Origin of the sequence: Paraglaciecola aquimarina (assembly GCF_032464635.1) — a bacterium.
Classification (GTDB): Bacteria; Pseudomonadota; Gammaproteobacteria; order Enterobacterales; family Alteromonadaceae; genus Paraglaciecola; species Paraglaciecola aquimarina.
Map to the genome: position 1 here is coordinate 57,672 of NZ_JAWDIO010000002.1, position 922,746 is coordinate 980,417.

The window sequence follows — 922,746 nt, forward strand, 5'->3', positions numbered from 1 at the left end:
GCGAGGGCAAAGCACAAAACAGACTCAATTTTTGTCATCCCTTCAGGCGGTGGGTTGTTTTTTTTGCCTCCCACAAAGAGCCCTACGAACATTATGATTAGGCAGCAGTATTTGAGAAATTTATGAATAGTAAGCAACTACAATATTTTTTAGCAACAGCAGAACAAGGCAGTATTACTGGAGCAGCAAGAGCAGTAGAAGTAGCACAACCCGCGATTAGTTTGCAGTTAGCTAATTTAGAGCATGAGCTAAAGTTAAAACTATTTGAAAGAGACTTTCGCGGTGTGCAATTGACTGAAGAAGGTAAGGTTTTTGAGCGACACGCTAGAATAATTTTAGCCCAAATCGAGCAAGCTAAGTCAGAATTGATGGGCAGGCAAAACAATTTCGGCGGTAAAGTTGTGGTGGGACTCAGCCAATCCATTTGCAATGTACTATCGGTTGACCTGCTAACCGAAATAGAACATCGATTTGCCAATATAGAAGTCGTTTTTCGAATTGGCCCATCACACATAGTGAATAATTGGCTGGCTGAAAATAACGTAGATATCGCCTTATGTTATGAAGATGAGAAACAGCAACTCACCACAGAGGCGATAGCTCTGTTGCGCGAAGATCTGTATTTATACATATCACAAAAGCCGCAAAATCCAGCTTATTGTGAATTAGCATTGTACGGCTCCATTCCTTTTGCCGATCTACAGCATTACGAAATATTTACCCCTATAAAAGAAGATGCGCTAACCAAGTTATTGCACAAACAGGCAGAAAAACTAAAGGTCAAACTGAAAACTAAAACGGGCTTTGGTCAACTCATGACGACTTTACATTATGTGTCGCAAGGCATGGGGCTTATGATATCCCCCTCATCTTCAACGTTCCATCTTGAGCAAAGTAAACAAATACGACCCATTAAAATTATTCAACCAAACCTACAGAGAAAAGTATATTTGCATTTGTCAGAGCCCGCGAAAACCAGCGCTGCGGCTAAAGTTGTGTATGAACTAATTCGAGAGGTAACCGCTAGCAATCACGCTAAAGAGCATTGGCGAGGCACACTTTTAGATAAAAAGTATGCACTGCCAGTAGTGGATAATATTCAATCCTTAGTTGCAGGCTAACGAAGAATAGCCAGTGCTTGCTGACCGGTCATTCCCATTTTCACGCCTAAATTAGTCGCAGCTTTAGACAAGGCGACTATGGGCTTGGCCAACATTTCATCATGACTGTTCACCCCAGTTACGATGACACAAGCTTCGTTTGTTTTATTACAGGTTTCAACGTTTACATAACCACACGCTAGCAAGCCCTTTTCACCTTGAATGGTTAACAAAGGCAGTTTCAAGTCGATTCGCTCTTTTTTCAACTTCCCCCAATCGAATGTCTCTGCATGTAAGTTAGAAGTGAACATCAGACCTAATATGATCATTACAACATTTTTCATTTTTTACCTTTTTATTATTAGCAACATAACCACTATGGTCTGCCTCGAAACAAAGCCTGTGCAGAATTAATGCCATGGCCTTCAACACCTAGCACTGATACCAACCTGCATTGATAAACAGCCACACAACAAGCATTTACATGCCCATTTGGGGCATTATGATTGAACAAATAAAAAGAGTTAACGAAAGGTATTGGCATAGCACAACTGCACAACACTGGCTCAGCAATGTTCAATTTGAAAGCAATGAATCGAGGGAGACTAACGAATAAAAACCTGCTCAGTCATAACCGAGCAGGTTAGTAAAACACTGCGAAATCGTATTACAGTTCTTTTTCGGTAAACTCAGAAAGCAACAACCGCCACTTCCGACTAACTCGGATGAGGCGCGATAGAGAAATAACATAGGTTCCACTTCTATAAGTCAAATATCGCTTCCATTTATGGATAGTACAACCGCGTACCACTATGCTTTTGCCCGCAAGCATTCGCCACCCACTAAAGCATCATCACTACCACAAGCGGTGTACATGAAATGCCTAATTCCTATTTTTGAATGCTAATATGCTGGGCCGACAACAGTAGTAAACCCCGACGTTATAGATAAAATGCCAAGGGCCACTACCATTTCTATCAAAATAGACTTAGATAGCGCCTCTCTGCCTTGACTATTTTTAAGTTGTGGCACGAGTCTTAGTTTATGTTTGGCAGCAATAGCCAAAATAGACACTACAAGGGCCAATTTAAACAACAGTGTGTGTCCGTAACTTGAGCTTATTAGTGCATCAACACTTCCGACCAATTGAATCACGAGCCAGAGGCCTGCTACCAATAATAGGCTCACTGCAAAACTTGCTTGGTTACCAAAGCTTACCATCAGCAATTGAAGCTCTGCATAATTTAGCTGTTGGCAAGCCAGTTTTAGCGGCAATAACGCCCCAAACCACCATGCCATAACCAGTACATGAAGCGTTAGCAAGCCTTTTTCGAGGATGCCTAACTCAGAAACATGGCCCAGTAACGTGAACGAGTAAGCTAAGGTTAATAAGCTAGACACTAAAACACTTTGTTTTAAGTACTTGTTCAGTACCACTGATTTGAAATTGAAAGGTAAGGCCAAACTGACTATTGCTAAAACTAGTCCAAAGCCTCGCAGTAAAGCGCCATCCCCAATAGACGAGTTCCACATTATGTCTAGCATATCTAGGGCAAAGGCACCTTGAATACCTTCTTCAGCCATCGCGCCAGTACTAGCTATAAACCAGATAGTATTAGCAAGTAAAGCAGCGACAATTAAAACCTTTATCCACTTTAGATCGACAATTATCAAATTATTATGGGATTCACTTGACTCAAAACGTTGGCTAAAAAATGTATACCCCGAAGTACAAGCAAAACCGATATAAAATACAATTTTTGACAGTATGATGACCGTATTCCAGATATACACTTCCATAACAATTACCTATTTTGGTTAGTGGACCATAAAGCCGAAGCTATCTTTCATTTTATGCCCATCTTTACCTAAGAAAGTCACATCCACTATATAGTTTGCGGGACTTAACCTAGGAGTCTCCACAAAAATTCACTACTGCTTGCTTTGGAAGGCTCGAATCCAAATTTAAACTCTTTGCCTTGTTTGTTCTTCAGCGAAACTTTTATAACACGCACCTCTTTGCTGAATTTCAAAGCCAATGTATCCGGAGTCTTCATTAGCATTGCATTATTAGCTGGCACACTTTTTTCAAGATGCACATGCGCAAATACCGCACTACTAAAAACGACACTGATTACGGTCAAAAATTTAATTAATGTTTTCATATTTACCTCTATTTTAGTTTATTGAAATGGCTATTTATGGTTTTCTTAACTTCGCTAAGCATTACTTTTTAGCTCCGCCATAGAAAGATTCTGGTTAAAGGCTTTTACTTCAGTTTTTTTAACGATTGAATAAATTGCTGGGAGCACAATAAGAGTGAGCAGCACAGCGCTTGTCATTCCGCCTACCATTGGTGCAGCAATACGACTCATTACCTCTGAGCCAGTTCCTGTGCCATATAAAATAGGCATTAAGCCGATTATGATTGTGGCTACAGTCATCATTACTGGACGGACACGTAAGCCAGCACCGTGCAATAATGCATTTTGATATGCATCATCTGAGATAGATTCTGCTCGATCTTTAGCTTTTTCCTTAAGCTCAGCAAGCGCCTGATTGAGATAGACCAGCATTATCACACCAATCTCAACCGCTACACCAGCTAGAGCAATAAAGCCAACGCCAACAGCCACAGAGAAGTTAAACCCCTCTAGATACATCAACCATAGGCCGCCGATCATTGCCATCGGTAATGTCAATATGATGATCGCAACCTCGCTAAATGCTCTGAAATTCAAGTAAAGCAAAATAACAATAATGGCGAGTGTTAATGGCAGTACATAGGTGAGCTTTTCTTTCGCTCTTTCCATATATTCGTATTGTCCAGCCCAGGTAATTGAATAACCTGCTGGTAGTGCCAGATTATTAGCCAAGTGTATTTTTGCACTTTCAACATAAGTACCAACGTCAACACCGTCTATATCAATAAACGTCCAGCCATTTAATCGAGCATTTTCGCTCTTAATCCCCGATGGACCGTTCTCAACTCGGATATCTGCAACATCACCTAACGCAATGCGCTGGCCATTGGGTGTTACAACAGGTAATCGTGATAATTGCTCAGGAGAGTCTCGATAGTCTTGCGGATAACGTAAGTTAACAGGGTAACGCTCTTGGCCTTCTACCGTTTGAGTCACGTTCATCCCACCAATAGCTGTAGAAACCACTTGTTGAACATCTTCGATATTTAACCCAAAGCGGCTGGCCTTATCACGTGAAATATCAACTTTGATGTACCGTCCACCTGCAACTCGCTCAGAGTAAACTGAAGCTGTGCCTGACACTTCGGGTAAAATTCGCTCTATTTGTTGGCCGATTTCCTGAATCACATCAAGCTCTGGTCCGGCGACTTTAATACCTACTGGTGTTTTTATGCCTGTCGCTAACATGTCGATTCGAGTTTTGATTGGCATTACCCAAGCATTGGTTAAGCCCGGAAACTTAACCAATTTATCAAACTCAGCTTTTAACGATTCAGTAGTCACCCCTTCTCGCCACTCCTCCTGTGGCTTTAATTGAATAAAGGTTTCAATCATGGTTAGAGGCGCAGGGTCAGTTGCAGTTTCAGCTCTTCCTACTTTACCAAACACAGTTTCAACTTCTGGCACAGTGCGAATAAGCTTGTCTGTTTGCTGCAATAACTCCCTTGCTTTACCAATTGAAATACCGGGATAGGTAGTCGGCATATACATGAGATCACCTTCATCCAAAGGCGGAATGAATTCACTACCAATTTTATCTACAGGCCAAAAACCAACGATAGTCACTAATACTGCTGCTACTATTGTCGATTTTGGGAACTTCAAAACTTGCTTTAAAACAGGCATGTAGATAGCAATCAATAATCGGTTTAACGGATTTTTCTTTTCAGAAACAACTTTGCCTCGAATAAAGTAGCCCATCAAAACAGGCACCAATGTGATCGCCAAGCCTGCTGATGCCGCCATTGCATAGGTTTTTGTATAGGCAAGTGGAGAGAACATTCTGCCTTCTTGCGCCTCCAAAATAAAAACTGGTAAAAACGAAACAGTAATGATTAGCAAGCTGAAAAATAAAGCCGGACCTACTTCACTCGCCGCCTTAGCGACTATTTGCCAACGGTTTTCATCTGTTAGTGGTATTCCCTTCTTATTAAGAGCTTCCATATGCTTATGCATATTTTCAATCATCACTATTGCGCCATCAGTCATCGCACCGATCGCAATAGCGATACCACCTAAAGACATAATATTGGCATTGATGCCTTGCATATACATGATGATGAACGACACCAAGATACCTAATGGCAGAGTGACAACAGCTACAATTGATGAGCGAAGATGAAATAGGAAAGCAACACAGACAATAGCAACGACTGCAAGCTCCTCTAGCAACTTGCTCCAAAGGTTATCAACAGCACGATCTATTAACTTCGATCTGTCATAGACAGGGACAATCTCCACCCCTCTGGTAGAGAAGAGTTGAGCGACTCAAGTTTTTCTTTTACAGCGTTTATGGTTTGTTGGGCATTTTCACCAAAGCGCATAACGACAACACCACCAACAACTTCGCCTTCCCCATTAAGCTCTGCTATACCGCGGCGCATTTGAGGCCCTAAATTAACGGTGGCAACATCACCAATACGCAATGGCGTGCCTTGTTCGTTAATACCAAGTGGAATTTTCTCTATGTCTCCAACTGATTGAATATATCCCGTAGCAGTAACCATATATTCAGCTTCCGCCATTTCCACAACGGATGCGCCAGTTTCTTTATTGCCTCGTTTAAGTGCCACTTGGATATGACTTAACGGCACGTTGTAAGCTCTTAATTTATCTGGATCGACCTGTATTTGATATTGCTTAACCATACCGCCAACGGCTGCAACCTCTGACACGCCTTGAACAGTTTGTAGTTCATACTTTAAAAACCAGTCTTGAATACTTCTTAATTGGCTTAGATCATGGTTTCCAGATTTATCCGTTAACGCGTAGATGTATACCCAACCTACACCTGTCGCATCGGGTCCTAATTGAGGTTTTGCCGAGTCCGGTAAACCGGATGCCACTTGGCTCAAATACTCTAGCACTCTGCTTCTCGCCCAATACAAATCAGTATCGTCATCAAAAATGATATAAACATAAGAGTCACCGAAGAACGAATATCCTCTAACCGTTCTCGCCCCTAGCACAGAAAGCATCGCAGTCGTTAGTGGAAATGTCACTTGGTCCTGCACAACTTGTGGTGCCTGTCCCGGATAGCTCGTCTTAATTATCACCTGCACATCAGAAAGATCGGGGAGCGCATCTACTGGCGTTTTTTGTAATGAATACAAACCACCAAACGCGATAAGTAAGGTAACCAACAAAACAAAGAAACGATTGCCGATAGACCACCTAATAATTGATTCAATCATCATTTATCTCCCACTTAATGATTGGAATGATCAACGACAGCTTTCTTTTCATGGCCGTGTTGTTCATCTGATTCAAGGGAAACTTCTTTGATAACTAAGTCATCTCTCGCTTCAAGAGTAAAATTAATTCTATCGCCAACATTGAAACCACCTATTTCTACATTGTCCACGACGATAAAATCCATTGTCGCAACAGGTCTATCCCATTTTGCTATTGGGCCTCGGCTAATATTTAGAATACGAGTATCAATATCAATCGCATTGATTAGACCTGATACTGTTGCAGAAGATACTTCTTCACCCATATCAGCAGGCTCACTCATGATATGAATACCAGTAATTTCATATCCATCGTCGTCAGTTTTACTCACTTCAAAGTGCAGAGATTGACCAGATTTTAATGAGTCAATATCTACCTTTTCACCTACATCAAAGTCCATTGTCATCTCAGGCCAATCCCAAGCCTCTGCAGGACCATGAGTAATGTTAACCATACGATGTCCCGCCATGACATTATTAACATCACCTTGCATCCAGACAGAACTAGGCACTTCATCATGAGTCATGCGTTTAAAGTCAGAGCTTTTACTTGATTCAGAATCAATCAAGAATTGAGCTGATGTCACCACAACATCACCTTCATTAAGACCGTCTAATATTTCAATACTATCGATACCAACCCTGCCAATCGTCACTTCAATAGATTTAAATTGCCCATCCCCCAACGCAAGTACTACCCTGTCTTGTTTACCTGTTCGAATAACAGCTTCTTTAGATACGAGTAAGGTGCTATCAGCTTGATTGGCGTGAATAGATACTTGTGCAAACATGTTGGGTTTGAGTTGGTAATCTGGGTTATTAAATTTCAATCGCACTCTAAGAGTACGGGTTTTACTGTTCAACGTTGGATAGACATAATCAACTACACCTGCCCAGTCCTCACCCGGTAAATAACCCAGTGTCATTGATACTGGCAGACCTTCTTTTATCAATGCCGTGTCACGTTCAAACACTTCTGCTTCAACCCACACTTGATCAAGCTTACCAATACTCAACAAGGTATTTTCGGGTTTAACGTAAAAGCCTTCTCTTACATTCAAACCGTCAACCACCCCTGCTTGTGGCGAGTAAAAAGTGATGTTTTGCTGAACCCTTCGCGTATTCTCTAGCTTTTGAATAAAGTCCGCAGAAAGCTGAAACGCTTTCAGGCGATTTTTCGCCGCAGAAATTAAGGAATTATTATTGCGCTTTAACGCAATCAACAGTTCTTCCTGCGCATTAACTAACTGGGGAGAATACAGGGTATAAAGAGGCTGCCCTTTCTCTACAGGATTGCCTGCTGCTTTGACATAGAGTTGTTCAATCCAACCATCCACTCGTGGGTGAATGTGAATTAGCTTATCTTCATCGTATTGAACGTAACCTACCGTTGATATTTCAGTATGCATACTTTTCAGCTCAACAGGTGCGGTGCGAACACCTAGATTATTCACTACGTGAGGAGCGATTTTTACGGCTCCGGGTCCAAAGTCATCACCAGATGATTCTTCCTCATACACGGGGATTAAATCCATCCCCATAGGCGACTTACCGGGCTTGTCCCGGCGGTAATTAGCATCCATCGGCGCAACCCAATACAGCGGTTCTTTCTCTGCTAATGTAGCTTCACTGCCATTACCGCTTGAACCTGTACCTTGATATAAACTTAATGCTCCAGCACCTAGTGCTGCCCCAATGATGATGGCGGCTACTAGTTTCAAATTTGGTGTTTTAGTATTCGTTGACATTATTTTTCTCCAAATTGCTGATTGGATAAGTGCTGATTAGGTTTGTGCGAAGTGTGCATTGGCTTATGCTCAGCATGTGAGTTAGATTGAGGATGCGAAAAGAAATAGTTGATGCGAGCAACTGTTTTAAGTGCATCAACATCAATTTCTAAGGCCGCTATTTTAGCGTTTAGCACGGCAATTCTTGCGCGCACCACTTCTGCAAAATCACCATCATCGTTGGTGTAAGCCGTCAAAGACGCTTCCGCTTGGTCATGAATTTGTTTAAGGAGTTGTTCTTGATAGATAGATTGTCTATCTGATAGGCGTTTAAGCTGTCTAAGCTCTTTTTCTACCGCACTGATCATTTGCTTTGTCAGCAAGAGTTTCTCGGTTTTAATAGCCTCTGACTCAGCAATAGAAGCGGCAACTTGCTTATCTTGTCTATTCTGAGTGAACAAGGGTAAATCAAACGTTACCCCAACAGAAAATAAGTCAGCTCGGCTATCCCCAGAAGGCATATTGTCACGATAGGCATAGCTCGCATTAACACCCCATTGCGGCTCATATTGCTGCTTGGCTAACTCAACTCCTTTTTCTGAAGCTTTGCGTTTGACATCAATGGCAAGTATGGCTGGATGATTCGCAAGTTCCTGAGCCAATAGATTTCTTGAGTAATTAGATGCTTTTAGGACTATTAGATTGTTCAAAGTAATTGCAGGCAACTTTTTAGAAACCCTAAACTCTAATGGTTGCGTATCAAAGTTGAATGACTCATTCAATCTAGTAGCATCGTAAATATGAAGCCATTCATTAAGGCGAGCGATTGTTGTTTCTAGTTTCTGCTTTTGCGAAGTTAATCTGTCTTCTAACTGTACGATTTCCAACTGAGCACGAATAACATCTTGTTGTCTGGTTTTACCAACAACACTTGAGTAGCTAGCTTTAGCCACTTCCGCCACCTGCTCAAAAAGCGTCCAATCCGCTTCAATCAATTTAATGGTTTGTTGGGCTAAGTAAGCATCTAACCACAGCTGTGATACTTGACTTATTAGTTTAGCCTTTCGGTCCTCACGTAACAGTGGAAAGGTCGTTGACTCAATTATCAATTGTTCTTGTTTAATCTCTAAACTATCACCTCTGGGAAACGTTTGAGATACACCAACCTTTAACTGAGTCATTCCTTCCTGATCTAAGTCCCAAGTATCAGTTGGTAGGTTCATTATCCCTAGTGATACTTTGGGGTCAGGCAAAGTACCTAAAGCGATACTTCTGTTTTCAACCGCACTTTGTTTCAACCTACTCCCATGAAGCCAAGGATCATTTTGCTGAGCCAAGGTGATAGCTTGTTCTAGTGACACTACTTTCTCAGCTTGAGCAGAGAATACAGACAAGCCGAGCAGTAGCGAAGTTGAAAGTGAAGTAAGGCTTAAAACATTCAATCTCATTAGAATTGCTCCTCATAAGCCTTAACTTCTGAATATACTTTGCTCTTTCCATCTTTAAATAGAATTAACACGTTATATGGCATAAAGCGCTCTCCAACTTCCATACCCGGAGAGCCTACAGGCATTGCTGGAACAGATAGTCCAATCGCATTAGGATGCTCTTCTGATAAGAACTGCTGAATAAATTTAGCAGGCACATGACCTTCAAAGGCAAAACCATTTCTACTTACTGCCGTGTGACATGAACGGTAATTAGCTTTGATGCCATACTTAGTTTTGATGTTGCCGATGTTTCGGAAATCTTTGGAATGCGCGATGAACCCTTCGTCTTCAATATGAGTTATCCACGTTTTACAACACCCACAAGTAGGGGTTTTATAAACGATTAACTCCAAAGGTGTTGCATCGTGGTTGTGTGCATGGATATGTTCATTAGCGTTTGTAAACGCAGGTGAAAGCAGCATTGCAACCGCTATTTTAAAATACTTATTGATCATTTTTGCCCCCAGACATCGCTGGAAAATATCTATAGCGCTACGACGCTATATTGACTAACAGAAAAATTAATTACGTGTGCGCAAAATTTGGACGCACTAATCCTGTATTAGGCAAAAATCGGTGGACGATAAAGGGAAGTTGAAATTGAATAAGGTTGCTTAGATTGCAGTTCTGCTACAGGTTCACTCAACAATTGAATATCTGTCAAGTCAACGCTGGAATTTAGGACTATCGTAGATGAGCAAGCATTTGCAGGACAAACACAATCAACATCACAGCAATCTTCAGTTTGACCATTGTTGATTTTGTTCATTTCACCATGATCCATTCCTTCATGATGATGCGTCTTAGCTTGACCCATGTTCATATGCGACTCGTGAGAACTTGACGACATTTCACAAGACATAGCAGAATACGCCAATACTTGCCCAACAAAGGCAATCAGAATAGCGCCAACAACTAAGACTCTTGAAATCGGTGTTATCATACAATTCACTGAATCTGAACAAGTTTCAAAAGAGGGATAGTAAAGTAAACTCCCCAATATGTAAACCACATGTCAGATAGGAATTTTCAATAAACATCGTGCCAGTTATAGCAGCATTCCCACGTAAATCTAGCCACTCTCATGTAAAGTCGGTGCTTATGAAACCTCCAATAATGTGTTTTAAGCATTAGACCATTGCCATTATTGAGTGGAGTTCCAAGGCCTACCTTCAACCTTACTTATTTTTCTAATTTAAACCATCCTTTTTCATAGGCTAAACTTCCCCACAATACATGGGCTAATGCAATTTCTGACAACTCAGGCGTTTCATCGCTACTAGTTAAAACCCTTTCGACATTATTATAGGTGAAACTCAAAGGAGGTTTACTTGGCTGTAAAATGGTAACTTTGTTATTGGACATGTATGCGAAATTTTCAGCATATTGCATCATTGCCCGATTTAAGGTCGCGGGATTCGTGAGATCATGTCCTAACATTGGCGATTGATTTTCTACGCCTATCAATGAAAGCAATGTTGGAGCTAAGTCTATCTGGCTAACGACGCGATAATCTGCCTTAGGCCCATAGCCGGAATTTAAAATGATTACAGGAATATGAAAATTGTTGATTGGGACTAAGTCTCTTCCCATCGCTCTAGCATCATGATCCGCTACAATGAGAAAAACAGTGTCCTCCCAATAAGGCTGGGTCTTTGCTTTTGCGATAAACTGTCCTAAAGCATAATCTGCATATTGAATTGCTTTATGGCGCAACAACTCTTTACCATCATATTCTTGCAACTGACTATTGGAATAGGTTATGGGTTTGATTTTCCCATCTGGGATTTCAAATGGGTCGTGATTACTTGAAGTAAATATAAAGCTAAAAAAGGTTTGCCTTGGTCATGAAGCGCAGTTAACTCAATATCTGCTTGGTTAAACAAGTCACCGTCACTCGCTCCCCAAGATCCAACAAATTGAGGATTTTGAATATCTTTAAAATCAATAATGTCAGTAAAGCCATTTCCTAAAAAGAAACTTTTCATATTGTCAAAGTGACTTTCCCCACCGTAAATAAATTGGGATGTATATCCATTTTGAGTAAGCAATGAAGCAATGGTAAAGAAATCCTTTTGCGACTTGTCTAGCTTTTACAACAGCTCTAGATGGTGTTGGCGTGAATCCAGTTATAACAGCTTCAATACCTCTTACTGAACGTGTTCCTGTTGCATATAGTCTTTTTAAAGCCCAGCCTTCAGCATTTAGTTTGTCTATCTCTGGAGTGAGGGGCAGCCCACCTAGAGAAGATACATATTGAGCGCCTAAGCTTTCTTCAAGAATGATGACTAAGTTCTTATGCTTTCCTTTATACGTTGGCACACGTGTTACTAATGATGGCAATTTGCTATTTTTGAAGCTATCAAAAGGCAGACCTGTTCCTTGACGTACCAGTTCGACGACTCGCTTCTCATCTATTTTACCGTATAACTTAGCCGCATTTTTTTCATCACCAAATTGATTGAGCGCATAAGCAACACTGTAAGCTGAATTTAGGGTAAGTGAGTTAATTAGTGGATCACTTGAAAAGTACACTAAGGCAGGGTTAATTGGTCTATGGCCAAACGTTCCTCTCGCAGATATGAGAATCACTAAGACGAGAATACAAGTAGCCGCAATTCTGTTTCTTACATTAGCAGTTGGCCTGTTTTCGTTGCTTGTTACAATACGCTGAGATAGCTGCCACAATTTTTTTACCAGTAATAATAAGGTCAACACGACAACTAATGTCACCAAGTGACCATTTAATAGCATTTTTGTGACTTCATCAGGGTAAGCTAAATACTCAATAAATAGTCTGTTAGGTCTAAAGCCATATTCATTGATAAATGCAGGGGTCGCTAACTCAAAAAACAGTATGGTCACTAAGCAAATGAAAAACCAAACTTTCAATGCAAATGACCAGTAGTCATGAAACCGTGTTTTTGACATCCAAGGGTGTAACATAGCTGGTATCGCGCACAAGTAGCCAACGCTACTTAAATCAATGCGGAGCCCGCTTGTCAATAAAACCCAAAAGCGACTGGTTTCGTCAAACCTATCAAACTGCCATATCGCGAATCCAGTTCTGGTCAAAGTTAGGAACGCTAGGATTAAAACAGAAAATAGAAAAAAAGGTCTTATAATGCTGTAAATAGCAGTAAACATCGCAATTCACTTGAGAAATAAAAATGATATTTACTGTATAAAGTGAAACTTAAGAATGACTTAAGTCAAACTGATAATTAGATCTTAATTATGCCCCGATGCAGGTAATCTTATTAGAAGCACATGCAAAATTATGATGACAAATGACAGGATCACAGTAGCCAAATATCAACTTAGTTCTAAGCTGCGTTGTGCAGTAAGCTTCTCCAAAAGTGACTCACAACGGCTCCTAAGGCTTGAAAAACGTAATGATGAATCTGTAAAAAGATTAAGCTTGGGCCGTTAACTGAAAAGATTCGCTTCCGCCTCGCCATCTATATCGCCCAATGTTGTAGTGACAATTTTCATATTCCAAAAACCAATTGTGACTCTACTGCTAGCGTTCAATTACAAAAGAACAGCTAGCCATAGACATACCGCGATAACGACACTAATTAAGACAGCGGCAGATCCCAAATCTTTAGCTAACCCAGATAATGGATGAATCTCGAAGCTCACTCTATCCACTATAGCTTCAATAGCGGTGTTCAATATTTCAGTAAGCAAAATAAATAATATCGCCAGAATTAGTATCAGCTGTTCACTTACTGTTATATCAAATAAAAAAGTAGCTGGGCTCGCTATTGATAAAAGTAAGAGCTCCTGCCTAAAGGCCGCTTCGTTTTTTATAAGCCACTTAAATGCTCTAATTGAATTCAACGTTGCCAGATAAACTCTTTTAAGACCTTTAGGTTTGTTTTTATTGTCAAACACGAATTAATTTACTCCTTGGGCGATTGTTTATGATGTTGTTTTTGCTAAAGAAATATCAAAAGCACACTGATTAAATGGATTATTCATAGGTTGGTACATTTTAGAGTTTACGTCCATTTCCCCTAACAAAATATCGAATATATTATCATGAGATATCGGTTGTTCTTTGATGCTATTCAAACAGACTAATTTTGCTTGGTGATGTAATTTATCCCCCCAATAAATAAGAGGTACTTTTATCTGTTCTTGTGGCGCAAAGGCATAAGGTAGCCCATGCAAGTAAACCCCACTTTCGCCCAATGATTCTCCGTAATCAGAAACATAAATCATTGACGTTTTGATACTCCTGTCATCACTCAGTGTTTCAAGCTCATTAATGATTTCTGATAACACTAAATCAGTATAAGCAATGGTGTTGTTGTACGTATTCACTAGTTCCTCATGAGTGCAGTTTTGAATATCACTACGTCTGCAGTCATGGAGAAAGGTTCGCCTATTTTCCGGATACCTACGATAGTAAGTTGGTCCATGAGAACCAATCATGTGCAATACAATTAACGTATGATCAGTCGTTACGGAATAGAGTCTCTTTCTTAATTCTTCAACCAATACCTCATCAAAACAATACTCTCCATCACACAATGGATTGTTACTATTAGGAGAAACTTGCTTCGTTTTAACACGCGAGCACACGCCTTTGCAGCTACCATTATTATTGCTTATCCAAAATACATCAGCTCCAGCCAAATAAATCAAATCAATGACATTTTGCTGTGCTATAGCCACTCTTTTATCGTAGTTCTCTTTTTTTAGTCGAGAAAACATGCAAGGTACTGATATCGCAGTTGCTGTACCACAGGAGCTAACATCTTGGAATGACACGACACCTAACTCTTCGGTGCGAGCATTGGTAGGTTTTTCATAACCATTTAAAGAAAAACTTTGTGATCGCGCTGTTTCACCTAGCACTAAGACAGTAACGCTTTTAGTACTATCAGAATGCGAAATAGTTGGTGACGTATCTAACAAGGTGAATTTTAACGGTGGGTAGAGGTAATTTTGTCGAACATACTTAACCGTCGAATCAATCACGGCATAAGGCGTCAAGTAACCAACTAAATCGCGATTATTTCGGCCAACAGACGCATAGCTTGAATAAAATACCGTTAGAATGAGCAATATTACGCTGGCGCAACCACTCAGTAATTTTATTCGTGCGAATAACTCCCCGACAAATGAACGATAGGTTAATTGAATTTTGGCAATAAATACCGAAGGTATTACGCCAAAAGATACAAAAAACATTATCGCAGAAAAGTTAAAATACGATAGCGCTTCTGCCTTATCTGTTTCAACTGTGTTTTGGATCATGCCATAGTCAAAAATAATGCCGTATGTCACTGTGCTATAAAGAATAATAGACGACAACAGAACCATTAAAATGAGCAGCGGTTTTGTTAGCCACCGAAACGATAAAAGGCACTGAATGAAAATAGACAATGCCAGTAAAAATATGGGCACGGAAATTAAGAAAAATAGACTGTAAGACTCGAGAACGAAGACCTCAGCCATTGTTTTACTTAAAAACGGTAAATTTAAAACGAACGTGATATACACGCAGCTATAAACGACTAATTGATTAGTTGTCAGCTTTAAGTGGTTTAGAAAATTGATAGCTTTGAACACTTGATGAGCCTCAAAAGAGTATTAAATGATAATAGGAATATCAACGTCACTATCGTGACTATTAGAAGTTAAAAACTTGATATTATTGAAAAAAATGAAACGTATCTGGTTGTTCTGGAGAAAATTAAACAGAGCCCATTACTCAAGGAGTTGAACCACAAACATAGATCAATAACATTACCCTACCGTTCCAAACCACAGTCTGCACCAATGCAATATTTAGGCTAAAATCCAAAAAAGTTTTCATAAAGTCACCTCATAAAAGTATGACTTTATAGTATTTTTATAACCTTAAGATTTGCTTATCTCAAACTGATAAATGTCAATCTAAGCCGGTTTTTTAGCCTAGTTAGCTTATATTCAACAAGTAAAAATCGCACAGCCAGCCGCTCATGCACCACTTACAGTCAGCGCCAACTTGCACGATTGATTAGTTTGTTGCGCACGTCTAAAACTGGTTCGAATTTAATACGCAATTCTTGATTTTTAGCGGTTAATCATTGGGACTAGGTACTAAGCTTAGTTAAATAAAAAATGAGTGTTATTTGCCCCCTGTCAAGCCAACTGTGGTTGTAGTGAGACGACTCTATTAAATTAGACTAAAAGTAGAGAAAATGAATTTGAGATATTTATTACAGCGACACAGTAAACGTTATCTTCTGGCCAACTAACGAGACTGAAATGGTTGCTCCTAATTTTATACAGTAGGATTTTACTATTGCTAACCCCAATCCAAATCGCTCCGTTGATGTTCTAGATTCGTCTTTTTGCCATAAAGGAGCAAAGAATAACTGTAAATCAGCTTCTTGGCATTCCTGCCTGCTGATATTCGATATTTTTATTATTGCTTTGTTGTCTGCGGCTCTCGATATCAATACATCAATAGCGGTGCCACTAGGACTATAGAAAAATGCATTATTGACTAGATTTGAAAGCACAGTATCTAATGCAAACTTATTAATTTCAATGGCAAGTGGCGTTGCATCGTGGAGTAGATTTACCGGTCGATTATCGACATTTTCTCTATCGATAATATTGCTGAGCAGTTCAATCACATTCACATTGCTTTTAGTTAACTCATGCGTGCTGCTACTTTTTTGCAATAACATGATGCTATTAACAATATGTTTTAAGCGAGAAGAAATTTCATACACATCAGTAGCCAGACGATCAGTAATTTGTTTTTCATGAGGGAACTTTAAGGCCACTTCGCTCAGGTTTAAGAGCTCAGCTATTGGGGTTTTAATTTCATGAGCAATGTCAGAGGTTATACGTTGCTCCCGCATATATAGACTATGGTTTTCTATTATAAATTGATTGACACCTTTCGCTATCGGGACAAGTTCTTGCGGTAAGGTTTCTACTGAAACTTCTAAGTTGTCAGAATTTAAACTTATTCTGCTCAGTTGATTATTGAATTCATTTATTGGTTGCAAACTCCTAGTAACAACAACTTTGACAATTTTTCTAACGGCAAATACAGCTAACATTGAAGTAACAATAAAAATGACGTCTACAAACCACAGTACGTAGTCCAGCTCTTCAGTACTTAGTGCATAGGCAAACTCCATTGGCCGTTGATGTTTTGCAATTTCTTCACTGGTAAAGCCTAACCGTCCCCTAAGTTCAGAATCAATTTGAGGCAGAAATTTTGTATAGAGCATTCTGCCAGCCCTTCCATCGGGAAGTGTGATATTTTGAAAAACAGAGCCACCAATTATAACATTTAGTCTTGGTAAATCTTTAATTTCAAATAACTCTAAAGTATCAGAGCGTTCAAACACTTCATTTTTATACCAAAGTTGGAAATACTCAGGGTTTTCTTTACCTTCAAATTCCAGCATAAATTCACCTGCAAAATGGAACTCTAGTTCATCTTCGTTTTCTTTGACTAACGTTTCTAGTAGTCCAGCCTTGTTAACCATTGCGCGGTCGAATTGGTCGCTAATCCAAGTGTCGACACTAATATCAGTCGCGAGTAAGATCGATATTAACAAGATTGAAATTGAAATAGATAAATAGCGACTCAGCTTTTTATGAATGGAATTCACTCGATGCTCTTTACGTAATAACCAAAACCTCGTTTGGTTTTGATGGGGAGCTCGTAACCAATAGCTTTTACTTTCTTTCGAGCAGATGAAAGATGGGCTTCCAGAGAGTTTTTTGCAATAGCATCATATTGTCCGGCAAGGTACTCACTGAGTTTTTCTGGAGAAATCACTTTTCCTTGATTGCTAAACAAACACTCGACAACTTTGTACTCATTGGGGGTCAAATTTGCGTCTGTATCACCGCATTTCAGCATTTTCAGATGTAAGTCCAAGGTAATTGGACCAATGCTGATGTTGCTATCGTTTACATTCAAACTACCTCTGCGCATTAAACAAAGCAACCTGACGTGCAGCTCTTCAAAGGAAAAAGGCTTGGTGAGATAATCATCAGCACCGTTAAGCAAGCCCTCAACTTTATCCCCCGTAAGATCTTTCGCGGATAAAATTAATACGCGAATGTCTTTTTCTGTTTTTCGAATAGCCTTTAAAATCGAAGTACCGTCTACTGAAGGTAACATTAAGTCTAATATCAATAAGGAGTAATCCCCAGCTAAAACCATACTTAAACCTTCAGAGCCATCGCCCGTGTCATCGACAGTAAAACCTAAATTGGATAACCCAACCCTTAAGCTTCGCCTTAGTGATGTGGAGTCTTCGATAATAAGAACTTTCAATGAACTATGCCTTTAAATAAATATTTTTCAAAGTATCTTAACAAACTTAAGATTAACTGAATTTACACTTAATTTAAGGTGATTTCCTCCTCGATACACATGAAAAAAACGACACTAAGAAAAAATCTATCTAAAGGTGCTGATATGTCTACTCCAAAGATCCTATTGAAAGCAATGAATCGAGGGAGACTAACGAGTAAAAACCTGCTCAGTCATGACCGAGCAGGTTAATAAAACACTGCGAAATCGCATTACAGTTCTTTTTCGGCAAACTCGGCTAAACGACTACGTACTACCCCATCTAAATTAAGCGTGGCACTGCCAGAAAAGTTTTTGAACCTTTCCACTATGTAAGTTAAACCTGATGTTAGCGCACTTAAATAATTGCTATCTATCTGCGCTAAGTTACCGCTGCAAATTAACTTCGTCCCTTCTCCACAACGAGTGATAATCGTTTTAAGTTGTGCCGCCGTTAAGTTTTGTGATTCGTCTAAAAGCACAATAGCATTTTGAATACTGCGACCACGCATGAAGTTAACCGACTTAAACTGAATATTGGCTTTTTCCATGATGTAACTCATCGAGCCTTTCACGTTTTCATCGTTTTTATGTAGTACTTCTAAACTGTCAGTAATAGCTGCTAACCAAGGTGCCATTTTTTCTTCTTCGGTACCCGGTAAAAAACCAATCGACTCAGCAATTTCTGGCGTACTTCGGGTGACAATGATTTTGTCGTACATGTTACGTTCGACAACCATTTCTAACGCTGCAGCGAGAGCCAATAAGGTTTTACCACTGCCCGCTGGGCCGGTAAGAATAACTAAATCAATATGGGGATCGAGTAAAGCATGTAAGCCCATTGCTTGGCCGATGTTTTTCGGTGTAATGCCCCAGGCTTTGCGCCCCATTAAGCGTTCGTAGCCTAAGTCTAAAACGTCTAAACTATCTTTAGTTACCGACTCGACTATGCCTGCAAAATGTTGACTATCATCTAACAAAAACTCATTAACGTAAGCCTCAGGTAATACTTTTCTATCAATGGTGTGAATAGTATCTCGGCCTTCGGTACGACTATCCACCGCTTTGATTGTATCCCAAAAATCACCAGAAAATTGATGGTAGCCTTTAGACAAATATTTAATATCAGAGATCAACTGATCGGTACGATAGTCTTCAACATGTCCTAGCCCAGCCCCTTTAGCTTTGAGTCGCATGTTGATATCTTTAGTGACCAAAATGACTTGCCTAGGGCTCATTTTGGCTTGTAAATGCAGGGCACTGTTAATGATACGATTATCATTTTCGTTGCTGGTGAAAACCTGCTGTGACACAGGCATACCATGATCCACGAATATCGATAAGGCTCCCACAGGCGCATTGTCACCGGCAGCTAAACCTTTCATCGATACGCCACGCATTAACTCTTCTGGCGTCGCGTCATGGAGCAGATCTTCCATCGCTCGAATCGATACACGGGCATCCCGAGCAACGTCTTTCTTACTGTCTTTAATGTGATCGAGCTCTTCAAGAACTGTCATAGGAACAACGACGTCGTTTTCTTTAAACGATAAAAAAGCGAGAGGTTCGTGGAGGAGAATATTGGTGTCTAACACATAGATTTTTGTTTCAAGTACATCTTTTCTTGGCATCCGGCGCTCCTAAAGATTTGGCGAACAAACCTGTAATTTCACTTTCATTAAGTCTCAGGGTGCGAATGGTAAACAACTGAGCTTGAAACAAAACGAACTACAGGTCTACTATCAATCAAATACAATTGATATCTCAACAGTAAACCACTTTCTTATGACAATCATCTACTTTTGCATCTACTTTTAGAAGTACAGGCAAATATTTTTGTTACAATGCGCGCCGCAAATTTTTAGACTGAGGATAACACTATGGCTAAGCAAAACTTTTTTGCACTCGGACAACGCTGGTTAAGCGACACTGAAACCGATTTAGGGTTGGGCACTATAGTGTTAATTGAATCTCGTACAATTACCCTGTTGTTTCCGGCTACCGGTGAAAGCCGCGTGTATGCGGCACAAACGGCACCACTCACTCGCATCGAATTTGTGGTGGGCGATACCGTTAAAAGCCATGAAGGCTGGGAAATGGAAGTTGAGCATGTAGAAGAAATAGACGGCCAACTTATTTACATAGGCGAGCGCACCGATAACCAAGATCCTGTTATCCTCAAAGAAACATTTATTGATCATCACTTTCAACTCAATCAACCAGAGCAACGTTTGTTAAACGGTCAGTTCGACGATCCCAAATGGTTTGATTTAAGAGAGCAATGTCTAACACATCAATTCGAGCACAATACATCGCCACTATTAGGCTTTGTCGGTGCGCGGGTTGACTTAATTTCCCACCAACTCCATATCGCCTCTGAAGTAGGGCGTCGTCACGCACCTAGAGTGTTGTTGGCCGATGAAGTTGGTTTAGGTAAAACCATAGAAGCGGCACTTATTATTCACCAGCAAATACTTACTGCGCGAGCACAACGAGTATTAATAGTCGTGCCATCAAGTCTGGTCCACCAATGGCTAGTTGAAATGCTACGCAGGGTGAACTTAGCATTTTCTGTATACGACGAAGAACGCTGTGAAGCCATGGCTGAAGATGCCAGTAATCCATTTGATGCAGAGCAATTGATAATTTGCAGCCTCGATTTCCTGACTCACAATAGTCGTTATTATCAACAAGCTATGGAAGCGGATTGGGACTTGATGGTAGTAGACGAAGCTCACCATTTAATTTGGTCCGAAGGCCAGCCTTCACAAGAATATCAAGTGATCGAAGGCCTAGCTAACATCACCAAAGGCGTGCTGCTACTTACCGCCACACCCGATCAATTAGGTCACGAAAGTCACTTTGCTAGATTAAAACTTCTCGATCCTGCTCGCTTTCATAACTACCAAGATTTTGTTAACGAAGAGAAAAAATACAGCCAATTAGCAACAGCAATTGAACCACTGTTGACAGGTGACACGCTTTCACCAGACGATATTCAAGCCATTAGCGAATTTGCTGAGCCTGGATTATTAGAAAATATTAACCATGCCAATGCCGAGACTAGAACTAAGTTATTGCATACCTTGCTTGACCGCCATGGCACCGGCCGTATGTTGTTTAGAAATAGTCGAGCCGGAGTCAGCGGCTTTCCTAGCAGAAAGTTGTTTAGCTACGCGTTAGTGCAACCATTGGAGTACGAGCTACTGTTGGCCGAACAGCCGGATAATTTGCAATTACAGCTGACACCAGAACGTCATCCTGACGTGGTTAACACTTGGGTAGACTTTGACCCAAGAGTAGAATGGTTCATAAACCAATTGAAAAGCCTAAAGGGTGAGAAAGTCCTGACTATCTGCGCCAATGCCAGCACAGCAATGCAACTTTCAGAAGCACTTAGGGTAAAAGCCGGCACCCGCTCAACCGTCTTTCACGAAGGCATGAGCGCTGTAGATAGAGACCGAGCGGCGCATTATTTCGCGCAATCAGATGATGGTGCGCAAGTACTAATATGTAGTGAAATTGGCAGTGAAGGGCGCAACTTTCAATTTGCCCATCATCTAATATTATTTGATTTACCCTTGGTCCCGGATTTACTCGAACAACGAATAGGCCGCTTAGATCGTATTGGCCAGAAACATGATGTGTGTATTCACGTACCTTACTTTGATATGAGTGCTCAGCAAGTTTTACTTGATTGGTACCACTTAGGCTTAGGCGCATTTGAGCACACCTGCCCAACAGGCATGATAGTTCACCAAGAGACCGAAGAACTGTTAGACGCATGTATTCAAGATCCCAGCAACATCGCCGCATCTGAGCAACTGATCAATCAAACAGCCAGTTTGCACAAAGCCCTAAAGCAAAAATTAGAGCAAGGTCGCGACAAGCTACTTGAGTTAAATTCATCGGGACAAGGTCGTGTGGATGGCTTTTTACAACAAATACTGGATGCCGAACAATCCCCTAAACTTGAATTGTTTATGAGTCGTTTATTCGACGGACTGGGCTTTTTACAAGAAGATCACGGTGAGAGTTGTTATTTACTACGCCCTACCGAGACCATGATTAGCCCACTACCGGGTTTAGACGAAGAAGGCATGACGGTAACTTATGAACGTACCACCGCCACTTTACTAGAGCATGTGCATTTTTTAAGTTGGGATCACCCGATGATCCAACATGCCATGGATATGTTGACAACCGATGTGATTGGTAAGAGTTCGGTCGCTTTTTGCCATGATAAAAGCCAACCCTCTAGCGCTTATTGGATTGAGTGTCTATTTGTTTTGTCAGCCAAAGCCGACAAACAATTGCAGTTAGCAAGGTTTTTACCGCCTACTCCAGTTAAGGTCTGCGTTGACGCTAAGTTCAATCTTTCAGATAAACACTTTATCCAGCTAGAGCCAGTCAAAGCGAAAATGGGCAACCAACTTATCAATGCATTAAAAGCGCAATTGATAACATGTTTAGAGCAGGGGCAAATTACCGCCAACGCCAAAGCTGAACAAGTCAAAGCAAGCAGGATCGCTATTATGCAAGAATTATTAGGAGATGAGCTCACTCGACTGCAAAGCTTACAACAAGTGAACCCCGCTATTCGCGATGAAGAAATTGAGCACGTAGCTTCGCAAATCAGTAGCTTAGAAACCACCATGAATAGCGCCAGTTTACACTTAGAAGCGGTACGTTTAATTGTGAATAACCCACAATAATATGGCTATTCTAAACTACTCCCCTCCTACCAATCCATACTTAGATATCGTCTATCAAGATGACGATATCTTGCTGTTAAACAAACCAAGTGGGTTATTGAGCGTACCTATGGCAAAGCAGCAGAGCATAAAGACAGCTTACAAAGCCGTGTGCAAACCGTGTTTCCTACAGCAACGGTTGTGCATAGGCTTGACATGGCGACATCAGGCTTAATGGTAATGGCATTAAATAAAGCGGCTCATAGACATATCTCTAAACAGTTTGAATTGCGCGAAACCAGCAAAACATATGTGGCTGTGGTCTACGGCCGATTAGCGCAAGAGAGTGGCCAAGTGGATTTACCATTAATTTGTGATTGGCCGAATAGGCCGAAACAAATGGTCGATCATGAAAGAGGTAAGAAAGCACTGACTCACTGGACAGTATTACAAAGAAATCAACAAACCACTCGAGTAGAGTTAAAGCCTGTAACAGGCCGCTCACATCAACTTCGGGTACATATGTTAAGTCTGGGACACCCTATAATTGGTGACCGTTTATACGCTCATCCACAAGCACTTCAAATGGCAAACAGATTACACCTGCATGCCTTAACCTTGGGATTTCGTCATCCACAAACTGAAATGAAATTACATTTTGAGACTGATGCACCTTTTTAAGCCGCTGATATTTTGAAATTAAAGAACTTGGTCAACCTTTCCGATATAAAGTCAAACAAACCACAAAAGTGTATTTATCATCAAATATTGTTTCATTATTGTCGCCCTTTTATGTTGCAATTTAAGCTTTGCAGCAATAGATAGCCGAGTGCTTAGGCAGTTGGATATTCAGCGCGACTTATTTCCCGATGAATATAAAAGTGTAGAGATTGAAGGTCGACAATATTTTTACGTTATAAATGAAAAGACAACCCCACTCACACGCGGAATCGCAGTACTCATAGCAGATTCTGGTGTATCCATGCTGAGCCAACAAGGTTTGGCACCACTAAGCCACAGATTGAACACATTTGGTTGGACAACAATACTATTGTCGGCGCCTGACACAGCATTTACTGCTGCTAATATGGCTGCTCCAGCGCAAGAGGGCGCTGCAGAAATACCTCAAACAGAACCAACAAATCCAGCCCCAGATGACGCAGATACAGACGCTGTAACTAACACAGAAGCCGACTTAGCTTCCGACGACAAACTGACTGACAAGCGCACAATACCCCCGCCCCACAGCAAGACAGCAGAAAGTGATATTGACGCCATCATTTTTGAGCAACACCAACAAGACCTCATTTCGCTGCTAAAAGTAGCCGAAGGACAAGTCGATGCGTATCCCGGATTTTACCTAGTCATAGGGCAAGGTACATCGGCGGCTTGGCTTGCAAAGATATTTGCTGAAGCAAAATCGAAAACGCCTGATGCCTTAATCGCTATCAGTGCCTTTTGGCCAGACAGGACGTATAATCAATTATTGCCGACATTAATGTCGGCCACCTCATTGCCAGTGCTAGACATTTATTCAGCGAGTGACAACGAATGGGTCTTAAGCACAGCTAACACTAGGCAAACTACCGCCACTACCGCGCTTAAATTGCATTATCGGCAAAGACAACTCTTAGGCTCTCCCCGTTCACAACAAAAGGCCGATTATTTGGCCAAAGAGGTACACGGTTGGTTGAGCAATATGGGATGGTAATAGACAGTATTCGTCGCCTTATTAATTTCGAGCTGAATATTTTGCCAAATATTGAAATAACACTATACTTTAGTCTAATGCCAACTCTTAAAGTGAAACTCATTAACTCGTGCCCACCGTCGATATATTCATAAAGAACAAAGCAAAGCAGCTTTCCTTCTATGTCAGGGAATTCTTACAAGGCAATATCCCCTATGCAGAATTAAATCTGTTCTTTTGGGACACCATGGAAGAATGGACACAAATAAAGAGTGGCAAGCAAACCCCTTATGAAAAAACAGAGCAGGTATTCTGGCACATAATGCATCAAGTACATTATTGGCCACAAAAACCTTACGTGAAGATGACTTTCTTAGAAGTGAACTAGAGATTTGCCTGACATTTCTTGATGGTGAAAACACCTATCCTCTACCATTAGACTGTATTGGTATTCGTCCTTAGCTTTTCTGACAGGTACCCCCCCAAAACTTCATTCTAGGGCGGGCTTGCTTTATCACTTAACACTACATGGCCATCGGGTTAAAAGGTAAATCCCGGTAACGTTTACCCGATGCCGCAAATACGGCGTTACTTAACGCGGGTGCAAAGGGGCCGACTCCTTACTCACCTAATCCTGTTGCATCAGCATCGCTTTGAATAAAATGCACATTCACTTTTGGCATTTCGTTGATACGCAATACCGGATATTGATGGAAGTTTGAATTCACTACTGCACCGTCTCTAAACACAATTTCAGTGCGCAAGGCCAAACCCATTCCCATCACTACTGCGCCTTCCATTTGCGCTGCTGCGCTGTCAGTATTTAATACTTGGCCGCAGTCTACGATGGCATCTACTTCTAGTACTTTAATGTCGTCACCATTCACTTCAACCCTTACAGCCATTGCCACATAAGATTGAAAGCTATAATGAACTGCAATGCCCAAACCTTGATTCTTAGGCAAACTATCTCGTTCGGCCCAATTTGACCGCTTGGCGGCTAAAGCTAACGCACGCTTTGAACGCATCACTTGTTCGGCTTTCTTTTTATTTTTATTGTTATCGTAAATATTATTCAGCATAGTGACGGTGTCTTTTTTGGCCTGAAAAGCCAATTCATCCGCAAAAGTACCAAAAGCAAAACCATAGAAAATCGCATAAACAGCCCGGTACCAACCAATGCGAGTATGGGCGATAGCTTGCCCAGTTTCGCTGCGGGCATTGGCAATGCCAAATGGGTGATTTAACACCTCGGCAATATCCCCTTTCCTCGCTCTATCTGTAGATGGGTCAAACAGTGAAGCAATTGGTGGAAAAGCTACTCTGTGTAACCAGCCACTAACATTGCCATCTTGGTCAAATGAAGCTTGGATATGCTGAGCATTAATCGAATGGAAAAACCAGTACGCATATCTTCTTCACGTGACCAGGTTAGTTGTACTGGGGCCTTTACCGTTTGGGATAGCACGGCTGCTTCATGCACATAGTCACACTTAAATTTACGACCAAATGCGCCCCCCGCCATAGTCACATGCACTAATATGTCTTTGGCGTCGCGTTTTAAGTATTGCGCCAGTACTTTTTGAATATCAGCTGGACTTTGCGTAGCCGCCCACACCTCACAACTGTCATCCTGTACCCATACCACACTGGCGTTCGGCTCCATAGGCGAATGGGCAAGATGACCACCAGTGTAGGTTGCTTTGACGATGTTTTTTGCTTCAACAAAAGCTTGCTCAACATTACCTCGTTCTTTCCCTAACTCCGCCGGTGATTCTACATTTTTGACCAACTGCGCTTTATAAGCCTGAGTATCATAACTGCCGTTTTTTCCCGTATCCCAGTCTATTTTCAATAGTGCTAGTGCTTGTTGCGCTGTCCACGTGTTGTCTGCAACCACTGCCACCCCACCAATAGAGCCAAATGGCACGTCGAATCTGGGAATTTCAACGACATCAATGACCCCTTGCATAGCGAGGGCAGATGCCTTATTGCCAACACTTTTTAACCTACCTCCCAAAACAGGGCAGTGAGTAATTGCAGCATATTTAAGGCCGGGCATTTTGGTATCTACACCATAGGTCAATTTGCCTTGTATGATGTCTTTCAGATTATGTCTAGCGAGATCTTTGCCTATATATTTGTATGCTGATTTTTCTTTTAATTTTGGCTTTTGTGGTACTGCCATCGTGGCGGCAATGCTAGCTAACTCGCCGTAAGACAACCTCTGTTGATTCCCTTGGTTTATCACAAAGTGCTTTTCTGCTACACATTCGTTCGCTGGCACTTGCCAAACCTTTGCAGCCGCAGCGATCAGCATCAATTTTGCAGCCGCACCTGCCTCTCGCATGGGAATATACATTTTGCGAATACTGGCCGATCCGCCTGTCGCCTGTGAACCATATAATTGTTCATTACCGTCGGCTTGACGCACTTCTACCCGCGTCCAATCGGCTTCTAACTCGTCGGCTACAGCGGCGGGTAAAGCGGTGCTGATCCCTTGTCCCATTTCGCACCGACCACAATAAATTAGAGTGTCGCCGTTTTCCGCAATATGGACAAATGCATTGGGGTTAAAATTACCATCTGCACCATCTATAAATTCGGCCATAACGTGTTTGGGTACAGTTACCCCTAACACCAAACCACCAGCTGCTAAACCTGAACCTTTAAGGAAACTACGCCTACTTTCATTGCTGATAGACATTATTTTGCCTCCTTAAACAAAGCATCATTCTGCATGACTTCAGCAGCATCAATGACGGCTTGTTTAATCCGTTGATATGTACCACAACGACAAATATTACCTTGCATGGCATTGTCAATTTCATCACTGCTGGGCTCCTTGTTCGATGCTAAGAAGCTGGCGGCATTCATGATTTGCCCTGCTTGACAGTAGCCACATTGGGGCACCTTATTGTCGAGCCAAGCCTTTTGCAAGGGATGATCACCATTTTCAGATAAGCCTTCGATTGTAGTAATAGACTTGCCCGCTATCGCAGAAACGGGCAAAACACATGAGCGCGTAGCTTGGCCGTCTACATGAACAGTACACGCACCACACAAGCCCATTCCACATCCAAACTTAGTGCCGGTTAGTTCGAGTTTGTCACGTAGAAACCACAATAAAGGCATGTTGTCGGGCACATCTATCGAGTAACTTTTTTGATTGATTACAACAGATTGCGTCATAAGAGTAGATCCTCTGAGTTTGGACCCAAAGAGCCCTGACATTTAACAAATATAACTTATTTAAACATATGATGTTTTAAGTTGAAAAGCATTAATCGCTGTGTAGCGCATCTATCGGGTTGAGTTGCGAAGCCTTAATGGCTGGATACACACCAAAACCTATCCCCACCGCCATACAAATCGTCAACGACAAGACGATAGCGGTCATCGACCAACTCACCGCCCACCCCGAATAAAAGCCAATGACCTCAGATAAAATTAAACCGAATGCGATACCCAATAAGCCACCCAGAACAGAAATAGTGAAACTTTCGGCAATAAATTGCATTTTAATATTTCGCTGTGTGGCCCCAACAGCCCGCAATAGGCCGATTTCTTTGGTGCGTTCGAGTACATTGGCCAACATGATATTCATAATGCCGATCCCTCCAACAAGTAACGAAATACCCGCTACGCAGGCCATCACTATATTAAAGATTTGCTGAGTTTGTTTTTGCTGAGCAAGCAAGGCTGCTGGCACAATTATCTGATAGTCATCGGCTTCGCCATGGCGCAATTTAAACAATTGGCTCACCGCTTTAGCGGCCACCATAGGATCAGTGTCTTCGCTGATTTTTAGTTTCATTATGTCCAGTTCACTCGCCAGTGCTGGCCCATTTAGTTTTTTCAAACTTGTGCTCAGTGGAACAAAAACCTTCTCACCATCACCACCTATTTTCACACCTTGAAATTCGTCTTTGGCTAAGAAAGGGTTATTTAGCACGCCCACCACTTCGACCCACAAGTGATTCACTTTTATATACTGACCAATTGCTTCCCCTGTGGGAAACAAACGTTGCGCAGCCCCCGCCCCTAATACGGCCACCTGTGCCACAGTAGTGTTGTCTTGTTCATTCAATTCGCGGCCGACTTCGATTTTCATATTTGATAATTCGAAGTGGCTGGCACTCACTCCTAATACAGCGACGTCGGCAGATTGGTTGTCACTATAAACCGATTGGGTTTTAACATGCCTTTCGGCACTGTAACCTTCAACAAAAGGCAAGGTCGCTCTGGCCGCATCTACATCTGCTAGGGTTAAACCCAAAGACTCTTGGCGTATGTCTTTAAGTTCATCGTCAGCAAAGGTTTTACTCTCAACAATTAAGTTTCTTAGACCCATAGAGTCAATCATTTTTAGGGCTTGTTGTTCGGCGCCTTCGCCAATGTTCAGCATCGCAATCACCGCGCCCACGCCAAATATCATGCCCAGCAACGTTAACAATGTGCGTAATTTATGAGCGGCCATCTCAGCCAAAGCATCGAATACCAAAGGAATAAAATTACTCATGACACATTCTCCGGAATACTCAATGCAATCACGTCGCCATCAGCTAAGCCCTCAGACACTTCGACAAAATGCAGATTCTTCTTTTCGGTTTTAACTGTTTTACGAACAAAACTAGTGCCTTGTTGTAAGTAAACGTAGTTTTCACCACGCTCACTAAAAATAGCTTGCAACGGTATGAGGATGCTATTTTCTTCACCTTGCGCAAGTATTGTCGCCTGCACTTTACTGCCGGGTTTCAATTCGGTGTTATCGTCATTCAACGCCACAATCAACTCAAAATATTTTGTAGGATTCGCACGCTCTATCGTTCTAGAAAAGCCTGATACCGACTTAATCTTACCGGTTAACTGTTGTGCAGGATGAGCTTCTAAGCGCACATCTACTGGCTGCCCTACTTCTAGGCTAATAGCATTTTTATCTAAAACAAAAACCTTCGCCTGCATATGTTCTAAATTAGGTATTTTGGCAATCACACTGCTCAGGATAGACGGTTTGACCGACGCTGGGTTTTTCGCCACGCCAATTTTTTTGATACACCAACATACCATCAAACGGGGCGATAACTTCTAATTTGGCCAAAGCAGACTTATGTTGCTCATACTTGGCAGAATGCCCCTTTTTGCGAATATCGAGCACATCTACCGAACTCTGAATGCGCTCTCCTATGCTGTCTTTTTTCCAATCTATAAACTCATCTTTCGCCCCTAAATAATCTCGATTAGACAAGGTTTCAATGATTTCGAGTTTCGAATATAGACGTAAATCGTCAATGGCAAAGGCATCAACAAACTCATATTCTTTGCTAATAAATACTTTGTCTGACTGCAGCGCATTTTGCTGCTCATATTTTTCAGCTGTTTTAGAGTGGATATCTTCATCCAATAGCAGCATTTCTAATTCTTCTTTACGACTATCAAGAGTGAGCTTTTCACCGTCAAAACGCGCCACTACCTGCCCTTCTTTGACTAACGAATTCTCTTCTGCCATCCAATCAATGGTCATCGGACGTCGACCGGGAGCATTGATAAATTGAGCTTTCGAAGCCTCTAGTTCACCAAAAGCAGGGATCTCAATATTAAAGGCTTGATGCCTTACTTGGTAAGTTGGTGTGGTTGACCGCAGCTCCTCTGAACAGGCAACCAAGAGCAGCACACATGTCAGTAAACAATACTTCATGATGATTGCACCACTTCAATTTTGGCTTTCATTCCCGGACGCATGACATCTGGACGAGAGCCACCTAACTTTATTTCAACCTTAAACACCACTTCAGGGTTTTGCACCGATTTAGGATAAAAAGCCTTAGCCTAACTGTACAATACTGCCTGCATAGGACATTTCTGGAAACGCATCAAATACCACTTTCACTGGCTGACCTACACTGAGCTTGGCACTGTCTGGCTCTGAAAATTCAGCCTGCAAAGCCACGTTATCCAGTGACGGCAATTGAATTAAACTCCGCCCCATATAAACTGTTTCACCCACTGCCGCTTTTTCGCCGTTCCAGTCTTCTAAGTACATGACTAAGCCATCTTTTGGTGCTTTAACGGTGAGCTTTTCCATTTCATCGCTCATGCTTTTTACTCGTTGTGCGAGGTTTTTCACTCTGCCTGCCGAGACACGATTATTCACCAACGTTGCTTCTTGATGATAAGCCAATTTTTGTTTGGCCTGAGCTAATTTCTCTTGTTGGTATAAGAAGTCAGCGTATTGCAATTTTTTGTCTATTTCAGATCGAGAAATATCAGTTATTTCTACTTTGCGTCTAGCGATATCAAAATTCATTTCAGCCTCGGCTAAGGCAAGTACGAGATCCTGCTTAGTCGATTCATCATCTAGTGTATTGGTTTGGCCTCTTTTGATTTCTGCATTTAACTGACTTTTACGGCCAATCAAGTCATTCTTAAGTTGCTGCCCATCAAACTGCAAAATGACATCACCTTTTTTGACATATGTATTTTCGGGGGTCATAGACTGAATTTTGAATTGCCACATCCTTCGCACAACGGGTGGACCTAAGGTGGCATTGTCTAACGCGATAAGTTCAGCGGGGGCGCTCAGTACAGGAGTTTTGCTCTTTGTGTGGTGTTCTGTTTGGCTATTGCATGCAGATAAATACACACAGGCTAACAAACAAATTAAATAGTTTTTAGTCATTGTTTGCCGCTCCCAATAAAGTCGGTTGCTTACTGGTTAGCTCAACACGAACACTCATACCCGGATAAATTTTGTTTTGCACCTGTTCATTAAATCCTAGGGCTAAACCATAATAGGCGCTATTACTCCATTCGTTTTTTTGCTCCGCTTGTGAAGACATACCCAATATTTTGCCTGTGTATTTCATACCGGGAAACGCATCTAACGACAGCAAAATATCAGTGTTAGCAAAATCAATTCGGGCGGCGTCAATTTCATGCACCCAGGTTTTGACTTGATAAGAGGATTGAGCTTGCACCATCAACACCTTCCAGCTGACTTGAACATTAGTACCGGCCGCCACTTTTTCATGGGTATGAGGATGCATCATGTAAGACACAGGGCCTGTCACTTTAGCAGTCACACTCATGTTCGACAATTGACCGGTTTTATAGGCGATACTTTCTTCTAGTTTAATAATTTCAATCTTTTGCTTCTGAATACCGACTTTTTGTTCTTCTAAGCGCAACTTGTAGCTCTCTTGCGCTTTAATTTTTTCGACCAACGCCTTTTCGTAAGCGATGACATGCTTACCTTTCTCATAAGCACTAATTTCACCATCAGGAATAGACGCTTGTATTTGGGTTTTGTCGACCATAATTTTGGCTAACTTTAATCGCCCTTCAGCTTCGGTAACGGCCTGTTGTAATTTCATTTTGATTTGTAGCAATTCGAGCTTTTCCATCTCCAACTGTTCTTCGCTTTGTTCAACTTCAGCTTGAATTCCGCCAGAGTCAAAAACAACAACCAAGTCACCTTTATTAACTATGGTGCCCTCGTCAGCCATCCACTGTATTTGCACTTGCCAGTTATCTGACTTAGGCGCTGTGACTAGTTGACTTTCGGCAGACTCCACAATGCCAGTCAACAAGTTCACTTGCTTAGCATAAGTAACATGTGAACCCACAACGCAATATAACAACAGTATTTTTGCCACGATATTATTCATCACTAACATTCCGTATCTATAAAGTTATACCCTAAGCGCTCTTGCTGGATTGGCTCTGTCGGTTAGTACTTCACCATCACGCATAGTGATCACCCGTTGCGCGTAAGTAGCAATATCATCTTCGTGAGTGACCATCACTATGGTTTGCCCTTGACTATGTAGGTCAGTTAACAGCGCCATTATTTCCAGTGAGGTTTTGCTATCTAGATTTCCTGTTGGCTCATCAGCTAGCACCACCGTTGGCTTATTGATGAGCGCGCGAGCAATCGCCACGCGCTGCCGTTGTCCACCAGACATTTCGAAAGGTTTATGGGATTTTCTATGGGCTAATCCCACTTTATCTAATAATTCGTTGCCCCGTTTATCTGCTTCTTGGTCTGACACGTCAGCGTAGCGCAAAGGTAGCTTAACGTTTTCTAGCGCGGTTAATTTTGGTAATAAATGAAAAGTCTGAAAGATAAACCCAATGTGTTGATTGCGGATCGCGGAAAGTGTGTCGTCGTGCATAGCTGCGACGTCTTGATTATTTAAAAAATACTGACCTGAATTGGGCGTATCTAAACAGCCCAATATATTCATTAATGTAGATTTACCCGATCCTGAACTACCCATAAAGGCGACGAACTCATTCTCTTGGATAGACAAAGAGATGTCTTTCAGGGCATGGACAATTTCTGATCCATTAGCGAACGACTTGGCTATATGACGAAGCTCTAACATGTTGAAAATATGTTTGTTAATTGTAAATTATCGTAACCATAACCCCATGCTACTAAAGTAGCAATCACAGTTGAGGCTAGTTAACCTGAACATGAGGTCAGTTACATTGCGATGCTTTAGCCAAGTCTATTCGCTGACGCAATCCACAGAGGTTTAGCTTAGCCTAACGGACAAACAGGCATAGTGTTTCAAAATATGTCGTTGTCATTACGCTCAGCAAAATCTGCTAGGTATAGACTTAAGAGCAACCTTTACCAGCTTGCTTGGCATCAAATGCTGCCAATTGCTCAGCCGTTGCTGGTAATTGATATTTCTCTTTCCATTCTTTAAAAGGCATACCGTAAATCGCCTCTCTGGCTTGATCGTAATCCATCTCCAAACCTTGCTCTTTCACTCCAGCCATGTACCACTTGGCTAAACAGTTTCGACAAAAGTCAGCCAAAATCATAATATCGATATTCTGCACATCTTTGTTGTCATCAAGATGTTTAACTAAGGTCCTAAAAGCCGCCGCTTCTGCTTGTATTTTTTGTTGTTCGTTCATCTGTACCTCTGTTTAAAAATGGAAGCTAAATTTGCATTAATTGCCTGTACTGGATAAGAGGATATTTGGCTATATTTTTAAAAATCATCCCCCTCCCTGATAAATAATACCAACGCCCTTAACTAACTATCCTGACCCCTGGATAAGCAGAACCTCTCGATAACACTCTTTTTGTGCCTAGTGGCGCTGGATTGCTTAGCTTAAACGATACATCTTATCCAGAACTAAGATTAATTATGCATTCAGAACAAGGCAAGGATGTGCAGGAATGGTTGTTCCTTGTTAAATACCGTTAACCTAGCGCAGGCAGCACAGAAAAGTAAAACACAAAATACTCTACTATAAACGCAAAAAAGAGAAGCAAAGCTTCTCTTTTCTTTAAGAAAAATTTAGATTACAGGGCTTTATTTTCGAATGACGCTTCTTCGTACCAGTCGTCCATGTTGTCGTACATTTCACCTTTTAAAATAAAGTAGGGCGATTTGTGATAAATCTTAATATCGTGGAAAGGGTCAGTAATAATTTTGCTGCACCACACCAAACCTGATTGTACACCCATTAGTTTGAACAAATGAATCGTTCTAAATGCAATAGCCCCTAAGCCTACAAATAACCATATGATTGCCATGTTATTGATAAACCCCATAAAGTCTGTGGCGGGTTGAAAAGCACCAAAGAAGCTTGGCTCTAAAAACAAGACGACAGGTACCAATGCCCAAATTGATAGCAACACCACTTTACGCCTTAAGTTGTAACCTACCTTTACATTTTCTTTGTACTCGTGGGTCGCTTTGTTCACTTCATCGTAAGTGAGTGGCTCAAAGAAAAAGTGCCCGGTTTGTCTTAATACCATGGCCAATAACCAACCCACTAAAGCCGCTGCTGCTGGATAATAAAACACCAACACGTAACTCGCCAAGAAACACATAGCGCTTAGCAAATGCAAAAACTGGTTAATACGATTGTGGTGATAATATCTGTGGTCATCCCACCGTTGTTTTTGTAGTTCTTCTAGAAAAGTCATAATGGTACCTATTGGTTAAAGTTATTTTGAATCTGAGTGACCAGACAACAGAGGTTGTCCCATCTTGATAGCAGTACCGGTTTCAATTCCTTGGCAAAACTGGTAGTTGCTAGTGGCAAACAAAATGATGGTAGAACCGTGCTGGAAATAACCCATTTCATCGCCTTTTTTGAACTGCGCATCGCAAGCAATATCGTTAGGCCCTCGATACTTCAAATCTAATGTTTCTGCTAGAAACTTAAATTTCATACTAGCCACCAAAATGGCGGCTACTGGCACTAGAGTGATACTGTTAGTGGGATGATTATTTTTTAATTCGATCACCGCCCTTTCATTTTTGCAAAACAGTTTTTCTACTCGTTTTAACGCCACTGGATTTACGTTCCATGTATCACCCGATATGTAACTGACTTTATTGACCTTACAATCCACTGGCGCATGAAACCTGTGATACATGCTCGATTTCAGGCGCAAGGTTATAAATACACCATTTCGATATTTATGATTGATATGCAAATTTGGAATGAGTTCGCTGAGCTCATAAGGAAATCCTTTGGCCTGAAAAACCTCTGTGCCTTGGACTTTTCCACACGCTCCTACTATCGCATCGCAAGGACTAGTAACTATGTCTGGATCGGTTGTTATAGGTCTCAAACCATCTTTTAGTTCACGGGTAAAACATTCCCCTAAACTTTTAAAATCACGCTTTTTGGCATCGATTAAACGCAAATCTTCTGCGAATAAAGACCATGGTCCAAATTAAGAACTTAGCTAACCATGGATTTTCTATTTGACTTAGCCAGCCGACAAAAAATGTCAGGTAACGTCTGGGAATACGATTGGTTAGTAAGAAATTGAGCTGTTCGCGTTTGTTTAACTTTTGCACTTGACTGGTCATGTTTAAGCAACCGTTTTTTGGTCGTTATACAGACTTGGCACGGTTAATCCCATATCCGTTAAAAACTGTTGCATGATAGGTTCTGCTTGGTATTCTGCCGCGCGAACACTGGCTTTCTGACTCATAGTGCTGCGTAACGAAGGGGTCTCAAAAAAGGTGACAATTTGCTCGCTCATTTGCTGAATATTCTCAACTAAGAAGCCATTTTGTTGATGCTGAATAATATCTTTAGGACCTTTGCAGTTATAAGCAATGGTAGGCATACCGTGCACAAAAGCCTCTAAAATTACGTTGCCAAAGGTATCGAAGCGAGACGGAAATACAAACAAATCTAAGCTTAAATACAACTCGGCCAGTTGTTTTTTAGTTTGCCAGCCCAAAAAGATTGCCTCGGGCAGCGCAGCCTTTAGCTCATCGGTCGCGGGGCCAGACCCAGCAACTACAATTTTCAAATCAGGAATGTGTTGTTTAGCCGCTGCTACAATTTCAGGCAAATCAAAAATGCCCTTTTCTTTACTAATGCGGCACGCAATAAACAGTACTGGGGTGTTATCGGTAGCGCCTGAAATAATACTCGCCTTGGGTATTTTGTGCACTCCAAGATCTCTTGGCTGTGTATGGTGAGCGGTCAAAAATACCGACTCTTCTTTCAGATCCATTTCGTGACCTGTTAGCCATTCTTTATGCTCAGAATTCAGTACAAACACGCCGTCATAGCGATTGTACAAAGCCCGCATCCAGCGCCTTACGCGATCTCTTTCGTGTTGATTTAAGTCGGTTGTGTGCTTGATAAAATCAATCCAATCAGTATGCATAAAGAAGTAACTTGGTACATTAAACATCTGTTGAATAAACAATGACACAACAGCCATCGGGCCTTCGGTAGAACAAACGACTCTATCGTATCCACCTTCGTAAAAGATCCGAGCAATCTCCATTAAGTCGGGAATACGTATAGTTTGTTCACCGTAACGCTGTACATCAAATTCAGATATTGGCCGCACTACATGTAGGTGTGGAGCCGATTCGGCTGAAGCGTCACAAATTAAGAAGTCCACTGGTAAATCTGCTCGCTGGATTTCTTTTAACTTGCCAGACAAAGAGGTGGAAACACCATTTTTGTCCAACAAGGTATCGGTTAAATACAGGGCTCGATTCGAGTGTTGATTTTTACCTAAATGCCCAGCAAATTGATTTAGCAATTCTCTATTTTGATATAACACTCGGGTAGAGGCTAAAGTGGAGCCGGCTAACACTAGACTGATCAAGAGTGGAAACGAGAGGTTATCCAGTAGTTTTTCAACGCGCACGTTGCTCATATTGTCTTGGCGTTTTCCATCACCAAAAAATAGTGCTGTCAATTGACTAGGGATCTCAAATTTACGAGTGATTTCCTCAGTGGAAAAACTATCAAGCTGAAAACCGTTATTTTCTTTTAAAGCGTTTTCAATACGGGTAGCAATTAACTTATTTAAATGTGAGAACAAGTCATTGATAGCGTGATTAACCGTATTGCTAAACTCTTCAGGCGAGGATTTTTTGCTGTCCGCGATCATTTCCAATTGATTAATACAAAATTTATAATCTTTTGACACCTGCCACTTGATCAATTTATTCGGTTTTTTGCCTTGCAATGCATCATGCACAAAAGAGAAAACTTCATGGTCTTCTTATGCTTTTGCATTTCAAGTAACAAGTTGCTCACGACAAAACAGCCAACCTTGTCCCAAGTGCTGCCCCTGTGCAGTAAAATACGGAACATACCCGGATCTTTTATTTTAGTGGCCACTTGAGCAAAGTAATCGAGCAATGCAATGTTGAGTTTTTGGTTTTCACCAATTTGACCGTAAGGAGCGATATTGCCAGCCTTAATGGCTTCTAAAGCGAGTTCAGAAGGCTTGGCTGTCTTTAATCGTTCTTGTAAATTTTCAATATATAAATATGAACCACATTGCCCTGCAAAAATACCAGTGTGGTCGTCAGAGCCACCGGTAAGTACTTTGGGTTGATTAGGGTCAACGGCAAAATCGCTCGGATTGAGATTATGCTTTTTAGCATAACGTTGAATTTTTTCTGGGGTTAGACTTTGCGCCCAATTAAGCGTTAACACACTTTGCCACAAGTCACGTTGTCCGTTTAATACTTCAAAACGTTGAAACAAACAAGCTAACTTTTCGAACAAACCAAGATCAATTTTTTCATTACGCGTATAAAAATACAAAGGATGCGGCATAATAACCGGTAGGTCTTCCGAGGCGGTATATCGTAAAAATTCGTATATGTTTTGACGCTTTTTGTTGAGCACTATTTCTTGCTCTTTACTAAAACCATAAGTTAAAACGTGAATAAACAAATCGTACTCTGGGAAGAAACAGGTGAACTCTGCAGCCACGAGTACGTCAATGCCTTGATCAATTAAATCCCAACAAGAACGCGCATTATTGTGATTTGTCACGGTGTAAACATCACTGCCGTTTTCTTTTAACAACTTTACTAGTTTTTTAGTTTTCAACCATGTCTCTGGTAGGCGTAGAATCCGTCCCCACAACTCATCAGGTACATCACTATTATGATCATGGCAATGAAAATCTATTCTAAGACAATCTCTGCGATCAAAGCGCTGACTTTGCTGCTGGATGAAACCGCCAAACTCTGCCTGCAAGGATTGACGAAACTCATTATTTACTGGGTGATTAGTTTTCAGTAACATTTTATCCAGCCTTTTGAATTGGGTTTTCAGGTGCAGCGTTTAGTTGCTCTGATGAACTAATCGGTGCTGACGTAGCAGTGACATGTGCTGAGTGTTTACTTAGAGGTTTAGACAAAAACGGCGCTAGTAGAGGAAACTTAGCTGACAACATGTCACTTAAAAATTGCTGTTTAATAGCTTTATTGGTTAAGGTGGGAGATGACCACCACCAACCGTCTTTTTCCATCTGTTGGGCAGCGGTAACGATTCTGTCGATTACCTCAGCAAACTCTTCATCGGTATAACTCAGATTCATGATAAATCTGCCGGTCCCCGTCCAACTCAACTCTAATCCAGCGTTGCGCAAATAGAATTGAAACATCCAGTTATAACGGCTAGGACGAGTGTAAATAACGGATAATATAGAGTGCATATTGACTATTTTTAGCGGCAGCTTTGCTGCATCCAAACGCTGGTTAAGCAAACTCACTCTGTTGTTCCAAACATCTTCAGATGATTGATAAATAGCTTGAATTTCAGGTTTATTCACTCGCGTCAAAAACGCGTTCATTGCCCCCATGACATAAGGATGTGAATTAAACGTGCCACGAGCAAAGGATACATCGACAGGTTTATTATCTTTGTATCGCTTCATCAGTTTGTGCGTCCCTGCCACCACACCCACAGGGTAACCACCACCCAATGTCTTGCCATAAGTGACAAGATCCGCTTGAATGCCAAAGAATCCTTGGGCTCCACGGTAACTCAGTCTAAAGCCGGTAAACACCTCATCGAAAATCAATACAATATTACGCTTAGTACACACCGCTCGAATTTTCTCTAACCATAGAATGTAGGCCTGTTTATCGAAGTTTGCTGCCCTATCGCTGGCAATGAGTGACACGTCTGAAGCTGAGTCTGAATTGGGATGAAAAGCCTGCAACGGGTTAATCAGCACACAAGCTATATCGTCACGACTGTCCAAAATGCCTAAGGTGTTATCACTTAGATCGCTTAACGTATACACATCGTTGGTTTTACGGTTATTACCGATACCGGGTTGTACACCGTCCCACCAGCCATGATAAGCACCACATAGTCTGACTAAGTGAGTTTTACCGGTGTGGTAGCGCGCCAATCGTACAGCTTGCATCACAGCTTCGGTGCCAGACATATGGAAAGACACCTCGTCCAGCCCTGACACTTGCTTGATCATCTCAACATTTTCAGCAATTACCGGATGATAGGCTCCTAATACGGGCCCTAGATTGCCGGCTATTTTCATCCCTTCGGCCATACAATCTTTGTAAAAATCGTAACCAAATACATTTACGCCGTAGGAGCCAGACAAGTCATAACGCCAATTACCGTCTAGGTCTTTAATCTTTGAACCTTGTGTTTGATCAGCAATAGAGCCCAGCTTGAATTCTTTGCTTAGTTGATTTCGATAAGGAAATGGGATGCGATAATTGCTGGTGAACCTGACATCTGAAATACTGTTTTCTAGTGGTTCACTGTGGGCCAGTGTTTTTGGACTGCTGTCTTGGATCTGCTTTTTTAGTGTATCAAACGCAACGCTTCTGGATTCAACAATATGTTCGGGAGCACCATCGGTACTAAAATACTCAGACTCTTGGTACGCAAAAAATGGAATTTGACCAGCGATACGACGAGACCATTTGCTATGACCTCGCAGAGACGGATGTTTAGCTTTCGACAAACGAAGACGAACCACCACTCTTTTTACTAAGTAAAGAGCGATACAAACTAAAATAAAGTAGACCAAGTAACTTTGCGACATATTAAGGCTGTGTCAATTTGTTTGCCACAAGCTACCACGGGATTTTGAACGATTTATTTCAGTTTTGAGACCGTTTAATGACAGTGATAAATTTTTACCGAAAGCAACTATTTTTGCCCCCATTTGCTAAACAGTCGAACACCTACGAAAAACAACGATGGTAGCGCAGGCCACACTACTAGCGTTTATAGAGCCTCAATACTGGTAGTACAAAGCAAACCTGAAATTTACATACAAAATAATTCAATCATATTTAACCAAAAACTATCCACTTTACTTTTCTTTACAATATTCAGTGTTTTTATTAAACAGCAGTTAACGTATAGTAAACTTAATAACATACCTGCGTTAACTGTACTAAACAGGCAAACACAAATTTATATACAAACAATTAATACCATATGAGAAATACACAATGAAATTAATCAAGCTTGCACTAACTTCATCTCTGCTTACCACATCACTAGCTTATGCCAAGCCACCCGAGCCAGAACTAGGCAAACGCTGGGTGATCAACAATGCTTATTCTGATGAATTTAACGGCAATAGTTTAGATAAACGAAAATGGCTTGATCACCACCGTACATGGAAAGGCCGTCCTCCGGCAATGTTCGATCCATCCACTGTGTCAGTACAAAATGGCAATATGCAAATCACCAACAAAATGCTTGAGAAGCCCAATAAGAAATTCACAATTTCAGGTGGTGCGGTGCAGTCTATCGGACAAACGGCTTATCACGGATTTTACGAATCTCGCTTTAAAGCTTCGCGTATTAATATGTCGACGACCTTTTGGTTGTCGAATCGAAATGTGCCTTTTGAAGGCAAAAACCACCTTGGCCAAGACTGTGAAAGAGACGGCTGGTCAATGGAGCTAGACATAGTAGAGGCAGTAGGCGGCGTGATAGACAAAGCCTTTGGCGCCAACTTTAGGCAAGGCATGCAATACAACACCCATGTTTGGTATAGCGGCTGCGAAAAAGGCTCACGTTCACGTTTTTCGAAAGGCGCAAATGTAGCCGAGGGCGATGGTACGCAAGCCTTTAACAATAAACTGCCTAAAGGTGAAGAAGTGTGGCAAAACTTCAATACATACGCCGCTTGGTGGAAAGATGAAAATGAAGTGGATTTTTACTTAAACGACGGCTTTGCTGGTCGCATTCAAGTAGACACCAGCTTATTAGAAAAACCTTATAGTCGTCCTATGAGCATGCAACTACTAACTGAAACCTACGATTGGGGTCGCCCTTTACCTACCCCAGAGCAATTGGCCGACAATTCAATTAACACTTCATATTACGACTGGGTACGTTCTTACTATTATGTGGATGTAGATAAAGACGCAGTGCAACAACTCGAAAGAGTGGGTAAAGCCGACGACATTTTTGTTGAATCAGCCACCGTAAAAACCACTAAATTAGTACGCGATACATTACAGTTCACCTACTTATATGAAACTGACGAAGACGTAACGGCACTGATTGAATTAACCAAAGACAGTCAATCCATCTATAGTCAAACCGTTAAATTGAAAGCCGGTTATGGCCATTTAGCCGATCAAATTAAACTAACTAAAGCTATGGATTTTGATAACAGCCAATTGACTATTCACTTACTAAGCAATAGCCAACAAAAGATTGCTTCATCTAAACCCGTTAAAGTGAGTGTTAACGTTAAGTAGCAATCAGCAGAAAGGCTTAGGTTATGAGAACTATATTAAAATTAGCTACGCTATACTTCACCGCCATCGTTGGATTGCTGGTACAACCGGTTTTAGCTGCCAGCAAACCAAATGTCATAGTGATTTATTCTGACGACCAAGGTTGGGGCGATGCGGGGTTTAACGGCGCACAGGATGTTCTCACCCCTAACCTTGATAAACTGGCTGCAGATGGCACAGTATTCGAGCAAGGCTATGTTTCCCATCCATACTGTAGCCCCAGTCGTGCGGGTTTATTGACGGGCCGCTATCAGCAACGATTCGGCCACGAAAATAACCCAGAATTCTCCCATGACGAAAATATTGGCTTGCCAATAGACGAAAAAACCATGGCTGATGAATTTAAACATGCAGGTTACACTACCGCTGCGATTGGCAAATGGCACTTAGGTGACCATCAAAAATTCTGGCCAACCAACCGAGGGTTTGATTATTGGTTCGGGTTTTCTGCTGGAGGGATGAGTTTTTGGGGCACACCTAAAAAAGCTAAAATTGCTACCTCTGGAGTGCTAGAAAATGGAGTGCCAGTGCCTGCTAGTAAGCTTAGTTATTTAACCGACGATTTTACCAACGCCGGTGTAAAGTTCATTCAAAACAATAAAGACAAACCTTTCTTTATATATTTGGCTTACAACGCGCCGCACATGCCAGCTCATGCACCGCAAAAGTACTTAAAATACAGTGAACATATTGAAGACGGTAAGCGCGCAGTGTATGCCGCCATTGTCAGTGGTATGGATTACGGTATCGGTCAAATAATTGCAACTCTCAAGCAACAAGGCCTATACGACAACACGTTAATAGTATTTGCCAGCGACAATGGAGGCCATTTACACGGAGCTAGCAGTGCGCCATATCGAGGCCACAAAGGTATGTTATTCGAAGGCGGTATTCGCGTTCCTTTCACTATTAGCTGGCTATGGAAAAATTGCTGCTGGCCAACGTTACAATAAGCCTGTTTCAACTCTAGACATATTGCCTACTGCCCTAGCTGCTGCGGGCGTCAACTTAACCTCAGGTAAACCTTTAGATGGGGTGAATTTAATGCCTTATTTAACTGGCAAGAACAACAGTGCCCCTCACGATACTTTATTTTGGCGTTATTCAGACGGGGCGGGCTATGCCGTGCGTCATGGCGACTACAAATTGGTAATGTCCGCTTATAAAGACCAAACCTTTTTATTCGACATGGTAAATGACCCACTTGAGCGCATTAATCTAGCGATTGAAAAACCTCAAAAAACAGCCGAGTTAAAGAGCTTATTTAACGGTTGGAATAAGCAAATGATCAACGCCTTATGGCCAGATGCCCATTTACCCAACGTTGCAAAAGAAGAAGCAGAACGAGAAAAACACATCAAAGCCGCTTACCGAGGTGCCCCCAAAGGTAGACATTAAGTACGATTCACGCTTATGAAAACCCACCATGCCGCTCTCTCTAGACGAGCGGCATATTTATTTTTATCTATTAGATTTCTATTTTTTAAACACCCGCGACCTTTTTATCTAGAACCTTTTATCAAGACGCCCTTTATCAGCGCCCTTTACAAGGACACCCATGTTAATTCTAGCCTTTTATCAGGAAGCCCTTTATCAGGACACCCATGTTAATTCTAAACCCTTTATCAGGACACCCATGTTAATTCTAAACCGAAAAGGTAACTCAGTTTTGAACTAACCTATCCCGGTAGTTCTGCAATGTCTGTCAAAGCCCGTCATCCCTGCATGCTGTTAACAGGGATCCAGCATTTATCCACTAAAGACCCGTACAAGCATTCATCTTATAGGACATAACCGCTAGGCTACACAGCGCAAGCCATAGAATTGAAATGAAATAAATTAGGCGATTTTCTTAGCTTCCAGACATCTATCGGAGCGAGGCTGATTTCATGGGTGTCTTAATTGGAACTCTTTACCCCTCATCGATATATCTACTATATAAGCAGAAAACTTCAACACCGGGCTTGTCCAACAATAGGATTAAGTCGCGGCTTCGCGCGACCTATCCTTATTTATTATACGCAATTTGGATTAATGAGAGAAGTTAAGATGTGATCTTCCCAAGCACCCGCTATTTTTAAGTACTCTAACGCAAGACCCTCCTTTCTGAAGCCTAAGCGCTTTAGCAGCCTACCAGAACGATGGTTTGATGGCATGTAATTAGCCATTATGCGATGTAGCTTTAGCCTAGAAAAGGCATACTCTATGGCATACGAACAAAGCTCGTATCCGACACCTTTACCTTCAAACTCTTTTGACACGCCATAGCCCATGTAACAAGCCTGAAACGGGCCATATACAATTTGGCTCAATTCACAATGGCCTAAAATTTTGCGGTCTGATACAAAAACAAATAACGTTGATGATGTCGTATTTAAAATATTATAGATGTGCTCAGAACAACACTTTTCTGAATAAAAAGTCGATTCTCTTATTGGTTCCCACGGCTCAAAATGTGTTTTATTGGCTGTGAGGTATTGGGAGAGGCCACGAGCATCTGTTAATTCTATAGTTCTTATCATGTTCATTCATTTGCGTATAACGCATTAAATTTGGAGCGGCTTCTAGCGTTTTGCCGAATGCAGCGAGTAGCCGTTCCACCAAGCTTTTTTTGTTATACCGCGGTAATGAGTAAATGCTCATAAGGCTTAGTTTCTATTAACCGAATAAGACCCGGCCAGTTGAATGAAGGTGGTAACTCTTGCTTAAAAAGAAGCGGACTTACCGCCCCCTATACTTTTATAATATTCAGCCAACTCCAATCTACGTCTTCTGAGCCTAAAACGGTAAGGCTTTAGCCACATATTGTTATGAAGCTTACGAGATCTACTCTCAGCGGAAACCGTTCTCCTTAACAAATTACGCACTTGAGGCTTTGGCAAATTTATATAGTCCAAACGTAAAACATTTTCTGGAAAAACGAGTTCTCTTTTTCGCCTAAAACCTTTGCGTTTTTTTTCAAATTTATACATCAATTCCTATAGGGGTATAACTACTTAGTGATTATACGGCACGTAGTATGTGACGAATAATCACCTTGTTGGACAAAGCCGAGACCTTGACCTTAAATTTATTGGTATTGTTTATGCTAATGGAATTTGTATTTGAAAGGAATAGTGGATCTTGTATCAAGGGCAAGTTTATTCGCATACACATCTGCCACTATGGGCGATATTTTCATGTTAAACACGGCACCGGTCATCATATTCTCGACTCTTCATCTTGTTTTTCAATCAGCAGGCCAGCCTCTACCCTGACAGTGATTTGACTGCCATTTTATAGCCCATTATTTCCCTTACCTTAAGCGGTTATACGATAATCTTAGCTGAGCTTATCAGGACACCCATGTTAATTCCGCTTATCAGGACACCCATGTTAATTCTAAACCGAAAAGGTCACTCAGTTTTGAACTAACCTATCCCGCTAGTTCTGCAGTGGCCGTCAACGCCCGTCATCCCTGCATGCTGTTAGCAGGGATCCAGCATTTATCCCCCTAAACAATCCGAACAAACATTCACCTCATAGGGCAAAACTACTGAGCGACACAACTCAAACCATAAAATTGAAATGAAATAAATTAGGCGATTTTCTTAGCTTCCAGACACCGGCCCTTTATCAAGACCTCCATAAAAGTGAACCTTATAAAGGTTGTCATCAAGAGTCGTGGCGGAGCCGCGTGCAGGGTATTGTCGGGGCTGGAGACTAGATACGTCCGGTTACCCGATTAGTTTTCAATTCGCTCAATCCAGTAGTTGGGTTTTTGGTGATTGCATGCAACTGCTACTATTAAGATCAAGTTACTTCTGATTTGATAAATAATTGAATATGGGAAACGGTTTAGCAAACAACGGTGCGTAAATTTACCTGATTCTTGCCAAGCAATTGGATTTTGCTTAATTCTATTAATCGTTGATTCAACTTCTAGAATAAACCTTTTCCCAAGGCCTTGATAGATATCTTCGTAATATGCAAAAGCATCATCCAATTCTGTTTCTGCAATTTCTAAAAATTCTATACTCATTTATACTTTTGAAGAACTTCAGAAACTGGCTTTGACCCAATTTGGTTGTTTTCATACGCTTGAACACGTTGATCCCCTTCTTTGGACCATATCGCATTGACCTCATTATTCGGGGCGTCCAAACTTTCTAAGAGCCTTTCAACCAATGCGATTCGTTCGTTCGTAGGAAGAGCTAATGCGTCATCTACTATACCTTTCTGCAAGTGAGCCATATTCAAATCTCCTGTTGAGCCTAAATCATAACATTGAAAAGAGCGAAATTGTATCCAGCAAAACTCACGCCCGCCTAACATGCAATGTGTTGGTATGGCTTTTTGTACGCTTATCAGGATGTACGCTTATCAGGACACCCACGTTATCTCTGTAGTTTTATGGGTGTCTCAATTGTGGAAGCTGTTTTATGGGTGTCTCAATTGTGGAAGCTCTATTACACTTGGATGCTCAACTTTACACGGAATCAGCCCCTCTGATTGTAAAATTACGGTCAAAGCCCGTCATTCCTGCATGTCGTTAGCAGGAATCCAGCCTTTTGATCTAACTGCCGAACTGACATCCGCCATAGAAAATATGTTTCCCTGACCACAGTAATTTTCCAAGCCCCTCTAGTTTTATGGGTAGGTTTATGACCGTAGGGTAATACACTAAAGGCATGGATTCCGGCTAAAAAGCATACCGGAATGACCAGAGTGATATTAGAGTGTTTTTTAATGAACTATTTCAATTATTGCTTATCAGGACGCCCATGTTAATTCTAAACCGAAAAGGTAACTCAGTTTTGAACTAACCTATCCCGCTAGTTCTGCAGTGTCTGTCGAAGCCCGTCATCCCTGCATGCTTATCAGGACGCCCATGTTAATTCTAAACCGAAAAGGTCACTCAGTTTTGAACTAACCTATCCCGGTAGTTCTGCAGTGTCTGTCAAAGCCCGTCATCCCTGCATGCTGTTAACAGGGATCCAGCATTTATCCACTAAAGACCCGTACAAGCATTCATCTTATAGGACATAACCGCTAGGCTACACAGCGCAAGCCATAGAATTGAAATGAAATAAATTAGGCGATTTTCTTAGCTTCCAGACATCTATCGGAGCGAGGCTGATTTCATGGGTGTCTTAATTGGAACTCAAACTTTCTAAGAGCCTTTCAACCAATGCGATTCGTTCGTTCGTAGGAAGAGCTAATGCGTCATCTACTATACCTTTCTGCAAGTGAGCCATATTCAAATCTCCTGTTGAGCCTAAATCATAACATTGAAAAGAGCGAAATTGTATCCAGCAAAACTCACGCCCGCCTAACATGCAATGTGTTGGTATGGCTTTTTGTACGCTTATCAGGATGTACGCTTATCAGGACACCCACGTTATCTCTGTAGTTTTATGGGTGTCTCAATTGTGGAAGCTGTTTTATGGGTGTCTCAATTGTGGAAGCTCTATTACACTTGGATGCTCAACTTTACACGGAATCAGCCCCTCTGATTGTAAAATTACGGTCAAAGCCCGTCATTCCTGCATGTCGTTAGCAGGAATCCAGCCTTTTGATCTAACTGCCGAACTGACATCCGCCATAGAAAATATGTTTCCCTGACCACAGTAATTTTCCAAGCCCCTCTAGTTTTATGGGTAGGTTTATGACCGTAGGGTAATACACTAAAGGCATGGATTCCGGCTAAAAAGCATACCGGAATGACCAGAGTGATATTAGAGTGTTTTTTAATGAACTATTTCAATTATTGCTTATCAGGACGCCCATGTTAATTCTAAACCGAAAAGGTAACTCAGTTTTGAACTAACCTATCCCGCTAGTTCTGCAGTGTCTGTCGAAGCCCGTCATCCCTGCATGCTTATCAGGACACCCATGTTAATTCTAAACCGAAAAGGTCACTCAGTTTTGAACTAACCTATCCCGCTAGTTCTGCAGTGTCCATCGAAGCCCGTCATCCCTGCATGCTGTTAGCAGGGATCCAGCATTTATCCCCTAAAAAACCGAACAAACATTCACCTCATAGGGCAAAACTACTGAGCGACACAACTCAAACCATAAAATTGAAATGAAATAAATTAGGCGATTTTCTTAGCTTCCAGACATCTATCGGAGCGAGGCTGATTTCATGGGTGTCTTAATTGGAACTAACAAACATTCACCTCATAGGGCAAAACTACTGAGCGACACAACTCAAACCATAAAATTGAAATGAAATAAATTAGGCGATTTTCTTAGCTTCCAGACATCTATCGGAGCGAGGCTGATTTCATGGGTGTCTTAATTGGAACTCATGTAACGATGCTTTAAGAGCGCAAATATAGAAACATTAATTGTAAATTGTATACAATCAATAATAGTATTTCGCACTTAACTTGATGCGGCGTTAAACACTCACACTTAACCATTACATTGGGATTTCTTTATGAAAATGTTCTACTTCTTTACTGTGCTTGCATTACTGCCTATCACTAATTACTCATGGGCAAACCATTCTGATTTTAAAATATTTAGAGCGCTAGACAGCGAAACCCCACCGGCGAATATAGCAGTTAGTAAAAATGGACGAGTTTTTATGAGTACCCACCAGGCCTATGGTTCTCCTCATAAAATGATTGAGCTTCTTGCTGACGGTAGTTTTACCCCATATCCCGAAAAAGCATTTTTTCCACCTCTGAATGGTGTGTTAGGTGCTATCGTCGATGAAAAAGATATTTTATGGTTCTTAGACACAATTTGGGGCGAAGATGCGCTTGGCCGAGTCATTGGCTGGGACACAAAAAACGAGAAGTTATACAAAATATTTTATATTACCCGTCCTATAGTCAACCAGGTCGTATATTTTGAATGACATGGCTGTTGACCGTAAGCATAACGCTATTTATATAACTGACACTGCGGCAGATACAACCTCAGCTTTACTTGTGCTCGATATCAACACAGGCTTAGTTCGCCGTGTTCTGGAAGGTTCTTTCGCAACTATTCCTGAAGACAAACCTTTAGTTATTGATGGTAAAACGGTCAATATGCAAGGTAAGGAAGCAAGAGTGGGCGTCAACCCCATCACCATAGATGTAGAAAACAAATGGGTCTATTTTGCGCCAATGTCGAGCAGATCTATTTATCGAGTGCGTACCGCAGATTTACTCAATACCGACTTATCAGCCAAAGCGCTAGAAAAACAGGTGGAACGATATGCAGCAAAGAACATGGGCGATGGAATAACCATTGATAAAGAAGGGAATTTATACGTTTCAGACTTAGAAAACAATGCAATTGGCGTCATCACAACAGATAGAAAATATTCGGTACTGCATCAAGATAACAACATACTTAGTTGGGTAGAAGGTTTTGCCAATGCCGGTCCAGAAGGAATATATGCAACCAGCAATAAGCTACACCGTTCACCTGCTTTCAATAATGAGTCCCCTACTCCCAACAAGTTTTACATTCTACAGTTCACACCCAAAGCATTTGCGTCATTTGGACGTTAAATACTAGTATCGAAGTAGGCTTTTACAAACATAAAAAAGCCCAATGGCTTGGGCTTTTTTTGTACTTGTTACAGCAAGTTAATTAGCACTACATTTGCACGGGCGCTGTGCGTTGGCCTGAATCGCGTATTTGCCAGTACTTTTTGTACATGGCTTGAGCGCGGTCTTGGTGCTTCGCTTGGTTGATCAAGTTAGTTTTTTCAGAAGGATCGTCTTTAAGATTATACAAAGCAACCAATTCACGTTTAGTCACTTTATGGTTAGATTGAATAATAATTTTCCAATCTCCCTCACGTAACATTAACTGATTTTGGCTACCCGCTTGTTGCATAATCAACTTACGCTCTTGGTAGGGTTTACCTATCAAGGTAGGCAAGATATTCCATGAATCTTTGGCTTGGTTTTCATTTAGTTTTACATCAACCACTGCCGCGACTGTTGCCACAATATCAGTACCATTGACCATAGTGTTGTTGCTAGTGCCTGCTTTAATCTTGCCTTAGCCATACGGCAATAAATGGCACACGGTGCCCACCTTCAAGTGGCGAGTTTTTGTGGCCATTGTAAATAGCAGATGAATTGTGACCCGCTTGTATTTCTCTTTTTTCTGGCAAACCGCCATTGTCAGAGGTAAAAATGATCAAGGTGTTTTCGTATTCGCCAGATTCTTTCAATGCATTAACGATGCGTGAGACTTCAATCTCTAACACTTTAGTCATGTCTAAGTGCTCAGTTGGCGTAGATCCTAAGATTTTTTCTCCGTTAATTTCAGCCGGTGGCGTATGCGGAATATGAGTTGCTGGGCTCCAATAGTTAAGTAAAAACGGTTTGTCACCTTTAGCACTGCGCTTGATGAAGTCTGCGGCTTTGTCGGCTAGCATCATATTTAATTTAGTGCTGTCCCAATGACTGTCACCCATGCCAAGGGCCTTTGTCACTAACAAAGCTTTTGTCTAGGGCTGAATGCTGATCTACATAAATAAGTTTGGAGTCTTTATCAAACTTATACCACTGGCCATTTTCATGTAATGAATAAGTTGGTCCTTGCACGCCTGTTGGTGCGGTAAAGTCGTAGTCGAAACCAAGCTCTTTGGGGTTGCCTGCTACCCACTTAGTAAGATCAACATTTTTCGATTTTGGTCCGCCTTTGGCGCCTTTATACATATTGCCGTTTTTATCTAAAAAGGTGCCGCCCAAATGCCATTTACCCACAAAACCTGTAGTGTATCCGGCTTGCTTAGCTACTCGTCCAATAGTCGCGTCTTCTTGAGTGACAGCAGTTTTAGCAAAAGTACTCCACACGCCCCATTTGGCATAACCACGATAGGTGGAGTTGCCACTCATCACAGAGTAACGGGTAGGTGCACAAAGGGCTGTAGGTGAATGCGCATCGGTAAAAGACATGCCTTGTGCGGCCAATGAATCAATAGTGGGTGTTTCCACCACTACGGGTTTATCTGTATATTGCCTGTGCAAAGCACTGATATCACCAATGCCTACATCGTCAGCCATAATAAAAACGATATTTGGTTTATTGGCAGTTGCGGCCAAAGCTGGCATGGCACAACCAATAGCTAAAAGTGACAAAGTTAGATGTTTAATTAGTTTCATTTAATAACTCTCAATTATTCAGTTAACAGTAAAAATGTGTGAATCACTCACACCCGTAGTTAAAAATTCAGGGGCTTGGTTGTTGGCAAGAGGTTTAGCATCGGCCCACGAGTACACTTGAATATTCGCTTTACCCACTTTATGAGCAACGACTTCACCAAACTTATTGACCGATACCACGCTTGGGTCACTAGATACCCAAACCACACCATTGCGCGTGGTATTAGCAGGTGTCAGTTTGGCATGCAATTGGCTCATTTGGCCCACTTTTAGTTTGCTAGGAGCTGACATAATCGCTATGTCTTCTATCTCTACTATTCGGTTCTGTTTAAGCACTTCACCTAACATATCGTAGGCGGCTTTTTGCTCAGCATCTAAAGACTCAACTGGCAAACCACTATAGCGCAACACTTTAAATTTGAATTCCTTAAAGGTGTCGCCTGCACGTTCTAATAAGTCAGTACGTAAATCAAAAAAACGACCTTTAGGAAAATGCTGGGTAGGCGCATAACGTTTAAAGTGTTGATTAAAGGCGTAATCTACTATCATATGGTTGTCGGTATATTTGTTATTGCCATTGCCCCAATGATGAATGGTGGTACGGGCTTCTCCCTTTGCTCCTTTGGCTTGCTGCCAAAAACTAATGCCATCAATGTCTTGTTGATTAGGAATAGTGACATTGGCCGCTTCGGCTATCGTTGGATAAATGTCGACTATGTCGACCATACCTTGGTAATTATTTTCTTTTTTACCTAACCCTGCAGGGATCGTTTTAGGCTGATTAAGAATTAACGGCACGTGTAAACCGTTGTCGGCATGCCCCCCTTTGCGTCCTGGGTAACGAGTACCATCAGCAAATACGTGCTCAAAGGTTTCTTTGGTGCCGTTGTCACCTACCACTACAATTAAGGTTTTCTCTCGCAAGCCTGTTTCATCTAACTTTTTCACCACATTGCCAATCATTTTATCCATATAAGCAATCATATCGGGCAGGTATTTATGGTCATCACCACTTTTTTCCATTGCTACATTGCGTACTCTATTTTCTTGAAAGTTATCAAACACAGAATGGGGTAAGGTATCGGGCGTAGGCTGGTGCTTATCGTGAATTAACATCATCGGGTAGTACAAAAAGAAAGGGTTGTCTTTGTTTCTTTCAATAAAATTTAACGCATCACGATTAACAATATCTGGCCCGTACCAACGACGACCCGTGATAGGGTCAACGTCTTTGCGGTTGTTGTAATTGGTTACTTTTCCGTTGACCACTAAATCTGGATTGATAAAACGATTTTTGGCACCCACTACATCAAACGCGGTAAATTCATCCCAACCAAACTCAAAAATGTAGTCTTTAGCATGGATACTCTTGGTGCCTCGGGTTTGTTTCCACTTACCAAACAACCCTGTTTTATAGCCAGCTTTTTGAAATGTATCGCCAAAAGTAATATCAGAGTGATGTTGGGATTTTGGTTGTAAATAGTTACGCTTATTCTCTTTGCCGCTCATAATCGCTATACGCGTGTTCTCACACAATTGATAAGCAAAGGCGTTATCTACCATGACACCTTGCTCAGCCAATTTATCAATATTAGGCGTAGAAATTTTAACGTCTTTAAATCGTTTACGGTAAGAATTTATTCTGTCTGCACCATAGGCAGTCACCCCATAGTGGCTGATGTCATCAATCAGAATAAGCACCACATTTGTACTATCTTGTTTACTTTGAGCAATCGCGTTAAAGCAGTTGGCAGTGCCTAGCACCGCTATTGTAACAATAGAAAAAACACGTTTAATGAGAGACATAAAAATCCTATAAATAACGGCAATGCGCCACCCACCATACAGGTATCCAGTGAATGAACGTCGTGAACCTACAACATCCAAGGTAACATAAATCATATTTAAAATAACAGTTTCAAATATGTAAATATAACGTAAAGTCACTAGCAATATTTGCCGAAGAATAAAGGGAATAATACTCATTCGATTGAACAACTATGTATTCAAAACCAACCAGTGTTTTTTAACAAGGCAATGGTATGCAGGAATGCTTATTCCTTGTCAAATACCGTTAAACTAGTGCAAGATCCACTAGGACGCTCCGGCTGAGTGCACATTTGTTAGAAAGGGTAATAAAGCTTCGAAGAGCTTAAAACAGGCCGAGTTGCTTACTGGTTATGTTCTCAAAGGATAAGTTGATAAACGGCAAAATACCTTCGGCAATAGGTTTTATTTGCTTATCGATATAATGTTCATAATCGATTTGACTGGTTAAATACTCAAGCGGTTCAGGGCCATTAATCGTCATTATGTATTCAATCCAACTTTTGTCTTGATATTGCAATTGCCTGCCTAAGCTCGCATTCTTTTGGTCAGCCAAACGAGCCGCTCGCACATGAGGAGGAATATTTTTAACATACAAACTTAATTTGCGACGAATACGTTTTCGATAAACCAATAAGTCATCAAGCTTGCCAGAACGTGTATCACTAATTAACTCGCGTAAGTAATGTTCAACACTTTGCTTGGCAAATACCATTTGATATAAGTGCAACTGGAAATTTTTTGCCAAAGGCGTCCAGTCGGAACGCACTGTCTCTAATCCTTTGAATATTAGTTCTTCACCTTCGTTAGAGACTTTTACCCCAGCATAGCGCTTTTTACTACCCAACTCTGAGCCGCGAATAGTTGGCATTAAAAATTGGCGAAAGTGGGTCTCAAATTCAATTTCAAGATCGCTATGAAGTTGATATTCATCGGTGATTTTATTGGCCCATTTTTGATTGATTTGTAGCGCCAACTCTCGACCAATTTCCTGCACCTGCTGATTGCTGAATTCACCATTTAACCAAACAAATGTAGAATCTGTGTCGCCATAAATCACCGCATATCCCGCCTCTTCTATCCAGCGTGCGGTTTGCTGCATAATATCGTGGCCACGCATGGTAATAGAGCTCGCAAGACGAGTGTCATAAAAAGGGCATCCACCTGAGCCTAAAACCCCGTAAAAAGAATTCATGAGTATTTTGATCGCTTGACTACGGGCAGTATCATTTTTCAGTTTTGCTTGATCTCTTTGTTGCCAAAGAGAAGTGATAATATCAGGCAAAAAGTGTTTATCGCGGCTAAATTTAGCACCTTTAAAACCTTGTATCGCCTGCTCTGGATGACTTAAACCTTCAACTAACCCAAGAGGGTCTATTTTAAAAGTTCGAATAATTGACGGGTATAGACTTTTAAAATCTAGCACTAGCACATGCTCATAAAGACCTGGCTTGGAGTTCATAACATAACCACCTGGACTAGCTAATCCCCCCTTCAGGCCGATTAGGAGCAACATACCCGGCTCGATGTAATTTCGGCAGGTATAAATTGACAAAAGCAGCCACTGAGCCGCCAACTCTATCCAGCTCAAGTCCCGTCAACTGACTGCGAAGAGTTAAAAATTCTAACACTTTTGTATGTTCAAATATCTGCAATACCAGCTCACAATCTTGTAGATTGTATTTCGCTAATTTAACCTTGTTGTGTAAAAAGTCATGCTGAATCTGTTCTAATCTGCCATGCACATTTTCAGTGTCTTTCCCCTTGTTAAGCAGAGTTCGCGCAACATTCTCTAAACTGAAACTGTCAAATTGATAGGTGGCAGTTTTAAGCGCATCAATGCCATCCACTACGATCCTGCCCGGCATAAACACAAAACCTAAATTACTGTCATTACGGGCGTCACGCCAAGTGATTGGTTGTTCACCTCGACCTAGATCAAGCGAGATTTTGTGCATTGCTGCTCGTTTAATGAGAAGTCGAAAATCAAAATTAACCACATTCCAACCCAAAATTAGATCAGGATCTTGTTGGCTAAATTGTTGAATAAAAGTATCTAGTAGTGCTTTTTCATCCGCTACCCAGAGAATCCAATCAGGCCCTGGCTGAACGTCGCCAATCATGATCACACACCTATAGTCGGCATTAACCAGACCTATCGAGAATAATTCGCCTTTGGCACTACATTCTAAATCCACCGACAATAACGTAAAGCTAGGAATGTACTGGCTTGGCTTACATTGAATATTGTTCAGGTAGGTTGTTGAATGCCCGCTAGAAGGAGGCTCAATTAGCTGTCCAGTGAGTTTTGCACTGCCATAAATGAAACGCTCCATCATGTATCTTTCGGGAAGGCGAATGTCAGTTTCGTAACTCACAATTCCAGCGTCTAGCAATCTTCGCTTGGCCTTAAAAAAAAGTGACTGGCTGGGAAAATATAGACCTGCGACTTTAGTATGCTCAAATGTCGACAGTTGTAACGCTTGATAGTCAAATTTGATATTTGCTTGGGTCAGTATTGCAAAGGCACTTTGCTGGTCTTGTTGCTGAATAAAAAACACCAACTTTTGCTGCGGACTTATTCCTTTAACGGGACCTTGCTCGGTCAAAAACCAAAACTCTATATACGAGGCCTGCTTGCGCTCAACTGTTTGAGCCGTCAAAATAAACCCTTCAGTCGGCAGATCCATAGTAATGCTCAATCATCCCCACTTATCTATCGCAGGCTACAGATTGATCCCTACCATTTTGTTTGGCACGGTATAAAGCAGAGTTGGCCAGTTGTAGAATACTTTCAACATTGTCGTTAGGCACACAATGACAGATGCCAATTGATGTACTGACTACTAAGTTTGGTAGATCTATTTCTTCTGCGATTTCAGGCATTTTGAGTCTAAGGTTTTCCATCACTTGAAAGGCTTCATTGTTGCTGGTATTGGGCATAAGAACTAAAAATTGTTCATCACTAATTCGTCCAATAAAATCGGTATGTCGTAAGATATCCTTGGATGTGCTAGCGAAAAGCCGTAACACTTTATTACCAGTGAAAAGCCCATATTTTTCGTTTATCTGTTTAAACCAATCTACATCGATCAAGGCCACAGAAAACGCCAAACCATTAGCTTTACTTCGTAGTAATTCAGCATCAAACTCCTCAAGTATTCTGCGTCTATTGGTTAAACCCGTTAACGCGTCAGTAGTGGCTGACAATGCTAACTGTCGTTTATATTTTACACTCCTAAAAAACAGTAACATCAACAATAAACACACACTACCAGCGGTTAAAGTAACAACCAAAATATGCGAGTTAGCACCGTGCTTATCTTCAGTAGCTAGGCTAGTCATAGCAACAGGAGACGGTGTTTTATCAGCCAAAAGATGGGGTGTTGATTGTGCCGAAGTTGATTGTGCCGAATTGGCACTACTTTTAAACACTGAGGTAGCATGTAAACAGGCACTGTAAGTATTTAGAAGCAACAAGACGAGTACGAAAAAACATGAAAATTTGCACTTAACAAGACGGGGGTTAATAAATGTTTACGCAACAACAAAATTCCTAATAAATGATAAATGGACTTCAGGTTAGTAACACACTTTATCATAAACCGATTCTAATGTTAGAAACTCTATACAAGGTTGGGCTTCGCGTAATTTTGAGACTTTCCAATCCCTGTAGCCAAAACGAGTTTCGGCTAGTCATCTACCTCTAACTTCCTATGGCTTTTTTAAGTCAATTAGATTTGCCAGCTTCGCTGAACAAACAAAAAAGAGCTAAAAGATTAATCTGTTAGCTCTTTTCATCAACAGCCCTTAAACATTAAAGAAGATGTAAATTCCTAATGAATAATCATCGTTAATATATTACTCCGCCAATGTTATCGAAATATCATCAACATAAAAGTCAACTGTGGTTTCACTTGCTTCTACATAAAGGTTAGCAGAGTTTGCTACCGTTGATATTGTATGGTTGTATGTACCTGTTAGTGCTACCCAATCACCTGCAGTTACTGTGACAGGGGCCGTCATCTCAAGGTATTCAGTGGTGCCATCGCCTGCTCCGTGATTTATTTCTAGTGTTAGCTTCATGCTGGGTGTCACTGTGCTAGCATCATCAGATAGCTTAACCCATGCCGATACATTATAACTTTCATCTGCAGTGAATAAGCCTACAACACTTTTTGATATACCTTGCCAATTAGCCGTACGTCCTGCCACTAGAGCGCTATTATTTCCAGCGTGTGCTTCGGTGGTTTCTAACGTTACTGATGCATCTCCTCGTGGTCCCCATGAATCAAGATCCGTTTCAAAGTCTGTATTAAAGAACGCAGCAGGGGTTTCTGTTTCATCAGGAGACACTAGGTTTGCAGCTTCTAATGCGTCAGCGAAACCTTGTAGAGAAGGTTTGGGCGTAAAATCATCATTAAACAATAATGGCCATTCTACTGTAGGTACAGGAAAGTATTGTAACCAACTACCTCCATCATTCGTTCCCCAAACAGTAATACCGCCCCGTTGATCTTCAGGAACGATGTCTAAGTATGCTTCGACAATATCAAAATAATATTGCTTTTGCACTTCAGCTCTAGCAGCTGTAAATGTAGTTAAAGCTGCATCACCTTCATTGTTCATGCGTACATCAAGTTCGGTGATTTTCAGTTTGATTTTTGGGCGAATATCTACCACTTTCTGCATTTGAGCTTTGATGGTCGAAATGTCAGGGCTATTAACGGTAATATGAGATTGAAAGCCTATTCCATCAATAGGTACGCCATCAGCTTGCATATCATTGACCATCTGAATAACGCCATCTAATTTATCACTATTCCAAATCAGGTTATAATCGTTGTAATATAAATCTACATCAGGATCAGCTGCTCGAGCGGCAGTAAAGGCTTTCGGTATAAATGATTCACCTATATTGGTATACCATACAGAATCATCGCCAGCAGCCGAACCTCTATATGAACCATCCTCATTGAATGCTTCATTAACCACATCCCAAGTTTCAAGTCGACCAGCATATTTTGTTGCGATTGTTGTGACATGATTTTCCATCATGGCCACCCAAGCATTTGTGTCTCCCGAAAAATTTCTCATCCAATCAGGTATTTGATTATGCCAAACCAATACATGGCCATGCACAGTTAAGTTATTCGCTTCTGCAAAGCTAAGTAATGCATCGGCTTTAGCAAAGTTAAAAGTAGTTTCTGATGGGTGCATAGCATCCATTTTCATATCGTTTTCAGACGTTAGTTGGCTAAAGTGTTGTATAACAACGTCTTGATGTGCTGTATCAGTCAATAAACTCTCTGGAACAGCCACGCCGATTGGGAAGTTTGCTAGTGCTTTTAGGCTAGTAACTGTCACTTCAGAAAATTCTTCTGGCACTTCAGGCTCTGGCTCTGGAGTGACAGATACGTTATCTGGAAACTCTACATTTTTTGGATGTTCCTCTATACCACATGCTGTCAATAGTGACATGATTGTCCCTATACATGCCGAACGAATTAATAATTTTTTCATTTTACTTTTCCTCTTCAGTTCGCAACAAAATCAGTCGTTGATTACTAAATTTCATTTAGTTGACTTCATTTTTGCTAGTAGAAAATACGTGAGCTCATGATCTAACTAAGACAAAAAAGGAAGAGGTTAACCTCTCCCTTTTTAAATGCTCAAAAGTTAAAATTTATAGCTTAGGCCAAATTGAAGACGACGATCATTCAAGAAGCTCGAACGTTGATAACGCGTACCCGCTGCGTCAATCTGTGTTTCTGACTTGTTCTTCTCATCGGTGATGTTGGCTATTAAGAAGTTAGCCGTTAGATTGTCCGTCACGTTGTATCTAATTGATGCGTCGAAGAATCCAGTATCTTTTTGGAAAACGGGGTTACCCGTTACAAAATCACGATATGAATTCAAATATTCTGAACGATAGTTATAAATTAAACGTACTTCTAATTTGTCATCTTGATAAATACCAATTAGGTTACCTGTGTGCTCTGATTGCCCAAGCAGGTTATCTAAACCAAAACGGAAGGTCGTCTCAGCCGAATCAGGTATTCCGTCATCGTTAGCGTCTAAAAACTGTGGAGGTGGTGTCGCAGAGGCATCCACATAAGTGTAGTTAGCTTGAATACCAAAATGTTGCCATATGCCTGTAGTAACTCAGTAAAGAAATCTTGATAAGCGATTTCAAAACCTGAAATTTCAGCTTCGGCTAAATTAAGTTGGCCATTAAAGTTAACGTTAACCTGTGTGCCGTCTAGAGTAATAGTGTCAACAGGTTTAACACCATATTGAACAATGTTGTCAATTTTCTTATTAAACACACCAAAGGTAACAAAACCGTTTTCAAAGTACCATTCATATGAAATGTCAATACTATTGGCAGTGGTAGCTACAAGGTCTGGATTACCGCCATTGATACGAATATTGGCTAAGTTGCCATCTATTAAACCACGAGGAGTAAAATTATTCGGGTCAGTGGGATCATAATCTGGATCTGTAGGATCAAGGTTATCGTGACGAGTGACACTGGTTTTGGCACTGATTGATTGAGTTGCATTTAAGTCTGACATATTTGGACGCGTCACACCTTTACTCGCGCCAAAACGGATAAGCATATCGTCATTAAGATTCAATTTAACATTTAATGAAGGTAACCAATGCTCATCTTCTACATCCACTCTTCTCACTGAGTCTTCTGTTTGTAAATAAGCTTCTGTTTCAGGCAAGAAGTCATTAATGGTATCCATTGCTTCTACTGATGCAGGGTAAGGTAAAGTAAGTTCCTCTCCTTCAATCTCGAAAGTATAGTCAACTTCCTGTTCATCTATACCAAATTCACTATAAGTAAGCTTACCGTTTGAACCCAATGTATTTTTCACATAACGTAAGCCAACGTTACCTTCTAGCCACATGCCATTGTCAAATTCTTGAGCAAATTTTACCATGGCATACAGATTGATAGTCTCTTCAACCACATCTGAAATACCGCCTGGCTGATAAATTTTAGTATAGTTACCATCGTTTGTACGACGCAGTTGATCCGCAGTAGCTGGATCATCAGGGTTAAGCACAGTTGTCGCAAATGGCGAATATTCTGAATGTTCGAAATCAGGTTCTGCCTGCAAGTAATCGTAGAATAACTCTGGGTTGCGTAACATGTCTGCGCTAGCATAAAGTAGTGTAGCGTTTTCACCACCCACTACACCACCACGGAAAAAATCACTGAAATCAACTTCGTCGTAAATATTTTTCTCTAATGAATTTAAAGGCGCTACACCGTTCCATAATGGAGTGACGCCTTTCCAGTTGCCACCTGCTTCTTTGTTGATTTGTTCACGTTCTGAGTAACGTGCGCCCATTTTTACTGACTGGAACCAGCCGTCTGAATCTTCAAATTCATACTCAGCGTCAAGCTTAAACGCATGTAAATCGCCTTCACCTTCTCGGAATGAATCATTTGCAAAACCAAGATAAGAACCAGATGGATCTGCTGGAGTCGTAGCAGGTACATATGGGACTTGAACTGTGCCTTCATCTGCAACGCGGTTACCATCAGCGAAACTAGTACGGGGATCAACAGAAAACTCTAGATAGGGATTGTCTAAATCAGGACGAGAAAACACGTTTAAGAAAGTATTTACACCAATCCATTGTTCTTCGAAAGAGGCTTCAGCTGTTGTTCTATGAGCATCAAATTCTACGAATAGTTGGTCGGTAGCGCGCCATTTCAAGTTAACGCTAACATCATCCGTTTTAGAATATTCTTGCTTACCGATACCTAAGTTAGACACACGCAACCCGTACGCACCAGCCCAACTGCGGAAATCGTCTGTTATCAGCCCTTCTTCCATTAAACCACCGGAAACAGGGATTAACTCATCACACTCGCCTACAGGTGTTTCATTACTCCCGTTACATTTAGGAATACCGTCTGAGGTAAAAGGTGACACAACTAAGTCACTCACCTCTACTCCTCCTGATCTTACGGTTTCTGCGTCTGCATACCACTCAGAGGTGCGTTCAAGACCATTGGTTTCATTTTCTACTGTGACGTATTTAACCAATACTTCTAGATTATCGTCAGCACTGCGCCATTGGCCAGCAACATAGAAACTTTCTCTTTCGCGGTCAACTTCGTTGGTACGTAGATTAAAACCTAGCGTTAGCGCTACCGTACCTACAGGGTCACTTACCTCTTGTCCTGCTGCAAAACTGTCGGCCGACACATTATCGCGAGGTACAACCATACCTGCTTGGTAACCGTTAATGTCTGATTGCAATTCGGACGAAGAAAACGACCCTACAAAGCCAAATTTTCCGTTGTCATTAGTAAAGTTCTTACCAAACACGCCACTATATGTAGGGCTCCACTCTTCACGAATATCCGTATAAACAGTATCAACAGAAACTAACGCAATTCCGTCTTCGTTATCAAATGGTGCAAGTGTTTGTAAGTTAATTGTTCCACCAATACCCCCTTCAATAAGGTCAGCTTGTTGGTTTTTGAAAACATCTACACGGCCAATAAGTTGAGGAGGTACAGCAGACCAATCTAACGCTCGACCGCCGTTAGCTGAAAACGCATCCCGTCCGTTAAATTCTGAACGAATAAAACCAAGGCCGCGAATTAAGTTCCCTGAACCTTCAGGAGAAGGGAAATCGCCAGCGGTTCCACCAGCGGTAAAACGAGAAACGGTTATGCCAAGGTACGCGCGAAAGGGCTTCGGCAACTGACAAATCAGGAATGGCGGCTGCATCAGATGCAGTAATTGAGTCGACGAATGTTGATGCTTCACGTTTAATTTCCGCTGCACTAGCAAGTGCGCCACGAATACCGGTCACATTGATGACTTCAACGTCATCCTCAGCAACATCCACTTTATCAACACTTTGTGCAACGGCATATTGACTGGTAGCAGCAGAAAGCATGGCTGTCGTGCCAAACATGGCAGCTCTTATAGAGGCGCTTAGAAAAGTTTTTCTTTGCATACTCATTATGTGTACTCCTAGTTAGGTGTTTACTACGCACAACTTGGCGTATTCTTAGCTAAATTTATTGGTTTGCGGTTCAAAACACACTGACCATTAACCAATATAAAAACGCTTTATTTTTCGCTTGTGTTTTTTTCAATTACATATAAAGTCGCACTTAATGTTAGCGCTAACCCTTATTTTTTTAACATACTGTCACAGAGATTAATAATAATATTTAACATTTACGGTATTTATGAAGATGAATATGAAATTTAGTAACTAAGTCCGAGCAATATTATGCACTTATGTATCGTAGGAGGAGGTTCTGCTGGATGGATGACAGCAGCAGCACTTGCAAAGAAATTTTCGAGGAAAAAACTGCAAATTACCCTAATTGAATCTGATGAAATTGGTACCGTAGGAGTGGGTGAAGCCACCTTGCCACATATAAGGTTTTTCAATCAAACTTTGGGGATTGACGAACGTGATTTCATGCGCAAAACCCAAGCAACCTTTAAACTAGGAATTGAGTTTATCGACTGGGGAGCCAAGGGAAATAGGTACATTCACCCTTTTGGCGACTTTGGCGATAAAATAAATTCAATCGACTTTTATCAGTATTGGTTGTTGGCTAATAAAGACAAAAACATAGGGAGATTAGATCAGTATGCCTTTGGAATTAGCGCTGCGATGGCTAACAAGTTTTCAATACCACAGGTCGAATTGCATGATTTAAAAAACGCCTTTGGTTATGCCTATCAATTTGACTCCAACCTATATGCGCAGTACTTACGAGAATTTTCCTGCAACCTTGGAGTGAATAGAATTGAAGGAAAAGTTGTTAACACAAAGTTAAACAAAAATACTGGGGATATCTCCGAGCTAAGCCTCAATAATGGAACCAGGGTTAACGCTAACCTTTTTATTGATTGCTCCGGATTTAGGGGCCTGCTGATAGAACAAGCCCTACAATCTGGCTACCAAGATTGGTCTACTTGGTTACCCTGTGACCGAGCCATTGCTGTGCCTTGTGAGGGTACCGCGCCGCTCACTCCTTATACGCGCTCAACAGCGAAAGAAGCAGGCTGGATATGGCGCATTCCGTTACAACACCGCACCGGAAATGGTCACGTGTATTGCAGCCAATTTCTTAGTGACGACCAAGCCCAACATTCACTAATGGAGCAATTAGACGGTAAAGCGCTGGCAGAGCCTCGCCAGCTTAGGTTTACAACTGGTCGTAGAAATCATTTTTGGAAAAACAATGTGGTGGCAATCGGATTGTCAGCAGGTTTTTTAGAACCTCTCGAATCCACATCCATTCACTTAATTCAAGAAGGCATTACTAAGTTAATCGAGCTATTTCCAGCATTTGAAGACCAACAAACCCAGTCAAGTACCTTCACAATAAATGAGCTAGATATTAAAGAATACAATGCGCAGATGAGCTTAGAATACGAGCGTATTCGGGACTTCCTATTACTACACTATGTTGCAAATGACCGTGATGATAGCCCTATGTGGGCGTATTTTAAAAACATGGCGCTACCAGATAGCCTACAAGAAAAGTTAGATTTATGGATGCATCGAGGCTACATTCAACGCTATCAAATAGGGGCTTTTTTACCACCAAGCTGGGTGGCGGTCATGCTCGGACAAAACTTAGTTCCCCATGATGTTGATCCTAGGGTGTTAGCCTTTGGTACCGATAATATACGTACCAGAGCATATGCGATGCGCGAAGATATCAAGCTAGGTTTAGATCAGGCTGAAGAACACCAAGCCTTTTTGGATCACTATTTAGCATGACTTTACTGAAGTAGCGTAAGGAATATTGTAAATGAATAAAAATCAAGCGCAGACGCGCAAGCCCGCCAGTACAACGGCTTCGCAAAACCTCGATATCGTAATATATGGCCATAGCATTGCAGCTTTTGTATCGGCCCTGACCATTCATAACGCACTTGCTGGTCGAGTAACGCTTTCTTTAATTTTGCCCGCTGATCAAACTCATAGCGATATATTGTATGGGGGAACGGCTACACCAGATGCTTATAATTTACATTTAGCCATGGGGATCACTGAGGCACAGTTACTACAACACACTAACTCAAGCTTTTCCTTTGGAACCCATTATCAAAATTGGACTGATAAAAAATTTGACTGGATACAAGCCTTTAATCTGCCATTTACCTCAAAGTTGGGCATCGATTTCCATCAGGTTTTGTTAAAACACAACCAAGACATACAACCGTACTTAGCGGGCGCCCAGTCTGCTTTACAGCACAAGTTTGCTCATCCACCGCAAAATCAACCGGCATTACCATTGTCTAGAGCTGAGTATGGGTATAATTTTGATTATCAAAATTACGCATTATTTCTGCTAAATGAGATCATCCAGAGAAAGATAAATCTAATTCAATCAGATCTTTTAGAAGTCGAAGTGGAGGATGAGCATATTGCTCGCTTGCGACTAAATGATGATTCGAGCATTGAGGCCGATTTGTTTATTGACTGTTCGGGTCCAGACGCTAAATTAATTAGTGCCTTGGACGTAAAAAAGCAAGGGGATTCGCGTATAAACGTGTCCCTGTTAACTCACGAAAATGACAGGAAAATGAAACCATGTAACCAAATATCAGGACATGGGGACTCTTGGCAATCGACGCTTTACTTACAAGATTCTAGCCAAGTATTGCAAGCTGTTAGTGATAAAGATGCTTCTGAAAAAGTCGAGCACTCTGTCAATTCAGTTACCTCAATAAGCGTTAATATCGGTTATCAAGAGCAAGCTTGGGTAGGTAATTGCGTGGCAATGAGCCTAAGTGCCGCGGTACTAGAGCCATTTTCAAATGCGCCCTTTAGATTGCTCAAGCTTGATATTGAGCGTCTCTTAGAGTTAATTCCAATCTCGAATAACATGCAACTGGAGCAAAAAGAGTACAATCGTCGCTATAAGTTAGATGTTCAGCATGCTGCACTATTTAACTTGGCATTGACCGATACTAGGCATGTTTTGCAAGACTCACATGCCAAGAAGAATCAGCTAATTGATAGTGAAACACAAGCACTCCTTGATAGAAAACTAGTGCAATACTTACATCGTGGACTAATCGTTTCCTACGACCTTGAACCCTTCTACGCTGAAGATTGGGTTATTCTACATTTCGGTATGCAGCGTTTTCCAAGGCGCCTAAATAGTCTGTGCGACAACATCGACAACACAGGTGTTAAACAACACTTATTACAAACCCAAAACGCAATTGCAGCCATGGTAGCCAAAATGCCACCCTGTTCACTTTATACAGAAAAGTTTTTGAATTATTTAAAGAGACAAGCATGAATCAATCATCGACCAATCGCATCCGAAAAATCGTTATCGCTGGCGGTGGCACCGCAGGATGGATGACTGCCGCGGCTCTATCGAGTATGTTAAGGCCTGATGACGTTCAAATTGTATTAGTAGAATCTACAGAAATTGGTACCGTAGGAGTAGGTGAAGCTACCATTCCTGACATTGTAAACTTCAATCGCATGCTAGGCATTGGTGAGGCGGAATTTTTAAAGGCAACCAATGGAACGTTTAAGCTGGGCATAGAGTTTAGTGATTGGGGCAACCTAGGGGATAAATACTTTCATCCATTTGGCAACCATGGCGTGGATATGAATGGTATTGATTTCCATCAATTTTGGCTACATACAAGGCAGGCGGGTAACACCAATGCTTTAGAAGAATACAGCATATGCGCGGTAGCCGCTAAAAGCATGAAATTTACCCTCCCTGACGAAAATCCTAAGTCGCTTTTATCGCAAATGGGTTATGCCTATCACTTTGATGCAACTGCATACGCTTTGTTTCTAAGAGACTACGCAGAAAAGCGTGGTGTGAAAAGAATAGAAGGCCGCATCGAGCAGATCCTACAAAATGAACAGACAGAGAATATTTCGGCACTTGTCATGCAAAACAAGGAGCGCGTTGAGGGCGATTTCTTTTTTGACTGCACGGGATTTCAGTCAAAATTGTTAGGCCAAACACTGGGAGTTTCTTTTCATGATTGGTCGAAGTGGCTGCCATGTAACAGTGCACAAGCCATAGCCACTGAACGTCAAGGCGAGTTACTGCCTTTCACTAAATCGATGGCCAAACCAGCGGGTTGGCAATGGCGTATTCCCACTCAGCATAGGACAGGAAACGGCCACATTTATAGCACTGATTTTATGGATGATCAGCAAGCTACCGATATACTTATACAAGGACTTGACGCCCCAGCTCTTGCAGACCCACGCACCATAAGATTTACTACTGGATGCCGCGATAAGTTCTGGGATAAAAACTGTGTCGCTATTGGTTTAGCGAGTGGTTTTTTGGAGCCTTTAGAGTCAACGTCTATTTTCTTGATACAACAGGGCATAAGCCGCTTTCTTGCGTTATACCCATCTTTAACGCCGGCCGCTAAGGTAATAGAAGAATACAACCGCTTAATGACCCGTGAATTTAGTCAAGTCAGAGATTTCATTATCTTGCATTACAAAGCCACACAGCGCACCGACAGTGAGTTTTGGCGCTATTGTAAAAACATGGCAATACCAGACTCTTTGCAACACAAAATGGATTTATTTCAGTGCGCTGGACGAGTATTCAGAGATGACCACGAGTTATTTTCAACCTCTAGCTGGGTGGCGGTAATGATAGGTCAAAATGTCTATCCTGAAACAGCTGAACCAATGTTGCTTGGTGTGCCTATACAAAACATTGCACAGAGCTTACAAAGTATGCAACGGGCGATGCAACAAGCGAGTTTAAACATGCCCCCCATGCCGAATTTATCAAAAAATATGCAGATTCTTCGATTTGATTTTCCATTTTTAATTTTAAGCAGGTAATTTTATGCAAGCTATGGACGTTAAAGATATCGTCATTGTGGGGGGCGGAACGGCAGGATGGATGTCAGCTGCCGGCATGTCGAGACTTCTCGGTAACAAAAAAATCAATATCCGAATTATTGAATCTGAAGCCATAGGCACGATAGGTGTGGGTGAAGCCACCGTCCCGCATATTCAATACTTTAATCGGCTGTTAGGTATTGATGAAAACAACTTTATTAAACAAACCAATGCGACCTTCAAATACGGTATTGAGTTTGTTGATTGGCACAAAATTGGTCAGTCTTATTTTCATTCATTTGGCCCCTATGGCATGGATATGGAAGGCATTCATTTTCATCACATGTGGTTACGCCAACAGAAAACCGGTACTGCCAAACCAATCGATGAATTTAACCTACAAATCCAAGCTGCCAAGGTAGGCAAATACGCCCCTGCACGTCCTGACTTGAAAGGCAGCCCACTAAGTGCCTTGTCCTACGCTTATCAATTTGACGCGGCATTGTATGCAGCCTTTCTACGGAATTTTTCTGAAAAAAATGGCGTCACCAGAACCGAAGGTAAAATAGTTAAGGTCACTCAAGCAGCCAACACAGGTCACATTGAATCGGTCACATTAGAAGATGGCGAATGTATTAAAGGTGACTTGTTTATTGATTGTTCAGGTTTTAAAGGCTTATTAATCGAAGAAACGTTAAAGACGGGATATGAAGATTGGTCGCATTATTTACCCTGTGACAGCGCGGTAACACGCCTTAGCGAGCGTATGACCGAGCTGCCTCCCTATACCCGAGCGACGGCTAAGCCCGCAGGCTGGCAGTGGCGTATTCCGCTGCAATCACGAACCGGCAATGGTTACGTATACTCAAGCCAATTTTTAACTGACCAAGATGCTCTCGACAGTTTAAGCCAAGACCTTGATACCGCTCCCATCTCAGATGCTCGTCAGTTGAGGTTTACAACAGGCATCAGAAAGCAGCCCTGGAACAAGAATGTGGTTGCCATTGGCTTGGCTTCGGGTTTTTTAGAACCTCTTGAGTCCACATCAATACACTTAATACAAACCGCCATTGCCAGGCTAATGACTAACTTCCCAGATATGTCGTTTAATCAACCGGACATTGATTTCTATAACGAGCGTACCAAGACTGAGTATGTGCAAATCAGAGATTTCTTAATTCTGCATTATAAAGCCACAACACGAAACGATAGCCCTTTTTGGAACTACGTACGGGAAATGTCCATTCCAGAATCGCTACAGAAACGCATAGCTATTTATAAAGAAAATGCGCGCTTATATAGCGAAGACAAAGGCTTATTTAATCACAGCAGTTGGTTTGCCGTATTTAATGGCCAAGGTATTCACCCTCAACGTTATCACCCTATCGCCAATTTTTTAGACGAACAAGAAATGAAAAGGCGAATGGAGGAAATTCATACCGTGACACAAAAGTGTTTAAGTATCATGCCATCACATGAAGCGTTTCTGGCTAAATTACCCTAGTTTGACTTAGCCAAATAAACTATAGAGCCGAAGTCAACAGATGAGTTATATGCCGACAAAGTATTTACTTATTACTAACCGGTTGCCTAACTGCAAAACTAACTGTTATCAATAAATAGTCACTATTCTCCTAAGCTAAACGTAGCTTTCGCCGTTACTATTTTGTGGTTTTATGACGGTCTAATATGTACTCACAAATATCTAGCGCTTCAATATTTGCTAAAATTGATAGCTTTTATTTGTAGAACCTTAAATATCCAAGAGCAAAGATATAAGAGTAGGCGTGGGAAAATCCTTTAGGTAAAATACCGACAGAACGAGTCTTTATTGAGCAGCGCTGTCAGTCCCAAATTAACTGACAATTAGTTGATTTTTTTGGAATTTTATCAATAGAGTGTTAACTTAATATTTTACATTATCAAGAGATTTAAAGCCGATTTATGTCCAAAGTAAAGTTAAAAGATATCGCTGATAAAGCCGGCGTATCTTTGATGACAGTCTCCCGTGTCATGAACAACGAACCTAAAGTTGGAGCTAAGACTAGGCAAAGAATAGAGGCGCTAGCGAAAGAGTTAAATTACAGTCCAAATGTGGCTGCACGCCAATTGTCCAGTTCCAAATCTTATTTTATTGGCATTGTATGTGAACACGTTAATGCCAATTATGTCAGTAAGTTTTTGGTGGGCGCTTTAAAACAATGTCGTACCAATGGCTATCATATTGTCATTGATGAAACTGCGGGAGAAATTGGCAAAGCGCTGTCTATTGTAAAAGAATTGATTCATGAGACAAAAGTGGACGGAATGATTTTGTTACCTCCGCTAACAGATATACCAGAAGTATTAGCGCTATTAAAAGAGGTGAATATTCCATTTGTGCGTATTGCACCTGACATCGATTTACTCGCAAGCGCCTACGTTTGTATGGATGATTATCAAGCCGCTTACGACATTACCGAACATCTTGTTAAATCTGGACATAAACGCATTGCGCACATTATTGGCAATGAAAATCAAGGGGTCAGTAGACTGCGATACCAAGGGTACTTGGATGCACTGCGTTCACACCGTTTACTGTCGCCACCAGAATATATTGAGCAAGGTGATTTTACTTATAAGTCTGGGCTTGTTGCCGCAGAAAAATTATTGTCACTTACAGAACTACCTGATGCGATTTTTGCCAGCAATGACGAAATGGCAGCCGCCGCGATGTCTGTTGCCCACAAAAATCGATTAGATATTCCCGAGCAAATTTCAGTGGTAGGCTTCGATGATACTGAACTCGCCTCGACAGTTTGGCCACGTATTTCCACAATCCGCCAGCCACTAAAAGATATGGCTATTCTGGCGATTAAACTACTTACTGAACCTGAAAATAGCCTAACGAATAATCCTTCAGTGGTAAAACGTCATATATTGCCCTACCAAGTTTGCTTACGTGAGTCGAGCAAATAAGCTATCCATTCATTGCAGATTGGCGGTGGATAGACCGCCGCAAACAGTACACAAAAAACCGAATGGGCAGGGCGACTTTGCTTAACGTTTCAACACCTAAAAGGGCTTACTTTAATAAGCTAATCACAGCCAGCCAATCTAGTTCGGGATCCTCAGACGGTAACCCAAAGTTATTTTGACTAGTGGTTATTTGAGCAGTTGTGCCATTCGCTAAAGCTCCCCCTTGTCTAGGGTTGAACCACTGCACTGTATATGCCCCTAAACTTAGCTGCAATTCGTTTACCCCCGTAGCGCTGGGTAAATAAACGAGATAGGTTTTACCTTCTTCAGCTAATACATAATCATCTTTTCTAACAGTAAGCTGGTCTTGAGGCTGAAAATTATTTAGCTGAAATTGGCTTAACAATTGTTCAGCAATTGAGGTTTGCTGCCACATATTGTGACGGCTTCGCCAATCTTCTGCACTTAGATCATTGTGAGGAAAGTTATAGCCAAAATACCACTCTGTACCCGAAGCGCCAGCCATTAAACTGCCCCACAGTACTTGTTGACGTAAAATATTATGTTCAGGATCATCAGCGTCGGGTTTTAATCCTTCTTGCCAAATACCTATTTCATCCATGCTTATTTGTATGTTGTTGCCTTTTTCTTGCGCTTTTTTACGCCAACTTAAAATAGCCTGATGCACGTTTACCGGTTGATCCACTTGGAATGACAAACCTGTAATGGCGGTTTCTGATATCACCTCTGGCAAGGTTTCTTGTCTATGATGCTCGCTGGCATGAGTGTGTAGATAAACAGGGTGCGCATAAGGGTCGTTTTTGACGAAATAGCGAGCCATAGCTCTACGTTGTTCAGGAGTTTGGCCAATAGGTGAAAAGTCCACTGGACCATTTTCCTCCCCTAAATCCCAAATAAGCGCTAAATGATGGCCAAATCTAGCGATTAGTTCTTGATAATAAAGCTGGCGATGAAAGCCCAGATCGCCACCATCTAACATCGTTTCATTTTCTGTTTCTTGGGTCACAATATGCAGTGCTAAGCCTTGTTGCTGCATATGCTCGAACAACAGATTCCACTGCTCTAACTTACTGACATCAAAACGCTCACGCTCTTCATAACCGGTATATGGCCACACATCTTTGCCATCGCCACCAATATTCATGGTTAAAAAATAAACCGAGTTCATGCCCATACTGGCTAAATAATTGGTTGCACCAATTATATTCTTGCCCTTAGCATTGCCCCATGTGATATCTCCTTGTTGCCAATCTTTTGCGTGCGGGGCATATGCATGAAGGGTATCGGCTTGTGGCGCATCCTCATGTTGATGCTCTAACTCACCTCGATAGGTATCATCAAAATCAACATAAGCTAGAAAATTTTCTGGGCTATTGGTGCCGACTTTTAACCAAGGCTTATCATCTTTGGAAAAACCTAAATAACGCCCTTTGGCAATCAACTTTCCTTTGGCTCTAAAGTCCCGTCCTTTTTTATCAGACTCTACAACCTTAAAACGTCCAGAATTTTCTTTCAATTTCACAAGAGTGCCTTCATCTAAAGACCGGCTAATGGCAATTTTTTTACCTTGATGCAAGTAAGCCTGATATTGCCATTCGCCTACTTCATCTGGGTTGAACCTCACTTGCCACACAGAACCACTATCTGCACTAGTATTAGCCGCATCACCATCTGCAGCATAAAAACCTCTGACCACATAGCTTTTATCTTGGTGTGTAAAGCGCACCAGTAATCGAGTGTCGGTGAATGGATTGACCTGCGCTTGTTCATTCGTGGCGTTGCCAATAAATGATAAAGAAACGGTATGCCATTGTTGATATATGGGTATGACTTGCTGTTCTTTTTTATCCGCACTACATGCGCTTAACACAGCCCATAAGGTTGCACACCAAACTATACCAAGTACTTTAGTCTTCATTACATATCCTTGATTCATTTTAATTTTCAATCAATTAAACAGTCTCTGTTAGTTATTTAATTGTTAGCGATTGTGGCCAAACGCCCCCCAATTTATCCCGCCATTTCAGATTGCTATTAACCATGCACAAAAGACGCGATAGTGAAACGGCCAGTGTATGGGTTCATATCAAATTGGTAATCACTAGGAATATCTCCAGAGTGCAAACTAGAGCAGCGATAAATCACAGCACGATTAAACTTTGCTGGAACCGAAAAAATACGCTCAAAAATTTCATCATCACCATGTAAATATTTGGCTTGATGTGAGGCACCTCTGTGCGAAACCTCTTGCTCTAACTGAGTGAGGTAAGCTTGATGTCGTGATTGATTAATATATTCGTAGCCACTAGAACGATGGCGATAAAAAGACGTGCCACCATGACTTTCATTACATAGATAATGAATAACCGCCAACTCGTGTTCTTTAGGCTGATCAAAGTGGGCTAACTGCTGAATAACTGACAACTCCCTGACTGGAGTGGCTACCACCGAAAAATAACTATCTGCCTGTTTTAGCTGGTCACTGTCAAGGCTAAACGTGCTGTGCAACAATTCCGTGATGCTAGAAACCAGACATGTTTGGTACAACTGAGGAGCTTGAGAACGCAATCCTGGGTAATGTCCTGTTGCCGGCGCCACATCTTGCCGCGTCATGGCGTAGTCAATTAGGCTTTTGGCGTCTCTTACAAAGTCATCAATAATCAATATAGGCTGTTGCTCAAGGCCGATATGTCGTACCTCGTGGCTCAATTTAGTGCTCAACATGACAGGCAACTAAATTGAAAATTGGCACTTAAGCTTGCAAGCAACACCTATTCAGCCTTACAGTTTTTATCGATAAAAGCTTGATGAGATGGCATATAGTCTACCGAATTAACCATGACTTTTTTAATCCCTTGTAATCGTCTTTCCAGTTCATCCTCTGGGAAGTTATCCACTAGGGCATGATATGAGTCAGGAATAATGCCTTGGCCGTACATCACCTCAAACCAGCTCAAATCATTGAACATTTCGTTGTCATTCCGTGCCACTCTACCGTTACGTTTGAATTGCTCGATTTTGTGGGTGAGCTCAGGGGGAATAGGCATGTTTCGACAATGTAACCAAAAGTCAGAGTCATCTCGCTCGGTAGCGTGATAATGCAAAATCAAAAAATCACGGATCCTCTGCCACTCAAATTCCGACTGACGGTTATATTCATCAATGTCCACTTGATCGAATGACAAAGTAGGAAAAAATGTAAATAGCTTAGACAATGCCGCTTGTACTAAATGAATGCTAGTAGACTCCAAAGGCTCCATAAAGCCAGCGGCTAAGCCAAGAGCCAGCACATTTTTGTTCCAAAATTGTTTGCGCTTACCGGTTTTAAAACGAATCACTCTCGGCTCAGCCAAAAGTTTCCCATCTAAACCATCGAGCAGCGTCTGTTTGGCTTCTTGGTCAGAAGTATATTTACTACAATATACATAGCCATTTCCAATACGATGTTGCAAAGGAATGCGCCATTGCCACCCCGCCTTTTTCGCCGTAGAGCGAGTATAAGGGATAGGCGAGCCTGCATTTTCACTTGGCGCTGTGACAGCACTATCGCAAGGTAACCATTCGCTCCAATCGTCATAGCCTGTATGTAACGCTTCTTCAATCAATAATCCTCTAAACCCAGAACAATCAATAAAAAAGTCAGCCTCATGAGTGTCACCATTTTCCAATGTGACAGACTCTACATGACCATTTTCTTGAAGCTGGGTAGTTACCACCTTACCTTCAACTCGCACTAGCCCAGCCTTTTCAGACAATTCTCGCAGATACAAAGCATACAAACCTGCATCAAAATGAAAGGCATAGGCAATATTAGATAAGGGCGAATTACCCGCATCGATAGAACGCATAAATTTCTGCTGCTCACAGGCCGTTGAAGATAAGGTGTAATCATCAATACCCGATGCTTTACCTAACTGGCGCATTTTCAGCCAGTAATGGTAAAACTGCACCCCTTCCATATCTTTACCCACATCACCGAAGGCATGGTAATAACTACTACCAATTTTGTTCCAGTCACAAAATTGAATGGCCAGTTTAAAGGTGGCTTTGGTTTTCCTGACAAAATCATTTTCATCCAAGCCAATCAATTTATTATAAAGTTGAATTTGCGGGATAGTCGCCTCGCCCACGCCAACAGTGCCGATTTGCTCAGACTCAATTAATTTTACTTGGCAGTTGTCTTTAGATAACACTTTAGTTAATGCAGCCGCAGCCATGTACCCAGCAGTTCCACCACCAACAATAATAATTTTTCTGATTCGTTTGTCTTTCATAATTCAGCTCTCGTAGCTAGACAGAAAATAGGGGATAAAAGCGATGCAAGTATTGCTCATGAGATGGCATTCCAGCCACCAAACCACTCATTGAATGCTGCACTTTATGTATGCCGGCTTCAAGCTCTGCACCACTCACTTTAGATAAAACTGCAGAATGAAGTTGTGGCCTCAGCCCAATGCCATACAACATGTGATACCACTGACCTTCGGTTGCTGCATCACTTAATATTGGGCTCAAACGTCCTAAGCGCTCGAACACTTGGATCCGCTCAGTTAAGGATTGTGGCAATGCCGAATAGTCACCGTTATGTAGGGCAAAATGCAGCGAAGAGTAATCCTGCGCCTCCTGAATAAATTTTTGCCATTCTTGATTATAAGCAGCTCTGTTATGCTGACCAATGGGTAGACTAGGCAACACATCCAAAAACTGCACTAGTGCACTTTGCAGTAGTTGCAACTCAGAAAACATAAAGTCTCCCAAGCACACAGATTGATGACCTAAAGTGAGTACATTTTTCTGCCAAGGTGTTTGCTCAACATGACTCATTACTTTAGCCAGTGGCAAATCATCAGGTAGGCTAATCCCTAACAGTCTTAATTCATCAGAAACTTGGGCTAAGTCTAACGATTCATTGGTTATCAATATCTTGTATATCGTGCGCTCTCTCAAATAAATAATACGTAGCCAAGCGTTCTTTAGGCGTTTAAATTGGGTATAGGGCTTAGTTAAATCAAACTGCGGGCTGCTCCATTCGCCAGTATGAGTAATTGGTAATAACTCATTTACGGGCTTTGAGCTAGATTTGCTATCTGGCGTCAGGTTTGCTGGCAACGGCTTACTCTGTCTGACATCTATCCAGAAATCAGCCTTAACCCTTTGTTCCGCACATCGAACTTCAGATAAATGTTGTTCACCAATCCATCTAATATCAGCACTATGCAATCCAACCTTTTCAACATTCAAATGTTGAACTGCCGCTGTTAAACAAGCTAGGTATTTTTGCTTGTCCAATTGCACCCCATATTCTAAAGCGGCGCGTAAATCTGCGCGGTCATGACCTGCGATAGCAAACTTACCGGCAGCCGCAGCACTCGCCGCGGTGCAGTATGGAGCTATATTGGTTCGTTGCTGACTAGCCAAATACTGAAACAAGCCCTGTTCGAAATCATCTTGTTTAGCGCTTAAGCCCATATGCGCAAAAGGCACAAACCATTGCTGCTCATTAACTGAATAACTATCACCCAAGCGAAAGGTAGCGGCGCATTTTCGAAGTATTTCTACTTCATTTAAACCCAATATTGCACATAGTGGTGAAAACTCAGGGCCACACACCTCTACCGAACTATCACTGTTTTCTTCGGGGACCTCAACGGCGGCGACTTTGACATTAAAAGGCTTTAATGAATGAGCTAATATGGCCACGCTCATGGCGAGTTGCATACCTGAGCCTAGCACCGCTATTTTTTCGATCATCTGGCTCATGCGTTAATTCCATACAAACTTTTTGCCGCGGTTGCATAACGTCTCTGTGCAGAATTTGCCGTGTCAGCAATACTTTTTGCATGCGTTGGCATAGCGCTAACGGCCTGTTTTATCACTTGGCTATAATCGTCAAAGTGCTTATCCAAAACGTCGACTGCAACACTATCTACTCGTGCATCATAATTTTTTGGGATAAAGCCTTGGCCGAAACAGACTGCTAGCCAACTGGCTGGTAAAAACAGGCCCTGCCGGTAAACCTTTATTCTTGCGCTTTCAGCAAATAAGTCTAATTGGCTAGCAACAGAATCTGGCACCGACATAGCTTGGCAATCTTGCCAAAAATCAGAGTCGGTTCTTTGGTTAACCTTATAATGTAAAATAATAAAATCTCGGGCACGTAGATACTCATTGTCGATCTGGCGATTGAAGCTGTCTCGTTCAATATTATTGATTTGCTGGTTGGGGAAATGTTCGAGTAACTTTTGTATAGCTATTTGCACTAAATACAAACTAGTGGATTCTAATGGTTCTAAAAAACCTGCTGCTAGACCAATAGCCACACAATTTCGATGCCATGATTTTTTTCGCTTACCCGTTACAAAACGCAGTTTGTTTAAGTCGGCGGTTGGCTGCTCTTCAACATCTCGCAGTAAACTCTGTTCAGCCTCACTTTCTGATAAATATGCGCTACTGTATACAATGCCATTGCCAGTACGATGTTGCAGGGGGATCCGCCATTGCCAGCCAGCAGATTTAGCGCTGGCTCTTGTGTATGGAGGGGGTGTTAGTTCGCTCTGTAGGTACGGCTATAGCGCGATCACAAGGTAGCCAATGAGTCCAGTCTTCATAGCCTGTTTTCAAGGCTTTCTCTATTATCAAACCAATAAAGCCAGAACAATCTATGAATAAGTCACCATCAATTTTTTGCCCTGACGCCAATAGCAAACTGGCCACATCACCAATATTGGCATACTGATGCTTTTCTGTATGTAGTAGGACTTGCTGTACTTTACCTTCAAACCGCGTCACCCCATTGGTTTCAGCAAATTTTCGTAAGTACTTAGCATATAAACTGGCATCTAAATGAAAGGCGTAGCCATAGTTGGATTGAATGTCATTTGGATTATCACTAGGGTAACTGAACTTATTTTGCTGGGCAGCTTCAACCGCAATGGAATATTGATCAAACGCTTTGGCTTTCCCTAGCTTATTGAGTCGAAGCCAATAATGATGAAAGTCGACCCCTTGGATATCATGACCACTTAAACCAAAAGGATGAAAATAACTACTCTCTTGTTTGCCCCAACCGGGAAATTGAATGGCGAGTTTATAGGTTGCGCCCGTCTCACGCATAAACTCATTTTCATCAATCCCTAATAATTGATTAAAGCTTCTAAGATGAGGCAAAGTGGCTTCACCCACGCCAACCGTGCCTATTTTCTCGGATTCCACTAAAACAATTTCGTACTGCTTTGAGCATAGAAAACGAGACAAACTGGCAGCCGTCATCCAACCTGCACTACCGCCACCCAATATGACTACTTTTTGTCGTTTCATAAAGCCTCTAGGAGGTTACTGAGCAGTAACTCTATTCAGATCATTGATAAAAACACTCACCTAGTACCCATTCCATTAAGTAACCTGAGTTCTGGATTAGACGTATCGTTTAAGCTATACACTAGGTTACGCTAAGCAATATCAATATAATTCAATAACTTAATGTGGTTTTGTCTAAATAGCCTCAGCTAAGTGTTACTCGGTAACGAAACTTTTAGTGTATAGCAAGGCGGATTGTTGTACGTCATAACGTGTTATTGCTAAACAATCCAACGCAGCTAGATACAAAAAAGAACGTTACCCAGAGATTCTGGCTTATCCAGGATCTCGGTTAAATATTTCAATCAATAAAAAATGCGCCTAATCATCACTAGACGCATTTTGATCTGGATTTACATCAATTTATTAAAAATTACCACGTGCAACTAAGGCAAACCGTCTATCTGCCACAAACCAAGAACGACCCGTATCTAAATAATCATTATTTAACAACATAGTGGTTCTAGTTTGAGTATTTGTGAGGTTTGTTCCTTGATCCCAACCGTAATGTTGTCATTGATCTTATAGAAAACTGACGCATCCATCTGCCCTCTGTCTTCATTCCATAATGGTGCTTTACTGATAACATCACGGGTTGTTAACAGGTAACGAGAACGCCAGTTATATGCTATCCGTGCACTCCATTTATCTTTTTCATACATGGTTACTAAATTAGCGGTTTCCCGAGACTGCCCCTGAAGAGGAATTACATCTAAATCAACACGAATACCCGTGTCTGTTGCTGGATCGCCAATGAAATCTTCATCTTCGATATTAATTTCATTGTTTGGTACACCTGACGCATCTATGTAAGTGTACGTTGCCTGCAGGCCTAAACCATCGAAAGGTGCAGGTAACATATCAAAGAATTGTTGATATGCCACTTCAATACCATTCATCTTCGCTTTACCACCGTTTCGGGTAGTGGAAACATCAACGGTTTGGGTCACACCTGTCGTTGGATTAGTAATATTCTGATAAACAGAGCCTTGGATGAAAAACTTATCCAAATTCTTACGGAACAAAGTCGCACTTAATTGACCTACATCGGCAAAATACCACTCTAATGCAAGGTCCATTTGAATAGATTCCATAGGTTCAAGGAATGGATTGCCACCACTACTTGTCCAACCAGAAACAGTTACACCTTGGATGAGACTTTCTTCAGCTGTTGGTTCACTTGGCTCTTCACCTTCTTCTGGCTCGGGAGTAACAGGGCGCACAACATTTAAGTCGCGCACACCTATGTCATTCCTGTTTCTCACATCACTCATATCAGGATAAGCGATGGCCTTGGCAATCCCTAAACGAGCAATAATGTCATCGGTTACCTCAAATTTAACATTAAAACTCGGCAACCAAGCTGAATAGGTTGTATCTGCTGCTACCAATTGCTCAGAGTTGTCACCATAAGCTAGGACTTCATCAGTCAAATAGTTATTCTGATCCAAAATCCACTGATTATTCGGCGTGCCGTTTTCTCCTTCAGATTGCAATGCCGTTAGCACATCTGGAAACAACCCATCGGCCACTTGATTTTCAAGATAAGTCAGTACACTAGTAGGGGTTAAGGGCGTATCTACGCCAGTTGGCGCTGCAAAAGTAGGCACTAAATCAGCAAATTTGACTGAGCCAAGTGAAGTACGATCTAGCTCGATATAGCGTAAACCGATATTACCTGAGAATCTTACATTGTCATCATGCTCAAAATCCAACCTAACATAATAAGCCTTGTTGGTTTCTTCTGTGTAATTAATTTCACCGGGGCTAAAAATGCCGTATTTATCATCGAGTTGACTATTGAAATTTGGATCTTCTTCTCGTCCTGGATAGGGGAACCAGCTTCCGCTGCCTGATTTCAGATCAGCAAAGTTTGTTTCGGCATTTGCCCCCATTAATGAACGAATATAACTTTCACTTGCGTGTAAAGATTGGTTACCAGAAATATTAACCGTGCCGCCGCCATGAAAGTCAGACCAATCCACTACTTCATAGGTAGAACCATCAGGGTCAACCTGATCTAACCAACCTGTATCTGCCCCCCACTCAGGCGCCAACGATCCCCAATTCCAGCCAGTGCGACGTACCGTTTGCTCACGTTTAGAATAACGAACCCCGGCTTTCACAGTAGTGAACATTCCAGCATCATCTAAGAAATAGGTGCCATCTAATCTGAATGCTTTTGAGTCTCCATCTGAGCGTTCATAGTGATCCATAGCTGAACGACTCCAATAACTGGCTGGATCAGCAAAGTAATTGCTATCCCCTGCTGGGTCACCACTAAAGCCTGGGTAGTCAACATGCCCAGTTGGATTTGAATCTGAAACGCCGTCTGTACTAGCTCCATCAGGGTAGGTTTTATAAGCATCTGGATTAGCATCTCGAGCGCCATTCCACGGTTCAATAAGGTTCAATATTGGCGTATCACCCGTAATATCATACTGTTGAATAGCCCATGCATTGTTGTGCACAGCAAGATCATCATTACTCGCATCAGCCTTGATGTACTGCACATCTGCAATCAATTCTAAATTTTCTGTCGCTTGCCACTTAACGTTTAAAGAATAGTCCTCAACCAACGAGCTTGTTTCGTTAACTCGGCTATCCATTTGCGTATTTAAGCCCCATTGTGACGTCGAATTATCACCCCAAGCTCGAGGGATACGATTAGCATTCGCATCGCCTGAACGCCAACCATCGGTACCCTGTACCATAGTTCCTGACTCAAACACGCCACGATCGTCAAAGGTAAACTCTGTACCTTCTAAGCCTCGCATAGTTCTACTATCAATATCTTGATAACCCCCTTGGTACTTAATGGCCCTTTCATTCCAAGCAAGGTTTGAATCAGAACGTAAATACTGGAACGTCGCTAAGAATGTTTCGTCATTGTTCTCAAATTGTAAGGCCAATGCCATGCCTTCTCGTTCTCTTTCATCAGTCTTTTTCAGTGCATTTGAAGCTTGAGGCACCCACACGCGTCCGTCATTATCACTGCCTGCGAATTCTTCTGCACCAGTTAGGTCACGGGCATAATATTCAACTACTGCATCACTTTGGATACCATGCGTCTCACCAACTAACTCAGACCTAGCGTAATTGCCTAAAAAACCGAATTCACCTGCATCCGTTTGCCAACGATTACTATAAAGAACAGAGAATGTTGGCGTACCTTCTTTGGCTAAGCTGCCGTATGAATAATCAAGGTTAAAAGCAAACACTTGGCCTTGTTCATCAAATGGCTTACGAGTACGTAAACTAATAGTGCCGCCAATACCGCCTTCAATCATGTCAGCGGTTTGATTTTTAAATACGTCAACACCGCCCATTAATTCAGGTGACACATCTTGGAACGATAAACCCCGGCTAGAATTAGCTGAAAAAGAATCGCGACCATTAAACTCAGAGCGAGTTTGGGTTAAACCTCGAATTACAGCACCTGAGCCCTCTACACTGAAATGATCTGGATCATCTGGACCTGCGAAGAGTTCTATTGAAACACCGGGTAGTCGCTGGATGGCTTCTAATACGCTTCGATCTGGCAACGAGCCAATGTCGGCAGCGGTAATTGAATCGACTACAGTAGCCGAGTTACGTTTAATATTCTGGGCATTCAGCAGGTTGGCTCGAGTACCCGATACTTCGATAATTTCAAGTTCATCCTCTTCGGTCGGCCCAGCTTCCTGTCCAGTTGCTGAAACACAGATTCCCATCATAGCTAATGCCATCAGGGATTTTCTAAAAACGGGTTGGTGTGTATTTTTATTATGTGTAGACATTAATGTTTACCTCTCATATGTGTAAAAGAGCGACATCTAGTAAATAATATATAAACCCATTCCCAGACATAGCAAAGATAGATTTACCTTCAATTACCACTAAACGTTTTTGTCAAAGTTTTACCATGCTTAACGGTGACAGAATTGAGCTACACCGCTAACTTTAGCTATTATAATTATTCGTTATATTTGCAAGTTTCCACCCACCAATTGAAAACGATTTCAGTTTAATTTGCAACATTTTGTTAACGTGAAGTAGTATTTTACCTGCAAGTTAAATTAAGTCACTAATACTTTTTGCTACACTTAATTCGCTCACTGGGTAACAATATCTCTCCCTATTAAGCATTACATAAGAAGAACGTTGGCATGTAAGATGAATCAAATAGCAACGCCAATCAATTCTTAGAGCATTCTACAACTACGCCTTCAAATGTTAACGCAATGTAACAAGAATAACAGAAGGATATCGATTACGTATTCTCTTAGGGGAATTACCAAAAGTCGTTTATTTTAGGAGGGTCGTTTTGCCATAGATTGGTGCATTAGCCGTCGAAAGTCCAAGTTGAGTATGTTCAATATCCGCTTCAAACAATTGAGCTGCGCCGAATATCTAGATGCCTTATCTATTTGCAACGCAGCGTGATTTGGAGCATAGTTTTGTCTCGCCTAATAGTGACAAAACTTAGCTAAGAGGTGAGAACCCGGCTGTGCTTTATAATTGCTCTTCTCGAGTGAATACCAGTGTATTGCCCGTACTTTTCTCGGCACTAAACTGATAGCCTGCACTATCGAATTCTTTCAGTTGATGAATATCAGACACTTGGTTTTGTATGATGTATCTGGCCATGAGCCCTCGTGCTTTCTTAGCGAAAAAACTAATCACTTTGTACTGACCATTTTTACGATCTTGAAAAACCGGCGTATAAATTTCTGCATTCAACAATTTAGGTTTAACCGACTTAAAATACTCAGTTGAAGCCAAGTTAATCAATACATTGTCGCCCTGCTCATCAATTGCCTCATTTAGTTTATCGGTTATTCTGTTATCCCAAAATTGATACAAGTTTTTATGCTGCTCAATGTCCAGACGTGTGCCCATTTCTAATCGATACGCTTGCATTAAATCCAATGGACGTAATAAACCGTACAATCCGGACAAGATACGTAAGTTTTGCTGGGCATAGTCAAAGTCCTTAGCCGTAAAAGAACTCGCATCTAACCCTGAATACACATCTCCGTTAAAAGCTAACACTGCCTGTTTGGCGTTATCGGGGGTGAAGGGCAATTGCCAACTAGCGTAACGGTCAGCATTTAAACCGGCCAATTTGTCGCTAATCTTCATCAACGAAGCAATGTTAGCCGGGGATAGCTTTCTGCATCGCTCTATCAAAATGGATGAATCATCTAACATTTGTGGCTGAGTGTGTTTTTGAGTTGTGGGCGGGGTTTGGTAATCAAGGTTTTTTGCTGGAGAAATAACCACTAACATTAAACAAATCCTATCTAGGTAAATTTATGCTAAGTAATATGAGGGAGCAACCAGTGATTGCAAGCTGATGTTCAATATTTTAAGAAAATTAAACAAAATCCATTACGAGTTATCATTTTGCTGTTACTTTTGTCGTCGAATTTGCGGGTTTTACTGGTATGCAAATTTTAACAGTTATACCCTATATAAACGTCATTATTTAATTTTCAATTAGCTAAGTTTGTTAAGACATAAGATAGTTACCTTATTTCTTTGAGTTTGCAAACAAGTTTGCCAAGCTATAGCTTACAAAATGCCACTAACATAGAGGATTATATGTCAAACCAATTACAAGCCTTACGGGAAATTACCACAGTAGTAGCAGATACAGGCGATATCGAAGCCATCAAAAAATATCAACCTGTTGATGCAACGACCAACCCATCTTTGTTATTAAAAGCTGCCGAAATGCCACAATATAAGTCGCATTTAGAAGCGGCTGTTGCTTGGGCAAAAGAACAATCATCTGATCCAGCTCAGCAAATCGTTGACGCTGGCGATAAACTATCTGTCACTATCGGTACCGACATTGTCAATATCGTACCGGGCCGTATCTCAACTGAAGTAGATGCTCGTTTATCTTTCGACACGGCAGCAAGTATCGAGAAAGCTCATAAACTAGTCGCGTTATATAAAGAAGCCGGCATCGACAAGAGCCGAATTTTAATCAAACTAGCCTCTACTTGGGAAGGTATTAAAGCTGCTGAAGTACTTGAAAAAGAAGGCATAAACTGTAATTTAACCTTGTTATTTGGTTTTGCTCAAGCACAAGCTTGTGCCGAAGTAGGCGCATACTTAATTTCGCCATTTGTTGGTCGTATTTTGGATTGGTACAAAGCTAAAACAGGTAAGGACAGCTATGCTCCTTCTGAAGACCCAGGTGTGGTATCGGTAACTAAGATTTATAACTACTACAAAGACCACGGCTACAAAACAGTAGTAATGGGCGCTAGCTTCCGTAACACTGACGAAATAACTGAGCTTGCAGGTTGTGATCGTTTAACTATCGGCCCTGGATTACTTGAAGATTTATCTCAAGCCCAAGGTGAGTTACCAGTTAAGTTGAAAGACAATGGCGCGACGAAAACTCCTGGAGCTCCTTTAACGGAAGCGCAATTCCGCTGGGAAATGAACCAAGATGCGATGGCTACCGAAAAATTATCTGAAGGTATCCGTAACTTCGCAATTGACCAAGTTAAATTAGAAACTTTATTAAAAAGCTATTTATAAGCTAAAGTCCACCTAGGTTTAAAGTAGTTTAAAAGCGCCGTAGTTCGGCGCTTTTTTGTCATTACAATTATGACCAATTGGCGAATATTTTTAATTACCCTACAACTTCCTACATATGAGGTTACCTATGACAGCACTAACTGAATCTCCAGCTTGGCAAAATTTAGCAAGCTTAGCAGAACAAATTAAAACCCAACATATGCGAGATTGGTTTGCTGCCGATCCTAAAAGAGCAGAAAAATATACCCGTGCAGCCTGCGGTATTGAATTAGATTTTTCGAAAAACTTGATCACAGATGAAGTTATTTCAGCCCTGCAAACCCTAGCATCTGATTGCCAAATAGCCGAGAAGCGTGATGCAATGTTTGCTGGTGAAATCATCAATCACACCGAAAAGCGTGCCGTATTACATACCGCTTTACGTAACTTTTCTGGTAACCCCGTATTAGTGGATGGCGAAGACGTCATGCCCGAAGTACTCGCTTGCCAACAAAAAATCGAAAAATTTGTCGCCAGTGTTCACAATGGCGAACTCAAAGGTTACACCGGAAAACCTCTTAAAGAGATAGTTGCGATAGGAATTGGCGGATCTTTCTTAGGCCCTAAAATCATGTCTGAAGCCCTAAAACCATATTGGTTTGATGGCGTCAAAGTACATTATGTAGCCAATGTGGACGGTTGTCATATTCAAGATGTTTTAGCCTCAGTTGATCACGAAGAAACTTTAGTCGTGATGTCATCTAAATCATTCGGCACCCAAGAAACACTGCAAAATACCTTAACAGCTAAAGCCTGGTTCTTGAATGCTGGCGGTACACAACAAGATATTGCTAAGCACTTTATTGCCGTCTCATCTAATATCAAAGCTGCTACCGAGTTTGGCATGGCCGAAGACAATATTTTCCCAATGTGGGATTGGGTGGGTGGCCGTTATTCTCTTTGGTCTGCCATTGGCTTACCTGTCGCTCTGACTATTGGTTACGATAACTACCGCGCATTACTACAAGGTGCATTTGAAATGGATGAACATTTTCAAACTGCCCCGGCTGAACAAAACCTGCCAATGATATTGGCAACCTTAGGTGTGTGGTATATCAACTTCTTTGGTGCACAAAGTCATGTGTTATTACCTTACTATCATTACTTGCGTGGTTTTCCAGCCTACGTACAGCAGCTAGATATGGAAAGTAATGGTAAACGTGTATCTGGCGATAAAACCGTAACAGACTACGAAACTGGCCCTGTGATTTGGGGTAGCGAAGGCACTAACGGCCAACATTCGTTCCACCAGTTGATCCACCAAGGCACAGTGTTAATTCCTGCTGATTTTATGCTGCCTTTGAATGTGCCCAATCAAGATGACACTCATCATGCCATGTTAGCCTCAAACTGTTTTGGTCAAACTCAAGCATTAATGCAGGGTAAAACCTTTGAAGAGTGTAAAGCTGACTTAGAAGAAAAAGGCCTAAGCAAAGATGAGCTAGACTCATTAGCGACGCACAAAACTATGCCAGGTAACAAACCTAGCAATACTTTCTTGTTTGATAAATTGGATCCTAAAACACTGGGTTCATTGATTGCTTTATACGAACATAAAGTGTTTGTACAAGGTGCTATATGGGGTGTGAACTCATTTGACCAGTGGGGCGTTGAATTAGGTAAAGAATTAGGCAACCAAGTGTTAGATAAACTGGTAAACACAGAGGCAGCGCTTAATTTTGATGCGTCGACTAACCAGCTTATCGCCAAGTTTAGACAGGCAAACGGCTGAACAAACTACATAAGTAGGTTAGGTTAGCCAATCACATAACCACTTCAGAACGGCGTCATGTGTAAAATGACGCCGTTTTTTTAATACCCACTCGCACATGTCACATTAAGTTCACACTTCATTAATAAAAACTTCAAATATATGTACTAATTTTAAGCTCCCTATGATATTTATTAGGCCACTCATTAGACTAAAGTCTATAGAGCTCAGTAACGTTTTATTAATATAGCGCTAAAAATGATAATGGAGTTCATCATGAATAAGTTCGAATTATTGTCTACTGCCGATTCAGAAAACCGTACCCCTAAATCAAAAAACAACAAACGTAAATGGCGAGAAATAGAAGCCATTCATGATAGACAAAGACTAAGGCAAGAATTGAGTGAACTTGGAATGTCACCGGAAGACCAGCTAGAAATGTTATAAAAAAAAGCCCTGATTTCAGGGCTTTTTATTTTTTAGACTTAAGAGAATTAACTTTCGGTCACTTCTTCTAAGCCACTGTAACACTGCACAACAAAGTTTGTTGGCATGAAGCATTGTGATGATGACTCTTTCATTTCGTGAGCAAAACGATCTGGATATTCGTCAGTCAACAAACACCCTTCTACTAGCCCTATGTATATTTGATCGAGTCGTTTAATTTCCGTCTCACTTACCCGACGAAAAATATGTGAGCGAGTAATCTGATTAGGGTCACGTAACCCAGCCGAAGCAACTAAGTCCATGGTAGCCCGGACCGTTTCTTTCTGATATTTAGCAATTCGGCTGGCTTTATCATTAACAACTATTCCCGCAGCTAAGACTGGGTTTTGCGTGGCAATACCTGTTGGGCACTCATTGTTATTGCATACCAAGGATTGCACGCAACCTAAGGCCATCATCATGCCCCTAGCGCTATTACACAAGTCAGCGCCCAAAGATAGGTTTCTGACAATATCAAAACCTGTAAATGCTTTGCCACTGGCAATAATTTTAATATCTTTGCGTAAATTAAATCCAGTCAATACGTCACTAATAAAAACAATGGCTTCTCTAAGAGGCATACCTACCGAATTGGAATACTCTAAAGGAGCTGCGCCTGTGCCTCCTTCACCACCATCTACCGTTATGAAATCAGGTCTAACATTGGTTTCGACCATCGCTTTGCACAGTGCAATAAATTCGCTCTTACGGCCCACGGCCAGCTTAAAACCAATGGGTTTACCACCAGACAATTGCCGTAACTGCTGAATAAAATCCATCATTTCTAGTGGCGTTTTAAACACGCTATGAGCAGGTGGAGAATCAACTGTAGTACCCGGCACCACATGACGAATTTGGGCAATTTCTAAACTGTTTTTGTCTGCGGGCAAAATGCCACCATGGCCAGGCTTTGCACCTTGACTCAGTTTTATTTCAATCATTTTGATATTGTCTTTAGTGGCAATTTCGGCAAAGCGCTCAGCACTGAACTTTCCTCTAACATCTCTACAACCAAAATATCCAGTGCCAATTTGCCAAACCAGATCGCCGCCATGCTGCAGGTGATAAGGGCTAACACTGCCTTCACCGGTATTATGGTAAAAGCCTCCCATTTTTGCGCCTTTGTTCAAGGCCAAAATAGCATTAGCACTTAGAGAGCCAAAGCTCATTGCGGAAATGTTAAAAATACTCGCTTCATAAGGCCGAGTACAATCTTTACCTCCAATTTTAACGCGGGGTTCGATAGCATTATGATCTAAGTGTATGGCAGCCATAGAGTGGCCAATCCATTCATAGCCGACTCTTTGTGTATCTACCTTAGTGCCATATGGAATTGTGTCTTGTTGACCTTTGGCTCTTTGATAAATAACCGATCGGTTCATTCGATTAATTGGTACGCCGTCAGTTTCAGATTCAAAAAAGTACTGACGCAAAAATGGCCGCAAAAACTCCATCACCCATCGGCCTCTGCCAACTAATGGAAAAGTACGCCATAGAGCATGCCTAGTTTGATACATATCATAGAAGCCAATAGCAGTAATGGGCAGCACCACTAAAAGTGCCCACAGGATCCCTGGCCAAGTAAAACTCAAGACAAAGATTAGCAACCATGTGGCAGCTATGGTTCTTACAAAAGCAACTCTCATTACATTTACCTACTTATAATAATGCTCAGAATAAAGAAACAAAAACATACCTAAGTAATTGTTTCAACGCAATTTAGATATGCTTGGATTTAGCCGATAATAGAAATGTCAAATTAGACTTGCCAGTTTATCGGAGCCTTGTTAAGGCTTTGTAGAATGTCATTGGTTTTTGAGAAGTGTTTACAACCAAAAAACCCACGATAAGCAGACAATGGAGAAGGGTGAGGACCAGCTAAAACATAATGCCTATCGGTATCGATATTCTTGCCTTTTCGTTGTGCGTGACTCCCCCATAGCAGAAAAACAAGTCCGTCACTATGTTGGTTTAACTGCTCAATTATTCTATCGGTAAACCTTTCCCAACCAATTTTGGCATGAGAGTGGGCTTTGCCTTGTTCGACCGTAAAAACCGTATTGAGTAATAATACTCCCTGCTTTGCCCAGCCCTGTAAGTAACCATGTTCAGGTATAACAAAGCCCTCAATATCACTGGCGAGTTCTTTGTAGATATTAACTAAGGAAGGAGGTGGCTTAATACCAGGTAATACTGAAAAACTTAACCCATGTGCTTGGTTGGCGCCATGGTAAGGATCTTGGCCTAAAATCACGACTTTAACTTGATCAAAAGCAGTCAACTCAAAGGCCTTGAACACATCTTGCGCTGGAGGATATACCACTGTGCCAGCATTTCTTTTATCTTCGACGAATTCAGTTATTTCGCGAAAATAGACTTGCTGTTTTTCTTCAGCGAGTATATCCACCCAATTAATCACAAGTTATTTTGTCCTTTAGTGTTAGCCTAAAAGATCAAACATGTGGGCTTTTAGTGCTTGATAGTCATTGGCTAACTCTACATCTAGGCCTTCGTTACCAGCACAATCAACCAAAGGTTGAGGCAAACTAATTGGCTGACCTAACACATTCTCTACTGTTTCTCTGAATTTTGCTGGATGCGCTGTTCCCAAGAAAATACCCGTTTGTCCTTCTTCTAGCTTACGCACTAACGCTTTGTAAGCTATCGCAGCGTGAGGTTCACTGATATATCCAAGTTGGGCCAGTTGGCGCATAGATACTTGCGTATATTCTTCATCAACGGTATCACCAGAAATAACCGACTTGTCCACATATCCTTGTTCGATAATGGCTTCAATACGTGGCCAATTATTTGGGTTACTCACGTCCATTGCATTTGATAATGTGGCCACGGTATCTTTTGGATCCCATTCACCGGTTTTTAAATAACGGGGCACGGTATCATTTAAGTTTGTTGCGGCGACAAAGTGTTTGATAGGCAAGCCCATCACTTTAGCAATCAACCCTGCGGTCAAATTACCAAAATTGCCACTTGGCACAGAAATAACTATTTCTTCACGCTCTTCAGCACTAAGTTGAGAAACCGCTTCAAAGTAATAACAAACCTGCGCCGCTAAACGACTGATATTAATTGAGTTAGCAGAGTTAAGATGCAACCCTTCACGCACATCTACATCATCAAACGCTGTTTTCACTAACTGCTGACAGGCATCAAAATCACCGTCAATGGCCACAGTATGAATATTTCCACCTAGGGTAGTAAATAGCTTTTCCTGTAACTGGCTAATCTTACCTTTAGGAAACAAAATCACTACATTAATATTTTCAATGCCATGGAATGCATGGGCTACTGCTGCACCAGTGTCACCAGAGGTTGCAGTTAGAATGGTAATAGGTTCACCTTTAGAAACCTCGGTTAAACACTGAGCCATGAAACGGCCACCGAAATCTTTAAACGCTAACGTAGGGCCATGAAACAGCTCTAAGCTATAAATATTATCGGTTACTTTCGCTAGTGGCGCTGAAAAAGCGAACGCTCGTTCCACTATACCCGCGATTGTGTCTCTAGGTAATTCATCGCCGATCAACGAACTCAAAATTTCGACACTACGCTCAACAAATGGCATGGCCAATAGCGCATCCATATCATCAAATTTAGGTATGCTTGTTGGGAAAAATAACCCTTGGTTTCTACCTAAACCTTGTTTAACCGCCTGAGCAAAGGTTACTTTTTCTGAGGCGTCTTTTAAATTTACAAGTTCCAATTTTATTACCTTCTAATATTTATTCTTAGCGCTATCAAGCGGCGCTGAATTCTTGTACTTAAATCAAGAATAATAATTTCAGTACACCCTAACACTAGCGCGTAACTGCACCGTTTACGTCTAACTGACACACATGGCTAAAGCCAGTGTCATTTTGAATATAATTGTCAGTTAACCATTGATTAATTTTTTCTGCATTAGCTAGATTATCACATACTGCAAATACAGTGGGGCCAGAACCTGAAATACCAAATGCTAACGCCCCATTTTGTTTAGAAAATGTTCGTGATTCATCAAATTTAGGCAACAGAGATTTACGATAAGGCTCGGCGATAACATCTTGCATCATAGCGGCTGCCAATTGCTCGTCTTGACGATATAAGGCATCAGTGAACACCGCTAACTGACGGCCAAACTGAATAGTGTCTGCCATAGAGACTTGTTTAGGCAGAATTTCGCGCGCCGCGGCAGTAGAAACACTAATACCTGAATAACAAGACACCCAATACCAGTTTTCAAAAACAGGTAACGACAATGCCACCTGTTCTTTGAATTCAGCCATTAAAGTCATGCCACCCAAAAAACACGGTGCCACATTGTCGTAATGCACACTGCCACTAATTTGCCCTTCAAGCTCCCCCATTACCAACAACAGCTCATTGTCAGTAAATGGCACCTTACCAAAGTAATCGGCATAAAATTGATTTAAACCGTGCAACGCAGCCACAATTGACGCAGCGCTTGAGCCCAAACCACTACCTATGGGTAAGTGTTTATGTAAGGTCATGTGTAACGCTGGAATATCCGCCTTAGCGTAGCCCTGTTGTTCTAGAGCTTTAATAAAGTGTTGATAGCAACGTGTCACAATATTACTAACGGGATCGGGAGGTAACTTATCTGCGAAGCGTCCTTTCACTTCAAGGCTGAAATGTTCAGCAATCGTTAAGTCAACTTCATCCCCCAATTTACTTCCATCAATTGGCTTTAACGCAGCGCCAAGTAAATCAAAACCTAAACTGACATTACCAATAGAGGCTGGGGCATAGGCTGTTATTGTTTTGTTTTGCATATTTGATTCTGACATTTGTATTAACCTAACTAGGACTGTTTCCAAGGCATAGTTCGCATCACATCAGCAAACACACCCGCAGCGGTTACCGCAGCGCCGGCACCATAACCACGAATAACATAAGGAATAGGCTGATAATAGTGACTGTGAATCGCTAAGGCGTTTTCTCCATCTTTAACCATAAATAATGGATGAGATTCATTTACCGCCTGAATATTCACCACACATTTACCTTTGTTGATCGAGCCAACAAACCTAAGGACCTTGCCTTCTTGCTTAGCCGCACTAATTTTCTCCGCATAGTAGGCATCAAGTTTGGGCAAGTTCGTCATAAAGTCTTCAATAGACCCACTGGCATCGAAAGACTCAGGCAACACAGGTTCGATTTGAATATCTTCAAGCTCTAGCGTTAAACCAGCTTCGCGAGCCATAATCAATAACTTGCGCGCTACATCCATACCACTCAAATCGTCTCGAGGATCAGGCTCTGTAAAGCCATTTTGCTTAGCGATATTTGTCGCTTCAGACAAACTCAGGCCTTCGTCTAATTTACCGAATACGAAGGATAGCGACCCTGACAGAATGCCTTCAAATTTAATTAACTCATCACCGGCATAAAACAACTTTTGCAAATTTTCGATTACCGGAAGTCCGGCGCCTACTGTTGTTTCATACAAAAACTGGCGATTAGTGTTCTGTACTGTGTCACGTAATAACTGATAAAACTCAGTACTCGCGGTATTAGCCTTTTTATTTGGCGTAACAACATGGAAACCACTATCCATCATGTTTGGATATTGCTCAGCAATTACCGAGCTGCTGGTACAGTCAATCAACACAGGGTTAACTAAACTATTGGCATGGACAAAATCTTGCAATGTATCTATCGCCAAAGTTTTATCACTATTTTGCAACGCCGTTTTCCAATCGCTGCAAAGGTCAATACCATTGGTCTCTAGCAGTAATTTTTTACTGTTAGCAATACCATACACATTGAGTTTAATATTACGTTCTAATAACGATGCTTGCTGACGAGCAACTTGCGCCAAAAACTCTTGACCGACCGTGCCACATCCCACCAAAAATGCATCAATTGAATGTAAACTTGAGAAGAAATTTTGATGCACAACACGCACCGCTTTTTTAGCTTTACTCGCTTCAATTACTGTAGAAATAGAACGTTCCGAAGAGCCTTGTGCGATAGCCACATTATTTACCCTCGCTTGAGACAAAGAACTGAAGAATTTTGCCGCTAGCCCTTTTGAATGGCGCATACCATCACCCACTAAAGTAACTATGGCTAAATCGTAACGCACTTCGATGGGGTCTAGTAATTGGTTAGATAATTCAAGAGCAAAGGACTCTTCCAATAGGTCTAGCGCCCTACCTGCATCTTTACTGTGGATACAAAAGCTGATGCTGTACTCAGATGAAGACTGAGTAATCAAGCTAATCGAAATGTTGGCGTTAGACATCACTTCGAACACACGACTAGCCATGCCAACCATGCCTTTCATTCCAGGCCCTGCGACATTGAACATTGTCATATCATCTAAATGAGAAATACCTTTCACGCTTGTCCACTTAGTACTCGCCTCATTACTAATTAACGTCCCCGGAGCCGCAGGATTTAGGGTATTGCGAATTAAACAAGGAATATGGTGTTGGGCGATAGGGCCAATTGTTTTAGGGTGTAAAACCTTAGCACCAAAATACGAAAGCTCCATGGCTTCTTGGTAAGTCAATTTATCTAATAAAACAGCACCTTCAACTTGATTAGGATCAGCGTTGTACACGCCATCTACATCAGTCCAAATCTCGCAACACTCAGCGTCAATACAAGCCGCTAAGATAGCCGCGGAATAGTCTGAACCATTTCGCCCTAAGGTGACCTTTTCGCCGGCTGTATTCACCGCGACAAAACACAAGCATAATAAGCACTTTTTCACCTGAACTGTCGACATCTTCAAATCTGGCTTTACTGGCAGAAACATCACAAATACTATCTAGGTATTCGCCTTCGGCAATAATGTGATTGACGGGATCAATGATGTAATTGTCTTGCCCAACAGAGGTCAATATTTGACTAAAGATATTAACGCTAACATATTCGCCAATACTCAGAATTTTAGCGACCACTTCCTCTGGAGCACAACGCAATAGGGCAAAACCTTCTAAATGTTGGTTTAATTCATTTAGGGTTTGTTGAATGAATGTGGCTAATTCAGCTGAAGAAAAGTTAGGTAAATTGGTTTGCAAGTCATCTAGTATGCCAAACAACACCATATTCAATTTTGCGAATAGCTCGCCGTAGTCTTTTCCTTCAGCTGCTTCTTCACACAATAAAGATAAGGCATTAGTCACGCCTTTTGGAGCAGACAATACAATAGCAGCACCTGTTTCGGTGTGACATGCCATAGTAATATCCTTCACTCTCAAATAACGCTCCGCATCGGCGAGAGATGAACCGCCAAATTTCAACACCTTCATTTTACTGCTCCTCGAACTGTACTTATGTCTAGTTATTTTCAATTCATTTTCATACAAGCAAATAACAAAAAAGCCCGCTTTGGCTGCGGGCTTTTAGTGTGTATTACTTGTGCACTAGCCAGCGACCACCTTATCTGGGGTGGTAATAATCATGCCGGTGATGCGAATTGAGTTCATTTTCATGGGCTCAATTTGCCGTATAGACGTCTATATGTCAACAACCAAGTGCAGATGTTTTGTTATTTGATATGCCTTACCTATCTTTAGCTAAGAATGAAGCCAATTTTCTGCCGTTTTTGTCGATTTCGTAACTTTATTTACGAAAAAAATAACCTTTTTTCGTATTAAACTTAACCCACTCCCAAATTAATGTTGAATGCAAAAATGACATATCCTTGGATTAACAGTGCTAACAAAATTTTTCGTCTTGTCATTGTCGTGCAATGGTTTATTTCCTTATTGATTGCATGCTTTACTTCAAGTTGGCTAGAACCCTTACTGATTGGCATTCCTATACTAGCTTTACCACTACTTTTATCCTTCACTCAGCCAAGTCGTCCTGTCACTCGTTATGCTTTTGCCATTGCGGTTCAACTTTTTGCTGCATTACATATACAGCAAACCTATGCTCTGACGGAATTGCATTTCGAAATATTTGTTATGCTGGCGTTTCTATCTTATTTCAAAGACTGGAAAGTAATCGCCGTTGGCACGGCGACTGTTGCTATTCATCACATCATTTTTTATTGGGTACAAAGTACGGGTGGTAACTTACTCGTTTTTGAAGAAGGCAAAGTAAGTTTTTTCATTTTATTGATCCATGCAGTGTTTGCTGTAGCAGAAGGTTTAGTACTGGGTGTGATGGCCAAAAGAAACTATACAGAAGCTAAGGGGGCCTTAGTTCTCAACGAATTGGTCACCCAAATTATGGTTCAAAAAGATGTTTTGGACCTTAAAGTAACTATTCCCGATAGCGTTAAAAGTCTAGAAGAATTTAAGACCTTAATTAACGCCTTTAAAAAACTAATCACCGAAGCCAACAGCCTCAGCATTACAGTATCAGCAGTTTCAAATGAGATGAACAAGTCCTCTTCAACCCTCAATCACTCAATTGCTTTAAGCGCCGAGCAGGTAAATTGTATTTTGCAAGAAATAGAGCAGCTTAATCATAAGATTGAAGATGTATCTTCTCGCAGCAAAGAAACTCAAACCCACGCAGAGAAAGCCAAAAATAGCACCTTAGACACTAAATCCTCACTGGTAGACTCGAGTAAGAATGTGGGGCAATTACGTGAAACACTTACTGTAGCCTCATCGGTAATTGAAAATCTAAGTGCAAAATGCAACAACATATCTGAAGTAATGCAATCAATAAAATCAGTTGCAGAGCAGACTAATTTACTCGCGTTAAACGCAGCAATTGAGTCCGCTAGAGCAGGAGAGCACGGCAGAGGGTTTGCTGTAGTGGCAGACGAGGTACGAAACCTAGCAATAAAGTCCAAAGAAAGTGCAGAAGAAATTGAAGCGATAACTATTGAACTGATTACGAGTGCTGACAATTCAGTGGCGCAAATGAATGACTGCGTAAAAATGGTGGATGAAGCAGCAGTATCATCGGGCGAAGCCATCAAACATATGGATAGAGTGGTAGATAATTTTCAGCTTGTTTCGTCAAATATTACAAAAGTGGCCTCATCAGCAGAGCAACAAGCTCATAACGCAAACACCATTTCCGAATCAACCAATTTACTGGCACAGTTGTCAAGCGATGAGCAAAGCAACGTCAACATTGTAAATAATCAAGCCGTTGAATTAGCTAACTTGTGTCAAAAGCTTGAACGGCAACTACAACAATTTTCTGTATGACACATCCAAAAACTAAGTGTCTATTAATTGTTTGGGGGCTTGTTTGCATACTTGCTATGACTGCACTGAGTGTAAACAAGTTAGCAGAATTTGATCCCCAATTAAAATTGTCGGCGGCTATCAGCGACCTTCATTTTGAAGCAAAACTGAAAGCCCTTTTGCAAGCTCAGTACAAAGTAACCGCTAAGCGCACGTTTCATTTTTCAGAAAATAATTGTTTTTGCCAATATGTGGCCGCTAAACACATTGCCAACTTGGAGCGAAATTTAGCTAACCTAGACTTCAACAATATTCACATAAATTTATCTGAACACCCAGCGCTTTCCGATTACATACCATCCACGCCAGCCTTAGTCATTTTCGGGCAGGACAACGAACTAATTTTCTTAGGGCCTTATGCTGAAGGACTAGGCTGTATTTCAGGAACAGGGTTAGTTGATAAAGTGGTAGAAAACCTGAATAGCCCTGAACAAGAAAATAGCCTATTCATAACCGAAACCAAAGGCTGTTATTGCGCGACCTAACTCCAAAAACTACCAAAGGGACAAAATAGAAACGGCCACATTAGACAAAAGTCTAAAAGCAAATAGCAAGCAGTCCCTTTATTACTGGTACTGAATAATGCTAATGTTACCTGAACGCAAATAACAACAAAAAACGCTCGTTCAAGCTATATTGTCAAATCGATTGGCATTACTAGCGTTGAATGTTGATGCACCCGAAGTCAATCCACAATTTAGCAACAGTATTGATACCAGCTCACGACATGCGCTGATTCATTTTTTGGAAATGTTTAATAATGCGACGCTTACAAAGCTTGTACCAAATCACCTCCGATAATTCGCTATCATTCAAACAAAAAATGAATCAGCTTCTCATGCTAGGCACAAAAGTATTTAATCTTGAGCTAGCCATTATTAGCCGAATCGTTGATAAAGACTACATAGTACAGCACGTCATTTCACCAGAAGACTCTTTACTAGAAGGCGCGTTATTTCCACTGCACAACACTTATTGTATTCATACCTTACATGCCAATGAGGCCACTTCATTCCATCATGCAGGTAAAAGTGGCATAGCCGAACATCCTTGTTATATCAATTTTGGCTTAGAAAGTTATATAGGCGCTAAATTGGTCGTGAATGGCGAGCCCTACGGTACAATTAATTTTTCTTCATCAGAACCTAGAGCTAACAAATTCACCCAAGACGATCTCGAATTTATTGAGCTATTGGCCCATTGGGTGGCCAATGAAATTGCTCGAAACCAACAGCTAAAGTTACTTGAGCAGCAACAAGTACATTCCGCTCACCAGCAAGAGTTACTCAATGAAATGGGTAAGCTTGCCGGTGTAGGCGCTTGGGAAGTAGATCTTGCCACCGATACTTTATATTGGTCAGAAACCACTCGGTTAATTCACGAAGTCGAAGATGACTATATACCGGTACTTGAAACTGCCATTGATTTTTATCTAGCTGGCGAAAACAGAGAGCGTGTTAGCCGCCACATCGAAACAATCATGCAACAAGGCGGGAGTTTTTCTGACGAATTTGAAATAGTCACCCATACAGGCAAAATAAAATGGGTCGCGTCGCAAGGTAAAGCTGAGTTTGAGAACGGACAGTGCATTCGTTTATTTGGCGCATTCCAAGACATAACCGAGCAAGTCTACTATCGACAGCAATTAGAAGAACGACATCGAGAGCTCGCCGCTGCAGTTGAGGCCAGAGGTCGTTTTTTAGCCAATATGAGTCACGAAATCCGTACTCCGATAAATGGCGTTATAGGCTCTTTACAGGTGATGGACAAAAAAGGCCTCAATGAGAATCAACAACACTTTTTAGGTCTAGCACAAAATAGTGCCGACTCATTACTGGCACAAATTAACGATGTTTTAGATTTTGTCAAAATTGACGCCAATCAACTCGAACTAGAAAACACCCAGTTTGTGATTAATCAATTACTCCAGGATTGTGTGGCTGCATTCTCGGTTAGTATAAAAAGTAAACCGATTAAATTAGTCACCGATTTTCGCTTAACAGACAAGGTAAATATCATTGCTGACCCAACCAGGATCAGGCAGATCTACGCAAACCTTATTAGTAATGCGGTTAAATTTACTATGCAAGGTAAAATCACTATTTCTAGCTCAATCACGCCACTCTCAGCGCACAAAGCTAGACTCACTCTAGTGGTCACAGATGACGGTATTGGCATGTCTGACAAACAACTGAGTAATCTTTTTCAACCCTTTAAACAAGCCGACTCATCGACGACGCGTAAATTTGGCGGCACAGGTTTGGGCCTTTCTATCAGTGAAAGCTTGGTAAAATTAATGGACGGGGACATTAGAGTTCAAAGCGCCCAAAACGAAGGCAGTACATTTACGGTTGAAATTGAAGTCACGACAACAGGTACAGATAAATCCATTGAAAACATCACTCCTTCCCCGACAAAGCACATTGATTTAAGCTTGCTACACGTATTGGTAGTAGAAGATAACGAGATAAATCAACTGGTAATTAGTGAAATGCTTAAGCAAAAGAATATTACCCATGATATTGCTGCAGACGGCCTAGAAGCATTGGCAAAACTTGACAGCCAACAATCAGAAAATCAACACTACTCGTTAATTTTGATGGATTGCCAAATGCCCAATATGGATGGTTATCAAGCAACAGGCGCAATTAGAAAACTACCTTCAGAGTCATCGCAAATACCCATTATTGCTTTAACAGCCAATGCAATGAAAGGCGACCGAGAGCTTTGCATTAAAAGTGGCATGACAGATTACCTGTCAAAACCCATCAAGCAAGAAGATTTATATGCAAAGTTAGAGGAATTTGCTTAGCAAAATAACGGCTATCAAACCTTGCGCTTGAAACGGTATGTGTTTGTGTCACATTTGCTCGCCACCAGCTTCTAATTTTAATGGTTTGGAGCGGAATGAGGTGAGGATTATTGGCTCATATACATGTCTTTATAATAATCTGCGGGATAGCACTTTTGTTTTCCTGCAACCACTTTTTTGCAAACCGATAGTTTAGGTTTAAGCGGATTTGGCAAAGGATCCTCGGTCGCAACGTTGGGCTCTTCAGTTTTCATCTCTGCTAGTAATGCTTTAACTATTTTGGCATCTTGTTTGGCCCCTTCAACAGTGAATATTAACACTTCTTGACCACGAACATTGCAAGAGGCATAGTCACTATTTTCGCAGCGTCCTTTATCCATCGCTTTAAACAATGCTAGATCTGTTGCCAAACCTAAAACCGTGCAGCCACTAAAAGCAACGAAACACATAACCAAAACAATCGTTAATTTCATTTCACCTCCTGACAAACTGAAATTATACTATCGGCTAGGATCAACATAATAAATACAAACTTTGTTTATAATTTGTAAGTTTAATAGCTAAACAACGGTAAGGTACGAATTGCTTAATTTCATGGCAGAACACGGTGTCACAAACAACAGGTTAACGTCACTGTTAAACATTACTATACCGTCACCGGTGCAGTCTATTCGACTAAACGATACTGTGCTTACCGTGAAACGAGATGATTTAATTCACCCTATTATTTCTGGCAATAAATGGCGAAAAATCAAATACCAATTGCTCGATGCTGTGCAAAATAACAATCAACATGTCATTAGTTTTGGTGGTGGATTTTCTAACCACTTGCATGCACTGGCTTATTGCTGCCAACAACTAGGGATAAAATTCACGGCTATTGTGCGAGGTGATTACAGCCAGAACCTAACGCCAATGCTACAAGACCTAATAGCTTGGCGCAGTGATATTCGCTATGTAAATAAAATAACCTATCAAGCAAGAAACGGCAGCTACTTACAGACCTTAAAACAAGAATTCCCCCAATCGATAATTGTGCCAGAAGGCGGTTCCAGCCAGTACGCGCTGCAAGGAGTGGGCGAAATTATCAATGAGCTGCATGATGAATACGACTATATTATTGCGCCGGTAGCGAGTGGCGGTACTTTAGCTGGCTTGATAAATCGTGTTAGCGAGCAATCACTTTCAACTAAAATTTTAGGTATAGGTGTACTTCAAGGAAAAGGGTACTTAGAAGAGTTGGTGAATGAACTACTACCTACAAACAACCATGCCAACTACCTTGTTAATCACGACTATCATTTTGGTGGCTACGCCAAAAAGACTGTAGAACTAGTTGATTATTGTGAAAAATTTTTCCAACAAAATAAAATTGCAATAGAGCCTGTATATAGTGGAAAATTGTTTTTTGCTATTCAACAACTAATTGCGCAAAACTACTTTCCTACTGAAAGTAGAATATTAGCTTTGCATACAGGGGGCATACAAGGCACACGGAAATAACCTCAGCAATGAACATTACCGACAATTATTAATCTCATATTCCCAAGGACGAAAAATGCGCTTATTGCAATCAAAAAAACACTCTTTTTTGACATTACTCGTATCAATATTCATTTCAGCATGTGCAACGCAGCTAGGCACCGAGACTGCAACCACGCTTTCCTTACCGAATGGTCTGTATGGTCATGCCGTCATTAACAATGGAGACAAAATATATGTTTTGGCTGGCTCTCAAAAGGGCGGATTTTCAAGAGATATTCAGATCATTGACCCCCATACCCAAAAAGTGACTCGATTAGAAAACAAGCTGCTACCACGGCGTTATCATTCGGCGGTTTGGGATGGCAAAGACTCAATATACATTTTAGGTGGGGTAAGTAATTGGCATAGAACAACCAGGTTGCAACCTTTGATTGAGGTATTTGATATTCCCTCTGGTACAGTTTCCATCATTGGAGAAACACCCATTCCAAGACGTTTTGCCAGTGCGGTTTACATAGACGGTAAAATTATAGTTGCGGGGGGCAGTGTGTTTTCTCGTAATGCAAGTACCCATGCAACCAATACCGTAGCAATTTATGACATAAAGAAAAACCTATGGCGCAAAGCGGCCAACCTACCTTTTGCCGAAGACACCAGAATAGTGGCGCTTGGTCAGCACATTTACGCCATTGGTGGCTTCAATCATTTACATGCTTCTGACCATTTTTCTCGCTATGACATCGAAGCAGATGAGTGGGTTAGCTTACCTGCTTTGCCTACAGCATTAAGTGCGCACTCTGCGGTTTCTCATGATAACAAAATATATACCTTCGGTGATTATAAAGACTTAAGTGCCAGTTTTGTCTATGACCTCAACACACAACGTTGGAAGAAGAGCTCATTTGATTTTCAAGCCTCAAGACATAACGCAGCAACAATCCTCAATGACACTATCTATGTGATTGGTGGAACGACGTCAGCAAGTGGCCCTTTTTTACACACGGTCCAAACTTTTTCGGTTAATCAACATTGAATTGGCTCGAGTGGTTACAAGGTTTTGCCGGAGCGTCTGTGCCCGAATGGATAGCCACTCTTTCGGGTTTTCTGTGTGTGTATTTAATCATACGGCGTAGCATTTGGTGTTTTGCATTTGGTTTGGTGCAAGTGAGTATTTACAGTTGGATTTTTTATGACGTGAAACTTTACTCCGACATGGTACTGCATCTCTTTTATATCGGCTTTCAAATCTACGGCTGGTATATCTGGCGACAATCACAGAACGCTAGTGGCCATATCCAAGTTAAAAAGGGGTCTGCTAGAGAATACAGTCTATGCTTTTGTTTGATTGCTATTGTTACTTTGACACTAGGTACCTTCATGCATCAATACACTCAAGCAGACTATGCCTATGGTGATGCGTTTACTACTAGTGCTAGCTTAGTTGCCCAGTGGTTACTCACCCACAAAAAACTATTCAACTGGCTATTTTGGATAGTAGTAGATGTAGTCGCTATCACAATATATTGGCAAAAAGGCCTATATCCAACTTCTGTTTTGTATTTCTGTTTTTTAATTATGGCTATTGTAGGCCAGTGGCAGTGGTATGGAAATTGGCAACAGGTAAATGTCACGGCCAAACAAACTAATGACTAGAGGCTTAACCCTAGGTAAGTTTGCGCCACTGCACATAGGCCATCAGTTTTTAATAGACTTTGCATTACAGCATGTTGATGAATTAGTCATTGTTATCTATGCCTGTGATGAATTGCCAGTTTGCCCATTAGAAACGCGAATCGATTGGATTAACCAGTTGTACCCCAATGTAAAGGTGATTGCAGCTAAAGATGGCCCTAAAGAAGTAGGCTACAGCCAAGCCATCACTAACAAACACGATGCTTATCTAAAGCATCTATTACAAGATTACACATTTGATTGCTTTTTTAGTAGCGAGCCCTATGGCGAGCATGTGAGTTTAGCTTTAAACTGCCGTGATACCAATGCATTCACTACTTGGCACTTTGCCCTACATTATCATCAAAAAGCGCTCCCCGAACTAGAGCGTTTGGCCAAGCAATGCTGGCAACGTTATGACTTGGTGGTGCTATGCGAAGATGATATCCCCTACGACAATACTTGGGAAAGATCCGGTGACGCTAATCGCCAAGTGTTCCAGCAGTTTAATCGAGATTATCTGGCTGAACATAACATTCCTCATATATCGGTTACTGGCAGCCTCAGCAAACGGGCTGCGCAAGTGACTCAATCAATGTTAAGCCACCAATAAAAAAGGGCAGTAGTAACCTGCCCTGTCAGTCATATCTTTAGTGATGCTTTATTAGGTACCTTGTCGCTATCCTTGTTGGCATCTTGAATTACACAATAGCCTAATCTACGGTTGACAACTTGTTTTGAGTGGACTAAATCAGAACCACTAAATAAAGTAAACTATTTGCGCCAATTCCCTACATACCTCTTGCACCAACTAAATTTACTGATAGCATTCCTTCGATTGGTAACTGCCTATTTCAAAGGATAACTTTATGTCTCGTGTTTTAATTATTGGTGCCGGTGGTGTGGCCGCCGTCACCATTAAAAAATGTGCTCGTTTACCTGAGCTTTTTGATGAAATATACCTTGCTAGCCGCACGGTATCTAAATGCGAAGCCTTACAAAAAGAAGTGGGCTTAGATCGTGTAAAAGGTACCTTTGCAGTTGATGCAGATCACGCTAGTGAAGTGGTAAAAGTAATTAGTCAAGTGAATCCTGATTTGGTGATCAACCTAGCGCTACCTTATCAAGATTTGGCCATTATGGATGCGTGTTTAGAAACAGGTGTGGACTACTTAGATACTGCCAACTACGAGCCTAAAGATGTCGCCAAATTTGAATATTCATGGCAATGGGCGTATCAAGACAAGTTCGAAAAAGCAGGGTTGATGGCTTTATTAGGTAGTGGTTTTGACCCAGGTGTAACCAATGTTTATACCGCTTATGCAGCCAAACATTATTTCGATGAAATTCATTATTTAGACATAGTGGATTGCAATGGTGGCGATCATGGCCAAGCCTTTGCCACTAATTTTAATCCAGAAATTAACATTCGAGAAATCACCCAGCGAGGGCGCTTCTTTGAGAATGGCCAATGGAAAGAAACCGATCCATTAAGTGTGCGCGAAGATCTTGATTATCAAAACATCGGTGTGCGTGCGTCGTATTTAATGTATCACGAAGAGTTAGAGTCAATCGTGAAACATTTTCCAACCATCAAACGAGCGCGTTTTTGGATGACCTTTGGTGACGCATATCTTACCCATCTAAAAGTGTTAGAAGGTATAGGTATGACAAGCATCGAACCAATTAACTTCCAAGGGCAACAAATTGTGCCTTTAGAGTTTTTAAAAGCAGTGTTACCTGATCCCGGCTCGCTAGCCGACGGCTACACAGGCCAAACCTGTATCGGTACCTACATCACTGGCTTAAAAGATGGCAAGGAGAAAACCATCTTTATTTACAACAACTGTGAGCATGCAAAATGCCACGAAGAACTGGGGGCACAGGCAGTGTCTTACACAACTGGTGTACCTGCCATGATAGGCGCTAGCTTAATGTTAGATGGTACTTGGAAAAAGCCGGGAGTTTGGAATATGGAACAATTTGATCCAGACCCTTTTATGGACATGTTAAACAAGCATGGCCTACCTTGGCATGTCATTGAATGTGACGAGAGCCCGTTTAAGAAATAACAACCAGCCGAGTTAACGGCAAAGAACATAAATTACAGAAGACACAGTGAGCATAGAGCCAAAGACGTTTTAGCTTTTCTGAGTAGTCTAGCGCTACGCCCTGTGTACTCTGTAATAGTAAGTTCTTAGCTAACATTACTAATTTTATTTGTGAGTAAGCAGCCCAGTTATGCAAGATCCCATGTTGAATCCCGCCATCCCCTCACCTTGTTATGTATGTGAAGAAGCCAAGCTTGAAGCTAATTTACAACTAATGCAGCGCGTGCAACAAGAAAGCGGAGTTGAAATAATTTTAGCTTTGAAGGGGTTTTCCATGTGGTCTACCTTTGACTTAGTTGGTAAGTACTTACAAGGCTCTACAGCAAGTGCAGTATGGGAGGCTCGTTTAGGAAAAGAAACGATAGGTAAACAAGTACATGCGTTTTCCCCTGCATTTAAACCCACTGACATTGAACAATTAGTAGATTTAGTAGATCACATTTCATTTAACAGCCTAGGCCAATGGCAGCGCTATAAACAACAAATAATCAATTCACCAGTATCCCCAGGTATTCGTTTAAATGTAGAACACCGTGAAGCAGACACTGAGTTATACGATCCAAGCGCCCCTGGCTCACGTTTTGGTATATTAGCCAAAGATTTGCTGAATGCTGATTTATCCGGCATAGAAGGATTTCATATTCACAATCTATGTGAATGCGACTCCTATGCCACAGAGCGCACTATTCTTGCCGCCGAAAAAAAGTTTGGCCATTTATTTGCAAATATTAAATGGATTAATTTTGGTGGTGGCCATCTTATGACTAAAAAGGGCTACGATGTGGAACACCTTATTGCCACCTTAAAAGCCTTTAAAACACGTCATCCACATCTCAATGTTGTACTAGAGCCGGGCTCTGCGGTGGCTTGGCAAACGGGGCCGTTAGTATGTGAGGTGATAGATATTGTTGAAAACCGCGACAAAATCGCTATTGTCGATATGTCTGCAACAGCCCACATGCCTGACGTACTAGAAATGCCCTACCGGCCTGACGTGCGTGGCGCCGGAAAAGCCGGTGAAAAAGCCTTTACCTACCGTTTTGGTGGTAACTCATGCCTAACCGGTGACGCAATCGATTTGTATAGTTTTGACCACGAATTGCAAATTGGCGAGCGCATCATTTTTGAAGATATGATCCACTACACTATGGTCAAAACCACTTTCTTTAACGGCGTCGAACACCCTTCGATTGGTATTTTGCGCAAAGATGGAAGCTTTGAACTCGTGCGAAAATTTGACTACGAAGACTTTAAGAATAAACTGTCTTAATACTATGCACACAAGAAAACTATCTTTATAGGTAAAAGTCTATTTATACTCAATAAATGACTTTAGTAACGCGGTGTTGAAACTTGAATAGCCATATCCATAAAAACCAATCCGAAGGTTTTCCCCACCAACGCCTCGTCATTCTGCAACCTGCCGTCATTCAAACTTGTAAGCAACTAGCTGTGGTAAATACATTGTTTGTTACTCATATAGGCTCGTTTCCATCCGCCCCCGCTCATAGGGTTGAACGACCACAAGGGTGTATTCAGTCAATTCTAATCTACTGTATTAAAGGCACTGGCTGGCTCAAAATCAATAACATAAAGTGGCAAATTGAGCCCGGCCAAATTATCTTAATTCCTGCCGGTATTGAGCATGCCTATGGCAGCAACGATGCTCAACCTTGGTCTATTTTTTGGGTGCATTTTGCAGGTGTCGAGAGCCTACCAATATTGCGCAGCATAGTGAGAGAGAATAATCGTTATTTAGTAAACGTTAGCGGTACTACTCAAATCAAACAAGCATTTGAGCAACTTTATGCCTGCATAGATCATCATTATTCTGACGCAGGTTTGATTTTAATGTCAGCCAAATTGTTACATCTACTTGGCTTAATCAAACTCAATCAACGGATGTTACCTTTTGGCGGGAACACAGAAAAATGCACATCATCCATGATAAGAGACAGCATCTCTTATATGGAGCAACATCTGCATACAACGCTCACCATAAATGAACTAGCAAAAAGAGCAGAAGTCTCTGTTCCCCACTATTGTAAATCTTTTAAGCAGGTGACTAATCGTTCTCCCGTTGCCTATTTTACTCGCTTAAAAGTTCGTAAGGCATGCGATTACTTATATCAAAGCACCTTGACCGTAAAAGCAATTGGAGAGCTATTGGCATACACAGATCCTTACTATTTCAGCCGCGTATTTAAAAAATTCCAAGGATGTTCGCCCGAAAATTACCGTAAGAACTTAGTAAAAGAAGGCTTAAAGAACACTCACTAGCCTCTTTCAAAAACTTCTATATCGAATAATATTGTCCATCACATTAAATAACATTAACCATTCTTTACCTCCTGAACATCTGGTTTAATAACATTGTTCACAAAAAACTTACAAATAGACAGGTGCTCATGGAACAGTCATACAATTATAGATATATCTGGATGATTAGTTTAGTTGCAGCCATGGGCGGATTACTTTTTGGTTATGATTGGGTCGTTATTGGCGGAGCGAAACCATTTTACGAAGCATATTTCTCAATTGGCGGTGACGAACACGCATGGGAATCAGGCTGGGCTATGAGCTCGGCTTTGGTTGGATGTTTACTAGGATCACTACTGTCAGGAGCGCTGACCGACAGAATAGGCCGTAAGAAAGCGCTCATTTTCGCCGCATTACTCTTTACAATTTCTGCTATAGGCACCGCATTAGCAAACAATTTTGACCTGTTCATTTTCGCTAGAATATTGGGCGGCATTGGTATTGGTTTAGCTTCTAACGTATCTCCTATATATATTTCAGAGATGTCGCCAGCCCACATGCGGGGGCGCTTTGTGTCTATCAACCAATTGACCATAGTGATTGGCGTGCTTGCTGCGCAAGTTATCAATTTATTTATCTACAACACTCATCCCATTGCACCAGAAGCCACACAAGCCCTAATTAGAAATTCATGGAATGGCCAATTAGGATGGCGCTGGATGTTTGCAATAGAAACCATTCCAGCCCTGCTCTTTTTAGGGTTAGCCTTTATTATTCCTGAATCTCCACGATGGCTAGTCAAAAATTATAGCGCTGACTCAGCCAGAAAGACTAAAGCTCGACAAATATTGTCTAAGATTGGCGGTAACGACTATGCGGAAAAACAACTATTAAGTATTCAAAAAAATTTAGCTACACACGCTCAAACTTTTACCTACCATCAATTACTCAAACCTAGAGTTTTGAAAATATTGGGCCTAGGAATAGGACTAGCCGTCTTTCAACAGTGGTGTGGCATCAACGTTATTTTTAACTATGCCCAAGAGATATTTTATGCTGCAGGCTATGACGTTAGCGGTACTATGTTCAATATTGTAATTACTGGAATGGTGAATTTACTCTTTACCTTAATAGCAATAAAAACTGTCGATCGCTGGGGAAGACGACCTTTAATGCTTTTCGGCTCAGCTGGTTTAATGGTGACTTACACCATTTTAGGTAGTTGTTACTATTTGGGTATAACCGGCAGCGCAGTACTGATAGTGCTTCTTGCTGCGATAGCTTTTTACGCCATGACCCTAGCCCCTATTACTTGGGTATTACTATCTGAAATTTTCCCGAACCATATTCGCGGCTTTGCCATGGGCATATGTGTGTCTGCGCTCTGGATCGCCAGTCTATTGCTCACACTAACCTTCAAGCCAATCAACACCGCACTTGGTGCAGCTGGGAGTTTTTGGCTTTACGGAGCAATATGCCTAATTGGATTTATATTTATCAAAAAGCACGTCCCTGAAACGAAAGACAAATCACTTGAAGAAATTGAGCAATCATTGGGGAGTAACTCATGAGCACTATCACAATCAATAGACACACTTTATCAATTCCAACTTATGGGCTTGGTGAACCTGAAAAAAATCCAATGTTCTTTGAAAAACGTGTATATCAAGGCTCAAGTGGTAAAGTTTACCCCTTACCTTTTATCGATAAAGTACTCGATGAAAAGAAAGAAAAAGAGTACGACGCCGTTCAAATAGAAAATGATTTTATCCGTTTGGTTATGTTACCAGAAATAGGAGGGCGAATATTTTCGGGACAAGATAAGCGTAACAATGACTTTAACTTTTTTACCAGCAAGAAGAAATTAAGCCAGCCTTAGTTGGCCTTGCGGGGCCATGGATTTCTGGTGGCGTTGAATTTAACTGGCCACAACATCACCGCCCCAGTACTTTTATGCCAACAGATGTACAGATTAAACAGACTAACGAACAAACCACAGTCTACTTCTCTGAACATGATCCTTTTCAACGTATGAAAGGCATGCACGCCATATCAATCACCCCAAATAGCGCGTTAATAAAACTAGAAGCCAGCTTGTATAACCGTACTTCGCTCACTCAAACATTCTTGTGGTGGGCGAATATTGCTTTTGAAGCGCACGATAATATGCAGAGTTTTTTCCCCCAGATGTGCACTACGTGGCAGATCATGCGGTTAGAGCCCAAAGCTCTTTTCCAACTGCCAGTAACGAATACTATGGTGTTGACTACACTGCTCGCCCTCAACAAAATGACTTGCGGCATTATAGTCACATACCTGTACCTACCAGCTACATGGTTTGCAACACTGATTTTGATTTTTTTGGGGCTTATGACTTTGATGCAGAAGGCGGGTTTATTCATGTGGCTAACAAACACATTGCACCAGGTAAAAAACAATGGACATGGGGCAATGAAAAATTTGGCTGGGCCTGGGATCGTGAATTAACAGATAGGGTAAGCGCAACTCATAGGTCCGCTCCCTATATTGAATTAATGGCAGGTGCATACACCGACAACCAGCCTGATTTTAGTTACTTGACGCCTTTTGAGACCAAAACATTCTGCCAGTATTGGTGGCCATATAAAAAAATAGGGCCTGTACAAAATGCCAACAAAGATGCCGCCATTCGATTAGTAAAAAACAAGGATGGTACCATAGCGCTAGGCGCAGCCAGCTCTAGCTTGTTCGAAAATGTACATATTACCTTATGCAATAAGGAACAAGTATTACTGGATACACATGTTGATCTATCCCCAGATACACCATGGCATGTTCCAAAGTTTCACTGTCAATTTGACGAGTTTCACCACCTAACCCTACATATTGGTCAACTGATTTCTTATCAACCAGTGCCTGAAGATAAGCAACAACAAACAAGAGATGTGGCAACCGAACCTTCCATGCCAGAAGATATTGAGTCAATTGAAGAACTTAACCTCGTAGCGGAGCATCTAGAGCTATATCGCCACCCTACTCGCTACCCTGAAATATACTGGGATGAAGTGCTTAACAGAGATGAAAATGATTTTCGAACCAATATAGCATATGGCAAACGTAAGCTATCGACGGGCCAATTCAGTGCCGCGATAAAACACTTATCCGTTGCAGTCAAAAGAATAACAGGCCTACATCCAAATCCTTCCACAGGCGAAGCTCACTATTTTCTAGGGCTAGCATATCGCTTCCAACACCAGTTTGATTTAGCCTATAACGCATTCTACAAAGCCACATGGAATAGCGCTTGGCGCAGCGCTGCTTTTTACGAATTAGCCTGCATTGACAGTCGAAATAAAAACTTTGCTGAAGCTCTTAACCATTGTGAGCAATCACTCACAACCAATACACGAAATAACAAAGCCGTCGTTCTTAAGGCTATTATGCTAGAAAAACTAGGACGCAATACGCTAGCAAGCGAACAGTTAACTGCTTTATTAGAAATTGATCCTCTAGATCATTGGGCACGCTTTGTATTAGGCGATACCAAGGGCTTTTTAGCGCATTGCAGAAATGATGCACAGACTATTATAGACCTAGCGTACGATTGCACCGATGCGGGATTAACTGATTTAGCTGTATCATTAATTTCACTTCATCATTCGCAAAATGTGCCTAAAAGCGCCGTTCCCAACCCCTTATCTCAATCCTCTCAAACACGATATATTCTGGCATGGCTGACACAAGATATTAACGCACTAAATATTGCTAGGAGCAGTACTAGCGATTACTTTTTCCCATCGCGGCTGCATGACCAAATTGTACTCAAATGGGCATGTGAACAGCCCGGTGAAAACAGCCATGAAGCCTTCGCACTAGGCAACTACTATTTCAATCACAAGCGTCATCAAGATGCAATTTATGCATGGCAGCAAGTCGCAGAAAATACCCAGCCATACGCTACAACCTGCCGTAATTTAGGTATAGCCTATTGGAATATCAAAAAAGACAGCAAGAGTGCGCGCGCTTACTACCTAAAATCTCTAACCGCAAATCCTAACGACGCTCGTATATTTTCCGAATATGACCAGCTCTGTGAGAAACTTGGGGATAGCAATGATGTACGTTTACAGCAGTTACAAAACAACATTGAGCTCGTCATGATGCGAGACGATTGTACAGTAAGCTATATCACATTATTAAACAGTACGGGCAATCACTTTAAAGCACTCGAGATATTGCAAACCCATCGATTTCACCCTTGGGAAGGTGGAGAAGGCAAAGTGTTAGCTCAATATACAAAGGCTATGTTACTAACCGGACAAGATGCATTAAAACGCGGCACTCCTGAACTAGCATTAGCTTATTTTACTGATGCCATGACGCCACCAACTAATCTGGGTGAGGCTTATCATTTATTACAAGCAACAACAGAAATCAGTTACTGGCAAGGTAAAGCCCTGCATGAATTAAACCGTCATAATGAAGCCCTAGAAAAGTTTACCACCTGTGTAAATGATACAGCGGACTTTAAAGATATGGCAGTGACTGAATATTCAGAGTCAACATATTTTAGAGGCCTAGCACTCATCGAGCTGAATAGAAAAAAAGAAGCAACGGCACTATTTGATGCAATAAAAAAGCATCAGGAATTTGAATTGAATGCAGCTAAATCTATTGATTACTTTGCAACATCGTTACCCATGATGTTGGTTTTTGAATCTCACGATACTGAATTACTTTTGAAGTAAGGAACCATAAATGAAAGCGCCGTCCACTTATATTCTAAAACATACCTTGCGCAGCATACTAATTATGTTTTTGCTAAGCAGTTCGCAAGCTACCAGCATCGAATCTCTAGATTTGAGGCAACAAAAAAGAACGATCTCACTCGCAGGCGAGTGGCGATTCAAATTGGATCCTACAAATGTAGGGAAGGCAAACAGCTGGTACACCCAATCTTTGCCAGAGAGAATTTCACTCATAAGGCACTACCGACGAGGGCGGATTTGGCATACCTGAGGTTTCCAACGTCAGATTTAATGCTTTAACTCGACCACACTTTTATGTAGGAAAAGCATGGTATCAACGTGATATTTATATCCCCCAAGAATGGACCAATAAACGTATACATTTATTCCTAGAACGCGCGCATTGGATAACTGAGGTATGGATTAACCAGCATAAAATTGGCAGTCAAGACAGTTTATCGACCCCTCACGAATATGACTTAAGTCAATTTTTGACACCAGAGTACTCATCGTTTAACTATATCTGTCAATAATGAATACCCTTTTAGCTTAGGTCAGTTTGCCTCATCGGTGTCTGAACATACGCAATCAAACTGGAATGGATTAATAGGTAAAATCGAACTTAGGGCAAGAGACAAAGTATGGATCGACGACATGCGAATTTACCCTAATGTAGATAAAAAACAAGCAGTTGTACGCTTAAAACTACAGAATCATACTGCTCAACAAGTAGTCGGAAAAGTGACGTTTACTGTACAACTTGAGAGCAATAGCGCAGAATTTACATCTAAGAAACAAGTTATCCCATTTGAATTTTCTAGTGAACAAACCACAGTAGAAACGACCATTTCTATGGGGGACAACGTTTTACTATGGAATGAATTTTCTCCTAATCTTTATGTTATACATGCTGATTTACATGCAACAACTAGCTCAAAACCTAATCGCTCCAACGGCAAGCCTCCTACATACACTGATAATTTAGAAGAACTATTTGGCATGCGCGAAGTGGGCATTGAAGGCCAACAGTTTACTATAAATGGTCAGAAAGTATACTTACGAGGTAACTTGGAAAGCTGCATATTCCCATTGACCGGTTATCCGACAATGGAAGAAAGTGGTTGGATAAAAATAATGCAAACGATGAAAGATTATGGTTTGAATCATGTCCGCTTTCATTCTTGGACACCACCTGAAGCCGCATTTACTGCCGCAAGTCGAGTAGGCATGTATTTACAACCAGAGGGACCACGCGCCAATATTGATAACTCAGTTCCTGCACGGGACGTATTCATTCAAAACGAATTACTAAGTATTAATAAACATTATGGAAACCACCCTTCGTTCGTGCTGATGACCTCTGGTAACGAACTGACATCTCCAGAAAAAATGAACGCTGACATGATTGCACGGGCTAAACAGGATGACGATCGCCATTTATATTCCACGACATCCGGTGGCCACGGTATGGAACATACACAAAGTACGGCCTTTATTGATCAATATAAAGTCGGAAGCGTAAGAGGATTTTCAGCGCCTTCGACACTGATGGATCACTCTACCCAAATGGAGAAAACCACTTTTCCATTCATTTCCCACGAAGTAGGTCAATGGGCTACTTACCCTAATATTGATGATATTCCCAAATACACAGGCGTACTAAAGCCTCAAAATTTAATTGAAGTTCGCGAAGATATCCAAGGCGCTAGGACTAATCGAACAAGCTACTGATTTTTTTCGTGTCACCGCAAAACACGCAGCGTTGTTGTACAAAGAAGAGGTTGAAATCCTCTTAAGAACGAATAACCACGCGGGGTTTCAATTGTTATCTTTACATGATTATGTAGGGCAAGGAACTGCTCATGTCGGCTTGCTTAACGCATTTTGGGAGACCAAAGGGGGGATATCAGCAGAAGAATTCAAAAGGTTTAGTGGTCCAACAGTCCCCTTACTACGCATGGAAAAGCGCACTTACCTAAACTCAGAAAAATTTATTGGTGACGTTGAATTACATCACTATGGGCAATATGACCTTGATGCTAGCCAACCATTCTGGTCGATAACGAATAGCAGCGGTAACGTTATAGCCAAAGGATACTTTCCAAATAAACGCTTTTTGCGTGGTACCCTTTCAAAAGTAGGACAAATTAGTGCTAGCCTATCTACAGTTAGCGATCCAGAAAAGCTCACAGTCACTATCGCTCTTGAAGGACATGATATCAGCAACGAATGGGATATTTGGGTGTATCCAGATAAAACGCTTCCAGTTCCCAAGCATATTAAAATAGCCACTCAATATAACAAAGACGTAGCAACCACCTTAACCGCTGGCGGCACAGTTCTTATGTTGGCAAACAAAGATAGCCTATCAAATAGCATCGCTGGGCAGTTCAAAACGGTGTTTTGGAGCCCCAGTTGGTGGTGGACTCAAACTCGAGGTGGTAATGTAAACATGAGTATTCTAACGCAGCCTCAGCACCCAATATTTAGTGAATTTCCAACCGAAGAGTATAGCAATTGGCAATGGTGGGACCTGCTAGAAAACTCTCATGGGATTGTCCTTGATGAACTCCCTGTAGATGTAAAACCGATAGTTCAGTTAGTTGATAATTTCTATCGCAACCATAAATTAGCAAATATTGTTGAACTGAAAGTGGGCAAAGGTAAGTTACTCATTACAAGCCTTGATTTAACTACAAACTTAGACAAACGTCATGCAGCCAAACAAATGCTAAGAAGTTTGTTCGCGTATATGTCAAGCGATACATTTGCGCCCAAAGTTGAGTTAACTCATAGCCAGTTAGGCTTAATTCTAAGAAACTACAACGAATAGACATGACGTTGTAAGCGAGAGCTGGACTACTAACCTGTGACATTTTTGGCTCGCTTGTCATTTAGCAAATCTATACAGGCATATATCGTAGTCTAAGGCGCACAACTTATAGATTGCACAACCCAAGATTTTACTTTTTGCGCAAAGATGGAAGCTTTGAACTCGTGCGAAAATTTGACTACGAAGACTTTAAGAATAAACTGTCTTAATTAATCTGAACTTAAAACTAGTCATGTTTTACTATAGATATAAATACAGATAGACTACTATTTTGACCCCGTTATAAAATTTAAAGAAGTACTTCCATGGATTTGCCGTACAATAATCAGGTATAGGGATACGTAGTAAATGAATAGTTTTCGCCTGTTTATGTGGCTTTTAATTGGCTTGGTCAGTTTAAGTCTGAGCGTTTCTCCTGTTTCGGCAGCAGATTGCCCACCGAATGAGCCTGCTCGAGGTGTGATAGATCCGAATTGTCAGAAAACTAGCTTACGAGGTTTGTGGTGGGCTGTACCGGGCAAATTAATTCCTCCCAATCAAATTAGTCAATACAAAGCCGACGCTGTTACTGTCTCTATTCCCAGCTATTGGCCAGAATCGATCGTTAATGTGAATTCAGACTATCCAAGGGGGTTAATCACGTTATGGACCGAAATCAAACTAACCGATGAATTAGCCGATGGCGAAAACCTAGCACTGTGGCCTGGGCGCCAAAGTGCCGCAATACGTATTTATGTTACCGATGGGCGCGGCAAATGGGTGAAAGCCTACGACAACTTATCTGTCTTTATTGACGAGTCTGCTCAACCCATCCATACACTCCCGGCTGAAGATGCATCTGGATTAATCTATGCGGGAGCTTCTTATCAGCTACCAAAACTTTATTCTGGAAGTCAGGTGATTCTGCAGTTGTACGTTGATGACTACCGTACCGGCGGCATTGCTCAACCACCCCAGATTGGCTTGAAAGACGAATTACATCAAAATTTAATGCGCCGCAGCGCATGGCATATATTATTTCTGGGGGCCAGTTTACTGGTTACTTTTTTCGCGGCGTCACAAACTTTATTTGCATCAACGTCTAGCAACCGCACGCTATATTTACTGTTGATGGTGATGTCATTAGGTACTAGTTTACGGTTATTAGTCACTGGAAACCTTTTAGCCTATATCATTCCAAGCCTGTCTACCACCCATCACTTTTATCTGGCTTGGATGAGTTTCTTGGTTATGTTGGGAATTTTTGTGGGCGCGCAAGTATATGTATTTCCTAGTTTTTTCAAATCACGTTACAAGTTAAAGAAATTACTACAATTTCTCAGTGTGTTACCTATTTCATTATTGTGCTTAATTCCGTTTCTCGACTTTCATGAATTTGTCTTAATCGGCCATGCATTTCGCACTTTCTACATTTTAGTAGCTTTTACCTATGCACTGTTCCTACTATGGCAAGTTTACTTGCACCCCAAAGGTCACTGGGTACAACTTTCAGGAATCATGGCCGTTTTAGTGAGCGGCTCTTTCGATGCTTATTTATATGCCCAAAACGTTGACCCCTATATAGAATTATTTTCGGTGGCAATCTTTGCATTTACCGCATCACAAGCTATTTATTTCGGCTGGGAACATGTTCGGTTGCTTGGAAGGGAACGAGGTTTAACGCTAAATCTTAAAGAACTAAATGAGTCACTAGAAAAACAAGTCCTGAAGCGCACACAGGAGCTTGAGACGGCGAATGTACGTTTGTCTCATGCTGCAACAACAGACGCTTTAACTAAACTGCCTAACCGACGAGCCTTTGACGCAGAAATAGAAAGTGAAGTTCAAATAGCTAAAAATAAGAAACAGAACCTATGTTTAGCCATTGCTGATCTCGATTGGTTCAAATCGGTCAATGATCAATATGGCCACGATTTTGGTGACAAAGCACTACAGGTGCTCGCTGCTTATCTGAATAAACAATTACGAACAACCGATTTTGTGGCGCGGATTGGCGGGGAAGAGTTTGCAATTATTTTGCCGGCAGCAGACATCGAGTCTACCAACATTTTGCTGAACCAGCTTTGTACTAACGTTAGTAAGTTGCGGATCAACGAACAGCACAATTACCATTTAAGCATCAGTATAGGATGCGCTCAGTGGACGCCAGGGCTATCTATAGATCAGCTTTACCGCCTCGCAGATCAAGCCTTGTATCAAGCGAAAAACAACGGCAGAGGCCGAGTTGAAGTCGCATCGACTGAACAAAAGAGTTGATCACACCAACTCTTCCAGGAGTATGGGCTCAGCCAGAGCTGAATGGAATTAATAAACGTTACTCCTTGAGCAATTTTGCCAGATCCTCACCTAGTGATTGAGTTGGAGACTCAATCACTCTGCCAAGCTCAATATCCCCATCTAGCAAAATAAATGTGGGGGTATATTTCAAATCAAACTTACTATGTGTTCCAGCTGGATCTTGTTTACTGCGATCCACCGCAACCAAAGATAAAGACGCTAAATTAACGGCTGCAACTTCTAACAACTTAAGTAACCTCGGCACCTCTCGTTCACTGTCGTGGCACCAAGTACCAAATAACACCACCAGCGATTTTCCCTGAATAGATTTAACCGCGTTTTTTTCTACCGTACTAGGTTGGTAGGCATGATAATTCTGCTTAAACTCTGGATATTGATTCAACAACTGCTTCGCAGATATATCGCCAACATAAGGCCCGTTGTCTGCAGGACTAACGTTGCCCAACGCCTGACTCATCGAGATTAAAAGCACAAAGCTAACGACATATTTATACATACTCACCTCTATTTAGATAAAAAACAATTACTTACAATGCTCCACTTTAGTTAGATACAAATATAGTATGTAAGTACTAACCAACATTAGTAACCAAAATAAACTATAATATCCCATTAGAAAAACTTAGGGTTGAATTCAAGCTGCGCGATACTCCCTTATTCAACGCTCTATTCATCATACTCCGTGACTTGTTGAAGCTGTTCCATGCACAACCGCAAATCTCGTAAATACTTCTCTACTTCGAGGTAATTTTCTAACTCTATATGCTCTTCAACCAATTTGGCCAAGTCACTGAGCACTTGAAACCCATAGCTTCCTGCAGAACCTTTTAAATTATGCATTAAGGCTTTAATTTCAGGCCAGTTTTCGTTCTTCAAAGCAACGTCAATAATGGCTAATTTGTTGGCAAAACTAGCCCGATAGTTTTCAATTAATTGTTCAAATTCTGAGCTAACAGGTTCGGTGCCTAATATGTCGTTCTCACTCAGACTTGACGTCTCTCCTAAATACTTGTCTAACATCTGATAAAAGCTTTCAGTGTGAATTGGTTTAGAGAAATGTTCCTTTGCCCCAGCTTGCATAATTTGCTTTTTGCTTGTTGAATCTACATTAGCCGTAAGCATTATTATTGGACCATTGAAGCCATTTTTTACGATAGCTTCAGTGGCATGAATACCATCCATTTCAGGCATTTGCATATCCATTAAAATTAAGTCGAAGTGCGTAACCTGGGTTGCCGTCACCGCCTCAACCCCATCATTGACTAGGGTTAACTTGGCCCCAGTTTTATGAATCAAATAAGCTACTAGTTGTCGATTATCGTCATTGTCATCGGCGCACAGAATATGAGCCCTTAACTGCGGCACATTTAGTTCCGATTGAGACTTCTGTTGAATGTGCTTCTGCTTGATATATTGTTGAGTTTCTTGCTTGCTCGTAAGCATCTTTTTGTTACTCGCTTCTACCCACGGCATATAAACGGCAAACTGACTGCCCTCGCCCTCTTGGCTAGTGACTTTTATGTGGCCGCCTAACATTTCAGTCAGTTGTTTGCTGATATAAAGCCCTAAACCGGTGCCGCCATATTTACGGCTGCTCGATTGATTGCCCTGGGTAAAAGCAGTAAACAGGCGTAGTTGCTGTTCGTCACTCATACCTGATCCGGTATCCGAAATCACAAAAATGAACCGCCTTCTCAGCGTGTCTAAATGCACATGTAAATCTACCGACCCCTGCTCAGTAAACTTTATGCCGTTATTGCATAAATTGAGCAGTATTTGCTTCAAACGAGTGGCGTCGGTATTAAATTCATAAGGCAATGGGTAATGTAATGTTAAATTAAACTTTAGATGCTTCTCCAAAGCAAAACCTTGCATGTAAGCACTTACTTCATGCAATAAGTCTAATAAACCTATATCTATTTTGGTTAGTTGAATTTTACCCGCTTCAATTTTGGCTAAATCAAGTACGTCATTCACTATGTTGAGCAAGTATTGTCCACCATTATTTATGGCAGATGTGGCTTTAAGTTTGTCCTCTTGACTAACCGTAGCATCACTGAGTATTTCGGAATAACCGATAATTGAATTCAAGGGGGTACGAATTTCGTGGCTAACGTTGGCTAAAAAACGACTCTTGGCTTCGGTAGCGCTGGCAGCTAGTTGCTGCTCTTTTTGGGCCAGTTCTACTTGATATTTGATTTTATTGGTTTGCCTGATCTCTTCTGCTTGATCCTTAATTTTCTGCTCTCGCTCCATTACCGCTGTTTGCATATTGGTAAACTCTCGGGCCAACTCCCCTAGTTCACTTTTTTCAGATACCTTAATATGTTCGGCATAACTACCACTGGCCACTAATTTAGCCGCCTTTAACAAACGTCCAACCGGGCGGGTAATGCTTCTAGCAATAAAAAACGACCCAAGCAGAGCTAACAAAATCCCCACGATAAAAAAGGGTAAGAGCTCAAGCATAAATAAGTTTCGCGTTTGTAACCAAGCACTGATTGAGTCTTGCAGCACTACCACAAATTGCAGATGGTTTTGGGTGATCAGCTCAAAAGGCATAACCACTAAGTCATCGGTTTGGGTAATATGCATGTTTGCTAAACGAGGTTCTAGCAAAAAAGTCGACGCAATGTTCTGCAATTCCAAATCAACGACAGGGTTATTGTCAAATGTCGATAACACCCTTTTTGTGGCGCCCGAACCACTCACCAACAGATTGATGTCCAGTGAAATCAACCGCTTAATTCGCGCAAAAATGCTAGGTTTATCTTTTTACCCATCAATAGCCAACCGATGGTAGCCGGCGCTTTTATTGGCTCAGCAGAAACAATATATGCTTCATTGTCAACCACTGCTATCCATGCCATTTCTTGTTGCTTAGCATCCAAACTTGGCTCTAAAAACTGTGCGATGGCAGCATCAGTGCTGCCATACTGAACCATTAATTTAAACTCTTTATTTAACACTATGGCAATATCTGCATTGATTCGTTTGCCATGATTGAATAATACACTCTTAATCGACTCTGCATCTTGTCCTTGGCCAATTGCACTACGCAGAGCCCAATCTTTGGCTATGGTTTCTACACTAGAATCAAGGTGTTGCTTAGCAATGAGTACTTCGTTCATAAAGACGTTCTTGCCCACATTTAAACGGGCGACAAACTCGCGCTCAGCCTGATTATAAGCGGCTTGGTATATACTCAGTAACGTTAACAAGAACACCAAACTAAATAGGCTTACAACCAAGAGAAAGATTTTCTTGAACAAAGGTGTCCAGATAACTGATGGATTATTTTGCATGACTAATTCTTAAGTTTTCGCTTAACAAAGTAGGTTGAGCCCTGCTACAAAGCCTAACACGTATAGAGTTCTTAAAGAAACTAAGCGAGTACTAACAATTTTGTCATTTTTTTGACACGAGGCAATTGCGCCGCCCTTCACAATCGACTAATCTTTACTCACATAGGATAAAACACAATCAATTATAAGGTTGGCATGCTTATCAAGGAACTAGACACTTACTCTTCAAAAGCAACAAGCATAGTTGCACGCATTAGCTCCGGCGACAAACATGCAGAGCAAGAATTGGTAGAAACCTACTATCGCGGTTTGTTTTTTATCTTAAACAAGCAAACCCAAAACTCCGCATTATCAGAAGATTTGGCCCAAGACACATTCATAATAGTGATTCAAAAAGCCCGCGAAAATGGCATACACAACCCAGCAGCACTATCTGCATTTATTAGACAAACAGGCATCAATTTATTAATTGGTCATAAACGTAAAGAAAGCAGACGGGATACTCAATCTACCGACAACATTGAGTTCCACGCCCCAAGCCAAGACATAGAAATTTGCAAAGCCCTGCACTCAAAAAAACTTTTGCAACTCACCCAACAGTTACTTAACGAATTAAATGTAGACAGAGACAAGCAATTACTGCGGAGTTATTTCATCTACGATAAAAACAAACAACAAATTTGCCAAGATCTAGAGCTAAGTCCAGAGTATTTTGACAAAGTTTTATTCAGAGCGAGGCAACGAATCAAGCAACTTATTCAGCATAAAATAGGGGCGAACGCAGAAGCCAGCACCATACTAAGTACTAGCCTGCTGTTCTGCTTAGTAGTTCAACAAACAACAATTCCCCCAGATAAGAATTTATTTATCCATTTAGTGAGAGAAACTGCAAACCACCAGCACTTACCTTTTGAAACGCCACTAATCAATAGCCGATATATACCCGTTTTGAGCAAAACGAGTATGCCGTTAACGTCTAAAAAGAGCAGCGTATGACCGAATCAAACAAACTAGTAATGGATGATAAATACATTACCGAAAACGATATCGTAAAACGATATCTACACAACAAACTCACTCCAGAAGAAACCGTGGAGTTTGAAGAATACATAATGGATAAACCAGAATTATTGGAGCAACTAGAATTGGACAGCGTGTTTGTACAAACATTGCCAGAGGCATTTGAAAATGAACAAACAGCTAATCAAATACAAGCCGAAAGCAGTAAATATGTGAAACCATCATTTTGGCAAATACTGTGGGGAACGCCTATGAGGGCAAGTTTAGTGACTTTGGGGATAAGCGCTGGCGTTTTTTTGGGTATGTTCGAATACAAATTGCTCAACAGTAACCCTTCTCAAATTTACTCTGAAAGCTATGAAATTGCCTACCTTTCTAATTTACGTAGTAGTCAAACAAACCAAAGCCAAGATATATATGCACCTAGTGGTAAAAGTACCGTGATTCTCGTATTGCAAACTCAACTTGTTGCATATGAAGAGGTTGATGTTTTAGTGAAAAATAAAGTGAATCAATTAGTGATTGCTAGTATACCAAAAACAGCTAATTCTGAAGGAGATGTTTTACTACCAGTAGCAATAAATGACCACAATCCATATATGCTCGAAATAACACTCACACCTAAGAAAAACCCAAATTTATTTTCAATTTATAATGTGACTATACGGAACTAGCATGGGGACTCTACATTCTACTCAGTTAATCGATGCTCTCACAGGAAGTTCGTCAGCATCAAATATTCCAGCCGGATTGACATATTTAGGTCAACTCATTGCACACGATATCGTTAGACCAACTAACCCATCAATTCTAGACAGTGAATTACAAAGTAAATTTCCAACTACACCATTTTTAAATCTAGACAGTCTTTATGGTAACTTAAATAAATCTAAACCTTATTTTAATTTAACAGAAATCAAATTTACGAATAACGACGAATATAAGAATGGAATTATTGGCTATGATTTTCATCGCAAGCTAGTAACAAGTGGCAACAATAACCTCCATAGAGCAATGATCCCAGATCGCCGTAACGATGATAATAGCCTAGTGGCTCAATTAGCTGGGCTTTGGCAAAAATTTCACAATAGCATTTTAGAAAATGGTTTTGCAGCAAATTTTGAGGAAGCCAAGAGTATTACTGTGTGCACTTTTCAATTGATTGTCATGGAAGAGTTTCTACGAAATATAATTGAACCCAAGGTATATATAGCTTATACAAAAAAAAATGTACGTTTTTACCCTTCGCAAGCGTTAGACACTATACCAACCTACTTTAGTCACGCTGTGTTTCGTTTCGGACATAGTATGGTTAGAAAAAGATATTCTATCAGAAACGATACAACTTCAGAGAACAAAAACATTTCAACCTTCTTTCGAGCAGATACAAAGCTGACTCCAGAATTTGTTATTGACTGGACAGTTTTATTTAACGTAAGCCCCAGCCAAGGCGTTAAAGCATCATCAATAGATACTCAAATTTTTAATGAAATGCGAAAAGTACAACGAATAAATACTAAAAAAGATATCGATGTAATCAAAAAAATTTGGAGGCTGCCAATACGGAAAATTTAGAAAGTGGTGTAGAAATGTGCAGAAAGATTATAAAGCTCAATAACACTTCACTATTTAACGCTTTAAATTTAAAAGAAATAGATGAAGACGATATTAAACCTAATAACCACCCAATCAAATCAGTATGTGGATTCGATATCAAAACATTACCTTTATGGCCATACATTTTGTTAGAGGCAGAATTACAAAACAATAATGCCACTCCACTAAGTTCACACAGAGGTCTAGGGAGTTTAGGTAGCATATTAGTTGCAGAAGTAATTGTGAACGCAATAAAACAATCAAAATATTCTGTCTTCAACGGTGACACTTATAGCTATGATGCAGCCCTTAATAAAATGGGGAAATTTGGTCAATTGCTAACATCTTTACCTAACCAGAGCTCCACAGAAAGTAAATTAACCATGCACAATTTACTTTCGCTGGAACTTTTTAAAGCAACAAACAAGAAATAAGAGGTTATTTACAATGCAAAATTTCACTGGCTTTTTTAATGATACTGGGGTGGCATCATCTAGAACAATAACAATTCCAATCGGACAACAAGGGATTGAAGATGTAATTGAATGGCTACCATCAAACAACCTAGCGACTGTTGAAGTATTAAAACACACTAAATCACCTCTAATTTTTACTCAAGTACCGAGTGAAAACAATTGGGATCCAACAATGCGCGAAGTAGTAATTAAAACTCGTTTTGCGCCAAACATTGACGGTTCCAACTCTTTAGTTAACGTTGCCGATATCAGTGACTTTACATTTGGACAAGGCAATGACTCATGGGCAATAACAGATTGGATTCTAAAAGTTGAAGACAATCTAGGTAATCCTAAAGAGTTTGTAACTGCCGACACAGACACTATTGTTGACATTATAACCTGGACTAATATAACGACTAACAAAATTGTCATTTCTAAAGGTAGATGGGGGTATATCCATAAACGATAATTCACCACAAATTATAATATATGTCTCAAGGTATATTTACCCTAATTTTCATTGTCTGCACACTGATCAGCAGCAGAATTTGTGCGCAGACAATGGAAAAAATCGTCCAATTAGAGAATGAAAAAAACTACGTATTGAAACTTAAAAATATATCTGAAGCTAATCTTTACTTAGGTCATTCAGAAACTGCAATAAAGACATTTGTTACAGACATTCCATTTCAAACTAGCTACATACTCATACCCAAATCAAGCTTATCTATAGACAAGGATATATACATAACTAGTACTGTAAGCAACGAAACTGGTAAAATTGAAAAAATAGAATTAACCAAAAACCAATACACTCAATTACACTTACTACTCAAAAATTTAAAACAGTTCAAACAACAAACGACTATTCAATCATTCACTGAATTACATTCAAATATTTATGAAAGTAGCCTAAGCCCAAATATAAAAACTCATTTATTACTAAATTTATATACGATAAATGTTACAAACGCATCCCCAACTGTCGAACATCCTAATATTTTTAATTCATTAGACAATCATATTGAAAAAATTATCACCGATTGTCACATTCTTAATTTATTGGCTGTTAGAGGGATAGACCTAACTGAAGAGAAATACCTAGTTCGTATTACTAAACTTGCTGCAGATATGTATGAGTACGCACGCAACACCAAGAATTTGTCAAGCGAAGACCAATTAAATTTTAACAATAAATGTGGAGTTTTAACGGCTCACACTAGTACACTCTTCCCTGCTGTAATCAATCAAAAATTGAATGTCGGAGGGCCTGTTTATACGCTTGCATCAAACCTGTTTATGTTTTCACATCACTTTTTTATCAATAATAGCCTGCATAATGTACAAATTTTGAGAAGTTTATGGCTGTACTTTAATCATAATGAATTACATATACATGCTGAGTTAGCTGCAGAAAAAGGGCTCGCACAAATGCAGCATTCAATAGAGATAATGGAGTCTATTTTTGATTTTACCAATTTGATATTTACTTCATTGATTCGGCAAGGAAAATACGCAAGAGCCCACCACTTTATGACTGCCGCACTACAGTATGAACAAGAGGCAACTAACGATCAAATCTTCCCTATATTATTGAATCTCGGGTTTCTTAATTATCTTGTAGGTGAACATGATATAGCCATTAGATATTTTGAAAGAGCGTTAAATAGAAGTGGTAACAATCTTAATACCTATATAAATGATGGTTTAAACTGCCAATATGAAGGAAATACACTGAGTTACTTTATTCGAACGATAGTATTTTTAGGGGCCGTTTATAGAAATAAGGAACGATACTCATCAGCCAGAAATTATTTAGAATGCGCAATCTCGTTAGTCCGAAATACTAACGACTATTACGAGCTCGTAGCTTATAACGAGCTCGCCAAATTAGAATTGAAACAAGGTAAATTTAGCAAAGCAAATGATTATTCTGAAAAAGTATTACAGGACTTCAGAACCTTACCTACCACCAAAGCTGACGCAATAATCATCAAGTTAACTTCTGCCTTAGAACTAAAAATTACTGAAGATACTGAGGGGGTTGATACGTGGAAAACTTCGATGGCAGAATTAAGCTCAATTTTAGGTTATGAAAACTTTTACTCAGATCGTATTTTTATTGAAGAAAACAATCAGTATCCTTTGAAAAAAATTGAAGTATTTAAGTTACTTATGCTACTCCACCAAAATGATGACCACGGCAGATGGTTTGAGCTTTTTTCACATAAAGCTATAAATTTAATTAATAAACATAGGTTTAATGTTATTAACCCTCAAGCTTGGAATCAAGCACGTTTTGATTTTACCAGTTCATACTTAGGCGCCTTAATAAATACTCAAAATTTAAACTCAAATGTTAATAAAATTCTAGATTTATTGGAGAACCATTACTCTTTAGAGCCTGATAAGGAGAAAAGTATATATAGAAGGCATACAGGAAAGTCCTCAATAACGAAGGAAGCTCAAAGCCTAGCCTTAAAAAGCTATTTAAAACAAGAACAGGATTTTTTATTTTCTACCGATAAAAATACCGAATACATATACTTGGATAAAACAAGAGAGGTATATAACGCTAGCTTATATGACCAAGGTAATAAAACACTCAAAATTGAACAGAAGCTAACAAGCAATATCGATTTTGACTCGAACGAAGTTTTCATTCGATACTTTATCGTAAATGAAAAAGTATATTCATTAGTGGTAACTTCTACATCAAAAGATATTAAGTTCATAATGACCTATGCGCAGTACAAAAAAATCGTAGGTGACTCGCCGACTAATACAATATCAATTCCACAATCATATTTAAAAGATAACTGGTTGGCGGAGCAATTATTACCTTTAGACCTTTTACGACATCGCACCTCCAATAAACTAGTAATTGTACCGGATGGCGAACTTTTTCGGTTTCCCTTTTCAATGCTCAATATTTCCAATATAGATGGCGTTTATCAGCCATTAATCGATATAACTCCCGTTGTTTTCACGACGGCAATTAACTCTTACATTCAAGATATACAATTAGTTAAAAATTTAACGCCTATATCAATATTTGCCGCACAGTTTGACTCCAGTAAAAATAACAGAACCGACTCTTCAACTCGTAGTAAAAAAAGTCTCTCTCGAATATGGGTTTCATACCTTGGTACTAGAATGGAAGTAATGTATATCCAACATGCTCTGCCCAATATTATTCCTAATATTGGAATGAAAGAAGAGGCAACAGCACAATTTTTAATGTCTTCAGAAACTAGAGCATCACAAGTATTACATATAGCGACTCATGGCTACTATGAACCAAATAGGCCTGAGTTAATTGGCTTAATGACATCATCAAAGCATAGTCAAAATGCAAATTTTCTGAGCTTAAATCAATTACTTATTGAACCTTTTAGAAATAGGCTAGTTGTCTTAAGTGGCTGCCAAACCATGCTTGGCAAATATTACAAAGGGTCGGGCATGCGAAGTATGGCTCGAGGCTTTCTAACCCAAGGTGCAGGCTCAGTGATTAGTACCTTATGGCCCGTTCAAGATCGTTCAACCGCGGAGTTTATGAAATATTTTTATCAAAATTTGGCAGTTTCGAAAAACTCATCCATTGCCTTACAACAAACCCAAAAAAATTCGCTTCTTCGGGCCGTTATCGCAATCCGAAACATTGGGCGGGTTTTGTCTTAACCGTCGCAAACAAACAATATGAAACCATAGACCTAAACTAATTTTATAATTTTTTGAGAGAATTACATTTCTCACATCACCTTCCTTTTGATCCACAACTAAGAGGAAACATTATGAAAACACTATTGAAAACTGCCATTATGGTGGTTGCGTTTATTAGTAGTAAAAATATCGCTGCGCAAGAAAAAAGCATTACATTTTCATGTGCTAGTGAAGCTAGCAAATCATGTTTAACCTCCAGTTTAAAAGCGGGTAATGTTAAGTGCGACGCGAAAAACAAAGGAACGATTGATTTTCTCAAACTAGCTAATAACTTTACCAACGAAACCAAGCCGGATTATACAAAAGAGGTGGCTATAGAGCAGGAGTGGATCAAGGCAAAACTGAGCAGTATTAAGTCATGCATCACTGAAAAATCGCTTAGCCAAAAACTATCCAACGATGATAATAATTTGATTTCCCAATTGGATACCATACAGCAATCTAGCTTTGTGGCGAGCTGTAATCCTCAAAATATAGCTCAAAATTTGAATGCAAATATACAAAGCAAAACAGATTTAAAAACTAGCATAAATAAAACATCCGAAATAGTAGCAGCATGTGCCAGCAAATTAACAACGGCTATAAATACCAACCAAAAAGCTGAAATTAGAGAAATAAAAGACTCTCTCACTTCCATTAAGACTTCTTTAGAAAATCAAACTAACGAAATAATTTGGTTGAGCAATCAGAAGATAGGCAAGCTCGACGTGTCTGAAGCACTTAAAGCAAATTCGACGTCTAAAGGGCTAATTCAGAAAATCAATACATTGCTGGGTACGTCTGGAGATGAATTTTTAATCCCTTCATGGCGAGATGTTTCGCTTTCTTATCAGTTTTATACGGGTATTGAGTACAATAACGTAAATTCACTATTTAGCGAGTCTACAGTGAGGTTGGGACTATTAACCTACCTTCGTTTAGGTAAAGAAGTAGAACGACTGCGTCAAAACAATCAAGGTGAATGTGACCTAGAATTTCGTTGTGGAAGTTTGTGGTATCACGTACCTCATGTATACGGGAACTTTGTTGTGACAGGTGCATCTGAAAGTGCTGCGGGGGTAACTGATAACAATAGTGACGACAGTAACAACGGTAATAATGAAACTTCGTCAAACTCTGACGATTTTGACGCAATTGAATATGAACTCGGTATTTTTTATCCAATCTATCTTGGTAGTCGAGGCAGTAAAAGTGCCAAGACTTACCAAGAACACGCTTTTGGTTTAATTGCTACTGCAGGTGGCCGCATCACAGATACTAATGACAATTTCCAAGATCGTTATTACGGCGGCTTTCGCTTTAGTAGCAACGAAGAGACTTATTTTGACTTTATGTATGGAAAATCAGAACCGCTAAAAGGCCGCAGAATAGAGCTACGTGGACAATTACCTGTATACAAAATGGGCACAGGTAGACTGTTTATAGGTGGCAGTGCAAACATCGAAGTGTCAAAAAAAGCGAAAAATGATGAGGGCCAATACATTAGCGAAGCTGACGCTTTTAAAGTTTACGTAACTTGGCAAACGACATTTGATGATATTTGGAAAGGAATTGGTGGCGATGAAAACTAGTGATATAAAGAAGTCATCATACTGTATAATTTTCCACCAACTCTGATAATCATTTAACTAATCAAATGCCTTCTAAAACATGTTTGTTATTCTCAAGCATGTTTTAGGTTTTGGGCATCATGTTCTTGCTCGCTATTTAACCAAGTCAATATTCAATCGACTAATTTCCAGTTTACCTGAGAGAGTTTCTCTACTCGCATCACTACCCGAATGACGCTCAATAAACTAATGGAGATAAATTTATGCGTTATTTACCTTTAATTACCATGGCCGGATTCACTTTTTTGACCGCTTGTGGCAGTAGTAGTGATGATCCAAAAACAATTGAGCCTGCTAATAAAGCACCAACGATTGTGCTTGAAAATAGTATTACAGCGGATGAGAAATCGGTTATCAGTATTTCAGCTTCCGCTAATGACCCTGATGGCACAATTGCCAGTTATGCATGGGCAATAAGTAGTGGCCAAAGTAACCTAATATTAGACGGTGTGACAACCGATACAGTAACGGTGACGCTACCGGAGGTGATGGAAGATACGCTGCACACATTAACATTAACCGTGGTCGACGATGACGGCGATGACAAGTCAGCGTCTATTGACCTTTCAATTAAACAGTTAACGATTCCTCTTACCCTTACCGGTACGATTACCGACTCCCCCATTGCCAATGCCAATATTCAAGTACAAATCAATGGCATGAATGAACCTATTACCGCCTCTGCTGACGCAAATGGCACCTACTCAATTGATTTAAATATTGATGACTCGCTAGCAGACGCTTTTGTGACAATTCAAGCAAATGGCACCGGAGAACAAAGTAACGCCGGCTTGGTATCTATGTTGGGCACCGTAAATAAGTTGTTAGATTTGACGGGGGACGACAGTGAATTGTCAGCACAAGAATACTTTGCTTTACAAGTGACCAATATCACGACTGCACAGTATGCTTTATTAACCCAAGGCAACAGTGAAAATATCACCACCGACCAACAACTAATAGCCGAGTTAGTAAAGCTAGATTACAATCAAGTCTTGAACCTAGCTGCCGCCATCAAAGTCGCTATCGACAAGTCAGCAAATGATACCAGTCTGGCATTACCAACAGGAGCGGCCAATACGTTTGATCTAGTCAAAGACAGTACTTTAACCAAAACGTATCTAGCACAAGTTGAAGACTCAGCCGCTTATACGCAAGCCAAACAAGACATATTCTCAGATCCATTATTAGCCGACGTAACAAGTACCTGGAATGTTCCCGAAGCTTATTATTATGTACCAGAAAATGGCTTAGCTAGAAACTCAGTGGTTTATTTCAACAGCGACCACACGGGTCAGTATGCAAATGCTGACTTTACATGGCAACAAACAGAGGGTGAGCTAGTGATAACTATGGATCCCAGTTCACTCACATCTAAATATGAAACCAGAACGGTTAATGGCCAAGAAGCTAGCGTAGAAAAACAATATGGCACCAAAAGCTACGTATTAAAACGCTTAAGCAGCTCTGCTAATTTGGACACTTTACTGGTGACTGAAACACAAGTCACCCTTTATCCACAAGGTGAATTTGCAGATGTTGAACAACACTATCAACATGTGCAACTGGCCTTTAAAGGCAGTCCATTTATAGACATAGAAATATCCACAGCTGTTATCGCTTTTATGGGCTTGGACTCTGCTGTCAATGACGACAACGGTTTGATTATTGCCGAACGCTATCAACTTAATACAGATGGTTCTGCGACAGGTTTATTAAACGACAACACCTTAAATTGGAAAGTAACCGACGGCGCATTGGAGCTCTCTAATTTTTCCAATGAAGCTTCGGATTTTAGTGTTCGCTACAGAAAACTGCCCCTATCTAGCACATATGATTTTTTCCTATTTGAAGAACTCAAAAGTGGTGTTGTACATAACGCAAGCATCAGTAAAGGAACGATCACCCAAGATAATACACAATGGCAAGCCGACTCTTTAGCGGGAATTTATTGGATGATTAATGGCACCTCAACTGAACCTGAATTCAAAATATGGGCCGAATTACACGCCGATGGCGGTGCTGAGTATTACACTCGAGACAACAAAAACGGCGGAGAATACTTCAATACCACTAACTATGGCATGTGGTCGGTTTTAGCCGACGGCTCATTGCAAATAATCACAGGAAAAGATGACGTAGCAGGTACTTCAACTATTGCTTGTCGCAACTATCAAAATACAGGTTGTAGTCGATATATCACCTACACGTTAATACCCGTCTATCAAACAGATAAAGGCATGGCTGCAATTTTACGACAAGATTTTGATTATGATTTTTTCTATACCGTATTCACAGTCATGACCTCAGCCGCCGAGTTATTAGAGCCAAAAACAGACCCAATAATAACGCCCCTAGTGTAATGTTCGACACCAGCGAATTACATAACCAATTGCTTAGTGTTTTTTCAGCAAATGAAAGTTTGGTTAGTGCCATGAACTTTGCAGAAAACGGCACTTTTAGCGATCAACGAGGCGAAACAGGCACTTGGCTTGTGAATGCGACCGGCGAAATTGAAGCACAATGGGCAAACAACACTAGCCTAGTCATCACACCAACCGCTTATACCGAAGATATTAAAAGGTATGAGATTGAATGGAAAGTAGACAACAGCCAAGCTATCACGTCCGTAGCCTATATGCGAAATGCCGCTAGCCTTAGCTTTACTAGCCAAGAGCTTTGGGGCAATACCTTTTATTATGCTTGGTATGCCACCGCAGCAGATTGCAATGTACCTGGGTATGTCATTGAACCGATAAGCTTTGCATCAAATGGCGCGTATACACTCGACAATTGTGATAGCGACATACTAGAAAATGGGACCTACAACATACTGGAGAATGGTAACTTACGGATAAACTTTGGTGAGGGTGAGTTTGTCAAAAAAATAGCCTACAACGCTGATATCGGTGGCTGGTTACATTGTTATGAACAGGTGGATTCTGCGCTGTGTGCCACAAATGAAACGGGTTATTTCGTGACAAGCCAAGCTGATGCTCAGGCCTATATTGATAGTAAAAGTAACTAACCGACAGGTTAAACTGGCATGTCCAATTCTGGACATGCCAACTTCGCAATTAGTTGGAGTTGGCCATAAGCCGGGTTCTGTCGTGGGTAATCATTCATCTAGGCCAGCAATCGCTCACTGGCTCAAGCAACACACCCGATCTCAACGTGGGCCACGCCATAAGAGATCCTATTTGGTCTTGCTCCGGGTGGAGTTTACCTTGCCGTATACTGTTGCCAGCAACGCGGTGCGCTCTTACCGCACCCTTTCACCCTTACCGATTTGTTACGAATAACAAACAGGCGGTCTCCTCTCTGCTGCACTTGTCGTCGGCTTACACCGCCCAGGCGTTACCTTGGCACCCTGCCCTGTGGAGCCCGGACTTTCCTCCCTTTAGAAATTCACGAATGAAAACTAAACGGCGATTACCAGGCCAACTCCGGTGGCGGATTCTACGCAGGTTGCGATAAGGATACAAATCTAAATCAACAAGCCCGACTAAATACTGACTCTTTTATAAGGTCGATACTGTGCATTCCAAAAGTTTGCGTCTATTTTCTGCTCCAGTTCTTCATCAGGCACCTCTAAGGCTAAACCTTGTGCCATGGCAATTTTACCTACGTCAAACGCAATTTTCTTACTCAACATAGCAATTTCCCCTAGCGGAGGTAGCAACTCACCTTGACCATTAATAGCCAAAGGCGAAGCATTCGCCAGTGCGTTGCTGGTCGCCATTAACATTTCATCCGTGATAAATTCTGCTTTTGAAGCAATCACACCCAATCCAATCCCCGGGAAAATATAACTGTTATTACACTGTGCAATGGGGTAAATCTTACCTTTATATGCGACTGGTTTGAATGGGCTACCTGTGGCGACAATGACGTTTCCATCGGTCCACTCAATCACTTGTGATGGTGTTGCTTCCACTTGGCGTGAAGGGTTACTCAAAGGAAATATAATAGGCAATTCACAATGTCGTTTCATAGTGCGAATAACTTGCTCGGTAAACAACCCTGCTTGACCAGACACACCGATCAAAATATCGGGTTTAGCCTGGTCCATCACCTCTAGCAAACTGGCATATTCACCTTCAACCGACCATTCTTTTATTGCCGCAAGTGGCTGGACCAAACGCTGTTGGAAGTCTCGCAATCCTTGCAAACCTTCGGTCAACAAACCATAACGGTCAACCATAAACACTTGACTACGGGCTTGTGCATCTGAGATCCCTTCATTACACATCTGTTTAATAATTTGCTCAGCAATACCACAACCGGCCGACCCTGCACCAACAAAGGCTACAGTTTGCTCAGACAACTTAACCTGTTTGCTTTTACATGCGGCTAAAATAGTGCCCACAGCTACGGCTGCCGTACCTTGTATATCATCATTAAAGCAACAAATTTGTCTGCGATAGCGCTCGAGTAAAGGCATGGCATTAGGCTGGGCAAAATCTTCAAACTGCAACATCACTTCTGGCCAACGGCGACGGATGGCGTGAATAAACATATCCACAAATTCGTCGTACTCAGCTTGGCCGATACGTTTATGCCTAGCCCCCATGTACATTGGATCGGCTAGTAACTTTTCATTGTTGGTGCCCACGTCTAACATAACAGGTAAGGTATAAGCAGGACTAATGCCGCCACATGCGGTATATAGTGATAACTTGCCAATTGGGATCCCCATGCCACCAATACCTTGATCACCTAGTCCCAAAATTCGTTCACCATCAGTAGCAACGATAATTTTTACCTTTCGTTTTGTGGCGTTACGTAGAATGTCATCCATATGATGACGTTCAGAATAGCTAATAAACAAACCACGAGAACTACGGTAAATATCCGAAAATTGTTCACAGGCATCTCCCACAGTAGGGGTATAAATGATCGGCATCATCTCGTTAATATGCGCCTGGATCAGCCTATAAAACAACGTTTCATTATTGTCTTGAATAGCACGTAAATAAATATGTTTATTCATAGGTTCATCAAAACTAGAATACTGCATATATGCACGTTCGACTTGCTCTTCAATGGTTTCATAACGTGGCGGTAAAAGACCCGTCAGGTTAAAGGCAACACGCTCTTGTGCGCTAAATGCACTCCCCTTATTTAACAAGGGGGTTTCTAATAGCGATGGCCCTGAGTGGGGAATGTATAACGCATTTTTAAGGGCGGGTTTGACCATGTTAACTTTATCCTTTGGATATTAAATTTACGATTTGTGACTATGGAAGCTAGAAAATATCTTCTAGCTGTTGACCATTCAATTCACCATCTTCATTGGAATAAATTATCTCATCTTCGGCTACGTACATTGTCGGCTGCGTACCTTGACTAAAGTATTCAAACATAGAAGTCTTGTCAGTTCTATTGGTTAATTTTCCAGTATTTTTGTCGATGCGTAAGGTAATGATATTGGCCGGCATAGGCAAATTATGGGTGGGTTTATCTGCTAAGGCATATTGCATAAACCTTATCCACGCAGGCTGTGCAGCTAGCGCGCCCGCTTCACTGCCAATCATTGCATTACCAATATAATTAAATTTTTGTGGGTTTTTGTTAACTAAATTCTGATTAGCCGTAGTGCGTCCTAACCTGCGGTTGCTGTCATCAAAGCCTACCCAGGCAGTCGCTACTAGGTCAGGGGTAAAACCACTAAACCAGGTATCACGCACATCATTGGTTGTACCTGTTTTACCTGCCACATCAGAACGTTTAAGCAACAATGCGGTTCGCCAACCTGTACCTCGATTGTTCCAGTGACCATTAATTTGTACTGCCGAACGCATCATTTCTGCGACCAAAAAAGCGTTTTCTGCACTAATCACTCTAGGCGCGGACAACACCGGCTCTGCGGGCTCAGTCGTCTGAGATTGGGTATTAAACTCAGCGGCTAGTAACGCTTCGATATCATTCGGATCAATGGGGTCAGCTTCCGCCTGCGCCTGTTCACAAGGGTCGCAAGCTTGTGCTGGATTCGCCTTCCATAAAGTTTGTCCATATTCATCTTCGATTCTTTTAATAAAATAGGGCTCAATCAAAAAGCCACCATTGGCAATGACCGACATCGCAGTCGCCACTTCGAGCGGTGTATGCGATCCAGAACCCAGCGATACGGTTTCATCTTTAGGAATATCCTCTTTGTCAAAACCAAAGCGTGACAAATACTCGGTAACATTGTCTAGACCAACCGCTCGCAACAACCTAACCGACACAACGTTTTTCGATTTACTTAAGGCAACACGCATTCTAATTGGCCCATCGTACTCGGGAGGGGAGTTCTCTGGTCGCCAAGCCGTGCCTGAACCCGCTTGCCATTGAGTAATGGGCGCATCATTGATAATGCTAGCGATATTGAAACCATTCGCCAAAGCCGATGAGTAGATAAAGGGTTTAATATTTGAACCCACTTGCCGTTTTGCTTGAGTCGCTCGGTTAAATTGACTTTGATAGAAACTATACCCCCTATCACTGCCTGTACTGCGCCATCTTTAGGATCTAGAGCCACAAAAGCACTACTGGCTTGCGGAAACTGCGTAAGCTGCCAGTGAGCATCTTCAGGCCGTTGACGCACTAGAATGAGTGCGCCTTCTTGCACAATATCAGCTGCACTTTTCGGAGCTGCACCTTGTTTAGAATCATTAATAAAAGGTCGAGCCCAGTCTAACCCTTCCCAATCAATAATGCTGTACTTGCCTTGTTGAGTAAAAATAACGATATCTTTTTCATTCACTTTTACCACTATCGCGGGTTTTAAAGGTTCGAACGTAGGGTGATTCTGCAACACCTCTAACATTTCGGCTTCGCTTAAAGGTTCGGAACGGTCGGAAGATAACGGCGCATTAGTCTGGTTGGTGTTCGCTTCGGGCGATACCCATAATTGCCTCTCAGGGCCGTGATACCCATGTCGCTCGTCGTAATCATGTAGATTTCTTCTCACTGCAGCTTGCGCTGCTCGCTGCATATCCGAGTCGACCGTAGCATAAATTTGATACCCCCCAGTTTCAGCTTCATCTTTTCCATATAACTCAATCATTTGATTGTAAATTATATCGGCGAGATAAGGCGCATCTAGATCAATTTCGGCACCATGTTTCACAGCAGTTACCTCTGCGCTTGCCGCTTCTTCAAATTGTTGTTGATTGATGTAGCCTTCATCCAACATTCTTAGCAAGACAATTCTTCTTCGCGCTATTGAGCGCTCGGGACGACTAATAGGATTTAACACTGAAGGAGCCTGAGGTAGACCTGCGATGGTTGCGATTTGAGCTAAAGTCAATTCATTGAGATCTTTACCATAATACACTCGAGCCGCGGCACCAAAACCAAAAGCTCTATGCCCCAGCTCAACTTTATTTAAGTACAGCTCTAAAATCTCTTGCTTAGTTAAAACCTGTTCCATATGCCAAGCAATAATAATTTCCCGTATTTTCCGAATAAAAGTTTTATCACGGGTCAGGAAAAAATTTCTTGCCATTTGCATAGTTAGGGTACTACCACCTTGGCCTTTCTCACCTGTAATAACCAAGTTAACGAAAGCTCGCATCATACCGATTGGGTCAATTCCGTAGTGCTCATAAAAACGACTATCTTCGGTAGCTATCACCGCTTTTTCTAACATATCTGGTATTTGTTCTAGCTTAAGCGGAATCCGCCTTTTAACCCCATACTGAGAAATAAGTTTGCCATCTTTAGAGTAAATACGCATGGGCGTTTGCAGACGTACATCTTTCAAAACCTCCACACTAGGCAGGTCAGATTTTATATGAAAATAAGTACCGAAAATAACAGCTATACTTAATAAAAACAGTGCAAAAAAGACAATTAAGGCGGGTTTAAGATACTTCACAGATAAATAATACCAAGGCAACTTTTAATAAATGATCTACATTTTATACCTATGTACGCTGATTAGAACCATAAAATACAAAAAATATCACGAATAATGTTAATGGAAGTTATTTTCAATAGGATGAAGCCAACTAATGCACTTATTCAGCCCCAAACCCCAACAGATAATAGGCCTTGATATTGGCACTCGTTTTATAAAAGCCGTCTCCTTAGAGAAAGCCAAAGAGCACATTACCCTATCTGGTTTTGCTTGCGAGCCCATATCTAGTCATGCTTTCAACGAACGAGAAATCAAAGATTTTGAAGCCGTCAGTCACGCCCTGAAAAAAGTGAAGTCATCTCTTGGCAGCAACAACAATTTAGTGGTGATAGCCGTTTCAGGCTCAACAGTGCTAAATAAGACGGTATGTATCGATGCTCCACAAACTGACTACGAGCTTGAAAATCAAATTGAGCTCGAAGCCGACAGCTTAATTCCCTATCCATTCGACCAAGTTTATATCGACTTTGAAAAATTGGAAATCAACAAAGCGAACGACGATAAAGTGGCGGTGCTATTAAGTGCTGTTCACAAAGATATTGTTGACCGTCGAACCACGCTTTTGGCAGAGGTCGGCTACGAGACAAAAATTGTCGACTTAGAAAGTTATGCCTTAGGTACAGCAGTCGCCGCATTATATCCAAGCCAGAACACAGACAACATAAGCTGTATTAATATAGGCGCAACGCAATTACAGTTCTGCACGCTGTGCAATGGGCAAGTAATTTTCACTCAAGAGCATCATTTTGGTGTAGACCCATTAATTGAGAATTTAATCGAACAATACAACCAAACTCGCGTTCAAATTGAATCACAATTAAAAGACAACTCACTCCCCACCCAATGGAAACAACAAGCTTACTCACTGTTTTTAGATACGTTACAACAGCACATTGATAAAATTATCCAAGTCTACGTAAGCTCGACTGGTGCGAATCGCCCTGACTCACTGCTAATTAGCGGCGGTGCAGGACATCTAGATAATCTAGCCAAAGACCTTTCAGCCGAATTTGGCATTGAATTCATCGCCTTTAACCCTTTTCATTCAATGACAATTGACCACTCTATATCGGTCACAGAACTAGCCAAAGTCACCCCACAAATGGCGATAGCGGCGGGGTTAGCATACAGAGGATTTCAACCATGGCACATATAAACTTATTGCACTGGCGAGAAAACCGCAGAACCGAACAAAAAAACGATACTTAACATTGTTAGCTGGCATCGCGTTACTGTGTCTTTCTCTGATGTTCAGCGTCGGCCATATTATTGAACGTTTGAGCACAAACCAAAACGTTCGCAATCGGTTTATTGAACAACAAACCTCCCTGTTAACCCAACAGATTGGCAAATAGTACAGATTAAAAAAGACAAGCAAGCTCTCCAGCAAAAAATGTTGTTAATCGAACAACTAGAATCCAGCCGCAATGTAGTGCCAATAGTACTAGACGAACTGGTTAAGCTGGTACCAACTGGATTGTCTTTTAAACGAATTTCTCGGCTAGGCAATCAAATTGAAATTCTAGGCGTGAGTGAATCCAACAATCGTCTGGCGGATTTTATGCGCAAAATTGAGACCTCTACTGTTTTTAGCCGCCCCACGCTATCTTCAATAGTTGCCGATACCTCTACTCTTAAAGCAATAAGCGAATTTACATTAACTTTTAGTATTGAGCCGAGAGTTGCTCCGGAACTATCTATCCAGTCCGAGGAGCCAAGCAAATGAAATTTAACGTTAGCAAGCTTAAAGAGATGAACAACCTCGATTTTGAGCAAATTGCCACTTGGCCCTTTGAGGTGAAAACAGTGCTGGCATTGCTCACGGTAATATTAAGCCTAAGCACTGGTTATTACTTATTTGTAAAATCAACCTTACCTACCTTAAATGAAACTCAGGGTAAAGAGCCTGAGTTAAAACGAATCTACCAAGCTAAATACCGAATTGCCGTCAACCTCGCTGCCTATGAAAAGCAATTAGCCAGATTACAAAGTGATTTTTCCTCGATGCTAAAATCTCTTCCCACTAATAACGAAACCACAGGATTACTAGACGATATCACCCTAGTAGGCACCTCTGCTGGTTTAACCTTCAAATTGCTTAACTGGCAAAGTGAAGTACCTAAAGATTTCTATACCGAGCTCCCTATCAAAATGGAAGTGACGGGTAACTATCATGATTTTGGTAAATTCGCTTCAAAAATAGCAGGGCTGCCGCGCATAGTAACCGTACATGACTTTGAGGTAAGCCCAAATACCGACACCCTAACCTTACAAATACAGGCAAAAACCTATCGAACATCGCTAAATAAACAACTGGCAACGGATCACAACAGGACTAAGGGACAACAAAAATGAAACATGCACTTACCGTAGTTTCTGTCATTTTATTAATGTCTTGCGAATCGCAAACTGACGACTTGCAGCTTTTCATCAAAGACGTCCAACAAACCACGGCACTTAATATTGAGCCCTATCCTGAGTTCGAAAGTAAGCCAGCTTTTGTTTACGGTGCGACAAAATTACGTAGCCCTTTTAAACACCTAAAAACCCCACCAGCAACAAAAGCAAATACTGTGTCTCAATCAAATTGTACACAGCCCGACTTTGCTCGAACCAAACAGGTACTCGAAAGATTTGGTATCGACAGGTTATCTGTAACCGGTGTATTTTTTGCTAACGGCAAGCAATGGGCGTTAATTAAAGTGGCTTCTGGTGAATTATATAAAGCTACGGTCGGAGATCACTTAGGCCTATTCTTTGGCAAAATTGATTCAATCAAAAATGGTGTCGTTGCTTTTACAGAAATGCAGCCTGATGGTGCCGGCTGCTGGCAAAAGAAACAAGCCTCGCTGACTATGACTGTTAAAGCAGGAGACATAAATGTTTAAATATTCTCTGCTTAGCACAAAACAAACCTATTCCTACACGCTACTGATTTGGGCATTTTCTGTGACTTTTAGCTGCACAACCTTTGAGGCGGCTAGCCAAAATCCGCCGACTATACTGATTGACCCACAGACCAGCGCTTACTTGACTGAGTTACAAGATATTCAATTCAATCGCTTACCTAGTGGAGGCGGACAAACCATATTAAGTTTTAACAATAACAACTTTCAAATGCAGCTAAATGCCAAAGCTAACACCCTTGCACTCACTTTACCCAAAGTAAGGCTAGGTAAAGATCAATTATTTACTCTAGACCTCTTAAATTTTGCTACACCAGTACACTCAATTGAGACCTTCCAAGATAAAGCTCAATCTAGAGTTGAGTTCACACTTTTAGACAAGGTTAATTTTCGTCATCAAAAGAAAGCGAATCGACTAACCATTGAAATAGAGAAAAAACCTGTCGATGCGCCAGTTCATTCTTTACAACAGCACTTCAAAGGCGATCCCATCTCTTTAGATTTTCAAGACGTACCTGTACGCCAAGTTTTACAGATAATCGCCCAAGTGAATAACTTTAATTTAGTCACCACAGACACGGTAACCGGCAATGTCACCATCAGTTTATCTGGCGTACCATGGGATCAGGCGTTGGCGATGATATTAAAAATAAAAGGCCTGGATAAGCGCTTAGAAGGAAATATATTGCTGATTGCTCCTACTGAAGAATTAACTGCGCGGGAGACTTTGCAATTACAAGCAAAACAGAAAGTCGCAGAATTAGCGGGGTTAATATCGACCAATGTGCAAATTAACTACGCCAAAGCGTCAGCGCTTGCCGCCATTCTTAAAACTACCGAAAACAGCGTTCTCACTTCAAGAGGTAGCGTCATGGTGGACGAACGCACCAATACTCTGTTGCTAAGAGATACTCAAGCTTCAATCGACGAGGCAATACTCTTGGTTAACGCCTTAGACATTCCAATAAAACAAGTGTTAATTGAGTCAAGAATGGTTACCGTAAGAGATAACGTTAGTGAAGAGATTGGCGTGCAGTGGGGGCTAAATAAACGCATTAGTAATGGAGGGATTTCTGGCTCACTTAGCGGCTCGAACGCTGTCGCTTCTGGCACCGTCCCGCCTCTAGCGGATAGACTAAATGTTGCGCTGCCTATTACCCATCCTGCTGGCCGCATTGGGCTACAAATAGCCCGATTAGCAAACGGCAGCATCATAGATTTAGAATTGTCGGCACTCGAATCTGAAAACAAGGGAGAAATTATAGCTAGCCCTCGTATTACCGTAGCCAATCAACATCAAGCTTACATCGAGCAAGGGACAGAAATTCCCTACGTGCAATCTACCTCTAGTGGTGCGACCTCAGTAGAATTCAAAAAAGCAGTACTTAGCATGAAAGTGACCCCACATATCACGCCAGACAATCGAATAATTCTTGATTTAGTCGTAACACAAGATACCAGAGGCGATACAGTACCCACATCTACTGGCGATGCTGTGGCAATTGATACCCAAGAAATTAGCACTCAAGTACTAGTGGATAATGGTGAAACTATCGTTTTAGGTGGAATATTCCAACAAGCCTCAAGCGATGAAGTAGCAAAAGTGCCCTTTCTGGGGGACATTCCACTAATTGGCAACCTATTCAAGAAAACCACCGAACGAATAGAAAAAAGAGAATTACTTATTTTTGTGACACCAAAAATCTTGGCAAATCCGCTAACAACGGCAAACTAATTGTTCGATAATCAGTTTAGCGAAACAAAAACACCCGTTTTTATCACCTTTTTAAAGTTTTTTTCGATAATCATGGATGTTTAAATCTACAAAGCTTGCAAATTTCGGGTTAAAGCTGAGATAATCCCCGCCTCGAAATTTTGACGAGGTCTGGTTAATCCATAAAAGGGTAGCCGAACAATCTTTCTACCCCTTAAATAAACATAGTTGTGAAATAAGCAAAAATGGCTGAAAAACGTAATATATTCCTAATAGGCCCCATGGGTGCTGGTAAAAGCACAATTGGTAGGCACCTTGCAGATGAACTTCATTTAGAATTCTTTGACTCAGATCATGAAATTGAAAAACGCTCTGGCGCTGATATAGCCTGGATCTTTGATCTTGAAGGAGAAGAAGGTTTTCGTGTTCGTGAAGAAAATGTCATCAACGACCTAACCGACAAACAAGGCATTGTTTTAGCGACAGGCGGTGGTTCAGTAGTAAGTAAAAATGTGCGCAACAGATTATCTGCACGTGGCATTGTGGTTTATTTACAAACTACCATCGATAAACAAGTAGCCAGAACACAACGTGATAAGCGTCGTCCGTTACTACAAAAAGATGATCCAGAAGTAGTATTACGTAATCTTGCAGAAGAACGTAATCCATTGTATGAAGATGCAGCCGATTATATCGTTGATACTGACGACCAAAGTGCTCGTGCAGTGGCTAACCAAATCATCGAAAAAATAGGTCTGTAATTTTAATCTAACTGTTCCAATAGGGCTACGCTTCTTATGACGACACTTAAAGTAGAGTTGGGTGAGCGTAGCTACCCTATCTCAATTCAAGCCAATCAGTTTGCTCAAGCTGATGTTATTACTCAGTATTTAACGACTAAAAAAGTCGTGGTAGTGACCAATGATGTCATTGATGCATTATTCTATCCCGTTGTGGCTAATGCATTAGCTGGATATGAAGTCACTAAACTTGTTGTGCCTGATGGCGAGCAACATAAAAATCTACAAAGCTTTGAATCTGTTATCTCGCAACTTTTGGCTATGTCTGCTGGTCGAGATACAACCCTAATTGCATTAGGCGGTGGTGTTATTGGCGATTTAACCGGGTTTGTAGCAGCATGTTTTCAAAGAGGCGTACCTTTTATCCAGATACCAACGACCTTGTTATCTCAGGTTGATTCTTCTGTTGGTGGTAAAACAGCAGTAAACCATCCTCTGGGTAAGAATATGATTGGCGCGTTTTATCAACCACAAGCAGTGATTATTGATACCAATAGCTTATCTTCATTGCCACCTCGTGAGTTTGCCGCAGGGATGGCCGAGGTGATCAAGTACGGGATCATCTACGATTACGACTTCTTTGTTTGGTTAGAAAACAATCAACAAGCCATTAAACAGCAAGATCAGGCCGCGCTGCAATACATGATTGCCCGTTGTTGTGAGATAAAAGCTGAAGTAGTCGCTATTGACGAAAGAGAGTCAGGGTTACGTGCCATTCTCAATCTTGGTCATACATTTGGCCACGCAATTGAAGCAGAACAAGGCTACGGTAACTGGTTACATGGTGAAGCTGTAGCAACAGGCATTGTTCTTGCTTCAGCAGTAGCAACTAAGATGAATTGGCTCGAAGCGTCAGAATATAGTCGCATAGAATCATTGTTACAAGCATTTGAGTTACCGACTAACGCACCTTCAGACATGCATTTTGACGAATTTATCAAACATATGCGTCATGATAAAAAGGTACTGGCAGGCAATCTAGTATTTATTATTCCGCAAGGCATTGGTAAGTCGGTCATAACAAAAGATGTGAGCGAAGAGGTGCTGCGAACTATTCTTTCTTAGGGAGCCAAATTCGGCTCATTATATTTTCATAGTGAGCCCAACTTAAGGAAAACGGTAAGAATGCCATTGTCAGAACTGAGTGATAGATTAGACTGTTTAACTAGTTTTTCATCACAACTTGTCTTTGTATGCACCGACAAAATTAAGCAACAATCTAAATTTGTTGAGACCTATATTAGCCAACAAGATGACCAGACTGATCTTGCCTTACTGACCGCCGATGAGCTCACACCGTTAGCCATATACCGCGAAAAACTATTCCATCAATTAATTGGTCAACATCAAGGCTGCAATTTTACCTTGCCCCTTAATCAAGTGTTGGCGGCGCTTAATCAACACGAAGGCCCCGTGTTAATCAGTATTTTTCAAGCAGAAAAACTACCTACTAAATTAGTCAAAGAATTATGGGAACTGGTTTTACAAAGCCGCTTTGCTAATAACAAACAGCACCTGAATATTCTACTAATGGGTCAATCAGACTGGGCCGAAAAAACCAAGAATATTATCGCCGCCAACTCAAAAGAAAAACCCATACTGATCAATAGTGTAAACAATCACATCGATAATCATGCCGGTCAACAATTCAATATCGAACAAGCAATACAACACAGCCAACAAATGGACAATATAGATGTAGATGCTCAAAAAGATCATCACAAAGGCAAGGCTGTGTATAAAAAATTGTGGGTTATTGCAGTCATTTGTTTAGTATTTTTGGCTACTTTTGTGGGCATGCTTTATTGGCTATACCCAAATAAGATACGAGATATTTTAGCCACCTCAGCGCCCGAGCCACAAAGCAGCGGGCTAGTCATATCACAACAAGTCGAATCGAAAGTTGATGATATGTCTGAGTTACTTAGCCCAGAGCAAGTCGCCATTGAAACGGTTACCAGCACAACAAAGAAAACCCTTCTAGCCGACTCCAAGGCGAGCGCTATAGAACAACCAGCTGCTAATACGAGCACCAACAGTTTACAGATAGACTCAGTTAAAGTGGGGGCTGAAGATTTAGTCACAGCATGGAATGCCGAAAAGCCTAAGCTAGACACTCAACCACTCAATACGTCAACAATAACGACGCCTATATCAGCGGGTTTACCCGACGTACAGGCTATTGATTTAGCGACATTAACATCTAAAAATCCACCTTTAGCAGATGAAGTTCCTATCCAAATCACCCAATTAGCACCAGAAATAGTACAAGTTGAAGCACTCACAATAAGTAATCAAGCCACAGACTACCCAGTAGCAGATATTATCAGTGCTGCACCTATCTCAGCGCCACTATCCACTACAGCAACCACAGTACGCCAAACGAAAACACAAAACACCCCAGCTAGTGAGATTAAAGACCGCTCAGCCACACTCAGTACTTTACCTAGTAATCTTTTCGTTATTCAACTCACAGCCATGAGCAACTTTAGCTTGCTCAAAGAATATATCGAAGATGAAAATTTATCCGACTCTGTTTGGCTTTATACTACTCAACGTTATGGGGGTAATTGGTATGTACTCATTTACAATCAGCATTTCGATACAATCAACCAAGCTAGACAACAAATAAGCCAATTGCCCAGTCAGATGTTGAAAAATGAACCATTTGCTAAAACTATGCGCCAAGTTCAACAAGAAATTGCAAATTCACAACCATAAGCCAATTGTTGTTTGCCCCATAGCTAGATACAATTCCATGTATATGCTGTAAATTGTAGACTGCTGATCTAAACAAACTGTCTCTTCCAGTATTTTCGGTAATTTCATAGACTAGGCAGTTTTAAACAAATAATGAAAAACAAAAAATCGAGAGCCTTTTTAAAATGGGCCGGTGGCAAATATAATCTAGTAGAAGCCATTACTGAACAACTACCCCAAGGCAGAAAACTGATAGAGCCTTTTGTCGGCGCAGGCTCAGTGTTTTTAAATACTGACTACCCTAAATATTTACTGAACGACATTAACCCTGATCTGATTAACCTCTATAATATTGTGAAAACCCAATCCGAAAGTTATATTGCGGATAGCGCCACTTTATTTAATGCCCAGCACAATCAAGAAAAACGATACTACGAGTTAAGAGACAAGTTTAATCGTAGTACTGATATTTATGAACGAGCGGTACTATTTCTTTACTTAAACAGACACGGATACAACGGGTTATGTAGGTATAACAATAGCGGTGGATTTAACGTACCTTTTGGTCGTTACAAAGCTCCCTACTTTCCTGAGAAAGAGTTGATATTTTTTGCCGAGAAAGCCAAAAAAGCCACTTTCACTTGCGAGTCTTTCGAAAAAACATTTTCTAAGGCGAGAAAACACTCAGTGATATACTGCGATCCTCCCTATGCGCCAATTAGTAAAACTGCGATGTTTAATGCTTACGCGAAAGGTGGGTTTACTTTAGATTGCCAAGTAAGATTAGCCGCCATTGCCACTCGTACTTTTAATCATCGTAACATTCCTGTACTGATCAGTAATCACGATACGGAATTTACTCGCAGCATATATCAAGACGCAGAAATCAGCACCTTACAGGTCAGTCGTTTTATTAGTCAAAATGGGGGGAATAGAAAGAAAGCGGCCGAACTGTTTGCGCTCTATAGTCATACTTCGCACATCAGTAAATAATACCAATTCCATTAAATAGCGATGCATTCACAACGAACCAGCAGTTTGTGAATAAGCTGACGACGTGCAGGTATGATTGCTCCCATTCCAATACTGCCAACCCAATGCAAAATCAGCTGGGACGTTCCCGCTGAGTGCACAATGACTTATTGGAGTTGGTCTAAGGATCAATAAAAAGGGAAGATTATTTTCGGTCGGTATAATCTTCGGTAGTGTAGTCTTTAGTTCTAGAGAGCAATTCTAATAAATCAATAAAATGAAACTGATACGAACTAGAGCTGCCTTTAATCCAAGAAGACCAACTCACCGCATCAGATTGTGTCGCTGCACACTTATTAATAGGATGGCTTAAGGGTAAGGTATGGTTAAATGCTATATTAGGCTCGCATTTACAAAACAACTGGCCTTCATCTAAAGAGGACGAGACATTACCCAAGGTTAAAATCGCAATGAGGCCGAGTCCGCTCAAAGAACATATCGATGCTATTTTCCTATTCATAATAATACTCTCCTCAATAAAGATGAAACATTATACTCACGTACAAAATTTCGACAACTCCCACTTAACTCAGTAGTTAGTTAATTCGTCGTTTTATGGATGATAATCACCGTAGGAAAGTAAACGGCTTAAACAAAAATGCCAGCTATAAGCTGGCATTCACAAGATGTTTTTTTAGTAAAAACAGCTTAGAAACTTGTGCCCCAACTCGCCACAAATTTAATATCGCCGTCGCCCGAATCTGTTTGCGCTTTAGATACGCTAAAAGTGAAATCGCCTTTACTAATATCTGCTTGGATATGAGCAAAATCAACATCGCCCTGAGTATCAGTATCAAAGTCGTAGTAACCTGCAGTTAAACCTAAGCTGTATTCGTTTGGCAGATCAAAACCGTAACTTACGCTGTAATAAAGGTCGCCAGCATCAAAAGTTGAACCATCGTCATACTCACTATTTGCCGTGTAAGCTACGCCAAACCCGAACGCACCTAATGAACCATTAAAATAGAGTTCTCCAAAGTTACTGTCAGTTAAATCTGTATAAGCATAATATACATAGCCAACATCATAACTAAAGTCACCCGACTGTCCGCCGTAACCAAGATAAAAGTCAGTTTCTGCACCAGAACCTTCCCCTAAAGAACCAACCCAAGTTCCTGCATAAAATCCAGAATCTGCGGCATAATCAAGACCACCAGAAACTGATGCAGAATCACTACTCTGGGTCATGCCACGCCATAAGTAATTGCTTGTAACGCCTATATTTGCACTCACTTCAGCAGAAGCAACTTGGCTAAAACTTGAAGCGGCTAAAACAGCTGCGGCTAGTGTGGTTAATTTTAGAAATTTCATGTGTGTTCTCCAATTTATTTAAAGTAAATTCGGTTTAAAAACTACTTATGTGTTTTATTTTCCTGATACTGGTAACGCAAATCCGATGCCGAAAAACCAAAACCCTTGGAGGTCGTTTTATTTACTTGTAAACAATTGAATAATATGACTTTTAATTATTTTAACTAAGACAATGATATTTAAACCACTGTTTTCAAATATAGTAAATAGCACCACAAGTGAACATTTGTTCAGTTTTGGTGCAAAAAACATACAGCTATTGTCAATACGTAAAATTAACTAGATACTTATTTTTCATATCGCTCTTATTGTACTTTTGTCTATTTCCATTTTTCTGTAAAGTACTAGCTTTTGAGCATTGGGCCTTCTATGACTAAATACTTGATAGCACCTTCGATTTTGTCTGCAAATTTTGCCAAGTTAGGTGAAGATGTTGATGCAGTATTAGCCGCCGGTGCAGATGTTGTGCACTTTGACGTTATGGACAATCACTATGTTCCTAACTTAACTATTGGTCCTATGGTGTGTGAAGCACTGCGTAAGCATGGCGTAACCGCTGATATTGATGTGCACTTAATGGTGCAGCCGGTGGATGACTTAATTAGTCAGTTTGCTAAAGCTGGTGCAACCTATATCAGCTTTCACCCGGAAGCGACCCAGCATTTAGATAGAAGCCTGCAGCTTATTATCGACTCGGGCTGCAAACCTGGTTTGGTATTTAACCCAGCCACTCCCTTACATTATTTAGATGATGTAATGCACAAGTTACATCACATTTTATTGATGTCGGTCAATCCAGGTTTTGGTGGCCAGAGTTTTATTCCCCATAGTTTAGATAAATTAAAGAAAATCCGAGCATTAATTGATAGTTCTGGCTTCGATATTAGATTAGAAATTGACGGTGGAGTAAAAGTCGATAATATTCGCGCCATCGCAGAAGCGGGAGCCGACATGTTTGTTGCTGGCTCTGCTATTTTTAATCAATCAGATTACAGCCAAGTTATCGATCAAATGCGCGCTGAACTAGCAAACGTAAATCGTTAACCTTTGAAACTACTATATAGATTAATAAAATTATGAGTAAACCTATTGTATTAAGCGGCTGCCAACCTTCTGGCCAACTAACCATCGGCAACTATATTGGCGCACTTCGTCAATGGGTGAATATGCAAGATTCACACGATTGTCTCTATATGCTAGTCGATATGCATGCCATTACTGTGCGCCAAGATCCCAAAGCTCTGTATAACGCCTGCTTAGACGGTCTAGCATTGTACATAGCGTGTGGTATCGATCCTGAAAAAAGCACGGTATTTGTTCAGTCACATGTACCGCAACATGCCCAATTAGGTTGGATTATGAATTGCTACACCCAGATGGGTGAGTTAAATCGTATGACTCAATTCAAGGATAAGTCAGCTAAAAATGTGTCTAACATTAACTCTGGTTTGTACACCTATCCAGCACTTATGGCCGCTGATATTTTACTTTATCAGGCCAATCAAGTACCTGTTGGGGATGATCAAAAGCAACATTTAGAACTTACCCGAGATATTGCTGCTCGTTTTAATAACCTATATCAGCCAACCTTTACCGTTCCAGAACCTTTTATTCCAAAGGTAGGTGCACGAGTCATGAGTTTACAAGATCCTACAAAGAAAATGTCTAAGTCAGACGACAACATTAATAATTTTGTAGGCTTATTAGAAGACCCTAAAAAGATTACGAAAAAGATCAAACGAGCAGTGACGGATTCAGACGAACAAGCGCGCATTTATTTTGATACGGCAGAAAAACCTGGCGTGTCTAACTTATTGAGTTTGTTGTCATGTGCAACAGGTACGCCTATTAATGAACTTGTACCAAGCTACGAAGACAAAATGTATGGGCATCTTAAAGGAGACGTTGCCGATGCGGTTGTCTCTTTATTAGAGCCAATACAAGCGAAGTTCGCTACTTTACGCAATGACCAGACCGAACTCGATCGCATTATGCGTAATGGCGCAGAACAAGCACAAGAGAGGGCACAGCAAACTATTGACAAAGTATATAAAGCAGTTGGCTTCATCCCTAAACCTTTGTAACTTACAGCAAACAATATGTTGCTACTGATCGATAACTACGATTCGTTCACACACAATTTGGCCCGATATTTTATCGAATTGGGCCAAGATGTGCTTATCAAGCGGAATGACGAAGTTTCTTGTCAAGAAATTCAAGCTTTACACCCCGACTATCTGGTTTTTCTCCCGGACCTTGTACCCCTGATCAAGCAGGCATCACATTGCAAGCTATTGCAACCTTTGCTGGAAAAATTCCTATGTTAGGGGTGTGCTTAGGCCATCAAGCAATAGGCCAGGTTTGGAGCCAAGGTAATACGAGCCAAGCAAGCTATTCATGGTAAAACATCAAGGGTATACCACTGTGACAGCCAGCTATTTCAGCAGGTTGAAAACCCATTCAATGCCACTCGATACCATTCACTTTTATTAGATATAGATTCTGTACCCGCACAATTCACTGTCACAGCTTGGTGCCAAGATGACCGAATCCTCGAGTCTAAAGAAGTCATGGCAATTGAATATAAATCGCAAAAAATCTATGGTGTACAATTCCATCCGGAGTCTTTATTAACCGAATATGGGCATAAAATACTAGAAAACTTCCTAACTAGCGCTTAAATGGGCAGAAATTGTGAAGAACAATAGTGATAGTGGTATAATATGAACTTTGCAGCACACAATAAAAATAGCATTTACCGAGTTTATTATTAGTATGGAAAAAATCCTTAAAACCCGCTTGAACAACTTGTTTTTAGATAACAAAGCAGCGCAATTTGCAGTGCAAAATGAAGGTCTACCCGAAGCACAAGACGTCGCCCAACAACAAAATGAAAACAACCAACGGCAACTACTTGATGTAGAAAAACAAGCACTTCGCGAAAAACGATTAAATGACAAAGCGGAACAAAGCCTAGTGCGAACAATTGACCAGCAGCTTAATGTCGAAATCGAAAAACGTATCGAAGAAAGGTTAGAGGATATAGAGCACATCTATAGCAAGATAATAGGCATCGATAAAGCATTGCCAAATTTACTGGATACAATTGGCGTAAGAGCTGCCACCATTTCTAAAATTGAACCGGTAGCCACTGAAATCCCTTGGTTTTATAACGATTTAATGAAGTTAATAAACCAACCAAAATACAAGCGCTTAGACAACAAAGGTAACGTGATTTTAGTTGACAACTTACGTGTTGGGTTGAGCTTTTTTGGCATTGAAAACTTAATCCAGATTGTCACATCACTATCGTTTAGACGCTGGTTACCGCAAATTACCGACCCTTATCCCAAAATAAAAACTCGCATTTGGGAAGAAGCGTTAGCCACCGCGTTATGCTGTAAACAATTAGCCAGTTTCAGTAAAGTTGAGCCTAATCATGCTTTTTGTCTTGGCATGTTCCAACTCATCGGTAAAGTGGTTATTGTCCGGAACTTTTTTCGTATTTTTGACGAAGTACAACGAGAAGCAATAATCGAAGCTGAAAAGTACGCTAAACATGATGCACACCGAGCTTTAAGTAGTATCTCGCCTAACGGAGACTTTTTAAATACTCTGATCGAGAAGCATGCGTTTAATATTAGCACTCAGCTTATCAATAAAATGGATTTGAAAAGAGTGTTCATCGGTAATGCAATGCAAGAGATAAATCAAGACTTAGCTTATGAGCAGCTATCACCTATGGCCAAAGTACTTAAGCAAGGCAGCGCTTATGCCAAGTACCGAATTTTGAAACAACATAAATTAATTGACCTAGCACAAGCGAAAGACTTTGTAAGAACAATGAATCTACCTAAGGGATCTTTAGAAATTCTACAAAAAACAGACATACGTTCATTACAGCTCTCTACATCTGAAACTTAAATTTTTTGAGCATATTCATGCACTTCAATGATGAATGTGCAGTCTATCAAAAAGTCCTGAAACATCGCGTTCAATATGTATTAAACGCGTTAACCTGAAACTTATCCAACCCTCTTTATTGGCTATCCTGCGGGCAAATTGGCTACTCTCATCGGCCCTATTCACTTAGTATGGCTAAGCTGATGGCGTTTCCTTCACCGATCGTAGTCTTGTCATTGCAATGATTTGGCTTTCAAATAATTATTCACTTTTTCTGCAATAAAAGCTTAATCCCTTTAAAAATGCTGGCTTCAGAGATATTTATTACAGACAGCATACATAACATCTGCCATAATAACCTTTCTTTTTCGAACACATTGAGTCATTTTTCACTCTAGTATGTAAGGCCACAATATGAATGTTACCCGCGATTTATTTAATGAAGTAATGGTACCCAATTACAATCCTGCAGCAATTATTCCAGTAAAAGGATTAGGCTCTCGATTATGGGATCAAGCTGGTACCGAATATATTGATTTTGCCGGCGGAATTGCTGTGAACGTGTTAGGCCATTGCCACCCAGAATTGGTCAATACGCTAAAGAAACAAGGTGAAACTTTGTGGCACTTAAGCAATGTGTTAACCAATGAGCCCGCTCTACGCTTAGCCAAAGAACTAGTGAATGTCACCTTCGCAGAAAAAGTCTACTTTGCCAATTCTGGCGCAGAAGCAAACGAAGCGGCGTTAAAACTAGCCAGACGTTACGCTTTAGAGAAATTCAGCGAAGAAAAAAATCAAATCATTGCCTTTAAGCAAGGCTTTCATGGGCGTACTTTTTTCACTGTAACTGTAGGTGGGCAAGCGGCTTACTCTGATGGTTTTGGTCCAAAACCAGGCAATATAGAGCACGTTGAATACAACGATTTAGCGGCACTAGAAGCGCTCATTTCTGACAAAACCTGTGCTGTAATGATGGAACCACTACAAGGCGAAGGCGGCATTATTAGTCCAACCAATGAATTTGCCAAAGGCGTTCGTGCACTATGTGATAAGCACAATGCACTACTTATTTTTGATGAAGTGCAAACTGGTGTTGGCAGAACAGGAGACCTATTCGCTTATATGGGTTTGGATGTAGTGCCAGATATTTTAACTAGTGCCAAAGCGCTGGGTGGCGGTTTCCCGATTGGAGCCATGCTGACCACCACTGCTATTGCCGAACACTTAAAAGTAGGAACACATGGCAGCACCTATGGTGGTAACCCTTTAGCTTGTGCCGTGGCTGAAACCGTACTTAAAATAGTCAACACACCAGAAGTGCTCAATGGCGTAAAACGAAAAGAGCAATTGTACCGCAGCGGCTTACAAGCCATTAACCAAAAATATGCCTGCTTCTCAGAAATACGTGGTAAAGGACTATTAATAGGTGCTGTGTTAAATGAACAATATGCCGGCCGCGCTCGTGACTTTTTAGTGGCTAGCGCAGACGAACAGCTAATGTGCTTAGTTGCTGGAGCCAATGTAATTCGTTTCGCCCCATCTTTAGTCATTCCTGATGAAGATATTCAGCAAGGTCTTGTTCGTTTTGAACGTGCCGTAGCTAAAGTTGTTAATGCGTAATTTGAAGCTAAAGGTAAGTCAGTTAACATGAATATTATTCGCCCAATCCGAGAAAGCGACAATGCGTCGCTTTTTAGCATAGCTCAAGCTTCTGGCGTTGGGTTTACGTCTTTGCCTGTCAACGAAGCCTTATTAACCAATAAAATCAATAAGTCGATTCAATCATTTAACTCTCATGTTACCCAGCCGGGTGATGAGAGCTATTTGTTTGTAATGGAAGATTCTCATACTAAGCACATCGTAGGTACTAGCGGAATTGCGTCAAGTGTTGGTTTAGATGACGCTTTTTATCATTATCATTTAAGTAAAGTAGTGCATGCTTCAAGCGAATTGAACATTTACAACATGGTGGATATTCTTACCCTATGTAACGACTACACTGGCGTATCTGAAATATGCACGTTATTTTTATTACCCGAGGCCCGCAATGGCTTAAATGGTAGATTATTATCTAAATTTCGCTTTTTGTTCATGATGGAACACCAGCATCGATTTTCAGAGACTATCATCGCAGAGATGCGCGGTATTAATAATGAGCATGGCCAATCTCCCTTTTGGCAATGGCTAGAAGAACACTTTTTCTCTATGGACTTTCCAACTGTTGATTATCTGACCGGCATTGGACAAAAACAGTTCATCGCAGAATTAATGCCTAAATACCCAATTTACGTCAGTTTACTGAGTAAAGAAGCGCAAGCTGTAATTGGTCAAGTACATGAAAAAACCAAGCCAGCATTGCAAATGCTAGAACAAGAAGGTTTTAGCTGCCGAGGGTATGTAGATATTTTCGACGCTGGCCCAACAGTAGAGGCAAACCTCAAGCATATACGCAGTGCGCAAGCAAGCCGCCGTTTGCCAGTCAAAATACATACTAGCATTGATCAAGCTGCAGACAGTTATTTTGTCATCAATACCGCAGTAGAGAATTTTAGGGGCATCACCACAAAGCTGCAGGTACATGCTAGTGCCGATTATGTGAATATAGATCAAGAATCTGCCACAGCATTAAATATTTCAGACGGAGACTCTATCCGTTTCGCGCCTACTCACTTCAGGACTTAACCATGAATAATACCACTCATTTTATCGCCGGTAATTGGTTTGCTGGCGAAGGTCATGACATCCGCTCGACCGATCCAGCCAAGAAAAAGGTTATCTGGCAAGCCAAATCTGCTTCACAAAAACAAGTCAACCAAGCGGTAGAAGCTGCACGCTCTGCTTTTGTTTCTTGGCGTAACCTGAGTTTTGAAACACGACTAAGTTTTGTGAAAAAATTTGCTGAACTGCTAGCCGACAATAGACAAGCTCTTGCGTTAACTATTTCGCAAGAAACCGGCAAACCCCTTTGGGAAACCGCCACCGAAGTAGCGGCAATGATTGGTAAAATTGGCTTGTCTGAAAAAGCCTATCATCAACGTACAGGAACAACAGAAAACGCCATGCCCTTAGGCAAAGCCTTTATTCGTCACAAACCACATGGTGTAGTTGCCGTATTTGGTCCTTATAATTTCCCTAGGCATCTACCCAATGGCCATATAGTTCCCGCTTTATTAGCTGGCAACACTATCGTATTTAAGCCGAGTGACCTGACCCCGCTTGTGGCTGAAAAAACCATACAGCTATGGCAATCAGCAGGACTGCCAGCGGGCGTATTAAATATGGTGCAAGGCGAAGTTGAAACCGGCAAGGCATTAGCTGCTCACTCCAACTTAGATGGCTTGTTTTTTACCGGTAGCTCGCGTACCGGAAAAATTCTACATGAACAATACTCTGGTCATCCCGGAAAAATACTAGCGCTTGAGATGGGCGGTAATAACCCGTTAATTGTAAAAGACGTAAAAAATGTCGAAGCAGCGGTACACGACATCATTCAATCAGCATTTGTGACATCAGGTCAACGCTGTACCTGCGCTAGACGTTTGTTTATTGCAAATGATGAAAAAGGTGATGAGATTTTAGCCAGATTAGTCAACGCCACTTCTAAAATAAAAATTGGCGATTACGATGCCGAGGATCAGCCTTTCATGGGCGCAATGATTTCAAAGCAAGCCGCGGCTTCAATGGTACAAGCCCAGCAGCAATTAGTTGATCTAGGTGCAACCTCCCTGCTTGCGCTACAACACTTAGACAGCGAGTCAGGGTTTGTTAGCCCAGAGCATTATCGATGTGGGCAATATTTTGCAACAGTTACCTGACGAAGAACATTTTGGCCCATTATTGAAAGTGATCCGTTATAGTGATTTTGACGAAGCAATTGACGAAGCTAATAACACCAGCTTTGGTTTATCGGCCGGACTATTAAGCGATAGTCAAGCCGACTATCAACACTTTTATAGTCGCATTCGAGCAGGAATAGTTAACTGGAACCGCCCCATTACAGGTGCCAGTGGTGCAGCGCCATTTGGTGGAATAGGCGACAGTGGAAATCACAGAGCAAGTGCTTACTACGCTGCTGACTACTGTTCTTACCCAGTATCATCTGTGGAATTGGATGAAGTTGCTCTTCCAGCAACGTTAAATCCCGGCCTTAGCCTTTAACATCTGCCTAGAGGAAATTTTCATGCAAAATCAAATCGACAACTTGTTTTCTCAGCTCTGGCAAAACTATCTAGCCATTACCCCTTCAGCCGAAAAGATTCACGCGTTGTTGGGCGAATTAGAGGTGTCAGAGAGTAGTCAATCCCCTAAGTTAGTGAATGACCACATTGCTTTGCGTACCTTTAATATTGACAAAATTAACTTATCTAAGTTGGCCGAGCATTTTTTAGCCTTAGGTTATGCCGAAAAAGGGCAATATAATTTTGAACAAAAAAAGTTGGTCGCTAAACACTTTGAATACCCAGACAACTCAAAACCGAAGGTATTCATTAGTGAATTATTGGTTGAAGAAATGCCATTAACGATACAAGCCATTATTCATAAAATGGTCAGTACGGTAGATGATAACGCAGCACAGCAGAGTGATTTTTTATACTCTGGCACCCATTGGCAAGTCAGTATTGAAGAGTATGAAACACTCGCTGCTCATTCAGAATATGCCGCTTGGATGTCTGCTTAGGGATTTAGAGCCAATCACTTCACCATTAGTGTGAATCACCTTAGCAGTATTGAGTCTGTAGAGGCGATTAACCAAGTACTTAAAGAGTCAGGATTTACGCTAAATACCGCGGGCGGTGAAATTAAAGGCGGCCCAAATGTACTGCTAGGTCAGTCGTCTACTATGGCCGATCAGTTCGATGTTCAATTTAGTGACGGTATCAAACAAGTGCCTAGCTGTTTTTACGAATTTGCTCAGCGCTACCCTATGAAGAATGGTGAGCTTTACCAAGGATTTGTTGCCGCTTCAGCAGATAAAATTTTTGAAAGTACGAATAAAAATTGATAATAAATTCACCACGAGGTTGATCAGAACCTTGTGGTGAATTACTTGCTGTATTGTGATTAAACAGTAAAAGAAGAACCGCAACCGCAAGTAGTTGTGGCATTAGGGTTGTTGACTAAAAAGCGAGAGCCTTCTAATCCTTCGGTGTAATCTACTTCTCCGCCTACCAAATATTGTAGACTCATAGGATCAACCACTAAGGTCACTTCATTTTTGTCAATGGTAGTGTCGCCTTCATTGACTTTTTCATCAAAAGTGAAGCCATATTGAAACCCTGAACATCCACCACCGGTTACATATACCCTCAATTTTAGATTTGGATTCTCTTCCTCTTCCACTAAACCTTTTACTTTTTTAGCTGCAGCATCAGAAAACTCAATGGGTAACGCGGTTTGCACCGTCATAACAATAACCTCAACTCAAAATTAAATCTGGAATTAACAGTATGCAATTATCCAGTACTTGACTAATATGGTCAAGTATTCTCTTAACTATCAGACACCAACCAATCAAAGGTGGACGCCAATTCTGCTTTCTTACGTTTATTAACATAAATATCAGCACTTATTGACACTTGCTCTGGCTCAAATCCCTCAGGCAATAACAATTCCCCATCTATTACTTGAAAATATTTGAATCCAAACTTAAATTTATCTTTGCCCGGGTTAACTAACAAAGCGTCAAGTGAGTATTTTTTAGCTTGACCTTTTTCACTGCCCCTTAACTCAATCGACAAATTCCCTCTAAGCATGTTTTTCATTTTATTCTGTTGTATCAACACCAATTCAAAGCGATAAGTATCTAAGCTTAAAGTAGGCTGAACGTAAAAGCCGTCCACTTGTAAACCTTCAGGTGCCGACTCTGGACTCATAACCTGTTGATAAAAAGCTATTTGTGTTTTAAGTGCTTTTTCTCGTTCAATACCCTGCTCAAGCTCAGAAAATGCTTTTTGTTGCGCTAGTTTAGCCACCTCTAACTCAACACCTAAAATATTTAAGTTCTTGATCAGCCTGTTATTTTCCATTTTTAAATTGGCAACACTCTGTTGATGAACAGCAATACTGTCTTCTTGGGCCAAATAATACATATTGCCGGTATGAAAACCCGCGTATAAACACAGGCCCATTACGATAACCAATAGCCAATAGACTTGAAATGCGCCGAATTTCTGTTTTAACTCAGATACTTTCAATCTTCACTCTCTTAAATAAAAAATATATTGGCTTTGCAAACAGCTTCATTCCAATTACTAAGGCTGCTAATATTTGGATTGTATACCCAATATCATTGAAATTGCACGGCGTTGCTAATTAGCCTCTGCAACAGTTTAGCTTTATTAGTTGATTCAGGTGAATGAATGTGGCCAACAAAGATGCAGTTTCAAAGAGCAAGGTCACAATTCAAAGCTATCATCTCTTTAAATGACAATGACCTATGGTAAGCTAAAATAGTTCCCCATTTTTTAATTGGCAGCCTGTGAAACTAGACGCATTCAGACAAGAACTCGCAACACCACGCACTTCAATACAATTGTGTCTAGTGGGGATCATCAGTGGGATTTGTGCCGCTTTGTTGATTATTTTGTTTCGTTTGACGATTGAATGGATACAGTCTTTTTACTTACCAGCAAGTAATCAGTTTGCTCAGCTTGATCCCACCCATCGTTTTGTTATGCCGATCATAGGCGCTTTAGCTATTTTGATTATTGCGTACTTAACTGGTTTTAAATATTACAGAATGGGGATCCCATTTGTCATTCACCGAGTTAAGCACTTTTTTGGCTACATTCCAATTCCTACATCTATTAATCAATTTTTTGGTGGAGCAATTGCCCTCGCCACTGGCTTTTCTGTTGGCCGAGAAGGTCCCTCTGTACACTTGGGAGCATCTGGTAGTACATTTTTTGGTAAATGGTTCAAATTTCCTGAAAACAGCATCAGGATCCTTTCTGGTTGTGGCGTTGCAGCAGCCATATCAGCATCCTTTAATACCCCTTTTGCAGCAGTAATATTTGTTATGGAAGTGATATTTAGAGAATACAAACTCTATATTTTTATTCCTGTTATGTTGGCCGCTGCCTGCGGTACTGTGCTTACCAGAGTCGTATTTGGAGAAGTACAAGAACTAGCTTTTATTCAATTAACTGAATTTAGCCGGTGGATATATTTATATCTGGTATTACTAGGTGTTAGCTTGGGATTCATCGCCTCATTGTTCAATAATAGCTTAATGTATATCGTTGAAAAATTTAGTCGAATAAACATGGTAACCAGATTGCTATTAGCCGGCCTTATTACTGGCGCTATTGGTTTTATAGTACCCGAAGCTCTCGGCGCTCATTTTGATTCGGTTAACCAATTATTTAGTCACGATTCTAGTATATCCTTACTCACTGGCATTTTAGCCGCCAAATTTATTCTAACCATATTTGCAATTGGTCTAGGCATTCCTGGCGGGTTAATGGGACCAGTGTTTGTAATTGGCATGTTAAGTGGCGTAATACTTTGCACACCTTTAGGTTTGTTTGTGGACGATACGAGTGGACTATTTGGCAGTTTTTCATTGCTAGGCATGGCTGGATTAATGACCGCGGTTGTTCATGCTCCGCTCGCTGCCTTATCGGCGGTAATGGAACTGTCTTATAGTCCAGAATTAATATTACCCGCAATTTTAGTCGTGGTACCTGCCTACCTCACTTCCACACAGTTTTTAGGTAACCGTTCTATTTTTATTCGCCAGTTAGACTTTCAAAAGTTACCTTACAGCACTTCTACGGTGACGGAATCGCTACAAAAAACCGGGGTGTTGGCGGTAATGACTCGTAATTTCAAACTATTAACCGAACAAAGCAACGAACTTATTGCTGAACTTAAAACAGACGAAACCTTGAAGCTATTACATATAAATGTACAAGATCCAAGTCATCCAATTTCATTACTAGAATACGACCATGGCATAGATAAAGAAGCTGCTCGCCTAATATCTAACCCTATTCAAGGCTTGAAATTTCAAGCAACCCTTGCCGAAGTATATGCCTTATTACAAAATAAAAGAGCTGGTGCTGTATACATCTACGCAAATACACCTGATAATATTGTGGGTATTGTGACATGGGATATGTTAAGAAATTATCTACATAAAGCCAGTTACTAAGAAAGGATATTAATGACTCTACTTTGGATTAAAGCTCTACACCTGTTTTTCATGGTTGCATGGATGGCTGGTATTTTTTATCTTCCCCGCCTATTTGTTTACCATGCCACTGCAAAAGAACAAGTAGTGCGAGACCAGTTCAAGGTTATGGAAAGGCGATTGTGGTTTTTTGTTACTCCCTTCGCTCTACTGACATTAGTATTTGGTATTTGGTTAATTACCCTATATGGCAAAGATTGGTTTGTTGCAGCTAAATGGTTACATATAAAAATACTGTTAGTTTTTGCAATTTATATCTATCATTGCTATTTGTATGTATTGGTAAAACAATTCGCTAGAGATGAAAACAAGCACTCTGCGCGATTTTACCGATTTTTGAATGAGGCACCTGTTTTAGTTTTGCTGGCAGTGATTAGTTTAGCTGTGGTGAAATCTTGGTAGCTTAATTTCCCATATATTACGTTCGGAATAATAAAAATGGATATGGATCAAAAGAAATTAAGACAATTGCTACAAAATTCTGACAAAACTTTTGAGCAGTATCAGCAGCATCCTAGCTCTGATAGTTTCGCAGAGGAATACGAACAAGCAAAAAACGAGTTAAATCAATACATGGCGCAAGTCCGCAAATCTATCTCACATAAAAGCCCTTAAACTAAGGGCTGTTCACCTTTCTATTATTTAAATATGACAGAAACATGACATTCATCCCATCCTAGTCTTTAACCCCTCCTTCAGAAAATGTTACACTCTAAAGAGCACGTTACGAGTCAGTCTAGCTCAAGACTTGATTGCTATTATTCTTCAAATCCACCAAAGAGCTCAAATTCATGTCAGATAAATTAGCCGGACACTTTTCCGAAATCCTTTCAATCTTAGGAGAGGACGTCACGCGAGGCGGTCTAGTTGACACTCCTACCAGAGCAGCAAAAGCCATACAGTTTCTAACAGATGGATATCATAAATCAATCGAAGAAGTAGTAAATGGCGCCATATTCGAAGCTGATACCGATGAAATGGTTGTCGTACAAGATATTGAGTATTACTCGTTATGTGAGCATCACATGTTACCTTTTATCGGCCGTTGTCATATTGCATATTTGCCCCAAGGAAAGGTACTAGGTCTATCTAAGTTTGCCCGAATAGTCGACATGTACGCGCGCAGACTACAAATTCAGGAAGGGCTAACCAAGCAAATAGCGAATGCCGTACAAAAGGTCACAGGAGCAGCCGGAGTGGGGGTTATTATGGAAGGTAAACACATGTGTATGATGATGCGCGGTGTGCAAAAACAAAGCTCATCGATGACTACCTCAGTCATGCTAGGCTCATTTCGCGAATCAAATGCTACTCGCAATGAGTTTTTACGTTTAATAGGGAAATAGTTTCCCACTTTCAAAGGTAAAACAAAGGATTAAGCGCTACGCGCACAGGGCATCCGCTTCGCTTACTTTTATGCTTCGCAAATGGGATCATGATTGACTATATTGAACTTGGCTGCCCCTATCAATACGCATACATCAAAACGATTTAATCGCACTTATCGAAGTGAAGTGTTGAACTTATATCTGTTCAACAATTTACACGAAGTGAAAGAAACCACATCGAAATGGATAAATATTTACGCCAAAGAAAGACCGCATGACTCGCTCAATGACATGACGCCAAACGAGTACAAGAATGCGGCATATCAATTCTACGAAGAAGCTGTTTTAAGAATAGGATATTTACATAGCCAAGCCAACACCATACCAGTTGTGTTGAACAAACTAAAAAAGAGAACTGCATGAGTAAACAGAAGAACAGCTTACTTCTGCCCACAATACTTACCCAGCATAGGTTTTGGCATAATTCTTCTATAATCTCTTAGAATAGGATTAATCGAATAAGCGATGATAATTTGTTACTTTTCGCACTAAACCTAGCATATTAGTGCCCTAATAAAGGGCAAGTTATAACCAAAAATGAGTATTATCAATGTTAAGAAAAATCTGTTTAACTGCTTTTGTATTTTGCACCCTGTTATTTCAGCAAAGTCAATTAATCGCCGCTGATTATAGCCAATATGGACCTAAGCAATTTGATGTAGAAAATAAATGGACAGCCATTGTAGCGGCATATGCGCCAGAAATTAAAGCCATAGACAGCGCCTTTGAAAAATTAAACGACGCCAAAATTGAAAAAACGCTGAAAATACGTGGAGTAGAATATCAATTAGGCACCTACAAAGGTGAACCCGTGGTTATTTTTACCACGGGGATTAGCGTGCCAAATGCCGCTATGACCATGCAAATGGCCCTAGATTACTTCCCTATTGATCGGGTAGTAATGATGGGGATCGCCGGGGGTATTAACCCAGAATTTACCCCCGGTGACATTGCCGTTCCAGCTCGTTGGTACTTTCACGACGAGTCAGTGTACCCAAACCCCGATCCTAAAAGTCCAGGGAATATATACTGCCTGATTATTACGAGCACGCCTTAAAGGAGTACAAATCCAGAGAACTCAAGGATCCCCATGCACCAGCTTACGAGAACTTTGGATTTGTGCACCCAGAAGAAATGGCGGTCATCAAACAAGGTTGGGACAGCCCTCAACAAATGCCATATTTTACCGCGACTCCGCAGTTGATAGAGCTAACCAAAAAAGCGGTAAAAGCCGTCAGCCCAATTAAAATGCCTTCTGGACATCCAATAAAGATTCAAGTGGGCGGTAATGGCGTAACCGGCTCATTGTTTTTGGATAATGCCGATTACCGTAAATGGTTGCAACGAGTTTACAAAGCCCAAGTCAGTGAAATGGAATCTGCCGCGGTTGGCCAAGTATGTTTTGTTAACGACGTAGACTGGATCATCATTCGTTCTGTCAGCGACTTGGCTGGGGGCCAGCAAGGTAAAAATGTAGAAAACGTTTTCGACGGCATTGCCTCTGGAACTGGCACAAAATTAATGATTGGCCTACTCGATCAAATTGTTCAACTGCAAGAATAAAGATCAGCACATGGCTACTAGCTAAAAATAAAGGCTGGCTGGAAAACTATACCACCAGCCTTGTTAATTGCCTCACTCACCCTGTGTCAACACAAAAACTCTTGCGGAATACACAGAAGCTCCCTATTAAAAAAGGGAGAAGGAACCTTCGGAACCAAAATTTAAAGCAAATTATTTGTCTAGCCAGTCAGTTTTAATTCTGACATTGAATAAAAATATTAACTCAAGGCTGAGAATGACTTTTACTTTGTTAGGCGAGTCCCCTTCAAATGTCTTACTCAGAGCATGTATCATGCTTATCTCAATCCCCCTTCTAGGTGTTAGACATAAGAGATTATACGGCGAAATTAAACAGTAAATTTGAAGTGCTGTCATTAAATATACATCGATTAAAATTTATTCTGTTTTGTTTTGGTTTTAACTTTACTATACTCGTGAAACAAAAATGTCTACTAAGATAAAGATGTCAGCCAAATCTCCCACCAATACTTCCGCTAAGAAACAAAGCTCTATCCATTCAAGTAAACTTGAAGCCGTTCTTAACACGGTCATTGATGGCATTGTTACGATTAACAATAAAGGAGTGATCTTAAGCTTTAATCCTTCAGCAGAACGCATATTCGGTTACAGTGTGAATGAAGTTTTGGGTAAAAATGTCAAGATTTTGATGCCAAACCCTTATCATGATGAACATGACGGGTATCTACAAAACTATCTATCAACAGGCAATAAAAAAGTTATCGGTAAAGGACGGCAAGTAGAAGCCCAACGTAAAGATGGCAGTATATTTTCCATGGAGTTGGGGCTAAATGAGATGGTAATAGACAACGAGACTATGTTTGTAGGTACTATCAGAGACATTTCTGACCGAAAATTTGCTGAACAAGCGTTGAAAGAAAATCAAGCCAAACTACAAGCAATCGTTGATCATACTGTCGATGGATTAATCACCATCAATGAGAAAGGGATGATTGAGACATTTAACAGAGCTTGTGAAGATATTTTCGGGTACAGTGCAAGTGAAGTTATTGATAAAAACGTCAAAATGCTCATGCCAGAACCCTATCATGGAGAGCATGATAACTATTTAAATAACTACCACAAGTCAGGCAACAAAAAAATTATAGGCCTTGGGCGTGAAGTAAAAGGCCGACGTAAGAACGGAAGTACCTTCCCACTGGACTTATCGGTAAGTGAGGTAAATGTAAACGGCCTTAGATTGTATAGCGGTATTGTGCGTGATATTACAGAACAGAAAAAATCAGAAGAAGCTATAAGGCAAGCAAATGCTGAATTAGAGGAGTTTTCATATCGCACTTCACATGATTTACGTTCGCCTTTGGTTTCATCTATTAAATTACTAGATATGGTTCAATTCGCGATACAAAATGATGAAAAAGATCAGGCCTTAATGAGTATTGGCTATGTACAAAAGTCTCTATATCAATTAGAAAGCCTTGTTAAAGATATATTGACTTTAGCACAAGTCACAAAAGAACCTGAAAACGTCGAGTTAGTGAATATAGAGACATTAGTTAGTCAGGCACTAGATAAGCTTCAACATATGGATAACTTTGATCGTTTAGTCATAGAAAGGGACATGCGTTTTAATGACCAATTTTTGACAAAGAAAAATCGTTTAGTATTAATTATCGAAAACTTGCTTTCCAATGCAGTGAAGTATCAAGACCTTAAAAAAGACGCATCTTTTTTACAGATATCCTCATATCAAGAAGATAATCACTTAGTACTTAAGGTTAGTGATAATGGACTTGGAATACCTGAAAACCAGCAAAACCAACTATTCCAAATGTTTAAACGTTTTCATCCCAAAATAGCGTTCGGTTCAGGCTTAGGTTTATATATGATGAAAAAAAGCGTAGACATACTTGAAGGAAAAATAAGATTCGAGAACCAAAACGATGGTTGTGCATTCATAGTTACATTACCCATGTCCCTCAGCCAAAAAAGCTTGTAGCTTAAAGAGATATTTATGAAAAAACATTCAGTGTTAGTAGTGGAAGACAGTGAAATTGATCAATATATTGTGAAGTACATGATTCAAAAATTTGATCCGGAATTAGAAATATTGCAAGCACTAGACGGACAAGAGGCCCTTGAAATTCTAACCACTTTGAATGAACAACCCATCGTCATATTTTTGGATATTAATATGCCACGCATGAACGGTCACGAATTTTTGAAGGAATACGAACAAAGCCAAATAAACAAAACACCGGTTGTTATGCTCAGCTCATCATTCCAAAAATCAGATAGAGAGCAATGTCTCATGCATAAGTGTGTAAAGAACTATATAGCAAAACCAATAGATGTATCTCATTTAGACTCAGTATTTGCACTAGCCAATAATTATGGTTAAACAAATGCCATCCTATAAAGCTAAACCAATTGAGACACCCATAGTAGTAATGGGTGTTAAACCATTTCAGTTAGCGCTTTTCTAATCCATTCGGTTTAAATTATGCGCCAGACAACCCAATTGACGATGTTAACGGGTATGATGACGTGATTTTGTGGGGTGAACCAATTGAGACACCCATGACAAAATCGAGCTTTAAACCATCTAAGCTCCCGCTTTTCTAATCCATTCGGTTTAAATTATGCTCAAGACAACTAAATTGACGATGTTAGCGGGTATGATGGCGTGATTTTGTGGGATGTGGTGAATATCAGGCGTCGCCTGGCTTCAACAGTGATGTTGATGAGGTTTGTTACTTTGGAAAAAAGGCTAAGCGTGTTTAAGTAGGGCTTTGGCTTTACCTATGCCTCGTATTTTTTGATGTTGGGTGTGTAGGCTGAAGTTTCGCATTAAATGTTCACTGCCTACAGCATAACAAAAGTGCTTTTCGAATTCTGTGGTTAAGGTCAGCCATTGTTCGTCGTTTAGGCCTAGCCTTTGTAGAATGGGCTGTTGCTGTGTATCGATTAATCCTGACTTATCATCTCTGATAACACGACCTGTGGTGTCGATGAGGTCGCAGTAATCTTTTAGTGAAAAAGCGATGCCTCTCGGCATGTTTTGCCTATGAGGTTGCCAACAAATGGCATTAAACCTTTGGGTTGCTGGTGGTGTCTCAAAGCTTGTATCCGAGTTTGAATACTGGTGTGGTCAGAGTCCTCAGGTGTGTTGGCCATATTGGCGCGAATGGGGTTTAAGTCCACGTAAGCCATGCAGGCCAGTAGGGCTGATTTATCGAGTAGTGCTTGAGACTTAAACCGTCCTTCCCAGAATCTGCCTGTGCAGGCATCTTCTTTGTTGGCTTCTCGGGCTATGTACTCATTAAGATTACGCATCAACCAACTGATGTCATACAAACGCATCCGGTAAATTTCAACGGTTTCTAGAAGGGTATGCCGCTCACTCTTGCTCAACGTGTCATCTCGCATAAACCGCTGCGACAACAAGGTGCCTTTATGCAGTTGATGCCAGCGAACGAGCACTTGTTTCACCGTCCAGCGCTCAGCCAAGGGTTTGTTCACGCACAGCACCACATGAGTGTGATTGCTCATCACCGCATAGGCGCAAATGTCGATAGCAAAGATGCGGCTTAAATGAAGCAAGCGTGTTTCAACCCAAGTCCGCCTATGTTCATAGCTCTGGCCTGTCAACGTATCTTCACCACACAAAAATGAACGGCGAACACAGCGCGAAACACAATGATAATAAGGGGTGTCGACTAAACTGATTTGGCTTTTACGAGACTGAGGCATCATGGCCATCCTTGGTTGAATCACTACCATTAGTCTAGTTCAAATTGCGGATTCGTCGAATTTAATCATGGGTGTCTTGATTAGGGGGTGTCTTGATTGGTTGCCATCTTGATTGATTGCCGCGTTCTGTAACACTCCCCAAACAAAGCTAAGTAACTTGCAATTTGAATGGTTATATTTGTATTGAAATTTACTGTCGGTGTCTGGTTAGGTGTCTAGATAACCCCTGATATCTGCATTGGAATTTATGATGGGTGTCTAGTTAAAATGGTTTCTACCTTACCATCTCAGAATCCAACTTGAATTTGACCGAACAATTTAACTAAATGGCGATGTATAAAAATCTAACATTAGAATGTGCAAACAATATGTACTGATCTTAAAAAGCCTACACAGGTGGTAGAACATCTATTGATTGGCGAATTTACTTTTCTGCATAAACTTCAACTCTATTGCGGCCTTGCCCTTTAGCCATGTATAACGCAATATCTGCTTTTTTATAAAGTTCATCATAATTGGCGAACTGCATATTACCCATCACCACACCAATACTCGCAGTAACATTTAATTTGTGTAGATGAGACATGTTTTCAATACAAATTCTCATACGTTCAGCAAACGAACGAGCAGAATCAATATCCTTGCACATATTCAAAATGACAAATTCTTCTCCGCCAATTCGAGCAAACGAGTCATTTTCACGGCAAACCTTGCCGATGGCTTCAGCTATGGCAACCAGCACTTGATCGCCCACGTCGTGCCCAAAAGTATCGTTAATTCTTTTGAAGTGATCGAGGTCAAGCAGTAAGAACGCCAAAGGTACACTTTTCCCCTTTATTTGACCAATTTTGTGCTCTAAAAAACGACGGTTTCCTGCGCCTGTTAAGGGATCTGTTTCTGAGGCAAGCTTTAAATTTTGGTTTGAGGCTTCTAATCGAGAGATAGCCTGCTTTCTGAGCATTAAAACTAAGAACAGCACTAAACTAAGCAACGAAAAGACAATTCCAGCGAGTAAATACCAAGCGTTAAGCCTTGATTCTCGTTCACTGACCAGTAATTCCTCTTGAAGTTTTATATAATCACGCTCTTGCTTTAACTGGCTTTCTAGCTTTTCTACCATGCCTTTTTGGATAAGAGGTTGAACCACGTTTCTTCTTTTAATATATTTCGCTTGCGTGTTTGCAGCGGCCCGAAAGTATTCTTGGCTCAGCTCTAACTCGGCTAACTTTTCGTACAGCGCCATTTCACTTTCAACAGAAATTTTGTCTTTAACTTCGACTATTCCTGTACGATACAAAGCAATTGCTTGATCGATTCTATCAGTTTTTATTAAAACCTCGGCTAACCCCAAATAAGCGGCGGCAACCGCTGGCGGGTAGGCGCCGCCCTTTTTGTCATCGATTACAAATCTATATAAGTCTTGTGCGGCAGATAATTCATTTAATGCTTTGTATACATGAGCTAAGGTGACAGAAGCCTCACTGAAACTAAAATCACTAATATGCGCCTTACTATCTATTACTTTCAAAAGCAGCTTTTTGGCTGTCATTGGTTTGCCTGATTTAAGTAATGACACACTTAAACCAACGGTGGCATTCATTTGCATTTCAATGTCATTAATTTCGGTATTAATTTTTATCGATTTTTCGAAATATACTGCTGCGTTAGAATAATCATTTTGCGTGTTTAGCATATTACCTAAGTTATTATAAATCATCGCTAAGTCTCGAAGGTCACCACTTTTCTTCGCAAATTTAAGCGCTTCAAGGTAAAGCTTCATGGCATTTTCATGATCAACTAAAAGCTCATACAAAACCCCTAACACCCTATTAGCCGTTGAAATTAAATGGGGATTTTCCGTTAGAATTGCGCTATCAATGGCTTGATTCAAATGTGTAAAAGCCAGTTGGTTCAACCCCTGGTACATTTCAGCATGGCCTAGCAAGCGTAACGCTTTTGCTTTATTAAATTGCCCTAGCGTGGCATCAGGAAACGTTAAAACTTGGCTCGCGTAATGCGCTGCTTTTTTCGGATCGACAAAAAGATAGAAGTGACTTAGTTCAAGTAATGGTGCAATACGTTCTTCTGCACCTAAAGGGAGTTCGACTAGCTCTGTTCTTAACAGCTCAACTTTAGCTTCATCGGCAAAAACAGACTGACATACGTACAAAGAAAAAAGCAATACTACTATGTACTTAATCATCTGCGACCTTTATCACTAAGAGTAACTTCAATATACATCATCGTGTTAATTTACAGTATTTTTGCGATCGTAGCAGAAAAGAATGATCTATTATATTCAAGTCCCCTCCAAATACCCTTGGTAGTCGACCTGTTTGACTGCAACCTTTAATGCAGTTAAATATTCTTTACTGTATAATCTCGCGCAATAAACCATCGCCATGCTTAGCTAAACATTTAAGCCAAGGTATATTACATTAGCGTTAGTGACTAAATTGTCATATAGCGCTGCTCTGAATAATAGATGCCTATCTAGGTATAAGTTAAAAGCTTTAACCAAACGATTTAGAGTCCTTTGAAAAGAGTCAGATGAGACCCCTATGACAGTACAACAATTCGATCCAAATGCCAGCCCCAAAAGTAGTAACTCGGCAGCTAGCCAAACCACTACTTTAGACATACCAGCCAAAATGATCGAGCAACAAGCCGAACAAAACACTCCTCATGCCAATGGCTCTAAAATTGGTTTTATCAGCTTAGGCTGCCCCAAAAACCTTGTGGATTCTGAGCGCATTTTAACCCAGTTACGCACCGAAGGTTACGAAGTAGTACCCAATTACGATAACGCCGATATGGTCATTGTAAATACCTGTGGTTTTATTGATTCTGCAGTCCAAGAGTCTTTGGACACGATTGGTGAAGCTCTTAGTGAAAACGGCAAAGTGTTAGTAACCGGGTGTTTGGGTGCGAAAAAAGACGAAATTATTGAGTTACATCCAAATGTATTAGGGGTCACCGGACCTCATGCTTACGACGAAGTACTGACCCAGGTGCATCAACACGTAGCGAAGCCCGTGCATAACCCTTTTATTGATTTAGTGCCACCACAAGGAGTGAAGTTAACCCCTAAACACTACGCCTATTTAAAAATATCTGAAGGCTGCAATCACCGATGCACGTTTTGCATTATTCCCTCAATGCGCGGCGATTTAGACTCACGTCCAGTTGGAGACGTTTTAGGTGAAGCTCAGCGTTTGGTTAAAGCGGGGGTCAAAGAGCTATTGGTAATTTCTCAAGATACGTCAGCTTATGGTGTAGATGTAAAACACAAAACTGACTTTTGGGATGGCATGCCTGTCAAAACCCATATGCAGCAATTATGCGAAGAATTAGGCAAGCAAGGTGTATGGGTACGTTTGCATTATGTTTACCCCTACCCACATGTAGACAAAATCATACCATTAATGGCTGAAGGAAAAATATTACCTTACTTAGATATTCCTTTTCAGCATGCCAATAAACGTATTCTTAAATTAATGAAACGCCCCGGCAGCTCAGAGCGTGTATTAGAGCGTATTGCCAAGTGGCGTGAGATATGCCCTGAATTAGTCATTCGCTCCACTTTTATTGTCGGCTTTCCATGCGAAACAGAGCAAGAATTTGAAGAGTTATTAAACTTTTTAAAAGAAGCTCAACTTGATCGCGTAGGCTGTTTTAAATATTCGCCGGTAGAAGGTGCCACCGCCAACGATTTGCCAGACCATGTACCTGATGAGGTTATGGAACAAAGACTACAACGCTTTATGGCCGTGCAAGCCGAAATCAGCGCTGCTAAATTACAAACACGAATTGGTCAAGAATATTTGGTATTAATTGATGAAGTTGACACTGAAGGCGCCATAGGTCGCTCTTATATGGATGCACCTGAAGTTGACGGTAAAGTCTATTTAACTGACGAATTTGATGTACAACCAGGTGATCTAGTCTGGGTACAAATCATTCATGCTGACGAACACGATGTGTGGGGCGTTAGGGTCGAAGAATAAGTATTCAGATACGTTTCACTGTGCTTAAAAATGAAAAAGATGATTGCGCCAATCATCTTTTTTTGCCTAGCAAAAGGCACTCGGCTAGCCATACCAATCCATACTAATAAGTGATCTCTCAAAGTGCACAGTGATTTAATGGAATTGGCATTGTATATAATCGGAGTTATTACAAACTTGCATCAGCCGTTTGCCAAAAGGGAAAAAAATGACGGAGCAAATCTTAGATCTAGTCAGGTACTGGACGACTTCTGATTTTTGGTATGCTAGATGGTGAAGGTACAGAGTCTAAGGATCTAGATAATTGTTGTGGCCACAGCGCTAAATGGCACGGCTACCTCTTCATGCAGTAAGTGTTGCAGACAACATGTTTATCCATTGTTTTCATGGCACGACCACCAGATAATAAGACTCACAAGGAACACAAAAATGTTCGTTATTAAAAAAGCGTTTAATCTTGTTCTTAATAGATCAGGGTATTGTTCATTGGTATATTTTTTAAGCCTAATCACCTTCACAAGTCAAGCTCACGACGGACACGCCTATGCTACGCATTGGTTTGCTTGCGAATATAAAAAGCTAAATGACAGCTGTAATTACTTAAGTAAAAACACCCTATATAAAGGCTCTTGTCGTTCAATTAAATCTGCAATGATGTGCGTCAAAAACCAGCCATTGGTGATGATTAAACGAGTAAATGAACAGGAGAAAACGGACTTAAATAACTCCCCTCATATCCTTCAACACAAAAATGAGACAGAGTTAGCTGCTGTGAAAATAAACCAATAAAAGATTATTTGTATGCAGCAATTGTAATTCTATCTTCCTGAGGAATATGTCAATTGAATAGTCAATTATTAATTCAGGATGCATAGTTATTTAACGGATGGGTATAAGTTACAATCACACGCATATTGCTTCGCTCTAATAGACTACAGCACTATCATTAGTATCAAAATGAATACCTCTCGACCAATAGGAGTTTGTACATTGTGGGAGCATCAGTAAACGATTTAGCGCAAGTAATCCAAATAGTGGTTGCCCCCATTTTTATGCTAACAGGCATCGCTGGTTTTCTAAATGTAATGTCTGGACGCTTGGGGCGCATTGTAGATCGCGCTCGAATTATGGAACGCCGCGTTCATACAATAAAGAATCCAGATTTTCTCGACCAATCTGAAAAAGAGCTTAAAAATTTATGGCGTAGAATTATTTTGATTAACCGCTCAATAGGCTTGTGCACCGCCTGTGCGTTATTCGTGTGTTCTGTGGTGGTATTGTTATTTTTAAGTGATTTTTTAGCTTTTGATTTCAGTCAAACAATTGTTGCGCTATTTGTTATCGCTCTATTCTTACTGATCTTTGCGCTATTAACTTTTTTGAAAGAAGTACAACTGGCCACCAAAACCTTACAAATGGGCAAAGAAATAATCGAAGACTAACACCTATCTCTACTATAAATTAGCAGCCAATTTACCAATTAATACCAATTAAGACACCCATTAATACCAATTAAGACACCCATCACTAATACCAATCGCCAATCATGGGTGTCTTGATTAGCTTTTGATTAGCTCGCTGCTTCTCGATCAGATATCGGTACTTATATCGCCTGTCATTCCGGTAGTCTTTTAAGCCGGAATCGGTTTGCGCTTCACGCTCAATTCAAAGCCACACAAGCCAGCTACTCCTCATCAATATTCAATTATGGGTGTCTTGATTGGGGGATTGTTAAGAGTACTGTATGGCAAGTGTTAACAATCGATGTTATTGCAACAAGCGAAAATAAAGCTATTATAGCTACAAATAAAGATTCATTGAAAGAGATTTAAAAGGTAAAAAATGATAAATAAATGTAAACCACTCCATTTATTTGGTGCTTGTTGCTCTCATGTATTATTGCTCTTTAGTGTGCTTTGCTCTCAACCACTATTTGCAACGCAGCCTCCACCTAACGTAATTGTTATATTAACTGACGACCAAGGTTACGGTGACATTGGAGCACACGGTAATCCATGGCTAAAAACGCCAACAATGGATGAGCTATATAATACCAGCACGCGTTTTACTGACTTTCATGTAGACCCTACTTGTTCGCCTACTCGTGCGGCATTAATGACGGGGAAATATTCAACGAAAGTCGGAGTATGGTTAACCTATGCTAGTCGACATCACTTATTAAAAAATGAGCTGAGCATGGCAGACGTGTTTTCAAGCAATGGCTACAAAACCGCTATTTTTGGTAAGTGGCATTTAGGCGACAATTATCCTTTTAGGCCTCAAGACCGGGGTTTTGAAGAGGTGTTTATTCATGGTGGCGGGTCAATTGGTGAAACGCCTGACTATTGGGGCAACGATTATTATAATGATGTTTATTTTCATAATGGCAAACCGGAAAAAGTAAATGGTTATGCTACCGATGTGTGGTTTGAAAAAACCATTAACTTCATTCAACAAAATAAACACCAGCCTTTTTTGTTTATTTACCACTGAATGCAGCTCATAGCCCCTTAAATATTCCTGAGAAGTACACTAAGCCTTATTTAGATAATCCTAAAATATCATCTAAGCAAGCCAACTTTTATGGCACGTTAGCCAACGTCGACCAAAATCTTAATAAACTTCGCCAGCAATTAGTTGCACTAAATTTAGACAAAAACACCCTCTTACTATTTCTTAACGACAATGGCACCGGACATGGAGCAACACTCAAAAACCCACAAGACAAACGAAGCAATAATGGTTGGGCGATCCAAGGATATAACGCTGGTTTACGAGGTAAAAAAGCATCCGTTTATGAAGGAGGGCATAGGGCGATGTTATTTATGCACTGGCCAAGAGGTGGTTTAAATAAAGGCCAGAACTTTAGCGGCTTAACTAGCCATTTTGATTTATTACCAACGCTAATTGAGTTGTGTAATTTAACTATGCCTAAACCAACAAAATTTGACGGTATTTCTTTAGCTCCGTACTTAGTTGCAAACTCATCCCCCGATAACATAGCGCCAGAACGTACACTTTTTGTTCATCACCAAGGTCGTTCAATAAAAGGTGTTGGAGAAGGGAAGCTCATTAAAAATAAAGATTACTCAGTAATGACCAATAAATGGCGCATGGTGGGTAATGAATTGTATGATATTCATAATGATCCAGGCCAACGGCATGATATAAGTCAACAGCACCCAAATGTGGTTAAAGAGCTTAACATCGCTTACCAGTTATGGTGGCAAGATATTGAAGCAGCGGACGATAATTATGCTCCATTTATTATCAACCCTAAAAAACAACCACGCGTAAAAATTACCACACAAAATTTATTAGGTGGTGATGTGTATTATAGCCAGCATGATAACCGCGCTGGAAAGCTTGCTACTAAAAGCTTCGCTGTTATTGATGTTGAGCAAGCAGGCAAATATCAAATTAGATTACGCCGCTATCCTGATGAAGTAAATTTAGCCATGAACGCGCTTGCACCGAACTTTGCTATAGATCCTAAGATTCATGATCAAGCCTTTAAATTCTATCAGTACCCAAGTAAACAATTATCTATTAGCCACGCCCAATTAACACTCGGTGAGATAACATTTAGACAAGTCGTCCCCCCAATGCAAAGGAAGTGGTTTTCACGGTTGATTTAGCGCTTGGTGAGCAAAAAATAAGTACTAACTTGCAATTAGCCAATGGGGACAATACAGGTGCCTACTACACCTATATTGAGCCAGTACTCACCGAGCACTAGATAGATTTCTCATCAATCCATAATAAACTGTGTTCTCTCAGAATGCATCCCGCGTCTTTTGTACAAGGTGTCGGAGCAGTAATGCTTGCCCCTTTTAAGTACCGACGACCCTGAAAGAAGCCGCTACCGCAGAGCCTGTATTTCAACCCAGGATTTTGTGTATCATTACTCTCTATATACAATTGGATTTAGTGAACTAATTAGGTTATGAGAACGGAATTAAGAGCAAAAATCATCGAGGTTTGTGACAAAAAAATTGCAACTAAAGGTGACAATGTAGGTTTATCTTTCTACGCATTTTTTAAGAATAAAAATGATAATCCCGAATTGCTGATGGAGGCAGCGACATGGTGGATCCAAACTCATAAGCTTGATCATTTCGTTAAGGCTCATACAATTAAAGAAATGGTTAAGCGTGATTTATGAGGCACATTTATAGCAACCGAAAAGCCCACTTTACACCAAGCATGATGCACCCCATACAAAAATGCCAGTCAACTTCACTGACTGGCATTTTTTACAGGAAGACACTAAATAACCCGAATACTGGATAAGCCGAAACTATCGATAACGCTCTTTTTGTGTCTAGCGGCGTTGGATTGTCTAGCAATAACACGTTATTACGTACGATAATCCGCCTTTTGTTATACACAAAAAATTTCGTCTTTGAGTAAGCCATTAAGTAAACTGATGTAAACAAATGACTTTAAGCTATTGAATTATAATGTTAAATTAAATTCGTTCGAACGATACTTTTTATCCAGAACTCAGGTTAAATATTCTGTTAAGCCCCGACATTAATCGCGATTAACAACCGCATTATGGTAAACATGCTGCACATCATCACAGTCTTCTAACATGTCCATAAATTTATCAAACGTTGCCACGTCATCACCACTTACTTCAGATTCGGTTTGTGGAATAAAGGTAATTTCTTCGGCGTCAAATTGTATATCTGGCATCGCATCAGTTAAGGCTGTTCGGGTACTGTTAAATTCAGTGTGAGGGGCGTAAACAGTAATTACACCTTCTTCACTTTCAACTTCTGTCACGTCGACGTCAGCTTCCATTAAAATTTCTAAAATGGCATCTTCATCATCACCGGCAAACGCAAACACGGCTTGGTGATCAAACATATGGCCAACCGTGCCTTCTACGCCTAATTTAGACGACGTTTTGGTAAAGCAGTTACGCACATCGGTAATCGTTCGATTATTGTTATCAGTTAAACAATCCACTATTACCATGCAGCCACCAGGTCCAAAACCTTCATACCTTGCGGGTACATAATCTTCGCCAGCACCACCGGCAGCCTTATCAATAGCTTTTTCGATAACATGACTAGGTACTTGGTCTTTCTTCGCTTTTTCAATTAAACGACGTAAAGACAGGTTGGCTTGGGGATCGGTACCGCCATTCTTAGCCACCACATAAATTTCTTTTCCGTATTTAGAATATACTTTCGTTTTTGCTCCAGCTGTTTTAGCCATAGAGACTTTACGAACTTCAAATTTTCTTCCCATCTATCAATTCTCTTCTAATTCTTGATTAGGCCCACTTGGCTTAGTGTGTTGGATTTTACCGATATTCACGGCAGAGTACAAAAGCAAATATTGTCTATGATATTTATGCTACGTGCTGTGAAGCTAAGTAATCATGAGATTGCATTTCTTTTAAGCGACTCAAGCAACGCCTGAACTCAAAATTTAACTGGCCTTGGGTATACAAATCCTCCATCGCCACTTCTGCTGACATAATCACTTTTACATTTCGCTCGTAAAATTCATCTATCATAGCAATAAACCTGCGAGCTACATCATCAGTAGCCTGTCCCATTTGCTCAACGTTGGCGATAAGCACAGAATGATAAAAGCGACTAATTTCCATATAATCAGTTTGACTTCTTGGGCCATCACACAGCGCTCTAAACTCAAACATCACGACACCATCAGCATTTTGTAACGAGGGTATCAGACGCCCTTCTATTTCAATATTTTGCTTACTTGAGCCCGCATCAGGAGCCAGTTGGCTAAAATACAGCTGTAAGTTGTCATTCGCTTGTTCATCTAATGGATAGTGAAAAATTTCTGCTTGCTCTAAAGTACGTAATCGATAATCCACACCACTGTCTACATTTACTATTCGCGTATTTTGATTGATTAAATCGATTGCAGGCAAAAAACGCGCTCGTTGCAAACCGTTTTTGTATAAGTCATCGGGCACAATATTTGAGGTAGCCACTAATACTATGCCATTAGCGAAAAGCTCTTGCATCAACGTACCTAAAATCATCGCATCGGTAATGTCCGATACAAAAAATTCGTCAAAGCAAATGACCCTAGCTTCTTTAGCAAAAATTTTCGCGATGGTTTTTAAGGGGTCTGACTGACCACCTAGCTTTTTAAGCTCATGATGAACTCTATGCATAAAGCGATGAAAGTGAATGCGCATTTTGTTCTCAAATGGCAAACATTCGTAAAAAGTATCAACTAAATAGGTTTTCCCCCTGCCAACTCCCCCAAAAATAAATCCCTTGAATAGAGGGTTTAGTCATACCTTTACCAAAAGTAGATTGAAGTTTAATTCGCCAAGTTAACTTTTTTTCGGGTTGTGTTAATTCTTCATATAATCGTTGCAGCTCATTAACCGCGTTCTCTTGAGCGGCGTCATACTGAAAATCAGCATCCAGCAAATCGGCTTGGTACTTCTGCCAAGGAGTATGTTTTATCATAGGTTGAATCATTCCTACCATTTATTGTGCAATCCAAACCTAGTGAACTGGCATAAAATTTACACTTGAATACAAATAAAATGACCGCATTGAAAATGCAGGGCGTATAATAACAATAATCGGTAAATATTGCGCTTGTACACTTAAAACAAGTTAGCGAAGTAGTTAAAATTAGGAGATTTTATGGAATGGTTAGTAGGTTTATTATTACTTGTAGTTGGCGTAGTGATTGGCTTCTTTGTTGCAAAATATTTCAATGACGAGGAAAAGCAACGTCAAGACAGTGAGAAAAACGAACAAACAGTGAAAGAACTAATGGCACAGCAAGCTATCCATCACTTGCAAGAAAGTAAGAAAATAGCGCAACAGCTTAGCCAACAATCTGAAGCATTGAATCAACAAATTTTACACTACGAACAAACCGTCATCGCCCAAAAATCGGGGGATGAGAACATGAAGCTAAACTATTTTGGTGAGCATGCTACGACCTATTTACGCAATAAAAGCGAAGATCCTAGCCGAGAAAAAGACAATGCGAACGTCCAACCTTTGGACTTCTCGTCAGAGGCTTCTGGTCTATTTTCAGGTTCAGCAGGTTTTACCGAGAAAGAAAATAAATAAGGAACTTTTTATCGCCCTATATACTCTTTGTGTTGTTTATTAATTTAGTTATTGGAGATAGTAATCGATGAATAAAGTCATCAATCGTTTAGTGGTAGCATGTTGTGTTGTTGCGATTAGCTTGTCATCTCAGGCAGCCATACCATTCTTTTCAACCGACAAAGATGAAATTCCAAGCTTAGCACCAATGCTCGACAAAACGACACCGGGTATTGTTAGCATTTCAGTAGAAGGCACTCAGGTTTCAACCCAGCGCGTGCCCGAAATGTTTAGACATTTTTTTGGTGGTAATAATGAACAAGTACAAGAACGTCCGTTTAAGGGCTTAGGGTCTGGAGTCATTATTGATGCTAAAAAGGGCTACGTGGTGACCAATAATCACGTGGTGGATAATGCGGATGATATTACGGTCAAGTTAACCGATGGTCGAGAATTCAAAGCCAAAAAATTAGGTGCTGATGCGCAAAGTGACATCGCATTGTTGAAAATCGAACCCGACGAATTAACCGCCGTACCATTGGCTGATTCAGATAATTTACGAGTGGGTGACTTTGTTGTGGCAGTAGGCAACCCTTTTGGGATTGGCCAGACAGTTACCTCTGGTATTGTTAGCGCTTTAGGTCGTTCTGGTCTAAACATTGGCGGTTACGAAGACTTTATCCAAACCGATGCAGCTATAAACCGAGGAAACTCAGGTGGCGCACTAGTCAGCTTACGCGGCGAGCTCGTTGGGATAAATACTGCGATATTTGGACCCAACGGTGGTAATGTCGGCATTGGTTTTGCCATTCCTTCCAATATGATGAAAAGTTTAGTCGATCAAATCATAGAATTCGGTGAAGTGCGACGCGGCTTATTAGGCATTACAGGTCAAGATATCGACTCTGGTCTAGCTGAAGCGATGAATTTAGATGTGACTAAAGGCGCATTTGTCAGTGAAGTACAACCAGACTCTGCTGCGGAAAAAGGTGGCATTCAAGCCGGTGACATTATTATTGAAATCAATGGTAAAACTATCATCAGTTTCCAAGAATTAAGAGCGAAGATTGCCAGTAAAGGCGCTGGTAGCGAACTTGAGTTAACTATTTTACGTAAAGGAAAGCGTAAACAGATAGATGTCACCCTAGGTGATGCCACTCAAGCAGTCGTCGCGGCGAAAGAAATCCATCCCGCTTTAGAAGGCGCAGTATTAACCAATGGTAAGACCAAGCAAGGTGATAGCGGCGTGGTAATTTCTGAATTGCAAAGTCGTTCACCTGCCGCTCGAATAGGTTTACAGGACGGTGACGTGATCATAGGTGTTAATCGTAAACCTGTAGATACTGTGATTAAACTGCGAAATGAACTTGAAGATAGCAAAGGTGTTATCGCCCTCAACATTAAGCGAGGCACTGCTTCAATTTATTTAGTTATTCGCTAAACTCCGCTAGCCAAACCGCCTCAAAATGACAGATTTAAAATGCCCATTTTGAGGTGGCATGGGTAAATAATTAGCGACTTGCATGCAGTCCCTTCAAGTCGCTACCAACTATTTGATTTCAGTGTTATTATTCCAGCCATCTGACCTGTAATGACTCAATTGCTTGTGCCAAGACTGTTAATATCTCTACTAAAATCTATAATGATTGGCGTGATCATTTCTTCGATCATTCTACTGCTGGTTCCCGATCTACGTGAAGGTAGTGGACTCCCCTTAGATATTTTTTCTCAAAAAGAAAAGAAAAACAAAAAGTTAAGTTTTAGCAATGCGGTTAATTCAGCAGGTCCAGCTGTGGTTAATGTTTACAGCGAGAGCTTAGATTCCTCAAGTTATTACCGTCGACAACCAGTGCAACGTACCAATCTAGGTTCAGGGGTAATCATGAACATAGAGGGATATATTCTGACTTGTTTACATGTAATCGAAAACGCAGTGACTAGCACAGACAATATCATCACGATTGGTTTGCAAGATGGCCGTTTAGCAGAAGCACAGATTGTTGGATTTGACCCGATAACTGATTTAGCTGTATTAAGCATTTCAGAAGAAAACTTAACTGTGGTGCCGCAACAAAGTGAAAACGTTAATGCTGTTGGCGACGTAGTACTGGCAATTGGCAACCCTTACAATTTAGGACAAACAGTTACTCAAGGCATAGTCAGCCGTATTAGTAATAACGGCTTGAACAACTATTTTGATTACATTCAAACCGATGCGGTACTCAGTGAAGGTAATTCTGGTGGCGCTTTAGTTGATAGCGAAGGCAACTTACTGGGCATTACCAATGCGAATTTTAAAACGCGGGTTAGCAGAAATAGAGTTGAAGCTGCCGAAGGAGTGTCATTTGCTATTCCTTACTCGTTAGCTAAAAAAGTAATGGAACAAATTATTTCAAACGGTAAAGTAACCCGAGGAGCCCTTGGCTTTACTGCCTTAGAGCAACAACCCACAGGTAGTGGCGGCATTTTAGTAACCGCAGTTAGCCAAGGTGGGCCGGCTGAGTTAGGAGGCTTGCAAGTTAAAGATATAGTCGTCAGTGTTGACGGGCATCCTACAACAAGTATTCGTGACACGCTAAATTATATCACCAATATCGCCCCAGGCTCGACCATCACCTTTGACATTATCCGTGGTGGTAAAAAGCGAACTCTTCAAATGATAGTAGGCGAACTAGAGATTTAGTCCACTACCGCTGCTAGGGTAAATTACTCATTTACCCTTTTAATATTCGCACCTAAGCCATTTAGTTTGCGCTCAATATGTTCGTAACCACGATCTAAATGATAAATCCGATCAACTTTAGTTTGCCCTTCTGCCACCAAACCAGCGATAACTAAACTAGCGGATGCACGTAAATCCGTGGCCATAACCTGCGCCCCTTTTAACGTGGACTTGCCATCACATACCGCACTATGACCTTGCAGTGAGATTTCGGCCCCCATTCTCTGCAATTCAGGAACATGCATAAAACGGTTTTCAAAAATGTTTTCGGTAACCACGCCTGTCCCTTGGGCTAGACAATTTAGCGCCACAAATTGCGCTTGCATATCAGTAGGAAAACCGGGGTGAGGAGCTGTTTTAATATTAACACTTTTTAATTCTTGACCGGTCATATCTAGCTCGATCCAGTCATCACCAACCGTTAGTTTGGCCCCCGCTTTAGTAAGTTTATCTAGCACTGCATCTAAGGTGTGAGGGGCCGCATTTTCACAACGAATTTTGCCACCAGTCACCGCTCCAGCGATGAGAAAAGTCCCGGTTTCAATTCTATCAGGCAGCACCTTATAGCGGCATCCAGATAAGGTTTCCACTCCTTGAATAGTGACTTTATCACTACCAGCATTCTGTACCTTTGCGCCCATAGCATTCAAACAGTTCGCCAAGTCAACGATTTCTGGCTCTCGGGCGGCATTTTCTAAAATCGTTTCACCCTCAGCCAAACAAGCAGCCATCATTAGGTTTTCAGTCGCGCCAACACTCACCACGTCCATAAAAATATGCGCGCCTTGTAATCTGCCGTTAACTTTAGCTTGAATGTAACCGCTATCTACGTCGATAATCGCGCCCATTTGCTCCAACCCCTGCAAATGCAAATTCACAGGTCTTGCACCGATTGCGCAGCCTCCTAAGCAAAGAAACCGTAGCTTGACCAAACTTAGCCAATAGCGGGCCTAGTACCAAAATCGAAGCGCGCATGGTTTTTACTAGTTCGTATGAGGCATTAAAGTTATTAATCGAACTAGGATCAATAACAACTGATTGTCCGTCTATGCGCTCTGTTTTAGCCCCTAGCTCACTAAGCAACGCTAAGCTAGTGTGGATATCTCTTAACTCGGGTACATTATCAAAATAGCAAGTTGAGTCAGCCAGAATGCTTGACATTAAAATGGGTAAAGCCGCGTTCTTTGCACCAGAGATAGTCACAGTGCCATGCAGAGGCGCGCAGGCCTCTATAATTAATTTGTCCATTAAAATACTCTATTTAGATAAGAACTGGAGGGAAGCAAATACAGAGAATAACTACTGAGGAAGATTAAATAACTTTTCTCTTTTCCACTGGGTTTCAGTAAAAGTTTTGATAGACACAGCATGCATCACGCCTTCAGCAATTTTTTCGGCTAAAGGTGCATAAACAAACTGCTGCTTTTTCACTCGGCTCATATCTTCAAATTTGTCACTTACCGCTATCACTTGAAAATGCGAACCTTCGCCGCTCACGTGAACCTCGGCTAAGCCTAAGGTTTCTAATAATAACGATTCAATTTGTTGCGTATCCATAGTCAATCCAATGTAGTAAATAACTGCTTATTGTAGCGATAAAAGCGCATCAACGTCGCTAATTTTTGCCAAATTCACCAAAGTTTCAGGAGTACCGACTATTTCTAGCTCTATATTTCGCTGCTGACAGTCTTTTAGTAAGTTAAGCAACCAAGCTAAACCTGTGGTATCTGCATGAACAATACCCGACATATCTAACGTCGCTGATTTACTTGGTGTACTTTGATGAAACTTTATTAGCTCCTGCAGCGGTTGACGACTATTAGGAACCGTATCTCGATTTAAATCGCCTTGCAGTAAAAAATGACCTTCACTTTGCGCAACCACCATTAACTCTTTCACCACTATTTCCTTTTTACTTCGATTCTAAGACAAGCGGTTTGTCAATGGCGCTTTTCATCGAATCAATCACAGCTTGTATACCGTCTTTACGTAAAATAGACTCAAACTCACTTTGCTTACTGGACAGCATACTAATGCCCTCGGCTACCATGTCATAAGTTTTCCATTCATTGGTTCGTTTGTTTTTTCGTAATTTAAACGAGAGGTTAATGTCTGGTCGATTCTGATCTTTAATAATGGCACGTACCGTTATTGCTGTTTCATCATCTAGCTCTTTAGTAGGTTGAAATTCTACTTGCTGATTTTTGTAATAGGACAAAGCACTGGCATAAGTCGTGATTAAATAAGAGCGAAATACCGCGATATATTCTGGAATTCTATCTCTAGGTACTTTTTTGAAGTTATTGCCAAGCACTTTTAATGCAGAGAAATTATAATCAATATGAGGCAATAATTCGTCTTCCATGATGGTGCGTAATAATTCAGGGTTCTTTTCTATTTCAGACCTTTCACTTTTAATTCGTGCAAAAGTCTTATTCGCTACCTGTTGAATCATTTCATATGGATTCGTTTCTTCGGCCTGCACAAAACCAGACGAGAGTAACAAACAGCCACCGGCTAATAATTGAGTGAATCGTTTTAACACTTTACATTCTCCTTACTATCTTAATCGTTTTTGCCAAACAAGAATTGGCCGATTAGATCTTCTAATACCAATGCTGATTTAGTGTCTTCTATGTAGTCACCATCAGCTAAATTTTCAATACCGTCCATAGCAAACCCTGGATTAAAACCAATGTATTGCTCACCTAACAGACCCGAAGTTAAAATGGCGACAGAGCTGGTTTCTGGAAATGTTTTAAACTCTGAAGAGATACTCATAGCCACAACTGGAGTAAAATCTTCGTGATCAAGCGTGATACTATCAACTCGCCCAACGGTGACTCCGCCAACTTTTACTGCTGAGCGCTCTTTTAACCCGCCGATATTGTCAAACTTAGCGAACAATACATAACTTTCACCGGTGTTAGACATACCTTGATTCGCGACTTTTAACGCCAATAGCAAGCCAGCAGCAATAGTTAACACCACAAAAAAACCTACCATCAATTCTGCTTTTCTGGATTTCATTCCCATTTCCTTTACTCAATTCCGAACATTAATGCAGTTAGAATAAAATCTAACCCTAAAACAGCTAACGACGAGAACACCACTGTCTCAGTTGTTGCCTTGCTAATACCTTCTGATGTGGGCACAGAGTCATACCCTTTGAATGTCGCTATCCAGGTGATAACAAACGCAAATACAAAACTCTTAATTACACCATTCATCACGTCTTTATTCCAATCAACAGTTGATTGCATAATCGACCAATAACTTCCCTCATCAACGCCTAACCAATCAACGCCAACTAAGTGTCCACCTAGAATACCAACCGCACTAAAAATCAAGGCCAGCATAGGCATAGAAATAATACCAGCCCATAAGCGAGGTGCGATCACTCTGCGTAACGGGTCTACCGCCATCATTTCTAAACTACTCAGTTGTTCTGTTGCTTTCATCAAACCAATTTCAGCAGTCAGTGCTGAGCCAGCTCTCCCAGCAAACAATAAAGCAGTCACCACGGGCCCTAACTCTCGTAACAAAGAAAGCGCAACCATCGGCCCTAAACTGCCCTCAGCACCATAGCCGACTAAAATAGTGTAGCCTTGCAGCGCCATGACCATGCCAATAAACAAACCTGACACAATGATGATTAACAAAGACTGCACACCAACCACGTGTAGCTGCTTGATAGTCAAGGGAACGAGCTTACTGGGTTGAGGCTTAGCAATAATTGCGCCCCACAACATATAAAAAGCTCGGCCGAAAATAGTAATACGATCTATCGTAGACGCCCCGATTTGGGCTAACCAATTCATAATTCACCGCCTAGAAATGCATTTTTAATATCAGACGCAGGATAATGAAAAGGTACAGGACCATCTGCTTGACCCAATAAAAACTGTTGCACTAATGGTGAATCACTATTACGAATTTCATCAGGCGTGCCACTGCCAATCACTTTACGCTCGGCCAAAATATAAATGTAATCGGCAATAGTCAGAACTTCAGTCACATCGTGCGTCACTACTACACTTGTAAGCTGCAATGCATCATTTAATGCTTTAATCAATTTGACTAACACCCCCATCGAAATAGGGTCTTGGCCGGCAAAAGGTTCGTCATACATAATCAGTTCAGGATCTAGAGCAATAGCTCTGGCCAAGGCTGCGCGTCTTGCCATACCACCAGAGAGTTCAGCTGGCATCAATTGTGCCGCTCCTCTTAGACCTACAGCTTGCAATTTTAACATCACAACTGTATTGATCAGTGTTTCAGATAATTTAGTATGTTCACGTAAAGGAAAGGCCACATTGTCAAATACAGACATGTCAGTAAAAAGTGCGCCACTTTGAAACAACATACTCATTTGCCGACGTACTTCAAACAACCTATGTCGACTCATATTAGGTATGGACTCATCTTTATAACGAATATCACCTTTATCCGGTGTGAGTTGCCCGCCCATAAGTCGGAGCATGGTGGTTTTACCGATCCCACTAGGCCCCATTATGGCCGTGGTTTTACCTTTTTGAATCCGCATTGAAATATCATCGTAGATAATTCGCCCACTGCGGCTAAACGTAAGATTGTCAATTTCAATCAAATTTTCCATTAATAGAGGGGGTTCCGTATCAAAACTATAGTAAAGGTTAAAAATCAACCCGATTTTATGCTGCACATTGTATGCGCTTTCCTTTCAAAAGAACAAAACAAAAAGTAACAAAGTATATTCAATAACTCTTAAGCTGAATGATGGCTTAACGACTGTCTAAAATCTGTAAGAAAATTGTAATTTTTTGAAAAAAACGAAGGAGTACTCAACACCTTCAGCATGCCCCTCTTGTTTTCAACCATAATTGTACTTATATCTGCCAACAAATACGTGTCATCAATAGACCGGTTAAAGAGTAAAAAGTTACAAACATATTTTACAGTTGTTTTTTTTATTCTTTCTTTCGTATGCAACCCGTGAACTTTTTGCGACAATTAGCGATAAGCTCATATGATTATTAGAAGTGGACATTTGTGATATTAGAAGCAGGGTATTTTGTTATCTGGTTAGTTGTTTTAAGTTGGGCGGCTGATAGATTTGTTTTTGGCGCTTCTGTGCTAGCAAGAAACATTGGGGTTTCGCCTATGATAATAGGCTTAACAATTGTCGCAATGGGCTCTTCTGCCCCAGAAATAATGGTCTCCGCGACCGCATCTTTTAATGGCGTTACAGATACAGCCGTTGGTAATGCTTTAGGCTCAAACATAACCAATATTGCACTTGTTTTAGGGATTACCGCTCTACTCAAACCTTTATCCATTGCATCTAGTACTTTGAAAAAAGAAATGCCATTGCTGCTGGCCGTGTCTTTACTGGCCGTTTACTTTCTTTCTGATTTTGAATTGGTTAGATTTGAGGGCATTACGTTGATGGTTTTATTTTTCAGTGTGATTGGTGGTTTAACCTGGATGTCTTTGAACATGGAAAAAGGCGATCCACTACAACCTGAGACAGAAAGCGAAATTCCTGCTGGCGTGGCAACATCCAAAGCCGTGTTTTGGTTAATCGTTGGTATGATCTTATTACCCTTAAGTGCTTATTTCATGGTGGGCTCTGCTGAAACCATTGCTCGTTACTTTGGCTTAAGTGAACTTGTCATAGGGCTTACCATAATTGCAATAGGCACCAGTTTGCCAGAATTAGCAGCAAGTATTGCAGGTGTACTCAAGGGCGAGGATGACCTTGCTTTAGGGAATATTATTGGTTCGAACATTTTTAACATACTCGCCGTGTTGGCTATGCCTTGGCATCATTGCACCTATGGCGCAATTGACGTAAATGCTGCGACCCGCGATAGTTATGTGATGTTAGGCCTCACGGCATTGTTACTGGTCTTTAGCTTTAATTTTAGAGGCAGTCGACGTATCAATCGAGTCGAAGGCTTTTGCCTTATAGCCTGTTTCGTGGGCTACCAATATTTACTGTTTAGATAATGTAAGTCATTTATTATGTTTATTGATTCAGCCTTAAGAGTGTTAGCCATAGAACAACAAGCCATTGAAAACTTAACCCAATATGTGGATGAGTCTTTTGAACAAGCTTGCAAGCTCATGTTGTCCTGCAAAGGTAAAGTCATTGTGTGCGGCATGGGGAAGTCTGGGCACATAGGCAATAAAATTTCAGCGACGCTTGCGAGCACCGGCACGCCAGCTTTTTTCATGCACCCAGCAGAAGCCAACCACGGTGACTTAGGCATGTTGACCGAGCAAGACATTCTACTCGCCATTTCCAATTCCGGAGATACAGCTGAGTTATTAGCCTTAATTCCGGTAGTAAAACGCTTAGGTGTGCCAATCATAGCAATGACCTCAAACGCTAAATCTACTTTAGGTCAATACGCAGACATTAACCTGTGTATCAAAGTGGAAAAAGAAGCCTGTTCTCTAGGTTTAGCTCCCACCTCTAGCACCACAGCCACCTTGGTAATGGGAGATGCGCTTGCGGTGGCGTTATTAGATGAACGAGGGTTTACCTCTGAAGACTTTGCTCTATCTCATCCAGGAGGCTCATTAGGTAAGAAACTACTCTTGTCATTACACGACATTATGGTTAAAGGGGATTGCTTGCCACTAGTTGCACCTGAACAGACGCTGCGCCAAGCTCTGGTTGAAATATCGAAAAAAGCACTCGGCATGACGGGAATAGTTAATACTAATGGCCAGTTATTAGGTATATTTACCGATGGCGACTTACGCAGAGTGCTCGACAACAAAATTGATGTACACCAAACCACGATACAAGCAATTATGACTAGCAACAGCATTACAGCGTCACCAGACATGCTAGCTGCCGAAGTGTTACAACTTATGCAAAAGCACAAGATCAACTCTTTGTTTGTCACCGATGCTAACAACAAGCCTATAGGGGCAATCAACATGCAAATATTACTGCAAGCAGGCATCATCTAATGCCTTCTATCGAGACGCCTTATGGCCCAATCAGTCATGTATTAATGCAGCAACTAAAAGCCGTTAAATTGTTGGCTTGCGACGTAGATGGGGTTTTTTCCGATGGCCGAATTTACATGGGCCAAGACGGCGAAGAACTTAAAGCATTTCATACTAAAGATGGATATGGCATAAAGGCGCTACAGAACATAGGCGTACAAGTCGCCATCATCACTGGACGTAGTTCGAATATGGTCGAAAATCGCATGACAGCTTTAGGGGTGAAGCACATTTTACAAGGCTGTGAAGACAAACAACCGGCTCTCCAAAAGTTACAAGCTAAGCTTGCTATACCTGTAAGTGCAACCGCGGCCATTGGTGATGATATGCCAGATGTAGGCATGTTTAACGCTGCAAATTTAAGTGTTTGTGTACAAGATGGTCATCCATATGTTGCTCAGCATGCTGATTACGTTACCCAAACAAAAGGCGGATTTGGTGCAGTACGAGAATTATGCGATTTAATTTTACTAGCCAACAACCAATTAAAACTCATCCACGGCTCTAGCGTATGAACCGAACAACCATATGTATCGCGCTATTATTTATACTTGCCTTAAGCCTTAGCTTACCGGGTTGGTTGAAAAAAGAACAAGACTTGCCAGTAACACAAACCGAAGAAGCATGGATCCCTAACTACCAAGCTAAGAAAATGCGTAGCACTCTTTACGATAAAACCGGTAATATTAATCATCAAGTATTTGCTGAGTATATGGAAAACTACGATTTACTGGGCTTCACCCTTTTTAAGCGACCAGAGTATTTATTGTATTCTCAAACTCGTCATCCATGGCAAGTAAATGCCCAAGAAGGTACATTGTATGAAGACCAACGCTTACAATTTGAAACCGATGTAGAAATAAAAAGTCTGAATGACGATGGTTATATGCAAATTATACGCACACAATTTGTCGAAATAAACTTGATAGACAAAACCATGACCTCAGATCAGGCTGTAGAAATTGTCGGTCCGAATTATGTCATTAACAGCAACGGTTTTACCGTTAGCCTTGAAACCCAAAGATACGAGTTATTAGATCATGTTAAAACCGTTTACCAGCCATCTCCTCAAAACTAGTTTAGTCCTAGTTTTCTTGAGCTCAGCCTCTAGTTTTGCTGGCAAAGAAGACTTTACTAAAACAATAAAAGTTGCCTCCAATTATCAAGAAGGTGACGGTATCAATAAACAGGCAATATATCGAGGCAATGTACAAATTAGCCAAGGCACCTTAATGGTAAAAGCCGACGAAGTTCAGGTTGACGCCAGTTTAGGTGAAGGCAAAGAAGTCTTCATTGCTAGCGGAAATCCAGCGGAATATTCACAACAACAAGAAGATGGCAGCACAGTTAAAGCAAAAGCCAATCAAATTATGTATAAACGCGCCACGCGTTCATTGTCACTTGATGGTGATGCACTAATCGAGCAAAACTCGAGCAGCGTAAAAGGAAATTCAATATTGTTTAATATGGAGCTTGAACAAATTATCGCTCAAGGTAACAATCAAGAAAGTGGCCGTGTTATCACGATATTCCAACCTGAATCTACTTCTGAAAGTAACGCCGCCAAACAACAGGAATCACAACCTTAATGGCCCAATTAAAAGCCACACATTTAGCTAAATCTTATAAATCTCGGCAAGTTGTACGGGATGTCAGCCTAGAAGTTTCAACTGGACAAATAGTAGGTTTATTGGGTCCAAATGGCGCAGGCAAAACGACCACTTTTTATATGATCGTGGGTCTAGTTCCTCTAGACAAAGGTGAAATTTATATCGATCAACAGGCACTGACGTTAGAGCCGATGCATGTTCGTGCGCGCCAAGGCATTGGTTATTTACCTCAAGAAGCTTCTATATTCCGAAAACTCACGGTTTATCAAAACTTGATGGCGATATTGCAAACGCGCAAGGAACTATCTAAAGAACAAAGAGAGCAACAAGCCGATTCATTACTCGACGAGTTTAATATCAACCATATTCGCAACAGCTTAGGTATGAGTTTGTCTGGTGGTGAACGCCGACGAGTAGAAATTGCTCGCGCTTTAGCAGCTGATCCTGAGTTTATTTTACTAGATGAACCTTTCGCCGGTGTTGACCCTATTTCAGTAAACGACATAAAAAAAATCATTCAACATTTGCGTGATCGAGGAATTGGTGTATTAATTACTGATCATAATGTACGGGAAACGCTAGACGTATGTGAAAAAGCTTACATTGTTAGCCATGGTGAACTGATAGCATCGGGTACTGCCGAAGAAGTTTTAAGTGATCAACGTGTAAGAGATGTATACCTGGGTGAGCAATTCAGGCTATAGTTAGGCCTTCGATTAGCTCGGCTGATATCAACAGAAATAAGTATAAGAAGTAAATGAAACCCTCTTTACAATTAAAATTTAGCCAACAACTCACAATGACACCACAGTTGCAGCAAGCAATTAAGCTTCTGCAATTGTCTACACTTGACCTGCAAACAGAGATACAAGAAGCACTTGATTCTAACCCTCTGCTTGAAGTTGATGAACAAGTAGATAATACAGGTGGTGACAAGGCATTAGAAACCAATCATGACGCAAATGGTGCGAATGACACGGCGGAAGTTAATGTCGATAATATAGAGTCTGGTGATGCCTTACAAAACAATGATATTCCTGAAGATTTGCCTTTAGACAGTACCTGGGATGAATATTTAAGCGCATCATCGGCACCGGCCCCGTCTACCTCTAGTAGCTCAGGCCCAGCAATGGACGACGACCAAGTATTCCAAGGTGAAACCACCGACAATATTCAAGATCATCTGCTTTGGCAAGTACGCCTAACCCATTTCAGTGACACAGACCAAGCCATTGCCGTAGCCATAATAGATTCGATCGATGAAGGCGGCTATCTAACCATTAGTACTGAAGAAGTACTGGCGAGTATGGATGACGAAGAAATTGAACTGGATGAAGTAGAAGTTGTTCTAAAACGTATTCAAATGCTCGATCCTATTGGCTCTGGCGCCAGAAGCGCGCAAGAGTGTTTATTGATTCAGCTTAAGCAATTTGCTGCCGACACCCCTTGGCTTGAAGAAGCCAAAATGCTGATCACCGACTATTGTGATCTAATTGGTAGTAAAGACTATCGTACGCTCATGCGTAAAACTCGATTGAAAGAAGATGAACTACGTGAAGCCATGCGCTTGTTGCAAACCTTAAATCCACGCCCGGGCACAGCGGTTGTAACCGGTGAGCCAGAATATGTCATTCCAGACGTATCGGTGAGTAAAAAGAATGGTCGCTGGGCCGTAGAGTTAAACCCAGACAGCCTGCCCAAACTAAATGTTAATCAACAATACGCAGCCATGAGCAAGAACGTTAAAAACAGTTCTGATGGCCAATTTATTCGATCTCATCTACAAGAAGCTAAGTGGTTTATAAAAAGTGTGGAAAGCCGCAACGAAACGCTACTTAAAGTGTCTAATTGTATAGTGCAGCAACAAATGGGCTTTTTTGAGCACGGCCCGGAAATGATGAAACCAATGGTGTTAAACGATGTAGCGGAAATGGTAGATATGCATGAGTCAACTATTTCAAGGGTTACCACCCAGAAGTACATGCATACACCTCGAGGCATTTTTGAACTTAAGTATTTTTTCTCTAGCCATGTAGCCACAGACGCAGGCGGAGAATGCTCATCAACTGCCATAAGGGCATTGATCAAAAAACTAGTCGCTGCTGAAAAGCCTAGCAAACCACTAAGCGACAGTAAAATTGCTCAATTGTTGGCCGACCAAGGTATTAAAGTGGCACGGCGGACAATAGCAAAGTACCGGGAATCATTGTTGATCCCCCCATCTAACCAACGTAAAAGCCTGTTGTAGGCGAAATTTAGAAGGAATAGGCAATATGCAAATTAACCTTACTGGTCATCACGTAGATATTACAGATTCTTTAAGAAACTATGTAGACACTAAATTCACTAAGTTAGAGCGACATTTTGAACACATTAATAATGTGCACGTTATATTAAATGTAGAGAAGCTGAATCAAAAAGCCGAAGCTACCGTTCACCTCAGCGGATCAGAGGTGTTTGCAACATCTGAGCACTCAGATATGTATGCAGCAATAGATGGTTTAATCGATAAACTTGATCGTCAAGTGATTAAACATAAGGAAAAAGTCAAACGCCATTAACACCAAGCATTAGAGGCTGTAATGGAATTAAAAAGCATTATCCATCCTGACTGCACACTTTGTGCAGTTCAGGGCAGTAGTAAAAAAGAATACTTGAACTCATCAGTCAAACCGCCATTCAAGTTGTGACTAACATCGATCAAGGCACAATACTCGCGAGTTTAATGTCCAGAGAAAAAATGGGCAGCACTGGTATTGGTAACGGTATTGCGTTACCTCATGGCCGCTTAAAAGGCCTTGAAAACGTTTTAGCAATAGTCGTCACCAGCGAATCGCCTATTCCCTATGATGCAATAGACAACCTTCCTGTTGATATTTTCATCGCTATTTTAGTACCAGAAGAACAGGCAAGTGAGCACTTAGGTACGTTATCTGCTATCGCACAGAAATTAACCAACAAAGACACCTTGCAACAAATACGAGACGCCAAAACTAATCAGGAATTATTTGAGGTAATGAGCTAAATGAAACTCATAATTATCAGCGGACGATCAGGCTCAGGTAAATCTGTGGTGCTACGCTCCCTAGAAGATCTTGGCTACTACTGTGTAGACAATATTCCAGTAAATTTGTTACCCACACTCACCCATACAGTGGTCGACGAATATGATCAGGTGGCTGTTAGCATTGATGTGCGAAACTTACCTAAAGACACCAATGAGTTAGTTGAGATCCTTGACTACCTCCCGGCTACTTGGAATTTAACCATACTCTATTTAGATGCCAGCGACGACATTCTGATTAAACGCTTTAGTGAAACCAGACGCTTACATCCTCTATCGAAACAGAACAAGTCGTTATCTGCTGCGATCCAAGCAGAAGGACAGCTTCTGGCTCCTATTGCCGAGCGTGCCGATCTATACTTAGACACCGACCAACTGTCGGTACACCAGTTGGCCGAGATTGTTCGCGAGCGAATCTTAGGTAAAAAAGTTCTAGACTGGTACTTGTATTCGAATCATTTGGTTTTAAGCATGGCATCCCCAAAGATGCTGATTATGTATTTGATGGGCGCTTTTTGCCCAATCCTCATTGGGAGCCCGATTTAAAGCACCTGACCGGACTAGACAGCCCAGTGCAAATATTTTTAGGTTCACAACCCATAGTGACTAAATTTATTTGGCAAATTCAGAATCTCATTTCTACTTGGTTACCCCACTTAGAGCGCAACAATCGCAGTTATGTCACCGTTGCCATTGGTTGCACTGGCGGCCAACATCGTTCAGTTTATGTCACTGAAACCTTAGCGAAGAATTTCAGCGATGCTCACCCAGATGTGCAAATACGCCATCGTGAATTAAATAAGTAGCTTATGCCAAGGATAGAAAAGACACTGCTTATCGTAAATAAGCTAGGACTGCACGCTCGCGCTGCCACACAATTAGTACAACTATCGACTAAATTCGATGCTGAAATAACCTTACATCAAGGCGACAAACAGGCCTCGGCTAACAGCGTTTTGGGTTTAATGATGCTAGAAAGCCACCAAGGTGAAGAAGTTAAAGTAGTCAGTGAAGGAACCGATGCTCAAGAAGCCCTAGATGCAGTTGAAAACTTAGTTGCTAAGTATTTTAACGAAGAAGAGTAGCCCATTTAAGCACTATGCATAAAACGCCTCCACTTAGTGCCCGGAAGTTACACACTACCAAGGGCAATCTGCGATAATCATTGCAGTCTAAATAATGCCTCCCGCTTGAACGACTAACTTTTGTAGCAGCCAATTTTATTTACCGCCCCAATGGACTCTGTGGACGCACAAAAAGAAAAGTCACGGCAGGCATATCTATAAGCTATCCTTTTATTGATCGAACCATTTGGAAAAGCTGATATGTATAGAATGTTACTCCCAAAAAATGGTAGGTGTACGGTAACTGTGATATTGCTATTGGCGTCAATACTCTTTTCACAATTTAGTAGAGCTCAACCTGAAAAAACGACATTAACCGTAGCTATATTAATTTTTAGCACCGATCAAAGAAATGCTTTTGAAAACATTGCTAGTTTATTTAATAAGAAATATCCGCACATTGAAATTCGGTATATCTCTAGTGACGATGCTAATTTTAAAGAAAATTATAGCCTTTGGGATAAAAATTCAAAGTACATCGATGTTTTAAATTGGCCTTGGGCCGCTCGCTTAACTGACTACGCAAATTTAGGCTGGTTGGAGCCAGTCACTGACCTTTGGCAACACACAAATGTTGGTAGCCATTACTCCAAAGATATGAAATCACTAGTGTCTGTCGATCAAGATCAATATGCGATTCCCTATGCCACAGGTTTCTGGGGATTTTACTATAAAGAGTCTGTATTTAAAAAGTTCGCTATCGATATTCCCACCACATGGCACACATTTTTAGCAAGTTGTAGAACCTTAAGAGCTCAGAAAGTTATTCCCATAGCCATAGGCACTAAACAACCTTGGCCAGCAGCTGGGTGGTTTGATTACTTAAACATTAGAATTAATGGCCTAAAATTTCATATGCAGTTGTTACAAGGGCACCTCTCTTTCAATCGTGCTGAAATCCGCGAAGTATTTGCCTATTGGAAGGAACTATTAGACAACCAATGTTTTATTCGAAATTCTAATTCCTTCACTTTTAAACATATAATTCCTCTGCTCTATCGAGATTTAGCAGGGATGATTTTAGCTGGCAATTTCATCACCACACAAATATCACCGGCAATGCGAGATGACATTAAATTTTTCCGGTTTCCCACAATAAAGCCACATGTTGCAGTTGCAGAAGAAGCCCCTACAGATATGTTTGTCATTCCTGCATCAAGCAACAACAAAGCTGAAGCTAAGCAGTTTCTTTATTTTTTGTCACAACCTCAGGCACAAGAAATTCTAAGCGAAATGGCTCATTTTATACCCACCAATCAAGCCACTAAAACTAAGCCTCACTACTTTCTATACAAAGGGCAACACATTTTGAAACAGGCTGTAGGCTTTAGCCAATACTTAGACAGAGATACAACGAAAGCGTTTTCTGATAAGGCAATGCGTATTTTGGCTAAATTTATTGAAAGTGGTAACATCTCGGAAACCATTGACGCGCTTGAAAAAAGCAGACTACAAACCTTTAGCCAAACTGAGCCACCTCCCGCTAACTAACCCAGGATCGGTTTAAGCAACAGTCATAGAATTGAAGCAACCAACCTACTAGAAAGCGAGTTACGGACATATAATGCTGTTCCAGATGCATTGTCCTCAAACGCTATCTATGGAAGAAAATTCAAACTATCACTCTGTGCTAGTTTTTAATATGAATACCCAAACTCAAACCAATAGTCCCTCGCCACGACATTAGACGGGGGATGCTAAGGATTAGTTTAGAGTAACTTTGTAATCTCAATTAGCACTTTAACGAGTAGTCTTGGCGTTGCTTTTGCTTTATCCATAACGCTGTTTTTTCTGTTTCCCCCTCCCCCCATAAGGGCATCGTAATGTGCCAAGATAGTGCTGTCATTAACTATCAAAGTCACAGAGGGTCACATGAGTAAAATGACAATTGGATTAGATACTGCGACGTCTGTTTTTCGTTTAGTGTTCATGAATGATAGAGAGCGAGTGTCAAAAAAGAAATACAGCGCACTCTTTAGTTCCCAAGCAACATACCACTAGTGATAATCCAAGATTATTGGGTATCAGTAAGCGAGGGAATACGTATTTAGGCACACAATTTATTAATGTCGCACGAGCAGCACAGAGGCATATCGGCGATAAAGATGACAGCGTGAGTCGTTGGTGGCGGGAATGGTTAACCTGTATGAGTTTCAGTAAAGCCTGTGGGGCATTAGCCAACAAAATGGCCAGAATGGCATGGGCCATGTTGCATTATCAGCTAGACTACTTGCCAGTTAATGTAAATAAAGCAGCCCATTAAGAAAGCGCTCAAATAAGTGAAAACCTATCGACAAATTGCAAAAGACAACAAGGTGTTGATTAACAGTTCATAACCGTCTTACTTCAATCAGATAGTATCAAGGGTCTTCGAGGCCGCCGGATTAATAAGATAGTAAGATGCGAACAACCATTAAAGCTATAACGGATAGATACGCTTATAAAAAGCCGAATATATGGCAGCAATGGATTTTGTTAATTGATCAAAATGATGTCTTGCAATGGGAGAGGGGCCATATAAGGTATTAAACCGATAAATTACTCAACTTTACTTTTTTAACAAAAACTTCAGAAAATTTGTACTGATATAGCAGTAGGTTTCGATTAAACTAGTTGCCTAAAATCAATACCCTATATCTATTTCATTCTCTGTTAATTCAATTGGATAATAATTAGTAAGCCATGCCTGAGACCTTCGAAGCTAAAAGTACAAAAAGCCAACTTCATGCTATCGATGATGCATTAGAAGATGACAATACAGGACTAGTTAAAGAAATGCTGCAACAGTTGCAGCCTTGCGATATTGCCTTACTTTTAGAATCGAGCCGCAGTCGTAATCGTTTAGTGCTGTGGCCATTAATTGAACCCGAGCTTTATAGTGATGTTCTAGAAGAGTTATCTGAAGACGTTCGTAATGGCATCATCAATACCATGCTGCCAGAAAAAATCACAGATGCACTCGAAGAGATGGATACTGATGATTTGGTTGAAACCCTCAGCACTCTACCTGAATCGGTTTCCCAAGACCTATTGGCGACCATGGACGAGCAAGATCGGCAAAGGGCTGAACTAGGCCTGTCTTACGGTGAAGAAACTGCCGGTTTCATCATGAATACCGACACTATTACGCTAAGACCCAAAATTAATGTAGACGTCATCTTAAGATATTTACGACTAAAGGGTGAAATGCCAGAACATACCGATACCTTGTATGTGGTAGACAGTGAAGACAAATTAATGGGAGGGGTGGCCATTACTAAATTAATTACCGCTGCCCCCGACACCCCAGTTGAATCATTGATTAAAGACTCAATTTCTATCCCTGTGGATATGGAAGATGGTGAAGTCGCCAATTTATTTGAACGTTACAATTGGCTATCTGCCCCTGTAGTGGATAGTAACAACCATTTAGTAGGCCGAATTACCATAGATGATGTGGTAGATATCATTCGTGAAGATGCCGAACATTCTATGATGAGCATGGCCGGTTTAGACGATGAAGAGGATACCTTTGCGCCTGTCGTTAAAAGTACTCAACGTCGGACCTTGTGGCTTGGTGTTAACTTATTTACCGCGTTAATGGCGGCTGCGGTAAGTGATATGTTTGAAGCAACACTGAGTGAGCTGGCTGTGTTGGCCATACTTAACACCATAGTACCTAGTATGGGTGGGGTTGCGGGTAATCAAACCCTAACACTCGTCATTCGAGGGATGGCATTAGGTCATGTTACCGCCCGTAATGCGCGCTGGTTATTGAGCAAAGAATTAGCGATAGGCTTTTTAAATGGCATTATTTGGTCGGTACTAATTGCATCTGTTATAGCCTTATGGAAACAAGACTTTATGTTAGGTGCGGTAATTGCCTTTGCCATGATGATTAATATGATTGCCGCAGGTCTAGCTGGCGCAAGTTTACCTATGATCATGCGTAGGTTGAATATCGATCCCGCTTTAGCTGGGAGTGTAATATTGACGACCATCACTGATGTAGTGGGTATTTTTGCCTTTCTAGGCACCGCCACTTGGTTACTACTATAAACAGTGAATCGGAGCAATTTTGAACCACTTACAAATCTTTAGTTATAGCCTTATTGCTCTTTTTGCTTTTGCAGCAAACTCGGTACTTTGTCGATTAGCATTAGCTGTTGAACAAGTAGACGCGGTCAGTTTTACCGCAATCCGTTTACTCTCTGCAGCAGCAGTATTGATAATATTGATCGCCATCAAAAAACCCACGACATTTAACGGGATGCGCCGTTATATTCACTATGGCAGTCGTGCGGGTGCAATTTATTTACTGGTCTATGCTGCAGGGTTTTCTTTCGCCTATTTAACAGTAAGCACAGCGACTGGCGCATTGGCCCTATTTGCTAGTGTGCAGTTTACCATGCTATTTAAGGGCTGGTTGGCTGGACATAGACTCAATCCTTACGAGTTAACTGGCATACTGCTGTCTTTGATAGGCTTTGTTTATTTTGTGTTTCCTGAACTTGAAAAACCCAGTCTAGAAGGTTGCATATTGATGATTGCGGCAGGTATAGCTTGGGGGTTTTACAGCTTAATTGGAGCCAAATCTACCCAACCTTTAGAAGATACCCTAGGCAATTTTCTACGCTTGGTGCCGATTAGCTTACTAGGATTAGTAGTAATTTATCTGTTTAGTGACTGGCAAATAAGTTTAGCTGGCCTAGCTTACACTTTGGGCTCAGGCATACTCGCTTCTGGCTTGGGTTATAGCCTGTGGTATCACGTATTACCAAAACTTAAGCCTAGTATTGCCGCGGTCAGTCAATTGTCAGTTCCTATCTGGGCCGCTTTTGGTGGCGTATTATTTGTCAACGAGGGGATAGGCTTGCATTTGGCTATATCAAGTGGTCTGATTTTAGGGGATTTGCCTTGTCTTAGTCAGTCGTTCTCCTGCCCCAGCAGAAAAATAGTCACGACATTCGCGCAACAATATCAATCCGTACTAACAGGTTATTTTTGCTGCTGAATTTTGAGCATAGTTTCGGCATAACCTGCGCCCAGTTTTAACATACTGTCGTTATCAAAATGCCACCTATCCATTGCGGTCAATTCCGCAGAGCTAACATAGCCGGTGCACGCTAAATGGCTGGGCAATGCTGCAATTTGATGATTAATTAAAGGTGTGTCGTGAATTTGCCCTGCCACAAAAGGCAGTGTTGGATGCTGTAAGTCAGCTCTTAAATTGTTCACCAAAGCCACTAACTTAGGAAGATAATCAGCGTCTTCAAAGTCCGATTCACCTTGATGCCATAGTATACCTTTTAAGGTGCCCGTTTGCTGTGCTTGTTTAGCTCGCCTTAGCACTTCTTGATAAAAGAATTCACTCGGTTGCCATTCCACAATACTCGAGCCACCTTTGGCATTCACCACTAAACCTATTTTTGCAGATGGCTGCTGTGTTGCCAATTGAGCTTGCATTGTTTTAGCAAAAGCATAACCAATGCCCAATTTTTGCATCGACATTTTTTTGCGGATACTAGAATACCGATTCAGTGGATTATTGGCTAACTGCCATTGCCCTTCTGCATCTAGTAATAGCGTATCGTCAATAACGTTAAACTGTTGTGCCACTACAGGCGCGCGTCCTGCCATATTTGATTGGCCAATAAGTATATATACATGAATATCTTGCTTATTAGCCTCAATATTATTCACACTACATGCACTGACTAACAGACTCAGCAGCACGATTAAAATGTAAGTTTTCATAGATGGTTGCTCTATCCATAAATGTTGTGCCTAGTAGCCACCTGTAGACAACTCAGAGGCTCAATAGGATGAGTGATCGTCATAATTAACCACGTAACAGTCATACTTACTTGACCGCCTTATTGCTACTCATCCTAAAGTGTTTCAACTGTTTAACAAAGTGATATTTCGTCATACAACCTGATAATAACTCCGCTTCTGTGCGGGCATATCAATCTGCTGTTATTCTGAAAAAGTAACAGCCTGATTAAATAAAAAATTAGAACTTTGAACTATCTCCTTAGACACTGGTCACAAATAGCGTGTTTAGTTTTATGTGTGTCTCCTAGTATGTGTTTTAGCCCAGAACTTTATCTGGGCTTTTTTTATCCTTAAATTGGGTAAAGGCCCCTAATGATATTTTTAGGTTTTATTTTTGAAATGCGTGAACTAAATAAAAAACCGTTAGTCATATGTAGCGTGTTTAGTTTTATGTGTGTTTCCTAGTATGTGTTTTAGCCCAGATTTTTATCTGGGCTTTTTTTCCCTTAAAACAAGTAAGAAAGCAACCGATTGTTTTCAGGTTTTATTTTTTTGAAATAGGTGAACTTAATAGAAAACCGTTAGTCATAAATAATGTGTTTAGTTTTTGTGTGTTTCTCAGTATGTGTTTTAGCCCAGATTTTTATCTGGGCTTTTTTTTGCTCTAAAGATGAAAAGAAAAATTAACGCTATTTTTTCACTAGTATTTTTTAAAACTGCTGAACTAAATAGAAAACCGTTAGTCATAAGTAGTGTGTTTAGTTATTGTGTGTTTCTAAGTATGTGTTTTAGCTCAGGTTTTTATCTGGGCTTTTTTTTGCTGTTAGAATGGAAAAGAAGAATCATTGCCGTTTTCCGCTAATATTTTTTAAAACTTCTGAACTAAATAGAAAACCGCCAGTCATAAGTAGTGTGTTTAGTTTTTTGTGTGTTTCTAAGTATGTTTTTTAGCTCGGATTTTTATCCGGGCTTTTTTTTGCTCTAAAATTGAGAAAGAAAATTATCGCTATTTTTAAAAACTTTTGAACTAAATAAAAAACCGTCGGTCATAAATAGTGTGTTTAGTTTTTGTGTGTTTCTAGTATGTGTTTTAGCCCAGATTTTTATCTGGGCTTTTTTTGCTGTCAAACTGGGTAAAGGCACCTAATGATATTTTTTGGTTTTATTTTTGAAATGCCTGAACTAAATAGAAAACCACTAGTCATAAGAAGTGTGTTTAGATTTATGTGTGTTTCCTAGTATGTGTTTTAGCCCAGATATTTATCTGGGCTTTTTTTTACTTAGGATTTAATTAAAAACTTCACCCGCACCATCGCTAGCACTACAAATATAGATGGTCTCTTTATAACCTGTTTCTGTTTGGTAAGTTTGCTCAATTAATTGCTTAGCACCTTCCACCATATCGTGAGGCATTAAAGCAACCATACAACCACCAAAACCACCACCGGTCATGCGTGCACCACCTTTTGTGCCTAGATAATCATGCAGTGTTTTTACCACAAAATCGATTGGTGCAACGGTAATTTCAAAATCATCACGCATTGACGCATGCGATTCAGCCATCAGTGTTGACAATAATGCAGCGTCACCAGCGCGCAATGCATCAGCAGCTTTTAGAGTTCGCTCGTTTTCAGAAACCACATGATGCGCACGTCTATAAACTACATCAGACAGTTTATCCTTATTAGCTTGCAACTCTTCAAGACTAATATCGCGCAAAGCCTTAAGACCCAAAATACTGGCGGCTTCTTCACACTGCTCACGGCGAGTATTGTATTCACTATCCACCAAACCGCGTTTAACATTGGAGTTGATGATCATCACAGATAGATCTTTTGGCATTGAAATTAACTGAGTGTCCAATGAACGACAATCAAGCAATAGCGCATTCAATTCACTACCACAAGAGCTCACCATCTGATCCATGATCCCGCAGTTACAACCTACAAATTGATTTTCTGCTTCTTGACCATTAACCGCCACATCCGCTTTACTCAGAGATAAATTATAAAGTAAGCGGAATGTTTCCCCTATCGCCACCTCTAAAGAGGCAGATGAACTTAACCCAGCTCCTTGAGGCACGTTTCCCGTAATGGCAATGTCGGCGCCTTTAAACTGGTGACCACGTAGTTGAAGGTGTTTAATCACACCTCGAACATAGTTGCTCCACAACTGAGTAGGATGGTTGGTAATCTCGCTATCTAGCGAAAATTCATCTTGCTCGTTATTGTAATCTGCCGCCACCACTCGTACGGTGTAATCTTCTCTTGGCGTCACGGCCACAAGTGTTTGATAGTCAATGGCACAAGGTAAGACAAAACCGTCATTATAATCTGTGTGCTCACCAATTAAATTCACTCGTCCTGGGGCTTGAAAATGACGAGCTGGGGCTGCGCCAAAAGTATCGCTATAAACTGAGTTCAACTTCTCTAACATTGTTTGTGAAATATTAGCCATATTTAATTATTCTCCTGCTGACTCGTTGTAATGCACATCGCTTAACTCTTGCAAGCGTGCTGCTGCTTGTTCCGCCGTCAAATCTCTTTGTGGTTCGGCCATCATTTCATAGCCGACCATAAATTTACGTACCGTAGCAGAGCGTAATAACGGCGGATAGAAATGCGCGTGAACTTGCCAATGATCAGTGTTGTCTACATTATTCGGCGCACCATGCCATCCCATCGAATACGGAAATGAACACTGAAATAAATTGTCATAACGGCTAGTCAATTTTTTTAATGCAACCGCTAAGTCGGCACGTTGTTCTGGATTAACGTCGGTCAATCTTGGGCAGGTAAACTTAGGCATTAAAATGGTTTCGAACGGCCAAGCGGCCCAATAAGGTACAACGGCAATCCAATGCTCTGTTTCTACTACAGTACGAGAACCATCTACAGACTCTTTATTGGCGTAGTCTAACAGCATAGAGCTACCATGTTTTTCATAGTAAGCTTTTTGATTCTTTTCAGCTTTTGCTACTTCATTGGGTACAAAATCATTTGCCCATACTTGCCCATGAGGATGAGGATTTGAGCATCCCATAGCCGCACCTTTGTTTTCAAATACCTGAACCCAAACATATTCTTTCGATAGATCAGCCACTTGCTCTTGCCAAGTTTGCACGACACCTTCTAAGGCAGACAAAGACAACTCAGGTAAGGTTTTGTTGTGCTCTGGCGAGAAACAAATAACCCGGCTAGTACCTCTGGCCGCTTCTAAAGTAAATAAATCATCATTAGATTGACCTGAGGCAGGCGTGTCTTTCATAAGCGCGGCAAAATCATTGGTAAATACAAAAGTGCCTGTATATTCCGGATTCACTTCGCCATTGATACGAGTATTGCCTGAACATAGATAACAACTCGGATCATGAGCAACACTCTCTGTAGCTTGTGGTTTTTCTACCTGCCCTTGCCAAGGTCTTTTGGCTCTATGTGGCGAAACTAAAACCCAATCCCCTGTAAGAGGATTACGGCGGCGATGTGAATGATCAATCGGGTCAAATGTAGACATTATATTAATAACCTAAATAAATTATGAATTAACGAAATAGTACAGCCATTTTAACTGTTAAAAGTAAAAATGGCATTTAAAAAACGAAGTTAGTCATCGACATCCTGCTGCCCTAGCCAATCAACTAACTTTTGTATATCTTTTTCTGCTGCTTGCTGCAGTTGTTCCACCCAGTCGTGCACATTTTCCCACCAGGCTGGGTGATCACCTTGCTGAATTTCATTTGCTAGTTTTTGCACGCGTGCTAAACCAACTGAACCGGCCGCACCCTTAATTTTGTGAGCTTGAGAACACACCTCTTCTTTTTCATCTGCGCTTAAGCTTAATTGTAGTATCTCCATATACTCTGGCATATTGTCTTGGAATACTTTCACACTGTTTCGCACCATCTCATGACCTATGGTATCCACAAACATTTGCAACAAATCTAAGTCTAAAATATCCTCAAACTGACCATTAGACGGTTCATCAACAGGCTTATGGGGTTCGTGAGGCTCATCGCAGAATAAGTTATTAAACACTTCAATAATGCGGCTTTTCTTCACCGGTTTTGCGATAACGTCATCCATGCCATTATTCAAATATTCTTCACGGGTTTTGATCACATTAGCCGTCAGTGCAACAATACTGGTCTGCTCTACCAAACTTTCTTCGTGCATGATATTCGCAACATCAAACCCAGTCATATCCGGTAATTGTATATCAAGCAAAATAAGGTCATATTGCTTGTCGCGCGCCTTAGCAACAGCCTCTTTACCAGTCATAGCCACATCCACGTGTTGACCAAGTTTTTCTAATAGGGCTTTTGCTACCATGACATTAAGCTCGATATCTTCGACCAATAAAATCTGTAAACCTGTCACTTTTAATTCAGAGACTTGAACAGGTTTTTGACTAATCGCCAAAGGTAACTTAACGGTAAAACAGGTGCCTTTACCTTTAACGCTGCTGACCGATATATCACCATGCATCAACGACACCATCTGTTGGCAAATTGCCAAGCCAATGCCCGTGCCCGTCGCACTTTGATGCTCAGGTAAATTGACTTGATAATACATAGCAAATATTTTCTTTAAGTCATCTTCTGGAATACCGACACCGGTATCACATACCTTAAAAATAACCATACTATTTTGTTTATCAATAGACTCAGCCGACACATCAAGAGAAACCTTTCCTTTATGGGTAAACTTCACAGCATTAAACAATAAATTCCACAGTATTTGACGTAAGCGTGTGCCATCCACTTCAACTAACGCTGGCAGAGGATCAACAACCGTAACGTCAAATGCTAACCCTTTATCTTTAGCTATCAAATCGATAATGCTGCCCAATTCACTGCTAAAGTCTCGCAACGAGACAGTTTTCAAAGACAGTTCAAGTCTATCTCTATCAAGGCGATCTAAATCGATAATGTCGTTAAATATGTTGCCTAAGGTAATCCCACTCGCATAAATGGTACTGACCCAAGAAAACTGTTCGTTTGTCAACTTGGTGTCCCGAAGCATGCGACTCAAGCCAACAATGCCATTTAACGGCGTTCTTAATTCATGACTAATAGTGGCAATAAACTTAGTCTTATCTTTACTGGCTTTAGCAATCGCTTCTTCGGCCTGTTTACGCTCGGTAATATCTCGGCCAAATGCTAATAACCCCAATAAGGTATTATCAGCATTATAAAAGGGCACTCTACACATTTCGAAATAACGACGTTTACCATCGGCAAAACGTAACCAGACTTCTTCTTTGACCGTTTCATTTTTTTCTAGGACGTACTGGTCACTTGTCACAACTTGATTAGCCAGCTCTTCTTCAAATACTTGGTGCGGCGTTAAACCAATTAATTCTTGCTCGGTCTTGCCTGTCATTTGTTCAGCAATTTTGTTACAACCAGCAAATTGCCCTTCGGGATTTCGATAATAGATAAGATCAGGAGACGCATCGATAATCGAGCGTAATAAGGTAGATAGACGGATAGCTTGTTTCTCTTTTTCTGACTTATCTTCAATTTCTCGCTCTAAGTCAGTAAACATATCTTCCCGCTCTAACTGAGCATTTTTGCGCTGCTCAATTTCGTGATTGAGCTGCTTGATATTATTCTGTAGGGTACGGTTCAATAATTCATCAGAATCACGTAACCGCTCTAATTGTGTAACCGCTTCTTTTAAACTAACTCTAGATTGTTCTAATTGTTTAACTAATTCACTAAAAAACCACAACACCCAAGGGGCACTTAGTAACGACAACAGGGTCGCGCCAATAAAGTCATCAGCCTTGACACTTCCATCGAGCAAAACCCGCAAAAAGTAGGTGCCAATGAACGTGAAAATAAGTGTCAGAATTACAAAAAAAATGCTTGCTTTAACAGCACCAAAGCGAATGATGAATTTGGCAAAACGCACTACCCAAGGATCTATTGTTGAACTTTTTGACATATTGTAAGGTCTCAAATTTGGACGAACTAGTTAGTAATTCTGGCCATTTATGCAAAATAGTAAGATGGCCGATGATACTTAATCGGCGACATGCTACCAAGATTGTCCGTAGGATCAAATTAATGCGTCCAATTAAACAATTATAAGACCTACAAAAAAGACTATTTATGCTTTAAAAGTGAATACTTATTCTATTACAAATTCCAAAAGCAACAAAAATACCCATCAATATTAACATTTGATAAACAAAAAAGCATGAATTTCGTTATTTATTTATAGCTTATAACCAAGCCCTTTAAATCTCATAAAGACATGATTTATATAAGTTTTATTCCCCACCGATAATTATGTAAGAAATTATTTTCAATTCACTGGAAGATGGTATTTGATTTATAAATTGATACTCGGTATTTTACACGACCTGCTTAGTATAAATATTCGATAATCGACTGGCATCCTCAATAATAATGACGAACAAAAAATATCAGGTCAGGCTCAGCGCCAAATCAGGTATTAATACAAGTCTTTAGTATATTATTAGCAGTACGAAATTAGAATTAACACTCTCCCAGTCGATGGTTGAAGGAGTTTACATTAATGAGTTTATATCATCCTAACGATTCAAAGGATAACTGTGGATTTGGATTAATCGCCAACATAAAAGGCGAGCCAAGTCACAAATTAGTCAGCACTGCTATCGAAGGTCTAGACCGAATGCAGCATCGTGGCGGTATTGCGTCTGATGGCATTACCGGAGACGGTTGTGGGCTTTTATTACAAAAGCCAGATGCGTTTTTCCAAAAAGTAGCGACAGAAAATGGCTGGAAGTTAAGTAAAAAATATGGCGTGGGAATGGTATTCCTTAATCCAGATGAAGCTTTAGCTCAAACTGCTCGTGATATTTTGACCGAAGAATTAGAAAAAGAAACCTTATCTGTTGTAGGCTGGCGCGTCGTGCCCACTGACGATGGAATTTTAGGTGACTTAGCCATAAGCTGTGTGCCACAAATCGAACAAATTTTTGTGAATGCTCCCTCAGGTTGGCGTACCGAAGACTTAGGTCGTCGTTTGTTTATGGCCCGTCGCCGTACCGAAAAACGACTAGAGCAAGATCCTGAATTTTATATCGCCAGTTTATCTAATACGGTAACGGTTTATAAAGGTTTGGTCATGGCCGGTGATTTACCTAAGTTTTACTTAGATTTAGCCGATCCTGAAATGAAATCGACTATCTGCGTATTTCACCAACGCTTTTCTACTAACACCCTGCCTCGCTGGCCTCTAGCTCAGCCATTCCGCTTTTTGGCACACAATGGTGAAATTAACACCATTCGTGGTAACCGAGATTGGGCGCAAGCCCGTACTGGCAAATTTAAAACACCACTTTTGCCGGATTTGGCCGATGCAGCACCATTTGTAAATGAAGTGGGATCTGACTCTTCATCATTAGATAATATGTTAGAGCTTTTCCTAGCCGGTGGTATGGATTTATTCCGCGCCATGCGTCTATTAGTGCCGCCCGCATACCAAAACAACAAAACCATGGATGAAGACTTAAAAGCCTTCTACGAATTTAACTCCATGCATATGGAACCATGGGACGGCCCTGCAGGTATTGTATTGACCAATGGTCGTCATGCTGCCTGTAACCTTGATCGCAATGGTTTACGCCCTGCCCGTTACGTCATCACTAAAGATGGCCTGATTACACTAGCCTCTGAAATTGGTATTTGGGATTACGACGAACTAGACGTGGTCGAAAAAGGCCGTGTTGCGCCGGGCGAGATGTTAGCCATTGATACCGAAAGCGGTAAAATTTGGCGTTCAAACGAAATCGACTCTGAGTTGAAAAACCGTCATCCATATAAAGAATGGTTAGATAAGAGTATTCGTCATTTAGATCCTATCGAAAAATGCGACACACCAGAAATTGGCAAACGCATGTTCGATGACGACATGATGAACACTTACTTCAAGCAATTTAATATTAGTTATGAAGAAATGGATCAGGTTATCAAAGTTCTTGCTAAAGATGGCCAAGAAGCCACTGGCTCTATGGGTGATGACACTCCTATGGCGGTACTTTCTGGCAAAAACCGAACTATTTATGACTATTTCCGTCAGCAATTTGCACAGGTAACTAACCCGCCTATCGATCCATTACGTGAAAATCACGTCATGTCGTTAGCGACTTGTATAGGTCGTGAAAAATCTGTTTTCACTGAAACCTCAGGTTATGCTGATCGTGTATTGTTTGATTCACCCATCATGGTGTATACCGACTTAAAACAATTACGTGAATATGATCCAGAACACTACTATGCAGAATTTGTTGAGCTAAACTATCAGCCTTCTGAGGGATTGAAAAAAGCAATTAGCCGCGTATGTGACGAAGTAGAACACCTAGTCAGTCATAAACGAGCTGCCTTTGTTATTCTGTCTGATAGAAAAATCAAGCAATCACTGATCCCTATTCCAGCAGCAATGGCGGTAGGTGCAGTACAAAAACGTTTAGTTGAAAAAGGCTTACGTTGCGACGCCAATATCGTTGTTGAAACGGCATCGGTACGTGACCCTCATCATTTTGCTGTGCTTTTAGGATTAGGAGCAACAGCCATCTATCCGTTCCTTGCTTATGAAATTATTGAGCAAATGTGTGCAGATAAAGAACTTGAACAAACACCATTAGAAGCCATTGTTAATTACCGTAAAGGGATTAATAAAGGACTTTACAAAATCATGTCGAAGATGGGAATTTCTACCATCGCCAGTTACCGCTGTTCAAAATTATTTGAAGCAGTAGGTATCAATAATTCTGTTATGGCAACCTGTTTTAAAGGTGTACCTAGCAGAGTACAAGGTGCAGATTTTGATGATTTTGAACAAGATCAAATTAACCTTAACCGTGTAGCTTGGCTTAAACGTAAGTCACAAGACCACGGCGGGCTATTAAAATACGTCCACGGTGGCGAATACCATAGTTATAACCCTGATGTTGTTACGACGCTACAAAAAGCAGTCGTCAGCGGTAACTATGCTGATTATCAAAAATATAGCGCGTTGGTGAATGAACGACCCATTGCATGTTTCCGTGATTTACTTGCGTTTTCTTCGGACGCTGAAGCGATTTCTATTGACGATGTAGAACCGGCAGAAAACTTATTCAAACGTTTTGATACAGCCGCTATGTCAATTGGTGCGTTAAGCCCAGAAGCCCATGAAGCGTTAGCAATTGCTATGAACCGCTTAGGTGGTAACTCAAACTCTGGTGAAGGCGGTGAAGACGTTAAACGTTTTGGTAATGAGAAAAACTCTAACATCAAACAAATTGCTTCTGGTCGTTTTGGTGTTACACCTCATTATTTAGTCAACGCCAAAATACTGCAAATTAAAGTAGCACAGGGCGCCAAGCCAGGTGAAGGTGGTCAACTTCCGGGTGATAAAGTAAATGCATATATTGCTGAGCTACGTCATTCTGTGCCAGGTGTCACTTTGATTTCACCACCACCTCATCATGATATTTACTCTATCGAAGATTTAGCTCAGCTAATTTTTGATTTGAAACAAGTGAACCCTGAAGCGTTAATTTCGGTGAAACTAGTATCAGAACCAGGCGTGGGAACCATTGCTTGTGGTGTAGCTAAAGCCTACGCTGATTTAATTACTATCTCAGGTTATGACGGTGGTACAGGTGCTAGCCCATTAACATCTGTTAAATACGCAGGTAGTCCTTGGGAATTAGGTTTAGCCGAGACGCAACAAGCGCTAGTCAGCAATGGCTTACGCCATAAAGTACGCGTTCAAACTGATGGTGGTTTAAAAACAGGCCTTGACGTAGTAAAAGGTGCCATTTTAGGTGCTGAAAGCTTCGGATTTGGAACCGGCCCCATGGTAGCACTAGGGTGTAAATACCTACGTATTTGTCATTTGAACAACTGTGCAACAGGCATTGCAACACAAGACGAAAACTTACGGGACAACCATTTCATTGGTTTACCGGAAATGGTTATGAACTACTTTAAGTTTGTAGCCCAAGAAGTGCGTGAGATCATGGCTTCTTTAGGTGTTAGCAAATTAGACGAGCTAATTGGCCGCACAGACTTGTTGAAAGTATTGGATGGCGTGACCGCTAAACAAAACAAGTTAGATCTACAACCTATTTTGGCTAAGCCAGAAGCTGGCGATCATACCAAGTTATTCTGTAGTGAAGGCGCCAATGCACCAGCAGATAAAGGTGACTTGAACAAGCAGTTACTGAATGACTTACAAGCCAATGTAGAAAGTAAATTAGGTGGCGTATTTAAATACAACATCCGTAATACTGATCGTTCGGTAGGTGCCATTATTTCTGGCTTAATCGCCAAGAATCACGGTAACAAAGGCATGGACGAGCATCCAATTAAATTACACTTTACCGGTACAGCTGGACAGAGTTTTGGTGTTTGGAATGCCGGTGGTCTAGAAATGACCATTGTTGGAGATGCCAACGATTATGTTGGTAAAGGTATGGCTGGCGGTAAACTCGTTATTCATCCACCTCGAGGCGTTAGTTTTAAAACCAACGAAAGTGTCATTGCCGGGAACACCTGTTTATACGGTGCCACAGGCGGTAAATTGTTTGCAGCTGGTTTAGCGGGTGAACGCTTTGCTGTACGTAACTCAGGCGCAATTGCAGTAGTAGAAGGCATCGGTGACAATGGTTGTGAATACATGACTGGCGGAATCGTAGCCGTGCTAGGCCGTACTGGGGTTAACTTCGGTGCCGGTATGACAGGCGGATTCGCTTACATTTTAGACGAGTCTGACGATATTGAGCAACGCGTCAATGGTGAATTAGTAGAACTATTATCGATTCAAGATAAAGCCATACTAACCGAACACCTACGCGGCTTGATTAACCAACATTATGAAGAAACTGGCAGTGAGCATGCGCACAATATATTGAGCAACTTTGCCGAGTTTTTACCGAAATTTAGACTGGTTAAACCTAAAACCAGTGATGTTAAAAACTTACTTGGTCACATCAGTCGGTCTACCGCCGAACTACGTGTTCAAGTGCAATAAGGGGGTATCATGTCTAAGAATGTATACCAGTTCGTTGATGTAGAGCGTATCGATCCACCAAAGAAACCTTCTATCGTCAGACGTGAAGAATTTGCTGAAATCTATCAGCCAATGAGTGATACCCAAGTAGCCGGTCAAGCTGATCGCTGCTTAGATTGTGGTAACCCTTATTGTGAATGGAAATGTCCGGTACATAACTACATTCCTCAATGGCTTAAATTAGCCAATGAAGGACGTATTTTTGAGGCGGCTGAATTATCTAGCAAAACCAACACTCTGCCAGAAGTCTGTGGACGTGTTTGTCCTCAAGATCGTCTATGTGAAGGGGCATGTACCCTAAACGATGAGTTTGGTGCAGTAACTATTGGTAGTATTGAAAAATACATTACCGACACAGCCTTTAAACAAGGCTGGCGTCCAGACATGTCTAAAGTGGTGAAGACCGATAAAAAAGTCGCCATCATTGGAGCAGGTCCTGCAGGGCTAGGTTGTGCCGATATTTTGGTTCGAAATGGCGTAACACCTGTTGTATTTGATAAGTATGAAAAAATTGGTGGCTTGCTTACTTTCGGTATTCCATCTTTCAAGCTAGAAAAAGAAGTGATTGAATTACGTCACGAGATTTTTACTGAAATGGGCATTGAGTTTGTGCTCAACACCGAAATTGGTAAAGACGTACCTTTCCAAGATTTGTTAGACGGTTACGATGCTGTATTCCTAGGCATGGGGACCTATAAACCTATGCAAGGTGGCTTTGAAAATGAAAAAGCACCAGGTGTATACGAAGCATTGCCATACTTAATTGCCAACGTAAACCGTCAATTAGGACTAGAAAAATCTGCTTCTGACTTTGTCGATATGAAAGGCAAAAAGGTGGTGGTACTAGGGGTGGTGATACCACTATGGATTGTGTACGTACTGCCATTCGCCAAGGTGCAACTGACGTTACTTGTGCCTATCGCCGTGACGAGCAAAGCATGCCTGGTTCACGTCGTGAAGTAGTCAATGCTCGTGAAGAAGGGGTTAACTTCAGCTTTAACCTGATGCCACTCGACATAGCAACAGACGAAAGTGGTAAGGCCATCGGCGTGAAAATGGTGAAAACCGAAATGGGCCAACCAGATGCAGAAGGTCGTCGTCGACCAGTCGTGATTGAAGGTTCAGAACACGTGCTTGAAGCTGACGCAGTCATTATTGCTTTTGGTTTCCAGCCAAGTCCTGCTCCATGGTTTGCAGATTATGGTGTCATCTTAGATGAAAAAGGCCGTGTTCGCGCCCCTAAGAATGGCAAATATAAGTTCCAAACAAGTAATCCACAAATATTCGCCGGTGGCGATATGGTGCGTGGCTCTGACTTGGTTGTAACAGCCATAGATGAAGGCCGTAACGCTGCAGAAGGAATTTTGGATTATTTAAGAGTGTAAGCTCTATCATCCACTGACTTTAGAAGGCCTACTGAAAAGTAGGCCTTTTTTATGCGCGATCCATTCCCCTTAGCGACAGCATAAGCATTACCTCACTTCCAATTAACATTTTTCCGGTATTAAACCTCATAATAGCAATCTGCATTGGCATTAATTTTCAACCCTGATTGTTAAAAAACCAATAAACATTGGCATCTTCGCTTCAAATTTGAAAGTATAGTGTCAACAATAAACAAACATTCATCACTTCTATGAAAACAAACCAAGCGTTAAACATAAGTGCCATTGCCTTAACCTTTATTTTAAGCAATTGTTCTGCATCAAAAGACTCCCCTAACAACACAGAGATAAACCTGAGTAATCAGCGCCAAGCTTCACAGTATGCTCAACCAATTGATGTTATTCAGAAAAAATCTACGCAAAAAGTTAAACCCAATATATTGTGGATTTTGACTGACGACCAAAGAGCGGACTCGATTGCAGCGGTCAATCTAGCGCTAAGAGGAACCAAAGAAAGTGAGCTAGGTTACGTAGAATCTCCTAACCTTGATGCCCTAGCCGAAGAAGGCGTATTGTTTCCACTAGCCTATAACCAGTCACCTTGATTGTTCACCATCTCGATATTCGATGGCAACGGGGCAATATCCCCATCACAGTGGTCGATATGGCTTTGAGTATTCCCATCGCCAAAATAAGCATGCTAAACCAACTATTCCAGAGGTGCTTCGGCAGCATGGTTATCAAACTATGCTAGCAGGCAAGCTTGGATTAAGGCTAAAGAGAGGCTTAAACGTTGGCGGATTCCCGCTAACCTATGACTACCAAGTTGAGCGATACGCATTAGAGCGCGCAGGGATTGGCGATTGGACCAAAACCACAGTTCACGATCCTAAGACTAACAAACCAACAGTAACCGAGTTCTTTCATCACCCAGACGGTAGCAAAGACTCTTTTGTTTATTCAAAAAATGGAAAATTTGTCGACCAAGCTAATCCCGCAGACAAAAAATTAGGCATTATTCGTTCTTATACTCGCAGCTTACCCGTGTTGATTTTAGGTGGCGAAAGCCCCATGCCAGAAGACAAAACAACAGACGGTAGAATTTTACAGGCATTTCAAACCTACCTGCGCAACGCCAACAAAACTTACACCTCTATGCTAGGGGATAAGATTAAAGGGCCAACCGACGATAAACCTGTAATGTTGAGCCTGAGCTTTCACTTTCCGCATACGCCAGTATTACCACCAAAATCTTATAGAGAGCGGTTTAAAAAAATCCCTTATAAATTACCAGAATTCAGCCAAGACGAGTTGACAAAGCTGCCTCCTCAACTGGTCAAATTATACAAACAGTTAAAAGCCGATGGTTTAACCGAACAAGAAAAACTACGCACTATTCAAGATTATTATGCCTTTACCGCATACGGAGATTCGCTAATTGGCAAGGCGATTAAAGATTTTAAGGCCTATAGCGAAAAAACTAACCGTCCATATTTGATCGTGGCTACTGTCGGCGACCATGGCTGGCATTTAGGCGAGCAAGGGATCCAATCAAAATTTGCCCCTTGGAATAAATCAGGTCACGGTGCCATGATAGTTGTGGACTCATCTGGTGAGTATTTTCCTAAAAATACCGTACATAAAGATTATGTAGAATATGTTGATATTGCCCCAACTTTGTACGCTGCAGCCGGTGTAGACATAGATAGCGCCAATCAGCATTTAGATGGTTTTGATTTAGCCGACGTGATCCGCGAACCAAAGTTGAAACGTGACTACGTGTTGGGGGAAATGAATCAAATGGTTGGCGATAGAGTGTACCTACGTTCTAAGCAATTTGGGTTTTCAATGAAAATTCGCCCTAAACATGGCAAACCAGGCGAAACTCACGAAGCTGGTGAAGACATTATGTGGGCAGTGAATGCACCAGCCAAGAGTGTTGAGATGGCTTTATACGATATGACCTGCGATCCAAATGAGCGCAACAATGTCGCTTATGACCCTGCATACCAAGACATCGCTCAAGCGCTTCGGCTGAAAACCCAGAACATCTTTTTGGGCGATAATCGACTTGAGGTCAATTGGAAAAAACCAAACGATTCTCATATTAGTGATTTTGCAATGGGTGCCCATGACCGACAATTAACAGTAGTAGACAAGCTACCTAAACCGAGTTGTGGCTAGAAGAGTAAGAGCTAACAGGTGCTGTTTTGAGCCCAAGCAGCACAGAGTAAGTACATGTAAACTCGCCTGAAAGGAGCGCCCCAGCGGATTTTGTACTAGGTTAACGGTACTTGAAAGGGAACAACCATAGCTGCACACCGTCACCTTGTTCAAAAAACGCTGGGGCGCCCTGAATGCGCAGTTATTTACTGGAATTGATATTACAACTTTCTCCAAAGCTCTAGCCCTAAGCCTACTGCTTAGGAGAATTAGTCCTAACTTAATCTGGCATTTTTTAGAGAAGCTGACATTCAGCTGTTTATTAAATAATTTTACCATCGATGTATTTAAGCTAATTGAAGGGCTGTCAATAAATACAGGTATAATGGAAATAGTAAAATATTGTCCTTATTGCTTCCTATTATGTAAATTTTCTAAGTCTCACTTTGCTTTTCATAAAATCGATAAGTTATTAATCTAACTATGGAAAATATTCTTCACATAGTTTTTAATAGGAAGCAGAAAAGTCGCGTTAAAGTCAGGTCTCCTTTTGTTTTTGGAACTCTTATTATTTTGAGGGAGAAAAGGCAGAAAATACCTAATTAAATCAAAAGATAAAAACTAAAAGTGACAAAATTAATAATCAAGTCGAGAAGTTACATATACGACATGCTCGATAATAAGCGTTAAATGGCATCAATCATGGAACGAGAAATAATTAAGGGCGTTCACTTAAATGACACTAAAGAATTACTGCTTATGTTAGAGAGTGGCGGTAAATCAATGTATCAACATGTTTATCGGGCGGCAGCAGGAGTTTATTGGGACAATGAAAGTGGTGGATTTAAATCTACTCCAATTGCAGGTTGGTCATGTTCTCGATGGTTCTCTCATATCATCACTGCCGTAAGTTATGAATTGGGTGTTAAGCTTGTTTTAGGTGAAAATGTCAATTGGCAAAATGTACCCGAAGCAGATATAACAGAGATTGTTCAGCATCATGCCATTTAACAAGCCAAGTCAGCGGGAATTTTACTCGCTGAAAAACGTTCATAAAATCCCCTGCTTGGGGCGTTATGTGCTCTATAAGACAGTTAACAAGGAAGTAATATTATGTTTAGAAAACTATTTAGAGACAAAGAAAGAGGATCTCAAAAAGTCGAGCTTCAAGATTTTGTTCATCAAAGTTTGGTTCAAATCGCGAAAGGTATTGCTTACGCCAATAAGGACTTAAGCTCAAAATTTGAAGATATTGAGTCACATTACCTAATGGAAAATGGAAAAAACGATCAAAATACACGAGTCAAAAAGCCTCATACAGTTTCATTTGATATTGCTGTAACATCAGCCTCAAAGATCGATGTTAAGAGTGGCGTTTCATCAAAAATATATGTAGCCGATGCAAATATGGAAGGTTCTCTAGGTAGGGAAACTAAAAGCGTTTCGCGCGTTCAATTTGAAGTTACAGTCAATAAAACAGTCGGTTATAAGCAGTCTATTGAGGATCGCACATAACAACCCAATCAACCCACTCACTTCGTTCGCTGGGAGGCATACACGCGGGGCGGCTTCGCCATTATGCCCCACGTGTCTGCGCCCGTTATTGAAAGTTATATTGCAAAGGACATATTATGAACTTTTGGTTGGCGTTAATTTCAATATTAGTAGGCTGTGCAATTTGTAGCCCACTGTTTAAATATATGTTTAAGGCTATATCAAGTAATGCCCCCGAATTTGATGCTGGTTATAAGAAGGTTGTTAAAAGGGACGCAACCGAAGATTTCGTATCAGGATATGGTTCGAGAGATACGACAGTGAATCAATTTGCGGCTGCGAATTTTGTTGTATTGCTTATACCGTTTATACCAGCATGTTTTATTGCAGTACCTATTTATTGTTTACTTAATTGGTTGTATCAGCATGCAATATAATCGGGTAGCCGGAGGTGTCTAACCTCCAGCCCCCACAACACCCTGCATGTGGCTCCGCACACGACTACAGGATGTAGGAGGTAGGAGGTAGAGCGAAGCAGGATGCCAGAGCCGAGGGCGTTTCAAGTAAATATCGGAAATATCGGGGTCACCCATAAGTCAGCCGTTGTCAACAGTGCGATAAAAGTCGGATTGCTTTTTAGCAAACATTTAAGTTTGTGTTTCCTTACAGCGTGTTCCGGTTTTTATTCGCTAATATGTTTTTCTATTGGTTGTGCTGGATAATTTATCCGCAACAGTCACCCATCTGGCTCTAGTCCTTGGCCTGTAAAGGCCAATTTCCCACGCACCTCGGTGCGCCACAAAAACTTCAGTTCCCCATGTTATCCAATGCGGTAAACGCACAGAGGTGGTGGTTAGGCTTTCGCCTTCCAGACCCAACTTGGCTTAACATGCGGGCGAACAAAATAAAGTCCGGTATCACCCTCCATTCAGAATAACACTGGTTTAATATCCAACCCCGATTGCTGGCTGAATGACACCGGGAAACTAACTAAAGACACGTTCGATATCGAAGGCCTGTTTATTCTTTAACATGTGAAATACCGCTCTGGCGATTTTATGGGCGACAGCTCTAATGGCAACAATACCATTGCGCTTTTGTTTTTTACGCTCGTAAAAACGTTTGGCTTTGGCATCAAACCGTACTAGAAAATGGGCAGCCTCGGAAAAGGCCCATGACAGGTATTTATTGCCTGCTTTACGGTTACCTGTGCCTTTCTTCTTGCCGTTACTTTCACGCACACTGTTGACACAACGACAATAAGACGCGTAATTACCAGCGGCTTCAAATCGGTTGATGTCACCTGTTTCTAACATGATAGTTAAACCTAAAATCGGACCAATACCGGTTACGCTGGTCAGCAGTTTGAATTCATCTTTAAGCTCCACCGCTTCCAGTGTTTGTTGTTCTATGATGGCAATCTGTTTATCTAATGCCTTAAGGATGGTGAGATTGGTATGAGCTGAATGATATAAAAAACTGCCTGATTCGAAAGGCAGTGTGAAGGTCTTTTTACGAATGTCGACACAGTTGACCCGATACCCTAACGAGCGCCAGATTTGATTTTGAATGCTTATCATATGGCTGGATGCATGTTTCACCAATTGTCGCCTACGTCGCAATAAGTCCCGTACTTGTCGGTATTCAGGCGGGTAAATATGACCGGTAGGCAATATCCCTAATCGCATCAAATGCGCAAGGTGAAAGGCATCCTGATGGTCGCCACTGTATTTTAAACCGTCGTATTGTTTAACCGCTGCAGTGTTCACCAGCTCCACTTGATAACCATGCTCCATCAGGCCATCCACTAACCAATACCAGTTAAAGGTAGATTCAATGGCCACCGCTTTTATCTGCTCTTTGTAAGGTGCGGGCAGTTCAAGTGTGATGTTTAAATTGTTGTCGATACGCTTATCCACAACCTTGTTATCCTCTTCGTCGATGACAACCACGACGTGATTGTTTGAATGTAAGTCAATGCCCGAGTAAAATGACATAACAGCCTCCCGTTTGTGATGGTTTGAGCACCTTTCAGCATAGCTGAACATGGACTCGGAGGCTGACTTGAGGATTTTCAGAACAAAGTTAAATTATTCGTGATGAAACCTGCGGGGTTTAGGTTCGCTGAAACATATCATTTGTCACCAAGTTTACCATTCGACCTGAGAAGTTATTTCGTCCGCTTTGGCGTGAACGCTCCAATTAAGACACCCATAACTAAATTTGATGACAATCTTTATAAGATTCACTTTTATGGGGCTCTCGATAAGAATGTCTTCGGGGTTTTAGCGGATAAATGCTGGATCCCTGCTAACAACATGCAGGGATGACGGGCTTTGACGGCAAGCGCAGAACCAGCGGACTAGGTTAGTTCGAGATTGAATTGCATTGTCGGTTTAGAATTAACATGGGTGTCCTGATAAGTGTGTCCTGATAAGTGCTGCATAATGGATCAAGTAGCCACTCCAAATACCGCCCCTCAAGTTTGGTAATAGCGTTACTTTGGTTGGACAAAAGCGAATATCTATAAAATCGAAGTGTAGAGTAAAAAATTTTGCAAAATCAAATCATCCAAGGCAAAGTTCATTAATTATAAAAATTAAAGAAAGATGAGGAAATGGTCTGTCACAATCGACTTTTTCTACAGCCTCGTTATAGCGAATAAGTACTGGGGAATTAATGAGAGGTAGTGTTTTTTCAAGAGTGTTTAGACGTGGAGAATATAGTTCCTCAATAGGACTATGCCTTTGGCTGAAGCTAATCCTTCTTGAGGCATATCTTGGTGAGCAGCTTGTCGAAATGTTATCAGTAACAGCTTCATTTAAAGAAGGAGATGAAGGAATGAATTTCGCTGGTGACAGCTCGAATGGTGCGAAAGAGCCTATGATGTTCTTTATACCAGCGACGAAATTTAATCGTATTTTAAAGTCCCATATCTTGCAGTTATTGAATATTAAGTATTTCAATCATTATGGTGTATTGCGTGAAAGTGAAGGATATTCTACGGATACAGAGCCACGATATGAAGCTGCTCCAAATAAATTATTCATGTTGGTTGAGCTAAAGTTAGCCTATAACACAATATGGGTCACGTTAAACATAGCTATTGATGTAATAGTATATATCGTAACGAATGACCTAGCTGCAACATTAGCATCTGGTGCGTTAGTTGAGTTTATAAGACGTTTTAAATGGTAATTATATCAACATAGGTGAGTGAAAATTCGCAATAATCGGGTAGCCGGAGGTCTCTAACCTCCAGCCCCCACAACACCCTGCATGCGGCGTAGCACACGACTACAGGATGTAGAAGGTAGAGCGAAGCAGGATGCCAGAGCCGAGGGCGCTTCATTTAGGATAGTGAAGTGCAACCCAACCATCTCGCAGTGAATAAAGCCTTTCGGATTTTAAATAATCAAGTGATAAAGCTTGATTAACCCCCGGGGTTTTCGCACTACGCCATGATCCCTTGCTGGTGATGCCACAAATATCAGCAATGTCGAATGAAGTAGCCGTAAAATAGTTTAAGTCTAACGTCCGCTTTGGACGTTAAGTTGAAGTTATAATTAAAGGTGCTCAATAACCGCTCTTGGCACCTATGAGACTGTCAGGCTAGGTCGAAAGCGTTTAATGCTAAAAGCGAGCTCAAGTCTAAGCTTACTGCTTAGACGTTAGAAGCATGCTAGATTATCAGCTTAGTATGCACCTTCACTATAAATAAGCTCATAGCTGTGACTATAGATTTCTAATATGTTGCCAAATGGGTCTTCCATATAAATCATACGATAAGGCTTTTCACCTGGATAATAGTAACGTGGCTTAGGCATGCGTTTTTTACCACCCGCTTGCACAATGCGATCTGCTAGTTCTTCAACATTAGGATCTTGCACACAAAAGTGGAATACCCCTGTTTTCCAATATTCAAAATTATCTTCGGGATCGGTTTGATCTCTAAATTGAAACAACTCCACACCAATCCTGTCACCTGTAGATAAATGAGCAATACGAAAACTGCCCCAACCAGCACCAAATACATCTGTGCACATTTCACCTATAGCACTATCGTCTTCTTCTATTTGCGTGGGCTGCATAATTAAGTACCAGCCTAAAACTTCTGTATAAAACTTAACTGCTTTTTCTAGATCTGGTACTGAAATACCGATATGTGAGAAATTTCTTGGGTAAACCTTGCTCATAATTTGTCCTCTGCGTTGAAATTAATAACAGATTACAAAACCATTTTAATCACGTAAAATTATCATTTATTATAAAAATGAGTACGAATTGTAATGATAAATACCAACTGGTTACACACTTTTTGTACCCTAATTGAAGTAGGGCAATTTACCCGCACAGCTGAAAAGCTGCATATGACGCAATCCGGGGTAAGCCAACACATCCATAAGTTAGAAGAACAACTGGGGGTGACTCTTCTCGATAGACAAGGCAAAACATTCACCTTATCTACTGCCGGGCAAAAGCTTTATAAAGAAGCAGGGAAGATTTTGACAGATCTCACTAATTTGCAGCAAAGTGTTGTCAATGATCCTGCCTTTGAGGGCCATGTGCGGGTAATGTCACCGGGTAGTCTTGGGCTAAAGCTATATCCACAACTATTAACCTTACAACAACGTTATCCAAAACTGATAATAGATTTTCGATTTGCACCCAATTCAGACATTGAACAGGCCATCGTCAACGCTAAAATCGATTTTGGCTTTATGACTATTAAGTCCAAACTTGTGGATGTCTGCTGTCAGCCCATTGCCAAAGAGCCGTTGCTTTTAGTTACCCCTAGTACTATTGAACAACCTAATTGGTCAACTTTAGAGGCACTAGGCTTTATCGGTCACCCGGATGGCAGTCATCATGCTAATTTATTGCTCAGTCAAAACTTTCCTCAGTTTCAGCACAGTAACCTATTCACAAAAACAGGTTTTTCTAACCAGATTGGTTTGATCTTAGAACCAGTTAGCTTAGGATTGGGCTTTACCGTATTACCCAAACATGCTGTGGATGCTTTTTCGCCATCCAGTAAAATCAAAATACACCCTCTGCCAATTCCCGTTAGCGAAACATTATTTCTGTGTACTCGGCGAGGGATTAAATTACCAAAACGCATCGATACTGTGATAGCCGAAGCTAAAAAATCCTTACAAGCAGAACAAGTACTCGGCGAATAGCCCCAGCCGTTACTAGAGCATATGAAAGAGCGTGGCTACAAGGGCATGGACCAAATAGCCTTGTGATCTAACGTTCCACTGTCGACTATATTTGAATCTAAATCGGTTCGATCAAAACTAGAAGCTGAAAATATCAACTCGAAACCCGTTTTTAACGACTCTCCTTGGGGGTAGTATGTAACAAACTCAGCTGAATTGAGCTTATCTACGTTAGTTAAATACTTTGCCATTTGAATAATAGACGCATCAGAGAATCCAGCGAATAAGTACACTTGATTACCACTTGGCCCCTTAAACTTAGCGAAAGAGCCATAATCGGTGTACTCCTGATGCAACTGACCAGTAATGCGATAGACTTTATCGGTGGTTTTGTGAAACAACGCGGGGGTGTTCTTTTTTAACCTAAAGTTTGAGCCCTGAAAATAGGCATCGAGTAAGCCCAATGACTTATACAAACCGATATAAATTAAATTGAAATCTCTTAAATCAGCAGGGCTAAGCTCTGAGGCAAGTTTGATAGTGGCGGGCTTATCTTGTTCGAATAAAGGTAAGATATGTTGTAGTGCAAAAACACTATTCTTAAGAATAAAAGCACTGCCAGCTTTGTTGATAACATCCTGTTTTTGAGGGTATTTTGTTAGATAATTCTGCAAATCATTATCATTGTTGACAGAGTATTCTCTTATTGCTCTCACGAGTTTAGTATCGGAATCAAGTTCGGATAAAAAATACAAGTCGCCAATGACAATAAGCGTCGGCTTGTGGTTAGTAAACAATGGTTGCCAAAGAGAATGCTGGCGCAATACGTTATATTGACTAGGCCCCACCTTGTCAGATGTGAGCTGCCCCCATATATTGACTATCACCGACAAAGCTAATAAAGCAGACAATATCCAAATCAGACTGGTTTTAGCAGGAAACGAATTCGATTCAGCCTCCGACTTGCCATCAGGTACTACATTATGCTCTGGCTTACTCAAACTATCTACGAACTCAAGTCCATATCCACACTGGCGGAATAGTGATTTGAAACGCCTCATCTTGCCCTTCATTTTGATAATAAAGCTCTAGCTTTTTTCGAAGATTAGAAATGTAAACACGAATAGAGGCATCTTCCGCAGGGTTGAAATCATGCCCTTTACCTAACGCATTTGTGGCTATTTCGATCTCCTTAGGCGCGCTAGCAATTTGTCCATTTTCAATAGAGCTCAAATAATAATCGACTAAATAACTGACAAGCTTTCGATTAACTTTAGAGCGACCTAAAGCCACACTGTTGTTAATTCGTTCTAATTGAGCGGTGACCTCTGACGGTTGAGGCTGAATGCAGGTATGAATAGGGTTTGTCATGGTTTTATAACAGTTAAATTAACTCTCCGACTTACTGTTAAATTATTATTTTTTACTTATTTTTTACAATCTTATCAAATAAGCTGTATCTGGATAGTTTATTCAATTTCTGTTTGCGCAGATAGTTAATTATAGGTGAAAGATGAATTTTATTTTTAGACAAACCTTGAAAAGCACTTTATTTTTGTGGTGTTTCGCAGGGAGTTGGGGCAATGTTGCTTATGCCAATCAGCAGGGCGAAAAAGCATTTAAAGCAAATTGCCAAGCCTGTCACGCACTGGATAGATTTAGCACTGGCCCTTCTTTAGTTTATATTCGAGATGCTTACCCTAAATCAGCACTTAGTGCATTTCTGGCTTGGGCCAAGAATCCTTGGCAAAGTGAACCCCGATACCATCCAAATGCCACCCATGGCACATGTGGGCGACGCCACTTTAGCAGACATTCACGAGTACATTTTACTAATCAGTAATCGTGTAATGGAAAAACAAGCTAAACCTAAGTTTAAGGGTTTTCGACGTCCTAAGCGGGATTTTCCATATATAACGCGCACCTACAGACCCTTTACCAGCCCTGCTTCGATAAGCGTCAGCTTAAGTCCTGCACTATCTGTAGTATGGGATAGCAGCATCGCTTCACTTCGTTACGCCTACCCCACCAGCATGCAAATGAGCGGTGAAAAGAACCGTGAAGAAAATCGTAAGCAGATTTTGTACATGGAATCAGCTAACGTGCCTTTTTCATTTATTCGAGGCCAGAAAATAGATTTTAAAGGGTATGACCTAATCGACGGTAATCCTGAATTTATCTACCAAGTGGGCAAAATTAAGGTTAGAGAAAAAATCTCGCTAGGCAAAACCGCAAAGAGTTTTGTGCGCCATTTCATCATAAGTGGACTGGCTCTGAATGGTGATAATGAGAGGATTAGCCTTGATTTAAACCATCAAAAACATGCCAATATCAAGGTGAGTAAAGGCACATTAACAAACAATATATTACAATTAACCGCCACTGAAGCGGCTGAGTTTAGCGTCGAGGTGTCACTATGAAAAATCAGATACGAAAATGTGCAATACAAAAATATGCGGTTATAGTATTAACCCTTTTAATAAGCCAAGCAGCTAACGCAAGCGCCAATTGGCAAGATTACTATAAAATTGAACGGGTAAATTACCCTGACACTGTAGACCCCCAAATTGGTGGACTAACCATCATGAAAGATGGCCGTGTGGCCCTCGCTGTATACAGTGGCGATATCGTAATATTTGACCCAGAAAAAGATTCGTGGTCAACCTTTGCTAGCGGTCTGCACACGCCTCTTGGTTTAGTGCAAGACAGTGACAACAGTTTTGTGGTGATGCAAAAACCAGAACTAACTCGAATTGTCGACAAAGATCGTAATGGCCTAGCTGACTCATACCAAACTATCTATGACGACTTTGGCATGAGCGGAAACTACCACGAATTTGCCTTTGGCCCAGCGGTAGACAGTAAAGGTAATTATTATATTAGCTTAAATGTGGCCTCCAACTTCGCCGGTATCTATGAATATATTCGCGGCGACTATAGCCCATTCTGCAACCCAGAAGACAAAATGCGCCAGTGGCACGACCGCGACAAATGGATTAAGGGTTACCGCAAACAAGTTACCCGAATGTTTTCTTGCGTACCTTATAGAGGTTGGGTTATGAAAATATCTGCAGATGGCCAAGCCGAACCATTTGCCTCTGGGTTTCGCTCGCCAGCCGGACTGCATGTAGATCCACAAGACAAACTTTGGGTAACAGACAATCAAGGGGATTGGATTGGTACCAGCCCGCTTCACCAAGTAAATAAAGGCGATTTTGCCGGACACCCTGCCTCATTGCATTGGCTAAAAGGCTGGCAGAAGAAACATTGGGACATCAAGCCAGAAGACTTAGTGGATATTCGCAAACCTGCCGCGGCCTTATTTCCTCAAGGAGAATTAGCCAACTCCCCAACCCAACCCTTAGCGACTATTAGCCGCGAATTATTTGGTTTACCAGAAGGCGAGTTATTAATAGGTGACATGAACACCGCGCACCTTATCCGATACTTACCCGACCCTTCCAGCCAAACCGCACAAGGTACCTTAATTCCCTTCATTGCGGGGGACGACTTGGGCATAGGTAACTTTAAGTTGGATTTTGCCCCCGACGGGAGTTTATGGATAGGTAAGATTCATTTAGGCTGGGCTGGTGATGAAGGTCTATTAAAGATCACTAAAACAGACAAACAGATGTTCTTTGTTGAACAAGTAAAACAATTACCAAGCGGATTTGAAATTACCTTCAATTCGGCACTCGGTGGCCAGCCTAGTAAAGTTGATATTACCAGTCACAGTTATCACTACCACCCAGCATACGGCTCAGAAAAAGTTGATCTAACTGCTATTCCTGTCACTCAGCTCAGCGTATCCAACAACGGTAAGGCACTTAGAATTAGCATACCAGAGCTTAAAAAAGGTCAGTTGTACACCATAGATTTAACAGGCTTAACGGATAAGCAGGGAAGACCCTTAATGGGCGACGTACTTAGATACAACCTAAACGAATTAGTCAAACAAAGTGAATCAAATTAAGTCTTGGATTAAATAATGCAGACTTTAAAAAGCGCCAATAATCATCACTTATACAACAATAGAATCAACTACGAGGCAAGAAAAACAATATGGTAAACAATATTTTAAAAGGGCTAGCGCTGACCTTAATCAGCAGTGCTTCACTCATAACACAGGCTGCTGAAAATGATGTATTTGGGTATACCAATACCCCTATCATCCCAGGTACCAACTGGCATGTGCACGATCCAAGACGTCCACAACCTGAAGTCGTCAAACCTAAATCGGCTGTCATCCAGCAAGCGCCTTCTGATGCAATTGTGTTATTTGACGGTTCTAATATGGATGCCTTTGAGAGAACTAAAGACGGCAAAGCAGTGGATTGGTTAATTAAGGATGGTGTAGTAACCATTCAAAGTGATAAAGAAACCGGTAAAAACCAAAGCATTCGCACTAAAGAAAAATTAGCGGACATGCAATTACACATTGAATGGCGTTCGCCTGTTAATACGGATAAAAAGCGTCAACAAAAAGGTAACAGTGGTTTATACATTATGGGCCGTTACGAAGTGCAAATTCTCGACTCGTACCAAAACCCAGTATACCCAGATGGCCAAGCAGCTGCACTGTATGGACAAACCCCACCTTTAGTTAACGCCTCTTTGCCAACGGGCGAATGGCAATCATACGATATAGTATTTGAAGCACCACGCTTTGATGACCAAGGCAAACTCATTAAAAAGGCTCACGCCACTGTGTTCCATAATGGAATTTTAGTACAACACAGAACTCCACTAAACGGCCCGACAGGTCACAAGTCTGTCAAAAAATATCAAGCTCATGGCCCCTCGCCATTGGTGATCCAAGATCACAGTTCAGCTGTGTCATTTCGCAACATTTGGGTAAGGAAGTTGGATTAATTAGTTTATTTGTAGACCTGCAAAGCAATAACTTTGTAGGTTTACGCTTAGTTCAGTCACTATGTTCTTAAAGCAAAGCCAATTGAGACACCCATGATAACTAACTTATGAATATCCCTTAGAAATCATGACAATACGTATGAGACCAAAAGGTTATCCCCACCGTCATTCTTGTAGGTAGTTACTGTGAGCTACCTACGGGTATGATGAATTGAGCTGGGACCTCTCTTGAGCTAAAGATATGGATCCCTGCTAACAACATGCAGGGATGACGAATACTGCCTGTTCATCTGGCAATATTATTTAATAATCGTCGACTGGAGTTAATGCTAGTAACAGACAGAGAAAAAGTTCTTATGGGATTTAAAGGCAAGATGACTCTATTATTGCTTTAGTAACCCAGTTTAAGGTTTTACACTGTCTGAATATCTACTTTTCTGCCCACTACTTTTAAATTATCAGCAATGATATCTGTTGTATGCATTTCAGAAACACAGCATGACAAGTTAGGGTTTTGTAGAGCCCATAAATACGCTTTAGAGAATTTAGACATGTCTTGATCGGGAATTGCAGTGTTTAATTTTTCGAGGCGCCATTTTGGCTGATCCTTTAACCATAATAATTTAGCTACTTTCATGGCTACCATACCTATTCCCGCTTCTTTGGCTTTGAATACGAGATTTTCTAGGGCAGCATGATTGGCAATATTATAAGCAAACATAGTAATATCGTAATAATCTACTTCGATAGCTTTTGCCAAATGCCCAGCCACATCGTTATGAAAGGACACGCCTGAGGCGCTGATCAACCCTTTCTGTTTAAATTCTGTCAATACTTCTTGAAGCACTTCATCGTCCATCATTTCGGGCATAGCAATACCATGAGGGCAATGCAATACGTCTAGATGATCCGTTTGTAGACGCCTAAGTGAGTCTTCGAGTAATTTGTAGGCGTGCTGCTTAATTTTAGCTCGCCACTCAGATTTAAAACCATACTCTTGAAGCATCAAATGTCGATAATAAGTCTTCAGGAATTGCGCTTCTTGGCCAGAAAAATAATTCATATGATAACCCGGTTTCATTACCGAACGCTGTTCAATCATTGCATTGGCTTTTTTAAGCAAAGCGTCTTTTTTACCTTGTGGTAAGCCTTTTTCGATTTCTCGAATGACTCTGTCTATATACCCATAATAAAAACTTAACTTAGTTGATAGAAAAACTTTGTCTCTATTACCTGACTTTTTTAAATAATTACCTATGGTGGACTCCACTTGTCCATTGCTATATGCCGGCGCCGTATCTATGTAATTAATGCCTTTATCAATCCCATAGTCCATTACTTGATTGTAAGAATCGTCAGTAAAAGGGAAAGTTCCAAGTACCAACTCTGAAGCCATCATCCCCGTTCTACCCATCATCCGATAAGTCATTCCATTTTGTTTGTTTCGCCAAATAGGTTTTATCTGCTCTAAAGGTTTGGCTACTTTTTGATTACTTGTTGCAGCTAAAAGGTTTGGTGCGAGCGCCAGCCCTATAGAAGAGGCAGCTGTTTTTTTAAAGAAATCCCTTCGAGAATTTGTTGGCTTTGTCATGGGGCAATCTCATCAACTCGGTTATTATGTACATTACTTGCTCAATAATACTTTAAACATATCACAATTAATCTTTATACTTTTAATAAAATATTGTTAACATATTTTGCTTATGCGTTTTGTGAGAATTAACCTAACATGCTTACAGGATTATATTTCGGCTCTTTTAATCCCATTCATATAGGCCATGTGGCCATAGCAAATTATATGCTTGAGTTTACAGATCTAGATGAAATATGGTTTGTGGTGAGTCCACAAACTCCCCTTAAAAGAAGCATGTACTGTTAAATGATCAATGTCGTTTAAAGATGGTGAAATTGGCAATTAACCAAGACCCAAGGTTTAGTGTATCTGACGTAGAGTTTGAAATGCCTAAACCGTCTTACACATCCGATACGTTAACTTATTTGAGCAAACGCCATCCTGATAAAAAATTTGTATTAGTAATGGGCGCAGATGGTTTGTCAACTTTTCCCGGTTGGAAAAACTTCGAGTTCATTCAGGACAAATATACACGCTATGTATATCCAAGGTTCGAAGAGGATATTAAGACGTACAAAGGGCAGAAAAATATTAAGTTTGTACAAGCACCCAGAATGAAAGTCTCTTCCAGTTTTATAAGGGATGGGATTAAAAGTGGTAAAGACATCCGGCACCTCTTACCTTCCAAGGTGTACAGTTTTATTCAAACTGAAGGTTTTTATCTCTAACTTTCGCCAGCGGTCCATAAACGTATACGTAGGCGTACGAAAGAAGAGAGCAACACATTATTCATAACGCCGTAAGTTAAACTATGCAAATACTATTAACTCGATAATATGGAAAAGTTACAATGAAAAAACATAACCCTCGCGCCTGTTCCCCACAGCTGTATATACCTTTTTTTATTCCTGACGTTATTGCTATTTACAATGGGAGTAAGGGCAAAAGACACAGATGATTACAACCTATCGGCAGCTATGCAGGGCGTTAATCAAAGTAACATTTTTTACGACAAAGAGTTTTTTAATTGGGGCTCTAGCATGGTTAAAGGTGACGATGGTAAGTATCACCTTTTTTATGCGCAAATGCCTAGAAAACACGGTTTTTATTCTTGGTTAACTGATGGGCGAGTATCTCGTGCCGTTGCTGACAGTCCAACAGGTCCTTGGACACATGTTGGCGTTGTTTTGGAAGGCAGAGGTGATGGCCATTGGGATCAATATACGGTTCATTGCCATAAAATTTATAAGTTCGATGGTAAATACTACTTATATTACATGTCGACTAATTCGGGGGATATGGATTTAACACAAGCCCAACTTGAAGAAGTACGCCGCAGTAAATGGAAACCCGATAACTTAAGAGGCATGATGCGTTTGAATCAACGTATTGGCGTTGCGGTCGCCGATAGTATTGATGGCCCTTGGAAACGCTTTGATAAACCTTTAATCGAGCCTGAACTCCCAGTGGCCAATCAGGTTAATAATGTCAGCGTTACTCAACGTCCCGATGGTGGATATCTGATGATTGTTCGTGGTGATCAGCCAGATCAACCTAAAGACGAAATTATTCGTATGCAAGCGGTTCTATTAGCCAACCACCCGCTTGGACCTTGGCATATGCAGGAGAAACCAGTGGTAAAAGACTATAATTCTGAAGATCCAGAGGTATGGTACGACGAAGAACGTAAACGCTATTACTCCCTTTATCACGCTTTTGGCTACATGGGTATGATCACATCCGTTGACGGTCTAAATTGGCAGCGGGCTAAAAATTATAAAGTATCTGATAAATCATACCTCACCACAGAAGGTAAAAAAGTTGCCGTGCGCCGATTTGAAAGGCCAACAATATACCTTGAAAATGGCAAACCGCTAGTAATGACTGCTGGCATATTGATGCCAGATGGCGATACCCATTCGTTGTTTATACCGCTCAAGCAATAAAGACGTTTTAACAATGCCTATGAGCGATTAGATAAGCAGCCAAAAAACCTAATAAAAACCTAATAAAGACACCCATGATAACTAACTTACAAATATCCCTTAGAAATCATGACAATACGTATAAGACCAAAAGGTTACCCCCACCGTCATTCTTGTACGTAGTTACTGTGAGCGACCTACAGGTATGATGAACTGAACTGGGACCTCTCTTGAGCTAAAGATATGGTTCCCTGCTAACAGCATGCAGGGATGACGAATACCGCCTGTTTATCTGGCAAAGCCAATTGAGACACCCATGATAACTAGCTTACAAATATCCCTTAGAAATCATGGCAATACGTATAAGACCAAAAGGTTATCCCCACCATCATTCTTGAGGTAGTTACTGTAAGCTACTTACAGGTATGATGAATTGAGCCGGAAGCTCTCCTAGGCTAAAAATATGGAGCCCTGCTAACAGCATGCAGGGATGACGAATACCGCCTGTTCATCTGGCAAAGCCAATTGAGACACCCATGATAACTAGCTTACAAATATCCCTTAGAAATCATGGCAATACGTAAAAACCAAAAGGTTATCCCCACCGTCATTATTGTAGGTAGTTTCTGTTAACTACCTACAAATATGATAATTGAGCCGGAAGCTCTCCTAGGCTAAAGATATGGATCCCTGCTAACAGCATGCAGGGATGACGAATACAGCCTGTTCATCTGGCAAAGCCAATTGAGACACCCACGTTAACTAGCAGTAAATCTTGAGTATTTGGTGGGATATTGTTTTGGGTTGTTCCAGAGTAGTCAATTACTCAGCCTTTTTTAATATTTAACATTATGCTCATTTAAAGAAAAAGCTTTGTCGTATAGACTAGTTTTAGGCCAGTAAAGTGGATGTTACTGACTTTTGGTAGTCGGCCTGCCTTTTTTACTTATTAAGATATGTAAACTTGCAAAGGAATATGGATATGACATTTAAGAAAACTCTACTCGCCCTATCAATCGCTTTATTAGCTAGTTGCGGCGATTCGGACGATAACCCCTCCACAAATAATCCCACCACACAAACCGGTTTCTTCATTGACTCAGCCGTACAAGGTTTAGCTTATCGTTCTGATTCTACTTCTGGTATCACTGGTGCAGACGGAAGCTTTGAATTTGTTGAAGGAGAAACTATTACTTTTAGCGTAGGAAGCTTAGAATTAGGCAGTGCTGTGGGAGATACCTACATTACGCCAATCAGTTTGGTATCAGGTGCTACCGCTTCAAACGAAGCAGTCATCAATATAGTACGTTTATTACTAATGCTAGATACCGACAATGATAGTAGTAATGGCATAACTGTTTCGACAGAAGTTCAAGGTGTTGCCGCATCATGGACCCAAGTCAATTTCACCGACGTGGCAATTAATTCACTATTACAGGCCTTGATGGCTGAAGTAGAGATGGCTGATAGCCGTACCGCCACTTTGTCTTCTGCCGCAACCGCACAAGCCCACCTTGAATTAAGTTATGCGTGCATCGCATCGGGTGTATTCTCAGGTACATTTTCAGGTGATGATTCTGGTACCTTCGGTTTGTTACTTGAAGCTCAGCGAATTGATTTGGGTGATTTTGGCGACAACTTGCCAAGAACAGGGGTAACCAGTGCAGTCGTTTACAGTTCTGTTGAAGAAGAGCTATACGTGACGGGGTTTGGGGCAGGTCTAAGTTTTGACTCATCACTTGCTGTTATTGCAGGATCTGTAAATTCTGGGGCTGAGTTTAGTGGAAACCTAACTGACAACAACATGTTAGCGGGAAATTGGCGAAATGACATCTACGCTGAGTCCGGTACATTTAGTGGCGAACGAATTGCCGGTGACCCCAGTGCCATTCATCGACTTTCCGGCATTGTTTTAACCAATTCAGTCTTACCCGACGCAGATAATATAGGCTATATAGCAGTAGACGTTTTTGCTAATAACAGTTCATCTGGCTACATTGTCTTAATTGATGGAACACAAATAGCTATTTCAGGCACTTACAATCCAGAAACATCAGCTATCAGTCTATCTGGTGAAGACAAGCAAGTAGACATTAACTTTGACCCAAGTGGAGATGCAATTGTTGTAGGCGGTATTCCGTCTTTTACAGGAACATGGACAGGCCAAGGTACAAGCGGCAATGTCGGCGGCTCTAGCTGTCAGCTAAATAACCTGGATCCTGGATAAGCCGAGCAAGTCCTTACATTCCCGAAAGATCTAAAATGCAAGAGTGATAGGGCTGTAAAGGATACATAAAATCAAATTCAAGCCACCCTTTGGTGGCTTGATGCTATCAGGTTACGACAAAACCTACCCTTCTATTCCGACTCTTTAGCAATTTCCCTTAAGGCAGCTTCAAATACTTCTACTGGCTGGCCACCACTGATTAGGTGTTTATTATTGACGATAACGGCTGGCACTGAGCTCACACCGGCTGATTGGTAGTGCTGTTGAATTTTTCTCACATCAACTGCGTACTTATCCGTCGCTAAAATATGTTTCGCTTGATCGACGTTTAGACCTACTTTTTCAACCACTGCGAGTAGCTGCTGATGATCACTTGGGTTGCCCTCTTGCTGAAAATACAAATCAAACAAGGCCAGTTTTAATGCTGTCTGGTTACCACCTGTTCCTTTGCTATGGGCTTCTTGATCAAGTTCATGCGCCCAATGTAATAACCGATGAGCATCAAAGGTATTATAAATTCTACCGCCACCTCTTTCGCCAAACTCATAACCTACAGACAAGCCTCGTTGCTTTATAGTTTCACGATTTTGAGCCGCTTGCTCTTCGCTTATGCCGTACTTTTCAGTGATATGCTCCACAATCTCCTGACCCTGCATCGGCATTTGTGGATTTAATTCAAAAGGCTGCCAAGTAATAGTGGCTTGGATATCGGGTGCAACATTTTGCAACGCCTGCTCAAGGGCCTTGTAACCAACAATGCACCATGGGCAAGATACATCTGAAACTATGTCTAACGTTAATTGAGTGTGCATAAACTACCTTAATTTTTATCTATAAATGTTAAAGACCTGCCTTTATCGACTAATATCTCATTTATTTTTGCAACAACCACATAAGCCCATTTCTAATCACATCTGGATTAGCCGAGAGGTGATTTTGATTATCGATAGTAACAAACTTGTACTGCCACTGTACTGGCTGTTCTTGCCAAAATGTCACCCATTCAGTGGCGGGTATTTTATATTTGTCATCATCAAGTTCAGCGATTGAGACAAAGGCTCGAGGTCTGTTTTTGTTTGGCGGCAATGGACGCCTAAAATAATCTACGTTTCGATATAGAGCGGGGTTACTGGCAATGACGCCTGCAAAAGGCGCTTGACCATACATGCTGGAATACAAGGCAAACTGACCACCTAAAGAATGGCCAAATAAAAACTGCTGGTTCTTATCCACAGGATATTTTTGTTGAATTCTTGGCATCAATGTAGAGCCAATAAATTGTTCAAAAACCGCTGCACCGCCCCAATGCTCACGCTCTTTTGACGGAGCAGTAAAATCATGACTACGGTCATTGCCCTTACGCCAATCGTGAGTACCGTAACTTATACCCACTATAATCATAGGCGGCAGATCCTTCATCCATCTTAAGTGGGTATAGTGAGCTGCAAATAGCGGGAAATTAGTGCCACCATCGAGTAAATACAAAACAGCGAATTGTTGACTTTTTGACTTGTCGTATTCTTCTGGAACACGCACAAAAATATGATACGGCAAGGTACTTTTAGTTTTTCTAGGATTGGTTATCGAAAAGTACTCTACTTTGCCCAACCCTTGGAGTTTATCCCAAGGAATTGATTCAGTATGGGCTAAAGACAACTTAAGAACCATACAAAACAGAACCATCAAGCCAAGCAAGTACTTACAAACTTTACTGAACATTACGTGTTTCACCTTTGTTAGTTGTTATCAATTCACGATGCTCCACCTCAGGAAACGGCTGGCAAAAGTAAAGTAGCAAAACCTTTCACTCTTGGTATTAAAGCGGTGGCCTAAACCCAAAAATAGAAGACACTGCTGTCTCAAGAGTCATTTTCCACCCTTGGACGACGAATTATCCGCAGCGCACAAAAACCCATGCCGGCAATCAACCCGTCTAATAAAGCGGCCAAACTTACGGCGCTTACCACTCCCCAAATCAAAGCAAAAGGATCAAGTAAAATCATATAGCTATATTGTTGCATGGTTTCAGAAAGCAACTTAGGGTTGGCAAAAAATAACACATGGCTGGCTCGTAACACTAGGTTACGTTGTAACGCTGCCATTTCAGCTTGCAATGCAGACACACGCTCAGACATAAAACGAATATTAACAGCGTCGTCTCGAAAAATAGCATCGTCACTTTTCTCATAATGATTGATCAAAGCTTGCATATTACCGTCAAAATATCGGTCTGCGGTTTGCTGAAAACCCGCCAGTAAATCTGTGGCTTCGGTTAAATGTGCATCGACTCGTTTTTGATATTGATCAACGACTGCGGGAATTTGGATCCCCATCAATAAGCCACTACAAAATACTATGAGCCGTAAATAATCAGTAATGAATTTCATGGGCATTCCCCTATTTAATACTCAGAAACATCGTATGTATTCATTCCATTGCGAATAATGAGACTAGGACTCCTTAGGTATAACCATACCTCAATGCCATCATTAATAATAATTGTTAACAAAGTGAGATTGTCAAAAAGGACGGGGCTTGACCCACCGGCTAACAATCCGCGAACACCTTAAATTTGGCATTTTTATTGCTTTAGTTCTCTTAAATTATTCACACGTCGAACTTTTGACATTCGCTTTGGAGAGACCATGGAACTAGCAATAATATTAATGATGTTACTAATCATAGTGGCTGTTGGCGCAATGAAACTACATGAACCGGCGTTGGGCTTCCCGTTTCAAAAGAAGACTCACCTTTTTACAGCGGTAGAGCGTTCCTTCATCGATTTAATTGAGAACGCGGTAGGTAGAGATTTTCGTATTCTGTGTCGGGTTAAAATGAGTGATGTGTTAGCGGTGCGCAAAACAGCCGACAAAAAAACAGTTAAAAACGCACTTTCTAAAGCCGGCAGTAAACAATTCGACTTTGTATTGTGTTCCAAAGATACCATGACACCTCTTTTAGCCATTGATTTGGTCCATTCAAATGGCAAAGATGGATACAAAAATCAGCGAGACTACTTTGTTAATGGCGCTTTAGATGCTGCGCGTATTCCACATATTCGCATTAAGGTTAAAGCAGGCTACACAGTTAAAGATATTCAAGAATGCATTTATGCCAAATTACCTAAGCAAAAACAGGCTGCGTTACCGCTGCTCCCAAGAACCGCTAACCTAGCCAGCGAATTTGCTACTCAGGCTCGCCCAACACGACCCATTAAGACCAATAAAACGGTACCACGACCAGTGGCTGCAGCTTAACTCAATCCCCTAAGCCAACTTTTTCGTTATAATCAACATCTAATCCGCTGTTCCCTGAACAGCGGATTTTTTTAGTCAATTGAATAGCATAGACACGCTATACCCCTCCCACAAAAGTCATATATAAAAAAGCAATTTACTATATAACTTATTCAGGTAAACTGTATGTAACATAAGTTAACATGTTATTAACGCTCACCTGTTAGCCCAAAGGCTATTCAGAATAGACTCGGAGAATGACTTTGAATGGCATCAAACATCATCGCCTTAACGCCAACGGCTTTACACGGGGTATATCAACACTTTTGCTAAGATTTGGCATTGCGTTACCAGCTGTATTAATAGTTATGCCTAGTACTGCCGAAATTAAGTTTAATAATGATATTCGCCCATTATTGTCAGACAAATGTTTTCACTGTCACGGTCCAGATAAAGCCGACCGCAAAGCTAACTTGCGTTTAGACACGGCGGAAGGTTTACTCACCGACTTAGGCGGATACGCTGCCATTGTGCTTATAGCAACCCAGAAGACAGTGCCGTCTACCAACGTATCACCCACAGCGATCCAGAAGAGCGTATGCCACCCGCACATATGCACAAAGACCTAACTGAGCAAGAAATTGCTACTATTTACCAATGGATTAAAGAAGGGGCAAGTTATCAAAACCACTGGTCTTTTGAGCCTATAGCTGCAGAAAAAGTGCCGCAGGTCAAACAAGTAGAATGGGCCAACAATGCCATAGACAACTTTATCCTAGCCAAATTAGAACAAGCACAACTATCGCCTTCACCTAAAGCAGATAAACATACTTTAATTAGGCGCTTAGCTTTGGACCTAACAGGTTTACCCCCTACTCCACAGCTGATTGCCGAGTTTGTTGCAGATGACTCCGCGCAAGCATACGAAAAAGCAGTAGACACCCTCATGGCCTCCACCGCCTATGGTGAACACCAAGCCCACTACTGGTTAGATGCGGCGCGTTATGCTGACACTCACGGCTTGCATTTAGATAATTTACGCAGTATATGGCCCTATCGTGACTGGGTCGTGGATGCGTTTAATCAAAATAAACCTTTTGACCAATTCACTATCGAACAATTAGCTGGCGATTTGTTACCTAACCCCACTCAGGATCAGTTAGTTGCTACTGGCTTTGTGCGCTCAAATCCAAGCACCAGTGAAGGCGGTGCCATCGATGCTGAATATGCCGCTATTTATGCTAAAGACAGAACAGAAACCTTATCGACTGTTTGGATGGGTTTAACCACTGGTTGTGCAGGTTGTCATGATCACAAATTTGATCCTATCTCACAAAAGGAGTTTTATCAGTTAACTGCCTTTTTCAGAAATACAACAGAAAAACCAATGGATGGGAATGCCGCAGATTACCCACCTTCTATGCATGTTTTTAATGAGCAAGATTCCATATTGATCAAACAACTGAAAAACAATAATGAGTCACTTAAAAACAAAATTGAACAACTAAGCAAAAGTAGTTCGGCAGAGCTTAAACAGTGGATTAACAGTCACAAGAACAAGTCCTTACCGATAGTGAATAATGAACTAGCTTTCCACCTACCAGCAAATGAAGGTCAAGGAAATAAAGTAACAACCCAGTTAAATCAAAAAACCTCTACAGCCAAAATCACAGGAAAATACCAATGGGTAGAGGGCAAACAAGGCAAGGCCCTTGCCATTAACAAATCAACATTGATAGAACTAGGTGACGCGGCTGAATATGATTATGAAGATAGCTTCAGCGTCAGTTTTTGGATAAAACCACCAAAAGAAGAAATTAAGGCGCAGCCCATAATAAGTCGAATTAGTGTAGATCCTGAAAAAGGGTGGTGGGACCGACAGAGTAAAACTGCAGGTTGGTTTGTTGAAGCATTAAACAACAAATCATTAAGGTTGAGTTTAAATTTTGGCGATACCGCTTTTATTCACGGCAGTATTTGGAATGTAATGGAGCCTGACGCGTGGCACCACATTACTATTCAATATGACGGTAGCGCTAACCAAAATGCATTTCGATATTACGTAAATGGTGAAGAGCGTGGCAAAGCGCAAGCAAAAAGTTTATCGCCAGAAGAATTAGCAAGCGTGCAACAAGCAAAAATTAATAGTCCTTTGGCTATCGGTTTTGTGCAGAACCCTTACGCTCAGAAAGAAGATCCTAAAGCCCCAGATATTGTAGAGAAAAATAACAAAACTCCTTATGTCGCTATACAAGATATAAGGGTGTACAAGAATGTACTAACGCCTGAAGAAAACCACCTGATCGCCAAACTTCCTGACATACAACAAGCACTTTTGGCAACAAAACCTACAGAAGAACAACAGACATTGTTAAGTGCTTACTATACCAGTCAGTATTCTCAACAAGGTCAACAATATTATGCAGAACGTCGTGCACAACTGCCACAAATAACGGCCATTCAGCAACGTACACCTATCACCCTTATTCTGGAAGAGAAAACAGACAGCAAACCTTATGCCCATGTATTAAATCGAGGCCAATACGATGACGAAGGCGAAAAAGGTATTTTCGGGTACTTTGGCCATGCTGCCCAAGATTGAAAAAACGGAAGGGCTCAATCGATTAGATTTAGCCAAGTGGTTAGTCAGGGATGATCATCCTTTGACAGCTCGTGTAACTATTAACCGTTTTTGGCAATATGTGTTTGGTCGAGGATTAGTTGAAACCGCTGGTGATTTTGGTAGCCAAGGCACACCTCCGACTCACCCTGAATTATTAGACTGGTTAGCGAACGATTTCAAACAAAACGGTTGGGATGTGAAACGTGCCATCAAACAAATGGTCATGTCTGCCACTTATCAGCAATCATCAGCCTATACAGAAGAACTACTTAGCAAAGATTCTCTTAACACCTTATATGCCCGTTCTTCTCGCCCTCGCTTAGATGCCGAAGTCATTCGAGATCAAGCATTAGTCGTAAGTGGATTGTTAAATGACCAAGTGGGAGGCCCACCAGTAAAACCATATCAACCTGCAGGTTTATGGAAAGCAGTAGCCTATGTAGACAGTAATACTGCTCACTTTAAACAAGATCATGGCGACAAGTTATACCGTAAAAGTTTATACACCTTTAGGAAACGTACTGCAGCTCCTCCAGGCATGTCGCTATTTGATGCACCTGACAGAGAGAGTTGTGTAGTCCAGCGAGAACAAACCAATACACCACTGCAAGCATTATTACTAATGAACGACCCCCAGTTTGTTGAAGCTGCGAAAAAAATGGCGGAAAGAGTCTTAATAGAGAACCATTCCAACAAGTTTAGTTTCTTAATCCAACAAGCTTTAGGCAGGTCACCAGATGAACCTATGTTAGCGAGCTTACGCCAGTCCTACGACAACCTGCACAAGCTTTATTTAAGCAATGAAGGGGCAGCCCAAGAGCTACTCAGTGTCGGAGAATCTAAAGTTGATCCTGCGCTGGACCCAATCGAACTGGCCACATGGACCATGTTAGCCAACCAAGTATTTAACTTAGACGAATTTATTACCAGAAACTAACTCAACCAACAATCACTCACGAAACAATAGGTTTAGTTAGGGGCGCAAAAATGGGCCGATTGGAGAAAAGAATATGAAGAACAATAACGACACTGACTTTAATAAACAATTTAGCACTCTGAGCCGTCGTGGCTTTTTAAAACATGCGGCAGCCGGAATAGGAGGAACAGCTTTAGCAGGTCTATTGGGGCAAAGTGCTTATGCTGCGCAAAATGCGCAGGTTCAATTAGGTCAGGGGAGTTTAGGTTCGCCACACTTTAGACCCAAAGCTAAGCGGGTGATCAATCTGTTTATGGCAGGTGGCCCTTCGCAACACGACATGTTTGACTATAAACCCAAAATGAAAGCGATGTTTGGCAAGGACTTACCAGAAGAAATACGCAATGGCCAACGCCTAACCGGTATGACTTCTGGACAAGATAGCTTTCCTATTGCTCCTACTAAATATGATTTCAAGCAGTATGGCGATAGTGGGGCTTGGGTCAGTGAGTTAATGCCCTACACAGCTAAAATGGTAGATGAACTCACTTTTATTAAATCTATGCATACCGAGGCCATTAACCATGATCCTGCTATTACTTATATTCAAACTGGCTCGCAACAACCGGGTCATCCAAGTATGGGCTCTTGGTTAAGTTATGGTTTAGGCAGTGAGAACGCCAATTTACCTAATTTTGTGGTGTTACATTCTAGTTGGACCGGTAGAAAAACCGCTCAAGCTTTGTATAACCGCTTATGGGGCAGCGGTTTCTTGCCAGCTAGTCATCAAGGTGTATCGTTTCAGTCGACAGGTGATCCTATCTTGTATTTAACCAATGCTAAAGGCGTCAATGCTGATGTCCGTCGTACTATGTTAGATGGTTTGAGAAACTTAAATCAACAACACTTTGCTAAGATGGCTGATCCAAGTATTACCTCACGCATAGCCCAATATGAATTAGCCAATCGCATGCAAAGTTCGGTACCTGAACTAACTGACCTTAAGAAAGAAAGCAAAGCGACATTAGATTTATACGGCCCAGATGTGCACAAACCGGGCACGTTTGCATACAACTGTTTAATGGCTAGACGTTTAGCTGAACGCGGGGTGCGTTTCACCCAAATATTCCACCGTGGATGGGATCAGCATCAAGATATAGCCAAAGATTTACCTAATCAGTGCCGTGATGTAGATCAAGCCTGCTATGCCTTAGTGACCGATTTAAAATCTCGAGGTTTGTTGGAAGATACGATTGTGACTTGGGGCGGGGAATTTGGTCGCACCATATATTGCCAAGGTAAACTCACTAAAGAAAATTATGGCCGAGACCATCATCCACGTAGCTTTACCACTTGGGTTGCAGGTGGCGGATTTAAACCAGGTATAACTTATGGTGAATCTGACGAGTTTGGCTACAACATAGTTAAAGATCCTGTGCATATTCGAGATTTAAATAGGACTGTGTTGCACCAGCTGGGAATAGACCACAAGCGATTGTCGGTAAAACACCAAGGCCTAGACCAAACTTTAACGGGTGTAGAGGAGTCACATCTAATTAAAGGTATTATTAGTTAAATTATAAACAACCGAACGAAAGTAAGCACTTGCAAACTACAGCTAAACCACAAAAAGAATACAGATTTAGAGAATTATATGCAGTCATCGTTACTAAAAAAATACCACAACCACTAAAATACGCTTGGGTTATTGGTCTTGGATTCATTACCTTTTTACTTTTGTTACCTTTTTTAATTAATCTAGATGGGGAAACAGGTAACGACTGGGCCATATTTTTTGGTCGCTTTCATATAGTTGTGTTACACCTACCTATTGGTTGGCTGATGATTATTCCATTTATCGAATTAATCGCCAGAAAATGCGCCCTACCCGAGCTTAAAAAAGCTATTCGTTTCATTTTAGCTTTAGCGGCTTTTTCAGCCATTTTAGCCGTCAGCATAGGATTAACCTTAGCCAGTTCAGATGGTTATTCTGGTGACATTGTCACTACACATATGTGGTTGGGGATCTCTACAGCAATCTTTACCATTTTAGCTTGTTTGTTTAACGAAAGTTTTCAAGCTAGCGCTAAGAACCTATTCCAACAAGCCTATTACTTTAGCCTAGCAACCGCTCTCGTTGCCGTAACCTGGGGTGGGCATTTGGGTGGGGCTCTGGTACAAGGTGAAGGTTATCTAACTGAAAAATTACCGACTGAGTTAAAAGTGACTTTAGGCTTTGAAGAACAAGAACAGTTGCTAAGTTACGATACACCGATTTATCAAGGTTTTATCGAACCTATGTTGGCCGCTCAATGTATGAGTTGTCACAATGCGGGCAAGGTAAAGGGTCAATTTACCTTAGATACATTAGAAGGCTTGTTCAAAGGGGGAAAAGCCAAAAAGCAGGCATAGTAGCGGGTAACTTAAAAACCAGTGAAGTGTTCCATCGAATTACCTTACCTCGTAGCCATGATAAGGCTATGCCTCCTGAGGGTAGAACCCCGCTAAGTGACGAACAAATTGCACTGATGCGTTGGTGGATAAAAGCTGGCGCACCTAGCTCAACCAGCATAAATCAATTGGAACCAGAGGTATTAAGCCCTGAAATAGTGGCTTTAATTGACGCCAAAATTAGCGAGTCGATAGAGCGTAGGTATCCCACTAAGGTGTATACCAGCATTGAACCTAAAGAGTTAAAACAACATATTCAAAATTTAAAAACAGGCTTTGGCATAGATATCACGCCTGTTTCACAAGATCCGAAAGATGGTCTACAAATTACCGCGTTTAACTTTCACACTTCTGTAGATGATAATGCTTGGCATGCATTGGCACCTTTAGCAGAATTTATTTCTTATGCTGATTTTGGTGGCATGACAATCACCCAACAAAGCTGGGGGCAATTAGCCAAGCTCCCTCAGTTACGCTCATTATTGCTTGATAACGCCATTCTTGAATCAAGTGACGTAACACCCTTAAATCAGTTAAAAAAATTGCAAGTTTTAAACTTATTTAATACGGGTATCGATGATAGTGTCAGTAAGTCTTTAGCTAACATAACTAGCTTGAAAAAGCTGTACTTGGGCCAAACCCAAATCTCAACAGATGGCTTAGCTAAGATTCAAGATAGCCTAAAACAAACAAAAATATATCATTCGTTAGTCGAACAAGCGGCCCTTACCTTGCCAGCAACAAACACTGACGAAAAACCATCAACCAAATCAGAATATGCTGAATAACCTTCAGAATTTAAGGCTTAGATACTCATGTTAAAAATAAAAAATCCTGTCACAGTTATACTGTTGTCTGCACTATGCAGCTTGAGTTTTACGCAAGTTAGTTTTGCCCACGAACACAAGGTGCATAAACTGGCTCAACCGGCAGCGGTTATTGAAGGCCGAAAAATCATTTCAGGGGGTTACGAATACCAGCCAAACTTATTGCAATTACCCAAAGAAGTGAAGATCAAACATGCTCATGGCTTAACTCGAGATAACCAAGATAATATTTATCTTGCCTATGAGTCTCATGACATTGACGACCAGACTCACGCCATTGCCATGTTTAATAAACACGGGCAATTTATAAAATATATAGGTGATTCTAAACTAGCTTGGGGCTCGCCTCATGGTTTAGATTTAGTCTATGAAAATGGTAGAAAGTACTTATACCTAAGCAATAATTGGTTGACGGTACGTAAAATTGATATGCAAGGCAATCTAGTTTGGCAGTCAGATAAAGCGCCGGATCACGCACCTTACCAAACCGAAAAACCTAAGTATCGTCCCACAGATACCGCCACTAACCCTAACTCACAACAAGTGTATATCGCTGATGGTTACGGCAGTTCGACTATTTCAGAGCGTGATAAAAACAATGGCCAATTCAGTCAAAAAATTTGGACAGGTGAACAATCTGGCAAACATTTTAAGACTCCTCACGGCGTAAGTTACGACTCCAGAAATGACCAAATATTAGTGGCAGACCGTGAAAACAGCCGTATTGTGGCTTACAATCCGCAAGGTAAATTTATCCAAACCATTGAAGGTGATGGCATTAGTCGAGTATGCAATACCGACACTTGGCAAGACCAACTATTAGTACCGAATCTAAATGGTACAGTGTCTTATTTAGATAAAAACAATCAACTTATAGACACCATAGAAATCAATCAGGTGTTGGGCGAAAAAGGCCATAAACACCCACACGATGCGATATTTATGTCGAATGGCGATATTGTAATAGGTACTTGGAATCCAGGTAGACTGTCTTACTGGAAGAAGTTAAGAAACTAGTGTTTAAAAACAAAAAACCAGCCTCTCGGCTGGTTTTTATTATCTGACGTTCTCCTTTTCAGGAGCTAGTAAAATTACGCGTTAACGAAATCTTGACCTAATTTTATGTCACCACGTAAACCTTCAATCATAGAAGCTTTCGCGCTTTCTTCAAATGCACTCAATTCACCGTATGGTAGAATTTCTTCTACACCGTTTTTACCTAAACGGACTGGGTGAGAGAAGAACTCAGCGTCGTCGCTATTCACTTCAACGTAAGTATATTCAACTACGTTTTCACCGCGCATTGCAGCAACAAGTGATAAACAGAATCTAGCAGCTGCTTGACCCATAGATAGCGTAGCTGATCCGCCGCCCGCTTTAGCTTCTACTACTTCGGTACCGGCATTTTGGATACGCGTAGTAAGGCTAGCCACTTCTTCATCAGTAAACTCAACACCTTCAACTTGAGATAGTAAAGGTAGAATAGTGGTACCAGAGTGACCGCCAATAACTGGCACATGTGTATTTGCAGGATTAAGGCCTTTTAGCTCACCAACAAACGTTTCTGCACGAATAATATCTAGCGTCGTGACACCAAATAATTTGTTTTTGTTGTAAACACCTTTCGCTTTCAGAGCTTCAGCTGCAATGGCAACGGTAGTATTCACAGGGTTAGTGATAATACAGGTACATGCTTCTGGACAGTTGTCAGCAATAGCATCGACTAGGTTTCTTACGATACCAGCGTTGATATTGAACAAATCAGAACGATCCATGCCCGGCTTACGAGGTACGCCTGCAGGGATCAATACAATGTCACAACCTGTTAGTGCTTCGGCTAAGTCGTCTTTTCCAAAACCTTGTACTTTAACATCGGTAGGGATATGGCTTAAATCAACAGCAACACTACAGGCACAACTGGGGCTACGTCATATAAAGACAGTTCGGTACCTGCTGGAAGTTGAGTTTTTAACAATAGTGATAACGCTTGGCCGATACCACCGGCTGCACCTAATACAGCTACTTTCATAATTATCTCCTGTGAATTCTATGTGTGTAGGGTGTGTTGTTCTTTTCTAAATGACAGAATAACACGGTAATTCTAACGATAACTTTATGTATTCTATGCCTAAAAGAGCATGTTAGCTTTTAAACATTCGGTCATTATACTAAATAACCCAAACAATATGTGGGCAAATTGCTTAAACCCAAGCAATGGGGCAAAATAGCCAGAATAATTAAGAGGAAACTATGGCTACTATTAAGCAAGAAACGCTAATCAAAGCATTCAAAGATATTTTAAAAACGGAGAGTTTTGGCTCACAGGGCGATATTGTCAGTGCGCTAAAGGTGCAAAGCTTTGACAATATTAGTCAATCCAAAGTATCACGTATGCTCAGTAAGTTTGGCGCAGTCAGAACCCGTAATGCTCGTGGTGACATGGTTTATTGCTTACCTCCAGAGCTAGGTATGCCAACAGCCAAAAGCCCACTCAAACAATTGGTGCTAGATGTGGTACACAATAACGTGATGGTGATCATTCGTACTAGTCCAGGGGCCGCTCAACTTATCGCTCGCTTGCTCGACTCTTTAGGAGAAAAAGATGGGGTGTTAGGCACGATTGCCGGCGACGACACTATCTTTATCGCACCTGCTGATATTAACAATATTGAAAACACCCGAGACCGAGTAGAAGCGTTATTCGAGAATGTATAACTTGAACTTCACTCTGAATATAAAGCTAGCCATCTCTGGCTAGCCAACTATTTGCTATTTTCTAAAACAAGATCAAGCCACACTAACCTATGATCCGACGAACTACTGCGATCTTTTATCAGTCGATACAAGGCGTCATCTTTAGTAGGCCAAAACACTTCTGCATGTTGCACAGTTAACCCAGCCTTTGCAGGCAAAGCGTAGTCGGCGCGCATTCTCCAGCCTGCCGTATGAGTCGCCGCGAGATGATTATTTGGGGTGTGCGCTTTGCCACCTTTACTTTTAGGGATAATATCCGCGTTGACCTTAGTGTGAGTTAACAAATCAACAATGGCTTGTTTGTGAGAATCTCCCTCACTCATTGATGAATTCAAGTCGCCCATCACCACAAAACGCTGCCCACTGAAGCCACCGGTATGGCCTTTATCATCATAAATATACCCAGCTTGCTGACCGCCGCTTATGTAGTCCACCCAAAAGCGCACTTCATCATGGTTACGTTTACCATTGCGGTTTTCTGGGCCGTCAAACACCGGAGGCGTGGGATGACTGGCTAAAACATGTAGGGTCTGACCATTTACATTGATTGGCACATCCCAGTGAGACTTAGACGACAAACGTAAATCTTGCTGCGCCTGTGCCGAATACCAAGGCTGACCATTTTCATCGGCTATAGTAGTCAGCGTGTTGTTAGGCATATCTTGCCATTTAAATAATTGAAAAGTACGCACCTGCGCTTTATCAATAGGAAAACGACTTAATAACACCATACCATACTGACCCGGGTAAAAACCAAAGCCAAAAGCATCATCTTTTGTACCAGACGCCACACCGTCTTTATTCAAGTCATGACCACTACCCACACCAGTATTTACAGGTGCAGTGTAATAATAAGGGTAGTCAATTGGCTGCTTGCCATGTTGTGATTTTGCCAAATAATTTTTAGTAAAAGCCAATACACCTTTTGTATCATCATCGGTGTAATCAAACTCATTGAGCAAGATAATATCGGGGCGTACATGTTGAATAATTTCAGCAATATTCTTAATTTGCTGATGCTCACCTGTGGCTAAGCGTTCGAAAAGCTCATCACCGGTAATGCTATTTACGTCTTCAACATAATTAGTGGCATCCATACTGACGTTAAATGTCGCCACCCGTATTTGTTCTGCTTGCGCCAGTTGCGACATAGCCACCACCATTAAAAATACAATTCTTAACATTATTTTAGACAACCATAGTTGTGAATTTATAAGGACTGGATTATTCATCTAAGTTTATATTTCACCAACATTAAAACAACAGAAATAAAAAAGCCGATCATGAAGACCGGCTTTTGGATTTAGTTACTAAACTACTTATGGGTTTAGAATCTATATCGAACACCAACCCTAACTTGCCATAAAGACTGAGTTTGGAAAGGTGATTGGCTAGCCGCGCTAGTATCTACTTCGTTGTAAGTGTATGTGCCATCGTCTTCAATATCAGCATCAATGACAGCAGCAGAATTAAACGGACCTTGGTTAGTAACACCCCAATCATCGTTTAACAAATTACCGAGGTTTTTGATAACTAAAAACACATTACCACTATGACCTTCAACAAAACCAGGGACTTCCTGATCAATTCTAAAGTCAACTCGAGTACTCCAGTCAGACTCTATAGAATTACGAGCAAGGATAGAACCACGGCTTCCTTCTAAACCAAAATCTGACACAAATTGGTCAAAATCAGCTTGAGCTTCAGCAGACGCGAACTTCACAGCTGTACCATACTCTTCCATAGTTGGGATATAAACTAACTGTCTATATGCATTTGTATCTTGGTTAATTCGCAAGTTTTCATAAGTCACTGAATATGGACGACCTTTCTTACGACTTCCAAATAACGAGAAAGTAGTATCATGACCATTGATCAACTCAGCAGAGTAACGCAAGTTAAATGTAAAGTTATGAGGAACTTCATAGTTTGAAGTCTCAATACCTGGGTTTAACGGGTCTGATACAGATATATTGCTGTAATTAGAAAACGAAACAGCACTTGTCATTGGATTGTATTCGGTAGATTTGTTGTAGGCATAACCTACAAAAACATCTAAACCATAGTCATACTCTTTGTTCATAGCAAAAGAAACGGTAGTTGAATCACCGTCTTCAGGAGCATTTGTTAAGATAAAGTCATTCTTTAAGAAATGACGACGAGTTGAATTACCATCGGTATCCGTAACAGTTAATTTTTCATATACCGGACGACCATCAACTAATGTCCCATCTTGCTCTATTGATGCATCAATTACAGTCGCTGAATCTTGTTTTTTAGTGTATAGAAAATCAGCTTGGAAGATGTAATCATCTTCTGTTGCGTAAGTCACACCCAAATTGTATTTCCATTCAGTTGGTAATTTAAAATCATCAGCAATTGCATTTGTACTTGGCTCCGCGCCAAATGAAGGATCATTGTCTGCTACTTCTTGCACTTGCTCAACCAGCGGATTAAAAATTGCGCGTCCATCACCAGATATCAATCCAGGTATTGGGGTTCCATCAGCGGCTAAAATTTGCGTGTCTGTACGTAATGTATCGATGTTTGTTATACCATCGTTTGAATATGAATTAGACAACCAAACATTCGGATTACCACCTTGATACAATCCTAAACCACCACGAAGTTCAAATGAATCATTGACTGCGTAGTTAAAACCAACACGAGGCTGTAAAACGCCTTCACCATCAAAGGTATTCTGATTGCTATAACCATATCTATCTTGGAAGTCTTGGTTAAAGTTTGGCTTGTCGCTGCTAGAAATCCAGTCATAGCGCAATCCAAATTGAAGCGTTAAGTCATCTATGCTCCATTCGTCTTGCACGTACAAAGCATGCGTTGCATATGAAAATGAAGCCGCCGCATCATCTGGGTTGTTTGTAACTGCAGAGTTATTGTAATAAATATCATCTACAATACCTGACTCAAAGTCATCAAGACCAGAAGTACCATCACTACTGTTTCTAGTTCTATCACCACCAAAACGATATTCACCAATTGTATGCTGCATAAATAAATTAAATACACTTAGGCTTTCATACTCGTAACCTCCAGTAATCGTATGGTCATCTAAGTAGTATGTACCTGCAACTTTTAAAGTAGTGCTATCCCAATCTAACTCATTTGACTGTCGAGAATCATCTGGACCAAGAAAAATAGCGCCAAAGCCTTCAAGTGAGCTAATTTGAACTTCACCGAAACCGCTGTCTTGGTCTACAGACTGTTGCAAGTTATCTAGTTTCGTATGTCCAATTCTGATTTCAGTTGAGAAATCATCAGACCAATCTGAATAAAGTGATGCAACCACGGCGTCTAATGTAGCGCCTTTTTTATAAAAATGGTTTGATAGTGTGACTCTAGAACTTGACTCATCAGATTGATCAATTAAGAAACCGTCATTGTAGTTATATACTAACGCAGCACGATGTGAATCGTTAATGTTCCAATCTAACTTCAACAAGAGCTTTTCATCTTCAACCGGTGCCGAAGTTGGTAATCCTCCCGCATCATAGCCATAAACGTCTTTTGCAATTTGAATCGCACGATTGACCTCTTCCATGCTTACGGCGCCATTATTTAAAGCTTCATAAGTGAATATTTGTGCTCCTTCTAATTTCTCATATGCAGCAAAGAGAAATAACTTATCCTTAATAAGCGGAGCTCCGACATTAAAACCATAACGTTTAACATCGAAGTCACCTAAATCTACTTTTTCACCAGCAATTTCATCGCCCTGCAAAGCATCGCTAGTATAATCGAAGAAAACACCACCGTGCACTTCATTAGTACCAGACTTAGTTACAGCATTTATGTTACAACCAGTAAAACCACCATATTGAACATCGAAAGGCGCTATTTCAACAGCAACTTGATCAATTGCGTCAAATGAGAAAGGCATTCTGATAGTTGGGTAACCATTAAAGTTAAGCCCAAAACTATCGTTCATGCGAACACCATCAACAGTTAACGAACTAAAACGGGGATTATTACCGCCACAAATGATTGCTTCGTCACCATTCGCTTCAGCAATACTAATGCGAGGGTCAATTCTTACTAAATCTTTAATGTCTCTATCTGCTGTCGCGGCTTGCTGCAGATCAGTAATGTCAAAAGTTGAACCAGGACTTGTTGTGCCAAACTCAACGGCTCCCATAGCAGAGCCAACAACAGATATTCTTTCGACATCGTCGTTTGTAAGGGTTAAGTTCAATGAAGGAACTTCCCCCAACTGCAAAAATATGTCATCAACCGTTTTATCTGCAAACTGATCTGAATCAAAAGTAATAGAGTATGGACCGCCAACACGAAGGCCTTTCGCTGAAAATTGACCTATTCCGTTGACTGTTGTCGTTTTAGTTGAACCAGATGGAACATGGGTAATAATGACTTTAGTTCCAACGGCTGGGTTTCCTTGCGGACCTGAAATTGTTCCCGTTAGACTTGAAGAGGTTTCTTGCGCCATCGCAGCAGACGATAGTCCTACTGACATTGCAACAGCTATCGCGATGCGATTGAGCTTATTATTTTTTAACATGTGTTCATTCCTATTTTAGTATGTTCTGTAATAAAACAATCAATTTGCCAAAAACACCTGACCAATTCAGGTAGGCTTTTTATGGTCGATGTTAATACGACTTCTAATTAAAACGGCCTGAGTGTAACAGATACATTATGACACTTTTATTACAGCTACAAGTACGTTATGTAAATTTCATCAAACTGTCGCATTTCTTGCACGAAATCAACCGAATTGGTTACAGTAGTTAACAATAAGCTAACAAAATAGACCAGATGGTCTAGTAAAAAAATGTTATTCTTCGCTGACTTTCATTCTGTTCGCTGGTATCTTCAATAAATCTTTTTACACTTCATTTGGACGGGTATGTCTTCACCATTAATAATTGCAATATCAGGTGCATCTGGGTCGGGAAAATCTTTGTTCACCGAAAATTTGTTAAAGGAATTTTCAGAAGAAGGAAAGTCTGTACAGGTTTTACGAGAAGATCACTATTACCGTAATCAAGATCATTTGCTCATGCATGAGCGTGAAAAAACCAATTATGATCACCCTAAAGCATTTGAACACGAACTCTTGGTCGAACATTTAGAAACCTTGCGCAAATGGCAGTCGGTTGAATATCCCCATTATTGTTATAAAACTCACACTCGGCTAAATAAAACTGACACATTGAATTCTGCGCCAGTCATTATCATTGAAGGCATTATGCTATTAGCCAACGAAGCGCTTCAGCATATGTTCGACATTAAAATCTTTGTCGATACACCTTTAGATATTTGTTTGTTACGCAGAATGAAGAGAGACATTATAGAAAGAGGTCGCACTATTGAGTCGGTAGCCAATCAATACGAAGCGACAGTTAAACCGATGTACCATCAATTTATCGCTCCTAGTCGTTTTACCGCCGATGTTATTGTCACGCAAGGTGGCGAAAACAAAATCGCGCTGGATGTTATTAAGTCTCACATACAACAAACCTTGTTGTAGTTCGTAACATTAAATTAAAAATAATAAAAACAAGAATGAAGGAATAAGTATGGTTAGTTTAATCGGTGTTGTCTTAATGTTAGCGATTGCATACGCTGCCTCAGTCCACAGGAAATCTATTAATTGGAGAACGGTTGGAGGCGCTTTTGCTATTCAAGCTGCAATCGGTGCTTTGGTACTGTATTTCCCACCAGGAATTAGTTTTTTACTGGCGTTAACCGGCTATGTTGAAAACATCATTAGTTATAGCCAAGATGGCATAAACTTTATCTTTGGGGATTTAGGCAATAAATCTATAGGGTTTATTTTTGCATTCAATGTGTTGCCCGTCATCGTCTTTTTCTCGTCATTAATTACCGTTTTGTACCACCTAAAAATAATGAACATCATTATTAAAGGAATAGGTGGCGCCCTACAAAAACTATTGAAAACCAGTCGCCCAGAATCAATGTCAGCCGCTGCTAACATTTTTGTGGGTCAAACTGAAGCGCCTTTGGTGATCAAACCTTTTATTCCAAACCTAACACGTTCTGAATTATTTGCCGTGATGGTGGGTGGTTTAGCGTCTATTGCTGGCTCTGTCATGGCAGGTTATGCAGGCATGGGAGTTGAAATAAAATACCTTTTGGCTGCCAGTTTCATGGCTGCTCCGGGTGGTTTATTGATGGCAAAAATCATCATTCCAGAAACCGAAGAGTTCAAGAATGAGCTAACTGAACAAGCCTCGAAAGACAACGAATATGCTAACGTATTTGATGCAGCCGCCAGTGGCGCGGCGTCAGGCTTAAAATTAGCGGTCAATGTGGGTGCAATGCTACTTGCTTTTATCGGTTTAATTGCCTTATTAAATGGTCTTATTGGTTGGGCTGGCGGACTATTCGGCGCCGAAAACTTGAGCTTTGAAGTTATTTTGGGTTATGTATTTCAACCTATTGCTTGGACCTTAGGTGTGCCTTGGGAAGAAGCGAACTTAGCGGGTAGCTTTATTGGTCAAAAGATGGTGGTAAATGAATTTGTTGCCTATTTAGATTTTCTTAAATATCAAGCAGACCTTTCGCCCCACAGCCAAGCCATCATCATTTTTTCTTTGTGCGGTTTTGCTAATTTTTCATCTATCGCTATTTTGATGGGTGGGATCGGAGCCCTCGCCCCCAACAGACGCCAAGAAATTGCACAACTAGGATTGAGAACGGTTTTAGCTGCAACACTCGCCAATTTGATGAGCGCAGCCTTAGCTGGTTTTTACCTTAGTTTGTAACAACACATTAAAAATATTTAAAGGTTTACATTATGGAACTCGTCGCTGTCGACTATCAAGCACCCAACGCAGACAAATTATTTGTTGAGTCATTACGCAACACTGGCTTTGGTGTATTAAAAAATCATCCTATTAGCCAACAACGGGTGGCGAATATCTATCAACATTGGCAAGGTTTTTTTAACAGTGATATCAAAAACGATTTTGCTTATGACAAAGAAAAACACGACGGCTTTTTCTCTACAGCAGTATCAGAGACTGCCAAAGGATTTAAAAAGAAAGATATCAAAGAGTACTTTCATTATTATCCATGGGGCCGCTGTCCTGACTCGCTAAAGCAAGAATTAGCAGATTACTATCGAGACACCAATGCCCTTGCCTCTGAGTTGCTTGAATGGGTTGAAAAACACTCGCCAGCCGAAGTATCTGCTAAGTACACCCAAGTATTATCGAGCATGGTAACCAACAGCGAACAAACGCTGTTGCGCATTTTGCATTACCCCCCACTAGATGGTTCGGAAGAGCCTGATGCGATCCGCGCTGCGGCTCACGAAGATATTAACCTTTTAACTATATTACCTGCCGCGAATGAGCTAAGGACTACAAGTAAAAGGCACAGGCGATAGCTGGATTGACGTACCTTGTGATTTTGGTAACTTGATTGTGAATATTGGAGACATGCTGCAAGAAGCTTCTGGCGGTTATTTTCCATCCACCACCCATAGGGTCATTAACCCTAAAGGCAGCGATCAAACTAAATCGAGAATTTCTCTGCCGCTGTTTTTACACCCCAATCCAGAAGTGGTGTTATCAGATAGATATACCGCCAAGAGTTATCTAAGAGAACGCCTAGATGAGCTAGGTGTGTAACGATTAAATTTAGAGATACAAAAAAGCCCCTTTACCGGTTAGACGGTTAAGGGGCTTTTTTCCAACGTATACAAGACAATTCAATAACTTAAAGTCATTCATTCACATCACTTTACTTACTGGCTTACTCGGTGACAAAATTTTTCGTGTATAGCAAGGCCGATTGTCGTACGTAATAACGTGTTATTGCTAGACAACCCAACGCCGCTAGACACAAAAAGAGCGTTATCCAGGATTCAGGTTATCTATTACAACGCTCTCAAATTATCTAACTTTGTTTGATATAGCTGTTCGGTTTGCTTGTTATTGGTATTATTTCTCGCTAATTTCAAATAGCGTTCACTTTGTTGCATTTCACCAATTTGAAAATAAACCTGCGCCAAACCATAGTAAATTTCGTGCCTGTTACGATCCAAGGAAAGCGCTTTTCTAAAGTGCACCAAAGCTTCATTCCAATTTTTTCTTTCTATTTGTTCTTCACCTAAGTTCACATAATAGTAGGGATTTTTTCTTCGTTTACGTTCAACCCGGGCGAATATCTTATTAGCTTGATCTTCTCTATCGGTAAACTTATATAGATAAGCTAAGTTTTCCCATGTAGTTAGACTATTCGGATCTAACTCCAATGCAAATTTATAGGCGTCTTCCGCTTGTTCAAAAAAGTCCAAATGACGATACAGTATGCCTAAATTTATCCATGCCGCTTGAAATGTGGGTTTCATTGAAAGCGCTGCGCGAAAGTATGCATAGGCTTGGTTAAAGTCATTCTTTAATAGTGCATCAGCCCCCTTGTTATTGTAAAACATGGCTATCACATTCTGTTTACTAACGATCCTTTTAGAAAGCATCTCTCTTGAAGATTGCGGATCAAAATCAACCTGATAACTCTGATTACGCAAGTAGAAAGTATTTTCCTCTTTGCTCGGGCTGGCACTTAAACGTAAATTAATATGCCCATTTAGCAGGCTATACCCCGAACGTCGAGTCCAGGTTTCTGGCACGGCTATCTCTTGAAAGTCGACGTTAAACCCGGCTTCTTTAGCCAACGAATACATCATAATTGACAGAGACAAACAATTAGCAGCTTGATTGTGAAAGGTTTCACTGGCTAGAGTATTTGCATCACCTCTGTAAAGTAAATTCATTTGCGAGCGATCAAACACTGCGTGTACTAACGCGCTCATTTGTTCTTTAGGTTCATTGATCCCTTCAATAGTGTTGTGTACATAGGCCTTAGCTATATCATCTAGTTTAAAAATCTCTTCTTCGGATTCAACGACATATTGATGTTCATGACTAAAACCCTGATCATAAAATTGCGGTACCTCTATAGATGCTTTTTCCACAGTAGACTGACATGCAGCCAACATAAAAAAGCAACTAGCGACAAATAACACCTGTACTAGATTCGTTTTCATAATAAATATCCTACTTAAGTTATCCATCTTTAACTCTTGATTGAATGACAAAGATACTCAACTTGGTTAACAAAATATTAACATACAGATAATAGCACACCAATTAGTATTTATTCTCGCAGAGTGATATTGCGGTTTTATAAAAACAGTAGTCGTAATAGAATTACGTCAAAGTTTACTTACCAAAAGACATAAATATGAAAGTTGCCATTTTAGGTGCCATGGATGAAGAAATAACGCTAATACGACAATCCCTTGAGGGTTGCCAAGAAATTAAATATAACCACTTAACGGCTTATGTTGGTCGTTTAGGCGATGTAGAGGTAGCACTGGTTAAATGTGGCATAGGAAAAGTAGCTGCGGCTGTATCTACCGTAGCCGTGATCAACCATTTTTCTCCAGACTATGTGATTAACACAGGCTCGGCCGGTGGATTTGCCAGCCATTTAAATATTGGTGATATTGTTATCGCCACGGCATTACGCCATCATGACGCGGATCTTACCCATTTTGGTTACGAATTAGGTCAAAATGCAGGCATGCCGGCCCAGTTTGATTGCGATCAAAAGTTTAGTCAGGCGGCACTATCAGCAGTGAAATCCTTGCCAGATATTCAGGTAGAGCATGGCCTTATCTGCACAGGAGATTCGTTTATAGGCAGTGATGAAGCTGCGGCTGTTATCCGTCAAAAACTTCCCGTCAGTGTGTGCGGTAGAAATGGAAGGCGTTGCCATAGCTCAAGCGTGTTATTTACTAGATACACCATTTTTGGTGGTACGTTCGCTATCAGATATTGCAGGCAAAACATCAACGGTTTCTTTTCAAACCTACTTAGAACAAGCGGCAAAGAATTCAGCCCAATTAGTCATGCAAGCCATACTAGAGCTTTCTAAATCGACTACATAAGTTTGATTCGAACACGCTCATGCAAGGGTTTATTGATATTTTAGTTGATCCATTCTGGTTGCCTTTTTGGACCCTGCTATCGGCCGTGGTAATTGAAAAACTTCTACCATGGCCAGATAAATATCACCCCCTCAGTTTGTATAAACTGTTTGCTATACGAATGGCAAGCAAGGTCATGCCTGGCGAAAACGACGCTGCCCAACAAAAATTAATATCAGGCAGCCTAGCCGCTGTAGTCTTGTTATTCCCAGTTTGCGTAGTGATTGCCGTGTTTATATATCTGTCTGAATATCCAATGTTTTTTCAAGGGCTGTTTTTACTGATTGCACTGCGATTTCAAGACATACAACGCACGAGTAGCAAAGTAGCCCATTACTTAGCTAGAGATAAAAAGATCTTAGCTCGGCACACACTTCAACCCTTATTATTAAGAGCAACAGACAAACTGTCTCCAATGGGCCTTGTAAAAGCAAATTGCGAATGTTTAATACTTAGATTTGGCTACCAATTTTGTGCGGTAGTTTTTTGGTTTTTATTAACTGGCGGTGTAGGGGCGCTGATTTATCGGTTGTTATATGAAAGCTCACAATGCTGGAACATAAAAAACCACCGCTTTGCATACTTTGGCTTAACCGTTAGTAAGGTTATGCAGCTAATGCAGTGGATACCCAATGTTTTGGCCGGACTTAGTTTAGTATTGGTTACGGTTAGTTTTACTAGTTTAAAGCACCTTCTCGTCAAAAAAGGTAACACTGAGCCACGCTTTTATTTATTAAATATTAGCGGCTCGGTATTAGGCTTTGAATTAGGTGGCCCAGCTTATTACGGCACAAAAAAATCCGTAGTGCTAAATGTGGAGGGGAGCGAGAGGTGGTACTAGCCGACATTAAACGCACTCAAAATATGATTAACTTAAGCACATACCTTTGGCTAACTATTTACTTTCTAGGCTATACCTTCAGCTATATACCAAATTAATGAAAGGCCCATATTGTGGACCAACCTGCCTAACAGATTAAATATTGATGAATACCCGTTCCATTATATTCTCGCTAAGTGGCTACTTATCATTACGGATTAGCGTTATTTATTGGAGTTGATATATGATAGGCAGAACTTCATCAAAACTGGTCGCGCCCTATGTCTAGAATAACCTCAAAAACACTAAACCAATTGATTTTTGGATTACTTGCTTGCATTGGTTTATCAAGTCACGCTGCTAGCATTAACGAAATCAGTCAAGCGGCCCTATTAGACGTAGACAAAACACAACATATTATTGTTGATGTACGCACAGCAAGAGAATATTCAGAAGGTCACGTACCCGGAGCGATCAATATTCCTTTAAGCAAGATACAAAAAGACGCCACAAGACTTAATCTCGACAAAAATAAAACAGTGGTACTTTATTGTCGTTCCGGTTATCGAGCGGCAAAAGCGGCGGATATTTTGCTCGATAATGGCTTTGAGCATTTGTTGCACTTAGAAGGAGACATGCTAGGTTGGAGCAAAGCTGGATTAACCACCGAAAACTAACCCTAATCCGTATAACACACAAAAAAGCCAGTAAATAAATCTACTGGCTTTTTATGTTTAAAGGGTGTTTAGCACTAATGGTACCGTTATGATGTAAAGCTCACTCTAGCAAATTTTCTTTTGCCTACTTGTAGCACCACTGTTTGGACTGTGTCGAATAAGTACTTAGTTTCTTCGACTTTTTCACCATCTAATTTTACCGCCCCTTGCTTGATCATACGCATTGCATCAGAGGTTGAATTAGTTAAAGCCGAGTCTTTCAGCACATTTGCTATCATCATGCCTTCAGCAGGCAGTGCATATTCAAACTCCGGCATTTCATCTGGGATCACATTCTTTTGAAAACGTTGAATAAAATCGTCGTGCGCCTTTTGTGCAGCCACTTCTGAATGAAAACGAGCGATAATCTCTTTAGCCAAATCAATTTTAGTGTCACGAGGATTTAAGCCATCTGCCACCTGTTGTTTAATGGCCTCAATATCAGCCGTAGGCTTAAAGCTTAGCAATTCATAATAACGCCACATTAAATCATCAGATATTGACATGATTTTCCCAAACATATCGTTTGGCGCATCTGTAATACCAATATAATTACCTAAAGATTTCGACATTTTTTGTACGCCGTCTAAACCTTCAAGTAAAGGCATCATTAAAACAGTTTGCTGCCTTAGACCTTCTGATTTTTGTAACTCGCGACCCATTAACAAGTTAAAACGTTGATCCGTGCCGCCTAATTCAACATCAGCTTCTAAAGCAACAGAATCCCAACCTTGCACTAAAGGATAAATAAACTCATGAATTGCAATGGGTTGTCCACCAGCATAACGCTTTTTAAAGTCATCACGCTCAAGCATACGCGCTACGGTTTGCTTAGCTGCAAGTTTAATCATGTCTGCCGCTCCCATTTTATCCATCCATTCGGAATTGAAACGAATAGTCGTTTTAGCGGGATCTAGAATTTTGAAAACTTGTTCTTTATAGGTTTCAGCATTAGCTAATACATCATCTTGAGTCAGCGGCTTTCTAGTCACATTTTTTCCGGTAGGGTCGCCAATCATCCCTGTAAAATCACCGATCAAAAATATAACTTCGTGACCCAACAATTGAAATGCCCGTAATTTATTCAGTAAAACGGTATGTCCTAGATGTAAATCTGGTGCCGTTGGATCAAATCCAGCTTTGATTTTTAGGGGTTTGCCTTCTTTTAACTTAGCAACCAGCTCTTCTTCAATTAATATTTCTTCCGCACCGCGTTTTATTTCAGCCAGCGCACTTTGCCAATTAGACATTTAGTAAACCTACGATAAATTTTAATATATGGTTAATAACCCGTATTTTACTAGTCTACCTTAAGCAATGAAAGGAAAAGGCCTTTTTTTCTGTCATCAAAAATAAATTCAGTAAAGTGCTCAAAAAACGTCCTTAGACTGGAAAATACACTCTAATACATATATTCTGCTAATAGGTTCCATATTCAGTGTTGTTGTTGTGCTAAGAAAATCTATTAAAAACCTGCCCAAGTTACATAAATTGCTAATCTCAGTTTTGGCAGGTGTATTGTTTGTTTTATTTTTGCTCCCCTCTGAGCCAGTCAACGCGTATAAAAATACGCCTCCCCCGTTAGAGATTGGCAAACGTTACAGTTTAGATATTAATACCAAAAACATCGAGCCTCCGGCAGTAGAAGAAACCGAAGAGGTGAGCAACAGACGCAGTTTTGAAGTGAAAAGTGGTGATAACTTAGCCATTATTTTTAAACGAGCCGGTCTTTCTCCTCAAGAAACATATCGAGTCAGCAAAGCGGGTGAGCACGCCAAAAAATTATTGAAAATGTTACCTGTGTGACATCCTTGAGTTAGACATTAGCAGCGAAGGTAAATTGGTGAATCTATTTTATACATATTCGCCCACCGAAACCTTAGTGATTAAGCATACCAACCAGTCTGAGTTTGTTAGCTCAATAGAAACAAAACCGGTAGACACTCGGGTAAATTATGCCCAAGGCAACATAGTTAATAGTTTGTGGAATGCAGCCCGCAAAGCAGACTTAACCGACAATCAAATTATGAGCTTGGCGGGAATTTTTGGTTGGGATATTGATTTTGCACTAGAGCTAAGAGCCGGCGATACCTTCTATGTTATGTTTGAAGAACGCTTTATAGATGGCGAATTTATTGGCAATGGCGATATTGTTGCCGCACAGTTTGTCAACCAAGGTGAAACATACACTGCTATTCGATACTCAGACGGCAATTACTACACTCCCGAAGGTAGAAGCATGCGTAAGAGTTTTCTGCGGGCACCGGTTAATTTCAAATATATTAGTTCAAGCTTCAAATTAAAACGCTTTCACCCGGTACAAAAACGCTGGAAGGCGCACAGGGGCGTAGATTACGCTGCCAACCGAGGTACGCCAGTCATGGCTGCTGGCGATGGCCGAGTGATTAAGTCTGCCTATGACAAGTACAATGGTCACCATGTGTTCATTCAGCACGGTGAGAAATATGTGACCAAATATTTACATTTTACCAAGCGCAAAGTTAAGAACGGTCAAACCGTTAAGCAAGGGCAAATTATTGGTACGGTTGGCTCGACCGGCTTGGCTTCTGGTCCGCATTTACATTATGAGTTCTTGGTCGATGGCGTACATCGTAACCCGCGTACGGTTAGCTTACCTAAAGCAGAGCCTATTGATAAAAAAGAGCAAGCAGAGTTTTCCTTGCTCGCAGAGCAAAGATTGTCACAGCTGAACAATAACAAACGAATTATGCTCGCACTGAATTAAACGGAGTAATCATGACCGACCTATATTTAGGGTTGATGTCTGGCACCAGCATGGACGGAGTTGACGTTGCACTAGTTGATTTATCCGGTCCCCACCCCAGATTATTAGAGTGTCAAACATATCCTTATCCGCCGCAGTTGCTGAATGATTTGCATGTACTTTGTACGCCAAGTGACAATGAAATTGAATTGATGGGCGCAGCCGACAGAGCCGTTGCCAGAGTGTTTGCCGAGGCATCATTAAAGCTACTCAAAGACAATTATATTCGGCCCGACCAAGTGACCGCCATAGGCTCGCACGGACAAACCATACGTCATCAACCCACTGGTAAGAATAATTTTAGTCTGCAAATTGGCGATCCGAATACCATCGCGACCCTCACCGGAATTGACGTCATTGCTGACTTTAGACGTAAAGATATTGCCCTAGGCGGACAAGGTGCCCCGTTAGTTCCTGCCTTTCATAAGGCGGTATTTGCCAGCGACAAAAAGGCTCGAGTAGTAGTTAATATTGGTGGTATATCCAATATGACCTATTTGCCTAAGAATTTTCGACATGACATTGTCGGCTTTGACACAGGACCAGGCAATACCTTGCTAGATGCCTGAGTGTAAGTTGCACACAGGCAAAGAGTACGATCATAAAGGCGAATGGGCCGCGCAAAGTCGAGCCGATAGTGGCCTACTTAGAAAACTATGTGAGCATCCATACTTCTCAGCCCCTTTTCCAAAGAGCACCGGACGAGAACTGTTTAACCTCTCTTGGCTACAGCAAAATATTTCTGCTTTACCCTATGACATTGAACCGCAAAGCGTTCAAACCACGCTCGTCATGTTTACTTCAGCGACAATAGTGCAACACGTACAGCAATTTAAAGACGTAGAAGAAGTTTATATCTGTGGTGGCGGGGCGTTAAATGAGTTTTTGCTTGAAGTGCTTGAATCTGAATTACATGAGTGCGAGCTTTTTACTACTGAAGAGTTAGGGGTTGAACCCAACTCAGTAGAAGCGATGGCTTTTGCCTGATTAGCTTATGCTTATACCAATAAAATCCAGGGTAATATCACCAGTGTCACAGGCGCAAGCAAAAGTGCAATTTTAGGCACTTTTTGCCCAGCATATTAGTACCTTAATTACAACTCAAAATAACGAGTGAAACACTTATATAGTTGTGTACCACTAAGCACTGATGCCGAAGGAAAATGCAATATCGCCACTAGATCACAAGGCGCTAAAATTTGGCTTACCGCATCCTTTTCTTCTAGTTTATCGACATTTAGCACTTGCGCTAGCACTTGCCCTTTGCGAAGCATTTCACCTTGGCTTAGCCATGTATTCCACTATTCCCCCTTGCTGGGTATACAAAATCTTGTAGTCTTTTAACAAAACCGCAATTCGGCGGATAGGTTCAGGCTTAAAATCATCACTGGTAATACAGCCTTTCGCCGTTAAGAAAGACAAAATACTTTTTGCATCGTACTCACCTTCTTGAAAATTGATCACCTCTTGACTGCCCATTTCTAAAGTAAAAGCTTCAACATTAAAATCAATTGGCTGTTGTCGCATTGCCGTCACTTTGTCAGTCAGCAACCACCAAGGGCAAAAAGTGGCTTCATCTAGAGCACCAGAAAACACTTGAGGAATTAAAATCGTATGCGGAATATTGAATAAGCGTGCGGAATCTTTAGCATATTCTGGTACATAAATATGTCGAGTAGCAACAGGACCATTGTGTAAATCAAGTACGTAATCTGCGTCAAACGCTTGCTGTTGTAATTTTAGGTTTAACCTTTGCGCCAAGCCAAGCCCCCAGCATTCATCTAACTTTTGTTTCAGTTGCGCTTTCATGGCATGTCGGAAACGTTTTTTAATCGCTAAGACCGATTCATCAGCAGCGATACTCTTGGCAAAGCTATCTACAAAAGCAGCGTCAAAATGGTAACCTCGATTCCAATTAGTACCATTTACTGGATCAAACCTACCTAAAGTATATTCTCCTGCCTTAATATTCGTACCTACAGGATTACAGTTGGGCACCAGTACCACTTCACCACAAATAGGCAATTGCTTAAGCCATTGAATCAGATGATAAATCACCACATTGCCTTGCACTTCAGCGCCGTGAATTGAACTCTGAATATATACTTTGGGACCAGGTTGAGAGCCCACAAAACGATAGAGCGGAACATTCATATTCCGCCCAGAGGCATTCTGTGCCACAACTAAGTGTTCTTTGTGCATCTTATTCATAGTAGAGCGACCCAATTAATAGGTCGATATTAGACTTTTGATTCTGGAAAATGCCTAGAGATTGACCTTTTGACGCCATTTCCCCATAAAATAGCTTCATTAAATAAACTGTGCAGTAACTTTTGCTCTAAGTCTAAAATCTTAGCACTGCGAATAACCTTTAACCAATTACCACTTTCAAATGCCTGCACCAACATCAAATACATTGAAAGTTCATTTTGACCACCACACAACGCTACTTTTACATCTTCGATTAAAGGTAATTTCTCCATCAAGATTTGCATATCTTGGTCAAGTAACGCATCAAGCATCGAAAATAGTCCGACTAAAAATGCGGTTGGCGGATTATTGCCTAGATTTTTTTCAACCCCAATCAAGTCACAGAACTTTGCACGCACTAAAGACAAATGTAACAACTCTAGTGGTTTGTCATCCGACAAATTAGTCAGCGCTAACAGAGCAATAAATTTCTTAATTTCTACTTCGCCCATGTAATTTAATGCATGGCGCAATGATGTAATCTTGTAGCGTTTGTTGATAGTTGGATTATTGATAAACCTCAACAACATGTACGACAAACCCACATCATGCTCTATCACACGGTTAATGTTCTCTACGTCAAAAGTTGCGCTAGAGCTTGCCCCCATTAATTCAATTAAAGTCAATTTTGATGTGGGTAAATTCTGATGAGGTATCGACTCGGGCTTGGAGAAAAAGTATCCCTGAAAGTAATCAAAGCCCACATCTCGACAGATATTAAAGTCATCATGAGTATTAACTTTATCCGCAATCAGTCTAACGTTGGCATCAACAAACTGCTTCAAATTTTCAGAAATATGCGTCACATTACTTTTACTGGTATCAACTTTCACCATATCAATAAAAGGTAATATTTTACTCCATTGACTTTCCACACGACAATTATCAATCGCGATGGTAAACCCCATTTCCTTCACTTGTTTGCAACTGTCTAATAGGCTAGTAACAGGATCTCCGTCAGTACTGAGTTCAACCACTACATTTTCGGGATTTAACGAAGAGTGCAATTTTTGTAATAGAGTTTCAGGCTGGAAATTGATAAAGGATTTCTTACTACAAGAAATCTCATCAAGCGCCAAAGTCCTGCAGTTTTGAGTGAGTAGCTTATTGGTAGCTTCAGATTTTTCTATAGAAGGATAACTATTATTCACTCCATCTCTGAACAGTAATTCATACGCAAAAACGTCTTTATCGATATCTAAAATAGGCTGGCGAGCAATAAAAGCAAACATATTCTTCCTGTCAAATGTCACATAAAATTAAAATTATTGTTTTTGTATTACTTCTGTTTGTTCATTAATCATACCACTAATAAAAAGCATAGTTATACAGGTGTCTTGCATAGAAATAAAATTACCCGTACTTTTTTAAGAATAAAATACAAAGCTAGCAGCTTATTACGCAAACCTTAAGCCAAAATTCATGACTTCAAGTAAGCAATAAACTTAAGAACTAGGCCTGTTACATTATTTTACAATGCAAAAAACAGTAATAGTCAAAGTTAGTTAGGCAACAGTTCCCTATTCAGTCAATAAAAATATATTCAAGTAGTTGAAAATTAGCAATAAATCACTAGATTGCAAAATAATTGAAACTTTTGCATAGCGAAGCGGTCTTTTATAGCGAGAATTAACAGTATTTAAGAGTCGCGGTTCAATTTATATTTTGTTAGTATCGAGGCATATAGCGTAATAGGAGATATCAATGAGTAAAGACTTACGCACGTTAACATTAACAGTACCTCAAACAGGTAGCATAGAAACATACATTCAAGCAGTTAGTGGCATCAATATGCTTACGGCTGAAGAAGAACGTGGTTTAGCTGAACGTTTACAACAAGATGATGATTTAGAAGCGGCAAGAAAATTAATCATGTCACATCTACGCTTTGTGGTGCATATCGCCAAGTCATATTCTGGCTATGGTTTGCCTCAAGCGGACTTGGTTCAAGAAGGCAACATTGGCTTAATGAAAGCGGTAAAACGTTTTGATCCTAGCGTAGGTGTTAGATTGGTTTCATTTGCCGTGCATTGGATTAAAGCCGAAATACATGAATTTGTATTACGTAACTGGCGTATCGTAAAAGTGGCAACCACTAAGGCACAACGAAAGTTGTTCTTTAATTTGCGTAAAAATAAAAAGCGCCTAGGTTGGTTTACCCACGAAGAAGTGCAAAATGTTGCAGATACCTTAGGTGTAAGCACCAAAGAAGTATTGCAAATGGAAGCGCGAATGAGCAGCCAAGACCAAGCATTCGATTTGTCAGCCGATGACGATGAAAGTGGTAGTTTTGCTCCGGTTCAATACCTAGAAGATAAAACAGCTGATGTTGAATCTGATGTAGTTAATGCAGATTGGGATTCTAACGCTTCGGGTAGACTTTACGCTGCAATTAAAACTCTTGATGAGCGTAGTCAGCATATTATCCAAACTCGTTGGTTGTCTGATGATAAAACGACATTACAAGATTTGGCTGATAAATATGATGTATCTGCTGAACGTGTTCGTCAAATTGAGAAAAATGCGATGAAAAAACTACAAGGTGCCATGGCAGCTTAAGCATCTCACATTTTTATACGTCACAAAAAAAGCGCATTTAACCTGCGCTTTTTTTATGTCTAACTATTTATAGCTTTATAGCAATTCCAATAACTGGGCTCAGTTTTGCCAGGCCCTCACTATGTAAAAGCAATGGGTAAGTAACCTGAATGCTGGATAAGCACTATTACGTGATCAGCTTTCATCAATCAAAGGTAAGACCCAAAAAACACCTGAAAACTCAGCTACAGCCGCATCGCCAGCCAAAATAGACACAGTTAATTTAAAGCTACACTTTTTATTTTTATTTAAGGGCTCAAACTTGCCGCTAATAGACTCAATGTTACAAACAGCTTTGGGTTGCATGGTAACAGGTTTGTGATAATGAATATTACCGTCGCCTAATACAATTTCTCCCTCTAGGCCTTTCTCTTTAAGCTGCAAAAAAATCATGCCCCAACCGGTTAACGTCGCTAAAGAAAAAATACTGCCGGCAAACATAGTCCCATGCAAATTAATGTTTTTGTTAAATGACGCTCTAACTTCTAAAGTGCGACCTGTATATTGGATGTAACTTAATTCCCATTTGCTCACTAATGGGGATAGTTTCGCGCCATGTATTCTGCAATAACTCACACCACTTTGGATGCAATGTAATGGTACCAGGATCGATTAATTTCTTGACCATTTTGTTGGCGTTTTTGTTCACCCATGCCGTGAGTTATATCGTCATCTAATTCGAAGCCTGCGCTCTTAAAAACTCAATTGCCAATTGTGTACTGTTAGTAACAATTCGCAATGCACCTTCTGCTCTAGCCACAGACTCCAGCGAGGCGATGATCATTTTAGCTAAGCCCTTACCTCGATAATCCGGATCAACCGCAATATGTCTCACCTGAGCTTCTTCAGCGGTATTCATGTGCACTCGGCCGACAGCAATAATATTGCCAACTTGGTCTCGAATTAGTCGATGCTGGCTAACTTGCTCATATTCATCTTTCTCAGAACCACAGGGGAAATTCCAAGGCTCTCTTAGCAACTTCCAACGAAACATAAAGTAATCGTCAAAGTCTTGTTCTGTAGTAGGTATATCGATTTTAAACATCTAAAAATTTAATCCTGCTATGCCACTAATTAAGTAGCAATATGAAAAATTGCGAACGACATTAGACCCTATAAACTATTTATCAGCAAATTATACTTTTAACTGAAGGTCACGGGGCCGTCATTAATTAAGGAAACTTGCATGACCGCGCCAAATTGCCCAGTCTCACAATGAATATCTGTTTGGCGACAAGCATCAACAAAATATTGATATAACTCCTCCCTAGTGCAGGCGAAGCCCCACTAGAAAAGCTGGCCGATTGCCACTTTTGGTATCGGCAACCAAGGTGAACTGAGAAACCACCAGCAACTCTCCCGCTACTTGCTGTAAATTAAGATTCATCTTGTCGGCATCGTCAGAGAAAATACGATAATTCACCTTTCTCATGAGCTTGTCCGCTTTCTCTTGGGTGTCATCTTTCTCAACTCCCAAAAGTAACAAAATACCTTGTTTTATTTCCCCTACTACTTGGTTATTCACTTCTACCTTTGCTTGTTTAACTCTTTGAATTAAGCCTATCACGTACGCTCCTTTGAAATGTCAGCATTGCTTGAGTGGCAAGGCATAATGCCTGAGTAATTCCCGGCTCGGCTACTATGCCCCGCCTCTGGTATAATATGCAATTGGCTATTATCCCAAGCCTTTGACAAAGAAAACGCCGCTTCGATTTTGCACACGCAATCGTAACGACCATGGATAATGGTACTGGGTAAATGCTTAATTTTATCAATTTTCTGTAAAATATCATTTTCAGGGATAAAACACTTGTGCTTAATATAATGGCACTCTAGCAACGCTAAGCTAATAGCAGAATGTACATTCGCCAGTTGCTTGCTCTCATCGGGACGATAATGTAAACGACTGATCCGCGTTTCCCACAAGCTCCACGCTTTAATCGCCGCCATTTTCTGCACCTCATTACCTCGGGCAAAAATATGCGAATAAGCGTCAACGATAGAAAACTCATTCAACATAGAACGAACCGGCGCTAGAAAGTCTTGATAATACTCTGGGAACAATTGTGCAGCTCCACCATCTGCCTGCAGATACCAGTCATAGTCTTGTTCTCTTGCTAAGAATATCCCTCGTAAAATTAACCCCATAACAGATTCTGGCTGCCTAATCGCGGTTAACAAGGCTAAGGTCGATCCCCAGGAGCCACCAAACAATAGCCACTTTTCAATTTGTAAATGTTGCTGAATGGCTAAAACATCATCTACCAATTTTTCACTACTGTTATTTTCCAGCTGGCCAAAAGGTGTCGATTTTCCACAACCTCTTTGATCAAACCCTATTACCCAATATTTTTCTGGGTCGAAGAAACGACGATAATCTTCACCCATTCCGGCACCTGGCCCACCATGTAAGTATAAAATCGGAACGCCTTTAGCAGTTCCTGATTGCTCAACATACAAAGTGTGACCGTCACTAACCTGCAACATTTCAGTATGAAAAGGTTTAATCGCTGGAAATAAATGATTCATAAGGGTTCATATTTGTTATTTGTGAATTGTCTTATTATGGTTTAATTTATGCTGCGTATTCTACCTTTTAGTGGTATTTATCATGACTTTAGATTAGAAAAGGCGACAATAGATCACACTAGCAACCTGCCGAGCGCTTTTGATTGTCGACTTACTAGTCAAGAAAGCTGATAATATTCGACAGTACCTTTAACATTACAGAGAGAGATTAATATGAGATTACTACTTGCCCTTCTTCTTCCATGGGTGCAATTTTTTACAATTGGCCGTCCTTTCGCCGGTATTTTCTGCCTTATTTTACAAATAACACTTATTGGATGGATCCCTGCAGCGATATGGTCCGTATATGCTTTGAGCCAATACAAAACTGATCAAAAAATAAAGTCTGCTTTAGATAAATAGGAAGCAGACATTTAAAAGGATTAATATGAAGAAAATTATAGCAGTAACCCTATTAACCTTATTGGTTTCTTGTCAAAGTGCCTATTACGCTGCGTGGGAAAAAGTGGGCGTTGAGAAACGTGACATCTTGGTCGATCGTGTCGAAGACGCTAAAGAATCTCAAGAAGACGCACAACAAGAGTTTAATTCCGCACTTGAAGAGTTCAGTCAGCTTATAAAGTTTGAAGGCGGCGAATTGCAAGATGTGTACGAACAACTCAGAGATCAATTCGAAGCCAGCGAAGAATCAGCGGCTGCGGTAACTCAGCGAATCAACAAGGTTGAAAGTGTTGCTGAAGCTCTATTTGACGAATGGCAAGAGGAATTAGAAAAATACACTAACCAAACGTTAAAACGAGACAGCCAGCGCAAGCTTAAAGATACGCAAAGACGCTATAAATCACTGCTACTTGCAATGCGTAAAGCTGAAACCAAAATGGAACCTGTTTTATCAAATTTACGTGATAACGTTTTGTACCTAAAACACAACCTCAACGCTAGTGCAATTGGCGCTCTGCAGGGTGAGTTTAGTGGCGTTAAACAAGACATTAATCAACTAGTGGCCGAAATGAATAAAGCCATCATTGAATCGAACAAGTTCATCAATAGCATGAAAGGCGAAGAATAGAAAAATTAGGCGGTGAAGCTATTCACCGTCAGTCTCGACAAAAATATCTTCCGATTCTTCCCGCATAAATATTTCCAACACTCGTGTAAATTCAGCTCCAACTAACACCACGATCCAAGACAGGTAAACCCATAAGAATAAAATAGGAACAACTGCTAGCGCGCCATAAATGACCTGATAGGACGGGAAGTTAGTCACATAAAAAGCAAAGCCTTTCTTACTCAACTCAAACAATGTTGCAGCCACAAACGCCCCAGATAAAGCATGTTTGGCTTCAATTTTTTTAGTGGGTACCAACGTATAAATAATAAAGAACGCACTAATTGAGGTAATAAAAGGCACAAATTTAAGTAAAAAGGTGGTTAAACCTGGCGTGTATTCTTCTGCATAGGTCGCCAACCCCATTAGATAAGAACTCACAATAACGCTCGCTCCCATTAATAAAGGCCCAAGCGTTAACACCATCCAATAAATGGCAAAGGTAAAAGTGACAGGCCTGACACTTTGCGAGCTCCAAATTCGATTAAGCGTTTTGTCTATATTTGAAATTAACAGTAGCGCCACCACCACCAAGGACAAAATCCCAATGCCGCCCATACCTGACGCATTATCAACAAACTCAGCTATATAAGTCTGAACATGGCCACTAGTAGAAGGAAGGAAACTCTCAAAGACTAAGGCTTCCAACTCTCCTCTTACCTCAGCGAAAGCTGGGAAAGCTGACAGAATAGTAAAAAACACCATAATAAATGGAACGAGCGACAATAGAGAAACATAAGCTAAATGCCCAGCCGACACTGTAATCCGATCGTTTTTACAGTGTTCAACAAATAAAATTGAGAAGCTTTTTATTTCGCTAGCCACGCGTCGGCTTCTAACTAACCAATCTTGATAACCTTGCATAAAGCTAAAGCCCTAATATATTGAATTTATTGCATAGTTTGCTCTAACACCTAACATATGGCAAATAACAAAACACCATTGCTTCAACAAAAGGTGAATGCCCCCATCGCTCGGGACTCGGCCATTTCAGCCAGTTTACAACCTAAGGGTTATAAATAAACGTAAAGCCGTCGAGATGTTTAGCAGTCTATTATTGATATTTTCTGTGTAATGTTTAGAATTTCCCCGTATAAAAAATATAAAGAACCCCAAATTATGGCAAATTCAACAAAATGGAACGGTGAATATATTCACCCATACGCAGAGCATGGTAAAAAAAGCGAATTAGTCAAAAAGGTTACTGTCTCTATTCCACTAAAAGTACTTAAAGTTCTGACAGACGAAAGAACCAGACGTCAAGTCAATAACTTACGTCATGCAACAAATTCTGAATTATTATGTGAAGCGTTCTTACATGCATTTACTGGACAACCTTTGCCTGACGACGAAGATCTAGAAAAAGACAATACGCAACGTATTCCTAGAGAAGCGAGAAAACTAATGTTGGAGATGGGTTTGGAAGTAGATGAGGAATAAAGCCCATTAAACCACGGGCTTTGACTACGCTTACACAGCGCGCACAATGGGCTCTAGCAAGCAGTGTTAATAATAAAGGAGCAAGCTTACTCTCTGGCTAGCCCAACCTTATTACCTACTGCAATCACTTGTTCTGAGATCCAATCCCAAAGCTTAGGGTGAGACTGCCTAATAACGCTGTTTTTCTTCAGGATCTGTGCCACAGAGACATTGTGTTCCAGCCAACTTTGTCCGCCATTATTTAAGTTTTGCAAAACCGGCATCATCCTATCAATACTTTTTGCATAAAGCGCTTCTGGCGAGGTGGACTGTTCAAACTCGACCCAAAGTGCAAGAAATTTTTGTTCCTGCTGCGCGGGTAAAATGGCAAACAACCTTTGCGCTGACTGCAATTCGTTTTCATAATCATCGTGAGCGGCGTCATAGGCAAATTTATCGCCTGTATCAATTTCGACAATGTCATGAACCAACAACATAGTCACCACTTTTAATATATCAACTTTTTGTTCTGCGTAGGGCGCTAACGATATTGCCATCAAAGCGACCTGCCAACTATGCTCAGCGCTATTTTCGTAGCGACTTAGGCCAAGAGGCTTGATGCGTCTTTCAACGTTCTTCAGTTTTTCAAGTTCCATAATGAAACTCACAACGGCTTGATAATGTTCGATCATGGATAACTCAATAAAGACTAGATAAAAATGACGCAGTAACAGAAAGTTACTGCGATAAAATAAAAAATTTTATTTTCCTGTAGGGTCTAATTTTGCGTAATACGCCGCTAGGTTTGCAATATCTTCGTCACTAAGACTTGCTGCCATAGGTGCCATTATCATGTTTTTGCGCGAACCATCACGAAAGGCCTTTAGCTGCGCAGCCAAATATTGCTCTTTCTGCCCCGCCAAATTAGGGTACATTGGGATCATTGATACCCCTTTCATACCGTGACAAGCAACACAAGTGCTTGATTTAGCTTTACCAGCTTCGACATCTGCAGCCAAAGCAGAAGTAGACGCAAAACTGGCAGCTGTTAGAATTAATGCAACAGCAGAAATTTTGATTTTTTTCATAACATATCCTTGGTCAATCACCCATACGGGTATAAGTAAAAATAAATAAAACAGGTTCAAATATGATCTTAGAGCACTCATTTGCTACAGAATTAACTGGACTGGGTAGTTATGTCAAGCCTGTTAAGTTAAATAACCCTCGATTGCAGGCGATTAACACCTCTCTTCTTGAAAGCCTAAACTTACCTCCAGAATGGAAAAATGAACAATCACTATTTGCAGCACTATTTTCTGCACAGGGCAAACTTAACCAACTAACTGTAGCCCAAAAATATGGCGGCCATCAATTTGGGCATTGGAATCCCCAATTAGGTGATGGACGCGGACTATTACTGGCTGAGGCGATTGATAAGCATCAAAATCGATGGGACATACACTTAAAAGGAGCTGGTCGTACGCCTTACTCAAGAGCCGCCGATGGTAGAGCCGTTTTACGCTCTACCATTAGGGAAGTACCTAGCAAGTGAAGCGTTGCACTATCTTGGTATACCAAGCTCGCGAGCATTGGCACTAATATCAAGTGATGAACCTCTGTACCGAGAAAAACAAGAACAAGGTGCAATGCTCCTGCGGGTTTGTCAGAGCCACATTCGTTTTGGCCACTTTGAGTATCTGACCCATAGCAAGCAGCCAGAAACACTCCAACAGTTATTCGATTATTGCTTTAAATATCATTTCACAAGCTGCCTGGAGACAGCAGATCCATATCTAGCATTACTAGAAAAAATCACCTTAGACACCGCTAAACTTATTGCCAAATGGCAAGCATTTGGATTCAATCATGGTGTCATGAATACCGATAACATGTCTATCCATGGCATTACTTTCGATTATGGCCCATACGCATTCTTAGATGATTTTGACCCTAACTTTATTTGCAATCATTCCGATCATCAAGGTCGATACTCTTTCGATAGCCAGCCTAGCATTGGCTTATGGAATTTAAACGCACTGGCGCACGCATTCACTTCACATCTAACAGTGGAGCAAATCAAACAAGCCTTAGGTCAATATGAGTCAACCTTTATCAACGAATACTCTCGGTTGATGCTTAGAAAATGTGGACTTAGTTCGGACCAGTCAAACAACTCGGCTAATACTGAAATAGTGAACGGTTGGTTAGCGTTATTATCTACAGAAAAGAAAGATTTCACGCAAAGTTTTAGGCAATTATGCGACTTTGACTGCTTGGGGCGTAATCAAATATTGCGCGAGCAATTTAATGATACAGACAAATTCGACCAATGGGCTACTCTGTATTCGAACACCTTGCTAGCACAAGGAATCCCCCAAGACCAAAGACATCAACAAATGAAACAAGCCAACCCTAAAATAATTTTACGTAACTATTTGGCTCAGCAAGCAATTGAGCAAGCAGAACAGGATGACTTCGAAATGTTCCAGCAATTATTAGCTGCACTGCAACACCCCTACGACGACAATGAGGCTTTTGAGCAATTTTCTAAGCCCCCTTCAGATTCGGGCAAACAATTAGAAATATCCTGCAGCAGTTAAACTGTGTATTCTAGGCATATTGAAACTTTGGTCACTTATACTTTTACCAATTTGCCCAGTTTGAAGGAGGATACAATGAAATATTTAATTATCACTTGTTTAAAACTGAGCCTAATCATCAACTTAAGTATCTGTGCGTTCAGCACAATGGCGCAAAGTCTCGATATCACCAGTCTAACCACAGAAATAGATCTATCAAAACACATTAAATGGACGGTCGCGCAAGACGACATTCAATTATCGGGCGTACAAAATATAAAAGACTGGCAGCAAAATCTGAATCCAGCCTCTCTTCAAGAAAATCAAAACCTATGGGGAGAGTGACTTTATTTTTTGCCCCTGATGTCAAAGAGTCCTTTCTATTGAGTATTGGTAACCCTTCTCTAGACATAGTAGATGTGTATTTATTAGACAATAAAAACCGCATTCTCAACTCTTACTTAATGGGTTCAAATAGAAAACTAGCCGACAGGCCATTTAATCATAGGCATTTCATCACCCCTATTGATAGCCAACAACAAAGTGTCACTATCTACATTAAGGTTCATAGCAAAGGGCGATTGCTCATTCCTGTCAATATCAGCAAACAGTCTTCCTTGGCGGTGACCGAACAAATACTCATGGCCGTCATTGGGTTTATAAGTGGTGGGCTCGCATTGTTATCTGCCTATTTTCTCATTACTTATATATCCATGCGCAGCCCCATAAGGTTTTGGTTCGCCTTATCAACAGCTTGTTTTGCCTTATTATTTTTAAACATTAACGGCATCCTTGGGCAAATTACCAGTATTACCGCCTACATCACCCAAATCACAGTCGTACTATCCGGCATGCTAATACTGACCACCGCCAAAGTGACTTTTGCTATTCTGGAAAAAGTACCCCCGCTGTGGCGCTATGTATTCTATTTGATTGGCAGCACTATGTTGGTAGTGGCTTTTATTTTGCCATATGAGGAACAGGTTTTACTTTCTCTGGCTCTTTCCGCATTTGCCATTTCACTGATAGCGGTACTCGCCATTTTTTACTACAGCCCTGATAAAAAAACAGCAAATATTTTTGCGGTAATTGGTTTGATGCTCATCGCTTTAAGCGCTTCTACGCAAATATATCTATTTCTAAACGATATAGCCGTCCCACAAAGTCAATTATTCATCATCGCTGTCTGCATCATGTTAGGTATTTTGTTGATTGCGCTTGCTATTGACGCCCATGAAAAAACCTTAACTCACAGGCATAGTCAGAAACAGCAATTGGCCATTAGCGACTTGCAACGCTTTTATAACCTTTTCAGAAATTCAGCCGAAGGTTTATACACATCGACCCTAGAAGGCAAACTCATTTCTGTCAATCCAGCAATGTGTAGTCTTTTTGGCTACCAAAACGAACAACAAATGTTAGACAGCATCACCAATGCCAATGAATTTTATGCCAATCCAGCAGACCGAGAACTGTTACTCGGTCAAATACTACAAAACGGCAAAGTCATCGCTAAAGAAATCAAAGGCGTTAAACAAGATGGCAGTGAATTTTGGTTTTCCATCTCAGGACAAATCAAGGAAGAGCTAGGACAGAGCTATTTATTCGGCAGCATTTTTGATATTACCGAACGAAAACAATCTGATATCAGTATAGAGTTTATGGCGTCTCATGATCCATTAACCGGCGTTTATAACCGTAGAGAGTTTGAAAAAAGACTCAACTCGGCATTAGCAAACATTCAGCAAGGTAACAATGAACTCACCCTGCTTTACATGGATTTAGATCAGTTTAAAGTCGTCAACGATACATGCGGCCATAAAGCAGGTGATTTGTTGATCAGTCAATTGTCGCAAAAAATAAACCAGGTAGTCACCGACAAAGGCATAATGGCGAGACTAGGCGGTGACGAATTTGCAGTTTTACTAGAGAACGACAATTCGCAAGTCGCTTACTTATTAGCCAATCAAATCCTTAATGTTGTCGGGGAATTCCGCTTTTTCTGGGAAAACAGTATTTTTACTTTAGGTATTAGTATTGGACAGGTTTCTTGGCAACCCAATATTACCAGCGCGGAACAAATACTCAGTATGGCTGACGCAGCTTGTTACTTAGCCAAAGAGCGGGGCAGAAACCAAATTCATACCTACTCCCAAGAAGACAAGCATGAGCAAAAACACGAGTCGGAACTAGCTTGGCTAAATAAGATAAATCAAGCAATTGATAACAACCAGCTACAGCTTTTCTATCAGCACTACCAAACATTGAATAAATCAAATTCTGGTCATCACTACGAAGTATTACTACGTATGCAAGATGAAGAAGGAAGACTAGTGGCTCCAGCTCTATTTTTACCTTCGGCAGAACGATACAATTTAACGGCGCAAATTGATCGATGGGTAACCGAAAACTATTTCAGGTGGCTGTCCAACAACCCCGCTCACTTAGCTGAATTAGCAATGGTTAATCTCAATTTGAATGGTTACTCTTTGTCAGACAAAGGCCTAAAGTTATATATTTTAAACGCCTTCGAGAAATACAAAATTCCCCATAGTAAAGTTTGCTTTCAAATTACCGAAAGTATGGCTATTTTAAAAATGGATGAAACATTGGAATTTTTTAAGACCTTCCACAAATTGGGCTGTAAATTTTCATTAGACAAATTTGGCAGTGGGTTTTCCTCCTATGTCTACTTGAAAAAGCTGCCTGTTGACCAAGTGAAAATTGACGGCAACTATGTTAAAAACATCTTAATTGACCCAGTGGACATGGCGATGGTGAGTTCGATCAAAGATGTCACCAAAACCATGGGTATCGAAACCGTTGCTGAATATGTTGAGTCAGTTGACGTAATGGTAGCGCTGGGCAAAATAGGAGTGGATTACGCACAAGGTTTTGGCGTAGCTAAACCTAAGCCTATGCAAGATTTCGAAGCTCTTTTATAAAAAGATATCCCGCGACTTTAGGATAATTATTGTATATCCCCTACCATTTAACGGATAATGCCCCATATCGGGAGTATATTATTTTTACTTGCGACAAATGTTCCCAGCAATTTATGTCCGTTTACTTGAGTGTAGTTAAATTTTCATGACCAATCCTTCAGAAAAATATCAATACGTTAGTTCAGCCAAATTACCCACTAAGTTAGGTAAATTCGCTATTCATGGTTTTGTCGAAACAGAATCCGATCAAGAACACGTAGCCCTATCCTATGGAGAATGGCAATCTGATGAAGTGGTACCCATTCGGATTCACTCAGAATGTTTAACTGGTGATGCATTATTTAGTACCCGTTGCGATTGTGGCGCGCAACTAGAAAGAGCGCTACAAAACATAGTAGAACAAGGCAAAGGGGTGTTATTGTACCTACGCCAAGAAGGCCGCGGCATAGGTCTACTCAATAAAATACAAGCTTACAAATTACAAGATGAAGGTATGGACACTGTGGAAGCAAATGAGCACTTAGGCTTTGACGCTGACCTGCGAGACTATACTATTTGTAAACTGATGTTAGACAAGTTAAATGTTAAGCATGTTAACCTTATGACCAACAACCCCAAAAAACATAAAGCGCTAATAGAAATGGGGATTAATGTCGTCGAACGTACACCTATCGATCATGGCATTACCGATGACAACCGGCATTACATACGCACCAAAACAGAAAAATTAGGTCACCAATTTTCTGAGCAACAGCTTAAAAAATAATAATACCATTCAGCTTTTGTTAAGACTTACCTGCGTATAACTTATGTTAAAGATGGTGCTCCCACCATCAATAAACAAAAGGAACGGGTTATGTTAAATCAAGCCAAATACCTAATTATTTTTCTTTGCGTGTTATGTTTTTTAATCGGTAGCGTTATCAATCTAGCCCAGGCTCAAGAGCCGACTAGACTGACAACTGCGCAACAAACCAATGAAGAGGCACAACTTAACCAAGGGCAACTCGAGCAAATATTAGCGCCTATTGCCCTTTACCCAGATACCTTGTTATCACATATTTTAGTCGCATCTACTTATCCTTTAGAAATCGTCCAAGCCGAACGTTGGCGTCAAGTAAACAAAGACCTAACTGAACAACAAACACTCGATGCGGCCGAAAGTAAAGATTGGGCGCCCAGTGTTAAAGCATTAACTCCTTTTACTGATTTATTGACCACATTAAGCACTGATTTAGATTGGCTGCAATCCTTAGGCAGTGCCTTTTTGTTTGACGAGGAGCGAGTATTAGCTAGTGTTCAAGCACTCAGACAAAAAGCTTACGCGCAAGGTAACTTAACTAATAATGAATATATTGATGTAAAACAAGATGCCGAAGAAATTGTTATTCAAAGCGTCAAAAGAGAAGTGGTATATATTCCCTTTTACGACACACGAACAGTCTATGGCAATTGGTGGTGGAACGATCACCCGCCCTACTATTGGCATAGCCCTAGCCATTATATTTGGAGTGCTGGGGTTTACTGGAGCGCAAAATTTTTAATTCGCCCCAGTTTCTATTTTAGCGGGTTTCTATGGCATGACCGTCACATCTTCGCTAACTACGGTTATCGCACCCATAAAAACAATAGACACTGGTCTAACTCACATTATTCTAAACAAAGAGTAAGAGTAACCGAACGTCCTCGTTGGACTCATAGTCAACACCACAGACGAGGTGTTCAATACAAACAAAATGGTAAGCGTATCATCCGGAATAGCGAAAATCCCAATCGATATATTTCGAATAACAGTGCCCATAGTGCAAAGAAGAAACAACAAATAGATAAGCAAAGAATACTGAATGTGGATAACTACCGACACAAAAACAATGGCTCACATTATAAAGAAGTAAAGCGTAAATTAGTGACCCACAATAATCCGGCAAACTATTCAAAACGTCGTGTCGATAAAAATACTTCTGCCAAACGAAATATAGTGAGTCAGGTGCCAAAGCATAAAGAAAGTCGACAAACCAAGAGCAATAGTTGGCGACAGCACACAGTTAATAAAACACACCAGATTAGGTCGTCTAACCATAACGCACCGGCTTTTCAACAAAGAAAGTCAACAAACAGAAAGCCGTCAAACTATCAGGCCAAGCCTCGTAGTTCTTCAGCTCAAAGAACAAATAAAGCACGCCCCGTCAAATCAATACAAAGTAGTCGGAGCAAAGAGCATCGTTAAGGACATCTATATGCAAATTAAACTAGACGATTTAACTCACCCTAAAATTGCCCTGCTGCTAGAAGAGCATCTAGCAGACATGCGGGCCACCTCGCCCGCAGAAAGTGTGCACGCTTTAGACTTGACTCAACTTAAAGCTGCCAACATCACTTTTTGGAGCGTATGGCATGAGGATGAGCTATTAGGTTGTGCTGCTTTAAAAAAAATAGGGCCTCACCACAGTGAGATAAAATCCATGCGGACTGCCCGCAAACATGTACGCAAGGGAGTTGCCGCAACATTGTTAACACATATCATTCGCTACGCCAAAGACAGGGGTATACAACACCTTAGCCTGAAACAGGCAGTCAACCGTTTTTTGCACCAGCCCATCAGCTGTATCAAAAGTTTGGATTTACATTCTGCGGTCCTTTTGCAGACTACAGCCTAGACCCGAACAGCAAGTTTATGACCTTAGATGTGAAAATAAATCTTGCTTCAATAGAACACTAATAGTGAAAACTTGATAAAATAAATCAAATTAAGCACTAGTCAAAGACAATACCAATATGAATTTTAAAGGCAGTCACATCCTTTCCGTCAACCAATTTGATCGTGAAGCCATTGAGCATGTATTTAATGTTGCCCATCAAATGCTACCCTATGCAAAAAGACAGAAACGTACCAACGTTCTCGATGGGGCAATATTAGGTAATTTGTTTTTTGAACCCAGCACCCGAACCCGAGTTAGCTTTGGTACCGCTTTTAACTTGTTAGGCGGCGAAGTAAGAGAAACCACTGGCTTAAGCAATTCAGCATTGGCCAAGGGTGAATCCCTGTACGATACTGCACGTGTGCTTAGCGGTTATTCAGACATCATAGCGATGCGTCACCCAGATGCAGGGTCGGTTGCAGAATTTGCAGAAGGTAGTCGCATTCCAGTCATCAATGGTGGAGACGGCGCTAACGAGCACCCGACACAAGCCTTGCTTGATTTATATACCATCCAAAAAGAGCTGCAAGCCCATGGTAATAATATTGATGGTATGCACATTGCCATGATCGGTGACTTGAAACATGGCAGAACAGTGCACTCTTTATCTAAACTTTTGTGCTTATTTAAGAATGTCCGATTTACCTTAATTTCTCCAAACGAACTTGCGATGCCTTCTTCTATCATAGACACCATCCAAAATTCCGGACATAAGTTCACTATTACCGAACAGTTAGAAGGTAGTCTGGATGCCGATATTTGTTATCAAACACGCATACAAGAAGAACGTTTTCCGTCACAAGAAGAAGCCAATCAGTACCGTGGAAAGTTTCGTTTAAATCAACAAATTTATACTAAGCATTTCCAATCTAAAACCGTGATCATGCACCCCTTACCTCGAGACTCTCGAGCCGAAGCAAATGAACTAGATAACGACTTAAATCTCAATCCAAATTTAGCTATTTTTCGTCAAACAGACAATGGTGTATTAGTAAGAATGGCATTATTTGCTCTCACCCTTGGTGTCGATACAATCGTTAGTCAATTTGATCAAAAAGTGCATTGGCACGTAAACAGCTAATCCATCCAAAATTACCAACAGAAAGAATTTAATATGCAAACATCTCAAAGCCTTTTCAGCCGCGCAAAAATACACATTCCTGGCGGTGTGAACTCTCCCGTTAGAGCATTTAAAGCCGTAGGCGGTACACCACCTTTTATTACTAAAGCTGATGGCCCTTATATTTTTGACGCCGACAACAAGCGTTACATCGACTACGTACAATCATGGGGTCCGATGGTATTAGGTCATAATCACCCTAGTATTCGCCAAGCCGTCATTGACTCTGCTGAAAACGGTTTAAGTTTTGGAGCCCCAACCGAGCTCGAAGTACAAATGGCAGAAAAAGTGAGTGAGCTAGTGCCATCAATGGAAATGTTACGCATGGTAAATTCCGGTACCGAAGCCACTATGAGCGCGATTCGCTTAGCAAGAGGTTTTACCAATCGAGATAAAATCCTTAAGTTCGAAGGTTGTTACCACGGCCATGCCGATGCGTTGTTAGTAAAAGCAGGCTCTGGGGCATTGACCTTTGGCGTGCCCAGCTCTCCAGGTATACCCGCAGATTTCGCAAAGCATACCTTAACGATGGAATACAATAATCTAGAATCTGTGGACCAAGCATTTGCCGAATACCCAGAAGATATTGCCTGCATCATAGTTGAACCTGTCGCCGGTAACATGAATTGCATTCCTCCTGTTGACGGATTTTTACAAGGTTTGAGAGATTTGTGTGATCAGTATGGCGCAGTGCTTATTTTTGATGAAGTGATGACAGGCTTTCGTGTTGCTCTTGGCGGCGCACAACAAAAATATGCAATTAAGCCTGACTTAACCTGTTTAGGGAAAGTCATAGGCGGCGGTATGCCAGTTGGCGCTTTTGGAGGCAGAACCGAGATAATGGAGATGTTAGCACCACTAGGCCCAGTGTATCAGGCTGGCACCTTATCAGGTAACCCCGTTGCCATGGCAGCAGGTTTAGCTTCATTGGAGCAAATTCAACAACAGGGTTTGTACCAGAAGTTGACAAAAAATACGGCAACTCTAGCCGAAGGTTTTAAGGCACTTGCGCAAAAGCATGGCATTCCCATGTCAGTGAATTATGCTGGCAGCATGTTTGGTTTATTTTTTACTGACATTGAAAAAGTGACAAACTATCAACAAGCAATTAATTGCAACACCGAGCAGTTCAACTTGTTTTATCACGGCATGTTGGAGCATGGTGTGTATATGGCGCCCGCTTCATATGAAGCAGGTTTTATGTCAGCAGCCCATACTGATGAGGTGATCCAACAAACCTTAGATATAGCCGACAAAGTATTGGCTAACGTCGCACAAGCGACAAATTAGCGCCCAGTTAAAACGACATAGCTGTTGCTACATCCGTTTGCCACAGCTATGAGTTTTCACCGACTTTCGGTAGAAGTCCAGACCATCAAAAACGAATAAATTGAGTTCAGCCCTACGAGTGCCCAATCGATTAGTGATCGGTAGCATGCTGTTTGATAAATTTGACCGATGGCGCAAAATAAGCCCCACCTGTTTCTGCAACAGTAAAATCGAGCAATTTATCGTAGTTTCCATGTTCGTCACCAAAGATCATGCTGCGCAACATATCGGTAAAAGGCTGTGGGCTACACGCGCAAGAAATAAAAAACAAGCCCTGTACCGTCATATTGCCGTAAGGCATACTTTGCCTTAGTATTTCCACACTTTTCCCTGCGGGATCTTTTAAATTTGTACGTTTGGTGTGAGCGAAGGCTGCTTTTTTATCACTAGCGAATTCAATATTATCGGCTTTACTGCGGCCGTATATTTGTTCTTGTTTTTGCTCTGCTAACAATTGCCACTTGGTCATAAGATGACGATATCGCTGCACATGAATATAACTACCACCGGCAAATTCAGGATCTTGATCACCTACAATAGCCACCTCCAGTTTATGCATACCTTTTGGGTTTTCAGTGCCGTCGACAAACCCGGTTAAGTCTCGACCGTCTAAATATCTAAAACTAGAAATTTCTTCATATAAATCCACGTGTGGCTTTAATAATTGAATGACCTCAGCCCCAATAGCGTGGCAGATATCAGCACGATCCGCTTTGATTTGAATAAACAAATCTCCTGGAGTGATAGGCGCACCACGGTCTTCGCAATGCATATCAGGAAAAGGAGCTAACTCTTGTGGTATTGATCTGGGATACAATTCGTACCAATAGTCAGTACCAATTGCAATGACCCCTGACACCATAGCTTCGTAATACTCTTCGTCATAATGATTAAACAAATCCAACACATGGGCCAACTTACCCCGCATTGCCTGCACCTCGTCATCAACCACAGTGAAGGTTAAATAAAGTGCATGTAAATTTGGCTCTGCACAAATGCCTTTTTGAGCTTGGCTCATTCTAAAACAGCCCCCGTTTATCGACACTAAAGGCGTAATATACCCCAGTTTTCACTTCACGTATAACGACTTAGAATAGTTAGCTTTTTACCAAAAAAAAGGCCCTGCATCTATAGCAGGGCCTTTCCTAAATAATGTATTGGTGGAGGTGATCCACCAACTAAATCACATTAAGACTTTTTAGTTGTGAAATCAGGGTAAGCTTCTAAGCCACACTCACTGATATCAACACCTTCAAACTCTTCTTCTTCGCTAACGCGAATACCCATAACAGCTTTAAGGATTGACCAAACAATGAAGCTAGTAACGAATACCCAAACAAAGATAGTCGCCGCACCTAATAACTGACCAGAGAAAGTTGAACCGTCGTTAGTGAAAGGAACAAGCAATAGACCTAAAAGACCAACCACACCGTGAACAGAGATAGCACCTACTGGATCATCAATCTTCAATTTATCAAGAGTAATAATACTAAGCACGACTAAAATTCCACCTAAAGCACCAAATAATGTTGCTTGTAATGCAGTCGGGGTTGAAGGCTCAGCAGTAATAGCCACTAAACCAGCTAGAGCTCCGTTTAAGGCCATTGTTAAATCAGCTTTCTTAAATAAGATATGAGCTAACAATAAAGCAGCAACCAAACCACCTGCCGCAGCAGCATTTGTGTTCAAGAATACAATAGCAACCGAATTAGCGCTTTCTACAGTAGCCGTTGCTAGTACAGAACCACCGTTAAAACCAAACCAACCCATCCATAAAATAAATGTACCTAGAGTAGCTAGCGGTAAGTTAGCGCCAAGGATAGCGTTGACACGACCGTCAGCACCAAATTTACCTTTACGAGCACCTAATAGTAGTACGCCTGCTAAAGCAGCAGCAGCACCTGCCATGTGTACAATACCAGAACCAGCGAAATCAGAGAAACCGTTGTCGCCTAGGTTATACATACCAAATACGTCATCGCCATTCCAAGTCCAAGCACCTTCCATTGGATAGATGAAACCTGTCAATACAACAGCAAAAGCTAAGAAAGCCCAAAGCTTCATACGCTCAGCAACCGCACCAGAAACGATAGACATTGCTGTCGCTACGAATACAACCTGGAAGAAGAAATCTGCAGAAGGAGCATAAGTTGCAGGATCTTCAGCCACACCTGTAGCACCATCAGCCATAAGACCATCAAGGAATATTCCGCCACCATACATAATGTCATAACCGCAAATCATATACATGATGCAGGCAATCGCATACAACGAAACGTTTTTGGTCAAGATTTCGGTGGTGTTTTTTGCACGAACTAAACCGGCTTCGAGCATAGTAAAACCTGCGGCCATCCACATAACCAATGCGCCACAGATCAAAAAGTAAAAGGTATCTAGGGCATAGCCCAATTCAAAAGTAATTTCCATGTCTATCTCCTCAATATCTAGATGGCTTCGCCATCGGTTTCGCCAGTACGGATTCGAACGGCATGCTCTAAGTCATAAACGAACACCTTGCCGTCACCAATTTTTCCAGTTTTAGCGGCACCTACAATGGCTTCTACTAAACGTTCGACATGTTCATCTTTTACGCCTACTTCAAGTTTAACTTTTGGTAAGAAGTCCACCTGATACTCAGCGCCACGATACAATTCAGTATGACCTTTTTGACGACCAAAGCCTTTAACTTCAGTTACGGTAAGACCATCGATTCCTATTTCGGAAATTGCTTCGCGCACATCGTCAAGCTTGAATGGCTTAATGATCGCAGTTACTAATTTCATGTTGTCGCTCCCAGTGTTTTTATTTATATAAATGGTTCAAAACTACAAACCATAAAACAAATCCTATGCCACAAATTATTAAGCTTAAATATCAACAACTTAATAGTAAACGCCACTATAATTCACTGGCTTTTAGCACTTTACAGGTGCACAATTAATCACTTGCACCAATAAAGGGCACACTGGTTAATTAATTGTTAACGGACAGGAATGATTTTTCAGGAAAAAAATGCAATAGTGAATTGAGTTTAATCTCCAATCTCAGCATAAGGCCAAATATGAAATTTGAAATCACATCACAAGACGACATTTCTTGCATTACGTTGCGAGGAACCCTCAATGCTTTAGATATGATTTTCATGATCCAAAGTCCTGAATACCAAGAAGCCATATCAGCCAATAGAAAACTATTGTTTGATTACACTGAAGTAGATGACTTTAAACTAACGCCTGAAGACGTGATGGGTATAACCCTGCTAGGTAAAAAAGTCTAGACAGATTCAGCGCTTCACATTTAGCGGTGATAGTAAACGATGATCAAAAAGTAACAATACAGAAAATTAGTCAGGCTATATTCGAAAATACCGACACCAAAATCGATGTAACTGATGATAAACGAGAGGCAATGAAGATATTACAATTGGGCATTTAACGAGAAGTTAATATCCAGAACTCAAGTTAGATAATAAAAATCGGGTCTAGAAGCAAGATGGCGCAGGACTGAATATTGAACTAATTCCCTCCGCGAGACTCTACTACAACTCAATTGTGGTTAATTTCTAGTCTGTTTGAGTGCTTAAAAAAAATAAAACGTTACTTATTACCATTTTTCTATCAGTGATTGTCCATATCATCGTTTTGTTGATTCTGCGCAATTCAGTCAGCAATGCCAACAAGAGCCCCCCAAACAACGAACCAATAACCTGATACAAGCTAAATTATTATTTGAATTACCAAAACCACCAGTAGTGAAAACTCAAGCACCACCTACTCAGCCTGAAGAGCAACCACCTTTACCCAAGCCTGCGCCGTCCCTAAAACCCAACAGAATCTCTACTGAACTAGAGCCAATTGAAGTAGTAGCGAGCCATCCCAACCCCACACCTATCCCTACTCAGCAAGAGATTAAGCCACAGACTAAAGACAAACCTGTAACAGCACCACCACAAGTCCCCAGAGTCGAAGAACAAATTGCCACTCCTGTCGAACCAACAAGCTCAACCGTAATAAATAGCCAATTTACAGGAACAGCAGGCAAACATGTGCAAGCATTAAATCAACAAAAAGATGCCCAAATGGCCCGAGAAGCTAGAGAATATTATCAGCAACAGAAAAACTCCCCAACGCTTGATACGACTAACAGAAATAGGTTTGCCAGTGAAGATGAAAAGTTGTTAGACAAAACAAAAGTGCGGGCAAATTGTGATGGTATAACGAGAAAAACCGCTTCAGTTTTGCTGGGCATTATGGGCGCAAGAATTGATTGTACAAGCAAGCCCGATATCAACACCTACATTAACAAACACGTCAATAAAGAAGAATTGCTCGACGCTAAATATAAACAATCACAACATAAACACCCCCGGTCCATCGTAATCCAAGATCCCCCCAATCAAGACACCCATCAAGATCCCCCCAATCAAGACACCCATGATTAAATTCGACGAATCCGCAATTTGAACTAGACTAATGGTAGTGATTCAACCAAGGATGGCCATGATGCCTCAGTCTCGTAAAAGCCAAATCAGTTTAGTCGACACCCCTTATTATCATTGTGTTTCACGCTGTGTTCGCCGTTCATTTTTGTGTGGTGAAGATACGTTGACAGGCCAGAGCTATGAACATAGGCGGGCTTGGGTTGAAACACGCTTGCTTCATTTAAGCCGCATCTTTGCTATTGATATTTGCGCCTATGCGGTGATGAGCAATCACACTCATGTGGTGCTGTGTGTGAACAAACCCTTGGCTGAGCGCTGGACGGTGAAACAAGTGCTCGTTCGCTGGCATCAACTGCATAAAGGCACCTTGTTGTCGCAGCGGTTTATGCGAGATGACACGTTGAGCAAGAGTGAGCGGCATACCCTTCTAGAAACCGTTGAAATTTACCGGCTGCGTTTGTATGACATCAGTTGGTTGATGCGTAATCTCAATGAGTACATAGCCCGAGAAGCCAACAAAGAAGATGCCTGCACTGGCAGATTCTGGGAAGGACGGTTTAAGTCTCAAGCACTACTCGATAAATCAGCCCTACTGGCTTGCATGGCTTACGTGGACTTAAACCCCATTCGCGCCAATATGGCCAACACACCTGAGGACTCTGACCACACCAGTATTCAAACTCGGATACAAGCTTTGAGACACCACCAGCAACCCAGAGGTTTAATGCCATTTGTTGGCAACCCCAGGCAAAACATGCCGAGAGGCATCGCTTTTTCACTAAAAGATTACTGCGACCTCATCGACACCACAGGTCGTGTTATCAGAGATGATAAGTCAGGATTAATCGATACACAGCAACAGCCCATTCTACAAAGGCTAGGCCTAAACAACGAACAATGGCTGACCTTAACCACCGAATTCGAAAAACACTTTTGTTATGCCGTAGGCAGTGAACATTTAATGCGAAACTTCAGCCTACATACCCAACATCAAAAAATACGAGGCATAGGTAAAGCCAAAGCCCTACTTAAACACGCTTAGCCTTTTTCTAACTTCGCAGACCTTTATCAACATCACTGTTGAAGCCAGACACGCCTGATATTCACCACCCCCCACAAAATCACGTCATCATACCCGCTAACATCGTCAATTTAGTTGTCTTGAGCATAATTTAAACCGAATGGATTAGAAAAGCGGGAGCTAAGATGGTTTAAGAGCCATTGCTATTTATGGGTGTCTTAATTGGAACACATTCTACAAAGGCTAGGCCTAAACAACGAACAATGGTTGACCTTAACCACAGAATTCGAAAAGCACTTTTGTTACGCTGTAGGCAGTGAACATTTAATGCGAAACTTCAGCCTACACACCCAACATCAAAAAATACGAGGCATAGGTAAAGCCAAAGCCCTACTTAAACACGCTTAGCCTTTTTTCCAAAGTAACAAACCTCATCAACATCGCTGTTGAGAATTAGCACGCCTGATATTCACCACACCCCACAAAATCACGTCATCATACCCGTTAACATCTTCAATTTAGTTGTCTTGAGCATAATTTAAACCGAATGGATTAGAAAAGCGGGAGCTAAGATGGTTTAAGAGCCATTGCTATTTATGGGTGTCTTAATTGGAACATCTTAGTGAGCAATTCATAACGTAATTATGATCACAAATCTATGCTAATTGGTATTGCTGCTTTCGTCTGCACAACTCGGTGGTGTTCTGCTGTTAATCGAAAATTTTCTGCCACCATTTTTTCGGTTTTTCTGGTATCCGCGACTCGCCAAAACATTTTTTGGGTACCGCTGGCAATGCGTCGGTAATGGCCGGTACGCTGTAAGTATCTTTACAGCCAGCTTTACTTAATTGACCTGTTCTATTGTCAAAGTGGCTGATAGCAAGACCAGAGGGGAAACGCCTAACTAAAGACTTGGGCTCTTGTTGTTGCTGGTAGCCAATGAACAACTGCATAGCTCCACTGGCACCACTTAAGTTGACGGGTTGGTTGTTATCTTTTCCTATCCAACTGGTGATCAACATATTTTTGTCAAAGCCACTAAACCAACTGTCGCGGTAATCATCTGTGGTGCCAGTTTTTCCTGCCATATTTACATTTGGAAATTTAGCTTTAATACTTTTCGCAGTGCCTTCTAATGTGACTTTATGCAGGGCATAGTTTAATAAGTAAGTGGCTTTTTCATCCACCCGTTGCTCTGGGATAAATTCGAAACTCCACAATAAGGTGTTATCAGGTGAGACAATATCGGTTATCGAGTGCAGTGGGATGTAACGACCATTATTAGCAATGGTTTGATACATTTGGTTGACCTGCAAAGGTGAAAAGTTTACCGCTCCCAATGTCATGGCTGGATACAGTTGAATTTCTTCTTCTACGCCTAAACGCCATATAGTGTCTGCTATCGTGCCCAAGCCTAAATTCATACCTAATGTAACAGTGGGAACGTTGAGTGATTTGCTCAAAGCAGTAAGCAAAGGTACTTGCCCTCTAAACTTTTTATCTGAATTTTGTGGTTGCCATAACTTACCTTGGGTGCTTTTTAGCTTAATAGGTTCGTCCATTAACAAGGTAGCCAAATTATAATCGGCAGCTTGCTCAAGAGCAGTTAAATAGATGGCCGGTTTAATTAACGAACCAATCGCCCGCTTGGCATCGAGCGCTCGGTTAAAACCAGCGTAATTAGCTTCACGACCGCCAACTATTGAGCGCACTTCTCCAGAATCAATATCAGTGACTATCATGGCGGCTTCAAAGCCGGTTTTACCAATGCGGTTCTCTTGTTTAACGACACCTTCGCTGACTGCCCGTTCAGCCTTAAATTGAGCGTTAGAATCTAAGGTGGTAAACACTTTTACCCCTGACGCTAAAATATCTGGATTATCTACAACTTGTTTTAATTCGCGCCTGACCATGTCCATAAATGCCGGATGCTTGTCTTTTTGCAAGCTTTTGCCGATAGCCAGCTTAATTGGCTTTTTCACTAACACTTCGTATTCGTTTGCAGTTAATTGATGAGCTTCAAACATCATACGCAACACTAAATTACGCCTGGTGGTTACCCGTTCAGGATGACGTTTAGGGTTGTAATAAGATGGACCTTTGATAATCCCAACCAACATAGCCATTTCATCAATGCTTAATTCGTTTAACGGACGAGCAAAATAAAAGTAGCTAGCTAGGCCAAAACCATATACGCCAGTATTGCCGTTCTGTCCCAAAAACACTTCGTTCAAATACGCTTGTAAAATGGTTTCTTTGCTGTATCTAAGCTCAATGATTAAGGCCATTAAGGCTTCTTTGGCTTTACGAGTAATAGATTGCTCGCGGGTTAGAAATAGGTTTTTCACCAACTGCTGAGTCAAGGTGCTGCCACCTTGTACTGTGCGCCCAGCAGAAATATTGGCGATCAATGCACGCATAATAGACAAAGGTGCAATACCATAATGTTGATAAAAGTCGTTATCTTCAACCGCGACTAACGCTTGGGTCAATAATGGCGGCACATCGGCCATATTTACCAACATGCGATCTTCTCGCTCACTGCTTTGCAGGCGAGTAACCAGCCAAGGTTCAAGATAGATATCGTTAATACTCTGCCGTGTATCTAACTCTAAGATCTCGCTTATTCTTTGACTATTAATGCTAATTTCAATGTTACGCAATGGTTCACTGCCGTGCGCAAAGTCAAACTTCCTCCTCTGTATTCGGATCCGCTTACCTAATACTTGGTATTCACCAGAACTATCAGCCCGGATCACACGCCTGTATCCCAAGAGCTTTAACTCTTCTTCGATTTCTTGAATGGTGATTTCTTGTTTTACAGCAAGATGCATTGGCCTAGCAAAAATTTGTGCGGGAACTTGCCATTTGTTACCGGCAAATTTTTGACTAATTTGTGCATCTAAATAGACACAGTAACTGCCAAGCACTAGGGCAAAAATGAAAGACAGTTTAAGCCAATGACGACACAACCAGCGAAACGGATTTAGCCTACGCCACATTGATTCTTTTACTGCTTTGTTTTTGCCTGACTTAGCGCTAGATACTCGGGACTTATTTGCTGCTGGTTTACTCATTATTTAATATTCATTCTTTTTTTAGTAGTGGTTGTGGCTGGCGATGTAGCTGGGCTGTCTGGCCAGAAGTGACGCGGGTAACGGCCTTTCATTTCCTTTTGCACTTGTTGATAACTGCCTTGCCAAAAACCCGGTAAATCTTGCGTAGTTTGAATCGGCCTTTGCGCCGGCGACAGTAACTCAATTGTAAGGGCTATTTGTCCCAAACCAATAACAGGGTGCTCACGCATACCGTACATCTCTTGCATTCTAACGGATAAGGTTACCTTATTCGACTCAGTATAAATCAGTCGCCCGTGTCTACCGCTAGGCAGCAGTAATTTTTCTGGTAATAGTTTATCCAATTCTTGTTGCTGTTGATAATCTAATTGGCTTTTAAGTTGTTGCAAAAATTGACATTGAGACAATTGCTGCCAAGTAGTTTTGTCAGACAAATATGGCAATAACCATAAGTCAGCACTATGCAAAAGTCCTTGCTCTGAAAAGTCAGGCCAAACATTGTCTTTGTTTAAATCGCTCGCCAATCTAACCCGGAATATGTATTGCCAACTGTCATCATCAAAAGGTAACGCCGCGATGCCTTTTTTTACAATTACCTGCTGCCACATATTTACAATTTGCTCTGCGGAAGGTCGAGCCATTGGCTGTTTTTGGATAACAATTTCACCTAGTAATTTGCGCTTCTGAGCGCTAATTTTTTGTTGGCTCTCGTCCCATTGCAACACTTCGCTTTCGTTGAGCAAATAAGCGAAGTGTTGTTCAATTTGGGCTAAGGAAATGGGTTCAGCGTAACGTATTCTTGCATTATTTTGTTGCCTGTCGTTGCCTTGCTTGTCAGTCGACAACATAGCTGCGACTGCTAGCCATTTTTGTTCTAGCAGCTCATCATCTTTAAAGAGCATAGCGCCAGCACCATTTGCTAATTGATAACTTTCGTTACTCCGCTGCTTAGCCAACCAAACAGGAAACGCAAAACCTACTAACACCGCTACATCAATAAAAGGCCAGTCGACAAGCGCACAAGATAATTTTTTATGCCATAAACGAATAATTTGCCAAATAGCGTGATTTTTTTGTTTTAACAAAAAATGCAGACGAGCGGAAATTTCTGCTCCCGTAGATTGGCCGTTATAACGAGGCATAGGGTCTTTACTTTCAAACAAAGCTGCCAAAGCGCAGGCTAAACTTAAATGTGCTGGGCTGATTTTCTGACTTTTTAATAACATAACAGCGATCGATGCATTACAACCCAGAGCATGCACTTGTCTGCCGAGAGACGTTAATCCTTGTTTGCTATCAAATACATTTAGCCGATTTAAAAGGTCTCGCCCTTGAGCTAATTGAGCATCACTTGGATAGTCTATCAACTGCAATTCTTTTACGTCAGCCCCCCAGACAGCACTTTCTAGAATAAAACTACTCATGTCACTTTGTAATATTTCAGGGGGATTGTGGGGCTAACCTATCTTGCTGTTCCTTGCTCCATAATCGGTAGCAAGTGCCTGCTGCTAAACGCCCTGCTCGGCCAGCCCTTTGCACCGCAGATGCTTGAGAAATTCTGCGCGTTTGCAAATGGGTTATGCCACGGTTTAAATCAAATATGGCATTTTTTTCAATGCCACTGTCTACCACCCATTCAATGCCTTCAATTGTTAAACTGGTTTCTGCAATATTGGTCGCTAGCACAATTTTACGTCTACCTTGAGGAGCAGGTCGTAGTGCCTTATCTTGTAAATGTTTAGCTAAGTCAGAATACAAGCGGTGAATAACGACTTGCTCGGCCCCGTTATTCACAAAGTACTGTTCAAGCCATTCTGCTGTGTGATTGATTTCTGCGGCACCGGGCAGAAATACCAAGCCATCTTTTTGCTGCAGAGCAAATGCATCCACGGTTAAACGGCAGGCATTTTCTACTAAGTTATGGTTGGCATTAGGCGCCCGATAGACCAAATCAACTGGATAGCTTCTGCCCAACGACTCAAGTATTTTGGCATCGGGTAATAATCGACTAATAGCCGCTACGTCCAGAGTCGCAGACATAACCAACAATCGTAAGTCGTCACGCAGCGCCTGCTGCACTTCAATACACAGAGCCAACGAAAAATCAGCATGTAGATTACGCTCGTGGAATTCATCAAAAATCACCAAAGCCACTTCGGGCAATTCTGGTTGATTTTGTAACATACGCGTTAAAATACCTTCTGTGACGATCTCTAATCGAGTGTTAGCACTGACTTTATTTTCACCACGAATGCGATAACCTACTGTTTGTCCAACCGCTTCATTAAGCTGCTCAGCCAAATATATCGCTATGTTACGAGCGGCAATACGCCTAGGTTGTAGCAGGATAATTTTTTTATGTGTAAACATATCTAAATTAAGTAACGACAAGGGCAGACACGTTGACTTGCCGGCACTCAGGCGGAGCCACTACAATTCCGTCACCTTTTGCTAATTGGGCGTGTAAATCGGATAAAATTTCTTGTACTGGCAGCAACTGAATTCTCTTAGAATGAGTTCGGTATAATGACGCTGATCATATCAAACTTATTGAATAACCTAAGTATTGGATTAAAAAACAGGAAAAATAATATGCGAGCATTTTTAGGTTTATCACCCGACGCCTCAACAAAATTAGCGATTGAAGCTTGGCGCAATAAGGCGTTGCCTTGTTTTAGCTCACCGGTCCCAGCGGCAAATTTTCACGTAACCTTAGCATTTCTAGGCCAAGTGAATACTAAACAGTTAGACAAATTAACCAGCCAAATTGACGCAACGATTAACTCAAGAGCACAACCTAAGGCATTCCCTGTTAACTTAGATTTTATGGGCTACTGGGCCAAACCTAAAGCTTGCTGGTTGGGCAGTGAGCATACTCACAGTAGCCACCAGCAGTTAGTTAGCCAATTGCAAAGAATAGCAAAAAGTAGTGGTTTAATTATCTCTAAACAAGAGTATATCGCCCATCTGACCCTAGCGAGAAAGTGTGCCATTGAACCGCCAGCGCCACTAATCCCCCCACAATTTGGTTGGCAAGCTAAGGCGTTTCATTTATTTGAATCTGTTTCGAGCGCCCATGGTGTGTCTTACCACATTCGACAATCGTGGCCGCTAGATATGACTTTTAGCTTCCAACAATAAAATCCCTCATTTTAGGCTGCGCAATACATGCCATACCCCATCATTCTAGTGTTGCCAAAATTTTTGCAACATTTTCATTGATAGGATAATGACTACTCCATCCTAAACGCACGACCACAGTATTGTGTGATGGTATCATCATCACTCTTTGGTTTTTACTGCCCGACATGGCAAAGCTGCCTACTGGTAAACTCGGCCAACGTAACTCATTACTGCCGCTGTTCAGCCAAAACTGATAACCGTATCGAGGCTCATTATCACTATTGTTGGGGGTTTGTGCCGCGACCACCCACTCTTGACTTAATATTCGTTGGTTATTGATTTTCCCCTGTTCCAACATTAGTAATCCCATTCTGGCCCAATCTCGAGCCGATGCAAAAATATAAGAACTACCAACGAACATACCTTCGGCATCTACTTCGAAAATGGTGTGACTGAGGCCGAGCGGCTTGGCAACTTGTAGGTAAAAATAGTCAATAAGTGCTTGCTGCCCACCTAAGGTTTCTGATGCTAAGCGCATAAGAATATTGGTGGTACCAGATGAGTACATAAAATGACGGTCTACCTCATGCTCTGCTGATTTTGCCAAAGCATAACCAGAGGCGCTGGGCTGTAAAAATAACATACGCGTCGCATCTGTGCCTTGAATATAAGTTTCATCAAAAGCCAAACCTGAGGTCATTTGCAACAAACTTTGCAGGGTAATATTTCGACGCTCATCTTCTAGCCAAGCGTCGAATAAATGACTTTGTTCTACCTGTATTTTCTGTTTGAAGGCCAAATTTCCGAGTAGAATGGAGGTCAGGCTTTTGCCCATAGACCACCCAATAATTGGTGTACCGGCGCGAAAACCATCGGCATAAGACTCTGCAACTATTTTCCCGTCTTTTACTACCAATAACGCCCGTGAGTCTAAGCCCGCTTGATTATCTTGCCGTAACAATTCATCTAGGACGACCTGTATTGTTGGCTCAATTGAATTTACGGTTTCTCCTGCGGGTCAGGATAAAGATGATTCCCTTAACGGTGGGGCCCTAAGCGTATCTAAATCAACGAGCGGTTGGGCGTAATCGATAGTACACCCAAGGCCAACCCGATAAGTGGCACTTGAGGTAGATAAACCGATAAAGTCTGCTGTCACTGAATGCTCGGTATAAACAATCGACAGTAATTTCGTAGCCACCGAATAGGCCGCTAAATCCTGCATGACTTGCTGTTCTGACAAACCAGAAATAAACCTACCAGAACAGGCAATTTTCGCCCCCATGCTAGTAGACACATCTAAAGCATCACCAAGGGCAAAAGGAGAAATACTCATTGAGCGCAAGCCAACCATCAACAATAAAATAATGACACTCAGACTTATTAAGGTTTTTTTCAACATGGTTTACACGTAGTAATATGATCCGCAGTCCATCATAAAAAAAATTTGTCTTAACCGCGACCACTGTTTATTACCACCAAAATACATAACTGGCCTGCAGGGCAACCACCAACACAGCCAATTCTGAATTATCTATTTTTATTATTTGCCTTTCTACGCAAGGAAGTCACAATAGGAAAATTAGTCACACTCAAAGTATTTTTTATTATGCAGCAAACATTTAGATTAGTTATTGATTGCCCAGATCAAGTTGGATTGGTAGCGGCCGTAAGTCAGTTTTTGGTACAGCAAAATGCCACAATTGTCGAAGCGAACCATCATACAGATTTACAAACTGGTCGATTCTTCATGCGCCACGAAATTCGCGCAGATTCTATCAATATGGGGCTCGAAAAAGTTAAGCAGGCGTTTACACCAATTGCCGATAAATTTAACATGAATTGGAAAATGATTGATTCGTCGAAAAAACAAAAATTGGTGTTGTTGGCCAGTCACGAATCTCATTGTTTAATGGACCTATTGCATAGATGGCACACCGGTGAACTACCTTGCGAGATTCCGTGTATTATCGCCAATCATCCACAAATGAAACAATATGCCGACTGGCATAACATCCCTTTTCATTGGGTCGATTTTAAAGACCAACCAAAAGAGAAAGCCTTTTCAGAAATCGAAAAACTGATCGAAGCCTATCAAGGTGATTTGACGGTTTTAGCTAGATTTATGCAAATAGTGCCAGACCATTTGTGTAAAAAGTTAGCCGGCAAGGCTATTAATATTCACCACAGCTTTTTACCTTCTTTTGCTGGTGCAAAGCCTTATCAACAAGCATACGAAAGAGGTGTAAAACTAATTGGTGCAACTTGTCATTACGTGACTAGCGATTTAGATGAAGGGCCAATTATTGAACAGGAAGTGATGCGTATTAGCCACAGTGATAGCGCTGCAGACATGGTGCGTAAAGGTAAAAATTGTGAAAAAACAGCTCTAGCCAACGGGGTGCGTTACCACTTAGAAGACAGGGTTATTATTCATCAGCATAAAACAGTGGTATTTGCTTAAGGCTTTCCTTAAGCATATACAATTTTATACAAATCAATAGTTTCATAAGGTTAAGCATGATACGTAAGCATCTAGGGTTCGCTTTGAATATTGTGGCATTAGGATTGTTTTTTCATGGCATTTTACTGACCATGTTTAGTTTTGATATGGAGATGCAAGCGTTATTGAGTGGCTCTTCACTGACCTCTCCACTCATTGATAAAGAGCTTTCGATTATTGCTACGGTCGAAGAATTGTGGAATGACCAGCGCTTTATGGTCGCGGGGTTAATTTTTGCGTTTTCGGTGTGCATTCCGTTGCTAAAAACAATATTGATGTGTGTTGCTTATTTTGTAAAAAATCTCAACCTTGCCAAAAAAATACTCAGCTTCGTTAGCTTAATTGGTAAATGGTCAATGGCTGATGTGTTTGTGGTTGCAATATTTTTAGCTATATTGTCGACCAATCACGCCGATACTGCGACCACCCAAACATTTAATGTATTTGGCTTTCAAATTTCGCTAGAAATTAGCACGCAAACCTTGTCTGCGGTAGGGGAAGGATTTTATTATTTTACTGCCTATTGCATCGTGTCTTTACTGGGTAGCCAATTAGCGCTATCGGCCGCTAAAAAAGCTTACTCCAACAATAAAACTCAGATTTAAAGCAAAAGCATTACCCAGACCGGACGTCTGGGTAATTTTTAACATCTACGCCAAACTATTCAACATAGTTTCTGCGTCACTTACGGCAAATTCACCGGCCGCTTCAACATTAAGCGTTGTCACCACGCCATCATCAACCAACATAGAGTAACGCTGGGAGCGCACCCCGCCAAAGGTCGCAGTTTGCATGTCTAAACCAATAGCTTGAGTAAATTCTGCACCACCATCCGCTAACATCGTAATAGCTTCTGCATTTTGTGTCGCGCCCCATGCACTCATTACAAATGCGTCGTTAACCGATAGACAAATAATTTCGTCTACCCCTTTGGCTTGTAACTTGTCGGCTAGCGTGATGTAACCGGGCAAGTGCGCTTCTGAACAGGTAGGCGTAAATGCGCCCGGTACCGCGAACAACACCACTTTTTTGCCAGCAAAAATATCAGCTGTTGTAGGGTTACTCGCATCTCCGCCTTTACGCAAACTAAAGGTTACTTCTGGTAATTTATCACCAACTTTTATCATTTTGTCATCCATATTAAGTTAATTAACTGAAACTAATTGATCTTACATAATTTAATTTCTAACTAAATAGTCAGTAAAACTATCTTTAAACCAATCTTCGACCAACTGTTTCTCAAAACCAAAGGCTTGGTTTTTATGTCGCAAAGACACACCGTTCATAAAGGATGTATCACGAATGTTCTCTTGCTTCTCTAACAACACATTATCGCCGCCATCCAACAACTGATATGTAAATTTGATTCTGGGTGGAAACATATGTCGCACTACGCGTATATTTCTTGAGTGGGTCTCACCTGCTAAGTCTAAATCTGTCACCTCTAATTTTAGCAAATAGCCGTCAGGCAGCTTTTTAGCCAAACGATTCAGCTCTTTCTCAATATTGTAAAACGCATCATCTTTAGTCGTTTGATAACCGCTGAAAGAATCTTTAATGTCGGAATATTTGTCTGGTTCAGTCCAAGTCACTTCAACTTTTGCCAAAGCAGCAGTTTGAAAACTAAAGAACAGACATACAAACAAAGCTAAAACTCGATTAATAACGTTCATCATCTATCTCCTCAAAATAACCACCTTTGATTAGAGCACAGATTGTTAAAAAAATGTGTAACATTTCTAAACTATATCTAACTCTAAAAGCTCATGTCTTTTAATTAGAAGCAATTACAGTGTGATAGTTCAAATACGGTTCAAGCTGATTAGCTCCACTTTGTGTTTCGAAGCTCCGTTTTCAAAAAAGAGACCGCAACATAACCTGTGCTTAAGTGCTCCTTCAAGCAAACTATAAAACAACTTACTTAGGGTGCATGATATTGAAAATAGCAGTAAATACTAAAAATAGCTTCTCAATCAATTACCTTGAGTAAGCTCTTGTATATTACTGCTCAGTCACTACATCTTGAGCTGACGCAGCTTGGCCGCTACTATGGCTGATAAGGCAATGAAGATTGGTGTAAAATAATGCGAACCTTGCCATCTTCACATATTTTGAATACAAAGCTCTTGTTCACAAAAATATGACTGTCATCTTCACCAATAAAGTGCACGTTACATTGAACAATTGCTAAATCACCGTGCAGAATAAAATCTTCTTTACTGTACCAAACCTTGACCCAAGGCTTGAGTTTAAAACCGTTATCATTAGGGTAATCACTGTTACCGCCAACAAAGTAGGAAAGCGCACCTTCTTTAGTAGGACGAAAAGTTTGCTGGCCAAATGTTAACGTAGGCTTAAATAACACATGGCCATTGTCGTAATCGTAACTTTCAGATAGCACCTGAAGAGAGAATGCTTGAACATCGCCACCTTCGGCATGAACTTTTCCAACTTTTACTACATTGTCGCACCAAGTTTGTAGTGCGGTATGTACCATTTCTTTAGTAAACATAATCTATATCTCTCCTTTAACAGTGTCGTTTGGTTAGACTTCTAATGCTTATACCACTGTAGGTATTCCAACCAAGTGCTAACACGACTTTAATTAACAACCCAAAAACGAGTAACACCATAGTGCGGCATCATTCCATACACTTTAGCGGTGTTACTGTCTCAAAAAGTACTTTTACAGTGTGATATTATCACGCTATCAGCTTAAACATTTAGCCGTAGTTAACAATAGCAATTAGAGATAGCTTTTATCTATCAATAAAAATAACTCAACTTATGATGGAGTACGCGAAAAGCAGTTTAGAGCACATTTGTTTCACTTGGGAAATATCACGCCACAGCTAATGATGACAGGTGGTTGCAGAACCCAGGACGCAATTACTCTGGTTTCACTAGCAACGCAACCTCTTCATTACTCCCGTAGGCGAGAGTTAAAAGCACATAAACTGCATGGCTAAAACCCTAAAGAGCCTCATTATTTACGATTAAATACACATCAAATCGATTGGCTTTACCTCGCATTTCTATTTGCGGTTTTTTATCAGCTAAGTAGGGGGCCCCTGACGGGCGTTTAACCACTACTCGTTTTGTAGCCAAGGCTAACGCGGGGGCTAATAGTAAATTTGCGTCTTCATCTGGACCGAGTAATTGCTGAAATAAGCGCATTTCTTTTTTTACTGCCGCACTTTTTTTACGGTGAGGGAACATGGGGTCTAGGTAGACCACATCGGGGATGTTGTCAGGTTGTTGTTCACGCCAATTAGCTAACAATTCAAAAGCGACCCCATGAAATAGTGTCATTCTGCAATGTAACCAATCGGCTAAATGGGGGTCTTTGGTGGCCCGGCGCAAACCGTCACTTAATAAGGCCGCCACCACGGGTGAACGTTCTATCATATCCACATCACAGCCTAAACTGGCTAATACAAAGGCATCTCGTCCTAAACCTGCTGTAGCATCTAACACCTTAAGCTTATCGATCCCTTTCAAACCAACAGCTTTAGCTATGGCTTCCTTTTTCCCCCACCATGTAAGCGCCTAAAAGTTAAAGCATCAGAAGCAAAGTCCACCAACACAGCGCCCACTTTAGGTTCATCTAATTGACGCAACTCTAGTTGATTAGCCTGTTGAATTAACGCTAACCCGGCGTCTATATTTGCTTGATACGCTAAGCCCCACTGCTGTGCAGTGTGTTGAGCCAGTTCAATAACCTCAGCAGTAGCATCAGTTGCAGTTGTAATATTGATTATATTTTGCAAAGTATCAGGCATGTCCGTACTGCTCTTTGTGACCTAACCAACGATTGATAATAGCTTGAGCGTTAGCTGGATATTGGTTCCATAAATGATTGGCAATGTTTTGTACTTGTGGGATTAACTCTGCATCACGAATTAAGTCGGCAATTTTTAAATCGGCTAAACCTGTTTGTTTGGTGCCAAGTAATTCACCTGGGCCGCGAATTTCTAAATCTTGTTGAGCAATATAAAAACCATCATTCGACTCTCGTAATACCGCTAAACGTTTACTGGCGGTTTTTGATAGCGGGCTTTGATACATCAATACACAGTGACTTTCGACCGAGCCCCGACCTACTCGCCCCCGTAATTGGTGAAGCTGAGCTAGCCCTAAGCGTTCGGGGTTCTCGATGATCATTAAACTGGCATTAGGTACGTCCACGCCAACCTCTATGACAGTAGTAGCCACTAACAAGTCCAGTTCGCCGCCTTTAAAGTCGGCCATAATCTGCTGTTTTTCATCAGACTTTAACCTGCCATGCACTAAGCCTACTTTAAGCTCTGGTAATGCGGTACGTAACAAAATGGCGGTATCTTCGGCTGCTTGGCTTTGCAAAAACTCCGATTCGTCGATCAAGGTGCATACCCAATAAGTTTGCCTGCCTTGCTCCACACTGGCATTACGCACACGGTCAATCACTTCATCACGTCTAGTGTCGGGCAATACTACGGTTTTGACTGGAGTTCGCCCTAGTGGCAGCTCATCAATAATCGAGGTATTTAAATCGGCGTAGGCAGTCATGGCCAATGTGCGCGGAATAGGCGTAGCTGTCATAATAAGTTGATGAGGAAATGCCCCTTGAGATTCTCCTTTTTCACGCAGTGCCAACCGCTGATGCACACCAAATCTGTGCTGCTCATCGACTATCACCAACGCCAAATTATCAAACTCAACGGTATCTTGAAATATAGCATGTGTGCCCACCAGCATCTTAATCTCACCAGACTTCAAATCAGTAAGCACTTGCTCTCTTGCTTTTCCTTTTAATTTACCAGCTAACCAACCTATTTCGATACCAAGTGGCTCAAACCATTGGCGAAAGTTATTAGCATGTTGCTCGGCTAGTAGCTCAGTAGGCGCCATTAACCCGACTTGGTAGCCACTGGCAATGGCCGACAAAGCCGCCATAGCGGCCACTAGGGTTTTCCCCGAGCCCACATCACCTTGCACTAAACGCATCATGGGATAATTTTGCTGCATGTCTTGCTGAATATCAGCTGTCACTCGATGCTGAGCGCCAGTGGGCTTAAAGGGCAAATTAGCCAAAAACTGCTGTAAGATGGGCGCTCCCGCTGGAATCGGATACGAGGCTTGTTTTTGACTTTGCTGGCGCACTTTTAGCACACTCAAATGATGAGCCAGTAATTCTTCCATCACTAACCTTTGTTGTGCAGGGTGTTTACCTTCTTCAAATAGCGCCAAAGTCACATCGGGTGGCGGCCTATGCACTAGTAACAAAGCCTCAACCAAACCCAATTGATATTGATATAAGCCCTCTGGTAGCAGTTCGGCTAAGCCACCTTGCTTCAGTAACGTTAACGCTTGCTCGGTAAGATTGCGTAAGGTGAGTTGCTTAATCCCTTCAGTGGCCGGATACACAGGAGTCAATGACTCTTGCATAGTTTGCGGTTTATCAAGATCAATGGTTTTATATTCGGGGTGCATGATCTCAAGACCATACTTACCCGCTTTCACTTCGCCAAAACAACGAATAGTGTTGCCCACTGCTAGATTACTTTTTTGCGCGGCCGAAAAGTGAAAAAATCTAAGGGTTAAAGTGCCTGTGCCGTCACTCATACGCACAACCAGCATACGTTTGCGGCCAAACTGCACATCACAAGAGGTGACTTCACCTTGAATACTGGTATGCAAGTGAGGCTGTAAATCAGCGATAGGATAAATGCGAGTACGATCCTCGTATCGCATAGGCAAATGAAAAAGCAAATCTTGCACTGAAGCGATAGACAGCTTCAAAAAATTTTCAGCCATCTTGCTACCTACACCTTTTAATTCGGTGATAGGGGTTTGAGCCAAGCCTTTCATTGAGATTCTCTCATTAAAGGCGACTCATTGCAGAGCAATCATTAAACTGGATAAATAAAAAGACATAAACTTAATAAACCAAGATAGCGATGCAGGCGAATCACTTATTAAGCAGCGAATGCCTGTTTAAATATACATTAGATACATCATCGAAGAATTAACTAAATGAATCAAGTATTTATCCATTTGCAGCATACAAAAAGCTAGATTCTAAGATCTACAGAGACAACTTCGCCGCTTGATACAGTAACTCTGGAGAGATCCTCGTTCTTGTATCTGGGTTAACATAGTTAAATTTCACTATCCCTTTTTGATCAAGAATAAACACCGCAGGTGCAGGTAACACCGCAGTGCCGGTCGCTTTATCATTGTTTAGCACTATGTTTTTCTTGGCTTTATAAGCATCACGCTGCTGGTCAGCAACATAATAACCAATGCCAAAGCCGCTTATCGCTTGTAATTCAGCATCTGAATATAGTTTCACCGTAAACTTAGTTTGTAATTTTTGCTCTTGCAATTGAGCTGGGGTCTCAGGTGAGACAGCCAAAATTTGATAGCCCAAATCATCTAACTTGCCTTCAATATCTTTTAGCCCTGCCAATTGACGACTACAGTATGGACACCAACCACCACGATAAAAAATAACTATTGTTGGCTTGTCCATCGTCAAAGCCTTAAGACTTACTGCATTTCCCTCAACACTTTGCAAGGTAGCTTTGGGGGCCACTTGGCCATTTAACAGTGGCGTCACGTCTTGCACCGAATCAGCAATTTTAGTGCGATCTAGTGCTAAGCTAGAAAACGAGATAAACGCTGTAACAACAATAAATAGTGATAATTTCTGCATGAGAGTTCCCATAATTAATTAAAGTGAATATGCCACGCCTAATAGACCCCAATCAAACAATTTTAATTTCACCTAGCTGAATACGTATGCAACATACTGTTTACATATCGGCCTAGGGGTATGATAAAACATGGTTTAATTTACGTTAATTTCACGGGCAAACACATAATGTTTTCTAGTTTATCAAACAGGTTTTGTATACTTCTGCTAATTGTTACAGGTCAAGCTTGTAATCAATCTCAACCACCGCTAGCCGCTACCGATATCACGCAAACGATTGAGCCCAGCTTAAAAGCTATGCGCTCTACCTTAGATGGTGAGACGCGCATTATCAACGTAAAACTAGGTAACGATATTACAGTGGCCTACGACACCAAAAGTTCGGCTTTATTTAAATTATGGCAAGGTGACCTTAGCCTATCGGGTGCGGTGTTTGATCAAAAGCATGGTCCTCAGCCCACAGTGCGTGGCCAAACCTTTATTGAAAATGGCACAGGCACGATGGTCTGTTAAATCTGGCAAAGTCAGTTATCACGGCCATCAACTTAATCAGCAAAATGTAAGTTTGTTATATCAAGCCAAAGGTCAACTCAATGGTCAAGCTTGGCAAGCAGAGATAACAGAAATCCCTAGCGCGACTATTGACACCAAAGCTAACGGCACTGCGATTTCTTATACTCGCACATTCACTGTTTCTGGACTTCCCGATAGCCTAACACTCAACATAGAAGATATTAAAGCTGGCGCCAATACCCAAACAACAGGCCAAGCTGAATACTATGCCAATAGCCAATCACTAACGTTACAAAATGGCAAATCCAGTTTTACCAGCAGATTTTCGGCCATCGAAAAATCAGCGCTAGCAGCCGCTACACCGATACAAGAAATACACCCTGGTTTAGCCTTGATTCAAAATAGTGATTGCGCCGCTTGTCATAATCCAGAGGTAAAAACAGTTGGCCCTTCATATGCAGCCATAGCGCAAAGATACTTCACGATCAGCGGAGCCAAAGAGCAACTAAGTCAAAAGATCATTACTGGTGGTGCTGGCAATTGGGGAGACGTCCCTATGACCCCTCACGCGCAGTTAAGTCAGGGCGACGCAAAACTGATGCTCGACTATATTTTCTCACTACATACGAAAGATGCCACACAAGGTGACAATAACAATGTATTGCTTGGCAAGCCGAGCGTAGCCATCACTTTTCAAGCGAGTACGCCTGAACTCACTACAGACACCACTGGTGCTTTTATTTATCAAACAGGTTTATTAAACGGCGATCCTGATGAAGAGCATGCTCGCACCAGCACGCCAAGTTTAGGCGCCCATGTATCGCAGATACACTTTCCGAACACTGAAAATTTAGGGCCTACATCTAACGATTTCATGTATCAGGTAAAAACCAACTTAACATTAGAACAAGACCTAAACACAACCATACGACTTGTCTCTGATGATGGCGCTTACCTGTATTTAAATAACGAGCGAATTATTAACAACTGGGGATTCCACGCCGCAGAGCCCAAAGATGCAGAAGTAAAACTAGCAGCAGGTATACACCCAATTGAAATTATCTATTTTCAAGCCGGTGGTGGTGGAGCGTTGTCACTGCAATGGCTAAATCCCGAGTCTAAACAATTCGAAGTGATACCGGCAAACATGCTACAAGTCACAAAAAACGACATTAAACAGGTGAAGGCTATAGTCACTGATCCAGACATTATTAAATCCGTGCCTGGTGACCAACAAGAAGTTGCCGGAGTGCATCCTTCCTTTGATTTAAGCCAAGCCCGCCCCGATGAGTTTAAACCTATGGTGGGCGGTATCGACTTTATGCCAGACGGCCGCATGGTGGTAACGACTTGGGATCCCGAAGGTTCGGTTTACTTAGTCGACAATTACCAAAGCAGCCCAGAGCAAATTAATGTAACCCGCATTGCCAAAGGCTTAGCCGAACCTCTTGGGGTAAAAGTGGTAGACGGCGATATTTATGTATTGCAAAAACAAGAGCTAACTCGCTTAGTCGACAGCAATAATGACGGCTTTATGGACAAATACGAATTAGTCTCTAACGACTGGGCAGCGACAGACAACTTCCACGAATTTGCTTTTGGATTAGAATATGAAGACGGATACTTTTATGGCGCATTAGCCACTGCCATTTTACCCGGCGGGGCCAGTGCTGACCCACAGGCGCCTAGTCGCGGCAAAGTGATTAAAATAGCCAAAGACACTGGCGAAGTTGAATTCATTGCTCATGGCTTGCGTACCCCTAACAGCATTGGTCGTGGTATAGACAACAAACTATTTATCGCCGACAACCAAGGAGACTGGCTTCCCGCTTGTAAAATTGTCGAACTGACACCTGGCGCTTGGTATGGCTCGCGCTCGGTAGATTTTGAGGGTACAGCTAATTTAACCGAAACCTTACCGGTAGTGTGGCTACCTCAAGGAGATATAGGCAACTCAGCCAGTCAACCCGCACCTTTGAACATTGGCCCTTATCAGAATCAAATGATCCACGGCGATGTAACTCATGGTGGCATTAAACGCGTATTCGCAGAGCGTGTAGATGGTCGATTACAAGGTGCGGTATTCCGCTTTAGTCAAGGCTTAGAGGCTGGCGTAAATAGACTGATGTGGGCACCAAACGGTAGCCTAATTGTCGGAGGTGTGGGTAACCCCGGTAACTGGGCTCATGGTCAAAAGTTATGGTATGGCTTACAAAGCCTGACTTACAATCAACACTCTACCTTTGAAATGTTAAGTGTCAGTGCCCGCAGTGACGGATTCGAAATCACCCTGACAGAGCCCATTAAACAAAACCGAGTGGTGCAAGCCGATGATTTTGAAATACAACAATGGTACTTCGAACCTACCGCAGAATACGGAGGTCCGAAAAAAGATCAACGTCAGCTGGCAATTCAAGCCCTGACTCTGTCTGATGATCGTACTAAGATCCAAATCAAATTGGATGGATTAAAAGAGAACCATGTGGTGTATTTTAGAATTAAACGGGCTTTTGAAAGCGAAAACAACCATCAGCTATGGAGCACAGAAGCCTGGTATACCCTAAACAAAATCCCACAAGATAAGCCTGTTGAGTTAAACCCTGCTTATGCAATTCAGCACAATGTCTTGAGTGAAAGCGAAATAGCCCAAGGTTGGCAATTACTCTTTGACGGACAGTCTCTAGGGCATTTCAGAAACTATAACCAACAAACTATAGGCAAACGCTGGGGCCTAGATGATGGCAGTCTATTTTTTGCTGGTCGCACGCCACAAGAAACTGGCTGGCAAACAATAGACGGCGGTGACCTAGTCATCACTCCACAGCCAGTTGAAAACTACGAGCTAAATTTGGAGTGGAAGGTTCAACCAGAGTGGTAACAGCGGGATCATTTACAACGTAAAAGAAAGCCCCGAGTTGGAGTTTCCATTTTTGTCAGGCCCCGAGATGCAAATATTGGATAATCCTAACCACGGTGATGGGCAAATTGAGAAACACCGCTCTGGCGACAACTACGATTTAATTAAGAGCAAATTTGTGAGTGTATTGCCCGCAGGCGAATGGAACCAAGGTACGCCTAGTCGTCAATAATGGCCATGTAGAACATTGGTTAAACGGCTACAAACTTGTCGACGTGCAAATGTTCGACGGCAACTGGAAGAGCTTAATTGCCGCAAGTAAATTTAAGGACTGGCCACACTTTGCGAAAACCCCGGGCGGTCACATCGTCCTGCAAGATCACGGCGACCAAGTCTGGTTTAGGAATATAAAAATCAAAAAATTGTAACCCGCACTCAGATAAATAAAAACGGAGCATAGGCTCCGTTTTTATTAAAAATCATATTGCTTTATTAGTTGATACCTTCTCCAATAAATGTTCTAAACTTTTCAGGACTTCCATCTTCATCTCCTGTCAGTAAAAAGTACACCATTCCCGCATCTGATATATCTGCAACGTCATCAGGGTGTCTTTTCATTCGCTTATAAATCCATTGTACACTTTTATCTTGATGCGCTTGCATCCACTGCCACACTGACCAATCATGCTTTGAATTCCATAACAGTGCGGGATCCCATTTGCCATTTTGATCTTTAATTCTTTTGTATTGCATTCGGCCGCCACTTAAGGCTATGACTTGCTCTAAAGTGTGATGTTTTTTGTCGTCGGCTACTGGCTTTTTATCAAATTTAGGATCGCCCCGACGTAAGTGGTTATCGTTGTAGCCACTGTGTGAAATAATATTCACATGTGCGAGGCTGGCAGCATGACCATTTTCCACCACATTTTTGACCGCCCTGTACAAGAATTCAGAGGGTCCCATATGAATGAAATATAATGGATTGTCATGCGTCGATTCTTCAAGTACCTGCGTTAAGTGATGTAACGCGTTTTTGTAATCGGCACTCACATCAAAGAACTTACTTGGATCATAATTCCAATTTTTGATGGCTCCCTCTACCCCTATTGCCATTTCGTTAATATCAGTTGTGTGGGGGGCCGAATCGATGAAATTATTATATGAAAAGTGTACCAGTTGATTGTGCCGTTTTAACTTAGCGATGATGGCCAAGGTAGCAGGTGTTGCCCCCAGTCATCAGGATCGGCTCTTGGCCAAAAGTGAAGGTTGTCAGCTTGATTGTTGCCGTCGGCACTAATGGCAATACGATTATGCTTATATCCCCAACCCGACGCCTGTATGTGAGTAGACACAATGACGCTTAATACAAAAATCAACATGATGCTTTTCATTAATTTAGTCCGCAATAATTCTTTAAAGACAATAAAGGCTACAGCAGCCCTTAGTGCCAGGTCTACAATTAATTGATGACAAAATAACTTTTTGAGAAATACAGTCTTCAATGGTGACTTCAAACAACACAGAGAAAGCACATTTAACACTTGCCTGAAAGGAATGCCCCAGCGCCTTTTGCTCTGCGTTCTTGGTATGTGAAAGGCAGCAACCATTCCCTCATACCGACGCCTTGTTCAAAAACCGCTGGATCCATTCTGAAAATTCTCTTATCAAGAAGGATTGGTATGAGGGACGTGGCTGCTTATTTCGCAAAACGCCTAGTATATATATTTTTATTTAGCTCTTTAGCCGCATCAACTAAGGGTTGATAAGGTATGTCAGCGACACTAACAAAACCGACATTGTAGTTTTCGCCATCGTAGGCTCTGCCAGTTAACGGTGAGTCAATATACTGGAACCAATGCGCACCGACTAAATAAGGATTATCAATTACACTATACATATACTCTTGATATTTCTTACCTCTATCAGCTTGATTTTCAGCATGGATTAATCCTGGGTTTAATAAACCCGAATCCATCGCTCCATTATGAAATTCACCAATAATACTAGGCATATCCAGCTCTGCTAGAATATCCCAGTATGGCTGATCAATCCCCTCTCGGTAATAATTGTAACTCATCACATCAACCCATTTGGCGGCAGCATTTCTCACTTCTGGGGTCATCGCCCAATGTGCAAACCTAGGCCCCATGTACATATGATTCGGCATATGCTGTTTTAATAGTGTACCGACTATGCTGAAGTATTTATCAGCGTAGTCATACAACAATACTGCAAAATCACCTTGCATTGGTTGAGTGATATTTTCGACAACAAATCCGCTCTCTAAGCTCTGCCATGAATCGAGTTGGCTGCCCCAAGCCTGATTAAGGGCATCTATATTTTGGTAGCGCTGCTGTAGTTTATTCACAAAAGCACGTTTAAGAGGACTTACAGCACTGGGTTGTTTAAGGGCATTGATCACTATGCCATATTGCGCTTGAGGACTTCCTTCAGAGCCCCAACTTTTTTCATTGTCGATAAACACCCCTACACACCAAGGGTTATCTTGCACTTCATTGGCAATTTGCTGCACTGCTACTGCCGCTCGCTGAGCAAAAACAGGATCAAAAGGGTCTGGCATTGCGCCCCAGTAATCATTGCCTGAACTTACAGTTTTAAAATCCCCTATAATCCAACCATTGGCAAAATACGGCAAACGATTCTCTTGGTAGTATGCAGGGTCCACCCAATTGCCAAAAGAGGTAAAGCCCCAAGTATGCATACGTTTAATGGTAGTGTCTCGCCACTTGGCCATTAACTCATTTTCGTCATTAGTCGCGTATTTGCGAGCTAAATTGGCGCGATAAAAGCTATAGGTTTCACCATGCTCAAGTACCCCACTGTGCACAGTTCGACGATAACCAAAACTCGCCGCCTCATCATCCTCATAACTAGGTAGCCAAGTGAACATATTTGAACGCAGCTCTGAGCTAACGTAGCGGCTAGCTAAGGCTTTCTCTGGCGCGGGATTTAAACCAATAGAATCTTCAGGCGTATAATCATCTGCAGCTCTTTGTTTTATCATTGACTTATCAAAGTCATAACCGGTAATCGTTGAGGTATTGGCCATACGGATGTTGGCAATACCATTAGAAAAGAACAAGTAACCTTGGGGGTCAACCAACGTCCACTTACCTTGATATTTCTCGGTTCGATAATAACCTGTTGCTTGTAAACGCGGGCCATCAGCCCAACCATTAAATTTAGAACGAGACGTAAAAAGCTTATCCTGTAGGCTCTTTTGCTCTTTGGCAGACTCTGCCAATAGCGCTTTAGTACTGTTTACTTTACCCACAAAATCTAGCTTGGCATTTTGACCGAATTTGTCCACTAAACCCGCTGCAAAATTTGGATCAAAGTCTTGAGGCTCAACCACACGTAGGTTATCAATTTCTAACTGCTTATCTTCAAGCACACCCGAAACCATAAAGCGGATACTAGCAATAGCTGAAATATCAGGTTGCTTTGCCCCACCACGCCAAATAGTTTGCACATAATCATGTTGCCAACTGATAGGATTATTGCGCATGCCAGTGTTTAGTCCAAGAGATGGCGTATTAAGCTCAATCAAATAACTTCTTTGGCTATTAGCTGGAATAACCACACTACGCAATTGTGAAGCTCCTTTGTCGTCTTTTGTATAAATGTAGGTATGCACCGAAGATTGATTAGGATTCCCTACATCCATCACCAAGCCTGCATGGCGAAACTCAGAGAAATCCCAAGGCATGTCAGGCTTAATGGTAAAGGAAGTATTATGGTGATTGGCTGATGCCAAGTTAATTTTCAAACGCGAGCCAGATTCATCTTTGGTCAAAGTTGAAGTGGCGTTTTCTAGCTTAATTAATTGCAAGTCTTGCGCTTGCTCAAAATCTACCAATAGCTTTTCTTTACTACTCAACTTTTTTGGGCCAGTTTGCTCTGAGCAGCCAACGCTCATAGCCACCAAAAAATCAAACCCCAATGTTTAACGGCATATTTTTTCATAAACCCTTCCTAATGCTATTGCATACTTTACTAATTGCCTACCAATAATGTTTCATTTATAGCATCAAAATATACAATTTGAAAGATTGTTAACAATATTCATTTAACTTTTAGGTGTTTTTTACATTCGTTAAATTACAGAGCGAAAATTAACATCAACTCCAATAAGTGAATATTCCAGCCCATATTGATAAGTGACATCTCAGAATCCATCCCGCGACTTTGAACAAGGCGCTTGTATGAAGGAATGGTGGCTTTTTGGATGGAAGCTAGGGTGTAAGGGGTTCAGATCAGCAGCACTTAATTTTAAAGTGCCTACTTTGGCGCAAGACCCATACTCTCCAGCTTTAATAGGATCTCAGCTTTTTGGTGGTTAGCGATGTCTAGCCGATGTTTGCCTTCTTTCGCGGCAATTAAGGTGTATAGAGAATTGAGTCCCGTACCTTCTACCTTCTGCTTTAAGCGTTTATACAATTCAAACGAATCAATGGCCATAAACTCTTCAACAGAATGAATATCAACCTTGGCTAACATTTCTTCACTTTTAAGACCAAAGCCCTTTAAGTCTCGAATATTCATGCCGCGAAAAGGGTTTACATTCGGTTGTTGTATTCTTTGCCATCAAGGCATCGTCTGCTTGAATATGACCATGCTCATCGACATAGGGATATTCAATGCCCTTGCGGTCACATATTTCGCGGTACCTTGGGAAACCACCTTGAAACAACACTTTTTGACATTCTTCAGCTGATAATTGTGGTTGATTATACATCCCTGCAATTTGCCTTTGTCTTTGCGCCTCGTACAAGATCAAAGCTGCGGCCACTGATACATTTAATGACTGCACCATGCCCACCATAGGGATCACAATTTCTTGATCAGCAAGAGCAATAGCTTCATCAGTAGCACCGTGTTTTTCTTGGCCAAGAATAATCGCAGTGGGTAGGCTGTAATCTACTTCGCGAAAATCTACCGCTTTGTCGGACAGGTTTGTTACCAACACTTGCATCTTCTGTTGTTTTAAATACCTCACTGCATTTTCGATCGAGCTGTGTTCTCGGGTATATACCCAATTCTCACTGCCCATGGCTGTACCTTTACGAATTTGCGCTTTTTTCTTCCAAATAGCCTGTACTTCGTGCACACCTACGGCATCGCAACTTCGCACAATAGCAGAAACATTGTGGGGTTTATCTAGCTGTTCTAAACACAGAGTTAAACTAGGTTGACGCAAAGCGAGTAACTGCCTGATGCGCATATTACGCTCAGGCGACATGTTAATTTCTGGACGCATAAATAATACTAAATCGAGCCTATTCCGGTAATTCCATTACTCCATCAATTTCGATTTGAACGCCCTTTGGTAAGGCACTAATTTGCACCGCAGCCCTGGCAGGATAAGGTTGCTCAAAATACTGGCTCATAATCTCATTCACCGTAGCAAAATTAGATAAGTCAGTTAAGAAGATATTAACTTTAGCCAAGTGATCAGTCGAACCACCGGCAGCTTCGCAAACCGCACTGACGTTTTTAAAAACTTGATGAGCTTGCTCAGCGAAATCATCTGAAATCACTTGCATGGTTTCTGGCACCAATGGAATTTGACCAGATAAATAAACCGTTGTACCAGACTTAATTGCTTGGCTATAAGTACCAATGGCGGCTGGCGCCTTGTCAGTATGAATAACAGACTTAGACATAAGAATATCCTTTTATTATTAATTTAATGATTAGCAGGGTTTAGTTGTTTTTTCTTGCTTGGCTGTGTCGAGAGACACGTTGCACTTCGGGCATGATTCTAATTTTTCGCATCACATTCGCTAACTGTAAGCGATTGCGAATACTCAACTCAATATCAATGTAATAGACATTGCTTTCTTTTTCTTCTGTTTGTAAACCAATAATATTGGAGCCCACAGAAGCAACAGTACTGGTCAACGTGGCCAATGTACCTTGGTGATTGATCAATTCAATTCGAATCGAGGCGCGGAAATCTCCACTTATGTCTTCGCCCCATTGCATCGTCAATACTCTATGAGGCTCTTCTTTCTTTAATTTACGTATATTGCTACAGCCAGTTTGGTGGATCACTAGACCTCGGCCTGGACTAAGTACAGCAACAATCTCATCATCTGAGAATCGGGTGGCAACAACGAGAATAAGACACAAGCAACCCTTCAGTACCTCGAATGGCTACTTTAGTTTCTTTTTGATCTAGTTCTGTCGACTCGCCTAATAGACGTCTGGCAACTATAGCGCTTAATTCATTACCTAAACCTATGTCGGCAAGGAGTGCATTGAAATCATTATGTTTGGTTTCAGTTACCACTCTGTCGATATCTTGTTGTGGAAGATCGTCTAACTTCACTTTACCCAAAGCATGTCTGAGTAAACGGTTGCCCATGATGACGGCTTCTTCTGAGCGTTGTGTTTTCAGGTAATGCCGAATATGAGAACGAGCCTTGGCGCTAACCACAAAGTTTAACCAATTAGCATTAGGCTTAGCTCGCGGCGAGGTAATGATTTCAACTGTTTGGCCATTTACTAAAGGTTTGCTGAGCGAGTAAGGACGCCTTTCAACCTTAACCCCAACACAAGCGTTACCAATACCGGTATGCACCGCATAAGCAAAATCTACAGCGGTTGCGCCTAAAGGCAATTCAATAATTCGCCCGTTAGGCGTAAACACGTATATTTCATCTGGAAATAAATCCGTTTTAACACTTTCAATAAATTCAGATGAAGAACTGGCACTTTGCTGCAATTCTATTAAAGACTGTATCCACTTCTGTGCCCGTACTTGAGCCGTGGTATCATTGTTATCGTTAGAGTCTTTATACACCCAATGTGCCGCTACGCCCTTGTCTGCCATTTGATCCATGTCATGGGTACGAATTTGAATTTCTACCGGAATACCATGTGGTCCAATTAACGCGGTATGCAATGACTGATAGCCATTGGTACGCGGTATGGCAATGTAATCTTTAAATCGACCTTCAATCGGTTTATACAGACCATGCATGGCCCCAAGCGCTCGATAACAGCTGTCGACGGAGTCAACTATGATTCTGAATGCATAGATATCCATCACTTCGTTAAACATCAATTCTTTATTTTTCATCTTTCGATAAATAGAATAAAGATGCTTTTCTCTTCCTGTCGTTTGCGCGTTAATGCTCAACTCGGCTAATCGGCTGGTTACTTCTTTCTGGGTATTTTCTATGATTTCTTTACGATTACCGCGAGCCTGTTTAACAGCTCCTTTTAACGCTCGAAAGCGTAGCGGATACATAGCTTGAAAGCCTAATTCTTCTAATTCATTCTTAATATCATGAATACCTAGGCGATGGGCAATGGGGGCATAGATGTCTAGAGTTTCGCGAGCAATGCGCCGTCTTTTATCTGGTCGTAACGAACCTAAAGTGCGCATGTTATGAGTACGGTCGGCCAACTTAATCAAAATGACACGGATGTCTTGCACCATTGCCATCATCATTTTACGAAAGTTCTCGGCTTGAGCTTCTTGTTTGTTACTGAAGTGAATTTTGTCTAATTTACTCACCCCTTCAACGAGCTCTGCTACGGTTTGCCCGAATTCGCCACTTAGGTCTTCTTTGCTGTACTCGGTATCTTCAATTACATCATGTAACAGCGCCGCCATAATGGTTTCATGGTCGAGTCGCATGTCGGCTAAGATTGCCGCAACCGCTACAGGGTGGGTTATATAAGGGTCGCCACTAGAACGCATCTGTCCACTGTGGGCATCTTGAGCTAGCACAAACGCTCGCTGAGCATCCGCTACCCATTCTGGCGGCAAATAGTTTTCTAACTTTTGTTTTAAACCCTCAAAAAGATACACAAATACTGCTTTTAGTAATTAATCAGGTTATTAGAATACGAGGAAAAAGGACACAAGCCAACGGCTAACACTAATAAATGTAGCCGTAAGCTAAAAAAAACGTTATTCTGCAGAAAGAATATTCGCTACAGAGGCAAATTCTGCTTGATCTTGCTCTTGTTGATCACGGAGGGTTTCTGCGTCTAATGTATCAGCAGTGACCAGTCCTTCTTCAATTTCACGCAATGCAAGAACAGTAGGCTTATCTGTGCCTCTTGGAACTAAAGGGTCTTTACCTTCAATTGCAATTTGACGAGCACGACGAGCGGCCACTAGAACCAAATCAAAACGATTGCCAATTTTATCTACAGCATCTTCAACTGTTACGCGAGCCATGATGATCTCCATCGGGTGTTAATATGAAAAAAAGGTCGCATAGTGTACTTATTAATTAAGCACTTTAAAAGCTATTTGATCGGCAAATGATCAATCTAACCGAAATAAATTAAAATACCTTGAATCTTTTTTCTTCTTGCCCGTATACTAAGCGCTCTTGTCGGAGTGCCTTTTTAGGCTGAGACCGTTAATTCGGGATCCGTTGAACCTGATCGAGTTAGTACTCGCGAAGGAAACAAGCGAGAGCATGAATCTATGATTTTTAATAATTAAGATCAAATATTTAGCTCCGTTAACCAATAATTTCATGGTCAAACTATCAACCTGAATTACTGGTGCTTTTCAACAAAATACCTCTCCAGACAAGCAACTTCCTTTTCAACTGTATTTGTGAGATTGCTAATGTCAAATCGTCGTCAAACTCGTGCGCAAGCACAACAATTTATTGATAATTTAAAACCCTTACTCCACCCCAATTCAAGCAAAGTGTACTTACCAGGGATCCAACATGATATCCAAGTTGGTATGCGAGCAATTCAACAGACCGATACTATTCTAGGAGGAACCGAGTCTGAACCTGTGACAGAAGCTAATCCTGACATAATGGTTTACGACTGCGCTGGGCCCTACTCTGATCCTGATGCCAACATTAACGTACGTCATGGCCTACCTAAGCTTAGAAGGGACTGGATTATTCAGCGTAAAGACGTTGAACAATTGCCAGATGCCAGCTCACGCTATACCCAACAGCGTATGGCTGATGATGGCTTAGATCACCTACGTTTCGACTCACTAGATAAACCACTTAAAGCCAAAGCAGGCAAATGTGTCACGCAAATGCACTACGCTAAAGCAGGTATTATTACTCCAGAAATGGAATACATCGCGATTCGTGAAAATATGGCTAGAGAACACGTTAGCCAAGATGTCTTGACTCAAAAAGCGGCTGGACATGCTTTCGGTGCCACAATCGGACAACCCATCACCGCTGAGTTTGTACGGGATGAGGTGGCTCGCGGACGAGCAATTATTCCGGTTAATATTAATCACCCCGAAGCCGAACCTATGATCATTGGTCGTAACTTTTTAGTTAAAGTCAACGCCAACATAGGTAACTCAGCTGTAACCTCATCTATCGAAGAAGAGGTAGAAAAATTGGTTTGGTCGACTCGCTGGGGCGCCGATACTGTAATGGATTTGTCTACTGGACGATATATTCACGAAACTCGAGAATGGATAGTACGTAACTCACCAGTACCTATTGGCACAGTGCCTATTTACCAAGCCCTCGAAAAGGTCAATGGCGTCGCCGAAGATCTAACTTGGGAAGTGTTCCGCGACACCTTAATTGAACAGGCCGAGCAAGGCGTGGATTATTTTACTATTCATGCCGGCGTGTTACTGCGTTACGTTCCCATGACCGCTAAGCGACTAACCGGTATTGTATCTCGCGGCGGTTCGATTATGGCGAAGTGGTGTTTGTACCATCACAAAGAGAGCTTTTTGTATGAACACTTCAGAGAGATTTGCCAACTGTGTGCAGCCTACGATGTGTCATTGTCATTAGGTGACGGCATGCGCCCAGGCTGTATTGCTGACGCCAACGATGAAGCCCAATTTGCCGAATTACAAACCTTGGGAGAGCTGGTGAAAGTCGCTTGGGAATACGATGTACAGACTATCGTCGAAGGCCCTGGACATATTCCTATGCAACTCATAAAAGAGAATGTTGAGATGCAACTTGAAATCTGTCATGAAGCACCGTTTTATACCCTTGGTCCGCAAACAACAGATATCGCACCAGGCTATGACCACTTTACTTCGGGGATTGGTGCCGCTCAAATTGGTTGGTATGGCGTCGCGATGTTATGTTACGTCACGCCCAAAGAACACTTAGGCTTACCTAATAAAGAAGATGTCAAACAAGGGCTTATTGCTTACAAAATTGCCGCCCATGCAGCAGATGTAGCTAAAGGCCATCCTGCGGCACAAATTCGTGATAATGCTTTGTCTAAAGCGCGCTTTGAGTTTCGCTGGGAAGACCAATATAACTTAGGGCTCGACCCCGATACCGCTCGCGCGTATCACGATGAATCTCTACCGCAAGAATCAGCCAAAGTCGCACACTTTTGCTCCATGTGCGGACCTAAATTTTGCTCCATGAAAATTACCCAAGAGGTGCGTGATTATGCAGCAACCCAACCAATCGATGTAGAGCAAGATGCCACCCGCTTAGTAGAAAGCCGCATGTTGAGCGAGACAGAAATAATGCAAGCTATGGATATCAAATCGAAAGAGTTTAAAGCCCAAGGAGCCAATATTTATACACCCGTTAACGAGCAAGTGGGTCAAGGTTCGAAATAAACATGCATAGTACACAGCATCAACACTTATCTGCTGCGAGCACCGATGAGCCTAAACCTATTGTCTGGAGCATTGCTGCTTCAGACAGTGGTGGTGGCGCGGGTATTCAAGCTGACACGCTAACCATTCATGACTTAGGCGGACACCCATGTAACGTGGTAACCGCTATTACTGCGCAAAATTCAATTCACATTAGTCAATTAACGACCAGCGATGCAGCGGTATTGACTGCACAGTTAAATTGCCTAGCCGCAGATATGCCGCCCAAAGGAATAAAAATCGGCGTGTTAACGAGCGCTCAACAAGTACGATTACTCAGTCATTGGTTGCAGACGAACCTAGACGCTTTGGCTGCAAAGCTGGGGCAGTCTATTCCGGTCATTTGGGATCCAGTGATGTTAGCGAGCAACGGACACATGCTCACAGAGTCAACTGCAGCACCTTCCACTAGCGACTATTTGGCATTGGCTAAACAGGTCTCTCTGATTACCCCCAACTATTCAGAGTTTTGTCGTTTGACCGAAACCAATCACAGCGAAAACATGCACGATGACTGGCAACAACAGCTACAGAAATTTGTGCAGAAGACAGGTACTAATGTGTTGCTAACTGGCGGAGATCAAGCCAGTCAACAAGCGGTAGATTGGTTATACACAGAACAAATTGAACATACCTCAGCCAAACATCTACAACAGCTAATTGGCTTTAGCAGCCACCGAATTGCCACCCAGCATAATCATGGCACGGGCTGTACTTATTCGTCTGGTATCGCCAGTGCTATGGCGCTTGGCTACCCGCTGTTAGATGCCATTTGCATTGCCAAAGCGTACGTCAATCAAGGGCTAACTGCAGGTTATGCCGTTGGACAAGGACCCGGTGTTTTAAGTCGAAACGGTTGGCCGCAGCGGCTTAGTGATTTCCCTACTATTATACTACCCGCACAACAAAGCCTGCTTTTAAATGAAAAATTACGCTTTACCAAAGTGCAAACACCTCTACAAGTGTATCCAGTAACTCAATCCGTTGGCGTACTAGAACAAGTACTAGCGGCAGGCGCCTTAACCGTGCAGCTAAGAATTAAGGGTTCTATAGAGCCCGTAGAGTTAGAGCAAAATATCAAACAAGCCATTGATTTAGGCAGACAATACCAAGCTCAGGTGTTTATCAATGACCATTGGCAGTTGGCGATTAAGCATCACGCGTTTGGTGTACATTTAGGCCAGGAAGATATGTTAGAGGCAGATTTAAAACAAATAGCTGATGCAGGCTTAGCATTAGGTTTATCGTCCCACGGCTATTTCGAAATATTACTGGCTGCACAACGTAACCCTAGCTACTTAGCTATTGGTCATGTATTCCCAACTCCGACTAAAAGCATGCCCTCTCAACCTCAAGGTTTATCCAAGCTCAGTCGCTATGGACAATTACTACAAGGTAAGCTGCCCTTAGTCGCCATTGGTGGCATTAACGCTGAAAACATGGCGACAATTAAACAAAGCAAAATAGATGATATTGCTGTTGTCAGAGCCATTGAAGAGGCGGTAAATCCAGGACTAAGTTGGCAAAACCTGCAACATCATTGGCAGCAAAACCAATGACTCAGTTAACCAATAAACAATTGGAGCAATATTATCGCCAAGTGCTACTGCCCCAAGTAGAAGAAGCGGGCCAATTAACATTACTCAAACAGCGGATACTGATTGTTGGTATGGGCGGGTTAGGAACCCACTGCGCTCAGCAACTGTCTGCAGCGGGTATTGGCCATTTACATCTTATGGATGACGATGAAGTCGAGCTTTCAAACCTGCCCCGACAAATACTCTATAGCCCTGCTGATATTGGTCATAAAAAAGTAACGCAGGCTCAGCTCAAACTAACAAAATTAAGCGATAAAAAGAATGTAAGCACCCACTCTTTGTTATTTTCTCCAGCCAACATACAGCAACTATTGGCGAATAATATCGAGCTTAAGAAAGCATTTGATCAGCAACAGCTCACAATCTTAGATTGCTCAGACAATATGCCTACCCGACAAGCAGTCAATACTTGGTGCGTAACCAATCAAGTGCCGCTAGTGAGTGCTGCCGTATCCGGGTTTGATGGCCAACTCATGTTGATTGACACGCGCCGCTACCCTGAACAAGGATGTTACCACTGTATTTTTAAACAACAACACACCACCACTACATGCGCGGAAATGGGCGTGCTTGGCCCTACTGTGGGTGTGGTAGCGAGTATGCAGTCATTGATGACCTTACAACAGATTTTAGAGATAAATGAGCCCATCCCGGCGCTGCATATTTTTACAAGCAGACATTTAAGCTGGCGAAAGATCACTAGACAAAGGGACCCCCTTTGTTCAGTTTGCCAAAATGTGTCCACAACCGCCTGTGCAGACATCAAAACGCGAAACGATAACACTAAGAAAGGAAACCACTGATGTTGATGTTAGACATTTATATTAATCAACAGAAATTAGCCGTTAAGAACGGCAGCAATTTACAACATGCAGTAGAGCAATACCTGAGCGAGTACGAATCAATCGAGCTGGCAAATGTGGCGCTAGTAGTTAATCAAAATATTATTCCACGAAGCTATTGGCAAAGCCGATTGTGTCGAAATCAAGAACGTTTTGAAATATTTAGCGCCGTAGCAGGGGGATAATGTGTTAACCATAGCAAACCACACTTTTGGCTCCAGACTATTTTCTGGCACGGGTAAATTTAGCAGCACTCAAACAATGTTAGATGCCTTAATTGCATCAGGTTCAGAACTTGTGACTCTTGCCATAAAGCGTATTGATAAAGAACAAGGCACAGATAACCTAATGGCACCTTTAACAAAGTTGGGGATTAAATTACTGCCAAACACCTCGGGGGCACGTAATGCAGAAGAAGCCATTTTCGCCGCCCAATTAGCCCAGCAAATGTTTAACACTAATTGGCTAAAACTGGAAATACATCCCGACCCCAAATACTTAATGCCCGACCCCATAGAAACGTTAAAAGCCGCAGAGCAACTAGTCAAACTGGGCTTTGTTGTATTGCCTTATGTACATGCTGACCCAGTGTTATGCCACAGATTAGAAGAAGTAGGTTGTAGCGCTGTAATGCCCTTAGGTAGCCCAATTGGCAGCAATCAGGGTTTATTAACACGGGAGTTTATTGAGATAATTATCGAACAAGCCAATGTTCCCGTGATTGTCGACGCTGGCATTGGTCGTCCTTCCGATGCGACTGCGGCAATGGAAATGGGAGCTGACGCAGTACTCGTCAATACCGCTATAGCATCAAGTAAGCACCCAGTAACTATGGCACAGTGTTTTAAGCAAGCAGTACACTGCGGCCATCAGGCCCACCTTGCGGGACTTGGCCAAGTCAGTAATCAAGCTCACAATACTAGTCCGTTAACAGGCTTTCTTCAGGCGGATTGTTCAGCACAATCAAATATGGGCACTAACTAATGGCATTTGCTGACATATTTGCAGACCTAGACCAAGCCCATTTACGTATGGCGATGTACAGCAGCACATCGTTAGATGTAGAAGGAGCCTTACAGCAACCCGCCGGTAAGTTGTCAGCCTTAATGGCCTTGTTGTCTCCCGCAGCCGAGCCTTATATTGAACAAATGGCTCAGCAAGCTATGGCCTTAACTCAGCAGCGCTTTGGCCATAACATTGGTTTATTCATCCCCTTATATTTATCTAACCTCTGTGCCAATGAGTGCGACTACTGCGGCTTTACCATGAGCAATAAAATAAAACGTAAAGTGCTCAACGTTGAGGAGATTGCCACAGAAATTCAAATTATTAAGCAACGGCAATTCGACTCGGTATTGTTGGTTTCCGGTGAGCATGAAACTAAGGTAGGTATCCAGTACTTTAAACAGGTAGTGCCTCAGGTCAAACAACATTTCAGTCACCTAGCCATGGAAGTTCAACCTCTAGAAATAAGTGAGTACGCTCAGCTTAAGGGTTTAGGCTTAGACTCGGTGATGCTTTATCAAGAGACGTACCAAGCCCGCACCTACGCCCAACACCACACCCGCGGTAAAAAACGTGATTTTACCTACCGCCTGAATAGTCCTGACAGATTAGGCCAGGCCGGTATAGATAAAATAGGTTTAGGCGTGTTGTTGGGGCTCGATGATTGGCGACTGGACGCCTTGATGATGGGTCATCATTTACATTATTTAGAAAACACCTACTGGCGCAGCAAATACAGCGTATCTTTACCTAGGCTACGTCCTTGTGTCGGGGGCATTCAACCTAAAAGTCCAATGACTGATTTGGGCTTGGTACAAGTGATCTGTGCGTTCAGACTATTTAGTGAACAGCTGGAGATTAGCTTATCGACCAGAGAATCAGCACAATTACGAGACAACCTATTGCCACTAGGCATTACTCACATGAGTGCCGGCAGCTCAACACAACCAGGAGGATACGCCGCGGCTACAGCTGAGTTAGATCAATTTGAAATCAGTGACCAACGGTCGGTAGAGTTAATCGCTAATATGATCGCCAATAAAGGTTATCAAGCTATTTTTAAAGACTGGGAAAGTGGCTGGCGTTAATATTACGCCAGCTTAAAATGACATAAACTAGACACCACCTAGCAAGTTTTCAAATAACTGTTGGTGACGAATAATTTGTTTTTCTTTACGTAAACGACGAGTGATCACTATGGCGTCTAATTCGGCTAAGGCCGCAGCAAAATTGTCGTTCACCACAATATAATCGAACTCGTGATAATGAGAAATTTCGGATACCGCTTTTTCCATTCTTTGGGCAATTACCTCAGCAGAATCTTGGCCTCTCTTGGTTAATCGGCTTTGCAACTCTTGTTTAGAAGGAGGAGCAACAAACACTGTAGCGGTATCAGGGATTTGTGCCTTAACCTGACGCGCTCCTTGCCAATCAATATCTAAAAACACATCAATGCCTTGACGTAGGGTTTGCTCAATCACAATCTTAGATGTGCCGTAATAGTTACCAAATACTTCGGCCCATTCAAAAAATGCATCTTGTTTGATTAAAGCTTCAAACTCAGCTCTATCAACAAAATGATAGTGAATGCCGTCAACTTCACCCGGTCTTGGTGCTCGGGTGGTATGAGAGACCGAGACCTGCATCTCATTATTGTGAGCATTGTTTGATTGATGTTTTTCTAATAAGGCTTTAATTAAGCTAGATTTTCCAGCCCCTGAGGGTGCAGTAAGAATAAATAAGTTTCCGAGAGTATGTGACATAAGCGATTAATCATTAATTATTAGTGGCGCGAATAGCTAGCAATGTTAGCATATTGCTAGCAAAACGGCAGATTACAAACGAGTAAAATAATGAACGATAGCCAATACCACCAAATGACCGATGACTTATTACTAAGCATTGAAGAAATGTTAGACGAATGTGAAGTAGACATTGATTACGAATCTGCGGGCAGCATTTTAACAATGACCTTCGAAAACGGCACAAAAATCATCATCAATAAACAGCCTCCATTACATCAGTTATGGGTGGCGACTAAATTCAATGGCCATCATTTTAACTTCCAAGATGAGCTTTGGATAGATGAGCGCACCGGCGTAGAGTTTTGGTCTTTCTTAGATGAAGCCGCGACCAAGCAAGCGGGACAAAACGTATCTTTGCGCAAATAAAAAGTAAACGAGAGTATTTGAATGAGCCAACAAGATTTACCCTATGTAGAAGTAAACCCAACAACCCCCGCCAAAGCCGCAGTCATTTGGCTGCATGGTTTAGGGGATTCAGGCAATGGCTTTGCCCCCATAGTGCCTGAGCTACACATACCTGAAGCATTAGCTGTACGTTTTATTTTCCCCCATGCACCTATTCGTCCTGTCACTGTCAATAATGGTATGGAAATGCGCGCTTGGTATGACATCAAAAGTATGGACTTTAATAGCCGAGCTGATAGAGCGGGTGTCGATGAATCCTCAGCCTTAGTACAAGCCTTAATCGAACAAGAGATCGCCCAAGGTATTCCGGCCAATAGAATTGTTTTGGCTGGATTTTCTCAAGGCGGGGTGATTGCCTTGCATTTAGGTACTCGCATTGAACAAAAACTGGCAGGCATTATGTCGCTATCAAGCTATATGTGCGAGCCAGAAAGCTTGAGTGCTGAAGCCCATACCGCCAACAAGCACACTCCAATATTTGTAGCCCATGGCCAACAAGACGACGTCGTCCCTATGGCTATGGGGAATGCCGCATTCAACACTCTCCAAAGTAACGGCTACCCTGCATCTTGGAGTGAATATGCGATGCAACATAATGTCTGTATGCAGGAGATAAACGATATTTCCAACTGGTTACAAAAAGTATTGGCTTAAGCGTTAAGTAGAGGCTCTGGCACAAAACGAACCTTGAATTCAGTGCCAGGTATTACAAAATATTCTGGCCTTTTTCTGGGTCAGTTGCTTCTTTAGCTTGTTGACGAATATCCTCTACGTCACTGGCAAGGTCTTCTTGCTGTTCATTATTTTGCCAATCCACCGCAGCACGCCTTAGTCGAGGCTGGTCGTTAGGATTGGTATTGTTGGCGTTAGACGCATTTCGTTGTTTAGCTTCAAGGCCATCTGCTTGATGCACAGCAATGCCTTGAGGAAAAATAACCTCTCGCGCATCATCTGGCATGTTGATCCCTTGTTTTTCAAACTCACGCATAATGGCACGCATTAAATATGACCCTACCTTAAGTAAACTATGCTCATGCACATTCACCCAAAAATAGACTTTTAAATTCACAGTAGAAGACGCAAGCACATCGACTAACACTTGCGGCTCTGGCTCGGTTAACACAGCGTCTGTGGATTGTAGAATATTCAGCGCCAACTTTTGTGATTCGATAATACTCGAATCGTAACCAATGCCAATCACAAAACTACCTCGTGATTTCGGATTGGCCGTTAAATTACGAATAATGTTTTTATAAACAATAGCATTTGGAATTTGCACATGATCACCGTCAAAGTCGACTAAAGTCGTAGCACGAGCGGTCACCTGTTTGACGACACCTAGTCTCCCTTCAACTTCAATGATGTCATCTATCTTGAATGGCTTTTGAATACTCAGTAACAAACTAGAAATGAAATTTTCAGCGATATCTTTGAAAGCAAAACCAATGATCAAACCAATTACGCCAGTACCGGATAGTACCGCCACAGCGAACTCGCTTAAGCCAGCAAAACGTAAGAATAGATACAAACCAAATAGGATAAACAACACGCTGATTAAGCGCCTAGTCACGAGTCGAATGAGTTGGCTGCTGCTAACAAAAGTAATAGGCCTTACGAATAACTCTGAAAGAGGCCTAGCTAGCAATACTATCACTACAAGCAGCAAGAACCCTAAGCCAATAGTGGGTAGCTTTTGCAGGAACAACTGCCAGTTATTTTGTAGATCTTGCCAAATTAAGCTAGTTTCAGCACTGATAAACCCTTCGTCACTGCTTAAGACGCTTGGCGCTTCGGTATTTACATTAGCTAGTTCCAACGGCGAAGATACCGGCCAAGAGTGAGGTTGCGACAGGAGAAATGAGAAATCGGCGTGGGCAAAGGAACACGGCACGACAAAAAGCATCAATAAAACAAATAAACTGCGTAGTTGCATAATTAGTTCCTTCCCCATAATTAAGCTAATAGCTAGCCTGATCTTAAATAACGGTGTGTTCGCCTAATTCTTTACCGGTAACCTTAGCCCCTGTGGCCAGTTTTAACATGCCAGTAAAGCTAGGATCATTAGTCCAAATCTCACCGTCGATTAAATCAAAACGCATCAACAATAAACCGGGATCATCTTTGCCTTTGGCATACCAGGCTTCTATCCCTGTAGACCAAAATTGGTCCACTTTACTATCGTCTACTTCAGCCACCAATGTGCCCATCACACAAGCAAATAAGTCATGCCCTTTACTGACAAATTGCACCATTGCTTTGCCACCCGCTGCGATCCGGTTGTCTTTTTTAGTGAAAATCCAAAAACAGTTTTCTCTGTCTTTGTCTACATGGGCATGCATAGGTTCACTATGTGCACAGTGGTGCGACAGTCCTACCATCACAGATCCTTGGTCAGCTAAATCATCCCATAACTGTTTTTTAAGTTCGTTCGACACGTTCTACTCCCTAACTGGTTTGATTAATGAAAAATATCGAGCCCAACTTTGGTTCGATGAGTAAGCTAATGCATCTTACATTCCAATCAAACGTTAAATTAAAAATATTTTATTTCAATGGGTTACAGATAGATAACGGAATTTGCAGACTTCAGAAAAAAGACACTATGAAATAATTACACACTAGTGGAGTAATCTTGTTACGGAGAAATGGCTGACTGTGATAAAAATGTGAAGAAATTTAAATACTCAAGACTCGGTTTATATAGGCATTACATTCATTCACAAAATATGCTTACTTAAGGAAATAACGATGTCTCATTTTAAAAAATTAATGACCCTTTTAATAATTGGTTTTTTCAGCGAAACTGTTTTAGCCGCAGACGATGCCATCAATACTGGATTTTTTAACAATACTGCGATTGATGGTTACGATACCGTGGCCTATTTTACGCAATCTAAAGCCATAAAGGGCAATGAACAGTACATCCTGACTTGGCGTGGTGCCGACTGGCAGTTTTCAAGCCAACAAAACCTAGATTTGTTTAAAGCTGCTCCAGAAAAATATGCGCCACAGTACGGAGGTTGGTGTGCCTATGCCATGGCAGATGAGGGTAATACTGTTCGAATAGATGGCGAAGCTTGGGACATACATGAAGGAAAACTGTATTTAAATTACAGCAAAAGCGTGCAAGCTAAGTGGCATAAAAAGCAATTGGACTATATTCAGCAAGCTGATAAGTTCTATCCAATCGCAACCGATGTAAGCAACTACTAACCTGAGTTCTATGCATAATATACAGCGTTTCCAATTACAAGCCGCGTCGATAGAAGATGCGGCAGCTCTGTCAGAACTGGCCATTCGTTCAAAAGGTTATTGGGATTATACTGCTGAGTTTTTAAAAGATTGCCAGCAAGAGCTAACTTATACAGCTGCCCAAATTGCCGCGGATAATTGGTGTTTTGTTGTGGCCAAAGATAACACAACTGCTTCGCTAGCTGGGTTTTACGCCTTACACTTTACGCAGCAGCATCAAGTAGAGCTTAGCGCGCTATTTGTATCTCCTTGTTGTATTGGCGAAAAGCTCGGCAAGCAATTATTTGAACATGCCATAAGCAATAGTAAAAAGCACCATTGTAGTAAGATGCAGATCCAAAGCGACCCTTTTGCTGAAGGTTTTTATCTGTCTCAAGGAGCGATAAAAGTAGGTGAGGCAGAATCACAAAGTATTCCCGGCCGGTTCTTACCTTTGCTAAACATGCCGCTGTGATCCCCCTCTTTATTAGCAGCTACCAATTTAAAATAATTTTACCGGATTGACCCGATCCCATGACATTGAAACCTTTCTGGAATTCTTGGATCGGGAATTGATGGGTAATGATGGGCATTAAATCTAAACCGCTTTGGATCAAGCTAGCCATTTTATACCATGTCTCAAACATTTCACGGCCATAAATCCCTTTAATCGTCAGCCCTTTAAAAATAACTTGATTCCAATCAATCGCCACGTCATTTGGCGGGATACCAAGCATGGCAATTTTACCGCCATTGTTCATATTATCTAGCATACCTCGTAGTGCTGTCGGCACCCCAGACATTTCAAGCCCCACATCAAAACCTTCGGTCATGCCTAAGTCGGCCATCACATCTTTAAGGCCCGTGCTGGCCGCATTAACGGCACAAGTGGCCCCCATTTTTCGGGCTAGGTCGAGACGATATTCATTCACATCTGTAATCACTACATTGCGCGCACCTACATGCCTTGCCACGCCAGCGGCCATGATGCCGATTGGTCCTGCGCCTGTAATCAACACATCTTCGCCAACTAAGTCAAAAGACAAAGCAGTGTGAACTGCATTGCCAAATGGATCAAATATTGCCGCCAAGTCACTGCAAATATTGTCTGGTATCTTAAATGCGTTAAATGCGGGGATGGCTAAATACTCAGCAAAAGCACCTTGTCGATTTACCCCTACCCCCGTGGTATTACGACATAAGTGCCGGCGTCCGGCTCGGCAATTGCGGCAATGTCCACAGGTGATGTGCCCTTCACCTGAAACGCGATCGCCTACCGCAAACCCTCTCACCTCCTGCCCTAGTGCCACTACTTCGCCTACATATTCATGACCTATCACCATGGGGACAGGAATGGTTTTTTGTGACCAATCATCCCAGTTATAAATGTGCATATCGGTTCCACAAATGGCGGTTTTGTGAATTTTAATCAATAAGTCATTGTGCCCGACTTCTGGGATTTCGCACTCAGTAGCCCAAATACCAGGCTGGCTATACAGTTTCGCTAGCGCTTTCATGCTATGACACCTAACTCTTGGCCCACTTGAATAAATGCGTCAACCGCTTGGTCTACCTGCTCTAGGCTATGTGCGGCAGACATTTGCGTACGAATACGGGCTTGGTTTTTAGGTACCACCGGAAAAGAAAAACCTACTACATAGATGCCTTTTTGCAACATGCGTTCAGCCATTTCACTGGCCAGCTTGGCATCGCCTAACATCACTGGAATAATCCCATGATCTTTGCCCGACAAAGTAAAACCTGCTTCAGTCATACGAGCTCTAAAATGCTGGCTATTGCGGTTTAACTGTTTTCTTAAGGCATCACCTTCATGCATCATATCAAAGACCTGCAATGAAGCTGAAACAATAGGCGGCGCAACCGAATTTGAAAACAGATAGGGGCGAGAGCGTTGACGTAACCAGTTCACTATTTCTTTGCTACCGGATGTATAACCACCAGACGCCCCACCAAGTGCTTTACCTAGGGTACCGGTTAAAATATCAATTCGCCCCATCACACCACAATATTCATGACTGCCGCGACCACTTTCACCAACAAACCCCGTGGCATGGCAATCATCTACCATCACCAGAGCTTGATATTTGTCGGCTAAGTCACAAATCGACTTTAAATCGGCAATTACCCCATCCATAGAAAAAACACCATCTGTGGCGATCAGCTTAGTTCGAGCTCCGTCGGCGTCTGCCTGGATTAATTGCGCTTCTAGGGCTTGCATATTGTTATTGGCATAGCGATAGCGCTTGGCCTTGCACAAACGCACACCATCGATAATACTGGCATGATTTAAGCTGTCGGAAATTATCGCATCTTCAGCCGATAAGATGGTTTCAAATAACCCACCATTTGCATCAAAACACGATGGATATAAAATCGTATCTTCTGTTCCTAAGAATTCGCTAATTTTTCCTTCTAATTGCTTATGGATATCTTGAGTACCACAAATAAATCTCACCGAAGCCATGCCAAAACCATGAGAGTCTAAGCCTTGTTTCGCTGCAGCAATTAATGCCGGATGATTAGCTAAGCCTAAATAGTTATTTGCACAAAAATTAAGTACAGGTTGATTTTGATGAACCACAACCTCAGCTTGTTGACTTGAATGAAGTATTCGTTCAGTTTTAAACAACCCTTGTTCTTTTGTGTCAGCAAGCTGTTGATTTAGTCGCTCGAAGAATTCTCGTTTCATCATTGTTGCCTCAAAAATGGGGGGAGTAGTTAAGCAAACAGCAGAATAACCAAGATACCCCAGTCACAAAACTATTCATTAAAATTACAGCTAGGCTCTCTGTAAATATTAATTGCCAGTCACTACCATGCATCGCTCACCCAGGCTAACGTATTGTTAATTGCATCGAAGGCTGACGCCCTTGTCCTTTAATCACTATTTGACTAGGTGAAAAAGTTACGAAACTAAAAGCGGTGTCGGGCGTGTCTAACATGGCGTGAAAGGTGACAAAGTGAATGCCCTCGGTTGTTCCGTAATGACCATCATGGTTATGCCCGCTAAACCAAGCTTTCACAACTTTGTAGGGTTTAATCAACTCTAGCACTGCTGCGGCATTCCATAAATTATGCATGTTCACCGGAAAAATAGGGAAGTGACTGAGCAAAACAACTTTCTTGTTTTCTCTTGTAGCCTTGTCTAAGGCTTGCTTGAGCCAAACCAATTGCTCATCCCCCAACGCCCCATTCCAACGCTTTTGCTGTGAATATTTAGCGTGATACAAAGCCATATTTTCGGCATGCTTTGCAGTATTTTCTGGCCAACCATAAGTACTCACGTCATTGCCATCTAATGCAATAAAGCGCCAGTCAAAATGGTCAAAAGCATAATAACGAGCTGGGACACTTAATTTTCTAACAACTTGGGTCTTAAATTCATCAGCCACCGAGAAATCATGATTACCTAACACATGATACATTGGAGGCTCAAGCTTATCTGTGATGGCCAATAATCTATCGAAACTTTTGAAATCCTTATCGATAAAATCCCCCAAATGGATAACTGCGTCGGGCATTTTTGCATTTAAGACAGCAACCGCCTGCTGCAATTTATCAGGGCATAAGGTATATAACCTTTTGCCATTGTCAGGCTGTTCAGCATATTGACAGTCTGCTATTACAGCAAGAGTAAAATTAGACTTTGCTGAAGAATTGTCAGCCACATTTTGCGCTGTTGCACTCAGATGCGCCGCCGCTAGAACAACTAACGTGCCCCGACATATCAACCCTGAGCTAATCTTTAACAGATCACCAAATAAAGAATTCATATCCTTCTCACCTATCGACCAATGCACCATGCATTGCGTGACTTGAACAATGACTGCCTAGATATATTAAATAAAATACACAACAAAAGTGATGAACAATTCATGAATACTTGTCCATAAGTTCACTCATTAATCACCCCTTCCATGCGAAGAACACACTTGATAAGCAAAGCACATACTGGATGATGAACGCTGCGTATACCCTAGAAACCACACGCTTAACTAAGGAGCCCCTTTAAACAGCAGGAACGGCTGGCTTTATGGGTGTCTCAATGGGAGTGTTATGGGTGTCTCAATTGGAGTGCTATGGGTGTCTTAATTGGAATGGTGAATAGGCCTAAAAGCCCGTCATTCCTGCATGCTTTTAGCAGGAATCCAATTTCTATGAACTAAACGCAATTCGCCAAAGCAAGCAAAAACCGCAACTAAAAAGTCCAGCTCTATAGCCGATAGGATAACGAAACCAAACTTTGGTAGCAGCTTAAAAATCAACCAACTTTACCCCCTAACATCCCCACTGGTTTTATGGGTGTCTCAATTGGAGCATTGTAGGTCACAAAACTCTGTCACTTATCTCACTTATCCACTGATTAAATTTCGATAGCGTTGTTTCGTGACGTCGCTTTAACCTCAACTCATCACACATTACGTCAATAGGAGAATCTGAGCTCTTCGTAATTGCAAATTTCGCTAGGCCAAGCGCTTCTTCATATGCAAGTTCACTCCATTTCCTCTCAAATCCAAAAGTATCAACGCCTCGCCACTCAATAAGATCAACTCGGTCTTCAGGTGACTGCCAGAGTGTAGGAGAATAGCCATCATTGCAATTAATACCTGCAAATTGCTCTACAACTTTACATAAATACTCAATCTGCTTCTTACTAGTCCTTGTGAGACCGTGTAGGTTAGCAATTTCCAAAGCTAATGAGTGGAGTGTGATTCCTGGGCGCTCCGATAATACTTCCTTTACCAGGGAGGTGAGTAGCTCTTTATGCTGAGGCTCGAAATAATCGTCGGCATTAAGGGCTTTACTCTTTAAAGCTTCACTTTCAGCTACTTCGGAAAGGTCCTCAACAGCAACCCCGTCATTTACATTTTCACCAAGCACAATTGCTTCTGAAGGTGTGCTTAGCTCTCTTTCCTTTACAAGAATTTCTCGCAGTTTCATGTCAACTTTATCAATCGCAGACTCAGGATCGACAAAGTAGTCGGTAGACCACAGTCTTACAATATTCCAACCAAGACTTTCCAATATAATTTGTCTTACTCTATCTCGATCTCTTGCTGTGGGTGAACCGTGATAAGTAGCACCGTCACACTCTACACCAGCGATATATTTTCCAGGCCTGTCAGGGTGCAAGACCCCTAAATCAACCCTGAACCTACTCACTCCTACTTGGGTCTGAATTTTCCAGCCTTTAACACGCAATGCCTGAGCAACAGCTTCTTCGAGATCACTGTCAAATTGATCTACTCCATGATCTGCAGAGGCTATTTCAGCAAGCGCAATTGGGCCTTTTTCAGCAAATTCTAAGAAGTGCTTTAAGTGTTCTACGGCCACCGAGTTGGTTCGACTTAAGTCAATCATTGAGGAGTCGAAACTAGAAAATACGACTACTTCGGTTGTCGCTCGGGTAATAGCAACATTCAATCGACGCTCACCACCGCCCTTATTAAGTGGCCCGAAGTTCATACTCATTGTTTTTGCTTCAGGCTCAGTTGGCCCATAGGCTAGACTAAGCATAATGACGTCTCTTTCATCTCCCTGAACTGACTCAAGATTTTTTACAAATACAGAATCTCTACTTTGACTGTCTTGGAAATACTTTTCGATTGAAGGGTGCTGTCTCCTCGCATCGTCTAGTAAGTCCTCTATGGTGCGTTGCTGGTCAGTATTCAAAGTTACTACACCTATAGATTTGTTGTGCTCCTGCTTGCCTAAGAGTCTGCGTACAATTTCATCTACGACTGCTTGAGCTTCGACAGTGTTATTTCTCCCCTTACCTTTTGCATATATACCGTTAACTCGGTGCAGAGACACCGCAGACTCTTTGGTTTCTGACGAAGGATACGTGACAAGTGAGTTTTCGTAATATTTGCTATTTGAAAAGGCTATCAATGTTTCATGTTTACTTCGGTAATGTCCCATCAAACGCTTCAGCGGCAATCTTGCTGCCAGAGCCTGATCAAGAATTGATTCCAAATCCTCTTCGTCAGGATCTTCCGAATTTCCTCCCGCAGAAAAGAAGTTTGTTGGTGGCATTTGTTTAGGGTCGCCAACAATAATTACGTTCTTACCTCTAGCAATAGCACCGACAGAATCCCAAGTGGTCATCTGTGAAGCTTCATCAAAGACGACTAGGTCGAATCCTTTAAAATCAGAAGGCAGAAACTGTGCGACAGACAGTGGTGACATCATCAAACAAGGACACAAATCTAGTAACGAGTCGCCAATCTGATTGATTAAGGCTCTGATGGGAATATGACGTGTTTTTTTCTGAAGCTCTTTCGCAAGAACACCAAACTCATTTGGATTATCCTTTGCGCCTTTGACAGGCTTACTCTCAGATGCCAACGCTACAATATAATCGCTAGTAATTTCAGCCACACGTTCGTCAAGCTCCCTAAATGATTCTATAGTTTGTTCGTGCGTTGAAGCTTTGAATTGACGAAGCTCATGCTCTTCGTCAATTAGTAGCGGCGCAAGCCAATAGCAGAATGCGCTTCTAAATTGCTGACTCAGCTCTTCATGATTAACTAAGCCGTTCTCAAGCCCTGAGCATAGAATCTCAAGGTTTACCGATAACGTCTGTTCTTTAGCTGATTGCCATTCACACCAATTTTTCAGCTTGTTCGCATTGGCGTTTATATTCCCCAAGCTGTTTGAAACAGTCTGCAGAGATTCTTTTTTGTCTACAGGTATTCCTAATTGTTCAAGGTCATCATTCACACTTAGAAATGTTTCTATAGTCTTTGAATAGGTTTTAGCGATAGCAAAAATTTTAGACCCCTCCAAAAACTCTCTACCATCAATAAACCATTTTTTAACAGGAATCAGTACCTCTGCAGGATCGTCAGTTAGGGACACGAGTTCGGAAATACCCCGTCTAATTTCGCTTCCTGTTTCAGCCTTGTTTTGCAGAGTTTCAGCATCAGTTCCCCACCCTTCCCAAATGGAATATTTTTCAACGTGCGGAAGCTTACTTTCAATATCTAACTTCTGCTCCTGGCGAGAGGCCAATCTTGTCGATGATAGAAAAATCAGTTATCTTAGCTATGCTCAGAGAGGCTGCTTCTTTATTGATCTTCCGCTTATTGAAAAAAGCCTTCAACCAACCAGATTCAGCTTCTTGTGATAATTTTTTCCACTGTTGAACAGGCACTTTAGATACGTTCTCGCTCGTAACACCGTGAGATATTTCACCGAGGGTTCTATCAAACTGCGCTTTTAAACTCGCTAACTCGTGAATCACTCCGATACGCTCTTTTGCGCCCATATCGATAGCAAATGCGATATCCTGATCAAGAGCCTTCTCTGCTAGAGCATAGGCATTCTTTAGAGCAATAAGGTTTACAATAGTTAGATCGATACTCTCCAAAGCAAATAGAGGAAGCAATTCGACTAGGCTATCTTCTATAGCCTTTGACTTCTTCAGCCACTCATCAATTGATATAAGAAGTTTAGACTGCCAAACATTAGACCATTCTGTTGCAGTAACGAATCTGAATGCATCTATATTAAGGTCGCGTACATCAGAATAAGCCAGAGACAACTGCTCAATCAACTCTTGTGTTGACTTCAGTTCTCTTTCTGACCTTATCGGTGCACCGGCCAAATCTTGCGGCCATTCAAGTTTTACTTTCAATGTATCAACGTTAAGCGCAATTGAAGATATTGCCTCCCGTGCTGATATACCGAAATCACTCTTTCGATGCAATGCCCTAACATAGTTGTTTAGTTTTTCTTTCTTCTGCTTAAGATCAGCGACTGACGCTTCCCAAGTACGTGGATTTAGCCCTTCACGTTTTTGCCAAGCATCGTTTAGCTGCTCCAATACTGTTCGCTTGTTCGCCTTATTACTATGCAATTCAAGGCATAAGTGATCTAACCCGACCTTTTGAAGTCGGCGATAAACCACATTTAGTGCGGCCATTTTCTCAGCAACGAAAAGTACCTTTCGCCCCATACCTATATTGTGTGCAATGATATTGGCAATAGTTTCAGATTTTCCCGTGCTAGGAGGCCCCTCAAGAACAAAGTCTTGCGCTTTAGCAGAAGCATCGACTGCTATTAGCTGTGAGCTGTCGCAGTTGAGCGGTGTATATATTTCAGCTGGATCAAGCTTCTCGTCTATGTCTTCCCTGCTAACAAAATTGCTTTCCTGCGGATATGGCTCTCTTGGACTATCTATCAAATGTTGAACAAAAGGGTTTTCTTTCAGGTCATCAAGTCGATCACGCAGATCTCGCCACATCAGATATTTCGCAAATGAAAAAGAACTTAGTACCAGCTCTTCTACAAGCTCAAATCCGGCTTGTTCTTTAACCGCGTCTCGCACTCGCTGCCAAATAAAAGGTACGTCTACACCACTGTCATCCTCAGGTAATTCATCTTTAAATTCATTAAGCCTTATGTCGTGCTCAGATTGAAGGAACTCAATCAGCGTAAGGTTGAAAATTGGCTCTTCTTCTCGTAACTGTTCTACGTATACAGGAGCACGAGCGCTTCGCCGAGTGAGTTTAACGGGGATCAAAAGCAATGGGGCTTTATAGCTTTTCGAATCTTCGGAATTTTCTTTCCACTTCAGGAATCCTAGCGCTAAAAAGAGGGTATTTGAGCCTCCTTCTTCAAGGTCATTCTTCGCTCGTCTAAATAACTCAACAGAATTTTTTTCAAGCTTTTTCGCTGGCTGATTAGCAATCAAAACCTTATTCTGGATTTGGCTTAGCGCGTAATCGCGATGTACATCTGACCCGGTCTGCAGGCGAAATATCTCGCTGTCTCGGCCGGGAGTAAAGTGTGGACTTTCTTGCGCAGAAAGAAACTTGAACTTCGTACCGTCAGCCAGCATATCTTCCATCGCAGCAATGTCAGGGCAATAGAGCTTAATAGCTACTGCTCTGTCGCTGAAATTCAAGAGGGTATTTCTCTTTGTAAGGTCTAATAATTTTCTCGACCAAATATCTATTCTGGTTTCAGGCGTATCCTCGACTACTTGCTCATCTTTTCTTACAGGTGGAAGTGGTGGAATTATTGGCAGATCAAGCTCATCCGCACTACCTTCCGACGTTCTTTCTTCCTTAACTTCTTCTACCGTTGATAACGGCTTAATTGATTGAGTCCTAGCCTGTGCGATGTCAACTACCATGACAAACTCTGATTCGTTTTCTTCAGCAAGTAGAGCTCGCGCATGGTCTTTCGCTTGTTCAAAAGTAACGGCTGAGTCATTTGTAACCAGCGTAGTTTCGAATAAAATCAAATCCCGATTGTCAACGCGCTTTCTAATATCTTGTGGATCATCATTCGTTAAAACTGGTAGTTTTTCATCTATTAACCATGCACCCGCAAATGCATGTCCTTTTGTTACCGCTATAACGGGGTTCAACCCCATCGCCTCTATACAGCTGGCAAATAACAATGAAGTATCTAGGCACGCAACCATTCGCGAATTGCTTATGTCGGAAGCCAACCTAATTCTTTGGCCTTTACTGGCAAAGCCTTGTTGTGGGCTAACATACGCCAGCTTCTCTTTAAAGATAACATTCCAAAGAGCGGCGAGCATTAAGTAGGGTTTTTCTCGCGTGTTTGATTGATAACCGTCAATCGCTCGCCCATAGCCACCTTTTTCTAATGCAAGAACACATTGCCTTACGAGAGACTCAACATAAACGCCATTCGGCTTAACAAACGCGGCTAAAAGCGCTGGTTGCCTTTCTTCGCCCCCAGAAATTGGCTGGTAGTATATCTAGTTTAACGTGTTGTTCTGCGAGCAAGTCTTGTTTATCGCTGAAGAGGGAAAATGAAAGCTCATGTGTAATCTGTTCAGTTATACCGAATAGCTTTTCGAAAGGGAAACGAAGTTCTTTTAAATTGATGCCAATAGATTGACCTGGCTCCAACTGATCAATCTGCCAAATCTCTTCGCTAAGCCATCCATCAATTCCATCCAATTTTATTGTCAACGAGCTATAAGACGGCAACTCTTTTTCATCGTGTTTTGGATAGCTAACTCGAATAGACTTTAATACTGGGTAAGAGTTTTGCTGGGCGGCCAATGAAAAAGTAGAAATAATATCAACCGATAAATCTACACACCCGACACAAGGTTCTTCGACAACGGTACTCTCTATAGTTACATTTTTCATCTTTCGAATCCCTCCACATTGTATTTTCCCTTCTGCAACAGGGGTTAATGGTCCTTTCTGCCGACTTATCATACTTTAGTTCAATAGGGATTTAAATTAACTCATGACACATTATTGGAGGCACCATAACCAAGACCAACAAGGTGATCATAAGTAATAAGTTTACATATGACTTTAAACTGTAATCTGCGAAGTTAGTCGCCATCCAAGGTTATGCCAAAAGCTTCAGCATTCTTCACAATGAAAATGACCAACGGAAGCCGGTCACGTTAAAGTTGAGTCGCTGTACGTTTTACAGTAAACCAAAGATGAAGCCTATCAAGCCTCAACAAATGCGTTTAGTAGCTGCCATGAAGAAATATACACAACAAAAGAGATGAACGCTGCGTATGCCCTAGAAACCACACGCTTAACTAAGGAGACCCTTTAAACAGCAGGAACGGCTGGCTTTATGGGTGTCTCAATGGGAGTGCTATGGGTGTCTTAATTGGAATGGTGAATAGGCCTAAAAGCCCGTCATTCCTGCATGCTTTTAGCAGGAATCCAATTTCTATGAACTAAACGCAATTCGCCAAAGCAAGCAAAAACCGCAACTAAAAAGTCCAGCTCTATAGTCGATAGAATAGCGAAGCCAGACTTTGGTTGCCGCTTAAAAATCAACCAACTTTACCCCCTAACATCCCCACTGGTGTTATGGGTGTCTCAATTGGAGCAACTAAAAAGTCCAGCTCTATAGCCGATAGGATAACGAAACCAAACTTTGGTAGCAGCTTAAAAATCAACCAACTTTACCCCTAACATCCCCACTGGTGTTATGGGTGTCTCAATTGGAGCAGTTTAAATATTGTCTTTGACCTTTGTCGGCGAAGCCGATGTTGTTATTTTACCCGCGACTACAAATTCCCCATCAAATGATTGGCTTGTCAGATGAACAGATATGGACATCTGTACAAGGCAATCTTTTATAGCTGGGAGCGGCTTATTGCCGGTCTGACATAGAAGACGATTATTTGGTGGATTAGGAATTTGTTTGGAGGCCGGCTTCTCTTGCTTACTTTTCTTAGCTGTTGAAGAAAAGTCAGTCGGGTCGCAGGGATGCGGCTTGAAAAAAGGCATGGATGCCGTACGCGAAGCACATAGGGTGAACGAAGTGAATAATCTTTGTGAGCAAAGCGAATGCTTTAAATGCTTTTGGAAAAACGAAAAATGGTGTCGACTACCGGAGTCGAACTGCTATGAGGTCTAGCTGCTGATTACAAGTCAATTTGCGGTGATTAAAGCAAAAAATGCTGCCGACTACCGGAGTCGAACTGCTATGAGGTCTAGCTGCTGATTACAAGTCAATTTGCGGTGATTAAAGAGAAAAATGGTGCCGACTACCGGAGTCGAACTGCTATGAGGTCTAGCTGCTGATTACAAGTCAATTTGCGGTGATTAAAGAGAAAAATGGTGCCGACTACCGGAGTCGAACTGCTATGAGGTCTAGCTGCTGATTACAAGTCAATTTGCGGTGATTAAAGAGAAAAATGGTGCCGACTACCGGAGTCGAACTGCTATGAGGTTTAGCTGCTGATTACAAGTTAATTTGCGGTGATTAAAGCGAAAAGTGGTGCCGACTACCGGAGTCGAACTGCTATGAGGTCTAGCTGCTGATTACAAGTCAATTTGCGGTGATTAAAGAGAAAAATGGTGCCGACTACCGGAGTCGAACTACTATGAGGTCTAGCTGCTGATTACAAGTCAATTTGCGGTGATTAAAGAGAAAAATGGTGCCGACTACCGGAGTCGAACTGCTATGAGGTCTAGCTGCTGATTACAAGTCAATTTGCGGTGATTAAAGAGAAAAATGGTGCCGACTACCGGAGTCGAACTGGTGACCTACTGATTACAAGTCAGTTGCTCTACCAACTGAGCTAAGTCGGCACTGTTTTTACTTCTAAGTGACGCCATCTTCGGGTTGTTGGTAAACTACTTAAGTCAGCAGCTATCCCGAAAACGAGCGCTATTCTATGCACAAATCAAACTTTGTCAAACAAATAACGTAATTAGTTTTCTACTGTTTAAAATTCAGCCAACCGAATAGCTTCATCTTTGAGCATAGGGAAATATTCGGCTGGCAAATATTCACTTAACGCCCCTATCACTTTTGCTAACTCTTTATAATTGTCAGCACAAAGATTGAAATGTCCCATCTTACGCTTTGCTCTAGCGGTTTTACCGTACCAATGAAGATGGCACCCAGGAATGCTTAACATATCTCGATCGAAGTCTTTACAGCCGATAATGTTGATCATGGCAGTAGGGGATTTCACCTTAGTAGAACCTAAAGGTAAGCCTCGTACTGCCCGCAGGTGATTTTCAAACTGACATGTTTCTGCACCTTGCATTGTCCAATGTCCTGAGTTGTGTACTCTTGGAGCGATTTCATTGACCAAGAGCTGTTGCCCAATTTGGAAGAACTCAACCGCTAGTACCCCTACATAATCAAGAGACTCTGCAAGTTTAGTGAAGATATCCTGAGCTTGTTGGTTTAGCGCCTCATCCACTTCGGTAGCGGGAGCAATTGAGACATGTAATTGGCCTTCGTAATGGAGGTTTTCTGCAAGCGGGTAAAAGGCAAACTCGCCCTCCACATTACGCACTGCAACCAAAGATACTTCGCGCTCGAAAGACAACATTTTTTCAACAATAAGAGGTACTTTTTGCAAGTCTAGTTTAGACAGCGCTTCTTTTAACTTAGGCAACTGAGACTTATCTTGTAAGCGCCATTGACCATAGCCGTCATAACCATCTCGACTGGCTTTAATAATCAGTTTTTCACCCAATTTTTCCATAGCAGCATCAAGCTGTTCTACGTCAGTGACAATCGAAAATGGGCAATTCGCAATATTCAACTTTTCTAATAAAGTCTTTTCTCGCACCCTATCAGCACCCGTCAGAATTGACTCTACATTGGGTTTAAGTTTGCCACTAGCATGCACAGTTTCAAGCAGAGCTTCTGGAATATGTTCGAATTCTACTGTGACAACATTGGCCTCATTGATGGCCGTATCTAGCGTGCAATTGATAACGTCTTTACTAATTGGATCAACGATTTTGTTGTCCGCAACATCTACAGCTTGCACATGCAACCCCAAAGGATGGCCAGCTAGCGCCATCATTCGTGCCAATTGTCCAGAACCTAATACTAAGATACTCATGGTAATTCTAAAGTGGCTTGCGCTAATACTGTCGCGGTCTGTTCAGCACGAAAAGTTTTAATCGCATCTTCCACATTTTTGTCTTGTAGGGCAACCACTTGCGCAGCTAATAAGCCCGCATTTGCAGCACCAGCTTCACCAATAGCTAAGGTACCAACAGCCACACCTTTCGGCATTTGCACAATAGATAATAAGGAGTCAATACCGTTTAATTGACTAGAGCGAACCGGCACGCCAAATACAGGTAAATGAGTATGCGCGGCGATCATGCCTGAGTAAATGAGCAGCACCACCTGCGCCACCAATGATGACTTGAAAACCTAAATCAGCGGCTTGTTCTGCAAATTCAGTTAACAATTGCGGTGTTCGATGAGCAGACACCACTTTAGCTTCATAATCCACACCAAGCTTTTCTAACATCAAAGCCGCTTGTTGCATAGTGGGCCAATCCGATTTTGACCCCATGACTATCGCCACTTTAGGCATAACTTTTCTCGCTTAATTACTGAGTTAAGAGGATAGACCGTGTTATAGAACTGCCGTATCCCTAAAATTTCAAGCTGGATATTGTAGCCGATTGCTATTCGCTAAGAAACCTTAGCCCAACTTGGTGAAAATCAAATATTCTTAAAAACAAAAAATCCGCCTTAAGTTACCCAAAGGCGGATTACAAAATGCTAAATTAATTTAACTTTTTTGTCTGCGCATGGCAGTAAAAAATTCATCATTGGTTTTGGTCATAGACAATTTACCAATTAAAAACTCCATCGCGTCAATTTCAGACATCTCATGCACGATTTTACGCAAAATCCACATTTTCTGTAACTCATCTTGCGTAGTCAGTAACTCTTCACGACGGGTACCAGAGCGATTGTAGTCAATGGCAGGGAAAACACGTTTCTCTGCAATTTTACGATTCAGGTGTAATTCCATATTACCTGTACCTTTAAACTCTTCGTAGATTACTTCGTCCATCTTAGAGCCCGTATCGATCAACGCGGTGGCAATAATGGTCAAACTGCCGCCTTCTTCAATATTACGTGCCGCACCAAAGAAACGCTTAGGCTTATGCAGTGCATTGGCGTCAACCCCACCGGTTAAGACTTTGCCGGATGAAGGGATCACGGTGTTATAAGCACGGGCTAAACGAGTAATAGAATCTAATAAAATGACCACGTCTTTTTTATGTTCAACTAAGCGCTTAGCTTTTTCGATAACCATTTCAGCCACTTGCACGTGTCTGCTAGCTGGCTCATCAAAGGTAGAGGCGACCACTTCACCGCGCACAAGGCGTTGCATTTCGGTTACTTCTTCTGGTCGTTCGTCAATTAACAATACCATTAACAAACATTCAGGATGGTTAGCCGCAATAGATTGCGCGATATTTTGTAGTAGCAAGGTTTTACCCGCTTTAGGTGGAGCAACGATTAATCCACGCTGGCCACGGCCAATTGGCGATGCTAAATCTAACACCCTAGCAGTAATATCTTCACTGCTGCCATTACCACGTTCCATTGTTAAACGTTCGTTGGCATGAAGGGGAGTTAAGTTTTCGAATAAGATTTTGTTGCGAGAATTTTCCGGACGGTCGTAGTTTACTTCAGCTATTTTCAGTAGTGCGAAATAACGTTCACTGTCCTTTGGTGGACGAATTTTTCCGGAAATTGTGTCGCCGGTACGCAAATTAAAACGTCGAATTTGACTCGGAGAAACATAGATATCATCCGGCCCAGCTAAATAAGATGAATCATTGGAGCGCAAGAATCCAAAGCCGTCTTGAAGTATTTCCAATACACCGTTGCCAAATATGTCTTCACCGCTTTTCGCGTGAGATTTTAAGATGGAAAAGATGATGTCTTGTTTACGTGCACGAGCCATGTTTTCTAGCTTCATTTCTTCGGCTAGTTTAACCAGTTCGCTGATCGGTTTATTCTTGAGTTCCGTTAGGTTCATAATTGGTGGGTCTTTTTTGCTAAAAGCTTGGCTTTACAGTCAAGTTTGATTGAATGATTCAATAGTATTTACTTATTTATTATCTTTGAGTTGAGCAAAATAAAATAAAGGATCTGTTCAGGTGAGAACAATACAAAATCTACCATCAAAAATCCATTGAGTCTATAAAATTGTTCGCTCTATAGTCAGTTTGGTTCATTTGTTAAAAAAATCAACACCGAATAATAACGCATAGGCGTCACTATTCAGAGTATCAATACACAAAAAAACTCAGATAATACTGAGTTTTTTGTGTTTAAAGCATAACCTTAATCGTTATACATTTTCGTTTAAGAACTCGATTAATTGAGCCTTAGACAATGCTCCAACTTTAGTCGCAGCAACATTTCCATCTTTAAATAACAATAAAGTTGGGATACCTCTGATGCCATACTTTGGAGGAGTTTCGTTATTTTCGTCGACATTCAGCTTGCCAACTGTTAACTTGCCTTCAAATTCGTCAGCTATTTCAAGTAAAATTGGCGCGATCATTTTACAGGGGCCACACCATTCAGCCCAAAAGTCAACTAACACAGGACCAGCAGCATTGATAACATCGGCCTCGAAACTATCGTCAGACAAGGTGATAATTTTGTCGCTCATTTTTTTCTCCGTAATTTTTACTGTCGCTTTAGTTAATAAAGCGCGGTTATGATTGTTATATAGAAACTGGTTTTTAATGCAAGCAACGATAAGCTATAAGCTATGCAAACTACACACTTAACCGATACACATTTTTCAGATCTTGCCATAAATAAGCAGGTTGTCGAGGCATTATCTGCCGCTAACTTTAATCACTGCACACCTATTCAGGCTTTGAGCTTGCCACCTCTTTTAGAAGGTAACGATATTGCAGGCCAAGCACAAACTGGAACGGGCAAAACCATAGCATTTTTGGTTGCCACTTTTCATTATTTGTTGTCTAACCCTCAAGACTCAAAGCGTCAACCTAGGGCTATCATTATGGCTCCCACTCGTGAACTAGCCGTGCAAATTTTTAATGATGCAGAGTTGCTTAGTAAACACACAGGGCTGTCCCTTGGATTGATTTATGGGGGCGAAGGTTACCAAAGTCAACGTGAAAAGTTACAAGAAGGTGTAGATATTATTATCGGCACCACCGGTAGGATCATTGATTACTACAAGCAGGATATTTTTTCGCTAGAAGGTATTCAAGTCGCAGTACTAGATGAAGCCGATAGAATGTTTGATTTAGGCTTTATCAAAGACATTCGTTATTTATTCCGAAAAATGCCCAAGCCGACTGAACGTTTGAGCATGCTATTTTCAGCGACGTTGTCGTATCGCGTACAAGAATTGGCTTATGAACACATGAACAACCCAACGCATGTGCAAATTGAACCAGAGCGTAAAACCGCAGAACGCGTAAAAGAAGAATTATTTTATCCTTCTGACGAAGATAAGCCCTACTTATTATTAACTCTAATGGAAGAAGAATGGCCAGAAAAAGCCATTGTATTTGCCAATACTAAGCACAGTTGCGAAAGAGTCACCGACTGGTTAAAGGCCGACAACCATAGAGTAGGTTTGCTAGGTGGTGATGTGCCACAAAATAAGCGTTTAAAAATTCTTGAAGATTTCACTTCTGGAAATATCGATATTTTAGTGGCAACAGATGTGGCGGCGCGTGGTTTACACATTGCTTCAGTGAGCCATGTATTTAACTATGATTTGCCTGATGATGCGGAAGATTATGTGCACCGTATAGGCAGAACAGGTCGAGCAGGCCAAAGTGGTAGCTCTATCAGTTTCGCATGTGAAAAATACTCGTTAAATTTACCTGCAATTGAAGAGTATGTTCAACATGCTATTCCAGTATCAGAGTATAATCCAGCCGATTTAATTAAAGATGTTGAACCGCCTAAACCCCGATACAAGAAACGTATGCAAAACGGTAAACGTCCACAAAGACGTCCTACGGGGTCTCGTCCAAATAGAAAATGAATACTACTCAAACCGTCACTTCTTTTGCTCAACCTGAGCAGTTATATGCAGCTGTCGATTTAGGCTCTAATAGTTTCCACATGGTGGTGGTTAGGGTCTCTGCCGGCAGCGTACATACAATTGGAAAAGTAAAACAAAAAGTTCGATTAGCTGCTGGTTTAGATGAAAATATGTATCTTGATCAAGCAAGTCTGGAGCGCGGCTGGAAATGCTTAGAAATATTTGCCGAACGCCTACAAGATATTCCTCTAGCAAATATTAAGATCGTCGGCACGGCCACATTACGCCTAGCCGCTAATGCCGATGTTTTTATCAAGCGTGCAGAACAAATTTTACAGCATAAGTTAAATATTATTGATGGCGAAGAAGAAGCGCGACAAATATATTTAGGGGTTGCTTACACATCTGCTAACCAAGGTAATTCCTTAGTTATTGATATAGGAGGCGCCAGTACTGAAATCATTGTTGGCAATGATATGTCACCTATTCATTTAGTCAGTTTGAATATGGGCTGTGTAACATTTAAAGAACGTTTTTTTGCCGACGGTGTTATTTCCTCTCAGGCTTTTGAGCACGCCATTGAGCACGCAAAAGCATTATTAAACCCCGTCACCAATGAGTTTTTGAATTTTAGTTGGCAGCAATGTTTGGGCGCTTCGGGCACCCCTCAAGCAATTGTTGAGATTTTGGTCACACAAGGTATTAGCGACGCAATTCGTTTAGATTATTTACATAATTTAAGACAACAGTGTATTGACTGCACGTCGATAGATTTACTTGAAATAGACGGCCTAACAGAAGCACGAAGAGCCATATTTCCGAGTGGTTTAGCTATTTTAATCGCCCTGTTTGAGCAATTAAGCATAGAAGAAATGCAAATTTCAGGCGGTGCCCTAAGAGAAGGGTTAATCTATGGCATGTTGGATAATATGCAGCAAAACGATCGACGAGCTCAAACATTAGAACAAACCATTGAGCGTTTCCATATCGACTCAACTCATGCTCACCGAGTGAAAAATCTGTCTTTGAACCTATTTAAGCAGGTACAAAATCAAATCGATTTACGAAAAATCGATTGTGAACCAATATTAATTGCCGCTTCTATGCTCAGTGAGTTGGGCATGCACATAGAATATAAACAATTTCATTTGCACGGTGCCTATATTCTTAGTTACTTACCTTTAGTGGGATACACACAACAACAACAGACGGGCATCAAAGCCTTAGTACAAAGCCATAGACAAGAAATTAAACTGGAAATATTTGAAACCTTTCATGCAGACGTGAGGGATATTCTAATGGTATTGAGTCGCATATTGCGCCTTTCTAGCATTTTATCCATTCGTCGAAAAGATCATATGCTGGCCGAGTTTAGCCTAACAATTAAAGAGGGGAATTGGACGATTCAATTCCCAGAAAAGTGGTTGAAATCCCACCCATTGATTGACGCGGAGCTGGCAAATGAAAAATGGCAGCAGCATAAAGTGGGTTGGAAATTAGAATGTTTCTAGTGACAAGACATTGTTTTTAGGGGTATATTTCAAATAACCAGTATGGATAAACTAAATAACCTGAGCGCGGATTAGCGACGCTAGATTAAAGGCCGCAATGATTCGCGGGCTGTACTTTGATAATCAGTAATTTTAGTTTCAATATGGATATCATGACCTAAATGAGTTTACTGTTTGGCTCGGTTGAGTACTCAACTGACATAGCTTCTGACAACCTAACAAACCTACTTGAAAGCGTGCTACTTCAAGCTCCTTCAGGTATTTTGATTTTATGTTGCGAGCAAACTCTAGATAAATTCTCCGCGTTTGACGCATTTCTTAAGTCTATCCCCATCCCTATATTTGGTGGCATATTTCCGTCTTTAGTATTGGATAACGAAACAAAGGAACAAGGAATTATTTTTGTTCCGATAAGAGTGCCCCTTGATATCAACATTTTTCAAGACTTAGAGCGCGCCCAGGAATTTGAGTTTTGCTTTAATCTAACGAGTCATCAATCATTGATGGTTTTGGTAGATGGTCTTGCTCGCAATATAGATCATGCGCTTAATCAAATATTTTTGCAATTTGGCCAAACCCAACAGGTGTTTGGCGGGGGCGCGGGCTCATTAAGTTTTGAGCATAAACCCTGTCTAATCACTAACCAAGGGCTGCTCCAAGACGCTATGGTGGTTATTGCTTTGCAATTAGAAACGCAATTAGCCATTGGTCATGGCTGGACTAAATTAGCAGGCCCTTACTTAGCCAATCAAGTAGATGATAACCGCATATTGCAACTTAACTTCCAACCTGCGCTAGCAATTTATAAACAGGTCGTAGAACAACACGATGGTCGATTATTTAGTGAACATGATTTTTTTGAAATAGCAAAAACCTATCCATTTGGTATGGAACGTTTAGACGATGACGTATTAGTGAGAGACCCAGTAACCGTTGAGCAAGAAAGTTTAGTCTGCGTAGGAAAAGTGCCAGAAAACACTATGCTGTATGTTTTAGATGGTCAACATACCAAGTTAATTGATGCCGCAGTACAGGCCGTGCAAAAAATAAGTAACAATATGCAGCATCCAGCGGCAATGATTTTTGATTGCATTAGTCGTAAGTTATTTTTAGAAGATGACTTTAATGCTGAACTAAGCCAGATTTCGGCAGAATTGAGTCACAATGAAGTTTTATTTGGTGCCCTTGTATTGGGTGAGATTGCCTCTGGCCAATCGGGCGCGATCCATTTTCATAATAAGACAGCCGTTGTAGCCATGTTCGAAGGCAAATAAGGAATGCCGCTATGAATCGCACCCTGCAACTTGTTTCGATACAACATGAGCTATCGATGAATATAGGTTTAGGCCTAGAATTAGAACAAATGCTACATGCCTTTATTCAAAGAGCACAACATCGCCTTAGTCTTAGTGCCGTCACTATAACCTATAATCTTAGCAATGCTGCTCATCAATTAGACGGTACCAGCGACACCTGCTTGTCTTTTCCACAACAAAGCCAAACATCTCGAGATTGGCTGCAAGACAAAGCCTGTGCGCTGTTTAGCCAACAAAACGGAACTTATGTTGAACATGAGTTGAACGATTATTTTTATTATTTCTTTGTGATCCCCCATTTTGGTGTGTTGATCTTAGAGCGAAAACACAAAGCGATTGATACGATGATCTTGCATGCTTTGCTCCCTCTATTAGAGAAGTTAGCTAACAGCTGCCAAGCATGTATTGAGCATCAAAATTTAAAGGCTGAAATAGAAGCCAGAAAACAAGCAGAACAATTACTGATTCAACAATCTTTATTAGACCCACTTACCAGCTTACCTAATCGTAAAATGCTAAACCTCAAGCTGCGTGAAGCTTTACACGAAGCTGCGCAAGGCAGATGCTTTAGTGCAGTCTTTTTTATTGACTTAGACAGGTTCAAAGTTATCAATGACAGCTATGGACATAACGTCGGCGACCAAGTACTAAAGTTCGTAGCTCAACGTCTACTCAACTCGACTAGCGAGGAAGACACCTTGGCACGAATGGGTGGTGACGAGTTTATTTTGCTGGCCAAAAACTTGTCCACCGATAGGCAATCAGCCATAGAAAAAGCGAAACGCATTGCCGAGAAATTATCGCTACAAGTAGCGAAACCCATTTATATCGAAGATAACAGTCTTAGCATTTCCATTAGTACAGGTATTAGCTTAGTACCGGCTGAAAATGCTGCATCAAAAAGCATTGAGCAACAAGCAAACACTGTCATTCGCCGCGCAGACATCGCCATGTACAGCATCAAACATGGCAACCGAAACGGCTTTAATTTTTTCACAAAGGACTTACAGTCTTTAGCTGAAAAACACACCCAAGTAGAAAATCACTTAAAGTATGCAATAGAACGTCATGAGCTAGAGGTACATTATCAACCATTGGTTAACGCTCATAATCAAATAATGGGGGCTGAAGCTCTGTTGCGCTGGAATAACGGCCAGTTGGGTCAAGTGAGTCCAGCAGATTTCATCCCAGTGGCAGAAGAATCAGGATTAATAATAGAGCTAGGGAAATGGGTATTGGCAGAAGCATGTAAACTGCTCAATAGATTAAAAGACTTAGGTAAGCCAGATAGCTTGAATTACATCAGCGTCAATGTTAGCCCGCGACAGTTTAATCAACCCAGCTTTGTACAAGACGTGGTGAGGCTCTTAGAAACTTACAATATTAACGGTAATCAAATTAGAATAGAGATTACTGAAGGAGTAGCCATTGATAATATCGACTTGGCTATTCGTAAAATGTTGCAATTGCGAGAGTTTCATATTGAGTGCATGTTGGATGATTTTGGCAGCGGTTACTCATCACTTTCTTATCTAAATAAATTGCCCTTAAAAACCATCAAAATTGACCGCAGCTTTGTCAGTCAAATAGATGCATCCGAATATCATCAAGTGATTGTCAACGCTGTCAAAGATATATGCAACTACTCACAGCTGGAATGCATCGCTGAAGGGGTTGAAACAGATACCGAGTTACAATACTTACAGTCTCGAGGAATTAGCGCTTATCAGGGATTCTACTTTCACAGGCCGATGCCTGTGAAAGCGCTTTTAACGTTATTGTAACCCTAATTATCGGTGTTAACCTTTAGTATCAAGCAACTGCGCGGCTTGTTTCGCAAAGTAAGTTAAGATTCCATCAGCACCTGCTCGTTTAAATGCTAGCAATGATTCTAAAATAACTTGCTCTTCATTTAGCCAACCGTTGGCAAATGCGGCTTTATGCATGGCATACTCGCCACTGACTTGATAGGCAAAGGTCGGAACTTTACATTCCTCTTTACAACGGCGCACAATATCTAGATACGGCATTCCTGGCTTTACCATCACCATGTCTGCACCTTCTTGTAAATCTAGAGCAATTTCTCGTATTGCTTCGTCTGAATTAGCAGGATCCATTTGATAGCTTTTTTTGTCGCCGCCTTTAATATTCCCTGAAGAGCCGACCGCATCACGGAATGGCCCGTAATAAGCAGACGCATATTTAGCAGAGTACGCCAAGATGCACGTATTAATATAGCCATTGTGTTCTAGCGCTTGGCGAATCGCCCCAATGCGCCCATCCATCATGTCAGACGGCGCAACAATATCAGCACCCGCTTCAGCATGAGACAATGCTTGTTTGATCAACACCTCTATGGTTTCATCATTCAAGACATAGCCAGACTCATCAATCAATCCATCCTGACCGTGTGAAGTGAAAGGGTCAAGGGCAACATCTGTAATCACACCCAACTCTGGCACAGCCTTTTTAAGCGCGCGCACAGCCCTTTGCGCTAACCCTTGTGGATTATAAGCTTCTTCCGCATGCAAAGACTTAGCAGTGGCTGGGGTAACAGGAAACAACGCTATAGCCGGGATCCCAAGCTCAACCAATAAATGAGCTTCTTTCACCAACAAGTCTATTGATAACCTTTCTACACCGGGCATAGAAGGCACCATTTCTTTTTGGTTTTCTCCTTCTAATACAAACATTGGATAAATTAGATCGTTTACAGACAAGCGATTTTCTGCCACTAAGTTACGAGTGAAGTCATGTTTACGCAGCCTTCTTAAGCGGCTATTAGGAAATTGTTCGTGCATCATTACTCCTATGTATCTTGTTCAATCGTGCTACTAGCTAACACTTGATTGCGGCCTGCATTTTTGGCCTTGTATAATTGCTGATCGGCTAACGCTAATATTGCGTCTTCAGGCATCGACAAATCGGCAACAGCGCAACCGATACCAGCACTAATCGTTATATTTATGCTTACCTCACCTACTTGTATAGGCGTATTTTCAATATTTATCCTTATATTTTCCACTACCGCTATCGCACCTTGAAGCTCTGTATTGGGTAATATTAACGCGAACTCCTCTCCTCCAAAGCGACACGCTTCGTCACTCGGGCGTTTTAACGCGGCTTGAATTTGTTGCGCGACGGCTTTTATACATTCATCACCTATCAAGTGCCCATAGTTGTCATTGACCTTTTTGAAATAATCAATATCTAACATCACTACTGATAGTTGCGTCTGCTCTCGGCGACTTCGGCGAACTTCAGCGACAAGCTTTTTATCAAAATAGCTGCGGTTACGCATACCGGTTAACCCATCTAAGGTGTTTTTTTCTTCTAGCTCACGATTCCTATCAGATAGCTCTCGCAACGCAACTTCTAACTCTAGCGTTCGCTCTTGCATTTTATATTCTAATGCTTCGGTGGCTTCATCGGTGGAACTCAAGGCTTGGATCTCCTCCAAAAAAGAGATTTTATCATTCTCCAAGTAATCGATTTTCTTCGTTAGCAATTCTTGTTTTTGTCGATGATAACTAACAACTAAGGTAAGGGTTATCCAGCCAATTTTAAGCACAGCGCCAAGCAATAGAGTAGATTGAGGGGCACTCCACAACCCTAGCTGTTGCATCCCAAATAAAAAACTACAAACTATAAATAAGCACCAAGCGAGTGTGTAACTTTGCGCCATAACAACGTCTTTAAGCCACAACCCTATCCCTGTAAATACAATTAAGGTACTCGTCAAAACGAAAGGAAGCACGACACTGAGCATTTGGTGAGCCGGGGGCAGGAAAAGGCCTATTACTAAATTTAGTAGCAATAATGCCGCAGTGCTGATGAGTACCCGACCAACCCATTTACTGTACAGCCAAATTTGCAATAAAAAATAAGTAAAAACTAAAGATAAACATAGGCTTAAGTTGACAAAAATTTGCAGCGAATATTGTTGCAGCCACACGTTATCAGGCCAAATAAATCTATCGTTTACCCCATAAAATGAGGCAAGTGCTCCCCCCAAAAAATGACTAAAATACAGTAAATCAAAAAGCGACAAGATGAAGTATAAATATATGCCAAAAAATTTATCAGCCCCACCACAGTGATGGCACCCAAAAATAGGCCAACAACAAAGTTATCTTGATGGGCTGAAACAATATTGAAAAACACCACTAAAAAAACGTACTAAACCCCAGGGCAATAAATGTCTCGGCATTAACGCCTAGATTAAGTATCTTTTTACGCATTTTTTGCCTCATTGCTGGGTAGAGCAAAAAGCATTTGACTGTTATTCATACTGGCATTTCGCACTGTAAGTAAATCTAGCTGCATGATATTGGCAACGTGTTCGGCAATGTAAGGAAGATAGGCTGGCTCATTATTGCCTTTATCGACCTTTCTATTGTTGGCTAAGCCTTTAGGTCTCAAATATGGAGCATCTGTTTCGAGTAGCAAACGTTCAATAGGTAGGGCTTTTACCGCTGCTCTTAATGCTTCTCCTCTTTTAGGATCACAAACCCATCCAGTAATCCCAATAAACAAGCCTAAATCTAAGTAGGCTTGCATCTGTTCAATCGTGCCTGTGAAGCAATGAGCCACGCCGCCCATTAACTGATTTTGATACTTTTTGAGTAAATTAAGTTGCTCATCGAAGGCATCACGCTCGTGCAAAAACACAGGCAACTTCAGTTCGCATGCAAGTTCAAGTTGTTGTTCAAAAGCGTAGATTTGTTCCGCTGGTGTAGAAAAGTTTCGATTGTAGTCAAGGCCGCATTCGCCAATGGCGACAACTTGAGACGATACCGCAAGCTTGCGTAAAGTATTCTGAGTTTGTGCATTAAACTCACTTGCATGATGGGGGTGCACGCCTACCGTCGAAAATAGGTGCTTAGGGGAAGATTGCGCTAAATCAATTGCCGCTTTACTGACATTAACAGATGTACCGGTAATGATAATCTGGTTAACCTCGGCTTCTAGAGAACGAGCAATTACCGGTTCAACTTCCAGCCTGCTATCGATAAAGTTAACACCTATATCACACCAAGACATAACTCAATTTCTCTTTATGAAGATGTTGATAAACATTCTACTCTAACCAACAAAACTTAACGCCACAATAACGGATTGCTACGCTTTTTCATTTTTGTTTTCTGTTTCGTGATCAGCTTCAGTATCTGTTTGTCCATCGACTTCGGCTGTTTTTTTACGGGAGTAAATAGCCCCAACAATGATACCGAATTCAAATAAAATCCACATGGGTATCGCCAGCAAAGTCTGCGAGATAATATCGGGTGGCGTCAACAACATCCCCACCACAAATACGCCAACGATAACATAAGGTCGTTTGGCTCGAAGTGCGTCTGGCGTGGTCATTCCGGTCCAGCACATTAACACTATGGCTACCGGAATTTCAAAGGACAAACCAAAAGCAAAAAATATTTTCAGCACAAAATTTAGGTAACTACTGATGTCGGTGTTAATTACCACCCCTTCAGGCGCGACACTTGTGAAAAAAGCAAATGCTAGTGGAAATACCACGTAGTACGCAAACGCCATACCTAAATAAAAAAGCAACGTGCTAGAGAACAACAATGGAGCAACTAAGCGTTTTTCGTTTTGATACAAGCCCGGCGCGATAAATCCCCACATTTGATAAAACACCATAGGTATGGCAATAAAAAACGACAGCACCATAGTCAATTTAAAGGGCGCAAAGAAAGGCGAGGCAACGTCAGTTGCAATCATTTCGGCTTGTTCAGGAAGGGTATCCAACAGGGGCGTTGCTAACCAATGGTACAAATCCTGGGCAAAATAAACCAAGCATAAAAAAACAACAAGGACACTTAAAAACGCTTTAATTACACGACTTCTAAGCTCAATTAAGTGTGCAACTAAGCTGTTAGCTTCAGCCATTCATGATTACTCTTTAGAATAGGGTTTTTGTACAGATTTCGCCGCTTCACGAAGTTCGTCAACAGACTCTTGTAACTCAGGAGACAAGTTTTCTAGGTTTTGTTGCTCGGCTTTTTTTAAGTTTTCGTGCAATTCATGAATTTTAAATTGTTGTTCGACTTCTTGTTTAAATCCATTCGCCACACTTTTAACACTACGAATAGTTTTCATAGTAGAACGTATAGCACCATAGGCAACCTTTCTGGCCCTAAGACCACCAAAGCTAACCCAGCAATAATTAACAGTTCAAAAAAGCCAATATCAAACATTAACTAGACTCTTTCTGTTCGCTCTTGGTTTCTTTTACTTTATTTTCAGCCGCAGCAGCAGTTTTATCTTCTACTTTTTCGTCAGGCTTCTCATCTGTTTTCTTAAAGTCAGCGTCTTTATCTTCGTCACTCATGGCTTTTTTAAAGCCTTTTAAAGCGCCACCTAAATCACCGCCGATACCGCGCAATTTTTTTGTGCCAAACAACAAAATCACAATTGCTAATATAATCAAAAGCTGCATAGGGCTAATGCCAAACATAAAATACTCCAAAATACATAATAAGTGTCATTATACGGTTCTTAACCGAAAGGTCACTGAGTTTGATGTGTTAACTTGTAAAAATCAAATAGAAAAGTTGCAAATTTTCTGTTCTGCGATGCAGTCATTAATCCATCTAAAATCAACGACTGCAGTTTTACAAAAAGCTTGTTTTAAACTAAGGGAAGTTTAATTTACACTGTAGTTCAAATGTGTAGATGATCGCTCAATATTCAACCGTCCGTATGCGAATTGATATACAACAATAGGAAAAAATTTGATAAGAATTATTTTTTTGAGCCTTGCCCTTATATTTACCAGTTCGGCGCAGGCACAAGAAAAGGAGCAGCCACTCCCATGGTTAGATTCTGTCCACGAAGGCGTGGTCGATTCTGTCAGTTCAACCGCGGTGTGGTTTGATGACTTTTTCGTGTTAAAAGACTTCAATGCGACGCAAACCGCTGCAGGAGAGTCTCGAATTAGATTGGGCTGGGAACCTAGAAGCAGGGACTTCAGTAAATTCGAAACTCGCTTTAAAGTGAGATTTAAACTGCCCAATTTGAAAAACAGAGCGGACATCGTTTTCTCCGACGATAGCGATCAAGAGTCCGATACCCCATTGAGCGTGCTGCGTAATCAAGACACTCCAGAACAGAATCGCTTCAGTTTGGCCCTGCGTTGGAAGAGCAAGCCAGACAGTGGATTTTCACACCGCATTGGAGCTGGCCGAAGATTCCAACTATTTGCCAAAAGCCGCTACCGACAAGCTCATTTTTTATCCAAGCAAACAACATTAAGTTGGGAAACATCTGCTTACTATTATTCTAGAGATCGATTGGGAGCAGACTTTTCATGGCGTTTAAGTTATCAAAAAAATGAAAAATCAATCATTCGACAAAACAATCATTTTTACTTTCGTGATCGAGAAAATGATTGGTTATGGCAGCACAACCTACAACAACTCAAGCAAATTGATGAGAATAATGCATTGGTTTCTGGGCTTTACATTGAAGGAAGTAGTAGGCCAAACTATCAAATTGACGAATACTTAATAAGCTTTCGCTGGCGCAGAAATACACTACGCAAATGGCTATTTTTTGAAGTAGAACCTTTTGTCATGTGTCGAAGAGACGAAGATTTCTCTCCATCCCTCGGTATGGCTCTCAGGTTTGAAGGCCACTTTTTGTAAGTTCTAGCAAACAGACGGTTAAAGCTTTTTACTATTCCAAGCTAGGATCCAGCTCAGCACACCCACCCCCGCACACGTTACGCTAGGCCACACTAAATGTTGATAAATAGGTAAAATGCTAGCCACAATAATCAAACTACAACCTACCATGACTAATTGGCTACTTCGGTGTTGTTGCTTGAGCTGTAGTTGCTGTTTTTCAAATTGCTGTCTTTGCTGCTCTGGCAAAGTTTTGACTTGTTTAAGGCTGTCGTATACCAAATCAGGTATCTCTGGCAATTTTTCCGACCAGTAAGGTAAATTTGCAGAAATTTTATTGTACATCGCCTTGAAGCCGATCTGCTCTTTCAACCAATTTTCTAGAAAAGGTTTAGCGGTTTGCCATAAATCTAACTGGGGATCTAATTGGCGTCCCAAACCTTCAATATACAACAAGGTTTTTTGTAATAAGACCAACTGTGGTTGGATCACCATATTAAACCGGCGCGCGGTGTTAAAAAGCTGCAACAATACATTGCTAAATTCGATTTCAGCTAAAGGCTTCTTAAAAATGGGCTCACACACTTTACGAATTGAAGCTTCAAAATCATCGATGTCGGTATCTGATGGCACCCAGCCTGAATCAACATGTAACTCTGCCACCTTGCGATAATTACTGTTAAAAAACGCAATAAAGTTCTCAGCCAAATAGCGTTTATCTTCTCGGGTTAAGGTGCCTACAATGCCAAAGTCGATGGTGATGTATTGTGGATCTTGTGGGTTATCGTATGCCACAAAAATATTCCCTGAGTGCATATCTGCATGAAAAAAGCTGTCACGAAAAACCTGCGTAAAAAATACTTCAACCCCTCGCTCAGCCAGTCTTTTCAAATTGGTATTACGAGCCTGTAATTGCTCGATATCAGAAATAGGCGTACCATAAATCCGCTCCATCACCATCACATTTCGATGACAATATTCACTGTAAATTTTAGGCACATATAGCGCAGCTGAATTTTCAAAGTTCTGCTTGAATTGAATACCATTCGCCGCTTCGTGCGTCAAATCAAGTTCATCGATGATAGTTCTCTCGTATTCACCCACTACTTCGACTGGGCGTAAGCGTTTACCGTCTGGCAATAGGTTTTGTAACACGCTAGCTAAGGTGCGCATTAGCTCAATATCAGATTGAATTGTCTGCTTGATGTTTGGACGTATAACTTTCACAACCACATTTTCGTTGTTGCTTTTCAATTTAGCAGAATGCACTTGAGCAATAGATGCAGACGCTAACGGTTTGGTTGTAAACTCACTAAAAAGCTGATCGATAGAAGTAAGGCCAAAAGCATGACGAATAATTTGCTGAGCTTGTTCGCTATCAAAAGGTTCGACTTGGTCTTGTAAGATACTGAGCTCTTTGGCGATATCCGCTGGCAACAAATCTTTGCGAGTTGATAGCATTTGGCCAAATTTAATAAATACTGGACCAAGAGATTGCAAAGCTAAGCGAATACGAACACCTTCAGACTTATCTTTATGTTTATTTGCTAACCAAAAAAACAACCCTCGCCCTAATTTTGCGTACCAAGGTAACCACTTATTTGGGATCATTTCGTCTAAGCCATGCTCTAACATAACTTTATTAATATGATATAGGCGAAAAATTCTCACTGCTTTGGGGGTTCCTTAGTTAATTTAGATATCTTAGGGCTGATGGCTGATGGCTCAGCGTTAGCTTGCTGTGCAACTGCTCGTTCTAGCAGAGCGACTCTGGCGGCTAACCGTTCGCTATTACCTCTTAGCTCAGATACGTGTTCACTAAATAGAATGACTTCATTCTGACTCACTGCTATTGAATCTGTTTGGGTCAGGTTGTTGCTTAGTTTTTCTGCCCCTTCACTTAATCCCTGCTTAGCTTTTTCAAAAAGACTCTTTAGGCTAGAAAATGTTTGATGGGCCACCACATCCCCCGTGTATTTAGAGAGTTGTTCTTCCCAGTCAATGTCTAGCTCTTTAAGCAAGGAGCTAAACGTTTGGGCAACGTAAATATCACCGATCAAATTCAACTTTTTCTGTTGGATCAGTTGAGTCAATTGACTGCTATCTTGCAGCTTTGGCAGCGTTTCTAAATTCAGCTCAATCAAACAATCTGCGGCTTGGGCTTTCGGTTCTTCTGCAGACTCAGGCATGACTGCCCTTACATCAATCTGTTCTGAAAAACTAAATAGTAATGGCCAAGGAAGCTCTACTATCTCGACTTGTAAAGAGCGCCCTGACAGCTTTTGCAAACGATCTTGACTGTCAGCATCAAGCTGCAGCAACCGATTCATTGCTAGCTCAATACCTGAAGTGATGAGTTGCAATAAAGGCATATTAAAATTTAAAACCTCGATGTAACGCGACAATTCCACCCGTTAGGTTTTGATAGGTGGTTTGCTCAAAACCCACGGCATCCATCATACTTTTAAGCACCTCTTGTTCTGGATGCATACGAATAGACTCAGCCAAATATTGGTAACTGTCAGCATCATTCGCCACTAACTTGCCAATTTTTGGCAACAGATGAAATGAATACATATCGTAGGCTTTGTTCAACACTTCGTGTGTTGGCTTAGAAAACTCTAATACTAACAATCGTCCGCCTGGTTTTAATACACGAAACATAGACGCTAACGCTTTATCTTTGTCTGTTACATTTCGCAACCCAAAGGCGATGGTAATAATATCAAAGGTATTATCTGGGAAAGGTAGCTCTTCAGCATTGGCTTGAACATACTCGACGTTGCCTACAATGCCTTTGTCTCTAAGTTTGTCACGACCAACTTTTAGCATAGCATCATTGATATCAGCTAACACTACCTGCCCTGATTCGCCCACTATACGAGAAAATTTTGCGGTTAAATCACCCGTTCCACCGGCTAAATCGAGCACTTTATGCCCCGCTCTAACACCGCTACAGTCGATTGTGTAACGTTTCCATAACCGATGGATACCCATAGACATTAGATCATTCATAATGTCGTATTTGGCTGCTACTGATTGAAACACGTCTTTGACCATGTTCACTTTTTGGTTTTTATCGACTTGTTTAAAACCAAAATGGGTGGTTTGTTCTTGTTGCGTTTGATTATCTGGAGTTTCAGGCGCGCTCATGACAGCTCCTTGAGTAGAATATAGCGATAGTTTACCCAAATATGTCCCTTGCCAACAGAGAATGTTTGTAGCTTTTTAAACTGAAGATGTAACGAAAGGTCTTCAGCCGAGATTCGACTCATCGGCTGAAGAAATTAACGCATGAAATTAAAGCTCACTAATGATTTTGTCTAACCCGGCTTTCGACTTTGCTACCGCTTGCATAGACGATAACCCGTCTGGATATTCCTCTTGTTCTACTACTAACCAGCGCGTACCGCCAACTTTAGCTTGGGTGGTTATTAATGTTCCCCAGTCATAATTATCATCCCCTAAGATAGGGCTTGCACCTTGTGGGGTTCTGTTAGGCCCATGGTAATGACGAATTTTAAGGTGTGTGGTTAGCGTGCGTCCTGGATAACGTTTAACATACTCAACAGGGTCTTTACCGGCAAAGTTCACCCACCCCACATCCAATTGTAACAACACACTTTGCGGTGTGTTTTTGGCGATGTAGTCCCAATACGTTGCATCGAGATACGTGTTGAATTCATGGTCGTGGTTATGATAACCAATGACCATATTTTTCTTGGCCAGTTTTGCCGATAGACTAACTAAATCAACGGTCAAACTGTGTACGCCACTTGCTTCAAATGCTCGGGCGTCGTAAGGAATGATGACCATATCGATTCCTACCGCTTTTAAGAAATCTAGGGTTTTATCAAGCTTGTCATCTCCTAAGTCTTTAAAACCGACATGAGCACCACTGGCCTGTAAACCAATTGAAGTTAAGTAGTTTTTAAGCCCAACTGGGTCACTTGCATAAGGACCAAAATCCCCCGCAAACTCCACCCCTTGAAAACCCATGCCAGCAAGCTCTTCCAAAGTACCTTTAAAATCTGCTTTCAATGCGCCCTTCACCGACCACAGTTGTACGCTGATTGGTGGTACATTAACTTTTGTATTAGGTTGTTGTTGGGAACCACAAGCTGATAACCCGATCAAGGTCAGCACCAAGTAGCAAGACAGTAAAATTTTCTTCATTTTTAACACCTTTAGTCACGTATATTAGTTGCCTGATAAACTCTCATTTAATATTAATGAGAGATTTTTGCTTTTTTACCTTTACCTTTGAGCGAGCTTAAAAACGCCACAACATCTCGGATTTCTGCTTTACTCAACATGTAATTCATTGGCGGCATGCCGGATGCCGGACGTTGAATGTCTTTTATGTCTGATTTGTTATATCGATGCAACTTACCTTCTTGCTCTAACTCAATAGTATTATCAGTTTCTGCTGTAAACACACCACTGACTTTACTGCCGTTGTGCATGGTTAAATTGAAAGTACCGTACCCTGGGGCAATAGCACCACTTGGATCAACTAAAGCCTGTAACAAGTATTCCGCAGAACGCTGGCTACCGATAGCAGATAAATCTGGACCTACGTTTGAGCCCTTCTTATTAATAATATGACAACGAATACACTGGGCAGCACCATTGGTATAAAAAATATCACGGCCAACTTGTTTGTCGCCCCCGGCCAACGCCCCAGAAAACTGTGTTAATAAATCACTGCTTTGCATTTTTTGCTGATACTCGCTGTACAAGGCTGTAACCTTTGATGAGGAGTTCTTTTCAACAGCACTCAATAACTCTAGGGTAATTGCGTTTTCCCCTGTTCCAACCATAAGCGCCTCTAGCTTAGACGCCAACCAAGCATCAATCTTAGCTGTGGTTTTTGTAGATATTGTTGATAATGCAATTTTTTGCAGAGCAACCGAACCTGATGTTAACAACTGCTCAACTTTTTCTGTCCCTGCAGCATGATCTTTATCCAGCACTAATACTAAAGCCCCGGCTTTCACCTCAAGTGCTTTACTGTCCAGTAACTTCTTAGCCGTTGCTATACCTTGAGCAGGGAATCGTTCCGCTAATAAATCAAGAGCTTGAATACGGATGTTACTTTTTGCGTTAGGGTCTTGCGCTATTTTTGCTAAAACGTCTTCAGATAACTGATAGTTAAATTGCTGAGCAATACTCATGGCCTGCACCAACGCTTTGCCTTCAGTATTTTCTAGAATTTTGGGTAAGTACTGTAAAACTAACTGACTGATATCCGCTCTAGACTTGTTGGCCAGGCTAGGTAAACCAGTAATGGTATCGATTGGATTAAGATCGTTCCACCCTTCAATAGCGGCAAGCGCTTCCGACGCCAAACGCTCTTTTAAGCCTTTCACAGCAGCATAAGCCAACAAACGCTTAGCATCTTCAGCACGCCCCTCATTGAAATTGGCATTAATAATGCGATGGTGTACAAACTCCTGCACATCTGTATTAGCAATACGCTTGCTATCTAGTAGCTCTGCCACTTTAGAACGAACAGAAGTCAACGCCTTGTCGCCAATCGCTAAAATCGCTTCATCAACTATCGCGATAGAATCATCATGTAAAAAATCGGCAACTTGATCATCTTTCAATTCACGTAAGGCCAATAACACCGCCATACGCACATCTTTCGACTTGGCACTTTTGTGCTGGATCCAGTATTTTTTATCCACGCCTTTAAGCGCCATCACTAACCCATGGCGTAACCATAAGTCTTTGTCGGATACCTCGACCAACTTGTTAATTACCGTACTTACAGCACCACTAGAACCCATTCTGCCTAAACCAATAGCTGCATACATGGCTACTTGGCCATCATTATCAGCCAGAGCTTTGATTAATGCGCTTTCGGCGAACTTGGCTTTATGATCACCCAACACTCGAGCGGATTGAATTCTTACCTGCTCATTTTTGTCATTTAACAATGGGATAAGGGAAGCTAATTTTTCTTTTTGAATACTATGGTTTAGTACTAGTTGGCTTAATCCCCAAATACTATGAATACGAGAAAATACATCTTTACTTGGGTCGTGAGCTAAGGCATCAAACTGAACGAAAGCTTGCTGTCCACGCTTAGCCAATTCAAATTGTGCTTGTTGGCGAATTCGTTGATGATCTGTTGCCAATAAGTCAGCGAGCTCACTCACTGACTTAGTCGAATAGTCAGCCAATAAAACATCGTGAAACTCGTTATGTTGTTTCACTAAGTTTGCTGGAGCTTCTAATAAATCTAACGCATAAATAGCACCTTCGTTAACGTTGCTCCAACCACCAAAGTTAAACTCAGAAATATAAAACCGGCCATCAGGACCAAAGTCTATGTCGCTAACATTGACACCTTTCAAAAAGGTTGTTTTTTCGATTGGTAAAAAAGACGCACCATGCTCTTTAGTTTTAAAAGTAGAAATATATGAGCCGGACTGAGAACCGCCATAATGCGCGATGAAAAATGTATTACGCCACTTTTCGCCCAGATAATTGGTTGGGTTGTAAGTAAAACCTGATGGCCCTCTTAATAGTTTTAATATACCTGGCAACATATAAGCGGGTTGATTGTCATTTCTAGGTATCGACATGTCGTTAGTTAACCAAGCTACCGGAATATCTTTATCCCCAGTATACTTAGCCGAACGTAACTCTAATTTATCAGTAAAACTCATGATAGTCTGATGGCCAGCATGCCACCCCGAATCACCTCCTTCAATTAGGTGATTCACTCTCTCGGTATCACTACGATCACCGTCATTATCAGCTGTGAAGAGGTTACCAAACTCATCAAATACTAGCTCTTGAGGGTTGCGTAAACCGTGGTAGAACACCTCTAGGTTTGAACCATCTGGATCAGAACGGAACACCGCTCCATGATTTGGTTGATGTAGAGTATCCCCTTCTTTCGTCGTGATATCATAACCTCGATCTCCTAAAGACCAATACAACTTGCCGGCAGGTCCCCAAACCAATCCATGTAAATCATGACCCAAAAAGCTAACTCTAGTACCGAAACCGGTTAACAATTCCTCGCGTTTATCAGACACACCATCTTTGTCTTCATCTTCTAACACCCAAAGACTAGGTATATTGGTGTAGTAAACTTTGCCATCTCGTTCAATCACCCCCACTCCAAGACCTTCGAGTGGTTTATTAAACCCGTCAGCAAACACCTTACTGCTATCAGCAATGCCATCGTTGTTGGCATCTTCAATCAAGACAATTTTATCGGGCACGCCTGGCTTTTGATTATCAGGAAATTCTGCAGAAAAATTCTTATATAAGTCTAAACGGTCATCTAAGGTTTCGATCTCGATATCGGCGATTGTTGCTTCTTTAGAAAAGCGCCTAACATCCTCCACACCTTTGCCAATTCGATATAGCTCAGTCATAAACATGCGCCCTTTCGAATCAAAATAAAAGTAACTAGGGTTTTTGGTTAGAGAATTATCAGCCCATACATCTATTTTAAACTCATCTGGCTTGGTAAAGGTCTTGGCTCTGAGGTTAACATCGACCTTGCTATTGTCAGCGATCGAAGATAATGGCGTTACTAATAAAACGGAAAAAAGGAACCTTTTCAAATTATTCATTGTTAACGATCTGTAAATACTATTTTAATAAGATGGTATCTAATATGCTTAATATTTCCTAGTGAATAATCCGTTAGCAATGCAATAAAATCGGCGCATTGCCAAATTTCCATAGAGCAACCTAGCCGCCAGAAAACTCAAAAAACATTGTTCTGGAAATTCAACGCCGACAAATTATTAAAACGCTTATTACTAATAAAAATATCCAAGAAATTAAAATATATAATAACTGTCATATTACTGTAACAAAACTATGATTTTGTTTTGTGGCTATTACCAGCATTAAATGTTACTATTTTGTTGAAGTAAAATAAGAGGTAATTTCAAATGCGTAATAAAATTTTAGCAGTAGCCATTCTTTTCCTATGCTCGGGATTCTATTTTTGCCAAAGATACCCAAAAGAGCTTGTTTAATTGCTTGGACCTAGGTAAATATTCTGTTGATGAAAACTGCACATCATCACTCATTTCCACAAACAGTCAGTTCATAACATTGCAAAAAGAGCTTTCTATAAAAATGGAACAACAAAATCCAAATGAAATGGCAACAGTGCAATTTCATCCACAACAAATGCTGATAAAAGTGATAGCTCAAAGGCAGAAAGAACGTAAGTCGAAACTTATTGCAGCAGTGCAAAGCAATAAAGCTGATGCATCTATCGCGCTTTAGTTTCGGTTATTAACTAGGCAAACACAATTGATTGTCTATACCCATCACTAGAAGACCACCTTTTATAAGGTGGTTTTTTTTGTTCAAGTTTTCACGATGACTCATTCCTAACACAACTTAAAAATGCCGCTAGGTAGCCAGAAATCTGGATTATCAGTGTAATTTCAAATTGAGTTTTACAAACAATTCAAACACTAAAGAGTATGCCCAGTTAAGCTTGGGTTACGATCTATTTGGCAACGAAATTTTTCGTGTATAGCAAGGCGGTTTTTCGTAGGTAATAGCAGGCTATGACTAGAAAAACGAACGTAGCAAGATGCCAAAAGAACGTTAACGAGAGACTCGGCTCATCCCGAGCCCAGATGAGCTATTGAGCAATCAATACACTCACTCAATGAAATTGTCGCCAACGCTTTTCGATAGAATCATGCTAATTTCTTGTAATGAACGACCACTTTCTTGTTGTAATTGGTTAAAACTATTTTGGATAGCAGTTAAACTGCGTTTTGACTGAGCAGAGCCTGAGATAATTTCTCGCTGTGTAAAGTACCCGACTACATCATTGCTGAGTAAAAAGGTATCTTTACCTATCGCTCGAAGGCCATAAGAACCTGTATTTCCTCCTAATCTAGCGCCATTCTTCTTTAAATAAGCCCACAAACCTATAATGTCGTTAGTTGGCCAACTCGCAACAAAATCAGCAAAACTACCATACTCTTGACTGACAGCTTCAATCATTAAAGCATTTTCACGAATGGTTTTTACTTTATTATAATTGCGAATAATTGCGGGATCGGTGGCCTTTTTTTCGAGCATTTCGTCAGGCATTAGCAATATTTTCTGAATATTAAATTCAAAAAATACTCTTTCGAAGTCTGGCCACTTATTACGCACCACTCGCCACACAAAGCCAGATTGAAAAACTTTCTGCGTAAACTCAGCTAAGAACCTATCGTCACCTATTTGTTTAATCGCTTCTGGCGACAAAGGCTTGTCTAATAAAGACTCTAAGATCTCTTGGCCGCCCTTACGTTCACTAGCACGTTGATAAATTGCACTAAATTTTTCTAGATTTTGCATATTGAGCTCTAATTAAAAGAAAGAATGGCAGAGCTTTCCAAAATAGAAAGCCATGCCCTCTTGGCTGGAATATCTGCTAGGCAGCAATACCTGAATGGCGAAGCAACGCATCGACCTCAGGCTCTCGACCTCTAAACGCCACAAATAATTCCATAGGTTCTTTGCTGCCACCCATTTCTAGGATATTAGTCAAGAAATCATGACCCGTCTGTTGATTGAAAATACCTTCTTCTTCAAATCGACTAAATGCATCTGATGACAAAACTTCTGCCCACTTGTAGCTGTAATAACCCGCAGCATAACCACCTGCAAATATATGCCCAAAGCTATTTTGAAAACGGTTAAAACTAGGAGGAATAATCACTGCCACTTCATCACGAACAGCATTCAAGCAAGCTTGCACATTAGTAGATTCGGCATCGACAAATTGCTCATGCAAGGTAAAGTCAAATAAACTGAATTCTAACTGCCTTAACATTTGCATAGCCGACTGGAAATTGCGTGCAGCCAACATATTATCGAGTAACATCTTAGGCAAGGCTTCGCCGCTTTCATGATGGCCAGAAATAAAACTCAGGGCTTCAGGCTGCCAACACCAGTTTTCTAAAAACTGACTTGGCAATTCTACTGCATCCCATGCCACTCCGTGAATGCCAGACACACCACCAACATTAATTTTAGTTAACATATGGTGTATACCGTGACCAAACTCGTGGAACAATGTCACCACTTCGTCATGAGTGAATAAAGCAGGAGTATCGCCCACTGGTCCATTAAAATTACAGGTTAAATAGGCAACAGGATGTTGCAGCGTACCATCCAGTTTTTGACGTCTGGATTGACATACATCCATCCAAGCTCCACCACGTTTTTTCTCGCGAGCATACAAATCAAAATAAAAGCTACCACGTAACTCACCAGTTTCATCATGAATATCATAAAACGTCACGTCTTTATGCCATGTATCTACGTCAAAACGCTGAGTAATAGTCAATTTATATAAACGTTTGACGACCTCAAATAGTCCGGCAACAACCGTGTTTTCTGGGAAATATGGGCGTAGCTGTTCGTCTGAAATTTTATAGGTTTGTTCTTTTAACTTTTCGCTGTAATAAGCAAAATCCCACGCTTGCAACTCATCTGCTTGATAGTACTCTTTGGCATAAGCACTAAGTTCGGCCAAATCTTGCTGTGCTTGTGGTTTTGAACGCTTAGCTAGATCTTGTAAAAAACCATTGACTTGCTCACTTGAGTTGGCCATTTTAGTAGATAAAGAATATTCAGCGTAATGTTGAAAATCAAGTAAATGCGCCAGCTCTTGGCGTAGACTTAGTGTTTCGTTGATCACCTCAGTATTATCCCACTTCCCAGCATTTGGACCTTGCTCCGAAGCTCGAGAGGTATAAGCACGATACATTTCTTCACGCAATTGACGATTGTCTGCGTGAGTCATAATGGGCAAGTAGCTAGGAATATCTAAGGTAAACACCCAACCATCTAATTCTTTATTCTCGGCAGCCTGTTTAGCTGCCGCCAATGCAGAGTCGGGCAAACCAACTAACTCTGCTTGATCGGTAATATGTTTATACCACCCCAAAGTTGCATCCATGACATTATTGCTAAAAGTCGATGCTAGATCAGACAAACGGCTTTGGATCTCGGCATAACGTGTTTTTTTAGTATTTTCTAGTGCCACACCCGACAGCTTAAAATCGCGGATAGACTGACTAATCACCTTTTGCTGAGCTTCCGACAAAGATGTAAATTCAACACTCTCTGCTATTTGGCAATAAGCCGCAAATAAATCAGCATTTTGTCCCACCCACGTGCCATATTCTGACAAAGCAGGCAAGCACGCATCGTGTGCTTCTCTTAGCTCGTCATTGCTCACGACAGAGTTCATGTTAGAAATGGGCGACCACTTACGACTAAGCTCGTCATCAATCTCTTCAATCGGCGCAATTAAACTATCCCAAGTATAAGAATCTTGCGCTAGTAACTCGGTGATTTTACTTTTACACGCTTCAATCGCCTCGGTAATAGCTGGCTGAATATGCTCAGGTTTAATAGCGGAAAACTGCGGTAAGCCGGATAAATCACGAATTGGGTTAGTCATATGTTTCTCTTTTGAAATAAGATAACCATAGTAATAAGGGTGCATAAGGGAAATCTCAATGAAGCTTCATTTTTATTTGCAATAAAAGCGCCCTAATCTTGAAACTAAACTTAGCTTTAGGAGTTCTACTCTAATTAATATTATTGATTAGAGCAATTTGAAAAATGCGGTGTCATTTTTATTCAGAACCTATTATCTTTAATTCATATTCTTTAACTAGGCGGAAACATGGCAGATTTTGATTATATTTGTATTGGCGGTGGAAGTGGTGGTATTGCTTCAGCGAACCGAGCAGCAAAGCACGGCAAAAAAGTAGCAGTAATAGAAGCAACCGCAATTGGTGGCACTTGTGTAAACGTGGGTTGTGTTCCTAAAAAGGTAATGTGGTTTGGTGCCCATGTAGCCGAAGCCATTAATTTGTACGCACCAGATTATGGTTTTGATGTCACCGTCAATAATTTCAACTGGCAGACACTTGTAGACAGTCGCGAAGCCTATATCAAACGTATTCACGGTAGTTACGGCAATATGTTTAACAATAATGGGGTAACACTTATCGAAGGTTTCGCTACTTTTGTTGATAAGAATACGGTTGAAGTAAATGGTAAACACTATACGGCTGACCACATTTTGATCGCCACAGGCGGAAGTCCTGTTCAACCTAACATCCCAGGCGCTGACCTAGGTATTGACTCGAATGGTTTCTTTGAATTAACAGAGCAACCTAAACGCGCAGTAGTTGTGGGAGCGGGATACATAGCCGTTGAATTGGCTGGCGTTTTACATGCCCTTGGCACTGAAACTCACTTAGTTGTTCGTAAACATGCTCCGCTTAGAAATTTCGACACTATGTTGTCTGAAACTTTGGTGGAACTTATGGCCCAAGACGGCCCAACTTTACATACCCATGCAACGCCTACACAAGTCATTAAAAATACTGATGGCTCACTAACAATAGAATTTGAAAGTGGCGAATCAATTGAAACCGACAGTGTTATTTGGGCCATAGGTCGTAAACCATCTAACGATAAAATAGGCTTAGACAAAGTAGGCGTAGCATTAGACGAACGCGGCTATATCAAAGTTGATAAATATCAAAACACCAATGTAGAAGGTATTTATGCCGTTGGCGACAATATTGGCTATGTTGAACTAACCCCAGTGGCGGTTAAGTCAGGACGATTACTATCAGAACGTTTATTCAATGGGCAAACCGATGCACATATGGATTATACATTGATCCCTACTGTGGTATTTAGCCACCCAGCTATTGGTACTATTGGCTTAAGTGAAGAAGAAGCAAATAAAGAATACGGTGAAGACAATATCACAGTATACAAATCTGGCTTCGCGGCTATGTACACCGCCGTAACTAAACACAGACAAATGACTCGGATGAAAATTGTATGCGCAGGCCCAGAGCAAAAAGTAGTGGGCCTGCATGGTATTGGCGCTGGTATGGATGAGATTTTACAAGGGTTTGGCGTAGCCATGAAAATGGGCGCGACTAAAGCTGATTTTGATGCATGTGTTGCTATTCACCCCACCAGCGGTGAAGAATACGTCACTATGTAGTGCTTAAAGAGGGTTGTTTGAGCAGCCTTTTTTGAATCCTTCGCTCTTAGTATCAAAGCGAGCATAGATTTTTTCTATCTCGCTTTTTTGTTTTAGGCACCACATAAAAAAGCCAACGCTAGGTTGGCTTTTACCAGTTTTACTCTTTAAGTATGATTTCTCTTAACGGATACTCGCCGGTTAACGTTCTGATTTCTGGGTATTGAGCAGATATTTCAATCACTTTATCCTTATTTTTACTGCCCCACTCCTTCATAAAAGCCATGTACTTTTTCTTGCTAGGCTCCATATCGGCTAAACTAGCGAAGGTCACGAGCAACACCATGTTGAAATCACCATTTAATGGCGTGTCACTCGCCAATATTTTCCAGTCTTTGATATAACCTAACTCTTTTTGAACCTGAACTGATTTCACCCAGCTTTGACTTAAGCCAGCTAAATATACACCCTCCATATTCGGGTCTATTCTAACTGTTGTCATATAAGTTATTTCTGTACTTAATTAATAATCCTCATAAACTTCCAGCCTTTCTTTAGCCACAACTGAGACTGAAAGAAAACATATGAGGTACAATAATTTTGATAAGTGTATTTTCATTGCTAACTTTCCTTTTAGACATTAAACACCACAATTTTGTAATACTGGATTGAGGCAAGCCAAGTATAGCTGCAAAAGTCACGTAAATTTCATAGACCCAAACTAGACAGAACAAAATTACATAAGGTACTGACTTTACTCAAATATTAGTAATTTGTGTGACTAAGTAAAACCGACTAATCTGTTAGCTAAAATGAGGCAATGACTTAAGGTACTTTTTCCCAATGGGTAAGATTTGCTGGTTATGTAGTTTAGCGTCCAGTGTAGAGCGACAAATACTGTGGATTGCAGAGAGCTTAACCAAATGGGAACGATGAATACGTACAAATTTATCGGCGGCCAGTTCTTGTTCAATCTCTTTCATGGTTTTACGCATTAAATAATTATCATCAATCGTTTGTATTTGCAGGTAATTGCCACTTACTTGAATACAGATAATATCAAGTTCGCTAATGATGACTTTAGCCTGTCCTTTGTATACCACAAAAGTTTGTGCGGCATTCGTTGAGACATTCTGTAACTGACTCAGCTCACTTTCGAATTGTTTAAGCTGCGCTTCGGTACGCAACCTATACATATAAAAAGAACAGGTAATCAATGTCAGTGCAGAAGCGACCACATACCGAGGAAAATAGATATAGATAGTACTAATGGCGTCATAACCTTGCACTAAGTACTCGATTAATACACGGTAACTACTCACCATAAGACAACAAAAAGCGAGCGTTGTCAGCGACACCCAACGCCCTTTACGAGTTGAGAGGTTTTGGTTGCACGCAGCATGTAACAACCATGGTGACACGGCCAACCACACCAACCAATCTTTTATCACACATTGCAAGGCTTGCTGCCAAGAATAGTAAGGACTGTCATTTATCACTAGCATATAGCTGTAACAGTAAGCGGTCATAAAAGTAAAAAACGTTGCCCACAGCAGTAATAACTTACCCATGTACTTTACCTGTATTCTCGCTTACTAGCGGCAAACTGGCTAACAGGCGACTGATAACATCAAGAAAATTTCTATTGGCAACAATCATAATGGGCTTAACTCCAACAGTTGATTGGGCTAAATACTACCTGAGCCTTAGGTGGATGAAAACTTGATTTCATATACCAATTAACTGTGTTTCACATAATCTAAGGTGCTGTAACGGTATTTTTGTCCCACACACAGGCGTTTTATCACAAACAGGTTTTACAAGTGCAGGAAAACTTATCATCTGTGCCAATGTAAACTTCCTTCAAACAGCGTTATGCGATATAGGTTTAACAGCAAATGAAAATACCCAACAAACTATTCTCTGTATTACTATTATCAGCCTTGCCTATCAGTGCAATCGCTGAACCACCGCGCCCACCTTTAGGTAAAAAATGGGTACTTAACCATACATTTTCAGATGAATTTAATGGTACCGAGCTCGACAAATCAAAATGGTATGACTATCACCCTACATGGGCTGGCCGTGAACCTTAGATATTTTTACCCTCACAAATAACCGTACACGATGGCTTAATGCGAATAAAAGGAGAAAAGCTCAAGCATGATAAAGTGATCACTTCGGCAGATATTGTCACCGCTGAAGGAACCGAACGAACTTACAGCATTGCCGGTGGCGCGGTGATTTCTAAAACTGAAAATGCTTATTTTGGCTATTACGAAAGTCGATTCAAGGCGGCGAAAACCACTATGTCCACCACCTTTTGGTTAGCCACCCGCAATTGGGACTTCCTTACCCGAAAGACTGTAATGACAGGTATGGTTTAGAACTGGACATTCAAGAGTCGATTGGCCGAGAAGGCGACTTTGACGGCAAAATATTTGCTAAAGGTATGCATTCTAACGGCCATTTTTGGTACGCCGACTGTGATGGCAAAATGCAAGATTTACGTTCACCCAAAGTAACATTTAAAAAGAACAACTTCGCATCTGATAGTTTTAATACCTATGGCGGTTGGTGGCACAACGAAAGTTCGGCCAGCTTTTATTTCAACGATGGCGCGCCTAAATTTATGAGGTTTTATTCACAAGTGAAAGACAAACCTTTTGATCAACCCATGGGGGTCAATTTAGTGTCTGAAACCTATCCGTTCCCTTGGGTGGAGCTCCCTAATTCACAAGAATTAGCCGACCCAACCAAGAACGTCGCATATTATGATTGGGTGCGAGCCTATTTACTCATTGATGCAAATTCTGCAAGCACTCATCAAGACAATAGCTTGCCCACTCCCCCCATTTATGCTGAATCAATTCAGCTTCACTTAGATTCTGCGACGTTAATCGACAGCAATAAAGTAGAAATTTTAACGGAATACAAAACCAACCAGCGCCGAATTCTCAATATCGAGTTAAAAGATCAACAAGGAGCAGTCGTCGCCTCGCATAAAACCTTGGTTAATCCAGGCTTTGCTTTTGTCTCGGTTAAACTGATCGCTGCAGAGCCTTTGCCAATTAACCAAACTTATAGTGTAACTAGTACTATTTGGGCGGAAAAAGATACCAACAAACAACAAGTATTGTTTCAGCAAACTGCGGGACTATTCAATGTAAATACATTGCACAAACAGAACGAAGTAAGTCAAGGATTAGCCCAGTTGGCGATCACAGAGTTAGAGACAGTCAAGTTGACTCAAGCACAAGGCGTATATCATTTCGACGTTTTAGACAACAAAAATCAAAGCGTTCTACAGGGTATCACATACGATAATACAATTGACGTAAGCAGCTTATCTAAAGGGGCTTACGCCATTAAGCTAGACGGTATTCAGTTGGCTAAGTTCACAATCCCTTAATACTTATTTGTCCTTTCATCCATAAAGTTTGGGCTAAATTCAGCTTAGCCCTAAGCTTTCTTCGTCTCTTCCACTAGTACGCCACTGCTTAATCTCACCATTTACTGTGAAACTAATTCTCACTCTGTGTGTAATTCTTGCAATCATCTGACAGTACACTGAATACACCACATGCCAACAAAACAAAAAAGCAAATAAAATCAATCAGTTATAACAATATGTTTTCTTGGCACGGTTCACGCATTACCTATTGTGAATATACAATTTCGATTAACTAACCAAGAGGAAATAACTATGTTGGGCTGGGCATTAACATTTTTGGTCGTAGCAATCATCGCGGCAATTTTTGGATTTGGTGGTATCGCAGGAGCTGCTGCAGGCATCGCTAAAATCATATTTTTTATTTTTATCGCTTTACTTGTTTTATCTCTCATTGTGAACGCTTTAAGAGGCAAAGCACCAAAAGTTTAGACGTAAACACTACATTTATTGGCTTTATTATTTAATTTATTTAACAAGGAAACACCCATGAAAATTTTTAAAACTATGACAACGGCTGCAATTACTTTAACCGCTCTATTTGCATTATCAGCCTGTGACGGCGAAGCGGAAAACGCTGGTGAGGAAGTTGATGATGCAATGAGCAAAGTAGAAGAAAAAGCGAAAGACGCGGGCAATGCCATTGAAGACCTATGTGAAGACGCAAAAGAAGGCGTAAACGCAAAAGACACTGACTGTTAATTTACAACGTCATTAGCGAAAATAGGGGCGTACAGCCCCTTTTTATTGCCAAATTTTTATTTTTTAACCAATAAAACCAAACAGTACTTTTCTTTACAACTAGCAGTTAATAACCTAATGAGATAACGAATGAAAACCATTGCTCCCTCAATTTTTGCTTTAACATGCTTTAGCGCTTTTTTCTGTCACTCAATCTACGCAGAAGAAAATGCCAGCATTCTAGAGCTTGATAAAGCAAAAGTTGAAAATGCTGATTCTATTTTGGATGAACAGGATGACTCAACAAAAAAGGCTTTGAAGAATCCATTTTCACTATCCCAGCATAAACAAAATTACTTTTTACCTTTGAGTTATGCATCTAACCCCAATAGTAAAAATGTGCCGGGACTGACCAGCGAAAATGTCGATAACCTCGAAGCTAAATACCAAATTAGCGTGAAGTTACCGTTATACGTTCCAAGCAACGACACCACAGGTTTGTATTTTGCCTTTACCGCCAAGTCCTTTTGGCAAGTGTACAACAGTGACGTTTCGAAACCTTTTCGTGAAACTAATTACGAACCAGAAGCCTTCTATGCTTGGCAAAATGAATTATCTATTTTGGGATTTAAATTCAATCAAATTCAACTCGGTATAAACCATCAGTCGAATGGACGATCTGACCAACTGTCCAGAAGTTGGAATCGCATTTTTGGCTCAGTGGTATTTAGCGATGCCGACTCATTTTACTACCTTAAGGCTTGGTATCGTATACCAGAAGATCCTAAAACAGGCCCTGATGATGCCAGCGGAGATGATAATCCCGATATCACAACTTACATGGGCCTAGCCGAACTGGGGTACGGTACTAGCTTTGGTGACATCAACCTACTAGGCACTTTAAGAAACAACTTAAGAACCAGTGACAACAAGGGCAGTATTGAATTAAATCTTACCTATCCATTAACCGACAATTACGATTTACTACTGCAATACTTTAACGGTTACGGCGACTCACTCATCGACTACAACCGCCACCAACAGCGCGTAAGCCTGGGTATTCAGTTGAAGTATTTCTAAGGTCTTATTCGGTTACAAACATATGGCAGGAAAATCTATGCATATTGCTTATCTTTATTGTTTAGTCGCAGTGTTAGCTTTGTTATGTGGTTATACCGCGTCTATCAGCTACTTCTCAATCATATTTTACTGGATCAGTAGCTCGTTTTTTCTAGTGTTTATCGCCTACATGTTAGAGGCACCTTCTATATTTAGGAAAAAGCGTGACGGCACTATCCCTTTTTATATTCGCTGGTTGTTTGTGCCTTTTTTGTTTGCAGTACAACTTTATAATTCCTGGGCCCGTAAAAATGACAAGGTACCCGCGATCCAGAAAATTGACCATAACCTATATCTAGCCTGTCGATTGTTTCCCTCTGACATGGATACCCTACAGAACCGAAAAGTTGGCGCTATCTTGGATGTAACAGCCGAGTTTGATGGCTTAGACTGGTCTGCCAATAATGAAGAGTTAAGCTATTTAAATGTTCCCGTTTTGGATCACCAAAGCCCATCGCCATCACAATTATTGGAGTGCGTGAATTGGATCGAGAATCACTTAGCTAACAACACTGGAGTAGTGGTTCATTGTGCCTTAGGCAGAGGCCGCAGTGTCTTAGTGATGGCCGCATTTTTGCTTAGTAAAAACCAACATTGGACGGTATCGGACGCTCTACAAGCAATTCAAGGAATACGCAGCTCTGCTGGCCTCAATACAAGTCAGTTGCGAATGTTGGCTAAAACTCATGAACAGGGTTTGTTAGCGCAAAAATCAAGCATAGCTCTGATTGCTAATCCAGTTTCTGGAGGAGGTAAATGGCCTGCAAACAAAAAGCAAATCCTACAACATTTATCCCCACACTTTTCAATTTCAGTCTATGAAACCAGTAAAACAATCTCTGCCCGAGAACTTACCCAAAAAGCTATCGCCCAAGGCCATAAAACGATAGTAGGTTGTGGTGGAGATGGTACGATTAACGAAGTCGCTTCGGCACTTATCAACAGCCGCCTCTCGTTGGGTATTATTCCCCTGGGCACTACCAATGCCCTAAGCCATGTATTGCACGGCACAATGAGCAAGGTGTTCCCAATAGACATCTGCTGCGAGGCAATAGTACAGGGACAAACTAGAACAATTGATACCGCCAAGTGCAATGATGAGTCAATGCTATTGATGGTTAGCCTAGGTTTTGGACAAAAAATGATTGAATCAGCCAGTAGAGAGCAAAAAAACGATAATGGTCAATTAGCTTATGTAAAAGGGCTGTGGCAGGCAGTACAGAGCGACGAGGCCTTTAGTATTGAATTGTCAATCGATGACAAGGCTCCCGTAATGCTAGACACCACTAGCTTAGTCGTGGCCAATTCAGCACCGTTTTCTAGTATATTAGCCCAAGGTAACGGCGCACCAGACAATACAGACGGACAACTAGATATGACTTGTTTACCCAAAAGTGACGTCTTAGGTGGGCAATTTACTCAACTCACTAAATTAGCCGCATCGGGGTTAACAGAAGATAAAATGAATGAGACAGCGTTTGTCTGTCAGGCCAAAAAATACGGATAACCTCAACTAAGCCACTCAAATATATGCTGGATGGCGAAAATCGTCGGGCTGACAACATATACATTGAAATTCAATCACAGTCTTTGAAAGTGTTAGCGTAGGCAGAACAAATCACACATTATTAATTTGAGGTTACCATGCAACTTAACATTACAAAACTTGCTCCACTGATGGAAAGTGCCCGCGCTAGTTTTTGGTTTGTGCCGAGTCAAATGATATTGCTGACGGTACTTCTCACCTTGGGCACTGTCTATTTTGATGCGGTTTACATACCCAAGCATCAACTTTCTTGGCCCTTGCTGTTTGGTGCAGATGTAGACGCCATGCGTTCGTTACTTGGTACGATCGCCGCTTCAATGATAACCGTTACTAGTATTGCCTTTTCTATCACTATTGTCGCCTTGACCTTAGCTTCTTCTCAGTTTGGCCCGAGGTTATTGCGAAACTTCATGATGGATAGGGGCACTCAAATAGTGCTTGGCGCATTTATCTCAAACTTCTTATTTTGTATTCTAGTTTTTTGTGCCATTAGCTTTCAAAAGCCGTACGATTTCACCCCTAGTTTAAGTGTAGCTACGGCCATATTCATGACTTTCGTCAGTGTCGCAATATTGATTTACTTTATTCACCATGTGGCTAAATCGATTCAAGCTGATGTTGTAATTGACCAAGTTTATCGAGAACTACAAACCAATATTAACAACCTATTTCCATCTCATCAGCAACCATCCAACCCCGACGTGCAAGCGTTCTGTGAAACCGCCGAGCAGGCTCATGAGTTTCAACATAAAGTGTTATCGAACAGCGATGGCTACGTACAGACGCTAGATATCGAGCAATTGGTTTGCCTAGCTACACAGCATGGCTGGCTAATTAAGTGCTTCTACTCCCCTGGAGATTTTATTGTAAAAGGCACTGTTGTGGCCCATATTAATGCAAATGCGAGCATTCCAGCAGAGCTTGCAGACAAGGTATTGCAGCAAATGAGCTTGGGCGCATACCGTACTCCAGTACAAGATCCCGAATTTGCCATCCACCAATTAGTAGAAATAGCGTTACGAGCGTTGTCACCGGGGATTAACGACCCGTACACGGCCATTACCTGTGTGGATAAGTTAAGTGCAGTGCTGTGTGAGTTAACCAACAAAACCTTCCCAGCAAAAGTGCATTTTGATGACCAAGGAATTTTCAGATTAGAGTCTAAGCAATTGAGTTTTACCAGTATAGCTGAAGCTGCATTTGATCAAATAAGACAACAAGCCAAACTTAATCTAGCCGTGTCTATCCGCCTACTGGAATCTTTACATCGACTATCTGGCTGTGCACAAACCGAGTCCCAGTGCGAATTTGTGTTACAACAGACTCAGATGATAGAACAACAACAAAATACTCATGACCTAGCAAAAGGCGACCTTCAGGAAATAAATAGCCGTGTCAGCAAGATTAAGAAGGTACTTAAGGCATAATGCTGCGCGGCTGACGCTAGGCATTTTTATTTAGCCAACACCTAAACCCAGTGTTTTAATATAACATTATCGACACCCAGTGGAATAACAGCACTTATAGGAAAGACTGTGTTAAAAAAATTATCATTACTGATTGCTCAAGGTTTTTTAGCTTTGTTACCCATATCGCTAACCTTGTACTTCGTTGTGTGGCTAATTTCGACCATTGAATCGAGCTTAACACCACTGATTCCCGAACAATTTTACTTCCCATAGTTAGGATTAACCTTAGGCTTAGTAGTATTGTTATTTACGGGTTTAGCTGTAAATGCTTACGTTGTTAGCTCGGTGATAAAATGGAGTGGGCAGATACTTGAACGTATCCCTATCATCAAAACCATTTATGGAGCCATTCAAGATGCGGTGAATTTAGTCAATATAGGCAAGCGGCAAAAAATGCAAAGTGTCGTTTCCGTTAAAATAACCGATAGCATTCATTTAATAGGGTTTGTCACTAGCCATGAAGGGGCAAAGACCTTGTTTAAGAATAATGAAAAGTTAGGTGTATATGTTCCCCTGAGTTACCAAATTGGCGGTTACACCTTATACATCGACAGAGATCAATTGACACCACTGGATATTGACGTAGAAACAGCAATGCGAATAGCACTAACTGGCGGTAGCATGCCAGAAACAAAAACGCCTGCAACTGAGTGAATTGGCTAAGCGTCACTTGCCTCCATACATTTGTAATATTTGCCACCAGCAGTAATAGTTAATCTCATGCATAGGTGTGATAAACACTTTCAGCACTGCCAAGTTAAGAGGCACGCCATACGGTCACCGAGCAATAATCAACACTAGCTGGCAACACTAGTTAACCTGATGAAAGGCCAATTCACTCATTAAAGGAAAGTGGTCTGAGTCAATAGACGGTAGTCGCTGTAGCTGAACTAAATGGAAGTGTTCACTATGAAAAATATGATCAAGCGGCCAGCGTAAAAAGGCATATTTAGCGTGAAAGGTATTATACATACCCCTACCAATTCTTGGATCTTGCAAACCACTGATCTGCCTAAAGGCTCTAGTTGTGGGTGACCATGCTACATCGTTCAAATCACCGGTCACTATGGTAGGTCCCAAACGACCTTGCACTTGCTTGGCAATTAACAGCAACTCCCGATCTCTTGGTGTAGCTAGCTTGTTTTCTGTGGGACTAGGAGGCGCGGGATGCAAGAAGTGACACTTAATTTTAAGCTTGTCTTGCAATAATAAATAGCAATGAATCGATGGCACTCCTTCTTCAACCAAATCAACTAACTGCACATCTTCTAAGGCATACTTGCTATACAAGTGCATACCATACAAGTTATCTAACGGACGATTAACACGATAAGGATAAGATGAGTGAATTTTTTCTAACGCCTGCTGCCACCAAATATCTGACTCCAAGGTAACTACAACGTCGGGTTGGTGCTCTTCAATTAATCGAATCAATTTTTCAGCCGAGTGATTTGGCATCAGCACATTGCTATTCATGATTTTAATCGAAGGGGTAGCATTTGCAGAACGACTGCTAGGCACCTGTTTAGGGTATAGCCAAGTGTAAGGCAATATCCAAAAACTGATAGAGCGCGACCAACAAATTGACTAAAAGTAAGCTAATAGACACCGCCTGCACTGATATGTAAAAACTACTACATGCCATAGGCACCAAGCAATACAGGCTATTTGAACTCGAGGAAACTCCCACACCCGGCATATCCAATGATCAGAAGGAACAAATGGTAATAACGTAATTATCAGCATAATTACCGTAAGGACGAATATCGATATTTCAAACATATTTATCCTTCAAACTTCAGGTCAAGTAACAACTTCAGCGCCTTATGGAACTGGAACTATGAGTATTTAGTGTACCCACCCAAACAGTAGCTGTCATGTATTAACAGCCTTTCTTTGATTATGTAATTTTTGCAGACCAACAAGTATGATTTACATAGAAATGTCTCGGCTCAGTTACCATGCATTGATAAAAAATAGTTAACACATTGATAAATATATAATTTTTATCAAAAAACGAGTGGCATAGAGGTTGCTTCTAGAATATTACTAGCGCGGAATTAACCGCCTTAGTTATAGGAGAAAATCATGCCAACCGCAGCTAAAACAGCAACTAAAGCAAAAGTGACCGACTCTCATTCACAGACACCTATCGCTGACAGAGTAACAGAAACCTTACATGAGTCAGTAAATACATTAGGTGAACATGCCACTGTAGCCGAAGGAAAGCTTCGTGAAACGGCGACAACGTCAGCGCAAAATTTCGAACAAAAGCAACAGCAAGCCAAACAGTACTGGGATCAATCCAGTGTGGGTAAATTCACCAAAGAAAACCCTGTAGCCACAGCGGGCATTGCTTTTGCTGCTGGGATGTTAATCACTTCGTTCTTCAAACGTAAGTAGAACAACTGACGTGAAATCATCTACGCAATCCCCTGTAATGAGCAGGCGTCGGCTGAAGCCGATGCCTCTGCCGCAGATGTAATATCAGCATGGGAAAAGGTGCTTCAAAGCATAAAGGTTAAAATGCGCCTGAATGCCGAATTAATAGCCGCGGACTTTCGTCTGTCTCTACGTGCCATTGTTATTACACTAATATGCATATTACTGCTGGTGGGATTAAGTCTAACTACCTGGATCACGGCACTCGTCGCTTTGTGCGTGGGGTTGATGCAGTGGGGTATGCATTGGGGATTATGTGTAGTAATTGTCTTGGTGTTACATGGCTTGGCGATATGGTTAGTGAAACAAATCATGGGATCATCTGTACAAGCGATTGAAATGAAAACCAGCTGTGACGCCATACTTCCTAAAAGAACAAATAATAGGAGCAAGCAGGATGTTTGATTTTATGCAAAAGCAAAAACAACAATTGGCACAAGCCAAGAAGGATCTTGAGGTTGCACAGAAATATTCACAACGCCGTCGCTTAGATGCCCAACAAAAAACTAAGATATTTCTATCTTCAACAACAGGCATTGCCAGCGCATTTGGCGCGGGTGCTATACATGGTGCTACCAGTAAGCAAACTCAGTCCCCTGTATCTAGCCTACTCCCCATGTTAATGCGTATGCTTTAACACCTATTAAGCATTACTACGCTAGACTTTGCAGGCGATAACACGGCTAATGGTTCCTTTTGTACACGTCAACTATGTCTGCCATGCTGGCCGCTGAACCTAGTGAGAATCACCAGCATCGCTTAATGCAGTTCCTTCATATTTCTAGTACCAATCTGCTTTAACGGCTTTGGAACTTACCGCCCGGACCTACGCTTAACTTAATCAACCTGAGTTCTGGATAAGAACTATCGTTTAAGCTACACACTAGTTTACGCTAAGCAATATCAATATAATTCAATGGCTTAATAAATTTTTGTCTACATAACCTCAGCTAAATGTTACTCGGTAACGAAACTTTTCGTGTATAGCAAGGCGGATTGTTGTACCTAATAACGTGTCATTGCTAAACAATCCAACGCCGCTAGATAAAAAGAGCATTATCCAGAGGTTCGGCTTATTCAGGGTTCAGGTTAATCAGTTGCCAGTAATGCTTTGTTCGATTTGAGTAAACTCGGTTAGTTCTTGATACTCAATAGGTAGCTTGTTATTCATCATTCTAAATACATGAATACCGTTTTGACTTATGTGCTGAGCTATTTTGCCAAAATGTTGATTAAACAAAGTCGTCAGTTTGCCATTGGCCAAAATCTGTTGCATCCCAAGGTTTAGCCGAGTGACCACTGAACTATGTTTTTGTGACAAGTGAAACAACACGGGATGGGGATAATAAAACATGTGATTAGGCGCGATGCTTAAGCCCTCGGCACCTTGTTTCTGCTTGAGTAATTGCTCGTCAATTTCAATAAACCCCAAAGGTAACAAGTCAAAACGCTGGGCCGACGCCATTTTGAAAAGCTTACTAAGACTAGCTTCAACGACGGTAAATCCAGCATCTTTATACACTTCAACATCACTCCATCCAGGCCCCTGACCAATGGTATAATGTTTTAAACTATCCAGAGTTTTTAGTTCATGGATTTTAGCGATGAGCTCTTTACGCATAATAATTTTTCTAAGGCCAAAGACACCGTTAAAAATAGGTTGTTTGATCACCGCAATCTTATTATTGAGCGGATGGTAGGGGCTAGCCCATAAGATGACATCTTGATGTTCATGAGCAATTTTATTCAGGCGGGTAATGCTGTAGCCAGATTCCCGTAAAGATATTGTGTAATCGCCATAAGCCTCTTTGGTTTCTTCCAAAACTAAAATCAATACATTGAGTTCGTAGTCAGATCTGGCTGGTAATTGACTATTGGTAAGAAATTGAAAATGCTCAGCTGCCACAGACCTAGGTAAGATTAAGAAAAAAGAATCAGCGCAGTCGATTTTACCGACAATGAACTGAGCAAGTATCTGCAGAATATAGAATAATTTAAAATTGGCGCTCTCCCAGTGTGAATGAACCACCAAGCTGCCACTCATAAGTGGCCATTTAAAAATAACGACTTAACAGAACAGATAGAATAAACCAAGCCAAACCAGAGTATAGGGGGAAAAACCAAAGGTTTGACTAGTGTATCTAAATGAAGTCACTAGCAACCTACCACAGGACATGCCACTTCAGAGTATGCATTCACGTCTGCCAGCAACTACGTCCCTCACCATAACTGACTGTAGAAAGGATTATAGATACTCAGAAATTACGGACAAAATTTATTGGCATATAAGCTGGGAATTTTTTACACACGTCTAGGTAACAGTTACAGCCATTCTTCCTTTTAAAATCACATAAAAACAAAATACCTATATATATCAATCAGATAAAACATGGCATTGAATTGGCATTAGTCTAAGTGAACTTTAAACAGGAGAAACAATATGAAACGTACAACCCTTTCACTATTAATCGCCACTGTTATTAGTACTACATCTCTAAGTGTTAGCGCAGAAAACACTTGGAAAGAAGGTGCCAAGGATGCTTGGATTGATGGCAAAGCCGAATCAACATTGTTATTTAACGGCAACTTGAATTCTTTCGACATTAATACCGATGTAAAAAATGGCACTGTCATTTTAACCGGTAAAGTCGACACTTCAGTAGACAAAGCGTTAGCTGAAGAGTTAGTTGCTTCTTTAGATGGGGTAACCGATGTTGAAAACAACTTAACAATAGTGTCTGCAGATAGAGACAATGAAGACAGTGAGGTCATGCAAGATCTTAAAGACTCAAAAGTCGAAACAGTAGTAAAAACAAGACTTCTGTTTGAATCTGAAGTGAGTGGCATGGATATTGAAGTAGAAGTAAACAAAGGAGTAGTAACCTTGATGGGTAAAGTAGACTCGGATTCAGAACGAGAACTAGCTTTAGCCATCGCTGAAAATACCGACGATGTCACGCAAGTAGTAGATAAACTTCAACTAGAAAGCTAAATATTAATTCTAGAAAAATGTGCCGCGCTCTTAGGGCGCGGCTTTATAGTTTGAGTCAGGATCTAAGTAACATGCATAAAATCAGTACAACCTTTATCAATTTATTTCGAACCAGAAGCAGCAAAATAATCGCTCCACCTGTGACCCATTTTAATTGGTTTGCACGTTACGACGTAGACCAAAAATCAACCAAAGTAGACTGAACTCATTACACTCACTCTTGTCATTTATATGTAAGTAAACGGCCCAAACAACAGGAAATTTATACATGACTGCTAGCAGTAAAAAGTTACTACAACCCGCTGAATCTGCATATTTAGGGCGTGTTTTTACCGATATTGAGCAAACGTTAGCCGTTGTGGGTACCTGCACTACGACAGAAAGTCTATCTATGTCTTTTTCTCAATCTTTCAATGTACTTAAAAGTACAGATGCTTCAGTCCTATTCAAAGCCGCAGCAACTAACGATATAGACTTGATCATTTTTTGCGCACAAGGCGAGAAGGCGATGTGGGTAGAGTCTTTGCGCAAAATCCGTTCACACTCAATTTTAAATGCGATCCCTGTTATCGTACTGACCGAACACAACTCAGTTAATGAGCAACTAATAGCGTTAGAACTTGGTGCACTGGATTGTATGGCGAAGCCTGCGAATCCATTTGTCTTACACGCCAAAGTTGCCAACTACATGAAATTAATGAAAAACGTGAAGGAATTAGAACTCGTTTCTAGTACCGATGGGTTAACGGGCTTGTCAAACAAAATGCAATTAGAGACCATGGTTACCAGCGAATGGTACCGAATGAAAAGAAGTCAAAGCCCCTTATCTTCATTAATGATAGACATTGATTACTTTAAACCCTATAACGACAAATATGGACATTTAGCCGGCGATGAAGCACTTAAGGCAGTTGCGGCTGTTATCAAAAACGTAGCGAGCCGAAACTCAGACTTTGCAGCCCGCTTTGGCGGTGAGGAATTTGTCGTACTGCTGCCTAGTACCGACGCAGACGGCGCTGAAAAAGTAGCAAAAGATATTTTAGATGAAGTGTCAGCCTTAGACATCCCCAGTGCTAATCAGGAACTTCCTCAGCTAACTGTTAGTATTGGTATCAGTAGCTTCGAACCCCACTGTCTGTCTCAACAAGACAAAAGCCCGGGGCATTTACTAGATCAGGCCGACAAACAACTATATCGTGCCAAACAGCGTGGGAGAAATAGATACTGTCGCTAGTAACCTAGATGACTTATTAAGTGTACTAGCGTAATTATCAAAAAAACGCCAACCTACTCACCACAAGAAGCGATGCATTGCACTGACAATGACGTTAACACACATCACTTTAGTCACTATTCAGACATATATGGACGCTCCGCTATGGTCAAGGCAATATTTGCCTCCATCTTCAATTTGAAGATGTTTACTTCTTTATTTTTATTAGCACATCAACTCTGACGATAAATAATTAAGGGTCGTACTGACATATATCCGGCCTATTATGAGAGTGAGGTTATTGGTGTACTCTCTGGCCCTAATGAGATCCGCACTTAACTGTCTCAAACACCCACTCGGTTTTAAAAACCTAGTCTCGTACAGACTGTTGCTAAGTGCGGGAAACCCGCTTTTACATCATTTTTCGTCGACTTTGATTGTGTATTTTATCTATATCGTTTTATCATATTAGGCTTGATATTTAGCTAGCTACCGGCTGATAGTTTTCATTTCGCTGTAATAATATCCAAGCTAATCGGGCTAGACGATTGGCCAGTGCTACCGCCGCTTTGTTCTTGCCACGTCGTTCAACTAGTTGTTTTACCCATACGGACAATTTGTCATCTCGGTTTTTTGTGCGATACATCACACTGCGCGCACCATGTATGAGTTGTTTGCGTAAATATTGATTACCGCGTTTGGTAATACCGCCATAAAAAGACTTTTCCCCACTGGCATATTGCTTAGGAGTGACACCTAACCATACCGACAATGCTCGAGGGTTTGCAAACTGACTCCCATTGCCAATTGCTGCATATAATGCGGTGGCATTAAGCACGCCTACACCTGAGTAGCGTCATTAATCTTTGGCATAGGGGGTTTTGTTGAACATATTGCTTTAACTCGTTTTCAATAGACTGGCAGCGCTTGCTGAGTTGGTCGTATTCTTCCTTGGTGTCTCTTAGCTGGTGTTTCATTCGTAGGCTAATACGTTCATCTTTTGGGTCAATAAGGGCGGTAATATGCAGTGTAAAGCTTTTTAAGCCTTGAGGGATAATCACGCCATACTCGCTAAGTAGCCCTCGTATTTGATTAATAATACTGGTTCGTCTGGCAATCAACTTATCACGAATACGATGCAGTGCTTGAATGTCTTGTTGCTCCACAGATTTAAGCGGCACAAATTTAATGTTAGGGCGCCAAGAGGCTTCCGCAATCGCGATGCTATCATTACGGTCATTCTTATTCCCTCGCACAAAAGGTTTAACGTGTTGGGCAGGAATTAAACGCACGATATGCCCCATCCCATCAAACAGCCGCGCCCAATGGTGGCTTGAATAGCAGGCTTCCATAACCACAATGGCTTTTTCTTGCTTAGCCATAAAAGGTGCCAGTTTCTGACGAGAGAGCTGTTGATTACTTTGCATTTTATGCTGGGGTGAAAACACACCTACTTGAAAGACATTTTTTGCCAAATCGATGGAAATAGTATTAAGATTATTCACAGGACACTCCTAAGTAATTAACTGTTGTTTACACATTCAGTTTGGCGCCATTTTGACGCCGTTGCTACTTTGGAGCGTCCATCTCATCACCCATGAAACCTTCGGGGCTTGGAAAAAATATCTGATAGTGATGGGTAAAGAATCGGCCCAATTGAAATGACTCAGCTTTTATTTCCTTTCTCTGTGTGGCGTAGCGCTTTGGCACCACTATTGAGACACCCATGAAACCTTCGGGGCTTGGAAAAATATCTGATAGTGATGGGTAAAGAATCGGTTCAATTGAAATGACTCAGCTTTTATTTCCTTTCTCTGTGTGGCGTAGCGCTTTGGCGCCTTAGTAGAAGTTTTACGCAGGTTTTATCTCTTTGCTGAAAAGTCTAGGAGCCTTGTTGACAGCATAGGGGAACGACTGGCTTTGAGGTCGGTTTACAATATTGACAGTCCAGTTCCAATTCAGCTCCCCATCGCACCAATTGAGGTAGCTCTAATTTAGACACCTATAATCATCTTTCACAATTGCCCATAGTTACAGGCAAAACTAACGTTACTATCGTTATACCAAAAAGCACAAAGCATAGAGAAGTGCTTTGTGCTTCGTTAAATGATTGCGCTGTATGTGACCAGAATCCTGGATAAGCCGAACCTCTCGATAACGCTATTTTGTATCTAGCAACGTAGGATTGTTTAGCTTAGACGACACTTCTTATCCAAAACTCTGGTTATGTAGTATTATTGCTTGAGGTACTAACTTAATCGTCTTTAGAATGCTGTTTTTTGGCTAAAATAATTCCGCCAATAAACAGGACAAAAATTACCAGTCCCGCCATTATCAAAATATTAATAATTGTATCCATATCACCTCCTAATTCAAAACGTCTAACTAGATACTAGAAGCATCTGCTGCTTGGTCTTTGTTCGCTTTGTTTATCGGTTTTAGCATTGTATTCAGTTTTTCGCCACCTTTAGCGCCAAAGTCTAAAGTACGTATTGGGAATGGTATCAATATATCTGCCTTAGCTAGCGCCTGCTTAACAAGAATCACCGCTTTATGTCTCGCCTGCATGAAACCCGGTTCGCCGGGATAGTCGATCCAAAACCAAACCAATAAGTTCACACTGCTATCAGCAAAACTCTCGGCAAATACTGCTGTTTCCTCTTTACGGATTACAAAGTCACATTGATTTAACGCATCAACAATAACATCCGCCGCTTCTTGCGGATCATCTGCATAGGAAATACCCACAGGGATTTCAATGCGTCTCACCTGAGTGGTGGTGAAGTTTGTCAGTATATTCCTAAATAAAATTTTATTCGGCACTACTTCTAACTGCCCAAAAAATGTCTCGACTAAGGTGTTGCGAAGGTTGATGGTTTTAACTGTGCCAAACACTTTATCTGCTTTAATCACATCGCCGATTTGAAAGGGTTTTCGTACCCCCATGGCAATACCGGCGATAAAGTTCTCGGTCATATCTTGAAAGGCAAAACCAATAGCCAAGCCAACAATCCCAGCCCCAGCTAGCAACGAAGTAACGGCTCCTGATAGGCCAAGAAAATCCAAAGCAATAAAAATACCCGTTGCTAAAATGCACACCTTAAAAATAGATGCGAGCAGTGAGGCTATCTGCCTAGAATCTAACGTTTTACGTAGCAATTGCCCCATGGCTTTGCCGGCATATCTAGCGATAATTGAGAACAAAATTACGATAATAATAGCGACCACAAAATTGGGTAAATGCTTTACACTGGTTTCCAACCAAGTTTGTAATTTTTCGGTAACTAAGTTCACGTACTTGTCTAAATTAACTATTTCCATGGTAGCTCCTTAGGGTATTAGATTGTCTATTAATAGCAGTCCACCTTGATAAGTGTTTTTCAGAATGCTGCTTGGCAAGCTTTCTAGCTCCCTTTTAAATAGCGAGAAGGCAGGGCAAAAAGTTACCGAATGACTCGCACTTAGCTTGTTGACCTGCTTGAGAAGGACTGGCAATGATTGTCAGTAAACAATATTTAGCGCAACTAGTTACTATTCATTTCAGCTACATATTCGGTGGCTAGTTCAGTTTTTTGACTATGGTCTAATACCTTGCCTGCTTGTTGGAAAAACTCTCGTTCTTCTTCATCTAAATGGTGAGTAACTTTATGCTGCAAAGCTTTCATGGTTTTTAGCCACTCGGGAGTATCCATAGCGGTTTGTTCGAGTTGTTCAACTAACTCATCAATTTCATGATGCTCGGCAATTGCGTGCCGAGTCACTTGGACCGTGTTGTCAGATTCAAGTAGAGGTACGTAAAAGTGGCGCTCTTCGGCAGTGGCATGGTCGGCAAGTTGTGTTTTTAATTCAGCAAAAAATCTCGACGGCTTGCCGAATCACCTGACGTTTCTACTAAAATTTTCATTAAGAATCTCTGTTTTTCATGATCGCTACGTAGAGCAGTAAAAATATCCATAATTAACCTCATTAGTAAATAAGTTCTATCTACCAATGCCAATTGTGTACCAAGTACTGGTATTAAACTAACCTACTGTTTTATATAATTAAAACCATATGAGGAAGCACTTTTTACAACTGGGGGGACTATGGTTCCATGAAATTATTACACAGAGGATTGTATTCTTTGCACATTGATATAAGGCGCTCAGTTGAGGGGGCTTCCTTCTTCATCGGGGCACATCGCATTTTCGAAGAAGGAGCAAATCATAAAATTTGAAAAATGCGGCGCAGCAGGCTAGTAGCTAGTTGGCCGTATCATCAACCAAAGCTTGATAAGTGAGATTACGCAAGTCATCCGCGTACCTATGGGTACCACTTGGAATAAACTGCGCCATACCAATGATGATAAGTTTTTCCACCGGATCCACTCTAAAGTAAGTTGAAGCCATTCCTCCCCAGCCAAAGTTTCCCTTCGAGCCCATGAATTTTAGTTGTTCGGTATCCGTTACTACTGACATTGCTAGTCCAAATCCCTCACCATCAGCCCAACGACTAAAAGGAACTAGATTCGCCGGAAGGTGGTTTGAGCGCATATACTCAACGGTTTTCCTACCTAAAATTCGCACTCCGTTCACCTCGCCGTGATTAAGTAACATACGGGCAAAAATAAGGTAATCGTCGATAGTCGACACCATTCCTCCCCCTCCATTATGAATCCTAGGATCATGCAAAAAGTCTCCAAGAGGTTCATTTTTCCATAAGAACCGTCTTACCGTCAGCATTGTTGTGATACACCGCCGCGAAGCGACTCACTTTATCAGCTGGCACATAAAAACCAGTATCAAGCATATTTAGGGGTTGTAGAATTTGCTGACTGATATACTCACCGAGCTTCATCCCACTAATTTTTTCTACCAGATACCCAATAATGTCAGTATTGATACCATAATTCCATTGACTGCCAGGCTGATGATTAAGTGGTAATTTGGCAAGCTCAGTCAAGACGTTTTCAGGTGCCGTTTTACCTTGCATTACCTCTGAGGCACGGTAGAGTTTATCCACTTCGCTGCCAGTAAACCCGTAACTGAAACCAGCGGTGTGCGCGAATAAATCAATAATTCGAATCGGAGACTTTTGCTCTTCTAGCACCATAGTGTCATCACTGCCACTAACGTAAACCTTCAAGTTTTTGAGCTCGGGCAAATATAACGAAATAGGATCGTTCATATGAAACTTTCCCTGCTCCCAAAGGGTCATTGCCGCAACCGCTGTAATGGGTTTAGTCATGGAATAAATACGAAAAATTGCGTCACGTTGCATAGGTTTTCCAGCAGCAATATCTTGCATCCCTTGAGCAGAAAAGTGCACTGTTTGATTGTTACGAGACACCAGAGTCATAACGCCCGCCAATTTGCCTTGATCAATGTACTCTTGCATTTTCCGATCAATACGCTGTAAACGTTTTGCTGAAAAACCTTGATTGTCATCAACACCCGACCGCGTTGTTACTGACTTTGACACCTTGCTAGTATTTTCGTTAACCGAAACAACACAAGCTGGTAGCGATAAGCAAATTAACAATAGGAGAACTTTTTTCATTTTGACAACTTCTAGTTAGGAATAGAGGCCAGTGTAACCATTGAAATTTCAGTTGTCAGTTTTCTATGCTTGCAATTAACAATAAGCCTATCGAACACAACACCTGATAAGATTGACTACGCAGACTTAAAAAATAAAGCCTCCACCTGAGTCTGCATGGATACCAATAATGGTAACCAGAGATGAAAACCAAATTTAAGGTTTTATCCACATTTGAATCGCTTTAACAACCTGAGGTTGTAAGTCGATAAAAGACAGGTTCAGTTAGGTTACTAGCGTCTACATTGTAATATACGTTGCAATTTTCAAAAGTAGCGTAACCTTTGGGGACAATATAGATAGCATCGCCACCGGGTAGATCAAAAACGCCCCAGTCGGCAGTAATGGTATCTGCAGCCCCAACCATGATTTCATAGGAACCCTGTAGAGCCTTTACCACATTAGCTGCGTCTGCTGTAAGGTATCCTACTGTTGTACTAACGGTAGCGTTGCCTATTGAAATAGACCCCGAGCTCAAGGACTGTTGGTTCGACAACGTCGCTTTTGCGTAAGTAAACGTATTAGCAGATTTTAAGGTGCCTTGGATACTACTCATTTGAGCGGCAATTGCGTCCCCCTGCAGGTCAATAAATTTAGGAGCTGCCACCACGGCTAAAATGCCCAAAATGACAATGACAATAATTAATTCTATGAGGGTAAAGCCTCGTGGTAATTTAGCTTTGTTCAAAGTCATATTCGTACAATTCAGAAAGTATTAATCAGCAACAAGTGAGCATCATAGAGTAATTAACATCCTTTAAAAACCTTCAACACCACAGCGCATTGTTTTTTCTAGTTCTTTAGTATACAAAATCTGCATTCAATCACTTGTAGGCGACCTAACGATATCAGTTCCATTAAAAAACTATGCATAGAATGATCTTGCATTTTTTGCACAGATGCAAACTGCGTAACACACGCCAGAATCAAGTGTACGGCTTGAATTCTGGCATGTAATTGACTAATGACTTGCAGCGCTTTGGTATTTGGCATTGGCTTGTAGTGAACCAAAGTTCATCACTTCGCCATTGCGCCAGACAATTTTTGCAGACTTAATTTTGTTGCGCTTCGCTAGGCCAAAGTGAACCGTGTTAATTACACTTTGTGAATGGACCTCACCGGTTGAACCGACAGTCTGAAAAAAGCGCTTGCCATCTTCAGTTTCAATCGTGACTTCCGCTGATAGCGGATCAACCCCTTTTTTAGGGCTATAACCCACTTGGAATTGAATATAATTACCTGCATTTTTTGCTTGGTTTACATATAAATACCACTTACCTGTATCCTCACTGCCATTTAACATGTCAAGCAAACCATCGTTATTAAAGTCAAACGCCTGTCCCATATCACCATGGCCCGTATCGTTAACATCATAAGCACCATGCGCGGTCAGCAACTCAAACCCTTCACCCGTGTTCAATAACAATAAGTCAGCAACACGCTCTTTTAAATAGCCATAACGATGGACAAACAAGTCTTGCTTACCATCATTATTAAAGTCAGCGCGACTTACTCCCCAATGATTACCGCCTTGGGGAATATTCCATGCTTGGCTGGCATTTTCGAAGTGCGTACCTTTGTTGATTAACAGCACATCTTGTACATTTCGATTGTTTGCTGGCCAATCGTAAGTCACATTATTTAAGCCGGTCAGTGAAAACTCCACCCCCAATAAATGGTTTTAGTACGCACCCATTCTGCCTTCCACTTTTTATTACCAAGGTAACCAATATATAAGCCCGTTTCAGACCTATCTTCGGGCCAACCTTTAGCTTGGCTTGGCTTAAAGTCTAGTGTTAGTGGCGCTGTTTCTTGTGCTAGCGGGTAACGGTTATCATTTTTATTAAAATCATGGGGTTGAATATACGTTTGCTGCTTATTTTGCCCTAAGAAAATAGGAAAACCATCTCGATACTGGCGAAAGACCAGTTTTACATCAGCTAAATGAATATCGCCATCAGCGGTAAACTCAATTTGTGTTGTTCCTTTCTCGCCATTGTCATTCACATCCAACTTTTTTGAATTAGGTGAAAAATCAAGAGACTTGTTAGAAATGCTGTAGTGAGAACGACCATTAGCTAGATACAAATCTACTAGCCCATCGTTGTTTACATCGACATCGGTCGCACCGTTAATATTCGTTAATTGCGCGACATCCTTTGGCAACCAGTCATGAGTAACATTGGTATAAGAAAAATTACCATTGTTTTTCCACAACGAAAGTTTGTCTGGGTAGTATAGTAATAAATCGTCTTTGCCATCACGATCAAAATCGACCACTAACGGTTTTTCTACATTAAGCTTTTCAATATCAGCGATACGGATCTCTTCGAATGAACCATCACCTTTGTTATCTAAGAATAGAGTTTGCGGTCCATCATAGTTAGGCGTTTTGGCATTAAACAAGGCTAAATCTAAATCACCATCTAAATCTAAATCAATCCAACGTGGAGCTCGCCCCCTAGCAGGGGTATTTAGCCCAGCCTTACCAGAAACGTTCTCAAACTTCATGTTGGTATTTTGCAATAACGTATAAGAACTTGGGCTGGTACCATTCGCTCCACCATGGGCAAGAATAATATCTAGATCACCATCTAGATCATAATCACCCAACGCAGAGCCATGTAAATCGGGCGCGCCCTTCAGTAATCGCTCAATTGATACTTTACCATTACCTAAATTAGTCACTAATTGAGTAGGGACTTTATTGTGATTGTTTAATATAAAGTCGAAATCACCGTCATTATCAACATCTCCAATTGAAGGGCCACCATACTTATAAGTAATTTCAGTGTCTAAATTAGCCGCCGCGGAGTTATCTATAAAATATGGCAGTTGCAAGCCCTCTACATCTTCCATGGTAATGTCGAGCAAAGTAATATCAGCGCTTCTCCCTTTGAACACTAATTCTTGGGTGCCACCGCCTACTAAATTGACCAAAGCATTAATAGTTTGTTTACCCGTTCTAGATAAATCCAAATTATCCGCTACTACCTTTCCATTGGCATAAACCGATAAGTTGGCATAGCTCTTTTTGATATCAGCCGTTATTGATAAACGCTTGATTGCCGACCCTCTAACCTGATAATTAACGTAATAGTCATTATCAGTGGTCAAAACAAAAGGAAGCACCAATAAATCGCTAGATTTACTTTTAAACTGCTCCTGGGCATTAATGTCACTACTAGAGCAACCAGTCAAAGTCATACCACCAACAGTACTAATACCAATAAAGAAATAGCTGAGAAATTTAATTTTGAACATAATAGACTCGATTGTTATTTTCTCTATAAGATACCCTTTTTGTTAACAAAAAACATCAAACAATAATGATCGCCCCTCAAAATAAAATATGCTAACGAAAAACGGGGAGTATCCAAGCCCTAGGAGCATTATGGTGTCTTAATTGGAATTTTTATAGACCAACCTCAACGTCGGTCATTCCTGCATGCTGTTAGCAGGGATCCAGCCTTTACTAGCAAAAGATAAAACCTAAGAAAAATCCCCGACAAGTTCAGAATGCCCCCCGGTTATCTAGAGGTTATCTAGACACCCATTAGAGGTTATCTAGACACCCATCGTTAATATCTTATCTAGACACCCATTGTAAATTCCAATACAGATATAACCATTCAAACTGCAAGTTATTTAGCTTTGCTTTGGGGAGTGTTACAGAACTCGATGTTTTTAATAGAAGTCGTAAATATTCGCGGTTTTATTGGTTTTGTAAATACATGGTTACCTCACCTTGTGATGACTGTGTTTGCCCTTGGTGATGGTGTTTACCTTAGGCGCGTTTGAGTAATGTTTTTGACTTGCTCATGCCGCGCATTCGCTGGTGGCCGGTGTGAGCTTTGAATTGATGCATCATTTGCTCAGCGCCAGCGGCGTAGCAAAAATGTTGTTCAAACTCTGTGGTGAGGGTAAGCCACTGTGCGTCTGATAACCCTAACCTTTCAAGTATCGGGTTATGTTTATGGTCTATCTGTCCTGCTTTATCTTCACGAATGCAGCGACCTGTGCAATCTACCAATTCACAATAGTCCTTTAGGCTGTAGGCAATGCCTTTACTCATGCCTTGTTGATAATTGCCAATAAAGGGCAGGAGTAGAAACGGTTATCTAGACACCCATCATAAATTTCAATACAAATATAACCATTCCAATGGGTTATCTAGACACCCATCGTAAATTTCAATACAAGTATAACTATTCAAACTGCAAGTTATTTAGCTTTGCTTTGGGGAGTGTTACAGAACTCGATGTTTTTGATAGAAGTCGCAAATATTTGCGGTTTTATTGGTTTTGTAAATACATGGTTACCTCACCTTGCGATGACTGTGTTTGTCCTTGGTGATGGTGTTTACCTTAAGCGCGTTTGAGTAAGGTTTTTGACTTGCTCATGCCGCGCATTCGCTGGTGGCCGGTGTGAGCTTTGAATTGATGCATCATTTGCTCAGCGCCAGCGGCGTAGCAAAAATGTTGTTCGAACTCTGTGGTGAGGGTAAGCCATTGTGCGTCTGATAACCCTAATCTTTCAAGTATCGGGTTATGTTTATGGTCTATCTGTCCTGCTTTATCTTCACGAATACAGCGACCTGTGCAATCTACCAATTCACAATAGTCCTTTAGGCTGTAGGCAATGCCTTTACCCATGCTTTGTTGATAATTGCCAATAAAGGGCAGGAGTTGATGAGGCTGGGCTGTCCTCTTTTGCATGGCTTTCACGCGCTTTTGAATACTGGTGTGTTTGGACGTTTCTGGCGTACTTGCTATTTTCGCTCGCACAGGGTTTAAGTCGACATAAGCCATGCAGGCGAGTACCGCTGATTCATCAAGTAACGCTTGAGATGTAAACCGTCCTTCCCAGAAACGACCGGTACAACCGTCTTCTTTGTTGGCTTCACGGGCGACGTATTCATTGAGATTCCCCATAAACCAACTGATGTCGTATAAGCGTTGGCGATAGATTTCTGCGGTCTCGATTAGGGTCAACATCTCACTATGTGTGAGCGCCTCTTCTCGTAAGTACTTTTGACTGAGTAATGTACCTCTGTGTAATTGATGCCAGTGTTCAAGGACTTGTTTTAGGCTCCAATTATCCGCTGTCGCTTTATCAACAAATAGCACCACATGCACATGGTTACTCATGACCGCATATGCACTGATATCTATCGCGAATACAGACGCCAAAAGCAATAACCGCTCTTCTACCCACCCCCGCCTATGTTCGTAACTTTGACCTGAATAATCATCTACACCGCACAAAAACAGCGACGAACACAACGTGAAACACAATGATAATAAGGTGTATCGATTAAAGAAACTTGAGATGAACGAGACCTAGGCATGATTGACTCCCTTCAAACAACGTAAATTAAGCTTAGTCCGACAATCTAAAAACTCAATGTTTCATTTGTTTATCGTGGGTGTCTAGATAAGTACAGGTTCTGAAAATCCTCAAGTCAGCCTCCGAGTCCATGTTCAGCTATGCTGAAAGGTGCTCAAACCATCACAAACGGGAGGCTGTTATGTCATTTTACTCGGGCATTGACTTACATTCAAACAATCACGTCGTGGTTGTCATCGACGAAGAGGATAACAAGGTTGTGGATAAGCGTATCGACAACAATTTAAACATCACACTTGAACTGCTCGCACCTTACAAAGAGCAGATAAAAGCGGTGGCCATTGAATCTACCTTTAACTGGTATTGGTTAGTGGATGGCCTGATGGAGCATGGTTATCAAGTGGAGCTGGTGAACACTGCAGCGGTTAAACAATACGACGGTTTAAAATACAGTGGCGACCATCAGGATGCCTTTCACCTTGCGCATTTGATGCGATTAGGGATATTGCCTACCGGTCATATTTACCCGCCTGAATACCGACAAGTACGGGACTTATTGCGACGTAGGCGACAATTGGTGAAACATGCATCCAGCCATATGATAAGCATTCAAAATCAAATCTGGCGCTCGTTAGGGTATCGGGTCAACTGTGTCGACATTCGTAAAAAGACCTTCACACTGCCTTTCGAATCAGGCAGTTTTTTATATCATTCAGCTCATACCAATCTCACCATCCTTAAGGCATTAGATAAACAGATTGCCATCATAGAACAACAAACACTGGAAGCGGTGGAGCTTAAAGATGAATTCAAACTGCTGACCAGCGTAACCGGTATTGGTCCGATTTTAGGTTTAACTATCATGTTAGAAACAGGTGACATCAACCGATTTGAAGCCGCTGGTAATTACGCGTCTTATTGTCGTTGTGTCAACAGTGTGCGTGAAAGTAACGGCAAGAAGAAAGGCACAGGTAACCGTAAAGCAGGCAATAAATACCTGTCATGGGCCTTTTCCGAGGCTGCCCATTTTCTAGTACGGTTTGATGCCAAAGCCAAACGTTTTTACGAGCGTAAAAAACAAAAGCGCAATGGTATTGTTGCCATTAGAGCTGTCGCCCATAAAATCGCCAGAGCGGTATTTCACATGTTAAAGAATAAACAGGCCTTCGATATCGAACGTGTCTTTAGTTAGTTTCCCGGTGTCATTCAGCCAGCAATCGGGGTTGGATATTAAACCAGTGTTATTCTGAATGGAGGGTGATACCGGACTTTATTTTGTTCGCCCGCATGTTAAGCCAAGTTGGGTCTGGAAGGCGAAAGCCTAACCACCACCTCTGTGCGTTTACCGCATTGGATAACATGGGGAACTGAAGTTTTGTGGCGCACCGAGGTGCGTGGGAAATTGGCCTTTACAGGCCAAGGACTAGAGCCAGATGGGTGACTGTTGCGGATAAATTATCCAGCACAACCAATAGAAAAACATATTAGCGAATAAAAACCGGAACACGCTGTAAGGAAACACAAACTTAAATGTTTGCTAAAAAGCAATCCGACTTTTATCGCACTGTTGACAACGGCTGACTTATGGGTGACCCCGATATTTTCCAAACTCAGGTAATCCTTTATATTAAGATAATAACTAATCATTAACTGGAGTCATTTTTTGTTCTAAAAGCTATGTAAGTTTCCTTATGAGCGCATCCCATCTTTAATCTTTAATAAAATTAGCAGGGTAATAACAATTCTATTATTTCGATTTTTAATCAATTTGTGATTTTCTTTGTATTTCAATTGTTCCAAAGTCAGCATATTCACTAATATCTGTTGGTAGCTTAGGTAGAGGCAACCTTTTAGCCTCTATACCTTCCTTACAAGTAACAACTAGATATGATTTTTGATAATTAAATCCAGAAACAACATCATTGTAATTAAGTTCACCAGAACCTGAGTAAGAAAACAATAATTTGTCATTTTCAAATAAATCATAGCTACACAACTTATAAATAACCTGATTCTGATCTGTAACCGTAGCCTTTACATTAACTACCGTATCAGTAGGAACTAAACAGCCTGACAGAAATAAAAGACAAATACTCACTGCTATATTTTTTAACATTTTTAATTCCCTGTTATCTTATTTTGGTTTTTTCGAGCAAAATTTTTCGCCTCATTCTCCCATTTATCTGGGGATAACAAATATGAACCTATTCCCATCCTGCCTGTATTCCATTGTTTTATTACATGAAAATATTCGTGTAATAATAAATTATGATTATTCATAAAACTTTTTGGAGAAACATGGGATGGTAAATATATTGCGTTTGTCAAAGTTGTAGCGTCAACTCTCCACCCTCTTAAGCCATTTAGCCAATTTAAAAAGTTCGCCCATTTAGAATTTGCATAAAGTTCAACACCATTAATATCACTTACACTAACATTCATTACCTCACTGACAGATGTTGCTAGGTTTGAAGGTAGTGAAAACTCATATACTCCAGAATCTGGATCGTGCTCAGAGGCTGATTTTGAACTTGATCTCTGAATAACATTATAACAATTAGGATCATCTTCACAATTTTGATAATTTTTGTCATCACGTTCTTCAAGTTTTGACATTCCAGTAGGGTCAGTATATCGGTATGGATTGTTCGCCACATAGGAATAACGATTGAATGAATCCACTGTACCAATGTACCCAACTGGATCATTGGAGTAGAAACGACCTATAACTGGATCATAGTATCGTGCCTGCATATAGCTTAACCCTAAATCGGTATCAAATTTATGCCCTGTGTAACCAACATCATCTTTAGGTGTTTCTATACTTTCACCAAAAGGCTGATAGTGCATACGGTCGGTGACCGTTCCTGCTGAATTGGATTCAGCAGCTGTGCTGCCTAGGTAATCACTGTGTAAATAGGTGACAGTACTGGCTTTTTTATTGGCGACTAACTTACCACCCAGATAGTAATAATCAATATGTTGATTATTGGCTTTACGATACATGAGTTTGCCATTACTGGCATAAAAGGAGTAACTGAGTCCGTTAGAGCCGTGCTCTTTAACCCGCTTATTATTACCATCGTAAGTGTATAGGTAGCCATCAGAGTCCACCATTTGGTTGGCAGTGTTGTAACCAAAACTACGGGTGCCATTGTCGGTCACATTGCCTTTGTCGTCGTAACTAAAGTTGTAACTTTTACTGCCACTGGTGTAATCCAATTGCTTGTTGCTGTTGTAGTAATAATGGATGGTTTGGTTACCCAGCTTGTAATAGGTAATATTGCCTAGGGTGTCGTAATTCACATCTCCAGTGCCTAAGTAGCTATCCGTAATGTTGTTGAGTCTATCGAGACCATCAAAGGTCAGTCTCAAATCATAAGCATTATTCACTTTGTCATCTAAAAAGGTGACATTGTTATTCGCATCATAAGTAAAGCCATGATTAAGGGCATACGTACTGCTGCGCTTATCGTAGAAGGTATTCGGTAGGCCTGATGTTTTTTGCGTAGACGTATGGGCAAAACCATTGCCGTAACTGTGAGATTTAACCATGCCGTTGGCATGATACAAGGCATTAGTGGCGTAACTACCTACTTGTTTAGCTTGGCCAAGTGCATTGGGTGCATAACCAATGTTTGTACCACTGGGGTAGATTGTATTGGTTAGATTACCTGTGCTGTTGTATATGTAATCTAATACAAAACTTTCGCCGTCTAGAGAAAGGGTCTCTTTTTCTATCATGTTTTCAGAATTGTATTCATAAGCAGTGACCACATTGCCAGCGGTCAGCATGGCTAGGCGACTGTTCTTATCATACACATTACTTTAACTAGACACCCATCGTAAATTTCAGTGCAAATGTAACCATTCAAACTGCACGTTATTAAGCTTTGTTTTTGATGAATTTGAATTGTTATGGGTGTCTTAATTGGAGTTTTTGTTTGGCTACTACCTCGGTAGAGTGGTGGGATCCATACATCGAGTTCTGGTTTAAATAATAGAGGCAAGCATGTGCTTATTGATTGGTTTTAACAGAGAGCGACTAATGCCATTGGCGTCTAGTGTGCTTTGCTCTATAGACTCGCCGCTGACTAAGATAATTTCACCAACAGTGGCTGTTTTGTGAATTAGCGTGGCCAGTTTTAACCCACTGGTGTCAGGTAAGTTTTGATCAAGCAATGCAATATCCCAAGCGCTATTCAGAGCTATGACCTGCCCACATGCTTGGCCTGAGTGGGCTACTTCAACCTCGCAGCCTAAAGATTCAAGTAATAGTTTGGTTAATTCAGCTGCGTCTATATCATCTTCTACCAATAAAACACGGCGCACTGATCCTGGGCCGCTGGTCTGTGATGGCGGACTTAATAGCGATTTTTCGGGGTCAGCTTTAGCTAACAGCTTAGACAGCTCTCTGTGCAGCAGTGCCTTATTGACTGGCTTAGGTACCACAGCATTAAAACCTAAGCTTTGTAGCTTTTCTTTTTCACCTTTCATGGTAGCGGCAGTCAAGGCGATAATTGGCATTAAAAAACCTCTCTTGCGCATATTCACCACGGCTTCGCGACCATCCATTAAGGGCATATGAATATCAATTAACACGGCTGCAAAAGGTTGACTATTGTTATTTTCGGCAGCAATAGCATCTATCGCCTGTAGGCCGTTTTCAGCATAAACTACTGACAAACCAAATGAACTTACAATATGACCAATGAGTTCACGAATATCTGCTATGTCATCTACTACCAAAATTTTACCTGCTAATGATGGCAGCGCTTCGCCACTTTTTGCCAACGCAGAAGCGGTAAATGTGAGCATAGAATAATGCTCACTATTGGCATTGTTTTCCGCTATTTGTAAGGTAAAACAACTACCTTTTCCCGGCTCAGACGTGACCGATATCCCCCCGCCCATTGCTTTGGCCAATTCAGAGGAAATGGCTAAACCTAGTCCTGCTCCAGTTTCTTTGCGGGAGACCATGTCTTCAACCTGTTCAAACGGTTGAAATATATTCTGTAGTTTTTGCGCTGGGATCCCCGTACCAGTATCAACAACTTCAAACATTAGCTGGCATTGATTATATTCAATTTTGGCCGCCACATTTAGCCTGACAAATCCCTCTGAGGTGAACTTAATTGCGTTATGCACTAAGTTTATTAACACTTGCCTTAGACGAGTGGGATCTTGATAAACTTCTTGCGGCACTGGACTACTGCAGGTTAACTCTAAGGTAATACCTTTATCGGCGGCCGCTACTTTTAATAATGTATGAATGTCGATTAAAAAATCTTCAAATTTAATCGCAATAGGGTTTAGCTCTAATTTTTTGGCCGCTATCTTAGACAGGTCAAGTACGTCATTCAACAGACTCAAAAGATGCTTGCCGTTATTTAAAATAATATTTAGTTCAGGATTGGCTGCTTTGGCTTTGTTGCTTTCCAGCAGTAATTCGGTGTAGCCCAGTATAGACGTGAGGGGAGTACGTAACTCATGACTAAGGTGAGCCAAAAAACGGTCTTTTGAGCGGCTTTTCGTTTCGAGATTAATGCGTTCTAATCGTTCTTTTTCAATTTCTTGACGAGACAACGCATACCGAATGGAACGAGCAAACCGCGGGCTGTCGAATTCAGTTTTCACTACAAAATCAACGGCACCTGCATCAAGAGCGGCTTTATCTAACAAGTCATCCGATTGACCGGTCAACATAATAATGGGAATACGGCATTGTATGTTAGTGGCTTTTTCCAACACAGTAAGTCCAGTCAAAGCCCCCAACTGGTAATCAAGCAAGCAAATGTCATGACGATTTTCTTTAAGCAAGGCTAGCGCTTCGTCTGGCGTGCTTACCCAGTCAATGCTAAAGGCGTAATCTGCTAAGTCATCTAAACAATCGCTGGCAATAATGAAATCGTCTTCATCATCTTCAACTATCAATACACGAGCTTGCTTTTGGATCATGCTAAAACCTAATGTTATCTATTGCTGGGAAGCTCGACAAACTCTATCCAATACTTGCCTAGGGCTTTCATTAGATTGACTAAACCTTCAAAATTGACAGGTTTAGTGATAAAAGACGCGGCACCTAAATCATAACCTTTCACCATGTCTTCTTCTTGCTTGGATGTGGTCAAAATAACCACAGGAATCGAACGCAGATTGGGGTCTGCTTTTATTTCTTGTAAGGCTTCTCTGCCATCTTTTCGTGGCATATTTAAATCAAGTAAAATTAAACTAGGTCGGGGGTATGCCTCTTCGTCTGCGTATTTACCTTCTCTTTTTAAATAACTTAGTAGCTCTACCCCATCTACTACACAATGTAAGTCATTCAAGACACGGCTTTCTTCGAGAGCATCTCGAGTGAGCAGTCGGTCATCTTCATCGTCATCAGCCATCAATATGGTGATCGGTTTTTTACTAAGTTCTGACATTCGATATTCCATCGTTATTAAATAAAATTGCGTCTACAGGGATTTTGATAACAAACTGCGCTCCGTGATTTAGTTCACTTTTGGCTTCTATCGTCCCACCGTGCCGTTCAACAATTCGTCTGCACACGGCAAGACCTATTCCGGTCCCTTTAAATTCCTTGCGCCCATGTAGGCGTTGAAAGGGAACAAAAATTTTGTCGGCAAACTCTTGTTCAAAACCAATACCGTTGTCGGTTAAGGTCAATACATGCCAGGAGATATCCAGACCAGTTAATGGATCTGCGGCTTGTTCATTTTGGTATGTGAGTTGGATTTGTGGTGGCACATCTGGCTTTCTAAATTTAATCGCATTAGAGAATAGATTGAGAAAAAGTTGATACATTTGCCCTTTGTCACCTTGAAATTGAGGCAAAGTAGCTATGCTTATTTGCCCCTGACTTTCTTCAATAGCAATTTCTAGATCGCCTAATATTTCAGTCATTAATTGATTAAGGTCAACCTCGACAAAATCTTTACCTTTAGTACTCACCCGCGAAAATTCGAGCAAATCATTTATAAGATTCGACATCCTCTCCGCAGCCACTTGCATCCTATTGATATAGTCTGCGCCTTTGCCTTCTAACTGTTCAGCGTAATTCGACTTCAACCTATCGCCAAAAGCACGGATTTTTCTGAGTGGTTCTTGTAGGTCGTGTGACGCTACAAATGCAAAATCTTCTAGCTCTCTATTGCTTCTAGATAGCTCATCCGAATATACCGTTAATTCTTGTGTTCTAATCTTGACTTGCGTAGCGAGGTTCTCATTTTGTTGTTCAAGTGACTTTTTTAGCTTGTCTTCATTATTTAAATTTAATCGAGCAATCACTAACATGCCAAACAACAGCAAAGCACTCGTTATGCCGGATATAAGAAAAGTGACAGTGGCTTCTTTTTGCAAGGCTTTAAGTTCGTCGAACAAACTGTCTCGATAAGTAAATTCAACGGTTTTAACCTCGTTTAGTATCTGCAATAACTCTTGATACAGATCTTTACCTCGTCCAGTCATGACGCGACTTAAAGCACGGGTTTCACGATTTTCCAATGCCAGTTCGACAGTCGTTTCTAACTCGTCGAGTTTACTTTGGCTCAAAGTCAGCAACTGTCGTATTTTGACTAAATAGTTTTCGTGTTGGTATTTAAGATTGGAGACCACATCCATTTGTTCCGACACTTTGCGCAGCGCACGTTTATAAGGGGTGAGATATTCTTCCACTTCGGTTAGTAAATACCCCCTTTGTCCTGTCTCGGCAGACAGTATGGATATGTGCAAATCATTTAGCGCCAAAGCCGCCTCTGACGTATTGTAGAGCTCATGCTGGGTACGAGATAATTCGCTTATAGTCTTAGTTGCTAAATAAGCATTGCCACCAATTACACTAATAACTATTAAGGCAATCAAGGTCCAAGTAGGCAAGGTGTTATCAAATAATTTGCCTGTTGTTAGGGCCTCACCGAACTTTCTAAACATCAGCTGATTTACTTATAGCTTGCAATGTCGCACTACAATCTTGACAGGCAGCAATAATTTTATTTAGCGCTTCAATGCCTTTTTCTTTCGGCATATCGTTTTCTAGCACCATCTTAATCAACTCAGCGTTCATTGATATACGGTTAAGAGGACCTCTTGCATCGTGCACCAATTTATTTAGAGAACTCGATTCATTGTCTGGCATGTATTGTCCTATGATTTATTTTGTTAACTCACCGTATGCATGCAAACGGTTATAAAGCGTCTTGGTGCTTATCCCTAACATTTCAGCGGCTGCAGTTTTATTACCGTCAACTTTTTCTAGTGTCACTCTAATCAAATTCTTTTCAACATCTTCGATTGTTTGCCCTGCACTGACATTATTTTGCTCTTCATTTTTTCCGGCCAACGAAAAAGGCGACGCAAACGAACTAGGTAAACGTAATTCATTAGAATTTGGATCACTCATAATAAATGTTCTATGCACACAATGCCTAAGCTCTCGTACATTGCCCGGCCAATCGTAGTCACAAAGACGTTCAAGTTGCGCTTTATTCCAACTAAAATGCTTATCGTTTTCTTGATTCAGTTCATCCAAAAACGCATTCGCTAGCAAAGGAATATCTTCTTTTCTTTCCCTGAGCGCTGGGATAGTGATAGGGAACACCGCAAGCCTAAAGTATATGTCTTCACGCAAAACCTTATCCTGAGCGATCGATTCCAGCGAGCGGTTGGTGGCTGAGACAACGCGACAATTAACAGCGATTTCTTTTGTGCCGCCCACCCGAACGACTTTTTTACTCTCAAGCACTCTGAGTAAATTGGGCTGCATATCCAATGGCATTTCGGTGACTTCATCTAAGAATAAAGTGCCATTTTCGGCTCGCTCGAACACACCGATTTTTTGCGCTACAGCTCCGGTAAAAGCGCCTTTTTCATGGCCAAACAATTCGCTACTGATCAATTCATTCGACAACGCTCCACAGTTAGTCGCGATTAACTTGCCTTCAGCTTGACTCATTCTATGTATGGCACTCGCCACCACTTCTTTACCTACGCCACTCTCGCCCATTAGCATGACATTAGCTTGCGTGCCAGCGACTCGCTCTATCATAAGATAAAGCTCTTGCATGGCCGCAGATTCGCCAATTAAGCAGTCAAAATGCAACTTAGTAGAGGTTTTGTTTGCTTTTTTAGCTGCAGGCTTCCTATTTAGAGCTGACTCAATATCTTCTCTTTGCAGAGGCTTAACCAAATAATCAACTTTGGGTCCGCATACTTCTGACAACATACCTTTAACCGAAGGGTGTCCGGTAATAAACGTGATATAAGCGTTCGCGTGGATGGTTTTTAAATGGTCGAGCAAATGCAGACCACTGCCATCTGGCAACATGAAATCCAGTAAAATATGATCAAAAGATTGGCTGGCTAACCATTCTTTAGCTTCAGCCAAATCAGCTGCCACTTGGATATTGTGGCCCAAAAACTCAATAATGTTTGCGGCTATTTCTGTAAACTCACGATCATCATCAACTAGCAGTACGTCTAACAATTGGTGTGTCCTCAATATATTTTTTGATATGTTATCTAATAATGACCGAAACTCATACGTAGTTTTTAAATGTATGTGTAATTTAGGAGTTTTACTTTAATTTCAGCTTGTTATAGAGAACAAATAGATAGATGAAGAGCCAATCATTTACAAAAAACTGGCTATCTCGGTTAGTTCTTTTTTCTTGGCAGCATGAATAGGTACGGTAGCATCTGCGGCTGGGTAACCGGCTATCAACAACATAAAGGGTCTTTCGTTGTCTGGACGCTGACAAATTTTAGCCAAAAAGCTCATCGGCTTAGGGGTGTGAGTCAAAGTAACTAACCCCGAGTTATGCAGTGCATTGATCAAAAAGCCAGTCGCAATCCCAACTGACTCGTGTACATAATAGTTATTTTGCTTATGACCATCTTCTAATTCTGTCTGTTTGCGGCTAAAAATAGCAATCAGCCAAGGGGCGTGTTCAAGGTAGGGTTTATTAGCATCTGTGCCCAAGGGCTTTAAAGCATCCAACCATTCTTCACCTGCGCGCCCATTGTAAAACCCCTGTTCATGCATCTCTGCTTGCTGTCTAACTTGTTTTTTTATATCCCTTGAGTGAATTGCACAAAAATGCCAAGGTTGTTGATTTGCTCCGTTTGGCGCAGTACCGGCCGCTTTAATGCAGTTTTCAATAATCTCGCGGGCCACAGGTCGGTCACTAAATTGACGAATGCTGTGTCGACGCTTAATGTCAGTATAAAACTGCTCTGACCGCGCCAACATCTCTGCCGATGGATACTCAATAAAATCAGTAAGTGGCAAACTCTTGTGATCTTGCATGGCATGCTCCTTTAAAACAATCAGCCCCGTATTTCTATTACAACCCCACTGCACAAGCAACTAAAAATTGAGCAGGTTAAGCTCTTGCTTGTGCTTCTTCTCGACTAGCGAGATATTCGTTATAGGTACCTTGGAAATTAATCACCCGCTGATTTTCTATTTCAATGATACGCGTAGCGAGTGACGATACAAATTGCCTATCGTGACTCACAAAAATCAAGGTGCCATCGAACTTTTTCAAGGCGTTATTTAAGGCTTCAATGGCTTCCATATCCATATGGTTGGTAGGTTCGTCCATGATTAACACATTAATGTCAGACATCATTAATTTGCCAAACAACAGACGGTTCTTTTCACCGCCCGAACATACTTTAGCCTTTTTGTTGAAATCATCAGCACTAAACAACAAGCTACCTAGCAATGCGCGTACCGCTAAATCATCGTGCTTTGGGGTGCGCCATTGTGACATCCAATCAAACAAAGTTAAGTCATTGTCAAAATCTTTAGTGCTGTCTTGTGGACAATAACCAATGCTGGCGTTTTCTGACCACTTTACGACGCCCTCTTGCGCTGTCAGTTCATTCATTAAACAGCGCAAAAACGTAGTTTTACCCACGCCATTTTCACCGATCACCGCCAACCTTGCGCCAGCTTCAAGGATTAACTCACCGTCTTTAAACAATAATCCTTCTTCAAAACCATGACCAAACTGCTCTAAAATTAACGCTTGGCGATGCAACTTTTTATGCTGCTTTAAGATGATTTTTGGGCTACGACGGCTGGATGACTTCACCTCATCTAAGGTAATTTTCTCCATTCGACGGGCCCGAGAACTGGCTTGTTTGGCTTTTGATGCATTTGCAGAGAAGCGGTCAACAAAGGCTTGCAGTTCATCAATTTCAGCGCTTTTCTTTGCATTCTCAGTTAACAACTGTTCTTGAATTAGCGACGACGCTGCTTGATAAGCTTCATAATTTCCCGGATAAATGCGTAATTCACCATAATCGATATCGGCCATGTGAGTACAAACAGAGTTCAGGAAGTGGCGATCATGGGAAATAATGATCATGGTACACTTACGTTCATTCAATACTTCTGCCAACCAATTAATGGTGTAAATATCTAAGTTATTGGTAGGTTCATCCAACAGTAAAATGTCTGGATTGGCGTACAGTGATTGGGCCAATAATACCCTAAGTTTGCGACCTGGGGCGACTTGCGACATCAGGCCATAATGAAATTCAGCTTCGATTCCGGCTTGCAACAGCAATTCTTCTGCTCGTGCTTCTGCAGTGTAGCCGTCCATTTCAGCAAATTGAGTTTCGAGTTCGGCTACATGCATGCCATCTTCTTCACTCATTTCTGCTTTTGAGTAAATTTCGTCTCTTTCTTTTTTAACTTTCCATAAATTCACATCACCCATGATGACGGTATCAACTACGGTAAACTCCTCAAAAGCAAACTGGTCTTGACTCAGCGTGCCGAGTTTTTCTCCAGGGGTAATGGATACATTACCAGCACTTGGCACCAAGTCACCGCTAAGAATTTTCATAAAGGTCGATTTACCACAACCATTCGCACCGATTAAACCGTAACGGTTACCATTGCCAAATTTAGCTGAAATGTTTTCGAATAAAGGTTCGGCACCAAACTGCATGGTGATATTTGCGGTAGAAATCAAAGTGGGTATTCCAGAAGAAGTAAGTTAGATGGTATGTATGCCATTGCCATATGAGGCAATAAAAGCGCGCATCATACGTAAGTGCCTAGCAAAAGTCGAGGTGAGTAGATGGTTTTTTATACTGCAGAGGTCAGGTATTGAGGATGAGCTATCCTGATATGGATTGCAACGCTGCCGATTATTGTTAAGCACTAAACCAAACGAGCCTCTGGCACGAGGCTGCCGGATAGCAATTATGTCGCAAGCTTAGCATTAGCCCTTAGCGATATTACTATTTTTGTCTTCAGCTGGGCGAGCTTGCAAATATTGCTGAGTAATTTTTTCCGCTGACCGACCAGCCACGTAGCCACCCAATCCAATTTTTAATAGCGTCCAAGCATCTTCAGATAGTCTAAAGGCCAATACACCAAAACTGTCGAGCACCACTAACGCTAAGAATGTCAGCATAGTGATAGGACGCCAGTTCCTCTGGATCCAAGATTGACCTGTGGCCTCAGCCGTAATAATGGCTGTTTTACTTTTAAGTAATTGGCTTTCGTAGTCCATCACTTTGGCTAATAACTCATTTTCTACCGACTTAATTTGCGCTTGTAACTGCAGTTTTTCTTCATCACTGGTGTGTAGCTCGTCCACCAATTTGACTGCGGGTTCAAATATGTTGCTAATGAGTGAAAATATATTCATGTGCCTCTCCTTAGATAAATTAGTTTGCTTGATTAGGCATGAGTTTTACTATTGCCTCATAATGTTTTTGAATTTTAGTTCCGTAAATTTGTTTTTGCCCCGAACCGTTGTACATACCAGCAAATTCGATGAAGGCTAAATTTTGTAAATAGTTGAGCATTTGGGGCGAAAAGAAGTCAAACAAGCCATTTATTTGCCCTTGAATATCGTCAGAAAAAGCGGCAAACATTTCTTGAACTGACTGAAAACCAATACGCTCAAAATGAAACCCCATGATTTGCGGTGCTCCCATGCTAATAGATAACATGGCGGCTTCTTCGTCGAGTTGGCGGGCAAATTCAAATACTTGCCATTCCTTATGTTGCTGCCCATGAAAGCTTTGCCATGCAAAATCTGGATCGCCTCTCCATTCGTGTCCAAGCCATACTTTGTCGTTGCGATAACGAAAATGTTCGCGATATTGTTGAGGATTATTTTTTCCCCAATAACGCCAAAACTTGTGATTTTCAAACCGAATGATCATTCGGTTTTGGTTGTTTTGTTCAAATCCTTTGCCAGAACTTTCAACACATAGAATAGCCAAAGAACAGGCAACCTCTAAGTTTTTCTCTTCAGATAAAGAACCTAAAAGGCCTCCCCACCTATTCCATACGGTAGCGACGCTGCGCTGTTCATTTGAGCCAGATATTGGCAGTATTGTTTTTGGCGTCAGACGAGATAATTTTTGGCCATGTTCTGCAATAGGAATAGGCAAATCTTCTGCGTCATCGGCAATGTTGATTCTTCCCGCGTTATCATCGCTATCTTTTGTAGCCGTTATTTTTTGCAAATATCGACTAGCAACATAGGCACGATTGCCATTAAATCGAATTTGACACCAGTCTTTCTGTTGACCTTCTACCCAAACTTGATTATCGATAGCCAATTGGCCGCATAACGCCGCTGTCGCGTTGGGCGTGGCTCGTACATTTAATAGCCGCACATTCACTTGCGCTAAGTAGCCACCGGACACGTAAACAAGATCAACATAACGGGCAAACACATAAGCGGTAACACGGTTAAACTCAATTTCTAGCCATTCATCTAGTATCGCAAGCGTTTTTATCGCCGCACCTCGATTTAGGGTGGCTAGATACTTGCCGTTACTTGAGGGAGTTGCCCGTACATTCAATCTAGCGGTGTTCACCGTTCCGGTTAGCCTAGATAAATCATTCACCGGTTGCAGAGTAGTTTGCCGACACAAAAGCGTAAGTATCTTGATAATTGATCTGTAGCCAATTGTCATAAGGACCGTTACCTTTAATGACCATGCCTTGTGACAATTGCCCTACAATATTTCCGCCGGTAGTAGGCATACTGCGTACATTTAATAACGAACTAGAAACGGCGGCTAACATAGATAAGAACTCATTTTTAAGGACCCAAATAATGTCGCAAACATGTCATCATTCCTTCGACTAATTTTGTTTAATGCTCAATATAGGTGGTACAGCTAATATATTCAAATCCATCGTTATACCAAACTAATTTGATCGATAATTACCAGAGTGCCTCCAGCGATTTTGCTCTAGGCGTCGGTATAACAAATGATTACCCACTTTAAATACCAAGAACCTAGGGCAAAATCCCTGGGGCATTCCTTCTAGTGATTCAAGCTATCTACTAAGGGCAGAGCGTGTATGTCTTACAGTTGCAATAAAAAACAATACGACTATAAATAATACAGTAAGACATAAACTGACAATAAGACAGCAATCCATAAAGCAGTCGTGCCTATAGGCCAAGAGCGGGCAAACATACCACGCTCCTTGCTGTCGGCCGTGTGAGGCTGACCTAGGTAACGAATAGCCATAAGATGCGAGAAGGCTTGTATGCGAATTCTTTGTTTACCAATGGCAGCGCCAATCGCACTAAACATTCTGTCGACAATCTTCAGTAACGAATAGCCAGCTCGTCGCCACAGCCAATCAATATCTAAACTAATGGTTAACGTACGTTTCATCAAAGGTAATAGCACAAAGAATGCTAAACCAGAAAATAGCAGCAGCTGTAGGTAGAATAGAACTTTGCCAATTTTATAGGGTACATAATCAACTGGGTAGGGCAGTAGTCCATAGAGAAGCTCCGGAAATACGCCCAACAAAATACACACCCCAGAAAATATCACCATGGCCAAGCTCATATTCCATGGCGCATCTTTAGGCCGCAAACCAGAATCTTTCTGAAAAAAGACAAACCACGGGAATTTTATTCCTGCATGCAAAAACACCCCAGCAGAAGCCGCAGTTAATGCCATATACACCCAAACCAATTCCATATCTACAGCCGCCTGAGAAATCATACTTTTAGTAGTAAAGCCAGAGGTAAGAGGGAAACTAGAAATGGCTAACGCGCCAATAATTCCACATACACAAGTCAGTGGCATAGTGCGGAATAACCCACCGAGTTCAATACATTTATTTTTGCCCGTACGATAAATTACCGCACCAGCACTCATAAACAGTAACGCTTTGTAAACAATATGGGCGAAGGCATGAGCGGTCGCGCCATTCAGCGCCATTTCCGTCCCTATTCCTACAGCCACGACCATGAATCCAACTTGATTCACCACAGAATAGGCAAGAATACGTCGCACATCGTTTTCTAATAAAGCAAATATAATTCCATACATCACCATAAACAGGCCTAAACCAATCAATGTAGACTCACCAGGAAATAATAAGATAAGTACTAACACAGCTGTTTTCGTAGTGAATGCCGACAAAAACACCGAACCCGTTGGCGTTGCTTCAGGGTATGCATCGGCAAGCCAAGACGATACTGGAGGGGCGGCGGCATTGATCAACACGCCTATTAGTATCATCCAAGTACTAAAGTCTGAGGCAAGCATAGGTTGTATTTCTATGGATCCGGTGTTGATCACCACACCGACAATGCCAATCTGCAGTATTACGCCGCCTAGTAAATGCATGATCCCATAGCGTATACCAGCGGCTCTTGCCCTTGCAGTTGCCCCACAAAACACCACTATGGTAGAAAATATTGCCATCAATTCCCAATAGATAAACATGGTAATGAGATCACCGGCAAAACAAACACCTATCGCCCCACCAGCATATGCATATGCCGCTGCAAGCTCATACCACTTAGCAACTCGAAACGAATAAATCCCGCCAACCAACACCATTATGGCAAACACAGTAGCGAATAAACGTCTAACAGGACTACCTTCGATAGGCTCAATGGTATAAGTTAGAAATTTGATGGCGCTTTGCACACCATCAGGGATCTGCCAAATGGCCCACAAGGTGATAATGGGCGCAAGCAATAAAAGCGAGGTTCTAGCGTGCCCCTTTAACAGTCCAATCAGTCCAGCTGCAATTAATAAGACTAATGCAGGTGGAAATAAATCAAACCCCATTATTAAACTCCTCTAGACTGTTACTTTGTTGTTTAGAGGTGCTTTCAGGCTCTGATTGCGGTTGAGTGGATTGTTGTGGCGATGCGCTGGGTTCATCGTAATAGTTTTCTGGGCGCTTTAAAACATAACCTAATAATTTGGCGATCAGGACCATCACTAGGCAACTAACAAAGCCGTAAATTGCACCAAAGCCAAACCAAGCATCAAAACCAAAATATCCTTTAACGTAGATGACTGTCTGAGCCAGTACCACAATAGTAAGGACAACAAATGTGCCAATCCATAACTTACGGATCGTTGCTGGCCGCACAAGCCAATGTAGTTCTGTACCATTAGTCATTTTTACCCTAGCCCCTTAATTACCTGGCTTTCCAGTTCAATTACCGGACCATTAAACAAGAAGAAACCAAGCGTTAACAATGCGGTCAAGCACAGCGCAATTACGGCTAAAAGCGGCGCTTCACCGTGCTCTTTTCCGCCTTCTTTTTCTCGCTCAAACCAAGCCATATACAAAATAGGCAAAAAGTAAGCGGCATTCAGAGCCGTGCTGCCGATGATAGTGAACACAACAACTAGGTTGTTCGCTTCAAATGCGCCAGCCAAAATATACCATTTAGAGACGAAGCCCGCGGTTGGCGGCACTCCAATCATACTCAGAGCCCCTATCGTAAATGCTGCCATTGTCCATGGCATTCGTCGTCCAATACCCCGCAATTGAGCAATTTCGGTTTTTTTAGAGGCTACGTAAATCGCCCCTGCGGCAAAGAACAACGTAATTTTGCCAAATGCGTGAGCCACCATATGTAACGAAGCGCCTAGCTCTGCCAACGGCTTAAACATGGCTGAGGCCATGACCACATATGAAAGTTGAGCGATGGTAGAATAAGCCAATAGGCGCTTAATGTTTGTTTGCTTTAAAGCCACCACACTCGCAGCTATGATGGTAAATGCAGCTGCATACAGTAACCATTGACTGCTCGATGCCTCGAACAAAAACTCGATACCAAAGACATAAATAATTACTTTTGTTATCGCAAATACACCGGCTTTAACGACCGCCACAGCGTGTAACAAAGCACTAACAGGAGTAGGTGCCACCATGGCAGAAGGCAACCATTTGTGCACCGGCATGACCGCCGCTTTTCCGATTCCAAATGCAAACAGCCCCAATAGCAATCCTATTTCTGGGTCATTCAATTTACCAGCCAGTATGCCACCACTAGTAAAATCGCCTGTACCTGCAATATTGTATGTCCAAATGATTGCCGGTAAAAAAAGACCAATTGATGTACTAATTAACACCCCTAGATAAATTCTTGCTGAACGCACTGTAGCGGCATCTCCCTTATGTGCGACCAATGGGTAAGTAGAGAGTGTTAATAATTCGTAAAACAAAAATAAAGTAAACAAGTTGCCCGCGAAAGCGATCCCCATAGTGGCCGAGAGCGCTAAGGCAAAACACGCGAAAAATCGAGTTTGATTTTTCTCTTTATTACCTCTCATGTAGCCAACAGAATAAATCGAATTAATAAGCCAAAGGCCAGATGCCAATGCTGCAAATAACATCCCTAAAGGTTCAACTGAAAAAGCAATGCTTAACCCCGGCATCACCTCACTAATCTCAACCGCCGGTCGCCCTCCATCCATAATGGTTGGTAACAACCCCCACACCACAAATATTAGAGCTATTGCTGTTATAGCAGTAGCAGTTTCGCGAATATTCGGCCCGATTCGCCCTGCAAGAGCAATGACCAATGCACCAATGATGGGTAAACCGATAGCCACTAAAATCGCAGTTTCTGGTGTCATAATATATTCCCCAGAAGCAAGGCTGCTGTGCTATCCGCCAACGCTAGTGGCAATTGTGGGAACAGTCCGAAGTAAATATTCATTAGCGCCACCACACCGGTAATAAACAATAACTGTATTGGCGCTTCGGATATTTTAGCTGCTTCAGCGTTGTCGACAGGCTCTTTAAAATATAGAGCTTCTACAATACGCCATACATACACCACTGCCATCAAAGAACTCACTAGAATAATGGCGACTAGCCACCAACCCCACTTTTCATTTTGCAATGCCGCATTAATCAATAACCATTTACTAATAAACCCAGCTGTACCCGGCACACCGACTAGGCTAAGACCACTTACAACAATAGTGGCGCAAGTCCAAGGCATTCGACTAGAAGCTCCGCCAAGTTGACTTAAACGCAGATCGCGGTAGTGGTAAGCTATGCAGGCAACCCCCAAAAACAAGCCTCCTTTGGCCAGTGCATGATTGAACAAATGCATGGTACTGGCACTGAGGCCAGCAATACTCACAAAGCTGACACCGAGTAAAATGTATCCGATTTGGGCAATAGAAGAAGAGGCAAGCAGCCGTTTCAGATGGCCTTCGAATATAGCCACCGCAGATGCAATCAATATCCCTAATATTGCCAACGGCATGGCAAACCACGCAAATTGCATGACATGATCAGTAAGATTGCCTTGAAATATCATGTAGTCGAAGCGAATAAGAACATACATCGCCACTTTAGTGGCGCATGCCGCCAGAAATACCGTCACCATATGTGGCGCATAGGCATAGGCATTGGGCACCCAAACGTGTAGAGGAAATACAGCCGCTTTGAGAGCTAAACCGATGGTAATAAAACCGGCGGCTATCAATATCGGGTTTATTTCAGTCACGTCACCAATTCTAGCTTGCATATCAGCGAGGTTAAGGGTGCCTGTCATCATATAAATCAAGCCAACACCAATGAGGTAAAAGGTCGCGCCTATCGTGCCCATCATTAAATATTTGAACACAGCGGGGAGCGCTCGACGATTGGGGCCGCCAGCAATCAGTATGTAGCTGGCTAAAGATGAAATTTCCATAAATACGAAGATATTAAACGCGTCAGCAGCAACCACTATGCCGACTAGACCAGATAGCGCTAACAACCAAGCCGAATAAAATAGCGGCTGCCGCGAATATTCAATCTGTTGGTCGATACTAGGTTTAGCTGCTAGCAAAGCCGCAGCACTGGCTCCGGTTACCACTAACAGCATAACCGCGCTAAAGGCGTCTACAGCGAGCGTTATTCCGAAAGGCGCTGGCCACCCCCCATGGCATATTCGATGACATGCCCATCTAACACAGCTAACGTAAGGGCAATTGCAATAGCAAAACTAACCAACGCGGTAGCAGTCGCCCCAGCCCAAGCTAAGCCCCGTGGTTGTAACATTACCATCAGCGGCGCCGATAACATGGGCACCACAACTTGTAGAGCAGGAAGGTGGGCTAATAAATCCATAGTGTTTAGTCAGCGTCCAAAATTTCGTTTTCTTCTATCGTGCCATAACATTCATTGATACGTACTACTAACGCTAAGCCCAATGCCAAAGTGGACACACCGACAACAATAGCTGTCAGGATTAATACTTGGGGCAAGGGATTAGAAAAAATTTGGTTTTCTACGCCGGCTTGTATAATTGGCGCGGTACCGCCTTCCACTTTGTCCATAGTGATATACATCAGAAACACCGCAGATTGAAAAATTGACAAGCCAATTAATTTTTTGATGAGGTTGGCTTTACTAATGACGGCAAACAACCCTACCGTCAAAATTATCGCAAACACCCAATAATTAAAATAACCTAATAATTCCAAAAACTTCATGAAAATCTCTCTCGGGAAGCGAACGTATGATAAATAGACAGCAATGCACCGCAAACAGCCATCCCCACCCCTGCCTCAATTAATAAAATACCTAGGTGTTGGCCAGCCACGGGATCCGCAGCCAGTACTGAATAGTCTAAGAAAGCGCCGCCCATTAGCATACACACCACGCCTACTCCGCCATACAGCAACGCCCCACCGACAACCATACCAAGTAATACAGCACGGGGAATAGCCCGTAGCGCAGCTGGACCACCTTCGAGCAAAGCGTAAAGAATCACGCCAGTGGCGATGATTGCACCGGCCTGAAATCCTCCACCTGGCCCGTACTCACCATGAAATTGCACATAAAGACCAAATAACACGATAAACGGAATGACCAGCCGGCCCACGACTTGTGGGATTAAATGATGTCGTAAACCACTTTTTTTCTCTATTACCTGAGAGGGCTTTCTGGCAGGGCTAACACCTAAGATAAATAAAACACCGATACAAGCAGCAAAAACAACAAACACCTCGCCCAGTGTGTCGTAGCCTCGAAAGCTCCCCAGAATTGCCGTCACTACATTAGGTATGTCGATATATTCGGGTGTTTTTTCTAGATACCAAGGCGCCACATGTTGATGTACTGGCGCTTCTGGATCGCCAAGTCGAGGTTTATCAAACGTAGCGTAAATGATTAACATGGCTAAAATACCGACCGCACTAAAAGCCACCCAACGGCCACCCTTACGGGGCTTTTCTCGATCATCGGTTAAAGATAAAGCACAAAGTAAAATAACCGTCGTCACTCCCGCCCCTACCGCAGCTTCTGTTAGTGCAACATCAGCCGCGTCTAAAATGAAAAAGTTGGCAGCCATAAGCAAACTGAATATTGATGTAAGCATTACGGCTACAAACAAATCTTTTGTACGCACAATAGCTATCGCCGTAATGACAAGTAACGTGAGTAGGAAAACAGCAAAGACAAAAATCATTTTGACGCCTCTTCATCAGGGTCATCACTAACAGCACCAGCGTCAGGCTTAATACCAGACAACAGAGCTGCATTTGCAAGTGCATAAGTAGCTGTAGGCCCAGTAAGTAGCAAAAACAATACGATTGCAAACAACTTCAAAGCAGCCAAGGTCAAGCCAGCCTGAAGCATTATGCCAACAAAAATCAAAATAGTTCCCATCGTATCGGTCAAGCTAGCGGCATGGATTCTTGTATAAAAATTCGGTAGGCGTAAGCCTCCGACGCCACCTATCAACACACAGGCTCCGCCTAGCACCAGTAGGATCCAACTGAGAATATCTAATACAAGATCAATCATCTTGAGCCTCCGATTTTCTCTTGGTGCGGTTTTGAAAATATTCTAATACAGCAAGTACACCCACCATATTGACCAATGCATAGGCTAATGCAAGATCAAGAAAATCAGGTCGGCCATAAAAAAATGCTAGCACAGATAATAACAATACAGTCTTGGTACCAAACACATTCACCGCCAGCACTCGGTCGTATACGCTTGGTCCCTTTAGAGCTCGTAACAAGGCTAAAACCATGGTTACCAAAATCGCAATAGACACGACTATGTACATATTTATTTTCGCTCCAAAGCTGCTGCTCGACGATTAGCCTCACCCTTTTGTAATTCTTGCGCGCTTTCAACGGTCAAGCAATGGATTAATAATTTACCATCGTGTACATCTAAAGTCACTGTGCCTGTAGTGACAAAGTGATAGAGTTCCCTAAAATCACCTGCCCCACATCGGTCTTAGTTGCGGCATCAATTTCTACTACAGTAGGGCTGATAGGCATGGAAGGTTTTAAAATAAGCTTAGCCACATCGATACTTGAAACAATGATCTCTCGTAACAACCACAGCCAATAACCAGGTAGACGAGGCATCAGCCTTAATAGAGCTTTATGATGCCTGAAAAAACCCATTCGATGAGCTAAGTATGTGCTAAGCAAACAAGAAAATGCGCCCAACCCAATCAGTAGCGGTTTATATAGTCCCGACCAAAGTAGCCAAGATACAGCTAGCACTAGCAATAAAAGTAAAATAGACGAAACTTTTGCTTTTCCATGCTGTGGATTTAGGCTCGTTTTAGGTATTTTCATTATTTGCAAGGGTAATTCTTTATCAGTGATTTATAGACAGCATCCATAGCCGGTTTACTTTTTTCTTCTGTACTTAAGCTCGTCGCTATATCGGCAGCAACAACCTTAACCACATTCTTTAAAGGTAAGGGATCGCCTAAACAAAAACCGGCTAATTTTGCAGCTCGGGAAAGTTCAATACGGCCTAGCATACGAGTACGCATCGCTCGCTCAGCGTACGATTCGTTTCCAGGCGCGTTATTTTCAGCGTTTAACATAACTCGGGCATCGGTGGCGATAGCACCATCAATAAAGCCTTGTATATAACGGACACAAAACTGACCATCGGCACCCCTAGGGTCGGATTTAAGGATTGCACAATGAGAGGCTAATTCCTGTGCTGAGAGCACTTCAAATGAATTAGCAGTGGGAACTAAGGCTAGTTGCAAGGTCAATACCGCTACAGCCAATTTAGAGTAAATTTTTACAGTATTACGCATGCTTGAATGTGTATTTGTTAGTGACATTTAAGGAAGCTCTTTACAAAAATTTAACAATCATTATGGACTATTTATTAGCCTGTGCAAGCATAAGCGAATGAAAATAATACATTAATTTAGGAATCGGTTGATTAAAAAATAATCAGCTCGCTTTCCCTAATAGGTAAAACTTAAACCCATTATGGTTAAGACACAAGGGACGATAGAAAAGAATTTGTAAGTCACACCAATCCATTTTGGACAAATACCGGCGAGTGATGTGATTCTGAGGGGGTTAACATCACGATATTAAATGACATACAAAAATGCCGCTTCAAATAAGCGGCATTTTTAAGTTTCCAAATTGAAAACAGCGAACAGTTATAGAATAAATCTACTTAAATCTTCATCTTCAACTAGTGCATCTAGGTGTGAGTTCACATAGTCGGCATTTATCGATATAGACTCACCACTTTTTTCTGACGCATCATAAGAAATATCTTCCATCAATTTCTCCATCACAGTATGTAAACGCCTTGCTCCGATGTTTTCGGTGCGTTCATTTACCTGCCACGCGGCATTAGCAATACGTTCAATACCATCTTCAGTAAATTCTACGTTAACCCCTTCGGTTTTTAGAAGCGCTACATATTGTTCGGTTAACGAGGCATTAGGCTCGGTCAATATACGCACAAAGTCATGGGCAGTTAATGCTTCTAACTCGACACGAATAGGCAATCGACCTTGTAACTCAGGGATTAAATCAGACGGCTTACTCATCTGAAATGCGCCAGAAGCAATAAACAAGATATGATCCGTTTTTACCATGCCGTGTTTCGTCGATACGGTAGAACCTTCAACCAAAGGCAGCAAATCTCTTTGCACACCCTCACGAGAAACATCACCGCCACTGCTGTTGCCTTCTCGCTTACAGATTTTGTCGATCTCATCAATGAATACTATGCCATTTTGCTCTAACGATTCTATAGCTGTGGCTTTTAAGTCTTCTTGATTAACCAACTTGCTTGCTTCTTCATCTATTAATAGCTTTAGGGCTTCTTTAACCTTAAGTTTTTTCTTTTTCTTCTCTTTACCAGATAAGTTTTGAAACATCCCTTGTAGTTGATTGGTCATTTCTTCCATGCCAGAGGGAGCCATGATCTCGACGCCAACCTGAGGAGCCGCCACATCAAGCTCAATTTCTTTGTCGTCTAACTGACCTTCACGTAATTTCTTGCGAAATACTTGCCGAGTACCGCTATCTTGAGCTTGTTCTTTTTCGCCAAAAGCGTTTTCTGGCGGGGGCAACAACGCATCTAAAATGCGCTCTTCAGCCGCTTCTTCTGCTCTAAATTTAACTTTGCTGGTAGCTTGCTCTTTCGTCATTTTGACAGCGATGTCAGCTAAATCACGTATAATAGTTTCGACTTCTTTACCAACATACCCCACTTCAGTAAATTTTGTTGCTTCTACCTTTATAAACGGAGCGTTGGCTAATTTAGCTAAACGACGGGCTATTTCAGTTTTACCTACCCCTGTTGGGCCTATCATTAAAATATTCTTAGGTGTTACTTCTTGACGTAAGTCTGCTTCAAGCTGCATTCGACGCCAACGATTTCTTAAAGCAATAGACACCGCTCGTTTTGCATCTTGTTGACCAATAATGTGGCCGTCTAGTTCGTGTACAATTTCTCTTGGGGTCATTTCTGACATAATTAAAACCTTTTCTTTTGACAGTAAAACAACGTATTCAACACGTCGCCTGACTTAAATATGAGTACTTAATAATCGATTGTTTCGATCGTTTGACTGTGGTTAGTGAAGACGCATATATCACCCGCAATGGTCAAACTTTTCTGGGCAATTTCTTTGGCCGACAGTTCGGTATTGTCTAACAAGGCCATAGCGGCCGATTGAGCAAAATTACCGCCAGAGCCAATAGCGATTAAGTCATTTTCTGGCTGCACAACATCACCATTACCGGTAATGATAAAAGAGGCGGTTTCATCGGCAACTGCTAACAATGCTTCAAGCTTGCGCAACATACGGTCGGTACGCCAGTCTTTCGCCATCTCTACCGCAGCTCGGGTTAAGTTACCTTGATGAATTTCTAACTTAGATTCAAATCTTTCAAACAGAGTGAAGGCATCTGCGGTACCACCAGCAAACCCCGCTAAAACTTTGTTGTTGTATAAACGGCGTACCTTCTTGGCATTGCCTTTCATTACAGTATTGCCCAATGACACTTGGCCATCACCCGCTATTACCACTTGATTATTTCGACGTACAGATACGATAGTAGTCACTAAAATTCCTTAAAAAATTTCGAGACAAATATATTGTCAGTTGGGCGCTAGCCATTAATTAAACAAACTAAAGTGCGCGTTATGAGCTAGATGTGGGGAGAGATGCCGGCTTTTCAAGGTAAAATGACAATATGGAGGTAAGATTTGTCTTTTTGCAACACGTTTAGAGGCTGTCAACGAAATGCATAAACAGCCATAGTATTTAACCAACCCCTATTAATAAATTGACACGTAGGGCGAGTCTAGGTGGGTTTAAGTAAGGCCCAGAACAACGCTATTAATTATCCACTGAAGAAGATTACAAGTTCCAGTTCCAAATTTTACAACCAATGATTTTGGCGCGTTGTAAAGTATGACGGTCTTTTTCGGCTAAACGTTTATTTTCGTATGGACCTAATATGACGCGATACCAGCGACCAGATTTGGTTTTTACTTGGGCCTCTAAACCTTGGAATGCAATTCTCGCTCTGAGCTCTTCTGCTTGTGACTTTTTGCGGAATGAACCACATTGCATTAACCGCAATATAATTGGGTCATCTTGTTGTTTGTTTTCAATTTCAACTGTGTATTCGGGTAAACTCTTAATAAACTCCCACTCTTCTTCAGGGATCTCTGGCAAGTCATCTTCCGACTTTTGTTTTTTAGTCGTTTCTGCAACCAAGGCCTTTTGCTGCGCTGGCGCATTTTCTTTAAGACTCCACAGGAAATAGGCAAAGCCTGCAACCAAAGCCAAGATAATAATCATACTGAATATCGGAAATTTTGATTTTGCCGGTACAGGGGCTTGTTTATTGTTTTGCCCTCGGGCTACATAATCTTTTTGGGGCATGAAAAAAGTATTCCAATGTATTGCTAACTATCTAAGGCACCCAATCTTACCTTGACTATATGTTGAGTAAATAGATATTTGCATTTACTCATTAAAATTAACTCAACTGAAATCTTGTGGATCAATATCTAAAGACCAGCGTACTTTATTTGCCAAATATAAGGTCTCAATTTGATTTAGTTGCTGTCCAAGTGCCCGTTGCAAACTGCTACGCTGATTACTCTGCAATAGCAATTGCATACGATATTGTCCTTGCCTTTTTTCCATTAAAGCGGGAATGGGTCCAATACAAGATACACCTTGGCGCTTGATTAAAGAGCTGCGCCACATTTTGCAAAAAGAGTGGGCGTCTTGGGCACTTAATGCTTGTGCCTTAAACAATGCTTGATAAGTAAATGGCGGTAAATTCCCATGTTGCCTTTCTAACAGCGCATATTTGGCAAAATGGGCATAGCCATTGTTAATTAAGTCTTGCAGCAAAGGATGCCCCGGATCATGGGTTTGCAACCACATTTCTCCGGGCTTTTCGGCCCGCCCCGCTCTACCCGCTAGCTGGGTAATCAATTGCGCCAAATTTTCAGCGGCACGATAATCAGCACTAAATAACGCGCCATCAACGTCCATAATCAGCACCATGGTAACATTCGGAAAATGATGCCCTTTAGACAATATCTGCGTGCCAATCAATATTTGATGTTCATTATTATTGATACTACTAAGCATCTTATCTAGTTTACTTTTACCTCTAGCACTGTCGCTATCAATTCGAATATTGCTGAACTCAGGAAAATACGCTGTTAACCCTTGCTCCAACTGTTCAGTCCCTACCCCCATTGCGGTCAGTTCAGTAGAATGACATTGCTGACAACTGCTTGGAATACTTTTGGCATTGCCACAATGATGACACTGCAATTTGTATAACTGATTATGTAACGTAAATGGCTTATCACAGCGGGTACATTGTTCAACAAAACCACATTGATGACATACCAGTGCAGGTGCATAACCCCGACGGTTGATAAACAACATCACTTGCGATCCTTGCTGCAGGTGTTGCTTCATCCTGTCTAACATTCCTTGGGCAATACCAAACTTAAGAGGCTGCTGGCGAATATCAAACACTTGTTGGCTTGCCACTGACGCATTCCCTGCTCGTTGATGTAACGTCAAGTGATGGTACTTACCAGTTAAGGCGTTATTCAGTGTTTCTAGCGCCGGCGTAGCCGAACCCAAAATAAGGGGTACTTGCTCTGCATGCGCCCTAACCACAGCTAAATCTCTGGCGTGATAACGTAAGCCATCTTGTTGTTTATAAGAAGCATCATGCTCTTCATCGACAATCAGTAGACCAGGGTTGAGCATGGGCGTAAAAATTGCGGAACGTGTGCCAATGACTATACCTAGTTGGCCTTTAGCACTTTTTTGCCAAACAAGTAGGCGTTCATTATTTGTCAAACCAGAATGCAGTACGCCCACATCAATACCAAATCTATACCTAAACCTGTGCACTGTTTGAGGGGTCAACCCAATTTCTGGGACCAAGATGAGTACTTGCTTACCTTGTTGTAGTATCGGCTCTATGGCCTGTAAATACACTTCCGTTTTACCGCTGCCGGTAATGCCATCGAGTAAAAAGCAAGCATACTCGCTTAACTTAGCCTCAATACTACTAATCGCCAGCGCTTGTTCAACGTTGGCATTTGGCTTGTCTTGAATAATTAAAGACTGTTGCCAAGTCGAAATGCTAGAAGGCTGCTTTTCAAGCACTTCAATGATACCTTTGTCGATCAGGGCTTTACTTGCGGCCGCACCAAATTGCTCTTTTACTTTTGCTTTAAGACAGTCACCTGCGAGTAACTCACTCAATAGAGCTTGCTGTTTGGGTGCACGGGATAAACTGGTTAACTCAGTCTTTTTGCCTAGCGCTGTCGCTGAATAAAACTCAATGGGCTTCGGTAAACTGGATTCACCTTTACGTAATGCCACTGGCATTGCACTTTGTACGACATCACCAATAGGGTGTTTATAGTACTGGGCTAACCATGTGCAGAGTTTACGTTGGGTTTCATCAAATATAGGCTCATCATCAATAATGTCTTGGATAGCTTTGAGTTTGCCTACTTCCCAAGCCGACTCTTGTCCTATCTCCCATACCACGCCAATTAATTTACGGGGGCCAAACGACACCCGCACCCGCGCCCCTATTTTAGGCATAACGTCTACTGCTAAGTAATCAAATAGCTGTCTTTTAGGAATGGGAAGTGCGATGCGAAGTATTGACATTAAGTACAACTAAACCTGTAAAAATAAGAAAATGGCGATAAAAACAACAAAATCCTTGATCGCGTCAGCCCCTTACATTAATATGCGCGCCACTTTGCGGCAAGCCACAAAGCTTTTTAATTTAATTATCGTATGGTGTTCAACTTCGGGTTGAATAGCGATGCGGCCTGACGAAATAAGGTAACCCATGAAACAAGATATCCATCCTGATTATCAAGAAATGACTGCAAACTGTTCTTGCGGAAATGTAATCAAAGTACGTTCTACTTTGAAAAAAGACATTAACCTAGACGTATGTTCTTCTTGCCATCCTTTTTACACTGGTAAGCAACGTAACGTAGACACTGGTGGTCGTGTTGATAAATTTAACAAACGTTTTGCTGGTCTTTCTAAGAAGTAATTCGATTTGTAGTCTGTTATGCACCTATAAGTGCTTATTCAGTCTAAAGCCGTTCGCATAAAGTGAGCGGCTTTTTTGTTTGTAATAAGCAAAAAAACAGGAAACGCTAATCTATTCCCTGATTATAGCATTACCCTTTTATTGCCAGCACCACTCTAGTCGCTTTGCATCATATCTTCTAGAGCGTCGGTTAAGTCTTTAATAGTACGAACTTGTTTAAAGTTTTCAGGCTGAATAACTTTACCTGTTTCTGTTCTTAGTCTCACTACCAAATCAACCACATCGATACTGTCTATGTCTAAATCTTCATAGATATTTGCATCAGGTACTATTGCAGCTTCATCAGTTTCAAACTCTTCCACTAAGATGGTTTTCACCATTTTCAATATTTGTTCTGAATTCATTTGCTTTCTATCCTGCCGCTCTGGCTGCTAATACAAAATCATGCAGACTTTTTACCGAATAAAAGTACTTTTTACTTTCATCAGTATTACCGTCTATTTTAACGTTATATGCTTTTTTAATCGCCACCCCTAATTCTAGGGCATCGATAGAATCTAATCCTAGACCATCAACAAATAACGGGGCTTCATCTTCGATATCTTCTGGGGTGACATCTTCTAAATCCAGTGCATCAATGATTAGGGTTTTAATCTCTAGAATAAGAGCGCTCATAAAACTTCCTTTTTATTATTAGTGTTAAAGGGCGTAAAAAGTGATTGGCTTAACCGAAATACAGTATATCACCCACTCGCCCTCTGATATGTCGCTAATGATACCAATCAATGCACTATTAGCAACTAATGCTAACAGCAAAAATAGACTGCTCAGACCAAAACTACGGAAAATTAAGTCTTAGTAAGACGCCATAGCTGCTGATTGATCTGTGTGGTCCAACTGTTTGTACTTGAATAATAAAATGACAAAAAATCTAACGCTTGGTTTTCAGAGACTTTACCGTCTGTCGTACCATCACAGCCCATTATCATTTGTTCGCCTTCATTATTAGGCGCTTCAAGCAACAATCCTACTCCCACTGTTTTCTCAGCCCCAACATAAGAGGCATAGCAATCTGGTACCACCCAATCCGCAAATACGTACAGTATTTTATCCAATTGATTGGCATGTAATTTAGCGACTGCATCCACCAAGCCCACCATAAAACTCGTTTCACCTGCTGCCACAGCAGAAATTGGTGCATGATTTTTAGTATAAATACTATACAAACCTGATACTGCATTGTGTACCGACAGACCAAATTGAGTTGGTGATAAATCTTCTTTCTGGGCGACGTTTTCAATTAAACCAGTGGTGCGATTTAGATCTCCATGACGAGAAGAAAACACACAAGGCAAATCCCCTTGCTGATGCTCGGTTGCTTCAAGGGCACAATGCAAATTGACTTTAGCAAAAGGGCTGAGTCTACGCCTTTGCATAGGCGGAACCGATTTTAAAGCAGGTAGCGCACTTTCATCTAAAAACGGCCGTTCGCCTGCTGCCCAAGATCGCCATTCAACGTCAGTTTCAACGCCCGGCGCCCAAGCGACACATTTAGCAATTTGAAACGTTAACCCGCTACTTTTTTCACTCAAAATATTGTTCATCCATTTATTAAACTACATTATTCACAACGGTCGACATTTGCTTTCAATCCCCTCGCCGATACCTTGTACTTTACCATTAAACCGTGTCTGACTGAGCACCGTTAAGCTATAGTCATTTTGCCCTAAGGTTTGATAATGGTACTGATACCCCTTTACTTTTACATTGCCATCAATCAAACATTGAGACAAGTCCACTTGCGACAATTCAATCGTTGGAATACGCACAGCTTTAAAATAGGCTTCTTTCGCTGTCCACAAACGATAAAATACTGCACTTTGCTCCGCACTGGATTGCAAAATTCCTCGCTCTTTCGCTGTCATGAACATCGTGGCCAACGCTGCAAAATCTCGTTGCTTATGTTGTTCAACATCCACTCCCAAATGACATTCCTTGTCAGAGACAACCACCGCAACAATATGTTGGCTATGACTGATAGATACATAAAAACACTTTTTGTCATTTGCTAGCAGCCAGTTCTGGTAATCGACTAATTGATAGTCATGCTCTAGGGGAATAGCAAACCTTGCCTGTAAACAGTACTTAATTAGATACCGAGCCAAACCGAACTGCCGTTTTTTAGCTTTACTTTTAAAAGCCATGGTAGCGCTGCTTGTCTAACGAGTTCAAGCGCGAGAATATTTCTTCATCTGTTACCCAGATATCGCGAAGATCCGCGCTATACAAATGAAATTCGTCAGTTAGCTCGTTTATCACAATTTAGTGTATCCACTCAGTGTTACCTCAAATAGCGGCTAATAGTAATAACTACCGAGGGATAATGCATTAACTTATCAATCAAACTTAACGTTTACAAAAGTGAATTATGCACACTGCAAATGAAGCAACTTATAAAATCCATGTTAAACTAGGCGCCTGTTATTCTCGTCCTTAGATCCAATATGTCTTATCCCAAAATGCTGTCACCGCTAAGTTTAGGTTTCACTACACTAAGCAATAGAATCATTATGGGTTCAATGCATACTAATTTAGAAGAGCAGCCAGAAGGTTTTCAGCGTTTAGCTCAGTTTTACGCAGAAAGAGCAGCAGGTGGTGTGGGGTTGATTATCACCGGCGGCGTGTCACCCAATGAAACAGGTGTGCTTGCTTCAAATCGCGCCATCCTAAAAACCGAACAAGATATCCCACCACATCAATTAGTCACCCAAGCGGTTCATCAATACCCAACTAAAATTTGTTTGCAGATTTTACATGCAGGTCGTTACGGTTATCATAGTCAGTTGGTTGCTCCTAGCGCCATCCAAGCCCCCATTGTCCCTTTCGTGCCACACCCATTAACCGATGAAGAAATTGAACAACAAATTACCGACTTTGTTAATTGCGCCAAATTAGCCAAACAGGCTGGCTACGATGGCATAGAAATCATGGGCTCAGAAGGGTACTTGATCAATCAGTTTACCAGTACTCGCACTAATAGCCGCACTGATAAATGGGGCGGCAGCTTCGAAAATCGAAGTCGTTTTCCACTGGAAATAGTACGTCGTATTCGAGCCAGTTTAGGTATGGATTTTATCATCATTTACCGCTTATCTATGATTGAGCTGGTCACCAACGGCAATAATATTGAAGAAGTCATTGCCTTGGCTAAGGCGCTTGAAACAGCAGGGGTAAATATCATTAATAGTGGTATAGGTTGGCATGAAGCCAGAATCCCTACTATTGCCAGTAGTGTGCCTAGAGCGGCTTTCACCGAGGTCACCGCGAGCGTTAGAAAACATGTAACGGTACCCGTTGTTGCGTGCAACCGAATTAACACACCTGCCGTAGCAGAAAGCATTTTACAAAATGGTGACGCTGATTTGGTCTCCATGGCTAGGCCACTGTTAGCAGACAGCCATTTTGTAAACAAGGCGCAAGCCAATGCAGCCGACACCATCAATACTTGCATTGCTTGCAATCAAGCCTGCCTTGACCATATTTTTGAAGGCAAGATCGCCAGTTGCTTAGTTAACCCTCGCGCCGCATTTGAAACCATTTTGCACTTTAGGCCAACGAGTACACCTAAGAATATCGCAGTTGTCGGTGCTGGTCCCGCCGGTGCTATGTTTGCAATTTATGCCGCACAAAGAGGCCACCACGTGACCTTGTTTGAACAATCTGCAAATATCGGTGGCCAGCTAGCGTTGGCGGCAAAGGTGCCCGGAAAATCTGAATTTAATGAATTTATTCGCTATTTGAATGTCACTATTAAACGCTCTTCAGTTGAGCTTGAATTGAGTTGTGCACCGAGTAACATTCAACTCAACCATTTTGATGAAGTAGTGATTGCCACTGGTACCCAACCTAAGGCATTGGATATTCCTAGTACATCTGAACTCCCAGTATTTAATTATATTGATGTGCTACAAGACAAAGTCGATACCGGTGAAAAAGTCGCAATTATTGGCACCGGAGGCATCGCCTTTGACGTTGTCGCTAAATTAACTAGTACGGACACTGAGCACCTCCCCTTAGCCGAGCAAAGTAAGAAATTCGCTGAACATTGGGGAATTGATCTAAGCAACAAACATGAAGGCGGCTTGACCTTAACAGATACTGACTCAAGCCAAGAATCAACCATTACCATGTTACAACGTTCAGTACGAAAACCTGGAGCGGGACTAGGACAAACCACGGTTTGGATCCATAGAGAAGAACTCAAGCGACAGAAAATTAAAACGATATCAAAAGCCAATTATCAAAAAATTAGCGCACAAGGCTTACACATAGAAAACCGAGGAAAACACCTTATTTTAGGAGTGGACTCAATAGTGGTGTGTGCTGGGCAAGAAAGTAATCCGAGTGTTAACTTGCAACATTTGACTGTACCCTACCACCATATTGGTGGCGCCAAGCAAGTGAAAAAACTAGATGCGATGTTAGCTATTCAGCAAGCTGCTGACCTAGCTTCAAGAATATAAAAATTTTGTGTATGCTGCTTATGCGCGTATCAGGTTCTTAACTTAAATGTACTTGAAACCACAATCCAAGAACACCAACACCAACACCGAGCACAGAGTATGAAATATCTAGATCGAACTTGGCGCTTGTTTGCAACGGGATTTTGCTTTGCCATGTTTGGTATAGGTGGGATAATTATTGCTGCAACTTGGCTGCCGTTTTATGGCCTTATATATAAGAACAATGAGGCACAACGTAAGAAATCTTGCCGTTATGCTGTGCACTTGACGTTCAAGAGCTTTGTTTGGCTGATGTACGCAGTGGGAGTGTGTAAATTCGACACTAAGGGTTTAGATAAACTCAAGAATCTGCAAGGTAAAATTTTAATTGCCAATCACCCGTCACTGATTGACGTGGTTGTACTCATTTCCATAGTGCGAAATGCTGACTGCATCGTAAAGCAAAACTTATTAGAAAACGTATTTACCCGTGGCGTCATTCGAAATACTGGCTATATCAGTAATGCCGATCCAGAGGAACTAATTAAAGACTGTGAAAAATCTTTACAACAAGGTAGCACACTCATTATCTTCCCAGAAGGCACCAGAACCAAGCCTGGCACAGCCCTTAATTTCAGACGAGGCGCGGCAAACATAGCGTTACGTTGCGCGACCAATTTTCAACGAGTGTTAATTGAAGTCACGCCACCAGCCCTGACCAAAGGTTGGCCTTGGTACAAAGTTCCTAAACGTAAAATACACATGAAATTGGTCGCATTGGATGAAGTAGAGATTAGCCCTTACGATACAGGCACAGCAAGCAAATCAGTGCGCCAATTAACCCGTGATATAGAAGGGCTATTCCAAGCTGACACGGCTAACTTTTCATCTATTTACCGCAATTCGAATAGTTGAGCTAGCCTTGCCGATTTTATTAACTGCGCTCACACTATTATATCCAATATTGGCCTATTTAGGCTTGCAGTATACCAGCCCAAGTGTGGTTGCTGGGGTCTTAATGGGCTTATTAGTTTTACGCTTTGCTGTTTATAAATCCAAGGCTAAGCAAGAGAAGCATGTAAAGTTGATGTTTCTAGCTGTACTCATCTTACTTACCTTTTCTTTGTTTACAGATTCACAATTCGGCATACGTTTTTATCCGGTTGCCGTGAGTCTGATATTTTTATGCTTATTTGCTTACTCGCTGATATTTCCCCCTACCGTGATAGAACGCCTCGCTCGCTTAACTAACAACGACTTTTCGCCGGCGGGAGTAAAATATGCACGCAAAGTCACTATAGCTTGGTGTCTATTCTTCGTGTTAAATGGCAGTATCTCTTTTTACACTTGCATGTATAGCGACATGCAAACTTGGACGCTATATAATGGCGTGATTTCGTACGTGTTAATGGGAATATTAGGCGCCGCTGAATGGCTAATAAGACAGACCGTCAAACACAAACATTAAACTAGGCTCGTTGAAAGGAAGAATAATGCAGCGGTTTGTAGCTTTTTTATTAATATTGTTATTTCCTACCTTTACCGCTTTAAGCATTGAATTGTCTTGGTTAACCGCAAACAATCAAAGTGGCCGTTTTGTTCAAGAAAAACACATAAAAGCCTTAAGCAGACCTTTCGTTACCAAAGGTCAATATCACTACTCCCAAGACTCAGGCTTACGCTGGCATACCTTACAACCAGTCGATAATCAGCTGTTGATCAACAAACAAGGTGTGTCTGAAATTGAAAGCGATGGTAGCACCAAGTTGATCACCTCTGATGTCAGTTTTAGTCAGTTGTTACTGTCTATTTTTAGTGCCGATAAAACCTTATTGACCCAGCAATTCACGATGCAAGAGACCCCTTCCGGATTATCCCTGTCGCCGTTGAATCCTAAGATCCAAAGCATAATCAAGCAGATCAATTTAACAGTTGTAGCAAAGGAGTTACAACAAATAGAGTTAGATGAAGTGAGCGGCAATTTAACTGTTATCTCGCTCACTCCTAGCCCCATTCCCCCTGTGGTTGATTAGTTAATGCCGTGGTTAAAAAATAGCAGTTTGCACATTTTAGTCCCGTGGTTTTTACTAACCTGCGGTATGTTTGCCACATTAGGCTACAAAGTGATTCAGCAAGATATTGCTTTTGATGCCAATATCATGAATGTATTGAACTTAGGTGAAGATATTGATGATTTAACTAAAGCCGCTGCAGCGCCTTTCGAAACAAAAGCCTTACTATTAGTTCAACACCCTAACCCACACACCACTCGGTTAAGCTTAAGCAAAATTCGCCAACAGCTATTAACCCAAGATATCGTCATTACCGCAACGACGGATCCTAGTCAGAGCTTTGATATTCAACGCTTGACTACTGCTTACGCACACTATCCCCTGGCTTTTTTGAGTCACTAAGGCCACAGAAGCACGCCATGCCGACAACTACACCTATATCGTTAACAATTACCTGCAAATGCTCAGTGGTCCCACTAATCCATTGGTCTCGCTAACCATTGACCAAGCGCCATTGCTAAATTTGGCGGATTGGTTTTCTGATAAATTGACTCACTCTGCTTGGCAACAAGATGGGAATTTCATTTATACCGAGCAAGATGGCTTGAGGTATTACCCGCTATTTTTGGATTTTGCTCGCACTGCCACTTCAATGGACAAAGTGGTCGATACCATTGATCTGGTAAATCAAGTCATCGCGACCAATAAAGCAAAGGATATGACCCTTTACACCAGTGGTTTTATATTTCACTCAGCTGCGATTACAGCTCAGGCTAGTTTTGAAATGCAGCTATTTGGTGGATTATCCTTATTAGGCGTATTGCTTCTGACATTTATTAGCTTTAGAAACATACAGCCCTTACTCTGCATTAGCCTACTAATTGGCAGCGCGATGTTAGCGGGCATGCTGGCATTGACTTTGCTGTTTGACACAATTCATCTGCTGTCATTAGTCTTTTCGGTTAGCTTAATCGGCATAGCTGTTGATTATGGTTACCACATTTTGCTAACCGCCAAACATACAGGACTTAGAAAACAGCCACTAACAAAATATATTGCAACGGCCATTTTAGTCAGCGGTGGTACAACTTTAGTCAGTTATTTACTGCTACTACTTTTACCTATTCCACTTTTACAACAAGTCGCGGTATTTGTTGCCGCAGGTTTAGGCTTCACCATATTAACTGGCTTAACACTCATTACCCATTGGCCATGGCACGCTCAGAGTAAGCAGACAAAAATACAAACCACTAACAATCAATTTGCACACCCTAAGCAACTAATACAACCGGTGAAAGGCTTTAAAGTGCTGTTGGCTGTACTTATATTCAGTAGCCTAGTTACGCTACCGAATTGGTATTTTCAAGATGATATCAACGTGTTCAATAGCAGCCCTAAACACTTGCTCGAAAACGAAAAAATAGTCAATAAAATCATTGGTAACCAACAATATCCGAGATTTATCTATACCCATGGCAGCAATCAACAACAGTTGTTAGAGAGATTTGAGCAAATTAGGCGAGTAATTGAATCCCACACCCAAGGCGAGTTTGAACTACGTGGAATAGACCAATGGCTACCTTCAATCAACACCCAGCAGCAAAATTGCCAATGGTTGTTAACTGGTCTAGAACATCAACAACTTAGTACCATCTCTACCTATATTCCGGCACAAACACTTACGCAATTAGCCAGTTGCGATACTGAGTTTATGACACTGAAACAAGTACCTGAACAAGTGACAGCGTTATTCCCAAGCATCACTCAAAAACACGACAAAACGACCGGTATATTGAGCTACATGGGGCCAATAGATGAGGTGTTTTTGCATAGCATTCAACAACAGCTAGACTTCCCAATTTATTACTTTGATCAACCTGCAAAGTTTAGCTCGGCATTGACCAAGCTACGCACTTACATCCTGTACTTTTTGGCCGCTGCTGTCGTCGCTCTGCTACTATTAATGACCATTCGATACGGGCTAATTAGGGGAGCGCTATTGGCTACATTGCCTATAGTCACAGCATTCAGTTCATTGGCTTTGAGCCATATAATTTTAGGCTATGTTACTATTTTCAACTTACTAGGCTGCATTTTGATTGTTGCGCTCAGTGTGGATTACGCAGTATTTTTGCGCGAACATGGTCGCCAACCTCATGTTATCAAAGCAGTCGGGTTATCCGCCGCGACATCTGGCTTAGCATTTGGAATGTTTATTTTCAGCAGCACACCAGCCATTTTACAATTTGGCTTGACCATTTTAATTGGCGTATTTATCGCTTGGCTGCTGTGCTTGATGCTGCCAGTATCACTACTAGACAAAACGAAACATGCTCAATAATTGCCAACCTAAACGACTTAAGCTTACTTGCCTCATCCTATTATTGATTGTGCTGAATGCTTGTCAGGTTTTACAATACTCACCTGCACAAGTGGACCTTGGGAGAGGATAGCCATTATGTGTTACAGCCAATCCCTACAAAGTTTGACGGCCAAGTGTCATTGCAAAAACTCACAGTCACAGGGCCCGATACCAAACATGTATTGTTGGTACAAACCGAACTACAAAATAACCAAATCAATATGGTAGGCTTTAGCCAATCAGGCATTCAGCTGTTTCAATTATCGTGGCAGCCAAATACCGAAGTAAGGTTAACAACCAGCATTGTATTGCCAGATATCCAAGCTGAACAACTGCTAGCCTATTACCAATTATCAAATTGGCCAGAAGAAGATATTCAGCTAGGCTTACAAGGCATGCAGCTAAAAAATAAACCCGATAAAAGCCACATTAGGCAGTTTTTCATAGGTCAAGAATTAGTATTTTCAGTCACCCAAAATAAACGATTCAATAGTATGCTTCATCATCGCGACCAGTATAAAATTGAAATTGAAAATATTGATTAAATATTGAATCTGAAAGCAATAAATGTTCAGATTACACCTCATTGTAATTCAATCAAATCAATCAGGATGAACCCATGAAAATTACGTTAGTTTGTTTAGTGTCTTGTCTTTTTTTATCGATGAATGCAGCGGCCAGAGATGACCGTCTTAAATTTCCAATCGAACCTCTTTTGAGTTCAGAAAAAGCTAAACAGGCATTGTTGGATATACCGATCTATTTTGCGGGTCAACCACACGCCACACCAGTGAAGACCTATGGTGAGATGTCGACTAATAAAAAAACTAACGCGTTCAATAAATCAGACCAAGAAGCCTGTGAGTGGGTATTACTTTCAGCTTTAAAAGCTTTACAAGAAGGTGCTCTTAAAAAGGGCATGAATGCTGTAGTAGACATAAAGTCAAACTATAAACACAATGAATTTGTTAGTAGTACTGAATTTGAATGTGGAGCGGGTACTTTTCTAAGTGGGGTCGCCTTGAAAGGCACTGCCGTTACACTCCCTTAAAGCAAGATTATCCTGCCGGCATTTTGCATTAACTTTGTAAAATGCCGATTTGCCTATCTCAGTAGCATTCTACTTAATACCCCGTTATTTCATGCGTAATGTCCACTAGGTTATTGGTAACATTCGCTACTCATTACATGTAAAGGATGTAATTGATACCCATGCTTGGACTTGAAGTTGAAAACCTAAGTTATCGCTACCAAGGAAATAATCAATTAGCACTGGACACGGTTAATCTTAAGATCGAGGCTGGAAGTTGTTTGGGTCTCATTGGACCAAACGGAGCAGGTAAATCAACACTTCTATCGATTTTGTCTGGCTTATTGGCTCCTAGCAACGGCAGTATTAAGTTTACTCAGCAAGATCAATCCAACCCGTTCACTGACAAATTTATTAAGCAGCATATCGCCTTAGTCCCCCAAGAATATGCATTCTATAGTCAATTAAAAGTGCGCCAAAACCTAGAGTATTTTGTTAGCCTATGCGCGTTAAATACCAAACAACAGCAGCAAACGATTGAAAGAGTCATTCAACAATGTCAGTTGCAAGAAGTGTTAGACACTAAAACTTCGGCTTTGTCAGGCGGTTTCAAACGAAGGGTAAACTTAGCCATCGCGTTACTCAAAGATCCGCAAATTTTATTCTTAGACGAACCAACCGTAGGTGTCGATCCCGTATCAAGAAATGCCATATTGACACTAATTAATTGCCTGAAACGACAAGGTAAAACCATTATATTTACCTCGCATATGCTCAGTGAAATTCAATCCCATTGCGACCAAATATTTATTTTAAAACAAGGCCGGGCAATTTACTTTGAGCAAGACTCAGCACATAAGTCACTGCAAATAAGCTTTAGCAAACCAGTATCCCACACACTTATCACTGAATTAAATTCAGATATAGAGAATACACTGCAGCCAAGCAACACCCTTAGGCAAAACAGTGTTTTTACCTGCAATATCAGTTCAGAGCGTGTAGTCTGTGACATTATTCAGTTCGCTGAAAAACATAAAATAGAGATTGAAAGCTTACAATATGGTAAACACTCACTTACTGAACACTATCTAAAATTAATGGCACAAGATGATTTTACAGAGCATTAAAAAAGAACTGGTAATCGTTTTTAGTGACTTGCACAGTCTAGCAGTATTATTTTTAATGCCTTTAGCGTTTATGATTATCATGACAGTAGCCATGAGCGGACGCCAGGCAGACATTTTAGATTCTGTAAGCTTGATGGTAGAGCCGAATTCAGCCGGACAAGCCGAAACCTTGTACCTCAAATATCTGGATAATTTAGGTTACGGCTTAACGCCCGATCCTACACAAGCCAGCGCGATAATTAGTTTTGATCAGCATTTCGGTGAAAACATACTAGCCAACAACACACAGAGTATTCTGGCGATTGAATATCAGTCTCGCAGCTCTTTACCCCTGCAAGCGTTGATTAATCAGCACCTACAACTAGCGTTTGCTAGAGTGAAACTACATTTATACATGTTAGACACTGAAGAATTAGACAACACTTTGCCTATTCAACAGCAAATGGATTTAATCATACAACAAACGGCAACCGCCCAATTAATTGACTCAACCCAAGAAAGTAAGTTAGTACCCACGGTGGCAATAAGCATCCCTTCTTGGCTGGTATTCGGTATTTTTTTATCGTGTTACCGATTTCGCTTACCTTAATTAACGAGGCACATAGCGGCACCTTAATTAGATTAAAGACATTTCCGATTAGTATGCATCGCTATTTTTTCAGTAAACTAAGCGCTTTTTACTGCATCAGTATTTTACAATTTTTGCTATTAACTCTGATTGGCTTAAGGTTAGTGCCGTTAATTGTAGATTCACCACCCATTGACTATGAGCAAATTTTAACATTACTACCTATGGGCCTATTTATCTGTTTAAGTGCGGTATGTTTTGCCGCAATTTTCGCTGCTATGGTGAATAGTTTTGAGCAAGCCATAGTGGTAGGTGGAGGGATAAACATAATTCTCGCCGCGCTAAGTGGTTTTATGGTGCCATTTGATATAATGCCAGAGGCTTTGCAAAATATAGCGCAGTTTTCTCCTATGTTTTGGTCAGCACAATTGATTAAACTGAACATGGTTGACACGCCATTTATTGAGTCTGGGACAAATATTATTAAACTTTGTCTGTTCAGTGTGATGTGTTTAGCGGTATCGTCACTATTATTTAGCCGTAAGATTAGGGAACTACTATGGAATTAGACGAATTAAAAAAACAATTAAAGCAGTTGATCATAGTTGAATGCGATAAAGAAGATGATATGTCATGGCAAGAAATAACAGACGACGAACCTCTATTCGGCAAAAAATCTAATGTCGGCTTAGACTCACTCGATGCACTACAACTCGCCTTAGTGCTCAAAGAAAATTTTGGAATTAAAGTGGAAGGTTCCAAGGAATCTCGAAAACACTTGCACTCCATCAATAGCATTGTCGAATACATACAAACAGTAAAACGTTAGGATTTATGAACGTTTACATCCATTCTAGCCTGTCTCACACTGCCTGCGGCAGCAGCAAAAGCCAGCCTTTGCGTTTTCACAACGCGGCAAATTGTAGCCTATTAATGCCTGATCAAGTCGATGTCCCTTTTTACAGTATGCAAGGCATCGATATTGATACTAGCGAGCAAAGAGTATTCGATTCGCTTACCACTGTGACTAAACAGCTGATTGAAAACAGTGGGCTGCCCCCTAGCGAGCTAAAAAATACAGCGCTGATGTTGGGTTCAACTTCATTGGATATTGGCACGATAGAACCCAATCAAGGGCAAAACATTTGGCTACCGAAAATTGATCGTCTTAGTCAGCATTTACAGCAATCTTTAGGCTTAAGCCCTTGTCATCTAATATTCAATACAGCCTGCACCGCAAGTATTAACGCCTTAATATATGGGAAAAAACTTCTGCAGCATAGTCAGTTTAGACACCTCATAGTTGTTGGGTGCGAGTTCTACAACCATTTAACAGTGGATGGATTTCACTCCTTGGACTTGATCAGCAAAGGTAGACTGAGTCCTTTTGAAACCGGACGAGATGGGCTCATTTTAGGTGAAGGTATTGGAGCACTATTGCTTTCGAAAGATAAACCTAACCGAGAACGTTATTTTAGCCTGTTAGGTGGCCACTCTGCCTGTGATACTTCTAGTTTAACCATGACTGCGGAAGATGGCAGTCATATAACTCAGGTATTAAATCAGGCTATTGCCCGCTCAAATTTAACAGCGGCTGATATTAATTTAGTCAAAGTGCATGGCACAGCTACATATAACAATGATATTTCAGAGTACAATGCCTTACTCCAAAGCTTTTCTACGCCTCCTCCAATCATCGCCTTAAAACCGTTTATCGGTCATACACTAGGCGCATGTGGAGCAATAGAAATTGCCCTTATGGACACATTATTATGCGCTGAGAACCTCCCCCTCATCGAAACGGGAGCAACCGACAAAATGCTACCTTTTGCAGCAACAGACCGAGCGCTTTATCACTATAAAAATATGCTCATTAACCATTGTGGTTTTGGTGGTAACAACGCGGCATTAGTTTTAACGGTGGTAACGGCATGAAAGTCACGGTCTTAAAACAAGCAAGCTACTGTCATGATCGAACTGTAGAAAACAAAACACTTAGACGTCAGATTAAAGATGAATTTGGTGTGGCGGTGCGCCGAATCGACAACTTTACCCTGTCAGGGTTAGCAGCTGTAGCCAAGCTAAATGCTGATTTACAGCAGTCTGATAAACTAGCGCTGATTAGTTGTGCTCAGTATTTTTCAGTAGAACTCTTGCAACAACTAATATTAGAAGTGCACGCTAAGCAATCAATTAAGCCCTTAAATTTCGTTTCAACTGTAGGCAATGCGGCAAATTTTTACATTGCTAAAGAATTTGCTATGCATGGTAGTAATTTATTTGTAGGTGCTGATCAACAAGCCATCGAAAAAACACTGCTGATAAGCGCCCTAACCTTAGCCGAAGCAGAGAACCAGCAGGCAGTAGCCCTCATCTGGAATGAAACACAAACTCATCGACATTGCCATGCTATGTTGTTGGAAAATGCTCACGCTGATTGCATAGCAAAGAGGTTCACTGCAGAGCAATTGTTATCTGGTAGTATCGCCACGCCCTTCATATTAGACATCAATGATTTATACTCAACATAATCGGCAGAGCACAGCAGCCAATGCTTAGGTGGTTGCCCTAAATGAACAGTGTCAGCCCAACTCAAGCGCGGAACGTCATTCAACAGCCATTTTAACTCTTCAGGCGACTACCAATCGGCATTGATTAAACCCATTTAAACTCTCGCTAAGTGGCTACTATCAACGCGGATTGGTATAACTACTTTTTTTAGGTTTTTTCTCACGTAAGGCAATATCTTGTCGATTATCTTTTTCCTGGATCTCAAAGCATGCTTTGTCCGGTGATGGTTCACCAAACATCAAGGCCGGATTATTGGCCAAGCCAACAGGCTCCTTAGGTAATCCCATGGCACTTTTGTCTAATACTTGATTCGCATTTAAGTCTAAAAAGGCACGCAAACATAAAGACCTAGGAGCGATATTTTTCAAAGTGAAAGTGCTGTCGTTTCTAGCCGCTGTCATAGTGAAGGCATGGCTGCTGATAGCTTGTATATTCTGCCATTCATATTTACCCTCTATCGGTATACCGAGGTTAAATAGCTGAATATGTAGTTCGCCTGCTTTAGGGTATTTAGTCGTAAAAGTTAATTCTAGATCTGCCGAAAAGCAGTGGTTACTCATGCTAAATAAGATGAGAAAAAACAGAGAAAATCGAAAACAGTTATCAGGGATTGGCATCATAAGTATTAGTTCACATTAGACTAAGGTTAAGTATAATAAAGCTTTACTGAAGAAGGAACAATCAGGCTACTTATGCATAAAGTGCTTACTATTTGTTACACACAAACAGGCCAGTTAGCTGCCATAAAGAATTCGGTCTGTACCCCCTTAGAAGAATCAGATCAAATATCACTAGAAACACTTGTTCTTGAACCAGAAAAGCCTTTTCCTTTTCCATGGCCTTTCTTCAAGTTTTTTCGCATATTTCCTGAAACGGTAAAAATGCAACCTATTGACTTAAAGGCGTTCACCACAAAACATGAGAAATACGATTTGATCATACTTACCTATCAAGTTTGGTTTTTGTCGCCCTCATTGCCCATTGCCTCTTTTTTGCAATCGGAACAAGCTAAAGCACTATTCGCTGACACCCCTGTCGTCACCATCATTGGCTGTCGTGGCATGTGGTTAATGGCCCAAGAAAAAGTGAAAACCCTACTTAAAGGCCTAAATGCTAAGTTGGTTGATAATGTGGTATTAAGTGACGATTGTGGCGCATTTTTTAGCTTTCTAGCCACCCCGTTATGGATGTTAACAGGCAAAAGAAAACCCCTGTCTTGGGTGCCAGCTGCCGGTATTGCACAACAAGAAATTACAAGCGCCAAACGGTTTGGTGAAGCGATTAAACATCGACTTGAAACTAATCCTGAGCCTATTCAACAAAGCATGTTTGGTAACATGTCTGCTGTGACCATTAACGAAAAATTAATTGCCAGTGAAAGAATGGCGAATCATAGCTTTGGTATATGGTCAAACATCCTCCAAAAAATTGGCCCGCAAGACAGTACTCGAAGAGCGATAGGCCTCTGTGTTTACGTTACTTTTTTAATATTATTAATCCTCACTGTGGTCCCTATTAGCGCATTGCTTAAGAAACTTATTTCGCCGCTGACTAAAAGCAAGATCATTGCACAAAAAAAATACTATGCGGAACCATCGGGAGAGTAGTTAGAATATGGAAAAACAAGTATTTATTAACAAGTTATCGGTAACTTTACCCAACACTGCGGTAAACAATAACGAAATGGAAACACGCCTTGGCCTAATAGGCGACAAAAAGTCTCGTGCCCGCGCTGTTATTTTACGCAGCAATGGCATCAAGCAACGTTACTACGCAATCGATCCAGAAACAGGCAAACAAAACTATACCAATGCTGCATTAGCAGCCGAAGCAGTAAAAGGTCTATTTAACGACGAGACTGAGCTGGCAGCAATTGACACTTTAGTGGCATCATCCTCAATGCCCGACCAAGTTATGCCCAATCACGCATCTATGGTGCATGGCGAATTGCAAAGCCCGCCTTGCGAAGTTGTCTCAACATCTGGCGTGTGTTTATGTGGCGTGACCGCACTCAAATACGCTTATCTAAATGTTAAAGCCAATGAAAGCCAAAAAAGCGTAGTAGTGGCCAGCGAAGTGGCATCTTCAATTATGCATGCTCGTAATTTTGATGCTGAACACCAACACAAGGTGGAAACCCTCGACGAACACCCCGAAATGGCCTTTGAGAAAGATTTTTTACGCTGGATGTTATCTGACGGTGCCGGAGCCGCTTTGTTGTCTGACAAAGCCAATAATAAAGATATCTCGCTGCGTATTGATTGGATTGATAGTTTCTCTTTTGCCAATGAGCTTGAAGCTTGTATGTATGCTGGCGCTGAAAAAATTGACGGCAAACTAAAAGGTTGGCCATCTTACAGCGGCGAACAAAGAGAGCAAGAGTCAATTATGACGGTAAAACAAGACGTGCGCTTGTTAAACGAGAATATTGTTCGAATAACCGTTGAAGAAACCTTAAAACGCATTATTACCAAACGTCAATTAAACCCTGCTGACTTTGATTACTTTGTACCTCATTACTCGTCTAATTATTTTCGAGAAAAAGTCTATCAAAGCTTGGTTAATATTGATTTTGAACTACCCTACGAAAAGTGGTTCACGAACTTACCTCAAAAAGGTAACACTGGCTCAGCCTCAATTTTTATTATGCTGGAAGAGCTACTTTATTCTAAGCAACTTGAAGTGGGCCAACGTATTCTTTGTTATATTCCTGAAAGCGGACGCTTTTCCAGCGGATTTATTCAATTGACAGTAGTCTAATATGCGCCAAGATAACGTTCCCCAAGATGACAGCCCAACTTATGATGGCCATAAAAAGTTAGTGTATGCCACCGACAAAGAAGGGCATTACACTGGCGTACAATCGAGTGGATGGGAAGTAGAGAGTTTTGCTACTTCAATGGCCGTTGAAGACTTACATCGTTTAGCCGCAGAAGCAAAACAAGCGGTTTTAGCGGGAACAGTTTCTCCCTTAGCATACCATATGTACCAACATCGTCTTGACGTAGCCAACTTGGCCCAAGTCAGCGGCTTTTTTCAGTGGCAAGTAAAGCGACATTTACAACCCAAAATATTCAATAAGTTAAGCCAACGTAAGCTCGCCATTTATTGCGACGTTTTTGCTTTGTCACTACAACAACTCACTCAAGTAACAGAAAAATAATGACTCAAATTGTAAATGCTTTTACTCATCGCCAGTCCTCGCATTGTGAAACTGGCGTAGTAGCAAATATGCTGACCAATCAAGGACGCATCACGATGAGTGAACCTATGGCATTTGGCTTAGCATCAGCGTTAACCTTTGCATATTTACCTTTTATTAAAATCAATGGTTTGCCACTTATAGCGTATAGAATGCCACCAAAAAGTATCATTAAGGGTGTCGCTAAAAAACTAAATATGACGGTAGAAAGTCAGAAGTTTTCTAACCCCGACAAAGGCATGCAAGCTTTAGATGCTGAACTCGCAAAAGGGCATAGTGTTGGTTTGCAAACTTCCGTTTACTGGCTACCTTATTTTCCTGAAGATATGCGTTTCCACTTTAATGCCCACAACCTGATTGTATATGGAAAAAATGCCGATGGGGATTATTTAATTAGCGATCCAGTGTTTGAAGATGTAGTCACCTGTGATGCCGACAGCTTAAAACGTGCTAGATTCGCTAGGGGGCCCTAGCTCCCAAAGGGTTAATGTATGTTTTAAAAGATAATCAACAACCCTTTGATCTGAATACTTTGATTTACAAAAGCATTAAAAAAACCGCCAAGATGATGTACGGCATTCCTATCCCAGGCATTCCGTTCTTTGGCATAAAAGGTATTACTTATCTGGCCAAGCAAATTGAAAAATTAGAATCCAAACCTATGAAATACAAACGTTTGTACTTAGGGAACATAGTAAGGATGCAGGAAGAAATAGGCACTGGCGGTGCCGGATTCAGATTTATGTATGCCAGTTTTTTAGACGAAGCAGCAACTTTAACAGGCGATACAGAATTGTATGAATTGTCAAAATTGACCACCGAGATCGGCGACAAATGGCGAGCATTCGCTATGCAAGCAGTATTATTTTGTAAAAAAAGAAAAAGATATTTCATTAGGCGATATTGCGGATATTCTACGAGAATGTGGTCAAATGGAAAAACAATTACAGACTAGATTATTATCTCTAACTGTAATTAAATAACACCACTCTAGCCGTTATTACGTCAGTTTATTAGAGTACGCCAACTAAACTTTAAAAGGATGAAAATGATGTTAACAACCAAAGCAAGAAAACTTCTAACAGTAATGGCAGCTATCAGCGCTGTCACAATGGGCTGTTCTTCAACAAGCTCTTCAGGAGACGCGAACAACTACGGAATCCAAGAAGGCGCCACTATGGTGACACTTGTCAACTTGCACCCTGACCACAAACGAAAAGTACTTTATGCAGTCAACTATCAACTAGCCGGTTCTATTATCCCAATGTGTACCGAAGTAAAAATTGAAGATGTTGGCAACAAAGAAATAGAGTTTAATTATAATGGCGTTACTTATACCTACCTTTGGGATAAGCATACTAGAAATGCTGGTGAGTCATTATTGAAAAATGTATCTAACTTCATTGGCCCCGCTTGTGATAAAAACAAAGTAGCATCATTAAGTGCGTTGGACCAAGCAGGTATTAAATCTGGTAAACCTAGTGTAGGTATGACAAAAGACGGGGTTTTATTTGCGATGGGCAGACCGCCTATTCATGCTAATCCATCTTTAGAAGGCGCCACTTGGATGTACTGGCTAAACAAATTCAAGAAGCAAGCAATTGAATTTGACGCCAATGGCAAGGTAACAGAAATACGTTTGTAAACAATATAAACGACTAACCATAGCCAAGAATAAACGAACATTCTTAAATCAACCATGCCAGTTAGGTATACTAACTGGCATTCTTGTTTTCATTAGTTAACCCCCCTAATCAAGACACCCATAAAAACAATGGGTTTTAAAAGAACCTCCAATGAGACACCCATATCAGTAATGGCTCTTAAACCATCTCAGGTCCCGCTTTTCTAATCCATTCGGTTTAAATTATGCTCAAGACAACTAGATTGACGATGTTTACGGGTATGATGACGTGATTTTGTGGTGTGTAGTGAATATCAGGCGTGTCTGGCTTCAACAGTGATGTTGATGAGGTTTGTTACTTTGGAAAAAAGGCTAAGCGTGTTTAAGTAGGGTTTTGGCTTTACCTATGCCTCGTATTTTTTGATGTTGGGTGTGTAGGCTGAAGTTTCGCATTAAATGTTCACTGCCTACAGCGTAACAAAAGTGCTTTTCGAATTCTGTGGTTAAGGTCAGCCATTGTTCGTCGTTTAGGCCTAGCCTTTGTAGAATGGGCTGTTGCTGTGTATCGATTAATCCTGACTTATCATCTCTGATAACACGACCTGTGGTGTCGATGAGGTCGCAGTAATCTTTTAGTGAAAAAGCGATGCCTCTCGGCATGTTTTGCCTTGGGGTTGCCAACAAATGGCATTAAACCTTTGGGTTGCTGGTGGTGTCTCAAAGCTTGTATCCGAGTTTGAATACTGGTGTGGTCAGAGTCCTCAGGTGTGTTGGCCATATTGGCGCGAATGGGGTTTAAGTCCACGTAAGCCATGCAGGCCAGTAGGGCTGATTTATCGAGTAGTGCTTGAGACTTAAACCGTCCTTCCCAGAATCTGCCAGTGCAGGCATCTTCTTTGTTGGCTTCTCGGGCTATGTACTCATTAAGATTACGCATCAACCAACTGATGTCATACAAACGCATCCGGTAAATTTCAACGGTTTCTAGAAGGGTATGCCGCTCACTCTTGCTCAACGTGTCATCTCGCATAAACCGCTGCGACAACAAGGTGCCTTTATGCAGTTGATGCCAGCGAACGAGCACTTGTTTCACCGTCCAGCGCTCAGCCAAAGGTTTGTTCACGCACAGCACCACATGAGTGTGATTGCTCATCACCGCATAGGCGCAAATGTCGATAGCAAAGATGCGGCTTAAATGAAGCAAGCGTGTTTCAACCCAAGTCCGCCTATGTTCATAGCTCTGGCCTGTCAACGTATCTTCACCACACAAAAATGAACGGCGAACACAGCGTGAAACACAATGATAATAAGGGGTGTCGACTAAACTGATTTGGCTTTTACGAGACTGAGGCATCATGGCCATCCTTGGTTGAATCACTACCATTAGTCTAGTTCAAATTGCGGATTCGTCGAATTTAATCATGGGTGTCTTGATTAGGGGGGCTAGTTCAAATTGCGGATTCGTCGAATCTAATTATGGGTGTCTTGATTGGGGGGGCTGAGGGAGAGTAGAGCTCCCTTAGTTGCCTTATTCATTTTTAAAAGTGTATGTATGATGGTTGTTTTGGTATTTCATCTTCGTGCAATTCCAAATATTTGGGAGGTGAATTACATAACCTGAGCTATAGGTGAGAAATATCGTTCAAGCTAAATAATATCAATACAATTCAATAATTTAATATGTTTTGTCTAAATAACCTCAGCTAAACGTTACTCGGTAAAGAAATTTTTCGTGTATAGCAAGGCGGATTGTTGTACGTCATAACGTGTTATTGCTCAACAATCCAACGCCGCTAGACACCTAAAGAGCGTTATCGATAGGTTCGGCTTCTCCAGAACTCAGGTTACATAGTCCTTTTAAAGATCAATGAGGTATTTATTCCACCAAAAGCGAAGTTGTTACTCATCACGTAGTTGGTGTCTATATTTGCACCGTCCCCAACTATGTAATCTAGCTCACCGCACATAGGATCAATGTGATTCAATTGAATAGTTGGCGCAAACCAATTTCTATTCATCATTTCGATGCTAGCCCAAGCTTCAATCGCCCCACATGCACCTAAAGTGTGGCCTAAATAACTCTTAAGTGAGCTAACAGGTTTGTTTTTACCTAGCACTATTTGAGTGGCTTGAGTTTCAGCAATATCCCCTTTCACTGTAGCGGTACCATGTGCACTGACGTAGCCTATTTCTTCGGCCGAAAGCCCTGCATTATCTAGTGCTTGTTGCATCGATATAGCCATAGTATTTTTGTTGGGTTGAGTTACGTGCAGGCCATCCGAGTTAGTACCAAAACCAACCACTTCGGCTAAAATTGGCACGCCACGAGCGATCGCGTGTTCTCTTTCTTCTAAAATAAGGGTGCTTGCACCTTCGCCAATCACCAGCCCATCTCGTTCCAAATCAAAAGGGCGAGGGGTTGATTCTGGATGTTCTTTTTTAGTACTGGTAGCAAACAACGTATCAAACACAGCCACCTCAGATAGACAAAGTTCTTCACCACCCCCGCTACCATTACGGTCTGCTTACCGTATTTTATGGCTTCATAGGCGTAACCAATACCTTGTGAGCCAGACGTACAAGCTGAACTTGTAGTATGAATACGCCCTTTAATTCCAAAAAATACGCCTATGTTCACGGCTGATGTATGATTCATCATTTGAATATAGCTAGTAGCGGTCATCCCCGACATGTCGTGATTTTTCAACAAATCACCAAAGCCGATTAGTGGTGGCGTCGAGCCAATCGATGAGCCATAGGCAACCCCCGTAGCACCATTGGTGAGTACTTTATCATTTAATAACTGACTTTGTTCGAGCGCCATTTCAGCACTGCGGGTCGCCATCACTGACAAACGTCCCATAGAACGGGTTTGTTTGCGGGTATAGTGCTCTGGTGTTTTAAAGTCTACAACCGGGGCGGCTAAATCTGTATTCAAACCTTTAACGTTCTGCCACTCGGGCATGCGTATTACAGCATTTTTCTTTCTTTTAAGTGCCGATTCAAAACTTGCCCAATTGTCCCCTAGAGCGGTTATAGACGCCATGCCTGTCACTACTACACGTTTCATTAAGCCATACCGCCATTCACTGAAAGCACCTGACGGGTAATATATGACGCGTCGTCAGACATTAAAAATGCGACAGAACCTGCCACTTCATTTGCTTGGCCCGCTCTTCTTAGAGGGATCATTTTAGTAATTTCATCCATCGGTAATTCATCCGTCATACCAGTATCAATTAAACCAAGGCGCAACACAATTGACCGTAATTTTACGTTTAGCTAATTCTAAGGCTAATGCCTTGGTGGCCCCTATGACACCCGCTTTAGATGCGCTGTAATTGACTTGACCACGATTACCAATTACGCCTGATACCGACGCCATTGTAACAATTCGTCCGCCCTGCCTATTTCTTACCATAGGCATCACTAAAGGGTGCAAAACGTTGTATATAGCATCTAGGTTGGTATGCACAACATCGTCCCACTCACCTTCGGTCATGGCCGGAAATGCGGTGTCTCGGGTAATGCCAGCGTTACAAACCACGCCATAAAAAGCACCATTATCGGTATGATCTTGCTCTAAGACTTCCCGCGTTTGGCTACGGTTAGCAACGTCAAATTGCAAACAATAACTCTCGCCACCTAATGCCTTAATTTGTTTAACCACTTCATCGGCTGAGCTACGATCACCTCGACAATGTACCACTACGTCAAAACCATCTTTAGCTAGCCGTAACGCTACCGCCTTCCCTATTCCTTTACTGGAGCCTGTTACTAAAACTCTTTTTGTCATTTTTCTGTTTGCTCCTTTAAATAAAGACTGGGGTCTTCTGGTTCATAAACATTGATTTTTGCCTCAACCAGTTTTTTTGGCCTGCATGTATGCAGCACTCAAATACACTCAGTCCATTATCTTCTTTAAACAATTTAGTCACTGTCGTTGTCAATATTGTACCCAAGGAAAACTCAGCTACGTTAGATACATAATTACGCGCACTGACCAAAAAACCGAGCGCAACCTCGCCGCCTTCATCAACTTTTAATGCATTCGCATAAGCCGCAATAGTTTGTGCTAAATATTCTAAACCAACATAGGCGGGAATGGATTTTTTTTCACTGTTGTAAAAATTACTATCGGTGCGGATCTCCACCGAGCAACTTGCAGACGAGGGTGTATAGCTGATCAATTCATCTACTAAAATCATTGGGTGCCCATGAGGCACAACTTGCTCAATCGGGTATTTATTCATTGCTTAGGCCTATCACCAAACTGACATTGTTGCCGCCGAAAGCAAAAGAATTGCTTAAGCATAAACTCACGCTATCCACTTGATGATTCTCTGTTGTTACCCAGTTCAATTGAGGTAGCGCAGGATCTTCTACAGCATCCCATAAATGCACTGGCAGCTTTTTATGCTGCAGTGCTAAATAACAAAATGCCAACTCAGTTGCGCCAGCCGCCCCTAATGTGTGCCCTACATAACCTTTAGTAGAGCTAGCAAATGGCTTGTTTGGGAAAATAGCTGAAACAGCTATTGCTTCCATTTCATCATTCTTTTTAGTCGCCGTTCCATGCAGATTTATGTAATCAATATCCTTGGCTACAACACCAGCTTTGCTTAAAGCCTGTTGCATCGCGGCGATAGCGCCTTCGCCTTCGGGATGAGGTGCAGACATATGATGGGCATCGCTAGACTCTCCCCACCATAAAGTTTTATCGGTGCCTTTTTACGACTAACCACCGCCAAGGCGGCAGCTTCACCAATATTAATACCATCGCGGTTTGCGCTTGAAGGATTACACACTCCACTTGACGTTGATTCTAAAGCACTAAAGCCATTTACTGTCATCCCACACAGGGAATCAACGCCGCCCACAACGACCGCATCTAATAAGCCTGCTTGGATCATTTCAGCAGCGGTCATAAAAGTTTTAGCACTTGATGAACAAGCCGTCGAGATCACCGACACAAAACCTGTTAAGCCAGCATAGTGGCTAATAAACTCTGCTGGATTAGACAATTCTTGCAGTCGATAATCATAGGGCTCTGGAAATTCACCATGCTCAACTTTGTGCAACATAGCATCTTCACCTTGCGCGATGCCAGAAGTACTAGTACCCAATATGACGCCAATTCGCTGGGCTGAATATTCACACTTAAAATCATTAACCACTTGTTCGATTTGCTGATAGGCCACTAGCGCCAGTTGGTTATTGCGACTTTGAAAATGTTTAGGCAAGTGACTTAAATCAGGTAATTCGGCTGTGACTTGACCAACATAAATATCGCCATCACACAATAAGTCATTGCGGATCATCATGCCTGCTTGCGACCCAGAAAATAACTGCTGTGCAACGTCTTCTAAGCTGGCACCAAGCGGATTACACAAACCAAATCCATTAATATAGAGAGGCTCTAGGGAACTCAAATCAATCCGCCTCACACAATTTTGTTAGCATTCTTATACCTCGCGTAGAATTTTTTACAAATGGGTTGCTTTCATCCTAAGGCATACCCCGCCAAAATAGAAGTAATCATGGGTTTAACTTCCGAGTCTTCATCTTGGAAAAAAATCACATTCTGCAGGCTAGTATCATACCAAGACATAACAAATGTTTTGAAAACATCAATTCCTTTGCGCAAAGGCTCTTCGTAGTCGACTTGCCAGTTCACATCTTCACCAGACAGTTGGCGATCTAGCACGGTAGCGGCAGACCAAGCTGACCGCATAGCGATAGTCACCCCGGAAGAAAACACCGGATCTAAAAATTCACCTGCATTACCTAACAGAGCATAACTAGGGCCATGTAAAGACTTAACGCTGGCAGAATAACCGCCAATGACTCTTGCTGGTTGTAACAACTCGGCATTTTGAAATAGCGCACTTAAATTGTCATCTTGATGAATAAACGACAAAAGTTGTTGATTAGCATTTTGAGAATCATCTAAGCATTCTGGCCTTACAACCACACCGACACTCGAAGTACCATCTGAAAACGGAATAAGCCAATACCAAACATCCGCTATTTCTGGATGCACTGTTATTAATATTTTCTCTCGATCAAAATTGGCCGACGCTGGAATATTGTCTTTAAAATGGCTAAATACCGCTTTACGATTGCCTAAGTTGGTCGGCGATTCCAAATCTAACAAACGGGGCAGCACTCGCCCAAAACCACTGGCATCCAACATAAACTTGGCGTTAATCTGGTAATCACCTTGTGCTGTAGAAATTTGTAAACTCGCAGAGTTTTCATCACTAGAAACTGATTCTACAGTGTGTTGATATCTAAAATCAGCGCCAGAACCTGCCGCTGTGTCTGCCAGTAACTTGTCAAATACCGCGCGTTTTACCTGAAATGTAGTACTAAGGTCCATTGGAAAATTTGTTTTCAAAATTAAAATCTGAACGTTCACCTTTTCGATAAAACGCTGCGCCATTTTTGTATTGAAACCCTAGTTCGGCAGCATGTTCATGTAACGCGTCTAACATACCTGCCTGTTCTACAAATTCCATACAATGGGGTAGTAAACTCTCGCCAATGGAAAAACGAGGAAACAATTCACGCTCAATTACAATGACACTCCATCCCTTTTTAGCCAACATAGAAGCTGCGATTGCCCCAGATGGGCCCGCTCCAATAATTACTACATCACAAACTTCTGCGTTACTCATTTTAATTTCTCCATATATAAACGCATGTTAACTAGTGGCTACAAATATTAGATGTTACAAAGATTACGCACCAGAAACGTCATTAGCATCGAGATAAGGCGATAATTTCTCTATCAAGCAAGAAGGAGCCTCGAATAGCATTTCGCCATCCGACATATCGACCGCCACTTGGATGGTATAAGCTTTATTTAAGACCTTACCTGACACTTTATCTTTAATAATATATTCGATTTTCATTCTAGTTTGATATTCAACCAAACTAGCTTCGATCACGATGCAATCACTCAACTTAGCCGAAGCAACATATTTAAGACGCATATCAACAATCGGCCAAAGATAACCCGAGGCTTCCATATCTAAATAGTTATAATTAAATAACTTTAGCAGTTCACAACGTGCGACCTCTAGATATTTAACATAGTTGCCATGCCAAACCACCCGCATAGAGTCCACATCAAAAAACTGCACTTCCATTTCAGTTGAATGACTGACTATAGGTTTAGCTTTCATACAGCATCCATTTTTGTTGCTGTACATATGCAACGGTTTGTCTTAACAGTTTGTCGGTTGGTCGATCTTCTTCAACTAGTTGGAAAAATTCACCAATATCGCTAAGCATGTCTGCCACATCAGCCGTTAATGATTGTGCTTGCAGTTCACCACTTCGAATACGTAACCAAACACCTTGCACCGAGGCTAACAACGTCGCTGCAATCACTTGCTCGGTCAATTGTAATACTCTTAAGCAGTCTCTAGCGGCAATTGTTCCCATGCTCACTTTATCTTGATTGTGACATTCAGTAGAACGAGAAAACACACTGGCAGGCATAGTCAACTTGAGGGCTTCTGCTGTCCACGCAGAACAACCGATTTGAATAGCCTTAAAACCATGATTGATAAAACGTCTGTCACCCTTAGCGCCAGACAAGTTAGCAGGCAAACCATGATTCATTTTTTCATCTACCATTGTGGCAATTTGTCTATCAGCTAAATCGGCTAAATTGGCCACACAGTTTTTCAATGAATCCATCGCCATTGCAATATGACCACCATAAAAATGGCCGCCATGTAAAACATGTTGACCAATGCCATCAATAATAGGGTTGTCATTAGCACTGTTGAGTTCGTTAGTAATCATACTTTCAAACCATGGCAAGCTATCTTGCAGAACACCAATTATGTGCGGAGCACAACGGATAGAATAACGATCTTGTAAACGTTGAGAATTACGAGGGTGAGAGTGATGATTTAAATCGTTTTGGATCCAAGAAGCGATTTGGTTCTGATCAGGATGAGGCTTAACGCTAAATAAAATATCATCAAAGTGATTACTATTGCCTTTTAATGCCAAACTTGAAAGAGCCGTAATTCGAGCCATTAATTTAGCCAGATAAGTTGCTCGATCAAACGCTAAGCACGCCAATGCAGTCATCACCGCCGTACCATTCATGATAGCTAGCCCTTCTTTGGGACGTAATGTGATAGGTTCAAGGCCTGCTAATTTGAATGCCTCTGCACTTTGCATAATCTTGTCTTGGTAATACACATCTCTTTCGCCAATCAATGCGCCAGCAACATAAGATAATGGTGTTAAATCTCCACTCGCTCCCACAGATCCTTCTTTAGGAATAACTGGAATAATATTCTGATTAAGCATGGCAACTAACAAATTGAGTAGCTCCCAGCTGACCCCAGAGAAGCCTTGTGACAGCGAAATCAAACGAGCAGCGAGTATCGCTCTGCCTTCTTCAATACTAAAAAGTCACCTAACCCACAACCATGAAAGCGTGTAAGGTGGATGGGCAATTCATGCACAAAAGATAAAGGCACTTCAACGGTACAAGAGTCTCCATACCCCGTGGTAACACCATAAATATGACCGTCTTCTTCTAGTAACTGGTCGAGAAAAATGACCCCTTGATCAATCTTGTCTGTAAAGGATTTGTCTTGTGACAACACTACCTGTTGACCCGTTTTTGCAATACTCACCACATCTTTAATAGAGAGTTTATTTGAACCTAAACATACTTTATTCAAGTCTGACTCCATTTAGTTAACTCCCGCTTTATCTTTTTTTTGTTCTGTTGTTTTTTGTTTTGTTTGTTCGGGTTCACTAGCTTCATTAGCCCGCCAAAAATCGAAAAAGTTATTCCATTGATAAGGTGCTTTTAAACAATAATGCCCTAGTCTCTGAGTATATTTTGCCATTAAACTTTGGAAATACTCTTGTCGTTCTTTCCTTTTTACTTTGATTGGTTCAGCAAATTCTTCAATGTAAGTTTGGTAACGCCCACTATTTGAGTCTTTTAAGCAAGTCATAAAAAACACAGGACATTCCATGATAGTAGCTAAAGCAAATGGGCCAAGCGCAATCGGCGCTGGCTTAGATAAAAACGGCACAAACTTAACACTCTCGGGATTGTTAACCGATGTACGATCAGCAAAAATCACCACCGCCTCACCGTCATCAATTTTTTGCTTAAGCATGATGGTATCGTCTGGCCCAAAATTATTTACATGAATAAAATTAATTGCAGCTTCTGGGTTGATGCGTTTAAGAAAATTATTAAAAGAAGGGGCATGTTCGTTGTAGGTAATAACGTTGAGTTTTTTCTTGTTCGCGCCCGAGCTAAAAATAGCCCGGCAAATTTCCATATTTCCAAGGTGTGCGCTAAGTATGACAGCACCTTTACTAGAGGTTAACTTGTCATAACATTCGCCGTTCATAATCTCGATATCATCGATATGGATTTTACCCAACCAAGCATCAAACTTATCAACTATAGCTAAACCAAAAGTAATAAAAATTTTGAATGCATGTCGGTGTAACGTAAAGCCGCTAGATTGAGGAAGGTTTTGCGTCTTTTCGATTTGTAACCAATAATCTTTGGCTGCATGACGAGCAATGTGCCCAGTTAAATAAAAATATAACATGACTGGAAACAAACAGACTTGAAACAGCCATTTACCAAAGACTTTATACACAAATACTAGGCATTGAATACCAAACATATTGCCACGTTCTTTTAAGCTCGACCAATGTTGATTCTGCTGCATGTTTACCTTTGAAAGTGTCGTAATAACAAGCTGGGACTGCGTACCAGCATGCCAAAGAAAAGTTTGCTATGCATTTTGGAAATTAGCCAATTGTCATGTAAAGCATTAAAATGAGAGATACCGCCTTCTGGATAATGTACTTTGGTAGTAATAAACCTCACCGTTAATCCTTGCCAAAACAACCTGACCATCACTTCTATGTCGTAGTCCATCCGTTGTCCTAAGCTAACATGATCGGTTAATTTTACATAAGCGGCGAGTGGGTATACCCGAAAACCACACATAGAGTCTTTAATTTGCAAGGACAATGTTTCTATCCATACCCAAAAGTGCGTAATAAAGCGACCATAGTAGCGGCCTTTTGAAATACTTTCGTCATACACTGGACGACCACTAATCAAACTATCAGGAAAAGCTCTAGATTCGGCCAATAGTTTTTCAACGTCAGCTAAATTATGCTGACCATCCGCGTCGACTTGCAAAGCATGGGTCATCCCTATTTGATGGGCTTTTTTTAGCCCTGTATCAACTGCTGCCCCTTTACCACCGTTTTGCTCTCTACGAATAAGCACAACATTAGAGAACTTATCATCAATATCAGCCAACACCTGTTGGGTTGCAATATTACTACCATCATCGACTAAAATAATGGGCATTTGAAAAGACTGAAGACTGGCTATCGTGCTTTCAATAACGTCAGCATGATTATAATTAGGGATAACAAAACAATACTCTGAAGTCACGCAAACAAGACCTTACCTGACGCATGCTGCCCATGCTCTGAGCTATAACTAAATGAGTACTTTTTGTCATTGAGTTTTTTTAACACTAGCGTCAGTTGATATTTAGGGCGAATAATAATTTGAAATTTTAACGCGCCTAAACCAATAAATTTGGCGGCATCAACAGCATAGTGTTGCGTTAAATACTCCATTACCCAATGAGTCATCACGACGCCTGGAAGTACAGGATTGGAAGGAAAATGGCCTGCAAAGTAATATAAGTTTTCCGGGATATCGAGCTGTATTGTCACACTACTCTCTGTCACTTCAGTGGCGATTACTTTTCCATGATAAACATATTCAGTCAAAATAAGACTCCGCTTCCAATCTACTTAATTTTCCTCTGGCATTATAGGGTAATTCGATTGGATATCTATATTTTTTGGTAGCAATAGGGCTTCATACCAGTTGGACAAGAAATCTCTAAATAGATGATTAAGCTCAATCTTTTTCAGCTTTTGACTAGCTTGCTGGCCCGCTCCGTTCAATACGATTAACGCTGCTAATTTGCGTCTAGTTGTGCCAATAACGACCACAAAGGCATCATCCACCAACTCATGTTGCTTAAGTCGATCTTGTACTTCGTCTAATGAAATTCGCTTCTCTTCGATTTTAACAACACTATCGGCCCGCCCCAACACCCGGAAACGATCATCAGCTACTATTTCAACTCTGTCATCAGCATAATATACGTCTTGTTCAATATACGGAGACGAAATGGCCAACAAGTCGCAATTTGGCTGATAGCCCAATTTTATGTTGTTAAAAGCTTGCCAGTCATTGTCATTGGGGTGATGTTTGTGTCGCCAACCTATACCACCAGTTTCGGTACTGCCAAATACTTCGACAATTTCGCAGGTGAGCGACTTTTGCAATGATACGTTCTTATTAGCATCCAATGGCCCCCCTGACGAGAATATTGTTTCGACTTGTTCTTTTACCGGAAGTAATGGGTTATCTAGCGCCATTCTATGCAACTGTGCAGGACTAGAAACAATGGTCACCTTCTCTAACTTTGCGAGCTTAATTTTTGTGGCAAGCTGTTCGGGGTATTCGAATGCTTGACTGACCAAACGGTGCCCTTTAGTCATTGGCCATAACATTTTAAACAACAAGCCGTAAATATGCTGGTGAGGTACAGTCGATAGAAAGGTTGAACCGGAAACCTTACTGGCAAATTCGGTCTCTAGGACATCTACCTCTCGCTGTAACAACTTATACTGCTTGTTAATAACCTTAGGTACGCCGGTAGAACCTGATGTATAAAAAGCAATATTAGAGCTGAGCGGAATACGCAGCTCTATATGAGGCCCAGCCTGATAATCTACAGTAGATGGGACTGTAGGTTGAAGACTGACATCGCCAACGCTAGCCTCTACAGACTCTTTAACATGTTTAATATGCTCCGGCTGGCCATTTTGTGGTAACACCACTGATTTTTCGGCGCTCAGCAGAGCCATAAATATGGCCGAGAAGATAAAACTGTCAGGCTCATACAGCAGCCAAGTTTTAGCTGGGTGATGGCTAAATATTTGTTGATATTTAGCTGTCAGCCCAGCCCATTGCAAAGCACTTTTGTGCTCTTCAACAAAATGTATTGATGATGATTGAATACTAAAAAAAGTGGATTCCATTAACTACTGTCGTTCCTGCAAGTCTCAAAAAAGCACCTTGAAGATGCAGTCAATATAGCGATATCAGATAAATTATAGCAACGCAATTAAACAACTAAGCATCTAGAATGAGCCTGCGCTTTTTGAGCAAGGCAACGGTGTGCAGGAATGATTGCTCCCTTTAAAATACCATTAACCTAGTGCAAAAATTCGCTGGGGCGTTCCCATGGCTTGTTTTAAAAGTACATACTCTGCGTGGCTAAAACTCAAAAGAACGAGACTTCTTTGTTACTAACGAGTTATTCATTCAAGCGTCTGGATCATGTGCATTGAAATTATCGCTGAGTGTACATTTACTTAATGCAGTTGGCATTGATGCTAATTCTACCGTGAGCAGATACTATTTACAAAAGTAATAAAAAAGGCGCTTACCTTGCGATAAGCGCCTTCTAATATTGTTTACTTAAGCAATTACGCTTTAGTAATAACGTCTACTAAAGTCCAGTTTTTAGACTTAGACAAAGGACGACATTCACGTACTGTTACTACGTCACCTTCGTTGCACTGGTTAGTTTCGTCATGTGCGTGTAGCTTAGTAGTGCGTTTAATGAACTTACCATAAATTGGGTGTTTCACTTTACGTTCTACCGCAATAGTAATGGTTTTATCCATTTTATTGCTAACCACACGACCTTGTACTGTACGACTAGTTTGTTCAGTCATATTATGCTCCTACAGAAGGCGCAGCAGCCTTTTCAGTCAGAATGGTTTTAACACGCGCGATACTGCGACGCACTTTACGAAGACCGTCAGTTTTTTCAAGCTGACCGGTACTCGCTTGCATACGCAAGTTGAATTGTTCACGAAGCAAATTTAATAGCTCTGTGTTCAATTCTTCTACGCTTTTTTCTTTCAGTTCTGTGGCTTTCATTACATCACCGTCCGAGTTACAAAAGTAGTTTTAAATGGCAATTTAGATGCAGCCAATTCAAAGGCTTCGCGAGCTAACTCTTCTGGAACACCTTCCATTTCATATAGCACACGACCTTGGTTGAATTTGGCAAACCCAATATTCAACGTTACCTTTACCTTTACCTTGACGCACTTCTAGAGGCTTCTCAGTAATTGGCTTATCAGGGAAAACCCTAATCCAAATTTTACCTTGACGTTTAACTGCACGAGTCATTGCACGACGAGCTGCTTCGATTTGGCGAGCAGTCATACGACCACGTCCAACCGCTTTTAGCCCGTAGGTGCCGAAACTAACGTCGCTACCAGCGGCAAAGCCACGGTTACGACCTTTATGCATCTTACGGAACTTCATACGTTTAGGTTGTAACATAATTAGCCCTCACGCTTAGGAGCACGGCCCTTCTTCTTAGGTGCGGCAGCTGGCTGCTCGTGAGTAAGTGGTAAACCACCTAATACTTCACCTTTGAAGATCCATACTTTTACGCCAATGATACCGTATTGAGTTGCTGCTTCTGACGTTGCATAGTCGATATCTGCACGGAAAGTGTGTAATGGAACACGACCTTCACGATACCACTCTGAACGAGCAATTTCAGCGCCGCCTAAACGACCGCTTACTTCAACTTTGATACCTTTAGCACCAATTCTCATTGCGTTTTGTACCGCACGCTTCATAGCACGACGGAACATAACACGACGTTCTAGTTGGCTAGCAATGCTATCCGCAACTAGCTGACCATCTAACTCTGGCTTGCGTACTTCAGCAATGTTGATCTGAGCTGGCACACCGGCTAGCTTAGAAACGTGCTTACGTAGCTTCTCAACGTCTTCACCTTTTTTACCAATTACCACACCAGGGCGAGCAGTGTGTATAGTTACACGAATGCTTTTAGCTGGACGTTCGATAATCAATTTCGAAAGTGAAGCACTTTTAAGTGCCTTAGTCAGATACTGACGTACCTGATGGTCATTAAACAGGTTATTCGCATAATCTGCAGTATTAGCGTACCAAGGTAGATGTCCATGGTTTGCTGATACCCAGGCGTATGCCCGTAGGATGTACCTTCTGTCCCATTATCTTCTCCTAGTTATCAGACACAACAACAGTGATGTGACTGCTACGCTTAAATATACGATCAGCACGACCTTTCGCTCGAGTCTTGATACGCTTCATAGTTGGACCTTCGTCAACGAAGATTTTAGATACTGTCAATTCGTCAATATCTGCGCCTTCGTTATGTTCGGCGTTCGCAATCGCTGATTCTAGTACTTTCTTAACTAGATCCGCACCTTTCTTCGGGCTATAAGCCAAAATTTCAAGTGCTTTTTCAACGTGTAAACCACGAATTTGATCTGCTACCAAGCGTGCCTTTTGAGCAGAGGTACGAGCATGACGATGTTTAGCAAAAGCTTCCATAATCTATTTCCTATCTCTTGGCTTTCTTATCCGCGACATGGCCACGGTAAGTACGCGTTGGAGCAAATTCGCCCAATTTGTGGCCGACCATTTCGTCACTGACAAATACAGGAACGTGTTGGCGACCGTTATGGACTGCAATGGTCAACCCAATCATATCTGGGATGATCATAGAGCGGCGTGACCAAGTCTTAATTGGTTTTTTCTCGCCTTTCTCCACTGCAGCCTCGACCTTCTTCAGCAAGTGTAGGTCTATAAATGGACCCTTCTTGAGAGAACGTGGCATGGTGAATCCTCGCTGTTACTTATTACGACGACGTACGATTAATTTATCAGTACGCTTGTTACTACGTGTTTTCTTACCCTTAGTAGGCACGCCCCAAGGTGATACTGGATGACGGCCACCAGAGGTACGACCTTCACCACCACCGTGCGGGTGATCTACTGGGTTCATGGCTACACCACGTACAGTTGGGCGGATACCGCGCCATCTGTTCGCACCGGCTTTACCAAGTGAACGTAGCATGTGTTCTGCATTACCGATTTCACCAATGGTGGCACGGCAATCTGCTAATACTCGACGAACTTCACCTGAGCGTAGACGAAGTGTTACATAACCTTCGGCACGAGCTAGGATCTGCGCGTAAGCACCTGCAGAACGAGCAATTTGGGCACCTTTACCAGGCTTCATTTCAATAGCATGTACCGTAGTACCTACTGGAATGTTACGCATTGGCAAAGTATTACCTGCTTTAATTGGTGCATCTGAACCCGACTGGATAGCGTCACCAGCTTTAGCGCCTTTAGGAGCTAAAATATAACGACGTTCACCATCTGCATATAACACCAAACAGATGTTTGCAGAACGGTTGGGATCATATTCTAAACGTTCAATTTTGGCTGGAATGCCATCTTTGTTACGCTTAAAATCGATAACACGATAATGATGCTTATGGCCACCACCAATGTGACGCACGGTAATGCGACCATTGTTGTTACGACCACCAGATTTGCTGTTTTTCTCAAGCAAAGGAGCATAAGGTGCGCCTTTGTGTAGATCAGGATTTACAACCTGAACTACGTGACGACGACCAGCAGAAGTCGGCTTAGCTTTCAATAATGGCATATCTAATCCCCTTCTTAGCCTTCGCTGCCAGCAAAGTCGATGTCTTGACCTTCTTTAAGCACAACGTAAGCTTTTTTCCAGTCTTTACGCTTACCGAAAGATGCACCGTGACGCTTGGTTTTACCCTTAACGTTTAGGGTACGAACAGAATTAACTTCAACTTCAAACAGTTTTTCAACTGCTGCTTTGATTTCTTCTTTGTTCGCATCTTTGGCTACTTTCAAAACAACAGTGTTGTTTACTTCAGCAGATAGCGTTGCTTTTTCAGAAACATGTGGTGCTAATAGCACCTTAAGTAGACGCTCTTCATTTATCATGCTAGCGACTCCTCTAATTGTTTAACTGCTTCAGCAGTCATCAATACTTTTTCGAATGCAATAAGACTTACTGGGTCAATACCCTGTACATCACGCACATCAACTTTATAAAGGTTGCGTGCAGACAAGAACAAGTTCTCATCAACTTCTGACGTAACAATAAGTACATCTTTAAGCTCAAGTGCCGCTAACTTAGACTGTAAAGCCTTAGTTTTAGGTCCTTCAACTTCAAATTTTTCAACCACGATTAAACGTTCTTGACGTACCAATTCAGAAAGGATGCTTTGTATCGCACCACGGTACATCTTTTTGTTAACCTTTTGGCTGTGATCCTGTGGCTTAGCAGCAAATGTTACACCACCAGAACGCCAGATAGGACTACGGATTGTACCAGCACGGGCACGACCAGTTCCTTTTTGACGCCAAGGTTTGGCACCACCACCGCGTACTTCAGAGCGTGTTTTTTGTGCTTTAGAACCCTGACGAGCTCCTGCACCGAATGCAACTACTACTTGATGTACTAGTGCTTCGTTAAAATCACGTCCAAAGGTTGCTTCGGATACTTCAAGAGCGCTTTGCGCATCTTTCAATACTAATTCCATCACTTAACTCCCCAGACGTTACGCTTTAACTGCAGCTTTGATAATGACATCGCCACCAGCTGCACTAGGAACGGTACCTTTTACTAATAAAAGGTTGTTCTCAGCATCAACTCGTACTACGTCTAAAGACTGCACTGTTGCACGCTTGTTACCCATCTGACCGGCCATTTTCTTACCTTTGAAAACTTTACCAGGTGATTGGTTTTGACCAATCGAACCAAGGGCGCGATGCGACAATGAGTTACCATGTGTATTACGTTGGTGGCTAAAGTTCCAGCGCTTAATAGCACCTTGGAAACCTTTACCTTTAGAAGTACCCGCAACGTCAACTAATTTAGTGTCGTTAAAGATTTCAACAGTGATTTCACTGCCTACTTCAATACCTTCACCTTCATTGTCGTCCAAACGGAACTCCCATAAACCACGACCAGCTTCCACGCCAGCTTTAGCAAAATGACCTGCTGAAGCTTTGTTGACGCGGCTTGCTTTTTTGTCGCCAGCGGTTACTTGAAGCGCCTTATACCCGTCGGTTTCTTCAGTACGTAACTGAGTAACACGGTTCGGGGTGGCTTCAATAACAGTCACAGGAATTGAAACACCATCTTCAGTGAAGATGCGCGTCATTCCTACTTTACGACCGATAAGACCAATCGCCATGTTAAAACCCTCTCTTGTTAGCCCAGGCTGATTTGAACATCAACACCAGCAGCCAAGTCCAATCTCATTAATGCGTCTACTGTTTTATCAGTAGGCTCAATGATATCTACCAAACGCTTATGTGTACGAATCTCATACTGGTCACGTGCATCTTTATTAACATGCGGTGAAGTAAGAATTGTATAGCGCTCTTTGCGTGTAGGTAGTGGAATAGGACCGCTAACCTGAGCACCTGTACGCTTCGCAGTTTCAACGATTTCAGCCGTAGACTGATCGATCAACTTGTGATCAAACGCTTTCAAACGAATGCGAATTCTTTGATTTGGCATCGATTTAGCTCCAATCGAAAGAACAAAAAAATCATCCACACCATCAATTTCTATTGATAGGAGGATGCGTGTAAACTATTAGCCCACAATTGGGGCCCTGTTTTTTTCTGTTGGTATTTTGTGAACTAACGTGCTTTGAAAACAAAGTTATACTTTAGTTCTGACCAACTAACATTATCCGCTAAGACAATGAGGCGGCGAATTATACAGATAACCACACCCTTGACAAGTATTTTTTCAGAAAATTGTTCATATCATCAACAGAGTTGACTTTTTCAGTGTTCTCCCCTCTGCACAAGGGTTGTCCTTAGCTAGCAGTGGACTATAGTTTGCTTGTCTACTCCAAATTAGAACTGACACTAATGACCAACTCAGACGCTGACCAAGAAAAATTTACATATATCAATCAACTGCTTGTATCTTACCCTTCACTTATGGATGCTTATCAACAGCTCGAGCCATTTATATTGCAATGGTTTGGGGCGGAACGAATGAGTATTTTTATGCGCCGACGTCAACATCAAGATTTACTAGCTCGGTATAAAACCGGCACGGAGACCTTAGAAATCAACGTACCAATCAGTCCAATGTCCATTGCCGGTTATGTCGCGCTTAGTCAGTTGCCTTTGTTGGTAAACAATCCCTACGACAAAATAGAATTAGCCAATATTCATAAAAAACTTAACTTTGCTGAAAAGTTTGATAGGGGCTCAGCATTTAAGACCCGTAATATTATTTGTGTTCCTATCTTGGACTCCGGTGTGGTGATGGGGATACTGCAAATTATTAATAAAATAGACGGAGCCTTCTCTGCTGTAGATTTATCTTTAAGCACCAAAGTTTCAGACATACTCGGGCAAAAGTTTCGCTACGAATTGGGGGGCACCAGAGAGCCTTTTGATTACTTGGTGCACCGTCAAGTAATAGATGCCAAACCACTACAACAGCTTAGTCAGTCTAGCCACGACAATAAGCAACTTGCGCAGCGTTTGATGGCAGAATATAAAGTGCCTGAAGATGAATTGGGGTTAGCATTAGCCGTGCATTATCAAGTGCCGTACATCCCATTCGTACCGGACAAATATCATTTATATCAAAGTGAAAGCAAATTAAACCTGTCTTATTTAAAACGAAATCTCATCGCTATTATCACTGACACAAGCGGTAAACCTATTGTACTAATGGCCGAGCCCAGCAACGCTACACTGTTGATGGAAATAGAAAGTGCATTAAGTATGGACAGTTACGACATCTCGGTAAGCCTACCGAGTGTAATTTTGCAGTATTTAGGGGAAACTGCTAACGAAGGTAAAGGCACTGGAGCAATAGACGACATCCTCGACGAAATAGGTTCTAGCACTGAAGAAAGCGACGAACTAAACGAAGAAATGCCTGACGATGCGCCAGCAGTTGTAAGGTTGGTCAGTCGAGTATTGCACGACGCAGCTCGATTAAACGCTTCGGATATCCACATTGATCCAGAAAAGAATGCCGCCACACGGGTTAGAATGCGAATAGACGGAGTGTGTCGAGATATTACGCAAATTCCAGCGTCCCATCACAATGCAGTGATAGCTCGTATAAAAATCATGTCCAATTTGAATATTGCTGAAAACCGCGTTCCTCAGGACGGCAAATTAGCTTTCCGTAAATCTGGGCAGTTAATTGAAGTCAGGGTGGCGACCATTCCAACTGTAGCTGGAGAAGGGGTGGTCATGCGTATTTTAGCTGCGGGTGGCGCCATGCCGATCCACAAACTTAATTTGTCCCCAACTAACCAAGCGAAAATAACCGAGCTGATCCAACAACCCCATGGCATTATTTTGGTAGTTGGACCTACCGGATCTGGTAAAACAACGACTTTACACGGGATTTTAGGGCATATTAACACTCCAGATAAGAAAATTTGGACCGCAGAAGATCCCGTCGAGATAACCCAACCAGGACTACAACAAGTGCAAGTCAGCCCTAAGATAGGCCTAACCTTCGCCCATGCCTTACGGGCCTTTTTACGCGCCGACCCAGATATTATTTTAATCGGAGAAATGCGCGATAAAGAAACCGCTCACGCGGGTATCGAAGCCTCGCTGACTGGGCACTTGGTATTTTCTACCTTGCACACCAACTCTGCCCCAGAAACCATTACCCGCTTGCTGGACTTAGGTTTGGACCCTGTTAACTTTTCTGATGCGTGTGTAGGGATCCTCGCCCAACGCTTAATTAGGACGATATGCCCAAGCTGCAAAGAACAATACCCTGCCACGACTGCAGAAATCGCTTTTATTCATCGTCAATATGGCAAAAACTACCTTGCTGAACTCAATCTACCAGAGCAAATTTTGTTGTACAAAGGACAAGGCTGTAGCGCCTGTGCAGATACAGGTTATCGGGGTAGAACAGGCGTTCACGAATTACTATCAATGAGCAACAACTTACGCTCATTAGTCTACAAACATGCTTCTGTAAATACGATGAAAGAGCAGGCTATGAGCGACGGTATGCGTACCCTAACCCAAGATTGCATAGTAAAACTACTTAATGGTTATACGGATATCGCGCAGGTACAAATTATCAGTGGAGCAAGTTTCCCCCATTAGTAATCATAAATCGATGATTTACTGAATGGGTTGGAATATCCTTCGTAGCTAACAATTAGTTGCCGCTCTTTTACGTGCAAGTTTAAGTTTGAGTGCTGCAGATTATATGTTCGTTTAAAATTGACCGACAAGAGATGCACTTATCTCTTTGAACTGGCATGAATTCAGTATGTCACTGGCCTTGATAAATCTGGCATAATAAAACCGCGATTCAATTTATCAATAGTTAGGTATACATCATTATGCAAAAACGACTTGTTTGGGATTTACCCGTTCGCTTATTTCACTGGATATTAGCAATATCGCTAGTGGTGCAGTGGTTCACAGCCGAAGTCATAGAGAACGCCATGGATTTTCACTTTTACCTTGGTTACTTTATCTTAGGCTTGATCATATTCAGGTTAATTTGGGGCTTCATTGGGACCAAGTACGCCAAATTTAGCAGCTTTATTGCGGGTCCTAAAGCCATGCTAGCTTATCTTCGCGCACTGATGAATAGAGAAGATACCTCTACCATTGGTCACAACCCTGTAGGCGGCTTAATGCTGCCGTTAGTGTTAACTTTGGTGGGAATACAAGCTGTGACAGGTTTGTTTACATCAGATGACATAGTCCATTCAGGGCCATATTATGATTCGGTAAGTAGCTCGGTGCAAAAGACATTGCAGTGGTTGCATCATCAAACCTTTAGTTTTCTGTGGATATTTGTTGCTATCCATATAGTCGCAATTCTTTGGTACAAATTCGCGCTAAAACATGACCTGATACGACCAATGTTTAATGGTAAGAAAGTCGTCACTGAGCAACAGGCAATTGCTAATTCCCAGCTACTAAAAGCAGTAATACTAATGGTGGTCGTAGCTGTATTTGTTTATTGGCTGGTAGAAATCAATCCCCCTATCCCAGAAGATGATTTTTACTACTAATACATTCGTGATTTCAAACAATGAGATACAACAAAAAGGGCTGTTTAGTAAAACCAAACAGCCCTTTAAAATGAGTATTGCTTATCAGCGAATAAGACTAACCGGAGATCGGGATTAGATTAGTCTTTTTTGTAACTATCGTGGCAACCTTTACAGGTTTTAAAAATATCACCGATTGCACTTTTATATTGGCCTTCATTACCACTTGCTGCCACCGCTTGTAGTTTAGCCGCCGCTTTAGTTAAATCATTTGCTTTGCTATTAAAGTCAGCCTGATTTTTCCAAATTTTATCCAATGCTTCTGTATCAGTATCAAAACCACTAGTATCAGTTGCAAAATAATCTTCTAACATCAATGATAGCTGCTCAAGACGCATTCCATTCGTTTTCAGTGTTTCAGCATCAAAAGGTATCGCACCTTTATTCATGGCGCCTAACGCACCAACATTACTTTTAACTAACTTTAGAATCGCTTGACGAAATTCTACAGCTTGATTGGCTTGTTTCTCTGATTTTGCTGGTGCCGCTCCTGCTGTGAATGCCGAGAAGAATAAAACACTGCTTAAAACAACAATTGTCATCTTTTTCATTTGTGGTCCTTTTTTGATAATTTAAAAATAGGGCTGTAAATGCAAACACTTATGCTTGCTTATCACGGCGACTCGCTCCCAAGAATCATATTGTGCAGTTCACACAAAAGCAATACTTCGCGATGCACATTCACCATAATAAGCGTACTTATTTTAAGCGAAAGGCGTCGCCTTGAGATATGCCATGTAAAAACTGTTTGTACCCAGCTTGCTCTTTTTCACTCACAGAAAGATAAATTAACGAGTCAGCTATCACGTTAATAGTATTTGCCGAACTCTGCATTTTAGCCCCTGCAACATCCAAGGTACTGCCTTCTAGCTGGATGGCAGTCGCACCATGTAAATTCACGTTGGTCATAGTAACAAAAGACTTTTCAATTTTAACTGCTGTGCCATTAGAGTTAAGATTGACTTCACTCATGGTGACCTCTGAATTTTTAATGATCAAATTGCGGGCCGATAATTTATCTAAGGTAATATAGCGACAACCTAAAATGTACACATTTCTGTATTCACCGCTATAGGATTTATCTGTTTGATTTTGGCAAAACAAATCTTCTTTTTCAGCGCTGTATTTAGCCAAATATTTGTCGGCAGGAATAGGAGGTTGTTGCAATGCAAAAGTTAGTTTTTGCATGAAATCCCGAGTTTTATCTTTCATTGGCACATGCCCAGCGTCTTTGACCACGTGAAGCTGAGCGTTCTCTAACTGATAGGCTAATAGCTGCCCAGTTCGTAGCGGGGCCACCTGATCAAATTCCCCCCAGATGATATGCGTCGGAGTCGTAAACTGATTGATAGCAGAAGAAAAGTCTTCATTAATTAACCCAATTGCGGCATTTAAAGTGGGGCGATCTTTATAGGCGTATTGTTGGGCAAGTTTATTGTCGATTAGCACTTGGGTCGGGTCGGGTAACTTATCTAACTCACGTAAAACAGAGCCACTGACCTGATTTACAATACGATTAAATTGATTCACCGCCTCGTCGACAATACTAAAGTTCTTTTGATAGTTGGCTAACCACTCGTAACGCCTAGGCATTTGGGTCATATGCCGCACAAAAGCAGAACGATGGAGTACACCTGCAGTATCAACCATAATCAGTTTTTCCACCATATTGGGATAAGTCGCGGTAAAACGTAAGCTAATCGCTCCCCCCATTGAATGCCCAATTACGGTCACTTTTTGCTTGGTGAATTGCGGTATCAACCACTTTAATAAATCAGCGTAGCGCTCTGGAGCCAACTGTAACGAAGTACTATCTGATTCACCAAAGCCGGGTAAATCTAAAGCCACAATATGATAATCTGCTTCTAAACTCGCGATCACATCAAGCCAATCTCTAAGGCCGCTATAACCCAGGCCATGCACCAGAATAAGCGTTTTGTTTTGCCTCTCACCTGTTTCGATAACATGCACTTGCCCACCAAACACAGGATTATCGATATGCAATTGTTGCCAATGACTAGGCAGGGGCACCAATGCTTCTGCAACAGGCTTCTGCAACGCTTGATTAGCTAGCGCACTGCTGACCCAACCGAAAATCAATAAAAAGTAAACACTGCGAAACATGTCAATCTTTCCCTTCATATATGTTACACAACCACAATTGTGCCCTTTGAAAAATATCTGTAGCAACAATAAAGTGAATAAATGATTTTTAAACTTACAGTGAGCTAGTAATATGTTCAACTAACTCAGGCGCAAAGCAATAACTTTCAACAATTGAGTAACTTAGCTACTTTGATCTGATTGGGTAATTTATCTATTTATACAGCAAATTAAGAAGAGGGATATTTAATGGCCGATAATAAATTAGAAAAGTCGTTCGCGACATTGAAGCAAACCATTCCTCTAATGTTGAAGCACAAAATTCCAGCGGTTCCCACCAACTACGCGCTTTGGTACACCTATGTCAACAACGAATCAGCAGAATTGAATTCTAATATTAATTACGCATTAGAAAATAACGTAAAAATTACTGAGTTAAAAACCAAAGAATTGTATCGCAGTTTTATTGCCGACAAAGAAGAAGTCACCGCATGGGGATTGCGCCAATCAATTGAAGCCATGCTAATTGAATTAACCCAGTCGTTAAAAGATACCCATATCGAAACCACTCATTTCAAAAAAACCATGGATAAATCTGTCGACGATTTAAGCAAAGTAGAAAAAGAAGGTCTATCTATCGAAGAAGTGATGGCCTTGGTACGCAATTTAGTCAAAGACACACAAAATATTCGTCGCAGTACCATTAGTTTTAACGCCGCCCTCACCGAAGCCAAAACCGAAATAGAGACACTAAGAGGACAATTAGAGCAAAGCCAGCAGCAAGCGCTTTATGATGCGCTAACCGGTTTATGCAACAGGCGCTATTTCGAAGAGGAGCTTGCCAGTCTGTCACAGCACTCAAACTTGTGCCTAATAATAGTCGACTTAGATCACTTCAAAAAAATAAATGACAACTATGGTCACGTCATGGGCGATTTAGTGTTAAAAGCCACAGCCAAAAAGTTGCAGGCAACTTGTCGAGATGGCGCCCAAGCTTTTAGGTTTGGTGGCGAAGAGTTTGCCATAATTGTACCCAATGCAAATTTTGCTAAAGCCAAGGAGTATGGCAGAGTCTATGCGCCAAGGGATTGAAAAAATTGCCGTAAAGGACAGGCGTTCAGGAAAAATACTGGGAGACATTACAGCCTCAATGGGCGTAGCTGAATTATCAAAAGGTATGAACCCATTAACATTGATTGAAACAGCAGATAAACAACTATACGAGGCAAAGCGTTTAGGTAGAAATCGAGTAATGCCGATGTCTTAATAGAAATATAGTTCTTTTAGTTTATTTTTCTTGTATAATCCCGCGCAATTTTTACTCATATTGAAGTTGGAATAATGAAAGATTTATCAAAATATAGAAATATTGGTATTTTCGCCCACGTTGACGCGGGTAAAACGACCACAACAGAAAGAATCCTTAAACTAACTGGTCAAATCCATAAAACTGGTGAAGTTCATGACGGTGAATCTACTACCGATTTCATGGAACAAGAAGCCGAGCGTGGTATTACTATCCAATCAGCTGCTGTAACTTGTTTTTGGAAAGATCACCGCTTTAACGTAATCGATACTCCTGGGCACGTTGACTTCACAGTAGAAGTTTATCGTTCACTTAAAGTATTGGACGGCGGTATTGGTGTATTCTGTGGTTCTGGTGGTGTAGAGCCACAATCAGAAACTAACTGGCGTTATGCGAATGACTCAGAAGTTGCACGTATTATCTTCGTAAACAAATTAGACCGTATGGGTGCTGATTTTTACCGCGTAGTTAAGCAAACTAAAGACGTATTGGCTGCTAACCCATTGGTAATGGTTTTACCAATTGGTATAGAAGACGATTTTGTTGGTGTTGTTGACCTACTTAGCCGTAAAGCATACGTATGGGATGACACGGGTCTTCCAGAAAACTACAAAATCGAAGATGTTCCTGCGGACATGGTTGATAAAGTAGAAGAGTATCGCGAACAGTTAATCGAAACTGCTGTTGAGCAAGATGACGATCTGATGATGGCTTATATGGACGGTGAAGAACCATCTATTGAAGACATCAAACGTTGTATCCGTAAAGGTACACGTACAATGGACTTCTTCCCAACTTACTGTGGTTCTGCGTTTAAGAATAAAGGCGTTCAGCTAGTTCTTGATGCGGTAGTTGATTATTTACCGTCTCCAACTGAAGTTGATCCTCAGCCTCTAACTGATGAAGAAGGTGAGCCAACTGGTAAGCACGCTCTTGTTTCTCCAGACGAAACATTTAAAGCATTAGCATTTAAAATTACTGATGACCGTTTTGGCGCACTTACTTTCGTTCGTATCTACTCAGGTACACTTAAGAAAGGCGACACAATCCTTAACGCTGCGACAGGTAAAACTGAACGTATCGGTCGTATGTGTGAAATGCAGGCTGATGACCGTAATGAATTGAACAGCGCGCAAGCGGGTGACATCATTGCTATCGTAGGTATGAAGAGTAATGTTCAAACTGGCCACACTTTGTGTGATCCAAAAGATCCAATCATCCTAGAAGCTATGGTATTCCCAGAGCCAGTAATTTCAATCTCTGTTAAGCCTAAAGATAAAGGTTCAACTGAGAAAATGGGTATTGCCATCGGTAAAATGGTAGCTGAAGATCCTACTTTCCGAGTTGAAACAGATGAAGATTCTGGTGAAACAATTTTATCTGGTATGGGTGAACTTCACTTAGATATCAAAGTAGATATCCTTAAGCGTACGTACGGCGTTGACTTAGAAGTAGGTCAACCTCAAGTTGCTTATCGTGAAACAATCACTGCTGAAGTTGAAGATTCTTATACTCATAAGAAACAATCTGGTGGTTCTGGTCAGTTCGGTAAAATTGATTACCGTATCAAACCGGGCGAAGCAAACTCAGGCTTTACTTTCACATCAACTGTTGTGGGCGGTAACGTACCTAAAGAATTCTTCCCAGCTATCGAGAAAGGCTTTAAAGGCATGATGGATACTGGTGTACTAGCTGGTTTCCCTGTATTAGATGTTGAAGTTGAATTATTCGACGGTGGATTCCACGCAGTTGACTCATCTGCAGTAGCATTTGAAATCGCAGCTAAAGGTGCATTCCGTCAATCAATTCCTAAAGCTGGTCCTCAGTTAATTGAACCAATCATGAAAGTTGACGTATTTACGCCAGACGACCATGTTGGTGACGTTATTGGTGATTTGAATCGTCGTCGCGGTATGATTAAAGATCAAGAAGCCGGTGCAACTGGTGTACGTGTTAAAGCGGATGTACCTCTTTCAGAGATGTTTGGTTATATCGGAAGCTTACGTACTATGACTTCTGGTCGTGGTCAATTCTCAATGGAATTCTCTCACTACAGCCCTTGTCCAAATGCTGTTGCAGAGAAAGTTATTGCAGATACAAAAGAGCGCGAAGCTGCTAAAAAATAAATCTTTAGTTACCGCTTAAGCGTTATGTAAAAGCCCTATTAATGAAAATTAATAGGGCTTTTTTGATCTAATCAAGTTTTGCCCCTTGAATATTGATACTTGTAACCGCATTGTATTGCTAGTGTAAATTAATCTTATCTTTATTAACCTTAAATCATGGCCAGTTTAGATATCTCTATAAACCTTCCTCAAACATTTAGGACATTTAATGAAATTAAAATCTCTTGCCTTATTAACGGCATCATCTTTATTTCTAGCAGCTTGCGGTGGCGACAAAACAACCACAGAAGCTGGAGCTGACAAAGCAGCAGAAACTACTGCCACAGCCGCAGATGCCGCATCTGATCCGGCGTTAGCTTCTTTAGAGCAAAAGTTAAGTTATATCGTAGGTACTAACTTAGCGGGCCAGTTTAAAAGAGATGGTATTGCTTTAGATCTTAACGCTTTCTCTATGGCGATTGCAGATATCGAAGCAGATAAAGAGTCTCGACTTTCACAAGAAGAAATTCAAACAGCCATCCAAACCATGCAAGCGAAAGCACAAGCAAAACAACAAGCGGCCCAAGCCGAAGCAAGCGCCAAGAACATTGCTGAAGGTACGGCTTACTTAGAAGCTAATGCGAAGAAAGACGGCGTTAACGTTACTGAAAGCGGTTTGCAGTATAAAGAGCTAGTGGCCGGTGAAGGTGAAAAACCAACAGAAGATAGCACCGTAAAAGTTCATTACAAAGGTACCTTAATTGACGGTACAGTATTTGACAGTTCTTACGATCGTGGTCAGCCAGCTGAGTTCCCATTAACAGGTGTTATTAAAGGTTGGACTGAAGCATTACAATTAATGAAGGTTGGTTCAAAATTTGAATTAACAATTCCAAGTGATCTGGCATACGGTCAACGAGGCAGTGCTCCAACAATCGGCCCAGACTCAACACTAATATTTGAAGTTGAATTACTAGAAATAAAATAATTCACTGAAATAAATAGTTAACAGCCTCAATCGAAATATCGATTGAGGCTTTTTTATGGCAATTCTATTTGTTCGATTTTAGGGCTTAGTAAAAACGAGGCTGCCAAAATCAGCGTTAAAGTCTACGCACCATACGCTCAAACTATCTAAATCTTCCATCGTCTTACCCGACGGTAAACGCAATATAATTGTTTCATTGGCATATCGCTGACCCTCAATACGTTGGCCAATCCCAAATGAATCTGGCCCAGTAAAAGTAGAATTAAGGCCACCATAAAAGCGCACATTCGGTGCCTGACCATCAAAATTAAACATACTTACTTCAATCGTGCAATTATCAACTATTCGTGCAAAACCAGACACCTCATGAGCCAAAGTGCTGAACTCTCCCACATAACCTTGTTTTGCAGTAGCAGTTGCGCAACTACCGCTATTCGCAGATATATTCGCTAAAGATAATCTCAGATGATCAATCGCCGCTTGGCTAGTAATCAAACTAGTGTTAGCTGCGCCAGCGTTTGCCACAACGCTCTCCACTTGCTGGGCAAAGTCATCACTAGCAAAATCTACTGTCACTCCCATTGCTTGATTGTGGGCGTCGTCGCTAATCGTAATACCATTAGCTGGCATACCGTCAACATCTAGAGTTTGTAATAATCGAGCCATGTTCTGTACCCGCACATCCTCCAAATCGGTGACGGCAAATACATCTAGAGGCGTTAAGCGCTGTTTTGCCATAACCGGCGGAAAGTCCAGATCGCCAATGGAGAATGTCACCGTCTCGCCTGCCACATAACTAAAATATCCATCCGCGTCGGTTGTGCCCGACTGACTTGCAGTGTGAAACGCGAGTCCTTGTACAGCTGAATCAATAAATTGTCCGGTTAAGACCGTTGGTTCCGAAGGTTCGGGTTCTGTGGGTGTGGTCGGTTGAATAGGCGGGTTAGATATCACAGGAGCAGCAGAATCTGAGCCACCACCACAGCTTGATATAACCATTGCAGTAAAAAATAACAGGCTTAAATGCTTAACTTTAGCAACACACATAATTGATACCAGATAAATAAATATACTAGCTAGTATGCGTGTTAGCTAAAGTTAAATCCTCACAGAAGTATCACATTTTCATCAAAGATAGCTTTTGGGGCTTGAAATAACGGCTTAATCCAAGCGCAGCAACGCCTATTAACCAACCAAACGCGCCGCCACCAGAGCCTCCATTATCAGTACCGCCGCCAGATGTAGGCGCATCAATCAAAGTATTTTCGGTGGGCACAATTTCTGGATGAGTCACAACTGTTTCATCTATCACCACAATATCTGAAATCACGATTAAGTTGTCATCGGTTACCGCAACCTGATTATCAACATCGCTTTGCGTATAATTGCGGATTGGGACTTGAGCAAAAGGTGACCCATATTGAATAATGGTCTGACTGGCAATGTCATCTGCCACATCCATGCCATCGCCAAGTACTTGCCCAAAAACGGTAAATCCTCCCGCATTCGTGACACGATCTAAACTATTTGCATTGTCTGCTAAGTTAATAAACCACTGCGATCTAGCACTATCAGGGTCACTGCCTTTGGCCATTGCAATAGTACCTCTTACGTTCGACAATTTAGGTTCATTCATCACACTATCGCCAGTCTCGACACTGTCTAATGTAAAACCGTTCTCAGCTTCAACTGGCCCTGTATAACTAAAACCACCTGCTTGGATGACAAAACCAGGTACAGAGCGATGTACAACATTGCTAGCATAAGCTCCAGAATTGACATAACTCAGAAAGTTCTCCACCGTTTTTGGCGTGGTTTCATCAAATAGATTGACTTGAATATTGCCCAAAGAGGTACGAATTTCAACGACCGTGGCGTTGCTTGCAAATGAAGATGCTAGCAAAAGCATAGCAGCTGAAATTTTTGTTCTATTTTTTATTGGTATCATAAGCTCTATTTCTTATTGGTTATCACAAAGATGGGTTTACGCCATAGCGTAAAATATCTCGACACTTTTACATAGCCCTCCTTTGCATCAAATTGTAACTAACCTGAGCTTTGGATAATAAGTATCGTTTAAGCCAAACAATCCAATACTGCTAAACACAAAAAGAGCGTTATCCAGAGGCTCAGCTTATCCAGGATTCAGGTTAACTATTCCATTTTTACCTACACTCCTCCATCAAAGCCAATGTTTACTCTACCATTGCTGATAGGAATTAATGTAAATATCAAATACTGTAAATTTAACATCGCTTGGTATTAGACCTCCCAAGGGAAAGTATTCATTCACCCAATAAAAATGCAGGGCAATACCGTAACATCTGCCGCTAGCTCTATGCGTTGTGTTGAGAGTGAGTACAGCCAGATTGCGCGGCCCAAAAGTCAATTAAAATGGTAGCGGAAATTCAGTAAACACTTGTTGAATTTCAGCCATAGCTTGGTCTGACAAGGCAATGTCAAACGCCTCTATGTTTTCCTGTAACTGCGCCAAACTCGTAGCACCAATAATGGTTGAGGTAACGCCGTCCACTTGATCACACTCTAGGCTAATGCTAGTTGTGACGGTGTCAATTTATGAGTATTGGCAATATCTACATACTTACTGGTAGCAGCGTGTACCGCAGGTGTATCGCGAAAAATGCCATTTCGTTGAGAGAAAGTCCAACGAGATCCAACAGGAAGCTTTCCATTTAGATACTTGCCACTCAAAATGCCGCCAGCTAATGGCGACCAAGGTAAATAGGCTAAATCTTCATGTACACAGTTTTCAATTAAATAAGGCCAGTCTTTAGCATGCAACAAACTAAACTCATTTTGGATAGACACCATTTTAGGTAATCCATGTCGCGCACTCAATTTAAGATAGGTATTGATCCCCCAAGGCGTGTCATCTGACAGACCACAGAAACGTATTTTTCCGGCTTTAATACACATATCTAGCGCTTGAAGAATTTCTAACATTTCGCTTTCTTCACTAGCGGAATCTACGTCAGTAAATGAAATTTTGCCCGGCCAATGTTTAGCAAAATGAGGAGAGGTACGATTAGGCCAATGCAGTTGAAACAAGTCAATATAGTCAGTTTGTAAACGTTTTAACGAACCATCTACAGCCTGAATAATCGACTCACCGCTAATTTTTGCACCACCTCGAATATAAGGTAAACCAACACCGGTAATTTTTGTAGCAAGAAATATATCTTTACGCCTGTCAGGGTTCGCTGCTATCCAATGACCTATAATCGTTTCGGTCGCACCGTAAGTTTCCTCAGAAGGAGGCACAGCGTACATTTCAGCAGTATCAATAAAATTAACGCCCTGAGCCAATGCATAGTCAATTTGTTGATCCGCATCCTGTTGATTATTTTGCATGCCCCAAGTCATACTGCCCAAACACACCCGAGATACCCGCTCACCACTACTACCTAACACACTATATTGCATTGCATATTTCCACTTTATTTGATTTGAATACTGAAATTTCACTAGGGGTTATTGTAGTTATTTATTCTATATCGAGTAATCTGATAAACAAGCTTATTGAGACACCCATAAAGATAAACCTCGTAAGGGCTATCAAGCTTATTGAGACACCCATAAAGATAAACCTCGTAAGGGCTATCGTAGAATTTAGCTATGGGTGTTTTGATTAAATGGGTAAATAGAAAGTAGAGCCAAGCAAGTCGTGAAAAGCAAAGGCTGGATCCCTGCTAACAGCATGCAGGGATGACGGGGGTTGTGGTGTGACTGCAGATTAACCACGCCATGTTGAATTCCAGACAGCTAGTTTATGACAGCTTATTAAGACACACATAAAAGAGAGCTTATTAAGACCCTCATAAAGGTAGCTCCCATTAGGATGACCATCAAATTTAGTGATGGGTGTCTTGATTACATCTTGATTACATTGTGATGGGTGTCTTGATTACATTGCATCTTGATTACATTGTTGATTACATTAATGACAGGTAATTAAAGCTAACCGATTCTGGCTTATACGTTATTCCTGCATGCTGATGGCAGGAATGATGAGATTTAACCTCGGGCAATAATCTAAAGCTTACAGCGGCAGCCATAAAAAAAGGCCACCGAAGTGACCTTTCTTGAATCAGTTAATAGCTAAACTATTAAAGGATTTTAGCTACTACGCCAGCACCAACAGTACGGCCACCTTCACGGATTGCGAAGCGTAAACCTTCGTCCATCGCGATTGGGTTGATTAGCTCAACTTTGAATTTCAAGTTGTCGCCAAGGCATGACCATTTCTACGCCTTCAGGAAGCTCTACAGCACCTGTTACGTCAGTTGTACGGAAGTAGAACTGTGGACGGTAACCTTTGAAGAATGGAGTATGACGGCCACCTTCATCTTTAGACAATACATATACTTCTGCTTCGAAGTTAGTGTGTGGGTTGATTGAACCAGGCTTAGCTAGTACTTGACCACGTTCAACTTCTTCACGCTTAGTTCCACGTAAAAGGGCACCAACGTTCTCACCAGCACGACCTTCGTCTAGAAGCTTACGGAACATTTCAACACCAGTACAAGTAGACTTCATTGTATCTTTGATACCAACGATTTCTACTTCGTCACCTGTGCGTAAAATACCACGCTCAACACGACCTGTTACAACCGTACCACGACCAGAGATTGAGAAAACATCTTCAATTGGAAGTAGGAAAGGCTTATCAACGTCACGCTCTGGCTCTGGGATGTATGAATCTAGCGCTTCTGCTAGTTCTACAATTTTCGCTTCCCATTCTGCTTCGCCTTCTAGGGCTTTAAGCGCAGAACCTTGGATAACTGGAAGGTCGTCACCAAGGAATTCGTATTCAGAAAGTAATTCACGTACTTCCATTTCTACCAATTCTAGTAATTCTTCGTCGTCAACCATGTCACATTTGTTCATGAAAACAACCATGTAAGGAACGCCAACCTGACGACCTAACAAGATGTGCTCACGTGTTTGTGGCATAGGACCATCTGTTGCAGCAACAACCAAAATCGCGCCGTCCATTTGAGCAGCACCAGTAATCATGTTTTTAACATAATCGGCGTGTCCAGGACAATCTACGTGGGCGTAGTGACGAGTAGGAGTATCATATTCAACGTGAGACGTTGAAATAGTAATACCACGCTCACGCTCTTCTGGAGCGTTATCGATTTGATCGAATGCCGATGCAGCACCACCGTAAGTTTTAGCTAGTACAGTTGTGATTGCAGCTGTTAATGTTGTTTTACCGTGGTCAACGTGGCCGATAGTACCGACGTTTACATGCGGTTTAGTACGTTCAAACTTTTCTTTTGCCATTGTCTATTCCCCAGCAAAGTACATTAAGATAAATTTTTTAGATTGAGATGGGGAGAGAAATGTGTGGTGCTGATAGGCAGATTCGAACTGCCGACCTCACCCTTACCAAGGGTGCGCTCTACCAACTGAGCCATATCAGCATTTCACAAAAATGGAGCGGACGGCGAGAATCGAACTCGCAGCATTAGCTTGGAAGGCTAAGGTATTACCACTATACGACGTCCGCACTACTTGCTCTCATACCATATCAAGCAAAAAGTGGTGGAGGGGGCTGGATTCGAACCAGCGAAGGCGGAGCCGTCAGATTTACAGTCTGATCCCTTTAGCCACTCGGGAACCCCTCCGAGATTGATGGTGCCGACTACCGGAGTCGAACTGGTGACCTACTGATTACAAGTCAGTTGCTCTACCAACTGAGCTAAGTCGGCACGTCATCAAGTGGGTGCGGATATTAGAGTAAGAATTGGGGTCGTGCAAGTAGGAATTTAAAAAAAATTCAATTTTTTTTACTGATTGGCTAAATTAGCAGCAAAGCGACTAGTTTTATAGCAAAAAATCATAATTTAATGGCTAATATAATGATGCAAAGGTATGTTCGTAGCAGATTACAAAAAACTAATAATTCGAAATTTATTCAATTAGTAGTGATTAATTTTAGTTATTGAGTTTTTTCTGAGCAATAACGATCAATGTTATTTATGCACTGCCGGCATGAGAATAGGCATAATTTGTCTAAAAGGGAGTTTTTGATGAGCCAAGATATCTACCAACAAAGATACTTAAGTGAAAAGAAAGTAAGAGAGGAGCTCGAATTACTGCTAGAGGCCAAAACCTTAGAATTAGAAACCTTAAAGAATAACCTAAACAACACAATAAAAACCAAGACCAAAGAAGCGCTCAGTTCCTCTAATCTTGCAAAGACTCAGTTCCTTGCCAATATGAGTCATGAAATAAGAACTCCCCTTACTGCTATTATCGGTTTTGCGCAAATATTACGCCACGAAAAACCCAGCCCGTCTGAACAAGATAAATACTTAGACATCATCACCACTAACGGGCGTCATCTAACCAACCTAGTTGCTGAGATTTTAGACTTAGCCCAAATAGACTCGCAAAACCTTACTCTGAAAAATAAACGTTTCAATTTGGTTCAATTATTAACAGAGTTGCAGGCTGTTCATTTTGTTGCGGCTCAGTCAAAGTCACTATCCTTAGACTTTGATGTTGCACAGGGTATTCCAGAATGGATAGTAAGTGATCCCGACAGATTGAAACAGGTGTTACATAATTTGTTATCAAACGCCATTAAGTTTACTGATCATGGTGGCATAACGTTTCAAGTGTGCGCCAATTGGCAAAGCTACACGCTAACTTTTGTCGTGACCGACACAGGAACAGGTATCTCGGCGGAGCAGCAAGAACATATATTTGACAGTTTTAAGCAAGCTGATAGCAGTGTCACACGTAAAAACGGCGGTACTGGATTGGGATTAAGTATTGCTAAATCCATTGTAAAGTTGATGGGAGGACAATTGAATGTGGAATCAGTACCCAATCAAGGCAGTCAATTTACCGCAACCATCAAAAGCAACAAAATGGAAGGAAGAGCTCATCTGCTTCCTTTGTTCCCCAACCCAATGTCCGCCTCAGAGTTTATTCAAGCGCCAGCGTTAAGTGGTGAAGTGTTGCTAGTCGAAGACGTGCCAGTGAACCAGCAATTGATTAGTCACCACATCAAACAAACCGGCGCAAATGTAGTGCTTGCCGAAAATGGCTTGCAAGGGATCGAGATGGCCATGAGTAAAGAGTTCTGTGTTGTATTGATGGATATTCAAATGCCAGTATTAGATGGTAAAGAGGCATTAAAAGGCCTATTACAATTAGGCTATAGCCGTCCTATATACGCGTTAACAGCTAACGTTATGCAAGAAGACAAAGATGAGTACAAACAGCTAGGCTTCAACGGCGTGCTTCATAAACCACTAGAACTAAATCATCTGTTTGAGGTGCTAAGTCAGCATCTTCCCCCTTCAAATGAGGTGGCCGAACATCCTGCAGAGCTCGCCTTGAACAAGACAATCAACGATATTATCAAACCGAAATTTTTGTCGTCTTTGCAAGACCACAATCCTCAACTAAAGCTCTTCAATGAACAACAAGAATATGCAAGAATAGCCGATATATTACACATAATTAAAGGCAATGCTGGCACCTTTGGCTACGATATTCTGACTGAAACCGCTGATCTTGCTCTAACGTTAATTAGAAGTAACAACGCCCAAGATGCATCCATTCCCGTACAAAGTGTAATTACGCAAATAGATACAATATTACAAAATGAGACAATACGTGGTTGAAAACATTAATATATTGCTGGTAGACGATGTTGAATACAGCCGAGAGATTTTACGAAGCGCAATTATATCTTGCATAGATGACAATAAGTTCCCTATTCGTCCTCACTTTTTTCAAACCGGTGATGGCACAAGTGTGATAGAAATAGTTCAGCATAGGAATATTCACCTTATCTATCTTGATATCAATTTAGCCGCCATCACGTCTGGTTTAGATGTGTTAGAGGGGGTCAGAAAGATATACAAAGATCTAGAGGTGGTGATGTGCTCAAGTGAAAGCTCATCAGACAACGTCATGGCCGCTATTAAGAATGGGGCCAATGGCTTTATTGTCAAACCTTTTAACTCTGGGCGAGTAAGCGATACCTTAAAAAAATATCTACTTAAAAATAAGCTGATAAGCGATTAATATTCATAACAGCTCTACCATAACAGCCTCAGTGACATTTGAATGAGCACTAGATTACAAGTTGCCCGAAGCCTAGCCCACCGGACGCTTACGGAAGATGAAAAGCAAAAGTATATTTGTGCTGCTGCCGAGTGTACATTTATTTATTGGAGTGGCTATAAGTCGCTTGTTGCTCGACATAAGCTAACATCCCCTCAAGCACAAGGTTAGCAAATGGTTTATTTTTGTGTTGGATATGTTGCTTGAGTAATCCTTGATGGCCACCACCGATAAATATTCTGTAGTCATTAAATTCAGACTGCATATAGTTTTCTGTCGATAGCAAAAAGCCCTGCATCGAGGCTAAAATTCCCATATTGATACACACTTCTGTGTCTTTACCGAGTGACAAATCAGTAGGAAAATCTTGCTCTATACTCAGGTTTTCTGTGTTTTGCAGTAACGCCACTTGCATCGTATTAAAACATAGGCGCAATCCAACCGCCTAAATGTTGCCCAGTTGCATTAACTACATCACAAGTCATAGCGGTGCCAAAATCAAGTACTGCAAAATTACCTGCATACTGCTTGCGACACGCCAACATGGCTAACCACCGATCAACACCCAATTTATTAATTTTTTGATAAGCACAAGTTAACCCCGCGAATGCTGCCTGGGACGCTATGTGGTAACTTTCAATATTGTTGTCGGTCAGTACAGTTTGAATTTCTTTGACCTTTATTTTTTGTCCAACCGCAGAAATGTAACACGTTTTTACTGTTGCAAGCATGGCTAACAAGTCGTCGGCTTTTTGTATAACGCCAAAGTGCTTTTTGCCTGTTGAATCGACCAATGCGTACTTTATGCAGGTATTGCCCACATCCAATAGTAAAATGTTATTTGGCACGGACACTAATCTCTCCACCATGAAACGACTGCAAACCGGATTGTGTCTCTAACAACAAAGCACCATTGGTATCAATACCTCTACCTATGCCTTCAATGGTCTTTTGTCCCATAATCAGCCTAATAGCCCGGTTAGCGTATACATCGAGTTGCTTCCATTGTTCGACAAATGGCTTTAAGCCGTCTTGCTCAAACAGTAATAATGACGCGTGCAACTCATCAATTAAATAACCCGCCAGTTGATTACGATCAATTGGAGTTTCGCTAATTTGCATTAAATCAATCCAAGGTTGATCAATGTTTTTCACATTATTTGGCAAAGCGACATTTAGCCCTATGCCAATGACGCAATCACAACCTGAACCAATTTGACCTTCTACTTCAATTAATACACCGGCTAACTTTTTACCTTGGGCGTAAATATCATTTGGCCATTTCAATCTAGCATCATCAATACCACACAATTTTAAGGTGTTAGCCACAGCCACACCAATAGCCAAACTCAAACCAGCCAAAACAGTGTAACCACCAGTAAAATGCCAATGCATAGACAAGTACAAGCTAGCGCCATAAGGAGAAACCCATTCTCGACCATGCCTCCCGCGCCCAGCAGTCTGCGCTTCAGCCAAGCAAACATGACCGTTAACTAAGTCGCCTGACTTGTTCTTAATATATTGATTAGTCGAATCAATCACATTCAACACTTCAACATTAGCAATATTCATACAACTAAGATGTTTACTGATTACCACAGGTTCTAACATTGATAGAGGCTGAGCTAAACGATAGCCTTTACCAGTAACGCTATAAATATCTAGACCTAAATCAGCCAAGGTTTTTACATGATTTGAAATAGCCGAACGGCTAATCCCTAAAGATTCACCCAATGCTTCTCCCGAATGAAACTTACCATCTGCTAATGTAGCCAATAAAGAGCTGCGGATATGGCCTAAGTTGTTTTTCATGGCTTGATTCTTCATAACGCAGTCATACCATTTCTATCAATTAATCTCACTTCATTTTCCAAGGCAATGGTAAATACTTGCAACACTTTAGCGCGAATCTCTCTGGCCAATGTTAATAGCTCAGCGCCCGTTCCAGTCCCGTCATTGGTCAGCACCAAAGGTTGACGGTGATGGCAACTAATGCCCCCCACTTTTTTCCCTTTAAATCCTAGCGTATCAATTAACCACGCAGCCGGCACTTTGACATGAGCGGCATTCACAGGGTAGCTTGGTATGCTTGGCCAGTCTTGCTTTAAGTCTGCATATAATTGCCTAGTAATAACCGGATTTTTAAAGAAGCTACCGGCATTACCTAGTTGGTTTGGGTCTGGGAGTTTGCTTTGTCGAACCGCAACCACTGTAGCAAAAATGTCTTGTGCTGTCGGGGCAGAGAGCGTTCTCAACTCTCCATAATGCGCCACACCTTGCCAAGCGGTGGGGAATTTCAATGTTACTTGGGTAATCACTGCTCGATTTAATAATGCATGTTTGAAAATACTGTCGCGATAGCCAAATTGACATTGTTCTGCATCTACACTCTTTATTTCACCATCAACTAAGTCAACGTATTGTACTTGATGAATGAACGTGGCTATTTCAACACCATATGCCCCAATATTCTGTATTGGTGCGGCGCCAACTGTACCTTGGGATTAACGCTAAATTCTCTAGACCGTATACTTGATGTTGCATGCACCACTTAACGAGTTGATGCCAATTTTCGCCCGCTTGGGCAGTGACATAAAAAAATCAGAGCGTTGCTGTAAAGAAATACCAGTGCCAGACATTTTTAGCACCGTCCCCTGATAGTCTTCTAAAAATACGGTGTTGCTCCCTTCGCCTAACACTAGGTATGGAGTGGCCCCTAAGGATGCCAACACGGCTTTTAACTCAACACTAGAAGCAACAGGAATGATGTTGCTAGCAGATGCGTTTAGATTGAAGGTATGAAAAGGAACAAGAGTCTGCAAAACAAAAGCCTAAGAGAAATTTTCGCTATTTTAATAAAGATCATGGTGAATACTAGTACTAATTGTCACCCCAAAAATGACAAACCTTCTATCACCCTACTTACTGAGTGCAAAAAAAAGCCGCTTCAAGTGAAGCGGCTGACTCTCTTTATCACTATTACTAGGATAGAGCGTCTGAGGGTTGGGTTAACTTACTTTGAGGCGTACCTTCAATTACCAAGACAGATTTTTCTAGCGCTTCAATTAAGGTATCGCACTCAAAATCTGCCGGTTTGTCACCAATGATAGCCACTAACACGTCTTTCACTTCTGCGTTCATGCCGCAAATATACAATAGTTTTCCAGACGCTTTAGTGTCCGCAATAATGGTATCTACCGCCATCGCCGCAGACACATCCATTGCTGGGATCCTAGAAAAGTCGAGTATCAATACCTCTGAACCCGGTTTTACATTTTGTCTGACATGGTGACCTAAGTCAGCTGCAGCACCAAAACTCAAGGGGCCTGCAAAGTTAAATATATTGACTTTGCCATGACCTTTTTCTAGCAATGCTTGTTCTTCAGGGTTACTAGAAAACTTAGGGATAGCTTTTAACTGTGCAATCTGCAATTGAGCTATTTGACGTACATAAGCCAAAGCCGCCAACACCACACCTACACCTACTGCAGTGATAAGGTCAACGAAAACGGTTAATCCCAATACCAATATCATTAGTGCAAAGTCCCAACGAGGACCGTTGTGGGCACGTTTAATGTAGCGCCAATCAACAATATCTAGACCAACCTTAACCAAAATACCTGCTAAAACCGCGTGCGGTATATTGGCAGCAAGTGGGCTTAAACCAAGCACAACAGCAACCAGTACCAAAGAGTGCACCATTCCAGATAGTTTTGTTTTACCACCAGAACGAATGTTAACCACGGTACGCATGGTCGCACCTGCACCAGCAATACCACCAAATAAACCGGCTACTGCATTACCCACGCCTTGACCAATAAGCTCTTTATTACTTTCATGACGAGTACGCGTCATGTTGTCAGCCACTAACGAAGTCAACAAGCTATCTATTGCGCCCAATACAGCCAAAATGAAGGCCGCTTCTAATACCAAAAATGCTTGGCTCTGTTCATAAACAGGTAAATGCAAACTAGGCAAACCGCTCGGAATTGCCCCCAAGACAGGCACTTCAGCAAGTAATAGGCTAATTAACGTACCGATAATTAATGCTGCTAATGGTCCTGGAATATATTTGCCAAATTTTGCTGGCCACTTAAGCGCAATCAACAATGCTAACGCACCTAAACCCAAGGCAACAAAATTAATATTTGAAAGAGCTTGGGGCAAATAAGACAGTGCCCCTATAGTGCCGCCTGGAGAGTCATGCCCCATAATTGGCCCAAGCTGCAAAATAATAATAATTGCCCCAATACCTGTCATAAAGCCTGATATAACCGGATAAGGTACCAATCGAATATATTGCCCTACACCTATAATGCCGAATATTACTTGAAAGATACCAGCTAGAATTATTGCAGTGAAAATAAGCTCAACATTTCCCGACAAACTTGCGAATAAGCCTGCGAGAACAACAACCATAGGCCCTGTTGGCCCTGATATTTGTGAAGGAGTACCACCAAAAAGCGCGGCAAAAAAACCAACAGCAATCGCGCCATACAAACCTGCCAATGGCCCAAGGCCAGAAGCAACACCTAGCGCCAAAGCGAGTGGTAACGCTACGACACCAGCAGTAATACCACCTGTCAGGTCTCCTCGCAAATGTGAAAAATCAATTTTCATTTCTTTCTAATCCTTGCCTTTATTTATAAACCGATAGCCGATTTAAATTGATTCTCACCGGTGTAGCACTCTTGCATAGGTTTAAAGCTCTCACTTTGAGGATCGAAACAAAGCACTTCACCTGATTCAATATTATAAACCCAACCATGAATACGCACTTCTTTACAGGCTAACCGACCCGCAACCGAAGGGTGTGTTTTGAGGTGCTGCATTTGTAGCAACACATTTTCCTTGGTAATTTCTTCTAAATGTTCACTACCAACCGAACCGTGTTTATGTTTAACCACTTCGGTCGCACCACGACAGTGCCCAAGCCATTCTTTCACATGAGGGAGTTCATCCAGCGCTTCTGGAGAAATAGCGCCTTTCATGGCACCACAATCAGTATGGCCGCACACCACTATGTCAGATACACCAAGTGCAGCCACGGCAAATTCGATAGACGCGGTCATGCCACCAGTTTGGTTACTATGGGGAGGCACTACATTTCCCGCATTACGACAAATAAACAAATCACCGGGCCCTGTTTGCGTAACAAGATTCGGATCTATTCGCGAATCTGCACAAGTAATAAACAAAACTTCTGGATTTTGACCGGTTGCTAACTTTTGAAACACTTCTTTGTTTTTTGGAAAAACATCTCGTTGAAATTTTGCAACACCTGAAATCACATGTTCCATTACCTACTCCTAAAAATTTATAAATGAAAACTCAATTACCCCTAACCACTTCAAAATACCTGCTTAGTATGAATCTCTGTGGAATTTCACTTCTGTGTTGTTTGTTGTTAAAAAGCAAACAACAGTATTCAAAGAGGCACCTTGAATTCACATACCTAGCCGTTCTTCATACATTATTTTGCGATGGTTTAGGCATATAGCTAACAACGACCTTTAGTTTTGCCTGATAGCTTTATAGAAAAATACAGAATCTCGTGATAGTCTTTATCTATTAGCGAAACATATTGCAATAAAACGATGCCAAACACTCAACCCCAACTGTCTATTAAACAACTAAAGTATTTTGCAGCAGTCGCCCACACGCTTAACTTTCGGCGCGCTGCTCATCAGTTAGGTATCAGTCAACCTACGCTTACCAATCAAATTCTTAAACTTGAAGAAGGGTTGCAATTAACCCTTTTTGAACGCTCGCGAAACGGCACCATGCTATCTGCTGATGGTCGAGAGTTATTAAATCATGCAGAACAGATACTGAATACAATCAATGAATTTCAAAGTGTTGCACGAGAACTATCTCAAGGCCCCAAAACCACGTTTAAATTAGGCATTCCACCTACATTAGGTCCTTACCTACTGCCTTTTGTTTTACCCCAGTTACACCACCTTTACGACAAACTTAAGTTTTACGTACGAGAAAGCGCGCCAAACGAACTGCATGCGGGTTTATACAAAGGTGATTACGACTTAATTATTTCCCCCTTAGCAGGTTTACCCAGTGACTTTGTGGTAGAACCCCTATTTACCGAACCTTTGAAGTTAGTATTGTCGAGCGAACACCCTCTAAGTGAGAACGTATTTGTAGAGCCTGATAGCCTTAAAGGCCTAAGAATCCTCACTCTAGAAGATAAGCATCACTTCCATCATCAAGTGTTAGATGTTTGCAATGAATTAGGCGCCGAATTGCAGCGTGATTACGAAGGAACCAGTTTAGATACCTTAAGACAAATGGTAGTAATGGGTATGGGAGCGGCATTTTTACCCGGCCTATACGTACATTCAGAAATGCACAACCCTGAAGCGCTAAAAGTGTGTGAAATAAAAAACAAGCCTATACTCCGTCAACATGCACTGGCATGGCGAAATACCTCTCCGTCACGCGTGTTTTTTAGGGAGCTTGCCGACCGCTTTCGCCGAATCATTCAGGCCCGTCTAAATCACGTGGTTGAGGTATATAACCCTTAACCCGTTCGCTATTCACTGCCCCTTCCCCGAAAGATAAAAATGAAAAATACGACATGAAAAATATGACACCACCACCAAATTAATCATTCGTATTTTTCAGCCGAAACCATTCATATCTTTCATCAAACAAAAAATAACATTAAAATCAAACAGTTAAAACATGGCATTGAAAATGCTTTATACCGTTAGAAAATTAATTTAGCCCGTTTATTAAATGGGATAATCACAATTGGCTTGTCGAGTCTAACGGAGAAAAAAATGAAGCGACAGTTTCAAAAAGTAGGGTTGGCGATACTCGCTGCCTCATTTACGGTTGGCGCTTTACACGCCAGTGCAGCTACAAACGATACACAGCATACTTCTTTATTGGGTGGGCTTTTGGGCCTACAAAGTACTGCTACCTCATCAAGTTCGGCAGATGCGGCAAGTTCAAATACTCTTAACCTTAGTGACCTTACGTCAATTGTCGATGTAAACCAATTAACCGATGCTCTTGGCTTGCCTGAGTTGCCAGTGGTTAGCAGCTTAGTCAGTATGAACAATGAAATATTGATCCAAGGCGGAGAGCTACCGATACTTAGAGACTTAGTTAATTTAATAGGCGGCGTGATTACCCACGAACTGCCCATTGTATCGGGGATTGGCATTAGAGTCAGTGACCTACAATTAGCCATATTAAAACAACTACCACTTATCGTTAAGGTCACCGAAAACCAAGCCGTCTTTACTGCAGGCTCACTAGAACAGTGTCAGGTGTATGGTAGCCACGTTTTAGACGCGTCTTTCAACAAAGTAAAATGGAATTTATATAACGGTAGAGATATTGAAGCCAACGTTTCAGAAATGGAACTAACCTTAGCCAGAAGATTTAGGTCGCGTTTTATCGGTTAGATTTAACGGTCGCACCTTATATTCTAATTTCTTTAGAAACCAAAAGGGCCAACTAAATCTGAAGGCCAGTGACTTTTATCGTGATGCTAAATTAGCCCCTTACGAGAACGCAAAGCTTGAAATGACTTTCTCCTCTTTTGGCGCAAACTATTATTCGCAACGTGACTTTTCAATGAATATAAAGTTCCAAGAAGAGTGTACAAGAAACTTAGTCAAAGGTTATGAAACCCAAGCAAATGACTTTGACAGTAATAGCTACTATATTCAGGCCATTGGCGCCGACACCCTGCATGAACAGGGAATTACAGGTAAAGATGTAACCGTTGCGGTGATTGACAGTGGCTTATGGGCCAGTCATTCAGCTCTAAAATATGATACCCAATATGGCAATCGTATTCGCGCTGCTTATGATGCAATCAACGACACAAATTTAACCACCAATAATCTAACAGACGAAAATAGTCATGGCACCCATGTAACTGGCATCATTGCCAATAGCCAGCATGCAGTCATTGATGGTTATAGCAAGAATCACTATCAAGGTGTGGCTCCCGACAGCAACCTAGTCGTAGTGAAAGCATTTCACGAAGACGGGCATAGTACCTATTTAGACGTTATTCGTGGCCTACAATTTATTGCAGATAATCATGAAGAACTGGATATACGTGTATTAAACATGTCGTTTGGTGCTCCGCCTAAGTCACATTATTGGGAAGATCCAATCAACCAAGCAGTTATGGCGCTATGGGCTGAGGACGTTGTGGTTGTAACATCGGCTGGTAACACAGGCCCTACGGCTATGAGTATTGGTGTACCAGCTAATGTGCCGTATGTGATCAGTGTGGGGGCTATCAGTGACAACTACACTCCAGACAACAAAAATGATGATTTCCTATTGAGCTTTTCATCGCAAGGGCCGACCCATGAAGCTTTCGTAAAACCAGAAATGGTTGCTCCAGGCGGCCATATGTTTAGCCTAGCTCACCAAAACATGTATGTGCCGAGCAACAACCCACAATACCAAGTAGGCAATGACAAATTTATTATGTCTGGTACTTCTCAAGCTTCAGCAGTGGTAAGTGGCATTGCAGCCTTGATGTTGCAACAAAACCCAGAACTATCTGCAAGTGATGTTAAATGTCGCTTAATGAGCAGTACCAAAATGGCCCAGTTTAACGGCCAATTGGCTTATAGTCCGTTTCAGCAAGGATCTGGATATGTGGACGCTGTCAGCGCATTAAACTCAACTAATACTGGCTGCGCTAACCAAGGCATGGATGTTGTGGCTGATTTAAATGGCGACACTCATTATATGGGCGCGGCGCGTAGCGACGGCAATGGTCAATACTACATCCAAGGTCTAGAAGCCTTCATGTGGGATGAAGCCTTCATGTGGGATGAAGCTTTCATGTGGGATGAAGCCTTCATGTGGGACGAAGCCTTCATGTGGGACGAAGCCTTCATGTGGGATGAAGCCTTCATGTGGGACGAAGCCTTCATGTGGGATGAAGCCTTCATGTGGGACGAAGCCTTCATGTGGGATGAAGCCTTCATGTGGGACGAAGCCTTCATGTGGGACGAAGCCTTCATGTGGGACGAAGCACACATGATTCAGGAGAGTTGGTTAAGACAAGAATAAGTTAACTCTGCCAGCTATCGGCTCCTGCTTTAATGATCAACAAATAATTTGTTAGTCATTGATACAGGAGCCTTTTTATTGGCAGCAGCGCCCCTTTGAGGTAGTCTATTTCAAAATTGTACGCTTCTTCGGTTCCATAATGATTAAGAATAGTTATTTCTGGCTTTTATTTACCTTTTTCACTGTCCATCTATCTGCCGCTGAAATCACTAATTTTAATTTTACCCCCGCAAGCATCAGTAAAAACCTTTCGCAAAAAACCATAAGACAGATTTACCAAGATCATACTGGCTATATTTGGTTGATAACCCAAGAAGGTTTATCTCGCTTCGATGGTTATCAGCTACTCAACTTTACTCACAACCCTCGAGCTACAGATTCTATTAGCTCAGATAACGTTCGCGCCGCCATTGAAGACAAGCAAAATAGATTATGGGTTGCCACAGATGGGGGGGTTAAATTTGTTTAACCCAGCTAAACAGAACTTTACTCGGCTAAAGGCCAAAGAGAATGATCCGAGTAGGCCAATGTCTAATGGGATCAGAACGATGTACCGTGATCCTCAAGACATGATTTGGCTTGGTTATAACGATGGCAATTTTAGTCAATTTGATCCCGAGGCAGGTGTGTTCAAACACTTTGAGACCCAACAGTTAATGCCAGCCGGCAGTAAACGTGCCCAGATAACCTCCATTGCCAGCTATAACAATCAAATCTGGCTGACCACAGATGGCAATGGAATATTCCTACTAGACAAAACCACGCAAAAACTTAGCCGTTGGTTTACTGGTTCTGCAGCACCATTATTTAGCGACCGACTCACCCAAGTATTCATTGATAACCAACAGCAGCTTTGGCTAGCGAGCTACGACTCAGGGGTTATGGTAGGTCGCCCACAGCTTAATAACTTTAGACATTTGCAACATCGAGCTGAGCAAAGCAATAGTTTGGCCGCAAATCTAGTGCATCATATTTATCAAGATCATCAACAACGGATTTGGATTGGAACTGAAGCAGGCATAAGCATTTGGGACGGCCGCAATCAATTCAAAAATTACTCAAGCGCAGATAGTTTAACCCACGACAAAGTACTGTCCATTTTTGAAGATAGCACTGGATTTATGTGGATTGGCACCTTTCACGGTTTAGTCAATGCTATAGAAGTGCCTTTTGAGCACTATGACAAAGGCTTGGCTAGCAATGTTATTATGGGCTTCGCCGAAACGCGTTCATCCAATCAACAAACGTCGATTTGGGTCGCTAGTTACGGTGGACTGACGCGACTAGACGAAAACGGCAAGATCCAACAAGTCTTTGACAAAAATAGTCAAACTAAGTTGAAAGATGTCCGTGTTATGAGCATCAAAGGAGATAATAACTTATTGTGGTTTGGTATGCGTGCCGGTGGTTTAGGTCGACTAAACGTTGACAATGGATCCATTGATTATTTTAGCCATAACCCAGATGAGCCAAATAGTTTAAGCTTCGATGGAGTCACCACTATTTACCCAGATAGTATGGGCAATGTTTGGGTCGGTACCTATGGCGGGGCTTAAACTTTCTCAAAGCTGGTGGCAATGAGTTTATTCACTACCGCCATGAACCTAATAACCCGAACAGTATCAATAGCGACAAAATCTTAGCTATATATCAATTGCTAGACGGCACAATAGTTGTCGGCACAGTTTCGGGAATAAATTTACTCAATCCTAACACCTTAGAATTTGACCGCATCGAACATCAAGCCGACAATTTCGATAGCTTATCGGCCCCTGTAGCCTGGGCATTTCATCAAGATAAAATGGCCCAGCTTTGGGTTGGCACCCAAGGTGGAGGGTTAAACCAGTGGTCAATCCAAAACATTAATCAGCGTCACAATAACTTTAAACGATATGATGGCTCTAACGGGCTACCTAGCAGCCATATCTATTCCATTTTAGAAGATGACAATAACCACCTTTGGTTAAGCAGCACCCAAGGCTTAACAAGAATGGACAGAGCATCGGGTAAAGTGCGCCACTTTGATACTTACCAAGGTTTGAAAGACAATGAATTCAATCATGGAGCCGCGTTCAAAGATAGCCATGGCTACATGTATTTTGGTGGAAATTCGGGGGTAGTTCGCTTTCACCCCAACGACATCAAAGACAACCTAACGCCTCCTCCTGTGGTTTTAGTACGTATCAAAAAGCTCAATGAACAAGTCTGGTTTGACGTTCCTTATCAACAACTAGCCAGCTTAGAACTTGATTATCAAGACTATTTCATTTCATTCGAGTTTGCCGCTTTAGACTTCAATGCACCTGACCTGAATGAATATCGCTATCAACTTGAGGGTTTGGACAACGATTGGATTGAGCTTGAAAACAGACGGTTAGCCACCTTCACCAATCTTCCTTCAGGCGACTATGTGCTAAAAGTTCAGGCCAGCAATCATCAGGGGTTATGGAATACGACAGGCGTATCTTTACCTATCAGGGTATTGCCACCGCCTTGGAAAACAATTTGGGCCTACAGTTTATACACATTGGTCATTGCTCTGATCATTATAAGTTTCATATGGCGTTTCAATAAAAAACGACAATTAGAAAAACAGCATTTAATAGAGCTAGAAGAAAAAGTAGAAGAACGCACCAAAGCCCTACGCAGTGCTAACGAACAATTAGTCGTGAGTATGCAAGAAACAGATAAAGCAAGAGTTGCTGCAGAACAAGCAAGCCGTGAGAAAAGTAATTTCTTAGCCATTATGAGCCACGAAATTCGCACCCCAATGAATGGAGTGCTTGGTATGACGGAAGTGTTACTCAGTTCAGAGCTAAAACCCAAGCAACAACATTTTGCACAACTGGTATATCGTTCTGGGCGGCTGCTACTCGATTTACTTAATAATATTTTAGACTTTTCGAAGTTAGAAGCGGGTAAAGCCACTTTAGAATCTGTCCCGGTTGATGTAGAAGCCTTACTTGAAGATGTATGCGATCTTTTTAGTGAAACAGCGCACAACAAGGGGCTACAAATCAATCCCATTTTAATTAAGGGCGAGACCCCGATAGTACTTGGTGATCCAGCTCGCTTACGACAAATTTTGGCAAACCTCACCAGCAATGCGATTAAATTTACCGAACGTGGGGAGATTAACCTCAGTGTAGAAATCCTGCCTTGTTTTGAGCATCAACCGATACCAAAACATGCAGAATACCCACACACCGGCATCGCCTTTCATGTCCAGGACACCGGAATTGGCATGGCTCCAGATCGCCAGCAAAAGGTCTTTGAAATGTTTACCCAAGCCGACGCTTCCACCACCAGAAAATACGGAGGTACAGGCTTAGGTTTGGCCATTTGTAAACAGCTTACCGCGCTCATGGGTGGCAAAATCCAGCTAGAGTCAGCTGAAGGAATTGGCAGTCGCTTTAGTCTAGAAGCAGACTTTCCATTAATAGAAAATGTTCTACCTAATACCAGTAAAATAACCGATTGCCCTACCGTTTATTTGGTCAATTTACAAAATGGCTTAGGTCACTCTTTAAGCGCGATGCTAAGCAAATTACAGATTAAACACTTACACGTACAGAGAGTCAAAGCAGAATTAGCCGCCGTCAAGAATGGTATTTGGATCAGCTTGCCTGAACATCAACCCGCCATTCAAAATGCTAAAATTGACCTTAAAAAATGGATTTGCCTTCTACCTTCGTCCCAGTGGCAAGAAAATGATCAGCGCAATGTGTTAGCACTACCCATTCATTTAATTAATTTACAATCATGCTTACATCATGCTTTAGGGATTGCAGACAATAACAGTAACGCTAAGTCCACCGAACAGCGCAACCTACAAAACTTTGCGGCTAAGATACTTGTTGCTGAAGACAGCTTAACCAATCAAGAAGTAGCAAAAAGCATGCTAGGCATGTTAGGTTGTGAAACTTGGTTGGCTGATAATGGCGCAGAAGCAGTAGACCACATTAATAACCATCAACCAGATTTAGTCTTGATGGATTGCCAAATGCCAATCATGGATGGCTACGCTGCCACCCGAGAAATACGTAAACAGTGGCCACACATCCCAGTCGTGGCATTAACGGCTGGAATGGGCGACAATTTACATCAGCAATGCATGGACGCGGGCATGAACGAAGTCATGTCTAAGCCTTTTTCTATTCAGGAATTAGAGCAAACTTTATTACGTTATTTACCTTTACCTGCCGATAACAATGAAGTAAAGCAAAATACGGATGTTCAGATAAATGACTTGCCGAATAAGCAATTAGAAATAGATGAGTTATTAGATCAAGCGACAATCAACACCTTGCTCAAAATATCTCAAGATACCGGTAACGACGTGTACGGCAAAGTACTCGATGCATTTTGCTCTGAAGCGGATGTATTGACTAAGAGCATACTAGAACAAGCTGAAGGTGAAGATATTAATTTTACAATGATTGCAGAACAAGCTCATGCGTTAAAATCTATGGCAGGTAATACCGGCGCAAAAGCGCTATTTGAATTGTGTAAAAGCCTAGAACGTCAAAGTAGCGAAGGGCAAGTAAACGAGCTAAGCACTTTGGTCGAACAGATCAGTTCAACCTTTAATTTAAGTCGTGCTGCTTTGGAGGAGTTCCGCAATGCAAATTGAGAACCCCTTAGAGTATTAGTGTGCGACGATGATCTTACCGCGCGAATTTTAATGAGAGAAACACTCAGCTCTGCACAAGTTGAAGTAATAGAAGCCGAGAATGGCAAAATCGCGCTGACCTTATTCGAACAACATCAGCCGGCACTAGTAGTGCTTGACGTATCTATGCCAGGAATTAGCGGCTTTGAAGTGTGCCAGCAAATACGTCAACATAAAGATGGCCAACATATCCCTATTATCATGGTGACAGGCTCAGACGATATTGAGTCTATTCACAAAGCTTACGCCGTTGGTGCCACAGATTTTATTGCTAAACCAATTAAGTGGCCTATTTTAGGCGAACGGGTTAAGTATATTCTTAGGGCCAGCCAAGCGTTCGAAGACTTAGTTACCCAACAACAAGAACTACACCAGTTAGCGTTTTATGACGCGTTAACAAGCTTACCCAACCGTCAATTTTTAATGCAAGATATGAAGAAGTTTTTGGCGTTGGCCAGACGTAACAACTATCATGCAGCGATGTTATTTATTGATTTAGATAGATTCAAACGCATCAACGACACTATGGGTCATAGTTATGGCGATAAATTATTGCGCAAAGTGGCATTGCGTCTACAAACAAACCTTAGAGATAGCGATGTATTTGGAACGTTAAGCGAAGGGAGTAAGCCAGAGTTAGCCAGTTTTGGGGGCGATGAATTCACTATTTTTTTGAGCCGACTAAATGACAGCAATGAAGCAATGCATATTGCTGAACGAGTAATACGTAGTTTTAGTCAACCGTTTCAATTGGAACAATATGAAGTGGTCATTACGCCTAGTATCGGTATTTCAATATTTCCAAATGATGGCAACGACGCAGATACCTTATTAAAGAATGCCGATACCGCGATGTATTTTGCGAAACAATCTGGCCGCTGTTGTTATAAGTTTTATTGTGACTCAATGAACGCTAAGGCAGCCTTACGCTTGCAACTCGAGCAAGACCTACGAAGTGCACTTTCTAGTGGAGCGATACTGCCATTTTATCAACCGCAAATTTGTGCCCAAAATGGCAGAATGGTCAGTGTTGAAGCGCTAGTGCGTTGGATCCAACCACAAGGACGAATGATTGGCCCTGATGAATTTATTCCTATTGCTGAAGAAACAGGGTTAATTATCGAGTTGGGCAAACAAGTATTACAACAATCATGCCATCAGGCTAGCGTTTGGATGAAGAATGGTAATCCCATTCGAGTTGCAGTGAATGTATCTGCTCATCAATTTAAGCAATCCGACTTTACTGACCTAGTCAAGCAAACACTCGAAGAATACCAATTGCCCGCATCGTTACTAGAATTAGAATTAACTGAATCAGTCATCATGAGCGATGCTGAAGAAAACATCTCCCGCTTAAAGGAATTAAAAGCGATAGGAGTGACTTTGGCAGTTGACGATTTTGGTACAGGCTACTCTTCTCTCAGTTATTTGAAACGTTTCCCAATCGATATTCTAAAAATTGATCGCTCTTTTATGTGTGATATCAACTCGGCTCCAGACGACATTGCTATTGTTGATGCAATTTTAGCTTTGGCCTCCAGTTTGAATCTTGGTGTTATCGCCGAAGGTATCGAATACTCGGAACAAATCACTATCCTAAAAAGTACTAATAACTTGTTATTGCAAGGTTACTTATTTAGCCGTCCTGTTGCTGCTGAATATATCACCCTTGATAGAGCAAGACTTTAGTAGCTTAGTTCCAGCAACGTGAGTCTCGGCAATATGCGGTTTTCTAACCAACACAATCAACCAAGGTCAAAAGTACAAGTATATGTTGAAGCCGATAGCGAATTGCTTGTTCCTGCACTTGAACGCATACTGAACGAAAATCATATTCGTTTGGATCTCATAGACTCACCCGTCAAAGAACAATCTCTACCGCTATTCATTGTTTGCAAGTCAAACCTTACTGCAGCTTCCACAATAGAAAAGTTTAGCCTGACCAATCCACTCATTTATTGGTTACCCGGCACAACGTTTGATGGCTCCAACGAGCAGCCCGCGATTGGCCATTGGTTATCAAACTGGCAGCAACCTAAGCAATTACAAGCAATTTTATCCTTGTTTAATCACAGCGCGACCATCTCAACAAAATTGGCCCATGCCGATAAAAAATTATCCCTTTTATCCGGTTTTTTAGGGAGTACACCGTTACGCTAGATGCAAATGGTTTGATAGTAGACGCGGGGCCGGAAATAAGTCAGTTATTGGCACAGCCTTTACAAAAATTATATGGTCAGCCATGGCAAAAAGTGGTGAAAATTCCATCCCCGGCAGCAAGGGCTAGAATAAACGCGATAATCGACTCTGCAAATACAATACATTCAGCTACACGCATCTCCACGTTTCCCATTCAGTGTACCGAGCAGATAATGATGATGGATGGCTTTGTTGGCCCAACATCCGAGCAATCTATCGTGCTCATTTTACGTGAAGTCGCCAGTTGGCCGGTTCATGAATGGCATGCGCAACACCCGAATGAACCAGTAAGCCTGCTACTGATTAATCCTGACAACCTGTCAGACATTAACCATCACTATAGCCGCGAGCAAGGTGACGAAGCGCTCGCGGAGGTATTACAAACCATCTCTGGCATCCTTCGAGATAATGATTTCGCGACGCGTTATAGTGGCGCCGTCTTTGCGGCCCAGCTACCCGATACAAACGCCAAACAGGCACAGCAATTAACTAGCCGATTACATCAACTATTGGCAGGCAAGCAATATACTCAACATAAGTTATCTTTGTCTTTTAGTATTGGTGTGGCCACCATTGAAGGCCAAGAGCAAATTGACGAGCAGTCTCCCTTAGAGCTCTTTCGTCGTGCAAATACGGCATTACAAGCCGCACGTAATATTGGCGGTGGCAAGTTAGTCACATGGCGTCCTCAATTCGACTCAAATGTCATCGCCAACCTAGACAGAATGAGCGGTAAATTCTCCAGTGAACCCAACGATGATTTTCGTGTGATGATGTTGCAATGGGACGTTATTCGTTTGCTAGGACAAAATCATACGTTGCAGACTTTTGCTCAGCAAAGTAGCAAATTACTACAGTCTGGATTGAAAAGTGACTACTTGGATTTTTATCTTTTAAAACAAGGCCAACTAACAAATATTAGTGCCAATAATGTTAACCCCCTCACTGACCATAGTCTTGATTCACTAGAGTCATGGGCGAGCAGGCAGTTGCAATTACAGCTCAAAAGTACGGCAAGGCTTAAATCAGAGTCGACCGTTATTGAGCAACAAGTTTGTACCTTTATTCCTTTGATGATTCGACAACAATGCGAGGCCATCATTTTAGCTAAATGGCCAGAGAAACTCACGCCAACAGCCAAGAAACGAGCGGCACAACTTCTGCAACTTGCCCCTAACTTTGCAGCCACGTTAGACAGAATTTTATTACTAGAGCAAGAACAGAAGCGCCCCTCCCTCACGCAACAAGCGCAGGGGGAAACCCATCAGCTAATTTTTGAATCTGCGGCCATGCGCACTCTAATACAACAGGTTCAGCTTGTTGGACCTACGGACGCTACAGTTTTAATCATTGGCGAGTCTGGCACAGGCAAAGAGCTCATTGCACAGCAAATTCACAACCAAAGTTTGCGCCCGGAGAAGCCCTTTATAACAGTAGATTGCAGCACCATAGTCGAACACTTAATTGAAAGTGAACTGTTTGGCCACAAACGGGGCGCTTTTACAGGAGCAAATAACGACAAACTAGGCCGTATTGCGCAAGCTGATGGCGGAACGTTATTTTTAGACGAAGTGGGAGAATTACCCCTAGAAATCCAGTCAAAGTTGTTGCGCTTTGTGCAAGAAAAAACATACGTTGCTGTGGGTGACCAACGTGTAAAAAAAGTAGACGTGCGCTTGGTGCTTGCCACCAACCGCAACTTGGCAGAAGAAGTAAACAAAGGGCGCTTTAGAGGTGACCTTTATTACCGTATCAATGTGTTTACACTGCACTTGCCAGACCTTGAGCAAAGAGGCACTGACAAACTTTTGCTCGCTCGTCATTTTATCAGCAAATATGCAGCACAATACGGTAAATCTATTCGCGACTTATCAACTAAAGCAGAAGCAAAAATAATGGATTATTCTTGGCCGGGTAACGTCAGGGAACTACAAAACAATATAATGCGCTCGGTTATTGTTTGCCCCGGAAATACAATTGAAGCTGAGCATATTGTACTACAGCACCAGCCTCAAATTACCGATAAAATAGATAGCACACATATTCAAACAGTGCCGGCAAGCCCCTCGCCATTTGTTGATTTGCCAGAGTATTTTACAAGAATGGGCAAAACTCGCAGTTAACTATAAGCACACCCAGAGCCCATCGCGCTATTATTTGAAAAGCATCTAGTAGAGCAATGTCTTAAAAAATGGGACAGTTTGTACAAAGTGTCACAAAAACTCAAAATGCCAGAGTCAACCCTTCGTCGTCGCTACCAAAAAGCCAATGAAGCCGTTTTTAGCCCTCTCTATCCGAAGACTTACAAAATAGATTGAATCAGCAACTAGCGTTAACCATTCAAAATGAACCATCTCAGGGGCTGTGGACAAGGTTAGAGAGCCTATTGGTAGAAGTGGTTTTAGCATCAACAGCCAATCAGCAAATACGAGCTAGCCTACTGAATGTTTCACAACCTACTTTACGTAAATTGATTGGTCAACTTGAATCTTCTGCAGCGAGCTAGTTACCAATCCTGATGGCATAGAAAAGACAAATTTTTGCCATCAATAGGCAAACTAACGATCATTTTCACGCGCCCTTAGCAGTCAATACGCTAAGACAAGCACTCGCGGTTTTGGCCTAGTAGTTGCTTTTCAAGATCAATTAATTTAAATCACTGCGCTAACCATCATGCAAATAGCCAAAGCTCTGACCCTTTTCGATTACATTAGTGACAATAACCAAGCCACCAGCACCCTCGAAAATTTAGCCAACAAACAAGCCTCGAATATCGCCAGTAGTATTCAAGCGGTAGATGACGGCCTAAGCTTAGGTCAATTTGAAGAAACCTTAGACAAGATTGAAAGTGGTGAAATTGAGGTCAACTCAGAAACCTTACAAAACTATTTTGAGTTTAATAAAAACAGATTGACCAACCAATTCAGTCAACTCATCGACACATATCAAATAACCACAGAGACCGAAATATCTATCCAAGATGACAAACTCACCGTCTCCGGGGACACAAAAAGCGCCCAGCAACTACAGCAATATTTAGATTCTGACCAAAATTTAAATAGGTTAATTCAACAAAGTAGCCGATTATCAAAATTAATTGAATGGGATCAAGCCAAACAACAAGCCAGCATTTACAAAGAGCAGGATATGACGGACGAGAAAATTGTCGACTTCTTAAAAGATAGCCGAAAAATAGTTGGCGATAACAACAAACTACTTTTCACGAACGCTGGCTTAGGCTTTGATTCTGAAGGCCAGACTCAAGCAATTATCGAACAAACCGAACCCAAGCAAGAAAAACAACCCTAACTTACACTAGGCTGGATTGGCTCAACCGCGGGATAACGCTCGGTATGCTGACATTCCTCGCTCTCGTCACTCCGGTGATATGTTAAGCCTTCGTCATTCCTATAGTCTCTGCCAACAACATATAGGGATGACAATTTGAGCCGGAATCGGTTTGCTTTTGTCCTTTATTGCACCCGCCATTTATTCAACAATGACTTTATTGAGCTCCAATAATTAACCTTCATAATCATGGGTGTCTCAATAGCATCTTTCTAAATTGCTTCTAACACTACGATCAAAGGCTATGCGCTGAATTCTTCTAACGCTGAAATGGCCGCTTTTGCTTTGCTCGTTTGAACAAAAATATGATCGTGATAATAAGCTGCAATCACATTAGCGCTAATCCCCTTTGAAGCCAACTTACTGGCTACTGCTGCAGTCAGTCCAACAGCTTCCAAACTAGAATGAACAGTCAATATAATTTGGCTATAGGAGCCTGCAAACGATAGACCCGCCTGCTCTGCAATCGACTTTTCAATAACAAGAGTCAAGCCTTCAGGTTCCATAAAAGTCGCGATTGGGCTCAACTCAACGTACGCTTCGAGACCACCCGACACGGTACAAAAAACAAATTCAATGTCTAGCAATTTGGGGCTAATTGAATGCAGTAGCTCTTCTAAATCTGTAATACCTGACATCTTAACCTCTCCTTTTACAAACCTTCATAATCATGGGTGTCTTAATTGCAGTAGTACTTATTGACTGGTCAGCTCAAAGCTCTCAATAGCAGCTGGACGGTAAAAATAATAACCTTGCATATTTTTACAGCCTAACTCTAATAATAAGTCTCGCTGCGCTGCTGTTTCTACGCCTTCCGCGGTACACTGCACCTCAAAACTAGAACACAATTCTAAGATAGTTTTGATCACCCCTCTGCTTCGTTGGTTCTGCTGTATGTTATTCACGAAGCTACGGTCAATTTTTAACGTATCGAAAGCCAATTTATGCAGGTAACTTAAGCTAGAATACCCAGAGCCAAAATCATCCAAGGCGACTAAAAACCCTTGCTTTTGCATCTCTCTCGTTATGTGCGAACACTGCTCTAAATCAGCCATCATTGTGGTTTCGGTAATTTCGAATTGTACACGATTAGCTTGCACGTGGTGTTTGTCCAATATGCCGGTTAGTTTGGCGAGAGTGGCGCGATTAATCACATCATTAGCAGATAAATTAAACGACAAATACAAAGGCTCTGGCCATTGTTTTAAATTTTGAATGGCCAGTTCAAATAAGTGCAAGGTGATTTGAGTAATCATGCCATTTTTTTCGGCAATCATAATAAATTGATCTGGCGGTATCTTTCCTAACTCTGGATGAAACCACCTTGCTAAAGATTCAAATCCAAGTATTTCACCAGTTTGACCATCCACTATTGGCTGATAGTGAATACAAATTTGTTCTTGTTTTATACTTTGAGTCAGCGCTAATTCAACTTCAGATTTTTTTCTTATCAAACTTTCATGTTCTTCAGAGAATATGATAGAGCTACCACGAGCGCTATTTTTAGCTTCGTATAGGGCGAAGTCAGCCCTATCCATTAGCTCTTCGGCTGAGTGCCCAGCCTCGGGGTAAATAGCAAATCCACAAGAGCCGGATATTTGTACTAAACCTGTACGCATTTGAAAAGGCAGTTGTAATGTCTCAGTAATTTTTTGGCCCAACTGCTTAATTTTGCTGTAGTCAGCATCGTGTTCCATTACAAAGGCAAATTCATCACCGCCTATACGGGCTATCATGCTGTTAGCACAAAACAACTCACGAAGGCGAGTGCTCACTTCCGTTAAAACCCTATCACCAGCTGCGTGCCCATGAATGTCGTTAACCGGCTTAAAGCCATCTAAATCAATTAAACCAACGATAAAGCTTTGCTTTATCTGTTTTTTCGAAAGCTTGTCATTCAAATAATTAGCAAAACTACGTCTATTAGCTAATTTAGTTAAGCCATCTTGATTCGCTAACAATTCATTTTGCTCATTTAGTTTTTTGGTATTTAGGTGTTGTTGCTCAAGCTGTTGGTTCGCATCAATCACACTTGAAAACGCTCGGTAATAACTGCGCGTTATCATAACGAGCGCAACCAACACTAAGCCAAAATTATTAGCGATAGCTAAAAATATTGGGTGACCGGTATAGACAAAAAAACTAATGAATGGAATGCCAACTGTAAGGCCAATAGCCCAAGTAGCTGCAGGCAAATGAATAAGACAGACGATAACCCCTATCGCAGTGATTGACATAAAATAAGCTACGTGAGCACGCAACTCCACACCACCATAGCTATAAAGAGTGTAAGCCCAAATAGAAAAAGCTATCCCCATTAACCCCGCAAAGAAAACAGTCATTCTTATTTGGTGTATGGCCTGACGCAGAGTGAACTCATTATTCCGATAGCCATACCAACGTATCCCTCGGGCAATACAGACTAAGGCCAAAATAGCTGCAATATAGAGTGTTAAATAATCTGGGGCGACACCATAGTGGGTGTACGCTAGCGAAAGGGAATTGACTAGCAAAATAGAATACAACAAAGGGACTTTGGTGATCAGCTCTTTAAATTGAGCAAATACAATATTGGGGTTAACATCCCCTCCCTCTATTAATTTAAGTATTACTTTTAGCTTTTTAATAATAACTTCTTCCATTCCATCGAAATAACCGCAACATCCGTTAGATGGTGAAAAGGCCCCTAAAAGGGGCCCATGACTAACAACACATTAAGATTAAACCCGTTCAAACACAGTCGCAATACCTTGACCTAAACCAATGCACATGGTGGCCAAACCTAAGGTTTTGTCTTTCGCTTCCATTAAGTTAATCAGTGTACTAGAAATACGTGCCCCAGAACAACCTAAGGGATGACCTAAAGCAATGGCACCACCATTTAAGTTAACCTTATCGTCATAATGCTCCAGCCATCCAAGTTGTTTGATGCAAGACAAAGCTTGAGCAGCAAAGGCTTCATTGAACTCGGCAATTTCAATATCGTCCATGCTTAAACCGGCTCGTTTAAGAGCTTTGCGTGTAGCCGGAACAGGACCAAACCCCATGATAGCAGCATCACAACCCGCTACAGCCATAGCTCGAATTTTTGCTCTAGGAGTTAAGCCCAAAGCTTTGGCTTTGTCGGCTGACATAATCAACATAGCCGATGCTCCATCTGACAAAGCAGACGAGGTTCCAGCAGTCACAGTGCCATTTACCGGATCAAATACGGGCTTAAGCGCGGCCATAGTTTCTACTGTCGAGTCTGGGCGAATCACTTCATCGGCCTTAATTAACTGCAACACGCCATCAGCATCATGACCTTGAGTGGCCACAATTTCGTTGTCCCAACGACCTGTTAAGTGGGCCTTATGTGCCAGTTGATGTGAACGAGCCCCAAAAGCATCTTGCATTTCACGACTAATACCATTCTGACGACCTAATAACTCAGCGGTCATTCCCATCATGCCTGACGCTTTAGCTGTGTGTTTAGCGATGCCCGGATGAAAATCTACGTTGAAATTCATGGGCACATGACCCATATGTTCGACTCCTCCGATCATATAAACATCACCACGACCAGACATGATACCACTTGCCGCATCATGCAATGCCTGCATCGATGAGCCACATAAACGGTTAACCGTTACCGCACTGGTTGTTCTAGGAATATCGGTCAACAACTGAGCGTTGCGGGCAATATTAAAACCTTGTTCTTTTGTTTGCTGTACACAGCCCCAGATAATATCTTCGATTTCGCTGGGGTCTAGCTTCGGATTACGCTCTACTAGTTTAGTCATTAAATGAGCAGACAAGGTTTCTGCTCGTACGTTACGAAATATTCCGCCTTTAGAGCGACCCATAGGTGTACGTATACAATCAACTACTACCACTTCTTTCATGATCTTCTCCTTGGCCTTATTGGGCGAAATAAGATTGATTCGATGCGGCCATTTCGCGTAGCCCATCACTAATTTGATAAATCGCACCTAAGTGCGCGTACTTATCAGCCAACGCCACAAAGCGTGCTAAGCCCATAGTTTCAATAAATCTGAAAATTCCACCTTTAAACGGCGGAAAACCTAAACCATATATCAAGGCCATATCAGCCTCTGCAGCACTGGCAACTATGCCTTCTTCCAAACAGCGCACAGCTTCATTGGCCATTGGGATCATCATACGCGCGATAATTTCATCTTTGTCAAAATCTTGCTTATCTGCGCAATGTGGAGCCAAAAGTGAATAAACGAGCTCAGCCGCGACTTTCACTGGTTTACCACGCTTGTCGACACTATGATCGTAGAAGCCTTTGGCATTTTTCTGGCCCAAACGTTCAGCTTGATACAATACGGTAACTGGGTCATTTTCGATTTTTTGTAATCGCTCAGGAATACCTGCTGCCATTACGTTAGAGGCATGCTCAGCAGTATCCATCCCTACCACGTCTAATAAAAACGCTGGTCCCATTGGCCAGCCAAATATTTTCTCCATCACCTTGTCTACGGCAACAAAATCGGCTCCATCGATCAATAACTTGCTGAATCCGGCAAAATATGGAAACAAGATACGATTCACTAAAAAACCGGGACAATCATTCACTACAATTGGGGTTTTACCCATTTTCAAGGTTGCGGCAACAACCGCAGCAATAGTGCTGTCAGACGTATGCTCACCCCTTATGATTTCAACCAAAGGCATACGATGCACTGGATTAAAGAAGTGCATTCCACAGAACCGTTCCGGTTTAGTTACACTTTTGGCCAGTTGATTAATCGAAATGGTCGAAGTGTTAGAACAAATTACCGTTTCATCAGCCACGTGCTGTTCTGTTTCAGCTAGCACCATGGCTTTTACTTTTGGGTTTTCGACGACAGCTTCAATCACTAAATCAACATTTTTAATTGCTGAATAATCCAACGTTGGGGTGATGTTATTTAAGGTCGCAGCCATTTTTTTAGCATCAACTTTTCCCCTAGCCATGCCTTTGCTCAGTATTTTAGCAGCCTCAGCCAAGCCCAAGTCTAAGGCAGGCTGAGCAATATCTTTCATGATCACAGGTGTCCCCTTGACCGCTGATTGATAGGCAATACCACCGCCCATAATGCCGGCACCTAACACTGCTGTCTGCGTAATGTCTGTGATGGCTGACTTGGCTAACTTCTTACCTTTAGATTTAACCAATTGGTCTGCTAGAAAAATACCCACTTGCGCTGTAGCTTCATTCGTTTTAGCGAGTTTGGCAAAGCCTTGGTTTTCTATTTTAAGCGCCGCATCGCGGCCTAACCCCGCGGCTTTCGCAACTGTATCAACCATCATGTGCGGGGCTGGATAGTGTTTGCCGGCTTGTGCAGCGACCATAGCTTTGGCGGTAGAAAAACTCATCATGGCTTCATTAGCATTTAACAATAACGGGGATTGTTTCTCTTTGCGTACAGCCTGCCAATCAAAGTCACCCGCAATGGCTGCCTGTAACATTTGCATTGCCCCATCGACTAACTTGTCTGGTGCGACAACTGCACTAACCGCACCCACGGCAAGCGCTTTCTCGGCCTTGTTATCACGACCAGTTGTCATCCACTCCAAAGCATTGTCTGCGCCTATTAAACGAGGTAAACGCACTGTGCCACCAAAGCCAGGCATGATACCCAATTTGACTTCAGGCAAACCGACGCTAGCGGTGGTATCAGCAATACGATAATCGCATGCCAGAGCCATTTCAAACCCGCCACCTAAAGCAAAGCCATTGACCGCTGCGATGGTAGGAAAAGGCAAATCTTCAAAACGATCAAATACTTGGGCTGCCTTGGCTACCCAGACCAGTACATCTGATTCAGGCATATCAAACAAAGCAGTAAATTCTGTAATGTCTGCGCCAACAATAAAGTTTGATTTGTCAGAGCGAACAACCACCCCTTGTACATCTTGATTGACCTGCAATGCCTGCGTAGCTTCATCCAGTTCGGTTAAAGTCTGTTGATCAAACTTATTTACTGAGCCTTTGGCATTAAACACTAGCTCGGCAATACCCGTTGCTAGTAATTCAACAGTTAGGCTCTGGCCTTGGTATATCATCTCTATCTCCTTTGGCTTAAGCCAAGTTTAGGGTGGAGGCTATTAACAACCATCTAAGTTGTTAACAAAATAAAAGCGGCCTATAAAAAATAACATTTTCCGCCAAGGGCTCTTATTATGTGTACAAATTGAAAATTTGCAACTGGTCATTCCAGTTGAATCGATAATTTTTAAAATTGGGGCTCACAATATTTAACATTTAGGGTAGTATAATTATCGTTTTTATAACCCTTACTTAACCACTGGAATTTGCCATCATTCGTCATACATTTTCGATAATTAATGTGTGTTTAGTACTCACATTAGCTAGCCATAATGCCACAAGTGAAACAACACTCGAACAGCAACGTAAGGTCTTTAGTCATGCTGAAAGTTTGACGCACAACCCTAAAAGTCAAGCATACAAGCAATCGTTAAATCAATTACAAGGCTATCCTCTGCGACCTTACATTGAGCAAAAAACGCTCAGCAAGTATCCTTACATGGCAAATAAAGACGCTATAGAGCGCTTTTTAGAAGAGTATAAATATTCACCATTGGATTGGCCATTGCGCAAAAAGTGGTTGGCTTATTTGGCCAAGCAAAAAGAATATGAGCTATTCGAAAATAACTATCGCGATATAGGCGACACCGCCATAAATTGCCAACACGCTCGGATACTTTTGCAAGACCCAAAAACCAAACAACAAGCATTTAATTTAGCTGAACGATATTGGGTGGTTGGAAAATCTCAACCTAAAGCCTGTGATCCGTTGTTTAGAGAATGGAAAAAGGCGGGACATCAAACCCCAGAACTCGTATGGAAACGACTTTCATTAGCCGCTGACGGCGGCAACCACACGCTCATTCCTTATTTAAAAACCTTGTTACCTAGTAGGCAACAGTACTTAGCCGACATTTGGTTAAAAGTACGCCGCTCGCCTAGCCAAGTTAGTCGAGTTTCAAATTTTCCAAATAGAATTCCACATCTTGAGCAACAAATAATCAGTTACGGGCTGAAACGCTTAGTCTGGCACGATCGTGATTTAGCCCTGCGCAGTTGGGAAACACTGTCAAAACGTTTTGCCTTTACTGATGAACAGAAAAAATCTATTTTTCATCGCTTTGCGGTTTCGTTAGCTTTAATAGATCACGACCAAGCTACCTTATGGCTTGAAAAAGCCAGCCACTATCAAGCCGACGAAGAATTAGCTCGCTGGCACTTAGCGCATGTTTTACGTCAACTAAACTGGCAGCAAACATTACAGGTAATTGAGTCTGTTCCTGCTGGCGTAGCCGCTGGCAACATTTTCCAATATTGGCAAGGGCGCGCATACGAAAAATTGAATGCAGCTGAATTAGCCACCGACCATTTCAGTAATCTAGCAGAACAGCGCCATTACTATGGATTTATGGCCAGTGCTAAGTTATCGAAGATGGCCAATATGAACGATCGCCCTTTAAAGCCTTCGCAGCAAAGCATAAAACAAATCACCCAACTTCCAGCAGCGCAACGCGCTTTAGAATTTAGAGCACTAGGGCGTAATGTTAGCGCACGTCGCGAGTGGAACTTCTTACAAACCCAATTAACGTCTGAACAAAAAGCTACGGCGGCCGTTATTGCTAATCAACTAGGATGGCATGATCAAGCCATATTCGGATTTTCAAAATCAGGTTATTTAGATGACTTAGCGCGACGCTTCCCTATGCCATTTGACACAGACATAGAATACAACGCCAAGAAGAATAATATTGACCCCGCTTGGGCTTTTGCCATTGCCAGAAGAGAAAGCTCTTTTATGCCAGACGCCACTTCGGGAGTCGGTGCTTTAGGTTTAATGCAAATCATGCCCGGCACCGCACGTTACTTAGCAAAAAAGAAAGTATCAAAATCTTTTTGTTTAAACCTGAAGAGAACGTGGCTCTGGGTACGCAATACATGCGTTATTTACTAGACAAAATGAATAACAATACAATTTTAGCCACAGCTTCATACAATGCCGGTTGGCGACGCGTACAGAAATGGTTACCGGAAAAAGAACCTATTGCTCTCGATTTATGGATAGAAACCATTCCGTACAAAGAAACGCGCAATTACGTCAAGGCTGTTTTAGCATATAAACAAATTTATCATCAACATTTGGGGGTAGCAGCAATACCTTTCAGCCGTTGGTGCAAATGGAAATAAAGCCCAAAAAGTTGAGAAGCCTTAGTTAAAACTGAAATTCTGCATATGATATAAGCTTATGGTAGGCTAACGGCAAAGTAGCAAGTAACAGTCACACGAGCCACAAGATGCCAGAAATTTCAGCACACTATTCGCAACATATTGGTCAACTTCAATTACGCACAAAAGAAGCTCTGCAACGAGAAAGTATCGATGGATTAATTATTCATTCGGGCCAGAGCAAACGTAAATTTTTAGACGACAACAATTACCCGTTTTCGGTCAACCCACAGTTTAAAGCTTGGTTACCGGTGATTGATAACCCCAATTGCTGGTTAATCGTCAACGGCCAAGACAAACCTAAGTTGATATTTTATCGGCCTAAAGACTTTTGGCATAAAGTACCTGACGAGCCCAGCGATTTTTGGGCCGAGCATTTTGATATTGTTCTATTATCGCAAGCAAATGCGGTTGAAAAACACCTACCTTTCGATAAAAGTAAATATGCCTACATTGGCGAATATATTGAAGTGGCCAAAGCGCTAGGGTTTGAGCTTATCAATCCTGACCGCGTGATGCACTACCTTCACTATCAACGTGCCTACAAAACAGACTATGAACTGGATTGTATGCGCCAAGGCAAACCGAATTGCAGTCGATGGGCATAGAGCAGCTAAACTGGCTTTTGAGCAAGGGCTAAGCGAGTTTGACATTAACCTAGCTTACCTTTGTGCCACTCGCCAAGGTGATAATGACATGCCTTACAACAATATTATTGCCTTGAACCAGAACGCCTCAATTTTGCATTACACTCAGTTAAATACTCGACCACCTGAGGACAGGTGTTCCTTTTTGATAGATGCTGGGGCGAACTATAACGGGTATGCTGCTGACATCACCCGCACCTATTGCGCTCAAGATCATGATTTCAATCAGTTGATTCAAGCCATGCATAAAGTCACTCTATCGTTAGCCGACGAGCTTAAACCTGGCTCTAGCCTATACAGAAATCCACTTGCATGCTCATCGCCAAATTGCCGAATTATTACAACAATTTGAGTTGGTCAATTTATCGGGTGAGCGTGCCATGGAAGAAGGAATAGTGCAGACCTTTTTCCCCCATGGAATTGGCCACTTTTTAGGCTTACAAGTGCATGACGTAGCTGGTCATGTATCTGACGATAGAGGCACACCCAACCCAGCACCGAAAGATCATCCATTCTTGCGTACCACTCGAACTATTGAGCCTAAGCAAGTATTCACTATCGAGCCAGGCCTTTACTTTATTGATAGTCTACTGGCTGAGTTGAAATCTAGCTCTCAATCTAAGTACATCAATTGGAACGTTGTCGACAACATGCGGCCTTTTGGCGGTATCCGTATCGAAGACAATATTATAGTGTTCAGAGATAGAAACGAAAACATGACCCGCGAGTTAGAGCTGAATTAGCTACCACTTAAGGACGTTATCAAAAAGTGAGCACTTATCAGCGCTAGTTAGATTAATCTATAGATCATTGTTTTAAGCTAGTGTAGGTTATATAATTAACCGCTGTCTAAATTAGAATTGGAAAAGTAGATACGTGCGACCTATTGTCTTGGCTGTATTGGTTCTGTTTGGATTATTTTCAAACAGTAACGCTAGCGCTCAACTTGATCACGCTATCAGTGTACCTAATTTAATTTCTGGCATTAGCATAGATGGCAATTTAGACGAGCCTCAATGGCAACAAGCTCACACGTTCGAGTTGGCGTATGTCACCAGCCCATTCGAAAACACCCGTCCTCCGGTTAAGACTCAAGTCAAAATATTTGAAGACAACGATACTTTATATGTCGCCTTTAGTGCTGAAGATACGGATATATCCAAATTAATAGCCCTTTATGTCGATCGTGACCAAACCTGGGATCATGATTTAGTTGGTATTAAGCTCGATCCTTTTAATGATAACCGCATTGCTTATCAGTTTTTTGTTAACCCTTTCGGTATTCAAGCTGACGCTATTGAAAATGAAATGACCGGTGACGAAAGTGACAACTGGGATGCTATTTGGCAATCGGCTGGTAAGGTACGAAAAGATGGCTATCATGTGGAAATGGCCATACCACTGCGGATTATGAATTTCGCTGAAAATAGCGAATTAAAAACTTGGGGCGCTGAATTCGTACGTTTCTACCCACGCAAAGACCGCCTTAGAATCTCCAACAGAACCATAGACAGAAATAACGCCTGTGCCTTGTGCCAAATGGGTGATATATCTGGATTCAAGCGGGCTAAACAAGGAAAGAATCTGGCCATAGTTCCCACTTTGGTTTTAGGCAATGGTCGCAGTCGCTCTGTGACAGAAAGCCTAGACTGGGAAAATGCCGACAATCAAGAAGTAGGTCTAGATATAAAATGGGGGATCAGCCCTGAAGTATCATTTCAAGCAACGGTAAATCCAGACTTTTCGCAAGTTGAGTCGGATGTAGCGCAGCTCAGTATCAACAATACGTTTGCTCTTTTTTTGATGAAAAGCGCCCCTTCTTTTTGGAGAATTCGGACTATTTTTCTGGTTACGAAAATCTAATTTATACCCGTAACGTCAACGCCCCTGATTATGGCGTAAAGCTCACTGGTCGTGTCGATAAGCAAACTTTCGGGCTATTTATCGCCAACGATGAAAATACTAGTTTGATCGTACTAAGGTAACATTAGTTCTGAAATCGCATCAATAGAAGAAGAGTCCATTAACCTTGCGGCTCGCTACCGCTATGACATCTCTGATGATTTATCAATCGGCTGGACCAGTACCATTCGGGATTCCGACAATTATCATAACTATGTAAATGGATTAGATGCCAAATATCAAATTACCGAACAAGATAGAGTAAGGCTGCAATTACTTAGCTCAGAAACCGAATATCCAGACAAGTTGTATAAAGACTTTTGTAGCAACAACTGTGAGGCCAGTACCGACTATTCCGAAACCGTACTACGTTTGCAAAACAGTGATAGTTTTTCAGACACCGCCTATCGACTTTCATACGAACATGAAGAACGAGATTGGTTTGCTAACGCACAAATAGAATCAACCGGTGCCGATTTTAGAACTGATTTAGGCTTTGGATCTTTTGCTGATCACGAGAAAGTTGTGATCGGCGGGGGATATAATTGGTATAGCGAGAATTCTTGGTGGAATCGAATTCGGGTTGACGGTGACTGGGATATCACGCACAACGACAACAATGAACTACTCGAAAAAGAAACAGAAGTGTATTTTAGTGTGCATGGCAAACGCCAATCTTATTTTGAGCTCGGCCTGTTACACCGAGAAAGAGTGGGCTTACGCCATGATCCAAGTGTTTTGACTATTACCAATAACACCACATTATTCTTAGAAGATGCCGCTAGTATCTATTTTGAGTACCGTCCTATTTCTTCTCTCTATCTAAGTTCGTACTTTTCTTATGGTGACCAAATTGACTATGACAATGATCGTTTGGGTACTCAATTTCAATTTCAACCCACATTAACCTGGGACATAGGTAAACATTTACAATTGGATTTGCGCCACACTTATCGCAAATTGGATATTCAAGACGACAACCTTTTTATCGCTAATTTAACTGATCTTCGTTTTACCTACCAACTTGATCAAAGGCAATTTTTGCGCCTAATTGCAATCTACTCTGATATTGAGCGGAACCAAGCTTTATACCCCAATAATGAAGTGCATATGCAAGTTAAACAACTGGGTACGCAGCTCTTGTACTCATACAAACTTAACCCTTTAACTAAATTCTTTGTTGGCTACTCAGACTCTGCCGAACAAAACACGTCAATACATTCGTTAACTAAGAACGAACAATCGGTCTTTATGAAATTTAGTTATGCTTGGTTAAATTAACCAGCTATTGCTAAAACCCTATGCTTTATTGCTCTCTTGAAAAGTATAAAATTCACCCAATATCTTACTGGTGATAATCAATATCACTCACTTAAAGGAAGTAAACTATGGACGTCTTATTCGAATATATTTTTACCGCGCAAGCTCTAACACTAATTTTTATAATAGTGCTACTCAAGACTTCAATTAAGTTTGTTCCACAAAACCGGGCATATGTGATTGAACGGTTTGGCAAATACCAGTCTAGCAAAGAGGCCGGTCTTAACTTTATTTTGCCTTTTGTGGATCGCGTAGCTGCCGATCGCTCTCTTAAAGAACAAGCGGTGGATGTACCAGAACAAAGCGCAATTACCAAAGATAATATTTCATTGCATGTGGACGGTGTTTTATATTTTCGAGTACTTGATCCATACAAAGCCACTTATGGCGTAGATGATTATGTCTTTGCAGTCACTCAATTGGCACAAACCACCATGCGTTCAGAATTAGGAAAAATGGAGTTAGATAAGACCTTTGAAGAAAGGGATTTACTTAACACTAACATTGTATCTTCTATTAATGATGCAGCCGGTCCTTGGGGGATTCAAGTTTTACGTTATGAAATAAAAGACATAGTGCCACCTCATTCAGTGATGGAGGCGATGGAAGCTCAGATGAAAGCAGAGCGCGTTAAGCGAGCACAGATCTTAGAATCAGAAGGTGATCGTCAAGCGGCAATCAACCGTGCGGAAGGTGAAAAGGCTTCGGTTGTATTGGCTGCAGAAGCGGACAAAGAAGAGCAAGTGTTACGAGCCGAAGGTGAAGCTAAGGCCATAGTGGCAGTAGCGACCGCTCAAGCTGAAGCTTTACGCCAAGTGGGTGAAGCCGCCGCCACAGAAGAAGGGCAAAAGGCTATACAGCTAGATTTAGCAACCAAAGCCATTGAAGCCAAGCAAGCTATTGCCAAAGAATCATCTGTTGTACTACTGCCTGATTCAGGTACCGACGCTGCCAGCATTGTTGCCCAAGCCACAACCATTATTAGCCAGTTAAATAAGGGATAAAATATGGATTGGGCATTCAACAACCTAGCCGACAGCCTACTCATTCTAGGCATTGTTTTGTTAGTCATAGAAGTGGGAGTATTAGGTTTCTCTACCTTTGTTTTATTTTTTGTTGGCTGTGCAGCGGTCATTACCGCAGGATTGCTGTACACGGGCTTGATGCCCGAGACCTTGCTCGCAGCATTATTGAGCACCGGAATACTCACCGCCTTGTCTGCTATTTTACTATGGAAGCCTTTAAAAAATATGCAGAGCAAGGTCGATATCAGTAAACCAAAAGGTGATTTGGTAGGTCATAGTTTTGTACTTCAAGATGATGTATCACCACAGCTTACTCCCACCTATCGCTACTCTGGGATAGACTGGAAGCTGCAATCTAGTGAGACTTTAGTAAAAGGCACTTTGGTAGAAGTAACCGATGCATCGGTAGGTATATTTACAATTCAAGCCATAGTTGACTCTTAACCCTCGGTTTTTTAATGAATTTATATCCAGACCATTGACTCCCACTGGCATTTAAAGATACTAATAATGAACACCCGAAAATAGATGTAAGGGACACTCATGGCCAAACACCGACCACTATTCCAGTATATTAAAAATCATGATGTGTTATTTACTGAATTAGCCATTATCAGAAATAGCTTTGTCGAAAGCTTGGGACTCAACGATTTCACCTATCACAAAACCCCTAAATTTATCAGCGCCGATGGTAGCCGTTTAACTATAGAGCCTGAGCGCAGTATTGTGGTTGAAAGCTACCAAACTCTGCTTGGGGTAAAAAACATTCTTGAAAGTGAAATTCAAGGGCTCTATATCGTCAATAACAGCGACATAGGGTTTCGGTATCCTACTGCAGCCATTGCTGGGTTAGATGCACCATTTATCAAACGCTTTCGCTCTGAGTATTTTCACGAAGACAGTGAAGATAGAAACATCTGTCGTCCAATCAATTTGTCCTACGGTATCAAAAGCCGAGGTAAAGCTGACAATAGGCAAGAGTACGAAATTTGGGTGCCAGACGAGGCACTCAACCAAGACACCTCGGCACTATTTATTGATAAATATGGTGAGGACTTACCTGACGATATTCGCCAATTTGCGACACAACCGGCAGTGGTACATGGCTGGATGGGTGTAAAAAGAGCGGCATTTGAAGCCATTTACCTTGACAAGAAAAACATGGGTGACATAGCCATTGTTATTGGTCTCTCAGTTGATGCCTATAATATCGGTGCTAACCCTGACTTGTCTTATTCTGAACAAATAGGCAGTTCGGTCGCCTTGCAAAATGCCGAGTTAGAGTGGGAAATCATGGGATACTACGCTCCCCAAGGAGTACAGGTTGAACACGATCAAATATGGCAAGCCATAAATCACGGAATTGAAGCAGTGAGCCAGCCAATCAACAGCCTGTATCAAAAACAAATATTGCCCTGCAACGAGAGTAAAACGGAACGAATACTAAGTACCATTCAGCAATTAGGCGTGACTACTGAACAAATCGAACATTGGGATCTAAAACCTTCTGAGTTTTTACAAACGGTAAGCCCCAACAGGCAAAAAGCTCATGATCCGTCACGCAGTGTAAATTTACTTGGTAGATTGAATAGGTTGTTCTATCAAGAAAATTACAAGTTACCCTCACTATCTGATATACACGAACTAATCGCGCAACCTAGACCTAAAAGATAAGCTGCTTAGCCCTGCATATGATGAGCCTTACAGAACGACTCTTCATATGCAGAATTCATAATTAGTACTGCCTAGTCACCGGCCACTTGCATGGCATCTATTAACACTGAGCCTGTTTGCACGCTGCCTCTGGTTTCTGGTATGCCACCAATAGCGACTATGTTTTGCATCATGTCAGCTAAGTTTCCGGCGATAGTAATTTCATGTACCGGATATTGAATAATACCGTTCTCGACCCAAAATCCTGCCGCACCGCGAGAGTAATCACCTGTGACTATATTTACCCCTTGGCCCATTAACTCAGTCACCAATAAACCAGTCCCCATTTTTTGCAGCATAGCTTGGTCTGATTCACCGCTATTTTTAACCAGCCAGTTATGAATACCACCAGCATGCCCTGTACTTTGCATACCAAGCTTTCTAGCCGAATAACTGGTTAATAGGTATTGCTGTAAGACACCGCCTGTAATGATTTCGCGGTCTTGAGTTTTTACCCCTTCATGGTCAAACGGTGAACTGGCGAGACCTGCTAAAATATGCGGACGCTCCTTAATATCTAGCCAGTCAGGTAACACTTGTTTACCTAAGTTGTCTAATAAGAACGAGGACTTTCGATACAAACTGCCCCCACTTATGGCGTTGATAAAATGACTAAATAAGCTCGATGCCACTTCTCGATGAAACAACACTGGCACTTTACAGGTTTTAACCTTTTGCGCACCTAATCTGTCTAACGTAAACTGCGCAGCGTCTTTACCAATTTGTTCAGGACTGTCTAAAAGGTTAGCTTTACGGTTAACAGAATAGGCATAGTCTCTTTGCATATCACCGTTTTGTTCGCCAATCACCACACAGCTTAAGCTGTAACGGCTGCTGTTGTACCCGCCATTGAAGCCATGGCTATTACCATACACTTTAGTCCCCAAGTTGGCATTATATGACGCGCCATCAGAATTAGTAATGCGGGGATCTATATTAAGCGCACTCGTTTCAGCAGCTATAGCCTGTTGAATCCCCAGCTCGGTATCGAGCTCGATCGGATGGAATAAGTCTAAGTCTGGATAATCTATGGCCATCAGCTCTTTGTCAGCTAAACCAGAACAATCATCTTCACTGGTGTGTTTGGCTATTTCAATGGCTTTTTCTACGGTTAAAGCCAAGGCTTTTGCCGATAGGTCAGCCGTTGAGGCACTGCCTTTTTTCTTGCCATGATAAACCGTAATGCCTAAGCCGCCATCATTGGTGAACTCAACTGTTTCAACTTCTTTCAAGCGCGTAGACACCGCAATACCTTGTACTTTAGACATACTGGCTTCTGCTTGAGACGCGCCTTTTTGTTTAGCCAGCGCTAAAACATCTTCTACTATATTTTGAATTTCTGATAATTGTTGCTGCATGAGACCTTCATTTTTGATGCTTTTATTCCACAATCCACGATTTAAATGATGCCCAGTAGGCAAACTCTTGTTTTGTGTATAGTTTATTCGTGCTTTCAGGGTTACAATCTTCAACTAGTGTATCACTAAAGATAATGACATGGTTGCCTCAAGAAAAAACAATCAAACTGAAAACAGTTTCGACATCGAAGAAGAAGTAGAGTTTCTCAGCAAAACTCAAATCAAAGCCCAAGCCGAAGAATTACAAAAGCTTGGCACCTCCTTAGTTCACTTAGGCCCTTCAGCCTTAGCCAAAATTCCAATGGACGCGGAGCTGCTTGAGGCAGTTATGCTGGCCAGAAAAATTCTGCGTAAAAAAGAAGGCTATCGCCGACAGCTGCAATTAATTGGTAAATTGATGCGTAGCAGAGATGTGACGCCCATTGAACAGGCATTGCTGACAATCAAGTCTTCTCACAAAAAGGCGACCAATGCATTTCACAAAATTGAAGAGTTGCGCGATAAAATAATTACCGAAGGGGATAGTAAAATAGAGTCAACTTTGGTTGAATACCCCTTGTTAGACAGGCAGAAATTACGTCAATTATTTCGTCAAGCACAAAAACAACAAGCCGATAACAAAGCACCTAAGGCGTCACGGGAAATGTTTAAGTATTTGAAGGATGTGATAATCGGATAGTTAAATACGTATTCGACTTATTGAATATTTGAGCAGTTTCAAAATGAGTTAATAACGGATAAACAATATGCAGCTAAAAAATGTTTGGTTCTATTCTTTGCTATGTTCTACTTTAACACTTTGCAGCTGTGGTGGCGTATCGGGAGATAACGGCGATGACCCGTTTGGTACCGGCACGGATTCAGATGATACAACATCTAGTTACACCCTGACATTATCAACTCTTGATGAGCAATGCAGCACATCATCGCAAAGCTTTACAGCGGACCAAAATAGCTGCGTTCAAGCGAGGCTACTGCAGGATGGCAGCCCCGTACAAGGCGAAATAGTAACCTTTAGCAACACGTTAGGCACACTTTCGGTCTCTAGCAAACTCACAAACGCAGATGGGGTGGCACAAATAACCCTGAGCAACAATGATGCTGAAGTAGGCGCTGGAGTGCTCACCGCGACTTATGATGGAGAAAGTACTGACCACAACTACGAATATTTGTTTGGAGATTCTTCAATAGAACAAACAGCTGCGATACAAGTTACCATGTTTAGCAATGGTATTGGCGTTAACCGCTTTCAAGCAGATTCCCAAGTACAACTGCAAACCGAAATATTAGATGCAAACGACACCCCTATTGCGAGACGTGGTCGTCACTTTTAGCGCGCAGCTAGGCAGTTTGACCACAAGCACTGCTCTTACCGATGATCATGGTATTGCCCAAGTGACGTTGTCTGCGACAGACGCTGATGTTAGCGCGGGTATCGCTACCGCCACAGCAGTCGTGAATGATATAGACTTAGCAAGTTCACTAAATTATGAAATTCAAGCAGCCGGAGCTATCGGCGAACAAGTGATTCGCCTAGGTCATTTCGACGAAAACGGGCAATTTGTTGAAAATCAAATGGGAGTCAGCACCCGCAACAACGCAGGGGATGTGGAAATAAGTGCCGGTGGCACCTTAGGTTTATCCATTGCTTTAGTGGACGAAAATGATCAACGCATCTTAACGCAAACGCCTGTTACCTTTACCTCTAACTGTGTGGCAGACGGCTTGGCTTCAATAGACACCTTAGTCAACACCATTAATGGTGTTGCCAGTGCCACTTTCGAAGATCAAACCTGTGCCGGTGGAACAGGAAATAATGACGCTATCGTTGCCTCTATCGTGTCAAACAATTCCACGTTAACTCTGTCTCAAAGCATTTCAATTCAAGCCGAGTCTATTGGTTCATTAGCATTTATTTCAGCCGAACCAACAACCTTAGTGTTGCGTGGTACCGGCGGGCAAAGTAGCGCTTCGGTATCAACATTGGTATTTCAAGTGAATGGTGCCTTAGGAAATCCGTTAGCTCAGCAAGAAGTGACATTTGGCTTAAACACCAAAACAGGCGATCTATCACTGTCAGCAGAACGAGGGATCACCAACTCTCAAGGTCAGGTTAGTACACGAGTTACCGCTGGCGGCGTGCCCACGTCGGTACGTGTCACCGCTGAAGTAGAAACAGACTCTGGTGACATAATAGTCACCCAATCAGATTTGCTATCGGTGAATACTGGCTTGCCAGATCAAAATAGTATCACTCTATCTGCCGACAACCTTAATCCTGAAGCTTTCAATATAGACGAACAGCAAGTCAATTTAGTCGTACGCCTAGCCGACACCTTTAACAATCCAGTGCCAGATGGCACCTCGGTCAGCTTTACTACCGAAGGAGGCTCAATCGACGGCAATTGCGTTACTGTATCAGGGGCCTGTGGTGTCACTTGGACCAGTGCCAACCCAAGAGTGCCAGATCACCGAATTACCATTCTAGCGACCGCTATTGGCCATGAGACACTATTTGATAGCAATGGTAACAATATTTATGACGATGCAGATGGCAACGGATTTAACGACAATACAGATAGTGGCTTTGGTACCAGTCTGTATGGGCAAACTGGTTTTGTAGATATCAGCGAAGCATGGCGAGATGATAATGAAAACCGTATTTTCGATAACGGAGAAATTTTCTTAGACTACAATGCTGATAATGAATTTAATCTGGCAGATGGTTTTTACCCGGATAGCAATAATTTCACTTCTGAAAATACAGTATTCAATGGTCCACACTGCACTGGCAGCTCCTGCGGCAGTGTAGCCGAACAAACTACCACTATGCATGTTCGTCGAGCAATAGTGTTAGTTACCTCTAGTTCTGCAGCTCAAATTGATATTTTGGATAGCGGCGCAGCGGTCGTGGCCAGTAACTATCAAAATACTGTGGCCACCACAGCCATTGACCAAAATGCATCGCAAAGCTTTACCCTAGTCTTTGCCGATACTGCCCGCCAACCTATTGCCAGTGGCTCCAGTATCGTCGTTAGTACTAACGCGGGAGAATTAAGCGGTGCAACAAATTTTGTTATGCCTAGCACCAATGTGAATTCTGACTTTCGAACGACTTTCGTACTAACAAACACCGAAGATGAAGCGAAGTCAGCAACAGTAGTTGTGCAGATCACTTCTCCAAGTGGCATTGAGTCAACAAGCAGTATGGTCGTTGCATTAAATTAGTGACTATCATGTAATGAAAAGTGAAGGTATCGGTTCAGCAACAAGACTATTGCTGAACCGGTAATAAAACGACAAAAGCAGCAACGATATGAGGTCTTAAGCGGTTCCGCCCACCGTTAGCTCATCGACTTTTAAGGTAGGCTGGCCAACGCCAACCGGCACACTTTGCCCGTCTTTACCACATACTCCTACGCCATTATCTAAAGATAAGTCATTACCTATCATAGATATTTTTTGCATAGCCTCAGGGCCATTACCAATTAACGTGGCACCTTTAATGGGCGAGGTGATCTTGCCTTTCTCAATTAAATACGCTTCAGACGTAGAAAACACAAATTTACCCGAAGTAATATCCACCTGACCACCACCAAAATTAGGGGCGTAAATACCTTTATCGATAGAAGCAATGATTTCTTCTGGCTGGTGTTCCCCCCTAGCATGTAGGTATTGGTCATTCTGGGCATAGGCAAGTGAGCATAAGACTCTCGTCGACCGTTACCCGTTGCAGGCACTCCCATCAAGCGAGCATTCATTTTATCCTGCATGTAGCCTTTCAAAATACCGTCCTCGATCAATACGTTGTATTGAGTCGGGGTCCCTTCATCATCTACACTTAACGAACCTCTTCTGTTGGCCAACGTACCATCGTCCACCACAGTACAACCTTTGGCGGCAACTTGTTCGCCAATTCTGCCGCTAAATGTAGAGGCTCCTTTGCGATTAAAGTCTCCCTCTAACCCGTGCCCTACTGCCTCATGCAACAATACACCAGGCCAACCGCTACCTAATACCACTGGCATTTGTCCAGCCGGAGCCGGTATGGCTTGAATATTTATCCGAGCCATGTGAATTGCCTCATCGGCTACTTGTTGATAGCGAGGCTGCCCATCATCTTCGGATAGAAAATACTCATAAGCATATCGACCGCCCGCACCAGAACCACCTCTTTCACGTCGCCCATCTTGTTCCATCAGGACCGAACAATTAAGTCTAATAAGCGGCCTTATATCTGTACAAAAAGTGCCGTCAGTGGCAGCTATTAATACTTCTTCATAAACGCCACTAATGCTAACAACGACCTGCGTTAAAGCAGGCTCTTGTTTACGGATATATTCGTCTGTCGCTCTTAATAGTGCGATTTTTTCTTGTTCTTGCATGCCCAGTAAAGGATTATCTGCCTGATAGCGGCTAGTTGTGGATTTTTGTTGCAACGGTGATATTTTGTGTTTTCCACCGGCGACAGAAATACTCCGAGACGCTTTAGCTGCTTTTAATAGCGCACTAGGGGAAATCTCATCTGAATAGGCAAAACCAGTTTTTTCACCGCTTACCGCTCGCACCCCCACGCCACGTTCTATATTATAACTTCCTTCTTTAATAATACCGTCTTCCAGCACCCAAGTTTCGTGCTGACTAGACTGAAAATATAAATCGGCAAAATCATTATCATGTTTATAAATACTATCTAACGCGGTCTCTAATGTAGTCCGTGTCAGCTCTGAAGCTGTGAGTAAGTTTTCTTCTACCGAATTAGACAAGTTGACTCCTGAATTGATTATGCTGATGTACTGGCATTTTACTGCGTATTTCATCAAGTTGATGATGATCGATTTGAGCTATTATTTGACCCGTCCCTGAAGGTAAACAAGCCAAATTCTCTCCCCATGGAGACATAATACAGGAGTGGCCATAGGTTTGTCGTTGATTTGCATGAATTCCACTTTGCCCCGCAGCCACCACATAGCACTGATTTTCTATGGCTCGTGCCGCAAGCAAATTCATCCAATGCACACGACCTGTTTGCCTAGTGAATGCAGCGGGTAATACCAGTACGTCTAATTGTGCAATTTGCCCCATTGCCACAAACATGGCTGGAAACCGAATATCATAACAAATGGCTAGACCTAAATTTCCAAAAGGTGTTTTAGTGACCACCACACTATGACCCGCTTTGGTATAGCGAGATTCTTGGTATGTACCAGTATTGTCATTTATCTGTACATCGAATAAGTGTATTTTTTGATATTCTTCGACAATTTTGCCGTGATTATTAAACAACAAGCTCGAAGCAGTATATTGATTAGGATCCTGACAAAATAGTGGAAAGCTGCCTCGCCACTATCCATACATCGAATTAGCACTGGCCAACTCAGCCATGCGGTTTTGCACTGGCCCATGGCCTTTCTCTTCAGCAATTTGTAACAGCTTATTGTCATGAGTTCCAAAACAAGCGAAACATTCTGGCAACACCACTAAGCATGGTCTTTCTGCTGGAAGATTCTGTAACTGTTGCTCCACATGTAACAAATTTTCTGCTACGTCGGGCGTGGATGTCATTTGTATTGCGACAATATTAGCCACTAACGGACTCCTCTTCTACTACATGAATTGAAACTGGCTGCTGCAGACTACTGTCCACAGGCTCAGGGGCTGGCTCAACCAAAGGTTTGGCGCGTGCTGGTAAACTGACTTCTTTGCTATCACGACCTAACTCATTAAGAACTGGCTCATCGAAGGTGCCCGTTAATGAGAATTTAATATTCGAAATAACCTTGGCCGACGTCAACACTTGGTCAATCGCTAAGGCTGCCAAGAGCCGTGGCAGGGTTAACCATCCAGGCAACAATAACAGGTAGGCTGGATGTCACTTTAGGCGCGAAAGCGATTTGATAATTTAGTTGTTTTGCGGCTAAGTCCGTATAGCCATGCATGGTAATTTCCCCGGCCCCGCCGTCCACCACAGTATCTTGTGTATCCGCCACACCATCTTTCACTCCAAACTTCCGTCAATCTTGTCGTAGAAAAAACCTTTGGCAAACACATCTCTAAAATCCAGAGTTAATTTTCTAACCAAAGACTCTAGGCTAAGTAAACTAAATATTCGCGATCCTTTATCGGTGACTTCAGTTAAATATCCATCACTTAAGTGCCAATCTACGTCGCCATTTAATGTTTCAAAATTGAACTCGTAAGGTGCTTTCTGCCAGCTTAAGTCAAAGTTTGATGAAGCTTCTGAGTCTTTTATTCCTGAGTTAAAATTAAACCCCGTTAAAAACGCACCAAAATCCGAACTACTAAACTCCCCTATTAAGCGAGTGCTACTTTTTCCATTGGCCAAAAACCAGTCGCCTTCAGCATTAATTAATCCATCACTATTTTTCAAGCGAATATTATCGATACGCATGCCTGTAGAGGCTCTGGATAATTTGATATCAATTTTGCCTAGGTCATTTTCTAGGTAGCTGCATCTAGCACAAGAAAAACTAATAGGTGGTAAGGATTGATAACTAGGCGCAAAAAGGTCGTCTTGCTCAGCGTCATCGGATACCCATTCTGCTAACTGAATGAAGTCAGCATTAATATTAATACCTTTGCCTAACCAATCCTTGTATATAGCGACTTCCATTCGAGTTTGTTTGGCATTGACATCTAACAACCATGAGTCACTGGTGTTTTTTGCCACCATATCTAAGTCGGTTAACCGCTGTCCCCCCAACAGTACCGTATCAGCATTAATAAAAATCCTTTTCGGCGCTTCCAATAACAACGGTTCCTCAGTGGCAGGAATGTCTGTAATCAGACTGTCTAATACCTGATACCACTGCGTGACATCCAGCTCTGGTAAATTGGCCGATATACTAAAACCTAATCCCATACCAACGAGTTCGGCGTCACCAATAGCCAAATGCGCTCTCGAAAACTGCATATCTTGGTGGGGAAAGTTACCATTGAACTCTATTGCTTCTCCTAAATTAATTTGTACCGATGAGGCCCGCTGATTCCCTTGGCTGATAACCTGTAAGGGCAAAGTTTGCTCTTTATCTTTAGCAAAGGGGGCCGGTAAAGTGGAAGATACATCAGTTAATTCACTGTTTATTTTAGCCGAGTAAGAAAAGCCTTCATTCAAGATAGTTAGATCGATCTGACCGTTCCAAGTGCTGTTACCTGTAAGATAAGGCACTAAGGTCGGATGATAGGTGGTTAATAACGGCGTCACTTGCCATTCACCGTTTAATAGGATTTTAGCTTGATAACCTTGCTTTTCTGGGCACCGGTGAATTCAACATCCACCTTTTGGTTTAACAGCAAACCATCTATGTTGTCGAAGAAAATTTCATCATTTACAAAGGCGACATCACCACTAACCTTGGCTAACATTAAGTCCAGATCGGCAATCAACACCTCGTTTTCGGCTAAATGCACTTCGCCTTTAGCGACCACATCCTCGCCGGTCAGCGGAATATGTAAGTGTAAATCAGTGCTAAGCTCGCCACTGACTTGCACTTTTTGCAAGGTCACTCCTAGGGAGTCTGCTAAATCGGATTGCAGCATTAGCTCAGTTACTTGCTGACCTTCAGCTGAGGCTTTAGCGTCAATAGTCAATACTGCGCCATCCTGTAGTACTGGTATTTTTGCGGCCAAGTGGGTCAGTTTAACATCCAACAAATTTCCTGTTGGCTAGACAAGAACAAACCTTGGTTTTCAAAAAGTAGGTCAACATCTAGTTCAGTCAATGCAGGCCAATCGCTAGAAAATCTAAAGTTTCCATTATCTACGTTTAGGCCTAATTGAAAAATCCCTTGATTATCCGCAAAAGGAAAAGCATTCAGCGCACCATGCCACAAAATATCTCCGCCGGCGATAAGGCCACTGTTTAGTGAGTCAATAAGATAATCTTTGGTTTCTGTACCCATTAATTTAACGGGGTACAATCTTGGTAAGTGAGTCACATCGACGGCATTAACTTTGGCATCCAAAGCGAGAAAATTACTTTCACTGTGATAAGAAAATTTAGGGCTAAAGCCTATCAAGTCACTTTTAAACAATGCGTTGTCGGAAGTAATGGCAAAGCCTTGCTCTGAGGTCTGGACGTACAAGTCCATGAAGAACCTTTCGTAATCTATATTATGGGTCAACAACTTATCTATCGCTAAAGTGCCAGACTTACTTTTTAACGACACCATTGCATTTTGATTGTACCAATTGATATCGGCCGTTAAACCTTGCATACCTGTAAGCAATAGGTCGGTCTGCTGCCATTGAATTTCCACTAAAGACGCTTTCATGGCTACATTGCCATCAACGGTACGATTCAGTTGTAAGTTTGTTAATTCAGCTTGAGGTTGCAATGTATGGACAATCTCCATATCAGCCTCATTAACAACTAAAGGCAATAAATTCACCAGTGGAGACAAACGGACAGCCTGTTTGTTCTGTAAAAATAAAGAGCCGCTAGGTTCGACTTTTCCAAGCCAGTTAGTCACAACCACTTGGTCATTCAGTTGCAAAGTGAGATTATCAAGATTAAACAACCAATCTTTTTGATCAGGGCTAGCGCTAATCTGCCCTCCTAAAACAACCGCACTGATATCACCCGTTGGGGTATCCCATTTAAAGCGACTATTCGACAAATCCAGTTGGATTGACTGCAGATCATTTTCAGCTATTAAAGCCCACATAACAAAACTACCGCGGCTTTCAACCAACTCGTGGGGAGTCACCAGCCATTGTTCTACCCAAGGTGACAAATCAACTTCTTCACCCTCTGCAAAAAATACCCCAGTCAGCTCTTTCTTGTCACCATATAAATCTAAAACAAAAGATGCTGAATTTCTTGCTAAGTCTTCTACCTGTAACTGCCCCACTCCCTGATGATGTAAGCCTTTGTTTACCCATGACACTTGGTCAATTAACACCACTTGTTGATCATGAGGAGTATCAATAATGATTTTGCTTTCACTAATAGAAAACTGCTGAAGCTGCTGCAAGAATAAATTTTCGAGGGCGTCGATTATTTGTATTTCGGAGTTTTCTTGCTCAATCGTAGTAAGATCTAACGTCAGCTCCAACTTATTTAGATCAAATTTATTGGCTTGCACTTGTTTGGCCAGCACAGATTGCCAAAAATCAATATCAATAGCGGTTTCTGCGATGGTAAGTTTGATTGAAGAATCTTCGTTGTTTGCCAGCGCCACATTACGTAACACTATGGCTGGCCCGACTCCTTGCCACTTGGCCGTAATTTCTTCAATCACCAATTGGGTGCCAACTTGTTTAGATAGCCAATCTTCAAGATAGTGCTTTTGCTCATTCATGTAAGGCAAAGAATAGCGTACTAAACTAAGAGCCACCGCAATGACCACTAAACTACAGGCAACAAGTGCCCACAGTTTTTTGATCACGTAAGCGACATAATATGACGCTGATTTAGGCTCTTTTTCACGTTACCATTTTCTCAATTGGATTATTTACATCATTACTACGTCAAATTTATCTTGGCTGTATAACGATTCAGTATGTACTTTAATTTGCTTTGTGACGAACATTTCTAATTCAGCCAGCATGTGCGACTCTTCACCTAGTAGCGCCTCTACAACCGCTGGAGAAGCGTACACTACAAATTTATCTGCGTCGTACGCACGGTTTACTCTGACTATTTCTCGCATAATTTCAAAACAAACGGTTTCTACCGTTTTGACTGACCCTCTGCCTTTACAGACGGGGCATTCACCACACAATACATGCTCTAAGCTCTCTCGCGTGCGCTTACGGGTCATTTCAATTAACCCCAAAGCAGTAAAACCATGGATGTTAATTTTTGCGCGATCTTTGCTCGAAGCCACTTCTAAACTATGCAGTACTCGGCGCTTATGATCTTCGTCAGCCATATCAATAAAATCAATCAAAATCATTCCACCTAAATTGCGCAATCTAAGCTGCCGAGCAATGGCTTGAGTGGCTTCAATATTAGTATTAAAGATAGTTTCTTCTAAATTACGATGACCAACAAACGCCCCAGTATTAATGTCAATCGTTGTCATTGCCTCAGTTTGGTCAATAATTAAATAGCCACCAGACTTTAAATCGACTCTTCTTTCTAAAGAGCGTTGCGCCTCGTTTTCAACGTCATACAAATCAAAAATGGGCCTATCAGTAGGATAGTATTCTAATAGTCGGTTGAGTTCAGGCGCATATTCTTTAGTAAATTGTTGCAACTCATTAAACGATAACTTTGAATCAATGCGAATTCGGTCTAGCTCAGTTCCAACGAAGTCTCTTAATACCCGGCGAGCCAATGGCAAATCTTCATATAATATATGGGATTTATTTTTCATTCTTGAACGAATTTTTTCCCACAAACGTCTTAAAAAATCTGCATCTTGCGTCAACTCTTGTGCTTTGACGCCTTCGGCAGCAGTGCGTAAAATAAAGCCACCATTTTCACTGCAAAATTCTTGAACCAGCCCTTTTAAGCGTTCTCGCTCGGCTTCATCTTCGATTCTCTGGGATACACCAACATGCTCTACACTAGGCATAAATACTAAATAGCGAGAGGGAATAGTAATATCAGTAGTCAATCTAGCACCCTTAGTCCCGATTTGATCTTTTACTACCTGTACAACAATATTCTGTCCATCTCTAACTAACTCACGTATGTCTTGCTTCTCTATGTGGCTAGCATTGACTTCTTCTACAATTTCACTATGCACGGCTATATCTGAGGCGTGTAAGAATGCAGCTTTATCTAGGCCTATATCAACAAATGCAGCCTGCATACTAGGAAGAACTCGACTTACCTTACCGCGATAAATGTTACCAACCAATCCTCGCTTAGCGTGGCGTTCAATGTGGATTTCTTGTAAAATTCCGTTTTCAATCAGTGCCACCCGAGATTCCGAAGGTGTAACATTTATTAGTAGCTCAGCACTCATTCTAAAACCCCAAATTCCGTTAATAATGACTTTGTTTCATATAAAGGTAAGCCTACTACTGCACTGTAGCTACCATTAATTTTTTTACAAATTGTCCACCCAATCCCTGAATACCATAACTACCGGCTTTATCTTGCGGCTCACCAGTAGACCAATACCAATCAATCTGACTATTCGTTAGAGGAGCAAAATGCACCATAGTTTCAACGAGTATCGATTTTTGTCGCTTTGCACTCGTGACCGCGACAGCTGTGTACACTTGGTGTTCGCTATTGGATAACAAACTTAATGTTTGTTGTGCGTCGGCATGATTTCTTGGTTTGCCCAATATTTGATTATCTTTGACAACCGTTGTATCCGCACCTAATACCCAACAATCCGCATTTTGCTGATGAAAGCCTTGTTGAGATTTCTCAGTAGCCATTCTAATCACATAAGCTTTAGGATCTTCGTTAGGTAGGGGAGTTTCATCGATATCGATTGAACGTTGTACAAATGCCACGCCAAGCTGATTGAGTAACTCAACTCTGCGCGGCGATTGGGAGGCTAAAATGAGCATGCTTAGTGCAATCTTAGTTGACGACGAACTTTACGCAGCAACCAAAATATCCAAGGCCACATAACCATTGCGCTTGCGACAGGCCATAAATAATCGAATAAGAAATAAATATCGGTAAGTAAATGCTGTAACCAAAAGATAACTAGATTATACAACGCATTCAGTAAACCTATCACTATCGCTTGCTGCCATACCGAATAGTTACGCAACCTTTGATAATTTGCTGCTAATACATAAATAGTCAAACACAATCCAAAACTGTGAATACCAATACTTGTACCCACGAGAATATCTAGGAACAAGCCAGTAATGAAAGCAACACCTACGTTAACACGATTTGGTAAGGCTAATACCCAATAGCTCAGAACCAACATCACCCAATCTGGACGATATAAATCAACCATGGCAGGCATGGGCATAATCTGTAAGACCAAGGCGATAATAATACTTAGAGCGATAGAGTAGTTGCGTAAGCTCATTCCGTTACTGCCTCATCTTCAACGTTTTTTCCGACCAAAGTAATAATAAATACTTTAACCTATCTAACTGCGCTATTGGGGTAGCGGTAACTTGAGCAAATGGTCTGCTTTCGTCGCGCACAATGGACTTTACTTTGGCTACTGGATATCCCTCTGGAAATACTTCACCTAGCCCTGACGACAACAACAGATCACCGACTTCAAGATCGCTACTATGAGGCACATGAGGAATGAATAGCTCTTGCAAACTACCAGCGCCAGACACGATTAAGCGTACATTACTACGGGCGACTCGCACTGGAATGGAATGGGTAACATCGGCTAACAGAAGCACGCGGCTATTGGTAGAACTAACCTGAACAATTTGGCCCACAATACCTTTGTCATCGAGGACTGGCTGACCTTCGAACACGTTATTAATCGCACCTTTGTTAATTAATATTTGGTGACTATACGGATTATTGTCGACAGCCATTAACTCGGCGACCAGTTTTTTAGTGTCGTCATGAACAGGAGAATTTAACAAACGACGTAAACGTTCGTTTTCTTTTTCAAGAAACGTAAACTGCTGTAACCGCTCACTCATTAACATGGCGTCATGAGTCAACTTGGCATTTTCATTGATTAACCTTTCTCGAGAGACCAATCGACCGGCACTAGTATTTAATATCTCACCGGGTAAATTCGCCAAATATTGTAGTGGGCTCACCAAAGAATTGAGATAAACACGAGTGGTTCCAAACCCATTGAATTTATGATCAAATAAAATCAAAGCAACGGATAGGAACAAACTCAGAGCTAGGCGACTTTGTAGAGAGGGACCTCTAGAAAACATCAGATTCATGTATGTTTGCCTAAAGGCAGCTTGATGCTGCCTTGCTTACTGTATTAATTATTTAAAACTACTCGTAACTAAAGAGGTCGCCGCCATGCAAGTCGATCATCTCAAACGCTTTGCCGCCACCTTTTGCCACACACGTTAGAGGATCATCCGCAACCACGACTGGAATACCAGTTTCTTCCATCAGTAAACGATCTAAGTCTTTAAGTAAAGCACCACCACCGGTTAATACCATGCCTCGCTCTGAAATATCAGAAGCCAACTCTGGTGGAGACTGCTCTAACGCAACCATAACCGCTGAAACAATACCGGTTAGAGGCTCTTGCAATGCCTCTAAAATTTCGTTGCTATTTAGGGTAAATCCACGAGGAACACCTTCAGCTAGATTCCGACCACGTACTTCGATTTCTTTTACGTCTTCACCCGGATAGGCGGCGCCAATTTCGTGCTTAATACGTTCTGCCGTAGCTTCACCAATTAATGAACCAAAATTACGACGAATATAAGAAATAATGGCTTCATCAAACTTATCTCCACCAATGCGCACTGATGAAGAATAAACGATACCGTTAAGTGAAATAATAGCGACTTCAGTAGTACCACCACCAATGTCAACCACCATAGAACCTGTTGCTTCCGAGACCGGTAAACCAGCGCCAATAGCCGCAGCCATTGGTTCATCAATTAAGTAGACTTCTCGAGCACCCGCACCCAAAGCTGATTCACGTATCGCTCGACGCTCTACTTGTGTCGAACCACAAGGCACACAGACCAGGACTCTAGGGCTAGGGCGTAAGAAATTATTATCATGAACTTGCTTGATAAAATGCTGTAGCATTTTCTCAGTCACATAAAAATCAGCAATAACGCCATCTTTCATGGGGCGAATAGCTTTAATATTGCTAAGGCGTTCTACCTAACATTTGTTTGGCTTCACGACCGACAGCCGCAACGCTTTTTGGACCACCTGCTCTTTCTTGGCGAATAGCAACAACAGATGGTTCATTAAGAACAATTCCTTGATCTTTAATATAAATCAGTGTGTTTGCTGTACCGAGGTCGATGGACAAATCATTTGAGAACATTCCTCGAAGCTTCTTAAACATGGAAAAACCGAATCCTGGTTGGTAAGTTATATATATCCATTAATTTTACCAACGCGCCTAGATTTCAGCAAGAGCTGAGATCCCTTAGCATGATAAAAAGTGGATTTTTGACGCTTTTTTTGTAAGAAAACGTTGAAAGTGCTAAAAACTAAAGTTTTCTCAAAATAATAATAGCCAAATAAAAATCCCGACTAATAGTCGGGATTTTTATTTATATGAATTTAGCAATAGAAAGTTATTGTTCTCTAACTACGCGAAAGCCAATGTAGTTTGCACGGAAGCTACCATCCAACTCCATTCGAGTCGATGCTCTAGCTAAACGCGGCGCAAAATTCCAAGCGCCACCTCGAACAACCGCATGGCTTGAACTTTTCTCACTTACTGTCCACTCCCACACATTGCCTACAGTATCAAACAAACCAAAATCATTGCGTTCAAACGAACCAACAGGAGCGGTACTAACGTTAGACCACTGGCTACCACACCAGCCACAGTTCGCGTTATCTGAGTTAATTCCCTCACCCCACCAATAATCTGTCTCTTTGCCTGCTCGTGCGGCGTACTCCCAACGCGTTTCAGTAGGTAACTTATAAGCTTGGCTACTGGCTTTCGAAACCCAATCTACATAAGCTTGTGCATCTTTCAAACTAACGCAAACCACAGGATGGTTGTCAGACTGAGCAAACCCAGGGCTACGCCAATTGCGATTGGCTTGCCACACCGCTTTTCCATCTTGATAGAATGCGCAACCTTCGCCTTTTTCGGCATCGGTAACATAACTAGTAGCTCGCACAAATGCTTTGAATGCCCCTACACTAATTTCTGTTTCACTTATTCCAAAAGATTGTTTTAGATCTTTTGTTTGCACCGGTCTTTCGTTAGCTAAGCCCAATCCAGTAATGTCGCCCATACGGAAATTTCCCGCTGGTACCACAACTAGGTCAGGTCCGGGGATATCTCCGGCTAATATGTCTTGGATACGTTCGCCTTTGCTAAAGCGATATTGAGCACGCTCTAATTCTACTTTTATGGTTTTTGATTCATTTAAAGTAATTTGTTGGTGATTTGATTCATAACCACGTTTGGTCACTTCTACGTCATGTTGACCCGATGGCAACATAATTTGCAATTTAGTCGAACCATAACTTACACCATCAATAAACACTTCATCATCAAATACGTTTGAACGAACAGTTAGCTCATACATCACTGAATCATCCGTGACCAAAATAGGCGCCGCAGCCCCCAACTTAACGGTATTCTTACCGGCAAAGCTAACACAGTAACGGCGATCTAAGCCTAACAACTGGCACCCTTCTGAGCGTTTTAAATTGCCTTGTAATTGCAGGTTCATTTTAACATTGTAGTTGCCCTGACCACTAAAATTGCTGTCAGCTACATCACTACGTAGAACTTGTACCGATACATCTGATGTTGGTCTTCTTTTTTCTACTTCTTTGGCTTCACTTAAACTGCTATATACAGTGTCCAAGAATCGCTTGGATGCTTTTTGCTTTGCCAATGACTTGCCACGCTCGGTACATTTAGACAATGTTTCGTCTTTATCACAGGCTATTTTGTGACTAACTACGACCGCTTCTTTACGGTTAAACTCTTCATATAAGCGATCTACACGTGCGCTATTTAACTGTTCTTTTAACCCTTCAATGGTATTCAATAAACTATGTTTAGAGACCTGCATTTGTTCGACTTCTTGCAGCTTCGCTTGCCACTGATTATATTTATCGCTAATCGCGTCTTTTATCGCTTTGTGAGTTCTCACCGCCTTGGCATAGGCTGATCGTGCGGGGGCAATATCTAGCTCGGGGTTTTCAATGACTTTATCGTATTGTAAGTTCATTTCAATTAACGCTGATTGTCTATCAGCATCAGCTAAAGTCACATTTTTTCTTAGGTCAGCTAACCCTCTTTCTAATTTAGCAGCATTGCTAATTTCAGAATCTAAGACACTGTTATAATTCTCATATTCTGACTGTTTAGCGGAGATTTTTTGTTCTATGTCAGAGACAGAAAGCCCTGCAGACAAAGCGATCTGGCTAAACGAAAGTGCTGCGAGAAAAGTTAATTGAGCTATACGGTTCATTATTCGGTTCCAAAGGGTTGCCTAAAGGCAACTATTTTTATTGTTATGATACAAAGCAGGGTAAAGTCTGCTAAAACAACTATGTAGCTCTATGCTATTGAGTTACAACAAAAAGCGCAAGAGCGTTAAACAAGCAAATTGAATTTTATAGACAAGCTCAAGCCTAATTAAACACCTCACGCCACTGAATAATACGATCATTGCCCCTAAATAAACCAAAACTTATGGTGGCATTCGGATAATCAGTGAGATCTGCAGCAGAGCCTAGGTCAGGCCCATCTGGACAACTAGCTAGATTACAAATCACTTTATCACCATTCCAATCATAATTTAAATACTCCGGCCAAATTGTCGGCGTAAGTACCGGGTTGAGTTGTAAAATCAATTCACCTATTTTGTTTGGCGCATTAAACAGTAAGTCTGAATTGTTAGCTGCTTTTCCTAACAGTAAAACATTAGCACTACTGAGACTATCAATATCATTGGTTAAATCCGCGTCTCCTTTTTTCGACAAAATAAGATGTCCACTCGCTTCTGCAAAACCGATCTCTGTGTGATTATCCCATGAATTAACTAACCATTTACCATCATCAAAATACTCAGCCACAATAGGCACCTGCAATGGTTCAGTTTCTGGTCCGTAATTGCTTTTTAAGGTTAATCGTCCAAATCGTAAGCTGGCACCTTCTACATCGGTAAAATCGTAGCCATCACAGTCGCTAGCGGCATAGTTTTGTTTAAAGCAAAGACCATTCTCATCGGTAAAAAAGTCTGCTAAATAGTTGATTTCTAAGCTTGCATCAAACGGCTCTACAGGCCCATACATTACACCGCTAGCATTCACTTTATTGTAAGTGATTTTAGTACTATTAAGGGCTATACGCTTAGCAAATTCTGAAGTTACAATGGTTGTTAAAGGAGCGTTTTGATGAGCAACTTGAGCACTGCCCACATAAGAGCTGGTGTCGCTAAAACGTAGTTTGGCTGGGTTATTTAGGTCGGCTAAAGTGGGAGCATATGTCCAATCACTGTAGATATAATTCTTGGTAGTTTCATCTAGTGCATTTTTAGGGATAATTAACAAGGTAGGTTCTTTCGCGAAAGTGATCCCCTGACCCACATAACTAAAATCGTCTGCCCCACTATTAACATGAACGTTCTGTAAACTGGCGTCGGCAGCTGTCGACTCTTCGCTTATGTCATAGTAGCCCGGTATGAACGTCCCTAAGCTTAATGCGTTAGCGTCTATTTGATTACCCAAGTAATTTGAATCTTGTACATCAAGGGAAATGCGTCCAGTTTCGCTATAATAGGCCGTTGCATAAGTATGTTGGCCACCGGAAAATGTTAGCCCGTTAACACGAGTGAAAGTTGTTGTCCCCGTTGCGCTTGTCACTGTGCTACCGTTTTTATATCTGAACTCACCGTCTACGGTATTGGTAACTGTAGGGTAATCTCGAACTACTTTTAGCGATAAATTTGCTCCTTGGTAGTTTTGCAATAAGTGATCATCTACACCGTAGGCACCTATCGTGTAGCTAAAATTATTTCCTGCTGTGTATAAATCAGAATCTGTCGCACCGCTATACAATAAGGCATTGTCTGCGACACTTAATTTCAGGTAACTAGGGTAAACATCAACTAATGCCGTACCTTTAGCTATATTGGGATGACTATCACTTTGGGCACTTAGCATTAATCGTCCCGCATCGGCATAGTTCAATGCCGTCAACTCAGCGTAACCTCTGGCGTTAAAAGCGACCGCAATCGTTCCCGTTGACTCACCTGTTCCATCACCATCAATAGCAATTCCAGAAAAAGGCGTTAAACATTTATCTTCTGTAGGGCTAATGCAATCGTACCCTAAGGTAATATTTGTGGTGCTTGTTAATGCAGCCTGGCAGGCACCGGTAGACGTGTTTTTTTCGACTGCGCGCAAATTTACCTGTTGAAAATTGGCTTCTGCCAGCTGATCAGGCAAAGGATCGGCAGCGGTTTCGCCAAAGAATACAAAAGCCGAATCAACAAACTCTATTTCGCAAGTTGTGGTGCCACCGCTAACACAACTCAGTGGTGCAATTGGACTAGCACTCGTTTGGGCTATATTGTAAACACCTGCACTTTTGATGCTTAAAGACGTAGAAAGCTCACCTGTAAAAGTCATAGTATCGCTATTCGCCCAGCCAGAAGGAGATAAGGACAGGGTCGTTTCATTACCATATAGCGTATCACATTCTGCGTCAGCGCAAGCTTTAACAGTAACTGGCAAAGCTTCGCAGGTTAATCCTCGACCGGCATGCTGAATTTGATAATGGTGCGGCACAGGGCATTCATGCCTTTCGTTCATTATGGTTTGTACATCAGTATTAGTTAACTTTCCCTGATAAATACGTACTTCATCTATTAGACCATGGAAATTAAAGGAGCTGCTTGCTGACCAACCTCCAATATTAAATTCACTATTGACATAGGCTCGACTTAAATTCGCTAAACTTCGACGTTGTGACAATACTTGCTCAACGCCGTCGATAAAAATACGATTATCCGTAACACTACCATTAGTAAATTCAACAACAATATGATGCCAGCCATTAGCTAAGCCTGCACTCGACACACCGTAAATATCACCCGCCCCTGTATTAAATCCAAAAGCGCCATATGCCACCCATATATCGTGAAGATCCCAACCTATAGGCATGACGCTAGTTGTACCATCCCAATTCATCCAAAAGGTAACGCTAGTTTTGACTCCTTCTGTTGTACTATCTAACGACAAACCTGTCACCTGAATTGAACCGTCATTTTGACTAGCATAGCCACAAGTGCCAAGTGCCCCAGTCAAAGCAGGTATGGCCGTGGCAGGTGTTGAATTACTGAGCACTCTGGCATGATGATCGTTGCCAGAATAATCTAAGACTTCATTTGCACTACCATCCCAACTAGACTCTTCAAACCGATACTCTACGAGTAAAGTTGCTGGCGTTGGACAAACTCGAGGGCTGCCGTCAACATTCAACCCAGCAGCTTGATTGTCATAAAGTGCATTTATTTCACTTTGGGTCATAGCTTGATGATAAATGACCAGCTCATCTAACAATCCGTTAAAGGCTTGGGAGGCGTCGAAATTCCCACCAATGCTGTCTTGCTCTTGACCTAAGATTAAACTCTGAATGCTTAGTGCTGATGTTGGTTGCGTCAAGCAACCCTGCAGTTCTTTATTTTGATAAATACAACTTTGGTCTCCCTCGCGTGTCCAAACAAAGTGTTGCCAGTTATCATCGGCGACACTATCTACAGTGATATCACCGTTAACCGTATTCTTAAGATAAGGCCTAAAGGTATCCTTATCATAAAACCACATAAGTAAATCGTTTCGGTTAGTACCGGCCCCCGATAAGATAGCTTGAGTGCCCGTATTGGTTGTTTTGGCCCAAACAGATACAGTAAAATCGGTTTGCCCTGTTAACACCTGTTCATCTAAAATTAAGTAATCATCGATACCAGAAGCACTTAGATCTAGCGCATTACACACTTTGCCAATAGCAACATCTGCGGAAACCAGCCTGGCCGTTTAGGCCTCCAACATGTTCTTGCACGGTATTATCAAGATCATTATACAGAAGCTCGTCAAATCGATATTCAGCAATCGGCTTAGCAGGGCATGGGTGGCGTTCACTCATTATCGTTTCTATTTGTGCGGTCGATAATTCACGATCATATATTCGTACCTCATCTATCAGGCCGTAAAAATCATAACTTCTACTATTTATCCAACCACCAATACGCAGGGTGCTATTCACATAGGTATTGTCGTTATTTGGTGAGCCTGTACGCTGACTTAAGACTTGCTCTACACCGTCAATATGAATGCGATTTTGGCTGACACTACCATTAGTAAATTCAACCGCTATATGATGCCAACCATTAGCTAAACCGGCACTCGACACCCCGTAAAGATCGGCGTTTCCAGTGTTGAAACCGATTCCACCACGCACAAGAAATAAATCATGATAGCTCCAGCCGATAGGCATAATGCTACTGGTACCATCCCAATTCATCCAGAAAGTAATGGTTGTTTTAACCCCATCTGTAGTGGTATCCAGAGGCAAACCTTGGATCTCAATCGAACCGCTCGTTTGGCTAGCATAGCCACAAGTGCCAAGGGGGCCTGTTAAGGCGGGAAATGAGCTCTTAGGTGTGCTGCCGTTGGTAACACGTCCATGGTAATTATTCCCCGAATAATCAAGCACTTCATTTGCAGTACCATCCCAATTAGTTTCTTCAAACCTATATTCCGCGATAGGCGTGGCCGAGCAAGTGGGTTGGTAACTAATACTTATGTCATCAATATACATCCCAATTTCAGCATTATTAGCGGAAGCCAAAAAGCGTATTTGCGTGTTATCAGCAACGTAAGATGAAATATCAAAAGATTGTGAATTGGCTGAAGTATCTGTGCTACCTATATAGTAGCTACGTAAGGAGGTCCAACTAGCACCTCCATCATTAGAAATCGACAATACAACTGTTTGGTCACCTATGTTAACACCACTTCGGTAGACAAATGACAACGTGGCACTAGAGGCCCCATGTAAGTCTACTTGCCGATACACGCCAACATTATTGTATGTCCCAGCGCCGCTGCCAGACGTTATACCAAGGCGCAAGCAACTGCCATCTGAACATAAGCTGTTGTTGACTCTTGCTACGCCCGAATTGACGCCGTCCGATTCGCCAATTTCCGTCCAGTTACCACTCCAATTTACACTGCCGCTATTCTGACTGTATGAATTCGTTGTGAAGTCGTCTGCTACACTTTGTACTGAACAACTCGTTTGAGAGCTAACGGAGCCAGTCCAAAAGAGAATAACTAAGATGCCAACATAGGTAGTTATTTTCTTAAACAACGAATGAAATAAATGACTGGACATATTTTCCTCAACTACAACATAGCATCGACATAAACGCTGCGGGTTACAATTACACTCCCAGCCCCGCAGCGACCGATACTTGAAAACTTAACGTAAGAATAAGTTTGACTATTATCAGAGACAGTGATGTTGTTTGGGATCACTTGGGCGCTACAACTCTCCAATCCTTTTAAAGCGGAAAAATCAAAATTAGTTGGGTTACTACAGGCACTAACGCCAACAGTGACAGGATACTCAGCGGCTAAACAACGTTCAAGTCCAGACCTCGCTGCATTTAAAGCCCGCTGCCCTAATACTTCGTATACAATTGATTCAGACGACGAGGACAATACTCGGGTCATGGTGATACCAAGTAGACCAAACACTACAATAACGAATAGTGCTATGGTCAGCATGCTGCCCTGTTGTTTTTTACTATTCTTGTAGCCTTGGTATGAACATTTTAGTTGTGTGTTAGGGCACATTAGGAATATGTACCTCCACGTTATAATTGACCACTTCTTCATTTAGTTCAAATGCTAACAACAAGTTAACCAAACCATTTCGGGTAAGACTCGGCTGACTAACCCTAAAGGGTAAATCGTCAGTATTGTTCCAGTTGTTTTTTAGGGCTGTAGACATTAATACGCCACCTGAAGAATACACGGTTTGCTCTTCGTCGATAGAAGTTTGATGACGAACAATATTGCCTGAACTATGGGCACAATAACTCACCGCATAACGGGCAAAATATATGCGTGAAGCAGGTGATTTGTCAGCAAAGGGATCTGCAAACGTCAAGCTTGCGGTGTGTTCTACGGAACCAGCGGTAGCACAATTGCTATCATCAGTATCGGTACAACTTAAGACTTCTCGACGTTTAGCGCTATCGCCATCATAAATATCAGCAGGGCTGACAGGGTAAACGAACCCATAGTCAGTGCCAGTTGAAGACAACTGAAACCCCGCTAGGTTATCGCCAAACTCGACTATAGTACCTTGTGCTGTGGTGTCTGGGTAAACGGATAGAGAAGTATAAAAACTAGCCCAAAGCGCGGGTACGAACTCTAAACATTGGATCGTATTAATGGAATTTGATTTAACCCGTGCGCTGTTTGGAATGGCTTGACGTACTTCACGATTCAAACGCTCTACTACAAATCGACTTTCACTCAACACTTGATCGCGCTCATTTACGTCAGTATAAATATCCATGCCAGTACGAATAAAACCAGAGATCCCAACAGACACCACGCCAAGTACAATAATCACTGTAATTAACTCGACTAGTGTAAAACCGCTATTTGTTTTTGAGCCCACCTTAGAAGCCATTAATAATTACTCCTATAGGTTGCAAAAGTAATGTCTTCGTCGTTCGGCGTCGTCACTATCACTTTTATATACTTAGTATTACCCACATAAGTCCCTCCACCAACAACACTGTCGTCTATCCCATCAAGGTTATCATCGTAAAACACCGTAACGGCTAGACTAAACCCAGCATATAAATTTTTACCATCAATACTTATATTGCCGCCTAGGGAATTTTGTTTAAAGTCTGTGCCTGTTGCCAACAAACCATGGTAATCATCCACGTCGTTAAAGGCGGAACGATTTTCTTCTGGCCCTAAGTTTTGACTTTGGGTGCATGGGTTTCCCGCCTCATTACACCGTATAGTCCCACCTATACGGCTAGAATTCTGATCAAATGGTTTACTAGAAATTTCATTGACAAGCGATTGCGCCAGCTCAGCAGCACGTACTTGAAAAATAGGGTCAACACTGCGAATAGCCTGCGGCACAATCAAAGATACAAACAATGTCATAGCAATGGCAAATACTACTAGCCCCACCACTAGTTCTACTAAGGTAAAGCCTTTACTTTTAATCGCAGGCATGGATAAACCCTTGTGATTCAACACATACTTTAGCGATTGATTCGCCAATAACTTCGATAACACAGCCAGCGTCGCAGCTATTGATACTCGTTTGCGGGCGACCTAATGAGTCAAAGCGAACATAACCATATGCCGCACCCGTTGAGTCTTGAGCCCGTAAACTAACATTTTCACTGGTCATTTCAGAGGCTGTAGTTGCCAAGTAATCGGGGTTAGAATAGTCAATGGCGCTATTGCACGTTACTGATGTAACGCTAGGGGTCTCATAACTCATTTCAGGAGGACCAAAGGCCGCAGGAGAGGTACTTAAATTAATTTGAAAACAAATATCAGCTCGGGTGTCAAACATGGCGCGGGTCTGCATACTACGTAAGGCTGAAACTAAGCGCGCTTGATAAGTATATTCAGCAAAGCCTTGAGAACCACTAAAACGACTGTAAGCAGATACTGCTAAAACACTAATTAGAATGATGACCACAATCATTTCTATAAGGGTAAACCCTTTAGGCTTGACTGAGTAAGTTTGAGTATTTGACATCATTCCCATCTTTATGCGATGTACGCTTTTTTAGGCTGCAGGGAAGACGATTATCCTCCACTGCAGTTTAATGCATATTTGTTAACAACCACCAGATACTACTGTGACGACTGGAGGGACGTTTTTACCTGTCGCCTCTGTATATAAAACATGGCAACTAGCTTCGGTTACACCGGTCTTAGTGTAATCAATAGTAGGTGAGCCGGTAGCAGGAATAATAGCAAAAGCCCCTGCTGCGGGTGAAGTTGTAGTTGCACCTGCAGTTCCAGTAGTAGGACCTGCTACAACAGTAAATTCAGCAGAACTAATATCCACCCAACCTGACAACGTACCTGCGGCAGTTTCTGCATCTGGGTAGCCATAGTCAGTGTTAATGTTCTGTCCACCAGCCGTTATCTGCGACGAAGTTCCGGTACTTGTGTAAGCATTGCCTTGCTCACCCGCGATGGCTGATTTAGCAAAAACTAATTGTGCACCACCTTGTAGTGAAGCTTTCACACCTTGCAAAGTAGAGGCAGTAGCATCGCTTTGAATATCAATAAACTTAGGGGCAGCAGTAACGGCTAAAATCCCTAAAATAACAATCACAATAATAAGTTCGATGAGCGTAAAGCCGCTTTGTTGATGGCGCATAATTTGTTCTCCTAAGGATGTAAAAAATAAAAATTTATACAATACAAGTTCGTTATACCACTAAAGCACATCATTATGCGATCTAGTTTAGGTATGTCATTTTTGACCTATGAATTATTACTAAACACTATTACCTGACCAATGCGTGGATCATAAATAAATCCATTACCATCTGTATTGTCAACTGGCTCACTCGCTTGATTTTTTATGGTTTGTGTCAGGTAATAGAAACACTGATCATTACCGCCAGACCCTGTATCTTTACTGACACGAGTAAAGTATCGATAATTTTCAAATGGACGATTTGACCAATCTGAAGAAATTGACGGCGCACTTTGCATGATTAAATTAAAAATGCTTTCACAATCCAATAGGCTCACAACATCATCTTCGCTGCTCGAGTCGGTATCCAGTTGTCCAGTGGGGTAACCAGTATTCTTGTCAATACCGACTTGAATGCCTTCGATAGTGATATAGGTAGAATCTGAGCCGTTATTTTCTTTAGGTCGTCCTTCTAACTCCCATTGCGCTCTGACTAGACCAACACCTGTAGCGAACCCACCAGCAACTCCTTCAACGGTGGCATCTTCAGCATCGGTTGTTACGTCTAATAACCTAGGTAGCGCTGTAGCAGCCAATAATCCCAATATGACCACAACAATCACTAACTCTATTAGGGTAAATCCTTGTTGTGTTTGCTTGTTTTGACTTTGACTGCAAAGCCTACGATTAATAATCAACATTTATATACTCCAGCAAAACGTAATTTAATTTAAGTATTCTAATTTTAACACTTGGCCTAACTTCATTTTATAATCAAAGTAAGCGCCTGATAACAATTGATATCGACAGGTAGAATCGATTTTATTACCAGTTAATGATTCCCCAGAATGAAAGTTGACGACGACTTCATAACCATCAACCTCTAATGGAAAACCTAGCACCATATTCCATAATTTTGTACAGCCTTTAGCGCTTTCTTCAACTTTAGGCCAACCTTTACCATCCATGTACATTGGTTGTTTTTCGGTTTCGATTAATGTCTTTTCTTCACTCAATTGACTGGCATACATGGCGACCACTATTTTTTCAGGTCGACCTTCAGCTTGCCATTGCCAATGAGCATTATTAACACTGGCATTAAAGGTATCGGCCAGTTTCTCAAATGACAAACGCCTAATATCTTTGGCATTATCATTCAGGTAATACAGAAAACCCGCGATTAACGCCACAAACACCACCACTACCAAAATAGTATTAAATAAGCCTCGGTTACGCTCTACTGCCGCTTCATGTTTTTGCACCGCAATCAGCCTTTTATAGCGCTCATCATATCCCACATTGGGGTAAAAATACCTAGCGCAAGCACTAACACCATGGCCGCCACCACCATAATTAGTATCGGTTCAATTTTGGCGGTTAGACTTTTTAAATCGTAATCTACTTCTCTTTCATAGAATTCTGCGGCTTCTGACAACAGCTCGTCCACTCGGCCAGTTTCTTCACCCACATTAATCATTTGTAAGACCAAGGGGGTAAAAAGCTTACTACTACTAGCGACCCTAGATAAGCTTTCACCTTTCTCAATGCTCTTGCGCATTGTTAACACCCTATCGGCCATAAAGCTGTTACCAACCGCTTCAGATACTAAATTTAATGCGGCTGTTAAAGGTACACCTGAAACCAACATCATTGAAAAACTACGACAGAAGCGACCTAAAATCGTACGTTCAAAAATAGTACCTACTATAGGTAAGCGTAACTTAGCTTTGTCCCATTTATATTTACCTCGTTCGGTTTTTAAATATCGAACCAGTAAGAAAACACTCAGTATGATGGCCCCTAGCAAGTAGTGCCACTTAGTCATAAAAAATTCAGACGTACTTAAAAGGATCCTTGTCATTAACGGCAATTCGGCACCGAACGATTTAAACATATCAGCAAAAACAGGGATCACCACCATGTTCATAATAACCATAGCAACAACAATGGCTACCAATACAAATATTGGGTAGCGAGTAGCTGACTTAATTTGTTTACGGGTTTCCATTTCTCTTTCAAGGTAGTAAGACAATTGATGAAAAGCGTCATCTAATTTACCGGTGTTTTCACCGACGTGGACCATACTGACAAACAGTCGATTAAATACCTTTGGATGCCGATTTAGCGCCGTTGAAAGTGTTCTTCCGCGTTCTAATCCATCTGCCACATCATACAGGGCGACCTTCATACGTTTAGAACTTGTGGTGTCGGCCAAGCCTTTCACTGCACGCAAAATCGGTATGCCTGATTTTGCTAATGAATACATTTGCCTAGAGAACATAACAAGATCATCCAGCTTTATGGCTGGCGTAAAGAAAGAAACCCCTAACTCTTTAGTTTCAGTTGCCTCAGCATCATTACTCTGGGTAATATCAATAGGCACAAAGTTACGGCTGGACAGTATTTGCGCAACCGCATTAACATCACTTGCCTCTAACACACCTGTCGCTAACTCCCCTGAGGGCTTTCTCGCTTTATAGTTAAAGTTAGCCATTGTCACCTCCTTGCGGTGGTTCTAGTGGTGCCAGTTCTAGGGTTGAACTTTTTATCGCTACATCGGCTTGCTGAACACCTTCTTGCTCTTTTAGACTATCGTTGGGCTCATTTGATAGCGGCTGCTCTGTGTCTTCTTCTGACTGCTTAGCATTATTGTCAAAGTTTTCATCGAACACCATCTCAATTAACTTTAATACTTCATCAACAGTTGTGACACCCATTTTGGCGTACATTAAGGCCACTTTAGCTAAGGGCACAAAACCGGTACTTTTTTCTGCATATTGGCTAAAAGCAACTGTGTCGTTCATTTTCAAAGCATTCATCATGCTTTCAGTCATCTCTAATAATTCGAAAACGCCCACCCGCCCTTTATAGCCAGTTTGGTTGCAATTCTGACAACCTCTGCCTTTTTGAAAGTGACCGATCCTAAGTGCTTATCTAGGCCATTAAGCCACACCAATTCTTCATGATTTAACTGGTAATCGGTTCGACAATTGTCGCAAATTTTACGGACTAATCTTTGCGCCATAACAGCCCGCAACGAACTCGCGACTAAATAACCTGGAGCTCCCATATCCAATAGTCTGATGGCGCTACTGATGGCGTCATTAGTATGCAATGTAGATAGCACTAAATGACCGGTTAATGCGCCTCTTAGGCCAATTTCTGCTGTTTCTTTATCACGCATTTCCCCCACCATGATGATATCGGGATCTTGTCGTAAGGTGGTACGTAAAACATTGGAAAAACTCAGTCCAATTTTGTTATTGGTTTGTACTTGGTTAATTCTAGGCAAGCGGTATTCAATAGGATCTTCCACCGTAATAATTTTGGTGGCGGCTTTATTCAATTCACTAAGTGCACCATATAAAGTGGTGGTTTTACCCGAGCCCGTTGGTCCCGTCACCAAAATCATGCCATGGGGTCTGTGCAACAACCCTCTAAAACGTGCCAGTATATTATTCGGCATACCTGTTTGCTCTAAACTGAGTATACCTGCAGACTGATCTAACAATCGCATCACTACCGACTCACCACCTTGAATTGGCATAGTGGAAACCCTAACGTCAACAATATGTCCTTTTATACGTATGCTAGTGCGTCCATCTTGAGGAAGACGTTTCTCGGAAATATCTAGACTAGACATCAGCTTTAATCGTAAAACTAAAGCTGATGCAATATTATTCTCTTGAATAACATTTTCTTGTAACACGCCATCCACACGCATCCGTATTCGCAGCATTTTTTCATCTGGCTCGATATGGATATCTGATGCTTTTGCCTGTAGCGCATCTTCAAAAATTGAGCGCAATAACCGTGCAACCGTAGTGTCTTGTTCGTCGCCAACACCACTGTCAAAATCAAATTCGCTATCGTCTTGATATTCTTCTGCTAACTCTTGAGCAAATGAAGCTATTTCATTAGTACGGCGATATAAATTATCGTACGCTTGAAGTAATTGCCCATCACTGACCACTGCAACATCAATCGGCTTTGGCAGTATTCTTGACAGCACATCAATAGCGGCCAAATCTGCAGGGTCACTCATTCCAATTAGCAGCCGATCACCTTTATCTTCTAATACCAGAGCACGGTGACGCCTAGCTTGTACTTCAGGTAATAGATTAACTGCAGCACTGGTAACATTGTGTTTATTGATATCTATGTGGGGAACTTTTAAGTGCTGAGATAAAAACGACAATAATTGGCTTTCAGTAACAAAGCCCAGCTCAATTAGCATTACCCCTAACTTTCGCCCCGACTCTTTTTGAGCAGCCAAGGCCTGCATCAGTTGAGCTTCGCTGATGATGCCATTCTGCAATAATAAATCGCCTAAGCGAATTTTGACTTTTGGTCTCATTTCGCACCCATCAATATTTTTATTCTTTGTTCGACAAAGGCGTTAACTACATTTTCAAGTTGATTCGATTGTTTAGCTTTCTCGTATGCCTGTAGCGCAGATTCAGTATGGCCGATTTGATCTTCTACTATGGCTAATCCGAGCCACCACTTACCATTATTTGGTGCGATACGTGTCAACACTAAATAGTCGGCTTTAGCCGTCTCTGGTTGCTTTAGCTCACGAGCTAATCCGGCCCGATAAGCGAGAAAATCTTCTGAATCATTCTGTGGCTGAAAGCCTTTAAGTAAATCCATTGCTTCTATTTTTTGACCTTGTGCGACATGGATTCGCGCCAGCATCATCTTAAAATCAGCCCTCTGTGGAAACATCTCAATTCCATCTGTCAGCAATAATTTGGCTTGTACGTAATTACCTTGCGAAAATTTGATTGATGCTAATTTTTTGCGGGCGCTGATGTTATCTTTCTCTAATTGCAACAACCTTTGTAAGAAAGCGCTTGCATAGGTCAAGTTACCCGCCGCCAAGTTTTCTGAAATATTCTGTTTTAATTCTTGAAGCTGCTTATTGCGTCCACTACCACTCATTTTAAAAGTAGCAGGCTCTTTAATGGGAGTCTGCACCGTTTCTACAGCGGCCAAAGGTTCTACTATTGGCCTTGCCTCTGGTACCACCGACTGTTCCGGCAATATAATCTCTTGGGCCGGCTCATTGTATTCTACTTCGGTTTCAGCGATATGCTGCAGCGCTGGGGGAATAACAGGTTTTTCCTGAATAACCACTGGGGCAACAGGCGCTTGCTGCACTTTGATACTCGGCTCCACCACGGCCATTTTTTTTGCCGAACCGCTTGTCTCAACTTTGGCTTGTTGCTGTAATTTTTGCTCTTGCTGAATCGGAGTCTGCGTGGTTTCATCAACACCGAGAAAATTCGAATTACTCAGCAAAGCATAAACAATGGCAGACACAGCCACCAGCAACAAGATAATGACTCTAGTTTGACTAGGCTTTTTAGTGGGTGGTTGATAGTCAGCATTTATCGGCGATGAGTTCGCTTCGCGCTTTTCGAGATCTTGCAACATCTTGTTGATAACGCTCATGCAAAAAACCTCATAAAGCCAAAATAGCCAGCGACCATAATCAAGATCACACAACAAAAACCGATCAGGACATTGTGCAAACAATTTGAGGTAGGCGTGGCTGCTTCTGTGTCTTTAATTGCCAGCTTCAAGTAGGTAGGAGTCACTACTTTTTGCCCCTCTCCATAGGCTAACATTAGTGCTTTATGACACAAAACATTCACAACACGCGGCGTACCTAAACTCGCTTTGTACAATATCTTGCAACACCTGCGATCAAAGACTTCAGTGCCTTTATAGCCCGAAACAAGCATTCTATGTTTAACGTATTGATAGACTTGATCGACGTCCATCAATTGTAAAGTATAGGCAAAAGTAATGCGCTGCTTTAACTGCCTCAGTTCTGGTAAAGCCAATTTGTCATTTAGTTCCGGTTGCCCGAATAACACTACTTGAATCAACTTACGTGTCTCTGTTTCTAAATTCGTAATGAGCCTCAATGCTTCAATGCTTTCTAAGGGTAAGGCTTGAGCTTCATCAATGATCAGCACTACACCTTTACATTCATGACTTAACTGAATCAGACGCTGTTGAAGGCGCTGAGTAAACTCTTGCTGATCAGCCTGTTCTGTTAGCACTACATTAAGCTCGCCGGCCACAGCCCTACGTAATTCAGCAGGGGTTAAATATGGGTTGGGTATATAAGCCGCAACAAAGTGTTGTGGCAATTCATTCAATAACTTGCGACAAATTAGTGTTTTTCCAGTGCCAACTTCACCAGTCACCTTTATGAAGCCTTCACCAGAATTCAACGCTGTTAGTAAAACCTGAATCGCTTCTTTATGACTGGGCAAACCGAAAAAATAACTGGTGTTAGGAGTCAGCGTAAAAGGTAGTTCTTTAATACCATAGTGGTACAAATACATGTTTAATCCACTAACAACCAATCAGCCATCTGATTTTTACTACGACTCAACTCTTGCTTCCAAGTCTCACTATTCACAACCGTTGGACGAATTAAAATAATCAGTTCTTTTTTGATTTCCTTATCACTTACGCTTTTGAATAAATTTCCTAAGATAGGAATATCACCTAACAGCGGTGTTTGTGATTCTGAGGTGGATATGATTGATTGCATTAACCCGCCAATCACAACAATTTCTCCTGATTTTGCTTTAATAACCGTATCAGATTCACGAATATTGCTTTGTGCTAGTGGCAAGATATATTGCTCTTCATTCAAGGTGACCACTTTTTCTTGTTCTTCTGTTTCAATAACGGATGGATGAACATGCAACAACACTTCGTTATTTTTGTTGATCTGCGGCGTAACATCTAATGCAATTCCCGAGAAGAAAGGCGTTAACTCTATGTTAGGTACCACAGACGTACTACTTGCAGAAATGGTACTTTGACTAGAGACATCGGTGACAAAATACTCGTCATCACCTACTTTAATGACTGCTTTTTGGTTATTAGTAGCAGTCACTCTGGGACTAGACAGTACTTGAACATTGCCCTGAGTAGATAGCAATGACAGCACCCCTGAAAAATCTTTATTGACAAATGATAAGCTAGTGACATTGCCAAGGGCTGCACTAATTGAATTACCTATATTTCCGGCAGTAGTTGAAAATTGAAAATCAGTAGAACCGCCATTTGCTAAAATTTGTCCCCAATTAATTCCTTGCTGATAACCATCATTGAGTGACACTTCGATGATCCTCGCTTCTAGGATAACTTGTCTTTGGACTATTTCTTCGGACACTGTTAGGAATGCTTTCACAGCTCTAATTTCGTCAGGTAAGGCCCGCACAGTAACCAATCCAGCTTGTGGCGTGACCATCACACTTCGGCCATCATCAGCAGGGATCATAGACTCAAGCGTTGCTAACAAATCCGTCCAAAAATCGGTTTCGGTTGTAGTAGAGATATTGGTTCCATTCCCACTGTTAGAAGTACCACTACTGCCATTGCCACCTGTACTACTATTGCCGCTAAAACCATTTAAGCCATTTGAATTGGTTTGATTATTACTGTTGCCGCTACTACCTGAGGAAGCTTGTGATACACCACCCGATGTGATGCTAGTTTGGGTCATTCCATTTCTTTTCATCAACAAATAGTTGACCGCAAACGTCTCGGTACGCATACCTGCTGGGTATACCCGGTAGATATTTTGCTTACGCTCAATTTCAAATCCATACAGCTCAGACACCAGCTCAAAAACATCCTGCAAAGAGACTTGTTTTAAATCTAAAGTAATGTCACCGGTTACCTCAGGATGGATGGCCACACTATAAGGCGTATCTTTTACGATGCTGCTAAAAAATACCGTCGCAGGCAATTTCTGTGCATTAATATCGTACTTAGCAACACCAAAAAGCTGATCAGTTGGCCCATCTTGAGTGGGCAATAAAGCCTGATTAACGGCATCAGGTACTTCATCTAGGGGCTTTGATGCTGAATCTTTTGGTTGATCAAACTCAGCAATAGCCGAATCCATCGAGCTTTCAACCACACTCTTAGTTTGATGAGTTTGACAGCCACAAACGACAACGAGCAAACTAATATATAGTAATTTTCTAAAATCCATCATTGATATCTTTTTTAATGTTGTGGTTATTAATAAATAGTGTCTTTTGCCCACTACTTGTATTTAGTACCGCTTGATTCTGCTCAATTTGAATAAGTTTGTTACCAAGCACAAGGTCATTCACTTGATATTGCTTACCATTAATAACGGCATATTTATTTTGACCATTAACAAACACTGCATTTAACACCAATGATTCCTAGCCACCATTCAGCATTTCTTGCTGACTAGCAGCCCCTTTGGGCTCAGTTGGATCTCGTAGGTTTTTTCCATCAACCAACGTAATTTGGCTAATCCATAGAGACATAAAAATTAGTAAACGCACACCTTATACCCCTATAAATGCTCTGCTAGTACTGACAGTATAAATTTCCAATTCAAGCTGCCCGATTGGATATTGTTCAACTTTATAATCAAACTTTTGCCAATAAAACTTCCACTTGAGTGACTCTAATTTTTCTAAATAGGCCTGAATTTCGAAGTATTTCCCTTCCAATGTGATATTCACACCATGCCGAAAAAGATCTGGCTCAACTTGCTGTTCATCTTCAGCGGCAGACTTAAGGTATAACGGCGTTGGCGTAATTGACTCTAAACTAACAAGTTTAATGCCTTTGCTACTGGCCAGAACGCTCTCAAGCACCTGCCCCATTTGATTTGCAGGTACTAAATTACTAATCTTCGAATGTAAGGTTTCGTCCAACGAAGCTATTTGCTCATTTATCTGTGCAATACGCTTACGAATCGAAACGTTTGGATCGATTTGCAGTTGCGCCATCAATGCTGCGGATTGTGAATCTATGGTGGTAAGTTCACTTTTTACACTAGCAATATTGGTCTTTAGTTTTTTGGTTTCGTCAAAGGTCGGTTCTAACAGCAAGGTGTACATTAACAGTAGAATAAGAACAACACCTGCCACAAGAATCATGACTTGCTCTCTGACACTTAAATTAAGGAACTTAATAGAAAGTTTCTCAAATTCCGAATCTTTAGATTCATTCATAATTCGTCACCTGAGCAGTGTTTTTACTATTGTCGGAGGACAATACAAAATTTAGTTGTTGGCCATCATCACGATAAATACGCGTATCAGAAAACTCCTGCCCTTTAAAATATTTCGACCTACCTAAATTATTGACCCATATCGGAATAACCGCTGAATTGTCTGCAGCCCCCTCTATTCGTACGCTTTGGCGATCGAAATATATACTGGTAAGCCACAATTCACTATGATAATTTTCGGCTAAATCAACCATTAACTTAGCAAATCCACTACTTTTCTCGGACGCCTGCCCCGCCAATTCTTTGTAGACTCTATTTTTCACTCTGGCAGTTTGTTGCTTTTTCGCCACCTCTTCGACTAGCTTCGGATCTTCCGCCACGTTTTCTAACTCAAGCTGCAAAGAACTGAGCAATGCACTCTTCTGAGTTCTCTCATTTTCCAAACGCTGTAAGTCTGTTGCTAGCTTTTGATCAGAAAAAACCAAATAACCATCAATGGCTAAGAAAATAGCCAGAACAAGTCCCCAAGAAATTAAGACAAATGGCAGCGAAAGCAACCTTAACTGTGGTTGTAACTTGGCTGAATAGAGATTAATGCTATGTTTCATTCGGGCGAGACCTCATCACCGATTAAGGCTGCACCTAGGCTGGTGAAACTATTGGGTGACAGCTCTAGACTTTGCTCTTTGTCAATTTCAGGCGTAAATTTTTCAACTGAAATAAAAATCAAATCCTTAATAAGAACCGCTAACGCCTCTTGGTGAGCAGTATCTAAGGCGAGATACAACTTTTTAACTGGTGCTTGACGCAACTGACTTTCGAAATAATCCATCGACCGTTGCACTTCAAGGCCTAGGTTGTCAACTATACCCATCGCTAACTCTTCGGGCGACAAACTGCCCAAATTTTCATAGCCACTCAATCGACGGGAAAAGAAGAGCTTACCTTGTTTAATAATATTTAGACTTAGCTGCCCACCTTGCTCTTGTTTCAACACGATTGCCGCTTCTTCACTAAACGGCAATAATTTACAAATGGCCAATTCTTCGATGCCAATTTGAGCAAGCACCAGACCTGCGTTCAACACACCATTTCGGATCTCACAAATCTCTTCCTCAGGGATAGCAACAACATTGACTTGTGGAATTTTGGATAAAGAATTAGGTGGGTCAAAGTAATCAATTACGAGAGATTCATCACTGGGGAAATGTTCTTTAACACTCCATTGCAGCGCTTGTGCGACTTCTGCATCTTCTACGGCAGGTTTGTCTAGCTGCATAATCTGGTATTTGGAGATTGACAATACTACATTACAGCGAGTGTTAAGCCATTTTTGTTGTTCAACAACTGACTTAAGCTGTTCCTGCCACTCCTCTAACTTAATCGTCTCTTGATGGACCCAAGTTAATAAACCGTTGACGTTTTGCAAACAAGATATATGCAGATTTTGCATACCAAACTCAATCCCAATAGAGTGGAATTTAGATGCTTGTCTGAAACTAGATTTGATGTACTCTCGCCATCCAATATTCATATATCACGCTAAGATGCCCGTACTTCATTTCATTACAACAAAAAAGAATACAAAGTACCAGTCCTAAATTGACATTTTTAATTACAATTTAATGAGTGAATCCAATGATTTATCGGCTTTTTCATAACCAAAGAGTTTGTTTTAAAACGTTTATTTACTGGTAAAAAAACATTCCTGTAGGACCATGACACAAACAAATGTCTGCGGCCAGACAGTTAGATCCTTTTAATATCGCTTGTTTGATGGGATTTATTTTTCTTATCAAGATACATATTGCCATCAGCAACTTCGATTAATGCTTGGCTAGTCACAGCATCTAAGCTTCGAATAGCACCACCAATTGCAATTGAGACATCAATGTAAATTAGTTCATTGCTTGGTGATTTAAGTGCATACTTATCATTTATGATTGCGCGTTTATTCTCGATTATTTCCGATAACAATTCGAGACGGGTAATATTTGGTGTAATTAATATAAATTCGTCGCCGCCATAACGACAAACGAAATCACTAGCTCTATTAAACATCAACAAACGTTGCGCTACTTGCTGCAGAATAATATCTCCAACGGCATGACCATGTGTATCGTTAATAGATTTAAAGTCATTGATATCAAATAATATCAGAGCATAAGAACGACCATAACGGTGAAAATCAGCTTCAAAATCCTCTAACCGATGATCAAAAGCCGCTCGATTATACAAATCGGTCAATTTGTCTTTAACAGCTAATTCTTCAAGTGCTGCATACAGAATGCTTCGCTCTCTGGCAAATCTAATTGCTCTTTTAAAGCTTGAGGGTGAATTTCACCTTTTAACAAATAGTCTTGAGCACCAAGTTGTATGGCTTGTAAGCCCAATGTTTCATCACTTCCTGTCAGCACGATAATTGGAATATCCTGACTAACTTCCTTTACGTCTCTTAGGGTTTGTAAGCCAAAACTCTCGGGAATATTTAGGTCAACAATCAGTAAATCAGGAATAATATTTTGTAAGGTTCTTTCGATGCCAGCAACTGAATCAAAAACAATGGTTGTATACTTACAACTGTCATCCGTATTAATTATTTGTTTAAAGAGATAAACGTCGTCTTCATTATCTTCTAACAAATAAATCGTTATCTCTGTGTTCATTAATTAGCATCCCTATTAATTGCTGCTGAAAGATAGTCGCCTAAGATTTCTTCTACATAGTTGCGAATAATCTTTCAAATTATTGAATAAATTAATAGAAATCAATTCTGATGTCGATGATTTTTGCTATCGAGAGTGGAAATACTATGCTGGTAACTTTATTACTTGCCAATCAATAAAGGTAAGAACAAACACTTGCTCATTGATTAGCCTGTGCTACTTAAATACGCAGAAGTACAATTGTCGATCTTATTTTAAGTTAAAGCGACGTCAAATAGACGCCACTTTATTCTGTATGCCAATCTATTTTGGCCTAAATACTTATTTATACGCGAGGCAAGCTTCAACTTCTTCTTTAGAACCTAAAATAACCGGCACTCTTTGATGAATGGCCTCTGGCATCACTTCCATAATACGCCCTGCACCTGTATCTGCTAATCCACCGGCTTGCTCAATCAAGAATGCCATAGGGTTTGCCTCATATAACAAGCGAAGTTTACCGGCCTTTTCTGGCTCCCGATTATCAAACGGATATAAAAATATACCGCCGCGACACAATACTCTATGGATATCACCCACCATAGCGGCCACCCAACGCATGTTAAAATCTTTACCTCTTGGACCTTCACTACCAGCTAATAAATCTGCAATGTACTCTTGAGTAGAGCCAAGCCAATGACGTTGATTCGACGCGTTAATAGAATACTCAGATGTTTGCACCGGTACTTTTACATTGGCTGTAGTTAACAAAAAACCGCCATGGGTTTTATCCAAGGTATATAAGTGCGTACCTTTACCTGTCGTTAAGGCAAGCATGGTTGATGGACCGTATAGCACATAACCCGCGGCAACTATCTGTGTACCTGGCTGTAAAAATGCTGATGGGTCATCCGGTTCCATCCACTGTGGGGCGTGGGTAATTGAAAAAATAGTGCCAATCAAACTATTAATATCTGTATTCGAAGAACCATCTAATGGATCAAAGCTGACTAAATAATTACCGTTTGGGTTGCACCCCACTACATCGTCTTCCTCTTCAGACGATATAGCTTTAACATAACCTGACTCACTTAGAATATCTTTCAATATCTGATTAGAAATAACATCTAGTTTTTTCTGAGTTTCACCTTGTACGTTTTCACTCAATGTTGAACCGAGTACTCCAGCCAAAGCACCTTGACTCACCCGGAATGAGATTTCTTTACAGCCGGCTAAAAGTGTTCTGAGCAACAAGATCAGCTCCATTGGCGCGCCGTCGTCTTGCAATTGCGAATTTAATCTTTTCATCAGTATTACTACCTTATTGTTTGTAGGGACAAAGATAAGTGGCTTGTTTTTATTATTGCTATTGCCACAATACAAAATAATTGTACCTGCTAACAACAATAATCTCAGTAACCTAACGGAATGCTTTATAACCAGAAAAAGTAACCAGCAAATTTGCATTTTTTTACAATCTTGATTGGGTTAGCCAATATTGTTCTGATAACCTACTGCCATTAGCAATTTGTATAGGCAATGTATGCATATCCATATTTTAGGAATTTGTGGCACTTTCATGGGCGGTATCGCGGTAATTGCCAAGGCAATGGGTCACAAAGTGACGGGCTCCGACAGCAATGTTTACCCGCCTATGAGCACTCAATTAGAATCTTTAGGCATTGAACTATTTGAGGGATACGATCCCGTACAGTTTTCACCAGAGCCCGATATGGTGATAATTGGAAATGCACTTTCTCGTGGCAACCAAGCCGTTGAATATGTACTCAATAGAAACTTACCCTATATTAGTGGTCCTCAGTGGTTACTAGAAAATGTTCTAAAAGATCGTTGGGTATTGGCCGTTGCTGGCACACACGGCAAAACGAGTACTGCTAGCATGTTAGCGTGGATACTAGAATTCGCGGGCCTTAAACCTGGATTCTTAATTGGCGGAATTCCTCAAAACTTCGATGTATCAGCCCGTTTAGGCGACAGTCCATTTTTTGTCATTGAGGCAGATGAATACGATAGCGCATTTTTCGACAAACGTTCAAAGTTCGTCCATTACCGTCCAAATACGCTGATACTAAATAATTTAGAGTTTGACCACGCTGATATTTTTGACGATTTACCAGCTATTCAAAAACAATTTCATCATTTATTACGTATGGTGCCTAACAATGGCTTAGTCCTGCATCCCAAGCATGATCTGAATGTGACCCGCGTTTTAGATATGGGATGCTGGACGCCGGTTCAGTCTATTGGCGGTGACTGGCAGGTAACCAATACCTCCGCTGACGGGTCCTACTTTGAGGTTATGTTTAAAGGACAGCCTAGCGGTACAGTAGATTGGGAGTTACTTGGTGAGCACAATGTTAACAATGCATTGATGGCGATAGCCGCCGCCAAACATAGTGGAGTCACCAGTGAAGTAGCAACAGCAGCGCTAGGTCAATTCGTAAACGTAAAACGCAGAATGGAAGTCGTAGCACAAATTAACGATATTACCTTATATGATGATTTTGCCCACCACCCTACAGCCATAGCTACAACCGTTAATGGTTTACGAGCAAGAGTTGGCGACGCCCGAATCTTAGCCGTGCTAGAACCTCGATCAAACACTATGAAAATGGGGGTACATAAAGACACCTTGGCCGCTTCTTGGAAACAAGCCAATCATGTGTTTATTTTTGAACCGACTAGCCTAACCTGGTCTATGGACGACCTTTTAGCACAAAGTGAAATAACCGCAATGCTTTATAAGGATATGGATTTACTAGTAAAATCAATCGTCTCATATGCCCAGTCAAGGAGACCACATACTGGTTATGAGTAATGGCAGTTTTGCAGGGATTCATCAACAACTAGTCGATGCCTTGCATGCAAAATTTCCTCAACAATAATACATTTTTAATGAGACAAACGGATACAGCAAATGAAACTAACTAAATTAATCCTAGGCCTGACAATCTCTGTTTCGAGTTTTCAAGCGTTAAGCTGGGGGCAAACTGGGCATCGAATCACAGGCGCCATCGCTGAACAATATTTAACTGCAAACGCACAAGCTGCAGTTTCAGCCTTGCTACCTAATGAAGATTTAGCTGAAGCATCAACTTATGCTGATGAAATGCGTTCTGACCCAAGTGAATTTTGGCGAAAAACGGCCAGCCCTTGGCACTATGTAAATGTGCATGATGGCCACTCTTACCATATTGAAAATGCGCCATCAGAGGGCGATGCAGTGACAGCCCTTGAAATGTTTTCCAAACAATTAGTCAGTAGCAAAGGTAGTCGTCAGGAAAAACAATTAGCCCTAAGGTTTATTGTGCATATCATAGGAGATTTACATCAACCTTTGCACTCTGGTACCGATATCGATCAGGGCGGCAACAAGATTAAGGTTAATTTTTTCTGGGAAGACTCAAACCTGCATCGCGTGTGGGACTCGCAGTTAATTGATCGCCAAAAGCTATCTTATTCAGAATGGACTGAGCGCTTAACTAAAAAAATAACTAAACAACAAGCGAAAGAATGGATGGTGACAGACCCGGCGATATGGATAAAAGAAAGTACTGAAGTGAGGAAAACGTTGTATCCGCAAGATACTAAGCTATCGTGGGACTATCAGTACCAACATTTGCCTGCGGTTAAGCAACGCCTGCAAATGGGCGGAGTCAGAATAGCCGCTTACTTGAATCAGTTATTTAAATAAGTACTTTGCCTATGCAACCCGCACAGACTTTTCCTCAGGTATTAGCTGGCCCGATTATTCGCCAGGCTAATGCTGAGCAAGTTAGTGTCTGGATGATAACATCAAAAAAATACCGTTTTTTGGCAAAGTTGTTTAATCCTGAATTACACAAAGTGTGGTTTGAAAGCGAATTAGATAATCAGCAAGTCTCCACCATTCAAGTGGGTGAACATGCATTTATTAACCTGCTCACAATCAATCCTGTTAGTCATATCGACTGTGGTTCCCGCGTAAGCTATGACATTCAATTAATCGACGAAAAACAACAGGCCGCATCCATCACAGAAGTTTGTGCAAAGCTGCTTTACTGTGGACAGTCTCACCCAAGTTTTGTCGTATCCAAAAGCATAAAACGAATCTTACATGGCTCTTGCCGCAAACCTCATCATAACAGTGACGACGGCTTGTGCGTAGTTGATAGTCAGCTCCAACGAGCTTTAGCTGGAGAAGTAGAGCCCCCCAACCTACTGATGATGTCCGGTGATCAAATCTATGCAGACGACGTAGCCGGCCCCACTCTCGTTGCTATTAAGCAAACCATTGAACAATTGGGATTATTTCATGAAGAGCTACATGGTGCAGTGGTTAGTAACAGCAAAGAGATATTTGACCATGCAGATTGCTACTATCAAAGACCTGAGCTATTACCCGATACATCAGCCACAGACAATACTTATCGCAATTTTTTCGCTGGCAAAAGAAAACCTATTTTCACATCGGTAAACGCCAACAATCACTTGGTGTCATTTGCTGAAGTAATAGCGATGTACATTTTGACTTGGTCGCCAGAAATGTGGCAAATAGTGAAGCTGTCCGATGCTGATATTCCTCCAGTATTTCAATCAAAATTTGCGCAGGAAAAGGTAGCGATAGACAAATTTTCAGCGGGGTTAAGTCAAGTCCGTAGAGCACTAGCACATGTGCCCGTTTACATGATTTTTGATGATCATGATGTCACAGATGATTGGAATTTAACCCGTGGTTGGGAAGAAGCGGTCTATCAAAATGAATTTGCAAAACGTATTGTAGGTAATGCCTTGATTGGCTACTGGCTATGCCAAGGCTGGGGTAACAAACCTGACATTTTACAACCTCTTCACACTGCTTGTAAGGCGCATTTTAGTCATCATGGCATCACCGAACACGACGCCTTAGTCGACAAATTATTAGCCTAGGAGCATTGGCACTTTCACCTAGATACTTTGCCCAAAATTGTTGTCTTGGATACTCGCACTCAACGTTGGCGGTCAGAATCCAGTTTAACAAAACCGTCGGGGTTAATGGACTGGGAAGCATTGTGTGATGTACAACAAGAGCTAATCGGCCAAGAGTCGATTATCATGGTTTCAGCCGCTCCCGTATTTGGCGTGAAATTGATTGAAACTATACAGCGAATTTTTACCTTTTTTGGCCAAGCATTGACAGTTGATGCTGAAAACTGGATGGCACACAAAGGGACGGCCAGCGTCATGTTAAATATATTCCGCAATCGCAAAACGCCCCCCAACTTTGTTATATTATCTGGCGACGTACACTACTCTTTTGTATATGACATAAGTTTACGGTTCAGGCAAAACAGTCCTCATATTACTCAAATTACCAGTAGCGGTATTAAAAATGAATTTCCTGAAAAGCTGCTCAACTGGTTTGATACCCTCAACCGTGTTCTTTATAGCAAATATTCACCGCTAAATTGGTTTACGCAACGCAGGAATATGCGCATTCAGCACCGAAAACCTGAAGGGCATAAGGTGCGTACGCTGTTAAATAGTGCAGGAATAGGTGTACTAGAAATCGATAAAAAATGTGAGCAAGTCTGTGCTAAACAGCTTTGCGCTTCTGGCGAAGAAATAACCTTCGAGTGCCACAAAGACATTAAGAGCGTACACCAAGAATGAAAGATGCTGCTGACTGGTATTCACATTTAACAGTACAGCTCGATTACGCATAACCGAGCGTTGAGTTTATGCCTTACAGATGAAACGGTTTACTTAAACTATGCACTGCATCAATGAAGATTTTAGCATTTTCTGGTGGCACATCTAAGTGAATACCATGCCCTAAGTTAAAGACATGTCCTTCTCCTTTACCAAAGCCATCCAAGATCAATTGCACTTCTTGTTCAATTCTTGCCGCTGGAGCATACAACATAGACGGATCCATATTGCCTTGAAGCGCCACTTTATGCCCGATACGTTTTTTTGCATCAGCCATATCCACGGTCCAATCTAATCCGACCGCGTCACAACCGGTATCAGCAATGGATTCAAGCCATAATCCAGCGTTCTTTGTAAATAAAGTAACAGGCACTTTACGCCCATCATTTTCGCGGGTTAAGCCATCCACAATTTTATGCATATACTGCAACGAAAACTCTTTGTAATCACGGCCAGACAACACCCCCCAAGTATCAAATACCATAACAGACTGAGCGCCCGCAGCGATTTGAGCATTGAGGTATAGAATGACTGAGTCGGCGAGTTTATCCAATAATAAATGTAACGCTTGTGGCTCGCTAAAAGCCATTTTTTTGATCTTAGTAAAAGCTTTGCTTGAACCGCCTTCAATCATGTAGGTGGCCAACGTCCAAGGGCTTCCCGAAAAACCAATTAGCGGCACTTCACCATTCAGATTTTTACGAATAGTACGCACAGCATTCATCACGTAACCGAGTTCATCTTCCGGATCGAGCACCGGCAACTTTTGAATATCGGCCATACACGTCAAGGGACGTTCAAATTTTGGGCCTTCACCGGTTTCAAAATACAAACCTAAGCCCATCGCATCAGGAATAGTTAAAATGTCCGAAAATAGGATCGCTGCATCAAGGTCGAATCGACGCAATGGCTGCAAAGTCACTTCACATGCTAGCTCGGCGTTTTTACACAGAGACATAAAGTCGCCGGCTTCTGCACGTGTGGCTTTATATTCCGGTAAGTATCGGCCCGCTTGGCGCATCATCCATACAGGTGTTACGTCTACTGGCTGGCGCAATAAAGCCCTCAGGTATCGATCATTTTGCAATTGTTGCATCGGTTTCCTCTATAAATATTGAAAACTATACCCAAGCCTTCGCAAAATGCGCGTCATTTTGCAATCCTTTGAGTATAAAGTCATAAGCTGGCTGTATTGTAGCGATTTTACCGTTTGAAACTAGCGCAAACTCCATTAAAGCCAACAATAATTAACCTGAGCTCTGGATAAGAAGTATCGTTTAAGCTAAACAATATCATTATCATTCAATGGTTTAATATATTTTTGTCTACATAACCTCAGCTAAATGTTACTCGGTAACGAAATTTTTCGTGTATAGCAAAGCGGATTGTTGTACTTAATAACGTGTTATTGCCAAACAATCCAACGCCGCTAGATACAAAAAGAGCGTTATCGAGAGGTTCGGCTTATCCAAGATTCAGGTTAATTAATATCCGTTCGTGGTTATGGGCATAACACAACAGATTTAATCAGTATGATTTTTCATAAGTTCTTTTGTACTTTCAACCAATTGACCGGCGATTGACAATGTCGATGGAGTAGTGGGTAAATGCTCGAGATCAAACCAATCAGCAGTCAATATTTCTCTGCCGTCAACTTGTATTTCGCCTGAATCGTAATCAGCTAAATAACCCATCATCAAGGCATGGGGAAAAGGCCAAGGCTGGCTAGCAAAATACCTTAGATTAGTAATTTTCACACCTACCTCTTCAAACACTTCTCTATGCACGGCCTGCTCTAGGGTTTCTCCACTTTCTACAAAACCAGCGATTATCGAGTACATTTCTCGGGATTTCTGCGACTTACCTTGTGCCAAAAGAATTTTGTCTTTATGGCGGATAGCGACTATGACACATGGCGATATTCGCGGGTAACATCGATGCTGGCAGCGCGTACATTGCATAGCCATTTCCCAATCTACTTGTTGCATTTTTGAACCGCATTGGCCACAAAATCTATGGGTACGTATAAATAACGCCACTTGCCATGATCGCGCAGCGATTTCAAAAAAAGCATTTGAGCATTCATTTAGCACACTGCGCAAACCAACTAGGGAAAAGTGCTGTTGAGCGACATTTTCGTTGCCCATATCAATTAGCAGACAAGGTAATTCATCATAAGTACCAATTTTCACAACTTGTTCTTTATAAGCATGCGCAAAACCTAATTCATGCCAAGCACACTTTAGCAATGACGGATGGTCATTCGGTATTAGCACTTTGTCTCCACTAAAAATCAACCAAATAGCGTAGGTTTCGTGGGTAATAGGTATATTCTGTTCAATCATAATAAATATAAACACTGATAGTATTGATGGTAAGATTAACACGCTAAAGTTATGTTCGGCATGATAGGATTGCAACGCGGCGACAATATTAATACAACTACCCAATAAACAACAATAAGTGATATTATTTGTAGGTTTATTTTAAAGGATAAAAAGTGAATATTACTAACCAACATGATGGCGCAGAAGCCCAAGTCTATAAAGCTAGGCAATTTTGTGAAGACAAAGGCGCTAGGTTTACTCTTTTGCGAGAGAAAGTTTACGCTTTGTTACTAGGGCATGAAGGGGCTGTTGGTGCCTATGAATTACTCGATGCGCTTAAATTAACTGAATCAAATGCTAAGCCAGCGACCATTTACCGTACCTTAGATTTTTTATTGGAGTTCGGCCTTATTCACAAAATCGAATCAACCAATGCTTTTGTCGCTTGTCATCACTTTGACTGCCATCACCCTGTGCAGTTTTTGATTTGCGATACTTGTGGGGAAGTTAAAGAAATTCAGTCTGTAGGACTAAAAGATACCCTAAACAAACAAGCAGAAACAGTCGGGTTTAAAGTTGTAAAGCAAACAATCGAAGCGCACGGGACATGTGCTGCTTGCCAGTAAAAGTAAAATTTAAGGGTAATCTCCATACATGAATTCTGAATTTATCAATCCATTTATTCTCGCTTTAATGAATGTTTTAGAAACAATGGCACACACCACCATAGTACCGAATAAGCCGCAAAGAAAAAAATAATCTAGCTGGCGGCGACGTATCAGGATTAATAGGTATGGTTGGTGACAATATCAAAGGCTCACTTTCTATATCTTTCGAAGAAAGTTTGGTTTTCGAAATTATGGATAAAATGCTAGGCGAAAGGCCTGATAGTATTGATTCTGAGGTAATCGATATGGTGGGTGAAATAACCAACATGATTTGCGGTGGTGCTAAAAGTGAATTAGATAAAAAAGGCTACCACTTTGGCATGGCAACACCTGTTGTCGTGTCCGGAAAAAATCACTCTATTGACCATCAAATCGATGGCAGAAAAATGGTTTTGCCATTTACTCACCCCGCTGGAAATTTATATTTAGAAATGTGTTTTAATAAGTAAATAAGATATGTGGACTCAACAACGATTAATTTTAGCTCCGAGGACTAGAGGTTATCACCTAATTACTGATGAGGTAGTCAACCAACTCAAGGGCTTAGAAAAAATATCTACAGGTCTCTTACATCTGTTTATCCAGCACACTAGTGCGAGTTTAACCATCAATGAAAACGCAGATCCAACTGTCCGAGCAGACATGGAAACACACATCAACAAGATGGTACCTGAAAATATGGCTTACTATTTACACAATTATGAAGGAGATGATGACATGCCGGCTCACATTAAAGCGAGCTTACTCGGCAACAACCTCACTATTCCTATTTGTAACGGTGCACTTGCATTAGGCATGTGGCAAGGTATTATTTTAGGCGAGCATAGGAACCAAGCAGGCAGTCGTCATTTAATTGCAACTTTATCAGGGCAAACGTAGAAAGAATGTTTTGATTTATAAATTTAATGGTAGAATTAGCCCAAAATTAATGTTAACTGGAATTTTAAGGAAAATCACACATGAAAAAATTATTAGTCGCTAGTGCGGTCGCATTAGCCATGGCAGCCAGTGCTCACGCTGAAACAAATAAAGAAGGCGAGAAATGGGTAGCTGGATTTGTTGAGTACTATTCAACTGATCAAGCAGAAACTGGAGCACCGTTTTATATAGACAATGGTATGGGTTTAGGTGTTGAGTTCGGTTTTAGATTCAAACCTCAGTGGGCCGCTCGTATCGAAGCTGCAGCTCTTGATATCGATGCAACACCAGATGACTATTCAGGTAGCCGTTTTGGGATAGACGCATTATATTTTTTACCAGATGATTTGTTTTATATACTAGGTGGACTTAAGACTACTAAAATTGCAGAAAGCGACTATTACGTAGATCTTGGTATTGGTAAACATTGGGATATCAATGAAAACCTTAAAGTCGTTACTGAAATAACGGCGTACCAAAATTTAGATACTAGCCATACTCACATGGGCTATAAACTAGGTTTAGCATATTCGTTTGGCGAAACGTCATCTTCAACACCAGCTTCTGCTAGAGACAGTGATAATGATGGTGTAAATGACAGTAACGATTTATGTGCCAATACTCCTTATGGAACTAAAGTTGACGCAACAGGTTGTGCGATAGCTGCTGTACAAGCTGCTGACTCAGATAATGACGGCGTTGCAGACGATAAAGACAAGTGTGCAAATACTCCAACAACTGACAAAGTTGATGCAAATGGCTGTAGCATATTTACAGAAGAGGAAGTATCAGTAGATCTTAGAGTATTGTTCTCAAATAATAGTGCTGAAGTGAATTACCCTCTTGACCCACAAATTAAAGAATTTGCGGACTTCATGAAGAGATTCCCATCAACAGATACCGTTATTGAAGGTCACGCTTCTGCTCCAGGTAAAGCTGACTACAACATGAAGTTATCTGAAGATAGAGCGAAAGCTGTACGTAGCTTGTTCATTGATCGTTATGGTATTGACGCTAAACGTCTAACCGTTAAAGGTTTCGGTGAAACCCAACTATTAGATACTTCAAATACTCCAGCTGCTCATGAAGTTAACCGTCGTATTACTGCGAAGGTTTCTGCAAGCACACGAGTTAAAGTTAAGAAATAACAACAACTGGTTGTGATAAAAAAGAGATGCATTTAGCATCTCTTTTTTTGTTCCGAACTAAAAATAGCGCTAGTATTTAACCTGAGTTCTAGATAAGAAGTATCGTTCTAATTTAATATTATACTATAATTCAATAACTTAAGATCATTCGTTCACATCACATTACTTAATGGCTTACTCGGTGACGAAATTTTTCGTGTATAGCAAGGCCAATAAATATAGCCTCAGCGAACATTTAGCTCATAGCGCTAAATTAATATTCATCTTCCAAAGCTGGACCCGCATAGTTATCAAAACGTGAAAACTGCCCTTGGAAAGTAAGACGTGACGTACCTATTGGACCATTACGTTGTTTACCGATAATAATTTCCGCGATACCTTTTTCAGTACTCTGTTCGTTATACACTTCGTCTCTATAAATAAACATAATTAAGTCAGCATCTTGCTCAATAGAGCCGGACTCCCGTAGATCGGAGTTTATTGGTCTTTTATCGCTTCTTTGCTCTAGACTTCGGTTTAACTGAGAAAGTGCAACTACTGGTACTTCTAGTTCTTTTGCCAAGGATTTCAATGAGCGAGATATTTCGGCAATTTCTAACGTTCGGTTATCACTTAATCCCGGAACTTGCATCAGCTGCAAGTAATCGATCATGATTAAGCTAATCCCACCTTTATCACGGGCTAACTTTCTGGCTCGGGTACGTACTTCCATCGGGGTCAACCCAGACGAATCATCTATAAATAAATTATCTTTATCCTTCAGCATGGCCATGGTATTTGACATTCTAGCCCAATCTTCATCATCCAATTGAGCAGTACGTACTTTAGTTTGATCAACCCGACTCAAGGAGGCTAACATACGCATCATAATTTGTTCTGAGGGCATCTCTAAGCTAAATACTAAGACCGGCTTGGTCTCGAGTAACATGGCATTTTCACACAAGTTCATGGCAAAGGTGGTTTTACCCATAGAAGGCCTAGCCGCCAGTATGATTAAGTCTGATGGCTGTAACCCACTGGTTTTCTTATCTAAATCTGTATATCCGGTCGAAACACCCGTGACATCTTTATTACTTTTAACTAGCTCTTCTAACCGGTCTATGGTTTTACCTAAAACGGACTCAACATTTTCAGGCCCTTCATTTTTGCCTGTCCTTTTCTCGGCAATTTCGAAAACCTTGCTTTCCGCCATATCCAGAATTTCGCCGCTATTGCGGCCCTCAGGGTTATACCCTGTATCTGCAATTTCGTGAGCAACAGCAATTAACTCCCTAGTAACAGCTCGCTCTTTTATGATTTGTGCATAAGCGGTAACGTTTGCTGAACTAGGGGTATTTCTGGCTAATTCACCTAAATAGGCAAATCCACCAGCAGCTTCTAATTCATCTAGATTTTCTAAATGCTCTGAGACCGTAATTAAGTCAATTGGGGAGCTATTGGATAGAAGGCTTAAAATAGAACGATAAATCAGCTGATGTGAATGATTGTAAAAATCTTCTTCCACCACTATTTCAGCCACCTTATCCCAAGAGTCGGGGGCAATTAACATGCTCCCCAAAACGGATTGTTCCGCTTCAATGGAATGCGGTGGGATCTTCAGCTTTTCAACTTTGTGATCTTTATTTTTGTATGGCACTTCTTTTACAGGCATGGATTATATCAATTCAATGAAACGACAAATTATGGTTAGAATAGTACTACTAACCTCTACAAAGTGAACCTAGATCTTACATTATTTATTGAGGTGTTTGCTAACCGCTTCCATAAAGCGTGCTCCATAGCGTTCTAATTTAGTTGCACCTACACCATGAATATCAAGGAATTCGCTGGACGACTCGGGACATTTGTCTGCAATATCCGCCAATGTCGCATCACTAAACACCACAAATGGTGGTACTTCGTCTTGTTCGGCAATACTTTTTCGTAAATGTTTAAGCTTGGCAAATAAGGCACGATCATAATCTTGCGCTTGAAACTTAGATTTTTTACCTAAATTAACAGTCAATCTAGGCACAGCCAATTGCAAAGATTGCGCATTTTTTAACATGGGTCGCGCTTCTTCAGTTAATTTCAGTACCGCATTTTGCGTAATGTCGACTCTTACCAACCCTCGGTGAATAAGTTGGTTAATTAAGTTATGCCAATACTCATCTGATTGCTGCTTGCCGATCCCATAGGTAGACAGTTGTTCATGCTGATTTTCAAAAATTCGCTTGAGCTGTTTGCCACGTAAGACATCAATAACATATTGACTCGCGACGTTTTGCTTTAGTCGCAAAATACAAGATAGTATTTTTTGCGCATCCACTGTTCCATCAAATGCCTTAGGTGGATCAAGACAAATGTCGCAATTTCCACAATGCCCAGCAGAGTATTCAGCGAAATAATTGAGCAGAATTTGTCGCCTACAAGTTTGGGCTTCTCCAAAGGCTTCCATAGCCGCAAATTTTTGCAACTCAACCGCGTTTCGTTGCGGGTTTTCGCCAGTAGAGATCCATTGGCGAATACGCGCTGCGTCTTTCTCATCAAATAATAATAAGGCCTGTGCTGGCATACCGTCTCGGCCCGCTCGACCAATTTCTTGATAATAAGATTCAATGCTTCTCGGTAAATCAAAATGTACCACGAAGCGCACGTTAGACTTATCTATGCCCATACCAAATGCAACAGTCGCCACTATGACATCAATTCGATCTTGAATAAAATCACGTTGTATTTTATCTCGAATTTCGCCTTCTAAACCCGCATGATAGCCAGCACAACTCACCCCTTGTTTGGCCAAAGCCATGGATAATTCATCTACTTTACGGCGGCTATTACAGTAAACAATGCCACTACCATCTTGTTGCTTTACAAAACTAATAGCTTGATCCGTAGCTTTGTATTTGGTGATTTGGTTATAGCGAATATTCGGGCGGTCAAAACTGCCTTTGAAAATGAAAGGCTGCGCCAAACGCAATTGATGAGCAATATCCGCTCGAGTAGCAAGATCAGCCGTTGCAGTTAGTCCCATAATGGGGGTGTTCGGTAATTTTTCTTTAAGTTGACCTAACAGCCTATAATCTTTACGAAAATCATGCCCCCAGTGTGAGACACAGTGGGCTTCGTCTACCGCGATTAAGCTAATATTGAGAGACTGCAAACGTGCCATGAATTCCAACTGCATCAAGCGTTCAGGTGCAACGTAAATCAGTTTATAAACACCATCTTGCATACCTTTAAACACCTTGAACATTTCTTCCGGCGTCAGGTTTGAATTAATGTAAGCAGCATTCACGCCATTGGCTAACAAAGCGTCAACTTGGTCTTTCATCAGAGAAATTAGTGGAGAAATAACAATAGCCAAGCCAAGGCATAAGCATAGCTGGAATTTGGTAACACAGAGATTTTCCACCGCCTGTTGGCATTAAAACCAATACATCTTTTCTGTCAAGAATATGGCTAATGACTTCAGCTTGGCCATCTCTGAAATGATCATAACCAAAGGTGTTTTTTAATACCTCACGTGCTTGAGATACTAATAATGATAGGTGTGTAGTCTGTGATGACAAAGAAAAACCGAAATAAGTTCTAAAGCGTAAGTTTACGTGTTTTTAATTTAAGCTTCACTGCTAAATCAAAGATTATTTGTTAGTAATTTTGCAGTGAGGGGTTAACTAAGCAAAAGCAATGCACTTCCACCTACAACTCTTTCGTTTGCACTGAGCTTTACGAGGTGCTCTTGGGATGATAAAAGTTCTGCGCGCTACACGTTCTATAGGTTGCAGAAAGTCGTGCTTGCTAGGTTAGGTTTCAGGTAAATACGCTTGTTCTAACAAAAATTGATACACTAAAAATTAGAAATTTATCAAGACGTTACACTTTTTTGTCACATCTAAACTTGTATGGTAATTTTAGAAATGACATATTACTCAGATTCAGGCCACCTAAACGTAATAATTCGAGTAAAGAAATTACAAAACGATTAATTGGCTTTAAGCGTAGAGTGAGTATTCTGACAAACATTTGTCTTACCTCAGTTATTTTCATTAGCCTTGTCGCTAGTATTTTTGTATTACTTAGATAGAGGTAAATTCCGAATAATGTAGATATTTTGAGTTTAGCTGTTTAAATTACACCCAATTATCATATAATCTGGTGTACTTAGCGGTAATTCAAACAAATATTTTATTGTTGGGTTCGTATCATTGGTTGTATTTTTCAAGGATGTCATGACAACTTATCACAACAAACTTACTTTACTGATCATAGACGATGATCCAGTTTGTATCTCAACCCTCAGCTCACTCTTTTCCAGTCTTTTTAAAGTAGAAGTGGCAGGAGATGGTAAATCCGCGCTGCAAAATATCATGCTAAAGGATATAGACTTAGTATTAAGTGCCATTAATACACCTATCATCTCTGGGCAAGAGCTATGTACATTCGTTAAAAATAGCCAAATAACCGCGCATATTCCTATTATATTTTTAGCTGATAAAGCTACCTTAGACGAAGAAGACGAATGCTTAGCGATGGGGGCTATCGACTATTTAGATAAAAATGCACGCCTTAGTATTTTAGTGTCCAGAGTTAAAAATATTATGACTATGGTTGCCCAACAGAAACGCCTCGCTCAAGTGTCGTGCACGGACGGCTTAACGGGTTTAGCCAACAGAATGCAATTGGATACCACCCTAAATAAAGAATGGTATGCGGCAGAGCGAGGTAGCCACCCTTTAACTGCGATGATAATCGATATAGATAACTTCAAATTATTCAACGACGCGTTCGGTCATTTGGAAGGCGATAAATGTTTAAAAATTGTCGCTAGAGTGATAGCTGCCAGTAAAAGAAGAGAAAGTGACTTTTCTGCTAGGTATGGGGGAGAAGAATTTGTTCTTTTATTGCCATTTACCGATTTAAATGGGGCCAAACAAGTTGCAGAACAATTACTCGACAATGTGCGTCGTCAAAATATTCCTGCCCCTGAAGGCGCTTCTCATAAAGTTGTGACTATCAGCATCGGATTAGCTACTTTTTCGCCTACCGATAGCGACAACACCTTAAATGATGCGACAGACTTACTAGATAAAGCAGACACCAACTTATTTATCGCAAAAGAGGCTGGGCGAAATCAATGCGTATTTGATTGAGCCATCTGTCGTCTCATATTCAAATCTGCATTGCTAAAGATATTCCAGTATTTTGCAACAGCCCAGCCTTGCTTGGCCCGGCCATACTATAACGACTGCTCTCTTGCTTTTAGTTGCTACCTAAATAACCTGAGTTCTGAATAAGAAGTATCGTTTAAGCTAGACAATCCAACGCCGCTAGACACAAAAAGAGCGTTATCCTGAGATTCTGGCTTATTCAGGACCCAGGTTAAATAGCACTATACTTTGCTTAACTTAGCAAAAGACATAACGAGCCACTTAGTGCCAAATTCATCAAAATTAATTTGCACACGAGCATGCTCACCCGCCCCTTCGTAATTCAACACAGTTCCTTCAGCGAATTTAGGGTGGCAAACCCTTTCTCCCAATTTAAACCCTGTTGATTCAAAAGCGGTATGCCCAGTTGTGGCGGTAAAACGATTCTGTACTGGTCTACTAACGGTGGTTCGCAAACGCACTTCTTCAATACAGTCTGCTGGAATTTCTTTAATAAATCGCGAAGGCGTATGATATTTATCTTGCCCGTAAACGCGCCTATTTTCGGCATATGTGATATATAACTTTTGCATGGCACGAGTCATACCGACGTAACATAAGCGCCTTTCTTCTTCAATTTTGCCTAGCTCTTCGTTACTCATTTGGCTAGGAAACATGCCTTCTTCTACCCCGACCAAAAAGACCAAAGGAAACTCCAGTCCCTTCGCCGAGTGAATTGTCATCATTTGCACAGCATCTTGATGATCATCTGCTTGTGTTTCCCCAGATTCTAAGGAGGCATGGGCCAAGAATGCCGATAAAGGTGTCATATTGTCGGCTTCTTCCGGTACGACAAATTGTTTACAGGCGGTAACCAATTCCTCTAAGTTTTCTATCCTGGCTTGGGCTTTTTCGCCTTTCTCAGCTTTATACATCGCAAAAAGACCAGAATGTTTAATCACATGGTCCGCTTGCTGTTCCAATGGCAACTGCGCTATATCTTGAGCTAATTGATTTATAAGTTGAATAAAAGAATTTAGTGCATTAGACGCTCTGCCTGTTAAACGCTTTTCGCTTAGCATGCGCTGGCTTGCGTCCCACATAGATAATTCTTGCGCTCTCGCTAAGTCTCTAACCAATGATAGTGTTTTGTCACCCAAACCTCGGGTTGGTGTATTGACGATTCTCTCAAATGCAGCGTCATCGATTGATTGATTCACCAAGCGCAAATAGCCAAGTGCGTCACGTACTTCTTGGCGCTCGAAGAATCGCAGACCACCGTAAATTCTGTAAGCAATAGACTCTTGTAACAATGCTTCTTCAAGCACTCGAGATTGCGCATTATTTCGATACAAAATAGCGCAATCAACTAAAGCATTCCCCTGATCTCGCCACTCTTTAATACGGGAAATGTTAAATCTAGCTTCATCTAATTCATTAAACCCGGCATACAAAGATATCCTTTCACCATGGCCATCTTCGGTCCATAACTCTTTCCCTAAGCGGCCTTGGTTATTATCAATAACGGCATTGGCAGCTTTTAATATATTACCTGTAGATCTGTAATTCTGTTCCAGCCTTACCGTTTGGGCGGTTGGAAAGTCCCGTAAAAAATGCTGAATATTCTCTACATTTGCTCCCCGCCATCCGTATATAGACTGATCATCATCACCAACAATAATCATGTTATTAGTCGGCGCAGCAAGTAACCTCAGCCATGCATATTGAATATTATTGGTGTCTTGAAATTCGTCCACCAAAATGGCTCTAAAACGCTTTTGATAATGAGCGAGTATTTGTGGATTATTAGCCCATAACTCATGGGCTCGTAACAATAACTCTGCAAAATCCACTAAGCCTGCACGATCACAAGTTTGTTGATAAACCTGATAAATTTCGCGCATTTTTTGTTGGTTGGCATCACCATAGGTTTCTATGTGCTGCGGTCGTAAACCTTCATCTTTATTGCCATTGATATACCACTGCACCTGCTTTGGCGGCCAATGCTTTTCGTCTAAGTTTAGACTTTTTAGTACTCGTCGAACCATTCGATATTGATCGTCAGAATCTAAAATAGTGAAATTTTCAGGTAAGTTAACATCAGCATAATGGGTACGTAGCAATCTGTGGGCAATCCCATGAAAGGTGCCAATCCACATATTGTATAAGGAACTACCTTGCAAATGCTCTATACGGCCACGCATTTCTTTTGCTGCTTTATTGGTAAAGGTCACTGCCAAAATACCGTATGGCGCAATTCCTTCCACTTCCATTAACCAAGAAATCCTATGCACTAAAACTCGTGTTTTACCACTACCGGCACCCGCCAAAATAAGCATATCAGTTGCAGGGGCTGCAACAGCTGCGCGTTGTTTATCATTTAGTTCATCAAGAAGTCTAGATACGTCCATGGGCCAAATTTAGAAAGAAAAAGATGAGGCATGATATCAAAAAATACTGTATTTAAATACACTAATGCCCCCCTTTGTCACGCAATTAGCTCGACTTATGGGAGGATTTTGAACAAAGAAAAGTCTATTATGGCTTTTGTTTTTCTTCTTCATCCCAAAATACTAATTTGGCACTTAATGACTACAAGATGAGAGTACAGCATGAGCATTGATTTTTGGCGGCAACTAAAACTAGAAGCAGAAAATTTAAAGAACAGTGAACCGCTATTATCCAGTTATGTGCATACCTGTATTCTGGCCCACCACAATTTTGAAACAGCTCTTGGATTTATTTTATCGAATAAACTAGCAGACACTGTGATGAGCTCTTTAACCATTAAAGAAATTTTTGAACAATGCTATCTCATGCATCCTGAAATAGCTGAAGCCGCTATGGTAGATATTCAGGCAGTATTTAATCGTGACCCAGCAGTGACTTCTAATCTAACAGTGTTACTCAATTTTAAGGGCTTTCAGGCAATACAAGTCCACAGACTAGCCAATCAACTCTGGAAAACAGGCCGCAAAGATCTAGCTCTATTTATTCAAAGTAGAAACTCCGAAGCTTTTTCTGTCGACATTCATCCGGCGGCGCATATTGGTCAAGGTGTCATGTTTGATCATGCCACAGGTATAGTCGTGGGCGAAACCGCGGTCATTGATGACAACGTATCTATTATGCAATCCGTTACATTAGGCGGAACGGGTAATGAAGCAGGTGATCGCCACCCTAAAATTCGAGAAGGGGTGATGATAGGTGCAGGAGCCAAAATACTGGGCAATATCACTATAGGTGAAGGCGTAAAAGTAGGAGCTGGCAGTGTTGTATTAAATGATGTTCCGGCACATGTCACTGTAGCCGGTATTCCTGCAAAAATCGTTGGCAAACCCACTTGCCAAAAACCATGTGAAACAATGCAACAGAATATTTTAGAAGACTAATTCTAATAGTTGATTAAGCGACTGTAATTGCACATGGGGTAAAGTCAAAATGTCTTCGGCACTCGGTTTCATCTGTCTGTCATCCGCATACCAAGCAGTCTGGTACCCTGCTCGCGTTGCGCCATATACATCTTTTTCTAAATTATCACCAACATGCAATATATTTTTGGCGGCAATACCCAGTTGCTGTTGCACCGCATCAAACATGGCTCTGTGCGGCTTCATAGGCATATTTAAACTTGCTTTAAAAGATGCAGAGAAGTAGTCGGCAATACCAATTTGTTGAATATTGACGTTGCCATTAGTGATAGCGACCAAAGGAATTTTATTCGCCAACTTTGCTAATACAGCGCGAATATTACTATCAACCACAAAATCACTACGATGAAAATAAAAGTATTCAAAGCAGCGTCGAGCAGCTTCAGACGCTTGCTGTTGTGTATAACTTAGCCGCTTAAATCCTACTTCTAGCGTTTGCAGCCTAAGCTGCCCCATATCGTTTTGTAAGCTTGGTCTGTTTGTTAATAGCTCTTTTTGTATTTGTCGCCAATCAAATTTTTGCAGGCTTTGGGTCAGAGGATACTCTTGATACATGAAGGCGCTCAATGCATCGTCAGCATTTTTAATAATACTGCCATTGTCGTAAAGCGTGTCATCTAAATCAAATGTCATGGCCTGTATGGCGGATAGTTTTTTATAAAAAATCATGGGTATCTTAAGTGTTTGCTCTGCTCATGAGTTAGCGAGATTTTTTGGCTCGTGGATGTGCTGCATCATAAACCTTAGCTAAATGCTGAAAATTCAAATGAGTATAAACTTGGGTTGTAGATAGATTGGCGTGTCCCAGTAATTCTTGCACTCCACGTAAATCGGAGCTGGACTCAAGGATATGGGTAGCAAAACTATGTCTGAGTTTGTGAGGGTGAACCGACTGATTTAAGTGCTGATTTACCGCCCACAACTTCATCCGCTTAGCTATTTGTCGAGTACAGATCCTATTTTTTAGTTTACTGACAAACAATGCCGTTTGCTCAGAGCCAGCAAACTCGGGACGCCTCTTTAACCACTCTTGTAGGGCGGCAAAGGCAACTTTACCAATAGGCAAGATGCGTTCTTTATTCCCTTTACCAATGACTCTTAGTTGGCCATCAGCTTGCACACTATTTAGATTGAGGTTCGCGAGCTCGGCTAGTCGCAACCCACAACTATAAGTCAATTCCATCATAGCTTTATCTCGGATCGCTAAGGTTGAATCATCAGCAATCTGTAACAATTGTTGCATCTCATCCACGTTAAGCTGCTTAGGTAAAGGCTTGCCTTGTACAGGAGCTTGTACTTGAGCTGCGGGATTAACAGACAGTAACTTGTGCTGCACAAGATAATCACAAAACCCTCGAATAGCCGACAATCGAAGGGCAATTGAACGAGCACTTAACTTGTTTTGCCGAGCACAACTCAAAATATTGCGAATATGTTCAGTAGTCAATGCTGACCAATTGTCTATAGGGAGGTCACTAAAAGCAGCAAACAACTGCCTTTGATAACTGTCGATCGACTTTGCTGCTAGATTTCTCTCGTACTTCAAATGATCAAAGTAACGCTGTAGATAGTCAGTTAACTGTGCAGATAATAAATCAGATGTTTGCATATTACCTCGACTAAGACAGCGCATTAACGCTGTATTAGTAGGTTAATAATTTTGGTAAAAGTATACCTAAAAATTGCTGCAATTGAGAAATCAGCAAGGTATCCATATCGGGATTAAAATGACTTGGATCTTTACTACCAATGGCTAAAATACCTAGCTCACCAGCATCACCTAGTAGCAGCAGTGCCACAGAATTCGCGACTTGATCGGCAAACAATAATTTTCGTTCATGGTCACTGAGTCGCCCAAAAAAATGATGCTCCTTTTTAAAGCGCTTTTCAATAAATAGTCGACGCTGTATTTCTGGCAGCGCATTGGCACCTTTGAATGGCATTAAACTGACTGACGCTAATTGTAAGTTTTCTTGGATGACTTCTTCCAAAATATACGTCAAGTCATAAATCGAAGTAGCCTTTAAAATGCGGATATTCAAGTCTGCGTATATCCGGTAAATCTCTTCATTCTTTTTGGCTATGGCAATCAGTTGACTTAGCTTAAGGTTCAATGTGCGTACTTTTTTGCGTAACTGTTCGCTTTGCAGTTCAACTAAAGATACTGACCCTTTCTGAGCATGAGGAATTTCAAGTTTCTCGACAATATTGGGGTATTGAGCAAAGAAATCTGGGTTGTCTAACAAATATGCTGCCACTTGTTCAGCGGCTAGTTGTTCATCGGTTTCTAAAGCAGTATTTAATTCCATGTTGTTATTATATCTACCCTTTACTCATATGTTTATAAAGCCATCAAAAATATGTTCAGCCGCGCCTGTCATTTTTAATACATTATCCCTTCCTTGCCAACGTATTTTTAAACTTCCTCCGGGTAAATCGACTTTTACATCTTTACTCAAGCGATTTTGAAGTTGGCCTACTGCCACCGCCGCGCAGGCACCACTGCCACAGGCAAGTGTTTCACCCGCCCCTCGCTCGTATACGCGCAACTTAATATGACTAGGATTAATAATTTGCATAAAACCAACGTTCACACCTTCGGGAAAGCGTTCATGCTTTTCTAACAATGGTCCCATAGTTTCAACATCAGCCGCTTGAATGTCATCAACCAGTAACACGCAATGTGGATTACCCATAGAAACAGCACCACAAAAAAGGTGTGATCGTTGGCACGAATGATATAGGTTTTCTCTTGTTTATTCGCTTTTAAAGGGATCAGATGAGGAGCGAACTGAGGTACGCCCATATTGACGGTGACCAAGCCGTCTTTTTCTAAGTACAACACCATACGGCCAGCTTTAGTGCTGACCACTATTTTGTTTCTATTAATTAAGCCTTTCATCTTAACGAATCTAGCAAAACACCTAGCGCCGTTCCCACACTGTGAAACTTCCGACCCATCGGCATTGAAAATTCGATAATGAAAATCTTGTTCGGGATCATACGGAGGTTCGACCAACAGAAGCTGATCAAAACCGATACCAAAATTACGATCGGATAATTGACGGATTTTCTCTTGCGAAAAAAACACATTTTGGGTCACATTATCAATAACCACAAAATCATTACCCAGACCTTGCATCTTTGAAAACTGGATTTGCATTGTCACTACTTAACTAAAATTATTGTCTGGTCAGTCAAAGTTTTGACCAACCAGAGATTCTAATTAGAGTTATATCACTTCAAGCAATGACTGACTATGTCTTTAACAATTGATAGCATAAATAATATCATTCTAGGTTAATTATTATCTCAGGATACTATCAATTGTTTTGCTGGCCTTTCAGTTTTTCTGTTTGCCGTTGAATACGCTTTTTCTGTTCGCCAGACAAACCATACTTATAGTGTTGCTCTGGACTAAACTTAATATTGTGTCGTTTCATTTGACGATCATCTACATCCAAACTTAAATCCACATCAAAGCGGACTAAATTAGAATGGTTTTTATCCCAACCATTAACACCAGTAAAATGAGACAATCCCCATGTAATACCTCTGCCGTCTTGTGTATTGGTAAACGCATCAGGAACATAAGGACCTGCAGCAACTGGCATCATTTCCACAATGGAGGCTATTTCAAAGTTCACCCAGTCTTCGGCGTATTGAATAGTATTACGCTCATTGCCATCACGGATAGCTAAAGCTGCCACGCCTTTTTTGAATGGGAACAGGGTGGTTTCATGGCCTGAACTCAAAACGGGATTTAGCGGATGTTTCTTAAAAGGTCCCAATGGATTTTCAGCAATCGCCAAACCTTGCATTCTAACCAAGCCTCTGCGCTCATCCTGCTTAGAGAAATCAGATTTGTAGTACAAATATATTTTTCCATCATGCACCAGAGGATAGGGGTCATGAATTGAGTATTGATCCCACTCACCTGGCGCACCATTTGGGATGACAATTTGATTATAAGGTGTCCAAGGTCCATCTGGCGAATCGGCATAAGAAACGGCCACTGGGCAGTCGTCTCCGCGTTTCCCACTAGCTTCCATAAACCCCTGATAGTAAAGGTAATACTTTCCTTTCCACTTTAAGATATCGGTAGTAGAAACCGAACGCCAACCAACATTGGGTTTAGGCGGACGTGGCACAGCCACCCCTTGTTCTTGCCACGTAAAACCATCGTCAGACGTTGCATACCAAATCTCAGACAAATCCCAATCAGCAGAAGGAACCGTGTCACTGCTTAAATCTGCCCCCTTTGGAGACACTTCGGTATTGCGATAGGTATACCAGACATAATATTTACCGTTTTCAAAAATAATTTTTGATGGATCACGGCGAGAAATAGTGCCGTCACCGCCGTTATAGTCAAAACCTTTAAGTTTGGTATATTTGAATTGAGTATATAACTCGTTGTTTTCTTGGCGATTAGCCAAGTAGTTATCATAATTACGTGCAGCAGATGCACTCAAGGGACGATCAGGTTTTTTATCAGGCATATAAAACGGGAATGCTTTATCGGCCTGTTTCGACTCTTGATTATTCTCTGCATATGCAGAACACGAAAGAAAAAGAATGGATATAACACTGCAACATATTTTCACTGTAAATTTCCTAGTAAAAAAGATGTTGCAAGTGTAAACAAAAAGTCGCTAGGTTCCTAGAGCAACCTAGCACTTAGTTAACAATTAATTGTTTGGGATAATTTCATTTTCAAACAGTTGCTCTATTGTTTCGCGTTTTCTCACCAAGTGAACTACGTCTTTATCAATGAGCACTTCAGGTACCCTAGGACGACTATTATAATTTGATGCCATAACAAAACCATAAGCTCCAGCACTTCGCACTGCCAAATAGTCATCAGGTGCAATGGCTAACGCTCTGCCCTTACCTAAGAAATCACCTGTCTCACAAATAGGGCCGACTATGTCATACAAGGCTTTTTCTCGGGGTAATGCATCGTTTAGCGGGATGATATTTTGCCATGCAGAATACAAAGATGGGCGAATAAGGTCGTTCATTGCAGCATCCACGATGGCGAAGTTTTTCTCAGCCCCTTGTTTTAAAAACTCTACTTTTGTCAGTAAGACACCCGCATTAGCCATAATAGCCCGACCAGGCTCAAAAATTAGCATTAGATCTTCACGCCCTGTTAGGCGCTGCGCAATGGCTTGGGTGTACTGATCTGGATGAGGAGGTGTTTCATTATCGTAAGTCACTCCTAAACCGCCACCTACATCAAGATGCTGAATTTTAATACCGTGTTCAGCTAGCTCATCAATTAACGCGAGTAGTATATCTAACGCGTCCACAAAAGGCGCTATATCAGTTAACTGCGAACCAATATGACAATCTATTCCCACCACATTTAAATTAGCAAAACTAGCAGCATATTTATATATTTCAACGGCTTGCTCTCGCTCAACGCCAAATTTATTATCTTTCAAACCCGTAGAAATATATGGATGAGTTTTAGCGTCAACATCGGGGTTAACCCGTATCGAAATTGGTGCTGTTTTACCTAACGATGCCGCCACACTATTAATACGTGCCAACTCGCTACGTGACTCAACATTAAAACACTTAATGCCAACTTGAAGACCAAGAGCAATTTCTTCAGCCGTTTTGCCCACACCCGAAAACACAACTTTTTTAGCATCGCCTCCGGCTTTAAGCACTCGTTGAAGTTCTCCACCAGACACAATATCAAAACCCGACCCCAGTTTAGCCATAACATTTAGTACGGCTAGGTTTGAATTAGCTTTTACTGCATAACAAATTAGGTGGGGTTGTTTGCCCGCCGCGTTATTAAACGCGTGCCAATGACGTTCTATTGTTGCTTTTGAATAGACATAGCAAGGAGTACCGAATTGTTTCGCTACTTCTTCAAGTGCCACGTCTTCAGCAAAAAGTTGTTGGTTTTTGTATGCAAAATAATCCATCTTATTTGTTCCCCTCAGATGATTCTTGGACATCGCTAGTAGGGTTATTCGTCTCTGGTTTTTCTGGCAAATATAAGCTCTTCTTTTGCCCACATGAGGAAAGAGCAATTAGGCTAATTATTAGCCCAGCAAGTACTCGTAATTTAAAAGAATGACACATAACAACAATAACCGTATTTTAGTATGGTCTAATGATGTCATTACATGGCGCAAATGCAAAGTATTGCTACATACTGAATACCTTATTTTATGCCATATGAAATAACAAAGGGCTAATTATCCTGATAACGAGATATGCCTTAGGGACGTTTGTACCGAAGGGGGAAAGGTAACTTGCTGCCATAATGATGAACATAACCCTTGGGTATCTGCCCATTTTTTCCTTAAAATCCAGTCGATCAAAATATTCGGATCTGACTTAAACTGTACGCTAGCACTAGGCTCAAATTGCAACCATTGCTCAATCACCTCCAAGTCTAAGGTTTGCATCAATTGACATAATCCTAGATCCGCCAGTGTGTTCGCATTAGATGCTTGTTCAAATTGCCCAGCCAAAGGCTTCAGTAACATACTTTTATTAAAATGTAGGCACTCACTTGCCATTTCAAACCCTGCATTCGCAATGACACCTCGACATCGCGCTAAAGCGGCTTTAAAGGGTAACTTGGCGGGGGCGTGCCACACTATGTTGTCATTTACATGAGCGTGTTTTATTGCAGGATGAAAACAAACAAAGTCATATTCAGAAAATGTTGACAATGCGCTTTGTATATCATCGACGTCCTCAAAAGGTAAATACACCAAGATACTTTTATCTTTCACATTTTCGATATGTTCGTCATCGATGAATGGCGGTAAAATTGGAAAACCAAAGTGATACCAATGAATACCCAATTTAAAATCCGCTGGGGCAAAATAGCGCATGAGAATTTTATCCATCAAGCCAGCCCCTTGCATAGGAATTGGATGAACAAAAGCCGCTTGATGACTCAGCGATATCGAAGGAATTTTCTGTCTTTTTGCGGCCCATGCGGTGATAGGTTCAAAATCATTTAGCAATAAATCATAGCGAGCTAAATCTAAAGATTTTACATCTTGATAGAACTGAGAAAGTTTAAGGGCTCGATAAGTCTGCCAATAATTGACGCAGCCTTTTTTAGTGACAAAACTCAAACCTTGGAAAGTTCTAAACTCACCAAACACTTCCATATCAAAATAGCCATTGACATCTCGACCAGAAAAAATAAAGTCAACTTCTACATCCGAACGTTTTGCCATGGCTTTGGCCATGATTCGAGCTCGGGTAATATGCCCATTTCCAGTGCCTTGCACACCAAAAAGTATTCTCATTTCTACAAAACCTTTAAAAAATAGATAAACTAATTAAAGCAATACTCATTCCTAATGCAGCACCAGCCACTATGTCTCCAGGGTAATGCACCCCCAATAACACTCTAGATAAGCCAATGCAGCTGGCCCAAAAGTAGGCGAAAATGAGTAAATTTGGATAAAAAGCACTCACCAAAGACGCCATTAAGAAAGCGGCTGCGGTATGCCCTGAAGGTAAACTGAACTTGTCAGAAGGTGTGATATGCGCATTGAAATTATTAGCGCAATCACATGGACGTTTTCGTTTTAACGCCCTCTTTAGAATTAAATAAACGGGTATCTCCAAGGTGTAAGCCAACAACCCAGATGATAAAAATAGTGCACCATGTTCTGGCTCTAGCCACCAAAGTAGTGCTCCAAGTACAACATACAATTGCCCATCGCCAGTCTTAGATACCCATTTTATCCAGCCGCAGTCTCTTTTCGCCATGAGATTAAACATCCAGTAAAATAAGGCCCTATCGCTCTGTGCCAAAATTTTCATAACATTAATCCGTATGGAGAACTTGCTTCAATTCTAGGCGGGCTATGTGAATGAAAAGTGACACTTTAGCTAAAGTTAGATGACAAAACGGGAGGTAAACTTACCGAATAAAGATGGATCTGATCTTTACTTAAAATAGGTTTACACTGACGTATAGACCGCCCACGCTAACTTAAATAACTAAGGAATAAATATGGATTACAATACTTCTACTCTTTGTGATTTATTTGCTGATAGTGTCGACGTAGTAGAGCCAATGTTTGTCAGTTTTGGCGGTAGCCCTTCTTACGGTGGAGAAATAACGACAATCAAGTGCTTCGAAGACAAAGGACTTATTCTCAAAGCCTTAGAGCAACCTGGGCTAGGCAAAATTTTACTCATCGATGGCGGAGGCTCGATGCGTTGTGCGCTAATTGATGCGTATACAGCTCAAGTAGCTTTTGATAATGGCTGGGAAGGCATAGTGTGCTATGGCAGCGTTAGAGAAGTAGATGATTTAGAAGAAATAAACATCGGCATTCACGCCATTGCATCTATCCCCGTTGGTGCAGATGACCAAGGCATTGGTGAAATTGATGTGGCGGTTAACTTTGGTGGCGTAACCTTTTTACCAGAGGATCATTTATACGCAGATCGCACAGGAATTATTTTATCGCCTGAACCGCTAGATCTTGAATAGCAGCAAGTATTATTACCACCGCAATTTACAGATAAAAAAACGCCGTGACTCAAATGAATCACGGCGTTATTGCATACTTCAAACAAAAACTAGTTATTTAGAAACCAATACAGATACATTTTTAATACCTGCTTTTTTCACTTCGTTGATTACTTCAGTAACGTTACCATGTTTCGCTTTAGGGTGAGCTTGAACGGCAGCTGACTCTTGATTATTTTCCGCTAAGAAGCTTTGAATATTAGCCTCTACTCGGCGAATATCCACTTCACGCCCATTAACAATAATGGTGCCGTCTTCGTTTACTCGAATAGCCAAAGACTTAACATTAGTCGGCGGCGGCGGCGTCTTAGAATCTTTAGGACGATTAACTTCTAAACCTTTTTCTTTCACAAAAGAGGTCGTTACTATAAAGAAGATAAGCATGATGAACACGATGTCCAACATGGGAGTCATATCAATGGTTGCTTCGTCGTCGGCAGAGCCGTGCTTTTTTCTTTTCATTATTAATAATCGCCAATTGGGTTAAACGAATCTTTCTAGTATAAAGACAGTTTTGCCTTAGAGCATCAATTAATTAATATTAAATTAATAAAATATTAAAATTAATTGCTAGCACAAGTATGCTATAGCCTGCCGTAAATCACGTAAATAATCCAGTAGGTTTTGATAATTATCCATTGAATAGTGACTTGAAATGAGTCACAGATCGAGCTCAAGCCTTATTCTACGTACTTAGAACCAATCCAACTTTTGATTTATTTTCGTTATTTCTCCACAATTATTTGGCGTGTAACCGGGTAAAACAGCTACGTCATGGATAAATTTTTTACTTTGCATCGTATCAATTAACTGCTGCGCTAAAGGCTGTTGTAGTGTTTTATTTTTACAAACCAACAAATAAAATTCTGCTGCTAGCGGTAAAAAGCTCAAACCAAAATGCCTTGCAGCGGCTTCAATTCCCAAGCCTACATCAGCCATCCCTGAAGCGATATAAGCCGCGACGGCAGAATGTGTATACTCTTCTTCCACAAACCCGTTAATGTCTGCGCTACTAAGCTTGGCCGCTCTTAACAACTCATCTAGCAAAGAACGTGTACCGGAATCTCTCTGCCTATTAATGAACTTCACATCGGTACGAGTTAAATCGTTAATACTCTGGATGTTTTTAGGGTTGTCGGGCTGCAAAATTAACCCTTGTTGCCGAGTAACAAAACTGACAATTTTATATTCGTCTACCCTAAGATATTTACGAAAAATCCCCTTCATTTTTTCACTTACTGCCACCATAGGCACATCGAAGCCAGCAAATTCACAGTCTCCTCGACTTAATGAGGTTAATGCGTCCTCTATACTTTTGTACTGTAAAGCCAGCGGCAATGTCTCACTATAATCGGCTAGTAAGGACACAGCGTAACCATGGCTCGCATGAATACGCAAAGCAGGTTTTACGTCCACTAAAATTTGTTGTATCTCCTTATTAAGCTCCGAAGTTAAATTATCCAATTGTGGTCCTAATCGGGCCGAAACTCGATGTTTTGACCACAACAACTTTTCACCTAATAACGATAGTTTAGCGCCTCGCCCTTTGTGTAACTCGACCAAAGGCATGCCAAACAGGCATGAAGATTTTTGGATTAAATTCCAAGCTGAACGATAAGAAATGCCGACACTAACAGCAGCAGCCGTCAATTTATTTGAATGTTTAATTTCTGCTAGCAATCGAAATAACACGGGTGACAATTCGTTACCTTGCTCGTCGACAAAGGTCCAATTAGGTTTAATATTGAGCTTCTTAATATGCATATCTATTCATATTTAGCATCTGACACATACGTGTTATTTTAGCTTCCATTATTTTTTAGTCGACCAATATATGCATAAAAATACATATATTTAACTGATTGCCCCTTGTGGTAAGGCCAAACATTATGAGTGACGTTTCAAACTGGGATCCAGTAGCTGTAAGCGAGATTATTGACTCTTTGCGAGACGTGGCAGGAGCCCTGTTACCCATCTTGCACGCTATTCAAGATTCTCAAGGCTACATTCCTGAAGATTCCGTAGCGATGATTGCCTCAGCTCTTCACCAAACGAGCGCGGAAATACACGGTGTGATCAGTTTCTATCATCACTTTCGCACAGCCAAGCCCGGTAATCATATTGTACAAATTTGCCGAGCAGAGGCTTGTCAAGCAAGGGGCGCTAGAGTTTTAGAGCATCATGCGAAGACCTCACTCAAATTGGATTACCACGGCACCACAGCAGATCAAGAGTTCACCTTAGAGCCTGTTTATTGTCTAGGAAATTGTACAAATGGACCAAATGTACAAATCGATGACGAAATTATCGCTAGGGTATCGCCGGAGAAATTTGATCAATTGCTCGACCAAAAAACCACTTATATTGTGGAGCTAAAATAATGAGCATGACTGTATTTATTCCTCGCGACACCTCAGCTCTTGCACAAGGCGCGCATCGCATTGCGGCGCTGGTAAGAGCTGAAGCACAACAGCGTAACCTAGATATTAAAATTGTCCGTAATGGTTCACGTGGCATGTTTTGGTTAGAACCACTACTTGAAGTAAGCACAGAACATGGCCGAGTGGCTTACGGACCAGTGAGTGAATCGGATATTTCGTCTTTGTTCGATGCAGAGTTTCATTTAGGTAAACCCGAACACCCATTATATTTGGGGCAAACTGACAACATCCCATATTTAGCCAAACAACAAAGATTAACTTTTGCCAGAGCTGGCATTATCGACCCTGTGAGTATTGATGATTACCTGCGCCACGACGGTTTTAAAGGTTTACGAAAAGCCTTAACACTTTCGTCGCAAGCAACCATTGATGAAGTTACATGCTCTGGCCTTAGAGGGCGAGGTGGCGCGGCTTTTCCAACTGGCATCAAATGGCAAACCGTGCATGATTGCAACGCCTCACAAAAGTACATTGTGTGCAACGCTGACGAAGGAGACTCTGGCTCTTTTGCCGATCGTTTAGTCATGGAAGCCGACCCATTAATGCTAATTGAAGGCATGATCATTGCCGGATTAGCGGTTGGCGCCAATCAAGGATACATCTACCTACGTTCAGAATATCCTGTTGCCCATCAAATACTCAACGAAGCCATCGAAAACGCCTATTCTCAAGGTTACTTAGGCGGCGATATTCTAGCTAGTGGTCAAACATTTAATTTAGAAGTACGTCTAGGCGCAGGCGCTTACATCTGTGGCGAAGAAACCTCTCTGCTTGAAAGTCTTGAAGGTAAAAGAGGACTCGTACGTTTTAAGCCGCCCTTACCTGCAATTGAAGGTTTGTTCGGATGCCCGACTGTAATCAATAACGTTTTATCCTTAGCGGCCATCCCATACATTTTGGCCGAAGGTGGCAATCACTATGCAAATTATGGCATGGGCCGCTCAAAAGGTACTTTACCTCTTCAATTGGCCGGCAATGTCAATCAAGGCGGACTAATCGAGTTGGCTTTTGGTTTAACCTTAAGAGAATTACTCAATGAATTCGCCGGCGGCACATTTACCGGTAAACCTATGCACGCCATACAAGTAGGCGGGCCATTAGGCGCCTATCTTCCAGAAAGCCAATGGGACACACCGTTAGACTACGAATCCTTTACAGCAATACAAGCAGTGCTAGGTCACGGTAGTATTGTCGTATTTGATGACACAGTAGACATGCTACAGCAGGCACGATTTTCGATGGAATTCTGTGTCGCAGAATCTTGCGGTAAGTGCACACCATGTCGAATCGGTTCGGTCCGTGGCTTGGAGGTTATAGATAAGATCCAAGCTGGCATTAACCCGCAGCAGAATATCGAATTGTTAGATGACTTATGCGAAACCATGATCCACGGCTCTTTATGCGCTATGGGCGGCATGACTCCCTTTCCAGTGCAAAGTGCCTTTAAACACTTTGCCGACAGTGTAGATGCGTCAATAGCGAAACATGCAGGAGAACAATAATGGTTGAAATATTCGATCCAAAGACAATCGATTTTGATAAAGATTACGGTACCCCAGCTAGTCAATCAAAGGCCATGCTTAGCCTGAATATAGATGGCACAGACATATCTGTACCTGAAGGCACCTCAGTGTTAAGAGCCGCCGCGATGGCAGGTATCAATATTCCCAAGCTGTGTGCATCAGACAACCTAGAAGCCTTTGGCTCTTGTCGCCTGTGTACGGTACAAATTGAAGGACACAGAGGTTATCCCGCATCTTGCACCACACCTGTAGCCGAAGGCATGCAAGTCAGTACGCAAACCGAACCTCTAGCTAAGTTACGTAAAAATATCATGGAATTGTATATTTCTGATCACCCGCTAGATTGTTTAACTTGCCCAGCTAATGGTGACTGTGAATTACAAGATGTAGCTGGAGCCGTAGGCTTACGAGAAGTACGTTACGGCTTTGAAGGCGAAAACCACCTGCAAGCTGAAAAAGACACCAGCAACCCTTATTTCACCTTTGACTCAAGCAAGTGTATTGTTTGCTCGCGCTGTGTGCGAGCCTGCGAAGAAGTACAAGGTACCTTTGCTTTAACAGTAGAAGGCAGAGGCTTCGACTCAAAAATTGCAGCAGGACAAAATGGCTCATTCTTAGAGTCTGACTGTGTATCTTGTGGGGCGTGTGTTCAAGCCTGTCCTACCTCCACCTTAATGGAAAACACAGTAATTGAAATGGGCCAGCCAGAACACAGCGTGATTACGACCTGCGCATACTGTGGGGTTGGCTGCTCCTTCAAAGCGGAAATGAAAGGAGACAAAGTCGTGCGCATGGTGCCTTACAAAGGCGGCCAAGCTAACCAGAGCCACTCTTGTGTAAAAGGTCGTTTTGCTTTTGGCTATGCCACCCATAAAGACAGAATTGTTGATCCTATGATCCGCGATGATATCCACCAACCATGGCGCAAAGTAAGTTGGCAAGATGCTATAGAGTTTTCAGCCAAGAAGCTACGAGCCACCCAAGAAACATATGGCAAACAAAGCATAGGCGGCATTACCTCTTCGCGTTGTACTAACGAAGAGACCTATTTAGTACAAAAACTGATTCGTGCTGCATTTGGCAATAACAACACAGATACCTGCGCTCGAGTATGTCATAGCCCAACAGGATACGGCTTAAAAAGCACCTTAGGTGAATCAGCGGGCACGCAGACTTTCGACTCGGTCAAACACAGTGACTGCATATTGGTGATAGGGGCTAACCCAACCGATGCCCACCCAGTGTTTGGCTCTATGCTGCGTAAGCGCCTTCGACAAGGAGCTAAGTTAATCGTTGCCGACCCGCGTAAAATTGATTTATTAAATACCCCTCATGTAACAGGAGCGATTCACTTACCTCTGCGCCCAGGGACTAACGTCGCTTTGGTAAATGCAATCGCTCACACCATCATGCAAGAAGATTTACAGGACCAACACTTTATCGATGCACGCTGTGATGATGCCGCCTTTAAAAAGTGGCAAGCATTCATTCTTGAAGATAACAATTCACCAGAAGCTATGGAGCCGATTACAGGAGTGCCAGCAGCAGATATTCGCCGAGCAGCCAGAGAATATGCCAAAGCGGGTAACGGCGCGATTTATTATGGTCTAGGCGTTACCGAACATAGTCAAGGTTCGACTATGGTAATGGGAATTGCTAATTTGGCTTTAGCCACAGGTAATATTGGCCGCGAAGGAGTAGGCGTTAACCCGCTACGTGGTCAAAATAATGTCCAAGGCTCTTGTGATATGGGCTCTTTTCCTCATGAACTACCAGGCTATCAACATGTATCCGATCATATTGCTCGAGGGCACTTTGAGAAAGTGTGGAACGTAAAATTAGATCACGAACCTGGACTGCGTATTCCCAATATGTTCGATGCTGCCATAGCGGGTAAATTTAAAGGGATGTATGTGCAAGGAGAAGATATAGCTCAGTCAGATCCCAACACCCACCACGTAGAAAAAGCCCTCAAGTCGCTAGATTGCTTAATAGTGCAAGATATTTTCTTAAACGAGACTGCGAAATTTGCCCACGTATTATTACCTGACTCTACCTTTTTAGAGAAAAACGGTACTTTTACCAACGCAGAGCGCCGCATCAATCGAGTGCGTAAAGTGATGCCAGCCTTAGGCGGCAAAGAAGATTGGCAAGTCACTGTTGACCTAGCTAACGCCCTAGGCTACCCAATGAGCTATAGCCATCCTTCAGAAATAATGGATGAAATAGCCAGCTTAACGCCGTCGTTTACAGGCGTCAGCTATCAAAAACTAGAAGAGCAGGGCAGTATTCAGTGGCCTTGTAACGCACAACATCCAAATGGTACCCCCACTATGCATGAGGTGGACTTCCCTATAGGCAAAGGCAACTTTGCTATTACTCAATACTTAGCCACCGAAGAAAAAACCAGTAGACGTTTCCCGTTATTGCTCACTACAGGGCGAATACTGTCTCAATACAATGTGGGGGCGCAAACCCGTCGCACCGACAACCAAACCTGGCATGACGAAGATCAACTTGAGCTACATCCTAGCGATGCTGAATTGCGAGGCATTAAACAAGGAGACTGGTTAGGAATAACAAGTAGAGCAGGGCATACTGTGCTGCGAGCTTGTATTAACGAACGTATGCAACCGGGTGTGGTATACACCACTTTCCATCACCCTCACAGTGGTGCGAATGTGATCACCACAGATAATTCAGATTGGGCCACTAACTGCCCTGAATACAAAGTCACAGCCGTACAACTAGAAAAAGTCAGTCAACCTTCTAAATGGCAGAAAGAGTTTGTTGATTTCCATAAGAAACAAATCAACTTATTGGCAACAGGTGTGAACTCTGGCGAGGCCATGCAAAATTAGATGGACATAACCAACCCAAAAACTTATGAGCAATTTGTGGTATCAGAATGGCGAACAGACGGGATTAGCTGCCATCCAGATACCTTAATTGAAGAAGTACCTATTGCACTGGTGTACAACGGCATTTCTCATGTAGTGATGATGGCCACGCCTCAAGACTTAGCCGATTTCGCCTTAGGTTTTAGCTTAACCGAGGGTATTTTACACGCTGCCAGTGAATTGCTAGACATAGAAATTGTCGAGCAAGCCAATGGCCTTGAAGTATTACTCACAATCACTGCTAGGCGCATGGCTCAACTCAAACAAATGAGACGCAATTTAACCGGTCGTACTGGTTGTGGCCTATGTGGTGCAGAATCGCTACAACAAGCCATTCGCCCAATAAAAACCATAACCAGCCATCTACCCATCAGTGATCAAGCAATTCAGCTGGCAGTTAAACATTTGTCTGAATTTCAGCCACTGCAAGATTTAACTGGGGCCTGTCACGGTGCCGCTTGGTGCAACGCAGACGGAAAAATTCTTGTCGCTAAAGAAGACGTAGGCCGCCACAATGCATTAGACAAGCTACTGGGTGCGTTAGCCAAGCAAAATGCTGATTTTAGCCAGGGTTTTGTACTGGTTTCTAGCCGAGCCAGCTATGAAATGGTGCAAAAAGTAGCCAGCGTTGGGGTCAGTGTATTGGTGTCGGTATCTGCTCCTACAGCCTTTGCCGTAAAGTTAGCGAAACAAAGTCAGCTCACTTTAATCGGTTTTGCACGAACCGCTCGCCACTTACGTTACAACCCAATATCAAAAAATGAAGAAACCCTATGTCCACAGAACAACTAGTCAAAATGGTCAATCAGATTGCCACTAATAATAGCCACCAAACCCAACAAGAGTCGGTAGCATTAATCGTTAACCACCTAACAAAGTTTTGGGCCTTGTCTATGAAAAAGCAAATTATTGACTATGCCAAACAAGATGGAAAAGATTTGCTACCCTTAGCGATGTTATCCATCAATGAACTGGCTAAAAAATATCAATAGGCGTGCGACAAAGCGCACTCTATTGGCACTAGTTACTTATGATATTTTACCCTGTTCGCTCCTACACCGGCTCATGTAGCACAGACACGTCGCATTTCTGCGTTTTCTAATTAGCTTCAATTTGCTCCACTTTACCGACTAAAAATAAATATGAACAACATCCCGTTACGGCTAAAGCAGCAATGAACATTAAAGCCGGTTTAAAGTCACCATCTTGAACTAGCCAGCCTATTAAAACAGGAACTATTACTGCCGATAAACCGCCGACAAAATTAAAGCAGCCTCCAACTAATCCAACCAATTTCTTCGGCGCAATCAGAGAAACAAATACCCACGAAATGGAAGACAAACCATTGCCAAAAAAAGCGATGGATAGAAAAGTAATAATCCAAAAAGTATCATCAGTATAGTTCGCACCGATGATGCTAATTGTTAGTAGTAGACCAGCAATAATTGGCGCTTTTCGCGCAACTTCTTTGGAAAATCCTTTTCGTACCAAAAAATCAGATGTAAAGCCGGACGCTAGCACGCCAAAGAAAGCAGCAATAAATGGCACAGAGGCTAAGAATCCTGATTTAATAAAGTCCAATCCTCGATATTCTACAAGGTAAGTAGGAAACCAAGTTAAGAAAAAATTAATGCCCCACCAAGGCAAAACTGACCAATATATATACCCCATAATTTTCGATGACCAAATGCTACTTTCAAATTATCAAAATTAATTTTGGCCTTGTCGGTATCAGCCTCTTTCTTTACAGATTGGTCGGTCAATAACGTTAATTCCTGCTTACTGATAGTTGGATGATCTTTAGGGTCACGATAGAACGTATACCAAATCAATGCCCATAGGATCCCAATAAGGCCAGAGATAACGAATAATCCACGCCAACCGAAATAGTTCTGTATAACCACTAAAAGCGGCATTAAAAATGCCAAACCGATAAATTGTCCAGAGGTATACACAGCAATGGCTGAAGCTCTTTCATTTTCGGGAAACCATGATGTGACAATTTTGTTGTTGCACGGATAAGAAGGCGCTTCAAAAACGCCAATAACCATTCTGCAACCAATCAACGCCGTAAACGAAGAAATAAAGCCTTGTACAAGTGTCGCGATAGACCAAGCAATTAGGATGAAAGGGTACAAAAATCTAGCTTTAACCATATCAACCGCAATGCCGCCGGGGATTTGCAATATAGAATAAGTCCAACCAAACGCAGAAAAAACCAAGCCTATCTGCACCGATGTTAGCGACAGTTCTTCAGATAATGCCGATGCTGCAACAGATATATTGGTACGGTCCATATAATTGATTACAACGGTAATAAATATTAACAGCAGTATTTGAAAGCGCTTTTTAGTATTGCCGGCAGAAGGTAAGTTATCATCCCTTCCAGCAGCGTTAGATTGTGTAGCCATACTCATTACCTTTTAGACTTATTGTTATATTTACCAGTTAGTAAAAGAACCATCTTTTTTGCACAGTCGAGGAGTTTCCCAAAATTTAAACGTCAAATTTTGAATTAGCTCTTCATTTACATCGACACCTAAACCTGGAGCGTCATTGACCTTCAAAACATTTCCCTCAACTAACGGGCGATTGATGAAATACTTGTCGTAGTCTTCCATTGAACCATCATACGGAGGGAGCTCTAGCCAAGAAAGGTTACTAATGGCCGCACAATAGTGAACAGATGCTGCAGTACACAAAGGGCTAAGTGGGTTATGTGGCATCATGTCGATATAATGTAACTCACACAGTGCCGCTATTTTCATCGACTCAGTTAAACCACCAGCATTGCAAATATCCACACGACCAAAATTGGTTAACGCACTTTGTGTATAATGAGAAAAGTCCCATTTACTTGTAAACTCTTCACCAATTGCAAATGGTGTATTCACCATTTGCCTTAATGTTTGATATGCGGCTGGGGATTCATCTCTAATTGGCTCTTCGATAAAATCTAAGGTTCCCGTTGGCATTCTATCGATAAAAGAAACGGTCTCTGGTACAGACAACCTGTGATGATAGTCTATTCCCAGTGTGATCTCAGTCCCTAACGCTTGACGAGCAATCGTCATCCATTTGGCAACTTCAGCAACAGATTCCCTAGGCTCAAAAGTACTTGGAGCCTCGGCATTACCATGCTCACCGGTGGTTGCCCGTAACACCTTCCAACCTGCATTTTTCAGTACTAGGAGGTCATCTATTAATTCTTGTCCCATTGGTTTGATACTTGTAGCAAACAATGGAATTTCATTTCGTTGCTTGCCGCCTAATAGTTGGTAAACAGGAACACCTAAGGATTTTGCAACTAAATCGTGAAGGGCAATATCAACCGCTGCTATTGCAGCAGCCAGCACTCTGCCCCCTTCGAAATATTGGCCTCGATACATTTCTTGCCACAAAGCACCAATTTGCTTTGGATCTTTACCAATTAGAAACTGCTTGAAATGTTCAATTGCGCCTATCACAGCTTTTTCACGACCTGATAGCCCCGACTCTCCCCACCCGTAAATACCTGAATCAGTTTCTACTTTGACCAAACAGACATTACGAAAGCCTGCCCAAAAGCCATAGGCTTTAATATTAGTAATTTTCATTTAACTGAGAACTCATCCCCTTAACAATATATATACAGAATATACACAATTAAATATACTTTTACACGGATTATATGTAATTTATATAAATGAAGTATCTTTTAAATGATAGGATGTTTATATTTAAGTAGATAACAAATTTAAAACAGTATTTAAATCAATAATTAACATAACAGGATGAGGATTATGAACCCCATTTGCACAAGCTCAACCGCTCTGAAACTAATCATCTCAGTATTAATACTTATGGTTACCAGTGCGCATGCCCAAGACCGCCCTAATATTGTCATTATGATGACAGATGATCAGGGCTATGGTGATATCGGTATGCACAACAATCCATTTTTGAAAACGCCCAATATAGAGAGGCTAGCTACCAATGGACTAGAAATGACTCACTTGATAACCTACCCCAATTGTTCTGCTACAAGAGCAGGGTTAATGACAGGTCGTTATCCTTACCGTACTGGTGTCACGGCAGTGACTCAGGTGGATCACTTTATGCGAGGAAGTGAAACAACGCTAGCCGAAGTATTAAGTGCGGCGGGATACAGAACGGGGATTTTCGGAAAATGGCATTTAGGCGATAACCATCCAATGCGACCAACAGACCAAGGCTTTCAAGAAGTCTTAGTGCATAAGGGAGGTGGGATTGGTCAGGATGCTGGACCTGCCGGCAATACCTATTTCGACCCCATTTTAGAACACAATAATGTATCGAAACGTTATGAAGGTTATAGCGATGATATTTTTACCAATGCTGCCATCGATTTTATCGAACAAAAAAGTGATAAGCCTTTCTTGGCTTATTTGGCCACCAACCTTCCACACTTACCTTTACAAGTTCCCGATGAACTTGCCGAGCCATATCGCAAAATGGGGTTGCACGAGGACAATGCTCTTGTCTACGGAATGATTGCTAGTATTGATTATAACGTCGGTCGTGTTCTGGATAAATTGCAAGCTCTTGGCATAGAAGAAAATACAATCGTTATTTTTACATCTGATAATGGCCCTCGTCATCGTCGCACTAAAAATGATTCTTACCCTGGTAGATGGGTGTCAAACCTTAGAGGAACCAAAACTAGCGTATATGACGCCGGTATAAGAGTTCCATTCTTTGTTAGTTGGCCGGGCAAAATTGCAGCTCATTCACAAACCAACGAAATGGGTACTATTATGGACCTATTTCCAACACTGCTTGAAGCTGCCCAGATAAAGTCCCCTAAAGACAATCACATAGACGGCCAGTCACTGTTACCTCTGTGGACAAAAAATATTAATGACGGGCTCGAAGAAAGAGACTTTTTTGTGCAATTACACTATGGCCCGACGCCATTTAAATACATGCATTTCACCTTAAGAACCCCAAAATATAAACTCGTCAGTCCTCACCCATTTCCTCACGGTATCGTGCATCAACCAACCGACTGGGTACTTAAGAATGTGCTCAAAAACTTGGAATTGTATGATGTACAGGCCGATCCTAGTGAACGTATTAACATTGCAAAAGATCATCCTAAAATAGTTGATGCTATGTTACTTCGGTACGAAAATTGGTTTGATGAAGTCACCGAAGAACGTGCTGCAGCTGGCATTGAGAGAATTTCATTAGGCCATCCAGCCGAACCAGAAGTCAGTCTTTCCCGCTTTGATTGGGGTGGGCCTAGAGTCATTTCTCGTTTCGACTATGGCGGGCCAAGAGTCATAGAAGACAATCAACTAGGTCATTGGCGGGTTCGCTCAGAAAAGGGCCTTTACACGGTGACTTACGACTTACCAGAAGTGTCAGAGGGTGCCGTAGCTTACCTAAAATACGGAAAAGTATACCTGTCTAAAAGTCTAAACCCAGGGCAAAAACAAGTTACATTTGAGCAAGTCGAATTACCTGCAGGTGAAGGTAACTTCCATGCTTACATCAGAGATCAACGACTACCAGTAGGCCCTTACTTTGTACAAGTCAATAGATTGGACCTTTAATTAGCCAACAAAATTAGGTTGAAAAGAATATGAATTTCACTAAATCACTTAAGCCCTTTTCCATCATATTGGGGCTACTGATACTGCTTAGTTTCCAATCCAATGTTAAGGCAGCTAATGAGAAAACGACTAAGAAGCCCAATGTACTTATTCTAATGTTTGATGACATGCGCTTCGATACATTTTCGTACCGAGGCGGCCCTGTCAGTACTCCCAATATAGATGCCTTAGCCGCACATTCGAGCCGATTTGACTATGCCATGTCCACCACCGGCTTGTGTTCCCCTCTCGCGCCGCTTTTTTTACTGGCCGCTGGGGACACAAAACAGGCTTAGACGACAACGTCGAACTTTATCATTCAAGAGTCGAAAGCCTATCTTTAAAGGAAGGGGGTTGATTAAACGTGCTGCTGACTCAGGCTATATGGTCGGTTACGTTGGGAAATGGCATATTGGGGCCAAAGGCCCTAGATTAAGAGGCGCAGAATTTGTTACTGGCAAGTCCGAAACCGTACCACGAAAGTTAAAACCTCGAGTACCTCGAGATCGCCAGCAGGGCATTGCTCATTATCACGCGGGCGGGCTAGATGACAATGGTGAAAAGCATCAATACTACCAAACACTAGATGGTACTTACGACGACACCCATGCTGCAGAAAAGGTTCGCGATGGGCAAAAAATGCTACGTAAAGCAGCTAAGGATGAGCGACCATTCTTTGGGGTTATTAGTTTTAATCAACCACATCCAGCTTATCGAGTGCCCGAACCTTATGCCAGTATGTTTGACCCCAGAAAGATTGAATTGCCTTAGCAATTTTAAGAGCAAAAGAGTAAATAAACCAATGGCACAAGATGGAATATGGTGGCCATGGCATGATACTGAACATATGTCTGAATCCGACTGGCGAAAATCAAGGGCACATTACTACGGGGCAATTGCAATGGTTGACCGAGCAGTAGGCGAAATAATCGATACGACCAAGCAATTAGGTATGTATAAAGATCTAACTATTGTATTCGTTGGTGATCAGGGCAGCATGATTGGCGAACACAGCCTATACGACAAAGGTCCTTACGCATATGACGAACTCATGCGCATACCTATGCTAATTAAAAATCCCAGCACACACCCACGGGTAATTAACCGTCATGTGTCACTTATGGATGTGGCTCCAACTTTAGCTGAATTAATGTCACTACCAGAAGATGGAGATGTAGATGGCCACTCATTACTACCTCTTATGCTGCAAGGGGACTCAGCCATCTCAGACCAACAAGATTTTTTTTATATGCATACGAATGGTACAACGGAGCATGGTTCGGAGTTAGAGCAATAAGAGACAAAGATTTTAAATTCGTTTGGTATCCAAGTGATGATACAGACGAATTATATGATCTAAGAAATGATCCCCTAGAATTAACCAATTTAGCAAAAATACCAAAATATCGGAAAGTAGCATTGCGCATGGCAAATCAACTAGAATCTGAATTGATACGAGTCGCAGACCCCTCTGCTGAACGTCTAAGTTTTCAAAAACAGCTATACATGCACTAACAAAACGCAGCAATCACTAACAGGTAAATTCATCAGCGTGTTAGACATTACAAACTTGGCAGCTTTGTTTGTCTAGTGCGCCACCGTCATTCCATTGTTAAAATAGACCATTGTCTAAACTACCTCGAGTCAACCTACCATCCTTAATTAATCAAAACTCATAATTATGAGTGTCGTTTCAAATTGAATTTTACAAACAATTCAAACACTTAAAATTATGACCCAGTTATATTTGGGGTAAGATTTATTCGATAACGAAATTTTTCGTGTATAGCAAGGCGGTTTTACGGACGCAATAGTGGACTATTACTAGAAAATCCAGTTCAGCTAAACGAGTAACAAGGTATACGAGTATACCCTCAGGAGTTGGCAGTAAGTAGGCAGTTGACCGCCTTTGCGCAAATTGCGAACGGCTAGTAGATGTAAAATGAATTACTGTGACAGCGGTTTTCCGACAGCCATATCATAAAGTTGTTGATAGCTTAAAAACTTGCATGCAAGCAATCAGAAAAGGCCAATATTTAAGATGTCAATTAACAAGTAGATGGCAAGCCTGAATATGGCCGCAGATTTGCCATCTACTTTATATTTTTACGACTTAGAAATTTGCTCTAACACCAAACAACACACGTCGCCCAGAATCTTCGTAAATAGCCGGATACCCATTACCATCTATGGATGCGGTTGCTTTATCTAGCAAATTAATTGCCTCTAATACAACAGAAAAGTTTTCGGAAATATCATAAGTGACATTACCGTCAAGGATACCCGATGCTTTGATAAAACGTCCAAAACCTTCCTGAGCACCTGTCGCGATCAGAAACTCATCTCTCCAAGTATAAGAAAATCTAACGGCTAGTTTTTCACCTTCATAATATGCACTTGCATTAAAATTGTTCTTCGAAGATCCAGTCACTTTAGTCGGTTCAGAGTTATCAATGTACGTATAATTGAGCATCGTCCCCATATTGCTTAAGATACCTTGGCAGATCCGAAAAGTTATGCTGAAAAGTTAATTCAATACCCTGCAAATCAACCCCTTCACCATTTTTAAGGGAATTGATAATAAACTCTTCACTAATCGTTCGTGAGCTGCCATCGGCTGACAGTTCGATAATGTCGAGGCTTTGATTCAAAGTCTCAGTTTCCACCAAAGATACCAACTCTTTTTTGAATATTGTTGATGATAGAATCGAACCACTAGCAAAATACCACTCCAACGAAGCGTCTATATTATTTGAACGAAATGGGTCTAAATAAGGGTTGTTTTTATTAATGGTTGGCGGCACATTAGTTGCTGTTGTTGACGGTGAAATTTGTGACAACGAAGGTCTAGACATAGTTTTTGATGCAGAAAATCTTGCAACTAAGTCGTCAGAAATTTCATATGCTAAATTCAACGAAGGCAACACATCGGTATAAGTACGGCTCACACTAATGGCCTGTCCGGCTGGAATAGTAATAAGCGCCCCAGCATCAGGCTGAAAGGTAATTCCCGCTAGATCTGGGCCTATACCATTAGTGACTTGCTCTGTTTCAACCAATCTTACTCCAAAGTTCCCTGTCAAAGCATCGTCAATTGCAGTAAAATCTGCTTGTGCATATGCAGCAGTAACCGTTTCTTGTACATCCAATTTGGCTGTCTCGTTAAAGCTAATAGCCCCCATAGCCTCAAGTTCTTGCCGACTAAAAGCCTCGACTACATCACGAGTTTTAGCTCGTAGAAACTGGTTTGGAACATAAGCTGGGCCATCATAAGCGTCTAAAAAGGAACCGCCACCAGCTCCAGCTAACTCCACCACCGGCGCGCCTTCAAAACCTCCACCTGCACGAGCCGGAATACCGTACCTTGACGCCAATTCACCTTTATCAATGTCTAGGCGTCGTTGATTGCCGAATTGTTCGTGTTCAGAATAGGTGCTGCCAAACTTGATAGTTTTGATAATTCCACTATCGAAGTGGCGTGCCACATCAAATCGTAAGCTTTTTATATCATCTTCAACTTTGCTGCCAAACTCTCCGAAAAAACTTAACAACTCAAAGTTACTTAAATCAGTCACTTCTATTTGCGCTTGCGGTGACAACACCAACGAAGTCATATCTTCGTCTAACGTAGTATCGTACCCAGCTTGGCTAACATAGCCTCTCGTTAGAATATTCAGACCATCAGCTAATTGTTCAGAATGAGAGAGGTTCAACTCTCCCTTAAACGTCCATTGATCTAGCTCATATTTTCCACCCAAAGCGTAAGCAGTAGTTTTACCTTCTCTTGATTGGTATCTGCCGCCGGGTCGAAGTTCAACATTCGTCAATTCGACTGCTGTGGTCAGTAAATTGTCACCTACTTGTTCGAAGATAGTACCAGAGTCAACTAACTGCTCCGCACTAGTGGAGGTTATTCGACCAACAGTATTCCCAAAGTTATATGCTGATTGGCCCCGAATGGACAAGTTATCAATTTCAGTTTGAAATACATCAACATAACTGCTCAACTTATCTGATGGTCGATACTCTAAACGCCCAATAAGGCTGGTTCTTTCTTTCTCTTCTTGAAAGGTTTCTAACAAGAGAATGTTCTGAGTATAGTTACGTGAACGTCTAAAACCACGACTTAACGATGACTGAGTTTCTGCGTTACGTTCTGTGTATGCAGCACCAACGCTCAGGCCAACTTTTCCATCTGCGAATACGTTAGAGTACATACCAGACACCCTTGGCGCCACTTCACCTGAATTTGATTCGTGAGCGAGTTGGGTAGACAGTGCAAGCCTTTCCTTCCCGTAATTTAAAGGGCTATGAGTACGCGCAATAACAGTGCCCGATAGACCACCTTCTTGTAACGACGCCATTGGCGTCTTGTAAACTTCAAGTGAGCTAACAAATTCAGAGGGTAAAGCAGAGTATTCAAAATTTCGAGATGCAGTGCCTAAGTAGTCCAACGCAAATGCAGACGCGATATTGCGCTCATTCATAGTGGTTTGCGTAAACTGCGGAGGTAAACCGCGAATACTTACTTTGGACCCTTCCCCTCTTACTCTTTCTATTTGAACACCGGTAACTCTCTGTAGTGATTCAGCAATATTCTCATCAGGAAAGCGTCCAATATCAGTAGAGCTAATGACATCAACGACTACAGGTGCACTACGCTTGGTTTCCGTAGCCAAGATAATACTAGATCGGATCCCTTTGACACTTATCACTTCTACATCTTCGCCATCAGAGACGGCACTTACTTCACTTTGTTGCGCAAATGACTGCCCTACACTCGTTAGTGCAAGGACCCCCATAGCAGTTATAACTGATTGTTGTATATAGTTTTTCATAATTATAGTTCTCAATGATGCTGCTCAAAAATTTACTGTTACTGAAAATGTGTAACACCCCATAAAACCAAGCGCTGACTTTAATAATGAATTATGCGCCAAAATCAAAATTACATACCAAAATGAATGGATTGTATGTAATTTAAATTGGATAGTATGTTATGAACTTGTATTTATCAAGTGTTGAAAAAGTAAATTAGTTGGTTTTGGTATGATTAAAATATAAATAGACTTGGGTTTATATTATGATATTTAGATAATTCTCCCCCTAGAAAAGAGTAGTAACGCATGAACATGAAACTTGGCGAGGTTAAACGCTCACCTCTCATTGAGGATGATAATAGTGTTTATTCTTTTATCTTAAATGATATCGCCAACGCAGTATTTGTTAGTGGAGACCGACTAGTTACCACTGCATTAGCCAAAAAATATGATACGAGCATTACCCCTGTTAGAGAGGCATTGAAACAATTACAAGGTGAAGGGTTAGTAACCATCGCTCATAATAGTGGCTCCCGGGTGGCATCATTTGAGTACGAATCGATGCGAGACACCCTAGAAGTACTTCATCTATTGGAACCATTTTTGATCGAATATTTTGTAGAAGAACATACCGAACAAGAAATATCTGCATTGGAACAACTCATGGTGCAGATGGAAACAGCTGACAATTTGTCATTTAAGCTGTTAGATACCGATTTTCACTGGAGTATGTACAAGAATCACTATAACCGCAAAGCTGTGAACTTATGGAGAAAGAATCGCCTGCAAATGCTCGCCGCACATTCTAGCGTGCAGCTAAAACGAGCGCGTATTCAACAGAGCATACAAGAGCATCGCGAAATTATGTCTGTATTAAAAAAGCGAGATGTCAAAGGAACATTATTAGCAATGCAACAACACTTAACTAGTAGTGATGAATACTGGTCACGCTATTTAGGACGTTGAGTTTTCGACTAATCTGCGCAGCCAGTTGAATTAAAATTTTAGCTCTTCAGATCAGACAACATATAGACGCTTTGCTACTTAAAATGGATCGGTAGAATCAGGCCAGTTAATAGGTAACAACATATTTTTGCGCAAATCACGAAAATGCCAAGCAAGATGCAAAAGAGATATTATATTAACTAATTAGAACGGAGTCGCTCTTTTATACTGCGAGATAGAAGCTCGGTAAATTAATGCTTCACAGCGCTAACTTACCGTAGCCAAGCCTAAAGCAATTTTATTGCATTAGGCCTTAGTAGGTTTTGCTTAAACAGCAACTACTTTATTTGCACAAGGACCTTTTTGGCCTTGGCCTACTTCAAATTCAACTGCTTGACCGTCGGTCAAAGTAGCATAACCGCCACCAGCTTGGATTTCTGAATGATGTACGAACAAATCTTTGCCGCCGTCTTCAGGTGTAATGAATCCAAAACCTTTATCTGCGTTGAACCACTTAACTGTACCTTTACTCATTTTTTTACTCATAATAGTTGGTGAAATAAAAACTTATATCCGGATTCACCAGTTCGAATATAAGATGAAATTTGTGATTCAAAGCAACATAAATATAGCTTTGTTACTAGAAAAGAATCATCGGTGTACAAATTATCTGCACCAGAGTACTAGAGTTAACCAAAGCTTGCACTAATAAACGCTACTTATGTTAACTTTTATTTAATTTATTCTGCAATTCATGATTAATAGTTTGAAAAATTAGCGATTCTTGCTCATTCAATAGTTAGGATTGCTCTACTGCTCGACCTAGCAAAGCAAAATAATTTAAAAAACGCTGCGCAATTTCGCCTCTTTGCTTATCTTCGGGATAAATACCTAACTTAGCTTCAGTACTTTGTTTAGTGCCTTGTACTAAAAACGCATTTTTTCTCACCTATGGTCTTGTATACATGCTTCAAAAGCCCGAGCAACGAGCTCTTGTGGTTGGGCATAATAATACGCTTTCAGTGCTTTATCAGCTTTGGCACTTTGCTTTACAAATTGACTAGGCTGGGATTTATCCGCCCCCAAAAATATAGACTCAAAACATTGTGCTAGCTTGCTATTCAATGAGTGCTTGATCTGGGCTCGATCTCGCAACCAGCATACAGACGCAAATTCATGTGGCTTTACCGCACTGAACATTTTATCACTGATGTAATGATCAAAGGCATGAAACCACTCATGTGCTAACGCACCACCACCGGCATTTTTGGCCAACGCTAAGGTTTTTTTCTGGGCATTATAATGAGCGCTACTGTGTTTTTGTCCGCCGCTACCAAACGCCAGTGACAAACTCGAATTTAAAGAAATAACCGGCGTAGGTATCGCCAGAATATCCATTAAGTCAAACAGCGCATCAAAAAATAAATTGGCGGCTATTTGCTGTTCTTTTGCAGTCACCCACTTGCCAATAGTTACCGTCCGAAAACCAAAGATTTTGACAATGTCTTGAAAACTAACATCTGCGCCATCTCGATGGGACGGACCATTTCGATAGAAAGGTTGATGAATTCTAGAGGTCGTTGAAGTCACTAAACTAAAGGCTAGTCATGTCTGCTAAAATTTGTTCGCACCATGTATCAATTCGTTCGTCGGTTAAATCATATTGATTTTCATCATCCAGACTTAACCCAACAAAAAACTCTTTGTCTGCAGTTAGCGCTTTAGATTGGGTAAACTCGTATCCTTGATTGGGCCAATAACCCACTATGTCACAATCAAGCACCACTAATTCATCATGTAACATTCCTATGGCATCTTGAAACCAATCGGCATAGCCAATTTGATCCCCTAAACCAAAAATTGCGACCTTTTTATTGGCTAGGTTTAATTGTGCGATGTCTTGCCATGTCGATTGCCAATCTTCCTGTAACTCGCCAAAATCCCAAGTGGAGATACCAAAAATAAGCTTGTCAAAATCTTCTGTATTTTCCAAGGGAGTGTCTTTGATATTAAAAAGTTCAACGCATTCATAGCCCATCAACTCATCAAGTTTGAGCTGAATTTTCTCAGCGGCCATTTCGGTGTAACAAGTCGTTGAACCATAAAACAACCCTATTTTTACCGAGTTTTTAGACATAAGTTCCTATATATTTAAATATTATGCAGTATATGCTTAGATATTAATTGAGTAAGGATATAATACCAATAAGCTGACATATTTGAACGTATTTAAGACAGAGGCTACCGCCCGTGCCTTCTTGGTAGGCAAACAATTTAATATCAATTATAACTTGACCATTTGGTCCAACGTATTTATAAATATCGCCTCAAATTACGAGCCACATCATATAGAATGGAACACGTATGAAAACTTTTATTGCTATAACTATGGCTCTTAGCGCACTAACGAGTTGCGGACAAGCTACAAACACTGATCACAGTAATCACATTCAGAAAGTCTACGGTCATTGGGTCAAAGAAAAAAACAATGTAGTGATGGTCGACTCTCAGCCTTCGGGCTTAACTCACTGGCACGGAAAATTAGTGACGTTAAGTGACAGAAGTGCTGACAAATCACACCGACTAAAATTACGAACCATTGCCCCCCAAAGCAGCATTTTAGTTGGCCCCGACATGAAAATGCGGCTGTCGCCCGAGATGACAAATAACTGCTTTGCCGAATATGTGAGTGACAATCCTGACTTAGAAGCATTAGCCGTTGATCCTGACAACGACAAGGTGTTTTACATGATCACAGAAGACGCCACTAGCGCCCCTTCCATGACAGAAAGTTGTCAACGCAGGTATGCTCAATCAGGTTCAACAGAATACCCAAGATTATTGGTGAGAATTGAAATTCAATCTGAAACACATGCCCTAATAACACATGTTAGACCCATTCAGTTCTCCACTGAAATGCAAATTGGCGATTTTCCAAATGATGGAATTGAAGCCTTAGCATTCGGCAAGAATCGTACCCTATACTTAGGAGTCGAAAAAGACCAACAGAAAAAGGCGCGTCTATTCTCGCTACAAATGGATGCACAATTTTGGCAAAGCCAAGACTTTGCATTGGTGTCGGATTTACCTATCAAATTGCCAAACTTTAAAGCGGGCAATCACCCAATCAATGGCATGGATTATTACCAAACACCTACCGGTGCTGAGTTTTTGATTTTAGCGGCTAGAAATGATGAAACGTTGTGGATTGCCGACCTTTCAGGGCAAAAAGAAGCGAAAATTATTCCACTTGAATTTTATGCTGAAATAATCAATGGAACAGGCGTCTGTCAGGACTTCGAACAAATGGATAATTCATCGATTGAAGGTGTAGCAGTAATCGATGAAACCTTGTGGTTAATAAATGACCCATGGAAAGCGGTATATTTAAATAATATTCACTGCCCACAGAACAAAAGAAATTATCAAACCTTTTCACCACTTTTGTTTAGCCTCCCAATTCAATCTCATTGGTTTGACTAAAGATAGGCATCTGCTAGCACTATTCACTCATAGCGCTAGCAACTCATACCCTAGCGCTACCCTTTTAGGCGACTGGCAAATTTTTTCTTAAACTTTGCTAGCTTAGGGGCCACCACCATATTGCAATATCTGTTCTCTGGGTTATTTGAAAAATAATCCTGATGATAATCTTCAGCTTGAGAATAGTTGCTAACCGCTAGCAATTCTGTCACCAGTGGATCTGGCCAAATTTGCTCGTCGCTTATCTCAGTTAGCAATTGTTGAGCAATCTCTTTTTGTTGCTCATTGTGATAGTAAATACCACTGCGATACTGCGTTCCTACGTCATTGCCTTGGCGATTAAGCTCAGTAGGATTATGCAAAGCGAAGAATATTTCAAGCACTTCTCTAAAACTGATTTGCGCCGGGTCAAAATTAACTTGTACTACCTCAGCGTGCCCAGTGTTACCGGCACACACCTGTTCATAAGTTGGATTATCAAGGTGACCATTGGCGTAACCTGAATATGCCGAAACCACACCATTCACGCTGTTAAACGCAGACTCAATGCACCAAAAACATCCACCCGCTAGCGTTACTGTTTCAATGTTTGCCATAACTTCCTCGATTATATAACGACTTAATAGTTTAATAAGTGGAGCCTAAAGACAAACATTTCAATTTAATTGAAAAATAAATTAAAAACTTGTCGGATTGTGGTCAACTCATTCGACGGTATAGTGCATATAAGCTAATTTATATGCATTACTAATAATGGAGATACAAGATGCAATTTTTAGCTTTGATATACGGTGCCGAAGGTCAAGATGACGTGGATATGCAAACGCTGATAGAGCAATACACAGCGTTTGAAGCAGAGGCAGGAGCAGCCGGAATTTTAGGTGGTGGCAATGCGCTAGAGCCAGTAAGTACAGCAACATCTGTCCGGTTAAGACAAGGAAAACCCGAGATCACTGACGGGCCATTTGCCGAAACCAAAGAACAGCTCGGAGGATATTATTTATTCGAATGTAAGGATTTAGACGAGGCACTAATGTGGGCGGCGAAAATTCCAAGTGCACGATATGGCACGGTTGAAGTTCGCCCAATTATGATTATTGAAAGTTGAAAGACGCAATAGCTCGTATATTCCGAGCTGAGTCTGGCCAGCTTTTATCTTCACTCATGTATTTGTGTAGAGATTTACAGCTGGCCGAAGACGCCTTACAAGACGCCTTCGAACTAGCCAGTCATCAATGGCCCCACCAAGGATTGCCACGCAATTCTGGCGCTTGGTTACACACGGTCGCCAAACGCAAATTAATTGACAGGCTACGAAAAAATACCTCCCAAGCCAATGTATCCACTCTGCATACACTCGAACAAGCTGAAGAACAAACGGAGCAAGACATAGCGGAGCAAGATTACTGCGTCCCCGATGAGCGACTTAGGTTGATTTTTACTTGTTGTCATCCGGCATTAAACCAACAAGCCCAAGTCGCTCTGACTCTGAGAACCTTATGCGGGCTGTCGGTAAAACAAATCGCTCGCGCTTATTTAACCTCTGAAATCGCCATGGGTCAGCGTATTACTCGCGCCAAGAAAAAAATCAAGAATGCAGGAATTAGCTACTCGGTGCCCTCTAAAAAGCAACTACCTGCCAGACTTCCGAGCGTGTTAAAGGTGATTTACCTTATCTATAACGAGTCTTATAGCGCATTTGAAAGCCAAACGTTGACCCGAGCAGATTTAGCCTTAGAAGCGATTCGTCTCAGCCAGTTGATGGTGGCATTATTACCTAACGCAGAAGTGCTCGGCTTAGCGGCATTATTGTTATTACACCATGCCAGAAGCCCAGCAAGGCAAAGTTCAGATACAGCCTATATTCCCTTAGAAAAACAGAATAGAGCGTTATGGAATACGGAGGCAATCAACCAGGGCAAGCGTTACTTAGCAAGGCACTACACTTTAAGCATCCTGGCCCTTACCAAATACAAGCAGCCATTAGTGCCTTACACGCACAAGCAATAGACTGGATCTCCACCGACTGGCAACAAATACACTTACTGTACAAACGTCTATTTATAATGAATCCATCTGCGGTAATTGAACTAAATTGCGCAGTGTCACTCGCCAATGCGGGCCAACCAGTAGAATCCTACCAGCAACTACTTAAACTGGAAAAAGCTTTAGACGCTTACCAACCTTATTATGCAGCAAGAGCTGAATTAGAAGCGCAACTTGGAGATCAGCACTCTGCGATAGCGTCCCTCAAAATAGCGATAAAGTTAAGCCAAAATAATAGTGAGAGAGATTTTTTGATTAACAAACTTGAACGACTGAATACTCCACAGCCACAATGATCTTGACCTCAAGTTATGGCAAGTAACGCTTTTTCTACTCGCAATCCTGCCTATGATTATCCATTTAGCGACATTTTAAAAAGGGACTGGTAATATTGCCGACATTATAAAAACAAACAGGAAGATGTATGAGTGCGACTCGCGAACAATTTGGTTCACGCTTAGGATTTATATTAGCCGCAGCAGGTTCTGCTGTGGGTATTGGCAATATGGTTGGATTTCCAGTGGCAGCCACTAAAAATGGCGGTGGCGCGTTCTTGTTAATCTACGCTATTTTTGTGGCCTTTATTTGTTTACCTGTAATGTTAGCTGAAATGTCAGTTGGCAGAAGTAGCCGAAAAGATCCACTGGGAGCCTACTCCACCATGACCAACTCTCATGCAGGTTGGAAAATTGCTGGCTGGCTGTCAATTCTTACACCATTTATGATCGCGGTTTTTTACTTAGTCATTACTGTTTGGATCTTTGGCTATGTGTTTCAATCATTGGCAGGCAATCTAGACATGCTGGCAGATCCCAACACCTTTGGTACCTTTATCAATGGTTCGGATTTGATTTACTACTTAATTGCGGTACTGGCAATTATTTATTTAATTCTGCAAGGCGGAGTTAAGCAAGGGATAGAAAAGGCAGCAAAAATCATGATGCCAGCTTTATTTATTATGCTAGTCGCATTAGTTATTTTTGTTCTGACCTTAGACAATGCGTTTGAAGGTGTGAAGTATTATTTAGTGCCAGACTTCAGTAAGATCAACGCGTCGGTAGTGAGCGCGGCCTTATCACAGGCCTTCTTTTCACTCTCTCTAGGTATGGGAATAATGATCACTTATGGCTCATACTTAAGCAGCAAAAGTGACTTGCCCGGTTCGGCCAAAATGGTCGCGTTACTAGATACAGCTGTAGCCTTTATTGCTGGTTTAATGATACTACCCGCTGTGTTTTCATTTAACCCAAATATCAACACCAGTGAACTAAGCGACTCCTCGGTTGGTATGATTTTTACCTTTTTACCTAAAATATTTTTAGCCTTACAAGCCAGCATTGGTTATGCAGGTGCAAGCACTGTGGCATGTATATTTTTCATACTAGTCTTTTTTGCTGCTATCACCTCTATGGTTTCTATTTTTGAAGTACCTGTTAGCGCGCTGATGGAAGACAAAAAATACAGCCGTCGGAAAGCCCTAATTTGTTTAGGCTCACTGTTAGTCGTAATGGCCGTTATGGCAGCAACATCATTTGGGGTAGTAGACTTTTTCACTAACTTTATGAGCTATGCTGGGCAAAGCAAGTCATTCTTTGACCTAATCATTGATGTGTTCTACGAAACTATTCTGCCTCTCAATGGCTTACTTATTTGTATATTTGTTATGTATAAATGGAAAAAAGTAACCTCAACGAAGAGTTAGACAGCGGCGGCTCTCACACTGCTAGTAGCTGGTTTATACGTTATGTAAACTTTTCAGTGAGTACATTTATCCCTGTAATTTTATTCCTAGTATTTATCAACACCATAGCGCTCAAATATTTTGGCGCGGCTTTAATTGGTTAAAGCATACCAAGTAGTCCTGATAAGTGACCACTCAAAGAAAATGTAAGCGCGCTTAACCAAAACAACTGCATGGCCTGCTAAGTTAATACCTAGCAGGCTTTCTTTTGTGTTCCAGCAACACACAGTCAACTTATTTCAAATTCAGCAGCAAACAAGCTCCCAGCAGCCTTTCTCGACATTCTGTGCATGCTGTCAAATACTCAAAAAACCGATCCACTAGAACAGTCAAAAATAAACCCAATTGGGACACCCATAATTGTTCTAGGGAACGTCCTTAGTATTTGACCGTGCCCTTAACCATGCCCCGCGTCGAACACATCCTATTTAAGCAAAGCCATACTTGATAAGCCCAGCGAACCTATGATGAAAATAGAATTGTAGTTATGGGTGTCTCTATAAGATTTGTAAACTTACAAGGTTTCAACGAAGTCAAACAGCAGCCAGTAAATTTTAATTATAACCATCAAGAAAACGTATTTACTTTACTTCGTGCTTTACGATTAAGTGATGAAATAACGCAAAAAGTAGAGCAGCAATATTCTGAAAAGGGACATTAATAATGACAAATTCGCTCCACATGAAAGTAACTGTGCCTTTGTTGGTCATGGGCATACTTACTGCTTGTACGCATAGAGTTGAGGTGGCAACAAAAGAGCCTATAACGATTAATTTAAACGTTAAAGTTGATCACGAGATCAGAGTGAAGGTCGATAAAGAGCTCGATACCTTGTTTAGTGAAGACAGTGAATTATTTTAGGAGATAACTGATGAATGAAAATACATTAAAGTTAACCACAGTTTTAGCTGCAATAGGCTTGTCTTTTTCGGTGTGGGCGATGAACTTAGATGAAGCTAAAAACCAAGGCTTAGTGGGTGAAAACAGCACAGGTTATCTCGGTTTAGTGGTGCAAAATAATGCTGCAAAAGCCCTGATCAGCGAAGTAAATGAAAAACGCAAAGCACAATATTTAAAATTAGCGCAAGTAGAAGCCTTGGCGGCAGCGAAAGCGATTAAAAAAACCAAAGCCGGGCACTATATTGAAGTAAATGGTCAATGGGTAAAAAAATAAAGTATAACGTGTGATATGTGTTTGTTTGATTTTGCGTTGTAATATTTAAATGCGCGAAATCAGACAAACATCAGAAAAGTGATTAAGTTTTTGCAGCTCCAGTAAGATTGACTATGATTAAATAACTGCAATAAGTGTGAAGGTTATTAATGCATAAAAAATTAATTGTGTCTGTGGCATTGCTATTTGCTGCTATGTTTTCGCAAATGAGCAAGGCTGAGGAAAAACTTGATGTTGCATTTCTCGTCGCCAGTGCAGATCAACGTTTAGTCCTTACTGAATTAATTAATGAGTTTGCAAATTCACACCCTGATATTAACGTTTCCTACACCTTGTTTAACGATACTCAATACAAGAAAGCGGTAAAAAAATGGTTAAATCAAGGCTATGGACCGGATGTAATAAATTGGCAAGCCGGTGAAAGGCTAATGCATTATGTGCGTACCGGGAAAGTACAAGCGCTTGATACATTATGGAAAAAACACCACCTTGAAACACAGTTCCTGCCAAATACCAAGGCGGCCATTACTTGGCAAGGCAGTGTATATGCTATACCTGTGACCTATTATTATTGGGGAATGTATTATCGTAAATCGCTGTTTAAAAAGTATGGATTAACAGAGCCCACCACATGGCAAGAGCTTTTATCTGTGGCAAAAACACTTAAAGCCAACAATATCACTCCTTTTACCTTAGGTACTCGCTATCATTGGCCTGCGGCTGCTTGGTTTGATTATCTTAATTTACGAATCAATGGGCTGGCTTTTCATCAGCGGTTATTATCAGGCCATATACCTTTTACCGATAACCGCGTACGACAGGTATTTATACATTGGAAAGAGCTGATAGATAAAGATTACTTTATCGATGAGTCCGAGCACTTAATGTGGGATGAGGCCATGTTCCCGCTGTTTCGCAAGCAAGCGGCAATGACCTTAATAGGTACTTTTTTAAATGGCCGCATCCCCGATGAACAAAAGCCTGATTTTGGTTTCTTCCGTTTTCCCATTATTAACCCTCAAATTGGGGTGTTTGAAGATGCACCATTAGATGTATTTATATTGCCATATTACAGTGCCTATAATTCTAAAATAGAACGCTTTATAAGCTTTATTGCCGGTGCGTCGTTTCAACAATCATTAAATAAAACCTTGGGTACACTGTCGGCAAATATAAATGCCGAGCAAGGGGGTAATGAAGTGTTAGACATTAGCTACACTATGCACCAACAAGCTGACGGAACAGCGAACTACTTTGATCGGGATGCACCTGTTGGCATAGCCGAGCAAAGTATCGAAGTATTTTCCGCTTTTTTAACCCAGCCCGATATTGACTCGACCTTGCTAAAATTGGAAGCTATTAGAAAGCAAATTGGTCATGCAGCTAGCACTAATTAAAGTGTACTAGGGGCTTTATTAAAATGTCGTTTAAACTCGCGGCTAAATTGTGAGGCACTGCTGTAGCCCACTTTTAGTGCTGCTTCGTTGGCTTTATTTCCTTCACTGGTGATCAGTTCTTTTGCTTTTGCTAAACGTATTTTTTTAAGTATTGCAGCGGCGACTCGAAGGTCACTTGTTTGAATGCACGATGAAATGAAGAAACACTCATATTCACATTTTCTGCTAAGGACTCTACGCTAAGAGGTTGTGCGTAGTGTTTATGGATTGTTGATAACGCCCGAGCAATGCGAGCATAGTGGCCTATCATCCTTGAACAAACCTGTATTTAGCCATCACTCGGTAACATTTGATAGGGGCTGGAATAGGTTAGTTGAATGCCTAATTTTGCTAAGCTTTGACTGGCGTCAATGCTCTTTCCTTGTTGACTATCTTCTTGCGGCAGAAACTGTGGTGCAGGTAAATCTAGTTTTTTTGCTGCCCAAGTGTAATATTCTTCACGGCTTGGGTATTCAGTTGCACATAATAAAAACGTTTCGCCCCATAATTGTCTCAGTAAAATAACATGTATTGCCTTGATAATATCTTGTTGGTGAATCAAATTGACCACCTGTTTTGCATTGGGTAGAGATGTTTTACCGGCTAAGAATTTGACTGGATGGCGTTCGTCACCTACTAATCCCGCCAATCGTATGATACTCGCTTGCTCAGCAAAATACTGCTTAACCAATAGTTCTATGGCTAAGTTAGCTTTTGCTGATTCAGTTTCTGGGTGAGGCGAGCTGTGCTCATTAACCTTGCCACTAGCATTACCGTATACTGAGGTAGTACTCACCAACAATACATGTTGAATATTACGTTGTTTAGCATGTTTTAATAATGCTTCAACGGCCTCTACGAATCCTGCTTTGTGAGGAGAATTTCTGCCCACTGGAATATTCAAAAATAGCACATCACTGTTAAATATATTGTCAAATTGCGAGGCCTGTAAATCTCTCGCCAATTCGAATTGCAGCCCATTAAGCCCCATATCTAACAACTCGGCGACCCCTGCTACAGAGCGCCGAGTAGCCACTACCCCATAACCACGTTTTTGCAAACTTAATGCCAGTGGCAAGCCTAACCAGCCAGCACCCACTACTGCTATTTTCATATCGACCTTTGTGAAATACTTATTACCCAACTATGGGTTTTATCGCACTATGTAGTCGATAGCAATGAATACAGTAGCAACAATCTTGCAGCTTAAGAGTGAAGTGCAAATCACATTCTATCTTTGTGTTTGTATACATGCAGTAAATCAAAATTCTGTAACGATTTGACCTGTTGCTGAAGTTCAGTTTCCGTTTTGTCTATGTCGGCTATCAAGGCACAGGTTTTTTCTACTTTATCTTCGAGCACTAACGCGGCAGACTCAACTCTTTGCTCTACTTGTTGTCCAAATCGCTCCATCTTTTGCTCAAAATCTCCGCTGTCTCCGCCATTAAGCAGCAGCTCAGTGCCAATAGAAATGAGCAGGCCACCCATCGATTCAGAAACTAAGCTCTGTATAGCTTGCTCAAAGTCAACTTGCCATTGTTGCCCTAAAAAACTACCATCTTCGAATACTTGAGAATGCAAGCGTAACTCTCCGTGCTTTCCATAAAAGTTGTCATGAACTTGCTGGTCTAACGCCTTGAGTTTTTTAGAAATATTAACTAAGGCTTTGCTATCTGCAGCCAATAACTCACCAAACACTTCAGTAATGGCAACATTGGCTAACGCAACAGCGTCAGTTGCTATGTCTGCAACCTGAGGTGCTGCTTGATAAATTCCGAAGTAGTAGTTTTCAACTAATCTTTGTTGCTTGGCATTGAGCGATACAGTTTGACCATTGACCGATAACCTCTGATGCTCATTTATTTGTACAACGGTCTTATCTTCTAGGGTAATGTTTAATACCTTGTTATTGAGTTGTAAGTCGCCATGCAACTCAATATTACAGTGATTCGCCATCGCCACACTTGAACTACAAAACAACACACCTGCTAAAAATATTTTACGCATATCACTCTCCAATTAGTACATTTCGCAAATTGCAAAGCTCAGGCCAGAAGTAATATACCTTTAAAAACAATGCCTTATGTATTTCCTCATTATTCTATTTAGGTAGATAGGTTAAAAAATGGCGATTATCACTAAAAAGTAGGGTTCTAAACTAGATTATTGCATGAGCCTCAAACCCATAATAATGAACAAAAACAACAATAAAATATGCTTGAGCTATGCAGTTTTTAAGATTTTTGGTGCATAATAGCCACAGTTAGGAATTATTAGGAATTTATCTATGAGTAATTGGTACGAACCCATTTTATTTGGATTGGCTTTGATCACTTTTGTATTGGGTTTAACTAGCGTTATTATGGGTGCATTACCGCAACCCGCTGATAAAGACACCATGCAAACCAAAATAGAATACGGCTTTTTTGGCGTATCTGGATTAGTCTTATTTGCCGTGTTTTTGTACGCTCTCCTTACCGCCTAACCTAGTATTAACTAATGAGGCCTATCACTCACTCGCTGATAGGCTCTTAAGTTGAATATTGGTAGCATTGCCAAGAAGTGATCAAATATATCTCCTTGAATCGCTTCATAGTTTACCCAAGCTTTATCCGAACAAAAGCAGTATACCTCTAATGGCACACCCAACTCTGTGGGCGGTAATTGCCTTACCATTAAGGTCATGTCTTGATTGATCTTAGGATGGGCGACTAAATAAGCCTGCATATACGCTCTTAAGGTCCCTATGTTGGTTAACCTACGGCTATTGACCAAATCTTGATTATCAATCTTTTGCTCTTGATGAAAGGCTTGCAGTTGCTGTTTTTTCGAATCAATGTAGCTTTGGATGTAACGAATATTAGAGAATTCATTCAACATCGCCTCATCGCAAAATTGGATACTTTGAATATCAAGGTAGATGCTACGTTTAATTCTGCGGCCACCGGACTCTGACATACCGCGCCAGTTTTTAACCGATTCGGTAATCAATGCATAAGTTGGAATGGTTGAGATAGTTTTGTCCCAATTTTGCACTTTAACCGTTGTTAGGCCGACCTCTAATACATCTCCATCGGCCCCGTATTTCGCCATTTCAATCCAATCACCTGTATTCACCATGCGATTAGCGGCAATTTGAATACCTGCAACAAACCCTAAGATAGTATCTCTAAATAACAGCAGTAAAATGGCAGTAACGGCACCTAAACCCGATAGCAATAAAAGCGGGGACTTATCTAATAAATTAGAAATAATCAACAGGCCAGCCACAATCACTACAAACAATTTGCCTACCTGAACAAAACCAGTAATGGGCGCTTTTTTAGCTAAATTAGACGCATTGTAAGTGCCTTCAATAGCATTCAGTAAAGCACTGCTAGCCTTGACCGCTACGATCAAAATATAAATCAGCGCTGACTTTTGTAAGAAAACTAATAGCGAGATATTCTCTATTAATACACCACTCAGAACATAAATAATGAGGGCTGGAAAGATATGCCTACTGCGTCTAAAAAAACTAAATTTATGTAACTGATCGTCAAAATTATTCTTACTTTTCATCACTAAAGAAGTCATTCTTCCAGTTAAGAATAATCCAGAAATTCTTAAGCTAAGCCATGCACAAATAAAAATAATCCCTAGTGATATCAATTGGAATGTCCAACTTTCTGGCTTCAACTCAATTCCTAAAGAAGTAAGCCCTAATACTAATTGTTCATGTATCACGTTATCTATTTGCACCGACAAATGTCCTTCCCACTATTTATGTATTCAATTATTGCTAAATCTAACCCGAGGCTTAAGGCTAGCCTTTATTGGATTTGGAAGATAACTGTTCGATGTCATTGTCCTTATCTAACCACAGCTGCGTTAGCCAACGCTGAAACTTCACCCTTTGCGCTCTATCATCAAAATAATCTGGGCCAAAGGACTCGCTATTTAACAAATCAGCAATGGACTGCACTTTCACTTGAACCTGAACTCGACGCACTTTACCACTGACAAAATCCCAATATGATGGCGTGCCATCAGGATAGTGAATAGTTACATCGAGTAATTTATGCAATTGCTGACCCATAGTACTTAGCACAAAGGCAATACCACCCGCCTTTGGTTTGAGTAGATGCTTAAATTGACCATCCTTGGTGTTTTAACTTTTCATCTGTCAGACGAGTGCCTTCAACAAAGTTCATAATACTCACGGGTTTAGATTTGAACTTTTCGCACGCTTTACGGGTATTTTCTAAATCTTTACCTTTTAACTCAGGACGTTTGGCTAACAATGCTTTGCTGTATCTGTGCATGAACGGAAAATCAAGGGCCCACCAAGCTACCCCTAAAAACGGCACCCAAATAAGCTCTTTTTTCAAGAAGAACTTCAAAAATGGGATCTTACGATTAAACACGCTTTGCAGTACTAAAATATCTACCCAGGATCTATGGTTCGAAATCACTAAATACCAATCTTCGGTACTCAAATCCTCTAACCCTGTCACCTCAAATTTCGTGCGACTAAAAAGCATTTGATTAACTTTATTCACACTAATCCACAACGTAGCGCACCCATCTAATAGATAAGACATAAAGGTTTGCCAAATTTTTATCGGAATAAGTTTAAGAAACGAAAAAATCAGTATTGGCATTAACCAAAAGATTGTGTTTAAAAAATAGCCAAACGTGGTCAGGGCACCAAAAATAACTGAAAAAACTGCAAACATATTTATTACTTCTCCAAAGACTAAGGGCCAATACTTTTTGTGGCCTAGCACTTGTTCATCAGGACTTAACGAAAAACACCAACCTTTTGCAATTTTAAACTAAGTAGAGCCAAGATACGTAGCAATTATTTACATTTGAATTGGTTTGACCCGGCAATTGCGCTTTAACTGAGTTCATTTATATATCATTATTTCAATAACCACGTTTAAAAAGGGTCCCCTGAACAGTGAATAAACAATTAGTATTAAGTGCAACCATTGCTACAGCCATTGGTTTAAGCGCCTGCAGCTTAAAAGAACCGTATCCTAACAGTCAAGTCGAGAGTATTTCTACAAAAGCCGCATTTCCTTTACCGGCTGGCATAACAAAAATAACTTCGGTGTCTAAAAATAACGACGAACTTGTTATTCCATTTACTAAATATCAATTAGACAATGGCCTAACTATTGTATTGCATCCTGATGACTCCGACCCGTTAGTTCATGTGGATGTGACTTATCATGTGGGCTCTGGACGAGAAGAAGTAGGCAAATCTGGCTTTGCCCATTTTTTTGAACACATGATGTTTCAAGGCTCAGAGAACGTAGCCGACGAACAGCATTTTTCTTTAATTACCGAATCAGGCGGCACCCTTAACGGCACCACCAATACCGACCGAACTAATTATTACGAAACCGTGCCATCTAACCAGCTAGAACGTATGTTGTGGTTAGAGTCTGACCGCATGGGATTTTTCCTCGACGCCGTCACTACCGAGAAATTTGAAAACCAAAGAGAAACCGTTAAAAATGAACGGGGACAAAACTATGATAATCGCCCTTATGGTTTGCTACGCGAACGCGTTAACGAAGCCATGTATCCAGAAGGCCATCCTTATTCGTGGTTAACCATTGGCTATATTGAAGATTTAAACCGCGCCAACTTAAATGATCTTAAAAACTTCTTCTTACGCTGGTACGGTCCGAACAATGCCACCCTAACCATAGGTGGCGATATGGATGAATCCCAAACCTTAGCTTGGGTTAAGAAATATTTTGGTGGCATTCCTCGAGGTCCAGAAGTACAAGATCCAACATACACGCCCGTCACATTGAGTGAAGATAGATACATTTCCATGCAAGATAACGTCTCTTTGCCTTTAATGTACATGGCCTGGCCAACTGTACATGTTAATCATCCAGATGAAGCCCCCTTGATGTATTGATGTCAATTTTAGGCTCTGGAAAAACCTCTTTGTTGTATAAAAATATGGTTAAAAATGGCAAAGCAGTACAAGCCCAAGCTGGCCATGCCTGCCAAGAGTTGAGCTGCCAATTTGCCTTATTCGGTTTACCTACTCCAGAGCACATCTTTAGCAGAGTTAGAACAGATCGCCCGCGATTCATTGTTAGAGTTTGAAACCCGAGGAGGGGCTGAAGATGATGACATCGAGCGCGTCAAGGCAGGAATTGTGTCAGGTATGATTTACGGCCTTGAAAGTGTTAGCGGTAAAGTCAGTAAACTAGCGGCCTATCAAACCTTTCGCAATAACCCTAACGGCATAGGTGATGATGTAGCCCGCTATGAAAACGTCACTAAAGAAGACGTGATGAGGGTGTATAAGAAGTACATTAAGAATAAGTTTTCGGTCATTATGAGCATTGTACCTAAAGGCCAAGGCGACAAAATTATTAAGCCAGACACTTGGCAGCGCTACCAGCGTAATATCCCTGAAAATGATCATGCTACCGAGCTCGCTTTACGACCAGGGACATCTGATTTTGACCGCTCAGTTATCCCTCCTTCAGGAAAAAACCCAAGCATTAGTGTACCTGCTCTATACCGCAGTCATACTGAAAACGGTATTGAAATACTAGGGGCGATTAATGATGAAGTGCCTACCACCGCCATTCGTATTCGCATTCCTGCAGGACAAACCAGAGAGAGTCTAGAACATTTAGGCTTAGCGTCACTGACTGCCGCTATGATGGGCGAAGGTACCTTAAAATCAAGTGCTGAAGATCTATCTAACCGACTACAAAAATTAGGCTCAAATGTCAGCTTTTCGGCTGGTGACAAATTTACTACGGTGAATATTCGTAGTTTAACTGAAAACTTAGCTCCCACTTTAGCCATCGCCATCGAGCAACTCACTCAGCCTAAGTTCGCGCAAGCCGACTTTGCTCGATTGCAAAAGCAATTTATCGAAGGCTTAAAAAATGCCAAGAAAAATGCCAGTGTCACCGCTACCAATGCATTTAATAAGCTACTGTTCGGTGACAACAACAGCTTTGCTTATGCCAATAGCGGCACCATTGGTACAGTTGAAAAACTCACATTGGCCGATGTCAAAACCTTTTACAAAGATCACTATGGCCCTGCGCAAGCCGAAATTATTGTGGTCAGCAACCTAGATCAACATCAGGTGAAAAACGCTTTAAGCGGTATAGCGAAATGGCAAGGTAAAACCAGTGCTAGCAATAAAATACAAGCTTACCCTGAGCTCGACGCTGGTACTTTGTATTTTATCAACAAAGAAGACGCAGCCCAGTCAGAAATTCGTATTGGTAAACGCGCCCTTAATTACGATGCAACTGGTGAATATTATCGTGCTGACTTAATGAACTACAATCTAGGTGGTGCCTTTAATAGTCGTATCAACTTGAATCTACGTGAAGACAAAGGTTATACCTATGGCGCTCGTTCATATTTTCGTGGCAATGAGTTTAGTGGTAGTTATCGGGCTCAAGCAGGTGTACGCGCTAACACCACAGCCGATTCAATCATTCAGTTCAGAAATGAAATTGCTGAATTTGTCGAACAAGGTATGACAGACCAAGAACTACAATTTATGAAGAGTGCTATTGGTCAACGAGACGCGCGTAACTTCGAAACCCCAAGACAAAAACTTGGATTTTTGGCTGAGATCATGACCTACAGCTTAGATGAAGGTTTTAAAGATCAACAAAACCAAATACTGGCCAACATCAGTAAAGACGAGTTAAACGCTTTGGCCAAAAAACACCTACAACTAGACCAAATGATCACGGTAGTAGTAGGCGACAAATCTAAGGTGTTAGATTCACTCAAGCCTTTATTCGATAAAATCATAGAGCTAGACGAAGAGGGCAATCCTCTGTAAATAGGTTTTGCGATTACATTCTGCAATAGTAAGCCGCTGCAATTTTTGCCGCGGCTTTTTTTGTTCAAAAACAGCTAATTTCTAAATGTAATTTTTATAATCAACTCTGTATTTCTTACATGCCAGCCAAACAATCAAAAGATTTATAGCATATATATCAGTTAGTTAACTAGGGCATGATCGTTGCTCTACTCACTCTATTAACCTTAAGACGGAAAGTGATAATGAATCAAGTTGCCTATTCAGCTTATATGGCGTTCTTTTTATATTTAGTCATGCTATTCATTCAATGGCTTGTCGCTACGTTTAGCAAAGCCAAAGAACCTAACGCCGTGCCCGGAAAAATTAGTGAAAGCTTGTCACATGACAGCTTTATTTTCCGAGCGCACCGAACTTTTCATAACACCCTAGAGAACAGCGCTTTGTTTGTCGGCACTGTGTTATTTGCCTTCGCAACTAACTATCAAAGTCCCATTTTCGCCATCTGTGTATGGGCGTACCTGTTGGCGAGAATTGCCCATATGGCCTTGTACTATGGAATTGCGACCGAGAAAAACCCAAGTCCACGTACCTATTTCTTTCTAATTGGCGTGGTGGCAAACGTAGTGATGCTCATATTACTGGGACTAAGACTGCTCTAGTTGTCCGAAGAACGAGCCTCGATCCTGACCTTTGCAATTGAACTTATTTAACCAGAGTTCTGGATAAGAAGTATCGTTTAAGCTAAGCAATATAATTCAATAACTTAATAAATTTTCATCTGAATAGACTCAGCTAAATGTTACTCGGTAACGAAACTTTTTGGTGTATAGCAAGGCGGATTGTAGTACGCAATAACGTGTTACTGCTAAACAATCCAACGCAGCTAGACGCAAAAAGAGCGTTATCGAGAGGTTCGGCTTATCCAGGATTCAGGTTATTTAAGGAGATAACATGCAACGCACATTAATAATTGGCGCAAGTGGCCAAATTGGTAAAAAACTAACCCAGTTAATGCTAGAAAAAAATCAACAGGTAACCGCCCTTGTGCGGGATAAAAGCAAATTGTCCGACTTAGATAGTGACAAACTCTCGATTGTAGAAGGAGATCTCAGCAAGGATTTCGAACACGCCTATAAAAATTGTAACAAGATTGTATTTGTGGCTGGCTCTGGCGGTCACACTGGCGCAGATCAAACCATACTAATTGATTTGTGGGCAGCCTGTAGGGCGGCCGATTATGCGATTAAGCATGATGTGAAACATTTCATAATGGTAAGCTCTATAGGTGCAGACCAGCCTTCGATAGGTTCAAACAGCATGCAGCCCTATTTAGTGGCTAAACATATGGCAGACGAGCACTTGATAAATAGTGGACTTTGTTATTCGATTATCCGCCCTAGTACACTCACTAACGAAGCCGCGACAGCAAAATTTACCAGTCAGCGGCCAGAGCAAAAAGAGCAAGCTATAATCACCCGTGATGATGTGGCAGAGGCACTTTTGTTCTGTATAAGCACTCCACCTAAGAAAAGCGCTATTACCGAGCTTTTTAACGGTAATAAAAAAATCACTGAAATATTCTAGCCTTAAAACGCAAACCTGCGACTAGGCTTCACAACCAGCTTCCCCCATGATAGGCAATGACTTGTTGTGGGGCAGATGACATTGGCATGAAGACTTATTTGATGATCACAGATTAATATTCAACCACTGGTTCATTTCTTTAAAATCAACTAAAATGCGCGCCCTTTTCAATCCAGCTAAATTAGGTCACAGATGAATCCAGCACTCAACGCACAATTTCTGTCGCTCCTATTCTTGAAAGGAATCACGCATGCACAAAATACAGTTTAACTAATTGATTTATCAATGTTTAATTTTTATTTTTATTTTTATTTTCAAATATCACTGTCTACTTATTGTCACTCCACTTTAATGAAATAAACAGAAATCCACACTAAATTAAGTCGCTCATTTCCGTTATTTGATCCACTTCTGCACTTAGCTCTTCAACCGATTCACTAATGATTTGAATACAGGTATCAATATGCTGTATTTCAGAATCAGTTAACTGCTGTTTAAGTGCATCGGTTTTGGCTAAATCAACAGATGCTTGCACTTGCTTGATCATTTGCCTCATCAACAATTGCAGACGAGGGAGTGATATATCAAATTCATGGGCGAAGTCTGCCAACATGTAAGCAGTAAACGGGTGATTAAAATTACCAGCACTGCCTGCAACATATTCACCTATCGACATCGCGAAATGGTTTGCCATTGGCGCATTAGAGTTTTCATCAGCTTGTCTTGCCTGGATCTCTCGAATGATGGCCTCAATATTTACCAAATCGTAAAATGGCGTAAGACTTAAACCTTGTTTACCCATAAAGAAACTGATGTTTTTACCGTGAGCATCATAGTTACGCACTAAAATATTAAAGGTCATCCAGCGTATAAGTTGCGTTTGATACGCTTCGGCATTAGTTGTTTTTACATTGAACAGCTTCGGAAAAGACACACCATCACGAATATAAATACCGTCACCATCATCACCGTGTTGACGCTCGTATTTGTAGGAAGGGGGTAGGTTGGTTGCTTGGCAGCCGTCGATAACGTGACGACGCATAACACGCTGTTGCTCAGCTATTAACTTACGGTCAAAACGGTCAATGACAAACGCGCTGACTTCTCCATATTTTCGTATTGCCACCTCTGGTACATCGATACCCGAATGTTTTGCCAGTAGCATGGTAAATAATTCATTCACCGCAATAAAAGGCGCTTTACCCGTTTCAAACTTAAAGATCTTATTGGAGCAAAGCTGGCCTTCACCAAAGCCTAATTTACCATCTATCTCTAATAAGTTAAGTTTGTCTTGTACACCCGCGACTGATAGCCTTGTACGACCATCCCAATAGGTAATTGATTCTCCTGCATTGTTAAAACGATCTAACTTTTCGATGAGTTCTTCATTAGTGACTTCTCGAAAAGAAGTTTCGGTTTCTTCATTGCTTTGGCTTGTAAATGATAACGCGCCAGATGTGTCAGCGCCGATGATCTTGATAAGCCCAAAGGTATTATTTTTGGAGATAGTGGTAATACTAGTGATCTCTTCTAACCCTTTACCTTCAGGTAACAAGTTTTGTAGAAAGTTCCGAACCGCCCTGTGATCAGACTTACCGTTCAAAGGCAGGTGGGGCGAGATAGCAAAACCCTCTTTGCTCCAATCAGGCTCGTAAGTTAAGGTTAATTCGGTTTCAGAGCCGACTGGAATTACAATGGTTGCAATTTCACGAGAATGACCAATATATACGTGCAGAGTATTTACATCAGTACCAGTCATCACTTACCCCTGTTTCTTGTTTGGAAGTAGCATCATCACAAAGAAGACTAAATGACAGACCAAGGTATTCCATTACTTTTAGCAGATTTGCTAACTTTACATTGGTATTGCCTTTTTCAATTTTCACTAGCGTGGGCTTGGAAATAGAAAGAGCTTCAGATACATCCACCAGAGACAACTTCATTCCAGTGCGCTTTGCGGTGATCGCGTCAGCCAACTGACCTGGTGAAAAGCGCTCTGATAAATTAGGCATAGGGGTTGCTTTAACCGCTTTACCTGTTCTGTTTGTCTTGGCAAGATTACTCATATAAGTTAACTATTATTTACTTTTAAATATAAAGTAATGTCGAAACCGTTATAAGTCAAATATAATTAACTTATAATTTTTGAGAGCCTCTTTCTCATTAAAAGTTAGTTATAATTTACTTTTAATACTCTAAATAAGCGTCTGGGAAAGCTAGTTCATTTTTAATAGCACGCCTTACTTCATAAATATTAACTAAAACTCAATAAAAAAACCGTAGGTTCGTTTTTTTGTCCAGAACTAGCTTCATTGAGTGCACCTACAGCAGTATTTTTAACCGCATGCTGGGTTTCAACATTCTGTATTAGTGAATTTAGAAACACTAAATAGTAGAGGGCAACGCCTCTCGTAAACCAAGTAAATTCATGGCTTCATTATCTTCTAATTGATCAACTAAAACCTTCGCCCATATGGTTGCTGCTCCTTTGGTTGTGAATGTTTTAGATTTACTAAACATTTTCTGGCCTTTGCGCTTCTGTCTAACCTCAGCACAAAAAACTATTTGTTCGCCTCTGAAGCGTTTTTTGATAAAATAATGAGCCATAAAAAGTCCTCTGATTTTGTCACTCCTTTGTCACTCCAACTGTCACTTCAAAGGGTGAAAACTGACGAAAAACAGCGGAAATCACCGAATTTTTGAAAGGTAATTATTTTGCAAGAAAAAGCGTCAAGCCCTTATAAATCAATGGATTAAGCCTTATGAATGCTAAAAAGATAGATCACCGATTTTCGGTTGCGCCCATGCTTGATTGGACTGATAAACATTGTCGTTATTTTCTACGTCAAATATCCCAGCACACTTTGTTATATACCGAAATGGTGACCACTGGAGCGATCATTTTTGGTAAGGGAGACTACCTAGCTTATAACCAAGAAGAGCATCCAGTGGCCTTGCAGTTAGGTGGTTCTGACCCTACCGACATGGCACGTTGTGCAGTAAAAGCCCAAGAATATGGTTACGACGAGGTCAACATCAATGTGGGTTGCCCGTCGGATCGCGTGCAAAATGGTCGTTTTGGTGCGTGTTTAATGGCCGAACCCCAAACGGTAGCCGACTGCATTCAGGCAATGCAAGCTGAAGTGGATATTCCTGTTACGGTGAAGTCTCGCATTGGTATTGATGAGATGGATGAATACAAAGACTTATCTAACTTTATCCAAATTGTGTCCGACGCTGGCTGTGATACCTTTGTGGTACACGCTCGTAAAGCTTGGCTGAAAGGCCTTAGCCCTAAACAAAACCGCGATGTACCACCATTAATGTACGACCGTGTATATCAGCTTAAACAAGAATTTTCTGATTTGCATATTGGCATTAATGGCGGCATCAAAACCCTAGAAGAAACTCAGCAGCATCTAGCGCATATTGACAGCGTGATGATTGGCCGCGAGGTATATAGTAACCCCTATATTCTGGCAGAAGTCGATCAACGCTTTTATCAAGATAGTGCGCCAATCAAAACTAGAGTTGAAGTAGTGCAAGCCATGTTGCCTTATGTTGCACAACAAATTGAACTCGGAGCCAGACCTTGGCACATCGCTAGGCATATGCTGGGTTTATTTCAAGGCCAACCATAGGTGGCAGAATTTGGCGCAGGTATTTAAGCCAAAACGGCACTAAACGTGATGCAGGGATAGAACTATTGACCGATGCCTTAGACACACTATTAGAAGCGCAACACAAAGCTACGCAATTTCAAGCAGAGATGCTTCCTTAGTAAAGTCCCCATTCAAGGCATTTCTAGCGCCTATCTACATTAGTGTTTTTGACCACATATGGTGGTCTAAAACACTAACTAATTAATTTCTTCAATCTATTGATTTACCTCTCTCTCAGAAAAAATTAAAAATAGCTATTAAAATCAACACGATAAGATTCATCTTTCAGTTGGCATAACTTTAGCTATAGGTACAGCGAATAAATCATTAACTGCTAGAAAGAAGTCAGCAGTGTTAACTAAACAAAGGAAATTAAAATGTTCGCTAAATCTAAAATCGCTGTCTTCGCTTTAACCCTAGGTACGTTAGCCAGTACCACCACACACGCTGCTGAGAGCTCAGTAGAAAGATATGTTACCACCTTTGTCAATCAGGCTATGGTGGTGGCCAAACAAGAGTTACGAAATGATGTGCGTGAATCTGTGATCAACTCTGCACAAAAAGTTAATTTTAATGGCCTAACCACAGTGAAAACTCAAGTCACCATCACAGACATTAAAACAAAAACAAACAAAATTGAAAAAGCTAACAAGCTATAAGAGGAGTGATTATGTTTTATCAATCTTCTTTACTGATATTACTATTTCTACCAGTTATAATTTACCTAGCTGGGGCATTGCTGTTCAGTGTTATTAAAGCCATTCATCAACATATTAGTATGAATGAAGCCCAAACTCTTAATGTTTACCAAAACGGTCTCTAACAGCTGTATTGACCGTTTTTTCGTTGTGCTCAATTACGTTATGTAAAAAACTGATCACAATTTAATTTTTATGCGCCTTATTTTCAAAATAGACATTTATGCCTACAGCACAAAGCATTATGAATAAAACAATCTCCGAATGAATCCCCCAGAGATCACCTTTTGCACCAAGGCCAAAAGCAGTCACCATACCAGGAAATATAGCCCATTGGGTTCTAGTCATTTTTAATCCTAAATTTATTGTTATCGTACCAATCTAGCTAAAAAATTGATAATCAAGCGCCATCCCCATCATTCCAATTCCACCAAAAACTAGTGAGAAACCTTGTCCACCTAGTATAAAGGCCGAACCAAATGAGGCTGCCCCCATTGTATTATGAAAATTGCTGAGATTATTACAAGTTTCATCTGACCACTGCCTTGAACCAGTATCACTGCTTTTAGGAATTGGTCTCCCCCGAAATTAAAGTCATTTTTAAGTCAATATCACTAAATTCATTGGTTAATTTAACCAAACAGCAAATACCCCACTAATGATTAAAAGTAAAAACTCCATACAAAACATTAGATTACATGTTGATTATAACTTGGCACATGACTTGTAATAACCAGTTTAGTGCTGGAATAGCCCAGCAGTAAAACTCATTAATCTGTGGAGGAATCAAAATGGGTATGTTTTCAAGAATGTCAGATATTATTCAAGCGAATATCAATGGGATTTTGGATAAAGCAGAAGATCCGGTAAAAATGGTGAAGCTACTTATTCAAGAAATGGAGGAAACATTAGTTGAACTGCGTTCAGTAGCAGCAACCAACTTAGCCGAAAAAAGGCAAGTAGAACGGCAAATCTCTAAGCTGAAGCAGCAAGCTGCTGATTGGCAAACTAAAGCAACGTTAGCCATAGAAAAAGAACGAGAGGACTTAGCCCGTGCAGCCATAATTGAAAAGCACCAGTGTCAGCAAAAACTCGATGCCTTAGCAGAGGAAATGACAGCCGTAGAAGATGTGTTAAGCAAATTGCAGCAAGACACGGCAAGACTTCAAGACAAATTGCTCGAAGCTAGAACCAAACAAAAATCACTGATGATCCGTGAACGCTCTGCCGCTGTACGAATGACTGCTAAGAGTAAAACCCACAGTGTAAAAATTGACGACGCAATTATCAGGTTCGAACAATATGAACGCCGAATTGATGATTTAGAAGCACAAGTAGATGCATACGACTTAGTCGATGAATCTCACAGTTTACATTCGCAATTTAAGGAATTGGAATCAGCCAATCAAATTGAGCAAGAGCTAGCTGAGCTACGTAAAAAAGTCGCTTAACCATTACTAGCGAGAAAAATAAGTGGCAATACTTTTGTTGCCACCACACATTTTGGGAGAATGAAGATGAAACACTATACTGAAATAAACAGACTATATAAGTCGAATGCACATCGTAAGATTACTGGTGTTTGCGCTGGCTTAGCAAGATATTGGGATGCCCCTAGGATGGCGGTTCGCATTGCAGCAGTAGTCTGTTTAATTGCGTTGCCAGTCGTTACAGCCGTCGCGTACGTTACTGCCACGCTACTGCTTCCAAGTCGGTAGGTCATTGTTATGTTTAAGAATCTAGTTTTAGCTATTCTAATAGCAATTGTTCTAACCACTTGTTTTGGGCACTTGGCGACAGAATGGTTTGATTGGAATATGTCGTTTGCCAATGAAAACCTAGAGCCGTTAAGTGCTATTTTAGTCGTTACAGGAGTCGTCGTTATGTTGGTAATTATTGGGTTTATCGTTGCGATTAGTTTGTTTGGAGCCATCTTACTGGGCTTATTTGCAGCCACTGTTGGTCTATTTATTGCGGGTATAAGTGTGTTTTGGCCAGCTATATTATTTGCCATTGTTATTTACTTACTGGTCAGAGATAAAAAAACTCCCGCTTATTAGTTGGCATCTTGTGGTGATTTACTGAATAATAAAATCACCATGAATAATAGAAGATCCCATTATGATTCGAGTTGTAATATTAATGCTAAGTTTGGTGAGCAGCCTAGCCTTTGCCGAATTAGTCATCACCCAAGCAACAGTAAGACTATTGCCACCCAGTGTGGCAAATACCTCAGCGTACTTTACAGTTGAAAACAAATCGAACCAAGATGAGTTTCTAATCTCTGCCAGTTCAAAAGTAGCAAACAAAACGGAGTTACATAATCACGTACATCAAGATGGTATGATGAAAATGCAACAACAGGCAGAAGTTAAGATCCCCGCCGGTCAAAGTGTTCACTTTGCACCTGGTGGATTGCATATTATGTTATTTGGTTTGCAACACACTCTACAAGAGGGGCAAGACGTCCCATTAAGCCTGCAGACAAAAAGTGGGGCAAACATTACGTTTACCGCTAAGGTCACAAACCCTTCGGCTCACAAACATCATTAAGGAGCAATAATGAAACAATATCTAACCCCTAAATGGCTATTAAGTACTGCTGGCATAATTGTTCTTTTACTATGGATATTGTCTATTTTTTGGAGCGTAGAGCCAGACACATTCGAGCCATATGCTATTGCCAATAAACACGCCACTGAAAATCAACAACAGCTTGTAGCTGGGTACACTATTACCACGAGTTTAATTGTGGTTAGCGAAACATTACTCAATAAGTCTGGCGGCTATTTATCGAATGACGTGATTCCCCCCAGTGTGATGATGGACAACATGCCAAGCTGGGAATTTGGTGCTTTGGAGATGGTGCGTGACTTGGCACTATCAATGCGTAAAGATTTTAGTCGCTCGCAAAGCCAGTCGTTAGAAAACCCGTTTTTAACTAAGGCCCAACCGCAATTTAATAATGACAGTTTAAGCTGGATATTACCGTCGGCGGAGTCCAAGTATCAAGAAGGCATTGATAACTTATATAACTATCGTGACACCTTAGCTGATTCTAGCCAGCAGCAAGGCCAATTTTATGCGCGAGCTGACAACCTCCGAGATTGGTTAAAACAAGTTGAGAAGCGCTTAGGCAGTCTTTCCCAAAGACTAAGTGCAAGTGTCGGCCAAGAGCGTTTGGATACTAACTTAGCGGGTGATGCCGAGGCATTACAATCTACGCCAACCGCCAACAAACTCACAGAAAAAACCAATTGGTGGTTACTAGACAACAATTTTTATGAGGCTCGTGGGGCAAGTTGGGCACTATTGCATTTTCTAAAAGGGGTTGAAGTTGACTTTGCTGACGTACTCGAAAAGAAAAATGCCAGAGTAAGTTTGCAACAAATCATCCGAGAACTAGAAGCCACTCAAGAAGCGCTATGGAGCCCAATGGTTTTAAATGGCAGCGGGTTTGGTATGCTGGCCAATCACTCTTTAGTTATGGCAAACTATATATCCCGTGCGAATGCTGCTTTAATCGAATTAAGTGAACTATTAAATCAAGGATAAGTAATGAAAAAAATAGCAACTACTCTAGGAATGCTCACACTGTGCTCTAGCTTTTCAAGTCAAGCAGATACCATATTGGGCTTATATGCTGGCGCACAGGGTTGGAACATGGAAACCGAGGGAGGATATTCTCGCGACGGTGACAACAGAGACTTTAACTTTGAAGATGAAACTAAAGGAAGTTTTTATGTTGCATTTGAGCACCCTATTCCGTTGATCCCAAATATTAAATTACAGAAAACGGAAATGGATACTCAAGGAGATATCACCTTAGAGCAACAGTTTGACTTTGGCGTTCAAACTTTCACGACAGGTTCGACATTAAACACTGATGTCAGTTTAAGTAGTACCGATGCGATTTTGTATTATGAATTTTTTGATAACGATTTAATTAGCTTTGATTTTGGTGTAAACATCAAATACCTAGAAGGTGAATTACTAGTTGTCGATACAGACCAACCAACCCGAACAGGTTATGAAGATTTTTCAGGCCCAGTACCTATGCTGTATTCTAAATTGCAACTAGGTTTGCCTTTTACTGGATTCGGTGCTTTTGTTGAAGGCAGTTATTTAAGTATCGATGACCACTCTCTAACTGACTATCAAGCAGCGATTACCTATAGCCTAATGGAAAATTTAGCCTTAGATGTCACCTTTCAAGCTGGCTATCGAGCATTCACTTTAGAGTTAGAAGATTTAGACGATATTTATTCAGATCTTGAATTTAAAGGTGTTTTTGCAGGAATAGAAGTACACTTTTAATTTCATCTGATTTAGTTATAAAAAAGTTTCTTTTATTCTTTCCGGTTATGGACATAGAACGTTAATCTATAGTGGTATTAATAAAGGTTAGCGATTCTATGTCTTCATCTACACATCAAAATATGGGCTTTGCCGCTGGATTAACTGATTCTCAGTGGGCTCAAGTAAACCATGCCACAAGTGCCTTAAATTCACAACAACTTACTTGGTTAAGTGGTTATTTGGCTGGCCTTGCTCAGTCAGGTCAAGCTGCACCTATGCTGCCAGCAACTGCCGCATCAGCAAGCCAATCCGTTACCATTTTGTATGGCTCACAAACAGGCAATGCAAAAGCCGTAGCTGAAGAGTATAAAGCCAAATTAGACGGCTTAAATATTCCTGCTAAGTTAGTCAATATGGCTGATTACAAAGCTAAGCAACTGAAAAGTGAAAGTCACGTAGTTATTGTGGTGAGTACACATGGTGAAGGTGAAGCACCAGACGACGCAGCTGAATTCCATAGCTTTTTGGGTGGCAAAAAAGCGCCTAAATTAGCAGATCTCAAAGTTCTCAGTATTAGGTTTAGGTGACAGCAGTTATGAATTTTTCTGTCAAACAGCTAAAGACTTCGATGAGCGCCTAGAGAAACTAGGAGCCACCCGTTTATTAGACCGTGTAGATTGCGATGTTGATTACGACGCAATCGCTACTGCATGGTTTGATGATGTCACCGCCAAAGTCAAAGACACCCTTGCAACTGATGAATCACAAGCAAGTGCAGTGGTCACGACCAGTGTCAACACTGGCGCGAGTCAATTTACTAAAAAGGCACCTTTTACGGCTTCTCTAATTGAAAGCCAAAAAATTACTGGCCGTGATTCAGTTAAAGATATTCGTCATATCGAAATTTCCTTAGAAGACTCAGGTATTCAATACAGTCCAGGCGATGCACTGGGTGTATGGTTCAAAAATGACGGGCAATTAGTCGACGAGTTATTAGCTGCTTTAGATTTGTCTGCAGAATCTCAAATAGAGTTAGCAGGTCAAAGTTACAACATAAAAGACGCACTGATTGAAAAATTAGAGCTCACTCAAAGTTATCCTACTTTTGCTAAAGCCTACGCTGAATTTGCTAATAATGCCGAATTGACTGCATTACTCGAAGACAAGACCGCATTGAGAGAGTTTTTAGCTGTTCATCAAATCATTGATATTGTACGCAAATATCCAGCTAAGGTGTCTGCACAACAGTTTGTAGATACACTTAGAGGCTTAACCCCCAGACTATATTCTATTGCCTCTAGCCAAGCAGAGGTTGAAGAAGAAGTTCATCTTACAGTGGCGCTCGTTGAATATGACGCTCACGGCGAAGCTCATCAGGGTGGCGCTTCAAGCTTCTTATCAACACGTCTAAATGAAGGTGCTGAAGTAAAAGTTTTTGTTGAGAAAAATGATAACTTCCGATTGCCAGAAAACGGGAATACACCCGTTATTATGATTGGTCCGGGTACAGGTATTGCCCCATTCCGTGCTTTTATGCAGCAACGTGAAGTTGATGAAGCTGAAGGCAAAAACTGGCTATTTTTGGTAATCCCAATTATACGCAAGACTTTTTGTATCAAACCGAATGGCAACGCTTTGTCAAAGACGGGTTAGTTGACAAAGTATCTTTGGCGTTTTCTCGCGATCAAGAACAAAAGATTTATGTCCAACACCGCATGCTTGAACAAGGTGCAGAGCTATATCAATGGTTAGAAGACGGCGCACATTTATATGTATGTGGTGACGCCAACCATATGGCCAAAGACGTACAAGATGCACTGGTTAAGATAGTCATTGAACATGGCGGTAAAACTGAAGAACAAGCAGAGCAATATATTAACGACTTGCGCCGCGCTAAGCGTTATCAGAAGGATGTGTACTAATGAGCACTGACAACAAAAAATTTATAGTAGAAGGCAAACTAGCCGACAATGAGCGCCTAAAAACCGAAAGTAACTTTTTACGAGGCACCATTGCAGAAGACTTGAAAAACGATATTACTGGCGCTTTTGTCGGTGATAACTTCCAGCTTATTCGTTTTCATGGCATGTACCAACAAGACGACCGTGACATTCGTGCTGAGCGAGCAAAACAAAAGCTTGAGCCACTGCAAAATGTCATGTTAAGAGCGCGCCTACCCGGTGGTATTATTTCCACTGACCAATGGTTAGCAATTGATAAGTTTGCGGCTGAAAAAAGCATTTATGGCAGTATTCGTTTAACCACTCGTCAAACATTTCAGTTTCACGGTGTGCTTAAACCTAACGTTAAGCCTATGCATCAAATGCTAAATCAAATAGGTATGGATTCTATTGCCACCGCTGGTGATGTGAACCGTAACGTATTATGTACTTCTAATCCGGTTGAGTCAGAACTGCATCAAGAAGCATACGAATGGGCGAAAAAGATCAGCGAGCATTTACTACCTAAAACGCGAGCCTATGCAGAAGTATGGTTAGATAGCGACAAGGTAGAAAGTACAGAAGAACCCATATTAGGAAGCACTTACTTACCTCGTAAGTTCAAAACTACAGTTGTCATTCCACCACAAAATGATGTGGACGTTCATGCTAATGACCTGAACTTTGTGGCAATTGCCGAAAACGGCAAGCTTATTGGCTTTAACGTTTTAGTAGGTGGTGGACTTGCCATGACTCATGGCGATACCGATACGTTCCCTCGTAAAGCTGACGATTTTGGCTTTATCAGCCTAGAGCACACTCTGGCTGTAGCAGAAGCGGTTGTTACCACTCAACGGGACTGGGGTAACCGAGTTAATCGTAAGAATGCCAAAACTAAATATACCCTAGAAAGAGTCGGTGTAGAGAACTTTAAAGCTGAAGTTGAAAAACGTTCAGGTGCGGTATTTGCAGCCAGCAAAGCATATGAATTTACTAGCCGTGGGGATCGTATTGGCTGGGTTGAAGGGATTGATGGTAAACATCACTTAACCTTATTTATTGAAAATGGTCGCATTTTAGATTATCCAGGCAAGTCGCTTAAAACCGGTTGTGCAGAAATTGCAAAAATTCATCCTAGCGATTTTAGAATGACAGCAAACCAAAACCTTATTGTGGCTGGGGTACCTGCTGAGTTAAAAGACAAAATTGAAAACATTGCCCGCGAGCATGGTTTAATTTCTGACGATGTAAGTTTGCAACGCAAAGATTCAATGGCCTGTGTTTCGCTTCCTACTTGCCCATTAGCTATGGCAGAGGCTGAGCGTTATTTACCTAATGCCGTTACCGAAATAGAAGGTTTGCTAGCCAAGCATGATCTAGCTAACGAAAGCATTATATATCGTGTAACGGGCTGCCCTAATGGCTGTGGTCGCGCTATGTTGGCTGAAGTTGGACTAGTAGGTAAAGGCCCTGAGTAAATACAATTTCCATTTGGGTGGAGACCGCCAAGGCACACGTATACCTCGGATGTATAAAGAGAATATTAGCGAACAAGAAATCATGCTTGAACTAGATGAGTTAATTGGTCGCTGGGCAAAAGAACGCAATACTGGCGAAGCTTTTGGTGATTTCCTTATTCGCGCAGGTGTAGTCAAGCCGGTTATTAATTCGGCCAAGGATTTTCATGATGAATCACAAGTTCCAGCTTAGTGAAACAGCAGGTAGAGAATTTCCCTCGCCTGCAGCTCTTGCGGAAATCAACACCAGCTTAGAGCAGAAAACTGCTCAGCAACGTGTTACTTGGGCATTGGATAATTTACCCAGTAACTTTATGTTGTCTTCAAGCTTTGGTGCACAGGCAGCAGTAATGTTGCACTTAGTGACGCAAGAGTATCCAGATATCCCTGTAGTTTTAACCGATACAGGCTACTTGTTTCCTGAAACTTATCAGTTTATTGAGCAGCTGTCAGAGCGCTTAAAATTGAACTTACAAGTATTCCGTGCCGACATGTCACCCGCTTGGCAAGAAGCCAAAATGGGCAAATTGTGGGAACAAGGTATTGAAGGTATTGAGCAATACAATTTACTCAATAAAGTCGAACCTATGCAAGCAGCCCTTAAAGAGTTAGCCGTTAGCACTTGGTTTGCTGGACTACGTCGCAGTCAGTCTGATATGCGCGAAAAGCTGCCTGTAATACAACAGCTCAAGGGTCAAGCAAAGGTTTATCCAATTATCAATTGGTCAAATCGTGATGTGCATATGTATCTTAAGAAGCATGATTTACCTTACCACCCATTGTGGGAGAAGGGTTATGTGTCTATTGGTGATTGGCACAGTACACGATCTCTAGAAGAAGGAATGAATGAGCAAGATACTCGCTTTTTCGGCCTAAAAAGAGAATGTGGACTGCACGAGTTTGGCGACGGCATCTAACATATAGCCTCAGTCTTTCTCAGACTAGTTCTGTCATGTCAGTGCTTCATTATGAGCACTGACATCCCCCCTTTCCCTGTCACTTCTGCACACACCATAGTAGCTAACCTGAACTGGATAAGCCGAACCTTTCGATAACGCTCTTTTTGTGTATAGCGGCGTTGGATTGTCTAGCAAAACGAAGTGAGCAAACAGCGCTTAACGTTTGTTGCTATATTTACCACATGATGAGTTCTAAAAACCATATTCACTATCCCTTCATACTTTATGTACTTGAAATACAGCCATTATTGGAATATACATTAACATTACTGATTGTGTGGACTTTTTAAATTACCATTATTAGGTTAAAGTTGAAGTGTGATGGATGTAAATGGAAGTTAAATGAGTACTATAAATTACGACAACGATGAGTTGATTTTTTTACCGGAAGAAAACTTCTCTGATACAGACACTTCAGACTCTAGAGGTGAGTGGAATATACTTGTTGTCGATGATGATGAAGAAATTCATTCAGTAACTCGCTTGGCTCTATCTGATTTAGTCGTAGCAGACAAAAGTTTGCACTTCATCCATGCACACTCCGGAGCTGAAGCCTTAGAAATCATTGCAAAAATGCGGTCTTCAATTGCCATTATTTTACTAGACGTAGTAATGGAATCTGATGACGCTGGGTTAATCGTGGCTCGCAAGATGCGTGAAGAACTCAACATTTTAGAGCCTAGAATAATATTACGTACCGGACAACCCGGATATGCGCCAGAAGAGCAAGTCATTAAAGATTATGACATTAATGACTATAAAACCAAAACCGAGCTCACCAGAGGTAAACTAGTTACCACCATTATCGCGTCAATACGCTCCTATCAACAAATATTGTCCATTAATCAAAGTCGCTTAGGCTTGCAAAAAATCATCTCTTCAGCTGCAAATCTAATGGAAGAACACTCCATTAAAAGCTTCTGCGAAGGAGTCGTCACTCAGATAGGTTCCTTAATAGGCATTGATGCTGGCGGCATTATCTGTGCTAAAGCAGGTTCTGCTTTGGATTTAGAGAACGACGATGATATCTATGTTCTTGGTGCAGCCGGAGAATTTGCAGAGTACATCAATAAGAAGCTAGAAAATTTACATAGCGCGCAAGTGGTTAAGTTTGTACACAGCTGCTTATTGCTCAAAGAGCATATTTATGAACGAAACTTTACTGTACTGTATTTGCGCAGCTCTGATTACGAAGCAGCGGTGTACCTCAAAATTGGTCACAAAATTAGCGACGTTGATAAGCAACTAATAGAAGTATTTCTATCCAGCGTATCGGTAGGCTATGAAAACGTTAATTTATTTCATGAACTACGAAATGCTGCCTTTAGAGATTGGCTAACAAAGCTGCCTAATCGCAGTGAATTCATTAATATGCTTGATAAAGTAGCGAATCCGTCAACGCACAAAGAAGATTTAGTGGTCGCACTCATTGATATCAACCACTTTGCCGATATTAATGATGGCCTAGGGCAAAACGCAGGAAACAACATCTTGCTCGCGGTTGCCAAGAGGTTAGAAGAAAACTTAGCTGACAACGTTCAATTAAGCCGAGTAGGTTCGGATGTGTTTGGCCTGATTGGTCCCGAATATTTGGTCAACCCAAAGATTATCGATAAGTTGTTTGTGGCCCCTTTCGTCGCAGGTGAACACACACTACCACTTTCAATAACCTTTGGACTATGTCGATTGATTGGCAGTAAACAATCGGGCATCAGTATCATGAAACAGTGCAACATTGCGCTCAATCTAGCGAAGAAGAATTTAAAATCGAATTATGAATACTACGCGCCGGAAATGGAGCAGCAAACGACTTGGCGTCTAGACATGATTAGGCAGCTCAATCATGACTTTGAGCAACGAAAACTACAATTGTGGTATCAGCCACAAGTTGATCTAGTCACTGAGCAAATAGTAGGGATGGAAGCCCTATTACGTTGGCCCACAGATGATGGAAGTTTTATCTCTCCAGCGGTATTTGTTCCTTTAGCAGAATACTCTGGGTTAATTTTAAGTATCGGCGCATGGGTACTAGAAGAGTCTTGTAGGCAGTTAGCGGCATTAAATGAACAAGGCTTTCATGGTCTAAGAATGGCAATAAACATATCAATGCCGCAATTTAGAGATCCTAAGTTCATTGAAAATGTAAAAAATATCATTGCCAAAAACAATATAGAGCCGGATCGTATAGAGCTAGAAATTACAGAAAGTGTGGTTATGGATGAGCCGCAAATAGTGGTGGATGCACTACATGAACTCAAATCATTTGGAGTAAAAGTGGCTATTGACGATTTTGGGACTGGCTTTTCTTCAATGAGCTACCTACAAAAGTTGCCGTTAGATCGATTAAAAGTAGATCGAGATTTTGTAAAAGACATCAAGCCAGGAGAGTCAGCGTTTCTAGTTGAAACCATTGTTACACTTGGTAATAAACTAGGCTTGTCGACTATAGCTGAAGGGGTAGAAAAACGAGAGCAAGCCAGCTATATGCTGAAATTAGGTTGTGACGAAGCGCAAGGCTATCTATTTGCTAAACCCATGCCTTTTGACCAATTACTAGAATATTTAAGAGAAAACGACTAAGTCTTTGCCAAACTTAGCCAATCAAGCGTAACATTAGATTTCAGATCGCTAAGTAACCTAAGTTCTGGATAAGAAGTATCGTTTAAGCTAAACAATCCAAGGCCCCTAGACACAAAAAGAGCATTATCGAGAGGTTCGGCTTATTTAGGATTCAGGTTAAGTATTCTCTTAAAATTTTCTGCATTTGTGGCAAGACCTCTAATTCAAACCAAGGCTGCTTTTTTAACCATATATTATTCCGTGGGGATGGATGTGGTAATAACAGGTATTTAGGCTGATAGTCACGCCAATTTAATAATCTATCGGTCAAGCTTTTATTGTCTGCCAAATAGTAATCTTGTGCATGCTTACCAATTAACAAAATTAATTTACTCTCAGCTCCTCGTAGTAGTTCTGCGTGCCATTTAGGCGCACACTCTGGCCTTGGCGGCAAATCCCCAGACTTACTCTTACCTGGGTAACAAAAACCCATTGGTACAATAGACAAGAGTTGGGGATTATAGAAATGCTGTTCATCTATTTGCAGCCAAGAGCGCAAACGATGACCAGACGCATCATTCCAAGGCTTAGCACTGTCGTGAGCTTTTATACCGGGGGCTTGACCAATTATTAAAACGTTAGCGCTGGACGAATACTGAATGATTGGCCTAGGTGCAAAAGGCAAGTGCTGTATGCACTCGGTACAACGTTTTATTTTATCGAGAATTTCCACCTACTCACCCTTTATACCAACCCTCAATGATAAGTAACCACTCAGCAAGAATTTAAAGGCGCTAGAATGAGCGTTTTGAATCAATAATTCGTTACTAAAAAAAGCCGGTGCTCTATCGAGTCCGAGCAACACAGAGAAAGCGCATTTACCACTCCCCTGAACTAATACGCCAGCGACTTTGCTCTACACTCTCGGTATTTGAAAGGGGGCAACGATGCCTTCATACCGACGCCTTGTGCAAAAGTCGTTAGCTGCATTCAAAAACATCATTCATCAATATGGATTGCTATTACAAACCTAAATCAATTTCAAAGTTTATTCAGAACAAGTGGGTAAAAAGTTAATCTGATTCAAACGTAACCATTTCTGTCTTTGAAGCGCCAAGTTTTGTTTTAGTTCTTTATATTTATAGTGAATTTCTAGATTTTCATAACTACGTTGTAATGACTGTTTCTTGATTGCCATCATTTGTTTTTTTGCCGCATAATACTCGGTCATACGCTGGGCTAACAATTCATATTCTTCTTGCACACGCATTAATACCTCATCAGCATTATGCAAGGTCGCCACTTTCTCTTTAGCCAATTTTAATTGCATGGCCACTTTAGCTTTCTCTATGCGCTCTTCAGGGCAGCGGCGCAGGTTCTTAGTCCAACCTATAAAGGACAAACCACGTATTAGCCATTTAGTTGGATCAAACTGCCACCATTTAATACCATTCCTATAGTCGTATTCAAAGATATGGTGATAATTGTGATAACCTTCACCAAAGGTAAAAAAGGCTAAAATATCGTTGTCTCGAGCTGTATTAGCATCAGTATAAGGTTGCCTTCCCCAGATATGTGCTAAAGAATTAATGAAAAAGGTTACATGATGCACAACCACTAACCTGAAGACTCCCGCCAACAGTAACATGCCCCATATATCGCCATTCAACCAACCTAACAAAATAGGAATACCAAAATTAGCCGTTAGCATAATCGCTAAATAATGCTTATGTTGCCACATTACAATTTTGTCTTTTTGCAAATCGCGGCAATTGTTGTAGTCAGCGTATCTGTGCTTTTGATACTCTCTTAACATCCAACCAACGTGAGAAAACCAAAAGCCCTTTTTCGCGGAATAAGGATCGTTTTCATTATCATCAACATGACGATGATGGATCCTATGGTCCGAGCACCAGTGCAAAATACTATTTTGCAGAGCCATAGCCCCGCCTATTGCCAGTACACAACGTACAAAAACGTTAGCATCAAAAGCTTTATGAGACCAAAGCCTATGGTAACCAGCCGTAATGGACATGCCTGAGAAATATATTAAGAAGATGCAAGCCGCAATTTCAAAGCCATCAAAGCCATTTTGAAATGCTTCGAACGGCACTAAGATCAGTGCAATCAGTCCGGTGATAATAAATACCAATATATTGGTAATGATGAGGCGTGGCTTTTTCATTCAAAAGTTACTTTCAGCTTACAAGTGTACGCAATTTTACTTTGCTTCAAAACTTAAGCAAGTACTATGTTAAATTTATATCAAACCATGGCTTATTTTTCTCACACCACTTCAGTAAAATAACAGCTAAAACATTGAATATTAAATATAAAACCATTCTATATTTAATATTGTATTGTTAGTGAGTGATTTAACAAAAAAGTACCACATACTTTAGTGGTGTCTATTAGACACTTATTTGCGTTAGAATCCGGTTAATGAACATGAGTAAAGAGTCTATATTGAGCCGCCAAGAACAAAAATTACGCACCCGTAGAGCAATAATCGAAGCTGCTTTTTCGTTGTTGGACGAACAACGCAGCCTGTCTAGTATTAGCTTACGAGAGATTGCTCGTGCAGCCGGAATTGCTCCCACATCTTTTTATCGTCATTTTAAAGATATTGATGAGTTAGGTTTAACCCTAGTAGATGAAGCTGGATTAGCGTTACGCCAGTTAATGCGTCAAGCCAGATTAAGAATAGCCTCCGGTGGCGGCGTAATAAGCACATCTGTAGACACCTTCATGGAATTTATCACCACCAATAACAATGAATTTCGCTTATTGTTACGAGAACATACGGGCACATCGACTGCATTCAGAGCGGCAGTGTTAAGAGAAATCAAGCACTTCAATGTAGAGCTTACCGACTACACCATAGCGTCAACTGGCTTACCGGATAAGATTGCAAACCTACAAGCAGAAGCCATGGTAAAATTAGTATTTAGTGCAGGCGCTGAAGCACTCAACGCCACACCAGAACAGAGAAAAAAGATCGGCTCTCGAGTGAAACTACAAATGCGCTTTGTCGCCAATGGCGCCTTGCTAGCCGTGCAGTCAAAAAAATCGACCTAGATTTTTTGTAGATACACGCCACACTCAGCATGGTGGGTGTATGGGAATTGATCGAACAAGGCAAATCTACTCACCCTATGAGTCTTCAATAGGCTGTCTAGATTGTGTTTTAAGGTCTCTGGGTTACACGAAATATAAATAATATTCTGGTAGGCTTTAATCATATCGACAGTGTTGTCATCCAAACCTGCGCGAGGAGGATCAACTAACACGGTTTTGCAGTTATATTCTTTTAAATCAATCCCTTCTAATCGTCTAAAAGTCCTAACACCTTGCTGAGCTTGTACAAATTCTTCACTCGACATGCGAATAATTCTTAAGTTATCTATATTGTTTTTAGCAATATTATATTGCGCAGCCGCTACCGATGTTTTAGATATTTCAGTGGCCAATACTTGATCGAAGTTTTGCGCAAGAGGCACAGAAAAATTGCCAGAGCCACAATACAACTCCAGTAAGTCCCCCTCACTATTTTTAGTGATATCCAAGGCCCATTCGAGCATTTTTATATTCACTTTAGCATTTGGTTGAGTAAAGCTGTTTTCAATTTGCTTGAAAAAGTAATCTCGATTTTGAATAGATAGGGTCTCTATTACATAGTCCTTATCTAAAACGATCTTTTGCTTTTTCGCCCTGCCAATAATATCGATTTTATAAACCTGCTGCAGACGACTACGTAACGCTTGCATTGCAAGTTGCCATGTTTCATCTAACGGCTTGTGATACAACAAAGAGACTATGATTTCACCACTTAGGGTAGCTAAATAGTCGATTTGAAACAATTTTCTACGCAAGGTTTCATTGATTTTGAGAGCCGCGATAAGGTCAGCCATAACGCTATTGATCAATTGACTGGCGGGAGGAAAATGCTGAACTTGATACTTTTGCTTAGTGCTTTGGTCAAACATAACGTGATGCAATTCATCACCTTCATGCCACACTCTAAACTCAGCCCGCATTCTATAATGCAAAGGATCAGAAGCAAACACTTCCAACTGCGGCATATTATATGACTCAAAACTACTGCCCACATATTCTGTTTTGTGCTGCAGTTGTTCAGCGTAGGTATCAGCCTTAATTTCAGTTGGGCGCATGGTTTTGTCCTTCACAAACATCTAGAAAAGGCGCAAGGTAAAGGGTTTTAAACAATACTGCAATAATAAATATAAAAGCACCAAATATTACCTGCTAAGACTAAATTTTAACCAAGTACGGCCGATATAATGTTGAGGGTAGAGAGGATTACATTATGAACGTTAATCAATTGAAAGATTTTTAGGTGACAAACCACAGCATTTAGGCAACAAGGACAGTATTCAAAATCAACTTCGCGACTCTGGGTTAAAGCAAGCCATTGATACTCAAAGTAATTTTGTTTCTATGCAAGCCGACAAATTTAGCTCTAGTGCCACTTTTGGCGTTAGGGTGTTTTCCAGTGCCTTAAATTCGACCTTAGAATTAAACCAACAGAAGCCTAATTTTTCGGAAAAAAATCTCAGGAATCAGCAGATTCTTTATTTGATTTTGAAGAAGTTGCGAAAAATGTGCTGAATTTTGTCGGTGGTGTAATAAAAAATGCACAAAATTCCGGTGCAGACGAAGAGCAATTAAATGATCTATTCGAACAAGCTACATCTGGGGTGTTGCGAGGCATAAAGCTGGCGGAAAAAGATCTCGCTGGGTTTATGAATGAAGAGATTGAGAAAGGTATTAGCGAAAGCAAAAATTTGATTACCCAAGGTATCGAAAACCTCAGGCAAAAAATTTTTAATCCCGAGGCAGCCGAAGATATTACTGCACAGCAAAACAGCTCAATTACCAGTAACACCAATGCTTCCTATACTAAACTAGAAACAGGGGAGTTAAGTATTCGTACTAAAGATGGTGATCAGGTCACCATTAAATTTGAAGACTTAGAAGCATTTGAACTTAACCAGCTGCAAATTAGACAATTAGCAACCGAGCAACAAGAAGCTGAAGTTAAGCCCAGCCCTAAACCCACAACGCAAGAATCGACGGTAGAAACTGAAGTAGATTTTTCGAATAAGGCTCCAAATGCTCAAGCTTCAATTGTTCAAGATGCTGATCAGCCTGATCCAACACGAGAAGCTGTCTCAACAGAAAATAGTCAACCACCAGCAACAGAAACCAGTACAAATGCCATTTATTATCAGCAGCAATCTATGTCTTTCTCTGTCACCGGAGAGTTAGACGACGATGAGTTAGCTGCCATTGGACAGTTGGTCAGTGATACCAATGATCTTGCTTCTGAGTTTTTCAATGGAGACCTAGAAACCGCTTTTAATCAGGCATTAGAACTAGGCTTTGATGAAAAAGAACTCACTGGTTTTGCATTGCAATTAACCAAAGTTGAAAACACGCAAGTTATTAAGGCCTATGAAGCTGTATCTCATTTTGATGAAACCAATCAAGGAAATGAAGACGCAACCAAAGCGGTCAAACCTGTGGCTGATTATATGGATAAGCTGCTCAATGTATTGGAAGGCTCGCGGCTACAATTAGAAAATCGAGAGTCATACAATAATATTGCGAACGAGATGATTAATAGACTAGGGGACGTAGCGACGCCAGATCTTATTAGTGCAATCAACCGATTCAACGAGTTCAACCAAAAGTTAATTGATAACTTGCCCATTGGCTTTCAACCATAAAAACAACCAGTAGTCATGACTGACCTTCAAATAATTGGCAAGCGTTTTATGCGAAGGTCCATGCTCATATCGACTAAATATTCTTTTGAAATATTAGCTTTTTCTAGCAAACTAGAAAAAGCAAAGAATAGAGAGGCGGTAGATGACAGACTCGTGGCTTTTATTAACTGCCTTTTTGGTGTTCATCATGCAGGCAGGCTTCCTATGTTTAGAAACAGGCAAAATTCGTAGTAAAAATAGCATAAACGTCGCAGCTAAAAATATTTCGGATTTTATTCTGTCTGCCGCCATTTACTGGCTTTTTGGTTTTGGTCTAATGTTCGGCGATTCATTTAACGGCTGGTTTGGACTGTCAGAATTTGTCTTTGGTGAAAGCAATACACCTTCAGAAATTAGTTATTTTGTATTTCAATTAATGTTTTGTGGCACCGCTGCAACGCTATTGTCCGGTGCAGTAGCCGAGCGCATGACGTTTATCGGTTATCTATGGATCACGATTGTCATGGCCAGTGTCATTTACCCTATTACCGGTCATTGGGCATGGGCTTCTTTTTTTAATACTGATAACGTTGGATGGCTGCAAGGGCTAGGTTTTATCGACTTTGCGGGCTCTACAGTAGTACATTCCGTTGGCGGCAGTGTGGCCTTAGCGGCCATTATTATCGTTGGACCTCGCTTAGGAAGATTTGATGCTGACAGTAATTTACCCAGTGGTAGTAACTTACCATTCGCTGTGCTCGGTACCCTACTGCTGTGGTTAGGTTGGTTTGGATTTAATGGCGGTAGCACCTTAATATTCAATGAGTCAGTCCCTAAAATCATTCTAAATACATGTATAGCTGCAGTGTGGGGAGGGATATTCAGTTCTATATGCCACTATTATATTCACCGCTTTGTAGATGTCAGCTTTATTTTGAATGGCGTGTTGGCCGGCTTAGTGGCCATTACAGCTGGCTGTCATGCATTATCCCCCTTGGCATCTGCCATGATCGGCTCGGTTGCGGGGATCATTCTATATGCTGGCACCTACTTACTCGAAAAAATTGAAATTAGACGATGCTCTAGGCGTAGTACCAGTTCATTTATTTGCTGGGATATGGGGCACCTTATCGGTTGCCCTATTTGGCGACTTACCTTTATTAAATACAACTCTCACTCGACTAGATTTATTTTTTGTACAGCTAACGGGGGTTGTATCTATAAATGCCTATAGCTTCATCGTTAGTTTTATCTTACTACTGATAATTAATCGATTTGTTCCTCTTAGAGTCACTGCCGAACAAGAAACTCAAGGCATGAATATATCAGAGCATAGAGCCTCGACTGAGCTAATTGATCTACTCGGAAGTATGCAGAAACAACAGCAAAATGGACAATTTTCCACACCTGTACCGGTTGAGCCTTTTACGGAAGTTGGGCAAATAGCCCAGCAATATAATCAAGTTATTAGTCGAGTGAATAGCGAAATTACCGAAAGAGATAATGCGATTGATAATTTTAGAGCCAGCGAAAAGCGCAAAAGTGCGATTTTAAACTCCTCAATGGACAGCATTGTCAGCATCGATTTTGATGGAAAAATCATCGAATTTAATCCCGCTGCAGAAAAAACCTTTGGTTATCTAAAAGACCAAGTATTAGGCCGTAGCTTCATCGAATTGTTTGTATTACCGAATGAACGAGCCAATGCTATTCACAGTTTAGAACACAAATTTTCAGCTTCTCAAGGCCTCTTGTATAACCGCAGAAATACCACGTTTTTAATGCGTAGTTCTAGTGAACAATTTCCTGCAGAAGTGACCATCACTGGGGCCAATTTAGGTAGTGAGCTGAAAAACGAATTCACCTTGCACATACGTGATGCAACACGGCAAACTAAGCTGCAAAATAAGTTAAAACAATTGGCTTATAGCGACTCTCTCACGGGCCTATACAACCGCACGTTTTTAATCGAGAGTATCAACAAGTTAATTAACCAAGCCACGCCTGCAAAACTGGCTGTATTTTTTGGACTTAGACCATTTCAAAAATATCAACGACACCTTAGGCCACGCAGCTGGAGACAACTTATTGCGAGAAGTAGCTGATCGTTTAACCAATGTAACAGCTGCAGAAGACACAATTGCAAGATGGGGAGGAGATGAATTTATTGTCTTACTCAATAATGCCGAGTCTATTGAACTTATCCATGAAAGAGCCACTCAGATACTGGCACAAATGCGTAAGCCTATTACCTTAGAAGGCCGAGAAATCAATATCCCCACCAGCATTGGTATTTCAATATTCTCTGCTTCAGTCAAAGGGGCCTCAAAATTAATTCAGCAAGCAGATATCGCAATGTATCATGCTAAACAACATGGTAGAGATAATTACCAAGTATTTAGTCAAGAGATGTTAAACAAGTCTATTCGTCAGTTCAACTTCGAACAAGAGATGAATAAAGCCCTGCAACTAGAAGATCAGATTCATTTAGTTTTTCAGCCTAAAGTGAACACTAAAAAGAACGTCGTTGGCTTAGAAGCTTTGATCCGTTGGGAACATCCAACCGAAGGTTTGATTTCTCCAGGTGAGTTTATTCCATTAGCGGAGGAATCCAATTTAATTATCAACGTCGATCGCAAAGTCATTAATTTGGTGTTTGCTCAGTTAAACCAATGGAAAGAAGAAGGTACCCCTTTGGTATCAGTATCAATTAACTTGTCAGGTAAACACCTCGTTTCTAACGATTTGATCCCTTACATTATGGCGCAGCTTAAGATTCATAATATAGACCCCTCACTTGTAGAATTTGAGATAACCGAAGGAGTACTTTTAACTGATATTGAACGCAGCATTAGCGCAATGACGGCCCTTAAAGAGTTGCAAATAAAAATATCCATTGATGACTTTGGCACAGGATATTCATCCCTCAACTATTTAAAAAGATTGCCCATAGATATTCTCAAGATTGATCGTTCATTTGTGGATGAATGCGCTAGCACTAAAGAAGATGGACAAATTTGTGCGACAATAATAGATTTATCCCACAATTTAGACTTGCAAGTTGTGGCTGAGGGTGTTGAAACCGAGGCTCAATTAGAATTCTTACACAAGAAAGGCTGTAACATTTTTCAAGGTTATTACTTTTATAAACCCATGTTAGCAAAAGAAATAAAGAACCTCCCTTTTAGTAAAGTTTAAATTTAGCCTAAATGAAATGGCGTCATTCTACTTCAATCGGCACAAATAATAAGCTAGCAGGTAAGTAAGCATTCACACTGGAAATAATACACATGACTTAACTTTAGGTTGCGCTTGACCCTGACGCCAAGCTTGCTTATAAATGACATTCTTTTCTCGGCAAAGTATGTTGAATGTCTGTTAAACACCCCATCATCGCTATCACTGGCTCATCTGGTGCTGGTACAACCATGACCACAAATGCTATTAGACATATTTTTCGTAATTTGTCTGTTAATGCTGCTGTAGTCGCTGGTGACAGTTTCCACAGATTTACCCGTCCAGAAATGGAAGTAGAAATACGCAAGGCCCAAGAACAAGGTCGACACATTAGCTATTTCGGCCCCAGAGCCAATGATTTCGAAATGTTAGAAACCCTATTCACCGAATATGCAGAAACAGGAATGGGCAAGCACAGGCAATATTTGCATACTTTTGATGAAGCTGTTCCTTTCAATCAAATGCCCGGAACATTTACTCCTTGGCAAGATTTACCCGAAAATACCGATGTACTTTTTTACGAAGGTTTACACGGTGGCGTGACCAATGGCAAAGTGGACGTCGCTAAACATGTAGATTTATTGGTAGGCATGGTGCCCATTGTAAATTTAGAATGGATCCAAAAAATTGTTCGTGACACCAATGATCGAGGCCATTCACGTGAAGCCGTCATGAGCAGCATTGTCCGCAGCTTGGATGACTATTTTAAATTTATTACCCCACAATTTTCTCGTACTCATGTTAATTTTCAACGCGTGCCTACTGTTGATACCTCTAATCCGTTTAGTGCTCGGGAAATTCCCAGTCAAGACGAAAGTTATGTCGTAGTGCGCTTTCGTCGTGAAATGAAAACCGTGGATTACCCCTATTTATTGAAAATGATAGACGGTTCATTTATGTCCCGCATCAATACAATAGTTGTCCCCGGCGGGAAAATGGGCTTAGCGATGGAATTGATCTTGATGCCATTGTTAGAAGAATTATTAGAAAAAAACGCCGTGCCGGCTTTCAAATGGACTGGGTAACGAACAAACAACCAGAGTAATCAAATACTAGGTTATGTTTGCATTTAATAAGCAGTGAAACCGCTAGCTAGACAATCCAACGCCACTAGACACAAAAAAGAACGTTATCGAGAGGTTCGGCTTATCCAGGATCTAGGCTAGATAAGCTATTGCTGTGCACCGCTACTTGATTACGCCCTTTATCTTTAGCCTCATACAATGCCACATCAGCGCAACTATACAATGACTCAAAGGTGGCACCTTGCCAGCACTGCACTATACCAATTGAAACTGAAATGCTAATTGGTTTTGATGAGGTGTTAAATTGAGAGGCGTTTATGGTATCGCACAAGCGCTGGGTAATTTCTTTAGCCTGTTGTAAGCTGGTGTTAGGTAAGAATATACCGAATTCTTCTCCGCCAATTCGCCCAAAGGGATCATATTCACGTAGTAAAGATGTAATAATTCTTGCCATTTTAAGCAACACTTTATCGCCTACGACATGCCCATACTCATCGTTTACTTTTTTGAAAAAATCAATGTCTAGCAAACAAAATACCGCGCTTTGCGCTTCCTTGCGCAGCGCTTTAGTTCAACTTTTATTTGATTGATAAGACAACGTCTGTTGGAAATTTGGGTAAGTTCATCGGTAGAGGCAATGTTTGTCAACTGGGTAGTGTGTTTATGTAGATCTTGCTCTAGCATTTTCTGTTTGGTGATATTTTTGGCTTGCAGTAATAAATCACCATTACTCAATGTTTGCTCTGAAATAAGAAACCAGCGCCCATCAACTAAATCAATTTCGAACAGTCTAAATTCTCTAGAGCGCCTTTTTTTGCTGGATTCAAGTAGCCACCCATCAATGTCAAGGGTATCAATCTTAGGGCCTTGCTGATTTTTGAAAACCTGCCGATATAATTCGTCAAAAGATTTGCCGATAATCTTGTCACTATCTAAATATAAAATATCGGCAAAGGCTTGGTTGCAACCTTGCAAAATATCATCCGCTGTAAAAATTGCATAGCCGTCCTGTGACACGCGTAAAAAGTCACCCATTCTGGCCGCTAAAGTGGCAAATCCTTGATCCATATTTTCCGTTCCAACTTATCAAAGTGATATTTATACACCCACTAAGTTACTACTCTACCAAGAACTAATATCACTCAAGGTAATAAAACTATTTTAAGCTGCTGATGACTATATTCATCATACAAAATAGTAAGTTAGCAGAAATTTACAACCCTATGATTTAATACCTCATTTACTTAAAAATGCAATTGGTCAAAATTAACTCAACAAACAAGTACAAAAACTCGCATTTGCCGTGCCTTACACTTACTCCAATAAATAAAAGTCCCCTCAACGAGAATTTGAAAGCACATAATCATGTGACAAACTTTGTAACAAAGCAGAAGCCCAGTAATTCAATGTAAACTTTTGAATTGTTTTACTTTCACATATAGTGTTGACCTACCAATATTTATTAAAGCTGGACCTAGCATGGGACAAGAAACTACAAAAATTTTAGTTGTTGATGATGACATGCGTTTACGTAGTTTGTTAGAGCGCTACTTAATTGAGCAAGACTTTCAAGTCAGGGCAGCGGCTAACTCTGAACAAATGGACAGGTTTTTAGAACGAGAAAATTTTCATTTAATCGTGTTAGATCTCAATGCTGCCCGGTGAAGACGGCCTATCTATTTGTCGTAGATTACGTCAAAAAGATAATGAAATTCCTATTGTTATGTTGACCGCAAAAGGCGATGAAGTAGACCGCATCATTGGCCTAGAAATGGGGGCAGATGACTACCTCCCCAAACCTTTTAATCCTAGAGAACTACTCGCACGCATTCGGGCGGTATTGCGCCGCAAAACAACAGAAGCACCAAGTGCGCCCCTTCATTGGAAGAGCAAATAGTAGAGTTTGGCAAATACTCTTTAAACCTTGGGACCCGAGAAATGCTAGCTGACGGTGAACCTATGACTCTGACTAGCGGCGAGTTTGCCGTACTTAAGTCTTTGGTTACTCACCCTCGTGAGCCTCTATCTAGGGATAAGTTGATGAACTTAGCAAGAGGACGAGACTATAGCGCCTTAGAAAGAAGTATCGATGTACAAGTCTCTCGTTTACGTCGCATGTTAGAAGAAGACCAAACTAACCCTAGGTATATTCAAACAGTTTGGGGATTAGGCTATGTATTTGTTCCAGATGGAGAAAGTGCATCTTAGTATTCACTTTCTTAACCAATTGCTGTTAATCCAATGAAAATTTTACCTAGAAGTGCTTTTGGCCAAACCGTGCTATTGATTTCTATTTTATTATTGATCAATCAAGTGGTGTCTTTGGTTTCTGTGACGTATTATTTTGTTAGTCCCAATGTACAACAAATAAATAACCTACTCTCAAACCAAATTAAATTAGCTTTTATCGAAGGCTTAAATGGACCAGACTTACAAGTTACTCAGCGTATTTCTGATACGACAGGCATGCGGGTGTTAACCAATCAACAGGCATTAGAACAAGGCTTGAATCAAGCTGTGCCTTATCAATCTTGGTCTAAGCAAATGTCCTATAACTTGGGTGGCGAAGCGCAGGTTAAAATCACTCATGGTGAACCTTATTTATACTGGATAAAGCCTCCGCAAGACCCCTCAGTGTGGATCACCATACCCATTGTCGGGCTCGGCCATGGAGAAGGTTCGCCGCACTTAGTGTATTTATTGATGATAGGCATATTAAGTGTAGGCGGCAGTCTTATATTCGTCAGAAGACTTAACCGACCTTTAAAAGCCTTACAAAATGCGGCGATTACAGTGGGAAGAGGGCAAGTACCCGAACCATTAAAAGAAGAAGGGGCATGCGAACTCATCGCCGTGACAGGGGCTTTCAATCAAATGTCAAAAGGCATCAAGCAATTAGAAAAAGATCGCGCCCTGCTAACTGCTGGTATTTCACATGATTTACGTACTCCCCTTACTCGTATCCGATTAGCCAGTGAAATGTTACCTGATGACCAAGAGTGGATAAAAGAAGGGATAGTGCACGACATAGAAGATATGAACGATATTATCGACCAGTTTATTGATTACGTGCGTCAAGATCAGCAAGAAAGCCTTGCTATAGGTGACATAAACGATTTAATCAAAGACGCCGTGCAAGCTCGCAGTATAGAAGAAAATCACAATATTAAATTAAACTTAGTCACTCTCCCTAAAACACTCATTCGCCGAGTGGCGCTACGTAGAGTGTTAGAAAACCTAATAGAAAATGCCTTTCGCTACGGCAGTGACAATATAGAAATATCATCGATTTATCACAAGAAGCAGCAAAAAGTTGGCTTTTCAATAAGAGATTTTGGCCCTGAGCATTCCTGAAGGCAATATGGAAGCGCTATTCGAGCCATTTACACAAGGAGATATAGCGCGAGGCAGTTTAGGCTCTGGCTTAGGTCTAGCTATAATCAAACGTATTGTCAGCATGCACTCAGGTTCAGTTAGCTTAAGCAATCACCCTGAAGGTGGTTTAATCGCCAATGTGGTTATTTCAATTAATACCTAACCTAATGTGAAGAATAAGGAGTATCGTTTGAGCTAAACCATATCAATATCATTCAATGGTGTAATATGTTTAATGCAAATAACCTCACCCAAATGTTCACTCTGTGACGAAATTTTTGTGTATAGCAAGGCGGATTGTCGTAGTTAATAACGTGTTATTGCTAGGCAACCCAACGCCGCTAGTCAAAAAAAGAGCATTATCAAGGGGGTCGGCTTATCCAAGATTTAGGTTGCCTAACTTTGCTCTTCATCTATAAATTCTTGAAGACTAATACAGAAGTTCTCATAACTTGTTTGGGTTTGCTCAAACAAGCCGACAATTTGCTCTAGATTTTGTTGTTTGGCCTGCATTTCAATTTGGCTATACAAGCCATGTAATTCAGTGGCCCCGATATCGCCAGTAGACCCTTTCAATGAATGGCTTTGTTTACTAATATTGTCAAAATCTTGCTTATCAATGTACTCCCCAGCAACCGCATTTGGTCGGGAGATTTATTGGCAAAAATACGACAGATCTGTTTAAACAATTTTACGTTTTGCATTAAACGCATTAATGCTGACTCTTTATCCCACATAACGACATCTCCTTTTTCTATCATTGGTTTGGTCAATGTCTCAACCATTGCTTCTTTTACAGGGCCAGCTTGGTAGACCGATAATGTCCACTTAATGACAACTGTCACTAACAAGTCCAAGCTGATTGGTTTGGTAATGTAGTCACTCATACCAGCATTGATACATTTTTTCCTTTCACCTAACATTGCATTGGCTGTCATGGCGATGATAGGTAGGTGACTATTTTCTTCACCCGCTATACCACTTCTAATCTGTTCACTGGTTTTGTAACCATCTAAAATAGGCATTTGGCAATCCATTAAAATGCAATGGATCTGTACTCCTTCCTTAGTCTTAGCTTGCAACACATCCAATGCTTGCTGCCCGTTCATGGCTCTAAATATATTCATCGGCAACTCGGCCAACATGCCACTTGCCACCTCAATATTAATTTCGTTGTCATCAACTATTAGGATGTTAGCGCCAGCCAACTTCCTCTTATCATCGATATAGGAAGAGTCGTCTGCCACCTTTGTAAAGACAGGTAACAGTGCGTCTTTCTGCTCTTTGCGATCACACAATTTGTTAGTCAACTCTGACAACTGAATAGGTTTATTCAGCGAACTAACCGCAAGGTGCTCTAATAACGGAATGGGCTGGCCGCTATTACGCAGTACAAAAACTTTAGGCGTAAAACTAGTAATTAGTTGCCAGTGTTTATCCAGCAGCGACAAATACGGCGATGTGAAATCAATAAAAATATAGTCTGGAAACTGACTAGGCATTGCAGTATTACCATCTAACCAATCTATGTACTCCTGCTTTGCTAGACAACTCGCGCCATAGTTTTTCAACAATTTTGTTGCGCTAATTTCTAACGCCGAGTAGGGGACCACAATCAAGCAACGTTTGTTCTCAAGTAATTTAGGCGTACTGGATAGAACACAGTTTTCGGTAGGTAAATCGATGTGAAATTCAAACGTGCTGCCAATGCCTTTAGTTGATTCAAAACTAATTTCACCATTTAATAAATGAGTAAGTTGTCGGCAAATAGACAAGCCAAGTCCAGTACCACCATACTTAGAAGCAATTTCAGTATCTTCTTGGGTGAATGCATGGAAAAGTTTACTTTGGTTTGCCTCTGCTATGCCAATACCTGTATCCGCAACTGAGCAAGTAAAACGTGTTATGTTCAAGTCCAAAGGCTGGCAATATGCAGTGACTTTAATATGTCCTGTATCGGTGAATTTAATCCCATTACTAATTAAGTTGGTTAATATTTGTGAGAACCGGTGAGGGTCACTAGTAATGGACTGGCAGCGAAGGTCTGCAATATCTAGAATCACCTCTAAACCTTTTTCTTGTGCTTTCACCGCTAAGCTACAAGTTAAGCTTTCAACTAGCTCAATGGGGTTGAATGCCTTAAAGTCTAAATCTAATTTGCCTGCTTCGATTTTAGATAAATCAAGTATGTCATTAATTAACACAGCTAAAGAGTTAACACTGACAGCTGTCATCTCTAAATAACGAAGTTGATTTTCAGTGAGAGGATCTTTACGCAGTAAGCTTAGCGTCCCCATAATACCATTGAGTGGGGTTCTCATTTCGTGGCTAATATTGGAGATAAACGCATTTTTGACTTTGCTAGCCTTTTCTAATTCAGCGGTACGGCTGGCTACCTTTAGCTCTAGTTCTGAGTTTATTTGTTTTACTTTTTCCTCTGCTTGGCGCTCGATGGTTTGGTCTCTGACAATTATTGCCACGCCCATAAACCGATTATTAGCTCCCACAATTGCAGATAAAGACAACGACAAATACGTTTTTGAATGACTTGATTCAAGTACAGAATCAACTTCGTGCAAAGGATTATCAACAGATACGCTCTGTATACAAGTAAGAATATCAATATCGTCAAGCAGGGCAAGCTTGGCAATTGACTGGCCCAAAGCGTAAGACTCACTGTATTTAAACATTACTTCTGCGGCGTGATTCCAACTTATAATAGTGCCGTCGGGTTTAGTACTGATGATTGAATTTTTTGAACCTTTAATGATAGCCGCAGACAACGCTCTTGCCGCTGAAAGTTGATTATTGCGGCGCATGGCACGAGCTAAAATCATCAAAAACACCAATATGATGACTGTTATGGCAAACAGAAAAACATATACGCTAATACGACGTTCCATGGCCACCGTAGAAGCGAAACGCTCAGGGCCAAAACACGAATGAGTAAAAAACCATCTTCGCTAATACCCGCCACCCTGACTTTCTTTTCATAAGCGTAAAATACCGTGCTCACATCATCAGCTCTGACTACCTTAGTGAAATCTTGGGCGATTGCTTCTTCCATTTGATAGCTATTTTGCCATTGCAACTCTGGTGCTAAATCTCGGCTGAATTTTTCTCTGTCATTAGGCGATACTAAATAATAACCATCATTATCAGTCATCACCAATTGGAATTGGTTGCCGGCCATTAACACTAATGAATCTAGAATAGGCTGAGCATTAATATTTAAAATGAGGAACCCCAGACGTTGATGCTCGTTGATAAATATTGGTATTGAAATGCGCAGTGTGGGCCGATATGGGACTTCAATTTGTCCAAATTCTCGATTCAAAGAAAACTGCGACATATACAGCTCACCTTCTGCTAATTGCAAACTCGCAGAAAAATAATCGCGATCTTTCTTACTTTGCAATTGGCTTGCTTTTACCCTTTGAATTTTCCCCAATACACGCTCGACTCGAACTAACTCTAAGCCATCTTCATTGCCACTAATGATGCGAATTTGATCGTATTCTTGATTATGCTCCATGAAAGCGACAAAAGTGGTTTGCAATTGCTCTGCCCACTGCTGATAAGTATTTTGGCTATCAGGGTCTATACCATTATATTTCATCGCTCGCACTAGCCCAGAGATTGGAGGCGTTTCATGTAAAAAGCGAATATCACGACGATACTTGTCTAATTGCTCCTGCATTTGTGCGTCAATATGATCGGCTGTCTCATGCAGCCTGCTTTCAACTTCTGTTTTAACAGAAATATTTAAACTAGCTTCAAATAAACCAATTACCACTATAACCAATATTGTTACTGAGAAAGCAGCGTAGGGGATCAAGTGACGATTATGTGTGGGTTGTGATAAGTAATTTTTAGGAAAGCTGCAAGCATTGACGTCACCTAGCCCCAATTGGCTTTATTGCATATTCTACAATCGGTGCACAAACCAATCGTAACTCGTTACAACTCATCGGGCTCAATATAATATTGATTCCTGCCAAGTTGCTTGGCCTTGTATAAGGCTTTATCTGCCTGCTCAAGTATCTCCTTTGGGATAGGGTTGATTTGGGCTTAAAAGTAAAAATTCCTACACTCACTGTCACGATATTAAGTGGTGATTTTGCATGGGGTATTTTAAGGTCAAGCACAGACTTAAGTAACGCTTGAGCCAAGTGCTCAACTCCGGCCAGATCAGTTTCTGGTAAAACACATAAAAATTCTTCCCCTCCAAAACGAATTGCCACATCAGTCGGACGTTGTACAACTTCTTTAATAGAGTCTGCAATTTGTCTTAAACAATCATCACCTTGCAAGTGGCCATAGTAATCGTTATAAAGTTTAAACCAATCCACATCTAACATCATAACGCTCAAGGGATGATCGCTACGAGTAGCGTATAACATGCTCTTTTCCAAGACTTCATCTAATACATGTCGATTGTTTAAGCCCGTTAAGCCATCCTTATACGACATCCTACGCAACATGTCTGCTTGTAGCTTACTCACCAAGTGAGACTTGATGCGGTTCAACAATGTGACCCCATTAACAGGTTTAGTGACAAAATCTACGCACCCCGCATCCCAACAATTTATTTCACCTTCTACGTCCAATATCGATGTAATGAACACTACTGGAATGTGTTGAGTTTCAACATTTTGTTTCAATTTTCTACAGGTTTCTAAACCAGAAATGCCTCCCATCACCACATCCAACAAAATCAAATCAGGTAAAGTTTTTTGGCAAAAATCTAAGGCTGATTCTCCCGAGTGAGTGACAACGGTTTGATACAACCCAGATAAGAGACTGTCTACGACTGCGGAGTTAACTGGGTCATCGTCCACAATTAGGATAACCGACGCGGCCAACAACTCTTCCGATATTGAAACAAACTGATTCAAACTATGCACCTGTGTCTTTAAGCATGTTTAAGATAGCAATAATTACCTGAGTAAAATAGCTCATATTTTATAGAAATTAAGAAAATATACACTCAGCAATCCCCTAAGCGTTCAATTTTTAACTTTGACCTGTTTGAGTACTAAACGTACCAGAGTGAATACTTTCAACATCAATGGCATCAAAAGAATATTCTGAATGACAGTACTGACAATTCATTTTTATCGCGCCGTCTTGGCTGACAATATCCAACAATTCTTGTTTGCTGACATTCGCCAATGCGCTCGCACTTCGCTCCTTGCTACAACTACACTTAAATACCACGTCTGTAGCAGGATAAAGCTCTACTTCTTCTTGGTGATAGAGACGATACAAAATTTCTTCAGCCGGCAATTCAAACAGTTCTTCATTTTTAATGGTGTCGGTTAATTGGCCTAAATGCTCAAAATCGGTTTCATTGGCCTTTGTCGCACTACTACTAGTAGGCATAACTTGTAAAAACAAACCGCACACTTTTGCATCACCTGGCTTTAACTGAGTTCGTAATATGACTTTGGTGGCCAATTGCTCAGATTGTAAAAAGTAACTCTCAATACACTCTGCTAAGGTAGGTTTATCAAGCGCGACCATTCCCTGATACCGTTCACCGTCTTTTGGTGTGATGGTAATCACCAACACCCCTTTTTGAATTAAGCCTTGCAAGGTATCTGGTAATTCAACAACGTTTTCATCCCAACGGGCCACGCCTCGCAGCTGTTGGCTATGAGTACTGTTAATCACCGCATAGTTCAACACGCCCTCACCTTGCAATTGAATTGCAATATCGCCTTTAAATTTTAGGGTTGCAGTTAACAAACTCGTGGCAGCCATCAACTCCCCAAGTATTGTTTGAATCACCGGTGGGTAATGATACGAGTCCAAAATTTGTTGATAACTCGATTGTAAGCGAACCAGCTCCCCTCTAACGTTACCTTTATTGAATAAAAACCGATGAAGTTGGTCAAATGCCATATTGATTACCTTGAAAATTACTGTTGTTTAAATTGAATGATTTGTCGACGTTGCTTTTTGTCTGGTCGATGATCTGGTTTGGGACTATGAAAGGCGCTTAGTTTACGCGCTTCTGCATTACTTGCACGTAGCTTTTCACTCGCCTCAGATTCTTGATACATCAATTGCGCCAAGGGCGCTCCTTGGCGTTGTTCTTTTAATTGCAGCACCTCGACTTCTTTAATATCAAATCCCTGTGGAACTTTTATGCAAGCACCTAACTCTACTGTCTTACCGGGTTTACTGCGTTGACCATTATATTGTACTTTACCAGATTGCACTGCGTCTCTAGCAATGGCTCGGGTTTTGAAGAATCGTGCCGCCCATAACCATTTGTCTAAGCGGACATTAATTGAAGTTTCAGAGCTTTTATGCATGATTTACTACCCTTTAATTATTTTTTAGGATTGTTATTTTTTTGTAACCTTAAACGATTAGAGTTGTAGCTACTGTTACTACTCGCTATCATAAGCCCGTTACGTTTTTATATAATCCCACCGAGAAACAATGACATTCGCAAATTATAACGCTAATCAATTATGGCTCCAACTAGTGAAAAACCAACAAAAAATAAACCTGTTGGTTGTGGCTGTATTGGCGATTTTCTTATTGGCTTATGCAGCGGAGCTCACTTGGCGACTCTGGCCCATGCCTGTTAACACCGAAACCACTCATGCAACTCGTCAACCAACAAGGGTTGTATCCGGTAATAGTCAAACAAATTTAGCTGATATAAAGCGTCTCAACCTTTTTGGTGATTTAACTGCACAACCTATTGAAATAAAAGAAACTGTCACTGATGCCCCCGTAACTCGTTTAAGTTTAACCTTAACAGGCGTGGTAGCCAGTACCAACGAAGATGAGGGTGCCGCCATAATTGAAAACCGAGGCCAACAACAAACCTACGGCATAGGTGAAAAAATTGAAGGCACCAATGCTTCGTTAAAAGAAGTGTATGCCGACCGGGTTATCATCAAAAATGGTCCACAACATGAAACCTTAATGTTAGATGGGGTAGATTACACGAAAGCTAATTCACAGAAAGAAGCCAACCAGAAACCTCGGCTTATTAACACCCCTCAAGTTACCGATCAAAGACGCACATTGTCTGACGATGCCATAGAAGCCACCAGAGAGTTGCAACAACAACCCGCAAACTTTACCGATTACATTGCTGTATCTCCCCAACGCAAAGATGGAGAATTAACAGGATATCGTGTGTCTCCGGGTAAGAAGCCCTCATTATTTAAAGCAGTAGGGCTTGTGTCTGGAGATATCATTACTGAATTAAACGGCTTAGATTTGACTGATATGCAACAGTCGTTGGAGGCCATGAATATGTTAAAAGAATTACAATCTTTGCAAATGACGGTTCTGCGCGAAGAAGAACTTATTACCATTTATCTTGATCTACCCGAAGGGGAAGAGGAATTTTAAGCATGACGTGTTGTAGTGGCAAACGCCGAAATTATTTTAAAGGATTAATCATCGCCTTAGGCAGTGCTTTTTTTGCAGTATCTAGTTTAGTGGCTGCGGCCGATTATTCGCCCAATTTCAAGAATACTGAAATCAGTGAATTCATTAATATTGTGGGTAAGAACTTAAAAAAGACCATTATTGTAGATCCTAATGTACGCGGAAAAATCACTGTCCGTAGTTACGATTTGTTAAACGAAGAACAATACTACCAATTTTTCCTAAACGTACTGCAAGTGTATGGTTATTCAGTTGTAGAAATGTCGAGTGGCGTAATTAAAATCATACGCTCTAAAGACGCTAAGTCCTCCAATATTCCCGTTGTAGAAGGTAGCCCATTCGAGGGCGACGAAATGATTACTCGGGTGATGCCTGTTTACAATGTACCAGTTCGTGAATTGGCGCCATTGCTACGTCAACTAAATGATACCACTGGCGGTGGCAACGTAGTGAGTCATGACGCTTCAAACGTTATGATGCTGACAGGCCGTGCGGCAGTGGTAAATCGTTTAGTAGAAATTATCGAGCGTGTGGACCAAGCTGGTGATGAAGAAGTCGAGATAGTTAAATTAAAATATGCGTCAGCATCAGAAATGGTACGCATAATAGAGAGTATCAATAAATCTCAAGGCAAGGCCCCTACAGCAAATAGTAAGTCAGCACCAAGAGTTGTCGCTGATGATAGAACAAACAGCATCATAGTCAGTGGCGATGTTAAAGCTCGTCAACGTTTGGTGAATTTAATTGAACGAATGGATCAAGAATTAGAAAGCAACGGCAATACTCGGGTTATTTTTCTAAATTACGCCAAATCGGAAGAGCTAGTCAAGGTGCTACAAGGTGTGAGCGCCAGTATCCAAGCAGAAGCAAGTGGTGGCGGCACCAATAAAGGCTCATCTCGAGCAGCGAGTGGCAACAACCGTTCCATTAGCATTGATTCGCACGAAGATTCTAATGCCCTAGTCATTACTGCTGAGCCCGATATGATGCGCTCACTAGAAGAGGTAATTAGGCAACTCGATATTCGTCGCGCGCAAGTGCAAGTAGAAGCCATTATTGTTGAAGTATTTGAAGGTGATGGGGTCACGTTAGGTGTGCAATTAGGTAGTGAGAAGGGCGGCGGTACTCAATTCACTAATGGTGTAGCGGGCATCGGCTCTTTGGCAGTAGCAGCCGAGCAAGCGCGAGACCAAGTAACAACCACAACAGGATTCGACGACGATGGTAACCCCTACTCTTTTGATTCGGTAGAAAAAGGCGACTTCACGTCTTTGGCGTCTGTATTAGGCGGCGTAAATGGCATGATAGCCGGCTTTGTGAAAGACGGCTGGGGAGCAGTGGTACAAGCGGTGAGCACAGATACCAACTCCAATATTCTTGCCACGCCACATCTCACCACTATGGATAACGAAGAAGCGTATTTTATCGTTGGTCAAGAAGTTCCTATTATTACCGGCTCAACTACAGGTAACAACAATACTAACCCGTTCCAGTCGGTCGACCGCCAAGAAGTGGGTATCAAACTCAAGGTCACACCACAAATTAACGAAGGTGATGCAGTTCAATTACTAATTGAGCAAGAAGTATCAAGCATAAGCGGCGCGACCAATGTTGATATTATTACCAACAAACGGGAAATAAAAACATCGGTGATTGTTGATGATGGTGGCACAATTGTGCTGGGCGGCTTGATTGATGAAGATGTGCAAGAAAGCATTTCTAAAGTACCGCTGTTGGGTGACATTCCCATCATTGGCAACTTGTTTAAGTCTACTTCCACCAGTAAACGAAAACGTAACCTAATGGTCTTTATTCGCCCGACTATTGTTCGTGATGGCGTCACTATGAATGAAATTAGTCAACGTAAATATCAATATATTCGAGGTGAACAGCTAAAACGTCAGTCTCAGGGCATTCCATTAATGCCTCTAACCGAAGGGCCTTCTTTACCAGAATGGGATGATAGCTTGAGTTTGCCCCTTCGTTTGACGAATATATACAAAACAAAGATAAGGCCGAGGACTAAGTTATGTCTGCCGCGCAGATTAATATAGCTGATGCAGAAGAACAGGCGTTAGTAGAGTCTGGCACAGACTTAGACACGCCTATTGAAGAAGCAGAGCACAAACAGTTAGCTTTTAGTTTTGCTAAACGCCATCAGGTTTTATTAGATACGGGCGAAGAGCCAGCCATTTTGTATCACACTCAAGATACTGAGTTCCAAGTGTTTGCCGAAGTCAGACGCTTTTTAGGAGCTGAATTTCGTTTGCAAGAAATCGAGCTAGAAAAATTTGAGTCATTGCTGACCCATGCGTTTCAACGCGATTCATCGGCTGCCAAACAATTGATGGAAGACATAGGTAACGAAAGCGACCTATTTAGCCTAGCTGAAGAATTACCCGATACCGAAGATTTACTAGAAAGCGAAGATGATGCACCAATTATCAAACTCATCAACGCCATGCTAGGTGAGGCCATCAAAGAAGGGGCTTCGGATATTCATATTGAAACTTTCGAAACTCAACTTTTAGTACGCTTTAGAGTCGACGGTGTATTGCGAGAAATACTCAAACCCAACCGTAAAATGGCTTCTATGCTGGTTTCTCGAATTAAAGTTATGTCTAAAATGGACATTGCTGAAAAACGGGTACCGCAAGACGGTCGTATTACCTTACGAATTGCTGGTCGCGCAGTCGATGTGCGCGTATCAACCATGCCTTCTAGTCACGGCGAACGGGTAGTGTTGCGTTTATTAGATAAAAACAATGTACGGCTAAATCTCGAAGATTTAGGCATGACCCAAATCAATCGAAACTTTTTCTCTAATTTGGTACGTAAACCACACGGCATTATTTTGGTTACCGGCCCTACGGGTTCTGGTAAATCCACTACTTTGTACGCAGGGCTAAGTGAAATCAATTCAAAAGACAGAAACATTCTGACAGTAGAAGATCCTATTGAATTTGATTTGCAAGGAATCGGCCAAACCCAAGTTAACGCAAAAGTGGATATGACTTTTGCGCGAGGTTTACGGGCCATTTTGCGTCAAGACCCCGATGTGGTCATGGTTGGTGAAATACGGGATCTAGAAACCGCGCAAATCAGTGTACAAGCCAGTTTAACTGGTCACTTGGTTATGTCGACCTTACACACCAATACGGCTGCCGGCGCCATTACCCGCTTAGAAGACATGGGTATCGAACCCTTCTTATTGTCCTCAAGTTTGTTAGCTGTATTATCACAACGTCTGGTCAGAACCTTATGCCCAGACTGCAAAGTGCCGCACACACCTAGTGAGCAAGAATGCAAAGTGCTAGGCATAAGGCCCATAGATGTTGCGAATCATGCTATTCATTCGCCCAAAGGCTGTGCCGCTTGTAATCAAACAGGTTACCGAGGCAGAACCGGGATTCATGAGTTGTTAGTGGTGGATGAGGGGATACGTGAATTGATCCACAATGGCCATGGCGAACAAGCCATTGAAAAGCATATTCGCCAAACTACTCCTAGCATTCGTGACGATGGCTGTAATAAAGTTTTGTTGGGCTTTACCTCACTTGAAGAAGTGTTGCGTGTTACTAGGGAAGACTAATGGCCGCTTATGCATATCAGGCCATGGAGAAAAATGGCAAGACTAAAAATGGCGTGTTAGAAGGGGATAACCCGAGGCAAATACGCCAACAACTCCGCGAATTAGGTTTGATCCCCATGCAAGTGGATCAAGTGGCTGACAAAGAGCGCAAATCTCAACAGAGTTTTACCTTATTTAAAGCCACTATTTCAGCCGCAGACCTATCTTTACTCACCCGTCAGTTGGCTACGCTAGTTGAATCATCATTACCTATTGAAGAGGCATTATTAGCCGTCGCTGAACAATGTGAAAAACCTCGCCAGAAAAATATGATGATGGCCGTACGCAGCAAGGTAGTTGAAGGCCATACCTTGGCCGATGCTTTAGGTGAATTCCCTCATGTCTTCGACAATCTATTTTGTGCCATGGTTGCCGCGGGTGAAAAGTCCGGCCATTTAGATACGGTATTAAACCGTTTAGCTGATTACACCGAAAACCGCCAAAAAACCCGTAGTCAAATCACGCAAGCCTTGGTTTATCCAATGATAATGATGTTTTTTGCCTGCGCTATCGTTATTTTATTACTGACAGTTGTTGTGCCCAAAATTGTGGGACAGTTCGAACATATGGGTCAAGACCTACCCACTATCACCCAAATATTAATAGACGTCAGCGAGTTTTTGCGCAATTACGGATTATTTTTGGGGGCGGTGATAGTTCTAATTATGGTGATTATCGCCAGAATATTGAAACAACCCGTGATGAAAAAACGTTACCACAAGTTTATTCTTACCTTACCATTAATAGGTAAGGTATCTAAAGGCTTAAACACCGCGCGCTTTGCCCGTACCTTGAGTATTTTAACGTCAAGTGCTGTGCCCCTTTTGGAGAGTATGAGTATTGCCGGTAATGTACTCGAAAATTTACACATTAAAGCGGCAATTAGAGACGCAGCGGGGTTTGTCAAAGAAGGGTCTAGTTTGCGGGCTTCTTTAGAACAAACCAAAATGTTTCCCCTATGATGATGCATATGATTGCCTCTGGCGAACGTAGCGGTGAATTACAACAAATGCTCGGCAGAGCAGCAGATAATCAAGACAGGCAGTTTGAATCTTTGGTTGGCGTATCACTCAAAGTATTCGAACCAATCTTAATCGTGACAATGGCTACAGTAGTATTATTTATTGTACTGGCTATTCTACAACCAATTATGGCTTTAAATTCTATGGTGAACCTCTAATGAAATTACAACTTAAAAAATCAACTTTAGCTCTTAACAAAGGCTTTACCCTCATCGAAGTGATGGTGGTGTTATTAATTATTGGCATAATGGCCGGTATTATTGCACCACAAATTTTAGGCAGCCAAGAAGGCGCCCAACTTAAAAAAGCCGCGGTAGATATCCAGCAATTAGAAAGTGCCCTAGAAATGTACAAGTTAAGAAACAATGTTTTCCCCACAACAGAACAAACGTTAGATGCTCTAGTCAACGCACCTACCATTGATCCTATTCCACGTAATTTCCCTGATGGTGGATTTATCAAACGTCTTCCGCAAGATCCTTGGGGAAATGATTACCAACTATTGAGTCCGGGTGAGTTAGGGGCTATCGATATTTTCTCTAATGGCCCAGATTTAGAAGCCGGCACCGAAGATGATATTGGTAACTGGAATCTAAACGAATACTTAAACTAACCATTAATAAATCGAACTATTGTGTTTCACTTGCCCAGAAAATCTATTTCACAACATGGCTTTACTCTGATCGAAGTCATGCTAGTACTGGTGATCATGGGCTTGGCTGCGAGCGCAGTAGTATTTAATTTTAATGGGCAAACTGGCGATGAGTTACTAAAAAAACAAACCCAAAGATTAGAAGTCATCTTCAATATGGCATCTGACTATGCCGTATTGAACCAAAGACAGCTAGGCTTACGTGTAGAGCAAAAAACCAATAGCTACTATTTTATGCTGTTAGACGAGAACCAAGAATGGCAGAAGCTAGAAGGCCAGCCTACTTTCGAAGAATATGAACTGCCAGAGTTCTTTAAGCTAGAGTTGTCTTTAACTGATTTACCTTGGGAAACAGACAACAATTTATTCAGTACTGAAGTATTCGATGAAGAATCTTCTTTCGACGAAGACATCGTTCAAATTGGCGACGAAGAAGACATTAAATTATTACCACCTCAAGTGTTTATATTCTCCAGTGGCGAAATTACCCCCTTCTCATTGTCTATCGCCTACGAGCCTGAATTCACTGATGAGCTACCGGTTTATTATAGACTCAATGGCCTAGACAGTGTTCCTTTGGAGCGAGAGGGCCCACTAGATGAGCTTTTAGGCGTGGCACAAATCCATCGTTCAAAAAACAAACAGGACTAACGTTAATAGAAGTCATGGTGGCCTTGGTGATTTTTGCGCTCACTGCTTCAGCCATTGTCAAAGCGTCAGGGGACCATTTAAGCAGTGTTGGCCAAATAGAACACATTACCTTCGCGACTTGGGTAGCCAATAATCAACTCACCCACTTAACCATATCTTCTAACTGGCCAGTAAAAAACAACCAAACTGGATCAGAAGACATGGCCGGAAAAACGTGGTACTGGAAACAAAAAGTAGAAAAAACCGAAGATAACGCAATGGTCAAAGTTGAAGTGATAGTCGGTACGGATAGTAAACTAAACAATGCCGTCACGTCAGTGTCTGCTTTTATCACTAAGCGCAACTAATGATGATAGTAAGACAGGCTAAAGCCGGATTTACCTTATTAGAAATACTCGTCGCCATGTCTATCTTCACCTTGATCGGCTTAGCCAGTGCTGGTGTCATCACCTCAGTCATAGACAGTGACAAATTATCTAGCGAACGGTTTGAGCAATTAGAAATACTACAGCGCACGATGTTAACGATTGAACGAGACCTAATGCAATCTGTGCAAAGGCCCACACGTGTTGAAGGACAGCTAGAGAAAACGGCAATAGTAGGCGGCGAAGGTGTACTTGACAGTGACGCAGATGGCATCAGCTTGGTAAGAGGCGGATGGCACAACCCTCAGTTGATATTGCCCCGCAGCACACTGCAAGCTGTTGGCTATCGTATGCAAGAAAACCAATTACAACGATTGTACGGCAACTACGTAGATAACGTCATTGGTTACGAGCCCAAAGTAAAGGTGCTGCTGACCGATATCGAAGACTTTCAAGTGACCTTTTTGACCGACCGCAAGAATTTAGATGAACCCAATCAATGGCAAGAAGAGTATTCAAGTGAGACCCTACCCATTGCGATATCGATTACGCTGGTCAGTAAAACATTTGGCGAAATACATCGAGATTTCATAGTGGCTAGCGATTCATGAATAAATCAATTGCACGACACCAAAAAGGCGTCGCCCTAATCATAGTTTTACTAATTGTCGCCATTGTCAGCGTACTAGCCACAGAAATGGGAACACGATTGCAGCTGCAAATTAAGCGAGCATCAAATATTAAAGAAAATAACCAAGCTTATTGGTATGCCATGGGTGCTGAACAGTTTGCTCAAAAATCTCTAAGCGAATTGTATAAAAGCAGCAGTGCAGTAATTCATTTAGAACAACCTTGGAATCAAGAGTTTACCTTCCCGATTGAAGGGGGCATTCAAGCGCAACTAGTTGATTTACAATCTTGCTTTAACCTAAACGCATTAGGAATAGCCAACAGTGGCACGGGCGCCAATACGGAATTAGCCCAACGACTAAACGCCTTCTCTCAAGTAATGGAGACGATTGAACCACAAATTCCTAGTTATGAGATAGATACTGTTCGTGAATCCTTAGCGGATTGGTTAGACACCGACAGCCAAAGTAGATCATTAGGCGCGGAAGATAGTGAATACGAAAGCCTGCCATTTCCCTACGTCGCAGCCAACGATTTAATGACGCACAAGTCAGAAATGCGCTTAATAAAATGGCGTTAACGTTAATTGGTTGGATAAGTTATTAGCATTAAGCTGTGTATTACCCGCAGACTCATCACTTAAAATTAATGTGAATACCGTTTCTGAAGAAAATGCAGGTATAATTGCTGGTATGACAGGCTTAACGTTAAGCCAAGCTCAATCTGCACTTTCAGCTAGAGGTAACGATGGATTTGATAAACCAGCGGGGTTTTTAAATACCGCTGAAATTAAAGCCATAACGTTAACTGATGAACAAAAAAAGTGGTTTGATGTCACCACTTCATACTTTATTTTGCATACTAGAGCCAAATTTAATGACGCAACATTTGCCATGCAAACCGTATTTAAGCTTGATAGCAACAATAAAGTACAAGTAATAAGACGAGAATTTAGCGGCTTCTAATGAAGTATTATTTAATCACCCACAATCAATTGCAGGGCAAGTAAACGTTATGGAACAGTTAGTAGTACGCCTAGGCGCTAATCCAAGTGACGGGATCCATTGGATTGTATGGTCTAGTCAACAAGACGAAATTATTGCCTCTGGAGAATTACCAGATGCTAGCCATTTAGCCACGCTAACAGACAGAGCTGGCGGCAGACCTATTGCGACTCTTGTGCCTACCAGTGATGTTTTGCTGAAATGGGTAGACTTGCCAGCAAAGGCTGGTCGTAAAGCGCTGGCGGCTATTCCATTCATGCTTGAGGAAGAAATTAGTGGTGATATTAATCAACAGTTTTTTGCCCTTGGTCCCAAAAATGGCAATCAACAAGCCGTAGCTATTGTTAATAAAGAAAAACTGCAAGCTTGGCTAAATATCATTAGTGATGCAGGGTTAGCCTGCAATCAACTACTACCTGACGTACTGGCTTTACCGGCCGAACAAGAAGCGTGGAGTATACTGGAGCTTGGCCAGCAACTACTTGTGCGACAAGATAGCTGGGCTGGTTTACAAGGTGAAGCAGAGTGGCTTACTCAAGCCATTCAACATCAGGCCAAACAACTCGCTAAAAAATCCAATCAGATGTTATCTATCAAGAATTACTCAGCCTTAGACTTATCTGCTTTTGAAAACATCGAAAGTGAGAGTGCACCGCTCGAGTTACCCATGAAAGTGTTAGCGGAAGGGGCTCGCGCTGCGCAATTTAATTTATTGCAGGGTCAGTACAAAGTTAAAAACAAAAGCAACGAAAATTGGAAAAAATGGCGCTTGGCAGCAGTGCTTGCAGTCGTAGCGTTATTCACCAGCATAATTGACAAGACCCTAGAGTTGAATAAAATTGACACTCAATTAGCCAATATAAAAGCCCAGTTAGATAGTGAGTACAAACGTGCCTTTCCAGATGCAGGTGCCTATCGAAACCTAAAAACCACTATGCAACGCAAAATGAAAGCATTAGAACAAGGTGGCGGTGGCAGTTCTATTTTAGCCATGCTCAGCGAGTTACGCCCAGCGTTTGAAGCGTCCCAGGTTAAACCTCAAACAATGCGATTTGATAGTAAACGCGCGGAATTACGCCTACAGGCCGTAGCGAATAACTTCGAAGCCTTAGATAAGTTCAAGCGCTAAGGCCGAGGCCCAAGGTTTTGAGGTAGAGCAAGGTTCTATTAACCAAAAGGATGATCAGGTAATCGGCACCTTGTCGATTAGGAGTTAGGATGGAAAAGTTAACAAATCTGTACAAGCAGTTAAACTCTCGTGAACGATTATTAGTCTCGGTTTCTGGGGTGCTACTAGTTTGTGCATTATTTTACTGGCTGGTTTGGTCACCTTTAAATACGTCAATAGAAAGAGGCAGAACGAGTTTAACCAATCAAGAATCGCTTTTAGCTTGGGTAAAGAAGAACAGCAGCCGAGCCATTCAGCTACGTCAATCGTCAGGCAACGCCAGTCAATTTTCTGGCTCTTTACCGCAGGCAGTGAATCATGCTGCCAGTAGAATGAAAATTCAAATTTCACGGATGCAACCCCAAGGTGAAGAGTTACAAGTATGGGTTGACCAAGCTCCATTTAACGATGTACTCAGTTGGTTGCAATCATTAGAAAAAGTAGGGATTAGTATTTTGGATATTGATATCGCCGAAGCAGATGCACCTTAGCCTAGTTAAAATCAGGCGCTTAAAATTAGGAAAATCATGAAGTCTACGTTGAAATGGGGCAGTGTTTGCCTTGTTATATATTTTGTATTTTTAATTGTTAAACTGCCAGCAATAGTGGTCTTACCCAAATTACAGCTACCGCCAGACGTAAAGATTAGCGGTGTTAGTGGTACCATTTGGCACGGTCACGCACAACGAATTACCTATCAAGGGCTTCCTTTAGAAAACGTAAACTGGTCACTTTCATTTTTGTCTTTATTACTGCAAGACATCAATTTACAACTGAAAGCAGGGAATATTCGTCAAACAGAGCAAATTGCACTTAACGGACAATTACAAATTTCAGCGGATAACATTCAAGCCTCCAACCTACAAGCCTATATACCTGCAGATATCGCTATGATGTCTTTACCGCTGCCGATTCCGGTACAAGCAGAAGGGCGCTTTAAAGTGCAATTAATTACTGCCGATTACGACTACTCAACAGGTTGCCAAACCCTCGAAGGCCAAGGCCAATGGTTAAATGCCAAAGTAGCTGGTGTTGGCAACACTATAGGTTTAGGGAACTTTAATGCAACTATCACTTGCCAACAACAGCAACTATTGTTGACGGTAAAAGAGCCCAACAGTCTTGGCTTAGATGCGCAAGTAAAAGTCGCCGCTAATCTACAATTTAATGTTACCGGGCGTTTTAAACCCAGCACTGAATTGCCTAAAGAAGTGCATCAAGCGGCGCAGTTTTTTGGCAAGCAAGACAGCAAGGGTTATTACTCTATTACGTTCTAATAATATAGCCAACCAAGGCAGGTTGGCTTAAGCCGAAAAGGGCTGCTGTAAAATATCGTCCACTAAATATCGATAGTCTTGAATAGATGGAAAGTCGTCGATTTTTTTGACGGGCTGTTTACTGTCTGGGTTGCTGACAGCCAAAAGGTGTTTTATACCAAAGTCTTTCGCCGCCTGTAAAATCCCTAGACTGTCATCCACAAAAAGCGTGTGCTGTGACGCAAACCCCACTCGCTGCTGCAGCTTTTGCCACAACAATTGCGATTCTTTTGTGACGCCAAATTCGTGAGTAGAAATTAATAAGTCAATGTGTTCATCTAGTTGCGTATGCTCCACTTTAAGGGACAAACTATCTGGATGGGCATTGGTGACCAAAATTACTTCGCGCCCAGAGGCCTTTAGCGCATCGAGAAAAGGTAGGGTGTCATCTCGCATACTAATAAGGTGCTCCACTTCTTTTTTGGCAGCAACTATGTCTAGGTTTAATTTTCTAGCCCAAAAATCTAAACAATACCAATCAATTGTCCCTATGACTTTTTCATATTCATCGGCCATTTGTAATTTAGCTTGTTCGATGGGAATCTTATGTAGCGCAGCCAACTTTTTAGGTAGGTGTTGCAACCAAAAATGATTATCAAAATGCAGATCCAGCAGAGTACCGTCCATATCTAATAAAACTGTATCAATTTTGTTCCAAGCAAGCTTTGACAAGTGGCGTGTCCTCTTTTAAACGGGTATATTACATTCTATTGATTTTTGGCCGATTTACTATTAAACCAGTTAAATGAATAAACTTTTTATTGTTAACTTTAACTAGATACTAATCTTTACTTTACGTGACGTTAAAAACAAACGTACCAGATCTGATATAAACGCGAAATTTAAATGAGCAACATAAACAAAAATAAAGCGCTCCCACAAATACATGATCGTAAAATAGTAGCCCAAAGCGCTCTATTTAAAATTGAGCAAATTGATTTAGAATTTAGTAATGGCGAACAAAGGGTGTTTGAGCGTATGCCGGGTAGCGGCAGAGGTGCTGTCATGATAGTGCCTTTTATAAATGATCACGAATTTTTGCTAGTCAGAGAATATGCTGCTGGCACCCATACCTATGAATTGGGCTTTCCAAAAGGCTTAGTTGACCCAAGGTGAATCTACCGAGGTTGCCGCTAATCGAGAACTAAAGGAAGAAGTCGGTTTTGGCGCCAAAGTCTTACACCCTTTACACAAAATGAGTATTGCACCAGCATTTTTTAATTCACCAATGGCAGTTTTTATCGCCGAAAATTTATATCCAGAAGTCTTACCGGGAGATGAACCAGAACCCCTAGAGGTCATCCGCTGGTCAATCAACAATGTAGATGAGCTAATGGCTAGAGACGACTTTGTCGAAGCCAGATGTATCGCTGCGCTACTTTTAACCGAGAAATGGAAAAGGCACAATAATGCCAACTGAAAATGCACAATTGCTAGAGATTGCTAAACGTTCTGCCGTTAAAGCGGGTAAAGTCATTCTAGATATTTATAACAGCGGTGACTTTACTAGCTTTCAAAAAGAAGACGATTCGCCCGTTACCACCGCTGACTATAAAGCGAATGAAGTAATTATGGATATCTTGCTTAAAGAGACGCCCGATATTCCTGTCATGTCTGAAGAAAGCGAATGTGGCCCGCTGAGCGAACGCAAAAATTGGCAGCGTTACTGGTTGCTCGATCCCATAGACGGTACTCAAGAGTTTATTGCCCGCAGCGGAGATTTCGCGGTCAACATAGCCTTAATTGAGAACAATGTTCCGGTTATCGGAGTGATTTATTGGCCCGCTGGCGATGCGCTATATTACGCCATACGAGGACAAGGTGCTTTCAAAGAAAGCCCATCTGAAACCAAGCAAATTCACGTACGGCCCTTTAAGGATGTTGACAAAGATGTGGTGATGATTGCAATTAGCCGCCGTCAAGCTCGTGAAAAAGTCATGAATTGTATGAACATAGAACGGATCTATCAATCCGTACCACTGGGAAGTTGCTCACTAAAAGCTTGCTTTATTGCCGAAGGAAAAGCGGACGTATTTATACGCTTTGGCATTACCGGCGAATGGGATACCGGAGCCTCGCAGTGTATTGTGACTGAAGCGGGAGGCTCTATTCTGGCCCATGACTTTACACCTTTAAGTTACAATCAGCGTGAAGAACTAACCAACCCAGATTTTATTGTAATGGGTGATCAAAATGTAAACTGGACATCAATCGTCAAATATCGAAAAGGAGAATGAGTTAAATGAAAAAATTATCATCTTGGTTCCTCACATCTGTACTCGCGTCATCTTTTGTTGCCAACTCGGCCATTGCCGATTGGACTTTGCAAAATGCCCAATCAAGTGTGCACTTTATTTCAACTAAGAAACAGAATATTGATGAAATCCACCATTTCAAACAACTTACCGGGCAGCTAACTAACAGCGGTAAATTTACGTTAAGTATTGATTTAGCTTCAGTTGAAACGGGGATAGAAATTCGAAATACTCGTATGCGCGAACAGCTTTTCAAAGTAGGAACATTTCCCACTGCAGATGTTTCAGCCCAATTGCCGACTGAGGTGATGCAATTAAAAGCAGGGCAAACGTCTAAGGTTGAGGTCACAGCTGAACTCAGTTTAATGCAGACTACTATGCCACTTGCTTTACATATTCAGGTAACGAAAACGACTGACAACAGTTATGTTGCCACCAGTATTCAACCCGTTTTAATTTCCGCAAGCAGTGTCGGTTTGCAGCAGGGAGTGGAAACATTACAAAAACTAGCGGGCTTACCCAGCATTGGGTTAACGGTACCTGTGTCGTTTAACTTACTACTGAATGCTGATTAACCTGAGCTTGGGATAAGCCGAGCTTCTCGATAACGCTCTTTTTGCGTCTAGCTGCGTTGGGTTTTCTAGTCATAACCCACTATTATACTTAGGAAAAACAGCCTTACTACGCAGCAAAAATTTCGTTATCGAATCAATCTTGCCCCAAATATAACAAGGCATATTCTTAGGTATTTGAATTTTTTATAAAATTTGATTTGAAACAACACCCATCATGCCGAGTTCAGGTTGGCTAATACTCGCTTTCTGCAGCGTTAAATTGCTCTTTAGGCACAATATTGACTGACTCGTGGAGTTCTGAGTAAACCAACAGAACTTCACCTTTTTTAAGCTGGTTGACGACTTGTTTTACCTTATCTTCTAAAGAGCAATCGATTTCACCGTATTCTGTCCCCTCGCGTAACACAAAACCTTCAACAATATTACAAAGGGTACTTGGCTCTAATTCTTCAATAGGGATAATCATCAGGCTTTGTTCACGCTCACAATATCGGTAGGGCCAGTAAAAAAAGGCCGTAAAAATTCATTGGCTCGCTGGTGCATCCATATCTTAGGACGCCATGGCGCACCTTGCATGAATCCAACATGACCACCTTTTTCACTCACTTCTAAAGCAACCTTTGCTGACAAGTCTTTTTCCTCAGGCAAAATGGATTCATGCATGAATGGGTCGTCCTTGGCGTGCAAAACTAAAGTAGGTGTGTCGATGTCAGCTAAAAAGTTAATAGAACTGCATTGCTGGTAATAGTCTGTGGCACTAGCATAGCCATGCAGTGGCGCAGTGACATGTTGATCGAATTCTTTGAAACTTTTAAATTTTTTAATGTCGGATTCAGTGACTGTTAGTAAATTTTTATAGTCAATAAAACGCATTTTTTTAAGTAAGTTCTGCACCATGCTTTTCAACAAATATGTTTGATAGACCCTGGAGAATCCATGGTTGATACTGGTTGAACATAGGTCTAACTTGAATGGCACTGAAATGGCCATAGCCGCTTTTAGGATCTTTTGCTTGGGTTGCTCGCTCAATAATTTGAGCAACATATTAGCCCCAAGGGAAAATCCCATAGCCACCTTGCGGGTTTCTGGAAACTTTTGTTCCAGCCAATTGAGAAAATACCAAGCATCTTCGGTTTCACCAGAATGATAGGCCCTAGTTTTAAGGTTTACTTCACCACCGCACCCTCTAAAGTGCATCAACACCACCGCATACCCTTGGCTAACTAAGTTGGCCGCCATATCGTTGGAGTAATGTGAACGGATAGAGCCCTCTAAGCCATGAAATAAGGTAATCAAGCCTCGTGACTGTTTCACATCACCCGCCCATACCAAATCGACAAAGTCACCGTCTGGTAAAATGAGTTTTTCCTTGCGGTAGTTAAGCGCTGCGCGCTTCTGCATAAAGCGCGGATAGATCGTTTGAACATGCCTATTTTTGGCCCACCACGGTGGAACAAAGTCACTAGTTACAATTTCACCATAACGAATCTTTGGCAGGACTTGATTTTCAGTGGGCATTTACACAATACAACAATTAATACATCGCTGCATATTACAGTAATTTGACAATTTTATGAATAGACCCACATTAACTCGTCTTCCCTCACTTACTCACTCTTCGCAAGCCATAGACAGGGGCGGCAAACTATTTGAATTACCTACATCACAGCAGCCAGCGTCTCTTAATCTCTGCGCTAGCTAGTAGCTATTATTAATTTCTTGTATCTCGCTAGGTTTGAAAATCTTTAACTGCGCCTTCATCACACTTTTTACAATCAAGTTTGTAGCCTAACATTGCGTTACGCCCTGCTGAACTGATCACCCATGGTCGGCTGTTCCAAGGTGGATTGTGCCTAACATGCTGGTTGTGACCACAGCCTAACTCAGCGACCCAGTCATTGCGCTCGTCTTGGTGGTAAGCTTGAATTGGGCTTAGCATTTCAACTTTTTGCTCGAATTCTTGTTGCTTAGTTTCAAGCTGTTCTTGTGCGTCTAGCCATTCCATTTCGGCCTTTTCTAATGTTGATTTTTGCTCGGCTTGTTTGGCTAATACTTGTTTAAGTCTGTCTTTATTTTCAGCACTGTAAAGGTCTGTGTCACTCAGTTGGGTTTCAAGCTCTGCCAATTGTTGTTGGGCTTTTTCCATCACATTTTCGTATCGACTAATCGCTTTACGCAGAGGTTGGGTCGCTTGCCTAAACTCGGCTTCTAAACGTTTCGTATTTTTTCTATCCGGCTTAACTTCTGACTTCTCTTGTTGTTCAGCAGGACCTTTTTCCCCCTTGAGTATCCAATCTTTGTAATCATCTAAGTCGCCGTTAAAAGGCTGCACCTGACCACTGTCTACTAAGTAAAAATCGTCGCAAACAGAAGTGAGTAAGAACCGATCATGCGACACTAGGACCATAGCGCCTTGGAAGCCTTGCAATGCGATGTTTAATGCATGTCGCATGTCTAAGTCTAAGTGGTTAGTCGGCTCATCGAGAAGTAGTAGGTTGGGTTTTTGATATACGGTAATAGCCAGTACCAGCCTTGCTTTCTCACCTCCCGACATTGGCGCAACTTTACTCAGTGCATTGTCGCCTCTAAAGCCGAAACCTCCCAAATAATCTCTCAAGCTTTGTTCACTGGCCTTTTTATCTAGTCTTTGCATGTGCGCTAGCGCCGAATCGTCGCCACGTAAAAATTCCAATTGATGCTGTGCAAAATAACCAATGCGTAAACCGGCAGAGGTTTCGTATATTCCTTCCATCGGTGTTTTTTCGCCAGCCAGTAATTTAATCAAGGTCGATTTACCGGCACCATTTTTTCCCAATAAGCCAATACGACTGCCGGGGACTAAGTTTAGATGAAGCTTTTCTAAGATAATGGTGTGGTCATACCCTACTTTTACTTGTTCCATTTTAACTAAGGGGTTAGGTAACTTCGGAGGCGTGAAGAACTCGAAAGAAAATTCTGACGCCGCCATGACTGGTAGCAAGGTTTCCATTCTAGCCAGTTGCTTGACTCGACTTTGGGCTTGTTTAGCTTTGCTGGCTTTGGCTCCGAAACGTCTAATAAAAGACTCTAAGTGGGCAATTTGATTCTGTTGCTTCTCAAACTGCAAACTTTGTAAACGTAAGCGTTCAGCCCGCTGTTTTTCATACGCGTCGTAGTTACCTGAATAACTAACGAGCTCCTGCTGCTCAACACTAATAATTTCGTTAACCGTAGTATCTAAGAATGACTTATCGTGAGAAATAAGTAGCAAAGTACCTGTATAGCGCTGCAACCATTTTTCAAGCCAAATAACGGCGTCTAGGTCTAAGTGGTTAGTAGGCTCATCGAGCAACAATAGATCTGAATGACATAACAAGGCTTGCGCTAAATTTAACCGCATTCGCCAACCACCAGAAAACGCAGTAACAGGATTTTGCATGGCATCGTTTGCAAAGCCTAAACCAGCCAATATTGTTGCCGCTCTAGCTTCAATATCATATGCGCCAGCTTGTTCTAGTGAGCTGTGAATGTGCGCAATTTTATCACCATCGTGTGCATTTTCAGCCGCCTCCAACTGAGATTGCAATTGACGAAAAGTTTTGTCTCCATCAATCACGTAATCGAGGGCAGACCTATCCACTGCTGGTGTTTCTTGGGCTACAGAGACAATTTGCCAGTTTTTTGGAATATTAAAATCCCCCGACTCCGTTTGCAATTCTCCTTTTATCAGCGCAAATAAACTAGACTTACCACAGCCGTTAGCACCTATTAACCCCGCTTTGTGACCAAGGATAAACCACTGCATTGGTGTTTTGCAGCAGCACTTTACTGCCACGCATTAAAGAAACATCAGAAAATTGGATCATGAAAACCTGTATAAAAATGTACTTGCATCTATTGCCTAAATATCGAATGTTCATCAATTTAAGCGAGAAGAGATAACACTAAGAATCTAATACAGGTATCATACCAAGATGAGCAGCCGAAAAAATCACTAATCGATAGTAAATAGAAAGAATGGTTAATAAAACTAAAAGGCGATTTGTTGCAGGCGCAACTTGTCCGCAATGTAAATCACTAGACACCATCATGCTTTATTTTGAAAATAATGTTGAGAAAATACAGTGTGTGAATTGTGACTACCAAGAGTCTCAAGCCGACAAACAAGTCACGAAAGCAACGCGAACTAGTGAAAGTGTTATCGGTGTTTTTAAGCCAGAATAGCCAACGAAAGTAAAGTTTGAATACTGCATGATGTCGGCTTTAACCGACATCATTTTATTCCGTTATTTTGTTTTCTGAAAACCCGTCAGATTGCGCTTTCGAATCAAACCTTTGCAAGCAAGAGAAAACATCCCAAACAGTAGCATCCATATACTCATACTCGCACCTTGTCTTTCAGGTACCTCTTCATAAGCGTCACAGTTGTCAATAGAGCCGCCTTCAATGGGCACTAATTTAACAGCAACAACCTGATCAACGTTAGTCGTAGCGCCTAGTTCATCGTATATGATTTCACCTTTAATATTCTTTGCAGGGGCACTAACCAAAGCGGTAGCTGCAATTTCATTGTTGTCATTTATCGCATTTGCCTGAGCTATATAATAAGGTGAATTACACTCTGTTAGACTATTGAGGCCAGAAAATATGTCGTTTCGGTAATCATAGATAAATCCTTCGGTGCGACGTGTAGTTAATATCGTTTCAGACTCACCATAGCCAACCACCATGTTTTGATTATTTATGGACAAAGCATTACTAGAGGAACCATGGGAAAAATCATCTGGAAAAATGGTTAAATTAGAATCAACATCATGCACAAAGAACTTAGTTCTAGTGACACCAAGCACTCTTTTTGTAGTTGAACCAACCATAATATTATTGTTGTTAATATCTGTTGCTTTACTAGCCAACGCTTCTTCATCTAAATTGATGGTAGTCACTTGATCATCAATATAAATAGCTGCAGCCGTGGTTAGAGACGTCGTATTCTGATAGAAAGCAGGTGAAACACCAACCGCAATGCCATTATCGTTAATGGCTACAGCAGTACTTGAATAAATACTAGTATCTGAGCTATCAGGTTCAATCAACATGCCTAAGGTAAACGTATCAGTCAAATTACCCGAATCATCAAGCTGCCAAATGATACCGCGGCGCTGAGCCACAGTGCCAACATTACCGGCCAACTGAATACTTAAAGATCGTAAACAGGCTTCATCACCAAGACAACTGTCAACCGCAGTTTGGAAAGAGCTATCCATGAATTGAGTTGTACCAACGCCTACAACTTGGTTGTTTACGTTAATATCATAGGCATCGCTAAGTCCGCCACCCGTAGTGTCTGGAGGTGGCAAGGCTGTTGTTCTATCATCAATTTTGGCGAATGCTCGAGAATAAAAGTCGTTCACTACATAGGTAAGACTCTGAGCATCGTCGGTAAAAATGGTCAGGTTATAAAAACCATCTTGACTGGTACCTACGACACTTCCTGAGTTATTGATGCTCCTAACGTTTACCGCAGCACTATTGATATACTCATCTGAAACAAAATCAAATGTATCAAAACCATGAATTAATTCTGTTGTAGAAGCATTGTCCACATAGCCATTTAAATTGGCAATTTGTTGGAAGAAAAGGTTTTGAGAATTACTAGTGATATAACTATACAGCCACAAGTAATCCTGATTATTTAAATCTCCGCCTCTCACGCCATCAAGATTAGTTAAATTATTGATAACGGTACTAGACTCAAAATCTATTAAACTGGTGTCAATATACGGATTATATTGAAGCTGCATGTTGACTGTAATGTCGCCAATACTATTAATAGCCGTAGGAAATGTACTCGTTCCTAATTCCGCAACCGGCAATTCTACCACTCGGTATTGAGCACCGTATGTTTCCGGTATTACTAGTAAAGTAAATAACGACCACACGGCCAATCTTGTTTGTTTCATTTAAAATCCTGCTTACGACTTACTTTTTAAAGTAAAGAAAAGATATTTATTTGAGGGCGGTACTGCATGATTATTCACCAATGAAAAAGTGCTGATGTCCCTCCAAAAGAGAAAAAATCAGCACTCATATCAATTTATTGATTAATCAGCTCTTTGATCAACTAAGGTCATTTTAAAACCTGTAGATGCGAACTCATCCGCTTCAAACAACAAGAATTGATCTTTACTATTGATATTCAATATCAACTCCATGCTATCTAATTTAATGTCGATACCATCGATTGTTGCGATTGCATGAAGTTCATAGGTATTATTTAACAAAGAAATATTACCGCTGCTTTCTTGCAACACAGACAACTTGTTGTCTGCCGTAGAGATAATCTCATCGCTCTGTACAAAGTAAAAAGTAACACGACTAAAATCTTCTGAATCCGTTAGGTTGATAATTCTGATATTGTGGCTATAAATACTCGTACTATCGCTTTTTGTAATAGACAAAGATTTAATCTTAGTTTCATATCCATCAACAATCCCGTCATCATTTTCGTCAAAGTCACCATCATTATCATCATCAATTGGCTCTTCTTTGCCATAGATGAAGATAGCGTTAGATGCGTTTTCTTTAAGACTTAACAAAGCGTTGTTAATGTACAAAGTCTGGCTATTAGGTTCGCTCACACTAAAATCATAGTCGCCATTTTCACCTGAAATTAACTCACTAAATTCACCTAACTGTAGGTCGGTAATGTTAATTTTTTCGCCTTTCAATCCAACAGAGATATTTATGCTGCCCTGATACTCTGGAATGTACTCAGACTCTGCAATCGCATTGTAAAAACTAAATTCTGCTTCTGAATCAACATCATCTAATTCAGTTGTACCATTAATACCAATATTATCGATTGCAAATGGTGAGCTACCAACACCCATGTTCTCTCGTATCGCAATAACATATTGAGTAACAACTGAATATGATTGCGCAACAGAGGTATAAAGTACGTCTGTGCTACCTACTTCTGTAATGTAAAAAACATACTGATCTTGTTCTACTTTGATATTGTCAGACAAGTCTTTGTAGTTAGCTGATTGTACTAACACAGCTTCATTAAAGGTTTCGTTGTCTTTAGACATATAAAGGTCGACATTTTGATAATCAGGATGAAGGTTCAATACTCGAATATTAAACAGATCATCATCATCATCTTCATCGTCATCAACTACTGGAATATCAAAAGCAAGTACATCAGGAGTAAGAATGTCGCCAGTTAAGGCATAAAAGCTGATATTGTCAGATTTAATATCGACGCTATCTTCAAAAATTACTTCTAAGTCACTTCTGTCACCACTTTCTTCATCACGCCATGCTAGTTCAGTAAAATATCTACCGGTATCTAATGCATTGCTTGCACTAACTTTAGAAAAAGCAACTCCGCTATAAGTGACTTCTACTTCATCATCATCATCTTCATCAAGATTTTCATCTACTGTCAGATAAATTTGAGGAGCATTGGGCGATGCATTGTACAACCTAATATAACCCTTGTCGTCATCACTACTTGAACCGCAACCAGCTATGGTTAAAGCGATTAAATATAGCAACGAAAACTTAATGACACTTAAGCCAGCTCTATTACACTTCATTGTTTCTCCAATAATTATCAAAATTTTATTACTGCTATAAAAGTAAGTAACATGTTTCTCATTAAAATAATAACTTACTTTTATTATCGGTAAGGCTCAGACTGCAATTGTACCCTTGAGTTCACTTCTTTACACTTATTTACGCTCAATATTTTTCTGTCATTTTACCGGACGGTAAATTGACTGTTAAATGCCCACATTTTTTAAAGCGTGAGCGTAGTAGTCGCCAAGCGTAACAATTTGTTACCAGAGTGAAGGTAAATCAACATTAATAGTGTGGTGGGGGCATTTCTTCTTTTTCTGAAGCCAGGTTACTCGGTTCAATCGCACTCACTTTGGCTGCTAATTTTTTGAAACTAAATTGCAAACTATCAATTTGTTTTTGCTGATCGATTAAAGCCTGATTCAGGCTTTCGATGGTATCTTCCTGAAACGCAACTTTCATTTCTAACTGTTCAATATTATGTTCTAAGGTATTCATTCTGTGTCAATTTTCCATTTCTCTATTAATCCGCTACTACTCTCAGTCACTATTTCATGCTGATCGGCAAATGCCACTGAATATACTACAGCCGTTGGTGGCTGACTATTGGCACGGGGAGAAACATGCCATTCATTGAGTTCTTTGCCAGATTCAACTGCCCACAAATTGACTCTTTTTGCCGGAGAGCCGGTTAATAAATATTTACCATCTGCGGAAAAGGCTGCAGTTGTAAAAATACGTTGGCGGGCTAAGTACTGTAAGTTGCTGACTTCTTTTCCCGTTACTAAATCCCAAATTTTCGCATCCCGCTTACTGTCTGCGGTAAAAGCATAACGACCTTGATCATCCAAAGCCACTTTGGTTACTCGACTCGAATGACTAAATTTGTGTAACACTTGCCCTGTCCGAGTATCCCAAAGGTAGGCCAAATAATCATTGCCACCGGTCAATGCGTAAAATCCGTTAGGAGATAAGTCAACACTATTCACTTTTTCTTGATGCCCTAAAAATTCAATACGGCGACCTGTTTTCGGTTCAAAAAACATGACCTTACCATTGCTTCTACCGACCAGGATGCCACTAGCAAAGTTGGCAACAGCCACATCTCGAATACTCGCCTCATCAATTCGCCAAAAACCTTCTGGCTCACCATCCGTCAAATTCCACAAGGTGAAGGTCTCACGGTCTGAGGTCACAACATAGCTATTGTCAAAAGCAATATGAATATTAGTCACTAGATTGATACCGTCACCTTGATGACCCCAAACATACTTACGTTTATTAGCAATCAGGTCCCAAACAACAATGCCCGAGTGAATATTCGAAACCACACTAATACTGGCATCTGCTGAAATATCAGCAGCATCAGAAACATCATCAACATGACGAAACGACGCGATTGGCGTATCGCTAGACCCACTACAGCCGCTTAACACTATACAAGTAAATAATAATGCACGACTGACTTCAAATAGATAGTTACGCAAAAGTCTTCTCTCTTTATCAACTTAATTTAACAAATGATGGAACACGCTAAATTAGGTACTTTAAGGTTTAATATATTCTCATTGTCTCAAGGTATTGACCAATTATCAGTACAAAATGGATTTTAATTTGAGCAAAGAAAAAACCGAACATGTCTCCATGTTCGGCTTTTATTTACTTCATTAATTATCAGCTATTTTCCTTGCTGAACCTTATTCCTTCATTTCTATTGCCCACTAATGGGGCTAGTTGTCCCGACTTAACGGGTAAATAAAAAACATAAACCAAGTCGAAAAATAAATGTTTTGAATGTCGTTTGGTACCTCAAAGTTAACATTTGCCGAATTGAAGAAGTACTAAAAAATATCCTATTGAATGCAAGCTTCACTGACAGTAACGGGGCAATATCGATATGTGTCAGGCCTTTCAAAGTATTTAACCAACCGCTTCACTTTGATTAAATTAAGCATAGTCGAAAACAACAGTTATGCATGCAAAATATGAAATATCTCTAGTAACAATTTAAACTAAGCATGTATTTTTTAATTACTAATTTTTGCCATTGCTTAACCTTATGAATTGCACTATTTTTGCAGCTAGTGCATTTGTTCCCATACAACATTTGCCCACAAAATTTTCAACCTAAGGCGATTTTATTGAAAACAAAACTCATCACACCCGAAGGGTATAAAAAATTAAAGGATGAACACGACCTTCTTTGGTACACCGAACGGCCAGCCATTACTAAAATAGTCACCTGGGCAGCGAGCTTAGGTGACAGAAGTGAAAATGCAGATTACCAATACAACAAAAGAAAACTAAGAGAAATAGACCGTAGAGTCCGCTATTTACGAAAATTGCTACCAGAATTGCAAGTCGTTAACTACTCTCCTCAGCAAGAAGGCAAGGTTTTTTTGGGGCCAATGTGTGCATTGAAAATGACCAAGGAGAAGTGAAGCGTTTTCGAATCGTAGGGCCTGAAGAAATATACGGCGACGCAAAAAACTACATATCAATTGACTCTCCCATGGCACGAGCTCTTTTGAATAAGCGTTTAGATGACGATGTGCAAGTGAGTACACCTAGTGGCTTAAAAGAGTGGTTTATAACGGAAATACTATATTCAAAAAAATACCAATTCTAGTTTTACTTTGCTCTTAATCAAGGGCTGCTGCGACTCTTAACCTAGTTGCAGAGTCATAGGTAAGGACCAACTTCAGCGAATGAATAACGCCTCATACACTTAGTATCGCCAAGTAATTCCTGCAAATGTGCCTAACAAACAAAGGAACTCAAGGATAACCAGCCAAATACCCCATAATATTTTATTTGTTAAATACTGGTAATTTCGCAATTGCACCCATATATATTGCCAAGACAAAAATGAACACTTACAGGCTTTTTGATGATAATAGAAAAAATAGCGCAAGAATTAAACGTTAAGGCGCACCAAGTAAACGCGGCAGTAACTTTGTTAGATGAAGGTTCAACTGTCCCATTTATCGCTCGTTATCGTAAAGAAGCCACCGATGGCCTAGACGATATAGCGTTAAGAAAATTAGAACAGCGTCTAAGTTACCTTCGTGATTTGGAAGATCGCAGAAAAGTCATCATTAAGTCGATACAAGAACAAGAAAAAATGACACCACAGCTGCAAGCTAGCTTATTAGCGGCAGAGAATAAAACAGAACTGGAAGATATATACTTACCTTATAAGCCTAAGCGCCGCACCAAAGGGCAAATAGCCATTGAAGCAGGATTGGAACCTTTAGCTGAGATGCTATTTAGCAACCCAGAACTCGATCCCGAAGAGCAAGCCTTGGCCTTTATTTCAGACGCCATTAGCGATTCCAAAGCAGCGTTAGATGGAGCCAAGTATATTTTGATGGAGCGCTTTGCAGAAGACGCGCTATTACTTCAAAAAGTAAGACAGTATTTAAATCAAAATGCCCATATCAAAAGCCAAGTTGTAGCCGGTAAAGAAAAAGAAGGCGAAAAATTCAAAGATTACTTTTCGCATTCGGAGTTACTCAAAAAGGTACCGTCACATAGAGCATTAGCAATGTTTCGCGGCAGAAACGAAAATATGCTGCAGGTAAGCTTAGATGCAGATCCTGAAAAAGATGAAGGCGATAAAAGCTCATATTGCGAACATATTATTTCTGAGCACTTCAACTTATCATTTGCCAATAAAGCCGCCGATAAGTGGTTAGCATCAGTTGTGCAATGGACGTGGCGAGTAAAAATACAATTACACATGGAAAATGAACTATTCGGCGCAATTCGAGAGAAAGCAGAGCAAGACGCGATTGACGTTTTCGCTAAAAATCTCAACGATTTGTTAATGGCGGCACCCGCTGGTCCTAAAATAACAATGGGCTTAGATCCAGGTTTAAGAACAGGTGTTAAATTGGCCATTGCAGACCCAACAGGAAAAGTATTGGCCACCAGCACCATATTTCCACATGCACCACAAAATCAATGGGACAAATCTCTGCGTACCATTGCCACATTATGCAAGCAGCATAAAGTACAGTTAATTAGTATCGGCAATGGCACTGGTTCTCGAGAAACCGACAAACTAGTAGCTGAAATGATTAAAGCCAACCCAGAGTTAGGCGTTAAGAAAATAGTCGTCAGTGAAGCCGGTGCTTCCGTGTATTCAGCTTCCGAACTGGCGTCCAATGAGCTTCCAGATATGGATGTATCACTTAGAGGCGCAGTTTCAATTGCTAGACGTTTACAAGATCCTCTAGCCGAACTTGTTAAAATCGAGCCTAAAGCCATTGGTGTCGGTCAATATCAACATGATGTCAGTCAAAGTAATTTAGGCAAGTCTTTGAATACTGTTATCGAAGATTGTGTAAACGCAGTTGGTGTAGATATCAACACCGCTTCTAGCGCCCTATTGAGTCATGTGTCTGGATTAAACAAAACGTTAGCCAATAACATTGTTAATTTTAGAGATAAAAATGGAGCTTTTAGGAGTCGAAAAACCTTGCTCGAAGTCGATAGATTGGGGCCAAAAGCTTTCGAACAAGCAGCGGGCTTTTTGCGTATTATGAACGGCAACGATCCTTTAGATGCTTCAGCAGTTCACCCTGAAGCTTACCCAGTAGTGAACTCAATCATTCAGCAAGCTTCAATTGCGGTAAACGATATAGTTGGCAACACAGAGGTACTTAAAAAGCTTAAACCGGAAGACTTCGTCACTGATCAGTTTGGTTTACCCACTATCACTGATATTATCAACGAGCTGGATAAACCAGGACGAGATCCTCGCCCTGAATTTAAAACTGCAACATTTAAAGACGATGTTCAATCTTTAAGTGATTTAAAAGTCGGTATGATCTTAGAAGGTGTGGTCAGTAACGTTGCCAACTTTGGCGCGTTTATCGATGTTGGCGTGCACCAAGATGGCTTAGTTCATATTAGCGCGATGACCGACAAATTTATTTCAGACCCACGAGAAATAGTAAAAACTGGCGATATTGTGAAAGTGAAAGTAATGGAAGTAGATGTGGCCAGAAAACGAGTTTCGTTCACAATGCGCATGGGTGATACGCCAAACCAAGGTTCAAACAGTACGGCCAAGGCTCAGGTTGCTCATAAAAAAGCATCTCATACAAAATCACCAAAGCAACATAATCGTACTTCAGCGCCTAAACAAACGAATCAAATGATGGGCAATGCCTTCGCCGACGCCTTTGCTAAAGCCAAGAAATAAGCGCTATTATCATCCCAAAATAAAAGCCCCCAACTTTAATTAAAGTTGAGGGCTTTTTTCATTTCAATTCGATAGCACAAACTATTATGCAGACAACTTCAGATTGACTTCGTGAGGCTGGCTAACGTTTTGATAAAAATCCTTTATCACTGATACTCGCCGGTTTATTTCCAAATCTCTATCCTGTTTAACTTGGCTATCAGCAGTATCATCTGCAATTTCAGCGTTATCCGCAGCTAAGGTTCTTGGGGCTGCCGTTATATCAATTTCTTCAACAATATCTTCTAAATCAAGATCGAGCTGGCTAGACTGACTTTCCTTTAAGCTAGGCGCATAAGTAGTGGCGGCGGTAAGCGCCTCTTGGGCTTGTTCCGCTTTCTCAGCAGCAATTTCTACACGGGCTTCTGTGGCCATCTGCGTGGCTTCATTTGCTACTCGTAAATCTTGAGGAGATGGTTCCAGTGGCGCTAATGCTGCGGCCTTAACTTGTTGCGCTTTACGAATAGTCTCTTCAGGAGTAGAAGCTTTAGATACATCAATAGACACCTCACCACTAGTAGCATAGTTTTTGCCGTCTGGTCCTTTGGTAAATTCATACTGAGGCGATCCCGAATATTGCCCTCCCGTTGAGGCGTGGGCCTGCTCGTGAGCGCGTACTTCTAAATCTCGTTGCTTTAACTCTCTAATTTGTTCTTGTTCAGCATTACTTTGTTGCTCTTGCTGACGCTGTTCGGCGCTTTCTTTGCCTGCGCTCTCATCCTCAGCATTATCTTTTGCTTGCTCACCTTGCGCTGTAATTTGTTGTTGCCCACTTTGATTCGAGGGCTTCTCATAGGTAACAGCTTGGTTATTTTTGTCATAGAGCTTTGACTTTATCAGACTCAGAACCAATCCCTGTTTCGGCAGCAGAATTCTCGGTTCCGGATACTGCAGGGATCGTCTCACGTTGGGTGTTATCTCTTTTTACCGATTCAGTATTAACTGTACCTGTATTAAAAATAACTGGTGTGGGGACCGGGGGGATAACATTCATCAGCGTTACGCCAAGATATCCAAAATTGTACCAACGGTGTCACCAGCAACCCCTAAGACTTTTGCAGAAGCTTGAGCGTTAGCGCCATTTACCGAAAGGCCAACTAAATCGGAGGTAATACTTGAACTTGATTGAGGTAATAATTGCTTAGTGGCTGCTAATTGTGTGACAGAGGCATTTACCAAGACACTCTGAGGATCGCTGTTTGTAGGTGTGCGAACGGCGAGACTAGCCAAGTTGTCTGCGTGCTGCGCAATATTATTTGTGGCCGTTTTAAGGCCCAAAGTACCACTAATAATTGCTGAGTTGACATTGCTATTTATATTCATAAAGCCTCTACACTACTTAACCTCTCATGTTCAATTATTAACCAAAAATGACATTATTTAAAGAATTACCGTGCGTTTTCTCAGTATAGCCTTGAGCGTCAAGCGCTTTTTAAGCTATCGCAACACCTTAGTTAAATCCGTAGCAAAGCTCTGTGGGTTAGAAATGAACGGCGCATGGGATGATTTCCCTAACACAGTAACATCTATTTTGTCTGATAAATCAGCCAATAAGGCCGCTACTTTAGCTGGAACTAGGGTATCCAACCGCCCTAAAAAACGTGACAAGGTACAGATAAGTGACTTAATTGAGTACGTAAGTCACACTGGTCCAATAATTCCAGCCCGACTGATAAAGCATGCCCCGATGGTTCAGGGTATTGCTGTATCGCCAACTTTATTTTTCTCACGTCTTGCCTAGCACTTTCACTCCCCATAGCTTGAATTGCTAAGAACCGCTCTAGTGTTTTAGTGAAATCGTGTTCAAGTTGCTTAGAAAACACCGCCAGTACTTTTCGATCAATACTTAGCCAATCTTCACTTCGGGAAAACTTGGGGCTTGAACAAACTAGCACCAGTTGTTTCAATTTCTCTGGATAAGACAAAGCTATTTGTTGTGCGATCAAGCCGCCTAAAGACCAACCTATCAACGAGCTGTTAGACGGTATTTGCTCAGCAATTAACGCCGCGACTGTTTGCAAGTTGTAGGGAGAAGGTAAGATTTTCTGATTGACCCCAAACCCTGGAATATCCACTAAGGTTACACGGTAGTCATCTTGCAAATAAGGAAGAAGCGGTTGCCATACGCCACTATTTACTCCCCAGCCGTGCAGCAACACTATGTCTTTACCTTGTCCAACAGTAGAAAAATTTAATTTAACAGACATTCGTCCTACACTTACGTTTATCAAAAACAGCATTCTATACTCAAAATCATTGTAATTGCACAGCCGCGAGTGAATGTAGCCAACAAAGTAGCTGCTTCGAGAGTGAGGGAATTAATTGTAAAACTCCAAGGAATAAGGATGTGATATTAATGAACTGGCAAGTCAATCAAAACTGCTTAGTATGCAAACAGTCAAGCTCAACCTTACTTTGTAATTATTGCACCGACGATCTCGACTTATTTGATTGCGAACGCTTTCAGCATAACTTACTGCTTTGGCCAAAAGTTAAAAGAGACTTGGCGAAGGTAAAATTTCCACAGATTTTAGCTTTAGCTAACTACCAATGGCCTATATCTAGATTGCTCACAGGCCTTAAATTCTCTGCGAAGTTACCCAACGCCTTGGCGTTAGCAGCATTGTTTCAACAACATTGTTTAACTGGTTTGCATTCACCCCCTCAGGCAATCTTACCGATGCCGTTGCACGGTAGCCGATATTTCAGTCGTAAGTTTAATCAGAGCATCGAACTAGCCAAGCACATTAGTAAAATTAGTGGCATCCCTATTGATAGCCGCATAATCAAACGATCAAAGGCCACCCAACCTCAAACCAATTTAACCGCAACTCAAAGACAAAAGAACTTACGCAACGCATTTACACTAGACAACAAGGCGAGTATGCAACTGCGGCAGTATCAGCATGTGGCACTATTCGACGATGTAGTTACGACAGGCAGTACAATGAGTCACGCTTATGAACTGCTGCATAAATATCATCCTGACTTGAAAATAGATGTATGGAGTATTTGTATAACACTTACTTCTTAGCGATTTGCCAGTTAGCTGCTGTCAGAAATATCCGTTCTCTGTAATCCTAGCAAAATTTTATTACTTGAGTGTTTTAGTCAAGTAATCTTGATATACTGTGTGCAGTAATATTTTTAGGTGAATACTCCATGATTTCAATTTCAGAATCCGCAGAAGCACATTTCGGCAAACTACTCGAAAAACAAGGCCCTGAGCACAAGCATTCGTGTGTTTGTAGTCAACCCTGGCACACCAAGCGCAGAGTGCGGCGTATCCTATTGCCCAGCTGACGCAGTGGAAGAAAGCGATACGATATTAAAGTTTAACGGTTTTGATGCTGTTATTGACTTAGAAAGTGCGCCATTTTTAGAAGAAGCCGAAATTGATTTCGTGACCGACCAAATGGGTTCGCAATTAACCCTTAAAGCGCCAAATGCTAAAGCACGTAAAGTCGATGATAACGCCCCATTGGCAGAACGCGTGAGCTATATGATTGAAGCTGAAATCAATCCGCAATTGGCGAGCCATGGCGGCAAAGTAATGTTGGTTGAAATCACAAAAGAGAAAGAAGCTATCCTAGAGTTTGGTGGTGGGTGCAATGGTTGCTCTCAAGTAGACCTAACATTAAAAGACGGTATCGAAAAACAGATGCTAGAAAAATTTGCTGGAGAACTCTCAGCGGTTAAAGATGCAACAGAACATAAAGCAGGCGACCATTCTTATTACTAACAGCCAGCAGGCTCTGGTCTTAACACGTCACTAAGATGATGTCTAAAAACTGGTTACAGCGCTTAGGGAATAACCCAAATAAAAGTTGGTCTAGATTTAGACTAGGTTTGGGAATATTTTGTTTAGGCGCTGTACTGATTTTGTTAGGTGCAAAATATTGGGTTTGGTTACAAATACTAGGACTTATTTTAATTGCTGTAGGTTTAGTGCCAGCCGCCTTTGGCTATCTAGGTATTTTGGCTTATCGCATGGCCGCAGGCTTCAAACGGCCACCTTCTTCTTTTGACAAAGATAAGTAAAATAGCCCCTAGCGTAATTCCCCTCGAACACATAAAACATAACATGGCTATCCACAACCCCTGGTTTTGGTACGCTGACAACAACCAAAATGTTGGAAAATAAATTATCACAGCACTGACTACCATACTATTTCGCATGGCAATGGCGCGGGTTAAACCAACGAAAATACCATCAAAAAAGAAACACCAATGAGCAATAAGTGGCAATAAAACTACAAATAGCATGTAGTCTTCCATCTGCTGTCTCAACGATATTTGGTCCGTTAATAAAGCGGTAATTTCTGCACCTAATAGCCCAAAGGCTACACTATAAACCAATGCAAGGATCGTAGACCACACCAAACCATGTAAGGTAACCTGAACAATACCGACTTGACTTCCCTGGCCTTTCTTCTCACCTACTAATGCCTCGGCAGCAAAAGCTACACCATCAAGTCCTAGTGCAATGAGCGTAAAAAACTGCATGATAATGGCATTAATTGCCGCTTCATTTGAACCATAGCCCACCCCTTTAAAAATTAGAAAGGCAATGCATGCCTGCAACATCAAGTTGCGCAAAAAAGTATTACCATTCAAACTTAATACAGGTTTTAAACTTCCTAAAGAAAACCATTGTTTGTCAAATGTTGGATTAATTAACGCTTTGATTGCCATCAATAGGCTAACTATAAAAATAAAATACTCAGCTAATACTGTCGCTAAAGCGACACCAAACACGTCTAACTCTAGCCCCAGCACAAACCAAAAGTTCAACACTACGTTCAACAAGTTGGCAGAAACTTGTATCAACAATACACTTTTTGCTTTTTGCTGACCGATCAACCAACCCACCAACGCCAAATTGGCAATGGCCGCGGGCGCGCCCCAAATTCGCACATTGAAGTATGCCGTTAAACTCGTTTCAATTTCTGCGCTAGTGTTAGCCAAGTAAAGTCCAAGTTGCAATATTTTCTGCTGAAAAGCTAGCAATAAGACCGCAAGTAACAAGCCGACAAGCAAACCTTGAAACAAACTTTTGCTGCCCAAGCTAGTCTCAGAATTCCCCTTAGCTTGGGCACTTAAGCCTGTTGAAGTCATCCTTAAAAAACCACAAACCCAATACACCTGAGTAATAATTAGTGTGGCAATAGATGCCCCCGCTAAATAATGTGTTCCATCCATATGCCCTAACACAGCGGTGTCTACCAACCCCATTAAAGGAGTCGTGATATTACTCAAGATCATGGGCCCGGCTATCAATAATATTTTTTGATGTAAGCTGATTTGGAAAAAGTTTGATAAAATACGATTTTGGCTCATTTAACTTTCATTTTTTAATGTTCAATACTAAAAGGACTCGCGTGAATACAGTGTGGAAAAAAGTCTGGAATATAGTCGGGAAAACTTTATTGTTGACCTTAACATGGCTAACCCTGTCAACAAACTCTTTGGCACAAGACAATGCCGTCATTTTAGTTTACCACCACGTGAGTACAGAAACCCCAAGCTCTACTTCCGTCAGCCCAGAAGTATTTGCCGAACACATGCAGTACTTGGCAGATAACTATCAAGTACTACCGTTAAAAACGGTGATAACTAAACTACAACAAAAACAACCATTACCCGATAAGTCTGTGGTGATAACCTTTGATGATGGCTACAAGAATATTTACCAGAATGCCCATCCAATCCTAAAGAAACATAACTTTGAATACACCATATTTGTCAATCCGATACTGATTGGCAAAGCCGATTATCAATTGGACTGGCAACAAATAGACAAAATGGCTAAAGAAGGGGTGAGTTTTGCCAATCATGGCAATGCCCATATCCATTCACTAGGCATATTAGCCAACGAGTCACACCAAGATTGGCTAACTCGCGTCACCCTCAATGTACAAGATGCTGAACGTTTACTGCAGAAAAAGCTTGGCTATAGCCTTAAATATTTTGCCTACCCATACGGTGAATTTAATCACAGCATGCAACAAAAACTAACCAGTCTAGGTTATGTTGGCTTTGGTCAACACAGTGGGGCGATTGCTTCTCATAGTGATTTTTCAGCTTTGCCTCGTTATCCAGCAGCTGGTATTTATAGCAAGTTGGCATCACTAAAAGTGAAGTTAAGTAGCTTAGCCATGCCAGTCTCAAATGTTACCCCAAATATTGCCGAGTTAGACTCGTCTACAGATAAAATTGACTTGAGTTTTAATATCGACAGCACAGATATTCATCCCAACAACCTTGCCTGTTTTAAGAATGGCAACAAACTGGAGCACGTCAATCAAGGAGGCCAAATATCTATGACGCTAAGCAAGATGCGTAAGCCTGGTCGTCATCGGGTCAATTGCACTGCGCCCAGTAAGCGTTATGGCAATAGATATTATTGGTATTCTAAACCGTTTTTTGTGCCCACTGCTGACGGCGAGTGGTTAAATTAGAAAATGGCTAGGAAGAAATTGCTTTGCTAAGATGCAGGTGAGCCCCCAATCCTAACTTTGCCATACCTAGGGTCACACCTGTTTCAGATTCGATAACAAACCCTAAAGCAGTATAAAAAGCTATCGCTTGAATATTGCTTGCCTCTACATCGAGGCAAATAACAGACTTGTTTTTTTCTAGTGCTAGGCACGTCATCTGCTCTAACAAAACCGATGCCACCCCTTGCCTTTTATTCTGCGGCGCTACAGACAAATGGCCAATACACCATTCATTCACTTTTGGCTGGCTCGTACAGTCTTGTAAAACATGATTATTTTGCAACACCAGTAATGCATTTTCGAGCCCATAAAATTGACTAATACTAGTTAAACTCGCTCGGTGAAAACTTTCACTTAACTCACAATGCCAAGCACTTACACAGCCTACCACTTGGCAGTTTTGTTCAACAACCCAGTGATTATGATAGCCATATTGCCCATCCCGACAGACTAAACTTGTGCGCAGAAAGTTGCGCACTTGAAAAGTTGAATTAAGCGTAAAAAATGCACTCAATAGTTGCGGAGCCGAATCATAAATTAGCTTTGCTAAAGTATCAGCATCATCGGCTTTAGCACGTCGAATAAACATCAATTAGATAATTATGGGGCCATTAGAATTGGCATGTCAGCTAAGATCTTTTGTCCTTCACTAATTGGCAGCTTACCTAGCGCGAAATCCGGTTTAAATCGTCCCACCACCTGTGCCTTGGGATTAACGACGACCACAGAGGAACTATGGTCCACTAAGTAATCAGGATTATCGGTACTTTCAGACATGGAATACATCATGCCCATTGCCCGTACCAACGGAAACAATTGAGCATGCTCGCCACTAACTGCTTTAAAGTCAGGATTAAAAAAGTTGATATACTCGTTTAAACGCTTTGTAGTATCTCGCTTCGGGTCAACCGACATAAAAACCACTTGCACGGGAAACTTACTAGGTGCTTGCTGTAATTCAGGATAAATACTTTTCAATTCAGCCAGCGTAGTGGGGCAAATATCAGGACATGAGGTATACCCAACAAACACTAAGCTCCAGCGGTTTAACAAAGCTGACGGTGTAAACTCCTGATTTTTTTGATCCGTTAATTTGAAGTCGGGCAAAGCGCGTGGTTGCGGGTACACACTGATATGCTGAGTCTCATTGGCAGAGGGTGGGGCAATATTGATAGCGACAAATATACCGATCACTAGCGCGAACAACGCCACTAAGCCCGCTTGTAGTTTATTCATAAATAACCTGAGGTAGTAAAATTAAAAATGGATGTAATGGTCAACTAGTAAAACAACAAACAGCACCATTAAATGAATAATTGAAAATTTAAATGTTTGCATGGCGGTTTCTTTATCTGCTACAAACTTTAGCTTCCAAGCATAAAATAAGAAGCCAATATTCAACAGGCTTGAACCAATCAAATAGATTACGCCTGTCATGCCAATTAAATAGGGCAACAAGCACACCACACATAGCAAGATTGTGTACAAGAAGATTGACGTTTTAGTGAACTCAATACCATGAGTCACTGGCAACATAGGCACTTTCGCACGGGCATAATCTTTTTCACGATGAATGGCTAGGGCCCAAAAATGAGGGGGCGTCCATGTAAAAATAATCAACACTAACAGTAGCGCGTGGGCATGCACCTCACCTGTCACCGCAGTCCAGCCTAATAGTGGTGGAATAGCGCCAGCTAAGCCACCAATTACAATATTTTGCGGCGTGGCTCGCTTCAAATACATGGTATAAATTACGGCGTAACCTAACAAGCCAGCAAAGGTTAAAATAGCGGTTAAACGATTAACCCAAAGTTCCAGAATGATATAACCGGTTATGGTCAAAACTGCAGCAAATATTACCGCTTTCTGTGGTGTTATTTTTCCTTTCGGAACAGGGCGGTTAAAGGTTCTAGCCATTTGACTATCGATACGGCGATCCACCACATGATTGATCACCGCGGCCGCAGAAGACAAAAAACCGATGCCCGTTAAACCCGCAACAAGAATTTGCCAACTTACCCACTCATCACTTGCTAAACACATGCCCACTAAGGCGGTTAGTAATAGCAATAAAACAACCTTGGGCTTAGTCATTTCATAATAATCTTGGCAAGTAGCCAAAAAACTTGAATTCATGTTTGCTGATGAAGTCATGGTTTTGCTCACTCGATTCTCCTAAGTCTTACGATACAGGGTATAGCTAATACTGATCAATACCAGCATTAAACAGGCTGCAATAGCATTATGCAAAACGGCCACAGTAATGGGTAGGCTAAAAATAACATTACTCACGCCTAACATAACTTGTAAAATCAGCACAGAAACCATCAACACCGATAAATTCTTGATCAACCGTGATACTGCTGCTGTATACAATCGAATACATAGCCAACATAAATAGATAAAAGTGACCAATGCTCCCAATCGATGCATCAAATGCATAGTCATTCGCTCATGATATGAATGCGCGCCAAACTCATAATTCTCTGCATGAGGAATACTAAAGGCTCCGGCAAAGTCTAAATTTTCGTACCAAGCGCCTTCACAAACAGGTAATTCTGTACACGCTAAAGCCGCATAGTTTGCTGAAGTCCATCCCCCTAAGGCGATTTGCACCGTTAAAATAGCGATGCCGATAATGGAGTATTTTCCAAATCGCCGCATCCTAGGGTCGCCTCCCGAATTCTGTATGGCGTTAACCTCAATAGTAATAAAAACAAAAATGACAGAACCGTAAAACCACCTAACAAATGCCCCATTACCACCACAGGTAAGAGATTCAAAGTAACAGTCCACATGCCTAAAGCACCTTGAAAACAGACTAAACAAACCAACAAAAAGGGCAACTTGATAGGTTTGTTATAAGATTTTTTAAATAGACTATTTAAAAAAATAAGTAAAATGATAAAGCCTAAACCACTAGCAAAATAGCGATGGATCATTTCATTCCAAGCTTTGTGCTCTTCAAAAGGCCTATCGGGAAACGCTTGCTGATTGGTTTCGATATACTTAGTGGTATCGGCGAAATTTAAATGACCATAACATCCCGGCCAATCTGGACAACCTAAACCGGCGTCAGTCAATCGAGTATAAGCCCCTAATACAATCACTATCATGGCAACAACGATACTTAAGAGAACAAGCTTTTTCATACCTATTTCCTTTAGCCAATTCTTGACAATTTAAGTACTTTTCGCATGTCAGATAGAATATCTCGGCTATGCAACACAGCTTGTTCGGCATCTTGCTGTAGTGGATAACGCAAAATCACATTGTTTAATGTATCCGCAATAAATATTCCGTCTACGTCATTGTTTTTGAATACTTGTTTAATATTCGACAGATCAGTGTTAATTATTCTAACGTGAGATTCTTTGCTGATTCTCTGCAATTGTAGTTGGTGACTTTTTTCATGGCTTATCACAACGGCTTCTGCCCGATCGCTTTCTTTTCCGAGGGCGCTCCAAACTTGCTTAATACTGTACAGAGCATTTTCGCAGCTAACATCACAAAATTCTGGCAACACATAAACCAATTTCCATTTGGGATCTTGGTTCGCGGATTTTATCAAGCTCATATCTAAAGCGGGTTGGATCAAGATCCCCTTATTAGTTGATGCCTCGTTAAACCACCCGTTTTCTAGAGCTAGTTTGGCTAAAATTACCGGCAGTATAAACACCGCAGCGAAGATTAGAATCATCTTTTTGTTGTTGGCTTTTTTGGGCATACTCATGCTAGATCCTTTTTTATTTTTTTCTTTGAGCAATAAAAAATATTATTACCGCAGCTAAGGCCAATAAGAACCATTGAACTGCGTATGCAATGTGCTTTTCTGGCGCCATTACGACTGGCTGCCACTCTCTGACAAAACCTGAATTTGGTACTTCGGTCAATTTGACCACAAAAGGCAGCAAAGGTTTTCTATAATGTTGTTGCATTACATTTAGATCAACTTGTTGCAGTACTTTAGGCCACTTTCCATCAAGTTCAGCCGTTTCGGTTACCATAATATTTTTGCTCGGGAATGACACCAAACCTAAATAAGTTTGCTGAGTACTTGCTAACCTAACCTCAGGTAAAATTGCTCGACTATCTGTTGCTGCCACCCAACCAAAATTGGCAATCAACGTTCCCTGCTTAGTTTCTAGCGGCACCAATACCTGATAACCCACGCGCCCCTGATGTATTTTATTGTCTAGCAAAAAATACTGGGTTAGCTCAGGACTGGCGTCAAATTGAATCGGTACATCTACCATATCATTAATATTCGACAGTACATCAGCTAATCCAATTGCAGTTGCATCTTGCATTTGCTCGATCGACGCTAGCCTTTGATTTTTTTGTTCGGCTCTTTGTAACTGCCAGATGCCTAAAGCAAACATAATGACAACCGCAATAAAAGTGATTAATGTAGAGACTACTGGTAGGCGACGCATATTACTTTGCATATCCCTTTATTCGCTCAAGGAGTGTAACCATGTTAATAAAAATTCTAATTGGTGGTCTAATTATATTTATGCTGTTTAATCTCTTTAAGGCTATGATGATCATGCTTAAAAATGAGCCTAGTAGCCCGCCTATGAGTAAATTCATCGGTCGTCGATTAATGGCGTCAGCGGTGATCATAATACTCATACTTTTGGCCATGGCCACAGGATTGATAACGCCAAATCCCAGACCATACTGATTAAATTAAAAAGCCACGTCGATCGTGGCTTTTTAATCGCGGCACTGATTGATAAGGATTGTTTCTGACTAACCGTCAGGCTTAAATTAACAACCAGCCACAATAAGTAGAAAGTGTTTAGGCTGAATAACCACAGCATGCTTGTGCTTCATGATTAAAGTACCTCACAGTTCAGTGCAAACATTCAGCAAAATTTACCGCTCTTAGTTTACAAAATATAGACGAAGAAGAATAACAACACCCAAACTACATCAACAAAATGCCAATACCAACTACCAGCCTGAAAAGCAAAATGATTGTCTGCAGTAAAATGCCCTTTAAATACTCTGAGTAACATAATAAACAAAATCACAGTACCTAGGGTCACATGAAAACCATGAAACCCTGTTAGCATAAAGAATGTGTTGCCATATATACCAGATTCCAGAGTAAGCCCCATTTCTGTGTACGCGTGAATGTATTCTTCAACCTGCAATACCAAAAATATGCAACCTAAAATAACGGTGATGCTCAGCCATAACTTTAACTTAGCTCGTTGGTTGTTTTCTAAAGCCACATGAGCAATATGACATGTAACAGATGAGACTAACAAAATGATTGTATTGATTAGCGGTAAGCCATACCAACCCATCGCCTCGGTTTTGGTGCCACCTGGTGTTTCTACCAGTGGCCAGATAGCATCAAATGTAGGCCATAAAACTTCAAAGGTGGCTAAATTATTTGACGCTCCACCTAACCAAGGAACCGATATTACCCGAGCGTAAAATAAGGCCCCGAAGAACGCCATAAAAAACATCACTTCGGAAAATATAAACCAAGCCATACCTTGGCGATAAGAGCGATCCAATTGCGCACTATATAAGCCACTCATAGATTCGTTTATTTGGTTTCTAAACCAGCCAACCAGCATAAACAATAACGTTGCAAACCCTGCTAGCAGGATATAACCGCCAAAACCTTCTTTGTCTCGGGTTGACTCAATGACAAAATTTCCGGCCCCAACAGCAATTAAAAATAACGCCACAGCCCCAACAAATGGCCAAGGGCTTTCTGCGGGAACATAATACTTTTCATACTTTTCTTCTGACATAGTGTTCTCCTTTACCCGCGATTCAAAGCCACAACTTCCGCAGAAGCTGTCACGTTATAGAGGGTATATTGCACGGTAAAATAGGTAATATCTTTCGGTAACTGTGGATCCACATAAAACTGCATAGGCATAAGTACTTCTTCACCCGCTTTTAATGTTTGTTGTTCAAAACAAAAGCACTCGGTTTTATTCATATAGATAGCCGCTGTTCCCGGAGAAACAGAAGGCACTGCTTGACCAACGATGGCGGTAGCCGCAGAGTTTTTCACATAGAAATTGACTAAGTTCAATTGCCCTGGATGGACTTTTACTTGTTGGGTTTGGGCTTTAAACTCCCATGGCATTCCGCTATTAGTTCGAGTAATAAAGTCAACCGTCACCCACCTGCTTTCATCCACTTCAATCGATTCATATACCGCAGCTATGTCAGAGGTCTTACCGTTAATCCCCAAGGCATCACACAGCACGTCATACAAAGGCACCAAAGCAAAACCAAAACCAAACATGCCCACCACTATGGCGAGTAATTTAATAACCATTTTGTTATTCTTGGTTTGATTTTGCTGACTACTCATTAAAACTCTTCCAATCCGTTACTTAACTTTGGGTGGTGTTTCAAAGGTGTGATAGGGAGCAGGGGAGGGAATTTCCCACTCAAGCCCTTCGGCACCTTCCCAAACTTGGGCAGTCACAGGCTCGCCTTTTTTCTTACACGCCTTAATCAAAAGCGCTAAGAAAATAAGCTGTGATAAACCAAATGCAAAGCCACCTAGGCTAATCCATTTATTAAAGTCTGCGAACTGTAACGCATAGTCTGGGATACGACGAGGCATACCCGCTAAGCCAACAAAATGCATAGGGAAGAACAGCACATTGACCGAAACCAGAGAGCACCAGAAATGCCACTTAGCCAAGGTAATATCAAACATTTTGCCAGTCCATTTAGGTAACCAATAATACACCGCTGCCATAATCGAAAAGATTGCCCCCGTTACTAACACATAGTGAAAGTGCGCAACCACAAAATACGTGTCGTGATATTGGAAATCTACCGGCGTAATCGCCAACATTAACCCAGACAACCCACCTATGGTAAACAGCACGATGAAAGCTAGAGCGAATAACATCGGCACTTCAAAGGTCATCGAACCACGCCACATAGTGGCTACCCAGTTGAACACTTTTACCCCTGTCGGCACTGAAATGAGCATGGTAGCGAACATAAAGAATAGCTCGGCAAATACCGGCATTCCTGTAGTAAACATATGATGCGCCCACACGATAAACGACAGCAGCGCGATTGACGCGGTGGCATAAACCATAGAAGCGTAACCAAACAGCTTTTTGCGAGCAAAGGTTGGAATAATTGCTGAAATAATACCAAAGGCTGGCAAAATCATAATGTACACCTCTGGATGCCCGAAGAACCAAAAGATATGCTGGAACATCACCGGGTCACCACCACCAGCTGCATCAAAGAAACTCGTACCGAAAAACTTATCAGTCAACACCATAGTCACCGCACCAGCTAACACCGGCATTACCGCAATTAACAAAAATGCGGTAATTAACCATGTCCACACAAACAGCGGCATTTTCATGTAAGTCATGCCCGGAGCCCGCATATTCATGATGGTCACTATGACATTGATCGCCCCCATAATGGACGAAGCCCCCATGATATGCACCGCGAATACAAACAAAGCAGTACCATCATTACTATAGGTAGTTGAAAGAGGTGCATAAAAAGTCCAACCAAATGCGGGACCGCCACCTTCCATAAACAAAGATGAAAGCAAAATCAAAAATGCGAAAGGTAAGATCCAAAAACTCCAGTTGTTCATTCTGGGTAACGCCATATCAGGCGCGCCTATCATCAAAGGAACCAACCAATTGGCAAGCCCAGTAAAGGCCGGCATTACTGCACCAAACACCATTATCAGACCATGCACAGTGGTCATTTGATTAAAAAAGTTTGGCTCAACTATTTGTAAACCCGGTTGAAACAATTCAGCTCGGATAACCATAGCCATTGCGCCACCAGTTAGAAACATAATAAAAGCAAACCACAAGTACATGGTGCCAATATCTTTATGATTGGTGGTAAACAACCAGCGCTTTATGCCTTTAGGAATATGATGATCGTGATGGTCATCGCCATGTAGGCCGTCATCATGAATATCGTCAGTTACTGTTGTCATGGTCACCTACTCCTATTTTCCGTTTAAAGCTGAATTAATATCTTTAGCTTGCACTAAATCGCCTGTGTCATTGCCCCAAGCATTTCGCTCAAAAGTAACCACCGCCGCCAACTCAGACATACTTAATTGTTTGGCGTATGCCTGCATTGCCGTACCTGTAACACCGTTGAGCAATATAGAGATATGCTTAGCTTGATCAGTTGTTGCAATTTGACTTCCTTTTAGAGCAGGAAAAACGCCGGGTAAACCTTCGCCATTAGGCATGTGACAAGCAGCACAATTAGCGTTATACACTTGCTCACCTAAAGCCATGGCTTCTGGCAACGTCATGTTCATGGCTAATAACCTTTGCTCTTCTTCTTTGGCTTTAAGTTGAATAGCCTCTTGCTGCGCAATCCACTGCTCATATTCTGCCGGCTCCTTTGCCACCACAACTATAGGCATAAAACCGTGATCTTTTCCGCACAACTCAGCACATTGGCCGCGATACACCCCAGGCTCGTCAACTTTGGTCCAAGCATCATTGATAAACCCTGGATTAGCATCTTGTTTTACGGCAAAACTTGGCACCCACCACGCATGAATAACGTCATCAGAAGTAATTAAAAAACGTACTCTTTTACCTGTTGGGATAACTAGAGCGCGATCTACTTCTAATAAATAATTCTCGCCTTTTTCAAACTTACCTTGAATTTGCTCTTGTTGAGTTGCCATTTTTGAATAGAACTCAACCTCATTTCCCATATACTTGTAATGCCATTTCCACTGCGAGCCTGTAACTAAAACGGTCACATCGGGCTCGCTAGCATCTTCCATATCAATCAATAAATTTCTGGCGGGAATAGCCATACCAATTAAAATTAGAAACGGAATGACTGTCCACGCAATCTCTACCTTGATGTTTTCATGGAAATGAGCAGGCTTAGCTCCTCTTGATTTCCTATGGAAATAAATGGAAATAAACATGGCAATGAATACGCCCGCGCCAATTACCACACATATAATAAACATCAACATGTGCATGTCGTAAACTTCGGCACTTATTTCGGTCGCACCTTGAGTCATGTTTAATTTGTATTGTTCAATATGGTTTTTGGTTTCAGCAAATACTGGATTGGCTAATAAAACGGAAAGCATAGCCCCAGTTTTAGACAAAGTTTTTTTCACTCGACACCTCTATGTGTATATGACAAACACGTTTTATTATTTTCTCAGTAAAAAAAGACCCAAAGCGACTTCTTAAAACCCAAAGTAGCACGACAAAAAGTTAACTACTAGAAAACACATTGTTATCAAATTGTTACATCTAATCTTAGGATTACTTATTTAAGGGGGGTACGTCTAGCTTTTTTGTTTAAATTACAATCAATCGACTATTTTTTAAACACTTTTGTGAAAAAAACTTATCATTTATGAAAAATAGATTTTATGGTTCTTGAATTATTCAGAATTAAAACGAAGTTGAAGGAGGATAGAGCACAAAAAACGCAGCTAAATAGCTGCGTTCCAAATTAACAAATAGACTGCAAAATCATTGGCATGTTTCGGTGGCGATAAATACAAATAACCGTCCACTTCTCGCCAAATGTGCCATTTCAAGAATACAGATGGCTTTAACTACATCCAGTCAGCGTTACGAATAACGCCCACTGCTATACCTTCAATATTAAAAGGCTGCGTCGCTAAATCGACTTTAATGGGAGAAAAATCCTCGTTCTCAGCATGCAGTAATACTTGGCGCCCTTTTTTTCTAAGCGCTTTACCGTGACATCTTCATCGACTCTTGCCACAACCACTTGGCCATTGTGTACGTCGGTAGTACGATGCACAGCTAGTAAATCGCCATCCAAAATACCAATATCTTTCATACTCATGCCATTCACACGAAGTAAAAAATCAGCACTCGGTTTAAACAAACTGGGATCAACTTTGTAATGCCCTTCTACATGCTCTTGCGCCAAAATAGGTTCACCAGCCGCCACTTGACCAATTAACGGTAAACCTAAATCTTCCATTTGCTCATCAAATGGCGCAGTCACTCTAATCCCCCTAGACGTGCCAGGTAATATTTCTATTACACCTTTACGGGCTAGAGCTTTTAAATGCTCTTCGGCAGCATTAGCCGATCTAAATCCCAATTCACGGGCAATCTCAGCTCGGGTTGGTGGCATTCCAGTATCCAACATAGTGGTTTTAATTAGTTGAAGTACTTCTTCTTGTCTCGCAGTTAGTGGACGCATAAACAGCCTGTTTTTCTATACAGTTAGTGTGAGTATATACAGTTATTAAAAGATCTCAAAGCCTAATGTGTTTTTTTGTGCAACTGAAGTGTTTTACTTTTTAATGTAACCTTTATAAATCAATTCGTTAGTTATAGCTTCAAAGCGCTTTATCATCTGCGATACAGCTTGCAAATATATGCCTCCTATACGATGTACTTCACTTTCAAACGACTTGTTAAAGATGGGCTGATCTTCTGATAACTCAAGGCCAGCCCACCTAGATTCTAGACACGACTATTATCGAATCGTAAAACGATATTTGAATGTAGTTTTGGTGCTTACAAGCCTATGGCTACTGCTCAACTTTTAGTAAATAATCTCTAAAAATAAGCTCAGCCTCTTGTCTAGTGAGTTGACGAAAAAATAAGTCACAGCCAATTAACAAACAATACAACATGAGGCTGTGCCTTTTTGCTTCAACTGGAGAGTATATATCACTGAGGAGATCCATAAGGTAACTCAAGCGCTGTTGGTACACTTGTTGGACAAATTGGTTAACCTTTTGGTCTTTTTGCGCCCACATGTTTATTTCAATTTCTAATCGACTACTTTTCTCAAGGCCTTCAATACATCGAGTCACTAACAGTGACAACTTTTCTTGCGAGCTTTGCCCTGAACTAGAAAAAGCAATAAATTGCTGAGTAAAAGAACTACGCCACGCTTCTAACAGACAACTATCAAACTCTTGTTTAGACTTAAACCAATAATAGAAAGCCCCCTTTGTGACATTAAGTTGCTTACACAAATCAGCTATTTTGATGTACTCGTATCCCTTTTCATCTAAGGTTGATAAGCCTAAACGTAGCCATTTTTCTTTTAATATTTGTTCCAAATTTTTGCCAACCATTTACAACATACCTAGAGGTATGTTAACTTCCTATCGAAACATACCACAAGGTATGTTTTATTGATAACCATCAATCAGCGACAAAGGAAAGACAATGATCGCGCTTAAACATATCAAGAACTTAGTGAAAAACAGCCTCTATTGCTCAATAGCGACCAGCCAAAATAATATCCCTCATTGCTCACCAATCGGCAGTGTCTACATAGAAAACATCAAGCAAGGTTATTACTTTGAGATGTTTTCTGGCGCGGTGGCAAAATGTGACGATCCTCAACCACTAGGTTGTGTGTTAGTGGTTAACACGTCCTTATTATTTTGGTTGAAGTCTTTAATTAGAGGCCACTTTAAAACACCACCAGCGGTCAGGTTATTAGTACGCTTTGGTGAAAAGCGGGTCGCAACCGAAATTGAACTAACTAGATTTAGAAAGCGAGTGGATATATTTAAACGCTTAAAAGGCCATAAAATAATGTGGTCAAGACCCTCCCATGTCAGAGAGTTTGAAATACAAAAAATACTGCCTATTACATTAGGCAACATGACCAAAGTAGATTACAGCATTGAGTAAGGGCTCATTCTCTGTGCCATGCTGCACGCTATTTTTAATGACAAGGTTTGGGCACCTAAGCAATGGTCAGACCGATCACACTACCCATGCTAAAAACCACAGGGTAAGTTTATTTTCAGTGGTTTATGGCGCAGGTAGAATCTGCATGCTTAGCGCATCTCATTTATCCGTAACCAGTAAGAACTATGTCGCAAGCAGAATCGAGTGGTTAACAAACAGCCTACTCGTTGGATAATGTTTAACTCGCTAACCAACCACCATCAACAGCTAGTATATGGCCGTTCACATATTGACTTGACGGGCTGGCTAAGAATATAGCAGCCCCCACTAATTGTTCTGCCTCGCCCCATTTACCAGCTGGGATCCTATTCTTGATACTTTGATTTCTTTCAGGGTTATCTCGCAGAGCTTGGGTATTATCGGTAGCAAAATAACCTGGGGCTATGGCATTAACTTGTACATTCAATTTGGCCCACTCATTGGCGAGTGCTTTTGTTAATCCTGCAATAGCATGTTTGCTGGCGGTATAAGCAGGAACAGTTAAGCCTCCAGAGTAAGACAACATAGAAGCAATATTGATAATTTTTCCATGGCCTTGCTCAATCATTTTCTTACCCAAAATTTGGCTAATTAAAAAAGCGGAATTTACATTTACATCAATCACTTTTTTAAATTCATGCAGTGGATACTCAGCAGCAGGAAAACGAGATATGGTTCCTCCATTGTTAATCAATACGTCAATCGTTTTGTGTTCGGCTAATATGGCACCTAGCATAGTTTCAACTTCTTCGGTATTCGCTAAGTCAGCATGAACAGCAAAAGCTTGGCCTCCAAAACTCTCAATTTCTGCTAACGTTTGTGCAGTTCCACCAGCTTTAGAGCTGGCACAAATAACCTTTGCCCCAGCCTTAGCAAAACCAATTGCCAACGCTTTACCAATGCCGCGACTAGCACCTGTAATAAAAACCGATTTATTCTCGACCGAGAAAAGTGGTACTTCATTCATAAAAATTTCACTTATATTGTTTGTTATTAACTAGATTAGAATTTAATCCCATAGTCTTGCCGCACCCCTAAGAATAGAAGCGTCCCCCCAATAAGCTGGCAGCACTTGGCTGTGCCAAGTCTGACTAAAAACATGCTTTTGAATAATTTCAGGTAACTCATCATATAAGCTATTTATATTAGACAACCCACCACCAAGCACCACAACATCAGGGTCTATCACGTTACAAATATTGGCTATTACCCTGCCAATTCGATCGGTCAATGCATTTATTTCAAAAATGGCATTTGACTCACCTTTTTGAGCTAACTCATAGATCTCTTTACCTGTTTTTTTAAGCTTGGTGCGTTTTTCATAACATCGGCTTAACCCTGAACCTGAAATCCACTGCTCTATACAACCCTTAAGACCGCAGTAACAAGCTGGTGCATTATTTTCATCGAATGTAGCCCACGGTAACGAGTTATGCCCCCACTCTGCAGTAATTGCATTCGCCCCAGAGATTAAGTTGGAGTTAATGACAAGACCTCCTCCACACCCTTTACCTAAAATAATGCCACAAACTACTTTTTTGTTTTTACCTGAGCCATCATAAGCTTCAGACAAGGTAAAGCAGTTCGCATCATTGGCAATTTTGATTGGCCGTTGCAGTACCTTAGACACATCTTCTTTAAGATCTTTATCATTTAAAAACGATACACAAGAGTTTTTCACCATGTTAGAAACGGTGCCAATTGAACCTGACATGCACAGCCCCACAGACCCAGTACAGCCTAGCTTGCCTTCAATTTTTTGACCAAAAATCGAATAGTATTTAGAGCGCTATCGTAATTATTTGGTGCTTCGGCTTTAATCCTAGCAATAATCTCTCCTTGCCCATTAATTGCCGCAGCTTCGACTTTAGTGCCCCCAAAGTAAATACCAATTTTTATCACCAATAAGGCTCCCAAGTTTGGTTAAATCGCGTTAGAGCTTCTAAATAAAAATAGTCCCCCCAAATGCAATATTCGTCGACACCAACGTTGTTAGGTTTGTGGTAGACGCCATGCTCAAGCAAACCAGCACCGAGTGTATGATTGTCATTGGTATAATTATTAATTAGGCTAACCAATATACTTTTGGCCGCTGCTTCATAAGTGTGTCTATCAGGATCATTCAACGGTAAGCTTTTCAGTAACTCCAATATCCCGCAAACAGCAATGGCTGCAGATGAAGAATCACGCGGCTGATCACCCTGCGTAAAATCCAAATCCCAATAGCAAACTAAATCCTCAGGTAATCTATTGAGAAAGTAATTAGTGACGCGACATGCTTGCTCAATTAATGCTGGGGCAGGATAAAACCGGTAAACCAAAGGAAAGCCAGACATCCCCCAGGCCTGCCCTCTTGACCAACAAGATTCATCAGAGAAACCTTGATGAGTGGCTCCTCTCAAGGCTTTTCCTGTGATGGTATCCAGAAAGTAAGTATGAAAAGTGGATGCGTCTTCCCGTACTAGGTATCGCAGTGATTGTCGAATATGACTATTGGCAGCATTTTTATAACGTAAATTACCGGTTTCTTCGCTAGCCCAATACAACAAAGGCAAATTTAAATTACAGTCAATAATCATTCTGCCGGCTTCATTAGGGTCATTTAGATCTCCCCAAGCTTGAATGATGCCAGCCGGCTCAAGGTAACGCTCCAATAAACAATCAGCAGCGAGAATAGCCGCTTCTTTAGCTTCACTATTTCCTGTATTTTTGTAACCTGCAATACAAGATAGTGAATACAAAAAGCCAAGGTCATGGTGATCGACTTGTTCTCTTTTTTGATTCTTTGCGAGTATGACTTGATTTGTGCTAAACCAGCGTTGAGGAAAACCTCATCATTGGATAGTTCGTAAGCCAACCATAACTGGCCACTCCAAAACCCACTCGTCCACTCATTGTTAGCTATTTTATTGTAAACACCTGCGACAGAAGATGGCTCTGGATAACCTTCAGCAAAGGCACTGATATTGCTTTTGACCTTCAGTAAAGCGCTATCAATTGCTCCTTGTAAAAAGCTTGGCGTTAACTCAGCATCAAGATTGAACTGGGCGGGATTATTAATGGTTTCTCGAATGGAAGACTGACCAATATCCACAGATTTTTCGCGAAAGTTAAACATGATGGACGCTCTCCCTGTTAACTCTTCGGATATCGTTAAAATTGAGCACAACAGTTACGTCACCCATGACGACATCCAGCATTGAAGCTGACAAAGATACTGTATTACAACTTGCCATAAAGCCCTCTTAATTAATAAATTGACGCATTTTCTAGCTCTGTAGTTAATCATTTAAATATCAAATATTACTATTCAGCCGGTCCAGCAATTTTTGGCCCAGCTCCAATAGCCTGATTATTTGCTAAGTACATCTTCTGCAAAGAATAGGCAGAGCCAAACGACATAGATACTTATTCAAGATTAACCAACAACTAGAACTTCACTTTTAATTAACATTAATGTTATCGATAACAATGAGTAAGTTCAAGCTTTTTATTGCTTGCGACATAAAGCACAAATTTTGAAACAATTAAAGTTGGCTCGCTTGATTGTTAACAGAACTTAACTTAGTAAAAATAAAGAGGCATATGAAAAACATATGTAATGAATTACAATTTAAAGCGACCTGAATAAACATGTTGTTATAAAAACTGAAGTTGACTGATAAATAACTATAGTTGAGCGAGAATTGAATTTGAAAAAGGATCTGTTTTTAAATAAACAAGGAGTCACCATTCATGATGTGGCGGCTTATGCTGGCGTTTCATCAATGACAGTCTCCCGTGTTGTTAATAACTCAGATCGAGTTAGCGATAAAATGCGTAAGCGTATCGAAGATGTAATTAAAGAATTAAATTACATCCCTAACTTGGCAGCAAGAGCGGCAAGAAGTGGTGTACAACGAATAGGCATTATTTTTACCAATCCTGATTCATCGAATTTGGGCGGTTTTTTAATGGGAGCCTTAGCTTCCGCTAGTAGTTTAGGTTGTGAGTTACTCATTGAACCGTTAGTCGCACACCCAAGCCCAATGGATGCGTTACAAGCATTAATAGACAAGGGGGTACATGGTGTCATTCTACCTCCGCCAATTTGTGACTCGTTAGATGTTCATCAATTAGCCAGAAAAAACTCTGTTATGGTATTGAGTTTTGCTTCTGCCAGTCCAAAGCTGTACTCTCCTGCGGTGCTCATTGATGATTTTTCTGGGGCCTGCGCTATGACCCATTACCTCATTCAGCTCGGCCATGAAAAGATTGCCTTTATCCGCGGCAATGAAAGTCATTCACCGGCTAAAGGCAGGTATGAGGGCTTTGTAGTTGCAATGAATGAATCAAATATAAAAATTAATGACGACTGGGTACTTGAAGGTGACTTTAGTTATAAAAGAGGTATGCAATTAGGCAAAGAACTTCTAGACAAACCTAAAAACGAACGACCCACAGCTATTTTTGCCTGCAATGATGATATGGCTACAGCCATTATTGCCGTAGCACATGGCTTAGGACTAAAAGTGCCGGAAGATATCAGTATTGCTGGATTTGATGATACTGCTATCGCCTCTGCTGTTTGGCCACAATTAACCACTATTCACCAACCCATCAAGGATATGGCAGCTAGAGCCGTAAAACTCCTTGATGAATTAATCAAAAGTGATGGCAAAGAGCAAAAAGTGAATCACTTTATTGCGCCATTTGAGTTAAAAGAAAGAGGCTCAACCGCTCCCCTGCAAAAATAGATTAACGCTTGCGAAAAGCAAGATAAGCCGGCTTGCTCGCTTTAGTTTAGTGTTACTCATTACACTATTCTTTGCATTGCTAAGGCAAACTTGAACTAAAGAATAAGCACTACTCAGCGATGACTCGATAAGGCAGATAAGGAAGTATCCCATCTTCCCAGGCTTTTACTTTTAAGGTCATTTCTTTAACGATTTGCGGATATTTATCAGCGACATCATGTTGCTCTGAAAGATCTTCTGATAAATCATATAAACTGACTTCCTTATAGTAAGGACTCACTATCAACTTCCATTTATCTGAGCGCATGGCTTTACTTATATCTTTTGTCAGCAAGTCAGTTGCGTCTATCGTTAACCCACCATTTCGCCAATAAAGCTGTCGTTTGGTTTGTGCCTGCCCGAGCAAACTAGGCAAAAGATTCACTCCATCTAACTGATGACCTTTTGGTACACTAGCACCGGTTAAAGATAAGACAGTAGGCATAATATCTAACGATATAGCTAATTGGTTATTTACCGTGTTTGCTTTAATTTTGTTTGGCCACCACGCTATGGTGGGCACTCTATGACCACCTTCAAACAAACTCCCTTTTTCTCCACGTAAAGCCCCCGCCGAAGACAATGGCATGGGTCCATTGTCCGACGTAAATAATATTAAGGTGTTATTGCTAAGGCCTTCACGCTTCACCGTTTCGACAATTTTACCGACACTAATATCAAGCTCAGCGATGACCTCTTTATAGACTTCGCTGCCTTCAGTATTTTTATCTTGCTTTTGTTTATTCGGCCCACGTTGAATCGGAGAGTTAGGACCTTGCATTGGGTTGTGGACAGCTTCGTGAGCAACGTACAAAACGAAAGGTTTATCTTTATTCGTTTTTATAAAATCTATTGCGTGCTTAGTAATTAATTGCGTGGAATAGCCTGCCTCATCAACTAGTTGGTTATTGTGCCACCAGTCAAAAGTGCCCATACGGTCATAGTGTGAAATATAGTCGATATTTCCAGACAAAAAACCAACAAAACGGTCGAAACCAAAGTTCATCGGATGATAGCGTTTTTCGTAACCGATATGCCACTTACCCATCAATGCAGTTTTGTAACCTTTAGCCTTCACCAAGTTTGGAAAGGTAACTTGACTGTTAGGGTCAACACCAAAGCGATACGAAGGGTGGGCTGGATCAGCATTCACTACACCATCTACCCCTGATTTTTGTTGATAACGACCCGTTATCAGTCCAGCTCTAGTAGGACTACATAAAGTACCGCTTGAATGAAAGTCCGTAAAACGCATACCTTCTTTAGCCAATTGGTCTAAGTTCGGTGTTTGATGAATTCCATCATAACTACCTAAATCGCCATAACCTAAGTCATCAGCCATGATAAGGATTATGTTGGTTTTTCCGACTCGAATGTCTTGCGCTTTTACTTGCGCTGTAAATGCTAAACAAGCAATAAGCATGATTAAGATCTTCACTAGCTCTTACCCTTATTTGTTTTCTTATGAAAATGGACGACTACAACTGTACTTAAGATAAAACTGCGACAACCCATTCACAGCTGAATTGAGCTCATCTTCTTGGCAATCCGATAGTTGAGGATGCCCATCATCCCATTATTTTTCAGTGGCGAAATGACTAGTGTTATACCCTTCATTAAACTCCCAAGGATCTTCTTGTAGGACTAAACTGTTTTTCGTAGAGTAAATTGTGGCCACAAGTTAAATTTATTGGCGTGACAATTATATAAGAAATAACATCACGCCTTGTTCCGCCTAGAGTCTAGACTCTGTTGTTAAGTCTAGGCCTAAGAATTGATTACTGATTTAACGAAATCTTCAATTTCGCTATCTTGACAGTTATCAAAGAAACACTGTTGAAAACGCGCTCCAGTTACAGCGGTTTTCACTAGTTCAGGATCGAGCGCGCTTAAGCCAGTCAAATAGTCTTTAGCTAAGGCACCTTTTACTTGGTCTAAAATTTCAGCGTTAGCAACTTGAGATTCTTTGCGCTCTGTCGGATAACCTTGACCTTTTTCACCAGTAAAAGCTTTCTCAAAAATATAACGAATATTGATTTCAGCTCCCCAACCAAAACCTTTGGCGAAAGGTAAGGCTAAGGCATTACCATTATTAATTTGCGCAAACAAAAAAGCGTCAGCTGGATCAATACAATAACCACAAGTCACACTTAGGATGTGAATTCAATGACATCAGTGCGCCTTGACCGGTACCACAACCACTAACGACAAAGTCCACTGCTTTTGAATTTAATAATAAACCTGCGATAATACCTAAATGAATGTATGTTAGACGATGGTCGTTATCATCCTTCATGCCGACATTAAATACAGTATGTTGTTGTTCTGTTGCTACTGTTTGCAATTCGTTTAATACCGCAGCGTTTTTACCTGCTTGACTAAATTCGTTCATTAATGCAATTTTCATTATTTCTCTCTCTAATGGTTATCGGTTAATTAATCGTTACTGACATAACCGCGCTGGCCCTTCATTATCAAATAGCCAGCTATCTTTTGTTAATATTCGTGTGAGTAAGGGCACATCATTGCTGTTTGTAAACTACAAACATCAGTATCCACACTCAAATCAAACCACGGCACCCAAATACACTTTCCTTTTAAAATCAATAAATTAACTTATTAAAATGGCAGGAAAACATATATTTAGACTAGATTTAACGTTCCGTTTGACAATATGTTATCGATAACAACATACTATTACAAGGTATTCTTTGCCATGCTACATGGCTAGGAGATCTTCAACATAATGACTTCAGTTAGCGCCTGATAAGCGAAACGCGGTAAAAATAGGCCGAGACACATTGCATACAACTAACAAAATAACAACAAACTCAATTATTACTCGATGCGCCGTTATCGATTCAACGGCAACATGAACGCTGACAGGTGACAAACCTAATTCATGAAAAATGACGATTAAGTACAATTGTTCTAGGAACCTTAACTGCTTAGATCCAGATGTCTTTATAAGAGCATTGCCAGTTTATCTTAGCTTTTGAGTCTATGGATTCGGCATTTTATAGTAACCCACATTAAATTAGTGCTCTGCCCAAATACACCCCGCTCGTGAATTTTTGAAGTAACCAATCACAGCTTATTCAAGTTATCGATGATTAATGAGTACACTTGGTTATCGTCAACATCAAAATACCACTCTACATACAATTAAGCCTGAGTAACTGTATTAGTTCATAGCAGGGCCGCCGATGCGTAAATTACCAACCCAAAGAAACTCTGCATTAAAATAATAACCACTAAGTATGGGGCTAAATAAATACTGCCCTTTAAAATTCGTTAACATAAATATCAACATTAAATTAACATTAATGCTTGCAATTCAATATTGTTATCGATAACATTTAACCATGCTGTTTCGTGATGGCATTTATTGAGAACATAAATACACAAGAACACAAGTACACATAAATTCATTCAGCTAAAACATTTAGCTGGATTATAAATAAGGTAAATATTATGAACACTAAACTAAAATATCTAGTTGCTGTCATGGCCTCAACCTTTTCACTATCCTCTATGGCGCAAGAGACTCAAGAAAAAGACCTAGAAGTTATCGAGGTTACTGGGATTCGAACCGCTTTAGCTAGCGCACTAGCAGAAAAACGAGAATCAGGAAATATTAAAGAAGTAATACAAGCTGAAGATATCGGTAAATTACCAGATACAAACCTAGCAGAAGTACTAGAAAACATTACGGGCGTTCAAATTACCAGAGACCTTGGTGTAGGTTCTAGCGTACAAATACGTGGTACGGATGCAAACCGAGTGGAAATCAATGGAGTGTCTACAGTTGGGTCAGGGGATGGCCGTTCTGGTATCGACTTTGCTGATTTACCCGCAGCGCTTATTTCTTCTTTAGAAGTCACTAAAGTACCTGATGCGAAAACGATTGAAGGATCTGTTGGTGGTACTATTAATCTACGTACATTACGCGGTTTAAGCCTAAAAGAACGTTTAACCTCAATCCGTATTCAAGGTGAAAATAGTGATCTAGCACAAAGTACAACCCCAAGACTATCTGCCACATACGGTGATAACTGGTCTACCGATATAGGTAAGATAGGTGTAGTGCTTACCGGTAGTTATGCCGAGCAAGACGTAGCTCAATTTGCTCCACGTTATGACCGAGATAGAGTCAACTTACTAAGGCACAAATGCCAGCTCTGAAGAGTTTATATTCTTAAAAACACAGTTTTTCACACAACAGCTTAATCGCAAAGAATACGAGACAAAAAACATTACGGGTTCAATTGAATTTGAACCTAACGAGAATACTAACTTCTATTTAGATGTGACTGTAAATGATCAAGAAATAGCGACTAAAGGCACCAATATCTCGATTTCAGGTACTGGAGGATCACATGTGGCCGAAACGACTGTTAACACTGCGTTTGAAACAGTTGACCTAGGTACGATTGATGGTCCAAACGGACCGCTTGTATTGGGCGAAGTAAAAGCAGCACAAAAAGGCATATTAGGAGTAGGGGTGGGTACCGCAATTGATCCCAATATGCGCACCCTGACCAATACTGGTGCTCGAGATACTAAGAGTCAAGTATTCGCATTTGGTGGGTCATGGACAGGAGACAACATAAAAATCAGCTCTGAACTGTCATATGCCGACTCCACTTCAAAAACCCTAATTTAAATACCGTTCTTGATTTTATTAACCCAAATGGACCTCAGCCTTCAGAAGAGTTAGGCTCAGATAACGGCACACCAATTGAATTTGATGCTTCTGGCGGCATGGTGCAATTTGGTATTGCCCAAGGACAGGACACGACACCAACTACAGCTGAACTTCTCGACAAGAGCAACTATGCCTTGAGATCAATTATTCAAGGGCTAAGCAGCAAAGACAACAGTGAAGCGGCATTTCGTGTTGATAGTACTTATTACCTTCCAGAGAGCATCCCTTTCTTTAGCTCAATTGAAGCTGGATTACGCTGGAATGAAAGCTCATCGGTCAATAACACCGCCTCAACAAACCTTGGCCTAAACGGTACTATTTACAGCCCTAGAGCTGATGAATTTGCAGATATTGTATCTGCTGGTCCGAGTAATTTTAATAGTGCAGATGGCCGAACACTTTATTTTGGCGATTACTTGGTTATTGACAAAGATCAAGCATTTGCGGACCCAGAGTCGGTCATTGCAACACTCAACAGTGCCATTCTAGCAAACAATGATGCAAACCTTGCGGCTGGCAATATAACGGTAAGAGAAGATGGGACTTATGGTAACAATACGCTTTCAACCCCTACCACTTCACTAACTAATTTCTTTGATATCACCGAAGCAACGACAGCCTTGTATGCACAAGGTAATTTTGAGCAAGAGGTGGGCGACATATTTATTCGCGGTAGTGTTGGTGCAAGATACATAAAGACCGACTTGGATTCACTAGGTAACGGCGTTCAAGTAGATCCTGATGGAAACCAAATTGTTACTCAAGATGTATCAAGCGGCTCTTACAACTATTTCCTACCTAGACTTAATGTGGTTGCTGAAGTGTCAGACAAGTTAATGCTCCGTGGCGGTATAGCTAAAGACATTCGTCGCCCTAATTTCAGCCAAGTATCGACTTCGGTTAACTGGAACACAGGGATCGAGCAGGGTATTAGTATTGGTAACCCTAACTTAAAACCTGAAGAAGTCATTTCATTCGACTTGTCGGCAGAATACTTTATGTCAGATTCAAGCTTTGTAAGCATTGGATTGTTCCACAAAGTACGCAGCAACCTTTTTGATACGATACGCGAAAACGTAGTAGAAGAAGTAGGAGAAAACGGACAGATCGAAAGAGACATAACTGACCCATGTGAGGGAGGAGGTATCTTCAACGCCACAATCCCTGGTATTAGTCGGGGTGTTTGGTCGTCTTCTACTGAAGGCAATGGTATATGTGTACCAATTCAGACGCACTACAATGTACAAAGTGATGAAACGCAAACAGGTATTGAAATAGCCTTTCAGCATGACCTTTCAGGTTATGAAGAGACATTAGGTTGGGCATCTGGTTTTGGTATTATTGCTAACTACACGTACCAAGAAGCGGGGGCGCAAGTTGACGCATTTAAAGATGGCTCAGGTGATGCCAACTCGTTGAACATTCTACTAGGTCGTTATGATACAGACCAATCAACACCAACATTAGATGATGACGTGGTACAAGAACGCCTTACTTTAGAGAATCTCTCTGAGAATGCCTATAATTTCACATTATTCTATGACAAGTATGACCTAAGTGTTCGTGCACGTTACACATGGCGTTCTGCGTATAGAACAACAAACACTCCTAGTTTTGATTTGCAACGTATTGTTGATGATCGCGCACAGCTTAACTTAAGTGTGAGTTATGACGTCACTGATAGCCTTACGGTTGGTATCGATGGGGTAAATCTACTTCGTGAAGATGAAACGCAATGGTGTGTTAATGAAGGAGCATTACTTTGTGCACAAGGGATAACAGACCGTAGAGTGACTCTGGGCGCAACTGCCAGATTCTAACCTGCAAACACTCTCGCAATCATAGGTTTCTAAGTCTTACTTTCTAAACCTATGATTACCAGCAAGATTTAATACTAACTCCGGCCTTTTTCGGAGTTATCTATTTTTCATGCTAATAACCCTAGCAACACCACGCATAAATAATGCTCAGGTTGAGAACAATATTTTTAATATGTCGAATCTGCAAGAAAATAGAAGAATAAACATGACTAAAGCTAACCGAATCATAAAACTGTTTCTATTATCCCTTATGAGTGGATTGTTTTTGAGCTCACATTTTGTTTCGGCGGGCCCGAAATTATTAGTGACTAACAAGCAACGTGCAGTCATAGTAGACAAAGTACAAACAGTAAAATGGGCCCAAAACGGATATCAAAGCCTTAAAAGCCGCGTTGATTTTTATTTAGCGAAAACAGAAGATAAACCCGATTGGCTTGTTTCACGTTTGGCGATGAATTGGCAAACACACTATACCCGCGCAATCACGAAAGACTCTAGAACAGTCGGAGGGGAAGGAAAAGCCCCGGTGCCAACACCCCGTTTTGCTGGAGCAAGAGATTGGAAGACAAGCCACTATCCAAGCGAAATAGAAAACCTTAAGCCATATAATGATCGCAATGGCCTGATCGAGTTGCGCAACCAAGAAACGGGCAAGTTTGAATGGGTTAAGCCTTCAATTACCGGTCATACTATCGAAAAAATCAATAGCCAATTAATGCAATTAGCTGCAGATGCAGCCTTTATCTATTGGCTCACCGGCGATGTAAAGTATGCTGAATTTGCCGCGCCGATATTATGGACTTACATGCATGGTTTTTCTTATGTAAAACCTCCATTTGTCCCCTCAGAAGAGAATAAATTGAAAAGGATTATCGGGCTCACTTCTTATGAGGTCATTCATGAAGGGATATTAGAAAGCATCGCAATTGCGTATGACTTTTTACGAGATTATATTGATGAAGAGCCAGAAATAGATGCCAATGTAATAGAAACAGGCATCAAACGAATTGTAGATGTTGTTGTTGCAGGGGGCGGAAACCGAGGGAATTGGAATCTCCATCAAGCCTCAAAAATTACTTATGGCGCCTTAGCTCTTGCTGCTGACCAGAATTATAAAGATAAGAAAGGACGTCAACATTATGTTGATATCGTGCTAAACGCTGAGTTACCTCAGCAATTAGGCCTCATTCATGTCATCAGGCAAGGTTATGACCAAAAAACAGCTGTGTGGGGAGAGGCACCGGGTTACGCCTTTGATACAACAGCTAATATCATTGAAGTTGCATCCTTGTTGTCAAATGACAAAAATGGCCGAAAGGTACTACAAGACCCTATTGTAAAACGCGCGGTATTTAATCAACTTCGCCAAATGTATCCAAATGGTGCATCTCACGGCATGGGAGATACCAGCTATACCAGAATTAACACCCGAGCTGTAGAGCTGATGCTCAGTTGGGCACTTAAGACAGGCGATACGAAAACCGCTGCCGAATTATCAGCAATATTACAAGCTGAAATCGTCGCGGGTAAATACTCCAGAGAAGATAATGTAAGTCTGTTCGACATCATCAATTATACTGCCAAGCTACCTCAACCAGCAGCAACAGTATTGCAACAAAATCCCACTTATTTTGCAGAACCGCTTAATTTAGTCATGCTACAAAACAAGCCAGCTTCAGGTGATATAAGGTATGCACTGGGCGCCAGTATGTTAGGAACAAAAGGGGGCATGCCCATACTAATGGCCTTGCCACTGAATTGTACGGGGCGGGACATGTGTTAGGCGTTGACTCAGGCAGAGGCACCAGCTATTGGCAAAAAGATCATGGACAATATTATCGTACTTTACCTAGTCACAATACCGTTATTCCAAACGGCAACGCAGATTACCCGAGCCATGGAGATGGGACAATTGCGATGCAAGTTAAAGCGGTTGAACCAGCTTTTGACACACCAGCAAGCGAACAAAACTTAACTTATCTAACCGCTAGTTTTGCGCATCAAAAGCCCAAAGCAACGCAACAAAGAACGTTAGCCCTTGTACGTATTAATGAAACTAGCGCATTTTACTTTGATGTATTTCGCTCTCGCTTAAGTAAACCGACGTCTAATGAGTACCACGACTGGCTTTATCATGGGATGGCCGATACCCTTGAACTTGAACAGCTTGCCCTAACAACAAGTTCGGTGTTGACCTCAAAGAATGGCAACATGGCAGGTTATGATTACTTCGAAAACGAAGTTTCTGCTACAACAGCAGCAGATATTCATGCTCGTTTCCCACTAATAATTGCGACAGACAAGGTCGCGATGGATGTTTGGGTATTAGGAGGAGAAGGGCGAACCGTATTTGCCGTTGATGCCCCAGCCAATCGCGCTGCACGCCACAATTACGATGAAAAATATTGGAATAAACCGACTCCAACTCTAATTGTTAGGCAGCAAGGCGAAGCTTGGAATCGTCCTTTTGTCTCGGTTTATGAACCTTCATTGCAGTCAGACAGCGTAAAAATTCAATCTGTGCAAGTAGTCGCTGAAAACACTTGGCGCGTGAATGGAAAAGATTGGCATGCCTTGTTGTCGTTAAAGGGCGTCAAACTCGAGGTAAAAATTAACCAAAAGTAAGTATAGATTGCAGCGCAATGCCTTATTAGCGCCACGACTAAATCAAAGTTAGCGCGAACAGGAGAAAAGGGAAATTGCAAGATAATTAACGCTCACAGCCTGAAGGGCCGTTTAGTTAAAAATAATTTTAGGACAACTGCATTTGCACTTACCTGAATTTCTATATTTAAAATCAACGATAAGTATTCGTGGAGAATTGTTGTGAAAACTATTATTTCGAAAGCAATTTTATATTGCTTTAGTATTACATTGTTACAAGCTTGCACCAACAGCCAAGGACAAAGTGACAAAGCTAAAAACGGGGCTAATATTGGTACACTGACATCTAAGCACCCCAATATAATTGTTATCCTGGCAGATGATTTAGGCTTGGGCGATTTAAGTAGTTTAAATCCCTCTTCTAAGATACAAACTCCATCACTTGATCGCATTGCCAATGAAGGCATTCGCTTTACTGATGCTCATTCAAACTCTGCAGTGTGTACGCCAACAAGGTACGGCTTGTTGACAGGTCGATACGCCTATAGAACTCGCTTAAAAAAGGGCGTTACGTGGGGCTATTCGCCTGCATTAATTGAAGAAGGGCGCACTACGGTTGCCTCTTTCTTACAACAACAAGGTTACCACACGGGGATAGTCGGGAAGTGGCATTTAGGCTTAAATTGGCAGGCCAAAGACCCAAGCAAACCCATAGTTGAAATTTCTAATAGCGACAAGTTTCCAAAAGGTCTAGATACCAATGTTGATTTCAGTCAAGCAGTGCAACGCGGGCCTAATGATGTGGGTTTTGATTATTCTTATATTATCTCGGCCTCGTTAGATATGAGCCCCTATGGCTACATAGAAAATCAGAAAATGATAGAACTACCCACGGCTTATACATATGGCAAAAGCCAAAACAAGGACGGACGGGGAATATTCTGGCGTGCCGGCGAAGTACAGCCCAGTTTCGATTTTCACTAAGGTCATGCCTACTTTCACTACAAAAGCAGTCAATTACATTAAACAACGAAAAACCACAGAAAAGCCATTTTTTCTCTATTTTCCTATGAGCGCCCCTCATACACCTTGGTTACCTACGGACGAGGTGACAGGTCAATCCCAAGCGGGACGGTATGGTGATTTTGTGTTAGATGTTGATCGCTCTGTAGGTGCAATTTTGAAAACGCTAGATGAGATGGAGCTAGCACAAGATACTTTAATTATATTTACCTCTGATAACGGATCTAATTGGAGAGAGTCTGATAAAGAATCTACCGGGCATTATGCTAATGCTCACTATAAAGGGCAAAAAGCGGATATTTATGAAGGTGGCCACAGAGTTCCTTTTATTGCTCGTTGGCCTGGCCATATTAAACAAGGCAGCCAATCGGACCAAGTACTTATTACCACCGACTTACTGGCAACCGTTGCTGCTGTTTTAGATAAACCTCTACCCAAAGGAGCTGGTGAAGATAGCTATAACATGTGGCCAGCTTTCACTAATCCAACGTTGGCTACCCCTATTCATGATTATAGTATTCACCATTCTTTAGAGGGTGTTTTCTCAATCCGACAAGGCAAGTGGAAATACACTCCACACTTAGGTTCAGGGGGATTTACCTCTCCTCAAACAATCCCCCCTGAAGTAGAACAAGCAAAGGGAACGCTATATGACTTGGAAAAAGATCACAGGAGTCGAATAATCTATATAACGACTATCCAGAGGTTGTTACAACACTGCACGCATTGTTAGAAGCAGCTAAGTAAAAATTAGAGAACGAAACCTTTAGCTTCAGCCATGGCTATATCTGCAGTTGAAGCATTTTTTATCGAATGGTGGCAACCACATGAATAGCAAAAAACTGACTACGATATTTTGTGTAATAAAACAAATGGTACGCGTGCCGCTTGCTCTATTAATTTTGTCATCTATGACTTATGCAGAAAGCTCTGCTGATATACGACCAGATAAAATTGTCACATATAAGGTAATAAACGATAGCATTTTAAAACTGCATATATTTAACCCGCAAAACCATAAAAGCAATGATTACAAACCTGCTATTGTTTTTTTCTTTGGCGGTGGCTGGAGTGGCGGATCACCAGAGCAGTTTTATGACCAAAGTAAATACCTAGCTTCAAGAGGCATGGTGGCAATTTCAGCAGAATATCGTATTAGGAATATACATAATACGTCGCCAAAGGAGATCCCTAAAAGATAGCAAATCAGCTATGCGCTGGGTCCGTAGTCATGCTATAGAACTAGGCATTAATCCTAACATGATAGCTGCAGGGGGCGGCTCTGCCGGTGGGCAACTTGCAATAGCAGCGGCAGTACTTAAAGACTTTGACGAAGAAGGCGAATCGACATCAGTGAGCCCTCGTCCAGATGCATTGGCATTATTCAACCCTGCCTTTGACAATGGCCCAAATGGTGTGGGTTATGACCGCGTCAAAAGCTATTGGAAACAATTCTCACCACTACATAACCTAAATGAGAATGTACCACCGACTATTGTGTTTTTAGGCACAAAAGACAAATTAATTCCCGTAGAAACCGCGCAGCTTTTTAAGTACAAAATGGAACAGAATGGCAGCCGTTGTGATTTGTTTCTATATGAAGGTCAAATCCACGGTTTTTTTAATAGAAATAAGAAAATAAACAGATACCACGAGACACTATCTGAATTAGATAAGTTTTTGGTATCACTTGGCTATTTACCCCCTAGCAACAAAGGTTGACTAAGCTGTTCTATAACAAATTTATATATGAACCAATAAGTACTTTATTTAATTGAAATCTGATGACCAAAAAGGTGCACTTATGACAAATGCTAAAAATGTAAGAATGAACAATAAAATCAAATTTGTAAGCATATTGTCGTTGTTGACGATTATAACGGCCTGCAGTATTAATTTAGATGAAAAACCTAAAACCACATCTAAGCGGCCTAATGTGTTATTTATTATGTCTGATGATCATGCATATCAAGCAATCAGTGCATACGATAACACGCTAATAAACACCCCAAATATTGATAGATTAGCGAAAGAAGGAATGATGTTTACCAATGCCAGTGTAACAAATGCTATTTGTGCACCATCTAGAGCAACTATTTTGACAGGTAAACACACTCATATTAATGGAAAAATAGATAATTTAACGCCATTTGATACCTCACAAGTTACCTTTCCTCAATTGTTTAAGGAAGCCGGTTATCAAACCGCTATGTTTGGAAAATTGCATTTTGGTAACAACCCAACAGGCGTTGATGATTTTATGATACTTCAGGGCAAGGAGATTATATCAACCCCGAATTTATCACTAAACAAGGGAGCACCACGATAGAAGGGTATGTGACTGATATCATCACCGACCTAACTCTTGATTGGTTCAAGAAAAAGCGTAACCCTGAAAAGCCATTCATGCTGATGTACTTGCATAAAGCTCCACACCGTAACTGGTGGCCTAGCCCCGAGAAATTCAAAGCTTATTCTAAAAAAACCTTTCCTGAGCCTGCCACCTTATTTGATAACTATGAAAACAGAGGCACGGCGGCGAAAACTGCTGAAATGAATATTCTAAAACATATGAAATACAGCAGTGACAATAAAGTGAGAGCAGAAACTCTAGCACGCATGGGAGAAGTGTTGCCAGTCGTACCTGGAAATACTACCTGGGGCTATAAAACGTATGCCAGAGCCACCGCAGAACAAAAAGCACAGTATGATGAAACGCTAGATGCGATCTCTGCTGATTTTGAAGCCAACTGGCCAACTATGACAGATAGAGAAAAAATGCAATGGAAGTATCAACGTTATATGCAGGATTATTTAGCCACGATTGAATCGGTTGATGACAACGTTGGCAGGGTATTAGATTATCTAGATGAAAGTGGATTAGCGGAAAACACTATTGTTGTATATACCTCTGACCAAGGATTTTACCTTGGAGAACACGGTTGGTTTGATAAACGTTTTATGTACGACGAGTCTTTCAAAACGCCTTTATTGATTCGTTGGCCAAACACAATTACCGCGGGTACCACCAATGATGAAATGGTTCAAAACCTTGATTTTGCCCAAACATTTTTAGAAGCTGCACAAATAAGCGCACCTGCTGATATGCAGGGAGAAAGTCTAATCCCACTTTTGACGGGTAATGACAAAGCGTGGGACAGAGATGCAGTGTACTATCACTTTTATGAGTATCCATCAGTACACATGGTTAAACGCCATTATGGAATGGTCACCAAAGAATTTAAGCTCATTCATTTTTATTATGATGTGGATGAATGGGAATTATACGACCGTAAAAAAGACCCACAAGAAATGAACAACGTATTTCATAACCCTGAATACAAAGAAGTAGTGAAAGACCTAAAAACTAAAATGGCAGAACTAAGAATTAAATACAAAGATTCACAAGATTTAGACAAAAAATTTGTTGAAATGTCCAAGGCAAGACAGGTTGAACACTAAGTTTTCACATCACTAAATTAAACACAAAGCCACCTTTCAATTAGACCTTAAATAAAGCATGGAAGGTAGCCAAAATAATTAACCCGACTTAGTCCATTGGGGGGCACACCATTTCAGATCAATAAATATTATGGACACCCATAATTTCTAGTTAACGTTCGCAGATAGGCAATTGAACTGCTTGGCCTATTCTTATCTTTATACATTTCTCGGTTGCTTGAGTTTTGATGTGTAAAAGTGAAAAAACCACTGTTTTTACGAATGGTAGGTATGCTCAATCCCCGCTGCACGGGGATGGGATGTACGTTGACAGGATGTTTGATTAAGCCAATAAGGCTCTCGCGTTGCTATGAAATAAATGTAGACACCCATAAATAAATTAGGACACCCATAATTTCTAGTTAACGTTCGCAGATAGGCAATCGAAGTGCTTGGCTTATTCTTACCTTTATACATTTCTAGGTTGCTTGAGTTTTGATGTGTAAAAAGTGAAAAAACCACTGTTTTTACTGAATGGTAGGTATGCTCAATCGCCGTTATACGGGGATGGAATGTGCGTTGACAGAATTTTTGATTAAGCCAATAAGGCTCTCGCGTTGCTAATGCCCTGTATTTGCCGGTGATGGGTATGCTCAGCAAATTGTCGCATCATGTGCTCTGAGCCAACGGCATAGCAAAAGTGTTGTTCGAACTCTGTGGTAAGGGTGAGCCATTGTGCGTCTGATAGCCCCAATCTTTGTAATATTGCTGGTTGGGTGGTGGCGATATGGCCTTGTTTATCTTCGCGAATGACACGGCCTGTTATATCCACTAGTTCGCAGTAATCTTTTAATGAGAATGAAATGCCTTTGGGCATGTTTTGCCTAGGGTTACCCACAAATGGCAACAGCGTGTGGGGTGGGTGTTGGTTAGTTTTCAACGCGTGAATGCGTTTTTGAATGCTGGTGTGATGGGAGTTTTCAGGGGTTGTCGCTATTTTTGTGCGAATGGGATTTAAATCCACATAGGCCATGCAGGCTAGTAAAGCTCTGTTATCTAACAGAGCTTGTGATTTAAACCGCCCTTCCCAGAACCTGCCAGTGCACTCGTCCTCTTTGTTGGCTTCTCGGGCGATGTGCTCGTTGAGATTGCGCATGAGCCAACTGATGTCGTGCAAACGCTGGCGATAAACCGCAATGGTGTCTTCAAGAGTATGCATTTCACTTTTTGTTAGCTCATCATCTCGCATAAACCTCTGGGTCAACAACGTCCCCTTATAGAGCGTATGCCACAGCGCTAATACCTGTTTATTCGACCAATTTAGCGCTTTGTCTACATCCACATGCAACACCACATGTACGTGATTGCTCATCACCGCATAAGCACAAATATCAATGGCAAACACCGAAGACAAAAACAACAAGCGCTCCTCTACCCAAGCCCGCCTGTGCTCATAATTTTGCCCTGAATAATGGTCAACGCCACACAAAAATGAACGGCGCACACAACGGGAAACACAATGATAAAATGGGGTGTCTGATAAACTGATTAAACTGGCTCTTTTCTGAGTCATAACGCCTCCGAAAATGAATAAACGCAAGCACAACCGCTTAACGATAGCCTAGTATAAATCTACGATTTATCAAATTGTGATGGGTGTCCTAATTAGCTATCGGAATTTCACCAAAGCTAAACAACACATAACGGATTATATTGTTGGCTATTGCAGCCAGACTAGGCCACACCAGTACAATGCTGGTTTAAGCCCAAACGAGTCAGAAATAAGATACTGGCTTTACTATAAAACTGTGGCCAATAATACTTGACCACTTCACTAAGTGTGAATTTTTAGCGTTTCGGGTAGTTCGTAGGCCGTTTAATCGAAAATAATGCCGAGCACTAGGTCAGTATTGAACGCCTACGAATGAACATAATCTTGTTTAATAGAGGGGCGACTTTGACAATTGTCGATTCTATTGTTAATAGTCGTAGCCACTTAACTATTGAATTAGTTTGCCAAAAGAACATTTATACCATTTAGCAAGTAATAGATTAACCCATCTTTACTGTCTGACTAAATGTAGAGCAAAGCCGTTACTTGCTTTAAGATCTAGTTCTATTTGGCTTTTGTGGTTTATTACCAATTCTGCTATTTTTACATGAGTGCGCGTTTCGATGCTTTCATCATCTGTATATAATTTACTTTGATATACAGCGTCTTCATCTAAAAATGAAAAGTCGAGTTGAATGTTTCTTGCTGTAGCTCCAATTAGCCCACCAATGAACCAATCTTTATTTTTCCGTCTAGCGACTATACCTATTTTACCTATCTCTGCAGTTAGAACTTTTGTTTCATCCCAAGTGGTTGGCACAGCATCAAAAAACTCTAGTTCCGGCTCACTACCTATGTATTTAGTGTCTCCCCACAGTGCATCGTCTTTTATTGGGGCCAGTGGAGCCCGATCATACCAGTACAAAAACTGTAGCGGACTAAATAACACAACGGTTTTAGCCAATTGCGATGCATGGGAGCCCATTGTTTCGACCCTGCTGTTGTAATAACAAACGGTATTATCTGCCGCCCCAGCTAACATTCGAGTAAATAAACTAATTAGGGTATGTTCGTTAGTGACGGTGACTTCATCACCTGCAATCCCCTCTTGTGTTAGCAAATTTGGGTAAGTTCTTGAAAAACCAGAAGGTCTATATTCATCATGTACATCAACAACCATTTCATATTTGGCAGCCTTTTCTATTGCCTCGTGTAGCCAAGTTGTAACTTCTTGATCGCCTACTTGTACGAATCCATATTTTATTCCAGCAACCCCCATTTTTTGAATAGCGGAAGTAATTCATCTAGTTGCTTTTCTAATGCTCGACGATTTACATATAACATAACTTTTATGCCCTTTTTTTGGCGTAAGCGGTTATTGTTTCCAAATCGAAAGGGCCCTTAGAACGTTTAGAGTCTAGGGTTATTGTGGTAGCGTCGGATTCGTTTAGCATTTCATCGCCATACCAGCCAGCATCAAAATGCACATATTGCATATTATGTTCGGCAACAAAATCTACGGCGGCGAGCCCACCTTGAGTGGTCAATGTGCTTTCTCTCAGTACTTTTCCTGAGCACAATCCACGAATCGTCTTTAATTTTGCTTGGATCATTGAGGTTTTGAATTAAATAATTCTGCTCTAGAAGCTTCGCATAGTCGTTGGCAATCATTACTACTCTCCAAGGAGATTTAAAGGGCAGTGACATTTTAATTTTCGCATTGTTGCTTCTATTACTTTTCTGAGCGCCCGTTATCACGTCCTGTACAGAGCCAATCACTTTACCATCTAGACTCGAAAGTATTGCTAGTTCAGCATTTGGATCAGAGTTAAAACTTAACCGCGCATAATCAACCAATCTGGCTTCAGCCAAAGCCATTACAAGCCCATTTTTCATTTCTATCACAAGAGGGCGTTCTGCACCGTGCTCTAACTTACTCAAAGGTATTTTACGATATTCACCTTGGGCCGTAAGTTTTCCCGGCTCACGTTTTGGGGTAGACCAAACCGAATAATCTGAGTCGAATCGATAGCTTATCAATTCATCATCAATTTCAATTTCTCCCAACCCTTGCTGTTTAGGTATTTCATAGGAAAAAGCGACCCCTTCATTGTATGCCCGAATGATTAGGTTGAGTTTGGAACCCTGATAGTCTAAATATATAGTAGCCTGATTGTAATTGTCAGGAACCGTACTCAACTCACCAAATCTGGTACTCCACTGATTTTCAATTGACGATTTTTCAACTTTAAGGACCTTGTAGCCCCCTTTAAATCCGAGGTCACTTGACAGTATTTTTAATACTGAGGGTTGGATAATAGTTTTTCCATTGCTTTTGACTAAAAAGGATATGCCTCCACTAGAATCTTCTGTACTTGAAGGAAGTACAACAAAGCTATTAGTGCCATCAGGCGACAACAAACTAATCGAATCTTGGCTACAGCCAGTAATTAAGAGCAGCATACTCGACAATAATACTAATAATTTCATAATTAATTATTTCTCATTCTATGTAATATATTTAATGGTTTAACGCGCATTTTCTTAATCGCTTCTGTCACTCTGTTTCGCCATATCAGTTGGACTGCAACTACATTTCAGCTTTTGAGTAAACTAGCCAAAAAGAAATTTATCGACAATCAACATGTTATCGATAACAATATGATTACATAGTGCACTTAGCGTGACTTTTAATCAACAGTAAGTTTTAAATTAGATGGGTGATGAGTCATTTAAAGTTAGAATTATTAGGTTTACACTAATAACAACAGCGATATATAACTTTCAACGCTATAGCACTCGTGTTTGACTTAACGTGCAAGTAATGATAATTTCTTGCCACACAAATGTTATCGTTAACAACGAGAGTATAATTTAAGTATTAGCCAAAAATGGCAATATTTTCAGTGAGTTTAAAAATGGAGGCGGAGTAAGTTGCCCCCTAAAATTGAGGATCACTCAGTATTAAACTGATCAAGTAGCTAAGCTCACCTAAAGGTCTGCTAGGCCGAAAAGCCATTAAAGATTTGGGTAGAGGGCTGTGACTTTGAGTAAGCCTAAAGCAAGACTTAAGGCTATCGTGGAGTGTTAAGTTATCAATTTTTTTCGAATTGATAATCCTCGCGAAGATCGTATATTGGCGATGGCGTAATGGGCAATATATAGACTAAAACTATCAATAATAAATGAAGGCAGAGTTATGCTCATTTACCCAACAAATATATCTGTGGCTGACAATAACCGTCGGTCAAACAACAGAAAGTGCAAAATTTTTGCTTCTATTCTTAGTATTAAGAAATCACTGTTTCTATACTTATTGCTCACCTTTTTCTTCTTATACAGTGCCAGCGTATTTGCTAAGAATCATATTCCAACATCCAGCCAGCTAGAGCAAAATCCCCTTCAACTGCAGTTCACCTCAAGAGATGTGGATACATTAGCAAACACCACCAGCAAGCAGGCTTCGGATCTAGAAACAGTTCAAGAGATTCATACGACCGTAGATCAACATGTTAAGCCACATACCCAGAACAAATCATTGCGATCGCAGTTGCAAGCCCAAGCTAAACATGACGATGTACATGCCGTTTATTACTCCCCTATAGATAAACAAGCACAGTTGAGTGAATTTGAGCAACTAGAACAAGCAAAAAACTGGCAACTAAAATTTTCAGATCCAGCGACAACAAACTGGCAGGATAACTGGTTTTTAGATGGTGAAGTAGCCCAAGTTGTCCACAGTAAATATGGGATGGAATTAATCGCTGGTCCAGTCAACCTAAATGACGCACACCACGCAGTATTGTGGACAAAGCAGTCTTTCTTAGGAGACCTAAAAATTCAATATCACTATACCCGTACAGACAACGAAATAGTCAACGTAAATATTCTACTGATCCAAGCCACAGGTATTGGAAATAAACAATTCGCCAAGGACATTACTCAGTGGAATGATTACCGTCAAATACCCACTATGAGTAAGTATTGGCTTAATATGCATGCCATTCACATAAGCTTTGCAGCCTTCCCTATGGTCAATGAAAATCCCAATAACGACTATATTCGCGTTAGAAGATATCCAGCAGCCAATCCTCAAGAATTTAATGATACAGAAGTAAAACCTGCGTTTAGTCAAACAGGCTTATTTAAGACTGGCATGACCTACAAGATGACTTGGATGAAGACAAATTCTAGACTATTTCTACAAGTAGAAGGTGATGATCTTACTAAGCAATACTCATGGGATCTGTCAAGGTTTGAGCCCATTACCAATGGAAGAATAGGCTTAAGGCATATGTTCACTCGCTCTGCAGCCTACAAAAATTTTAAGGTATGGCAGTTAAAGCAATTATCTAAGTAAGGACGTTTTTCGGCCAATGAATTTGATATCGTCTCGGGCATATTGAAACAGGTTGCTTCTGGGCGCAATCACTATAAGTAACAAACAAAAGGTGGTTAAAAAAGTGGAAAATAAGAAACCAGACTTAAGCTCAAGCAATAAACTACTCCTTTGGGCACTCACGTCTTCCTTAGCAGGGTTTCTATTTGGGTTTGACACTGTCGTCATTTCTGGCGCTGAAAAAACAATCCAATCTTTATGGGCGCTAACTCCAACAATACATGGCGTTGCCATGAGTGCGGCTTTGTGGGGAACCGTTATAGGGGCGCTGTTCGGAGGATGGCCAACAGATCGATTTGGCAGAGTAAATACACTAATTAGCATAGGCATTTTATACTTTGTATCGGCTTTATGGTCAGCCTTAGCAAGTGACCCATATTCATTTATGTTGGCTCGATTTATTGGTGGGGTGGGCGTCGGGATCTCTACAATTGTTGCTCCATTGTATATTTCTGAAATTGCCCCTGCAGATAAACGAGGGCGTCTGACTGGGCTTTTTCAATTTAATATTGTACTCGGAATTTTAGTGGCCTTTATTTCGAATGCGCTACTAGGAGGCGTTGGCGAAAATGCATGGCGCTGGATGTTAGGCGTAGAAGCCATTCCTGCAGTTATCTATTGTTTCCTTTGTTTTTATCTGCCCGAAAGCCCAAGGTGGCTGATCAGTAAATGCAATAAAATTTCTCAGGGTAAAAGGGTATTAGCACAAGTTAATAGCAAGATGTCTACGCTACAAATTGATGAACTAGCCGCTTCTATAGTCAAGGCTTCGACAGCTGTCGGCAGCAAAACTAAATTTTGCAGCCGAAGATTACAGTATCCTATATTGCTTGCTTTTTTAATCGCGTTTTTCAATCAATTATCTGGCATTAACGCCATACTTTATTTTGCCCCTAGAATTTTTGAAATGACGGGCTTAGGCCAAGAAGCGGCTTTGTTGCAATCAGCGGGCATAGGAATCACCAACCTACTCGCTACGCTTGCTGGTTTGTGGCTAATTGACCGTATTGGTAGAAGAACCTTGTTATACATAGGTTCTGTAGGTTATATCCTAGCACTAGGAACCTGTTCTTGGGCCTTTACCAATGAAGTGTATGCCATTGTTCCTTTTTGTATTTTCTTCTTTATTGCAGCTCATGCAGTGGGACAAGGAGCAGTGATTTGGGTGTTCATTGCAGAGATATTTCCCACTGAACACAGAACAAAAGGTCAATCGTTAGGGTGTTCAACCCATTGGATTTTTGCTGCATTAATGACCTTGTTCTTCCCTCTTGCTGTAACGACTTTTTCAGCCAACTATGTGTTTGGTTTTTTCTGTTTGATGATGATTTTTCAGTTGCTGTGGGTCATTTTCATGGTACCCGAAACCAAAGGAATTCCGTTAGAACAACTACAAAAAAACTCGGTATCACAGAGTCAGACACCAACATCGCGGCTCACACTAAAGGTAAGGCTATTTAACATGAATAAATCAATTAATATTGTCGGTATTGGTGAGGTTCTATGGGATATATTTCCTAACGGCCCTCAGTTTGGAGGAGCCCCTGCTAATTGTGCATGTGCTATGGCTGGCTTACTGGGTGATAAAGCCAAAGTTACAATGATTAGCGCTGTGGGGGAAGACGCACTGGGTAATGAGGCCATTAAGTCACTCAAACAACGTAATGTTGATGTTGCAGCACTGCAGGCTAGCCCTTTAGCTACAGGTACGGTAACGGTTAGCTTAGATATTTCAGGTCAAGCAAGCTATCAGTTTGCAGAAAACTGTGCTTGGGACAATATCCGTTGGTCAAAGTCGTGGAACGAATTGGCCAAGGAGGTCGATGCGATTTGCTTTGGCAGCCTTGCTCAGCGCAGTGTCGTTTCACGGCAAACCATCCAAACATTTGTTGCCGCGGTTCCATCCAGCGCACTCAAGGTATTTGATATTAACCTTAGAGCACCATTCTATTCAGTTGAAACGATTATTCAATCGCTCGAATTAGCCAATGTCCTGAAACTAAATGAAGAAGAGTTACCGCTTATTGCTGATATGTTAAAAATTAAAGGGACTACTGAAAATCTACTTAGGCAACTTCAGCAGCAATTTCGACTTAATAGTATCGCGCTAACACAGGGCTCAAAAGGGGCGATTTTAATTCATCATGATCAACAAGTTGAAGTGCCAATAGTGCCCACCAAAGTGGTTGATACTGTTGGGGCTGGAGACTCTTTTACCGCAGCTCTAACCCTAGGTTTACTTCAACAGAAACCATTAATAGAGATAGCCGAATTTGCCGCCAAAGTTTCTTCTTATGTGTGTTCACAATCTGGCGCGACTCCTCAGTTAACGCAATCACTCTGCAGATAACAGTTCAAATTACAAACCTAATAAGCGAGAAAAACCTTATGAATTTTTTCAGCAAACAATTTTTGCAACAGCACAGTAAAGACATTTTAGATTTCTATACCCCTCGTGTTGTCGACTCCAATGGCGGATATTTTCAAAACTATTATGACGATGGCAGCTTATTTTCTGAAGGTCAAAAACAATTAGTAAGCAGTGCTCGGATCATTGTTAATTATGCTTTAGCCGCAATAAATTTTAGTAATGATGAATACTTGTCTATCGCCAAACATGGTCTTGAGTATTTAGAAAATGTACATTGGCAAGCCGAGACTGAGAACTATGCTTGGACACTGGATAACAATAAACCCGATGATATGACGCAACAAGCCTATGGTTATGCTTTTGTACTACTCGCATACGCCGCCGTTAGAAAAGCTGGAATTATCAAAAGCGATGAAAAATTATTAGACACTTTTACCAGGCTAGAGCAAAGATTTTGGCAGAGAGATTATGGTTTATATGCCGATGAAATAAGCCCTGATGGCAAGTTAAGTCATTATCGCGGTCAAAATTCAAATATGCACTTATGCGAAGCTATGATTGCAGCATACGAAGCAACAAATAACTCCTTGTTTTTAGATAGAGCCAAGTTACTGGCCCATAATATCGTCATTCGCCAAGGCAGCATTAAGTGACAACTTAGTGTGGGAGCACTACACGATCAATTTCCAACCCGATTGGGAATATAACAAAGATGACCCCAAAAACCTCTATCGTCCTTGGGGTTTCCAACCTGGGCATCAAACAGAGTGGGCAAAATTACTACTAATTATTAACCGCTATTCACCACAAACATGGCTAGTAGAACGTGCGGCAGCTTTATTTGATCAAGCATATGAGATTGCATGGGACGATGAGTTTGGAGGTCTTATTTATGGTTTTGATCGACAACGAAAATGGTGTGATGATGACAAGTATTTTTGGGTGCAAGCTGAAAGTTTTGCCACTGCAGCATTACTGTATATAGAAACCAAAGAACAAAAATACTTAACCCAGTATAATGCCATTTGGCAGTATTGTGACCAGCACTTTATTGACCACAAATATGGTGCATGGTTTAGATTATTGAGTAGAGACAATACCAAGTACTCCAATCAAAAAAGCAGTGTAGGGGCTAAATGTGACTACCATACATTAGGTGCCTGTTTCGAAGTGCTAAGAGCGATAAAATAAGGTACTTAGATGAATCCGCGTAGCCAATATAGCATCTCAAATTCGCTGTTAACCTGCACTATCAGCGAGCTTGGCGCAGAAATTGTTAGTCTAAAATCACAGGCTAATGGAGACGAATATATATGGCAAGGCGACCCTGCTATTTGGGCGGGGTCTGCTCCCATATTATTCCCAATAGTTGGGCGTTTGAAAAATGGAAAGTATAGCGTTGACGGACAAGAGTACGCTCTACCCACTCATGGTTTTATTAACAACCAATACTTCACCTTAGTTGAAAAAACAAGGTCGTCTATTACTTTAAGAGTAAAGGCCAACCAAGCAACGCTGCTGTTGTATCCATTTAGGTTTCAATTCGACGTCACGTTTTCACTAGAACAAAAAAGCCTCTCGGTGACATACGAAATTAGTAATAGTGATGACACCGAGCTCTATTTTTCTATTGGTTCCCACCCCGCATTCGCGCTACCTATGACCGAGTTTCGCCATGAAAAATGCAAGTTACGTTTCTCTGAGCAAGAGAACCAGTATTGCCAACTAATAAAAAATGAGCTGTTATCTGAACAGACTTATTCTGTCGAGTTAACCGCTCAAACACTAACCCTGACCGCTGATCTATTTGCTCGTGATGCACTCATTTTTCGAGATATTTGCTCGTCGTCTATTACTTTGTTGATAGATGATGTACCCGTATTGGCGCTTGAAATGGGCAACAATCGGCACTTAGGTCTGTGGGCGAAGCCTAATTCGCCCTATATCTGTCTAGAACCTTGGACGGCAACAGATGAAACAGAAACCACCCCAACAGAATTAAAACTAAAGCCAGACATGCTTTGTCTTTCTTCGGGTGCTACTTACTCAAATTATTATCGAATAGATATTTTTTAGTTTAGTACTCATGCGACAGGATCTCATAAGTTTTATAAGCTTCATTCAAAAACAAAATGGTATCGATAACATATATAATATATAATTTGTCTACTTATTGCCGTGTTTAGACGAAAGGGGTTCGTCCAGTAACATAATCAATAGGATTTAGTATAATTTATGAAGGTAAGCCATGGAGCCTTTGTTGCCCATAGAGGACGCGCTATCTTCTCTCATTAAACGTAATAGCTAAGATATTACAAGGTTAATTTATTGAAGGCGTATCTAATATGAACTTAATTAAAATAACGATCATTTTACTCTTTGTAGGCTTATCTACCGTTGCATTTGGCGCAACAAAACCTAATGTCATCATTATCATTACCGACGATCAGGGATATGGAGAAATTGCTGCCCACGGCAATAACATTATCAAAACGCCTAATCTCGATGCATTACATCAACAGAGCGTTCGTTTAACCGATTTTCATGTGGCGCCTAAGTGCGCCCCAACCCGCGCAGCATTGATGACAGGAACCTATCCCCGCAGAGCAGGCGTGTGGCATACGGTTGCAGGCGTCTCTTTAATGCGTCCCGAAATGCCTACCATGGCAGAAGTATTTTCTGATTCAGGCTATCGCACCGCCATGTTTGGCAAATGGCATTTAGGTGAGAGCTACCCGTTAAGGCCTCACGACCGTGGATTTGATGAAGTCTTTTGGCATAAAGGTGGCGGCGTTGGACAAACTCCAGATTACTTTGGAAATGACTATGGCCAATTTAATGACAATACCAGTAAAGATACCTATTTTCGAAAGGATACACCCGAACTAGCTGAAGGTTATGTTACCGACGTCTGGTTTCGAGAAGCCGTTGATTTTATCGAGAAAAACAAAGAAAAACCGTTTTTTGTGTGGCTTGCAACTAATGCAGCTCACACACCATATCACGTAGACCGTAAATATAGTGATCCCTATGAAGGTAAGGGCGTTAATGCGAAATTTTATGGCATGATCACCAATATAGATGACAATGTAGGCTACCTAATGAGAACGGCTGATAGGCTTTCACTGAGTGAAAACACCATTGTTATTTTTATGAGTGATAACGGCTCTTCTGCGCCGACGTTTAACGCCGGTATGCGTTCTATTAAATCCAGCGTCTATGATGGTGGTCATCGCGTACCATTCTTTATCCGATGGCCGGCAGGCAAACTAAATCATGGTAGCGATGTACCTCAACTAACTTCTCACTTTGATGTTTTGCCGACACTCATTAACTTAGCGCAGTTAAAAGAGCCCGCTAAAGCAAAACTTGATGGCATGGACTTTAGTTCACTATTGATGGGGCAGTCAGACTGGCCAGACCGCAAGATTGTGGTTGAAGTGCAGAGTATTCAAGTACCTAAGAAATACAATGGACCTTCTGTAGAAAAAAATATTGGTAATGTGGTTATGACATCTAGATGGCGATGGGCCAACTACCATGAACTATACGATATTAAAGCAGATCCTGGACAACAACATAATATAGCTAAAGCTCATCCAGACATCATGGCTGAGTTAGAACAGGCTTATGAAACTTGGTGGACAGATGTATCAAGCAGAAATCATGACTATGTTGAAATGATCCTTGGTGATGATCAAGAAAACCCCGTATTGCTTACATGCCATGATTGGCATCCAGATGATGGTGGTGAAATTACACCTTGGAATCAAAGGATGATTAAAGAAGGACAAGCTAAGACTGGCTGGTGGTCAGTCAATATTGCCCACTCGGGAAAATATAGAATCAGCCTTCGTCGTTGGCCAAAAGAAGCCCCAGGCCCTTTACAATTTGGCCACCTCGCTAAACTGAAGATAGGTGAAAAAGTGTATACCAAAGCGTTCAACGCCCGGACCGATACAGTGGTAAATTTTGAAGTTGATTTAGAACATGGCTCAAGCAAACTGCAAAGTTGGTTGGATGAAGAGCACGGCGCTTATTTTGTCGACGTAGAACGGATTAGTCAGATTGCTATAGCAGCCAATTAGTCCAAACAAAAACATAAGCAACAAGAGTATATGTTACCGATTTGACAATTTTTTAACATCTTTATGGTATCGATAACATTTTTAGTGTATATTTTATTCATTGACTAAGAAATTCGAAATCACTCAGAAATGGAAACCCGTGAAAATGAAATTATTGAATAAATTAATCCTTGTTGTATTTACTGCCGTTTTGCAGGTAAATGTCAGCGTTGCTAACGCAGCGGCAGAAGTAAAGAAGCTATCTGATGACGAGCGTATACAATGGTGGCGTGACTCCAAATTTGGCATGTTTATCCACTGGGGAGCATACTCGGTTATTGGCGGAGAACGAGGCAAACAAATAGCCAAAGGTGGTGCCGAATGGGCAATGGATAAACTAGATTACACTATTGAAGAGTATGAGAAGTTTCCCACATGTTCAACCCTGAATTATTTGACGCTGATGAATGGGTTGCCATGGCCAAAGATGCAGGGATGAAATATATAGTTATAACCTCTAAACACCATGAAGGCTTTGCTTTATGGGATTCTAAAATCTCCGATTATGACATTGTGGATGCGTCACCATTTAAGCGGGATATCATAAGAGAGTTGTCCGTAGCCAGCAAAAAGGCTGGGATCCCATTTGGCGTTTATTATTCAATTGTTGATTGGCATCATCCACAAGCACAAGGCAATTTGTTCCCAAATTACAATGCAGGGCAAAAGGATCAAACGGTGGTAAATCCTGAATTTCCAAAATATTACGAAAACTACCTAAAGCCTCAAGTGAAGGAGTTATTAACTAACTATGGTGATATAGACATCGTTTGGTTTGATGGCGATTGGATCGCTGATTACACCACTGAAATGGGCAAAGAGCTTTATGCCTTCATCCGAGACATTCAGCCAAATACAATCGTAAACAATCGAGTTGACAAGGGCCGAATGGGCATGGAAGGCATGGACAGAGAAGGAAATTTTGCCGGAGATTTTGGCACCCCAGAACAAGAAATTCCCGCCACTGGTATTAACTCAGATTGGGAGTCTTGCATGACGATGAATGGCTCTTGGGGTTATAAGCCATCAGACAATAACTGGAAAAGTAATGAGGCATTGATTCAAAATTTAATCGATATAGTTTCTAAGGGAGGCAATTACTTATTAAATATAGGGCCAGATGGCTTCGGCAGGTTTCCGAGTGAAAGCATAAGACGTTTAGCCGATATGGGCGTTTGGACCAGAGCAAATGGAGAAGCGGTTTATGGCGCATCAGCCAGCCCATATGACAGACCAACTTGGGGAAGGTACACCACAAAAGAAGGCGTCATCTATGCCCACGTATTTGATTGGCCGCAAGATGGAAAGTTAGAAATAAACAGTGAAATCAGTATTAAGAAAGCATCTCTGTTAACCGACCCGAGCTCACGTTTAAGAACAAAAATCATCCATGGAAAACCAACCATTCTATTACCCGAAAACGCTCCTGACGACATAGCCACGGTAATAAAAATTGAGCTGTAAACATCTCGCGTAGAGCTTAACGACTATAGCCTTTAAGGTGCTCATGAAATCTAATAACTAACAGATGGCATGAGCATGTTATAGCAAGCTCAATATCGAAATAGCCAGTCCATTAACACTAAGTCCTTACCAAAATTATTGGGTGCTAAGTGCATTACTGTAAGCAGATAAATTTTCATGTCAATAACACCGTTGAATTGGAATGTAATTAAGAATGAAAAACTCAAATAAAGCGTTTTCAGTTACCGCTACTACTTTGCTCTGGCTGATATTTTTATTCGGCTGCCAAAAGAATTTGCCAATGCATTCCTCACTGCATAGTGCTGATGTTGTAGGTGATGCGGAGCCTCTTACAATGCCAGCAGAAAACAGGTTTGTTCGAGATGTACTGGATTTCAATTTAAGTGAGCCAATGGAGTTAGACGAATTACCTAATATTGGCATTCTGTTTATTGAGCGCAGAGGCTTGATCAAGTTATATGACTTCAATTTAGCTAAAACAGTCAGTATTGGGAAATTGGATGTTTATTATCATGAAGAGGATGGACTACTTGGCTTAGCAGTCGATCCTAACTATGCACAGAACAATTGGATTTACTTGTTTTATTCGGTGCCAGGAGCAGCGCCTATTCAGCACGTTTCTCGCTTCACATTAGTCAATAAAAAGTTAGACCTTAGTTCAGAAAAAGTACTGCTGACTATTCCCGTCATCAGAGGGTGTTGCCATAGTGGAGGAGCATTAGAGTTTGGACCTAAAGGCAATTTATTTATAGGTGTGGGCGATAATACTCACCCATTGGGGGACTCTGATGGCTTTGCCCCTATTGACGAGCGAGAAGGGCGGGCTTTATGGGACGCACAAAAATCAGCCGCTAACACCAATGATTTTCGCGGAAAAATACTACGTATAAAGCCAGAAGATGATGGGAGTTACTCTATCCCTGCAGGAAACCTATTTCCCGTAGGCACAGCTAAAACCAAACCCGAAATATATGCGATGGGCGTTAGAAACCCGTTTAGGTTTGATATAGACAATAGCACGGGCATCCTCTATTGGGGAGATGTGGGACCCGATGCTGGTAAAGCAAAACCAGATCGCGGCCCAAAGGGCTTGGGAGAATTTAATCAAGCCAAACAAGCAAGTAATTGGGGCTGGCCTTACACCAGAGGTAACAATCAAACCTACAATGCTTATGACTACTCAGGCACAACTTCAGGGCCAAAATTCGACCCTAATAATTTAGTAAATATGTCGCCAAACAATACAGGTCTTAGCCAACTGCCACCAGCGCATAAATCAATGATCTGGTATGGCTATGACGCATCAGAAGCATTTCCCTAGCTTGGAGAAGGCGGAGTAAACCCCATGGCTGGGCCTATTTTCCATGCTAATGATTTTGTTCAAACGGCTAGAACTTTTCCCGCATATTTTGAAAACAAATTATTTATCTATGAGTGGATGCGAGACTGGTTTTTCGTCGTTACTTTAGACACAAACCAACAATATGTTCGAGCAGAACAATTTATGCCTCAAAGTCAATTTTCTCATCCCATGGATATGATTTTTGCAAGTGATGGCAACATGTACCTGCTTGAATATGGTCAACAGTGGAAAAAACAAAATCAAGATGCGCGGTTAAATCGAATTTCTTATGTGAGTGGCAACCGCAAGCCAAACGCTAAACTAACCGCCGATAAAGTCGCCGGATCAGCACCACTAGTCGTTAATTTATCTGCCGCAGGCAGCGTTGATTACGATGGGGATACACTCGAATACCAGTGGGCAATTAATGGCGAACCAGTTGCAAATAATCAAGAGCTAGGCACGTTTACCTTTGATGAAAATGGTGAATATATTGTTGAGCTTACGGTTGTCGATTCCGCTGGGCAAAAAGACAGTAGCTCGTTGACGATAATAGTAGGGAATGATGCACCTGAAATTAGCATAACAATTACCCCCGATTCCTACAAATACTCAGACAACGGCGTGGTTAGTTATACGATTGAAGTGTTCGACGAACAAGACGGAACCAGTGAAAATGGTTCGATTTCTGCGGGAGATATAAGTGTCACATTTGAATATTTGTCGGCAACAGCGTTAGCAGAAACTTCCGCAGTTGGACATCAAGTAAGCAGCAAGCCTAAAGGCCAAGAACTTACTGATAAGTCAGACTGTCGAGCCTGTCATGACATCATACGCACAGTGAATGGTCCAAGCTATCAAGCCATAGCAGCGAAATATGATGAAACCGATGTTAGATTTCTAGTGGCAAAAATAATTAACGGTGGAGCGGGTGTGTGGGGTGATAGCGCCATGTCTGCTCATCCACAACTGCCACCTGAAGAGGTAGCAGCAATGGTCAACTATATACTGAGTTTAGATCCTAACAACATTGAAAATAAAGGCCTACCGCTGAAAGGAAACGTGCGTTTTGAAAAGCACCTCGGCCAACAAAAAGACGGACAATATATCTTAAGAGCAAGTTATCAAGACAAAGGACTTACGAATAGCGCAATCGATACTGATTCGTCTCGTTTAACTATAAGTGAGCAAATTATTTTTACTGCTAATGGTAAGAGTGAATGACGGTAGTAATCAACCTACGGGAGACAACGATTATGAAAACCCATAAAGAACAGTTTACTGCACAGGCATGGGGACGTTTATGCCTGCCTATCCTGTGTTTGCTAATGGTGCCGAACCTAGCGCAGGCTGAAGAAACACCGCCTAGCCCGTTGAAGTTGTGGTACACAGAGCCTGCATCCGAGTGGATAGATGCATTACCAATAGGAAATGGGCGTTTAGGTGCAATGGTTTACGGGGGAGGCCAAGTAGAGCATCTTCAATTAAACGAAGAGACGCTTTGGAGCGGTGGACCCCATGATTATACAAACCCAGAAGCCTACTCTCATCTGACAAAAGTTCGTCAATTGCTAACTGACGAAGAATATATTCAAGCTGAGAATGAAGCGCAGAAAATGATGGGCAGCCCAGTGAAACAAATGGCATATCAGCCGTTTGGAGACCTCTACCTGACCTACCCTCAAGGTGGAAAAATTTATAACTATCATCGTCAATTAGACTTAGAAAATGCAGTCGCTACGGTCAAATTCGGCTTGGGGGTCAGTGGAGGTATTGTACAGCACACACGCACAATCTTCGCTTCTCATCCTGATCAAGCGATCGTAATGCATTTACAAAGTGATCGCCCGAAAGGCTTAACTTTTGATCTATCAATGGCAAGCCCTCATTTAAGCAATACGCAAGCGATAAATGATGCAGTGCTTATGATGTCTGGTGAAGTTGCTCCTCGAAAAGAACGTGGACTAATAGGCCCATGGGAAGGCAAAGGAACTAAGTTTGCCGCCAAAGTTAAGGTGCTGACTAAGGGGGAACGGTTATCACTCATGGCGACAAAGTTATGGTCCGCGACGCTGATGAAGCGACCCTTGTTTATGTCGCTGCTACGAGCTTTGTAAACTACAAAGACGTTAGCGCAGATCCAGTTAAGCGAGTAGACAATTATTTAGCGAAAGCCGCAGGCAAAAGCTTTAACGAATTATATCAGCGTCATGTCGACGACTATTCGCAGTTATTTGACCGAGTTGCTATTGATCTAGGCGGAGCTAAGGAAGACCAAAGCCTCTCTACTTCTGTGCGCTTACAGCACACAGAGAATGGAGCCTCTGATTCGCGCCTTGCAGAGCAAATATTCCAATACGGTCGTTACTTGTTAATCGCGGGTTCTCGTCCAGGAACAGAGCCAATGAATCTTCAAGGGATTTGGAATGGTACGATGAATCCCCCTTGGGCCAGTAAATACACGATCAATATCAATATTCAAATGATTTATTGGTTGGCCGAAGTCACTAATTTGGCTGAACTACACGAACCACTATTTCGCATGCTCGACGAGCTACAGGATACAGGCGCTAAAACGGCTAAAGTGCATTACAAGGCCAATGGTTGGATGACTCACCACAATACAGATATTTGGCGTGGCGCCGCTCCTGTAGATGGGGCACAGTGGGGCATGTGGCCAACTGGTGGGGCATGGCTAAGTTTGCACCTTTGGGAACACTACTTGTACAGTGGTGATAAGGCATTCTTGGAGAAGGCTTACCCTATTTTGAAGGGGGCGGCAGAGTTTTTTGTTACTGATGGCGTTCTAATTGAGGATGAAGACGGAAATTTAATCACCTCTCCATCTATTTCTCCTGAGCACAGTCATGGCGGAACAACCAAGGACGGCCTTAGTGTTGGGCGGGCGGGTACATCACTTAGTGCTGGACCTACGATGGATGGTCAAATATTGCGTGATCTTTTTGCAATCGTACTTGAGGCAGGAGCACTATTAGACAAGGATAGTAAGTTCCTAAAAAAGATAGCTAATACTCGCGCAAAAATAGCACCCATGAAGATTGGACGACACGGCCAACTTCAAGAGTGGGCAAAAGATTGGGATAATCCAAATGATCCACATAGCCATGTTTCCCATCTCTACGGGCTGTATCCAAGTAGCCAAATTAATCGCTTTGACACACCGAAGCTTTATGCCGCTGCTCGCACTTCACTGATCCAACGTGGTGATGCTGGAGGATGGCCAGGGGCATGGCGTATCGCTCTTTGGGCACGCCTAGGTGACGGAGACCGCGCTCATAATGTATTCAATAATTACGTAATAAATGGCTACTCAAAAGGTTTACTTAACAGTGGTCGTGTATTTCAAATCGATGGAAATATGGGAGCGACCTCGGGTATAGCTGAAATGTTAATGCAAAGCCATAACACAGAGATCGAATTGTTACCTGCATTACCAAAAGCTTGGCCGGACGGAAGTGTGAAAGGCCTACGGGCTCGCGGTGGCTTCGAAGTCGATATCTCATGGAAGGATGGAAAGCTGACAAATGCCACCATCCATTCGCTGCGTGGTAATCCATTGAGGCTTCGCTACGGAAATTCTCTTTTAGAAAAAAACTAGCTTCCGGCACTAGCCTGACATGGGCAGGCGACTAAATATTCTTGTGACTGAATTGATTAGGTTGCATCCTGTATGCAGCCTTCACGGCAAGGCAGCCAATGTATGCAATGTCCATTAGGTCAGGAATATCCCTTAGGGCAGCTATTGCAGATACAGTTATGCGAACGAATAAACCTAAATCACTAAATTTGTCGCAGCATGACAACTATAAGCCATAACGTTAATAGGCAAGGTACATGATAGATAAAGCTAACCTACTTGGTGTTGATAACAATGTATTCCCCCATTTAAGCCGCAGAAGCTTTTTATCCTCTGCCTTATGTTTAGTCGCGACCACCGCATGCTCTTCGCTAAATACCAAGTCATCAGTGCAATTCATTGCTATCAACAGCCTTGATGAATTACGTCATTATGCCTCTGTTGATAATGTGAAAGTACGCCTAAACCCTGGTGTATATACAATTGAAGCGGCCGAATCCCACAAGTTCATGTCATTCACAGGAAAGAATAGTCACTATGATTTACGTGACGTTACTTTGCGTGTTGACACAAAACTATTCAGCTTATTTGGCGATCCTAGTGGCGCGGATGGGTTTTATCGAGTCATTGATTTGTCTGGTGAAAATAGCGTATTTGAAGGCCTGAAAGTAGAAACATTTGGAGACAAACCTGGATACCAAAGCCGAAACAAAATATTCAATATTGTTGGCTCTGGGATAACGTTGAAAAACGTAGATGTTACCACCTCAGGTTCAACCCCATGGGGTTATGGCAGTTTGTACGGAATTAAAGGTACAGTGGTTCGAAAAATGAATGGTATACGGGTAGGTTGGCCAGCAGTAGGGGTTAAAGTCATAGGCTGTAAAGTACACATGCGCGCCATGGGCCACGCAATTTTTGTACAAGGCGCTATTGATACCTTAATTGAGAATTGTCACGTTGATGGGTTAGTTAAAACAACCAATGATTTACTGGCAGAAAAGAGTGGCTACGCATACGACCGACACTTTAAAGTGCCTAGACAGGAATATGTTGAAGGAGTGACCGTTGGCAAAAAAGGTGAAATTTTACCCAACGAAATCATAGCTTTAAGCGAAGATGGCATTCGTTTGTATGGCGATTTTAGAGGGCATGTTACAGGCAGTACGACCATCCGTGACTCTAGTGTTTATCAAATGCGAAGAGGGATTTGTACTGGTTTAGGTGCAGCTGCAGATGTTGTTGAAAATTGTGAAGCAACAGACTGTATTGCCGCAGGTTTTAACATAGGCAATAAAGACAGGTTAATAAATTGTCGCGCTAACGCCAAGTATGCTGAAGCCTTAAGTTGTCCTTATGAAGGATCATCTTTTGCGTCTGTCGATTTAGATATTTTAGATAGCAGAAATGGTCTAGCAAATAATGTACTAGCGACTATTAATGGTGACCATCATAGGATAAAACTTCATACAAAAAATGCAGCTTTTGTTCCCAGTTCCATGCTTATCGCTATAGGTACAAGACGTGGCTATGCCTTTTATCAACAAGGCATTACCGCCCCAACAGGGCTTAGTCTTGAGAACAAAACCGCAGCTAGTGTAATTTATGACAGCTAGCAATAGGCTAAAATTGCTGGACTTCATCATTGCGCCACCAGCATTAAAACACCTGTAGATGTGAATCCCATGGAACACTCTGCCAATCGAGTTATGCCACCTAACAATACAACAGCTTACTTCAATAACATTGCCTATCATTTGCAATGCTATTTGAAGTGAGTCGCCATACTCAAGCACAAGAGCACTTATGAGAAACCTTTATTTATTGTATATCACCGCAATCAGTGTAGCCCTTTCAACTCTTTCAAGCGCAGCTGATTTGCGGCACGCACCCCAAGCTGTAATATCAAACGGATTCGTAACAGCAAAAGTGTGGTTGCCAGATCCTGCAAAAGGCTTCTATCGCGGAACTCGCTTCGATTGGTCTGGAGTTATCTCGAGCCTACGTTATCAAGGTCACGAATATTTTGGCTCCTGGAAAGACTCTGTCGAGCCACACAACGAGATAGTAGGGCCAGTCGAGTCATTCACAGCCAACAATAAGGTATTAGGCTACAAAGAAGCCAAAGTAGGTGAAACCTTTGTTCGCATTGGCGTCGGCCTATGCGAAAAACCAGACGAAGAAAAATATCAGTGGCAGAGAGTTTATAAAATAGTCGACCCTAGTAAGTGGACTATCAAACAAGACAATAACTGGATTGAGTTCACTCATAATTTGTCGGATGGCAAAGGCTACGCCTACCGTTACACAAAGCGCTTGACCTTAACCCAAGGCAAAGCAGAACTTGTACTATCTCACAGCTTAACCAATATGGGTGAAAGACAAATCGACACAGAGGTATTCAACCACAACTTCTTCGTCATAGATGGCCGTCCAAGTGGTCCCGAATTCGAGGTTAGCTTTCCTTTTCCGCTTACGGCAACTCGTGCCGATTTAAAAGGTCGTATTGCCATCAAAGATAATACTATCCACTATCCAAAAGTCATGACAAAAGGCATGGACGGGATGATAGGCACTGGATTAACAGGTTTTAGCACCAAAGCAGCAGACAACGCCTTTCAAATAGTCAATAAAAAAACTGGAGCTGGGGTTAGGGCAAAAATAGATCAACCCCTATCGAAGTTATTTTTCTGGACCATGGAAAATACTATATGTCCTGAGCCCTTCATCTACATGCAAATCAAACCCGGGGCGACTCATAGGTGGAATACTGAATATACTTTTTTTGTACAACCAGCAGCGCAATGATTCACCGGTTTACCATTAAATTAACTTGAGATATGTCAATTCAGCTAGGCCCAAACAACTTTACGAGGCAGTGACAATTAACATTGTTATCGATACCATTTGTAGATAGTATGGGCTTAGATAATAATTTGTTAATAACATGATCCATTCTATGATGAAGTCTAAATATTACTTAATTCTGGGGTTTATTGCCTTAGCCACCTGCCAATTAGGTGTTGCTGCACAAACAACTAAGACCTTTAAAATAGCTACCTCAGTGCAAGCGAATGGTACGGCTGGAAAACTCTTGCAACAATTTGCAGATAGTGTCGAAAAACGCTCTCAAGGTGCAATAAAATTCAAAATATTTCACGGCGGGATATTAGGTAACCAGCTACAGTATTTTCAGCATATTCAACGTGGCGTAATAGACATAGGGCTAATAAATAGCGCTTCGTTAGAATCTGTAATACCGAGTATGGGCGTTATGAATATGCCCTATTTGTTTCGCTCTGTGGATGAATACCGCGAAGTAATGAACAATCAAAATTTTCGTCAAACCTTATTTCAATCAGCTAAGAAACATCATTTTGGCTTTTTAGGTTATATCAGCAGCGACTTTAGAAGTATTTACAGTACCCAACCAATAAAAACACTTAACGATTTAGCAGGTTTGAGGTTAAGAACAATATCTAGCCCAACATATATGGAAATGATCTCTAAATTTGGTGCGGTGCCAACGGCTCTTTCTTTTGGTGAATTGTATGCAGGTATGCAACAGGGAGTTGTCGATGGTGCTGAAGGGGAGTGGCAGGCATTCATCAAGCGAAGTTTAGTGATGTTGCCAAGCATGTTTTATTAACGGAGCACACCCGCTTAACCGACTTTGTTATTTGCAGCTTAAAGTTCGAACAAAGCCTTTCTGCCGCAGAACGGAAAATTATCAATCAAGAGTTTGCCATTATTAGTAACAAATCTATTACCTTCGCCGAGGATGGGGAGAAGTTTGCCATTCAAAAATTAACAGACGAAGAAGACGTGCTTTTTTATCACCCAGATAAAGCCTTATTAATTAACGCTGTTAAACCCATGTACTTAGAACAAATGCAAAATAGTGATAAAGCAGCCCTACTTAAAGCAATCTTTAAAATTGAAGGACGTGAATTTTAATATCTCAACATAATGAATTTTATGTTCGATATTTTACGAATAAAAATATGCCAAATGAATCTATAAAACAACCAGTTGCAATGCAAGACAGCCCACGTATCGTTAGTGGCGTGAACAAACTTATGCAGTATTTTTTGGTCATTCTTTTAGTCGCAATGACTGTGGCAATTGCCTATCAAATTACCTCACGTTTTATTTTTAATTCACCCAGTAAATACACCTAGTAATTTTTGCGGTACGCACTCATTTGGCTTGGAATTATAGGCGGCGGTTATTGTTTTTTCTCTAATAGGCACCTGAATTTACCGTTACTATTAGACAAAGTGTCTGCTAGTACGGCCATAAAACTTAAGTTATTCAATGCATTCACTGTAATGTTATTTGGCTTGGCGTTTTCGGTGGCCGGGCTAGAGTCATTTTCAGCTAATCTTGCAATGAAAACCGCCATGTTCCAAGCACCTATTGGTGGATTGCAGTTATGTATGTTGATTTGTGGTTTGATGATCATTGCTTCACAACTGATTTCTTTTGTAACACTGTTAAAAGCTGAAGCTAAACCAATCGATTTGATTCAAGTTGTTTTAGTGATCACCTTAATTTTTGCAGCTTGTTACACCTTTGCCCAAACCAGCTTGTTTAGTTATTGGGTACAAAATCACATTGAAATGTTCTCGTTAGTTGTGCTGTTTTTGGTGTTTTTCACCTTTTTAATATTAGGTACCCCAATTGCAATTGGACTGGCTATTGCTGGCCTATTTACCTTGTCTTTGCAAGTTGATTTTGCGCCATTATTTCCCACTGCTGGGCAGACCATTTTCAATGGCTTAGACAGCTTTGGGTTTCTAGCTTTACCATTTTTTATTCTAGCTGGTAGCATTATGAATCAAACAGGTTTAGCGAGACGGCTAATCGATTTGTCTATGCTGGTAGGTCGTAAAATTCCAGGCAGTTTATGGCAATCAAATGTTGTGGCAAATGGCCTATTTGGTACCTTGTCTGGTTCAGGTATTGCTTCAGCATCTGCTATTGGTGGCATCATTACTCCAGTGGCTCGTGAACAAAAATATGACTTACCAATGACGGCAGCTGTCAATGCCGCATCAGCCCCTTGTGGTATGCTCATTCCTCCTTCTGGTGCCCTTATTGTTTATTCACTATTAACGGGCGGTTCCGCCAGTATTATTGCCTTATTTATGGCCGGATATATTCCAGGTATGATTATGGCCATAACGGTCATGTTGTATGCTTATTTCTATGCTCGCAAAAAAGGTTATCAAGCCGAGACAGGCAACGTTAGCTGGTCAGAATCATTAGCAGTGTTTAATCGTTCTTTACCTAGCCTTTTTATGATAGTGATTGTTATGGGAGGAATTTTAGGAGGACTATTTACCGCCATTGAAGCCTCTGGCGTCGCGGTGGTTTATAGCCTTGGATTAGCGATTCTGTACCGCACTATTAGCGCCAAGATGATATTCAATATATTTATGGAAACAGCCCTAGTCTCTGGGGTGATCCTCTTCCTGATCGCTTGTTCAGGGATGATGAGTTGGACCATGACCTTTGCCTCAATTCCCGACACAGTGACGCAATTGATCTCTGGATTCAGTGACAACAAACACATGGTGCTATTGCTAATTGTCGCAGTGTTACTGGTCGTCGGTGTATTTATGGATATGGCACCGGCAATGTTAATATTCACCCCAATATTCTTACCCCTAGTGGTCAGTTTAGGCGTTGACCCCGTGCATTTTGGTATTGTCTTGGTTTATGCTTTAGCCCTTGGGGTAGTAACCCCACCGGTTGGTACCGTGCTGTTCGTGGCTTGCAGTATATCAGGCCAGTCAATCACCTCTGTCATAAAGCCTCTACTGCCTATTTTTGCTTTACAACTATTAGGCTTAGTACTCATTACATTTTTTCCCATTTTAAGTCTAATGTTACCTCAGCTATTTGGTTTATAATTCTACCAAAGTGCTAGATAAGAAGGCTTTTATGGACACAAAGTGTGGCAACTTCTAGAGCGCCTGACGCATCGTTTTTTTACATCGAAGCTCAATCCTCATCAGCAATACATGTAAACTCTGTGTTATGCTTCGCGCGATTTTTATTGGCAAGGTTTAGGTATTTATGCAGCGGTTAAACAGATTACTTTTTACTATGGTAACAGCACCTATTAAATGGTGGGTCAAAGTGAAAAGTATTCCAGAGTGACATAGAAAGTGAACTTGGTATCGATAAGTCTAAACCTATCGTTTATTTACTTAGGACTCACTCCGTAACCGATCAACTCGCATTAAAAATGTCGGCAGCGTCTATCGATATGCCTAAGCCGACCACTACCATTGATATTGCAGGAAGTGAGTTTCCTGCGTGCCTTTTTTTACGCAATCCTAGCTCTGTGTTAAACAGAAAAATCAAAAATACTGATATACGAGAAAATGCCGCATGGCTTTTTAAATTACACAGAGAGCACCCAGAGTTAGATATACAAATTGTGCCTGTATCAATTCATTGGGGCCGCGCTCCAGGCAATAACATGTCGGGTTGGTCTGATGTTATTGCCAACCAAGTTTCTCCGAGCTGGTTGCGCAAATTTTTTATCGTGCTATTGCTAGGTCGTGACAACTTTGTTTGTTACAGCAAGCCCGTTTCTTCTAGAGCAATGAGCAATCTCAAAGGTGGCGATGAAGAAATCGCCCATAAACTCATTCGCGTGGCAGGCACCCATTTTCACCGCCGCCAACAAGCCATTACTGGCCCTAATAAACTTGAACGCCATGAACTACACAACAGCGTGATTGGCTCCGATGCCGTTTCAATGGCGATTGCCGAACAAGCGTTATCAAAAAAACCAGCCAAGAAACCGCAAAAGCCGAAGCCAAAGCCTACTTAGACGAGATTGCCGCTGATTACCGAGAAGGGATAGTGAGGTGGGGCGCGAGCATTCTAACTAAAGTATGGAACAAAATTTATAACGGCATCGAAGTCGGTCATGCGTCTACCGTTAGAGAATTAGCCCAAAACGGCCATGAAATTATTTATGTGCCTTGTCATCGCAGCCACATGGACTACTTGTTGCTCACTTATGTGATCTATCATGAAGGTTTAGTAACACCACATATAGCGGCCGGCATTAATTTAAACTTTCCCCTGTTGGTGGCATATTACGCAAAGGCGGCGCGTTTTACTTACGTCGCAGCTTTGCTGGTAATAAATTATATACTGCAGTATTCAGAGAGTACTTAGAATTATTATTCAAAAAGGGGTATTCAGTTAAGTATTTTCCAGAAGGAGGGCGCAGTCGAACTGGGCGATTATTGCCACCTAAAACAGGCATGCTTGCCATGACCCTGCAAGGTTTAATAAAAGGTGTTAATCGACCAATTAGCATTGTGCCCGTTTACATCGGATACGACCATGTCATGGAGGTGTCTAGCTATCTAAAAGAGCTAAAAGGCACAGACAAGAAGAAAGAGTCTTTTATACAGGTTTTTTCGGCCATTAAGAAATTGAAAAACTACGGAGTGGGACATCTTAATTTTGGCGAGCCTATTAATTTGTCTAACTACTTAGACAAACAAGAGCCCAACTGGCGACAATACCAAGAACAAGACCAAGACAACCGGCCACAATGGCTAACCCCTGTCGTAAATGATCTCGCCACCGATGTGATGCACAAAATTAACCAGGCTGTCGCCATAAGTGGAATGGCAATTTGTGCAACTTGCCTGTTAGCCGCTAAAAAACACGCCATGGCGCAGTCAGAGTTGGAACAAGCCTTGGATCATTACTTGGCACTACTGAAAAGCTCACCGTTCAGTGACAGGGCCACTATCCCCGCCCTTAGCGGTAAAGAGCTGTTGGCTAGCACTCTCAAACTCAATAAATTTACCGTCACTGAAGACAGTTATGGCAAAGTCATCTCTCTCAAAAATCAAAATGCAGTAGCCTTAACGTATTATCGAAATAACGTGCAACATCTTTTCGTGGTGCCAAGCCTAATTGCCGCTATAGTCTTCGCCCATAAAGCATTACCCAAGCGCCAAGTATTGTCTTTAGTTAGTAAACTATACCCATTATTAAAACGTGAACTGTTTTTGTATATGGACCTTAAGCAAGCTGCAAAATATGCAGAAAGTCTGCTCAATAACATGCTCGAAATGGGCTTGTTGGTTGAAGAAAATGCTCATATTCAGCCACCTTCACCTTGTGGTGACAATTTTTATAGCACTTGGTTATTGAGCCGAGGCATACGAGAAACTCTGCATCGATATGCGGTGGTACTTAGCCTATTGTCAAAGCAAGGTGCGATTAGTCGTAGTGAATTAGAGCTTAACAGCAGACAATTTGCAGAGCGACTATCTAGCTTACACGGACTCAGCTCTCCCGAATTTTTTGATAAAAATGTACTGGGATCTTTCATTAGCGCATTAAAAGAAAATAAATTCTTAGACGTTAGCGAGAAAGGACAACTTAGCCATACAGCACTCAGTGAATCATTGCGTTCTGATGTAATAAAGCTCATCGAGCCCGAAATAATTCAAAGGCTCAAGCAGATTTAACAACGACTTCCATACCTAGGTTTACGCGGCATTTAGTGAACATAAACTGAAGGCCGCCATTCTTCCTAATCTTGATAAAATCCTCCACCAAAATCAGTAAAAATTAGCTATGCTTGACTTTGGGAAGCAGTATCACCCGATAACATCGCGCAATTGGCTTTGTTGCGCATAGAATAAACTGCAAAATAAGGAAAGTTACATGTCTAAACTCATTCTATCTCTCGATGGTGGTGGTATTCGTGGAGCCGCCACAACTCAGTTTTTGAGCCATGTTGAACAGCAGCTCTCAGAAAAATATCAAAAATCAGTACGTGATTGTGCCGATTTTTACGCTGGTACTAGTACCGGCAGCATTATTGCATTAGCACTGGCAACGACAGATATGTCGATGGCTGAGATCAATAATTTATACAGTTATACCAACGCCAAAAAAATATTTGCCGAAAACAAAGGCTGGTTTGAAGTAGACGGCATCAACGCCCCCAAATATGAAGCTAAGGGCAAAACCTCAATCCTCAAAGATAACTTAGGTAATGCTAAGATAAGTGATGTGACCGACGGAAAACATGTGTTGGCGATAACCTACGGTATTGAAAAGCGTCGACCATATGTATTCAAATCAACCAAGCCAGCATATAAAAATTTATTGTCTTATCAAATAGCCGATGCCTCTAGCGCTGCGCCAACTTACTTCCCAACGAAAGAATTACAACTTCCACCAGATAAAGATGAACATTGGCTAATCGATGGTGGCGTTATAGCGAATAACCCAACTATGTGCGCGTTTGCCGAGGCTTGCCGCCTATGGCCAACGATTGAGAAACGCGTAGTATCTGTAGGTACAGGCTCTCACTCTCGCAAGATTAACGGCCCTGACTCGCAAAAATGGGGCGCGATACAATGGATGCTAAAAGGGCAGATTATTGATTTATTGTCTGACGAAAAAGTAGTCGCTTATCAAGCATTAACCATCACCCCACCCGGAAAATATATAAGGGTAAATGCGGAAATGTGCCGTCAACCTGATTTGCCTAAAGCACCTGACGACGCTATGGATGACATAAGCAAAACTAACATCAAACATCTAAAGATTATGGGTGACTTTTGGTTTGAGCAATATGGCGATGCAGTAGTAGAGTTGCTTAACAATAGTTACGGCGGTCCGTCTTTGGACAGAATAGATCCCGCAACAGGTAAACCGATTGTATACGACCCCAATAATTAAGCCCAATTCAAACTAACCACGAGTAGCAAAGCACTAAAGGGCGACTTGTACTATTAAAAATTAACCCCGTCATCCCTGCCCCCCAACTCTGTCATCCCTGCATGCTGTTAGCAGGGAACCACATGGCCGAATAAGTGACAGTAATGACAACCACAAAAACAAACCGATCTCCGGCTTAAAACACTACCGGAATGACGAAGGCTTAAAACACCACCGGAATGACGAAGGCTAAAAACGCTACCGGAATGACAAAGACGAAGACCCACCCCCGACATTCCTGCACCCAACGCCGTCATCCCTGCATGCTGTTAGCAGGGAACCACATGGCCGAATAAGTGACAGTAGTGACAACCACAAAAACAAACCGATCTCCGGCTTAAAACACTACCGGAATGACGAAGGCTAAAAACACTACCGGAATGACGAAGGCTTAAAACACCACCGGAATGACAAAGATGAAGACCCACCCCCGACATTCCTGCACCCAACGCCGTCATCCCTGCATGCTGTTAGCAGGGATCCACATGGCCGAATAAGTGACAGTAATGACAACCACAAAAACAAACCGATCTCCGGCTTAAAACACTACCGGAATGACGAAGGCTTAAAACACCACCCGAATGACAAAGATGAAGACCCACCCCCGTCATCCCTGCATGCTGTTAGCAGGGATCCACATGGCCGAATAAGTGACAGTAATGACAACCACAAAAACAAACCGATTCCGGCTTAAAACACCACCGGAATGACGAGGGCTTAAAACACCACCGGAATGACGAAGGCTTAAAACACCACCGGAATGACGAAGGCTCAAAACACTACCCGGATGACAGAAGTAGAGCACCCGAAAAACGGAAGTGGAGGCACTGGAGTGGCAGGCAAATCGGGGACGTAATGACAAAGGTGCGCAGCGCATAAGTGACGCTGCACATACTTATCTACTCTGCAAACACACCGTTCAAGTCAGACAAGAAAAACTTATATGCGGGATTTTGGGTTTGCTCTTGATATATATAACCTAACTTTGCCAAATGCTCATCGAACTCAGCCCGTCGCCCATCGTCAATTTCAAAACCTGCTAACACTAAGCCTTCGGCGGCACCGTGATTTCGGTAATGGAATAGGGTGATATTCCAGTTTTCACCTAGGGTATCTAAGAACTTCATCAAGGCACCGGGATGCTCAGGAAATTCGAAAGAGAACAGCTTTTCATTCAACAAGCTTGGTGGGCGACCCCCTACCATATATCGAACGTGCAACTTGGCCATTTCGTTATCAGATAAATCGAAGCATTGATAGCCTTGTTCGTTCAGCTTGCTGCTAAGCGCTAAGTATTCTTTTTTGCCTTCTCGCAATTTAATGCCAACAAAAATATGGGCTTCGCGGTCGGTTGAGTATCGGTAGTTAAACTCGGTAATTGCACGACCACCTAGTACGTCACAAAATGCTTTAAACGCGCCTTTGCGCTCAGGAATTTTAACTGCAAGTACCGCTTCTTTTTGTTCTGCTAATTCACAACGCTCTGACACATAACGTAGGGTATGAAAGTTAATATTCGCGCCACATAAAATGCCACCAAACTTTTTGCCTGTCATGGGGTTGGACTTTAGATATTTACGGATGCCCGCTACCGACAATGCTCCAGCAGGTTCGGCGATAACACGAGTGTCATCAAATATATCTTTAATAGCCGCGCATATTTCATCGGTGCTAACAGTAATGACTTCGTCGACATATTGCTGGCATAAACGAAAAGGTTCTTGACCAATGATTTTAACCGCAACGCCATCAGCAAAAATGCCAACATGATTGAGAGGTACTGGTTTACCAGCCTGCATAGCCGCTTGTAAGCAGGCTGATTCTTCAGACTCTACAGCAATAATTTTCAAATCAGGTTTAAGCTGCTTTAAAAATACCGCGATCCCCGAAATTAACCCGCCACCACCTACTGCGATAAAGAGTGTGTCTAAGTCTGGGTTTTGCTCTAGCAATTCACGGCCAATAGTCCCTTGCCCAGCAATTACGTCCTCGTCGTCAAAAGGTGCCACCATGGTATAGCCAAGCTCTTGTGACAGGCGCAAAGCTTCATCTTTAGCTTGGTCAAAACTGGTGCCATAAAGCACAACATTGACATATTCGCCGCCCAACTCTCGAACGGCTTCCACTTTAATGTCTGGTGCTGTTTCTGGCATCACAATAGTGGCCATAATTTTTTTGCGTTTTGCAGAATACGCCACGCCTTGTGCGTGGTTACCCGCAGAAGACGCTACGACGCCGGCTTTTAGCTGCTCGTCTGACAGTTGGCTGAGCTTGTTGTAAGCGCCACGTAACTTAAAAGACTTAACCGGTTGTTGGTCTTCGCGCTTCAGCCAAATCTCATTACCTATAGCCGCTGACAGCTTATCTAATTTTTGCAAATCAGAATTCACGGCCACGTCATAAACGGGCGACAATAAAATACGCTTTAAATAATCATTGGCTGAAAGGGTCATTTAGTCTTCCAACTTAGACGCATCTCGCACGCCGCCCTTATCAGCACTTGTGGCTAATAAGGCATAAGCTTTAAGCGCTAACGTGACTTTACGTTCACGAGCAACGGGCTTCCAAGGTTTGGCGCTGTTGTTCATGTTGTCACGTCTGATTTGCAATTCAGCATCACTGATGTCAATACCAATGGTACGGTTTGGAATATCGATAAGCATAGTATCGCCTTCCTCTACTAATCCAATACCACCGCCACTAGCGGCTTCTGGCGCACAGTGCCCAATCGACAAGCCTGACGTGCCCCCGAGAAACGACCATCGGTAATTAGAGCGCATTCTTTGCCCAAGCCTTTGGCTTTGAGGTAAGTAGTTGGGTACAACATTTCTTGCATACCTGAAGCCACCCTTAGGGCCTTCGTAGCGAATAATCACTACGTCACCCGCCACAATTTCATCACCTAAAATGGCGGCGCAAGCTGTATCTTGGCTTTCAAATATACGAGCACGACCAGTAAATTTAAGAATAGACTCATCTACACCTGCAGTTTTAACAATACAGCCATTTTCAGCAATATTACCAAATAGTACCGCTAGTCCACCTTCTTCGCTGAAGGCATTGTCTATGCTACGAATACAACCGTCTGCTCGGTCTGTATCAGCGGTAGGCCAGCGACAATTTTGGCTAAAAGCCTTAGTAGTGCGAATGCCAGCTGGACCGGCTTTATAAAACTCTAAAGCACGTTCATTGGCTGGGTTGGTAATATCCCACTCAGCAATAACTTCGCCTATGGTTTTACCCAACACATGGGGAGAGTCAGCGTGGAGTAATCCTGCGCGATTGATTTCTGCCAAAATACCCAATACTCCACCAGCGCGGTGTACGTCTTCCATATGATATTTGGGCGTAGATGGTGCAACCTTACATAACTGCGGTACTTTACGAGACAAACGGTCTATGTCGTCTAAGGTAAACGGGATTTCAGCTTCTACTGCTGCAGCTAACAAATGTAAGATGGTATTAGTAGAGCCCCCCATTGCAATATCTAAACTCATGGCATTTTCAAATGCGTTAAAGTTAGCGATATTACGTGGCAATACAGAATCATCATCTTCTTCGTAATAGCGACGGCAAAGTTCAACAATTTGCGAACCAGCTTGTTTAAATAAGCCTTTACGGTCAGCATGAGTCGCAAGCATTGAACCATTACCTTTAGCAAAGACAAGCCAAGGGCTTCGGTTAAGCAGTTCATTGAGTTAGCAGTGAACATACCAGAGCAAGAACCACAAGTAGGACAAGCAGAACGCTCGACTTCGTTGCTGTCTTCGTCGCTAACATTATCATCAACACCAGCCACCATGGCATCAACCAAATCAAGCTTAATAATTTGATCTGAAAGCTTAGTTTTACCTGCTTCCATTGGCCCACCAGAGACAAAAATAACCGGAATATTCAAACGTAAAGACGCCATTAACATGCCTGGAGTTATTTTGTCGCAGTTTGAGATACATACAATAGCATCAGCGCAGTGAGCATTCACCATGTACTCAACTGAGTCAGCAATAATTTCGCGAGAAGGCAAGCTATACAACATGCCGCTATGGCCCATGGCAATGCCATCATCAACAGCGATAGTGTTAAACTCTTTAGCCACACCACCAGCCGCTTCGATGCTTCGTGCAACTAATTGCCCCATATCTTTTAAATGTACATGACCCGGAACAAATTGGGTAAATGAGTTAGACACGGCAATGATCGGCTTATGAAAATCTCCATCTTTCATACCTGTGGCACGCCATAGAGCTCTGGCGCCGGCCATATTACGCCCTTGGGTAGTGGTTGCTGATCTTAACTTTGGCATTGTTATGTACTCTTTAATTGGGTTGTGTCTATAACGACTTTACAATCGCTAATTATATATAATGAATGATACAGGTATTTAGCCCAAGTAAGAATTCTAGATTGTTATACGATATGTAAACTTATTAATTTTCCACCCACAATCCTTACTTCAATTATGATTGGAAAGCCTAATCACTAGCCTAGGGGCAGTAACTTGATCAATACTTGTGCGGCATTTGTTTCTGACTAGATACAGGTAAAATAAGAAATGGTCACTTGGTTACATTGGATTGATTTAGCTGGCGTAGCAGTTTTCGCTATTGCCGGCACGTTAATGGCTTATAAAAAGCACATGGACGGCTTCGGCGTTGTGGTGCTAGCAGCGGTCACTGCTGTTGGTGGAGGGACATTGCGCGACATGATTTTAGATTTACCGGTTTTTTGGGTGCAAGACCCGAGCTTTTTCTATGTCATTATTTTTGCCGCATGCATCACTATCATTTGGTTGCGCACGCAAAACACCTTTCCTCTCAAGTACTTATTCTTTGCAGATGCCATAGGACTGGCTTTTTTTAATGTAATGGGCTGTCAAAAAGCTCTGGTCTATGGCGCGTCTCCTTTGGTGGCGATAGCATTGGGCACAATGACCGGCGTGTTTGGGGGGCTAATACGAGACGTAATTTGTCGCGAAATCCCGCTGGTGTTAAAAGGAGAATTATATGCAACGGCCTGTATCGCCGGCGGAATAGTTTATATTTTATGCCAGCACTTTGCGATCAATACAATGCTCTGCATGTTGGCCGGCTTTAGCATTACCTTAATGATACGATTGTGCGCTATGAAGTGGCACTGGAGCTTGCCTATATTCAACCCGCACGATGCCGTAAAAGACGAATAACTCGCAATATTGCTACTTTTAGCTAGGTTTAAGGTTAGTCAGCCAAAAACAAATGGAGTTGTACCTTGTCTTTAGCCATTGTTTATTCTCGAGCCAGTGTCGGCATAGACGCACCGCTCATTACTGTAGAAGTTCACTTAGCCAATGGTTTGCCTTGCTTTAACTTAGTGGGCTTGCCAGAAGCCTCAGTTCGAGAAGCCAAGGATAGAGTGCGTAGCGCCCTGATCAATTCCGGCTTTGAATTTCCGGCCAAACGTATTACCGTCAACTTAGCCCCTGCTGACTTACCCAAAGAAGGGGGACGTTTCGACTTAGCTATCGCCATAGGTATTATTGCCGCTAGCCTTGAGTTAACCGAAAGCCAATTAAATAGCATCGAATTCGCTGGGGAGTTAGCTTTGTCTGGCGAAATTCGCCCAGTTAAAGGTGCCTTACCATTCACTTACGCTTGCACCCAAGCTAATCGTACCGCCATTCTACCCTTCCAAAACGCAGCCGAAGCGTCACTAATTAAACAAGCGAAAATTGTCCCCGCTACAGAACTTTTAGAAGTGTTTAATCACATTATTGGTCAGCAAAGGCTAGGCTTATACACTGTCAAAACACTACCCAAGTTAGCCGAATACGAAAATGATCTACAAGATGTAGTGGGCCAAGTTGCTGGCAAACGCGCCTTAGAAATAGCCGCGGCCGGCGGGCATAATTTACTTTTCACCGGTCCACCTTGGTACAGGTAAAACAATGCTTGCCAGTCGCCTCATTACCATTTTGCCCCCATGACAGACGAAGAAGCACTAGCGACCGCAGCGGTGCATTCTATTGTAGGTAAAGCAGTGGATCCTGCCACCTGAAACACCGAGCTTTTCGTCATCCTCATCACACTAGCTCAGCAGTAGCCTTAGTTGGCGGTGGTAGTATTCCACGGCCTGAGGAGATATCGCTGGCCCATAATGGCGTGCTTTTTCTAGACGAACTACCAGAATTTGACCGAAAAGTATTAGACGTTTTACGTGAGCCATTAGAGTCAGGCACGGTCAGTATCTCAAGAGCCGCAAGGCAAGCGCAGTTTCCTGCAAAATTTCAACTGGTTGCGGCCATGAATCCAAGTCCAACAGGCAGCTTGAACGATGGCAGGTGTTCATCTGAACAAATATTACGATACTTAAACCGTATTTCTGGGCCATTTTTAGATCGCATCGATTTACAAGTCGACGTGCCTAAATTAGCCAATAATGAATTTTCAGAACAAGTGAAAAGCCGCGGTGAAACCAGCCAAGTAGTGCGCGACAGAGTGATCAAGGCTCATCAATTGCAACTAAGCCGTTGTGGCAAAACCAATTCTCAATTAGGCAGTAAAGAAGTACAAGAACACTGTGAACTGACAACACAAGATCAACAGTTTTTACAACTCGCAGTAGAAAAGCTTGGCCTATCATTACGTACATACCACCGAGTATTAAAAGTAGCTCGCACCATAGCCGACTTAGCCCATGAACCACAAATACAAAAAACACATTTAGCTGAAGCGTTACATTACCGAGCATTTGACCGTATGCTGGCACAGTTAACCAATAATTGAACGAATAGTCACAAACGACCGACTATTAACCAATGATAAGCAAAGGCTAAACAATAGCATGGCTATTGTGCGCCTTTGCATTTTCTCAATATCAATCTAAAACTGACTCAAATCCTAGGCTAGTTTTAACCTTCTACTATGCAAAAAGCATTCAGCTTATTGCCATCCAAATCTCTAAAATAAGCAGCGTAAAACCCAGCAGACGCTCCTTCAGGCCTAAATCCAGGCTTGCCTTCACAGGTGCCTCCTAGTTCTAATGCTTTTGCGTAGAAGGCATCAACTTGCTCTGGGTTGTCTAATACAACTGCCACCATAGTGCCATTGCCAACAGTCGCAGGCTCTTTATTAAATGGAATTGCAACAGCAATAGAAGGTTCATTGGGTGATTTAGCCCAAGCAATAAAATAATTGGGCTCTTCCATAAATCGCTTCGCGCCAATAGTGCCAAGCAAAGCATCATAAAAAGCTGCTGATTTTACTAAGTCTGCAGTACCTAAAGTTACATAACCAATCATAATATTCTCCAGTGAGTTGTTGTTTTGAACGATTGAATATTAGCGGTTAACTACTGACAGTTATTGTCAGTAGTGTTTCAATAGACTAAAGATTGCTATTTATCATCACGATTTTAAGGTTGCAGCATGCAAAAAGCCGAACGACTAAACGACATTGTTCATCATTTACGAAGAATGCATCAAGCAGTCACCGCTGATACGCTAGCTGAAGTGTTTGAAGTTTCGCCCCGAACCATTTATCGAGATATCCAGAATTTAATCGACTCGGGTGTTCCGATTAACGGCGAAGCGGGAGTGGGCTACGTAATAGATAAGAGTTATCACTTACCACCCATTATGTTTGATGCCGATGAATTAGAAGCCATTGCTCTAGGAATTGGCATGGTCAGTAACTGGACTGATGAACTGTTTGCAGTAAAAGCCCAAAACGCCTATAAAAAAATTCAAGCAACCTTACCCGCCCCTTTGATCCACGAATTGCATCAAATCAGTACGTTTTCGGCACCTAGCAGTTATAAAATTCCCTGGGAAGTGAGTTTCACACAAGTCAGAGAATGTATTCGTAAAAGGAAAAAAGTTCGGTTCAATTATCTAGACTTACAAAACCAAACCACCCAGCGCACCATTTGGCCATTAGCCCTGATTTCATTTAGCCCAGTTTGGTTATTAGCTGGCTGGTGTGAATTACGTCAATCATTCCGTAACTTCCGGCTCGACCGATTATCCGAATTTGTCGTGTTAGACAACCGCTACCCCAATGAAAAAGATAAAAGCCTACAAGCTTATCTGGCTCAGATTAAACATGAATAAGAAAAGTAGCATTAGGCAGATGGGACAGAGTGAAGTAGCAAATAGGAAGAGCTTGCATCCTCACATTGAATGATCTCCAACAACAAATGACCAAACTTTGTCTCTGTCATAGCCGCATGGTGCTAGCAGGGATCCACATTGCTGCATAATTGACAGTTGCGACAACGGCAAATCAAACCGATTCCGGCTCAAAACACTACCGGAATGACGAAAGTGGGGACCCAATTTTACCTAGACAAATATGTCTTGATAAGTATTTTGATAAGTAGGTGTGATAATAAATAATAAGTAGATAAGTATTTTCGCAATGGATTGCGGTGAGCAACGCGAATGCTTCTAAGCCCTTGCGGCTAACAACTAAACAAAGCCTGGATCGCTGGCTCATTTGCCCTTGCTTGCAAACAGCATAAACCTAGTTGATAAGGTTCAATGTTATCTAACGCGATACGACTGACCCTTTGCCCTACAGTAGAGTGATCTAGCACTATGCTTGGCACTATACCCAGTCCACACCCTAATGCGACCATACTGACAATCGCTTCGTTGCCGGCCACTGTGGCGTAAACTCTGGGACGAATGCCTTGTTCGGCAAACCAGTGGTGCACAATACGTTTTGACGGACCAGACTCTGGTAAAATAAACGAGTGATTACGCCATTCTACTTGGTTTAATTTTGACAGTTGCAGCTCTTTTGATGCTATCAGCACTAAGGGAATTTCATCTAGCGGTAGGAATTTTAGTTCCTTAGGAAAATCAGGAGTATGGATCGCAATTGAGGCGTCCACTTCTTGCTGCATCACTTTACTCGCAGACCATGCTGGGTCGCCGGTATTCAGCTTAATTTCTACCTGCGGGTATTTGTGCCTAAAATTGTCTAGCAAACTAGGTAAATGACTTTGACTGGCTGTAACAGAACAAAACAAGCTCAGTTCACCTTGCAGTTGCTGGTGGTCTTGTTTCAACTCTAGTTTAACTTTTTTCCATTCGGAAAGAGTTTGTTGACTAAAACCCAATAACTTAGCACCAGCTGCGGTGAGCTTGACCTTACGATTATCGCGCACAAATAGAGGAGTTGCACATTCTTCCTCGAGCCTCTGTATTGTGCGACTCAATGTGGAAGGGCTAACAAACAGAGCGTCGGCTGTTTTACTAAAATGTAAACTGTTCGCTAGATGTTGAAACAGCTCTAAGCTACGAATATCCATGCATTCTACCTGTTTATTAAGTTTGAGAGTGTAGTTCAAACTCAGCATTGCAATAAACGCAACATTATATTGCAAATATATCATTTTAAACAACAATGAATTTTAACTATTATCTAACAATTGTAAATTTGCACTTACTCAACGTGATATAACATAAGGATTTAACATGGCTAATTATTTCAATACACTATCTCTACGCCAGCAATTAGACCAAATTGGTCGCTGCCGTTTTATGCAACGTTCAGAGTTCGCTACTGGATGTGATTTCGTTAAAGGCAAAAAAATTGTTATTGTGGGCTGTGGTGCTCAAGGTTTAAACCAAGGTTTGAACATGCGCGATTCTGGTTTAGACATTTCTTACGCGTTACGCCAAGCTGCTATCGATGAAAAACGTGAATCTTTCCAACGTGCTAGCGACAATGGTTTTACCGTAGGTACTTATCAAGATCTTATCCCTACTGCTGATATCGTTTATAACTTAACGCCAGACAAGCAACACTCAAGCGTAGTTGAAGCGGTTATGCCGTTAATGCAACAAGGCGCTACTTTAGGTTACTCTCACGGTTTCAATATTGTTGAAGAAGGTCAGCAAATCCGTGAAGATTTAACTGTTGTTATGTGTGCGCCTAAATGCCCAGGAACAGAAGTACGTGAAGAATATAAACGTGGATTCGGTGTTCCAACGCTAATCGCTGTGCATCCAGAGAATGATCCTAAAGGTCAAGGTTGGGATATCGCTAAAGCCCTAGCTTCTGCTACAGGTGGCGATCGTGCTGGTGTTCTTGAGTCTTCATTCGTTGCTGAAGTTAAGTCAGACTTAATGGGTGAACAAACCATCTTATGTGGTATGCAACAAGTTGCTGCTATCTTAGGTTATGAAAAAATGGTCGCTGAAGGTATCGACCCAGGTTACGCAGGAAAGCTAATCCAAGACGGTTTAGAAACAATTACCGAAGCACTTAAGATCGGTGGCGTAACTAACATGATGGATCGCTTGTCTAACCCAGCTAAGATTAAAGCGTTCGAATTGGCTGACGAATTAAAAGTATTGTTAGGCGATTTGTTTGGTAAGCACCAAGACGACATCATCAGCGGTGAGTTCTCACGCACTATGATGGAAGATTGGGCTAATGGCGATGCGAACTTACTTAAGTGGCGTGAAGAAACCGGTGAGACTGGTTTTGAAAATGCACCAGAGTATAGTGGCACTATCGACGAGCAAGAATACTTTGACCACGGAGTATTTTTAGTAGCAATGATCAAAGCTGGCGTAGAACTTGCTTTTGACGTTATGGTCGAAGCTGGAATTTTACCAGAGTCTGCGTATTATGAATCACTTCATGAAACTCCGTTAATTTCTAACACTATCGCCAGGAAGCGTTTATACGAAATGAATGTGGTTATTTCTGATACGGCTGAATACGGTAACTATTTATTTGCTAATGCTGCTGTACCAATTTTGCGTGAAAAACTTATGCCTAATATTGGAACAGACCTTATTGGAAAGGCTTATACAACGGCGACTAATAGTGTTGATAATAAAAAATTAGTAGATATCAATAAAGCAATTCGTGAAAGTGGCGTTGAAACAATTGGTGCAACTTTACGTGGTTACATGACTGATATGAAGGCTATTGTAGAAACTGTTTAATTTGTAAATTCTAAATTTGCAGTTACCAAAAAGCCCGACCTGCAAGTTGGGCTTTTTATTGTGCTATCAATAGTGATAATTACTACTGTATACAAAAAGAGACAGAACGACAGTCTTTATAAAACAAGGCTTACAGCCTAATTGTAAGATTATTTGCTGACTACTCAGAGTTAAAATTAGCTAAAACCTTAATTTTTTCGCGGAGTGTCTCCATTATGATACACAATTAATCTTGCCATGCTTTATATACCTATATAAAATCAGGTATTATAGTGACACGTGAATAGCAGTCGGTCATTTAATGCCAAATACATTAATTGTTTTAAAGGTCAATAATGAACAAATCTATAACTAAAACTACACAAATAGATGGCTGGCTATTCGAAGTGAAAATGGTAAAAGCTATTAAAGTTAAGAACCATGGCGAGCCCTATTCAGCTGTGGCTAGTATGACTGCAAATGGTGACCAAATGTATATTGACTCCCATTTATCTTCAAATAATGAAGAGCTGCAAAAAGATGATTTTATGGCCATCTATAAATTCTGCCAATCTATGGGTATGAAAAATATCAGTTACGATAGAATTAAGAATGGTTTAAAAACAACTAAAAATATAGATATTGTAGAAAACCAGCAACCCAAACTTAGAGTTATTTAACTGATAGGTCACAACCTACTACTTATCGGCATACCAGTACAAAATAAAAGAAATCCCGCCAAAGGCGACAAAGCCTAGTGCAACAGGTGTAATAGTTAAGTGAATAAAGCTGCCAACAAAAATGGCAGTGGCAACAGAAAAAACACTGCTTAATGAGCCTATAATTGCGGCACCTAAACCAGCCATTTTACCTAATGGCTGCATGGCCATTGAGTTTACATTGCCAAACACAATTCCAATACTAAAGAATGCGCAAAACAGCACGCTTACAAACTGCCATAAAGGTGGAACCCCCTCATAGTTAAGACACAAGACTACTAGTATTGTGGAAAACAACATCCAGCCTAACATAGCCCAAGTACATAGTTTACGCATACCTAGGCGCATCACTAAAGTGCCATTTGTAAACGACGCTAAGCCTATTGAAAATGACAATAATGCGAAATACAGAGGAAATTGCTCCCCTGTATCATAAATTTGCTGAAATAGGGTTTGTGAAGCGCTGATATAAGCTAAAAAAGCACCAAAAATAATACCCGATGAAATAGTATAAAACATCACCAACTTATGGGTCAGAATGAATTTACTCGACTGCCATAACTTGCCCCAACTAAATGGCTCTCGCATTGATTTTGGTAGTGTTTCAGGCTGACGTATAAAAAACCACACACCAATAATAGTGCCGATAATTAGGAACGAAGAAAATATGTGTCGCCAAGATAGCCCACTTAATATTGCTTGCCCAAAACTAGGGGCAATCATGGGCACTAAAATGAACACCATCATGATAAAAGACATGACCCGTGCCATTGCTTCACCTTCATATTTATCGCGGATGACTGCCAAAGTCGCTATTCTGGGGCCGGATACACCAAAAGCTTGAATCACACGACCAATTAGCATCACCACCAATGATTCCGAAAACATGCATACCACTGTACCAACAGCAAATATGATCAGACCATGTAAAATAGCGTAGCGCCTGCCTTTATCATCAGACAGAGGCCCATAATACAATTGACCAAATGCCATACCGAGAAAGAATAAAGATACAATTAAATGAGTTTGCTGGGCATCGGCAATCGCTAAATCAGTGCCAATTTGGTGCAAGGCAGGCAACATAGCATCAATACTTAATGCTACCAACGAAGTCATCAACGCCATCAACGCCACAAATTCTACCAGGCCAATATCTGCCTTAGCGGGTTGTACTGATGTTTGATGATTCTGTGACATGATAAAAACCGATAAGTTGAAAGCGCAGAATTCTAACACTACCTAACCAATGTGCTTTTGTTTTTTTACGTTAGTAACTAAAATTACTGTTAGAAAAGATTACCCATCGACGCTTTAGGTAAAAATCACTTTTTCTACTCTGCTTTATCTGAGTTTGCCAGCACTTTTACTCGGCCATTACGTAGACTATAGATCCAGCTATGAATATTGATCGATTGCCCGCGCGCCATCGCATCTTTTACAATATTACTTCGACGCACATTATCTGCTTGCTCCATAACATTTAGCTCACAAAGTCGGGCAGACCTATCTAAGCTATTTAATTTTGCGAGTTCTTCGCGGTGTTTGTAAGCGATATCTTTGATATGCCCCAACCAGTTATCGATTAACCCAAATTGTTGCTCGCCTAAAGCGGCATCAACTCCGCCACAGCCGTAGTGGCCGCATACGATCACATGCTTAACTTTCAATACATCCACCGCATATTGCAATACAGACAAACAATTAAAGTCAGTATGAATCACTAAATTCGCCACATTTCTGTGCACAAAAATGTCCCACAGGTAACAGGCCCAAAAGTTGATTGGCCGGCACCCGACTATCTGAACAGCCAATCCATAAATACTCTGGCTTTTGTCTTTCAGATAAACGATCAAAAAACTCAGGATCGGCCGCTGTCGTGGACTCAGACCAGAGTTTATTGTTTTCAAGCAATTGAGATATTTTTTTCATATTCCCTCTCTGTTTTCAGCCACAAGCCTAGCATCAGTCTAGTCATCATACAGGTTATTGCTCGAACTAGTGCCAATCTGGAGTGATAAGTAGCCACTCAGCGCATTCAAAGAGAGCCTTATCAATTCTAGATACTATAAACATACCTATTACGGATTATCACTTTGTAGCTTTCGCTTTATTGGAATTGTTCCCATTGCAATACCATTGCCTAACAATACAATCAGCACCCCTATGAATGCCTCTAAATGCCATTCATACCCTTCGAATAAGGTAGATAATGCCAAAGCTACAATGGGGTAAACCAACACCACATAAGCCGCTTTATCTGAACCCATTTGCTTCACTAATTGCATATATGCACCAAACGCAAATACCGAACCAAATACCGTTAAATACAATATAGAAAGGTAATAGTGTGGATTAGTAGGTACAACAAATTCAGCGCCTTTTACCAAAGCGGCAATGGTTAAAAACACCACACCATAACTCATAGCCCAAAAGTTCATTTGAATAACAGGCGTACCATGATCAAGAATTCGTTCAGACACCACATTGCCTAAAGATGCGAAGAAAAAAGATCCCAAGGCAAAACTTATACCCAACAATAAATAGTCATTAGCAGTGACTTTTGAAAACTCAGGTGAAAAAATCAAAGCAATACCTATCATACCAAAAGTAGCCCCCACAATGACTTCTCGACGAATTGGCTTGTTTAACAATACCCGCCGCAATAGCACATTAATATACACCATGCCTGAACTCATCAAGGCCACAATAGCACTAATGATGTATTGCTGACTTTGGTATAACAGAGAGTAATCGAGGGTGTACAAACACAACCCAACCAAAGCCATTTTAATATGAATGTGCACAGGCAAACGTAAAGGTAACTTCTTAATTTTGCAGTAACTCAACAAAATAAAAGCCGCGGCACAGAAGCGATAGGCGACAGACAAAACAGGATCTACTTCACCAAACTGGAAAGTAATTGCTAACCAAGTTGAGCCCCAAATAAGCACAACCACCAGAAAAAGAATTGGGTTAGACAAAGGTATCGGGCTCTTTTTTGAGTTAACATGATAGCTAGAGTATATCCTTTATGTTAAGTGGTTAACCAATGAAAAAGTTATTGATTTTTGTTTCTGGCTTCGCCATTTTGCTGGTTTCATTACTTTTTTTCCGAGCCTTTACAGTATTCGAGGATAAACAATACTCAGTCACTGCACCTATCCCAAACATAAATCTTAACCAGCAAGAAGTGCTGCAGCGCTTCAGTCGTGCAATACAAATACCCACCGTATCTTATGACGACACGACACAGTTTGATCACTTGGCATTTTCAAGCTTCCATCAATTCTTAGCTGACTCATTTCCGTTAATTCAACAACATACAAAGCTGCAGAAGTTTGCAGATTACAGTTTACTTTACCATTTGCAGGGTTCAAACTCACAACTTAAGCCGGTACTATTTATGGGTCATATTGATGTCGTCCCGGTTGATCCTGCTTCACGAGACTTATGGTTACAGGACCCTTTTGGCGGAGCAATTATTGATGGCACAATTTGGGGTCGTGGCAGCATAGACGACAAAGTAAGTGTGGTGGCATTAATGGAAGCCATGGAGCTATATCTAGCCAGCGGTAAACAGCCACAGCGCAGTATCTATTTTGCTTTTGGCCATGACGAAGAAGTGGGTGGTGTAGGTGCATCAACCATCGCCAACTATTTTAGAGCACAACACACTGAATTTGAGTTTGTACTAGATGAAGGTGGTATTATTTCTACCGGTATAGTACCCGGTATAACTCAACCTGTTGCATTGGTAGGCGTTGCCGAAAAGGGTTTTGTTAATTTTAGGCTAACCGTAAGAGGCGAGGGTGGCCACTCATCACAACCCACAACTCACAGCACAGCGGGTATTTTAGCTAACGCTATAGTTAAAGTTGAAGACAACCCTTTTCCAGCCACTTTAGATTTTCTTGAACTAATGTTTGAACGTATTGGTTATGCTACCGACTTGTCAATGCGTTTACCCTTAGCTAATTTATGGTTACTTGAACCACTTGTCATTAACACTTTATTGGCCAAGCCTAGTTCTGCCGCTAGCGCCCGCACCACAACGGCCGTCACTATGTTACAAGGCAGTAGTAAATCAAATGTGCTACCTACAGTGGCAAGTGCGGTGGTAAATTTTAGAATTTTACCGGGGGACACTGTTGACAGCATTAGCGCGCACTTAGAAAAAGTGATTGATGATCCAAGAGTAGAAATCACTGCAGAACTTGCTAGCGAAGCCTCTGCGCTATCGCCCGTAGATAGTTATGGCTTTAACTTGATAGAAGCAACCATTAGACGAATCGACGACTCGATTTTGGTTACACCGTTTCTACTGATAGGCGCTACCGATGCCAGACACTTTCATGGACTATCAGACAACATCTATCGATTTATGATGGTTTCCTTAACGCTGAAACACTCAAACAGTTCCACGGCATTAATGAACAAATAAGCGTGGAAGACTATTTACGCTCGATTCAGTTTTATCATGCCATGCTAGAACAGTCGGCGAGTGCTAACGGGGCAGCCCACTAATATGTAGCACATTAACGTGGCGATTGGTTTTTACGTGCGTACAGCCAAGTTAACCCTAGCAAGATTAATGTAACAACCACGGCCACAGGCTCAAATAGACTACCCAGTACTTCTCGATACTTTTTGGCCCAAAATAAAGCGAAAAAGCAGTGGCTAGTCATTATCACTCCAAGCCAAAAATTGATCTGTTTGGCCCACTTTTTTTGTTTGAACCCATACCAAGCTAAATTACCAAATAGAATAGCCACAACCAAAATCATAGTTGGAATAATAAAATGCTTGCCAATAATAAAGGTTTGTAAAACGGCTAAAGCACTTAATACAGCAAACAATGCCATTAACCAGTCAAGCCCATAACTAAAGTTTAATTTTTTCACACTGCTCGCCTTTTATTTTCATCAATAGCTGATGATTTGGATTCGGTTAGAATTAAGGTACAACTAGCAGAATCCAAGTTACGTGCCAGAGTTTTTATTATTTTACAGCGTTCTAGCAGACAATGCCTAAGCCATAAGTCTACAAGCTTAGCGCCCAAAACTGTAAAGACCGAGTCAAATCCTAGCCCAACAATACAAGCGTTCAATGGCAAATCATGCCCCAAGATGAAGCATGTATTGTCACACCAACTGCAGCATGGGTGTTTTTGTGTTAGCTGTAAAAAGCTAGTTAAACTTGGAAAATATTGGCTTGGAGACAATCTTGAAAAGCGTAATACAAAAACTTTTGATTAATGAGTTCGCAAATCAAGTGATTTACCAATATTGAATAACGAACGCCATTAGCGAATGACAACCAGTTGAGATAGAACCCAGAACAGCACTACACTAGCTGCTGCAATCTACTAATCGACAAAATCCCTTTCCCAACCGCAACCTTTGCAGGGTTATAAAAGGTAGCATTAAGCCCCTGTTGTAAGGCCGGTATTATGTCTCGCTCGAGCGAATCACCTATCATAGTAATGTGAGTTGCAGGCACTGCCAGCTTACGCACTATTTTGCCATAATATGCCGGATCGGTTTTACCTACGGCCAAATTTTCACGACAAAAAATATGGTGGATATAATCACTTAACCCAGCTCTTTGTAGTGCTTGGCGAATTTGAATTTCTGTAGAATCTTCGGCGTTGGTTGCTAGGTGGCATTTTGCATGTTGACTCAAGTGTTTTAAGCACTGCAAAGCACCGTCCACCACTTGAACCTTAGGCCAGTTACACATCGGCCCCGTTTGATTGGGTAAATCGACCATTAAGGTGTCTCCCCAATCAAACAGGTAATGCTTAGCTGTCATGCTAGGCAGATAAACCTATGAGCGAACTTCGCCATCACCCAATACAATAAACTTCTCTGTGGTTAGTGATTCAGCGCCCATTGGTCCGTAAGCGTGTAACTTGCTGGTGGATATACCAATTTCAGCCCCTAAGCCCAATTGGCCGCCATCAGAGAAACGAGATGAAGCATTAGCCATGACCACAGCTGAATTAATGCGGCGAATGAATTCTTGGGTCTTGGAGTAATCTTGCGAAACAATGACTTCTGTATGCCCAGAGCTATACTCTTCAATATGTTCAATAGCTTGTTCAAAGTCGTCAATCACTCTTACTGCAATTTCCATGGCTAAATACTCTGCATGCCAATCATCTACTGTCGCTGCAGTAGCATCAGCAAAATACCCTATGCTGTTTTCACAGGCATGAATTACCGTATTGTGCTCGGCTAACATTGCAGCGGCTTTAGGCAAAAATGACGCCGCCACATCCTTATGTACCACTAAGGTTTCCAGTGAATTACACACACCGGTACGTTGTGTTTTACCATTTTTAAGAATGTTCAACCCTTTATCTTGGTCGGCATCACTATCTATGTATAAATGACAAACACCTTTAAAGTGCTGAATCACAGGAATACGGCTGTTTTCAGAGACAAATCGAATCAACCCTTCACCACCACGAGGAATAATAAGATCAATTGACTCATTTAAGGTCATGAGTTCGTTCATCACTGCTCGGTCAGTATCTGGGATCACAACCACAGCAGCAGGATCGATTTGATGTTTAGCTAAGGCAAACTTTATACATTCTGCCAACGCCAAGTTTGAGTGAATTGCTTCTTTACCACCACGCAAAACTACCGCATTACCAGCTTTTAAACACAGGGCAGCAGCATCGATCGTTACATTAGGTCGCGATTCATAAATCATCGCGATAACACCTAACGGAATGCGCATTTTGCCCACTTGAATGCCACTTGGCATACGTTGAATACTAGAGATATTGCCAACAGGATCGGTCTGCCCAGCTATTTCGATCACTGCATTGGCAATGCCTTGAATACGACTAGGATCCAGTGCTAGGCGATCTAACATCGCTGCATCTAAACCATTTTCTTGTCCGGCTGCCAAGTCTTTCTCATTTGCAGCTAAAATGCTTGGCGTGTTGGCAGACAAAGACTCAGCGATATCTGTTAATAACTGATTTTTCTGTTCAGCATTTAAATTAGCAACTTGGCGTGCAGCTTTTTTAGCTTGCTGCGCCGCTTCGGCAATAGAGAAACTCATGTGTATACCTCGATAATTGGTTAATTTTTCAATGTCTAGATGACACTGATTTTTGCACGTTACAACAATACTAGATCATCTCTATGTATTGCTGCTTCGCCCAAAGAATAGCCTAATGTGGCTTCGATTTTATTGCTTTTTAGTCCCTGTATTGCACTCAGATCTGTAGCGCTATATAAGACAAGCCCCTTAGCTATGGCTTTATTTTCAAAACAAATATGAACAGCATCGCCAGAGGCAAACTGCCCTTCAACATTTATGATACCAGACGGCAATAGAGAAGCGCCCTTCTCTAATAGTGCATCTTTCGCTCCTATATCAATATGCACGTTACCCTTCACTTTCAAGGTGTGCCTTAACCATGTATCTCTGGCACTGGTTTGGCTTTTGCTGGTTTTAAACAAAGTACTAAGGCACCATACCTGCGGCCAGTAATTTAAACGCGTTGGCGTCTCGGCCATTTACGATTAAGGTTTGAATACCTGAACTAACGCACTTGTCTGCAGCTTGGATTTTAGTTTGCATGCCGCCCGTTCCAACATCGCTGCCTGCTCCACCAGCTAGATCATAGATACTTTGATCAATCTGCGAAACTTCACTAATTAATTTGGCGTTTTGATTTTTACGTGGATCGGCATCATACAAACCATCTATATCTGAACAGATAATCAACGTATCGGCTTCAGCCACTAGGGCCGTGTACGCAGCCAGATTATCATTGTCACCCACCTTCAACTCATTTACCGCAACGGTGTCATTTTCATTAACTATGGGTAAAGCATTGTTCTTGAGTAGCTCTCGCAACGTATTTTTAATATTCACATAGCGAGTACGATTATGTAAATCGTCAGCGGTTAGTAGAATTTGCGCACAATCAAAATCAAACAGACTGGCCCAGTTAGCCATCATTTGAGTTTGACCAATTGCTGCCATAGCCTGTTTTTCTGCGATGGAAGGTTTATGTTTATAGGCAATTTTACCCTTTCCGGCCGCTACACTGCCTGAAGAGACCAAAATTACTTCTTTTCCTTGCTTGCGACTGTCAGAAATAAATTGAGCAATTGCCTCTAAATATCTGGTACTGCACTGATTATTGCTAGGCGCAATTAAACTACTGCCTACTTTAACCACTGCCCGTTTCCAGCTAAAACTACTCATAATTCACCTTTAAATTCTGTTCCTATAGCCTACGGAAAGTTGTATGAATAACAAGCCGATGTAGTTATAAGCTATGGTTTGATCATTGTTGCTGCGGGATATTTATTTCAAAATAGAGTCATTGACAACATTTTTTGCAAAAAATCTTCAAAAATTAACTTTAGTTTGATAAAACTCTTTCAAGCAAAAAAGGTAGAATTACGAGGCAGAACATTCTAATAAATACAAAGACACTACCTGCGCTCCACCACTAACAAAAAATCAGGGAATTTCATGTTTAATAAAACCATCTCCATAGGAGTTTTGTGGCTTGCATTCGTTGCAACTGCAGGCGCCGCTATTAACCAAACCAAAGGCGATTTTGAAGATAAATTTCGTCAGCTAGATGAGTCTTTACCTACTCCAAACGTATACCGCAACGCGGCAGGTGAACCAGGGCACAAATATTGGCAACAGCAAGTTGACTATAAAATTAAGGCAACACTAGACGAAGAAAAACGTCGAATTACTGCCAAACAAACCATTACCTATCACAACAATTCACCCGATACTTTAAAGTACTTATGGGTACAACTTGATCAAAATAAGTTCCGTGATGATTCGCTATCAGCTACGACAACCACTTTTGGAGGCATAGGCAATCGAGGACCGGCAACTTCAGCAGCTACATCCAGCACCCCAGCCCAGTTAAGCCTTGATGCATTGCGTCGTCAGCAATTTGTCGATGACAATGTGTTAGGTTACGACATTAAAGCCGTGACCGACAGCAGTGGCAACGCGCTGCATCATATGATTAATGGCACAAACATGCGCATTGATTTAGCCAAGCACCTTAAGCCTGGCAAAAAAGTTGTGTTTAAAATTGATTACGCATTCAACATTGTCGAAGAAGATGCGGTTTCTGCCCGTTCAGGTTACGAACATTTTCCTGATGACGAACGAGAAGGCGGAAACGATATTTTCTTGCTTGCGCAATGGTTTCCGCGCTTACACGCCTATACCGACTACGAAGCTTGGACCAACAAAGAGTTTATCGGTCGTGGTGAGTTCACCCTTGAGTTTGGTAATTATGATGTAGAACTTACTGTTCCTGCTGACCATATTGTCAGTTCTACTGGTGCATTGCAGAACCCAAGAGACGTATTAACCTCGACTCAACGTAAACGTCTTGAAGAAGCAGAAAACGCCGAGCGAATTGTTTTTATTGTGACGGCTGAAGAAGCGCTAGAGAACGAAAAGGAAGGCTCGGACAAAACTAAAACATGGCAATTCAAAGCTAAAAATGTACGTGACTTTGCTTGGGCTTCATCACGTAAATTTATGTGGGACGCGCGAGGCCATCATCAAGAAGGTAGCGACCAACCATTAGTTATGGCTATGTCATTCTATCCGAAAGAGGGTGGCGATTTATGGAAGAAATATTCCACAGAAGCAGTTATTCAAACGCTTGAAGTGTATAGTCGCTTCTCATTTGATTATCCTTATCCAGTAGCCCAATCAGTCAACGGCCCTGTTGGCGGAATGGAATATCCAATGATTACCTTTAATGGTCCTCGTACCGAACTTCAAGACGACGGCAGCCGCACCTATACGCAAGCTGAAAAACGCTTTTTAATCGGCGTGGTTATTCACGAAATTGGCCATATATATTTTCCTATGATAGTTAACTCTGATGAGCGCCAGTGGACTTGGATGGATGAAGGGTTAAATAGCTTTTTAGACGGTGTCGCTGGCCGTGAATGGGATCCAACCATTCCATGGGGTGTTGAACCACGAGACATAACAGACTATATGAAATCTTCGAGTCAAGTGCCTATCATGACACAGTCTGACAGCGTGCTACATTTAGGTCCAAACGGCTACACCAAACCCGCCGCAGCACTGAATATCCTAAGAGAGACTATTTTAGGACGTGAGCGTTTTGACTTTGCCTTTAAAGAGTATGCGACTCGTTGGAAATATAAGCGCCCAACCCCTTCAGATTTTTTCCGTACGATGGAAGAAGCTTCTGGCGTCGACCTTGACTGGTTCTGGCGTGGTTGGTTCTATAGCACTGATCATGTAGATATCTCGTTAGATAAAATATCTAAACTACGTTTAGACACTAAAGATCCTGATATTGACTTTGCTCGCCAACGCCAAGAAGAATTAGATAAACCGTTATCTCTAACTGACGAGCGTAACAAAGCTGAAGGTAAAAAATTGTGGATTGAACGTTTTCCAGATATCAAAGATTTCTATGACGAAAACGATCGTTTTACAGTTACCAACAAAGAGCGCAATAAGTACCATAAATTCATAAACCAGCTAAAGCCTTGGGAAAAAGCCGCGTTTGAACGTGCGGTTAAAGAAGACAAAAACTACTACGTATTAGACTTTTCTAATAAAGGTGGTTTGGTTATGCCGATTATTTTAGAGCTAACCTTTGCCGATGGTTCGACAGAAAACCAGTATATTCCAGCTGAAATTTGGCGTCGCACACCCAAAGCGGTAAGCAAAATGATCATCACCGACAAAAACAAAGAGCTGGTTAGTGTAACCGTTGACCCTCGTTGGGAAACCGCTGACGTAGACACCAGTAACAACCATTATCCACGGAAAATTATTGAGTCTCGTATCGAAGCTTACAAAAAGAAAAAGAGCACCAAAAAAGTATCTAGAGACATCATGCAAGATATCAAAACTGAGTTGAACAAAGACTCAGGTAAAGATAAAAAAGCAGATGAATAAACAGCCATGCTTAACAGATTACTTCTGGGTGTGATCACGGCGCTACTTTTTGTAGCGCCAATGTCTCAAGCACATCAGCAAAAGTCATCAATCAGTAAGGTTTTATTTAACCCTAGAACCAAAAATATCGAGATTATGCATAGATTTAGAGTGCATGATGCTGAACATGCAGTAAAAGAAATTTTTGGTAAAGATGCAGACATACTGGACTCAGAAAAAACCCAAAAAGATTTTAGTGACTACGTAAATCAAAGATTTAGATTGTTTAATAGTGAGCAACAGGGCTTACCCCTAAAAATGATAGGTTATGAATTAGAAGGTAATTTCTTTTGGATATACTCAGGAGACTGTACAACCGACTAAGCTAGAAAACTTAACTATTAGGCATGATGCCCTGCGCGACTTATGGCCATCGCAAGTCAACACCATCAATATTGAAGGGAAGGGCAAACTGCAAACGTTAACTTTTGCCGATTCTGTAGAACTGCTAAAAGTAGAGTTTGATCATTAAAGTCATATGAGCGGGGTTAATTTCCTGCGTCAAACAGTAAAAACGCCTTAAATTATCATTAATTTAAGGCGTTTTTTTGTAGGCCTTTAAATAAAAAACTCTAAAGAGCAGTAGCTTTTGTACTAACGAGTTATTAATTCAAAACGCCATTTAAACGTGTTGGTAATGTGCTTTTAAATTCTCACCGAATGGCTACTTACCATTACGGATTGGTGTTAGCCTGAATAATACCGTTTTTAACCAGAATACAATCCATATTCGCGGCTTCAGCAGCTTGTCGACCTATTTCTGTATCTTCAAAAACAACACATTCACTGGGCGTTGCACCGAGCAACTCCGCCACCCGCAAAAAGGTTTCTGGGTGAGGTTTACCGTTAGTGACATCAGAGGCAGTGACTAACGTCGAAATTTTCTGATCCAAGCCCGTTTTAGCTAATAACTCAAGTGCGTGCTTGCGCTCTGATCCGGTTCCTATCCCCATTTTCAATTTACCCTGATAGAAATCTAACACCTCGCAAGTTTGTTGAATAACACTAGGGTCATCGGCTAAGGCTGTCCAACACTCACGCTTTTTAGCAGCGACTACTTCAGGGTCGTGTGTTAGCGCAAACTTATTGTTGAGTAAAACGGCTATTTGCGCAGTAGGCACCCCACCTAAACTATGCATATACTCAGGATCGAACTCATAACCAAAATACTCACAAGTTTGCTGCCACGCTTTTACATGTGCACCCATAGAATCGATTAAGGTGCCATCCATATCAAAAACGATAGCTTTGTAACGAGTCAAATCCAACATTTGTTGCAATTACCTTATTTTTAATAGTGAAAGCACAGGTTGAGGTTTTGCCATTTCATTTGCAAGTTTTACCTTAAGATTTTAAGATATTTAATATGTGTTCCTCTCGAAAAGGATTACACTAATTTACAATCTACTCATATCATTTAGATGAGATTTTGAGTAGGGTCTATGTGTAAGTTCGTAATCCAAATACAGGTAATTTCATGAGCGAAGAATCTAACAAGTCATTAGTCCCACATTTCGCAATCGGTGCAATTGTTATTGCAATTATATTAGCCGTGTTTTTTTGGCCAAATGAACCAGAAGTCGAGCCCGTACCTGATGTTATTGCGCCCACAGTTGAACCCATTACAGCCGAGCCAGTTGTTGAGCCGGAAGTATTAGAACCCGTTGAGCCTGAGCCGATCCCAGAGCCAGTTGAAGCCCCCGTCGTGATAGAACCTATTCCCGAGCCCGAGCCTTTAGACACAAGTGATGGGGCAGTTAAAACCAAATTATTAACTTTAACTGATTACGACGCTTTTGCTCGTTTGATTATTGATGAATCCTTACTACAGCGTTTCGTTGTCATGACCAACACCCTGGCTGACGAAAACATCTCACCGAGTCATAATGTTCTAACCAATCCAGAGCAGTCATTTCGCGTATACAGACAAGCAAATAAGGATTGGATAGATCCCGCCAGTTATAAACGCTATACACCTTATGTAGATGTTTTAGACTCAATAGAGACAGATTCGTTAATAGAATTGTACGAAGAATACAAACCTGCCATTAAAGAGATTTTTGCAGAAATTAGCAGCCCAAATGATGATTTCGAAGAAAAACTAGTCGAGGCTATAGACATTTTACTGGATACGCCCGAAGTTCCTGTTCCCGTAGAAGTGTTTACCGACAGCGTGATGTTTAAATTTGCAGACGAAAGATTAGAAAGCCTTTCAGGACCGCAAAAACAGCTATTACGTACAGGCCCAGAAAATATGCGCCGCATTAAAGCCAAACTAAGAGAAATAAAAGAATCTTTCAAGCAATGAGCATTAGCGGGCTTATACTTTAATTCAATCATTTTTGTATATGCCCGCAATTCTTGAACCTGTACGCCAGCAATAAATAGAATCAAACACTTTTCACTTTTCACTTTTCACAATCAAACTATCAATACTTTTGCCGTCGCTAAACACTCTTAAGAGCAGTCCTTCATTTCAGCGTCTTGATGATGTGCTGTTAAATTCTCGCTGAGTGTACATTTATACTGATTGAAGTGGGTATGACAGCATCATTCACATGCCTGATTACATTCACTTGCCCCCGCTGTATTAATGCCTTACCAATATGAATTGACATAAACTGGAAAAAAATACACTCGATGCTATAAATAGTAAGCGTACTGTATGAGATGCGGTATTTCATTTATGAAAGATGTTGAGTGGAAAATCTGAATAATTCAGTACAGGGAAATGTATTGAAGTAGTTGCATTTATAGCAATCCATTTTGGAGTCTATCCAAAGATGGGGTTTTACAACGTGTAGCCTAAAATTTCATTTAGGTGAAAATCAAGGAAATTGTTATGGCAATAGGAGAAGAACTTTCAAGTATTGATTTTAAATCTATGATTGGCGGTCCACTAGATGCGGTTGTTCGAGCGCAAGCTCAGTCAGCTCAAACCTCTGTTGATTTTATTAAAGCAGTAGGATTTGAAGAAGATTCAAACGAGCCGACAATGGTAACCTTTAGTTATATGAAAGCGGTAGAAGTAAAAGATGCCGATGGAAATGTAACCTCAGTCGAACCAAAGAAATTTGATTTAACGGTACCAATACTCACTATGTTACCTATACCTTTCATACGGGTAGAGGAAACCACTATTAGTTTTAACGCCAAAATAAACTCGGTACAAGAGTCTACAACGTCATCATCTAGGAGTTTAAACGCCAGTTTATCTGCTAAAGGTGGATGGGGGCCTGTATCGGTCAAAGTCAGCGCGAGTTATTCCAGCAAAAGTGCTAAGTCGAGCTCTTCTAAAATCGAACGAACCTACAGCCTATCGGTTAATGTAAGGGCAGTGCAAGACGAGTTACCCGCAGGAACTGAGAAGCTTTTGGGTATTCTAGAAAACGCGATAACCGAAGTGGAATCAACAGCTTAATAAAAGGGGCATTATGCCCCTTTATTTTCTTTTCCTTTCTATTTTGAATAATAATACAGGAGTTAAATATGTCAGAATTAAGTGAAATATTAGGTGCGGTAATGATTAGCTTGGTCCACGCTAGGCGACTAGCTGACGAAGAAACAGCAGCAGTTGCAGAATATTACAAAGATAACCCACTACTAGAAGGCATGAGTTTACCCAGAGTAAGAGTGCCTGAGTTAACCATAGATATGCCTGTCACATTCGAACAACATGTGCCAGCCAAAGACGCAGAACTTGATTCAACGAGCAATATTCACAAAGCGCTAATGGAGCAATTTAAACAAAGTTTAGATGATGAAGATATTTTAAGTAAAACCAAGAGTTTTCAATCTACTTTCGATAAAGAGTCTAAATTAGCTCTAGAAAAGTTAGCAGACATACAGCGAACCGGTGGCAGCAGAATCACCCGCGAAGCGTTACTCAGAAGTATCGATGACGCCTATGCTAAATCCCTTAAAAAGAACATAGCGAACAAAGAAATACCATTCGAAAAAACGCAAATTGTAAATAAATCCATACGACACAAATTATCCCAAGTTGCGCTGAAATCAAGCTCAAGCCCACAGTCATTAGTTACTAATGCCACCACTAGTTCGGTGAAGGAATCTGCAAATGCTGCGAATAGTGTGCGTTTACAAATCACCTTGCGAGAAGAAGGCTTAGAGTGGGCAACAAGTAGTCAAGATGGAAAAATTAAAAACCGCTTACAGCCCGAGTAACTTATGCGTTCAATTGCTAAAGAAAAAATAATCCAACAGTTAATGCTACTCACAAACCTAACCGACAAATACGCTCTGTTAGATCCAAGCTATCCACAAAAATCGTTGGCTTGGTTAGTTGAAACTGAAAAAACCTTAGAGCCCTTGCGGTTGCCTATTGTTTCAAGATTAGCCGCCTTACGAGGCATCTTGTTAGCCAGTGACGACGGTTATCAAGATCCAATTATAGCGGCATCATCGAGGAGTAAACGTAAAGCTAAAAGAGCCCTGACAGCTCACATCATTACCCAAGCTGAACAAGCTCTTCGAGAAGAAATAGAAATAATCGACCACGGGTTTAGTGAGTTAATAGATAAGCTTTCCCAACTATTAGCCATTAGATTTTCCCAACAAGAGTTACCTTCAACGCCACACGTTACCATGGGATATGTAGATAACATTTGGCGGTTACTAGGCGAAAATCAAGAAACAAAAAGCATGTTTAGGTACATAGAGGCGCGAATAGGTGAAACAGACCGCAGATATCTGCTGCAATCATTGTTAGATAATATGCAATCTCATAACGACGAGTAAGCTTAAAAATGAAAAGGGGTTAACGCCCCTTTTTAACGACATACCGATAAGGGCTTTTTTCAATATCCGTTGCTAACAATTCATGCTCCATAAATCGACAAAAACTAGGAATGTCACGGGTAGTAGAATGATCATCTGCCGTTACACATAAGGTTTGGCCAATTTGCATTTCACGAATTTTCAAACGCACCATCATCACAGGTTCTGGACAACGCAAACCTAAAGCATCAAGCTCAAAATCTGCATTGTCAAAAAGATTTACGTCAGTCAAAAAATTAAATCCCGTAATCTACTCGATACTGTTGAATATTAGCTAAATGTTCCGCCATTTCTGGTTTATCAGCTAAATATTCGACTAGGTTAGCCAAGCTCACAATTGACACCACTTGGGTAGTAAAGTCACGCTCAACTTCTTGAATCGCCGACAACTCACCTTGGCCTTTTTCTTGTCTGTCTAAGGCAATTAACACCCCCGCCAAATCTGCATTGTTTTGCTCAATCAATAACATAGATTCACGGATAGCAGTACCAGCGGTAATCACATCATCCACCAGCATGATTTTACCCGCCAATGGACTCCCCACTAAGTTGCCACCTTCGCCATGGGTTTTTGCTTCTTTGCGATTAAAACAATACGGTTTATCCACCCCATGCTTATCTGCAAGTGCTACAGCGGTAGTTGTGGCAATAGGAATACCTTTGTAGGCTGGGCCAAACAGTACATCAAACTCAATATTCGACGACTGCAGAGCTTGCGCATAAAACTGGCCAAGTTTAGCTAAATCGCCACCCGTATTGAATAAACCGGCATTAAAAAAATACGGGCTAGTACGCCCAGACTTAAGGGTAAACTGCCCAAATTTTAACACTTCACGGGCTAGAGCAAACTCAATAAATTGTTTTTGGTAATCTTGCATAAATACCTCAGTTCTTATTTGTGAGCTATGAGAGACGAATATTGGCTTAGGCTCTCGGCTTGGCTCAATACTTGCGCCACATAACTCGGCACTAGCTTTACGCTAACGCTAATTTTTGTTCGTCGAACAACTCTCGAATGCCATGTTTTGCCAGCTCTAGCATTTCATTTAGCTCATCAAAATCAAAAGGTTCGCCTTCGGCAGTACCTTGTACTTCAATTAGCTTACCGGTATCGGTCATCACCACATTCATATCTGTTTCGGCATCAGAATCTTCAAGATATTCTAAGTCGGCAATCGCGACACCTTTATATACACCTACCGACAAAGCAGCAATCATGTGTTTAATAGGGTTAGTTTTTAAAATACCTTTGCTTCGCATCCAGCTAAGCGCATCGGCTAATGCCACACAAGCACCGGTAATAGAAGCCGTTCGCGTACCACCATCAGCCTGAATCACATCACAGTCAACGACTATGGTATTCTCGCCCAACAGCTTTAAATCAACCGCAGCGCGTAACGAACGAGCGATTAAACGTTGAATTTCTAAGGTGCGGCCACCTTGCTTGCCTCGAGCCGCTTCGCGATCGGAACGCGTATGAGTTGCTCTTGGTAACATACTGTATTCAGCTGTAACCCAACCTTTTCCCTTACCTTTCATAAAACGAGGCACACCTTCGGTCACCGAGGCATTACATAAAACCTTAGTATTGCCAAATTCGATTAACACCGAACCTTCGGCATGGCAGGTAAAATTTCTGGTAATAGTAACAGGACGGATTTGACTAGCAGTTCTTCCACTCGGACGCATGGCGTACTCCATAAATAATTTTGCCGCGAATTATAACCAAAAAGCACGAGTCAGTGCTGCTAAATTAACTCAAATATTTGCTCCTGACATATAATTAAAAGTGAATCGCGCTCGCAGATAAAGAATTGAAAGGTATAATACAGCCACACACACTTTGGAGTATTTTGAATGATTTACAGTATGACCGCCTTTGCCCGACGAGAACTTAAAGCCGAGTGGGGCACAGCTGTATGGGAAATTCGCTCTGTTAACCAACGATTTTTAGAAACCTACTTTCGTCTCCCCGAACAATTCAAAAGCATGGAACCCGTTTTACGTGAACGTTTTCGTAAAAGTTTACAGCGCGGAAAAGTGGAATGCGCACTAAGATTTGTTGCCAACGACGCAGCGGTAGGTCAATTAAGCATTAACGAAGATCTAGCCAAGCAATTGATGCACGCGGCCGATTGGGTACAAAACCAAGGAACCACAACAGGCGTTAATCCAGTGGATATTTTGCGTTGGCCTGGTGTCATTGCTGCCGAAGAAGCCGACATGGACAGCATTCAAGGCGACATTCTAAAAGAATTCGATTTAACTCTGAAAGACTTTATCGCCGCCCGCGCCACCGAAGGCGAAAACTTAAAAGCCCTAATAGAGCAGCGCCTAGACGGCATTCAAGTTGAAGTAGATAAAGTCACAGGCTTTATGCCAGAGATAATTCAATGGCAAAGAGACAAAATTCAAGCCCGCTTTGAAGAAGCCAAAATTGAACTAGACGCCACTCGTGTCGAACAAGAAATGGTCATGTTAGCGCAAAAAGTCGACGTGGCCGAAGAATTAGACCGCCTTGTATCGCACATTGGCGAAACCCGTAAAATCCTCAAAAAAGGCGGAGCAGTAGGCCGCAGACTCGATTTTATGATGCAAGAGTTTAACCGCGAATCAAACACCCTAGGCTCTAAATCAATCAACACAGACACCACTCAATCAGCAGTTGAGCTTAAGGTTTTGATTGAACAAATGCGCGAACAGATCGCCAATATTGAGTAAGCTTTCTTAGTCACGCCCTCCTTAAAAAGCGCCCTTTATGAAAGGGCTTTTATCTTTCTAGTTGTCCCGAACTTAGATTAGTTATGTCATACAACATCTATTCATTCAAAATAAGCTATTGCCAGTCATCACTTGAAATTCCTCTAAGAGCTTGATCTGCTTTAGCATTTACATACCCATCCAAAGGCTAGAATTTTTGATGTTAGCTTACGATAACCTTTTTACGGGTTAATGGTAAATTGAAAAGACTGCTTTAATAAAGGTTGGATCTTCACCATTCTGGCGTCAGTTTTATCATTTAGATTTAGCCTTGGATCTATGGTCGCAAACCCCCAAAACTGTAAAAATCGCTCAACAAACCTAGATTTAATTAATATGCTTAGCTGCTCTTTTGGTGAGAAATAACCGTCTGTAGGAAATGCTAGAAGCAGATCAGGGAAAGCCGTCACCACCTCTTCAACAAGCTGCTCCATACTGCTGTGACTTTGAAGACGCCACAGCATAAACAACCAAAAATTCCGTAAATCCACATCATATTCTAAGCTGTCGAAATACGCCCAGTTATATTTACTGACTGCAGCATCTAACATAGGTTTGAAAAAGGCCTGTATGCCTAAAGCCTGATACTGTTTTTGCGCTGCCTTTTTTACATGGTAGCAACCGCTACGTCGATAAATAATACCACTAATTTCCGCTAGCACTCTGGTGTAGTGCAAGGCATTAAATTTATCCTCGTTACTGCCAGCAAACTCACTAATGCTTATACCACGTTCGAATTGCGCAACTGAAAATTCTGGCAATAACTCACTAGCCTGCTTGACTAACTTAAGCGGTAAGTTGCCTTTGCCTGTGGTTTTGAATGAGCCATCTTGCGCCATGGCTTCATCAATAATCAGAGCTAGATAGCGCATCACAGGACTGGCAACAAGGCTATCCGGCGTGCTGATTGTGACCCATTCTAATTCATCAAAAGGTGCATAAAGCCAATTCCCCATTTGTGTTGGTGTTACACCACAAAAATCGGCATTAGGTTGATTGTTACGATCCTGCATTTTGCGCTGTAAAGCTACATTCATCTCATCCAGGCTCAAACCTGGGTTCATTGCTAACATGGCTTCAACATCATCATAGATTTGAGCATGCTGCTTAGAGCTGCTGTTCATACAACAACGTTTGAACTTTTTATCACTGCCACAGTGGCAAGGATCGTTTCGACCGAGCTTCATTATGAGTTTCTTATATTATTTGTTAAAAAACGCTACTTTTACTTGTCTAGACTATTTTAGTGTATTGGCAATTGCAAATACACCGACTAACAAGCAAGTTGTCTTCAATAAAGTCGTCATCTTGAATTTGTGTTTTTAACCTCAGTAACAATTGATTGGATAAGGTAATTTGCTGTTGTAGACGATCATCTCCCGCTGGTGAAGACTCAATGGTGAGTAACCACTTACTACAACTCACCCGTTAAATTGACACTGCCAAAGCAGTTTTTCGAACTACGGCAGAATATATGAAAGTGGGGCGAGCTGGATTTCGCCTTGAAACAGTATTTCTTTTTCTTGGTTAAAACCAAAACAATAATGTTTGATTAGTGCTGACTCTGTCGAATCAGTATTGGCCTCGGCAATCGGAGGACCCACTAAAATATGTATTTTTTGGTCACTTCTCAGTTTGGCCACGTTGTGGCGATCAACAGAGATTTTATGAGCGGTATACACCATTGGATTACGTTTAAAATCAATACCTTCGGCTTTGCCTCGTTCTAGCAATGCGCAAGAAATTAAGCTGGTGCAGTATGTTTCGGGAAATGAAATTTTGTCATTCACTTCGTCTAAATAATCTGACTGTTCGACACAAGAGCTAATTAAGAAGTTTTTGGCGTTACTATTGGTGGTAAATTTACGCTTATAAAAATAGTCTGAGCCACTGATTATGTTTCTGTCCTGGATATTGTCATTGATTAGAGCGGAATCAATGCTAGTTTCATTAGCAAATAAAGGTTGGTCGGATTCGCTTTTAAAACCAATTAAAACAATACCTTGTTCATTCTTTAGCACCACTCTATTGGACAATATGGTTTGTTCTTTTGTCGACATACGCGACTTTTTAATATCGGCGGTAAGTTCATCTTTAGGGCGCACAACACCAGCAAAATTGAAAGCATAATTGCTAAATTTTAGCCCATGCTGCTGAATCGTTTCTAATTCTCCGTTTTGGCATCGGTATTGTTTGACTAAGTCTTCAATTAAACACTCAAGTTGAAAGCCCAAGGCGATGGGTCCGCCAAAAGGATTATTGACGATTTGATCCCATTGTTTTTTATCATGAAATAAATTGAAGTCGTCTGTTGCGTTACGGGCAACATCTATGTGTACGAAGTCTAAACTAAAGGTTGTTACACGTAAATCCATGTGGATACCGAATTAGTAGAAGCTGAACAAGTCACTGATTATACAAATGGTTCGAGCCGTTTTACCAGAAGCAATGTTTTATTTTTGGTCAACTTTTTTGCGGCTATTGTTAAATTGCGTTGACTAACGCCGGTTATCACTGGCATATGTCAACATTGTTTGAACGAGTAAATTGTAAAAATTCAGCAAATATAAAGCGCAATCAACTATCGTTTGCATTACTCTATAAAAACTAAGTTGAGTAAAGCAACCAAGATGGTGACCCTGTTTAAAGGTAGCGATTAGATTAACCAAGTGTTTGCCTATTATTTAATTAGCTTTGGTCGATATTTATTTAACTGTTGAGCAAAAAATGAAACAACGATTGTTGGCATATTTACGAGGGTTTTGTACGACCAGCCTTCGAGCCGCTTGAATGTAAATAATTCATTGAGAATTACCATTAAGACAAATACTAATATGCCCACAAAATCAAAAAATACAGTGTCGAATAAGTCAATATATTACTCTATCTTGGTATTGCTAATTGGCATTCTTTGCTCATCAAACATATACCGAACGGCATTATCAAACGAAAAAGCAGACACTGTTAATAAATTGCAACAGCATGCGGCGACAAATGCAAAAGACATTGAAACCGAATTTAGGCGTTCATTCTTTCAAGTATCTGCTGTAGCAAATTTGTTTGCTTCTTCGACTTGGGTAACTAATGCTGAGTTTGTGGCATTTATTAATCGAGTCTTTCCTGATTTTCCAGAGGGTAGAAGGCTCACTTCAATTCAAAGAGTGCCCGTTGATAATGCCAATGAATTCATCGCTAAAATACGAGAGAATCCTGGTACTGAATATAGTCACTTTAGTATTTTTAATTTTACCTCTACTGACCAAGTCATAGCTCCACAAGCTATAGATGGGCTATATTCGGTGATTAGCTATACCTACCCAGAAATTAAAAACCTTAATTTTATTGGCAAAAACATATCTGCAGATTCAACTATAGGTTCGTTGATTTACCCCGTCATGGCGAGTGAGTATCCTATCGTTTCTAATTTCTCACGGCCGGTTAAAGTAATACAAGATGAACCGTTTGTTTTGCATATTTATCCAATTCTAACCACAAATCCTCAGAATTTAGTGGCGCAAAACGTAGCTGGGGTAATTGTTTCCAATCAACGTATCCATAGTTTATTTAGTAACACCCTGCTCAATGACGAAGTAGAGAAATTTAAATACGTTATAAGTGATCAACAAAACACTCACTATTATTACCCAGAAAAAATTGACCACTGAGCAACTCGTAGATCAATCACTATTACAATTCGTTTTTCCTATAAAAATTGCAAACAGCCAATTTACTTTGACCGTTATACCGTTAAGTCAAAACTTACAAAACCCAGACAGTTCGTTAGTTGTATTGCTATTTACTGGCATCTTATTAAGCTTTTCGCTAGCGTTTATTACTTACTCATTTTTATCAAAGCAAAACCAATTAACTTACGAAGTTGAGCGCCAAACATCTGAACTTGTAGAACAAAAAAACTTACTTAATATCAAGAATATAGAATTAGGAAAAGCGGTAGAAGAGGCTAGGGTATCTGAAAATGCTAAGGCGGATTTTTTGGCTAACATGAGCCACGAAATACGCACCCCACTGAATGGCGTTATCGGCCTAACAGGGCTACTGCAACAAACTAAATTAGATAAATTACAAAGAGAATATTTAAACAAACTCGCTTTTTCTGGCAAACATCTGTTAACCGTAATCAACGACATTTTAGATTTTTCTAAAATTGAATCGGGCAATATCGTTTTAGAAAACAAAGCTTTTTCGATTCACAGCGTCGTAGATAACTTGCAAGTAGCTTTTGAAGATCAAGTTCGCGCTAAGGGTTTACATTTTAATGTAGCGCTAGAAGGCAAAATATGCCCGGATTTAATGGGTGATGTATTTAGGATCAATCAAATATTACTCAACTTGTGTAGCAATGCCATAAAATTTACCGAAAAGGGTGGTGTACACGTAGCGATATCGATGAGCAAGCATGCGCAGTTAGAGCATACATTCGACGTGCAATTTAAAGTGATAGACACCGGAGTGGGCTTAGAGGAAAGCCAAATTGGAAATTTGTTTAAAAAGTTTAGTCAAGCAGACACCTCCACCACTCGAAAATTTGGTGGCACTGGGCTTGGTCTAGCCATTAGCCAAAGATTGTGTCAGTCAATGGGGGCAATATATCGGTGGACAGCCGCAAAAACGAAGGCAGTACTTTTACCGCAGTGATGCGCTTAGAGTTGAACAAAAAGGTTCTCATCGAAAGTGACAAAACAAGTGGCAAGCTCGATAATATTGATGTGTTAGTTGTTGATGACAATCCAATTGCATTAAAAATACTCACTAACTTTTTAAGAAACATAGGGGTACGGCCAATTCCTGTACAATCGGCACTAGATGGTTTAGAAGTTCTGACAAACAATGAATATGACATAAAACTGATTGTTTCTGACTGGACTATGCCTGTAATGGACGGTGCAACCTTTATAGAAGAAGTAAGAAAATTAGCCTTAAACACTCAACCTAAAGTGATTATTGTTTCTGCATATGAAATATCCACCTTTAAAAGTGAGAGCGACCAATTACATATTAGTCATGTACTAAGCAAACCATGCCATGCCGGCACACTTTATAAAGCTATGGAAGAATGTTTAAACGCCAAGGCTCCCAAAAAACAAGTTATTACCCCCATCAATAGGTTGGCAAATGTAGATATTCTAGTTGTTGAAGATAACGAGATAAATCAAGTTGTAATAGAGCACTTACTGACTGACGAAGGGGCAAAAGTCAGCATTGCTAATCATGGTAAAGAGGCAATTGATTTACTTAATGAGTTTAATACCTTTCAAATAATCCTTATGGATATTCATATGCCGATCATGGATGGTATTGAAGCCACTAGGATTATTCGTGCCCATCCAAACCCAAAGATATCTCACATTCCTATTGTAGCGTTATCGGCCAATGTACTAGAAAAAGATGTACAAAGTTACCTTACAATAGGCATGAACGCTCATGGCGCAAAACCGGTAAATATAGAAAGTTTAATCCAAATTATATTGCCCTTACTGAACAACGATTAGACAAAAGAAAAAAATAGATGGCATATTGTCTACTTTTAACATTTCACTAATAATGTGTCAGTTTTTTTACAGTAACAAATAAAAGACATCCTATCTCATTGAATTTAAAAGAATATAATTATTGGCCTGTTTATTGATTAAAGTCTACTTAGTCACTAAATAAAGTGGGTTTTACCCATAATATAACTAGGTTTACCGAATTTCTCTTGAAATTAAGGTATTCTTTTTACCCCTATTGAGAAGCATAGATGTCCTGTTTAACTCGTAAATTACAACAAAAACTAGCTCGTTATGTACAGAAAAACAGTGAGTCATTTAATTCACAAGATCCTGAAGCCATCCGCGAAGAATTGGTGAACAAAGGATTTGTCCGTCATCGGTAACGACTGATCAGTTGATTTTGATTATGAAAGATTCTAGTTCAATTTAAACTGCAATAGATTCTTTAAAGTATTTATTAAAGTCGAGATTATAATCACTGGCTATAATCGATTCAGTTATTTTTACTCCATCAGCTTGGGTCGCTAGGTCGATGTCTACTGGTGGTAGGTAATGCTGATTCTTAGCTGAGTAAAATACTTTAACTTTTGGTTTAGTTGATTCGCTAGGATGCTGTTGTAAGACCATAGCTATCTTTTCATTGTTTAATTTAACTAATGTACCGACTGGATAAATTCCCACACTTTTTACAAATTGCATGACTAACTTTTGATCATATTTGTGTGGTGAGTCTTTTATCAATATTTGTAGGGCCTTTTTCGAAGGCATACCAGCTTTGTAACAGCGGTGTGCGGTAATCGCGTCATAAGTATCTGCTATAGCGATCATCCGTCCAAAGTCGCTTATCTCATGATCATCGAGCTGTTTAGGGTAGCCAGCGCCATCTAGTCTTTCATGGTGCTCGCTAATGGTACGAATAATAGAAGAAGGGATTTGCATATCAACTAAGACGTCGACCCCAAATTGCACGTGTTTGCGCATCACGTCCATTTCTTCATCAGTTAATTCTACCATAGCTTTATGCAAAATTTCATCTGGTATGTTGATTTTACCAATGTCGTGTAAAAAGCCGGATAGCGCCAACTCCTGTACGACATCATCTTTAAGTCCCAATTGAATCGCAAAATTTGCCAGCAAAATAGCAACATTCAATGAGTGTTCAAGTAGATATGAGTCTTTCTCACGAATTTTGGACATACACATAAGTGCATTTGGGTTACGGTCGATAGAAGAAACTAAACTGGAGGTAAATTCTCTATGAACCGATATATCAACTGGCAGGCTGCAGCGCTACGCGATTTAGTAATTTTCTTTTGTAGACCTTTGCCCTGCTCAAACAGTTTAGCTGCATGAACGATTTCATCTGCAAATGATTGCGCCTTTTTCTTTTTGGCTCTGGTACGGGTTCAGGCTCTGACGGTTCAGGCTTGAGTTGTTTACTTAAATCAACATTAACCTGCTTGATCCCCTTTTCTTTGAGGTATTGGATTGCTTTAGAGGAGGTGATTCTGCCACGACTTTTAATTTTTAAGGTACCAGATTGTTTGGCGATAGACTCAACAAACATGCCTACTTCTAATTCATCGATGTCGAAAATTTTAAACAAAATTAAGCCTTACTTAGCTGTCTGCCAATAGCAGTCATTGTCATTAATAGTGAAGATAGAAACAATACCTAAAATTCCAATTTGTATAAAATATCAATTAAATCCGGTGTCCATTTGAACAACTTCATATTGACACGGTTATTTAGTATCACAACGTCTTCCTCTTGTAACAAGCCTATTTGTGTTTCGGCTTGCTCCGAGCCTGTAGGAAAAGCGATTTGGCCATTTGAACGTAATACCCTGTACTAGGGGCACTTTTATTTCTTGCGGCACAAACCCTAGAGACTTTCCAACCAGTCTTGCTCGGCCGGGTAAGCCTGCTAAATCTGCAATTTGTCCGTAACTTGCCACTTTACCTTTAGGGATAAGTTGGACTGTACGCCAAATGTGTTGATAGTGCTTAGGCGAGCTCATATCAGCTAATTAATGGATAATAGAGGTCAATATCAGCTAGCTCCAAAAGCGGCCCCTGACGCTTAACCTTACGGTATTCTGCTAGATCACGTGGTGGAATATGACCAACTATCAGCTCAAGGTCGTTCAGTCGGGCCCCCTGAGACACCAAATAAGTAATATAAGAATGTCTGAGTGTGTCTGCACTTAGCTGGTCTGGAAATGCTAGCTCTGCGTCATGCGCGGCGTTCAGAATTATTTGAGTAAAGTCATCTTTACCAATTAAATTTGACCAAATAGGAGCAGAATCATTTTTGCTTTCACATAATTCAGCCAATGCTAAGGAATAGTGCGCGTCTATATTAAGAATACGAGACTGTTCACCTAAGATTTGCACCCTAGCATAGTTATCTTTAAAGCTTGTTTTTGACAGTAAGGCCAGTTCTTCTACCTGTACCCCAGAATAGAGTAGGGCGAGTAACACTTTACCTTGCTTATTAGCTACCCTGTATAACGCTTGATTTTCGGCTACAGACAATATTCTCAACGAATCAACATGGCTAGATGCATGTTCGCCAAGGCGCAGATGTGGGTCCCTTACATTCAGCTTGGTATGTTGTTCATTAGATAACTGGTTATAAGGTCCTTGTCATAGCTGCCCCGGCATTACTACAAAGTTAGTAGCTGTGTTAGTTGGTTGTTTTTGTTTCACTATGTAGCCAAACAATAGCAATGCAAATACACCACAACCGAGAGACGCCAATAGGCTGAATATAGTCATACGCCAATAATCGGGGCCAGTTGGGCTTTCAGGCGTGAATGGCTGCTCTAGAATAGTAATAGTGGCGTCAAATGGTTTTGATACCTCTTGCACCACCAAGTTATCGCGAATAGTTTGCGCTTGCTGTTGAATAGCATCTAATTCTGTCGTCAGTACTTTATACGCTTGTAGCCTTTGACTAAAATCTTGAGCTTGTTTGTTTTCTAACCTGAACTGCCTTTCTGTCTGTTTTACGTTGTCTATTGATTGGCTAAGATCTCGTTCAGCTTCTTGTAAATAATACTGTTGGCTCTGCTCTAACTGTTCAGCCAATGACTGCTTCAGGGCTAACTGAGTCTGTTGCTTAGCGACTATTACCGGGTCTCGTGCTAAATATACTTGGGTATATTTGCTTTCCAATGCAGTAAGCTCACTTTGCAGTAGCTGTAGTTCTTGTCGAGTCTTGTTAATTTGTTCTTTGTCAATATCTCGTATAATTGACTGACCTTTGTTTACCGATTCTAACAGGCTATTAAGTGAAGATTGAGCAGCTGTTCTCTCGGCAATTGCTTGGTCTAAATTAGCGCTTAGAGCTTTAATTTTATTTAAGACTCTATTTTCGTCACGTTCGAGTGACGTGATGTCGTTTTCTTTGGCAAACAATTCAATTGCCCGTTGTTTTGCCGTAATTTTTTGCTCAATACTTTGTAGTTGAGTATTACTAGAAGCTAAATTTTGGGAATTGTTTTTTACTTTTTCAGCAGACTCCAATGCTAAGTATTCTGCAATCCAAGTAGATAGCACAGGTTGTAATATTTCAGCTGAATGATGGTTAGCCGATAATGTAATAAATCTGCCGTTGGCGGCAGCAGAAAACAATTGCGGTTTACTTTCAGGCGTCACTTGTAAGCCTACATTTTGCTCTAAGGTGTGCAATACTGATTGAGTCAAACTACTGACTGAGTAGTTTTTGTTGATGCGCCTCAACTTTACGCTGCACAAGTTCAGAGAACTCCAATTCGGTTTGTGCAGGAAACGTAAAAAGCAGCACGGCTTGACTACTGTATATGGCAGGGCGAGTCCAAACCCACAAACTAGCCAACATAAACACGAGCAAAAACGTCCCCAGCAGAACAAACCATTTTTGTCTCTGAGCTCGCATTAGCTGCTGCTGAATATGGTCAAATGAGCCATTGGTAAACGGCTGATGCGGGATATAGTCAATATTATTAGTTGGCATTTTAAAGACCAATAGATACGAAAGTTAAACCAATTGAATAAGAATTTTTATTTAGGCACATAAACATCCAAGCTGTTTTAAAATTTGTTAAAGTATCGTGCATTATCTTATTTCAATTAACACGATTATGCGATTATTTGTCGTATCACATGAAATTAAATGCCAATTAAACACGTCACCAAAAGAAAACAATGTCATAACTGCTATTACCCAGAGGTGACCTGTGTATGCCAATGGTTGTCGCCAATTATCTCTCCCTTACGCATTATTATTCTGCAACATCCCAAAGAAGCAACACATGCTAAAAAATACAGTCAGGTTATTACAGCTAGGCCTAAAAAACCTTCAGGTAATACAAGGCGAGAGCGCGGAAGATTTTAGTGAGTTGGCCATAGAGGTTACAACAGCACCTAGCCAATTTAGCCTTTGTTACCCAAACATTAACAGTTTAGCTATTGAATCGGCCTTTAGTACAGCAGACAAATCAGCACAATTTAGCCAGCAACATACAATCATTTTTATCGATGCGTCTTGGCGTAAGGCACTGAAAATGTGGCATTTAAATCCATGGCTACAGCAATTGACTAGTTGGCACTTTGATAATCCACCTGAAGGGCAGTATAGAATAAGGCAAACCAAACAGAAAAATGGCTTATCTACCTTAGAAGCGGTGACGTACGTGTTGACGAACACTAAGCAAGTTGATTGTTCTGCATTGCTTACTCTTTTCTTAAAAATGCAGCAATTACGGTTTGCTGAGGTACGTAATAGCAATCCGGAATGAATAGTAGCCAGTGTTCTTTTGAGTTCGAACAACACAGAATACCCCCACTCAACACTCGCCTAAAAAGAATGCCCCTGAGGCTCTTACACAGCGTACTCGGTAACGAAATTTTTCGTGTATATCAAGGCAGGTTGTTGTACGTAATAACCTGTTATTGCTAAACAATCAAAAAGCCACTAGACATAAAAAGAGCGTTATCCAGAGGTTCTGGCTTATCCGAGGATTCAGGTTACTTGCCAATACGCATTGGTATTAATGCCAAAAACAAAAAACCCGACAAGTTATTCACTATATCGGGTTCCACATGAAACATTGTTTAAAAATGTTTCAGATATTTATCTTAAATTACTTACGCAGTTTTTGAATTAATCTTAACTGGGCAATTGCTTCGGCTAGCTCTGCAGCTGCTTCAGCGTAATTAAAATCAGCACCTTGGTTGGCAATATGCTCTTCAGCGCGTTTTTTCGCATCAAGAGCAGCTTGTTCGTCTAAATCTTCAGCACGAATAGCGGTATCAGCCAATACAGTCACGGTCTCAGGTTGTATTTCTAGCACGCCACCGTTGATGTAGATGTTTTCTTCATCACCATGTTGCTTAACTAAACGTACCATTCCAGGTAACAGGGTAGTTAACAAAGGAGCATGACCAGGATGGATACCTAATTCACCTTCGCTACCTGTTATTTGAATAGCTTCGACTAAACCGGAAAAAATACTGGTTTCGGCGCTTACTACGTCAAGTTGTACTGTCATTGCCATAATGAACCTCCAATAAAGTTCTTAAACATGCATATTCGATTTTTAAGCCTATTCTGTTTAACATCATGTAGGAAGCGCGCAGGTTGTTTCGTTTATCTGAGCACTTCCGACACATTATTCGGACAATATAGGCTAAAAATTACATGTTTTTAGCTTTTTCGCTTGCTTCTTCTATAGGAACCAACCATGTAGAAAGCTTGCTCTGGTAGGTGATCATATTCACCTTCCAAGATACCTCTAAAGCCACTGATGGTGTCTTTCAATGAAACATACTTACCAGGTGAACCAGTAAATACTTCAGCTACGAAGAAAGGTTGTGACAAGAAACGTTGGATTTTACGTGCACGAGATACAGATTGTTTGTCTTCTTCAGACAATTCATCCATACCCAAAATAGCTATAATATCTTTCAGTTCTTTATAACGTTGCAATACTGATTGCACGCCACGAGCTGTATCGTAGTGCTCTTGACCAATAACTAATGGGTCAAGCTGACGAGACGTTGAATCTAGTGGATCAACCGCTGGGTAAATACCCAAAGACGCGATATCACGAGACAATACAACAGTTGCATCTAAGTGAGCAAAAGTGGTAGCTGGTGATGGATCGGTCAAATCATCCGCAGGTACGTATACCGCTTGGATTGAAGTGATTGAACCCGTCTTAGTAGAAGCGATACGCTCTTGTAGCACACCCATTTCTTCAGCAAGAGTAGGCTGATAACCTACCGCAGAAGGCATACGACCTAGTAGTGCAGATACTTCTGTACCAGCTAGCGTATAACGATAAATGTTATCTACGAAGAATAAAACGTCACGACCTTCGTCACGGAATTTTTCAGCCATAGTTAAGCCAGTCAAGGCAACACGTAAACGGTTTCATGGAGGCTCATTCATTTGACCGTAAACTAGTGATACTTTATCTAGTACGTTTGATTCGTTCATTTCGTGATAGAAATCGTTACCTTCACGAGTACGCTCACCTACACCAGCAAATACTGAGTAGCCGCTGTGCTCGATTGCGATGTTACGAATCAATTCCATCATGTTTACGGTTTTACCAACACCGGCACCACCGAACAATCCAACTTTACCACCTTTAGCGAAAGGACATACTAAGTCGATAACTTTGATGCCTGTTTCTAGTAGTTCAACTGAACTTGATTGATCTTCATAAGTAGGTGCTTCACGGTGAATAGACATACGCTCTTCTTCACCAATAGGACCTGCTTCATCGATTGGGTTACCCAATACATCCATGATACGGCCTAGTGTAGCCTTACCAACTGGAACCTGAATAGCTTCACCAGTATTTTCTACTGTTAAACCACGGCGCAAACCATCAGTTGTACCTAGTGCGATTGTTCGCACTACGCCACCACCAAGTTGCTGCTGCACTTCTAGGGTCAAACCTTGCAAATCACCTTCGGTAATTCGCAATGCGTCATATACTTTTGGAACCGAATCTTGTGGAAACTCAATGTCCACTACGGCGCCAATGATTTGGACGACCTTACCTTGACTCATGTTAATTCCTCTTAAATTCTAAAACCTTTGCCTGATTTTATTAACAAACTAGACGGCTGCCGCGCCGCTGACTATTTCACTGATTTCTTGTGTAATAGCTGCTTGACGAGCTTTGTTGTATACCAATTGCAAGTCGTCAATTAAGTCGCCTGCGTTGTCAGTTGCAGCTTTCATTGCAACCATACGAGCAGCTTGCTCTGATGCAGCGTTCTCAACTACACCTTGGTACACCTGAGACTCTATGAAGCGTACCAAAAGCATATCTAGGATAGGCTTTGGATCGGGTTCATAAATATAGTCCCAACGATGTTGTAATGTTTGTTCATCAGATTTTGGCAAAGGCAACAATTGATCGATCTGCGGCTCTTGCGCCATGGTATTTACAAACTTATTAAATACCAAATATAAACGGTCTATTTTGCCATCGTTAAATGCATCCAACATAATACGCACTAAGCCAATGATTTCATTGACGGTAGGCGCATCACCTAAACCAGATTCAGCAGCTAAAACATTGCCACCAAAACGATTGAAGAATGCTACTGACTTAGCACCTAGTGCTGCAAAATCAGTTTCGACACCTTGGTCTTGCCATTTTTTCGCTTCTTTTACGACCATTTTGAATTCGTTGGTGTTTAAACCACCACATAATCCACGGTCAGTAGAAATAACGATATAACCCACGCGTTTTACTTCGCGGTCTTCCAAATATGGATGGCGATATTCAAGGTTAGCGTTAGCTAGGTGACCGATCACACTTCGAATGTTCTCAGCATATGGACGGCTTGAAGCCATACGATCTTGCGCCTTTTTCATTTTAGACGCTGCAACCATTTCCATAGCGCTGGTGATCTTCTGAGTATTTTTAATACTGCCGATCTTACCTTTTATCTCTTTACCGCTAGCCATAAACTCTATCTCCGATTATTCAACTTGATGACTGCCGTTCTCTTATAAATTAAGAGACAGCAGCCTAATTGATTACCACGTTTGTGTTTCTTTAAACTTAGTTAAAGCTTCACTTAGTGTGGCTTCAATTTCTTTGTCGAAATTACCTGTTGTATTGATAGTGTTCATCAGCTCGCTATATTCACTGTTCATAAAGGAATGAGCAGACGCTTCGAAGTCTAGAATTTTATCTAGAGCAACGTCTTTCAAGAAACCTTTTTCAACAGCGAATAATGAAATACCCATGTCTGCTACCGATAAAGGTGCATACTGGTTCTGTTTCATTAATTCTACTACGCGCTCACCGTGCTCAAGTTGTTCACGAGTTGCTTCATCAAGATCAGATGCAAACTGCGAGAACGCCGCTAATTCACGATACTGAGCTAGAGCTAGACGAATACCGCCACCTAGTTTTTTGATGATTTTAGTTTGAGCAGCACCACCAACACGTGATACCGAAATACCCGCGTTAACAGCTGGGCGAATACCCGCGTTAAACAAATCAGATTCTAAGAAGATCTGACCATCGGTAATCGAAATTACGTTTGTAGGTACGAAAGCTGATACATCACCGGCTTGTGTTTCAATGATAGGTAGTGCAGTTAAAGAACCTGTTTTACCTTTCACTTCACCTTTAGTGAATTTTTCAACATATGCTTCGTTAACACGTGCAGCACGCTCTAGAAGACGTGAGTGAAGATAGAAAACATCTCCAGGATACGCTTCACGACCTGGTGGACGACGTAACAATAGTGAAATTTGACGATAGGCAACAGCTTGCTTAGATAAGTCATCATATACGATTAACGCATCTTCACCGCGATCACGGAAATACTCACCCATGGTACAACCAGAGTACGGAGCTAAGTATTGTAATGCAGCAGATTCTGAGGCAGAAGCGGCAACAACAATGGTATTAGCCAATGCGCCGTGTTCTTCTAATTTACGTACTACGTTAGCAATTGTAGAAGCTTTTTGCCCTACCGCTACGTATACACATTTAACACCAGAATCTTTTTGATTGATGATGGCATCAATCGCTAATGCTGTTTTACCGGTTTGACGGTCACCGATAACCAATTCACGTTGTCCACGACCAACAGGGATCATGGCATCAACTGATTTATAACCAGTTTGAATAGGTTGGTCTACCGATTGACGTTCAATAACGCCCGGTGCAATTTTTTCTACAGGTTCAAAACCATCTGCATCGATAGCGCCTTTGCCATCGATAGGTGCACCTAGTGTGTTTACAACACGACCAAGTAGGTTACGACCTACTGGTACTTCTAAGATACGGCCAGAAGATTTTACTTTTACGCCTTCTTGTAAATCAGCGTAAGGACCCATAACTACCGCACCTACAGAATCTCTTTCAAGGTTCAATGCGATAGCGTAACGACTACCAGGAAGCTCAATCATTTCACCTTGCATTACATCAGCAAGGCCATGGATACGGATAATACCGTCGGTTACACCAACAATAGTTCCTTCATTTCGAGCTTCACTTACTACTTCGAACTTCTCAATACGTTGTTTGATTAGTTCGGCAATTTCAGTGGAATTCAGTTGCATGCTCTTTCCCCGTTATGCTTGTAACGCGTCTGACAGACGGTTTAATTTACTACGAAGTGAACCGTCAATAACTATGTCACCGGCTTTAATAAGAACACCGGCAATCAATTCAGGATCCACGCTACAATTTAGCTTAACTTTTCTTTCAAGACGTTTTTCAAGAGAAGCACTAAGTTCAGTTTGTTGTTTTTTGTTAAGTTTGACAGCCGAAGTAATATCAACATCAATCTCTTTATCTAAATCGGCCTTAAGCTGATTAAACAAAACTGAAATATCAGGCAACGCTTGTAAACGTCTATTTTCAGCCAAAACTTGTACAAAATTTTGACCCTGTTGGTCGAGTTGTTCGCCACACACGCCGTTAAAAATTTCAGCGAGTTTTTCTGCTGCTATCGAACCAGTTAATAAAGACTTAACCGTCTCGTTTTTTGAAACTTCAGCAGCAAAGGCAAGCATATCTTGCCATTGGGGAACCGTTTTATTCTCGACCGCGTAATCGAACGCAGCTTGAGCGTAAGGGCGAGCGATAGTAGTCAATTCAGACATAGCTCATTTTCCCCTTATAGCTCAGCGACAAGTTTTTCAACTATGTCACTTTGTGCTGCAGCATTAATTTCACGCTCAAGGATTTTTTCAGCACCGGCTACAGCTAAAGCTGCTACTTGTTTACGTAGCTCTTCTTTTGTGCGGTTTCTTTCTGCTTCAATCTCTGAGTATCCCTGAGCAATGATTTTCTCACGCTCGGAATGACCACGTTGCGTTTCTTCGTCAACAATAGTTGAACCACGCTTTTTGGCCTGTTCTATAATTTCTGCTGCTTGCGCTTTTGCATCTTTAAGCTGTTCGGTTGCTTTTTCTTGAGCAAGTTCGAGATCTTTTTCGCCTCGCTCAGATGCAGCTAAACCATCAGCAATTTTTTGTTGGCGTTCTTCGATAGCGCCCATAATAGGGGGCCATACAAACTTCATGCAGAACCACACGAAGAATATAAATGCTATCAGTTCACCAAGTAGAGTGGCATTGATGTTCAAGACCGCTACTCCTCTTTAATAGTTCGTTGAAAGAAATGGATAACTACTATTAAGCACCAAGTACAAACAACATATAAAGAGCGATCGCTACACCGATCATTGCGATTGCATCGATAAGACCCGCTACGATAAACATTTTGACTTGAAGAGTAGGAGCTAGCTCAGGTTGGCGTGCTGCCGACTCAAGAAATTTACCACCCAAAAGACCGAAGCCAATTGCTGGCCCCAATGCGCATAGACCAATCAAAATACCAACTGCGATATATAGATTACCTAAAGTTAATGCATCCATAGATTTTCACCTTGTGTTTAAGTTAAAGATTAATAAAAAAACGTATAAAACTTGTATTTAGGCTTCCTTGCCTTACCCCTTAAAGGGCCAGCCTAAGCTGTTTCAATTCTTTCCAATAAAATTAGTGTTCTTCACTTGCTAAACTCAGATACACGATGGTTAACATCATGAAAATGAACGCTTGTAACGGAATAACTAACAAGTGGAATGCAGCCCATAAGAAATGCAATGGTAACTGCCATAATCCTATTGTGCCTGCGATAAGAATAAAGATAAGTTCGCCGGCATATAAGTTACCGAACAAACGTAGTGAAAGTGATAATGGCTTAGCCAATAACGCCACTACCTCAAGAATAAAGTTGAACCAGTATAACCAAGGCGTATTAAAAGGATGAGCATAAAGTTCTTTTAAGAAACCGCCTACACCCTTGATTTTTATTGAATAAAAAATCATCAATACAAATACACCAATTGATAAGGCAAATGTCATGTTTACATCAGTAGTTGGTACCACTTTCATGTATACATGGTGTGGGTCATAACCCAACTGACCACCAATAAATTGAGCAAATGAAGGTAAGAAATCTACAGGAATTAAATCCATAAAGTTCATCAGCAGTACCCATACAAATATGGTTAATGCTAAAGGTGCTATAAGCGCACTTTTACCGTGATAAGTACTTTTAACAGTGTCGTCGACAAACTCGACTATTAGCTCCACACAAGCCTGCCATTTACCCGGCACACCTGTCGTTGCTTTTTTAGCTACTGCTCTAAAACTTAATATAAATACGAAACCCAACACTATTGACCAAGCTAAAGTATCTACGTGAAAAGTCCAAAAACCTTCACCTACCGAAGCATTAGTTAAATGGTGCTGAATGTAACCACTGACGGTTTGCTCGCCACCTGATTCTGCCATTTTGCCATCCACAATTTTAAAGTTAAAAATCAGTACTAAATCTCGTTATCGAATATTTAATCTAACGACTAACGCGATTCAAAAAAATAATAATTGGCCATTGAGCCATTAACGTTACGGCATATGTGACTAAAAGAGCAATTGGTTGTAAGTGTTGCCACTTATAAATCAATATAAACATCACTATGGTAAATAAAAATTTAAGCTTACTTCCTTTACTAAAACTCCGCACTACTAGCTTATTTTTACTAGCACCGGCATATCTGAATACTAAGAAAGCAAATACCATTCCTGGTAAAACACATATCAAACCACCATAAACAGCTGATATTGCTTGATATTTTCCAAAGAAAATAAAATAAATAAAGCTGACAATTAAAGCAATTACACTTTGAAAAAGAAGTACTTTTTTTAGCCAATTGTCGGCCTTCTTGAGCCAAGCTAGTAGCCAATTGTTACCCCGTTGTCATTAAACCTTAATCAAAAGCGCCAAAATTATACTTAATTGGTGGCCATTTACAATAGAAAATAGAGAATTTGTAACTGTATATGAATAAATACTTACTATTCTCCAAGCCTTTATTCGTAAAGGGAGCAGCGAATTGTTAATTTCTTGTTTCAGCACTTAAAAACTTAACATATATTTAAAATATATACTTATGAGTGTAACCTTTTCACTTGATATGAGTCAGTATTCCATCAAGTTGATCTAAACTAGAAAAATTAATCACTAACTTGCCTTTTCCTTTAGCATTGTGTGCAATGCTAACTGGCGCACCTAGGTTCTCAGACAATTGCGTTTGCAACCTTTGCACATCCGGATCTTCTTTAACCGGAGTTTTCTCTTTTGCGGGCTCTAGTAATTTTCGCACTAGATTTTCGGTGTCCCGAACAGTCAGTCCTTTACCAGAAACAGTTTGCGCCGCTTCTGTTTGCTTTTTCACCTTCAAGGGCCAACAATGCGCGGGCGTGACCCATTTCAATATCACCATACTCAAGTAATAATTTAACGTCTTCATTTAAGTTATTCAGACGTAGTAGATTAGTAACGGTTGTACGGGACTTACCAACAGCAGTAGCCACTTCTTGATGAGTCAATTCAAACTCGACCATTAAGCGATCAAGCGCTTGCGCTTCTTCCATTGCATTTAAGTCTTCACGCTGAATATTTTCTATAAGGGCGATCGCTACCGCAGATTCATCTGGTACGTTTTTAACTAAGCAAGGTATAACATCTAGTTGAGCTATCTGCGACGCAACGCCATCGCCTTTCACCAGCAATAATTTCATATTTTTCTTCACCAATTTCGCGTACGACAATAGGCTGAATAATGCCTTGAGAACGAATTGAAGAAGCTAAATCCTCTAGCGCTTCTGGAGACATATCCTTTCGAGGTTGATATTTGCCTGGCTGCAAAAATTCAACTGGGATTTTTCTAAGTTCACCTTGTTGTTCAGGCGCTTCGGCTTCGGTGTTTTCCGCCTTTTTGACTTTGACTGGTTGCCAAAAGTGCATCTAAACCTCTACCCAACCCTCTTTTTGCAGACATGTTTTCCTCAAAATCGATTTTGTAATTATTTTAATTGCCGTAATATTTTTATTAGCCGTTTTTACTCCGGCGTAATATTTCGCCAGCCAAAGCTAGATATGCCTTAGCTCCAGTCGAAGACTTGTCATAATACATAGCAGGTGATCCAAAACTGGGGGCTTCCGCTAGTCTTACATTTCTGGGAATAACGGTTCTGTATACTTGTTCGCCAAAATGACGTTTCAGCTGTTCTGATACATCATTAGCTAATCTGTTTCGTGGATCGTACATAGTACGCAGTACACCTTCAATTTTTAATTGAGGATTAACCACAGAAGCCAATTTTTTAATGGTATCCATTAATGCTGTTAAGTCCTTCTAGCGCATAATATTCGCACTGCATTGGCACTAATACAGAGTCGGCCGCAGCCATTGCGTTTACCGTTAATTGATTCAGCGAAGGAGGGCAGTCAATAAAAATAAAGTCGTAGTAATTTTTAACAGGTGCTAGTGCATTGCGCAACCGAACTTCTCTAGCAAATACTTCCATTAATTTAATTTCGGCAGCGGTAATATCACTATTGCCGGCTATCAAATCATACTTTCCAGACGTTTCTTTAATCAATACTTCTTCTACAGGTTTTTCTTCAATAAGTAATTCGTAGCAAGTATTGTCAACACTGTACTTATCAACCCCACTACCCATAGTAGCGTTGCCTTGTGGATCTAAATCGATAAGTAACACTTTTCGTTTAGTAGCAGCCATAGAGGCAGCCACATTTACCGCAGTGGTGGTTTTGCCAACCCCACCTTTTTGATTGGCGATTGCAATGATTTTGCCCAAAATAGTCACCCAATTTATTAGTCAGCAGATTCCATATCTGAGAGATTCGAGTATTATGAATAATTAGTTGCGTTAAGGATAGCGTTTAGATTGTTTTTTAATTTTAACAATATGTCGTTCACCTTCAAGTTTAGGTACCGTTAACCTTATTGTATCTAATACTGCAAATTGCTCGGGTAAGTCGCTCATTTCTTTTACTGGTAGTTGACCTTTAAGCGCCAGAAAAACGCCATCTGAATCTATAAGATGTTGACACCAATGCAACATATCTTTTAACGAAGCAAAAGCTCTACTCAAGACTCCGTCTAGTTTTACTTCTGGGTTAAATTCTTCGACCCGTGATTGCACTGGCTGTATGTTATCAATCTTTAATTCATAGGCGACTTGCTTCATAAATCGCACTCGTTTACCTAAGCTATCAAGTAAAATGAAATTCTTCTGAGGACACATAATGGCTAAAGGTATGCCAGGTAAGCCTGGACCCGTACCCACATCTATGTATTCGGATCCATCTAAAAATGGGGCGACTACAATAGAGTCTACAATATGCTTGATGATCATTTGCTCAGGATCACGAACAGAGGTTAAGTTGTAAGCTTTGTTCCATTTGTCCATCATTGAGACATAAGCAATTAACTTTTGCTGTTGGGCAACAGAAATAGCTAAGTCACAATCTTCTAAGCTATTTTGTAAAATACTGAGTAATCTAGATTCAGACATTAAACCGATACTTTTTTAGTGTTGTGGGTGCTACCAGCTAGCAGGCCATGTTTTTTCAAATAAACCAGTAGCAGAGACACTGCAGCAGGGGTAATACCAGAAATTCTTCCCGCTTTACCAATTGTTTCAGGTCTTGCATCTGACAACTTAGCCACGACTTCATTACTCAAGCCTGAAATTTGACTAAAATCGAAATCATCAGGTATCAAGGTATTTTCATTGCGCAATGTTTTGGCAATTTCGTCTTTTTGGCGTTCAATATAGCCTGCGTATTTAATTTGGATCTCAACCTGTTCAGCGGCTTGAGGGTTTTCTAATTCAGGACCTAACTCGCCAATAGCCATTAATTTCTTGTAAGTCATCTCGGGACGTCTAATCAAATCTTCTAACGTGTTTTCACGGGTTACAGGATTTTTCAAGATGGTATTAAGTTCAGCAACTGCATTATGATTAGGATGGATCCAAGTTGATCGTAAACGTTGTCTTTCTAACTCTACAGCCTCTAATTTTTCATTAAATGCCTGCCAACGTTGATCATTTACTAAGCCAGCGGATCGACCTTTAGCGGTTAAACGAAGATCTGCGTTGTCTTCACGTAATAACAAGCGATATTCTGCTCGACTAGTAAACATTCGATAGGGTTCTTTGGTTCCCATGGTTGCTAGATCATCAACTAGAACTCCCATATAAGCCTCATCTCGACGTAATATCAGTGCTTCTTTTTGTTGTACTTGAAGAGCCGCATTGGCCCCCGCTAGCAAGCCTTGTGCGCCAGCTTCTTCGTATCCTGTTGTGCCATTTATTTGACCAGCAAAGAATAGACCGGCAATATATTTTGTTTCTAAAGTCTGTTTTAGATCCCGCGGATCAAAAAAGTCATATTCGATCGCATATCCTAGTCGAATAATATGTGCATTTTCGAAACCTTTTATTGAACGAACTAGATTCATTTGTACATCAAATGGAAGACTCGTTGATATACCATTTGGATAAACTTCAATACTATTCAACCCCTCTGGTTCAACAAAAATTTGATGTGAATCTTTGTCTGCAAAACGATGAATTTTGTCTTCTATCGAAGGACAGTATCTTGGTCCAATACCTTCTATAACGCCAGTGTACATAGGAGATCTATCTAATCCACCGCGTATTATTTCATGTGTTTTTTCATTCGTGTAAGTAATATAACAAGGTATTTGTTGAGGGTGATCGCTAGGCTTACCTAAAAATGAAAATACAGGTACGGGTGTATCACCATCCTGTTTTTGCATGACGTCATAATTAAGTGTTCTAGCATCTAATCTTGCGGGTGTTCCAGTTTTTAGACGATCAACTCTAAAAGGTAAAGCACGTAAACGATCAGCCAATGCGATCGAAGGAGGATCGCCAGCACGGCCTCCTTTATAATTTTCTAGGCCGATGTGTATGGTACCGCCCAAAAAGGTCCCTACGGTGATTACAACCGCCTTAGCTCGGAATTTTAAACCCATTTGAGTGACAACACCTACAACTTGATCCTGTTCTACGATCAGATCATCGCAAGATTGTTGAAATAATGTCAGATTTTCTTGGTTTTCAATCAGTTTTCGAATTTCAGTTCGATAAAGGGATCGATCAGCTTGAGCTCGTGTCGCCCTTACTGCTGGACCTTTACTAGAGTTCAAGGTTCTAAATTGGATACCGGCTTTATCTATGGCGCTTGCCATTGCACCACCTAGTGCGTCAATTTCTTTTACCAGGTGACCTTTACCAATACCGCCTATAGCGGGGTTACAAGACATTTGGCCTAAGGTTTCAATATTGTGTGTAAGTAATAAAGTATTGACACCCATGCGTGCAGAAGCTAATGCGGCTTCAGTACCTGCGTGACCACCACCTACAACGATTACGTCAAACTGTTGTTGATAAAACATGAAATTCCTCTATTACTTTGATCAAAATTTCCCAAATAAAATGGGGCGCATATTCTATATGTAATTCACAAGAAGTAAAATGCTTAAAATTCATTCAATTTCAGATCAATGATCTGCTTTATATATTTAAGATCTTTTAGATCTTTATTTATTACTACTATTATTAAGTAGCTAGTTTTCTGTTGATAAGGCTTTTTTTATATCTAAAACAGTTAGTTATATTGATCATGACTATGTGGATAGTCATTGATCAAAGAGGTATAAAGTGGGTACAAGTAGCTCTTTTATCCACAAGGCTAGTTTTTAATATTTGTATACAGTGGATATAAATGATTTGTACCGTAGTTATACCCTATTTTACTCACAGTACGACAAATCTTTTGATCTAACTGTGCGTAACTTGTGATCTAAAATTAGATTAAATCTGTTTAGATCTTGATCTTTAAGGCAAAGATCTAAATTTCTGTCAAATTTAGATCTTTATCAACAACCACCGCATTTTTCGATCATTAATGTGCAAAAATTATTTTAAAAATAATTTTGAAAACTACAATTTAGCTGGGATTACTCTAGATAACCTGAATCCTGAATCCTGAATATGCTGAACCTCTCGATAACGCTCTATTTGTGTCTAGCGGCGTTGGATTATCTAGCAATAACACGTTATGACGTACGACAATCCGCCTTGCTATACGCGAAAAATTTCGTCACCAAGTAAGCCATTAAGTAAAGTGATGTAAATGAATGACGTTAAGCTATTGAATTATAATTTAAATTAGAACGACACTTATTATCCAGAACTCAGGTTAGATAACCTGTTTGAAAAGGGTAAAGACTATTAAATTAGGGAACAAAAGCTAGAAATATTTTATGAGTGATGGCCGCTTTTTACTTTACTCATTAGACTAACTAGTTAACCTGAATCGCTGGATAAGCGAACCTCTCGAATACGCTCTTTTTGTGTCTAGCGGCATTGGACTGTTTAGCTTAAGCGATGCTTCTTATTCAGAACTCAGGTTACTTATGATGATGCAGTAAACTCCTACTCAGAGCATGTTAGGTAGCCATAGTAGGTATAAGCCAATTTACTTGGCATAATTCTTTATAGCTAGATGGTAGTCTTCTGTAGTTAATACATTTTATTTAACTTGGTTTGGTTGATAACCAGAAGTTTTACGTACGGCTTGTGATTCAGGTTGTGTAGGAATAATTTCTTTACGCCTACTTGGGCCTGAAAATTTCACTTTATAGGTATCGTATTCTTTAATTGATTCAAAGCAGTAGCGACCAATAGCGTTTTCTAATTCCACTAAGTTATGATTAGTAATTAAAATACAATTTTTGTGATTGGCGAGTCTTTGTCTAAGTACATTACCTAACCAACTTTGTGCGTTCTTTTTGAGAATGGTTTCGTTGACACATACTTCATCTAAGATGAGCAAATCTACATCCAGTAATTCTTGATTAATTTCTCGGTATTTTTGTCCAGCGTTATCATTAGCACCGAAATCATATGAGAATAGTCGCATATCAAGTAGGCTAGATAATTGTCGGTATAGAACAGATATTTCAAACTTTTCAATTAATTCGTGGGCAATAGCGCCTGCCGTGTGAGATTTTCCACGGCCATAATCTCCATAAAATATCATCATGTGGGCGCCACTTTTTCGCCAACTTAAATCTTCATGGGCGGCAATAAAAGATCTGGCATAACTGACTGCTTCGATAACATCTTGGCTATCTTCGACTAAGTTTGCAAATGTCCATTTTGAATTAAGATCTGAACGACCTTGAATTTCTTGGATACGTTGTTTTTTACTTTCTTTTTGTAATTGCTTAACGTCACGATTCGCTAATGCTTCATACTCCATTTTTAAACTAGCATAGTCTGTGTAGTTGTCTGGAATATGTTGACGACCTAGGGCTTTACCTAATTGTTGAATTCTATCTTTAATACTGTTCACTAGAATCGCTGTCCCATTTTTGTTTGTGTTAAGTTTTTACTGTTTTACCGTATTTAGCCACTAAATTTTTGGTATTTTCGTCGGCTTCTATACCTGCTTGTGTTTGAACAATTTGCTGGCCTATTTTTTGAGTGGGTTTAAAACCATGGGCTAAGCGCATTTTTTTCAAATTAAACACAAATTTTTGTGTCCATTGATATTCAGTAAATTGAGATTCGGGGCGACCTAACCAGTAAGCAATAAAGTCCCCTAATTCATTAGCTGAATATTGGTAATCTATTATGCCGACTAATTTTGACAAATCTGCCACTAGCTTTTCATTAGGCGTCCAATTTAGTTTCATTGTATGCCAATTAAGGTGAAGATTTGAATATTCATTTTCTTCCATAGTCGTCAGCGGTAGTAATAGAACTTTACCGTTGAAACTATGGTTCAGCTCAACTTCTTCTTGGAAATTGACTAAGCCAACATTCAGTAGTTCTTTAATCAGACTATTTACCTGGCGACCTAGTGTATATTTCTCTTCTTTGGCATTGAGTAAAATTAACAAACTCTTGTAATTCAAAGGGGGCGTTTTTGCTGTTTTTTCGTCGACAGAAGGTCTAATACCCAGTAAGTATAAAGTACGGGCATCATTGCTTAACGATTGAAGTAGGGCGGTTTGTTCAGCTTTATTTATTTGCATTAAAACTACTATGTGTCTGTTCGACTATTGATTAATCCAACTTTGTAGCCATTCTACTGCAACATCCTCTGGAATTGGATGATTTAATACGTCTATATGTAAACAAGGTTCGATCAGCTCGCTTCCGGCAATCGTCAATTGTTGCTCTATATGCTTTGCAGCAAAACAAAATGTGTCGTAACTCGAATCACCTAAACCAACAACTGTGAAATATTTCGGTTTTATTGGCTGTTTATCAAACTGTCGAAAAAAGGTTGTAAGTTGTCTGGTAGGTCGCCAGCACCATGAGTCGAACTGCAAAAAAGCCAAATTGCAGCTGGATCTATGTCAGGCAAATTGGGTGACAAGTGGATATTGGTTGTGTGATTTTGGGATTCTAGTTCGGTTTGTAAAGCTTCTGCCACGTATTCACTTGCACCTAAAACACTGCCTACTATTATTTCGTATTGTGCCATGTCTACTTTCCTATACAAAACGACGAGAATATTTTACTTAATAGATCATCTGAACTAAATTCGCCGGTAATTTCGTTTAAATGTTGTTGGGTTAAACGTAACTCTTCGGCTAATAACTCGCCGGCAATATTTTCTTCAAGTTGATGTTTGCCTAAATATAGGTGTTCTGCGGCTCTATCAATTGCGTCTAAATGGCGACGACGAGCAATGAATTGCCCTTCGGATCCAGAATTAAATCCCATACAGTCTTTCAAATGTTCAGTTAAATAATGAATGCCTATCTGACTGCTAGCGGAAAGTGAAATAACCGGATATTTACCACTGTTGTTAAAGCCGGGATTTTCGTTAGTCAAATCAACTTTATTACGAATAACACTGAGACCGATATTTTTTGGAATTTGCTGATAGAATTCTGGCCATATCTGGTCTGGCTGTGTTTCTGTCGATTCAGTACTGTCTAACATAAATAGAATACGATCTGCTTGGTGTATCTCTTGCCAAGCTCGTTCAATACCGATTTTCTCAACTTTGTCTGGGCTGTCACGCAAACCGGCTGTGTCGATAATATGTAGTGGCATACCATCGATGTGGATATGTTCTTTTAAAACATCTCGAGTGGTGCCTGCGACATCGGTAACTATTGCTGCGTCTTTACCGGCTAGAGCATTTAACAAACTTGATTTGCCGGCATTGGGTTTGCCTGCAATGACAACTCGCATGCCTTCTCTAAGTAATGCGCCTTGTTTAGTTTGTTGACGCAATGATTCGAAAGACTGAATGATGTTGTTTAGATCTTGTTGAATTTTGCCATCGCTTAAAAAGTCGATTTCTTCATCAGGGAAATCAATAGCAGCTTCAACATACATACGTAAATGAATTACTTGTTCTACCAGAGCATGAATATTCTCAGAAAATGCCCCTTGTAATGAACGCAAAGCGCCTTTTGCTGCTTGTTCAGAACTGGCGTCTATCAAATCGGAAATAGCTTCTGCTTGAGCTAAATCTAACTTATCGTTCAAAAATGCGCGTTCACTAAACTCACCTGGATTAGCGATTCTTATTTTGGGAATATGCAATATGGCGTTAAGTAACATGTCCAGAACTACTTGCCCGCCATGGCCTTGTAACTCCAATACATCTTCACCGGTAAAAGAATGAGGATTTTTAAAGAATATCGCTATTCCCTGATCAAGCATATTATTGTGTGTATCGGAAAAAGTTAGATACTCTGCTTGGCGGGTTTTGGGTACTTTACCCAGTATTTTTATAGCCACTTCACTGGCTAAACTTCCCGATACTCGAATTATTCCCACACCGCCTTTTCCTTGACGCTGTGGCTTGGGCAACGATAGTATCTTGTTGTTCAGAAAAGCCATTTGAATTCATGTTTAGCTAGTCTCTAAAGTTAGTAAATTGTAGCGGTTGATCTATGTCGGAGTCTTTGGCTAGTGCAATAACTTTCTGTAAGTCATCTCGTTTCTTGCCTGTTACTCGTACTTGGTCTGCTTGTATTTGAGCTTGAACTTTTAGTTTTGCATCTTTAATAAGTTTGATTAGTTTCTTTGCTACAGGCTGCTCTATGCCTTGTTTAAACTTCACGGCTCTTTTATAAGTCTTACCAGAAATATCTATTTCTTGAGGATCTAAAGAAGCGTTATTGACGCCTCGTTTTGCACAAGATGTTCGTAACATATCCATCATTTGTTTAATTTGGAAATCGCCTTCAGCTTTAAGCGTGACAATTTCGTCTGCAAAGCTAAAAGAGGCTTGTACACCTCTAAAGTCGAAGCGGGTACTAAGTTCTCGATTGGCATTGTCGACCGCATTTCTTACTTCGACTAAATCTATTTCTGACACTATATCTAGCGACGGCATATTCATTCCTCTTTTGTTAGTTTTGCCTATTTGACTTTATTTAAGCAAAAAAAGCCCGTTTTATAACTTAATTAAGTATAAAACGGGCTATAGATTGTTTTATTTACTTAGTTTGTAAACCGCGTTTTTCCATTGATGCATAGATAAACTTAGCTTGAACTAAAGTAATGATATTACTGATTAACCAGTATAAAACTAAGCCTGCTGGGAAAATGAAGAAGAACAAACTCATTGCTACCGGCATAAACTGCATGATTTTCTGTTGCATTGGGTCAGTCATCGTCATGGGCTGAAGTTTTTGTAACAAGTACATGCTGATACCCGTTAATATCGGTAATACAAAGAACGGGTCTTTTGCACTTAAGTCAGTGATCCAAAATATAAAATCAGCGTGTCTTAATTCTACACTTTCTAGTAGTACCCAATATAAAGCTAAGAAAATAGGCATTTGTAGTAAAAGAGGGAAACAACCACCCATAGGGTTAACTTTGTCTTCTTTATACATTTTCATCATGGCTTGTTGCATTTTTTGCTTATCTTCGCCATAGCGTTCTTTTAAAGCGTCCATCTTAGGTTTAAGTGCACGCATTTTTGCCATTGATTCATATTGCTTTTTCGTCAGTGGGTACATGGCTCCTTTAACCACAATTGTGATTATAATAATTGAGAATCCCCAGTTTCCTACCAAGCTATGGATAAATTGCAAGAAGTGGAACAAGTATTTGGATATCATCCATAAAAACCCGTAGTCCACCGTTAAATCAAGACCTCTAGCTAGTTCTGCTAGGGTATCTTGATCTTTAGGACCTAAATATAATGCACTGGTAATTTGTGCGGTTTCACCAGGTTTTACAGTTACAGGTTGTCCAGTAAAGCCGATCACACCGTTAGTGTTTTGTAATACTCGGCTGAACAGAAAATTGGTTTCATCTTGAGGTGGTATCCAAGCAGAAACAAAATAGTGTTCTATCATAGCGGCCCAACCGGCTACTGTGGTTTTCTTCAGCCCTTTTTCAGCCATGTCGTCGAAGGTATACTTTTCGTATTTATCTTCATCTGTAGAAATCGCTGCGCCTCTATAAGTTGGCATAAACATGCTGCCATCTTCTTTTAACATGCTTTGTTTAAGCTGACCAAACTGCTGTAGTTGTTTTGAATCGCTAGTGTTATTTTCAATAATATAACTGACATCAATTTTGTGACTACCTTTAGTAAACAAAAAGGTCTTAGTAATTTTTACGCCATCTGGTGTAACTAAAGTTAGCGGTACAGTTAAGGTATCGCCTTTGAGGGTATAGCTATTTTCAGTAGAAGTGTAAGTAGGACGCCCTTTACTATCTGGACCGTCTTTACCAATCAAACCACTTTGAGCAATGAATAGTTCTTGCCCATTAGGTCGCAGTAAACTATAGGATTCGGGAGAATTTTGAACTACTGGAAATTTAACAAGATTGGCAGATATGACATCACCACCTACCGTATCAATACTCAAATCTAGAGTATCTGTTTTTACAGTAATTATTTTTCCCGTTTGAACGTTACTCGCTTCAAAAGTTTGTCCAGTGGTTGAACCAATAGGTACATCTTCTGTATTAGGAGGCGAATCAACTGAATTTTTCTGCTCTGCAGCAGTAGGTGCCGCTACAGGTTGAGGTCCATAATCTACTTGCCATTGCTGCCATAACATAAAAGAGACAAACGCTAAGGCAATTAATAAAAAACTGCGTTGGGATTCCATAAAATACTCTAATTAACTACTTGTTTATACGTGTGACTTATTAATTTGAAACCATTAAACCACTGTTATATTACTTTTTTGCTAACAACTTATTATTAATATGGGCATAAGAATAAAAATCATTATTTTCTTTTCTTTTTCTCAGGGACTGGATCGTGCCCTCCTGAGTGTAGTGGGTGGCATTTCGATATACGTTTAATGCTTAACCAACTACCTTTTATAAATCCATGCTTTGTTATTGCTTCAATTGAGTAATAAGAACAACTCGGATGAAATCTGCATGTTGGTCCCAACATCGGAGAAATAAAAATTTGGTAAAATTTAATTAGTCCAATTGGGATTTTTCGCAACGCGATACTAATTTTTTCCATAATTTACCAAGTAACAAAACTATTTCTTCATTTGACATTTTATCGAGGCCTGATTTACCAACCACCACTATATCAATATTTGGGAATGTTTGTCTTTTCACGCGAAAACTCTCACGAATTAAACGCTTCACTCTATTTCTATCGTGAGCATATTTCACCCGTTTTTTAGATAAAGTAATACCTAAACGAGGATTATTAATATCGTTAAATCTTGCTAATAAGGTAATTTGGGGAGAAACAGAAGGAATTGCTTTTTTGAAAACATATTCAAAGTGGGTGGGAGTAAGTAGTCTTAGCTCCCGAGAAAAGTTATTTTCACCCACCTTGATTAATTAAGCTGATAAACGAGCACGGCCTTTAGCACGACGATTAGCAATAACCTTGCGGCCATTTTTAGTCGCCATACGGGCACGAAAACCGTGTGAACGCTTACGTTTTAAGTTGCTTGGTTGAAAAGTTCTTTTCATGACCTAGTCCCGCTCTATACATAAGGTTAAAACAAAATGAGCAATTACGTGAAAACCAATACTGGAATACACCGTGCTCAAAAATGACGCTGAATAATAGGGATCACTAAGACTTTTGTCAATCAATAAGTTGCTTTAAAACTAAATATTTAGTCAATTCAGTTTTACTCGGCTACTAAGGACAAAGTTAATAAAAATCCAATTTTGGTATTTTATCCACAAAATAATTCTGATTTGTTTTTTATCGGAATTTAAACTCGAATAAAAATAAACAGTTGATAGATGGTTCTACTAATTAAACTCTAATTGATTTTATTATTAAATATATATAAAACATATAGTTATTAATTAATTTCTGTTTATTTACAAAAGTATGTTGCCTTCTTAGGGGGAAAGCGAGATAATCCACAGTCAATTTTTATTTATTCAATTTTTGGTTAAATACTGCACTGTTATTGTGTTTGTCGTTAATACATAATGTTGTGGGTTTGTCCTTTAAAAAGGCCCTTTTTTAACGAGGGTTGGAGTCATTTTTTAATGTCTATGTGGAATCAATGTCTGGAAAGGCTGCAGCAAGATTTACCCATTCAGCAATTTAGTATGTGGATAAGGCCTCTTCAGGCGGAACATGGCGATGGGTATTTAATCTTTGTTTGCACCCAATCGCTTTGTATTGGATTGGGTTCGTGATAAATATTTCGCGCAAATAAACAGCTTGTTAACTGAGTTTTGTGGAGATAAAACACCTCAATTGCGTTTTGAAGTCAATAATGGGAAAGTTGGCATACAAAGTAACAGTAATCCTCAAGAGCCTTTGGCAAAAACAGTTGTGTCTAGCCAAGCCAATTCTCAAAGCAACTTAAATAGTATCTTGCCTAATAGCACTCCAAATAGCACAGAAGTGCCAGCTCACAAAAGTAACATTAACTTAACCTATAAATTTGATAATTTTGTTGAAGGTAAATCAAACCAGTTAGCTAGAGCAGCATCACAACAAGTAGCTGATAACCCTGGTGGTGCATATAACCCACTATTTATTTATGGTGGCACGGGTCTAGGTAAAACTCATTTATTGCATGCTGTAGGCAATGGCATAATGGATAAGAAAAAAATGCTACTGTTGTGTATATGCATTCTGAACGATTTGTTCAGGACATGGTTAAAGCATTGCAAAATAATGCTATCGAAGAATTCAAACGTTACTATCGATCCGTAGATGCATTACTTATCGATGATATTCAGTTTTTTGCCAATAAAGAGCGTTCTCAAGAAGAATTTTTTCATACATTCAATGCTCTGTTAGAAGGTAATCAACAAATTATTCTTACCTCTGACCGTTACCCTAAAGAAATTTCTGGTGTAGAAGATAGGCTTAAATCTCGATTTGGCTGGGGGCTAACTATTGCCATTGAACCACCTGAATTAGAAACTCGTGTGGCTATTTTGATGCGCAAAGCTGTAGAGAATAAAATATTCCTTCCAGACGAAGTGGCATTTTTTATTGCTAAACGATTAAGGTCAAATGTTAGGGAGTTAGAAGGCGCACTTAATAGGGTAATTGCTAACGCTAATTTTACAGGTAGGCCTATTACGATTGACTTTGTTAGAGAGGCGTTACGAGACTTGTTAGCCCTACAAGAAAAGCTCGTCACAATTGATAATATTCAAAAAACAGTCGCCGAGTATTATAAAATCAAAATGGCTGACATTTTGTCAAAACGCCGTAGCCGAAGTGTCGCTAGACCAAGGCAAATGGCTATGGCGTTATCTAAAGAATTAACTAACCATAGCTTACCCGAGATAGGGGATGCTTTTGGTGGTCGTGATCATACAACGGTATTGCATGCTTGCCGTAAAATAGTTCAACTTAGAGAAGAAAGTCATGATATAAAAGAAGACTATCAAAATCTAATTCGTACACTTTCTTCATAAAATATTCATGAGTATAAAAATGAAATTTAGTATTAGTAGAGAAAACTTTTTACAGCCACTGCAATTAGTCTCAGGTGCTGTTGAGCGTCGTCATACACTTCCAATTTTATCTAATGTTTTAATAAAGGTTAGTGATAACTCACTTTGGTTAACTGGTACAGATTTAGAGGTTGAGTTGATCTCTAATGTAACCTTAACAGGTGAGTTTGTGGAAGGTGAAATTACTGTCCCAGCAAAGAAGTTATTAGACATTTGTAAAGGGTTAACTGACGGAAGCAATATTGAATTCAGTGTCGATGGTAATAAAGCATTATTACGTTCTGGACGTAGTAAATACAGTTTATCCACTTTGTCTGCTGAAGATTATCCGAATTTAGAAGATTGGCAAGGTGAATTAGAATTTGAAATTTCACAACATGATTTAAAACGACTAATAGATAGCACACATTTTTGTATGGCTCAGCAAGACGTTCGTTATTACTTAAATGGAATGTCTTTAGAAACGGAAGATAATTTAATTCGTACAGTTGCCACAGATGGGCATAGATTGGCTCTTTGTCGATTAAGTTATGATAGTGCTCCTTTGCCAAATAGGCAGGTCATTATTCCTAGAAAGGGCGTATTAGAAATCATTCGATTAATCGAAGACAACGATAAGTTAGTTAAAGTCCAAGTGGGCTCTAATCATATTCGTATTTTTTCTACGGATTTCATATTTACTAGTAAGTTAGTAGATGGGCGTTTTCCAGATTACCGTAGAGTTTTACCAAAAGATGGTGATAAGAAAATTGAGTCTAGCAAAGATGTGCTTAAACAAGCATTCTCTAGGGCGTCTATCTTATCAAATGAAAAGTTTAGAGGTGTTCGTCTGAACCTTTCTAATGCCGAATTGAAGATAACGGCTAATAACCCAGAGCAAGAAGAAGCTGAAGAAATTGTTGATGTCGATTATGCAGGCGATGATCTAGAAATTGGTTTTAACGTTGCTTACTTAATTGACGTTATGAATGGCTTAAATTGTGAAGATGTGCGTATTACTTTAGCAGACTCTAATAGTAGCGCCTTAATTGAAGATGCTAAAGATGACTCTGCTTTATACGTTATTATGCCGATGAGACTATAGATAGTTTTTATTCCACTTTAAGAAGAAACATTAAATGAAACTGGACAAGGTCCAGATACGTTCTTTTAGAAATATTAAAGAGTTGTCACTCGTTCCCAATAGAAAACTAAATTTGTTTATTGGGGATAATGGTAGTGGCAAGTCTTCTATTTTAGAAGCTATTCACTATTTAGGTTTTGCTCGTTCGTTCCGAACCAATAAGCATAAGAATGTTATCAAAACTGCAGAGCTCGGCTTTACTGTTTTTTGCGCTATCTCAAAAGAGGGAGTCTCTGACATACATAGATTAGGATTGGCTCGAGATCATAACGATACGTGTACCATAAATATAAATGGCGAAAAAAGACAAAAAGCTACGGAGTTAGCAAGTCATTTACCAATTCAAATATTTACTCCACAAAGTTCAGACCTTCTCTTAGGGGCTCCGAAATTACGTAGGACTTATTTAGATTGGTTATTGTTTCACGTGGAACAACCATTCAATTCACAAATTCAAATATTCAGAAAGTCCTTAAAGCAGTTAAATTCAATTTACAAAACTTCTCGTAATAATCAAGAGAAACAATATTGGTTAGAATTGTTTCAAAGGCAAGGGGAAGCTATTTCAGACTACCGAGAATCTTTACTGAACGATAAGTTAATTGAGCTAATTAATTTGAACTTAAAGGACTTTTTACCTGAGATTTTTTTGGAAATTTCGTATTATAGGGGATGGGAAAAGGGTGTTAGTTTGGCTGATGCATTAGCCAAAAATATTCATAGAGATCAAAAAAATGGTTTTGTTAGTGTAGGACCACATAAGGCTGATTTAAGAATTAAGGCAAAAGGTATACCTGCACAAGAGTTGCTTTCAAGAGGGCAACTTAGAATGCTAGTAGCTGCAATGCAGTTGGCTCAAACACAGTATTTGTACGAAAAGACAGGTAAAACATCAGTGTATCTTTTGGATGATATTGGTGCAGAGCTAGATGAAGAAAAGAGGAAAGTGTTTATTAACAAGTTATATGGTTCAGACTCGCAATTGTTTGTGACAGCCATTGATTTAAATGAACTAGATTTTCTAAATAATTATAATGATAAAGCAGTGTTTCACGTGGAACATGGCCAGGTGAGAGAGGAGATTTAACCGAATGGCAGAAGAAAATGTGTATGATTCGTCGAGTATCAAAGTTCTAAAAGGGCTTGATGCTGTTAGAAAAAGACCTGGAATGTATATAGGTGATACAGACGATGGTACTGGACTTCACCACATGGTATTTGAGGTTGTAGATAACTCTATTGATGAAGCTTTAGCGGGACATTGTTCAAGTATTAACGTAAAGATTCACATTGATGGTTCTGTTTCCGTGAAAGATGATGGGCGTGGTATTCCTACAGAAATTCATGAAGAAGAAGGGGTTTCAGCAGCAGAAGTTATTATGACTGTGCTACATGCCGGTGGTAAATTTGACGATAACTCTTATAAAGTGTCTGGTGGTTTACACGGCGTTGGTGTTTCTGTGGTGAATGCTTTGTCTAAAAAGTTACAAATACAAATAAGACGAGCAGGGAAACTTCACGAACAAGAATATAAACATGGTGAGCCACAAAGTCCGCTATCAGTTATTGGTGAATCTGAATCAACAGGTACAAGTATTCGCTTTTGGCCAAGTGAAGAAACCTTCACCAATGTAGAATTTCACTATGACATTTTAGCTAAAAAACTACGTGAACTATCTTTTCTTAACTCTGGCGTGTGTATCATTTTAGAAGACGAAAGAGATGGTAAAACTGATAAGTTCGAATATGAAGGCGGAATTACTGCTTTTATAGAGTTTTTAAATCAAAATAAAACGCCTATGCATCAAAAGATCTTTTACTTTGATTCCCATAGAGATGATGGAATTTCAGTCGAAGTAGCAATGCAATGGAATGATAGCTTCCAAGAAAATGTTTTTTGTTTTACAAATAATATTCCTCAAAAAGATGGTGGAAGCCATTTAGCTGGTTTTAGAGGTGCGTTAACTCGTACATTAAATAACTACATGGACAAAGAAGGTGTAGCTAAAAAAACCAAAACAACAACCAGTGGCGATGATGCGAGAGAAGGGTTAACTGCCATTATTTCAGTTAAAGTTCCGGATCCTAAGTTCTCTTCGCAAACTAAAGATAAATTAGTTTCTTCAGAAGTAAGACCTGCAGTTGAAACCGTTATGGGTGAGAAGCTGAGTGAGTTTTTACTTGAAAACCCTACTGAAAGTAAAATTATTGTTGGCAAAATTATCGATGCGGCAAGAGCGCGAGAAGCAGCTCGAAAAGCACGAGAAATGACACGACGCAAAGGGGCATTAGATTTAGCAGGTTTGCCTGGTAAATTGGCTGACTGCCAAGAGAAAGATCCTGGTTTATCTGAATTATATATAGTGGAAGGGGACTCTGCTGGCGGCTCAGCCAAGCAGGGGCGTAATCGTAAAAACCAAGCCATCCTTCCTCTTAAAGGTAAAATTCTTAATGTAGAAAAAGCACGCTTCGATAAAATGCTTTCTTCCCAAGAAGTGGCGACTCTGATTACTGCATTGGGTTGTGGTATTGGACGCGATGAATATGATCCAGAAAAGCTTCGGTATCATAGGATTATTATTATGACCGATGCCGATGTTGATGGTTCGCATATACGAACATTGTTGCTTACGTTCTTCTATCGTCAAATGCCAGAAATAATCGAAAGAGGGTATATCTATATTGCTCAACCTCCTTTGTACAAAACCAAGAAAGGTAAACAAGAGCAGTACTTAAAAGATGATGACTCATTGACTAAATACCTAACGTCGATTGCTTTAGATAACGCGTCTCTACATGTGAATGAAGACGCACCAGCTATTAGCGGAGTGGCTCTAGAATCTCTTGTGGCACAATATCAATCAACAATTGCTATGATTGGTCGTATTAGCCGATTAATGCCTGCTGTGATACTTAACAAGCTAGTATATAGCGGTATATTGAGTTCTGAAGACGTTAATAGCGAAGCAAATCTCGTTGAGTTTGCAGATGAGTTTACTAAAGGCTTAACAGAAGATGAAATAGATGGCGCTACTTATTCATTTGAAGTTCGTCACAATGCAGAACGAAACAATTGGTATGTTGCGATCATAATTAGACTGCATGGTATTGATACAGAATACAAAATCGATAAAGAGTTTATTGATTCCAATGAATACAAACGTATCAAAGAACTAAATCAATCTATTAACGGAATGATTGAAGTAGGTGGCTTTGTAAAAAGAAACGATAAAACCAAGCCTGTTTCTAGTTTTGTTGAAGCGTTGGATTGGTTAATGGCTGAATCGAAAAGAGGGCAATACATTCAACGTTATAAAGGATTGGGTGAAATGAACCCTGGTCAACTGTGGGAAACTACAATGGATCCGACAACGCGAAGAATGTTACAAGTAACAATTGAAGATGCAATCGGTGCTGATCTACTGTTTACCACACTTATGGGTGACCAAGTTGAGCCGCGACGAGCATTCATTGAAGAAAACGCATTGAAAGTTGCAAATTTAGACGTGTAGTTGAATTATTCAAAAACGACAACTGAAAAAGCCGTCCTAAAATAAAAGGACGGTTTTAAAGCCAGCATTTCTTGCTGGCTTTTTCTTATAGGTAATTGGGATAGGTGTTTATGCCGATACCACACTCAAGTGCGGCCGCAATTCACGATGACATTAATCGAATTATTTACTACTACCCCTCGGCTTTCAAAAGCAGCTCAACAATAAAATAAGAATACTGGTTTCTGTATGCCAACATTTGTTTAATTCGAAGGGATAGGGATTATTAGCCACTGACTTAGTTGCAGCGGTGTAGTGTATTCAGGTGCCGCTAGTCTTCATAAACTAATTACTTCTCTCATATTTCATTATCATGAGCGAGAAGGGCATCTATTGCTGAAAACGGATAGCGCAGATATTATTAGAATTTTTAAATCAAAGAGCAATATGTTCTCTGCCCTTAATGAGACTCCTATCGATTAGGTACTTGAGTATCTCTGAGCTTGTAACATTACTTGTAGATTCATCTCTTTTTGAACCAATTCTTGTTCATTGACGCTTTACTTAAAATTTCACAGTACTAATACCCTGAAAGGAATATTGTCTTAGCGGCTTTTGCTTTAATTTTTTGGCATACAAAAGAGAACTATCATTCCTTCATACCGCGACGCCTTGTTCAAAAACCGTGGGGTTCATTCTGTTACTTATCATTAAAGATCAGCACTATCACCGCTTGATGTTTCCATAAAGAGAATCTCTTTATGGAAACATATTTACAAAAGGGGATACCGCCTTTTGTAACCTCGGCAGTTTGCAAATACTGGAACAGTTATTCAACTGTAACGTGCAATAACAATACGCCTTTAGGGGCTAATTGGAAGTGATCCTTCATTGATTTACCTGTCATCATATTAGTTATGTTAAGTTTTTCTCCTCCTTTCAAGGAGAGCGTAAGCTTAGCTTTATGTTTGCCTAGATTATTCAAATTTACCAAATAACTGCCATTCTCTTGCTTTACGGCTCGCCAATTAACACCTTTATATTCTGTACCATTATTCTCATCAAGTACTAAGTCAGGCAAGCCATTGGAAGCGCTTTTAAGAGAGACTTGACGAATCTCTGCAATGTCGGCTTTGCCAGCTAGATTAATTAGATTGCCTTTACTGGCTGATAGTGTTTTTGTGTGTGGCTGTCCATATTCGTTTTTACTTAAGCTTTCATTACTATCTATAATTACTGTACCGCCTTGATCCAAATAGGTTTGCAATGTATTTAGCTCGGCTTGGGTGACATACTCAGTCTTATAGACAACCACTGTATCCCATGATTTATTATCTTGTTTTTTAATGATATTTTCCGTAACAAATCCTACTGGGAAACCATCAAAGTAAATTTTCTCGTACAATTTAAATTGTTGGCTCATATGGTTCGTCTTGTTAATAGCTGACGTTTCGGAATGAAACAGACGAATTGGCCGACGCTGAGCTCGCAGCGCCATAATCTCTTCTGAGAAACTATTTAAGTCATACATAACCTGCGTGTAGGCATTGGCAATATGTGGCTGTTGGTTAACCGAACCAGCAAAGGAGCCAGCGAGGGCATTATCAAAGAAATTAAGTTCGCCTTCTAAGCGGTCTTCAGGGGAGCCATCAGGGTCTCTGGCCCAGAACCATGCCAAATTAACATCCATGCCCTGAACAGTCGCTAGCCAGTAGACGCTTTCTACATACTCTACTGAAGTATCGAATTCTCGCCAATTGCCTGCAGACAGAAAGTGAGACTCTGAATTGACGTGGATTTTATTCGGAGATACGGACTCCATGAAGTCGTATGCTAAACTGAGTTCTTCCCAAAAATAAGCATAATGTGCTTCCCATGCTTCTGGATTTTTCGCCGTTCGGCTGCGTGTCTCACGGGCTTTGGCATCATCGCCAATCATAGTTGTCAAATCAGTGAGTGCTTCTAAATCAATGCCTTGATGACGTTGATCATCGGTAAACAAGTGTGGCATTATTTTGATATGGGTATCCGCATCTGGATTGCCTTTATGAAGCTCATTCTGAACAAAAGTGAACCAATCGATAGCGCGATCCATATTATAGCGAGCGAGGTCATAAAACTTTGGAGTGCCTTCTAACTTAGCGGGAATGGGCATGGGAATTTCAATTGTATCAAAACTAGAATACTGAGAATTCCAGTTCTTATTGAGTTGCTCAATGTTGCCGTGATACTTGTTGCGTAGCCACTGCCTGGCTTTGTTGACAGTATAAGAAGATATATTCTGCATCTCGCCAGTTCTTCGCGTCCAACCGCTACTGATGGTATACCAGTGAGGTTCGTTAGCGAGAATGTAACCGAGTTGAGACACTTTTTTCCCGCGTGTAAGGGCGCCGGTTTCTTTGGCAATTGTCCCCCAAACATCTCTAACTAGTGGATTATCAATATCGTAACCAGTGAACAAGGATCGGCCCAAGCGGACCTCAGGCTCTAGTTTCTCTACCCATTCAGGAATTCCCATGTTCCAATAGATCAGAAAGCCTACATTTGTATCAGAGATATCTGTGACTTCCTTTAAAAGTTCTTGATTGAAGGTGCGATCTTCATTGAGCAAAAATGAATTGATCGCTCTGTCATGATCGACTGGATATAGGTTTTCGCCACCGTGAAAAATCGCACCCAGGTGATCATTATAGACTTGGGTATCGGTCAACGGACGGCCAACCGACTTTGAGAAATAATCGTACAAGAAAATGGGTTTTCCATTACTCAGCAGCATATCGTCACTAACTTCAATATTTTTCCAGTCCACCTTGTTAACAGGGCGTCGTTGAATGTCGCCACTTAATACGGCGGAAAGTTCAGCAATACCACCATCCAGAATACTCAAAACTTTCTCGCGTTGAAAGTCAGGGACCATGGCCGCCAGTTCTTCCTTTTTGTCCTTAAATCCATAGTACTCGCCCATGAGATAAGTAATGGCATCTTGATTGTTTTCATCCCAATTTGCGAACTTTAAGAATTCGTTAGCAAACCACACAACGGTTTCCTCACGGGTTACATCTATGTCTTTAGCACGAGCTTGAGCCATTATTCTTTCAAGGGTTTTCAGTTTAAGACGTGCCGTTTGCTCTAACTCACTGGTGGCTTTCGTCGCTGGTTGAGTGACCTTTGTTGATTGCACTGATGTTTCTGTAGATGAAGTGCTGTTGTTGCACGCTGACATAAATACAAGCGCCGAAGCAATAGATGCTCCTATGAAGTAGGGTTTCATAATTCTTTCCAATGATTAATGACTATGTAAATAAAATGTATTGAATACATATTATAAAAATAAACATAATATGTATATAGTGTTAACTGTTGGAGTTTTGTACATGCCTCTCGCTCGTCTCAATCTGGCTGGCATTCATTGGGTGACTGTTTGGTTTCTTGACTGACCTAGGTATAACAGGTTAGTTGGTAACCTACTTTTCGTGAATTGCCGTGAAACCTAGGGGATATTGTTACGCTCGAAAAACTCACTCTACCTAACCTATCTGTGTTTTCGTCAACTTTTTGGTTGTTGATATTTGAATGAGTGCTGTAGGTTAGGAATAGTTGATAGCAGTTTCTTTAAACGCTGAATGACTCGCGAGGCCATCGCAATGGCAACTATCTTTATTGGGGATAATTAGTAGGATCTATGATAATAGGACAAATAAAAAAGGCCACATTAACGAGTGACCTTTTTTGCTTGTAGTTGTTTATTTGGAGAAAACTATAGTTTGTTCACTATGACATCTGGTGAACCGAATCCACTAAAATCAATAGTAAACTCAAATGTGCCTGTTTCCTTAGGCGTAAATCTAAAGTTCTCGTCTGTTGATTCACAATTAGTACTGACTGCTTTACCTAGTATAATTACCTGATCTTTCTTCCGATAGAATCCACAATTTAATCCAGGTGTCCATTCTGCATCAGCAAATTTAAAATCATAAGGCTGACCATCTGCAATTAGTTCTATACTTGTTGAATAAACCTGTTCTGATTTTTCTACTAGCTTATATTTCTCATCTGCTTCCCACCAAGTAAATACTCCCCTTAGATATAGGGAGTCATAATTATCTTCTTGGGTGAACGTATCTATAGCCGTGCTTGCACAGCCACTCAATATTGTTGTGAGCAAAATGAGTGAAACAAATATATTTTTCTTTATCATGATAGCGACCTTAAAATTGAATCCTATTTTAAAACCGATATATCAGCACAACATAGAAATAGTCCTCTAAGCCTTGAAAGCAAGGTTAAACGATTAATTCTTATTGCTTTATCTTCTGCCATTACCATAACATTTTCGAAGAAGTCATCAATCGGTAATTTAAGCTCTGCTAGGGCTGTTAATGCACTTGAATAATCAGACTTGGCCAACATGGGTTCAATTTTCTTTTCTAAGGTTTCTAGTGCCTCAGCGAGCGCAACTTCCTGTGGCTCAACAAATAATTTAGCATCGAGTTGCGTATCTGCGTCATAAGGATTTTTAGTTAAGATGTTTGCTACGCGTTTGTTGGCGGCTGCTAGCGCTTCCGCTGAATCTAAAGTACTGAAAGACTTTACTGCTTCAATACGAGCTGCAAAATCAGCTGGACGAGTAGGGCGATTAACTTCAACAGCTTGAACAACGCCTGCTGCCACTCCTTGCTCTCCATACCAAGCTTTAAATCGCGCTAATATGAAATCGACGACTTTATCCTTTAAGCCTTCAGTTTCTATCTTATCTTCAAAAGTCGTAATTGAAGCTTCTACTAGCTCTTCTAAGTCTAGTGGCAGTGATTTTTCGACAGCAATACGCAATACACCAATTGATGCACGTCTTAACGCAAACGGATCTTTGTCGCCTTTTGGAGTTTGTCCAATACCAAATATGCCAACTAGAGTATCTATTTTGTCTGCTAAAGCAACGCTAATACTCACGTTTGATGTCGGTAAGGAATCACCAGCAAAACGGGGCATATACTGCTCATTTTGAGCAATGGCAACTAGCTCAGACTCTCCATCTACTCTTGCGTAATGCATACCCATAACGCCCTGAACATCTGGAAACTCCATAACCATATTTGTCATGAGGTCTGTTTTACAGAGTAGACCCGCTCGGTAAGAGGCATCTTGATCTGCATTTAACATGACTGCAATTTTCTTTGCCATTGCCGCAATGCGTTGCGACTTTTCAAATAATGTTCCTAACTGTTTTTGAAACAAAATGGTTTTTAAGCTTTCAAGCCTAGACTCTAAAGTGTTCTTTTTATCTGTATTAAAGAAGAACTCTGCGTCAGCTAACCGCGGCCTAATGACCTTTTCATTACCACTGATGACTGTTTGTGGGTCCTTACTTTCAATATTAGTAATAAACACAAATCGTGATTTCAATTGGCCATCTTTATTCAACAATGGAAAATATTTCTGATCGTCTTTCATTGTATAAATGAGCGCTTCTTTAGGGACGTCTAAAAACGAATCATCGAAGCTAGCGGTTAAAGCAATAGGCCATTCGACTAATGAAGTGACTTCTTCTAGAAGGTCATCGTTGATATCTGCTATCGCATTTTCATCTTGGGCCGCTTTGTTTATTTGTGCGAGAATCTTTGCTTTACGCACGTCATATTCAGCAATGACGTAGTGTTTCTCTAGTTCGGATAAATAATCATTAGCACTCTTTAACTCGAAAGGAGCATTGGAGTGAAATCTGTGGCCTTTAACCAATCGTGACGATGGAATTCCTAACACAGAACCTTGCACTAGGTCTGAGCCGAACAGCATTGTCACAGTGTGTACCGGACGTATAAATTGTGTAGTTTTCGCTCCCCAACGCATAGGTTTAGGTATAGGCAATGCTTTCAGTGCTTTTTCAATTAAGTCTGGCAATAAGGCATTGATTACTTGGCCTTTTACATCGGCCTTAAACAGTAACCATTCACCCTTGTCTGTTTTCAATCGTTCAGCCTGAGCAACCTCAATACCATTAGATTTAGCCCAACCTTGAGCGGCTCTAGTGGGCTCTCCATTTTCATCAAATGCTGCACTAAGGGCAGGGCCTCGTTTCTCAACACTTTTGTCTGCTTGATACTCAGCTAGACCATTTACTATTACCGCTAAACGCCTTGGTGTTGCGTACCATTTTACTTCTTTAAAACTCAATTCGTTTTCAGAGAATTGAGTTGAGATGTTGTCTTTAAAGGCTAATGCTAGTTTAGCCAGCGCTTTCGGGGGAGCTCTTCTGTTCCGATTTCTACTAATAAATTTTCAGTGCGCATGGCTACTACTTCTCCTTTTTACACATTGGAAAGCCAAGGGATTCACGTGCATCGTAGTAAGCTTGTGCACAGGCTTTGGACAGTGTTCTTACTCTTAGAATATAACGCTGACGTTCAGTTACAGAAATAGCGTGTCTAGCGTCTAGTAAGTTAAAAGCGTGAGATGCTTTCATAACTTGTTCATATGCTGGTAAAGGCAGGTTTTTGTCGATTAAATTCTGACTATCTTTCTCGCATTGGTCAAAAGTGGCAAATAGAGCATCGACATCAGCATGCTCAAAATTATAAGCTGATTGCTCAACCTCATTTTGATGAAATACATCACCATAGGTTACTTTACCCATTGGGCCGTCTGTCCAGACTAAGTCATAAATGCTATCTACACCTTGTATGTACATGGCAAGTCTTTCTAGACCATAGGTTATTTCGCCAGTAACAGGTGAGCATTCAAGCCCGCCCACTTGTTGAAAATAGGTAAATTGCGTGACTTCCATACCATTTAACCAAACTTCCCAACCAAGACCCCAGGCGCCCAGGGTGGGGGATTCCCAGTTGTCTTCTACAAACCTAATGTCATGTACTAAGGGATCAAAACCTAACTCTTTAAGAGAGCCTAAATACAGCTCTTGAATATTGTCTGGGGAAGGTTTAAGCATGACTTGAAACTGATAATAATGTTGCAGGCGATTAGGGTTTTCACCGTATCGACCATCAGTCGGTCTACGACATGGTTGTACATAGGCGCTACTAATCGGCTCTGGCCCTAAAGATCTCAAAAATGTCATTGGGTGAAAAGTTCCGGCCCCAACTTCCATATCTAAGGGTTGTATAATGACGCAACCTTGGCGTGCCCAATAATCTTGGAGCGCTAAAATTAGGCCCTGAAATGTCTTACTATCAAACTTTTGCATCGTCCTGCCAAATATTAAATAAATTTCAAAAAAACATTCGCAAGTATACCTTTTGTATCAGCCCGTATGTAGGCTAAAAGGCAATAAAATAAAACTTATCTTTTAGGTAGCGGTGTGTTCATACAATCCATATTGATAAGTGCTCTCTCAGAATGCATCGTGCGGTTCTTGAAGAAGGCGTCGGTACCAGCAATGTTTGTTCCCTTTCAAATATCGAGAGCGCAGAGTAAAAGCCGTTGGGGGATTCCTTTCAGGCGAGTGTTAAGTGGGTTTACTCTGTGTTGTTCGAACTCGTAAAGAGCACGGGCTTGTTTTTGATTAGCCAAATATAATGGGGCACATTTTTAAGTGAGTGAATGGTTTGTAAAATTCAACTTGAAACGACAATCGTTATCCCTCGTTCAGTTTGCTGATTTTTACGAGGGTATGGGAGCTGGAAATAGAGCAATGGTCATGTTAAATAAACTTCAGCATGGTTAAATACCTTGCTAAAGTTCATTTTGTTAAAACTGGTTTACGGTAAGTCGATACAACTAGATGCTAAAATGCGCTAGCTTTTCCATTTCTGCGAGAATTCTTGACTCTAATGTCGACTCTAACGACTCTCGCTTAATATCTTGTTTCCGAGTTTCCATTTTAGGCTGCTTGTTTCTTTCTTGGTGAGTCGGTAAGTCTTTTACTGCTTCATATAGTTCAAACATTGCGGGATATTGTTTGGCAAAATCTGGTTTGTTTAACACCGGTAACCCTTCCAATAAGTGGTAGATGCGAATGCTTGCTTCTGAGAGGTTGCATTGCTGTTGTTCTACGCCTTTGGCAATGGTTTGAATGCTTTCAGTTATGTTAGTGACTCTTTTGTTTATATTGGCTTGACGGGCTTTGTTTTGAGCCTGAAGCTTAAATAACAAAGTGCCTGCATAAAATGCCAATGAGGATACAAAAAGTAGTGCGACAATGAGGGCAAATATAAGCATACTGATTAGTCTTTATAATCGTCTATATTAATTGCTTCATATGAGTCAATAGGGTTTTCTTCAAATTCTGTAGACTCTTCCGGCTCTTCATTTAATCCAAGCAGTTCACACAATACTTTATGTCTAGCTAAGTTTTTATCGACAAAGTGTTGCTCTTCTTTGCTGACCTTTTTACCAAGTTCAATTTTATTTAACAAATCGCTGAGCTGTTGATTATTTTCTATCGCGTCTAATTCTTGGGCAGGTGAAAAGTGTTTTACTTTAGGCTCAGATACAACTGTTTTTGTATCTGCAGCAAATAGATCTATAGGCTTCTTACTGCCATGTCGGGGGTCTTTTGGGGAATTCGCTTCACCCGTTGCTTTAACTAACTTTGCTTCACTATTTCGGCTACCAGCGGGTTTACCTAAATGTTTCTTAACTCTCTTCTCGACAGGTTTAGCTTTACGTGTATTTGTAGATGATTTGGGTATGCCAATTTGACCTACTTTACGAGATTTTTTCTTTCTGGGCATGATACACCGGTATAACAATAATTAATGGGGGATAATATTACATGAGTTTTTGCTAATTAGCCTGAATTGTCTGAACTTAATATAGAAAAAAGCGATAGTTAAACTATCGCTTTTTTAAAGATAAGAGTGTCAGTAGACACCTCTCCCAAGACTTGTTCAATCGAACAAAGATATTAACGTTTTCACTTTTTATGTTTATTAACGAAAACCATAATATACGATCATCCTGATGCATTATTATTCGTCCATGTATTTCTCAAAGTTACAATACTCTAGGTTAACTTTGTTTACCTTAGTGCTTTTTAATCAGGCTATTTGCCTGTAGTTCCGTGTTGTTCAATACCGTTGAAGAATACAGAATAAACAAATATTTACAACTTATTTACAACTAAATTAACAAATAAATTGCAACTTGGGAGTTAAATTTGGCCAATTCAGCCCATATGGTCACTAACTTGTTTGTTTAGTGTAGGCCAGCTACATAATTGGCTAATACTTCAATGTCATTGTCTGACATTTTTTTAGCGATATCTTCCATCATCCCATTCGCAGAGTTTGTACGGTCACCTGAGCGAAAAGCTTTTAACTGGGCTTTGACATAATCCGTATGTTGTCCACTGATATCAGGAAAACCTGACAAACTTGTACCGTTGCCTCGAGGACCATGGCATGCAATACACGCTGTAATGCCTCTTTCTAAATCGCCACCTTTGTATAACTTGCTACCAAGTTCTACAAAATTTTCAGGTGTTTCGCCTTGTGTTCCGGTTTGACTTGAAAAATAAGCTGCGATGTCTTGAATATCTTGTTCGCTAAGCGCTGCTGCCATGCCGTTCATCACTGCATTATTACGACCTTCACTGCCGCCTGTTTGGCTGGCTAGTTTAAAGTCGTTTAATTGTTTTACTAAGTATTTAGCATGCTGGCCTGCTAGTTTAGGGTTCAAAGATATCGCACTATTGCCGTCTGCACCGTGGCATGCACCACAGGCTATAGATTTGGCTTTACCTTTTTCGGCATCACCTTGGGCAATAGATGAAGCACTAAAGCTTAAAAGTAAACAAATTAGTAGGCTCGTATTTTTCATTTTTTCTCGTTAAGCAATTGATTAGCGGATTGATCCTTGTTTTAGATCCTAGTATTTTACACATTTAAAGCGTGAGTAAAATAAAATCGTGACATAAGTTGACTAATATCTACCGCAAAGCAGAGTGTCATGCCCCTTTAAGCTGGTATAATAACGTAAATATTATTTCAAAGCTGTGAGTTTTTATAGCTTTCTAGGAGTTTTCGTGAGTTATTATAGTCAAGTGAAGTTCAGTATTAGTGCGCCAGATATTTCACATTTAGGTCCCGATGAGGGAATTGAAATTGCTTTTGCTGGGCGTTCAAATGCGGGCAAATCTAGCGCACTCAATAAATTAACCAGACAAAAAGGCTTAGCTAGAACCAGTAAAACTCCTGGTAGAACGCAATTAATTAACGTGTTTACACTGGATGAAACCCGCCGTTTAGTTGATTTGCCGGGATATGGGTTTGCACAAGTGCCCTTAGAAGTTAAGAAAAAGTGGCAAAAATCTCTAGGTGAATATCTACAAAAAAGAGAAAGTATCAAAGGTTTGGTTGTGCTGATGGATATTAGGCATCCTTTCAAAGATTTGGACCAAGAGTTAATTCATTGGGCTGTAGCGGCTGATTTACCTGTCTTAGCATTATTGACTAAAGCCGATAAACTTAAGTCAGGAAAGCGCAAAGAGCAGTTATTGATGACCCGTGAAGCGGCTATGGCTTTTTGTGGTGATGTCACAGTTGAAGTCTTTTCTTCTTTAAATGGAATTGGACTCGATCAATTGCAAGGTAAATTGGATGAATGGTTTGGATTAACCGAAGAGTAAAAAAAAGCCCTATACAGAAGTATAGGGCAAAGCACTTTGAGAAAACACATACAAATTACATCTGCATTGTTGATACACCAACAAGCCTATATACAGACAGCGAGTTTTAGGTTTTGTTCCCAATAAAATGATTTTTTTGGATAAATTTATTCGCGCCATATTTATTCATTTATTTTAGGCAAAAAAACCTCGGCAAGTGCCGAGGTTCAAGCAAAGGTTAGATAAATCTTACCTCTGTACCCTACAGTTTTAAGTTTAATTGATTCGGTGTATATATGCCAAGGCGAATTTAATAATTTATTACTTTAGAGTATAGGTTTTACTTATTTCGTAAAAATCAAACTAATGTGCCTCGTCCCAGTTTTCACCTATGCCAGCCTCGACAGTCAGCGGTACACTAAGTGATACAGCGTTTTCCATTAGTTCAATTATTTTGGACTGATACTCTGCTATTTTATGTTCTTTTATTTCAAACACTAACTCATCATGAACTTGCATAATCATTTTAATGTCGTCTTCTGTGTGCTCTATTATCCATTGATCAACTGCTAACATTGCTTTCTTGATAATATCCGCTGCTGTTCCTTGCATAGGAGCGTTAATAGCTGCTCGTTCTGCGCCTTTTCTGCGCATACCGTTACTGGAATTTATTTCTGGTAAATATAAGCGACGTCCAAATACTGTAGATACATAACCTTTTTCTTTAGCTAATGCGCGTGTGTTTTCCATATAGGTCAGAACTGCCGGGTAGCGTTCAAAATAAAGATCCATGTATTTTTGTGCGTCATGGCGAGGAATATTAAGTTGTCTTGATAGTCCAAATGCTGACATTCCATAAATTAAACCAAAATTGATGGCTTTAGCGTTTCTACGTTGCTCTGTACTGACGTCTTCTAAAGGCGTTGAGAATACCTCTGAAGCTGTAGCTGTATGAATATCTCTGCCGGCTGCGAAGGCGGCAAGCAATCCTTTATCACTAGATAGATGGGCCATAATGCGTAATTCGATTTGAGAGTAATCAGCGGCTACTATTTTATAACCTGGCCTAGCCACAAATGCTTGCCTTACTCTACGCCCTTCTTCTGTTCTGATCGGTATGTTTTGCAAATTGGGTTCTGTTGACGATAAGCGACCAGTGGCTGCAATGGCTTGGTGATAAGAGGTGTGCACCCGGCCCGTTCGCATGTTAATCATTTTCGGTAACTTATCGGTATATGTATTTTTTAATTTACTTAAGCCTCTGTACTCCATCAATAGCTTAGGTAAAGGGTAGCTGATGGCTAATTCTTGAAGTACTTCTTCGGCGGTAGAAGGGGCGCCTTTCGGCGTTTTTTTCAATACAGGTAAATCCATTTTTTTGTAGAGAATTTCCTGCAATTGTTTGGGGGAGCCTAGATTGAACTCTTCTCCGGCGAGTTCGTAAACTTCTTTTTCTAAATTGATGATCCTTGATGCAAGATCTTGACTCTGCTGCGCTAATTGCTGGCTGTCAATCAGAACTCCGAATTGCTCCATACGTGCTAATACACTTGAAAGTGGTAGTTCAATGTCGCTAAATACGCTGTTTAATTGACTGTCTTCGGCTAACTTTTTTGCAAGCACATTATGTAGGCGCAACGTGATGTCTGCATCTTCTGCGGCATAGGGGGCAGCATCATCAAGCGATATTTGATTGAAAGTTAACTGTTTCGCTCCTTTTCCAGCAATGTCTTCGAAATGTATGGTGTTGATATCTAGATAGGTTTTAGCAAGGCTATCCATGTCATGTTTTGTGGCTACGCTGTTTAATACGTATGATTCGAGCATAGTATCAAAGGCTACGCCTTGTAGATTGATATGATAATTGGCCAATACATTTTTGTCGTATTTTAAATGTTGCCCCACTTTTTTGATTTTTGGGCTTTCGAGAATTGGCTTTAATACCGCGAGCACTTCGTTTCTATCGAGTTGTTCTGGTGCATCTGGGTAGTCATGAGCAAGAGGAACGTAAGCGGCTTCTCCCTCAGAGACTGCAAATGACACGCCTACTATTTCCGCTTCCATATAATTGAGGCTTGTGGTTTCGGTATCAAACGCGATTAAATCTGCGCCATTTAGTTTTTCGATCCATTTGTCGAAATCTTGTTGAGTCAGAATACACTGATAGTCAGTTTCTTTCGTCGCTGGATTGGATGACGCTGTTTGTTCAGCTGTAGCGGTAGTAGAAGTCGTCGCTTGTTTTTCTGCATCGGCAAGTAGCCTTTTTAGCTCAAACTGCTTACCAAGTTCTATTAGTCTATCGGTATTTTGTTGACTTGCTTTTAGTTCATCCACTTTTACCGGCAAGGTTACATCCAGTTTAATTGTGGCCAATTCGTATGATAGTGGCAGGTGCCCTAAGGCATTACGCAAATGTTCTCCTATTTTACCTTTTACGTTCTCAGCATTTTTTATTACTTGCTCAAGAGTGCCATGCTCAGTTAGCCATTTAGCTGCTGTTTTGGGGCCACATTTATCAACTCCTGGAATATTATCGACTTTGTCTCCCATTAACGCCAAGTAATCGATAATCTGATTGGGCTTTACGCCAAACTTTTCGAGTACTGAGGCTTCATCCAATTCAACATTGGTCATAGTATTAATGAGTCTGACATGGGGATTGACTAATTGAGCCATATCTTTATCGCCAGTAGATATAATGGTTTCCATGCCAATTTGTGACGCCTGATGAGCAAGCGTTCCAATTACGTCATCTGCTTCAACCCCTTCTATCACCAGCAAAGGCAAACCTAGGGCTTCAATAATATTATGTAAAGGTGTGATTTGAGTGCGTAAATCGTCTGGCATAGGAGGGCGATTAGCTTTGTATTCAGTATAAAGGTCGTTTCGAAATGTTTTTCCTTTAGCGTCGAACACCACAACAATATTTCCTGTGGGATAATCTTTCTGTAGGCTCTTGATCATATTTAACACCCCAGTAATCGCACCCGTAGGTTGACCATATGAGGTCGATAGAGCTTGCAAATAAGGAACGTGATAAGCTCGAAATAAATACGATGAACCGTCTACCAATATAAGTGGGGAAGGCGAGGAAGAATTGTCTGGGTTTGTCATATTAAAGCTCAGCATATTTGTTTAGTGTTAAGGGAAGTTCGAGAAAGAAGCATGCCATATCTTGATTGCTTCATCTATTCTTGAATTTGTTTAATAACTGTGGATAACTAGGTAGATAACATTATAGAGAGGGATGTTTGAATTTTTAATTTCTAGTTGCAAAAATTAAAAATTAATATAAAAAACAGCACCTTAATTGCTTTTTTATAGTATGAAATAATAGTAAGCGTGATAAAGTGTCGGTGTGGATAAAAAAGTTACAGTCAAATTACTAAAATTCGAGCGTGCTAAAAGATACACAGATTTTTGGTTAGTGGATAGCTATTTTATAAAATATTTCAGTTGATTTTAACAATAGTTAAAATCAAAAAAATATAAGCCTCTATTCCAGTGGTTTGTAGCTTAGTCTTTCTATTTACATTGATGAATTTATAAATGAAAGTGTGTAAGTACCAACAAACATTTTTGTTTGAGTGTTTTTTTAAATTTCTCTTTTGATTTAACGATTAGCAGACAATAATTATCTAAATGAATTTTACAGTGATTACATTCATGCCGTTACTAGGCTTTATTAAAACGAGTTTATCTTAAATCATGCAATATCGTACCATCATTCGTATTCTGGGATTACTTATTGCGTTATTAAGCGTCACTATGATCCCCCCGCAATTGTCTCTATTCTTTATGCTGATGGCAGTGGCTTACCTTTTTTAATGGCATTTATTTTATGTCTTACCACTGGCTTAGCGATTTGGTATCCAAATAGGCAGTACAAGTTCGATTTAAGAGCCAAAGAAGGCTTTTTAATAGTCGTGTTGTTTTGGACCGTATTGGCTAGTTTTGGTGCGTTGCCCTTTTTGTTGTTAGAACAACCTCACATGTCTACAACAGATGCTTTTTTTGAGTCATTTTCAGGCTTAACCACAACGGGTGCCACAGTCATTGAAGGTATTGATTATTTGCCTAAGGCTGTTCAGTTTTATCGTCAACAGCTGCAATGGTTGGGTGGAATGGGGATCATTGTACTTGCTGTCGCTATTTTGCCGATATTGGGCGTAGGGGGCATGCAGTTATACCGAGCTGAAACCCTAGGACCTGTGAAAGACTCAAAAATGACGCCCAGAATTGCAGATACTGCCAAACATCTTTGGTATATCTATCTATCTTTGACAGTCGCATGTACTATCGCTTATTGGGCTGTAGGAATGAATTGGTTTGATGCCATTTGCCATGCTTTTTCTACTATCGCTATCGGAGGCTTCAGTAATTATGATGCTAGCCTAGGGCATTTCGATAGTGTAGGTGTCAATATTGTTTGTGTTGTTTTTCTTTGGATAGCAGCCCTTAACTTTGCTTTGCATTATGCTGCAGCTAGTGGGCGTTCATTAAAAGGCTATTTTAACGACCCAGAACTTAAAACATTTTTTCTGATTCAATTCTCCTTAGTGTTAATTTGTTTTCTGGTATTGCTACAGCATAGTTGGTTCGAAAATGTTGGAATGACCTTCGACAAGGCGCTTATCCAATCTGTTTCTTTCAGTACAACCGCTGGCTTTGCTACTACTGACTTTTCAAGTTGGCCAGTGTTCTTGCCAATCATGCTTATTTTTTCTAGTTTTATTGGCGGCTGTGCTGGCTCGACGGGTGGAGGACTAAAAGTTATCCGGGTACTGTTGCTATTCGTCCAAGGAAACCGCGAGGTCAACCGATTAATCCATCCCAAAGCCGTTTATTCTGTCAAATTAGGTGAGCGTGCTTTACCTGATAGAGTGGTTGAAGCGGTATGGGGCTTTTTCTCAGCTTATGCCATGATATTCGTGATAATTATGGTCTGTTTGATTGGTACTGGCATGGACGATGTAACAGCCTTTACTGCGACAGCTGCGACACTGAATAACTTAGGTCCTGGTTTAGGTGAGGTCGCTGGTACGTATGCAGATGTGACTGATGGAGGTAAATGGTTGTTAATTTTGGGAATGTTGTTTGGGCGGCTTGAGGTGTTTTCCTTGTTGGTATTGTTTTCACCAACATTTTGGAAGAGCTGAAAAAGAGACCTGTATTTTATCAGGCCTCTTACCTATGATTATTCAGCTAAAAATGACTCTTTAGTGATTAATTCAATATCCATTAATTCTTGCCTAAACACCGGATCAATGTCTTCGTTTTGCAATGCAAGCGTTCTATTTTTCTCAAATTGCTTTGAGTGAGCTTCAATCCTTTTACCTAACGTAGACCAAGCTTGCTTTCTTACATCGAGTGGCCAAGCTTCAAGCTCGATTTTATGAGAGTTAATGCTAGATACCATCATGTTAATTAATGTTTGGTAATTCATCATACTATTTCCCGCTTTATTCATTTGCTCGGCCGACATAGAGCCTAATGCGGAAAGTAGGGGGCATGATTCTTCAACCAGTTATAATATTTACTCAGAGCTTTTTCATCGTAATTATCATCAATGTAGAAGTTTTGCGTTCTAGATTTGGTTACCACTTTTGGCTTTGTTGTTTCTACATAGGTAGTGGTTGGTGCGGGAGTCGGGGCAACCACCGGTGTAGGAGCTGCAGTAACGGTTGCTTGCGGCATCGGGTCGTCAGCGCCGCCAACTGTGAGTAACCCCCTTTGCCTAAGCCACCCTTGACTGTTTGTGCTTTATAATTACGTAATGCATTGACCATTTGATTGTAAGAATCAGCAAAAGAAGCAACAATTATTTTACCTTCTGGGGTCTCAGAGAAACCTTTGGCTCCGCCGGCTAATGGACCTGCGAGCATTCCACCAAATAAGTCGAAATCCCAGTTTCCGGCACTGCCCACTGCAGCTGATACTTGAACCCCTGAGCGATTTTCTATTAACAAAAGATTGGTGGACGCTTCATTCTTTTTCACGCCACCGCCGACTATAGAACCCAAGCTTCCCAATAAGGCGCCGCCCATTGCTTTTAAGCCTTTTGTACCTTCTGCAGAAAATTGAATAGATGGGCTTAAGGTGTAGTCAGCAGCAACCATTTGGCCGCCACCTATATTGCTACCAGAACGTAATTGCCCCGATTGCATTAACTGCCGCTCTTTGTTCATCGATGCCATAGCGGCCCCGCGCTCAACAATAACAAAACAATTTGACTGTTGGATCATCAGTCGAATGACGGGTAAAGTACTGCCAAGTTTGGGATACCTTGAGCGATAATCACGCCACCAAGGCGCACTTTTATCTTCAAAAACGGTTAAGGTGCCTAGGGTTTGTTCACACTTCTCGAGGCTTGAATTTTCACCTGTTGTATTTCCACCTCCGGCACCACCGGTGACGGTATTACCATCAGTACTTCCCATTGTTGGTAAGGTTGACATACAGCCAGAGATTAATGTGCTCAATAACGTGACAGCGAGCATTTTAGTTAGGGGTTTGTTAAATTTAGGATAGGCTGTTTGTATAGCCTTCATACCTGAAGTAATTTGATGCATAACATGTTCCTTGGGTATAAAAAATCTTTAAACTAACTTTGATCAATGTTTTGCCTGATATGGTGAAAGATCATACTTACCCAAATGGACCACTTAGGTAATACAACTTTAAATCATATTCAAATATCAAATGCTTGGCAGTATAGGGGGCTGTATATCTTTGCGGGGTACTTCTACTGTTTCATTGTGTAAATACCGCATCATTCACTGAGAAAATAACAGCCTATAAACTTTAGCAACTTTGAATTGTGAAGTATATGAATGTTTGGTTGAATATTAGCCAAAGAAGAAAGCGCTAGGTTGGAACAGCTTTTCAACGTGACTGATGTATTTTTTGTCTACTAAAAAGAGAATCACATGGTCGTTCGGTTCTATTTTTGTATTACTGTGGGCAATTATGACTTCATCTTCGCGAACAATCGCGCCTATGGTTGTGCCGGGAGGGAGTTTAATTTCGCGTATTAGTTTTCCTACCACCTTTGAGGTGTTTTGATCGCCATGCGCAATTGCCTCGATTGCTTCTGCAGCGCCCCTGCGGAGTGAGTAAACGTTTACTATATCCCCTCGTCTTATATGGGTTAAAAGTGCCGATATTGTGGCTTGCTGTGGTGAAAAGGCAATGTCAATCTCTCCACCTTGAACTAAATCAACGTATGCACTTCGTTGGATCAGCACCATGGCTTTCTGTGCACCTAGACGTTTAGCCAGCATGGCTGACATGATGTTGGCTTCATCATCGTTAGTAACAGCGATAAAGGCGTCAACCTGCTGAACATTCTCTTCTGTCAATAATTCATGATCCGATGCATCACCTGAAAAAACGATCGTTTTATCTAAATGGGCAGATAAATATTTTGCACGCTCAGGGCTATATTCTATAAGTTTTACATTGTGATCATGTTCTAATAACTTAGCTAAACCAGCGCCTATTAAACCGCCACCAGCAATCATGATGCGCTTATAACTTGACTCAAGTTTTTGTAATTCGCTCATGACGGTACGAATGTGTTTAGTGGCCGCAATAAAAAACACTTCATCATCGGCTTCAATAATGGTGCTACCTAACGGTCTGATTGGTTTTCCACGGCGATAAATAGCTGCTACGCGAGTATCAACATTAGGAATGTGTTCTTTCAACGTAGACAGGGCATGTCCCACTAATAAACCACCATAATAAGCCTTTACGGCTACTAAGCTGGCCTTACCGTCGGCAAATTCTACAACCTGTAACGCGCCTGGGTAATCGATTAGGCGCTTAATTGCTTTTGTGACTAACTGTTCAGGGGCGATTAAATGATCAACGGGTATATCTTGATGCTTAAACAACTGCTCTTGGTAGATGATGTATTGTTCGGATCGAATTCGCGCTATTTTGGTGGGGGTTTTATACAAACTGAAAGCAACTTGGCAAGCCATCATATTACTTTCATCACTGTTAGTTACAGCAATTAGCATATCGGCGTCTTCAGCCCCGGCCTTTTTCAATACATCTGGATGAGACCCCATACCTGCAACAACTTGTAGATCAAGCCTATCTTGCAATTGCCTTAACGTTTCAGGATCTGAATCAATGACAGTAATTTCGTTTTTTTCGCCAACTAAATTTTCAGCTAGTGTGGCGCCAACTTGGCCAGCACCAAGAATGATTATTTTCATGTTTTAAGTGGTCTTTAAACCTTATTGTGAAGCAGACTTTAGCAGTCTGGCATAGTAGAAACCATCCATTTGTTGCTGTCCAGGAAATATTTGTTGACCTGGCTTATCTTCAGAGTCGTTATTAAACTGGCTATCTAGTATTGCATCCGGGGTCGTCGTTAAAAAATGCTTTATTTGTAGATGGTTTTCTTCCGGTAAAATCGAACAGGTGGCGTATAGCAAGGTTCCTCCTGGTTTTAAAAGTGTCCATACGGCATTCAATATTTGTTGTTGTAGCTCAACTAATACTTCAATATCTTTTGCTTTTCTTAACCACTTTATATCCGGATGACGGCGAATAATTCCAGTAGCGGAGCAGGGGGCATCGAGTAATATTCGGTCATATAAATTATTATCCCACCAGGTCTCTGGTTGGGCGGCATCACCCACCACTATTTTCGCTTTGTGTTCAAGTCTCGCTAAGTTTTCTTCGATTCTTTTGGCGCGAGTTGGATCAATTTCCAACGCGGTAATGGCTGCAATATCTGCTTGCTGCTCAATTATGTGGCAGGTTTTTCCACCGGGCGCTGCACAACAATCTAAAATATTGTCAGTCGCTTGTGGCGCTAAATACTCTGCTGCCAATTGAGCAGCACCATCTTGTACAGCGAACCATCCTGAATCAAATCCTAAGCAATGATGTGACGTCACAACCTTTGCTCAAAATTAGGCCATTAGAATGGACGTCTGACGTTTGATATTCGATACTCTTGGCCGTCAATGCTGTTTTGAACTCAGCTAAAGACACTTTTTGCCATTGACTCTTAGCCAAATCGGCGCTTTTGTTTGCATATTGGCGACAAGCTCAGGTAGTTTGTCTTGATAAGCATTATCTAGCTTTTTAAATAACCATTTAGGTAAGCCCGAGGCAATTTGTTGGTTGGGTGGCTCTTGGTTGGACATGTCTTCTCGAATGAAGTTTCGCAAAATTCCATTCACTACACCTTTCATTGCCAGTGTATTTAAGGGCTGACAGGCGGCAACGGTTTCAGACACAGCTGCGTGTTGGCTGACTCGACTAAATGCCAACTGATAAAAACCCAACATGATCAAGTGTTCGACAATTTTAAAGCGATTTTTTAAAGGTTTGTCTAACAACTGCCGCAACCAATGTTGCAATATTGGCAGATTGCGCAAGACCCCATAAACCATTTCTTGTAACCAGGCTTTGTCTTGTTCTTTTAGTTGCGTTTGTGCAAGAGGTAGGCACTCTCGTGCAGACTGGCCTTCTTCAAGAATTTGAAACAACACTTTGGCCGCATCAGCTCTGAGATTAAATGTGGCTCGACTTTTGTTGGCTTTCATAACACAGAGCCTAAATCAAATAAGATCATTGTAAAACGTTACCTTGGGCAAACCAATCTGCTCTGCCATTTAATATGTCTGATACTGGCATAGGTTTTTTGCCTGAGTAACTGAAGGATTTTGAGTAATAGAAAGCCTTGACCTGTGGCCACTAAAATACCTGCTTTGTCAGCACTCACAATTTGCCCTGGGGTACTATTCAATGAGTCACCTATGACTACTTCTGCAGCGTGGACTTTGACATTGGTGTTTTGAACACGTAAAAATGCCACTGGCCATGGATTAAAAGAACGAACATTCCTTTCTAGTTGCTGGGCGTCCAATTGCCAATCTATCTTGGCTTCTTCTTTCGATAATTTATGGGCATAGGTCGCCTTATCTTCATCTTGAATTTCTGGGGTTAATTCAAATAGCTGAACTAAAGTGGCTATTAATGCTTGTGGACCTATCTGCGATAACTTTCGATAAAGCGAAGCGCTAGTATCTTCAGGTTGGATAGGTAACGCTTGCTTGAGTAACATTGCGCCTGTATCTAAACCTTGATCCATCTGCATAATCGTCACGCCGGTTTCGTTATCACCAGCCCATATTGAGCGTTGAATCGGTGCTGCACCGCGCCATTTAGGTAATAAAGAGCCATGTACGTTTAAGCAGCCTAATTTAGGGGTTTCTAACACGGCCTTAGGTAAGATCAGACCATAAGCTACCACTATCATGATGTCGGCATTTAAACCTGCCAACACTTGTTGGGCTTCAACTGTCTTCAATGACTCAGGCTGATAGACCGTGATATTGTGCTCAACGGCTAATTGTTTAACTGCACTGGCCTGTAGTTTTTTTCCACGTCCGGCGGGCCTGTCGGGTTGGCTATAAACAGCCACAACTTCATGTTCAGAATCAATTAATGCCTGCAAATGCAAAGCTGCGAATTCTGGTGTACCGGCAAAAATGACTTTCAAAGGATTACTCAACCTGTTCTTAACCTCTGGCCGCTAATTTAGCTTCTTTTTCTAGTTTCTTCTTGATCCGCTGACGCTTCAACGGAGACAAATAATCAACGAATAGCTTACCTTTCAGATGGTCAAGTTCGTGTTGAATACAAATCGCTAATAAACCTTCTGCATCCATCGAGAAACTCTTTCCTGCTTTGTCTAAAGCGGTAACAGTAATTTTTTCAGCTCTTTCAACTTGGGCGTAATTGTTAGGCACAGACAAACAGCCTTCTTCACTGATTGTTTTTCCATCCATGTGGGTGATTTCTGGATTGATAAATACTAAGGGGTTATCTTGCTCTTCAGAAACATCCATTACCACAACTTGCTTATGTACATTTATTTGGGTCGCAGCTAAGCCAATGCCGTTTTCTTCACGCATGGTTTCAAACATATCTGCAACTAAGGTGGTAATTGTACTGTCTACTTTTTCTACTTTTTTTGCGACCGTGCGTAATCTCTCATCAGGAAAACGCAAAACTTCTAATATTGCCATTCTATTATTCAACTATAATGAGTCTTTCAAAACCGACTCTTAAACTAATTACACCAATACTTGGTATAGGTCTCTATGTCCCTATTTGTATTGGTCTGTGTTTTATTTGCTACACGCTTAAATAGATTGCGCTATCTAAACCGTTTCATCATTGGCTATTCTAGCTTAAATGGATCGAAAACATAATAGTGACTGTATCAAGGAGGATTAAACAATGCTGATTAATGATTTAATCAAGTTAACGCTGCTGGGGTTTCTGTGCCCACAGCTATCCTTTGCTAAAGTATCCAGCGAGGTTACGGCTGTCTATTTTGTGGAGCATGATACTAGCTTAGGAGGTAATGTAGATTCGACAGAAATACGCCGTTCGGCTAACAAAAAGCAAAAAGTGTTAACGCTAGCTATGGTTCGAGAAGAATCTAAACCTGTCATTCAGTTGTCTCCCAGTATAAAAAAGCAGCCCAAGCGGCAAACAGCTATTGCTTGGTCTGTTTTCAGCCCTTACATTGAAAATAACATGCTAATGTCTGTCGATGAGTACAAGCGTCAGGTCTATGTGCTTGGTAATCATGCAGGAGCAGTAAGGTATGAAACTGATGACTTAGTGTTAAGTAGTCCTTTACATTTTGCAACTGAGATTCTAGTAACAGGTCGCTATCAAATTGTTAGGGCACATCAGAAACTGTATGACCTGCAAGGAAAGTTGCTTGGCCTACAAATAGAACATATTGCTAAAGTTGACGTGCTACCTAGTCAACAGTCGCGGCACGGTATATTAAAAATATCTCAAAGTTTGTCAGAAGTTAAACCTTGGTGACAGAGTCATTCCATATCAATCAATAAGTTTAGACGATATACCAGTAGAGCCAGCAGACAAACAACAAGGGGTGATTGTTGCTGGTTTAGAGCAACATAGTTTGTTGGCTCAGTATGACCTTGTAGTTCTAGATCTTGGTCGTGACAAGCTTGCTGCTGGTACTGTTATGGGCATTTACAGTCAAGGGCCAGACATCATCAAGGGTGAGCCCCCTCGTTATTCTGCTAAAGCGTCGGCCCTGAGTATTGCGCATATTTCTCAACCTAAAATTGAACAGCCGGCAATGAAAGTGGGTGAAGTGATAGTAGTTAATACTTTTGAAAATGCCAGTTATGCACTTATCACTGAGTCAACTAAAGTGATAACAACAGGAATGATTGTCGCAAAACCATAAGTCGAACCACCAGCATTAACCTTGAGGAATAGCTATGCAACAGGATGTTGAAAGTACAAGGCTCTCTCGCCAAATCAGATGCTTTGCTTGATTGGCTTACCCTTAGGCAAATTCCGAGATTTTCAGTGGCCAGTTTAACCAAGCTTTCAGCCAAATATGATGTGAGCTTAGCTGAACTACTTGGGTTACCCCCTAAGCGGCTAAGGGAAATGGGCTTCAATGAGAGCCAAATTAGTGTTATTCAACAGCCCGATCAAAACCTTATAGCTGCCAGCGTAACCTGATTAAACGCCGAGCCGAATCGGTTTATTTTACATTTTGAGCATCCAAACTACCCTGAGTTACTCAAACAAATATCAAGCCCACCTGCTATTTTGTATGGATACGGAAATTGCCAACACTTAGGCCGCCATCAATTGGCCATGGTGGGGACCCGTAACCCGAGTGCTCATGGTAAAGAGCACGCAAAAATGTTTGCTCACAAATTAAGTCAATTAGGTTGGACCATTACCAGTGGCTTAGCCCTAGGTATAGATGGTTTTTCTCATCAAGGAGCACTGTTAGATAAAAACATTACTGTGGCTATTTTGGGTACGGCTATTGATAAAATGTATCCTAAGCGCCATATCAAGCTTGCGGAGCAAATATTAGCTCATGACGGAGTGATTGTTTCTGAGTTTGCTCCGAATACACCGAGTAAACCAGAGAACTTTCCTCGACGAAATCGAATTATCAGCGGCTTGTCTGTAGGCACATTAATTATTGAGGCTGCCATTAAAAGTGGTTCGTTAATTACCGCGAGATATGCTTTAGAGCAAAATAGAGAAGTCTTTGCATTACCCGGCAATATCCATAACCCAATGGCAGCGGGTTGTAATTATTTAATCCAACAAGGTGCAAAATTGGTAACCTGCATAGAAGATATAAATGAAGAATTTGGTCATGTAAATTTACCCTGTTCGATGATAAACCAAGCGATTGAGCAAAAAAAAGCAGATCAGAGCTTGGCATCAGACAATTTGTTAGATAGTGTAGATTTTGAAGTGACGCCATTAGATGTAGTGGCGCAGCGCAGCGGCATCGCAGTTGAAAAGCTCATGTCGATATTATTAGAGTATGAGTTGTGTGGTTTAGTCAGCGCCGTACCAGGCGGTTACATTAAATTGGGGGAAAAATAATATGTTCGATATCCTCATGTATTTGTTTGAAAACTTTATTCACAACGAATCGGAAATTCGGGTCGATCAAGACGAACTAACCGACGAGCTAATTAGAGCAGGGGTTCCATCATGATGAAATCTATAAAGCACTCTCTTGGCTAGAGAAGTTGGCTGCTTTGCAAGAAACTGACATCAAGCCTTACTTTGCGAAAGGTCCTACTTCTTTTGTAACCCGTATTTATACCCAAGATGAAGAAATGCGCCTTGACTTGGAATGCCGCGGTTTTTTGATGTTCTTAGAGCAAATCAATGTTTTGGACTCTTCGACACGGGAAATGGTCATCGACCGAGTCATGGAAATTGATTCTAAAGAGTTTTGTTTAGAAGACATGAAATGGGTTGTGTTGATGGTGCTATTTAATGTGCCGGGTAAAGAGAACGCCTATGCTCAAATGGAAGATTTACTATTCGAAGAGCCAGAAGGTCCGCTTCATTAGGCGCGCAACAGAATGGGTCTAAATAAGTGTTGAACTTAAGTGTCTAAAATTGACCATTCATTATTTTCTGCCCATGAACAGGCCTCAGAGCAGGCGTTTGGCCCTTGTCCCAAATGCCAAGCTAAATTAGCCATAAGGCACGGAAAGTCTGGTGCCTTCATTGGCTGTACTCGCTATCCTGAGTGTGATTTTTCAAAACCTCTGCATGAGTATGAAAATGCTGACCTTAAGGTTATCGATGGATCTTCATGCCCATTATGTCAATCACAATTAGTCATTAAAAAAGGTCGATTTGGCTTATTTATTGGCTGCAGTGACTTTCCGACTTGTCATTATATTGAGTCCAACAGTAAAGCTGAAGAAACAACTGTGACGTGCCCCTCATGCCAAAAAGGTCAGCTTAGCAAGCGTTCAAATAAATTTGGAAAGACATTTTATTCCTGCGACAAATATCCCAAATGTAAATACGTACTCAATTCGCCTCCTGTTTCTATGACATGCCCAGAGTGCGAATGGCCTGTTATGATTAAAAAAGTCTTGTCTGGAAAAGGCGTTTTACAGTGCCCTCAAAAGTTGTGCGGTTATAAAAAGTCGGTAGAATGAGCTATCTTGTCTCTTTCTACCATACCCTTAGCGCTTAACTGCGACTAATTACAAGTAGTACTTTATCCAATGAAACAATTAAAAAATGAAGATTCTTTGTTAGAAGAGTTTTTAGCCGGAAAGATTTTTGCCTACCCTACGGAAGCTGTTTTTGGTTTAGGTTGTGATCCAGATCAAGAACACGCTGTTTTAACTCTGTTAGCATTAAAACAACGACCAATAGAAAAAGGCCTTATATTAGTGGCTAGGAGTTATTCTCAGTTATTGCCTTATGTTAACGATGCGGCAATTCCTATGTACAAACGTACTGAGATATTTTCTAGCTGGCCTGGTCCTAATACTTGGTTGTTACCAGCGGCTAAGAGTACGCCTCGATGGCTTACTGGTGGCTCTGAATTTATTGCGGTAAGAGTCAGTGCTCATCCGCTAGTGCAATCATTATGCGAGCTATTTGCTAAGCCTTTAGTGTCTACCAGTGCCAATTTGACTGGTCAGGTATCGGCAACAACCGAGCAGGAAGTGATTGAACAATTTCAACAACAAGTGGTGTTAATACCTGAGTGAATTAGGAAAAAGCCGTAAACCAAGTAAAATACGTCACGGAATTACCGGACAAATCATAAGAGATAATTAGTCACATGTCAGACGATACAAGCCCCAACATAGAAAAAGTTAAAAAGTACCTTTTAAAATTACAAGACAACATTTGTCAGACCTTAGAATTAGCCGATGGCAAAGGCCACTTCATTGAAGATAATTGGCAACGAGAGTTGGGCGGAGGAGGCCGAACTCGAGTACTGACTAATGGCAATGTAATTGAACAAGGTGGAGTCAACTTTTCCCACGTATTTGGTGGCGAGTTACCCGCGTCGGCAACAGCAGCAAGGCCAGAACTAGCTGGTAGGAGTTTTCAAGCTGTAGGTGTGTCTTTAGTTATACATCCTAAAAACCCTTATGTGCCTACCACTCATGCCAATGTACGATTTTTTATCGCCGAAAAACCTGGTGAAGAGCCGGTTTGGTGGTTTGGCGGAGGATTCGACTTAACGCCTTTTTATCCTTTTGAAGAAGATGTAGTGCATTGGCATACTGTCGCGAAAAAGGCTTGTGATCCATTTGGTGAGAATGTTTACCCTGAATATAAAAAATGGTGTGACGACTACTTCTTTCTTAAACACAGAGGTGAAACGCGTGGCGTAGGTGGTTTGTTTTTTGATGATTTGAATCGACCTGGTTTTAAGAAGAGTTTTAAAACAATGAAAGCCATTGGCAACGCATTCCTGGATGCTTATGTGCCTATCATTGAAAAGCGAAAAGACACGCCTTATACCGAGCGCGAACGTGATTTTCAGTTATACCGACGGGGTCGTTATGTGGAGTTTAACTTGGTCTGGGACAGAGGTACCTTGTTTGGCTTGCAAACAGGAGGGCGCACTGAGTCTATTTTGATGTCTATGCCGCCGCTTGCCCGATGGGAGTATGATTATCAACCAGAACCAGGTAGTAAAGAAGCTGACTTATATGACAATTACCTAAAGCCTAGGGAGTGGCTATAGTGACTGACAAGTTTATCGTTTTTGGCAATCCCATTGCCCAAAGTAAGTCTCCGCAGATACATACAATGTTTGCTGAGCAAACTGGGCAAGATATTAGTTATGCTCGACAACATGCTGAGGTAGAAAGTTTTAAAAGTGACTTAGATCAACTTTTTTCAGATCCTCAAGCCAAGGGCTGCAATGTCACTGCACCTTTTAAAGAACAAGCGGCAGAGTGGGCTGATGAATTAAGCTCTGGAGCCAAGCTAGCAGGAGCGGTAAACACTATTATTCGCCAACCAAATGGCAAGTTTTTAGGTGACACCACAGACGGCCCTGGCAGATAGTGCAAGATTTACTGCGTTTGAATGCCGTCAACAAAGGTGCCCGTATTTTACTTTTGGGTGCTGGTGGCGCTGCTAGGGGTGCTTTGCAATCTTTATTAGCTTTACAGCCCTCATTATTGCTGGTGGCGAATCGCACCAAAGCAAAGGCAGAACGGTTAGCTTCGTTGATCCCGCAAGATAATTTACAAGCCTGTGGCTTTGACGATTTAGTTAAGCAAAGTGAGCCATTCGATTTGATAATTAACTCCACATCGGCCAGCTTGTCTGGTCAATTGCCACCTATTGCCGACAATATTATTGCTAACTGTGGTTTTGTCTATGACATGAGCTACAGTGACAAGCCTACGGTATTCCTTAGTCATGCTAAAAATCTAGGCGTGGCTCGCATGTCTGATGGTTTAGGTATGTTGGTCGGGCAAGCCGCCGAGAGTTTTTACTTATGGCGTGGGGTTAGACCGGCAGTAGAGCCTGTGATTGCCGCCCTTAGAGCAGAATTGTAAACTGTAAAAGGAGTACGGGCTCTCTATGAGAATTACACTTTTTCAAGTTGATGCTTTTGCTACTAGGGTTTTTCAAGGAAACCCCGCTGCCGTTTGTCCACTAGACGAATGGTTAGAGGATGAGCTGTTACAAAAAATAGCTGAAGAAAATAATCTGTCCGAAACCGCATTTTTCGTTGTCACTGAGCAACAGATCTCTTTACGCTGGTTCACGCCCGAAGCTGAGGTCGACCTTTGTGGTCACGCTACGTTAGCCGCAGCTCATGTTTTGTATCAGCATTTAGACTACGCCGAACCAGAAGTAAAGTTTCAAACCCGTAGTGGTGAACTGCTGGTGGCTAAAAATGAGACTGGCTACGTAATGGATTTTCCCGCCACTGTGCCGCAACTTATTGCCCCTCCTGCGGCCTTGCTAGCTGGCCTCGATGGTATAGTGCCAAAGGCTGTGCTTGCCGCCTTTGACTATGTGGTGGTACTTGAAAGTGAGCAAGCCGTACGAGACCTAAAACCTAAGTTTGCAGAATGGCTAACCCTCGACTTAAGAGGGGTAGTGGTAACTGCGAAAGGTGACGAAGCAGACTTTGTTAGCCGCAGTTTTTTTCCTAAGCTCAAGGTGAATGAGGATCCTGTCACGGGCTCGGCTCATTGCGAACTGACACCGTATTGGGCGAAGCAACTCAATAAGTCAGCGCTGCAAGCTAAACAAGTATCTGCGCGAACAGGACTGATTGGTTGCCAGCAATGGCAAGATAGAGTGCGACTAACTGGCAATGCAGTGGACTATTTGGTTGGTGAAATCAATCTAGACTGGAATGATAAATAACCTTTTAGCAAGGTGTTTATCCAATTTAATCACTATGGATTGGTACGCGTTATCTTGATGAGTATTGCATTGCTTATCTGCATAAAAAAGGCTTAGCAGTAATTAGGGGTGCGGATCCTATTCACTGCCAAGCCAATTAAAATTGACACGATGCTAGTTGGCAAACCTTACTGCTTGGCTAAGTCTGCCATTTTCTGGGCGCGCATACTTAATTCAGCCGCTTTAAATACGTGTTCTTGGCTCATGGCATTTTCGGTTCTGTTTATTACGTCTAAAATGAGTTGTCCGAAGTATGGAAAGCTCGATTGACCTAAACAATCAATTTCTTGTTCTTTATCATGGTTTGTAAAAAACAACTTAGACGCAGGCGCTTGGCGAGCTACATCATTGTATTTTCTGCATTCAATATTGCCTTGGGTACCAATAATTATGGTCCGACCGTCGCCCCAAGTGGCTTGTCCTTCAGGGGTAAACCAATCAACGCGAGTATAAAAAGATGTGCCATTGTCGCCTGTCATGGAGATTTCACCAAAGTCTTCAAGGCCCGGCTTATCACTGTTATTAAAGTTTTCAACTCGTGAAAAATTTATGCTTGCATTGGTTTCACCAGCATAAGTCAAGAACTGCTCTACTTGGTGTGAGCCAATGTCGGTTAAAATCCCACCATAACAATGTTTGTCGAAGAACCAGTCTGGACGAGTCGCTTTAGCCAAGCGGTGTGGTGCAAGATTAACAACCTGTAGAACGCGGCCAATGGCCCCTTGTTTTATTAGCTCTCCCGCTTGCCATGCGGCTTCGTTATGGAGTCGTTCAGCATAATACACAGCGTATTTTTGTTTGGTATGGGTTACTACCTCCTTGACCTTAGCCAACTGGTCTAAGGTAGTGAAAGGAGACTTGTCGGTAAAATAATCTTTACCTGCCTGCATTACGCGTATGCCAATATCCGCTCGTAAATGAGGAATGGCGGCCGAGGCAACTAGCTTAGTGTCACTATCATCCAAGATTTGTTGGAATGAATCAGCGACAGTGGCTTGTGGATACTTCGCACAAAAAGCCGCTAAGCGGGCTTCATTGGAGTCGTAGACGTACTTAAGCGTAGCGCCAGCCTGCAATAAACCGTTAGTTTGGCCATTGATATGCCCATGATCTAAATAAGCAACAGAGAAGGTAAACTCGCCCGGTTGCACGACAACTTCGCTTTTGCCAACTGGTGCATAGTTTGCCCCGTCTTTCATATTGGTTTTGTTAGGTACAGATCCTTGAGCCATTAGATATAACCCATTTTAACTAAAGTTGAATAAATTACACTGGCAAGCACAGTAATGATACAAACTGCCATTGCGATGTTAATAAATAGACGCTTATTGCCTGTCGGCATGGCTTCGCCAAGATAGTCTTTTTTGTTGTTCAACACTGCCCAGCCGATATAAGCCACGGGTAGTAAAAATCCACAAATTGCTGATGTTGGCAATACGACATAAGCGCCCATTGTTTGCCACACAAATACGCCGAGAATTGCTGGGGTAGGGGCTAGTAAAGCCAATTTGTATTTAATGCTGTTTTCTGACCAACCAAACATCGCCGCTGCTGCCGAGCCACAACACAACATATGCATTACAAGTGAACCCACTGCCATGCCAAAAATACCAAAAGCAAAAATAAGGCGGCTAGTGACTTCATCAAGTCCAGCTGACATAAACATAGTGCCAGCCTGAGTGGGACTTAGTTTGCCTTGAATATCTAGATCAGAGCCATAAAATGCACCCGCCGCGGCAATGGAAATTAAACTAGTGACCAAAATGTAAGGCACCACTAAACCTAAGCCTATGTCGTATCGAGACAACTCAGCATGCTCTTTTCCCCACTTTTTATGCAGTAAGGTGTAACCATAAATAAAGGTCATGTTAATCCCAACGGCACTGCCTAGTGCGGCCATGACCACTGTTACACCTTGTGTATCTGTAGGCAAAGACGTAGGAATATAGCCCGCTGCAACGGCTGCCCAGTCTACTTTGCCATTAACAGAAGCACTAATCACTACCCAAGCAAACGCAACAATAATCAAAGCACTTAGCACTTTAATACCTGTTTCAAAATATTTAACTGCGTTGTTTTTGCCGCCTTCACTGTCATGATCACCGTATTTCCATGCAGTAAATGCTACCCCTATCCATATTAGTATTGCTAACGCTAACAGGTACATATCTCGCGCTGAGCCTGTGTCTTGCTCAACTGAGAAGCCAGTGCTGACCACTATTATTTCTTCTAACATCGCTGCGCTTAATGGGTAGTGAGCAAATCCCCAAATAATACTTGAGGCAAAAGCCGCGATTGCCCAGCCCCAAGCAATTGGTGCATTCACATGCTTTTTCATTGCCTCGAAAGGTTTGTCTTGGGTATGCAAAGTTTGGTGAGACAAGACAAATAGCATGATGCAACCAATGATCATGGCAACAGGTTGTACCCACAATAGTTCGTAGCCAAATAAAGCCCCAATAGTTAAGGACGTGACAGCACTACCACCACCCAAGGTCATGGCACCTTGTAACCATCCTGGCCCACTTAGTTTGACATATGATGGGACGCGGGCGTACCACGGTTTGCTAGCTAAAGCTTGGAGTGAGGCTATTTCGCTGCTGTTATTCATAATTAGAACTCTTTATTTCTATCATTAATGTATGTTGAGTGGCCATTAACGATATGATGCATTCATATCGACTTTGGCTTGTGCATTCGACTTTTCTCGCAAGGCTGAGTGACTGGCTTTTTCGGTCAATAGCTGTTGATACTTTTCTCTATCCAAAGGCAAGGAAACCGATTGTTTATTCCAAGTGGATTGCAACATAGCATTAGCAATATCTAGTGATGCTAAGCCGTCTTCTGCGGGTGCAATTAAGCTCGCTTCACCATGTATTGCTTGTATAAAGTTATTCATGATAATGGCATGTTGATTGACTTTTTCGTCGGTACTAATGTCGGTAGTCGTGACGGTTGGCATACCAAACATTTCGTTGGTATTAGCGCAAAATTCAGCGGTATTTTGATCATTTAACTTTTGACTTAACTTGCCATTTTCAAAATGAATACTGCCTTTATCACCAATAATATCAAAGCGATTTACGCCATAGGCTTCGCCGGTTGAGCCAATAAAAACCCCCGTCGCTTGATTGTTATAGCGTAAATAAGCGGTGACTTCGTCTTCGACTTCTATGTTGTGGTACTTACCAAATTCGCAGAACGCTGTTACTTCACTGGGCACGCCGCAGATCCACTGAAAAATATCTAGGTTATGGATACATTGGTTGACCAATAATCCACCACCTTCGCCTTTCCATGTGGCGCGCCAGTCACTTACCTGAAAATAAATGTCGGGGCGAAACCAGTTGGTCATGGTCCAATGGGTACGTTGTATGTCGCCTAAAACTCCACTGTCAATGAGTGCTTTCATTTTTATGAAAGTAGGATCGGTACGTTGATTTAACATCAAGGCAAACTGGCTGTTAGCGGGTTTTATTTTGACTAGTTCAGCCCCTTCCCAGCTTGACAACCCTATGGGCTTTTCGAGCATCACATGTAAGCCTTTTTCTAGGGCATATTTGGCAATAGCAAAATGTGACAAAGTAGGCGTGGCAATTAATACAGCATCTACCATAGCCGAGTCGATTAGCTCTTGGTAATTGTTAAAGTGTTGAGCACCGAGTTCGTCGGCTAATCCCGTATTATTTCGGGCACACAGGGCGGTAATTTTACAATGTTTCACCGCGCCAGAAGTAATATTGTTAATGTGTTGTTGGGCGATATTTCCTAAGCCAATAACGCCGAGCTTTATGATTTGATGACTCATAATAATCTAGTGCACTCTCATTTTTCTAATCGTTTCGTTGGTGTAGGGTACGTTCTGCTCCTCGGTGTGATAGCGCACACTTTGAATGTCAGCCGCCGTCACTTTGCTTGCGCTATTGTTCCAGTCATTACGTATGTAAGTGGCAATGTCTGCAATATCTTGGTCGGTAATACCGTGAGCATTAGCTAACCCAGGCATAACCATACCGCTGTCATAAATTTTGCCTTTTACCGTAATGGGTCCACTAAAACCGTGTAATAAAATACCGGCTAAACGTTGAGGATCGCCTGTTACCCATTCACTTTTATTTAATGGTGGAATGGCTGGGTTGCCCTCACCATCGGCACCATGACAACCAAAACAACCGGCTTCGCCATTGAATAATAACTTACCTTTGGCGACACTTTTTGCTAAGGCTACCTGTTAATTTTTTCTTGGTTTGTAGCACTGTCGCGCCTAATTTGCTAATTGCCGCTGCAGCTTCCGGACTAATATTGGTTTGCTGTGCAGCTAAAAAGTCTGCTTCATGATTGCCTAAACTAGCCTCTACAAAAGCTGAGCTTCCGTATTTGTTGATGATATTAGCTGTGGCTGGCCAAGCTTGGTGAGTGCCCGCCGCCAGCACTAACGCTTGGGCTGCTTCTTGGGTAACTTGCTGACTTTGTTGTACTAACCAAGCATTGATTGCTGCAGAGTTGGGTAGCAATTCCACTAAGCGGTAAACAGTAGAGCTAACTTTAGCGTTGTCTGTATTGGCTGCCTGTTTGAGTATGTCGAACGTATTGTGCCCCAAACCTTCTAAAGCCCATAACGCTTTTATTTGAGCTAAGTGATTAGCGCTAGAGATAGCCACTTTTTGCAATGCGGTAACGACAGATAAATCTTGCTTCATAACGATTAATTGTTGTGCCATGTCGCGATGCCAACCATTATCATGAGCTAAAAACGGCACAAGATCTGCTGCCGATAAGTCATTTAAATAGTCGACTTTAGGCACGGCTTGATTTTTAGCTCTAAGGCGATACAAACGCCCAATATGCTTACTTCTTTCAAGATCTCGGGATTTAATTTGGTCTGATAAGTAAGTGGTTAAATATGTCCTGTGTTGTAAAATACCGTGATAAAAATCCACTATCATGACTGTGCCATCTGGCGTGTTGTTGGTGTTTACCGGACGAAATCTTTCATCTGTAGAAGCTAGAATTTCTTGTTTTGCAAAGAGGTTTTCACCTGTCACTTTACCATTTGTATCGATAACTTTACTGGCTCGCATTAAATTTCCAGCTGGTTCAGTGACTAAGCTAATCTGGCTATATTGTTCAGGAAATTGATTACCACGATAAAAAACGGGGCCACCCGCGGCGGTATTACCTTTTAACTTATACGCTTTGTCATACATACCGTCCATGTAGCCACGGTTTATACCTTAGTGTAACGCGAATAGGGTAAACATCATTGCTGCCTACATTTTGGTTGATAAGCTCTTTTGGAAAGCTCTGTTTCTTATTGCGATAGGCCACATTAGGTAAAAATGAGGTAGTACGTAAAGGTGATGAGTTATCCAAAAAGTAGTGGCGTCCGTAATCATCCTGACTGATACCCCATTGGCCTCTAAACTCGGTTGGGCCAATGGCCATTTTCCAATATTGATTGCGGTAAATCTCTCTTGTATCTTTTGGTAGTTCTGCCGCTAAAGGATAGGGACGATAGCGTTTATTTGATTTAGCGCTGTAGTACCAATTATCCAAGCTATATAGCAAGCCATTTGGTTTGTGTTCTACATTTCCACCTTTGGCATAGTCCTTATCAACCACGTCTGTTTTGATAACACTAATGTTTCCGTTGTGCTCGGTTAACTCTGAGAAATACAGACTAGAATTGTCAGCCCAAATAATTCCCTTGTCGATAAAGGCTAATGCTCTAGGCAATACTAAATTCGGTAAAACAACCTGGCGGCTATCCATAGTACCGTCTTTATCTGTGTCAGTGAGAACTACGATTTGGCTATCGTGTTTCATCTCACCAGTTGCTAAGGTGTCTAGCATATAAGTGGTCATTTCTAATGCCCAAATACGACCAGCGGCATCGTAGATCGCAAAAACAGGATCAAAGATTAAAGGACTATCTGCGATCACTTCAACGGCAAAATCAGGATGCACCACAAAAGACTTCATGGCTTGCTCAATATCTAAAATAGGCGCTTCTGGAATAAGCTCCTCTGGCACCACTTTTTTCATTACATGACCTTCTCTGTCTCCTGGGTTAGACTTTTTAGCTGCAACTTCAGGCTTAGGCAAATTGCGCAGCTTAAGGTTTTTAATTTCCATTGTGCCTTTAGTGTTCTCAATGATTACAGGCAGAACGGTTGTTGGCAGAGAACCAATAGATTGGTAATCGACCATTTTAATGTTATTGATCCAGTGTTCTATTTGAGTGCCTCTCACCACTAAGCGTACTCGGTTCCAGCCCTTGTTAATACGTAAATATTTCCAACCCTCTGGCTCGGTTAAGTTGGTTGGTGCGACTCTGCCTACAATCGCCCCCATTGCTTGGTTATTGTTATCTGTTTGTTCAACAGTGGTTTCGCTTGATAACTGAAATTCAAAACCTTTACCATTTTTGTCACGTAAATAGTGAATGCCATTATCTGCATTGTCAGAAGAGTTCACATCAAACTCCAATTCAAAATAATGGCTCGTCACAGGGATCGTTAAGCTGTTGTTTTGTTGCTTAGCATCAGCGGTTAAAGCTTGGTTTTTAACCTGCCACTGGCCGCTTTGTTGTGGTGAACTGTTAGATTGACCGTCCCAAAATAATTGCCAGCCTTTCGCCTTTTGCTCTGCTGTTATTTGGTTGTTGATATAACTAAACTGTTCTATGTCAGCAGGTTTGTTGAGATGAGCTTGGATATTGGTAGTTAAAACTTTAGGGGCGCGCCACTTCACTGTTTTGTTAACTTTGTCACCGCCGGCACTGTGTATCTGCAGGGCAATAAAACCAGAAGCGCTTAAGTCATCCACTATGTTGCTGCAGGGCACATCATTAATAAACGTGCGAATATTTTGGCCAACCGCCTCGATTCGGTATGTGTTCCAGTCGTCTACTTTAAATTCTTTACGACAGTTTTCGTTACGACTTAGAGTGTATAACCACCCGCGACGGCCTTGATCAAAAATACCGCCACTCCAAGCGCGAGGTGCGGTGTCTATTTCCATTTGGTAGCCAGCTACGGTTTCCCCTTTTTTACTTTGAATTTTTTCACTACGAAACTGCACACCAGAATTAAGAGGGGCTTGCGCTTGAACATCTACTTCGAAGATAAAGTCGCTAAAGATTTCGCCTGTGGTGAAATAAGTGCTGTGGGCACTTTGAATGCTGGTGCCAATAATTGTATCGCCTTGAAGCTGATAATCTGCGTCGCCGCCAATTTTTTGCCAAGTCTTTAAACTATTGTCTGTGATCAGAGAACGCCAAGGCAGATTCTGTTTTACTTTGGCTATTAACAGATGCCTCATCTTTAATGGAGCAGGCTGATAGCACAGTTCCTGACAGCAATAGGCAAGCAAATACAGTTTTTAACTTTACTGAAGAAAATACATTTAGTGATTTCATTTGAAATAAATAACTCAATTTTTTTGGACTGACCAATTGCCCCAGTATAAAAGGCGCAGCATGATATTCAAGCTATTAATGTAATTTTAACAAATAAAAAACCTAGATACGGGCAAGCTATAGCTAGGTTTTACGCATTTTGGTCTGATAGATATATTTCATATTAACAGCAGAAATCTAATATTTACTCTTGATTAGGTTATACCAAAACAAATTACCCATTAAAGGACGTGCTTGTTGGTCTATCGTTCGATTGAGCTCTACCGTGTACAGGCGATTTTCCGTTAGTTCTGCAAACGTTATAGTCAGTATCGTTTTTGCTGCATTCAAGGATTGGCTAATAACAGGTATCTTTTCTAAGTCGACTTTTTCTGAACCATAGTTGCTATGGTAATGATAAGTGTGTCGAGAAACGATCACCTCGGGTACTTGGTCGGCAAGTGCTTGACTAAATTCAATAGCAAAACCATTCTTAACTTGGCTTACTTTTTTTAATGAACAAAAATGGCTTGTGTTTCCAGGTAATTTTTTTAATGCCAATCCCACCCGCCCAACGATAATGCATTTTACCTACCCATAACGCGCCATCTGGAGTGAAGGTAAAGCGGTTGTTGCCAATGCCTAGTTCGTCACCGGATATAAAAGGTAATAAAGTACCTTGCATGGTACCTTTGACTTCATCGGCAATAAAACGGATTAAGTTATTTTGATTCATGTCGCCTATTAATAGCTCACCTTCGGGTAAGCCAAATAGTGTTGGATCTATAGTATTAATAGGTTGAGTGGGAGAGTTGGCCAGCTCACCTTGTGGAAAAAGTGCTACCGGCAGTTTACGCATTGGCTCAATGTCACTTGTTCGCATTTCAGCAATGGTTTTTTGCCAGCCGTCTTTCCACAAAAGTGAGGCGGGGTGCCCTAAAAAGTCCCCTTGTTCAACTAAATGTAGTGGGCTAGTACCAATCCAGTCACCTTGATTGTCAGTTACCCATAAACGGTCTTGCTTATCAATATGGATACCATTTGGCGAGCGTAAACCATAGGCGTAAGGAGTGGTTTTACCTTCGGGGGTAACTTGCAAAATCCAGCCACGATAAGGTGCGCAAGAATACATTCGCCCAACTTTTTTCTGGGTTTGCTTATAGGCTTCTTTGTCACGCCAGTTTTTCATCTCTTCTTGAGGCGGGCATAGTTTGCTGTAAGGCCCTCGAATTTCTTGAAATATTCCTGCTCGATTAGACGCCACATTGAGAGAAATGTACATGTTGCCTTTTGAGTCCATGGCCGGCCCAAAAGCAAATTCATGATAATTGCCGGTCAGACCGAAGTCATCAGATAGTGTTTGATATAAATCTGCTTTACCATCACCATTTTCATCCACTAAGCGCGTGAGTTCTGCCATTTGAGCCACAACCAAAGCGCCTGTTTTGTCTTCTTTAATACCTAAAGGTTCGTGTAAACCAGTGGCGTAAGTGCTCCAGTCCATAGTCTTAGGATCGAGGACCAGTAAGTTTCCATCATGGAAGCTGGCGGCTATGGTGCCATTGCGTAAAGCTTGTAAACCACTAATCTGAGGATCTACACCTTTAGGAATACTGATGTCTTGGATATCGTAATAATCCAACCAAGGGTTGTGGTTTTGTTGGTCAGCAGCGTGACAAAAACTAAAGGTAGAGGCTAAGCCAATTAATGAAAATAGAATAGGGCGGATCATAGGAAAGATACCTCAATGCTAAAACTTTTGGCTTGGCTGGGGGTGAGGGTTAGAAGGTTGTTAGTGATCGTACCTTTGCTGGCAACTATGTCAGCTTGGCCTTGATGGTTTAGATCTAATACTAATGCCTCTGTTAGTCCTGTTATTTGATAGTGTCGCTTAAAGCTCTTATTGATATGTCCTGACTGAATTTGTTCGGTTATTTCCATTTTGCCTATTTTGTAATAAAAGGTAGGCAAGCCATCTTTAAGCCTGTAGCCATTAAAATCAAATGTGTTGTCCTTAGCTATAGACCAGAAGTTCGCAGCGGTTTCGGTATAAAATATTTGCTTCTTAATTGGCTCCATTTTGTTTTCGCCATTAAAGATGTTTTGTTTGCCGGGCACTGCGTACCGAGTTGTGAATTTTGTTGTATCCCAAACGATGGCCATGTCTTCATTTAACGCTATGGCGATCGAAGCTGGGCTTGTAAAGGGCATAAATGCACGCTTTACGTTTGGGTAAACTCGTTGTGGGGCTTTAAAGGTAAATTTAGGTTTGGTTTTTCTTTCTTTCAAAAACTTGGTTGATAATAAAATATATTGATGAATAGCGGTAAGCTTGTCATCACCCACATGAGACATAGCAGGCATTTGAATGGTGTCTGGGTTTTTCTTTCCGGGATTGTTAGTCCAGTTTAAAAACGCTTGAGTTTTGCCTTTAGGATACGTCTTGCGAATTTGGACTAACGACGGGCCCACACTGAAACGATCGGCACTGTGGCAAGCTTTACAGTTTTGGTCGTAGGCTTGCTTACCGACTTGTTGTTGGTCAGCCATTGCTGGCGCATGTAAGGAAAATATCAATACAGCTGCAGTCATAAAATTAAAATTTTTCAAGGTAATGCCTCTTGATACTATTTTTCATAGTGGTTTTTGGTCAGTCCAAAAAGCTCAGTATAGGATAACGCGAGTGTTTTTCAAGCATGAAATGCAGTTTTCATATAGAAAAGTTAAATGATTGTGTTATTCTCACTAGTATCTCGGTAATTTGGTCTGATGGCTTGACCTATTGGTATAAGGTGAATATATGAATAAATTACTTCAATTGTGTTTGTTAACCTTGACTCTGTAGTGCCTGTACAGCAAAAACGGCTGTGGAAAATAAACAGCCAGTAGCGCATAAAAAAAATATTCTTTTTTTATTTATTGATGATCTTCGCCCTGAACTTAAGTCATTTGGCGCAGCACATATTCATTCGCCTAATATTGATGAACTGGCCGAGAACAGCCGAATATTCTTAAATCAATATGTGAATTCTCCTAGTTGTGGCCCTTCTCGATATTCTCTATTAACCGGTCGTTATGGCCCAAGCAATAACAATGCATTGCAATTAAGAGGGAAAGCCATTGCTAATGGGGCAAAAGAGATTCCCCCAAGTATGCCCGAATGGTTTAAGCAGCATGGTTATACCACTGTGTCTGTTGGTAAAGTGTCTCATCTGCCAGATGGGCGAGGAGGTAAAGGTTGGGCTGACGATAACGCATTAGAAATGCCCAATTCGTGGACTCGGCATTTAATGCCAGTGGGTGAGTGGGGAACACCTGAAGGTATGATGCATGGTTTAGCCCATGGAGAAGTGCGTAGAAATCCCAAAGATATGGATGTGTTTCAATCGGCCGAGGGGGACGACAGCATTTATCCAGATGGGCTAATTACTGATGAAGCAATTAAACAGCTTAGCCTACTTAGTCAGGATAAAGAAAAACCATTCTTTTTGGCTGTGGGTATTATTAAACCGCATTTACCTTTTGGCGCACCGCAAAAATATTTAGATTTGTATGACGGGGTTGAGTTTCCAGATAACCCTTATCCAAATAAGCCAGTGGGCTTGTCCACTTGGCACAAGTCTAACGAGTTCATGAAATACAATCGCTGGGATAAAAATCCGATTACCGATCAGGAATTTGCTGACAAAGTACGACGACATTACGCAGCAAGTGTCAGTTATGCTGATGCACAGGTAGGGAAAATACTTAAACAACTAAAAGAGTCTGGTGCCGACCAAAATACCATAGTGGTGCTGTGGGGCGATCATGGCTGGAACTTAGGTGAACATGCTATTTGGGGTAAACATAACTTATTTGAAGAAGGCTTGCGTTCACCGTTACTTATTTCTTATCCCGATATGCCCTCGCTAGGCGAGGCCACAAAAGCGGTAGTCGAAGCTGCAGATATTTATCCTACTTTGACGGCATTAACTGGCCTACCGTCACCAAAAACGGTGCATGGTAAATCGATAATAGCTCAAGTCATAAACCCTCAGTCTTCGGGCCACTATGCCTATGGATACCGAGCTAACCATCATACTTTGCGAATGGATGGTTATCGATTGACTCTGTTTAATGGCACGGATGTAGCTTTGTATGATCACAATAGTGCTGAAAAAGAAACGAAAAATGTAGCCGCACAACACCCGGAAATCGTCAGTCAAATGTTGCCGGTGCTTAAAGCTCGAATGTTAAAGCATGACAAATTTTAGTGCTGCGTTATGCACCACAACCAAATTCGATGAAAGAGTGAATAAATGAGCCAAGCGCCCTAGCCCAAGTGGTGTAGTGGTGTGGTTAAGTATGGCTGTAGCAAGCTGTGTGATTTTACGTAGGGCAGAATATAGCAGCTGTAAATTATTTGCTTTGCTTCCCATTTACAGCTGCTTTTACTCTTTATTTAGCGGTTAGTGCTTTACCTAGTAACACAACCGAGGCGGCTAGTAACACTAGGTCTTTAACCAAAAATTGCCCTGGCACGACATTAAGGGCCGGAAAGCCGCCTAAAGAAGCTTCCCACACAGGGGCTGTCAGTAACAAGCTAGAAGTCAAAGCAAAAGTAGCTATGGCCGCCAAACTGCCAGCTATACCTATGATTCGATTGATTGGCGTGAGTAAAATAGCGATGGCGGTGGCTATTTCAATTGAGCCAATAAAATTAGACGCGCCTTGTAGACTGAATACATTGTATAACCATGAGATCAATGGGCTGGAAGCCACCAGCCCTTGGATCGCACCGGCTTCGTACTCTGTGAATTTCATGGCGCCTATCCATATCAGTACTAGTGCTACTGAAAATCGAAGTGCATTATCGCCAAATTTTGTGATTTGTGTGGCCAATTGTTCGGATTGATATGTGGTATTGGTCATGGGACTTCCTATTAAAGTTGTTTAGGTTATTTGTAATAAAGTAATAAAATTAAAATGCTCTTTTGCTGATCAGGTCGGCCAGCTCACCATTTTTTAGTGCTTTGTGAAAATCATCGCCTCCACCGATATGTCGGTCATTAATAAATATCTGCGGCACTGTTTTACGCTGGCTTCGGTTATACATCTCTCGCGTTAGTTTTTCGTTATTGGTGATTTCATACTCATCAAACGCTAAACCTAGGCTATTCAGGGTTTCTTTTGCTTTTTTGCAGTAGGGGCAATAGCCTTTGCTGTAGATTTCAATTTTTGTCATGGTTTCGCTCCGTTGTTGTGATGTAGCTATTATGGGTGAGTTAAAAAACCTAACAATGCACAAAAGTCTTTATTTGTTACATCAATCGTCTATATTGTGCTAGCTATATGGTGTGTTTTAATATTGAGGTGGGAATGGAAATTCTGAGTGACATACTTAAATCTTTACGGGTAAATGGCAGTGTTTATTTTTGTAGTAACATCGAGGCTCCGTGGACAAAGACGTTTATTCAGAAGCAAAACCCATGCTTTCATTTAGTGAGGCGAGGCGCTTGTTGGGTAAAAGTTGAAGACAGGGTAGAGCAATTATTCACTGGAGATTTGCTATTTTTAGGGCCAAATGTAGACCACATACTAACAAGTGAAGCGCCACTAGGAAAAATGCCAATTAGTGGTGACTCCACTTTGTTACTATGTGGTGACTGCTCATTTGAGCAGGATGCCTTATCACCGCTAAACAACATTTTTGAGCAGGTGACTATAGTGCGAGAAGAGGAGCTGAATAAACATCCTTGGTTAAAAAGCACGTTTAATCAGCTGAGTTCAGAATATATGGCACAAAATATTGGTAATGAAATTATTGTCAACAAACTAACAGAAGTAGTGCTTGTGGAGCTCATAAGGATTAATTTTGGTCGACAACAACATTCGTTTTTGCACGCCTTGCGAGATAAGCGAATTAAAAGGGCGTTAGAGTTTCTTCACGAGTCTCCCGAAAGTCAGTGGACAATTGAGATTCTGGCATCAAAGATTGGTATGTCTAGGGCCGCATTTGCTAAAAAATTTAGTTTACTAGTTGGCCAAACAGTATTTACATACTTGTCTAGTTTACGTATTCAAAAATCGAAAGAAATTATTGCCAACACATCTTACTTTATCAACGATGTAGCGCTTAGTGTAGGTTATGAATCGGAGCGGGCTTTTACAAAGACATTTAGTAAATATGTAGGGATGACTCCGAAACAGTATCGAAAAAGTAAAATAGGGCAGTGATATAGGCATTACTCAATAAGGTACTGAATTTCTGAATAAAACATACTGTTGATATGACTTTGTTGTTGATTTATTTTGCTTTTTTCAATGGTACCTCCTAGTTTTAGTTGCCAGTTACCTAGTGTGGTCTGGTAAAAACCGCCTAGTTGCAGCAACTTTTCAGTTGAACCATTAACGACTGGTGATGCTTTAGTTTTATCAGGGTTTAATTGAAGTTTGCGAAAAAATACTTCAATAACACTGCCATCAATATAGTGTTTATTTAGCCCTGCAGTAAACATGTTGGCATCACTATCAAAAGTACTCCCTATGGCCCTTTGATGAAAACGGTAACCCGATTGATAAGTGCCATGCTCGTAGTAACAATTTTTTGTTGTGGAGTGATCGTTGCCACAAGCTACATTGGTGTCGCTAGTCTCAATATAGAGCTTTGCACTACCTAGATAAGTTGAAATACCAAATAGGCTGGCTTGGTCTGTTACGCGGTAGTAATCAATGGCATCTTCACCTATACGTTGAGCGTAAAGGTTGATAGTTTGCTCGAACAACAAAATACTATATTTTAAATCAAAGCCTGCTAAATGATTGCCTTTTTTAGTATGCAATGCGTCGTCGCAATGTGCCGCTCCATTCACACATTCGGCTTTAAACGTCACTACATTGAAAAAATCCCTTAAGCTATTTCCTTGACCTTGGCCGCCCCACATAGCGGTCCAAGATGCACCTATTTCTAAGTTTTTGGTGGGTTTGAAGCTAAATCTAGATAACCAAAGTTTGGTATTTTCGATTTTTCTATGTTGTTCTAATTGGCCTAATTGAGCGGTAAAAAACCAAGGGCCTAACCAACTCAGCCAAGCACTTTTTGAGGTGACTGCTTGTGAGCGTGATATGGCAATTGCGGGAATAGGTCGAGCATTATTAGATAAGATTAAACTGCTCGATTGAGCGGGGCCCCACCATTGATTGATGGCACCAATACGCAACTGCCAATTATCTAGCGTATAACTGACAAAACTCTGATCAAAGTGGTGTTTGTTGTTGCTTTCTTTGTTCGCTGAAAGTTGAATTGACCAAGGCCCAGAATTGAATTCTTGGCTAAAGTTTAATTGAGTTTTGGAGTGCTGAGGTGTACTAAAATGGCTAAAACGATTGTTGTCTGTTGCTAAATATAGCTTGAGAGTACTTGCCTTGTTACTTGATTGCTGGTGTAAGTGTTTTTTTAATCTATGGGCGGCAATTGCAGCACTAACTGGTAGCTCATTGGTATTTAGACTATTAATTTGTTCTTTGATCCCTTGCCATGGCAAAGGAAAAGTATTGATTGCAGCATCTATATATCCCCATTCAGTTAAGGTGACTAAATCATAATGTAGTTGGCTATTAGTACTATTTAACCAAGGAGCTCCCTTAGCAACAATAGGCGCAATTAATAGACAAGCTAGAATAAGGAAGAGTTTTAACTGGCGAATCCAACTGGCTGTTTTTAACATGATTTTAATAGCTTGTTCTTGATAGCTTGTTGATTTTTTATATAAAAATAAAACTGTTGTATGAGTTTAGATATATGTCGGGTTTGAGTATTTTTACGTGTAGATATACTTTCTATATCACTTGTGGTTTTTTGATTAACCTCAAAAATGTAGGGCTTTAAACCTAAAATTATTAACTTGTGCTCCCACCAATGTTGTAGATCTATATCAACAGGGCGGCCAAACTTTTTGGAAGAGGCTAATAAGCGTTTTGCCCCTGCATTGCTAATAACTTGTGCACATGTCCTTGCTGGTACTTTGTCATAGTTGACCAAACGAAAGTTATTTAAGGTGTAGCCATTGAGTTCTTTTCGCTTTATCGGGTGTTCTGCTAGTTTGATGCAATGCCAAGGTTGTTTAATTTTGGTGACAGTTTCTAACAGCTCTTGCATATTGCCCGTTAATAGAAAATCATCTTCAAGTACTAGGGCAAAATCTAAATTTTCGGTGACTATCTTACGCCACGTTTGTCTGTGGCTCATATAACAAGCAATTTCTCCGGCAGTCAGAGTTTTATGATATTGCTCTTGATTTAGAGCAGAATCAAAATGTTGGTTGATTTGTGTTGAACTGAGAGTTCTGCCATCTACTGCGCTAATTCTCTCAATGTAGTTAAGAGAATGAGATTCCATCTTCAATTGCTTTTTACATGCTTGCCAACGTGTATTAGATGAATCTAGGTTGATGACAAATATTTTATAACTGTAATTATCCATGCTACAGACCATATAGAAGATATATTCTTTAATATTGATTAAGAATTACTCACCTAGTCTAATGAGCTAGGTGAGATATGAATTAACTAAAGAAATAATGCGTGATTTTGTAGCTAATAACTGCGGCAGTTTGTGAATGAATGTTACGTTTTGTAATTCAGCTAAAAGGTCAAAGTAAAAATATTTTAAGTTTTTGTATTTATTAAGATACTTTGTATTTGGTGCTAAATCATTGAGGGGGAGCGATGATTAGTTGCAGTCATTATGATTACATTGAAATAGTCTGTTTGTATCATTATGCAATCAAGTTATTTATGAAATCGGGAGAAGTGATTGAAGGCCACGCTCTTGATACTCAGCGAAACGGCTCTGGGCAAGAATGTATAAAAATAGTGGATAACAAAATAGATAAGTTAGTGCAGTTAGATAACATAGCCAAACTGCAGATATGTATCGAAAACCTTCATTTTAAATGAACAAACTTTAATGAATTTAATCTTACATTCTCTTTATACAGAGCTTGATCAAAACTGACAGTCGAGCGCTAAACCTGTCGAAAATGCTTGTGTCATTTGCGGATCTTCATTCGACCTCGATTGAATTGGTGGTAAATGTAGAATTCCGGACAATCAGCTTCTTATTGGCGAATATACAATTCAGTAATCATTTTCAGTTGTTTTGAATTTCCAGACGAAGAGCACCGTATCTTCCGCAATACGGTGCCCAGCAATCACACTCTGGTTAATTTAGAGTGCATCATCCGATATAAAATAGGCAAAACGACCAATGTTAAAATGGTGGAAGAGATGATCCCGCCAATCACTACCGTTGCCAATGGTCTTTGCACTTCAGCCCCCGTTCCGACATTAAGTGCCATGGGAATAAAGCCTAAACTTGCTACCAGTGCTGTCATCAAAACCGGACGCAATCTTGTGATAGCTCCGTCAACGATTGAGTGAATTAAGTCACCTGTTTCCAGTACTCGCTGTTTAATAAATGACAACATCACTAAGCCGTTTAGTACCGCAATACCAGAGAGCGCAATAAACCCGACTCCGGCAGATATAGACAGTGGCATGTCACGCATCCAGAGCGCGAAAACACCTCCTGTTAAGGCTAAAGGCACACCAGTGAAGATGATCAAGGCATCACGAAATGAGCCAAACACAACCACTAGTAACACAAGTATGAGAAAGAGCGTGGCAGGCACTACGATAGACAGCCGCTGACTGGCACTTTCAAGCTGCTCAAATGTGCCGCCATAATCCAGCCAATAACCTGCTGGGAGTACAACCTGTTCGGTTATTTTGATTTTTGCTTCGTCAACAAAACTCCCTAAGTCGCGCTCTCTGACATTGGCGGTAACCACGACTCTGCGCTTACCGTTTTCGCGACTAATTTGATTGGGAACAGACGAGTAACCCAGCGTAGCGACTTCTGATAACGGCACAAATTCCCCATCGGATGTAATGATAGGTGTTCTGCCAATGGCATCTAAGTTTGTGCGAATATCTTCGTCAAATCTCACCAGCAGTTCAAATCGCCTGTCTCCTTCAAATATCAAGCCTGTGGTATTGCCACCGATGGCTGACGCCAGCCACTCCTGCAAGTCGGCCACGTCCAATCCATAGCGAGCCAACTCGACTGGTTTAGGGTTGATAGTAAAAATAGGGATATCATCGACCTGTTCAAGCCGTGCATCCGCCACGCCGTCAATTGATTGCAAAACTGTCAAAATGTCGTTTGCAGAAGCAACCAGCGTAGTTAAATCATCTCCGAAGACTTTAATACCAAGGTCAGCCCTCACCCCGCTGATCAACTCGTTAAAGCGCATTTGGATAGGTTGGGTAAACTCATAGTTATTGCCTGTTACCGCTTGTAAGTCTCGCTCAAGGGTTTCAACGAAATCAGCTTTTGATAGGTCAGGATCAGGCCACTGCGCTCGCGGTTTGAGCATAACAAAGGTATCGGTTACGTTGGGCGGCATCGCATCGGTAGCTACTTCTGCGGTACCTGTTTTCGCAAACACTGTGAGTACCTGTTCGTATTCCATTAAGGTAGATTCAAGTGTTTTTTGCATTGCGACGGCCTGTTCAATACCGGTGCCCGGTATTCGCATAGCGTGCAGTGCGATGTCCCCTTCATCAAGCTGAGGAACAAACTCAGAGCCTAATCGCGTTGCCAGCCATAAGCTGCCTACTACTAGCACGACTGAGCCGACAAGCACTAACCAGCGTAATTTTAGTGCAATGTGAATGATTGGGCGATAGGCGGACTTGGCTGCAACAATAATGAAGCTTTCTTTTTCACTGACTTTACCGCCCATAAACATCGCGACCGCTGCCGGTACAATAGTAATGGAACACAGCATTGCCGCTATCAGCGCCATGATGACCGTGGCTGCCATTGGCTGAAACATCTTGCCCTCAACGCCTGTCAATGAGAACAGCGGGATATACACCACAGTAATAATCAATACACCGAACAAGCTAGGACGAATGACTTCGTTGGTCGCTTGAAAAACCAGTTCTAGCCGCTCTTTTAGTGGCAAGACTCCACCTGTGCGCTTCTGAGACTCGGATAACCGCCTGATACAGTTCTCAACGATGATCACCGCCCCATCGACAATTAATCCAAAATCCAATGCGCCAAGGCTCATTAAATTGGCAGATACACCGGTATTGACCATCCCAGTGATGGTGGCCAACATCGCTAGCGGAATAACTGCCGCAGTGATGAGCGCGGCGCGAATATTACCAAGTAATATGAACAAGATCACTATGACCAATAACGCCCCTTCTACTAAATTCTTCTGAACCGTGTCGATAGCTTTATCGACCAATAGGGTGCGGTCGTAGACTGGCTCAATGACAATACCATCAGGTAAGCTGGATTGAATGTCCTTCACCTTAGTGGCAACTGATTGAGCAACAGCGCGTGAGTTCTCGCCGACCAGCATCATTGCGGTACCTAAAACGGTCTCTTCACCTTCCTGTGTTGCAGCACCGGTTCTCAGCTCTTTGCCAATAGCTACACTACCAATGTCTTTCACCGCAACGGGGACAGTATTAATGCGTTTTATTACCACATTTTCTATATCGCTAAGTGTCTGGAGCTGACCTTGTGAGCGCACTAGAATTTGTTGCCCATTTCGCTCAACAAACCCCGCTCCCTGATTCGCGTTATTGCGTGTCAGTGCGCTATGGATGTCACTCAAACTGATATCGAAATTAAGCATTTTTTGTGGATCAGGACTGACGTGGTACTGCTTCACATACCCGCCAATAGCGTTTACTTCAGTGATCCCTTTCACCAGTGCAAGTTGCGGTTTGACAATCCAATCATGTATTTCCCGAAGTGCCATTGCATCATATGGCTTGCCGTTTTTTTGCATGGCACTTTGTTCGGCTCGCAAGGTATACATATAAATTTCGCCTAACCCCGTGGCGATAGGTCCCATTTCAGGCTCTAATTCTTGAGGTAACTGACTTTTAATCGCTCCCAGTCGGGTATTAATGAGATTCCGCGCAAAATACAGATCGGTGCCTTCATCAAATACCGCTGTTACCTGAGAGAGGCCGTAGCGTGATAAAGAGCGGGTGTAGGACAGGTCAGGCAATCCCGCCAGTGCGGTTTCTACTACGAATGTGATCCGCTGCTCGGTTTCCAAAGGCGAATAACCCGGTGCTTGTGTATTGATTTGCACTTGCACGTTGGTGATATCAGGTACCGCATCAATAGGTAATTTTTGATAACTGAATATCCCCATGCCCAGCACAAGGAAGATCAACATCAGCATTATCCCTCGTCGCTCTATGGATAAACGTAATATGGATTCAATCATGTGTTCGTCCCCCAATTACAGAGACGCCTGACCATGTACATAGCATTGTGTTATCAATGATCATGACCGGCCTCCGACTTTTCTAAATCGGCTTTCAACAGATAACTATTCTGGCTGACAATCACATCTGCAATGTGCAGACCTGATAACACTTCGATATTGTGGCTGTCTTGCTGACCTAACGTAACGGGCACAGGATGGTATTCATCACCTTCTTTGACAAACACGACAGAAGCATCCTCAAACTCTTGAATCGAAGCTTTAGGCACCATCATGGCGACATCAAGTTTGTTGATTGTGATAAGCCCTTTGATAGCCGCGCCAACCGGCCACTGACCTGAGGTATTAGCTATTTTGGCATATGCCAATACATACGGTTTTTCATCGGGGGAGGGTAAAATATGTTGGATAGTGGTTTCTAACGATGAGCCTGCCACACTAAGTTGAACACTTTGATTCTCTGTAATATCTGATAGCTGTTGTGGGAAGACTTTAAGCTGTGCCCACACGTCATCATAGTTTGCGATTGAAAATAGCACTTGGCCATTAGATAACTCACCTTCATTGGCATGTCTGGCAATCACGGTGCCTGAAAACGGCGCGGCAACCGGATAGCTTTTCAGGCTTTGGTTGGATTCAACTACCGCCAGTGTCTCGCCTTTTTTAACTTTTTTACCTAAATTTGCATTGACCTTGGTCACCATACCGTCGAATCGTGCACGCACATGACTCAGTGAAGCAGGGTCGGTCACGATATTTCCGTAGACAGTAGTGGTGATATTGAGACTACCCGTTTGCAAACTTTGCGTCATTACTCCCACTTTTTTCGCCATACTGTCAGACATGAGTACAAATTCAGCATCATGGGTATCTTCATCTCCATGTTCGCCTTCTGATGCTTGTATGTTGGTGCAAAAAAGCAATGTCATAACACTGCACATGATGAAAGTTAATAGGGGGGTTGTGTCTTGATTAATGTTTTGTTATTCATTGGTTTTTACTCGAAAAAGATGTGACATTTGCATCAGCAAGCGGTTGTGCAGTGAGTGATTCGATATCCGCCCCCCGCTGATGTGCTTGTTTGGCAGACTGAATTAAGGCTTGTTTGGCATTAAGTAGTTCTTGACGGGTACTGACCCACTCAAGATAACTAAAACGCCCATTAATATAGGCTTGCTCAACCAAACTGAGCGCATCAACTAGCGGTGGAATAATAGCGTTTTTCAATGTTTGAACGTTTAGTAGCGCATTATTTCTCGCTATTAGCGCCATATTTAGTTGATGGTAAAGGTTTTGGGTTGCAGACTGTTTTTGTTGCTCCAATTGCCCTTGAATAGCCCGTTGTTTTTGGTACTCGCCAAGATTTCGACTTCCTGCAAACAACGGCATGCTGACGCCTGCTACGAAAGCGGTTTCATCAATCCCATTAATACGTCTTATTCCCGCTGTCCAGCTCAAATCTGATTGGTTAGCGGCTTGGGTAAGACGGACTTGTGCTGTTTGAAGCCTCGCGTCTTGTGCATAAACATCAAGGTTGGGGCTTTCTAACAAGATTGTGAACAGCGATGTCAAAGAGGGGGAAGGTGGCAAAGCAAATAGATCACCCTCAACATTGGTAAAGGTCGGATTTTGCTCCCCCACATGATGGCCAAACTATTTATCATACCTTGTTTCGTTTGCAGTGCGGTTAACACATTCAGCCTAGCTCTAGCCAGCGCAGCCTCGGCCCGCTGCTGTTCAAACGCAGGAGATGCACCCGCTTCAACTCGTTTAGTGACGGCTTGATGGGTGTATCTAGCTAGCGCTTCTGCATCCTTTTGAGCCTTTATCAGGGCTTTTTGTGCTAACACATCGATGTAGCGACGTGTCACTTCAGCCAGTACATCCAAAGTGTGCACTTGTTTTCGTACTTCTGCTGCTTGCGATTGAGCAGAAGCAAACGCTTTTCGTGAGCTGAGTTTATTCCCTAATTCAATTACTGAAGACAAGGTAAGTGTCAGTTCGGTATCTTTAATCCCAGAGACCTCTCCTGTACCTAAAAAGTTCTCTACTTCAATACCAGCAATAAGCTCAGGCTTGAGTGACGCTGTTTTTATGTCCCCCTCAATCGCTTGTTGCTTGAATGTGAACTCATGCAATTCGGGCGAATTTGCTAATGTTCGCTGTATGGCGCTTTGCAACGTCATTTCGCGATTGGGGATACTGTTTGTTTGTGCTACTACCACGGTTTGTGTTGTCAAAAGGACAAGCATCGTGAAAACCACCCAAACGTGCACACGCAAAGGGCGACTTAATGAAATACGTACCATTGTTTTATTCCTAAATTATCAAAAATATACATCGCCAAGCAGTTGGCGAACGGTGTTTGATTAGTTCAGGCTTATGCTTTAGGTGGGCGTAATAATTGCGTGATCGGTGCATCTATTACTTTCGATAAGTAATAGAAATCATGAAGGGTTGTTATAGAACTAAGTTCGACTGAAGTAAGGCTTCCAAGCCATTGGGCATGGGTTCCATGACAATGTCCACAATGGTGGCAATCAGCTGGATTGTGAGACATTTCGTTTGACGAGCCATCAATACTAGCTTGTATCCCATATTCTGAATGAATTTCTATTTTGTCTGTAGGGGTATTGTCACCAAACTGATGCTCATGAACTTCACTTAAATGTTCAGAGTCAATTGTATGAAAGTTCAAGGTATTGGCGACAGCAGAAAACGACTGAAATAATATCAGCGAAATCAACAGGTAACTTGTCACCTTCATACTAAACATATCTATCTACTCTCATCTTTCTCATATTAACAAGTAATCGAACTAAGACCAATCGACCAACCGAAACAAAGTGTTTCAATTATTACATTACTCATCACGACAATCCTCATTGGCAAATTCAATTTCTATTGTAGTGTGCACAAAATCAAACTCATCAAGGCCTTGGCGAAATTCGTCTTTAAGTGTTCTCAATTGAGAAACCGAAACATCTTGTTTTAACTCCACATGTGCCGTCATGACGCTATGTTCACCGTCCAAAGACCAGATATGAAAATGATGTATATCCGCCACATAACTGTTTGACTTGAGCACTTTACGCACTTCCTCCATCTGCTTAGCATCGGGCGTGGCTTGCAAGAATAACAATAAGGTTTCTTTTAGATTTCTGACTACATTGAATAAAATGAATAACGTGAAGCCAATAGATAATATAGGGTCTAAAATTGGCCATGGCTTAAACATCAGCACAATCGATACGATCAGCACTGCCACCCAACCCAATACATCTTCAAGCAAATGCCAGTTTAAGATACGCTCGTTTAAGGAATTCCCTTCGCTAAGTTTATACGCAGCAAATCCATTAACGGCGATGCCAAAAATTGACAGGAGTAACATGCCTTCGACTTGCGGCATTTCGGGTGCTGAAAGCCTTGGGATAGCTTCGAATAAGATCCATATTGAGCCAGTCGTTAACACTAACCCGTTGATCAATGCACCAAGAAGTGAAAATCGTCTATAGCCATAGGAAAATGTATTGGTTGCTTCTTTTTCACTGAGTTTATTTAAGCCCCAAGCAGTGCCAATGGATAAACTATCACCCAAATCATGCACTGCGTCGGCCATTATAGCCGTGCTGTTTGTCAGCCATCCGCCGATAAATTCAATGATAGTGAATACGACATTCAAGAAAAATGCCCAGCCAATGCGTTTTGATGCGCTGTTATCACTGTGACTGTGGTTATGATTATGCATGGTTGATTTTATCCAATATCGCTTGATTTTCAGCACTAAGTGGCAGTCGCTTAAAAGGGCTGATGTCAGTGCGGCCTGTATTCCCTTTGGGTACAAGGCCAATAGCTGTTTTGGTTACAGCACCAACTATTCTTATAACTTGTCCAAAAACGGCTCTCCAATCTTTGTTTAGAAGACCATGTCGCAGCATTTTACAATGAATTAAACAATGATAATAAGTAGAGTGCTGACCAATTACATGCGCATCCTCCAGCGCTGCAAATGCCTGCCTCTCATTATTGTTAAACATTGCATCTGAGTAATTTGTTAATTTAGAATCGATATACGGCTTAACGGCTTTATTGTATGTCATAGTGGATCTCCCGCTTTACCTTTCTGTACTTCGTTATTATGTACTTCCTGCTTGGCGTCTTTCAGGATCATCCACGCTCCGCGCAGCACGACAATCGACACGATACAGCCGATAATCAGATCGGGTACTCTGCTATCAAGCCACAACACTAGAATACCGGCGATGATGACACCCATATTGGCGATGACATCATTAGCTGAAAAAATCCAGCTGGCTCGCATATGTACTTCGTCGTTTTTATGATTGCGAATAATCACCAAACAAGCGACGTTTGCAATTAGGGCAATGAAACCCATTCCTATCATTAACGATGACACTGGCTCACTACCTAAGAATAATCTTCTGGTAATATCAATGAGTATGATCACGCCCAGCATTAGCTGAAAGTAACCACTGATTTTAGCCGCGTTGGCTTTGTGAAGTAAACTTTTACCCACAGCATAAATACCTATGCCGTACACAATCGCATCTGCTAGCATGTCCATAGAGTCTGCTATCAAAGCGGTGGAGTCAGCAAATATACCAACGGTCATCTCTACAAAAAACATCACCGCATTGATGCCTAGAAGCCAATACAGAACCCGTTTTTGTGAGGCATCTTTGATTTCCACTTTACAGCCGCAACCACTCATTATTTAACTCTTATTCCAAATACTGTAGGTACAGTGTAAAGTCTATACTTAGTATAGAGTCAACAACAGAAAGGCACGTTTATGAAAATAGGTGAGCTATCAAAAAAAGTGGGTGTTCTATTCAGACGATCCGTTTTTATGAAAAACAAGGTTTGTTTGAGGCCTGCAATCGCAGTGAAGGCAACTACAGAATTTACGACGCATCATCGTTGAGAGCACTGCAATTCATTAAGCAATGTCGCTCATTAGATTTGACCATAATAGAAATTAAACAGCTGTTGGATACAAAAAATAATCCCGATAAAAGTTGTTCTAGTGTGAACAATTTGATCCATCAACATATGGTTGACGTCACACATCGCATTGCAGAACTTGAGGAGCTAAAACTTACACTATCTGAGATGGCATCGGCATGCACAGATGATAAAAAAGTTAAAGAGTGTGGGGTATTGCAGTTGCTTGAAGAGTGATACTCATATCTACAAGTATTGTAGTTTTACGCTTGCCTACTTTCTTATCACAGTCGATTATCATCAATTCACTCGAAGCTGACAATAGTCAATTGAAAGATGCGTCCGCTTTTCGCTCATTGCAGTCTGTCAAGGAAGGCCGAGACCTATGACTCGAAGTCTCAGATAAGATGTAAGTTAGTGCATTTTAAAGACGTTTTGTTTGATTAACGTAGTGACAACTTAACATATGTGATTATTAAGTAGCTAGGTGCTTTTCTATTTGACAGACTTCTATTTTACCATCTAATTTAGTTCAATCATTTTCAAAACCTGCTTGATCTAAAGGGTTGTTATTGCTGATATGCCTATTAAATCTTCATGTGTTTTTAGCTTGTTGTTGGTACTGTTTAGGGGTTAGTCCAGTCTGTTTCTTAAACACAGTGGCAAAATAATTGGAGTCGTTAAAGCCAGATTCAAAAGCTGATTCGGTCACCGATTTTGACAACAATAATAGCTTGGCTTTTTCTATTCTAGTATTGGCAATATACTGATTGATAGTTTGCGATGTCGCACGTTTAAATACCCGCATGATATGCGATTGGCTGGCGTTTACTGCTTTGGCAATTTCTGAAATCACTATATTATTGAAATAGTTTTTCAAAACATAATCTTGGATCCCTTTGACTAACTCTTCATCAGACTGTTGTTTGGCTGCATAATTTACCTCGCGACAAAGATATTCACATTCACCAAGCAGTAAAGCTTTTAACCTTTCTGCATTTTCATCTTGTTCTATTTCAACGCCTTTTTGTTCTAACTTATAGGTGAGTTTTTGAGCATTTGCCCCTGCAAATATTGCTGCGTCTACGAACATAAATAGTGCTTCACGAATATGCAGTGTCAGTAATTGGTGATTGGCTTGACACAAATTCTGCAGCCGGCTAAAAAATTCGCTAACCTTGTTTTCAACCAATCCAGAGCTGGCAGTGCGTATTACTTCGAAGACGATTTCTCTTTCCCGTAGAGGGTAATCTATGTTCTTTTTATTTTCATAGTGTTGACTAAACGAATGCCTGTTTGCTGATATAAATTGAGCTTTAGCCAAGGCTTTCTCATGTTGATGATAGTGAGTGAGTTGCTGGTTAGTTTTTCGCACATCTCTAAATATTTGCCAACACCAAAGTAATGCAGTTAATGAACAAATCAGATTCATTATTTCCCATTGACGAAAAATATGCCCCATCAAAATACCAACAGTTAATAACAATACGCCATAAATCGTTATACGAGCGCTTTGTTCTATTTTTGTGCTTAGCAGATAAACACAAGGTAGTGCTACAACACAAATAATGTATAAGCCACTGCCAATGAAAGTCCCTTCCAAGGTAAAAAAGTCATATTGGTAAAGGTTAAATAAATACTTGTTGTTCTGTAGGACTTCAATTCGGTAAATAAGGTAATAAATTGTCCATACAAATCCTATTGAAAACAATATTTGTATATTCATCCGTGATAATTGTTTTTTAGCCAAAATGAAGACAGCACACAGTAAAGACGGCAAGGCAACTGAAAATAATAAGGTGTTTTTTATGGAGACATAAATCATTGAAATGGATTTAGGGGTAATTACTTTAATGAGCGGGCTGTATAGAAATATAACAAAACAGACAATAAAAATAGCAAAAAGCGGATAGGTTGAACCAATCCGCTTCCGAGCAAGCGTAAAATACACTAGCACCAAGATATAAATATTCGCTGCCGCAAAGGGCAGTATTATTCTAATGCTAGTTTCTAGTTCAATAATGTGCTGCTTCATTTCATTGTTACACTTCTTTATTTGTTGATTTTATATTTAAGTGCATGTTTTTACTTGTAAAGTTATTTTTTAAAGGTTTGAAACTCTTTTTTAAAGGTGATTACACTTTATATTTTTACAATTAGTTCGATCATTATCAATGACATACGAGCAAACCACAATCGCAATGAAGCATAGAAGTGATGTGATTAGCTGTGACTGCCATCTAAATGTGTGGGGAAAATATGAAGTTTAATTATTGGATGACAATTTTAGTCGTTCTTGTCGGTACATCCTGCACTTTGTCCAGTTCTAAAAGCGTATTGGTTCCAGTGCAGCAAAATAATTTTATTTTAGTTTATCAGCCCAAGGGGGATGTGTTTTTTGGCCCCGACACTAAAACACTAAAAGAAGGTGAATGGTACGATAACTGGGTGCCTAATGATCATGGGTTTATTAAAGCTGATGACGGGAAATGGCATATCTTCGGTATTACTCATCCATATATTGCCCCCAAACATGGCGACATTCATAAAGGTGAAAACGCTTCTTTTCATGCAGTTTCAACCACCACTAATTTTAAAGATGCCTTTGTAACCAATCATTTTATCGATAAAGCCAAAGTGCTACCACCACAGGACAGACCCAACGAGCCTATTGTTAATCATGCTCCCTACATTATTAAAAAAGATGATTGGTATTATATGGTTTATGGACCTAGCCCCATGCGTTTAGCTGTATCGAAAGATTTGTATGAGTGGCAATCTAAGGGGAACTTATTTCATCAGGAGGGTGGAGCACGCGATCCGAGCTTATTTGTGCAAAATGGTAAGTATTACATGGTTTATTGCTCTCAAAATAGTGTCTTACTGCGTGAATCAGACGATATGTTGACTTGGAGCGAGCCAAAAACAATTTTCACCTCCGTTATCTACGAACCAGAATCACCTTCACTTATTTTCCATAACGGCACCTATTATTTAGTGGTGTGCTCTTGGGACGGTGTATGGGACAAAAAAGAACTAGTTGGTGCCTATCAGGAAAAATCTTATGTTTTGCAATCTGATGATATGTTCAATTTTGGCAAGAACTCAGACAAACAAGTGGCGACTCTTTTAGGTCATGCACCTGAGCTATTTCAAGATGAAGACGGCGATTGGTATATCTCTAGTGCTGAATGGCCGAATCGAGGTGTGAGTGTTGATAAAATTACGTGGGTAGAAAAACAATGAATAAAGCCCTGTTGCCTGAAAAAGCCAAACAGTTACGTAGCCAGTTAGTTAAATGCTCAAGTGGCGAATACTCCCAATGGGGTGCGTTTGTGCGACTAATCATTTTATTTAGTTTGTTGTTATCGAGTTTACCCGTGTGCTCGTCTGCTCGTCAGCCAAATATAGTGCTGATCATGGCCGACGATGTGAGTTGGGAAGTATTCGAAAGTTATGGCTCGAAAGAATACAGCACGCCAAACTTGTCAAAATTGGCTGTATCCACGTCCTAAAAATCACACTCAGTTGTAATTGCTGGAAAATAGATAGGTTTATCATGACAATTTTTAGACAAATTAGCATCACTACTATGCTGTTGGCCTGCGTTAGTGGCGTTACGTTTTTTGACGCACATGCAACAGAAAAAGACCAAACATTCTGTTTGCAATTGCTGATGATATGTCCCATGCCAGTGCCTATGGCTATAAGTTTGTGCAAACTCCTAATTTTGATCAAATAGCACAAGAGGGCGTGTTGTTTAAACACATGTTTACTCCTAGCAGTAAATGTTCAGCCTCACGAGCCGTGGCGATTACTGGACGTAATCCTTGGCAACTAGAATTGGCTGCAAATCATTCGCCAGAATGGCCTAGAAAATTCAAAAGTTTCGTGCAAGTGCTAGATAAAAATGGATATCACACTGGCTTTACCGGCAAAGGTTGGGGGCCGGGCAATACCCATGGTATTTTGTTAACAGGTAAAGAATACAATCAGATAAAAAGAGTCAAAAAGCCAGCGGCGGCGGGTATTAATAAGATTGATTATACCGAGAACTTTAAAGCTTTTTATCAAGATAAACCTAAAGACCAACCGTTTTTCTTTTGGTTTGGCTCAAAAGAACCTCACAGAAGTTACGAGTTTAAATCAGGTGTTAAAAACGGTAAAAAGTTCTCCGACCTAGATTTTCTACCCACATTTTGGGGTGACTCCGATTACGTAAAACATGACATTCTTGACTATGCCATTGAGGTGGAAGATTACGATACTAAACTAGGTGAAATTTTACAATATATCGAAAGCCAGGGCGAGTTAGACAATACTCTAATTATTGTTACCTCTGACAATGGCATGCCATTTCCACGTTATAAAGGTCACCCTTTTGATTTTTCTACCCGCGTTCCGTTTGCGGTTAAATGGCCCCACAAAATCGTCAACCCCGGCCGAGTGGTAGACAGCTTCGCTAGTTTTACTGATATCGCCCCAACAATATTAGCAGCGGCCCATAGTGCAGACTCATGACATGCAAGCCATTGAAGGCAAAAGTTTACTGGGAGTGTTTAATAATCAAAATGATAACAACAGACAGAGCATTGTAACCGGTAGAGAAAGAAATGATCCGGCTCGTCCAAATGGCTGGGGGTATCCAGTACGCAGTATCCATACAGAAAACTATGTGTATACCTACAATTTTGAACCCAATAGATGGCCGTCGGGTACTCCAGAAGCTGACTATCGAGATACCGATCATAGTCCAACAAAAAAAGTGACAAAAAACGCTCCTCAAGACGGCATGGTATTCCAAAAAAACTACGGCAAAAGGCCACAACAAGAATTATACGATTTAAAAAACGATCCTGAATGTTTGCATAACTTAGCCAATCAACCGGCTTTTGCATCGTTACAACAACAGTTACATGCTGAATTGTTTGCTGAACTGACTCGGCAGCGTGATCCCAGAATGTTGGGTAATGGTGACGTGTTCGATAAATATGAAGGCGAAGCTAGGGCCAAGAAGTATCAGCTGTTAGTCGAAATAGCTAAAAAGGGTACTTATGAGTGGCAAGAGCGGAAAAAGAAGAAATAAACCGGGTCACAAATCTCAACTGCAATTATTTGGACAAGAAAAATGAAACCATTACAACTGATTTTAGCATGCTGTATGGCTGCTTTTATTACCGCAGCTCATAGCCAGCCTAAAAATGTGGTGCTAATTTTTACAGACGACTAGGGTTATGCTGATCTTAGTAGCTTTGGCTCACAAAAAGCGTTCACGCCAAACATCGATCGTCTGGCAGATGAGGGATTAAAACTGACTAGTTTTTATGTAGCCTCATCTGTTTGTTCGCCTTCCAGAGCTGGCTTGTTAACAGGTAGAATGCCAGTAAGAGTGGGGGTTCCCAGTGTATTACATCCTTCACCAAAAAATATAAACGGTAAAGGCTTGCCACCTGAAGAAGTCACCATCGCTGAGTTGCTTAAACAGCAAGGTTACGCAACAGCTTTAATTGGTAAATGGCATTTAGGTCGGCAAAAAGGTTACTTGCCATTAGATCAAGGGTTTGATTATTACTATGGCATTCCATACAGCAATAACATGTCGGTGACACCAGGGTTAGAAAACTCGCCAGATATCGTTTTTACTCAAGGTTATAACCAACAAAAAATGATAGCGGATATTAAACGAGTAGAGAAAGATTCTGCTAACAGTAAAGAGGTTAAAGACAAACCTCCATTGCTACGAAACGAGCACATAATTGAATACCCAACCGACCAACAAACCTTAACTGAGCGCTACACTCAAGAAGCGCTAGAATTTATTAAGTCTAATAAAGAAAAGCCTTTCTTCTTATACTTCGCCCATAGTTTCCCCCATGTGCCTATTTATGCCGGGAAAAAGTTTCAAGGCTCTAGTAAAGGCGGTATTTTTTATGATGCCATTCAAGAAATTGACTGGAGCGTTGGTGAGGTGATTAAAACTTTACAAGAGCAGGGTTTAGCTAAAGATACTTTAGTCATTTTTACTTCAGACAATGGGCCAAATAGTTATGGTTCGGCTAAACCACTTAAAGGACGCAAATTTACGACGTATGAAGGTGGGCTAAGAGTGCCAGCTGTAATCTGGGCGCCAGGCCAAATAAAAGCGGGAGGTGTAACAGATGAAATAGTGTCTAGTTTAGATTTATTTCCGACTATTGCTACCTACACAGGTACAAAAGTAGCCGAAGGTAAAGTGTACGATGGTTATGATCTGTATGACTTTTTAACCGGTAAACGTCAGGATTCTCCCAGAAAAGAAATGTTCTATTACTCGGCCAACACAGAGATCTTAGACGGTGTACGGGTAGGAGACTGGAAATTTATTCATAAGGGCTATCACCCAAAAAGAATCAAAGGTGCCAAGGGCGATGACTTAGTCGATAAGCTCTATAACCTCAAAGAAGATATGCATGAAAATCATAACCTGATCGATAAACATCCAGAAAAAGCCAAGGCATTACTTGAGCGAATGCAGCAGTTTGATTACGCACTTAAGCAAGATATTAAGCAAACCTGACTTCTGTACGGCAACTGACACTTAAATATTGACTATAAATAAAACCGAGATCACCTTGATGACTAAAATTAAAAAATTTATTTTCCACTCTATGCTGTGTATTGCGTGGATACCTATATCTGTTGTTCTAGCTAACTCTGTAGACCAAGAGGTGGACATTATGTTGACGCAAGATGCAGACATATCCGCAGGTAAAAGCTTATTTCTCAGTGTTTGCGCTGCGTGTCATAACAAAGATTTAAGTGGAGCTACTGGCTTTAATTTAAAAGACGGTGAATGGATACACGGTAGTAAACCTAGCGATATTATCAACAATATTAATAACGGCTTTGCTAAAGCAGGGATGCCTGGCTTTAAAGAAACCTTTAGTCAACAACAAATAAAACAAGTGACTGCATATATTTTATCGAAACGTGAGGGGTGGGATAACCTGACTTATAAAATTTATCAGTTAGATAGTAATTTAGATAAGTTGCACACCTCTATCCTTGATGATTTGCAACCAATAAAAGTAGGAAAGGCAGCAAAAAACATGGCAGATTTTACTTTGCCTGAAATTAAAGATTACGCCCTTGTGTTTGAAGGTGATTTTTATCAGCCCTATCCTCAGCCGAGTAAAATTGAAACCTCTTTTCCCCCGACTATTTTTGTTGAAACTGAGTTAGACGGTGAAGTAGAGAGTAATTTCAGAGGTAAGCTAAACCTAAAACATGGCAAACAGAGATTAAAAATTACCCTTATGACCACGGATAAATTACTACGTGATAAAGACCGAGGCAAAGGAAAGGCTAACTTATCTTTATTAGTAACAAGCAAAGGTAAACGGAAATTATTTGGCGCGTCTACTCGCGGGGTTGTGGCCATGAATGGTAACCAATTAAATGTGAAAGTAGATGAACAGCCAATTATTCAACGTAAACGAATATTAGATTTGCCGCCATTTTCCATCGCGGTTGGTTTGAAAGAAAAAATGAATTATGCATTTAACGCTAAAGACTGCTCTATTTCGGGCGTTTGGAGTGGAGATTTACTTAACATTGGCCCTAATGTCAAAAACAGAGGCAGTGATAATAGTTTAATCCTAGGTTCGTGGCTTTTTTATGCCCCCGAAGCCATAACGCCCATGGTAAGTCGATGCCGGTACGTAAAGTATAATAAACAAGGTAATCCAAGTTTTTATTTCACGGCAGACGGTGTTGACTATAAGTTAGAGGGTACAGCCGTAGGGTCTCAAACCCTGCAATTGAAATATACAGTGTTGGCAAATCCGCCTAAAAATAAGACTTTAACATTGTCTGTACCGCCAGCAGATAAAATTAATATCAACGCTAGTAGTGGCAAAATAACAGGCAGTAAACTGATTATTGATTTAAGTCGCAGCCCTCAATTTACACTAGACATTAATGCGGTTGGAGCAGAATAATGAAACTAAATATTAAAACCTTAATTTTATTAGTCGCAGCCTCTACTTCCTCTGTGGCTAACAGTGCACCCCAACAAATATTGCCCGATGGATATGCAATTGAAACTATCGAGACTCCACCTAAAACAGAAATGCATATTGCAGGTTTAGATACGGCTAAAAATGGAGATGTTTATGTGGCGACACGTTTTGGTGACGTGTGGAAATACAGCCAGAGTGCTTGGTCAAAATTTGCTGAAGGTTTGCATGAACCGGCTGGCCTATTGTGTGAAAACGACGGGTCTATTTTAGTCACTCAAAAGCCTGAATTAACCCGTTTAGTTGACCTGGATAATGACGGTATTGCTGACGATTATATTAATGTTGCCAATGATTGGAAATTTCACAATAACTATCACGAGTTTCATTTTGGCCCAGTAAAAGATAAGTATGGTAACTATTTTGGTACTTTAAACTTGAGTCATGGCGATCCTGATGCGTTTAAGTTAAAAAGCAATATGGGCAGTTCAGGAGGATATCGTGGTTGGGTTTACAAAGTCACTAGCCAAGGTGAGTTCATTCCTTATGCCAGTGGCTTGCGCTCACCTGCGGGGTTAGGTTTAAATCCACAAGGCGAACTGTTTTACACTGACAATCAGGGTGACTGGGTGGGCACTTCAAAACTACATTTAATTGAAGAAGGAAAGTTCTATGGTCATCCCATATCATTGATTGAGCATCCTGATTATGGTCCTGACAAAGTCAGAGCGATGACGGCTGCCGAATTTGATGCAATCAGAGAACAGCCCAACGTATTGTTTCCTCATCAAGAAATATCGAACTCACCAGGTAACCCTGACTGGGATGTGAGTGAAGGTAAATTTGGTCCATTTAAAGGCCAAATGTTTTTTGGTGACCAAAGTAAAGCCAATATTTTTCGCGTTATGTTAGATAAAGTGCAAGGTAAATACCAAGGCGCGGTAATTGAATTTGTAAGTGGTATGCAAAGTGGAAATATTCGAGTTGATTTCGACAATAAAGGGCAGCTTTGGGTTGGCCAAACGGCCCGAGGTTGGAGCTCGGCAGGTAGCAAACCTTTCGGCTTACAAAAAATTGTTTGGGATGGCACGAACCCATTTGAATTATTGGATATGAAGTTAACAAAAACAGGTTTTAAACTTAACTTTACCGAAGCGCTAGACGTTGGCAGTGTGAATGTGAACAACATCAAGGTTAGGGAGTGGAATTATTTATATCACCAAACCTATGGTTCACCTAAAGTGAATGAAAAGTCGCTTAATATTAGTGACTTAACTTTATCGAAAGATAAAAAGAGTATTGAGTTCTCTATCCCGTTAACCGCTGACAAAGTAGTGATGGTTGATTTTACTGGGTTAACAAGCCAAACCAGTAGAGGTAGTGCTTTTACTAAAGTTTATTACACCTTGAATAACCTCAAGTAAATTGATTCACAAAACTTGTGCCCATAGACCAGTATGGGCTTTATGCGCAGTTAATATACTTGGGATAAATAATAAGGTTATTCATGACTAAAAAAATAGCAATAACACAACTTTTCGGTCTTTCATGTACGCTGTTCATCCCAATTTTTAGCCAAGCTAAGCAAGCACAGCCCGAAGATACCGAAATATGGCAACCAGTACCTAAACAAGTCAATCCATATCCTATTCCAGCCGATGCGAAAATTTTATTTGCAGGTGAGAATTTAGAGCGGTGGGTGGATGAGCAAGGTAAAACGCCAAGCTGGAAAGTGATGAATGGCGAATTTCATCATAGCGGTAAGTCTAAAAAAATATTTAGCAAAGATAAATTTTGTAACATGCAGCTTCATGTTGAGTGGCGCACACCAGAAGTTGATCAATCTAGAGAAGGTCAGCGCCGTGGTAATAGTGGTATCAAAATCCAAAATCGTTATGAAATTCAAATTCTAGATTCTTATAACAACCCTACTTATGTAAATGGGCAAGCAGCTTCAATTTATAAGCAATCCGCCCCTTTGGTGAATGCTTCGTTGCCGCCACTTACATGGCAAAGCTACGATATTATTTATCAAGCACCAAGCTTTGATACTAGTGGAGAAGTCACCAGTAAAGCATACGTGACCGTGCTACATAATGGCGTCTTGGTGCAAAATCATGTTGAGTTAGCCGGCAGCACGGCTTTTATTGGTCAACCTAAATATAAACAACATGGTTGTGATTCCATTCAAATTCAGTTTCATGGTAGTAAAGTTAGCTTTCGTAATATTTGGTTGCGAGAGTTGTAGCCACTCCAGTCAATAAGTGAGTGCGAAGGTATTAGTTAAGATTAGACTTGATAAGTTGGAGAGGTGGGGTGAAATTACAAAACGTTTTGTTAGTGTTTTTGGCTGTATTCTATACTGGGCAAATAGTGGCTAAAGAATCACGGCCAAATATTTTATTTGTGATCAGTGACGATCAAAGTGCTATGCATACATCGTTTGCTGGTGCGTCACAATTAAACACGCCAGGATTTGATAGGCTCGCCAGACAAGGGGCTTATTTTACTCATTCATTCACTGGTGTCGCTTCATGTGCCCCTTCGCGAGCAAGCATTTTAACGGGCAAGTCTTTTTGGCGAAATGGTGAAGCCGGTTTATTGTTTGGCCGTCTTAAAAAAGAGCGCCTAGTGTTTACTCGCTTACTATCAGATGCCGGATACGCAGTAGGCTTAAGTGGCAAATCTTACCTACCATCAAATCAGAATTTTCCATCAACTTACCCCATAGTGGCTGACAAAGAAGGTATTTTTGATCAAGAGTTCAAAAGTCCAGAAAAAACGCCTTTTGGCATCAATTCAGAAAACTATGCTTCGTCGTTTATTAAGTTCATGCAAAACAAACCTAAAGACCAACCGTTTTTCTTTTGGTTGGGTACCAAAGAACCCCATCGTATATACAAAAAAGGTATTGGCAAAGAAAACGGTATTGACCCTAAAAAAGTGACCGTGCCATCATTTTTACCTGATAACCAAGTGGTTAGAAACGATATTGCCGATTACTTCTTTGAGGTGCAGTGGGCTGACAGTCATTTGCAAAGAGCGTTAAATTATTTGCAACAAATTGGTCAACTTAACAATACGCTGGTGGTGTATACCTCAGACAATGGCATGCCATTTCCAAGAGCAAAAGCCACTAGTTACAACTATGGTGTGCAAATGCCATTAGCCATGATGTGGGGTAACAAAATAAAAGCGGGTAGGGTAATAGAAGACTTTGTTAATCACGTAGACTTTGCCCCGACCTTTTTAGATGTTGCTGGGGTAGATATTCCAACTGGATTATCTGGTAAAAGTTTATTACCTATTTTGTTGTCAGATAAATCAGGTTTAGTGGACGCAAAGCGCACATTTTCTTTGACGGGATTCGAGCGGCATGTGTGGGCTCGTCCTGAGGGGGAGGTATATGGACGACGTGTGATCCATACTAAAGAATGGGTGTATATTCACAACTTTAACCCTGATCGCTGGCCTATGGGGAATCCAAATTTTATCGCTAGTCATCAAGGGGTTTTTGGTGATGTTGATGCAGGTCCTACAAAAAGTTTCTTGCTAGCGAATAAAGACCAAGTAGAGGTAAAGCCTTTTTATGAATTGGCTTTTGCTAAACTCCCACAGCAAGAATTGTATTACTTACCAACCGACCCAGAACAAATGCATAATGTGGCATTTAAGCCAGAAAATCAGCAGATTTTAAATAAGTTAAAAGCACAGTTGATGCGAACCCTATTGGCAGATGAAGATCCTAGAATGCAGGGGAGCGTACCATGGAAAAATTACCCCTTTTATGCCGATAAAGACAAGTATTTGCAAGGAGAATACTTGCTAGAATACCGAGAGACTCAAACTAAAAAATAGAATGGTATACATCTACCCCCTCTCTAACAAGACACCCATAATTAACTCTATGTGTACTTGGAATGAAAATTTTGGACAGAGGTACCAATACTACATTTATTGCTAAAGAATTGACTGTATTGGTATAAATAAGAATTGGCGCAATAATACAGGGCGTTAGCGATATATTCATTGGCAGAATGAACCCAATACGTTGCAATAACGTAAATCATTGTTCGTAGTTATCTATGGCGCCATTCTAATTAATGTTTTGTTTGTTTCATTCATGCAAGCAAGGGGATGTACAAACTATGGAAATAATGTAAATGTGATTAAGTTCATAAATTGAATATAACGTTAATGTTGAATAGTTATGAGTAAGTCAGTATCTATCATGCACAATATGTTTTCTTTATTACCATAAGGTTTTGTTTGCCTTAATTAAATTAATCAGGAAGTTTTATTAAAAATGCGTTACTTACAAGTTGTTAAAAGCATTGCATTCTTGAGCATGTTTTTCTGCTTAATCTTTAACAGCACAACAGTATTTGCTCAAATCGTGTTAATGGGCGATAACGCTCCTTATGAGAATGTGAATGACGGTAACTTTTCTACAGATTGGGCAACATGGCGTAAAGGTTTAAAACCACCTTTTTGGCAAACAAAGGCTGTGCAAGGGGCGCATGAAACGCCAATGGCGCTTCACTTGGGTAGCCTATTTTCAATGCACGATGTAGGGGTCGCCACATCTAAAATATTGGATACTCATCCTCGCTATCAAACCCCTAAAACAGGGGATGTGATCAATTGGGGATTTGGTGCCGACCTTGAATACATTAGTGATGGACGAATTAGTTTAAGTTTAGTGTTTGGTGAACATGAACGCATACTGGCCAATAAGGTAAAGTTAAAAGGTTCAGATAAAATTATTGAGCATTTTAGTGGCCAATACGTTATCTCAAAAGAAGACGCTGATGCCGGATTGCCTTATGTAAAAGCAACATTTTATTCGAGTGAAGGCATAAAGGTTTACCTTCATTATGTCAATATCAGTGTGGTTGATGATAACAAGAAAGTGACTAATCTGCGTGCTGTGGCTAAGGCTACCAGTGTTGAATTAAGTTGGCTAGACAACAGTAAAAATAGCGCCACTGAGTATGTGATTTATCGCGGTCGAAAAAATGTTAAGGCGAATATTTATACCAAAGTACTGACAAATTATACGAAACTGGGTACGACCGAAAAAACTAATTTTGTCGATCATGATTTTATAACAGGTGTTGAGTATACTTACCTTGTGGTCAGGCGTGAGGCATTAGCAACATCGATTTCGGAAAAAGTAAAAATTAACGTTAGTGATGTTATTCCCCCCTCGCCACCAACACAATTAAAAGCCGAAGCGTTAGACGCTGAAATTTTATTAAGTTGGCAAAAAATAGTGAAAAAGATGTGGTGAGTTATTCCCTCTTTAGAGGTGATGGCCATGGAAAAAATCAACAAAAAATTGCAGATCAAATAAAACAAACTCACTTAACAGATTTTACGCCAACAAAGGGAACTGACAATACCTATTTTGTCTACGCGCATGACTACAGTGGCAACATTAGTCTAGCGTCTAAGCCAATAAAAGCACGCGTTAAAATGGTGAAAGGCGCATCGTTTAGTGATTTAATTCTCCCGATGCCAATTACTGATGCACTGCGTACTGATCTCTGGGGTGGTGATAATGTTTTACCGCGAGACCCTAACAATGGTATTGAACACCCAAACTGGTCATATTGGGGAGGAAGACCGGTTTTAGGTAAAGACGGGAAGTTTCATATGGTGGTAACTAGATGGCCAGCAAATGCGACAAAAGGCCATTGGGAGTGGCCAAATTCGACGGTCGCCTATACCGTTGCAAAACGTCCGACAGGACCTTACAAAGTAGTCAAGGAACTCGCTTACGATTACAAAAATGGGCTTGGGCACAATCCAGATATCATTTTGCTTAATGATGGGAGTTATTTATTGTATTCGTTAGTCAGTTGGCAACCCACTTTATTTCATGCACAAACGATGTCTGGCCCTTGGCAGTGTTTAGGTGTGATGCAGGTTGATAAAAATACTGACTTAGAAATACCCGCAAGGTTTTATCGTTTTGAGCGGAATTTATCGGGCGTTCATTTAGATAATGGTCAATTTCTCTTTGTCACCAAAGGTGGCGCAATGATGTTAAGTGAGAGCGGTGATCCGCTTGGTCCTTATAAAGTGCTAACGGCGCCTATTCAGCACAACCCGATCATTCCTGAAAAATATCGTGGTTCTAACTATGAAGACCCCGTTATTTGGAAAGATGAAGTTCAATACCACATGATCATTAATGCTTTTTTGGATTATCGCGCTATTTATTTACGTTCCCCTGACGGGATTAATTGGAAGTTCAATTCAGGTACGGCTTATACACCTAACGATACTATTTATGAAGATGGTACTAAGACGCATTGGTATAAATTAGAGCGTCCGCATGTAATAACTGATCAATATGGCCGAGCAACCCATTTATCAGTAGCGGTAGTCGATGTACCTAAACGTGATGATTTAGCAAGGGACAAACACAGTTCTAAAAACATTATTATGCCACTTACTGTGCCTAAACGTTTAACTTTATTGTCAGAGCAGTCTTATCAATATTCGCAAAAGAATATAAAAGTAGTGATTCAATCTGAGCCTGGCTTTAATGCACATGCAGATGTCAATATTGCCTCGTTACGGTTTGGTGCCGCTGAAGAGGTTGATTATGGTCAAGGCGCTAGCGTTGTGAAATTTGAAAAGCAAGGAAAGAACTTAGTGGTGGAATTTGCTAAAGAAGGCCTTGGTTTAACTGAGCAACATTTTGCCGGAAAGTTATTAGGTAAAACTACGTCAGATGAACTGTTAATTGGTTTCACTCGCTTACCCAATTTTGATTTTCATCCTCGTTAAAGGTTATTGATTACTTTAATTTATCGCGCTCTTTGAGCCTGTAACAGATTCTTTGTAACTGCCATTAGTTTATGTGTTTTTCGAGGTGATCCCCGAACTCAATATTCTCTAATAAGACACCCATAGTATTCTCTAATAAGACACCCATATCAGTAATGGGTGTTAAACCATTTCAGCTCCCGCTTTTCCAATCCATTCGGTTTAAATTATGCTCCAGACAACACAATTGACGATGTTAGCGCATTCTCTAATAAGACACCCATAGTAGCAACGGGTGTTAAACCATCTCAGCTCCTGCTTTTCTAATCCATTCGGTTTAAATTATGCTCAAGACAACTAAATTGACGATGTTTGCGGGTATGATGACGTGATTTTGTGGGGTGTGGTGAATGCTAGGCGTGCTAATTCTCAACAGTCATGTTGATGCTTGCAAAGTTAGAAAAAGGGCTAAGCGTGTTTGAGTAGGGTTTTGGCTTTACCTATGCCTCGTATTTTTTGATGTTGGGTGTGTAGGCTGAAGTTTCGCATTAAATGTTCACTGCCTACAGCGTAACAAAAGTGCTTTTCGAATTCTGTGGTTAAGGTCAGCCATTGTTCGTCGTTTAGGCCTAGCCTTTGTAGAATGGGCTGTTGCTGTGTATCGATTAATCCTGACTTATCATCTCTGATAACACGACCTGTGGTGTCGATGAGGTCGCAGTAATCTTTTAGTGAAAAAGCGATGCCTCTCGGCATGTTTTGCCTTGGGGTTGCCAACAAATGGCATTAAACCTTTGGGTTGCTGGTGGTGTCTCAAAGCTTGTATCCGAGTTTGAATACTGGTGTGGTCAGAGTCCTCAGGTGTGTTGGCCATATTGGCGCGAATGGGGTTTAAGTCCACGTAAGCCATGCAGGCCAGTAGGGCTGATTTATCGAGTAGTGCTTGAGACTTAAACCGTCCTTCCCAGAATCTGCCAGTGCAGGCATCTTCTTTGTTGGCTTCTCGGGCTATGTACTCATTGAGATTACGCATCAACCAACTGATGTCATACAAACGCATCCGGTAAATTTCAACGGTTTCTAGAAGGGTATGCCGCTCACTCTTGCTCAACGTGTCATCTCGCATAAACCGCTGCGACAACAAGGTGCCTTTATGCAGTTGATGCCAGCGAACGAGCACTTGTTTCACCGTCCAGCGCTCAGCCAAAGGTTTGTTCACGCACAGCACCACATGAGTGTGATTGCTCATCACCGCATAGGCGCAAATGTCGATAGCAAAGATGCGGCTTAAATGAAGCAAGCGTGTTTCAACCCAAGTCCGCCTATGTTCATAGCTCTGGCCTGTCAACGTATCTTCACCACACAAAAATGAACGGCGAACACAGCGTGAAACACAATGATAATAAGGGGTGTCGACTAAACTGATTTGGCTTTTACGAGACTGAGGCATCATGGCCATCCTTGGTTGAATCACTACCATTAGTCTAGTTCAAATTGCGGATTCGTCGAATTTAATTATGGGTGTCTTGATTGGGGGGATTAGCTTGTAGGTTAAATAGTTAGAACGGTTTAATCGTGTTAGATGATAGTATTGTTAAATTGGGTGATTTAGAAAGCTTATTTGAGGAGATAACTATGAATCGTCGTAAAAAAGGCAATCAAATACTTAAAGCTCGTGCTAAAAAGGCTAGTGCTAAGTTGGCTTCAGGCAAGAAACCTAAGTATGTGAGCAAAGCAGAACGAGAAAAGCTAGCCATGGAAAAAGAGCAAGTGGAATGCGAAGTCATGGTTCAAATCAAACCTGTTGAATGAAAGCGCTAGCTAGTTTGGTAGGTAGCAAGTTTATTGGTGTCAATTAAAAAGGAGTAGATGTTAAAGCATGCCCAACTGACAGCTTGAGAGGATGGTTGCACTTTGCATTTTTTACTAAAAGTTGTGTTCTACTGTAGAATAGTGGGCGTTGCCATTTTAGCCGCCCACGCTTTATTATATCATTCACTGCTTGAACGGAATTCCCCCTCATTTTTTAATTGCAGAGTAGTCTACATCCATGAAATCCCTTTTTTCTATCCCCCTAATTTTAATGAGCGCAAATGTAATAGCAGATGGTTCTGGCTTTGAACATTTTGTTGTATATGGTAAGCAAGCCGATTTAATTGGAGATTCATTATCTGCATCAGAGGGGGTGATTGGATATGGCGATATTCAGCAACGACCTATGTTACGAGCAGGGGAAGTCTTAGAGTTTATTCCTGGAATGGTAGTAACTCAGCATAGTGGTTCGGGTAAAGCCAACCAATACTTTTTAAGAGGTTTTAATTTAGACCACGGCACTGACTTCAGTACTTCTTTAGATGGTATGCCAGTCAATATGCGAACTCATGGCCATGGTCAAGGCTATACAGATCTAAATTTTATTATTCCCGAGTTAGTTGAGCGTATTGATTATCAGAAAGGTCCATATCAAGGAACGCAGGGTGACTTTTCTATCGCAGGCTCTGCCGATTTTTCTTTGATGTCGATTATACAAAATCCATTAGCCAAGCTTGAATTGGGTGAAAATGGGTATGTACGAGGCGTGGTTAGTAATAACGTTGCTATCGATACAGGTAATCTTGCCTTTGGTGCTGAATGGCAACAATATGACGGTCCATGGTCAAGCGTTAATGAAGATGTCAATAAAAGCAATATATTTGCTCGGTATCAACAAGCATTGGCTGGTGGCATGTTGGAAATTTCCTTTTTAGGCTACGATAATAGCTGGAATTCGGCAGATCAAATTCCCGAACGAGCTGTAAATACGGGTGTCATTGATTCATTGGGTTCACTTGACACCAGTGTTGGAGGAGAGTCTAACCGTTATAGTTTGTCAGCAAATTGGCAACATGTTGATTGGCTTGTTTCTGCCTATGCAATTACCAGCAACTTAAACCTTTTTTCTAATTTCACCTATTTCTTAGACGACCCAATTAATGGCGATCAATTTGAGCAGGTAGATGACAGGAATATCTACGGCGGAAATATCACTAAGGTTTTTTCAGTTGATACTGACGATTCACACTTCCATCAAAAATTGGGTCTGGATCTGCAATATGACGATATTGCCGAGGTAGGGTTATTTAAAACTATCGAACGACAACGTATATCTAGCGTGCGTACCGATGCGGTTGATGAATGGTCAGCCAGCCTATTTTATACCCTTGATGCTTATCTAGCCGAAAAATGGATTGCCAATGCTGCTATTCGCCACAACTATCTGTCTGTCGAGGTAGATAGCGACTTAGCCGTTAATAGTGGCAATGCGAGTGATCAAATAACCAGTTTAAAAGCAGGCTTAAGTTATTTAATAGATGACCAGTGGCAAGCTTACGTTAATGCTGGTCAATCATTTCATTCAAACGATGCACGAGGGGTGGTAATAAGTGTTGACCCAAGCACATTAGAGCCCGCAGAGCCGGTTGACTTATTGGTACGTGGGCAAGGTGCAGAAATGGGGGTTCGTGTTTCATTGTATCGTAAATACAATATGTCCTTATCTTTATGGTGGTTAGAAAATGACTCGGAATTGGTTTTTGTAGGTGATGCAGGCAATACGGAAGCAAGCCGAGCATCGACCCGTAAAGGCATAGAGTTTGCCAGTAATTTTTGGATCACTCGCACACTCACAACAGATATTGAGCTTGCATGGACTCGTTCACGTTTTAGTGAGTCTGCAGTAGATGAAGGAGATTATATTGATGGTCTCCTTACCTTTTGTAGGTAGCTTTGGCATTAATTGGCAACTAAACGATACATTTAACTCAAACTTAAGAGTACGTCACTTTGGTAAACGGACTTTAGACAGCTTTAACGATGCTCAATCCAGTAGTTTTACTGTTGTAAATGCTAATGCTCAATATCAATTAAACGATTGGATATTTAATTTATCTGTATTGAATTTATTGGATAGTGACGACCACGATATTGATTATTTATACAGCAGCCGCTTATTAGGTGAAACAAGTGAAGGGGTTGAAGATACCCATTATCACCCAATTGAGCCGCGTACGGTTAGAGTGGGTGTCAGCTATCAATTCTAGAATGCATTGTAATACGAATTGATCTAAGTTGAAAAATCAGCTCAGCTTATTTTGTTGAGCATGATATCTGCGCCAAAAGATGGCAAGGTCTGTATTGAAAATAGCGTAAGGCGTCAGGTATGGTTAACATACTATTGTTTCACTCAGCTGCTTAATTTGACTGATTCTTTGGCCAATAGATTTATATCATTGCTCGTTATACTGACGATGATATGTTACAGCACACCGGAAAAATAGTGATTGATTTGCAAGCTGAAGCCTAGTTTGCAAATTCACCTCCAAACGCAAAAAGAGCGTAATCGATAGGCTCGGCTTATTCAGTATATGGACTCGGGGTAGTTAACCTCGCTATACCCATTCCATCCAAATCCCTATGCGCATGATGCTGGTCATGCCAAATGAGTGGGAATTGTGTTTCACTAGGCAAAACTATACAATTGGCCTGATAACCCCGTGAATGCAAATGAGTATTAAGAATTTTAATAGTATGAGTTTTTTGATAATCAAATGACTGAAACGACATTACAATTGTCTGCTCGAATAACTATCACTTGTGCTGCAATGCTTGCTTTTGGAGGGGGCTAATGAATTGGTCTCCAAGTTAATTTATAATCAAGCAGTTAAACCCGCTGAACAATAAACATGTCTCCACCTAAAGTTGAATTATTCTATGTCAAATACTGAACACCTTAGCCAACGTTTGTATCTACAAATTGCCGATAAATTAGCTGAGTTAGTAAAAAATGGCGAAGTGAAAGTAGGGGCTCGTTTTGCAGCAGAGCGTGATCTAGCTGCTGAGTTTGGCGTCAGTCGTTCAACTATTCGTGAGGCAATGATTGCTCTTGAAGTAAGTGGTTTAGTTGAAATACGCTCGGGTTCAGGTATTTATGCCTTAGATCCTTCACGCAAAATGAGTTCGACTATAGCGAATGAAGATATGCCAGATCCATTTGAGGTATTGGAAGCTAGAATGTTGTTAGAAGCTGAGTCGGCAAAAATGGCGGCTGAACGTATCAGCAATGATGAGTTACTGCAGCTTAAACAAATATTATTATCTATGTCTGTAGCCATTGAACAAGGGAACATAGAGGAAGCCGAAAGAATAGATCATGCATTTCATTTAGCCATAGTCACAGCAACACGTAATGGTGCCCTTGTGCCAATTTATGAATGGTTATGGCAAGTGCGAGAGTTGTCTGAGGTAAGCAAAAGGTTTCACCTTAAGTTAAGAGATAAAGGCTCTACACCCAAAATAGATGAGCATAAGGCTGTCTGTGATGCTCTTATGCAAAGAGATGGCGAAAAAGCAAAAGCAGCCATTGAAGCGCACTTATCAAACGTTATGAGTAGGTTGTCCGCCTGTACTTTGGTATAACACTCCACTAACCGACTTATCGACAGCGGCTAAAAAATCTAAGCATCCCAAATACCTAAAACCGTTTTCTTAATATCAGTAATGGCTAGTTTGGCTGACTCTTTTTCTTTTTGATTGAGCTCTTTTCTAGGGTAATGACATGTTTCAATAAGCTTAAGCAGCCCTTCGGTTAAAAACCTACTTTTGGCTCCGTATACATGCCGATCTCCATGTCGCTGCTGCTCTGGCACCCAATATTTCATTGGCTGCATTAGGTGTAGTTCATTTTTAGCGCGCGTAATGGCGACGTTAAGTAAACGTCTTTCTTCCTCTAGAGCTCGTTTGTTGCCTGCTGCGTATTCATTAGGGAAATTACCGTCGGCTACATTTAATATAAAAACATTATTCCACTCTTGCCCTTTGGCGCTGTGCACTGTGGATAAGATCAGAAAATCGTCATCGATTAAAGGTGGCCCTGCCAGATCTCCGGTGGATTGTGGTGGGTCTAACGTCAGTTCTGTTAAAAAGCGTTCTCGTGTTGGAAATTGCTGAGATATTTGTGCCATTTGTTCTATGTCGCCGCAACGAACAAAATGATCATCGTAGTTAATCTCTAGTAATTCCTTATAGATGTGAACGACTGAATTCACTTGTTCTGACCATGGAATGTTATTTGTATGAATGGCGTTCAGTACTTTGACCAATGCCTGAAACAACTCGCTAGCCAGTTGTGGTATAGGGCAATCACGTAGTTCATTAAATGAGCCGCTTTTTGTGTAAAGAAAATTAATCACTCTTTCAGCTATTTTAGGGCCAACACTGGGTAATAATTTTAAGACCCTAAAGGCTGAGATTTTATGTTTAGGATTATCGGCCCAGCGCAGTATTGACAGTAAATCTTTAACATGTGCCGCTTCTAAAAACTTAAGACCACCGTGTTTTACAAAGGGAATATTACGTCTGGTCAGTTCTAATTCGAGGCGGTCGCTATGATAACTGGACCTAAATAAAACCGCTTGTTTCTTTAATTCAATTCCTTGCTCTCGAGCGGCTAATACCATTTCGACAATATATTCTGCTTGTTTGGTATCATCTTCTACCGACACTAATTTTGGTTTAATTCCTGATTTTCTATCACTGAACAACTCTACTTTATAGCCTTCATCTCCTTCGCTTAGTAGAGCATTCGATAAGTCCAAAATAGCTTGGTGAGAGCGGTAATTTTGTTTGAGTGAAATTACTCTGGCGGGTGGGGTAAATTGCTGAGGGAAGTTTAATATGTTATCTACATCGGCGGCCCTGAAAGAATAAATAGATTGCGCATCGTCTCCGACTACCGTTAAGCCTTTGCCTGTCGGGAAAAATCCCATAAGAATACCGGCTTGTAATACATTGGTATCTTGGTATTCATCTACCAATATATAGTCAAATTGTTCACGCACTTGTTTTGCTATTTCGGGGACTTGGGCCATGTGATAGCAATACAAAAGCAAATCATCATAGTCTAGGCAAACTTGTTCCATTTTGGCTTTAGCGTATGCTGCAAATAAAAGGGTTAACTCTTTGTGCCATTGACGGCAGTAGGGAAAGTGGGCGTCTAAAACATCTTCAATGGGTTGTCTACTGTTCACGCAGCGAGAGTAAATATCTAAACAGGTTTTCTTTTTAGGGAAGCGTTTTACTGAGGATGTAAAATCCAACTCATGCCGTATGACATCAATCATATCAGCACTATCATTGCGATCCATGACAGTAAAGTCACTCTCAAGACCAATAGCGTTGGCGTGCTCTCTGAGTAAACGTGCTGCGATAGAATGGAAGGTGCCCATCCAAGATATTTTTATCGGTTGGGCAGTTGAAGGGGTAGCTCTTTCCTTAACACGTTGCTGTTCGACAATTCGGTTGGCCCTTGAGGATAGTTCACCTGCCGCGCGACGAGCAAAAGTCACTAACAAAATACGCTCTGGAGATTCGCCATTTAGAATTAATCTGGCAGTTTTGTGTGCAAGAGTGTTGGTTTTACCAGTGCCTGCTCCGGCAATAATAAGCAGGGGGGCTTGATTGAGTGAGGCATCAGAGCCAGAATATTCAATAGCATTTTGTTGTTCTTTATTTAACATCATCATATCAAGCATTACGTTATGAATTTCTGTGCTTAATATAATGGATTATTTTACAGCTGTATATACGTACAGTTTTTGGGTGGCGTTTAAATTTATTATCGTCTCTCTATTTGATTGCCCTTAGGCATACTGATCTGGATTAGTATGCCTAAGGTGATGTGGTATCCATACTGCCTATTAAGCCAAGATCCCTTTCACTACCTTACCGTGCACATCGGTTAGTCTGAAGCGACGACCTTGGTATTTAAAGGTGAGCTTTTCGTGATCTATGCCCATTAAGTGCAAAATGGTGGCGTGTAAGTCATGTACGTGTACTGGATCCTTCACTACGTTATAAGAAAACTCATCGGTTTCGCCATAGGTTAGACCGGCTTTTACGCCGCCACCTGCCATCCACATAGTGGAAGCATTTGGGTGGTGATCTCGACCATATTTTTTATCCGTAAACTTGCCCTGACAATAGCTGGTACGGCCAAATTCCCCGCCCCAAACGACTAAGGTGTCGTCTAGCATGCCACGTTGTTTTAAGTCAGCCACTAATGCAGCAGATGCTTGGTCGGTTTCGCGGCATTGGTTTCTGATCCCTCCGGGGAGCCCGCTGTGATGATCCCAACCTCGGTGGAATAATTGCGTGAACTTTACATTTCGCTCCGCTAAACGCCGGGCTAACAAACAGTTGGCAGCGTATGTGCCTGGTGTACGTGAGTCAGGTCCATACATGTCAAATACCCAATCTGGTTCATCAGAAAAGTCATTCACGTCTGGCACAGAAGTTTGCATTCGCTGTGCCATTTCGTACTGGGCAATGCGTGAGTGAATTTCGTCGTCCATGGTTTTAGCATGTTGAATACCGTGTAACTTGGCTAGGTAGCTCAACATTTCGCGGCGATCGTGTCTGTCTATGCCTTTTGGATTATTGACGAATAAGACTGGATCTTTACCGGCTCTAAATCTCACTCCTTGATGAATAGATGGTAAGAAACCATTACCCCATAAACGAGCAAATATGGGTTGCCCTTTGTTCTGGTTGGTTAATAACACAATGAATGGGGGAAGGTTGTCGTTGTTGCTACCTAAGCCATAACTCAACCAAGCACCTAAACTGGGGCGACCAGCAATCGGAAAGCCTGTCAGAATAAACGTCGCCGCAGGATCGTGGTTAATAGAATCGGTTTGGATTGATTTAATAAAGCACAAGTCATCGGCTATGTTAGCGGTGTGGGGTAATAGTTCACTGACCCAAGCGCCAGATTCACCATGCTGTTTAAAGTTGAAAATCGATTTAACTAAAGGCAGCGAGGTTTGCTGTGCGGTCATAGTGGTTAACTGGGTTTCACCGCGGACTTCACTTGGAATTTCTTGGCCGTGCATTTTTTCTAACATGGGTTTGTAATCAAACAACTCCATCTGTGAAGGCCCACCGCTTTGAAATAAATAGATCATGCGTTTGGCTTTGGCTGGCATATGAGGTTGCCCCATTACGCCATTTAACCTGTTGTCGGGCATGATGATTTTTTTGTTTTCGGCCAAACTAAAACCTGGAATGCCTGTTAGGCCTGCAGCTGTGCCTGCTAGCGAAGCGCCTTTTAAAAACTGTCTACGGTTAAAAGAGTTCATTTTTAGTCTCCTGGCTATCGTTTAATAACGGTGGCGTCATGATTGATAACTAAGTTGGCAACAGCACTTAATGCAGCCACTATGGTTTTGTCTAATGTCGGCAATGGATCTTTTTCGCCAATTTCCAGTATCGCGTCGGCGTCTTCTGGCATGGCTGAATACTTGTCTACAAATTGGGTGTACATTTCTTTTAAAACACCGAGTTCATCTTGATCAGGATATTGACTGGTGAGTAACCGATACAGCCTAGTTAAACGTTGTTCGCTGTCTGGTGTTTGAGTCATCACGCGCTCAGCGAGTACACGGCCAGCTTCAACAAATTGCGGATCGTTCATCATAGTCAGAGCTTGTAAAGGTGTGCTTGTGGCTTGACGCGCGCCCACAGTATAAGTACGCGTTGGGGTGTCAAAAGTATGCATGCTTGGTGGCGGCGCGTTGCGCTTCCAAACTGTGTATAAACTGCGGCGATATAAATCGTCACCTTTACTTTGTACGTAGGTAGCTCGATTCATTTTCCATAGCCCTTCTGGTTGATAAGGGTAAACACTTTTACCACCAACTTTGGTAACTAATAATCCACTGGCAGCGAGCACGTTGTCTCGTAGCATTTCTGCGGTTAAGCGATTCGAGGGGCCGCTGGCAAACAAGGTGTTTTCGGGATCTTGGGCTATTAATTCTGAGCTTGCTAGCGAACTTTGTTTGTAGGTAGCTGTCATGGCAATGGTCTTAATTAGATGTTTCACATCCCAGCCTGAATCAATGAATTCGCGGCTCAGCCAATCAAGAGCGTCGGGATGAGTGGGTAACTTACCTTGACTACCAAAGTCTTCTGGTGTGCGCACTATGCCATTGCCCATTAACATTGCCCAATAACGATTACTGACAACTCGGGCCATAAGTGGGTGCTTGGGATCCGTTAACCATTTTGCCAAACCGATACGATTTTTAGGTAATGATTGGTCAAAGGGGAACACTGCTTCAGGCACGCCAGGTTCAACTTCTTCACCATGCTCTGAATACAGTCCTCGCTCTAAGATATAGCTAGGACGCCGCTCACCTTTAAGCTCTTGCATGATCATCATTTCTTTGATGGGCTCAACTAAAGTACTTTGCTTAACTCTAACTTGAGTCAGTTCTGCTAATTGTTTTTGGTAGGCTTTATTGAACACCTTATTGTAATACTCACTCAGCGCATCTGAGTCTTCAACCTGAGCTAAACTAAGTGTCTCGCCGTGTTGTTGTTTGGCATTGGCTAACACTTCAATTTGGCTAAGTTCTTTTGACCACAATTTAATATCGTCAACTAAGGTGTTAGCCGCCCCTCTATCACGCCAGCGAGCGCCCACTTTTAAGCCGGCGACTAGGCCAAGATGGTCTTTCTTCTCTTGGCTGATTTCTTTATAAAGATTGTCACGTTCTACGGTCATGTCTACCGGTTTGCCATCGACATAAAGGGTGACGCCTTTGGCCTTAGATGAGCCGTCGTAAGTAAGTGCAACATGTTGCCACTGTTTTTTGGTTACCGGGTTTTTAGAGCGCAGCGCTATGGCATTATAGGGGTAGGTATGGGCTAAACGCACTAGCCAATAATTATCTTCAACACTGACATCAAAGCCTTTGTAGGCATATAAAGTAGAAGACTTATTGTTGTGAAAGATCACGCCGCTTTTAATTGATTCAGGCAGTTTGACGTTAACCGCCACAGTGAATGGGGTGGCTCGGCTAAACTTGTCTTCATGAGGGAAATACAAGGCGTCTTCACCATTTAGTAAAATGCCTTGATGTTGTTGGTCTGTTTTAGTGACAAACTCAGCACCGGTTTTCTCGTTTATATTAGAACTAAATAAAACCCGATCAGGTTTATCTTTGCGTACGGCGTTAGCTATGGTCTCATTACTATCATCAAGGGTAAGAGGGAAGTGCGCGATAAGGGACTTTTTAGCTAATAGATTGGCAGAAACCGTGTTCTTCCAGCTATTTAATCCCTCTTTAGGTGTATCTATACTTGCCGCCAGTTTAGCTTCGCTAGCAGTAACCCTATCATTGATACTTGCCACGTCGCTTTTTTGCGCTTTGGTAGGTAACAGCATAGTGGGGACGGGCATGTCTTTGGCATCCCAAGGTATCTGTCCTGAGTCATCATTATTATTAAACATGGCGAAGGTTTGGTAGTAATCCTTCGTTGGGATATCGTCATATTTATGATCATGACATTGAGCACAGTGCAAAGTTAAGCCCAACAAACCAGTGCCTAGTGATTGCACTCTGTCTTTGACGTATTCGACGCGAAACTCCTCTAGTACAATTCCGCCTTCGTTATTTTGGGTGTGCATACGATTAAATGCGGTGGCTAATTTTTGTTCTGCTGTGGCATTGGGCAAAAGATCTCCTGCTAACTGCCAAGTGACAAATTCATCAAAAGGCATGTTTTGGTTGAATTTCTCAATTACCCAATCACGGTATGGCGATACATCTCGAAAAGGGTCGGTGGCGTAGCCGTGAGTGTCGGCGTAACGAGCCACGTCTAACCATTCAGAAGCTAATCGCTCTCCATATGCTGAACTAGCAAGCAGCCTATCCACAACGGTTTCATAGGCGCTGTCACTGGTGTCGGCGATAAACGCATCTATTTCTTCCAAACTTGGTGGTAAGCCCGTTAAATCAAAAGTGACACGACGTATTAAGGTTTCTTTGTCGGCCTGTTCAGTAGGCGATAAATTTTTATCTTCTATTTTTTTCAGTATAAAGTTGTCTAATGGATTGACCGGCCAATTTGTTTGAGTAACAGCTGGTGGTAGTTTTTTTCTGGCGTAATAAAAGACCAGTGCTTTTTATATTCAGCCCCTTGTTTAATCCATTTACTAATTAAGGCTTTCTCTCGGTCTGACAAAGTTAAATTTGAGTTAGGTGGTGGCATTATCATATTTGGATCAGTTGAGGTGATCCTTTGCAGTGCTTCACTTTCTTCAGGCTTACCAGGGACTATCGCGTGACTGCCTGATTCAAGAACATGTTTAGTAGCACGTTCAAATGTGTTTAAGCTTAAGCCAGCTTTAGCATTGGTGGCATCTGGGCCATGACATAGAAAGCAGGTGTCAGATAAAATAGGTTTAATATGAAAATTGTAATCAACTACTTCGGGTAAATTGTATTTGGCGGTCTCAGCATCTGCCAGTGAATTATCCGTACAAGCCACTAAGCCAATAAATGGTAGAGTGCTGAGAGTAAGTTTAGTGATTTGGATACACTGTTTAGAAAACATCATATTAAACTCGCTCTAATTTAATGGGATAGGTTTGATTGGAATTCCATTGACCTACATATAAGTTTTCATCTTGGTCAACACAGACAGCATGACAGTGATTAAATACGTCCCAAGTGGTATGCATGCTTTGTAGTTTTCCTTTTTTATATACGGGTGCTGTCCCGCCCGGGTTTGATATAACTTTATTGTTTTTATCTAAGATAGTAATAAAGCCAGAATTGCTTTGACGCTTGCCATTGACCACAGACCAACACACCGGAATATAAGCATAATCACCTTTAAAAGTAGGGCCGCCTACAAATGCGCCAGGCGTGGAAATTGTGCTGCGGTATTTGCCATCCATTGCAAATAACTTAAGTTCATTGGCCGCTCTGGAACTCACGACTAAATGGGGATCCGCAGGGTTTCGCAAATCAATACCAATACCGTGGGTATTGCTTAAATTATAGTTAGGATCTTGATTGTTCTTGCCGCCCCAATGACGGATATATTGGCCATTATGGTTGTACTGAATTAAACGATCAGAACCATAGCCATCAGTTACATATAAATCACCATTCGCGGCAATGGCGATGTCGGTTGGACGAAATGGTTCATCGGCCTGATAAATGCCAATGGTTAATGGGTGACCAATGGTGTATATAAGTTTGCCATCTAGGGTTAACTTACTAATAAACCCTTGCTGCGGAATAAACTTGTTGGTGGGTGATTTCCAATTGCCGGTAGTCACACCATCCCAGTGTCGATTTAACACCCAGCCGCTATCTACTATATATATAAAGTCTTCACCATTTTCATGGTTAATCTTGACTGAGTGAGCGCCCGGGTGTTGTGTACCCCAGGCATCCAGTAACTTGCCATCCTTGTTGTAGATTACGAAGTTGTTTTTATCGTTATCAGTGACCATGATAATGCGACCTTTAGAATCAAAGGCTAATCCATGACAGTTTTCCACTGGTACTTGATGAGGATCGAGGTTGCCCCAAAAATAATTGACCTTGTATCTAAAATCTCCATGGCCGACTATTTTTCCATGAGCACTTTCTCTAGATGCTTTAGGCAAAGGCTTTGGGGGCGGCTTGTGAGCATTAGAACTGTTGCTGAAAGTAGCTAATAGCAAGGCAGAGCTTAACGCAGAACTATTCTTAATAAAGCTTCGTTTACTATTGTCGACCGAACTTTGGTTATCATTGTTCATTGTCATATCTGTACCTCGTTATGGCTTAGCTTGTTTAGCTTGATTTTTAAGAACCTTTTGGGTTGCAGCTTGGAAATCTTTCATTTTACTAGTCAGCCCAAATACCCTGATTTCGGGTCTGACTGCAGATATCTCTGTGATAGCTTCATTAGTTAGCGCAGTTTGACCTACATATAATTGCCTGAGTTGTTTAAAGCTAAGCAAAGCTTCCACTGCCGTATCGGTAATTTGAGTGCTATAAAGGTTTAAGTACTGAAGGTTAGGTAGAGCGGTAAGATCCTGTAAACCAGTATCATCAACTGGAGTCTTATCTAAGCGTAACCTGAGCAAGTGATGGAGTTGACCAATTCTAGTTAATTGCTGTGCAGAAATATTTGAATTAATAAGATTTAAGTAAGCTATATATTCTTTGCCGTCGAGTAGAGCTGAAATCGCTTCATCGGAAATGCTATGTAGGTTAGATGAGTAATCTACATCTAAATAATGTACGTTTTGAGCGATGGTTTTGACTAAGAAGCCTTGCTGCTGTAAATCCACAATGACTTTTGCTGGGATACTCGGATGTTTTGGCAATGGCCAAGCGTTGTCAGCTGCGACAAGACCTAATTGTTGCGCTACAGACTTTTTATCAGCTTTGTTTAATGTGTTAGCAACAACCTTACCTTGTGTAGGTGCTCCTAATTTTATCCACCATGCTAGTGTTTTTACTTGATTTTCGCTTAGCGGCTTTTTACCTTCGGCTGGCATAAACTCTTTGTGATGTTCGTCCAATGTTATTCGACGATATAGCTCGCTTTTTCTAGCTGGCTATTTCCCCAAGTGTTTGCGGTTTTTCCTCCTTTATTAATTCCCTCTATATTAGCTAGGTTAAGTTTACCTTTGGCTTTTGCGTCATTATGACAACTAATACAGTTTGCTTTAAATATTGGTCGAATGAGATCTAGGTATATATCAGCATCTTCAATTGCAGTGATAGGTGGGCGAGGCTCTTGGTGTGGTTCAAAGCCAACTAGTGTCCTGACAAAATTTGGGGCGTGCTCGACTAGATAGGTTTCACCATGAGTCATGTTGGCGCCATAGTGCCCAGTAGAGAATAACAAAAACAGTTGTAGGCAAGATAATAGAGTTGTGAGTATTTTGCTGGTTGTTTTTTTAAATTTAAAAAACAACCAGCAAATAATAGCGGTAGATGCTACTGATATACCAAATGCCATATGGATAAAGACAGCGTCTTCGCTATATCCACCACCAGTAGAAAGCATATAACCAAGAATACAGGCGGATATAGCAGCAATCGCTCCCCAAAACCAAATTAGGTTACATAACTTAGATCGCTCCTTATTAAATAAAGCGCAATGTATCTCCAATAAAGCAGCAAGCATTAATATGCCTATTGGTAAATGCAGCACTAGAACGTGAAAACGACCAAAAAACTGAATTATATCCACAATAAATCCAAACTATAACTGAGCTTAGTTTGTATACTAATATAAAATTCATATAAAAATAAGATTTATTGTTAACAATTTAACATTTAAATAATATATCCAACCGAATATTTACTTGTAGGCGTTATTTAGTGGTTACTATTATGACTCCTCTAAGTACTCATTTTTAGTTTCTACGTAATTAATGGCTGACTGTTTCAAAAACGCCAGCTCCCTTTCTTTAAGTGGGCGAGCTTGTTTAGCTGGGTTGCCTATATATAAGTAACCACTTTCGAGTCTCTTATTAGGAGGAACTAGAAGTACCCGCTCCTATAAATACATCGTTCTCTACTATTACACCATCTAGCAATATTGCCCCCATACCTACTAATATACGATCTCCTAGAGTGCATCCATGAAGCATGCATTTATGCCCCACCGTTACATCCTCACCTATTATTAGTGGGAATCCAGATTCACTGCCATCTGATGATCGAGTAACATGCAATACAGAACCATCTTGTATATTTGTCCTATCTCCGATTTTTATAAAGTTTACGTCACCCCTTGCAGCTACGAGTGGCCATATACTGACATCATCTCCGCAGGTTATATCTCCTACCAATACCGCCGAGTCGTCAACATAAGTGTTTTTACCAATACTAGGTAAAGTGTTTTTGTACCGTCTAATTGTCATAACAAGTTCCGCCCATCTATTTATATAACTGAATAATAGCAAAAATATGCTCCAAACCGCGTTAAATTGCTGCATATATCACCCGTTTGTTGGTTTAGTGACCATTCAAACAATTAATTGAAAAAAGGGGTTGCAGTGAGGGAAGTTATCTCTATAATGCGCATCTCGCTTCGGGGAGGCCACTTAAAACGGCTTACCGAGACAGGATTTACCTAGAGTAAATATTGTCATTGCGATGCTCTGAGAGTGTTGTGGTTAGCGGGATGCAGCGAGTTGTTTAGTTTGAAATTAAATTAAAAAACTTGTTGACATCGAATCGGAAGCGAGTATTATACGCCTCCCGCTTAAGAGGGTCTTCGGACAGCATCTAAAGCGACGCTTCTACGGAAGCAGCTACTGAGGTAGCGGTCATGTAAATGACACTGTTCTTTAACAATTAATAACAAGACAATCTGTGTGGACATTCACGAAGTGAGTGTCTACCAAAAAAATTCATATTTTCGATATATTTAATTGAAGAGTTTGATCATGGCTCAGATTGAACGCTGGCGGCAGGCCTAACACATGCAAGTCGAACGGAAACATGTCTAGCTTGCTAGATGATGTCGAGTGGCGGACGGGTGAGTAATACTTAGGAACATGCCTTTGTGTGGGGGATAACTATTGGAAACGATAGCTAATACCGCATAATGTCTTCGGACCAAAGGGGGCTTTTGCTCCCGCGCAAAGAGTGGCCTAAGCGAGATTAGCTAGTTGGTGTGGTAAAAGCGCACCAAGGCGACGATCTCTAGCTGTTCTGAGAGGAAGATCAGCCACACTGGAACTGAGACACGGTCCAGACTCCTACGGGAGGCAGCAGTGGGGAATATTGCACAATGGGGGGAACCCTGATGCAGCCATGCCGCGTGTGTGAAGAAGGCCTTCGGGTTGTAAAGCACTTTCAGTTGTGAGGAAAGGTTAGTAGTTAATACCTGCTAGCTGTGACGTTAGCAACAGAAGAAGCACCGGCTAACTCCGTGCCAGCAGCCGCGGTAATACGGAGGGTGCGAGCGTTAATCGGAATTACTGGGCGTAAAGCGCACGCAGGCGGTTTGTTAAGCTAGATGTGAAAGCCCCGGGCTCAACCTGGGAATAGCATTTAGAACTGGCAGGCTAGAGTCTTGGAGAGGGGAGTGGAATTACAGGTGTAGCGGTGAAATGCGTAGATATCTGGAGGAACATCAGTGGCGAAGGCGACTCCCTGGCCAAAGACTGACGCTCATGTGCGAAAGTGTGGGTAGCGAACAGGATTAGATACCCTGGTAGTCCACACCGTAAACGCTGTCTACTAGCTGTTTGTGAGTTTAACTCGTGAGTAGCGTAGCTAACGCGATAAGTAGACCGCCTGAGGAGTACGGCCGCAAGGTTAAAACTCAAATGAATTGACGGGGGCCCGCACAAGCGGTGGAGCATGTGGTTTAATTCGATGCAACGCGAAGAACCTTACCTACTCTTGACATACAGAGAACTTTTCAGAGATGAATGGGTGCCTTCGGGAACTCTGATACAGGTGCTGCATGGCTGTCGTCAGCTCGTGTCGTGAGATGTTGGGTTAAGTCCCGCAACGAGCGCAACCCTTGTCCTTAGTTGCCAGCCTTAAGTTGGGCACTCTAAGGAGACTGCCGGTGACAAACCGGAGGAAGGTGGGGACGACGTCAAGTCATCATGGCCCTTACGAGTAGGGCTACACACGTGCTACAATGGCGAGTACAGAGGGAAGCGAACTTGTGAGAGTAAGCGGATCCCTTAAAGCTCGTCGTAGTCCGGATTGGAGTCTGCAACTCGACTCCATGAAGTCGGAATCGCTAGTAATCGCAAATCAGAATGTTGCGGTGAATACGTTCCCGGGCCTTGTACACACCGCCCGTCACACCATGGGAGTGGGATGCAAAAGAAGTAGCTAGTCTAACCTTCGGGGGGACGGTTACCACTTTGTGTTTCATGACTGGGGTGAAGTCGTAACAAGGTAACCCTAGGGGAACCTGGGGTTGGATCACCTCCTTACTATTACGGCAGGCCTTGCTTTGCTGAGTGTTCACACAGATTGTTTTGTTGTTGATAAGAAAGAGCAAAAAGAAGTGCTTGGGTTATTCAAGCAAATTCTTAGCGCTGCAGTCATCGCGAGTTTATTGCGATGATTTTTGTTCTAGGCGAGCTGACTTTTGAGCGAGCGAGGGCGTGTACAAGTCGTACATAACCGAGTGAGCGAAAAACAAAGGCGACGCATAGGGCAAAAAGCAGAAGCAAGAAAGGCTTGTAGCTCAGCTGGTTAGAGCGCACCCCTGATAAGGGTGAGGTCGGCAGTTCAAGTCTGCCCAAGCCTACCAAATTCGCATTGATACTGCGTTGAAGTATTCGTCGTGTAGAAAAGCCACACGTCCTCTTACTTCGCCTTGTCTGAATGCGAATTGCATAACGAAGGTTGTGTTAACGGTAATAGATACACACTCTCAAGCTATTTGAGGGGCTATAGCTCAGCTGGGAGAGCGCCTGCCTTGCACGCAGGAGGTCAGCAGTTCGATCCTGCTTAGCTCCACCACTTTCTTTGGGAAGTGATTTGCTCAACAAGATTAAGTAGCCTTAATCAATACGCATAATAGTATGTTTATTGATTAGGGTTTTTAAACCTTAAATGTTCTTTAACAATATGGAAAGCTGATAAAAAAGTAATCGAAAACAAAAAGAGTACTCTTTAAGAGCTTACTCTATCTGATTTTTATGATTAGTACTTGTCACGCATACAACGATAACCGCGAGGTTATGCCTAACCTTGGATAAAAGGCCAAGGGGTGAGACGAGTTGTGTTAATTGGAGGCCGTTACTGTCTACCAAACAAACATAACGTGTTGTTACTACGGTAACAAAGAGGTCATTTGGGGTTGTATGGTTAAGTGACTAAGCGTATACGGTGGATGCCTAGGCAGTTAGAGGCGATGAAGGACGTGTAAGTCTGCGAAAAGCTGTGGGGAGCCGACAAAATGCTTTGATCCACAGATGTCCGAATGGGGAAACCCAGTCCTTAGGGACTATCTTACAGTGAATACATAGCGGTAAGAGGCGAACGAGGGGAACTGAAACATCTAAGTACCCTTAGGAAAAGAAATCAAACGAGATTCCCCTAGTAGCGGCGAGCGAACGGGGAGCAGCCGAGTAGTAATGAAGTAGTGGAAGTAGTTGGAAAGCTACGCGATACAGGGTGATAGCCCCGTACACAAAGCGTCATTATTGCCATATTAAGTAGGTCGGGACACGTGTTATCTTGACTGAAGATGGGGGGACCATCCTCCAAGGCTAAATACTCCTAACTGACCGATAGTGAACCAGTACCGTGAGGGAAAGGCGAAAAGAACCCCTGTGAGGGGAGTGAAATAGAACCTGAAACCGTATACGTACAAGCAGTGGGAGCAGACTTGTTCTGTGACTGCGTACCTTTTGTATAATGGGTCAGCGACTTATATTTAGTAGCGAGGTTAACCGAATAGGGGAGCCGTAGCGAAAGCGAGTGTTAACTGCGCGTTCAGTTGCTAGGTATAGACCCGAAACCCGGTGATCTAGCCATGGGCAGGTTGAAGGTTGAGTAACATCAACTGGAGGACCGAACCGACTAACGTTGAAAAGTTAGCGGATGACTTGTGGCTGGGGGTGAAAGGCCAATCAAACCGGGAGATAGCTGGTTCTCCCCGAAAGCTATTTAGGTAGCGCCTCGGACGAATACCACAGGGGGTAGAGCACTGTTAAGGCTAGGGGGTCATCCCGACTTACCAACCCTTTGCAAACTCCGAATACCTGTGAGTACTATCCGGGAGACACACGGCGGGTGCTAACGTCCGTCGTGAAGAGGGAAACAACCCAGACCGCCAGCTAAGGTCCCTAAATATTACTAAGTGGGAAACGAAGTGGGAAGGCTAAGACAGCTAGGAGGTTGGCTTAGAAGCAGCCACCCTTTAAAGAAAGCGTAATAGCTCACTAGTCGAGTCGGCCTGCGCGGAAGATGTAACGGGGCTAAGTAATATACCGAAGCTGCGGACTTGTACTTATGTACAAGTGGTAGGGGAGCGTTGTGTAAGTGGCTGAAGGTGAGCTGAGAGGCTTGCTGGACATATCACAAGTGCGAATGCTGACATGAGTAACGATAATGGGGGTGAAAAACCCCCACGCCGGAAGACCAAGGTTTCCTGTCCCATGCTAATCAGGGCAGGGTAAGTCGGCCCCTAAGGCGAGGCAGAAATGCGTAGTCGATGGGAAACGGATTAATATTTCCGTACTTGGTATATCAGTGAAGGGGGGACGGAGAAAGTTATGCAAGCCTGGCGTTGGTTGTCCAGGTGAAAGTGCGTAGGCCGTTATCTTAGGCAAATCCGGGATAACATTGGTCGAGACACGAGACGAGACACTACGGTGTTGAAGTTGCAAATACTCTGCTTCAGGAAAAGCCTCTAAACTTATGATATATCGAACCGTACCCCAAACCGACACAGGTGGTCAGGTAGAGAATACTAAGGCGCTTGAGAGAACTCGGGTGAAGGAACTCGGCAAAATCGTACCGTAACTTCGGGAGAAGGTACGCCGCTGTTTGTGATGGGATTGACTCCCTAAGCGAATGGCGGCCGCAGTGAAATGGTGGCTGGAACTGTTTATTAAAAACACAGCACTGTGCTAAATCGAAAGATGACGTATACGGTGTGACGCCTGCCCGGTGCCGGAAGGTTAATTGATGGGGTTAGCTTCGGCGAAGCTCTTGATCGAAGCCCCGGTAAACGGCGGCCGTAACTATAACGGTCCTAAGGTAGCGAAATTCCTTGTCGGGTAAGTTCCGACCTGCACGAATGGCGTAATCATGGCCACGCTGTCTCCACCCGAGACTCAGTGAAATTGAAATCGCAGTGAAGATGCTGTGTACCCGCACCTAGACGGAAAGACCCCGTGAACCTTTACTATAGCTTGGCACTGAACATTGACCCTACATGTGTAGGATAGGTGGGAGACTTCGAAGCATTGTCGCCAGATGATGTGGAGTCAACCTTGAAATACCACCCTTGTAGGTTTGATGTTCTAACATTGTTCCCTTATCGGGAATGTGGACAGTGTCTGGTGGGTAGTTTGACTGGGGCGGTCTCCTCCCAAAGCGTAACGGAGGAGCACGAAGGTTGGCTAATGCCTGGTCGGACATCAGGAGGTTAGTGCAATGGCATAAGCCAGCTTAACTGCGAGACAGACACGTCGAGCAGGTACGAAAGTAGGTCATAGTGATCCGGTGGTTCTGAATGGAAGGGCCATCGCTCAACGGATAAAAGGTACTCCGGGGATAACAGGCTGATACCGCCCAAGAGTTCATATCGACGGCGGTGTTTGGCACCTCGATGTCGGCTCATCACATCCTGGGGCTGAAGTCGGTCCCAAGGGTATGGCTGTTCGCCATTTAAAGTGGTACGCGAGCTGGGTTTAGAACGTCGTGAGACAGTTCGGTCCCTATCTGGTGTGGGCGTTGGATGATTGAGGGGAGCTGCTCCTAGTACGAGAGGACCGGAGTGGACGAACCGCTGGTGTTCGGGTTGTTTTGCCAAAGGCATTGCCCGGTAGCTACGTTCGGAATCGATAACCGCTGAAAGCATCTAAGCGGGAAGCGAGCCCCAAGATGAGTCATCCCTGTACGTTTAACGTACCTAAAGGGTTGTTGAAGACTACGACGTTGATAGGCAGGGTGTGGAAGCGTAGCAATGCGTTGAGCTAACCTGTACTAATTGCCCGTGAGGCTTAACCATACAACGCCCAAGTGGCTTCCTTATATAATCGTTCTTCGAACGAGTCGTGTTAAATTGCTTAAACGGAAGGAAACCTTCCTGACAATTTACCTACTCGCTAAAGTAGAAAGATAGAATAAGAAGCAGTTGGTGTGTTTAGTGACAAGATACGACATAGAAATTAGAGTAAGACTAAAGAGCTTTTTAGCCTCGATTATTTGCTCCCTCTCACAAGAGAGACAAGAGCATCAGCTTTTACATATTGATTTATTGAGTTAACACTCGATAAATAACAGTTTATGTCTGGCGGCCATAGCGATGCGGTCCCACCTGATCCCATTCCGAACTCAGAAGTGAAACGCATTAGCGGCGATGGTAGTTTGGGGTTTCCCCATGCGAGAGTAGCACACTGCCAGACTCCCAATTACACGAAAAGCCCTGAGCATACAACGCTCAGGGCTTTTTCGTATAAGCGCATTCGCGCAATGCTACCCAGCAATAAACCATCACAAAGTGGATTCCCGGACAGTCGCAGAGCTCCTGTCTTTCAGGCGGTTAGGTGAGTATCACGTAAAGTAGTCAAATACACATCCCTGATGATCGGCACCCATCCTTGGCATCCATGCCAAGCTGTTAAACCGCTGGAGCAATGCTCCAGAAAGCCTCGATTTAACCCCTGATGAGATGCACCCAAATTCGTCATCCATGACTCATTGAAAATGCCTAGCCGAGCAGTGCTCGTCTCAATACGGCATTTTCCCATCACGAAGTGGATTCCCGGAATCAAGCATAGCTTGACTCGTTACAGCGGTAAGAGTTGCACTCTTAAAAGACCCCGCTTCCCCCCATGCGAGAGTAGCACACTGCCAGACTCCTATTTAAAGAAAGGGCTATCCATATGGGTAGCCCTTTTTTGCATCTGCAGTTTTATTTAGTATTTTTACACCTCTGATAATACCAATCCGCATTAAAGTTTAGCCACATTTGCCCAGTCGCGACTACATAATCTTACCATCCGTTTATTGTTTTCAATAAAATTATTCCAAACTGCGCTGCACGCGTTAAATATATCGTTATATCCATTGAAACAGCGGTTGGCTAAATGATATTGACGTAGCCAAGACCATACTTGTTATATGGGGTTAAGTTCTGGTGAATAGGGCGGCAGTTTAATAATGGTTAATACCAAACCACTCTGAAGATCCTACATTCGTAACTATGTCTTTATAGTTTTTAAAACCTTGATTGATATAACTAATGATTGAGGGTGTGGTAACCTGTGGGTTTTTGATAGTTCACTATTATTATGCGTATAGTCTCTATTTTTATATTGTTCTACTTTGGGGTTGGTGGGGTAGCTCACGGTCAAACTCAAAGGTTAATTAAAGCTGATCCTTGTTTTAAAAACGGCTGGGCTAAAGAGCAGTATATTGCCCTTAGAAATAGTGACTTTGTCGTTGCTGATAGTGAGCGTCAAGTATTAGCTAAGCAGTTAAGTTATTGCTTAGCATCTAGTGAGCCTATGCTTCGAGATGATATCGCCTATAAAGCTTATGCAACTTGGCTAAGAGCCGGAAAATTAAGTAAAGATACGCAGTTATGGCTATTCAATCGCTTTCTATCCGATATTGAAGAGCGTCGTAATGATGAGTATCAGGTATATCTACCATTTGTCACGTTAGCTTTGTCAGAAGTGGTTAGGGTAGACCGTATCACTCCCTATTTGAACGCTAGGCAACATCAGCGGGTGGTGCAGGTTGTTAGTGAATATATGCAGAGTCTAAGGGATTATAGAGGCTTTGATGCAAAGCTTGGATGGCGTCATGGTATCGCCCATAGTGCAGATGTGATGCTGCAATTGATTTTAAACAAGCAGACCACTTCGTCTCATGTAGATTTAATGCTCAAGGCTCTAGCAAATCAAATTAAACCCGCTGATGCGCATTTTTATATTTATGGCGAGCCAGAACGCTTAGCTATGCCTGTGGTGTACGCAATGTTGCGTGAAGATATTAAGTTTGCAGATTGGCAAACTTGGTTTGCTGATATTAGTGCCGCAAAACCTTTTAAGGATTGGAGCCAAGTATACAAGAGCCAAAGTGGTTTAGCTCAAAAGCATAATGTGAAAGGCTTTTTATTAAGTTTACAAGGAATGGTTTTGCCTAGCACGCACGAAAAGTTAACACCATTTAAAGATTTGATAGAGACAGCGCTATCTAAATTAAACTAGTACCTATAACTTCATTCAGGTTTATTTTGATAGTTCTGTGTCCGCATAGCTAAACATTTTTATACAATACAAACAGATTATGGCTGCCCATTTTGATAAGCTTGAAGATAATTCAGATAGTCTATCTGAGATCTTATTCAAGGTAAGGAATAGAACCAATGACAGCAATTGAATTTCCTATACTCTCCACAGATAGTCTAATCTTAGATCAGTTGATTCATAGCGATGCTAGTCATGTGTTTAAGATATTTTCTGACTCGCAAGTAGTTGAGCACTACGACGTAGATAAGTTTAAAACGGAGCTTGATGCTATCCGCTTGATTAAACATTTCGATGTTTTGTTCGAAAGCAATAGCGGTATTCGTTGGGCGATTAGGGATAAAAATACTATGCAGCTTATTGGGTCTTGCGGTTTTGTTAATTGGAATCCCTTTGATCATACAGCGGTAATTAGTTACGAATTAGCCACAGAATACTGGGGCAGAGGGTATGCTAGTCAAGCTGTAACAGCGATGATTAACCATGTTTTCGCTGAGAGCTTTCAGTTTTACGTACATAGAATTGAAGCTTATATTTCACCTAGTAATCTCGCGTCTGAAAAGCTTATCAAAAAGCACAAGTTTGAATTTGAAGGCACTCTCAGAGAAAAAAGTTATTGGGGAGATGCCTTTCACGATATGAATATGTTTTCTTTGTTGAATAGAGAATGGTCTAGGTCGAATTCATAAAACGCTAGTTATTAGCGTTAGCGGGCCTCAGTGGCATTCGGCCCGCTTAGCTTGTTGCAGTTAATTTAACTTTAAAACGAAGCCTGTGGAAGTATCATATTTTCCACCCATCAACGCCAAGAATAGATAACTAGCTTTGCCGTCTTGCATCAAAACTTGTGGCCTCTCCATTCTTTGAATTTTACTTTCGTCAGTGAAGTCAACGTTGGTACGATAACCCAATTGTGGGGCCGACCAATTAATCCCATCATCAGAATCTAGCATTAAGCCTACATGAGGATGAATTACACCCATGTCGCGCATTATCATATAAAACTTATTATTCTCGATAAATACGTAAGCATCTTCTACTTGTTTTTTGTACTGGGCAAAATTAACTAACGGATTCTTAGGGTGCTTTATGTAAGGTCCTTTAATGTCTTTAGCAATGGCTACGCCCATCTTACGCATATTGTCATTATATTTGTCCCAGGCTTTGTAATATAACCAAAACTCTCCGTTTGGATGTTGCAGTAAAGCTGGATTGGTTGTCAGGTAACTATCCCAATCTTCTTTGTTAGGACTGACTTCTAGGATAGGTTGTTCTGAAACTCGTTTAAAAGGTCCGTACAAACTATCTGATAACGCCAGACCTATCCTTTGAGTAGACGCATGATGCCCATCATATTGAGTGGCATTTGCTAAGTTGTTGCCAATAAAAAATAAAGCATACTTGTCGCCCACTTTTTGAATGGTAGGGTTATGAATGGTATCTGCATCCCAATGTCCTTCACCTCTACCACTTAGCACTGTGCCCAATACCGTATAAGGCCCTTCAGGAGTATCGGCTACTGCATGGGCTATTTCGCTATGACTTAGCCATTTGCTATGAGTACCGCGCCATCTAGAATAGAAAACATGTATCCTGCCATCGTCTCCAATGATAGGTGAGGTACCCCACACGTTCCAATTCTTCTGCTCTAAAATGCGCTTGCCTGTTGATAACCTTTTGCTGAATGCAGACTCTGTAACTTCATAAGGCAATGTTAACTCTGACAAATCTTTTGGAAACGGATGATTTTTATTTGCTGCAAACGTAATTTGACTAAAAATAAAAGTACCCATTAAGCAATACGCTTTGACTATATTTTTCATTCTTTATCTCCGAAAAACTGAGTTAACTCTGGATCATTGGTCGCCAACATTTTCTCAAAAATGACATCATCAAAAGTATTGATGATTTGCTGTAACTTGGGACTTGTGGTGTTTATTAAGTTGTGTTGCTCTTCAGGATCTTTGGCTAAGTCGTAAAACTCGTCTCTACCTCGATTTTTATAATCCTTAATTAATTTATACTGACCGTCGCTGTACATGCGCATCGCAGTGATTGATTGGTGCAGGGTAGAATAGGCAGCGTAATAGTCCCTTGATAGTACGAGGTTTTCGTCTAAGAATGCGGCGCTAAAATCTTTTCCTCTTACTTTATCTTCATGGTTGATTTTACCGTTAGCTATACTGACTAAAGTGGGAAACCAGTCTAAGTTTGACATAGAGGATTGATTGACAGAGTGTGCCTTAATCACATTTGGCCAACGTACAATAGTCGGTACTTTTAGGCTGGTATTGTACATATTTGGCCTATTACCGGCCGGTATGTTTTTTGTACCTTGAGGATTTTTATTTAAGATCCAATGGCCATTACCTTTATGCCAAATTCCATTATGGCCCATGTTGTAGCCATGGTCTGAAGTAAACACCACTAAGGTATCGTTTCTTAGCCCTAGCTTGTCTAATTCTGCTAGCAATATACCTACATTTCTGTCGATACTTCGAACGCTAGACAAATATTCAGCCATAGACTTTTTCGCTTTTTTAACGTTTAAATCTGGATAATTGGGATGAGGTAATTGCATATCCATATGCTTGTATGGCGCTTCATCTTCAGGCGCTACTGGTAACCATTTGGTGTGCGGGGCACGATAATGCAAAGACAAAGCAAACTTTTTGCTTATTCTGCTGTAAGAAATTAATGGCCTCTTTGGTCAATACATCGGCAGTTAGGCCTTGATATGTTTCGAGTTTTGCATTTTTTTCAAGCTTTGGATTGATGGTAGAAATACCGCCAGATCTAAAACCTACAAACTCATCATAACCCTGTTGCGTAGGGTGGTATTTGTCTAACTCACCCAAGTGCCATTTACCAATTAGTCCTGTGTAATAACCGGCCTCCTGTAATATTTTAGGCCAGGTTGCGAATGAAGTATCCAATCCTAACTCAGGCTCTAGCTTAGTTAAGGACTTGTACTTGGTGTTGATCCAGTCATCTATACCCAGCTCGTATCCATATCGAGAAGTCATCAACCCAGCGCGTGAAGGGCTACATACTGGAGTGGTGGTGTAAGCATTTGGGAGGCGCATTCCCTCGGCTGCAAGTTTATCTAAATTGGGAGTTATTGCTTGAGGGTTTCCGGAGCTACCTATTGCCCAAGGGGCCTGGTCGTCGGTGTAAATGAATAGAATATTAGGAGTATCTTGAGTTTTGATAGCACTAGTCTGTTTCGATTCTTGAACTTGTGTACAAGCAGAAATAGAAAAAATGACTGACAATAACGAAAGCCTTTTTGTAATTATATATAACATTGCTATTTTATATTTGATGTATTTGTGGCTAATTTACCTCATGTAGTAGAAAAGTTAAACAGTTGTAAGTTAATTTATACTAGTGGCTACTTCATATACTTGAAGTGTTTGTAGCGTAAAGCTTTTAGGTGCTTGTACCGAACTAGATAACATTATTGCTTCGGCAACCGACTCAATATTTGCGGCAAATTCTTCAATACTTAAATTAACTTTATCTAGAGAAATCTGGCGGTTTGCTATGGCTTGTTGCAATTTAGATTGAATTGCTTGTCTCGTCTTGATCCTATTTTCATCAATTAAATCAGCACACAAAGACTGTCCGGCGTGGATTAAATCAGACTTGATCATGGCGTTTGGAATTGACTCAAATACTTCCGTACATCGCTGAGCAAGAAAAGTGTAAGTATCCTGCCAAAACAGACCAGTGCTATGGATATACTCTTGTATATCAGAATCTTTCTCTGTCAGGAAATTCTGCACGAAGGCTCTAAATAATACTTCTTTAGACGAAAATTGTTTGTGGATCGTAACACGAGAAATACTCGAATAACGACTTATCATGGCAATACTTGCAGCAGTATAACCGTGCTGGAAAAAACACGTCTTTGCCGTTTCAAATATTTTTTGGGTGCTTTTTAACATTTGTACATACCTCTATTGCTGGCGTGTAGTCTAAGTGATCCCCTTTATCTATGCAAATAAGTTTACACATAGTGTAAATGTGTTAATATCTCGCCTCTTAATTTATACCTATTATGTATGACGCAATGTTTTTGGAGATCGAAATGAAACAGTGGATATTTGTTGGCCTACTAATGTTGTTGTTAGGCTGTAGTGATGAGACTGTTCTGAGTCAGGAAAAAGCTCCTTTAGTGGTACAGACTTTTACTGTCATTAAGCAAAATAGTAATGAAAAGTATGAGTTTCCTGCAGTTGTGTCAGCGGTGAAAAATGTTGAACTAAGATTTGAAGTAGCGGGTCGTTTAATTGCTACTGATTTAATTAAAGGGAAAAAAGTGAGCAAAGGCCAAGTATTGGCACAAATTGATCCTGCTCCTTATGAACGTAAAGTAAAAGACAGAGAAGTTAGGCACGAAGTTGCGACAAATGACTTAAAGCGTATCGAGGCGTTGTATAAAAAAGGTGGGGTCTCTCATAGTGATTTTGATAATGCTAAGTCTTTATATGAAACGACCTTATTAGACTTAAATAACGCGAAGCAAGACTTGAGCTATACCCAAATTAGCGCACCTTTTGATGGTTTTGTCTCAGACAGGTACATCGAAAACAATAGTTATGTGCAAGTGGGCTCATCAATCGCGACAATTCAAGATCGTTCTTTATTGTATTTTTCTTTTGATGTTCCAGAAAGGATTATGACGCTAAATAGCGGCAATAAAGATGTTACAGCCAGTGCTAGAGTCATAGGTTTAGACGACCAAGTATATAAAATTCACTATGTAGAGCACGAGGCTATACCAGACCCAATCACTCAAACTTACAACGTGACATTTGCTATTGATAATGCTCAAGAAACGTCATTAATACCTGGCTCACGAGCCATGGTTACTGTGCAAAATAGTAAAAGCCGTAATCTAGTCACTGTTGTACCTATTTCAGCGGTTGTAGGGTCGGCAGAAACGGGCTTTGCCGTTTGGATATATAACCAAGACAAGTCAATAGTGAATAAGCGTGAGGTGCAAGTTAACGGAATGCTAAGTAAATTTGCTGTGGTCAGTAGAGGGTTAACCGAAGGCGAAAAAGTGATCTCTGCCGGAACTACCTATATGCGTGAAGGGTTAGCAGTTAGAGAGTATAAGGCAGAAAAATAATGGATATAGCACGTTATTCACTGACTAAATCGGTCAACATTTGGTTACTCGCTATTGTATGCATAATTGGTGGAGTATTGGCCTTACAAAATATTGGCCGATTAGAAGATCCGGTTTTTACCATCAAAGAATCGATGATAATGACCTACTATCCAGGCGCTAGCGCAGAAAAGGTAGAAAAAGAACTTACCGAGCAAATCGAAATTGCGTTGCAGAAAATGCCGCAACTTAAGCGTCTTAAATCCACCAGTAAGCATGGTTTATCGCAAATTCGGGTTGAAGTTTTATCACACTACAATACCGAAGAATTACCGCAAATATGGGATGAACTCAGAAAAAGGCTGTCTGACTTAAGTACCTCGTTGCCGTTAGGAACAACCACGCCAGCGGTAATTGATGATTTTGGTGACGTTTATGGATTGTATTACGCGTTGACCGCACCAGATTTTACTCCTTATCAAATTAGAGAATTTTCGCGCATTATTAGGCGTGAACTGCTCACCATTGATGGTGTCGCTAAAGTCGATACCAATGGCACGTTAGAAGAAGAAATTGTTGCGACTTTTGATACTTACCAAATTGCGGGTCTAGGCTTATCCTTTCCTGATATAACCCAGTTATTGAATAATAATTTACAGCCATTTAACGGAGGACGTTTATTAGTTGATGGTAAACAAGTGCGTATTTCATTAGCTGATTCTTCAAATAGAATTGATGAAATAGGTAATCTATCTATCGTTTTACCCGGTAATAATGCGTCGATTAAGTTGAAAGATATCGCTGATATATCTATTCAGCCAGTAGAAATTCCGCAAAGCTTGATGCGTTATAATGGTGAAGATGCGATTACGTTTGCTGTATCGGCCAAGTTTGATGTAAACATTGTCGATGTGGGTAAAAAAGTTGGTCAGAAGGTTGACGAGATCCTGGCTCGTTTTCCCGCTGGCATTGAAGTGGATTTATTATATGACCAAGCAGGCATAGTAGAAGAAGCCGTAGACGGTTTTATCGTTAACCTAGAAGTGTCGGTATTGGTGGTAACCTTAGCTTTATGTGTATTCATGGGATGGCGCTCCGGTGTTGTCGTTGGGGTGACGTTGCTGATTACCGTATTAGGTACAGTGCTAATCATGTGGTTGTATGAATTGCGCTTACAACGTATATCCTTAGGGGCCATGGTCATTGCTATGGGGATGTTGGTAGACAACGCCATTGTCGTAGCTGAAGGTATGATGATGAGAATGGCTAAGGGAAAATCTGCCTTAGAGGCCGCAAGTTTTATAGTAAAACGTACCCAGTGGCCACTTTTGGGCGCTACTATTATAGGCATCATGGCCTTCTCTGGTATAGGTTTGTCAAATGATGCGACCGGCGAATTCTTGTTTTCTTTGTTCGCTGTTGTGCTTATTTCATTGATGCTGAGCTGGGTGTTTGCGGTGACTTTAACGCCGCTATTGGGGAAATATCTCTATAAAGTAGGTGAAAGCGAGCAGACTGAAACTAAGCCTTCTGCTTTTTCTAGGGGCTATTTAACGTTGCTAACTCAAGCCTTACGTTTTCGTTGGGTTAGCTTGGCTGTGCTAGTGGTGATCACTATTAGCGCCTATGCAAGCTTTGGATTAATCAAGCAGGGCTTTTTTCCTCCGTCAAATGCACCAGTATTTTTTGTTAACTATTGGAGTCCACAAGACAGAGATATTCGTACTACCGAAGCGAATATGAAAGTAGGTGAGCAAATCATTCTAGGTCATAAAGGTGTGTCATCTGTTGCAAGTTTTGTTGGACGTGGTGCAGAGCGCTTTACTTTGCTATATGGCCCAGAAATGCCAAACGAAAGCTATGGTTTGTTTTTGGTAAGGGTTGAAGATGCTGCAGAAATCCCAGCGGTAACTAGGGCATTGGCTGAAAAACTAAATGTAGTAGATACCGACGGGCGTTTTTACATGAAAGTCATGCAGTTTGGTCCTTCGGCGCCAGCCAAATTACAGGCTAGGTTTTCTGGCTCAGATCCTGAAATTCTAAGAGATTTAGCTCGTCAGGCCAAAGGCATATATCATGATGATCCTAATATTGGCAACATACGTGATGATTGGCGCGAGAAAGGTTTTATCATCACGCCTCAGTACGACGAAATTACAGCAGGCTTAGCCGGCGTTTCTCGCACCGATTTTTCAGAAGCTATACAGTTTGCTAGCAGCGGCTTACGCATTGGACAACTGCAATTTGGTGACTATCTATATCCGATTATTGCCAAAAACAGACTGGACGGTGAACCGGGTATTGATGACTTAAAAAACAGTGTTGTTTGGAGTAGTAGTCAAAGACGTTATATTCCTTTTCAGCAGATCTCTGGCAATATAAAATACGAAAGTGAAGAGTTATTAATTCAACGTCGCGATCGTGTTAGAACCATTACTATTTCAGCTGAGCCTGGATTCAATGAGACCGCTGGTGCTGCCTTTTCTCGAGTTCGACAGCAGATTGAAGATATTGAGCTGCCCTTAGTTATTCATTAGAGTTCGGTGGGGAGTTTGAGTCTGCAAATGATGCGCAAAAAGCCCTAGGCGCTGGGCTGCCACTAGGTTTCTTAGTGATGTTCTTAATCAGCGTACTGTTATTTGGTCGGGTGCGCCAACCTTTGATTATATGGCTAATAGTACCTATGGCAATTGTTGGAGTGGTCACCGGCTTACTGACTGCTGACATGCCATTTGGTTTCATGTCTTTGCTAGGCTTCTTAAGTCTGTTTGGTATGTTAATTAAAAATGCCATAGTGTTATTGGAAGAAATTGATTTACAGATCGAAGAAGGAAAGCCACCGTTGCAGGGCTTAATTGAAGCTAGTGTAAGTCGCCTACGTCCGGTTGCTTTGGCTGCCATCACCACTATTTTAGGGGTAATGCCGTTATTGTTTGACCCATTTTTTGCTGATATGTCAGTGACAATCATGGGGGGCTTAGCCTTTGCGACCTTATTAACCTTAGTGGCCGTGCCGGTATTTTATAGTTTATTCTTTAAGATAAAATACCAGAAAGCTTGAGCCTAAAAAACAGTCCAAATCAAACACAAAACCCCAGCCTAGTAGCTGGGGTTTGTTGTTTTATGGAATAAGTTAAGTGGGAATAAATGAGTAAAGCCCAATCGGTTGTTATAGTGCGCGACTAAAATACAGTTCGCTATTGGTTAGCTTAGCAATATGTTGCATGTAATCTAAGGTTTGTTGTTTAAACGTTAATCCCTTGACCATACTTAAGTTTCTGAGTATTGGGAACAACAAAATATCATCTATGCCTAATGTATCTTGAATAGGTAATTCCGGTAACAGAGCTAAGATAGGGTCTACTATGTTAATATGTTCAGGGCTGGCGGCCATTGCCTTGTCAAAGGTCATGCCTATCATGGTTTCTTTTTTGCCTTGAAAATAGTCTTTGGCAGACTGTGTTGCAAACTCTGGTAATCCAATCATTATGGTGCGCGGATAAGTTAATATACGTGTGGATGGCTTAATCTCGGCAAATAATTGTTCGTAAACATCACCTTTATTTTTGTTGGTAATAACTTTATCGCTATCGCCAAGTTCGTCTAATTTCGCCACTATATCTAAACTTTCTTTAATGGCGGTGCCATCGTCAAATTGCAAAATTGGACATACTTTAGCGTTAACTAAATCAAAACAACTCTGCTCATCATCATTCAGTAAGTAGATTTTTTCATGGGTTACATTTTTATAATTAGCCACCATGTCTGTGCGCACGCAGTATGGGCAGTGATGGTATTGATATAATTTCATTCGGGCTTACCTTTTAATCTCTAGTTAATACTTCTAATAACTCTATTTCGAAGCTTAGGTCTGAATTTGCTGGGATCATATCAGCTATTTTTCGTTCACCATAAGCCAATGATGCGGGTACCCAAATTCGACGTTTTCCTCCTACTTTCATACCTTGTAGTCCTAGAATCCATCCTTGAATAACTCGTTTATTGCTCAATACTACTTGAAAGGCGTGGCCTTTTTTATAGGACGAATCGAATTCAGTGCCGTCTACCAAAAAGCCTCGGTAATGGGCTGTGATCAGTGCTCCGCGCTCGGCAGCTTTGCCGCTACCTTCAACTATATCTTCTATTTTTACTTGTTGTTGCATGGTGAATTTTTTATAGGCTAATTAAGTCGCGTAAACATAACATTTTTACAGTAGTTTTTTTATTAAGTTGAGTTTCATTTTAGTAAAAGGGGGATAGCGCAAAGATGGGTCAAGTAAGGTGCTTCGTTTCATCACCGTTTTTAAGTGGCTAAAAGTATTGAACCCAGTTTTACCGTGATAGCTGCCCATCCCGCTGTTGCCTACGCCACCAAAAGGTAAATTAGGGTTTGTCATAAACATCATTCCGTCGTTTATACAAGTATTCCCCGAACTGGTAAAATTTAGCACTTGTTGTTCAAACTTTTTATTTTTGGTGTAGACGTATAGGGCTAAAGGCTTAGGTCTTCTATTGATGAAGGCTATAGATTGTTCAATATTGTCGACAGTCACAATAGGTAAAATGGGGCCAAAAATCTCTTCGAGCATTAGTGGGCTATTTAAGGGGGGATCTAATATTACCGTTGGAGCCAGATATTTTTGCTGTGTATCAAACTCGCCCCCTATGACTACGTTTTGCCCTTCGAGGTAGTGAATTAGTCTAGTCAGATGTCTATTGTTTATTATCCTGCCATAGTCTTTGTTTTGTCTAATATTTTCGCCATAAAACTCTACCAGCCGAGATTGTAGTACCTGCAAAAAATCCTGGCTATGAGACTTTTCAATAAGGACATAATCAGGTGCTACACAGGTTTGTCCGGCATTTGTCCACTTGTTCCAAATAATACGCGACACTGTTACATCAAGGTCACAGTTTTTGTCTACGATGCAAGGGCTTTTCCCGCCAAGCTCGAGAGTGACAGGGGTAAGGTGTTGGGCCGCTGCTCTCATGACTATTTTGGCAACCCCTTCACCGCCAGTATACATAATATGATCAAACTCTTGTTTTAACAGTTCGGTGGTTTCGGCTACAGCGCCTTGCAATATCCAAAACGATTCGTTGCACAAGTATTTAGGCACTAGCTTTGCTAAAAGGTTAGCACTGGCAGGCGCTAATTCAGAGGGCTTGAGTACGGCGCAATTGCCGGCTGCAATCGCCGAAATTAACGGCCCAAGTATTAATTGAATGGGGTAATTCCAGGCGCCGATAATTAACACCGTCCCTAAAGGCTCTGGTAGTTGGTAGCTTGACGCGGGTTGAGCAATGATAGGTGTAGAGACCTTACGTGGTTTCATCCACTTCTTTAGTTTCTTTAGCGTGTGATCTAGTTCGCTGATAGTAAAGCCTATCTCAGTGGTCCAAGCTTCGTATTCTGATTTTGCCAAATCGGCTGCTAGCGCTTGTTTAAAAGCGGGCTCTTGTTCAACTAGCATTTTCCTTAGTTGAGTTAATTGCTTGAGTCGCCATTTATAGGGACGGGTCACTGCAGAATTAAAATGTGCTCGTATATGAGCCACTTGCTCGGCTATGTAATTAAGGTCGGTATGCATAAATTAATATCCTCTTGCTTAGATAGCTTAGCCGTAAACTTACAATAGGATCATGTCCAGCTCAAATCTACAGGCCTTGATATGCATCCTACAAGCAAACATCAGATGTATTGTTGCTAAACTTAAATTTCCTATGGCGCATGCGGTCAGTTTCACAGAGGTACCATATGCTGCTTGGCCAGCTAGGTTGGGATTGATTACGCTGATTCTTCGGTCTTTGGTCGTCGTCACTATGCGGTAAGTGCTCAGAAAATCAGCCTGTAGTATTTTCGAAACTAGCTTTGAGGCAACAGTATATTTAACACAAACCATTCAGGTTTTCATGCTTTCTCGTAATTGCGAAGGTAAAATACCAAACTGTAATTTAAACTGCCGACTGAAATAGCTGTGTTCAGAGAACCCACATCGATAGGCTATTTCAGCAATAGGTAAGCGAGTTTCGATTAACATTCTGCGGGCGTTCTCTAGTCGCACTTCATTGATAAATTGCTTGGGTGTTTTAGACAGGTACTTCTTAAATCGTCGCTCTAAAGCACTTACCGAGATGAACGCTAATTTAGCTAATTGCTCAATACTAATTTCTTGGTGATAGTTTTCACGCACATATTCAATCGGTTCTTTGATGGCGTCGATACTAGATAGTACTTTTGATGCTTTAGATAATAATTGGGTAAAACCAAATGAGCCAACTATCACTTGTTCTTTATTGAACAAAGGACGTTTAGACGTAGAGAACCAAGCAAACTCGCCAGAATTGAGCATGTTTAGCTCCAATCTGTCGGTGATGACCTTACCATTCATTACACTTTGATCGTCAGTGATAAATTGTTTGGCTATGTGTGGTGGAAAAAATGCAACATCTGACTTACCAATGACTTGGTGTAACGAATGGCAGCCTAAGTGTTCTACGAACTTTTTATTAGCATAAATAATCTGACTGTCAGTATCTTTAATCCAAAAAATAACGTCGGTTAACAAGTCGAACATGCTAAGTATTTGTTCAAATCCAACAATGCTTTGCAAAAATTCAGTCTTTTCAGACACTTTAGAGTCAATCACAGTTTCGCCTTAGGAATAAAAAGTGGGGCTAAATTCAAGATGATGCGCTGAAAATATTGCATTTAGCCCAATCCAACCATAAACAATAGAACACCCTATATTCTATGCGGTTTAGCGTTTAAGTTCACATTAATCTGTGTAACAAAAAGTAGCCTCGTATCAATATGTACGCCGAATAGATTATATTCGTAGCCGAAATTTAATTACTTTTCTTGAATAGAATATAGTTACACTAGAGCGTGTTAATTTATTGTTAATATTGAAAGTGTTGTGGTTTTTTATTTAGGGAAACTAAGAAATGTATAAATTTATAAGTAGAAAAAGACTGTGGTTGAAAACCAGTTGTTGTTTACTCTTGCAGTTTAGTTTGGCATTGCCTGTTGTAGCCCATGAGTTGGGATTACAGCTTTATAGTGTTAGAAATCAGATGGAAAATGACTTACCTAATACCTTTTCACAAATCAATAAGTGGGGTTTGAACCTAGTTGAAGGAGGCGGAAAATTATATGGACTGTCAGTTGACGAATACAGAAACGAGTTAATCAAACATAACTTAGAAGTGGCAAGCGTCGATACATCATATGACGAAATTCGAGATAACCCCATTGCAGCTGTATACAAAGCGCGATTTTTTGGTAGTCGATTCGCCACGTTTTACTGGATCCCCCACGATGGCAAAAAAGGCTTTACTATCGAAGAGGCTAAAGCCGCAGTAGCTGTAATGAACAAAGCCGGTAAGTTACTCAAGCAGAATGGCATCACCTTGCAATATCACGCCCATGGCTACGAGTTTTTACCTTACAAAAACGCTACCATTCTCGATTATATGCTACAGAACGTAACGGACGCTGCGTTTCAAATGGATGTGTTTTGGATGAAACAAGGTGGTATGGATCCAACAGCATTGCTGAAAAAATATCCTGGTAAATTTTTGTCGCTGCATTTAAAAGACCGTAAAAAAGGCAGCAAAAATTCCCTAGATGGAAAGGCTGACGTTGAAGCAAATGTTGTATTAGGCTCCGGTGATGTAGGTATCGCCAGCGTAGTGGCTGAAGCTAAAAAACAAGGCATTCGTTACTTCTTTTTAGAGGATGAGTCTTCTCGTGTAATGCGTCAAATACCACAAAGTATTGAATATCTTAAGCAATTGGAAAAATACTAGGTTGCTTTTTAGGGAGATGGCTGGCCACAAAGCCAGCCGTTTTTGCTAGTATGTGTACGTATTAATACAATTATGAAATTGTTTGAGTAATTAATCATCAATGCCTTTGAATCCATCGCAGGGACTCTATATAATTCGCCGTAATTAAACTAACTTAGGTAACACTATGAGCCTTAACTCTGTACCAGCGGGTAAGAATTTACCAGAAGAAATTAACGTCATCATTGAAATTCCAGCTCACTCTGATCCTGTTAAATATGAAGTCGACAAAGACACGGGCGCTATATTTGTTGATCGCTTTATGTCTACATGCATGCATTACCCAACTAACTATGGTTACGTCAACCAAACATTGTCAGAAGATGGTGATCCAGCTGACGTGTTAGTCATGAGTCCTTTTCCTTTACTAGCAGGTAGTGTTATTAAATGTCGTCCAGTTGGCGTACTTAAAATGACCGATGAGTCGGGTGTTGATGCTAAAATTTTAGCTGTGCCAATTGACAAATTGTCTACTATTTATCGTGACATTCACGATATTGATCAAGTACCAGATTTGCTAAAACATCAAATTCAACATTTCTTTGAGCACTATAAAGATTTAGAGCCAAACAAATGGGTGAAAATTGATGGATGGGAAAATGCCGCTGCAGCTAAAGCTGAACTAGTAAACAGTGTTAAATTATACAAAGAGTCTATCGCTTAATTAATAAAGCTAAGACTAAAAAGCCGAGGCTATTGAGTTAGTCTCGGCTTTTTTGTTTGTTAGGCTGTGATTGTCGTTACTAGATTGTCGTTTCCTATTCGTGTCATAATCTGATTTGGCTCACCAAGGTTGTGTTATGTACAAACTTTCCACTCTTTCAGCATATCGCCAAAATCCTCAAACATTACTGTTGCTGATGGCATTTGTGATGCCGCTAGTGTTTTCTATTTGGAACGCATTGCTGAATAATTTTGTTGTAGAAAAGGCTGCATTTACTGGTGCTGAAATTGGTATGTTGCAAAGCTTGCGAGAAGTGCTCAGGTTTTTTGGCTTTTACCGCAGTGTTTGTCTTACTGGTGATTAAAGAACAAACATTTGCTTTGTTATCGCTGGCTGTCATGTGTATTGGCGTCGCTATGACCGGCTGGTTGCCTTTTGAGTTAGGCCTGTATTGTACGACTGTAGTGATGTCTATTGGTTTTCATTATTTCGAAACCATTAACCAGTCATTAACTCTGCAATGGATTGAAAAAGACCAAGCGGCACACTTTATGGGTAAGCAGCTAGCAATAAAGAGTTTAGCCTCGTTGCTTGCCTATGGCGCTGTTTGGGTGTTTATGGAATGGTTGGGTGTGCCTTATGTGGGCATGTATATGTTGGCTGGTGGAGTAGGGCTAGTACTCGTTCTTTTTATGTGGACCAACTTTGAGCAATTTTCTCTCGGTACAGTACAGCATAAACACATGTTTTTGCGCCAACGTTATTGGTTGTACTATGGATTAGTTTTTTCAGTGGCGCGCGAAGACAAATCTTTATGGTATTCGCCTCGTTTATGATGGTTGAAAAATTTGCTTACTCAGTGGGTGACATTAGCTTGTTATTCATGATTAATTACGTCTTCAACTTATTTTTCGCGCCTAAAATTGGCCGCTGGATCAGCCGGATAGGTGAACGCAAAGCACTGACAATTGAATACATCGGATTGATTGTTGTTTTTGCGAGTTATGCTGTTGTAGACGATGCATACCTAGCGGGCGCACTTTATATTATCGATCATTTATTCTTTGCGATGGCAATTGCTGTCAAAACCTATTTTCAAAAAATCGCTGACCCGAAAGACATCGCGTCAACGGCAGCGGTTAGTTTTACCATTAATCATATTGCCGCTGTAGTGATACCTGCTTTACTGGGTATTGTTTGGTTAACCTCACCTATTTTAGTTTTCTACATAGGAGTTGGCTTTGCCGTTTGTTCGTTAGTACTTGCTCTGAACATGCCTAATCAACCTCTTGCTGGAAATGAAGCCATTTTAGACCCTTTATCCTGGATCAATAAAAAATTATGAGAAAAACGACAACCACTATCAATCTATCTTTTTTAACTCTAATGCTCTGCTGTTTTTCATCATTGGCTGAACAACCCATGGAGTTATTTTGGGAAGATATGGTACCCCAAAATTACGTGGCTCCAGATACAGAGTTAAGTCATGATGGTTCTATGATGCAACTGGGGGTTGATGCGCCGATTGTTCAAAGTTTAAATGGAAAACTAGTTAAAGTTCCGGGCTTTGTCGTGCCATTAGAGGGCAGTAATGATGGAACAACAGAGTTTTTATTAGTGCCTTATTTTGGTGCGTGTATCCACGTGCCTCCGCCACCCGCAAATCAAATAGTTTATGTGAAGTTTGCCAAAGGTGTGGCCATTAACAATATACAAGATGCGGTATGGGTAACGGGAACTCTAACTACAAATGGTTGGCAAGGAGAGGTTGCTACAGTCGGCTATTCCTTGGCCGGGGTAGAAATAACTCCCTATGACGGCTGATTTGATTAGAAAAGTTTCTGGTCTTATGTTAAAACACGGTTGGTTTGTCTATAGTCATATCGTAGATGTAGCTAATTTCATATTTGAGATGTTGACGCTGCAGTCAAATAAAAAGGTAACTCGATGAATTTTTTAACTCGAATGTCTATTGCAAAAAAACTATATTTGATCCCTATCATTGGCACTGTCGCTTTCTTATTGTATCTAGCAATCACCACTATCACTTCCCTAAAGAATGTCTCATCTTTAAAGAACATTATTGAAATTGAATACCCAGCTTTAGATTTGACCAAAAACGCTTTAGTTAAAGTGGAGAAAGTGAAAGATACTTTGAGTGCTGCAGTGACAACGGGAGATGAAGACGGGCTAGTCAATGCAAAAGTTTACGCTGATGAAGCTATACAACTGCTCGCAGAAATTCAAAGCATTGATAGTCGTTTCGTTGCAGAAATAGAACACATTCTCAGTTCGTTTAATGATTATTACGCTTCAGCGCATAGTGTGTCCGAATCTATGGTTAATGGTACCGCTGATTATTCTAAATTAAGTCAGCTTTCAGCAGAAATGAACAGTAATTACGATGATGCTGTGAACCGCTTGATAACGTTTAAAGACTCCCGAACCGAGTCTTTTCAAACCGGAATAATGGTAGTGAGTGACAGTGGACAGTCTATTATTATTGTAGGAGCATTGATGGCTTTAGCTACCATAGTGCTGTTATTTGCTACTGCGGTACCTATTGTATCAGGGATTAGAGGGAGTATTGCTGAGGTGGTTGTTTCTCTAAAAGATATTGCTCAAGAAGACGGCGACTTAACGGTAAGAATTAAATCTAAGAACAAAGATGAAATAGGCGACTTGGTTTATTGGTTTAATCAGTTTATGCAAAAGCTGCAAAGTGTTGTGAAAGAAGTGGTTAATTCTTCTCTACCTTTATCTCAATTAGCACAAAACTTAAATCAGTTGGCTGATGATACAAATAGAACCATAGATATACAGAAAAACTCAGCAATGCATGCAAAAACAGCGGTAGATGAAATGAGTGCTAGTGTTCGAGCTGTTGCAGAGAGTGCAGCTGAGGCTGCTAGTGCCGCTGGCGATGCATCGACTGCTGCCGAAGATGGTCAAGCAATCGTTAATCATACTGTCAGCAGTATTCAGCAGTTAGCCGCAAATGTAGAAGAAACTGCCGATGTCATCAAAAAACTTGAAGCTGACTCTAATCAAGTAGGAGTTGTACTTGATGTAATCAAGGGTATTGCTGAGCAAACAAATTTACTGGCATTAAATGCTGCAATTGAAGCAGCTAGAGCTGGAGAGCAAGGCCGTGGCTTTGCTGTAGTGGCTGACGAAGTACGTACTTTGGCTTCAAGAACCCAGCAATCAACTGAGCAAATTCAGCAAACTATAGAGCGATTGCAAAGTGCAGCTCGTTCAGCGGTAGGTGTTATGGCGAAGGGCACCGAACAAGCTTCTAGTAGCGTAGAAACCGCGAATAAAGCGGGCAGTAGCTTGGATGTCATTACTGAGACTATTAGTCGTATTACTAACATGAATGACCAGATTGCTCGTTCCACGGGTGATCAGCAGGCAGTGGCTACAACTATTAGTAGTAATGTGGATGAAATCCATTCTAAAACTGAAGATACTGCGACTAGCTCTTTAGAATTAGCATCAGTGAGTGCAGAGCTTGCAGAATTAGCAAAACACCTTGAGGGCACGACTAAACAATTTAAAGTGTAATATTAGATGTCTACTCTGCTGCAGTTTGCAGCAACTAGTAAAAATGTGATGACAGAGTTGCCACCAATGCAATCAATTCCTTTGTTAGTGTCTCGTCTATTAAGCTAGGTTATTTAACACCAGCTCCATTAAAAAATCCGATATCAATAAGTTGGTATCGGATTCATAGTTTTCACTTTTTTAGTGGGCTATTTAATATTATATGTACCCACTACTTGCTTCTATTTTATAGCTAAGCAGAAACTACTTAAAATATATAATTGACAGCAAAGCGGACTAGAGTTGTATCGTTAGTGTCATCTATTTTGTCACTATATTTGCTTACATCGGCTTTGAGAGCAATATTACTATCATAGTCGTAGCGAACCGCCAAGGTAAGTTTGTCGTACTCTTCCATATTCGGAATTTGTACGCCAGTGATTATTGCACTAACCGCAGGTTGTAAGGCTTCAGCAAGGCTTGGCACCTGATCCAAAAATTTTATATCTTCATTGCCGTCTAAACTTTCGTATGTAATTGATGGTGTGAAGGCTCCTACCCGCAGACCCGCGGTAACATAGTAAGCGGTATCTCTAGGTGAGAAAGAGTTTTCAATTTCAATCTGTGTAACTTCACCACTTATGAACCAGTCAAACATGTCAACTTCAAGGCCAAAGCCGATAAACTCTGCCTTATCGTCATTGATTTGTAAGTCATCCTCTATCGACCCTAAACCGAGTTGAGTAAGGTTACTTAGTGCATTATCTAACGGGGCTAAGGATTCTGAAGTCTTAAGATCAACAAAAGCGCTTGCTGTACCGTAGACGGCACGAACTTTGAACCATTCATAAGTTGCTTCAGCAGAAAACGCTACAGTATTTTTCGCATCAAGGTCTGCACCGTCACTTTTAGATTGAATTTTTCCAAATACGCCTTGTAAATTGTATTCCCAGTCCCCTGCATAATCACTATAGTCAAAGCGCACACCGTCTATATTATTAAAATCCACTTCATACACAGCACGCGGTGCATTGACCCAATGGTATGAATACCCCACATCTAATGACGCTGAGTACTTAAATAAAGGTAAACGCAATCTACCTACCGAAATATTGAGGTTATCGGTTGCATTATAGGTTAAATATGCCCACTCGAAAGAAGTATCATAATCTTCTCTTCCTCTGGCGACTAATTGTCCTGTTGCTGTCATTTTACTATTGATGTCGCTACTTACTTGAATGGCAAATAAACTCTCATCATCAAAAGAGACATCATCTTCGTAACCATAAATTACATCGTTAGAGCTTGTCATGCCGGCAACAAAGTTGGCAAAACCATTAATTCTCACTTCAGCCTGAGCGTTAAAACAAGTTGAGGCGCATAGGGTAGCGATTGTAAGTACTTTTTTCATTAGATATGTCCTCGATTAGTTTAATGGGATTGCTTTTACGGAAGAGGTTACGGCTGAGCTATTAACATAACCAACAGCATTTTCATTACTAGCGACAAATGCAATGACAGCTGCGTCATTTTCCAATTCTTCAGGTGGGATGCCTTTGCCGGTAAATACCAATTTTGACCAATACGCAGATACTTGACTGGAGCTTCTGCCTAAGGTGTCGGAATCAAAGCTTACCCTACTTGCACTGCTAGGTAATTGATTGACAGGGGTCGCCTCATTGCCATTTGAGAACTTACTTGCTTTACCAAGGAATATTCTTTTGACCATTTTCGTATCGAGGCTAGAGTCATTATTGGGGTGTACGACTAACACCACTTCTGCTAAGGAGGAAAAAGCTAAAGTGCAACCTAAGGTGGTCGCTATAGCTGATTGATAGAGTGTCTTAATATTCATGTATCGCCCTTAAAGTGTATCGTTATGAATTAAAGTCAAGTTTTTATTACATATTAAGTCCTACTTTTCAGATAATGCTTATCAAAGATGAGCAACAACTAGCCTAGGTCTTGGACCGAATGCAATAACCGCATTTTATCAAATATATTCCATTCCCAGCTGGATTCTGGGTATGTATAAATATACGGTGTTATCATTAACTATAGTCTAGATATGTAGAGTAGCGACAAATTAAAGTAACAAAATTAAGCTGTTAGAAGCAGGATTTAGATGTGGTCGAGTTGAAGAGCAGAATCTGAAATGTGTATCTTGGGGTAGAATTATACCAATCGATATTATTAAGTGACCTCTCAAAATGGCGCCAGTGTTTTATTCAAAACGCCCATTCAAGCACCATGATTAAGCACATGTAAACTCTCGCTGGGTGACGCCTTATCTTACGGGGTGGTGATAATCGTTACGGTGAATAAATAGAAAGCCTTGAAAGTGACTAAGGCTTTCTATTTATTAATCTGTTTTATTGGTTTAGTCAGAGGCCGATTTAAGCGTTCAGAAGAGGCTTTAAAAACCTAGCGGTATGTGAACCTTCAACTTTAGCTACCTCTTCAGGTGTACCTTGCGCAATAATTTGCCCTCCACCTGAACCACCTTCTGGGCCAAGGTCTACAATCCAGTCCGCTGTTTTAATGACATCTAAGTTGTGTTCAATAACAACTACAGTGTTGCCGTGATCTCTTAGCCTGTGCAGCACTTCTAACAACTGTTTAATATCGTGGAAATGCAAGCCAGTGGTAGGCTCATCAAGAATATATAGTGTCTGCCCAGTGTCGCGTTTTGACAATTCTTTGGCGAGTTTTACCCGTTGTGCTTCACCGCCAGAAAGGGTAGTGGCCGCTTGACCTAAACGCACGTAAGACAGACCGACATCCATCAGAGTTTGCAATTTACGAGCAATGGCTGGAATGACGTCAAAGAAAGGCCGAGCTTCTTCTACTGTCATCTCTAACACTTGATGAATGTTTAAACCTTTATATTGAATTTCTAAGGTTTCTCGATTGTAGCGTTTACCTTTGCACACATCACAAGGTACATACACATCAGGTAAAAAGTGCATTTCTACCTTGATTACGCCATCGCCTTGGCAAGCTTCACATCGACCACCTTTTACGTTAAAGCTGAAACGGCCAGGTTTATAACCGCGAGATCGAGCTTCTTGGGTGCCTGCGAATAATTCACGTACTGGGGTGAAAATACCCGCATAGGTGGCAGGGTTAGAACGCGGTGTTCGGCCGATAGGGCTTTGGTCAATGTCGACCACTTTGTCCATAAACTCTAAACCGTGGATCGCTTTATAAGGGGCTGCTTCGCCCGTAGTCGCCCCATTTAGAGCATGTTGAGCTAACTTGTAAAAAGTGTCGTTAATTAAGGTAGACTTTCCAGAACCCGATACACCTGTCACGCAGGTCATTAATCCTATTGGTGCTCTAAAGGTAACATCTTGAAGGTTGTTACCTGAAGCGCCGGTAATTTCGATCCATTTTTCTTGATTAATTTCGGTACGCTTTGCTGGGATCTCTATTCTTTCCCGTCCAGACAAGTACTTTCCAGTTAGTGAATGCTCACTGTTCTTAATGTCCTCGATCGTTCCTTGAGCCACAACCTCACCGCCATGTACGCCAGCACCTGGACCAATATCCAGCACAAAGTCTGCTGCGCGTATTGCATCTTCATCGTGTTCAACCACTAACACTGTATTACCCAAATCTCGTAAATGGATTAGGGTTTTAAGTAGTCTTTCATTGTCTCTTTGATGTAAACCTATTGACGGTTCGTCTAATACGTACATCACTCCCACTAGGCCAGCACCAATTTGACTGGCTAATCGAATCCGCTGGGCTTCACCGCCCGACAGGGTGTCGGCGCTACGAGACAAGGACAAGTAATTCAAACCTACATTCACTAAAAAGCTTAATCGGTCATTGATTTCTTTGAATATTTTTTCGGCTATTTGTTCTCGTTTACCAGTTAACTTAACATTGGCAAAAAATGCTAAGGCATCTGCAATCGACATGTCGGTAATTACATGCAATGGCGTTTCGCCTATAAAAACGTTCCTGGCTTCTAAACGTAAACGAGTGCCGGAACAGCTGGAGCAATGTTGCTGGCTCAAATATTTGGCTAGTTCGTCACGTACTGCGTTTGATTCGGTCTCTTTGTAGCGACGTTCCATATTAGGAATAATCCCTTCAAAGGGATGTTTACGCTCCATGATATCGCCACGATCATTAATATATTTGAATTTTAGCGAGGTGCCTTTACTGCCATGTAGCACTATATCCTTGGCTTTATCGTCTAACTCAGCAAAAGGTTTGGTTAAGTCAAAACCGTAGTGGTCGGCTACGGCCTGCAACATTTGGAAATAGTAATAACTGCGTTTATCCCAGCCGCGAATAGCGCCTCCCGATAAGCTCAGTTCATCGTTGGTAATAATTCGATGTGGGTCAAAAAACTGTCTTGTTCCTAAACCATCGCAACTTTGACAAGCGCCAGCTGGGTTATTAAATGAAAATAAGCGTGGTTCAAGTTCGGCCATGCTATAGCCGCAATGTGGGCAAGCAAAGTTAGATGAAAAAACCAAGGTTTCTTTGTCTGGCTCGTCCATAAAGGCTACTTTAGCCGTGCCGCCGGATAAATTGAGTGCAGTTTCGAAGGATTCAGCTAAACGAAGTTTAAGGTCTTCACGGACTTTAAAGCGATCAACTACCACCTCGATAGTGTGTTTTTTATGTAAATCGAGTTCAGGTGGATCAGACAAATCACATACGTTGCCGTCTATGCGTGCCCGAATAAAGCCTTGAGCAGCTAAGTTTTCAAGGGTTTTGACATGCTCTCCTTTACGATCTTGCACCACAGGTGCCAACAACATCAATTTGCAATCTTCTGGCATGGCCAAAACACGATCAACCATTTGGCTAATAGTCTGTGCGTCCAGTGGCACATTATGATCCGGACAGCGAGGTTCGCCCACTCGCGCATATAATAAACGCAAGTAATCATAAATTTCGGTGATGGTGCCCACGGTAGAACGAGGATTGTGCGAAGTCGATTTTTGCTCTATCGAAATAGCCGGAGATAGGCCTTCAATATGATCTACATCAGGCTTTTCCATCATAGACAAAAATTGCCTAGCGTACGCCGATAAAGACTCGACGTAACGCCTTTGACCTTCTGCGTACAAGGTATCGAAGGCGAGTGAAGATTTGCCTGAGCCAGAGAGCCCAGTAATAACGGTGAGTTTGTCTCTGGGAATGTCTAGATTGATGTTCTTAAGATTGTGGGTGCGAGCCCCGCGTACTTCAATTTTATCCATTATTAGGTCTGTATCAGCGCAAAAGAAGAAGTATTACACACTCTTAAAATTAGCACTATCCTAAGCACCATTATCTTTTAAATTCTTAACTAAAAGTAAATTCCTTACTGATAAATATTTCTGAAAAAAGCAAAATATGCTAAGGTTCTCGGCCATTTTTATTATTGTTATTTAACTACTAGAAATAAACTGACCTAACCTTGAATTCTACCGAACTCCGTACAGCATTTTCTCTCGCTTTCATTTATGTATTGCGCATGCTTGGCTTGTTTATGATCATGCCGGTGCTGGCTATTAGTGCCAAGCACTATCCCGACTATTCGGCATTTTTAGTGGGTTTGGCCATAGGCGGTTACGGATTAACTCAAGCCGTTCTACAAATTCCGATGGGAGTGTTGTCAGATAAAATTGGACGTAAACCGGTCATTGCTGGTGGCCTCTTAATATTTGCGATAGGTAGTCTAGTCGCCGCCAATGCTGAGAGTATGCAGTGGGTAGTGATAGGCCGATTCTTGCAAGGTGCAGGGGCCATTGCAGGGGCAATTATGGCCTTAGCAGGCGACTTAACGCGTGAGGAACAGCGCCCTAAAGTGATGGCTATTATTGGAATTTCTATCGGTTTCTCCTTTTATCTAGCCTTATTGTTGGGGCCATTAGTGGTCAGCGACTATGGCTTAAGCGGAATTTTTTACGCCACAGGTATGTTGGCTTTACTATGTATTTTATTGGTTGCTTTTGTGGTGCCAAATGGCAAAAATATCGCGCCCAGAGGCGACACTTTGCCAGTGGTACGTGACTTAAGTCAGCTATTTTCAAACCCTCAATTGTTAAGACTAAATATTAGCGTGCTGCTATTGCACATGTTGATCACCTTATTGTTTGTACAAATTCCGGTCTTTCTAATCGACTTATCATGGCCGTTATCTACGCATTGGAAAGCCTATTCAATAGTGCTATTTGCTTCAATTATTGGTTTAGTGGTGTTGATGTCTTTGGCTAGAAAACAGCAAAAAGTGGTGATGTTATTAAGTGTTGCTGGTTTGGCCTTAGTTTTTGCATTAATGGCAATCGACCATTCTTCAATTGTGTATTTGTTGCTAGTGATTAGTTTGTTTTTTACTTGTTTCAATTATTTAGAAGCAAACTTTCCGGCTATGGTGTCGAGCATTGCGCCGGCAGGTAAAAAAGGTTCCGCCATGGGAATTTATGCCAGTTTTCAGTTTTTGGGCGCTTTTATAGGTGGAGTGCTTTCAGGTAGCATTTCAGAATTCATCGGCAATCAGTGGGTGTTTGTTTTAGCCAGCGGGCTATGCATTATCTGGTTGTTAATAATCCAAGGTTTGTCAGCGACGAGCCGCTTAAAAAGATATACACTTAATACAATTAATCAAACACCAGATATAGCTCTGCAACAGCTTTCAGAATTAGAAGGCGTAGAAGATGTAACCGTAGTGTCAGATGAACAGGTTATTTATCTAAAGGCAGATGCAAAACGCTTCGACATGCAACAAGCACGACGTGTACTGGGTTTACAAGAATAGCGAGGAGATAAAATGGCGAGTAAAGGTGTTAATAAAGTAATTTTGGTTGGTAACTTAGGTAAAGATCCTGAGGTACGTTATACACCAAATGGTAAAGCTGTCGCTAACTTAACTTTGGCTACTTCTGAGAGCTGGAAGGACCAAAGTGGGCAGATCCAAGAAAAACCGAATGGCACCGAGTGTCTATGTTTGGCAAACTAGCTGAAATAGCAGGCGAATATTTACGTAAAGGCAGCCAAGTTTATATTGAAGGTAAATTGCAAACCCGCAAATGGCAAGATCAACAAGGTCAAGACCGCTACACAACTGAAGTTGTACTCGACCCATTTAATGGCGTAATGCAAATGCTAGGAGGTCGAGGTGGTCAATCTGAAGGCGGTTTCCAAGGGCAACAACGCCCGGCGCAGCAAGCTCCACAGCATAACCAAGGATACCAGCAGGCTGCACCACAACAGAGCTACCAGCAAAAACCACCAGCCCAACAAGCGCCGCAAGACAGAGGATTTAATCAAGCACCTCAAGGTCAACCGCAAGGTAAACCAGCCGCTCCAATGGCAGAACCTGATTTTGACTTCGATGACGATATTCCGTTCTAATTTCTGGTATCTATAAAACTATTAGTGTTAAGTTATTTTCAGTTGGTTTGTAAATTAATTCTGATTTAACAATGTAATAAGTTTATGCAAAGCCCATTTTTAGCTGTTAAGTTAAAGTGGGCTTTTTCGTTTTCGCTAGATGCTGACAGTGTTTAATTATAAAAAAGTCAGCGAATTGTGAAAAAAGAAAACAAGGACACCCATCATAATTTGATAAATCGTAGATTTATACTAGGCTATCGTTAAGCGGTTGTGCTTGTGTTTATTCATTTTCGGAGGCGTTATGACTCAGAAAAGAGCCAGTTTAATCAGTTTATCAGACACCCCATTTTATCATTGTGTTTCCCGTTGTGTGCGCCGTTCATTTTTGTGTGGCGTTGACCATTATTCAGGGCAAAATTATGAGCACAGGCGGGCTTGGGTAGAGGAGCGCTTGTTGTTTTTGTCTTCGGTGTTTGCCATTGATATTTGTGCTTATGCGGTGATGAGCAATCACGTACATGTGGTGTTGCATGTAGATGTAGATAAGGCGCTAAATTGGTCAAATAAACAGGTATTAGCGCTGTGGCATACGCTCTATAAGGGGACGTTGTTGACCCAGAGGTTTATGCGAGATGATGAGCTAACAAAAAGTGAAATGCATACTCTTGAAGACACCATTGCGGTTTATCGCCAGCGTTTGCACGACATCAGTTGGCTCATGCGCAATCTCAACGAGCACATCGCCCGAGAAGCCAACAAAGAGGACGAGTGCACTGGCAGGTTCTGGGAAGGGCGGTTTAAATCACAAGCTCTGTTAGATAACAGAGCTCTATTAGCCTGCATGGCCTATGTGGATTTAAATCCCATTCGCACAAAAATAGCGACAACCCCTGAAAACTCCCATCACACCAGCATTCAAAAACGCATTCACGCGTTGAAAACTAACCAACACCCACCCCACACGCTGTTGCCATTTGTGGGTAACCCTAGGCAAAACATGCCCAAAGGTATTTCATTCTCATTAAAAGATTACTGCGAACTAGTGGATATAACAGGCCGTGTTATTCGCGAAGATAAACAGGGTCATATCGCCACTACCCAACCAGCAATATTACAAAGATTGGGATTATCAGACGCACAATGGCTCACCCTTACCACAGAGTTCGAACAACACTTTTGCTATGCCGTTGGCTCAGAGCACATGATGCGACAATTTGCTGAGCATACCCATCACCGGCAAATACAGGGCATTAGCAACGCGAGAGCCTTATTGGCTTAATCAAAAATTCTGTCAACGCACATTCCATCCCCGTATAACGGCGATTGAGCATACCTACCATTCAGTAAAAACAGTGTTTTTTTCACTTTTTACACATCAAAACTCAAGCAACCTAGAAATGTATAAAGATAAGAATAAGCCAAGCACTTCGATTGCCTATCTGCGAACGTTAACTAGAAATTATGGGTGTCCATATTAGCTTAGCGGGGATTGAGCATACCTACCATTCGTAAAAACAGTGGTTTTTTCACTTTTTACACATCAAAACTCAAGCAACCGAGAAATGTATAAAGTTAAGAATAGGCCAAGCACTTCGATTGCCTATCTGCGAACGTTAACTAGAAATTATGGGTGTCCTAATTTATTTATGGGTGTCCAAATTTGTTTGAGTTGTGGCACTCTGTAATCTTTACTTGTTGTCTGTAAAATTCACAATTAATTCCTACAAAAATGTCTGCTGACGGTGATATAGCCCTAGTATTTTCGGGGGGCACACTTGGCCTGATACCTGCTATGCCCTTGTTTTATAGTAAAACTTCTGCCTGATTTTGAATGAGATGTGTGTATACATTTCATTGATTACTATCGATTTAAGCAGAAGGAATACAAAGACAACAATCATCAAGGAGCTTAATTTTGTACAAGTATTTCATCTTTGCAATAGTGTTAGGTATAAGCGTTACTCCGTTCCAGGCTCCTATTAAGGCGCAGCAACGCTCAACCGAGAATAGACAGCCAGAAGTTGGCAAAGAGAGATTAACTTATCGATTTGATAGGAAGTGGTTGGAATCCAAAGCAAAGGAGTTGGCAGCTGAAGAATATAAACTTGAGCAAATCCCTGCTGACAACCCACTTAGTCAAATGGGTTACGATGACTATAAAAAGATACAGTTAGATAGAGGTGCGACTATTTGGAAAAAAGAGGAGCGTAATTTTCGTGTTAACCCTTTACATCCCGGCTTTTTGTTCAAAACTCCAGTGAAGCTAAATTTAGTAGTGGGTGGAATATCTAGAGAGGTATTCTATACCTCAAAGATTTTCAATTATGACAGTGAGCAAGAGACCTTAAAAAATACTGACGCAAAAGGGTATTCTGGATTTAGTGTGACCCATCCGATCAATAATCCTGACAAGTGGGATGAATTTATGGTCTTTCAGGGGGCTCCTACTTCAGAGCGGTTGGTCAAACCAATTGGTATGGTTTATCTGCACGCGGTCTAGCTATTAATACTGCAAAGCCTTCTGGTGAAGAGTTTCCAGAATTTACCGAATTTTGGATTGAACGGCCTAATGGTAAGAATAAAAACTTGGTGGTTCATGCATTGATGGAAAGTAAATCTTTAACGGGGGCGTTTACTTTTACCGCTACGCCTGAGAAGAACACTGAGATACTGGTTAAAAGTACACTGTATCCTAGAACAGACATCAAATCTTTTGGTGTTGCGCCCCTTACTTCAATGTTTTTATTTAACGGAATGAACCGTTCTCGTTTCGATGATTTTCGCCCAGCTGTACATGATTCAGACGGATTGCTGATGCTTAAAGCCAACAATGAAAAAGTGTGGCGCAGCTTAGCCAATCCTACAAAACTGCAAGTGTCGGCCTTTGAAGACGACGGAATTAAGGGGTTTGGTCTAATGCAAAGAGCGAGAAAATTTGAAGATTACGAAGATATGGAAGCCCATTATCACCATCGGCCATCTGCTTGGGTGACGCCGCTTAATGACTGGGGTATGGGCCATGTTGAGTTAGTGGAGATCCCAACTAAGGCAGAAATTCACGATAATATTGTCGCTTTTTGGCAACCAAAACAATCATTGAAAGCGGGTCAGCCAAGAGAGTTTAGTTATAAAATCTCTTGGGGGAGTGATGCGCCATTAAAAAATATCAATGGCAAAATTGTCTCTACAGCGTCAGGGAAAGCGCTAGGCTCTGACATTATCCGCGAGTTTGTAATTGATTATGCTGGGCAAAACATTCCATCAGATATACATATCCACGCGACGAGTAGTACGGGGCGGATTGTGGGAGTAACCAGTAAGGTCATTCCTGATACACAAAATTTGCGAGTCGTAGTGAAATTCGAACCCGCAGAAGAAGATGTATCTGAACTGCAATTATCTTTGTCAAAAGGTGATGAAAAATGGGGTGAAACATGGCTATATCGATGGACCAGATAGTGAAACAAAACCAAGGTGTACCAGCCGAATCACCTTTGCATATGCCGGCACAGGATTTTTCAACCAAACCGAGTGCCAGCCATAAAGGGCAAGGGTGGAAGCAACTAATTGCAAGACTAATCACTTTCGGTGGGGCTTTGGCTCTGACCGTGTACGCGACTCATCAAATGATTTTGATTGTCTCTCAAGACCAAGTTACAGCTCTGCAGTGGGTGATGGTTGGACTGTTTACGCTCACTTTTGTGTGGATTGCATTGGCTGCTGGATCGGCCGTTTCAGGGTTTATCTTTTCGGGTCGCAAAGGTGAGGCTTCGGTACAAGATCTTTCAGCTAAAAAAACAGTGCTGCTGATGCCCGTATACAACGAAGATCCCAGCGAAACCTGCGCCGCTTTATATAGTATGGCGAAAGAGTTAGTGGCAAATGATTTAGCTGAACAATTTGAAATTTTCATCATTTCAGACTCCAACGATCCAGATGTGTGGGTAAAGGAAACTGCAGCGGTTAGTCAATTAAAACAAGCTCTTGCTGGTGAAATGAACGTTTGGTATCGACGCAGACACGACAACAAGGCTAAAAAAGCCGGAAATGTACATGAGTTTGTGAGTCGATGGGGGGCTCGATATGACTACATGCTAGTGCTTGATGCAGACAGTTTACTATCTGCTGACACGCTGAAAACTTTGATGTTAGAAATGGCTAGCGATGATCACGCAGGCATTATTCAAACCTTACCGTCGTTGTATCGTGGGGATACACTTTTTGCTAGGCTTCAGCAATTTGCTGGCACTGTATATGGACCTATTGTCGCACGAGGAGTTGCTGCGTGGCAGGGGAACGACGGAAATTATTGGGGGCATAACGCTATTATCAGAGTGCAGGCTTTTGCAGAGTCTGCGGGACTGCCAGCTATAGGTGGGGTTAAACCCTTTAAAGGCGATATTCTGTCGCACGACTTTGTTGAGGCCGCGTTGATGCGGCGAGCAGGGTGGTCAGTTCGAATGTTACCTGTTTTGAAAGGGTCTTGGGAAGAAAGCCCACCTAGTTTGTCTGATGTCGCTACGCGTGATAGACGCTGGGCGCAAGGTAACATCCAACATCTAGCAGTATTAAAAGCCAAAGGACTACGCTGGCCAAATCGATCCCATATGCTTACCGGCGTAATGGGGTATATGGCATCGCCAATCTGGTTTGCCCTTATACTGACAGGCATAGTGATGTCTATTCAAATACACTATATGAATATTGAGTATTTTTCAGACCAGCCTTCTCTGTATCCTCAGTGGCCTGTATTTGACTCTGAGCGCATGGTGGCGTTATTTGTTTTCACTATGGGCGTATTGTTATTGCCTAAAGTTCTGGGCTTAATTAAGGCGTTCTTTCATCGCTCGCTGCGGCAGCCTTTAGGTATTATTAGAATGACATTGGGGGCTATAGTCGAAATGTTCTTTTCGATACTTTACGCGCCTATCTTTATGTTGATCCATAGCCAACATATATTTGATATTTTTAGGGGGCGAGATTCAGGTTGGGCGACCCAGCAAAGGCAACATAATGGCACCCCGTGGAAAGATCTAGTGCGTCAGCATTTTTGGCACACTATGATAGGTGTCGGTTTAACCATAGTGCTTTATCAGTACTCACCTACCTTACTTATATGGTTGTCGCCTACACTGATTGGTTTAATGTTTTCTATTCCTTTGTCAGCACTTAGCGGCAGCAAGAGCCTAGCGAAAGGTTTACGATTTATAGGTATCTTAAATATTCCTGAAGAAGTTAGTACCTTGAAAATTATTACTCAGCGAGATCAGTTTGCCGAAGAATTACGCGAACATTTACAGTCTGTCACTATTGGAACCTTTATTGATAACGCAACCTATCAAGATGGGCACTTTAATTTGTTGTCTAAGCCACCTAAGCCAAGGCGGGGGCATCCAGAGGTGAATAGTCTTATTGCAAATTACAAAATTAAGGAAGCGAATGACGTGGGTGAAGCGTTAAGCTGGATGACTAAGCAAGAAAAGTTAGCCGTGTTTAGCGACAAGGATATCTTCATGGAGTTGAAAAATTTAAAGCATTCGTAGAGCTTTGACCTTCTGCTTCTAGTATTGGCTTGAAACTCTGTTTTTAACAAGATACTGTTTTGAGCTAGTACTAGTCGTAGAGAATTAACATGAATTATTGGTTATTTAAAACTGAACCCGACGCTTTTAGTATTGACGACTTGGCAAACCAGCCCCAGCAAACTGAACACTGGGATGGCATACGCAATTACCAGGCTCGCAACTTTTTACGTGATCAGGTGAAACTAGGCGACCAAGTGTTTATTTACCATTCTAGCTGTAAAAATGTAGGTATTGCAGGGTTAGCCGAAGTGGTTAAAGAACAGTATCCTGATCACACCCAATTTGACCCTGAAAGTAAGTATTACGATCCTAAGTCTACGATTGAAAATCCAAGATGGGTAATGGTAGACATTCAATTTAAGCAAAAATTTACCCATATCTTAGCGCTTAAATCTATTAAGCAGATGCAAGATATTTGCGAAATTGGTCTAGTTAAAAAGGGCCATAGGTTGTCTATTATGCCTGTTATGCAGCAAGAATTTGAATTGCTGCTCAGTCGTTGCTAATCGGTATTGCCGTCGACATATGGTGCTAGGTACTAGGATTTTTAGGGGTATAAATAGGCGTGGGGAAGGCTGTCACTTTGTCTGACAGCGCGGTTATTTTAGACGTACCTTGTTTTTTCACTTCGTCAATGCGTAACACACTATGCATAGGTATGTAGGTGTGAGTGACATCAGCAAACTCCGCCTTTAATTTTTCATGGCTAGGATCTAGCACTAAGCTGGTATGCGTGTCCCAAACAAAATCTCCTATTTCTACAAAGCCAAACATACTGCCTTGGCTCACCTCTCGCACATATAATTCGTAACGTTCGCCATTGCTAATGAATTGGATTCTGAACAAATGTTTGTTATTGGACATGATGAGCACTCTAGGTCGATTGTTTATCAAAATTAATGGGGGGCCGAAATAATTATTACTTATAATTCAATCTTGGCACGCTACTTACAATGGAGGCTGATTACCTATTCCCAAGTAGTGAGATGAGCATTTTGTTATCTTTTTAGAGCTAATGGCCCCAAGAGAGCTTGCGTGGCAAGATCTAGCTCGTCGGTGTCACCGGCTAACACGGCATTCACTGCAAAGCCCTGCACATAGCTGGTTAGTTGTAATGCGGT

Annotated in this window: 740 protein-coding genes, 7 tRNA genes, 3 rRNA genes, 1 other RNA gene, 127 pseudogenes and 1 riboswitch (1 of these 879 cut by a window edge); of the genes and pseudogenes, 419 read left to right on the plus strand and 459 right to left on the minus strand. The window is 41.2% G+C overall.

Features of this window, described 5'->3' with window-relative positions:
* The first annotated feature begins 122 nt into the window (after positions 1–122).
* Positions 123–1,121: a LysR family transcriptional regulator gene (locus tag RS130_RS01055; protein ID WP_316024399.1), complete on the plus strand. Its 999-nt coding sequence runs from the start codon at positions 123–125 to the stop codon at positions 1,119–1,121.
* Here RS130_RS01055 and RS130_RS01060 read toward each other — a convergent pair.
* From RS130_RS01060 to RS130_RS01125, 15 genes and pseudogenes are all read right to left on the minus strand, one after another.
* On the minus strand, positions 1,118–1,444 hold the full coding sequence (locus tag RS130_RS01060; RefSeq protein ID WP_316024400.1) for a YunC family protein: 327 nt from the start codon (positions 1,442–1,444) through the stop codon (positions 1,118–1,120). The genes RS130_RS01055 and RS130_RS01060 overlap by 4 nt on opposite strands.
* 559 nt (positions 1,445–2,003) lie before the next feature.
* Positions 2,004–2,900: a copper resistance D family protein gene (locus tag RS130_RS01065; protein WP_316024401.1), complete on the minus strand. Its 897-nt coding sequence runs from the start codon at positions 2,898–2,900 to the stop codon at positions 2,004–2,006.
* An 18-nt stretch (positions 2,901–2,918) separates the two neighbouring features.
* A complete protein-coding gene (locus tag RS130_RS24055) occupies positions 2,919–3,023 on the minus strand; it encodes a hypothetical protein (protein ID WP_487369320.1) in 105 nt (34 codons plus the stop codon).
* Complete coding sequence (locus RS130_RS01070) at positions 3,005–3,265, minus strand: copper resistance CopC family protein (RefSeq protein ID WP_316024402.1); 261 nt, start codon at positions 3,263–3,265, stop codon at positions 3,005–3,007. Before RS130_RS01070 ends, RS130_RS24055 begins: the two co-directional genes overlap by 19 nt.
* 54 nt (positions 3,266–3,319) lie before the next feature.
* Positions 3,320–6,498, minus strand: a pseudogene (locus RS130_RS01075) (efflux RND transporter permease subunit).
* A 14-nt stretch (positions 6,499–6,512) separates the two neighbouring features.
* Entirely contained in the window at positions 6,513–8,285 is a 1,773-nt protein-coding gene (locus tag RS130_RS01080) for an efflux RND transporter periplasmic adaptor subunit (protein ID WP_316024403.1), read from the minus strand.
* Positions 8,285–9,712 carry a TolC family protein gene (locus RS130_RS01085; protein WP_316024404.1) on the minus strand — a complete coding sequence of 476 codons (1,428 nt, stop codon included), beginning with the start codon at positions 9,710–9,712 and terminating at the stop codon, positions 8,285–8,287. The genes RS130_RS01080 and RS130_RS01085 overlap by 1 nt, the downstream gene beginning before the upstream one ends.
* Positions 9,712–10,209 (minus strand): DUF411 domain-containing protein, encoded by a 498-nt coding sequence (locus tag RS130_RS01090; RefSeq protein WP_316024405.1) that lies wholly within the window; start codon positions 10,207–10,209, stop codon positions 9,712–9,714. The genes RS130_RS01085 and RS130_RS01090 overlap by 1 nt, the downstream gene beginning before the upstream one ends.
* Positions 10,210–10,316: 107 nt before the next feature.
* Positions 10,317–10,697: a hypothetical protein gene (locus tag RS130_RS01095; protein ID WP_316024406.1), complete on the minus strand. Its 381-nt coding sequence runs from the start codon at positions 10,695–10,697 to the stop codon at positions 10,317–10,319.
* A gap of 239 nt (positions 10,698–10,936) precedes the next feature.
* A pseudogene (locus RS130_RS01100) lies at positions 10,937–12,901 on the minus strand (LTA synthase family protein).
* Positions 12,902–13,288: 387 nt separating this feature from the next.
* Positions 13,289–13,654: a diacylglycerol kinase gene (locus RS130_RS01105; protein ID WP_316024407.1), complete on the minus strand. Its 366-nt coding sequence runs from the start codon at positions 13,652–13,654 to the stop codon at positions 13,289–13,291.
* Positions 13,655–13,681: 27 nt separating this feature from the next.
* Positions 13,682–15,340: a phosphoethanolamine transferase gene (locus tag RS130_RS01110; RefSeq protein WP_316024408.1), complete on the minus strand. Its 1,659-nt coding sequence runs from the start codon at positions 15,338–15,340 to the stop codon at positions 13,682–13,684.
* Between the two features lie 632 nt (positions 15,341–15,972).
* Positions 15,973–17,391, minus strand: a complete 1,419-nt coding sequence (locus RS130_RS01115; RefSeq protein ID WP_316024409.1) for a sensor histidine kinase — start codon at positions 17,389–17,391, stop codon at positions 15,973–15,975.
* On the minus strand, positions 17,388–18,065 hold the full coding sequence (locus RS130_RS01120) for a response regulator transcription factor (RefSeq protein ID WP_316024410.1): 678 nt from the start codon (positions 18,063–18,065) through the stop codon (positions 17,388–17,390). The genes RS130_RS01115 and RS130_RS01120 overlap by 4 nt, the downstream gene beginning before the upstream one ends.
* A gap of 251 nt (positions 18,066–18,316) precedes the next feature.
* Entirely contained in the window at positions 18,317–19,714 is a 1,398-nt protein-coding gene (locus RS130_RS01125) for a PhoH family protein (protein WP_316024411.1), read from the minus strand.
* Between the two features lie 249 nt (positions 19,715–19,963).
* Between RS130_RS01125 and rapA the strand changes: the two genes are divergently transcribed.
* From rapA to RS130_RS01145, 4 genes and pseudogenes are all read left to right on the plus strand, one after another.
* The gene (gene rapA, locus RS130_RS01130) at positions 19,964–22,798 is read left to right on the plus strand and encodes an RNA polymerase-associated protein RapA (protein WP_316024412.1); all 2,835 of its coding nucleotides are present in this window, start codon (positions 19,964–19,966) and stop codon (positions 22,796–22,798) included.
* A gap of 1 nt (position 22,799) precedes the next feature.
* Positions 22,800–23,458, plus strand: a pseudogene (gene rluA, locus RS130_RS01135) (bifunctional tRNA pseudouridine(32) synthase/23S rRNA pseudouridine(746) synthase RluA).
* 148 nt (positions 23,459–23,606) lie between these two features.
* Positions 23,607–24,488 carry a DUF3530 family protein gene (locus RS130_RS01140; protein WP_316024413.1) on the plus strand — a complete coding sequence of 294 codons (882 nt, stop codon included), beginning with the start codon at positions 23,607–23,609 and terminating at the stop codon, positions 24,486–24,488.
* A gap of 109 nt (positions 24,489–24,597) precedes the next feature.
* On the plus strand, positions 24,598–24,855 hold the full coding sequence (locus RS130_RS01145; RefSeq protein WP_316024414.1) for a hypothetical protein: 258 nt from the start codon (positions 24,598–24,600) through the stop codon (positions 24,853–24,855).
* 232 nt (positions 24,856–25,087) lie between these two features.
* On the opposite strand, the gene RS130_RS01150 is transcribed toward RS130_RS01145, so the two are convergent.
* The 16 genes from RS130_RS01150 to RS130_RS01225 form a co-directional block, all read right to left on the minus strand.
* Positions 25,088–25,717, minus strand: coding sequence for a molybdopterin cofactor-binding domain-containing protein (locus RS130_RS01150; protein ID WP_316024415.1), 630 nt, complete (start codon positions 25,715–25,717; stop codon positions 25,088–25,090).
* A 68-nt stretch (positions 25,718–25,785) separates the two neighbouring features.
* On the minus strand, positions 25,786–27,174 hold the full coding sequence (locus RS130_RS01155) for a xanthine dehydrogenase family protein molybdopterin-binding subunit (RefSeq protein WP_316024416.1): 1,389 nt from the start codon (positions 27,172–27,174) through the stop codon (positions 25,786–25,788).
* Positions 27,174–27,659, minus strand: a complete 486-nt coding sequence (locus RS130_RS01160; RefSeq protein WP_316024417.1) for a (2Fe-2S)-binding protein — start codon at positions 27,657–27,659, stop codon at positions 27,174–27,176. The genes RS130_RS01155 and RS130_RS01160 overlap by 1 nt, the downstream gene beginning before the upstream one ends.
* Before the next feature lie 91 nt (positions 27,660–27,750).
* The gene (locus tag RS130_RS01165) at positions 27,751–28,989 is read right to left on the minus strand and encodes an ABC transporter permease (protein ID WP_316024418.1); all 1,239 of its coding nucleotides are present in this window, start codon (positions 28,987–28,989) and stop codon (positions 27,751–27,753) included.
* Positions 28,986–29,462: an efflux RND transporter periplasmic adaptor subunit gene (locus RS130_RS01170; protein WP_316024419.1), complete on the minus strand. Its 477-nt coding sequence runs from the start codon at positions 29,460–29,462 to the stop codon at positions 28,986–28,988. The genes RS130_RS01165 and RS130_RS01170 overlap by 4 nt, the downstream gene beginning before the upstream one ends.
* Positions 29,443–30,165, minus strand: coding sequence for an HlyD family secretion protein (locus RS130_RS01175; protein WP_316024420.1), 723 nt, complete (start codon positions 30,163–30,165; stop codon positions 29,443–29,445). Before RS130_RS01175 ends, RS130_RS01170 begins: the two co-directional genes overlap by 20 nt.
* A gap of 126 nt (positions 30,166–30,291) precedes the next feature.
* Complete coding sequence (locus RS130_RS01180; protein ID WP_316024421.1) at positions 30,292–31,146, minus strand: HlyD family secretion protein; 855 nt, start codon at positions 31,144–31,146, stop codon at positions 30,292–30,294.
* Complete coding sequence (locus tag RS130_RS01185) at positions 31,139–32,137, minus strand: HlyD family secretion protein (RefSeq protein ID WP_316024422.1); 999 nt, start codon at positions 32,135–32,137, stop codon at positions 31,139–31,141. The genes RS130_RS01180 and RS130_RS01185 overlap by 8 nt, the downstream gene beginning before the upstream one ends.
* Positions 32,138–32,158: 21 nt before the next feature.
* Positions 32,159–32,854 (minus strand): ABC transporter ATP-binding protein, encoded by a 696-nt coding sequence (locus RS130_RS01190; RefSeq protein WP_316024423.1) that lies wholly within the window; start codon positions 32,852–32,854, stop codon positions 32,159–32,161.
* A 238-nt stretch (positions 32,855–33,092) separates the two neighbouring features.
* Positions 33,093–33,398, minus strand: coding sequence for a DUF1244 domain-containing protein (locus RS130_RS01195; RefSeq protein WP_316024424.1), 306 nt, complete (start codon positions 33,396–33,398; stop codon positions 33,093–33,095).
* Between the two features lie 394 nt (positions 33,399–33,792).
* The gene (locus RS130_RS01200) at positions 33,793–34,422 is read right to left on the minus strand and encodes a hypothetical protein (protein WP_316024425.1); all 630 of its coding nucleotides are present in this window, start codon (positions 34,420–34,422) and stop codon (positions 33,793–33,795) included.
* Between the two features lie 21 nt (positions 34,423–34,443).
* Complete coding sequence (gene asd / locus RS130_RS01205; protein ID WP_316024426.1) at positions 34,444–35,151, minus strand: archaetidylserine decarboxylase; 708 nt, start codon at positions 35,149–35,151, stop codon at positions 34,444–34,446.
* Complete coding sequence (locus RS130_RS01210) at positions 35,123–35,320, minus strand: hypothetical protein (protein WP_316024427.1); 198 nt, start codon at positions 35,318–35,320, stop codon at positions 35,123–35,125. Before RS130_RS01210 ends, asd begins: the two co-directional genes overlap by 29 nt.
* Before the next feature lie 2 nt (positions 35,321–35,322).
* Positions 35,323–36,915 carry a glycosyltransferase gene (locus RS130_RS01215; RefSeq protein WP_316024428.1) on the minus strand — a complete coding sequence of 531 codons (1,593 nt, stop codon included), beginning with the start codon at positions 36,913–36,915 and terminating at the stop codon, positions 35,323–35,325.
* Between the two features lie 11 nt (positions 36,916–36,926).
* A complete protein-coding gene (locus tag RS130_RS01220; RefSeq protein ID WP_316024429.1) occupies positions 36,927–38,030 on the minus strand; it encodes a PHP domain-containing protein in 1,104 nt (367 codons plus the stop codon).
* A 1-nt stretch (position 38,031) separates the two neighbouring features.
* Positions 38,032–39,810 (minus strand): aminotransferase class III-fold pyridoxal phosphate-dependent enzyme, encoded by a 1,779-nt coding sequence (locus RS130_RS01225; protein ID WP_316024430.1) that lies wholly within the window; start codon positions 39,808–39,810, stop codon positions 38,032–38,034.
* Between the two features lie 415 nt (positions 39,811–40,225).
* Here RS130_RS01225 and RS130_RS01230 point away from each other — a divergent pair, with 415 nt between their 5' ends.
* From RS130_RS01230 to RS130_RS01240, 3 genes are read left to right on the plus strand one after another with little or no spacing between them, the layout of a single operon-like run.
* Positions 40,226–41,491: a LamG domain-containing protein gene (locus tag RS130_RS01230; RefSeq protein WP_316024431.1), complete on the plus strand. Its 1,266-nt coding sequence runs from the start codon at positions 40,226–40,228 to the stop codon at positions 41,489–41,491.
* Positions 41,492–41,514: 23 nt separating this feature from the next.
* Entirely contained in the window at positions 41,515–42,483 is a 969-nt protein-coding gene (locus RS130_RS01235; protein ID WP_316024432.1) for a sulfatase-like hydrolase/transferase, read from the plus strand.
* A gap of 22 nt (positions 42,484–42,505) precedes the next feature.
* Complete coding sequence (locus tag RS130_RS01240; protein WP_316024433.1) at positions 42,506–42,928, plus strand: hypothetical protein; 423 nt, start codon at positions 42,506–42,508, stop codon at positions 42,926–42,928.
* A gap of 617 nt (positions 42,929–43,545) precedes the next feature.
* Here the strand turns inward: RS130_RS01240 and RS130_RS01245 are convergent.
* The 3 genes from RS130_RS01245 to RS130_RS01255 all read right to left on the minus strand — a co-directional run bounded on the left by RS130_RS01245 (position 43,546) and on the right by RS130_RS01255 (position 45,844).
* Positions 43,546–44,058 (minus strand): GNAT family N-acetyltransferase, encoded by a 513-nt coding sequence (locus RS130_RS01245; protein ID WP_316024434.1) that lies wholly within the window; start codon positions 44,056–44,058, stop codon positions 43,546–43,548.
* A gap of 1,196 nt (positions 44,059–45,254) precedes the next feature.
* Positions 45,255–45,551 carry a type II toxin-antitoxin system RelE/ParE family toxin gene (locus RS130_RS01250; RefSeq protein ID WP_316024435.1) on the minus strand — a complete coding sequence of 99 codons (297 nt, stop codon included), beginning with the start codon at positions 45,549–45,551 and terminating at the stop codon, positions 45,255–45,257.
* On the minus strand, positions 45,548–45,844 hold the full coding sequence (locus RS130_RS01255; RefSeq protein WP_316024436.1) for an addiction module protein: 297 nt from the start codon (positions 45,842–45,844) through the stop codon (positions 45,548–45,550). The genes RS130_RS01250 and RS130_RS01255 overlap by 4 nt, the downstream gene beginning before the upstream one ends.
* A gap of 2,110 nt (positions 45,845–47,954) precedes the next feature.
* On the opposite strand from RS130_RS01255, the gene RS130_RS01260 reads away from it, so the two are divergent.
* Complete coding sequence (locus RS130_RS01260) at positions 47,955–48,380, plus strand: hypothetical protein (RefSeq protein ID WP_316024437.1); 426 nt, start codon at positions 47,955–47,957, stop codon at positions 48,378–48,380.
* A gap of 1 nt (position 48,381) precedes the next feature.
* On the plus strand, positions 48,382–49,023 hold the full coding sequence (locus RS130_RS01265; RefSeq protein ID WP_316027946.1) for an L-dopachrome tautomerase-related protein: 642 nt from the start codon (positions 48,382–48,384) through the stop codon (positions 49,021–49,023).
* Between the two features lie 88 nt (positions 49,024–49,111).
* On the opposite strand, the gene RS130_RS01270 is transcribed toward RS130_RS01265, so the two are convergent.
* The 10 genes and pseudogenes from RS130_RS01270 to RS130_RS01315 form a co-directional block, all read right to left on the minus strand.
* Positions 49,112–49,489: a hypothetical protein gene (locus tag RS130_RS01270; protein WP_316024438.1), complete on the minus strand. Its 378-nt coding sequence runs from the start codon at positions 49,487–49,489 to the stop codon at positions 49,112–49,114.
* Positions 49,490–49,511: 22 nt separating this feature from the next.
* A complete protein-coding gene (locus RS130_RS01275) occupies positions 49,512–49,961 on the minus strand; it encodes a sulfatase-like hydrolase/transferase (RefSeq protein WP_316024439.1) in 450 nt (149 codons plus the stop codon).
* On the minus strand, positions 49,936–50,634 hold the full coding sequence (locus RS130_RS01280; protein ID WP_316024440.1) for a sulfatase-like hydrolase/transferase: 699 nt from the start codon (positions 50,632–50,634) through the stop codon (positions 49,936–49,938). Before RS130_RS01280 ends, RS130_RS01275 begins: the two co-directional genes overlap by 26 nt.
* A gap of 18 nt (positions 50,635–50,652) precedes the next feature.
* Positions 50,653–52,440 (minus strand): sulfatase family protein, encoded by a 1,788-nt coding sequence (locus RS130_RS01285; RefSeq protein ID WP_316024441.1) that lies wholly within the window; start codon positions 52,438–52,440, stop codon positions 50,653–50,655.
* Between the two features lie 346 nt (positions 52,441–52,786).
* Positions 52,787–55,151 (minus strand): annotated as a pseudogene (locus RS130_RS01290) (DNA polymerase II).
* A 22-nt stretch (positions 55,152–55,173) separates the two neighbouring features.
* Complete coding sequence (locus RS130_RS01295; protein ID WP_316024442.1) at positions 55,174–55,896, minus strand: GGDEF domain-containing protein; 723 nt, start codon at positions 55,894–55,896, stop codon at positions 55,174–55,176.
* Positions 55,897–56,322: 426 nt separating this feature from the next.
* A complete protein-coding gene (locus tag RS130_RS01300) occupies positions 56,323–57,984 on the minus strand; it encodes an endo-1,4-beta-xylanase (protein ID WP_316024443.1) in 1,662 nt (553 codons plus the stop codon).
* Positions 57,985–58,140: 156 nt separating this feature from the next.
* Entirely contained in the window at positions 58,141–58,575 is a 435-nt protein-coding gene (locus tag RS130_RS01305; RefSeq protein WP_316024444.1) for a TonB-dependent receptor, read from the minus strand.
* Positions 58,539–61,199: a TonB-dependent receptor gene (locus RS130_RS01310; protein WP_316024445.1), complete on the minus strand. Its 2,661-nt coding sequence runs from the start codon at positions 61,197–61,199 to the stop codon at positions 58,539–58,541. Before RS130_RS01310 ends, RS130_RS01305 begins: the two co-directional genes overlap by 37 nt.
* Positions 61,114–61,458, minus strand: a complete 345-nt coding sequence (locus RS130_RS01315) for a hypothetical protein (RefSeq protein ID WP_316024446.1) — start codon at positions 61,456–61,458, stop codon at positions 61,114–61,116. The genes RS130_RS01310 and RS130_RS01315 overlap by 86 nt, the downstream gene beginning before the upstream one ends.
* Before the next feature lie 282 nt (positions 61,459–61,740).
* Here RS130_RS01315 and RS130_RS01320 point away from each other — a divergent pair, with 282 nt between their 5' ends.
* The 5 genes from RS130_RS01320 to RS130_RS01340 all read left to right on the plus strand — a co-directional run bounded on the left by RS130_RS01320 (position 61,741) and on the right by RS130_RS01340 (position 69,285).
* Positions 61,741–63,252: a tryptophan halogenase family protein gene (locus RS130_RS01320; protein WP_316024447.1), complete on the plus strand. Its 1,512-nt coding sequence runs from the start codon at positions 61,741–61,743 to the stop codon at positions 63,250–63,252.
* 31 nt (positions 63,253–63,283) lie between these two features.
* On the plus strand, positions 63,284–64,786 hold the full coding sequence (locus RS130_RS01325; protein ID WP_316024448.1) for a tryptophan 7-halogenase: 1,503 nt from the start codon (positions 63,284–63,286) through the stop codon (positions 64,784–64,786).
* Entirely contained in the window at positions 64,783–66,327 is a 1,545-nt protein-coding gene (locus RS130_RS01330) for a tryptophan halogenase family protein (RefSeq protein ID WP_316024449.1), read from the plus strand. The genes RS130_RS01325 and RS130_RS01330 overlap by 4 nt, the downstream gene beginning before the upstream one ends.
* 4 nt (positions 66,328–66,331) lie before the next feature.
* Positions 66,332–67,831, plus strand: a complete 1,500-nt coding sequence (locus RS130_RS01335) for a tryptophan halogenase family protein (RefSeq protein WP_316024450.1) — start codon at positions 66,332–66,334, stop codon at positions 67,829–67,831.
* A 440-nt stretch (positions 67,832–68,271) separates the two neighbouring features.
* Positions 68,272–69,285 (plus strand): LacI family DNA-binding transcriptional regulator, encoded by a 1,014-nt coding sequence (locus RS130_RS01340; RefSeq protein WP_316024451.1) that lies wholly within the window; start codon positions 68,272–68,274, stop codon positions 69,283–69,285.
* Positions 69,286–69,391: 106 nt separating this feature from the next.
* Here RS130_RS01340 and RS130_RS01345 read toward each other — a convergent pair whose 3' ends face one another.
* The 7 genes and pseudogenes from RS130_RS01345 to yaaA all read right to left on the minus strand — a co-directional run bounded on the left by RS130_RS01345 (position 69,392) and on the right by yaaA (position 81,933).
* A complete protein-coding gene (locus RS130_RS01345; RefSeq protein WP_316024452.1) occupies positions 69,392–71,224 on the minus strand; it encodes a DUF5060 domain-containing protein in 1,833 nt (610 codons plus the stop codon).
* A gap of 116 nt (positions 71,225–71,340) precedes the next feature.
* Positions 71,341–72,030: a DUF6445 family protein gene (locus tag RS130_RS01350; RefSeq protein WP_316024453.1), complete on the minus strand. Its 690-nt coding sequence runs from the start codon at positions 72,028–72,030 to the stop codon at positions 71,341–71,343.
* 47 nt (positions 72,031–72,077) lie between these two features.
* On the minus strand, positions 72,078–73,580 hold the full coding sequence (locus RS130_RS01355; protein ID WP_316024454.1) for a tryptophan halogenase family protein: 1,503 nt from the start codon (positions 73,578–73,580) through the stop codon (positions 72,078–72,080).
* 16 nt (positions 73,581–73,596) lie between these two features.
* Positions 73,597–75,066, minus strand: a complete 1,470-nt coding sequence (locus RS130_RS01360) for a tryptophan 7-halogenase (protein WP_316024455.1) — start codon at positions 75,064–75,066, stop codon at positions 73,597–73,599.
* Positions 75,063–76,623: pseudogene (locus RS130_RS23645) on the minus strand (tryptophan halogenase family protein). Before RS130_RS23645 ends, RS130_RS01360 begins: the two are co-directional and overlap by 4 nt.
* A 485-nt stretch (positions 76,624–77,108) precedes the next feature.
* Positions 77,109–80,441, minus strand: coding sequence for a TonB-dependent receptor (locus RS130_RS01375; protein ID WP_316024457.1), 3,333 nt, complete (start codon positions 80,439–80,441; stop codon positions 77,109–77,111).
* 715 nt (positions 80,442–81,156) lie between these two features.
* Positions 81,157–81,933 carry a peroxide stress protein YaaA gene (yaaA, locus tag RS130_RS01380; protein WP_316024458.1) on the minus strand — a complete coding sequence of 259 codons (777 nt, stop codon included), beginning with the start codon at positions 81,931–81,933 and terminating at the stop codon, positions 81,157–81,159.
* Between the two features lie 315 nt (positions 81,934–82,248).
* On the opposite strand from yaaA, the gene tal reads away from it, so the two are divergent.
* The 3 genes from tal to RS130_RS01395 all read left to right on the plus strand — a co-directional run bounded on the left by tal (position 82,249) and on the right by RS130_RS01395 (position 85,399).
* Complete coding sequence (tal, locus tag RS130_RS01385) at positions 82,249–83,202, plus strand: transaldolase (protein ID WP_316024459.1); 954 nt, start codon at positions 82,249–82,251, stop codon at positions 83,200–83,202.
* Between the two features lie 127 nt (positions 83,203–83,329).
* A complete protein-coding gene (gene pgi, locus RS130_RS01390; protein ID WP_316024460.1) occupies positions 83,330–84,973 on the plus strand; it encodes a glucose-6-phosphate isomerase in 1,644 nt (547 codons plus the stop codon).
* Between the two features lie 255 nt (positions 84,974–85,228).
* Positions 85,229–85,399, plus strand: coding sequence for a DUF3545 family protein (locus RS130_RS01395; RefSeq protein WP_316024461.1), 171 nt, complete (start codon positions 85,229–85,231; stop codon positions 85,397–85,399).
* Positions 85,400–85,446: 47 nt separating this feature from the next.
* On the opposite strand, the gene RS130_RS01400 is transcribed toward RS130_RS01395, so the two are convergent.
* From RS130_RS01400 to thrA, 5 genes and pseudogenes are all read right to left on the minus strand, one after another.
* Positions 85,447–87,084 (minus strand): FMN-binding glutamate synthase family protein, encoded by a 1,638-nt coding sequence (locus tag RS130_RS01400; protein WP_316024462.1) that lies wholly within the window; start codon positions 87,082–87,084, stop codon positions 85,447–85,449.
* Positions 87,085–87,197: 113 nt separating this feature from the next.
* Positions 87,198–87,857 (minus strand): uracil-DNA glycosylase, encoded by a 660-nt coding sequence (ung, locus tag RS130_RS01405; protein WP_316024463.1) that lies wholly within the window; start codon positions 87,855–87,857, stop codon positions 87,198–87,200.
* A 21-nt stretch (positions 87,858–87,878) separates the two neighbouring features.
* Positions 87,879–89,162, minus strand: coding sequence for a threonine synthase (thrC, locus tag RS130_RS01410; protein WP_316024464.1), 1,284 nt, complete (start codon positions 89,160–89,162; stop codon positions 87,879–87,881).
* Positions 89,163–89,256: 94 nt separating this feature from the next.
* Complete coding sequence (thrB, locus tag RS130_RS01415; protein WP_316024465.1) at positions 89,257–90,246, minus strand: homoserine kinase; 990 nt, start codon at positions 90,244–90,246, stop codon at positions 89,257–89,259.
* 14 nt (positions 90,247–90,260) lie between these two features.
* Positions 90,261–92,721 (minus strand): annotated as a pseudogene (thrA, locus tag RS130_RS01420) (bifunctional aspartate kinase/homoserine dehydrogenase I).
* 384 nt (positions 92,722–93,105) lie between these two features.
* Here thrA and RS130_RS01425 point away from each other — a divergent pair.
* The 3 genes from RS130_RS01425 to RS130_RS01435 all read left to right on the plus strand — a co-directional run bounded on the left by RS130_RS01425 (position 93,106) and on the right by RS130_RS01435 (position 97,438).
* Complete coding sequence (locus RS130_RS01425) at positions 93,106–94,587, plus strand: methyl-accepting chemotaxis protein (RefSeq protein WP_316024466.1); 1,482 nt, start codon at positions 93,106–93,108, stop codon at positions 94,585–94,587.
* Between the two features lie 56 nt (positions 94,588–94,643).
* Positions 94,644–95,111: a DUF6436 domain-containing protein gene (locus RS130_RS01430; RefSeq protein ID WP_316024467.1), complete on the plus strand. Its 468-nt coding sequence runs from the start codon at positions 94,644–94,646 to the stop codon at positions 95,109–95,111.
* A gap of 275 nt (positions 95,112–95,386) precedes the next feature.
* Positions 95,387–97,438 carry a GAF domain-containing hybrid sensor histidine kinase/response regulator gene (locus RS130_RS01435; RefSeq protein WP_316024468.1) on the plus strand — a complete coding sequence of 684 codons (2,052 nt, stop codon included), beginning with the start codon at positions 95,387–95,389 and terminating at the stop codon, positions 97,436–97,438.
* 107 nt (positions 97,439–97,545) lie between these two features.
* Here RS130_RS01435 and RS130_RS01440 read toward each other — a convergent pair whose 3' ends face one another.
* Positions 97,546–97,911, minus strand: a complete 366-nt coding sequence (locus RS130_RS01440; protein WP_316024469.1) for a hypothetical protein — start codon at positions 97,909–97,911, stop codon at positions 97,546–97,548.
* Between the two features lie 121 nt (positions 97,912–98,032).
* Between RS130_RS01440 and RS130_RS01445 the strand changes: the two genes are divergently transcribed.
* The 15 genes and pseudogenes from RS130_RS01445 to RS130_RS01505 all read left to right on the plus strand — a co-directional run bounded on the left by RS130_RS01445 (position 98,033) and on the right by RS130_RS01505 (position 114,780).
* Positions 98,033–98,941, plus strand: coding sequence for a 1-aminocyclopropane-1-carboxylate deaminase/D-cysteine desulfhydrase (locus tag RS130_RS01445; protein ID WP_428982841.1), 909 nt, complete (start codon positions 98,033–98,035; stop codon positions 98,939–98,941).
* Between the two features lie 55 nt (positions 98,942–98,996).
* The gene (locus tag RS130_RS01450; protein ID WP_316024471.1) at positions 98,997–99,956 is read left to right on the plus strand and encodes a Kelch repeat-containing protein; all 960 of its coding nucleotides are present in this window, start codon (positions 98,997–98,999) and stop codon (positions 99,954–99,956) included.
* The gene (gene pnuC / locus RS130_RS01455) at positions 99,953–100,576 is read left to right on the plus strand and encodes a nicotinamide riboside transporter PnuC (protein WP_316024472.1); all 624 of its coding nucleotides are present in this window, start codon (positions 99,953–99,955) and stop codon (positions 100,574–100,576) included. The genes RS130_RS01450 and pnuC overlap by 4 nt, the downstream gene beginning before the upstream one ends.
* Entirely contained in the window at positions 100,548–101,207 is a 660-nt protein-coding gene (locus RS130_RS01460) for an AAA family ATPase (protein ID WP_316024473.1), read from the plus strand. Before pnuC ends, RS130_RS01460 begins: the two co-directional genes overlap by 29 nt.
* 256 nt (positions 101,208–101,463) lie before the next feature.
* Positions 101,464–102,666 carry a saccharopine dehydrogenase family protein gene (locus RS130_RS01465; protein WP_316024474.1) on the plus strand — a complete coding sequence of 401 codons (1,203 nt, stop codon included), beginning with the start codon at positions 101,464–101,466 and terminating at the stop codon, positions 102,664–102,666.
* A 169-nt stretch (positions 102,667–102,835) separates the two neighbouring features.
* On the plus strand, positions 102,836–103,975 hold the full coding sequence (gene nspC, locus RS130_RS01470) for a carboxynorspermidine decarboxylase (RefSeq protein ID WP_316024475.1): 1,140 nt from the start codon (positions 102,836–102,838) through the stop codon (positions 103,973–103,975).
* Between the two features lie 83 nt (positions 103,976–104,058).
* A complete protein-coding gene (locus tag RS130_RS01475; protein WP_316024476.1) occupies positions 104,059–104,985 on the plus strand; it encodes an AraC family transcriptional regulator in 927 nt (308 codons plus the stop codon).
* 92 nt (positions 104,986–105,077) lie between these two features.
* A complete protein-coding gene (locus RS130_RS01480) occupies positions 105,078–106,535 on the plus strand; it encodes a sugar porter family MFS transporter (protein ID WP_316027948.1) in 1,458 nt (485 codons plus the stop codon).
* Positions 106,532–106,843, plus strand: coding sequence for a DUF5107 domain-containing protein (locus RS130_RS01485; protein WP_316024477.1), 312 nt, complete (start codon positions 106,532–106,534; stop codon positions 106,841–106,843). The genes RS130_RS01480 and RS130_RS01485 overlap by 4 nt, the downstream gene beginning before the upstream one ends.
* A 20-nt stretch (positions 106,844–106,863) precedes the next feature.
* A pseudogene (locus tag RS130_RS23650) lies at positions 106,864–107,100 on the plus strand (DUF5107 domain-containing protein); the annotation flags it as partial.
* A 62-nt stretch (positions 107,101–107,162) separates the two neighbouring features.
* Positions 107,163–109,691 (plus strand): DUF5107 domain-containing protein, encoded by a 2,529-nt coding sequence (locus tag RS130_RS01490; RefSeq protein ID WP_316024478.1) that lies wholly within the window; start codon positions 107,163–107,165, stop codon positions 109,689–109,691.
* 263 nt (positions 109,692–109,954) lie between these two features.
* The gene (locus tag RS130_RS23655) at positions 109,955–110,224 is read left to right on the plus strand and encodes a sugar-binding domain-containing protein (protein ID WP_428982842.1); all 270 of its coding nucleotides are present in this window, start codon (positions 109,955–109,957) and stop codon (positions 110,222–110,224) included.
* A 37-nt stretch (positions 110,225–110,261) separates the two neighbouring features.
* Positions 110,262–111,422, plus strand: coding sequence for a glycoside hydrolase family 2 protein (locus RS130_RS01495; RefSeq protein WP_316024479.1), 1,161 nt, complete (start codon positions 110,262–110,264; stop codon positions 111,420–111,422).
* The gene (locus tag RS130_RS01500; protein ID WP_316024480.1) at positions 111,370–112,524 is read left to right on the plus strand and encodes a hypothetical protein; all 1,155 of its coding nucleotides are present in this window, start codon (positions 111,370–111,372) and stop codon (positions 112,522–112,524) included. Before RS130_RS01495 ends, RS130_RS01500 begins: the two co-directional genes overlap by 53 nt.
* 348 nt (positions 112,525–112,872) lie before the next feature.
* A complete protein-coding gene (locus RS130_RS01505) occupies positions 112,873–114,780 on the plus strand; it encodes a GGDEF domain-containing protein (RefSeq protein WP_316024481.1) in 1,908 nt (635 codons plus the stop codon).
* 58 nt (positions 114,781–114,838) lie between these two features.
* Here RS130_RS01505 and RS130_RS01510 read toward each other — a convergent pair whose 3' ends face one another.
* From RS130_RS01510 to RS130_RS01520, 3 genes are all read right to left on the minus strand, one after another.
* Positions 114,839–115,318 carry a TlpA family protein disulfide reductase gene (locus RS130_RS01510; RefSeq protein WP_316024482.1) on the minus strand — a complete coding sequence of 160 codons (480 nt, stop codon included), beginning with the start codon at positions 115,316–115,318 and terminating at the stop codon, positions 114,839–114,841.
* A 170-nt stretch (positions 115,319–115,488) separates the two neighbouring features.
* Positions 115,489–117,507 carry an ATP-binding protein gene (locus RS130_RS01515; RefSeq protein ID WP_316024483.1) on the minus strand — a complete coding sequence of 673 codons (2,019 nt, stop codon included), beginning with the start codon at positions 117,505–117,507 and terminating at the stop codon, positions 115,489–115,491.
* Between the two features lie 50 nt (positions 117,508–117,557).
* Entirely contained in the window at positions 117,558–118,127 is a 570-nt protein-coding gene (locus RS130_RS01520) for a cache domain-containing protein (RefSeq protein ID WP_316024484.1), read from the minus strand.
* Positions 118,128–118,322: 195 nt separating this feature from the next.
* Between RS130_RS01520 and RS130_RS01525 the strand changes: the two genes are divergently transcribed.
* The 9 genes from RS130_RS01525 (at position 118,323) to RS130_RS01565 (ending at position 129,562) form a co-directional block, all read left to right on the plus strand.
* Positions 118,323–119,123, plus strand: coding sequence for an RNA polymerase sigma factor (locus RS130_RS01525; protein WP_316024485.1), 801 nt, complete (start codon positions 118,323–118,325; stop codon positions 119,121–119,123).
* Complete coding sequence (locus RS130_RS01530; RefSeq protein ID WP_316024486.1) at positions 119,120–119,821, plus strand: hypothetical protein; 702 nt, start codon at positions 119,120–119,122, stop codon at positions 119,819–119,821. The genes RS130_RS01525 and RS130_RS01530 overlap by 4 nt, the downstream gene beginning before the upstream one ends.
* Position 119,822: 1 nt before the next feature.
* The gene (locus tag RS130_RS01535) at positions 119,823–120,722 is read left to right on the plus strand and encodes a peroxidase family protein (protein ID WP_316024487.1); all 900 of its coding nucleotides are present in this window, start codon (positions 119,823–119,825) and stop codon (positions 120,720–120,722) included.
* Positions 120,723–120,736: 14 nt separating this feature from the next.
* Entirely contained in the window at positions 120,737–121,177 is a 441-nt protein-coding gene (locus RS130_RS01540; protein ID WP_316024488.1) for a hypothetical protein, read from the plus strand.
* Positions 121,178–121,190: 13 nt separating this feature from the next.
* Positions 121,191–121,670 (plus strand): hypothetical protein, encoded by a 480-nt coding sequence (locus tag RS130_RS01545; RefSeq protein WP_316024489.1) that lies wholly within the window; start codon positions 121,191–121,193, stop codon positions 121,668–121,670.
* A gap of 92 nt (positions 121,671–121,762) precedes the next feature.
* The gene (locus RS130_RS01550; protein ID WP_316024490.1) at positions 121,763–124,882 is read left to right on the plus strand and encodes a CHAT domain-containing protein; all 3,120 of its coding nucleotides are present in this window, start codon (positions 121,763–121,765) and stop codon (positions 124,880–124,882) included.
* Positions 124,883–124,995: 113 nt separating this feature from the next.
* Positions 124,996–126,495: a hypothetical protein gene (locus tag RS130_RS01555; RefSeq protein WP_316024491.1), complete on the plus strand. Its 1,500-nt coding sequence runs from the start codon at positions 124,996–124,998 to the stop codon at positions 126,493–126,495.
* Between the two features lie 242 nt (positions 126,496–126,737).
* Positions 126,738–128,897, plus strand: coding sequence for a carboxypeptidase-like regulatory domain-containing protein (locus tag RS130_RS01560; protein WP_316024492.1), 2,160 nt, complete (start codon positions 126,738–126,740; stop codon positions 128,895–128,897).
* Between the two features lie 71 nt (positions 128,898–128,968).
* The gene (locus RS130_RS01565) at positions 128,969–129,562 is read left to right on the plus strand and encodes a hypothetical protein (RefSeq protein WP_316024493.1); all 594 of its coding nucleotides are present in this window, start codon (positions 128,969–128,971) and stop codon (positions 129,560–129,562) included.
* 51 nt (positions 129,563–129,613) lie between these two features.
* Here RS130_RS01565 and rnpB read toward each other — a convergent pair.
* The 3 genes and pseudogenes from rnpB to RS130_RS01580 form a co-directional block, all read right to left on the minus strand.
* Positions 129,614–129,982: RNase P RNA component class A (gene rnpB / locus RS130_RS01570), an RNA gene on the minus strand.
* Positions 129,983–130,039: 57 nt separating this feature from the next.
* Complete coding sequence (locus tag RS130_RS01575; protein ID WP_316024494.1) at positions 130,040–131,734, minus strand: NAD-dependent malic enzyme; 1,695 nt, start codon at positions 131,732–131,734, stop codon at positions 130,040–130,042.
* Between the two features lie 49 nt (positions 131,735–131,783).
* Positions 131,784–134,398 (minus strand): annotated as a pseudogene (locus RS130_RS01580) (penicillin-binding protein 1A).
* Between the two features lie 136 nt (positions 134,399–134,534).
* Here RS130_RS01580 and pilM point away from each other — a divergent pair.
* The 9 genes from pilM to RS130_RS01625 all read left to right on the plus strand — a co-directional run bounded on the left by pilM (position 134,535) and on the right by RS130_RS01625 (position 143,553).
* Positions 134,535–135,596: a type IV pilus biogenesis protein PilM gene (pilM, locus tag RS130_RS01585; protein ID WP_316024495.1), complete on the plus strand. Its 1,062-nt coding sequence runs from the start codon at positions 134,535–134,537 to the stop codon at positions 135,594–135,596.
* A gap of 237 nt (positions 135,597–135,833) precedes the next feature.
* On the plus strand, positions 135,834–136,166 hold the full coding sequence (locus RS130_RS01590; protein ID WP_316024496.1) for a PilN domain-containing protein: 333 nt from the start codon (positions 135,834–135,836) through the stop codon (positions 136,164–136,166).
* Complete coding sequence (locus tag RS130_RS01595; RefSeq protein WP_316024497.1) at positions 136,163–136,795, plus strand: type IV pilus inner membrane component PilO; 633 nt, start codon at positions 136,163–136,165, stop codon at positions 136,793–136,795. Before RS130_RS01590 ends, RS130_RS01595 begins: the two co-directional genes overlap by 4 nt.
* The gene (locus RS130_RS01600; RefSeq protein ID WP_316024498.1) at positions 136,792–137,328 is read left to right on the plus strand and encodes a pilus assembly protein PilP; all 537 of its coding nucleotides are present in this window, start codon (positions 136,792–136,794) and stop codon (positions 137,326–137,328) included. The genes RS130_RS01595 and RS130_RS01600 overlap by 4 nt, the downstream gene beginning before the upstream one ends.
* The gene (locus RS130_RS01605; protein WP_316024499.1) at positions 137,321–139,081 is read left to right on the plus strand and encodes a type IV pilus secretin PilQ; all 1,761 of its coding nucleotides are present in this window, start codon (positions 137,321–137,323) and stop codon (positions 139,079–139,081) included. The genes RS130_RS01600 and RS130_RS01605 overlap by 8 nt, the downstream gene beginning before the upstream one ends.
* Positions 139,082–139,305: 224 nt before the next feature.
* Positions 139,306–139,821 (plus strand): shikimate kinase AroK, encoded by a 516-nt coding sequence (aroK, locus tag RS130_RS01610; protein WP_158972089.1) that lies wholly within the window; start codon positions 139,306–139,308, stop codon positions 139,819–139,821.
* A 36-nt stretch (positions 139,822–139,857) separates the two neighbouring features.
* A complete protein-coding gene (gene aroB, locus RS130_RS01615) occupies positions 139,858–140,925 on the plus strand; it encodes a 3-dehydroquinate synthase (RefSeq protein WP_316024500.1) in 1,068 nt (355 codons plus the stop codon).
* Between the two features lie 60 nt (positions 140,926–140,985).
* Positions 140,986–142,581: an SPOR domain-containing protein gene (locus tag RS130_RS01620; protein ID WP_316024501.1), complete on the plus strand. Its 1,596-nt coding sequence runs from the start codon at positions 140,986–140,988 to the stop codon at positions 142,579–142,581.
* A 132-nt stretch (positions 142,582–142,713) separates the two neighbouring features.
* Positions 142,714–143,553, plus strand: a complete 840-nt coding sequence (locus tag RS130_RS01625) for a Dam family site-specific DNA-(adenine-N6)-methyltransferase (protein ID WP_316024502.1) — start codon at positions 142,714–142,716, stop codon at positions 143,551–143,553.
* 184 nt (positions 143,554–143,737) lie between these two features.
* Here the strand turns inward: RS130_RS01625 and RS130_RS01630 are convergent, their stop codons facing one another.
* Together RS130_RS01630 and RS130_RS01635 are read right to left on the minus strand one after the other, a co-directional pair.
* Positions 143,738–144,052 carry a hypothetical protein gene (locus RS130_RS01630; RefSeq protein ID WP_316024503.1) on the minus strand — a complete coding sequence of 105 codons (315 nt, stop codon included), beginning with the start codon at positions 144,050–144,052 and terminating at the stop codon, positions 143,738–143,740.
* Positions 144,053–144,240: 188 nt separating this feature from the next.
* A complete protein-coding gene (locus RS130_RS01635; RefSeq protein WP_316024504.1) occupies positions 144,241–144,903 on the minus strand; it encodes a TorF family putative porin in 663 nt (220 codons plus the stop codon).
* 369 nt (positions 144,904–145,272) lie between these two features.
* On the opposite strand from RS130_RS01635, the gene rpe reads away from it, so the two are divergent.
* From rpe to RS130_RS01675, 8 genes and pseudogenes are all read left to right on the plus strand, one after another.
* Entirely contained in the window at positions 145,273–145,947 is a 675-nt protein-coding gene (gene rpe / locus RS130_RS01640; RefSeq protein ID WP_316024505.1) for a ribulose-phosphate 3-epimerase, read from the plus strand.
* Between the two features lie 32 nt (positions 145,948–145,979).
* Positions 145,980–146,987 (plus strand): tryptophan--tRNA ligase, encoded by a 1,008-nt coding sequence (gene trpS, locus RS130_RS01645; RefSeq protein WP_316024506.1) that lies wholly within the window; start codon positions 145,980–145,982, stop codon positions 146,985–146,987.
* Between the two features lie 15 nt (positions 146,988–147,002).
* A pseudogene (locus RS130_RS01650) lies at positions 147,003–147,584 on the plus strand (anthranilate synthase component II).
* Positions 147,585–147,678: 94 nt separating this feature from the next.
* The gene (locus tag RS130_RS01655; protein WP_316024507.1) at positions 147,679–148,827 is read left to right on the plus strand and encodes an HDOD domain-containing protein; all 1,149 of its coding nucleotides are present in this window, start codon (positions 147,679–147,681) and stop codon (positions 148,825–148,827) included.
* Positions 148,828–149,220: 393 nt separating this feature from the next.
* Complete coding sequence (locus RS130_RS01660; RefSeq protein WP_316024508.1) at positions 149,221–150,426, plus strand: aspartate aminotransferase family protein; 1,206 nt, start codon at positions 149,221–149,223, stop codon at positions 150,424–150,426.
* A 27-nt stretch (positions 150,427–150,453) separates the two neighbouring features.
* Positions 150,454–151,488 (plus strand): arginine N-succinyltransferase, encoded by a 1,035-nt coding sequence (astA, locus tag RS130_RS01665; protein ID WP_316024509.1) that lies wholly within the window; start codon positions 150,454–150,456, stop codon positions 151,486–151,488.
* A gap of 2 nt (positions 151,489–151,490) precedes the next feature.
* Positions 151,491–152,964: pseudogene (astD, locus tag RS130_RS01670) on the plus strand (succinylglutamate-semialdehyde dehydrogenase).
* A 22-nt stretch (positions 152,965–152,986) separates the two neighbouring features.
* A pseudogene (locus RS130_RS01675) lies at positions 152,987–153,808 on the plus strand (2-oxoadipate dioxygenase/decarboxylase family protein).
* Positions 153,809–153,867: 59 nt separating this feature from the next.
* On the opposite strand, the gene erpA reads toward RS130_RS01675, so the two are convergent.
* Together erpA and RS130_RS01685 are read right to left on the minus strand one after the other, a co-directional pair.
* The gene (erpA, locus tag RS130_RS01680; protein ID WP_316024510.1) at positions 153,868–154,212 is read right to left on the minus strand and encodes an iron-sulfur cluster insertion protein ErpA; all 345 of its coding nucleotides are present in this window, start codon (positions 154,210–154,212) and stop codon (positions 153,868–153,870) included.
* Between the two features lie 83 nt (positions 154,213–154,295).
* Positions 154,296–155,000 (minus strand): DUF6776 family protein, encoded by a 705-nt coding sequence (locus RS130_RS01685; RefSeq protein ID WP_316024511.1) that lies wholly within the window; start codon positions 154,998–155,000, stop codon positions 154,296–154,298.
* A 284-nt stretch (positions 155,001–155,284) separates the two neighbouring features.
* On the opposite strand from RS130_RS01685, the gene RS130_RS01690 reads away from it, so the two are divergent.
* From RS130_RS01690 to RS130_RS01725, 8 genes and pseudogenes are all read left to right on the plus strand, one after another.
* A complete protein-coding gene (locus tag RS130_RS01690) occupies positions 155,285–156,961 on the plus strand; it encodes a chloride channel protein (protein WP_316024512.1) in 1,677 nt (558 codons plus the stop codon).
* Between the two features lie 12 nt (positions 156,962–156,973).
* A complete protein-coding gene (locus tag RS130_RS01695) occupies positions 156,974–157,402 on the plus strand; it encodes a CopD family protein (protein WP_316024513.1) in 429 nt (142 codons plus the stop codon).
* 36 nt (positions 157,403–157,438) lie between these two features.
* Positions 157,439–157,615, plus strand: coding sequence for a hypothetical protein (locus tag RS130_RS01700; protein WP_316024514.1), 177 nt, complete (start codon positions 157,439–157,441; stop codon positions 157,613–157,615).
* A gap of 176 nt (positions 157,616–157,791) precedes the next feature.
* On the plus strand, positions 157,792–158,346 hold the full coding sequence (gene folE / locus RS130_RS01705; protein WP_316024515.1) for a GTP cyclohydrolase I FolE: 555 nt from the start codon (positions 157,792–157,794) through the stop codon (positions 158,344–158,346).
* A 138-nt stretch (positions 158,347–158,484) separates the two neighbouring features.
* Positions 158,485–158,637 (plus strand): annotated as a pseudogene (locus RS130_RS23660) (integrase core domain-containing protein); the annotation flags it as partial.
* Positions 158,638–158,938: 301 nt separating this feature from the next.
* Positions 158,939–159,951, plus strand: a pseudogene (locus tag RS130_RS01715) (5'-methylthioadenosine/S-adenosylhomocysteine nucleosidase family protein).
* 463 nt (positions 159,952–160,414) lie between these two features.
* The gene (locus RS130_RS01720; protein ID WP_316024517.1) at positions 160,415–161,929 is read left to right on the plus strand and encodes a PAS domain S-box protein; all 1,515 of its coding nucleotides are present in this window, start codon (positions 160,415–160,417) and stop codon (positions 161,927–161,929) included.
* Positions 161,930–161,944: 15 nt separating this feature from the next.
* Positions 161,945–162,331: a response regulator gene (locus RS130_RS01725; RefSeq protein WP_316024518.1), complete on the plus strand. Its 387-nt coding sequence runs from the start codon at positions 161,945–161,947 to the stop codon at positions 162,329–162,331.
* A gap of 369 nt (positions 162,332–162,700) precedes the next feature.
* On the opposite strand, the pseudogene RS130_RS01730 reads toward RS130_RS01725, so the two are convergent.
* Both RS130_RS01730 and RS130_RS01735 read right to left on the minus strand, forming a co-directional pair.
* Positions 162,701–163,683, minus strand: a pseudogene (locus RS130_RS01730) (transposase).
* Positions 163,684–164,107: 424 nt separating this feature from the next.
* Positions 164,108–165,886 carry a diguanylate cyclase gene (locus RS130_RS01735; protein WP_316024519.1) on the minus strand — a complete coding sequence of 593 codons (1,779 nt, stop codon included), beginning with the start codon at positions 165,884–165,886 and terminating at the stop codon, positions 164,108–164,110.
* Between the two features lie 358 nt (positions 165,887–166,244).
* Here RS130_RS01735 and rimO point away from each other — a divergent pair, with 358 nt between their 5' ends.
* The 4 genes and pseudogenes from rimO to RS130_RS01755 all read left to right on the plus strand — a co-directional run bounded on the left by rimO (position 166,245) and on the right by RS130_RS01755 (position 171,855).
* Complete coding sequence (rimO, locus tag RS130_RS01740; RefSeq protein WP_316024520.1) at positions 166,245–167,690, plus strand: 30S ribosomal protein S12 methylthiotransferase RimO; 1,446 nt, start codon at positions 166,245–166,247, stop codon at positions 167,688–167,690.
* A 992-nt stretch (positions 167,691–168,682) separates the two neighbouring features.
* Positions 168,683–169,132, plus strand: a complete 450-nt coding sequence (locus RS130_RS01745) for a DUF2721 domain-containing protein (RefSeq protein ID WP_316024521.1) — start codon at positions 168,683–168,685, stop codon at positions 169,130–169,132.
* Positions 169,133–169,532: 400 nt separating this feature from the next.
* Positions 169,533–171,328: pseudogene (locus RS130_RS01750) on the plus strand (arylsulfatase).
* 308 nt (positions 171,329–171,636) lie between these two features.
* Complete coding sequence (locus RS130_RS01755; protein WP_316024522.1) at positions 171,637–171,855, plus strand: DUF6500 family protein; 219 nt, start codon at positions 171,637–171,639, stop codon at positions 171,853–171,855.
* Between the two features lie 371 nt (positions 171,856–172,226).
* Here the strand turns inward: RS130_RS01755 and RS130_RS01760 are convergent, their stop codons facing one another.
* Together RS130_RS01760 and zapE are read right to left on the minus strand one after the other, a co-directional pair.
* Positions 172,227–172,952: a YebC/PmpR family DNA-binding transcriptional regulator gene (locus RS130_RS01760; protein WP_316024523.1), complete on the minus strand. Its 726-nt coding sequence runs from the start codon at positions 172,950–172,952 to the stop codon at positions 172,227–172,229.
* A gap of 103 nt (positions 172,953–173,055) precedes the next feature.
* A pseudogene (zapE, locus tag RS130_RS01765) lies at positions 173,056–174,160 on the minus strand (cell division protein ZapE).
* A gap of 183 nt (positions 174,161–174,343) precedes the next feature.
* Here zapE and RS130_RS01770 point away from each other — a divergent pair.
* From RS130_RS01770 to RS130_RS01780, 3 genes are all read left to right on the plus strand, one after another.
* The gene (locus RS130_RS01770) at positions 174,344–174,781 is read left to right on the plus strand and encodes a ZapG family protein (RefSeq protein ID WP_316024524.1); all 438 of its coding nucleotides are present in this window, start codon (positions 174,344–174,346) and stop codon (positions 174,779–174,781) included.
* 67 nt (positions 174,782–174,848) lie between these two features.
* Positions 174,849–176,201, plus strand: coding sequence for a DegQ family serine endoprotease (locus RS130_RS01775; RefSeq protein WP_316024525.1), 1,353 nt, complete (start codon positions 174,849–174,851; stop codon positions 176,199–176,201).
* 150 nt (positions 176,202–176,351) lie between these two features.
* Positions 176,352–177,443 carry a trypsin-like peptidase domain-containing protein gene (locus RS130_RS01780; RefSeq protein WP_316024526.1) on the plus strand — a complete coding sequence of 364 codons (1,092 nt, stop codon included), beginning with the start codon at positions 176,352–176,354 and terminating at the stop codon, positions 177,441–177,443.
* A 23-nt stretch (positions 177,444–177,466) separates the two neighbouring features.
* Here the strand turns inward: RS130_RS01780 and murA are convergent.
* The 7 genes and pseudogenes from murA to RS130_RS01815 form a co-directional block, all read right to left on the minus strand.
* Positions 177,467–178,730 (minus strand): annotated as a pseudogene (gene murA, locus RS130_RS01785) (UDP-N-acetylglucosamine 1-carboxyvinyltransferase).
* Between the two features lie 51 nt (positions 178,731–178,781).
* Entirely contained in the window at positions 178,782–179,039 is a 258-nt protein-coding gene (locus tag RS130_RS01790; protein WP_316024527.1) for a BolA family protein, read from the minus strand.
* 27 nt (positions 179,040–179,066) lie between these two features.
* Positions 179,067–179,381, minus strand: a complete 315-nt coding sequence (locus tag RS130_RS01795; RefSeq protein WP_316024528.1) for an STAS domain-containing protein — start codon at positions 179,379–179,381, stop codon at positions 179,067–179,069.
* A gap of 13 nt (positions 179,382–179,394) precedes the next feature.
* Positions 179,395–180,027 carry an MlaC/ttg2D family ABC transporter substrate-binding protein gene (locus tag RS130_RS01800; protein WP_316024529.1) on the minus strand — a complete coding sequence of 211 codons (633 nt, stop codon included), beginning with the start codon at positions 180,025–180,027 and terminating at the stop codon, positions 179,395–179,397.
* A gap of 20 nt (positions 180,028–180,047) precedes the next feature.
* Positions 180,048–180,512: an outer membrane lipid asymmetry maintenance protein MlaD gene (mlaD, locus tag RS130_RS01805; protein WP_316024530.1), complete on the minus strand. Its 465-nt coding sequence runs from the start codon at positions 180,510–180,512 to the stop codon at positions 180,048–180,050.
* Between the two features lie 11 nt (positions 180,513–180,523).
* Positions 180,524–181,303, minus strand: coding sequence for a lipid asymmetry maintenance ABC transporter permease subunit MlaE (mlaE, locus tag RS130_RS01810; RefSeq protein ID WP_316024531.1), 780 nt, complete (start codon positions 181,301–181,303; stop codon positions 180,524–180,526).
* A complete protein-coding gene (locus RS130_RS01815; protein ID WP_316024532.1) occupies positions 181,300–182,100 on the minus strand; it encodes an ATP-binding cassette domain-containing protein in 801 nt (266 codons plus the stop codon). The genes mlaE and RS130_RS01815 overlap by 4 nt, the downstream gene beginning before the upstream one ends.
* Positions 182,101–182,513: 413 nt before the next feature.
* On the opposite strand from RS130_RS01815, the gene RS130_RS01820 reads away from it, so the two are divergent.
* The 15 genes and pseudogenes from RS130_RS01820 to RS130_RS01890 all read left to right on the plus strand — a co-directional run bounded on the left by RS130_RS01820 (position 182,514) and on the right by RS130_RS01890 (position 195,278).
* Positions 182,514–183,473 carry a calcium/sodium antiporter gene (locus RS130_RS01820; protein ID WP_316024533.1) on the plus strand — a complete coding sequence of 320 codons (960 nt, stop codon included), beginning with the start codon at positions 182,514–182,516 and terminating at the stop codon, positions 183,471–183,473.
* Positions 183,474–183,488: 15 nt separating this feature from the next.
* Positions 183,489–184,448, plus strand: coding sequence for a KpsF/GutQ family sugar-phosphate isomerase (locus tag RS130_RS01825; RefSeq protein WP_316024534.1), 960 nt, complete (start codon positions 183,489–183,491; stop codon positions 184,446–184,448).
* The gene (gene kdsC / locus RS130_RS01830) at positions 184,448–185,002 is read left to right on the plus strand and encodes a 3-deoxy-manno-octulosonate-8-phosphatase KdsC (RefSeq protein WP_316024535.1); all 555 of its coding nucleotides are present in this window, start codon (positions 184,448–184,450) and stop codon (positions 185,000–185,002) included. The genes RS130_RS01825 and kdsC overlap by 1 nt, the downstream gene beginning before the upstream one ends.
* Positions 184,999–185,565, plus strand: coding sequence for an LPS export ABC transporter periplasmic protein LptC (lptC, locus tag RS130_RS01835; RefSeq protein WP_316024536.1), 567 nt, complete (start codon positions 184,999–185,001; stop codon positions 185,563–185,565). Before kdsC ends, lptC begins: the two co-directional genes overlap by 4 nt.
* Positions 185,528–186,076, plus strand: a complete 549-nt coding sequence (gene lptA / locus RS130_RS01840) for a lipopolysaccharide transport periplasmic protein LptA (protein ID WP_316024537.1) — start codon at positions 185,528–185,530, stop codon at positions 186,074–186,076. Before lptC ends, lptA begins: the two co-directional genes overlap by 38 nt.
* On the plus strand, positions 186,076–186,801 hold the full coding sequence (lptB, locus tag RS130_RS01845; RefSeq protein ID WP_316024538.1) for an LPS export ABC transporter ATP-binding protein: 726 nt from the start codon (positions 186,076–186,078) through the stop codon (positions 186,799–186,801). The genes lptA and lptB overlap by 1 nt, the downstream gene beginning before the upstream one ends.
* A gap of 53 nt (positions 186,802–186,854) precedes the next feature.
* Positions 186,855–188,345 (plus strand): RNA polymerase factor sigma-54, encoded by a 1,491-nt coding sequence (locus RS130_RS01850; protein WP_316024539.1) that lies wholly within the window; start codon positions 186,855–186,857, stop codon positions 188,343–188,345.
* 25 nt (positions 188,346–188,370) lie between these two features.
* Positions 188,371–188,658, plus strand: coding sequence for a ribosome hibernation promoting factor (gene hpf, locus RS130_RS01855; RefSeq protein WP_316024540.1), 288 nt, complete (start codon positions 188,371–188,373; stop codon positions 188,656–188,658).
* A 21-nt stretch (positions 188,659–188,679) separates the two neighbouring features.
* A pseudogene (locus RS130_RS01860) lies at positions 188,680–189,122 on the plus strand (PTS sugar transporter subunit IIA).
* A pseudogene (gene rapZ / locus RS130_RS01865) lies at positions 189,123–189,967 on the plus strand (RNase adapter RapZ). It abuts the pseudogene before it with no gap.
* Between the two features lie 3 nt (positions 189,968–189,970).
* Complete coding sequence (locus RS130_RS01870; RefSeq protein ID WP_316024541.1) at positions 189,971–190,246, plus strand: HPr family phosphocarrier protein; 276 nt, start codon at positions 189,971–189,973, stop codon at positions 190,244–190,246.
* Positions 190,247–190,486: 240 nt separating this feature from the next.
* Positions 190,487–191,776 carry an ABC transporter substrate-binding protein gene (locus tag RS130_RS01875; protein WP_316024542.1) on the plus strand — a complete coding sequence of 430 codons (1,290 nt, stop codon included), beginning with the start codon at positions 190,487–190,489 and terminating at the stop codon, positions 191,774–191,776.
* 484 nt (positions 191,777–192,260) lie between these two features.
* A pseudogene (locus RS130_RS01880) lies at positions 192,261–192,548 on the plus strand (IS110 family transposase); the annotation flags it as partial.
* Positions 192,549–192,967: 419 nt separating this feature from the next.
* Positions 192,968–194,323 carry a magnesium transporter gene (gene mgtE, locus RS130_RS01885; protein ID WP_316024543.1) on the plus strand — a complete coding sequence of 452 codons (1,356 nt, stop codon included), beginning with the start codon at positions 192,968–192,970 and terminating at the stop codon, positions 194,321–194,323.
* 19 nt (positions 194,324–194,342) lie between these two features.
* The gene (locus tag RS130_RS01890) at positions 194,343–195,278 is read left to right on the plus strand and encodes a DMT family transporter (RefSeq protein WP_316024544.1); all 936 of its coding nucleotides are present in this window, start codon (positions 194,343–194,345) and stop codon (positions 195,276–195,278) included.
* Here RS130_RS01890 and RS130_RS01895 read toward each other — a convergent pair.
* The 4 genes from RS130_RS01895 to arcB form a co-directional block, all read right to left on the minus strand.
* Positions 195,263–196,021 (minus strand): sialate O-acetylesterase, encoded by a 759-nt coding sequence (locus tag RS130_RS01895; protein WP_316024545.1) that lies wholly within the window; start codon positions 196,019–196,021, stop codon positions 195,263–195,265. The genes RS130_RS01890 and RS130_RS01895 overlap by 16 nt on opposite strands.
* A gap of 1,308 nt (positions 196,022–197,329) precedes the next feature.
* Complete coding sequence (gene galK, locus RS130_RS01900; RefSeq protein WP_316024546.1) at positions 197,330–198,499, minus strand: galactokinase; 1,170 nt, start codon at positions 198,497–198,499, stop codon at positions 197,330–197,332.
* A gap of 6 nt (positions 198,500–198,505) precedes the next feature.
* Positions 198,506–199,555 carry a galactose-1-phosphate uridylyltransferase gene (gene galT / locus RS130_RS01905; protein ID WP_316024547.1) on the minus strand — a complete coding sequence of 350 codons (1,050 nt, stop codon included), beginning with the start codon at positions 199,553–199,555 and terminating at the stop codon, positions 198,506–198,508.
* A gap of 89 nt (positions 199,556–199,644) precedes the next feature.
* A complete protein-coding gene (gene arcB, locus RS130_RS01910; RefSeq protein WP_316024548.1) occupies positions 199,645–201,990 on the minus strand; it encodes an aerobic respiration two-component sensor histidine kinase ArcB in 2,346 nt (781 codons plus the stop codon).
* A gap of 597 nt (positions 201,991–202,587) precedes the next feature.
* Here arcB and gltB point away from each other — a divergent pair.
* The 7 genes and pseudogenes from gltB to RS130_RS01945 all read left to right on the plus strand — a co-directional run bounded on the left by gltB (position 202,588) and on the right by RS130_RS01945 (position 212,572).
* The gene (gltB, locus tag RS130_RS01915; protein ID WP_316024549.1) at positions 202,588–207,054 is read left to right on the plus strand and encodes a glutamate synthase large subunit; all 4,467 of its coding nucleotides are present in this window, start codon (positions 202,588–202,590) and stop codon (positions 207,052–207,054) included.
* A gap of 9 nt (positions 207,055–207,063) precedes the next feature.
* Positions 207,064–208,478: pseudogene (locus RS130_RS01920) on the plus strand (FAD-dependent oxidoreductase).
* Positions 208,479–208,729: 251 nt separating this feature from the next.
* Positions 208,730–209,083 (plus strand): alkaline phosphatase family protein, encoded by a 354-nt coding sequence (locus tag RS130_RS01925; RefSeq protein ID WP_316024550.1) that lies wholly within the window; start codon positions 208,730–208,732, stop codon positions 209,081–209,083.
* 22 nt (positions 209,084–209,105) lie between these two features.
* A complete protein-coding gene (locus RS130_RS01930; RefSeq protein ID WP_316024551.1) occupies positions 209,106–210,662 on the plus strand; it encodes a sulfatase-like hydrolase/transferase in 1,557 nt (518 codons plus the stop codon).
* Between the two features lie 681 nt (positions 210,663–211,343).
* Positions 211,344–211,652 carry a hypothetical protein gene (locus RS130_RS01935; protein WP_316024552.1) on the plus strand — a complete coding sequence of 103 codons (309 nt, stop codon included), beginning with the start codon at positions 211,344–211,346 and terminating at the stop codon, positions 211,650–211,652.
* Positions 211,653–211,754: 102 nt separating this feature from the next.
* Positions 211,755–212,156, plus strand: coding sequence for a hypothetical protein (locus tag RS130_RS01940; protein WP_316024553.1), 402 nt, complete (start codon positions 211,755–211,757; stop codon positions 212,154–212,156).
* 116 nt (positions 212,157–212,272) lie between these two features.
* Entirely contained in the window at positions 212,273–212,572 is a 300-nt protein-coding gene (locus tag RS130_RS01945; RefSeq protein ID WP_316024554.1) for a hypothetical protein, read from the plus strand.
* Positions 212,573–213,121: 549 nt separating this feature from the next.
* On the opposite strand, the gene RS130_RS01950 is transcribed toward RS130_RS01945, so the two are convergent.
* Positions 213,122–214,132, minus strand: a complete 1,011-nt coding sequence (locus RS130_RS01950) for an IS110 family RNA-guided transposase (protein WP_316024555.1) — start codon at positions 214,130–214,132, stop codon at positions 213,122–213,124.
* Positions 214,133–214,934: 802 nt separating this feature from the next.
* Between RS130_RS01950 and RS130_RS01955 the strand changes: the two genes are divergently transcribed.
* Positions 214,935–215,333, plus strand: a complete 399-nt coding sequence (locus RS130_RS01955; protein ID WP_316024556.1) for a hypothetical protein — start codon at positions 214,935–214,937, stop codon at positions 215,331–215,333.
* 497 nt (positions 215,334–215,830) lie between these two features.
* On the opposite strand, the gene RS130_RS01960 is transcribed toward RS130_RS01955, so the two are convergent.
* Entirely contained in the window at positions 215,831–216,331 is a 501-nt protein-coding gene (locus tag RS130_RS01960; RefSeq protein WP_316024557.1) for a lactoylglutathione lyase family protein, read from the minus strand.
* A 93-nt stretch (positions 216,332–216,424) separates the two neighbouring features.
* Between RS130_RS01960 and RS130_RS01965 the strand changes: the two genes are divergently transcribed.
* Entirely contained in the window at positions 216,425–217,318 is an 894-nt protein-coding gene (locus RS130_RS01965) for a LysR family transcriptional regulator (protein ID WP_316024558.1), read from the plus strand.
* Between the two features lie 35 nt (positions 217,319–217,353).
* Here the strand turns inward: RS130_RS01965 and RS130_RS01970 are convergent, their stop codons facing one another.
* Both RS130_RS01970 and RS130_RS01975 read right to left on the minus strand, forming a co-directional pair.
* A complete protein-coding gene (locus RS130_RS01970; RefSeq protein ID WP_316024559.1) occupies positions 217,354–218,298 on the minus strand; it encodes a hypothetical protein in 945 nt (314 codons plus the stop codon).
* A gap of 13 nt (positions 218,299–218,311) precedes the next feature.
* Positions 218,312–218,668 (minus strand): hypothetical protein, encoded by a 357-nt coding sequence (locus RS130_RS01975; protein ID WP_316024560.1) that lies wholly within the window; start codon positions 218,666–218,668, stop codon positions 218,312–218,314.
* A gap of 142 nt (positions 218,669–218,810) precedes the next feature.
* Between RS130_RS01975 and RS130_RS01980 the strand changes: the two genes are divergently transcribed.
* From RS130_RS01980 to RS130_RS01995, 4 genes are all read left to right on the plus strand, one after another.
* Positions 218,811–219,140, plus strand: coding sequence for a cytochrome c (locus RS130_RS01980; protein ID WP_316024561.1), 330 nt, complete (start codon positions 218,811–218,813; stop codon positions 219,138–219,140).
* Positions 219,079–219,717: a hypothetical protein gene (locus RS130_RS01985; protein ID WP_316024562.1), complete on the plus strand. Its 639-nt coding sequence runs from the start codon at positions 219,079–219,081 to the stop codon at positions 219,715–219,717. Before RS130_RS01980 ends, RS130_RS01985 begins: the two co-directional genes overlap by 62 nt.
* Complete coding sequence (locus RS130_RS01990; RefSeq protein WP_316024563.1) at positions 219,714–221,270, plus strand: hypothetical protein; 1,557 nt, start codon at positions 219,714–219,716, stop codon at positions 221,268–221,270. The genes RS130_RS01985 and RS130_RS01990 overlap by 4 nt, the downstream gene beginning before the upstream one ends.
* 89 nt (positions 221,271–221,359) lie before the next feature.
* Positions 221,360–222,169 (plus strand): 3-keto-disaccharide hydrolase, encoded by an 810-nt coding sequence (locus tag RS130_RS01995; protein ID WP_316024564.1) that lies wholly within the window; start codon positions 221,360–221,362, stop codon positions 222,167–222,169.
* 412 nt (positions 222,170–222,581) lie between these two features.
* On the opposite strand, the gene RS130_RS02000 is transcribed toward RS130_RS01995, so the two are convergent.
* Complete coding sequence (locus RS130_RS02000; protein WP_316024565.1) at positions 222,582–223,760, minus strand: aldo/keto reductase; 1,179 nt, start codon at positions 223,758–223,760, stop codon at positions 222,582–222,584.
* 138 nt (positions 223,761–223,898) lie between these two features.
* Between RS130_RS02000 and RS130_RS23665 the strand changes: the two genes are divergently transcribed.
* From RS130_RS23665 to RS130_RS02015, 4 genes are all read left to right on the plus strand, one after another.
* Positions 223,899–224,048 carry an adenylyltransferase/cytidyltransferase family protein gene (locus tag RS130_RS23665; RefSeq protein ID WP_428982720.1) on the plus strand — a complete coding sequence of 50 codons (150 nt, stop codon included), beginning with the start codon at positions 223,899–223,901 and terminating at the stop codon, positions 224,046–224,048.
* Positions 224,042–224,470, plus strand: coding sequence for a nicotinate (nicotinamide) nucleotide adenylyltransferase (gene nadD / locus RS130_RS02005; protein ID WP_316027949.1), 429 nt, complete (start codon positions 224,042–224,044; stop codon positions 224,468–224,470). Before RS130_RS23665 ends, nadD begins: the two co-directional genes overlap by 7 nt.
* A 201-nt stretch (positions 224,471–224,671) precedes the next feature.
* Positions 224,672–225,688, plus strand: a complete 1,017-nt coding sequence (locus RS130_RS02010) for a glycoside hydrolase family protein (RefSeq protein WP_316024566.1) — start codon at positions 224,672–224,674, stop codon at positions 225,686–225,688.
* 961 nt (positions 225,689–226,649) lie between these two features.
* The gene (locus RS130_RS02015; protein ID WP_316024567.1) at positions 226,650–227,894 is read left to right on the plus strand and encodes a hypothetical protein; all 1,245 of its coding nucleotides are present in this window, start codon (positions 226,650–226,652) and stop codon (positions 227,892–227,894) included.
* A gap of 131 nt (positions 227,895–228,025) precedes the next feature.
* Here RS130_RS02015 and RS130_RS02020 read toward each other — a convergent pair whose 3' ends face one another.
* The 3 genes from RS130_RS02020 to RS130_RS02030 form a co-directional block, all read right to left on the minus strand.
* Positions 228,026–228,706 (minus strand): DsbA family oxidoreductase, encoded by a 681-nt coding sequence (locus tag RS130_RS02020; protein ID WP_316024568.1) that lies wholly within the window; start codon positions 228,704–228,706, stop codon positions 228,026–228,028.
* 61 nt (positions 228,707–228,767) lie between these two features.
* A complete protein-coding gene (locus RS130_RS02025; RefSeq protein WP_316024569.1) occupies positions 228,768–229,613 on the minus strand; it encodes an alpha/beta hydrolase in 846 nt (281 codons plus the stop codon).
* A 140-nt stretch (positions 229,614–229,753) separates the two neighbouring features.
* Entirely contained in the window at positions 229,754–230,281 is a 528-nt protein-coding gene (locus RS130_RS02030) for a DUF2937 family protein (protein WP_316024570.1), read from the minus strand.
* A gap of 258 nt (positions 230,282–230,539) precedes the next feature.
* On the opposite strand from RS130_RS02030, the gene RS130_RS02035 reads away from it, so the two are divergent.
* The 8 genes from RS130_RS02035 to RS130_RS02070 all read left to right on the plus strand — a co-directional run bounded on the left by RS130_RS02035 (position 230,540) and on the right by RS130_RS02070 (position 238,964).
* Positions 230,540–231,151 carry a DUF2726 domain-containing protein gene (locus tag RS130_RS02035; protein ID WP_316024571.1) on the plus strand — a complete coding sequence of 204 codons (612 nt, stop codon included), beginning with the start codon at positions 230,540–230,542 and terminating at the stop codon, positions 231,149–231,151.
* Between the two features lie 242 nt (positions 231,152–231,393).
* The gene (locus RS130_RS02040; RefSeq protein WP_316024572.1) at positions 231,394–231,759 is read left to right on the plus strand and encodes a c-type cytochrome domain-containing protein; all 366 of its coding nucleotides are present in this window, start codon (positions 231,394–231,396) and stop codon (positions 231,757–231,759) included.
* On the plus strand, positions 231,729–233,732 hold the full coding sequence (locus tag RS130_RS02045; RefSeq protein WP_316024573.1) for a DUF1549 domain-containing protein: 2,004 nt from the start codon (positions 231,729–231,731) through the stop codon (positions 233,730–233,732). Before RS130_RS02040 ends, RS130_RS02045 begins: the two co-directional genes overlap by 31 nt.
* Entirely contained in the window at positions 233,677–234,690 is a 1,014-nt protein-coding gene (locus RS130_RS02050; protein ID WP_316024574.1) for a DUF1553 domain-containing protein, read from the plus strand. The genes RS130_RS02045 and RS130_RS02050 overlap by 56 nt, the downstream gene beginning before the upstream one ends.
* A gap of 73 nt (positions 234,691–234,763) precedes the next feature.
* A complete protein-coding gene (locus RS130_RS02055; RefSeq protein WP_316024575.1) occupies positions 234,764–236,245 on the plus strand; it encodes a DUF1501 domain-containing protein in 1,482 nt (493 codons plus the stop codon).
* A gap of 29 nt (positions 236,246–236,274) precedes the next feature.
* Positions 236,275–237,081 carry a DUF2231 domain-containing protein gene (locus tag RS130_RS02060; protein ID WP_316024576.1) on the plus strand — a complete coding sequence of 269 codons (807 nt, stop codon included), beginning with the start codon at positions 236,275–236,277 and terminating at the stop codon, positions 237,079–237,081.
* Positions 237,082–237,107: 26 nt separating this feature from the next.
* Positions 237,108–237,908 (plus strand): hypothetical protein, encoded by an 801-nt coding sequence (locus RS130_RS02065; RefSeq protein ID WP_316024577.1) that lies wholly within the window; start codon positions 237,108–237,110, stop codon positions 237,906–237,908.
* A gap of 27 nt (positions 237,909–237,935) precedes the next feature.
* The gene (locus tag RS130_RS02070; RefSeq protein WP_316024578.1) at positions 237,936–238,964 is read left to right on the plus strand and encodes an NHL repeat-containing protein; all 1,029 of its coding nucleotides are present in this window, start codon (positions 237,936–237,938) and stop codon (positions 238,962–238,964) included.
* A 74-nt stretch (positions 238,965–239,038) separates the two neighbouring features.
* On the opposite strand, the pseudogene mdh reads toward RS130_RS02070, so the two are convergent.
* Positions 239,039–239,976 (minus strand): annotated as a pseudogene (mdh, locus tag RS130_RS02075) (malate dehydrogenase).
* Positions 239,977–240,197: 221 nt separating this feature from the next.
* Here mdh and argR point away from each other — a divergent pair.
* On the plus strand, positions 240,198–240,662 hold the full coding sequence (argR, locus tag RS130_RS02080; protein ID WP_316024579.1) for a transcriptional regulator ArgR: 465 nt from the start codon (positions 240,198–240,200) through the stop codon (positions 240,660–240,662).
* Between the two features lie 47 nt (positions 240,663–240,709).
* Here argR and RS130_RS02085 read toward each other — a convergent pair whose 3' ends face one another.
* Both RS130_RS02085 and RS130_RS02090 read right to left on the minus strand, forming a co-directional pair.
* Positions 240,710–241,885 carry an endonuclease/exonuclease/phosphatase family protein gene (locus tag RS130_RS02085; protein ID WP_316024580.1) on the minus strand — a complete coding sequence of 392 codons (1,176 nt, stop codon included), beginning with the start codon at positions 241,883–241,885 and terminating at the stop codon, positions 240,710–240,712.
* 143 nt (positions 241,886–242,028) lie between these two features.
* A complete protein-coding gene (locus tag RS130_RS02090) occupies positions 242,029–245,238 on the minus strand; it encodes a TonB-dependent receptor (protein ID WP_316024581.1) in 3,210 nt (1,069 codons plus the stop codon).
* Between the two features lie 348 nt (positions 245,239–245,586).
* Between RS130_RS02090 and udk the strand changes: the two genes are divergently transcribed.
* From udk to RS130_RS02105, 3 genes and pseudogenes are all read left to right on the plus strand, one after another.
* Positions 245,587–246,210, plus strand: a complete 624-nt coding sequence (gene udk / locus RS130_RS02095) for a uridine kinase (RefSeq protein WP_316024582.1) — start codon at positions 245,587–245,589, stop codon at positions 246,208–246,210.
* Positions 246,211–246,259: 49 nt separating this feature from the next.
* Positions 246,260–247,468 (plus strand): NupC/NupG family nucleoside CNT transporter, encoded by a 1,209-nt coding sequence (locus RS130_RS02100; protein WP_316024583.1) that lies wholly within the window; start codon positions 246,260–246,262, stop codon positions 247,466–247,468.
* Positions 247,469–247,500: 32 nt separating this feature from the next.
* A pseudogene (locus tag RS130_RS02105) lies at positions 247,501–248,338 on the plus strand (2OG-Fe(II) oxygenase family protein).
* A 248-nt stretch (positions 248,339–248,586) separates the two neighbouring features.
* Here RS130_RS02105 and RS130_RS02110 read toward each other — a convergent pair.
* On the minus strand, positions 248,587–249,756 hold the full coding sequence (locus tag RS130_RS02110; protein WP_316024584.1) for a tetratricopeptide repeat protein: 1,170 nt from the start codon (positions 249,754–249,756) through the stop codon (positions 248,587–248,589).
* A 197-nt stretch (positions 249,757–249,953) separates the two neighbouring features.
* Between RS130_RS02110 and RS130_RS02115 the strand changes: the two are divergent.
* The 3 genes and pseudogenes from RS130_RS02115 to RS130_RS02125 all read left to right on the plus strand — a co-directional run bounded on the left by RS130_RS02115 (position 249,954) and on the right by RS130_RS02125 (position 252,198).
* Positions 249,954–250,662: pseudogene (locus tag RS130_RS02115) on the plus strand (5'-methylthioadenosine/adenosylhomocysteine nucleosidase).
* A 19-nt stretch (positions 250,663–250,681) separates the two neighbouring features.
* Positions 250,682–251,542 carry a cobalamin biosynthesis protein CobD/CbiB gene (locus RS130_RS02120; protein ID WP_316024585.1) on the plus strand — a complete coding sequence of 287 codons (861 nt, stop codon included), beginning with the start codon at positions 250,682–250,684 and terminating at the stop codon, positions 251,540–251,542.
* A gap of 260 nt (positions 251,543–251,802) precedes the next feature.
* Complete coding sequence (locus RS130_RS02125) at positions 251,803–252,198, plus strand: rhodanese-like domain-containing protein (protein ID WP_316024586.1); 396 nt, start codon at positions 251,803–251,805, stop codon at positions 252,196–252,198.
* A gap of 86 nt (positions 252,199–252,284) precedes the next feature.
* Here the strand turns inward: RS130_RS02125 and tyrS are convergent, their stop codons facing one another.
* Positions 252,285–253,487, minus strand: coding sequence for a tyrosine--tRNA ligase (gene tyrS, locus RS130_RS02130; RefSeq protein ID WP_316024587.1), 1,203 nt, complete (start codon positions 253,485–253,487; stop codon positions 252,285–252,287).
* A gap of 199 nt (positions 253,488–253,686) precedes the next feature.
* On the opposite strand from tyrS, the pseudogene RS130_RS02135 reads away from it, so the two are divergent.
* Together RS130_RS02135 and RS130_RS02140 are read left to right on the plus strand one after the other, a co-directional pair.
* Positions 253,687–254,983, plus strand: a pseudogene (locus tag RS130_RS02135) (OapA family protein).
* Positions 254,984–254,991: 8 nt separating this feature from the next.
* Positions 254,992–256,108, plus strand: a pseudogene (locus RS130_RS02140) (anhydro-N-acetylmuramic acid kinase).
* 8 nt (positions 256,109–256,116) lie between these two features.
* Here RS130_RS02140 and RS130_RS02145 read toward each other — a convergent pair.
* Together RS130_RS02145 and RS130_RS02150 are read right to left on the minus strand one after the other, a co-directional pair.
* Positions 256,117–257,233 (minus strand): annotated as a pseudogene (locus tag RS130_RS02145) (M14 family metallopeptidase).
* Positions 257,234–257,262: 29 nt separating this feature from the next.
* On the minus strand, positions 257,263–258,504 hold the full coding sequence (locus RS130_RS02150; protein WP_316024588.1) for an EAL and HDOD domain-containing protein: 1,242 nt from the start codon (positions 258,502–258,504) through the stop codon (positions 257,263–257,265).
* 472 nt (positions 258,505–258,976) lie between these two features.
* On the opposite strand from RS130_RS02150, the gene rpoH reads away from it, so the two are divergent.
* Positions 258,977–259,831 (plus strand): RNA polymerase sigma factor RpoH, encoded by an 855-nt coding sequence (rpoH, locus tag RS130_RS02155; RefSeq protein WP_316024589.1) that lies wholly within the window; start codon positions 258,977–258,979, stop codon positions 259,829–259,831.
* Between the two features lie 174 nt (positions 259,832–260,005).
* Here rpoH and RS130_RS02160 read toward each other — a convergent pair.
* The 3 pseudogenes from RS130_RS02160 to pip form a co-directional block, all read right to left on the minus strand.
* Positions 260,006–260,915 (minus strand): annotated as a pseudogene (locus RS130_RS02160) (bifunctional GNAT family N-acetyltransferase/hotdog fold thioesterase).
* 98 nt (positions 260,916–261,013) lie between these two features.
* Positions 261,014–261,437: pseudogene (gene dtd, locus RS130_RS02165) on the minus strand (D-aminoacyl-tRNA deacylase).
* Positions 261,412–262,399: pseudogene (pip, locus tag RS130_RS02170) on the minus strand (prolyl aminopeptidase). The pseudogenes dtd and pip overlap by 26 nt, the downstream one beginning before the upstream one ends.
* Positions 262,400–262,612: 213 nt before the next feature.
* On the opposite strand from pip, the gene RS130_RS02175 reads away from it, so the two are divergent.
* Positions 262,613–262,801 (plus strand): YqaE/Pmp3 family membrane protein, encoded by a 189-nt coding sequence (locus RS130_RS02175; RefSeq protein ID WP_316024591.1) that lies wholly within the window; start codon positions 262,613–262,615, stop codon positions 262,799–262,801.
* A 25-nt stretch (positions 262,802–262,826) separates the two neighbouring features.
* Positions 262,827–263,468, plus strand: a complete 642-nt coding sequence (locus RS130_RS02180) for a DUF2959 domain-containing protein (protein WP_316024592.1) — start codon at positions 262,827–262,829, stop codon at positions 263,466–263,468.
* An 18-nt stretch (positions 263,469–263,486) separates the two neighbouring features.
* Here the strand turns inward: RS130_RS02180 and RS130_RS02185 are convergent, their stop codons facing one another.
* A complete protein-coding gene (locus RS130_RS02185; protein WP_316024593.1) occupies positions 263,487–264,371 on the minus strand; it encodes a virulence factor BrkB family protein in 885 nt (294 codons plus the stop codon).
* Positions 264,372–264,626: 255 nt separating this feature from the next.
* Here RS130_RS02185 and metJ point away from each other — a divergent pair, with 255 nt between their 5' ends.
* Complete coding sequence (gene metJ, locus RS130_RS02190; protein ID WP_316024594.1) at positions 264,627–264,947, plus strand: met regulon transcriptional regulator MetJ; 321 nt, start codon at positions 264,627–264,629, stop codon at positions 264,945–264,947.
* Between the two features lie 86 nt (positions 264,948–265,033).
* Here metJ and RS130_RS02195 read toward each other — a convergent pair whose 3' ends face one another.
* Positions 265,034–265,618 (minus strand): HD domain-containing protein, encoded by a 585-nt coding sequence (locus RS130_RS02195; protein ID WP_316024595.1) that lies wholly within the window; start codon positions 265,616–265,618, stop codon positions 265,034–265,036.
* A gap of 69 nt (positions 265,619–265,687) precedes the next feature.
* Positions 265,688–266,014, minus strand: a complete 327-nt coding sequence (locus RS130_RS02200; protein ID WP_316024596.1) for a c-type cytochrome — start codon at positions 266,012–266,014, stop codon at positions 265,688–265,690.
* Positions 266,015–266,076: 62 nt separating this feature from the next.
* Between RS130_RS02200 and RS130_RS02205 the strand changes: the two are divergent.
* The 8 genes and pseudogenes from RS130_RS02205 (at position 266,077) to hemL (ending at position 275,562) form a co-directional block, all read left to right on the plus strand.
* Positions 266,077–267,529, plus strand: a pseudogene (locus tag RS130_RS02205) (protein adenylyltransferase SelO).
* A 75-nt stretch (positions 267,530–267,604) separates the two neighbouring features.
* Complete coding sequence (locus tag RS130_RS02210) at positions 267,605–267,853, plus strand: hypothetical protein (RefSeq protein WP_316024597.1); 249 nt, start codon at positions 267,605–267,607, stop codon at positions 267,851–267,853.
* On the plus strand, positions 267,841–270,453 hold the full coding sequence (locus RS130_RS02215; RefSeq protein ID WP_316024598.1) for an EAL domain-containing protein: 2,613 nt from the start codon (positions 267,841–267,843) through the stop codon (positions 270,451–270,453). The genes RS130_RS02210 and RS130_RS02215 overlap by 13 nt, the downstream gene beginning before the upstream one ends.
* A 145-nt stretch (positions 270,454–270,598) precedes the next feature.
* The gene (gene ribA / locus RS130_RS02220; protein ID WP_316024599.1) at positions 270,599–271,219 is read left to right on the plus strand and encodes a GTP cyclohydrolase II; all 621 of its coding nucleotides are present in this window, start codon (positions 270,599–270,601) and stop codon (positions 271,217–271,219) included.
* Between the two features lie 90 nt (positions 271,220–271,309).
* Positions 271,310–272,680 carry a DUF3300 domain-containing protein gene (locus RS130_RS02225; RefSeq protein WP_316024600.1) on the plus strand — a complete coding sequence of 457 codons (1,371 nt, stop codon included), beginning with the start codon at positions 271,310–271,312 and terminating at the stop codon, positions 272,678–272,680.
* A gap of 10 nt (positions 272,681–272,690) precedes the next feature.
* A pseudogene (locus tag RS130_RS02230) lies at positions 272,691–273,172 on the plus strand (GNAT family N-acetyltransferase).
* 56 nt (positions 273,173–273,228) lie between these two features.
* Positions 273,229–274,233, plus strand: a complete 1,005-nt coding sequence (locus RS130_RS02235; RefSeq protein WP_316024601.1) for an aspartate carbamoyltransferase — start codon at positions 273,229–273,231, stop codon at positions 274,231–274,233.
* Between the two features lie 33 nt (positions 274,234–274,266).
* Positions 274,267–275,562 (plus strand): glutamate-1-semialdehyde 2,1-aminomutase, encoded by a 1,296-nt coding sequence (gene hemL, locus RS130_RS02240; protein ID WP_316024602.1) that lies wholly within the window; start codon positions 274,267–274,269, stop codon positions 275,560–275,562.
* Between the two features lie 130 nt (positions 275,563–275,692).
* On the opposite strand, the gene RS130_RS02245 is transcribed toward hemL, so the two are convergent.
* The 3 genes from RS130_RS02245 to RS130_RS02255 form a co-directional block, all read right to left on the minus strand.
* Positions 275,693–276,619 (minus strand): Dyp-type peroxidase, encoded by a 927-nt coding sequence (locus RS130_RS02245; protein ID WP_316024603.1) that lies wholly within the window; start codon positions 276,617–276,619, stop codon positions 275,693–275,695.
* Positions 276,620–276,789: 170 nt separating this feature from the next.
* Positions 276,790–278,028, minus strand: a complete 1,239-nt coding sequence (locus RS130_RS02250) for an ammonium transporter (RefSeq protein WP_316024604.1) — start codon at positions 278,026–278,028, stop codon at positions 276,790–276,792.
* Positions 278,029–278,045: 17 nt separating this feature from the next.
* Positions 278,046–278,384 carry a P-II family nitrogen regulator gene (locus tag RS130_RS02255; protein ID WP_158972284.1) on the minus strand — a complete coding sequence of 113 codons (339 nt, stop codon included), beginning with the start codon at positions 278,382–278,384 and terminating at the stop codon, positions 278,046–278,048.
* A 278-nt stretch (positions 278,385–278,662) separates the two neighbouring features.
* On the opposite strand from RS130_RS02255, the gene RS130_RS02260 reads away from it, so the two are divergent.
* The 4 genes and pseudogenes from RS130_RS02260 to RS130_RS02275 form a co-directional block, all read left to right on the plus strand.
* Entirely contained in the window at positions 278,663–278,878 is a 216-nt protein-coding gene (locus RS130_RS02260) for a hypothetical protein (protein WP_316024605.1), read from the plus strand.
* 474 nt (positions 278,879–279,352) lie between these two features.
* Positions 279,353–280,042 (plus strand): hypothetical protein, encoded by a 690-nt coding sequence (locus tag RS130_RS02265; protein ID WP_316024606.1) that lies wholly within the window; start codon positions 279,353–279,355, stop codon positions 280,040–280,042.
* Positions 280,043–280,103: 61 nt separating this feature from the next.
* Entirely contained in the window at positions 280,104–281,084 is a 981-nt protein-coding gene (locus RS130_RS02270) for a transposase (protein ID WP_316027950.1), read from the plus strand.
* A gap of 210 nt (positions 281,085–281,294) precedes the next feature.
* Positions 281,295–281,471: pseudogene (locus RS130_RS02275) on the plus strand (transposase); the annotation flags it as partial.
* 302 nt (positions 281,472–281,773) lie between these two features.
* Here RS130_RS02275 and mrcB read toward each other — a convergent pair.
* The 3 genes from mrcB to RS130_RS02290 are packed head-to-tail and all read right to left on the minus strand — an operon-like array spanning position 281,774 to position 286,531.
* Positions 281,774–284,140: a penicillin-binding protein 1B gene (gene mrcB, locus RS130_RS02280; protein WP_316024607.1), complete on the minus strand. Its 2,367-nt coding sequence runs from the start codon at positions 284,138–284,140 to the stop codon at positions 281,774–281,776.
* Entirely contained in the window at positions 284,140–285,564 is a 1,425-nt protein-coding gene (locus RS130_RS02285; RefSeq protein WP_316024608.1) for an ATP-dependent helicase C-terminal domain-containing protein, read from the minus strand. Before RS130_RS02285 ends, mrcB begins: the two co-directional genes overlap by 1 nt.
* 16 nt (positions 285,565–285,580) lie before the next feature.
* The gene (locus RS130_RS02290; RefSeq protein WP_316024609.1) at positions 285,581–286,531 is read right to left on the minus strand and encodes a helicase-related protein; all 951 of its coding nucleotides are present in this window, start codon (positions 286,529–286,531) and stop codon (positions 285,581–285,583) included.
* A gap of 201 nt (positions 286,532–286,732) precedes the next feature.
* Here RS130_RS02290 and thpR point away from each other — a divergent pair, with 201 nt between their 5' ends.
* Positions 286,733–287,281 (plus strand): RNA 2',3'-cyclic phosphodiesterase, encoded by a 549-nt coding sequence (gene thpR, locus RS130_RS02295; RefSeq protein WP_316024610.1) that lies wholly within the window; start codon positions 286,733–286,735, stop codon positions 287,279–287,281.
* Positions 287,282–287,321: 40 nt separating this feature from the next.
* Here thpR and RS130_RS02300 read toward each other — a convergent pair whose 3' ends face one another.
* Positions 287,322–288,224, minus strand: a complete 903-nt coding sequence (locus RS130_RS02300; protein WP_316024611.1) for a serine hydrolase domain-containing protein — start codon at positions 288,222–288,224, stop codon at positions 287,322–287,324.
* Between the two features lie 57 nt (positions 288,225–288,281).
* Positions 288,282–288,665 (minus strand): hypothetical protein, encoded by a 384-nt coding sequence (locus RS130_RS02305; protein WP_316024612.1) that lies wholly within the window; start codon positions 288,663–288,665, stop codon positions 288,282–288,284.
* Between the two features lie 207 nt (positions 288,666–288,872).
* Here RS130_RS02305 and purU point away from each other — a divergent pair, with 207 nt between their 5' ends.
* Positions 288,873–289,727 carry a formyltetrahydrofolate deformylase gene (gene purU, locus RS130_RS02310; RefSeq protein ID WP_316024613.1) on the plus strand — a complete coding sequence of 285 codons (855 nt, stop codon included), beginning with the start codon at positions 288,873–288,875 and terminating at the stop codon, positions 289,725–289,727.
* 56 nt (positions 289,728–289,783) lie between these two features.
* Positions 289,784–290,371 carry a paraquat-inducible protein A gene (locus RS130_RS02315; RefSeq protein ID WP_316024614.1) on the plus strand — a complete coding sequence of 196 codons (588 nt, stop codon included), beginning with the start codon at positions 289,784–289,786 and terminating at the stop codon, positions 290,369–290,371.
* A gap of 45 nt (positions 290,372–290,416) precedes the next feature.
* On the opposite strand, the gene RS130_RS02320 is transcribed toward RS130_RS02315, so the two are convergent.
* The 6 genes and pseudogenes from RS130_RS02320 to RS130_RS02345 form a co-directional block, all read right to left on the minus strand.
* Positions 290,417–290,893 (minus strand): peroxiredoxin, encoded by a 477-nt coding sequence (locus RS130_RS02320; protein WP_316024615.1) that lies wholly within the window; start codon positions 290,891–290,893, stop codon positions 290,417–290,419.
* A 51-nt stretch (positions 290,894–290,944) separates the two neighbouring features.
* Positions 290,945–291,442 (minus strand): DUF3016 domain-containing protein, encoded by a 498-nt coding sequence (locus RS130_RS02325; RefSeq protein WP_316024616.1) that lies wholly within the window; start codon positions 291,440–291,442, stop codon positions 290,945–290,947.
* A 371-nt stretch (positions 291,443–291,813) separates the two neighbouring features.
* Positions 291,814–292,278, minus strand: a complete 465-nt coding sequence (locus tag RS130_RS02330) for a hypothetical protein (RefSeq protein ID WP_316024617.1) — start codon at positions 292,276–292,278, stop codon at positions 291,814–291,816.
* A gap of 461 nt (positions 292,279–292,739) precedes the next feature.
* Positions 292,740–293,548: pseudogene (locus tag RS130_RS02335) on the minus strand (class I SAM-dependent methyltransferase).
* A complete protein-coding gene (recG, locus tag RS130_RS02340) occupies positions 293,541–295,616 on the minus strand; it encodes an ATP-dependent DNA helicase RecG (RefSeq protein ID WP_316024618.1) in 2,076 nt (691 codons plus the stop codon). The pseudogene RS130_RS02335 and the gene recG overlap by 8 nt, the downstream one beginning before the upstream one ends.
* A 217-nt stretch (positions 295,617–295,833) precedes the next feature.
* Positions 295,834–296,463 (minus strand): peroxiredoxin-like family protein, encoded by a 630-nt coding sequence (locus RS130_RS02345; RefSeq protein ID WP_316024619.1) that lies wholly within the window; start codon positions 296,461–296,463, stop codon positions 295,834–295,836.
* 168 nt (positions 296,464–296,631) lie between these two features.
* On the opposite strand from RS130_RS02345, the gene RS130_RS02350 reads away from it, so the two are divergent.
* From RS130_RS02350 to RS130_RS02365, 4 genes are read left to right on the plus strand one after another with little or no spacing between them, the layout of a single operon-like run.
* Positions 296,632–296,976 (plus strand): hypothetical protein, encoded by a 345-nt coding sequence (locus tag RS130_RS02350; RefSeq protein WP_316024620.1) that lies wholly within the window; start codon positions 296,632–296,634, stop codon positions 296,974–296,976.
* Positions 296,951–299,854: a PA14 domain-containing protein gene (locus RS130_RS02355; protein WP_316024621.1), complete on the plus strand. Its 2,904-nt coding sequence runs from the start codon at positions 296,951–296,953 to the stop codon at positions 299,852–299,854. The genes RS130_RS02350 and RS130_RS02355 overlap by 26 nt, the downstream gene beginning before the upstream one ends.
* 37 nt (positions 299,855–299,891) lie before the next feature.
* Complete coding sequence (locus RS130_RS02360) at positions 299,892–300,065, plus strand: LamG domain-containing protein (protein WP_316024622.1); 174 nt, start codon at positions 299,892–299,894, stop codon at positions 300,063–300,065.
* The gene (locus RS130_RS02365; protein WP_316024623.1) at positions 300,016–300,261 is read left to right on the plus strand and encodes a 3-keto-disaccharide hydrolase; all 246 of its coding nucleotides are present in this window, start codon (positions 300,016–300,018) and stop codon (positions 300,259–300,261) included. Before RS130_RS02360 ends, RS130_RS02365 begins: the two co-directional genes overlap by 50 nt.
* Before the next feature lie 64 nt (positions 300,262–300,325).
* On the opposite strand, the gene RS130_RS02370 is transcribed toward RS130_RS02365, so the two are convergent.
* The 8 genes and pseudogenes from RS130_RS02370 to rpoZ all read right to left on the minus strand — a co-directional run bounded on the left by RS130_RS02370 (position 300,326) and on the right by rpoZ (position 308,054).
* Positions 300,326–301,045 carry a hypothetical protein gene (locus tag RS130_RS02370; RefSeq protein WP_316024624.1) on the minus strand — a complete coding sequence of 240 codons (720 nt, stop codon included), beginning with the start codon at positions 301,043–301,045 and terminating at the stop codon, positions 300,326–300,328.
* Positions 301,024–301,224 carry a hypothetical protein gene (locus RS130_RS02375; protein WP_316024625.1) on the minus strand — a complete coding sequence of 67 codons (201 nt, stop codon included), beginning with the start codon at positions 301,222–301,224 and terminating at the stop codon, positions 301,024–301,026. Before RS130_RS02375 ends, RS130_RS02370 begins: the two co-directional genes overlap by 22 nt.
* Positions 301,225–301,529: 305 nt before the next feature.
* Positions 301,530–303,773 carry a beta-galactosidase gene (locus tag RS130_RS02380; RefSeq protein ID WP_316024626.1) on the minus strand — a complete coding sequence of 748 codons (2,244 nt, stop codon included), beginning with the start codon at positions 303,771–303,773 and terminating at the stop codon, positions 301,530–301,532.
* A gap of 362 nt (positions 303,774–304,135) precedes the next feature.
* Positions 304,136–304,354, minus strand: a complete 219-nt coding sequence (locus tag RS130_RS02385; protein ID WP_316024627.1) for a TfoX/Sxy family DNA transformation protein — start codon at positions 304,352–304,354, stop codon at positions 304,136–304,138.
* A 10-nt stretch (positions 304,355–304,364) separates the two neighbouring features.
* The gene (gene trmH / locus RS130_RS02390) at positions 304,365–305,096 is read right to left on the minus strand and encodes a tRNA (guanosine(18)-2'-O)-methyltransferase TrmH (RefSeq protein ID WP_316027951.1); all 732 of its coding nucleotides are present in this window, start codon (positions 305,094–305,096) and stop codon (positions 304,365–304,367) included.
* Positions 305,097–305,133: 37 nt separating this feature from the next.
* Positions 305,134–305,520 (minus strand): RidA family protein, encoded by a 387-nt coding sequence (locus RS130_RS02395; RefSeq protein WP_316024628.1) that lies wholly within the window; start codon positions 305,518–305,520, stop codon positions 305,134–305,136.
* Positions 305,521–305,560: 40 nt separating this feature from the next.
* Positions 305,561–307,679: pseudogene (gene spoT, locus RS130_RS02400) on the minus strand (bifunctional GTP diphosphokinase/guanosine-3',5'-bis pyrophosphate 3'-pyrophosphohydrolase).
* A 102-nt stretch (positions 307,680–307,781) separates the two neighbouring features.
* The gene (gene rpoZ / locus RS130_RS02405; protein WP_316024629.1) at positions 307,782–308,054 is read right to left on the minus strand and encodes a DNA-directed RNA polymerase subunit omega; all 273 of its coding nucleotides are present in this window, start codon (positions 308,052–308,054) and stop codon (positions 307,782–307,784) included.
* A 151-nt stretch (positions 308,055–308,205) separates the two neighbouring features.
* Positions 308,206–308,306: riboswitch (TPP riboswitch) on the plus strand.
* A gap of 150 nt (positions 308,307–308,456) precedes the next feature.
* On the opposite strand from rpoZ, the gene thiC reads away from it, so the two are divergent.
* Genes thiC through thiH form a run of 6 tightly spaced genes read left to right on the plus strand, consistent with a single transcriptional unit; the run spans position 308,457 to position 314,990 of the window.
* Entirely contained in the window at positions 308,457–310,418 is a 1,962-nt protein-coding gene (thiC, locus tag RS130_RS02410) for a phosphomethylpyrimidine synthase ThiC (protein WP_316024630.1), read from the plus strand.
* Between the two features lie 2 nt (positions 310,419–310,420).
* A complete protein-coding gene (locus RS130_RS02415; protein ID WP_316024631.1) occupies positions 310,421–312,016 on the plus strand; it encodes a bifunctional hydroxymethylpyrimidine kinase/phosphomethylpyrimidine kinase in 1,596 nt (531 codons plus the stop codon).
* Entirely contained in the window at positions 312,013–312,858 is an 846-nt protein-coding gene (locus RS130_RS02420; protein ID WP_316024632.1) for a HesA/MoeB/ThiF family protein, read from the plus strand. Before RS130_RS02415 ends, RS130_RS02420 begins: the two co-directional genes overlap by 4 nt.
* Complete coding sequence (gene thiS, locus RS130_RS02425; protein WP_316024633.1) at positions 312,858–313,082, plus strand: sulfur carrier protein ThiS; 225 nt, start codon at positions 312,858–312,860, stop codon at positions 313,080–313,082. Before RS130_RS02420 ends, thiS begins: the two co-directional genes overlap by 1 nt.
* A gap of 1 nt (position 313,083) precedes the next feature.
* A complete protein-coding gene (locus tag RS130_RS02430) occupies positions 313,084–313,881 on the plus strand; it encodes a thiazole synthase (protein ID WP_316024634.1) in 798 nt (265 codons plus the stop codon).
* Positions 313,881–314,990 (plus strand): 2-iminoacetate synthase ThiH, encoded by a 1,110-nt coding sequence (gene thiH / locus RS130_RS02435; RefSeq protein WP_316024635.1) that lies wholly within the window; start codon positions 313,881–313,883, stop codon positions 314,988–314,990. Before RS130_RS02430 ends, thiH begins: the two co-directional genes overlap by 1 nt.
* 27 nt (positions 314,991–315,017) lie before the next feature.
* Here the strand turns inward: thiH and gmk are convergent, their stop codons facing one another.
* Complete coding sequence (gene gmk / locus RS130_RS02440) at positions 315,018–315,665, minus strand: guanylate kinase (protein ID WP_316024636.1); 648 nt, start codon at positions 315,663–315,665, stop codon at positions 315,018–315,020.
* Between the two features lie 90 nt (positions 315,666–315,755).
* Between gmk and cyaY the strand changes: the two genes are divergently transcribed.
* The gene (gene cyaY / locus RS130_RS02445) at positions 315,756–316,073 is read left to right on the plus strand and encodes an iron donor protein CyaY (protein ID WP_316024637.1); all 318 of its coding nucleotides are present in this window, start codon (positions 315,756–315,758) and stop codon (positions 316,071–316,073) included.
* A 21-nt stretch (positions 316,074–316,094) separates the two neighbouring features.
* A complete protein-coding gene (locus RS130_RS02450; RefSeq protein WP_316024638.1) occupies positions 316,095–316,766 on the plus strand; it encodes an alpha/beta hydrolase in 672 nt (223 codons plus the stop codon).
* A gap of 52 nt (positions 316,767–316,818) precedes the next feature.
* On the opposite strand, the gene RS130_RS02455 is transcribed toward RS130_RS02450, so the two are convergent.
* Both RS130_RS02455 and RS130_RS02460 read right to left on the minus strand, forming a co-directional pair.
* Positions 316,819–318,045, minus strand: coding sequence for a mechanosensitive ion channel family protein (locus RS130_RS02455; RefSeq protein WP_316024639.1), 1,227 nt, complete (start codon positions 318,043–318,045; stop codon positions 316,819–316,821).
* Positions 318,046–318,088: 43 nt separating this feature from the next.
* A complete protein-coding gene (locus tag RS130_RS02460; RefSeq protein WP_316024640.1) occupies positions 318,089–318,547 on the minus strand; it encodes a pyridoxamine 5'-phosphate oxidase family protein in 459 nt (152 codons plus the stop codon).
* 313 nt (positions 318,548–318,860) lie between these two features.
* On the opposite strand from RS130_RS02460, the gene RS130_RS02465 reads away from it, so the two are divergent.
* Both RS130_RS02465 and RS130_RS02470 read left to right on the plus strand, forming a co-directional pair.
* A complete protein-coding gene (locus RS130_RS02465) occupies positions 318,861–319,325 on the plus strand; it encodes a YHS domain-containing (seleno)protein (protein ID WP_428982721.1) in 465 nt (154 codons plus the stop codon).
* Positions 319,326–319,335: 10 nt separating this feature from the next.
* Positions 319,336–319,818 (plus strand): GNAT family N-acetyltransferase, encoded by a 483-nt coding sequence (locus RS130_RS02470; protein WP_316024641.1) that lies wholly within the window; start codon positions 319,336–319,338, stop codon positions 319,816–319,818.
* Positions 319,819–319,837: 19 nt separating this feature from the next.
* Here the strand turns inward: RS130_RS02470 and tdh are convergent, their stop codons facing one another.
* The 11 genes and pseudogenes from tdh to trxA form a co-directional block, all read right to left on the minus strand.
* Positions 319,838–320,860, minus strand: coding sequence for an L-threonine 3-dehydrogenase (gene tdh / locus RS130_RS02475; RefSeq protein WP_316024642.1), 1,023 nt, complete (start codon positions 320,858–320,860; stop codon positions 319,838–319,840).
* Complete coding sequence (locus RS130_RS02480; RefSeq protein ID WP_316027953.1) at positions 320,857–322,053, minus strand: glycine C-acetyltransferase; 1,197 nt, start codon at positions 322,051–322,053, stop codon at positions 320,857–320,859. The genes tdh and RS130_RS02480 overlap by 4 nt, the downstream gene beginning before the upstream one ends.
* Before the next feature lie 145 nt (positions 322,054–322,198).
* On the minus strand, positions 322,199–323,137 hold the full coding sequence (locus RS130_RS02485; protein WP_316024643.1) for a metallophosphoesterase: 939 nt from the start codon (positions 323,135–323,137) through the stop codon (positions 322,199–322,201).
* Positions 323,138–323,690: 553 nt separating this feature from the next.
* Positions 323,691–326,378, minus strand: a complete 2,688-nt coding sequence (locus tag RS130_RS02490; RefSeq protein WP_316024644.1) for an AAA domain-containing protein — start codon at positions 326,376–326,378, stop codon at positions 323,691–323,693.
* Positions 326,344–328,920: a DUF4011 domain-containing protein gene (locus RS130_RS02495; protein ID WP_316024645.1), complete on the minus strand. Its 2,577-nt coding sequence runs from the start codon at positions 328,918–328,920 to the stop codon at positions 326,344–326,346. Before RS130_RS02495 ends, RS130_RS02490 begins: the two co-directional genes overlap by 35 nt.
* A 118-nt stretch (positions 328,921–329,038) precedes the next feature.
* Positions 329,039–329,503 (minus strand): hypothetical protein, encoded by a 465-nt coding sequence (locus tag RS130_RS02500; RefSeq protein WP_316024646.1) that lies wholly within the window; start codon positions 329,501–329,503, stop codon positions 329,039–329,041.
* A gap of 1,847 nt (positions 329,504–331,350) precedes the next feature.
* Positions 331,351–331,426: transfer RNA gene (locus RS130_RS02505), tRNA-Thr, on the minus strand.
* Between the two features lie 137 nt (positions 331,427–331,563).
* A complete protein-coding gene (locus tag RS130_RS02510) occupies positions 331,564–332,703 on the minus strand; it encodes a 5-(carboxyamino)imidazole ribonucleotide synthase (protein WP_316024647.1) in 1,140 nt (379 codons plus the stop codon).
* A pseudogene (gene purE, locus RS130_RS02515) lies at positions 332,700–333,189 on the minus strand (5-(carboxyamino)imidazole ribonucleotide mutase). The gene RS130_RS02510 and the pseudogene purE overlap by 4 nt, the downstream one beginning before the upstream one ends.
* Before the next feature lie 201 nt (positions 333,190–333,390).
* Entirely contained in the window at positions 333,391–334,656 is a 1,266-nt protein-coding gene (gene rho, locus RS130_RS02520) for a transcription termination factor Rho (RefSeq protein WP_316024648.1), read from the minus strand.
* A gap of 315 nt (positions 334,657–334,971) precedes the next feature.
* A complete protein-coding gene (trxA, locus tag RS130_RS02525; RefSeq protein ID WP_316024649.1) occupies positions 334,972–335,298 on the minus strand; it encodes a thioredoxin TrxA in 327 nt (108 codons plus the stop codon).
* Positions 335,299–335,400: 102 nt separating this feature from the next.
* Here trxA and rhlB point away from each other — a divergent pair, with 102 nt between their 5' ends.
* The 4 genes from rhlB to RS130_RS02545 all read left to right on the plus strand — a co-directional run bounded on the left by rhlB (position 335,401) and on the right by RS130_RS02545 (position 341,271).
* Positions 335,401–336,660 carry an ATP-dependent RNA helicase RhlB gene (rhlB, locus tag RS130_RS02530; RefSeq protein ID WP_316024650.1) on the plus strand — a complete coding sequence of 420 codons (1,260 nt, stop codon included), beginning with the start codon at positions 335,401–335,403 and terminating at the stop codon, positions 336,658–336,660.
* The gene (locus RS130_RS02535; protein ID WP_316024651.1) at positions 336,657–338,171 is read left to right on the plus strand and encodes a Ppx/GppA phosphatase family protein; all 1,515 of its coding nucleotides are present in this window, start codon (positions 336,657–336,659) and stop codon (positions 338,169–338,171) included. The genes rhlB and RS130_RS02535 overlap by 4 nt, the downstream gene beginning before the upstream one ends.
* Positions 338,172–338,332: 161 nt before the next feature.
* Entirely contained in the window at positions 338,333–339,445 is a 1,113-nt protein-coding gene (locus tag RS130_RS02540) for an FIST signal transduction protein (protein ID WP_316024652.1), read from the plus strand.
* 11 nt (positions 339,446–339,456) lie between these two features.
* Positions 339,457–341,271, plus strand: a complete 1,815-nt coding sequence (locus RS130_RS02545; RefSeq protein ID WP_316024653.1) for a putative bifunctional diguanylate cyclase/phosphodiesterase — start codon at positions 339,457–339,459, stop codon at positions 341,269–341,271.
* Between the two features lie 15 nt (positions 341,272–341,286).
* Here RS130_RS02545 and hemB read toward each other — a convergent pair whose 3' ends face one another.
* The 6 genes and pseudogenes from hemB to tatA form a co-directional block, all read right to left on the minus strand.
* On the minus strand, positions 341,287–342,288 hold the full coding sequence (gene hemB, locus RS130_RS02550; protein ID WP_316027954.1) for a porphobilinogen synthase: 1,002 nt from the start codon (positions 342,286–342,288) through the stop codon (positions 341,287–341,289).
* 8 nt (positions 342,289–342,296) lie between these two features.
* On the minus strand, positions 342,297–343,601 hold the full coding sequence (locus RS130_RS02555) for a sensor domain-containing diguanylate cyclase (RefSeq protein WP_316027955.1): 1,305 nt from the start codon (positions 343,599–343,601) through the stop codon (positions 342,297–342,299).
* Positions 343,602–343,720: 119 nt separating this feature from the next.
* Positions 343,721–344,530: a TatD family hydrolase gene (locus RS130_RS02560; protein ID WP_316024654.1), complete on the minus strand. Its 810-nt coding sequence runs from the start codon at positions 344,528–344,530 to the stop codon at positions 343,721–343,723.
* Positions 344,531–344,608: 78 nt separating this feature from the next.
* A complete protein-coding gene (gene tatC, locus RS130_RS02565) occupies positions 344,609–345,394 on the minus strand; it encodes a twin-arginine translocase subunit TatC (RefSeq protein WP_316024655.1) in 786 nt (261 codons plus the stop codon).
* Positions 345,395–345,400: 6 nt separating this feature from the next.
* Positions 345,401–345,702, minus strand: a pseudogene (tatB, locus tag RS130_RS02570) (Sec-independent protein translocase protein TatB).
* The gene (gene tatA / locus RS130_RS02575; protein ID WP_316024656.1) at positions 345,702–345,962 is read right to left on the minus strand and encodes a twin-arginine translocase TatA/TatE family subunit; all 261 of its coding nucleotides are present in this window, start codon (positions 345,960–345,962) and stop codon (positions 345,702–345,704) included. The pseudogene tatB and the gene tatA overlap by 1 nt, the downstream one beginning before the upstream one ends.
* A gap of 277 nt (positions 345,963–346,239) precedes the next feature.
* On the opposite strand from tatA, the gene RS130_RS02580 reads away from it, so the two are divergent.
* Complete coding sequence (locus RS130_RS02580) at positions 346,240–347,151, plus strand: hypothetical protein (RefSeq protein WP_316024657.1); 912 nt, start codon at positions 346,240–346,242, stop codon at positions 347,149–347,151.
* Positions 347,152–347,169: 18 nt separating this feature from the next.
* Here the strand turns inward: RS130_RS02580 and ubiB are convergent, their stop codons facing one another.
* The 5 genes from ubiB to RS130_RS02605 form a co-directional block, all read right to left on the minus strand.
* Positions 347,170–348,801, minus strand: coding sequence for a ubiquinone biosynthesis regulatory protein kinase UbiB (gene ubiB, locus RS130_RS02585; RefSeq protein ID WP_316024658.1), 1,632 nt, complete (start codon positions 348,799–348,801; stop codon positions 347,170–347,172).
* A complete protein-coding gene (locus RS130_RS02590) occupies positions 348,798–349,502 on the minus strand; it encodes a ubiquinone biosynthesis accessory factor UbiJ (RefSeq protein WP_316024659.1) in 705 nt (234 codons plus the stop codon). Before RS130_RS02590 ends, ubiB begins: the two co-directional genes overlap by 4 nt.
* Position 349,503: 1 nt before the next feature.
* Positions 349,504–350,283, minus strand: coding sequence for a bifunctional demethylmenaquinone methyltransferase/2-methoxy-6-polyprenyl-1,4-benzoquinol methylase UbiE (gene ubiE, locus RS130_RS02595; RefSeq protein ID WP_316024660.1), 780 nt, complete (start codon positions 350,281–350,283; stop codon positions 349,504–349,506).
* Positions 350,284–350,430: 147 nt separating this feature from the next.
* Complete coding sequence (locus RS130_RS02600) at positions 350,431–351,306, minus strand: sugar phosphate isomerase/epimerase family protein (RefSeq protein WP_316024661.1); 876 nt, start codon at positions 351,304–351,306, stop codon at positions 350,431–350,433.
* A gap of 53 nt (positions 351,307–351,359) precedes the next feature.
* Positions 351,360–354,722 (minus strand): PVC-type heme-binding CxxCH protein, encoded by a 3,363-nt coding sequence (locus RS130_RS02605; RefSeq protein ID WP_316024662.1) that lies wholly within the window; start codon positions 354,720–354,722, stop codon positions 351,360–351,362.
* Positions 354,723–355,248: 526 nt separating this feature from the next.
* Here RS130_RS02605 and RS130_RS02610 point away from each other — a divergent pair.
* The gene (locus tag RS130_RS02610; RefSeq protein ID WP_316024663.1) at positions 355,249–355,401 is read left to right on the plus strand and encodes a hypothetical protein; all 153 of its coding nucleotides are present in this window, start codon (positions 355,249–355,251) and stop codon (positions 355,399–355,401) included.
* A 387-nt stretch (positions 355,402–355,788) separates the two neighbouring features.
* On the opposite strand, the gene RS130_RS02615 is transcribed toward RS130_RS02610, so the two are convergent.
* Both RS130_RS02615 and prlC read right to left on the minus strand, forming a co-directional pair.
* Entirely contained in the window at positions 355,789–356,481 is a 693-nt protein-coding gene (locus tag RS130_RS02615) for a DNA-3-methyladenine glycosylase I (protein WP_316024664.1), read from the minus strand.
* A gap of 76 nt (positions 356,482–356,557) precedes the next feature.
* Positions 356,558–358,597, minus strand: a complete 2,040-nt coding sequence (prlC, locus tag RS130_RS02620) for an oligopeptidase A (protein WP_316024665.1) — start codon at positions 358,595–358,597, stop codon at positions 356,558–356,560.
* 228 nt (positions 358,598–358,825) lie between these two features.
* Here prlC and gorA point away from each other — a divergent pair, with 228 nt between their 5' ends.
* The gene (gene gorA, locus RS130_RS02625) at positions 358,826–360,172 is read left to right on the plus strand and encodes a glutathione-disulfide reductase (RefSeq protein WP_316024666.1); all 1,347 of its coding nucleotides are present in this window, start codon (positions 358,826–358,828) and stop codon (positions 360,170–360,172) included.
* A 139-nt stretch (positions 360,173–360,311) separates the two neighbouring features.
* Here gorA and RS130_RS02630 read toward each other — a convergent pair whose 3' ends face one another.
* Entirely contained in the window at positions 360,312–360,653 is a 342-nt protein-coding gene (locus tag RS130_RS02630) for a hypothetical protein (RefSeq protein WP_316024667.1), read from the minus strand.
* Between the two features lie 301 nt (positions 360,654–360,954).
* Positions 360,955–361,722, minus strand: coding sequence for a LytR/AlgR family response regulator transcription factor (locus tag RS130_RS02635; RefSeq protein WP_316024668.1), 768 nt, complete (start codon positions 361,720–361,722; stop codon positions 360,955–360,957).
* 327 nt (positions 361,723–362,049) lie between these two features.
* Here RS130_RS02635 and RS130_RS02640 point away from each other — a divergent pair, with 327 nt between their 5' ends.
* The 10 genes and pseudogenes from RS130_RS02640 to RS130_RS02685 all read left to right on the plus strand — a co-directional run.
* Complete coding sequence (locus RS130_RS02640) at positions 362,050–362,247, plus strand: hypothetical protein (RefSeq protein WP_316024669.1); 198 nt, start codon at positions 362,050–362,052, stop codon at positions 362,245–362,247.
* Positions 362,248–362,286: 39 nt separating this feature from the next.
* Entirely contained in the window at positions 362,287–362,538 is a 252-nt protein-coding gene (locus RS130_RS02645) for a hypothetical protein (RefSeq protein WP_316024670.1), read from the plus strand.
* A complete protein-coding gene (locus RS130_RS02650; RefSeq protein ID WP_316024671.1) occupies positions 362,493–363,563 on the plus strand; it encodes a LamG domain-containing protein in 1,071 nt (356 codons plus the stop codon). Before RS130_RS02645 ends, RS130_RS02650 begins: the two co-directional genes overlap by 46 nt.
* A gap of 294 nt (positions 363,564–363,857) precedes the next feature.
* Positions 363,858–364,034 (plus strand): DUF1328 family protein, encoded by a 177-nt coding sequence (locus RS130_RS02655; protein WP_316024672.1) that lies wholly within the window; start codon positions 363,858–363,860, stop codon positions 364,032–364,034.
* 57 nt (positions 364,035–364,091) lie between these two features.
* On the plus strand, positions 364,092–364,304 hold the full coding sequence (locus tag RS130_RS02660; RefSeq protein ID WP_316024673.1) for a hypothetical protein: 213 nt from the start codon (positions 364,092–364,094) through the stop codon (positions 364,302–364,304).
* Positions 364,305–364,433: 129 nt separating this feature from the next.
* A complete protein-coding gene (locus RS130_RS02665; protein WP_316024674.1) occupies positions 364,434–365,363 on the plus strand; it encodes a phospholipase A in 930 nt (309 codons plus the stop codon).
* A gap of 37 nt (positions 365,364–365,400) precedes the next feature.
* The gene (locus tag RS130_RS02670) at positions 365,401–366,909 is read left to right on the plus strand and encodes a diacylglycerol kinase family protein (protein WP_316024675.1); all 1,509 of its coding nucleotides are present in this window, start codon (positions 365,401–365,403) and stop codon (positions 366,907–366,909) included.
* Between the two features lie 137 nt (positions 366,910–367,046).
* Positions 367,047–368,375, plus strand: a complete 1,329-nt coding sequence (locus RS130_RS02675; protein WP_316024676.1) for a DUF2254 domain-containing protein — start codon at positions 367,047–367,049, stop codon at positions 368,373–368,375.
* A gap of 108 nt (positions 368,376–368,483) precedes the next feature.
* Positions 368,484–368,630 carry a hypothetical protein gene (locus tag RS130_RS02680; RefSeq protein ID WP_316024677.1) on the plus strand — a complete coding sequence of 49 codons (147 nt, stop codon included), beginning with the start codon at positions 368,484–368,486 and terminating at the stop codon, positions 368,628–368,630.
* Positions 368,631–368,654: 24 nt separating this feature from the next.
* Positions 368,655–369,071, plus strand: a pseudogene (locus RS130_RS02685) (DUF502 domain-containing protein); the annotation flags it as partial.
* Between the two features lie 156 nt (positions 369,072–369,227).
* Here the strand turns inward: RS130_RS02685 and RS130_RS02690 are convergent.
* Complete coding sequence (locus RS130_RS02690) at positions 369,228–369,875, minus strand: endonuclease/exonuclease/phosphatase family protein (protein WP_316024679.1); 648 nt, start codon at positions 369,873–369,875, stop codon at positions 369,228–369,230.
* Between the two features lie 630 nt (positions 369,876–370,505).
* Here RS130_RS02690 and RS130_RS02695 point away from each other — a divergent pair.
* Together RS130_RS02695 and RS130_RS02700 are read left to right on the plus strand one after the other, a co-directional pair.
* Positions 370,506–370,820 carry a DUF883 domain-containing protein gene (locus RS130_RS02695; protein ID WP_316024680.1) on the plus strand — a complete coding sequence of 105 codons (315 nt, stop codon included), beginning with the start codon at positions 370,506–370,508 and terminating at the stop codon, positions 370,818–370,820.
* A gap of 448 nt (positions 370,821–371,268) precedes the next feature.
* The gene (locus tag RS130_RS02700; protein ID WP_316024681.1) at positions 371,269–371,496 is read left to right on the plus strand and encodes a hypothetical protein; all 228 of its coding nucleotides are present in this window, start codon (positions 371,269–371,271) and stop codon (positions 371,494–371,496) included.
* Positions 371,497–371,952: 456 nt separating this feature from the next.
* Here the strand turns inward: RS130_RS02700 and RS130_RS02705 are convergent, their stop codons facing one another.
* A complete protein-coding gene (locus RS130_RS02705; RefSeq protein ID WP_316024682.1) occupies positions 371,953–372,903 on the minus strand; it encodes a hypothetical protein in 951 nt (316 codons plus the stop codon).
* Positions 372,904–373,299: 396 nt separating this feature from the next.
* Between RS130_RS02705 and RS130_RS02710 the strand changes: the two genes are divergently transcribed.
* Both RS130_RS02710 and RS130_RS02715 read left to right on the plus strand, forming a co-directional pair.
* A complete protein-coding gene (locus RS130_RS02710) occupies positions 373,300–373,851 on the plus strand; it encodes a BON domain-containing protein (RefSeq protein ID WP_316024683.1) in 552 nt (183 codons plus the stop codon).
* A 268-nt stretch (positions 373,852–374,119) separates the two neighbouring features.
* The gene (locus RS130_RS02715) at positions 374,120–375,085 is read left to right on the plus strand and encodes a diguanylate cyclase (RefSeq protein ID WP_316024684.1); all 966 of its coding nucleotides are present in this window, start codon (positions 374,120–374,122) and stop codon (positions 375,083–375,085) included.
* Between the two features lie 460 nt (positions 375,086–375,545).
* Here the strand turns inward: RS130_RS02715 and RS130_RS02725 are convergent.
* The 9 genes and pseudogenes from RS130_RS02725 to RS130_RS02770 all read right to left on the minus strand — a co-directional run bounded on the left by RS130_RS02725 (position 375,546) and on the right by RS130_RS02770 (position 385,991).
* Positions 375,546–376,569 (minus strand): annotated as a pseudogene (locus RS130_RS02725) (IS110 family RNA-guided transposase).
* Between the two features lie 880 nt (positions 376,570–377,449).
* Positions 377,450–378,385 carry a mechanosensitive ion channel family protein gene (locus RS130_RS02730; RefSeq protein ID WP_316024687.1) on the minus strand — a complete coding sequence of 312 codons (936 nt, stop codon included), beginning with the start codon at positions 378,383–378,385 and terminating at the stop codon, positions 377,450–377,452.
* A 203-nt stretch (positions 378,386–378,588) separates the two neighbouring features.
* Positions 378,589–379,019: pseudogene (locus tag RS130_RS02735) on the minus strand (hemerythrin domain-containing protein).
* A gap of 286 nt (positions 379,020–379,305) precedes the next feature.
* Positions 379,306–380,602 (minus strand): annotated as a pseudogene (locus RS130_RS02745) (serine hydrolase domain-containing protein).
* A gap of 223 nt (positions 380,603–380,825) precedes the next feature.
* Positions 380,826–381,329 (minus strand): prepilin-type N-terminal cleavage/methylation domain-containing protein, encoded by a 504-nt coding sequence (locus tag RS130_RS02750; protein ID WP_316024690.1) that lies wholly within the window; start codon positions 381,327–381,329, stop codon positions 380,826–380,828.
* 273 nt (positions 381,330–381,602) lie between these two features.
* On the minus strand, positions 381,603–382,307 hold the full coding sequence (locus RS130_RS02755; protein WP_316027956.1) for a CRTAC1 family protein: 705 nt from the start codon (positions 382,305–382,307) through the stop codon (positions 381,603–381,605).
* On the minus strand, positions 382,292–383,905 hold the full coding sequence (locus tag RS130_RS02760; protein WP_316024691.1) for an FG-GAP repeat domain-containing protein: 1,614 nt from the start codon (positions 383,903–383,905) through the stop codon (positions 382,292–382,294). The genes RS130_RS02755 and RS130_RS02760 overlap by 16 nt, the downstream gene beginning before the upstream one ends.
* A 523-nt stretch (positions 383,906–384,428) precedes the next feature.
* Positions 384,429–384,758 (minus strand): annotated as a pseudogene (locus tag RS130_RS02765) (hypothetical protein); the annotation flags it as partial.
* A 250-nt stretch (positions 384,759–385,008) separates the two neighbouring features.
* Positions 385,009–385,991 (minus strand): annotated as a pseudogene (locus tag RS130_RS02770) (transposase).
* Between the two features lie 180 nt (positions 385,992–386,171).
* Here RS130_RS02770 and RS130_RS02775 point away from each other — a divergent pair.
* The gene (locus RS130_RS02775) at positions 386,172–387,182 is read left to right on the plus strand and encodes an IS110 family RNA-guided transposase (protein WP_316024692.1); all 1,011 of its coding nucleotides are present in this window, start codon (positions 386,172–386,174) and stop codon (positions 387,180–387,182) included.
* 567 nt (positions 387,183–387,749) lie between these two features.
* Here RS130_RS02775 and RS130_RS02780 read toward each other — a convergent pair.
* The 27 genes from RS130_RS02780 to priA form a co-directional block, all read right to left on the minus strand.
* Positions 387,750–388,106 carry a hypothetical protein gene (locus RS130_RS02780; RefSeq protein ID WP_316024693.1) on the minus strand — a complete coding sequence of 119 codons (357 nt, stop codon included), beginning with the start codon at positions 388,104–388,106 and terminating at the stop codon, positions 387,750–387,752.
* 2 nt (positions 388,107–388,108) lie between these two features.
* Positions 388,109–389,812 carry an RHS repeat-associated core domain-containing protein gene (locus tag RS130_RS02785; RefSeq protein WP_316024694.1) on the minus strand — a complete coding sequence of 568 codons (1,704 nt, stop codon included), beginning with the start codon at positions 389,810–389,812 and terminating at the stop codon, positions 388,109–388,111.
* Between the two features lie 171 nt (positions 389,813–389,983).
* A complete protein-coding gene (locus RS130_RS02790) occupies positions 389,984–391,948 on the minus strand; it encodes a response regulator (protein ID WP_316024695.1) in 1,965 nt (654 codons plus the stop codon).
* A 14-nt stretch (positions 391,949–391,962) separates the two neighbouring features.
* Positions 391,963–392,418, minus strand: a complete 456-nt coding sequence (locus RS130_RS02795) for a response regulator (protein ID WP_316024696.1) — start codon at positions 392,416–392,418, stop codon at positions 391,963–391,965.
* Positions 392,405–393,925, minus strand: coding sequence for a sensor histidine kinase (locus tag RS130_RS02800; protein WP_316024697.1), 1,521 nt, complete (start codon positions 393,923–393,925; stop codon positions 392,405–392,407). Before RS130_RS02800 ends, RS130_RS02795 begins: the two co-directional genes overlap by 14 nt.
* Entirely contained in the window at positions 393,918–394,130 is a 213-nt protein-coding gene (locus RS130_RS02805) for a histidine kinase (RefSeq protein ID WP_316024698.1), read from the minus strand. The genes RS130_RS02800 and RS130_RS02805 overlap by 8 nt, the downstream gene beginning before the upstream one ends.
* A gap of 15 nt (positions 394,131–394,145) precedes the next feature.
* Positions 394,146–395,477, minus strand: a complete 1,332-nt coding sequence (locus RS130_RS02810; protein WP_316024699.1) for a sigma-54-dependent transcriptional regulator — start codon at positions 395,475–395,477, stop codon at positions 394,146–394,148.
* Between the two features lie 147 nt (positions 395,478–395,624).
* Positions 395,625–396,299: a nitroreductase family protein gene (locus RS130_RS02815; RefSeq protein WP_316024700.1), complete on the minus strand. Its 675-nt coding sequence runs from the start codon at positions 396,297–396,299 to the stop codon at positions 395,625–395,627.
* A gap of 76 nt (positions 396,300–396,375) precedes the next feature.
* Positions 396,376–397,980: an ABC-F family ATPase gene (locus tag RS130_RS02820; RefSeq protein WP_316024701.1), complete on the minus strand. Its 1,605-nt coding sequence runs from the start codon at positions 397,978–397,980 to the stop codon at positions 396,376–396,378.
* 252 nt (positions 397,981–398,232) lie between these two features.
* On the minus strand, positions 398,233–398,664 hold the full coding sequence (locus tag RS130_RS02825; RefSeq protein ID WP_316024702.1) for a 3TM-type holin: 432 nt from the start codon (positions 398,662–398,664) through the stop codon (positions 398,233–398,235).
* 19 nt (positions 398,665–398,683) lie between these two features.
* Positions 398,684–399,850, minus strand: a complete 1,167-nt coding sequence (locus RS130_RS02830) for an N-acetylmuramidase domain-containing protein (RefSeq protein ID WP_316024703.1) — start codon at positions 399,848–399,850, stop codon at positions 398,684–398,686.
* Between the two features lie 22 nt (positions 399,851–399,872).
* Positions 399,873–400,061 (minus strand): SH3 domain-containing protein, encoded by a 189-nt coding sequence (locus RS130_RS02835; protein ID WP_316024704.1) that lies wholly within the window; start codon positions 400,059–400,061, stop codon positions 399,873–399,875.
* A 314-nt stretch (positions 400,062–400,375) separates the two neighbouring features.
* A complete protein-coding gene (locus RS130_RS02840; RefSeq protein WP_316024705.1) occupies positions 400,376–402,085 on the minus strand; it encodes a Na(+)/H(+) antiporter subunit D in 1,710 nt (569 codons plus the stop codon).
* Positions 402,075–402,425: a hypothetical protein gene (locus tag RS130_RS02845; RefSeq protein ID WP_316024706.1), complete on the minus strand. Its 351-nt coding sequence runs from the start codon at positions 402,423–402,425 to the stop codon at positions 402,075–402,077. Before RS130_RS02845 ends, RS130_RS02840 begins: the two co-directional genes overlap by 11 nt.
* A gap of 2 nt (positions 402,426–402,427) precedes the next feature.
* On the minus strand, positions 402,428–403,894 hold the full coding sequence (locus RS130_RS02850) for a monovalent cation/H+ antiporter subunit D family protein (RefSeq protein WP_316024707.1): 1,467 nt from the start codon (positions 403,892–403,894) through the stop codon (positions 402,428–402,430).
* Positions 403,891–405,141 carry a monovalent cation/H+ antiporter subunit D family protein gene (locus RS130_RS02855; RefSeq protein ID WP_316024708.1) on the minus strand — a complete coding sequence of 417 codons (1,251 nt, stop codon included), beginning with the start codon at positions 405,139–405,141 and terminating at the stop codon, positions 403,891–403,893. The genes RS130_RS02850 and RS130_RS02855 overlap by 4 nt, the downstream gene beginning before the upstream one ends.
* A gap of 29 nt (positions 405,142–405,170) precedes the next feature.
* A complete protein-coding gene (locus RS130_RS02860; protein ID WP_316024709.1) occupies positions 405,171–405,386 on the minus strand; it encodes a hypothetical protein in 216 nt (71 codons plus the stop codon).
* A gap of 5 nt (positions 405,387–405,391) precedes the next feature.
* On the minus strand, positions 405,392–405,751 hold the full coding sequence (locus RS130_RS02865) for a cation:proton antiporter subunit C (RefSeq protein WP_316024710.1): 360 nt from the start codon (positions 405,749–405,751) through the stop codon (positions 405,392–405,394).
* Positions 405,748–406,728 (minus strand): DUF4040 domain-containing protein, encoded by a 981-nt coding sequence (locus RS130_RS02870; RefSeq protein ID WP_316024711.1) that lies wholly within the window; start codon positions 406,726–406,728, stop codon positions 405,748–405,750. Before RS130_RS02870 ends, RS130_RS02865 begins: the two co-directional genes overlap by 4 nt.
* Positions 406,725–407,066, minus strand: coding sequence for a monovalent cation/H(+) antiporter subunit G (gene mnhG / locus RS130_RS02875; protein ID WP_316024712.1), 342 nt, complete (start codon positions 407,064–407,066; stop codon positions 406,725–406,727). Before mnhG ends, RS130_RS02870 begins: the two co-directional genes overlap by 4 nt.
* Positions 407,059–407,334, minus strand: coding sequence for an MrpF/PhaF family protein (locus RS130_RS02880; RefSeq protein WP_316024713.1), 276 nt, complete (start codon positions 407,332–407,334; stop codon positions 407,059–407,061). The genes mnhG and RS130_RS02880 overlap by 8 nt, the downstream gene beginning before the upstream one ends.
* A gap of 115 nt (positions 407,335–407,449) precedes the next feature.
* The gene (locus RS130_RS02885; RefSeq protein ID WP_316027957.1) at positions 407,450–407,860 is read right to left on the minus strand and encodes a Na+/H+ antiporter subunit E; all 411 of its coding nucleotides are present in this window, start codon (positions 407,858–407,860) and stop codon (positions 407,450–407,452) included.
* Positions 407,860–408,366, minus strand: a complete 507-nt coding sequence (locus RS130_RS02890) for a Rap1a/Tai family immunity protein (protein ID WP_316024714.1) — start codon at positions 408,364–408,366, stop codon at positions 407,860–407,862. The genes RS130_RS02885 and RS130_RS02890 overlap by 1 nt, the downstream gene beginning before the upstream one ends.
* 333 nt (positions 408,367–408,699) lie before the next feature.
* Positions 408,700–410,031 carry an ATP-dependent protease ATPase subunit HslU gene (gene hslU, locus RS130_RS02895; RefSeq protein ID WP_316024715.1) on the minus strand — a complete coding sequence of 444 codons (1,332 nt, stop codon included), beginning with the start codon at positions 410,029–410,031 and terminating at the stop codon, positions 408,700–408,702.
* Positions 410,032–410,099: 68 nt separating this feature from the next.
* A complete protein-coding gene (gene hslV, locus RS130_RS02900; protein WP_316024716.1) occupies positions 410,100–410,624 on the minus strand; it encodes an ATP-dependent protease subunit HslV in 525 nt (174 codons plus the stop codon).
* A 298-nt stretch (positions 410,625–410,922) separates the two neighbouring features.
* A complete protein-coding gene (locus RS130_RS02905; protein WP_316024717.1) occupies positions 410,923–411,453 on the minus strand; it encodes an SPOR domain-containing protein in 531 nt (176 codons plus the stop codon).
* 102 nt (positions 411,454–411,555) lie between these two features.
* Positions 411,556–413,736, minus strand: coding sequence for a primosomal protein N' (gene priA, locus RS130_RS02910; protein ID WP_316024718.1), 2,181 nt, complete (start codon positions 413,734–413,736; stop codon positions 411,556–411,558).
* Positions 413,737–413,923: 187 nt separating this feature from the next.
* Between priA and rpmE the strand changes: the two genes are divergently transcribed.
* Positions 413,924–414,136, plus strand: coding sequence for a 50S ribosomal protein L31 (rpmE, locus tag RS130_RS02915; RefSeq protein WP_316024719.1), 213 nt, complete (start codon positions 413,924–413,926; stop codon positions 414,134–414,136).
* 155 nt (positions 414,137–414,291) lie between these two features.
* Here rpmE and RS130_RS02920 read toward each other — a convergent pair whose 3' ends face one another.
* The 4 genes from RS130_RS02920 to RS130_RS02935 all read right to left on the minus strand — a co-directional run bounded on the left by RS130_RS02920 (position 414,292) and on the right by RS130_RS02935 (position 416,340).
* Entirely contained in the window at positions 414,292–414,540 is a 249-nt protein-coding gene (locus tag RS130_RS02920) for an acyl carrier protein (protein ID WP_316024720.1), read from the minus strand.
* 7 nt (positions 414,541–414,547) lie between these two features.
* A complete protein-coding gene (locus tag RS130_RS02925) occupies positions 414,548–414,811 on the minus strand; it encodes a phosphopantetheine-binding protein (protein WP_316024721.1) in 264 nt (87 codons plus the stop codon).
* A 173-nt stretch (positions 414,812–414,984) separates the two neighbouring features.
* Positions 414,985–415,728 carry a beta-ketoacyl synthase chain length factor gene (locus tag RS130_RS02930; RefSeq protein ID WP_316024722.1) on the minus strand — a complete coding sequence of 248 codons (744 nt, stop codon included), beginning with the start codon at positions 415,726–415,728 and terminating at the stop codon, positions 414,985–414,987.
* 33 nt (positions 415,729–415,761) lie between these two features.
* Complete coding sequence (locus RS130_RS02935) at positions 415,762–416,340, minus strand: 4'-phosphopantetheinyl transferase family protein (RefSeq protein WP_316024723.1); 579 nt, start codon at positions 416,338–416,340, stop codon at positions 415,762–415,764.
* A 300-nt stretch (positions 416,341–416,640) separates the two neighbouring features.
* On the opposite strand from RS130_RS02935, the gene RS130_RS02940 reads away from it, so the two are divergent.
* The 14 genes from RS130_RS02940 to RS130_RS03005 all read left to right on the plus strand — a co-directional run bounded on the left by RS130_RS02940 (position 416,641) and on the right by RS130_RS03005 (position 428,268).
* Positions 416,641–418,659 (plus strand): oxidoreductase, encoded by a 2,019-nt coding sequence (locus RS130_RS02940; protein WP_316024724.1) that lies wholly within the window; start codon positions 416,641–416,643, stop codon positions 418,657–418,659.
* A 99-nt stretch (positions 418,660–418,758) separates the two neighbouring features.
* A complete protein-coding gene (locus tag RS130_RS02945; RefSeq protein ID WP_316024725.1) occupies positions 418,759–419,553 on the plus strand; it encodes a lysophospholipid acyltransferase family protein in 795 nt (264 codons plus the stop codon).
* Positions 419,554–419,560: 7 nt separating this feature from the next.
* Positions 419,561–420,106: a COG4648 family protein gene (locus tag RS130_RS02950; RefSeq protein WP_316024726.1), complete on the plus strand. Its 546-nt coding sequence runs from the start codon at positions 419,561–419,563 to the stop codon at positions 420,104–420,106.
* A gap of 25 nt (positions 420,107–420,131) precedes the next feature.
* Positions 420,132–420,671, plus strand: a complete 540-nt coding sequence (locus RS130_RS02955) for an outer membrane lipoprotein carrier protein LolA (protein ID WP_316024727.1) — start codon at positions 420,132–420,134, stop codon at positions 420,669–420,671.
* Between the two features lie 3 nt (positions 420,672–420,674).
* On the plus strand, positions 420,675–421,052 hold the full coding sequence (locus tag RS130_RS02960) for a hypothetical protein (protein WP_316024728.1): 378 nt from the start codon (positions 420,675–420,677) through the stop codon (positions 421,050–421,052).
* Positions 421,053–421,110: 58 nt separating this feature from the next.
* Entirely contained in the window at positions 421,111–422,991 is a 1,881-nt protein-coding gene (locus RS130_RS02965; RefSeq protein ID WP_316024729.1) for an MMPL family transporter, read from the plus strand.
* A gap of 119 nt (positions 422,992–423,110) precedes the next feature.
* Positions 423,111–423,557 carry a DUF3261 domain-containing protein gene (locus RS130_RS02970; protein WP_316024730.1) on the plus strand — a complete coding sequence of 149 codons (447 nt, stop codon included), beginning with the start codon at positions 423,111–423,113 and terminating at the stop codon, positions 423,555–423,557.
* Between the two features lie 74 nt (positions 423,558–423,631).
* The gene (locus RS130_RS02975; protein ID WP_316024731.1) at positions 423,632–424,063 is read left to right on the plus strand and encodes an excinuclease ABC subunit A; all 432 of its coding nucleotides are present in this window, start codon (positions 423,632–423,634) and stop codon (positions 424,061–424,063) included.
* A gap of 161 nt (positions 424,064–424,224) precedes the next feature.
* Positions 424,225–425,169 (plus strand): ABC transporter ATP-binding protein, encoded by a 945-nt coding sequence (locus tag RS130_RS02980; RefSeq protein ID WP_316024732.1) that lies wholly within the window; start codon positions 424,225–424,227, stop codon positions 425,167–425,169.
* Complete coding sequence (locus RS130_RS02985; RefSeq protein WP_316024733.1) at positions 425,150–425,758, plus strand: hypothetical protein; 609 nt, start codon at positions 425,150–425,152, stop codon at positions 425,756–425,758. The genes RS130_RS02980 and RS130_RS02985 overlap by 20 nt, the downstream gene beginning before the upstream one ends.
* A complete protein-coding gene (locus RS130_RS02990) occupies positions 425,734–426,306 on the plus strand; it encodes an ABC transporter permease (protein WP_316024734.1) in 573 nt (190 codons plus the stop codon). The genes RS130_RS02985 and RS130_RS02990 overlap by 25 nt, the downstream gene beginning before the upstream one ends.
* On the plus strand, positions 426,297–426,566 hold the full coding sequence (locus tag RS130_RS02995; protein WP_316024735.1) for a phosphopantetheine-binding protein: 270 nt from the start codon (positions 426,297–426,299) through the stop codon (positions 426,564–426,566). Before RS130_RS02990 ends, RS130_RS02995 begins: the two co-directional genes overlap by 10 nt.
* Before the next feature lie 5 nt (positions 426,567–426,571).
* Positions 426,572–427,672 (plus strand): beta-ketoacyl synthase N-terminal-like domain-containing protein, encoded by a 1,101-nt coding sequence (locus RS130_RS03000; RefSeq protein WP_316024736.1) that lies wholly within the window; start codon positions 426,572–426,574, stop codon positions 427,670–427,672.
* Complete coding sequence (locus RS130_RS03005) at positions 427,669–428,268, plus strand: hypothetical protein (RefSeq protein ID WP_316024737.1); 600 nt, start codon at positions 427,669–427,671, stop codon at positions 428,266–428,268. The genes RS130_RS03000 and RS130_RS03005 overlap by 4 nt, the downstream gene beginning before the upstream one ends.
* A gap of 159 nt (positions 428,269–428,427) precedes the next feature.
* On the opposite strand, the gene RS130_RS03010 is transcribed toward RS130_RS03005, so the two are convergent.
* Complete coding sequence (locus RS130_RS03010) at positions 428,428–428,868, minus strand: DUF2141 domain-containing protein (protein ID WP_316024738.1); 441 nt, start codon at positions 428,866–428,868, stop codon at positions 428,428–428,430.
* Positions 428,869–429,000: 132 nt separating this feature from the next.
* On the opposite strand from RS130_RS03010, the gene RS130_RS03015 reads away from it, so the two are divergent.
* The 6 genes from RS130_RS03015 (at position 429,001) to RS130_RS03040 (ending at position 433,155) form a co-directional block, all read left to right on the plus strand.
* A complete protein-coding gene (locus tag RS130_RS03015) occupies positions 429,001–429,915 on the plus strand; it encodes a dialkylrecorsinol condensing enzyme (protein WP_316024739.1) in 915 nt (304 codons plus the stop codon).
* Between the two features lie 7 nt (positions 429,916–429,922).
* On the plus strand, positions 429,923–431,068 hold the full coding sequence (locus tag RS130_RS03020; RefSeq protein ID WP_316024740.1) for a beta-ketoacyl-ACP synthase III: 1,146 nt from the start codon (positions 429,923–429,925) through the stop codon (positions 431,066–431,068).
* A gap of 1 nt (position 431,069) precedes the next feature.
* Positions 431,070–431,471, plus strand: a complete 402-nt coding sequence (locus tag RS130_RS03025) for a DarG family dialkylresorcinol biosynthesis protein (RefSeq protein WP_316024741.1) — start codon at positions 431,070–431,072, stop codon at positions 431,469–431,471.
* The gene (locus RS130_RS03030; RefSeq protein WP_316024742.1) at positions 431,471–431,983 is read left to right on the plus strand and encodes a BtrH N-terminal domain-containing protein; all 513 of its coding nucleotides are present in this window, start codon (positions 431,471–431,473) and stop codon (positions 431,981–431,983) included. The genes RS130_RS03025 and RS130_RS03030 overlap by 1 nt, the downstream gene beginning before the upstream one ends.
* 14 nt (positions 431,984–431,997) lie before the next feature.
* Complete coding sequence (locus RS130_RS03035; protein WP_316024743.1) at positions 431,998–432,465, plus strand: DUF4872 domain-containing protein; 468 nt, start codon at positions 431,998–432,000, stop codon at positions 432,463–432,465.
* 93 nt (positions 432,466–432,558) lie between these two features.
* On the plus strand, positions 432,559–433,155 hold the full coding sequence (locus RS130_RS03040; RefSeq protein ID WP_316024744.1) for an outer membrane protein assembly factor BamE: 597 nt from the start codon (positions 432,559–432,561) through the stop codon (positions 433,153–433,155).
* Positions 433,156–433,506: 351 nt separating this feature from the next.
* On the opposite strand, the pseudogene RS130_RS03045 reads toward RS130_RS03040, so the two are convergent.
* The 24 genes and pseudogenes from RS130_RS03045 to rpsJ all read right to left on the minus strand — a co-directional run bounded on the left by RS130_RS03045 (position 433,507) and on the right by rpsJ (position 450,686).
* Positions 433,507–434,488: pseudogene (locus RS130_RS03045) on the minus strand (transposase).
* Between the two features lie 490 nt (positions 434,489–434,978).
* A pseudogene (locus tag RS130_RS03050) lies at positions 434,979–436,204 on the minus strand (beta-ketoacyl-ACP synthase).
* Positions 436,204–436,930: pseudogene (locus RS130_RS03055) on the minus strand (3-ketoacyl-ACP reductase FabG2). Before RS130_RS03055 ends, RS130_RS03050 begins: the two co-directional pseudogenes overlap by 1 nt.
* A gap of 16 nt (positions 436,931–436,946) precedes the next feature.
* Positions 436,947–437,387 (minus strand): hotdog family protein, encoded by a 441-nt coding sequence (locus tag RS130_RS03060; protein WP_316024745.1) that lies wholly within the window; start codon positions 437,385–437,387, stop codon positions 436,947–436,949.
* Positions 437,380–437,814, minus strand: coding sequence for a beta-ketoacyl-[acyl-carrier-protein] synthase family protein (locus RS130_RS03065; RefSeq protein ID WP_316024746.1), 435 nt, complete (start codon positions 437,812–437,814; stop codon positions 437,380–437,382). The genes RS130_RS03060 and RS130_RS03065 overlap by 8 nt, the downstream gene beginning before the upstream one ends.
* On the minus strand, positions 437,757–438,566 hold the full coding sequence (locus RS130_RS03070; RefSeq protein ID WP_316024747.1) for a beta-ketoacyl synthase N-terminal-like domain-containing protein: 810 nt from the start codon (positions 438,564–438,566) through the stop codon (positions 437,757–437,759). Before RS130_RS03070 ends, RS130_RS03065 begins: the two co-directional genes overlap by 58 nt.
* 1 nt (position 438,567) lies before the next feature.
* Positions 438,568–439,814, minus strand: a pseudogene (locus tag RS130_RS03075) (NAD(P)/FAD-dependent oxidoreductase).
* A 63-nt stretch (positions 439,815–439,877) separates the two neighbouring features.
* Positions 439,878–440,324, minus strand: coding sequence for an acyl-CoA thioesterase (locus RS130_RS03080; RefSeq protein ID WP_316024748.1), 447 nt, complete (start codon positions 440,322–440,324; stop codon positions 439,878–439,880).
* Positions 440,314–441,863, minus strand: a pseudogene (locus RS130_RS03085) (HAL/PAL/TAL family ammonia-lyase). Before RS130_RS03085 ends, RS130_RS03080 begins: the two are co-directional and overlap by 11 nt.
* Complete coding sequence (locus RS130_RS03090) at positions 441,864–442,871, minus strand: lysophospholipid acyltransferase family protein (protein WP_316024749.1); 1,008 nt, start codon at positions 442,869–442,871, stop codon at positions 441,864–441,866.
* A 2-nt stretch (positions 442,872–442,873) separates the two neighbouring features.
* Entirely contained in the window at positions 442,874–443,614 is a 741-nt protein-coding gene (locus RS130_RS03095) for a glycosyltransferase family 2 protein (RefSeq protein ID WP_316024750.1), read from the minus strand.
* Complete coding sequence (locus tag RS130_RS03100; RefSeq protein WP_316024751.1) at positions 443,611–443,961, minus strand: ApeI family dehydratase; 351 nt, start codon at positions 443,959–443,961, stop codon at positions 443,611–443,613. Before RS130_RS03100 ends, RS130_RS03095 begins: the two co-directional genes overlap by 4 nt.
* Before the next feature lie 24 nt (positions 443,962–443,985).
* Positions 443,986–445,287, minus strand: coding sequence for an AMP-binding protein (locus RS130_RS03105; RefSeq protein ID WP_316024752.1), 1,302 nt, complete (start codon positions 445,285–445,287; stop codon positions 443,986–443,988).
* Between the two features lie 450 nt (positions 445,288–445,737).
* Complete coding sequence (gene rpsQ, locus RS130_RS03110; RefSeq protein WP_316024753.1) at positions 445,738–445,989, minus strand: 30S ribosomal protein S17; 252 nt, start codon at positions 445,987–445,989, stop codon at positions 445,738–445,740.
* A gap of 1 nt (position 445,990) precedes the next feature.
* Complete coding sequence (gene rpmC, locus RS130_RS03115; RefSeq protein ID WP_316024754.1) at positions 445,991–446,197, minus strand: 50S ribosomal protein L29; 207 nt, start codon at positions 446,195–446,197, stop codon at positions 445,991–445,993.
* A pseudogene (gene rplP, locus RS130_RS03120) lies at positions 446,197–446,608 on the minus strand (50S ribosomal protein L16). The gene rpmC and the pseudogene rplP overlap by 1 nt, the downstream one beginning before the upstream one ends.
* Positions 446,609–446,610: 2 nt before the next feature.
* Positions 446,611–447,313, minus strand: a pseudogene (rpsC, locus tag RS130_RS03125) (30S ribosomal protein S3).
* Positions 447,314–447,322: 9 nt separating this feature from the next.
* Entirely contained in the window at positions 447,323–447,655 is a 333-nt protein-coding gene (gene rplV, locus RS130_RS03130; RefSeq protein ID WP_316024755.1) for a 50S ribosomal protein L22, read from the minus strand.
* A 10-nt stretch (positions 447,656–447,665) separates the two neighbouring features.
* On the minus strand, positions 447,666–447,941 hold the full coding sequence (gene rpsS / locus RS130_RS03135; RefSeq protein WP_014107406.1) for a 30S ribosomal protein S19: 276 nt from the start codon (positions 447,939–447,941) through the stop codon (positions 447,666–447,668).
* A 15-nt stretch (positions 447,942–447,956) separates the two neighbouring features.
* Positions 447,957–448,781, minus strand: coding sequence for a 50S ribosomal protein L2 (gene rplB / locus RS130_RS03140; RefSeq protein WP_316024756.1), 825 nt, complete (start codon positions 448,779–448,781; stop codon positions 447,957–447,959).
* A 14-nt stretch (positions 448,782–448,795) separates the two neighbouring features.
* Complete coding sequence (rplW, locus tag RS130_RS03145; protein ID WP_316024757.1) at positions 448,796–449,098, minus strand: 50S ribosomal protein L23; 303 nt, start codon at positions 449,096–449,098, stop codon at positions 448,796–448,798.
* On the minus strand, positions 449,095–449,700 hold the full coding sequence (rplD, locus tag RS130_RS03150) for a 50S ribosomal protein L4 (RefSeq protein ID WP_316024758.1): 606 nt from the start codon (positions 449,698–449,700) through the stop codon (positions 449,095–449,097). Before rplD ends, rplW begins: the two co-directional genes overlap by 4 nt.
* A gap of 18 nt (positions 449,701–449,718) precedes the next feature.
* Entirely contained in the window at positions 449,719–450,357 is a 639-nt protein-coding gene (gene rplC, locus RS130_RS03155; protein ID WP_316024759.1) for a 50S ribosomal protein L3, read from the minus strand.
* Positions 450,358–450,374: 17 nt separating this feature from the next.
* A complete protein-coding gene (gene rpsJ / locus RS130_RS03160; protein WP_006992667.1) occupies positions 450,375–450,686 on the minus strand; it encodes a 30S ribosomal protein S10 in 312 nt (103 codons plus the stop codon).
* 362 nt (positions 450,687–451,048) lie between these two features.
* Between rpsJ and RS130_RS03165 the strand changes: the two genes are divergently transcribed.
* Both RS130_RS03165 and RS130_RS03170 read left to right on the plus strand, forming a co-directional pair.
* The gene (locus RS130_RS03165; RefSeq protein ID WP_316024760.1) at positions 451,049–453,283 is read left to right on the plus strand and encodes a GspE/PulE family protein; all 2,235 of its coding nucleotides are present in this window, start codon (positions 451,049–451,051) and stop codon (positions 453,281–453,283) included.
* Between the two features lie 242 nt (positions 453,284–453,525).
* Positions 453,526–454,209, plus strand: a complete 684-nt coding sequence (locus RS130_RS03170; protein WP_316024761.1) for a cytochrome b/b6 domain-containing protein — start codon at positions 453,526–453,528, stop codon at positions 454,207–454,209.
* Positions 454,210–454,328: 119 nt separating this feature from the next.
* Here RS130_RS03170 and RS130_RS03175 read toward each other — a convergent pair whose 3' ends face one another.
* The gene (locus RS130_RS03175; RefSeq protein ID WP_316024762.1) at positions 454,329–454,799 is read right to left on the minus strand and encodes a c-type cytochrome; all 471 of its coding nucleotides are present in this window, start codon (positions 454,797–454,799) and stop codon (positions 454,329–454,331) included.
* A 148-nt stretch (positions 454,800–454,947) separates the two neighbouring features.
* Entirely contained in the window at positions 454,948–456,372 is a 1,425-nt protein-coding gene (locus tag RS130_RS03180) for an alpha/beta fold hydrolase (RefSeq protein WP_316024763.1), read from the minus strand.
* Between the two features lie 228 nt (positions 456,373–456,600).
* Here RS130_RS03180 and RS130_RS03185 point away from each other — a divergent pair.
* The 3 genes and pseudogenes from RS130_RS03185 (at position 456,601) to bamJ (ending at position 460,750) form a co-directional block, all read left to right on the plus strand.
* A pseudogene (locus RS130_RS03185) lies at positions 456,601–457,618 on the plus strand (GGDEF domain-containing protein).
* 74 nt (positions 457,619–457,692) lie between these two features.
* Entirely contained in the window at positions 457,693–459,783 is a 2,091-nt protein-coding gene (gene fusA, locus RS130_RS03190) for an elongation factor G (RefSeq protein ID WP_316024764.1), read from the plus strand.
* Positions 459,784–459,991: 208 nt separating this feature from the next.
* A complete protein-coding gene (gene bamJ / locus RS130_RS03195; RefSeq protein WP_316024765.1) occupies positions 459,992–460,750 on the plus strand; it encodes a BamJ family beta-barrel-assembly machinery protein in 759 nt (252 codons plus the stop codon).
* A gap of 78 nt (positions 460,751–460,828) precedes the next feature.
* On the opposite strand, the gene RS130_RS03200 is transcribed toward bamJ, so the two are convergent.
* From RS130_RS03200 to RS130_RS03235, 8 genes and pseudogenes are all read right to left on the minus strand, one after another.
* Positions 460,829–461,797: a DM13 domain-containing protein gene (locus RS130_RS03200; RefSeq protein ID WP_316024766.1), complete on the minus strand. Its 969-nt coding sequence runs from the start codon at positions 461,795–461,797 to the stop codon at positions 460,829–460,831.
* Positions 461,798–461,867: 70 nt separating this feature from the next.
* Positions 461,868–462,698, minus strand: a complete 831-nt coding sequence (locus RS130_RS03205; protein WP_316024767.1) for a peptidylprolyl isomerase — start codon at positions 462,696–462,698, stop codon at positions 461,868–461,870.
* Positions 462,699–463,139: 441 nt separating this feature from the next.
* A pseudogene (locus RS130_RS03210) lies at positions 463,140–464,194 on the minus strand (aldo/keto reductase).
* Between the two features lie 683 nt (positions 464,195–464,877).
* Positions 464,878–466,060 (minus strand): annotated as a pseudogene (gene tuf, locus RS130_RS03215) (elongation factor Tu).
* 64 nt (positions 466,061–466,124) lie between these two features.
* A tRNA-Thr gene (locus tag RS130_RS03220) sits at positions 466,125–466,200 on the minus strand.
* Between the two features lie 12 nt (positions 466,201–466,212).
* Positions 466,213–466,286, minus strand: a tRNA-Gly gene (locus tag RS130_RS03225).
* A 33-nt stretch (positions 466,287–466,319) separates the two neighbouring features.
* Positions 466,320–466,404: transfer RNA gene (locus RS130_RS03230), tRNA-Tyr, on the minus strand.
* Positions 466,405–466,412: 8 nt separating this feature from the next.
* Positions 466,413–466,488 (minus strand) — tRNA-Thr (locus tag RS130_RS03235).
* Positions 466,489–466,809: 321 nt separating this feature from the next.
* Between RS130_RS03235 and RS130_RS03240 the strand changes: the two genes are divergently transcribed.
* Together RS130_RS03240 and RS130_RS03245 are read left to right on the plus strand one after the other, a co-directional pair.
* On the plus strand, positions 466,810–468,417 hold the full coding sequence (locus tag RS130_RS03240) for a sensor histidine kinase (protein WP_316024768.1): 1,608 nt from the start codon (positions 466,810–466,812) through the stop codon (positions 468,415–468,417).
* A complete protein-coding gene (locus tag RS130_RS03245) occupies positions 468,410–468,823 on the plus strand; it encodes a response regulator (RefSeq protein WP_316024769.1) in 414 nt (137 codons plus the stop codon). Before RS130_RS03240 ends, RS130_RS03245 begins: the two co-directional genes overlap by 8 nt.
* 139 nt (positions 468,824–468,962) lie before the next feature.
* On the opposite strand, the gene RS130_RS03250 is transcribed toward RS130_RS03245, so the two are convergent.
* The 6 genes and pseudogenes from RS130_RS03250 to RS130_RS03280 form a co-directional block, all read right to left on the minus strand.
* On the minus strand, positions 468,963–469,298 hold the full coding sequence (locus tag RS130_RS03250) for a hypothetical protein (RefSeq protein WP_316024770.1): 336 nt from the start codon (positions 469,296–469,298) through the stop codon (positions 468,963–468,965).
* The gene (locus tag RS130_RS03255; protein ID WP_316024771.1) at positions 469,282–469,716 is read right to left on the minus strand and encodes a type III pantothenate kinase; all 435 of its coding nucleotides are present in this window, start codon (positions 469,714–469,716) and stop codon (positions 469,282–469,284) included. The genes RS130_RS03250 and RS130_RS03255 overlap by 17 nt, the downstream gene beginning before the upstream one ends.
* Positions 469,700–470,674: a bifunctional biotin--[acetyl-CoA-carboxylase] ligase/biotin operon repressor BirA gene (gene birA / locus RS130_RS03260; protein WP_316024772.1), complete on the minus strand. Its 975-nt coding sequence runs from the start codon at positions 470,672–470,674 to the stop codon at positions 469,700–469,702. The genes RS130_RS03255 and birA overlap by 17 nt, the downstream gene beginning before the upstream one ends.
* Before the next feature lie 11 nt (positions 470,675–470,685).
* A pseudogene (gene murB / locus RS130_RS03265) lies at positions 470,686–471,684 on the minus strand (UDP-N-acetylmuramate dehydrogenase).
* Between the two features lie 160 nt (positions 471,685–471,844).
* Complete coding sequence (locus RS130_RS03275; protein ID WP_316024774.1) at positions 471,845–473,482, minus strand: SulP family inorganic anion transporter; 1,638 nt, start codon at positions 473,480–473,482, stop codon at positions 471,845–471,847.
* 23 nt (positions 473,483–473,505) lie between these two features.
* Positions 473,506–474,162 carry a carbonic anhydrase gene (locus RS130_RS03280; protein WP_316024775.1) on the minus strand — a complete coding sequence of 219 codons (657 nt, stop codon included), beginning with the start codon at positions 474,160–474,162 and terminating at the stop codon, positions 473,506–473,508.
* A gap of 297 nt (positions 474,163–474,459) precedes the next feature.
* On the opposite strand from RS130_RS03280, the gene RS130_RS03285 reads away from it, so the two are divergent.
* From RS130_RS03285 to RS130_RS03335, 11 genes are all read left to right on the plus strand, one after another.
* Positions 474,460–475,404 carry a hydrogen peroxide-inducible genes activator gene (locus tag RS130_RS03285; protein WP_316024776.1) on the plus strand — a complete coding sequence of 315 codons (945 nt, stop codon included), beginning with the start codon at positions 474,460–474,462 and terminating at the stop codon, positions 475,402–475,404.
* Positions 475,405–475,662: 258 nt separating this feature from the next.
* Complete coding sequence (locus RS130_RS03290) at positions 475,663–476,295, plus strand: hypothetical protein (RefSeq protein WP_316024777.1); 633 nt, start codon at positions 475,663–475,665, stop codon at positions 476,293–476,295.
* A 172-nt stretch (positions 476,296–476,467) separates the two neighbouring features.
* On the plus strand, positions 476,468–477,934 hold the full coding sequence (locus tag RS130_RS03295) for a S8 family peptidase (protein ID WP_316024778.1): 1,467 nt from the start codon (positions 476,468–476,470) through the stop codon (positions 477,932–477,934).
* Between the two features lie 139 nt (positions 477,935–478,073).
* Positions 478,074–478,403 carry a two-component regulator propeller domain-containing protein gene (locus tag RS130_RS03300; RefSeq protein ID WP_316024779.1) on the plus strand — a complete coding sequence of 110 codons (330 nt, stop codon included), beginning with the start codon at positions 478,074–478,076 and terminating at the stop codon, positions 478,401–478,403.
* The gene (locus RS130_RS03305; protein ID WP_316024780.1) at positions 478,381–479,490 is read left to right on the plus strand and encodes a ligand-binding sensor domain-containing protein; all 1,110 of its coding nucleotides are present in this window, start codon (positions 478,381–478,383) and stop codon (positions 479,488–479,490) included. The genes RS130_RS03300 and RS130_RS03305 overlap by 23 nt, the downstream gene beginning before the upstream one ends.
* Positions 479,463–482,567 carry a hybrid sensor histidine kinase/response regulator gene (locus RS130_RS03310; protein WP_316024781.1) on the plus strand — a complete coding sequence of 1,035 codons (3,105 nt, stop codon included), beginning with the start codon at positions 479,463–479,465 and terminating at the stop codon, positions 482,565–482,567. Before RS130_RS03305 ends, RS130_RS03310 begins: the two co-directional genes overlap by 28 nt.
* 51 nt (positions 482,568–482,618) lie before the next feature.
* Positions 482,619–484,295, plus strand: coding sequence for a two-component system response regulator (locus tag RS130_RS03315; protein ID WP_316024782.1), 1,677 nt, complete (start codon positions 482,619–482,621; stop codon positions 484,293–484,295).
* Positions 484,296–484,328: 33 nt separating this feature from the next.
* A complete protein-coding gene (locus RS130_RS03320; protein ID WP_316024783.1) occupies positions 484,329–484,766 on the plus strand; it encodes a hypothetical protein in 438 nt (145 codons plus the stop codon).
* An 11-nt stretch (positions 484,767–484,777) separates the two neighbouring features.
* A complete protein-coding gene (locus RS130_RS03325; protein WP_316024784.1) occupies positions 484,778–486,928 on the plus strand; it encodes a sigma 54-interacting transcriptional regulator in 2,151 nt (716 codons plus the stop codon).
* Between the two features lie 191 nt (positions 486,929–487,119).
* The gene (locus RS130_RS03330; RefSeq protein ID WP_316024785.1) at positions 487,120–487,311 is read left to right on the plus strand and encodes a hypothetical protein; all 192 of its coding nucleotides are present in this window, start codon (positions 487,120–487,122) and stop codon (positions 487,309–487,311) included.
* A 167-nt stretch (positions 487,312–487,478) separates the two neighbouring features.
* Positions 487,479–488,114 (plus strand): hypothetical protein, encoded by a 636-nt coding sequence (locus RS130_RS03335; RefSeq protein ID WP_316024786.1) that lies wholly within the window; start codon positions 487,479–487,481, stop codon positions 488,112–488,114.
* Between the two features lie 281 nt (positions 488,115–488,395).
* On the opposite strand, the gene RS130_RS03340 is transcribed toward RS130_RS03335, so the two are convergent.
* The 4 genes from RS130_RS03340 to fadB all read right to left on the minus strand — a co-directional run bounded on the left by RS130_RS03340 (position 488,396) and on the right by fadB (position 494,207).
* A complete protein-coding gene (locus RS130_RS03340) occupies positions 488,396–488,791 on the minus strand; it encodes an ACT domain-containing protein (protein WP_316024787.1) in 396 nt (131 codons plus the stop codon).
* 57 nt (positions 488,792–488,848) lie between these two features.
* Entirely contained in the window at positions 488,849–490,795 is a 1,947-nt protein-coding gene (locus RS130_RS03345; protein ID WP_316024788.1) for a putative bifunctional diguanylate cyclase/phosphodiesterase, read from the minus strand.
* 78 nt (positions 490,796–490,873) lie between these two features.
* The gene (gene fadA, locus RS130_RS03350; protein ID WP_316024789.1) at positions 490,874–492,037 is read right to left on the minus strand and encodes an acetyl-CoA C-acyltransferase FadA; all 1,164 of its coding nucleotides are present in this window, start codon (positions 492,035–492,037) and stop codon (positions 490,874–490,876) included.
* Between the two features lie 16 nt (positions 492,038–492,053).
* Entirely contained in the window at positions 492,054–494,207 is a 2,154-nt protein-coding gene (fadB, locus tag RS130_RS03355) for a fatty acid oxidation complex subunit alpha FadB (protein WP_316024790.1), read from the minus strand.
* Positions 494,208–495,631: 1,424 nt separating this feature from the next.
* On the opposite strand from fadB, the pseudogene RS130_RS23490 reads away from it, so the two are divergent.
* The 8 genes and pseudogenes from RS130_RS23490 to RS130_RS03390 form a co-directional block, all read left to right on the plus strand.
* Positions 495,632–496,161 (plus strand): annotated as a pseudogene (locus RS130_RS23490) (transglycosylase SLT domain-containing protein); the annotation flags it as partial.
* Positions 496,147–496,374 carry a lysozyme family protein gene (locus RS130_RS24060; RefSeq protein ID WP_487369324.1) on the plus strand — a complete coding sequence of 76 codons (228 nt, stop codon included), beginning with the start codon at positions 496,147–496,149 and terminating at the stop codon, positions 496,372–496,374. The pseudogene RS130_RS23490 and the gene RS130_RS24060, both read left to right, overlap by 15 nt.
* Before the next feature lie 107 nt (positions 496,375–496,481).
* Positions 496,482–497,803 (plus strand): annotated as a pseudogene (gene pepQ / locus RS130_RS03365) (Xaa-Pro dipeptidase).
* Positions 497,804–497,936: 133 nt separating this feature from the next.
* Complete coding sequence (locus RS130_RS03370) at positions 497,937–498,923, plus strand: carbohydrate binding family 9 domain-containing protein (protein ID WP_316024791.1); 987 nt, start codon at positions 497,937–497,939, stop codon at positions 498,921–498,923.
* A gap of 345 nt (positions 498,924–499,268) precedes the next feature.
* Positions 499,269–500,243, plus strand: a complete 975-nt coding sequence (locus RS130_RS03375; protein ID WP_316024792.1) for a hypothetical protein — start codon at positions 499,269–499,271, stop codon at positions 500,241–500,243.
* Positions 500,244–500,350: 107 nt separating this feature from the next.
* Positions 500,351–501,286, plus strand: coding sequence for an SPFH domain-containing protein (locus RS130_RS03380; RefSeq protein ID WP_316024793.1), 936 nt, complete (start codon positions 500,351–500,353; stop codon positions 501,284–501,286).
* 3 nt (positions 501,287–501,289) lie between these two features.
* Complete coding sequence (locus RS130_RS03385) at positions 501,290–501,751, plus strand: NfeD family protein (protein WP_316024794.1); 462 nt, start codon at positions 501,290–501,292, stop codon at positions 501,749–501,751.
* A 99-nt stretch (positions 501,752–501,850) separates the two neighbouring features.
* On the plus strand, positions 501,851–502,981 hold the full coding sequence (locus RS130_RS03390; protein WP_316024795.1) for a hypothetical protein: 1,131 nt from the start codon (positions 501,851–501,853) through the stop codon (positions 502,979–502,981).
* Positions 502,982–503,052: 71 nt separating this feature from the next.
* Here the strand turns inward: RS130_RS03390 and pmbA are convergent, their stop codons facing one another.
* On the minus strand, positions 503,053–504,378 hold the full coding sequence (gene pmbA / locus RS130_RS03395; protein WP_316027958.1) for a metalloprotease PmbA: 1,326 nt from the start codon (positions 504,376–504,378) through the stop codon (positions 503,053–503,055).
* A 139-nt stretch (positions 504,379–504,517) separates the two neighbouring features.
* Between pmbA and yjgA the strand changes: the two genes are divergently transcribed.
* The 3 genes from yjgA to RS130_RS03410 all read left to right on the plus strand — a co-directional run bounded on the left by yjgA (position 504,518) and on the right by RS130_RS03410 (position 507,606).
* Entirely contained in the window at positions 504,518–505,057 is a 540-nt protein-coding gene (gene yjgA / locus RS130_RS03400) for a ribosome biogenesis factor YjgA (RefSeq protein WP_316024796.1), read from the plus strand.
* A 67-nt stretch (positions 505,058–505,124) separates the two neighbouring features.
* Complete coding sequence (locus RS130_RS03405) at positions 505,125–505,712, plus strand: Ig-like domain-containing protein (protein ID WP_316024797.1); 588 nt, start codon at positions 505,125–505,127, stop codon at positions 505,710–505,712.
* The gene (locus RS130_RS03410) at positions 505,669–507,606 is read left to right on the plus strand and encodes an Ig-like protein, group 1 (protein ID WP_316024798.1); all 1,938 of its coding nucleotides are present in this window, start codon (positions 505,669–505,671) and stop codon (positions 507,604–507,606) included. Before RS130_RS03405 ends, RS130_RS03410 begins: the two co-directional genes overlap by 44 nt.
* Before the next feature lie 96 nt (positions 507,607–507,702).
* Here the strand turns inward: RS130_RS03410 and tldD are convergent.
* The 33 genes and pseudogenes from tldD to RS130_RS03585 all read right to left on the minus strand — a co-directional run bounded on the left by tldD (position 507,703) and on the right by RS130_RS03585 (position 541,415).
* A pseudogene (gene tldD, locus RS130_RS03415) lies at positions 507,703–509,144 on the minus strand (metalloprotease TldD).
* Positions 509,137–509,943: pseudogene (locus RS130_RS03420) on the minus strand (carbon-nitrogen hydrolase family protein). The pseudogenes tldD and RS130_RS03420 overlap by 8 nt, the downstream one beginning before the upstream one ends.
* A 16-nt stretch (positions 509,944–509,959) precedes the next feature.
* Positions 509,960–510,199, minus strand: coding sequence for a hypothetical protein (locus RS130_RS03425; protein ID WP_316024799.1), 240 nt, complete (start codon positions 510,197–510,199; stop codon positions 509,960–509,962).
* Positions 510,180–511,603: pseudogene (locus tag RS130_RS03435) on the minus strand (YhdP family phospholipid transporter). The gene RS130_RS03425 and the pseudogene RS130_RS03435 overlap by 20 nt, the downstream one beginning before the upstream one ends.
* A 14-nt stretch (positions 511,604–511,617) precedes the next feature.
* A pseudogene (locus RS130_RS03445) lies at positions 511,618–513,788 on the minus strand (YhdP family phospholipid transporter).
* Positions 513,789–513,854: 66 nt separating this feature from the next.
* Positions 513,855–515,318 (minus strand): ribonuclease G, encoded by a 1,464-nt coding sequence (rng, locus tag RS130_RS03450; protein WP_316024804.1) that lies wholly within the window; start codon positions 515,316–515,318, stop codon positions 513,855–513,857.
* A pseudogene (locus RS130_RS03455) lies at positions 515,315–515,877 on the minus strand (Maf family protein). Before RS130_RS03455 ends, rng begins: the two are co-directional and overlap by 4 nt.
* A 2-nt stretch (positions 515,878–515,879) precedes the next feature.
* Positions 515,880–516,356: a rod shape-determining protein MreD gene (mreD, locus tag RS130_RS03460; RefSeq protein WP_316024805.1), complete on the minus strand. Its 477-nt coding sequence runs from the start codon at positions 516,354–516,356 to the stop codon at positions 515,880–515,882.
* Between the two features lie 4 nt (positions 516,357–516,360).
* Positions 516,361–517,200: a rod shape-determining protein MreC gene (gene mreC, locus RS130_RS03465; RefSeq protein WP_316024806.1), complete on the minus strand. Its 840-nt coding sequence runs from the start codon at positions 517,198–517,200 to the stop codon at positions 516,361–516,363.
* 58 nt (positions 517,201–517,258) lie between these two features.
* Positions 517,259–518,303, minus strand: a pseudogene (locus tag RS130_RS03470) (rod shape-determining protein).
* Between the two features lie 235 nt (positions 518,304–518,538).
* Positions 518,539–520,407: a formylglycine-generating enzyme family protein gene (locus tag RS130_RS03475; RefSeq protein ID WP_316024807.1), complete on the minus strand. Its 1,869-nt coding sequence runs from the start codon at positions 520,405–520,407 to the stop codon at positions 518,539–518,541.
* Positions 520,408–520,570: 163 nt separating this feature from the next.
* Positions 520,571–523,939 carry a DUF6701 domain-containing protein gene (locus tag RS130_RS03480; protein WP_316024808.1) on the minus strand — a complete coding sequence of 1,123 codons (3,369 nt, stop codon included), beginning with the start codon at positions 523,937–523,939 and terminating at the stop codon, positions 520,571–520,573.
* Positions 523,932–525,338 carry a LamG domain-containing protein gene (locus RS130_RS03485; protein ID WP_316024809.1) on the minus strand — a complete coding sequence of 469 codons (1,407 nt, stop codon included), beginning with the start codon at positions 525,336–525,338 and terminating at the stop codon, positions 523,932–523,934. The genes RS130_RS03480 and RS130_RS03485 overlap by 8 nt, the downstream gene beginning before the upstream one ends.
* Before the next feature lie 11 nt (positions 525,339–525,349).
* On the minus strand, positions 525,350–525,802 hold the full coding sequence (locus RS130_RS03490; protein ID WP_316024810.1) for an MSHA biogenesis protein MshP: 453 nt from the start codon (positions 525,800–525,802) through the stop codon (positions 525,350–525,352).
* A complete protein-coding gene (locus RS130_RS03495) occupies positions 525,792–526,649 on the minus strand; it encodes a prepilin-type N-terminal cleavage/methylation domain-containing protein (protein WP_316024811.1) in 858 nt (285 codons plus the stop codon). The genes RS130_RS03490 and RS130_RS03495 overlap by 11 nt, the downstream gene beginning before the upstream one ends.
* The gene (locus RS130_RS03500; protein ID WP_316024812.1) at positions 526,649–527,215 is read right to left on the minus strand and encodes a prepilin-type N-terminal cleavage/methylation domain-containing protein; all 567 of its coding nucleotides are present in this window, start codon (positions 527,213–527,215) and stop codon (positions 526,649–526,651) included. The genes RS130_RS03495 and RS130_RS03500 overlap by 1 nt, the downstream gene beginning before the upstream one ends.
* Positions 527,202–527,756: a type II secretion system protein gene (locus RS130_RS03505; RefSeq protein ID WP_316024813.1), complete on the minus strand. Its 555-nt coding sequence runs from the start codon at positions 527,754–527,756 to the stop codon at positions 527,202–527,204. The genes RS130_RS03500 and RS130_RS03505 overlap by 14 nt, the downstream gene beginning before the upstream one ends.
* A gap of 78 nt (positions 527,757–527,834) precedes the next feature.
* Entirely contained in the window at positions 527,835–528,386 is a 552-nt protein-coding gene (locus tag RS130_RS03510; RefSeq protein WP_316024814.1) for a prepilin-type N-terminal cleavage/methylation domain-containing protein, read from the minus strand.
* A gap of 107 nt (positions 528,387–528,493) precedes the next feature.
* Positions 528,494–529,129, minus strand: a complete 636-nt coding sequence (locus RS130_RS03515) for a type II secretion system protein (RefSeq protein WP_316024815.1) — start codon at positions 529,127–529,129, stop codon at positions 528,494–528,496.
* Positions 529,130–529,153: 24 nt separating this feature from the next.
* Entirely contained in the window at positions 529,154–529,690 is a 537-nt protein-coding gene (locus tag RS130_RS03520; protein WP_316024816.1) for a hypothetical protein, read from the minus strand.
* Between the two features lie 5 nt (positions 529,691–529,695).
* The gene (locus RS130_RS03525; RefSeq protein ID WP_316024817.1) at positions 529,696–530,922 is read right to left on the minus strand and encodes a type II secretion system F family protein; all 1,227 of its coding nucleotides are present in this window, start codon (positions 530,920–530,922) and stop codon (positions 529,696–529,698) included.
* A pseudogene (locus tag RS130_RS03530) lies at positions 530,915–532,785 on the minus strand (GspE/PulE family protein). The gene RS130_RS03525 and the pseudogene RS130_RS03530 overlap by 8 nt, the downstream one beginning before the upstream one ends.
* Entirely contained in the window at positions 532,782–533,885 is a 1,104-nt protein-coding gene (locus RS130_RS03535) for a tetratricopeptide repeat protein (RefSeq protein ID WP_316024818.1), read from the minus strand. Before RS130_RS03535 ends, RS130_RS03530 begins: the two are co-directional and overlap by 4 nt.
* On the minus strand, positions 533,882–534,790 hold the full coding sequence (locus RS130_RS03540; protein WP_316024819.1) for an ExeA family protein: 909 nt from the start codon (positions 534,788–534,790) through the stop codon (positions 533,882–533,884). Before RS130_RS03540 ends, RS130_RS03535 begins: the two co-directional genes overlap by 4 nt.
* 2 nt (positions 534,791–534,792) lie before the next feature.
* The gene (mshL, locus tag RS130_RS03545) at positions 534,793–536,460 is read right to left on the minus strand and encodes a pilus (MSHA type) biogenesis protein MshL (protein WP_316027959.1); all 1,668 of its coding nucleotides are present in this window, start codon (positions 536,458–536,460) and stop codon (positions 534,793–534,795) included.
* Positions 536,450–536,650 (minus strand): hypothetical protein, encoded by a 201-nt coding sequence (locus tag RS130_RS03550; protein ID WP_316024820.1) that lies wholly within the window; start codon positions 536,648–536,650, stop codon positions 536,450–536,452. Before RS130_RS03550 ends, mshL begins: the two co-directional genes overlap by 11 nt.
* A 9-nt stretch (positions 536,651–536,659) precedes the next feature.
* Complete coding sequence (locus tag RS130_RS03555) at positions 536,660–536,785, minus strand: hypothetical protein (RefSeq protein ID WP_316024821.1); 126 nt, start codon at positions 536,783–536,785, stop codon at positions 536,660–536,662.
* A 3-nt stretch (positions 536,786–536,788) separates the two neighbouring features.
* Complete coding sequence (locus RS130_RS03560) at positions 536,789–537,463, minus strand: type II secretion system protein GspM (RefSeq protein WP_316024822.1); 675 nt, start codon at positions 537,461–537,463, stop codon at positions 536,789–536,791.
* A complete protein-coding gene (locus RS130_RS03565) occupies positions 537,456–538,070 on the minus strand; it encodes a PilN domain-containing protein (protein WP_316024823.1) in 615 nt (204 codons plus the stop codon). The genes RS130_RS03560 and RS130_RS03565 overlap by 8 nt, the downstream gene beginning before the upstream one ends.
* The gene (locus RS130_RS03570; RefSeq protein ID WP_316024824.1) at positions 538,067–538,996 is read right to left on the minus strand and encodes an MSHA biogenesis protein MshI; all 930 of its coding nucleotides are present in this window, start codon (positions 538,994–538,996) and stop codon (positions 538,067–538,069) included. The genes RS130_RS03565 and RS130_RS03570 overlap by 4 nt, the downstream gene beginning before the upstream one ends.
* Before the next feature lie 215 nt (positions 538,997–539,211).
* Positions 539,212–539,709, minus strand: a complete 498-nt coding sequence (locus tag RS130_RS03575) for a GGDEF domain-containing protein (RefSeq protein ID WP_316024825.1) — start codon at positions 539,707–539,709, stop codon at positions 539,212–539,214.
* Positions 539,710–539,723: 14 nt separating this feature from the next.
* Entirely contained in the window at positions 539,724–540,128 is a 405-nt protein-coding gene (locus RS130_RS03580; RefSeq protein WP_316024826.1) for a response regulator, read from the minus strand.
* 321 nt (positions 540,129–540,449) lie between these two features.
* Positions 540,450–541,415 (minus strand): class 1 fructose-bisphosphatase, encoded by a 966-nt coding sequence (locus RS130_RS03585; RefSeq protein ID WP_316024827.1) that lies wholly within the window; start codon positions 541,413–541,415, stop codon positions 540,450–540,452.
* Between the two features lie 235 nt (positions 541,416–541,650).
* On the opposite strand from RS130_RS03585, the pseudogene mpl reads away from it, so the two are divergent.
* From mpl to RS130_RS03605, 4 genes and pseudogenes are all read left to right on the plus strand, one after another.
* Positions 541,651–543,013: pseudogene (gene mpl / locus RS130_RS03590) on the plus strand (UDP-N-acetylmuramate:L-alanyl-gamma-D-glutamyl-meso-diaminopimelate ligase).
* A 32-nt stretch (positions 543,014–543,045) separates the two neighbouring features.
* Positions 543,046–543,822, plus strand: a complete 777-nt coding sequence (locus RS130_RS03595) for a S1/P1 nuclease (protein ID WP_316024828.1) — start codon at positions 543,046–543,048, stop codon at positions 543,820–543,822.
* Positions 543,823–543,833: 11 nt separating this feature from the next.
* Positions 543,834–545,036 (plus strand): hypothetical protein, encoded by a 1,203-nt coding sequence (locus RS130_RS03600; protein WP_316024829.1) that lies wholly within the window; start codon positions 543,834–543,836, stop codon positions 545,034–545,036.
* A 27-nt stretch (positions 545,037–545,063) separates the two neighbouring features.
* Positions 545,064–545,759, plus strand: a complete 696-nt coding sequence (locus RS130_RS03605; protein WP_316024830.1) for a metallophosphoesterase family protein — start codon at positions 545,064–545,066, stop codon at positions 545,757–545,759.
* Positions 545,760–545,832: 73 nt separating this feature from the next.
* Here the strand turns inward: RS130_RS03605 and hemE are convergent, their stop codons facing one another.
* Positions 545,833–546,894, minus strand: coding sequence for a uroporphyrinogen decarboxylase (gene hemE, locus RS130_RS03610; protein WP_316024831.1), 1,062 nt, complete (start codon positions 546,892–546,894; stop codon positions 545,833–545,835).
* 427 nt (positions 546,895–547,321) lie between these two features.
* A complete protein-coding gene (gene nudC / locus RS130_RS03615; RefSeq protein WP_316024832.1) occupies positions 547,322–548,143 on the minus strand; it encodes an NAD(+) diphosphatase in 822 nt (273 codons plus the stop codon).
* A 155-nt stretch (positions 548,144–548,298) separates the two neighbouring features.
* On the opposite strand from nudC, the gene RS130_RS03620 reads away from it, so the two are divergent.
* The 4 genes and pseudogenes from RS130_RS03620 (at position 548,299) to RS130_RS03635 (ending at position 550,859) form a co-directional block, all read left to right on the plus strand.
* Entirely contained in the window at positions 548,299–548,751 is a 453-nt protein-coding gene (locus RS130_RS03620) for a transcriptional repressor (RefSeq protein ID WP_428982724.1), read from the plus strand.
* A gap of 28 nt (positions 548,752–548,779) precedes the next feature.
* Positions 548,780–549,242, plus strand: a pseudogene (locus tag RS130_RS03625) (chemotaxis protein CheX).
* Positions 549,243–549,249: 7 nt separating this feature from the next.
* Positions 549,250–549,672 carry a secondary thiamine-phosphate synthase enzyme YjbQ gene (locus tag RS130_RS03630; protein WP_316024833.1) on the plus strand — a complete coding sequence of 141 codons (423 nt, stop codon included), beginning with the start codon at positions 549,250–549,252 and terminating at the stop codon, positions 549,670–549,672.
* Positions 549,673–549,752: 80 nt separating this feature from the next.
* Positions 549,753–550,859, plus strand: coding sequence for an OmpA family protein (locus RS130_RS03635; protein ID WP_316024834.1), 1,107 nt, complete (start codon positions 549,753–549,755; stop codon positions 550,857–550,859).
* Positions 550,860–551,112: 253 nt separating this feature from the next.
* Here the strand turns inward: RS130_RS03635 and dnaB are convergent, their stop codons facing one another.
* Positions 551,113–552,510, minus strand: a complete 1,398-nt coding sequence (gene dnaB / locus RS130_RS03640) for a replicative DNA helicase (RefSeq protein WP_316024835.1) — start codon at positions 552,508–552,510, stop codon at positions 551,113–551,115.
* An 81-nt stretch (positions 552,511–552,591) separates the two neighbouring features.
* Positions 552,592–554,410 (minus strand): annotated as a pseudogene (gene recQ, locus RS130_RS03645) (DNA helicase RecQ).
* 660 nt (positions 554,411–555,070) lie between these two features.
* Between recQ and RS130_RS03650 the strand changes: the two are divergent.
* Entirely contained in the window at positions 555,071–555,991 is a 921-nt protein-coding gene (locus RS130_RS03650) for a GGDEF domain-containing response regulator (protein ID WP_316024836.1), read from the plus strand.
* Between the two features lie 239 nt (positions 555,992–556,230).
* Here the strand turns inward: RS130_RS03650 and uvrD are convergent, their stop codons facing one another.
* The gene (gene uvrD / locus RS130_RS03655; protein WP_316024837.1) at positions 556,231–558,399 is read right to left on the minus strand and encodes a DNA helicase II; all 2,169 of its coding nucleotides are present in this window, start codon (positions 558,397–558,399) and stop codon (positions 556,231–556,233) included.
* A gap of 201 nt (positions 558,400–558,600) precedes the next feature.
* Here uvrD and cysE point away from each other — a divergent pair, with 201 nt between their 5' ends.
* Positions 558,601–559,380 carry a serine O-acetyltransferase gene (cysE, locus tag RS130_RS03660; protein ID WP_316024838.1) on the plus strand — a complete coding sequence of 260 codons (780 nt, stop codon included), beginning with the start codon at positions 558,601–558,603 and terminating at the stop codon, positions 559,378–559,380.
* Here the strand turns inward: cysE and RS130_RS03665 are convergent.
* The 9 genes and pseudogenes from RS130_RS03665 to RS130_RS03705 form a co-directional block, all read right to left on the minus strand.
* Positions 559,369–560,088 carry an HAD-IA family hydrolase gene (locus RS130_RS03665; RefSeq protein ID WP_316024839.1) on the minus strand — a complete coding sequence of 240 codons (720 nt, stop codon included), beginning with the start codon at positions 560,086–560,088 and terminating at the stop codon, positions 559,369–559,371. The two genes, cysE and RS130_RS03665, sit on opposite strands and share 12 nt — an antisense overlap.
* Before the next feature lie 31 nt (positions 560,089–560,119).
* Positions 560,120–561,028, minus strand: a complete 909-nt coding sequence (locus tag RS130_RS03670) for a tyrosine recombinase XerC (RefSeq protein WP_316024840.1) — start codon at positions 561,026–561,028, stop codon at positions 560,120–560,122.
* 34 nt (positions 561,029–561,062) lie between these two features.
* Entirely contained in the window at positions 561,063–561,728 is a 666-nt protein-coding gene (locus tag RS130_RS03675; RefSeq protein ID WP_316024841.1) for a DUF484 family protein, read from the minus strand.
* Positions 561,729–561,752: 24 nt separating this feature from the next.
* A pseudogene (gene dapF, locus RS130_RS03680) lies at positions 561,753–562,582 on the minus strand (diaminopimelate epimerase).
* Between the two features lie 160 nt (positions 562,583–562,742).
* Positions 562,743–564,026 (minus strand): glycoside hydrolase family 117 protein, encoded by a 1,284-nt coding sequence (locus RS130_RS03685; RefSeq protein WP_316024842.1) that lies wholly within the window; start codon positions 564,024–564,026, stop codon positions 562,743–562,745.
* A gap of 84 nt (positions 564,027–564,110) precedes the next feature.
* The gene (gene lysA, locus RS130_RS03690; protein WP_316024843.1) at positions 564,111–565,364 is read right to left on the minus strand and encodes a diaminopimelate decarboxylase; all 1,254 of its coding nucleotides are present in this window, start codon (positions 565,362–565,364) and stop codon (positions 564,111–564,113) included.
* A gap of 1 nt (position 565,365) precedes the next feature.
* Positions 565,366–565,524 (minus strand): LPS translocon maturation chaperone LptM, encoded by a 159-nt coding sequence (gene lptM, locus RS130_RS03695; RefSeq protein ID WP_316024844.1) that lies wholly within the window; start codon positions 565,522–565,524, stop codon positions 565,366–565,368.
* Between the two features lie 116 nt (positions 565,525–565,640).
* Entirely contained in the window at positions 565,641–566,714 is a 1,074-nt protein-coding gene (locus RS130_RS03700) for an MJ1255/VC2487 family glycosyltransferase (protein ID WP_316024845.1), read from the minus strand.
* A gap of 13 nt (positions 566,715–566,727) precedes the next feature.
* The gene (locus tag RS130_RS03705) at positions 566,728–567,237 is read right to left on the minus strand and encodes a phosphatase PAP2 family protein (RefSeq protein ID WP_316024846.1); all 510 of its coding nucleotides are present in this window, start codon (positions 567,235–567,237) and stop codon (positions 566,728–566,730) included.
* A gap of 193 nt (positions 567,238–567,430) precedes the next feature.
* On the opposite strand from RS130_RS03705, the gene rraA reads away from it, so the two are divergent.
* Positions 567,431–567,916, plus strand: a complete 486-nt coding sequence (rraA, locus tag RS130_RS03710) for a ribonuclease E activity regulator RraA (RefSeq protein WP_316024847.1) — start codon at positions 567,431–567,433, stop codon at positions 567,914–567,916.
* Positions 567,917–568,009: 93 nt separating this feature from the next.
* Here the strand turns inward: rraA and RS130_RS03715 are convergent, their stop codons facing one another.
* On the minus strand, positions 568,010–568,417 hold the full coding sequence (locus tag RS130_RS03715) for an ExbD/TolR family protein (RefSeq protein ID WP_316024848.1): 408 nt from the start codon (positions 568,415–568,417) through the stop codon (positions 568,010–568,012).
* A gap of 231 nt (positions 568,418–568,648) precedes the next feature.
* Positions 568,649–569,719, minus strand: a complete 1,071-nt coding sequence (locus RS130_RS03720) for a substrate-binding domain-containing protein (RefSeq protein WP_316024849.1) — start codon at positions 569,717–569,719, stop codon at positions 568,649–568,651.
* A 125-nt stretch (positions 569,720–569,844) separates the two neighbouring features.
* On the opposite strand from RS130_RS03720, the gene RS130_RS03725 reads away from it, so the two are divergent.
* The 5 genes from RS130_RS03725 to RS130_RS03745 are packed head-to-tail and all read left to right on the plus strand — an operon-like array spanning position 569,845 to position 575,811.
* A complete protein-coding gene (locus RS130_RS03725; protein WP_316024850.1) occupies positions 569,845–570,336 on the plus strand; it encodes a formate dehydrogenase subunit gamma in 492 nt (163 codons plus the stop codon).
* Complete coding sequence (locus RS130_RS03730) at positions 570,336–571,898, plus strand: formate dehydrogenase beta subunit (RefSeq protein WP_316024851.1); 1,563 nt, start codon at positions 570,336–570,338, stop codon at positions 571,896–571,898. Before RS130_RS03725 ends, RS130_RS03730 begins: the two co-directional genes overlap by 1 nt.
* Entirely contained in the window at positions 571,898–574,780 is a 2,883-nt protein-coding gene (gene fdhF / locus RS130_RS03735; RefSeq protein WP_316024852.1) for a formate dehydrogenase subunit alpha, read from the plus strand. The genes RS130_RS03730 and fdhF overlap by 1 nt, the downstream gene beginning before the upstream one ends.
* Complete coding sequence (fdhD, locus tag RS130_RS03740) at positions 574,781–575,611, plus strand: formate dehydrogenase accessory sulfurtransferase FdhD (protein ID WP_316024853.1); 831 nt, start codon at positions 574,781–574,783, stop codon at positions 575,609–575,611.
* On the plus strand, positions 575,593–575,811 hold the full coding sequence (locus RS130_RS03745; protein ID WP_316024854.1) for a formate dehydrogenase subunit delta: 219 nt from the start codon (positions 575,593–575,595) through the stop codon (positions 575,809–575,811). Before fdhD ends, RS130_RS03745 begins: the two co-directional genes overlap by 19 nt.
* Positions 575,812–575,917: 106 nt before the next feature.
* Here the strand turns inward: RS130_RS03745 and RS130_RS23670 are convergent.
* Positions 575,918–577,116: pseudogene (locus RS130_RS23670) on the minus strand (MFS transporter).
* Between the two features lie 144 nt (positions 577,117–577,260).
* Complete coding sequence (locus RS130_RS03760; protein WP_316024857.1) at positions 577,261–578,415, minus strand: mandelate racemase/muconate lactonizing enzyme family protein; 1,155 nt, start codon at positions 578,413–578,415, stop codon at positions 577,261–577,263.
* A gap of 186 nt (positions 578,416–578,601) precedes the next feature.
* Here RS130_RS03760 and RS130_RS03765 point away from each other — a divergent pair, with 186 nt between their 5' ends.
* Genes RS130_RS03765 through RS130_RS03785 form a run of 5 tightly spaced genes read left to right on the plus strand, consistent with a single transcriptional unit; the run spans position 578,602 to position 581,949 of the window.
* A complete protein-coding gene (locus tag RS130_RS03765) occupies positions 578,602–580,395 on the plus strand; it encodes an arylsulfatase (RefSeq protein ID WP_316024858.1) in 1,794 nt (597 codons plus the stop codon).
* A gap of 29 nt (positions 580,396–580,424) precedes the next feature.
* On the plus strand, positions 580,425–580,730 hold the full coding sequence (locus RS130_RS03770; protein ID WP_316024859.1) for a sulfatase-like hydrolase/transferase: 306 nt from the start codon (positions 580,425–580,427) through the stop codon (positions 580,728–580,730).
* Between the two features lie 58 nt (positions 580,731–580,788).
* The gene (locus RS130_RS03775; protein WP_316024860.1) at positions 580,789–581,205 is read left to right on the plus strand and encodes an alkaline phosphatase family protein; all 417 of its coding nucleotides are present in this window, start codon (positions 580,789–580,791) and stop codon (positions 581,203–581,205) included.
* Between the two features lie 31 nt (positions 581,206–581,236).
* Positions 581,237–581,731 carry a sulfatase-like hydrolase/transferase gene (locus RS130_RS03780; RefSeq protein WP_316024861.1) on the plus strand — a complete coding sequence of 165 codons (495 nt, stop codon included), beginning with the start codon at positions 581,237–581,239 and terminating at the stop codon, positions 581,729–581,731.
* Positions 581,728–581,949, plus strand: a complete 222-nt coding sequence (locus tag RS130_RS03785) for a sulfatase/phosphatase domain-containing protein (protein ID WP_316027961.1) — start codon at positions 581,728–581,730, stop codon at positions 581,947–581,949. Before RS130_RS03780 ends, RS130_RS03785 begins: the two co-directional genes overlap by 4 nt.
* A gap of 598 nt (positions 581,950–582,547) precedes the next feature.
* Here the strand turns inward: RS130_RS03785 and RS130_RS03790 are convergent.
* A complete protein-coding gene (locus RS130_RS03790) occupies positions 582,548–582,907 on the minus strand; it encodes a TonB-dependent receptor (protein ID WP_316024862.1) in 360 nt (119 codons plus the stop codon).
* On the minus strand, positions 582,885–585,272 hold the full coding sequence (locus RS130_RS03795; protein ID WP_316024863.1) for a TonB-dependent receptor: 2,388 nt from the start codon (positions 585,270–585,272) through the stop codon (positions 582,885–582,887). The genes RS130_RS03790 and RS130_RS03795 overlap by 23 nt, the downstream gene beginning before the upstream one ends.
* Before the next feature lie 288 nt (positions 585,273–585,560).
* On the opposite strand from RS130_RS03795, the gene RS130_RS03800 reads away from it, so the two are divergent.
* A complete protein-coding gene (locus RS130_RS03800; RefSeq protein WP_316024864.1) occupies positions 585,561–586,220 on the plus strand; it encodes a GntR family transcriptional regulator in 660 nt (219 codons plus the stop codon).
* 306 nt (positions 586,221–586,526) lie between these two features.
* Here RS130_RS03800 and RS130_RS03805 read toward each other — a convergent pair whose 3' ends face one another.
* The 3 genes and pseudogenes from RS130_RS03805 to fldB form a co-directional block, all read right to left on the minus strand.
* Positions 586,527–586,733, minus strand: coding sequence for a cold-shock protein (locus RS130_RS03805; RefSeq protein WP_316024865.1), 207 nt, complete (start codon positions 586,731–586,733; stop codon positions 586,527–586,529).
* Between the two features lie 265 nt (positions 586,734–586,998).
* Positions 586,999–587,789 (minus strand): annotated as a pseudogene (locus RS130_RS03810) (CLCA_X family protein).
* A 4-nt stretch (positions 587,790–587,793) separates the two neighbouring features.
* The gene (gene fldB, locus RS130_RS03815; protein ID WP_316024866.1) at positions 587,794–588,336 is read right to left on the minus strand and encodes a flavodoxin FldB; all 543 of its coding nucleotides are present in this window, start codon (positions 588,334–588,336) and stop codon (positions 587,794–587,796) included.
* Positions 588,337–588,563: 227 nt separating this feature from the next.
* On the opposite strand from fldB, the gene RS130_RS03820 reads away from it, so the two are divergent.
* On the plus strand, positions 588,564–589,682 hold the full coding sequence (locus RS130_RS03820) for a hypothetical protein (RefSeq protein ID WP_316024867.1): 1,119 nt from the start codon (positions 588,564–588,566) through the stop codon (positions 589,680–589,682).
* 56 nt (positions 589,683–589,738) lie between these two features.
* Here RS130_RS03820 and msrA read toward each other — a convergent pair whose 3' ends face one another.
* Positions 589,739–590,278, minus strand: coding sequence for a peptide-methionine (S)-S-oxide reductase MsrA (gene msrA, locus RS130_RS03825; RefSeq protein WP_316024868.1), 540 nt, complete (start codon positions 590,276–590,278; stop codon positions 589,739–589,741).
* Between the two features lie 170 nt (positions 590,279–590,448).
* Here msrA and RS130_RS03830 point away from each other — a divergent pair, with 170 nt between their 5' ends.
* From RS130_RS03830 to RS130_RS03865, 8 genes and pseudogenes are all read left to right on the plus strand, one after another.
* Positions 590,449–590,790 carry a YciI family protein gene (locus RS130_RS03830; RefSeq protein ID WP_316024869.1) on the plus strand — a complete coding sequence of 114 codons (342 nt, stop codon included), beginning with the start codon at positions 590,449–590,451 and terminating at the stop codon, positions 590,788–590,790.
* Complete coding sequence (locus RS130_RS03835) at positions 590,787–591,692, plus strand: RNA polymerase sigma factor (protein ID WP_316024870.1); 906 nt, start codon at positions 590,787–590,789, stop codon at positions 591,690–591,692. Before RS130_RS03830 ends, RS130_RS03835 begins: the two co-directional genes overlap by 4 nt.
* A gap of 56 nt (positions 591,693–591,748) precedes the next feature.
* Positions 591,749–592,024 carry a hypothetical protein gene (locus tag RS130_RS03840; RefSeq protein WP_316024871.1) on the plus strand — a complete coding sequence of 92 codons (276 nt, stop codon included), beginning with the start codon at positions 591,749–591,751 and terminating at the stop codon, positions 592,022–592,024.
* A 128-nt stretch (positions 592,025–592,152) separates the two neighbouring features.
* Positions 592,153–593,573: pseudogene (locus RS130_RS03845) on the plus strand (sodium-dependent transporter).
* A 404-nt stretch (positions 593,574–593,977) separates the two neighbouring features.
* A pseudogene (locus RS130_RS03850) lies at positions 593,978–594,130 on the plus strand (intermembrane phospholipid transport protein YdbH family protein); the annotation flags it as partial.
* Between the two features lie 2 nt (positions 594,131–594,132).
* Complete coding sequence (locus RS130_RS03855; RefSeq protein WP_316024872.1) at positions 594,133–594,330, plus strand: YnbE family lipoprotein; 198 nt, start codon at positions 594,133–594,135, stop codon at positions 594,328–594,330.
* Between the two features lie 10 nt (positions 594,331–594,340).
* On the plus strand, positions 594,341–594,643 hold the full coding sequence (locus tag RS130_RS03860; RefSeq protein WP_316024873.1) for a YdbL family probable chaperone protein: 303 nt from the start codon (positions 594,341–594,343) through the stop codon (positions 594,641–594,643).
* A 149-nt stretch (positions 594,644–594,792) separates the two neighbouring features.
* Positions 594,793–596,040 (plus strand): ABC transporter substrate-binding protein, encoded by a 1,248-nt coding sequence (locus tag RS130_RS03865; protein WP_316024874.1) that lies wholly within the window; start codon positions 594,793–594,795, stop codon positions 596,038–596,040.
* On the opposite strand, the pseudogene RS130_RS03870 reads toward RS130_RS03865, so the two are convergent.
* The 3 genes and pseudogenes from RS130_RS03870 to RS130_RS03880 all read right to left on the minus strand — a co-directional run.
* Positions 596,037–596,344, minus strand: a pseudogene (locus RS130_RS03870) (helix-turn-helix domain-containing protein); the annotation flags it as partial. The gene RS130_RS03865 and the pseudogene RS130_RS03870 overlap by 4 nt on opposite strands.
* A gap of 24 nt (positions 596,345–596,368) precedes the next feature.
* Entirely contained in the window at positions 596,369–597,193 is an 825-nt protein-coding gene (locus RS130_RS03875; protein ID WP_316024875.1) for an SDR family oxidoreductase, read from the minus strand.
* A 110-nt stretch (positions 597,194–597,303) separates the two neighbouring features.
* Entirely contained in the window at positions 597,304–598,086 is a 783-nt protein-coding gene (locus RS130_RS03880; RefSeq protein ID WP_316024876.1) for a DUF2884 family protein, read from the minus strand.
* Between the two features lie 280 nt (positions 598,087–598,366).
* Here RS130_RS03880 and RS130_RS03885 point away from each other — a divergent pair, with 280 nt between their 5' ends.
* On the plus strand, positions 598,367–598,564 hold the full coding sequence (locus RS130_RS03885) for a hypothetical protein (protein WP_316024877.1): 198 nt from the start codon (positions 598,367–598,369) through the stop codon (positions 598,562–598,564).
* A gap of 11 nt (positions 598,565–598,575) precedes the next feature.
* Here the strand turns inward: RS130_RS03885 and RS130_RS03890 are convergent, their stop codons facing one another.
* Positions 598,576–599,763 carry a mechanosensitive ion channel family protein gene (locus RS130_RS03890; RefSeq protein ID WP_428982844.1) on the minus strand — a complete coding sequence of 396 codons (1,188 nt, stop codon included), beginning with the start codon at positions 599,761–599,763 and terminating at the stop codon, positions 598,576–598,578.
* Positions 599,764–599,884: 121 nt separating this feature from the next.
* Positions 599,885–600,797 (minus strand): annotated as a pseudogene (yihG, locus tag RS130_RS03895) (1-acylglycerol-3-phosphate O-acyltransferase, YihG family).
* A gap of 227 nt (positions 600,798–601,024) precedes the next feature.
* On the opposite strand from yihG, the pseudogene RS130_RS23675 reads away from it, so the two are divergent.
* From RS130_RS23675 to RS130_RS03915, 3 genes and pseudogenes are all read left to right on the plus strand, one after another.
* Positions 601,025–603,919, plus strand: a pseudogene (locus tag RS130_RS23675) (M16 family metallopeptidase).
* A 224-nt stretch (positions 603,920–604,143) separates the two neighbouring features.
* Positions 604,144–604,560, plus strand: a complete 417-nt coding sequence (locus tag RS130_RS03910) for an MAPEG family protein (protein ID WP_316024881.1) — start codon at positions 604,144–604,146, stop codon at positions 604,558–604,560.
* A gap of 292 nt (positions 604,561–604,852) precedes the next feature.
* Entirely contained in the window at positions 604,853–605,485 is a 633-nt protein-coding gene (locus RS130_RS03915; RefSeq protein ID WP_316024882.1) for an SDR family oxidoreductase, read from the plus strand.
* Between the two features lie 373 nt (positions 605,486–605,858).
* Here the strand turns inward: RS130_RS03915 and RS130_RS03920 are convergent, their stop codons facing one another.
* From RS130_RS03920 to RS130_RS03930, 3 genes are all read right to left on the minus strand, one after another.
* A complete protein-coding gene (locus tag RS130_RS03920; protein ID WP_428982725.1) occupies positions 605,859–607,247 on the minus strand; it encodes a HipA domain-containing protein in 1,389 nt (462 codons plus the stop codon).
* Positions 607,231–607,551, minus strand: coding sequence for a helix-turn-helix domain-containing protein (locus RS130_RS03925; protein WP_316024884.1), 321 nt, complete (start codon positions 607,549–607,551; stop codon positions 607,231–607,233). The genes RS130_RS03920 and RS130_RS03925 overlap by 17 nt, the downstream gene beginning before the upstream one ends.
* 319 nt (positions 607,552–607,870) lie before the next feature.
* Positions 607,871–608,092, minus strand: a complete 222-nt coding sequence (locus RS130_RS03930) for a hypothetical protein (RefSeq protein ID WP_316024885.1) — start codon at positions 608,090–608,092, stop codon at positions 607,871–607,873.
* Between the two features lie 155 nt (positions 608,093–608,247).
* Here RS130_RS03930 and dusA point away from each other — a divergent pair.
* Both dusA and RS130_RS03940 read left to right on the plus strand, forming a co-directional pair.
* Positions 608,248–609,266: pseudogene (dusA, locus tag RS130_RS03935) on the plus strand (tRNA dihydrouridine(20/20a) synthase DusA).
* A gap of 258 nt (positions 609,267–609,524) precedes the next feature.
* The gene (locus tag RS130_RS03940; RefSeq protein ID WP_316024886.1) at positions 609,525–609,806 is read left to right on the plus strand and encodes a hypothetical protein; all 282 of its coding nucleotides are present in this window, start codon (positions 609,525–609,527) and stop codon (positions 609,804–609,806) included.
* A gap of 225 nt (positions 609,807–610,031) precedes the next feature.
* Here the strand turns inward: RS130_RS03940 and RS130_RS03945 are convergent, their stop codons facing one another.
* Positions 610,032–610,193, minus strand: coding sequence for a hypothetical protein (locus RS130_RS03945; protein ID WP_316024887.1), 162 nt, complete (start codon positions 610,191–610,193; stop codon positions 610,032–610,034).
* Between the two features lie 443 nt (positions 610,194–610,636).
* Between RS130_RS03945 and pspA the strand changes: the two genes are divergently transcribed.
* The 10 genes and pseudogenes from pspA to RS130_RS03995 all read left to right on the plus strand — a co-directional run bounded on the left by pspA (position 610,637) and on the right by RS130_RS03995 (position 621,140).
* Positions 610,637–611,296: a phage shock protein PspA gene (gene pspA, locus RS130_RS03950; protein WP_316024888.1), complete on the plus strand. Its 660-nt coding sequence runs from the start codon at positions 610,637–610,639 to the stop codon at positions 611,294–611,296.
* A gap of 66 nt (positions 611,297–611,362) precedes the next feature.
* Positions 611,363–611,563 (plus strand): PspC domain-containing protein, encoded by a 201-nt coding sequence (locus RS130_RS03955; protein ID WP_316024889.1) that lies wholly within the window; start codon positions 611,363–611,365, stop codon positions 611,561–611,563.
* A gap of 9 nt (positions 611,564–611,572) precedes the next feature.
* Positions 611,573–611,905: a hypothetical protein gene (locus RS130_RS03960; protein WP_316024890.1), complete on the plus strand. Its 333-nt coding sequence runs from the start codon at positions 611,573–611,575 to the stop codon at positions 611,903–611,905.
* 61 nt (positions 611,906–611,966) lie between these two features.
* Positions 611,967–612,398, plus strand: coding sequence for a copper chaperone PCu(A)C (locus RS130_RS03965; protein ID WP_316024891.1), 432 nt, complete (start codon positions 611,967–611,969; stop codon positions 612,396–612,398).
* A 9-nt stretch (positions 612,399–612,407) separates the two neighbouring features.
* Positions 612,408–613,400, plus strand: a complete 993-nt coding sequence (locus RS130_RS03970) for a DUF2333 family protein (protein ID WP_316024892.1) — start codon at positions 612,408–612,410, stop codon at positions 613,398–613,400.
* A gap of 3 nt (positions 613,401–613,403) precedes the next feature.
* Positions 613,404–614,162 (plus strand): TIGR04219 family outer membrane beta-barrel protein, encoded by a 759-nt coding sequence (locus tag RS130_RS03975; RefSeq protein ID WP_316024893.1) that lies wholly within the window; start codon positions 613,404–613,406, stop codon positions 614,160–614,162.
* A gap of 98 nt (positions 614,163–614,260) precedes the next feature.
* A pseudogene (locus tag RS130_RS03980) lies at positions 614,261–616,066 on the plus strand (assimilatory sulfite reductase (NADPH) flavoprotein subunit).
* Positions 616,066–617,794: pseudogene (gene cysI / locus RS130_RS03985) on the plus strand (assimilatory sulfite reductase (NADPH) hemoprotein subunit). Before RS130_RS03980 ends, cysI begins: the two co-directional pseudogenes overlap by 1 nt.
* Positions 617,772–618,518 carry a phosphoadenylyl-sulfate reductase gene (locus RS130_RS03990; protein WP_316027962.1) on the plus strand — a complete coding sequence of 249 codons (747 nt, stop codon included), beginning with the start codon at positions 617,772–617,774 and terminating at the stop codon, positions 618,516–618,518. The pseudogene cysI and the gene RS130_RS03990 overlap by 23 nt, the downstream one beginning before the upstream one ends.
* A 384-nt stretch (positions 618,519–618,902) precedes the next feature.
* The gene (locus RS130_RS03995; protein ID WP_316024894.1) at positions 618,903–621,140 is read left to right on the plus strand and encodes a bifunctional diguanylate cyclase/phosphodiesterase; all 2,238 of its coding nucleotides are present in this window, start codon (positions 618,903–618,905) and stop codon (positions 621,138–621,140) included.
* 151 nt (positions 621,141–621,291) lie between these two features.
* Here the strand turns inward: RS130_RS03995 and RS130_RS04000 are convergent, their stop codons facing one another.
* Together RS130_RS04000 and RS130_RS04005 are read right to left on the minus strand one after the other, a co-directional pair.
* A complete protein-coding gene (locus RS130_RS04000) occupies positions 621,292–621,852 on the minus strand; it encodes a uracil-DNA glycosylase family protein (RefSeq protein ID WP_316024895.1) in 561 nt (186 codons plus the stop codon).
* Positions 621,853–622,167: 315 nt separating this feature from the next.
* A complete protein-coding gene (locus RS130_RS04005; protein ID WP_316024896.1) occupies positions 622,168–623,304 on the minus strand; it encodes an acyl-CoA desaturase in 1,137 nt (378 codons plus the stop codon).
* 281 nt (positions 623,305–623,585) lie between these two features.
* Here RS130_RS04005 and fabR point away from each other — a divergent pair, with 281 nt between their 5' ends.
* Positions 623,586–624,197, plus strand: a complete 612-nt coding sequence (gene fabR, locus RS130_RS04010; protein WP_316027963.1) for an HTH-type transcriptional repressor FabR — start codon at positions 623,586–623,588, stop codon at positions 624,195–624,197.
* Here the strand turns inward: fabR and trmA are convergent.
* A complete protein-coding gene (gene trmA, locus RS130_RS04015) occupies positions 624,194–625,291 on the minus strand; it encodes a tRNA (uridine(54)-C5)-methyltransferase TrmA (RefSeq protein ID WP_316024897.1) in 1,098 nt (365 codons plus the stop codon). The genes fabR and trmA overlap by 4 nt on opposite strands.
* Positions 625,292–625,741: 450 nt before the next feature.
* Here trmA and RS130_RS04020 point away from each other — a divergent pair, with 450 nt between their 5' ends.
* The 6 genes and pseudogenes from RS130_RS04020 (at position 625,742) to RS130_RS04045 (ending at position 631,130) form a co-directional block, all read left to right on the plus strand.
* On the plus strand, positions 625,742–626,869 hold the full coding sequence (locus RS130_RS04020) for a DUF5610 domain-containing protein (RefSeq protein ID WP_316024898.1): 1,128 nt from the start codon (positions 625,742–625,744) through the stop codon (positions 626,867–626,869).
* A gap of 187 nt (positions 626,870–627,056) precedes the next feature.
* A pseudogene (locus RS130_RS04025) lies at positions 627,057–627,824 on the plus strand (ammonium transporter); the annotation flags it as partial.
* A 61-nt stretch (positions 627,825–627,885) separates the two neighbouring features.
* Positions 627,886–628,131, plus strand: a pseudogene (locus RS130_RS04030) (ammonia channel protein); the annotation flags it as partial.
* A 33-nt stretch (positions 628,132–628,164) separates the two neighbouring features.
* Complete coding sequence (locus RS130_RS04035) at positions 628,165–628,953, plus strand: PAS domain S-box protein (RefSeq protein WP_316027964.1); 789 nt, start codon at positions 628,165–628,167, stop codon at positions 628,951–628,953.
* Positions 628,874–630,046 (plus strand): putative bifunctional diguanylate cyclase/phosphodiesterase, encoded by a 1,173-nt coding sequence (locus tag RS130_RS04040; RefSeq protein ID WP_316024899.1) that lies wholly within the window; start codon positions 628,874–628,876, stop codon positions 630,044–630,046. Before RS130_RS04035 ends, RS130_RS04040 begins: the two co-directional genes overlap by 80 nt.
* 173 nt (positions 630,047–630,219) lie before the next feature.
* Positions 630,220–631,130, plus strand: a pseudogene (locus RS130_RS04045) (phosphoribulokinase).
* A 101-nt stretch (positions 631,131–631,231) separates the two neighbouring features.
* Here RS130_RS04045 and RS130_RS04050 read toward each other — a convergent pair.
* Both RS130_RS04050 and RS130_RS04055 read right to left on the minus strand, forming a co-directional pair.
* Complete coding sequence (locus tag RS130_RS04050; RefSeq protein ID WP_316024900.1) at positions 631,232–631,639, minus strand: GGDEF domain-containing protein; 408 nt, start codon at positions 631,637–631,639, stop codon at positions 631,232–631,234.
* A complete protein-coding gene (locus tag RS130_RS04055; protein ID WP_316024901.1) occupies positions 631,633–632,178 on the minus strand; it encodes a PAS-domain containing protein in 546 nt (181 codons plus the stop codon). Before RS130_RS04055 ends, RS130_RS04050 begins: the two co-directional genes overlap by 7 nt.
* A gap of 411 nt (positions 632,179–632,589) precedes the next feature.
* On the opposite strand from RS130_RS04055, the gene RS130_RS04060 reads away from it, so the two are divergent.
* The 4 genes and pseudogenes from RS130_RS04060 to envZ all read left to right on the plus strand — a co-directional run bounded on the left by RS130_RS04060 (position 632,590) and on the right by envZ (position 634,648).
* Positions 632,590–632,775, plus strand: a complete 186-nt coding sequence (locus RS130_RS04060) for a response regulator (protein WP_316024902.1) — start codon at positions 632,590–632,592, stop codon at positions 632,773–632,775.
* Complete coding sequence (locus RS130_RS04065; RefSeq protein ID WP_316024903.1) at positions 632,762–633,007, plus strand: response regulator; 246 nt, start codon at positions 632,762–632,764, stop codon at positions 633,005–633,007. The genes RS130_RS04060 and RS130_RS04065 overlap by 14 nt, the downstream gene beginning before the upstream one ends.
* Positions 632,992–633,318, plus strand: coding sequence for a winged helix-turn-helix domain-containing protein (locus RS130_RS04070; protein ID WP_316024904.1), 327 nt, complete (start codon positions 632,992–632,994; stop codon positions 633,316–633,318). The genes RS130_RS04065 and RS130_RS04070 overlap by 16 nt, the downstream gene beginning before the upstream one ends.
* A gap of 33 nt (positions 633,319–633,351) precedes the next feature.
* Positions 633,352–634,648, plus strand: a pseudogene (gene envZ / locus RS130_RS04075) (two-component system sensor histidine kinase EnvZ).
* A 233-nt stretch (positions 634,649–634,881) separates the two neighbouring features.
* Here the strand turns inward: envZ and RS130_RS04080 are convergent.
* The 6 genes from RS130_RS04080 to RS130_RS04105 all read right to left on the minus strand — a co-directional run bounded on the left by RS130_RS04080 (position 634,882) and on the right by RS130_RS04105 (position 640,808).
* The gene (locus RS130_RS04080; protein ID WP_316024905.1) at positions 634,882–635,061 is read right to left on the minus strand and encodes a hypothetical protein; all 180 of its coding nucleotides are present in this window, start codon (positions 635,059–635,061) and stop codon (positions 634,882–634,884) included.
* Positions 635,058–637,322, minus strand: a complete 2,265-nt coding sequence (locus RS130_RS04085) for an ATP-binding protein (RefSeq protein ID WP_316024906.1) — start codon at positions 637,320–637,322, stop codon at positions 635,058–635,060. The genes RS130_RS04080 and RS130_RS04085 overlap by 4 nt, the downstream gene beginning before the upstream one ends.
* A gap of 23 nt (positions 637,323–637,345) precedes the next feature.
* A complete protein-coding gene (locus RS130_RS04090; protein WP_428982845.1) occupies positions 637,346–638,281 on the minus strand; it encodes a cache domain-containing protein in 936 nt (311 codons plus the stop codon).
* A 100-nt stretch (positions 638,282–638,381) separates the two neighbouring features.
* Positions 638,382–639,383, minus strand: coding sequence for a diguanylate cyclase (locus tag RS130_RS04095; protein ID WP_316024908.1), 1,002 nt, complete (start codon positions 639,381–639,383; stop codon positions 638,382–638,384).
* Positions 639,384–639,501: 118 nt separating this feature from the next.
* The gene (hslO, locus tag RS130_RS04100) at positions 639,502–640,392 is read right to left on the minus strand and encodes an Hsp33 family molecular chaperone HslO (RefSeq protein WP_316024909.1); all 891 of its coding nucleotides are present in this window, start codon (positions 640,390–640,392) and stop codon (positions 639,502–639,504) included.
* Between the two features lie 17 nt (positions 640,393–640,409).
* A complete protein-coding gene (locus RS130_RS04105) occupies positions 640,410–640,808 on the minus strand; it encodes an RNA-binding S4 domain-containing protein (RefSeq protein ID WP_316024910.1) in 399 nt (132 codons plus the stop codon).
* Between the two features lie 130 nt (positions 640,809–640,938).
* Between RS130_RS04105 and gspC the strand changes: the two genes are divergently transcribed.
* From gspC to RS130_RS04170, 13 genes and pseudogenes are all read left to right on the plus strand, one after another.
* The gene (gene gspC / locus RS130_RS04110) at positions 640,939–641,868 is read left to right on the plus strand and encodes a type II secretion system protein GspC (protein ID WP_316024911.1); all 930 of its coding nucleotides are present in this window, start codon (positions 640,939–640,941) and stop codon (positions 641,866–641,868) included.
* Between the two features lie 2 nt (positions 641,869–641,870).
* Positions 641,871–643,933: pseudogene (gene gspD / locus RS130_RS04115) on the plus strand (type II secretion system secretin GspD).
* 3 nt (positions 643,934–643,936) lie between these two features.
* The gene (gene gspE / locus RS130_RS04120; protein WP_316024912.1) at positions 643,937–645,499 is read left to right on the plus strand and encodes a type II secretion system ATPase GspE; all 1,563 of its coding nucleotides are present in this window, start codon (positions 643,937–643,939) and stop codon (positions 645,497–645,499) included.
* Positions 645,499–646,718: pseudogene (gene gspF / locus RS130_RS04125) on the plus strand (type II secretion system inner membrane protein GspF). The gene gspE and the pseudogene gspF overlap by 1 nt, the downstream one beginning before the upstream one ends.
* Positions 646,718–647,173 carry a type II secretion system major pseudopilin GspG gene (gene gspG / locus RS130_RS04130; RefSeq protein ID WP_316024913.1) on the plus strand — a complete coding sequence of 152 codons (456 nt, stop codon included), beginning with the start codon at positions 646,718–646,720 and terminating at the stop codon, positions 647,171–647,173. The pseudogene gspF and the gene gspG overlap by 1 nt, the downstream one beginning before the upstream one ends.
* Before the next feature lie 30 nt (positions 647,174–647,203).
* A complete protein-coding gene (gene gspH / locus RS130_RS04135; RefSeq protein WP_316024914.1) occupies positions 647,204–647,863 on the plus strand; it encodes a type II secretion system minor pseudopilin GspH in 660 nt (219 codons plus the stop codon).
* 14 nt (positions 647,864–647,877) lie between these two features.
* A complete protein-coding gene (gspI, locus tag RS130_RS04140; protein WP_316024915.1) occupies positions 647,878–648,210 on the plus strand; it encodes a type II secretion system minor pseudopilin GspI in 333 nt (110 codons plus the stop codon).
* Positions 648,210–648,839, plus strand: coding sequence for a type II secretion system minor pseudopilin GspJ (gspJ, locus tag RS130_RS04145; RefSeq protein WP_316024916.1), 630 nt, complete (start codon positions 648,210–648,212; stop codon positions 648,837–648,839). The genes gspI and gspJ overlap by 1 nt, the downstream gene beginning before the upstream one ends.
* Positions 648,836–649,438 carry a type II secretion system minor pseudopilin GspK gene (gspK, locus tag RS130_RS04150; RefSeq protein WP_316024917.1) on the plus strand — a complete coding sequence of 201 codons (603 nt, stop codon included), beginning with the start codon at positions 648,836–648,838 and terminating at the stop codon, positions 649,436–649,438. Before gspJ ends, gspK begins: the two co-directional genes overlap by 4 nt.
* Positions 649,439–649,448: 10 nt before the next feature.
* Complete coding sequence (locus RS130_RS04155) at positions 649,449–649,823, plus strand: type II secretion system protein GspK (RefSeq protein ID WP_316024918.1); 375 nt, start codon at positions 649,449–649,451, stop codon at positions 649,821–649,823.
* 49 nt (positions 649,824–649,872) lie between these two features.
* Positions 649,873–651,079: pseudogene (gene gspL / locus RS130_RS04160) on the plus strand (type II secretion system protein GspL).
* Between the two features lies 1 nt (position 651,080).
* Positions 651,081–651,561: pseudogene (locus RS130_RS04165) on the plus strand (type II secretion system protein M).
* Entirely contained in the window at positions 651,558–652,307 is a 750-nt protein-coding gene (locus RS130_RS04170; RefSeq protein ID WP_316024919.1) for a type II secretion system protein N, read from the plus strand. Before RS130_RS04165 ends, RS130_RS04170 begins: the two are co-directional and overlap by 4 nt.
* Positions 652,308–652,334: 27 nt before the next feature.
* On the opposite strand, the gene yrfG is transcribed toward RS130_RS04170, so the two are convergent.
* The gene (gene yrfG / locus RS130_RS04175; protein ID WP_316024920.1) at positions 652,335–653,018 is read right to left on the minus strand and encodes a GMP/IMP nucleotidase; all 684 of its coding nucleotides are present in this window, start codon (positions 653,016–653,018) and stop codon (positions 652,335–652,337) included.
* A gap of 174 nt (positions 653,019–653,192) precedes the next feature.
* Between yrfG and nudE the strand changes: the two are divergent.
* The 3 genes and pseudogenes from nudE (at position 653,193) to RS130_RS04190 (ending at position 655,176) form a co-directional block, all read left to right on the plus strand.
* Positions 653,193–653,766, plus strand: a pseudogene (nudE, locus tag RS130_RS04180) (ADP compounds hydrolase NudE).
* A complete protein-coding gene (gene cysQ, locus RS130_RS04185; protein ID WP_316024921.1) occupies positions 653,756–654,583 on the plus strand; it encodes a 3'(2'),5'-bisphosphate nucleotidase CysQ in 828 nt (275 codons plus the stop codon). The pseudogene nudE and the gene cysQ overlap by 11 nt, the downstream one beginning before the upstream one ends.
* 5 nt (positions 654,584–654,588) lie before the next feature.
* Positions 654,589–655,176, plus strand: a complete 588-nt coding sequence (locus tag RS130_RS04190; protein ID WP_316024922.1) for a YceI family protein — start codon at positions 654,589–654,591, stop codon at positions 655,174–655,176.
* 232 nt (positions 655,177–655,408) lie between these two features.
* Here RS130_RS04190 and RS130_RS04195 read toward each other — a convergent pair whose 3' ends face one another.
* From RS130_RS04195 to RS130_RS04210, 4 genes and pseudogenes are all read right to left on the minus strand, one after another.
* Positions 655,409–655,642, minus strand: a complete 234-nt coding sequence (locus RS130_RS04195) for a YheU family protein (protein WP_316024923.1) — start codon at positions 655,640–655,642, stop codon at positions 655,409–655,411.
* Entirely contained in the window at positions 655,642–656,694 is a 1,053-nt protein-coding gene (locus tag RS130_RS04200; RefSeq protein ID WP_316024924.1) for a hydrolase, read from the minus strand. Before RS130_RS04200 ends, RS130_RS04195 begins: the two co-directional genes overlap by 1 nt.
* Positions 656,695–656,905: 211 nt before the next feature.
* On the minus strand, positions 656,906–657,115 hold the full coding sequence (locus RS130_RS04205) for a DUF3565 domain-containing protein (RefSeq protein WP_316027965.1): 210 nt from the start codon (positions 657,113–657,115) through the stop codon (positions 656,906–656,908).
* Positions 657,116–657,118: 3 nt separating this feature from the next.
* A pseudogene (locus RS130_RS04210) lies at positions 657,119–659,021 on the minus strand (ATP-binding cassette domain-containing protein); the annotation flags it as partial.
* 151 nt (positions 659,022–659,172) lie between these two features.
* Between RS130_RS04210 and RS130_RS04215 the strand changes: the two are divergent.
* Positions 659,173–659,379 (plus strand): YheV family putative zinc ribbon protein, encoded by a 207-nt coding sequence (locus RS130_RS04215; RefSeq protein WP_316024925.1) that lies wholly within the window; start codon positions 659,173–659,175, stop codon positions 659,377–659,379.
* A gap of 62 nt (positions 659,380–659,441) precedes the next feature.
* Here the strand turns inward: RS130_RS04215 and RS130_RS04220 are convergent, their stop codons facing one another.
* The 4 genes from RS130_RS04220 to RS130_RS04235 all read right to left on the minus strand — a co-directional run bounded on the left by RS130_RS04220 (position 659,442) and on the right by RS130_RS04235 (position 664,226).
* On the minus strand, positions 659,442–661,115 hold the full coding sequence (locus RS130_RS04220; RefSeq protein ID WP_316024926.1) for a DUF3466 family protein: 1,674 nt from the start codon (positions 661,113–661,115) through the stop codon (positions 659,442–659,444).
* A gap of 141 nt (positions 661,116–661,256) precedes the next feature.
* Positions 661,257–662,756 (minus strand): DUF4397 domain-containing protein, encoded by a 1,500-nt coding sequence (locus RS130_RS04225; protein WP_316024927.1) that lies wholly within the window; start codon positions 662,754–662,756, stop codon positions 661,257–661,259.
* A 268-nt stretch (positions 662,757–663,024) separates the two neighbouring features.
* Positions 663,025–663,237 (minus strand): SlyX family protein, encoded by a 213-nt coding sequence (locus RS130_RS04230; RefSeq protein ID WP_316024928.1) that lies wholly within the window; start codon positions 663,235–663,237, stop codon positions 663,025–663,027.
* Positions 663,234–664,226 carry a WD40 repeat domain-containing protein gene (locus tag RS130_RS04235; protein WP_428982727.1) on the minus strand — a complete coding sequence of 331 codons (993 nt, stop codon included), beginning with the start codon at positions 664,224–664,226 and terminating at the stop codon, positions 663,234–663,236. The genes RS130_RS04230 and RS130_RS04235 overlap by 4 nt, the downstream gene beginning before the upstream one ends.
* A 654-nt stretch (positions 664,227–664,880) precedes the next feature.
* On the opposite strand from RS130_RS04235, the pseudogene greB reads away from it, so the two are divergent.
* A pseudogene (gene greB, locus RS130_RS04240) lies at positions 664,881–665,368 on the plus strand (transcription elongation factor GreB).
* Between the two features lie 261 nt (positions 665,369–665,629).
* The gene (locus RS130_RS04245; protein ID WP_316024929.1) at positions 665,630–667,951 is read left to right on the plus strand and encodes a Tex family protein; all 2,322 of its coding nucleotides are present in this window, start codon (positions 665,630–665,632) and stop codon (positions 667,949–667,951) included.
* 84 nt (positions 667,952–668,035) lie between these two features.
* Here the strand turns inward: RS130_RS04245 and RS130_RS04250 are convergent, their stop codons facing one another.
* The 5 genes from RS130_RS04250 to bioH form a co-directional block, all read right to left on the minus strand.
* Entirely contained in the window at positions 668,036–668,842 is an 807-nt protein-coding gene (locus RS130_RS04250; RefSeq protein ID WP_316024930.1) for a putative metalloprotease CJM1_0395 family protein, read from the minus strand.
* Positions 668,808–668,984 carry a hypothetical protein gene (locus RS130_RS04255; RefSeq protein WP_316024931.1) on the minus strand — a complete coding sequence of 59 codons (177 nt, stop codon included), beginning with the start codon at positions 668,982–668,984 and terminating at the stop codon, positions 668,808–668,810. Before RS130_RS04255 ends, RS130_RS04250 begins: the two co-directional genes overlap by 35 nt.
* A gap of 5 nt (positions 668,985–668,989) precedes the next feature.
* Positions 668,990–669,313, minus strand: a complete 324-nt coding sequence (locus RS130_RS04260) for a hypothetical protein (RefSeq protein WP_316024932.1) — start codon at positions 669,311–669,313, stop codon at positions 668,990–668,992.
* 114 nt (positions 669,314–669,427) lie between these two features.
* Positions 669,428–669,577: a hypothetical protein gene (locus tag RS130_RS04265; protein WP_316024933.1), complete on the minus strand. Its 150-nt coding sequence runs from the start codon at positions 669,575–669,577 to the stop codon at positions 669,428–669,430.
* A gap of 5 nt (positions 669,578–669,582) precedes the next feature.
* The gene (gene bioH / locus RS130_RS04270) at positions 669,583–670,197 is read right to left on the minus strand and encodes a pimeloyl-ACP methyl ester esterase BioH (RefSeq protein ID WP_316024934.1); all 615 of its coding nucleotides are present in this window, start codon (positions 670,195–670,197) and stop codon (positions 669,583–669,585) included.
* Between the two features lie 149 nt (positions 670,198–670,346).
* On the opposite strand from bioH, the gene RS130_RS04275 reads away from it, so the two are divergent.
* Both RS130_RS04275 and nfuA read left to right on the plus strand, forming a co-directional pair.
* Complete coding sequence (locus RS130_RS04275) at positions 670,347–671,024, plus strand: ComF family protein (RefSeq protein WP_316024935.1); 678 nt, start codon at positions 670,347–670,349, stop codon at positions 671,022–671,024.
* 128 nt (positions 671,025–671,152) lie between these two features.
* Positions 671,153–671,732: pseudogene (gene nfuA / locus RS130_RS04280) on the plus strand (Fe-S biogenesis protein NfuA).
* Between the two features lie 227 nt (positions 671,733–671,959).
* On the opposite strand, the gene RS130_RS04285 reads toward nfuA, so the two are convergent.
* On the minus strand, positions 671,960–673,330 hold the full coding sequence (locus tag RS130_RS04285) for an MATE family efflux transporter (protein WP_316024936.1): 1,371 nt from the start codon (positions 673,328–673,330) through the stop codon (positions 671,960–671,962).
* Between the two features lie 89 nt (positions 673,331–673,419).
* On the opposite strand from RS130_RS04285, the gene RS130_RS04290 reads away from it, so the two are divergent.
* Complete coding sequence (locus tag RS130_RS04290) at positions 673,420–674,451, plus strand: polysaccharide deacetylase family protein (protein ID WP_316024937.1); 1,032 nt, start codon at positions 673,420–673,422, stop codon at positions 674,449–674,451.
* Positions 674,452–674,458: 7 nt separating this feature from the next.
* Here RS130_RS04290 and RS130_RS04295 read toward each other — a convergent pair whose 3' ends face one another.
* The 6 genes and pseudogenes from RS130_RS04295 to RS130_RS04320 all read right to left on the minus strand — a co-directional run bounded on the left by RS130_RS04295 (position 674,459) and on the right by RS130_RS04320 (position 678,926).
* A complete protein-coding gene (locus tag RS130_RS04295) occupies positions 674,459–675,079 on the minus strand; it encodes a GNAT family N-acetyltransferase (RefSeq protein ID WP_316027967.1) in 621 nt (206 codons plus the stop codon).
* Positions 675,080–675,090: 11 nt separating this feature from the next.
* Positions 675,091–675,726 (minus strand): SCO family protein, encoded by a 636-nt coding sequence (locus RS130_RS04300; protein WP_316024938.1) that lies wholly within the window; start codon positions 675,724–675,726, stop codon positions 675,091–675,093.
* Positions 675,727–675,747: 21 nt separating this feature from the next.
* Entirely contained in the window at positions 675,748–676,644 is an 897-nt protein-coding gene (gene cyoE, locus RS130_RS04305) for a heme o synthase (protein ID WP_428982846.1), read from the minus strand.
* A gap of 21 nt (positions 676,645–676,665) precedes the next feature.
* A pseudogene (locus RS130_RS04310) lies at positions 676,666–677,642 on the minus strand (COX15/CtaA family protein).
* Between the two features lie 11 nt (positions 677,643–677,653).
* Positions 677,654–678,223 carry a hypothetical protein gene (locus RS130_RS04315; protein WP_316024940.1) on the minus strand — a complete coding sequence of 190 codons (570 nt, stop codon included), beginning with the start codon at positions 678,221–678,223 and terminating at the stop codon, positions 677,654–677,656.
* Positions 678,224–678,236: 13 nt separating this feature from the next.
* A complete protein-coding gene (locus tag RS130_RS04320; RefSeq protein ID WP_316024941.1) occupies positions 678,237–678,926 on the minus strand; it encodes an SURF1 family protein in 690 nt (229 codons plus the stop codon).
* Positions 678,927–678,967: 41 nt separating this feature from the next.
* Between RS130_RS04320 and RS130_RS04325 the strand changes: the two genes are divergently transcribed.
* Positions 678,968–679,177 (plus strand): DUF2909 domain-containing protein, encoded by a 210-nt coding sequence (locus tag RS130_RS04325; RefSeq protein WP_316024942.1) that lies wholly within the window; start codon positions 678,968–678,970, stop codon positions 679,175–679,177.
* A 208-nt stretch (positions 679,178–679,385) separates the two neighbouring features.
* Here the strand turns inward: RS130_RS04325 and RS130_RS04330 are convergent, their stop codons facing one another.
* The 6 genes and pseudogenes from RS130_RS04330 to RS130_RS04355 all read right to left on the minus strand — a co-directional run bounded on the left by RS130_RS04330 (position 679,386) and on the right by RS130_RS04355 (position 685,597).
* Entirely contained in the window at positions 679,386–680,267 is an 882-nt protein-coding gene (locus RS130_RS04330) for a cytochrome c oxidase subunit 3 (protein WP_316024943.1), read from the minus strand.
* A gap of 11 nt (positions 680,268–680,278) precedes the next feature.
* Positions 680,279–680,842: a cytochrome c oxidase assembly protein gene (locus tag RS130_RS04335; RefSeq protein ID WP_316024944.1), complete on the minus strand. Its 564-nt coding sequence runs from the start codon at positions 680,840–680,842 to the stop codon at positions 680,279–680,281.
* Positions 680,843–680,860: 18 nt separating this feature from the next.
* Positions 680,861–682,468, minus strand: coding sequence for a cytochrome c oxidase subunit I (gene ctaD / locus RS130_RS04340; protein ID WP_316024945.1), 1,608 nt, complete (start codon positions 682,466–682,468; stop codon positions 680,861–680,863).
* A 12-nt stretch (positions 682,469–682,480) separates the two neighbouring features.
* The gene (gene coxB / locus RS130_RS04345; protein ID WP_316027968.1) at positions 682,481–683,605 is read right to left on the minus strand and encodes a cytochrome c oxidase subunit II; all 1,125 of its coding nucleotides are present in this window, start codon (positions 683,603–683,605) and stop codon (positions 682,481–682,483) included.
* 480 nt (positions 683,606–684,085) lie between these two features.
* Positions 684,086–684,708 (minus strand): annotated as a pseudogene (gene lexA / locus RS130_RS04350) (transcriptional repressor LexA).
* Between the two features lie 334 nt (positions 684,709–685,042).
* A complete protein-coding gene (locus tag RS130_RS04355; RefSeq protein WP_316024946.1) occupies positions 685,043–685,597 on the minus strand; it encodes a TetR/AcrR family transcriptional regulator in 555 nt (184 codons plus the stop codon).
* A gap of 94 nt (positions 685,598–685,691) precedes the next feature.
* Between RS130_RS04355 and RS130_RS04360 the strand changes: the two genes are divergently transcribed.
* Positions 685,692–686,165, plus strand: a complete 474-nt coding sequence (locus RS130_RS04360) for a hypothetical protein (protein WP_316024947.1) — start codon at positions 685,692–685,694, stop codon at positions 686,163–686,165.
* Positions 686,166–686,403: 238 nt separating this feature from the next.
* On the opposite strand, the gene RS130_RS04365 is transcribed toward RS130_RS04360, so the two are convergent.
* The 4 genes from RS130_RS04365 to RS130_RS04380 are packed head-to-tail and all read right to left on the minus strand — an operon-like array spanning position 686,404 to position 688,999.
* A complete protein-coding gene (locus tag RS130_RS04365) occupies positions 686,404–687,171 on the minus strand; it encodes an SDR family NAD(P)-dependent oxidoreductase (protein ID WP_316024948.1) in 768 nt (255 codons plus the stop codon).
* Between the two features lie 42 nt (positions 687,172–687,213).
* Positions 687,214–687,918, minus strand: coding sequence for an ROK family protein (locus RS130_RS04370; RefSeq protein WP_316024949.1), 705 nt, complete (start codon positions 687,916–687,918; stop codon positions 687,214–687,216).
* A gap of 26 nt (positions 687,919–687,944) precedes the next feature.
* Positions 687,945–688,109 (minus strand): hypothetical protein, encoded by a 165-nt coding sequence (locus RS130_RS04375; protein ID WP_316024950.1) that lies wholly within the window; start codon positions 688,107–688,109, stop codon positions 687,945–687,947.
* Positions 688,103–688,999 (minus strand): glycoside hydrolase family 88 protein, encoded by an 897-nt coding sequence (locus RS130_RS04380; protein WP_316027969.1) that lies wholly within the window; start codon positions 688,997–688,999, stop codon positions 688,103–688,105. The genes RS130_RS04375 and RS130_RS04380 overlap by 7 nt, the downstream gene beginning before the upstream one ends.
* 897 nt (positions 689,000–689,896) lie before the next feature.
* Here RS130_RS04380 and RS130_RS04385 point away from each other — a divergent pair.
* Positions 689,897–690,940, plus strand: a complete 1,044-nt coding sequence (locus RS130_RS04385; protein WP_316024951.1) for a LacI family DNA-binding transcriptional regulator — start codon at positions 689,897–689,899, stop codon at positions 690,938–690,940.
* A 109-nt stretch (positions 690,941–691,049) separates the two neighbouring features.
* Here RS130_RS04385 and RS130_RS04390 read toward each other — a convergent pair whose 3' ends face one another.
* Positions 691,050–692,417, minus strand: coding sequence for a sulfatase-like hydrolase/transferase (locus tag RS130_RS04390; protein WP_316024952.1), 1,368 nt, complete (start codon positions 692,415–692,417; stop codon positions 691,050–691,052).
* 329 nt (positions 692,418–692,746) lie between these two features.
* A pseudogene (locus tag RS130_RS04395) lies at positions 692,747–693,386 on the minus strand (RpiB/LacA/LacB family sugar-phosphate isomerase).
* A 1,067-nt stretch (positions 693,387–694,453) separates the two neighbouring features.
* Between RS130_RS04395 and RS130_RS04400 the strand changes: the two are divergent.
* The 11 genes from RS130_RS04400 (at position 694,454) to RS130_RS04450 (ending at position 704,596) form a co-directional block, all read left to right on the plus strand.
* Complete coding sequence (locus RS130_RS04400) at positions 694,454–695,164, plus strand: TonB-dependent receptor plug domain-containing protein (RefSeq protein WP_316024953.1); 711 nt, start codon at positions 694,454–694,456, stop codon at positions 695,162–695,164.
* 124 nt (positions 695,165–695,288) lie between these two features.
* Entirely contained in the window at positions 695,289–695,645 is a 357-nt protein-coding gene (locus tag RS130_RS04405; protein WP_316024954.1) for a hypothetical protein, read from the plus strand.
* Positions 695,646–695,743: 98 nt separating this feature from the next.
* On the plus strand, positions 695,744–697,507 hold the full coding sequence (locus tag RS130_RS04410) for a TonB-dependent receptor domain-containing protein (RefSeq protein ID WP_316024955.1): 1,764 nt from the start codon (positions 695,744–695,746) through the stop codon (positions 697,505–697,507).
* A gap of 265 nt (positions 697,508–697,772) precedes the next feature.
* Positions 697,773–699,290: a hypothetical protein gene (locus RS130_RS04415; protein WP_316024956.1), complete on the plus strand. Its 1,518-nt coding sequence runs from the start codon at positions 697,773–697,775 to the stop codon at positions 699,288–699,290.
* Entirely contained in the window at positions 699,266–700,132 is an 867-nt protein-coding gene (locus RS130_RS04420; RefSeq protein WP_316024957.1) for a hypothetical protein, read from the plus strand. Before RS130_RS04415 ends, RS130_RS04420 begins: the two co-directional genes overlap by 25 nt.
* Positions 700,133–700,333: 201 nt before the next feature.
* Positions 700,334–701,095 carry a sulfatase-like hydrolase/transferase gene (locus RS130_RS04425; protein ID WP_316024958.1) on the plus strand — a complete coding sequence of 254 codons (762 nt, stop codon included), beginning with the start codon at positions 700,334–700,336 and terminating at the stop codon, positions 701,093–701,095.
* Positions 701,058–701,867 (plus strand): sulfatase-like hydrolase/transferase, encoded by an 810-nt coding sequence (locus RS130_RS04430; RefSeq protein ID WP_316024959.1) that lies wholly within the window; start codon positions 701,058–701,060, stop codon positions 701,865–701,867. Before RS130_RS04425 ends, RS130_RS04430 begins: the two co-directional genes overlap by 38 nt.
* Before the next feature lie 94 nt (positions 701,868–701,961).
* Positions 701,962–702,336, plus strand: a complete 375-nt coding sequence (locus RS130_RS04435; RefSeq protein WP_316024960.1) for a carboxylesterase family protein — start codon at positions 701,962–701,964, stop codon at positions 702,334–702,336.
* A gap of 10 nt (positions 702,337–702,346) precedes the next feature.
* Positions 702,347–702,856 (plus strand): alpha/beta hydrolase, encoded by a 510-nt coding sequence (locus tag RS130_RS04440; protein ID WP_316024961.1) that lies wholly within the window; start codon positions 702,347–702,349, stop codon positions 702,854–702,856.
* 82 nt (positions 702,857–702,938) lie between these two features.
* Positions 702,939–703,463: a sulfatase-like hydrolase/transferase gene (locus RS130_RS04445; protein ID WP_316024962.1), complete on the plus strand. Its 525-nt coding sequence runs from the start codon at positions 702,939–702,941 to the stop codon at positions 703,461–703,463.
* 8 nt (positions 703,464–703,471) lie between these two features.
* The gene (locus tag RS130_RS04450) at positions 703,472–704,596 is read left to right on the plus strand and encodes a sulfatase/phosphatase domain-containing protein (protein WP_316024963.1); all 1,125 of its coding nucleotides are present in this window, start codon (positions 703,472–703,474) and stop codon (positions 704,594–704,596) included.
* Between the two features lie 574 nt (positions 704,597–705,170).
* Here the strand turns inward: RS130_RS04450 and RS130_RS04455 are convergent.
* A complete protein-coding gene (locus tag RS130_RS04455) occupies positions 705,171–706,148 on the minus strand; it encodes a transposase (protein ID WP_316024964.1) in 978 nt (325 codons plus the stop codon).
* Positions 706,149–706,245: 97 nt separating this feature from the next.
* Between RS130_RS04455 and RS130_RS04460 the strand changes: the two are divergent.
* A pseudogene (locus tag RS130_RS04460) lies at positions 706,246–706,401 on the plus strand (IS3 family transposase); the annotation flags it as partial.
* 237 nt (positions 706,402–706,638) lie between these two features.
* On the opposite strand, the gene RS130_RS04465 reads toward RS130_RS04460, so the two are convergent.
* Complete coding sequence (locus tag RS130_RS04465; RefSeq protein ID WP_316027970.1) at positions 706,639–707,427, minus strand: glycoside hydrolase family 97 C-terminal domain-containing protein; 789 nt, start codon at positions 707,425–707,427, stop codon at positions 706,639–706,641.
* A gap of 197 nt (positions 707,428–707,624) precedes the next feature.
* Entirely contained in the window at positions 707,625–708,617 is a 993-nt protein-coding gene (locus RS130_RS04470; RefSeq protein WP_316024965.1) for a glycoside hydrolase family 97 N-terminal domain-containing protein, read from the minus strand.
* 709 nt (positions 708,618–709,326) lie between these two features.
* Here RS130_RS04470 and RS130_RS04475 point away from each other — a divergent pair.
* From RS130_RS04475 to RS130_RS04565, 17 genes and pseudogenes are all read left to right on the plus strand, one after another.
* A complete protein-coding gene (locus RS130_RS04475; RefSeq protein ID WP_316024966.1) occupies positions 709,327–710,487 on the plus strand; it encodes a hypothetical protein in 1,161 nt (386 codons plus the stop codon).
* Positions 710,488–710,578: 91 nt separating this feature from the next.
* Positions 710,579–712,876, plus strand: a complete 2,298-nt coding sequence (locus RS130_RS04480; protein ID WP_316024967.1) for a sugar porter family MFS transporter — start codon at positions 710,579–710,581, stop codon at positions 712,874–712,876.
* Between the two features lie 38 nt (positions 712,877–712,914).
* A pseudogene (locus RS130_RS04485) lies at positions 712,915–714,088 on the plus strand (AGE family epimerase/isomerase).
* A 9-nt stretch (positions 714,089–714,097) separates the two neighbouring features.
* Positions 714,098–714,973, plus strand: coding sequence for an aldose 1-epimerase family protein (locus tag RS130_RS04490; protein ID WP_316024968.1), 876 nt, complete (start codon positions 714,098–714,100; stop codon positions 714,971–714,973).
* A gap of 269 nt (positions 714,974–715,242) precedes the next feature.
* A complete protein-coding gene (locus RS130_RS04495) occupies positions 715,243–716,985 on the plus strand; it encodes an arylsulfatase (protein WP_316024969.1) in 1,743 nt (580 codons plus the stop codon).
* A gap of 145 nt (positions 716,986–717,130) precedes the next feature.
* Positions 717,131–718,488, plus strand: a pseudogene (locus RS130_RS04505) (alpha-L-fucosidase).
* 214 nt (positions 718,489–718,702) lie between these two features.
* A complete protein-coding gene (locus RS130_RS04510) occupies positions 718,703–719,830 on the plus strand; it encodes a PQQ-dependent sugar dehydrogenase (RefSeq protein WP_316024972.1) in 1,128 nt (375 codons plus the stop codon).
* Between the two features lie 24 nt (positions 719,831–719,854).
* Positions 719,855–721,075 carry a PKD domain-containing protein gene (locus RS130_RS04515; protein ID WP_316024973.1) on the plus strand — a complete coding sequence of 407 codons (1,221 nt, stop codon included), beginning with the start codon at positions 719,855–719,857 and terminating at the stop codon, positions 721,073–721,075.
* Positions 721,076–721,107: 32 nt separating this feature from the next.
* The gene (locus RS130_RS04520; RefSeq protein ID WP_316024974.1) at positions 721,108–721,968 is read left to right on the plus strand and encodes a glycoside hydrolase family 95 protein; all 861 of its coding nucleotides are present in this window, start codon (positions 721,108–721,110) and stop codon (positions 721,966–721,968) included.
* The gene (locus RS130_RS04525; RefSeq protein ID WP_316024975.1) at positions 721,911–723,470 is read left to right on the plus strand and encodes a glycosyl hydrolase family 95 catalytic domain-containing protein; all 1,560 of its coding nucleotides are present in this window, start codon (positions 721,911–721,913) and stop codon (positions 723,468–723,470) included. Before RS130_RS04520 ends, RS130_RS04525 begins: the two co-directional genes overlap by 58 nt.
* 236 nt (positions 723,471–723,706) lie before the next feature.
* On the plus strand, positions 723,707–725,065 hold the full coding sequence (locus tag RS130_RS04530) for a hypothetical protein (RefSeq protein ID WP_316024976.1): 1,359 nt from the start codon (positions 723,707–723,709) through the stop codon (positions 725,063–725,065).
* Positions 725,066–725,255: 190 nt separating this feature from the next.
* Positions 725,256–726,257, plus strand: a complete 1,002-nt coding sequence (locus tag RS130_RS04535; protein ID WP_316024977.1) for a hypothetical protein — start codon at positions 725,256–725,258, stop codon at positions 726,255–726,257.
* 154 nt (positions 726,258–726,411) lie between these two features.
* A pseudogene (dctP, locus tag RS130_RS04540) lies at positions 726,412–727,406 on the plus strand (TRAP transporter substrate-binding protein DctP).
* A gap of 47 nt (positions 727,407–727,453) precedes the next feature.
* Entirely contained in the window at positions 727,454–727,630 is a 177-nt protein-coding gene (locus RS130_RS04550) for a hypothetical protein (protein WP_316024980.1), read from the plus strand.
* 6 nt (positions 727,631–727,636) lie between these two features.
* Positions 727,637–729,367: a TRAP transporter large permease subunit gene (locus RS130_RS04555; RefSeq protein ID WP_316024981.1), complete on the plus strand. Its 1,731-nt coding sequence runs from the start codon at positions 727,637–727,639 to the stop codon at positions 729,365–729,367.
* 166 nt (positions 729,368–729,533) lie between these two features.
* A pseudogene (plsB, locus tag RS130_RS04560) lies at positions 729,534–731,968 on the plus strand (glycerol-3-phosphate 1-O-acyltransferase PlsB).
* Between the two features lie 199 nt (positions 731,969–732,167).
* Positions 732,168–733,193 carry a patatin-like phospholipase family protein gene (locus RS130_RS04565; RefSeq protein ID WP_316024982.1) on the plus strand — a complete coding sequence of 342 codons (1,026 nt, stop codon included), beginning with the start codon at positions 732,168–732,170 and terminating at the stop codon, positions 733,191–733,193.
* 938 nt (positions 733,194–734,131) lie between these two features.
* On the opposite strand, the gene ilvA is transcribed toward RS130_RS04565, so the two are convergent.
* The 3 genes and pseudogenes from ilvA to ilvD all read right to left on the minus strand — a co-directional run.
* Positions 734,132–735,685, minus strand: a complete 1,554-nt coding sequence (gene ilvA / locus RS130_RS04570) for a threonine ammonia-lyase, biosynthetic (protein WP_316024983.1) — start codon at positions 735,683–735,685, stop codon at positions 734,132–734,134.
* Positions 735,686–736,480, minus strand: a complete 795-nt coding sequence (locus RS130_RS24065; protein WP_487369325.1) for an IlvD/Edd family dehydratase — start codon at positions 736,478–736,480, stop codon at positions 735,686–735,688. It lies immediately after the preceding gene.
* Positions 736,478–737,535: pseudogene (gene ilvD / locus RS130_RS24070) on the minus strand (dihydroxy-acid dehydratase); the annotation flags it as partial. The pseudogene ilvD and the gene RS130_RS24065, both read right to left, overlap by 3 nt.
* A 249-nt stretch (positions 737,536–737,784) precedes the next feature.
* Here ilvD and RS130_RS04580 point away from each other — a divergent pair.
* A complete protein-coding gene (locus RS130_RS04580) occupies positions 737,785–738,414 on the plus strand; it encodes a trimeric intracellular cation channel family protein (RefSeq protein ID WP_316024984.1) in 630 nt (209 codons plus the stop codon).
* 65 nt (positions 738,415–738,479) lie between these two features.
* Positions 738,480–739,993: pseudogene (locus tag RS130_RS04585) on the plus strand (YifB family Mg chelatase-like AAA ATPase).
* 125 nt (positions 739,994–740,118) lie between these two features.
* On the opposite strand, the gene RS130_RS04590 reads toward RS130_RS04585, so the two are convergent.
* Positions 740,119–740,508 carry a VOC family protein gene (locus RS130_RS04590; RefSeq protein WP_316024985.1) on the minus strand — a complete coding sequence of 130 codons (390 nt, stop codon included), beginning with the start codon at positions 740,506–740,508 and terminating at the stop codon, positions 740,119–740,121.
* A gap of 126 nt (positions 740,509–740,634) precedes the next feature.
* On the opposite strand from RS130_RS04590, the gene RS130_RS04595 reads away from it, so the two are divergent.
* Positions 740,635–741,318, plus strand: a complete 684-nt coding sequence (locus RS130_RS04595) for a helix-turn-helix transcriptional regulator (RefSeq protein ID WP_316024986.1) — start codon at positions 740,635–740,637, stop codon at positions 741,316–741,318.
* A gap of 350 nt (positions 741,319–741,668) precedes the next feature.
* Here RS130_RS04595 and ilvY read toward each other — a convergent pair whose 3' ends face one another.
* The gene (gene ilvY / locus RS130_RS04600; RefSeq protein ID WP_316024987.1) at positions 741,669–742,523 is read right to left on the minus strand and encodes an HTH-type transcriptional activator IlvY; all 855 of its coding nucleotides are present in this window, start codon (positions 742,521–742,523) and stop codon (positions 741,669–741,671) included.
* Positions 742,524–742,689: 166 nt separating this feature from the next.
* Between ilvY and ilvC the strand changes: the two genes are divergently transcribed.
* Both ilvC and RS130_RS04610 read left to right on the plus strand, forming a co-directional pair.
* A complete protein-coding gene (gene ilvC, locus RS130_RS04605; RefSeq protein ID WP_316024988.1) occupies positions 742,690–744,174 on the plus strand; it encodes a ketol-acid reductoisomerase in 1,485 nt (494 codons plus the stop codon).
* Between the two features lie 335 nt (positions 744,175–744,509).
* Positions 744,510–744,833, plus strand: a complete 324-nt coding sequence (locus tag RS130_RS04610; protein ID WP_316024989.1) for a hypothetical protein — start codon at positions 744,510–744,512, stop codon at positions 744,831–744,833.
* An 18-nt stretch (positions 744,834–744,851) separates the two neighbouring features.
* Here the strand turns inward: RS130_RS04610 and RS130_RS04615 are convergent, their stop codons facing one another.
* The 3 genes and pseudogenes from RS130_RS04615 to RS130_RS04625 all read right to left on the minus strand — a co-directional run bounded on the left by RS130_RS04615 (position 744,852) and on the right by RS130_RS04625 (position 747,853).
* Positions 744,852–746,069, minus strand: coding sequence for a multidrug effflux MFS transporter (locus tag RS130_RS04615; protein ID WP_316024990.1), 1,218 nt, complete (start codon positions 746,067–746,069; stop codon positions 744,852–744,854).
* Between the two features lie 134 nt (positions 746,070–746,203).
* Positions 746,204–746,801: pseudogene (gene can, locus RS130_RS04620) on the minus strand (carbonate dehydratase).
* 149 nt (positions 746,802–746,950) lie between these two features.
* Positions 746,951–747,853, minus strand: a complete 903-nt coding sequence (locus tag RS130_RS04625; protein WP_316024991.1) for a DMT family transporter — start codon at positions 747,851–747,853, stop codon at positions 746,951–746,953.
* 68 nt (positions 747,854–747,921) lie between these two features.
* Here RS130_RS04625 and RS130_RS04630 point away from each other — a divergent pair, with 68 nt between their 5' ends.
* On the plus strand, positions 747,922–749,313 hold the full coding sequence (locus RS130_RS04630) for a M20 family peptidase (protein ID WP_316024992.1): 1,392 nt from the start codon (positions 747,922–747,924) through the stop codon (positions 749,311–749,313).
* A gap of 94 nt (positions 749,314–749,407) precedes the next feature.
* Here RS130_RS04630 and RS130_RS04635 read toward each other — a convergent pair whose 3' ends face one another.
* The 4 genes and pseudogenes from RS130_RS04635 to proB all read right to left on the minus strand — a co-directional run bounded on the left by RS130_RS04635 (position 749,408) and on the right by proB (position 753,107).
* Positions 749,408–749,773 carry a hypothetical protein gene (locus RS130_RS04635; protein WP_316024993.1) on the minus strand — a complete coding sequence of 122 codons (366 nt, stop codon included), beginning with the start codon at positions 749,771–749,773 and terminating at the stop codon, positions 749,408–749,410.
* A gap of 442 nt (positions 749,774–750,215) precedes the next feature.
* Positions 750,216–750,683, minus strand: a complete 468-nt coding sequence (locus tag RS130_RS04640; protein ID WP_316024994.1) for an HAD family hydrolase — start codon at positions 750,681–750,683, stop codon at positions 750,216–750,218.
* Between the two features lie 15 nt (positions 750,684–750,698).
* Positions 750,699–751,949 carry a glutamate-5-semialdehyde dehydrogenase gene (locus RS130_RS04645; protein ID WP_316024995.1) on the minus strand — a complete coding sequence of 417 codons (1,251 nt, stop codon included), beginning with the start codon at positions 751,947–751,949 and terminating at the stop codon, positions 750,699–750,701.
* Positions 751,950–752,008: 59 nt separating this feature from the next.
* Positions 752,009–753,107, minus strand: a pseudogene (gene proB, locus RS130_RS04650) (glutamate 5-kinase).
* Positions 753,108–753,380: 273 nt separating this feature from the next.
* On the opposite strand from proB, the gene RS130_RS04655 reads away from it, so the two are divergent.
* Both RS130_RS04655 and RS130_RS04660 read left to right on the plus strand, forming a co-directional pair.
* A complete protein-coding gene (locus tag RS130_RS04655; protein WP_316024996.1) occupies positions 753,381–755,837 on the plus strand; it encodes a M1 family aminopeptidase in 2,457 nt (818 codons plus the stop codon).
* 6 nt (positions 755,838–755,843) lie between these two features.
* Positions 755,844–756,348, plus strand: a pseudogene (locus RS130_RS04660) (DUF6702 family protein).
* Positions 756,349–756,550: 202 nt separating this feature from the next.
* On the opposite strand, the gene RS130_RS04665 reads toward RS130_RS04660, so the two are convergent.
* On the minus strand, positions 756,551–757,147 hold the full coding sequence (locus tag RS130_RS04665) for a beta-phosphoglucomutase family hydrolase (protein ID WP_316024997.1): 597 nt from the start codon (positions 757,145–757,147) through the stop codon (positions 756,551–756,553).
* A gap of 206 nt (positions 757,148–757,353) precedes the next feature.
* Here RS130_RS04665 and RS130_RS04670 point away from each other — a divergent pair, with 206 nt between their 5' ends.
* From RS130_RS04670 to RS130_RS04685, 4 genes are all read left to right on the plus strand, one after another.
* A complete protein-coding gene (locus RS130_RS04670; protein WP_316024998.1) occupies positions 757,354–758,184 on the plus strand; it encodes a DUF3014 domain-containing protein in 831 nt (276 codons plus the stop codon).
* Positions 758,185–758,718: 534 nt separating this feature from the next.
* Entirely contained in the window at positions 758,719–759,297 is a 579-nt protein-coding gene (locus RS130_RS04675; RefSeq protein ID WP_316024999.1) for a DUF2589 domain-containing protein, read from the plus strand.
* A gap of 68 nt (positions 759,298–759,365) precedes the next feature.
* The gene (locus RS130_RS04680) at positions 759,366–760,061 is read left to right on the plus strand and encodes a hypothetical protein (RefSeq protein WP_316025000.1); all 696 of its coding nucleotides are present in this window, start codon (positions 759,366–759,368) and stop codon (positions 760,059–760,061) included.
* A gap of 3 nt (positions 760,062–760,064) precedes the next feature.
* Positions 760,065–760,634, plus strand: coding sequence for a hypothetical protein (locus RS130_RS04685; RefSeq protein ID WP_316025001.1), 570 nt, complete (start codon positions 760,065–760,067; stop codon positions 760,632–760,634).
* A gap of 19 nt (positions 760,635–760,653) precedes the next feature.
* On the opposite strand, the gene tusA is transcribed toward RS130_RS04685, so the two are convergent.
* The 3 genes from tusA to rph all read right to left on the minus strand — a co-directional run bounded on the left by tusA (position 760,654) and on the right by rph (position 762,362).
* Positions 760,654–760,905 carry a sulfurtransferase TusA gene (tusA, locus tag RS130_RS04690; RefSeq protein WP_316025002.1) on the minus strand — a complete coding sequence of 84 codons (252 nt, stop codon included), beginning with the start codon at positions 760,903–760,905 and terminating at the stop codon, positions 760,654–760,656.
* A gap of 4 nt (positions 760,906–760,909) precedes the next feature.
* Positions 760,910–761,551: an orotate phosphoribosyltransferase gene (gene pyrE / locus RS130_RS04695; protein ID WP_316025003.1), complete on the minus strand. Its 642-nt coding sequence runs from the start codon at positions 761,549–761,551 to the stop codon at positions 760,910–760,912.
* Positions 761,552–761,648: 97 nt separating this feature from the next.
* Entirely contained in the window at positions 761,649–762,362 is a 714-nt protein-coding gene (gene rph / locus RS130_RS04700; protein ID WP_316025004.1) for a ribonuclease PH, read from the minus strand.
* A 168-nt stretch (positions 762,363–762,530) separates the two neighbouring features.
* Here rph and RS130_RS04705 point away from each other — a divergent pair, with 168 nt between their 5' ends.
* Positions 762,531–763,394 (plus strand): YicC/YloC family endoribonuclease, encoded by an 864-nt coding sequence (locus RS130_RS04705; RefSeq protein ID WP_316025005.1) that lies wholly within the window; start codon positions 762,531–762,533, stop codon positions 763,392–763,394.
* Between the two features lie 221 nt (positions 763,395–763,615).
* Here RS130_RS04705 and RS130_RS04710 read toward each other — a convergent pair whose 3' ends face one another.
* The 3 genes from RS130_RS04710 to RS130_RS04720 are packed head-to-tail and all read right to left on the minus strand — an operon-like array spanning position 763,616 to position 765,808.
* Entirely contained in the window at positions 763,616–764,620 is a 1,005-nt protein-coding gene (locus RS130_RS04710; protein WP_316025006.1) for a YecA family protein, read from the minus strand.
* A 46-nt stretch (positions 764,621–764,666) separates the two neighbouring features.
* On the minus strand, positions 764,667–764,858 hold the full coding sequence (locus RS130_RS04715) for a hypothetical protein (RefSeq protein WP_316025007.1): 192 nt from the start codon (positions 764,856–764,858) through the stop codon (positions 764,667–764,669).
* A gap of 35 nt (positions 764,859–764,893) precedes the next feature.
* Positions 764,894–765,808, minus strand: coding sequence for a hypothetical protein (locus RS130_RS04720; RefSeq protein WP_316025008.1), 915 nt, complete (start codon positions 765,806–765,808; stop codon positions 764,894–764,896).
* A gap of 459 nt (positions 765,809–766,267) precedes the next feature.
* Between RS130_RS04720 and RS130_RS04725 the strand changes: the two genes are divergently transcribed.
* The 4 genes from RS130_RS04725 to RS130_RS04740 all read left to right on the plus strand — a co-directional run bounded on the left by RS130_RS04725 (position 766,268) and on the right by RS130_RS04740 (position 769,326).
* Complete coding sequence (locus RS130_RS04725; RefSeq protein WP_316025009.1) at positions 766,268–767,098, plus strand: CHASE domain-containing protein; 831 nt, start codon at positions 766,268–766,270, stop codon at positions 767,096–767,098.
* A gap of 67 nt (positions 767,099–767,165) precedes the next feature.
* Positions 767,166–768,089, plus strand: coding sequence for a histidine kinase dimerization/phospho-acceptor domain-containing protein (locus RS130_RS04730; RefSeq protein WP_316025010.1), 924 nt, complete (start codon positions 767,166–767,168; stop codon positions 768,087–768,089).
* A complete protein-coding gene (locus tag RS130_RS04735) occupies positions 768,047–768,943 on the plus strand; it encodes a response regulator (protein WP_316025011.1) in 897 nt (298 codons plus the stop codon). Before RS130_RS04730 ends, RS130_RS04735 begins: the two co-directional genes overlap by 43 nt.
* A 248-nt stretch (positions 768,944–769,191) precedes the next feature.
* On the plus strand, positions 769,192–769,326 hold the full coding sequence (locus tag RS130_RS04740; protein ID WP_316025012.1) for a hypothetical protein: 135 nt from the start codon (positions 769,192–769,194) through the stop codon (positions 769,324–769,326).
* Positions 769,327–769,369: 43 nt separating this feature from the next.
* Here RS130_RS04740 and RS130_RS04745 read toward each other — a convergent pair whose 3' ends face one another.
* The 6 genes and pseudogenes from RS130_RS04745 to RS130_RS04770 all read right to left on the minus strand — a co-directional run bounded on the left by RS130_RS04745 (position 769,370) and on the right by RS130_RS04770 (position 772,942).
* Entirely contained in the window at positions 769,370–770,140 is a 771-nt protein-coding gene (locus RS130_RS04745; protein ID WP_316025013.1) for an HD-GYP domain-containing protein, read from the minus strand.
* 73 nt (positions 770,141–770,213) lie between these two features.
* Entirely contained in the window at positions 770,214–770,549 is a 336-nt protein-coding gene (locus RS130_RS04750; protein WP_316025014.1) for a DUF3391 domain-containing protein, read from the minus strand.
* Between the two features lie 68 nt (positions 770,550–770,617).
* Positions 770,618–770,963: pseudogene (locus RS130_RS04755) on the minus strand (MGMT family protein).
* Between the two features lies 1 nt (position 770,964).
* Complete coding sequence (locus RS130_RS04760) at positions 770,965–771,480, minus strand: hypothetical protein (protein ID WP_316025015.1); 516 nt, start codon at positions 771,478–771,480, stop codon at positions 770,965–770,967.
* Positions 771,481–771,591: 111 nt separating this feature from the next.
* Complete coding sequence (locus RS130_RS04765; protein ID WP_316025016.1) at positions 771,592–772,653, minus strand: GumC domain-containing protein; 1,062 nt, start codon at positions 772,651–772,653, stop codon at positions 771,592–771,594.
* Position 772,654: 1 nt separating this feature from the next.
* Positions 772,655–772,942, minus strand: a complete 288-nt coding sequence (locus RS130_RS04770) for a hypothetical protein (RefSeq protein ID WP_316025017.1) — start codon at positions 772,940–772,942, stop codon at positions 772,655–772,657.
* A gap of 159 nt (positions 772,943–773,101) precedes the next feature.
* On the opposite strand from RS130_RS04770, the gene RS130_RS04775 reads away from it, so the two are divergent.
* Complete coding sequence (locus RS130_RS04775; RefSeq protein ID WP_316025018.1) at positions 773,102–773,323, plus strand: DTW domain-containing protein; 222 nt, start codon at positions 773,102–773,104, stop codon at positions 773,321–773,323.
* The gene (locus tag RS130_RS04780; RefSeq protein ID WP_316025019.1) at positions 773,241–773,726 is read left to right on the plus strand and encodes a tRNA-uridine aminocarboxypropyltransferase; all 486 of its coding nucleotides are present in this window, start codon (positions 773,241–773,243) and stop codon (positions 773,724–773,726) included. The genes RS130_RS04775 and RS130_RS04780 overlap by 83 nt, the downstream gene beginning before the upstream one ends.
* 345 nt (positions 773,727–774,071) lie before the next feature.
* Here the strand turns inward: RS130_RS04780 and RS130_RS04785 are convergent, their stop codons facing one another.
* The 22 genes and pseudogenes from RS130_RS04785 to rpmH all read right to left on the minus strand — a co-directional run bounded on the left by RS130_RS04785 (position 774,072) and on the right by rpmH (position 793,340).
* On the minus strand, positions 774,072–774,485 hold the full coding sequence (locus tag RS130_RS04785; protein WP_316025020.1) for a F0F1 ATP synthase subunit epsilon: 414 nt from the start codon (positions 774,483–774,485) through the stop codon (positions 774,072–774,074).
* A 139-nt stretch (positions 774,486–774,624) separates the two neighbouring features.
* Positions 774,625–776,011 (minus strand): annotated as a pseudogene (gene atpD, locus RS130_RS04790) (F0F1 ATP synthase subunit beta).
* 48 nt (positions 776,012–776,059) lie between these two features.
* Positions 776,060–776,920 carry a F0F1 ATP synthase subunit gamma gene (gene atpG / locus RS130_RS04795; RefSeq protein ID WP_316025021.1) on the minus strand — a complete coding sequence of 287 codons (861 nt, stop codon included), beginning with the start codon at positions 776,918–776,920 and terminating at the stop codon, positions 776,060–776,062.
* A 72-nt stretch (positions 776,921–776,992) separates the two neighbouring features.
* Complete coding sequence (gene atpA / locus RS130_RS04800) at positions 776,993–778,534, minus strand: F0F1 ATP synthase subunit alpha (protein WP_316025022.1); 1,542 nt, start codon at positions 778,532–778,534, stop codon at positions 776,993–776,995.
* A gap of 12 nt (positions 778,535–778,546) precedes the next feature.
* Positions 778,547–779,080: a F0F1 ATP synthase subunit delta gene (atpH, locus tag RS130_RS04805; protein ID WP_316025023.1), complete on the minus strand. Its 534-nt coding sequence runs from the start codon at positions 779,078–779,080 to the stop codon at positions 778,547–778,549.
* 14 nt (positions 779,081–779,094) lie between these two features.
* Positions 779,095–779,565, minus strand: coding sequence for a F0F1 ATP synthase subunit B (gene atpF / locus RS130_RS04810; protein WP_316025024.1), 471 nt, complete (start codon positions 779,563–779,565; stop codon positions 779,095–779,097).
* Between the two features lie 49 nt (positions 779,566–779,614).
* Positions 779,615–779,857, minus strand: a complete 243-nt coding sequence (gene atpE / locus RS130_RS04815; RefSeq protein ID WP_316025025.1) for a F0F1 ATP synthase subunit C — start codon at positions 779,855–779,857, stop codon at positions 779,615–779,617.
* A 121-nt stretch (positions 779,858–779,978) separates the two neighbouring features.
* Positions 779,979–780,779, minus strand: coding sequence for a F0F1 ATP synthase subunit A (gene atpB, locus RS130_RS04820; protein WP_316025026.1), 801 nt, complete (start codon positions 780,777–780,779; stop codon positions 779,979–779,981).
* A gap of 61 nt (positions 780,780–780,840) precedes the next feature.
* Entirely contained in the window at positions 780,841–781,164 is a 324-nt protein-coding gene (locus tag RS130_RS04825) for an ATP synthase subunit I (protein WP_316027971.1), read from the minus strand.
* A gap of 289 nt (positions 781,165–781,453) precedes the next feature.
* Positions 781,454–782,329, minus strand: a pseudogene (locus RS130_RS04830) (ParB/RepB/Spo0J family partition protein).
* A gap of 51 nt (positions 782,330–782,380) precedes the next feature.
* A pseudogene (locus RS130_RS04835) lies at positions 782,381–783,152 on the minus strand (ParA family protein).
* A gap of 72 nt (positions 783,153–783,224) precedes the next feature.
* The gene (gene rsmG / locus RS130_RS04840) at positions 783,225–783,872 is read right to left on the minus strand and encodes a 16S rRNA (guanine(527)-N(7))-methyltransferase RsmG (protein WP_316025027.1); all 648 of its coding nucleotides are present in this window, start codon (positions 783,870–783,872) and stop codon (positions 783,225–783,227) included.
* Positions 783,872–785,785: a tRNA uridine-5-carboxymethylaminomethyl(34) synthesis enzyme MnmG gene (gene mnmG / locus RS130_RS04845; RefSeq protein ID WP_316025028.1), complete on the minus strand. Its 1,914-nt coding sequence runs from the start codon at positions 785,783–785,785 to the stop codon at positions 783,872–783,874. The genes rsmG and mnmG overlap by 1 nt, the downstream gene beginning before the upstream one ends.
* A gap of 1,139 nt (positions 785,786–786,924) precedes the next feature.
* A complete protein-coding gene (locus tag RS130_RS04850) occupies positions 786,925–787,749 on the minus strand; it encodes an ATP-binding protein (protein WP_316025029.1) in 825 nt (274 codons plus the stop codon).
* A 28-nt stretch (positions 787,750–787,777) separates the two neighbouring features.
* A complete protein-coding gene (locus RS130_RS04855) occupies positions 787,778–788,434 on the minus strand; it encodes a DnaT-like ssDNA-binding domain-containing protein (RefSeq protein WP_316025030.1) in 657 nt (218 codons plus the stop codon).
* A gap of 24 nt (positions 788,435–788,458) precedes the next feature.
* Positions 788,459–788,889, minus strand: a pseudogene (gene mioC, locus RS130_RS04860) (FMN-binding protein MioC).
* Between the two features lie 2 nt (positions 788,890–788,891).
* Positions 788,892–790,275: pseudogene (mnmE, locus tag RS130_RS04870) on the minus strand (tRNA uridine-5-carboxymethylaminomethyl(34) synthesis GTPase MnmE).
* A gap of 6 nt (positions 790,276–790,281) precedes the next feature.
* Positions 790,282–790,764 (minus strand): YajQ family cyclic di-GMP-binding protein, encoded by a 483-nt coding sequence (locus RS130_RS04875; protein WP_316025033.1) that lies wholly within the window; start codon positions 790,762–790,764, stop codon positions 790,282–790,284.
* A gap of 103 nt (positions 790,765–790,867) precedes the next feature.
* The gene (yidC, locus tag RS130_RS04880) at positions 790,868–792,502 is read right to left on the minus strand and encodes a membrane protein insertase YidC (protein WP_316025034.1); all 1,635 of its coding nucleotides are present in this window, start codon (positions 792,500–792,502) and stop codon (positions 790,868–790,870) included.
* 122 nt (positions 792,503–792,624) lie between these two features.
* Positions 792,625–792,873 carry a membrane protein insertion efficiency factor YidD gene (yidD, locus tag RS130_RS04885; RefSeq protein ID WP_316025035.1) on the minus strand — a complete coding sequence of 83 codons (249 nt, stop codon included), beginning with the start codon at positions 792,871–792,873 and terminating at the stop codon, positions 792,625–792,627.
* Positions 792,828–793,196, minus strand: a complete 369-nt coding sequence (gene rnpA / locus RS130_RS04890) for a ribonuclease P protein component (protein ID WP_316025036.1) — start codon at positions 793,194–793,196, stop codon at positions 792,828–792,830. Before rnpA ends, yidD begins: the two co-directional genes overlap by 46 nt.
* A 9-nt stretch (positions 793,197–793,205) precedes the next feature.
* Entirely contained in the window at positions 793,206–793,340 is a 135-nt protein-coding gene (gene rpmH / locus RS130_RS04895; RefSeq protein ID WP_007615483.1) for a 50S ribosomal protein L34, read from the minus strand.
* Positions 793,341–793,877: 537 nt separating this feature from the next.
* Between rpmH and dnaA the strand changes: the two are divergent.
* The 4 genes and pseudogenes from dnaA (at position 793,878) to gyrB (ending at position 799,946) form a co-directional block, all read left to right on the plus strand.
* Positions 793,878–795,272, plus strand: a pseudogene (gene dnaA, locus RS130_RS04900) (chromosomal replication initiator protein DnaA).
* A gap of 19 nt (positions 795,273–795,291) precedes the next feature.
* On the plus strand, positions 795,292–796,395 hold the full coding sequence (dnaN, locus tag RS130_RS04905; protein ID WP_316025037.1) for a DNA polymerase III subunit beta: 1,104 nt from the start codon (positions 795,292–795,294) through the stop codon (positions 796,393–796,395).
* 34 nt (positions 796,396–796,429) lie between these two features.
* The gene (gene recF, locus RS130_RS04910) at positions 796,430–797,521 is read left to right on the plus strand and encodes a DNA replication/repair protein RecF (protein ID WP_316025038.1); all 1,092 of its coding nucleotides are present in this window, start codon (positions 796,430–796,432) and stop codon (positions 797,519–797,521) included.
* Between the two features lie 4 nt (positions 797,522–797,525).
* Positions 797,526–799,946: a DNA topoisomerase (ATP-hydrolyzing) subunit B gene (gyrB, locus tag RS130_RS04915; RefSeq protein ID WP_316025039.1), complete on the plus strand. Its 2,421-nt coding sequence runs from the start codon at positions 797,526–797,528 to the stop codon at positions 799,944–799,946.
* An 808-nt stretch (positions 799,947–800,754) separates the two neighbouring features.
* On the opposite strand, the gene RS130_RS04920 is transcribed toward gyrB, so the two are convergent.
* The 7 genes and pseudogenes from RS130_RS04920 to RS130_RS04950 all read right to left on the minus strand — a co-directional run bounded on the left by RS130_RS04920 (position 800,755) and on the right by RS130_RS04950 (position 809,699).
* Complete coding sequence (locus RS130_RS04920; RefSeq protein WP_316025040.1) at positions 800,755–803,196, minus strand: alpha-amylase family protein; 2,442 nt, start codon at positions 803,194–803,196, stop codon at positions 800,755–800,757.
* Positions 803,197–803,682: 486 nt separating this feature from the next.
* A complete protein-coding gene (locus tag RS130_RS04925; protein WP_316025041.1) occupies positions 803,683–804,123 on the minus strand; it encodes an early set domain-containing protein in 441 nt (146 codons plus the stop codon).
* Positions 804,124–804,146: 23 nt separating this feature from the next.
* A pseudogene (gene glyS / locus RS130_RS04930) lies at positions 804,147–806,212 on the minus strand (glycine--tRNA ligase subunit beta).
* A 5-nt stretch (positions 806,213–806,217) separates the two neighbouring features.
* Positions 806,218–807,123 carry a glycine--tRNA ligase subunit alpha gene (gene glyQ / locus RS130_RS04935; RefSeq protein ID WP_316025042.1) on the minus strand — a complete coding sequence of 302 codons (906 nt, stop codon included), beginning with the start codon at positions 807,121–807,123 and terminating at the stop codon, positions 806,218–806,220.
* 533 nt (positions 807,124–807,656) lie between these two features.
* The gene (locus RS130_RS04940; RefSeq protein ID WP_316025043.1) at positions 807,657–808,097 is read right to left on the minus strand and encodes a DUF2489 domain-containing protein; all 441 of its coding nucleotides are present in this window, start codon (positions 808,095–808,097) and stop codon (positions 807,657–807,659) included.
* 5 nt (positions 808,098–808,102) lie between these two features.
* A complete protein-coding gene (gene yihI / locus RS130_RS04945; RefSeq protein WP_316025044.1) occupies positions 808,103–808,612 on the minus strand; it encodes a Der GTPase-activating protein YihI in 510 nt (169 codons plus the stop codon).
* A 463-nt stretch (positions 808,613–809,075) separates the two neighbouring features.
* The gene (locus RS130_RS04950; protein ID WP_316025045.1) at positions 809,076–809,699 is read right to left on the minus strand and encodes a c-type cytochrome; all 624 of its coding nucleotides are present in this window, start codon (positions 809,697–809,699) and stop codon (positions 809,076–809,078) included.
* A 205-nt stretch (positions 809,700–809,904) separates the two neighbouring features.
* Here RS130_RS04950 and yihA point away from each other — a divergent pair, with 205 nt between their 5' ends.
* Positions 809,905–810,507 carry a ribosome biogenesis GTP-binding protein YihA/YsxC gene (yihA, locus tag RS130_RS04955; RefSeq protein WP_316025046.1) on the plus strand — a complete coding sequence of 201 codons (603 nt, stop codon included), beginning with the start codon at positions 809,905–809,907 and terminating at the stop codon, positions 810,505–810,507.
* A gap of 342 nt (positions 810,508–810,849) precedes the next feature.
* Here the strand turns inward: yihA and polA are convergent, their stop codons facing one another.
* Positions 810,850–813,600 carry a DNA polymerase I gene (gene polA / locus RS130_RS04960; RefSeq protein ID WP_316025047.1) on the minus strand — a complete coding sequence of 917 codons (2,751 nt, stop codon included), beginning with the start codon at positions 813,598–813,600 and terminating at the stop codon, positions 810,850–810,852.
* A gap of 594 nt (positions 813,601–814,194) precedes the next feature.
* Here polA and RS130_RS04965 point away from each other — a divergent pair.
* Positions 814,195–815,645: pseudogene (locus RS130_RS04965) on the plus strand (TrkH family potassium uptake protein).
* Positions 815,646–815,683: 38 nt separating this feature from the next.
* Here the strand turns inward: RS130_RS04965 and RS130_RS04970 are convergent.
* The 6 genes and pseudogenes from RS130_RS04970 to def form a co-directional block, all read right to left on the minus strand.
* On the minus strand, positions 815,684–815,935 hold the full coding sequence (locus tag RS130_RS04970; RefSeq protein WP_316025048.1) for a hypothetical protein: 252 nt from the start codon (positions 815,933–815,935) through the stop codon (positions 815,684–815,686).
* A gap of 172 nt (positions 815,936–816,107) precedes the next feature.
* Positions 816,108–817,058, minus strand: a complete 951-nt coding sequence (locus RS130_RS04975) for a CsgG/HfaB family protein (RefSeq protein WP_316025049.1) — start codon at positions 817,056–817,058, stop codon at positions 816,108–816,110.
* 276 nt (positions 817,059–817,334) lie between these two features.
* Positions 817,335–818,714 (minus strand): Trk system potassium transporter TrkA, encoded by a 1,380-nt coding sequence (trkA, locus tag RS130_RS04980; RefSeq protein ID WP_316025050.1) that lies wholly within the window; start codon positions 818,712–818,714, stop codon positions 817,335–817,337.
* A 21-nt stretch (positions 818,715–818,735) separates the two neighbouring features.
* Positions 818,736–820,058, minus strand: a pseudogene (gene rsmB / locus RS130_RS04985) (16S rRNA (cytosine(967)-C(5))-methyltransferase RsmB).
* A 25-nt stretch (positions 820,059–820,083) separates the two neighbouring features.
* Positions 820,084–821,029: pseudogene (fmt, locus tag RS130_RS04990) on the minus strand (methionyl-tRNA formyltransferase).
* A gap of 7 nt (positions 821,030–821,036) precedes the next feature.
* Positions 821,037–821,546, minus strand: a complete 510-nt coding sequence (gene def, locus RS130_RS04995) for a peptide deformylase (protein WP_316025051.1) — start codon at positions 821,544–821,546, stop codon at positions 821,037–821,039.
* 214 nt (positions 821,547–821,760) lie between these two features.
* Between def and RS130_RS05000 the strand changes: the two genes are divergently transcribed.
* From RS130_RS05000 to RS130_RS05050, 11 genes and pseudogenes are all read left to right on the plus strand, one after another.
* Positions 821,761–822,363, plus strand: coding sequence for a hypothetical protein (locus tag RS130_RS05000; protein ID WP_316025052.1), 603 nt, complete (start codon positions 821,761–821,763; stop codon positions 822,361–822,363).
* Between the two features lie 70 nt (positions 822,364–822,433).
* Entirely contained in the window at positions 822,434–822,757 is a 324-nt protein-coding gene (locus RS130_RS05005) for a hypothetical protein (RefSeq protein ID WP_316025053.1), read from the plus strand.
* A gap of 44 nt (positions 822,758–822,801) precedes the next feature.
* Positions 822,802–823,041: a hypothetical protein gene (locus RS130_RS05010; protein ID WP_316025054.1), complete on the plus strand. Its 240-nt coding sequence runs from the start codon at positions 822,802–822,804 to the stop codon at positions 823,039–823,041.
* Positions 823,042–823,110: 69 nt separating this feature from the next.
* On the plus strand, positions 823,111–823,935 hold the full coding sequence (gene dprA, locus RS130_RS05015; protein WP_428982847.1) for a DNA-processing protein DprA: 825 nt from the start codon (positions 823,111–823,113) through the stop codon (positions 823,933–823,935).
* Position 823,936: 1 nt separating this feature from the next.
* Positions 823,937–824,414: pseudogene (locus RS130_RS05020) on the plus strand (DUF494 family protein).
* Positions 824,415–824,453: 39 nt separating this feature from the next.
* Positions 824,454–825,017 (plus strand): DNA topoisomerase family protein, encoded by a 564-nt coding sequence (locus RS130_RS05025; RefSeq protein WP_316025055.1) that lies wholly within the window; start codon positions 824,454–824,456, stop codon positions 825,015–825,017.
* Positions 825,018–825,086: 69 nt separating this feature from the next.
* Positions 825,087–825,651: pseudogene (tsaC, locus tag RS130_RS05030) on the plus strand (L-threonylcarbamoyladenylate synthase type 1 TsaC).
* A gap of 4 nt (positions 825,652–825,655) precedes the next feature.
* Positions 825,656–826,573 carry an oxygen-dependent coproporphyrinogen oxidase gene (gene hemF, locus RS130_RS05035; protein WP_316025056.1) on the plus strand — a complete coding sequence of 306 codons (918 nt, stop codon included), beginning with the start codon at positions 825,656–825,658 and terminating at the stop codon, positions 826,571–826,573.
* A complete protein-coding gene (locus RS130_RS05040) occupies positions 826,573–826,899 on the plus strand; it encodes a hypothetical protein (protein ID WP_316025057.1) in 327 nt (108 codons plus the stop codon). The genes hemF and RS130_RS05040 overlap by 1 nt, the downstream gene beginning before the upstream one ends.
* Positions 826,899–827,399 (plus strand): hypothetical protein, encoded by a 501-nt coding sequence (locus RS130_RS05045; RefSeq protein ID WP_316025058.1) that lies wholly within the window; start codon positions 826,899–826,901, stop codon positions 827,397–827,399. The genes RS130_RS05040 and RS130_RS05045 overlap by 1 nt, the downstream gene beginning before the upstream one ends.
* 25 nt (positions 827,400–827,424) lie before the next feature.
* Positions 827,425–828,222: a PhzF family phenazine biosynthesis protein gene (locus RS130_RS05050; RefSeq protein ID WP_316025059.1), complete on the plus strand. Its 798-nt coding sequence runs from the start codon at positions 827,425–827,427 to the stop codon at positions 828,220–828,222.
* A 167-nt stretch (positions 828,223–828,389) separates the two neighbouring features.
* Here the strand turns inward: RS130_RS05050 and RS130_RS05055 are convergent, their stop codons facing one another.
* The 9 genes and pseudogenes from RS130_RS05055 to RS130_RS05095 form a co-directional block, all read right to left on the minus strand.
* Positions 828,390–829,493, minus strand: coding sequence for a Gfo/Idh/MocA family protein (locus tag RS130_RS05055; protein WP_316025060.1), 1,104 nt, complete (start codon positions 829,491–829,493; stop codon positions 828,390–828,392).
* Complete coding sequence (locus RS130_RS05060; RefSeq protein ID WP_316025061.1) at positions 829,493–830,872, minus strand: divalent metal cation transporter; 1,380 nt, start codon at positions 830,870–830,872, stop codon at positions 829,493–829,495. Before RS130_RS05060 ends, RS130_RS05055 begins: the two co-directional genes overlap by 1 nt.
* 45 nt (positions 830,873–830,917) lie before the next feature.
* A complete protein-coding gene (locus RS130_RS05065; protein ID WP_316025062.1) occupies positions 830,918–832,069 on the minus strand; it encodes a Gfo/Idh/MocA family protein in 1,152 nt (383 codons plus the stop codon).
* A gap of 6 nt (positions 832,070–832,075) precedes the next feature.
* Positions 832,076–832,411: pseudogene (locus tag RS130_RS05070) on the minus strand (c-type cytochrome); the annotation flags it as partial.
* A gap of 46 nt (positions 832,412–832,457) precedes the next feature.
* Positions 832,458–833,477, minus strand: a complete 1,020-nt coding sequence (locus tag RS130_RS05075; RefSeq protein WP_316025063.1) for a DUF7133 domain-containing protein — start codon at positions 833,475–833,477, stop codon at positions 832,458–832,460.
* Positions 833,461–835,584 carry a DUF7133 domain-containing protein gene (locus RS130_RS05080; RefSeq protein ID WP_316025064.1) on the minus strand — a complete coding sequence of 708 codons (2,124 nt, stop codon included), beginning with the start codon at positions 835,582–835,584 and terminating at the stop codon, positions 833,461–833,463. Before RS130_RS05080 ends, RS130_RS05075 begins: the two co-directional genes overlap by 17 nt.
* A gap of 274 nt (positions 835,585–835,858) precedes the next feature.
* Complete coding sequence (locus tag RS130_RS05085; RefSeq protein ID WP_316025065.1) at positions 835,859–836,221, minus strand: hypothetical protein; 363 nt, start codon at positions 836,219–836,221, stop codon at positions 835,859–835,861.
* Positions 836,154–837,392: a PQQ-dependent sugar dehydrogenase family protein gene (locus tag RS130_RS05090; RefSeq protein ID WP_316025066.1), complete on the minus strand. Its 1,239-nt coding sequence runs from the start codon at positions 837,390–837,392 to the stop codon at positions 836,154–836,156. The genes RS130_RS05085 and RS130_RS05090 overlap by 68 nt, the downstream gene beginning before the upstream one ends.
* Positions 837,389–838,270: a c-type cytochrome gene (locus tag RS130_RS05095; protein ID WP_316025067.1), complete on the minus strand. Its 882-nt coding sequence runs from the start codon at positions 838,268–838,270 to the stop codon at positions 837,389–837,391. Before RS130_RS05095 ends, RS130_RS05090 begins: the two co-directional genes overlap by 4 nt.
* A 257-nt stretch (positions 838,271–838,527) precedes the next feature.
* On the opposite strand from RS130_RS05095, the gene RS130_RS05100 reads away from it, so the two are divergent.
* On the plus strand, positions 838,528–839,913 hold the full coding sequence (locus tag RS130_RS05100) for a sulfatase (RefSeq protein ID WP_316025068.1): 1,386 nt from the start codon (positions 838,528–838,530) through the stop codon (positions 839,911–839,913).
* Between the two features lie 184 nt (positions 839,914–840,097).
* Here the strand turns inward: RS130_RS05100 and RS130_RS05105 are convergent, their stop codons facing one another.
* Entirely contained in the window at positions 840,098–840,571 is a 474-nt protein-coding gene (locus RS130_RS05105) for a YkgB family protein (protein WP_316025069.1), read from the minus strand.
* A gap of 49 nt (positions 840,572–840,620) precedes the next feature.
* Entirely contained in the window at positions 840,621–840,884 is a 264-nt protein-coding gene (gene grxC, locus RS130_RS05110; RefSeq protein WP_316025070.1) for a glutaredoxin 3, read from the minus strand.
* Positions 840,885–841,018: 134 nt separating this feature from the next.
* On the opposite strand from grxC, the gene RS130_RS05115 reads away from it, so the two are divergent.
* The gene (locus RS130_RS05115; protein ID WP_316025071.1) at positions 841,019–841,876 is read left to right on the plus strand and encodes an AraC family transcriptional regulator; all 858 of its coding nucleotides are present in this window, start codon (positions 841,019–841,021) and stop codon (positions 841,874–841,876) included.
* Positions 841,877–841,884: 8 nt separating this feature from the next.
* On the opposite strand, the gene RS130_RS05120 is transcribed toward RS130_RS05115, so the two are convergent.
* On the minus strand, positions 841,885–843,366 hold the full coding sequence (locus RS130_RS05120; RefSeq protein WP_316025072.1) for a capsule assembly Wzi family protein: 1,482 nt from the start codon (positions 843,364–843,366) through the stop codon (positions 841,885–841,887).
* Positions 843,360–844,121 carry a glycosyltransferase family 25 protein gene (locus RS130_RS05125; RefSeq protein WP_316025073.1) on the minus strand — a complete coding sequence of 254 codons (762 nt, stop codon included), beginning with the start codon at positions 844,119–844,121 and terminating at the stop codon, positions 843,360–843,362. The genes RS130_RS05120 and RS130_RS05125 overlap by 7 nt, the downstream gene beginning before the upstream one ends.
* Before the next feature lie 245 nt (positions 844,122–844,366).
* Here RS130_RS05125 and RS130_RS05130 point away from each other — a divergent pair, with 245 nt between their 5' ends.
* Positions 844,367–844,597, plus strand: coding sequence for a Rho-binding antiterminator (locus tag RS130_RS05130; RefSeq protein ID WP_316025074.1), 231 nt, complete (start codon positions 844,367–844,369; stop codon positions 844,595–844,597).
* A 254-nt stretch (positions 844,598–844,851) separates the two neighbouring features.
* Here the strand turns inward: RS130_RS05130 and RS130_RS05135 are convergent, their stop codons facing one another.
* From RS130_RS05135 to RS130_RS05165, 7 genes and pseudogenes are all read right to left on the minus strand, one after another.
* Complete coding sequence (locus RS130_RS05135) at positions 844,852–847,965, minus strand: efflux RND transporter permease subunit (RefSeq protein WP_316025075.1); 3,114 nt, start codon at positions 847,963–847,965, stop codon at positions 844,852–844,854.
* Positions 847,966–848,018: 53 nt separating this feature from the next.
* Positions 848,019–848,894 (minus strand): efflux RND transporter periplasmic adaptor subunit, encoded by an 876-nt coding sequence (locus RS130_RS05140; protein WP_316025076.1) that lies wholly within the window; start codon positions 848,892–848,894, stop codon positions 848,019–848,021.
* Positions 848,895–848,952: 58 nt separating this feature from the next.
* A pseudogene (locus RS130_RS05145) lies at positions 848,953–850,274 on the minus strand (TolC family protein).
* 71 nt (positions 850,275–850,345) lie between these two features.
* Positions 850,346–850,741: a hypothetical protein gene (locus RS130_RS05150; RefSeq protein ID WP_316025077.1), complete on the minus strand. Its 396-nt coding sequence runs from the start codon at positions 850,739–850,741 to the stop codon at positions 850,346–850,348.
* A gap of 87 nt (positions 850,742–850,828) precedes the next feature.
* Entirely contained in the window at positions 850,829–851,713 is an 885-nt protein-coding gene (locus RS130_RS05155) for a cation diffusion facilitator family transporter (RefSeq protein WP_316025078.1), read from the minus strand.
* A complete protein-coding gene (locus RS130_RS05160) occupies positions 851,706–852,065 on the minus strand; it encodes a DUF3703 domain-containing protein (RefSeq protein WP_316025079.1) in 360 nt (119 codons plus the stop codon). The genes RS130_RS05155 and RS130_RS05160 overlap by 8 nt, the downstream gene beginning before the upstream one ends.
* Positions 852,062–852,697, minus strand: coding sequence for a cation efflux transmembrane domain-containing protein (locus tag RS130_RS05165; RefSeq protein WP_316025080.1), 636 nt, complete (start codon positions 852,695–852,697; stop codon positions 852,062–852,064). The genes RS130_RS05160 and RS130_RS05165 overlap by 4 nt, the downstream gene beginning before the upstream one ends.
* Before the next feature lie 81 nt (positions 852,698–852,778).
* Here RS130_RS05165 and cadR point away from each other — a divergent pair.
* A pseudogene (gene cadR, locus RS130_RS05170) lies at positions 852,779–853,167 on the plus strand (Cd(II)/Pb(II)-responsive transcriptional regulator).
* A gap of 358 nt (positions 853,168–853,525) precedes the next feature.
* Here cadR and RS130_RS05175 read toward each other — a convergent pair.
* Complete coding sequence (locus RS130_RS05175) at positions 853,526–854,965, minus strand: AraC family transcriptional regulator (RefSeq protein WP_316025081.1); 1,440 nt, start codon at positions 854,963–854,965, stop codon at positions 853,526–853,528.
* Between the two features lie 224 nt (positions 854,966–855,189).
* Between RS130_RS05175 and RS130_RS05180 the strand changes: the two genes are divergently transcribed.
* The 11 genes and pseudogenes from RS130_RS05180 to RS130_RS05230 all read left to right on the plus strand — a co-directional run bounded on the left by RS130_RS05180 (position 855,190) and on the right by RS130_RS05230 (position 867,728).
* Entirely contained in the window at positions 855,190–856,176 is a 987-nt protein-coding gene (locus RS130_RS05180; protein WP_316025082.1) for a family 43 glycosylhydrolase, read from the plus strand.
* Positions 856,173–856,445: a hypothetical protein gene (locus RS130_RS05185; RefSeq protein WP_316025083.1), complete on the plus strand. Its 273-nt coding sequence runs from the start codon at positions 856,173–856,175 to the stop codon at positions 856,443–856,445. The genes RS130_RS05180 and RS130_RS05185 overlap by 4 nt, the downstream gene beginning before the upstream one ends.
* 145 nt (positions 856,446–856,590) lie before the next feature.
* A complete protein-coding gene (locus RS130_RS05190) occupies positions 856,591–857,451 on the plus strand; it encodes a sulfatase-like hydrolase/transferase (protein WP_316027973.1) in 861 nt (286 codons plus the stop codon).
* Positions 857,438–858,016 (plus strand): alkaline phosphatase family protein, encoded by a 579-nt coding sequence (locus tag RS130_RS05195; protein ID WP_316025084.1) that lies wholly within the window; start codon positions 857,438–857,440, stop codon positions 858,014–858,016. Before RS130_RS05190 ends, RS130_RS05195 begins: the two co-directional genes overlap by 14 nt.
* 159 nt (positions 858,017–858,175) lie before the next feature.
* Positions 858,176–859,486: pseudogene (locus tag RS130_RS05200) on the plus strand (sulfatase family protein); the annotation flags it as partial.
* A gap of 58 nt (positions 859,487–859,544) precedes the next feature.
* Complete coding sequence (locus RS130_RS05205) at positions 859,545–860,909, plus strand: c-type cytochrome (RefSeq protein ID WP_316025085.1); 1,365 nt, start codon at positions 859,545–859,547, stop codon at positions 860,907–860,909.
* On the plus strand, positions 860,909–862,351 hold the full coding sequence (locus RS130_RS05210) for a DUF7133 domain-containing protein (RefSeq protein WP_316025086.1): 1,443 nt from the start codon (positions 860,909–860,911) through the stop codon (positions 862,349–862,351). The genes RS130_RS05205 and RS130_RS05210 overlap by 1 nt, the downstream gene beginning before the upstream one ends.
* Positions 862,352–862,434: 83 nt before the next feature.
* Entirely contained in the window at positions 862,435–863,175 is a 741-nt protein-coding gene (locus RS130_RS05215; RefSeq protein WP_316025087.1) for a 3-keto-disaccharide hydrolase, read from the plus strand.
* 68 nt (positions 863,176–863,243) lie between these two features.
* Positions 863,244–864,785, plus strand: coding sequence for a sulfatase family protein (locus RS130_RS05220; RefSeq protein WP_316025088.1), 1,542 nt, complete (start codon positions 863,244–863,246; stop codon positions 864,783–864,785).
* 448 nt (positions 864,786–865,233) lie between these two features.
* Positions 865,234–866,220, plus strand: a complete 987-nt coding sequence (locus RS130_RS05225; protein WP_316025089.1) for a hypothetical protein — start codon at positions 865,234–865,236, stop codon at positions 866,218–866,220.
* The gene (locus tag RS130_RS05230; RefSeq protein WP_316025090.1) at positions 866,190–867,728 is read left to right on the plus strand and encodes a glycoside hydrolase family protein; all 1,539 of its coding nucleotides are present in this window, start codon (positions 866,190–866,192) and stop codon (positions 867,726–867,728) included. Before RS130_RS05225 ends, RS130_RS05230 begins: the two co-directional genes overlap by 31 nt.
* 447 nt (positions 867,729–868,175) lie before the next feature.
* On the opposite strand, the pseudogene RS130_RS05235 reads toward RS130_RS05230, so the two are convergent.
* A pseudogene (locus RS130_RS05235) lies at positions 868,176–869,157 on the minus strand (transposase).
* Between the two features lie 185 nt (positions 869,158–869,342).
* Between RS130_RS05235 and RS130_RS05240 the strand changes: the two are divergent.
* The 4 genes from RS130_RS05240 to RS130_RS05255 all read left to right on the plus strand — a co-directional run bounded on the left by RS130_RS05240 (position 869,343) and on the right by RS130_RS05255 (position 873,161).
* Positions 869,343–869,519: a DUF2986 domain-containing protein gene (locus RS130_RS05240; protein ID WP_316025091.1), complete on the plus strand. Its 177-nt coding sequence runs from the start codon at positions 869,343–869,345 to the stop codon at positions 869,517–869,519.
* Between the two features lie 238 nt (positions 869,520–869,757).
* The gene (locus tag RS130_RS05245) at positions 869,758–871,470 is read left to right on the plus strand and encodes a TonB-dependent receptor (RefSeq protein ID WP_316025092.1); all 1,713 of its coding nucleotides are present in this window, start codon (positions 869,758–869,760) and stop codon (positions 871,468–871,470) included.
* Positions 871,442–871,786 carry a hypothetical protein gene (locus RS130_RS05250; RefSeq protein ID WP_346433319.1) on the plus strand — a complete coding sequence of 115 codons (345 nt, stop codon included), beginning with the start codon at positions 871,442–871,444 and terminating at the stop codon, positions 871,784–871,786. The genes RS130_RS05245 and RS130_RS05250 overlap by 29 nt, the downstream gene beginning before the upstream one ends.
* A gap of 670 nt (positions 871,787–872,456) precedes the next feature.
* On the plus strand, positions 872,457–873,161 hold the full coding sequence (locus RS130_RS05255; protein WP_316025093.1) for a FadR/GntR family transcriptional regulator: 705 nt from the start codon (positions 872,457–872,459) through the stop codon (positions 873,159–873,161).
* Positions 873,162–873,199: 38 nt separating this feature from the next.
* On the opposite strand, the gene RS130_RS05260 is transcribed toward RS130_RS05255, so the two are convergent.
* The 8 genes and pseudogenes from RS130_RS05260 to RS130_RS05295 all read right to left on the minus strand — a co-directional run bounded on the left by RS130_RS05260 (position 873,200) and on the right by RS130_RS05295 (position 883,467).
* Positions 873,200–875,266, minus strand: coding sequence for an ATP-dependent helicase (locus RS130_RS05260; RefSeq protein WP_316025094.1), 2,067 nt, complete (start codon positions 875,264–875,266; stop codon positions 873,200–873,202).
* 174 nt (positions 875,267–875,440) lie between these two features.
* The gene (locus tag RS130_RS05265) at positions 875,441–876,880 is read right to left on the minus strand and encodes a DUF1501 domain-containing protein (protein WP_316025095.1); all 1,440 of its coding nucleotides are present in this window, start codon (positions 876,878–876,880) and stop codon (positions 875,441–875,443) included.
* Positions 876,881–876,894: 14 nt separating this feature from the next.
* Positions 876,895–879,705, minus strand: a complete 2,811-nt coding sequence (locus RS130_RS05270; protein ID WP_316027975.1) for a DUF1553 domain-containing protein — start codon at positions 879,703–879,705, stop codon at positions 876,895–876,897.
* Positions 879,633–880,145, minus strand: coding sequence for a c-type cytochrome domain-containing protein (locus tag RS130_RS05275; protein WP_316025096.1), 513 nt, complete (start codon positions 880,143–880,145; stop codon positions 879,633–879,635). Before RS130_RS05275 ends, RS130_RS05270 begins: the two co-directional genes overlap by 73 nt.
* 1 nt (position 880,146) lies before the next feature.
* Positions 880,147–881,349: an NHL repeat-containing protein gene (locus tag RS130_RS05280; RefSeq protein WP_316025097.1), complete on the minus strand. Its 1,203-nt coding sequence runs from the start codon at positions 881,347–881,349 to the stop codon at positions 880,147–880,149.
* Positions 881,350–881,361: 12 nt separating this feature from the next.
* Positions 881,362–882,114: a leucine-rich repeat domain-containing protein gene (locus RS130_RS05285; protein WP_316025098.1), complete on the minus strand. Its 753-nt coding sequence runs from the start codon at positions 882,112–882,114 to the stop codon at positions 881,362–881,364.
* Positions 882,115–882,116: 2 nt separating this feature from the next.
* Entirely contained in the window at positions 882,117–882,791 is a 675-nt protein-coding gene (locus RS130_RS05290; RefSeq protein WP_316025099.1) for a DUF2231 domain-containing protein, read from the minus strand.
* A 141-nt stretch (positions 882,792–882,932) separates the two neighbouring features.
* A pseudogene (locus tag RS130_RS05295) lies at positions 882,933–883,467 on the minus strand (gamma carbonic anhydrase family protein).
* A gap of 510 nt (positions 883,468–883,977) precedes the next feature.
* Between RS130_RS05295 and RS130_RS05300 the strand changes: the two are divergent.
* From RS130_RS05300 to rrf, 5 genes are all read left to right on the plus strand, one after another.
* Positions 883,978–885,510, plus strand: a 16S ribosomal RNA gene (locus RS130_RS05300).
* Positions 885,511–885,756: 246 nt separating this feature from the next.
* Positions 885,757–885,833 (plus strand) — tRNA-Ile (locus RS130_RS05305).
* A gap of 136 nt (positions 885,834–885,969) precedes the next feature.
* Positions 885,970–886,045, plus strand: a tRNA-Ala gene (locus RS130_RS05310).
* Between the two features lie 346 nt (positions 886,046–886,391).
* Positions 886,392–889,268 (plus strand): 23S ribosomal RNA (locus RS130_RS05315).
* Between the two features lie 281 nt (positions 889,269–889,549).
* A 5S ribosomal RNA gene (gene rrf / locus RS130_RS05320) occupies positions 889,550–889,665 on the plus strand.
* The 16S, 23S and 5S rRNA genes sit together here with 2 tRNA genes alongside, the layout of an rRNA operon.
* Positions 889,666–890,214: 549 nt before the next feature.
* Here rrf and RS130_RS05325 read toward each other — a convergent pair.
* A pseudogene (locus RS130_RS05325) lies at positions 890,215–890,430 on the minus strand (transposase); the annotation flags it as partial.
* A 123-nt stretch (positions 890,431–890,553) separates the two neighbouring features.
* Here RS130_RS05325 and RS130_RS05330 point away from each other — a divergent pair.
* Complete coding sequence (locus tag RS130_RS05330) at positions 890,554–891,477, plus strand: DUF2785 domain-containing protein (RefSeq protein WP_316025100.1); 924 nt, start codon at positions 890,554–890,556, stop codon at positions 891,475–891,477.
* Between the two features lie 158 nt (positions 891,478–891,635).
* Positions 891,636–892,205, plus strand: coding sequence for a GNAT family N-acetyltransferase (locus RS130_RS05335; RefSeq protein ID WP_316025101.1), 570 nt, complete (start codon positions 891,636–891,638; stop codon positions 892,203–892,205).
* Between the two features lie 60 nt (positions 892,206–892,265).
* On the opposite strand, the gene RS130_RS05340 is transcribed toward RS130_RS05335, so the two are convergent.
* From RS130_RS05340 to RS130_RS05355, 3 genes and pseudogenes are all read right to left on the minus strand, one after another.
* Positions 892,266–893,339, minus strand: coding sequence for a glycoside hydrolase family protein (locus RS130_RS05340; protein ID WP_316025102.1), 1,074 nt, complete (start codon positions 893,337–893,339; stop codon positions 892,266–892,268).
* Positions 893,336–894,824, minus strand: a pseudogene (locus RS130_RS23680) (sulfatase-like hydrolase/transferase). The gene RS130_RS05340 and the pseudogene RS130_RS23680 overlap by 4 nt, the downstream one beginning before the upstream one ends.
* A 69-nt stretch (positions 894,825–894,893) precedes the next feature.
* Positions 894,894–895,466 carry a TetR/AcrR family transcriptional regulator gene (locus tag RS130_RS05355; RefSeq protein ID WP_316025105.1) on the minus strand — a complete coding sequence of 191 codons (573 nt, stop codon included), beginning with the start codon at positions 895,464–895,466 and terminating at the stop codon, positions 894,894–894,896.
* Positions 895,467–895,609: 143 nt separating this feature from the next.
* Between RS130_RS05355 and RS130_RS05360 the strand changes: the two genes are divergently transcribed.
* The 3 genes and pseudogenes from RS130_RS05360 to RS130_RS05370 form a co-directional block, all read left to right on the plus strand.
* Entirely contained in the window at positions 895,610–896,656 is a 1,047-nt protein-coding gene (locus RS130_RS05360) for an efflux RND transporter periplasmic adaptor subunit (protein ID WP_316025106.1), read from the plus strand.
* Positions 896,656–899,172, plus strand: a complete 2,517-nt coding sequence (locus tag RS130_RS05365) for an efflux RND transporter permease subunit (protein ID WP_316025107.1) — start codon at positions 896,656–896,658, stop codon at positions 899,170–899,172. Before RS130_RS05360 ends, RS130_RS05365 begins: the two co-directional genes overlap by 1 nt.
* 47 nt (positions 899,173–899,219) lie before the next feature.
* Positions 899,220–899,696 (plus strand): annotated as a pseudogene (locus RS130_RS05370) (efflux RND transporter permease subunit); the annotation flags it as partial.
* A 108-nt stretch (positions 899,697–899,804) separates the two neighbouring features.
* Here the strand turns inward: RS130_RS05370 and grxB are convergent.
* The 4 genes from grxB to RS130_RS05390 form a co-directional block, all read right to left on the minus strand.
* Positions 899,805–900,446: a glutaredoxin 2 gene (grxB, locus tag RS130_RS05375; protein ID WP_316025108.1), complete on the minus strand. Its 642-nt coding sequence runs from the start codon at positions 900,444–900,446 to the stop codon at positions 899,805–899,807.
* Positions 900,447–900,459: 13 nt separating this feature from the next.
* Positions 900,460–900,798, minus strand: coding sequence for an FKBP-type peptidyl-prolyl cis-trans isomerase (locus tag RS130_RS05380; protein ID WP_316025109.1), 339 nt, complete (start codon positions 900,796–900,798; stop codon positions 900,460–900,462).
* Between the two features lie 45 nt (positions 900,799–900,843).
* The gene (locus RS130_RS05385) at positions 900,844–902,226 is read right to left on the minus strand and encodes an aldehyde dehydrogenase family protein (protein ID WP_316025110.1); all 1,383 of its coding nucleotides are present in this window, start codon (positions 902,224–902,226) and stop codon (positions 900,844–900,846) included.
* A 312-nt stretch (positions 902,227–902,538) separates the two neighbouring features.
* Positions 902,539–903,213 carry an AraC family transcriptional regulator gene (locus RS130_RS05390; RefSeq protein ID WP_316027976.1) on the minus strand — a complete coding sequence of 225 codons (675 nt, stop codon included), beginning with the start codon at positions 903,211–903,213 and terminating at the stop codon, positions 902,539–902,541.
* A gap of 370 nt (positions 903,214–903,583) precedes the next feature.
* Between RS130_RS05390 and RS130_RS05395 the strand changes: the two genes are divergently transcribed.
* The 5 genes and pseudogenes from RS130_RS05395 (at position 903,584) to RS130_RS05415 (ending at position 908,717) form a co-directional block, all read left to right on the plus strand.
* A complete protein-coding gene (locus tag RS130_RS05395) occupies positions 903,584–904,447 on the plus strand; it encodes a sugar phosphate isomerase/epimerase family protein (RefSeq protein ID WP_316025111.1) in 864 nt (287 codons plus the stop codon).
* Positions 904,448–904,613: 166 nt separating this feature from the next.
* Entirely contained in the window at positions 904,614–905,150 is a 537-nt protein-coding gene (ppa, locus tag RS130_RS05400; protein ID WP_316025112.1) for an inorganic diphosphatase, read from the plus strand.
* Between the two features lie 136 nt (positions 905,151–905,286).
* Positions 905,287–906,495, plus strand: a pseudogene (locus RS130_RS05405) (MFS transporter).
* A complete protein-coding gene (locus RS130_RS05410; RefSeq protein WP_428982734.1) occupies positions 906,492–906,974 on the plus strand; it encodes a DUF3299 domain-containing protein in 483 nt (160 codons plus the stop codon). The pseudogene RS130_RS05405 and the gene RS130_RS05410 overlap by 4 nt, the downstream one beginning before the upstream one ends.
* 123 nt (positions 906,975–907,097) lie before the next feature.
* Positions 907,098–908,717 carry a methyl-accepting chemotaxis protein gene (locus tag RS130_RS05415; RefSeq protein ID WP_316025113.1) on the plus strand — a complete coding sequence of 540 codons (1,620 nt, stop codon included), beginning with the start codon at positions 907,098–907,100 and terminating at the stop codon, positions 908,715–908,717.
* Between the two features lie 247 nt (positions 908,718–908,964).
* Here the strand turns inward: RS130_RS05415 and RS130_RS05420 are convergent, their stop codons facing one another.
* From RS130_RS05420 to uvrA, 3 genes are all read right to left on the minus strand, one after another.
* Complete coding sequence (locus tag RS130_RS05420) at positions 908,965–910,107, minus strand: topoisomerase IV (RefSeq protein WP_316025114.1); 1,143 nt, start codon at positions 910,105–910,107, stop codon at positions 908,965–908,967.
* Between the two features lie 15 nt (positions 910,108–910,122).
* A complete protein-coding gene (locus RS130_RS05425; RefSeq protein ID WP_316025115.1) occupies positions 910,123–910,551 on the minus strand; it encodes a type 2 periplasmic-binding domain-containing protein in 429 nt (142 codons plus the stop codon).
* A gap of 541 nt (positions 910,552–911,092) precedes the next feature.
* On the minus strand, positions 911,093–913,921 hold the full coding sequence (gene uvrA / locus RS130_RS05430) for an excinuclease ABC subunit UvrA (protein WP_316025116.1): 2,829 nt from the start codon (positions 913,919–913,921) through the stop codon (positions 911,093–911,095).
* Between the two features lie 200 nt (positions 913,922–914,121).
* On the opposite strand from uvrA, the gene RS130_RS05435 reads away from it, so the two are divergent.
* The 6 genes and pseudogenes from RS130_RS05435 to RS130_RS05460 all read left to right on the plus strand — a co-directional run bounded on the left by RS130_RS05435 (position 914,122) and on the right by RS130_RS05460 (position 922,131).
* A complete protein-coding gene (locus RS130_RS05435) occupies positions 914,122–915,462 on the plus strand; it encodes an MFS transporter (RefSeq protein ID WP_316025117.1) in 1,341 nt (446 codons plus the stop codon).
* Positions 915,463–915,474: 12 nt separating this feature from the next.
* Positions 915,475–916,058, plus strand: a pseudogene (gene ssb / locus RS130_RS05440) (single-stranded DNA-binding protein).
* Positions 916,059–916,341: 283 nt separating this feature from the next.
* Entirely contained in the window at positions 916,342–917,319 is a 978-nt protein-coding gene (locus RS130_RS05445) for a transposase (RefSeq protein WP_316024964.1), read from the plus strand.
* A gap of 663 nt (positions 917,320–917,982) precedes the next feature.
* Positions 917,983–919,499: pseudogene (locus RS130_RS05450) on the plus strand (glucan biosynthesis protein G).
* Entirely contained in the window at positions 919,475–921,583 is a 2,109-nt protein-coding gene (gene mdoH / locus RS130_RS05455; protein WP_316025118.1) for a glucans biosynthesis glucosyltransferase MdoH, read from the plus strand. The pseudogene RS130_RS05450 and the gene mdoH overlap by 25 nt, the downstream one beginning before the upstream one ends.
* An 89-nt stretch (positions 921,584–921,672) precedes the next feature.
* The gene (locus RS130_RS05460) at positions 921,673–922,131 is read left to right on the plus strand and encodes an EVE domain-containing protein (RefSeq protein WP_316025119.1); all 459 of its coding nucleotides are present in this window, start codon (positions 921,673–921,675) and stop codon (positions 922,129–922,131) included.
* 25 nt (positions 922,132–922,156) lie between these two features.
* Here the strand turns inward: RS130_RS05460 and RS130_RS05465 are convergent, their stop codons facing one another.
* Together RS130_RS05465 and RS130_RS05470 are read right to left on the minus strand one after the other, a co-directional pair.
* Positions 922,157–922,489, minus strand: coding sequence for a DUF1820 family protein (locus RS130_RS05465; RefSeq protein ID WP_316025120.1), 333 nt, complete (start codon positions 922,487–922,489; stop codon positions 922,157–922,159).
* 134 nt (positions 922,490–922,623) lie between these two features.
* Positions 922,624–922,746: the 3' end of a TetR/AcrR family transcriptional regulator gene (locus RS130_RS05470; protein ID WP_316025121.1), read on the minus strand. 453 nt of this gene lie beyond the right edge of the window; 123 of the gene's 576 nt are visible here — the last part of the coding sequence; its start codon lies off the right edge, out of view — the gene reads right to left on this strand; its stop codon occupies positions 922,624–922,626.

What these genes read in the sequence shown, in the direction of transcription:
- RS130_RS01510 (WP_316024482.1), bottom strand. Translation starts at nt 115,318, where the DNA reads ATGTATAAATATGTCGTTAGCTTTGTGCTTTTAATCTCGATGAGTCAG.
- RS130_RS05335 (WP_316025101.1), top strand. Translation starts at nt 891,636, where the DNA reads ATGACAGCAATTGAATTTCCTATACTCTCCACAGATAGTCTAATCTTA.
- arcB (WP_316024548.1), bottom strand. Translation starts at nt 201,990, where the DNA reads ATGTCAAAAAGTTCAACAATAGATCCTTGGGTAGTGCGTTTTGCCAAA.
- RS130_RS03060 (WP_316024745.1), bottom strand. Translation starts at nt 437,387, where the DNA reads ATGAATAAATACCCGATTGAGCAAGTTGTGCCTCATGGGCACCCAATG.
- RS130_RS03720 (WP_316024849.1), bottom strand. Translation starts at nt 569,719, where the DNA reads ATGCATATTAAGAAGCTCAATATTAAACCTAATTGGACCTTTGTCGAC.
- lptM (WP_316024844.1), bottom strand. Translation starts at nt 565,524, where the DNA reads ATGTGTCATTCTTTTAAATTACGAGTACTTGCTGGGCTAATAATTAGC.
- gltB (WP_316024549.1), top strand. Translation starts at nt 202,588, where the DNA reads ATGAGTTTATATCATCCTAACGATTCAAAGGATAACTGTGGATTTGGA.
- RS130_RS03580 (WP_316024826.1), bottom strand. Translation starts at nt 540,128, where the DNA reads ATGAACACAGAGATAACGATTTATTTGTTAGAAGATAATGAAGACGAC.
- hslU (WP_316024715.1), bottom strand. Translation starts at nt 410,031, where the DNA reads ATGTCAGAAATGACCCCAAGAGAAATTGTACACGAACTAGACGGCCAC.
- RS130_RS01965 (WP_316024558.1), top strand. Translation starts at nt 216,425, where the DNA reads ATGATAAATACCAACTGGTTACACACTTTTTGTACCCTAATTGAAGTA.
- RS130_RS01780 (WP_316024526.1), top strand. Translation starts at nt 176,352, where the DNA reads ATGACTCAATTGCTTGTGCCAAGACTGTTAATATCTCTACTAAAATCT.
- RS130_RS01870 (WP_316024541.1), top strand. Translation starts at nt 189,971, where the DNA reads ATGCCAAGGATAGAAAAGACACTGCTTATCGTAAATAAGCTAGGACTG.
- RS130_RS04295 (WP_316027967.1), bottom strand. Translation starts at nt 675,079, where the DNA reads ATGTTTATTCGACGTGCTAAAGCCGATGATGCTGATACTTTAGCAAAG.
- RS130_RS04510 (WP_316024972.1), top strand. Translation starts at nt 718,703, where the DNA reads ATGAAAAACTCAAATAAAGCGTTTTCAGTTACCGCTACTACTTTGCTC.
- RS130_RS02705 (WP_316024682.1), bottom strand. Translation starts at nt 372,903, where the DNA reads ATGAGTGGCAGCTTGGTGGTTCATTCACACTGGGAGAGCGCCAATTTT.
- RS130_RS01825 (WP_316024534.1), top strand. Translation starts at nt 183,489, where the DNA reads ATGTTTATTGATTCAGCCTTAAGAGTGTTAGCCATAGAACAACAAGCC.
- RS130_RS02070 (WP_316024578.1), top strand. Translation starts at nt 237,936, where the DNA reads ATGTTAAAAATAAAAAATCCTGTCACAGTTATACTGTTGTCTGCACTA.
- RS130_RS04065 (WP_316024903.1), top strand. Translation starts at nt 632,762, where the DNA reads ATGCTGCCCGGTGAAGACGGCCTATCTATTTGTCGTAGATTACGTCAA.
- RS130_RS01090 (WP_316024405.1), bottom strand. Translation starts at nt 10,209, where the DNA reads ATGATCAATAAGTATTTTAAAATAGCGGTTGCAATGCTGCTTTCACCT.
- galK (WP_316024546.1), bottom strand. Translation starts at nt 198,499, where the DNA reads ATGGCTAATATTTCACAAACAATGTTAGAGAAGTTGAACTCAGTTTAT.
- RS130_RS02795 (WP_316024696.1), bottom strand. Translation starts at nt 392,418, where the DNA reads ATGTCAGAACTTAGTAAAAAACCGATCACCATATTGATGGCTGATGAC.
- RS130_RS02890 (WP_316024714.1), bottom strand. Translation starts at nt 408,366, where the DNA reads ATGTCACTAACAAATACACATTCAAGCATGCGTAATACTGTAAAAATT.
- RS130_RS03745 (WP_316024854.1), top strand. Translation starts at nt 575,593, where the DNA reads ATGTCCACAGAACAACTAGTCAAAATGGTCAATCAGATTGCCACTAAT.
- RS130_RS01930 (WP_316024551.1), top strand. Translation starts at nt 209,106, where the DNA reads ATGGCAACGGGGCAATATCCCCATCACAGTGGTCGATATGGCTTTGAG.
- RS130_RS01400 (WP_316024462.1), bottom strand. Translation starts at nt 87,084, where the DNA reads ATGAGAGTTGCTTTTGTAAGAACCATAGCTGCCACATGGTTGCTAATC.
- RS130_RS02940 (WP_316024724.1), top strand. Translation starts at nt 416,641, where the DNA reads ATGTCTTATCCCAAAATGCTGTCACCGCTAAGTTTAGGTTTCACTACA.
- RS130_RS01605 (WP_316024499.1), top strand. Translation starts at nt 137,321, where the DNA reads ATGTTTAAATATTCTCTGCTTAGCACAAAACAAACCTATTCCTACACG.
- RS130_RS02385 (WP_316024627.1), bottom strand. Translation starts at nt 304,354, where the DNA reads ATGTTAGCCAAGGTTGATATTCATTCTGTTGAAGAGTTTATGGCCATT.
- RS130_RS02760 (WP_316024691.1), bottom strand. Translation starts at nt 383,905, where the DNA reads ATGTTCAAAATTAAATTTCTCAGCTATTTCTTTATTGGTATTAGTACT.
- grxB (WP_316025108.1), bottom strand. Translation starts at nt 900,446, where the DNA reads ATGAAATTATATCAATACCATCACTGCCCATACTGCGTGCGCACAGAC.
- birA (WP_316024772.1), bottom strand. Translation starts at nt 470,674, where the DNA reads ATGAAAAACAACTTAGGCCATATCCGCAGCTCTTTATTGGCTACATTA.
- RS130_RS04565 (WP_316024982.1), top strand. Translation starts at nt 732,168, where the DNA reads ATGTCTAAACTCATTCTATCTCTCGATGGTGGTGGTATTCGTGGAGCC.
- RS130_RS05380 (WP_316025109.1), bottom strand. Translation starts at nt 900,798, where the DNA reads ATGCAACAACAAGTAAAAATAGAAGATATAGTTGAAGGTAGCGGCAAA.
- RS130_RS01285 (WP_316024441.1), bottom strand. Translation starts at nt 52,440, where the DNA reads ATGTCTCTCATTAAACGTGTTTTTTCTATTGTTACAATAGCGGTGCTA.
- RS130_RS03475 (WP_316024807.1), bottom strand. Translation starts at nt 520,407, where the DNA reads ATGAACCGTATAGCTCAATTAACTTTTCTCGCAGCACTTTCGTTTAGC.
- RS130_RS05280 (WP_316025097.1), bottom strand. Translation starts at nt 881,349, where the DNA reads ATGACAATGAACAATGATAACCAAAGTTCGGTCGACAATAGTAAACGA.
- RS130_RS02715 (WP_316024684.1), top strand. Translation starts at nt 374,120, where the DNA reads ATGACTGCTAGCAGTAAAAAGTTACTACAACCCGCTGAATCTGCATAT.
- RS130_RS03725 (WP_316024850.1), top strand. Translation starts at nt 569,845, where the DNA reads ATGAGTGACGTTTCAAACTGGGATCCAGTAGCTGTAAGCGAGATTATT.
- yaaA (WP_316024458.1), bottom strand. Translation starts at nt 81,933, where the DNA reads ATGTTAGTGGTTATTTCTCCAGCAAAAAACCTTGATTACCAAACCCCG.
- RS130_RS05460 (WP_316025119.1), top strand. Translation starts at nt 921,673, where the DNA reads ATGAATTATTGGTTATTTAAAACTGAACCCGACGCTTTTAGTATTGAC.
- RS130_RS04785 (WP_316025020.1), bottom strand. Translation starts at nt 774,485, where the DNA reads ATGGCAATGACAGTACAACTTGACGTAGTAAGCGCCGAAACCAGTATT.
- metJ (WP_316024594.1), top strand. Translation starts at nt 264,627, where the DNA reads ATGGCAAATTCAACAAAATGGAACGGTGAATATATTCACCCATACGCA.
- RS130_RS01775 (WP_316024525.1), top strand. Translation starts at nt 174,849, where the DNA reads ATGAATAAAGTCATCAATCGTTTAGTGGTAGCATGTTGTGTTGTTGCG.
- gspI (WP_316024915.1), top strand. Translation starts at nt 647,878, where the DNA reads ATGGTGGCCTTGGTGATTTTTGCGCTCACTGCTTCAGCCATTGTCAAA.
- RS130_RS02025 (WP_316024569.1), bottom strand. Translation starts at nt 229,613, where the DNA reads ATGTTCAGTAAAGTTTGTAAGTACTTGCTTGGCTTGATGGTTCTGTTT.
- RS130_RS01990 (WP_316024563.1), top strand. Translation starts at nt 219,714, where the DNA reads ATGAAAAATCAGATACGAAAATGTGCAATACAAAAATATGCGGTTATA.
- atpG (WP_316025021.1), bottom strand. Translation starts at nt 776,920, where the DNA reads ATGGCTAGCGGTAAAGAGATAAAAGGTAAGATCGGCAGTATTAAAAAT.
- RS130_RS02995 (WP_316024735.1), top strand. Translation starts at nt 426,297, where the DNA reads ATGGAATTAGACGAATTAAAAAAACAATTAAAGCAGTTGATCATAGTT.
- RS130_RS01560 (WP_316024492.1), top strand. Translation starts at nt 126,738, where the DNA reads ATGCGTTATTTACCTTTAATTACCATGGCCGGATTCACTTTTTTGACC.
- RS130_RS01925 (WP_316024550.1), top strand. Translation starts at nt 208,730, where the DNA reads ATGAAAACAAACCAAGCGTTAAACATAAGTGCCATTGCCTTAACCTTT.
- RS130_RS02690 (WP_316024679.1), bottom strand. Translation starts at nt 369,875, where the DNA reads ATGCCAAATCACTCGGCTGAAAAATTGATTCGATTAATTGAAGAGCAC.
- mrcB (WP_316024607.1), bottom strand. Translation starts at nt 284,140, where the DNA reads ATGAGTAAACCAGCAGCAAATAAGTCCCGAGTATCTAGCGCTAAGTCA.
- RS130_RS03510 (WP_316024814.1), bottom strand. Translation starts at nt 528,386, where the DNA reads ATGCGCCATCAACAAAGCGGCTTTACGCTCATCGAACTTATTATTGTG.
- RS130_RS04925 (WP_316025041.1), bottom strand. Translation starts at nt 804,123, where the DNA reads ATGATAAAGAAAAATATATTTGTTTCACTCATTTTGCTCACAACAATA.
- RS130_RS02380 (WP_316024626.1), bottom strand. Translation starts at nt 303,773, where the DNA reads ATGAGCGTTGGCTGCTCAGAGCAAACTGGCCCAAAAAAGTTGAGTAGT.
- RS130_RS01545 (WP_316024489.1), top strand. Translation starts at nt 121,191, where the DNA reads ATGCAAAATTTCACTGGCTTTTTTAATGATACTGGGGTGGCATCATCT.
- RS130_RS04610 (WP_316024989.1), top strand. Translation starts at nt 744,510, where the DNA reads ATGAACAAATCTATAACTAAAACTACACAAATAGATGGCTGGCTATTC.
- RS130_RS03630 (WP_316024833.1), top strand. Translation starts at nt 549,250, where the DNA reads ATGTGGACTCAACAACGATTAATTTTAGCTCCGAGGACTAGAGGTTAT.
- RS130_RS03930 (WP_316024885.1), bottom strand. Translation starts at nt 608,092, where the DNA reads ATGGCTCATTATTTTATCAAAAAACGCTTCAGAGGCGAACAAATAGTT.
- RS130_RS02855 (WP_316024708.1), bottom strand. Translation starts at nt 405,141, where the DNA reads ATGCTGTTAGTGGTAACCGGAGCCAGTGCTGCGGCTTTGCTAGCAGCT.
- RS130_RS05010 (WP_316025054.1), top strand. Translation starts at nt 822,802, where the DNA reads ATGTTGAAAGTACAAGGCTCTCTCGCCAAATCAGATGCTTTGCTTGAT.
- RS130_RS03565 (WP_316024823.1), bottom strand. Translation starts at nt 538,070, where the DNA reads ATGAAACATAGCATTAATCTCTATTCAGCCAAGTTACAACCACAGTTA.
- nspC (WP_316024475.1), top strand. Translation starts at nt 102,836, where the DNA reads ATGCAAGATCCCATGTTGAATCCCGCCATCCCCTCACCTTGTTATGTA.
- RS130_RS05445 (WP_316024964.1), top strand. Translation starts at nt 916,342, where the DNA reads ATGACTCAGAAAAGAGCCAGTTTAATCAGTTTATCAGACACCCCATTT.
- RS130_RS04875 (WP_316025033.1), bottom strand. Translation starts at nt 790,764, where the DNA reads ATGCCGTCGCTAGATATAGTGTCAGAAATAGATTTAGTCGAAGTAAGA.
- RS130_RS01325 (WP_316024448.1), top strand. Translation starts at nt 63,284, where the DNA reads ATGAATAAAAATCAAGCGCAGACGCGCAAGCCCGCCAGTACAACGGCT.
- RS130_RS01175 (WP_316024420.1), bottom strand. Translation starts at nt 30,165, where the DNA reads ATGAAGTATTGTTTACTGACATGTGTGCTGCTCTTGGTTGCCTGTTCA.
- rplB (WP_316024756.1), bottom strand. Translation starts at nt 448,781, where the DNA reads ATGCCATTATTGAAAGCTAAGCCGACTTCTGCTGGTCGTCGTCACGTA.
- RS130_RS01635 (WP_316024504.1), bottom strand. Translation starts at nt 144,903, where the DNA reads ATGAAATTTCTAAAATTAACCACACTAGCCGCAGCTGTTTTAGCCGCT.
- thpR (WP_316024610.1), top strand. Translation starts at nt 286,733, where the DNA reads ATGCGAGCATTTTTAGGTTTATCACCCGACGCCTCAACAAAATTAGCG.
- RS130_RS01770 (WP_316024524.1), top strand. Translation starts at nt 174,344, where the DNA reads ATGGAATGGTTAGTAGGTTTATTATTACTTGTAGTTGGCGTAGTGATT.
- RS130_RS03650 (WP_316024836.1), top strand. Translation starts at nt 555,071, where the DNA reads ATGACAACTTATCACAACAAACTTACTTTACTGATCATAGACGATGAT.
- RS130_RS03820 (WP_316024867.1), top strand. Translation starts at nt 588,564, where the DNA reads ATGAAAACTTTTATTGCTATAACTATGGCTCTTAGCGCACTAACGAGT.
- RS130_RS05075 (WP_316025063.1), bottom strand. Translation starts at nt 833,477, where the DNA reads ATGGACGGTATGTATGACAAAGCGTATAAGTTAAAAGGTAATACCGCC.
- RS130_RS05205 (WP_316025085.1), top strand. Translation starts at nt 859,545, where the DNA reads ATGACTAAAATTAAAAAATTTATTTTCCACTCTATGCTGTGTATTGCG.
- RS130_RS01320 (WP_316024447.1), top strand. Translation starts at nt 61,741, where the DNA reads ATGCACTTATGTATCGTAGGAGGAGGTTCTGCTGGATGGATGACAGCA.
- RS130_RS02110 (WP_316024584.1), bottom strand. Translation starts at nt 249,756, where the DNA reads ATGAAAACGAATCTAGTACAGGTGTTATTTGTCGCTAGTTGCTTTTTT.
- RS130_RS01975 (WP_316024560.1), bottom strand. Translation starts at nt 218,668, where the DNA reads ATGACAAACCCTATTCATACCTGCATTCAGCCTCAACCGTCAGAGGTC.
- thiH (WP_316024635.1), top strand. Translation starts at nt 313,881, where the DNA reads ATGGCATTTGCTGACATATTTGCAGACCTAGACCAAGCCCATTTACGT.
- RS130_RS01335 (WP_316024450.1), top strand. Translation starts at nt 66,332, where the DNA reads ATGCAAGCTATGGACGTTAAAGATATCGTCATTGTGGGGGGCGGAACG.
- RS130_RS01940 (WP_316024553.1), top strand. Translation starts at nt 211,755, where the DNA reads ATGTTTAGAAAACTATTTAGAGACAAAGAAAGAGGATCTCAAAAAGTC.
- RS130_RS02635 (WP_316024668.1), bottom strand. Translation starts at nt 361,722, where the DNA reads ATGGGTAAGTTATTACTGCTGTGGGCAACGTTTTTTACTTTTATGACC.
- RS130_RS02345 (WP_316024619.1), bottom strand. Translation starts at nt 296,463, where the DNA reads ATGCAGAAATTATCACTATTTATTGTTGTTACAGCGTTTATCTCGTTT.
- RS130_RS04085 (WP_316024906.1), bottom strand. Translation starts at nt 637,322, where the DNA reads ATGATTTTAGCTCGTGCCATGCGCCGCAATAATCAACTTTCAGCGGCA.
- RS130_RS02545 (WP_316024653.1), top strand. Translation starts at nt 339,457, where the DNA reads ATGAATCGCACCCTGCAACTTGTTTCGATACAACATGAGCTATCGATG.
- RS130_RS02020 (WP_316024568.1), bottom strand. Translation starts at nt 228,706, where the DNA reads ATGCACACTCAATTAACGTTAGACATAGTTTCAGATGTATCTTGCCCA.
- pspA (WP_316024888.1), top strand. Translation starts at nt 610,637, where the DNA reads ATGGGTATGTTTTCAAGAATGTCAGATATTATTCAAGCGAATATCAAT.
- RS130_RS04615 (WP_316024990.1), bottom strand. Translation starts at nt 746,069, where the DNA reads ATGTCACAGAATCATCAAACATCAGTACAACCCGCTAAGGCAGATATT.
- RS130_RS04285 (WP_316024936.1), bottom strand. Translation starts at nt 673,330, where the DNA reads ATGAGCCAAAATCGTATTTTATCAAACTTTTTCCAAATCAGCTTACAT.
- bamJ (WP_316024765.1), top strand. Translation starts at nt 459,992, where the DNA reads ATGAAATTAAAATCTCTTGCCTTATTAACGGCATCATCTTTATTTCTA.
- RS130_RS05465 (WP_316025120.1), bottom strand. Translation starts at nt 922,489, where the DNA reads ATGTCCAATAACAAACATTTGTTCAGAATCCAATTCATTAGCAATGGC.
- tatC (WP_316024655.1), bottom strand. Translation starts at nt 345,394, where the DNA reads ATGGCTGAAGCTAACAGCTTAGTTGCACACTTAATTGAGCTTAGAAGT.
- RS130_RS04940 (WP_316025043.1), bottom strand. Translation starts at nt 808,097, where the DNA reads ATGCTTATATTTGCCCTCATTGTCGCACTACTTTTTGTATCCTCATTG.
- RS130_RS01195 (WP_316024424.1), bottom strand. Translation starts at nt 33,398, where the DNA reads ATGAACGAACAACAAAAAATACAAGCAGAAGCGGCGGCTTTTAGGACC.
- RS130_RS01485 (WP_316024477.1), top strand. Translation starts at nt 106,532, where the DNA reads ATGAGCACTATCACAATCAATAGACACACTTTATCAATTCCAACTTAT.
- RS130_RS05425 (WP_316025115.1), bottom strand. Translation starts at nt 910,551, where the DNA reads ATGAATATTAAGACACTCTATCAATCAGCTATAGCGACCACCTTAGGT.
- RS130_RS01210 (WP_316024427.1), bottom strand. Translation starts at nt 35,320, where the DNA reads ATGACCAGTCAAGTGCAAAAGTTAAACAAACGCGAACAGCTCAATTTC.
- RS130_RS03860 (WP_316024873.1), top strand. Translation starts at nt 594,341, where the DNA reads ATGAATGAAAATACATTAAAGTTAACCACAGTTTTAGCTGCAATAGGC.
- RS130_RS03865 (WP_316024874.1), top strand. Translation starts at nt 594,793, where the DNA reads ATGCATAAAAAATTAATTGTGTCTGTGGCATTGCTATTTGCTGCTATG.
- RS130_RS03515 (WP_316024815.1), bottom strand. Translation starts at nt 529,129, where the DNA reads ATGTTGATTATTAATCGTAGGCTTTGCAGTCAAAGTCAAAACAAGCAA.
- RS130_RS01445 (WP_428982841.1), top strand. Translation starts at nt 98,033, where the DNA reads ATGGCAGAACACGGTGTCACAAACAACAGGTTAACGTCACTGTTAAAC.
- fusA (WP_316024764.1), top strand. Translation starts at nt 457,693, where the DNA reads ATGAAAGATTTATCAAAATATAGAAATATTGGTATTTTCGCCCACGTT.
- RS130_RS01360 (WP_316024455.1), bottom strand. Translation starts at nt 75,066, where the DNA reads ATGAGCCAGATGATCGAAAAAATAGCGGTGCTAGGCTCAGGTATGCAA.
- RS130_RS05360 (WP_316025106.1), top strand. Translation starts at nt 895,610, where the DNA reads ATGAAACAGTGGATATTTGTTGGCCTACTAATGTTGTTGTTAGGCTGT.
- RS130_RS02085 (WP_316024580.1), bottom strand. Translation starts at nt 241,885, where the DNA reads ATGTTAAGAATTGTATTTTTAATGGTGGTGGCTATGTCGCAACTGGCG.
- RS130_RS03675 (WP_316024841.1), bottom strand. Translation starts at nt 561,728, where the DNA reads ATGGAATTAAATACTGCTTTAGAAACCGATGAACAACTAGCCGCTGAA.
- RS130_RS01620 (WP_316024501.1), top strand. Translation starts at nt 140,986, where the DNA reads ATGCCATTGTCAGAACTGAGTGATAGATTAGACTGTTTAACTAGTTTT.
- recG (WP_316024618.1), bottom strand. Translation starts at nt 295,616, where the DNA reads ATGAAAGGCTTGGCTCAAACCCCTATCACCGAATTAAAAGGTGTAGGT.
- RS130_RS02050 (WP_316024574.1), top strand. Translation starts at nt 233,677, where the DNA reads ATGACGAAGGCGAAAAAGGTATTTTCGGGTACTTTGGCCATGCTGCCC.
- RS130_RS02465 (WP_428982721.1), top strand. Translation starts at nt 318,861, where the DNA reads ATGTCTCATTTTAAAAAATTAATGACCCTTTTAATAATTGGTTTTTTC.
- atpB (WP_316025026.1), bottom strand. Translation starts at nt 780,779, where the DNA reads ATGGCAGAATCAGGTGGCGAGCAAACCGTCAGTGGTTACATTCAGCAC.
- RS130_RS04245 (WP_316024929.1), top strand. Translation starts at nt 665,630, where the DNA reads ATGATAATAGAAAAAATAGCGCAAGAATTAAACGTTAAGGCGCACCAA.
- fadA (WP_316024789.1), bottom strand. Translation starts at nt 492,037, where the DNA reads ATGAAAGAAGTGGTAGTAGTTGATTGTATACGTACACCTATGGGTCGC.
- tyrS (WP_316024587.1), bottom strand. Translation starts at nt 253,487, where the DNA reads ATGTCTAATTGGCAAAGTGCGCTGGCTGAAATAAAACGCGGTGCGGAA.
- cyoE (WP_428982846.1), bottom strand. Translation starts at nt 676,644, where the DNA reads ATGACTTCATCAGCAAACATGAATTCAAGTTTTTTGGCTACTTGCCAA.
- tdh (WP_316024642.1), bottom strand. Translation starts at nt 320,860, where the DNA reads ATGAAAGCGCTAGCGAAACTGTATAGCCAGCCTGGTATTTGGGCTACT.
- RS130_RS05125 (WP_316025073.1), bottom strand. Translation starts at nt 844,121, where the DNA reads ATGGATAATTACAGTTATAAAATATTTGTCATCAACCTAGATTCATCT.
- RS130_RS03275 (WP_316024774.1), bottom strand. Translation starts at nt 473,482, where the DNA reads ATGAAAATTGATTTTTCACATTTGCGAGGAGACCTGACAGGTGGTATT.
- RS130_RS04470 (WP_316024965.1), bottom strand. Translation starts at nt 708,617, where the DNA reads ATGAAATTATTAGTATTATTGTCGAGTATGCTGCTCTTAATTACTGGC.
- RS130_RS03940 (WP_316024886.1), top strand. Translation starts at nt 609,525, where the DNA reads ATGTTCGCTAAATCTAAAATCGCTGTCTTCGCTTTAACCCTAGGTACG.
- coxB (WP_316027968.1), bottom strand. Translation starts at nt 683,605, where the DNA reads ATGCTTTCCGTTTTATTAGCCAATCCAGTATTTGCTGAAACCAAAAAC.
- RS130_RS05275 (WP_316025096.1), bottom strand. Translation starts at nt 880,145, where the DNA reads ATGATGTTTTCTAAACAGTGTATCCAAATCACTAAACTTACTCTCAGC.
- RS130_RS01345 (WP_316024452.1), bottom strand. Translation starts at nt 71,224, where the DNA reads ATGAAGACTAAAGTACTTGGTATAGTTTGGTGTGCAACCTTATGGGCT.
- RS130_RS02325 (WP_316024616.1), bottom strand. Translation starts at nt 291,442, where the DNA reads ATGATGAACGTTATTAATCGAGTTTTAGCTTTGTTTGTATGTCTGTTC.
- RS130_RS05385 (WP_316025110.1), bottom strand. Translation starts at nt 902,226, where the DNA reads ATGCATACCGACCTTAATTACATAGCCGAGCAAGTGGCTCATATACGA.
- RS130_RS05065 (WP_316025062.1), bottom strand. Translation starts at nt 832,069, where the DNA reads ATGAGTCATCAAATCATAAAGCTCGGCGTTATTGGCTTAGGAAATATC.
- RS130_RS01720 (WP_316024517.1), top strand. Translation starts at nt 160,415, where the DNA reads ATGTCAGCCAAATCTCCCACCAATACTTCCGCTAAGAAACAAAGCTCT.
- RS130_RS01875 (WP_316024542.1), top strand. Translation starts at nt 190,487, where the DNA reads ATGTATAGAATGTTACTCCCAAAAAATGGTAGGTGTACGGTAACTGTG.
- RS130_RS03705 (WP_316024846.1), bottom strand. Translation starts at nt 567,237, where the DNA reads ATGAAAATTTTGGCACAGAGCGATAGGGCCTTATTTTACTGGATGTTT.
- RS130_RS02090 (WP_316024581.1), bottom strand. Translation starts at nt 245,238, where the DNA reads ATGTTAAAAAATAATAAGCTCAATCGCATCGCGATAGCTGTTGCAATG.
- kdsC (WP_316024535.1), top strand. Translation starts at nt 184,448, where the DNA reads ATGCCTTCTATCGAGACGCCTTATGGCCCAATCAGTCATGTATTAATG.
- tal (WP_316024459.1), top strand. Translation starts at nt 82,249, where the DNA reads ATGTCAAACCAATTACAAGCCTTACGGGAAATTACCACAGTAGTAGCA.
- RS130_RS03840 (WP_316024871.1), top strand. Translation starts at nt 591,749, where the DNA reads ATGAATCCATCTGCGGTAATTGAACTAAATTGCGCAGTGTCACTCGCC.
- RS130_RS04330 (WP_316024943.1), bottom strand. Translation starts at nt 680,267, where the DNA reads ATGTCAGAAGAAAAGTATGAAAAGTATTATGTTCCCGCAGAAAGCCCT.
- RS130_RS01960 (WP_316024557.1), bottom strand. Translation starts at nt 216,331, where the DNA reads ATGAGCAAGGTTTACCCAAGAAATTTCTCACATATCGGTATTTCAGTA.
- RS130_RS01435 (WP_316024468.1), top strand. Translation starts at nt 95,387, where the DNA reads ATGCGACGCTTACAAAGCTTGTACCAAATCACCTCCGATAATTCGCTA.
- RS130_RS03585 (WP_316024827.1), bottom strand. Translation starts at nt 541,415, where the DNA reads ATGAAAAGATTAAATTCGCAATTGCAAGACGACGGCGCGCCAATGGAG.
- RS130_RS03665 (WP_316024839.1), bottom strand. Translation starts at nt 560,088, where the DNA reads ATGATTTTTTATAAAAAACTATCCGCCATACAGGCCATGACATTTGAT.
- RS130_RS03170 (WP_316024761.1), top strand. Translation starts at nt 453,526, where the DNA reads ATGCAAAAACGACTTGTTTGGGATTTACCCGTTCGCTTATTTCACTGG.
- RS130_RS01200 (WP_316024425.1), bottom strand. Translation starts at nt 34,422, where the DNA reads ATGACTTTTCTAGAAGAACTACAAAAACAACGGTGGGATGACCACAGA.
- RS130_RS01540 (WP_316024488.1), top strand. Translation starts at nt 120,737, where the DNA reads ATGTGCAGAAAGATTATAAAGCTCAATAACACTTCACTATTTAACGCT.
- RS130_RS03805 (WP_316024865.1), bottom strand. Translation starts at nt 586,733, where the DNA reads ATGAGTAAAGGTACAGTTAAGTGGTTCAACGCAGATAAAGGTTTTGGA.
- rpoZ (WP_316024629.1), bottom strand. Translation starts at nt 308,054, where the DNA reads ATGGCTCGCGTAACAGTTGAAGATGCTGTAGATAAAATTGGCAATCGT.
- RS130_RS02055 (WP_316024575.1), top strand. Translation starts at nt 234,764, where the DNA reads ATGAAGAACAATAACGACACTGACTTTAATAAACAATTTAGCACTCTG.
- RS130_RS02415 (WP_316024631.1), top strand. Translation starts at nt 310,421, where the DNA reads ATGCATAGTACACAGCATCAACACTTATCTGCTGCGAGCACCGATGAG.
- lptC (WP_316024536.1), top strand. Translation starts at nt 184,999, where the DNA reads ATGAACCGAACAACCATATGTATCGCGCTATTATTTATACTTGCCTTA.
- RS130_RS03080 (WP_316024748.1), bottom strand. Translation starts at nt 440,324, where the DNA reads ATGAAAGCTAAACCTATAGTCAGTCATTCAACTGAAATGGAAGTGCAG.
- RS130_RS02330 (WP_316024617.1), bottom strand. Translation starts at nt 292,278, where the DNA reads ATGTTTACTAAAGAAATGGTACATACCGCACTACAAACTTGGTGCGAC.
- mgtE (WP_316024543.1), top strand. Translation starts at nt 192,968, where the DNA reads ATGCCTGAGACCTTCGAAGCTAAAAGTACAAAAAGCCAACTTCATGCT.
- RS130_RS04685 (WP_316025001.1), top strand. Translation starts at nt 760,065, where the DNA reads ATGCGTTCAATTGCTAAAGAAAAAATAATCCAACAGTTAATGCTACTC.
- lptA (WP_316024537.1), top strand. Translation starts at nt 185,528, where the DNA reads ATGTTAAAACCGTTTACCAGCCATCTCCTCAAAACTAGTTTAGTCCTA.
- RS130_RS02800 (WP_316024697.1), bottom strand. Translation starts at nt 393,925, where the DNA reads ATGTTTAGAAAGTTCGGTGAGGCCCTAACAACAGGCAAATTATTTGAT.
- RS130_RS05115 (WP_316025071.1), top strand. Translation starts at nt 841,019, where the DNA reads ATGGAAATTCTGAGTGACATACTTAAATCTTTACGGGTAAATGGCAGT.
- erpA (WP_316024510.1), bottom strand. Translation starts at nt 154,212, where the DNA reads ATGACGGTGCAAACCGCGTTACCCATTGAGTTTTCTGATGCTGCAGCT.
- ilvA (WP_316024983.1), bottom strand. Translation starts at nt 735,685, where the DNA reads ATGACCCTTTCAGCCAATGATTATTTAAAGCGTATTTTATTGTCGCCC.
- RS130_RS03010 (WP_316024738.1), bottom strand. Translation starts at nt 428,868, where the DNA reads ATGAGTAACCACTGCTTTTCGGCAGATCTAGAATTAACTTTTACGACT.
- RS130_RS05160 (WP_316025079.1), bottom strand. Translation starts at nt 852,065, where the DNA reads ATGACATACAATAAAGCCGTTAAGCCGTATATCGATTCTAAATTAACA.
- RS130_RS03505 (WP_316024813.1), bottom strand. Translation starts at nt 527,756, where the DNA reads ATGATGTCAAATACTCAAACTTACTCAGTCAAGCCTAAAGGGTTTACC.
- RS130_RS04520 (WP_316024974.1), top strand. Translation starts at nt 721,108, where the DNA reads ATGAAAACCCATAAAGAACAGTTTACTGCACAGGCATGGGGACGTTTA.
- RS130_RS02980 (WP_316024732.1), top strand. Translation starts at nt 424,225, where the DNA reads ATGCTTGGACTTGAAGTTGAAAACCTAAGTTATCGCTACCAAGGAAAT.
- RS130_RS04320 (WP_316024941.1), bottom strand. Translation starts at nt 678,926, where the DNA reads ATGCGTCGCCTACCAGTAGTCTCTACATTAATCACTTTTATTGCGGTT.
- RS130_RS02670 (WP_316024675.1), top strand. Translation starts at nt 365,401, where the DNA reads ATGCATATTGCTTATCTTTATTGTTTAGTCGCAGTGTTAGCTTTGTTA.
- ppa (WP_316025112.1), top strand. Translation starts at nt 904,614, where the DNA reads ATGAGCCTTAACTCTGTACCAGCGGGTAAGAATTTACCAGAAGAAATT.
- aroK (WP_158972089.1), top strand. Translation starts at nt 139,306, where the DNA reads ATGGCTGAAAAACGTAATATATTCCTAATAGGCCCCATGGGTGCTGGT.
- RS130_RS02030 (WP_316024570.1), bottom strand. Translation starts at nt 230,281, where the DNA reads ATGAAATTCATTACTGATTATTTACGGCTCATAGTATTTTGTAGTGGC.
- RS130_RS03405 (WP_316024797.1), top strand. Translation starts at nt 505,125, where the DNA reads ATGCAGCTAAAAAATGTTTGGTTCTATTCTTTGCTATGTTCTACTTTA.
- RS130_RS04645 (WP_316024995.1), bottom strand. Translation starts at nt 751,949, where the DNA reads ATGAGTTTCTCTATTGCCGAAGCGGCGCAGCAAGCTAAAAAAGCTGCA.
- RS130_RS05225 (WP_316025089.1), top strand. Translation starts at nt 865,234, where the DNA reads ATGCGTTACTTACAAGTTGTTAAAAGCATTGCATTCTTGAGCATGTTT.
- RS130_RS04590 (WP_316024985.1), bottom strand. Translation starts at nt 740,508, where the DNA reads ATGATTGGTTATGTAACTTTAGGTACTGCAGACTTAGTAAAATCAGCA.
- RS130_RS01895 (WP_316024545.1), bottom strand. Translation starts at nt 196,021, where the DNA reads ATGAAAACTTACATTTTAATCGTGCTGCTGAGTCTGTTAGTCAGTGCA.
- RS130_RS02925 (WP_316024721.1), bottom strand. Translation starts at nt 414,811, where the DNA reads ATGAGCGCTCTTATTCTAGAGATTAAAACCCTAATCATTGATGCACTG.
- hemL (WP_316024602.1), top strand. Translation starts at nt 274,267, where the DNA reads ATGCAAACATCTCAAAGCCTTTTCAGCCGCGCAAAAATACACATTCCT.
- RS130_RS04300 (WP_316024938.1), bottom strand. Translation starts at nt 675,726, where the DNA reads ATGAATAAACTACAAGCGGGCTTAGTGGCGTTGTTCGCGCTAGTGATC.
- RS130_RS04490 (WP_316024968.1), top strand. Translation starts at nt 714,098, where the DNA reads ATGAATCCGCGTAGCCAATATAGCATCTCAAATTCGCTGTTAACCTGC.
- RS130_RS03090 (WP_316024749.1), bottom strand. Translation starts at nt 442,871, where the DNA reads ATGCAGCAGAATCAACATTGGTCGAGCTTAAAAGAACGTGGCAATATG.
- RS130_RS02250 (WP_316024604.1), bottom strand. Translation starts at nt 278,028, where the DNA reads ATGGAAATTACTTTTGAATTGGGCTATGCCCTAGATACCTTTTACTTT.
- RS130_RS02210 (WP_316024597.1), top strand. Translation starts at nt 267,605, where the DNA reads ATGAAATATTTAATTATCACTTGTTTAAAACTGAGCCTAATCATCAAC.
- RS130_RS03715 (WP_316024848.1), bottom strand. Translation starts at nt 568,417, where the DNA reads ATGAAAAGAAAAAAGCACGGCTCTGCCGACGACGAAGCAACCATTGAT.
- polA (WP_316025047.1), bottom strand. Translation starts at nt 813,600, where the DNA reads ATGACAAACCCAGACAATTCTTCCTCGCCTTCCCCACTTATATTGGTA.
- RS130_RS01565 (WP_316024493.1), top strand. Translation starts at nt 128,969, where the DNA reads ATGAACTTTGCAGAAAACGGCACTTTTAGCGATCAACGAGGCGAAACA.
- RS130_RS01575 (WP_316024494.1), bottom strand. Translation starts at nt 131,734, where the DNA reads ATGGTCAAACCCGCCCTTAAAAATGCGTTATACATTCCCCACTCAGGG.
- RS130_RS03410 (WP_316024798.1), top strand. Translation starts at nt 505,669, where the DNA reads ATGCAAACGACACCCCTATTGCGAGACGTGGTCGTCACTTTTAGCGCG.
- RS130_RS02860 (WP_316024709.1), bottom strand. Translation starts at nt 405,386, where the DNA reads ATGGATTTATTAGCCCACCTTCCTGCTCTACAAGTTGTGGTGCCCATG.
- RS130_RS02485 (WP_316024643.1), bottom strand. Translation starts at nt 323,137, where the DNA reads ATGAATTCTTTATTTGGTGATCTGTTAAAGATTAGCTCAGGGTTGATA.
- RS130_RS02610 (WP_316024663.1), top strand. Translation starts at nt 355,249, where the DNA reads ATGGAACAACAAAATCCAAATGAAATGGCAACAGTGCAATTTCATCCA.
- RS130_RS02455 (WP_316024639.1), bottom strand. Translation starts at nt 318,045, where the DNA reads ATGCAACTACGCAGTTTATTTGTTTTATTGATGCTTTTTGTCGTGCCG.
- RS130_RS02125 (WP_316024586.1), top strand. Translation starts at nt 251,803, where the DNA reads ATGTCTAGAATAACCTCAAAAACACTAAACCAATTGATTTTTGGATTA.
- rpsQ (WP_316024753.1), bottom strand. Translation starts at nt 445,989, where the DNA reads ATGACTGAACAAACTAGTCGTACAGTACAAGGTCGTGTGGTTAGCAAT.
- RS130_RS02540 (WP_316024652.1), top strand. Translation starts at nt 338,333, where the DNA reads ATGAGTTTACTGTTTGGCTCGGTTGAGTACTCAACTGACATAGCTTCT.
- RS130_RS05080 (WP_316025064.1), bottom strand. Translation starts at nt 835,584, where the DNA reads ATGAGGCATCTGTTAATAGCCAAAGTAAAACAGAATCTGCCTTGGCGT.
- RS130_RS02805 (WP_316024698.1), bottom strand. Translation starts at nt 394,130, where the DNA reads ATGCCAGACAATGAATCGAGTTCTCTAAATAAATTGGTGCACGATGCA.
- RS130_RS02500 (WP_316024646.1), bottom strand. Translation starts at nt 329,503, where the DNA reads ATGAAAAATGTAACTATAGAGAGTACCGTTGTCGAAGAACCTTGTGTC.
- RS130_RS01375 (WP_316024457.1), bottom strand. Translation starts at nt 80,441, where the DNA reads ATGTCTACACATAATAAAAATACACACCAACCCGTTTTTAGAAAATCC.
- RS130_RS01160 (WP_316024417.1), bottom strand. Translation starts at nt 27,659, where the DNA reads ATGACGCAATCTGTTGTAATCAATCAAAAAAGTTACTCGATAGATGTG.
- ubiE (WP_316024660.1), bottom strand. Translation starts at nt 350,283, where the DNA reads ATGAGCGCGCCTGAAACTCCAGATAATCAAACGCAACAAGAACAAACC.
- RS130_RS02815 (WP_316024700.1), bottom strand. Translation starts at nt 396,299, where the DNA reads ATGCAAGATCACAAGAGTTTGCCACTTACTGATTTTATTGAGTATCCA.
- RS130_RS03670 (WP_316024840.1), bottom strand. Translation starts at nt 561,028, where the DNA reads ATGCAAACATCTGATTTATTATCTGCACAGTTAACTGACTATCTACAG.
- yihI (WP_316025044.1), bottom strand. Translation starts at nt 808,612, where the DNA reads ATGCCCAGAAAGAAAAAATCTCGTAAAGTAGGTCAAATTGGCATACCC.
- aroB (WP_316024500.1), top strand. Translation starts at nt 139,858, where the DNA reads ATGACGACACTTAAAGTAGAGTTGGGTGAGCGTAGCTACCCTATCTCA.
- RS130_RS05410 (WP_428982734.1), top strand. Translation starts at nt 906,492, where the DNA reads ATGAGAAAAACGACAACCACTATCAATCTATCTTTTTTAACTCTAATG.
- yjgA (WP_316024796.1), top strand. Translation starts at nt 504,518, where the DNA reads ATGGTTGCCTCAAGAAAAAACAATCAAACTGAAAACAGTTTCGACATC.
- RS130_RS05050 (WP_316025059.1), top strand. Translation starts at nt 827,425, where the DNA reads ATGAGAATTACACTTTTTCAAGTTGATGCTTTTGCTACTAGGGTTTTT.
- RS130_RS05245 (WP_316025092.1), top strand. Translation starts at nt 869,758, where the DNA reads ATGAAATCCCTTTTTTCTATCCCCCTAATTTTAATGAGCGCAAATGTA.
- RS130_RS02010 (WP_316024566.1), top strand. Translation starts at nt 224,672, where the DNA reads ATGGGAGTAAGGGCAAAAGACACAGATGATTACAACCTATCGGCAGCT.
- RS130_RS04535 (WP_316024977.1), top strand. Translation starts at nt 725,256, where the DNA reads ATGAGAAACCTTTATTTATTGTATATCACCGCAATCAGTGTAGCCCTT.
- RS130_RS04225 (WP_316024927.1), bottom strand. Translation starts at nt 662,756, where the DNA reads ATGAAGTGTAATAGAGCTGGCTTAAGTGTCATTAAGTTTTCGTTGCTA.
- rho (WP_316024648.1), bottom strand. Translation starts at nt 334,656, where the DNA reads ATGAACCTAACGGAACTCAAGAATAAACCGATCAGCGAACTGGTTAAA.
- mlaE (WP_316024531.1), bottom strand. Translation starts at nt 181,303, where the DNA reads ATGAATTGGTTAGCCCAAATCGGGGCGTCTACGATAGATCGTATTACT.
- glyQ (WP_316025042.1), bottom strand. Translation starts at nt 807,123, where the DNA reads ATGCAAAAGTTTGATAGTAAGACATTTCAGGGCCTAATTTTAGCGCTC.
- RS130_RS02840 (WP_316024705.1), bottom strand. Translation starts at nt 402,085, where the DNA reads ATGGGGTTTGATTTATTTCCACCTGCATTAGTCTTATTAATTGCAGCT.
- RS130_RS04035 (WP_316027964.1), top strand. Translation starts at nt 628,165, where the DNA reads ATGAATATATCAGAGCATAGAGCCTCGACTGAGCTAATTGATCTACTC.
- RS130_RS03730 (WP_316024851.1), top strand. Translation starts at nt 570,336, where the DNA reads ATGAGCATGACTGTATTTATTCCTCGCGACACCTCAGCTCTTGCACAA.
- RS130_RS05180 (WP_316025082.1), top strand. Translation starts at nt 855,190, where the DNA reads ATGAAGTTTAATTATTGGATGACAATTTTAGTCGTTCTTGTCGGTACA.
- RS130_RS03385 (WP_316024794.1), top strand. Translation starts at nt 501,290, where the DNA reads ATGGATTGGGCATTCAACAACCTAGCCGACAGCCTACTCATTCTAGGC.
- RS130_RS01535 (WP_316024487.1), top strand. Translation starts at nt 119,823, where the DNA reads ATGGGGACTCTACATTCTACTCAGTTAATCGATGCTCTCACAGGAAGT.
- RS130_RS02535 (WP_316024651.1), top strand. Translation starts at nt 336,657, where the DNA reads ATGAATACTACTCAAACCGTCACTTCTTTTGCTCAACCTGAGCAGTTA.
- RS130_RS02245 (WP_316024603.1), bottom strand. Translation starts at nt 276,619, where the DNA reads ATGAGCCAAGCTCAAAAAGGCATTTGTGCAGAGCCAAATTTACATGCA.
- RS130_RS03105 (WP_316024752.1), bottom strand. Translation starts at nt 445,287, where the DNA reads ATGGAATCCACTTTTTTTAGTATTCAATCATCATCAATACATTTTGTT.
- mnhG (WP_316024712.1), bottom strand. Translation starts at nt 407,066, where the DNA reads ATGATTGATCTTGTATTAGATATTCTCAGTTGGATCCTACTGGTGCTA.
- RS130_RS04655 (WP_316024996.1), top strand. Translation starts at nt 753,381, where the DNA reads ATGTTTAATAAAACCATCTCCATAGGAGTTTTGTGGCTTGCATTCGTT.
- RS130_RS02495 (WP_316024645.1), bottom strand. Translation starts at nt 328,920, where the DNA reads ATGCTCGCCGCTCTTTGGAATGTTATCTTTAAAGAGAAGCTGGCGTAT.
- RS130_RS02035 (WP_316024571.1), top strand. Translation starts at nt 230,540, where the DNA reads ATGGAACTAGCAATAATATTAATGATGTTACTAATCATAGTGGCTGTT.
- RS130_RS02640 (WP_316024669.1), top strand. Translation starts at nt 362,050, where the DNA reads ATGAAAATACCCAACAAACTATTCTCTGTATTACTATTATCAGCCTTG.
- RS130_RS03205 (WP_316024767.1), bottom strand. Translation starts at nt 462,698, where the DNA reads ATGATACCAATAAAAAATAGAACAAAAATTTCAGCTGCTATGCTTTTG.
- pyrE (WP_316025003.1), bottom strand. Translation starts at nt 761,551, where the DNA reads ATGCAAGATTACCAAAAACAATTTATTGAGTTTGCTCTAGCCCGTGAA.
- rpmH (WP_007615483.1), bottom strand. Translation starts at nt 793,340, where the DNA reads ATGAAAAGAACTTTTCAACCAAGCAACTTAAAACGTAAGCGTTCACAC.
- RS130_RS01265 (WP_316027946.1), top strand. Translation starts at nt 48,382, where the DNA reads ATGGCTGTTGACCGTAAGCATAACGCTATTTATATAACTGACACTGCG.
- RS130_RS04255 (WP_316024931.1), bottom strand. Translation starts at nt 668,984, where the DNA reads ATGAATGTTATCCCCCCGGTCCCCACACCAGTTATTTTTAATACAGGT.
- RS130_RS01755 (WP_316024522.1), top strand. Translation starts at nt 171,637, where the DNA reads ATGAGAACGGAATTAAGAGCAAAAATCATCGAGGTTTGTGACAAAAAA.
- RS130_RS01065 (WP_316024401.1), bottom strand. Translation starts at nt 2,900, where the DNA reads ATGGAAGTGTATATCTGGAATACGGTCATCATACTGTCAAAAATTGTA.
- RS130_RS01315 (WP_316024446.1), bottom strand. Translation starts at nt 61,458, where the DNA reads ATGCAAAGAAAAACTTTTCTAAGCGCCTCTATAAGAGCTGCCATGTTT.
- RS130_RS04725 (WP_316025009.1), top strand. Translation starts at nt 766,268, where the DNA reads ATGCCCACAAAATCAAAAAATACAGTGTCGAATAAGTCAATATATTAC.
- RS130_RS01530 (WP_316024486.1), top strand. Translation starts at nt 119,120, where the DNA reads ATGACCGAATCAAACAAACTAGTAATGGATGATAAATACATTACCGAA.
- RS130_RS01055 (WP_316024399.1), top strand. Translation starts at nt 123, where the DNA reads ATGAATAGTAAGCAACTACAATATTTTTTAGCAACAGCAGAACAAGGC.
- RS130_RS24060 (WP_487369324.1), top strand. Translation starts at nt 496,147, where the DNA reads ATGAATAACAATACAATTTTAGCCACAGCTTCATACAATGCCGGTTGG.
- RS130_RS03025 (WP_316024741.1), top strand. Translation starts at nt 431,070, where the DNA reads ATGCGCCAAGATAACGTTCCCCAAGATGACAGCCCAACTTATGATGGC.
- RS130_RS01280 (WP_316024440.1), bottom strand. Translation starts at nt 50,634, where the DNA reads ATGAAACTAATTAAACATCTAACTTTGTCACTTTTAGCTATTGGTTGT.
- RS130_RS04975 (WP_316025049.1), bottom strand. Translation starts at nt 817,058, where the DNA reads ATGCATCAAATTACTTCAGGTATGAAGGCTATACAAACAGCCTATCCT.
- RS130_RS01350 (WP_316024453.1), bottom strand. Translation starts at nt 72,030, where the DNA reads ATGTTGAGCACTAAATTGAGCCACGAGGTACGACATATCGGCCTTGAG.
- RS130_RS03975 (WP_316024893.1), top strand. Translation starts at nt 613,404, where the DNA reads ATGAAAAAAATAGCAACTACTCTAGGAATGCTCACACTGTGCTCTAGC.
- RS130_RS04475 (WP_316024966.1), top strand. Translation starts at nt 709,327, where the DNA reads ATGCTCATTTACCCAACAAATATATCTGTGGCTGACAATAACCGTCGG.
- RS130_RS04665 (WP_316024997.1), bottom strand. Translation starts at nt 757,147, where the DNA reads ATGTTGGATTTGACTCGTTACAAAGCTATCGTTTTTGATATGGATGGC.
- RS130_RS02955 (WP_316024727.1), top strand. Translation starts at nt 420,132, where the DNA reads ATGCAGCGGTTTGTAGCTTTTTTATTAATATTGTTATTTCCTACCTTT.
- RS130_RS01460 (WP_316024473.1), top strand. Translation starts at nt 100,548, where the DNA reads ATGTCACGGCCAAACAAACTAATGACTAGAGGCTTAACCCTAGGTAAG.
- RS130_RS03500 (WP_316024812.1), bottom strand. Translation starts at nt 527,215, where the DNA reads ATGCCTGCGATTAAAAGTAAAGGCTTTACCTTAGTAGAACTAGTGGTG.
- RS130_RS03915 (WP_316024882.1), top strand. Translation starts at nt 604,853, where the DNA reads ATGCAACGCACATTAATAATTGGCGCAAGTGGCCAAATTGGTAAAAAA.
- argR (WP_316024579.1), top strand. Translation starts at nt 240,198, where the DNA reads ATGGCTACTATTAAGCAAGAAACGCTAATCAAAGCATTCAAAGATATT.
- RS130_RS02865 (WP_316024710.1), bottom strand. Translation starts at nt 405,751, where the DNA reads ATGAAGTTTTTGGAATTATTAGGTTATTTTAATTATTGGGTGTTTGCG.
- RS130_RS02710 (WP_316024683.1), top strand. Translation starts at nt 373,300, where the DNA reads ATGAAACGTACAACCCTTTCACTATTAATCGCCACTGTTATTAGTACT.
- cyaY (WP_316024637.1), top strand. Translation starts at nt 315,756, where the DNA reads ATGAACGATAGCCAATACCACCAAATGACCGATGACTTATTACTAAGC.
- RS130_RS01505 (WP_316024481.1), top strand. Translation starts at nt 112,873, where the DNA reads ATGAATAGTTTTCGCCTGTTTATGTGGCTTTTAATTGGCTTGGTCAGT.
- RS130_RS03305 (WP_316024780.1), top strand. Translation starts at nt 478,381, where the DNA reads ATGGGGGGGTTAAATTTGTTTAACCCAGCTAAACAGAACTTTACTCGG.
- RS130_RS04680 (WP_316025000.1), top strand. Translation starts at nt 759,366, where the DNA reads ATGTCAGAATTAAGTGAAATATTAGGTGCGGTAATGATTAGCTTGGTC.
- RS130_RS02700 (WP_316024681.1), top strand. Translation starts at nt 371,269, where the DNA reads ATGCAAAAGCAAAAACAACAATTGGCACAAGCCAAGAAGGATCTTGAG.
- RS130_RS04920 (WP_316025040.1), bottom strand. Translation starts at nt 803,196, where the DNA reads ATGAAACCCTACTTCATAGGAGCATCTATTGCTTCGGCGCTTGTATTT.
- def (WP_316025051.1), bottom strand. Translation starts at nt 821,546, where the DNA reads ATGGCAATATTAGAAGTTTTGCGTTTTCCTGATGAGAGATTACGCACG.
- trmH (WP_316027951.1), bottom strand. Translation starts at nt 305,096, where the DNA reads ATGTCGCCTGAGCGTAATATGCGCATCAGGCAGTTACTCGCTTTGCGT.
- RS130_RS02000 (WP_316024565.1), bottom strand. Translation starts at nt 223,760, where the DNA reads ATGACAAAGCCAACAAATTCTCGAAGGGATTTCTTTAAAAAAACAGCT.
- uvrA (WP_316025116.1), bottom strand. Translation starts at nt 913,921, where the DNA reads ATGGATAAAATTGAAGTACGCGGGGCTCGCACCCACAATCTTAAGAAC.
- RS130_RS01355 (WP_316024454.1), bottom strand. Translation starts at nt 73,580, where the DNA reads ATGAAAGACAAACGAATCAGAAAAATTATTATTGTTGGTGGTGGAACT.
- RS130_RS03995 (WP_316024894.1), top strand. Translation starts at nt 618,903, where the DNA reads ATGAGTACTATAAATTACGACAACGATGAGTTGATTTTTTTACCGGAA.
- rpmE (WP_316024719.1), top strand. Translation starts at nt 413,924, where the DNA reads ATGAAACAAGATATCCATCCTGATTATCAAGAAATGACTGCAAACTGT.
- mreD (WP_316024805.1), bottom strand. Translation starts at nt 516,356, where the DNA reads ATGAGCTTACGCAACTACTCTATCGCTCTAAGTATTATTATCGCCTTG.
- rpmC (WP_316024754.1), bottom strand. Translation starts at nt 446,197, where the DNA reads ATGAAAGCCACAGAACTGAAAGAAAAAAGCGTAGAAGAATTGAACACA.
- RS130_RS03560 (WP_316024822.1), bottom strand. Translation starts at nt 537,463, where the DNA reads ATGAATGAATCTAAAGATTCGGAATTTGAGAAACTTTCTATTAAGTTC.
- dnaB (WP_316024835.1), bottom strand. Translation starts at nt 552,510, where the DNA reads ATGCCTGTAAAAGAAGTGCCATACAAAAATAAAGATCACAAAGTTGAA.
- RS130_RS05365 (WP_316025107.1), top strand. Translation starts at nt 896,656, where the DNA reads ATGGATATAGCACGTTATTCACTGACTAAATCGGTCAACATTTGGTTA.
- RS130_RS04675 (WP_316024999.1), top strand. Translation starts at nt 758,719, where the DNA reads ATGGCAATAGGAGAAGAACTTTCAAGTATTGATTTTAAATCTATGATT.
- gyrB (WP_316025039.1), top strand. Translation starts at nt 797,526, where the DNA reads ATGGCAGAAGAAAATGTGTATGATTCGTCGAGTATCAAAGTTCTAAAA.
- RS130_RS03290 (WP_316024777.1), top strand. Translation starts at nt 475,663, where the DNA reads ATGAAGCGACAGTTTCAAAAAGTAGGGTTGGCGATACTCGCTGCCTCA.
- rraA (WP_316024847.1), top strand. Translation starts at nt 567,431, where the DNA reads ATGGATTACAATACTTCTACTCTTTGTGATTTATTTGCTGATAGTGTC.
- RS130_RS02655 (WP_316024672.1), top strand. Translation starts at nt 363,858, where the DNA reads ATGTTGGGCTGGGCATTAACATTTTTGGTCGTAGCAATCATCGCGGCA.
- rpsS (WP_014107406.1), bottom strand. Translation starts at nt 447,941, where the DNA reads ATGCCACGTTCTCTCAAGAAGGGTCCATTTATAGACCTACACTTGCTG.
- RS130_RS02790 (WP_316024695.1), bottom strand. Translation starts at nt 391,948, where the DNA reads ATGATCCAAAAGCAAGCTCGTGTATTGATAGTTGAAGATGATGAAGAC.
- RS130_RS04055 (WP_316024901.1), bottom strand. Translation starts at nt 632,178, where the DNA reads ATGGATCAAGGATTTGCCACTTTAGCGGCCAGAATGGGTGACTTTTTA.
- ilvY (WP_316024987.1), bottom strand. Translation starts at nt 742,523, where the DNA reads ATGGATATTCGTAGCTTAGAGCTGTTTCAACATCTAGCGAACAGTTTA.
- rhlB (WP_316024650.1), top strand. Translation starts at nt 335,401, where the DNA reads ATGCAAACTACACACTTAACCGATACACATTTTTCAGATCTTGCCATA.
- dnaN (WP_316025037.1), top strand. Translation starts at nt 795,292, where the DNA reads ATGAAATTTAGTATTAGTAGAGAAAACTTTTTACAGCCACTGCAATTA.
- RS130_RS02960 (WP_316024728.1), top strand. Translation starts at nt 420,675, where the DNA reads ATGCCGTGGTTAAAAAATAGCAGTTTGCACATTTTAGTCCCGTGGTTT.
- RS130_RS05215 (WP_316025087.1), top strand. Translation starts at nt 862,435, where the DNA reads ATGACTAAAAAAATAGCAATAACACAACTTTTCGGTCTTTCATGTACG.
- gmk (WP_316024636.1), bottom strand. Translation starts at nt 315,665, where the DNA reads ATGTCACATACTCTCGGAAACTTATTTATTCTTACTGCACCCTCAGGG.
- RS130_RS01955 (WP_316024556.1), top strand. Translation starts at nt 214,935, where the DNA reads ATGTTATCAGTAACAGCTTCATTTAAAGAAGGAGATGAAGGAATGAAT.
- RS130_RS02660 (WP_316024673.1), top strand. Translation starts at nt 364,092, where the DNA reads ATGAAAATTTTTAAAACTATGACAACGGCTGCAATTACTTTAACCGCT.
- RS130_RS04775 (WP_316025018.1), top strand. Translation starts at nt 773,102, where the DNA reads ATGCCAATTAAACACGTCACCAAAAGAAAACAATGTCATAACTGCTAT.
- RS130_RS01395 (WP_316024461.1), top strand. Translation starts at nt 85,229, where the DNA reads ATGAATAAGTTCGAATTATTGTCTACTGCCGATTCAGAAAACCGTACC.
- galT (WP_316024547.1), bottom strand. Translation starts at nt 199,555, where the DNA reads ATGTCTACATTTGACCCGATTGATCATTCACATCGCCGCCGTAATCCT.
- hpf (WP_316024540.1), top strand. Translation starts at nt 188,371, where the DNA reads ATGCAAATTAACCTTACTGGTCATCACGTAGATATTACAGATTCTTTA.
- atpH (WP_316025023.1), bottom strand. Translation starts at nt 779,080, where the DNA reads ATGTCTGAATTGACTACTATCGCTCGCCCTTACGCTCAAGCTGCGTTC.
- RS130_RS02255 (WP_158972284.1), bottom strand. Translation starts at nt 278,384, where the DNA reads ATGAAATTAGTAACTGCGATCATTAAGCCATTCAAGCTTGACGATGTG.
- RS130_RS01260 (WP_316024437.1), top strand. Translation starts at nt 47,955, where the DNA reads ATGAAAATGTTCTACTTCTTTACTGTGCTTGCATTACTGCCTATCACT.
- RS130_RS04950 (WP_316025045.1), bottom strand. Translation starts at nt 809,699, where the DNA reads ATGAAAAATACGAGCCTACTAATTTGTTTACTTTTAAGCTTTAGTGCT.
- RS130_RS05000 (WP_316025052.1), top strand. Translation starts at nt 821,761, where the DNA reads ATGCTGATTAATGATTTAATCAAGTTAACGCTGCTGGGGTTTCTGTGC.
- RS130_RS03285 (WP_316024776.1), top strand. Translation starts at nt 474,460, where the DNA reads ATGCCAAACACTCAACCCCAACTGTCTATTAAACAACTAAAGTATTTT.
- RS130_RS03495 (WP_316024811.1), bottom strand. Translation starts at nt 526,649, where the DNA reads ATGGCTTCTAAGGTGGGCTCAAAAACAAATAGCGGTTTTACACTAGTC.
- RS130_RS05165 (WP_316025080.1), bottom strand. Translation starts at nt 852,697, where the DNA reads ATGAGTGGTTGCGGCTGTAAAGTGGAAATCAAAGATGCCTCACAAAAA.
- RS130_RS05150 (WP_316025077.1), bottom strand. Translation starts at nt 850,741, where the DNA reads ATGTTTAGTATGAAGGTGACAAGTTACCTGTTGATTTCGCTGATATTA.
- RS130_RS02355 (WP_316024621.1), top strand. Translation starts at nt 296,951, where the DNA reads ATGGCACAGGCACGATGGTCTGTTAAATCTGGCAAAGTCAGTTATCAC.
- RS130_RS04455 (WP_316024964.1), bottom strand. Translation starts at nt 706,148, where the DNA reads ATGACTCAGAAAAGAGCCAGTTTAATCAGTTTATCAGACACCCCATTT.
- RS130_RS05135 (WP_316025075.1), bottom strand. Translation starts at nt 847,965, where the DNA reads ATGATTGAATCCATATTACGTTTATCCATAGAGCGACGAGGGATAATG.
- RS130_RS02100 (WP_316024583.1), top strand. Translation starts at nt 246,260, where the DNA reads ATGGTTAGTTTAATCGGTGTTGTCTTAATGTTAGCGATTGCATACGCT.
- RS130_RS03795 (WP_316024863.1), bottom strand. Translation starts at nt 585,272, where the DNA reads ATGAAAAACTATATACAACAATCAGTTATAACTGCTATGGGGGTCCTT.
- RS130_RS04325 (WP_316024942.1), top strand. Translation starts at nt 678,968, where the DNA reads ATGTTAATAAAAATTCTAATTGGTGGTCTAATTATATTTATGCTGTTT.
- RS130_RS02935 (WP_316024723.1), bottom strand. Translation starts at nt 416,340, where the DNA reads ATGGCTTTTAAAAGTAAAGCTAAAAAACGGCAGTTCGGTTTGGCTCGG.
- RS130_RS03570 (WP_316024824.1), bottom strand. Translation starts at nt 538,996, where the DNA reads ATGAATATTGGATGGCGAGAGTACATCAAATCTAGTTTCAGACAAGCA.
- RS130_RS01630 (WP_316024503.1), bottom strand. Translation starts at nt 144,052, where the DNA reads ATGAATAGGAAAATAGCATCGATATGTTCTTTGAGCGGACTCGGCCTC.
- RS130_RS03295 (WP_316024778.1), top strand. Translation starts at nt 476,468, where the DNA reads ATGAATATAAAGTTCCAAGAAGAGTGTACAAGAAACTTAGTCAAAGGT.
- RS130_RS04205 (WP_316027965.1), bottom strand. Translation starts at nt 657,115, where the DNA reads ATGCTAAGCCCAATTCAAGCTTACCACCAAGACGAGCGCAATGACTGG.
- RS130_RS01125 (WP_316024411.1), bottom strand. Translation starts at nt 19,714, where the DNA reads ATGCCAAGAAAAGATGTACTTGAAACAAAAATCTATGTGTTAGACACC.
- RS130_RS01935 (WP_316024552.1), top strand. Translation starts at nt 211,344, where the DNA reads ATGGAACGAGAAATAATTAAGGGCGTTCACTTAAATGACACTAAAGAA.
- RS130_RS03340 (WP_316024787.1), bottom strand. Translation starts at nt 488,791, where the DNA reads ATGTCAGGTATTACAGATTTAGAAGAGCTACTGCATTCAATTAGCCCC.
- RS130_RS01085 (WP_316024404.1), bottom strand. Translation starts at nt 9,712, where the DNA reads ATGAGATTGAATGTTTTAAGCCTTACTTCACTTTCAACTTCGCTACTG.
- RS130_RS01425 (WP_316024466.1), top strand. Translation starts at nt 93,106, where the DNA reads ATGACATATCCTTGGATTAACAGTGCTAACAAAATTTTTCGTCTTGTC.
- RS130_RS04855 (WP_316025030.1), bottom strand. Translation starts at nt 788,434, where the DNA reads ATGCAAATAAATAAAGCTGAACAAACCGCCCTACTTCAATCGTTAAGC.
- RS130_RS01340 (WP_316024451.1), top strand. Translation starts at nt 68,272, where the DNA reads ATGTCCAAAGTAAAGTTAAAAGATATCGCTGATAAAGCCGGCGTATCT.
- RS130_RS02730 (WP_316024687.1), bottom strand. Translation starts at nt 378,385, where the DNA reads ATGGAAATAGTTAATTTAGACAAGTACGTGAACTTAGTTACCGAAAAA.
- RS130_RS03000 (WP_316024736.1), top strand. Translation starts at nt 426,572, where the DNA reads ATGAACGTTTACATCCATTCTAGCCTGTCTCACACTGCCTGCGGCAGC.
- udk (WP_316024582.1), top strand. Translation starts at nt 245,587, where the DNA reads ATGTCTTCACCATTAATAATTGCAATATCAGGTGCATCTGGGTCGGGA.
- RS130_RS01245 (WP_316024434.1), bottom strand. Translation starts at nt 44,058, where the DNA reads ATGAACATGATAAGAACTATAGAATTAACAGATGCTCGTGGCCTCTCC.
- RS130_RS05175 (WP_316025081.1), bottom strand. Translation starts at nt 854,965, where the DNA reads ATGAAGCAGCACATTATTGAACTAGAAACTAGCATTAGAATAATACTG.
- RS130_RS04365 (WP_316024948.1), bottom strand. Translation starts at nt 687,171, where the DNA reads ATGAATGAAGTACCACTTTTCTCGGTCGAGAATAAATCGGTTTTTATT.
- atpE (WP_316025025.1), bottom strand. Translation starts at nt 779,857, where the DNA reads ATGGATGCATTAACTTTAGGTAATCTATATATCGCAGTTGGTATTTTG.
- RS130_RS03595 (WP_316024828.1), top strand. Translation starts at nt 543,046, where the DNA reads ATGAAACTAACTAAATTAATCCTAGGCCTGACAATCTCTGTTTCGAGT.
- RS130_RS01430 (WP_316024467.1), top strand. Translation starts at nt 94,644, where the DNA reads ATGACTGCACTGAGTGTAAACAAGTTAGCAGAATTTGATCCCCAATTA.
- RS130_RS03035 (WP_316024743.1), top strand. Translation starts at nt 431,998, where the DNA reads ATGTATGTTTTAAAAGATAATCAACAACCCTTTGATCTGAATACTTTG.
- RS130_RS04495 (WP_316024969.1), top strand. Translation starts at nt 715,243, where the DNA reads ATGAACTTAATTAAAATAACGATCATTTTACTCTTTGTAGGCTTATCT.
- RS130_RS01735 (WP_316024519.1), bottom strand. Translation starts at nt 165,886, where the DNA reads ATGATTAAGTACATAGTAGTATTGCTTTTTTCTTTGTACGTATGTCAG.
- RS130_RS02395 (WP_316024628.1), bottom strand. Translation starts at nt 305,520, where the DNA reads ATGTCTAAGTCTGTTATTCATACTGACAAGGCGCCAGCCGCCATTGGT.
- RS130_RS03700 (WP_316024845.1), bottom strand. Translation starts at nt 566,714, where the DNA reads ATGAGAATACTTTTTGGTGTGCAAGGCACTGGAAATGGGCATATTACC.
- RS130_RS04770 (WP_316025017.1), bottom strand. Translation starts at nt 772,942, where the DNA reads ATGCCAACTAATAATATTGACTATATCCCGCATCAGCCGTTTACCAAT.
- RS130_RS02320 (WP_316024615.1), bottom strand. Translation starts at nt 290,893, where the DNA reads ATGATAAAAGTTGGTGATAAATTACCAGAAGTAACCTTTAGTTTGCGT.
- RS130_RS01250 (WP_316024435.1), bottom strand. Translation starts at nt 45,551, where the DNA reads ATGAGTATAGAATTTTTAGAAATTGCAGAAACAGAATTGGATGATGCT.
- RS130_RS01550 (WP_316024490.1), top strand. Translation starts at nt 121,763, where the DNA reads ATGGAAAAAATCGTCCAATTAGAGAATGAAAAAAACTACGTATTGAAA.
- RS130_RS04435 (WP_316024960.1), top strand. Translation starts at nt 701,962, where the DNA reads ATGAATAGCAAAAAACTGACTACGATATTTTGTGTAATAAAACAAATG.
- bioH (WP_316024934.1), bottom strand. Translation starts at nt 670,197, where the DNA reads ATGTCTGTTAAATTAAATTTTTCTACTGTTGGACAAGGTAAAGACATA.
- RS130_RS03240 (WP_316024768.1), top strand. Translation starts at nt 466,810, where the DNA reads ATGAGCCAAGATATCTACCAACAAAGATACTTAAGTGAAAAGAAAGTA.
- trxA (WP_316024649.1), bottom strand. Translation starts at nt 335,298, where the DNA reads ATGAGCGACAAAATTATCACCTTGTCTGACGATAGTTTCGAGGCCGAT.
- mreC (WP_316024806.1), bottom strand. Translation starts at nt 517,200, where the DNA reads ATGAATCTGATGTTTTCTAGAGGTCCCTCTCTACAAAGTCGCCTAGCT.
- RS130_RS03830 (WP_316024869.1), top strand. Translation starts at nt 590,449, where the DNA reads ATGCAATTTTTAGCTTTGATATACGGTGCCGAAGGTCAAGATGACGTG.
- RS130_RS05210 (WP_316025086.1), top strand. Translation starts at nt 860,909, where the DNA reads ATGAAACTAAATATTAAAACCTTAATTTTATTAGTCGCAGCCTCTACT.
- RS130_RS02175 (WP_316024591.1), top strand. Translation starts at nt 262,613, where the DNA reads ATGAGATTACTACTTGCCCTTCTTCTTCCATGGGTGCAATTTTTTACA.
- RS130_RS03790 (WP_316024862.1), bottom strand. Translation starts at nt 582,907, where the DNA reads ATGCTCAATTATACGTACATTGATAACTCTGAACCGACTAAAGTGACT.
- RS130_RS04515 (WP_316024973.1), top strand. Translation starts at nt 719,855, where the DNA reads ATGGCTGGGCCTATTTTCCATGCTAATGATTTTGTTCAAACGGCTAGA.
- RS130_RS01070 (WP_316024402.1), bottom strand. Translation starts at nt 3,265, where the DNA reads ATGAAAACATTAATTAAATTTTTGACCGTAATCAGTGTCGTTTTTAGT.
- RS130_RS05395 (WP_316025111.1), top strand. Translation starts at nt 903,584, where the DNA reads ATGTATAAATTTATAAGTAGAAAAAGACTGTGGTTGAAAACCAGTTGT.
- RS130_RS02845 (WP_316024706.1), bottom strand. Translation starts at nt 402,425, where the DNA reads ATGACTAATGGTACAGAACTACATTGGCTTGTGCGGCCAGCAACGATC.
- RS130_RS02630 (WP_316024667.1), bottom strand. Translation starts at nt 360,653, where the DNA reads ATGACAACAGTTAGAATAGACCCGAATATGGAGGGTGTATATTTAGCT.
- gspG (WP_316024913.1), top strand. Translation starts at nt 646,718, where the DNA reads ATGAAATTACAACTTAAAAAATCAACTTTAGCTCTTAACAAAGGCTTT.
- RS130_RS01270 (WP_316024438.1), bottom strand. Translation starts at nt 49,489, where the DNA reads ATGGTCAATGGTACTGATATTGTGGCAACAGTCGCGGCAGTGGTTGAT.
- RS130_RS01095 (WP_316024406.1), bottom strand. Translation starts at nt 10,697, where the DNA reads ATGATAACACCGATTTCAAGAGTCTTAGTTGTTGGCGCTATTCTGATT.
- RS130_RS03165 (WP_316024760.1), top strand. Translation starts at nt 451,049, where the DNA reads ATGACCAACTCAGACGCTGACCAAGAAAAATTTACATATATCAATCAA.
- RS130_RS02150 (WP_316024588.1), bottom strand. Translation starts at nt 258,504, where the DNA reads ATGTTTGCTTTTATTGCTCGCCAGCCTATTTTAGATATCGATAAAGAC.
- RS130_RS03175 (WP_316024762.1), bottom strand. Translation starts at nt 454,799, where the DNA reads ATGAAAAAGATGACAATTGTTGTTTTAAGCAGTGTTTTATTCTTCTCG.
- RS130_RS05090 (WP_316025066.1), bottom strand. Translation starts at nt 837,392, where the DNA reads ATGATCCGCCCTATTCTATTTTCATTAATTGGCTTAGCCTCTACCTTT.
- RS130_RS01450 (WP_316024471.1), top strand. Translation starts at nt 98,997, where the DNA reads ATGCGCTTATTGCAATCAAAAAAACACTCTTTTTTGACATTACTCGTA.
- RS130_RS01190 (WP_316024423.1), bottom strand. Translation starts at nt 32,854, where the DNA reads ATGTTAGAGCTTCGTCATATAGCCAAGTCGTTCGCTAATGGATCAGAA.
- RS130_RS04970 (WP_316025048.1), bottom strand. Translation starts at nt 815,935, where the DNA reads ATGATGAATTACCAAACATTAATTAACATGATGGTATCTAGCATTAAC.
- rimO (WP_316024520.1), top strand. Translation starts at nt 166,245, where the DNA reads ATGACAGTACAACAATTCGATCCAAATGCCAGCCCCAAAAGTAGTAAC.
- gspC (WP_316024911.1), top strand. Translation starts at nt 640,939, where the DNA reads ATGACATTCGCAAATTATAACGCTAATCAATTATGGCTCCAACTAGTG.
- RS130_RS03965 (WP_316024891.1), top strand. Translation starts at nt 611,967, where the DNA reads ATGATTCGAGTTGTAATATTAATGCTAAGTTTGGTGAGCAGCCTAGCC.
- msrA (WP_316024868.1), bottom strand. Translation starts at nt 590,278, where the DNA reads ATGGCAAACATTGAAACAGTAACGCTAGCGGGTGGATGTTTTTGGTGC.
- RS130_RS01440 (WP_316024469.1), bottom strand. Translation starts at nt 97,911, where the DNA reads ATGAAATTAACGATTGTTTTGGTTATGTGTTTCGTTGCTTTTAGTGGC.
- RS130_RS01080 (WP_316024403.1), bottom strand. Translation starts at nt 8,285, where the DNA reads ATGTCAACGAATACTAAAACACCAAATTTGAAACTAGTAGCCGCCATC.
- RS130_RS02780 (WP_316024693.1), bottom strand. Translation starts at nt 388,106, where the DNA reads ATGTTAAAAAATATAGCAGTGAGTATTTGTCTTTTATTTCTGTCAGGC.
- RS130_RS01980 (WP_316024561.1), top strand. Translation starts at nt 218,811, where the DNA reads ATGAATTTTATTTTTAGACAAACCTTGAAAAGCACTTTATTTTTGTGG.
- RS130_RS02180 (WP_316024592.1), top strand. Translation starts at nt 262,827, where the DNA reads ATGAAGAAAATTATAGCAGTAACCCTATTAACCTTATTGGTTTCTTGT.
- RS130_RS01945 (WP_316024554.1), top strand. Translation starts at nt 212,273, where the DNA reads ATGAACTTTTGGTTGGCGTTAATTTCAATATTAGTAGGCTGTGCAATT.
- RS130_RS04745 (WP_316025013.1), bottom strand. Translation starts at nt 770,140, where the DNA reads ATGTCCAAAATTCGTGAGAAAGACTCATATCTACTTGAACACTCATTG.
- rplC (WP_316024759.1), bottom strand. Translation starts at nt 450,357, where the DNA reads ATGGCGATTGGTCTTATCGGTCGTAAAGTAGGAATGACGCGCATCTTC.
- RS130_RS04630 (WP_316024992.1), top strand. Translation starts at nt 747,922, where the DNA reads ATGAAAAAGTTATTGATTTTTGTTTCTGGCTTCGCCATTTTGCTGGTT.
- RS130_RS02215 (WP_316024598.1), top strand. Translation starts at nt 267,841, where the DNA reads ATGGGGAGAGTGACTTTATTTTTTGCCCCTGATGTCAAAGAGTCCTTT.
- RS130_RS01230 (WP_316024431.1), top strand. Translation starts at nt 40,226, where the DNA reads ATGAAATTAATCAAGCTTGCACTAACTTCATCTCTGCTTACCACATCA.
- RS130_RS01255 (WP_316024436.1), bottom strand. Translation starts at nt 45,844, where the DNA reads ATGTTAGGCGGGCGTGAGTTTTGCTGGATACAATTTCGCTCTTTTCAA.
- RS130_RS05415 (WP_316025113.1), top strand. Translation starts at nt 907,098, where the DNA reads ATGAATTTTTTAACTCGAATGTCTATTGCAAAAAAACTATATTTGATC.
- RS130_RS01330 (WP_316024449.1), top strand. Translation starts at nt 64,783, where the DNA reads ATGAATCAATCATCGACCAATCGCATCCGAAAAATCGTTATCGCTGGC.
- RS130_RS03970 (WP_316024892.1), top strand. Translation starts at nt 612,408, where the DNA reads ATGAAACAATATCTAACCCCTAAATGGCTATTAAGTACTGCTGGCATA.
- RS130_RS04200 (WP_316024924.1), bottom strand. Translation starts at nt 656,694, where the DNA reads ATGCCCACTGAAAATCAAGTCCTGCCAAAGATTCGTTATGGTGAAATT.
- RS130_RS02560 (WP_316024654.1), bottom strand. Translation starts at nt 344,530, where the DNA reads ATGTCTTGGTGTGATATAGGTGTTAACTTTATCGATAGCAGGCTGGAA.
- RS130_RS01790 (WP_316024527.1), bottom strand. Translation starts at nt 179,039, where the DNA reads ATGGATACGCAACAAATTGAATCGTTATTATTAGAAACCTTAGGCTTA.
- RS130_RS02015 (WP_316024567.1), top strand. Translation starts at nt 226,650, where the DNA reads ATGACATTTAAGAAAACTCTACTCGCCCTATCAATCGCTTTATTAGCT.
- atpA (WP_316025022.1), bottom strand. Translation starts at nt 778,534, where the DNA reads ATGCAACTGAATTCCACTGAAATTGCCGAACTAATCAAACAACGTATT.
- RS130_RS02975 (WP_316024731.1), top strand. Translation starts at nt 423,632, where the DNA reads ATGAAAATTACGTTAGTTTGTTTAGTGTCTTGTCTTTTTTTATCGATG.
- RS130_RS04400 (WP_316024953.1), top strand. Translation starts at nt 694,454, where the DNA reads ATGAACACTAAACTAAAATATCTAGTTGCTGTCATGGCCTCAACCTTT.
- RS130_RS01180 (WP_316024421.1), bottom strand. Translation starts at nt 31,146, where the DNA reads ATGACTAAAAACTATTTAATTTGTTTGTTAGCCTGTGTGTATTTATCT.
- RS130_RS03770 (WP_316024859.1), top strand. Translation starts at nt 580,425, where the DNA reads ATGAATTTCACTAAATCACTTAAGCCCTTTTCCATCATATTGGGGCTA.
- RS130_RS04195 (WP_316024923.1), bottom strand. Translation starts at nt 655,642, where the DNA reads ATGATTATCCCTATTGAAGAATTAGAGCCAAGTACCCTTTGTAATATT.
- hslO (WP_316024909.1), bottom strand. Translation starts at nt 640,392, where the DNA reads ATGGCATTTGACCAACTTCATCGGTTTTTATTCAATAAAGGTAACGTT.
- ilvC (WP_316024988.1), top strand. Translation starts at nt 742,690, where the DNA reads ATGGCTAATTATTTCAATACACTATCTCTACGCCAGCAATTAGACCAA.
- fldB (WP_316024866.1), bottom strand. Translation starts at nt 588,336, where the DNA reads ATGTCTAAAAACTCGGTAAAAATAGGGTTGTTTTATGGTTCAACGACT.
- RS130_RS01220 (WP_316024429.1), bottom strand. Translation starts at nt 38,030, where the DNA reads ATGTTACTGAAAACTAATCACCCAGTAAATAATGAGTTTCGTCAATCC.
- RS130_RS05340 (WP_316025102.1), bottom strand. Translation starts at nt 893,339, where the DNA reads ATGAAAAATATAGTCAAAGCGTATTGCTTAATGGGTACTTTTATTTTT.
- RS130_RS02305 (WP_316024612.1), bottom strand. Translation starts at nt 288,665, where the DNA reads ATGTTGAAAAAAACCTTAATAAGTCTGAGTGTCATTATTTTATTGTTG.
- RS130_RS04105 (WP_316024910.1), bottom strand. Translation starts at nt 640,808, where the DNA reads ATGCATAAAAGCTCTGAAACTTCAATTAATGTCCGCTTAGACAAATGG.
- mnmG (WP_316025028.1), bottom strand. Translation starts at nt 785,785, where the DNA reads ATGTTTTATCAACAACAGTTTGACGTAATCGTTGTAGGTGGTGGTCAC.
- RS130_RS01660 (WP_316024508.1), top strand. Translation starts at nt 149,221, where the DNA reads ATGAATGTTACCCGCGATTTATTTAATGAAGTAATGGTACCCAATTAC.
- RS130_RS03780 (WP_316024861.1), top strand. Translation starts at nt 581,237, where the DNA reads ATGGCACAAGATGGAATATGGTGGCCATGGCATGATACTGAACATATG.
- RS130_RS04190 (WP_316024922.1), top strand. Translation starts at nt 654,589, where the DNA reads ATGAAAAAATTATCATCTTGGTTCCTCACATCTGTACTCGCGTCATCT.
- RS130_RS05140 (WP_316025076.1), bottom strand. Translation starts at nt 848,894, where the DNA reads ATGACATTGCTTTTTTGCACCAACATACAAGCATCAGAAGGCGAACAT.
- RS130_RS02450 (WP_316024638.1), top strand. Translation starts at nt 316,095, where the DNA reads ATGAGCCAACAAGATTTACCCTATGTAGAAGTAAACCCAACAACCCCC.
- RS130_RS05420 (WP_316025114.1), bottom strand. Translation starts at nt 910,107, where the DNA reads ATGAAAAAAGTACTTACAATCGCTACCCTATGCGCCTCAACTTGTTTT.
- RS130_RS02200 (WP_316024596.1), bottom strand. Translation starts at nt 266,014, where the DNA reads ATGAAAAAAATCAAAATTTCTGCTGTTGCATTAATTCTAACAGCTGCC.
- rpoH (WP_316024589.1), top strand. Translation starts at nt 258,977, where the DNA reads ATGAGTAAAGACTTACGCACGTTAACATTAACAGTACCTCAAACAGGT.
- fadB (WP_316024790.1), bottom strand. Translation starts at nt 494,207, where the DNA reads ATGATATACCAAGGCCAGAGCCTAACTGTTGAATTACTAGCAACGGGT.
- RS130_RS04355 (WP_316024946.1), bottom strand. Translation starts at nt 685,597, where the DNA reads ATGGTTGGCAAAAATTTGGAACAAATATTAAAAGAAAAATGGCTACGT.
- ribA (WP_316024599.1), top strand. Translation starts at nt 270,599, where the DNA reads ATGACCAATCCTTCAGAAAAATATCAATACGTTAGTTCAGCCAAATTA.
- RS130_RS01700 (WP_316024514.1), top strand. Translation starts at nt 157,439, where the DNA reads ATGGATATGGATCAAAAGAAATTAAGACAATTGCTACAAAATTCTGAC.
- RS130_RS03280 (WP_316024775.1), bottom strand. Translation starts at nt 474,162, where the DNA reads ATGGAACATGTGATTTCAGGTGTTGCAAAATTTCAACGAGATGTTTTT.
- RS130_RS02870 (WP_316024711.1), bottom strand. Translation starts at nt 406,728, where the DNA reads ATGATTTTTGTCTTTGCTGTTTTCCTACTCACGTTACTTGTCATTACG.
- thiS (WP_316024633.1), top strand. Translation starts at nt 312,858, where the DNA reads ATGTTGATGTTAGACATTTATATTAATCAACAGAAATTAGCCGTTAAG.
- RS130_RS03180 (WP_316024763.1), bottom strand. Translation starts at nt 456,372, where the DNA reads ATGTTTCGCAGTGTTTACTTTTTATTGATTTTCGGTTGGGTCAGCAGT.
- RS130_RS01815 (WP_316024532.1), bottom strand. Translation starts at nt 182,100, where the DNA reads ATGGAAAATTTGATTGAAATTGACAATCTTACGTTTAGCCGCAGTGGG.
- RS130_RS03200 (WP_316024766.1), bottom strand. Translation starts at nt 461,797, where the DNA reads ATGTGTGTTGCTAAAGTTAAGCATTTAAGCCTGTTATTTTTTACTGCA.
- RS130_RS01695 (WP_316024513.1), top strand. Translation starts at nt 156,974, where the DNA reads ATGACTCTACTTTGGATTAAAGCTCTACACCTGTTTTTCATGGTTGCA.
- RS130_RS04220 (WP_316024926.1), bottom strand. Translation starts at nt 661,115, where the DNA reads ATGAAACAAACAAGATTGGCCGTGTGGTCGTTATTTACTTTACTAGTA.
- tatA (WP_316024656.1), bottom strand. Translation starts at nt 345,962, where the DNA reads ATGTTTGGCATTAGCCCTATGCAGCTTTTGATTATATTAGCAATTGTG.
- RS130_RS05055 (WP_316025060.1), bottom strand. Translation starts at nt 829,493, where the DNA reads ATGGCTCAAGGATCTGTACCTAACAAAACCAATATGAAAGACGGGGCA.
- RS130_RS04740 (WP_316025012.1), top strand. Translation starts at nt 769,192, where the DNA reads ATGTCCTGTTTAACTCGTAAATTACAACAAAAACTAGCTCGTTATGTA.
- thiC (WP_316024630.1), top strand. Translation starts at nt 308,457, where the DNA reads ATGTCAAATCGTCGTCAAACTCGTGCGCAAGCACAACAATTTATTGAT.
- RS130_RS03300 (WP_316024779.1), top strand. Translation starts at nt 478,074, where the DNA reads ATGATTAAGAATAGTTATTTCTGGCTTTTATTTACCTTTTTCACTGTC.
- RS130_RS02375 (WP_316024625.1), bottom strand. Translation starts at nt 301,224, where the DNA reads ATGAAAAGCATCATGTTGATTTTTGTATTAAGCGTCATTGTGTCTACT.
- RS130_RS01590 (WP_316024496.1), top strand. Translation starts at nt 135,834, where the DNA reads ATGTTGTTAATCGAACAACTAGAATCCAGCCGCAATGTAGTGCCAATA.
- RS130_RS03925 (WP_316024884.1), bottom strand. Translation starts at nt 607,551, where the DNA reads ATGAGTAATCTTGCCAAGACAAACAGAACAGGTAAAGCGGTTAAAGCA.
- RS130_RS01225 (WP_316024430.1), bottom strand. Translation starts at nt 39,810, where the DNA reads ATGTCGCAAAGTTACTTGGTCTACTTTATTTTAGTTTGTATCGCTCTT.
- RS130_RS02600 (WP_316024661.1), bottom strand. Translation starts at nt 351,306, where the DNA reads ATGAAGAAAATTTTACTGTCTTGCTACTTGGTGCTGACCTTGATCGGG.
- RS130_RS23665 (WP_428982720.1), top strand. Translation starts at nt 223,899, where the DNA reads ATGCTTACAGGATTATATTTCGGCTCTTTTAATCCCATTCATATAGGC.
- RS130_RS04780 (WP_316025019.1), top strand. Translation starts at nt 773,241, where the DNA reads ATGCTAAAAAATACAGTCAGGTTATTACAGCTAGGCCTAAAAAACCTT.
- RS130_RS02775 (WP_316024692.1), top strand. Translation starts at nt 386,172, where the DNA reads ATGTCATTTTACTCGGGCATTGACTTACATTCAAACAATCACGTCGTG.
- RS130_RS02185 (WP_316024593.1), bottom strand. Translation starts at nt 264,371, where the DNA reads ATGCAAGGTTATCAAGATTGGTTAGTTAGAAGCCGACGCGTGGCTAGC.
- lptB (WP_316024538.1), top strand. Translation starts at nt 186,076, where the DNA reads ATGGCCCAATTAAAAGCCACACATTTAGCTAAATCTTATAAATCTCGG.
- RS130_RS02260 (WP_316024605.1), top strand. Translation starts at nt 278,663, where the DNA reads ATGAAATTTGAAATCACATCACAAGACGACATTTCTTGCATTACGTTG.
- RS130_RS05060 (WP_316025061.1), bottom strand. Translation starts at nt 830,872, where the DNA reads ATGAATAACAGCAGCGAAATAGCCTCACTCCAAGCTTTAGCTAGCAAA.
- mshL (WP_316027959.1), bottom strand. Translation starts at nt 536,460, where the DNA reads ATGGATTTTAGAAAATTACTATATATTAGTTTGCTCGTTGTCGTTTGT.
- RS130_RS03910 (WP_316024881.1), top strand. Translation starts at nt 604,144, where the DNA reads ATGAATCAAGTTGCCTATTCAGCTTATATGGCGTTCTTTTTATATTTA.
- RS130_RS03030 (WP_316024742.1), top strand. Translation starts at nt 431,471, where the DNA reads ATGACTCAAATTGTAAATGCTTTTACTCATCGCCAGTCCTCGCATTGT.
- RS130_RS02225 (WP_316024600.1), top strand. Translation starts at nt 271,310, where the DNA reads ATGTTAAATCAAGCCAAATACCTAATTATTTTTCTTTGCGTGTTATGT.
- rsmG (WP_316025027.1), bottom strand. Translation starts at nt 783,872, where the DNA reads ATGTCTGAATCTAGATTACTCAGTATTTTACAAAATAGCTTAGAAGAT.
- RS130_RS01525 (WP_316024485.1), top strand. Translation starts at nt 118,323, where the DNA reads ATGCTTATCAAGGAACTAGACACTTACTCTTCAAAAGCAACAAGCATA.
- RS130_RS04335 (WP_316024944.1), bottom strand. Translation starts at nt 680,842, where the DNA reads ATGAGTAGTCAGCAAAATCAAACCAAGAATAACAAAATGGTTATTAAA.
- trkA (WP_316025050.1), bottom strand. Translation starts at nt 818,714, where the DNA reads ATGAAAATAATCATTCTTGGTGCTGGCCAAGTTGGCGCCACACTAGCT.
- RS130_RS02045 (WP_316024573.1), top strand. Translation starts at nt 231,729, where the DNA reads ATGCCACCCGCACATATGCACAAAGACCTAACTGAGCAAGAAATTGCT.
- RS130_RS04445 (WP_316024962.1), top strand. Translation starts at nt 702,939, where the DNA reads ATGACAAATGCTAAAAATGTAAGAATGAACAATAAAATCAAATTTGTA.
- gspK (WP_316024917.1), top strand. Translation starts at nt 648,836, where the DNA reads ATGAATAAATCAATTGCACGACACCAAAAAGGCGTCGCCCTAATCATA.
- RS130_RS01995 (WP_316024564.1), top strand. Translation starts at nt 221,360, where the DNA reads ATGGTAAACAATATTTTAAAAGGGCTAGCGCTGACCTTAATCAGCAGT.
- purU (WP_316024613.1), top strand. Translation starts at nt 288,873, where the DNA reads ATGCAGCAAACATTTAGATTAGTTATTGATTGCCCAGATCAAGTTGGA.
- RS130_RS01155 (WP_316024416.1), bottom strand. Translation starts at nt 27,174, where the DNA reads ATGTCTATCAGCAATGAAAGTAGGCGTAGTTTCCTTAAAGGTTCAGGT.
- RS130_RS03880 (WP_316024876.1), bottom strand. Translation starts at nt 598,086, where the DNA reads ATGCGTAAAATATTTTTAGCAGGTGTGTTGTTTTGTAGTTCAAGTGTG.
- RS130_RS04440 (WP_316024961.1), top strand. Translation starts at nt 702,347, where the DNA reads ATGCGCTGGGTCCGTAGTCATGCTATAGAACTAGGCATTAATCCTAAC.
- RS130_RS02905 (WP_316024717.1), bottom strand. Translation starts at nt 411,453, where the DNA reads ATGCCCCAAAAAGATTATGTAGCCCGAGGGCAAAACAATAAACAAGCC.
- RS130_RS03765 (WP_316024858.1), top strand. Translation starts at nt 578,602, where the DNA reads ATGAACCCCATTTGCACAAGCTCAACCGCTCTGAAACTAATCATCTCA.
- RS130_RS05155 (WP_316025078.1), bottom strand. Translation starts at nt 851,713, where the DNA reads ATGCATAATCATAACCACAGTCACAGTGATAACAGCGCATCAAAACGC.
- RS130_RS04550 (WP_316024980.1), top strand. Translation starts at nt 727,454, where the DNA reads ATGCCAAATGAATCTATAAAACAACCAGTTGCAATGCAAGACAGCCCA.
- RS130_RS04710 (WP_316025006.1), bottom strand. Translation starts at nt 764,620, where the DNA reads ATGAAGCTCGGTCGAAACGATCCTTGCCACTGTGGCAGTGATAAAAAG.
- RS130_RS03020 (WP_316024740.1), top strand. Translation starts at nt 429,923, where the DNA reads ATGGAAAAACAAGTATTTATTAACAAGTTATCGGTAACTTTACCCAAC.
- lysA (WP_316024843.1), bottom strand. Translation starts at nt 565,364, where the DNA reads ATGGATTATTTTGCATACAAAAACCAACAACTTTTTGCTGAAGACGTG.
- RS130_RS04370 (WP_316024949.1), bottom strand. Translation starts at nt 687,918, where the DNA reads ATGTCAGGTTCAATTGGCACCGTTTCTAACATGGTGAAAAACTCTTGT.
- RS130_RS05265 (WP_316025095.1), bottom strand. Translation starts at nt 876,880, where the DNA reads ATGAACTCTTTTAACCGTAGACAGTTTTTAAAAGGCGCTTCGCTAGCA.
- RS130_RS05330 (WP_316025100.1), top strand. Translation starts at nt 890,554, where the DNA reads ATGCGTATAGTCTCTATTTTTATATTGTTCTACTTTGGGGTTGGTGGG.
- pmbA (WP_316027958.1), bottom strand. Translation starts at nt 504,378, where the DNA reads ATGCAGCAACAATTATCAGAAATTCAAAATATAGTAGAAGATGTTTTA.
- RS130_RS04705 (WP_316025005.1), top strand. Translation starts at nt 762,531, where the DNA reads ATGATTTACAGTATGACCGCCTTTGCCCGACGAGAACTTAAAGCCGAG.
- uvrD (WP_316024837.1), bottom strand. Translation starts at nt 558,399, where the DNA reads ATGGACGTATCTAGACTTCTTGATGAACTAAATGATAAACAACGCGCA.
- RS130_RS04595 (WP_316024986.1), top strand. Translation starts at nt 740,635, where the DNA reads ATGCAAAAAGCCGAACGACTAAACGACATTGTTCATCATTTACGAAGA.
- ctaD (WP_316024945.1), bottom strand. Translation starts at nt 682,468, where the DNA reads ATGACAACAGTAACTGACGATATTCATGATGACGGCCTACATGGCGAT.
- RS130_RS03320 (WP_316024783.1), top strand. Translation starts at nt 484,329, where the DNA reads ATGCGGTTTTCTAACCAACACAATCAACCAAGGTCAAAAGTACAAGTA.
- RS130_RS03885 (WP_316024877.1), top strand. Translation starts at nt 598,367, where the DNA reads ATGAGTAATTGGTACGAACCCATTTTATTTGGATTGGCTTTGATCACT.
- RS130_RS03380 (WP_316024793.1), top strand. Translation starts at nt 500,351, where the DNA reads ATGGACGTCTTATTCGAATATATTTTTACCGCGCAAGCTCTAACACTA.
- RS130_RS02965 (WP_316024729.1), top strand. Translation starts at nt 421,111, where the DNA reads ATGCTCAGTGGTCCCACTAATCCATTGGTCTCGCTAACCATTGACCAA.
- RS130_RS01760 (WP_316024523.1), bottom strand. Translation starts at nt 172,952, where the DNA reads ATGGGAAGAAAATTTGAAGTTCGTAAAGTCTCTATGGCTAAAACAGCT.
- RS130_RS01465 (WP_316024474.1), top strand. Translation starts at nt 101,464, where the DNA reads ATGTCTCGTGTTTTAATTATTGGTGCCGGTGGTGTGGCCGCCGTCACC.
- RS130_RS03540 (WP_316024819.1), bottom strand. Translation starts at nt 534,790, where the DNA reads ATGTATTTGTACCACTATGGTATTAAAGAACTACCTTTTACGCTGACT.
- RS130_RS01555 (WP_316024491.1), top strand. Translation starts at nt 124,996, where the DNA reads ATGAAAACACTATTGAAAACTGCCATTATGGTGGTTGCGTTTATTAGT.
- RS130_RS04360 (WP_316024947.1), top strand. Translation starts at nt 685,692, where the DNA reads ATGATCGCGCTTAAACATATCAAGAACTTAGTGAAAAACAGCCTCTAT.
- RS130_RS03945 (WP_316024887.1), bottom strand. Translation starts at nt 610,193, where the DNA reads ATGACTAGAACCCAATGGGCTATATTTCCTGGTATGGTGACTGCTTTT.
- RS130_RS05240 (WP_316025091.1), top strand. Translation starts at nt 869,343, where the DNA reads ATGAATCGTCGTAAAAAAGGCAATCAAATACTTAAAGCTCGTGCTAAA.
- rapA (WP_316024412.1), top strand. Translation starts at nt 19,964, where the DNA reads ATGGCTAAGCAAAACTTTTTTGCACTCGGACAACGCTGGTTAAGCGAC.
- trpS (WP_316024506.1), top strand. Translation starts at nt 145,980, where the DNA reads ATGAGTAAACCTATTGTATTAAGCGGCTGCCAACCTTCTGGCCAACTA.
- RS130_RS03345 (WP_316024788.1), bottom strand. Translation starts at nt 490,795, where the DNA reads ATGGAAGAAGTTATTATTAAAAAGCTAAAAGTAATACTTAAATTAATA.
- RS130_RS04670 (WP_316024998.1), top strand. Translation starts at nt 757,354, where the DNA reads ATGAGCGAAGAATCTAACAAGTCATTAGTCCCACATTTCGCAATCGGT.
- RS130_RS04230 (WP_316024928.1), bottom strand. Translation starts at nt 663,237, where the DNA reads ATGAATACCTTAGAACATAATATTGAACAGTTAGAAATGAAAGTTGCG.
- RS130_RS01655 (WP_316024507.1), top strand. Translation starts at nt 147,679, where the DNA reads ATGGAAAAAATCCTTAAAACCCGCTTGAACAACTTGTTTTTAGATAAC.
- priA (WP_316024718.1), bottom strand. Translation starts at nt 413,736, where the DNA reads ATGTCAATACTTCGCATCGCACTTCCCATTCCTAAAAGACAGCTATTT.
- RS130_RS02510 (WP_316024647.1), bottom strand. Translation starts at nt 332,703, where the DNA reads ATGAGTATCTTAGTATTAGGTTCTGGACAATTGGCACGAATGATGGCG.
- fdhD (WP_316024853.1), top strand. Translation starts at nt 574,781, where the DNA reads ATGGACATAACCAACCCAAAAACTTATGAGCAATTTGTGGTATCAGAA.
- rplW (WP_316024757.1), bottom strand. Translation starts at nt 449,098, where the DNA reads ATGATAAATGAAGAGCGTCTACTTAAGGTGCTATTAGCACCACATGTT.
- RS130_RS03855 (WP_316024872.1), top strand. Translation starts at nt 594,133, where the DNA reads ATGACAAATTCGCTCCACATGAAAGTAACTGTGCCTTTGTTGGTCATG.
- hemF (WP_316025056.1), top strand. Translation starts at nt 825,656, where the DNA reads ATGTCAGACGATACAAGCCCCAACATAGAAAAAGTTAAAAAGTACCTT.
- RS130_RS05120 (WP_316025072.1), bottom strand. Translation starts at nt 843,366, where the DNA reads ATGTTAAAAACAGCCAGTTGGATTCGCCAGTTAAAACTCTTCCTTATT.
- rplD (WP_316024758.1), bottom strand. Translation starts at nt 449,700, where the DNA reads ATGGAATTAGTATTGAAAGATGCGCAAAGCGCTCTTGAAGTATCCGAA.
- RS130_RS02695 (WP_316024680.1), top strand. Translation starts at nt 370,506, where the DNA reads ATGCCAACCGCAGCTAAAACAGCAACTAAAGCAAAAGTGACCGACTCT.
- RS130_RS03015 (WP_316024739.1), top strand. Translation starts at nt 429,001, where the DNA reads ATGCATAAAGTGCTTACTATTTGTTACACACAAACAGGCCAGTTAGCT.
- RS130_RS05185 (WP_316025083.1), top strand. Translation starts at nt 856,173, where the DNA reads ATGAATAAAGCCCTGTTGCCTGAAAAAGCCAAACAGTTACGTAGCCAG.
- rpe (WP_316024505.1), top strand. Translation starts at nt 145,273, where the DNA reads ATGACTAAATACTTGATAGCACCTTCGATTTTGTCTGCAAATTTTGCC.
- RS130_RS05130 (WP_316025074.1), top strand. Translation starts at nt 844,367, where the DNA reads ATGATTAGTTGCAGTCATTATGATTACATTGAAATAGTCTGTTTGTAT.
- hemE (WP_316024831.1), bottom strand. Translation starts at nt 546,894, where the DNA reads ATGCAACAATTGCAAAATGATCGATACCTGAGGGCTTTATTGCGCCAG.
- grxC (WP_316025070.1), bottom strand. Translation starts at nt 840,884, where the DNA reads ATGACAAAAATTGAAATCTACAGCAAAGGCTATTGCCCCTACTGCAAA.
- RS130_RS03485 (WP_316024809.1), bottom strand. Translation starts at nt 525,338, where the DNA reads ATGTCCAGTCATTTATTTCATTCGTTGTTTAAGAAAATAACTACCTAT.
- mdoH (WP_316025118.1), top strand. Translation starts at nt 919,475, where the DNA reads ATGGCTATATCGATGGACCAGATAGTGAAACAAAACCAAGGTGTACCA.
- RS130_RS02675 (WP_316024676.1), top strand. Translation starts at nt 367,047, where the DNA reads ATGCAACTTAACATTACAAAACTTGCTCCACTGATGGAAAGTGCCCGC.
- RS130_RS04530 (WP_316024976.1), top strand. Translation starts at nt 723,707, where the DNA reads ATGATAGATAAAGCTAACCTACTTGGTGTTGATAACAATGTATTCCCC.
- RS130_RS02470 (WP_316024641.1), top strand. Translation starts at nt 319,336, where the DNA reads ATGCATAATATACAGCGTTTCCAATTACAAGCCGCGTCGATAGAAGAT.
- RS130_RS02880 (WP_316024713.1), bottom strand. Translation starts at nt 407,334, where the DNA reads ATGTACATAGTCGTGTCTATTGCGATTTTGGTAACCATGGTTTTAGCC.
- RS130_RS05105 (WP_316025069.1), bottom strand. Translation starts at nt 840,571, where the DNA reads ATGACCAATACCACATATCAATCCGAACAATTGGCCACACAAATCACA.
- pilM (WP_316024495.1), top strand. Translation starts at nt 134,535, where the DNA reads ATGCACTTATTCAGCCCCAAACCCCAACAGATAATAGGCCTTGATATT.
- RS130_RS05260 (WP_316025094.1), bottom strand. Translation starts at nt 875,266, where the DNA reads ATGATGATGTTAAATAAAGAACAACAAAATGCTATTGAATATTCTGGC.
- rng (WP_316024804.1), bottom strand. Translation starts at nt 515,318, where the DNA reads ATGAGTGCTGAGCTACTAATAAATGTTACACCTTCGGAATCTCGGGTG.
- RS130_RS02315 (WP_316024614.1), top strand. Translation starts at nt 289,784, where the DNA reads ATGATACGTAAGCATCTAGGGTTCGCTTTGAATATTGTGGCATTAGGA.
- RS130_RS02985 (WP_316024733.1), top strand. Translation starts at nt 425,150, where the DNA reads ATGATTTTACAGAGCATTAAAAAAGAACTGGTAATCGTTTTTAGTGAC.
- folE (WP_316024515.1), top strand. Translation starts at nt 157,792, where the DNA reads ATGTCAGATAAATTAGCCGGACACTTTTCCGAAATCCTTTCAATCTTA.
- RS130_RS02590 (WP_316024659.1), bottom strand. Translation starts at nt 349,502, where the DNA reads ATGCCTTTATTGCAACTCATCACTTCAGGTATTGAGCTAGCAATGAAT.
- RS130_RS02825 (WP_316024702.1), bottom strand. Translation starts at nt 398,664, where the DNA reads ATGAATATATTTTCACTCATTAGCAACATATTTGAACCCGCAGTCAAA.
- thrB (WP_316024465.1), bottom strand. Translation starts at nt 90,246, where the DNA reads ATGTCAGAATCAAATATGCAAAACAAAACAATAACAGCCTATGCCCCA.
- gspE (WP_316024912.1), top strand. Translation starts at nt 643,937, where the DNA reads ATGTCTGCCGCGCAGATTAATATAGCTGATGCAGAAGAACAGGCGTTA.
- RS130_RS03600 (WP_316024829.1), top strand. Translation starts at nt 543,834, where the DNA reads ATGCAACCCGCACAGACTTTTCCTCAGGTATTAGCTGGCCCGATTATT.
- RS130_RS02350 (WP_316024620.1), top strand. Translation starts at nt 296,632, where the DNA reads ATGTTTTCTAGTTTATCAAACAGGTTTTGTATACTTCTGCTAATTGTT.
- RS130_RS02285 (WP_316024608.1), bottom strand. Translation starts at nt 285,564, where the DNA reads ATGAGTAGTTTTATTCTAGAAAGTGCTGTCTGGGGGGCTGACGTAAAA.
- RS130_RS02920 (WP_316024720.1), bottom strand. Translation starts at nt 414,540, where the DNA reads ATGAATTCAGAACAAATATTGAAAATGGTGAAAACCATCTTAGTGGAA.
- RS130_RS03315 (WP_316024782.1), top strand. Translation starts at nt 482,619, where the DNA reads ATGAGAGAAACACTCAGCTCTGCACAAGTTGAAGTAATAGAAGCCGAG.
- recF (WP_316025038.1), top strand. Translation starts at nt 796,430, where the DNA reads ATGAAACTGGACAAGGTCCAGATACGTTCTTTTAGAAATATTAAAGAG.
- prlC (WP_316024665.1), bottom strand. Translation starts at nt 358,597, where the DNA reads ATGACTAACCCAATTCGTGATTTATCCGGCTTACCGCAGTTTTCCGCT.
- yidD (WP_316025035.1), bottom strand. Translation starts at nt 792,873, where the DNA reads ATGGAAAAAATTAGTATCGCGTTGCGAAAAATCCCAATTGGACTAATT.
- RS130_RS02835 (WP_316024704.1), bottom strand. Translation starts at nt 400,061, where the DNA reads ATGTTAGCCGCCGTTTCTAGTTCGTTATTAAATGTACGCAGTATGCCT.
- RS130_RS03875 (WP_316024875.1), bottom strand. Translation starts at nt 597,193, where the DNA reads ATGAAAATAGCAGTAGTGGGTGCTGGCTGGTTAGGCTTGCCACTGGCA.
- RS130_RS03335 (WP_316024786.1), top strand. Translation starts at nt 487,479, where the DNA reads ATGCAAATAGCCAAAGCTCTGACCCTTTTCGATTACATTAGTGACAAT.
- RS130_RS01235 (WP_316024432.1), top strand. Translation starts at nt 41,515, where the DNA reads ATGAGAACTATATTAAAATTAGCTACGCTATACTTCACCGCCATCGTT.
- RS130_RS03800 (WP_316024864.1), top strand. Translation starts at nt 585,561, where the DNA reads ATGAACATGAAACTTGGCGAGGTTAAACGCTCACCTCTCATTGAGGAT.
- RS130_RS04640 (WP_316024994.1), bottom strand. Translation starts at nt 750,683, where the DNA reads ATGACAGCTAAGCATTACCTGTTTGATTGGGGAGACACCTTAATGGTC.
- RS130_RS04060 (WP_316024902.1), top strand. Translation starts at nt 632,590, where the DNA reads ATGGGACAAGAAACTACAAAAATTTTAGTTGTTGATGATGACATGCGT.
- RS130_RS04720 (WP_316025008.1), bottom strand. Translation starts at nt 765,808, where the DNA reads ATGGATTTACGTGTAACAACCTTTAGTTTAGACTTCGTACACATAGAT.
- RS130_RS04260 (WP_316024932.1), bottom strand. Translation starts at nt 669,313, where the DNA reads ATGAATATAAATAGCAATGTCAACTCAGCAATTATTAGTGGTACTTTG.
- RS130_RS05355 (WP_316025105.1), bottom strand. Translation starts at nt 895,466, where the DNA reads ATGTTAAAAAGCACCCAAAAAATATTTGAAACGGCAAAGACGTGTTTT.
- pgi (WP_316024460.1), top strand. Translation starts at nt 83,330, where the DNA reads ATGACAGCACTAACTGAATCTCCAGCTTGGCAAAATTTAGCAAGCTTA.
- RS130_RS04525 (WP_316024975.1), top strand. Translation starts at nt 721,911, where the DNA reads ATGGTCCGCGACGCTGATGAAGCGACCCTTGTTTATGTCGCTGCTACG.
- RS130_RS03040 (WP_316024744.1), top strand. Translation starts at nt 432,559, where the DNA reads ATGATGTTAACAACCAAAGCAAGAAAACTTCTAACAGTAATGGCAGCT.
- mlaD (WP_316024530.1), bottom strand. Translation starts at nt 180,512, where the DNA reads ATGAAATCCAGAAAAGCAGAATTGATGGTAGGTTTTTTTGTGGTGTTA.
- RS130_RS02235 (WP_316024601.1), top strand. Translation starts at nt 273,229, where the DNA reads ATGAATTTTAAAGGCAGTCACATCCTTTCCGTCAACCAATTTGATCGT.
- RS130_RS01595 (WP_316024497.1), top strand. Translation starts at nt 136,163, where the DNA reads ATGAAATTTAACGTTAGCAAGCTTAAAGAGATGAACAACCTCGATTTT.
- gspJ (WP_316024916.1), top strand. Translation starts at nt 648,210, where the DNA reads ATGATGATAGTAAGACAGGCTAAAGCCGGATTTACCTTATTAGAAATA.
- RS130_RS01985 (WP_316024562.1), top strand. Translation starts at nt 219,079, where the DNA reads ATGGCACATGTGGGCGACGCCACTTTAGCAGACATTCACGAGTACATT.
- RS130_RS03635 (WP_316024834.1), top strand. Translation starts at nt 549,753, where the DNA reads ATGAAAAAATTATTAGTCGCTAGTGCGGTCGCATTAGCCATGGCAGCC.
- RS130_RS05390 (WP_316027976.1), bottom strand. Translation starts at nt 903,213, where the DNA reads ATGTTCGACTTGTTAACCGACGTTATTTTTTGGATTAAAGATACTGAC.
- RS130_RS01850 (WP_316024539.1), top strand. Translation starts at nt 186,855, where the DNA reads ATGAAACCCTCTTTACAATTAAAATTTAGCCAACAACTCACAATGACA.
- RS130_RS03760 (WP_316024857.1), bottom strand. Translation starts at nt 578,415, where the DNA reads ATGAAAATTACTAATATTAAAGCCTATGGCTTTTGGGCAGGCTTTCGT.
- RS130_RS03990 (WP_316027962.1), top strand. Translation starts at nt 617,772, where the DNA reads ATGAATCACAAGTTCCAGCTTAGTGAAACAGCAGGTAGAGAATTTCCC.
- RS130_RS03535 (WP_316024818.1), bottom strand. Translation starts at nt 533,885, where the DNA reads ATGAGCGTTATCAACAAGATGTTGCAAGATCTCGAAAAGCGCGAAGCG.
- RS130_RS04580 (WP_316024984.1), top strand. Translation starts at nt 737,785, where the DNA reads ATGGTCACTTGGTTACATTGGATTGATTTAGCTGGCGTAGCAGTTTTC.
- rph (WP_316025004.1), bottom strand. Translation starts at nt 762,362, where the DNA reads ATGCGTCCGAGTGGAAGAACTGCTAGTCAAATCCGTCCTGTTACTATT.
- RS130_RS04410 (WP_316024955.1), top strand. Translation starts at nt 695,744, where the DNA reads ATGGTGCAATTTGGTATTGCCCAAGGACAGGACACGACACCAACTACA.
- RS130_RS04215 (WP_316024925.1), top strand. Translation starts at nt 659,173, where the DNA reads ATGGTTAATAAAACTAAAAGGCGATTTGTTGCAGGCGCAACTTGTCCG.
- RS130_RS02645 (WP_316024670.1), top strand. Translation starts at nt 362,287, where the DNA reads ATGCGAATAAAAGGAGAAAAGCTCAAGCATGATAAAGTGATCACTTCG.
- RS130_RS03960 (WP_316024890.1), top strand. Translation starts at nt 611,573, where the DNA reads ATGTTTAAGAATCTAGTTTTAGCTATTCTAATAGCAATTGTTCTAACC.
- RS130_RS01625 (WP_316024502.1), top strand. Translation starts at nt 142,714, where the DNA reads ATGAAAAACAAAAAATCGAGAGCCTTTTTAAAATGGGCCGGTGGCAAA.
- RS130_RS02480 (WP_316027953.1), bottom strand. Translation starts at nt 322,053, where the DNA reads ATGAAACGAGAATTCTTCGAGCGACTAAATCAACAGCTTGCTGACACA.
- RS130_RS02945 (WP_316024725.1), top strand. Translation starts at nt 418,759, where the DNA reads ATGAAATATCTAGATCGAACTTGGCGCTTGTTTGCAACGGGATTTTGC.
- cysE (WP_316024838.1), top strand. Translation starts at nt 558,601, where the DNA reads ATGAGCATTGATTTTTGGCGGCAACTAAAACTAGAAGCAGAAAATTTA.
- RS130_RS03005 (WP_316024737.1), top strand. Translation starts at nt 427,669, where the DNA reads ATGAAAGTCACGGTCTTAAAACAAGCAAGCTACTGTCATGATCGAACT.
- RS130_RS01520 (WP_316024484.1), bottom strand. Translation starts at nt 118,127, where the DNA reads ATGCAAAATAATCCATCAGTTATCTGGACACCTTTGTTCAAGAAAATC.
- rpsJ (WP_006992667.1), bottom strand. Translation starts at nt 450,686, where the DNA reads ATGCCAAATCAAAGAATTCGCATTCGTTTGAAAGCGTTTGATCACAAG.
- RS130_RS01600 (WP_316024498.1), top strand. Translation starts at nt 136,792, where the DNA reads ATGAAACATGCACTTACCGTAGTTTCTGTCATTTTATTAATGTCTTGC.
- RS130_RS04275 (WP_316024935.1), top strand. Translation starts at nt 670,347, where the DNA reads ATGAACTGGCAAGTCAATCAAAACTGCTTAGTATGCAAACAGTCAAGC.
- RS130_RS04005 (WP_316024896.1), bottom strand. Translation starts at nt 623,304, where the DNA reads ATGAAAAAGCCACGCCTCATCATTACCAATATATTGGTATTTATTATC.
- cysQ (WP_316024921.1), top strand. Translation starts at nt 653,756, where the DNA reads ATGCCAACTGAAAATGCACAATTGCTAGAGATTGCTAAACGTTCTGCC.
- RS130_RS01060 (WP_316024400.1), bottom strand. Translation starts at nt 1,444, where the DNA reads ATGAAAAATGTTGTAATGATCATATTAGGTCTGATGTTCACTTCTAAC.
- RS130_RS02420 (WP_316024632.1), top strand. Translation starts at nt 312,013, where the DNA reads ATGACTCAGTTAACCAATAAACAATTGGAGCAATATTATCGCCAAGTG.
- RS130_RS03390 (WP_316024795.1), top strand. Translation starts at nt 501,851, where the DNA reads ATGGCCAAACACCGACCACTATTCCAGTATATTAAAAATCATGATGTG.
- RS130_RS05255 (WP_316025093.1), top strand. Translation starts at nt 872,457, where the DNA reads ATGTCAAATACTGAACACCTTAGCCAACGTTTGTATCTACAAATTGCC.
- nudC (WP_316024832.1), bottom strand. Translation starts at nt 548,143, where the DNA reads ATGATTGAACAGAATATACCTATTACCCACGAAACCTACGCTATTTGG.
- RS130_RS02850 (WP_316024707.1), bottom strand. Translation starts at nt 403,894, where the DNA reads ATGACACCAGAAACTGCGATTTTAGTGGCTATCGGTTTACCCATCATT.
- RS130_RS02195 (WP_316024595.1), bottom strand. Translation starts at nt 265,618, where the DNA reads ATGATCGAACATTATCAAGCCGTTGTGAGTTTCATTATGGAACTTGAA.
- trmA (WP_316024897.1), bottom strand. Translation starts at nt 625,291, where the DNA reads ATGCGCCCAACTGAAATTAAGGCTGATACCTACGCTGAACAACTGCAG.
- RS130_RS02615 (WP_316024664.1), bottom strand. Translation starts at nt 356,481, where the DNA reads ATGCAAAATCTAGAAAAATTTAGTGCAATTTATCAACGTGCTAGTGAA.
- RS130_RS02665 (WP_316024674.1), top strand. Translation starts at nt 364,434, where the DNA reads ATGAAAACCATTGCTCCCTCAATTTTTGCTTTAACATGCTTTAGCGCT.
- RS130_RS01950 (WP_316024555.1), bottom strand. Translation starts at nt 214,132, where the DNA reads ATGTCATTTTACTCGGGCATTGACTTACATTCAAACAATCACGTCGTG.
- RS130_RS01165 (WP_316024418.1), bottom strand. Translation starts at nt 28,989, where the DNA reads ATGAGTAATTTTATTCCTTTGGTATTCGATGCTTTGGCTGAGATGGCC.
- astA (WP_316024509.1), top strand. Translation starts at nt 150,454, where the DNA reads ATGAATATTATTCGCCCAATCCGAGAAAGCGACAATGCGTCGCTTTTT.
- RS130_RS03525 (WP_316024817.1), bottom strand. Translation starts at nt 530,922, where the DNA reads ATGGCTAACTTTAACTATAAAGCGAGAAAGCCCTCAGGGGAGTTAGCG.
- hemB (WP_316027954.1), bottom strand. Translation starts at nt 342,288, where the DNA reads ATGCACGAACAATTTCCTAATAGCCGCTTAAGAAGGCTGCGTAAACAT.
- RS130_RS04170 (WP_316024919.1), top strand. Translation starts at nt 651,558, where the DNA reads ATGAAGTCTACGTTGAAATGGGGCAGTGTTTGCCTTGTTATATATTTT.
- RS130_RS03065 (WP_316024746.1), bottom strand. Translation starts at nt 437,814, where the DNA reads ATGTCTGCACCTCATCCCGAAGGCGAAGGCGCTATCGCCGCGATGCAA.
- RS130_RS03955 (WP_316024889.1), top strand. Translation starts at nt 611,363, where the DNA reads ATGAAACACTATACTGAAATAAACAGACTATATAAGTCGAATGCACAT.
- gorA (WP_316024666.1), top strand. Translation starts at nt 358,826, where the DNA reads ATGGCAGATTTTGATTATATTTGTATTGGCGGTGGAAGTGGTGGTATT.
- RS130_RS02120 (WP_316024585.1), top strand. Translation starts at nt 250,682, where the DNA reads ATGCAAGGGTTTATTGATATTTTAGTTGATCCATTCTGGTTGCCTTTT.
- rplV (WP_316024755.1), bottom strand. Translation starts at nt 447,655, where the DNA reads ATGGAAGCTTTTGCTAAACATCGTCATGCTCGTACCTCTGCTCAAAAG.
- RS130_RS04315 (WP_316024940.1), bottom strand. Translation starts at nt 678,223, where the DNA reads ATGAGTATGCCCAAAAAAGCCAACAACAAAAAGATGATTCTAATCTTC.
- RS130_RS01725 (WP_316024518.1), top strand. Translation starts at nt 161,945, where the DNA reads ATGAAAAAACATTCAGTGTTAGTAGTGGAAGACAGTGAAATTGATCAA.
- RS130_RS03490 (WP_316024810.1), bottom strand. Translation starts at nt 525,802, where the DNA reads ATGTGCCCTAACACACAACTAAAATGTTCATACCAAGGCTACAAGAAT.
- fdhF (WP_316024852.1), top strand. Translation starts at nt 571,898, where the DNA reads ATGGTTGAAATATTCGATCCAAAGACAATCGATTTTGATAAAGATTAC.
- RS130_RS02270 (WP_316027950.1), top strand. Translation starts at nt 280,104, where the DNA reads ATGCCTCAGTCTCGTAAAAGCCAAATCAGTTTAGTCGACACCCCTTAT.
- yidC (WP_316025034.1), bottom strand. Translation starts at nt 792,502, where the DNA reads ATGGAATCCCAACGCAGTTTTTTATTAATTGCCTTAGCGTTTGTCTCT.
- RS130_RS01300 (WP_316024443.1), bottom strand. Translation starts at nt 57,984, where the DNA reads ATGAAAAAATTATTAATTCGTTCGGCATGTATAGGGACAATCATGTCA.
- RS130_RS02885 (WP_316027957.1), bottom strand. Translation starts at nt 407,860, where the DNA reads ATGAAAATACCTAAAACGAGCCTAAATCCACAGCATGGAAAAGCAAAA.